This is a genomic window from Afipia sp. GW822-FHT04G07, from assembly GCF_058800765.1.
This window is the reverse complement of the sequence record NZ_JBXAMP010000001.1, coordinates 113,379-943,260: the sequence shown is the minus strand read 5'-3', so window position 1 is coordinate 943,260 and position 829,882 is coordinate 113,379. Positions and strand designations below refer to the sequence as shown.

Annotated in this window: 800 protein-coding genes, 16 tRNA genes, 1 other RNA gene and 5 pseudogenes (1 of these 822 running past the window's edge); 418 read left to right on the top strand and 404 right to left on the bottom strand. The window is 61.9% G+C overall.

Going from position 1 to position 829,882, the window contains the following annotated elements; translation table 11 throughout:
* Positions 1–2,517 (top strand): immunoglobulin-like domain-containing protein (locus AC1RKJ_RS04680; protein ID WP_492789922.1); only part of this gene is annotated, 2,517 nt, incomplete at its 5' end.
* 93 nt (positions 2,518–2,610) lie between these two features.
* On the opposite strand, the gene AC1RKJ_RS04675 is transcribed toward AC1RKJ_RS04680, so the two are convergent.
* The 5 genes from AC1RKJ_RS04675 to AC1RKJ_RS04655 all read right to left on the bottom strand — a co-directional run bounded on the left by AC1RKJ_RS04675 (position 2,611) and on the right by AC1RKJ_RS04655 (position 9,887).
* Positions 2,611–3,069 (bottom strand): hypothetical protein, encoded by a 459-nt coding sequence (locus AC1RKJ_RS04675; RefSeq protein ID WP_492789921.1) that lies wholly within the window; start codon positions 3,067–3,069, stop codon positions 2,611–2,613.
* Between the two features lie 182 nt (positions 3,070–3,251).
* Complete coding sequence (locus tag AC1RKJ_RS04670) at positions 3,252–4,343, bottom strand: transglutaminase-like cysteine peptidase (protein ID WP_492789920.1); 1,092 nt, start codon at positions 4,341–4,343, stop codon at positions 3,252–3,254.
* 220 nt (positions 4,344–4,563) lie between these two features.
* Positions 4,564–5,898 carry an HlyD family type I secretion periplasmic adaptor subunit gene (locus AC1RKJ_RS04665; RefSeq protein ID WP_492789918.1) on the bottom strand — a complete coding sequence of 445 codons (1,335 nt, stop codon included), beginning with the start codon at positions 5,896–5,898 and terminating at the stop codon, positions 4,564–4,566.
* A complete protein-coding gene (locus AC1RKJ_RS04660; RefSeq protein WP_492789915.1) occupies positions 5,885–8,113 on the bottom strand; it encodes a type I secretion system permease/ATPase in 2,229 nt (742 codons plus the stop codon). The genes AC1RKJ_RS04665 and AC1RKJ_RS04660 overlap by 14 nt, the downstream gene beginning before the upstream one ends.
* 187 nt (positions 8,114–8,300) lie before the next feature.
* Positions 8,301–9,887: a TolC family outer membrane protein gene (locus tag AC1RKJ_RS04655; RefSeq protein WP_492789913.1), complete on the bottom strand. Its 1,587-nt coding sequence runs from the start codon at positions 9,885–9,887 to the stop codon at positions 8,301–8,303.
* A 693-nt stretch (positions 9,888–10,580) separates the two neighbouring features.
* Here AC1RKJ_RS04655 and AC1RKJ_RS04650 point away from each other — a divergent pair.
* Both AC1RKJ_RS04650 and AC1RKJ_RS04645 read left to right on the top strand, forming a co-directional pair.
* Positions 10,581–12,776: a PQQ-dependent dehydrogenase, methanol/ethanol family gene (locus AC1RKJ_RS04650; protein WP_492789912.1), complete on the top strand. Its 2,196-nt coding sequence runs from the start codon at positions 10,581–10,583 to the stop codon at positions 12,774–12,776.
* Between the two features lie 265 nt (positions 12,777–13,041).
* Complete coding sequence (locus tag AC1RKJ_RS04645; protein ID WP_492789910.1) at positions 13,042–13,491, top strand: hypothetical protein; 450 nt, start codon at positions 13,042–13,044, stop codon at positions 13,489–13,491.
* Between the two features lie 984 nt (positions 13,492–14,475).
* Here the strand turns inward: AC1RKJ_RS04645 and AC1RKJ_RS04640 are convergent.
* Positions 14,476–15,603 (bottom strand): S-(hydroxymethyl)glutathione dehydrogenase/class III alcohol dehydrogenase, encoded by a 1,128-nt coding sequence (locus AC1RKJ_RS04640; protein WP_492789908.1) that lies wholly within the window; start codon positions 15,601–15,603, stop codon positions 14,476–14,478.
* A 107-nt stretch (positions 15,604–15,710) separates the two neighbouring features.
* Between AC1RKJ_RS04640 and AC1RKJ_RS04635 the strand changes: the two genes are divergently transcribed.
* Positions 15,711–16,616 carry a DMT family transporter gene (locus tag AC1RKJ_RS04635; protein ID WP_492789907.1) on the top strand — a complete coding sequence of 302 codons (906 nt, stop codon included), beginning with the start codon at positions 15,711–15,713 and terminating at the stop codon, positions 16,614–16,616.
* Positions 16,617–16,721: 105 nt separating this feature from the next.
* Here the strand turns inward: AC1RKJ_RS04635 and AC1RKJ_RS04630 are convergent, their stop codons facing one another.
* Both AC1RKJ_RS04630 and AC1RKJ_RS04625 read right to left on the bottom strand, forming a co-directional pair.
* A complete protein-coding gene (locus AC1RKJ_RS04630; RefSeq protein ID WP_492789905.1) occupies positions 16,722–17,381 on the bottom strand; it encodes a peroxiredoxin in 660 nt (219 codons plus the stop codon).
* Positions 17,382–17,562: 181 nt separating this feature from the next.
* The gene (locus AC1RKJ_RS04625; protein WP_492789903.1) at positions 17,563–17,766 is read right to left on the bottom strand and encodes a hypothetical protein; all 204 of its coding nucleotides are present in this window, start codon (positions 17,764–17,766) and stop codon (positions 17,563–17,565) included.
* On the opposite strand from AC1RKJ_RS04625, the gene AC1RKJ_RS04620 reads away from it, so the two are divergent.
* Complete coding sequence (locus AC1RKJ_RS04620) at positions 17,765–18,361, top strand: hypothetical protein (RefSeq protein ID WP_492789901.1); 597 nt, start codon at positions 17,765–17,767, stop codon at positions 18,359–18,361. The two genes, AC1RKJ_RS04625 and AC1RKJ_RS04620, sit on opposite strands and share 2 nt — an antisense overlap.
* Positions 18,362–18,386: 25 nt before the next feature.
* On the opposite strand, the gene AC1RKJ_RS04615 is transcribed toward AC1RKJ_RS04620, so the two are convergent.
* Complete coding sequence (locus AC1RKJ_RS04615; protein ID WP_492789899.1) at positions 18,387–20,246, bottom strand: alkaline phosphatase family protein; 1,860 nt, start codon at positions 20,244–20,246, stop codon at positions 18,387–18,389.
* A 165-nt stretch (positions 20,247–20,411) separates the two neighbouring features.
* Between AC1RKJ_RS04615 and AC1RKJ_RS04610 the strand changes: the two genes are divergently transcribed.
* Genes AC1RKJ_RS04610 through AC1RKJ_RS04600 form a run of 3 tightly spaced genes read left to right on the top strand, consistent with a single transcriptional unit; the run spans position 20,412 to position 23,619 of the window.
* The gene (locus AC1RKJ_RS04610; protein WP_492789898.1) at positions 20,412–22,427 is read left to right on the top strand and encodes an acetyl-CoA carboxylase biotin carboxylase subunit; all 2,016 of its coding nucleotides are present in this window, start codon (positions 20,412–20,414) and stop codon (positions 22,425–22,427) included.
* Between the two features lie 7 nt (positions 22,428–22,434).
* A complete protein-coding gene (locus AC1RKJ_RS04605) occupies positions 22,435–23,301 on the top strand; it encodes an isocitrate lyase/PEP mutase family protein (RefSeq protein ID WP_492789897.1) in 867 nt (288 codons plus the stop codon).
* A gap of 18 nt (positions 23,302–23,319) precedes the next feature.
* A complete protein-coding gene (locus AC1RKJ_RS04600) occupies positions 23,320–23,619 on the top strand; it encodes an acylphosphatase (protein ID WP_492789895.1) in 300 nt (99 codons plus the stop codon).
* 8 nt (positions 23,620–23,627) lie between these two features.
* Here the strand turns inward: AC1RKJ_RS04600 and lipB are convergent, their stop codons facing one another.
* Entirely contained in the window at positions 23,628–24,356 is a 729-nt protein-coding gene (gene lipB, locus AC1RKJ_RS04595) for a lipoyl(octanoyl) transferase LipB (protein ID WP_492789894.1), read from the bottom strand.
* A gap of 47 nt (positions 24,357–24,403) precedes the next feature.
* Here lipB and AC1RKJ_RS04590 point away from each other — a divergent pair, with 47 nt between their 5' ends.
* The 4 genes from AC1RKJ_RS04590 to AC1RKJ_RS04575 all read left to right on the top strand — a co-directional run bounded on the left by AC1RKJ_RS04590 (position 24,404) and on the right by AC1RKJ_RS04575 (position 29,855).
* Positions 24,404–24,667: a FliM/FliN family flagellar motor switch protein gene (locus tag AC1RKJ_RS04590; protein ID WP_192817766.1), complete on the top strand. Its 264-nt coding sequence runs from the start codon at positions 24,404–24,406 to the stop codon at positions 24,665–24,667.
* A gap of 110 nt (positions 24,668–24,777) precedes the next feature.
* Positions 24,778–24,862, top strand: a tRNA-Leu gene (locus tag AC1RKJ_RS04585).
* Positions 24,863–25,303: 441 nt separating this feature from the next.
* Positions 25,304–25,891 (top strand): recombinase family protein, encoded by a 588-nt coding sequence (locus AC1RKJ_RS04580; RefSeq protein ID WP_492789892.1) that lies wholly within the window; start codon positions 25,304–25,306, stop codon positions 25,889–25,891.
* Between the two features lie 175 nt (positions 25,892–26,066).
* Positions 26,067–29,855 carry an anti-phage protein Upx-like protein gene (locus tag AC1RKJ_RS04575; RefSeq protein ID WP_492789890.1) on the top strand — a complete coding sequence of 1,263 codons (3,789 nt, stop codon included), beginning with the start codon at positions 26,067–26,069 and terminating at the stop codon, positions 29,853–29,855.
* Positions 29,856–29,938: 83 nt separating this feature from the next.
* Here AC1RKJ_RS04575 and AC1RKJ_RS04570 read toward each other — a convergent pair whose 3' ends face one another.
* Together AC1RKJ_RS04570 and AC1RKJ_RS04565 are read right to left on the bottom strand one after the other, a co-directional pair.
* The gene (locus tag AC1RKJ_RS04570) at positions 29,939–30,406 is read right to left on the bottom strand and encodes a cyclophilin-like fold protein (protein WP_492792646.1); all 468 of its coding nucleotides are present in this window, start codon (positions 30,404–30,406) and stop codon (positions 29,939–29,941) included.
* Positions 30,407–30,512: 106 nt separating this feature from the next.
* Entirely contained in the window at positions 30,513–31,697 is a 1,185-nt protein-coding gene (locus tag AC1RKJ_RS04565) for an MFS transporter (RefSeq protein ID WP_492789889.1), read from the bottom strand.
* A gap of 133 nt (positions 31,698–31,830) precedes the next feature.
* On the opposite strand from AC1RKJ_RS04565, the gene AC1RKJ_RS04560 reads away from it, so the two are divergent.
* On the top strand, positions 31,831–32,724 hold the full coding sequence (locus AC1RKJ_RS04560) for a LysR family transcriptional regulator (protein ID WP_492789887.1): 894 nt from the start codon (positions 31,831–31,833) through the stop codon (positions 32,722–32,724).
* Positions 32,725–32,988: 264 nt separating this feature from the next.
* Here the strand turns inward: AC1RKJ_RS04560 and AC1RKJ_RS04555 are convergent, their stop codons facing one another.
* A complete protein-coding gene (locus AC1RKJ_RS04555) occupies positions 32,989–34,755 on the bottom strand; it encodes an adenylate/guanylate cyclase domain-containing protein (RefSeq protein ID WP_492789886.1) in 1,767 nt (588 codons plus the stop codon).
* Between the two features lie 351 nt (positions 34,756–35,106).
* Here AC1RKJ_RS04555 and AC1RKJ_RS04550 point away from each other — a divergent pair, with 351 nt between their 5' ends.
* Entirely contained in the window at positions 35,107–35,319 is a 213-nt protein-coding gene (locus AC1RKJ_RS04550; RefSeq protein WP_492792810.1) for a hypothetical protein, read from the top strand.
* A pseudogene (locus AC1RKJ_RS04545) lies at positions 35,274–35,687 on the top strand (efflux RND transporter permease subunit); the annotation flags it as partial. The gene AC1RKJ_RS04550 and the pseudogene AC1RKJ_RS04545, both read left to right, overlap by 46 nt.
* Here AC1RKJ_RS04545 and AC1RKJ_RS04540 read toward each other — a convergent pair.
* Positions 35,591–36,727 carry a polysaccharide deacetylase family protein gene (locus tag AC1RKJ_RS04540; RefSeq protein WP_492789885.1) on the bottom strand — a complete coding sequence of 379 codons (1,137 nt, stop codon included), beginning with the start codon at positions 36,725–36,727 and terminating at the stop codon, positions 35,591–35,593. The pseudogene AC1RKJ_RS04545 and the gene AC1RKJ_RS04540 sit on opposite strands and share 97 nt — an antisense overlap.
* 86 nt (positions 36,728–36,813) lie before the next feature.
* Positions 36,814–37,584 carry a polysaccharide deacetylase family protein gene (locus AC1RKJ_RS04535; RefSeq protein ID WP_492789884.1) on the bottom strand — a complete coding sequence of 257 codons (771 nt, stop codon included), beginning with the start codon at positions 37,582–37,584 and terminating at the stop codon, positions 36,814–36,816.
* 124 nt (positions 37,585–37,708) lie between these two features.
* Between AC1RKJ_RS04535 and mgtE the strand changes: the two genes are divergently transcribed.
* From mgtE to AC1RKJ_RS04510, 5 genes are all read left to right on the top strand, one after another.
* Complete coding sequence (gene mgtE / locus AC1RKJ_RS04530) at positions 37,709–39,139, top strand: magnesium transporter (protein ID WP_492789882.1); 1,431 nt, start codon at positions 37,709–37,711, stop codon at positions 39,137–39,139.
* Between the two features lie 220 nt (positions 39,140–39,359).
* On the top strand, positions 39,360–40,016 hold the full coding sequence (locus AC1RKJ_RS04525; RefSeq protein WP_492789880.1) for a hypothetical protein: 657 nt from the start codon (positions 39,360–39,362) through the stop codon (positions 40,014–40,016).
* A gap of 120 nt (positions 40,017–40,136) precedes the next feature.
* Entirely contained in the window at positions 40,137–40,442 is a 306-nt protein-coding gene (locus tag AC1RKJ_RS04520) for a helix-turn-helix domain-containing protein (RefSeq protein ID WP_492789878.1), read from the top strand.
* A gap of 115 nt (positions 40,443–40,557) precedes the next feature.
* Positions 40,558–41,376 carry an aldo/keto reductase gene (locus tag AC1RKJ_RS04515; RefSeq protein WP_492789876.1) on the top strand — a complete coding sequence of 273 codons (819 nt, stop codon included), beginning with the start codon at positions 40,558–40,560 and terminating at the stop codon, positions 41,374–41,376.
* Positions 41,377–41,421: 45 nt separating this feature from the next.
* Positions 41,422–42,228: a YdcF family protein gene (locus AC1RKJ_RS04510; RefSeq protein ID WP_492789874.1), complete on the top strand. Its 807-nt coding sequence runs from the start codon at positions 41,422–41,424 to the stop codon at positions 42,226–42,228.
* A 9-nt stretch (positions 42,229–42,237) separates the two neighbouring features.
* Here the strand turns inward: AC1RKJ_RS04510 and AC1RKJ_RS04505 are convergent, their stop codons facing one another.
* Together AC1RKJ_RS04505 and AC1RKJ_RS04500 are read right to left on the bottom strand one after the other, a co-directional pair.
* A complete protein-coding gene (locus AC1RKJ_RS04505; RefSeq protein ID WP_492789873.1) occupies positions 42,238–42,513 on the bottom strand; it encodes a DUF3253 domain-containing protein in 276 nt (91 codons plus the stop codon).
* A 46-nt stretch (positions 42,514–42,559) separates the two neighbouring features.
* Complete coding sequence (locus AC1RKJ_RS04500; RefSeq protein WP_492789870.1) at positions 42,560–43,240, bottom strand: DUF599 domain-containing protein; 681 nt, start codon at positions 43,238–43,240, stop codon at positions 42,560–42,562.
* A gap of 163 nt (positions 43,241–43,403) precedes the next feature.
* On the opposite strand from AC1RKJ_RS04500, the gene AC1RKJ_RS04495 reads away from it, so the two are divergent.
* From AC1RKJ_RS04495 to AC1RKJ_RS04475, 5 genes are all read left to right on the top strand, one after another.
* Positions 43,404–44,060, top strand: coding sequence for a glutathione S-transferase family protein (locus tag AC1RKJ_RS04495; protein ID WP_492789869.1), 657 nt, complete (start codon positions 43,404–43,406; stop codon positions 44,058–44,060).
* Positions 44,061–44,101: 41 nt separating this feature from the next.
* Positions 44,102–44,467: a YidB family protein gene (locus AC1RKJ_RS04490; protein WP_492789868.1), complete on the top strand. Its 366-nt coding sequence runs from the start codon at positions 44,102–44,104 to the stop codon at positions 44,465–44,467.
* A gap of 285 nt (positions 44,468–44,752) precedes the next feature.
* Positions 44,753–44,944 carry a hypothetical protein gene (locus AC1RKJ_RS04485; RefSeq protein WP_492789866.1) on the top strand — a complete coding sequence of 64 codons (192 nt, stop codon included), beginning with the start codon at positions 44,753–44,755 and terminating at the stop codon, positions 44,942–44,944.
* Between the two features lie 56 nt (positions 44,945–45,000).
* A complete protein-coding gene (locus tag AC1RKJ_RS04480; RefSeq protein ID WP_492789865.1) occupies positions 45,001–45,975 on the top strand; it encodes a hypothetical protein in 975 nt (324 codons plus the stop codon).
* Between the two features lie 55 nt (positions 45,976–46,030).
* Positions 46,031–46,468: a DUF1489 family protein gene (locus AC1RKJ_RS04475; protein WP_492789864.1), complete on the top strand. Its 438-nt coding sequence runs from the start codon at positions 46,031–46,033 to the stop codon at positions 46,466–46,468.
* Positions 46,469–46,525: 57 nt separating this feature from the next.
* Here the strand turns inward: AC1RKJ_RS04475 and panC are convergent, their stop codons facing one another.
* Entirely contained in the window at positions 46,526–47,377 is an 852-nt protein-coding gene (gene panC / locus AC1RKJ_RS04470) for a pantoate--beta-alanine ligase (RefSeq protein ID WP_492789863.1), read from the bottom strand.
* Between the two features lie 187 nt (positions 47,378–47,564).
* On the opposite strand from panC, the gene AC1RKJ_RS04465 reads away from it, so the two are divergent.
* The 5 genes from AC1RKJ_RS04465 to AC1RKJ_RS04445 all read left to right on the top strand — a co-directional run bounded on the left by AC1RKJ_RS04465 (position 47,565) and on the right by AC1RKJ_RS04445 (position 51,926).
* Complete coding sequence (locus tag AC1RKJ_RS04465; protein ID WP_492789860.1) at positions 47,565–48,485, top strand: division plane positioning ATPase MipZ; 921 nt, start codon at positions 47,565–47,567, stop codon at positions 48,483–48,485.
* A gap of 310 nt (positions 48,486–48,795) precedes the next feature.
* Positions 48,796–49,644, top strand: coding sequence for an alpha/beta fold hydrolase (locus AC1RKJ_RS04460; RefSeq protein WP_492789858.1), 849 nt, complete (start codon positions 48,796–48,798; stop codon positions 49,642–49,644).
* A 165-nt stretch (positions 49,645–49,809) separates the two neighbouring features.
* A complete protein-coding gene (locus AC1RKJ_RS04455; RefSeq protein ID WP_492789857.1) occupies positions 49,810–50,007 on the top strand; it encodes a hypothetical protein in 198 nt (65 codons plus the stop codon).
* Between the two features lie 302 nt (positions 50,008–50,309).
* Positions 50,310–51,056, top strand: coding sequence for a VWA domain-containing protein (locus AC1RKJ_RS04450; protein ID WP_492789855.1), 747 nt, complete (start codon positions 50,310–50,312; stop codon positions 51,054–51,056).
* Positions 51,057–51,191: 135 nt separating this feature from the next.
* On the top strand, positions 51,192–51,926 hold the full coding sequence (locus AC1RKJ_RS04445) for a DnaJ domain-containing protein (protein WP_492789852.1): 735 nt from the start codon (positions 51,192–51,194) through the stop codon (positions 51,924–51,926).
* 215 nt (positions 51,927–52,141) lie between these two features.
* On the opposite strand, the gene AC1RKJ_RS04440 is transcribed toward AC1RKJ_RS04445, so the two are convergent.
* Positions 52,142–54,115 (bottom strand): D-alanyl-D-alanine carboxypeptidase, encoded by a 1,974-nt coding sequence (locus AC1RKJ_RS04440; protein WP_492789850.1) that lies wholly within the window; start codon positions 54,113–54,115, stop codon positions 52,142–52,144.
* A gap of 396 nt (positions 54,116–54,511) precedes the next feature.
* On the opposite strand from AC1RKJ_RS04440, the gene AC1RKJ_RS04435 reads away from it, so the two are divergent.
* Positions 54,512–54,853 carry a phasin family protein gene (locus tag AC1RKJ_RS04435; protein WP_492789848.1) on the top strand — a complete coding sequence of 114 codons (342 nt, stop codon included), beginning with the start codon at positions 54,512–54,514 and terminating at the stop codon, positions 54,851–54,853.
* A gap of 78 nt (positions 54,854–54,931) precedes the next feature.
* Here AC1RKJ_RS04435 and AC1RKJ_RS04430 read toward each other — a convergent pair whose 3' ends face one another.
* Both AC1RKJ_RS04430 and AC1RKJ_RS04425 read right to left on the bottom strand, forming a co-directional pair.
* Positions 54,932–56,305 carry a vWA domain-containing protein gene (locus AC1RKJ_RS04430; protein WP_492789847.1) on the bottom strand — a complete coding sequence of 458 codons (1,374 nt, stop codon included), beginning with the start codon at positions 56,303–56,305 and terminating at the stop codon, positions 54,932–54,934.
* Complete coding sequence (locus AC1RKJ_RS04425; RefSeq protein ID WP_492789846.1) at positions 56,302–56,562, bottom strand: hypothetical protein; 261 nt, start codon at positions 56,560–56,562, stop codon at positions 56,302–56,304. The genes AC1RKJ_RS04430 and AC1RKJ_RS04425 overlap by 4 nt, the downstream gene beginning before the upstream one ends.
* A gap of 327 nt (positions 56,563–56,889) precedes the next feature.
* Between AC1RKJ_RS04425 and clpS (AC1RKJ_RS04420) the strand changes: the two genes are divergently transcribed.
* Together clpS (AC1RKJ_RS04420) and clpA are read left to right on the top strand one after the other, a co-directional pair.
* The gene (gene clpS, locus AC1RKJ_RS04420; protein ID WP_492792645.1) at positions 56,890–57,303 is read left to right on the top strand and encodes an ATP-dependent Clp protease adapter ClpS; all 414 of its coding nucleotides are present in this window, start codon (positions 56,890–56,892) and stop codon (positions 57,301–57,303) included.
* 124 nt (positions 57,304–57,427) lie between these two features.
* A complete protein-coding gene (gene clpA / locus AC1RKJ_RS04415) occupies positions 57,428–59,836 on the top strand; it encodes an ATP-dependent Clp protease ATP-binding subunit ClpA (protein ID WP_492789844.1) in 2,409 nt (802 codons plus the stop codon).
* A 77-nt stretch (positions 59,837–59,913) separates the two neighbouring features.
* On the opposite strand, the gene AC1RKJ_RS04410 is transcribed toward clpA, so the two are convergent.
* Entirely contained in the window at positions 59,914–60,243 is a 330-nt protein-coding gene (locus AC1RKJ_RS04410) for a hypothetical protein (RefSeq protein WP_492789842.1), read from the bottom strand.
* A 261-nt stretch (positions 60,244–60,504) separates the two neighbouring features.
* Here AC1RKJ_RS04410 and AC1RKJ_RS04405 point away from each other — a divergent pair, with 261 nt between their 5' ends.
* The 3 genes from AC1RKJ_RS04405 (at position 60,505) to AC1RKJ_RS04395 (ending at position 63,046) form a co-directional block, all read left to right on the top strand.
* Entirely contained in the window at positions 60,505–61,458 is a 954-nt protein-coding gene (locus AC1RKJ_RS04405) for a transglycosylase SLT domain-containing protein (RefSeq protein ID WP_492792644.1), read from the top strand.
* Between the two features lie 509 nt (positions 61,459–61,967).
* Entirely contained in the window at positions 61,968–62,705 is a 738-nt protein-coding gene (locus AC1RKJ_RS04400; protein ID WP_492789840.1) for an AzlC family ABC transporter permease, read from the top strand.
* The gene (locus AC1RKJ_RS04395) at positions 62,702–63,046 is read left to right on the top strand and encodes an AzlD domain-containing protein (protein ID WP_492789839.1); all 345 of its coding nucleotides are present in this window, start codon (positions 62,702–62,704) and stop codon (positions 63,044–63,046) included. The genes AC1RKJ_RS04400 and AC1RKJ_RS04395 overlap by 4 nt, the downstream gene beginning before the upstream one ends.
* A 15-nt stretch (positions 63,047–63,061) precedes the next feature.
* Here AC1RKJ_RS04395 and AC1RKJ_RS04390 read toward each other — a convergent pair whose 3' ends face one another.
* The 4 genes from AC1RKJ_RS04390 to AC1RKJ_RS04375 all read right to left on the bottom strand — a co-directional run bounded on the left by AC1RKJ_RS04390 (position 63,062) and on the right by AC1RKJ_RS04375 (position 66,083).
* Positions 63,062–63,487, bottom strand: coding sequence for an HIT family protein (locus AC1RKJ_RS04390; RefSeq protein ID WP_492792643.1), 426 nt, complete (start codon positions 63,485–63,487; stop codon positions 63,062–63,064).
* A gap of 73 nt (positions 63,488–63,560) precedes the next feature.
* Complete coding sequence (locus AC1RKJ_RS04385) at positions 63,561–64,733, bottom strand: GNAT family N-acetyltransferase (RefSeq protein WP_492789837.1); 1,173 nt, start codon at positions 64,731–64,733, stop codon at positions 63,561–63,563.
* Between the two features lie 101 nt (positions 64,734–64,834).
* Complete coding sequence (locus AC1RKJ_RS04380) at positions 64,835–65,587, bottom strand: glycerophosphodiester phosphodiesterase (RefSeq protein WP_492792642.1); 753 nt, start codon at positions 65,585–65,587, stop codon at positions 64,835–64,837.
* Positions 65,588–65,615: 28 nt separating this feature from the next.
* Positions 65,616–66,083, bottom strand: coding sequence for a RidA family protein (locus tag AC1RKJ_RS04375; RefSeq protein WP_492789835.1), 468 nt, complete (start codon positions 66,081–66,083; stop codon positions 65,616–65,618).
* Between the two features lie 213 nt (positions 66,084–66,296).
* Between AC1RKJ_RS04375 and AC1RKJ_RS04370 the strand changes: the two genes are divergently transcribed.
* Entirely contained in the window at positions 66,297–67,163 is an 867-nt protein-coding gene (locus tag AC1RKJ_RS04370; protein WP_492789833.1) for a cell envelope integrity EipB family protein, read from the top strand.
* A gap of 27 nt (positions 67,164–67,190) precedes the next feature.
* On the opposite strand, the gene AC1RKJ_RS04365 is transcribed toward AC1RKJ_RS04370, so the two are convergent.
* The 4 genes from AC1RKJ_RS04365 to AC1RKJ_RS04350 form a co-directional block, all read right to left on the bottom strand.
* On the bottom strand, positions 67,191–68,477 hold the full coding sequence (locus AC1RKJ_RS04365; RefSeq protein WP_492789832.1) for a DNA polymerase IV: 1,287 nt from the start codon (positions 68,475–68,477) through the stop codon (positions 67,191–67,193).
* 4 nt (positions 68,478–68,481) lie between these two features.
* A complete protein-coding gene (locus AC1RKJ_RS04360) occupies positions 68,482–68,766 on the bottom strand; it encodes a DUF3572 domain-containing protein (protein ID WP_492789830.1) in 285 nt (94 codons plus the stop codon).
* A 361-nt stretch (positions 68,767–69,127) separates the two neighbouring features.
* On the bottom strand, positions 69,128–70,270 hold the full coding sequence (locus AC1RKJ_RS04355) for a tyrosine-type recombinase/integrase (RefSeq protein ID WP_492789829.1): 1,143 nt from the start codon (positions 70,268–70,270) through the stop codon (positions 69,128–69,130).
* 72 nt (positions 70,271–70,342) lie between these two features.
* On the bottom strand, positions 70,343–70,777 hold the full coding sequence (locus tag AC1RKJ_RS04350) for a helix-turn-helix domain-containing protein (protein WP_492789827.1): 435 nt from the start codon (positions 70,775–70,777) through the stop codon (positions 70,343–70,345).
* 463 nt (positions 70,778–71,240) lie between these two features.
* On the opposite strand from AC1RKJ_RS04350, the gene AC1RKJ_RS04345 reads away from it, so the two are divergent.
* The 29 genes from AC1RKJ_RS04345 (at position 71,241) to AC1RKJ_RS04205 (ending at position 88,945) form a co-directional block, all read left to right on the top strand.
* Complete coding sequence (locus AC1RKJ_RS04345; RefSeq protein WP_492789825.1) at positions 71,241–71,462, top strand: hypothetical protein; 222 nt, start codon at positions 71,241–71,243, stop codon at positions 71,460–71,462.
* Entirely contained in the window at positions 71,459–71,914 is a 456-nt protein-coding gene (locus tag AC1RKJ_RS04340) for a RusA family crossover junction endodeoxyribonuclease (RefSeq protein ID WP_492789824.1), read from the top strand. The genes AC1RKJ_RS04345 and AC1RKJ_RS04340 overlap by 4 nt, the downstream gene beginning before the upstream one ends.
* On the top strand, positions 71,911–72,123 hold the full coding sequence (locus AC1RKJ_RS04335) for a hypothetical protein (RefSeq protein WP_492789822.1): 213 nt from the start codon (positions 71,911–71,913) through the stop codon (positions 72,121–72,123). Before AC1RKJ_RS04340 ends, AC1RKJ_RS04335 begins: the two co-directional genes overlap by 4 nt.
* A gap of 2 nt (positions 72,124–72,125) precedes the next feature.
* A complete protein-coding gene (locus tag AC1RKJ_RS04330) occupies positions 72,126–72,617 on the top strand; it encodes a hypothetical protein (protein ID WP_492789821.1) in 492 nt (163 codons plus the stop codon).
* A 42-nt stretch (positions 72,618–72,659) separates the two neighbouring features.
* Positions 72,660–74,087 carry an SNF2-related protein gene (locus AC1RKJ_RS04325; protein ID WP_492789819.1) on the top strand — a complete coding sequence of 476 codons (1,428 nt, stop codon included), beginning with the start codon at positions 72,660–72,662 and terminating at the stop codon, positions 74,085–74,087.
* Positions 74,074–74,613, top strand: a complete 540-nt coding sequence (locus AC1RKJ_RS04320; RefSeq protein ID WP_492789817.1) for a hypothetical protein — start codon at positions 74,074–74,076, stop codon at positions 74,611–74,613. Before AC1RKJ_RS04325 ends, AC1RKJ_RS04320 begins: the two co-directional genes overlap by 14 nt.
* 327 nt (positions 74,614–74,940) lie before the next feature.
* The gene (locus AC1RKJ_RS04315; RefSeq protein ID WP_492789816.1) at positions 74,941–76,233 is read left to right on the top strand and encodes a DUF2800 domain-containing protein; all 1,293 of its coding nucleotides are present in this window, start codon (positions 74,941–74,943) and stop codon (positions 76,231–76,233) included.
* Positions 76,234–76,247: 14 nt separating this feature from the next.
* The gene (locus tag AC1RKJ_RS04310; RefSeq protein WP_492789814.1) at positions 76,248–76,868 is read left to right on the top strand and encodes an ssDNA-binding protein; all 621 of its coding nucleotides are present in this window, start codon (positions 76,248–76,250) and stop codon (positions 76,866–76,868) included.
* Positions 76,869–76,944: 76 nt separating this feature from the next.
* Positions 76,945–77,244, top strand: coding sequence for a DUF2312 domain-containing protein (locus AC1RKJ_RS04305; RefSeq protein ID WP_492789812.1), 300 nt, complete (start codon positions 76,945–76,947; stop codon positions 77,242–77,244).
* Positions 77,241–77,789: a 3'-5' exonuclease gene (locus AC1RKJ_RS04300; RefSeq protein WP_492789810.1), complete on the top strand. Its 549-nt coding sequence runs from the start codon at positions 77,241–77,243 to the stop codon at positions 77,787–77,789. The genes AC1RKJ_RS04305 and AC1RKJ_RS04300 overlap by 4 nt, the downstream gene beginning before the upstream one ends.
* Positions 77,786–78,100, top strand: coding sequence for a hypothetical protein (locus tag AC1RKJ_RS04295; RefSeq protein WP_492789809.1), 315 nt, complete (start codon positions 77,786–77,788; stop codon positions 78,098–78,100). Before AC1RKJ_RS04300 ends, AC1RKJ_RS04295 begins: the two co-directional genes overlap by 4 nt.
* On the top strand, positions 78,100–78,600 hold the full coding sequence (locus AC1RKJ_RS04290; protein WP_492789808.1) for a hypothetical protein: 501 nt from the start codon (positions 78,100–78,102) through the stop codon (positions 78,598–78,600). Before AC1RKJ_RS04295 ends, AC1RKJ_RS04290 begins: the two co-directional genes overlap by 1 nt.
* Positions 78,597–78,962, top strand: a complete 366-nt coding sequence (locus AC1RKJ_RS04285; RefSeq protein ID WP_492789807.1) for a hypothetical protein — start codon at positions 78,597–78,599, stop codon at positions 78,960–78,962. The genes AC1RKJ_RS04290 and AC1RKJ_RS04285 overlap by 4 nt, the downstream gene beginning before the upstream one ends.
* A gap of 3 nt (positions 78,963–78,965) precedes the next feature.
* Positions 78,966–79,526: a hypothetical protein gene (locus tag AC1RKJ_RS04280; RefSeq protein ID WP_492789805.1), complete on the top strand. Its 561-nt coding sequence runs from the start codon at positions 78,966–78,968 to the stop codon at positions 79,524–79,526.
* Between the two features lie 57 nt (positions 79,527–79,583).
* The gene (locus AC1RKJ_RS04275; RefSeq protein ID WP_492789803.1) at positions 79,584–81,848 is read left to right on the top strand and encodes a DNA polymerase family A protein; all 2,265 of its coding nucleotides are present in this window, start codon (positions 79,584–79,586) and stop codon (positions 81,846–81,848) included.
* 93 nt (positions 81,849–81,941) lie between these two features.
* Positions 81,942–82,136, top strand: a complete 195-nt coding sequence (locus tag AC1RKJ_RS04270) for a ribbon-helix-helix domain-containing protein (RefSeq protein ID WP_492789801.1) — start codon at positions 81,942–81,944, stop codon at positions 82,134–82,136.
* Positions 82,129–82,338 (top strand): hypothetical protein, encoded by a 210-nt coding sequence (locus tag AC1RKJ_RS04265; protein ID WP_492789799.1) that lies wholly within the window; start codon positions 82,129–82,131, stop codon positions 82,336–82,338. Before AC1RKJ_RS04270 ends, AC1RKJ_RS04265 begins: the two co-directional genes overlap by 8 nt.
* A gap of 118 nt (positions 82,339–82,456) precedes the next feature.
* Complete coding sequence (locus tag AC1RKJ_RS04260) at positions 82,457–82,720, top strand: hypothetical protein (protein ID WP_492789798.1); 264 nt, start codon at positions 82,457–82,459, stop codon at positions 82,718–82,720.
* On the top strand, positions 82,717–82,962 hold the full coding sequence (locus tag AC1RKJ_RS04255; RefSeq protein WP_492789796.1) for a hypothetical protein: 246 nt from the start codon (positions 82,717–82,719) through the stop codon (positions 82,960–82,962). The genes AC1RKJ_RS04260 and AC1RKJ_RS04255 overlap by 4 nt, the downstream gene beginning before the upstream one ends.
* Positions 82,959–83,162, top strand: coding sequence for a hypothetical protein (locus AC1RKJ_RS04250; RefSeq protein WP_492789795.1), 204 nt, complete (start codon positions 82,959–82,961; stop codon positions 83,160–83,162). The genes AC1RKJ_RS04255 and AC1RKJ_RS04250 overlap by 4 nt, the downstream gene beginning before the upstream one ends.
* The gene (locus tag AC1RKJ_RS04245; RefSeq protein ID WP_492789793.1) at positions 83,159–83,479 is read left to right on the top strand and encodes a hypothetical protein; all 321 of its coding nucleotides are present in this window, start codon (positions 83,159–83,161) and stop codon (positions 83,477–83,479) included. The genes AC1RKJ_RS04250 and AC1RKJ_RS04245 overlap by 4 nt, the downstream gene beginning before the upstream one ends.
* Positions 83,480–83,506: 27 nt before the next feature.
* Positions 83,507–84,139, top strand: a complete 633-nt coding sequence (locus AC1RKJ_RS04240) for a hypothetical protein (protein WP_492789792.1) — start codon at positions 83,507–83,509, stop codon at positions 84,137–84,139.
* Positions 84,136–84,465 (top strand): winged helix-turn-helix domain-containing protein, encoded by a 330-nt coding sequence (locus tag AC1RKJ_RS04235; protein WP_492789791.1) that lies wholly within the window; start codon positions 84,136–84,138, stop codon positions 84,463–84,465. The genes AC1RKJ_RS04240 and AC1RKJ_RS04235 overlap by 4 nt, the downstream gene beginning before the upstream one ends.
* Positions 84,462–84,839: a zinc-finger-containing protein gene (locus AC1RKJ_RS04230; protein ID WP_492789790.1), complete on the top strand. Its 378-nt coding sequence runs from the start codon at positions 84,462–84,464 to the stop codon at positions 84,837–84,839. The genes AC1RKJ_RS04235 and AC1RKJ_RS04230 overlap by 4 nt, the downstream gene beginning before the upstream one ends.
* Entirely contained in the window at positions 84,836–85,306 is a 471-nt protein-coding gene (locus AC1RKJ_RS04225; RefSeq protein WP_492789788.1) for a hypothetical protein, read from the top strand. Before AC1RKJ_RS04230 ends, AC1RKJ_RS04225 begins: the two co-directional genes overlap by 4 nt.
* Positions 85,307–85,315: 9 nt before the next feature.
* Positions 85,316–85,579 carry a hypothetical protein gene (locus AC1RKJ_RS04220; RefSeq protein ID WP_492789786.1) on the top strand — a complete coding sequence of 88 codons (264 nt, stop codon included), beginning with the start codon at positions 85,316–85,318 and terminating at the stop codon, positions 85,577–85,579.
* Between the two features lie 129 nt (positions 85,580–85,708).
* Positions 85,709–86,317 (top strand): hypothetical protein, encoded by a 609-nt coding sequence (locus tag AC1RKJ_RS04215; RefSeq protein WP_492789784.1) that lies wholly within the window; start codon positions 85,709–85,711, stop codon positions 86,315–86,317.
* Between the two features lie 181 nt (positions 86,318–86,498).
* Positions 86,499–86,705 carry a hypothetical protein gene (locus AC1RKJ_RS04210; protein ID WP_492789782.1) on the top strand — a complete coding sequence of 69 codons (207 nt, stop codon included), beginning with the start codon at positions 86,499–86,501 and terminating at the stop codon, positions 86,703–86,705.
* A 2-nt stretch (positions 86,706–86,707) separates the two neighbouring features.
* A complete protein-coding gene (locus tag AC1RKJ_RS04205) occupies positions 86,708–88,945 on the top strand; it encodes an AAA family ATPase (protein WP_492789781.1) in 2,238 nt (745 codons plus the stop codon).
* Positions 88,946–89,222: 277 nt separating this feature from the next.
* Here AC1RKJ_RS04205 and AC1RKJ_RS04200 read toward each other — a convergent pair whose 3' ends face one another.
* The 5 genes from AC1RKJ_RS04200 to AC1RKJ_RS04180 all read right to left on the bottom strand — a co-directional run bounded on the left by AC1RKJ_RS04200 (position 89,223) and on the right by AC1RKJ_RS04180 (position 90,973).
* The gene (locus AC1RKJ_RS04200) at positions 89,223–89,363 is read right to left on the bottom strand and encodes a hypothetical protein (protein WP_492789779.1); all 141 of its coding nucleotides are present in this window, start codon (positions 89,361–89,363) and stop codon (positions 89,223–89,225) included.
* A gap of 69 nt (positions 89,364–89,432) precedes the next feature.
* Positions 89,433–89,558: a hypothetical protein gene (locus tag AC1RKJ_RS04195; RefSeq protein ID WP_492789778.1), complete on the bottom strand. Its 126-nt coding sequence runs from the start codon at positions 89,556–89,558 to the stop codon at positions 89,433–89,435.
* A 195-nt stretch (positions 89,559–89,753) separates the two neighbouring features.
* Entirely contained in the window at positions 89,754–90,110 is a 357-nt protein-coding gene (locus AC1RKJ_RS04190) for a hypothetical protein (protein WP_492789777.1), read from the bottom strand.
* A gap of 49 nt (positions 90,111–90,159) precedes the next feature.
* Positions 90,160–90,738, bottom strand: a complete 579-nt coding sequence (locus tag AC1RKJ_RS04185; protein ID WP_492789776.1) for a hypothetical protein — start codon at positions 90,736–90,738, stop codon at positions 90,160–90,162.
* Position 90,739: 1 nt separating this feature from the next.
* A complete protein-coding gene (locus AC1RKJ_RS04180) occupies positions 90,740–90,973 on the bottom strand; it encodes a hypothetical protein (protein ID WP_492789774.1) in 234 nt (77 codons plus the stop codon).
* Positions 90,974–91,174: 201 nt separating this feature from the next.
* Between AC1RKJ_RS04180 and AC1RKJ_RS04175 the strand changes: the two genes are divergently transcribed.
* The 27 genes from AC1RKJ_RS04175 (at position 91,175) to AC1RKJ_RS04045 (ending at position 117,131) form a co-directional block, all read left to right on the top strand.
* Positions 91,175–91,618 carry a hypothetical protein gene (locus tag AC1RKJ_RS04175; RefSeq protein ID WP_492789772.1) on the top strand — a complete coding sequence of 148 codons (444 nt, stop codon included), beginning with the start codon at positions 91,175–91,177 and terminating at the stop codon, positions 91,616–91,618.
* A gap of 410 nt (positions 91,619–92,028) precedes the next feature.
* Positions 92,029–92,295, top strand: coding sequence for an Acb2/Tad1 domain-containing protein (locus AC1RKJ_RS04170; protein ID WP_492789770.1), 267 nt, complete (start codon positions 92,029–92,031; stop codon positions 92,293–92,295).
* A gap of 196 nt (positions 92,296–92,491) precedes the next feature.
* Positions 92,492–93,118: a hypothetical protein gene (locus AC1RKJ_RS04165; protein ID WP_492789768.1), complete on the top strand. Its 627-nt coding sequence runs from the start codon at positions 92,492–92,494 to the stop codon at positions 93,116–93,118.
* Positions 93,119–93,129: 11 nt separating this feature from the next.
* Positions 93,130–93,474 carry a hypothetical protein gene (locus tag AC1RKJ_RS04160; RefSeq protein WP_492789766.1) on the top strand — a complete coding sequence of 115 codons (345 nt, stop codon included), beginning with the start codon at positions 93,130–93,132 and terminating at the stop codon, positions 93,472–93,474.
* Positions 93,475–93,915: a hypothetical protein gene (locus tag AC1RKJ_RS04155; RefSeq protein WP_492789764.1), complete on the top strand. Its 441-nt coding sequence runs from the start codon at positions 93,475–93,477 to the stop codon at positions 93,913–93,915. It abuts the gene before it with no gap.
* Entirely contained in the window at positions 93,912–94,598 is a 687-nt protein-coding gene (locus tag AC1RKJ_RS04150; RefSeq protein WP_492789762.1) for an SPRY domain-containing protein, read from the top strand. The genes AC1RKJ_RS04155 and AC1RKJ_RS04150 overlap by 4 nt, the downstream gene beginning before the upstream one ends.
* 12 nt (positions 94,599–94,610) lie before the next feature.
* The gene (locus AC1RKJ_RS04145; RefSeq protein WP_492789761.1) at positions 94,611–95,840 is read left to right on the top strand and encodes a hypothetical protein; all 1,230 of its coding nucleotides are present in this window, start codon (positions 94,611–94,613) and stop codon (positions 95,838–95,840) included.
* 7 nt (positions 95,841–95,847) lie between these two features.
* Positions 95,848–96,423 (top strand): hypothetical protein, encoded by a 576-nt coding sequence (locus AC1RKJ_RS04140; protein ID WP_492789759.1) that lies wholly within the window; start codon positions 95,848–95,850, stop codon positions 96,421–96,423.
* Positions 96,424–96,469: 46 nt separating this feature from the next.
* Complete coding sequence (locus tag AC1RKJ_RS04135) at positions 96,470–97,366, top strand: hypothetical protein (RefSeq protein WP_492789757.1); 897 nt, start codon at positions 96,470–96,472, stop codon at positions 97,364–97,366.
* Positions 97,363–97,869 (top strand): hypothetical protein, encoded by a 507-nt coding sequence (locus AC1RKJ_RS04130; protein ID WP_492789755.1) that lies wholly within the window; start codon positions 97,363–97,365, stop codon positions 97,867–97,869. Before AC1RKJ_RS04135 ends, AC1RKJ_RS04130 begins: the two co-directional genes overlap by 4 nt.
* A complete protein-coding gene (locus tag AC1RKJ_RS04125; RefSeq protein ID WP_492789753.1) occupies positions 97,856–97,999 on the top strand; it encodes a hypothetical protein in 144 nt (47 codons plus the stop codon). Before AC1RKJ_RS04130 ends, AC1RKJ_RS04125 begins: the two co-directional genes overlap by 14 nt.
* On the top strand, positions 97,996–98,379 hold the full coding sequence (locus AC1RKJ_RS04120; protein WP_492789752.1) for a hypothetical protein: 384 nt from the start codon (positions 97,996–97,998) through the stop codon (positions 98,377–98,379). Before AC1RKJ_RS04125 ends, AC1RKJ_RS04120 begins: the two co-directional genes overlap by 4 nt.
* On the top strand, positions 98,379–100,022 hold the full coding sequence (terL, locus tag AC1RKJ_RS04115; RefSeq protein ID WP_492789750.1) for a phage terminase large subunit: 1,644 nt from the start codon (positions 98,379–98,381) through the stop codon (positions 100,020–100,022). The genes AC1RKJ_RS04120 and terL overlap by 1 nt, the downstream gene beginning before the upstream one ends.
* Positions 100,023–102,281 (top strand): hypothetical protein, encoded by a 2,259-nt coding sequence (locus AC1RKJ_RS04110; protein WP_492789748.1) that lies wholly within the window; start codon positions 100,023–100,025, stop codon positions 102,279–102,281.
* Between the two features lie 73 nt (positions 102,282–102,354).
* A complete protein-coding gene (locus tag AC1RKJ_RS04105; protein ID WP_492789747.1) occupies positions 102,355–103,353 on the top strand; it encodes a hypothetical protein in 999 nt (332 codons plus the stop codon).
* Between the two features lie 18 nt (positions 103,354–103,371).
* Positions 103,372–104,451 (top strand): phage major capsid protein, encoded by a 1,080-nt coding sequence (locus AC1RKJ_RS04100; protein ID WP_492789745.1) that lies wholly within the window; start codon positions 103,372–103,374, stop codon positions 104,449–104,451.
* A 90-nt stretch (positions 104,452–104,541) separates the two neighbouring features.
* On the top strand, positions 104,542–105,219 hold the full coding sequence (locus AC1RKJ_RS04095) for a hypothetical protein (RefSeq protein ID WP_492789743.1): 678 nt from the start codon (positions 104,542–104,544) through the stop codon (positions 105,217–105,219).
* Positions 105,220–105,286: 67 nt separating this feature from the next.
* Positions 105,287–105,886 carry a hypothetical protein gene (locus tag AC1RKJ_RS04090; RefSeq protein ID WP_492789740.1) on the top strand — a complete coding sequence of 200 codons (600 nt, stop codon included), beginning with the start codon at positions 105,287–105,289 and terminating at the stop codon, positions 105,884–105,886.
* Positions 105,887–105,897: 11 nt separating this feature from the next.
* Positions 105,898–106,605, top strand: a complete 708-nt coding sequence (locus tag AC1RKJ_RS04085; protein WP_492789737.1) for a phage adaptor protein — start codon at positions 105,898–105,900, stop codon at positions 106,603–106,605.
* Position 106,606: 1 nt separating this feature from the next.
* Positions 106,607–108,697 carry a hypothetical protein gene (locus AC1RKJ_RS04080; RefSeq protein WP_492789736.1) on the top strand — a complete coding sequence of 697 codons (2,091 nt, stop codon included), beginning with the start codon at positions 106,607–106,609 and terminating at the stop codon, positions 108,695–108,697.
* The gene (locus AC1RKJ_RS04075) at positions 108,697–109,149 is read left to right on the top strand and encodes a GNAT family N-acetyltransferase (RefSeq protein ID WP_492789734.1); all 453 of its coding nucleotides are present in this window, start codon (positions 108,697–108,699) and stop codon (positions 109,147–109,149) included. Before AC1RKJ_RS04080 ends, AC1RKJ_RS04075 begins: the two co-directional genes overlap by 1 nt.
* Positions 109,149–109,775: a hypothetical protein gene (locus tag AC1RKJ_RS04070; protein WP_492789732.1), complete on the top strand. Its 627-nt coding sequence runs from the start codon at positions 109,149–109,151 to the stop codon at positions 109,773–109,775. Before AC1RKJ_RS04075 ends, AC1RKJ_RS04070 begins: the two co-directional genes overlap by 1 nt.
* Positions 109,776–110,501, top strand: a complete 726-nt coding sequence (locus AC1RKJ_RS04065; RefSeq protein ID WP_492789731.1) for a hypothetical protein — start codon at positions 109,776–109,778, stop codon at positions 110,499–110,501. It abuts the gene before it with no gap.
* Positions 110,502–110,511: 10 nt separating this feature from the next.
* Positions 110,512–111,963 carry a hypothetical protein gene (locus AC1RKJ_RS04060; protein WP_492789729.1) on the top strand — a complete coding sequence of 484 codons (1,452 nt, stop codon included), beginning with the start codon at positions 110,512–110,514 and terminating at the stop codon, positions 111,961–111,963.
* Positions 111,960–114,971, top strand: coding sequence for a hypothetical protein (locus AC1RKJ_RS04055; RefSeq protein WP_492789726.1), 3,012 nt, complete (start codon positions 111,960–111,962; stop codon positions 114,969–114,971). Before AC1RKJ_RS04060 ends, AC1RKJ_RS04055 begins: the two co-directional genes overlap by 4 nt.
* Before the next feature lie 411 nt (positions 114,972–115,382).
* Entirely contained in the window at positions 115,383–115,748 is a 366-nt protein-coding gene (locus AC1RKJ_RS04050; RefSeq protein ID WP_492789724.1) for a response regulator, read from the top strand.
* Positions 115,749–115,757: 9 nt separating this feature from the next.
* Positions 115,758–117,131, top strand: coding sequence for a PleD family two-component system response regulator (locus AC1RKJ_RS04045; RefSeq protein WP_492789722.1), 1,374 nt, complete (start codon positions 115,758–115,760; stop codon positions 117,129–117,131).
* An 11-nt stretch (positions 117,132–117,142) separates the two neighbouring features.
* Here AC1RKJ_RS04045 and AC1RKJ_RS04040 read toward each other — a convergent pair whose 3' ends face one another.
* From AC1RKJ_RS04040 to topA, 8 genes are all read right to left on the bottom strand, one after another.
* Positions 117,143–118,444 carry an NAD(P)/FAD-dependent oxidoreductase gene (locus AC1RKJ_RS04040; protein ID WP_492789720.1) on the bottom strand — a complete coding sequence of 434 codons (1,302 nt, stop codon included), beginning with the start codon at positions 118,442–118,444 and terminating at the stop codon, positions 117,143–117,145.
* A gap of 100 nt (positions 118,445–118,544) precedes the next feature.
* Entirely contained in the window at positions 118,545–118,712 is a 168-nt protein-coding gene (gene rpmG / locus AC1RKJ_RS04035; protein ID WP_002712167.1) for a 50S ribosomal protein L33, read from the bottom strand.
* A gap of 183 nt (positions 118,713–118,895) precedes the next feature.
* The gene (locus AC1RKJ_RS04030; protein ID WP_492789718.1) at positions 118,896–120,245 is read right to left on the bottom strand and encodes an LLM class flavin-dependent oxidoreductase; all 1,350 of its coding nucleotides are present in this window, start codon (positions 120,243–120,245) and stop codon (positions 118,896–118,898) included.
* Between the two features lie 166 nt (positions 120,246–120,411).
* On the bottom strand, positions 120,412–121,230 hold the full coding sequence (locus tag AC1RKJ_RS04025) for a cell envelope biogenesis protein TolA (protein WP_492789717.1): 819 nt from the start codon (positions 121,228–121,230) through the stop codon (positions 120,412–120,414).
* A gap of 104 nt (positions 121,231–121,334) precedes the next feature.
* Positions 121,335–122,069, bottom strand: a complete 735-nt coding sequence (locus AC1RKJ_RS04020; RefSeq protein ID WP_492789716.1) for an NUDIX hydrolase — start codon at positions 122,067–122,069, stop codon at positions 121,335–121,337.
* Positions 122,066–122,536, bottom strand: coding sequence for a DUF983 domain-containing protein (locus AC1RKJ_RS04015; RefSeq protein ID WP_492789714.1), 471 nt, complete (start codon positions 122,534–122,536; stop codon positions 122,066–122,068). Before AC1RKJ_RS04015 ends, AC1RKJ_RS04020 begins: the two co-directional genes overlap by 4 nt.
* A gap of 21 nt (positions 122,537–122,557) precedes the next feature.
* On the bottom strand, positions 122,558–124,891 hold the full coding sequence (gene rnr / locus AC1RKJ_RS04010; RefSeq protein WP_492789712.1) for a ribonuclease R: 2,334 nt from the start codon (positions 124,889–124,891) through the stop codon (positions 122,558–122,560).
* Complete coding sequence (topA, locus tag AC1RKJ_RS04005; protein ID WP_492789711.1) at positions 124,891–127,698, bottom strand: type I DNA topoisomerase; 2,808 nt, start codon at positions 127,696–127,698, stop codon at positions 124,891–124,893. The genes rnr and topA overlap by 1 nt, the downstream gene beginning before the upstream one ends.
* A gap of 244 nt (positions 127,699–127,942) precedes the next feature.
* Here topA and AC1RKJ_RS04000 point away from each other — a divergent pair, with 244 nt between their 5' ends.
* Positions 127,943–128,161, top strand: a complete 219-nt coding sequence (locus AC1RKJ_RS04000; RefSeq protein WP_492789709.1) for a hypothetical protein — start codon at positions 127,943–127,945, stop codon at positions 128,159–128,161.
* 9 nt (positions 128,162–128,170) lie between these two features.
* Here AC1RKJ_RS04000 and AC1RKJ_RS03995 read toward each other — a convergent pair whose 3' ends face one another.
* The gene (locus AC1RKJ_RS03995; protein ID WP_492789707.1) at positions 128,171–128,620 is read right to left on the bottom strand and encodes a winged helix-turn-helix transcriptional regulator; all 450 of its coding nucleotides are present in this window, start codon (positions 128,618–128,620) and stop codon (positions 128,171–128,173) included.
* A 104-nt stretch (positions 128,621–128,724) separates the two neighbouring features.
* Here AC1RKJ_RS03995 and AC1RKJ_RS03990 point away from each other — a divergent pair, with 104 nt between their 5' ends.
* Positions 128,725–129,498 carry an SDR family oxidoreductase gene (locus AC1RKJ_RS03990; RefSeq protein WP_492789706.1) on the top strand — a complete coding sequence of 258 codons (774 nt, stop codon included), beginning with the start codon at positions 128,725–128,727 and terminating at the stop codon, positions 129,496–129,498.
* A 3-nt stretch (positions 129,499–129,501) separates the two neighbouring features.
* Here AC1RKJ_RS03990 and dprA read toward each other — a convergent pair whose 3' ends face one another.
* The 4 genes from dprA to AC1RKJ_RS03970 form a co-directional block, all read right to left on the bottom strand.
* Positions 129,502–130,626: a DNA-processing protein DprA gene (gene dprA / locus AC1RKJ_RS03985; RefSeq protein ID WP_492789704.1), complete on the bottom strand. Its 1,125-nt coding sequence runs from the start codon at positions 130,624–130,626 to the stop codon at positions 129,502–129,504.
* A gap of 65 nt (positions 130,627–130,691) precedes the next feature.
* A complete protein-coding gene (gene plsY / locus AC1RKJ_RS03980) occupies positions 130,692–131,282 on the bottom strand; it encodes a glycerol-3-phosphate 1-O-acyltransferase PlsY (protein ID WP_492789702.1) in 591 nt (196 codons plus the stop codon).
* A gap of 6 nt (positions 131,283–131,288) precedes the next feature.
* Positions 131,289–132,590, bottom strand: a complete 1,302-nt coding sequence (locus AC1RKJ_RS03975; protein ID WP_492789700.1) for a dihydroorotase — start codon at positions 132,588–132,590, stop codon at positions 131,289–131,291.
* A 4-nt stretch (positions 132,591–132,594) separates the two neighbouring features.
* A complete protein-coding gene (locus AC1RKJ_RS03970; RefSeq protein WP_492789699.1) occupies positions 132,595–133,548 on the bottom strand; it encodes an aspartate carbamoyltransferase catalytic subunit in 954 nt (317 codons plus the stop codon).
* 185 nt (positions 133,549–133,733) lie between these two features.
* On the opposite strand from AC1RKJ_RS03970, the gene AC1RKJ_RS03965 reads away from it, so the two are divergent.
* From AC1RKJ_RS03965 to AC1RKJ_RS03950, 4 genes are all read left to right on the top strand, one after another.
* A complete protein-coding gene (locus AC1RKJ_RS03965) occupies positions 133,734–134,477 on the top strand; it encodes a M15 family metallopeptidase (protein WP_492789697.1) in 744 nt (247 codons plus the stop codon).
* Positions 134,478–134,572: 95 nt separating this feature from the next.
* Complete coding sequence (locus AC1RKJ_RS03960) at positions 134,573–134,857, top strand: hypothetical protein (protein ID WP_492789695.1); 285 nt, start codon at positions 134,573–134,575, stop codon at positions 134,855–134,857.
* Between the two features lie 65 nt (positions 134,858–134,922).
* Complete coding sequence (locus AC1RKJ_RS03955; RefSeq protein WP_492789694.1) at positions 134,923–136,572, top strand: acyl-CoA dehydrogenase family protein; 1,650 nt, start codon at positions 134,923–134,925, stop codon at positions 136,570–136,572.
* 30 nt (positions 136,573–136,602) lie between these two features.
* Entirely contained in the window at positions 136,603–137,385 is a 783-nt protein-coding gene (locus AC1RKJ_RS03950; protein WP_492789693.1) for a CPBP family intramembrane glutamic endopeptidase, read from the top strand.
* 54 nt (positions 137,386–137,439) lie between these two features.
* On the opposite strand, the gene AC1RKJ_RS03945 is transcribed toward AC1RKJ_RS03950, so the two are convergent.
* Positions 137,440–138,366, bottom strand: a complete 927-nt coding sequence (locus tag AC1RKJ_RS03945; RefSeq protein ID WP_492789692.1) for an AEC family transporter — start codon at positions 138,364–138,366, stop codon at positions 137,440–137,442.
* 3 nt (positions 138,367–138,369) lie between these two features.
* Positions 138,370–138,861, bottom strand: a complete 492-nt coding sequence (ruvX, locus tag AC1RKJ_RS03940; protein ID WP_492789691.1) for a Holliday junction resolvase RuvX — start codon at positions 138,859–138,861, stop codon at positions 138,370–138,372.
* A gap of 172 nt (positions 138,862–139,033) precedes the next feature.
* Here ruvX and AC1RKJ_RS03935 point away from each other — a divergent pair, with 172 nt between their 5' ends.
* From AC1RKJ_RS03935 to AC1RKJ_RS03895, 9 genes are all read left to right on the top strand, one after another.
* On the top strand, positions 139,034–140,110 hold the full coding sequence (locus AC1RKJ_RS03935) for an NAD(P)H-dependent flavin oxidoreductase (RefSeq protein WP_492792641.1): 1,077 nt from the start codon (positions 139,034–139,036) through the stop codon (positions 140,108–140,110).
* 389 nt (positions 140,111–140,499) lie between these two features.
* On the top strand, positions 140,500–140,787 hold the full coding sequence (gatC, locus tag AC1RKJ_RS03930) for an Asp-tRNA(Asn)/Glu-tRNA(Gln) amidotransferase subunit GatC (RefSeq protein WP_492789689.1): 288 nt from the start codon (positions 140,500–140,502) through the stop codon (positions 140,785–140,787).
* Positions 140,788–140,802: 15 nt separating this feature from the next.
* On the top strand, positions 140,803–140,991 hold the full coding sequence (locus AC1RKJ_RS03925) for a hypothetical protein (protein ID WP_492789687.1): 189 nt from the start codon (positions 140,803–140,805) through the stop codon (positions 140,989–140,991).
* Positions 140,992–142,539, top strand: a complete 1,548-nt coding sequence (locus AC1RKJ_RS03920; RefSeq protein ID WP_492789685.1) for an amidase — start codon at positions 140,992–140,994, stop codon at positions 142,537–142,539.
* Between the two features lie 64 nt (positions 142,540–142,603).
* Positions 142,604–143,701: a sensor histidine kinase gene (locus tag AC1RKJ_RS03915; protein ID WP_492789683.1), complete on the top strand. Its 1,098-nt coding sequence runs from the start codon at positions 142,604–142,606 to the stop codon at positions 143,699–143,701.
* A gap of 123 nt (positions 143,702–143,824) precedes the next feature.
* Complete coding sequence (locus tag AC1RKJ_RS03910) at positions 143,825–145,213, top strand: patatin-like phospholipase family protein (protein ID WP_492789682.1); 1,389 nt, start codon at positions 143,825–143,827, stop codon at positions 145,211–145,213.
* A 47-nt stretch (positions 145,214–145,260) separates the two neighbouring features.
* Complete coding sequence (gene gatB, locus AC1RKJ_RS03905) at positions 145,261–146,745, top strand: Asp-tRNA(Asn)/Glu-tRNA(Gln) amidotransferase subunit GatB (protein WP_492789679.1); 1,485 nt, start codon at positions 145,261–145,263, stop codon at positions 146,743–146,745.
* A gap of 192 nt (positions 146,746–146,937) precedes the next feature.
* A complete protein-coding gene (locus tag AC1RKJ_RS03900; protein WP_492789677.1) occupies positions 146,938–147,078 on the top strand; it encodes a hypothetical protein in 141 nt (46 codons plus the stop codon).
* 1,139 nt (positions 147,079–148,217) lie between these two features.
* Positions 148,218–148,484 (top strand): SEL1-like repeat protein, encoded by a 267-nt coding sequence (locus AC1RKJ_RS03895; RefSeq protein WP_492789675.1) that lies wholly within the window; start codon positions 148,218–148,220, stop codon positions 148,482–148,484.
* 121 nt (positions 148,485–148,605) lie between these two features.
* On the opposite strand, the gene AC1RKJ_RS03890 is transcribed toward AC1RKJ_RS03895, so the two are convergent.
* The 3 genes from AC1RKJ_RS03890 to AC1RKJ_RS03880 all read right to left on the bottom strand — a co-directional run bounded on the left by AC1RKJ_RS03890 (position 148,606) and on the right by AC1RKJ_RS03880 (position 152,209).
* Positions 148,606–148,697, bottom strand: a tRNA-Ser gene (locus AC1RKJ_RS03890).
* A 247-nt stretch (positions 148,698–148,944) separates the two neighbouring features.
* Positions 148,945–149,832, bottom strand: a complete 888-nt coding sequence (locus tag AC1RKJ_RS03885) for an alpha/beta fold hydrolase (RefSeq protein WP_492789674.1) — start codon at positions 149,830–149,832, stop codon at positions 148,945–148,947.
* 163 nt (positions 149,833–149,995) lie between these two features.
* Positions 149,996–152,209, bottom strand: coding sequence for a lytic transglycosylase domain-containing protein (locus AC1RKJ_RS03880; protein WP_492789673.1), 2,214 nt, complete (start codon positions 152,207–152,209; stop codon positions 149,996–149,998).
* Between the two features lie 246 nt (positions 152,210–152,455).
* Between AC1RKJ_RS03880 and dapA the strand changes: the two genes are divergently transcribed.
* The 4 genes from dapA to AC1RKJ_RS03860 all read left to right on the top strand — a co-directional run bounded on the left by dapA (position 152,456) and on the right by AC1RKJ_RS03860 (position 155,054).
* Positions 152,456–153,346, top strand: coding sequence for a 4-hydroxy-tetrahydrodipicolinate synthase (dapA, locus tag AC1RKJ_RS03875; protein ID WP_492789672.1), 891 nt, complete (start codon positions 152,456–152,458; stop codon positions 153,344–153,346).
* A 32-nt stretch (positions 153,347–153,378) separates the two neighbouring features.
* Positions 153,379–153,792: a large conductance mechanosensitive channel protein MscL gene (gene mscL, locus AC1RKJ_RS03870; RefSeq protein ID WP_492789671.1), complete on the top strand. Its 414-nt coding sequence runs from the start codon at positions 153,379–153,381 to the stop codon at positions 153,790–153,792.
* 78 nt (positions 153,793–153,870) lie between these two features.
* Positions 153,871–154,344: an SsrA-binding protein SmpB gene (gene smpB, locus AC1RKJ_RS03865; protein ID WP_492789670.1), complete on the top strand. Its 474-nt coding sequence runs from the start codon at positions 153,871–153,873 to the stop codon at positions 154,342–154,344.
* A 131-nt stretch (positions 154,345–154,475) separates the two neighbouring features.
* Complete coding sequence (locus AC1RKJ_RS03860) at positions 154,476–155,054, top strand: peroxiredoxin (protein WP_492789669.1); 579 nt, start codon at positions 154,476–154,478, stop codon at positions 155,052–155,054.
* On the opposite strand, the gene AC1RKJ_RS03855 is transcribed toward AC1RKJ_RS03860, so the two are convergent.
* On the bottom strand, positions 155,051–155,764 hold the full coding sequence (locus tag AC1RKJ_RS03855) for a uracil-DNA glycosylase (protein ID WP_492792640.1): 714 nt from the start codon (positions 155,762–155,764) through the stop codon (positions 155,051–155,053). The genes AC1RKJ_RS03860 and AC1RKJ_RS03855 overlap by 4 nt on opposite strands.
* Positions 155,742–156,383, bottom strand: a complete 642-nt coding sequence (locus tag AC1RKJ_RS03850; protein ID WP_492789667.1) for a LabA-like NYN domain-containing protein — start codon at positions 156,381–156,383, stop codon at positions 155,742–155,744. Before AC1RKJ_RS03850 ends, AC1RKJ_RS03855 begins: the two co-directional genes overlap by 23 nt.
* A gap of 338 nt (positions 156,384–156,721) precedes the next feature.
* Here AC1RKJ_RS03850 and rpoZ point away from each other — a divergent pair, with 338 nt between their 5' ends.
* The 9 genes from rpoZ to recO all read left to right on the top strand — a co-directional run bounded on the left by rpoZ (position 156,722) and on the right by recO (position 164,670).
* Positions 156,722–157,114 carry a DNA-directed RNA polymerase subunit omega gene (rpoZ, locus tag AC1RKJ_RS03845; protein WP_006020886.1) on the top strand — a complete coding sequence of 131 codons (393 nt, stop codon included), beginning with the start codon at positions 156,722–156,724 and terminating at the stop codon, positions 157,112–157,114.
* Between the two features lie 186 nt (positions 157,115–157,300).
* Positions 157,301–159,580, top strand: coding sequence for a RelA/SpoT family protein (locus AC1RKJ_RS03840; RefSeq protein ID WP_492789665.1), 2,280 nt, complete (start codon positions 157,301–157,303; stop codon positions 159,578–159,580).
* A gap of 17 nt (positions 159,581–159,597) precedes the next feature.
* Entirely contained in the window at positions 159,598–160,371 is a 774-nt protein-coding gene (locus tag AC1RKJ_RS03835) for a pyridoxine 5'-phosphate synthase (protein ID WP_492789663.1), read from the top strand.
* The gene (gene acpS / locus AC1RKJ_RS03830) at positions 160,368–160,787 is read left to right on the top strand and encodes a holo-ACP synthase (protein ID WP_492789661.1); all 420 of its coding nucleotides are present in this window, start codon (positions 160,368–160,370) and stop codon (positions 160,785–160,787) included. Before AC1RKJ_RS03835 ends, acpS begins: the two co-directional genes overlap by 4 nt.
* Positions 160,788–160,974: 187 nt before the next feature.
* A complete protein-coding gene (gene lepB, locus AC1RKJ_RS03825; RefSeq protein WP_492789659.1) occupies positions 160,975–161,733 on the top strand; it encodes a signal peptidase I in 759 nt (252 codons plus the stop codon).
* On the top strand, positions 161,730–162,530 hold the full coding sequence (gene rnc, locus AC1RKJ_RS03820; RefSeq protein ID WP_492789657.1) for a ribonuclease III: 801 nt from the start codon (positions 161,730–161,732) through the stop codon (positions 162,528–162,530). The genes lepB and rnc overlap by 4 nt, the downstream gene beginning before the upstream one ends.
* Complete coding sequence (era, locus tag AC1RKJ_RS03815) at positions 162,523–163,449, top strand: GTPase Era (protein WP_492792639.1); 927 nt, start codon at positions 162,523–162,525, stop codon at positions 163,447–163,449. Before rnc ends, era begins: the two co-directional genes overlap by 8 nt.
* A gap of 1 nt (position 163,450) precedes the next feature.
* Positions 163,451–163,852 carry a hypothetical protein gene (locus AC1RKJ_RS03810; protein WP_492789655.1) on the top strand — a complete coding sequence of 134 codons (402 nt, stop codon included), beginning with the start codon at positions 163,451–163,453 and terminating at the stop codon, positions 163,850–163,852.
* 68 nt (positions 163,853–163,920) lie between these two features.
* Complete coding sequence (gene recO / locus AC1RKJ_RS03805; protein ID WP_492789653.1) at positions 163,921–164,670, top strand: DNA repair protein RecO; 750 nt, start codon at positions 163,921–163,923, stop codon at positions 164,668–164,670.
* Between the two features lie 67 nt (positions 164,671–164,737).
* Here the strand turns inward: recO and AC1RKJ_RS03800 are convergent, their stop codons facing one another.
* Positions 164,738–164,995, bottom strand: a complete 258-nt coding sequence (locus AC1RKJ_RS03800) for a hypothetical protein (protein ID WP_492789650.1) — start codon at positions 164,993–164,995, stop codon at positions 164,738–164,740.
* A 203-nt stretch (positions 164,996–165,198) separates the two neighbouring features.
* On the opposite strand from AC1RKJ_RS03800, the gene parC reads away from it, so the two are divergent.
* The 3 genes from parC (at position 165,199) to AC1RKJ_RS03785 (ending at position 169,526) form a co-directional block, all read left to right on the top strand.
* Positions 165,199–167,451 (top strand): DNA topoisomerase IV subunit A, encoded by a 2,253-nt coding sequence (parC, locus tag AC1RKJ_RS03795; RefSeq protein ID WP_492789648.1) that lies wholly within the window; start codon positions 165,199–165,201, stop codon positions 167,449–167,451.
* Positions 167,452–167,527: 76 nt separating this feature from the next.
* Complete coding sequence (gene tsaA, locus AC1RKJ_RS03790) at positions 167,528–168,022, top strand: tRNA (N6-threonylcarbamoyladenosine(37)-N6)-methyltransferase TrmO (protein ID WP_492789645.1); 495 nt, start codon at positions 167,528–167,530, stop codon at positions 168,020–168,022.
* Positions 168,023–168,155: 133 nt separating this feature from the next.
* Positions 168,156–169,526 carry an Nramp family divalent metal transporter gene (locus tag AC1RKJ_RS03785; RefSeq protein ID WP_492792638.1) on the top strand — a complete coding sequence of 457 codons (1,371 nt, stop codon included), beginning with the start codon at positions 168,156–168,158 and terminating at the stop codon, positions 169,524–169,526.
* A gap of 15 nt (positions 169,527–169,541) precedes the next feature.
* On the opposite strand, the gene AC1RKJ_RS03780 is transcribed toward AC1RKJ_RS03785, so the two are convergent.
* Positions 169,542–169,934: a winged helix-turn-helix transcriptional regulator gene (locus tag AC1RKJ_RS03780; protein WP_492792637.1), complete on the bottom strand. Its 393-nt coding sequence runs from the start codon at positions 169,932–169,934 to the stop codon at positions 169,542–169,544.
* 101 nt (positions 169,935–170,035) lie between these two features.
* Between AC1RKJ_RS03780 and AC1RKJ_RS03775 the strand changes: the two genes are divergently transcribed.
* Positions 170,036–170,665: an FMN-dependent NADH-azoreductase gene (locus tag AC1RKJ_RS03775; protein ID WP_492789643.1), complete on the top strand. Its 630-nt coding sequence runs from the start codon at positions 170,036–170,038 to the stop codon at positions 170,663–170,665.
* Positions 170,666–170,764: 99 nt separating this feature from the next.
* On the opposite strand, the gene AC1RKJ_RS03770 is transcribed toward AC1RKJ_RS03775, so the two are convergent.
* The 3 genes from AC1RKJ_RS03770 to hemB form a co-directional block, all read right to left on the bottom strand.
* On the bottom strand, positions 170,765–171,541 hold the full coding sequence (locus AC1RKJ_RS03770; protein ID WP_492789641.1) for an arginyltransferase: 777 nt from the start codon (positions 171,539–171,541) through the stop codon (positions 170,765–170,767).
* Positions 171,542–171,725: 184 nt separating this feature from the next.
* Entirely contained in the window at positions 171,726–172,277 is a 552-nt protein-coding gene (locus AC1RKJ_RS03765; RefSeq protein WP_492789638.1) for an RDD family protein, read from the bottom strand.
* 130 nt (positions 172,278–172,407) lie between these two features.
* Positions 172,408–173,463 (bottom strand): porphobilinogen synthase, encoded by a 1,056-nt coding sequence (gene hemB, locus AC1RKJ_RS03760; RefSeq protein ID WP_492789637.1) that lies wholly within the window; start codon positions 173,461–173,463, stop codon positions 172,408–172,410.
* A 118-nt stretch (positions 173,464–173,581) separates the two neighbouring features.
* On the opposite strand from hemB, the gene AC1RKJ_RS03755 reads away from it, so the two are divergent.
* The 12 genes from AC1RKJ_RS03755 (at position 173,582) to AC1RKJ_RS03700 (ending at position 186,008) form a co-directional block, all read left to right on the top strand.
* Positions 173,582–174,076, top strand: coding sequence for a DUF6163 family protein (locus tag AC1RKJ_RS03755; protein ID WP_492789635.1), 495 nt, complete (start codon positions 173,582–173,584; stop codon positions 174,074–174,076).
* Positions 174,077–174,373: 297 nt separating this feature from the next.
* Positions 174,374–174,886 (top strand): transcriptional regulator LdtR, encoded by a 513-nt coding sequence (gene ldtR / locus AC1RKJ_RS03750; RefSeq protein WP_235100524.1) that lies wholly within the window; start codon positions 174,374–174,376, stop codon positions 174,884–174,886.
* A 726-nt stretch (positions 174,887–175,612) separates the two neighbouring features.
* Entirely contained in the window at positions 175,613–176,914 is a 1,302-nt protein-coding gene (gene glyA / locus AC1RKJ_RS03745) for a serine hydroxymethyltransferase (RefSeq protein ID WP_492789632.1), read from the top strand.
* An 11-nt stretch (positions 176,915–176,925) separates the two neighbouring features.
* Positions 176,926–177,411, top strand: coding sequence for a transcriptional regulator NrdR (gene nrdR / locus AC1RKJ_RS03740; RefSeq protein WP_019196807.1), 486 nt, complete (start codon positions 176,926–176,928; stop codon positions 177,409–177,411).
* A 65-nt stretch (positions 177,412–177,476) separates the two neighbouring features.
* Entirely contained in the window at positions 177,477–178,580 is a 1,104-nt protein-coding gene (ribD, locus tag AC1RKJ_RS03735; RefSeq protein ID WP_492789629.1) for a bifunctional diaminohydroxyphosphoribosylaminopyrimidine deaminase/5-amino-6-(5-phosphoribosylamino)uracil reductase RibD, read from the top strand.
* Between the two features lie 59 nt (positions 178,581–178,639).
* Complete coding sequence (locus tag AC1RKJ_RS03730) at positions 178,640–179,251, top strand: riboflavin synthase (protein ID WP_492789627.1); 612 nt, start codon at positions 178,640–178,642, stop codon at positions 179,249–179,251.
* A gap of 45 nt (positions 179,252–179,296) precedes the next feature.
* Positions 179,297–181,159 (top strand): acyl-CoA synthetase, encoded by a 1,863-nt coding sequence (locus AC1RKJ_RS03725; RefSeq protein WP_492789625.1) that lies wholly within the window; start codon positions 179,297–179,299, stop codon positions 181,157–181,159.
* Between the two features lie 158 nt (positions 181,160–181,317).
* Complete coding sequence (ribH, locus tag AC1RKJ_RS03720; RefSeq protein WP_492789622.1) at positions 181,318–181,812, top strand: 6,7-dimethyl-8-ribityllumazine synthase; 495 nt, start codon at positions 181,318–181,320, stop codon at positions 181,810–181,812.
* Positions 181,809–182,312 carry a transcription antitermination factor NusB gene (gene nusB, locus AC1RKJ_RS03715; protein WP_492789620.1) on the top strand — a complete coding sequence of 168 codons (504 nt, stop codon included), beginning with the start codon at positions 181,809–181,811 and terminating at the stop codon, positions 182,310–182,312. The genes ribH and nusB overlap by 4 nt, the downstream gene beginning before the upstream one ends.
* A 2-nt stretch (positions 182,313–182,314) precedes the next feature.
* Positions 182,315–183,310 carry a thiamine-phosphate kinase gene (gene thiL, locus AC1RKJ_RS03710; RefSeq protein WP_492789618.1) on the top strand — a complete coding sequence of 332 codons (996 nt, stop codon included), beginning with the start codon at positions 182,315–182,317 and terminating at the stop codon, positions 183,308–183,310.
* A 234-nt stretch (positions 183,311–183,544) separates the two neighbouring features.
* Complete coding sequence (locus AC1RKJ_RS03705) at positions 183,545–185,668, top strand: sodium-translocating pyrophosphatase (protein WP_492789616.1); 2,124 nt, start codon at positions 183,545–183,547, stop codon at positions 185,666–185,668.
* 187 nt (positions 185,669–185,855) lie between these two features.
* The gene (locus AC1RKJ_RS03700; RefSeq protein WP_492789615.1) at positions 185,856–186,008 is read left to right on the top strand and encodes a hypothetical protein; all 153 of its coding nucleotides are present in this window, start codon (positions 185,856–185,858) and stop codon (positions 186,006–186,008) included.
* A 76-nt stretch (positions 186,009–186,084) separates the two neighbouring features.
* On the opposite strand, the gene AC1RKJ_RS03695 is transcribed toward AC1RKJ_RS03700, so the two are convergent.
* Both AC1RKJ_RS03695 and AC1RKJ_RS03690 read right to left on the bottom strand, forming a co-directional pair.
* Positions 186,085–187,086 carry a Bug family tripartite tricarboxylate transporter substrate binding protein gene (locus AC1RKJ_RS03695; protein ID WP_492789613.1) on the bottom strand — a complete coding sequence of 334 codons (1,002 nt, stop codon included), beginning with the start codon at positions 187,084–187,086 and terminating at the stop codon, positions 186,085–186,087.
* Between the two features lie 135 nt (positions 187,087–187,221).
* Positions 187,222–187,692, bottom strand: a complete 471-nt coding sequence (locus AC1RKJ_RS03690) for an outer membrane protein assembly factor BamE (RefSeq protein ID WP_492789611.1) — start codon at positions 187,690–187,692, stop codon at positions 187,222–187,224.
* A 149-nt stretch (positions 187,693–187,841) separates the two neighbouring features.
* Here AC1RKJ_RS03690 and AC1RKJ_RS03685 point away from each other — a divergent pair, with 149 nt between their 5' ends.
* The 9 genes from AC1RKJ_RS03685 to AC1RKJ_RS03645 all read left to right on the top strand — a co-directional run bounded on the left by AC1RKJ_RS03685 (position 187,842) and on the right by AC1RKJ_RS03645 (position 193,667).
* Positions 187,842–188,396: a ubiquinol-cytochrome C chaperone family protein gene (locus tag AC1RKJ_RS03685; RefSeq protein ID WP_492789609.1), complete on the top strand. Its 555-nt coding sequence runs from the start codon at positions 187,842–187,844 to the stop codon at positions 188,394–188,396.
* Positions 188,393–188,992, top strand: a complete 600-nt coding sequence (locus AC1RKJ_RS03680; protein WP_492789607.1) for a YceD family protein — start codon at positions 188,393–188,395, stop codon at positions 188,990–188,992. The genes AC1RKJ_RS03685 and AC1RKJ_RS03680 overlap by 4 nt, the downstream gene beginning before the upstream one ends.
* Positions 188,993–189,192: 200 nt before the next feature.
* Positions 189,193–190,254, top strand: coding sequence for a phosphate acyltransferase PlsX (plsX, locus tag AC1RKJ_RS03675; protein ID WP_492792636.1), 1,062 nt, complete (start codon positions 189,193–189,195; stop codon positions 190,252–190,254).
* On the top strand, positions 190,251–191,228 hold the full coding sequence (locus tag AC1RKJ_RS03670; protein WP_492789605.1) for a beta-ketoacyl-ACP synthase III: 978 nt from the start codon (positions 190,251–190,253) through the stop codon (positions 191,226–191,228). Before plsX ends, AC1RKJ_RS03670 begins: the two co-directional genes overlap by 4 nt.
* 132 nt (positions 191,229–191,360) lie before the next feature.
* The gene (locus tag AC1RKJ_RS03665) at positions 191,361–191,696 is read left to right on the top strand and encodes an integration host factor subunit alpha (RefSeq protein ID WP_492792635.1); all 336 of its coding nucleotides are present in this window, start codon (positions 191,361–191,363) and stop codon (positions 191,694–191,696) included.
* Between the two features lie 38 nt (positions 191,697–191,734).
* Positions 191,735–192,391 carry a MerR family transcriptional regulator gene (locus AC1RKJ_RS03660; protein ID WP_492789604.1) on the top strand — a complete coding sequence of 219 codons (657 nt, stop codon included), beginning with the start codon at positions 191,735–191,737 and terminating at the stop codon, positions 192,389–192,391.
* 198 nt (positions 192,392–192,589) lie between these two features.
* Positions 192,590–192,829, top strand: a complete 240-nt coding sequence (locus AC1RKJ_RS03655) for a hypothetical protein (RefSeq protein WP_492789603.1) — start codon at positions 192,590–192,592, stop codon at positions 192,827–192,829.
* Positions 192,830–193,018: 189 nt separating this feature from the next.
* Positions 193,019–193,096, top strand: a tRNA-Pro gene (locus AC1RKJ_RS03650).
* Between the two features lie 286 nt (positions 193,097–193,382).
* A complete protein-coding gene (locus AC1RKJ_RS03645) occupies positions 193,383–193,667 on the top strand; it encodes a hypothetical protein (protein WP_492789601.1) in 285 nt (94 codons plus the stop codon).
* Positions 193,668–193,693: 26 nt separating this feature from the next.
* On the opposite strand, the gene AC1RKJ_RS03640 is transcribed toward AC1RKJ_RS03645, so the two are convergent.
* Positions 193,694–194,773 (bottom strand): D-TA family PLP-dependent enzyme, encoded by a 1,080-nt coding sequence (locus tag AC1RKJ_RS03640; RefSeq protein ID WP_492789599.1) that lies wholly within the window; start codon positions 194,771–194,773, stop codon positions 193,694–193,696.
* 306 nt (positions 194,774–195,079) lie between these two features.
* Between AC1RKJ_RS03640 and AC1RKJ_RS03635 the strand changes: the two genes are divergently transcribed.
* The 3 genes from AC1RKJ_RS03635 to gmd all read left to right on the top strand — a co-directional run bounded on the left by AC1RKJ_RS03635 (position 195,080) and on the right by gmd (position 198,105).
* On the top strand, positions 195,080–195,577 hold the full coding sequence (locus AC1RKJ_RS03635; RefSeq protein WP_492792633.1) for a hypothetical protein: 498 nt from the start codon (positions 195,080–195,082) through the stop codon (positions 195,575–195,577).
* Positions 195,578–195,817: 240 nt separating this feature from the next.
* Complete coding sequence (lptF, locus tag AC1RKJ_RS03630; RefSeq protein WP_492789597.1) at positions 195,818–196,972, top strand: LPS export ABC transporter permease LptF; 1,155 nt, start codon at positions 195,818–195,820, stop codon at positions 196,970–196,972.
* A 50-nt stretch (positions 196,973–197,022) separates the two neighbouring features.
* The gene (gene gmd, locus AC1RKJ_RS03625) at positions 197,023–198,105 is read left to right on the top strand and encodes a GDP-mannose 4,6-dehydratase (protein WP_492789595.1); all 1,083 of its coding nucleotides are present in this window, start codon (positions 197,023–197,025) and stop codon (positions 198,103–198,105) included.
* 29 nt (positions 198,106–198,134) lie between these two features.
* Here the strand turns inward: gmd and AC1RKJ_RS03620 are convergent, their stop codons facing one another.
* Positions 198,135–198,668, bottom strand: a complete 534-nt coding sequence (locus AC1RKJ_RS03620; RefSeq protein ID WP_492789594.1) for a winged helix-turn-helix transcriptional regulator — start codon at positions 198,666–198,668, stop codon at positions 198,135–198,137.
* 245 nt (positions 198,669–198,913) lie between these two features.
* Here AC1RKJ_RS03620 and AC1RKJ_RS03615 point away from each other — a divergent pair, with 245 nt between their 5' ends.
* Together AC1RKJ_RS03615 and AC1RKJ_RS03610 are read left to right on the top strand one after the other, a co-directional pair.
* Positions 198,914–199,552 (top strand): 2-hydroxychromene-2-carboxylate isomerase, encoded by a 639-nt coding sequence (locus tag AC1RKJ_RS03615; protein WP_492789592.1) that lies wholly within the window; start codon positions 198,914–198,916, stop codon positions 199,550–199,552.
* 71 nt (positions 199,553–199,623) lie between these two features.
* Positions 199,624–200,823: a CaiB/BaiF CoA transferase family protein gene (locus AC1RKJ_RS03610; RefSeq protein ID WP_492789590.1), complete on the top strand. Its 1,200-nt coding sequence runs from the start codon at positions 199,624–199,626 to the stop codon at positions 200,821–200,823.
* 52 nt (positions 200,824–200,875) lie between these two features.
* Here AC1RKJ_RS03610 and AC1RKJ_RS03605 read toward each other — a convergent pair whose 3' ends face one another.
* Positions 200,876–201,553, bottom strand: coding sequence for a glutathione S-transferase family protein (locus tag AC1RKJ_RS03605; RefSeq protein ID WP_492789588.1), 678 nt, complete (start codon positions 201,551–201,553; stop codon positions 200,876–200,878).
* Position 201,554: 1 nt separating this feature from the next.
* Positions 201,555–202,298, bottom strand: a complete 744-nt coding sequence (locus tag AC1RKJ_RS03600) for an SDR family NAD(P)-dependent oxidoreductase (protein WP_492789586.1) — start codon at positions 202,296–202,298, stop codon at positions 201,555–201,557.
* 231 nt (positions 202,299–202,529) lie between these two features.
* Here AC1RKJ_RS03600 and AC1RKJ_RS03595 point away from each other — a divergent pair, with 231 nt between their 5' ends.
* The 5 genes from AC1RKJ_RS03595 to AC1RKJ_RS03575 all read left to right on the top strand — a co-directional run bounded on the left by AC1RKJ_RS03595 (position 202,530) and on the right by AC1RKJ_RS03575 (position 208,190).
* Positions 202,530–204,086 (top strand): class I adenylate-forming enzyme family protein, encoded by a 1,557-nt coding sequence (locus tag AC1RKJ_RS03595; RefSeq protein ID WP_492789584.1) that lies wholly within the window; start codon positions 202,530–202,532, stop codon positions 204,084–204,086.
* 66 nt (positions 204,087–204,152) lie between these two features.
* Positions 204,153–204,896 carry an SDR family oxidoreductase gene (locus AC1RKJ_RS03590; RefSeq protein ID WP_492789582.1) on the top strand — a complete coding sequence of 248 codons (744 nt, stop codon included), beginning with the start codon at positions 204,153–204,155 and terminating at the stop codon, positions 204,894–204,896.
* Positions 204,897–204,908: 12 nt separating this feature from the next.
* On the top strand, positions 204,909–206,090 hold the full coding sequence (locus AC1RKJ_RS03585; RefSeq protein WP_492789580.1) for an acyl-CoA dehydrogenase family protein: 1,182 nt from the start codon (positions 204,909–204,911) through the stop codon (positions 206,088–206,090).
* Between the two features lie 21 nt (positions 206,091–206,111).
* Positions 206,112–207,242, top strand: a complete 1,131-nt coding sequence (locus AC1RKJ_RS03580; protein WP_492789578.1) for an acyl-CoA dehydrogenase family protein — start codon at positions 206,112–206,114, stop codon at positions 207,240–207,242.
* A 198-nt stretch (positions 207,243–207,440) separates the two neighbouring features.
* On the top strand, positions 207,441–208,190 hold the full coding sequence (locus AC1RKJ_RS03575; RefSeq protein WP_492789576.1) for a hypothetical protein: 750 nt from the start codon (positions 207,441–207,443) through the stop codon (positions 208,188–208,190).
* Between the two features lie 83 nt (positions 208,191–208,273).
* Here AC1RKJ_RS03575 and AC1RKJ_RS03570 read toward each other — a convergent pair whose 3' ends face one another.
* From AC1RKJ_RS03570 to AC1RKJ_RS03550, 5 genes are all read right to left on the bottom strand, one after another.
* Positions 208,274–209,002 carry a DUF1236 domain-containing protein gene (locus AC1RKJ_RS03570; protein WP_492789574.1) on the bottom strand — a complete coding sequence of 243 codons (729 nt, stop codon included), beginning with the start codon at positions 209,000–209,002 and terminating at the stop codon, positions 208,274–208,276.
* A gap of 128 nt (positions 209,003–209,130) precedes the next feature.
* Positions 209,131–210,393 (bottom strand): O-antigen ligase family protein, encoded by a 1,263-nt coding sequence (locus tag AC1RKJ_RS03565; RefSeq protein WP_492789572.1) that lies wholly within the window; start codon positions 210,391–210,393, stop codon positions 209,131–209,133.
* A 94-nt stretch (positions 210,394–210,487) separates the two neighbouring features.
* Positions 210,488–212,038: an undecaprenyl-phosphate glucose phosphotransferase gene (locus tag AC1RKJ_RS03560; RefSeq protein WP_492789571.1), complete on the bottom strand. Its 1,551-nt coding sequence runs from the start codon at positions 212,036–212,038 to the stop codon at positions 210,488–210,490.
* Between the two features lie 114 nt (positions 212,039–212,152).
* Complete coding sequence (locus AC1RKJ_RS03555; protein WP_492789569.1) at positions 212,153–213,286, bottom strand: glycosyltransferase family 4 protein; 1,134 nt, start codon at positions 213,284–213,286, stop codon at positions 212,153–212,155.
* 2 nt (positions 213,287–213,288) lie between these two features.
* The gene (locus AC1RKJ_RS03550) at positions 213,289–213,945 is read right to left on the bottom strand and encodes a polysaccharide biosynthesis/export family protein (protein ID WP_492789567.1); all 657 of its coding nucleotides are present in this window, start codon (positions 213,943–213,945) and stop codon (positions 213,289–213,291) included.
* A gap of 196 nt (positions 213,946–214,141) precedes the next feature.
* Here AC1RKJ_RS03550 and AC1RKJ_RS03545 point away from each other — a divergent pair, with 196 nt between their 5' ends.
* Entirely contained in the window at positions 214,142–216,319 is a 2,178-nt protein-coding gene (locus AC1RKJ_RS03545; RefSeq protein WP_492789564.1) for a GumC family protein, read from the top strand.
* A gap of 3 nt (positions 216,320–216,322) precedes the next feature.
* Here AC1RKJ_RS03545 and AC1RKJ_RS03540 read toward each other — a convergent pair whose 3' ends face one another.
* Complete coding sequence (locus tag AC1RKJ_RS03540) at positions 216,323–217,537, bottom strand: GNAT family N-acetyltransferase (RefSeq protein WP_492789562.1); 1,215 nt, start codon at positions 217,535–217,537, stop codon at positions 216,323–216,325.
* A gap of 189 nt (positions 217,538–217,726) precedes the next feature.
* Between AC1RKJ_RS03540 and AC1RKJ_RS03535 the strand changes: the two genes are divergently transcribed.
* Complete coding sequence (locus AC1RKJ_RS03535) at positions 217,727–218,731, top strand: polysaccharide deacetylase family protein (RefSeq protein ID WP_492792632.1); 1,005 nt, start codon at positions 217,727–217,729, stop codon at positions 218,729–218,731.
* Here AC1RKJ_RS03535 and AC1RKJ_RS03530 read toward each other — a convergent pair.
* Positions 218,722–218,934, bottom strand: coding sequence for a DUF2842 domain-containing protein (locus AC1RKJ_RS03530; RefSeq protein ID WP_492789560.1), 213 nt, complete (start codon positions 218,932–218,934; stop codon positions 218,722–218,724). The genes AC1RKJ_RS03535 and AC1RKJ_RS03530 overlap by 10 nt on opposite strands.
* Before the next feature lie 98 nt (positions 218,935–219,032).
* Between AC1RKJ_RS03530 and AC1RKJ_RS03525 the strand changes: the two genes are divergently transcribed.
* Both AC1RKJ_RS03525 and AC1RKJ_RS03520 read left to right on the top strand, forming a co-directional pair.
* Positions 219,033–220,130, top strand: coding sequence for a COX15/CtaA family protein (locus tag AC1RKJ_RS03525; RefSeq protein WP_492789558.1), 1,098 nt, complete (start codon positions 219,033–219,035; stop codon positions 220,128–220,130).
* 162 nt (positions 220,131–220,292) lie between these two features.
* Entirely contained in the window at positions 220,293–221,114 is an 822-nt protein-coding gene (locus tag AC1RKJ_RS03520) for an FTR1 family iron permease (protein ID WP_492789556.1), read from the top strand.
* 86 nt (positions 221,115–221,200) lie between these two features.
* Here AC1RKJ_RS03520 and AC1RKJ_RS03515 read toward each other — a convergent pair whose 3' ends face one another.
* From AC1RKJ_RS03515 to AC1RKJ_RS03505, 3 genes are all read right to left on the bottom strand, one after another.
* Complete coding sequence (locus AC1RKJ_RS03515) at positions 221,201–222,481, bottom strand: O-acetylhomoserine aminocarboxypropyltransferase (RefSeq protein ID WP_492789554.1); 1,281 nt, start codon at positions 222,479–222,481, stop codon at positions 221,201–221,203.
* A gap of 157 nt (positions 222,482–222,638) precedes the next feature.
* On the bottom strand, positions 222,639–223,223 hold the full coding sequence (locus AC1RKJ_RS03510; protein ID WP_492789552.1) for a CoA-binding protein: 585 nt from the start codon (positions 223,221–223,223) through the stop codon (positions 222,639–222,641).
* Between the two features lie 31 nt (positions 223,224–223,254).
* Positions 223,255–224,067 carry an enoyl-CoA hydratase gene (locus AC1RKJ_RS03505; protein WP_492789550.1) on the bottom strand — a complete coding sequence of 271 codons (813 nt, stop codon included), beginning with the start codon at positions 224,065–224,067 and terminating at the stop codon, positions 223,255–223,257.
* A 115-nt stretch (positions 224,068–224,182) separates the two neighbouring features.
* Here AC1RKJ_RS03505 and AC1RKJ_RS03500 point away from each other — a divergent pair, with 115 nt between their 5' ends.
* From AC1RKJ_RS03500 to AC1RKJ_RS03475, 6 genes are all read left to right on the top strand, one after another.
* Complete coding sequence (locus AC1RKJ_RS03500; RefSeq protein ID WP_492789547.1) at positions 224,183–224,614, top strand: PaaI family thioesterase; 432 nt, start codon at positions 224,183–224,185, stop codon at positions 224,612–224,614.
* Between the two features lie 149 nt (positions 224,615–224,763).
* The gene (gene rplM, locus AC1RKJ_RS03495) at positions 224,764–225,228 is read left to right on the top strand and encodes a 50S ribosomal protein L13 (RefSeq protein ID WP_492789546.1); all 465 of its coding nucleotides are present in this window, start codon (positions 224,764–224,766) and stop codon (positions 225,226–225,228) included.
* Positions 225,228–225,704 carry a 30S ribosomal protein S9 gene (gene rpsI, locus AC1RKJ_RS03490; protein WP_492789543.1) on the top strand — a complete coding sequence of 159 codons (477 nt, stop codon included), beginning with the start codon at positions 225,228–225,230 and terminating at the stop codon, positions 225,702–225,704. Before rplM ends, rpsI begins: the two co-directional genes overlap by 1 nt.
* Positions 225,705–225,918: 214 nt before the next feature.
* Positions 225,919–227,178, top strand: coding sequence for a GGDEF domain-containing protein (locus AC1RKJ_RS03485; RefSeq protein ID WP_492789541.1), 1,260 nt, complete (start codon positions 225,919–225,921; stop codon positions 227,176–227,178).
* Between the two features lie 45 nt (positions 227,179–227,223).
* Positions 227,224–227,457, top strand: coding sequence for a hypothetical protein (locus AC1RKJ_RS03480; protein WP_492789539.1), 234 nt, complete (start codon positions 227,224–227,226; stop codon positions 227,455–227,457).
* A gap of 143 nt (positions 227,458–227,600) precedes the next feature.
* Positions 227,601–227,897: an antibiotic biosynthesis monooxygenase family protein gene (locus tag AC1RKJ_RS03475; protein WP_492789537.1), complete on the top strand. Its 297-nt coding sequence runs from the start codon at positions 227,601–227,603 to the stop codon at positions 227,895–227,897.
* Between the two features lie 50 nt (positions 227,898–227,947).
* On the opposite strand, the gene AC1RKJ_RS03470 is transcribed toward AC1RKJ_RS03475, so the two are convergent.
* Positions 227,948–229,099, bottom strand: coding sequence for an AI-2E family transporter (locus AC1RKJ_RS03470; protein WP_492789535.1), 1,152 nt, complete (start codon positions 229,097–229,099; stop codon positions 227,948–227,950).
* A 798-nt stretch (positions 229,100–229,897) separates the two neighbouring features.
* Positions 229,898–232,273, bottom strand: coding sequence for a xanthine dehydrogenase family protein molybdopterin-binding subunit (locus tag AC1RKJ_RS03465; RefSeq protein WP_492789533.1), 2,376 nt, complete (start codon positions 232,271–232,273; stop codon positions 229,898–229,900).
* A gap of 218 nt (positions 232,274–232,491) precedes the next feature.
* Here AC1RKJ_RS03465 and AC1RKJ_RS03460 point away from each other — a divergent pair, with 218 nt between their 5' ends.
* From AC1RKJ_RS03460 to AC1RKJ_RS03450, 3 genes are all read left to right on the top strand, one after another.
* Positions 232,492–233,565 (top strand): Ppx/GppA phosphatase family protein, encoded by a 1,074-nt coding sequence (locus tag AC1RKJ_RS03460; RefSeq protein ID WP_492789531.1) that lies wholly within the window; start codon positions 232,492–232,494, stop codon positions 233,563–233,565.
* Positions 233,566–233,652: 87 nt separating this feature from the next.
* On the top strand, positions 233,653–234,342 hold the full coding sequence (locus tag AC1RKJ_RS03455; RefSeq protein ID WP_492789529.1) for an RlmE family RNA methyltransferase: 690 nt from the start codon (positions 233,653–233,655) through the stop codon (positions 234,340–234,342).
* 72 nt (positions 234,343–234,414) lie between these two features.
* Complete coding sequence (locus AC1RKJ_RS03450; RefSeq protein ID WP_492789527.1) at positions 234,415–235,494, top strand: acyltransferase family protein; 1,080 nt, start codon at positions 234,415–234,417, stop codon at positions 235,492–235,494.
* 6 nt (positions 235,495–235,500) lie between these two features.
* Here AC1RKJ_RS03450 and AC1RKJ_RS03445 read toward each other — a convergent pair whose 3' ends face one another.
* A complete protein-coding gene (locus AC1RKJ_RS03445) occupies positions 235,501–236,964 on the bottom strand; it encodes a DHA2 family efflux MFS transporter permease subunit (RefSeq protein ID WP_492789525.1) in 1,464 nt (487 codons plus the stop codon).
* A 331-nt stretch (positions 236,965–237,295) separates the two neighbouring features.
* On the opposite strand from AC1RKJ_RS03445, the gene guaB reads away from it, so the two are divergent.
* From guaB to curA, 3 genes are all read left to right on the top strand, one after another.
* Positions 237,296–238,795 carry an IMP dehydrogenase gene (gene guaB, locus AC1RKJ_RS03440; RefSeq protein WP_492789523.1) on the top strand — a complete coding sequence of 500 codons (1,500 nt, stop codon included), beginning with the start codon at positions 237,296–237,298 and terminating at the stop codon, positions 238,793–238,795.
* Positions 238,796–238,981: 186 nt separating this feature from the next.
* Positions 238,982–239,605: a hypothetical protein gene (locus tag AC1RKJ_RS03435; RefSeq protein ID WP_492789521.1), complete on the top strand. Its 624-nt coding sequence runs from the start codon at positions 238,982–238,984 to the stop codon at positions 239,603–239,605.
* Between the two features lie 141 nt (positions 239,606–239,746).
* Positions 239,747–240,781 (top strand): NADPH-dependent curcumin/dihydrocurcumin reductase, encoded by a 1,035-nt coding sequence (gene curA, locus AC1RKJ_RS03430; RefSeq protein ID WP_492789519.1) that lies wholly within the window; start codon positions 239,747–239,749, stop codon positions 240,779–240,781.
* A 152-nt stretch (positions 240,782–240,933) separates the two neighbouring features.
* Here curA and AC1RKJ_RS03425 read toward each other — a convergent pair whose 3' ends face one another.
* Complete coding sequence (locus AC1RKJ_RS03425) at positions 240,934–241,623, bottom strand: hypothetical protein (protein ID WP_492789517.1); 690 nt, start codon at positions 241,621–241,623, stop codon at positions 240,934–240,936.
* Positions 241,624–241,785: 162 nt separating this feature from the next.
* Here AC1RKJ_RS03425 and AC1RKJ_RS03420 point away from each other — a divergent pair, with 162 nt between their 5' ends.
* Together AC1RKJ_RS03420 and AC1RKJ_RS03415 are read left to right on the top strand one after the other, a co-directional pair.
* Positions 241,786–242,208, top strand: a complete 423-nt coding sequence (locus AC1RKJ_RS03420) for an MAPEG family protein (protein ID WP_492789515.1) — start codon at positions 241,786–241,788, stop codon at positions 242,206–242,208.
* Between the two features lie 26 nt (positions 242,209–242,234).
* Positions 242,235–243,536 carry an RsmB/NOP family class I SAM-dependent RNA methyltransferase gene (locus AC1RKJ_RS03415; RefSeq protein WP_492789513.1) on the top strand — a complete coding sequence of 434 codons (1,302 nt, stop codon included), beginning with the start codon at positions 242,235–242,237 and terminating at the stop codon, positions 243,534–243,536.
* Positions 243,537–243,542: 6 nt separating this feature from the next.
* Here AC1RKJ_RS03415 and AC1RKJ_RS03410 read toward each other — a convergent pair whose 3' ends face one another.
* The gene (locus AC1RKJ_RS03410; RefSeq protein WP_492789511.1) at positions 243,543–243,917 is read right to left on the bottom strand and encodes a nuclear transport factor 2 family protein; all 375 of its coding nucleotides are present in this window, start codon (positions 243,915–243,917) and stop codon (positions 243,543–243,545) included.
* 143 nt (positions 243,918–244,060) lie between these two features.
* Here AC1RKJ_RS03410 and guaA point away from each other — a divergent pair, with 143 nt between their 5' ends.
* From guaA to AC1RKJ_RS03395, 3 genes are all read left to right on the top strand, one after another.
* Positions 244,061–245,656, top strand: coding sequence for a glutamine-hydrolyzing GMP synthase (gene guaA, locus AC1RKJ_RS03405; RefSeq protein ID WP_492789510.1), 1,596 nt, complete (start codon positions 244,061–244,063; stop codon positions 245,654–245,656).
* An 11-nt stretch (positions 245,657–245,667) separates the two neighbouring features.
* Positions 245,668–246,330, top strand: a complete 663-nt coding sequence (locus tag AC1RKJ_RS03400) for a hypothetical protein (protein ID WP_492789509.1) — start codon at positions 245,668–245,670, stop codon at positions 246,328–246,330.
* Positions 246,331–246,399: 69 nt separating this feature from the next.
* Positions 246,400–246,990 carry a YdeI/OmpD-associated family protein gene (locus AC1RKJ_RS03395; RefSeq protein ID WP_492789508.1) on the top strand — a complete coding sequence of 197 codons (591 nt, stop codon included), beginning with the start codon at positions 246,400–246,402 and terminating at the stop codon, positions 246,988–246,990.
* A gap of 38 nt (positions 246,991–247,028) precedes the next feature.
* Here the strand turns inward: AC1RKJ_RS03395 and AC1RKJ_RS03390 are convergent, their stop codons facing one another.
* Entirely contained in the window at positions 247,029–247,679 is a 651-nt protein-coding gene (locus AC1RKJ_RS03390; protein ID WP_492789507.1) for a Vgb family protein, read from the bottom strand.
* 31 nt (positions 247,680–247,710) lie between these two features.
* The gene (locus tag AC1RKJ_RS03385) at positions 247,711–248,931 is read right to left on the bottom strand and encodes a helix-turn-helix domain-containing protein (protein ID WP_492789506.1); all 1,221 of its coding nucleotides are present in this window, start codon (positions 248,929–248,931) and stop codon (positions 247,711–247,713) included.
* A gap of 126 nt (positions 248,932–249,057) precedes the next feature.
* On the opposite strand from AC1RKJ_RS03385, the gene AC1RKJ_RS03380 reads away from it, so the two are divergent.
* On the top strand, positions 249,058–249,831 hold the full coding sequence (locus tag AC1RKJ_RS03380) for a DUF899 domain-containing protein (protein ID WP_492789505.1): 774 nt from the start codon (positions 249,058–249,060) through the stop codon (positions 249,829–249,831).
* Positions 249,828–250,118 carry a hypothetical protein gene (locus AC1RKJ_RS03375; RefSeq protein WP_492789504.1) on the top strand — a complete coding sequence of 97 codons (291 nt, stop codon included), beginning with the start codon at positions 249,828–249,830 and terminating at the stop codon, positions 250,116–250,118. The genes AC1RKJ_RS03380 and AC1RKJ_RS03375 overlap by 4 nt, the downstream gene beginning before the upstream one ends.
* Here AC1RKJ_RS03375 and AC1RKJ_RS03370 read toward each other — a convergent pair.
* From AC1RKJ_RS03370 to AC1RKJ_RS03355, 4 genes are all read right to left on the bottom strand, one after another.
* The gene (locus AC1RKJ_RS03370; RefSeq protein ID WP_492789503.1) at positions 250,108–250,659 is read right to left on the bottom strand and encodes a disulfide bond formation protein B; all 552 of its coding nucleotides are present in this window, start codon (positions 250,657–250,659) and stop codon (positions 250,108–250,110) included. The genes AC1RKJ_RS03375 and AC1RKJ_RS03370 overlap by 11 nt on opposite strands.
* 8 nt (positions 250,660–250,667) lie before the next feature.
* The gene (locus AC1RKJ_RS03365; RefSeq protein WP_492789502.1) at positions 250,668–250,826 is read right to left on the bottom strand and encodes a DUF5993 family protein; all 159 of its coding nucleotides are present in this window, start codon (positions 250,824–250,826) and stop codon (positions 250,668–250,670) included.
* 125 nt (positions 250,827–250,951) lie between these two features.
* Positions 250,952–251,434, bottom strand: a complete 483-nt coding sequence (locus AC1RKJ_RS03360) for an SRPBCC family protein (protein ID WP_492789501.1) — start codon at positions 251,432–251,434, stop codon at positions 250,952–250,954.
* A complete protein-coding gene (locus tag AC1RKJ_RS03355) occupies positions 251,431–251,769 on the bottom strand; it encodes an ArsR/SmtB family transcription factor (RefSeq protein ID WP_492789500.1) in 339 nt (112 codons plus the stop codon). The genes AC1RKJ_RS03360 and AC1RKJ_RS03355 overlap by 4 nt, the downstream gene beginning before the upstream one ends.
* Positions 251,770–251,917: 148 nt before the next feature.
* Here AC1RKJ_RS03355 and AC1RKJ_RS03350 point away from each other — a divergent pair, with 148 nt between their 5' ends.
* The 3 genes from AC1RKJ_RS03350 to AC1RKJ_RS03340 all read left to right on the top strand — a co-directional run bounded on the left by AC1RKJ_RS03350 (position 251,918) and on the right by AC1RKJ_RS03340 (position 254,378).
* Positions 251,918–252,502: a 2'-5' RNA ligase family protein gene (locus AC1RKJ_RS03350; RefSeq protein ID WP_492789499.1), complete on the top strand. Its 585-nt coding sequence runs from the start codon at positions 251,918–251,920 to the stop codon at positions 252,500–252,502.
* Positions 252,503–252,535: 33 nt separating this feature from the next.
* Positions 252,536–252,886, top strand: a complete 351-nt coding sequence (locus tag AC1RKJ_RS03345) for an ArsC family reductase (protein WP_492789498.1) — start codon at positions 252,536–252,538, stop codon at positions 252,884–252,886.
* Positions 252,887–253,046: 160 nt separating this feature from the next.
* On the top strand, positions 253,047–254,378 hold the full coding sequence (locus tag AC1RKJ_RS03340; protein WP_492789497.1) for a dicarboxylate/amino acid:cation symporter: 1,332 nt from the start codon (positions 253,047–253,049) through the stop codon (positions 254,376–254,378).
* A 24-nt stretch (positions 254,379–254,402) separates the two neighbouring features.
* On the opposite strand, the gene AC1RKJ_RS03335 is transcribed toward AC1RKJ_RS03340, so the two are convergent.
* Positions 254,403–255,005, bottom strand: a complete 603-nt coding sequence (locus AC1RKJ_RS03335) for a PAS domain-containing protein (RefSeq protein ID WP_492789496.1) — start codon at positions 255,003–255,005, stop codon at positions 254,403–254,405.
* Positions 255,006–255,355: 350 nt separating this feature from the next.
* On the opposite strand from AC1RKJ_RS03335, the gene AC1RKJ_RS03330 reads away from it, so the two are divergent.
* The 7 genes from AC1RKJ_RS03330 (at position 255,356) to AC1RKJ_RS03300 (ending at position 261,853) form a co-directional block, all read left to right on the top strand.
* A complete protein-coding gene (locus AC1RKJ_RS03330) occupies positions 255,356–256,111 on the top strand; it encodes an ABC transporter ATP-binding protein (protein WP_492789495.1) in 756 nt (251 codons plus the stop codon).
* 28 nt (positions 256,112–256,139) lie between these two features.
* A complete protein-coding gene (locus tag AC1RKJ_RS03325; RefSeq protein WP_492792631.1) occupies positions 256,140–256,856 on the top strand; it encodes an ABC transporter ATP-binding protein in 717 nt (238 codons plus the stop codon).
* Positions 256,857–256,924: 68 nt separating this feature from the next.
* Positions 256,925–258,145, top strand: coding sequence for an ABC transporter substrate-binding protein (locus AC1RKJ_RS03320; RefSeq protein ID WP_492789493.1), 1,221 nt, complete (start codon positions 256,925–256,927; stop codon positions 258,143–258,145).
* 71 nt (positions 258,146–258,216) lie between these two features.
* The gene (locus AC1RKJ_RS03315; RefSeq protein ID WP_492789491.1) at positions 258,217–259,080 is read left to right on the top strand and encodes a branched-chain amino acid ABC transporter permease; all 864 of its coding nucleotides are present in this window, start codon (positions 258,217–258,219) and stop codon (positions 259,078–259,080) included.
* A gap of 1 nt (position 259,081) precedes the next feature.
* Complete coding sequence (locus tag AC1RKJ_RS03310; protein WP_492789489.1) at positions 259,082–260,047, top strand: branched-chain amino acid ABC transporter permease; 966 nt, start codon at positions 259,082–259,084, stop codon at positions 260,045–260,047.
* A gap of 135 nt (positions 260,048–260,182) precedes the next feature.
* Positions 260,183–260,827 (top strand): DUF47 domain-containing protein, encoded by a 645-nt coding sequence (locus AC1RKJ_RS03305; RefSeq protein WP_492792630.1) that lies wholly within the window; start codon positions 260,183–260,185, stop codon positions 260,825–260,827.
* Between the two features lie 15 nt (positions 260,828–260,842).
* A complete protein-coding gene (locus AC1RKJ_RS03300) occupies positions 260,843–261,853 on the top strand; it encodes an inorganic phosphate transporter (protein WP_492789487.1) in 1,011 nt (336 codons plus the stop codon).
* 13 nt (positions 261,854–261,866) lie between these two features.
* Here the strand turns inward: AC1RKJ_RS03300 and sugE are convergent, their stop codons facing one another.
* Positions 261,867–262,181, bottom strand: coding sequence for a quaternary ammonium compound efflux SMR transporter SugE (gene sugE / locus AC1RKJ_RS03295; protein ID WP_492789485.1), 315 nt, complete (start codon positions 262,179–262,181; stop codon positions 261,867–261,869).
* Positions 262,182–262,341: 160 nt separating this feature from the next.
* On the opposite strand from sugE, the gene AC1RKJ_RS03290 reads away from it, so the two are divergent.
* Positions 262,342–263,961, top strand: a complete 1,620-nt coding sequence (locus tag AC1RKJ_RS03290; RefSeq protein WP_492789482.1) for a peptide chain release factor 3 — start codon at positions 262,342–262,344, stop codon at positions 263,959–263,961.
* Positions 263,962–264,202: 241 nt separating this feature from the next.
* Positions 264,203–264,604 (top strand): UCP034077 family protein, encoded by a 402-nt coding sequence (locus AC1RKJ_RS03285; RefSeq protein WP_492789480.1) that lies wholly within the window; start codon positions 264,203–264,205, stop codon positions 264,602–264,604.
* Between the two features lie 54 nt (positions 264,605–264,658).
* Here the strand turns inward: AC1RKJ_RS03285 and AC1RKJ_RS03280 are convergent, their stop codons facing one another.
* Both AC1RKJ_RS03280 and AC1RKJ_RS03275 read right to left on the bottom strand, forming a co-directional pair.
* Positions 264,659–265,132, bottom strand: coding sequence for an SRPBCC family protein (locus AC1RKJ_RS03280; RefSeq protein ID WP_492789478.1), 474 nt, complete (start codon positions 265,130–265,132; stop codon positions 264,659–264,661).
* Positions 265,133–265,154: 22 nt separating this feature from the next.
* The gene (locus AC1RKJ_RS03275) at positions 265,155–266,132 is read right to left on the bottom strand and encodes a Bug family tripartite tricarboxylate transporter substrate binding protein (RefSeq protein ID WP_492789475.1); all 978 of its coding nucleotides are present in this window, start codon (positions 266,130–266,132) and stop codon (positions 265,155–265,157) included.
* Positions 266,133–266,299: 167 nt separating this feature from the next.
* Between AC1RKJ_RS03275 and AC1RKJ_RS03270 the strand changes: the two genes are divergently transcribed.
* Entirely contained in the window at positions 266,300–266,884 is a 585-nt protein-coding gene (locus AC1RKJ_RS03270) for an NnrU family protein (protein WP_492789472.1), read from the top strand.
* Between the two features lie 3 nt (positions 266,885–266,887).
* Complete coding sequence (gene panB, locus AC1RKJ_RS03265; RefSeq protein ID WP_492789470.1) at positions 266,888–267,736, top strand: 3-methyl-2-oxobutanoate hydroxymethyltransferase; 849 nt, start codon at positions 266,888–266,890, stop codon at positions 267,734–267,736.
* Between the two features lie 84 nt (positions 267,737–267,820).
* On the opposite strand, the gene AC1RKJ_RS03260 is transcribed toward panB, so the two are convergent.
* Positions 267,821–268,087 (bottom strand): hypothetical protein, encoded by a 267-nt coding sequence (locus AC1RKJ_RS03260; RefSeq protein ID WP_492789468.1) that lies wholly within the window; start codon positions 268,085–268,087, stop codon positions 267,821–267,823.
* A 198-nt stretch (positions 268,088–268,285) separates the two neighbouring features.
* Here AC1RKJ_RS03260 and AC1RKJ_RS03255 point away from each other — a divergent pair, with 198 nt between their 5' ends.
* From AC1RKJ_RS03255 to der, 4 genes are all read left to right on the top strand, one after another.
* The gene (locus tag AC1RKJ_RS03255) at positions 268,286–268,729 is read left to right on the top strand and encodes a helix-turn-helix transcriptional regulator (protein ID WP_492789467.1); all 444 of its coding nucleotides are present in this window, start codon (positions 268,286–268,288) and stop codon (positions 268,727–268,729) included.
* Positions 268,730–268,867: 138 nt separating this feature from the next.
* Entirely contained in the window at positions 268,868–269,521 is a 654-nt protein-coding gene (locus AC1RKJ_RS03250; RefSeq protein ID WP_492789465.1) for a tetratricopeptide repeat protein, read from the top strand.
* A gap of 11 nt (positions 269,522–269,532) precedes the next feature.
* Complete coding sequence (locus AC1RKJ_RS03245; RefSeq protein WP_492789464.1) at positions 269,533–270,075, top strand: hypothetical protein; 543 nt, start codon at positions 269,533–269,535, stop codon at positions 270,073–270,075.
* A 17-nt stretch (positions 270,076–270,092) separates the two neighbouring features.
* Positions 270,093–271,490, top strand: coding sequence for a ribosome biogenesis GTPase Der (der, locus tag AC1RKJ_RS03240; protein ID WP_492789462.1), 1,398 nt, complete (start codon positions 270,093–270,095; stop codon positions 271,488–271,490).
* A 187-nt stretch (positions 271,491–271,677) separates the two neighbouring features.
* Here the strand turns inward: der and AC1RKJ_RS03235 are convergent, their stop codons facing one another.
* Together AC1RKJ_RS03235 and AC1RKJ_RS03230 are read right to left on the bottom strand one after the other, a co-directional pair.
* Positions 271,678–272,076, bottom strand: a complete 399-nt coding sequence (locus AC1RKJ_RS03235; protein ID WP_492789459.1) for a DUF2147 domain-containing protein — start codon at positions 272,074–272,076, stop codon at positions 271,678–271,680.
* Positions 272,077–272,336: 260 nt separating this feature from the next.
* Positions 272,337–273,080, bottom strand: coding sequence for an SDR family NAD(P)-dependent oxidoreductase (locus tag AC1RKJ_RS03230; protein WP_492789457.1), 744 nt, complete (start codon positions 273,078–273,080; stop codon positions 272,337–272,339).
* 332 nt (positions 273,081–273,412) lie between these two features.
* On the opposite strand from AC1RKJ_RS03230, the gene AC1RKJ_RS03225 reads away from it, so the two are divergent.
* Both AC1RKJ_RS03225 and AC1RKJ_RS03220 read left to right on the top strand, forming a co-directional pair.
* Positions 273,413–274,063, top strand: coding sequence for a PilZ domain-containing protein (locus tag AC1RKJ_RS03225; protein ID WP_492789455.1), 651 nt, complete (start codon positions 273,413–273,415; stop codon positions 274,061–274,063).
* 149 nt (positions 274,064–274,212) lie between these two features.
* Positions 274,213–274,725: a GNAT family N-acetyltransferase gene (locus AC1RKJ_RS03220; protein ID WP_492789454.1), complete on the top strand. Its 513-nt coding sequence runs from the start codon at positions 274,213–274,215 to the stop codon at positions 274,723–274,725.
* 113 nt (positions 274,726–274,838) lie between these two features.
* Here AC1RKJ_RS03220 and purF read toward each other — a convergent pair whose 3' ends face one another.
* From purF to radA, 3 genes are all read right to left on the bottom strand, one after another.
* Positions 274,839–276,356, bottom strand: coding sequence for an amidophosphoribosyltransferase (purF, locus tag AC1RKJ_RS03215; protein WP_492789453.1), 1,518 nt, complete (start codon positions 276,354–276,356; stop codon positions 274,839–274,841).
* A 43-nt stretch (positions 276,357–276,399) separates the two neighbouring features.
* Positions 276,400–277,044, bottom strand: coding sequence for a CvpA family protein (locus tag AC1RKJ_RS03210; RefSeq protein ID WP_492789452.1), 645 nt, complete (start codon positions 277,042–277,044; stop codon positions 276,400–276,402).
* 254 nt (positions 277,045–277,298) lie between these two features.
* Positions 277,299–278,744 (bottom strand): DNA repair protein RadA, encoded by a 1,446-nt coding sequence (radA, locus tag AC1RKJ_RS03205; RefSeq protein ID WP_492789451.1) that lies wholly within the window; start codon positions 278,742–278,744, stop codon positions 277,299–277,301.
* Positions 278,745–278,982: 238 nt separating this feature from the next.
* Between radA and AC1RKJ_RS03200 the strand changes: the two genes are divergently transcribed.
* Positions 278,983–280,089, top strand: coding sequence for an NHL repeat-containing protein (locus AC1RKJ_RS03200; protein ID WP_492789450.1), 1,107 nt, complete (start codon positions 278,983–278,985; stop codon positions 280,087–280,089).
* 51 nt (positions 280,090–280,140) lie between these two features.
* On the opposite strand, the gene cnbZ is transcribed toward AC1RKJ_RS03200, so the two are convergent.
* The 5 genes from cnbZ to AC1RKJ_RS03175 all read right to left on the bottom strand — a co-directional run bounded on the left by cnbZ (position 280,141) and on the right by AC1RKJ_RS03175 (position 284,196).
* The gene (gene cnbZ / locus AC1RKJ_RS03195; protein ID WP_492789449.1) at positions 280,141–280,884 is read right to left on the bottom strand and encodes a 2-amino-5-chloromuconate deaminase CnbZ; all 744 of its coding nucleotides are present in this window, start codon (positions 280,882–280,884) and stop codon (positions 280,141–280,143) included.
* Positions 280,885–280,929: 45 nt separating this feature from the next.
* Positions 280,930–282,090, bottom strand: coding sequence for an alanine racemase (alr, locus tag AC1RKJ_RS03190; protein WP_492789448.1), 1,161 nt, complete (start codon positions 282,088–282,090; stop codon positions 280,930–280,932).
* Between the two features lie 134 nt (positions 282,091–282,224).
* Complete coding sequence (locus AC1RKJ_RS03185) at positions 282,225–283,727, bottom strand: replicative DNA helicase (RefSeq protein WP_492789447.1); 1,503 nt, start codon at positions 283,725–283,727, stop codon at positions 282,225–282,227.
* Between the two features lie 293 nt (positions 283,728–284,020).
* Positions 284,021–284,106: transfer RNA gene (locus tag AC1RKJ_RS03180), tRNA-OTHER, on the bottom strand.
* A 15-nt stretch (positions 284,107–284,121) separates the two neighbouring features.
* Positions 284,122–284,196: transfer RNA gene (locus tag AC1RKJ_RS03175), tRNA-Cys, on the bottom strand.
* A gap of 182 nt (positions 284,197–284,378) precedes the next feature.
* Here AC1RKJ_RS03175 and AC1RKJ_RS03170 point away from each other — a divergent pair.
* Positions 284,379–284,762, top strand: coding sequence for a rhodanese-like domain-containing protein (locus tag AC1RKJ_RS03170; RefSeq protein ID WP_492789446.1), 384 nt, complete (start codon positions 284,379–284,381; stop codon positions 284,760–284,762).
* An 80-nt stretch (positions 284,763–284,842) separates the two neighbouring features.
* On the opposite strand, the gene AC1RKJ_RS03165 is transcribed toward AC1RKJ_RS03170, so the two are convergent.
* A complete protein-coding gene (locus tag AC1RKJ_RS03165; RefSeq protein WP_492789445.1) occupies positions 284,843–286,102 on the bottom strand; it encodes a cyclopropane fatty acid synthase in 1,260 nt (419 codons plus the stop codon).
* A gap of 288 nt (positions 286,103–286,390) precedes the next feature.
* On the opposite strand from AC1RKJ_RS03165, the gene AC1RKJ_RS03160 reads away from it, so the two are divergent.
* The 3 genes from AC1RKJ_RS03160 (at position 286,391) to AC1RKJ_RS03150 (ending at position 288,486) form a co-directional block, all read left to right on the top strand.
* On the top strand, positions 286,391–287,329 hold the full coding sequence (locus AC1RKJ_RS03160) for a hypothetical protein (RefSeq protein WP_492789444.1): 939 nt from the start codon (positions 286,391–286,393) through the stop codon (positions 287,327–287,329).
* Between the two features lie 117 nt (positions 287,330–287,446).
* Positions 287,447–288,031 carry a TetR/AcrR family transcriptional regulator gene (locus AC1RKJ_RS03155; RefSeq protein WP_492789443.1) on the top strand — a complete coding sequence of 195 codons (585 nt, stop codon included), beginning with the start codon at positions 287,447–287,449 and terminating at the stop codon, positions 288,029–288,031.
* Positions 288,028–288,486 (top strand): PaaI family thioesterase, encoded by a 459-nt coding sequence (locus tag AC1RKJ_RS03150; RefSeq protein ID WP_492789442.1) that lies wholly within the window; start codon positions 288,028–288,030, stop codon positions 288,484–288,486. The genes AC1RKJ_RS03155 and AC1RKJ_RS03150 overlap by 4 nt, the downstream gene beginning before the upstream one ends.
* A gap of 59 nt (positions 288,487–288,545) precedes the next feature.
* Here the strand turns inward: AC1RKJ_RS03150 and rplI are convergent, their stop codons facing one another.
* The 6 genes from rplI to AC1RKJ_RS03120 form a co-directional block, all read right to left on the bottom strand.
* Positions 288,546–289,148: a 50S ribosomal protein L9 gene (gene rplI / locus AC1RKJ_RS03145; protein ID WP_492789441.1), complete on the bottom strand. Its 603-nt coding sequence runs from the start codon at positions 289,146–289,148 to the stop codon at positions 288,546–288,548.
* Positions 289,149–289,205: 57 nt separating this feature from the next.
* Complete coding sequence (locus AC1RKJ_RS03140) at positions 289,206–290,174, bottom strand: DUF2232 domain-containing protein (protein WP_492789440.1); 969 nt, start codon at positions 290,172–290,174, stop codon at positions 289,206–289,208.
* 118 nt (positions 290,175–290,292) lie between these two features.
* Positions 290,293–290,532, bottom strand: a complete 240-nt coding sequence (gene rpsR, locus AC1RKJ_RS03135) for a 30S ribosomal protein S18 (RefSeq protein ID WP_492789439.1) — start codon at positions 290,530–290,532, stop codon at positions 290,293–290,295.
* 5 nt (positions 290,533–290,537) lie between these two features.
* Positions 290,538–291,014, bottom strand: coding sequence for a 30S ribosomal protein S6 (gene rpsF, locus AC1RKJ_RS03130; RefSeq protein ID WP_492789438.1), 477 nt, complete (start codon positions 291,012–291,014; stop codon positions 290,538–290,540).
* Between the two features lie 292 nt (positions 291,015–291,306).
* Positions 291,307–291,501, bottom strand: a complete 195-nt coding sequence (locus AC1RKJ_RS03125; RefSeq protein ID WP_492789437.1) for a hypothetical protein — start codon at positions 291,499–291,501, stop codon at positions 291,307–291,309.
* 2 nt (positions 291,502–291,503) lie between these two features.
* A complete protein-coding gene (locus tag AC1RKJ_RS03120) occupies positions 291,504–291,701 on the bottom strand; it encodes a hypothetical protein (RefSeq protein WP_492789436.1) in 198 nt (65 codons plus the stop codon).
* Positions 291,702–291,895: 194 nt separating this feature from the next.
* Here AC1RKJ_RS03120 and fabD point away from each other — a divergent pair, with 194 nt between their 5' ends.
* The 3 genes from fabD to AC1RKJ_RS03105 all read left to right on the top strand — a co-directional run bounded on the left by fabD (position 291,896) and on the right by AC1RKJ_RS03105 (position 293,589).
* The gene (gene fabD, locus AC1RKJ_RS03115; RefSeq protein WP_492789435.1) at positions 291,896–292,849 is read left to right on the top strand and encodes an ACP S-malonyltransferase; all 954 of its coding nucleotides are present in this window, start codon (positions 291,896–291,898) and stop codon (positions 292,847–292,849) included.
* Between the two features lie 50 nt (positions 292,850–292,899).
* Positions 292,900–293,221, top strand: a transfer-messenger RNA (tmRNA) gene (gene ssrA / locus AC1RKJ_RS03110).
* A 125-nt stretch (positions 293,222–293,346) separates the two neighbouring features.
* A complete protein-coding gene (locus AC1RKJ_RS03105) occupies positions 293,347–293,589 on the top strand; it encodes a toxin-antitoxin system YwqK family antitoxin (protein WP_492789434.1) in 243 nt (80 codons plus the stop codon).
* A gap of 6 nt (positions 293,590–293,595) precedes the next feature.
* On the opposite strand, the gene eutC is transcribed toward AC1RKJ_RS03105, so the two are convergent.
* From eutC to eat, 3 genes are read right to left on the bottom strand one after another with little or no spacing between them, the layout of a single operon-like run.
* The gene (eutC, locus tag AC1RKJ_RS03100) at positions 293,596–294,390 is read right to left on the bottom strand and encodes an ethanolamine ammonia-lyase subunit EutC (RefSeq protein ID WP_492789433.1); all 795 of its coding nucleotides are present in this window, start codon (positions 294,388–294,390) and stop codon (positions 293,596–293,598) included.
* A complete protein-coding gene (locus AC1RKJ_RS03095; protein WP_492789432.1) occupies positions 294,387–295,781 on the bottom strand; it encodes an ethanolamine ammonia-lyase subunit EutB in 1,395 nt (464 codons plus the stop codon). The genes eutC and AC1RKJ_RS03095 overlap by 4 nt, the downstream gene beginning before the upstream one ends.
* Before the next feature lie 28 nt (positions 295,782–295,809).
* Positions 295,810–297,222, bottom strand: a complete 1,413-nt coding sequence (gene eat, locus AC1RKJ_RS03090; RefSeq protein WP_492789431.1) for an ethanolamine permease — start codon at positions 297,220–297,222, stop codon at positions 295,810–295,812.
* A gap of 179 nt (positions 297,223–297,401) precedes the next feature.
* On the opposite strand from eat, the gene fabG reads away from it, so the two are divergent.
* The 6 genes from fabG (at position 297,402) to gmk (ending at position 303,252) form a co-directional block, all read left to right on the top strand.
* A complete protein-coding gene (gene fabG, locus AC1RKJ_RS03085; protein WP_492789430.1) occupies positions 297,402–298,139 on the top strand; it encodes a 3-oxoacyl-[acyl-carrier-protein] reductase in 738 nt (245 codons plus the stop codon).
* Between the two features lie 300 nt (positions 298,140–298,439).
* Positions 298,440–298,679: an acyl carrier protein gene (locus tag AC1RKJ_RS03080; protein WP_006020277.1), complete on the top strand. Its 240-nt coding sequence runs from the start codon at positions 298,440–298,442 to the stop codon at positions 298,677–298,679.
* 110 nt (positions 298,680–298,789) lie between these two features.
* Positions 298,790–300,055 (top strand): beta-ketoacyl-ACP synthase II, encoded by a 1,266-nt coding sequence (fabF, locus tag AC1RKJ_RS03075; RefSeq protein ID WP_492789429.1) that lies wholly within the window; start codon positions 298,790–298,792, stop codon positions 300,053–300,055.
* 180 nt (positions 300,056–300,235) lie between these two features.
* A complete protein-coding gene (mltG, locus tag AC1RKJ_RS03070; RefSeq protein ID WP_492789428.1) occupies positions 300,236–301,591 on the top strand; it encodes an endolytic transglycosylase MltG in 1,356 nt (451 codons plus the stop codon).
* Positions 301,592–301,698: 107 nt separating this feature from the next.
* Complete coding sequence (locus tag AC1RKJ_RS03065) at positions 301,699–302,586, top strand: YicC/YloC family endoribonuclease (RefSeq protein WP_492789427.1); 888 nt, start codon at positions 301,699–301,701, stop codon at positions 302,584–302,586.
* Positions 302,587–302,595: 9 nt separating this feature from the next.
* Positions 302,596–303,252 (top strand): guanylate kinase, encoded by a 657-nt coding sequence (gene gmk, locus AC1RKJ_RS03060; RefSeq protein WP_492789426.1) that lies wholly within the window; start codon positions 302,596–302,598, stop codon positions 303,250–303,252.
* A gap of 32 nt (positions 303,253–303,284) precedes the next feature.
* Here the strand turns inward: gmk and AC1RKJ_RS03055 are convergent, their stop codons facing one another.
* Positions 303,285–304,304, bottom strand: coding sequence for a hypothetical protein (locus AC1RKJ_RS03055; RefSeq protein WP_492789425.1), 1,020 nt, complete (start codon positions 304,302–304,304; stop codon positions 303,285–303,287).
* A 214-nt stretch (positions 304,305–304,518) separates the two neighbouring features.
* On the opposite strand from AC1RKJ_RS03055, the gene AC1RKJ_RS03050 reads away from it, so the two are divergent.
* A complete protein-coding gene (locus AC1RKJ_RS03050; RefSeq protein ID WP_492789424.1) occupies positions 304,519–305,202 on the top strand; it encodes a spermine/spermidine synthase domain-containing protein in 684 nt (227 codons plus the stop codon).
* A gap of 6 nt (positions 305,203–305,208) precedes the next feature.
* On the opposite strand, the gene AC1RKJ_RS03045 is transcribed toward AC1RKJ_RS03050, so the two are convergent.
* The 6 genes from AC1RKJ_RS03045 to lptG form a co-directional block, all read right to left on the bottom strand.
* On the bottom strand, positions 305,209–306,267 hold the full coding sequence (locus AC1RKJ_RS03045; RefSeq protein WP_492789423.1) for an alcohol dehydrogenase: 1,059 nt from the start codon (positions 306,265–306,267) through the stop codon (positions 305,209–305,211).
* Between the two features lies 1 nt (position 306,268).
* Positions 306,269–307,147 carry a 16S rRNA (adenine(1518)-N(6)/adenine(1519)-N(6))-dimethyltransferase RsmA gene (gene rsmA / locus AC1RKJ_RS03040; protein ID WP_492789422.1) on the bottom strand — a complete coding sequence of 293 codons (879 nt, stop codon included), beginning with the start codon at positions 307,145–307,147 and terminating at the stop codon, positions 306,269–306,271.
* Positions 307,144–308,166, bottom strand: coding sequence for a 4-hydroxythreonine-4-phosphate dehydrogenase PdxA (gene pdxA, locus AC1RKJ_RS03035; protein WP_492789421.1), 1,023 nt, complete (start codon positions 308,164–308,166; stop codon positions 307,144–307,146). Before pdxA ends, rsmA begins: the two co-directional genes overlap by 4 nt.
* Before the next feature lie 22 nt (positions 308,167–308,188).
* Positions 308,189–309,130, bottom strand: a complete 942-nt coding sequence (locus AC1RKJ_RS03030; protein WP_492789420.1) for a peptidylprolyl isomerase — start codon at positions 309,128–309,130, stop codon at positions 308,189–308,191.
* A gap of 161 nt (positions 309,131–309,291) precedes the next feature.
* Entirely contained in the window at positions 309,292–311,772 is a 2,481-nt protein-coding gene (locus AC1RKJ_RS03025; protein ID WP_492789419.1) for an LPS-assembly protein LptD, read from the bottom strand.
* A complete protein-coding gene (gene lptG, locus AC1RKJ_RS03020) occupies positions 311,772–312,860 on the bottom strand; it encodes an LPS export ABC transporter permease LptG (protein WP_492789418.1) in 1,089 nt (362 codons plus the stop codon). The genes AC1RKJ_RS03025 and lptG overlap by 1 nt, the downstream gene beginning before the upstream one ends.
* A 484-nt stretch (positions 312,861–313,344) precedes the next feature.
* Between lptG and AC1RKJ_RS03015 the strand changes: the two genes are divergently transcribed.
* The 3 genes from AC1RKJ_RS03015 to AC1RKJ_RS03005 all read left to right on the top strand — a co-directional run bounded on the left by AC1RKJ_RS03015 (position 313,345) and on the right by AC1RKJ_RS03005 (position 316,263).
* The gene (locus AC1RKJ_RS03015; RefSeq protein ID WP_492789417.1) at positions 313,345–314,847 is read left to right on the top strand and encodes a leucyl aminopeptidase; all 1,503 of its coding nucleotides are present in this window, start codon (positions 313,345–313,347) and stop codon (positions 314,845–314,847) included.
* 151 nt (positions 314,848–314,998) lie between these two features.
* Positions 314,999–315,451 (top strand): DNA polymerase III subunit chi, encoded by a 453-nt coding sequence (locus tag AC1RKJ_RS03010; RefSeq protein WP_492789416.1) that lies wholly within the window; start codon positions 314,999–315,001, stop codon positions 315,449–315,451.
* Between the two features lie 335 nt (positions 315,452–315,786).
* Positions 315,787–316,263: a hypothetical protein gene (locus tag AC1RKJ_RS03005; protein ID WP_492792629.1), complete on the top strand. Its 477-nt coding sequence runs from the start codon at positions 315,787–315,789 to the stop codon at positions 316,261–316,263.
* Between the two features lie 25 nt (positions 316,264–316,288).
* On the opposite strand, the gene AC1RKJ_RS03000 is transcribed toward AC1RKJ_RS03005, so the two are convergent.
* The 4 genes from AC1RKJ_RS03000 to AC1RKJ_RS02985 all read right to left on the bottom strand — a co-directional run bounded on the left by AC1RKJ_RS03000 (position 316,289) and on the right by AC1RKJ_RS02985 (position 319,408).
* Positions 316,289–318,151 (bottom strand): ABC-F family ATP-binding cassette domain-containing protein, encoded by a 1,863-nt coding sequence (locus tag AC1RKJ_RS03000; RefSeq protein ID WP_492789415.1) that lies wholly within the window; start codon positions 318,149–318,151, stop codon positions 316,289–316,291.
* A gap of 135 nt (positions 318,152–318,286) precedes the next feature.
* Complete coding sequence (locus AC1RKJ_RS02995) at positions 318,287–318,496, bottom strand: hypothetical protein (protein ID WP_492789414.1); 210 nt, start codon at positions 318,494–318,496, stop codon at positions 318,287–318,289.
* Positions 318,497–318,694: 198 nt separating this feature from the next.
* The gene (locus AC1RKJ_RS02990) at positions 318,695–318,943 is read right to left on the bottom strand and encodes a hypothetical protein (protein ID WP_492789413.1); all 249 of its coding nucleotides are present in this window, start codon (positions 318,941–318,943) and stop codon (positions 318,695–318,697) included.
* A 165-nt stretch (positions 318,944–319,108) separates the two neighbouring features.
* On the bottom strand, positions 319,109–319,408 hold the full coding sequence (locus AC1RKJ_RS02985) for a sulfur globule protein precursor (RefSeq protein ID WP_492789412.1): 300 nt from the start codon (positions 319,406–319,408) through the stop codon (positions 319,109–319,111).
* 319 nt (positions 319,409–319,727) lie between these two features.
* Here AC1RKJ_RS02985 and ndk point away from each other — a divergent pair, with 319 nt between their 5' ends.
* Both ndk and AC1RKJ_RS02975 read left to right on the top strand, forming a co-directional pair.
* Positions 319,728–320,150: a nucleoside-diphosphate kinase gene (gene ndk / locus AC1RKJ_RS02980; RefSeq protein ID WP_492789411.1), complete on the top strand. Its 423-nt coding sequence runs from the start codon at positions 319,728–319,730 to the stop codon at positions 320,148–320,150.
* A gap of 37 nt (positions 320,151–320,187) precedes the next feature.
* The gene (locus AC1RKJ_RS02975) at positions 320,188–321,030 is read left to right on the top strand and encodes a TerC family protein (RefSeq protein WP_492789410.1); all 843 of its coding nucleotides are present in this window, start codon (positions 320,188–320,190) and stop codon (positions 321,028–321,030) included.
* Between the two features lie 116 nt (positions 321,031–321,146).
* Here AC1RKJ_RS02975 and AC1RKJ_RS02970 read toward each other — a convergent pair whose 3' ends face one another.
* The 3 genes from AC1RKJ_RS02970 to purM all read right to left on the bottom strand — a co-directional run bounded on the left by AC1RKJ_RS02970 (position 321,147) and on the right by purM (position 324,160).
* On the bottom strand, positions 321,147–322,205 hold the full coding sequence (locus tag AC1RKJ_RS02970; protein WP_492789409.1) for an autotransporter outer membrane beta-barrel domain-containing protein: 1,059 nt from the start codon (positions 322,203–322,205) through the stop codon (positions 321,147–321,149).
* Between the two features lie 223 nt (positions 322,206–322,428).
* The gene (purN, locus tag AC1RKJ_RS02965; RefSeq protein WP_492789408.1) at positions 322,429–323,085 is read right to left on the bottom strand and encodes a phosphoribosylglycinamide formyltransferase; all 657 of its coding nucleotides are present in this window, start codon (positions 323,083–323,085) and stop codon (positions 322,429–322,431) included.
* Between the two features lies 1 nt (position 323,086).
* Positions 323,087–324,160, bottom strand: coding sequence for a phosphoribosylformylglycinamidine cyclo-ligase (gene purM, locus AC1RKJ_RS02960; RefSeq protein ID WP_492789407.1), 1,074 nt, complete (start codon positions 324,158–324,160; stop codon positions 323,087–323,089).
* 171 nt (positions 324,161–324,331) lie between these two features.
* Between purM and AC1RKJ_RS02955 the strand changes: the two genes are divergently transcribed.
* From AC1RKJ_RS02955 to AC1RKJ_RS02935, 5 genes are all read left to right on the top strand, one after another.
* The gene (locus AC1RKJ_RS02955; RefSeq protein ID WP_492789406.1) at positions 324,332–324,877 is read left to right on the top strand and encodes a CDP-alcohol phosphatidyltransferase family protein; all 546 of its coding nucleotides are present in this window, start codon (positions 324,332–324,334) and stop codon (positions 324,875–324,877) included.
* 55 nt (positions 324,878–324,932) lie between these two features.
* A complete protein-coding gene (locus tag AC1RKJ_RS02950; protein ID WP_492789405.1) occupies positions 324,933–325,616 on the top strand; it encodes a P-loop NTPase family protein in 684 nt (227 codons plus the stop codon).
* A gap of 127 nt (positions 325,617–325,743) precedes the next feature.
* Positions 325,744–327,930 (top strand): RNA degradosome polyphosphate kinase, encoded by a 2,187-nt coding sequence (locus tag AC1RKJ_RS02945; protein ID WP_492789404.1) that lies wholly within the window; start codon positions 325,744–325,746, stop codon positions 327,928–327,930.
* Positions 327,931–327,949: 19 nt separating this feature from the next.
* A complete protein-coding gene (gene ppx / locus AC1RKJ_RS02940) occupies positions 327,950–329,479 on the top strand; it encodes an exopolyphosphatase (protein ID WP_492789403.1) in 1,530 nt (509 codons plus the stop codon).
* 88 nt (positions 329,480–329,567) lie between these two features.
* Positions 329,568–330,503: a glutaminase gene (locus tag AC1RKJ_RS02935; RefSeq protein ID WP_492789402.1), complete on the top strand. Its 936-nt coding sequence runs from the start codon at positions 329,568–329,570 to the stop codon at positions 330,501–330,503.
* 109 nt (positions 330,504–330,612) lie between these two features.
* On the opposite strand, the gene AC1RKJ_RS02930 is transcribed toward AC1RKJ_RS02935, so the two are convergent.
* Positions 330,613–330,795, bottom strand: coding sequence for a DUF2735 domain-containing protein (locus AC1RKJ_RS02930; RefSeq protein WP_492789401.1), 183 nt, complete (start codon positions 330,793–330,795; stop codon positions 330,613–330,615).
* Positions 330,796–331,255: 460 nt separating this feature from the next.
* On the opposite strand from AC1RKJ_RS02930, the gene AC1RKJ_RS02925 reads away from it, so the two are divergent.
* From AC1RKJ_RS02925 to alkB, 3 genes are all read left to right on the top strand, one after another.
* On the top strand, positions 331,256–332,293 hold the full coding sequence (locus AC1RKJ_RS02925; protein ID WP_492789400.1) for a glutamine synthetase beta-grasp domain-containing protein: 1,038 nt from the start codon (positions 331,256–331,258) through the stop codon (positions 332,291–332,293).
* 256 nt (positions 332,294–332,549) lie between these two features.
* Positions 332,550–333,290 carry a 2OG-Fe(II) oxygenase gene (locus tag AC1RKJ_RS02920; RefSeq protein WP_492789399.1) on the top strand — a complete coding sequence of 247 codons (741 nt, stop codon included), beginning with the start codon at positions 332,550–332,552 and terminating at the stop codon, positions 333,288–333,290.
* Between the two features lie 57 nt (positions 333,291–333,347).
* Positions 333,348–333,998, top strand: a complete 651-nt coding sequence (alkB, locus tag AC1RKJ_RS02915; protein ID WP_492789398.1) for a DNA oxidative demethylase AlkB — start codon at positions 333,348–333,350, stop codon at positions 333,996–333,998.
* A gap of 35 nt (positions 333,999–334,033) precedes the next feature.
* On the opposite strand, the gene AC1RKJ_RS02910 is transcribed toward alkB, so the two are convergent.
* Both AC1RKJ_RS02910 and rnd read right to left on the bottom strand, forming a co-directional pair.
* On the bottom strand, positions 334,034–334,930 hold the full coding sequence (locus AC1RKJ_RS02910; RefSeq protein WP_492789397.1) for a GNAT family N-acetyltransferase: 897 nt from the start codon (positions 334,928–334,930) through the stop codon (positions 334,034–334,036).
* 25 nt (positions 334,931–334,955) lie between these two features.
* On the bottom strand, positions 334,956–336,110 hold the full coding sequence (rnd, locus tag AC1RKJ_RS02905; RefSeq protein WP_492789396.1) for a ribonuclease D: 1,155 nt from the start codon (positions 336,108–336,110) through the stop codon (positions 334,956–334,958).
* A 270-nt stretch (positions 336,111–336,380) separates the two neighbouring features.
* Here rnd and AC1RKJ_RS02900 point away from each other — a divergent pair, with 270 nt between their 5' ends.
* The 5 genes from AC1RKJ_RS02900 (at position 336,381) to AC1RKJ_RS02880 (ending at position 342,445) form a co-directional block, all read left to right on the top strand.
* On the top strand, positions 336,381–336,635 hold the full coding sequence (locus AC1RKJ_RS02900; protein WP_492789395.1) for a hypothetical protein: 255 nt from the start codon (positions 336,381–336,383) through the stop codon (positions 336,633–336,635).
* 111 nt (positions 336,636–336,746) lie between these two features.
* Positions 336,747–337,595 (top strand): VOC family protein, encoded by an 849-nt coding sequence (locus tag AC1RKJ_RS02895; protein ID WP_492789394.1) that lies wholly within the window; start codon positions 336,747–336,749, stop codon positions 337,593–337,595.
* A gap of 170 nt (positions 337,596–337,765) precedes the next feature.
* Positions 337,766–339,538, top strand: a complete 1,773-nt coding sequence (gene aspS, locus AC1RKJ_RS02890) for an aspartate--tRNA ligase (RefSeq protein ID WP_492789393.1) — start codon at positions 337,766–337,768, stop codon at positions 339,536–339,538.
* 77 nt (positions 339,539–339,615) lie between these two features.
* A complete protein-coding gene (locus AC1RKJ_RS02885; RefSeq protein WP_492789392.1) occupies positions 339,616–341,925 on the top strand; it encodes an NADP-dependent malic enzyme in 2,310 nt (769 codons plus the stop codon).
* A gap of 64 nt (positions 341,926–341,989) precedes the next feature.
* Complete coding sequence (locus tag AC1RKJ_RS02880) at positions 341,990–342,445, top strand: DoxX family protein (RefSeq protein ID WP_492789391.1); 456 nt, start codon at positions 341,990–341,992, stop codon at positions 342,443–342,445.
* Between the two features lie 120 nt (positions 342,446–342,565).
* Here the strand turns inward: AC1RKJ_RS02880 and AC1RKJ_RS02875 are convergent, their stop codons facing one another.
* The 5 genes from AC1RKJ_RS02875 to AC1RKJ_RS02855 all read right to left on the bottom strand — a co-directional run bounded on the left by AC1RKJ_RS02875 (position 342,566) and on the right by AC1RKJ_RS02855 (position 348,037).
* Entirely contained in the window at positions 342,566–343,111 is a 546-nt protein-coding gene (locus AC1RKJ_RS02875; RefSeq protein WP_492792628.1) for a dihydrofolate reductase family protein, read from the bottom strand.
* 44 nt (positions 343,112–343,155) lie between these two features.
* Positions 343,156–344,136, bottom strand: a complete 981-nt coding sequence (locus tag AC1RKJ_RS02870; protein ID WP_492789390.1) for a polysaccharide deacetylase family protein — start codon at positions 344,134–344,136, stop codon at positions 343,156–343,158.
* Positions 344,137–344,290: 154 nt separating this feature from the next.
* On the bottom strand, positions 344,291–344,863 hold the full coding sequence (locus AC1RKJ_RS02865; RefSeq protein WP_492789389.1) for a glutathione peroxidase: 573 nt from the start codon (positions 344,861–344,863) through the stop codon (positions 344,291–344,293).
* Positions 344,864–344,943: 80 nt separating this feature from the next.
* Positions 344,944–346,593: a hypothetical protein gene (locus tag AC1RKJ_RS02860; protein ID WP_492789388.1), complete on the bottom strand. Its 1,650-nt coding sequence runs from the start codon at positions 346,591–346,593 to the stop codon at positions 344,944–344,946.
* Positions 346,594–346,678: 85 nt separating this feature from the next.
* The gene (locus AC1RKJ_RS02855; protein WP_492789387.1) at positions 346,679–348,037 is read right to left on the bottom strand and encodes a L,D-transpeptidase; all 1,359 of its coding nucleotides are present in this window, start codon (positions 348,035–348,037) and stop codon (positions 346,679–346,681) included.
* A 486-nt stretch (positions 348,038–348,523) separates the two neighbouring features.
* Between AC1RKJ_RS02855 and AC1RKJ_RS02850 the strand changes: the two genes are divergently transcribed.
* A complete protein-coding gene (locus AC1RKJ_RS02850; protein WP_492792627.1) occupies positions 348,524–348,997 on the top strand; it encodes a CreA family protein in 474 nt (157 codons plus the stop codon).
* A gap of 131 nt (positions 348,998–349,128) precedes the next feature.
* Here AC1RKJ_RS02850 and AC1RKJ_RS02845 read toward each other — a convergent pair whose 3' ends face one another.
* The 5 genes from AC1RKJ_RS02845 to AC1RKJ_RS02825 all read right to left on the bottom strand — a co-directional run bounded on the left by AC1RKJ_RS02845 (position 349,129) and on the right by AC1RKJ_RS02825 (position 351,348).
* Positions 349,129–349,422 carry a hypothetical protein gene (locus tag AC1RKJ_RS02845; protein WP_492789386.1) on the bottom strand — a complete coding sequence of 98 codons (294 nt, stop codon included), beginning with the start codon at positions 349,420–349,422 and terminating at the stop codon, positions 349,129–349,131.
* Between the two features lie 201 nt (positions 349,423–349,623).
* Positions 349,624–349,857, bottom strand: coding sequence for a DUF6719 family protein (locus AC1RKJ_RS02840; RefSeq protein ID WP_492789385.1), 234 nt, complete (start codon positions 349,855–349,857; stop codon positions 349,624–349,626).
* A 35-nt stretch (positions 349,858–349,892) separates the two neighbouring features.
* Positions 349,893–350,042 (bottom strand): hypothetical protein, encoded by a 150-nt coding sequence (locus AC1RKJ_RS02835; RefSeq protein ID WP_492789384.1) that lies wholly within the window; start codon positions 350,040–350,042, stop codon positions 349,893–349,895.
* 19 nt (positions 350,043–350,061) lie between these two features.
* The gene (locus tag AC1RKJ_RS02830; RefSeq protein WP_492789383.1) at positions 350,062–350,391 is read right to left on the bottom strand and encodes a DMT family transporter; all 330 of its coding nucleotides are present in this window, start codon (positions 350,389–350,391) and stop codon (positions 350,062–350,064) included.
* Positions 350,392–350,877: 486 nt separating this feature from the next.
* Positions 350,878–351,348, bottom strand: coding sequence for a winged helix-turn-helix transcriptional regulator (locus tag AC1RKJ_RS02825; protein ID WP_492789382.1), 471 nt, complete (start codon positions 351,346–351,348; stop codon positions 350,878–350,880).
* A gap of 61 nt (positions 351,349–351,409) precedes the next feature.
* Between AC1RKJ_RS02825 and AC1RKJ_RS02820 the strand changes: the two genes are divergently transcribed.
* On the top strand, positions 351,410–352,018 hold the full coding sequence (locus AC1RKJ_RS02820) for an NAD(P)-dependent oxidoreductase (protein WP_492789381.1): 609 nt from the start codon (positions 351,410–351,412) through the stop codon (positions 352,016–352,018).
* Between the two features lie 124 nt (positions 352,019–352,142).
* On the opposite strand, the gene AC1RKJ_RS02815 is transcribed toward AC1RKJ_RS02820, so the two are convergent.
* Positions 352,143–352,955, bottom strand: a complete 813-nt coding sequence (locus AC1RKJ_RS02815; protein WP_492789380.1) for a class I SAM-dependent methyltransferase — start codon at positions 352,953–352,955, stop codon at positions 352,143–352,145.
* A 187-nt stretch (positions 352,956–353,142) separates the two neighbouring features.
* Here AC1RKJ_RS02815 and AC1RKJ_RS02810 point away from each other — a divergent pair, with 187 nt between their 5' ends.
* The 5 genes from AC1RKJ_RS02810 (at position 353,143) to AC1RKJ_RS02790 (ending at position 359,993) form a co-directional block, all read left to right on the top strand.
* Entirely contained in the window at positions 353,143–354,435 is a 1,293-nt protein-coding gene (locus AC1RKJ_RS02810; RefSeq protein ID WP_492789379.1) for an ArgE/DapE family deacylase, read from the top strand.
* Positions 354,436–354,521: 86 nt separating this feature from the next.
* Entirely contained in the window at positions 354,522–354,920 is a 399-nt protein-coding gene (locus AC1RKJ_RS02805; RefSeq protein WP_492789378.1) for a PaaI family thioesterase, read from the top strand.
* Positions 354,921–355,118: 198 nt separating this feature from the next.
* Entirely contained in the window at positions 355,119–358,310 is a 3,192-nt protein-coding gene (locus tag AC1RKJ_RS02800) for an efflux RND transporter permease subunit (protein WP_492789377.1), read from the top strand.
* Positions 358,300–359,499 carry an efflux RND transporter periplasmic adaptor subunit gene (locus AC1RKJ_RS02795; protein ID WP_492789376.1) on the top strand — a complete coding sequence of 400 codons (1,200 nt, stop codon included), beginning with the start codon at positions 358,300–358,302 and terminating at the stop codon, positions 359,497–359,499. The genes AC1RKJ_RS02800 and AC1RKJ_RS02795 overlap by 11 nt, the downstream gene beginning before the upstream one ends.
* A gap of 50 nt (positions 359,500–359,549) precedes the next feature.
* Positions 359,550–359,993: an MgtC/SapB family protein gene (locus AC1RKJ_RS02790; protein WP_492789375.1), complete on the top strand. Its 444-nt coding sequence runs from the start codon at positions 359,550–359,552 to the stop codon at positions 359,991–359,993.
* A 15-nt stretch (positions 359,994–360,008) separates the two neighbouring features.
* Here the strand turns inward: AC1RKJ_RS02790 and AC1RKJ_RS02785 are convergent, their stop codons facing one another.
* Entirely contained in the window at positions 360,009–360,308 is a 300-nt protein-coding gene (locus tag AC1RKJ_RS02785) for a hypothetical protein (RefSeq protein WP_492789374.1), read from the bottom strand.
* A 679-nt stretch (positions 360,309–360,987) separates the two neighbouring features.
* Between AC1RKJ_RS02785 and AC1RKJ_RS02780 the strand changes: the two genes are divergently transcribed.
* Positions 360,988–361,239, top strand: coding sequence for a hypothetical protein (locus AC1RKJ_RS02780; RefSeq protein WP_492789373.1), 252 nt, complete (start codon positions 360,988–360,990; stop codon positions 361,237–361,239).
* 25 nt (positions 361,240–361,264) lie between these two features.
* On the opposite strand, the gene AC1RKJ_RS02775 is transcribed toward AC1RKJ_RS02780, so the two are convergent.
* The 3 genes from AC1RKJ_RS02775 to AC1RKJ_RS02765 all read right to left on the bottom strand — a co-directional run bounded on the left by AC1RKJ_RS02775 (position 361,265) and on the right by AC1RKJ_RS02765 (position 363,661).
* Positions 361,265–361,813: a cupin domain-containing protein gene (locus AC1RKJ_RS02775; RefSeq protein ID WP_492792626.1), complete on the bottom strand. Its 549-nt coding sequence runs from the start codon at positions 361,811–361,813 to the stop codon at positions 361,265–361,267.
* 190 nt (positions 361,814–362,003) lie between these two features.
* Positions 362,004–363,197 (bottom strand): ABC transporter substrate-binding protein, encoded by a 1,194-nt coding sequence (locus tag AC1RKJ_RS02770; RefSeq protein WP_492789372.1) that lies wholly within the window; start codon positions 363,195–363,197, stop codon positions 362,004–362,006.
* A 257-nt stretch (positions 363,198–363,454) separates the two neighbouring features.
* The gene (locus AC1RKJ_RS02765) at positions 363,455–363,661 is read right to left on the bottom strand and encodes a KTSC domain-containing protein (protein WP_492789371.1); all 207 of its coding nucleotides are present in this window, start codon (positions 363,659–363,661) and stop codon (positions 363,455–363,457) included.
* Between the two features lie 111 nt (positions 363,662–363,772).
* Between AC1RKJ_RS02765 and clpS (AC1RKJ_RS02760) the strand changes: the two genes are divergently transcribed.
* The 3 genes from clpS (AC1RKJ_RS02760) (at position 363,773) to AC1RKJ_RS02750 (ending at position 366,155) form a co-directional block, all read left to right on the top strand.
* Positions 363,773–364,090 carry an ATP-dependent Clp protease adapter ClpS gene (gene clpS / locus AC1RKJ_RS02760; protein WP_492789370.1) on the top strand — a complete coding sequence of 106 codons (318 nt, stop codon included), beginning with the start codon at positions 363,773–363,775 and terminating at the stop codon, positions 364,088–364,090.
* 98 nt (positions 364,091–364,188) lie between these two features.
* A complete protein-coding gene (locus tag AC1RKJ_RS02755) occupies positions 364,189–365,253 on the top strand; it encodes a carboxylesterase family protein (RefSeq protein WP_492789369.1) in 1,065 nt (354 codons plus the stop codon).
* A 50-nt stretch (positions 365,254–365,303) separates the two neighbouring features.
* Positions 365,304–366,155: a tetratricopeptide repeat protein gene (locus tag AC1RKJ_RS02750; protein ID WP_492792625.1), complete on the top strand. Its 852-nt coding sequence runs from the start codon at positions 365,304–365,306 to the stop codon at positions 366,153–366,155.
* Positions 366,156–366,162: 7 nt separating this feature from the next.
* Here AC1RKJ_RS02750 and AC1RKJ_RS02745 read toward each other — a convergent pair whose 3' ends face one another.
* The 8 genes and pseudogenes from AC1RKJ_RS02745 to AC1RKJ_RS02710 all read right to left on the bottom strand — a co-directional run bounded on the left by AC1RKJ_RS02745 (position 366,163) and on the right by AC1RKJ_RS02710 (position 375,297).
* Positions 366,163–366,540 (bottom strand): DoxX family protein, encoded by a 378-nt coding sequence (locus AC1RKJ_RS02745; RefSeq protein ID WP_492789368.1) that lies wholly within the window; start codon positions 366,538–366,540, stop codon positions 366,163–366,165.
* A gap of 9 nt (positions 366,541–366,549) precedes the next feature.
* Positions 366,550–366,867, bottom strand: coding sequence for a hypothetical protein (locus tag AC1RKJ_RS02740; RefSeq protein WP_492789367.1), 318 nt, complete (start codon positions 366,865–366,867; stop codon positions 366,550–366,552).
* A 232-nt stretch (positions 366,868–367,099) separates the two neighbouring features.
* A complete protein-coding gene (locus AC1RKJ_RS02735) occupies positions 367,100–368,266 on the bottom strand; it encodes a DUF2778 domain-containing protein (protein WP_492789366.1) in 1,167 nt (388 codons plus the stop codon).
* Between the two features lie 296 nt (positions 368,267–368,562).
* A complete protein-coding gene (locus AC1RKJ_RS02730) occupies positions 368,563–368,829 on the bottom strand; it encodes a hypothetical protein (protein ID WP_492789365.1) in 267 nt (88 codons plus the stop codon).
* Positions 368,830–369,037: 208 nt separating this feature from the next.
* Positions 369,038–370,018: a Bug family tripartite tricarboxylate transporter substrate binding protein gene (locus AC1RKJ_RS02725; RefSeq protein WP_492789364.1), complete on the bottom strand. Its 981-nt coding sequence runs from the start codon at positions 370,016–370,018 to the stop codon at positions 369,038–369,040.
* Between the two features lie 150 nt (positions 370,019–370,168).
* Positions 370,169–370,360 (bottom strand): annotated as a pseudogene (locus tag AC1RKJ_RS02720) (LLM class flavin-dependent oxidoreductase); the annotation flags it as partial.
* Positions 370,361–370,445: 85 nt separating this feature from the next.
* Positions 370,446–371,450: a DUF6161 domain-containing protein gene (locus AC1RKJ_RS02715; protein WP_492789363.1), complete on the bottom strand. Its 1,005-nt coding sequence runs from the start codon at positions 371,448–371,450 to the stop codon at positions 370,446–370,448.
* Positions 371,451–371,550: 100 nt separating this feature from the next.
* Positions 371,551–375,297: a vitamin B12-dependent ribonucleotide reductase gene (locus AC1RKJ_RS02710; RefSeq protein ID WP_492789362.1), complete on the bottom strand. Its 3,747-nt coding sequence runs from the start codon at positions 375,295–375,297 to the stop codon at positions 371,551–371,553.
* A 934-nt stretch (positions 375,298–376,231) separates the two neighbouring features.
* On the opposite strand from AC1RKJ_RS02710, the gene AC1RKJ_RS02705 reads away from it, so the two are divergent.
* Positions 376,232–377,089, top strand: a complete 858-nt coding sequence (locus AC1RKJ_RS02705; protein ID WP_492792624.1) for a DMT family transporter — start codon at positions 376,232–376,234, stop codon at positions 377,087–377,089.
* A gap of 268 nt (positions 377,090–377,357) precedes the next feature.
* Here AC1RKJ_RS02705 and AC1RKJ_RS02700 read toward each other — a convergent pair whose 3' ends face one another.
* Complete coding sequence (locus AC1RKJ_RS02700; protein WP_492789361.1) at positions 377,358–377,714, bottom strand: hypothetical protein; 357 nt, start codon at positions 377,712–377,714, stop codon at positions 377,358–377,360.
* Positions 377,715–377,781: 67 nt separating this feature from the next.
* On the opposite strand from AC1RKJ_RS02700, the gene AC1RKJ_RS02695 reads away from it, so the two are divergent.
* Positions 377,782–379,689: an autotransporter family protein gene (locus AC1RKJ_RS02695; RefSeq protein ID WP_492789360.1), complete on the top strand. Its 1,908-nt coding sequence runs from the start codon at positions 377,782–377,784 to the stop codon at positions 379,687–379,689.
* A 90-nt stretch (positions 379,690–379,779) separates the two neighbouring features.
* On the opposite strand, the gene AC1RKJ_RS02690 is transcribed toward AC1RKJ_RS02695, so the two are convergent.
* The 3 genes from AC1RKJ_RS02690 to AC1RKJ_RS02680 all read right to left on the bottom strand — a co-directional run bounded on the left by AC1RKJ_RS02690 (position 379,780) and on the right by AC1RKJ_RS02680 (position 382,348).
* Positions 379,780–380,244: a BA14K family protein gene (locus AC1RKJ_RS02690; RefSeq protein WP_492789359.1), complete on the bottom strand. Its 465-nt coding sequence runs from the start codon at positions 380,242–380,244 to the stop codon at positions 379,780–379,782.
* Positions 380,245–380,408: 164 nt separating this feature from the next.
* Positions 380,409–381,062, bottom strand: coding sequence for a BA14K family protein (locus tag AC1RKJ_RS02685; protein WP_492789358.1), 654 nt, complete (start codon positions 381,060–381,062; stop codon positions 380,409–380,411).
* Positions 381,063–381,202: 140 nt separating this feature from the next.
* The gene (locus AC1RKJ_RS02680) at positions 381,203–382,348 is read right to left on the bottom strand and encodes a mechanosensitive ion channel family protein (RefSeq protein WP_492789357.1); all 1,146 of its coding nucleotides are present in this window, start codon (positions 382,346–382,348) and stop codon (positions 381,203–381,205) included.
* Between the two features lie 161 nt (positions 382,349–382,509).
* On the opposite strand from AC1RKJ_RS02680, the gene AC1RKJ_RS02675 reads away from it, so the two are divergent.
* Both AC1RKJ_RS02675 and AC1RKJ_RS02670 read left to right on the top strand, forming a co-directional pair.
* Entirely contained in the window at positions 382,510–382,920 is a 411-nt protein-coding gene (locus AC1RKJ_RS02675; RefSeq protein WP_492789356.1) for an NADH:ubiquinone oxidoreductase subunit NDUFA12, read from the top strand.
* 277 nt (positions 382,921–383,197) lie between these two features.
* Positions 383,198–384,103, top strand: coding sequence for a DUF2155 domain-containing protein (locus tag AC1RKJ_RS02670; RefSeq protein WP_492789355.1), 906 nt, complete (start codon positions 383,198–383,200; stop codon positions 384,101–384,103).
* 3 nt (positions 384,104–384,106) lie between these two features.
* Here the strand turns inward: AC1RKJ_RS02670 and aat are convergent, their stop codons facing one another.
* From aat to AC1RKJ_RS02625, 9 genes are all read right to left on the bottom strand, one after another.
* Positions 384,107–384,781: a leucyl/phenylalanyl-tRNA--protein transferase gene (gene aat / locus AC1RKJ_RS02665; RefSeq protein ID WP_492789354.1), complete on the bottom strand. Its 675-nt coding sequence runs from the start codon at positions 384,779–384,781 to the stop codon at positions 384,107–384,109.
* A gap of 37 nt (positions 384,782–384,818) precedes the next feature.
* Positions 384,819–385,916: a sensor histidine kinase gene (locus AC1RKJ_RS02660; protein WP_492789353.1), complete on the bottom strand. Its 1,098-nt coding sequence runs from the start codon at positions 385,914–385,916 to the stop codon at positions 384,819–384,821.
* Positions 385,913–386,353 (bottom strand): response regulator, encoded by a 441-nt coding sequence (locus AC1RKJ_RS02655; protein ID WP_492789352.1) that lies wholly within the window; start codon positions 386,351–386,353, stop codon positions 385,913–385,915. The genes AC1RKJ_RS02660 and AC1RKJ_RS02655 overlap by 4 nt, the downstream gene beginning before the upstream one ends.
* Entirely contained in the window at positions 386,350–387,888 is a 1,539-nt protein-coding gene (locus tag AC1RKJ_RS02650; RefSeq protein WP_492789351.1) for a sensor histidine kinase, read from the bottom strand. Before AC1RKJ_RS02650 ends, AC1RKJ_RS02655 begins: the two co-directional genes overlap by 4 nt.
* Positions 387,889–388,043: 155 nt before the next feature.
* On the bottom strand, positions 388,044–389,399 hold the full coding sequence (accC, locus tag AC1RKJ_RS02645; RefSeq protein WP_492789350.1) for an acetyl-CoA carboxylase biotin carboxylase subunit: 1,356 nt from the start codon (positions 389,397–389,399) through the stop codon (positions 388,044–388,046).
* 24 nt (positions 389,400–389,423) lie between these two features.
* Positions 389,424–389,912, bottom strand: coding sequence for an acetyl-CoA carboxylase biotin carboxyl carrier protein (gene accB / locus AC1RKJ_RS02640; protein ID WP_492789349.1), 489 nt, complete (start codon positions 389,910–389,912; stop codon positions 389,424–389,426).
* A gap of 39 nt (positions 389,913–389,951) precedes the next feature.
* Positions 389,952–390,407, bottom strand: coding sequence for a type II 3-dehydroquinate dehydratase (gene aroQ, locus AC1RKJ_RS02635; protein ID WP_492789348.1), 456 nt, complete (start codon positions 390,405–390,407; stop codon positions 389,952–389,954).
* 241 nt (positions 390,408–390,648) lie between these two features.
* Positions 390,649–391,413, bottom strand: coding sequence for a DsbA family protein (locus AC1RKJ_RS02630; protein ID WP_492789347.1), 765 nt, complete (start codon positions 391,411–391,413; stop codon positions 390,649–390,651).
* Positions 391,414–391,472: 59 nt separating this feature from the next.
* On the bottom strand, positions 391,473–392,930 hold the full coding sequence (locus AC1RKJ_RS02625) for a M48 family metalloprotease (RefSeq protein WP_492789346.1): 1,458 nt from the start codon (positions 392,928–392,930) through the stop codon (positions 391,473–391,475).
* Positions 392,931–393,091: 161 nt separating this feature from the next.
* Here AC1RKJ_RS02625 and AC1RKJ_RS02620 point away from each other — a divergent pair, with 161 nt between their 5' ends.
* On the top strand, positions 393,092–394,285 hold the full coding sequence (locus tag AC1RKJ_RS02620) for a pyridoxal phosphate-dependent aminotransferase (RefSeq protein WP_492789345.1): 1,194 nt from the start codon (positions 393,092–393,094) through the stop codon (positions 394,283–394,285).
* A 78-nt stretch (positions 394,286–394,363) separates the two neighbouring features.
* Here AC1RKJ_RS02620 and AC1RKJ_RS02615 read toward each other — a convergent pair whose 3' ends face one another.
* Positions 394,364–397,369: an Rne/Rng family ribonuclease gene (locus AC1RKJ_RS02615; RefSeq protein ID WP_492789344.1), complete on the bottom strand. Its 3,006-nt coding sequence runs from the start codon at positions 397,367–397,369 to the stop codon at positions 394,364–394,366.
* A gap of 770 nt (positions 397,370–398,139) precedes the next feature.
* Here AC1RKJ_RS02615 and AC1RKJ_RS02610 point away from each other — a divergent pair.
* The 4 genes from AC1RKJ_RS02610 to AC1RKJ_RS02595 all read left to right on the top strand — a co-directional run bounded on the left by AC1RKJ_RS02610 (position 398,140) and on the right by AC1RKJ_RS02595 (position 404,292).
* Positions 398,140–399,369 carry an N-acetylmuramoyl-L-alanine amidase gene (locus AC1RKJ_RS02610; RefSeq protein ID WP_492789343.1) on the top strand — a complete coding sequence of 410 codons (1,230 nt, stop codon included), beginning with the start codon at positions 398,140–398,142 and terminating at the stop codon, positions 399,367–399,369.
* 194 nt (positions 399,370–399,563) lie between these two features.
* Positions 399,564–402,050 carry a penicillin-binding protein 1A gene (locus AC1RKJ_RS02605; protein ID WP_492789342.1) on the top strand — a complete coding sequence of 829 codons (2,487 nt, stop codon included), beginning with the start codon at positions 399,564–399,566 and terminating at the stop codon, positions 402,048–402,050.
* Positions 402,051–402,156: 106 nt separating this feature from the next.
* Positions 402,157–403,288 (top strand): peptide chain release factor 2 gene (gene prfB, locus AC1RKJ_RS02600; RefSeq protein ID WP_492789341.1). Its coding sequence is split into 2 segments (ribosomal slippage): positions 402,157–402,225 and positions 402,227–403,288, totalling 1,131 coding nucleotides; the frame shifts between segments, so codons are not numbered across the junction.
* Between the two features lie 65 nt (positions 403,289–403,353).
* A complete protein-coding gene (locus AC1RKJ_RS02595) occupies positions 403,354–404,292 on the top strand; it encodes a DMT family transporter (protein WP_492789340.1) in 939 nt (312 codons plus the stop codon).
* Positions 404,293–404,304: 12 nt separating this feature from the next.
* Here the strand turns inward: AC1RKJ_RS02595 and AC1RKJ_RS02590 are convergent, their stop codons facing one another.
* Positions 404,305–405,651: a peptidoglycan DD-metalloendopeptidase family protein gene (locus tag AC1RKJ_RS02590; RefSeq protein ID WP_492789339.1), complete on the bottom strand. Its 1,347-nt coding sequence runs from the start codon at positions 405,649–405,651 to the stop codon at positions 404,305–404,307.
* 112 nt (positions 405,652–405,763) lie between these two features.
* Positions 405,764–406,480, bottom strand: a complete 717-nt coding sequence (locus AC1RKJ_RS02585) for a peroxiredoxin (RefSeq protein WP_492789338.1) — start codon at positions 406,478–406,480, stop codon at positions 405,764–405,766.
* Between the two features lie 271 nt (positions 406,481–406,751).
* Here AC1RKJ_RS02585 and AC1RKJ_RS02580 point away from each other — a divergent pair, with 271 nt between their 5' ends.
* Positions 406,752–410,360 (top strand): YhdP family protein, encoded by a 3,609-nt coding sequence (locus AC1RKJ_RS02580; protein WP_492789337.1) that lies wholly within the window; start codon positions 406,752–406,754, stop codon positions 410,358–410,360.
* 180 nt (positions 410,361–410,540) lie between these two features.
* Here the strand turns inward: AC1RKJ_RS02580 and tyrS are convergent, their stop codons facing one another.
* On the bottom strand, positions 410,541–411,794 hold the full coding sequence (gene tyrS / locus AC1RKJ_RS02575; RefSeq protein ID WP_492789336.1) for a tyrosine--tRNA ligase: 1,254 nt from the start codon (positions 411,792–411,794) through the stop codon (positions 410,541–410,543).
* A 91-nt stretch (positions 411,795–411,885) separates the two neighbouring features.
* Between tyrS and AC1RKJ_RS02570 the strand changes: the two genes are divergently transcribed.
* Together AC1RKJ_RS02570 and AC1RKJ_RS02565 are read left to right on the top strand one after the other, a co-directional pair.
* On the top strand, positions 411,886–412,983 hold the full coding sequence (locus AC1RKJ_RS02570) for an anhydro-N-acetylmuramic acid kinase (RefSeq protein WP_492789335.1): 1,098 nt from the start codon (positions 411,886–411,888) through the stop codon (positions 412,981–412,983).
* Between the two features lie 203 nt (positions 412,984–413,186).
* Positions 413,187–413,861, top strand: a complete 675-nt coding sequence (locus AC1RKJ_RS02565; protein ID WP_492789334.1) for a glutathione S-transferase family protein — start codon at positions 413,187–413,189, stop codon at positions 413,859–413,861.
* Between the two features lie 76 nt (positions 413,862–413,937).
* On the opposite strand, the gene AC1RKJ_RS02560 is transcribed toward AC1RKJ_RS02565, so the two are convergent.
* The gene (locus AC1RKJ_RS02560; protein WP_006020406.1) at positions 413,938–414,585 is read right to left on the bottom strand and encodes an alpha/beta hydrolase; all 648 of its coding nucleotides are present in this window, start codon (positions 414,583–414,585) and stop codon (positions 413,938–413,940) included.
* Positions 414,586–414,837: 252 nt separating this feature from the next.
* Between AC1RKJ_RS02560 and AC1RKJ_RS02555 the strand changes: the two genes are divergently transcribed.
* The 8 genes from AC1RKJ_RS02555 (at position 414,838) to AC1RKJ_RS02520 (ending at position 422,371) form a co-directional block, all read left to right on the top strand.
* A complete protein-coding gene (locus AC1RKJ_RS02555; RefSeq protein ID WP_492789333.1) occupies positions 414,838–416,001 on the top strand; it encodes a cysteine desulfurase family protein in 1,164 nt (387 codons plus the stop codon).
* Positions 416,002–416,084: 83 nt separating this feature from the next.
* Positions 416,085–417,581 (top strand): Fe-S cluster assembly protein SufB, encoded by a 1,497-nt coding sequence (gene sufB, locus AC1RKJ_RS02550; protein ID WP_492789332.1) that lies wholly within the window; start codon positions 416,085–416,087, stop codon positions 417,579–417,581.
* Positions 417,578–418,336: a Fe-S cluster assembly ATPase SufC gene (gene sufC / locus AC1RKJ_RS02545; protein WP_492789331.1), complete on the top strand. Its 759-nt coding sequence runs from the start codon at positions 417,578–417,580 to the stop codon at positions 418,334–418,336. Before sufB ends, sufC begins: the two co-directional genes overlap by 4 nt.
* 6 nt (positions 418,337–418,342) lie before the next feature.
* Positions 418,343–419,668: a Fe-S cluster assembly protein SufD gene (gene sufD / locus AC1RKJ_RS02540; RefSeq protein ID WP_492789330.1), complete on the top strand. Its 1,326-nt coding sequence runs from the start codon at positions 418,343–418,345 to the stop codon at positions 419,666–419,668.
* Positions 419,665–420,912, top strand: a complete 1,248-nt coding sequence (locus tag AC1RKJ_RS02535) for a cysteine desulfurase (RefSeq protein ID WP_492792623.1) — start codon at positions 419,665–419,667, stop codon at positions 420,910–420,912. The genes sufD and AC1RKJ_RS02535 overlap by 4 nt, the downstream gene beginning before the upstream one ends.
* Complete coding sequence (locus AC1RKJ_RS02530; protein WP_492789329.1) at positions 420,909–421,289, top strand: SUF system Fe-S cluster assembly protein; 381 nt, start codon at positions 420,909–420,911, stop codon at positions 421,287–421,289. Before AC1RKJ_RS02535 ends, AC1RKJ_RS02530 begins: the two co-directional genes overlap by 4 nt.
* A gap of 73 nt (positions 421,290–421,362) precedes the next feature.
* The gene (locus AC1RKJ_RS02525; protein ID WP_492789328.1) at positions 421,363–421,773 is read left to right on the top strand and encodes a HesB/IscA family protein; all 411 of its coding nucleotides are present in this window, start codon (positions 421,363–421,365) and stop codon (positions 421,771–421,773) included.
* Between the two features lie 97 nt (positions 421,774–421,870).
* Complete coding sequence (locus AC1RKJ_RS02520) at positions 421,871–422,371, top strand: TfoX/Sxy family protein (protein ID WP_492789327.1); 501 nt, start codon at positions 421,871–421,873, stop codon at positions 422,369–422,371.
* Here the strand turns inward: AC1RKJ_RS02520 and AC1RKJ_RS02515 are convergent.
* Positions 422,359–423,426 carry a GGDEF domain-containing protein gene (locus AC1RKJ_RS02515; RefSeq protein ID WP_492789326.1) on the bottom strand — a complete coding sequence of 356 codons (1,068 nt, stop codon included), beginning with the start codon at positions 423,424–423,426 and terminating at the stop codon, positions 422,359–422,361. The two genes, AC1RKJ_RS02520 and AC1RKJ_RS02515, sit on opposite strands and share 13 nt — an antisense overlap.
* Before the next feature lie 133 nt (positions 423,427–423,559).
* On the bottom strand, positions 423,560–424,975 hold the full coding sequence (locus AC1RKJ_RS02510; RefSeq protein WP_492789325.1) for a DEAD/DEAH box helicase: 1,416 nt from the start codon (positions 424,973–424,975) through the stop codon (positions 423,560–423,562).
* Positions 424,976–425,315: 340 nt separating this feature from the next.
* On the opposite strand from AC1RKJ_RS02510, the gene AC1RKJ_RS02505 reads away from it, so the two are divergent.
* Positions 425,316–426,800, top strand: a complete 1,485-nt coding sequence (locus AC1RKJ_RS02505) for a caspase family protein (RefSeq protein WP_492789324.1) — start codon at positions 425,316–425,318, stop codon at positions 426,798–426,800.
* A 57-nt stretch (positions 426,801–426,857) separates the two neighbouring features.
* Here the strand turns inward: AC1RKJ_RS02505 and AC1RKJ_RS02500 are convergent, their stop codons facing one another.
* From AC1RKJ_RS02500 to parE, 3 genes are all read right to left on the bottom strand, one after another.
* Complete coding sequence (locus tag AC1RKJ_RS02500; protein ID WP_492789323.1) at positions 426,858–427,628, bottom strand: SDR family NAD(P)-dependent oxidoreductase; 771 nt, start codon at positions 427,626–427,628, stop codon at positions 426,858–426,860.
* A gap of 77 nt (positions 427,629–427,705) precedes the next feature.
* Entirely contained in the window at positions 427,706–427,897 is a 192-nt protein-coding gene (locus AC1RKJ_RS02495; RefSeq protein ID WP_492789322.1) for a hypothetical protein, read from the bottom strand.
* 48 nt (positions 427,898–427,945) lie between these two features.
* Positions 427,946–429,994 carry a DNA topoisomerase IV subunit B gene (gene parE, locus AC1RKJ_RS02490; RefSeq protein WP_492789321.1) on the bottom strand — a complete coding sequence of 683 codons (2,049 nt, stop codon included), beginning with the start codon at positions 429,992–429,994 and terminating at the stop codon, positions 427,946–427,948.
* Positions 429,995–430,168: 174 nt separating this feature from the next.
* On the opposite strand from parE, the gene AC1RKJ_RS02485 reads away from it, so the two are divergent.
* From AC1RKJ_RS02485 to argC, 4 genes are all read left to right on the top strand, one after another.
* Entirely contained in the window at positions 430,169–430,687 is a 519-nt protein-coding gene (locus AC1RKJ_RS02485; protein WP_492789320.1) for a DedA family protein, read from the top strand.
* A gap of 170 nt (positions 430,688–430,857) precedes the next feature.
* Positions 430,858–431,847: an MBL fold metallo-hydrolase gene (locus AC1RKJ_RS02480; protein WP_492789319.1), complete on the top strand. Its 990-nt coding sequence runs from the start codon at positions 430,858–430,860 to the stop codon at positions 431,845–431,847.
* A 227-nt stretch (positions 431,848–432,074) separates the two neighbouring features.
* A complete protein-coding gene (locus AC1RKJ_RS02475) occupies positions 432,075–432,761 on the top strand; it encodes an FMN-binding negative transcriptional regulator (protein ID WP_492789318.1) in 687 nt (228 codons plus the stop codon).
* A complete protein-coding gene (argC, locus tag AC1RKJ_RS02470) occupies positions 432,758–433,816 on the top strand; it encodes an N-acetyl-gamma-glutamyl-phosphate reductase (RefSeq protein ID WP_492789317.1) in 1,059 nt (352 codons plus the stop codon). The genes AC1RKJ_RS02475 and argC overlap by 4 nt, the downstream gene beginning before the upstream one ends.
* A 73-nt stretch (positions 433,817–433,889) precedes the next feature.
* Here argC and AC1RKJ_RS02465 read toward each other — a convergent pair whose 3' ends face one another.
* Complete coding sequence (locus tag AC1RKJ_RS02465; protein ID WP_492789316.1) at positions 433,890–434,288, bottom strand: MAPEG family protein; 399 nt, start codon at positions 434,286–434,288, stop codon at positions 433,890–433,892.
* Between the two features lie 195 nt (positions 434,289–434,483).
* A complete protein-coding gene (locus tag AC1RKJ_RS02460) occupies positions 434,484–436,298 on the bottom strand; it encodes a PHA/PHB synthase family protein (RefSeq protein WP_492789315.1) in 1,815 nt (604 codons plus the stop codon).
* A 335-nt stretch (positions 436,299–436,633) separates the two neighbouring features.
* On the opposite strand from AC1RKJ_RS02460, the gene AC1RKJ_RS02455 reads away from it, so the two are divergent.
* The 7 genes and pseudogenes from AC1RKJ_RS02455 to recJ all read left to right on the top strand — a co-directional run bounded on the left by AC1RKJ_RS02455 (position 436,634) and on the right by recJ (position 443,838).
* A complete protein-coding gene (locus AC1RKJ_RS02455) occupies positions 436,634–436,882 on the top strand; it encodes a hypothetical protein (protein WP_492789314.1) in 249 nt (82 codons plus the stop codon).
* Positions 436,883–437,146: 264 nt separating this feature from the next.
* Positions 437,147–438,364, top strand: coding sequence for an LL-diaminopimelate aminotransferase (locus AC1RKJ_RS02450; RefSeq protein ID WP_492789313.1), 1,218 nt, complete (start codon positions 437,147–437,149; stop codon positions 438,362–438,364).
* 21 nt (positions 438,365–438,385) lie between these two features.
* Positions 438,386–439,708 (top strand): homoserine dehydrogenase, encoded by a 1,323-nt coding sequence (locus AC1RKJ_RS02445; protein ID WP_492789312.1) that lies wholly within the window; start codon positions 438,386–438,388, stop codon positions 439,706–439,708.
* A gap of 53 nt (positions 439,709–439,761) precedes the next feature.
* On the top strand, positions 439,762–440,760 hold the full coding sequence (gene glpX / locus AC1RKJ_RS02440; protein ID WP_492789311.1) for a class II fructose-bisphosphatase: 999 nt from the start codon (positions 439,762–439,764) through the stop codon (positions 440,758–440,760).
* Between the two features lie 13 nt (positions 440,761–440,773).
* Positions 440,774–441,221, top strand: a pseudogene (locus tag AC1RKJ_RS02435) (GNAT family N-acetyltransferase).
* 7 nt (positions 441,222–441,228) lie between these two features.
* Positions 441,229–441,939 (top strand): haloacid dehalogenase type II, encoded by a 711-nt coding sequence (locus AC1RKJ_RS02430; protein WP_492789310.1) that lies wholly within the window; start codon positions 441,229–441,231, stop codon positions 441,937–441,939.
* 57 nt (positions 441,940–441,996) lie between these two features.
* Positions 441,997–443,838, top strand: coding sequence for a single-stranded-DNA-specific exonuclease RecJ (gene recJ, locus AC1RKJ_RS02425; RefSeq protein ID WP_492789309.1), 1,842 nt, complete (start codon positions 441,997–441,999; stop codon positions 443,836–443,838).
* Between the two features lie 11 nt (positions 443,839–443,849).
* Here recJ and AC1RKJ_RS02420 read toward each other — a convergent pair whose 3' ends face one another.
* From AC1RKJ_RS02420 to efp, 3 genes are all read right to left on the bottom strand, one after another.
* The gene (locus tag AC1RKJ_RS02420) at positions 443,850–445,082 is read right to left on the bottom strand and encodes a lytic murein transglycosylase (RefSeq protein ID WP_492789308.1); all 1,233 of its coding nucleotides are present in this window, start codon (positions 445,080–445,082) and stop codon (positions 443,850–443,852) included.
* Positions 445,083–445,146: 64 nt separating this feature from the next.
* Positions 445,147–446,835 (bottom strand): M23 family metallopeptidase, encoded by a 1,689-nt coding sequence (locus tag AC1RKJ_RS02415; RefSeq protein WP_492789307.1) that lies wholly within the window; start codon positions 446,833–446,835, stop codon positions 445,147–445,149.
* 64 nt (positions 446,836–446,899) lie between these two features.
* Entirely contained in the window at positions 446,900–447,466 is a 567-nt protein-coding gene (gene efp / locus AC1RKJ_RS02410) for an elongation factor P (RefSeq protein ID WP_492789306.1), read from the bottom strand.
* A gap of 138 nt (positions 447,467–447,604) precedes the next feature.
* On the opposite strand from efp, the gene epmA reads away from it, so the two are divergent.
* Genes epmA through AC1RKJ_RS02390 form a run of 4 tightly spaced genes read left to right on the top strand, consistent with a single transcriptional unit; the run spans position 447,605 to position 450,226 of the window.
* Positions 447,605–448,660, top strand: coding sequence for an EF-P lysine aminoacylase EpmA (gene epmA / locus AC1RKJ_RS02405; RefSeq protein WP_492789305.1), 1,056 nt, complete (start codon positions 447,605–447,607; stop codon positions 448,658–448,660).
* The gene (locus AC1RKJ_RS02400) at positions 448,657–449,724 is read left to right on the top strand and encodes a lysine-2,3-aminomutase-like protein (protein ID WP_492789304.1); all 1,068 of its coding nucleotides are present in this window, start codon (positions 448,657–448,659) and stop codon (positions 449,722–449,724) included. The genes epmA and AC1RKJ_RS02400 overlap by 4 nt, the downstream gene beginning before the upstream one ends.
* Before the next feature lie 11 nt (positions 449,725–449,735).
* A complete protein-coding gene (locus AC1RKJ_RS02395) occupies positions 449,736–449,933 on the top strand; it encodes a hypothetical protein (protein WP_492789303.1) in 198 nt (65 codons plus the stop codon).
* A gap of 41 nt (positions 449,934–449,974) precedes the next feature.
* A complete protein-coding gene (locus AC1RKJ_RS02390; protein ID WP_492789302.1) occupies positions 449,975–450,226 on the top strand; it encodes a hypothetical protein in 252 nt (83 codons plus the stop codon).
* Positions 450,227–450,280: 54 nt separating this feature from the next.
* Here the strand turns inward: AC1RKJ_RS02390 and AC1RKJ_RS02385 are convergent, their stop codons facing one another.
* Both AC1RKJ_RS02385 and AC1RKJ_RS02380 read right to left on the bottom strand, forming a co-directional pair.
* On the bottom strand, positions 450,281–450,853 hold the full coding sequence (locus AC1RKJ_RS02385; RefSeq protein ID WP_492789301.1) for an HdeD family acid-resistance protein: 573 nt from the start codon (positions 450,851–450,853) through the stop codon (positions 450,281–450,283).
* A gap of 94 nt (positions 450,854–450,947) precedes the next feature.
* Positions 450,948–451,724 carry a cyclase family protein gene (locus AC1RKJ_RS02380; protein WP_492789300.1) on the bottom strand — a complete coding sequence of 259 codons (777 nt, stop codon included), beginning with the start codon at positions 451,722–451,724 and terminating at the stop codon, positions 450,948–450,950.
* 294 nt (positions 451,725–452,018) lie between these two features.
* Here AC1RKJ_RS02380 and AC1RKJ_RS02375 point away from each other — a divergent pair.
* The 7 genes from AC1RKJ_RS02375 to paaE all read left to right on the top strand — a co-directional run bounded on the left by AC1RKJ_RS02375 (position 452,019) and on the right by paaE (position 457,218).
* A tRNA-Glu gene (locus AC1RKJ_RS02375) sits at positions 452,019–452,093 on the top strand.
* 511 nt (positions 452,094–452,604) lie between these two features.
* Positions 452,605–453,498, top strand: coding sequence for a phenylacetic acid degradation operon negative regulatory protein PaaX (gene paaX / locus AC1RKJ_RS02370; RefSeq protein WP_492789299.1), 894 nt, complete (start codon positions 452,605–452,607; stop codon positions 453,496–453,498).
* A 57-nt stretch (positions 453,499–453,555) separates the two neighbouring features.
* A complete protein-coding gene (paaA, locus tag AC1RKJ_RS02365) occupies positions 453,556–454,551 on the top strand; it encodes a 1,2-phenylacetyl-CoA epoxidase subunit PaaA (RefSeq protein ID WP_492789298.1) in 996 nt (331 codons plus the stop codon).
* A gap of 9 nt (positions 454,552–454,560) precedes the next feature.
* On the top strand, positions 454,561–454,848 hold the full coding sequence (gene paaB / locus AC1RKJ_RS02360; protein ID WP_492789297.1) for a 1,2-phenylacetyl-CoA epoxidase subunit PaaB: 288 nt from the start codon (positions 454,561–454,563) through the stop codon (positions 454,846–454,848).
* Positions 454,848–455,624: a 1,2-phenylacetyl-CoA epoxidase subunit PaaC gene (paaC, locus tag AC1RKJ_RS02355; protein WP_492789296.1), complete on the top strand. Its 777-nt coding sequence runs from the start codon at positions 454,848–454,850 to the stop codon at positions 455,622–455,624. The genes paaB and paaC overlap by 1 nt, the downstream gene beginning before the upstream one ends.
* The gene (paaD, locus tag AC1RKJ_RS02350) at positions 455,618–456,124 is read left to right on the top strand and encodes a 1,2-phenylacetyl-CoA epoxidase subunit PaaD (protein ID WP_492789295.1); all 507 of its coding nucleotides are present in this window, start codon (positions 455,618–455,620) and stop codon (positions 456,122–456,124) included. The genes paaC and paaD overlap by 7 nt, the downstream gene beginning before the upstream one ends.
* Before the next feature lie 14 nt (positions 456,125–456,138).
* The gene (gene paaE, locus AC1RKJ_RS02345) at positions 456,139–457,218 is read left to right on the top strand and encodes a 1,2-phenylacetyl-CoA epoxidase subunit PaaE (RefSeq protein ID WP_492789294.1); all 1,080 of its coding nucleotides are present in this window, start codon (positions 456,139–456,141) and stop codon (positions 457,216–457,218) included.
* On the opposite strand, the gene AC1RKJ_RS02340 is transcribed toward paaE, so the two are convergent.
* The 7 genes from AC1RKJ_RS02340 to paaI are packed head-to-tail and all read right to left on the bottom strand — an operon-like array spanning position 457,219 to position 463,767.
* Entirely contained in the window at positions 457,219–457,644 is a 426-nt protein-coding gene (locus AC1RKJ_RS02340) for a PaaI family thioesterase (protein ID WP_492789293.1), read from the bottom strand. It lies immediately after the preceding gene.
* 15 nt (positions 457,645–457,659) lie between these two features.
* On the bottom strand, positions 457,660–458,934 hold the full coding sequence (locus tag AC1RKJ_RS02335) for a cytochrome P450 (RefSeq protein WP_492789292.1): 1,275 nt from the start codon (positions 458,932–458,934) through the stop codon (positions 457,660–457,662).
* 16 nt (positions 458,935–458,950) lie between these two features.
* Positions 458,951–459,256 carry an EthD family reductase gene (locus AC1RKJ_RS02330; protein WP_492789291.1) on the bottom strand — a complete coding sequence of 102 codons (306 nt, stop codon included), beginning with the start codon at positions 459,254–459,256 and terminating at the stop codon, positions 458,951–458,953.
* Between the two features lie 27 nt (positions 459,257–459,283).
* Positions 459,284–461,317 carry a phenylacetic acid degradation bifunctional protein PaaZ gene (paaZ, locus tag AC1RKJ_RS02325; protein ID WP_492789290.1) on the bottom strand — a complete coding sequence of 678 codons (2,034 nt, stop codon included), beginning with the start codon at positions 461,315–461,317 and terminating at the stop codon, positions 459,284–459,286.
* Between the two features lie 48 nt (positions 461,318–461,365).
* A complete protein-coding gene (locus tag AC1RKJ_RS02320) occupies positions 461,366–462,001 on the bottom strand; it encodes a TetR/AcrR family transcriptional regulator (RefSeq protein ID WP_492789289.1) in 636 nt (211 codons plus the stop codon).
* A gap of 5 nt (positions 462,002–462,006) precedes the next feature.
* A complete protein-coding gene (paaK, locus tag AC1RKJ_RS02315; RefSeq protein ID WP_492789288.1) occupies positions 462,007–463,341 on the bottom strand; it encodes a phenylacetate--CoA ligase PaaK in 1,335 nt (444 codons plus the stop codon).
* Between the two features lie 15 nt (positions 463,342–463,356).
* The gene (paaI, locus tag AC1RKJ_RS02310) at positions 463,357–463,767 is read right to left on the bottom strand and encodes a hydroxyphenylacetyl-CoA thioesterase PaaI (RefSeq protein ID WP_492792622.1); all 411 of its coding nucleotides are present in this window, start codon (positions 463,765–463,767) and stop codon (positions 463,357–463,359) included.
* 257 nt (positions 463,768–464,024) lie between these two features.
* On the opposite strand from paaI, the gene AC1RKJ_RS02305 reads away from it, so the two are divergent.
* The 5 genes from AC1RKJ_RS02305 to AC1RKJ_RS02285 all read left to right on the top strand — a co-directional run bounded on the left by AC1RKJ_RS02305 (position 464,025) and on the right by AC1RKJ_RS02285 (position 468,616).
* A complete protein-coding gene (locus tag AC1RKJ_RS02305; RefSeq protein ID WP_492789287.1) occupies positions 464,025–465,191 on the top strand; it encodes an ABC transporter substrate-binding protein in 1,167 nt (388 codons plus the stop codon).
* 125 nt (positions 465,192–465,316) lie between these two features.
* Positions 465,317–466,189: a branched-chain amino acid ABC transporter permease gene (locus tag AC1RKJ_RS02300; RefSeq protein ID WP_492789286.1), complete on the top strand. Its 873-nt coding sequence runs from the start codon at positions 465,317–465,319 to the stop codon at positions 466,187–466,189.
* A 3-nt stretch (positions 466,190–466,192) separates the two neighbouring features.
* Complete coding sequence (locus AC1RKJ_RS02295; protein WP_492789285.1) at positions 466,193–467,140, top strand: branched-chain amino acid ABC transporter permease; 948 nt, start codon at positions 466,193–466,195, stop codon at positions 467,138–467,140.
* Complete coding sequence (locus AC1RKJ_RS02290) at positions 467,137–467,919, top strand: ABC transporter ATP-binding protein (RefSeq protein WP_492789284.1); 783 nt, start codon at positions 467,137–467,139, stop codon at positions 467,917–467,919. Before AC1RKJ_RS02295 ends, AC1RKJ_RS02290 begins: the two co-directional genes overlap by 4 nt.
* The gene (locus AC1RKJ_RS02285; RefSeq protein ID WP_492789283.1) at positions 467,912–468,616 is read left to right on the top strand and encodes an ABC transporter ATP-binding protein; all 705 of its coding nucleotides are present in this window, start codon (positions 467,912–467,914) and stop codon (positions 468,614–468,616) included. The genes AC1RKJ_RS02290 and AC1RKJ_RS02285 overlap by 8 nt, the downstream gene beginning before the upstream one ends.
* Positions 468,617–468,621: 5 nt before the next feature.
* Here AC1RKJ_RS02285 and AC1RKJ_RS02280 read toward each other — a convergent pair whose 3' ends face one another.
* The 6 genes from AC1RKJ_RS02280 to AC1RKJ_RS02255 form a co-directional block, all read right to left on the bottom strand.
* Complete coding sequence (locus AC1RKJ_RS02280) at positions 468,622–471,867, bottom strand: efflux RND transporter permease subunit (RefSeq protein WP_492789282.1); 3,246 nt, start codon at positions 471,865–471,867, stop codon at positions 468,622–468,624.
* Positions 471,868–471,876: 9 nt separating this feature from the next.
* Positions 471,877–473,073, bottom strand: coding sequence for an efflux RND transporter periplasmic adaptor subunit (locus AC1RKJ_RS02275; protein WP_492789281.1), 1,197 nt, complete (start codon positions 473,071–473,073; stop codon positions 471,877–471,879).
* Positions 473,074–473,234: 161 nt separating this feature from the next.
* The gene (locus tag AC1RKJ_RS02270) at positions 473,235–473,606 is read right to left on the bottom strand and encodes a ferrichrome ABC transporter substrate-binding protein (protein ID WP_492789280.1); all 372 of its coding nucleotides are present in this window, start codon (positions 473,604–473,606) and stop codon (positions 473,235–473,237) included.
* 42 nt (positions 473,607–473,648) lie between these two features.
* The gene (locus tag AC1RKJ_RS02265; RefSeq protein WP_492789279.1) at positions 473,649–474,608 is read right to left on the bottom strand and encodes a cation diffusion facilitator family transporter; all 960 of its coding nucleotides are present in this window, start codon (positions 474,606–474,608) and stop codon (positions 473,649–473,651) included.
* Positions 474,609–474,722: 114 nt separating this feature from the next.
* Entirely contained in the window at positions 474,723–475,595 is an 873-nt protein-coding gene (locus AC1RKJ_RS02260) for an SGNH/GDSL hydrolase family protein (protein WP_492789278.1), read from the bottom strand.
* A gap of 198 nt (positions 475,596–475,793) precedes the next feature.
* On the bottom strand, positions 475,794–476,447 hold the full coding sequence (locus tag AC1RKJ_RS02255) for a MarC family protein (protein WP_492789277.1): 654 nt from the start codon (positions 476,445–476,447) through the stop codon (positions 475,794–475,796).
* Positions 476,448–476,673: 226 nt separating this feature from the next.
* Here AC1RKJ_RS02255 and AC1RKJ_RS02250 point away from each other — a divergent pair, with 226 nt between their 5' ends.
* The gene (locus tag AC1RKJ_RS02250; RefSeq protein WP_492789276.1) at positions 476,674–476,997 is read left to right on the top strand and encodes a hypothetical protein; all 324 of its coding nucleotides are present in this window, start codon (positions 476,674–476,676) and stop codon (positions 476,995–476,997) included.
* 274 nt (positions 476,998–477,271) lie between these two features.
* On the opposite strand, the gene AC1RKJ_RS02245 is transcribed toward AC1RKJ_RS02250, so the two are convergent.
* Together AC1RKJ_RS02245 and AC1RKJ_RS02240 are read right to left on the bottom strand one after the other, a co-directional pair.
* A complete protein-coding gene (locus tag AC1RKJ_RS02245) occupies positions 477,272–477,721 on the bottom strand; it encodes a VOC family protein (RefSeq protein WP_492789275.1) in 450 nt (149 codons plus the stop codon).
* Positions 477,722–478,026: 305 nt separating this feature from the next.
* Positions 478,027–478,302, bottom strand: coding sequence for a DUF6894 family protein (locus AC1RKJ_RS02240; protein WP_492789274.1), 276 nt, complete (start codon positions 478,300–478,302; stop codon positions 478,027–478,029).
* Positions 478,303–478,744: 442 nt separating this feature from the next.
* Here AC1RKJ_RS02240 and AC1RKJ_RS02235 point away from each other — a divergent pair, with 442 nt between their 5' ends.
* The 5 genes from AC1RKJ_RS02235 to AC1RKJ_RS02215 all read left to right on the top strand — a co-directional run bounded on the left by AC1RKJ_RS02235 (position 478,745) and on the right by AC1RKJ_RS02215 (position 481,883).
* Positions 478,745–478,957, top strand: a complete 213-nt coding sequence (locus AC1RKJ_RS02235) for a hypothetical protein (protein ID WP_492789273.1) — start codon at positions 478,745–478,747, stop codon at positions 478,955–478,957.
* Between the two features lie 103 nt (positions 478,958–479,060).
* Complete coding sequence (locus tag AC1RKJ_RS02230) at positions 479,061–479,354, top strand: hypothetical protein (RefSeq protein ID WP_492789272.1); 294 nt, start codon at positions 479,061–479,063, stop codon at positions 479,352–479,354.
* A gap of 131 nt (positions 479,355–479,485) precedes the next feature.
* Entirely contained in the window at positions 479,486–480,244 is a 759-nt protein-coding gene (locus tag AC1RKJ_RS02225; protein WP_492789271.1) for an SIR2 family NAD-dependent protein deacylase, read from the top strand.
* Positions 480,245–480,611: 367 nt separating this feature from the next.
* A complete protein-coding gene (locus AC1RKJ_RS02220) occupies positions 480,612–481,277 on the top strand; it encodes a cold-shock protein (protein ID WP_492789270.1) in 666 nt (221 codons plus the stop codon).
* 114 nt (positions 481,278–481,391) lie between these two features.
* On the top strand, positions 481,392–481,883 hold the full coding sequence (locus tag AC1RKJ_RS02215) for a DUF192 domain-containing protein (protein WP_492789269.1): 492 nt from the start codon (positions 481,392–481,394) through the stop codon (positions 481,881–481,883).
* Positions 481,884–481,976: 93 nt separating this feature from the next.
* Here the strand turns inward: AC1RKJ_RS02215 and AC1RKJ_RS02210 are convergent.
* Both AC1RKJ_RS02210 and AC1RKJ_RS02205 read right to left on the bottom strand, forming a co-directional pair.
* Positions 481,977–482,053, bottom strand: a tRNA-Pro gene (locus AC1RKJ_RS02210).
* Positions 482,054–482,155: 102 nt separating this feature from the next.
* Entirely contained in the window at positions 482,156–483,346 is a 1,191-nt protein-coding gene (locus AC1RKJ_RS02205) for an OpgC domain-containing protein (RefSeq protein ID WP_492789268.1), read from the bottom strand.
* A 254-nt stretch (positions 483,347–483,600) separates the two neighbouring features.
* Between AC1RKJ_RS02205 and AC1RKJ_RS02200 the strand changes: the two genes are divergently transcribed.
* The 4 genes from AC1RKJ_RS02200 to AC1RKJ_RS02185 all read left to right on the top strand — a co-directional run bounded on the left by AC1RKJ_RS02200 (position 483,601) and on the right by AC1RKJ_RS02185 (position 488,799).
* Positions 483,601–483,906, top strand: coding sequence for an ETC complex I subunit (locus tag AC1RKJ_RS02200; RefSeq protein WP_492789267.1), 306 nt, complete (start codon positions 483,601–483,603; stop codon positions 483,904–483,906).
* 337 nt (positions 483,907–484,243) lie between these two features.
* Entirely contained in the window at positions 484,244–485,848 is a 1,605-nt protein-coding gene (locus AC1RKJ_RS02195) for a carboxyl transferase domain-containing protein (RefSeq protein WP_492789266.1), read from the top strand.
* A 2-nt stretch (positions 485,849–485,850) separates the two neighbouring features.
* The gene (locus AC1RKJ_RS02190) at positions 485,851–487,887 is read left to right on the top strand and encodes an acetyl/propionyl/methylcrotonyl-CoA carboxylase subunit alpha (protein WP_492789265.1); all 2,037 of its coding nucleotides are present in this window, start codon (positions 485,851–485,853) and stop codon (positions 487,885–487,887) included.
* 3 nt (positions 487,888–487,890) lie between these two features.
* The gene (locus tag AC1RKJ_RS02185; protein ID WP_492789264.1) at positions 487,891–488,799 is read left to right on the top strand and encodes a hydroxymethylglutaryl-CoA lyase; all 909 of its coding nucleotides are present in this window, start codon (positions 487,891–487,893) and stop codon (positions 488,797–488,799) included.
* A gap of 19 nt (positions 488,800–488,818) precedes the next feature.
* On the opposite strand, the gene AC1RKJ_RS02180 is transcribed toward AC1RKJ_RS02185, so the two are convergent.
* The 3 genes from AC1RKJ_RS02180 to AC1RKJ_RS02170 are packed head-to-tail and all read right to left on the bottom strand — an operon-like array spanning position 488,819 to position 491,738.
* Complete coding sequence (locus AC1RKJ_RS02180; protein ID WP_492789263.1) at positions 488,819–490,177, bottom strand: TRAP transporter large permease; 1,359 nt, start codon at positions 490,175–490,177, stop codon at positions 488,819–488,821.
* Positions 490,174–490,728 carry a TRAP transporter small permease gene (locus AC1RKJ_RS02175; RefSeq protein ID WP_492789262.1) on the bottom strand — a complete coding sequence of 185 codons (555 nt, stop codon included), beginning with the start codon at positions 490,726–490,728 and terminating at the stop codon, positions 490,174–490,176. The genes AC1RKJ_RS02180 and AC1RKJ_RS02175 overlap by 4 nt, the downstream gene beginning before the upstream one ends.
* Entirely contained in the window at positions 490,725–491,738 is a 1,014-nt protein-coding gene (locus AC1RKJ_RS02170; RefSeq protein WP_492789261.1) for a TRAP transporter substrate-binding protein, read from the bottom strand. The genes AC1RKJ_RS02175 and AC1RKJ_RS02170 overlap by 4 nt, the downstream gene beginning before the upstream one ends.
* Positions 491,739–492,034: 296 nt before the next feature.
* Between AC1RKJ_RS02170 and AC1RKJ_RS02165 the strand changes: the two genes are divergently transcribed.
* Positions 492,035–492,262, top strand: coding sequence for a pentapeptide MXKDX repeat protein (locus tag AC1RKJ_RS02165; protein WP_492789260.1), 228 nt, complete (start codon positions 492,035–492,037; stop codon positions 492,260–492,262).
* A gap of 67 nt (positions 492,263–492,329) precedes the next feature.
* Here AC1RKJ_RS02165 and AC1RKJ_RS02160 read toward each other — a convergent pair whose 3' ends face one another.
* Positions 492,330–492,671: a DUF6481 family protein gene (locus AC1RKJ_RS02160; RefSeq protein WP_492789259.1), complete on the bottom strand. Its 342-nt coding sequence runs from the start codon at positions 492,669–492,671 to the stop codon at positions 492,330–492,332.
* Positions 492,672–492,937: 266 nt separating this feature from the next.
* On the opposite strand from AC1RKJ_RS02160, the gene AC1RKJ_RS02155 reads away from it, so the two are divergent.
* From AC1RKJ_RS02155 to AC1RKJ_RS02135, 5 genes are all read left to right on the top strand, one after another.
* Positions 492,938–493,141, top strand: a complete 204-nt coding sequence (locus tag AC1RKJ_RS02155; RefSeq protein ID WP_027540153.1) for a cold-shock protein — start codon at positions 492,938–492,940, stop codon at positions 493,139–493,141.
* 132 nt (positions 493,142–493,273) lie between these two features.
* Positions 493,274–493,573: an HU family DNA-binding protein gene (locus tag AC1RKJ_RS02150; protein ID WP_492789258.1), complete on the top strand. Its 300-nt coding sequence runs from the start codon at positions 493,274–493,276 to the stop codon at positions 493,571–493,573.
* Between the two features lie 376 nt (positions 493,574–493,949).
* Entirely contained in the window at positions 493,950–494,189 is a 240-nt protein-coding gene (locus AC1RKJ_RS02145) for a hypothetical protein (protein WP_492789257.1), read from the top strand.
* A gap of 140 nt (positions 494,190–494,329) precedes the next feature.
* The gene (locus tag AC1RKJ_RS02140) at positions 494,330–494,455 is read left to right on the top strand and encodes a hypothetical protein (RefSeq protein ID WP_492789256.1); all 126 of its coding nucleotides are present in this window, start codon (positions 494,330–494,332) and stop codon (positions 494,453–494,455) included.
* Positions 494,456–494,538: 83 nt separating this feature from the next.
* Entirely contained in the window at positions 494,539–494,751 is a 213-nt protein-coding gene (locus AC1RKJ_RS02135; protein WP_492789255.1) for a hypothetical protein, read from the top strand.
* 34 nt (positions 494,752–494,785) lie between these two features.
* Here AC1RKJ_RS02135 and AC1RKJ_RS02130 read toward each other — a convergent pair.
* A tRNA-Arg gene (locus tag AC1RKJ_RS02130) sits at positions 494,786–494,862 on the bottom strand.
* Positions 494,863–495,105: 243 nt separating this feature from the next.
* Here AC1RKJ_RS02130 and AC1RKJ_RS02125 point away from each other — a divergent pair.
* The 7 genes from AC1RKJ_RS02125 (at position 495,106) to AC1RKJ_RS02095 (ending at position 506,939) form a co-directional block, all read left to right on the top strand.
* Positions 495,106–495,480: a hypothetical protein gene (locus tag AC1RKJ_RS02125; RefSeq protein ID WP_492789254.1), complete on the top strand. Its 375-nt coding sequence runs from the start codon at positions 495,106–495,108 to the stop codon at positions 495,478–495,480.
* Positions 495,481–495,798: 318 nt separating this feature from the next.
* Positions 495,799–501,024 (top strand): alpha-2-macroglobulin family protein, encoded by a 5,226-nt coding sequence (locus AC1RKJ_RS02120; protein ID WP_492789253.1) that lies wholly within the window; start codon positions 495,799–495,801, stop codon positions 501,022–501,024.
* On the top strand, positions 501,021–503,141 hold the full coding sequence (pbpC, locus tag AC1RKJ_RS02115) for a penicillin-binding protein 1C (RefSeq protein ID WP_492789252.1): 2,121 nt from the start codon (positions 501,021–501,023) through the stop codon (positions 503,139–503,141). The genes AC1RKJ_RS02120 and pbpC overlap by 4 nt, the downstream gene beginning before the upstream one ends.
* Before the next feature lie 50 nt (positions 503,142–503,191).
* Complete coding sequence (locus tag AC1RKJ_RS02110; protein ID WP_492789251.1) at positions 503,192–504,937, top strand: ArnT family glycosyltransferase; 1,746 nt, start codon at positions 503,192–503,194, stop codon at positions 504,935–504,937.
* 1 nt (position 504,938) lies between these two features.
* Entirely contained in the window at positions 504,939–505,784 is an 846-nt protein-coding gene (locus tag AC1RKJ_RS02105) for a phosphatase PAP2 family protein (RefSeq protein ID WP_492789250.1), read from the top strand.
* Positions 505,785–505,845: 61 nt separating this feature from the next.
* Entirely contained in the window at positions 505,846–506,601 is a 756-nt protein-coding gene (locus AC1RKJ_RS02100) for a glycosyltransferase family 2 protein (RefSeq protein ID WP_492789249.1), read from the top strand.
* A complete protein-coding gene (locus AC1RKJ_RS02095) occupies positions 506,601–506,939 on the top strand; it encodes a lipid-A-disaccharide synthase N-terminal domain-containing protein (RefSeq protein WP_492789248.1) in 339 nt (112 codons plus the stop codon). Before AC1RKJ_RS02100 ends, AC1RKJ_RS02095 begins: the two co-directional genes overlap by 1 nt.
* Before the next feature lie 5 nt (positions 506,940–506,944).
* Here the strand turns inward: AC1RKJ_RS02095 and metC are convergent, their stop codons facing one another.
* Entirely contained in the window at positions 506,945–508,141 is a 1,197-nt protein-coding gene (gene metC, locus AC1RKJ_RS02090) for a cystathionine beta-lyase (protein ID WP_492789247.1), read from the bottom strand.
* Positions 508,142–508,389: 248 nt separating this feature from the next.
* Between metC and AC1RKJ_RS02085 the strand changes: the two genes are divergently transcribed.
* From AC1RKJ_RS02085 to AC1RKJ_RS02070, 4 genes are read left to right on the top strand one after another with little or no spacing between them, the layout of a single operon-like run.
* Positions 508,390–509,433, top strand: a complete 1,044-nt coding sequence (locus tag AC1RKJ_RS02085; RefSeq protein ID WP_492789246.1) for an amino acid ABC transporter substrate-binding protein — start codon at positions 508,390–508,392, stop codon at positions 509,431–509,433.
* Positions 509,434–509,453: 20 nt separating this feature from the next.
* Positions 509,454–510,659, top strand: coding sequence for an amino acid ABC transporter permease (locus AC1RKJ_RS02080; RefSeq protein ID WP_492789245.1), 1,206 nt, complete (start codon positions 509,454–509,456; stop codon positions 510,657–510,659).
* Positions 510,656–512,173, top strand: a complete 1,518-nt coding sequence (locus tag AC1RKJ_RS02075; RefSeq protein WP_492789244.1) for an amino acid ABC transporter permease — start codon at positions 510,656–510,658, stop codon at positions 512,171–512,173. The genes AC1RKJ_RS02080 and AC1RKJ_RS02075 overlap by 4 nt, the downstream gene beginning before the upstream one ends.
* A gap of 9 nt (positions 512,174–512,182) precedes the next feature.
* On the top strand, positions 512,183–512,923 hold the full coding sequence (locus tag AC1RKJ_RS02070) for an amino acid ABC transporter ATP-binding protein (RefSeq protein ID WP_492789243.1): 741 nt from the start codon (positions 512,183–512,185) through the stop codon (positions 512,921–512,923).
* 74 nt (positions 512,924–512,997) lie between these two features.
* Here AC1RKJ_RS02070 and AC1RKJ_RS02065 read toward each other — a convergent pair whose 3' ends face one another.
* From AC1RKJ_RS02065 to AC1RKJ_RS02050, 4 genes and pseudogenes are all read right to left on the bottom strand, one after another.
* Positions 512,998–514,038, bottom strand: coding sequence for a cysteine synthase A (locus AC1RKJ_RS02065; RefSeq protein ID WP_492789242.1), 1,041 nt, complete (start codon positions 514,036–514,038; stop codon positions 512,998–513,000).
* A 151-nt stretch (positions 514,039–514,189) separates the two neighbouring features.
* Entirely contained in the window at positions 514,190–515,419 is a 1,230-nt protein-coding gene (locus tag AC1RKJ_RS02060) for a class I SAM-dependent methyltransferase (RefSeq protein ID WP_492789241.1), read from the bottom strand.
* Between the two features lie 12 nt (positions 515,420–515,431).
* Positions 515,432–515,617, bottom strand: a complete 186-nt coding sequence (locus AC1RKJ_RS02055; protein WP_492789240.1) for a DUF1365 family protein — start codon at positions 515,615–515,617, stop codon at positions 515,432–515,434.
* Positions 515,618–515,679: 62 nt separating this feature from the next.
* Positions 515,680–515,853, bottom strand: a pseudogene (locus AC1RKJ_RS02050) (DUF1365 family protein); the annotation flags it as partial.
* A 306-nt stretch (positions 515,854–516,159) separates the two neighbouring features.
* Here AC1RKJ_RS02050 and AC1RKJ_RS02045 point away from each other — a divergent pair.
* From AC1RKJ_RS02045 to AC1RKJ_RS02020, 6 genes are read left to right on the top strand one after another with little or no spacing between them, the layout of a single operon-like run.
* Positions 516,160–517,581, top strand: a complete 1,422-nt coding sequence (locus tag AC1RKJ_RS02045; RefSeq protein ID WP_492792621.1) for an efflux transporter outer membrane subunit — start codon at positions 516,160–516,162, stop codon at positions 517,579–517,581.
* The gene (locus AC1RKJ_RS02040; RefSeq protein WP_492789239.1) at positions 517,571–518,938 is read left to right on the top strand and encodes an efflux RND transporter periplasmic adaptor subunit; all 1,368 of its coding nucleotides are present in this window, start codon (positions 517,571–517,573) and stop codon (positions 518,936–518,938) included. The genes AC1RKJ_RS02045 and AC1RKJ_RS02040 overlap by 11 nt, the downstream gene beginning before the upstream one ends.
* Before the next feature lie 34 nt (positions 518,939–518,972).
* Positions 518,973–522,125, top strand: a complete 3,153-nt coding sequence (locus AC1RKJ_RS02035; RefSeq protein ID WP_492789238.1) for an efflux RND transporter permease subunit — start codon at positions 518,973–518,975, stop codon at positions 522,123–522,125.
* Position 522,126: 1 nt separating this feature from the next.
* A complete protein-coding gene (locus AC1RKJ_RS02030) occupies positions 522,127–525,231 on the top strand; it encodes an efflux RND transporter permease subunit (protein WP_492789237.1) in 3,105 nt (1,034 codons plus the stop codon).
* Positions 525,232–525,285: 54 nt separating this feature from the next.
* On the top strand, positions 525,286–527,217 hold the full coding sequence (locus AC1RKJ_RS02025; RefSeq protein ID WP_492789236.1) for an ABC transporter ATP-binding protein/permease: 1,932 nt from the start codon (positions 525,286–525,288) through the stop codon (positions 527,215–527,217).
* 58 nt (positions 527,218–527,275) lie between these two features.
* Positions 527,276–528,049, top strand: a complete 774-nt coding sequence (locus AC1RKJ_RS02020) for a tRNA-uridine aminocarboxypropyltransferase (protein ID WP_492789235.1) — start codon at positions 527,276–527,278, stop codon at positions 528,047–528,049.
* A 36-nt stretch (positions 528,050–528,085) separates the two neighbouring features.
* Here AC1RKJ_RS02020 and AC1RKJ_RS02015 read toward each other — a convergent pair.
* Positions 528,086–528,160, bottom strand: a tRNA-Asn gene (locus AC1RKJ_RS02015).
* 119 nt (positions 528,161–528,279) lie between these two features.
* Positions 528,280–528,353: transfer RNA gene (locus AC1RKJ_RS02010), tRNA-Cys, on the bottom strand.
* Between the two features lie 141 nt (positions 528,354–528,494).
* Here AC1RKJ_RS02010 and AC1RKJ_RS02005 point away from each other — a divergent pair.
* Positions 528,495–528,815: a hypothetical protein gene (locus AC1RKJ_RS02005; protein WP_492789234.1), complete on the top strand. Its 321-nt coding sequence runs from the start codon at positions 528,495–528,497 to the stop codon at positions 528,813–528,815.
* Positions 528,816–528,838: 23 nt separating this feature from the next.
* Positions 528,839–529,000, top strand: coding sequence for a hypothetical protein (locus tag AC1RKJ_RS02000; RefSeq protein ID WP_492789233.1), 162 nt, complete (start codon positions 528,839–528,841; stop codon positions 528,998–529,000).
* 2 nt (positions 529,001–529,002) lie between these two features.
* On the opposite strand, the gene AC1RKJ_RS01995 is transcribed toward AC1RKJ_RS02000, so the two are convergent.
* Positions 529,003–529,224 (bottom strand): hypothetical protein, encoded by a 222-nt coding sequence (locus AC1RKJ_RS01995; RefSeq protein ID WP_492789232.1) that lies wholly within the window; start codon positions 529,222–529,224, stop codon positions 529,003–529,005.
* A gap of 48 nt (positions 529,225–529,272) precedes the next feature.
* Positions 529,273–529,941: a hypothetical protein gene (locus AC1RKJ_RS01990; RefSeq protein WP_492789231.1), complete on the bottom strand. Its 669-nt coding sequence runs from the start codon at positions 529,939–529,941 to the stop codon at positions 529,273–529,275.
* A 172-nt stretch (positions 529,942–530,113) separates the two neighbouring features.
* On the opposite strand from AC1RKJ_RS01990, the gene AC1RKJ_RS01985 reads away from it, so the two are divergent.
* The 6 genes from AC1RKJ_RS01985 to AC1RKJ_RS01960 all read left to right on the top strand — a co-directional run bounded on the left by AC1RKJ_RS01985 (position 530,114) and on the right by AC1RKJ_RS01960 (position 538,093).
* Complete coding sequence (locus tag AC1RKJ_RS01985) at positions 530,114–530,779, top strand: protein-L-isoaspartate O-methyltransferase family protein (protein ID WP_492789230.1); 666 nt, start codon at positions 530,114–530,116, stop codon at positions 530,777–530,779.
* A 249-nt stretch (positions 530,780–531,028) separates the two neighbouring features.
* Positions 531,029–532,384, top strand: a complete 1,356-nt coding sequence (locus AC1RKJ_RS01980; RefSeq protein WP_492792620.1) for a TolC family outer membrane protein — start codon at positions 531,029–531,031, stop codon at positions 532,382–532,384.
* A 280-nt stretch (positions 532,385–532,664) separates the two neighbouring features.
* Positions 532,665–533,465, top strand: a complete 801-nt coding sequence (locus tag AC1RKJ_RS01975; RefSeq protein WP_492789229.1) for a PopZ family protein — start codon at positions 532,665–532,667, stop codon at positions 533,463–533,465.
* Positions 533,466–533,555: 90 nt separating this feature from the next.
* On the top strand, positions 533,556–536,408 hold the full coding sequence (locus AC1RKJ_RS01970; RefSeq protein WP_492792619.1) for a valine--tRNA ligase: 2,853 nt from the start codon (positions 533,556–533,558) through the stop codon (positions 536,406–536,408).
* Positions 536,405–537,574, top strand: coding sequence for an MFS transporter (locus AC1RKJ_RS01965; protein WP_492789228.1), 1,170 nt, complete (start codon positions 536,405–536,407; stop codon positions 537,572–537,574). Before AC1RKJ_RS01970 ends, AC1RKJ_RS01965 begins: the two co-directional genes overlap by 4 nt.
* 132 nt (positions 537,575–537,706) lie before the next feature.
* Positions 537,707–538,093, top strand: coding sequence for a VOC family protein (locus AC1RKJ_RS01960; RefSeq protein WP_492789227.1), 387 nt, complete (start codon positions 537,707–537,709; stop codon positions 538,091–538,093).
* 208 nt (positions 538,094–538,301) lie between these two features.
* On the opposite strand, the gene AC1RKJ_RS01955 is transcribed toward AC1RKJ_RS01960, so the two are convergent.
* Positions 538,302–538,901: a DNA-3-methyladenine glycosylase gene (locus tag AC1RKJ_RS01955; protein WP_492789226.1), complete on the bottom strand. Its 600-nt coding sequence runs from the start codon at positions 538,899–538,901 to the stop codon at positions 538,302–538,304.
* Positions 538,902–539,053: 152 nt separating this feature from the next.
* Between AC1RKJ_RS01955 and lipA the strand changes: the two genes are divergently transcribed.
* The gene (gene lipA / locus AC1RKJ_RS01950; RefSeq protein ID WP_492789225.1) at positions 539,054–540,013 is read left to right on the top strand and encodes a lipoyl synthase; all 960 of its coding nucleotides are present in this window, start codon (positions 539,054–539,056) and stop codon (positions 540,011–540,013) included.
* Between the two features lie 6 nt (positions 540,014–540,019).
* On the top strand, positions 540,020–540,490 hold the full coding sequence (locus AC1RKJ_RS01945) for a type II toxin-antitoxin system RatA family toxin (RefSeq protein ID WP_492789224.1): 471 nt from the start codon (positions 540,020–540,022) through the stop codon (positions 540,488–540,490).
* 34 nt (positions 540,491–540,524) lie between these two features.
* Here AC1RKJ_RS01945 and AC1RKJ_RS01940 read toward each other — a convergent pair.
* Positions 540,525–540,995: pseudogene (locus AC1RKJ_RS01940) on the bottom strand (CinA family protein); the annotation flags it as partial.
* Positions 540,992–542,191 (bottom strand): bifunctional 2-C-methyl-D-erythritol 4-phosphate cytidylyltransferase/2-C-methyl-D-erythritol 2,4-cyclodiphosphate synthase, encoded by a 1,200-nt coding sequence (locus tag AC1RKJ_RS01935; protein WP_492789223.1) that lies wholly within the window; start codon positions 542,189–542,191, stop codon positions 540,992–540,994. The gene AC1RKJ_RS01935 and the pseudogene AC1RKJ_RS01940, both read right to left, overlap by 4 nt.
* A 250-nt stretch (positions 542,192–542,441) precedes the next feature.
* On the opposite strand from AC1RKJ_RS01935, the gene dusB reads away from it, so the two are divergent.
* The 8 genes from dusB to hflX all read left to right on the top strand — a co-directional run bounded on the left by dusB (position 542,442) and on the right by hflX (position 552,608).
* Positions 542,442–543,467: a tRNA dihydrouridine synthase DusB gene (gene dusB / locus AC1RKJ_RS01930; protein WP_492789222.1), complete on the top strand. Its 1,026-nt coding sequence runs from the start codon at positions 542,442–542,444 to the stop codon at positions 543,465–543,467.
* Positions 543,464–544,639 carry a two-component system sensor histidine kinase NtrB gene (locus AC1RKJ_RS01925; protein ID WP_492789221.1) on the top strand — a complete coding sequence of 392 codons (1,176 nt, stop codon included), beginning with the start codon at positions 543,464–543,466 and terminating at the stop codon, positions 544,637–544,639. The genes dusB and AC1RKJ_RS01925 overlap by 4 nt, the downstream gene beginning before the upstream one ends.
* A gap of 5 nt (positions 544,640–544,644) precedes the next feature.
* Positions 544,645–546,087, top strand: coding sequence for a nitrogen regulation protein NR(I) (gene ntrC, locus AC1RKJ_RS01920; RefSeq protein ID WP_492789220.1), 1,443 nt, complete (start codon positions 544,645–544,647; stop codon positions 546,085–546,087).
* 193 nt (positions 546,088–546,280) lie between these two features.
* Complete coding sequence (locus tag AC1RKJ_RS01915; protein WP_492789219.1) at positions 546,281–548,548, top strand: sensor histidine kinase NtrY-like; 2,268 nt, start codon at positions 546,281–546,283, stop codon at positions 548,546–548,548.
* A gap of 17 nt (positions 548,549–548,565) precedes the next feature.
* Positions 548,566–549,936 carry a nitrogen assimilation response regulator NtrX gene (ntrX, locus tag AC1RKJ_RS01910; RefSeq protein ID WP_492789218.1) on the top strand — a complete coding sequence of 457 codons (1,371 nt, stop codon included), beginning with the start codon at positions 548,566–548,568 and terminating at the stop codon, positions 549,934–549,936.
* A gap of 4 nt (positions 549,937–549,940) precedes the next feature.
* A complete protein-coding gene (locus tag AC1RKJ_RS01905; RefSeq protein ID WP_492789217.1) occupies positions 549,941–550,798 on the top strand; it encodes a D-amino-acid transaminase in 858 nt (285 codons plus the stop codon).
* A gap of 172 nt (positions 550,799–550,970) precedes the next feature.
* Entirely contained in the window at positions 550,971–551,219 is a 249-nt protein-coding gene (hfq, locus tag AC1RKJ_RS01900; RefSeq protein ID WP_006020546.1) for an RNA chaperone Hfq, read from the top strand.
* Positions 551,220–551,231: 12 nt separating this feature from the next.
* Positions 551,232–552,608: a GTPase HflX gene (gene hflX, locus AC1RKJ_RS01895; RefSeq protein ID WP_492789216.1), complete on the top strand. Its 1,377-nt coding sequence runs from the start codon at positions 551,232–551,234 to the stop codon at positions 552,606–552,608.
* A 4-nt stretch (positions 552,609–552,612) separates the two neighbouring features.
* Here the strand turns inward: hflX and mazG are convergent, their stop codons facing one another.
* A complete protein-coding gene (mazG, locus tag AC1RKJ_RS01890; RefSeq protein WP_492789215.1) occupies positions 552,613–553,446 on the bottom strand; it encodes a nucleoside triphosphate pyrophosphohydrolase in 834 nt (277 codons plus the stop codon).
* Positions 553,447–553,540: 94 nt separating this feature from the next.
* Here mazG and queC point away from each other — a divergent pair, with 94 nt between their 5' ends.
* Genes queC through AC1RKJ_RS01875 form a run of 3 tightly spaced genes read left to right on the top strand, consistent with a single transcriptional unit; the run spans position 553,541 to position 555,095 of the window.
* Positions 553,541–554,269: a 7-cyano-7-deazaguanine synthase QueC gene (queC, locus tag AC1RKJ_RS01885; RefSeq protein WP_492789214.1), complete on the top strand. Its 729-nt coding sequence runs from the start codon at positions 553,541–553,543 to the stop codon at positions 554,267–554,269.
* Entirely contained in the window at positions 554,266–554,823 is a 558-nt protein-coding gene (locus AC1RKJ_RS01880; RefSeq protein ID WP_492789213.1) for a VUT family protein, read from the top strand. The genes queC and AC1RKJ_RS01880 overlap by 4 nt, the downstream gene beginning before the upstream one ends.
* A 20-nt stretch (positions 554,824–554,843) precedes the next feature.
* The gene (locus AC1RKJ_RS01875; RefSeq protein ID WP_492789212.1) at positions 554,844–555,095 is read left to right on the top strand and encodes a DUF1272 domain-containing protein; all 252 of its coding nucleotides are present in this window, start codon (positions 554,844–554,846) and stop codon (positions 555,093–555,095) included.
* 13 nt (positions 555,096–555,108) lie between these two features.
* Here the strand turns inward: AC1RKJ_RS01875 and AC1RKJ_RS01870 are convergent, their stop codons facing one another.
* Complete coding sequence (locus AC1RKJ_RS01870) at positions 555,109–555,612, bottom strand: thermonuclease family protein (protein WP_492789211.1); 504 nt, start codon at positions 555,610–555,612, stop codon at positions 555,109–555,111.
* Between the two features lie 253 nt (positions 555,613–555,865).
* On the opposite strand from AC1RKJ_RS01870, the gene AC1RKJ_RS01865 reads away from it, so the two are divergent.
* A complete protein-coding gene (locus AC1RKJ_RS01865; RefSeq protein WP_492789210.1) occupies positions 555,866–557,464 on the top strand; it encodes an alpha-amylase family glycosyl hydrolase in 1,599 nt (532 codons plus the stop codon).
* Between the two features lie 280 nt (positions 557,465–557,744).
* Entirely contained in the window at positions 557,745–559,394 is a 1,650-nt protein-coding gene (locus tag AC1RKJ_RS01860) for an acyl-CoA synthetase (protein WP_492789209.1), read from the top strand.
* Positions 559,395–559,397: 3 nt separating this feature from the next.
* Here the strand turns inward: AC1RKJ_RS01860 and AC1RKJ_RS01855 are convergent, their stop codons facing one another.
* The 6 genes from AC1RKJ_RS01855 to AC1RKJ_RS01830 form a co-directional block, all read right to left on the bottom strand.
* A complete protein-coding gene (locus AC1RKJ_RS01855) occupies positions 559,398–560,198 on the bottom strand; it encodes an MBL fold metallo-hydrolase (protein ID WP_492789208.1) in 801 nt (266 codons plus the stop codon).
* Positions 560,195–560,989, bottom strand: coding sequence for a TatD family hydrolase (locus AC1RKJ_RS01850; protein WP_492789207.1), 795 nt, complete (start codon positions 560,987–560,989; stop codon positions 560,195–560,197). Before AC1RKJ_RS01850 ends, AC1RKJ_RS01855 begins: the two co-directional genes overlap by 4 nt.
* Positions 560,990–560,994: 5 nt before the next feature.
* Positions 560,995–562,932, bottom strand: coding sequence for a methionine--tRNA ligase (gene metG / locus AC1RKJ_RS01845; RefSeq protein ID WP_492789206.1), 1,938 nt, complete (start codon positions 562,930–562,932; stop codon positions 560,995–560,997).
* Between the two features lie 84 nt (positions 562,933–563,016).
* Entirely contained in the window at positions 563,017–564,078 is a 1,062-nt protein-coding gene (locus AC1RKJ_RS01840) for a DNA polymerase III subunit delta' (RefSeq protein WP_492789205.1), read from the bottom strand.
* Positions 564,075–564,767: a dTMP kinase gene (gene tmk, locus AC1RKJ_RS01835; RefSeq protein WP_492789204.1), complete on the bottom strand. Its 693-nt coding sequence runs from the start codon at positions 564,765–564,767 to the stop codon at positions 564,075–564,077. The genes AC1RKJ_RS01840 and tmk overlap by 4 nt, the downstream gene beginning before the upstream one ends.
* A 1-nt stretch (position 564,768) precedes the next feature.
* Entirely contained in the window at positions 564,769–566,019 is a 1,251-nt protein-coding gene (locus AC1RKJ_RS01830; RefSeq protein WP_492789203.1) for a D-alanyl-D-alanine carboxypeptidase family protein, read from the bottom strand.
* A gap of 145 nt (positions 566,020–566,164) precedes the next feature.
* Between AC1RKJ_RS01830 and AC1RKJ_RS01825 the strand changes: the two genes are divergently transcribed.
* Positions 566,165–567,106, top strand: a complete 942-nt coding sequence (locus tag AC1RKJ_RS01825) for an alpha/beta fold hydrolase (protein ID WP_492792618.1) — start codon at positions 566,165–566,167, stop codon at positions 567,104–567,106.
* 21 nt (positions 567,107–567,127) lie between these two features.
* Here the strand turns inward: AC1RKJ_RS01825 and AC1RKJ_RS01820 are convergent, their stop codons facing one another.
* Complete coding sequence (locus AC1RKJ_RS01820; RefSeq protein WP_492789202.1) at positions 567,128–568,060, bottom strand: septal ring lytic transglycosylase RlpA family protein; 933 nt, start codon at positions 568,058–568,060, stop codon at positions 567,128–567,130.
* Positions 568,061–568,459: 399 nt separating this feature from the next.
* On the opposite strand from AC1RKJ_RS01820, the gene AC1RKJ_RS01815 reads away from it, so the two are divergent.
* Positions 568,460–568,645: a hypothetical protein gene (locus tag AC1RKJ_RS01815; protein WP_492789201.1), complete on the top strand. Its 186-nt coding sequence runs from the start codon at positions 568,460–568,462 to the stop codon at positions 568,643–568,645.
* A gap of 431 nt (positions 568,646–569,076) precedes the next feature.
* Here AC1RKJ_RS01815 and AC1RKJ_RS01810 read toward each other — a convergent pair whose 3' ends face one another.
* From AC1RKJ_RS01810 to AC1RKJ_RS01795, 4 genes are all read right to left on the bottom strand, one after another.
* On the bottom strand, positions 569,077–570,561 hold the full coding sequence (locus AC1RKJ_RS01810) for a porin (protein ID WP_492789200.1): 1,485 nt from the start codon (positions 570,559–570,561) through the stop codon (positions 569,077–569,079).
* Between the two features lie 506 nt (positions 570,562–571,067).
* Positions 571,068–571,157: transfer RNA gene (locus AC1RKJ_RS01805), tRNA-Ser, on the bottom strand.
* A 138-nt stretch (positions 571,158–571,295) separates the two neighbouring features.
* The gene (locus tag AC1RKJ_RS01800; protein WP_492789199.1) at positions 571,296–571,712 is read right to left on the bottom strand and encodes a DUF5413 family protein; all 417 of its coding nucleotides are present in this window, start codon (positions 571,710–571,712) and stop codon (positions 571,296–571,298) included.
* Between the two features lie 123 nt (positions 571,713–571,835).
* The gene (locus tag AC1RKJ_RS01795; protein WP_492789198.1) at positions 571,836–572,126 is read right to left on the bottom strand and encodes a hypothetical protein; all 291 of its coding nucleotides are present in this window, start codon (positions 572,124–572,126) and stop codon (positions 571,836–571,838) included.
* Positions 572,127–572,340: 214 nt separating this feature from the next.
* Between AC1RKJ_RS01795 and AC1RKJ_RS01790 the strand changes: the two genes are divergently transcribed.
* Both AC1RKJ_RS01790 and AC1RKJ_RS01785 read left to right on the top strand, forming a co-directional pair.
* Complete coding sequence (locus tag AC1RKJ_RS01790; RefSeq protein WP_492789197.1) at positions 572,341–572,607, top strand: PilZ domain-containing protein; 267 nt, start codon at positions 572,341–572,343, stop codon at positions 572,605–572,607.
* 23 nt (positions 572,608–572,630) lie between these two features.
* A tRNA-OTHER gene (locus AC1RKJ_RS01785) sits at positions 572,631–572,714 on the top strand.
* A gap of 45 nt (positions 572,715–572,759) precedes the next feature.
* Here AC1RKJ_RS01785 and AC1RKJ_RS01780 read toward each other — a convergent pair.
* The gene (locus tag AC1RKJ_RS01780) at positions 572,760–573,032 is read right to left on the bottom strand and encodes a DUF3551 domain-containing protein (RefSeq protein ID WP_492789196.1); all 273 of its coding nucleotides are present in this window, start codon (positions 573,030–573,032) and stop codon (positions 572,760–572,762) included.
* A 369-nt stretch (positions 573,033–573,401) separates the two neighbouring features.
* On the opposite strand from AC1RKJ_RS01780, the gene AC1RKJ_RS01775 reads away from it, so the two are divergent.
* Positions 573,402–573,560, top strand: a complete 159-nt coding sequence (locus AC1RKJ_RS01775; RefSeq protein ID WP_492789195.1) for a hypothetical protein — start codon at positions 573,402–573,404, stop codon at positions 573,558–573,560.
* A gap of 33 nt (positions 573,561–573,593) precedes the next feature.
* Here the strand turns inward: AC1RKJ_RS01775 and AC1RKJ_RS01770 are convergent, their stop codons facing one another.
* From AC1RKJ_RS01770 to AC1RKJ_RS01735, 8 genes are all read right to left on the bottom strand, one after another.
* On the bottom strand, positions 573,594–574,103 hold the full coding sequence (locus tag AC1RKJ_RS01770) for a hypothetical protein (protein WP_492789194.1): 510 nt from the start codon (positions 574,101–574,103) through the stop codon (positions 573,594–573,596).
* Between the two features lie 102 nt (positions 574,104–574,205).
* On the bottom strand, positions 574,206–575,111 hold the full coding sequence (locus AC1RKJ_RS01765; RefSeq protein WP_492789193.1) for a DUF6537 domain-containing protein: 906 nt from the start codon (positions 575,109–575,111) through the stop codon (positions 574,206–574,208).
* Complete coding sequence (locus AC1RKJ_RS01760) at positions 575,108–575,752, bottom strand: Crp/Fnr family transcriptional regulator (protein WP_492789192.1); 645 nt, start codon at positions 575,750–575,752, stop codon at positions 575,108–575,110. The genes AC1RKJ_RS01765 and AC1RKJ_RS01760 overlap by 4 nt, the downstream gene beginning before the upstream one ends.
* 178 nt (positions 575,753–575,930) lie before the next feature.
* Positions 575,931–576,761 carry an MBL fold metallo-hydrolase gene (locus AC1RKJ_RS01755; RefSeq protein WP_492789191.1) on the bottom strand — a complete coding sequence of 277 codons (831 nt, stop codon included), beginning with the start codon at positions 576,759–576,761 and terminating at the stop codon, positions 575,931–575,933.
* Positions 576,762–576,898: 137 nt separating this feature from the next.
* Positions 576,899–579,151, bottom strand: a complete 2,253-nt coding sequence (locus tag AC1RKJ_RS01750) for a CHASE2 domain-containing protein (protein WP_492789190.1) — start codon at positions 579,149–579,151, stop codon at positions 576,899–576,901.
* An 18-nt stretch (positions 579,152–579,169) separates the two neighbouring features.
* Positions 579,170–580,567 carry an HlyD family type I secretion periplasmic adaptor subunit gene (locus AC1RKJ_RS01745; protein ID WP_492789189.1) on the bottom strand — a complete coding sequence of 466 codons (1,398 nt, stop codon included), beginning with the start codon at positions 580,565–580,567 and terminating at the stop codon, positions 579,170–579,172.
* Complete coding sequence (locus AC1RKJ_RS01740) at positions 580,564–582,324, bottom strand: type I secretion system permease/ATPase (RefSeq protein WP_492789188.1); 1,761 nt, start codon at positions 582,322–582,324, stop codon at positions 580,564–580,566. The genes AC1RKJ_RS01745 and AC1RKJ_RS01740 overlap by 4 nt, the downstream gene beginning before the upstream one ends.
* Positions 582,325–582,465: 141 nt before the next feature.
* Positions 582,466–586,611, bottom strand: a complete 4,146-nt coding sequence (locus AC1RKJ_RS01735) for a VCBS domain-containing protein (RefSeq protein WP_492789187.1) — start codon at positions 586,609–586,611, stop codon at positions 582,466–582,468.
* Between the two features lie 587 nt (positions 586,612–587,198).
* Between AC1RKJ_RS01735 and AC1RKJ_RS01730 the strand changes: the two genes are divergently transcribed.
* Complete coding sequence (locus AC1RKJ_RS01730; protein ID WP_492789186.1) at positions 587,199–588,053, top strand: transglutaminase-like cysteine peptidase; 855 nt, start codon at positions 587,199–587,201, stop codon at positions 588,051–588,053.
* A gap of 16 nt (positions 588,054–588,069) precedes the next feature.
* Here AC1RKJ_RS01730 and AC1RKJ_RS01725 read toward each other — a convergent pair whose 3' ends face one another.
* A complete protein-coding gene (locus tag AC1RKJ_RS01725) occupies positions 588,070–588,267 on the bottom strand; it encodes a hypothetical protein (RefSeq protein WP_492789185.1) in 198 nt (65 codons plus the stop codon).
* Positions 588,268–588,496: 229 nt separating this feature from the next.
* On the opposite strand from AC1RKJ_RS01725, the gene AC1RKJ_RS01720 reads away from it, so the two are divergent.
* On the top strand, positions 588,497–588,703 hold the full coding sequence (locus tag AC1RKJ_RS01720; protein WP_492789184.1) for a hypothetical protein: 207 nt from the start codon (positions 588,497–588,499) through the stop codon (positions 588,701–588,703).
* 56 nt (positions 588,704–588,759) lie between these two features.
* Here the strand turns inward: AC1RKJ_RS01720 and AC1RKJ_RS01715 are convergent, their stop codons facing one another.
* The gene (locus tag AC1RKJ_RS01715) at positions 588,760–589,458 is read right to left on the bottom strand and encodes a ribonuclease activity regulator RraA (RefSeq protein WP_492789183.1); all 699 of its coding nucleotides are present in this window, start codon (positions 589,456–589,458) and stop codon (positions 588,760–588,762) included.
* Between the two features lie 201 nt (positions 589,459–589,659).
* On the opposite strand from AC1RKJ_RS01715, the gene pxpB reads away from it, so the two are divergent.
* Genes pxpB through AC1RKJ_RS01700 form a run of 3 tightly spaced genes read left to right on the top strand, consistent with a single transcriptional unit; the run spans position 589,660 to position 592,187 of the window.
* Complete coding sequence (gene pxpB / locus AC1RKJ_RS01710) at positions 589,660–590,382, top strand: 5-oxoprolinase subunit PxpB (RefSeq protein WP_492789182.1); 723 nt, start codon at positions 589,660–589,662, stop codon at positions 590,380–590,382.
* Entirely contained in the window at positions 590,379–591,398 is a 1,020-nt protein-coding gene (locus AC1RKJ_RS01705) for a 5-oxoprolinase subunit C family protein (protein ID WP_492789181.1), read from the top strand. The genes pxpB and AC1RKJ_RS01705 overlap by 4 nt, the downstream gene beginning before the upstream one ends.
* A gap of 21 nt (positions 591,399–591,419) precedes the next feature.
* Positions 591,420–592,187: a LamB/YcsF family protein gene (locus tag AC1RKJ_RS01700; RefSeq protein WP_492789180.1), complete on the top strand. Its 768-nt coding sequence runs from the start codon at positions 591,420–591,422 to the stop codon at positions 592,185–592,187.
* Here the strand turns inward: AC1RKJ_RS01700 and AC1RKJ_RS01695 are convergent.
* The 11 genes from AC1RKJ_RS01695 to AC1RKJ_RS01645 form a co-directional block, all read right to left on the bottom strand.
* Positions 592,171–594,873 carry a nitrate reductase gene (locus AC1RKJ_RS01695; protein ID WP_492789179.1) on the bottom strand — a complete coding sequence of 901 codons (2,703 nt, stop codon included), beginning with the start codon at positions 594,871–594,873 and terminating at the stop codon, positions 592,171–592,173. The two genes, AC1RKJ_RS01700 and AC1RKJ_RS01695, sit on opposite strands and share 17 nt — an antisense overlap.
* Before the next feature lie 31 nt (positions 594,874–594,904).
* Positions 594,905–595,057: a hypothetical protein gene (locus AC1RKJ_RS01690; protein ID WP_492789178.1), complete on the bottom strand. Its 153-nt coding sequence runs from the start codon at positions 595,055–595,057 to the stop codon at positions 594,905–594,907.
* 183 nt (positions 595,058–595,240) lie between these two features.
* A complete protein-coding gene (locus AC1RKJ_RS01685) occupies positions 595,241–596,857 on the bottom strand; it encodes a sulfite reductase subunit alpha (protein ID WP_492789177.1) in 1,617 nt (538 codons plus the stop codon).
* Positions 596,854–598,611 carry a NirA family protein gene (locus AC1RKJ_RS01680; protein ID WP_492789176.1) on the bottom strand — a complete coding sequence of 586 codons (1,758 nt, stop codon included), beginning with the start codon at positions 598,609–598,611 and terminating at the stop codon, positions 596,854–596,856. The genes AC1RKJ_RS01685 and AC1RKJ_RS01680 overlap by 4 nt, the downstream gene beginning before the upstream one ends.
* A gap of 3 nt (positions 598,612–598,614) precedes the next feature.
* Entirely contained in the window at positions 598,615–599,844 is a 1,230-nt protein-coding gene (locus AC1RKJ_RS01675) for an NAD(P)/FAD-dependent oxidoreductase (RefSeq protein ID WP_492789175.1), read from the bottom strand.
* Between the two features lie 11 nt (positions 599,845–599,855).
* A complete protein-coding gene (locus AC1RKJ_RS01670; RefSeq protein ID WP_492789174.1) occupies positions 599,856–600,281 on the bottom strand; it encodes a globin family protein in 426 nt (141 codons plus the stop codon).
* Positions 600,282–600,311: 30 nt separating this feature from the next.
* Complete coding sequence (locus tag AC1RKJ_RS01665; RefSeq protein ID WP_492789173.1) at positions 600,312–601,103, bottom strand: ABC transporter ATP-binding protein; 792 nt, start codon at positions 601,101–601,103, stop codon at positions 600,312–600,314.
* Between the two features lie 11 nt (positions 601,104–601,114).
* Positions 601,115–602,029, bottom strand: coding sequence for a nitrate ABC transporter permease (ntrB, locus tag AC1RKJ_RS01660; RefSeq protein ID WP_492789172.1), 915 nt, complete (start codon positions 602,027–602,029; stop codon positions 601,115–601,117).
* Positions 602,030–602,090: 61 nt separating this feature from the next.
* Positions 602,091–603,410, bottom strand: a complete 1,320-nt coding sequence (locus AC1RKJ_RS01655) for a CmpA/NrtA family ABC transporter substrate-binding protein (RefSeq protein WP_492789171.1) — start codon at positions 603,408–603,410, stop codon at positions 602,091–602,093.
* Positions 603,411–603,770: 360 nt separating this feature from the next.
* On the bottom strand, positions 603,771–604,943 hold the full coding sequence (locus tag AC1RKJ_RS01650; RefSeq protein WP_492789170.1) for a CmpA/NrtA family ABC transporter substrate-binding protein: 1,173 nt from the start codon (positions 604,941–604,943) through the stop codon (positions 603,771–603,773).
* Positions 604,940–605,530 (bottom strand): ANTAR domain-containing response regulator, encoded by a 591-nt coding sequence (locus tag AC1RKJ_RS01645; protein WP_492789169.1) that lies wholly within the window; start codon positions 605,528–605,530, stop codon positions 604,940–604,942. The genes AC1RKJ_RS01650 and AC1RKJ_RS01645 overlap by 4 nt, the downstream gene beginning before the upstream one ends.
* A 113-nt stretch (positions 605,531–605,643) precedes the next feature.
* Between AC1RKJ_RS01645 and rimO the strand changes: the two genes are divergently transcribed.
* Entirely contained in the window at positions 605,644–606,969 is a 1,326-nt protein-coding gene (gene rimO, locus AC1RKJ_RS01640) for a 30S ribosomal protein S12 methylthiotransferase RimO (protein WP_492789168.1), read from the top strand.
* Positions 606,970–607,067: 98 nt separating this feature from the next.
* Here the strand turns inward: rimO and AC1RKJ_RS01635 are convergent, their stop codons facing one another.
* The 3 genes from AC1RKJ_RS01635 to pcsA form a co-directional block, all read right to left on the bottom strand.
* Positions 607,068–608,042 carry a quinone oxidoreductase family protein gene (locus tag AC1RKJ_RS01635; protein ID WP_492789167.1) on the bottom strand — a complete coding sequence of 325 codons (975 nt, stop codon included), beginning with the start codon at positions 608,040–608,042 and terminating at the stop codon, positions 607,068–607,070.
* Positions 608,043–608,128: 86 nt separating this feature from the next.
* Complete coding sequence (locus AC1RKJ_RS01630; protein ID WP_492789166.1) at positions 608,129–608,866, bottom strand: TerC family protein; 738 nt, start codon at positions 608,864–608,866, stop codon at positions 608,129–608,131.
* Positions 608,863–609,594 carry a phosphatidylcholine synthase gene (gene pcsA / locus AC1RKJ_RS01625; protein WP_492789165.1) on the bottom strand — a complete coding sequence of 244 codons (732 nt, stop codon included), beginning with the start codon at positions 609,592–609,594 and terminating at the stop codon, positions 608,863–608,865. The genes AC1RKJ_RS01630 and pcsA overlap by 4 nt, the downstream gene beginning before the upstream one ends.
* Before the next feature lie 158 nt (positions 609,595–609,752).
* Here pcsA and AC1RKJ_RS01620 point away from each other — a divergent pair, with 158 nt between their 5' ends.
* Complete coding sequence (locus AC1RKJ_RS01620) at positions 609,753–610,940, top strand: UbiH/UbiF family hydroxylase (RefSeq protein ID WP_492789164.1); 1,188 nt, start codon at positions 609,753–609,755, stop codon at positions 610,938–610,940.
* A gap of 19 nt (positions 610,941–610,959) precedes the next feature.
* Here the strand turns inward: AC1RKJ_RS01620 and AC1RKJ_RS01615 are convergent, their stop codons facing one another.
* Positions 610,960–611,181, bottom strand: coding sequence for a hypothetical protein (locus tag AC1RKJ_RS01615; protein WP_492789163.1), 222 nt, complete (start codon positions 611,179–611,181; stop codon positions 610,960–610,962).
* A 544-nt stretch (positions 611,182–611,725) separates the two neighbouring features.
* Between AC1RKJ_RS01615 and AC1RKJ_RS01610 the strand changes: the two genes are divergently transcribed.
* A complete protein-coding gene (locus tag AC1RKJ_RS01610) occupies positions 611,726–611,899 on the top strand; it encodes a DUF1328 domain-containing protein (protein ID WP_492789162.1) in 174 nt (57 codons plus the stop codon).
* Positions 611,900–611,992: 93 nt separating this feature from the next.
* Here AC1RKJ_RS01610 and AC1RKJ_RS01605 read toward each other — a convergent pair whose 3' ends face one another.
* The gene (locus AC1RKJ_RS01605) at positions 611,993–612,670 is read right to left on the bottom strand and encodes a nitroreductase (RefSeq protein WP_492789161.1); all 678 of its coding nucleotides are present in this window, start codon (positions 612,668–612,670) and stop codon (positions 611,993–611,995) included.
* A gap of 124 nt (positions 612,671–612,794) precedes the next feature.
* A complete protein-coding gene (locus AC1RKJ_RS01600; RefSeq protein WP_492789160.1) occupies positions 612,795–613,748 on the bottom strand; it encodes an AEC family transporter in 954 nt (317 codons plus the stop codon).
* A 127-nt stretch (positions 613,749–613,875) separates the two neighbouring features.
* Between AC1RKJ_RS01600 and hspQ the strand changes: the two genes are divergently transcribed.
* Positions 613,876–614,208, top strand: coding sequence for a heat shock protein HspQ (gene hspQ / locus AC1RKJ_RS01595; protein ID WP_492789159.1), 333 nt, complete (start codon positions 613,876–613,878; stop codon positions 614,206–614,208).
* 92 nt (positions 614,209–614,300) lie between these two features.
* Here the strand turns inward: hspQ and AC1RKJ_RS01590 are convergent, their stop codons facing one another.
* Together AC1RKJ_RS01590 and AC1RKJ_RS01585 are read right to left on the bottom strand one after the other, a co-directional pair.
* Positions 614,301–614,498: a hypothetical protein gene (locus AC1RKJ_RS01590; RefSeq protein ID WP_492789158.1), complete on the bottom strand. Its 198-nt coding sequence runs from the start codon at positions 614,496–614,498 to the stop codon at positions 614,301–614,303.
* A gap of 151 nt (positions 614,499–614,649) precedes the next feature.
* Positions 614,650–615,432 (bottom strand): invasion associated locus B family protein, encoded by a 783-nt coding sequence (locus tag AC1RKJ_RS01585; protein ID WP_492789157.1) that lies wholly within the window; start codon positions 615,430–615,432, stop codon positions 614,650–614,652.
* A 406-nt stretch (positions 615,433–615,838) separates the two neighbouring features.
* Here AC1RKJ_RS01585 and AC1RKJ_RS01580 point away from each other — a divergent pair, with 406 nt between their 5' ends.
* The 4 genes from AC1RKJ_RS01580 (at position 615,839) to AC1RKJ_RS01565 (ending at position 620,943) form a co-directional block, all read left to right on the top strand.
* Entirely contained in the window at positions 615,839–617,554 is a 1,716-nt protein-coding gene (locus AC1RKJ_RS01580; RefSeq protein WP_492792617.1) for an extracellular solute-binding protein, read from the top strand.
* 32 nt (positions 617,555–617,586) lie between these two features.
* The gene (locus AC1RKJ_RS01575) at positions 617,587–619,101 is read left to right on the top strand and encodes an AMP-binding protein (RefSeq protein ID WP_492792616.1); all 1,515 of its coding nucleotides are present in this window, start codon (positions 617,587–617,589) and stop codon (positions 619,099–619,101) included.
* Positions 619,102–619,209: 108 nt separating this feature from the next.
* The gene (locus AC1RKJ_RS01570; RefSeq protein WP_492789156.1) at positions 619,210–620,469 is read left to right on the top strand and encodes a GGDEF domain-containing protein; all 1,260 of its coding nucleotides are present in this window, start codon (positions 619,210–619,212) and stop codon (positions 620,467–620,469) included.
* Positions 620,470–620,553: 84 nt separating this feature from the next.
* On the top strand, positions 620,554–620,943 hold the full coding sequence (locus AC1RKJ_RS01565; protein ID WP_492789155.1) for a PRC-barrel domain-containing protein: 390 nt from the start codon (positions 620,554–620,556) through the stop codon (positions 620,941–620,943).
* 51 nt (positions 620,944–620,994) lie between these two features.
* On the opposite strand, the gene mfd is transcribed toward AC1RKJ_RS01565, so the two are convergent.
* Together mfd and AC1RKJ_RS01555 are read right to left on the bottom strand one after the other, a co-directional pair.
* Positions 620,995–624,510, bottom strand: coding sequence for a transcription-repair coupling factor (gene mfd / locus AC1RKJ_RS01560; protein WP_492789154.1), 3,516 nt, complete (start codon positions 624,508–624,510; stop codon positions 620,995–620,997).
* Positions 624,507–624,794 (bottom strand): succinate dehydrogenase assembly factor 2, encoded by a 288-nt coding sequence (locus AC1RKJ_RS01555; RefSeq protein WP_492792615.1) that lies wholly within the window; start codon positions 624,792–624,794, stop codon positions 624,507–624,509. The genes mfd and AC1RKJ_RS01555 overlap by 4 nt, the downstream gene beginning before the upstream one ends.
* A gap of 135 nt (positions 624,795–624,929) precedes the next feature.
* Between AC1RKJ_RS01555 and recG the strand changes: the two genes are divergently transcribed.
* Positions 624,930–627,038 carry an ATP-dependent DNA helicase RecG gene (gene recG / locus AC1RKJ_RS01550; protein ID WP_492789153.1) on the top strand — a complete coding sequence of 703 codons (2,109 nt, stop codon included), beginning with the start codon at positions 624,930–624,932 and terminating at the stop codon, positions 627,036–627,038.
* Between the two features lie 3 nt (positions 627,039–627,041).
* Here recG and AC1RKJ_RS01545 read toward each other — a convergent pair whose 3' ends face one another.
* The 4 genes from AC1RKJ_RS01545 to glmU form a co-directional block, all read right to left on the bottom strand.
* Positions 627,042–627,347, bottom strand: coding sequence for a hypothetical protein (locus AC1RKJ_RS01545; RefSeq protein WP_492789152.1), 306 nt, complete (start codon positions 627,345–627,347; stop codon positions 627,042–627,044).
* A 54-nt stretch (positions 627,348–627,401) separates the two neighbouring features.
* Positions 627,402–628,175 carry a DUF502 domain-containing protein gene (locus AC1RKJ_RS01540; RefSeq protein WP_492789151.1) on the bottom strand — a complete coding sequence of 258 codons (774 nt, stop codon included), beginning with the start codon at positions 628,173–628,175 and terminating at the stop codon, positions 627,402–627,404.
* Positions 628,176–628,298: 123 nt separating this feature from the next.
* A complete protein-coding gene (gene glmS, locus AC1RKJ_RS01535) occupies positions 628,299–630,125 on the bottom strand; it encodes a glutamine--fructose-6-phosphate transaminase (isomerizing) (RefSeq protein WP_492789150.1) in 1,827 nt (608 codons plus the stop codon).
* 131 nt (positions 630,126–630,256) lie between these two features.
* The gene (gene glmU, locus AC1RKJ_RS01530; protein WP_492789149.1) at positions 630,257–631,618 is read right to left on the bottom strand and encodes a bifunctional UDP-N-acetylglucosamine diphosphorylase/glucosamine-1-phosphate N-acetyltransferase GlmU; all 1,362 of its coding nucleotides are present in this window, start codon (positions 631,616–631,618) and stop codon (positions 630,257–630,259) included.
* Positions 631,619–631,777: 159 nt separating this feature from the next.
* Between glmU and AC1RKJ_RS01525 the strand changes: the two genes are divergently transcribed.
* Both AC1RKJ_RS01525 and AC1RKJ_RS01520 read left to right on the top strand, forming a co-directional pair.
* On the top strand, positions 631,778–632,881 hold the full coding sequence (locus tag AC1RKJ_RS01525; protein WP_492789148.1) for a hypothetical protein: 1,104 nt from the start codon (positions 631,778–631,780) through the stop codon (positions 632,879–632,881).
* Between the two features lie 59 nt (positions 632,882–632,940).
* Positions 632,941–633,321 (top strand): hypothetical protein, encoded by a 381-nt coding sequence (locus tag AC1RKJ_RS01520; protein ID WP_492789147.1) that lies wholly within the window; start codon positions 632,941–632,943, stop codon positions 633,319–633,321.
* Here the strand turns inward: AC1RKJ_RS01520 and AC1RKJ_RS01515 are convergent.
* Entirely contained in the window at positions 633,281–634,996 is a 1,716-nt protein-coding gene (locus AC1RKJ_RS01515; RefSeq protein WP_492789146.1) for a glycoside hydrolase family 17 protein, read from the bottom strand. The genes AC1RKJ_RS01520 and AC1RKJ_RS01515 overlap by 41 nt on opposite strands.
* A 156-nt stretch (positions 634,997–635,152) precedes the next feature.
* Between AC1RKJ_RS01515 and AC1RKJ_RS01510 the strand changes: the two genes are divergently transcribed.
* Positions 635,153–635,704: a beta-1-3, beta-1-6-glucan biosynthesis protein gene (locus AC1RKJ_RS01510; protein ID WP_492789145.1), complete on the top strand. Its 552-nt coding sequence runs from the start codon at positions 635,153–635,155 to the stop codon at positions 635,702–635,704.
* A gap of 63 nt (positions 635,705–635,767) precedes the next feature.
* On the opposite strand, the gene AC1RKJ_RS01505 is transcribed toward AC1RKJ_RS01510, so the two are convergent.
* Positions 635,768–635,902: a hypothetical protein gene (locus AC1RKJ_RS01505; protein ID WP_492789144.1), complete on the bottom strand. Its 135-nt coding sequence runs from the start codon at positions 635,900–635,902 to the stop codon at positions 635,768–635,770.
* Between AC1RKJ_RS01505 and AC1RKJ_RS01500 the strand changes: the two genes are divergently transcribed.
* The gene (locus tag AC1RKJ_RS01500) at positions 635,892–638,552 is read left to right on the top strand and encodes a glycosyltransferase (protein ID WP_492789143.1); all 2,661 of its coding nucleotides are present in this window, start codon (positions 635,892–635,894) and stop codon (positions 638,550–638,552) included. The two genes, AC1RKJ_RS01505 and AC1RKJ_RS01500, sit on opposite strands and share 11 nt — an antisense overlap.
* Positions 638,553–638,595: 43 nt before the next feature.
* On the opposite strand, the gene AC1RKJ_RS01495 is transcribed toward AC1RKJ_RS01500, so the two are convergent.
* Positions 638,596–638,961, bottom strand: coding sequence for a hypothetical protein (locus AC1RKJ_RS01495; RefSeq protein WP_492789142.1), 366 nt, complete (start codon positions 638,959–638,961; stop codon positions 638,596–638,598).
* A gap of 28 nt (positions 638,962–638,989) precedes the next feature.
* Positions 638,990–639,065, bottom strand: a tRNA-Lys gene (locus AC1RKJ_RS01490).
* A 225-nt stretch (positions 639,066–639,290) separates the two neighbouring features.
* Between AC1RKJ_RS01490 and AC1RKJ_RS01485 the strand changes: the two genes are divergently transcribed.
* Positions 639,291–639,542 carry a hypothetical protein gene (locus tag AC1RKJ_RS01485; protein ID WP_492789141.1) on the top strand — a complete coding sequence of 84 codons (252 nt, stop codon included), beginning with the start codon at positions 639,291–639,293 and terminating at the stop codon, positions 639,540–639,542.
* Between the two features lie 50 nt (positions 639,543–639,592).
* On the opposite strand, the gene AC1RKJ_RS01480 is transcribed toward AC1RKJ_RS01485, so the two are convergent.
* On the bottom strand, positions 639,593–639,883 hold the full coding sequence (locus tag AC1RKJ_RS01480) for a hypothetical protein (RefSeq protein ID WP_492789140.1): 291 nt from the start codon (positions 639,881–639,883) through the stop codon (positions 639,593–639,595).
* On the opposite strand from AC1RKJ_RS01480, the gene AC1RKJ_RS01475 reads away from it, so the two are divergent.
* Positions 639,882–640,811: a glycine/sarcosine/betaine reductase selenoprotein B family protein gene (locus AC1RKJ_RS01475; RefSeq protein ID WP_492789139.1), complete on the top strand. Its 930-nt coding sequence runs from the start codon at positions 639,882–639,884 to the stop codon at positions 640,809–640,811. The two genes, AC1RKJ_RS01480 and AC1RKJ_RS01475, sit on opposite strands and share 2 nt — an antisense overlap.
* A gap of 4 nt (positions 640,812–640,815) precedes the next feature.
* Here AC1RKJ_RS01475 and AC1RKJ_RS01470 read toward each other — a convergent pair whose 3' ends face one another.
* Both AC1RKJ_RS01470 and cysK read right to left on the bottom strand, forming a co-directional pair.
* Positions 640,816–641,061, bottom strand: coding sequence for a BrnA antitoxin family protein (locus AC1RKJ_RS01470; protein ID WP_492789138.1), 246 nt, complete (start codon positions 641,059–641,061; stop codon positions 640,816–640,818).
* 1 nt (position 641,062) lies between these two features.
* Entirely contained in the window at positions 641,063–642,046 is a 984-nt protein-coding gene (gene cysK, locus AC1RKJ_RS01465; protein WP_492789137.1) for a cysteine synthase A, read from the bottom strand.
* Positions 642,047–642,270: 224 nt separating this feature from the next.
* Here cysK and AC1RKJ_RS01460 point away from each other — a divergent pair, with 224 nt between their 5' ends.
* Positions 642,271–642,483 (top strand): hypothetical protein, encoded by a 213-nt coding sequence (locus tag AC1RKJ_RS01460; RefSeq protein ID WP_492789136.1) that lies wholly within the window; start codon positions 642,271–642,273, stop codon positions 642,481–642,483.
* 10 nt (positions 642,484–642,493) lie between these two features.
* Here AC1RKJ_RS01460 and tgt read toward each other — a convergent pair whose 3' ends face one another.
* From tgt to AC1RKJ_RS01430, 6 genes are all read right to left on the bottom strand, one after another.
* Positions 642,494–643,627: a tRNA guanosine(34) transglycosylase Tgt gene (gene tgt, locus AC1RKJ_RS01455; RefSeq protein WP_492789135.1), complete on the bottom strand. Its 1,134-nt coding sequence runs from the start codon at positions 643,625–643,627 to the stop codon at positions 642,494–642,496.
* Between the two features lie 9 nt (positions 643,628–643,636).
* Positions 643,637–644,713 (bottom strand): tRNA preQ1(34) S-adenosylmethionine ribosyltransferase-isomerase QueA, encoded by a 1,077-nt coding sequence (gene queA / locus AC1RKJ_RS01450; RefSeq protein WP_492789134.1) that lies wholly within the window; start codon positions 644,711–644,713, stop codon positions 643,637–643,639.
* Between the two features lie 67 nt (positions 644,714–644,780).
* The gene (locus AC1RKJ_RS01445) at positions 644,781–645,245 is read right to left on the bottom strand and encodes a peptidylprolyl isomerase (RefSeq protein ID WP_492789133.1); all 465 of its coding nucleotides are present in this window, start codon (positions 645,243–645,245) and stop codon (positions 644,781–644,783) included.
* A 67-nt stretch (positions 645,246–645,312) separates the two neighbouring features.
* Positions 645,313–645,855 (bottom strand): peptidylprolyl isomerase, encoded by a 543-nt coding sequence (locus AC1RKJ_RS01440; protein ID WP_492789132.1) that lies wholly within the window; start codon positions 645,853–645,855, stop codon positions 645,313–645,315.
* 27 nt (positions 645,856–645,882) lie between these two features.
* A complete protein-coding gene (gene coaD, locus AC1RKJ_RS01435; protein ID WP_492789131.1) occupies positions 645,883–646,380 on the bottom strand; it encodes a pantetheine-phosphate adenylyltransferase in 498 nt (165 codons plus the stop codon).
* Positions 646,381–646,496: 116 nt separating this feature from the next.
* Entirely contained in the window at positions 646,497–646,721 is a 225-nt protein-coding gene (locus AC1RKJ_RS01430) for a hypothetical protein (RefSeq protein WP_492789130.1), read from the bottom strand.
* A gap of 223 nt (positions 646,722–646,944) precedes the next feature.
* Between AC1RKJ_RS01430 and AC1RKJ_RS01425 the strand changes: the two genes are divergently transcribed.
* Positions 646,945–648,852 carry a potassium transporter Kup gene (locus AC1RKJ_RS01425; RefSeq protein ID WP_492789129.1) on the top strand — a complete coding sequence of 636 codons (1,908 nt, stop codon included), beginning with the start codon at positions 646,945–646,947 and terminating at the stop codon, positions 648,850–648,852.
* 35 nt (positions 648,853–648,887) lie between these two features.
* On the opposite strand, the gene gyrA is transcribed toward AC1RKJ_RS01425, so the two are convergent.
* The 3 genes from gyrA to AC1RKJ_RS01410 form a co-directional block, all read right to left on the bottom strand.
* The gene (gyrA, locus tag AC1RKJ_RS01420) at positions 648,888–651,605 is read right to left on the bottom strand and encodes a DNA gyrase subunit A (protein ID WP_492789128.1); all 2,718 of its coding nucleotides are present in this window, start codon (positions 651,603–651,605) and stop codon (positions 648,888–648,890) included.
* 180 nt (positions 651,606–651,785) lie between these two features.
* A complete protein-coding gene (locus AC1RKJ_RS01415) occupies positions 651,786–652,190 on the bottom strand; it encodes a DUF2306 domain-containing protein (protein WP_492789127.1) in 405 nt (134 codons plus the stop codon).
* Between the two features lie 151 nt (positions 652,191–652,341).
* Positions 652,342–652,833 (bottom strand): single-stranded DNA-binding protein, encoded by a 492-nt coding sequence (locus AC1RKJ_RS01410; RefSeq protein WP_492789126.1) that lies wholly within the window; start codon positions 652,831–652,833, stop codon positions 652,342–652,344.
* Between the two features lie 494 nt (positions 652,834–653,327).
* Here AC1RKJ_RS01410 and AC1RKJ_RS01405 point away from each other — a divergent pair, with 494 nt between their 5' ends.
* Together AC1RKJ_RS01405 and uvrA are read left to right on the top strand one after the other, a co-directional pair.
* Positions 653,328–654,050 carry an outer membrane protein gene (locus tag AC1RKJ_RS01405; RefSeq protein ID WP_492789125.1) on the top strand — a complete coding sequence of 241 codons (723 nt, stop codon included), beginning with the start codon at positions 653,328–653,330 and terminating at the stop codon, positions 654,048–654,050.
* Positions 654,051–654,328: 278 nt separating this feature from the next.
* On the top strand, positions 654,329–657,313 hold the full coding sequence (gene uvrA, locus AC1RKJ_RS01400; protein WP_492789124.1) for an excinuclease ABC subunit UvrA: 2,985 nt from the start codon (positions 654,329–654,331) through the stop codon (positions 657,311–657,313).
* 50 nt (positions 657,314–657,363) lie between these two features.
* On the opposite strand, the gene AC1RKJ_RS01395 is transcribed toward uvrA, so the two are convergent.
* Together AC1RKJ_RS01395 and AC1RKJ_RS01390 are read right to left on the bottom strand one after the other, a co-directional pair.
* Positions 657,364–657,492: a hypothetical protein gene (locus AC1RKJ_RS01395; RefSeq protein ID WP_006020649.1), complete on the bottom strand. Its 129-nt coding sequence runs from the start codon at positions 657,490–657,492 to the stop codon at positions 657,364–657,366.
* Between the two features lie 190 nt (positions 657,493–657,682).
* A complete protein-coding gene (locus tag AC1RKJ_RS01390; protein WP_492789123.1) occupies positions 657,683–658,090 on the bottom strand; it encodes an SPW repeat protein in 408 nt (135 codons plus the stop codon).
* 175 nt (positions 658,091–658,265) lie between these two features.
* Between AC1RKJ_RS01390 and AC1RKJ_RS01385 the strand changes: the two genes are divergently transcribed.
* Both AC1RKJ_RS01385 and AC1RKJ_RS01380 read left to right on the top strand, forming a co-directional pair.
* The gene (locus AC1RKJ_RS01385) at positions 658,266–658,541 is read left to right on the top strand and encodes a GNAT family N-acetyltransferase (RefSeq protein WP_492789122.1); all 276 of its coding nucleotides are present in this window, start codon (positions 658,266–658,268) and stop codon (positions 658,539–658,541) included.
* Positions 658,542–658,558: 17 nt separating this feature from the next.
* Positions 658,559–658,834 (top strand): GNAT family N-acetyltransferase, encoded by a 276-nt coding sequence (locus AC1RKJ_RS01380; RefSeq protein WP_492789121.1) that lies wholly within the window; start codon positions 658,559–658,561, stop codon positions 658,832–658,834.
* A 47-nt stretch (positions 658,835–658,881) separates the two neighbouring features.
* Here the strand turns inward: AC1RKJ_RS01380 and AC1RKJ_RS01375 are convergent, their stop codons facing one another.
* Positions 658,882–659,673, bottom strand: a complete 792-nt coding sequence (locus AC1RKJ_RS01375) for a fumarylacetoacetate hydrolase family protein (protein WP_492789120.1) — start codon at positions 659,671–659,673, stop codon at positions 658,882–658,884.
* Between the two features lie 240 nt (positions 659,674–659,913).
* Entirely contained in the window at positions 659,914–660,276 is a 363-nt protein-coding gene (locus AC1RKJ_RS01370; protein ID WP_492789119.1) for a DUF3597 domain-containing protein, read from the bottom strand.
* Positions 660,277–660,656: 380 nt separating this feature from the next.
* On the opposite strand from AC1RKJ_RS01370, the gene AC1RKJ_RS01365 reads away from it, so the two are divergent.
* Positions 660,657–661,559, top strand: a complete 903-nt coding sequence (locus AC1RKJ_RS01365; protein WP_492789118.1) for a DUF2189 domain-containing protein — start codon at positions 660,657–660,659, stop codon at positions 661,557–661,559.
* Between the two features lie 73 nt (positions 661,560–661,632).
* Here the strand turns inward: AC1RKJ_RS01365 and AC1RKJ_RS01360 are convergent, their stop codons facing one another.
* Positions 661,633–662,661 (bottom strand): DUF1775 domain-containing protein, encoded by a 1,029-nt coding sequence (locus tag AC1RKJ_RS01360; RefSeq protein WP_492789117.1) that lies wholly within the window; start codon positions 662,659–662,661, stop codon positions 661,633–661,635.
* Between the two features lie 908 nt (positions 662,662–663,569).
* Between AC1RKJ_RS01360 and AC1RKJ_RS01355 the strand changes: the two genes are divergently transcribed.
* Positions 663,570–663,722 carry a DUF1127 domain-containing protein gene (locus AC1RKJ_RS01355; RefSeq protein WP_002711692.1) on the top strand — a complete coding sequence of 51 codons (153 nt, stop codon included), beginning with the start codon at positions 663,570–663,572 and terminating at the stop codon, positions 663,720–663,722.
* A 147-nt stretch (positions 663,723–663,869) separates the two neighbouring features.
* Entirely contained in the window at positions 663,870–665,306 is a 1,437-nt protein-coding gene (gene trmFO, locus AC1RKJ_RS01350; protein ID WP_492789116.1) for a methylenetetrahydrofolate--tRNA-(uracil(54)-C(5))-methyltransferase (FADH(2)-oxidizing) TrmFO, read from the top strand.
* Between the two features lie 249 nt (positions 665,307–665,555).
* Here trmFO and AC1RKJ_RS01345 read toward each other — a convergent pair whose 3' ends face one another.
* On the bottom strand, positions 665,556–666,266 hold the full coding sequence (locus AC1RKJ_RS01345; RefSeq protein ID WP_492789115.1) for an alpha/beta hydrolase: 711 nt from the start codon (positions 666,264–666,266) through the stop codon (positions 665,556–665,558).
* Between the two features lie 167 nt (positions 666,267–666,433).
* Positions 666,434–666,613: a hypothetical protein gene (locus tag AC1RKJ_RS01340; protein WP_492789114.1), complete on the bottom strand. Its 180-nt coding sequence runs from the start codon at positions 666,611–666,613 to the stop codon at positions 666,434–666,436.
* 191 nt (positions 666,614–666,804) lie between these two features.
* On the opposite strand from AC1RKJ_RS01340, the gene AC1RKJ_RS01335 reads away from it, so the two are divergent.
* Positions 666,805–667,659 (top strand): aldo/keto reductase, encoded by an 855-nt coding sequence (locus AC1RKJ_RS01335; protein ID WP_492789113.1) that lies wholly within the window; start codon positions 666,805–666,807, stop codon positions 667,657–667,659.
* Between the two features lie 9 nt (positions 667,660–667,668).
* Here the strand turns inward: AC1RKJ_RS01335 and AC1RKJ_RS01330 are convergent, their stop codons facing one another.
* The 5 genes from AC1RKJ_RS01330 to yajC form a co-directional block, all read right to left on the bottom strand.
* Positions 667,669–668,514, bottom strand: coding sequence for a phytoene/squalene synthase family protein (locus tag AC1RKJ_RS01330; protein WP_492789112.1), 846 nt, complete (start codon positions 668,512–668,514; stop codon positions 667,669–667,671).
* A complete protein-coding gene (locus AC1RKJ_RS01325) occupies positions 668,511–668,897 on the bottom strand; it encodes an Mth938-like domain-containing protein (protein ID WP_492789111.1) in 387 nt (128 codons plus the stop codon). The genes AC1RKJ_RS01330 and AC1RKJ_RS01325 overlap by 4 nt, the downstream gene beginning before the upstream one ends.
* Positions 668,897–669,898, bottom strand: coding sequence for a protein translocase subunit SecF (gene secF, locus AC1RKJ_RS01320; protein ID WP_492789110.1), 1,002 nt, complete (start codon positions 669,896–669,898; stop codon positions 668,897–668,899). Before secF ends, AC1RKJ_RS01325 begins: the two co-directional genes overlap by 1 nt.
* Before the next feature lie 23 nt (positions 669,899–669,921).
* Positions 669,922–671,523 (bottom strand): protein translocase subunit SecD, encoded by a 1,602-nt coding sequence (secD, locus tag AC1RKJ_RS01315; RefSeq protein WP_492789109.1) that lies wholly within the window; start codon positions 671,521–671,523, stop codon positions 669,922–669,924.
* A 205-nt stretch (positions 671,524–671,728) separates the two neighbouring features.
* On the bottom strand, positions 671,729–672,082 hold the full coding sequence (gene yajC, locus AC1RKJ_RS01310; RefSeq protein WP_019197008.1) for a preprotein translocase subunit YajC: 354 nt from the start codon (positions 672,080–672,082) through the stop codon (positions 671,729–671,731).
* Positions 672,083–672,289: 207 nt separating this feature from the next.
* Between yajC and AC1RKJ_RS01305 the strand changes: the two genes are divergently transcribed.
* Positions 672,290–673,273, top strand: a complete 984-nt coding sequence (locus AC1RKJ_RS01305) for an ATP-binding protein (RefSeq protein ID WP_492789108.1) — start codon at positions 672,290–672,292, stop codon at positions 673,271–673,273.
* Positions 673,274–673,301: 28 nt separating this feature from the next.
* Here AC1RKJ_RS01305 and AC1RKJ_RS01300 read toward each other — a convergent pair whose 3' ends face one another.
* Entirely contained in the window at positions 673,302–674,198 is an 897-nt protein-coding gene (locus tag AC1RKJ_RS01300) for a LysR family transcriptional regulator (protein ID WP_492789107.1), read from the bottom strand.
* Positions 674,199–674,324: 126 nt separating this feature from the next.
* Here AC1RKJ_RS01300 and AC1RKJ_RS01295 point away from each other — a divergent pair, with 126 nt between their 5' ends.
* Positions 674,325–675,881 (top strand): MFS transporter, encoded by a 1,557-nt coding sequence (locus tag AC1RKJ_RS01295; RefSeq protein WP_492789106.1) that lies wholly within the window; start codon positions 674,325–674,327, stop codon positions 675,879–675,881.
* Between the two features lie 91 nt (positions 675,882–675,972).
* On the opposite strand, the gene AC1RKJ_RS01290 is transcribed toward AC1RKJ_RS01295, so the two are convergent.
* Together AC1RKJ_RS01290 and AC1RKJ_RS01285 are read right to left on the bottom strand one after the other, a co-directional pair.
* Positions 675,973–677,322, bottom strand: coding sequence for a peptidoglycan DD-metalloendopeptidase family protein (locus AC1RKJ_RS01290; protein WP_492789105.1), 1,350 nt, complete (start codon positions 677,320–677,322; stop codon positions 675,973–675,975).
* A 106-nt stretch (positions 677,323–677,428) separates the two neighbouring features.
* Positions 677,429–678,082: a protein-L-isoaspartate(D-aspartate) O-methyltransferase gene (locus tag AC1RKJ_RS01285; protein ID WP_492789104.1), complete on the bottom strand. Its 654-nt coding sequence runs from the start codon at positions 678,080–678,082 to the stop codon at positions 677,429–677,431.
* Positions 678,083–678,304: 222 nt separating this feature from the next.
* On the opposite strand from AC1RKJ_RS01285, the gene AC1RKJ_RS01280 reads away from it, so the two are divergent.
* Positions 678,305–678,688: a response regulator gene (locus AC1RKJ_RS01280; RefSeq protein WP_492789103.1), complete on the top strand. Its 384-nt coding sequence runs from the start codon at positions 678,305–678,307 to the stop codon at positions 678,686–678,688.
* A 22-nt stretch (positions 678,689–678,710) separates the two neighbouring features.
* Here AC1RKJ_RS01280 and surE read toward each other — a convergent pair whose 3' ends face one another.
* The 11 genes from surE to AC1RKJ_RS01225 form a co-directional block, all read right to left on the bottom strand.
* Positions 678,711–679,478, bottom strand: coding sequence for a 5'/3'-nucleotidase SurE (surE, locus tag AC1RKJ_RS01275; RefSeq protein ID WP_492789102.1), 768 nt, complete (start codon positions 679,476–679,478; stop codon positions 678,711–678,713).
* Between the two features lies 1 nt (position 679,479).
* Positions 679,480–680,790 (bottom strand): serine--tRNA ligase, encoded by a 1,311-nt coding sequence (gene serS / locus AC1RKJ_RS01270; RefSeq protein WP_492789101.1) that lies wholly within the window; start codon positions 680,788–680,790, stop codon positions 679,480–679,482.
* A gap of 203 nt (positions 680,791–680,993) precedes the next feature.
* Complete coding sequence (gene tatC, locus AC1RKJ_RS01265) at positions 680,994–681,821, bottom strand: twin-arginine translocase subunit TatC (protein WP_492789100.1); 828 nt, start codon at positions 681,819–681,821, stop codon at positions 680,994–680,996.
* Positions 681,818–682,237 carry a Sec-independent protein translocase protein TatB gene (tatB, locus tag AC1RKJ_RS01260; protein ID WP_492789099.1) on the bottom strand — a complete coding sequence of 140 codons (420 nt, stop codon included), beginning with the start codon at positions 682,235–682,237 and terminating at the stop codon, positions 681,818–681,820. The genes tatC and tatB overlap by 4 nt, the downstream gene beginning before the upstream one ends.
* 59 nt (positions 682,238–682,296) lie before the next feature.
* A complete protein-coding gene (locus AC1RKJ_RS01255) occupies positions 682,297–682,536 on the bottom strand; it encodes a twin-arginine translocase TatA/TatE family subunit (RefSeq protein WP_492789098.1) in 240 nt (79 codons plus the stop codon).
* Positions 682,537–682,715: 179 nt separating this feature from the next.
* On the bottom strand, positions 682,716–683,450 hold the full coding sequence (gene scpB, locus AC1RKJ_RS01250) for an SMC-Scp complex subunit ScpB (protein ID WP_492789097.1): 735 nt from the start codon (positions 683,448–683,450) through the stop codon (positions 682,716–682,718).
* A gap of 21 nt (positions 683,451–683,471) precedes the next feature.
* Positions 683,472–684,308 (bottom strand): segregation and condensation protein A, encoded by an 837-nt coding sequence (locus AC1RKJ_RS01245; RefSeq protein WP_492789096.1) that lies wholly within the window; start codon positions 684,306–684,308, stop codon positions 683,472–683,474.
* Entirely contained in the window at positions 684,305–685,333 is a 1,029-nt protein-coding gene (gene nagZ / locus AC1RKJ_RS01240) for a beta-N-acetylhexosaminidase (RefSeq protein WP_492789095.1), read from the bottom strand. Before nagZ ends, AC1RKJ_RS01245 begins: the two co-directional genes overlap by 4 nt.
* A gap of 257 nt (positions 685,334–685,590) precedes the next feature.
* Positions 685,591–687,105 carry an SPOR domain-containing protein gene (locus AC1RKJ_RS01235; RefSeq protein ID WP_492789094.1) on the bottom strand — a complete coding sequence of 505 codons (1,515 nt, stop codon included), beginning with the start codon at positions 687,103–687,105 and terminating at the stop codon, positions 685,591–685,593.
* A gap of 108 nt (positions 687,106–687,213) precedes the next feature.
* Positions 687,214–689,007, bottom strand: coding sequence for an arginine--tRNA ligase (argS, locus tag AC1RKJ_RS01230; RefSeq protein ID WP_492789093.1), 1,794 nt, complete (start codon positions 689,005–689,007; stop codon positions 687,214–687,216).
* Between the two features lie 45 nt (positions 689,008–689,052).
* Positions 689,053–690,261 carry a deoxyguanosinetriphosphate triphosphohydrolase gene (locus tag AC1RKJ_RS01225; protein WP_492789092.1) on the bottom strand — a complete coding sequence of 403 codons (1,209 nt, stop codon included), beginning with the start codon at positions 690,259–690,261 and terminating at the stop codon, positions 689,053–689,055.
* Positions 690,262–690,356: 95 nt separating this feature from the next.
* Here AC1RKJ_RS01225 and erpA point away from each other — a divergent pair, with 95 nt between their 5' ends.
* A complete protein-coding gene (gene erpA, locus AC1RKJ_RS01220; protein ID WP_492789091.1) occupies positions 690,357–690,707 on the top strand; it encodes an iron-sulfur cluster insertion protein ErpA in 351 nt (116 codons plus the stop codon).
* Between the two features lie 16 nt (positions 690,708–690,723).
* Here the strand turns inward: erpA and AC1RKJ_RS01215 are convergent, their stop codons facing one another.
* The 3 genes from AC1RKJ_RS01215 to AC1RKJ_RS01205 all read right to left on the bottom strand — a co-directional run bounded on the left by AC1RKJ_RS01215 (position 690,724) and on the right by AC1RKJ_RS01205 (position 696,008).
* A complete protein-coding gene (locus tag AC1RKJ_RS01215) occupies positions 690,724–691,572 on the bottom strand; it encodes an amidohydrolase family protein (RefSeq protein WP_492789090.1) in 849 nt (282 codons plus the stop codon).
* Positions 691,573–691,578: 6 nt separating this feature from the next.
* Positions 691,579–694,707 (bottom strand): efflux RND transporter permease subunit, encoded by a 3,129-nt coding sequence (locus AC1RKJ_RS01210; protein WP_492789089.1) that lies wholly within the window; start codon positions 694,705–694,707, stop codon positions 691,579–691,581.
* A gap of 161 nt (positions 694,708–694,868) precedes the next feature.
* The gene (locus tag AC1RKJ_RS01205) at positions 694,869–696,008 is read right to left on the bottom strand and encodes an efflux RND transporter periplasmic adaptor subunit (protein WP_492789088.1); all 1,140 of its coding nucleotides are present in this window, start codon (positions 696,006–696,008) and stop codon (positions 694,869–694,871) included.
* Between the two features lie 163 nt (positions 696,009–696,171).
* On the opposite strand from AC1RKJ_RS01205, the gene xth reads away from it, so the two are divergent.
* Positions 696,172–696,957 carry an exodeoxyribonuclease III gene (gene xth / locus AC1RKJ_RS01200; protein ID WP_492789087.1) on the top strand — a complete coding sequence of 262 codons (786 nt, stop codon included), beginning with the start codon at positions 696,172–696,174 and terminating at the stop codon, positions 696,955–696,957.
* 81 nt (positions 696,958–697,038) lie between these two features.
* The gene (locus AC1RKJ_RS01195) at positions 697,039–697,482 is read left to right on the top strand and encodes an SRPBCC family protein (RefSeq protein ID WP_492789086.1); all 444 of its coding nucleotides are present in this window, start codon (positions 697,039–697,041) and stop codon (positions 697,480–697,482) included.
* Between the two features lie 33 nt (positions 697,483–697,515).
* On the opposite strand, the gene AC1RKJ_RS01190 is transcribed toward AC1RKJ_RS01195, so the two are convergent.
* The 14 genes from AC1RKJ_RS01190 to eno all read right to left on the bottom strand — a co-directional run bounded on the left by AC1RKJ_RS01190 (position 697,516) and on the right by eno (position 711,382).
* A complete protein-coding gene (locus tag AC1RKJ_RS01190) occupies positions 697,516–698,343 on the bottom strand; it encodes a tetratricopeptide repeat protein (protein ID WP_492789085.1) in 828 nt (275 codons plus the stop codon).
* The gene (gene ilvD / locus AC1RKJ_RS01185; RefSeq protein ID WP_492789084.1) at positions 698,330–700,054 is read right to left on the bottom strand and encodes a dihydroxy-acid dehydratase; all 1,725 of its coding nucleotides are present in this window, start codon (positions 700,052–700,054) and stop codon (positions 698,330–698,332) included. Before ilvD ends, AC1RKJ_RS01190 begins: the two co-directional genes overlap by 14 nt.
* 264 nt (positions 700,055–700,318) lie before the next feature.
* A complete protein-coding gene (locus AC1RKJ_RS01180; RefSeq protein WP_492789083.1) occupies positions 700,319–700,594 on the bottom strand; it encodes a GlsB/YeaQ/YmgE family stress response membrane protein in 276 nt (91 codons plus the stop codon).
* Positions 700,595–700,731: 137 nt separating this feature from the next.
* Complete coding sequence (locus AC1RKJ_RS01175; protein WP_492789082.1) at positions 700,732–700,968, bottom strand: hypothetical protein; 237 nt, start codon at positions 700,966–700,968, stop codon at positions 700,732–700,734.
* Between the two features lie 98 nt (positions 700,969–701,066).
* Complete coding sequence (gene lpdA, locus AC1RKJ_RS01170; protein WP_492789081.1) at positions 701,067–702,488, bottom strand: dihydrolipoyl dehydrogenase; 1,422 nt, start codon at positions 702,486–702,488, stop codon at positions 701,067–701,069.
* Positions 702,489–702,515: 27 nt separating this feature from the next.
* Positions 702,516–703,226 (bottom strand): hypothetical protein, encoded by a 711-nt coding sequence (locus tag AC1RKJ_RS01165; protein ID WP_492789080.1) that lies wholly within the window; start codon positions 703,224–703,226, stop codon positions 702,516–702,518.
* A 53-nt stretch (positions 703,227–703,279) separates the two neighbouring features.
* On the bottom strand, positions 703,280–703,738 hold the full coding sequence (locus AC1RKJ_RS01160) for a hypothetical protein (protein WP_492789079.1): 459 nt from the start codon (positions 703,736–703,738) through the stop codon (positions 703,280–703,282).
* 13 nt (positions 703,739–703,751) lie between these two features.
* Positions 703,752–705,113, bottom strand: a complete 1,362-nt coding sequence (locus tag AC1RKJ_RS01155) for a pyruvate dehydrogenase complex dihydrolipoamide acetyltransferase (RefSeq protein ID WP_492789078.1) — start codon at positions 705,111–705,113, stop codon at positions 703,752–703,754.
* Between the two features lie 18 nt (positions 705,114–705,131).
* Positions 705,132–706,565: a pyruvate dehydrogenase complex E1 component subunit beta gene (locus AC1RKJ_RS01150; protein ID WP_492789077.1), complete on the bottom strand. Its 1,434-nt coding sequence runs from the start codon at positions 706,563–706,565 to the stop codon at positions 705,132–705,134.
* 36 nt (positions 706,566–706,601) lie between these two features.
* The gene (pdhA, locus tag AC1RKJ_RS01145) at positions 706,602–707,657 is read right to left on the bottom strand and encodes a pyruvate dehydrogenase (acetyl-transferring) E1 component subunit alpha (RefSeq protein ID WP_492789076.1); all 1,056 of its coding nucleotides are present in this window, start codon (positions 707,655–707,657) and stop codon (positions 706,602–706,604) included.
* 153 nt (positions 707,658–707,810) lie between these two features.
* Positions 707,811–708,128 carry an FtsB family cell division protein gene (locus tag AC1RKJ_RS01140; RefSeq protein ID WP_492789075.1) on the bottom strand — a complete coding sequence of 106 codons (318 nt, stop codon included), beginning with the start codon at positions 708,126–708,128 and terminating at the stop codon, positions 707,811–707,813.
* A 65-nt stretch (positions 708,129–708,193) separates the two neighbouring features.
* Positions 708,194–708,745, bottom strand: a complete 552-nt coding sequence (locus AC1RKJ_RS01135; protein WP_492789074.1) for an NADPH-dependent FMN reductase — start codon at positions 708,743–708,745, stop codon at positions 708,194–708,196.
* 97 nt (positions 708,746–708,842) lie between these two features.
* Positions 708,843–709,967: a CaiB/BaiF CoA transferase family protein gene (locus AC1RKJ_RS01130; RefSeq protein ID WP_492789073.1), complete on the bottom strand. Its 1,125-nt coding sequence runs from the start codon at positions 709,965–709,967 to the stop codon at positions 708,843–708,845.
* Between the two features lie 131 nt (positions 709,968–710,098).
* Complete coding sequence (eno, locus tag AC1RKJ_RS01125; RefSeq protein WP_492789072.1) at positions 710,099–711,382, bottom strand: phosphopyruvate hydratase; 1,284 nt, start codon at positions 711,380–711,382, stop codon at positions 710,099–710,101.
* Between the two features lie 139 nt (positions 711,383–711,521).
* Between eno and queF the strand changes: the two genes are divergently transcribed.
* The gene (gene queF / locus AC1RKJ_RS01120) at positions 711,522–712,001 is read left to right on the top strand and encodes a preQ(1) synthase (RefSeq protein ID WP_492789071.1); all 480 of its coding nucleotides are present in this window, start codon (positions 711,522–711,524) and stop codon (positions 711,999–712,001) included.
* Positions 712,002–712,017: 16 nt separating this feature from the next.
* On the opposite strand, the gene AC1RKJ_RS01115 is transcribed toward queF, so the two are convergent.
* The 4 genes from AC1RKJ_RS01115 to AC1RKJ_RS01100 form a co-directional block, all read right to left on the bottom strand.
* Positions 712,018–713,205 (bottom strand): MFS transporter, encoded by a 1,188-nt coding sequence (locus AC1RKJ_RS01115; RefSeq protein ID WP_492789070.1) that lies wholly within the window; start codon positions 713,203–713,205, stop codon positions 712,018–712,020.
* 69 nt (positions 713,206–713,274) lie between these two features.
* Positions 713,275–714,123, bottom strand: coding sequence for a 3-deoxy-8-phosphooctulonate synthase (gene kdsA, locus AC1RKJ_RS01110; RefSeq protein WP_492789069.1), 849 nt, complete (start codon positions 714,121–714,123; stop codon positions 713,275–713,277).
* A gap of 66 nt (positions 714,124–714,189) precedes the next feature.
* Entirely contained in the window at positions 714,190–715,074 is an 885-nt protein-coding gene (locus AC1RKJ_RS01105; RefSeq protein ID WP_492789068.1) for a VOC family protein, read from the bottom strand.
* A gap of 15 nt (positions 715,075–715,089) precedes the next feature.
* Positions 715,090–715,416 carry an NIPSNAP family protein gene (locus AC1RKJ_RS01100; protein WP_492792614.1) on the bottom strand — a complete coding sequence of 109 codons (327 nt, stop codon included), beginning with the start codon at positions 715,414–715,416 and terminating at the stop codon, positions 715,090–715,092.
* 142 nt (positions 715,417–715,558) lie between these two features.
* On the opposite strand from AC1RKJ_RS01100, the gene AC1RKJ_RS01095 reads away from it, so the two are divergent.
* Complete coding sequence (locus tag AC1RKJ_RS01095; RefSeq protein ID WP_492789067.1) at positions 715,559–715,891, top strand: PAAR domain-containing protein; 333 nt, start codon at positions 715,559–715,561, stop codon at positions 715,889–715,891.
* Positions 715,892–715,898: 7 nt separating this feature from the next.
* On the opposite strand, the gene AC1RKJ_RS01090 is transcribed toward AC1RKJ_RS01095, so the two are convergent.
* From AC1RKJ_RS01090 to tpiA, 4 genes are all read right to left on the bottom strand, one after another.
* On the bottom strand, positions 715,899–716,747 hold the full coding sequence (locus AC1RKJ_RS01090; RefSeq protein WP_492789066.1) for a COG3904 family protein: 849 nt from the start codon (positions 716,745–716,747) through the stop codon (positions 715,899–715,901).
* A 57-nt stretch (positions 716,748–716,804) separates the two neighbouring features.
* The gene (gene pyrG, locus AC1RKJ_RS01085; RefSeq protein ID WP_492789065.1) at positions 716,805–718,436 is read right to left on the bottom strand and encodes a CTP synthase; all 1,632 of its coding nucleotides are present in this window, start codon (positions 718,434–718,436) and stop codon (positions 716,805–716,807) included.
* Between the two features lie 171 nt (positions 718,437–718,607).
* Positions 718,608–718,976, bottom strand: coding sequence for a preprotein translocase subunit SecG (secG, locus tag AC1RKJ_RS01080; protein WP_492789064.1), 369 nt, complete (start codon positions 718,974–718,976; stop codon positions 718,608–718,610).
* A gap of 135 nt (positions 718,977–719,111) precedes the next feature.
* Positions 719,112–719,867: a triose-phosphate isomerase gene (tpiA, locus tag AC1RKJ_RS01075; RefSeq protein WP_492789063.1), complete on the bottom strand. Its 756-nt coding sequence runs from the start codon at positions 719,865–719,867 to the stop codon at positions 719,112–719,114.
* Between the two features lie 284 nt (positions 719,868–720,151).
* On the opposite strand from tpiA, the gene AC1RKJ_RS01070 reads away from it, so the two are divergent.
* From AC1RKJ_RS01070 to lexA, 6 genes are all read left to right on the top strand, one after another.
* Positions 720,152–722,050 carry a peptidylprolyl isomerase gene (locus tag AC1RKJ_RS01070; RefSeq protein WP_492789062.1) on the top strand — a complete coding sequence of 633 codons (1,899 nt, stop codon included), beginning with the start codon at positions 720,152–720,154 and terminating at the stop codon, positions 722,048–722,050.
* Between the two features lie 40 nt (positions 722,051–722,090).
* Positions 722,091–723,104, top strand: a complete 1,014-nt coding sequence (trpD, locus tag AC1RKJ_RS01065; protein WP_492789061.1) for an anthranilate phosphoribosyltransferase — start codon at positions 722,091–722,093, stop codon at positions 723,102–723,104.
* A 13-nt stretch (positions 723,105–723,117) separates the two neighbouring features.
* Positions 723,118–723,939, top strand: coding sequence for an indole-3-glycerol phosphate synthase TrpC (gene trpC, locus AC1RKJ_RS01060; protein ID WP_492789060.1), 822 nt, complete (start codon positions 723,118–723,120; stop codon positions 723,937–723,939).
* A 1-nt stretch (position 723,940) separates the two neighbouring features.
* On the top strand, positions 723,941–724,459 hold the full coding sequence (gene moaC / locus AC1RKJ_RS01055; RefSeq protein WP_492789059.1) for a cyclic pyranopterin monophosphate synthase MoaC: 519 nt from the start codon (positions 723,941–723,943) through the stop codon (positions 724,457–724,459).
* 176 nt (positions 724,460–724,635) lie between these two features.
* Complete coding sequence (locus AC1RKJ_RS01050) at positions 724,636–725,844, top strand: molybdopterin molybdotransferase MoeA (RefSeq protein ID WP_492789058.1); 1,209 nt, start codon at positions 724,636–724,638, stop codon at positions 725,842–725,844.
* A gap of 166 nt (positions 725,845–726,010) precedes the next feature.
* Positions 726,011–726,724 (top strand): transcriptional repressor LexA, encoded by a 714-nt coding sequence (lexA, locus tag AC1RKJ_RS01045; protein WP_492789057.1) that lies wholly within the window; start codon positions 726,011–726,013, stop codon positions 726,722–726,724.
* Positions 726,725–726,734: 10 nt separating this feature from the next.
* Here the strand turns inward: lexA and AC1RKJ_RS01040 are convergent, their stop codons facing one another.
* Together AC1RKJ_RS01040 and AC1RKJ_RS01035 are read right to left on the bottom strand one after the other, a co-directional pair.
* Positions 726,735–729,014, bottom strand: coding sequence for a ComEC/Rec2 family competence protein (locus AC1RKJ_RS01040; protein WP_492789056.1), 2,280 nt, complete (start codon positions 729,012–729,014; stop codon positions 726,735–726,737).
* Between the two features lie 95 nt (positions 729,015–729,109).
* Complete coding sequence (locus AC1RKJ_RS01035; RefSeq protein ID WP_492789055.1) at positions 729,110–730,783, bottom strand: glutamine--tRNA ligase/YqeY domain fusion protein; 1,674 nt, start codon at positions 730,781–730,783, stop codon at positions 729,110–729,112.
* 186 nt (positions 730,784–730,969) lie between these two features.
* Here AC1RKJ_RS01035 and gltX point away from each other — a divergent pair, with 186 nt between their 5' ends.
* Together gltX and gltA are read left to right on the top strand one after the other, a co-directional pair.
* Complete coding sequence (gene gltX / locus AC1RKJ_RS01030; protein WP_492789054.1) at positions 730,970–732,394, top strand: glutamate--tRNA ligase; 1,425 nt, start codon at positions 730,970–730,972, stop codon at positions 732,392–732,394.
* A 176-nt stretch (positions 732,395–732,570) separates the two neighbouring features.
* Positions 732,571–733,875, top strand: coding sequence for a citrate synthase (gltA, locus tag AC1RKJ_RS01025; RefSeq protein ID WP_492789053.1), 1,305 nt, complete (start codon positions 732,571–732,573; stop codon positions 733,873–733,875).
* Positions 733,876–733,978: 103 nt separating this feature from the next.
* On the opposite strand, the gene lpxB is transcribed toward gltA, so the two are convergent.
* The 16 genes from lpxB to dnaE all read right to left on the bottom strand — a co-directional run bounded on the left by lpxB (position 733,979) and on the right by dnaE (position 755,120).
* The gene (gene lpxB, locus AC1RKJ_RS01020; protein ID WP_492789052.1) at positions 733,979–735,187 is read right to left on the bottom strand and encodes a lipid-A-disaccharide synthase; all 1,209 of its coding nucleotides are present in this window, start codon (positions 735,185–735,187) and stop codon (positions 733,979–733,981) included.
* On the bottom strand, positions 735,184–736,038 hold the full coding sequence (locus tag AC1RKJ_RS01015; RefSeq protein ID WP_492789051.1) for an LpxI family protein: 855 nt from the start codon (positions 736,036–736,038) through the stop codon (positions 735,184–735,186). The genes lpxB and AC1RKJ_RS01015 overlap by 4 nt, the downstream gene beginning before the upstream one ends.
* Positions 736,038–736,865, bottom strand: a complete 828-nt coding sequence (gene lpxA / locus AC1RKJ_RS01010) for an acyl-ACP--UDP-N-acetylglucosamine O-acyltransferase (RefSeq protein ID WP_492789050.1) — start codon at positions 736,863–736,865, stop codon at positions 736,038–736,040. The genes AC1RKJ_RS01015 and lpxA overlap by 1 nt, the downstream gene beginning before the upstream one ends.
* Before the next feature lie 159 nt (positions 736,866–737,024).
* Positions 737,025–737,483, bottom strand: a complete 459-nt coding sequence (gene fabZ / locus AC1RKJ_RS01005; RefSeq protein WP_492789049.1) for a 3-hydroxyacyl-ACP dehydratase FabZ — start codon at positions 737,481–737,483, stop codon at positions 737,025–737,027.
* On the bottom strand, positions 737,483–738,568 hold the full coding sequence (gene lpxD, locus AC1RKJ_RS01000; RefSeq protein WP_492789048.1) for a UDP-3-O-(3-hydroxymyristoyl)glucosamine N-acyltransferase: 1,086 nt from the start codon (positions 738,566–738,568) through the stop codon (positions 737,483–737,485). The genes fabZ and lpxD overlap by 1 nt, the downstream gene beginning before the upstream one ends.
* Positions 738,569–738,712: 144 nt before the next feature.
* Complete coding sequence (gene bamA / locus AC1RKJ_RS00995; RefSeq protein WP_492789047.1) at positions 738,713–741,244, bottom strand: outer membrane protein assembly factor BamA; 2,532 nt, start codon at positions 741,242–741,244, stop codon at positions 738,713–738,715.
* 171 nt (positions 741,245–741,415) lie between these two features.
* Complete coding sequence (gene rseP / locus AC1RKJ_RS00990) at positions 741,416–742,564, bottom strand: RIP metalloprotease RseP (RefSeq protein WP_492789046.1); 1,149 nt, start codon at positions 742,562–742,564, stop codon at positions 741,416–741,418.
* Positions 742,565–742,610: 46 nt separating this feature from the next.
* On the bottom strand, positions 742,611–743,834 hold the full coding sequence (dxr, locus tag AC1RKJ_RS00985) for a 1-deoxy-D-xylulose-5-phosphate reductoisomerase (protein WP_492789045.1): 1,224 nt from the start codon (positions 743,832–743,834) through the stop codon (positions 742,611–742,613).
* A gap of 4 nt (positions 743,835–743,838) precedes the next feature.
* Positions 743,839–744,627: a phosphatidate cytidylyltransferase gene (locus AC1RKJ_RS00980; RefSeq protein ID WP_492792613.1), complete on the bottom strand. Its 789-nt coding sequence runs from the start codon at positions 744,625–744,627 to the stop codon at positions 743,839–743,841.
* Between the two features lie 62 nt (positions 744,628–744,689).
* A complete protein-coding gene (locus tag AC1RKJ_RS00975; RefSeq protein ID WP_492789044.1) occupies positions 744,690–745,448 on the bottom strand; it encodes an isoprenyl transferase in 759 nt (252 codons plus the stop codon).
* A 12-nt stretch (positions 745,449–745,460) separates the two neighbouring features.
* Positions 745,461–746,024: a ribosome recycling factor gene (gene frr, locus AC1RKJ_RS00970; RefSeq protein ID WP_492789043.1), complete on the bottom strand. Its 564-nt coding sequence runs from the start codon at positions 746,022–746,024 to the stop codon at positions 745,461–745,463.
* Positions 746,025–746,130: 106 nt separating this feature from the next.
* Positions 746,131–746,847 carry a UMP kinase gene (gene pyrH, locus AC1RKJ_RS00965; protein WP_492789042.1) on the bottom strand — a complete coding sequence of 239 codons (717 nt, stop codon included), beginning with the start codon at positions 746,845–746,847 and terminating at the stop codon, positions 746,131–746,133.
* A gap of 92 nt (positions 746,848–746,939) precedes the next feature.
* Positions 746,940–747,863, bottom strand: coding sequence for a translation elongation factor Ts (gene tsf, locus AC1RKJ_RS00960; protein WP_492789041.1), 924 nt, complete (start codon positions 747,861–747,863; stop codon positions 746,940–746,942).
* 174 nt (positions 747,864–748,037) lie between these two features.
* Positions 748,038–749,030, bottom strand: a complete 993-nt coding sequence (locus AC1RKJ_RS00955) for a 30S ribosomal protein S2 (RefSeq protein WP_492789040.1) — start codon at positions 749,028–749,030, stop codon at positions 748,038–748,040.
* 221 nt (positions 749,031–749,251) lie between these two features.
* Positions 749,252–751,474 carry a caspase family protein gene (locus tag AC1RKJ_RS00950; RefSeq protein WP_492789039.1) on the bottom strand — a complete coding sequence of 741 codons (2,223 nt, stop codon included), beginning with the start codon at positions 751,472–751,474 and terminating at the stop codon, positions 749,252–749,254.
* Positions 751,475–751,583: 109 nt separating this feature from the next.
* Positions 751,584–755,120 carry a DNA polymerase III subunit alpha gene (gene dnaE, locus AC1RKJ_RS00945; RefSeq protein WP_492789038.1) on the bottom strand — a complete coding sequence of 1,179 codons (3,537 nt, stop codon included), beginning with the start codon at positions 755,118–755,120 and terminating at the stop codon, positions 751,584–751,586.
* A 567-nt stretch (positions 755,121–755,687) separates the two neighbouring features.
* On the opposite strand from dnaE, the gene AC1RKJ_RS00940 reads away from it, so the two are divergent.
* Complete coding sequence (locus AC1RKJ_RS00940; RefSeq protein ID WP_492789037.1) at positions 755,688–755,948, top strand: DUF3551 domain-containing protein; 261 nt, start codon at positions 755,688–755,690, stop codon at positions 755,946–755,948.
* Between the two features lie 36 nt (positions 755,949–755,984).
* On the opposite strand, the gene AC1RKJ_RS00935 is transcribed toward AC1RKJ_RS00940, so the two are convergent.
* The 3 genes from AC1RKJ_RS00935 to proS all read right to left on the bottom strand — a co-directional run bounded on the left by AC1RKJ_RS00935 (position 755,985) and on the right by proS (position 759,377).
* Positions 755,985–756,683: an ABC transporter ATP-binding protein gene (locus AC1RKJ_RS00935; RefSeq protein ID WP_492792612.1), complete on the bottom strand. Its 699-nt coding sequence runs from the start codon at positions 756,681–756,683 to the stop codon at positions 755,985–755,987.
* An 8-nt stretch (positions 756,684–756,691) separates the two neighbouring features.
* Complete coding sequence (locus AC1RKJ_RS00930; protein ID WP_492789036.1) at positions 756,692–757,960, bottom strand: lipoprotein-releasing ABC transporter permease subunit; 1,269 nt, start codon at positions 757,958–757,960, stop codon at positions 756,692–756,694.
* Positions 757,961–758,057: 97 nt separating this feature from the next.
* Entirely contained in the window at positions 758,058–759,377 is a 1,320-nt protein-coding gene (proS, locus tag AC1RKJ_RS00925; RefSeq protein WP_492789035.1) for a proline--tRNA ligase, read from the bottom strand.
* A gap of 98 nt (positions 759,378–759,475) precedes the next feature.
* Between proS and AC1RKJ_RS00920 the strand changes: the two genes are divergently transcribed.
* Together AC1RKJ_RS00920 and AC1RKJ_RS00915 are read left to right on the top strand one after the other, a co-directional pair.
* The gene (locus tag AC1RKJ_RS00920) at positions 759,476–759,919 is read left to right on the top strand and encodes a hypothetical protein (protein ID WP_492789034.1); all 444 of its coding nucleotides are present in this window, start codon (positions 759,476–759,478) and stop codon (positions 759,917–759,919) included.
* A gap of 57 nt (positions 759,920–759,976) precedes the next feature.
* The gene (locus tag AC1RKJ_RS00915) at positions 759,977–762,142 is read left to right on the top strand and encodes a TonB-dependent receptor family protein (protein WP_492789033.1); all 2,166 of its coding nucleotides are present in this window, start codon (positions 759,977–759,979) and stop codon (positions 762,140–762,142) included.
* Between the two features lie 459 nt (positions 762,143–762,601).
* Here the strand turns inward: AC1RKJ_RS00915 and AC1RKJ_RS00910 are convergent, their stop codons facing one another.
* From AC1RKJ_RS00910 to AC1RKJ_RS00805, 22 genes are all read right to left on the bottom strand, one after another.
* Positions 762,602–762,877 (bottom strand): DUF1467 family protein, encoded by a 276-nt coding sequence (locus AC1RKJ_RS00910; protein ID WP_492789032.1) that lies wholly within the window; start codon positions 762,875–762,877, stop codon positions 762,602–762,604.
* Between the two features lie 36 nt (positions 762,878–762,913).
* Complete coding sequence (gene mce / locus AC1RKJ_RS00905) at positions 762,914–763,318, bottom strand: methylmalonyl-CoA epimerase (RefSeq protein ID WP_492789031.1); 405 nt, start codon at positions 763,316–763,318, stop codon at positions 762,914–762,916.
* Between the two features lie 31 nt (positions 763,319–763,349).
* Positions 763,350–765,020, bottom strand: a complete 1,671-nt coding sequence (locus tag AC1RKJ_RS00900) for a ribonuclease J (protein WP_492789030.1) — start codon at positions 765,018–765,020, stop codon at positions 763,350–763,352.
* Entirely contained in the window at positions 765,020–765,829 is an 810-nt protein-coding gene (locus AC1RKJ_RS00895) for a biotin--[acetyl-CoA-carboxylase] ligase (protein ID WP_492789029.1), read from the bottom strand. Before AC1RKJ_RS00895 ends, AC1RKJ_RS00900 begins: the two co-directional genes overlap by 1 nt.
* Positions 765,829–767,256: an NADH-quinone oxidoreductase subunit NuoN gene (nuoN, locus tag AC1RKJ_RS00890; RefSeq protein ID WP_492792611.1), complete on the bottom strand. Its 1,428-nt coding sequence runs from the start codon at positions 767,254–767,256 to the stop codon at positions 765,829–765,831. Before nuoN ends, AC1RKJ_RS00895 begins: the two co-directional genes overlap by 1 nt.
* Before the next feature lie 14 nt (positions 767,257–767,270).
* Positions 767,271–768,791: an NADH-quinone oxidoreductase subunit M gene (locus tag AC1RKJ_RS00885; RefSeq protein WP_492789028.1), complete on the bottom strand. Its 1,521-nt coding sequence runs from the start codon at positions 768,789–768,791 to the stop codon at positions 767,271–767,273.
* Positions 768,791–770,878, bottom strand: a complete 2,088-nt coding sequence (gene nuoL / locus AC1RKJ_RS00880; RefSeq protein ID WP_492789027.1) for an NADH-quinone oxidoreductase subunit L — start codon at positions 770,876–770,878, stop codon at positions 768,791–768,793. Before nuoL ends, AC1RKJ_RS00885 begins: the two co-directional genes overlap by 1 nt.
* A 7-nt stretch (positions 770,879–770,885) precedes the next feature.
* The gene (nuoK, locus tag AC1RKJ_RS00875; RefSeq protein ID WP_492789026.1) at positions 770,886–771,194 is read right to left on the bottom strand and encodes an NADH-quinone oxidoreductase subunit NuoK; all 309 of its coding nucleotides are present in this window, start codon (positions 771,192–771,194) and stop codon (positions 770,886–770,888) included.
* Complete coding sequence (locus AC1RKJ_RS00870; protein WP_492789025.1) at positions 771,191–771,829, bottom strand: NADH-quinone oxidoreductase subunit J; 639 nt, start codon at positions 771,827–771,829, stop codon at positions 771,191–771,193. The genes nuoK and AC1RKJ_RS00870 overlap by 4 nt, the downstream gene beginning before the upstream one ends.
* A gap of 9 nt (positions 771,830–771,838) precedes the next feature.
* Positions 771,839–772,327, bottom strand: a complete 489-nt coding sequence (gene nuoI, locus AC1RKJ_RS00865) for an NADH-quinone oxidoreductase subunit NuoI (RefSeq protein WP_002711590.1) — start codon at positions 772,325–772,327, stop codon at positions 771,839–771,841.
* Positions 772,328–772,346: 19 nt separating this feature from the next.
* Entirely contained in the window at positions 772,347–773,387 is a 1,041-nt protein-coding gene (nuoH, locus tag AC1RKJ_RS00860; protein WP_492789024.1) for an NADH-quinone oxidoreductase subunit NuoH, read from the bottom strand.
* A gap of 10 nt (positions 773,388–773,397) precedes the next feature.
* Positions 773,398–775,473 (bottom strand): NADH-quinone oxidoreductase subunit NuoG, encoded by a 2,076-nt coding sequence (nuoG, locus tag AC1RKJ_RS00855; protein WP_492789023.1) that lies wholly within the window; start codon positions 775,471–775,473, stop codon positions 773,398–773,400.
* 5 nt (positions 775,474–775,478) lie between these two features.
* Positions 775,479–776,804 carry an NADH-quinone oxidoreductase subunit NuoF gene (gene nuoF / locus AC1RKJ_RS00850; RefSeq protein WP_492789022.1) on the bottom strand — a complete coding sequence of 442 codons (1,326 nt, stop codon included), beginning with the start codon at positions 776,802–776,804 and terminating at the stop codon, positions 775,479–775,481.
* Between the two features lie 10 nt (positions 776,805–776,814).
* On the bottom strand, positions 776,815–776,982 hold the full coding sequence (locus tag AC1RKJ_RS00845) for a hypothetical protein (RefSeq protein ID WP_492789021.1): 168 nt from the start codon (positions 776,980–776,982) through the stop codon (positions 776,815–776,817).
* A gap of 8 nt (positions 776,983–776,990) precedes the next feature.
* On the bottom strand, positions 776,991–777,635 hold the full coding sequence (gene nuoE / locus AC1RKJ_RS00840) for an NADH-quinone oxidoreductase subunit NuoE (protein ID WP_492789020.1): 645 nt from the start codon (positions 777,633–777,635) through the stop codon (positions 776,991–776,993).
* Positions 777,636–777,687: 52 nt separating this feature from the next.
* Entirely contained in the window at positions 777,688–778,656 is a 969-nt protein-coding gene (locus tag AC1RKJ_RS00835; RefSeq protein WP_492789019.1) for an FkbM family methyltransferase, read from the bottom strand.
* Complete coding sequence (locus tag AC1RKJ_RS00830) at positions 778,656–779,861, bottom strand: NADH-quinone oxidoreductase subunit D (protein ID WP_492789018.1); 1,206 nt, start codon at positions 779,859–779,861, stop codon at positions 778,656–778,658. The genes AC1RKJ_RS00835 and AC1RKJ_RS00830 overlap by 1 nt, the downstream gene beginning before the upstream one ends.
* Positions 779,861–780,511, bottom strand: a complete 651-nt coding sequence (locus AC1RKJ_RS00825) for an NADH-quinone oxidoreductase subunit C (RefSeq protein WP_492789017.1) — start codon at positions 780,509–780,511, stop codon at positions 779,861–779,863. The genes AC1RKJ_RS00830 and AC1RKJ_RS00825 overlap by 1 nt, the downstream gene beginning before the upstream one ends.
* Before the next feature lie 6 nt (positions 780,512–780,517).
* Entirely contained in the window at positions 780,518–781,117 is a 600-nt protein-coding gene (locus AC1RKJ_RS00820; RefSeq protein ID WP_492789016.1) for a NuoB/complex I 20 kDa subunit family protein, read from the bottom strand.
* The gene (locus tag AC1RKJ_RS00815) at positions 781,108–781,473 is read right to left on the bottom strand and encodes an NADH-quinone oxidoreductase subunit A (RefSeq protein ID WP_019196894.1); all 366 of its coding nucleotides are present in this window, start codon (positions 781,471–781,473) and stop codon (positions 781,108–781,110) included. Before AC1RKJ_RS00815 ends, AC1RKJ_RS00820 begins: the two co-directional genes overlap by 10 nt.
* Positions 781,474–781,723: 250 nt before the next feature.
* A complete protein-coding gene (locus tag AC1RKJ_RS00810) occupies positions 781,724–782,815 on the bottom strand; it encodes a tartrate dehydrogenase (protein ID WP_492789015.1) in 1,092 nt (363 codons plus the stop codon).
* Positions 782,816–782,995: 180 nt separating this feature from the next.
* Positions 782,996–783,072 (bottom strand) — tRNA-Asp (locus AC1RKJ_RS00805).
* A 219-nt stretch (positions 783,073–783,291) separates the two neighbouring features.
* Here AC1RKJ_RS00805 and AC1RKJ_RS00800 point away from each other — a divergent pair.
* The 3 genes from AC1RKJ_RS00800 (at position 783,292) to AC1RKJ_RS00790 (ending at position 785,617) form a co-directional block, all read left to right on the top strand.
* Entirely contained in the window at positions 783,292–783,591 is a 300-nt protein-coding gene (locus AC1RKJ_RS00800) for an HU family DNA-binding protein (RefSeq protein WP_235100422.1), read from the top strand.
* A gap of 124 nt (positions 783,592–783,715) precedes the next feature.
* On the top strand, positions 783,716–784,960 hold the full coding sequence (pepT, locus tag AC1RKJ_RS00795; RefSeq protein ID WP_492789014.1) for a peptidase T: 1,245 nt from the start codon (positions 783,716–783,718) through the stop codon (positions 784,958–784,960).
* A gap of 3 nt (positions 784,961–784,963) precedes the next feature.
* Positions 784,964–785,617 (top strand): glutathione S-transferase family protein, encoded by a 654-nt coding sequence (locus AC1RKJ_RS00790; protein ID WP_492789013.1) that lies wholly within the window; start codon positions 784,964–784,966, stop codon positions 785,615–785,617.
* Between the two features lie 20 nt (positions 785,618–785,637).
* On the opposite strand, the gene AC1RKJ_RS00785 is transcribed toward AC1RKJ_RS00790, so the two are convergent.
* The 5 genes from AC1RKJ_RS00785 to AC1RKJ_RS00765 all read right to left on the bottom strand — a co-directional run bounded on the left by AC1RKJ_RS00785 (position 785,638) and on the right by AC1RKJ_RS00765 (position 791,396).
* Complete coding sequence (locus AC1RKJ_RS00785) at positions 785,638–785,946, bottom strand: YciI family protein (RefSeq protein ID WP_492789012.1); 309 nt, start codon at positions 785,944–785,946, stop codon at positions 785,638–785,640.
* A 91-nt stretch (positions 785,947–786,037) separates the two neighbouring features.
* Positions 786,038–786,114, bottom strand: a tRNA-Val gene (locus AC1RKJ_RS00780).
* 147 nt (positions 786,115–786,261) lie between these two features.
* Complete coding sequence (lon, locus tag AC1RKJ_RS00775; RefSeq protein ID WP_492789011.1) at positions 786,262–788,688, bottom strand: endopeptidase La; 2,427 nt, start codon at positions 788,686–788,688, stop codon at positions 786,262–786,264.
* 329 nt (positions 788,689–789,017) lie between these two features.
* On the bottom strand, positions 789,018–790,286 hold the full coding sequence (clpX, locus tag AC1RKJ_RS00770) for an ATP-dependent Clp protease ATP-binding subunit ClpX (protein ID WP_492789010.1): 1,269 nt from the start codon (positions 790,284–790,286) through the stop codon (positions 789,018–789,020).
* A 342-nt stretch (positions 790,287–790,628) separates the two neighbouring features.
* Entirely contained in the window at positions 790,629–791,396 is a 768-nt protein-coding gene (locus AC1RKJ_RS00765; protein ID WP_492789009.1) for a hypothetical protein, read from the bottom strand.
* Between the two features lie 12 nt (positions 791,397–791,408).
* Here AC1RKJ_RS00765 and AC1RKJ_RS00760 point away from each other — a divergent pair, with 12 nt between their 5' ends.
* Positions 791,409–791,570 carry a hypothetical protein gene (locus AC1RKJ_RS00760; protein WP_492789008.1) on the top strand — a complete coding sequence of 54 codons (162 nt, stop codon included), beginning with the start codon at positions 791,409–791,411 and terminating at the stop codon, positions 791,568–791,570.
* Between the two features lie 95 nt (positions 791,571–791,665).
* On the opposite strand, the gene AC1RKJ_RS00755 is transcribed toward AC1RKJ_RS00760, so the two are convergent.
* The 5 genes from AC1RKJ_RS00755 to AC1RKJ_RS00735 all read right to left on the bottom strand — a co-directional run bounded on the left by AC1RKJ_RS00755 (position 791,666) and on the right by AC1RKJ_RS00735 (position 798,310).
* Positions 791,666–792,115, bottom strand: a complete 450-nt coding sequence (locus AC1RKJ_RS00755; protein WP_492789007.1) for a hypothetical protein — start codon at positions 792,113–792,115, stop codon at positions 791,666–791,668.
* Positions 792,116–792,192: 77 nt separating this feature from the next.
* The gene (locus AC1RKJ_RS00750; protein WP_492789006.1) at positions 792,193–795,552 is read right to left on the bottom strand and encodes a CHAT domain-containing protein; all 3,360 of its coding nucleotides are present in this window, start codon (positions 795,550–795,552) and stop codon (positions 792,193–792,195) included.
* Between the two features lie 279 nt (positions 795,553–795,831).
* Entirely contained in the window at positions 795,832–796,464 is a 633-nt protein-coding gene (locus AC1RKJ_RS00745; protein WP_492789005.1) for an ATP-dependent Clp protease proteolytic subunit, read from the bottom strand.
* Positions 796,465–796,699: 235 nt separating this feature from the next.
* Positions 796,700–798,058 (bottom strand): trigger factor, encoded by a 1,359-nt coding sequence (gene tig / locus AC1RKJ_RS00740; RefSeq protein WP_492789004.1) that lies wholly within the window; start codon positions 798,056–798,058, stop codon positions 796,700–796,702.
* Between the two features lie 167 nt (positions 798,059–798,225).
* Positions 798,226–798,310: transfer RNA gene (locus tag AC1RKJ_RS00735), tRNA-Leu, on the bottom strand.
* Between the two features lie 177 nt (positions 798,311–798,487).
* Here AC1RKJ_RS00735 and AC1RKJ_RS00730 point away from each other — a divergent pair.
* Positions 798,488–799,819 carry a multicopper oxidase family protein gene (locus tag AC1RKJ_RS00730; protein WP_492789003.1) on the top strand — a complete coding sequence of 444 codons (1,332 nt, stop codon included), beginning with the start codon at positions 798,488–798,490 and terminating at the stop codon, positions 799,817–799,819.
* Positions 799,820–799,825: 6 nt separating this feature from the next.
* On the opposite strand, the gene AC1RKJ_RS00725 is transcribed toward AC1RKJ_RS00730, so the two are convergent.
* Together AC1RKJ_RS00725 and AC1RKJ_RS00720 are read right to left on the bottom strand one after the other, a co-directional pair.
* On the bottom strand, positions 799,826–800,113 hold the full coding sequence (locus AC1RKJ_RS00725; RefSeq protein WP_492789002.1) for a DUF1330 domain-containing protein: 288 nt from the start codon (positions 800,111–800,113) through the stop codon (positions 799,826–799,828).
* A 106-nt stretch (positions 800,114–800,219) separates the two neighbouring features.
* Positions 800,220–801,719 (bottom strand): NAD(P)H-hydrate dehydratase, encoded by a 1,500-nt coding sequence (locus AC1RKJ_RS00720; protein ID WP_492789001.1) that lies wholly within the window; start codon positions 801,717–801,719, stop codon positions 800,220–800,222.
* 403 nt (positions 801,720–802,122) lie between these two features.
* Between AC1RKJ_RS00720 and AC1RKJ_RS00715 the strand changes: the two genes are divergently transcribed.
* The 3 genes from AC1RKJ_RS00715 to AC1RKJ_RS00705 all read left to right on the top strand — a co-directional run bounded on the left by AC1RKJ_RS00715 (position 802,123) and on the right by AC1RKJ_RS00705 (position 805,009).
* Complete coding sequence (locus tag AC1RKJ_RS00715; protein ID WP_002712006.1) at positions 802,123–802,461, top strand: P-II family nitrogen regulator; 339 nt, start codon at positions 802,123–802,125, stop codon at positions 802,459–802,461.
* Positions 802,462–802,628: 167 nt separating this feature from the next.
* Positions 802,629–804,038, top strand: a complete 1,410-nt coding sequence (glnA, locus tag AC1RKJ_RS00710; RefSeq protein WP_492789000.1) for a type I glutamate--ammonia ligase — start codon at positions 802,629–802,631, stop codon at positions 804,036–804,038.
* A 119-nt stretch (positions 804,039–804,157) separates the two neighbouring features.
* The gene (locus AC1RKJ_RS00705) at positions 804,158–805,009 is read left to right on the top strand and encodes an alpha/beta fold hydrolase (protein ID WP_492788999.1); all 852 of its coding nucleotides are present in this window, start codon (positions 804,158–804,160) and stop codon (positions 805,007–805,009) included.
* A gap of 72 nt (positions 805,010–805,081) precedes the next feature.
* Here the strand turns inward: AC1RKJ_RS00705 and AC1RKJ_RS00700 are convergent, their stop codons facing one another.
* From AC1RKJ_RS00700 to AC1RKJ_RS00680, 5 genes are all read right to left on the bottom strand, one after another.
* Positions 805,082–805,528, bottom strand: coding sequence for a DUF1801 domain-containing protein (locus AC1RKJ_RS00700; protein ID WP_492788998.1), 447 nt, complete (start codon positions 805,526–805,528; stop codon positions 805,082–805,084).
* A 4-nt stretch (positions 805,529–805,532) separates the two neighbouring features.
* A complete protein-coding gene (locus tag AC1RKJ_RS00695) occupies positions 805,533–805,760 on the bottom strand; it encodes a hypothetical protein (RefSeq protein WP_492788997.1) in 228 nt (75 codons plus the stop codon).
* Positions 805,761–805,817: 57 nt separating this feature from the next.
* Positions 805,818–806,240: an SRPBCC family protein gene (locus tag AC1RKJ_RS00690; protein WP_492788996.1), complete on the bottom strand. Its 423-nt coding sequence runs from the start codon at positions 806,238–806,240 to the stop codon at positions 805,818–805,820.
* Positions 806,237–806,560, bottom strand: a complete 324-nt coding sequence (locus tag AC1RKJ_RS00685; RefSeq protein ID WP_492792610.1) for an ArsR/SmtB family transcription factor — start codon at positions 806,558–806,560, stop codon at positions 806,237–806,239. Before AC1RKJ_RS00685 ends, AC1RKJ_RS00690 begins: the two co-directional genes overlap by 4 nt.
* A gap of 679 nt (positions 806,561–807,239) precedes the next feature.
* Complete coding sequence (locus tag AC1RKJ_RS00680; protein ID WP_492788995.1) at positions 807,240–808,037, bottom strand: hotdog fold domain-containing protein; 798 nt, start codon at positions 808,035–808,037, stop codon at positions 807,240–807,242.
* A 170-nt stretch (positions 808,038–808,207) separates the two neighbouring features.
* On the opposite strand from AC1RKJ_RS00680, the gene AC1RKJ_RS00675 reads away from it, so the two are divergent.
* On the top strand, positions 808,208–808,675 hold the full coding sequence (locus tag AC1RKJ_RS00675; protein ID WP_492788994.1) for a YaiI/YqxD family protein: 468 nt from the start codon (positions 808,208–808,210) through the stop codon (positions 808,673–808,675).
* Positions 808,676–808,690: 15 nt separating this feature from the next.
* Positions 808,691–810,511, top strand: coding sequence for an ABC-F family ATP-binding cassette domain-containing protein (locus AC1RKJ_RS00670; protein ID WP_492788993.1), 1,821 nt, complete (start codon positions 808,691–808,693; stop codon positions 810,509–810,511).
* Here the strand turns inward: AC1RKJ_RS00670 and AC1RKJ_RS00665 are convergent.
* The 9 genes from AC1RKJ_RS00665 to AC1RKJ_RS00625 all read right to left on the bottom strand — a co-directional run bounded on the left by AC1RKJ_RS00665 (position 810,508) and on the right by AC1RKJ_RS00625 (position 820,391).
* Positions 810,508–811,722 carry a BaiN/RdsA family NAD(P)/FAD-dependent oxidoreductase gene (locus tag AC1RKJ_RS00665; protein WP_492788992.1) on the bottom strand — a complete coding sequence of 405 codons (1,215 nt, stop codon included), beginning with the start codon at positions 811,720–811,722 and terminating at the stop codon, positions 810,508–810,510. The genes AC1RKJ_RS00670 and AC1RKJ_RS00665 overlap by 4 nt on opposite strands.
* A 4-nt stretch (positions 811,723–811,726) precedes the next feature.
* Positions 811,727–812,659 (bottom strand): SDR family NAD(P)-dependent oxidoreductase, encoded by a 933-nt coding sequence (locus AC1RKJ_RS00660; RefSeq protein WP_492788991.1) that lies wholly within the window; start codon positions 812,657–812,659, stop codon positions 811,727–811,729.
* 14 nt (positions 812,660–812,673) lie between these two features.
* Positions 812,674–813,138 (bottom strand): MaoC family dehydratase, encoded by a 465-nt coding sequence (locus tag AC1RKJ_RS00655; RefSeq protein WP_492788990.1) that lies wholly within the window; start codon positions 813,136–813,138, stop codon positions 812,674–812,676.
* A gap of 103 nt (positions 813,139–813,241) precedes the next feature.
* Complete coding sequence (locus AC1RKJ_RS00650) at positions 813,242–814,969, bottom strand: AMP-binding protein (protein ID WP_492788989.1); 1,728 nt, start codon at positions 814,967–814,969, stop codon at positions 813,242–813,244.
* 9 nt (positions 814,970–814,978) lie between these two features.
* On the bottom strand, positions 814,979–815,866 hold the full coding sequence (gene mmsB / locus AC1RKJ_RS00645) for a 3-hydroxyisobutyrate dehydrogenase (RefSeq protein ID WP_492788988.1): 888 nt from the start codon (positions 815,864–815,866) through the stop codon (positions 814,979–814,981).
* Between the two features lie 34 nt (positions 815,867–815,900).
* On the bottom strand, positions 815,901–816,989 hold the full coding sequence (locus tag AC1RKJ_RS00640) for an enoyl-CoA hydratase/isomerase family protein (protein ID WP_492788987.1): 1,089 nt from the start codon (positions 816,987–816,989) through the stop codon (positions 815,901–815,903).
* Positions 816,986–818,131 (bottom strand): acyl-CoA dehydrogenase family protein, encoded by a 1,146-nt coding sequence (locus AC1RKJ_RS00635; RefSeq protein WP_492788986.1) that lies wholly within the window; start codon positions 818,129–818,131, stop codon positions 816,986–816,988. Before AC1RKJ_RS00635 ends, AC1RKJ_RS00640 begins: the two co-directional genes overlap by 4 nt.
* A 12-nt stretch (positions 818,132–818,143) precedes the next feature.
* Entirely contained in the window at positions 818,144–819,637 is a 1,494-nt protein-coding gene (locus AC1RKJ_RS00630; RefSeq protein WP_492788985.1) for a CoA-acylating methylmalonate-semialdehyde dehydrogenase, read from the bottom strand.
* A 127-nt stretch (positions 819,638–819,764) separates the two neighbouring features.
* Complete coding sequence (locus AC1RKJ_RS00625) at positions 819,765–820,391, bottom strand: TetR/AcrR family transcriptional regulator (protein ID WP_492788984.1); 627 nt, start codon at positions 820,389–820,391, stop codon at positions 819,765–819,767.
* Positions 820,392–820,553: 162 nt separating this feature from the next.
* Between AC1RKJ_RS00625 and AC1RKJ_RS00620 the strand changes: the two genes are divergently transcribed.
* The 6 genes from AC1RKJ_RS00620 (at position 820,554) to AC1RKJ_RS00595 (ending at position 826,708) form a co-directional block, all read left to right on the top strand.
* Complete coding sequence (locus tag AC1RKJ_RS00620; RefSeq protein WP_492788983.1) at positions 820,554–821,324, top strand: enoyl-CoA hydratase; 771 nt, start codon at positions 820,554–820,556, stop codon at positions 821,322–821,324.
* A gap of 193 nt (positions 821,325–821,517) precedes the next feature.
* A complete protein-coding gene (locus AC1RKJ_RS00615) occupies positions 821,518–822,711 on the top strand; it encodes an acetyl-CoA C-acyltransferase (RefSeq protein WP_492788982.1) in 1,194 nt (397 codons plus the stop codon).
* Between the two features lie 121 nt (positions 822,712–822,832).
* Positions 822,833–824,095, top strand: a complete 1,263-nt coding sequence (gene fabF, locus AC1RKJ_RS00610) for a beta-ketoacyl-ACP synthase II (RefSeq protein WP_492792609.1) — start codon at positions 822,833–822,835, stop codon at positions 824,093–824,095.
* A 168-nt stretch (positions 824,096–824,263) separates the two neighbouring features.
* Positions 824,264–825,127, top strand: a complete 864-nt coding sequence (locus AC1RKJ_RS00605; protein WP_492792608.1) for a class I SAM-dependent methyltransferase — start codon at positions 824,264–824,266, stop codon at positions 825,125–825,127.
* 102 nt (positions 825,128–825,229) lie between these two features.
* On the top strand, positions 825,230–825,478 hold the full coding sequence (locus AC1RKJ_RS00600; protein WP_492788981.1) for a DUF6496 domain-containing protein: 249 nt from the start codon (positions 825,230–825,232) through the stop codon (positions 825,476–825,478).
* Positions 825,479–825,556: 78 nt separating this feature from the next.
* Positions 825,557–826,708: an alpha/beta fold hydrolase gene (locus AC1RKJ_RS00595; RefSeq protein WP_492788980.1), complete on the top strand. Its 1,152-nt coding sequence runs from the start codon at positions 825,557–825,559 to the stop codon at positions 826,706–826,708.
* A 4-nt stretch (positions 826,709–826,712) separates the two neighbouring features.
* On the opposite strand, the gene AC1RKJ_RS00590 is transcribed toward AC1RKJ_RS00595, so the two are convergent.
* Positions 826,713–827,396, bottom strand: a complete 684-nt coding sequence (locus tag AC1RKJ_RS00590) for a polyamine aminopropyltransferase (RefSeq protein ID WP_492788979.1) — start codon at positions 827,394–827,396, stop codon at positions 826,713–826,715.
* A gap of 194 nt (positions 827,397–827,590) precedes the next feature.
* Between AC1RKJ_RS00590 and AC1RKJ_RS00585 the strand changes: the two genes are divergently transcribed.
* Positions 827,591–828,169: a DUF4189 domain-containing protein gene (locus AC1RKJ_RS00585; protein ID WP_492788978.1), complete on the top strand. Its 579-nt coding sequence runs from the start codon at positions 827,591–827,593 to the stop codon at positions 828,167–828,169.
* Positions 828,170–828,178: 9 nt separating this feature from the next.
* Here the strand turns inward: AC1RKJ_RS00585 and AC1RKJ_RS00580 are convergent, their stop codons facing one another.
* Both AC1RKJ_RS00580 and AC1RKJ_RS00575 read right to left on the bottom strand, forming a co-directional pair.
* Positions 828,179–829,057, bottom strand: a complete 879-nt coding sequence (locus tag AC1RKJ_RS00580) for a transglutaminase family protein (RefSeq protein ID WP_492788977.1) — start codon at positions 829,055–829,057, stop codon at positions 828,179–828,181.
* A protein-coding gene (locus AC1RKJ_RS00575) for a circularly permuted type 2 ATP-grasp protein (RefSeq protein WP_492788976.1) crosses the window boundary here: on the bottom strand, positions 829,054–829,882 show its 3' portion. Its footprint extends 1,679 nt past the window's final position; the window shows 829 of its 2,508 coding nt (coding positions 1,680–2,508); its start codon lies off the right edge, out of view — the gene reads right to left on this strand; its stop codon occupies positions 829,054–829,056. The genes AC1RKJ_RS00580 and AC1RKJ_RS00575 overlap by 4 nt, the downstream gene beginning before the upstream one ends.

Below are 829,882 nucleotides of genomic sequence, written 5' to 3'. Positions count from 1 at the left end.
ACGCTGAGCAACGAGTCCCGTGGCGACACCACGGTCGTGACCGACCATGGCACCATCACCATTGGAGATGGCCAGACCGCCGGCACGCTTCTGGTCGATAATCCGAACGGTGAAGATGTCTACACCGATCCGTCCGACCTGACCGTGAAGATCACGTCGGTCACTGGCGGCAACTTCGAGAAGGTGATCCCGGATCCGGTGAACGGGTCGGCGACCGCGCACATCTCGGATACCATCAATACGACGACCGCAATGCTGACGGCGGGTAACGCCGCGTACGGCGCCAACGGCGTGACAATTACCTACACCGTGTCGTTGACGAACGGTGATGGATTGAGCCCGATTGGTCCGAAGGACGACCTGCTCGCGTTTAACCTGCAGTCGGGCCAAACGGTCCATTTCGTACAGGGCGCAACCAGTGCCACGGTCGATGTCACATACGCTTACGGCTCATTCGGTTCGACGATCACCAACTCGATCATCGGGAAGTCAGGCGACGGCGAATACGAAAAGATGGTCACTGCTGGTGAACCATCCACCAATGCGAATACGATACCGTCCGGCGGCGGCAGTGTTTCGCTGACGTTGACCGAGGCTGCGCTCGACACGATCGTTGACACGACAGCGCCCGCGACAGACCTTCACGCAGGTGTTGTCACGGGCACCAACCCGAATCTCCGGACGGAAACGGCACAGGCAACGTCCGGAATCACCTTCACAGCGACAGGCGAGAACATCAGCGTTGCGTTCGCGAACCCGTCTGCACCCGGCTGGGTCGCGCCGACCTTCGCGGGCCTGCAGAGCGGCTACACGCTTTCCTGGTCGCTTGTCGGTGTTGAGCTTGTCGGCCATTTGATCAGCCCGACCAGCGTTGACCTCGGTGCGTTCGTCTATCTCAGCCTGTCTGGCACCCTGAATGCATCGGCGGGCGGCACGGTGACGCCGACGGTCACAGCCACACTGGTCGATAACGTGAACCACAGCGGAACAGGCGTTTCGATCAGCGATATCCAAGTTGTCGCGACGGATGCGTCAGGTGACAAGGTTTATGGATCGGTCAATCTGACGATCAGCGATGACGTGCCGGTGATCCACTCGATCCAGAATGCTATCGTGGCCAATACCGATGGTGTGGCAGTTGGAAATATCGACGTCGACTTCGGTGCAGACGGCTCCAACTCGACAAGTCCGGCTACTGTTACCGTTACAACGCAGTCCGGAACTGTGACCACGAACGCAGGCCTGGTCATTACCTCGTGGGACAATCTGCAGGGCATTACCGAGACACTGTCGGCTGATGGCAAGACGCTAACCGCAACGGTCGATGCAACCAATCAGGTATTCTACACACTGCAGGTTGATGACGCAGCGCATGTCTATACGCTAACGTATCATGAGCGTCCGGTCGCTTATACTGACATTCCTTCGTCGGCCTTTGGTGGCGGAGGCAGCGTCGAAACCATTGATGGACCGGCAGGCGCTCATACTGTTACCTTCAACGGTGCAATCTACAATACGACCACGAACAAGCTCATAGATTTGGGGCCTGGGGCTGGCAATGAGGCGGACGACCTCAAGCCAAACGGAACTGGGTTCGGTGTGGGTAGTAACGGCATCGAGAATAACGAAGGCTTCTTCGTCACCGTTGCCGATAGCGGAACGCCGACCACGGCCGACAGTCTGACCTTCTCCGTTATTCGCAATGGCGGCGGCGGCGCTACCCACACAGCTCATCTGCACTGGATTGCTTACGACGCCGACGGCAATGTGATCAACGGCGGCAGCGGCTTCAATGCGGGCTCGGGAGACCAGCCGATAAGCCTACCAAGCAGCAGCGTTCCGTATCCGATCACGATCAACCCGCCAGGAGAATTCGCCAAGCTCGCCATCTGGTTCGATCAGGAAACGGGCCTTGGCAACAACTTCGGTGTGCAGAGCTTCAAGCTCGGAACATCTGTTGTTCCGGAAGACCAGCCACTGCATTTCGGAATCTCGGCGGTGGATAGTGATGGCGACATCACTGGCGCAATGCCTCTTGATGCGTTGCTATCGGGAGGCGCGGGGCCGGGCTACACGCTCACGGGTACGGCAGCGGGCGAGGTACTCGTTGGAGGAACTGGTAACGATACGCTCATCGGCGGTGGCGGCATCGACACGCTGACCGGCGGCGCGGGAGCGGATCATTTCCGGTTCAACGCGCTGTCCGAACTGGGTGATCATATCCTCGACTTCAGTGGCAGCACCGGTCCAAGTCCACAAAATGACGTTATCGATCTTTTGGGCTCCGCATTCAGCGGAGTTAACTGGACTGCCGGGAATGTGCTGAACGAGACGATCTATCAAGGTGCCGATGCTGCAACGAAGGATCTCGGACCGTCGCAGCACTTCTCCTACGACTCCAGCAGCGGAAATTTATATTACGATGCCAACGGCGGAGCCGTTGATGCTAACCGCGTCCTGCTCGCTATCCTCGACAATCATGCGGCGTTGACTGCGACCGACATCCACAAGGTCTGATTTATCGATGTTCCCGAAATCAAAGCCCGCCGGAAATTTTCCGGCGGGCTTTTTCTTGTGCGATAGCTCAAACAGATTTCGCCGCTGAACAGGCTAGATGTCCCGTCCGCCAGGTCCGCTGCCGACAGTCACGCTGATGCGCTGCATCTCGGTGCGTCCGCCCGGGTACTTGATCTCGATGGTGAGGACATCGATTCCCGAGAAGTCCGGTTTTGAGCGATAGAATGCGATGAAGCCGGGGACTTCGAGCGCGAGGCATTGTTTGTAATTCGTGGCGCTGACCTTGCCGCGCTTGATGTTGACGGCTCCGTTCGCTGGCGGGCTGACAAGGCGGATAGCCGGAAGGGTGCCCGACGTGCAATCGGGCTGCACGTTGAGATAAACTCCGACCCGGATGTCCTTCGCCGGCGGGCCTTTGGCGGCGCGTTCGACCGTCGGAACCTGCGCGAGCGCGATTGAGCTCCCGCAGGCGATGAGAACCGAACCGGCAAGGCCAGCCGCGGCTGCGTGCCGAAGCTTGCTCCGAAATGAAACTTTTGCGTCTGGTTTCACGATATTCCCGCTTGGCCTAAATCGGCGCTAAAATCGCGCCGAGACCTTGGAAATATAGCACGAAAGCGATCACCGCGCATCGTAAGGCGGTAAAGCGCAGGCTAGGCCGCAGCTCTGAAGGACCCAAAAAGGTTAGCAACCGTGACGATGGGCCGGTCGATCGGGCTCGACCGGCAATACCGTTACATCAGGATCGGCAGGGTTGCCGCGCCTGAAGAGCTGCCCGCGAGCGACATTCCGGCATCGCCGGCATCAGTCGTTGCGGATACTTCTTGTGACGACCAGCCTGTGGCCACGCCTTCGCTCCTCATGGCGTCAGACGCCGGCAGAACCGCCTTGGCCGCTCTGTTCAGCCGTTGAGTCAGGTAGGGCGATGCGAAGAGACTTACTCCGGCGCTGTCGAGAGCATAGAGGGGAGTAAAGTGCAGTACTTCACTGTCGATCGCCAACTTCGCGCTCCGATTGTCCAGCACGCTCCAGGTTCCGCCATCTCGAACGGTGAGGACGGCGTGGTCCTCGCGTACTCTTCGGTCACGGACCAGAAGAATGCGGAGATCCTGCTCCGGGACGCCTGCTTCCCGCAGTACGACATATTTTGCAATCGCGTAATCCTCGCAGTCGCCCCGTCCAGTTTCGAGCGATGCCAGCGGCGCGGACCACACGTCCAAGGCAGCGTGTTGCGAAAGATCGCTCGTATAACGGATGGCGATATTGATCAGCCGATTGGCGGTTTCCAATCGGGCCACGCCACTTTGGCCGCGAACTTCATCGACGATCAATTGGAAGCGACGGGCTGCGTCGCTGCAAGTGGAGGCATCCGTCTTGCAGTCTTCCACCTGTCGCAATTCGGATTCAATCGCGGCTTTTGCGCCGCGCCATTTGCGCCAGAGCACGCCTTCCGGCGCACGGAATGTAAAGAGACCAAAGGGTTCGTTCGTGGTCTGCGATGTCCGTTCCATGTTGATCAGCCCGGAAGGCGCATCGGAAAGAACGTCATCGTTTGCCACAGACGCCAGCCGGATTGGCTGCTCCGTCGCAGGTTTGCCGTCGAGCTTCGCCAGAACGCTGTTGATCGAAAAGAAGCGCGCGCCTCCAGCCTGCACGCGGACAGGCTGCGACGGCGGAGCCAGCATGGAAGGCGTCACCAGATCGTCAAAAATATACTTTCTGGGCTTGGTCTTCGATGCTGCCTCGCCTGGAAAACCACTAGCGGTCAGTATCGTGAGGCCAATAACTGCCGTTGTGACGGTACGAGCCGTTGAAAACATCGCCATGAAAAACGCCCCTGTATCCCGGGGGCGTCGGTCAGCCTGAAGCTGATCCCGTCCCCGTGTGATGGGGCGATCATTGGACGCGGGCACCTAGAACCGGGTTAAACGGCGCTAATGCGAGGGGCTATTCTGTGCAGGAGAGTGGAAGGCGAGGAAATGGATTATCTAGAATTTGAATCAACCCATCCGGTAACGCAGCGTTAATGCTGATGTTTCGTTACCGTCAGCGTTCACGAAGGGCTTCTTCGCGCAGCATTCGTGCCGGCTTCACGACGTAATCAAGGACAGACTTCGCGCCCGTGAGCACTTCGACAGTGGTCACCATGCCCGGGATGATGGGAAGAGGGGTTTCGGTTGTCCCAAGGTGGTTCTTATCCGTACGGACCATCACGCGATAGAAGGTCTCAGCCTTTTCGCCGCGCTCGGGCTTGTCGTCCGCAATGGTATCGGCACTGATCCGCTCGACCTTGCCCTTCAGAGAGCCGTAAACGGACGAATCGTAAGCTGTTATTTTGACAACGGCGTCCTGACCGGCACGTATGAACGCAATGTCCTGCGGCCGAATTCGACCTTCAACCAGAAGACTGTCATCGAGCGGAACGATATCCATCAAGTTGGCGCCCGGCTGCACCACCGCGCCAACTGTCGTCACGTTCAGCTTGTTGACGATGCCGTGGACCGGGGACTTCATCTCAGTCCGAAAAACGCGATCTTTCGCCGATTTAATGTTCTCATCGAGAACGGCGAGGTCACCCCTCGATTTTGCAAGATCCTCATCCGCCTGCGCTCTCAAGGTCGCCCGCGCATTCTGCGAACGGGCCTGGGCTTCCTGAACCGCTGCTTCTGCCTTCGACAAAGATGCCTTGATGACCTGCAGTTGCCCGCGCATTTCGGTCGCTTGCCGGTCAATTCGCAGCATCTCGATTTCAGGCACGACCTTCTGCTGATACAAATTGCGCGTCAGATCGACTTCACGTTGAAGCAGCCTGAGGGTTTCGGTCAGTTTTGTTTCCGTCGCCTTGTATTCATCGAATTCTCGCCGGCGCTGGGTTTCTTGTTGCGCCACGACGTCGATGTCCTGCGCGAGTTTCCGCGCACGCGCTTCAAACAGGCTTTTCTCGGCTGCGACGGCTCGGGGCGCAGCTTCCATCTGTTCAGCAGGGAAGGCCAAAGTGCTGGCGCCGGCGGCTTCGGCTTCAAGGCGGGATACGCGCGCCGCCATCGCTGCCCGTCTTTCGCGGATTTCACCAAATTCAGACGCGAACTTGGTATCTTCGATCCGCATCAAGGGCTGGCCTTGCTTTACGATTGCGCCTTCCTGAACGAGAATGGCCCCGACGATGCCGCCTTCCAGCGATTGGACAACCTGAATCTGACGGGTCGGCACGACCCGACCGTTGCCGCGTTTCACCTCGTCGAGAACGGCAAAATGGGCCCAGATGATACCGACGACCATAAGTGCCAGTGAGCAAAACAGGACGAGCCGCGACGTGCGCGGCGTACGCAGTTCGACCGCGGCGCGAATATCGTTGGCGAAGGCAAAATCAGTTTGCTGCATTTGATTTCATAACGGGTTTGTCAAATTTAGGAGGCTCTGTTTGCCGCTTCGCGCCCGCCTGAAGGCTGGCGAGGATGGTTTCGCGCGGCCCGTCGGCGACCAGCTTGCCACGCTCGAACACCAGAATTCGATTCACGAGGGACAGCAGGGAAGGGCGATGCGTGGAAACGATGATCGTCATGTCAGATTTGGCTATCGCCTTCAGACGATCGAGAAATTCGGTTTCGCTGCGCACATCGAAGTGCGCAGTCGGTTCGTCCATGAACATGATCTTTGGTTTACGGATCATGGCCCGCGCCAGCCCGATCGCCTGCTTCTGCCCGCCGGAAAGGCTTCGCCCACCTTCAGCGATTGGCATGTCGTAGCCGAGCGGGTGACCGGCGATGAATTGCTCGACTCCCGACAGCCGCGCGACTTCGAGAACCTCTTCGTCGGTTGCCGATGGCTTCCCAAGCGTGATGTTATCGCGCAGCTTTCCAAAGAACAGGTCGGTATCCTGCATAACGAAGCCGACGCCGGCGCGAAGGTCCGCCGGATCATACTGCCGCAGGTCGATTCCATCGATGGCGATGCTGCCTTCAAGCGGATCGTAAAATCCTGCCAGCAGCCGTCCGACCGTCGTCTTGCCTGAGCCGACGCGGCCGATAATGGCGACACGTTCTCCAGGTGCGATTTTGAACGATACGTTCTCGAGCGCGTTTTCCTTGGTGCCGGGATAGCGAAAACTCACGTTTTCGAAACTGACGGATCCATTTTCGATTTTCCGGGTGACGAAAGCGCGTCCCGGCGGGCGCTCCCGCTCAAGCGACATCAACCGATCGATGGAGCGAAGTGCGCTGATGGTTTGAGTGGCCCGCGTGATAACCGAGGCGAGGCTGGATATCGGAGCCAGCACACGGCCGGAGAGCATATTGGCCGCTATCAATGCGCCCATGGTGATCTTGCCGTCGAGGATCAGGAACACGCCAATCACAACGAGCAGCATGCTGGTAATCTGCTGGGCCGAACTCGAAATGGTCAGAGCCAGCGAAGACCAGAAATGAACGTCCTCGCCGGACCGGGCTGTTGCCGCAACGGATCGTTCCCACGCAGTCTGCATGCGCGATTCCGCGCCCGTCGCGCGAACGGTTTCGATGCCTGACAGCGATTCAATCAAGACGCCGTGGCGTGCGGCGGATTCGGCCTGCAGCCTTTTCATCGCCCGATCCAGAGGACGCTGCAGGATAAAACCGGTCGCGATGACGATCGGCAGCATCAGCAGCGGAATCCAGGCCAGCGGCCCGGCGATGACGAAGAGCACGCCGATGAAGATCATAGCGAAAATCAGGTCCGTGGCCGCCACCACTGTTCCTGACGTAAAGAATTCTCTGACTGAATCGAAGTCCCTCATCTGATTGGCGAGAATGCCTACGGAGGTCGGCCTGTTCGCCATTTTCACCGCGAGAATATGCTCGAAGATATTCGCGGCCAGCACGACATCGATTTTCTTGCCGGTGAGATCGATGATCCGGCTTCGGACAATGCGGATGATGAAGTCGAAAACGATCGCAAGACCCAATCCGATCGCCAGTGCAACCAGCGAAGGGATCGCGCCGTTCGGCACGACCCGGTCATACACGTTCATTGTAAAGAGGGGCGCTGCCAGAGCGAGCATGTTGACAAGGAGCGCCGCCAGCGCGACATGCCCGTAGTTGGAGCCGAACCTGCGGACGACCGACCAGAACCAATGAGTCTTTGGCAGGTCACCGGCGGCGACGGTTCGCGCATCGGCCGTTGCTGCTGGCTTGACGAGAAACGCATAACCCGAATAGCGCGACGCAAGCTCGGAAAGAGTCGTGCTGGTCGCTGTTTCGGGCCGCTCAGGGTCAACGACACGAGCCATTTCGCGGGCTTCATCGAGTCCGCTCAGGATCAATGGCATCCCATCCTTTGTGATAAGCAAGACAGGCAGCACGAGCGCGGGAATATCCGGAAGCGCTCGCTTTACCGGTTCGATCTCAAGTCCGGCTCGCAGCCCTGCGCGTTCGACCAACATCGCGGTCAGGCGGCCATTGATAATCGGCAGGCCAGCGATCAGGGCTTCGCGGCTGATTGTGCGTCCATGAAAGCCTGCGAGATAGATCAAAGCCGCTGCCAACGGATCCCTTAAGGGGTCAACGGCATCGCGCTCACCCGGCGTCGAGGGGCTTAAATGAGTTGCGGCTTCCGGTTTCACGGATGTGGTCCTGGCTATGAGTTTAAGCAGCCATCCTAGTGCCACCGGCCAGAAAACTTAAGAAAACCTTAAGATTAAGACTAATGCGCACGCATTAACTATCGCATACGCAACCCGCGCCTCCGCCGGCAGGCGTTTGCGAATTTGAAAATGAACGACGTCAATTAATGACGTTAACGACCTGGCCTCAATTTGCCGACGCTTGGGCGCGGGAAGCGCTTCCTGTCACAGGCCACTTCGATGCTGCATCGACCAACTCCTGCGCCGGGTTAGAACCCTGCCAGCGGCCAGCAAAATCGTCATTGCCAGGAAGAAGATTGCGCGGCCCGGTTGCTGCGTAATTGAAGACGGGTACGGGTTCTGCCCGCTTAACGGGAAGGGGCTCCGGGCCCGTCACGGGATCATGCAGAATAATAGGCGGCAGCTTGGTCGGGAAAAGCCCGAACGGCTCGACGTCAGGCGAGGCGTCGGCCGGTGGAGGCGCCTTGACGTATTCGATCAGATTGCCCATCGCGGCGAGCAACTGATAGTCGGCAAATATGGCCACGCTCTGCGCGGAGACCAGCGAGATAAATCCGTTGAACAGCTGGTTCTGCCCGTTCAGCAAATCGACCAGCGAGCGCTGACCGAGTTCGTATTCCTTCTGGTAGGACGTAATGACCTTACGGTCCGATGCGATCTGACGATTGAGCGCTGCGATTCTGTCCGCGGTGAGCGTGCGAGCGGCCCACGCCTTGTCGATCGATTCGACGGCGTCGCGCTGCAGGCGCGCATGACGCATGGTGCCCTCAACATAACGTTCGGCCATCTCGGCGCGCCGCCATGTATCTTGGCCGCCGCGGAAAACATCCCAGCTCACGACCACCTTGCCGCTCACGTCGTCGCGCTTGCCGACATAACTGTTGGCGTCGATTCCGGTGGAGGCGCGTCCTTCCAGATAGACATTCGGAACGAAAGCGCCCGAGGTGCTGCGAAATGCGTATTTAGCTGCGCGGGCGTCGGCTTCCGCCGCCTTGATGGTCGGGTTGAACCGGATCGCGATGGCGAGCGATTCATCCTTGGTGGAGGGCAAACCTGCAAGGCGGTGCGGGTTGCGCAGATTGTAGGGTTCGAGACCGACGGACTTGCGATACTTTGCCCGCGCCTCGTCGAGGCTCTGGCGGAAGCCTGCCAGGGTGGCAATGGCATTTTCGACGCGCTCGCGCGTCTGCTCAAGATCGCCTTCGCCAGCGCGGCCGCCCTTGAAGCGGGCCTGCACGTTGCCAAGCAAACCACGGTGGACTCTTACGTTGTCTTCCCCGATGGAAATGAGACGGGTGTAGCGAATGACGTCGATGTACGCTTCGGCCGCGTCCAGCGCGAGCAATTCGGTTCTCTCATGCACGCGCGCTGCCGCCGCATTGACGCGCGCGGACTGACGCCAGATCTCGTTCAAGGATGTAAATCCGTCGAACACCAACTGACGAGCGACGACCGAAACGTCTCGGCCGTTTCGCCATGTATCGTTCCCGAGTGGTGCAGGGACAATCTGCTGATTGAAGCGCTCCGGACCTGCGCGTCCTTCAACGCGAACTTGCGGCAGCAACGTCGATTGCTGTTGCCTGAGTTCTGCATCAGTTGCGCGCCGATTGGCTGCAGCTTCACCAACGCCCGGATTCGTGGCGATTGCCTGCTTCAAAGCGTCGTTGATCAAAAATGCAGACTGGCTATGCGCTACAGGCGGAAACGCACATCCCAGCAGCAACGCTGCCGCGATAAACGCTGGTGTACGCATCCTAAAATCCCCCAAAGACTCAATCGATTAAAAAATTTCTAAAAAACTGTAGCACGCTACCTAGCTCCCTAGAATGGCCACATATTTGACTCTTTGGAACTGTTGCAGGAAGGCAACGAGGATAGGTTCCATAATACCTCCCCCAGGTCGCTATCCCCGTCAAAACGCGAGCTGATTTTAGCTTGTTAAGATGTGCGTTCGGCTCCTGCAGGTGGGTTGTGGATAGGAAAATATACAGGCTTGGGTTGTTGGAGGGGGGGCCGGCAGTGAGCCTCATTGCTCCACGGACTCTCAAAATCTGCCGGCAGATGTTCGGCTTCATTCGCACCCAATCCAGGCAACGCGACACACAACCTGTGACGATCTCAGCAAGTTCGATAGGGGCCAACGATTCAATCGTGGCGTCGCGGAATCCACGCGATCGTAGGCGCTGCTTATTCACTTGTCTCTTCTCTCTTCAAACCATCTCTCACGACTCTCCGGTCAAACTGCACGACGGCATTACGGCGAGCAATCATTGCTGCGACCGGCATGACATGAATCGAGATGTAATTTCGCTGTGCGAATGATGGAACAACGCAGCGCGTTGCGCTGCAAAACAACAAAACCTTGCATGCCACACACATGCGTTGACGCTTCTTCTTTTGCGTCTAACATTCAACAAGACCCACCAGAGGTCATTGGGAGGATTGTATGAAACGTCTCGCCAATCGTATCGATGTCTTTCGGCAATTTTCAGCGACGACCAAAACAGCGACTACCGCAACCCGGCACTCAGTGCTGGGTTTTTTGTTGACTGCGTCCGCGATCGCGACGCTTGCGGTCTTCTCCGCTGCTTCTGCGCAATCGCCGCCCAAAGGTTCGCCTGAACACATCAAGGCGGTGACGTCGGCGGTCGATCAGAATTCCATCAAGGCTAATGCCGCAACATCGAACGACTGGCCCACGATCGGCCTCGACTATGGCGAGACGCGGTTCAGCAAGCTGAATCAGATCAACACCGACAACGTCAAGAATCTCGGTTTGATGTGGACCTACAATCTTGAATCGTCGCGCGGCGTTGAAGCGACGCCGCTGGTTGTCGACGGCATCATGTATGTCACCGCCTCGTGGAGCGTCGTTCACGCCATCGACGTCCGTACCGGCAAGAAGATATGGACATTTGACCCTGAAGTATCGCGCGCGATCGGCTTCAAGGGGTGCTGCGACGTCGTGAATCGCGGCGTTGCGCTCCACAAGGGCAAGGTCTTCGTCGGCGCCTATGACGGGCGGCTCGTGGCGCTCGATGCCGTGACCGGCAAGAAGGTCTGGGAGAAAGACACGCTCATCGACAAGGAGCATTCCTACACCATCACCGGCGCGCCGCGCGTTGTGAACGGCAAAGTGGTGATCGGCAACGGCGGCGCGGAATACGGCGCGCGCGGTTACGTCACCGCGTATGACGCGGAAACCGGCGATCAGGCCTGGCGGTGGTTTATCGTTCCGGGCGATCCGGCCAAGCCCTACGAAGATGAATCGATGGAGGCGGCCGCTAAAACCTGGGATCCGGCCGGCAAATACTGGATCAACGGCGGCGGCGGAACGGCGTGGGACACCATCACGTTCGATCCCGACCTGAACCTTGTTTATATCGGGACGGGCAACGGATCGCCGTGGAACCGGCATCTCCGCAGCCCCGCGGGCGGTGACAATCTCTATCTTGCGTCGATCGTCGCGCTGAATGCCGACACCGGCAAGTACGTCTGGCATTATCAGGAAACACCCGGCGACCATTGGGACTACACCTCGACCCAGCCGATGATCCTGGCGGACATCAACATCGACGGTGCTCCGCGGAAGGTGATCCTTCATGCGCCGAAGAACGGCTTCTTCTTCGTCATCGATCGCACCAACGGCAAGTTCATCTCGGCCAAGAATTTCGTCGATGTGAATTGGGCGACCGGATACGACGCCAATGGACGTCCGATTGAAGTTGCCGCGGCACGCGACCCCGAAAAAGGCATGGACGCCATTCCGGGTCCTTACGGCGCCCACAATTGGCACCCGATGTCATTTAATCCGATGACCGGTCTCGTGTATCTGCCGGCGCAAGGCGTGCCGCTCAATCTCACTCCGCAGAAGGGGTGGAAACACAACGCCAATCAGCCCGGTGAGTTTGGCGGCAATACCGGCTGGAACACCGGTTTCGTGCTGAACGCGACGCCGCCGAAGAACATGCCGTTCGGCCGGCTCATCGCGTGGGATCCGGTCAAGCAGAAGGAAGCATGGAAGCAGGAATACGTGGCGCCGTGGAACGGCGGAACGCTGACCACCGCCGGCAACCTTGTTTTCCAGGGAACGGCCGATGGCCGCTTCATCGCCTATAATGCGACGACAGGCGAGAAGCTCTGGGAATCGCCAACGGGCACCGGCGTGGTTGCGGCTGCGTCGACCTACATGCTCGATGGCAAGCAGTACGTGTCCATCGCGGTCGGGTGGGGCGGCGTCTTCGGGATCGCGGCCCGTGCCACCGAGGCGGACAATCCCGGCACGGTCTATACCTTTGCGATCGACGGCAAGGCGCCGCTGCCGCAAATGACCAAGTATCAGATGGAGAATCTTCTCGAGGGCGTGAAATACAATCCGGCAGATGTCGGGCCAGGAACGCTGCTGTACGTCAGCAGTTGCGTGACCTGTCACGGCGTCCCCGGAGTGGACAAGGGCGGCAATGTCAGAAATCTCGGCTACGTCGGCGCCGAAACGATCGCGAACCTGAAGAACTTTGTGTTCAAGGGACCGCATGTCGACAAGGGAATGCCGGACTTTACCGGCAAGCTGAGCGAAGACGACGTCGTCAAGATCACGGCGTTCATTCAAGGCACCGCCGACGCGATTCGTCCGAAGAAGTAGCGGCCCTCAGGCGCTCAGTCGAAGATTGGAATTAGCGCGTTCCCCGCAGTGGACGCGCTAATTTCTTGAGAGCAAAACAGCATGGAAACAATCCGCGGCGAATCTAAAAAATTGTTATATTTCAAATGCTTGATACGTATTGTTGACCGTCATTATAGCTTGCCGCATTGTGCTTAACGATTTTCAAACACAGTCCCGCCAGAGTCTTGTTGTTGGTGGACTGGTCGCTTTGTCCAGATCAGTTGCATCTGTTTTCCGGCTTCACATGCGAATTGTTGTTTTTCTGTCTGTCGTTTTGTCGCTGCTGGCGAGTTTGCCGGCACGCGCCGATGTGCGCATCACCCGCGATCACGGCGGCTATGTCGAAGAGTACAAGGCGAAGTACCAGCGCATTCGCGCGCGGGGCGAGCGCGTCATCATCGACGGCATCTGCAATTCGGCCTGCACGATGGTGTTCGGCATTGTGCCGATGAACAAGATCTGCGTGACGCCGCGTGCCAGTCTCGGCTTCCACCAGGCCTATTACGACAAGGCCTTCACCCTCGGCATCAAGATCACCAGCAACGAGGGGACGTCGGATCTGATGTCCTATTATCCGCAGCCGGTGAAAGCGTGGATTAGCCGCAACGGCGGGCTCACCAACGAGATGAAGAAGATCAAGAACGGCAGCGATCTCTGGCAGATCGTCGATCCGTGCCCGGAAGAGTTCTTCTGAACAGCGAAATCTATCGACTGGTCGTCAACGCGAAAGCGGGGACCCATTAATCCTCGAAACATTATTGATGTCGCGTCATCCTGAGGTGCGAGCCGCATTTGCGGCGAGCCTCGAAGGATGCGCGGTTGCATGTCCTTCGAGGCTCGCAAGTGCTCGCACCTCAGGATGACGGCGATACGCTCTCAACCGCGGTGATTATGGGTCCCCGCTTTCGCGGGGACGACATCGGAAGTGTTGCGCGCTCGCGCTGAACGTTTTCCAGATTCATTTTTCAAACAGCCACGCATCATCGTTCCCGCGCCGCGCGCGAGGTGAGCTTTTAGTTTTGCCCTCAAATGCGCGCGCGAGGCCTGCCTCGTTCGCGCCCCTGTAAAAAGGGAGGGGCATGGAGCGCCGCGAGGCGCACCTTGTATTCGTTTCGCTCCCGGTATCGCTTGCGACACGATGTGGTCCGGAAGCGCATCGCCTCACGGCGCTCCACTGCGGCGATTTTGGGCGAGAGGACCGTACTTCCGGGACAGGACGGACGCGGTGCGTCTTTATCCGGCGGGATTTCTCCGCCTTCATCCTGTCCGCGTCCAGCCGCGAACGGCAGAGCCACGTAGTTGGCCCGGACGGTGACCCCAGCCTCCCGAGCGTGTGTTTGCGAAACACACGTGCAGGCGCCGCATCCTGCTCCGCTTCAAAGCGCCCTCGAGAAGCGCCCCTCACGAACAGGATGTGCCGAACATAAGCGGGGTTCAGAGCGCGGGGATGTGTGTCCCCATCACGAAATGTTTCGGGGGTCTGGTCACTCGATGTTGTTCGCCGTCATTCCGGGGCGCGCGTCTTCGCGCGAACCCGGAATCCACCGGCTACGAGTTTCCACGGTTCTGGATTCCGGGCCTGCGCCAAGCGGCGCATCCCGGAATGACGGAGTGGGAAATTCTTGCGGCGACAGCGCGCGAACGCACATCAACGCCAGTTCGTCATGTTGGCTTGTCGCTAGAACGTCACCACGCCCCGGATCGATTCCCCGCGCTTCATCAAATCGAACGCCTTGTTGATGTCGTTCAGCGGCATCACATGCGTGATCATCGGATCGATCTGGATTTTTCCCTGCATGTACCAGTCGACGATCTTCGGCACGTCGGTGCGGCCGCGCGCGCCGCCGAAGGCCGTGCCCTTCCAGACGCGCCCGGTCACGAGCTGGAACGGACGGGTCGCGATTTCCGCGCCCGAGGGCGCGACGCCGATCACGATCGATTGTCCCCAGCCGCGATGACAGGCTTCCAGCGCCTGACGCATCACCGTGACATTGCCGGTGCAATCGAAGGTGTAGTCCGCGCCGCCGATCTGGTCTTCCTTGGTCTTGGTCATGTTGACGAGATGCGCGACGAGGTCCTTGCCGACATCCGTCGGATTAACAAAATGCGTCATGCCGAAGCGCTCGCCCCAGGCCTTGCGGTCGTTGTTGAGATCGACGCCGATAATCATGTCGGCGCCTGCGAGCCGCAGGCCCTGCAGCACGTTCAGCCCGATGCCGCCGAGGCCGAACACGATCGCCTTCGCGCCTTGCTCGACCTTCGCGGTGTTGATGACCGCGCCGATGCCGGTGGTGACGCCGCAGCCGATGTAGCAGACCTTGTCGAACGGCGCGTCCTCGCGGATTTTCGCCACCGCGATCTCCGGCAGGACGGTATAGTTCGCGAACGTCGACGTGCCCATGTAGTGATGGATCGGCTTGCCGCCGAGAGAGAAGCGGGACGTGCCGTCCGGCATCAGGCCCTGGCCTTGCGTGGCGCGGATCGCGGTGCAGAGGTTGGTCTTGCGCGACAGGCACGAGGGGCATTGCCGGCATTCCGGCGTGTACAGCGGAATGACGTGATCGCCTTTCTTGACGCTGGTCACGCCTTTGCCGATATCGACGACGATGCCCGCGCCCTCATGACCGAGGATGGCGGGGAAAAGCCCTTCGGGATCGGCGCCGGACAATGTGAATTCGTCAGTGTGACACACGCCTGTCGCCTTGATCTCGATCATCACTTCGCCCTCGCGCGGGCCTTCGAGTTGCACGGTGGTGATCTCAAGCGGTTTCCCGGCAGCGATGGCGACGGCGGCGCGAACGTCCATGACGAATCCTTTGGTCTGGAAGGCATTTCGATCTGCGTTTCCGGGCGAGTTGCCCGGCGCATTTGATGATTGCCCGATAGCATAAGATCGGGCAAGCAGTTGCGCAAATGAACCCGCCGTCGGATCAGCAACGACTTGAATCGATCGCTGCGCGCGCGGCGCCTGCGATCTTCGTCCTGCTGTGGAGCACGGGATTCGTCGGCACGAAATACGTGCTGAACGGAGCCGAACCGCTGACCTATCTCGCGGTGCGAATGGGGCTTGTTGCAGTCTTGATGGGAGTGATGGTTGCGATCTGGCGTCCGAAGTGGCCGGATCGCGCTGGTGTGATCCATAGCGCCATCGCCGGTTTGCTTGTGCATGGCTTTTATCTGGGTGGTACAGCCGTCGCGATTTTTCATTCGGTCCCCGCGGGCCTGTCCGCGCTGATTCCCGGACTGCAACCCATTCTGATGTCCACGCTGGCGAACCGCTGGCTCGGCGAGCGCGTGACGCCGCTGCAGTGGACCGGGCTGTTGATGGGTTTGGCGGGAACGCTGATCGTTCTCCATGGCCGTTCAATGTCGGGAGAGGCGGGTTGGGGCTGGGCTGCCACTTGCGTCGCGCTCGTCAGCATCACGCTCGGCACGCTTTATCAAAAGCGGTATTGCAGCCAGATCGACTGGCGGGCGGGAAATCTCATTCAGTTCGTCGCAGCGGGATTGCTGTTTGGCCTCGGCGCGTGGCTGTTCGAGACCCGCGTGATCGTCTGGAATTGCGAGTTCGTGCTCAGCCTCGCGTGGCTCGTCGTCGTGCTTTCGATCGGATCGATCGGTCTTCTGTACTGGCTGATCCGTCATTCGGCGGCGACGCGGGTGGCGAGCCTGTTTTATCTCGTGCCCGGCGTTACCGCGATCATGGCCTATGTGCTGTTCGACGAGCGGCTCGATCTGCTTGCGATTATCGGTATGGCGATCTGCGCCGCTGCCGTGTTGCTCGTGAACAGAACCACGGCGCCTGCGCGGGCTGCCTGAGCCGCACGGGTTTTCGCACAGCTGAGCACACTGTTCGATCGGCCGTCGCAATAAAAAAGGGACGCAACCTGCGTCCCTTTTGGTTTTTGCGAATGTGCAGTGCGATTATTTCGGCTGCGGAACGATCCGGATGTACGGCTTCGGAGACTTCCAGCCGCCCGGAAATTTCTCTTTCGCCTGATCGTCGGTCACGGAGCCCGAAATGATGACGTCCTCGCCCTGTTTCCAGTTTGCCGGGGTGGAGACGCTGTGTTTCGCGGTGAGTTGCAGCGAGTCGATGACGCGGATGACCTCGTCGAAGTTGCGGCCCGTGCTCATCGGGTAAACCAGCACCAGCTTGATCTTCTTGTCCGGCCCAATGATGAACACGGTGCGCACGGTGGCGTTGTCAGCGGCGGTGCGGCCTTCGGAGCCGCCGGACGTGCTTGCCGGAAGCATGTTGTAGAGCTTGGAAACTTTCAGGTCGGTGTCGCCGATCATCGGATAGTTCGGCGCGGCACCCTGCGTCTCCTTGATGTCCTCGCTCCAGGCTTTGTGCTGGGCGACCGGATCGACACTCAAACCGAGAAGCTTGACGCCGCGCTTGTCGAATTCCGGCTTCATGCGGGCGAGGGTGCCAAGCTCGGTGGTGCAGACCGGGGTGAAGTCTTTCGGATGCGAGAAAAGGAGAGCCCAGCTATCGCCGATCCAGTCGTGAAAATGGATGTGTCCCTCGGTGGTATCTGCTTCGAAATCCGGCGCGGTCGCGCCAATCTGAAGAGTCATCGATCCGCCTCATGTCTTTAGCGTTACAAAGAAATTTGATGTCAGGGGTATAGCCCTCGAAGAGCGAAAACGAAACTACGGGGCGAAAAGGACAAGATTTTTCCATCGCGCGGACGCTTTCCAGAATTCCCTGCTGTTTTGCGGCGGGTTGCCGAAAGTTCACAACTGAGTCCCGTTGCGCTCACTTTTTCGCAATGCCCCGAATTTGACTTTGATGCGCCGCACAGCCGCCGGTTCCCGATGTCATTTCCATCGAACCAAGCGGACGGTCAGTGCGACCAATCCGCAACCATAAGGGAAAGAAGCGATCTCCGAATCGCTTAATTAACGCTTCGTTTACATCCGCATGAAAATGCTGCGGGATACAAAAAGAGAAAAGTAACATGACGTCCGCCTCGATTATCGCCAACGCGCCGCTTTCCGAACTGATCCGGAAAATCGAAACCAGCTTCACCGCAGACCGCGATGTCTCCGCTACCGCGCTTGCCTTCGTGCGCGACGGCGTGATCACGGGCGAGGGGCCGACGACCTCCGGCCGCGTGCACTTCTCGCGGGCGCTGGATGCGGGTGACGCGGCCTGGTGCGCACGGATTCTCACCGCGGCGGCGAATGCCAACGAGCCCGTCAGCCGGGCCGAGGCCGAAACCCTGTTCGAGATCAACGAGGCGGCCTCCGAGCGCAGCGACGACGGACGCTTCGACGACCTCTTCGCCAAGGCAATCGTGCATCACGCCGCAGCTGCCTCCGGTCTGCCGGTGCCTCCGCGCGCCGTCGCTCTTTCACCGGACACGGCCATCGAAAGCTGGGCGCCCACCAAGGCCGTCGGCGTCAACACCGAAGTGCTTGAGTGGATCGCGAGCCAGATGCGCGGCAAGCGCCGCAGCAACCTCGCCCTGAAGGCGCTGGTTGCCACCTTGATCGGCGCCGCGACCCTGCCGCTGGCTCAGACGTTGCCGAGCGTTCTCGACTTCGGAATGTAAGACGCGAACTTGCTCGAGGCAGGCGCTACTTCGCGCCTGCCGTCTTCACCGTCTCCGGAAGCCCGACCGTGCGGCCCGGAAATCCCGCGACATCGAAATAGCGCTGGTTCAGCACGCGCTGGAATTGCAGCACGGTCCTGAGGCCGTTGGCTGCGGGCTTGCCCGTGACCGTTCCGCTGAAGCCCTTCGGCGTCGCGCCGTTCGGCATGGCTTCCGTCATCACGCGGCCGATCAGCGAGCCCTTGGCCTTGCGATGGAGGCCGAGGAGGTGAGCCGCGGTAATACCGACGTCGGCATTACTTACGGGAAGCTGATTGACATAACCCGCCTTGAAGTCCGGACCGACCGCCGCCATGAAATTCATGGTGTCGCCGCGGCTGAAGCTGCCGTGCATTCCCTGGCCCTGCCGCAACACCGTGTCGGCGATTTCCACCGAGCATAGCGTCGGTTCATCGCAGCCGCTCGAGTAGGAGCGGAAGTTCACGACGATGGCGGGGTGCGGCGTCACGGCCTTGCCCTTCAGGCTCAGCAGCGACAGCGGCAGAGTGCCGGGAAAACGTCCCAGTCCGTCATCGACGAAGATGCCGCTGACATAATCCTGGTCCAGCAAAGCCTTCACCGTGCGATCCGCCAGCTTGCGGTCGCCGTTCGGCAGATAGATCAGATCGGAGCCGCCGTTGGTGGCGACGACGAGATCGGGCTTCAAGGGATTCTTGCCGAGCAGGGCGTTACCGGCTTTGGGATAGGCGTTCTCGCCGACGGCCTCGTTCTTGTTGTTCGGATCGAACATCGGCAGGTTCAGCGCCTTCGACAGATCGATGGCGAGGAATCCCAGCGGCAGAAAGCCTTCCGGCGTGTCGGGATAGGTGCGCTTCACCGTCGAACTGGTTTTGCTTTCCTTCGAGATCGTCGAGAAGCCGTGATCGGCAGACACCATGATGTTGGTGGTGGCGGCGAGGCCGAGATCGTCCAGCGCCTTGCGCAACTGCGCGAGGTTGTTGTCGGCGTTTTTGATCGCGGCGCGCGAAGAGGGGCCGTTGATGCCGGGCGTCACGCTGTTGAGGCTGTCGCCCTGGTTATGTTGCGTGCCGTCGGGATCGCGCGACCAGAACACCAGCACGAACGGCTTGTTGCGCGCCTTGAACATCGGCAGCACGACCTTGCTCGCGACATCGGCGAGATATTCCTGCTGCTTGATGTTGGCGACGACGGTGCCGGGCGTCTTCGCGTCGCCGGCCTTGCCGTTGTCGCCGCGTCCCGGTGTCGTTGTCGGAAGATTGGCGGCGCCCAGCGCGGCCTTCATCTCGTCGGAAAGCGGAATGCCGATCAGTTTGCCGTCCTTTTCGACGGAGCCGGTCTGGTCGTCGATGGTGATGGTCTTGGTGCCGGTGCGCTCGGTATGGTCGAACAGCAGCGTGGGGCCGACCTTGCCGATGGCGGCGGTGCTGTAGCCCGCATCGCGCGCGGCCTTCAGCAGCGTCTCTTCGTTGAGATAATCGCCGTTGAACTGCTCATCGACCTCGCGCAGGACCTGATCGTGCTCGATGAACGGCACGACCGTGCCGCCCTGGCTCGCGACCGACACGGGATGCCCCGTATAGATCGAATTGCTGAACGTCCCGGTGTCGCCGAGATAGTGCCCCGTCGACATGCCCGACGCGTTGGCCATGGTGAAGGTCGGAAACAGGGAGTGGGGGTTCTTGAAGTTCACGCCCTTGTCGCGCACCGCCGCCATTGCGGGCGCCGTTTCCGGGGTCACGGCCAGCGCACGGAGTCCATCGGGAACGAACAGAATCAGGTTGCGAGGCTGGTTGTTTTGGGCGAAAGCCATGGTGGATGACAACGCCAGAAAACCGATGGAAAACAGTGAAATGGTGCGGCGCATGAGAGTCTCGCTTGTGGGTGGACATGCCAGCCAGCCCAGTCACGCTGGGCGGTAATTCGGTGTAGTAAATGCCCGCGACAGAATTGTTACAATCCGTCGCACATGCCAAATTGCGGTTGTAGGCCAGCCAGCCCGAATCCGCCTTTTCAGGATCCAGATCACTCCATGTTCAAAAAGATACTGATCGCCAATCGCGGCGAAATCGCTTGCCGGGTCATCAAGACCGCGCGCCGCATGGGCATTGCGACGGTGGCTGTCTATTCGGATGCCGACCGCGATGCGCTTCACGTCGAGATGGCCGACGAAGCGGTCTTCATCGGACCGCCGCAGGCCGCCGAGAGCTACCTCGTCATGGAGAAGATCATCGAGGCTTGCCGCCAGACCGGGGCGGAGGCGGTGCATCCGGGTTACGGGTTCCTGTCGGAGCGCGAGGCGTTTCCGCGTGCGCTGGAAGCCGCGGGCATCGTGTTCATCGGTCCCAATCCCGGCGCCATCGCTGCAATGGGCGACAAGATTGAATCGAAGAAGGCGGCGGCCAAGGCGAAGGTCTCCACCGTTCCCGGCCATCTCGGTGTGATCGAAGACGACAAACATGCAGTGAAGATCGCCGACGAGATCGGCTATCCGGTGATGATCAAGGCGTCGGCCGGTGGCGGCGGCAAGGGCATGCGCATCGCGCATTCGAAATCCGAAGTCGCGGAAGGATTCAGCCTCGCCAAGGCGGAAGCGAAAGCGTCGTTCGGTGACGATCGCGTGTTCATCGAGAAGTTCATCGTCGATCCGCGCCACATCGAAATCCAGCTTCTCGGCGACAAGCACGGCAACGTCATCTATCTCGGCGAGCGCGAATGTTCGATCCAGCGCCGCAACCAGAAGGTGATCGAGGAAGCCCCAAGCCCGCTGCTCGATGAAGCCACCCGCCGCAAGATGGGCGAGCAGGCGGTGGCTCTCGCAAAGGCCGTGAATTACGATTCCGCAGGCACCGTCGAATTCGTCGCGGGCCAGGACAAGAGTTTCTACTTTCTCGAGATGAACACGCGGCTCCAGGTCGAGCATCCGGTGACCGAACTCATCACCGGCGTCGACCTGGTGGAGCAGATGATCCGCAGCGCTGCCGGTGAAAAACTGTCGCTCGCGCAAAAGGACGTCACGCTCACCGGCTGGGCCGTTGAATCGCGCGTCTATGCCGAGGATCCGTTCCGCAATTTTCTGCCGTCGATCGGCAGGCTCGTGAAGTATCGCCCGCCCGCGGAAAGCAAGGTCGGCGATATTACCGTACGCAACGATACCGGCGTGCAGGAAGGCGGCGAAATCTCGATCTACTACGATCCGATGATCGCCAAGCTCGTGACCCACGCGCCGTCGCGCGCCGCCGCCATCGAGGCGCAGTCGAACGCGCTCGATGCATTCTATATCGACGGCATCCGTCACAACATTCCGTTCCTGTCGGCGTTGATGAATCATCCGCGCTGGCGCGAGGGCAATCTGTCGACCGGATTCATTGCGGAAGAATTTCCAAAGGGCTTCGGGCCGCGCACGCCGGAAGGCGAGACGGCGCATCGGATTGCCGCGGTGGGAGCGGCTATCGATCACATTCTGGGCGCGCGCAAAAGGCAGATTTCCGGACAGATGAACGGCCGTGCGGTGTCGCGCGAACGCCGCCGGGCGGTCTGGCTCGGTCGCAACGAGGTGCCGCTTGATGTCGCGCGAGACGGCGAGGGGATCGTCATTCGCCTGATCGGCGCGGACGGCGCCGCCGGACAGCCTGTCACGCTGGTGTCGAACTGGAAGCCGGGCGATCCGGTCTGGCAAGGCAGCATCGCGGGTCATCCTGTCGCCATGCAGGTGCGGCCGATGCCGAATGGTTTCCGGCTGGCGTATCAGGGTTACGAATTGCCGGTGCAGGTCTATACCGAGACGGAAGCTGCGGCCGCGCGGCTGATGCCGGTGGGATCGGCAGCTGACACCGGCAAGAAGGTGCTGTGTCCGATGCCGGGCCTCGTGATATCGATTGCCGTGACCGAAGGTCAGGAGGTCAAGGCCGGCGAAACGCTGGCCGTGATCGAGGCCATGAAAATGCAGAACGTGCTGCGCGCCGAACGCGACGGCACGGTGAAGAAAATCGCCGCGACTGCCGGCGCGACGCTGGCTGTCGATGCACTGATCCTCGAGTTCGCATGAGGTTGTGATGTTGCCGCAGGAGAAACGCGAAGCATTCCGGGCCATCCTGTCGGGCCGCGACATCGTCAGCCCCGGCTCGGTTTACGATCCGATCTCGGCGCGCACCGCCGAAGATATCGGCTTCGAGCTTGGAGTTCTCGGCGGCTCAGCCGCGTCGCTGACGATTCTGGGCGACCCCGATCTGCTGCTGATCACGCTCTCTGAACTTGCCGAACAGGTACGCCGTATTTGCCGCGCCGGGAAAATTCCCGTGCTGGTCGATGCTGACCACGGCTACGGCAATGCGCTCAACGTTCGCCGCACCGTGCAGGAACTGGAAGCCGCGGGCGCCGCGGGCCTCAGCATCGAGGACACGCTGCTGCCGCAGGCTTACGGACAGGCCAAACCGCAGCTCATTTCCATCGATGAAGGTATCGGCAAGATGAAGGCGGCGTTGAGTGGCCGCTCTGATTTGTCGCTGGTGATCGCAGGCCGCACCGGCGCGGCGTCGATCTCGAACATCGATGATGCGGTCGCGCGCGCCAGGGCCTATGAGGCCGCGGGTGTCGATGCGTTGTTCCTGAGCGGGCTGAAAACCCGAGCGGAATTGCAAGCCGTCGCGAGCGTCACAAAGCTGCCGATCATCATGGGCACCGCTGACGGCGAACTCGCGGATACGGCCTTTCTGGCCAGCCAGCGCGTGCGCATCACCTTGCAGGGACATGCGCCGATCGCCGCTGCGACACAGGCGGTGTATGAGACGCAGAAGGCGATGCGCGACGGCGTTGCGCCGAAAGACCTCAAGGGTCTGCCGTCTCCGGAACTGACCCGCCGCGTGATGCGCGACCCTGACGTGAAAGCGCGCATCGCCGATTTTCTGGGATTGAAGAAGTAGAACCCTGAAGGTGGGTCGATGAGCGATGTCATCCGCCACATCGTCATTCGCGGCAAGGTGCAGGGCGTCGGATACCGCGCATGGATCGAAGGCGAGGCGGTCGCCGGCCGTCTTGCCGGATGGGCGCGCAACCGAAAGGACGGGGCTGTCGAGGCCGTTCTCGCCGGCCCGGACCATGCTGTCGCTGCGTTGATTGCAAAATGTCAGGACGGTCCCGGCATGGCGCGCGTCACCGCCATCGACAACGAAGCGGCCAGCGAAGACATGTTGGGTTTGCGCGTATCCGGCGAACGGTTCTCGGTGCTGCCGACGGTTTGAAGCCGCGATCAGGCGGCCGGTTTCCCGGCATTGGCCGTCGTTGGCCCGAAAATCTCCTCGAAGGCCTGCCTGAGCGCCACGTCCACATCGCTCATCGTGACCGGCAGGCCGAGATCGACCAGGCTGGTCACCCCGTAGCGGGGATCCTCGACTCCGCAGGGCACGATGCCCGTGAAGTGGGTGAGGTCCGGCTCGACGTTGATCGAGATGCCGTGCAGCGACACCCACCGCTTCAGGCGCACGCCGATCGCGCCGATCTTGTCCTCGCGGGAAGGGCCTTTCTCCGGCCGGGGCACCCAGACGCCGACCCGGTCCTCGCGCCGCTCGCCGCGCACGTTGAAGGCGGCGAGGGTGCGGATCGTGAACTGCTCGAGGCTGGCGACGTAAGCCCGCACGTCCGGACGCCGGCGCTTGAGATCGAGCATCAGGTAGACCACCCGCTGGCCGGGACCGTGATAGGTGAACTGTCCGCCGCGCCCGGTAGCGAACACCGGGAACCGGGCGTCGATCAGGTCTCCGGCCTTGGCGCTGGTGCCGGATGTGTAGAGCGGGGGATGTTCCAGCAGCCAGACAAGCTCAGGAGCATGGCCCGCGGCAATATCGGCAGCCCGCGTTTCCATGGTCTCGATGGCTTCCTGATAGGCCACCGGCGCTGCCGCCACCCGCCACTCGGCGGGCGGGCCGGAGCGGGGGAAAAACGACGTCAGGGCAAGGTCTTCGCGGCGCTCCTGGAGCATATTAACCTTTGAGTAACCATATTCGTGGTGATCTGCGTCCATCATTCATGTGTGGGTGTCAAATCAAAGTGGCAACTCTCGATAACGTCTCGGTCGATCTGATGGTGGTTCTCGGGACCACCTCAATGCCCGTTCATCAGGTGATGCGGCTGAGCCGCGGCGCCATCATCGAACTCGATGCGACCGAGCAGGACGAGGTCAAGGTTCTCGCCAACAACCTGCCGATCGCCAGCGGCGTCGTGGTCGTGAACCGCAACCGCATCGCGGTCGAAGTCAAGCAAATGTTGCCCCGGACGCCTGATCACAGATAGTCCGGAAAGCCTCTGGCTGCACGGCTTCTGAGGCCTTGTCCCCCCAATCCCGATTTGTTACACGGGCGCCGACGATGCCGCGCCGGGTGCGAATCCGGGGTGATCGTTTAGCGCTCGTGGCGGAATTGGTAGACGCGCTGCCTTGAGGTGGCAGTCCGTAACAGGGTGGGGGTTCGAGTCCCTCCGAGCGCACCACCTCACAAAAATACACTTGAAATCATTTAGCTTTCGGCTCTGACGCCCGCACCTTGTGCTTAGGTGCGGGAATAGATGTTTCCGTTTCGGTCCGGGATAGCTTTTTCATTGCGTCTGCGGCCAGCGACCGGCGGTTTGCGGATCGTGTGTAGAGCGCCGCCATCTGACCGCCCGCGCAATCCGACCATTGTGACCGTCTGGCATCTATCGAAGGCACTTGCGGTCAAGCTCACTGCGTTTTTTGAGAACGACAAGCCTACTTCACGTCGAAGGTGAGGCGCTAAATCCAAGATGCCTTTGTGGCATACGGAAAACCCATCGAAATTGCGACAATTCGATCATCGCGTTCACTGAAGTTTTTCCGACCGGCACAGATATACGGAAAATACTTGATTTCCGTATAGACGCAGTATACTCAGTGCTTCAAAAGGAGCATCGATCATGAGGCGTGTCGGCATCTACCTTCGAGTTTCAACAGACACTCAGACGACAGCTAACCAGCGCCTGGAGCTCGAAGCTGTAGCGGCTCGATCCAACTGGCAAGTTGTTGGGTTTTACGAGGATGCCGGTATCAGCGGCGCTAAGGGCCGAGACAAACGGCCAGGGTTTGATCGTCTGCTCAGAGACGCGACAAATCGTAAGGTTGATATGATTGCTGCTTGGTCCGTAGATCGTTTAGGCCGTAGCCTTCAGGACCTCATCAGTTTTCTGACCGAGCTGCAGGCGTTACGATGCGATTTGTACCTGCATCAGCAGGCGCTTGATACCAGTACGCCTTCTGGCAGAGCGATGTTCCAAATGCTTGGTGTGTTCGCTGAGTTCGAGCGAGGCATGATCCGCGAACGTGTGAACGCTGGGCTTGCGAGGGCGAGGGCGAAAGGGACAAGGCTCGGCCGGCGTCCCGTGGATTCAAAGGTGGAAGCCCGCATACGAATTCTTAAAGCGGAGGGAATGGGTATCCTGAAAATAGGTAGGACGCTTGGTGTAGGCACGAGCGTTGTGCAGCGCGTGATTGCGGAGGCAAAATAATTCATTCAAATGCGTATGCTTGGAAGCGTGCGTCGCCGATCCTTAGAGCGCGTTGTGTCTCCGTGAAACCTCCTTCGGTGGAAACGTTCATTTCCGGCTACGTCCGTATGTTTTTGTCGTCCCGCGATTGAGCCACAACAACCTTTTGAAGTTAGAAGATAGAGATCCCTGATACGTGGCAAACGAGATTCCAACGTTCGAAGAGATGCTGTCGCAAACGCCAACCTTTGGGCTTGGAGGGCTTCCGCTGTCAGAGATTCACAGCGAGAGCGCGAAGGTGCTTTCTGAGATAGGCGAGTTTGATGGTCTGCGACTTGCCGCTTGCTTTGCCGGCTTGCTCACGGTGCCTGAACTTCAGAGTAACTGCATTCGACTTGAAGCGCTCGTTCATTTTTCGCTCGCGCTTGGTCGCGGCACAAGGAAGCCAAGTGAGAAGCTCGTCGCAAAGTTGTTCACGGCCTTGGGCGAGGGACTACTTGGCCGCATGGAAGACCCGGCAGAAGACGTTTTTGTCGCATTGATTACTACGCCGCGCGGCAACTTTCGCATTCTGGAAGGCGTATGGGAAACCGCAGGATTTTATACGCAACGTGTTGTCAACGCAGTTGAACTCATCCCATCGTCCCCTCGTTCAAATCAAATCCGGGAATGCATCTACGCAATTCTCAGGCTGTCTGATTTGGTTTGCGAACGCGCGGGATTGCAAGCCTATTGCATGGGTGAAGAAACTCCCTTGCAAAAGCTGCCGCCCCGCGTGATTGCCTCAGTTAAATCTTTGCGACGGCATATCCGATTTACTGCAAGTGAATTGACCGAAAGGGGGATTCGCATTGATGCGCTTGGCGAGTTCGGATTCAATCCTTCTGAACGAGCGGAATTGTCGGCTGACTTTATTGGGCACTCAAATTTAGAACGTTTCCCCATCATTTATCGCAATGACGAATTCCATTTTGTCTTGCCGACTGCTGCGAGCGTCGCGTTGCGCAGATTTGTCTTGGGAGAAATCGCTAAGTGGGGTCTGACGGAAACTTTTTCTCAAACGTTGGCTTATGAATACGCCACGTTATTCAGTCGCACGCCGTTACTAGGTGATAGAACCGGTGCGCCTATGGAGTTCAAGCGCACTAAAGGCGGCCTGCTGGCAGGTGTGACGACGGTTGTTGACCGGGGCATGTATATCAATCTTGTTTTCTTTGCTGATACGCTTGAGAACTTCGATGATTCCGGGTTCGTGGGTGTATTCCCCGCGCGAGACAACGTCAGGCTGGCTGACGATGTCGAAAAGTGGATTGATTTTGCATCGGAGAATGCGCGTAAAGAACCAGATTTCAAAGCAGGCTTAACACTTATCGTAGCATGCGGCGTTGGACGTGGTGTTTACGATTTCACAAACGACAATCAACGAGAAAACTGGCGCTCTGAATTTGTCGGCGCGGCAGACCTTATGACTTTAAGCTGGTTGCCTGATTTCAAGCCGCTTTCGTTGTGGAGAGTATTTGAAGCGCAGGACCGCTTGCAGGAAATGGGCGTAGGTCTGCACAATATCAATGGCTTGCTGAACATGGTGGGATGGGCACGTAGTTTGGGCGGCCATCTTGTCCCGCACTCACAGTTGCCGCCCGATTTTGGGGCGGGCGAGGCCAACAGTTTTATAGTTGTTGAGCAGAACGCAGTTCTCTCTGTGCGGCATGAAGCGATGGCAACCTGGTTGCCGCATGTTGTCCAGGACATTCACGGTCAATGGATAAAGGTGAGAAAAGACGGCCTCGCACTATTCAAAGAAGACGGCATGCAGCCTTACTTTATTTCGGAGGAGAAGGGCGATACGCGCTGGCCAAATGGTGTTTACGAAACGGATGTGCGTTCATGGTGGGTAGAATTACAGACCGATGAAACGTGTATCGGCCATTGGGCATATGAACGGTCGAAAATGTTGAAGACGTGGCTTTGCTTCGCTGCCCCCGTTCTAGACGCCGCTTTTCCATCCCTGCCGGATGGCCCCTTGCTGTGGTGCGCGCGCTTTGACGGCGACATGAGGGATGTCGAGGGACCTGAGGGGGAACGTCAATTTCTCTCGGTCGAACAGGCATCGACACACATAGAAATTAGCGTCGAAGGTTCGAAAATTCTATTGCACGCCAGTAAAGACTTCGAGTTGGCCTTCTTCAATCCAACAAACGTCGCTGAGCGCGCGTTGGTCGAATGCTTAGTCAAAGGTTCTGCTCTGTTGGCAAAGGTTGAACTCAACGCATCTGACTTGAGCGCGATAGTTGGAAGAATCGTTTTGAGCGACCAAGCGCGACAAACTCACGCTTTCATGGCGCGGAATTTTCGAGATTTTGTTCGCAGTTCGATTTGGCCTTCTCCTATCCTGATTGATACGGACGACAGTGCGTATATTAAGCTGGGTCTAGGTTGGCGGGCGCGAGACCGGTCGCAGGGCAGCGAGATTGTTGGGCGCGAAGAGTGCACGGCCTACCTCAATTCTGTCGTCAGAATGCTCGAAGACGAGATTTGCACCGAATTGCATTCGCTCGACAGATCCGCCGTTATTCTTTTTGCGTTGAACAACCACGAGGCAGCAATAGCAGACCAGGACAATTGGCGGCGGACAGCATCCGCCGTATTGGCGCTTCACCGCGATAAGGAATCTACGCTTGAAGTGATCGCCAATCACCAATTTAAACTGAATGGCGTTTTCCAAGCGTCGCGGCTCATGATTGAGTTTGCGATTTGCGAATGCCCTCTCACAGGTGGCAAAAAGCCGGGACGCCTTCAGATGTCGCGTCTTATGGCAAAATTACTGACTGTGACGGGCCTCGGCGGATGGTCTGACACTATTCGTTGGGAGGCAATGGAAGCGAGGGTTCGTATAGCGCCTTTGGGCGATATTCAAGCTAATGTCAGTTTTCAAGAGGAGGTGCTGGAGCCCTATGGTCGGGCCGGCAGTGATTTGACGATAGAAGACAGCGTCAAGAACTACGAAAGAAACCTGATCGAGGTAAAGAACACGCCGACGACAGATGGCGGCTTCTCGCCGGAGTTCTGGGCTGCATACGAAGAGCAATTCGGCGCAACATTCGACCTCTGTCGAAAATATATCGATTTCATCGAAGATATTGGCTTCAAAAAAGGAAGGGCAATTTTCAAAGTCAAACGAAGCGAACTGCTCGCTCCTGTCTTCAACGGTGAAACACTCGACGCAGAAAGTGCCGAGTCCTTCTTATCATTCCTGACGTTTAGAAGTCGCTCGTCATGGCGTGAAATCCCAAAAGGTCTGAACGAGAAAGATATTTTTCCTTGGCGCTATCGTCGGCAGCTTACAGTACTGAGACGCCCGTTTATTCAGATAGACGAACTTCATGATCCAACAATCATTGTCGCTCCCGGTCTAGTGCGCGACGCCTTCGCCTATATGTTCGCTAATTTCCATCGTGGCGATTTCCCTCGCTGGCAATTGAAAGAGAAAATGAAGCGATGGGCGGGCAAGTCCCGCGATCAGATTGGTGCGGAATTCAGCAAGGCGGTGGCCGATAAACTTAATGAACGTGGTTGGAAAACTGAAACAGAAGTTCGGATTACAAAATTGCTTGGGAAGGGTTTTGATAAAGACTATGGCGATATTGACGTGCTGGCATGGAACGAAAATACCCGTCGCGTTCTGCTTATTGAATGTAAGGATGTGCAGCATCGTAAATCGGACGGTGAAATCGCGGAACAGTTGGCGGATTTTCGCGGTGAGTTGGATGTAGATGGCAAGCCCGACCACCTTTTGCGGCATTTAATTCGGGTCGATCTCATTCGAGAGCACGTGGCAGAGCTGAGTAGGTTTATCAAATTTGCCGAGACGCCCATCATAGAAAGTCACTTGGTTTTTAGAAACCCAGTGCCGATGAAGTTCGCTTGGCAAAAAATGAAGGAGCGTGTTTCACTTAGTATAATGACCGATCTCGATCATTGGTGAGTCGGGCAAATTGTGCGAGGAGGGGAAAGTCGGAAGCGCCGTAGAGTTCAAAGCAATGAGCGCCGTAGCCTTCGGCTACATCCTTAAGAAGCTTCGACGCGCAGCGGGTGCTCACCGCGCACAAGCAGCGGCGCAGGCCCCTGGTCCAGACGACCGAGCCGGATCAGGCCGCGCGACCAGCGATAGGGGTCATAAAACATCGCCAGATTACCCCAAGGAGCGTAGTAGCAAAGATCGCCAACCGCCTCGTCGCCGAAGCGGCCATTGTCTTCCTCGGTGAGCTTGCGCGGCAAGTAGGCGATCTTCTCATTGGTCGAATAGTCGCTGATCGTGAGATTCAGTGGCAGCATGGAGAACAGATCACGCGCAGAGGGATTGTTTTCCAGCGTTACCGTGAAATCCTGGTCCGCGAAAATAAACCTGAGACGCATCACGGCTCCTTTCTGATCCGAGGCCGGATTGGACTGAGCGCGCACCGAAGAGGAAAGCGCAAAGCCAGCGGCGGTGGTCAGCAGCTTACGACGCGAAAACGGCGCGAGCCTGTATGTCATTTCGACGTCCTTCTCGTTGCGAGGCAAGTGACGGATCTTGGTGGAGGTCAAAGCATCTCTCGGGGGGATTGAGCCAGCGGCCGAATTGATCGGCCCTGCCGGTCATTCAAGGCTTAAGCAGACGCCGCCCATTGCCGATGAGAGCTATTCCAATGCTGGCCAAAACCACGCTGCCGATGAAGGTCGCGAAGATCGTCATGCCATCCAGCAGCAACCCACCGACCACGGCACCCAGCAGGATCGACGCTTGGATTGCCGCGACCATCAGGCTGCCGGCGGCCTCCGGCGCATCGTCCGCATTCTGCGACATCCAAGTCATCCAGATCACCGACATCGCGGTATTCACCGCCCCCCAGATCGCGAGGAACAGGCCCGCCGCGACAGGCGAGCTGCCAGTAAACAAGAGTCCCAGCGTGCAGGCCCCCATCAGTAGTGCGGGCAGCTTCAGCAACGGCGCAACGCTACCGCTCAAGAAACGGCCCGCCGCCCAAGTACCGACGAAGCCGGCACAACCCAGTACGAGAAGCAGGATCGAGAGCGTTGTCACATCCGCGCCTGTCACCTGCTCCAGAAACGGGCGCAGATAGGTGAACATGGTGAAGGCCGAGCCCCACGACAGCATTGCGGCGGCAAGGCCACGCAGGAAATAAGGACGCTTCAGCAGGCCGAACATAGTCCGAAGGTCCTGCCGCCGGCGCGCAGGCAGCGAGGGCAGCGCAATCACTAGCCAGACGAGGTTGATGGCGACGATGGGCGTCAGCGCCCAGAACACCGCGCGCCAGCCGAACAATCCGCCCAGATAGCTGCCGATCGGCGCGGCAAAGGCGGCCGCGATGGCCTGACCGCCATACATCAGGGCGAGCGCACGCGGCACATCGCTTTCAGGAACCAGCCGCATGATGACGGCGGTGGCTAAAGCCCAGAAGCCGCCGATGCAGATGCCGAGCAGCGCGCGGCCGATCATGAGCACCGCGAAGTTCGGGGCCGCCGCGACCAGAACCAGCGACAACAGCATGAAGGCCGTCATGGCGACCAGAACCCATTTCCGGTTCAGCGTCCCGGCGGCCGTGGTGATGATCATGCTGGCAGCCACTGCGAAGAGGCCGCTGATTGAGATTGCTTGTCCGGTCTGCCCCTCGGTTGCGCGCAACGCTTCGGCCATCGGCGTGAGCAGGCTGACCGGCATGAATTCGGAGGCGATCAGCATCGCCACGCACAGCGCCATCGAGAGGACCGCGCCCCAAGCGGCGGTCGGTTTGCCTCCTGCATCTGATGTGGCGGCAACCACCATATTCGGCTCCTGCATGAATTGTTGCAGTGCGAACCTAGCGGTTTTGCCATAAAACGATTAACCGTCGAAATAGGCATGAACTTATCGACTAGATCGAATAATATCCTGAACGCATGACGCACTGAGGAACTTCATGGCCAAAACCGACCTCAACCAACTGACGTGGTTTCAGGCCGTCGCCGAAGAGCGCAGCTTCACCAAGGCGGCTGCAAAGCTCGGCGTGGCGCAATCGACGCTCAGTCACACGATCAAGCAGTTAGAAGCGCGCATGGGCATACGCCTTCTGACGCGCACCACGCGAAACGTCGCGACGACGGCTGCGGGCGAACGGCTGCTACAAACGATCACACCGCGCATCGCAGAAATTGAAGACGAGATCGCGGCGTTGATGGCGTTCCGCGAAAAACCGTCAGGCTCGATCAGGCTGACCCTGTCCGACCACGCGCTGGAAAGCGTCGTATGGCCGAAGCTGAAACCGGTCCTCAGCGCCTATCCCGATATCGGCGTCGAATTGATCCTGGACAGCACTTTCCGCAATATCGTCAAGGAAGGTTTCGACGCTGGCGTCCGGCTTGGAGAGAGCGTCGAGAAGGACATGATTGCGGTGCGGATCGGCCCGGACTGGCGTCTGGTGGCGGTGGCCTCGCCCGACTATTTCGCCGTGCATGGCGTGCCTCAGCACCCGCAGGATCTGGTCCGGCACGTCTGCATCAACATGCGTCACGAAACCGCCGGCGGGCTTTACGCATGGGAGTTCGAGAAGGCCGGGCAGGCGCTGCGTGTCCGCGTGAACGGCCAACTGACCTTCAACAATTCCTATGCCATGATTGACGCGGCCGTGAACCGCTACGGCATTGCCTATGTCCCAGAGAACATCGTCGAGCGGCACGTCGCCTCGGGCTTGCTGGTGCAGGTTCTCGACGACTGGTCGCCCTTCTTCGAGGGCTATTTCCTCTACTATCCGAGCCGCCGTCAGAACCTTCCCGCGTTCAAAGTCATCGTCGATGCGCTACGGCATCGGGATTGACTGGGATCGTGATTTTCCTTCACAGATATCTTTGGCGTGTCTCAGAAGGTGCGGGCGCTTCCCAAAAGAACCTTTTCGCTTCAAAGCCTCGATTTGCCCGCACCTTCGCGGTATCTAACTGAAAATGCTAGGAGGGCCGACATCCTCCGAGCGCACCACCTCACAAAAATGCACTTGAAATCATTTAGCTTTCGGCTCTCCGGCCGACAAGAAACTATGCCATGAGGACAAGTCGCTCATGATTGCTCGCGCCGGAGCTTCGGATCAGACCGGCAGACCTGCCGCAAGGAGGCCAGCCTCGTGGCGCCGGCGGTCGACTTCGCGCTTGTAGTGCTGGGTGGCGAGGTAGACGGCCACCGAGAATTTCGGCTCGCGCTTCAGAACCTCTGCCGCGTGCGCGGCGGCCGCGACCGCGTTGCCCATTTGCGCGAACGTGGCTGCAAGGAAGGCATGATGGGTATGGTCAGGCCGTGTGATCCGCGAGAAGGACTCGATGGCTTCGACGTATTTCTCGGCGCAGTAGCAGGCGCGCCCGAGGTGGCTCCAGAAACGTTCCGGGTGGTAGGGATTGAGGCGCATCGCCTTCTTGATCCAGTCGATGCCGTCCTCCGGCCGCCCGAGCCACGTTAGAAGTTCGCCCTGCTGCACCACAACAAGGTCGTAGTTGGGGTTGAGCGCGAGCGCCCGCTCCTGGTGATAGGCGGCCTTGTCATGTTCGTCGCGGTTCAGGTTCAGCGCGGCGAGAATCCGGTGCACGTCGCTGTCATTGTCATCGAGCGCCAGCGTGATCTCCAGCTCCGCGGCCACCTGCTGGAGGGTGGCATCGCGATCATCGCACCAATCATAAACCCACGTTTGGCCCAGTACGCATGCCTTCCAGGCATGCGCATGAGCATAGTTCGGGTCGAGCACGAGGGCGCGGTTAAGCAGCTGCTGCGCTTCGGCGTTATCCTCCCGCGTCGAGCGGTGGTGCAGCACCTTGGCGGCCAGCACGCACTCATAAGCGGCCATGTTATCGGTCGGCTTGCGTTTCGCACGGTCGTGGGTGGCGGCCTCGACGCGGCCGGGGAGCGTCGCGACAATCGCGCGGGTCATCTCGTCCTGGATGGCGAAGATATCTTCAAGCTGGCGATCGTAGCGTTCGGCCCAAATGTGCCGGTCGGTTTCGGCGTCGATCAGTTGCACGGTGACGCGAATGCGATCGCCGGCCTTTCGCACACTCCCCTCGAGGACGTAATCGACGCCGAATTCGCGCGCGACCTCCTGCACCTTCACCGCCTTGCCCTTGTGCACAAAGGTCGAGTTGCGCGAGATGACGAGCAGCTCGTGGAAGCGTGACAGCTCCGTAATGATGTCCTCGGTGAGGCCGTCCGCGAAGAATTCCTGCTCCGGATCGCCGCTCATGTTGACGAGCGGCAGCACGGCTATGGACGGCTTCCTAGAGGTCGCGTCCGCCACCGCCGCGTCCTTCACGCCCTCCGGCGCGGTCCTCGGGTCCTGGTCAAGCCGAACCCGAAAGACGCGGATCGGACGGGCGATGTTCTTGACGCTCTGGTCGCCGAGATCCTCGAATACGACGTCGTCCAGTCGGTTGCCAACCTGATCGCGTACCGCGCCCGAAACGCAGATACCGCCCGGCTCTGCGAGCATTTCGAGGCGCGCCGCCACATTGACGCCATCGCCAAAGATATCGTTGTCCTCAACGATCACATCGCCCAGATTGATGCCAATGCGGAACTGGATCCACCGCGCCGGAGAGACGTCCGCGTTGCGTCGCGCCATCCGGTGCTGAACCTCGGTCGCGCACAGCACGGCATCGGCGACGCTGTGGAATTCGATCAGCATGCCGTCGCCGGTGGTCTTGATGATGCGGCCGCGGTTCTTCGCGATGGCCGGATCAATGAGTTCGATCCGGTGGGTCTTGAGGCGCGCGAGTGTTCCCGTCTCGTCGGCCTCCATCAGCCGACTGTAGCCGACCATGTCGGCGGCGAGGACCGCTGCGAGCCTGCGCTCTGGTCCCGGCACGTCCATCTCTCCGGTTCCTTCCGTGAAACGAAAGAACGCTCTAAGAAAGCCCTTTTAGCGCGCTTGAACCGCGAAGCGGCGTGATTGTCAGCGACGTCGGTGCAACTCGCAATCATCACGGGACGTTGTCGATCTTCCCGTTGCAGAGACTTCGTACTGCGTCGGCATCCATGGCCTGATGATCGGACCGCGCATGTTGCAGATGAAGGTCGGTGGCCAAGGGGGCATGACTTCCTCCTACCTACACACAATGATGTCGGAGGTTACTCCTGTGGCCGGGCATCAACAAGGCATTCCAAGAGGATGGTTCTTCGACGCTACTCAGCTGCTTGGAACCGGGGAAGGCCATCGCGGGAAGTGGCTTGGCTCTGGCCGGCGCGGCAACTGGGCACCGAGTTCATGCCGAACCTGAACGAAGGCACGCTGCTCTACATGCCGACGACGTTGCCCGGTATTTCGGTCACCAAGGCGGGCGAACTTCTGCAGACGCAGGACAGGATCATCCGGTCATTTCCGGAAGTGGCGTCGGTTTACGGGGCGTTGCCGCCGAAACCGGCGTCGTCATGCTGATCTACCTCAACCAGGCGTTGGCGGAAATCAAAGCGCGGCGTGAGAAGGAGGGCCGCGTGCTGACCCGATCCGATTTGTATGATGCGATCATGGAAGGCGCTGTCGAGCGGGTACGGCCGAAGATGATGACGGTGGTCGCCATCATGGCGGGGCTATTGCCGATATTGTGGAGTACCGGCACCGGCTCGGAGATCATGCAACGGATTGCGGTGCCGATGATCGGCGGCATGATCTCGTCGACGTTGTTGACGCTGATCGTGATCCCGGCGATCTACGGGCTGTTGAAGGGCGTGCGGCTGAGCGAGGGCGAAGGCGCGGATGCCGGCTTCGCGAGTTCGGACGGAAGGAAACCTGTCATCCCGGCGTGACCCGCTGGCCTGCGCGCCGCGGAGATGTCCGTGCGGGGCGGTCTTCCGTCAATCTCAAACGTGTTGACCGTCGTCCGCACTGGAACCGCCGGCGCAGGCAGCTGCGCCATCCAGACCGAGCGTTCGGAGCGCGGGGAATCCTGCGATGGCACTTCAGCCGCACCGAACGTGAAGCCCGGATAGGTTTTCGCCGCGACAGCCGGACCGTGAATCCAGTGTGGGACCCACTGCGCCGGATCGGTCGCCGTTTTTGGGCGCTCCGCCGTCGCCGGAACGACATGCACGATGCGATAGCCGCGCGCTTTCAACTCCTGGAGAATAACTGGCAGGGCGGCTTGCGTGCGCGCCTGAATGTCGTGCAGCAGCAGCACGCCCTTGCCTTTGGCCTCAAGCCGCGACAGCGCGAAGCGAACAACCTGTGCGGGGGAGATGCGCCGCCAGTCGTCAGCGGGGAAATCGGCGCTCCATGTCATGAGGTCGCGTTTGCCGAGTTCTGCCTCAAGCGCGTCCCCGCGCCGAAGGCCGGGAATCCGGAAGAATGGCGCCAGCTGAGCGGGGTCGCCCAGCGCCGCGGCAACATGGGCAATGCCGTCATCGATTTCCGAAGCCATACGCTCCGGCGGCAGTTTGCCGAAAGCGAACGGATGGTTTTCGCTGTGTGTGCCGACGGTGTGCCCCGCGTCGTGGACCCGCCGCACGTCCTGCGGGAATTCCTTCGCCATGCGGCCCACCATGAAGAATGTCGCCTTCACGCATTCCGCGGCGAGGATATCGAGAATGGCGTTGGTGTGGACCGGCAGCGGGCCGTCGTCGAAGGTCAGGACCACTTCCCGGTCTTCAAGCGGCAGGGTTTCGCCATACTGCATCGTGCCGATGCGTGGATGCTCTTTCGGGTCGACAACGATGGTGCGCGAGGTGCCGAGCGCGCCGGGGTTGCCCGGGCAGTCGGCGGCATGGGTGGACGATGCACCGAGCGAAGCCGCTGCAAGAATGCCGAGCGCGGTCAGGAACGTGGCGCGGCTTCTGGTTGTTCGGCGCATGGCAAATCCGTTGGAGCGGTGCGAGACCGCCGTGCTTACTGCCGCGGCTGTGAACGGCAGCTTAATTCGGCGCGTAGGCCCGTCAGTCATGTGCGGGGCTTTTCGCCGGGTGCGACGAGATGGACGACCTTGTAGCCGTTGCGCCGGAGGTATTGCAGGAACGCGGGCAGCATCTTCGCTGTTTGCGCCTTGGTGTCGTGGAGCAGGATGATTCCTCTGCCTGCCTGCTCGAGGCGCGCGGTCAGCAGATGCAACTGCTGATCTGGCGACATCGGTTCCCAATCGCTGGCCCACAGGTCCGCCCCGAAGACGGCGATCCCGCGCGTCTGCAGGTTGGCCAGCAGCGCGGGCGTCGAGGCAAAGCCGGGAAAGCGGAAAAACGGCGTCGACGGGATACGTCGGGCTTCGCCGCGCAGGACCATCTCGTCGGCAGCGATGCCGCGGTCGATTTCCTCGATGGCCTGCGGTTGGCCGATCTTGTCGAGCGGACGGTGCGACCATGTGTGGTGGCCGATGCTGTGGCCGGCGGCTGCGATCCGTTTAACGATGGCTGGATTGGCCTCGGCGTTCCTGCCGATCAGGAAAAACGTCGCCTGCACGCATTCGCTGGCCAGCGCGGCGAGGACCTTGGCCGTTGTCGGCGGGAACGGGCCATCGTCGAAGGTCAGCACCACCTCCTTGTCCGCAAGCGGCAGGGATTGCGGAAAGCTCTTGAGGCCGACGCGCGGAAACGCCTGCGGATCAACCGTCATGGTGCGGGAAGTGCCGAGTGCGTCCTTGCGGGGGCAATCGGCGGCGCGGGCGGCGGTTGCCGTGGTAGCGACAAGCACCACCAGTATGGCTCGTAACACGGTCATGACGGCTTCCGGACGTAGTTCTGTTGGCGCGCACATTTAGCATTGCGTTCCGCTGTGTCGATTGGGTATTGCCTGAAACGCACACGCAAATCAGCAGACCTCCATTGAACCCGCGAGGCACGGCATGGCCGATCACCAAGACCTTGCCGAGGTGGCTGCCGCTCAGGATTCCGTGCTCGACCGCCACCCCATGCGGGATGCGGACGATCATATCCGGCCCGAATTCGTCGTCTTGGTGTCCGAGGCGGTTCAACGGAACGATTCCGCCTTTTTGCGTGAAGTCGTTGCCGAACTCCACGAAGCCGACCTTGGCGACCTGATTGAGGCTCTGGAGCCGGAGTTGCGGCCACGGCTGGTCGAATTGACCGGCGCGGCCTTCGACTTCTCGGCGCTGAACGAAGTCGACGACGCGGTTCGTGAGGAAATTCTCGAGGAACTGGAGCCGGAAACGGTCGCCGAGGGCGTCCGGGAACTGGATTCCGATGACGCGGTCGAACTGCTCCAGAATCTGGACGAGGACGACAAGGAAGAAATTCTCGAGAAGTTGCCGCAGTCCGAGCGCGTCGCGCTGGAGCGCAGCTTCGACTATCCGGAAAACTCCGCCGGGCGTCGTATGCAGACAGAATGCATCTCGGTGCCGGACGGCTGGACCGCGCTGCGGGCGATCGAATACATGCGCGACACCCCAGGCCTGCCGGACCGGTTCTACGAGATTTACGTCGTGGACAAGGATAAGCGTCTGAAGGGCGCTGTGCCGCTCGATGCTCTGCTGCGGGCGAAGCGTCCGGGGCCGATCATGGATCTGGTCGATGAGGACCGCCGCCGCGTGTCCGATCATGAAGATCTCGCGGAAGTGGCGCGAATGTTCGGCAAATACAATCTCGTCGCGGCGCCGGTGACGGATATCGATAATCGCCTGGTCGGCGTCATCACCATCGACGACGTGGTCGACGTAATCGAGGAGGAGGCCGAAGAAGACCTCAAGGCGCTCGGCGGCGTCGCCCGCGACGAAGAACTGTCGGACTCGGTATGGACGATCGCCAAGGGCCGGTTCAACTGGCTGCTGGTCAATCTCGCCACGGCGTTTCTCGCGTCCGCCGTGCTGGGAATGTTCGAAGGTGAATTGCAGAAGATGGTTGCGCTCGCGGTGCTGGCGCCGATTGTCGCCAGCCAGGGCGGCAATGCGGCGACGCAGACCATGACCGTTGCGGTGCGCGCGCTGGCGACACGCGAGCTTGGGGCAAGCAACGCATGGCGCGTGGTCATGCGCGAAGGGCTTGTCGGCCTCGTGAACGGTTTGGCATTTGCCGTCATCACCGGCGTTGCCGCGGCCGTATGGTTCAAGATTCCAGCGCTCGGCGTCGTCATCGGCCTTGCGATGATGTGCAACCTCGTTGCCGGTGCGCTCGGCGGCATTCTCATTCCGATGGCGCTTCAGCGTCTGCGCGCCGATCCTGCCGTTGCGTCGGGCACCTTCGTGACGACGGTCACCGACATCGTCGGATTCTTTGCGTTCCTCGCCATAGCAACGCTGTGGTTCGGATTGAATACCTAACGCCCGCCATATCCGAAATCGGGTTCCAATTGGCTGCCACGTTGTCTGCACAATTGATCACATCAGCGCCTCATTATTGCCCGGTGCAGGAATAAAACCGCAGTGTCGCTGGCCGCGCGAACGTTAATGTTTTAGCGGCCTTTATGCATCTTCGGCGATCAGGACGTTGTCGCAAGGCGACCGTCGTTGATGCTCGAACTTTTATCTCGGAGCTATCATTTTGATTAGAGCAGTCACCGCCGTCGCGGCGCTTTGTGCGTTGTCGTCGGTTGCCGAGGCGCGTGCGCGCGCGCCGGCCGTTTCGCCCGAATGCAACATCACGATGCCCTGCATCGGTGTGGACAACCCGGTTCACGCTCGGCAGCGCAGCCGGCGTGAGGCAGCCCCGGCATTTTCCACAATGGAGCCGATGCACCGGATGAGCCGCCGCGAGCGCCGCGCAATGGCGCGGGCGCAACGCGGCTTTGAGCCGGTCTCTCGCGCCTCGTTTGAACCGGCGCCTCGCGCGTCGCATGCATCGCGCGCGTCGGAAGGATATTCGGCGGGGCTCGTCGGCCCGTTGCAGGCCAAGCTCGCATCTATCCAGTCGGCTTGTCCGGGAACGCACGCGATCTCGGGCGTGCGGCATACGCGGATCGCCGGGACGCGACGGATGTCGCTCCATGCACAAGGCAAAGCCGTGGACGTGCGCGGTCCCTATGGCTGCATTTACGCACAACTCAAGGGCTGGAGCGGCGGCTACTCGACCGACGCCGGCCGTGTGCAGCACATCCACATTTCCTACGACAACGGCGGCGGACGTGAAATGGGCCTGCGGTTCGCGCATGGCGGCGGTCGCCGTCACTCGTGGCGCAACTCCTACGCGCGCTTGAGATAAGCCGACTTGGCGATAAGCCGATCGACAGCAGGCCGCCCGGACATTCGTGCCCGGGCGGCCTTCTTTTTAACCTGCGGTTAACCATGTCGTCCCACCCTCGCGGCAGAGAGGGAGCGGCAGATGCAGCGATTGCGGCTGAAGGCGGATGGGCGGATCGTCGAAGTGCTGGACGGGCGGGAAACACCACTGGTTCCCGCTATGCCGCAGCCTTCGCGCAAGACCACCGTTGCGCCCGTCGTGCGCGACCTGCGGCTTCGCGCAAAACTGACCCAGGCCGAGTTCGCATCCCGTCTCGGCGTGCCTCTTGAGACAATCCGGAATTGGGAGCAGGGCAAACGTTCACCGCGTGGCCCGGCGCGGGCGCTGCTGACCGTGATCGCCCACGAGCCCGATATGGTCTTCGCGGCACTCGCGCGTCGCGTGTAATCCGGTTCGCAGGCTGCAGTTCAGTATCCGCCGTTCTTGGCAATCCGGCCTGCGCGGCTCATGATATTGTTTGTATAATCACCGGGCTCACAGGAACGGCGTGCTGAGGCATGAGATGCTGACTGTAGAGGCGAATGGCGCCAGCATTCCGGCGATAGGTCTCGGAACGTGGGAATTGCGCGGCCGCGCCTGCGCACGCATTGTCGAGCAGGCGTTGCGGCTCGGCTATCGCCATGTCGATACCGCGCAGATCTATGAAAACGAACGCGAGGTCGGTGAGGGCGTGCGGGCCTCAGGCCTCAAGCGCGCCGATGTATTCCTGACCACGAAGGTCTGGACCACGCATTTTGCGCCCAACGATCTCTTGCGGTCCACCAAGGAAAGCCTGGCGCGGCTTCGCATGACCGAAGTCGATCTGCTGTTATTGCATTGGCCCAATCCGCAAGTGCCGCTGGAAGAGACGCTGGGCGCGCTGGGGCAGGCGCAGCAACTCGGGCTTACGCGGCACATCGGTGTGTCGAACTTTACGGTGGCGCTGATCGAGGAGGCAGTCGCGAAATCCGCCGCGCCGCTGGTCTGCAATCAGGTCGAGTATCATCCGTATCTGGATCAGGCGAAGGTGCTGACGGCCTGCCGTGACAATGGCCTCGCGCTTGTGGCCTACAGTCCGGTCGCAAAGGGCCGCGTCAAGAACGCTGAGGCGTTGAACCGGATCGGCGCGCGCTATGAAAAAACCGCGGCGCAGGTTTGCCTGCGCTGGCTGATCCAGCAAAACGTGGTGGTGATCCCGCGCACGTCCAGGGTCGAGCGGCTATCGGAAAATTTCGACGTCTTCGATTTCGCGCTTGCAGACGAGGAGATGGATGAAATCTTCGCCATGGGCACGCGCGGCGGCCGCATTACCGATTTCGGTTTCGCGCCGAAATGGGATTGAACGGGGGATTGATCTTGCCGGCATGATCGCCCATGCAAGGCGATCATGTTTTTCAGCCTGTCCAAGACAATCGGATTTTTCACCGTTCCGTCGAATGCGGTCGCGATGCTCTGCGTCCTCGGTGTGTTGCTGCTCACGACGCGATTTCGCAAAACGGGATTACGCATCCTTGTGACCGGCGTGGTGCTGTTGCTGATCGCCGGGTTTTCGCCGCTCGGCAACCTGCTGTTGTTGCCGCTGACCGAGCGGTTTCCGGCATGGAGCGCGGGCGGACGTCCGCCGGACGGCATCATCGTGCTTGGCGGGTCCATCGATCCGGAGCGCAGTCAGGCGCGCGGTTCGCTCGAAATGGATGCGTCCGCCGAACGGATCATCACGATGTTGCAACTGGCGCGGCGGTTTCCCGAGGCGCGCATGGTTTTTTCGGGCGGCAGCGCCAACCTGATCGAGGCACCTGTTCCGGAAGCGCCGGTCGCGGGCGACCTGCTGGAAGATTTCGGCACGCCACATGCGCGCATCGTGCTCGAAAGCGAATCCCGTACAACTGCCGAGAACGCGACGTTCACGCGCGCCCTGGTTTCGCCGAAGCCGGGTGAGCGCTGGCTGCTGGTGACGTCCGCATTTCACATGCCGCGCTCCATCGGAGCATTCCGGAAGGCCGGCTTCGATGTCGAGGCCTATCCGGTGGACTGGCGCACGCGCGGCTGGGGCGAAAGCCTGACGCCGTTCACGGCGTTGAGCGCGGGCCTTGCCCGCACCGACGTCGCCATCCACGAATGGACCGGATTGATCGCCTATTGGGCGACAGGGCGCAGCAGCGAGCTGTTTCCGGGACCGCGCAAGGCGAATTGATCAAACGAGCTAGTCGTGACGCGGCAGGCCGAGGCGATACACGCCGCGGAAGTCATTCGGATCGGCGGGCTTGCCCTTGCGGTAGATCACGAGGCGGCCCGCTTGCGCGAGCGCCACGGCCGACCTTCGGATCGGCACCAGCAATCCATGCCAGTCATCTCCGGCGGCGATCGCGTGCGCGATCTCGGGCGCGCTGAGGGTTTTTGCGCCGGCGCGCGCCAGCACATCGAGAATGGCGTCGTCGAGCGATCCGCCGTCGAGGGCCTTCGAATCGGATTTGTTCATGACCATGCCATGACGCATCCGGCGCGGCGCGGCAAGCGCATGTCATCTATTTCGACATCGCCCGATAGGCGTCAGAATCGAATTGCCGGCGCCAGATGACAACCACGATGGCCAATGTGGTGGCGATCAGCACCCATGGGCTGATGAACCAGCCGAGATAACCGAGAGCGAACAGGAAGGCGCGCTGACCGCGATTGAAATGGCGGCCGGCGGACTGGAACAGCTTCGTGGTGCGCATCACATGCGACTGCGCCTCGGGCGTATCGCGCTTCTCGGCAAATGGCATCGCGCCAAGCAGGATTGCGACATAATTGAAGAGGCGATAGGCCCACGAGAACTTGAAGAACGCATAGACGAAAATCACGATCAGCCCGACGCACTTGATCTCCCATAGAGCAGGGGAGCTTCGTATGCCGAGCGGCAGGGTTGCCAGCACCGACATGGCTTCTTCGGTCGAGCGAAGCAACGTCAACCCGCCGCCGACGGCAAGCAGCGTGGTGGAGGCGAAGAACGCGGTTCCGTTCTGAAGCGACGCCATGATCTGCATATCGACCATTCGCGCCTCGCGGTCGAGGATACGCCGCACCCAGACCTCGCGGTAAATACTCATGCGGGCGTTCAGGCTGTTGCGGCCATGCGATGTGCGCTCAAGCGTGATCGCGTAGATTGTCCAGGCGAGGATGAAGAATGCGATCGCCGCGATGTCGGCCGTTGTGAACAGGGTCACGATCAGGTGCCTTCTTAAAGTTGCCGACACGATAGAACAGGATGAGGACGGTTGCGAGGCGGTTTCGGCGCGGCCGGATCGGTTCAGTTGCCTGCCGAGCGCCGGGCGTGGCAAAGTCGCGGTGCACGACGATTCAACCTAGGACTACGCCAGGGACCATGCGATGGCTTTGACGCTCGCGATCGGCAACAAGAACTATTCCTCATGGTCGATGCGGCCGTGGATGGCGCTGAAGGCCACCGGAATTGCTTTCGAGGAAGTCACGATCCCGCTCTATACGGGCGATGCCGACAAGCAGCGCATCCTGAATTTCACCCGGTCCGGCAAGGTGCCGGCGCTCGTCGACGGTGACATCACCGTCTGGGATTCGCTTGCGATCATCGAATACGCCGCCGAGCGATTTCCAAATGCAGGGCTCTGGCCGCGGGACGTTGCCGCACGCGCACATGCGCGGTCGGTTTCGGCGGAAATGCATTCGGGTTTCATGGCGTTGCGCAACGAATGCGGCATGAACATCCACCGTCCGGTTCGCGCGAAACCGCTGTCCGATGACGCTCGCGATAACATCGCCCGGATCCAGCAGATCTGGACCGAATGCTGCGCCAAGTACGGCGCGCAGGGACCATACCTGTTCGGAACGTTCAGCGGAGCGGATGCGATGTTCGCGCCGGTCGTGCATCGTTTCCGGACTTACGCCATCGACGTGACGCCGCCGGTTCGCGCCTACATGGACACGATGCTGGCGAACGCCGCGTTTCAGGAATGGACCGACGGCGCGCTGGCGGAAACGCTGATCATCGAGAAGTTCGAGATCGATTGAGACTCTACTGCCGCGCCAGCGACGACTTTAAGGATCGCGTGATGGGTATATTGGACATGCTGACCAGCGTGATGGCAGCAAGGGCAGCGAGCGAACTGGAACCGGGCATCGTTCCGGTTGTCCTCAGTGAAGTGCTTGGCAGCGACAAGCAGGGCGGACTGTCCGCGATCGTCGCCCGGCTGGAACAGGCGGGCTTTGGCGATCAGGTGAAATCCTGGGCCGGGACCGGCCACAATCTGCCGATCAGTGCGCTTCAACTTCAGGAGGTACTCGGAAGCGCCACGGTGAGGCAGCTCGCCACGCGCTTCGGCATTCCCGTGGACCAGCTTTCGACGGTCCTGGCGCAGGTTTTACCGGCCGCCGTCGATCAAGCGAGCCCGCACGGGGCGCTCCCACCTACAGCATGAACTTGAGCGCTTAACTCACTGGAATTGCCGGAGAATTGTCTCCGCCGAAACAGGCGGCAAAATTGCGGCCTTGCACCCGGTTGGACCCTGCCTTGCCCGTTGCGCAACGCCTGAAAATCACGGTCAACATATTGATAAATAAAGGACAATCACCCGTTTTCGATGTGCCGGTTTGTCTGGCCAAAAGGTGGTCTGGTGTGCTACAAATCTGCCGGGCGTCAAACGGGCTATGCCGGGACAATGGCAGGCCACCAAAATGCGCGTATCGCGTGATGGAGCAGGGTGTTGAAGCACAAATACATCGTCGGAGAGACCGTCTATTTCACGGCAAGCAACGTGGCCCGTCCGGCCGCGAGTGGAACCTATGAGGTGATCCGCCTGCTGCCGACAGACGGTGACGACTGTCAGTATCGAATCAAGAGTTCGACCGAAGCCTTCGAGCGTGTAGCCAAGGAAAGCCAGCTCGCCGTCGACTGACGGAATTTTGCCGCGGTTGCGGTGCTTGGTCTTGTTCGTTGTGAAGGGGACCCCGCATGAACCGGGCATGGGCGGAATCGATCGATAGTCTGTGGCATTCGCCGAATTTGCCGATGTGGCTGACTCTTCTGGCCGCAGGCTTTTTCGCGCTTGTCTTGCTGGTGACGCTGTTTCGCGCCGAGCGGTCGGTTGCGAACGGCGCGCTGACTGTCATCACGCTTCTGGCCATCGGTATTGCCGTCACGACGATGATGCGCGCGTCGGGTGTCGCGAGCGGTCCATCCGCCGATCCCAAATCGTCAGGGCAGGCGGCTGCATCGCTTCCGGCGCTGGCGTGTCTCGATGGTCTGGCCGGTGAAAGCGTCGAGACGGCGTGCGAGAAGGCGCTGTTTGCGTCGGCTGACACCGTTGCAGCGGGCGTATCCTACACAGCGTCCCAGATCAGCCGGCTTGCGGCTTTCGGGAATGCCGCCGCAGCCGCGAAGGTGATGACGCCGGAACTCAACGCGCTGCGGCGGACGATAGAGCGCGATCGGTACGGGCTGGTTGCCCAGGTTCTCAAGACGCGCGAGGGCTGCACGCTGTCGTCGCCGTGCCCGTTCTACCAGTCGCTCACCAACTCTGCGCAGATATCGTCCAACATGAGCGAAAACCTGTATGACGGGTTCGTTGGCCGCTATGCATCCTCGTGGAATGCGGCGCCCGCGGTCGCCAACGCGGTTCCGGGCTCGTCTCCGTTAGCAGCAGCATTTGGCACCGTGCCGCCGCCGGGAAAGCCGGTATCGGGTGATTTTCCGAGCGCGGCATCAATTCCCCCTATCAACATCATGACCCCCGAGACGGCTCCGCAGGGCGCACAGGCGGGACAACGTCCGGCCGAACCGGCCGCTTCGCCGCCCGCGCGGAGCGCGCCGGCGGTGATCAACCCGCAACCGGCGCCGTCGGCCGCTGCGAAGAAAGCCGCGCCGCAGAAATCGCGTGCACAAGCTCCGGTGCAGCTTGCGCCTCCCAAGGAGAGCGCTGATAACTGATCGGTCTCCTTCAACTTGAAGCGCGTGTTTCGGCATCGCGCTGGCGATCCTGAATATGCCTCTTCATCTCATCAAGCTCAGCGTCGGCGCGACGTCCGTCAAGGATCTCAAGGGCTGGATCGCAGAGCGTGTGAAACTGGCCAAGGCGAAGGGGCAGCCGCCCCGCCACATCCACGTCACCCGCATGGCTCCCAAGCGCGTTGAGGAATTACTCGACGGCGGGTCGATCTACTGGGTCATCAAAGGCGAGATTGCCGCGCGTGAGAAAATTCTCGGCATCGAACCGTTCCGCGATAAGGACGGCATCGGGCGATGCCGCCTTGTGATGGAGCCGAAGCTGATCGCGGTGTCGCCGCGTCCGATGCGGCCGTTCCAGGGCTGGCGTTATCTCGATCCCAAGAGCGCGCCACCGGATTTGGGCAAGGCGGCCGCGAGCGTTGCCGCGATGCCAGAGCCGATGCGGCGCGAACTGCGCGAGCTTGGGCTGTTGTAAATGGCATGATCCCGAAAAGTGGAAGCCGGTTTTCGGATAAAGATCATGCCAAAAAATTTAAGCCTTGATGTTGTCGATCAAGCGCGTCGTGCCGATTTTCGCCGCCACCAGCAGACGGATCGGTCCATCGTTCAGCGATGAAATGGGCGCGAGCGTCTCGGCGTGCCGCGCTTCGAGATAATCGAGTGCGAACCCGGCTTCCTTGATGACGTCAGCGCCATCGGACAACGCCGCGCTGAAGTCCTCGCCGGCGCGCAATCGCTTCGCCGTCGCCTTCAACGTGCGAAACAGCACGGTCGCAGTCCGCCGCTGATCGGGCGACAGGTAGACATTGCGCGACGACATCGCGAGGCCGTCGCGTTCGCGAATGATCGCACCGCCGATCACCTTGACGCCGAGATCGAGATCGCGCGCCATGCGCGTAACCACCTTGAGCTGCTGAAAGTCCTTCTCGCCGAACAGCGCCATATCGGGGCGCACCTGCGTGAACAGTTTGGCGACGACGGTTGCGACCCCGCCGAAAAAGTGCGGGCGAAACTTGTCCTCGAGTCCCGCGAGCGCCGGTCCCTCGGGAGCGACACGTGTGGCAAAGCCGTCCGGGTACATCGTCTTCACATCCGGATTCCAGACCAGATCGACACCCTCCGCTTTGAGTCGGGCAATGTCCTCCTTCCAGGTGCGGGGATAGGAGCCGAGATCCTCATGCGCCGCGAATTGCGTGGGGTTCACGAAGATCGACACCGCGACCTTTTTCGCGCGCCGTTTGGCGAGCCGGACCAGCGACACATGGCCGTCATGGAGCGCCCCCATGGTCGGCACAAGAGCAAGCGTCGCGTTGCGCTTGCCCAGTTCGGCGCGGGCGCGGTGAAGGGATGAAAGCGAGCGGGCGATGATGGGGAAGCGGGTCATTCGTGCCGGTGTCTGATGCAGATTGATCGTGGTTTGGGCAGCAGTCTTAACAAAGCTGCCCGTGCGAGCCAACGATCCCGGCGGCGTTCGCTCCGTCATTTGCAGGATTCATCATGAAGGTGGGTCCATTCGAATTTCCCTTGATTCTTTCCGCACTTGCCCGAAGATATCCACAGGGGAATCTTACATGCTTTTGCAGACGAGTCAGGGCCAGTCCGGGTCGGCGCACGTCGTCGTGCTGGGCAACGAGAAGGGCGGGTCGGGGAAATCGACGACCGCGCTTCACGTCGCTGTCGCCCTGTTGAAGGCTGGACAGCGCGTCGCCACCATCGACCTCGATTCCCGTCAGAAGAGCTTCACCCGCTACATCGAGAATCGCCGGGCCTGGGCCCAGCGCACCGGTCTTTCCCTCGAGCTGCCGCATCATTGCTGCATCGCGTTGGGGTCGAGCATGCAGATCAACGACAACGAAATGTCGGAGTGCGAGCAATTCTCGGCGGCCGTCAGCGCGGTGGAGCGCACCTACGACTTCATCGTCATCGATACGCCGGGAACGGACAATTACCTGATGCGGCTGGCGCATTCGATGGCCGACACGCTGGTCACGCCGCTGAACGACAGCTTTCTGGATTTCGACGTTCTCGGTTCGGTCGATCCCACGACCTATTCCGTGATCGGCGAAAGCCACTATGCCACCATGGTGAAGGCCGCGCGCAAGCAGCGCCGCGATCTCGACGGCGCGACCACCGACTGGATCGTGGTGCGAAATCGCCTGTCCATGCTGGGCTCGCGCAACAAGCAACTCATCGCGGAAGGACTCGACCAGCTTTCGTTCCGGCTCGGTTTCCGCCCCGTCGACGGCTTTGCCGAGCGCGTGGTGTATCGCGAGTTCTTCCCCCGCGGCCTGACCGCGCTGGACGATCTGGATGAGGCGACATTGGGCACCCGGCCTAACATGGCCCATGTCACCGCGCGCGAAGAGGTGACGGGCCTGCTGCGTCATCTCAAGTTGCCGATCGACGAGCGAGGTCGCCGCCGTGCCGCGACCCGTGCGGAATGGTTCGCCCAGGTCGACCGCCCGCTGGAAACTCACGGACTGACTGCCTGAGTTCCCTGCCGGAAGGCTGGTTCCCGGACACCGGCCAACGGCGGTTCCGGTTCCAAAGGTACAATTTTACGCTTTGCCCGGTGAACCCGGTGGGAGATCGTCGCTTATATTAGGTAAGCAACGGTCAAATCTGGCATGTTTGATGCATCGCACAAAATAGGTGTCGAGTATCAGGCACATTGAAGGGAATTATCTTGGTTTGTCACAGTCGTGTTATGATCTGGCTGGACAAGGCAGAAGGATTCCAAAACACTGTGATGACCAGGTGATCTGAACGAAAGTCAGCCCGCCCCGGTTTTTCGAGGACGTGATGAAGCGCGGAATTTTTATCCTGCTTGGACTGTTTGCGGTGGCGATTGTCGCTTACTTCACCGCGAGCAAGTGGGCGATCCGTCACGAAACCCTGACGTTTTATGATTCCGTGCGCGATCGGCCGGTGGTCGTGGCCATCGCAGTCCGGCGCGACAAGGAAATGTCGGCGAATGCGGGCCTGAGCGTATTGCCGGTCGCGATCGTCAACCACGGCAACACCGTCAAGTTCACTGAATACTCGTTCCTCGCAAACGTGCTGGCCGCGCGCGGTTACATGACTGTCAGCGTCCAGCACGATCTGGCGAGCGATGCGCCGCTGGTCACGAAAGTCGGCGAGCCATATGTGGGCCGTCTGCCGGTCTATGAGCGTGGCGTGGCGAACATCGATTTCGCCGTGGCGCAGATGAAGAAGATCCAGCCGAACGCTGACTATGACCGCCTCACAATGGTCGGCCATTCCAACGGCGGCGACATCTCGATGTATTTCGCCAAGATGCATCCGGAAAGCGTGAAGAAGGTTGTCACGCTCGACAATCTGCGCGTGCCGTTCCTCACCGAAGGCAAGTTCAAGATTCTTTCGTTCCGCTCGAAGGACGCCGTCTTCAAGCCGGATCCGGGCGTCGTGCCTGATGACGATATTTGCGAGCAGTCCGGCATCACCGTGGTCAATACCGGTTTCAAGCACACCGATATGAGCGATCGCGGACCGGACAATGTGAAGACGTCGATCCAGGGCGTTCTCGACAAATTCCTGGAAGACGACAGCAAGCTGGCGCCGGTCGATACCAAAAAGATCACCGTTCCGCAGCCTGGCCCGATCGCGCAGGTCGCTCCTCCGATCAACTGACACTTTGTGATCATTGATTTGTCGCGCGTTCGTCACCGGATCGGTGGCTGCACGATTGCGTGATGCATTCTCCTGCCGGCGTTTTCACCTTGAACTGCCACATTTCGTTGGTGGCATGACATCTGCTTGTTTCAGGCAAGCAGATCGTCAACAGAGGGGACAGTCATGGCCATCAGCACGTCTTTTCGCTCTCCAGGTCTTGTGCCATCAGGTCTTGCGCCATCGATGGGCGAGCAGATCGCGCCGATGATCAGCGATGACGAATGCGTGTCGCGTCTGGCGCGCGCCGTTGCCGACCACGACGACCGTCAGTTGAATGAGGTCGCGCAACTCATCGGGCGGCTCGCGGTGCCGATCGAATAGGCGGTCGGCGCGACTTATTTTGGCGCGCGCTTCGTATGCGCAATCTCTCTCCGTATCGTCCCCGCGAAGCGGGGACCCATGCTCCCTGATTCATCGGCGTTATCGCGATAGTTGTGTTCGTCATGGCCAGGCTTGACCCGGCCATCCACGTCTTCGTCTCCGCAGTACAAAAAAAGGCGACGTGCCGAACATAAGTGAGCGTCGGAGCCGAACATTCAGGCTGTCGATGGACGCTCGATATGTGTCATTGACCGGGCTCCGATCGCGCTCCACATAAGACGGGTATTCCTTTGCGAGCTGATATGACCCGCGATCCGACCATTCCAACGAGCGGAGACAAGACCGTCGCAGGCCAGCGCGGCGCGTCGTCGGTCGCGCAATCCGATACGTCGGCCGACATCGCCGCGTTCGTCGCCAAGGCGCGCGCAATGACTCCGGGCAAGGCCGGTACCGGCCGCATGATCTTCGCGCTCGACGCCACCATGAGCCGGCAGCCGACATGGGACATGGCGTGCCAGTTGCAGGCCGACATGTTCCGCGAGGCCGGCAGCATTGGCGGACTGGCCGTGCGTCTCGTTTACTATCGCGGTCTCAACGAGTGCCGCGCCAGCGGGTGGATTTCGGACACCGCGCACCTTGCCAAACTCATGGCGAAGATCGATTGCCAGGGCGGCCAGACGCAACTCGGCCGCGTGCTGTCGGACGCGCGCAAGGAAGCCATCGCTTCGGGCGTGCGCGCCATCGTGTTCGTCGGCGATGCGATGGAGGAGAATGTGGATGCGCTGTGTGCCACCGCGGGTGAACTCGGCCTGCTGAAGGTGCCGTGCTTCATGTTCCAGGAGGGCAACGAGCCGGCGGCTGAAGCAGCGTTCCGCGAAATCGCGCGTTTGACCGGGGGGGCGTGGTGCCGTTTCGACATGGGCTCTGCGGCGCAGTTGCGCGAGCTTCTGCGGGCGGCGGCGGCTTACGCAGCGGGCGGGCGGGACGCGCTGATGCGGCTGGCGAAGAATACGTCGGGGGCGGCGGCGCTGCTCGGGCAGATGAAGTGACCTGTGGCGCCGGGGCAGGCGCGGCGTTATTTCGCAATATGTCGGCTTAACAAATCCCCGTATCGCCATAGATCAGGTATGCGTGTCGTCTCGGCACGCCGCTGAAGAACGATTTGCAAGGATGACCTGATTCCCATGCCGACCCTGATCGCAGGCATTGTCGCCGTCGCGCTGATCTATGTTGCCCTCAACGTCATCAAGGGCGCAGATCCGAAGTGGCTCGCGAAGATCGTTCGGGGCGGCGGCGGCGTGGTGACGCTGGCGGCCGCGGCGTTCATCGGAATCAGGGGCGAACTGGCCGTGGCAATCCCGCTCGGCATTTTCGGCGCGGGCCTGCTCGGCTGGTCGCCGTTCGGGGCGCAACTCGGCTCCGCGTGGGGCAACTACGGCCCCGGCGCGTGGAAGTCACAGGGGCAGAAGTCCCAGGTACGGTCCCAGTTTATAGAGATGACGCTCGACCACGACACCGGTGCGCTTGAGGGGCTTATTACCGCCGGACCCGAAGCGGGGCGTGTACTGGACGACTTCACGCTCGACCAACTCATTGCTCTGGCGCGGGGGTTCGACGCGGAGAGCTGGGCTCTTCTTGAAAGTTATCTGGACCGCCGGTTTCCCGCCTGGCGTGAGCACGCGCAGGGCGAAGGGACAGGCGGGGGTGGTCGCGAGGATCGCCGTGCGTCGTCGAGTGGAAAAATGACGACGGAGGAGGCCTATCAGATCCTTGGCCTGAAGCCGGGAGCGGGGCGCGATGACATCAGCCGGGCGCACCGTGGACTCATGAAGAAACTTCATCCCGACCAGGGGGGCTCGACGTATCTCGCTGCCCGGGTGAACGAAGCCAAGGACACTCTTCTTCGCAATCATCACTGACTCCAGCACGCAACATCACGCCACAAACTGCGAGCAGCTCTTTCCTCTGTGTTGAATGCCCCTGCGGGCGCCCGCCGTTGTCCGGCGTGATCGTTCCCACGATTAAGGTTTTAGAGACCAAATCTTGAAAAATGGTTGCACGCGCGGAGCCGCAACAAAGAAAAAGCCCGCGGCAGAACCGCGGGCTTTGTCGTGGGACGATCCGGTTGAGCCGATCAGTTCCTGATGGCGATGCAGGAGATGTCGGAGCGCTTCAGCGTGCGGCAGGCGGCTTCGGCGGAATCCTGATTGAGGCCTGCGAAGCGCGCGCGATAGAGCGTCTTGTTGCCCTTCGACACCGTTTCGGTGAACGGGTCGGCATCGCTGAGCAGGCGGCTTGCGCTGCCGCGGGCCGCATCGAGCCGCTGGCGTGCTTCGCCTTCGCTTTCAAGCGCACCGACCTGAATGATCCAGCCCGAGCGCGCAATGGCCTTGATCGCGCCGTTGTGCTGCATGGTCTGGGTAGGCTGCTGCACTGGTTGTGCGGCGGCCTGCTGGACAGGCTGGCGGGCAGGCTGCTGCTGTGGCGCCGACGAGGTCTGAAGGGCGATCGCCTGCGCGCCGAGCGTGGTGGGCGGCGTTCCGCGCGGGTTGGGATCTGCGTAGGCGAGGGTTTGTGCAGGAGGCGTCGCCGACGAGGACGGCGTACCGATGACAACCTGTCCGATGCCGTTGCTGGTGTTCGGCTGGGCCGGAAGCGGAGCGGGGAAATCGTTGCGCGGCTGGGCATAAGCCACAGGCCACGGTTCCGAACGTGGATCGGCCTGCCGTTCGGTTCTGGATTCGGCGGGCGCTTCAGCCTTGATGTCAGCCTTCATATCGGCCTTGGCGACAACAGCCTTTGAGGTCTCCGCGACTTCAGCCTTGCGCGGCGCAGGAATAGTGCTGGTCGAAACCGGAGCCGGTGCGCCCGGCGCTGCCGAAGCGACCTTGGTCTGCCCCATCCGGACCTGAACGGTTCTGACGCGTACCGGCGTCATCGGTTCGGCCGATCCGGGAATGGTGGCGATGGCCTGTGAGGAAATCACGCCGCTGGTCAGCGGAGCGGGAGCGGGCTTGTCCTGCGTGTCCGCGACAGCCTTGACGGGCGCACGGGGTGTGGGAAGCGGAACGGGCTCCGGCGCGGTAGACGCAACCTTGATCGCGCCTTGCACCTGAACGACGGGGCGGGACTTCGTCTCGACATTGCTGTCGGTGTCGCCGTCATCTGCGCTGGCGAGCCGGGTGTCGCCGCCGCGTTCGGTGATGGCTGCGACGGTGCGGCGGGTGGCGGCTTCATCGAGATGTTCGGCGAGCAGGTTGCGCATGATCGCGTCGCGCGAACCGCCGCTGCGGCCGCCCATCACGACACCAACCACATGCCGGTTGCCACGCTTCATCGAGGTGACGAGGTTGAAACCGGACGCGCGCGTGTAGCCGGTCTTGATGCCGTCCACGCCTTCGACGCGGCCGAGCAGCTTGTTGTGATTGCGGATCGAGCGGCCCTTGTAGTTGAAGGCCTCGGTCGCGAAGTAGCGGTAGTATTTCGGGAAGCGGTCCTGAATGGCGCGGCCGAGCGTGGCCTGATCGCGCGCGGTGGTGACCTGCGTGTCGTCCGGCAAGCCGGATGCGTTCTTGTAGACCGTCTTGCTCATGCCGAGCGCGCGCGCCTTGCGCGTCATCGCCTTGGCGAAATCATCTTCATCACCGGCGATGGCTTCCGCGATGACCACGGCTGCGTCGTTGGCGGAGCGGGTCACGAGGCCCTTGATGGCGTCTTCAACGCGGATCGACTGGCCTGGCCGCAAGCCGAGCTTGGTCGGGGCCTGCTGCGACGCATGGACCGACACGTCCATCTGGGTGTCGAGTTTCATCTTGCCGCTCTCCAGCCGCTCGAACAGCATGTAGAGCGTCATGATCTTGGTGAGCGAAGCGGGATGGCGCAGGCTGTCGGCGCTGGAGGCCTGCAGGGTGCTGCCGGAATTGGCGTCGACAATGATGGAGGAGAAGGCGGGGCTGTAACTCGATACGGCGGCGTGGTGGCGGTGCCGGTGGCGCCGGCGGGCATCGGCTGTGTCGATCGTGAAAGTGACGGCCACGGAGATGGTGGCGACGCCGAGAAGGCAAAGACCAAGCGTCCGTACTGACGCTGCCGATTTGACCCCAAGCATGAATTTCCCCGTCCGATTCCCAGTGTATTCGCCTCGTTCTGAGGCCAAAATTTGGTCCGGCGCTGCCTTTCTTCTTCGGCCGCGACGTCCGTGCGAAACCGCCGCTCCAGCCATTGACCGGATGCGCGTTCATCCAGTTAAGGCATTGGAGTTGCGCCGCTTTTCGGATTCCGGATCGAAAGCGAAAAGCGCAGGGAATCAAAGTAGGTGGGGACGGTTTCGAAAGGGTTAAGCAAGGGTTTCCGAAGCCGTCAGGATTTGTCTCGGATTTAAGACGATTGTGCGACGCACAAGATTCTTGACTTCTATTGTGCGTTGCACTATACGAAAGTCGTGGTTAGGGAGCCGGGTACCTCCCGGCAAGTGCAGGTCATCAAGTCTGGGAAAGGACCCTCTATGGTTAAGGTTGAAGAGTTTCAGCAGTACGGCAAAGAGCAGTTCGACGCAGCGGTTGCCTCTGCGAACACGTTCTCGAGCGGCCTTCAGTCGATCGCCAACGCATACGGCGAATACGCCAAGAAGTCGTTCGAAGACACCAAGTCGTTCGTCGAGAAGCTGTCGGGCGTGAAGTCGATCGAAAAGGCCATCGAAATTCAGACCGAATACGCGAAGACCTCCTACGAGACCTTCGTCGCCGAGTCGCAGAAGATCGGCGAGCTTTACACCGATCTCGCCAAGCAGGCTTTCAAGCCGTTCGAAGGCTTCGTCGCGAAGGTGACGCCGACCACCACCCACTAATTTCACGGTTCTCTCCACTGACGAAAAAGCCCGGCTCAATGCCGGGCTTTTTTATTGCGGTGTGGAGGGGCCGCTTTGTTATTTCGCGATGCGCAGTTTCGACAGCGCCGATCCGATCGAACTGAACGCCGTGTTGATGCCGCTGGCGCTCGTGGTCGCGAAGTAGTTGCTGCTGCCGCTGGCGCAGTACGACATCACGCTCGATGTGTTGTCGTTGGCCGTGTTCACCTGGATCGTATAGATCGTGATACCCGAGGCCTTGGCGTTATCGCACAGAAGCCTCTGGCGTGCGTCGATCTCCGATGCGCTCGAACTGGTGCGGTTCTGCGTGTTGTCGCCGTCGGACAGCAGGATCACGGCCTTCGTGTACTTGTAGTTGGCATCCTCCGGAGGAGCGTTGAAAGGGTCCTGTTGCAGCAGCGACAGCCAACCCCACGCCATGCCGATCGCCTGGTTGGTGTTGCCCTGCGGCTGCATCGCATCGACTTTGTTCTTCAACGCCGTCCAGTCATAGGTCAGAGGCAGGATCGACGTCGGGCAGTCGGAGTAGTTCTCCGCCGGAAACTGCGTGTTGCGATCGGAGATATTGTTTGCAGTCGCCTTTGTATTAAAGGGGGCCGTACTCAACGTATCGTATGCTGTCGGAGTATCGACACGATCCGAAACGCAGCCGGTCCATCCGTTGGATGACGTCGCCGTCCAGTTGTCGCCGCCCTTATTGGTACAGTCGGTCTGGGTCAGGAAGCCCAACGTCGTGGAGCCCCACCATCCCGCTGACTTGGTGCATGTTCCAAGATCCCAGCGGAGCCATTTTGCAGACTTGTTGGACGTATCGACGTTGACGTCCTTGGCAAAGGGCACGATCGAAACATAGACGTCGCCATTGGTCTTCGCTGCGGACTGCAACTGATCGAGAAGACTCTTCGCGGCAGTCTTCAGGGCGGTCATCTTGCCGGCACTGGCCATCGAGCCGGTATTGTCGAGCGCCAGCGCGACGCGCAGCTTGGTCGTTCCCCAGACCGTGGTCGAACTCGCACCGAAGTCGATGGCAGGATAGCCGATGACCCGCATGAAATCGGTGTTCATCGACGCCGTACCGTTCAGAACGATTTTGGAGCCCTGGCTGGCGCTGTTGGTGTAGGTCGCGGTGACGACGACACCCTGCGCCTCGGGGTGCTTGTAGAGTGAATTGAAGTAAATCTGCGCCTTCTGGTTGATTTCAGCCGCGCTCAGGCCCGTCGCATCCTTCGAGATCATCAGGGCCGCGGTATCGAGAGCGGCCTGCATGGCGGTGCGGGCGTTATTGACGCGGGCATAGTCGATCGCTGTGCCGACGCTGACCAAGATCGGAACGATCGCGATGCCAAAAAGGACGGCGACGTTGCCGCCGTCTGCGCGGCGGAAGCGGGCGAGCAATCCCAGGGCCCGGCTGAAAATCGATGCATCATTCATGGCGTCACCAGAAAAATGAGGTTCTGGGACGCGGATAGGCCGGAGGCGTGAAGAGGTAGTAAAATGCTGCGATGAATAACGGGTGCACCTGACGAGAAGGCGGCCGGCCGCGCATTCAGCGCGGTTTCATTCTTAAGGGAGGGTTGCCCGTTTCGCTCGAATTTTATCGGTTCAGCGCCCAAAAGAGCGGTGGCGGAAGGCCGGGGACGCTTGAAAATCGATGCAATGTTCATGGCGATCACCAAAAAATGGGTCATGCCATGTGATAGGTGCGGGCGATGAAGGGGCGGTAAAAGTTGCGGCCAATCTACGTAAAATGCCCCATAAAGTGCCGCTGACAGGCTGTAATCGGCGCAAATGCTGAATGGTGTTCCAACGATCTTCAGCGAATTTGGCGTGAATTGACGGCAATTGCATTAACCACGTGCAATCGCCGCAGCCTCGCAACGCTGTCTTTTCTGTACGGTTTCGGGCGGTAATGGCCTGCTTGCGGGCAGGCCAAGGGCGACCCATATTGTTAATGTAATCGGAGGCGATTTGCTGTGGGCAAAGCGCCATTTCTGGGGATTTCGAACTCTCAAGCCATGCTGCAATTGTCTTCATACCTGGAACCAGTCGCGGCGCCTCAGGCGGCCGGCGAGCAAGCCGCCAGCGTCAGCCCGCGAATGAGCAAGGATGATAACGGCAACAGCGGGCGCAGTGGCCCCGGCACGTCCGTTATTACCAAGGTCAAGCCGAAGACCAAGAAACCGAACCTGTATCGCGTCCTGATCCTGAACGACGACTACACGCCGATGGAGTTCGTCGTCCACGTTCTAGAGAAGTTCTTTAACAAGGACGTTGAAGCCGCGACCACGATCATGTTGCATGTCCATCATCACGGCATCGGCGAGTGTGGCGTTTTTACATACGAAATCGCCGAAACCAAGGTGACGCAGGTGATGGACTTTGCACGAAAACATCAGCATCCTTTGCAATGCGTGATGGAAAAGAAGTAGCCTTTGAGTCGATCCGGCGATGCCGCCGGAACATGGAACAACACAGACAGGTTGCAGGAACTGATCAAGCCGGACCGGACCACAAAACGATCGAATGACATGGCGGGGGCCATAAGGGACGCGAATGCCGACTTTCTCTCAGAGCCTTGAACAATCCCTGCACCGCGCGCTGGCTATCGCTAACGAGCGCCACCATCAGTACGCGACGCTCGAGCATCTGCTGCTTTCGCTGATCGACGACTCCGACGCCGCCGCCGTGATGCGTGCGTGCAGCGTCGATCTCGACAAGCTGCGCGGCAGCCTGGTCAACTATCTCGAAACCGAATTCGAAAATCTGGTGGCGGAAGGCGCGGACGACGCCAAGCCGACGGCCGGATTCCAGCGCGTCGTGCAGCGTGCGGTGATTCATGTGCAGTCGTCCGGCCGCGAGGAAGTTACTGGGGCCAATGTGCTGATCGCGATCTTCGCGGAGCGCGAAAGTCATGCGGCGTATTTCCTGCAGGAGCAGGACATGACCCGCTACGACGCGGTGAACTACATCAGCCATGGCATTGCGAAGCGGCCCGGCGTGTCCGAGGCGCGGCCTGTGCGCGGCGTCGACGAGGAAGCCGACACCAAGGGCAACGACGATTCCAAGAAGAAGGGTGAGGCGCTCGATACCTATTGCGTCAACCTCAACAAGAAGGCGCGCGACGGCAAGATCGATCCGGTGATCGGCCGCCACGCCGAAATCAACCGCGCCATTCAGGTGCTGTGCCGCCGCCAGAAGAACAATCCGTTGTTCGTCGGCGAGGCGGGCGTCGGCAAGACTGCGATCGCCGAAGGTCTTGCCAAGCGCATCGTCGACAGCGAAGTGCCGGAAGTGCTGGCAGCGTCCACCGTGTTCTCGCTGGACATGGGCACGCTGCTCGCGGGCACGCGCTATCGCGGCGACTTCGAGGAGCGACTCAAGCAGGTCATCAAGGAACTCGAAGCGCATCCCAATGCGATCCTGTTCATCGACGAAATCCATACGGTGATCGGCGCGGGCGCGACCTCGGGCGGGGCGATGGACGCATCCAATCTGCTGAAGCCGGCGCTGGCGTCCGGCACCATCCGCTGCATGGGGTCCACCACCTACAAGGAATACCGTCAGCACTTCGAGAAGGACCGCGCGCTGGTGCGCCGGTTCCAGAAGATCGACGTCAACGAGCCGACGGTGGATGACGCCATCGGCATCCTCAAGGGCCTCAAGCCGTATTTCGAGGACTATCACAAGCTGAAATACACCAACGAGGCCATCGAGGCCGCGGTGAACCTGTCTGCGCGTTACATCCACGACCGCAAGCTGCCGGACAAGGCGATCGACGTGATCGACGAATCCGGCGCGGCGCAGATGCTGGTGCCCGAGAACAAGCGCAAAAAGACCATCGGCATCAAGGAAATCGAAGTGACCATCGCGACGATGGCGCGGATTCCGCCGAAGTCGGTCTCGAAGGACGATGCCGAGGTGCTGAAGCATCTCGAACAGACGCTGAAGCGCACCGTGTTCGGTCAGGACAAGGCCATCGAGGCGCTGTCGGCGTCGATCAAGCTCGCCCGCGCGGGTCTGCGCGAACCGGAAAAGCCGATCGGCTCTTACCTGTTCTCAGGCCCGACCGGCGTCGGCAAGACCGAGGTCGCCAAGCAACTGGCGGCGTCGCTCGGCGTCGAACTGATCCGCTTCGATATGTCGGAGTACATGGAGCGGCATACCGTGTCGCGCCTGATAGGCGCGCCTCCGGGCTATGTCGGTTTCGACCAGGGCGGTCTGCTGACCGATGGCGTGGACCAGCATCCGCATTGCGTGGTGCTGCTCGACGAAATCGAGAAGGCGCATCCGGATCTCTACAACGTGCTGTTGCAGATCATGGATCACGGCAAGCTGACCGACCATAACGGCAAGCAGGTCAACTTCCGCAACGTCATCCTAATCATGACCACCAACGCGGGCGCCGCCGACATGGCGAAGGCTGCGTTCGGTTTCACGCGCAGCAGGCGGGAAGGCGAGGATCACGAGGCGATCAACCGGCAGTTCGCGCCGGAGTTCCGCAACCGTCTGGATGCGATCGTGTCGTTCGCGCATCTGAACCCGGACGTGATCGGCATGGTGGTCGAGAAGTTTGTGCTTCAGCTCGAAGCCCAGCTCGCGGACCGCGATGTGACCATCGAACTCTCCGAGCCCGCCAAGGCGTGGCTGGTGCAGGAAGGCTATGACGAACAGATGGGTGCGCGGCCGATGGCGCGTGTCATCCAGGAGCACATCAAGAAGCCGCTGGCGGATGAAGTGCTGTTCGGCAAGCTGAAGGGCGGCGGCCATGTCCGCGTCGTGCTCATCAAGGACGAGCAGGGCCCGGAAGCTGGTAAAGACAAGATCGGCTTCGAGTTTGTCGAAGGCCCGGTCACGCCGAAGCCTGAGAAACTGCCCGGGACGCGCAAGCGGACCGCCTCACGCAAGCCGAAGGGTGGCGATGGCGGTTCGAAAAGCCCGGCCAAGCCGCTGGCGAAGGTCTGAGCGCGAAGCTCTGGTTCCGTGACAATGAAAACCCGGCGATCGCACGATCGCCGGGTCTTTGTTTGCACGCAGCGAAATTAAAACCGTTTCAGCGCGGCGATAATCGGAAGGAACGTCGCATTGATAACTTTGGCGGCCTCCGAGGCGACCATGATGGCGGTCAATGCGACCAATGCCGTGACAATGACATACTGCGCCGTTGCGATGGCGATCAGCGGCTTCAGCAACGCGCGAGTTGCTCGCTTTAGCCCATCGCGCGGGGGCGGTGCCGCGACGACGAAGTCATCTGGAAAGTCGCTCGTGTCATCGGCGGGACAATCGGCATCGTGCGTTTGCGCAGATGTGACGTCGTGCGCCGTGCCATCCGGCGCGAAAGCCAATTTGGTGTCTGCGATCTCGTCACTCATCCCGGCGCTTTCGATGTCTGTTCACCCTAAGCTGGAGGTGGAGACGAGGCCATGACGGGCGGTGGAAAGGTTTCGTTAACGTAAACGGTTTGGCGAACAGGCATGCGCGATGCGGCAACATCCTCGTCCGATGGATAAGGGATCTTCAGCAAGCTGCTTCGGATATTCAGTTTTCCGGACTCGCTGCGCAGTTTCGCTCGCACCGATCCGCTTTTCGACACTCTCGTCTGACAAATGGTCCCGATGAAACGACGGTTCCTGATGAAGCGGCTGGCGTGTCTGGTTGCCGGTGTGGCGCTGCTGGCGATGCCGCAGATCGCGCACGCAGACGAACCGGATTCGCCCGCACCGGCGGCTGAGACAAAGCCCGCCGATCCGGCGCCAGCTGCCGCCACGGCGAAGGACGCTGATGCGCGCGAGGCGATGTGCCTGATGATCGAGTCCGCTGCATCGGCCCATGATCTGCCGCTGGAATTCTTCGCCCGCGTCATCTGGCAGGAGAGCCGGTTCCAGCCCGATGCGGTGGGGCCGGTGACGCGCAACGGCCAGCGGGCGCAGGGCGTCGCGCAATTCATGCCGGGCACGGCCAGCGAGCGCCGTCTGCTCGATCCGTTCGATCCCGTGCAGGCGCTGCCGAAGTCGGCCGAGTTCCTGCGCGAACTGCGCGATCAGTTCGGCAATCTCGGACTTGCGGCGGCGGCCTATAATGCCGGGCCGCGGCGCGTGCAGGAATGGATCGCCGGTACGGGCTACATGCCATCCGAGACGCGCAACTATGTCTTCGCAATCACCGGTGCCTCGGTGGAGGATTGGGCGGCTGCCGGCAAGGAAGGCAAGGTCAAGGATCGCGCTGCACCGGGCGGTTGCCGCGAATTGATGGCGCTGCTGCGGCGCGCGCCGAACCCGTTCATCACGGAGCTTGAACAGCGCGTGAAGCTCGGCGCGGCGATGCCGTGGGGCGTGCAACTCGCCGCCGGTTTTTCGCGCGACAGGGCGCTTGCGGCCTACGCCCGCTCCATGAAGCGGCTGAGCGCTGTGATCGGCGACCGCGATCCCAGTATTTTGAGTTCGATCTTCCGCAGCCGCGGCACGCGCACGTTCTATCAGGTGCGGGTCGGGGCGGATACGCGCGCCGCCGCGAACGACCTGTGCGACCGCATCAAGCGCGCGGGGCAGGCGTGTATCGTTCTGAAGAACGCACAGGGACGCGGCTGACACCGCGCGCCTGCGGCTGCAAATGCGCGAGCGCACTGAATCTCGTGTGACGGTTAACGGCCGCGCCAATCAATGCGCGCAAGAAACTCAATAATTACAGGGGTTTTTTACATTCGCGCGCGGCGTCTTATGCTCAACGAAATGCTAACGGCATCGCGACCATTTGACTTTAAGTTTTGCGAAACCGTTTTCCACTCATCTGGACCGGTACAGCGGAACATTTTTCCGCGTCACCGCCAGGAGGCTGTCGTGCTGACATTCGGAATGATCGGTCTTGCGTTCGCGGCGTTGTGCGTGCTCGGCACGCTGTCGTCGTCCGTGCGCGAGCCGTCGATCTGATCCATTTGACTCGCGGTGCTAAGCCCGGCTGCAAGAGACGCATGCTGCGCAGACGGCCGCGTGACGCATTTTCGCGTCGCTGCATCCTGAAAATGGCGGGCGCCGTCTCTTGACGGCAGGGTCGTTTCACCCGCGTGATGAATCAGGCGATTCATCGGTATAGCTTTCCCTTGGCACTTCCAGCTCTCGATTCCCCGAAATGGCAAAGCGCGTCCGCGGCCTTCGCGCTCGGCGTGAAATCCGCGCTGTCGTCGATTCTGGCGCTGGTGCTGTTCGGCACCTTCATCGGCGTCGGCGCTTTCGCGCATGACACCGGCTTTACGCTGGGATGGGCCTTGGCCAGCACGGTGCTGGTCTGGGCGGGACCTGCGCAAATCATCCTGATCTCGACATCTCACGCCGGGGCCTCGCTGCTGGAATCGGCGCTGGCCGTGACCGTCAGCGCGATCCGTCTGCTGCCGATGGTGGTGGCCGTGCTGCCGTTGCTGCGTTCGCCCGACACCAAGATGCGCCAGCTCGCGCTGCCGGCGCACCTGACGGCGGTGACCGTGTGGGTCGAGGGCTTCCGTTTGCTGCCGCATGTGCCGCGCGAACGGCGGATCGCCTTCATCAACGGGCTCGGCTGCGCGCTGGTGTTCCTCAGCTGTGTTGCGACGACGATCGGCTACGGCCTCGCGGCCAATCTGCCGCCGCTGCTGGCCGCCGCGATCCTGGCGCTGACGCCGCTGACATTCCTGATGTCCACGGCACGGAACGCCAACCGGCTGGTGGACAAGCTCGCGCTGGCGTTCGGGCTTGCACTCTATCCGCTGGTGCAATTGCTGCACACCGGCGTGGACATCATGATCTGCGGGGTGACCGCCGGCACCCTGGCCTTTGGCATTCATCGCTGGAGGAAGCGCAGATGACCGGGCTTTTCGGTGACGGACATGCCATCGCGTTGCTGCTGCTCGCGGGTTTTCTTTCGAACGAGGTCTGGCGCGTGATCGGCCTCGTCATCGGCGGCGGCATCGACGAGGGATCTGAGTTTCTGGTCTGGGTGAGGGCGGTCGCCGTCGCGATTCTCGCCGGCGTCATCGCGCAGATTCTGATTTCGCCGCCCGGCGCGCTGGCGACGGTGCCGGACGTGGTGCGCTATGGCGCGGCCGTGGTGGGCTTCGCGGTTTATCTGGCGGCGCGAAAGTCGGTTTTCGCCGGCGTGGTCGCAGGCGAGATCGTCATTCTCGGAAGCAAATGGTGGATTGGCTAAACCACCTTCGGAAAATCAATCCTTCAACGCAGCGATGATCCGCGTGGCGTGATCTTCCAGCACCTTGACGTCTTCCTTGCGGCTCGCCGGTGGCAGCAGCGCGACGCCTTCCATCCGGGGCATGATGTGCACATGCAGATGGAATACGACCTGTCCGCCAGCCTGCTCGCTGAATTGCTGCAAGGTGATGCCGTCGGCGTTGAATGCCTTTTTGCTGGCAATGGCGATTTTCTTCGCGGTGCGGATGACATGCGCGAGGCTATCCGGCGCGATGTCCAGAATGTTACGCGCCGGGGTCTTCGGGATCACCAGCGTATGGCCGGGCGAGCGCGGCATGATGTCGAGAAACGCGAGCGTATGTTCGTCCTCGTAAACCTTGTGGCAGGGCAACTCGCCGCGCAGGATTTTCGCAAAGATGTTGTTGGTGTCGTAAGCCGTCATGAGCGCCTCGAAATGAACAGCGTGAACAATCGCTGCGAAGACCGGCGCGGTCAAGCGCAAGAAATCCTGTCGTCTAGTCTTCGCCGTCTTTCTTGCGGAACGGTCCGGCGTCGGTCAGTTCGCGCACCGCCTCCTGCACATAACCGCGCTCGTGCTTGAGATAGTCGCGCACGGCGCGGCGCAGCGCCGGATCGGCGATATAATGCGCGGAGTAGGTGGTCTGCGGCAGGTAGCCGCGCGCGATCTTGTGTTCGCCCTGCGCGCCGGCCTCGACGCGCTTCAGTCCGCGCCGGATCGCAAAATCGATGGCCTGATAATAGCAGACCTCGAAATGCAGGAACGGATGATGCTCGACCGCGCCCCAGTGACGGCCGAACAGCGTGTCCGATCCGATGAAGTTGATCGCGCCTGCGATCCACTGGCCGTCGCGCTTCGCCATCACCAGCAGCACGTCGTCCGGCATGGTCTCGCCGATCTGGTCATAGAACGCGCGGGTGAGATAAGGCCGGCCCCATTTGCGTGAGCCGGTCTCCATGTAAAACTCGAAAAAGGCATCCCATGCGTCCGGCGTGATGTCGCCGCCGGTGAGGGGATGAATGGTGATGCCGTTGGCCAGCGCGTCCCGGCGCTCACGGCGGATCGCCTTGCGGTGGCGCGAGGCCAGCGTGGCGAGGAAATCCTCGAAGGTGCCGTAGCCGTCGTTGCGCCAGTGAAACTGCTGGTCGGTGCGTTGCAGGAATCCGTGCGCGGCGAGGAATGTCCATTCGTCTTCGCGCGCGAAGGTGACATGCACCGATGAGGCCTGGGTCGCGCCGCAGAGCGCGACCAATCCGGCTGCCAGCGACTCACGGACACGCGGTGCATCCGCGCTTTCGCGCACCAGTAGCCGAGGCCCGGTGGCCGGCGTGAACGGAACGGTGGCTTGCAGTTTCGGATAATAGCTGCCGCCGGCGCGGGCATAGGCGTCGGCCCAGCCGTGGTCGAACACGTATTCGCCCTGCGAATGATTTTTCAGGTAGCACGGCACGATGCCGACGGCCTTGCCGCCGATCCGCGCGATCAGGTGGCGCGGCGCCCAGCCGGTGCGCGCGATGGCAGAGCCTGACTCTTCCAAAGCAGCAAAAAAGGCGTGCGTCACAAACGGATTGTAGCTGCCATCTGAATTGGCACACGCATTCCACTCATCGGCCGTGATCTGGCCGATGGAGGACACCGCTTCAAGAGTGATTTCGCAGGGATCCGTCAAAGGGGGAGAGTACCGTGGCCGTGAGAAAACCGAAACCGTTCAGCATTATAGATCGGCCTTCGCGCGGATGACTTCAAGTATCTGGCATCGCGCCTTTCGGCCTACTCTGGGATGAACCCCTCGAAGGTCATCTGGTCGGCGTAACGGGAGGTGCGCGCGCGCTGTTCCGGTGTTCGCACCGTCCATGTCACAAGCGCGCAGCCGAAGATGTTGCGCGCAATCCAGGGCGCGGGCGCGGGCAAATCATCGACCCGGTAGCTGACAAAATGCGGCTGCGTCCGGAAGGCATGGCGCAATCCGGTCATCTCGCGGGTTATCGCAGGTGGCAGTTGCTTCCATTCGCCCTCGGTATAGCGCCGTTCCGCGACGATGCCGCGCGGCAGATGGGGCATCAGTTCGCGCAGCGCCATCACCTGGGCGGGATCGAACGACATTGCCGCCACGGGGCCGGCGTAGCTGGCGAGAACCTCAGCCATTCGTGTCACCAGCGTCCGGTCGCCATCGAAGCGGCTTTTCACTTCAAGCACCAGCGGCACGCGGCCGGCGACGCGCGCGCAGAGGTCGCCGAGCGTCATCATGTGTTCCGCCGTGTGCTTGAAACCCACCTGCCTGAGTTGTGCGGCGGTCAACGCGCGCAGCTCGCCGCTGCCCTGGGTGAGGCGACCTAATTCGTAGTCGTGATGCACCATCGCTTCGCTGTCGGCGGTGGGTTGCAGATCGACCTCAATGGCGAAGTTGCCTGCGACCGCAGCGTCTATCGCCGACGGCATGTTCTCGATGATGCCGCGCGCGCGGTCGTGCAAGCCGCGATGCGCGATGGGTCGCGCCGTCAGCCAGCCGGGCGCGCGGGACATCATGGTGCTATTTTTTGGAGCATGATGCTCAGGCTACCTCGAAGATGCCTTCGACTTCGACTGCGGCGTCAGAGGGAAGGGCGGCAACGCCAACCGTGGTGCGGGCATGGCGGCCCTTGTCGCCGAAAGCCGCCACCATCAGATCCGACGCGCCGTTGAGCACCTTCGGACCATCGAGGAAGTCCGGCGTCGCATTGACGAAACCACCGAGGCGCACAACGCGCGCCACCTTGTCGAGATCGCCCAGCGCCATCTTCACCTGAGCCAGCAGGTTGATCGCGCAGCCGCGCGCGGCGGCGGCGCCTTGTTCGACGGTCACGCCCGCGCCGAGCTTGCCCTTCGCAATCAGTTTGCCTTCCGGCGTGTTGCAGACCTGGCCGGAGACGAACAGCAGGTTTCCGGTGCGCACAAAGCCGACATAATTTGCCACCGGCGCATTGGGTTCATGCAACTCGACACCCAGCGCGCTCAACTTCTGCTCGACCGTTCCCGCCATATTTTTCCCCGATATTGTGCTTGATGTTTGCCCGTAATCGTAATGAAGTCCCGCATGTTGGGCGCGTCATATTTCGCCCATCGTGGTGGCACATGCAAGCGCGCGGAAACGGCGATTTTTGCTGCTGAAGTGAAGAGATTTCGCTGGTCTGCCCCGGTTGCGGCGCAATGCTGCGGCTATTATCCTTTGATTCTCATATTTTAAGGAGACGCCATGCGTCGCGCGCGCCGGATTTCAGGTTGTGGACCGATTGCCTTGCTGGTGTCAGCTGCTTTTCTCGCACCGGGTATAAATACCGTTCAGGCAGCGCCGGCGGTTTCGTTTCTCGCGCATCAGGCGGTTTACGATCTGAGCCTGAAGTCGTCGCGGGGCGGCGCCAGCGTCAACAGCGCGCGGGGCCGCATCCTGTACAATTTTGCCGGCAGCGCCTGCGAAGGCTACTCCACCGAATTCCGGCAAGTGTCGCAAATCGACACCGGCGAGGACAAGACCACGACGAGCGATCTGCGCTCGACGAGTTGGGAAGACGCCGCAGGCAAGACCTATCGTTTCAAGATCGACACCCGCATGAACGACACCGCCACGTCGTCGGTGGATGGCATCGCGGAGCGCGACGGCAAGACCATCAAGGTTCAGCTGAAGCAGCCCAAGGTGAAAACCTTCACCATCGACGGCGCGGTTTTTCCGACAGAACAGGTCAAGCTCATCATCGAAGCCGCGCGCGAGGGCAAATCGCTGCTCGAACTCGTGGTCTACGATGGCTCAGACGACGGCGAGAAGGTCTACAACACGCTGACCGTGATCGGGCAGCCGATCCCGGGCACCAAGGCGCCGGTGACGCCGGATGCCGCGACCGGCAACGAGGCCTTCAAGTCGCAGACGCGCTGGCCGGTCACCGTCAGCTATTACGATCGCGCGGCGCAGTCCTCCAAGTCGGGCGAGCAGACGCCGGTCTATGCCATGTCCTTCGAATTGTATGAGGACGGAGTCTCGCGCGCTCTGGTGCTGGACTACAACGACTTCGTCATCGCAGGCGCCATGGGCAAGATCGACATCAAGGAAACCAAGCCTTGTAAGTAGAACGCCCGCGAGCAGGGCGGCGCGCCGTCACTCTCCCTTCGCCGGTCCGTCATAGGCAATGCCGCGCATCACCGCGGCGTTGCCGAATTTCTTGCGGACGTTGTCCATCGCGCGTTCGGCGTGGGCCGTGCGCCGGTCCAGCAAGTCCTGGTCGTCGGCTTCCGCGCCTGGCTTGAGCGCGCTGACGCCCGCGCCGATCAGCCGGAATGCGGTGCCGTCGATCTCGCGGCCAAGCATTTCGCGCACGGTGGCGAAGATGCGCGTGGCGAGCTGCGTCGGCACCTGAATGGATTGCGAGCGCGTGCGTTGCCTGAAATCCGCGGTCTTGAGCTTCAGCGTGATGGTCGAACCGGAGAGATCGCCGCTTTTAAGGCGTGACGACACTTTTTCGCATAACCGCCACAGGATTTTCTCCAGCGTTGCGAAATCCCGCACGTCGGTTCCCAGCGTCGTCTCATTCGAGATGGTCTTGGCGCCGCGGTCCGCAACGACCTTCCGGTCGTCGATGCCGCGCGCCAGCCGCCACAGCCGCCGCCCTTCGGGGCCGAACTGCTTCATCAGGTCGGTCTCGTCCGCGTGCTGCAAATCCTTGATAAGGCGGAAGCCCCGCTGCGACAGTTTCTCCTGCGACGCAGGGCCGACGCCATAGATGAATCCCACGGGCCGGTCGGCCAGCATCCCGCGTGCCTCGTCCTGATCCAGCACGGCGAAGCCACGCGGCTTGTCGAGGTCGGAGGCGATCTTGGCCAGAAACTTGTTCGCCGACAGTCCGACGGACACGGTGATTCCGATATCGCGCTCCACCTGCGAGGCAAACCGCGCAAGCACCTTCGCGGGGATCATGCCGTGCACGAGCGTGGTGCCGCTCAGATCGAGAAATGCTTCGTCGATGGACAGCGGCTCGACCAGTGGCGTCAGCGCCATCATCGCCTGACGCACCTCGCGGCCAACGCGGACATATTTCGCCATGTCAGGATAAACGACAACAGCCGAGGGACACAGGTCTAGCGCCTTGAACATCGGCATCGCCGAGCGCACGCCATAGGTGCGCGCGATGTAGCACGCCGCCGAGACGACGCCGCGCTTGCCGCCGCCGATGATCACGGGCTTGTCGGCGATGTCCGGATTGTCGCGCTTCTCGACCGTGGCGTAGAACGCATCGCAATCGATGTGGGCGAGCGTCAACGCGCCCAGCGCGCGGTGCCGGACAAGGCGGGGAGAACCGCATTCCGCGCAGCGCGGGGCTTTGGCCGTGGCGTCCGACAGGCAGTCACGGCAGAACCCCGGCGAATCGGTGGGCGGGCGGTCGCTCAATGCGTCACTCCCAGCGTGGCTCCAGAACCTCGCGTGCGTTTGCGACAGCCTGCGGCGTCAGTTGCGAGGCGTCGGCGAAAGCCTTCACGGTCGCGTCATCACGCACGATGAAATCCAGCACGCCGGCGAGGAACTTCGGGTCGGAGGCGGCGGTTCGCAACGTTTGCGGTCCGATACCGCTCTCGGTCAGGAACATCCCTAGCCGTTCCGGGTCCGACGCAAGGAAGGAGAGGGCCTGAATCGCAACAAATTCAGCAGCTTCCTGAGGGGTTGAAGGGCCTTTTGTCATTGATCGCGTTTGCCTTTCCGTAACCTATCGTCTCTAAGTTCCGGGGACTTTTTGTATCGCGTTGTATCTGCGTGAGAAATTCGAGATCGTTGCCCTAGATAGCCGCTATTGGCTCAGTGTATTTCATTTTGTATCTTTCTATCTTCTGGTTTGTATCTCAAAAACGCGCCCAAACGGGGCGTTTGCGCTCACGTTTTCGCAGGTGTTTTTTGCTCGCAAACCGGCAGCGACGTGTTCAACCGCGAAGCGATCTCGGCCGCCATATCTTGATGCGCGCAGGTGCAAATCGGACCACTTTCCGTGCGCCGATAAACGTTGTGGCCTGCGGCGACAATAGGGAAGTCTTCAGCGGTTAAAGGTCTCATTCTGCTGGCTCCAACATTCCGCCCGAGATCAGTTCCACACCAGCGGCCAAGCCCTCGGGGCAGTGGTGGCCGTAAACCCGTCGCACGGTCTCGATCGTATCACCCAGGATGCCGGCGACAATCCAGATCGGAACGCCGCGGCGAAGCATCTGAGTGGCCGCCGTGTGGCGCAGGACGTGCGGACTGACGTCCTCAACGCTGGCCAGCTTTGCGATTTTCTTGATGGCGCGCTCGATCTTCGGCATGTCGCTGTCGACGACGAAATCGCTCACCCGCTCCTTGTAAGCCCGCTTCAGGATCGGCAGCAGCGCCTTCGAGATCGGGACGCTCACGCGTCGCTTTTTGGTCTTCCGTCGGCCCGGTACGTTGTAGTGGACGACCTTCATTTCGAAGTCGACCCGGTCCCACGTCAGTTCGAGGATGGCCGTCAGACGCGCGGCGGTTTCGAGCCCGAGCCACAGAAAGCGCTCGCCGGCCGAGAGCAGGCCGTCGTCACGCAGTTTCACCGCGGCGTCGACCAGCTTTTGAATTTCGTCGACACGCAGCCAGCGGTCGCGTGGATCGCTGTCAGGCGGCAATTCGAACACCGGAATGTCACCCGGTTTGATGATCCGCTGCTTCGGCTTCACGCACCAGTTGAAGCACGCCTTCAGGATCGAGAGCTCGTATCGGATTGTCGCCGGCGCCGCGGGGCGCTTGCCGATCGTGCCGGCCGCGCGCAGCTTAATGTACTGCTCGACCTTGTCGTCGCCATCCTCGTTTTTCTCGCCGAAGGCCGTCAGCTTCAGAGCACCGAAATGCGGTTCGAGGTTTTTCCATGCGCCGTCAGGCCCCGTGCTCGTGACGTTGTTCTTCTCGACGTGCCGTTTGAAGTATTCGCCCCAAAGCTCGGCGGTCGTGAACGTGGCGCCGCCGTTGGCGTCCTGCTGTTCGCCGATCAGCCAGTGCGCGAAGAAAGTCTGCGCTTTAGTCTCTTCTTTCTGACCAGTGCTAAGACGCTTCGATCGTCGCCCTTCGGTCCAATGAATGTAGAAGCTGCCGTTGTCGGCTTGTCGCAAGGTGTATGACGGCATTTGATACGCTCCTTGTAAATGGCGAGGTCGTCTTCGCTGATCGTGGGCGGCCGTCCCGGCAGCCATGTTATTTGTTTCGTGTATCGCAGCCTGCGCACTCGCTCGACCGAGCAGCGCAGATCCGCGGCGACTTCGGCCTCAGTCAGTTGCTTTGGCATCTTCAGCTTCGAGCAGGCCCAGGATTTTGATCGCGAGCGACGTCGACACCAGCCTGTTAATGCGCAGCCAGGCCGACTTCGGGTCGCCCGGGCTCACTCGCATGTCGATTTCGGGGTTGTCCTTCTCGATCGCGCTTTCGGTGTAGTTCGGCAGCAGAAGTTCGGGTTTTGTGTCGAGCGCCTTCGCCAGTGCGGCGAGATTGTCCGGGCTCGGCAGCGAAGCGCCGCGCAGATAGACAGAAATAGCGTTGCGTGGGAGGTTGGCTTTTCGCGCAAGATCGGCCTGGCGCCAGCCCTTCTCGATCATCAGTTTGTACAACCGTCTGGCGAACTCTTCCTTAGCTAGATGCTTCGGAACAAGACGCGTCGGCGCTGCTTTCGCGCCGGAAACATGCGTTCTGTACGATTTAGCCATCTTGCGATGCCCTTCTACACATTAAGTCGGGTATACCTTGTATGCCCGTTGTATGTCTGTTTAGATGGGGGCATGACATACGTCAAGTGCGTTTGTTGGGCGCTTAAAGAAAGGTGGTGAAAAATAAATTGAAACCCGTTCTGTCGTGTTCCGTACACGGAAATTCATTTTGTGGTTGACAGCAGGACAACTTGTCCGGCATACATCGTGATACAGCAGACAAACACGATACAATTTCAGCCATGTTTGATTATAAAGCCTTCTTGACTGCCGAGTTCGTATCGCTGCAGAATGTTCCCGTTCTGTTCCGTCGATACGGTCTCACCGCGCCCGAAAATGGGGCGGTCGACAAATGGGCTCAACGGAACAGCGTACCGAGTGCGTGGTTCCCAATGATCCTTGCTCTGTTGGAACTTGAGCACGGCTGTCCGGTCGCGCTCGGCAAGTATGTGCGGGGGACTAGATGCCTTTAAAGAGCATTGTGGATAAAGAAACGACGCAGTTTTTCGAGATCAAACATGATCTGACGGACGCGATCCGCGACAACATTCCGAGCATAATCGAGTTTCACTTGAACGAGCTTGTCGTGATGCAGATGCACACGGACAGCGATCGGCTGCGGCGCGCCTGCGCGAAAACCATAGCCGAGCACCAGACGGCCAAAGCGGCCGCAGTACGCGCATGATTGAGATCGTTCTTGCTGGTGCGCCGCGCGGCAAAGAACGCGTTAAAACCGCTGCTGACGGGCACGCTTACACGCCTGAACGCACCGTGAGTTTTGAGGGCCGGCTGGCTTATGCAGCACAGATCGTGATGGGCGATAAACCGCCGCTCGATGGCCCTCTAATTCTTGACGTCCGAATGTACATGGCTGTCCCTTCGTCGAAGTCGAAAGCCTGGCGCGCTGCCGCGCTGCTTGGAATTATTCGGCCGACCGTAAAGCCGGATTGGGACAACGGCGGAAAGCTCACAGACGCATTGAATTTGATCGTGTGGATCGACGACAAGCAGATTGTCGATGGCCGGGTCCGCAAATGGTACAGCCTTCGACCGCGCACGGTTTGTCGCGTGACGCCTGTCGTTTGGGGCCACAACGGTGGGCCGCCGATCGACGATGAAGAGAGCGTCTTCGCATGACTGAAGATCCGAACGAAGCCTACGATATCGCGCCGATCCCGCCTGGCGAACTGATGCACTCGCGCGGTTGGGTGCAGCTTAACCGCAACGGTATTTTGCAGTGGATCGGCCCGCCCGAGGAAATGGCGAGACTTGCCGGCGATCCTGCGGCCCGCGCCGAAGCGCGCCGATCTAAAAAGCACCACGACGTAAAACCGGAGAGGATTTAGAAATGAAGCTGCCTGTGCTGTTTCTAGGGCCGTTGCGCAAACGGCTGCACGCCATCGCTGCGTCACGCCCGCCGAATTACATCATCGGCGGCGCCGAGAACGCCTATATGCGGCGCTGGTGGGTGATCCCGCGCAACAAGTATTTCAACATTTATCTGCACCACTTTCTGCGTTCGGATGACGATCGCGCGCTGCACGATCACCCGTGGTGGAACGTATCGATCCTGCTTGAAGGCAGCTACACCGAGCACACGATCTCTGCCGGCGGGGTCCATCATGCGGTCGAGTACAGTGCCGGCGCGCTGAAGGGGCGCTACGCCACCTACGCGCACCGGATCGAGCTCGACAAAGGCCCGTGCTGGTCGCTGTTCATCACCGGCCCCGTTATTCGAGAATGGGGCTTTCATTGTCCGAAGGGTTGGCGGCCGTGGAAAAAATTCGTCGACGACCGAGACACGGGGCAGATCGGCGCCGGTTGCGATGATTTGTCTTGACTGTATTAAATAACGGGATACAACGTAATACAATAGGCGGCGATGTTGAATTTTCCGCCTGTTTTTCACGGTTTTCCTGCTTTCTCGATTGCACGGTCTTTCATGATCCCGCTGCCGACACAGCTTTCAGGCGCTTTGTTCCTCGCTTCGAACAATAATGCGTTGCTCGCGGACGAACCGCGCGTCGGCAAGACCGGCACAGCAATTATCGCGGCCGACTACAATCTCGAAGATACAATTCTGATCGTCACGACAGCGTCGGGCAGGGCTGTATGGCGCCGCGCGATAAAGCTGTGGACAGTTTACCCGCGCAAGGTTCGCGTGCTCACGGGCCCGCCGCGCGCCGGCGAAGTGCTCGACGGCGTGACGATCGTCGGATGGGCGCAGATCGCCGATCCGCACATACGAGCTGCGCTGATGACGCGCAAGTTCGACCGCGCCATTCTCGACGAGAGCCACGCCGCGAAGAACTTCGAAGCAAAGCGCACATGCGCCGCCTACGGCGATATCCTGAAAGACGGCGAAGTGATCGTCGTTCGGAACGCCGTCACGCACGGCGCCGGGGGCATCTGGTGTCTATCCGGAACGCCGATCCCGCACGCGCCGAACGATCTTTACCCGATGCTGCGCGCGATGGCGCCGGAACGCTTGAAGGCCGATCCGCTGCAGGGCTGGCCCGACGTCACGAAGTATCAGGATTTCTTGCGCCGCTACTGCGTCGTCCGGATGAAAAAGACGTCGCAGTTTAAGAAGATCCCCGTCGTGGTCGGCGGGCGCAACGCCGACGAACTGCGCGCCAGGCTCGAAGGTTTCATTCTGCTGCGCACGCAGGCTGAAGTCGGCATTCGGCCTCCCGTATACGAACTGCTGCCGCTGATGGTGACGGACGCCATGCGGCGCAAGGCCGACGGCGATCTCGACCGTAAAGCGATCCTTGCCGCAGCCGAGGCCGGCAACACTAAAGAGCTCGAAATGCACCTGGGGCCGCTGCGCCGGCACACAGGCACGATGAAAGCCGAAGCTGTCATTCAGGCGGTGATCGATGAGTTCGACGGCGGTCTCGATAAAATCGTGCTTGCGTATTGGCATAAGGAGGTCGGCGACATTCTCGCCGACGGCCTGAAGAAATACGGCGTGCTGCGCCTGGACGGCTCGACGCCGGCCGCGCACCGCGGGCCGATCGAGCAACAGTTTCTCGACGACAAATCGCAGCGTGTTTTTCTCGCGCAGATCGAAGCAGCCGGGGAGGCGATCGATCTGAGCGCCGCGGCAATGCTCTGGTTCGTCGAAACGGTCTTCAGCCCGCGCGGCATGAAGCAAATGTCCCTTCGAATTACCAACCACACGCAGACCCGCCAAGCCATCGTCCGGGTGTGCGTGCTCGAAGGCTCTATCGACGAGGCACTACAAGCCAGTTTGCTTAGGCTCTGGACCGCAATCCGAGAGGTACTACACGATGATAAAACTTGAAATTTCTGGAACGACGAGCGGGGAGGTCGTCGAGAGTTTGCGCGGCTTGCTTGCGACGTTCGAAAACGCGCCGCAGACGACAGCAGCGCCAGCGTCGGGCAAGGCCCCAAGCGGTCGCACCCGCGCCGGCAAGGCCGAAGACAAGCCCGTGATCTCGACCGGCGAAGAGCGCGTCGACCCGGCTGCTGACAAGCAGGACGCCAAGGACGAGACCAACGACACGGTCGCGCAGCAGCCGAAGCCGGTCACGCTAACGCATGACAGCGTTCGTTCGCTGCTCGGCGGATACGTGCAGGCCTTCGGCATGGCCGCCGCACAGGAAGACGGCCCGAAGCTGATGGGCGTCGCCAAGATCAGCGAGATCAAGGACGACCAGAAAGCGTTCGCGACCGCGATCATCGCTCTTGCGACGGGCATCGAGAAGAACCCGCACAAGCGCACTCTCGAAGGCGACGGTATCGACGCCGACAAGATGGCTGACATGAAGGTGCTCGTGCAGCACGCGCAGAAGGTTATCGCGTCGTAATGCGCCGGTCTCACCTAATGGTTGCCAGTGCGGCTCTTGGTTTAGGGCTCGCACTGGCTGCGTCGCACGCGGGACAAAACGTCCTGCGGCCTGAAGCGCCGCGCCATAACGGCCGTATTCTCCCGCGAGGAAAACGTCCGAAAAAGCGTGGCTCTCACGCGAACCCGCCAAGCCGGGCCGCACTGACAGCGCATGAAGAATTACGGCGTCAACACATGAAGGTCGCTGCAATCGGCGTGCATCCGAAGTACCGCTCTCGCCGCTCGCAATACGGCAGAATGGCCGTGCTCGAATATGAAACAGCGTCAAAAGTCTGGGACAAGCAACATGCTTAATTCGTCGGCCGATCACGGATCGCGGGCTCATGACGAGTGGTCGGCCAGCGCCACAGAACGCAACGTCACCTGTGCCGGCGCCATCGCGCTCAACGCCCGCGTCACGACGCCGGATAAAGAGAGCGAAGCGTCGGCCTGGGGGACGGCCTGCCATCAGCTTTCCGAGAAGTGCTTCAACACCGGCAAGGACGCCGACGAATTTATCGGCACGGTCGAGAAGACCAAAGAGCGCCGGATCGAAGTCGACGAGGAAGTCGCCGAAACGACGCAAATGTACGTCGATTATGTGCGCGGCAGGATCAAAAAGTATTTTGACGAGACCGGCGAACAGCCAGTCGTCTATCACGAGCAGCGTTTTTCGCTCGCCGCGCTTGGCGGCCCGTTCCCCGCCGGCGGCACGGGCGACACCGTCATCTATTTCCCGCGCTGGAAAGAGATCGAAGTCGTTGACCTGAAGGGCGGGCGCGGGCTGGTCGAGGCCGCCGGCAATATGCAGCTTCGATCCTACGGCCTCGGCTCGGTTATGGCGAACCCCGGTCTCGCGATCGAGAAGGTGACGACGACGATCGTACAGCCGCGCGCAGCGCACAAGGACGGCCGCATTCGCTCCGAAACGCTGCATATCGCCGAGCTCGTCGAGTGGACGGCTGATCTGCTCGCAGCGATGAAGCGCTCGAAGCAGGCCTGCGACGAAATCAAAACGATGCCGTTCGCCGCCTGGTGCACGAAATGGCTGACACCCGGCAAATGCAAGTTTTGCCGATCTGAAGGCTCGTGTCCCGCGCTCGAAAAGCGCGCACTCGACGCCGCGAATGTCTGGTTCGACGATCTGGAAAACCCGCATATCGCCAACGGACCGGAACAAGACAGCCCCGCAGCGCTCGCGCGCACACTCGATCTGCTCGACATGATCCAAGATTGGGCGAACGCACGACGCGCGCTCGCGCACCAGTTGGCCGACGCCGGCGTGAAGATCGAAGATCCTGCAAGCGGGTCGTTTTACATTCTCGTCCCGAAGCAGGCCCGCGAAAAGTGGCTCGACGGCGTCGAGGACCAGGTCCATGCCGCCGCTGCTGCGGCCAAGCTGAAAGCCGACAAGTACCTGAACCCGGCAAAGCTGAAGACACCGAAACAAGTTCGCAAAGCGCTCGGCGCTGCGAACGAGAAATTGGTCGCGGGGCTGTCCGTCACGCCGACCGAGGGCACGAACCTTGTTCGGGCCGATAAGACGACACGAGCGGCAGTACCGTCGAGCGTGGACAAATTTTTCGACAAGATCGATTGAATGGAGAGAATGAGATGGGTTCACGTTCCGAAGACTTCAAAACTGGCCTTGTCCGAGGCTCTTTCCTCGACGGCCTCTTCGACCTGAAGACCGACGATTGGGGCAAGAAAAACTGGACCGCGACGCTGCTGATCCCGAAGTCGGAAAGCCTCGCGATCTATGAGAAGGCTTGCCTCGAAGCCGCGAAGGCAGAGTGGGGCGACAAGGCCGTGCAGATGATTAAGGACAAGATCATCAAAAGTCCGTTCCTCGACGGCGACGGCCCGCAGGGCAAGAGCAAGAAATCCGGCGAGCCCCACAACGGTTTCCCTGGTCACACCTTCATTCGCGTGAAGTCGGGCGAGGCGTACCGCCCAACGATCATTGACGAGCGCAAGGTCGTCATCACCGACAAGAACGAGCTCATGAGCGGGTACTACGGCTACGCCGTGTTGCACTGCTTTACGTGGGAAGACGACAAGGGCGGCAAGGGCCTGACGTTCGGCATTTCCATGTTCCAGCGCGTCAAGAAGGGTGAAGTTCTCGGCGGTGGCGGCGGTGTCGACGTCGATAAGTGGGCCGAGACGATCGAAGACGAGGGCGCAGCGCCGTCGTCGACGAAAGGCGGCGCTGGCGCCGGCGGTCTCTTCGGCTAATCTGTATCAAATAACACAAGACGCTGGCCGACAAATCGGCCAGCGTTAGCCCGCAACCCCTGACCGGATTTTCAACATGACAAAAGCAGACAACCCGAAGGCGGTCCTCGGCGACAACAGCAGCGCCGTCGATATCGCCAGCAAGCGCGGTCGTGAGATCGTGAAAGGCTTCGTCTCGCGCATTGAAAAATTGCAAGACGAGAAAGACACGATCGGCATCGATATCAAGGACGTCTACGCCGAAGCGAAGGGCAGCGGCATCAATACGAAGGCCTTGCGCAAGGTCATCGCACGCCGCAAGCGCGACGCCGACGAGTTGTCCGAAGAGGACACCATGATCGAGCTGTTCGAAGAAGCGCTCGGGGTGTTCGCGTGAAGCACGTCATGCTCGACCTAGAAACGCTAGGCAGGCGTGCGGGCTGCGTTGTGTTGTCCGTCGGCGCCGTTCAGTTCGATCTCAACGGGGCCGTCGGCAAGACCTTCTACGCGAATATCGATCCAGGCAGTTGCGTCAGAGCTGGCCTGACGATCGACCCTGAGACGCAAGCCTGGTGGAAACAACAGCCTGCCGCCGCGCAGCAAGCACTCGTCAAGGACCGCCGCGCGCTCGGCGAAGTGGTTCGAGAGTTCAGCCAATGGTTTCTCGACACCGGCCTCGTGCATCCTTGGGGTCACGGCGCGGCTTTCGATCCGCCGATTTGGGAGGCCGCAAGCCTCGCTGTCGATCGACCGCCGCCTTGGCAATTTTGGAACGTGCGCGATACGCGAACGGTGTTCGACCTGTTCGCTTTCGACACGCGCGACGTTGTTCGCAAGGGCGCCTACCACAATGCGCTAGACGACGCGATACACCAAGTTGAGTGCGTCGTCGCGGCGCTCAAAAAGGGGCGCGCTGCTGCAGCCGCCAGCGTGTTCTCTTGAAAATCGACAACGAAAAACTCGACGCGATGGCCGCTGCGGGAAATCTGCACGGCCTCACTGTCTGGAAATGCGCCGGCGGCTATCAGGCGAATTTGCAGACTGGCAAGTCCGCCGGCTGGCGCGTGCGCAGGGCCGAGACGCCGAGCGAAGCGATCAACCTCGTGCTGGCGATGGACTTCGTCGACGAGATCGACGACCGCAACGGCATCGTGTCGGAGCCGGTCGATTTCACCGAGGCGGCCGTCGCGCAGCTTGAGGCCGAAGAGCCGGTCGAGGCTGACGAAGCCGGCGACGTCGGGATCTTCGACTGATGTACTACGCTGGTATCGGATCGAGAGAAACGCCCGCGCCGGTTTGCGTTCTTATGACGCAGATCGCGCGCTGGTTGTCCGGTCTCGGTTACACGCTGCGATCGGGTGCAGCGGACGGCGCTGATAAAGCGTTTGAGGCGGGTGCGGGAGCGAAAGAAATATTTCTGCCGTGGCTCGGGTTCAACGGCAGCGGTTCAACTCTCGTTCCATCGTCGCGCGGCCAGGCTGTCGATATCGCGCGCACGTTTCACCCGGCTTGGAGCCGATGTAGCGACGCGGCGAAAAAGCTGCATACCCGAAACGTGCTGCAAATCCTTGGCGCTGACCTTCAATCGCACTCAGCTTTTGTCGTCTGCTGGACAAAGGACGGCGGCGCTTCGGGCGGGACCGGGCAAGCACTTCGGATCGCCGATCACTTTCTGGTGCCGATCTTCAATCTTCACGATGCTACGGCTCGTTACCGGCTACAGGCGCACGTCGAAGGCGGGGTGTTCGCATGACAGACACCCGCCGAATTTATCTCGACGACAAGGCCGAGCTCTTCGTCACCGTCGACGCGGTCGATTACGACTGGCTGATGAAGTGGCGCTGGCACGCGACGTGGAATAGCACCGGCAAGAAATTCTACGCGACCCGCAACACCCGTATCCGCGCCGAGGGGCGCTGCGTGAAGGTGTACATGCACAAAGCCATTCTCGACCACGCCGGCGTGAAGCAGCCGACAGAGAAGCACACGATCGGCGACCACGAGGACGGCGATAGTTCGAACTGCCGCCGCGGCAATCTGCGATGGGCGACGCCGAGCATGAACAGCGCGAACATTCGCGGGAAGCACGCCCGTCAAGCTGCGCTGAGATTGTAGCAAATGACGCAGTACATCGTGAGACCGAATGGCTGGCGTGTTCTGATCGGTTGCGAGCGCTTTGGCGTACTGCGCGACGCTTTCCGGCGTCGAGGCCATGACGCGTATTCGTGCGATCTCGTGCCTGACGTCAAAGGCAGCCCCTTTCATATTATGTGCGACGTTCGCGATCTGCTGCGCCGCGATTGGGACTTGGCAATCTTCCATCCTGATTGCACTTTTCTGACGAACGCTGCGGCGTGGGCTTTTCGCGATCCGGATTACGACCGCTACCCAGGCGTCGGCTACCACCAGAAAGTGAAGCCGGAAACGCTGGTCGGCGCCGCTCGTCGTGCAGCACGCGAGAGAGCCGTCGAGTTCGTGTTCGAGCTTCGCGACTGTCCTATCCCTCGCAAGGTGATCGAGAACCCGCGCGGCTATTTGTCGACCGTCTGGCGCGAGCCGGATCAGACGATACAGCCGACGATCGCGCGATGCTGCGCGCTGCGACCTATCCGGGGATCGCCGCGGCAATGGCTTCGCAAATGGCGCCGAGCATGGGGGTGTTCGCGTGACGTCCCGTGAACGGAAAGATGTTGCCCTTTTTCGGAAAAATCTTTCCGCGCGAACAGGTGTAGAACAGTGAGCGGGCTCGAAATCGATTTCGAAACGCGCAGCGACGTCGATATTAAGCAGCACGGCGCGCACCTCTATTTTCAGTCACCGCACGCCCGCGTGTTGATGGCGTCGTACAAGATCGACGGCGGGCCCAAGAAACGCTGGCGCTACGGCCAACCATGCCCGCCTGATATCCGGAAGCACATCGAGGAGGGCGGCGTCATCAGCGCGCACAACGCCGCGTTCGAACGCCTTGCAATGCAGATCGTGCTCGCGCCGCGTTGCGACTGGCCGATGCCGCACCTGAAGCAGTTCCGCTGCACCGCTGCCACAGCCGCCAGCATGTCGCTGCCGCGCGATCTCGCCGGCGTCGGTACGGCGCTCGGCCTGCCGATCCAGAAGAGCAAGGACGGCATGGCGCTGATCCGGTTTTTCTCGATACCGCGCAAAGCGAAAAAGGGCGAAGACCCGAACGGCGTCTATTTCAACGAGCCGGAAGATTTCCCCGAAAAGTTCGAAGAGTTTCACAGCTATTGCGACACCGACGTCGAAACCGAAGCGGGCGCCGACGAGCGCATGGTGCCGCTGTCTGATTACGAGCAAGACCTATACTGGATCGACCAGCTTATAAACGACCGCGGTATCCGGATCGACGTCAAGTCGGCCCGTGCCGCGCTTTATATCGCCGATAAGGCGAAGATCATCCTTGATCGCGAAATGAAGATCGCGACCGGCGGCGCCGTGACTGCGTGCAGCCAGGTTCAGAAGATTGTCGAGTGGATCAACGGGCAGAGCGTCGTCATTCCGAGCGCCGCCAAGGCCGAGATCGAAGAACTGTTAGAAGCTGACGATCTGCCCGCACATGTGCGGCGCGTGCTGGAACTGCGGCAGGAAGCCGCGAAGAACTCGGTCTCGAAGCTGAAAGCGTTCCTGAAGCGCTGCGGCACCGACGGACGCATTCGCGGCGCCTTCCTGTTCCTGGCCGCCGGCACGGGCCGCTGGTCTTCTGTCGGCGCGCAGCTTCACAATCTGCCGCGGCCGCGCAAGATTTTCGGCGACGCGCACCTGAACCTCGAAACCCTGTTCCACGTCATCCGGAAAGGCGAGCCGGATTGGATCAGGTTCAACTACGCCGGGATCGTCGACGACAAGGGCGAAGACCTCGGCAAGCCGCTGCACCTGATTTCCGACGCGCTGCGCTCGTTCATTTGGGCCGCGCCAGGACACGAGCTTTGCGTCGCCGACTATTCCGGCATCGAAGGCGCTGTCGCGGCATGGTTCGCCGGCGAGCAGTGGAAAGTCGACGCCATGTTCGATCTCATGGCCGACGAGAGCTTGCCGGATCTGTATCGCCGTTCCGCGGCCGGCATCTTCGGCGTACCAATCGAAACGCTCGGCAAGAAAGACGTGCGGCGCCAGGTCGGCAAGGTGTCCGAGCTGTCGCTGCAGTTTCAAGGCGGCGTCGGCGCATTCCGCAGCATGGCGCGCAACTACAGCCTGAAGATTGAGCCGGTCTACGAGCCTGTGTGGGAGGCGGCGACACCGGAACGCAGGACGGCCGCTGAAAAGCGATACGATCAATGCCTGGCGCGCGGTGAGGCGCCGACGCAGCAGCTATCGCGCAAGGCTTGGCTGGCTGCCGAGCTCGTCAAGGTCGGCTGGCGCGCAACGCACCCGGCGATCTGCGCAGCATGGAAGCTGCTCGAAGAGGCAATCCGCGAAGCGATCGAAAACCCCGGGCGTCAGATTAACGTTCTAAAAGTCTCATATCTCGTTGCGCGCGGCTTCCTGTGGTGCCGGCTGCCATCAGGCCGATGCCTGGCATACGGCAAGCCGCGCCTCAAAGACCAAGTGTGGGTCCGCAAGAAAGACGTCACGACGGCGAGCGGTTGGTCGGATAGCTCCGAAGTTATGGCGCGCGATCACGCCGAAGCGCTCGCGTCGATCGGTCTCGTCAAGATCGAGAGCAAGGCAAAGCCTGCGGCGACCGCGCTCGGCGTCAACAGTCAGACGAAGCAGTTCGAGCGTTTCGCGTTGTACGGCGGGCTCGCCTTCGAAAATGTCGTGCAGGCCATTGCGCGCGATCTGCTGGCGAACGGCATCAAGCTGGCCGAGGAACACGGCTACCCCGTCGTCGGCCACGTCCACGACGAAATCATTACCGAGCAGTTGCGCGGCGTGGCTGATTTGAATTTCTTCAAGGAACTGATCTGCCGCTTGCCGGCCTGCTACGCGGGCCTGCCGCTCGCGGCTTCCGGATTTATTTCGAAGCGGTACAAAAAGGACTAAATTCCGCGCGTTCATTTTGTATCTTGATTGCGGAATACAAATGACATACAACAGACAAATCGCACCATACCAGCACACCCGGGAGATCGAAGTGTGAAGAAGTCCAAGCCGAAGACCAAGTCGAAAACTCGCACTTCGATCTGGCTCGACGACGATCTGCGTGCGCGCCTCGACAAGCGCGCCGCCGATGAAAACCGATCCCTCGCGAACGTCATCGACACGACGCTGCGCGAAGGCCTGAAGGGCAAGACGAAGAAAGCGGCGCCTGATGCAACCGTCTTTGGATGATCTTCGCCGAGCACGTCCTGATCTCGCCCTGGCGCTGTACGCGTTTACGCCAGGCGGGGACGTCACCTTGGAGATCATGCATGAGGGCCAAGTCTATTCGTTCGTCGCGCCGACCGAAGCTGAAGCAATCCTGCTGGCTTTCCCGCAGAAGCCGACAGAACCGCCGCCACCGCAAAAGCCTGACACCAGTATTTTTGATTGAAGGGAAACCCGATGAAGATCGTCGCAACGGTCCTGCATGATCTGCTCGACCTGGCATCGCCGGTTCTGTTCTGCGGCCTTGTCGCAGTCGCCGCCGTGCTGCTGAAAGGCGGTGCGTAATGGCGCGGCACAAAGACGTTGTCTGGAACCTACCGGGTTCGGAAGGCAGCAGCTTAGACACAGCGAGTTGCCAGTTAGCGGTGCTGATGGACATTCGCGCCGAACTGAAAAAGCACAACGAGCAAACTGCCGAACTGCTTTCTTTAGCGCGCTGCTTTCGTATTCCGAAAGCGCTCGACGCGCTGATCGAAGTTGGCGCGGATCTTCGCCGCAAGAAGCGCCTTGCCGCCGAGAAGCGGAAGAACGCGAAAGCTCGCAAATGAACAAGAAAACCGTCGAGCCTGAATGCGCGAACTGCCGTTACTTCCGGCCTGCGCCTGTCGCCATGATCGGCGAACCGCGCGGGAAGTGCGCCATGCCGCCACCGCCGATCGTGGCGCAGCTTTACGCGATGCTCGCTGAAGAGCCGAACCTTCGGATCAACTACGCGCTCGTGTTTAACCAGATCCCCGACGCGCTGCTGCGCGGCGCGTGCGCCGGCCACAAACCGGAGACGTCGCAATGAGGACGTTCAACTCGCCAGAGCACGAGAGCTTCCGTGCGGTGATCCGCTGCATGGGCGTCACATTCGGCCAGGACGCGACGCGCAGGATCAACGGGCTGCTCGGCTACATGGGCATCTCGTGCTCGTCGCAGCTTTCGCCTGAAGGCGCGAACTACTGCCGCAAGTTGCTCGAACGCCAGCTTCCGGAGTGTAACGCATGAACAACGTCTATCAGCACCCAACACAGGCCGTCACACACCGTTTCAGCTACGCGACGAAGCGCATGTACGCGCTGCCGCAGTTAACAGATTTACAGCTCGGCGCGATGGCCGCGGTCCGTGATGGCGACGTCACTCGGTACGAGAAGCGTGTCGGCTACGAGCGGGTCGAGGCATGGCGAGCACCCGGTTTCGATGTGACGTGTCAGATCCGGGCGCTCAAGAAACGCCGCCTTATCCGCCTGAACTCGAACGGCAGCCGTGAGCCACAGCTTACGCCCGCCGGTGTCGAAGAGCTTCAAAAACACACCGACTACTAAACCCCGCAAACCGAGGACACCTGACCCATGTCTAACATTTCCGAACAAGTCGCTGCGATCGAGGCCGACAACGCGGCGCTGCTGACAAAAGTAGCGCTGCTTCAGCAAGAGCTCGCCGTCTGCGAAAACGAAAAGATGCTCGCCCTGACGCAGCTCGACACGATGCTGCGCTTCACGGCCGGCACGCGCTCGATGGTTGAAGAACTGGCGAACAGCGCTTTCGAACTGCTGCGCCGCACGAAGCGCGAAGCCTACGAGCAGCCGAAGGACGACGTCTTCGCGCCGCGCCAGGCGCCGCACGATCCGAACCGCGGCGTTCGGCCTGTGCGCGAGGTCGAGACGGCTATTCGGCATTCGACCGCTGGCGACCGGACGGTTCGACAGATGCTCGAACAGAACGACGAACTGCTCAACGGCGACGAGGCCGCGAAAATCTTCGTAACGAACACCCCGCGCGCCGGCGAAAGCGCCGAGCAGATCGCAGTGCGAAGCGCGCCACGGACACAAGGCGCCCTCGGCGGAAACGCCAGCCTGGCGCAACTTGAACGGGTTGCACGGCGTGACGATACGATGAAGTCGTCCGACTTTATGACACGAGACAGCGCCTTCGACGTCAGCTTCGTCGAGCGCGAGCCGCAGCGCGCGTCGGTGATGGGGTGACAACACCTTGCCCATGCTGCGGCGCCGAGATTGACGCCAAGTGGCCTGTGCTCGACCTGAACTCGAACACGCTTGCGTTCGAAGGACGGTCGGCACACCTGGCACCTATCTGCGCAGAGATCGCTTCGATCCTTATCAAAGACGCCCCGAAGACGGTCAGGCATGACGCCATGATCACCCGCGTTTGGGGCGCGCTCGAAGAACCGGGCAACCCTAAAAACACGCTGATGGTTCATATCGCCAGACTGCGCCCGATCATGAAGAGCTTCGGCTTCTCGATAAAAATCGTTTGGGGCGCCGGTCTTCGCTTGGAGCGGGATAAATGAGCGTCACACCGATCTGCCCGACATGCTCGAAGCCGGCGACGGCCAGCGCGACCCGGTTCGGAACGCGGCACGCGTGTTGCGGGCTCTGGTCCTGGGAAGGGAAGCCGCTCGCCGACGCCGCGACCCACGAGGCGCGCAAGGCCGCGCACGCTGCGTTCGACAGCCTGTGGAAGACCGGGCGCCCGTTCTCGCGCGCCGGCGCCTACAAGGCGCTGTCCGCGATCATGGGCATTAAGCCGGCTGACTGCCACATCGCGCTCATGAGCAAAGTGGATTGCGAGCGCGTCGTCGCCTTTGTTCCGCGGCTGCGCGACAACGCCACGCGCAAAGTCGAGAAGCTAGGCCCGCAATTCGTAGGGCTGAACCCGTGGTGACTATCGCGAAACTAAAGGCGATCAGTATTAAGCCCGAACGCATTGTCACACCGCAGTGCTCGGCTGTCGTCCCTGCCAACACCCGGTTCGATGAATGGCGGAAAGAGCGCTACGCGAAACGCAGCCCCAACCGGAGCGCCGAGCACTGCCAGCGCGAGAGCGTCGTCGAGATCGACGGCAAACCTTACTGCCGGCTGCACGGCGGGGGCGTCGCGCTCGGTCTCTGGCTGAAGGGCGATCTTGTGGCGAAGGCCGTCGTCCTCGTCGCGATCCTGATCGTCTGCGCACAGCCTGCGATGGCCGAGCGCTCACCGCCGGCGAAGCCGCTGCCGAACTGGTTCCTCGACCACCGGCACATACCGCCGCCGATCTGGCGCGGCCGTCCGCGCTCGATGCCTGTCGTCGAGACGACGAAACAATTCATTCGGCGACTGCAGGCACCAGGGCCGCGCGGCCGATTGGAGTAGGGGAGAGACATGACAATTAGCGAACTAACCGAGTTGACTGCCGACAGCGTCGGCTACGTTCCTGAGAAAAATCTGATCGGCACGCGCTGGAAGCACAGCGGAAACGGTCACGTGTACACGATCGAGGGCTTCATCTGGTGCGGCGAGTATGACCGCTGGCACGTCGCCCATGCGCGTGAACAGTGCGATCTTCGCTTTTCCCGATCGCCGGAGAATTTCTTCGGTTGGCGTTCTAACGGCGAAGTGCGTTATCGACCGGTCCTGACTGTCTGATTTGTATTGCGACAATGCGATACAGTCGCATAGGGTGATGGCTCGCTGAAAAGAAAACGGCGGACCCGGTTAAAGGCCCGCCGCTTCCACCACCGCAATCCCACCGCCTGACCAGCAGAAGGAAGACCCATGTCTAGTGTATCTCAGGACAACGCGCAACAGGATACAGCAGAGACGGACGCCGCCCGCGTGTTGGCAGATCGTCTCGACAATCACGCACGACCGCTAGGAAGCGACTGGCTCGCTTACCAACTGACGAACGCTGAACGCGATCTGATCATCGCGGCGCTACGGCAGGAAGTCGAATACTCGGACGATTTAGCCTATCGGTTTTCGTGCCTGCTCGACCACGCAACGGGCGGCCTGCTGTCGAAGACGAATTATGACAAGCAGACGATGTACACGCACGTCGACGATCACGTTAACAAGATGGTCGAACAAGCGAGGGAAGACGACGCGGACGAGGTCGCCAAAGAAGCATTGGCCGATGTGAAGACGCACCGTGCGGCGTGGCGAACCGCCATCGAGCGCGCGCTGAAGGCGAGCCCGACGCCGACCGACGAAAGCGACGACGCCCAATACTGGAAACACGAGCTCGCCGTGTTCGACCGAACTTTCGACGCCCTGATCGGCGCAATCGCCAGTGTGCAGATGGAAGTCGGGCGCCGCTTCACCGTCGAGGAAATGAACAAGATCGTCGAGCGCAAGGTCGCCGAGCATCTGCGGGCGCTGACATGAGCCGCTGCGTCATCCTTTACCGAAACCCGCGCGTCAACTTGATCGGCTTCATTGGCGACGGAGAAAACCCCGACGAGATCGCGACGTGGCGAAATTTGCGAGAGGCCGAGGCGTTCGCTAGCAACTCGCAATTCCTTCAAGCGTTCCCGCATCAGATCGTCGAGCTTTCGGAGATCGATTTGTGACGCAGGCCGACGACGCCACGCTGTACATCGCAGCCATGCACGGCGATCTGAACGGCGACGTCGTTCGGCTCTCAATCCAGCATGGCACAAAGATCGTCGCGCGCTTCGAGCTGCCGACCGGGGATTTCCTGAAAGCTGTCATGGGCACTGTTACGCCTGTCAGGCTGATCGGGCACAACCAGACGCCAAGACAAAAAGAGTGAACATGCCGCCCGACTTCTCGCCGGCCACCTTCGAGGCCTTCTATCGCCTCGGTTACACGCGCCTCGTGCCGATCATTCCGCACGACGCGCAGATCAGCGAGAACTCTTCGCTCTTCAAGCGTGTCGGCACCGATCAGGACAGCCGCGGCAAGGCTGTCGGCGTCAAGGGCCGCGACGATAAATGGTTCGGCTTCGACTGGCTGCCGCACGAGAGTGACGCGCACGATCTCGTTAAGTGGGAAGCGATGGGCGCTGGCATCGGCATCAAGACCGGGCAGGGCATTGTTGCGATCGACGCCGACACCACGAACAACGATCACGCTCGCATAATCCGCGACGCGATCGAGCGCCGCTTCGGACGGCTGCCATGCCGCATAGGCCGCTTCCCCAAGGCGCTTTACCTGATCGCGCTCACAGAGCCGATGAAATACACCCGCGTCGAGTTCGGCGAGCTCGACCAGCACGGCCGACTGAAAGACCGTGTCGAGATCCTGTCAGACGGCCGTCAGTTCGTCGCGCACGGCATTCACCCCGGCGCGCAACAGCCTTACGCCTGGACCCGGGATATCGTTCCGCTCGACCAGCTTCCCAAATTCTCGCCGGCAGACGTCACGGCGCTGCTCGAAGAACTCCGATCCTTACTGCCGGCCGCGAAGCCGCTCATAACCGAGGGTGCGACGACCGATATCTCGCAAGCCTCGCTGAAAGGATCGCTCGACAAGGTCCGCAAGGCGGTCGAGGCCACACCGAACAACTCGAAAGCGTTCGGCACCCGGGAGGCGTATCGCGACTTCGGCTATGCGATCCGCGCCGCGTTGCCCGACAACGAGCGCGAGGCCTTCGAGCTTTTCAGCGCATGGTGCGACCGATGGGAAGACGGCGTTAACGACCCGGATATCGTTTCGGCCGACTGGCGCAGGATGAAGCCGCCGTATCGCCGCGGCGCGAACTGGCTTTACGAGACAGCGGAACAACACAACCCGGCCGCGTTCCGAAAAGTGGACGTCTTCTTCGACGAGATCGTTCCTGAAGTTTCGCTCTTTAATAATGAAAGTTCGCAACCGCTTTTAGAAGCCGAGCCCGTCGCGATCCGATGGGTCGACCCCGCGATATGGGAAGGCGTCACGCCGCCGAAGCGGAAATTCCGCGTGGCCGGAATGGTGCCCGACGGCGAAGTGACCCTGCTTACCGGCAAGGGGGGCGTCGGCAAAACCCTGCTCGCGCAGCAGCTCGGCACAGCGGTCTCTTACGGCTTGCCGTTTCTCGGCCGCGAGACGGTTCAATGCAAAGTCATGATGTTCCTGTGCGAAGACGCCGAGGACGAACTGCAGCTTCGCCAGCGCGACATAAACCTGTCGATGGGTCTCGACATGCTGGAAATCAGCCCGCACGTCCGGATCGCCTCGCGCAAGTACATGGACAACCTTCTCGCGATTTGGGACCGCAACACCGGCACGATGAAACGCACGGCAGTCTGGAAAGCGCTGCGCGACGACGCGGTCGCCTTCGGCGCCAAGCTGATAATCGTGGACACCATCGCCGACACCTTCGGCGGGTCCGAGATTGACAGGACGCAAGTCCGCCAATTCGTGCAGGCCTGCTTAGGGCGGTTAGCGCAAGAGACCGGCGGCGCCGTGCTCGCGTTAGGCCACCCGTCGAAAGCGGGGCAGGCGGCGGGCGGTGACGGCACGTCCGGTTCGACGGCCTGGCACGCGTCTGTGCGGTCTCGACTGTATCTGACGCACGCGGCGAAAGACGACGTCGGGCCGTTCCGCCGGTTGGAGAACATGAAAGCGAACTACAGCGCGTCGGGCGATGTGTTCATGCTGCGGTGGCAGCGGGGCGCGTTCGATCTCGTGACCAGCAAGACGACGGCCCCGGGCGATGGCTCAACGGGTGACGCTGGCACAGGCGCGGCGGGCGGTTCTGGCGGGGCGCCGAGCATGGGCGACGTGATCGACGACGCAATCCTGATGGCGGTGGCTGAACTGGCGGGCGAAGCGGCGCCGCTGTCGAACGCGCGCAATTCATCCTATTGGGCGCCGAAGGTGTTCAGGGCGCGGTTTCCCGGCACGCTCGGATTGTATGCTGCTGGCGACGTTGAGGCGGGTTGGCAACGCGCCATTGCGGCGGGTCGGGTGAGGGCGGGCACCGTCGGCAGGAAGGCTAATCGCACTGTGATCCAAGGCTACGTCGTGGCCGTATCAGCGGACAAGGTGTCCGAAACAGTGTTCGATTAGGCTGCACAAAGTGCATACGTCGATCTGCACAAAGTGCACCAAAGTCCCCTGTAACCCATTGAAATCATTGCACCGAAGTGATTTTGCACCAAAGTGCATCGAAGTGCTTCAATGTCTAATGTTTTCAACGTTTTACGGTGCATCAAAGTGTTGCACCAAAGTGGCACCCCTAAAGGGGCAGTCGCCGCTATCGCGCGGGCGACGTCAACTGCCCCGCGGGGCTTGGGGTCGACGACCGAAAAGACAAAAGCAAGGCCGAAGGAAAAGGTATGTCAGTCTACAGGCGCCAGGCGAGCAACACGACGGCGACGACACACGACGCGGCGATGATCGACAGCAGGACGTTTGCAAGGCGCTGGCGTTCCTGCATCGTATCGAGGCGGTCTTTCAGGTTCAGGTGTTGCAGCAAGTCTGACATGGGGCACCACGCAAAAGGGCGCCGCAGTCCGGGCGCCCTTGTCGCATAGCATACCTTTTGAGTGTCCGCCTATATGGGCGGGCGAAGTTCCGGCTTGCGGTCTCGAACGAGGGCGCCGCAGCAAAGGCCGAATAGGCGGGCAGGAACCGTCAGCAGGAAGAATACGCCGCAGACGAGCAGGATGATGACGATCATGGCGTGGCCTCGAAGCGGTAACGGCTACGCTTCCGGATAACGCACACGCCTTCGAGCGTCTTTCCGTCGCTCGTGCGAACGATCTGCCAAGCGTCGTTTCCCGTCGGAGTTAGCGTAATCGAGGTACCACAGTAGAAGTCGACGATCGCGCCACGAATGCTGTCTAGCGTTGGTGCTGATGAAAGCAGCGGCATATCACACCGCCTGATAGACGCGATAACCCGCGTCTTCGATTTGGCGATCCCATGAACGACCGCAGTCAACGACGCGCTTGAACGCGTCGACGCGGGTAAGCAAATGATCGGTGTCGCTGTAAACGCCGCGTTTGATTTTCCAGATCGCTTCGAGCACGGCCGCTGAAGTCTTGTCGTATCCGCCACCGCCAGCGGACCCGCGCGTCATGGGGCCACCGAAAACGTGGACGTAGGCGTAGAGCCGCAAGTTGAATTTTATCGCGACTGACGCGACGCGATTGCCGAGCTTGTCGACAACAACGAAGGCTGAGACGTTCGGGGAGGATGCTTTGTGCTGGTCGTAGACGTCGCGGGGCATGGGTTCTGTCTTTCGTTGGTCAGGAACGGATTGCGGTATTTGATACAGACTAGGCAAAAACGTTTTCAAGCTGCGGGTATTTCACGGCAGCCGGCTTTGCGGCTGCGAGCGTTGTGTCCTCGCGAGGTTCGCGGAAAGCCGCGATTGCGGCGCGAGTTTTAAATAGCATCTGGCGCGCGGCTTCTTTCGCCTCGCCAATTTTCGCGGGGCGTGATCGGAACTGTCCTGGCTCTTTGACGCCTTGCGCAATCGGCAACATCGCGTCATGAATTTCGGCGAGCGCGGCTAACAGGGCTTCGACGCGCGCAGCGTCGGACGCGTTCGCGCTGCGCAGGACACCTTCGGCGAGACCTTCGGCAAAGGCCTCTTCGCGGATTTCCTCGCGTTCGTCGTCGAACTCGTTTTTGGCGTCCTGTTTGCCCTCTTCGATGCCGGCGAGCCGGCCCTCTTCGCGGGCGTCCGCTTCGGCCTCGTTAATGCGTTCGTCGATTTCGTCTTCGGTCGGCCCTGTCGCTAAACAGACGATTTCGTCTTCGACCTTCCGGCGCAGGCCTAACGCCAATGTCGGCAACAAGCGCGCGACGGTGCGGCCTTCGAAAGCTATTTCGTCGTCGTGGATATCGAACATGTCAGTTCCCCTTCGTTCGCGCGATATCGGCGCGCATGTTAATCCTGTCGTCAATTCCGCGGCGCACTTCGTTCAGGATGAAATAGCCAGGCACCGAAAACCAATCCCATCCCGGGTAGTCGGCATCCGGTTTCGCTCGGATCACTTTCAAAGCTTTCGCCATTGTCCGAATGCTAACCATACGACCGCTTGGCGTTTTGAAGGCTTTGGGGTAAGGGCTGCGGCCTGCGGGCATCGTTTCAATCTCCGTGAATGTATGTCACTTGTATGCTATCGTATCACAGACAGTCAAGCGACAAAATACAAAATCTTGAAAATAATTCAGGGCGCGCTAAAGTGCTGAAAAGCCGGGTATTCAAACCGGAGCTAATTGTTTGCGGCTCGGTACAGAATAGAAAATTCAGATATGCGAACTCGTAAGGGGGCTTTGACGCCTATGGAACGCCAGTTTGCGGGCAAGTTCGCTGTTTCGGGCGACCGAGCCTATTCGGCCGCGCATTATTCGCACCCGGCGCAGGCCGCGGCGAAGCTGCTCGGCAACGGCGATGTGCAGAACGAAATCAGGCGCCAGGCGCGCCACAAGCTGCAAACCGAAGGCGCCGAGATTGGCGTCGACGTGCTGATTACGATTGCGAAAGACAAGCTGCAGCCAGGCGGAACGCGCGTGCGCGCGGCCGAAGCACTTGTGAAGCATTCAGGCATCAGCGGCGTCGACACACTCGACGAAGAGGATCTCGCGGGCATGAAACCGGGCGAGCTCGACGCGTTGCTCGACAAGGCGCGGCGCGAGCTGGCGCTGCGCGCCCAGGGTGCGAAGACGATCGAGCACGCGCCAGCGATCGTGCTCGACCAGCCGGCAGAGCAGGGCGTTTTCGACTGATCGCGCGCAGGCTGCGCCCAAACACCATCATGATGACCAGCGTTTGTAGGCAAGAGAAGATTATACGGCATAGTGTGCGCGCCGGTTTGGGGGCGCCGCGGCCTGGTCAGAGATCGGACCTGGCCCCCGGGGCACGGTTTCGGGCAGCAAACGGATACGGCGTCGGACGCTCATAGAAATTTGCGCCCCAAAAACCTTTCCGGACAAATTGTCCTGTCGGTCTCACCGACGCCACGGGTGATTTCCTTCACGCGCGAACACCGCCCTAAAAGCCCGCCACTGCTGAACGGCGTGATGATTTCCTCGTATGCACGTCACCGCCGGCAGGGCCGCGCTTGACGTGTATCGCAAAAACGGCATACAACGCGATACACCGTGATCCACATTGACCCCCGCAAAGGATTTGAGCCATGCCGAAGTTCCGCAAGAAGCACGAAGGCCTGCCCGTCGCAGGCTACAAATCGCAAAGCGAGGCCAACGTCGCGGCCGTCAACGCGAACAAGGCGACGGAAGAGCGGCTGCTGCGCACGCTCGACGCGATGAAGGATGATCGCAACGTCGATCAGCGTTGGCTCGCCATCGCGCGCACGAACCTTGAAGCGGGCTTCATGGCGCTTAACCGCTCGATCTTCCGTCCGGGTCGCGTTCAGTTGCCCGAAGATCACGACGCGGCCTGACGATGGCCGACGCTCCGGTAAAACTTCGGCGGGCACGATGGGACGCGCTCGTCTCGCACTACGCGGCGGAAGGCAAGTTCGAAGACGAGCCTGCCGAAGTTGTCGTGCCAGCCGGGTCGCCGGCCAAGGTCCACGGGATTTTGTATCTCCCGGCGACATACGTTCTTGACGAACGAGATACACGCGCCTAGTTTGTTTGCGTGCGTCGAAGTCGCCTTCAACGCTGCCCTCCTTGGGCGTTTCCTCCCTAGACTTCGGCCACCGAATTACCCTCGGTGGCCTTTTTCTTGCTTTTGTTCCGATTGTCCTGCTATGTATCCCGCCATTCGAGACAACGGGCGGGCTGGCATTGGCGTATCCGGACCTTTACGACGTCACCTACAGCTACACGGGCTTTCAGCAGTCCCAAGGCGATAACTCGTTCCCGGGGACGCAGCTCGACAGCGATCTCGCGGGGCTTGACGCGTCGATCGCGAACATCGAAGCGTTTATCGAGCAGTGCTTTCGTTCCGACTATGTCCTGAAGGTCGGGGCGCTACCCACCAGCGCAGACTTTCAAGGCTACATCGACGCCGCCGCAGCTTCGGCCCTCGCGGCGCAAGTCAGCGCCGATGCTTCGGCCGCTTCGGCATTGGCTGCAGCTTCGTATCAGGTTCAGTTTTTCAATTACATCGCTTCGGTTTCCGGCCTCGCCATGCAGGCGCAGAACGCTGTGAAGCGGGCGAAGAAAGCAGCAGCGGCAGCAGCGCAGAGCGCCATTGACGCCGCGGCAGCCGCCGCACCCGACGATCAAATCGCCATGAAGGCGCAAGTTTTCAACTGAGGATCTGAACCATGTCGACCATTACAAAAGTTATCCCGTCGGGCTCGACTGACGGCGCGCCGATCAAAGTCGTGGCGACCGCAACGGCCGGCACGCTCTTTCACACGGCCGCAGTATCGCCCGCGATCGACGAAATCTACATGTACCTGACGAACACGTCGGCCTCGGACGTCGAAGCGACGATCGAGTTCGGCGGCGTCGCTGCGCCAGACAATCAGGTGAAGATCGTTGTCCCGGCGAAGGACACCGTTCTCGCGATCCCGGGCGTCCCGCTGACGAACGCGAAGGTCGCTCGCGTCTTCGCCGGCTCGGCGAACGTCGTCAACATGTTCGGCTACGTCAACCGGATCACCTAAATGCTGCACCGGATACCCGGCACCGTTAAGAAGATCGCAAGCGTTTCGGCGATTGCGTTCGCTGGTGGCGCCATGTCGCCCGGGTCTTTCCTGCGCCGAGTGCCCGGTGCGCTGATGGCGCGCGGGCGGCAACTGCTCACCGGCGGGTTTAACGCCGTCAGCTATGATCTTGGCACCGTGACGACGGGTACGACCACGATCAACGGGCTTAACGGCGCCAAGCAGCACATGACGAACAACGGCGCGTCGACGCTGGCGCCGCCGACGATCGAGACGACGGTCGAGCTTGAAGTTACGAACGGTGCTTCTGCGGGCGCGTTTACGACGTCCGGATTTACGAAAGTCGACGGCTCGCACGTCACAACGAACGGGTACAAATTTCTGTTCTATGTGACGAAGTCGAAGAACTATTCGTATCTCAGCATTACGCCGCTGCAATGATCGAGCTTCCACCCCTACCGAAACTGTGGCTGCCGACGAAGCCTGCAATCGTGCGCGCCGCGTCGATAAAGGAAGTTGAGGCAACTTTCCCGTTCGCAATGCGACCGACGAGGCGCGAGGTCGACGTCACGTGGGATCCTGCCAACAAGAACGCGTCCATTACGCTCTCCAACAGCAACTACGATGCGGTTGGCACGTCCACGTTGCAATGTCTGCGGGCGACCAAAGGCATATCGGGATCGCAGAAGGGCTACTTTGAGATCGTAATTGTCACGCCGGTAGCGAACGGCGACCGTATCGGAACGATCAACCATTCGACTTATACAAACTTCATGACATCCACGTCTCAGGCTGGAGGATTTCGGCCAGAGGTGTCATCGTTCGTGACTACTGGATTGACCGGCAATGCGGTTACGGACATCGGAGGTTCATCGACGGCCAACGATGTTATCATGTGCGCGGTTGATATGGGTGCGGGACGTCTTTGGATAGGTCGGAACAACACATGGTTCAATTCGGGCAATCCTGCGGCCGGCACGGGCTATCAATATAGCGGGCTCACCGGCACGCATTATCCCGCAACTGGCTTTGTGAGTTCGACCGAGAAGTATCGAATTCGGGGTAACTCCAGCAACATCACCTACGCGCCGCCAACCGGCTTCACAGTTATTGGCGCACTTTAAGGATAAAGAGCGATGGCCGATCCCGCACCATATGAGGTCGACTACAGCTTCTCCGGCTTTCAGGCGAACGCACCGACGACGCCGCTGCCAGGGCCGAAGCTCGACGACGAGCTCGCGAACATCGCGACGGCCATTCAGCAGCTTGTCAATTCGGTAAAAGACGTTCGCCGCGCTGACGGCGCGCTGCAAAACGAAAGCGTCACATACGAGAGCCTTTCGCCAGCGCTTCAGTTAACGTTCGACCCGACGAACGGCGAGGCGGTCGCTGACGCAGTAGCCGACGCCCAACAAGCGGCCATCGACGCCGCGGCGTCGCTTGTCTCAACACTCGCCGCCGCGCTCGCCGCACAGACCAGCGCGAGCGAAGCTGCAGCGTCGGCGTCTAGCGTTAACTTGGCGCTGTATTTGCCGAAAGCGGGCAATCTCGCCGGCATCGGCAGCAAGGATAGTGCGCGCGGCAATATCGACGCGCCGAAGGTTGACGGGTCGGATATCACCGGACGGCTCGCGACACTGACGGGTGCGACCGTCACTGACTTTAATACCGTGCTCGAAAGCGGTTGGTCGGCGGGCAACAACGCAGCGAATGCGCCGACGGCAACCGGCTATTGGCTCGTGCAGACGATGGCTTATAGCGCGCTGTGGGTGACGCAGTTCGCGTACAATTTCATGTCAGCATCGACGAGCAACAAGGCCGTGACACCTATGCGCCGGCACTCTTACAGCAATGCTGGAGTGATCGCGTGGCAGCCGTGGGAGAGCATGGCGCCGGCGGAAGTCGGTTCGTCAATCGTGGTCAACGGCACCAGCGCGCCGGTTGGGTATGTTAAGGAAAACGGCGCACTGCTGAACCGCGTTTCGTTTCCGGCGTTATGGGACTACGCGAACAATTCGGGCAACATTGTCAGCGAGGCATCGTGGTCGGGTGGCAATTCGGGTGCGTTTTCCACCGGCGACCTGTCGACAACGTTTCGCGTGCCAGACAGCCGCGGTGAGTTCTGGCGTGGCTACGATGACAGCCGCGGCGTTGACAGCGGCCGTGTGCTTGGCGCGCGGCAGGCGGATTTGTTGAAGGATCATATTCACAGCTACAACATTGCGAACTATGTTCCGACTTATGGCAACGGCTCGACGGGCGGCTCGAACACGACTGTAGGTTCGTCGACAGGCGGCGTCACGTCGGGTGGCGGCACCGAGACGCGCCCGCGCAACATCGCGAAGCTCGTCTGCATCAAATACTGAGGCGGTCATGAAAATATGGAACTATCACCCCGACACGAAAGAACTGCTCGGCGAAGCGGTGGCGGACGCAAACCCGATGGAAGAGGGGCAGTTTATCTTCCCTGCTTACTCGGCCACGATCGAGCCGCCCGATCGGGAAGACGGCCACGCGATCGTTTGGAACGACGGCTACTGGACCAGTGAGGTCGATCACCGCGGGCAAAAATGGTGGCCCGTCGGCACGCCGTACAATGACGGCCAGTTCGTTATCGTCGACTTTATCGGCGATCCGGCGCTTCGTACTGTTCGTATCGACGACGTCGATTACCGTTTGACCAGCGTCGAGCCGCCCGAGCGCCCCGCACCGCCGGCGCCGCCGATTTCAGTCTCGCCCGCGCAGATCCGGATCGCTCTTACAAGACTTGGCCTGCGCGCCGACGTCGAAGCCTATGTCGCCGGCTCGGACGATCAGGACGTGAAGGACATGTGGCAGTTCGCAACCAGCTTCGACCGAAATAACGCCATGATCGCTGCGGCGGCCGACCACCTGGGGAAAACCGCCGAAGAGATCGACGCGCTCTTCGCGCTGGCGCAAAGCGTGTGATTTCTGTATGAAATGACGCAGGACGACGCCAGACAAGGCCGACGACATGAGCAACCGGGTTAGCGCGACAGTCTCCGACCAAGAACTGAACGCGATGATACAGATCGAGAGCGCCGGCAAACCGGACGCTCGCGCGTCGACGTCGAGCGCTTCAGGGCTCGGCCAGCATTTGAACGCGACCTGGCTCGGCCTCGTGAAAAAGTACCGTCCGGAGTGGCAGAAGGGCCGCGACCGCACCGCCGTTCTCAATCTGCGGTTCAAGGCGTCGTTCTCGATCGAAATGCTCGCGCGCTTGGCCGAAGAGAGCCGCGCCGCGATCCCGGGTTGTGCTGCCGGCGATCTGTATCTTGCGCATTTCCTCGGCGTAGCCGACGCGCGCAAGTTCTTCCGTGCCGATCCGAACACGCCGTCAGCCTCGCTCGTCAGCGCTGAAGTCGTGGCCGCGAACCGCAGTATCTTCGCCGCGAATAAGACCGCAGGCGCGATCCGCGCATGGGCGGCGCGCAAGATGGCGCAGCCGCCGAAAGAGGATTGGGTCCGCAAGTTTTACACTGGCGAACAGCCGGCGCCCGTGGCGAAGCCGAAGCCTGTTGACGATGACGTGCGCGGTCGCAAGATCGAACAGCCGCTCCCGCCTGAAGAGCCGGAAGACGAGCCCGAAGTCGAGCGCGCCGATCCCGTGCCGCCCGTCACGCCGGCGCCGACCGAGACCCAAATTCAACCGAAACCGCGCGAAGGTTTTTTCGAGTGGGTGCAGCGTAAGGCGAAGACTGTCGTTAGCGGGGTGACGGGTGTTATCGGCGGCGGTGGCCTTCTGACCTACATAACCGATTGGCGGTATCTCGCGGTAATCGTTGCCGGCCTGATTATCGGCTGCAGCATCGCTTACGCTTTCTGGCTGCTCACGCAGCGCAAGAAGCCGAAGCCGGTTCCTCCGCTATGAACTGGCTGTCGACCGCGATCGGCATTGTCAGCGGCCTCGGTGTCGCCGGCCTGATCGCGCTTGTGCTCGTCGCGCCAGCGATGGCGCTGACGATCTGGAAAGCCCTGTCGTCGGGCTTCATGTGGCTGTTCAAGACCCGGCTCGGTTTCGGCCTTGTTGTCGGCGTCGCAGTGTTCTTCGGGACGAGTTGGTATCAGGACGGCGTGAGCCAGGCGCGTTTCGAGAAGCAGACGGCCGAGTTTAAGGCGGCACAGGCGAAGCGCGACGCGGATATCGCGAAAGACACCGAGCAGTATGTGCGCAAGGAAATCGCCGACGAGTTCATGGCGGAACAGGACGCGAAAAATGAATTGGCAGCGTTTAACAAGAGCCTCGATCCTGCTGGCGTGTGTCGCGTCGGCGCCGATGCTCCAAGGCTGCGCCAGTTATGGCGAGTTGGCGGTACAGATCACAAACGAGTGCGACAAGCTCCGAAGCAAGGGGGCGGCGTTGCCCGACGTTGACGACGACAGCGACTACCGCACGCTCGCCAGTGAAGCCGGCGTTCGCGCGATCGACATTCAACGCAAGAGCGACCGGCACGCGGCCTGCGTCCAGCGTGTGATCGACGCATTCGCGAGGGCAGGGCGTTGAGCGATCTGAACACTCAAATGCTTGTGAACATGTCGACGCAGCTCGCCGAGTTGCAGAGAGGCATGGGCAGCGTAAACGCGCAGCTTGCGGCCGGCGCGAAACAGATGGAAGAGCAGAAGCAAACGCTCGACATGCTCGACCACCGCACGGGCACTACCGAGAACAAGGTCGTGAAGATCGACCAGGCGCTTAATCCGGATGATGAACCGAGCCTGTTGAAACGCGTGGCGAACCTCGAAACGTTCAACGGAAAGATCGGCGTAATCATCACCTTCGGGTCGATCATCCTGTGGGGCGTCGCGTACTTCATCTGGAATACGCTTAACTGGATTTGGTCACACCTCGACGTGAAGGCCATTATCAAGGGGCTCTGGAACTGATGGCGCGAGCGACTGCCATAAACCCCAAGACAGGGAAGCGGAACGATTTCGTCGATCCGCGGCAGGACGACCGCGACACGCACGCGCTGAAGAGCACGATCGCTGTTCTGGAACGAGCACAGATAATCGCGAGGGCGCGCGACAGCTTGTTGACGTATACGCGGTTCACGATGCCGCACCCGACGGCGCCGAACGACGTCAAGCTGTCGAGCTACGAAGAGGCGCTGTTTCACGTCTCGGTCGCCGAAGCACTCGAAGCGGTCGAGCGCGGCGAGATCCCGCAGCTCATTTTCTGTATGCCGCCGCGGCACGGCAAGACCGAACTGGCGACGAAGCGCATGGCCGCCTGGTGCAGCGGCCGGCACCCGGATTGGGACATTGTCGTCGCGTCGTATTCCGACACGATGGCCGAAGACATGGGCGCGGACACGCGAGCTATTCTCGCGTCGCCGCAGCATAAACAGGTTTTCCCGACCTATAAGCTGCGCCGCGGCGGCAACGCCAAGGCAAACATTCAGACCGATCGAGGCGGGCGTCTCGTGTTTGTCGGTCGCGGCGGCGCACTGACGGGCCGCGGAATGCACATCGGCCTCGGCGACGATCTGTTCAAGGATCACGAAGAGGCGCGGTCGCCGGCGATCCGCGACCAGGCGTGGAACTGGTTCACCAAGGTGTTCATGACACGGCGCATGGGCCGCAAGCTCGTCATTCTGACGATGACGCGCTGGCACGCCGACGACGTGATCGGCCGTATCACCGACCCGGCGAACCCACACTACAACGCGATCGAAGCAAAGAAGTGGAAGATCATCAATCTGCCAGGCATGGCCGAGGAAGACGATCCGCTCGGCCGCAAAGTCGGCGAGGCGCTTTGGCCGAACGGCCCCGGCAAATACGACGAAGAGTTTTTGCGCAGTCAGCAGCGCCTCGACCCGATGGGTTTTGCGGCGCTGTATCAGCAGCGGCCAAGCGTGGCCGACGGAACGCTGTTCCTGCGTGAGAACATGCAATTCTACAAGGACGAGGATCTGCCGAAAGAGTTGCGCATTTATGCGGCTTCGGATCACGCCGTTGGCCTGACGCAACGCAACGACCCGAGCCTGCTGATCGTCGTGGGCGTCGATCGGCAGAGCAACATTTACGTGCTTGAAGCGTACTGGCGCCGGCAGCCGACCGATATCGTCGTCGAGCAAATGCTTGTTATGGCGCGCGAGCGAAAGCCGCTGCTGTGGTGGGCGGGCAAGGACCACATTTCGAAGTCGATCGGGCCGTTCCTGCGCAAGCGAATGTTAGAGACCGAAACGTGGATCAACATTCGGGAAGTCGTCGCGACGACCGACAAGGTCACACGCGCGCAGTCGATCGCCGCACGTCATGCAATGGGCAAGGTGTTTTTACCGAAGGGCGCGATCTGGACGCAGCGCGCAGTCGACGAACTGCTCGCATTTCCAAACGGGCTGCACGACGAGTGGCCCGACACCCTGGCGCTGATCGGGCAGGGGCTCGGCAGTCAGCACAAGCCGGGTAAAACGGCCGAAGAGCGCGCGAAGAAAGAAGCACCATACGGCACGCTCGCGTGGATGAAGCAGCAGGACAAGGCCGCGCAGCAGCGCAAAGACGAAGTAATGGCGGGGGGTTTCTAAATGTCTTTGCTCGATGGCAATCTGCCGGCGCCGGCGGTTCTGACGAACGAGGTTCCTGACGATCCGGAAATGCCCGGTCTCGCCGATACCGCGAAGCCCGAGGACGAAGTCGTTCCGGAAGACGTCAAAAAGCTCGTCGGAAAAATCCAGCGGACGATCAAAGCGGACAAGGAAAAGTACGGCAAGGCGTTTAAGCGCATGAAGCGCGACATGTTCGTTGCGACATGGGGCCGGGAAGAGAGCTGGTCGGAGAGCAACTACAAGGCGAACATCGCGGGGCGACACGTCAAACAGAAGACGGCGACCCTGTACGCGAAGAACCCGAAGGCGACCGCGAAGCGCGCGGAACGCCTCGACTTCGCTGTGTGGGACGAAGACCCGCAATCGATCGCGCTTGCGCAGCAGACGGTGCAGGCTGGTCAGATACTCGAACAGCAACACAACGCAAAGCAGCGAGAAATGATGGCGTCCGTCGCGCAAAACGCGATCACGGCGCCGATCATGTTCGGACACAACGGCGGCCCCCCGATCGGTCCTGAACCGTATCAGCCGCCGCCAGAAGTGCAGCTTGCGCAGGAAGTGCTCGCCGATTTTCAGCAGGGTATGGAGCGCCGCAAGCTGATTGCCAAGGTCGGCAAAACGATGGAAATCCTGTTCGCGAAGGCGCTCGCCGAGCAGAAGCCAGTCAATTTCAAGATGGGCGCGAAGCAACTTGTCCGCCGCACCTGTACGACGGGCGTTGGATATGTCGAGCTCGGTTTTCAGCGCGAGTACGGCCCGCGCCCGGGCATGACCGAGCGACTGGCCGACGCCAAGGCGCGCCTCGACCATCTGCGCGTGCTCGCCGAGGACGTGAAGTCAGGCGAGATCGAGAGCGACGACGCGGAAATGGCGGAACTGAACGCCTCGATTGCCGCGCTTGAAGCCGAGCCGGAAATTCTGGTTCGGGAAGGCCTGATTTTCGACTATCCGCGATCGACGAAAGTCATTCCGGATCGTCTCTGCAAGACGCTTGTCGGCTTTGTCGGCGCTCGTCATCTGACGATCGAATACGAATACACGCTCGACGAGGTCCGAGAACTGTTCGACGTCGATCTGTCGAAGTGCGCAAACTACACGTCGGACGGCAAGGCTTATGGCGAGGTCGCCGGCGACATGCTCGACGAGGACGGCGACACTGTTTCGTCGCGTTACACGAAGGGCACCGGCCTGGTCCGCGTGTGGAAGCACTACGACAAGCCAAGCGGCCTTGTTTATTACGTCGCCGACGGGCACGACAATTTTCTGCGCGAGCCGGCAGCGCCCGACGTCTTCGTCGAAGATTTCTGGCCTGTGTACGCTCTGACGTTCAACGAAGTCGAAAGCGAAGACGAACTGTTTCCGCCGTCTGACGTGCATCTGCTGCTCGACATGCAGAAAGAGCATAACCGTTCGCGGCAGAGCAAGCGAGAGCACCGGGAGGCGCGCCGGCCGCGCTGGTTCTATCCGAACGGCGTCGTCGACGAAGATGATATTGACCGCATTACGAAGGTGAAGCCGTTTGACGCGATCGGCCTCAACATCGACGCGGCGACCGACATGTCGAAGGTGTTTCAGGCTTTCCCCGTACCCGGCGTCGACCCGAACCTGTACGACACCGGCGAGAGCTTCGGCGACGCGCAGCTTGTCGTCGGGGCGCAGGAAGCGCAGCTCGGCGGCACGTCTTCGTCAAGCGCGACCGAGAGCGCCATCGCCGCCGGCAGCACGCAGACGGCCGACGGTTCGAGTGTCGACGATCTCGACGGGTTCATGACGGTGCTTGCCAGGTCGTCGGGCCAAATCCTGCTTCGGGAAATGTCCGAAGAGAAGGTGAAAGAGGTTGTCGGTCCCGGGGCGGTGTGGCCGCACATGTCGCTCGCCGATATCGCCGACGAACTGTTTCTTGAGATCGAAGCCGGCTCAATGGGCAAGCCGAACCAGGCGATCGAAATCAAGAATTGGAAGGAAATGCTGCCGCTATTGATCCAGATGGGCAGCATCAAACCGATGTGGCTCGCGAAGGAAACGCTGCGCAGGCTCGACGACAAGATGGACCTGACGGACGCCGTCGCCGAAGGCATTCCCTCGATCGCGGCCATGAACCAGAACAAGCAGCCTGGCGCCGCCGGGGCGGTCAACGATCCGAGCGCGCAGGGGGCCGAGGGCGCGAATAACGCCCCCGGGGGGCCGTCGGTCGTACAGCCAGGGAGTGAGGCGCCAATGGGGAATAACCGCGTTTAGGCTTGTTTGTATCAAATAACTTGTGACAATGACGAACAAAGTGTAATTCTCACCTCGCAACATAGGGAAACTTATGACCATCGCAGACTACGACGAAGAACTGCCGGCCTCGTCGACCGGCGAAACCCTGGACGCCGCGATCATCGAGCCGAATGGCGACGTTGACGCAGACGCGAGCTCGTCCGCCGCGACCGACGTAACCGATGAAGGTTCGCTCGGTGTTGTCCGTGACGTCGTCAAGGATCGCACCGAACCCGACGCGGCGGCCTCGTCAGCCGATGGCGCAGAAGGCGGCGTTGATGCCGACGGAAAGCCACTCCCAAAGGAACAGGACAACGAAAACTATCTCGACGTCCCGTTCCATAAGCACCCACGTTTTCAGGCCCTAATCACCGAGCGAAACGGGCTTCGGGAAGACGCTGGACGGTATCAGAACGTTCAGAAGTATCTCGAAGACAACGGTCTCTCGGCTGGCGAAGCTGCCAACGCCCTTCACACCTTCGCTCGCGCGAAGGTCGATCCGGCCGGCGCCTTCGCCGAATTGAAGCCGTGGCTGCAAGAACTCTTGGTCGCCGCGGGCGAAGTTCTGCCCGAGGATCTGAGAGCGCGTGTCGAGAAGGGCGAAATGTCCAACGAGACCGCACAGGAACTCAGTCGCGAACGTGCGAAATCGAAATCGCACGAGACACGTCAGAGTTTCGATCAGCAGCGCAATGAACGTGCTTCGACGACACAGCTCGTCAACGACATGGTCAAAACCGCTTCTGATTGGGAGAGCGATCGTCGCGTTAAAGACCCGAACTTCGAAGCCAAGCACCCCGCGATCATGCGCGAGATTGCTTATCTTCAGATGCAAGAAGGCAGGCCGAAGGACGCCGCAGGCGTTCGTGAGCAACTTAAAAAGGCTTACGACAACGTCAACAAGACGTTCGTCAAACCGGCACCAGCCCAACAGCAGCGAAGGCCAGCGATCAAGCCTGTCATGAGCGGACAAACGAACGGGCACGCCCGCGAATTGCCGAAGAACCCTTCGACGTTGGATATCGTCAAGGCCAATCGGCGTCAGGGCTAAGATCAGGGTCTAACGACAATGGCATTCACTGCTGACGAAATTGCAAATATCAACAACTCGGCGCTCGAATACTATATCGACAAGGGTAAGGTTTGGGCGCAGAACATCGCGAACAAGCCCATGCTCGCCGCGTTCAACGCGGCCGCCGGTAAGTTCAACGGCGGCAAGGATTACGTGTCCTTCGGCGTCAAGGCCGGTCAGGGCGGCGGTTCGCTGGCTGGCTACAGCGGCGACGATCAGCTCAACTACTACAACCCGACCGGCACGAAGCGCGCTCGCTTCCCTTGGAAAGAGCACTTCATCGGTATTCAGGTCACGCATACCGAACTGAAGATCGACGGCATCAACGTCATTGAAGATGGCTCCGATCAAAGCACGTCTGAAATGGACGGCCGCGAAGAGCATGTTCTCGCGAACTTGCTCGACGAGAAGATGGACGATCTCGGCGAGGACTACGCTTACAGCCTCGATCGGCTTATCCATCTTGACGGGTCGGCCGACGCAAAGGGCCTCGCGGGTATCGCTTCGATCATCCTTGAAGCTCCGTCGCTCGGCTCCACCGGCGGTCTGTCTCGTGTGGCAAACCCCTTCTGGCGTAACCGTGCGGCGACTGTCGCGAACGGCGTCGCTGGCGGCCAGGGCGTCATCACCAGCAACACCGCTAGCGGCGGCGCCCTGATCGAGTTTCTCGAAAAGGAATGGCTGCAGCTTTCGAAGTACCGGAAGGGGACCACGAAGTACAAAATCTTCGCGGGCTCCGACTTCATCGCCGCCTACCGCAAGGAAATGCGCGCGAACGGCTACTACACCATGAACGGGCTGAAGGGTTCGGTCGACGGTTCGCAGGGGCCGGTTGAGTGGAAGGGCAACCCGATCGAGTGGGATCCGACGCTCGACGATCTCGGACTGTCGAAGCGTTGCTACGTTATCGACATGAGCAAGACCGGCGTTCGGCTGCTGTACATGGACGGCAACCGCATGAAAAAGCATAACCCGGCGCGGCCTTACGACCGCATGGTTATGTACAACGGCCTTTCGATGACTGGCGTTTTGGTTGCGAAGCAGCTCAACACGTCTGCGGTGTACGATATCGCATAAGACTACGTGATACGGCGGGCGCCTCGGCGCCCGCGCGCACTTCAGGCTCTAGCGCTCTTCGTTCTCAAATTTCTTCTTGGAGAAGATCAAATGGCTCAGGTTAAAAACCGTTCCGCCCGCGTCGAGGCGGTGCTTGCCGCGCCGGTTATCGACACCGGCACCTTCGATATCGCGTATCCAACCGGCACGTCGCAAAGCTCGTTCGACAGCGGGCTCGCCGGCACCGGCTCGTATGTCATGTTGAATGACAACGACAAGTGGACACAGGCCGCCGGAAAGATCGGTTTGTCTTTCGGCGCTTCGCTTATCACCGTCACGAACAGCTCTGGCTACACTTGGCCGGCCGGAACGCGCGTTGCGCTTAACGTCGATCAGCGCGACGGCAACGACGTCGTCCTGATCCAGATCCCGGTCGATCTCGTGTCGGTCACTGGTGCGATCGACGTCGTCACCGACTACCGCCCCGGCGTCGCCGGAACGATCGAGAGCTTCGATCTTTTGATGACGAAGCCAGTCACGACCGGCGCGAAGCTCGCGAGCTTCAATCTTGAGATCGGCACGACCAACGTCACCGGCGGTGTGATCGCCGCGACGTCGGCCAACGCCACGCCGCTCGGCAAGGTAATCGCCGGCTCGGCAATCACCGGCAACAACGTTCTCACCCCGGAAAGCAAGCTGTCGATCGAAGCGTCGGCCGTTACCGCTTTTTCGGAAGGGCAGGGCGTGTTCATGATCCGCGTTCGCAAGGACCCGATCGCCAACGACTAACCCGAAATGAGAGCGGGGCTTCGGCCCCGTTTTCACTTCCGCAGCAACACTGACCCAGGAGAACACAATGCAGATCGCGAATGTTGAATTGTCGCTCGGCGGCGACCACGGAAACACCATTATGAAATTCGGCGTCACCGCCGCAGAGATCGCCGTGCTTCGCGCGATCCACGGCGACGAGAGCGTGCGTGAAGTTGAGCCCGCGGGCGACGTCAAGCGCTCGAACCGCGAAGAACGCTCGCGTCTGGTCAATATTTACGGCGGCGCCAAGGACGCGTCGCAGAACAAGATCGTCGAGGGCATGTTCCCCGGCGTTGCGGCTCGCGTGTTCGAAACGCTCGAAGAACTCGAACTCGACGACAGCTTCTTCAAGGCGACGGGTCGTCTCACCGCGAACTCAGAAGTCGCGCGGGGCAAACCGCCCACGATCGCGGAATGGGTCGCAGCAGGCTATAGCGCTGCTAACTACCCGCCAAGTGGCTACCCGTCAGTCAGCACGCAAGAAGAGATCGACGCGGCGGTTGAAGCTGAAAAGGCGAAGCAGTCCGCACCGGCGGCGTTCGACGCGTCTGTCACCGACGAGCAGCCCGAAGCAACGGAAGACGATGACGGCGTCGGCGAGGAAATCAACGACGACGTCGCTAAAGGCGGGAACGTTCTCTCGTAAGGATTAGGTCTATGGCGCGCGGTGTAACGCTGGTTAAACTGCTGGACGAACTGCGCGCCAAGACCAAGACGTCGCTCAATCCGGCGCACAACGCCGCCATGCGCGACAAGCAGCTTCTTGTCCTTCAGAGCACGCAGCAGTGGCTTTGGGACGATTTCACCTGGCCGCATTTGCGCGTTTGGCGGAATTACCGCCTTCAGAACGGACAGCATCTTTACGACGTCGGCGCCGACTTCGATATCGATCGTATCGAGAAGATCGAAGTCAAGAACGGCGGTCGCTGGCTGCCGCTTACCGCGGGCATTGAAGCGGCGCACTACGGCGTCTACGACACCGAGCTCGACCAGCGCGCGTCGCCGGCGCGCCGTTGGCGGATCGCTGAAGACGAACAGGTCGAGATATGGCCGATCCCTGACGTCGACGGCGTTGTCGCAACGCTCGAAGACCACATCAAAGTGACCGGCATTCGCAAGCTGCGCCCGCTGGTAGCGGACAGCGATCGAGCGGACTTGGACGATCAACTTATCTATCTATACGCCGCCGCCGAAACACTCGGCGCGTCGGTGGACGGCAAGATTTTGCTCAATCTGGCAAACAAGCGCCTCGCGAAGCTGAAGGGCAACTTGACGCCGCGCCGCACGTTCCGGTTCGCCGGCATCGGAAAATCCGAGCCGCCGCGCCGCTTGTCTGTATCCGCGTTCCGACCGCCGAGCGTCTGACGTGGGCACGATATGGATCAAAAACTTTAACGGCGGCCTCGACGCCCGAAAGATGCCGGAAACGCTTCCGGGCGGCTCTGCGCTCGTAGCGCGTGACGGCCATCTGAACCGGGGCGGCGAGTTCGAGCAGCGCGCGGCTTTTGTCGAAGAGTACGTTCTTCCGGCCGGTCTCACCGTTGGCCTCGCTTACGGGCTTTCCGGCATCTTTGTCTTCGGGCATGAAGCGCCGCCCGCCATGCCGCGCGGCGTGACGTACCAGCGGCTTCAGCATCCGGACGGCATCACCCCGCTATTCCGCATTCTGTCGTTCGAACTCTTCGCTTCGAAAATCTATGTCGTGGCAGAGTTCAGCGACGGCACGCAGTATCACTTCTACGACGGCGCCCGCGTGCCGGACTGGCAAGACGGACGAGCGCGCACCTCGTTTCTGGTCACTGGCGGGGGACTGCAACCCTCGACGGCTGCCACAGCGTCTTTCACGATCACGGGCGGCTCGGCGAGCATCGTCAACACGGTCGACACGATCACCGTTAACGGTGCTTCGATCATCGCAGCGCCGGTTCAGCACACCGGAAACAACACGACAACGGCAGCGGCCGTCGCAGCGGCCATAAACTCGATGGTGTCGTCGCCCGACTACACAGCGGCGAATGTGGGTCCAATCGTCACGATAACCGCGGCTGTGCCAGGCACAGAGCCAAATGGCCTGACGCCGGCAGTGGGCTTGAACGGCGACGTCGCGATTGCTGGCCTGACAGCGTTTTCGGGCGGCACGGTCTCGGCGCCGTCGCAGATCGCCGATATCACCGTGAATGGGGTTTCTGTTCTCGGCGGGCCGATCGATTGGGCGACCAGCAATGCCGCCACTGCTGCGGCAATCGCCGCGCAGATCAACAGCTTCGCGTCGACGCCCGACTACAGCGCAACGGTTGTCGGCGACAAAGTCAATTTGCTGGCGGTCGACCCGGGCGTCGCGCCGAACGGGTACGCGGTTGAGTTCACGCTTCTACGAAACATGGGGGTGACGCCTAGCGTCGGCGTCTCACTCGCGAACGGCCTCGCCCCCGGCGTGGTTTTTCAGTCGGGCACTTTCGTCAAGACGGTTGGGTCGAAGGTCTACTGTGCAGCGGGGCCTTACCTGAATTTTTCTGGTATCAAGATCCCGACCGGATGGCAGTCGTTAAATGTCGGTGCCGGCTTTATCGATATGTCGACCGAGGCGGCCGGGTCGGAAGCGCTGCAGGCCATCGCGAAGTATCTGCAATTCATTGCGGTGTTCGCCGGCCGGGTGACGCAAATCTGGTACGTCGATCCCGATCCGGATTTGAACAAGCAGCAGCAAGTGCTCAACAACACCGGCACGTTGAGCCCGCGCAGCGTGACGCAGTTTGGCGATAACGATCTCTTCTTTCTCGATGAGAGCGGCGTGCGGTCTCTGAAGGCGCGCGACAGTTCGAACTCAGCGTCAACAAACGATATCGGTGTTTCCGTTGATCCGCTGGTCGTCGCCAAGCTGCGAACACTGACACCTTTACAGCGCAGTCAGCTTATCGGACTGATCGAGCCGACCGACGGTCGCTTCTGGCTCATTTTTCCCGACGAGATTTTCGTGTTCAGTTTCTTCAGCGGCTCGAAAATCAGCGCTTGGTCGACCTATACGCCGAGCGTCGATAACGAGCCGTTCCTGATTGATGACGCGGTGGTGTTCAAGAAAAAAGTGCATTTGCGATCCGGCGACACGATTAAAGTCTATGGCGGCCTGGGCGCTGCGCCAGCCTATGACAGCACCGAACCGGATTTATGGCTGCCGTATCTGGACGCCGGCGCGCCGGCGAAGACGAAGAAATTTCAAGGTTTCGACGCAGCCTGCGAGGGCCGATGGGAAGTGCGCGTCGGGATGGAGCCGACCAATCTCAGCGCCACCGACAAGGTCGGGACGATAGACAAGACGACGTTCAGCGCGGCTGGCGGTAAAATCCCGTTCGAGCACGAGGCGACGCACATCAGTCTGCGATTTAAGGGCGTGGGGCAGGGCTACAAAAAGGTCGCTTCAGCGGCGATCCATTTCGAAGGCGACGAGGCGCAGGATTGATGTTTGTCCGCCTGCCACTGGAAAGCGAAGAGGACGCCTTTGTTGACCTGGCGCGGCTCTGCACGGCCGAGAGCTACCCGGATCTGATCTTTTCCGAGGATCGGGCGCGCGACACTTTCAGGCGGTATCTCAAAACGGCGCACCCGACCTTTTTCGTGGTCGACGACGGCGGGCGCATGGTGGCCGTCGCCCAGGCCTCGATTTCGGCTTTCGATTTTGCCGATGGCGTCTATACGACGTTATGTGGTACGTTCGTGCACCCCGATAAACGCGGCACTCGGGCCGCCGCGCTGCTGTTGAGGCATTTTACCCGTTGGAGCGACCGGCTAGGAGCCGTCGAAAGCACGGGCGGAAATGACAACAGCCTGACGACTGAGCGAACGACACGCCTGCTAGGCCACTTCGGCTTCAAGCCTGTCGGCACGTTCGTCAGACGAAAACGGGGCGCATAATGGGCAAAAAAGGTGGCGACGACGCAGCAGCGCAGCAAGCAGCGCAGGCACGCGCCGATGAAGCCGCGCGTCAGGCCAAGGTGCGCGAAGGTACGGCCCGGGTCGACGATATCTTCAAGACGAATTTTACCGACGATTTTTACAAGGATCGGCAGGACGCGTATTCGGCCTACGCGACGCCGCAGCTTGAAACGCAACTCGCGGACGCGCGCAAGAAGCTGACATTCGCGCTCGATCGAAGCGGCCTGCTCAACAGTTCGACGCGCGCCAGCAAAGAAGCCGAGCTCGCAACGGAAGAGGGCACGCAGCGTCAGGCTATTGCCGACAAGGCGCTCGCGACCGGTAACGAAGCGAAGAACAACGTCGCGGCGTCTCGCGCCGATCTCGTCAACATGCTCACCAACACCGGCGACACCGAGAGCGCGGTCAACAACGCGACCAGCCGCGCCGCGTCGCTGACGCAGCCGCAACAGTTCAGCCCGCTTTCGGGTCTCTTCGCCAATTTCACAAACGCGCTCGGCACGCAGGCCGGCGCGGAACGCGCGCAGTATTACAGCGGCGGCGCTGTGAAGGCCCCGTTCAACACAGGACTTTTCGCGCCCTCTGGCTCGGTGAAGGTGACTTAAATGCTTCCTGCTCTTGCACTCGCGGGCGGCGGAACGCTGGCCTCGTTTTTCCTCGACAGCGCCGCGAACGGCGCCGTCAACGACGCGCGCAACGCGGTTATCTCGGCCGAGCGCGGGCGTCAGGCGGCGTTCGACGCGGAAGCCGCTAAGATAAACACGGGCGCGCAAGACCGCTATCAGGGCTTCGGGGCGAAGCAGGAAGCCAAGGCGACGCAGCTTGCAGACTTCTACAAAACGCCAGTTGTCACGCCGACGACGCCGAACACGATAGCAGCGCTGCCGCCGACCACGGGCGGCATTGTCGATCGCGAGATCGGCAACAAGGGCGCAATCGCCGACGCCTACGTTGAGCATCAGGCCGACAGCCTCGGCAATCTGCGGTCGTTCGGTGACGTGCTCGGCGGCATCAGCCGCGATCAGGGTCACGACGCGCAGCTTATTGGCCAGGTCGGCGGGTTCAAGAAGGGCTCGGCGATGGCAGAACAGGCCGAACTCGAAAGCGCGAACAACGCTGGCAACAAATACAAGTTCTGGTCCGACCTTTCGAAAGGCGCCGCGAAGATCGGGATTTCGGCTGCGTTGGGCGGGGCGTTCGCGCCGGCAGCAGGCGCCGCGGGCGGGGCGACAAGCGTCCTGCCTGGCGTTGCGCGCTTCGCGCCGTCGAGCATCGGTGATCTATACGCGGCTTCGCCGACGGCCGGCGTCAATGCCTTCTCGTTCTACTGAGGACTGAAAAATGCCAGTTAGGCGCAACGGTTATTATTCAGATCCGGCTCTTTCGACGGCCTTCGACAATATCGCCGAGGCCTTCAAGACGCCGTCGGGTTCGGACGTCGCCGGCTACGCGAACGCTGGCGCGACGCGGCAGAAGGCGACGCGGCTTCAGGATTTGTACGACTACGCGAAGAGCGCAGAATACGATCCCGTGATCGCTGATCGTCTCGGCATCGCAGTCGGCAACCTGACCGGCTTGAACACTGTCGGCGCGCAAAACCAGAACGACGCCACTGCGCGACGCAATGTCGACGTGACGAACAGCACGACCCTTTCGGTCGCCGACAAGAACAACGCGGGTGCGCTCGCGCGGCAGCTCGCGCAGCCCGTCATCTTGAGCGACGGTCAAACCGCCAATTTACCCACGCAGACGGCCGCGGCGACAGGACTGCCGAGCATGTTCCGCGGCAACATCACGGCGAACCAGGGCCAGACGGTTACGACGCCTGGTGGCGAAGTCATCGCCGGCGCGCCGAAGCCGCTGACAGACGCCGAAATGAAAGGCGCCATTCTCGGCAGACTGCCGGCGAACGAGCAGCGCGCCGTCGCGCTCGCGCCTGCAGGCGTGTCGGCCGTGGTCGGGCCGAACGACGAACCGACGAACGTTTTCACCGCCGACAGTGTCGGGCAAAAACCCTACGCGGCAGACAACCGAAATCGCCAGATCGCGAACTACAAGACGGCCGACGGAAGGGTCGGAAACGCGTATTTCGACAACGACAAAAACACGTTCGTCGACAGCGCGACGAAACAGCCGTTGCCACAAGGCACGCAGACGTACACCGCCAATCTGCAGGGCGACAAGGACAACACGGGCCTTGGCGCCAACACGAAGAACAGCATCGACGGTATGCTCGTCGATATCACGCTTACCCGCGACACTTCGCGGGCGCTGCGTGACATTGTCACGAAGAACCCGGGTTCGCAGGGCCTCGTTGGCTCGCTGCGCGGCACCTTGCAGGACGTGATCGCTGCTGGCGGTGAAGTCGGAAAGCTGCTGAACGTCAATGTCGAGAAGATGAAAAAGGACATTGCCGAAGGTCGCGTCGATCCGGCGGTCGCCGCGAAATTCAACAATTTCGATCCGAGCATCCCGGCAGCGAATTTGTACGAAACGCTGCTCACCGCGCAGACTGCGAAGGTGCTCGACCCGAACGGCAAGATTTCGAACGACCGTTACAATCAGGTCGCGAAGAGCCTCGGTTCGGGCGGCTGGACCGGCAACGCGTCGCGCACGATCGCTTCGCTCGACGCGCTCGACAATATCCTGACGTCGCGGCACAACATTCTCTCGCCGACGTCGCCCGTCGCGGCCAAGATCGGCCAGCCGCCGGCGGCTAAAACACCCGCTGCGGCTTCGACCGGCGCGCCGGCGGTGCGAACTTGGAACCCGGCAACTGGCGCGCTCGAATGATCCAGATCAAAGCACCGGACGGCACTCTCGTTCAGTTTCCGGACGGCACCGGCGACGACGTCATTACCGGCGTGATGGCGAAGAACTATCCCGCGCCCGCAGCGCCGGATCTCGCGACGCTCGGCGTCGACGCGCAACGTGCGCTCGTTGAGCAGCCAGGCGTCATTGAGAACCGCGCTGCAGCCGATCTGGCGTCGCTGCCTGGGGCAACTGCGGCCGCGCCGGTCTCGTGGCTGGATCGGCTGAAAAGCCTTGTGATAGCGCCAGGCGGCGAGAAGCCTGTCGACACCGGGCCTTCAACCTTCGCAACCGTTATGGATCAGGGCGCCTATCTGCCGCGCGGAATGCGCCGCGGTGTCGCGAACCTCGCCGGCTTGCCGGTCGATCTCGTGAACGGCGCCATGTCCCTCGCTGGCGCGTCCGTCAGTCCAAAGCCGCTCATGGGTTCGAAGTTTATCGACGACGCACTCGGCGGTTTCGGTGTCATTCCGGACGTGCGGCCGCCAGCCACGACGACCGAGCGCATGTTAAGCCGTGTCGGCGAAGAGATCGGCGCGGCTGCTCTGCCGGTAGGCGGGGCCATCGCCAAGGCGGGACAGGTCGGCGTCGAAGGCGCGCGAAAGCTGCCGTTCCTGGCGCGCATGTTCGTCGAACCCGCCGCGATCAATCCGGCCAGCTTCGCGCGAAAAGAAATGACGACCGCTGCCGCTGCCGGCACGGGCGCCGCTGCGGCGGGCGAGATTTCGCACGCAGCGGGTCTCGATGAAAAGGGCGGGGCGCACTTGACGCTCGATCTGCTCGGCGCGCTCGGCGGCGCAGGCGCGCTCGGCGCGTCTCGCATGATCGGCAAGCCGGTCGGCGACGTCGCGCAGGCAATCTTCGCGCGGGATAAATTCAGCAACGCGGCCGTGAAAGAAAACACCGTCGATCGTATCTTGAACAACGCGCAGACGATTTCGAAGGTGGAAGGCCAGCCGATCGACACGGCGCCGCTAGTCGAAGCCATCACGCGCGGGCATCGGGTCGACGGCACGATCCCGGGTTTCAAAGACAGCATCGCCGATCGCACGGGCGACCCCGGGCTCGCGACCCTCGAATACGGCCGTCAGTCAGGCCCGAACGGCGGCGATTACGTTGCGCGTCGCACCGACAACACGAACGCGGTCGACGCGGCCATGAACGCCAACGCGCCGCAGGGCTCGCCGGCGGCGCTACGAAGCGAACTCGAACTCGAACGCACGCGCCAGCTCACCGACGCCAGCGTCCACACCCGGAACGCGACCGACGACTTCGAGCGCGCGACGCAGGCACTTCAGCCCGCCATGACCGGCGAAGGCCGCGGCGCGAATATCCGAACGGCGCTCGAAGGCGCCAGCGCTGAGGCGCGCGAGTTGCTGCGCCAGGCTTGGGAGCCGCTGAACACGAGCCCCGCACAGGTCGATATGGCGCCGCTCGCTGACGACTTCGGTCGTGTGGGCCGCGAACTGTCGACCGCCGAGCGCGAGCGCTTTCAGCCGAACGAGGCGGGTATCCCGCGTCGCTTGTCCGGAGAACGTGAGGTCACGCCAGCCGTGCTCGACGCGGAAGGCAACGTCGCCACGCCCGCCGTCACCGAACCGATCTTGCAGCCGATCCGCGAAGTTACCGGACTGCGCAGCGCTTTGACCGACGCCGCCCGGGAAGCCCGCACGGCGGGGCGCACGAACGAAGCCCGAATTATCGACGACCACGTCAACGCGCTGGACGGCTATCTTGACGACGCCATGCCCGAAGCGCAGCGCGCCGAATACGACGCAGCCCGCGCAGCGACGATAGACTTCAACGACCGCTTCACGCGTCCACAGACGGCCATCGCACAGACGCTCGACCGTCAGCAGGGCCAGTATCGCCAGCCCGACAGCGCGGTCGCGCAAAAGTTCGTGCAGGCCGACGAAGGGCGGATTAGCGACTTTCAGGCCCTCATGCGGGAGACCGGACACGATGACCGTACCGTTTCAGCCGTTCGAGACCAGATCCTTGCCGACGTGCGCGATCGGAACTTGCTTGAGCGGCCCGACCAGCTCGCCGAATATCTTGGCCGCTACAACACCGTTCTCTCTGACCCTCGTTTCACAACAGTACGAGGCCAGTTGGACAATGCTGCGGGACTGCGCCGTTCGCTCGATCAAGCAGCCGGCAACGAGACTGCGCTGACGCGCGAGCTCGGCACGCCCGATCAGCCGGGGACGAGCACCGTCGGCAAGTATCTTCAGTACGGCGACGAAAGGTCGCAAGACGCGCTGAAGAGCGTTCTGGCGTCGAAGCAGCCGGCGCAGGCGATGGACGAAATGCTGAATTTCGTCGGCAACAAGCCCGAAGCGGTCGAAGGCGCACGGAAGGCGTTTTGGGATCTGATGGAAAGCCGCTCACGCTCGAACGGCGAGACTACGAAGACGATGGACGGCAAACAGCCGTGGATGCCGAACCGGCTCAAAAACTTCCTCGACGATCCCGTGAATGCGGCCGTCGCCGAGCGGCTTTGGCGCGACAACCCGGAACACGCGGGCAATGTCCGCAAGATCGCTGAAGAACTGCAGGGTGTCGATCTGCGCGCCCGCGGGAAGGCGAACAACACGTCGGGCACCGCGCAGAGCATTTCGAACGTGTTGACGCCCGAGACGCTTCAGAGCCGGTTCTACGCCTACAAGCGAGGCCAGACGTCGCTCGGTTTCATGCTGACGGCTCTCGGCTCAGTCGCGGCCAGGCGGCTTGTACGGGGCGCGCAGGGCGAGGCGATGGAAAAGCTGCTCGATCGCGCGCTGCTCGACCCGGATCTCGCCGCGCAACTGCTGAAGGAACACAATCCGGCCAATCGGGCGGCGCTCGCGCGCACCGCCAAGGCCTATCTCGGCAACGAGGCCTCGACGATCACCGATATTCTCGACGGGAAGGAAGACGATCCCGTCAAGGACGCGATCATGAGTGGTCGTCCGCGGGTGACAATCTCTAAGGACCGGGACGGAAACTGAAGACAGCTAGTGTGCGCAGTGCGAGAACAGCGCGAGCACGCCGCCCCGCGAGCACTTATCCACCAGACTTTCGTCAGGTTGCGCCGCAAGGTAAACGCTCAAAGCAATTATCGCCAAGGCGCCGGTAATAGAGGCCCACAAGAGCGCATTTTGACGGAAGCGCATGGTCTTCGTCTTTCCAAGGTGCGCCCAAAAAAGCGCCCAAATTTTGTATGTATTAGGAAAGCAGACACGTACCGGCGGCGCAGAAAAGCCAATGAAACGACGCCTTTTTCGAGATTTTCCCCTCGTGGCGCTTCCTCTTCATTAACTTATCGTCTCTATTTTGAGGCATCATGCCCGAGTCATCACGGCGTGGCGAATTCATTGGTTTCAGCACGCACGGGCATATTGCCGGAATTGGAGAGCAGGGTGGCCAAAACCGTCCTGATCGTGGAGGACAACGAGCTCAATATGAAGCTCTTCCGCGATCTGCTGGAGGCCCATGGGTATCAGACAGTCGGTACGCGGAACGGGGTTGAAGCACTCGATCTCGCTCGCAGGCACCGGCCGGATCTCATTCTCATGGATATTCAGCTTCCCGAAGTTTCCGGTCTCGACGTCACGCGCTGGATCAAGGCGGACGCCGATTTGAGAGCGATCCCTGTTGTCGCGGTCACGGCATTTGCGATGAAGGGCGATGAAGAACGTATCCGGGAAGGTGGATGCGAGGCGTACTTGTCCAAGCCGATTTCGGTTGGGAAGTTTATTGAGACGGTTCGACGGTTTGTCGGCTAGGAGAGTTGGATGTCCGCGCGCGTTCTGGTCGTTGACGACGTTCTCGCCAACGTAAAGCTGCTCGAAGCGCGGCTGTCAGCCGAGTATTTCGACGTGGTGACGGCGAACTGCGGAATGCAGGCGCTGGAAATCTGCGAACGCGCCGAGTGTGACATCGTGCTGCTCGACGTCATGATGCCCGACATCGACGGTTTCGAGGTGTGCCGCCGCCTGAAATCGAATCCGAAAACCCATTTTATCCCCGTCATCATGGTGACGGCGCTGGACAGCCCGTCCGACCGCGTGCGCGGCCTCGATGCGGGCGCCGATGACTTCCTCACCAAGCCGGTGTCGGACGTCGTGATGATTGCCCGCGTGCGCTCGCTGACGCGGCTGAAGATGATGACCGACGAATTGCGGATGCGCGCGATCACGTCGCTGGAGATCGGCGTCAACGCGCCGGAGCGCGACGCGGTCGCCGATACCGGCAAGGGCGGTCGTATTCTGCTGGTGGAAGACCGTCCGTCATCCTACGAGCGGCTTGCTCCTGTGCTTGCCACCGAACACAGCGTCGACGTGGAACCTAATCCCGCAGAGGCGGTGTTTCACGCGGCAGACGGCAACTACGATCTGCTGATCGTCTCGCTCGGACTTGAGAATTTCGACGGCCTGCGCCTCTGCAGCCAGGCGCGCTCATTGGAGCGGACCCGCAGCGTGCCGATTCTCGCGATCGCCGATGCCGACAACAACGCGCGGCTGCTGCGCGGGCTCGAGATCGGCGTCAACGACTACCTGCTGCGCCCGGTGGACAAGAACGAGTTGCTCGCCCGCGCGCGTACGCAAATCCGCAAGCGCCGCTATACCGATCACCTGCGCGACAACGTGCAGAACTCCATCGAAATGGCGATCACCGATCCTCTGACCGGTCTGCACAATCGCCGCTACATGGAAAGCCATCTGTCGACGCTGGCCGAGCAGGCCGCCATGCGGGCGAAGCCGCTGGCCCTGATGATGCTCGACATCGACTACTTCAAGTCGATCAACGACAATCACGGTCACGATGCCGGCGACGATGTGCTGCGCGAGTTCGCGGTGCGCATCCGCAAGTCCATCCGCGGCATCGATCTCGCCTGCCGTTACGGCGGCGAGGAATTCGTCATCGTGATGCCTGAGACCGACCTGCATGTCGCGGGGATGGTCGCCGAACGCCTGCGCCGGTCCATTGCCGGTGAACCGTTCGCCGTCGAAAAGGGCGCGAAGCGGATTGATGTGACCATTTCAATCGGCATCTCGACCCTGGAAACCAAAGGCGAGGCCATCGCGGATGTCCTCAAGCGGGCCGATCAGGCGCTCTATCGCGCCAAGCATGACGGTCGCAACCGCGTCGTGGCGGCTGCGGCATAAGCTGCAAGCATTCAGCGATTGTTGGGATCGAGAGTGGCGCGCCCCTGTGTGATCAGGCGTGCGCCGCGCTGGTCGCGGGTATGTATCCACAGCCAGTTCATCGCGACGGCCAGACGGTTGCGCAGGCCGATCAGAAAATAGATGTGCGCGATGCCCCAGATCCACCACGCCAGCGCGCCGCGCAATTTGATCCATCCGAAATCGATCACTGCGCGCTTCTTGCCGATCTGGGCGAGGCTTCCCGAATGCTTGTAGTGGAACGGAGCCGTGGAGGCGTCGCCCTTCAATCGCGCCTTGATGATGTTGGCGACGTGTCGTCCCTGCTGCTTGGCTGCGGGCGCGATACCCGGGACAGGTGTGCCGTCGGGCGCGTTGATCGCCACCGTATCGCCGACGGCGAAAATGTCCGGATGCCCGGGGACGGAGAGATCCGGCGACACCACCAGACGGCCCGCGCGATCCGCAGGCACGCCGAGCCATTCGGCGGCGGGTGAGGCCCGCACGCCCGCAGCCCAGATGATGGTTCTGGATTGCAGTTTTTCTCCGCCATAGATCACGCCGTCGGCGGTGCATTCCGAGACGGGCTTGCCAAGCACGATCTCGACGCCGATCCGTTCCAGCGATTGCTGTGCGTAGGCTGACAGGTCTTCGGCAAATCCGGCGAGAACGCGCGGACCGGCCTCGATGAGAAGAACGCGCGCCTTGCGCGTGTCGATGTTGCGGAAATCGGGTGGCATGGTCACCTTCGCCAGCTCCGCAATGGTCCCGGCCAGCTCGACGCCGGTGGGACCGCCGCCGATGACGACGAACGTGAGCAGGGCGCTGCGCTTCTGCGGATCGGTCTCGCGTTCCGCAAGTTCGAAGGCGAGCAGGATGCGGCGGCGAATGGTGGTCGCGTCTTCAAGCGTCTTGAGGCCGGGTGCAAACGGCTCCCATTCGTCGTGGCCGAAATAAGCGTGCCGCGCGCCGGTGGCGAGAATCAGCGTGTCGTAGGGAAGCGACCCGCCATCCTCGAGCAGAACACGACGCGCGTTGGCGTCAACGCCTGTGACCGTGCCGAGAAGTGTCGTCACCTCCGGGCGTCCGCGCAGCAAATGCCGGACCGGCCAGGCGATCTCTGAGGTGGCGAGCGACGCGGTGGCGACTTGATAAAGCAGCGGCTGGAACAGGTGATGATTCCGCCGGTCCACGATGGTGATGCTGACCGGCGCTCCGGCCAGCCTGTGCACGGTTTCCAGGCCGCCAAAGCCCGCGCCAGCGATGACAATGCGATGGGGGGAGGAGGCCGGGGTGTTCGTGGGCTGCGAGGTCATGGCGCCAGCACTCCGCTTTGGAATCGGAAAGCCAGATCGTCACCTGAAACGCAAAACGGAGCCAGAGGGCTCCGCTTTAAAACGTAAATAACTGAAATCGTTACTTGATCTTGGCTTCGCGGAACTCGACGTGCTTCTTCGCGACCGGATCGTACTTCTTCTTCACGAGCTTGTCGGTCATCGTGCGCGAGTTTTTCTTGGCGACATAGTAGAAGCCGGTATCCGCGCTGGAAACGAGCTTGACCTTGATGGTGACCGCTTTGGCCATGTTCAGAACCTCGAATGTCAGGAATCGATAGCAGTCCCGACACGCAGGGCCGCATTTGGGCCGCAACCTAGCTCCGAACGCCCCAAAGTCAAGGTTTTAAGGCTCTAAATCCCAAAAGCTTGCTCTTGGGCCGGAGGCGCGAATGGGGACGTATTTTCGGACCGAAACCCCGCTCAAACAGGGCTATTCAGCCGCATCGGCGGCCCCGCTGGCTTCGAAAAACCGGTTTTTGGGCCGGGGCAGGCCGAGATTTTCACGCAGCGTGCGGCCCTCATAGTCCTTCCGGAAGATGCCTCGCCGCTGCAGTTCCGGCACGACCTTGTCGACGAAGTCGTCGAGCCCCTGCGGTAGGAACGGGAACATGATGTTGAAGCCGTCGGAAGCATAAGTCGTCAGCCATTCTTCCATCTGGTCGGCGATGGTGACGGGCGTTCCGACGAACGATAGTCCGCCGTAACCGCCGACGCGCTGGGCAAGCTGCCGCACGGTCACATTGTTCTTGGCTGCATATTCGACCATGCGATCGCGGCCGCTCTTGCTGGCATTGCTTTCCGGAATGTCCGGCAGCGGTCCATCAGGATCGAATTTCGATGCGTCGGTGCCGAGGATCACGGAGAGACCGGCGATCGCGCTGTCGTAATGCACGAGGCCGTCGAGGGTCGCGCGCTTTTTCTGCGCTTCCTCCACCGTATCGCCGACCACCACGAATGCGCCCGGCAGGATCTTCAGGTGATCGCGGTCGCGTCCGACCTTGTCCATGCGGCTCTTGATGTCTTCATAGAGCGCTTGCGCCTGCGCGAGCGTGCCGCCGCCGGTGAACACCGCTTCGGCGGTCTCGGCGGCAAGCTGCTTGCCGGGTTCGGACGCGCCAGCCTGCACGATGACCGGCCAGCCCTGCGGCGGACGGGCGATGTTGAGCGGCCCTTTCACCGCAAGGAACTCGCCTTTGTGATTCAGCGTGTGCATTTTCTCGGGGTCGAAATAAACCCCGCTCTCGACGTCGCGCACGAAGGCGTCGTCGGCGAACGAATCCCATAAGCCGGTGACCACGTCGAAGAATTCACGGGCGCGCTTGTAGCGCTCGCCGTGTTCGACATGTTCGTCCAGTCCGAAGTTCAGTGCGGTTTCCGGATTGCCGGTGGTCACGACGTTCCAGCCGGCGCGGCCGCCGGAGATATGGTCGAGCGAGGCAAAGCGGCGTGCGACGTGATAGGGCTCGTCGTAGGTGGTCGAAGCGGTCGCGACCAGTCCAATGCGTTCCGTCGCCCCGGCCAGCGCCGCCAGCAGCGTGAACGGCTCGAATGATGTGACGGTATGGCTGCGCTTGAGCGCGTTGATCGGCATGTTCATCACCGCGAGGTGATCGGCCATGAAGAAGGCATCGAACTTGCCGTGTTCGAGTTTCTGGATGAAGCGTTTGAGATGACCAAAGTTGAAATTGGCGTCCGGGAAGCTGCCGGGATAGCGCCATGCGGCGGTGTGAATGCTGACGGGACGCATGAACGCGCCGAGGCGCAACTGGCGTGAGCTCATTTTTCTTTCCCCGGAAAGGCGAAGCGTGGACGAGACCAGCAGATTGTATGGTGGCGCGCGCTGCGCGACGCCACGGACGATTATTGCTTTTTGCCGTTCGGAAAGGGATGAATTTTCTTGTGCGACAATCACGCTTCGGAGAGCTGTTGCCGATCGCAGACCGACGTTATCCGCCCTTGAAGTCTTTCGGCGTGAAGCTGAGATCGAGCATTCGCCATTCGTTGTAGCTTTCCGCCGGCAGCATCGCGTAGGGCTGGCACTTCGCAAGGGCGTCCATGGCGCTGCGCATCAGCGCGGGCCCTTTTTCGGATGCGCTCGCTTCGATCAGCAATGGTTCCTTTGCGAGGCGCCCGTCCGGCCGGAGCGATACGCGCAGTACGACACGGACGTTGTCCGCCGGCGTGACCGATGACGGCAGGATCGAGCAGGTCTTGAGATGTTCGCGCAGGGCCGCGGCGTCCTTGACCGAGATATTTGCAGTCGCGGTCGCCTTGGCGTCGAAATCACCCGTGTTGGAGTTGGGCATCGCGAACATCGTGCCGTATTTCGCGGTGATGTCGGGCGTCGCGGTCGGCACTTCGGGCTGAGCTTGTGGCTGGGGCTGCGTGGCAGGTTGAGATGGGGCGACCTGCTTTTGTTGCTCGGCGGCCTTCTGCTGGAGCGCCGCCTGACGGGTATCCGGCTTTGATTTCGCCGCAGCGTTTTGTGACGGGGCCGGTGGCGGCGTCGGCAGAGCTTGATCCTTGGGTGCCTGTTCCTGTGGTGCTGCTTCCGCGGGTGGTTTCTGGTCCTTTTCGGACAGCGTCGGGAAATCGTAGGTCGGGTCAGGTTCTTTCGGAGCGGGCGGGGCTTCGTCCGGGGTGACCAGTTCGACGGTGATGGCTTCGGCAGCCGTCGGGTCGAACGGGCGCACGCCCGCGAGTACGAGAAGCGCAGTCATCGCCGCGACATGGACGACGACCGATATGGTGGCACCGGTACGCATGACCCGGTGGTTAAATCATCCTTGGAGGATGATGTCAGCCGCCCATAATACCGGGCCACACGATTGTCAGGATATTTTTGAGGGCAGGCGGAATGGCGAGGTGGCTAGATCAAATCGCGCCGCCAGTCGCCGCCCTGGAAGTGATAGAAGGGCACCGCCGCTGCATGTGACAGAGGTCCGGTTGCGAGGCGGTGAGACAGTTCGCGCAATACGTTTTTCGTCATCGTATGCAGGCCTTCCAGCGACGGCGACCCGAGTTCGACCCAGACCAGTTCCACCAGTTCGGCTTCGGCGTGGACGACGCCTTCAACGCTGTGGGCGATGGACGATGCGTCGGCGGTAAAAAACCGCGTATCGAAGCGCCGGACCCGGCCGGGCGGGGTAATGGCGCGGGCAATCAGGAACAGTCCGGACGGATCGGGCAACAGCCCGGCGTCGGCGAAAGGTTTCCATTCGCCTGTGAGCTTTGCAGCCGCGCCGTTCATGCGCGCGACTTTCCTGCCCAGACAGAGGCCGGTTTCCTCGCAGGCTTCGCGAATGGCCGCGACGGCCAGTGCGCGGGCGCGGGCGGGTGCGATCCGGGGGCTGCCGCCGACGAGTTTTTTCTCAAGCGCCTTGGGAATATCGGCGGCCACCGGAATCTTACTGTCGGTCGCATCGACCCGGCCGCCGGGAAACACGAACTTGCCGGGCTGGAACACGACCTTGTCGTGGCGCTTGCCGACCAGCACCTTGGGGACGCTTCCGCTGCGATCGACAAGGATCAGCGTCGCGGCATCTTTCGGGCGCCGGTAAGGATGACTGTCGTCTTCCTTTTCTTCTCGTTCAGGCGTGATCATTTCGCCACGTTCAGCTTGGCAAGGGTGCCTTCCTCGACACCTTCGGGCCGGGTCTCATCGAAACCGTGCATACGGAATGCCCACTGCAATCCCACCACGGCGCCCTTGATCGGCTGAAGCAGAACCAGCGACGCGATCAGCGTGAACGGCAGATAGAATGCAAGCTGTAGCAGCATGGACGGCGCGTAGTTGGTCTCGATCCACAACGCGATCGGCACGATGATATGTCCGACCACCACGATCACGAGATAGGCGGGCAGATCGTCGGCGCGATGATGGCTCAAATCCTGTCCGCACGCCGAGCAGTTGTCGGCGACCTTCAGGAACGCGCGGAAGATTTTGCCTTCACCGCAGTTCGGGCAGCGGCACCGCAGTCCGCGCGCCATCGCCTGCCAGACGTCGCGCTTGGGAAGCGACGCGGAGGTTTGTGTCCATGTCGCTGCGGGCATTGTGGTCCGGCTATCCATCACATCTCCTGTGAAGGGACATTATCCCTTCTTCCGTTTGCGCCCCTTGCCAGTGGCAGGCTTGCGCGATTTTTTCTTTCTGTCGGCCTTGTCGCGCCCCGGCCGGGATTTACCGCCGGGATGCGGCTTGGTATCGCGGCCGGTGCGGATGCGGCCGCCGCGCGGAGCAGGTCGCCCCTCGGACAGCAACTCGAACCGCAGCGCGCCCGCCACCGGCGCAGCTTCTACCAGACGAACCTGCACCACGTCACCTAGCCGATGCATGGCTCCGCTGCGCGATCCGATCAGGGCATGGCGGGCTTCGTCGTAGTTGTAATATTCGCTTCCCAGCGTGCGAACGGGAATGAGGCCGTCGGCGCCGGTATCCGTCAGTTTTACGAACAATCCTGCGCGTGTGACGCCCGAAATCCGCCCTTCGAACGTCGCGCCGATCCGATCCGCGAGAAAGTGCGCGATCAGGCGATCGGCGGTTTCGCGTTCCGCCTTCATGGCACGGCGCTCAGTGAGCGAAATGGCCGCGGCGACCTCGGTGAGTGTTTCAAACGTCTCGGTGTCGGGCAACGCGCCTTCGCCGAGCCCGAGCGCGCGGATCAGCGCGCGATGCACGATCAGGTCCGCGTATCGCCGGATCGGCGAGGTGAAATGCGCGTAGCGGCGCAGGTTGAGACCGAAGTGTCCGTAATTCTCGGCGGAATACTCGGCCTGCGCCTGCGAGCGCAGCACGACCTCGTTCACCATCGACTCCGCGTCGCGGCCTTTCACCTGCACAAGAATGCGGTTGAAGACCGCAGGCCGCAGCGCGCCCGTGGCGGAGAACGGCATGTCGAGGGTCTTGAGAAATTCGGTCAGATTGTGAACCTTCTCGACCGACGGCTCGTCATGCACGCGATAGATCAGCGGCAATGCTTTCTTTTCAAGCGTCTCGGCTGCGGCGACATTGGCGAGGATCATGAATTCCTCGATCAGGCGATGCGCGTCGAGCCGCTCTGGCGTCACCACACGGTCGACGGTGCCGTCCGTCTTCAGCAGGATTTTCCGTTCAGGCAAATCGAGATCGAGTGGATCGCGCTCGTTGCGCGCGCGCTTGACCACCGCATAGGCGTCGTAAAGCGGCTTGAGGATCGGATCGAGTAGGGGCCCGGTGATGTCGTCGGGCCGCCCGTCGATGGCAGCCTGCGCCTGCGCGTAACTGAGTTTCGCGGCCGAGCGCATCAGCACGCGGTGGAACGTATGCGAGCGCTTGCGGCCGTCCTTGTCGATCACCATGCGTACGGCGAGCGCGCCGCGCGGCTCGCCTGGCTTCAGCGAACACAGGTCGTTGGAGATGCGCTCCGGCAGCATCGGCACGACGCGGTCGGGGAAGTAAACCGAGTTGCCGCGCTTGAGCGCTTCGCGGTCCAGCGGCATTTGTGGCCGCACATAAAACGCGACATCGGCGATGGCGACGTTGACGATGTAGCCGCCCTTGTTGTTCGAGTCAGCATCGGGCTCGGCGTGGACCGCGTCGTCGTGGTCTTTCGCATCCGGCGGATCGATCGTGATGAGCGGCACGTCGCGCCAGTCCTCGCGGCCGCTGAGGGTCGCAGGTTTCGCGTCTTCGGATTCCGCAATGACGTCGGCAGGGAATTCCTGCGGGATCTCGTGCGAATGGATCGCGATCAGGCTGACGGCCTTCTCGGTCTTCAGCGAACCGAGGCGTTCCTTCACGCGGCCCGATGGCAGTCCGTAACCGCGCGAGCGCATCAGTTCGACGCTGATGAGGTCGCCGTCCTGCGCGCCGCCTGAATCGTTGGCGGCGATGGCCAGCTCACGGCCAACCTGTTTCTTGTCGATCGGGATCAGCCGGCCGTCACCATTCGGCAGTGAGCGGAAGATTCCAAGGACACGGGTCTTGGCCTTGTCGAGCAGTTTGATGACACGGCCGCGATAGGCTTTCTCGTGCTTGCTGTCGGGCTTCTCGACGCGCAGCAATGCGCGGTCGCCGACGCCTGCGGCTGTGCCGGGTGGCGGGCGGCGCGGGACGTGAATGCGGATGACCGGGGCAGGGCCGTCGGTTTCCTCCAGCCATTCGGCCGGAGACGCAATCAACTCGCCGTCCTTGTCGCGTCCGGTGATGTCGGCGACGATGGTCGGCGGCAGGGATTTCGGCTCCGCGACTTTCTTGCCGCGCTTTTCGATCAAGCCTTCGTCGGCCAACTCGCGCAGGATGCGCCGCAGCGCTGCGCGGGACTCGTTCTTCAATCCGAACTGCTTGGCGAGTTCGCGCGTGCCGGCTTCACCGGGTTGCGCCTTGACGAACGCGACAATGCTCTCCCTGTCGGGAAAGACGTTTGTCGCGTCGCTTTTCTTTTTCATTATCCGCGTGCTTTACCGGCGCTTTTCTTTTCAGCGACTTTGGTGATTTTGGCCGCTGCAACTTTCGGCGCTGCCGCCTTGGTGGTCTTGGCCTCCTTGGCGGCCTTCAAAGAGACCGGCTCGGCAGCATCCTTCTTGGGCGCAGCCTTTTTCGCCGCCGGCTTGGCGGCGGCTTTCTTTTTCGCAGCCGGCTTCTTCGCAACCTTCTCGGCACCGTTGAGATCGCTGGTCGCTGCCGCGGCTTTTGCCTTGGCAGGTTTCTTCGCAGCTTTCTTCGCGCCGCGCTTCGGCTTGCCGCCGCCCTTGGTTGCACGCTCTTCAATGAGCGCGATGGCTTCGGGCAGCGTGATGGTCTCGGGCGTCTTGTCGCTCGGGATCGTGGCGTTGATGCCATCGATGGTGACGTAGGCGCCGTAGCGTCCCGTTTTCACCATGATGGTGCCGCCACGCGCCGGGTATTCTCCGACAGGCTTGCCGGGGTCCGCGCCGAAGCGGCGGCTGGGGCCTTTCAGAACCTTTTCGGCGATCAGCGTCACCGCGCGATTGAGACCGACATTATAAACGTCGTCGCCGGCCTCCAGGCTTGCATAGGTCTTGCCGTGGCGCACGAACGGGCCGAACCGGCCGATGCCGGCGGTGATGACTTCGCCATCTTCCGGATGCGGTCCGATATCGCGCGGCAGCGACAACAGCTTCAGCGCCAGTTCGAGTTCAACATCGGCGGGCGACATGTTTTTCGGAATGCCGGCGCGCTTCGGCTTCTCGTCTTCGCCGTAGTCCTTGGCGTCGCCGAGCTGGATGTAGGGGCCGAAACGTCCGGCCTTGACCATGACCTCAAGGCCCGAGACCGGATCCTTGCCGAGCGGACGGTCGCTTTGCCCGCTCGAAGCGGCGAGGGGCCGGGTGTAGCGGCACTCGGGATAGTTCGAGCAGCCGACGAAGGCGCCGAACTTGCCGGCTTTCAGATTGAGTTTGCCGTTGCCACAGCTCGGGCACTGGCGCGGATCGCCGCCATCGGCACGGGGTTCATAGATGTGTTCACCGAGCATCGCGTCGAGCACGTCGAGGACTTCGGTGACGCGCACATCCTTGATGTCGTTGACCGCGCCGATGAAATCCTTCCAGAAGTCGGCAAGCACCTGCTTCCACGAGATTTCGTTGTTGGAAATCTTGTCGAGCTTCTCTTCGAGATCGGCGGTGAAGTCGAATTCCACGTAACGCGCGAAATAGTTCTCCAGGAACGCGACCACGACGCGGCCCTTGTCCTCGCCGTGCAGCCGCTTCTTCTCGAGCTTCACGTAACCGCGATCCTTCAGCACCTGAAGAATCGACGCATAGGTCGAAGGCCGGCCGATGCCGAGTTCTTCCATGCGCTTGACCAGCGAGGCTTCCGAGAAGCGCGGCGGCGGCTCGGTGAAGTGCTGGGTGACGTCGAGTTTCTCGCGCTTGAGGTTTTCGCCCTGGTTGATGACTGGCAGGCGCTTGCTGTCCTCGTCCTCCGGATCGTCGTCGCGGCCTTCCTGATAGACCGCGAGGAAGCCGTCGAACTTCACAACCTGACCGGTGGCGCGCAATTCGAGCACCCGCGCGCCTGCCTTTGCGGCGATGTCGACGGTGGTGCGCTCCATCTCGGCGGATTCCATCTGGCTTGCGACGGTGCGCATCCAGATCAATTCGTAAAGCCGGGCCTGATCGTTATCGAGCCGGGCCTTCAGCGAAGACGGACGGCGCGACAGGTCGGTCGGGCGGATGGCTTCGTGCGCTTCCTGCGCATTCTTGGCCTTGGAGGTGTACTGGCGCGGCGAATCCGGCACGTAGGCCTTGCCGTAGTCCTCGCCGATCACCTTGCGGGCCTGCGTGATGGCGGACGGATCGATCTGCACGCCGTCGGTACGCATATAAGTAATGAGTCCGGTGGTTTCGCCGCCGATGTCGATACCTTCGTAAAGGCGCTGCGCGATGCGCATGGTGTGCGCAGGCGCGAAGCCGAGCTTGCGGCTGGCTTCCTGCTGCAGCGTCGATGTCGTGAACGGGGACTGCGGATTGCGGCGTGCGGGCTTGGCTTCGACCGTGGTGACGGTGAAGTTGGCGGCTTCAAGCGCCTTCTTGAAATCCTCGGCTTCCGCGCCGGTGCCGATATCGAGGCGCTGAATCTTCTTGCCGTCTGCGCCGACAAGGCGCGCCTCGAAGGATTCACCGCGCGGCGTCGCCAGCGTGGTGAGCAGCGACCAGTATTCGCGCGGTACGAACTTTTCGATTTCGAGTTCGCGGTCGCAGACCAACCGCAAGGCCACCGACTGCACGCGGCCGGCCGAACGCGCGCCGGGCAGCTTGCGCCAGAGAACGGGGGAGAGGGTAAAGCCGACCAGATAGTCCAGTGCGCGGCGCGCCAGATAGGCATCGACCAGTGCGCCGTCGATCTGGCGCGGGTTCTTCATGGCCTCGGTGACGGCCTGCTTGGTGATGGCGTTGAAGACGACACGCTCGATCTTCTGATCCTTGAGCGCGCGTTTCTCCTTCATGATCTCGAGCACATGCCAGGAAATGGCTTCGCCTTCGCGATCAGGGTCGGTGGCGAGGATCAGCTTGTCGGCGCCTTTGAGCGCCTTGGCGATTTCGTTGAGACGGCCGGCCGCCTTGGGATCGTTTTCCCAGATCATCTGGAAATTCGCCTCCGGATCGACCGAGCCATTCTTGGCCGGAAGGTCGCGGACGTGACCGTATGAGGCCAAAACCTCGTAGGAGGAGCCCAAATATTTGTTGATCGTCTTGGCCTTCGCAGGCGACTCGACAATGACGAGATTCATAAGATTCCAATGACTTACAGGGGATACGCGGGCCGGAATCGCAAGATTCCATCAGGCTGGCTTGCCCGATACATGGGTAAAAGGGGGTCCTCTGTCAAATCGTGAGATGGTGATCGCTCCGGCCTTGGTTACCGAATTCGCCCCTAGGTTGTATTTTATGGGTACTTGCGATTGTGCAATTTATACGTGTATCATATAAAAATGCTCTTAAATTGACGATTCTGGCCTTGAAGGGTTTGCATAGATGGCCGCGCGCGACGGTCGCAGCGATTTCTTGCAGACCGATCCCGCGACCGCCGATGGCGGTCCGGCGGAAGCGGCGAGCTTCATTGCTGAGGCGGTGGCGGAACTGGCGCAGCTCTCGCGTACCCATCGGCTGGATATGCTGACGCATCTGCTCGAAATGGCGCAACTCGAGGCCAATGATTTCGCCCGGCGGCAAGCGCGGCCCGGTCGTTTCTAGTTCAGGGGTTCAGGCTGAAGCCGGGGTCGCGATCCGTGTGTCGGTCTGATCGATCAGACGTCCATCCTGCGCGCGGATCTCCAGCGTACGAAGCGGCAAACCATTCTTCCGGTCGACCAGCGCGCTGAATTCCTCGCCCGGCTGAATCACGAATTGCTCGCCCCACTGCCGCAACGCGACCAGCACCGGAAAAAGTCCGCGCGCCTTCGCCGTCGGCACATAGTCCTGATAGGCGCCGCCGTCCGGCGCCGGGCTGATTTCGAGAATGCCTTCCGCGACCAGCGTGCGCAGGCGCACGGTGAGGATATTCTTCGCCACCCCGAGATTTTTCTGAAACTGGCTGAAGCGCCGCGCGCCCAGCAGCGCGTCGCGCACGATCAGCAGCGACCACCAGTCGCCGATAACGTCCAGCGACCGCGCGATGGGGCACAGATCGCCTTGAAGACTCTTGCGTTTCACGAGCAGACCCTCCGGTCACGACATTGTGGTTGCATCATAAAACTAAAAGCATTACTCAGCAAGTGTGGTTTCATTATTAAACTAGATTGAACCAGGAGAGTTCCATGCGATTGAAGGGCAAAACCGCGCTGATCACCGGCGGCAACAGCGGCATCGGCCTGGCCACCGCCAAGCTGTTCGCAGCTGAGGGCGCGAAAGTCGTCATTACGGGCCGGGATCAGACAAGGCTGGATGCGGCCGCCAAGGAACTGGGTGCCAACGGTTTTGCCGTTCAGGCCGACACGAACGACATAGGCGCTTTGGAGAAGGCGTTCGCGGAGGCCGCCGCGAAGTTCGGCAAGCTCGACATTCTCTTCGCGAACGCGGGCATCGCGGGCAACACGCCGGTCGGCGGCACGACGCTCGCGGCGTTCGAGAGTGTGATCCGCACCAATCTGACATCGGTGTTTTTCACGGTGCAGGCAGCGCTGCCACATCTCAACGACAACGCGTCGATCATTCTCAACGGCTCGGTCATCTCCGTGCTCGGCAATCCGGGATATTCGGCTTATGCGGCGACCAAGGCCGGCGTCCGCGCGATGGCGCGCGTGATGGCGTCCGAACTGTCGCCGCGCGGCATCCGCATCAACGTCGTCGCACCCGGCGGCACGCGCACGCCGATCTGGGGTGCCGCGATTGCGACGCCGCAGGCTGAGCAAGCGCTTGAAAAGCGGTTCGCTTTGTCCACGCCGCTCGGCCGCATGGGCGAAGCAGATCACATCGCCAAGACTGTCTTGTTTCTGGCGTCGGACGATGCCGCGCATGTCCAGGGTCAGGAGATCTTTGTCGATGGCGGCGCGACATCATCGCCGGCCGGCGCGCCGATCTATCGCGGATAGGAATTAGAGAAGCGAAACCATTCCGCCGCCGTGGCGTTCCAGCCGTCCTGCCAGCTCGAGTTCGAGCAGGACGGTTCGCGTCACTGCGGCGGAGACACCCGCCATGCGAATGAGATCGTCGATGCCGACGGGTGAGGGGCCAAGTAGATTGACGATGCGGGCGCGTTCGTCGGCGGCGGGTTCGTCGTCCATCGGCTGACTGTCGTCGGATTCGCTGATCGGCAATTCGACCGGACGTCCCATGATCGGCTGCACCGCGTTGATGACGTCGGCCGCCTCCGTCACCAGTGCCGCGCCTTGCTTGATGAGATCGTTGGTACCGGCGGCGCGTGGATCGAGCGGCGAGCCGGGCACGGCGAACACCTCGCGGCCCTGCTCGTTGGCAAAGCGCGCGGTGATGAGCGAGCCCGAGCGATGCGCAGCCTCGATGATGACGACGCCGAACGAGACGCCCGAGATCAGCCGGTTGCGCCGGGGAAAATCCCGCGCACGCGGGCCGTGGCCGAGTGGCATTTCGGAAATCGCGCCGCTGCCGGATGAGATGATCGCCATCAGCAGGTCTTCGTGCTCGGGCGGATAGATCTTGTCGTGGCCTCCAGCCAGCACGGCGACGGTGCCGCTCTCAAGCGTGACGCGATGCGCCGCCTGATCGATGCCGCGCGCCAGCCCCGATGCGATGACGAAACCGGCGTCACCGAGATCACGCGATAGCGTCTGTGCGAATTTCAATCCGGCGCCTGAGGCGTTGCGTGAGCCGACGATGCCGATCATCGGCCGCATCTCGACTTCAAGCGCGCCGCGGACACCAAGCAGCGGCGGTGCATCGTCGATCAGGACGAGGCGAGGCGGGTAACCGGCTTCACCGGGCGCGAGCAGCGTGACGCCGATCCGCCTGCTGTTCGCGATCTCGCGTTCGGCATCGGCCTGCGTGCAGATCCGTCCGGGTTTTGCCGCGCCGCCGCGCCGCGCGAGATCAGGCAGACGGTCCAGCGCCGCGCGTGCACTGCCGTAATGATTGACGAGGGAGCGGAAGGTACGCGGGCCGACATTGTCGGAACGGATCAGGCGCAGCCAGTCGATGCGCTGCGCGTCGGTCAATCTGGTCGTGGCTGACGTTTTGATGTCCACGCGGCCCCCGTGGGACGGGAGTGTTGCGCAACTTCAGGATGTGGACAATCCCGGTTGCGAAGGAATTACCCCTTCTTCCCGATCTTCCCCTCGGTGCCGTCCATCAGCCGCTTGATGTTGGCGCGGTGCATGATCCACAACACGATGGACATCACGGCGAACACCAGCGCGAGCGTCACGTGCTGCGACCAGAACAGCATCAGTGGAATGACCGCGCTCGCGATCAACGCCGCCAGCGACGAATAGCGGAAGATCAGCGCCACGGCGATCCAGATGCCGCAGAATGCAAGCGCGGCCGGCCAGAACAATCCGAGCAGCACGCCGATATAGGTGGCGACGCCTTTGCCGCCCTTGAACTTCAGCCATACCGGGAAAAGATGACCGGCGAACGCGCCGACGCCTGCTGAAATCGCCGCATCGGGTCCCGCGACATATCCCGCGACGATCACGGCGAGCGTGCCTTTCAGCATGTCGCCAAGGAGTGTCGCGGCGGCGAGACCCTTGTTGCCGGTGCGCAGCACGTTGGTCGCGCCGATGTTGCCGGAGCCGATGGAGCGCAGGTCCTGCGTGCCGGCGAGCTTTGTGAGGATCAGCCCGAACGGCACCGAGCCGCACAGGTAACCGAAGGCCAGCGCCAGCAGGAGAGTGCCGATCATGTTGCCTCACACATGTTCATAGACCGTGCGTCCGCCGACGATGGTGCGCGCGACGCGGCCCGTAAAGCGCGCTTCATCGAACGGCGTGTTCTTGCATTGCGACTTGAGGTCCGCCGGATCGAGCACCCACGGCGTGTCGAGATCGATCACGATCACGTCGGCGGGCGATCCCGGCCGCAGCGATCCACCGGGCAGCCCGAGCAATTCGGCGGGGCGCGTGGACATGGCGCGGATCAACGCTTTCAGTTCGAGGTCGCCGGAATGAACGAGGCGCAGTCCTGCGGACAGCATGGTCTCCAATCCGATGGCTCCGGGGGCGGCTTCCGCGAAAGGAAGGCGCTTCACCTCGACGTCCTGCGGATTGTGATCCGACATGATGACGTCGATGAGCCCGGATGCGACGGCCGCGACCAGCGCGAGACGATCGGTCTCCGTGCGCAGCGGCGGCGACAGCTTGAGGAAGGTCCGGTAGGGGCCGATGTCGTTCTCGTTCAGCGTCAGGTGATTGATCGAGGCCGACGCACTGACGTTGAGGCCGGCTTCCTTGGCGCGCTTCAGGACATCGAGCGAGTCGATGCAGGTCAGCGAGCCTGCGTGATAGCGCCCGCCGGTGAGCGCCACGAGGCGCATGTCGCGCTCCAGCACCACGGCTTCGGCAGCGTTGGGAATGCCGAACAGGCCGAGCCGCGAAGCAAGTTCGCCTTCGTTCATCACGCCTTCGCCGATCAGATGCGGGTCCTCGGTGTGATGCACGATCAGCGCATCGAAATCGCGGGCGTAGGTCAGCGCGCGGCGCATCACCAGAGCGTTCATCACGCTGCTGTCGCCGTCGGTGAAGGCCACCGCGCCCGCTGCTTTCAGCAGGCCGATCTCGGTCATTTCCTCGCCCTTCATGCCCTTGGTCAGCGCGGCCATGGGATGAATGTTGACGATGGCGGTGTCGCGCGCTCGGCGCAGGATGAAATCCACCGTCGCGGAATTGTCGATGACGGGCTTGGTGTCGGGCTGGCAGACGATGGTGGTGATGCCGCCCGCCGCTGCCGCCAGACTCGCTGAGGCAATGGTTTCCCGGTGGCCGGCACCGGGCTCGCCAACGAAGGCGCGCATGTCGATCAGGCCGGGGGCGACCACCTTGCCGGCGCAATTAATAATGTCTGTGCCTTCGGGGACTCCGGCGACACCGATGCCACGCCGCGCGTCGCGGATGGAGCCATCGGCAATCAGCACGTCGCCCGGTCCGTCGAGATCGCGAGACGGATCGATCAGGCGGGCATTGGCGAGCAGGATAGGGCGGCGATCGTTTCTCATGATGTCACGCGTTCGGCAGGTTGCGGGCGAGTGCTTCGAGCACCGCCATGCGCACTGCCACACCCATTTCGACCTGTTCGCGGATCAGCGACTGCGCGCCGTCCGCGACGATGGAGTCGATCTCGACACCGCGATTCATCGGGCCCGGATGCATGACGAGCGCATCGGGCTTGGCGTAACCGAGTTTCTTCTGGTCGAGGCCGTAATAGTGAAAATACTCGGAGCTGGACGGCACGAACGAGCCGTTCATGCGTTCGCGCTGCAACCGCAGCATCATCACGATATCCGCGCCCTCGAGACCTTCGCGCATGTCGCGCGCGACCTCGACGCCCATGCGCTCGATGCCGGACGGCAGCAGTGTGGAGGGCGCAACCACGCGGACGCGCGCACCCATCGCATTGAGCAGGATGATGTTGGAACGCGCGACCCGCGAATGCAGCACGTCGCCGCAGATTGCCACCAGCAGACCCTCGAGCCGGCCCTTGTTGCGGCGGATGGTGAGTGCGTCGAGCAGCGCCTGCGTCGGATGCTCGTGCGCGCCGTCTCCGGCGTTGATGACGGAGCCGTCAACCTTCTGGGCGAGCAGTTCGCACGCGCCGGACGCGTGATGGCGCACCACCAGAATATCCGGATGCATGGCGTTCAGCGTCACCGCGGTATCCATCAGGGTCTCGCCCTTGCGGATCGATGACGAGGCGACCGACATGTTCATGACGTCGGCGCCGAGCCGTTTGCCGGCGATCTCGAACGAGGATTGCGTGCGCGTGGAGGCTTCGAAGAACAGGTTGACCTGGGTGCGGCCGCGCAGATTGCTGCGCTTTTTATCGACCTGCCGGTTCAGTTCGACGAACTCTTCGGAGAGGTCCAGAAGGCCGGTGATATCGGCCGCGGAAAGGCCCTCGATGCCCAGCAAATGCCGGTGTCCGAGGACGAAACTCGATTTCGATGCAGTTGTCATTAAAGCAAGAGCTATAGGGAGAGTTGCCCGGCTGAGCAAGGTGGATTCGGCACTTCTGGAGTTTTCCCCCGCTGATGTCCGGGCAGGGTAAACAGGCCGAAAGCACGGTGCGGAACATTGCACTTATCGTATTTTTGCCGTCATGGCGGGGGTTGTCCCCGGCATGACATATCGGACGCCGGGTCATGAAATTTGCAATTGCAGTCTTGCTAAACGGCCTCTGGATGGCTGCCGCCATCGCCCAGCCATTGCCCGCCGATTTCGTCCACCTGCGCGATATCGATCCGACCATCATCCAGGATATGCGTTATGCCACGGCGAACAACTTTGTCGGGCGCGTGCTGAACGGCTACGAGGCGGGGGAGTGCATCGTGACCCGCAGCGTCGGCGCGGCGCTGAAGCGCGTGCAGCAGGATCTGAGACCACGCGGGCTATCGCTCAAGATGTACGATTGCTATCGCCCGCAGCGCGCAGTGGATGACATGTATGCGTGGGCGCAGGATGGACGCGAGACACCGGCGCAGCGGCGTTACAATCCGAAGATGAGCAAAGCCGATCTGTTTCGGCTCGGCTATATCGCCCGGCGCTCGGGGCATTCCACCGGCAACGCGGTAGACCTGACGCTGGTGCGGTTGCCTGCGTCCGCGCCGCCGCCGTTCGATCCCAATGCGAACTATGCCGACTGCACCGGCCCGGCGAATCTGCGTGCGCCGGACTCAAGCGTCGATATGGGCGCCGGTTACGATTGCTCCGACGAGAAAGCGCATACCGGCTCGAAAGCGATCACTGCGTCGCAGCGACAATGGCGCGCCACGCTGGTTTCCGCGATGGCGAAGCAAGGATTCGCGAACTACCGGCTCGAATGGTGGCATTTCTCGCTGCCGGGCGGAGGCCATGCGACTTTCGATTTTCCGGTGAGGAATCGGTAGCTCTGTGGCGGTTTTGGGCTTGAATTGCGGCGCGCCGATCATACTTCAAAAAGACGCGCAAACGCAGCGTGTCTGATTTAAGAAAGGCCTCCATCATGAGCAGAGGCGCTATCGCGATCACCGTCAGTCTTCTGGCCATCCTTGCGGCGACGATATGGTGGGCCTGGCAAGGCTGGGTTGCACATTCCGACGTGCAAATGTCCATTCATGGCTACATCGCCATGGGACTGGGAGTTTTCTTCTCGCTGGTTATTGGCTTCGGCTTGATGGCGCTGACATTCTACAGCAGCCGTCGGGGGTACGACGATCTTCCGCAGGCCAAGGAAAAGTCGATCGAACTGTCCGGCGATAACGAGCCGGCGACGCGCAAGATTCCCTGACTGAACCTGCGTGAAACGTACCGCGATCCGGTGTAACCTGTTGTTCTCAGCTCCGGGAACAACTCATGACGCAATCGATTCTCGCCGCCACAACCGAAGTCTTCAATCAATCGCCTCCGTTCGAGGATGTCGATCTGTATTCGCTCGATCGCCCGCTCGCGGAAGCGGTTGCGGCGAACGGCGGAGAGGGCGCGACAGCGGAGCTTGCCGATTTCGGCCGGCATTGGGGTTCGGCGGCGATGGCGCAGCGCGGCCGCATCGCCAATGAGAACACGCCAAAATTGAAGACCTACGACGCGCGCGGATTTCGGCGCGACGAGGTCGAATTTCATCCGGCCTATCATGAATTGATGGCGCATAGCGCCCATGCCGGACTTCACAACGCGACGTGGAACGAGAGCGGCGAGGCCGCGGGCGGCGCGTCCGAAGTGGTGCGCGGCGCGAAATTTTTCATCGCTGCACAGGTCGAGACCGGACATCTGTGCCCGATCACAATGACGCGCGCTGCGGTCGGCGCGCTGTCAGTGGATCCCGCGTTGCGCGCCAAGGTGATGCCGGTGCTCGGCACGCGCTCTTACGATCCGGCGTTCGCGCCGTGGTGGACCAAGCGCGGCATGACCATGGGCATGGGCATGACGGAGAAGCAGGGCGGCACCGACGTGCGCGCCAACATCACCCGCGCCGTGCGCGACGGCGACGCTTACCGCATCACCGGGCACAAATGGTTCATGTCGGCGCCGATGTGCGACGCATTCTTGGTTCTCGCGCAGGCCGAAGGCGGGCTGACCTGTTTCTTCATGCCGCGTTTCGCGCCGGACGGCTCAGTCAACGGCATTCACTTCCAGCGTTTGAAGGACAAGCTCGGCAACCGCTCGAATGCGTCGTCGGAAGTTGTTTTTGAAAATGCTTACGCGCTGCGCCTCGGCGACCAGGGGCGCGGCGTGCCGACCATCATCCAGATGGTTTCGCTGACCCGGCAGGATTGTTCGCTGGCGTCCGCCGGTCTGATGCGCTCGGGATTGGCGCACGCGCTGCATCACACGCGCCATCGCAGCGTGTTCCAGAAGCATCTCGCCGATCAGCCGCTGATGCGCAGCGTACTCGCCGATATGGCACTGCATGTGGAAGCCTCAACCGCGCTGGTGATGCGGTTGTGCCGCTCGTTCGACCGCGCGCCGACGGAGCGCGCCGAAGCGGCCTATATGCGATTGCTGACGCCGGTGGTGAAATACTGGACCTGCAAAAGTTCACCGGGTTTTCTCTACGAGGCGATGGAGTGCCTCGGCGGCAATGGCTACGTCGAGGAGGGCATCCTGGCGCGGCATTATCGCGAGTCGCCGGTCAACGCGATCTGGGAAGGTTCCGGCAACGTGATGTGTCTCGACGTGCTGCGCGCGCTGTCGCGCGAGGCGGATGCCGCGGCGGATGTGCTGCGCGGCCTTGTCGATCACACAAGGGGACTTCCCGGCGTGGTCGAAGCAGTGGCGTTCATCGCGAAGTCTTTCCGCCAGCCTGACGCCGAACGGGTTGCCCGGCTCGCGGTGGAGAAGCTGGCGCTGGTTGCGGCAGCCGCCGCGCTCAACGAGGTGTCGCCGAAACATGCCGAATTGTTCGCGGCGACGCGGCTCGGTGCGGATCACGGCAATCTCTACGGCGCGGTCGATCTTGCAAATGACGACATCCGCGGTTTGCTGGATCGCGCATTACCTGCTTGACCGTACCAGCGAATTGCCGGAGCGCCCACGATGACTGTTGCCGAAGGCCCTGCCGACCTCGCGCCGGTGTCGCCACCGGGCAAGAGCCGCGAGCCGCGGGTCTGGAAATTTGTCGGAACCAGTCTGTGGGGTCTCGTGCTGTTCGGCGCGATCTTCCTGGGGCAGATCACCGTGGTCGGCTGGTTTCTCCTGCGCGCAGGCGATGCCATCGACGGCCAGTCCATGCAGGCCGTGGCAGCCAACGGCCGCGTTATTTCCTTGTCGGTCATCATGGGTCTGCCGCCGGTTCTGCTCGTGCTGTGGGTCGCAATACGATGGTCGGGGGTTTCGTTCGCGGATTATCTCGCGTTGCGCTGGCCTGCGTGGTGGACCCTCGCGAAGGGTGTCGGAAGCCTCTTCCTGTTGATGGTTGCTTGCGAAATCGTCTCACGGCTCGCCGGCCGCGAGCCATCGCCCGGGTTCATGGTCGATGTTTTGAAAACGGCGCGGGCCGACGGGGCGCTATGGCTGTTGGTCTTCGCGTTCTGCGTGGCCGCGCCAGCGATGGAGGAATTCTTCGCGCGCGGGTTTCTCTACCGCGGATGGTCGGAGTCGTTTCTGAGGCCGGCCGGAGCGATCATCCTGTCGTCGACCGTATGGACGGCGATGCATCTGCAATACGACTGGTTCTTCCTGGGGCAGGTGTTCTCCATCGGACTGCTGCTCGGCTACCTGCGGTATCGCAGCGGTTCGACCTGGCTGACGGTGATCCTGCACGGCATCAACAACCTCGCCGCGACGGTGCAGAGCTTTCTGCTCGCGAATGGGTCGTAGGCGTTTTTCGCTGGACATGATCCTTTCCGAAAACCGGTGCCCACTTTTCGGGGATCATGTCACCAGCGTGATGATGATGGGCATGGTGATGACGGCGAGCGCGGTTTGCAGCGTCAGGATTTCGGCGACCAGCGGTGCGTCGCCGCCCATCTGCCGCGCCAGCACATAGGCGCTGGACGCCGTCGGCACCGAAGCGCAGCACGCGACGATCGCGAGATTGGGCCCGGTGAGCTTGAACGCGAGCCCGAGCCCGATCGCGAATGCGGGCATTACGATCAGCTTCAGCACGCAGGTCAGAAGTGCGGGCGCATCAGGGCGCAGCACGCCCTTGAGTTGCAATCCAGCTCCGACCACCAGCAGTCCCAGCGCCAGCGACGAGCGTCCGAGAGCGTCGATCAGATCGTTGACGAAGGTTGGAAAGGAAACTCCGGTCAGGTTGGCCGCGAGTCCGAGCGCACACGCCCATATGAATGGATTCTTCGCGATCGTCAGAAGAATATGAGCCCACGACAGCCGGGTGGGCGCGGCGTAGTGCGCGAGAACCCAGACGGCCATGATGTTGAGAATGGGGATCATCGCCACCATCGCCACGGAAGCGAGGGTGAGCCCGACCGCGCCATAAAGATTTCCCGCCACCGCGAGCGCGACGTAGGTCTGCCAGCGGCAGGCGCATTGAAAGACCGATGTAAACGCTGGTCCGCTGACGCCCATCCGTTTCATCAGAACGGGCCGCAATGCAAAGCACAGTCCTGCCATCAGCAGCACCGCAATCAGCAGCGCACCGCCGACGCCCGCGACCGGGACGCTGGCGAGATCGGCGCGCGCCAATGTCTGGAACAGCAAGGCTGGGAACAACACGTAGTAGACGAGTTGTTCGACCCCGAGCCAGTGAGCGTCTTCCTTCAGCAGGACGCGCTTCAGGCAAAATCCCATGACAATCAGAAGAAACACCGGGAGCAATGCGGCAGCCACGAGCAACATCGGTTACGGCTTTCCCGGCACTTGCCGCAGTACGGACAGGCGGTCCAGCGCGCCTTGCAAAATGAAAATCGCGGCGTGTTCGTCGATCACCTTGGCGCGTCTGGCGCGGCTCATATCCATGTCGATCAGTTCGCGTTCCACCGCGACGGTGGACAGCCGCTCGTCCCAGAGCCCGATGGCAAGCTCCGTGAGCCTGGAAAAATTCCGCGCGAAGGCGCGGGTCGATTGCGCGCGCGGTCCCTCGCTGCCGTCCATATTGATGGGCAGGCCGAGGATGAAGCCCGCGACGTTGCGCTCGGTGGACAGTGCGAGCAACCGTGCTGCATCGGCGGTGAAGGTTTTGCGCTGAATAGTCTCGACGCCGGTCGCAAGTTTGCGGTCGGGATCGGAGACGGCGACCCCGATCGTCTTGGTGCCGAGGTCGAGCCCGATCAGGGCGCCTCGGACGGGCCAGAGCGCGGCGGCCTCGGTCAACGGGAGAATGGATGCAGGCATGGTCTTCGCTTAACACGCAGCACGCCGGTGGTGCAAAGCGCAGTTGCACGCCACACGCTGCGAAAGGGGCATAGCCGCCTTGTCCGGCGACATGCTAGATCTGGGCCTGCCCCGGCAACGATGCCGCCGCCAAATCCCCATCGCGCGAATTCCTGTCATGAATGAGCAAACCATGTGGCCTGACCGCAGACTTCTCGACCTCTTCAAGATCAGCGTTCCAATCGTGCAGGCGCCTATGGCGTCCGCGATGGATTCCGAGCTTGTGATCGCAGCCAGTGAGGCGGGGGCGCTCGGTTCGCTGCCCTGCGCGACCATTTCAGTCGAAAAGGCGCGCGAGCAAATCGGCATCATCCGTCAACGCGTCACCGCGCCGCTGAGCATGAACTTCTTCTGTCACACGGCGGTCGATGTCGATCCGGCGCGCGAGGCGGGATGGCGCAAGCGGCTGACGGCTTACTTTGAAGAATTGGGACTCGACCCGGGCATGTCGGTGCCGGCGGCCAATCGCGCGCCGTTCGATGCGGCGATGTGCGAACTGGTCGAGGAGATGAAGCCTGAGGTCGTCAGCTTTCATTTCGGCCTTCCCGACAAGACGCTGCTGAAGCGCGTCAAGGCAACCGGATGCGTGGTGATCGGCTGCGCTACCGTGGTGAAGGAAGCGGTCTGGCTCGAGCAGAACGGCGTGGATGCCATCGTTGCGCAAGGCGCAGAGGCGGGCGGTCATCGTGGAATGTTCCTCACCGACAACATCGCCTCGCAGCCCGGCACGATGTCGCTGGTGCCGCAGGTGGTAGATGCGGTGCGCGTGCCAGTGATCGCGGCGGGCGGCATCGCCGATGGACGGGGCATCGCGGCCGCCTTCGCGCTGGGCGCGGCCGGTGTGCAAATCGGAACAGCCTATTTGCGGACCCCGGAATCCAGGGTCAGCGCGTTAGGGCAGGCGGCTATTGCCGGGGCCACGGACGATTCCACTGTCATCACCAATGTCATGACGGGCCGTCCGGCGCGCGGCGTCGCCAATCGTGTCATGCGCGAAGTCGGGCCGGTGTCGTCCGATGCGCCGACGTTCCCCCATGCAGCTACGGCGCTTGCGCCGCTCAAGGCGGCTGCGGAAAAGCAGGGACGGGTGGACTTCACCAATCTTTGGGCCGGTCAGTCGGCGGCGCTTGGCCGTCAGATCGGCGCGGCGGACCTGACGCGTGCGCTGGCCGCCGAAGGTCTCGCTTGTCTGAAGCGACTGGCGGAATAAATATTCCGCAGCGGGTTTGACATTCTGAACGGCTCCGCATACCCGCGCCAGCGGTTTGGCGATCTGCCCGTTCTTTATCTCTTGCCCGCCGGATCGACTGCTGTTGCCCTTCACGACGGCCGGGAAGGATGTGGAACACATCCATTGTGTGATCACCCTGTTCGCGGAAGATAACCGTTCGCCGTTTGAGGTGATGCGGAAGTCCGGTTCGCCGGACGCATAATGACGGGAACACGCCTTCGTCCCGTCTCAGGCGAATACCGCAAGAAACTGATATTATTGCGCTAATTCAGGCGATGGTGATGGGTCCGCGACTTATTTGACGTTGGCGATCCACGCCGAATGTTCTATGAGGGCGGCAGAAACGTCGTCCCCGGAGCCTTCATTATATGTCAGTCGATGCCGCCACCGTCCGCCGGATCGCGCACCTTGCGCGGATCGCCGTGAAGGATGAGGAAGTATCTCATCTGCAGGGCGAACTGAACGCGATGCTGGCGTTCATCGAGCAACTGTCGGAAGTCGATATCGACGGTGTCGAGCCGATGACTTCGGTGATGCCGATGGACATGAAGAAGCGGGCCGACGTCGTCACCGATGGCGAGATCCCCGACAAGGTTCTCGCCAACGCGCCTGCCACCGAGGATCATTTCTTCCTGGTGCCTAAAGTCGTCGAATAATTCGGAGGCCATGTCATGTGCCTGTTGTGCAGCGACGAGAAGGCCTACGCGGCCTACATGGTCTATCTCGATGAGATGGAACGGCAGGGAAAGAATGTCGATCCCGACAAGGCCATCGATGCAGTGATTGACATGCTCGAAGCCGAGGCGGCACAAGTTAAGAAGAACAAGTCTCCCTTTCACTGCGACCCGATTGAAGAATGAATGACTGATCTCACTTCGTTGACGCTTGCCGATGCCCGCGAAGGCCTCACGCAAAAATCCTTCACCGCGCTTGAATTGACCGACGCACATCTGGCCGCGATGGAAAAGGCGCGCGTGCTGAATGCCTATGTGCTGGAGACGCCGGAGCACGCGCGCGCGCAGGCACGCGCGGCGGACGTAACAATCGCGAAGGGCGAGGCGGGTCCGCTGGCGGGAATTCCACTCGGTATCAAGGATCTGTTTGCCACCACTGGCGTTCGCACCACGGCGTGCTCGAAGATACTCGGCAATTTCATTCCGCCCTACGAATCCACCGTGACCTCGCAGCTCTGGCGCGACGGCGCGGTGATGCTCGGCAAACTCAACAACGACGAATTCGCGATGGGCTCGTCCAACGAGACCTCGGCGTTCGGACCCGTCGTCAATCCGTGGCGGCGGCGCCATCCTGCGGTCAACGCGCGGCCACCCAATGCGGACAACGCCAAGGTGGGGCGAATTGAGTTTCCGGAACTCGACGACGCCAAACTGGTTCCGGGTGGCTCGTCCGGCGGTTCCGCTTCGGCGGTTGCAGCCAATCTCTGTCTGGGTGCGACCGGCACCGACACGGGCGGCTCGATCCGCCAGCCGGCGGCGTTCACCGGCATCGTCGGCATCAAGCCGACTTACGGACGCTGTTCGCGCTGGGGTATCGTGGCATTCGCCTCGTCGCTGGATCAGGCAGGGCCGTTCGCGCGCACCGTGCGCGATACCGCGATCCTGATGCGCTCGATGGCTGGCCACGATCCGAAGGACACGACCTCAGTCGATCGGCCGGTGCCCGACTATGAAGCCGCGATCGGCAAGTCGGTGAAGGGCATGAAGATCGGTATTCCGAAGGAATATCGTCTCGACGGCATGTCCGGCGAAATAGAGAAGCTGTGGACGCAGGGCGCGGACTGGCTCAAGGCTGCAGGCGCGGAACTGGTCGAGGTGTCGCTGCCTCACACGAAATACGCGCTGCCTGCTTACTACGTCGTGGCGCCTGCCGAAGCTTCTTCCAATCTCGCGCGTTACGATGGCGTGCGTTACGGCGCGCGCGTCAACGGCAAGAACATCGCGGAGATGTACGAGAACACCCGCGCCGCCGGTTTCGGGCCTGAGGTCCGCCGCCGCATTATGATCGGCACTTACGTGCTCTCCGCGGGTTACTACGACGCTTATTATCTGCGCGCGCAGAAAGTCCGGACGTTGATCAAGAAGGATTTCGAGGACGTGTTCGCGCAGGGCATCAGCGCAATCCTGACCCCGGCGACGCCGTCGGCTGCTTTCGGCATTGGTGAGAAGGGCCAGGCCGATCCGGTCGAGATGTACCTCAACGACATCTTCACAGTGACGGTGAATATGGCGGGATTGCCCGGCATCGCGGTTCCCGCAGGCCAGGACGGACAGGGATTGCCACTCGGCCTGCAACTGATCGGCCGCCCGTTCGACGAAGAGACGTTATTCTCGCTTGGCGACGTGATCGAGCAGTCGGCAGGGCACTTTACACCCGGGAAATGGTGGGTATGACGCGGCCGGACACTTCACGGCTTTTCGCGTTGCAATTGGAGTGCGACCCCGGCATGTTTCATCCATGAGCGCCGATGACGGTACGCCGCCTCCCGAGCAGGTCGATCAGCTTCTAAGTTCGCCTTCGCTGGTCCGCGCCATTGAGAACGACAAGTACAAGCATCTGCTGGACAGTGTTCCGGTCGCGGTCGCCGTATCGCGCGGATCGGGAGCCATTCAATACATCGCTTATGCCAATGCCGCTTTCGAGGCCGTCATCGGCATGGCGGTGGCGGATGTCGAGGGCAAGCCGTGGTCGTGCCTCGACGGATTCCAGAACGAAGACGATCCGCTGCAGACGCTGGGACAGGCCATTGCCGACGGCGAAGATTTCATCGGTGTCTTCCGGCCCGTTCAGGCCGATGGCCGCATCGTGATTGTGCAGGCCTATGCGTCGGTCATCGAAAGCGATGACGGCGTCGAGAATTTCCGGATCGCGGCATTGGTCGACGTCGGCGGCCGTGAGCGCGCGCAGCTCGAGCAGTACGAAACCCAGATCCGCGAGCGCGATACGCTGATGCGCGAGTTGCAGCATCGCGTGAAGAACAACCTTCAATTGATCACCGCATTGATCCGCCTCGAGGCGCGGTCGGCGACCGAGGGTGAATCCGTGGCGCTGGCTCGGCTCGCGAGTCGCATCGACGCGTTGACGGTGCTGTATCGCGCGCTGTCCGCCGAGGATGCGGGAGACGACATCGATCTCGGGCAATACCTGACGGATGTCGCGGGCGCGGTCATGAAGGCGAATGCGGGACCGGAGATCGAATACGAGGTGCAGGCGGATTACTGCCTGCTGTCGATCAACATTGCGATGCCGGTCGGCCTGCTGGTCAACGAGATGCTCACCAACGCGCTGAAGTACGCCTTCGCCGGACGCAGCAGCGGTTTGCTAAAGGTGATCTGCAAGCTGGATGGCGAACGAATCTCCGTTGTCGTCTCCGATGACGGCGTCGGTATTGGCAATACCGTGTGGCCGGCGCCTCGCAAGCTTGGCGCGCTGGTTCTCCAGACGCTCAGGGAAAATGCGAAGAACGTCCAGTTCGATGTCACCAGTATACCGGGGCAGGGAACTTTCTTCACATTGCTGTTCGACCGGAAGTCGTCGAAGCAGATTCCGAACTAGCTCTTCGGTACATCAACCGCCTTGCATTAACCACGTTGCCCGCGTGAAAACCTGTGACGAAGGTTGTGTTAGGCGTTTTTTGCGGAAGCGGTGATAATCCGTTCTTCCCAGTTCTGGTGGTTCATGCGTCGCGTGCGGTCCCTTTTCGGTTTTGCGTTCTGTTGCGCGGCGTTGCTCGGTTGCGCGTCGATTCAGAACGCACCGGTCAACCTTCCGGGCGCGTCGGATAGCCTCGGCGACCGGGGAAACATTGGGTTCGGCGAGACGACGAGCCACGACGATACCGTCGTGGGCCTGTCGTTTTCCGGCGGCGGAACCCGCGCAGCCGCATTTTCCTTCGGCGTGTTGTCCGAACTCGAGCGGATTCCGGTGCGCGGCGCGCAGGGGGCGATGATCGACCGCGTTGAATTCATCTCCGGCGTCTCCGGCGGATCGGTGACCGCAGCCTATTACGGCCTCCGGAAGCGGGCCGGACTGGCCGATTTCCGCGAAAAGTTTCTGCTGCGCAACGCGGAGGAGGGACTTCAGACGAATTTGACGCTCGCGACCCTGTCGCGCGCGGTTGCGGGCGGCATCAATGACTCGACCGGCTTCCCGCGCTGGCTGGACGCCAACCTGTTTCAGGGCGCGACGTTCCGCGATCTCGGCCTCGAAAGCCGGCCGCAGGTCTGGATCAATGCATCGGACATCTATAACCGAACGCCGTTCGTGTTCGGCGCTGTCGCGTTTCGCGCCATGTGCAGCAACCTGTCGGAATATCCATTGGCGAATGCGGTGGCGGCGTCCGCAGCGGTGCCGGTGGCATTCGCGCCGGTCGTCATCCAGACCTTCCCGGGCAAGTGCAACGACCGGCTGCCGTCCTGGGTTGCCCGCGCGCGGGACAATGCCAACGCGCCACCGATGCTGAACTCGTTCGCGAAGGCGATCAGCCGCTATCACGACGGCTCGATGCCTTACATCAAGCTGCTCGACGGCGGCCTGGTCGATAACTACGGCCTCGCGGGGTTCACCATCGCGCGGCTGTCGTCGGATACGCCTTACGGGCCGCTGTCGCCCCGGCAGGCCGTGCGGCTGCGACGCGGTATGTTTCTGGTGGTGGACGCCAAGACCGGCGTCTCTGGCAACTGGATCAACACCATCGAGGGACCGACCGGAGCGGATCTTATGAAGGCTGCGGCCGATACCGCCATCGACGCCAGCGTCGCGGGCAGCTTCACCGCGTTCAACGCGACCATGAACGATTGGCAGGCCGCGCTGGTGCGCTGGCGTTGCGGGTTGTCAGCCGCCGATCGTGCGAAGTATGGCGCGCGTCCCGGCTGGAATTGCCGCGACCTGAAATTCTACGTGGGCCGGGTCGGCTTCGACCAACTCGATCAGGCGCGCGCCGCCGAGCTTGAAGTGATCCCCACCCGTTTCCGGCTGCCGCCGGAGCAGGTCGACAATGTGATCGCCGCCGGGCGCGATGCTCTGCGTGCAAGCCCGACATTGCGCAGCTTCGCGGCAGGGCTTTGAGCCAATTCGGGGTTTTCTCGCCCGCGCGAGCAGGGTAAAAGCCGCCCATGAACGCACCTGTGAAACCTTCAAAGCTCATCAAGGGCGCCACCGGCGACTGGGAAATGGTCATCGGCCTGGAGATCCACGCCCAGGTCACGTCCAACTCCAAGCTGTTCTCGGGCGCGTCGACCGAATTCGGCGGTGCGCCGAACGATCATGTCTCGCTGGTGGATGCGGCGATGCCCGGGATGCTGCCGGTCATCAATCAGGAGTGCGTGGCGCAGGCGATCAGAACCGGCCTTGGCCTCAATGCGCAGATCAACCTGAAGTCGACCTTCGATCGCAAGAATTACTTCTATCCTGACCTGCCGCAGGGCTACCAGATCAGCCAGTACAAGTCGCCGATCGTCGGCGAAGGCGAGGTCGTGATCGAGGTTCGTGACGGCGAAAGCATCACGGTGGGCATCGAGCGCCTGCATCTGGAGCAGGACGCCGGCAAATCACTGCACGACCAGCATCCGACCATGTCGTTCGTGGACCTCAACCGCTCCGGCGTGGCGCTGATGGAGATCGTCTCCAAGCCGGACATGCGGTCGTCCGAGGAGGCGCAGGCCTACGTCGCCAAGGTGCGGACCATTCTGCGCTACCTCGGCACCTGCGACGGCGACATGGAGAAGGGCAACCTGCGCGCGGACCTAAACGTCTCGGTGCGCAAGCCTGGTGCGCCGTTCGGGACCCGCTGCGAGATCAAGAACGTCAACTCGATCCGGTTCATGGGGCAGGCCATCGACTATGAGGCCCGCCGCCAGATCGGCATCCTCGAAGACGGCGGCACCATCGATCAGGAAACCCGGCTGTACGATCCGAACAAGGGCGAGACCCGCTCGATGCGGTCCAAGGAAGAAGCGCACGACTATCGCTACTTCCCGGACCCCGATCTGCTGCCGCTGGAGTTCACCTCAGCCTATGTGGACGACCTGAAATCGAAGCTGCCGGAATTGCCCGACGCTAAGCGGGCAAGGTTCATGGCCGATTTCGGCCTGACGCCGTATGACGCCAGCGTGCTGGTCGCCGAGCGGGAGAGCGCGGACTTCTACGAAGACGTGCTGGCGAAGCTCGCCGACAAGGCGCGCGACGGCAAACTGGCCGCCAACTGGGTCATCAACGAACTGTTCGGCCGTCTCAACAAGGAAGGGCAGGATATTTCCGCGTCTCCCGTCTCGGCGGCGCAAATGGGCGCCATCGTCGGTCTGATCGGAGAAGAAACCATCTCGGGAAAGATCGCGAAGGACCTGTTCGAGATCGTCTGGACCAAGGGCGGCGATCCACGCGCGCTGGTCGACAGCCTCGGGATGAAGCAGGTGACCGATCTCGGCGCCATCGAGAAGGTGGTGGACGACATCATCGCCGCAAATCCGGACAAGGCCGAACAGGCGCGCGCCAAGCCGCAGCTCATGGGCTGGTTTGTCGGTCAGGTGATGAAGTCATCGGGCGGCAAAGTGAACCCGCAGGCGGTCAACGACCTGCTCAAGTCCAAACTCGGTATCTGAACATCGTTAATGCAGCGACGCTGACACGATCGGCGTCGCTTTCGCGCATCGTTCGGTCACCCGATTTTCCATTTTTCGACATGACGATGACTTTGCGGTGGTGACGCGCCGGGTTCGAAAGCGTCGCGTGACGCGGAATCGGTTTGCGAATCAGATTCGCAAAAAGTCGGAAAAAGTTCTCCGGTGCGAGCGATGATCGCGCCAAAAGCAGATTTCCCCGAAAATATTTTTGTTGCCAAAATTCCCGACTCAGAGTCCGCGAAACGCATTTTTTCCGACCGCGAAGTTATGCGCGGTTTTATTGGCGTTGTGATGCGTGTTGTTTTGCGATGAAAGAAACGACTGCGGCACAGGGGTTTCTTTAGTGTCGCGTGTGGTGTCGCTCGCATGTTTCGTGCCGGCGAAGCAGTGGTGCGAAGATGCATCGTGGTGCTTCCGTTTCGTGTTCGCAGCGCGCGCTGCGCCTCCTGCGTAAACACTTCCTTAAGCGGGACACTGTTTTTTTGAATGCGTTGGTGTAATCCAGATGAAGTGCATTTCGATTCCCGAGTGCACACAGCGATTAAGCCATCTCACTAACTCAGGAGGGCAACATGGCCAAGAAAGCGAAGAAGGCGAAGAAGGCGAAGTCGGCAGTGAAGAAGACTGCCAAGAAGACCCGCAAGGTCGCCAAGAAGAAGAAGTAAGGCTACGCCTTATGGAATTGCCGGCACTTGATGTCGGCATCGTCACAAGAGCCGCCAGACCGATCAGTTCGCAAGAACGAGTTTGAACCGGCGGCTCAGGTCGACGAAAGAGGGTGTCGGCGAGACATCAGGCGAGACGGCCCGGCCACTGGTCTGGCAGAAGAGTTCAAGAGCTCTTCGTTCGTTGCGGGGGATGACCTCGCAGTTTCCTGGCCATCTGCCTCGGCAGGTACCGGTGAGATCTCGGTCCTGACGTGTTCACCGACGCCCTCGTTTTTTTTGCCGCCGCATTATTGGCCGCGGCCATGGCACGCCCGAGTGCCGCAATCCCCCAATCCATTCCTGACAATGCCGCTTGATGCAGACGATGTCGGCCGCTGCTGATGGCGCAGGCTGGGACGTCGCCCGTTCCATTTGGCCACCGTCGGTTGTCAGGGCCGGCGCGTGATGCCGGCGGCCCGGCTCTCGCGCGATGGTTATCGCTTCGCCAAGTACGAAGGTGAATCGTTTTTCACGATTGCCGAGAAACCCCTGCAAATAAAGGGTTTCTGAAGCGCGGCGAGCGCTGAGCGGACGCGGCGTTCACGTTCGATTCATCGCGATGCTTAAACTGCCATTCAAATTTTACGGGTCATATGATCTCCAACAAGCCGGCAAACGGCGAGCGCGTATTCCGCAAGAACGGAAACCGGATTTGCGGAATACGCGTCACTCAAAATAACGGTCGCGTCACACAGGATACGGACAGGAGCCGCGCTCGCCGCGGCGGGAAATCGGAGAGCCAGGATGTTTCAGGGAACGATCGATACCGGTGTCGCGATGCCGGTCGAAGCAATGGCGAACGGCGACGTGCTGTTTGACCTCGGCATGATCTATTCGACCGGCCGCAGCGGCCTGATCGATCTGGTCGCCGCGCATAAATGGTTCAACCTCGCAGCCCTGAAGGGTCGGGTGGACGCCATCGCGTTGCGCCGGGAAGTCGCCGGACTGATGTCGGATGTCGAGATCGCAATGGCCCAGCGCGAAGCCCGGGCGTGGATGGCGACGCACTGAGCTGTTCGGCCATCTGTTCTGTGTCGGTGGCAGGCCGTGCGTTCTTGATGCCTGCGGAAAGAATCACCCAACGGAATGACAGGACAGGCGAAGACGCCGCGTGCTCATCAAGAAATGGTGCTGGCGGAGACGATGGGATTCGAACCCATGATACCCTTTTCAAGGTATGCTCATTTAGCAAACGAGTGCCTTCAGCCGCTCGGCCACGTCTCCACAGGCCTCGATATGCCTGACGCGCTCGAAGGCTGCAAGTCGCTGGCGCGCTTTTCGGAATTACCCTTTATCCAAGCGTCTTTCAGGCGGATTTTGCGCTCGATTGGCCCTGTCAGCGACCGAAGTGCGGGATTCGCGAGTCGAAAATCACCCCTACGGTGCCTTGCTGAGCGATCCGCGTGATATTTGTGCAACATATTTTGCAAGCGGCCATGCCCGGCGCGCCGCCCCTCAAGTTCCTTCGGGCTTAACGCTCAGCCTGATCGCAACGCGCGCAAAACGCGACGATGCGATCCATGGTGGGCTTGTCCGCCAGCAGAGGGGCGTGGCCCTGATCGGGCACCTTCACCAGATCGATGTCTGGCCGCCTCGCCATCATGTCCTGTACGCCCCGGACCGAGAGCAGATCGGAGAGGCCGCCATGCACCAGCATCAGCGGGACGCCGGCCATCGCATCGAACAACTCCCAGACCTGCGGCAGCGGATTGGACGGGTCGAGCCCGTCGAGCGTGTGTGATAGTTTCAGATCGTAGGTGCGTTCGAGTCCGCCGCCGGCCTTGTCGCGGAACGCGCGGCGTGCCCAAGCCATCCACTCGGCGTCGGTGAGCGAAGGAAAGACGCTGCCGAACAATTCTTTCAGACCGCGCGCCGCGTCGTCCCATGTCTTTCGCTCCGGCGGGTTGGCGATGTAGCCCTTGATCTTCATCAGGCCGTCCATCTCCAGCGCGGGGCCGATGTCGTTCAGGATGACACCGGCCAGCAGTTGCGGCTGCACCGCGGCCAGCGCCATCGAGATCAGGCCGCCACGTGAGGTGCCAAGCAGAATGGCGCGCGAGATGCCCTGCGAGGCCGCGATGGCGAGAACGTCGCCCAACTCCACGGGAACCGCATACTTGGCCGGATCGGGATCGTAGTCGGACAGGCCGCGCCCGCGGTAGTCGATTGCGATCACCTTGCGCGGGGCGGTGGGGTCAGTCGCAAGCGCGCGCGCGATGTCGTCGAAATCGTCGGTGGTCCGCGTCAGGCCGGGCAGGCAAAGCACCGGCAACGCGCTGTTGTCCGGGCCTGTGACCTTCGCATGGAGCCTCAGCCCGTCAGCCGACTGACAGAAGACATCGCGGAATGGGTTGGGCATGAACTTTCCTTGAGATCGGGGGTGACCACACCTGTCTCGGATGGTCATTGCAGGGGGCTTGATCCGGCAATCCATCTTCCAGTCGACATCATCTTCTTGGGATGGATCACCGGGTCAAGCCCGGTGATGACGGTAGTGGAATTTTGCGGGCGTCGCGTGCGAACTATTCCACACTCGCGCCGCGGCGCAAATCCGCTTCGATCAGCAGCTTGCTGCCGCCGCCGAACCGCGCACGGTAGACTTGCACGTTCTCCATGATGCGCTGGACATAGTTGCGGGTCTCGGAGAACGGAATTTGCTCGACCCAGTCGACCGCGTCCACCTTCGGGTCGCGCGGGTCGCCATAGCGCTCGATCCATTTGCGGACGCTGCCGCGGCCGGCGTTATACCCCGCAAACGTCATGATGTAGGAGCCGCGGTAGTCGTCGATCAGGCCGCCGAGTTCGGCTGCGCCGAACGACGCGTTGTAGGACGGATCGGTCTTCAGCTTGTTGAGATCGAAGGTGGTGCCGTATTTCTTGGCGACGTACTTCCCGGCGCCTGCCGTCACCTGCATCAACCCGTAAGCCTGCGCCGGGGACACCACCGTGGGATTGAACGCGCTCTCCTGCCGGGCGATGGCGAAGACGATCGCCTTCTCGACCTCAGGTCCGATATCCTTGTAGGGCGGAATGCCGCTGATCGGATAGGCGCAATGATCGAACGGCATTCCGCGATTGAGCGCGGCCTTGCCGACCATCAGCATCCCGCGCGCATCGTTGCGGCGCTGCGTCAGCTCGCAAAGCGCGAGCAGGCCATCCATGTCGGCGCGGTCGCCCATGTCCGCGAGGATAGGAATGACCATGTCTCGCTCATCGAGCGCGTAAAGCAGATCGACGGCACGGACGATCTCCAGCCGGTCGCCGTTGCGCGAGCGGCCCGGAGGTTCGTGGAGGGCGATCTGCGGCAGCCGCAGCTTCGCGCGCGCCAGTTGACCGTAATAGCTGGTCGACTGCGCGGCCGCGGCCTCGTACGCCGTGCGCGCGTCCTGTGGACGTCCAGCGGCTTCCGCCGCGCGACCCTGCCAGTAACCGGCGCGGGCCAGCGCCGTCGGGTTGACGCTTCCAACGCCGATGCGCGCGAAATGCTGTGCCGCGAGGTTCGGGTCGTTGAGAAACCGCAGCGCGATCCAGCCTGCGGTGAATTCCTGTTCGGTCTTGTAGATGTCGCGTGCAGGCAGCGACGCATCGCGCGCGACGCCATAGGCCGCGCGGGGCTCGTTGGTGTCGAGCAGTTTGCGGGCCAGCAACCGCCGCTCGATCCACCATTCGTCGGCGTTGACCAGCCGTGCGGGATCCTTGGGGGCTGCCTGCATCGTGCGCGCGGCCTCCGCGAACTTGTCCTCGCGGCGAAGCCATTGCGCCTTGCTGAAAAGATAGAGCGGATCGTTGTGCAGGTCGCCGGGAACGGCGTCGAGCAGGGCCTTCGCGTTCGAGGCCTTCTTGTTGAGGGCGATCCGCGCTTTCGCGAGCGCGACATGTCCGCTGCCGAGCCGTTTGGCCGAGCGCATCGCTGCCTCGCTGTTGTCGCCGCTGTACAGCAGCATATCCATCCGGATCTTGATGTCGCCCGGAGTGAGCAGCGAACCGAACTGGGCGAACGCGGTGTCCTCGGTGTCCGAGGAAAACCCGTCGCTGCGCCAGGCTTCGCGGACCAGCCGCTCCGCGCTCGGCCGGTCGCCGCGCGTCAGCAGCGCGCGTGCGAGCATGAAACGGCCTTTGGCCGAAATCGGTTGTTCGCCGTTGAAAAATGCGAGAACCGTGGCGTCGTCGCGCTTGTCGTCCCATAGCGCGGCCTCGCCACGCCGCCGCAGGAACGACAGACTCGGCCAGCTTGGATTTTCGGTGATGAACGCCTTGTAGCGGTCGGACGGCGCGCCGTTGTTGTCGCTGCGCAGGATCACCCATTCCGCCAGCTTTCGCGCGACCGGGTCACTGATCGAGGCCGTGAGCTGTGTTGCGTCGAGCGGCTTCCTGTTGCGCACGAACTCGATCACCTGTTCGAGGGTCTCCGCGTCCGCCTTCGAGGTGGACGATGTGGAAGACATCGCCATAGGCGCCGAGGGCTTTTTCGCTGGAGCAGGGCGAGCGGTCAGTTGGTCCGGCGCGGCCTTCTTTGAGGCGGCCGGTGGTGCGGCTTTCGCCGACGATGCGCCAGGTGGCTGAGGCGGTTTCGCCGGGACCGGCTGCGGTGTCACATTGCGGGACGTCGGACGCGGCTTCGGCAGCGGCACTGCCGATGCGGCCTGTGACACGAGAGCGATCGCCGTCGCGCCGAGCAATGCGGCGGTCCAGCGCTTTAACCGGGTCGATCCCGACGATGGAGGAGCAAATGGCATCACGGGCGGCCTGTGCAGCGAATCATTCAAGGGCCTTGGCCTTGATGTGTAGTGCATTGATTATGTGGACAAAACATCAAATGTGTTAGATTGGGCAACTTGCCGCAACACCACGGCGAAATAGCGGCTGATGTGGGTCGCTGGAGCGCTCAAGCCCGGCCGGAGCGCCTGGGACTTTCATCGCGCGCCGGGACTCGTTATCAATCAACAATAAATCGCAAGTTGCGATGCGTTCGGAGAAAAACAATGGCAGCCAAGACGAAGTTCCGGGGGTCTCTTACCGCCTTGGTCACGCCGTTCAAAAAAGGCGCGCTGGACGAGGCCGGTCTTCGTCAACTCGTGAACTGGCAAATCGAACAGGGGTCGCACGGTCTTGTTCCGGTCGGAACGACGGGCGAAAGCCCGACGCTGAGCCACGACGAGCATAACAAGGTGACCGAATGGTGCGTCGAGGAATCGAAGGGCCGCGTTCCCGTGATCGCGGGGGCCGGCTCGAACTCCACGCGCGAGGCCGTCGCACTGGCGAAGCACGCGGAAAAGGCTGGTGCCGACGCCGTGCTGGTGGTGACGCCTTACTACAACAAGCCGACGCAGGAAGGGATGTATCATCACTTCAAGGCGGTGAATGACGCGATCGGAATCCCGATCATCATCTACAACATCCCGCCGCGTTCGGTCGTTGACCTGTCGGTCGAGACGATGACCCGGCTGTTCGAGTTGAAGAACATCGCCGGCGTGAAGGACGCCACCGCCAATCTCGCCCGTGTCTCGCAGCAGCGTCACGCGATGGGGCCTGACTTCATCCAGCTCTCGGGCGAAGACATGACCGCGCTCGCCTATATGGCGGCGGGTGGTCATGGCTGCATCTCCGTCGTCGCCAATGTCGCGCCGAAGCCCTGCGCCGACCTGATGACGGCTGTGTTGAAGGGTGACTATGCTGCGGCGCTCAAGATCCAGGATCGGCTGACGCCGCTGCATGATGCGATCTTCAAGGAGCCGGGTCTTGCGGGCGCCAAGCATGGCCTTAAGCTGTTGGGGCGTGTCGACGAGGAGGTGCGTCTGCCATTGGTGCCGGTCACACCACCGACCGGCAAGGTCATCCACGACGCGATGGTCTACGCGGGTTTGCTGAACTGACGTTCTATTGAAATCCATCGGAGGAGGCGACGATGCTTGAAGAATTTAAAAAATTTGCGCTCAAGGGGAACGTGGTCGATCTGGCAGTCGGTGTGATCATCGGCGCTGCGTTCGGCGCCATCGTCAACTCCATGGTGGCTGACATCATCATGCCGATCATCGGCGCGGTGACGGGCGGGCTCGATTTCTCCAACTACTTCACAGGTCTTTCAAAAGCCGTGACGGCGACCAATCTTGCCGATGCGAAGAAGCAGGGCGCGGTTCTGGCATGGGGCAGCTTCCTTACGCTGACGCTGAACTTCGTCATCATTGCTTTTGTGCTGTTCCTGGTGATCCGCCTGATGAACCGTATGAAAGCCAAGGAAGAAGCTTCCCCGGCACCGGCGGCCTTGACCAAAGATCAGCAGCTGTTGATCGAGATTCGCGATGCGCTGAAGTCGAAGTAATCTTCGACTTCGACAAGCACGGTCTGCGCGTGGCCATCATGCCCTGCACGGGCGTGATGGTTTGTTTCCGAGGACGTCATGGCTGAAAAGAAAGAGCGTCCGATCAAGGTCGTTGCGGAAAACCGCAAGGCGCGGTTCAACTATTCCATCGAGGATACGGTGGAGGCTGGCGTCGTCCTGACCGGCACCGAGGTGAAATCCGTGCGCGGCGGCAAGACCACCATCGCGGAGTCCTACGCGGATGCGAAGGACGGCGAAATCTGGCTCGTCAACGCGAATATCCCGGAATATCTGCAAGCCAACCGCTTCAATCATGAGCCGAAGCGGTTGCGCAAACTGTTATTGCACAAGAAAGAGATCAACAGGCTGGCCGGCGCTATCGAGCGCGAGGGTATGACGCTCATTCCGCTCAAGATGTATTTCAACGAGCGCGGCATGATCAAATTGCAGCTCGGGCTCGCCAAGGGCAAAAAGCTGCACGACAAGCGCGATACCGAGAAAAAGCGCGACTGGGAGCGCGAGAAGGGACGCCTGTTAAGGGCGCGAGGCTGACTTCCGTCGCCCTTCGAGGCCGTCGCTTCGCGACGGCACCTCGGGGTGACGATAGGGTCCGTGGAGCGTCATCCTGAGGTGAGAGGGCAAAGCCCGAGCCTCGAAGGATGACGAAAGTTGAAGGGACTTTCATGAGCCAACAACCGAACTTGCTGGACGTGGACTGGAGCAAGATCCCGGCGCCCGCCGATGACGGCGCTGCGAAGCATCTTGTCGGCATGAAAATTCCGCCGGTTGCGCTGCCTGCGACCGATGGCGCTTCAGTGACACTGTCTTCGTTGCCGGGACGGGTGGTGCTATTCGCCTATCCGCGCACGGGAGAGCCCGGCAAGATCAGTCTTGTCGACGATTGGGACATGATCCCCGGCGCGCGGGGCTGCACGCCCCAGACGTGCGCCTTCCGCGATCTGTTCAAGGACCTGAAGGACGCGGGCGCGCAGCATGTATTCGGGATTTCGACGCAGGATACCACCTACCAGCGCGAGTTAGTCGAGCGGATGCATGTCCCGTTTCAAATTCTGTCCGATGCCGGTTTGACGTTCATGCGCGCGCTGAACCTACCGTCGATGGATGTCGCTGGGCTGACGCTGATCAAGCGGCTGGCGATGATCATCGACGACGGGACCATCACGCACGTGTTCTATCCGGTGTTTCCACCCGATCGGAACGCAGGCGACGTGCTCGCGTGGTTGCAGGCCAATCCGGCTTAAGCGCCGAGGTAATTCCGCACACTTGCGAAGACAGCCCGGAACATTTCCGGCGTGAGAACCCGTGTGTTCGTGTTGTAGCGCGAGCAGTGATAGCTGTCGAACAACCGGTACGGTCCTGCCTGATGTTCTGCACCGTGTCCGAACGGTGCGGCCGCGGCCCGAACGCCGAGTGTCTTGAGCGTTGTGTCGTGCGAGACGCGGCCCAGCATGACGATGGCGCGCAGGCGCGGCATTTCGTCAAGCGTCGCATTGAAGAATGTGCGGCAGGTTTTGATTTCAGCGGGCAGGGGCTTGTTCTGCGGCGGCACACAGCGCACCGCATTGGTGATGCGGCAGTCGACAAGCGTCAGCCCGTCGTCGGGGCGGGCTTCGTATGTCCCCCGGGCAAAGCCGAGTTCGAGGAGTGTTCCGTAGAGAAGATCACCGGCAAAATCTCCGGTGAAGGGCCGCGCCGTGCGGTTAGCGCCCTGAAGGCCGGGCGCGAGGCCGACGATCAGGAGCTGCGCATCGACAGGACCGAAAGAGGGAACAGGTGCGTTGAACCAATGCGGATGCTGTGCGCGATTGGCGTCACGGTAGTCTTTGAGGCGCGGGCAGAGAGGGCAATCCAGACCGGGTTCGTTCAATCGCCCTGACACATCAAGGGAAGGGCCGGCGCCGCTGCGCCGGCTCTCCTTGGTCTTATCTTCAATCGTCGAATGGGTCGGCATCGCCTCGCGGGACCATTGTGCTCGTGCTTCGCTGCAGGAATTGCGGCGTGTGCTGACGCGGTTCGCGTGGTTCCCGAGGAGCAGGGCGCTCGCTTGGATCGCGGCCGAGCTTTGCTTGTAGCTGGACCAGATCAGTAAAGACATCCGCCTGGCGGCGCAATTCGTCGGCGATCATCGGCGGCTGGCTGGAGATGGTGGAGACCACGGTGACGCGAACACCGCGCCGCTGCACGGCTTCCACCAGCGAGCGGAAATCGCCGTCGCCCGAAAACAGCACCATCTGGTCAATGCTCTCGGCCAGTTCCATGGCATCGACCGCGAGTTCGATGTCCATGTTGCCCTTTACCTTGCGGCGTCCGGAAGCGTCGATGAATTCCTTGGTCGCCTTGGTGACGACGGTGTAGCCGTTGTAATCGAGCCAATCAATCAACGGCCTGATCGACGAGTATTCCTGATCTTCGATAATTGCGGTGTAGTAGAAGGCTCGCACCAGAGTGCCACGACTCTGGAATTCAAGAAGCAGCCGCTTGTAATCGATATCGAAACCAAGAGTCTTCGCTGTAGCGTAAAGGTTGGCACCGTCAATAAACAGCGCGATCTTGTTCGTGGCAGAAGGCATCAGTTTTTACTCGCATCGTTGTTGTTGTGTCGGTTTTTGGCGCGTATTCAACACCGCGCATTCCCATTGAATTTTAGTTATTCGTCGGAAGGTTTAGAGAGGATGAAAATCGCCGTTATCAAACGCTGCGGACGAAGCGCGCAGGCTACAACACTGATGAAGCAATGAAGCGATTTCTTGTCCATGGGACTATTTGACCCTCAGCCATGCTCTGACGGCAGTCTCGTGAAGGGCGATTCGCCGTCGGATCGGAAATTGATGCTTGCAGAAAGGCTCTGGTCGCTATACCTAGCGCGCATAGCGACATATTTTCAGACCTAGACCCGGAGCGACAGCCGATGGCGCGCGTCACAGTTGAAGATTGTATTGATAAGGTCGACAACCGTTTCGACCTCGTGCTTCTGGCCGCGCATCGTGCGCGGATGATCTCTTCTGGATCACCCCTGACCATTGACCGGGATAATGACAAGAATCCGGTCGTTTCGCTACGCGAAATCGCCGATACGACCATTTCTCCGGAAGATTTGCGGGAAGAATTGGTCCATTCCCTGCAGAAATTCGTCGAAGTCGATGAGCCGGAGCCCGATACGGTGCCTCTGATCGGTTCCGCAGGGGCTTCCGTGGACGCCGACGACACCGAAGTGGCCGTCGAGCGCATGACGGAAGAAGAACTTCTGAAAGGCCTCGAAGGCCTTGCTCCGCCGGAGGAGCAGCCCGAGGAAGACGAATAAAGTTCCATTCCGGTTGCTGGCCGGATTTGCCAGCGTTTGAAGCGTTGCCTGCCAAGGCCCGGACGGATCGTCCGGGCCTTTGCGTTTATTGACATTTTTAGCGTCTTCCTTGCGATTACCGGAGAACCGGCGATACTGTGAACGGCGGTTCCTTTTCCTGGAATTGCGACGCAAGGCAGCAAGCGGATGGCCATCTGGCGCCGAAAACAGCCCCAAATGCAGGCGGCGACCGAAGCGGTCGCAGCGATTCCGGCTGTGTCCGAGGTGGCGCCGGCCAAGAAGCAGCCGCGCGCCAAAATGATGCGGCAATACGATCTGGTGGACCGGGTCCGCGCCTATAATCCGAACACCGACGAAGACCTGCTCAACAGGGCCTACGTTTACGCCATGATGGCCCACGGCGAGCAGAAGCGTGCGTCGGGTGATCCGTACTTTTCGCACCCGCTGGAAGTTGCCGCGATCCTGACTGGACTGAAGCTGGACGACGCGACGATCGTCGCGGCGCTGCTTCACGACACCATCGAAGACACCGAATCGACGCGCACCGAAATTGACCAGATGTTCGGCCAGGAGATCGGCGCGCTGGTGGAGGGGCTGACCAAGCTCAAGCGGCTCGAACTGGTCTCGCGCGAAGCCAAGCAGGCCGAAAATCTCCGAAAGCTGCTGCTCGCGATCGCCGACGACGTGCGCGTGCTGCTCATCAAACTCGCGGACCGGCTGCACAATATGCGGACGCTGGAATTCGTGCCGCCGGCATCGCGTCACCGTATCGCGGAAGAAACCCTCGACATCTATGCGCCGCTTGCCGGCCGCATGGGTATGCAGGAAATGCGCGAGGAGCTGGAGGACCTGTCGTTCAAGGTGATCGATCCGGAAGCGCACGCGGTGGTGGTGCAGCGTCTGGACGCACTGGAAGAACGCGATCGCAATCTGATCGGTGAGATCGAATCCCAGCTGTCGGCCAAACTCGCGAAAAACGGTATCAACGCGCAGGTGAAAGGTCGCCGCAAGCAGCCGTTCTCGATCTGGATGAAGATGGAGCGTAAGTCCGTCGGTTTCGAGCAATTGTCCGACATCTTCGGATTCCGCATCGTCGTCAACAGCATCGCCGAGGTCTACCGCACCGTCGGAATCGTGCATACGACCTGGCCGGTGGTGCCGGGGCGCTTCAAGGACTACATCTCGACGCCGAAGCAGAACGACTACCGTTCGATCCACACCACGGTGATTGGTCCCGGCAAGCAACGCGTCGAACTCCAGATCCGCACCGAGGAAATGGATCGCGTCAACGAATACGGCATCGCCGCGCACGCCTTCTACAAGGACGGCGCCGGTTCGCCCACCGAGCGGCTCGAGCGGGAATCCAACGCCTTCGCCTGGCTGCGGCACACGGTTGAGGTTCTTTCGGAGAGCGCCAATCCGGAAGAATTCCTCGAACACACCAAGATGGAGCTGTTCCACGATCAGGTGTTCTGCTTCACGCCGAAGGGCAAGCTGATCGCGCTGCCGCGTCATGCCAACGTGATCGACTTTGCTTATGCGGTGCATACCGATGTCGGCAACAGCGCGGTAGGCTCCAAGATCAACGGCAAGTTCGCGCCGCTGTCATCCGAATTGCAGAACGGCGATGAGGTCGAGGTGCTGACATCGCAGGCCCAATCCGCTCCGCCGACGGCGTGGGAGTCGCTTGCGATCACGGGTAAGGCCAAGGCCGCGATTCGCCGCGCCACGCGCACCGCCGTGCGGGATCAGTATGCAGGCCTCGGACGGCGTATCGTCGAGCGTTTGTTCATGCGCGCCAAGATCGTTTATGCCGACGACAAGCTGAAAGGCGCGCTGCCGCGCCTCGCGCGGGCCTCGATCGATGACGTCATGGCCGCCGTCGGGCGCGGCGAGATGAAGGCGTCCGATGTCGCGCGCGCGATGTACCCCGACTACAAGGAAGAGGCTCGGCTCGGCGGCAAGAAGACGGTTGGCGCCAAGCAGAAACCCTCTGCCGACGCCAAGGCGTCGAATGCGATTCCGATCCGCGGCATCAACAGCGATCTTCCGATCAAGTTCGCGCCGAACGGCGGCGCGGTCCCGGGGGACCGCATTGTCGGTATTGTGACGCCCGGCGAAGGCATCACCATCTATCCGATCCAGTCGCCCGCGTTGAAGGACTTCGAGGAAGAGCCCGAGCGCTGGCTCGATGTTCGCTGGGACACCGAGGAAGCCACACCGCGGCGTTTTCCGGCACGATTGCATGTGCAGAACGTCAACGAGCCGGGCAGTCTCGCGCAGGTCGCATCGGTGATAGCTGAACATGACGGCAACATCGACAACATCAGCATGAGCCGCCGCTCGCCGGATTTCACAGAACTGACCATCGATCTTGAGGTCTATGACCTGAAGCATTTGAACGGTATCATCGCTCAACTGCGCGCCAAGGCGGTCGTCGCCAGCGTCGATCGCATCAACGGCTAAATCTCGTCGGATCTTCCATGTCAGCTATTCCGCCGCTTCGTCTCGGGGTCAATGTCGATCACGTCGCGACCTTGCGCAACGCGCGAGGCGGGCGTGCGCCCGACCCGGTGCGCGCTGCATTGCTCGCGATCGAGGCAGGGGCCGACGGCATCACTGCGCACCTGCGCGAGGATCGCCGCCACATTCGCGACGACGACATGGCGCGCCTGAAAGCCGAAATCTCCAAGCCGCTGAATTTCGAGATGGCGGCGACCGCCGAAATGCTCCAGATCGCGCTTGCGACCAAGCCGCATGCAGCATGTCTCGTGCCTGAGCGGCGCACCGAAGTCACGACGGAGGGCGGGCTTGATGTGATTGGGCAGCGCGATGCGCTGGGGCCGTTCATCGCGCGGCTTGGCGATGCCGGCATCCGCGTCTCGCTGTTCATCGCCGCTGATCCCGCCCAGATCGAGATGGCGGCGACGCTCAAAGCGCCGGTGATCGAGATTCACGTCGGCGCGTGGTGCGACGCCGTCGTCGAGGAGAAAAAGCCTAAAGCCGAGGCCGAGTGGCAGCGCATTGTCGATGGCGCGAAGCTTGCGCAATCCGCCGGGCTCGAAGTGCATGCGGGCCATGGTCTGGACTATGCGACAGCGGAAACCATTTCGGCACTGCCGCAGATCGTCGAACTCAACATCGGGCATTTCATGATGGGAGAGGCGATGTTCGTCGGTCTCTCGCAGACCGTTCGCGACATGCGCGCGGCCATGGACCGCGGCCGCAAGTCGCTGCGGGGTCATGTCCGGCTATGATTATCGGAATCGGATCGGACATCATCGACATCACGCGGATCGAGAAGGTGATCGGCCGTCACGGCGACCGGTTTATCGATCGCATCTTCACCGAGGCCGAGCGGGCCAAGGCGGAGCGGCGCTCCAAGATGCCGAAACTCATATGGGCAACCTATGCGAAGCGATTCGCGGCGAAGGAGGCCTGTTCCAAGGCGCTCGGCACCGGCATCCGGCGCGGGGTGTGGTGGCGCGATATGGGAGTGGTCAACCTGCCGGGCGGTCGTCCGACCATGAAACTGACCGGCGGCGCGCTGGCCAGGCTGGAATCGCTGACCCCGCCGGGCCATGAGGCTCGCATCGATCTCACGATCACCGACGATTGGCCTCTGGCGCAGGCTTTCGTCATCATTTCGGCGGTCCCGGCGGTAAAGACCTGATCCGGTCCGGCTTGCCGGTTCCGAGCGATCCAAAAATCTAAAATTCACTGAACTGTCAGACAATTAGCAAGTTTTCATGAGGCCGTTGATTGCACCCCCTGCGACAACGGTCTAAAACCCGCGCGGGTGATTTGGGCCGCGTCTTCGCCTCTGTGGAGGCGTCGAAACCAGGATTTTGAAAGAGCAAATGAGCGTGACAACTCCGGCCAAATCCGAAGGCGGCGTCGGCGAGACCGTCCGCGTCGTCATTCACGCGCTCATTATCGCGCTGGTGATCCGCACCTTCCTGTTTCAGCCCTTCAACATCCCGTCGGGATCGATGAAGGCGACACTGCTGGTCGGCGACTATCTGTTCGTCTCGAAATACTCTTACGGCTACAGCCATTATTCGATCCCGCTGTCGCCGCGGCTTTTCACCGGCCGTATCTTCGGCTCGGATCCCGAACGTGGCGACATTGTCGTGTTCCGCCTGCCCAAGGACGACACCACCGACTACATCAAGCGAGTCATCGGATTGCCGGGCGACCGCATCCAGATGAAGGAGGGCCTGCTTTACATCAACGACAAGCCGGTCCAGCGCGAGCGGCTCGCGGATTTCGTCGGCGAGGATCCCTGCGGCACCGACGCTACCGCGCGCGTCAAGCAGTGGAAGGAAACGCTGCCAAATGGCGTGACCTACAAGTCGCTCGATTGCGTCGATAACGGCTTCTACGACAATACCAACGTTTACACCGTACCGCCTGGCCACTTCTTCATGATGGGCGACAACCGCGACAACTCCACCGACAGCCGCGTGCTGTCCGCCGTGGGTTATGTGCCGTCCGAAAACCTGATCGGCCGCGCGCAGATGATCTTCTTCTCCATTGCCGAGGGCGAACAGGCCTGGCAGTTCTGGCGCTGGCCGGTTTCGGTGCGCTGGAATCGCATTTTCTCTATCGTGCGATGAGCGGCGATCCCGCACTCGTCAAAGAAGCTGTGACCATGGACGACGCCGCGAGCGCCGATGCCGTCAAACCTGTCAAGAAGGCGCGCCGGCCGAGCGCCAAGGCTGCTGCCAAGATCATCGAGCAGCGTATCGGTCATACGTTTGCCGATCCCGCACTGCTGGCGACGGCCTTTACGCATGTCTCCGCGCTGAAATCCGCGCGCAGTCGCGCCGACAGCTATCAGCGGCTGGAATTTCTTGGTGATCACGTCCTCGGCCTGATCGTGTCGGATATGCTGTATCGCGCATTTCCAAAGGCGGACGAGGGCGAGTTGTCAAAGCGCCTCGCGGACCTCGTGCGGCGCGAAGCCTGCGCGGATGTGGCGAAGTCGCTCGGACTGGACGAGGCGATCAAGCTCGGATCGGTAGGGGCAGGCGCCAGCGCCCGGTTGCGAAACTCGGTGCTCGGTGACATCTGCGAAGCAGTGATCGGCGCGGTGTTTCTCGACGGCGGTTATGCGGCAGCGGCGCAGTTCGTCGAGCGCAACTGGACCGAGCGGATGCGAAAGCCCGTGCGTCCGTTGCGCGATCCGAAAACCGTGTTGCAGGAATGGGCGCAGGGCAAGGGTCTTCCGACGCCGGTTTATCGCGAGGTCGAGCGCACCGGGCCGCATCACGATCCGCAATTCCGCGTCGCGGTGGAATTGCCGGGACTGACGCCCGCCGAGGGCGTAGGCGGCAGCAAGCGCGCGGCCGAGAAACTTGCGGCGACAGCGCTGCTGAAACGGGAAGGCGTAACGGGCGGCAATGATGCCTGACGAAACACAAGATACACCGGCCAGCGAAACGCGCTGCGGCTTCGTCGCCCTGATCGGCGCGCCGAACGTCGGCAAATCGACGATGGTCAACGCGCTGGTCGGCTCGAAGGTCACCATTGTCTCAAAGAAGGTGCAGACCACGCGGGCGCTGATCCGCGGCATCGTGATCGAGGACAACGCGCAGATTATTCTCGTCGATACGCCGGGAATCTTCGCCCCGAAGCGCCGCCTTGACCGCGCGATGGTGTCGACCGCATGGAGCGGCGCGCATGACGCCGATCTGGTCTGCGTCCTGCTCGATGCGCGTGAAGGCATCGACGAGGAAGCCGACGCGATTTTCAAGAAGCTCGCCACCGTCAATCACCCGAAGATCCTGGTGCTGAACAAGATCGATCTTGTTCCGCGTGAGAAGCTGCTGGCGCTCGCCCAGAAAGCGAACGAACGGCTGCAGTTCTCCGAAACTTTCATGGTCGCCGCCTTGTCGGGTGATGGTGTGGACGATCTGCGCCGCGCATTGGCCAAGGCCGTGCCGCCGGGTCCGTATCATTATCCCGAAGACCAGATGTCGGACGCGCCGCTGCGGCATCTGGCGGCCGAGATCACGCGAGAGAAAATCTATCGTCACCTGCACCAGGAACTGCCGTACCAGTCCACTGTCGAGACCGACTCATGGACCGACCGCAAGGACAAGTCGGTGCGGATCGAGCAGACGATCTTTGTGGAGCGCGATAGCCAGCGCAAGATTGTGCTCGGCAAGGGCGGGGCGACCATCAAGGCCATCGGCGCGGATTCCCGCAAGGAGATCGCGGAGATCGTCGGTCAGCCGGTACACCTGTTCCTGTTCGTGAAGGTGCGCGACGGCTGGGGCGACGACCCGGAACGTTATCGCGAGATGGGTCTGGAGTTCCCCAAGGAGTGATATGACTGGCCCCGACGTCAACGTTCCGAAGAACATCTTCTACTTCGAGGTGCTGCTTTATCTGTCGCTGCTGATCGATGTGTTGTCGGCCGCGTTCCTGGACCGGATGCCTGACGACGTCACCGACTCGACCAAGCTGGTCGTGAATGTCATGGCGGTCGGCATGACCTTGGTGTTCATGCACCTCGTCTGGCTCACGGCGCATCGGCGCAAGAACTGGGCGCGGATGATCCTGATGGCAGCGTTGATGTTGTCGGTGGTGTCTCTCGTCACCACGGTGGGCGAAACCGGACTCCAATTCAGTACCTTTGTGGACGTGATCTCGACGGTCCTGACCGCTTTCGGTCTGTATTTCTCGTTCACCGGCGATGCCACGGACTGGTTGCGGCAGCCCGGAGAGTAAACCCCAGGTCACGCTGGAGGCATGTTTTTCGAACCCATGCCGCCGTAGAATCCTGTAAACTCCAGACCATGGAATGGATCGACGAGGGCATCGTTCTGGGCGTGCGGAGGCATGGCGAATCCAGCGCCATCGTCGAACTGATGACGCGCGGCCACGGCCGGCATCTGGGGCTGGTGCGCGGTGGGGCGGGCTCGCGGATGCGGCCGCTGCTCCAGCCCGGCAATACCGTGAGTGCGGTCTGGCGCGCGCGGCTCGACGAACATCTCGGATACTACGTCGTTGAGGGAACGCGGCTGCGTGCGGCCACCATGTTCGCGTCGTCGCACGCGGTCTATGGCGTGACGCATCTGGCGTCGCTGGTGCGGCTGCTGCCCGAACGAGATCCGCACGAAGGCATCTACGAGATGCTGGAATCCATTCTCAATCATTTCGACGATGCAGCCGAGGCCGCCGTGCATCTGGTGAAATTCGAGCTTGCGATGCTGACCGAACTTGGCTTCGGCCTCGATCTGTCGTCCTGTGCGGCGAGCGGCGCGGTGAACGATCTGATTTACGTGTCGCCCAAATCAGGCGCCGCCGTCTCGCGGCAGGCGGGTGAGCCATGGCGCGACCGGCTGTTGCGGCTGCCGCCATTCCTGCGCGAGAGCGATGACGGCACCAATGGCTGGACCGGACAGGACATCGAAGACGGCTTCCGGCTGACCGGCCTGTTCCTGCTTCGCAATGTGCTGGAGCCGCGCGGGCAGGGACATTCCGACGCCCGCGATGGTTTTATCAACGCGGTGATCCGGCCGCGTGCTGTCGCGGCCGCCGAATAAAAAAGCAGGCCGGACAAGGTCCAGCCTGCTTCTCCTGATAGCGGGTCAGAAGACCGGCTATTTTAGATCAATAGCGGTGGCCGCGATGACCGTGACGGTGGCCATAGTGGCGCGGCTTGTGGAAATGCGGGCGCACATCGCGGCAGGTTTTGACAAGGCGATGGCCGACACGGCGGGTGGTGCAAACCAGGCGAACCTGCTCGGTCTGCTGCGTGGCGCCTGCCAGCGGAGCCGGGAGGCTCATGGCTTCCGCGCGGCTGCCACCCAGTGAAACGGCTGCGGTCAACGCGGCGAACGCCGCGGCTGCGATGACAAATCGATTCATTAGTCTTCCTTCCTTGAAGTCCCGCCGGCACATCGCCAGCGAGTGCTGCATTATCCACGGACTTCGGCCCCTTCCACGACCCGTTGACCGGATCGCGAGGCCTAAGTGCAGACGGCGAGAATATGGCAGAAGAATTGCGAACAGAAGATGTCCATGGGATTCATCTGTTGTTCATTTAGCCGACTGGCGTTAACCCCTTTTCCATGGGTAAGAGACTGATTCCACCGGAGCCGATGGACATTCAGGAGGTCGCACTCCGGGAGGCGCTCGAGGAGCGCTATCTCGCCTATGCGCTCTCCACCATCATGCATCGCGCGCTGCCGGACGCTCGCGACGGGATGAAGCCCGTCCATCGCCGCATCCTGTACGGTATGCGGTTGCTGCGGCTCGATCCCGGCACGCCGTTCAAGAAATCCGCCAAGATCGTCGGCGACGTGATGGGCTCGTTCCATCCACATGGCGACCAGTCGATCTACGACGCGCTGGTGCGTCTCGCGCAGGATTTCTCCTCGCGCTATCCGCTGGTGGACGGGCAGGGCAACTTCGGAAACATCGACGGCGATAATCCCGCCGCCTATCGCTACACCGAAGCGCGCATGACGGAAGTCGGGCGGCTTCTGATGGAGGGCATCGACGAGGACGCCGTCGAGTTTCGCCCGAATTACGACGGCCAGTCCAAAGAGCCGGCGGTGCTGCCGGGCGCGTTTCCGAATCTGCTGGCCAACGGGTCGCAGGGCATCGCAGTCGGCATGGCCACCTCGATCCCGCCCCATAACGCGGCCGAGCTTTGCGACGCCGCGCTGCATCTGATCGACAAGCCCGCCACCAAATCGCGCGGCCTCCTGAAGTACGTCAAGGGTCCGGATTTTCCGACCGGCGGCATCGTGGTGGATTCCCACGAGAGCATCGCGGAGGCCTATACCACTGGTCGCGGCTCGTTCCGCGTGCGTGCGAAGTGGGCCCAGGAAGAGGGCGCGCGCGGCACCTGGAATATCGTCGTCACGGAAATTCCCTGGCTGGTGCAGAAGTCGCGCTTGATCGAGCGCATCGCTGAACTTCTCAACGAGAAGAAGCTGCTGCTGGTCGGCGACATCCGCGACGAATCGGCGGAAGACGTGCGCATCGTCATCGAGCCGAAGTCGCGTAACGTCGATCCTGAAGTGCTGATGGAAACGCTGTTCAAGCAGACCGAGCTTGAAAGCAAGATTTCGCTGAACCTCAACGTGCTGGTCAAGGGCCGCGTGCCGAAGGTGCTGGGCCTCGCCGAGTGTCTGCGGGAATGGCTCGACCATCTGCGCGAAGTGCTCGTCCGCCGCGCGAACTTCCGCAAGAACCAGATCGAGCATCGTCTTGAAGTGCTGGGCGGCTACCTGATCGCCTATCTCAACCTCGACAAGGTCATCAAGATCATCCGCACCGAGGATGAGCCGAAGCCGGTGCTGATCAAGACCTTCAAGCTCACTGACTTGCAGGCCGACTCCATTCTCAACATGCGGCTGCGCAACTTGCGCAAGCTCGAGGAAATGGAGATTCGCGGCGAGGACAAGGCGCTGCGCGGGGAACTGAAAGACCTCAAGACCCTGATCGGCTCCGAAGACGAGCAGTGGAAGAAGGTCGGCGAACAGGTCAGAAAGGTGCGCGACACCTTCGGCCCCAAGACGCCGCTCGGCAAGCGCCGCACCCAGTTTGCGGATGCGCCGGAGCACGATCTTGCCGCCATCGAAGAGGCGCTGATCGAACGTGAGCCGATCACGGTGGTCGTGTCCGACAAGGGCTGGGTCCGCACGCTGAAGGGTCACGTCGAGGATCTGTCGAATCTTGCCTTCAAGACCGACGACAGCATGGGCTTCTCGTTCTTTGCTGAGAGCACATCGAAGCTGACGCTGTTCGCGACCAACGGACGATTCTACACGCTCGACGCGCAGAAATTGCCCGGCGGGCGCGGCCACGGCGATCCGATCCGCATGACGATCGACATGGAAGGCGACGCAAACGTCGTTTCGATGTTCGTGCAGAAGGGCGGCCGGAAATTCCTCGTCGCCAGCAGTGATGGGCAGGGCTTCGTTGTCAATGAGGACGACTGCGTGGCCAACACCCGCAAGGGCAAGCAGGTGCTCAATGTCACCGCGCCCAACGAGGCAAAGGCGATCACGACCGTGACCGGGGATACCGTTGCGGTGATCGGTACCAACCACAAGATGGTGATCTTCCCGCTCGAGCAGGTGCCCGAGATGGCGCGGGGCCGTGGCGTGCGGTTGCAGAAGTACAGCGGCGGCAAGCTGTCGGACGTCGCGACCTTCGTTGCGAAGGACGGCCTGAGCTGGAAGGATTCCGCGGGGCGCGATCAGGCCATGACGTGGAAGGAACTGTCCGACTGGCGCGGCAACCGCGCCGACGCGGGACGTCTCGCGCATGGCCTGCCGAAGTCGAACAAGTTCGGCAAGGTGATCGAGTAGGCGGACAGCGTTTGCAGTTGGCTGAACCGGCGGTACATTCCTCGCGAGACGCTGCGGTCGAGTGAGGTTTGCACGAATGGTCCGCTACAACGAAATCCGCGACGGCGAAGTCGCGGTCGATCCACCGCCGCCAACCGACGCAGGTCTTGTGTTTATCGGCTGCATCCGGACGCCTTGGACCGATCGGTTGAAGACGCCGCGTCAGGGCCGCCACGATGGCCCGGTTTGCCGCATCGAGATTTTCGATCCGTGGGTGCCCGCGCTGAAGGGTCTCGATAAATTTTCTCAGGTCGAAGTGATCTATTGGCTTCACGAGTCGCGCCGCGATCTCGTGCTGCAAAGTCCCGCCAGCGACGCCAACACGCATGGCACTTTTGCCCTGAGATCGCCGGTGCGGCCCAATCCGCTCGGAACGTCGGTGGCCAAACTCGTCGGCATCGAGGGTAACACGGTTCTGGTCCGCGGCCTCGATTGTCTGGACGGCACGCCGCTGGTCGATCTCAAGCCCGACCGCTGCCAGTTCACGCCGATCGCGCCGCCGCAGCCGGGAGATTCTGAAACCGGAAGTTGAGGCGGTCCGGGCGGCCCGCGCCCTCCGGCGTGACAGGCCGGCATCCTAACCAACAGTCGGCAACTGGATAATTCCCCGGAAACGCTGTTGCAAGTCACTTGCAACTAGCGAGGGCACCATGCATATTACCAGCATGGACGCACGAACTCCGTCATTGCCGCCTGACCGGGCCGCCGCGCCGCCTGTGCCGGGCGGATGGCGGACGCCGCGTGGCGAGCCGTCGCTGGCGGACATGTTCGGCTCCATCAAGGTGGCAAAGAACGGTTCATTCTGGCGGAAACTCGCGGCTTTCCTGGGTCCGGGCTATCTCGTCGCCGTCGGCTACATGGACCCCGGCAATTGGGCGACATCTCTCGCGGGCGGATCGAAGTTTGGTTACGCGCTGCTCGCGGTCGCGCTGATCTCCAACATCATGGCCATTGTGTTGCAGGCGCTGTGCGCGCGGCTCGGCGTGGGTTCGGGGCGCGACCTCGCGCAGGCCTGTCGTGATGCCTATCCGAAGTGGGTATCTTGGCCGCTGTGGCTGCTGGCGGAAATCGCGATCAGCGCGACCGACCTCGCGGAGATCATCGGCACGGCGATCGGTCTCAATCTGCTGTTTGGGATTCCGCTTGAAATCGGCGTGCTGATCACGGCGCTCGATGTGTTTCTCATTCTCGCGTTGCAGGCGATCGGCTTTCGCTGGATCGAGGCCTTCGTGGTCGCGCTGCTCGGTGTTATTGCGGCGTGCTTCGCCGTGCAGATCGCCATGGCGGATCCTGACTGGGGCGCGGTGATCCGCGGCTTTGCACCGACGGTCGACATCGTTCGCAATCGCGACATGCTTTATCTCGCGCTCGGGATTCTCGGCGCGACGGTGATGCCGCACAATCTCTATCTGCATTCAGGGTTGGTGCAGACGCGGGGGTACGGCGACAGCGTTCCGGAAAAGAAGGAGGCGATCAAGCTCGCCACCATCGATTCCACCATTGCGCTGTGTCTTGCGCTGCTCATCAACGCCTCGATCCTCATTCTAGCAGCGTCGACCTTTCACAAGGCGGGCAGGACAGATGTCGCCGAACTCGATCAGGCGCATTCGTTTCTGGCGCCGCTGCTCGGCTCCACGCTGGCGCCCACGCTGTTCGGCATCGCGCTGCTCTGTTGCGGATTGAATTCCACGGTGACCGCGACGCTGTCCGGTCAGATCGTGATGGAAGGCTTCATCAACATCAAGATCGCGCCGTGGCTGCGGCGCCTGGTGACGCGCGCCATCGCCATCGTGCCGGCCGCCATCGTGACCATCTGGTACGGCGAGAAGGGCACAGCGCAGTTGCTCATTCTCAGTCAGGTGGTGCTGAGCCTGCAACTGCCGTTCGCCATCGTGCCGCTGGTGATGTTCACGGCGAGCAAGGCGAAGATGGGCACGTTCGTCGCTCCGCGATGGCTGTCGCTGTTTGCCGCCGTCATCGCAGCGGTCGTTGTCGCGCTCAACGTGAAATTGCTGATCGATTTCGTGACGGGCTGAGGCCGCCGGCGAAGATTACTCGCGCTTGGTATCGAACTTTTCGCGCGCCGTCTGGATTTGCGGCAGATGTTCGAACGCCCATGAGCCGAGATGCTGCACGGGCTCCTTCAGCGAGTGGCCGAGCTCAGTCAACTCATAGTCCACGCGCGGTGGAATGGTCGGAAAGATCGTGCGCGTCACAAGACCGTCGCGCTCAAGCCCCCGGAGCGTCAGCGTCAGCATCCGCTGCGAGATTCCGCCGACCATGCGCTTGATTTCGTTGAAACGGCGCGGCCCGTCGCTCAGCAGCATGATGATCAGCACACTCCATTTGTCGCCGATGCGCGACAGGATGGATCCCACAGCCAAGCAATCGCCGGGCAGGTGCCGGTCGGGCGGGGCGGTTACATCGATGTGCTCAGGTGTCACAGCTGTGCTCGGGTTCAGAAAATGTGCCTTCTTGTGCGGTTTATCAAAGGTCACCAATAGTGTCCAGGTATCAATCTGATACTAGAGCTAAAGGTGAACCTATGAAACTGCTCCATATCGATGCCAGCATCCTCGGCGGCAATTCCGTCTCGCGGCAACTGTCCAACGCCGCCGTTGAGCGCTTGCGCCAAACGACCCCGAATCTCGACGTGACCTATCGCGATCTCAGCGCCAAGCCGCTTTCGCATTTGAGCGGGGAGCATCTCGCCGCTGCCCATGGCGCGACACCGGAAACGCAAGCGGTGCGCGACGACATCGCCGCCAGCACCGCTGCGCTGGATGAGTTCCTCGCCGCCGACGTCGTTGTTATCGGCGCGCCGATGTACAACTTCACCATCCCGAGCCAGCTCAAGGCGTGGATCGACCGTCTTCTCGTCGCGGGGAAGACCTTCAAATACTCGGAGAAGGGTGTTGAGGGGCTGGCTGGCGGCAAGCGCGTGATCATCGCCATCGCCCGCGGTGGCTTCTATGGCGCCGGCGCGCCGGCTGCGGCAGGCGAGCACCTCGAAACCTATCTGCGCTGGGTGTTCGGCTTCATCGGTATCCACGATCCCGAATTCATCGCCGCCGATGGAATCCAGATCAGTCCGGATCAGCGCGAGAAGTCGGTTGCCGAAGCGTTGCAGGCGGCGGGCGCGTTGAAAGCCGCATCAGGTTTGCAGGCGGCGTGAAGTTACATATCGACTGAACAACAGTGCCGTCATCCTGAGGTGCGAGCCGCGCTTGCGGCGGACCTCGAAGGATGACGGTTTGACGTTTTTTGCGAAAAGCTAATCCTGCGGCTCGGGCGCCATCGAGCCGGTGGCGTCGACGCGCAGCCAGCCGCTTGGCGCGAGGCGCTGTTGCGGCAGGAAGCGGGCCTTGTAATCCATCTTCCGCGAGCCATCGATCCAGTAGCCGAGATAGACGTAAGGCAGGCCGAGCCGCCTCGCGCGGGCGATATGGTCGAGGATCATGAACGTGCCCATTGAGCGGCTTTCCTCGCCGGGCTCGAAGAACGAATAGACCATCGACAGGCCGTCGCTGAGCACATCGGTCAGCGCCACCGCAATCAGATCGCCGCCCTTGCCGGTGATGCCGCTGTCGGGCGTGCGCCGCCGGTACTCGATGATGCGGGTGGCGACATGGCTGTCTTCCACCATCATCGCGTAATCGAGCACGGTCATGTCCGCCATGCCGCCGTCGCGATGGCGCTCGTCCAGATATGCGCGGAACACCGAGTACTGTTCGGACGTCGGCACTGCGGTGCGCAGTTCACTGACGATGTCGGCGTTGCGGGCCTGGATCTTGCGGAAATTGCGCGAGGGACGGAATTCGTTGGCGATCACGCGCACCGAGACGCAGGCGCGGCACTGGTCGCAGGCTGGCCGGTAGGCGATGGACTGACTGCGGCGGAAGCCGCCATGGGTCAGAAGGTCGTTGAGTTCGCCGGCCTTGTCGCCGACCAGATGCGTGAAGACCTTGCGTTCCTGCTTGCCCTCCAGATAGGGGCAGGGCGAGGGCGCCGTCAGGTAGAATTGCGGCGTATTGCGTGAATGTTGTGTCACGTGAGGCCGTTTGACTCCGGTCTGCGCGATTCCTGTCACAGCATCGCGCCGCGGCGGGCAGGGGTCAACGAGTTTGAGCGCGCCGCAGCAAGGTTATGACGCGATTTTCGGGCGACATTGTGCACGTCGTCCGGGCAGGGCCACGTCAACAAAACGTGCCCCGCCCGTGAGTGAAAGCAGCAGTCTAGACGCGAGTCGTTTGCACGACCGTCGCGTTGACGTTGCTGTTGATAAACACCGTGCCCAGCACGATGTCATGCAGCAAGCGCCGGCGGCCGTTGAACAGGCCCACCAGCAATACCAGCGGCGTCAGGAAAGAGACCGACACCCAGTAGAGGACGGCGTGAACAGCGCCGAGGATGAAATAGGGCCGGTCGCCGGTCCATGTCCGCATCTGGATGTCCATCATGCGCATGCCCACGGTGGCGCCGTGTGGGCCACCGAGCGATGCGCCGTAATAGATCAGCGCCCAGACAACCGAGAACGGTGAAATCAGCCAGAACAGGAACCAGCCGAGGCCCAGTGTGACGATGCCGAACAGGGTGACGAAGATGACGGCGAGGATGATCGGGATCGACAGGATCACGAGGTCAATGAGAAACGCGAAAAATCGCTTGGTCAGCACGCCGCGAAACAGTTCGGGCTGCAACCAAGGATCATAGGCCTGCTGCGCGCTCGCGCTGGCCGATGGATTGTTGCGCCAGGTGGCGCCGCCGGTGTTTCGCGTGTCAGACATGGAAACCCTCCTCAACCGGCCCGAAACTCTCCGGACCGCTTGCTGCGCACATGGCCCCGCCGGTTCGTCCGCGCAAGACGGCTTAGGCTCACATGGAGAAAAAGTTATCTCGCCTGTCGCGGAACCGCCGTCAGCGACCGGCCTTCAGCTTTTCCGCCGCCTGCGCCGCGAAATAGGTCAGCACGCCGTCTGCACCGGCGCGCTTGAATGCGACGAGGCTTTCCATCATCGCGCGGTCGCCGTCGATCCAGCCGTTGTTGGCGGCCGCTGCGATCATCGCGTACTCGCCGGACACCTGATAGGCGAAGGTCGGCATCGCAAAGGTGTCCTTCACGCGGCGCACGATGTCGAGATAGGGCAGGCCGGGCTTGACCATCACCATGTCGGCACCTTCCGCGATGTCGAGTTCGACCTCGCGCAACGCTTCGTCGGAATTCGCCGAGTCCATCTGGTAGGTGCGCTTGTCGCCAGTCAGCGTTTTCGCCGAACCGATGGCGTCGCGGAACGGGCCATAAAACGCTGATGCGTATTTCGCCGCGTAGGCCATGATCTGCACGTCGCCGAAACCGGCGCGGTCAAGACCGTCGCGGATGGCGGCGACGCGGCCGTCCATCATGTCGGACGGCGCAATGATATCGCAGCCGGCTTCGGCCTGCACCAGCGCCTGACGGACGAGGATAGCGACAGTCTCGTCGTTCAAGATCCTGCCGTCCTGCAAAAGCCCGTCATGGCCGTGGCTGGTGAACGGATCGAGCGCCACATCGCATAGAATGCCGAGATCGGGAAATTCCTTCTTGATCGCGCGGACCGACTGGCAAACCAGATTGTTGGCGTTCAAGGCTTCGGAGCCATGCTCGTCGCGCAGCGAAGGTTCCGTGTAGGGAAACAGAGCGATGCAGGGAATGTCGAGCTTCATCGCGCGCTCGGCGTCGCGCACGCATTGATCCACACTGAGACGGTCGACGCCGGGCATCGAGGCGATCGGTGCGCGGGTGTTTTTGCCGTCAACAACGAACAGCGGCCAGATCAGATCGTCCGTGGTCAGCACGTTCTCGCGCACCAGCCGGCGCGCCCATTCCGACTTGCGGTTGCGGCGCATACGGGTCGTCAGATCGAGAGAAGGGGCGGCCGTGTCCCGGTGGGGAGTATCCCGCAATTCGATCGGACGTCCGAATTTGATCGCCATCTTGTTACCACTCCGCGCAAACAGATATCCACGTGTAACATCTGCCGGGGCTCCCGTCACCGCACGGGGGCGTCATCGGCGGATTGATTTTAAGGTTGTAAAGGATCAAACAGGCGGCATGAACAAGGACATTCGGCAAATGACCGCGCGCGTGAACCGGGGCGCGAACGACGACGTGCCGCGCGATCAGGTCAACATGGTCACCGCCATGACGTCGCCGGACACGGAGACCGGTGACAATACCTGGACCGGACGGCTCGTGCTGTTCCTGCGTGTCATGGCCGTGCTGTCGATGATCAAGGGACTCTACCACTGGGCGGAAATCACCGGCTTTATCGGCGGCGAGGAGCGCGCGTTCGAAGCGCAGACCACGCAATGGCAAACCGCCACGGTTTACTTCGCGGTGATCGAACTGGTTGCGGCGGTCGGACTGTGGCTCGCAACGCCGTGGGGCGCGGTGGTATGGCTCACGACGATCGTTTCAACCGCAGTGATCGAACTGATGTTTCCCGCGATCTACGGCGGCAATCTTTTCGCGGTCCTCGTGTCCCTGATCCTGCTTGCCGCCTATCTCATTCTGGCGTGGCTTTCGGCGCGGGAGCGGCCGCCGTAGCGGCCGGGTTGGGCCCGCCGCCATGATGCTTGACGAAGTCTTTCAAATTTGAACGAACGCTGTGCTGGAATGCGACAAGTCGCGTGACGAAGCGTGAACATCGCTCCTTTTGGGTGAATCAAAACTAACAAAAAGCCCTTATTTTATCGGTGTAATATACGATTCACCGTTTCAAATAAACCTTCTCTTTATGCTGTTATTTAAGCTGATCTTCAAACGCCTCCCTTAGTTTCCACCTATCAGACGAGACAAAAGTTTCGTCGAATAAGTCGTAAAAACGACAACAGGGGAAGTGTCATGATCAAAGCAGCCGCTACGGCTATTGAACCCGCTCGCGACAACGCCGCTGCGCCTGTGCAGCCGCTTTATCTCGAAGCTCTCACGCTCGTTGAACGCCTTCATCGCCGTCTGCTCGACGTGATCAAGGATGAATTCGATCGCCGCGGCCGTGCCGACATCAATTCGGTGCAGGCTCTGCTGCTCTATAACATCGGCGACAAGGAATTGACCGCCGGCGAACTGCGCACGCGCGGTTACTATCTCGGCTCCAACGTCTCGTACAATCTGAAGAAGCTTGTCGAGATGGGCTTCCTCGATCATCAGCGTTCGCGCGTTGATCGCCGCTCGGTCCGGATTCGTCTGACCGCGCAGGGCCAGGAAATCCGCCACATCGTCGACGCGCTGTATCAGAAGCACGTCAAGACGGTGGAGCAGGTTGGCGGCATCTCGAACGCCGAGTTCGCGACGCTGAACAAGTCGCTGCATCGCCTCGAGCGCTTCTGGACCGACCAGATCCTGTATCGCCTTTGAGAATTTAAGGCGCTCACGACATTCGGGCCAGCCGGCGCAAGATCGGCGGCCCACCAGTTCTCCTTCGACAGTTTATGCCGGTGCCCTCCGGCCGTTACCGAAGTGCGCACAAGACGCACGCGGAAGAATTCCGCACGAGTTTCCCCTGGTGTGGGACGACGCGACTTGAGGCGCCTTCGGGCGCCTTTTCGCGTTCCAGGTGAGAATCGACTCGTAAACGAGTTCTGAATCCTTGCCCGCCAAGAGCAAAAATATCGCCCGAGACTCTTGCGCGGACTCTTTCCATCATCCTCAAATCATGAGGCCGATTCTCAAATTCGCCGGCGACCGGCTGCAGGTCGCGTTGATGCTCGTGCTGCTGGCCGCGTGCTCGCTGAACGTGATGTTCCTCTGCGCCCGGCTGTAGGCCCGCGCGATCCGACGCAATTAAGTTGCCCAACAAGGGGCACTGAAACCCAGAATGTGGCGAGATGGGCCGCCGCCTTGGGGCCCGAGCCGGGCTGGAACAAGCCAAAACCGCATTCGTAACGGCCGTGCCGGGGAAAGTTGGCCTGCCGCCCACGGAATCGGCTGCTGGCGGCCAAGGACCGCATAAATCTGGCCCACTAGCTTGTGGAACTTGGCCCCCAACGCCAGATGTGGTATCTCGCGGCTGCCGCCCTTGATGCCACCCGTAACCGTCCGTGCGCCTTACGAAAAGGCCGCGGCGGTGGAGACATTTCATCCATGAGCTCTTCCGCCAAGACTGCATCTGCCCCCGATTCGTTTTTTACAGCCTCGCTCGCGCAGGCCGATCCGGAGATAGCCAACGCGATCAAGGGCGAACTCGGTCGCCAGCAGCACGAGATCGAGCTGATCGCGTCGGAGAACATCGTCAGCCGCGCCGTGCTCGAGGCGCAGGGCTCGGTGATGACCAACAAATATGCGGAAGGCTATCCGGGCGCGCGTTACTATGGCGGCTGCGAATTCGTCGATGTCGCCGAGACCCTGGCGATTGAGCGCGCCAAGAAACTGTTCGGCGCGGGCTTCGCCAATGTGCAGCCGAATTCCGGCAGCCAGATGAATCAGGCGGTGTTCTTGGCGCTGCTTCAGCCGGGCGACACCTTCATGGGCCTCGACCTCGCAGCCGGCGGACATCTCACGCACGGCGCACCGGTCAACATGTCGGGCAAGTGGTTCAAGCCGGTGCACTACACCGTGCGCCGCGAAGACCAGATCATCGACATGGATTCGGTGGCGAAACAGGCCGAAGAGATCAAGCCGAAGCTGATCATCGCCGGCGGCTCGGCCTATTCGCGCGCGTGGGACTTCAAACGCTTCCGCGAGATCGCCGACAGTGTCGGTGCATATCTGATGGTAGACATGGCCCACTTCGCAGGATTGGTTGCGGGCGGCGTTCATGCCTCGCCGGTGCCGCATGCGCATGTCACCACGACGACGACGCACAAGTCGCTGCGCGGCCCGCGCGGTGGTTTGATCCTCAGCAACGATGAGGCGATCGCCAAGAAGCTGAACTCCGCGATCTTCCCCGGTCTTCAGGGCGGCCCGCTGATGCACGTCATCGCCGCGAAAGCCGTGGCGTTCAAGGAAGCGTTGCAGCCGGATTTCAAGATCTACGCGAAGAACGTGGTCGAGAATGCCAAGGCGCTGGCTGAGACGCTGCGTTCCAACGGTTTCGAGATCGTCTCTGGCGGCACCGACAATCACCTGATGCTGGTCGATCTGCGGCCGAAGGGCCTCAAGGGCAACGTCTCGGAGAAGGCGCTGGTTCGTGCCGGTCTCACCTGTAACAAGAACGGCATTCCGTTTGACCCCGAAAAGCCGTTCGTCACCTCGGGTCTGCGTCTCGGCACGCCGGCGGCGACCACGCGCGGTTTCGGCGTCGCCGAATTCAAGCAGGTCGGCGCGTTGATTTCAGAAGTGCTCAACGCCGTCGCCCAGTCGGGTGAAGGCTCGGCGCCTCTGGTCGAGGCGTCGGTGAAGGACAAGGTGAAAGAACTCACCAGCCGCTTCCCGATCTATCAGTAAGGCGGGCTTAGATGCGCTGCCCAAGCTGCAACAGTCTCGATACGCAGGTAAAGGATTCACGGCCGACGGAAGATTCGGCCGTGATCCGTCGGCGGCGCGTCTGCATGGCGTGCAATTTTCGCTTCACCACGTTCGAGCGCGTGCAGCTTCGCGAACTCACTGTCATCAAGCGCAACAGCCGCCGCGTTCCGTTCGATCGCGACAAGCTGGTGCGTTCGTTGCAGATCAGCCTGCGCAAGCGGCCGGTCGATCCCGAGCGCGTGGAGAAGATGGTGTCCGCCATCGTGCGTGAACTGGAAAGCGGCGGCGAGGCGGAGATCTCCTCGGAGGTCATCGGCGAGACCGTGATGGAACATCTGCGTCAGCTCGACGACGTGGCTTACGTCCGCTTCGCGTCGGTCTATCGCAATTTTCGCGAGGCCAAGGACTTCGAGGCGGTTCTGGGCGAGCTGTCGGGCGAGGACGAACCGCCGCGGCCGGCAGTCGTTCGCAAGTGATTTTTTCGCGGCACAGCGTTCGCTAATCCGCTAGCTTGATCGCCGTGCCGGATATCCCTGACCCAATGTCTCAAGACTTGCGCTACATGCAGCTCGCGCTGGCGCTTGGCCGGCGCGGACAGGGCCGCACCTGGCCGAACCCAGCCGTCGGCGCGGTGGTCGTCAAGGACGGCATCATCGTCGGGCGCGGCTGGACCCAGCCGGGCGGGCGGCCTCATGCCGAGCCCGAGGCGCTCAAGCGTGCGGGCGAGGCGGCACGCGGCGCAACGCTTTATGTCACGCTGGAGCCCTGTTCGCATTTCGGAAAGTCGCCACCCTGCGCGGACGCGATCATTGCGGCGGGCATCGCGCGGGTTGTCTCTGCCGTTGAAGATCCAAATCCCGAAGTCGGCGGGCAGGGCCATGCGCGCCTGCGCGCCGCTGGCATCGAAGTTCAGGTCGGCCTGTGCAAAGAGGAAGCCGCGCGGGATCACGCCGGGCATTTCCTGCGCGTCGGCGAGAAGCGCCCGTTCGTCATTCTGAAACTCGCGGTTTCTGCCGACGACAAGATTGCTGCCGCGGGTCATCGCCAGGTGGCCATTACAGGAGAAGCCGCGAAGGCGCGGGTGCATCTGCTGCGGGCGCAGAGCGATGCGATCCTGGTCGGCATCGGCACGGTGCTGGCCGATGACCCGCTGCTCACGGTGCGCCTGCCGGGGCTGGAAGCACAATCGCCGGTGCGCGTGGTCCTGGATCGTGCGCTGCGGCTCCCCGGCACCAGCAAGATTGTTCATTCCGCGCGGCAAACACCGCTGTGGGTCATGACATCCGATCTGTCCGAGGCACCGGCCGCCATGAAGCTTGGTGCGGCGGGCGCGCAGGTTCTCCGCGTGCACGTGACGACCGCGCCGCCGCCGGGCCTCGATCTCAAGGCTGCTTTGAGGGTACTCGCCGGGCGGGGCATCACGCGGCTGATGGTCGAAGGCGGCGCGCGGGTGGCGTCGTCATTCCTGAGCGCCGGTCTGGTCGATGAAGTCTGGCTGCTGCGCGGGCCGGGCACGATCGGCATGGATGGTATTCCGGCGCTCGATACGCAGCCGCTCTCGGCCATCACCCAGTCGCCTCACTGGCGGGGGCGTGCTACCGAGGCCTGGGATAAAGACACTCTCACGATTTACGAAAGACCATGATCCGGAAAATTGGAAACTGGTTTTCTGATCGGATCAGGGTCAATTGAAAAGAGAACTGGATGTTTACCGGCATTATTACGGACCTTGGCGAAATCACCACTATCACACCCACCGCGCAGGGGCAGTTGCACCGTTTGCGGATCGCGTGCCGCTACGATCAGGCGACCATTGCGGACGGCGCGTCGATTGCCTGTAACGGCGTGTGCCTGACGGTGGTTCGGTCCGGTGTCGATCAGGGCTGGACATGGTTCGATGTTGATGCTGCCGCCGAGACGCTGCGCATGACTACGGCAAAGGGCTGGGGCAAGGGTACGCGCCTCAATCTCGAACGTGCGCTGAAGATCGGCGACGAACTCGGCGGCCACATCGTTGCCGGACACGTCGATGGTATCGCGACGATCGTTGCGCGCGACGATCTGCCCGATATGGCGAAATTCGAACTGCGCGCGCCGCGTGATCTTGCGAAATTCATCGCCGCCAAGGGCTCGGTGACGCTCGATGGCGTCTCGTTGACGGTCAACACGGCGGTTGACGATGTGTTTTCGGTGCTCATCATTCCGCACACGTTGCAGGTGACCACTCTGCGCGACTGGCGCGGGGGCTCGGAGGTCAATCTCGAAATCGATTTGATGGCGCGCTACGCGGCGCGGCTGACGGAGATGCGGACGTAGAAACCGCACTTCAACCGTTCAAACAGAAAGTCCGGGGGGATTCGTATGCCGCTGTTCAGCGACTATCCGATTGCAACGCTCAAGGACGTTGAAAAATTCGAAACTGAAAAGACGCTTGAGCAGCGTTACGATGCGTGCAGCGTGTACGACATTTTCGTCAAGTCCGCCGCGCGTCACCCGGACCGTGCCGCGCTGACCATGCTGATGACAGGTGCGGACGACGAGACGCCGCGCATTGTGACTTACCGGCAGATGCTCGAGGGCGTCACCCGCGCGGCGAATCTCTTCGCGAGTCTCGGCGGGCCGGGCGTCGGCGTCGCCTACATTATTCCGAGTCTGGTGGAGACACATTTCACACTCTGGGGGGCGGAAGCCGCCGGCTACGCCGTCCCGATCAATTTTTTGCTTCAGCCGCAGAACATCGCCGATCTCGTCCGTGCATCCGGCGCGAAGATTCTCGTCGCGCTGGGTCCGCATCCGGTGCTCGATATCTGGGAGAAAGCCGTCGCGGTCGGCAAACTGCTGCCGGACGTCAAGCTGGTGCAGATCTCGTTATCGGATGCGCCGCTGCCGGAAGGGGTGATCGGGTTTGCGCCATCGCTGAAGTCGCAGGACGGCAGCGCGCTAACGTTCGGCGCTGCGCGCAGCGGCGACGATGTCGCAGCATATTTCCACACTGGCGGCACAACCGGTTCGCCCAAGCTCGTCACCCATACCCATCGCATGCAAATCGCCGCCGCGTTCGGCGGAACGGTGCTGCAAGATCTAAGCGAGAGCGATATCATCACAAACGGGCTGCCGTTGTTTCACGTCGCCGCCACCATCTCCTGCGGACTCTCGTTCTTCATCGCGGGCGCGAACGTTCTTGTGCTGTCGCCATCGGGAATGCGCAACCCGGTCATCATCAAGAATTTCTGGAAGATCATCGAGCGCCATCGCGCCACGGTCATCGGCGGCGTGCCGACGGCGCTTGCCGCGCTGCTCAATGTGCCGGTCGATGCGGACATCTCGTCGGCGCGTTACAGCATCTCGGGTGCTTCTCTGCTGCCGCGCGCGGTCGCCTTACAATTTCAGAAGATGACCGGGACCAGGATCCACGAAATCCTCGGCATGACCGAAACGGGCGGATTGGTGTCGATCGATCCCGCGCCCGCGGATCCCGTGCTGGGCTCCGTCGGAATCCGCTTGCCGTACACCAGGGTTGTTGTCCGCAAGCTTGCCGCCGACGGTTCGCTGAGCGAGGCCTGCGCGCCGCACGAGGTGGGCGTCATGACCGTGTCGGGTCCGAACGTTACGCCGGGTTACAAGGACCAGAGCCAGAATGGTGGCGCGTTGCGCGGCGGATATCTCGACAGCGGCGATCTGGCCTACACCGACGAGCAGGGGCGGCTGTTCATCGCGGGGCGTTCGAAGGATCTCATCATCCGCAGCGGTCACAATATCGATCCGGTGCTGATTGAGGACGCGTTGCAGTCCCATCCGGCGGTCGCGCTGGCTGCGGCGGTCGGCCAGCCCGACAAATACGCCGGCGAGTTGCCGGTGTGTTACGTGGCTCTGAAGCCCGGCGCACAGGTGACGGCGGACGAACTGAAATCCTATGCCGAGCCGTTGATCGCGGAACGCCCGGCATGGCCGAAGCAGGTCATCGTGATCGACGCCATTCCGGTCACCAGCGTCGGCAAGATTTTCAAGCCGCAATTGCGCAACGACGCCGTGCAGCGGCTCGTCGCGCAGGTGGTCGCGGACACAACCGGGTCCGGCGATGCCGTGATCGATGTCGCGGCGGGCGGCAAACGCGGCATCGAAGTCACGGTGACGCTGCCGGCGGCGCTGTCAGCCCAGCAGTCAGTGGTCGAGACGGTGCTGGAAGGCTATCTGTTCGACTACAAGGTTGCGCGGGCCAATTGAGGCGGTTTGGGGCTGCATCCCTGCCCTGAAACAGGGCTGTTGCGCTTGGCTTTGCGGCGGCCAGCGACTACAAACGCACTCCCGTAAGTCGACAGTTTGCCCAGTGCACTGACTGTCAACTTGTTGCTGACAATCAGAAAAATGGACCTGACCGAACAATGGCTGAACCGCGCCGCGCAGAACTCAAAGACGAGACCGACATCAGCGGCACACATGTCGTCATTATCGAAGCGCGCTTCTACGACGATATTCAGGAAGCGCTGCTTCAGGGCGCGATCCGGGAACTGGAAGCCGCCGGCGTCGGCTATGACGTGATCAGCGTGCCCGGCGCGCTGGAAATTCCGGCGGCGATCGCGATCGCGATGGACGCGTCCAAGAAGAACGGCAAGCCCTATGACGGCGCCATCGCGCTCGGCTGCGTGGTGCGCGGCGACACCATTCATTTCGAAATCGTGTCGATGGAATCATCCCGCGCGCTGATGGACCTTGCGGTCGCGCGCAGTCTGCCGCTCGGCAACGGGATCATTACTGTCAACACCACGGAGCAGGCGTGGGAACGCGCGCGCGCCGACAAGCTTAACAAGGGTGGCGACGCCGCCCGCGCGACGCTCACCATGATGCGCATCAAGAAGCGTCTGGCGAAACCGCTATGAGCGACCCCAAAAAAACCGACAAGGCTCCGGGCGACAAGAAAGCCAACCGGCGTGGCGCAGCGCGTCTGGCCGCCGTGCAGGCGCTCTATCAGATGGACATTGCAGGCGCGGGCATCGAAGATATCTTTGCCGAGTTTGAAAGCCACTGGCTCGGCAGTGAAGTCGAGGGCGATACGTATTTGCCGGCCGAGGCGGCGTTCTTCAAGGACATCGTCGCCGGTGTGGTTCGCGACCAGAGCAAGCTCGATCCCCTGATCGACGAAGCGCTCCAGAGCGGCTGGCCGCTGAAGCGGATCGACGCGATCCTGCGTGCGACGTTGCGGGCAGGGGCCTATGAGCTCGAACACCGCAAGGATATTCCGGCGCGCGTCGTGGTGTCGGAATATGTCGATGTAGCCCATGCGTTCGTCGACAAGGACGAGACTGGCATGGTCAACGCCGTGCTCGATCAGATTGCACGGCAGTTTCGCGCGAGCGAATTCGCGCGCGCAGGTCACTAATCATGACGCCGCCGGGTGCCAAAGCATCGGGCGAGCATGATCTGATTGCGCGCTATTTCCGCCCGCTCGCCACCGATCCCGGCGCTTTTGGCCTGATCGACGATGCCGCGCTCCTCAAGAACTCCGGCGATGATCTCGTGATTACCACGGATGCCATCGTCGAGGGCGTTCACTTCCTTCCCGACGATCCGCCGGACACCGTCGCGCGCAAGGCGCTGCGGGTGAACCTGTCGGATCTGGCAGCGAAGGGCGCCATCCCTGCGGGCTTTGTGCTGACGCTGGCGTTGCGGGAAGCGAAGGATGAGTGGCTCGCGCCGTTCGCGCGCGCCCTCGGTGCGGATGCAACGGCGTTCGGCTGTCCCGTGCTCGGCGGCGATACGGTTTCGACGCCCGGGCCGCTGATGATTTCGATTACAGCGTTTGGCCGGGTCCCGCCGGGCAAGATGGTTCGCCGGGACGGCGCGAAGGTTGGCGACAGGATCGTTGTCACCGGCACGATCGGCGATGCGGCGCTGGGATTGCGGATTCTCACAAACCGGATCACGGGCGAGGGGCTCGACGCGCCGTCGCGCGATTTTCTGATCCAGCGCTACCGTGTGCCGCAGCCGCGCAATGTGCTCGCGGCCGCGATCCGCGATCATGCGAGCGCGGCCATGGATGTCTCGGACGGACTGGCCGGCGACCTTGCGAAATTGTGTGCGGCCTCGCGTGTTTCGGCGGACATCGATCTGTCGGGTGTTCCACTGTCGGCTCCGGTGCGCGCCTTGGTGGCGAACGGAAGCGCCGACATCGAAGCCATCGTGTCGGGCGGGGACGATTATGAGGTCCTTTGCGCGATCCCCGAGAATCGGTGGGATTCGTTCAGCGCGGCGGCGCGGCAGGCCGATGTGCCATTGATCAGCATCGGAAAGGTCGCCGCTGGTGCGGCTGTGCCCCGGTTTCTTGATGCCGCGGGCAAGCCTGTCGTGCTGAAACGCCTGTCCTACAGCCACTTTTAACGATTTTCGCGCCGCAACCGACGCACGTGCGACGTTTGTTGAATCGTCGGAAAAAGCGCTGCTGAAGGCCTTGGCGGCGTTGCGTCAAGGGTATGATTTTGGCATTGTCCGCGCCGAATTGAGGCAGCTTTTCGCCTTTTGACGAAGCATGCCTCCTTTTTTGCGCGTCCGGCCGCCCTGTACGGCCAGTGGGGGCGTTTCTGGGGAAACATTCAGGGATCTGAGGCAACATCAATGACAGCATTATGGTTGATCGTGCTCGCGGGAGCGCTTTCCATCGTCTACGCCGCGTGGGCAACTTCGTCGGTCCTCGCCGCCGATGCGGGCAACGCTCGTATGCAGGAAATCGCTGCGGCGGTGCGTGAAGGCGCGCAGGCCTATCTCAAACGCCAGTACATGACGATCGGGATCGTCGGCATCGTGATTTTCGCGCTGCTGGCTTACTTCCTCGGCATCCTCGTTGCGGTCGGATTCCTGATCGGTGCGGTACTCTCGGGAGCCGCGGGCTTCATCGGCATGAACGTTTCGGTGCGCGCCAACGTTCGCACCGCGCAGGCGGCGACCAAGTCGCTCGCAGGCGGTCTGGAACTCGCCTTCAAGGCGGGCGCCATCACCGGCATGCTGGTTGCGGGTCTCGCACTGCTTGGCGTGACGCTTTACTTCATCTACCTGACGCAGGGCCGCGGGCTCGCCGTGAACGACCGCATCGTGGTCGACTCGCTGGTGGCGCTCGGCTTCGGCGCATCGCTGATCTCGATCTTCGCCCGTCTCGGCGGCGGCATCTTCACCAAGGGTGCGGACGTCGGCGGCGATCTCGTCGGCAAGGTCGAAGCCGGCATTCCGGAAGATGATCCTCGCAACCCGGCGACCATCGCCGACAACGTCGGCGACAACGTCGGCGATTGCGCCGGCATGGCGGCCGACCTGTTCGAGACCTACGCGGTGACGGCTGTCGCCACCATGGTGCTCGCGGCGATCTTCTTCGCCGGTGCGCCTGCGCTTCTGCCCAACATGATGATCCTGCCGCTTGCCATCGGCGGCATCTGCATCCTGACCTCGATTGTCGGCACCTTCTTCGTGAAGCTGGGCGCCAGCCAGTCGATCATGGGCGCGCTGTACAAGGGCCTGATCGCCACCGGCGTGTTGTCGCTGTTTGGCGTTGCGTTCGTCATCCATCAGCTGATCGGCTTCGGTCCGCTCGCGGGCGTGAAGTACACTGGCCTCGCACTGTTCGAGTGCGGTGTCGTTGGTCTCGTGGTGACGGGTCTCATCATCTGGATCACCGAGTACTACACCGGCACGGATTATCGTCCGGTGAAGTCCATCGCGGCATCCTCGGTGACGGGCCACGGCACCAACGTGATCCAGGGTCTCGCGATCTCGATGGAATCGACCGCCGGTCCGGCGCTCGTCATCATCGCGGGCATCCTCGTCACCTACAGCCTCGCGGGCCTGTTCGGTATCGCGATTGCGACCACCACGATGCTGGCGCTGGCCGGCATGATTGTCGCACTCGACGCCTTCGGCCCCGTCACCGACAATGCCGGCGGCATTGCCGAAATGGCTGGTCTTCCGAAGGAAGTTCGCAAGGCGACCGACGCGCTCGACGCGGTCGGCAACACCACGAAGGCCGTCACCAAGGGCTACGCCATCGGTTCGGCCGGTCTCGGCGCACTGGTGCTGTTCGCGGCTTACAATGAAGACCTCAAGTTCTTCATCGCCAATGCCGCGAAGTATCCGTACTTCCAGGGTGTCATTCCTGACTTCTCGCTGAACAACCCTTACGTCGTGGTCGGCCTGCTGTTCGGCGGCCTGCTGCCGTACCTGTTCGGCGCGATGGGCATGACGGCTGTCGGCCGTGCTGCCGGCGCAATCGTCGAAGAGGTGCGCCGTCAGTTCCGCGAAAAGCCGGGCATCATGAAGGGCACGGACAAGCCTGATTACGGCAAGGCCGTCGATCTTCTGACCAAGGCCGCGATCAAGGAAATGATCATTCCGTCGCTGCTGCCGGTGCTGTCACCGGTCGTCGTCTACTTCGCGATCTATGCGATCGCGGGCGGCGGCGCGGCGGGCAAGTCCGCGGCGTTCTCGGCGGTCGGCGCGATGCTGCTCGGTGTGATCGTCACCGGCCTGTTCGTCGCGATCTCGATGACCTCGGGTGGTGGCGCATGGGACAACGCCAAGAAGTACATCGAGGACGGCCATCACGGCGGCAAGGGTTCCGACGCTCACAAGGCGGCCGTGACCGGCGATACCGTCGGCGATCCCTACAAGGACACGGCGGGTCCCGCCGTGAACCCGATGATCAAGATCACCAATATCGTGGCGCTGCTGCTGCTCGCGATCTTGGCTCACTGATCTTCAAGTTGAATCAATAACGAGGCCCCGCGACGCAAGTCGTGGGGCTTTTTCTTTGCGCGGATGCAACGCGTGATTGTTGCCATTTGATGACAGATCGAAGGGTTTTCCCCGCGATAATTTTCAGGTGGTCCGGAAACTCTCGACTGGTTCCGCGTTATCTTTCGTTCACCAAGGGAGCGAGATCATGGCAGCGGATGACGGCGACCCGTTCGAGCAGGGGAAGCTCGCGCGATTCAACAACGAGCCGCACGAAAATCCCTATCCAAAAGATACCGAACAGCATCAGCGCTGGGAGGCGGGTTACAGATTTGTCGAGCAGGGACTGATGTCGGTCTGATCTGCTCATCTCAAACGGAAACGGCCGCCCGGATCGGGCGGCCGTTCTTGTTTTCACAATGCAATCTCACGTGACGTCAGTTGACGTCCATCTTGAGGCCTTCCTTGTTGATGATGCCGGCGAATTTCTTGATTTCGTCATTGATGAAGGTCGTGAACTGCTCGGGCGAACCATAATCAGGCACGGCGCCCATCGCTTCGATGTTCCTCTTGATGTCGGCGCGTGCCAGCATGTTCTTGATCTCGTTGTTGTAGGCATCGAGCGCGGGGCGCGGCACGCCAGCTTGCAGGAACATTCCAAACCAGGACGACACGTCGAAGTTGGCGAGTTCCGGCGCACTCTCACGCATGGTCGGGATATTCGGCGCCTTGAAGCTGCGTTCCGGCGTCGTTACGGCCAATGCGATGAGCTTCTTTTCTTCGGTTTGCGGCAAGGATGGATAGAGGTTGTCGAACAGGATCGACACATCGCCCCCGAGCGCTCCGGTGAGCGCAGGTCCAGCACCGCGGAAGGGGATGTGCGTCATCTTCAGCCCGGTCAATTGCAGGAACCAGACAGCCGTTAGATGCGGGCTTTGTCCCACGCCCGACGTGCCGTAGTTCAATTTATCCGGGTTGGCCTTGAGATAGGCGATCAATTCCGGAATCGACTTGATGCCGCTCGACGGATGCGCCGACACGATATTGGGAATCCGGATCGCGTTGCTGACCGGCTGAAGCTGCTCGGGTTTGTAGGGCAGCGAGCGGAAGATGCTGAAGGCCACAGCGTTCGGTCCGGGGTTGCCGACTAGAATGGTGTTCCCGTCAGGCTTCTGCTGCGCGAAATACGCGGTGCCTATGGTGCCACCGCCGCCGGATTTGTTTTCGACGACGGCCGAGATTCCCCATGACTGCTGAAGATGCTGTGCAAGGTAGCGTCCGATCACGTCGGTGCTGCCGCCGGGCGCTGCCGGCACGATGATGCGGACCGTATCGGTGGGACGCCAGTCGGCGGCCTTCGCTGAGCGTGGCCATAGCGGACTTGTGGACAGTGCAGCGGCGCCGGACAGCACGGTACGGCGGGACAGTAAGCGCTTCATCGGTATCCTCCCAGCGATCATCTCTTTGCGAGATATTGTTGGGATGGAGCGTAGCGGGCGCGACCGTTGCGTCAAGCAAGAGCGATTTCGCGCAGCGAAATGTCCGTGGGCGCGATCAGTGGCAGACGCCTGAGATCAGCGCGGGCTGAGCAGCTTGAAGAGCGGCGTGAGGTAGCTCATTTCCTGACCGCTTGTCGGTGTCGTGCGGCTAATGAAGTCGAAGATCTTGCCGTCCTGCAATCCGTAGTTGGCGACACGCTGCACCGTGCGGTTCTTATCGAAGTAGATTGCGATCACGCGCTGGTCGATGACTTCTTGATGCATGAACGCGACTTTGCGTTCGGAGCGCTGGGAAATGTAGTAAAATACCTCGCCGCTCAAGGTCGCGACGGTAGACGGCGTTCCCATCACGATCAGGACCTGGTCCTGGCTCGCGCCGATGGGAATTTGCTCCAACGCGCCCGGGGGCAGGATATAGCCCTTCTGGAACTGTTCGCCGGTGCAGGCGGTCAAAGCGGCGCAAACAAGCGCGGTGGCTGCAACCACGCGCAAGCGGGTCGCGAACCGTCGCGCAAGATGAAGACCGGGCTGTCTGGAAACAGTCATCTCTTGTCGGGCCTTCCTCTTGCCTCTTGCATCAGCCGTAGCGTTGACGTACCGGGCGGGACTTCCAAATCTCAAAGACTTCCGATTTCAATACACCGGGGGCCTTCGGACGATCAGATATCGTCCCCGGCTTCGATGTGGAACCGAAAATGCTCTGGCCGTTCAATCGTTTCAGGAACCCCACCGCCCCGCGCGGCACCATTGAAGCCATCTATGGCATGATCGTGGCGCAAGCGCGAGAACCGGCATTTTACAGCGGCTTCCACGTGCGCGACACGGTTAATGGCCGATTCGACATGGTGATCCTGCATTTGTGGCTCGTGCTGCGTCGGCTGAAGTCCGTGGCAGGGGGAGATCGCCTGTCGCAGGCGCTTTTTGACCACTTCTGCCAGGATATGGATGACAACCTTCGCGAAATGGGGGTCGGCGACCTGACCGTGCCGAAACGTATGCAGGCGTTCGGTGAGGCGTTTTACGGCCGTTCCGCCGCCTACGATCTAGCCTTCGAGACCAGCGACGAGGAACTGGCGCTGGCGCTCTCGCGCAACGTCTTCAACGGAGAACTGCCGGAGAGCGCGCGGGCGCTTGCGGCCTATGTGCGTGATGCCGCCGCTAGCCTTGCGGCATTGGACGATACGGCCCTTCGCGCGGGATCGCGGACTTTCCCCAAGCCTCTAGCTGTGCTTCAGCAGGCGGCAACATGAGCAAGATGGGCCAAATGCCGGACAGCGATCTTCCCTGGAGCTTTCCAATCGTGGTCGCTCAGGTCCCGGAGGCTGGGCTGCACCAGGTTCTGGAAGCCAGCGCCGCGCAGCGGGACCGGATCGCGGCGGCTGCCGGCGTGAATGCCGTACTGCAGGCCACGGCCACCTTCGCGGTCGTGCCTGAGGTGGGCGGCCGGATGAATGTCACCGGCAAGATCCGTGCGCGCGTTGAACAGACCTGCGTCGTGACGCTGGATCCCGTCGAGAATGATCTCGACGAGACCATCGCGGCGGTGTTCGCACCGGCGACGCAAATTCCAGCCAGCCCGAAATCCGTTCAGAAGGAGGAGGGCGACGAGGCCGAGATCCCGGATCTGCCCGAGCCAATCCTCAACGGCATCATCGACCTTGGCCAACTCGCCACGGAATACCTGATTTTGGGAATTGATCCCTATCCGCGAAAGCCGGGCGTCGCGTTTGCCCCGCCCGAAATACCGGAAGACCCGGATGAGCACCCGTTTGCCGCCCTCAAGGCGCTCAAGGCCGGTCTGGATGAGCCTCAGGGGTCCAAAGACAAGAAACCCAAGGGAAAGTAACATCGCGCGCCGGGGAGCGCCTGACCGAACCCTTGGCTTCGGTCAAGCCGTTGTATCGCACCACAAAAACGCTATTGTCGCAGCTCGGCGAGGTCGCGCTGTCTTTGGCGAATACCTTCGCCTTCTGCCGTCAGAACGATGGCTTTCAGCTCGCGGCCAGTCGCTTCGAGGCCGCAACGATCAGGTTTCCGGGACGCTTTATGCCGCAAAAGGTTCGGATCGCGCTTGACGCCATGGGCGGCGATTTCGGTGCATCGGTCATTGTTCCGGGCGCGGCTCTCGCGCTCAGGCGGCACACCGACGTTGAATTTCTGCTCTTTGGCGACAGCGCCCTGATTGGAGCGCAACTGGACGCGCATCCGGCGCTGAAGGCCGTCTCTCGGGTCATTCATGCGGATATTGCGATCAGCATGGACGAGAAGCCGAGCCAGGCGCTGCGCCGCGGCCGCAAGTCGTCGTCCATGTGGCTGGCCATCGACGCCGTGAAGAAGGGTGAGGCTGACGTCGCTGTTTCCGCCGGCAATACCGGCGCGTTGATGGCGATGGCGCGGCTGAACTTGCGGATGATGTCCGGTATCGACCGCCCCGCGATCGCGGCAGTGTGGCCGACGGTGCGCGGCGAGTCCGTGGTGCTTGATGTCGGCGCCTCGATCGGCGGCGACGCGCGCCATCTCGCCTCGCTTGCCATTATGGGCAGCGCCATGGCGCGGGTGCTGTTCGATCTCGAGCGACCGACGGTTGGTCTGCTCAACATCGGCGTCGAGGAAGTGAAGGGCGTCGAGGAAGTTCGCGGTGCAGCGGAATTGCTCCGGGCCATGAACCTGCCGCAGCTCGACTTCATCGGATTCGTCGAGGGCGACGGGATCGGCAAGGGCGCCGCCGACGTCATCGTGACCGAAGGGTTCAGCGGCAACATCGCTCTGAAGACCGCTGAGGGAACCGCGCGGCAGATCGCGGAATATCTGCGCAGCGCGATGAGCCGGACTTGGCGCTCCAAGCTCGGGTACATTTTCGCACGCGGCGCTTTCAATGCGCTGCGGGACAAGATGGATCCCCGCAAGGTCAACGGCGGCGTCTTTCTCGGGCTGAACGGCGTGGTCATCAAGAGCCATGGCGGCACCGATGCTGAGGGCTTTGCTTCGGCGGTTGATGTTGGCTATGACATGGTTCGCTACGATCTCCTGCCCAAGATCAATCAAACACTCAATCGCGACGGCCACGCTCTTTCGATTGTGCCGAACGCGCAGGAGGCTGTCTCGTGACTGTGATGCGTTCGATTGTGCTCGGTTACGGCGCTTATCTGCCGGAGCGCATTCTGACCAATGCCGAACTGGCGAAGATGGTCGACACCTCGGACGAATGGATCGTTCAGCGTACCGGCATCAAACAGCGCCACATCGCGGCGGAGGGCGAGTTCACCTCGCATCTCGGGCTCAAGGCGGCTCAGGCGGCCATTGCCAATGCAGGGATCGACGCGCAGTCGATCGACCTTATTGTCCTGGCGACCTCAACGCCGGACAACACCTTTCCCGCCAGCGCTGTCGCCATCCAGAACGGTCTCGGCATCAACCACGGTGCTGCGTTCGATCTCCAGGCGGTGTGCTCCGGGTTTATCTTTGCACTGGCGACGGCCGACAACTTCCTCAAGAGCGGTGCGTTCAAGCGGGCTCTCGTGATCGGCGCTGAGACCTTTTCGCGCATTCTGGACTGGAACGACCGCGGAACATGCGTTCTCTTTGGGGACGGCGCGGGTGCGGTGGTTCTCGAGGCCCAGCCGCAGGCCGGCACATCCAAGGATCGCGGCATTCTCACGACGCACCTGCGTTCCGACGGCCGGCACAAGGACAAGCTGTTCGTCGACGGCGGTCCCTCCAGCACCCAGACCGTGGGTCATCTGCGGATGGAAGGGCGTGAAGTGTTCAAACATGCTGTCGGCATGATCACCGATGTCATCGTCGATGCGTTCCAGGCGACGGGTACGACGGCGGACGACATCGACTGGCTGGTTCCACATCAAGCCAACAAGCGCATCATCGATGCGTCGGCGAAGAAGCTCCATATTGCGCCGCAGAAGGTGGTGCTGACCGTCGATCGCCATGGAAACACCTCCGCAGCGTCGATTCCCTTGGCGCTCGCGGCGGCGGCCGATGACGGACGCATCAAGAAGAACGATCTTCTCATGCTGGAAGCGATGGGCGGCGGCTTCACGTGGGGATCAGCGCTCTTGCGGTGGTAGGTAATTTGCTAAAGTCTAATGATATTTGAAAACACTTTCATGCGGTTGCATCGATGAGCAAGGTTGACCCTCGGTCGCTAAGCTCATAATTTCAGAACACAATATTTTTCGCCGTGGGCGGGGCAGGCGATGATGACCGGAACCGGGAAGACAGTCACACGTGTCGATCTGTGCGAAGCAGTCTACCAAAAGGTAGGACTCTCGCGCACGGAGTCGTCCGCGTTCGTTGAACTTGTACTGAAGGAGATCACCGATTGCCTGGAGAAGGGTGAGACGGTGAAGCTATCGTCGTTCGGCTCCTTCATGGTGCGCAAGAAGGGACAGCGTATCGGTCGCAATCCCAAGACCGGAACGGAGGTGCCGATTTCTCCGCGCCGCGTTATGGTGTTCAAGCCGTCAGCGATTCTCAAGCAGCGTATCAACGGTAACAGCAATGGCAGCGGCGCCCCGGCGGGCGCGGACGACTGATCATTGAGTACGGCGGCGTTCAAACGGGGGGCCTGCACTTGGACAAGGCGCCGGACGCATTTCGGACGATCAGCGAAGTCGCTGATGACCTTGATGTGCCGCAGCACGTCCTGAGGTTCTGGGAAACACGCTTCAGTCAGATCAAGCCGATGAAGCGGAGCGGGGGGCGCCGCTATTACCGCCCTGACGACGTCAATCTCCTGCGCGGAATTCGCCGGCTGCTCTACGGCGAAGGTTACACCATTCGCGGCGTGCAGCGCATTTTGCGCGAGCATGGAATCAAGTCGGTACAGGGTCTCACCGATGTATCGGCGGATCATGCCTCCGCGCTTTTCGACGAACCGTCGTTTGGAGCCGAGAAGGACGACCGCACATCGGATCGGGTCGATGTCGAGAGCGACAACGACGATGACTTCGCTGACGATGAAGCCGCGGCTGCGCGCGACGATGATTATGCCTCTCCGTTATCGCTGCGTGAGCTGGGCCCGCCGCTGGTGGACTCAACTCCGCCGAAAGCTGTTGTGCCGAAGCCCGTGCAACCGGGGCCAGCGAACGGACTGTCCGGCGCCGAGGCCTATGCTCCTCCAAGTGTCCGCAAAAGCACGAAACCAACAGACCGGGGCAAACTTCAGGCCGCGCTGGACGACCTCATCGGAGCGCGAGCGCTGATCGATCAAGCGCTGAAGGACAATTGACGGAGCCATACGCACACCCGCGAAGGACTGGCTCCCGCGATAGCATCATACGCAGAATCGATTTCGCGCCGATGAATCGGCCCTCGCAACGATTCCTCTCGTCCCTCCCTGAATAATCATTCAGGAAACTAATCTCCCTCGGACCGGAACAAGCGTCACCGGAGGGCATTGAGGTTGCGCACATTAGAGGAGGATAAAATGCGCAAACTTGTAATCGCTCTCGCGGCTATTTCCGCTTTAGGTTTTGCTATTCCGGTTTCCACGACTCAGGCTGAAGCGCAAACCATCGTTATTAAAAAGGGCGGTGGTCACCATCACGGCGGCTGGCGCCGGTCTCACAACCGCGCTGACAGAGTCGTCATCGTGAAGAAGCGCGGTCATGGCCATTATCATCACGGCCGCGGCCATGGTTACGGCCATCGTAATCACATGCATTAATTGCCCGCTGCACTTTGGAAAGGCTCCCTTGGGGGAGCCTTTCTTTCTTCTAGCCGGCGTGAGCAAATCCTCGCGCCGCGCGGCCTGTACAGCCGCGTTCGGGCGCAATCCGGAGCGACAATCGCGAGTCTGTCCTTCTTGCGCAGCGGCTTGAACGAGGCTACAGCATCGGTGCCTCTTGGCACGGTTCGGAGCGTAGCGCAGCCCGGTTAGCGCACTAGTCTGGGGGACTAGGGGTCGGAGGTTCAAATCCTCTCGCTCCGACCAAATTATCAATAAAATCAATTATTTACATTGTCTCGATGTGTGATCCATCTTGGGATATCCGCCATCGCCAGACAATGCCACCCGGCAACCAAGCGGACAGCTTCGTGCTGATTGCATCCCGTGCGATCCGCCCAGCGGTGCCGCCTGCATTTCAGGACCCGCAACCCGCGTGTGTTGCTTGCCGAATGCGGTCCCGACCAATCTCTCATTCAGTCACACAGTGTCCTGCTTATTCGCGGCGTGACCGGCGAATGATCTAGAATTCCTGCGATTCGCAGGAGCCGCCATGAACGAGACTTTGATTTCCGCCTGTCAGATGTTCCTCATTCCCGCGACGATTTTGTTCGCCGCTGTAGGCGTCGCCAACAGTCCAGGTTTGAAACTGCTGGTTTGCTTCCTGGGTGTGGCGACGACCGGGCTGTGGATTTATCGCGTGTGGTATTGGGTGAGTTTGTCGTTGATGGACCGCCGCACGGCATTGGGGTTGGCGGGTCTCTACGGGCTCGCGTGGATTTTCACGTTCCTGATTCAGCTCAAGAACATGTTCTCGCCCGGATACAATCGGCGCTGAGCTTTGCTGCGAGGTTTCTCTGAAAACTATCGCAGCTTGCCGCGCGCCGCGATTGGCAGGATGCCGACGATCTCATCGCCGCGCACCATTACCGCTTCGTCCGACATGTTCACCACAACGCACACATGGTTGGGCACGATGCGAACGACATCGCCGACCGCCGGCCGGGTGTTGCTCTTCGTGAGGTCGAGAAAGCCATGTTCCTCGGCGAACCGCGCGATCTTCGCTTCCGGGTGTTCGAGGATCAGTCCGTAGCCGTCGAGCCCGCCGGTGTCAGCGGTCAGTGTCTTTGAACCTGCGTCGAGGATGCCGCGATCGGGCGCCGCGCGGCTGACCACGGTGGAATAAACGTGCAGGGCGCAGTCGTCCCACGATGCGACTCCGGCGGCGACCTGCATCCGGTCGTTGTAAATATATGTTCCGGGCCGGTGCTCGGTCGCGCCCTTCAGTTTTCCGACATTCTTGAGGTTGGGCGATCCGCCGGTCGAGACGATGGCGGGATCGAGTCCGATCTGCCGAAGGCCTGTCAGCGTTTCATCGTAAAATCGCTGCGCATCGCCCCAGCCGGTCTCTGTTGGATACATCAGCAGCCCTGCGAACGTGAGACCCGGCGCGTCGTCGATCTGGCGCGCGAGCGCGATGGCTTCCGCGGGTGTTTCAACACCGGCACGCTTGCGGCCCGTATCGCACTCGATCACGACCGGCAGCGCACGGCCCGCTGCTGCCGCTGCCACCGGCAATCCCGAAATGACGACGGGATTATCCGCGGCAACTGTGATGCTGGTGTTTGCCAGCAGGCCCCCTAGACGGGCCATCTTTTCATCGCCGATCAGATTGTAGCTGATGAGAATGTCGTCGATGCCGGCCGCCGCCATCACCTCGGCTTCACCCAGCTTCTGACAGGTGATGCCTTTTGCGCCGGCCTTGATCTGGAGCTGTGCGAGGAGCGGGCTCTTGTGTGTCTTGATATGCGGCCGGTTGGCGACGCCGGCTGCATCGCAGATTGCCTGAACGCGGGCGATGTTGCGTTCGACGCGATCCATGTCGATGACGAGCGCAGGGGTGCCGAATTCTCGGCTGATTTTTGCGGCGAGTGGGCTCGTCAAGGAGGCTTCCTCGTTTGACGGCATGGAGAGCCGGGCATTTGTCCAGCCTCCTGCCGATGATTCCGGCTAGCATTCGCCCAAGCATTGAAGGCGGCTGTCCACTGCAATACGGCAACTTTCGGGCTTTGCGAAGGACGGAGTCGGATTCACAAGCGTTTGATTGTGAGGCGGAAACCTTGCCGTTTCAAAATTCGTCCTTATTCGAGACAGATGATCGGGAACCGTTACCGCTTCAGCAAGGTTAGCAGGCGGATCCGGGATTCAGCCGGTTTATCTCTCGATGGGGCATGTCAGATGCGAGGTATGATGTTTTCGTTTGAATCGATCGGACGGTATACGGCTGTTGCCGCTATTTTTGGATTGTCACTCGTCGCGGGCGGCGCTCTCGCCCAGTCCGCTCAGCCATTTGCCGGAATGGCGGGCGTCTGGTCGGGGAAGGGCAATATCTCGCTGGAAGGAGGGGCGCGTGAAGCGATCCGCTGCAAGGCGACGTATGCTGTCAGACAGGACGGTAACGCCCTTCAACAGACGCTGCGCTGTGCCAGCGATAGCTACAAGATCGAGCTGACCAGCAATGTCGTCTCGAACGACGGCAAGCTGACGGGGACCTGGAGTGAGGCGACGCGCAACGTCAGCGGCGACGTTAGGGGCTCGACGGCCGGCGGCCGGTTTCAGGTGGTCGTCAGTGCCGGTACTTTCTCCGCGGACCTGGTTCTGAACACGCGCGGCAACTCCCAGTCGGTCGTGATCCGTTCCGAAGGGGGCGAGTTCAAGGGCGCCAACATCACGCTGACACGTAGCTGAAAATCCAACTCAAGGGCGGGCACCATTCGGGTGCCTGCGGCGGGACAGGCGGCAGGTTTGGCCGGCGGACGGTGTCGACCGCCCTGATCTTGCCGCCGCAATCGGCTGCCGCCTCGCGGTGACGGGGATTTTCCTCCCGGTCCGATGCAATTTTAGATGAAGACAGCAGGAAATATGCGATATAGCTCAAGATGATAACTGCAATCGGCCCGCCTCCTGCGGGCCGTCGCCGGAAGCCATATGAGCGCTATCGACCGCTACATTGTCCGAACAACGTTGATGGCGTTCCTGCTGGTCCTCGTCTCGCTGACAGGGGTCATATGGATTACGCAGGCGTTGCGCGGCATCGATTTGATGACGGGGCAGGGTCAGTCGATCCTGGTCTTCCTTGGCGTCACGGGTCTGGCAATTCCGCTGCTCGCCATGATTATTGCGCCACTCGCGCTGCTGATCGCGGTGATGCACACGCTCAACCGGCTCGCGACCGATTCAGAAATCATCGTGATGAACGCGGCGGGCCTGTCACCGGGCAGGTTTCTACGGCCGTTCATGATCGCGACTTGCATCGTGAGTTTGCTGGTCGCCTTTCTTTCGATCTATCTCGCGCCGGAATGCCTGCGCGCGCTGAGGAAGTGGCAGACCGAAATCGGCGCGGACGTGCTGACAAACATCCTGCGCCCCGGTGAATTCCAGAAACTGGGTCCGCTGACCATCCGCATTCAGGGCCGGCAGCCAGGTGGGCTTCTCGTCGGAATTTTCATCGACGATCAGCGCAACCCGGCGGAGCGGATCAATATTCTCGCAGACCGCGGCACGGTTCAGAAAAACGAGCGAGGCTCTTTTCTGATTTTGCAGGAAGGCAATCTGCAGCGCTTTGAAACCGGCAAGCGTGACCCGGCGCTGGTCGCCTTCAACAGCTATGCGTTCGATCTTTCCCAATTTTCCAATGTCGTTCAGAGCGTGACATACGGCCCTCGCGAGCGATCGATGGGAGACCTGATCTCACCACCGGAGGACGATCCGGTATTCAAGCGAGTGCCGGGCGAATTCCGCAGCGAACTGCATGACCGGATTTTTGCGCCGATCTATCCCTTTGTTTTTGTCCTGATGGCGTTTGCCATTCTCGGCGCGCCGCGTACCACGCGGCAGAACCGGAATTTCGCCATTGCCCTTCTCGTCGTCGGCATTCTGGTGGTGCGCATCGCCGGATTTGGTCTCTCGACGACATCGAACTCGCAGCCTGTCGCGGTCCTGGTTCAATATCTCATGCTGGCGGCGGTGGGGGCGGGAAGCCTCTGGCTCATTCTGCGGGGCGTGATTATCGATGCGCCCGCCAATCTACTTGCGCCAGTTAACGCGTTATTCAATCGTGCGGCGGCGCTACGGCCGCGATAAACAATCTTTAATCTGTTATTTCCAATATTTTGAAGCGCCTTGGAGTGAACGTGCCTACCGAAACATCAGACAACAAGGTTGCCCTCATTACCGGCGTGACCGGACAGGACGGAGCCTATCTCGCCGAATATCTGCTGGGAAAGGGATATACGGTCCATGGCGTCAAGCGGCGCTCCTCATCGTTCAACACCGCTCGCGTCGATCATCTCTACGAAGATCCACATGTCGAGAATGTCCGCTTCCTGCTGCACTACGGCGACATGACTGACTCGACGAATCTCATTCGTCTCATGCAGCAAATTCGCCCGACCGAAATTTACAATCTCGCCGCACAAAGCCATGTGGCCGTGAGCTTCGAGAGCCCGGAATACACGGCCAACGCCGACGCAATCGGCGTGCTTCGGTTGCTGGAGGCAATCCGCATTCTCGGATTAGAAAAGATAACCCGCTTCTATCAGGCATCGACGTCCGAGCTCTACGGGCTGGTTCAAGAGGTTCCTCAGAAGGAAACGACGCCGTTCTATCCGCGCTCGCCGTATGGCGTTGCCAAGCTTTATGGCTACTGGATCACGGTGAATTATCGCGAGGCCTACGGGATGCACGCCTCGAACGGCATCCTGTTCAATCATGAAAGTCCGATCCGTGGTGAGACGTTCGTCACGCGGAAAATTACGCGCAGTATCGCACGCATTGAAGTCGGACTCGAGGAAACGCTCTATCTCGGCAATCTCGACGCCAAACGCGATTGGGGCCACGCGCGGGATTACGTTGAGGGCATGTGGAAGATCGTGCAGGCCGATGCGCCGGATGATTATGTTTTGGCTACCGGCGAAACACGTTCGGTTCGCGAATTCGTGGAGGTCGCGCTTTCCGAGGTTGGTCGCAAGATCGATTGGCGCGGTGAGGGCGTCGATGAAGTCGGGATCGATCCCAAAACCGGCAAGATCGTGGTGCGCGTCGATCCGACGTACTTCCGTCCGACCGAAGTCGATCTCCTCATTGGCGATGCAACGAAGGCTCGTGAAAAACTGGGCTGGACGCCGACGGTCGGCTTTTCACAACTCGTGAAGGAAATGGTTCAGAGTGATCTCGCCATTGCCAGGCGCGAAGCCGCCGATGGACGCAGGACCTGACCTGATCGCCTGACCTGACCAAGCTACGATCAGGCGGCGCGACCGGCCGCCTTGCTCTTGGCTGATTTTGCTTTCGCGGTTTTGGCCGGCTTTTGAATCTCGACGACCTTCGGCCGGGCGCCCGGACCGGGGTGGACGTGGACTTCTTTCGCCAGCAGCGGTTCGTTGCATTCCGAGCAGATCATCACCGGGTTAAAGTGCTTGCCGCACTTCTGGTGTTCGTGGAGCAGGGGCCGGCCGCGCTCGTCCACCATGTGAATGTCGCCCCAGTGAACGATGGCCATCATGATCGGGTAGAGATCGAGGCCCTTCTGGGTCAGGATATACTCGTGCCGCTTCGGGGACTCCTGATAGGGCACGCGGCGCAGCACGCCGAGGCGAACCATCTTCTTGAGACGTTCGGCCAGCAGATGGCGGGTGATGCCGAGGGCCGACTGGAAGGCTTCAAACCGGCGGGTCCGCAGGAAGCATTCGCGCAGGATCAGCAGGCTCCAGCGGTCGCCAATCACGCCGATGGTGCGGGCCATGGAGCATGGCTCCTCTTCAAGTTCATCCCATCTCATGGTCAGTCTCCGATTCGTCCACAGCGCGGTTCTCAAATCATATTCATAGCCTGCTGCAGCCCCATTCTAAATAGGCACTGAGTTGGACAAAAGTCCTAATTCTCGCCAGTTTGGATCAAAATCGCATACAGAGCCGTCAGAATTGACAGTTCGATTTTAGAACTCTATGAATGACCTATCGCCCGGACAAGGGTGGCCGGTCTAAAAGCACGCTGTATAGCGAGCGTCAGAGGAGGAGAACTGCGGTGGCTAAACCCTTGAAAGTCGAGTTTCAATTCGATTTCGGCAGTCCGAACGCCTACCTGGCCGAGAAGGTTCTTCCGTCCATCGAGAAGCGCACCGGCGTCAAGTTCGAATACGTCCCGGTTCTGCTTGGCGGCATCTACAAGGCGACCAACAACATGTCGCCGTTCGACTCGCTGCGCGGCATCAAGAACAAGCCCGAGTATCAGGCGCTGGAAACCGAACGGTTCATCCGCCGACACAATATCACCGGTTTCAAGCCGAATCCCTTTTTTCCCGTCAACACGTTGATGTTGATGCGCGGCGCTGTTGCGGCCCAGTTCGAGAACGTATTCGAGCCTTACTTCCGCGCCGCCTATCATCACATGTGGGAAGAGCCGAAGAAAATGGACGACGTCGAAACCTTCCGCAAGGCGTTCATTGCCTCCGGTGTCGACATCGACAAGTTGATCGCACGCGCCCAGCAGGACGACGTAAAAAAGAAGCTGATTGAGGTTACGACCGACGCGGTGAACCGCGGCGCGTTCGGCTCGCCGACTTTCTTCGTCGGAAAGGAAATGTTCTTCGGCAAGGACCAGCTTCGCGATGTCGAGGATTCGATTGTCGCGCAGCTCGGCGGGGCAAGCGCGAAGTCAGCCTGATCGCGATATTTGTTTAAGCCTAACGGCGAGGCGGATCGCAGCCGCATTGCCAATCAACAGGGAAGAAGCAAATGCCCGGTCCCCTTCACGGTGTGCGCGTTCTTGATCTGACGGCGGTGGTGTCGGGTCCCTACGCGACGATGTTTCTGGCGGATCAGGGCGCGGATGTGCTGAAGGTCGAGCCGACTGGCGGCGACGGCACCCGCCGAAGCCGGAACTTGATCGACGCGGCCGGAGAGTTCTCCGCGCTGTTTGTGTCATGCAATCGCGGCAAGCGCTCGCTTTCGATTGATATCAAGAGCGAAGCAGGCCGCGAGGTGTTGGCCAAACTCGCGGCGCAGGCAGACGTGTTGGTGCAGAACTTCCGTCCCGGCACAATGGAGCGCCTCGGACTCGGTCATGATGAGTTGCGGAAGAAGTACCCGCGGTTGATCTATGTTTCGATCAGCGGGGTCGGTGACAGTGGTCCTTACGTCAAGAAGCGGGTCTACGACCCAATCGTCCAGGCGCTGTCGGGCTTTGCCGACATCCAGTCGCAGCCGGTGACGAACCGGCCGCAAATGATCCGCACCATCGTCTGCGACAAGACAACTTCGGTGTTCACGGCACAGGCTGTCTCCTCGGCGCTTTATGCACGCGAGAAGACCGGTAAGGGCGATTATATCCAGGTCGCCATGCTGGACACCATGATCTCTTATCTGTGGCCGGAAGGCATGATGCAGTACACGGTCGTGGGCAAGGAGACGGCGGTTGGCGATCCGAACGATCGGCCCGATCTCGTGTTCCAGACGCTGGACGGATACATCACCGCTGGCACCATTTCGGATTCCGAATGGCAGGGCTTCTGCAAGGCGTCGGGCGATCCGGAGCTTGTCAAAGACGAGCGGTTTGCGACGCCGAGCGCGCGTTTTATCAACGCTACCGCGCGCATCAACAAGATGCAGGAATACATTTCCCAACGCACCACCGCTGAATGGCTGGAACGTTTGGATGCAGCGGATGTGCCGTGTTCGCCAATCTTGCGCCGTGGCGAAATCATCGGCAACGATCAGGTGGTGGCGCGCGGTCTTATCGAGGAATTCGACCAGCCGACGGTGGGCCGCGTGCGTCAGCCGAAGCCGGCAGCGATCTTTGAAGTCAACGCCGCGTCCATTGGCGGACCCGCGCCGCGTGTCGGCGAGCATTCCCGCGACGTGTTGCGCGGTCTCGGCTACAGCGACAGCGCCATCGACGCCATGGTCGCCGACAAAGCTGTCAGGGTGGCAGTCTGACGAGATCTGCTAGGCTGCAGAAGTTGTCTGCGGTCCCTAACAGACCAGAAAATCACGCGGGACGGACAACCGGTTCGCCGGGAGCGGGCGGAGTATTCGCGATATTCGCACGCTGATAGCCCGGCCGCTGCTGAATGCGCTTGAGATAGGGCTGGGCGTTGTCACAGATGCCGACGCCGTAAGCGATGGCCCAGTCGAGGCATGTCGTCAGCAGAATATCCGCGCTCGTAAACTGATCGCCCATCAGAAACGTGCGGCCATCGTCCAACGCGACTTCGACGTGACGCAACTGCTCGCGGAAATATTCGCCCGCCTTGGCGGTCACTTCCGGCGCGACGCCGTAGATATGGCCAAGCGCATCGGCGCCGTGCCTGCGCATGACGTACAGGCTGGTGGAATCGAGTTCGGTGACGATAAAGAAGCACCACTCCAGCCACTTCGCGTAGGCCTGCTTGTCCTCCGGAATCAGGGATTTGTCCGGACTGCCATACGTTCGCGAGAGGTAAGCGACAATGGCCGCGCTTTCGCCGATGCAGAAATCTCCGTCCTGGAGCAGGGGGACTTTCTGCCGCGGATTGAGCTTGGTGTAGGCCTCGGTCTTGGTCTCGCCGGTGCGAGGACCGATGGCGCGGGTTTCGTACGTCAGCCCGAGTTCGGCCAGCGCCCAGTGTGGCCGGATCGTTCGGCTGGTCCCGACGCCCCATAAGACGAGATGCGGAGCGGCGGCCATCTCACCAAGTCTCCACGGAGGGACGCAGATCGAGTTCGTGCGTCCAGCCATCGCGCGCCTGATGATGCGCGAACCAGTAAGCGTCGGCGATGGACGAAGTTTTGGTCAGGCTATCCGGCGGAATATCGCTCGCTTCGATTCCCTTTGCGGCCTTCATGCGCAGATGGATCGCTTCACTGTCGACAGCGGCGTCGATCAGCAGATGAACGACATGAATGTTCCTCGGTCCGAGTTCGCGGGCCATCGATTGCGCGACCGCGCGAAGGCCGAACTTGGCCGACGAGAATGCCGCGAAACCTTTGCCGCCGCGTACGCTTGCGGTGGCGCCGGTGAACAGGATGGTGCCGTGGCCGCGTTGCGTCATATAGCGCGCAGCTTCGCGTCCGACGAGAAACCCCCCATAGCAGGCAAGTTCCCATGCTTTGAAGAACAGCTTCTCGGTGGTTTCCAACAGCGGCTTGTTGACGTTGGATCCGGCATTGTAGAGGCAGACCTCGATCGGCCCGATCTCTTTTTCAATCCGGGCGAACATGGCCTGCACGTCGGCTTCCTGACGGGCATCGACGCTGATGGCGTGGACGTCGCAACCTTCCGCCTTCAATTCATCGACGAGTCCCTGGGATTTAGCGGCATCGCGGCGGGCCACGCAGACCTTGTATCCGCCCCTGGCGAAGCGTCTGGCGACCGCTGCCCCGATGGCATCACCCGCACCCACCAACACGGCTACGCCTTTGGTTCCAGCCAAGGTATCCTCCCATATAGTTCTTATTTAGTACTTTCATTCATAGCGACCGTGAGCGATGTTGTAAACCGGCGCCGTCGCTGCAATGCCGCTGAACACCTTGCATTTAACAGCGCGCACATCAGATTTGTGCCGCGTTGCATCAAATACGATTGACTAGTTCCAAAAAAGAACGTTAGTTTGCGTTGTTGAAGGTCGCCCCTGAAGCGGCCGGACATTGCCGGGGAGGTTGAATTGGCAAGCGCAGCACAGACCATAGACGTCGCTGACATTCTTGAAGACATGCCGGAACGTTTGCATCAGGCAATGGATCGGGCGCTTGCCGTGAAACCAGGTCATCCAGCGCTCGTCGATGGCTCTGTCACATGGTCGTACCGGCAGCTTTCCGAATCGGTTCAGCAAATTGCGGCTGCGCTGCGAACGCTTGGCGTCCGGCCCGGCGATCGGCTGATGATCGTCAGCGAGAACTCCATTGCGCTGGCGGGCCTGCTGCTCGCCGCCAGCCGGATCGAGGCGTGGGCGATCGTCGCCAACCCCCGGCTGTCGCCGCGTGAGCTCGATCAGATTCGCGATCACAGTGGCTCGCGGCTAATGTTTTTTACGGTGGATGCTTCCAAGGAAGCTGCAACCCACGCCGAACGGGTTGGTGCGACCATTGGCAATGTTGGTCCTTTGGAAAATATCGGCATCGGTCCGCTTAATGAAACGACGTCCGCCGAACCGGTGCAGGCCGATCCCGCAAAGCAGGTCGCGGTTCTGATCTACACGTCTGGAACGACCGGGACGCCCAAGGGCGTGATGCTGACCCATGAAAATCTTCTGTTCAGCGCAAAAGCCATCGCGATGTTCCGGAAGATGGACGAGCGGGACAAGGTTTATGTGGTGCTGCCGATCTCTCACATCGTCGGCATTTCGCTTCTTCTCCAGACGCTGATGGTCGGCGGCACGGTTCAACTCGTCAGCAAATACGATCCCGCCGCGACTGCAAAGGCGATAGCCGAGGATGGCGTCACCATTCTCAATGGCGTGCCCGCGACCTTCCAGCGGTTGCTGGAGTACAAGACGTTGCAAGGCATCGACAAGATAAACACAGGCGCGCTGCGCATGATCACCGTCGCCGGCGCACCGCTCGACCTCGATCTCAAGCACCGCGCCGAGAAGGAATTCGGTCTGTCGCTGCTGAATGGCTACGGCATCACCGAATGCTCGCCCGGCATCTCGGGCGTTCGGCTGGATTCGCCGCGGCCGGATCAGGCGGTCGGCAAGCTGATGTCCGGCGTCGAGGCTCGCATCGTCGGCCGTGACGGCGCGATCATCACCGACGGAACGGTGGGCGAGCTTCATGTGCGCGGACGCAACGTCATGCTCGGGTACTATCGGTCGCCCGATCTGACCGCGAAAGCGATCGACAAGGACGGTTGGTTTAACACCGGAGATCTGGCGCATTTCGACGGCGATTGTCTCTTCATCGTCGGCCGGACCAAGGAAATGATTATCCGGTCCGGCTTCAACGTCTATCCGGCGGAAGTGGAGGCGGTGCTCAATTCCCATGATGCTGTGGTTCAGTCGGCCGTGGTGGGCCGCACGGTGGACAGCAACGAAGAAGTGGTGGCTTTCGTTCAACTGATGACCGGATCGAAGGTCACGCCCTCCGAACTGATGGCATATGTCAGTCCGCAGCTCACGTCCTACAAGCGGCCGTCCCAGATAGTAGTGCTGGACGCGTTGCCGGCGACATCGACCGGCAAAATTCTCAAACACAAACTCGCTGAGTCGCTGCGAGACGCGTGACGTCGCGACGCGGGTCCTTAGGATTCGTGATGAATTTCAAACCTAACTCTTGCCGGGAGAAAGATCTTGCAGAAACGAAACGCGACAGTGGCTGTGATCGGAGCCGGAGATTTCATCGGCGGCGAGATCGCCAAGAAATTCGCGGCTGAGGGATTCACCGTGTTCGTCGGCCGGCGTCAGGGCGAGAAGCTTGCGCCGCTGGTGAAGGAGATCGAAGCGGCGGGCGGCACGGTATTCGCGCGTTCTCTGGACGCCCGGAAGGAAGATGAAATCACCGCTTTCATCTCCGATGCCGACAAGCATGCTCCGCTGGAGGTCTGTATTTTTAATATCGGCGCCAATGTCAATTTTCCGATTCTCGAGACCACCGAGCGTGTATTCCGCAAGGTCTGGGAGATGGCGTGTTACTCGGGCTTTCTCGCCGGTCGCGAGGCAGCGCGCGTGATGTTGCCACGCGGCAAGGGAGCGATCTTTTTCACGGGTGCGACCGCAAGCCTGCGGGGCGGTTCGGGTTTCGCCGCCTTTGCCAGCGCCAAGTTCGGCTTGCGCGCCGTGGCTCAATCGATCGCACGCGAACTGGGTCCGAAGAACATCCACGTCGCTCATCTCATCATCGACTCGAGTGTTGATACCGAGTGGGTTCGGCAACTGATAGCCAATCGCGAGGGCAAGGACGCGATCGCTAATCTCGATCCGAACCGTCTAATGCGCCCGGCGGCGGTCGCTGAAACCTATTGGCAGCTTTATCAGCAGCCGCGCGATGCCTGGACATTCGAGACGGAAATCCGCCCGTTCGGCGAGAAGTGGTAACGGAGCCGTCCGATGGAGCTGAAGCTTTCCAGCGAAGACGCCGCATTCCGCGATGAGGTGAGGGCATTCATCGCAGAGAACTATCCGTCGAAAATGCGGGTGCCCAATCCGGAAACGGATTTGACCAAGGAGCAGTCGATGCTCTGGCACAAGATCCTTCACAAGAAGGGCTGGATCGCGCCGCTGTGGCCGAAGGAACACGGCGGACCCGGCTGGTCGATCACACAACGCTTTATCTGGGAGCAGGAAACGACCCGCGCCGGGACGCTTCCGCCATTGGCGTTCAGCGTGACCATGGTTGGACCCGTCATCTATACCTACGGCAACGAGGCGCAGAAAAAGAGGTTCCTGCCGCGGATTTTGTCCGGTGAAGACTGGTGGTGTCAGGGCTATTCCGAGCCGGGCTCCGGCTCCGATCTCGCGTCGGTCCGCACCAAGGCGGTGCGCGAGGGTGACCATTACGTCGTCAACGGCCACAAGACCTGGACCACGCTCGCCCAGCACGCCGACTGGATCTTCTGTCTGGTGCGAACCGACCCGGCCGCCAAGGCGCAGGCCGGCATTTCCTTCCTGCTGATCGACATGAAGACACCCGGCGTCACTGTGCGTCCGATCATCACCATCGACGGCTCGCACGAAGTCAACGATGTGTTTCTCGAGAACGTCCGCGTTCCGGCCGAAAACCTGATCGGCGAGGAGAACAAGGGCTGGACCTATGCGAAATTCCTGCTCGGCAATGAGCGGACCAGCATGGCGGGCATCGGGCGTTCGACCCGCTATCTCAACAAGCTGAAGAAGATCGTGAAGACGGAGATCGGCGAGGACGATCCGGCGTTCGGCGAATTCACCAAGGATATCGCGCGCGTCGAGCTTGACGTGCTGACGCTCGAAGCCACCGAGCTTCGTGTGGTGGCACAGATGTCGCGCGGCATCGATCCGGGACCGGCAGCGTCGCTGTTCAAGATCAGGGGCACTGAAATCTTCCAGCGCATCACCGATCTGACGCATCGGGCCATCGGCAATTATGGTCTCGCGCTTCGGGAACACCCGGTCAGTGCAAACATCTTCATGCCGGGGCCTGCCGACGGCCATACCGCGCCTGAAAAATACCTGAACGCGCGCAAGCTCAGCATTTACGGCGGATCCAACGAGATCCAGCGCAACATCATCGCGAAAGCGGTGCTTGGACTTTAACAGCGTCGCACGAGGCATCCGGTGGATATTCAGTTTACGGAAGAACAGGAACTCCTGCGCAGTAGCGTCCAGCGGTTGCTGCGCGATCAGTACAGTTTCGAGACGCGCCGTAAGATCGTCGCGACCGAGGAGGGCTGGAGCACGAAGCATTGGCGCGCGTTCGCCGAGCTTGGCTTGCTGGCCGCGCCGTTTTCGGAGGCCTCTGGCGGCCTCGGCGGCGGTCCGTTGGCGACCATGATCGTGATGCAGGAATTCGGCCGCCATCTCGTGGTCGAGCCGTATTTCGAGACTGTCGTGCTGGCCGGCGGTCTGATTGAGAACAACGGCACGGAGGCGCAGCGCGCGGACCTGTTGCCGCCGATCATGGCGGGCGAGGCGGTATGGGCGCTGGCATGGGCTGAAGGCAAGTCGCGTTACGATCTCAACAACGTCGGCACGATCGCGAAACGCGACGGCGACAACTACGTTCTTGCCGGGGCGAAGGCCGCGGTGATCGGCGCGCCGTGGGCCGACAAGCTGATCGTCTCCGCGCGAACCTCAGGCAGCCAGCGTGACAGCGCCGGCGTCAGTCTGTTCATCGTGGACCGCCAGTCGGCCGGGCTTCATCTGCAGAGCTTCAAGACCATCGATGGGCGGCGCGCGGCAGAAATATCGCTTCAGAACGTCAAGGTTCCGGCAAGCCGCCTGCTTGGCGCAGAAGGCGAGGGCGTCGCGGCACTCGAAGCCTGCCGGGACCGCGCAATTGCGGCGCTCTGCGCAGAAGCGACCGGCGCAATGGATGTGCTGAACGCTGCGACGCTGGATTACACCAAGACCCGCAAGCAATTCGGTGTGGCGCTCGGGACTTTCCAGGTCTTGCAACACCGAATGGTCGATATGTTCATAGCACTGGAAGAAGCGACGTCGCTGTCTCAGCATCTGAACCTGACCGTGGCCGAAGGCGATCCGCAGGGTTCGAAGCTTGCATCCGGCGCAAAGTCGAGGATCGGCGAGGCCGCGCGCTTCGTCGGCGAACAGGCGATCCAGCTTCACGGCGGCATGGGCATGAGTGACGAACTCAGCGTCGGTCATTATTTCAAACGCATCGCGTCCATCAACATTCAGTTCGGCGATCCCACATACCACCTCCTGCGCTACGCGCGGGCTGGCTGAAGCCGCTCATGGGGTTGTGAATCCGGTAGTCTCCCTGACTTGGCCCGGCCGCCGAACGGCGCCGGGCTTTTTGTTTTAGGTACCGGGCTCCGGGCGGGCCGGAATCAACTTTCGTGCGGACAGAACAAAACGCCTGTTGATGCGTTGTAAAGTGTCGGCCAGCATTGGAGTCGATACTGATAACCATTGGGTGCGGTCTTGTTGCGACGCAAAAGCATTGCCTTTGCCTTCGGAACAGTCGTCGTATTTTCCGGCGGTTTGGCCTCCGGTCAAACCAGTCAAACGGCCGCTCCGACTGCTCAAAATTCTCAAATCGATGAGACAAAAACCCAGTCGACCGGGACAATTCCGGTGCGACCGGAAGCCATTCCCGCAACCCCGACGCAACCGGTAGAACCAGCCGCAGTCCCGCCAGCCGCGGTGCCGCTGACCCCGGCCGAGCAGAAAGCTGCCGACAACAAGGCCGCGCTGGATGCGCTGCTCGCTGAAGCGAGCGCGCTGAGAGCCAATTATGAAAACAGCCGGCGAGGCAGGAATAAAACGCCGATTTCACTGTCCGCTTTCCGGAGCATGGAATTACGTCTCCAGATGGCGGCCGCAGCTGATCCCGCGAACACGCAAGCCAGCGATATGGCTAACGCCATGCGTATGGCTCAATACGAAATCCTCCAGCCGTCCGTGCAAATCGCCGCCATCGCTAACCGCGAGCTTTATGTCCACGAGATGGCCAAGCAGATGCACGACGGCGGGATGAGGGTTACGGCGTCCGGTCGCGGAAACAGCACGGTGCGCTTTGTGTCACCCCAGATGACGAAGCAGATGGCCCTGCAACTGGTGGAGACCGCGAAGATTCCCGAGCAGGCAAGAGCATTGCAGTTCAGGCGCGTGGTATTCAGCAGCGGCAGGCGGTCATGGACCTACGATGTCGCGCGGGGACGGCTTCGCTAAAAGCTTCATGAAGGCGGACGTCGGTTGAAAATATGGGCCGGTCACTCAGACCGGCCCTTTTACTTGTAGTGCGTCCGCGATGCTTACGCGTCGAGAACCGCGACGATTTCGAGCGTCCGGGGGTTCACGACGACGATCTCACTTCCAACAAGGAAGAATTCATAGCCGCGCCAATCCGGATAGATCGTGATGATCTCGGTCGGAAGGGGGTGGAATCCGATGTTTCTCGGAACCCGCGTGCCGACGGAGATCGAGAAGTTGACGTTGGTCACAGGCTTGATGTTCTGCTTGGTGATCGACGTGCGAATGGTCGTGCGCTGTTCGGTTGTCAGCTTCGCGCTCGCACCGGCCTGTCCCGTGGTCGTTCCGGACTTGCCTTCGGCGGCGTTCTTTTGATCGCTCTTCATGCCATCCTTTTCGGCGGCATTTTTCTGACTGTTCTTCATGCCGTCCCTTTCGGCAGCATTCTTCTGATCAGCCTTCATGCCATCCTTCGTCGTCTCGGATGCGGCCTTGCCACCCTTTTGGTCCTGGGTGGTTTCAGCGCCCTTGGACTTCATGCCATCCTTGGCGTTGTCCTGTGCGCGCTGGGCATTGCCGCCTTCGCGCTGACCGCCCTTCATGCCGTCGCTATCGCCACGGTTCATCGGCGCGGCCCTGTCGGCGGCCCCACCACCGGGGCTTGCGGAAGGCGCGGATTGCGACGCTGCAGGGGCATTCTGCTGCCCACCACCGGGTGTTTGCGCCGAGGCAATTCCAGCCGTGCCGATCAGCAAGGCCATAGCGGTCGTCATCAAATAGCTTCTCTTCATAGTGTCCTCCTCGTTATGTCTACCCCGCACCTTCAACGAGAAGCGGCCCCCTCTGTTCCAGAGGAATACGCCTGTATTGCGTGAATGGGCATTCATTGAGGAACCAACGGAAACCTGTGCGCGAAGAACTACTGCGCCAGCGCCGGTTGCTTGCTGGTCTGATAGTTATGAGCATGAGCGGCTGCGAACATCGCCCACATGATGCCCAGCATCATCCAGAAATGACGCCAGTGATCGACGTCGATGATGAAGGCCTCGAAGAACGTGCCGAGAAATGCGGAGAAGACGGCGAGATAAGCCCGCTGCCAGGGCACGCGAACGAAGATGAGCTTGAAGCCCATGATGACGGTGATGAACGTCAGGGCCGGATAGCAGATACCCGAGATCCAGCCGCCCGACATGAATGCATTCAGGAATGAGTTGTGGGTGTCCTCGGGAAAAAATTTCGTGAACTGAAGGGGGCCGATTCCCATCGGGAGTTCGAGCGCCATCTGGAAGCCGAGCGCATGTCGTCCGAAGCGCCCGAACCGGCCGCCGTCGTAGCTCTGATTGAAGCTCGCGCGCTGCTTGAAAAGATCGTTGACGGAGTCGAACGAGAGAAGCACTGCGAGGAGCAGGATCACGCAAATGACGGCCGCCGCCGTTACCGTCACGATCTGCCTTCGCTGGGCCCGTGAAGGTGTCGTGAGATACATCAGCGTCAGCATGAACGCGGAGCAGAGTACGAGTTGACCCCACGAGGCTCGCGAAAACGCCAGCAGCACGGCAAGGCCGACAATGCCGAGACCCATGGCGCTGCGGAGCGATTTCCAGAACGACTGTGTCACCACGGTTTGCAGCAGGAAGAGCGCGGGCAAAATCAAATAGGCGCCGAGGACGTTCGGATCCTTGAACGTGCCGCGCGCGCGGCCATAAAGCGTGAACAATTCGTGCAGACCGCCGGGCACGAGACGAAAGTATCCCGCGATGCCGGCTAGAGATGCGATCAGGGCGCCGGCGATCAGGCCGCGGCGGAGAAACTCAAGCCGGCTTTCGGTGTTCTCGGACAGCACCATCGCGAAAAACAGGCAGGTGATGGTCATGTACCAGGACGTGAGAATCCAGTTCACGATCTCCGACTTATCCATCAAGGATGAGGAGCTGATGGTGTAACCGATGTTCAGTACGAACAGCAGGATCAGCAGCGGTATGAAGACCGGACGCATGCGCAGACCGGTCGCAAAGAAAAAGATGACCGAAGCCAGTGTCGCAAGTTCGTAGGGACTGGGTTCGATTAGGACAATCGCGCCGCCCGCGCCGACGGCCCACATCAAAGCCCCCTGGACCGCCGCGATGCCGGGCGGCGTCGCAGTCGCAGGAAGCGTGTAGTCTGCTGCTGCGATTGAAGCCATGCGAAGCAAAATCTCCACGCGCGGCCCGCGCGTCAGTCCAATGATGTGAGCATGATGTTGTCGAAAACCGCGGCGCGCTTTCCGGCGTCAGGCTCTAGTAAGCGTTTTCACCCTTGATGAGGGCAAACGGCGTCTTGAAGAGAATGTACAGGTCGAACAGCACCGACCAGTTCTCGATATAATACAGGTCGAACTCGACGCGTTTCTGGATTTTCTCTTCGCTGTCGACTTCGCCGCGCCAGCCGTTGATCTGCGCCCAGCCGGTGATCCCGGGCTTTACGCGATGACGCGCGAAATATCCGTCGACGGCCTCGTCGAACAGGCGGCTTTGCAACTTGCCCTGAACCGCATGTGGACGCGGACCGACCAGCGAGAGGTTACCCTTGAAGACAACATTGAAAAGTTGCGGCAGCTCGTCGAGGCTTGTTTTGCGGATGAATCGCCCGATCCGGGTGACGCGTGTGTCGCCCTTGGTCACGACCTTCGCGGCCAACGGATCGGCCTGATCGTGGAACAGCGAACGGAATTTGAAGACGTCGATACGCTCGTTGTTGAAGCCGTAGCGCTTCTGCATGAACAGCACAGGGCCGGGGCTGTCGAGCTTGATCGCAAGCGCGACCAGCGCCATCACCGGTGCGAGTAAAATAAGGGCGATCATACCGACCACGCGATCGAACGCCGCCTTCAGCACCATATCCCAGTCGGTGATCGGCTGTTCGAAAACATCGAGAGTGGGGACTTCGCCGAGATAGGAATAAGAGCGCGGCCGAAAGCGCAGTTTGTTGGTGTGCGCCGATAGCCGAATATCGACTGGCAGCACCCACAGCTTTTTCAGCATTTCGAGAATGCGCGTTTCAGCCGAGATCGGCAGTGCAAAGAGCACGAGATCGATCCGGGTGCGCCGGGCAAACTCGACGATGTCGTCTATTTTCCCCAGTTTCGGTTCGCCCGCGCAGGTATCGAGGGCACGGGAGTCGTTGCGGTCGTCGAATACGCCGAGAATCTGGATGTCGGAATCTTCCTGCGCCTTGAGCGCGCGGATCAGGTTTTCGCCGTTTTCGTCGGAACCCACGATGATCGTCCGGCGGTCGAGCCGGCCCTCGCGTGCCCAGCGGCGGACGAGCGCGCGCAGCACCAGCCGTTCCGCAAACAGCGCGGATAATCCTGCGAAGAAAAATCCGGAGAGCCAGACGCGCGAGATCGTGCCGCCCAGTTTCGCGAAGAACGACGCGCCTATGAACAACAGAAAAACGAAAGCCCATGATGACGCCATGCGCGTCATCTGTCGCAACTGCCCCCGGAAGATCTGGACGTCGTAGATTTCCGCGGCCTGAAAACTGACGACCGCGCAGGCGGCGACCGCGAAGACGGCTCCGGTGTATTGCCAGGAGAAGCCATCGAGGGGCATCACGTAAGCCAGATAGAGCACGAGGCCGACCGTGCTCAACAGCGCGAAATCCACGATCCGGACGATGCCGCTGATGACAACCGTCGAGTAAGCTTTTCTGACCTTCTCGTTGGCGACCGCCAGCGCGGCCGGCGACAACCGCTTGCGGCGTTCCTGTTTCGGCGCGCCTTCGGCAGCGTCCATCGTGGCTGCCCCGGCGGCAGCGCTCATCATCGTTCGGACGTCGATCGGTTCCACTGCAAATGTTCCGTTGCTGGCCGTCATGTGGGGAGAGGCCAAGAGGAACCAACGGTTCCCAGCCTCTTGCCTAGCCAACAAATCGGAAGAATTAGTTATCTCGATAAAGCAAGGTTAACGCGCGTTGAACGCGTCCCGATATCCGTTGAGAACACCTTCAACCATCGCCTTCTGGGAGAAGTTGACGAAGATGCGTTCACGCAGGCTTTTGGCGCGCTCGCGCGTGGCGTCCATGTCGCCGAGCGCCGTCTCGATCGCGTCCGCCATGGCGCCGACACTGTTTGCCACGAAAAGTCCGTCCGTGTGAGGTCCGAGGATTTCGGGAATACCGCCGACGCTGGCGGCGATCATCGGGATACCGGCGGCGGCCGCCTCGATCACGACATACGGCATCGAGTCGCCACGCGAAGGCACGACCAGCACCTTGCCTTTCGAGAAACCGTAACGTGCCCTGACATGACCGATGAAGCGCACGGCATCCGCGACATTCAGCCGCTTGATGAGATCCTTGAGCGCTTCTGTCTCTTCGCCATCGCCGGCCAGTGTCAGCGTGACGGGTTTGCCGTCTGCCCGCAGCCGCGCGACTGCCTGGATCAGCAGGTCGGCACCCTTGATCTCCCGGAATTCGCCGACATAGACGAGGTCGGTCGCATCGTCCGCCACCGTCACCGGATCGAACTCCGATGCGGTCACGCCGTTGAACACGCAGCGCACCAGACCCGCAGGCCTGCCGATTACGCGCTGATAGGTATCGCGCGCGAACGCGCTTTCGAACAGAAACAGCTCTGTGCGGTTCATGAGCGCGCGTTCCATCCGCGCATAAACCTTGCCCTTCAAGGTGCCCGGCGGATAGTGCAGGGAGCCACCATGTGGCGTGTAGACCCGGATCGCTTTTTTCGATTTGCCTTTCAGGCGCACGAAAGCGCCTGCTTTTGCGCCGTGCCCGTGCAGGACATCCAGCTTGAGCGACCGCGCGAGGCGAAGGAAATGCAGGGACGCCACGGTATCGATGGGGTGCGGCTCGCGGCGGATGGCGAGACGGTAGACCCCGAGTTTGAGCTTCGGGCTGATTTCCTTGAGTGCGGTATCGGCGCGTTCGCCACCGGTGAGGCTGTCAGCGAGAATTCCGACGTGATGTCCGCGCTCGGCCTGTCCGACCGCAAGATCGAGGATGTGACGGAAGATACCACCGACCGGCGCGCGGACCGCGTGCAGGATACGAAGGGGCGAACTGGAAGTCTCAGGCATCGTCAGAACCACCGCTCGGCGACAACGACCGTGTCCCCGGGTTTCAGGAGCGTACCAGGCGGTACGACAGCCTGAGCGGTACCACTTTCGCCCATGCGGGTTAATTTGATGCTGCCACGTTGCGCGCGTGGTGTGAAACCGCCGGCAATGGCGACAGCGCTCTCCACCGTCATGTTCGGCACATAGGGATACTGTCCGGGAGCCGCCACTTCGCCGAGAATGAAGAAGGGGCGGTATGTCTCGACCTCGGCCGCGACATAGGGTTCACGCAGGTAGCCCGATTTCAATCGCGACGTCACGGCAGCGGCCAGCCCGGCTGGCGTCAGCCCGCGTGCCCGAACCGCGCCGATCAGTGGCATGGTGATCGCGCCACCGGCATCCACGGTGTAGGTGTTGGTAAGGCCTTCCTGGCCGTACACGACGATGCGCAGCCGATCGCCGGCGTCGAGACGGTAGGGTTCATCCAGGGCCGCGTATGCGGAGACAGGCGAAACCGCAGTTGCCGGGACGCTCACGGCGCGCACCGGTTGGACCGTGCCGTAGGCAATCGCATCGAGGCCGCCGGGGTCCATGACGGCCACCGGCGCAGCCGTCCGCATGCAGCCCGATACCGCGAGCGCAAGCATGAAGCAGGTGAGGCGCGCGCAACTGCGCTGCATGGGGAAATCCGGGATAAGTATCGATTCTGATTAAGGACTTTCATGGTTAATAAAGTGTGACATGGCGGCCGCCCCGCGCCTCTGAAGGGGGGGGGCGCAGCGTGATTAACCCAGCAGCAACCTTAATAGATTGTAATCGGTCGGGAGAAGTTCAGCCTTCGCGTCAGTGCAGTAGCGTCCGGGTGGAGAGTGTTCGATGCGTTTTTCGTTCTCGCGTGACTGGATGGGCAAGCTGCCGTCATGGGGCAAAGCGAAGGTCAAGGCCATCGCTGCTCCTGTCGTTGCGTCGCCGCCTGTCGCGCCTCCTGCACCGGTCTTATTGGCCGCAAGTCCAGAACTTGGCGACGTCGATCTTCGCGCAATCTGGCACGCGCTGGTTCGCAAGCGGATGTGGGTCATCGTGCCGACTGCGCTTGCGTTCGGGTTGTCGCTGCTCGCCGTCAACATGATTACGCCGCGCTACAAGTCCGAGGCGCGCATTCTGATCGACGGCCGCGAAAACGTTTTCCTGCGTCCCAATGGTGAGCGCTCTGAAGAACGCGGCAGCCTCGACGCAGAGGCCGTGACCAGCCAGGTGCAGTTGCTGCTGTCGCGCGATCTCGCCCGCGAAGTCATCAAGGCGAACAAGCTCGCCGAGCTTCCCGAATTCGATCCGGTCCTGCGCGGCATATCACCGCTGCGGACGTTGCTTGCGTTGTTCGGCGTCGGCCGTGACCCGTTCAAGATGACGCCCGAGGAGCGGGTGCTTGAGGCCTATTATGAGCGGCTGACGGCCTATGCGGTCGACAAGTCGCGCGTGATGGTGATCGAATTTCAGTCGCGCGATCCCGGACTGGCGGAGCGTGTCACCAATTCCATCGCCGACGGTTATCTGGTGCTCCAGCAGGCGGCCCGGCAGAATCAGGCGAAGTCAGCCTCGCAGTGGCTGCTTGTCGAGATCGAAAGCCTGCGCAAGAAGGTCGCAGACGCGGAGGCTCGGGTCGAGGAATTCCGCTCGAAGTCCAATCTTTTCGTCGGCACCAACAACACTACGCTGTCGAACCAGCAGCTTGGCGAACTGAATACGCAGCTCAACAATGCGCGTGCGCTGAAATCCGATGCTGAATCCAAGGCGCGCCTGATCCGCGAAATGCTTCAGAGCGGCAAGCCGATCGAGGCGTCGGAAGTTCTCAATTCCGAACTGGTGCGGCGTCTGTCCGAGCAGCGCGTGACGCTGCGCGCGCAACTGGCCGAGCAATCGTCCACGCTGCTTGGCGGACATCCGCGTATCAAGGAATTGAAGGCGCAAATTCTGGACATCGACCGCCAGATTCGGGAGGAGGCGAACAAGATTTCCCGCTCGCTGGAGAATGACGCCAGGATCGCAAGCGCGAGGTCGGACGGGTTGAACGGCAGTCTGGACCAGTTGAAGCGCCAGGCGACCTCGAACAACGGTCAGGACGTTCAGCTCCGGGCCTATGAGCGCGAAGCCAAGGCGCAGCGCGATCTGCTGGAATCCTACCTCGCCAAATATCGAGAAGCCACCACGCGCGAAAACATCGATGCGGCGCCTGGCGATGGCCGGATTATCTCCCGCGCGATTGTATCGAATACGCCGGCCTTCCCGAAGAAGCTCCCGACCGTCCTGATCGCGACAATGGCGATGCTGATGCTGACGGCGGGTTACATCGCCACCGAAGAATTGTTGCGGATGACCGCGCCGCGTTCCTTGGCCGCTGTCCGTGTGCCGGTTGCACCGCTGCGCGATAAGCATCCGCAGATGCCGGCCGGGATCATGGAGATCGAGCGGCTTGCCGAAATGCTGCGCGAGGGCGGGGATTCGACCCGCAAGATCACCGTCATCGGAGCGCATCAGGAGGAGAGCGTTACGCTAACGGCGCTGACGCTCGCTCGGCTGCTTGCGCGAAACGCCAAAGTCGTGCTGGTCGATCTGGCGATGGCATCGCCGACGCTGACAGCTGTGTCCACCGACGCGTCTGCGCCGGGATTGACCGAACTGATGCAGGGCATGGCTTCGTTCGGCGAGATCATTACCAAGGATCGGCTGTCCGGCGTGCATATCGTCGGTGCAGGACAAGACCTCGCCCAGCGGCAGCTTTTGCAGTTGCCGCGGATCAATCTGGCGATCGACGCGCTGTCCCGGGCCTACGACTATGTGGTGCTGGATGCGGGCACGGCGTCGGATCTTTCGGCGAACGTCATTGCGGCACAGGCCCATGCCGTCATCATCCCCGATCCGGCGATTACCGCAAACGCCCGCGATATGATGAAGAGCCAGCTTCTCGAGTCTGGTTTCGTCGGCGTGACCATTCTGAGTGCGTCGCCGAAGGCTTCGGATATCGGCGTCGCGGATCAACGGGTCGTGGCGGCCTGACCGTCAGTCTGCAGGCTGCTGCTTGCGCGAGAAAGTATTGCGCAAGAGTTGCGCCATATGCATCAGCGCCGGGTTGTGCTTGACCAGACGCTTGGCATGGGTGAGTGACGACATGCCGAGAGCCGCGAATTTTCCCCGCGCGGTCAGCGGAATGAACGCGTCGAAAATCGGTTCGTCGTCCTTGCAGAACGTCCGCTTGTAATCGTCCGAGCCGACGCCGAAATCAACCGAACCGTATCCGCGCTCGCCGAAGTGGTCGATCATGTAGCGCAGCAGGATCAGGCCTGGGCTGTAACGCGCGTTCTCGGAGGTGGTGTAGGTGTTGAACATGGTCGAGAACCGCTCACCATCGGCAACGCAGGCGAAGATCGAGATCAGTTCGCTGTCGCATTCGAGCGCATGAATCTCGATGGCGCGTGCTCCATTCGGAAGTTTCGCCAGGCACGCGTTGCGGACAAAGCGCTTGGTGGCCTCATCGGAAAATACGTCCGGGAGCTTTGAGAGCGCCATTCGCAGCGGCTTGATGATGAAAAAGCTGTCGAGAAGGCGATTGATGTCGGCGTCGGTGGTCGCGACGACATAGCGATAGCCGGGGAGACCTTGCAGCTTGCGCTCCTTGTTGCGCAAGCGCCTGCGTGTCGAATTGCTGACGCGGTCTTCCGGCTTGCAGCCGGGGACCATCGACATCATGGGGCAGGGATTGGTCGATGGTTGTGCCGCCAGCGACGCCAGCGGATTTGCGACATTGTGCCAGCGCTGCGGCTGTTGCGTGAAAGCCAGCACATCGACGCCATCCGCCTGTGCGCGAACAGCGGCAACGAGTGCGTCGAGCTCGGTCTTTGTGACAGTTTCCGCAAAATCGCGGCGCCACAGCGCCATATTAAATGTCGGGTGCTTGCCGCCCATAAAGCGCGCAATCTTCGCGCCATTCTCGCGGCTGATGACGAGCGGCAGCAACAGCAGTGGCCGGTCGTTCGCGTCGGAGACGATGACGATGAAGGGCAATGCGCCTTCATGCTTGCCGATGGTCTGCTGCCAGGTGTTGAGAAGCTCGAAGCGCTGATAGGGCGTAAAGAGAAAGTCGGGCCCCTCGAACGCGCGCCAGCGGGGTTCGGCCTCGGTCATATCCCGGATAACGTCGACGCGCGCGACGCGGCTTGAACCGGAGTTTGCCTGCGAATGCGCGCCGGGGCCGTGAAGTGCTTCAGCCATGGTCATCGGAAGACCTGAATTCCTGGGCATTTTGAGATTTACGGCTTTGGCGGGACCTTATTCAAAGAAATGTCAACAAAGAGTAATGACAATGCCGGAGCGGGGCCGGTGTTGCCGCGCGCGAGAGGCGACGACGTGCTGTTTCGGAGAGGCATCTTGGCGGATGTGGCGCTGGAATTCGCGTATTTCAGCGGCATGACCCATATCTTCGAGCGACGGACCGGCGGATCTGGCGTCATCCTCAAATTCGCGCATGTCCGGCCCCGGCGTGGCGATCCGTTTCAGCCGTTGCGATGGCAGAACGTCACTCCCGAATTTCTCGACAATGCGATTTCCGCGCTGAAGCGCTGGAATCTCGATTTTCTCTCCATCGGTGACGTAGCCGAACGCGTGCAGCAGGCGTCTGTCGCGCGCCGCTTCGTCTGCCTGACATTCGATGGCGGCCACCGCGATTTCATGACGTTCGCCTATCCCGTACTGTCGCGTCACCGCGTGCCGTTCGCGCTGTACGTTCCGACCGGCTTTGTCGACGGCATCGGCAAGGCGTGGTGGCTGGCGCTGGAGCAGGTCATCGCGCGCAACGACCGCATCGGCCTCGTGATGAACCGTGCCGAAACGCATTTCTTTGCCGCAAGTGTCGCCGAGAAATATGAACTTTACGATGTGCTTCATGCATGGATGATGACGCTGCCGCCGGCCGACGTCGCTGCCGCAATCGGCGACCTGTGCACGCGTTATGGCGTTGACCTCGGCGCAGTCTCGCGGGACATCACCATGAGCTGGCAGGACCTCGCCAAGCTGGCGCGAGATCCGCAAGCGACAATCGGAAGCGCGACCGTCAATTATCCAAACCTTGCGCACGCCAAGGGCACCAGCGCGTTGCGGGAAATGACCATGGGACGGACGGTGATGGAGACAGCACTGGATGGTCCGTGCCGCCACTTCGCTTATCCATTTGGCGAACGGGGCACCTTTGGACCCCGCGAAATGCTGTTGGCGCGGGAGGCGGGATTTTACAGCGCGGTATCCGCCACCGCCGGCGTGGTCAGGTCCGACGGCTCGTCCGATCCGATGGCGCTGCCACGCATTGTTTGGGACGGACGACGGCAATCGATGCGCGCGCTGCGTGTGATTATTTCCGGTCTCACGGTCCGGAAAGAGAAGCGTCGCGAGACGGAACCCGCCGTGAATTACGGCTGAGGATCGGGCCGCGACATCCATGCGATGATCGGCATCGCGGGCAATACCCAGCCGAGGCCCGCCACCACGTAGAATATCGCCTGGGCGAGCTTCGACCCCGCGAGCAGAGGCGTTTGGGCAAGCGCCATGCCTGTGAGCGACCAGACTATGACGAGCGCCAGAAGGCCGAGCGTCCCGATGAATTTTCGTGTGCGGATATTCATAACAGAATTGTGCTGATGGCCATGGCAGCGCGGCTTGCGCGGAAAAGTGCGGGGACTATAAGGACCGCGCGAATTCATTCAAGGCTGCATTTCGGATCATGACGCCCGTTGCGACCGACCAATCGACATACGCCGCAGGGATGCGGAGCGTCCGCGCGTGGCTGATCGTCGTCGCGGCTCTCGTTGTCTGCACGCTGATCGTCGGCGGCGCGACACGTTTGACCGAATCCGGACTTTCCATCGTCGAGTGGAAGCCGGTTACCGGCACCATCCCGCCGCTGACGGAGGCTGCGTGGGCAAAGCAGTTCGAAGCCTACAAGGCCATCCCACAATATCGCGAAATGAATCGCGGCATGAGCTTGTCCGAGTTCAAGACCATCTTCTGGTGGGAATGGGCTCATCGGTTGCTCGGCCGGTTGATCGGCGCGGTGTTTCTGCTGCCGTTCTTGTGGTTCCTGTGGCGCGGATTTCTGTCGCCCGAACTCAAGCGCAGATTGTGGATCATCTTCATGCTTGGCGGCGCGCAGGGCGCGGTGGGGTGGTGGATGGTGACGTCCGGTCTCACTGAGCGGGTGTCGGTCTCACAATACCGGCTCGCCATCCATTTCATGCTGGCGCTGGTTATCTTTTCGACGATTGTCTGGACCCTGCGGCGTCTTCAGCATGCTCCGCCATCTGCCGCCTCGTTGCGCGTGAAAATCACGGGCCGGGTTATGCTGGCGGTGGTGTTCCTGCAACTCTATTTCGGGGCGCTGGTCGCCGGGTTGCGCGCGGGCCGCGTGTTCAACACCTGGCCGATGATCGACGGCGCGTTCTTTCCCACCGCCGCACGGCTGTTTTTCGAAGAGCCCTGGTGGCGGAATTTCTTCGACAACACGCTGACGGTTCAGTTCAGCCACCGGATGATCGCCTACACCCTCGTGGTTCTGGCAGTCGTCCACGCCATCGACGCAATTCGTTCCCGGGCCAATCCAGCGGTCGTCTCGGGAGCGGTCTGGATCGTGGCCGTAATGGTCGTACAGGTCGCCATCGGCATCCTGACGTTGCTGAATCAAGTCCCGATCGACCTCGGGCTGGCTCATCAGGCGGTTGCGATTGTCCTACTCATGCTGACGCTATTTCAGGTCGAGCGGCTGGGCCGGTCACTTCCGGAAACGACGCCCGCCAAGCTCCGTCTCGTCGGCGAAGGCGGCTGAATCGAACTATTCTAAAATGGCTTGAGTACAAGTAAGTGCCGATTATGAGGCATTTCCTCGATCTTCATGCCTGATCACGTTTTGGTGCAGGCCAGGTGCACTTTAACTTCGATTTGCGCCGCGATAGAACGAAGCCCTCCAAGGTTTGTCACAAGGTCCTCCATGTCCAACGCATTCGTCCAGGCCGCCGTCATTCTGCTGCGCGAAGGACTGGAAGCCATGCTCGTGATCGCGGCGCTCGCGGGCTATCTCCGGAAAGTCGGAGGTGCGCATCGCGTGACCGCGCTTTATGCCGGCGCGCTAGCGGCGATCGGCGCCAGCATTATCGCGGCGTGGCTGTTCGCGGTTCTCAATTCAGGCAAGCATAATGATATCTTCGAAGGCGTCGTCATCCTCTTTGCGGCGGCTCTGATGCTCTACGTCAGCGGCTGGCTCATGGTGAAGCAGGACCCGCGGGGCTGGCAGGACTATCTGGCAAACAAAGCCGACAATGCGCTCGCGCAGGAGACGGCATGGGCCGTGGGCGCGCTGGCCTTCTTCGCGGTGTTTCGCGAAGGCGCTGAGACCGTACTTTTCATCAACGCGCTGGCCGTGACCGAAGGTGGCTGGAGTCTCGGACTGTTCGCGGGTCTGGCCGCGGCAACAGTGGGCCTCGCGGTACTGTTCTATTTCATCAATCTGATCGCGCGGAAGATTCCGCTGCGCCCGCTGTTCATCATCACCTCGGCGTTCCTGTTCGCGATGGGCATCAAGTTCATCGGCGAAGCGATGCAGGAATTTCAGGAACAGAACCTTGTGTCTTTCACGGAGTTAAAGAGTTTCGGCTGGCTGCATTCCCTCGGGCTCAACTCAACGCTTGAGGCGCTGTCAGCGCAGTTTCTGGTGATCCTGTTCGCGCTTGCGACGTTCTCGATCGTCCAGCGCAATGCCCGGCTGGTCCGCGAAGACAAGGCGAAAGCCGCCATGGAGACAGCAAAGACCTGAATTTTTAAAAAGTATTTTGCTCTCTCTAAAATTTAAGAACGCGGCGCCATGCCCGGCGCCGCGTTCTGTATTTCAGAGGCTAATAATTACTCCTTCAGAGCCTGATCGAGATCAGCGATCAGGTCTTCCTTGTCTTCAAGACCGACCGACAAGCGCACCACATCGACACCGGCGCCGGCCAGCGCCTTCTGCGCGTCGTCGAGCTGGCTGTGCGTGGTCGAGGCTGGATGGATGATCAGCGAGCGCGTGTCGCCGACATTGGCTAGATGCGAGAACAGCTTCACATTCGAGACAAGGCTGATGCCTGCGTCGTATCCGCCCTTGAGGCCGAACGTGAACACTGCGCCCGCGCCCTTCGGCGAGTATTTGCGCGCGAGGTTGTGATAACGGTCACCGGGCAATCCGGCATAGTTCACCCACGCCACGGCAGGATTGGCGGATAGCCACTCCGCCACCGCCTTGGCGTTGTCCGAATGCTTTTGCACGCGAAGCCCGAGGGTTTCGATTCCGGTCAGGATCAGGAATGCATTGAACGGCGACAGCGCGGGACCGAGATCGCGCAGGCCAAGGACACGCGCGGCGATGGCGAACGCGAAGTTGCCGAAGGTCTCCTGTAGTTTGATGCCGTGATATTCCGGGCGCGGTTCACTGAGTACCGGATAACGCCCGCTTTTCGACCAGTCGAACGTGCCGGCATCGACGATGATGCCGCCGATGGAATTGCCGTGGCCGCCGAGAAATTTCGTCAGCGAGTGAACGACGATGTCCGCGCCGTGGTCGATCGGCTTGATGAGGTAAGGCGAGGCCAGCGTGTTATCGACGATCAGCGGAACACCCGCCTTGCGCGCGATAGCCGCGATGGCTTCGATGTCGGTAATGGTCCCGCCCGGATTTGCAATGGACTCGATGAAGATTGCCTTGGTCTTCGGCGTCACCGCTTTCTCGAAAGTCGAAACGTCGTCGGAGTCGGCCCAGACCACGTTCCAGCCGAAGCTCTTGAAGGCATGGTTGAACTGGTTGATCGAGCCGCCATAGAGCCTGCGAGCCGCGATGAACTCGTCGCCCGGTTGCAGCAGGGCCTGGAACACGACCACCTGCGCCGCGTGCCCTGATGCGACGGCAACCGCCGCGGTGCCGCCTTCAAGCGCAGCGACGCGCTCCTCAAGTACGGCATTCGTCGGGTTGCCGATGCGGGTGTAGATGTTGCCGAACGCCTGCAGGCCGAACAGCGAGGCGGCATGATCGGCGTCGTTGAAGACGAACGAGGTGGTCTGATAGATCGGCGTTGCGCGCGCCCCCGTCGTCGGGTCCGGCTGCGCACCGGCGTGAATGGAGAGCGTGGCGAAGCCGGGCAGTCTTTCCGTCATGAGATGTCCTTTTGAGAGCCGCGAACGGGCGTGAGAAAGAATATGCTGCGGGCGGATGCTGTCGCCGTCAAGGCGCCAGCGGCTAACGGCGAAAACTGGCAACGAACCTGACGCATTACGTCGCCAGTTTGAACGATTGTTCTGCCGCGCGCCGTATTTAGGGCAGGTCGTTCTTGTCCTTCGCGGCCCGGTCGGCCGCCGCCGTTGCACCGCCTCCGACGCTGCTGCGATTCAATGACAGCCGCATGTTGCTTGTGGGGATCGGCGCGCGCTTGGAACTGAGCGTGCGCGAGTTGACGCCCAGCCATTGAATTTCCGACGTCAGCCTCGCGTATTCGATTTTCGGGCAGCGGTTCATCACCACCTTGATGCCGGCGGCTTCGGCTTTTGCTGCCGCTGCGTCGTGACGGACGCCTAACTGCATCCAGATCACTTTCGGCAGCACGGGCAGGGCGAGCGCTTCATCGACGATCGCCATCGCGCGATCAGAATTGCGGAACACATCCACCATATCAAAGGGACGTCCGATGTCCTTGAGGGAGCCGACGAACGGCTTGCCGACGAGGCTTTTGCCGACCTGACCCGGATTGATCGGGATCATGTCATAGCCGCGCTCGGCGAGATATTTGAAAGCAAAGTAGCTCGGCCGCACATTGACCGGCGATGCGCCGACCATGGCGATCGATTTCACGCTGGTCAGGATGCCGCGAATATAGCTGTCGTCATAGGCGTCGTGGTTCATTGTGATTGTTTCTGTATCCTGAGCCGGTGCGTTACCGGTCTTCCCATTTTGGGGCGCGTTTTTCAATGAAGGCGCCGATGCCTTCCTGCGCGTCGCGCGCCATCATGTTCTCGGTCATGACTTGCGCGGCATAGGTATAGGCATCCGCGAGCTTCATTTCGGCCTGCCGGTAGAACGCTTCCTTGCCGATCTTCAGCGTGTAGGCCGATTTCAGCGCGATCTGCTTCGCGAGACCGATGGCGGCGCTTCGCTCCGTTGCCGCCGGAACCACGCTGTTGACAAGGCCGAGTTCGCGCGCGCGATCAGCGGAGATATGGTCGCCGGTAAGCAGCATATGCATGGCGTGTTTGCGCGGAACGTTGCGCGACAGTGCGACCATTGGCGTGGAACAGAACAGGCCGATATCGATGCCCGGCGTGCCGAAGGTCGCTTTGTCCGACGCGACCGCAAGATCGCAGGTCGCGACCAGTTGGCATCCAGCGGCCGTCGCAACGCCTTGCACGGCGGCGACAACGGGCTTCGGCAAATGCACGATGGCCTGCATCATGTTGCTGCAGGACGTCATCATATGCGCGAAGTAGGCGCGGCCCTTGTCAGCGTCGGCGCGCCGCGCGGTCAATTCCTTTAGATCGTGACCGGACGAATAGGCGGGTCCGTTTGCCGCGATGACGACCGCGCGAACGGATTTGTCGTTCCGAACCGAATCGAGCGCTTCGTGGAGCGCTACGATCATCGATTCCGACAGCGCGTTGCGTGTCGCGGGTGAATCGAGCGTGAGCACGGCGATGCCGTCGATAGTCTCGCGCAAGAGCGGCGATGGTGTACGAGATGTTTGAGGTGTCATGCGTTTCCGAAGGCTCAGATACGAGTTTCCAAATAGAGCTTCGTTGGGCTCGTTATTGTCCTCACCCTAGGATACAAAACCGTCATATACGAGGGCAGGGCAGGACATAGGTTTCATGAATAAGCCGAAGATGACCGTGGCAGAACTCGAGGCCTTTCTCCATCGGGAGTTTCCGCAGGCCTTCGCCAGCGGAGAAATCCTCATCGAGAGCGCCGACGGTGCGACCTGCCTGCTGCGTCAGCCCTACAGCGAGCGGATGCTGCGTCCCGGCGGAACAGTCTCCGGGCCGACGCTGATGGCTTTGGCGGACTTCGCGATGTACGTGGTGCTGCTCTCGGCCATCGGTCCTGTCGGGCTCTCGGTCACCGCGAGCCTGAACATCAATTTTCTGCGCAAGGGACAGCCGGGCCAGGATGTCTTGGCGGCGGCCAAGCTTTTGAAACTCGGCAAGCGGCTCGCCGTGGGAGAAGTGAACCTGTTATCAGGGACTTCGCCCGATCCGATTGCCCACGTGACCTCGACTTACTCCATTCCGGACATTCGCTAATTTCTATGGTATTAAGATACCATATTTGTAAGTCGTTGTTATGGCTTTGATATTTTGTGCTATTTAGCATTGACGCGCGCGGGCCGGTTATCTAGAACCGCGCCAGTTTGGCGATTGCGCCGAACGTACAATTTCACGGATTCCCTCACATGAAGACGTTTTCGGCAAAGCCAGCCGAGGTCAACAAGAAGTGGATACTGATCGACGCCAAGGGTCTGGTCGTCGGTCGTCTTGCCACCTTGGTCGCCATGCGTTTGCGCGGCAAGCACCTCCCGACCTACACCCCCCACGTCGATTGCGGTGACAACGTCATCATCATCAACGCGGCTCAGGTTGTTCTCACCGGACGCAAGCGTGAGAACAAGGTTTACTACAACCACACCGGTTTCATCGGCGGCATCAAGGAACGCACTGCGAAGTCGATCCTCGAAGGTCGTTTTCCGGAGCGCGTCGTCGAGAAGGCTATCGAGCGCATGATCCCGCGCGGTCCGCTTGGCCGCGTTCAAATGGGCAACCTCCGCGTTTATGGCGGCGCCGAGCATCCGCATGAAGCGCAGCAGCCGGAAACCCTGGATGTCGCATCGATGAATCGCAAGAACATGAGGGCCGCATAATGTCGGATACCATGCAGTCCCTCGATCAGCTCGCGTCGCTGAAGACCGCGGCGCCGGACGCTCCGAAGTACGAGAAGAAGGTCGACAAGCAGGGCCGCGCCTATGCAACCGGCAAGCGCAAGGACGCGGTTGCCCGCGTCTGGATCAAGCCCGGCTCCGGCAAGGTCACCGTCAACACCCGTGAAGTCGAAGTGTACTTCGCGCGTCCTGTGCTGCGCATGATGATCCAGCAGCCGATCGTCGCTGCCGCCCGTCAGGGCCAGTACGATGTGGTGTGCACGGTCGCTGGCGGTGGACTTTCGGGTCAGGCCGGCGCGGTGCGTCACGGCATCTCGAAGGCGCTGACCAACTTCGAACCGGATCTGCGCGGCGTTCTGAAGAAGGGTGGCTTCCTGACTCGCGACTCGCGCGTCGTCGAGCGCAAGAAGTACGGCAAGGCAAAAGCCCGTCGGTCCTTCCAGTTCTCGAAGCGTTAAGCGCTTCGTTCAAATTGTCCGCAGTTGCCGGACTTGCGATCAAAAGGGCGCCTTCGGGCGCCCTTTTTTGTTGTTCCATATTGCTGTCAAATTGCAGCGATTTTTCCCGAAAATTTTGTGACCGCCGCAAACGGAGTGCCAAGACACCGCTGCTAGCCTTCACGGTGGCTGAGGGGGCTATTCCGGCTCCGTCTATTTAAGCGCTGCATAGAAAATGCCCGCTGGCACACATTTGTCTTTGGATATTTCCACGCTTTACCTCGTGGCGACGCTGGCGGCGGCGCTGCTCGGCGCGATGCTGCTGTTCTTCTGGCGTCATGAGAAGATCGCAGCGCTCGGCTGGTGGGGGGCGGCTTATATTCTTGGCGCTGCCTCGGTGGCGTTGTGGACCGTCGGCGGGCCCGAACTGGGCTGGGAGTTGTCACTTGCTGTAAATGCGGTCGGATTTATCGCCTGCGGCCTGGTCTGGGACGCGGCGCGGGTGTTTCACGGCCGCGCGGCCAACTGGATCGGCGTGATCGCCGGACCGGCGCTCTGGATCGCGGCGGTGATCTGGTTCGACCCGATCGATCCCGAAATGCGGATGCTGCTCGGCGCGGCCATCGTCGCGGCCTATGCGGCACTGACCGCCGGCGAGCTTTGGCGCGAACGGCGCAAGAGCCTGCGCGCGCGCTGGCCAGCGATCTTCGTGCCGCTGATGCATGGCGCCGTGCTCATGCTGCCCATCGTGCTCGGAGACATGTTCCGCTCCGGTAATGCAGCGAGCATGGGGCAGATCTGGATCGCGGCGTTCGCCGCCGAACTCGTGCTCTACGCCATCGGCACAGTGTTCATCATCTTCATGCTGGTCTCCGAGCGGACGGTGAGCGCACACAAGACAGCGGCCTCGGTCGATCCGCTGACAGGGCTGTTGAACCGGCGCGGCTTTAGCGAGGCCACGTCGCGCATGATCGAGCGCGAGGCCAAGGCGGGGCGTCCCATTACCGTGATGATTTTCGACATCGATCACTTCAAGTCGGTCAACGACCGCTTCGGCCATGCCGCCGGCGACGACGTCCTGCAAGTCTTCTCCAATATCGTCGTCAGTTCCCTGCGCATCACCGACCTTATCGGGCGGGTCGGCGGCGAGGAGTTCGCGGCGCTGCTGCCTTGTTCGGTGGAGGAAGCGGTACTCGCGGCCGAGCGCGTGCGCGAGGCGTTCGAGGCGTCGGGCGTTGCGGTCGACGATGCGCCGCTGGAAACCACCGTTAGCATCGGCGTTGCCGGCGGTCCGGCGAAAACAGAGCTCGAAGTGCTGATGGCGTCGGCCGACACCGCGCTCTATCAGGCCAAGCGCGCGGGCCGCAACCGCGTGGAAGTCGCGGTGGAGCAGCCGCTGTCGCTCGCGAGCAGCCGCCGTAATCAGGTTGGCGGCAACGCGTCGCAACCGGACGTGACGTCCGCGATGCGCGCACCTGAAGAGGCGCACGCCTGAACCTGCGCTAACCATCTGTTTACCATGCGCGTCCTACCATGCGGCATGATCACCGCACGCAGCCCCGATTCACAATCCGATCTCACGGCACTTGAGGCCGACGTCGTCTCCGCGCGCACGGGCTTTGCCTGCATGTTCTCGACCTCCGACGAATATGAGCACGCCTTGATCGCCGCGCGCCGTGCCGAAGGCCGTTACGGCTCGCCGTTCGACTGGCAGCCGGTCGTTCTCGCGGGCTGCGCGCTTGGGCTATTGGGCGTATTTCTGACGGCGATCTGAGAAGCGCGCCGGTTCGCGTTCGACCGAAGGGTGCCGCAAGGCGCCCTTTTTCTTTTCCGGCTGTTGTTTTTGCGCTAGAGCCCTTTGGCACGAACGAAAGAGCGCATGACCGGATCATGCGCCGGAAAAAGGGGCATAACGCCATGATTACCGAAATTGCACAGATCGAAATCAAGCCGGGCAGCGAAAAGGACTTCGAGGCGGCGATCGCCAAGGCGCAGCCGATCTTCAAGCGCTGCAAGGGCTGGAAGAGTTTTGAACTGCATCGCTCGATCGAGAAGCCGTCGCGCTACCGGCTGCATATCAAATGGGAAACGCTGGAAAATCACACCGTCGATTTTCGCGAATCCGCCAACTTCACGGAATGGCGCGCGCTGGTGGGGCCGCATTTTGCGTCGCCGCCGGAGGTGGAACACACCAACACGGTGACGAACTTCTGAGATCACCGGAACGAATGGAAAGGCGCCTGAGACGGCGCCTTTTTTGTGTCTCACGCCATCTTGAATTCCGGCTCGCGTTCCTCGCCGTCTTCGCGCAGATACGTGATGACGACCTTGACGATGGCCATCAGCGGCAGCGCCAGCGCCAGTCCCCACAGCCCGAACACGACGCCGAGCAGGATCTGGAACGCGAACAGCGTCGCGGGCGGAATATCCAGCGCCTGACGCTGGATGATCGGCGTCAGGATGTAGCTTTCGAGCGCGTGGACGCCGAGGAACAGCACGAACGCACTGGCCGCAGCGACCCATCCGGAGGCGAGACTCGCCAGCACGATGATCAGCCCGCCCATCAGCGCGCCGACCGTCGGAATGAAGGCCAGCAATCCGGCCTGAATGCCGAGGATGAACGAACTGTCGATGCCGATGATCGAAAGACCAATCCAGGTCACGAGGAACACCGCGGCCATCGTGATCATCTGCGCAATCAGCCAGCGCTCCAGCGTATCGCTGATGCGGTCGACCACGACGGTGACGCTGGCGCGGTGACGCTTCGGCGCCAGCGCGAGCAGGCCCTTGCGGTAGACGCTGGGCTGCGCCGCGAATGACAGGCCGAGGAACAGCACGATGAAGAAGTTGCCGACGGCGCTGACGGTGCCGAGCAGCAGCTTCAGGGTCTGGCTGACGATGGCGCCGCCGCCGGAGGCGAGCGCGCCGGCGCTGGGCAGGTTCTTCGGCAAGCCCGGAGGGGTCGGCGCTGTCGTTGCCGGCGCGTCGGTGGAGGCGGCCGGAGTTACCGTCGCGGGACTGCCGAGTTCGAGATAGCTGGTGTCGACGCCATGTTGCTCGAGAAAGGTCTTCACGGTCACGATCTGCGACTTGAGGGTATTGCTCAGGACCGTCGCCTGCCGCGCGATGGTCGCGCCGCCGAGAAACACGACACCCGACAGGAGCCCCGCGAGCACCACGCAAACCAGCGCAAGGCGGAGCGCGTGCGGGCCGCCCATGACTTTTTCCAGAAGATGCGTCATCGCGGTGAGGGCGACGCCGAGCAGAATGCCCGCGAACACCAGGAACAGCGTGGCCGCGTAATACCATGCGAACAGCACGAAGATGGCGAATGTGACAATGCCGATGCCGCCCACCGCGATCGACCATGCGAGATCGCCGCGGCTTTGAACTCTGGTCTCGATGGGGCCTGTCACGTCTGTCCTCCGAAGCGGGTTGCAACACTCTTTCCCGAAACGCGGCGGCGGATCAAGCCAAGAACCCATGAAGAACCCATGACGCCGTCATCCCGCGCGCCAATGGCGCAGGGTGTGCTTTTTCGTTTCTCGCCCCGCAGCGAGGGGCATGGAGCGCCGTAAGGCGCACCTTTGTCTTGTTTCGCTCCCGGCATCGCTTGCGACACGATGTGGTCCGGAAGCGCATCGCCTCACGGCGCTCCACTGCGGCGATTTTGGGCGAGAGGACCGTACTTCCGGGACAGGACGGACGCGGTGCGTTCTGATCCGGCGGGATTTCCCCGCCTTCATCCTGTCCGCGTCCAGCCGCGAACGGCAGAGCCCCATAGTGAGCCCGGACGGTGACCCCGCAGGCAGCTTGCGCCGGCTGCGTTTATCGCGCCTCCCGAGCGTGTGTTTGCGAAATACACGTGCAGGCGCCGCATCCTGCTCCGCTTCAAAGCGCCCTCGAGAAGCGCCCCTCACGAACAGGACGTGCCGAACATAAAAGAGGTTCAGGGCGCGGGGATTTGTGTCCCCATCACGAAATGTTTCGGGCTCATTCAGAGTCTCTCCACGTCGTCCCCGCGAAAGCGGGGACCCATACTCCCTGAGTTCTCGATTGAGGGAGATGCTGGAGCGGTCGTCTTGCCATCACCACGGCGCTCGGTGGTTATGGGTCCCCGCTTTCGCGGGGACGACATCGAGTGTGTGGCACTGTCATTCCGGGTCTGCGCCAAGAGCGCATCCCGGAATGACGGGTGAGAAATCGCTCGCGCTCTACGCCGACTTTGCCTTGCGGCCGTCCTGGATCGCGCGCCAGACTTTCTCCGACGTGAGCGGCATGTCGATCTGCGTCACGCCTTCATCGGACAACGCATCCAGCACCGCGTTGACGATGCTGGCGAGGCTGCCGGCGCAGCCCGCTTCGCCGCAGCCCTTGGTGCCGAGCGGGTTCGAGGTCGCAGGCGAGGGGTGATCGCCGATGGTCATCGGCGGAACATCGCCCGCACGCGGCATGGCGTAATCCATGAACGATCCCGTCACCGGCTGGCCGTTGTCGTCATAGGTGACGCATTCCATCAACGCCTGGCCGATGCCCTGCGCGACGCCGCCGTGAATCTGTCCGGCGACGATCATCGGATTGACCACGGTGCCGAAATCGTTGACGCCGGTATAGCGCACGATATGCACGACGCCGGTGTCCGGATCGATTTCAACCTCGGCGACGTGGCAGCCGTTCGGAAAGGTCGAGGGGATGTTCTGCGCAGTGTGATCGACATCGAGCGAGGACGGTGTGCCTTCGGGCATCTTCGAATCTCGCAGCTTTGCGGCAAGCTCCATGATGCCGATGCTGCGGTCGGTGCCGGTGATGGTGAAGCGTCCGTTCGCGAACTCGATATCGCCAACCGAGGCTTCGAGCGCATGAGCCGCGGCCTGTTTGCCCTTTTCGATCACGAGCTTGGAGGCTTCCACAATCGCGGTGCCGCTCGCAGTGATCGAGCGGGAGCCGCCGGTGCCGTTGCCGGTGTGGACGACATCGCTGTCGCCCTGCGTCAGCTTGATGGCGTCGAACGGCACGCCGAGTTGTGCCGCAAGCACCTGTGCGTAAGGCGTCGCGTGGCCCTGGCCGTAATCCAGCGTGCCGGTGATGAGTCGCACCGTCCCGTCGGCTTCGAACACGATCTTGCCGAGTTCGGCGCTGGGAGGTGCCGTGATTTCGAGATAGGAGCCGACGGCGATGCCGCGCAGCTTGCCGTGCTTGCGGCTCTCCTTCTTTCGTTTGGCGAAGCCTGCGAGATCGGCCTGTTCCAGCGCCTTGTTGAACACGCCGGGAAAGTCGCCGCTGTCATAGGTGAAGCCGTTCGCGGCGGCGTAGGGGATGTGCGACGGCTTGATGAAGTTGCGCTTGCGCATCGCCAGCCGGTCGATGCCCATTTCATCGGCGGCGCGGTCGATCAGCCGCTCCATGAAGTAGTTGGCCTCGGGCCGTCCCGCGCCGCGATAGGCGCCCATCAGCGTGGTGTTGGTCAGCACGCACTTGATATCGACGCCGATCAGCGGCATCCGGTAGACGCTGTTGATGTTCTTGGCGATGTTGAGCGACAGCGGCAGCGGAGCGACGCCGGTGATGTAGGCGCCGAGGTTGCCGGTGCCCTTGACGCGCACGCCGAGGAATGCGCCGTCGGAGGCAAGCGCGAGCTCGCATTCGACATTCTGCGCGCGTCCGTGGCTGTCCGACAGAAAGCTCGTGGAGCGCTCGTCGGTCCATTTCACCGGGCGGCCGAGTTCTCTGGCCGCGTGCAGGATGCAGATATATTCGGGATAGTTGGTGTTCTTCATGCCGAACGATCCGCCGACATGATGCGTCAGAAGGTGAACCTTGTCGTTCGGCACGTTGAGCGTTTTCGCGAGCGATAGGCGATTGCCCGCAACGCCCTGCGTCGGAACCTCGATGGTGAAGCGCTGTGTTTTTTTGTCGTAGCTCGCAAGCGCCGCGCGCGGCTCCATCGCGACCACGGCAAGGCGAGTGTTGACGATGTCGAGGCGTGTGACATGCGCCGCCCTCGCGAACGCGGCATCGAGTGCTGCGTCGTCGCCGGAATGATAATCCAGCGCGACATTATTCGGGATGCTGTCATAGAGTTGCGGCGCGCCGGGCTTCACGGCGTCGTCCGCGCTGGTGACTGACGGCAGCGGCGCGATATCGACGGCGACGGCTTCGCCGGCTTCGCGCGCCTGCGCCAATGTTTCGGCCACCACGAAGGCCACCGGATCGCCGACGAAGCGCACCTTGTCGGTCATCAGCGGCATGCGGTTGGTTTGCAGCAGCGGAGAGCCGTCGCGGCTTTTCATCGGCAGGCCGCAGGTGAAAGGATTGTAGCCGGCGGCGGCGAGTTCCTTCCCGGTCCAGACGCCGAGTACGCCCGGCATCGCCCGTGCGGCTTCTACATCGATGCCCTTGATGACGCCGTGGGCGTGGCTGCTGCGCACGATCCAGGCATACGCCTGACCCGGAAGGTTGATGTCGTCGGTGTAGGTTCCCTTGCCCCGCACCAGCGTGTCGTCTTCCTTGCGCCGGACCGGCTGTCCGACGCCGAATTTTTGCAGTGCGACATCGCTTTCGGAGGCAAGCCGGGAGGGGTGATTGAGCATGAAAAATCCGCTGAAATCGGGGTCCGGCGGCGGAAAATCGCCTCGGACACGCGCGATCGGCCGCGCGTATGGGGTGGTGTTAAACTTAAGGTGGCTGAATCGGGGCCACAAGGCGCGATTGGGTATGCTTCGGTTGCGCCGCGCACGCACGCTGTTAGACTTTATTGAACAGGAATTGCCGTGGTGCGGGAATATGCGCCACAGGGATGGAATTTTGCATGAACGAGAATGTGCGGCTGCAAGACGGCCCTGAGCCGTATGTCAGCCCGCCAGCATCGGCCACGGGAGAGGCGCTTGGCCGCGGCGAAAGCCGTGTCCACGGGCTGCCCGCTGCCTATGCCGCTCTCGATCTCGGAACCAATAACTGCCGCCTCCTGATCGCCCGCGTGTCCAACGACGGGTTCCGCGTGATCGACTCGTTCTCACGCATCATCCGGCTGGGTGAGGGCATCTCGACCACCGGCCGCATCAGCGATGCCGCGATTTCGCGCGCGGTGGGCGCTCTCAGCGTGTGCGGCGACAAGATCCGCGCCAAGGGCGCGAAGCGTCTGCGCACCATCGCGACCGAGGCGTGCCGCGCTGCGGACAACGCGGACGCCTTTCTCGACCTGATCGCGCGTGAGACCGGCATCAATCTCGAAATCATCGATCGCGAAACCGAATCGTCGCTGGCGGTGATCGGTTGTTCGCCGCTGCTCGATCCACGCGCCAAGGGCGCGATCCTGTTCGACATCGGGGGCGGATCCACCGAAGTCGTGCGGATCGAACGTCCGGCCGGCTGTCCGGATGCGCCGCCGGTGAAAGGGCCGTGGACGTCGCTGCCGCTCGGCGTGGTCACGCTGGCTGAGCGTTTCGGCGGCGCCCATGTGACGCGCGAGTCCTATGGCGCGATGGTCGATGAGGTCGCAGGCCATCTCGCGCCGTTCGCAGCACAGAACGGTCACGACCTCTCGGACATGCATCTGCTCGGAACCTCGGGGACCGTGACGACCGTGGCCGGCATCCATCTCGGCCTCGCGCATTACGACCGGCGCAAGGTGGACGGCCTCTGGATGAACGATGCCGAAATGGATCGCGCCATCGCACGGCTGCTCGACATGACCTATGAAGAGCGTGCGCGGAATGCCTGCATCGGTGTCGAGCGGGCCGATCTTGTCCTCGCCGGTTGCGCCATTCTCGACGCCATTCGCGCGGCGTTCCCGTTGCCGCGCCTGCGGGTCGCGGACCGCGGCCTGCGCGAGGGCATGCTGGTCGAGATGATGCGCGCCGACGGCGCGATTCAGGCCTGCTGAACCTCATCTGATGCCGTGACGGCGCGGCGGAAACGTCGTAAGGGGTGCGTGAGCGCGCTCCCCTGCTGGCGCTATTGAAGGATTGGGATGGCGAAAGACACCACCGGCCGGCTGCATGTCACAGTGAAGAGCGGCGGCAAGCGCAAGCTGTCGTCGAAACTCTGGCTGGAACGTCAGTTGAACGACCCTTACGTCGTGCAGGCCAAGCGCGACGGCTTCCGCTCGCGTGCGGCTTACAAGCTGCGTGAGATCGACGACAAGCAGCGCTTCCTCAAGCAGGGACAGGTCGTGGTCGATCTCGGCGCGGCGCCCGGTGGATGGAGCCAGATCGCGGCCAAGCGCGTCGGCTCGGTCGAGGGCAGGGGCAAGGTCGTCGCCATCGATCTGCTGGAAATGCCGGAACTGCCGGGCGTGATGTTCGCGCAGATGGATTTTCTCGACGACCGCGCCCCGGACAAGCTGCGCGCCATGATCGGCGGCGGCGCGGACGTCGTGATGTCGGACATGGCGGCGAATACCACCGGTCACCGCAAGACGGATCAGTTGCGGATCATCGGCCTGGTCGAGAGCGCCGCCGCGTTCGCCTGCGAAATTCTCAATCCGGGCGGCACATTTCTGGCGAAGGTTTTCCAGAGCGGCGCGGAAGCGGAATTGCTGACGCAGCTCAAGCGTGACTTTGCGACCGTGAAGCACGTCAAGCCCGCCGCCAGCAGGCAGGATTCGTCGGAGCGCTATGTTCTGGCACTCGGGTTTCGTGGTGGCAGCGACAGAGCGTGAGCAGACGGCCATGGTTTGCTATCTGCTGTCCGGGACAAGTGGTAAATTCCGCTCGGGAATCAGGCGGGGCGGATGCCGAACCTCGAACGGCGAATAGTTTCGGTCGATGCTCTGCGCGGGGTTGCGGCGCTCGCAGTCGTATTCTGGCACTGGCAGCATTTCTGGCCGCGCGGCGCCGTCACGGATGATCTGCTTCCGGCTTTTTCGCTGTTCTGGCCGTTCTACAAATACGGCTACCTTGGCGTCGATCTGTTCTTTTGCATCAGCGGATTCGTGTTCTTCACGATCTACGCGGACCAGGTGGCGTCCGGATCGGTGTCGTCAATCAGGTTCGCAATTCTGCGATTTTCGAGGCTTTATCCGCTTCACTTCGTGACGCTGATTGCGGTCGCGGTTCTTCAATCCGTTTATTATTCAAGCCAGTCGCATTTTTTCGTCTACACCGAGAACACTCCGACACATTTTTTGCTTCAGCTTTTTCTGGCCTCGAACTGGTTCTCGTCAACGGGTTCGTTTAACGGGCCGATCTGGTCCGTTTCGATCGAGGTCCTGCTTTATGTATCTTTCTTCTGTGTCGCGAAGTTTCGCCTGACGCATCCCTTCTTTCTGGCCGCTCTTTCTATCGCTGGGTTCCTTCTGATGGATTTCAACGGTTTCCTGGGCCGCGGCCTGTTTTCCTTTTATCTCGGATGTCTTTGCGCAATCACCGTCCGGCAATTATCGGCTGGGCGTCCATTGTCGCTGGTCGTTTTTGTCGCGCTTGCTGCCGTGCCTTGTTTTGCATTGCTGTGGGACAGACAGGCGCTTGCTTCGGCATCGGTCGATGCACTGATGGTCGTCGTTGTCTTTCCGGTACTGGTCATCGTGCTCGCGCTCTCCGACGACGCATTGACGCCGGTTACGCGCCGGCTGCGCTGGCTCGGCGATATTTCCTATTCGTCGTATTTACTTCACTTTCCCTTGCAGATTTTTGTGGTCACATGGCTCGCATTGACGGGGATGGCGATCGACTTTCGCTCGCCGCTGACCCTGGTGGTGTTCTTTGTGGCGTTGATTCTGCTTTCGCTGCTTGGCTATCGCTGTTTCGAGCGCCCTGCCATGCAATGGCTCCGGGCGAAGCTGCAGCGGCCGGCGGTCACACAAGCGGCATAAGCGGCGTTAGCCCAGCTTCTGGTCGCGCGCGTCGTGGGTGGACTCGGCTGCGGCGGCTTCAGCGGCCTGCGGGGTTTCCAACTCCGGAATTCTGTGGCCGGAAATCTCGTGACCTGCGTCATCCGGCAATTTCCAGAACGACCAGGCCGACAGCGCCGACAGCACCGCGACGATCACGAACGCCGGCCAGAAATCACCTGCGCCGAGTTCCGTGGCGTGGCGCGTGGCCATCGTGGCTTCGACGGCGAATGCGCCGACCGCGACACCCGCTGAAATCGCCAGTTGCTGGTTGACGCTGACGAGGGTGGTGGCGCGGCTCATTTCGGCAGTCGCGACTTCCGCATACGCCATGGTGTTGATCGCCGTGAATTGCAGCGAGCGAAAGAAGCCGCCGACGATCAGGATGATCATGATGAGCAGCAGCGGCGTCGACGGCGTGAACAGCGCGCAGGCTGCGAGGAAGACCGAACTCACCACCGCGTTGATGATCAGGATGTTGCGGAAGCCGAAGGTGCGGATGATCCGCGCCGCCAGCGTTTTCATGCCCAGCGCGCCGACCGCCGATGCGAACGTCACCATGCCCGACTGGAACGGCGAAAGCCCGAAGCCGACCTGCATCAGCAGCGGCAGCAGGAACGGCAGCGCGCCGATGCCGAGGCGGTACATGAAGCCGCCGGTCAGGCTGGCGCGCAACGTCGCATGTTTCAGCAATGAGAAGTCCAGCACGGGCGACGCGGTCTGTCTGGCGTGGCGCAGATAGAATCCCATCGCGATGCTGCCGCCGATAATCAGCGAGGTCACGATCTGCCACGACAGCAGGCCGAGCCCCGCGACCGAAAGGCCAAAGGCGAGGCCCGCGACGCCCAGTCCCGCGAGGATCAGCCCGACCACATCGAACCGTTCGGGATTTTCGCTCTTGATCGGATCGATATATTTCAGCGCCATCCAGATGCCGATCAGTCCGATCGGAATGTTGATGAGAAAGATCCAGTGCCACGAAAAATACGTGGTGATGAAACCGCCGAGCGGCGGTCCGATCACCGGCCCGATCAGGGCGGGGACGGTGACCCACGCCATGGCGTTGACCAGCGCGCTCTTGTCGATGGAGCGCAGCAGCACGAGCCGGCCCACCGGCGTCATCATCGCGCCGCCGATGCCCTGGACGATGCGTGCGATCACGAAATGGGTCACCGATGTCGATAAGGCGCAGCCGATGGAGCCGACCATAAACACGGCGATGGCGATGCTGAACACAGCGCGTGCGCCGAAGCGATCCGCTGTCCAGCCGCTCGCCGGAATGAACACCGCGAGCGACAGCAGGTAGGACGTGATTGCGAGCTTCAGCGTCAGCGGACTGGTGCCGATGTCGGCGGCGATGGCCGGCAGCGAGGTCGCGATCACCGTCGAGTCCATGTTTTCCATAAACAGGGCGCAGGCGACGATCAGCGGTATCAGGCGTTCCTTCTGCATCGTCTCGGCTTTGTGGAAGGATTTGGGAAGGGGCGGGCAGGAGAGAAATGGCCGCTCCAGATAGGCCCATCTTAGGCGGCACGGTCAATAAACTCGTCGTGAGCCGACCCGTTCCGGGAAGGCCTGCGGTTAGGGGGGCTTTTGCAGGCGTCCCATGCGCAAAAACCTCTGATTTTCGAGCGAAATGCTTTGAAACGTCATCCCTTCATGCTATCGACCACCGCCAACCCCACCGATGGGCTTCGATTCGAGCGACGCGTCAGCGGTCGCCAAATCCCGCACATCCTGAGGTTATGTCGCAGCGACCGCGCTGTGTGAAACGGAGTTGGCAATGGCAATCAGGCAGTTGGGTCAGGGTATCCGCGAAGCATTCACATTTGACGATGTGCTGCTGAAACCCGGTCTGTCCGACATCATGCCGTCCGATGCCGATGTTCGCACCCATCTGACGCGGGCCATTCCGCTCAATATCCCGATTATCGCGTCGGCGATGGACACGGTCACGGAAGCCAGCATGGCGATCGCGATGGCGCAAGCCGGCGGCATCGGCGTGATCCATCGCAATTTCGAAGGCGACGGTCAGGCCGCGCAGGTGCGTCAGGTCAAGAAATTCGAATCCGGCATGGTGGTGAATCCGCTGACGATTGGACCAGAGGCCAAGCTGGTCGACGCACTGACGCTGATGAAGGATCACGGCATCTCCGGCGTGCCGGTGGTGACCGGGGCAGGTCCGGGCAAGCCCGGCAAGCTGGTCGGCATTCTCACCAACCGCGATGTGCGCTTCGCCACCGATCCGGAGCAGAAGGTCTCCGAATTGATGACGCATGAAAACCTCATCACCGTGAGGGAGGGGGTCAGCCAGATCGAAGCCAAGCGCCTGCTGCATCAGAACCGCATCGAGAAACTTCTGGTCGTCGATGAGCAGTATCGCTGCGTCGGCCTCATCACCGTGAAGGACATGGAAAAGGCGGTCGCTTATCCGCTGGCCTCGAAGGATGCACAGGGCCGTCTGCGCGTCGCTGCCGCCACGACGGTTGGAGACGCGGGCTTTGCGCGCACCGAGCGCCTGATCGAGGCCGGAGCGGATGTCATCGTCGTCGATACTGCGCACGGTCATTCGTCGCGTGTGCTTGAAGCGGTCAATCGCATCAAGCGGCTGTCGAACGCGGTGCAGGTCATCGCGGGCAACGTCGCAACCACCGAGGGCACCCAGGCGCTGATCGATTCCGGCGCCGACGCGATCAAGGTCGGCATCGGTCCTGGTTCGATCTGCACCACGCGCATCGTCGCGGGCGTCGGCGTGCCGCAACTGACCGCGATCATGGATGCGGTCGAGGCTGCGAAAAAGGCGAACATTCCGGTGATCGCCGACGGCGGCATCAAGTATTCCGGCGATCTCGCCAAGGCGCTCGCGGCCGGTGCTGACGTCGCGATGGTCGGCTCGCTGCTCGCGGGCACCGACGAGACACCGGGCGAAGTGTTCCTGTGGCAGGGCCGCTCCTACAAGGCCTATCGCGGCATGGGTTCGGTGGGCGCGATGGCGCGCGGCTCGGCTGACCGTTACTTCCAGCAGGACATCAAGGACACGCTCAAGCTCGTGCCGGAAGGTATCGAGGGGCAGGTGCCCTACAAGGGACCGGTCGCCAACGTGCTGCATCAACTCGCCGGCGGCCTTCGCGCCGCAATGGGCTATGTGGGTGCGAAGGACATTCAGGCATTTCACGAAAAGGCTGAATTCGTGCGCATCACCGGCGCGGGCCTGCGCGAAAGTCATGTCCACGACGTCACGATTACGCGCGAAAGCCCGAACTATCCCGGCGGCGGCGGTTAAGCATAACCGTCCAATTTCGGCCCCAACAGCCATCCAAAATGCGCTACAATTGCGCAGCCGTTGATTGCTGTTTCATTTTCCGCCGGCGCGCCGCCCCCGCGCGTCTTAAAGGCACGTTTCCTCGTTCATTGGTCCGGCCGCCACTCCGGCCGCAATCTCCCCAACACCTCAGAGAAGAAAAACATCATGGTTGACTGGACAGACGACAGGATTGCCGCGCTCTCGGATCAGGATCTGAAAAACCTGCTGGTCAACGCCGAGCGGAAGTCGGTCGCGGATATCGTTGAGAAGTGCCAGACCGAGCTTGAGAAGCGCAATGCCGCCAAGCCGCGCAAGGCGTCGAAGCCGCGCTCCGAACTGAAGGAATTCGAGCACGAGGTATCCGCGCAGCTCGCCGAAATCGGCAAGGACGTCGCGGCCAAGTACGATCTGTCCGAAGAAACCGCGAAGGCGAACTCGGTGGGCGTGAAAGGTTTCAAGGCGCACCGGTTGCTGGATTCCAAGGGCTATGCCAAGCTCGGCGGAATGCAGCGCGACGGCTCCGTCGCCATGGAGCGTTACATCTCGTACCGCCGTGGCGACAGCACGGTCTATCTCGGCGTGTTCCTGCTGAAGGATGCGCCGGCCGAGGATCACGAATTTCACGTCATCGCGCCGAAGGCGCTGCTCGAAGGCGGCAAGCCCGTCGCTGAAATTCGCCCCACGGCGACGGACAAGCAGAAGCAGGCCGCCGACAGCGGACTGTCCTTCAAGGATTTGCCGAGTGCTGCTGTGGCGTTCGACAAGGCGCTGGCGAAACTCGCGGGCTGATCGCGCCAGTTCGGACTATTCTGTTTTAAACGGGAGGGCGGCATGGATGTCATGCTGCCGCGGTTGCGTTGCGCCGCATGGCAATGCCCCGCGCTCCCGGCTAAATAATGCTCACGTCCATCAAGAAACCGAGGAAACGCCATGTCCCAGTCTGCCAAGCGTATCGTTCTCGCATCCCGTCCCGTCGGTGAACCGAAGCCGAGCGACTTTCGCCTTGAGGACTATCCGGTGCCGGCGCCGGCAGACGGGCAGATTCTGCTGCGCACGGTCTGGCTTTCGCTCGATCCCTACATGCGCGGGCGCATGGACGACGGCCCGTCCTATTCCGCGCCGGTGCCGATCGGCGGGGTGATGGAAGGCGGCACCGTTTGCGAGGTGATGGAATCGAAAAATCCCGGCTTTGCGCAGGGCGATTACGTTCTCGCGCACACCGGATGGCAGCAATACGCGCTGTCGGACGGCAAGGGCGTGCGCAAGGTCGATCCGAAGATCGCGCCGATCTCCACCGCCGTCGGTGTGCTCGGCATGCCGGGTATGACGGCCTATACCGGCCTGCTTGCCATCGGCCAGCCGAAGCCGGGCGAGACGGTGGTGGTCGCAGCGGCATCAGGCGCGGTGGGTTCGGCGGTCGGCCAGATCGCGAAGATCAAGGGCGCTCGCGCTGTCGGCATCGCCGGCGGGAAGGAGAAGTGCGGTTACGTCAAGAACGAACTCGGCTTCGATGAGTGCCTCGACCATCGCGATCCCGATCTCAAGGCCAAGCTGAAAGAAGCCTGCCCGAAGGGCATCGACGTTTATTTCGAAAACGTCGGCGGCAAGGTGTTCAACGCGGTGCTGCCGCGCTTCAACGACTTCGCGCGCATTCCGGTGTGCGGTCTGATCGCCGACTACAACACCATCTTCGGCAAGGACACGCCCACTCCGCCATGGGCCAACACCATCATGCGCTCCATTCTGGTCAAGCGGCTGACCTTCCGCGGCTTCATCGTGCGCGACTTCGCGGCGATGTATCCGGATTTCATCCGCGACATGTCGCAGTGGCTGCGCGAGGGCAAGCTCAAGCACAAGGAATTCGTCACCGAGGGCCTCGAGAGTGCGCCGGAGGCGTTCATGGGCCTGCTCAAGGGCGCGAACTTCGGCAAGCAGCTTGTGCGCGTCGCGCCGGACAAGGCGTAAGTTTTACGGCGGGCCTGCCGTCGCGTGATTTGCAGGATGACGCCCGCGCAATTGCGGCCGCCATCCTGCAACACCAGACAGTTGAAAATTGTTTGGTGATTTAAATCAGTCGCAGGCAAATGGTTCGGTCATGAAATTCCTGGACGCGTGCTTCACAGCACGCGGTAACGGATGGCGAAGCTGTCGTCCGGCGCGCCGCGTGAGGTCCCGGTGCGTCCGTTGGGGACAACGCGATCGACCATGTGCCACGGCCCGAAGTCGTCGGACGGGCTTGGGTTGGGCGGCAGGCGCAATTTGAAGGCGCGCTGCGCCTGACCCGGCAGGCTAAGAACCACCATACGATCCGATGTCCTGAACTTCAGCGGTACGGAACCGCGCAGCACCGTGCGGCCGTCTTCCGTCGCGGCCAGATGGTCGTCGAGTTGCGCCAGCGTCTGATTGAGGTCGGTGAGCAGTTCGACCTGCGCTTCGCGCTTCAGGTCGCTGATGGCCGCCGCCTGCGGCAGCCGGATTTCAAACGCGACGGCGGGTGCCTTGGTCATGAGGCCGAGATGCGCGAGCGCCGCGCTGCGCAGGCTGTAAGCGCCCGCCGCCAATGCGCCGGTCATGAGAACGACGCCGAGGCTGCGAACAGCAAGGCCGCGCACCGTCCTGACGTCGCCCTTGATAGTCAGTGTGAGCACCACGGCCGTCAAGAATCCGGCGACCGCAGCGAGCGGGCCGATGACAATGAATGCATCGAGGTTCTCCGGACCGCCAAGGGATGCTGCGATTGTCGCGGCAGCGGCCGCGCTTCCGAGGGCTCCCAGCACGCCGGACAAAATCGAGACGATATAAAGCATCGCGGCACCCGTTGCGGCCCAGCCAACGGCCGGACGCTTATCCTTTCCATGCGTTGGTCGCGCCAGTCTGTGAGGAGGTTCACAGTTCTCCTGAGCCGATTGTCAGGGCGGGAGGGGGCGGCTATAGCGGAACGGCGTATATTCAGGCATTGGGGGGCTCAAATGACACTTCAGATGGTTCTGTTGCCGGTCTTCGTTCTCGTGCTGCTGACATTCATTCTGATGTTCAGGATGTTCTCGGTGCGCACCGGCGCGCTCAAAAACCGCGAAGTCCGAATGTCCGACATCGCCGTCGGCCAGAAGGCATGGCCAACCAAGGCGGCTCAGGTCAGCAATGCCTATTCCAACCAGTTCGAACTGCCGGTGCTGTTTTTTGTGCTGATCGCCATTGCATTGCCGCTGCGGCAGGCCGATCTCATCACCGTGCTGTTGTCATGGGTGTTCGTGGTGACGCGCTACGTTCATGCGGGCATTTACGCCACCTCGAACAACCTGAAACTGCGTTTCTCGGCTTTCGCGGCCGGAGCGCTTGTTCTTCTCATCATGTGGGTCTACTTCGCGCTCAAGATATTGTTCGCGATCTGACGACCGGCCACTTCTGAAAGACCATCATGACGCCTGCCGCGCGGCTGTCCGCAGCCATCGAGATTCTTGGAGCCATCGACGCGCAGCGCGTTCCCGCGCCGAACGCGTTGAAGGACTGGGGCACCGCGCATCGCTTTGCCGGATCCGGCGACCGTGCCGCGATCGCGGGGCTGGTGTTCGACGTGCTGCGCCGCCGGGCGTCGTCGGCGTGGCTGATGGACGCGGATACGCCGCGCGCGCGGTTGCTCGGGATGCTCAAGCTCGAACGAGGGCTGGATGCTGACGCGGTTGCGGCCTTGTGCGACGGCGGACGTTTCGCGCCCGAGCCGCTGACCGATGCCGAGCGCGCCGCTTTGACCTCGCGGACACTCATTGATGCCCCCGCGCATATCGCGGGCGATTACCCCGAATGGCTTGATCCGCAGCTTGCCGCCGTGTTCGGCGATGCGCGGGTGGCGGAGGCCACTGCGATGGCCAGCCGCGCGCCGCTCGACCTGCGCGTCAATACGCTGAAGGCGAAGCGCGAGAAGGTGCTGGGTTCGATGAAGCATCTGGGCGCGAAGGCCACGCCGTGGTCGCCGATCGGATTGCGGATCGATCTCGGCGCCGACGCGCGCAATCCCGGTATCCATTCGGAGGAAGACTTCATCAAGGGCGGCGTCGAGGTGCAGGACGAAGGTTCGCAACTCGCCGCCCTTCTCAGCGGCGCGAAGCCCGGCGAGCAGGTGATCGACATGTGCGCCGGCGCGGGCGGCAAGACGCTGGCGCTCGCCGCGATGATGCAGGGCAAAGGAAGACTGATCGCGACCGACCACGACAAGCGCCAGCTTGCACCGATCCACGAGCGGCTGTCGCGCGCAGGCGTTCACAATGCCGATGTGCGCACGCCGAAGGGGCCGGACGATACATTGAGCGACATCAAGGCGTCGGCCGATCTTGTGGTGATCGACGCGCCCTGTACCGGCACCGGGACATGGCGTCGCAACCCGGACGCGAAATGGCGGATGCGCCCCGGCGCGCTCGAGGTTCGCGTCAAGGACCAGATCGCGGTGCTGGATCGCGCGGCGTCGCTCGCCAAGCCCGGCGGGCGGATCGCCTACATTACGTGTTCGGTGCTGCCGCAGGAGAACAACGAGCAGGTCCGCGCCTTCGTGAGCCGCCACCCTGAATTCGCGGTGGTGCCGCCGTCGCAGGTGGTTTCGGTGCTGTGGGACAAGGCGGACGATTTCACCGCCGCCACGCTGCAATCGGACGAGGGGCTGCTGATGACCCCGCGCCGGACCGGCACCGACGGGTTTTTTGTGTCGGTTCTGACGCGCCGGACCTAAAATGTATCAGCCGTGAATATGGTTGGCGGATCCCTGTACGATCTTGCCGTCGGCATTTAAGCGCAGATACTCGCAGATCTCGTGTCCGAGTTCATCGCGATAGAACACCACAAGGCTGTCCGGACTGACGAAGGCATTGATCAACGTGAAATGGAGCTTCGGGCGCAGGGGCAGGGCGCGGCCCCAATAGGCGCGAAGGTTGTCCTTGCCGCGCAGCCGTCCGTTCGGATCGAAACCCAGCTTGATGATCTTGTCCGAGACCATTTCGCTGTCGTCGGCATAGAGCGCCAGGACTCCGTCGAGATCGCGGCTGTTCCAGGCGCCGATCCAGGCGTCCGCGAAGGCGGTCCTTTGTTCGAGCGTCCTCTCCAGAGCTTGCATGTTTCTCTCCTATCTTATAATTAGGTCAGTATTATTGACCTAATTTAAGGCAAGTCAACCGGGAGCTCTTTGATGGGTGGATTGCGTCGGCGTGCATGCTTTGCCGGGTTGCGACTCCGCCCCCCGTCGCGTATTTCCTGCCCATGACAGCACACAGCCAGACCGCTTCAGCGACGCCCGACGTGGCGGCCGCTCACGAGAAGATTCTCATCGTCGATTTCGGCTCCCAGGTGACGCAGCTCATCGCGCGGCGCGTCCGCGAGGAGGGCGTTTATTCCGAAATCGTGCCGTTCCAGAAGGCCGAAGCGGCCTTCAGGGAGATGCAGCCAAAGGCCGTGATCCTGTCCGGCGGACCGGCCTCCGTGCTCGATGCCGATGCGCCGTCCGCGCCGATGTCGATCCTGACCGCAGGCGTGCCGGTGCTCGGCATCTGCTACGGCGAGCAGACCATGGCGCAGCAACTCGGCGGGACCGTCGAAGCCGGACATCATCGCGAGTTCGGCCGCGCGCTGATCGAAGTGACCGATAACTGCGCGTTGTTTGAGGATGTCTGGAAGGTCGGCGAGAAGCATTACGTCTGGATGAGCCACGGCGACCGCGTGACCAAGTTGCCGGACGGTTTCCGCGGCGTCGCGAAGGCGCCGGGCTCGCCGATCTCCGTGATCGCCGACGACAAGCGCAAGTTCTATGCGATGCAGTTTCATCCCGAGGTGGTGCACACCCCGGACGGCGCGAAGCTGATCAAGAATTTCGTCCGCAAGGTCGCGGGGCTGACCGGCGACTGGACCATGCGCGCGTTCCGCGAGGAAGCGGTCGAGAAGATCCGCGCGCAGGTAGGCAAGGGCAGGGTGATCTGCGGCCTGTCGGGCGGCGTCGATTCATCCGTGGCGGCGATCCTGATTCACGAAGCCATCGGTGAGCAGCTGACCTGCGTGTTCGTCGATCACGGCATGTTGCGCAAGGATGAAGCCAAGACCGTCGTCGACTTGTTCCGGCACCACTACAACATCCCGCTGGTGCATGTTGACGCGTCGAAGACATTCCTCGGTGAGCTTGAAGGCGTCACTGATCCGGAGGTGAAGCGCAAGACCATCGGGCGATTATTCATCGATGTGTTCGATGACGAAGCCAAGAAGATCGGTGGCGCGGATTTCCTCGCACAGGGCACGCTCTATCCCGACGTGATCGAAAGCGTGTCGTTTACCGGCGGTCCGTCCGTCACGATCAAGTCGCATCACAATGTCGGCGGCTTGCCCGCGCGCATGAACATGAAGCTGGTCGAACCCTTGCGCGAACTCTTCAAGGACGAGGTGCGCGCGCTGGGCCGCGAACTCGGCCTGCCGGACGTGTTCGTTGGCCGGCATCCGTTTCCGGGACCGGGGCTTGCGATCCGCTGTCCGGGCGAGATCACCCGCGAGAAGCTCGACATCCTGCGCGAGGCCGATGCGGTCTATATCGATCAGATCCGCAAGGCGGGTTTGTACGACACCATCTGGCAGGCTTTCGCCGTGCTGCTGCCGGTGAAGACCGTCGGCGTGATGGGCGATGGCCGGACCTATGAGTACGTCGTCGGCCTGCGCGCGGTGACGTCCACCGACGGCATGACTGCCGACTTCTATCCGTTCGACATGAAGTTCCTCGGCGAGACCGCGACCCGCATCATCAACGAGGTAAAGGGCGTCAACCGCGTGGTCTACGACGTGACGTCGAAGCCGCCGGGCACGATCGAGTGGGAATGAGGTAGAAGGCGATGCGCGATCGAGGCACTGCCATCTTTATAGTTTCAAGTGCCGCAGTTGTTACGTTCTGTACAGTAGGGGCTGCTATCAGCATTGCTAAAGAAGGTTTCGGTGCGAATGGCGCTGCTTGGGTGCAGGCGGCCGGATCAATTGCCGCGATTGCAGGGGCTGTCTGGTTATTTCATCGCGAAAAAAAATTGCAAAGACGCGATCGTCGAGCGCGAGGCGAAGAGAATGCGTGGGCTGTTCGGTTCGCGTTAGTAAATGCCCAACGGGATGCGGCTTTAACTGTCGCTGAAATCGTTGATGAACAAATTTTGAAAAATGAAATTCCGTTGCGACACTGGTTGATCCGCAGCAAAAATGGGCAGAATGTTTTGCAATCGTTCGCGGAGCGGGCAGACCATATTCATCCCGTGGTAAATCAGCTTGCTAGTAACGGTGTCCTATTATTGCGGCAAATGGATTTCTATCTTGGAAAGGCGGCGGAATGCCTTGAAAAAGGCGAGCGCCCTTCACTGGAAGTAGCGACGCAGGTCGCACAACATGAGCAATCCTTAATGTGTTTAGTTGATGAATTGGACGCTCGGATGCGGGGAATAATAAAGGAGCTTGATGACAATAATGACGCGCTACCGGTGCGTGGCCTAAGTACTTGGAGCGTGCCCAAATGAGCTTTTGGCAGTTGCGAGGTTCATGGCAGCGTCTACCGGGCCACGACCCGCATCGCTATTGATGCCTCGGTGAAAGTCGATCCCGAAAAAATTCGCGCGTTCAAGGACGCCGCGAGCTTTTACAAGTGGCTCGCCAAGAACCACGATAAAGCCGGCGAAGTCTGGATCAAAATCCACAAGGTGGATTCGGGCCTCAAGTCGATCACGCCCAAGGAAGCCATCGATGTCGTGCTGTGCTGGGGCTGGATCGACGGCCAGCGCAAGGGGTTCGACGACCGGAGCTTCCTGCAGCGTTATTCCCCGCGCACGAAGAAGGGCACCTGGAGCCAGATCAATGTCGATAACGTCGCGCGGCTGATCAAGGAAGGCAGGATGACCGCGCACGGCCTGACACATGTCGAAGCCGCCAAGGCCGACGGGCGCTGGGACCGCGCCTACAAGAGCGGCAAGGACATGAAAATCCCCGCCGATCTGCAAGCGGCCATCGACGCCGAGCCAAAAGCCAAGGCCATGCTTGCGAAACTCAGCGCGCAAAATCGTTTCGCAATGGCATTCCGTACCCACAACATGAAGACGGAAGCCGGGCGGTCGAAGAAGATCGAGACCTTCGTCGCCATGCTCAAGCGTGGCGAAACGATCTATCCGCAACGCAAGAAATGAGCGCAGCGCGATCTGCTCGCGGGAGTTTGCATAAGCGCTTAGACAGTCTTGGAGGCTCGCTTCGGCCGGCGCACGGCTCTTATTTTTCCGCTCGGCCCGCCGCCGCAAAAAAGCCGATCGCCGCCGTCGGACTCAAGTCCCGAAATGCCCATTCCCGGAGGCATGGCGAGTTCCTCGATAACGTCGCCGGTTTGAGGATCGATGCGCCGCAATTCGCTGTTGTCGCCCTCCCATGTGCCGTGCCAGAGCTCGCCATCGACCCAGGTGACGCCGGTGACAAAGCGGCTCGATTCAATGGTGCGCAGGATCGCTCCCGTCTCGGGATCGACCTGATGGATTTTCTTGTCCCGATACTGCCCGACCCAGAGCGAGCCTTCGGCCCACGCCATGCCTGAATCGCCGCCGTTGCCGGGCGCCGGGATCGTCGCAAGCACGCGGCCGGATTTCGGATCGACCTTCTGGATGTTCTTTTCAAAAAGCTGAAATACATAGCGTCCGTCGAACGCTGTTCCGGCATGCGCGGGGACGTCGAGGGTCCGCACGGTCTTGCCGCTTTCGGGATCGAGGACATTCAGCCGGTCGCCGGACGCAAACCAGATGCTCTGGCCGTCAAAGGTGACGCCATGCACGGCCTCGACGCCGGGAAACGGTCCATACTCGCGAAGAATTTCGGCTGCTGCTCTTTTCATGTTTCACCTCTGTTGTTTCGATGGCTGCAACCTAGCCACCCGGCAGAGCAGCCGGGAGTAACAATGCCGTCGTGAATCCCGCCACGGGCGGTGTCATCCAGCGGCGCGCGCGCGCACGGCCGAACGATTGGACCTTGCCTGCATCGCCAAGTTCATCGAGCGCACGCTGCACGGTCCGCTGGCTGGCGCCGAGCGCCAGGGCGAGCGCCGAACTCGACCACGACTCGCCGTCGGCGAGGAATGCGAGCACCGACGCGTGTTCCTCGTCGACGGGCGTTGCCAATACGACGACATCGCGCGCGCGAAGCGGCGCGAGCGCGAACCCGTCTTTGGTCGCGGTCACGTCGGCTACCGGCCGTAGCGCCTTGCGAAGCCGTCCGATCTCGACGCGCAGCCGCGCGCGATGCGATTCATCGGCGTGCTTTGCGCGGAATGTTCGCGCAAGCAGCGCGCTCCGCGACACATCTTTCGGCCACGCTTCGGCGAGCGCGCGGGCAAGCGTGAACAACACCGGCCGCCGTGCGAGCGAGATCGTCGTGCCCGCGTGACGCACGGCATAACGGCATGCGTCCACCACCAGCGCTTTCGATGCCAGCAATGCTTCGACCTCTTCAAGCAGGAGCGGGCGCACCTCGCCGTGTGCAATGAGCCGTGCCGCGGGCGTGCTCAGGACACGTGAGGCGCTTTCGACCTCCGCCAGAAGCGACGGGATACGGGCGTCGCGTGCCGCACGTCCGGCGCGTGCGAGCGAGGCGTACGCGTCCTTGGTCCGAAGTCGCCGCATCGCGATCCCGGCCACGACCAGTTCGTGCGCGGCCCGCCATGCGGGCGGAAAGGGCGCCGGATCGAGCTTGGCGAGCGCGCGCTCCGCCTCGTCGAGGCGTCCGATCAGGAGAAGGCGCCTGACTTCAAGATGCCGCGCATGGGCGGCATTCACCCAGTCGTTGTGTTTCTCGAGGGCCATGCGGGCCGCTTCGAGCGGCTTGGTGGGCCAGCCGAGATCCCGCGAGACCAGCGCAATCTCGGCCTCGGCGACGACGCACCTCGCGCGGGCCACGGCTTCCTTCGGCCCGAAGGCACGCGCGGCCTTTTGCAGGAGGGTTCGTGCCCGGACGAGATCGCCGAGTTGCGCCATCGCGATGCCGCGAAGCGCGAGGGCAGGCGGGTCGTCGCGCAATGCAACCCTGTTCAATGCGCCGAGAGGATCACCCGACGCGAGCGCGTGGGCCGCTGCCGTGATTAGCGAGTCCATCTGAATCCCGACACACTTGTCACTCCCACTGTCCGGCGGCCCGGCCCTAATCTAACCCGCGACCGCCAGCCAGCAAGCCGTATTGGGATCGAACGGCGGGGCGATGACGCCGATGGAGAACAGATCATGACGACAGGCAAGAACGAAATGAACACACCACCAATCGTGTCGCCGCAGGAGTGGGAGGCCGCGCGTGAGCAGCTTCTCGTCAAGGAGAAGGCCCAACTGCGCGCGCGTGATGCGCTGGCCGCCGAGCGCCGGCGGATGCCGTGGATGGCGGTGGAAAAGACCTACACGTTCGATGGCCCGAACGGCAAAGTGAGCCTGCTCGATCTGTTTAATGGCCGCCGCCAGCTCATCGTCTACCGCGCCTTCTTCGAGCCCGGCGTGCACGGCTGGCCGGAACATGCCTGCATCGGCTGTTCACTGGGGGCCGACCAGGTTTCCAACCCCGTCCATCTGAACGCGCGCGATACGACCCTCGTCTATGCCTCGCGCGCACCGCAGGCCGACATCAAGCGCCTGAAGGCGCGGATGGGCTGGGAGAAAATCCCATGGGTCACCATCACCGACAGTTTCGACGCCGACTTCGGTGTGGACGAGTGGCACGGCCACAACGCCTTCATTCGCGACGGCGAGCGCATTTTCCGCACCTACCTCATCAACAGCCGCGGCGATGAGGCGATGGGCACCGTCTGGAGCTACCTCGACATGACCGCGCTCGGACGTCAGGAGGTGTGGGAGGACTCACCGAAGGGCTATCCGCAGGAGCGGCCATACAAGTGGTGGAACTGGAACGACAGTTACGTCGCCGGCGCAGCGCCTGATCCGAAGTGGATCGCGGTGTCGGATGCCGGAGAGGAAGCGTTCCGGAAAAAAGACGGCGGTGCGCAGACATGAGCGCCGCCTGTTCAGGCGCACCGGACGGCGGGCCGGTGCCCGGCAACGCAGGCGCGTTCCGCGCGGCCGAGTGGCTGAGTCTCGCGGCAGCGCCGACCTTCGCCATCATGGCGCTGCTGACAGGTGTTCTCGGTGAAGGGATGCCAGCGATGCTGTGCTCGAGCGGACAAGGCGCGTCGCCGCTCGACGGCATGGCCGCGATGTATATGCTGATGAGCGCATTCCATGTGACGCCCTGGCTGAAACTGATCTCGGCCCGGCGTAACGAGGGCCGCGTCAGCGCTTGAGCAACTCATAGACAACGGGGTTATCGGCGCACGCGCCGAAGCCGCATTCCAGCAGCGTCGATATCACGTTCAATGCGACAAGCCCGATGACGAGCCAGACTGCGACGCGCGCAAACGCTCCCGCTGAAGCCGCAGGCTCGCTATTGTTTTTGTCGAACTGGCTGTCGAACAGCAGGATGGCTGACAGCATCACGATGGCGGCGACAAATCCCAGCAACGCCCACGTATAGTAGTGATAGCCGAATATCGCGGAGCCGTAGCCGGAATCCCCCGGCATGATGTGAAGCAGAACCTGTCGGGTCGATACCACCGCGCCGATGACGGCGGCGAACAGCGACAGCGCATAGTGGCTGGGCCGCGGCCCGAAGCGAATGTTCAGGATCGGCCCGATGGCCAGTGCTGCGAACATGACGCGCTGAAGGAGGCACAGCGGGCAGGGCAGTTCATTCAGCAGCAACTGTGCTGCGAATGCCGCCGCAAGGAGGCCCGCCACCGCATAGAGGCTGAGTGCGTTGAGGCTGATCGCGCGCGCTGGGGTCATGATGTGCCTCAGAACGACAGCTTCAAGGCATCGGTCGCGTGATGCAGAAAGGTGGCCACGCACGCGATGAGCACGGCGGCGGACAAGGCCAGCGCGAGGGATCGCGAACCGCGCCATGCGACGAGCATCACGATCGCGATCGTCAGAAACAATGCGGTAAATTCCATCCTCACCCCCGGGCAGCCGACCACTTACCCTATGACAGATTCGGTGGTCGGCGAGCGGCGGTTCAGGCAATGACGGCCATTAGCCGGGCGGTGAGCAAGGAGCGCCCACGATTCCGTCGCCAAAACTATCCCTTCACATAGGCCGCCAGCTTTTCGAGCGTTTGCATGCCGAGTTCGACCGCGCCGAATTTCGTAACCGCATTGCGCGCTTCGACCGATGGGAAAATCGAGCGCATCGTCAGGAGCGTCCGGCTTGTGCCCAAAGCCTCAAAAGTGACAGTGACGTCGAAGGCGCGAGGATCGTCGTCGATGTCCGAGTCGTGGCGATAGGCGAGGCGCTCTGCCGGTTTGATCTCACGGTAGGCAATGCGGTTCGGATAGTCCGTGCCGTCCGGTCCGTGCATGGTGAAGCGAAACAGGCCACCGACGCGAAGGTCCATCGCGTGCACCGTGATGGTGAAGCCGTTCGGGCCGTACCACGTCTTCAAAGCCTCGGTGTCGGTGAAGGCACGGAACAGCGCCGCCGGAGCGGCGTCGAATTCGCGTTCCATCGTGATGGTGGGCTGGTCTTCCGGCGCGCTCGCCTTGACCTTGAGAGTTGTCGTCATGTGTCCGTTTCCTTTGGCTGGATGTCTTTCAGATACAGATCGAGCTTGCCGAAGCTCTCCTCCCAGAACCGCCGATACTGATCGAGCCATTCCGTGACGTCCTTCAGCGCCTTGGGCTCCAGCCGGCAGGGCCGCCACTGGGCGTCGCGGCTGCGCGCGACAAGGCCTGCGCTCTCCAGAACTTTCAGGTGCTGGGAGACGGCCGGGAGGCTCATGGCGAATGGCTTTGCCAGTTCCAGAACCGAGGTTTCGCCGAGCGCAAGGCGCGCAAGGATCGCGCGCCGCGTGGGATCGGCGAGAGCCTTGAAAGTGCCGCTCAGAGCATCGCTGGGCATGGTCATCTCTTATTTAAGTAGATGCTTAAATACAACCAGGCAGGCCGGCCGTCAAGCCGGAAACAGCCTCTGAAGCACCGACGCGGCCCGCCGCTTTACAGGCCGAAATGTTCATGATTTGTTCCGATGTAAAATCGGAGTGCGTATCATGTCCGAGCAGCTTCTATTGCCGCGATTTGAAAGTCCCCTGGAGCCGACCGACAATCTGTTCCTGGCGTTCGTCCCGCCCATCACGAGCGTCCCCGCGATCGATGAGCGGATTCAGCAATGTCGCAGGGATCACGGGCTAAGCGGCAAGGCGCTTGCGTCGTCATGTCTTCATGTCTCGCTGCACAGTCTCGGCAAGTACAACGGTGTGCCGCCCGGGCTTGTGGATACGACGCATGCGGCGGCGGCTGCCGTGTCCATACCGCCGTTCGAGGTGCGTTTCGATCATGCGTTGAGTTTCCATAACAGGAGAGCAAGGAGGCCGTTCGTGTTGCGCGCGTGCGGAGACATGGCCGCGTTGACCGCATTTCACCGGAGCTTGGGTGAGGTCATGACAAAAGCCGGGCTGGGACGCTGGGTGACGCGGCATTTCACGCCGCACATGACCTTGCTTTACGATCAGCGCATTGTTGAAGAGCGCGCGATCGAAACATTGGGGTGGACCGTGACGGAGTTCGTGCTCGTGCACAGCCTTGTGGGGCAGGGCAGGCACATACACCTCGCGCGCTGGCCGTTGCGTGGCTAAAGTTCGGTTCGTGAATTTACCTGAGGATACGCCTTGCCCATCACAATCTACGGCATCAAGAACTGCGACACGATGAAGAAGGCCCGCGCGTGGCTGGACAAGCATCGCATCGACTACAGCTTTCACGATTACAAGACGGCGGGCATCGACAAGGAGCGTCTTGAGAAGTGGAGCGCGAAGGTCGGTTGGGAGACGCTGCTGAACAAGGCCGGCACCACGTTCCGGAAACTTCCCGACGTCGAGAAAGAAAATCTCACCGAGAGGAAGGCGATGGCGCTGATGCTGGCCCAGCCGTCGATGATCAAGCGTCCCGTTCTCGAGACCGGCGGCAAGCTGCTGGTCGGCTTCAAGCCGGACATTTACGAGACGTCGATCAAGCGGTGAGTTGATGCGTCGGAGCGGGTTTGAACTCCGCGGAGGGGTTCCGCATCACGAGAGCGTGGAAGGAGGTCTGCGGAGTATGGATTTTGCTTGAGGGGTGCGGCATTCTGGCGCACGTTCCGCGGACGCACGTTTTACCGCCGCCCCTCGCAGGATACCGTCAATGACCGTGACCACCGCCTCGTCAGTACCGGCCTCAACGCGATCGCCCTGGTACAGCATTCTCTATATTCAGGTGTTGATCGCCATCGCGCTCGGCGTCCTGATCGGCCATTTCTATCCGAACACTGGCAAGGCGCTGAAGCCGCTCGGGGACGGCTTCATCTCGCTGATCAAGATGATGATCGCACCGGTCATCTTCTGCACGGTCGTGCACGGCATTTCCTCGATGGGCGATCTCAAGCGTGTTGGCCGCGTGGGACTCAAGGCGCTGCTTTATTTCGAAGTCGTGTCGACCATCGCGCTGCTGGTCGGCCTGCTTGTCGGTGAAATCATCCAGCCCGGCAGCGGCTTCAACATCGATCCTGCGACGCTCGATCCGAAAGCGGTCGCGACCTACGTCCACAAGGCGAGTGAAGACGGCATCGTCGCGCACCTGATGGCGATCATTCCGGAAAGCTTCATCGGCGCGCTCGCCAAGGGCGATCTGTTGCAGGTGCTGCTGGTGTCGATCCTGTCCGGTTTCGCGATTGCCTTTCTGGGACCGGCCGGCGAGCCCATCGCGCACGCCATCGATATGGCTGCGAAGGTTTTCTTCGGCGTAATCCGTATCATCGTGCGCGCTGCGCCGATCGGTGCTTTCGGTGCGATGGCTTTTACGGTGGGCGCTTACGGTCTCGGCGCGTTGTGGAATCTGGCAGCGCTGATCGGCACGTTCTACTTCACCAGCGTTCTTTTCGTCCTGCTGGTGCTGGGCGGCATCGCGCGGTTCTCGGGATTCTCCATCCTGCGATTCATCGCCTATATCAAGGATGAGCTTTTGATCGTGCTCGGCACCAGTTCATCCGAAACGGTGCTGCCCAACATGATCAAGAAGATGGAGCGGCTCGGCGCGTCGCGCGGTGTCGTCGGCCTCGTGATCCCGACCGGCTACAGCTTCAATCTCGACGGCACCAACATCTACATGACGCTGGCGACGCTGTTCCTTGCACAGGCCACCAATACGCATCTCACGATCTGGCAGGAGCTTGGCATTCTCGGTGTCGCGATCGTCACGTCGAAAGGCGCATCGGGCGTCACCGGCGCAGGCTTCATCACGCTGGCGGCGACGCTTGCGATCGTGCCGGATATTCCGATCGCGTCGCTGGCGATCCTGGTCGGCATCGACAAGTTCATGAGCGAGTGCCGCGCCCTGACCAACCTGATCGGAAACGGCGTCGCCACCGTCGTCATTAGCCGATGGGAAGGTGAACTCGACAAGGACAAGCTGCACGAGGCGATGGCGCATCCCATCGAGATCGGCGAGGAGATGGAGCATACCCGCGCGGCGGCCTGAACCGCTTCGCGGGCTCACGCTGCCCTAGACGAACTCGATCGCATCGCCGGGCGCGATGCGGCCGGGGGGCTTGTGGAACAGATCCTGATTGATGACGGCGCGAAGTTTGTAGCTCGGCTCCACGTCGTTCGCGCGCATCAGGTTGCGGATTTCAAAGCCGCCGTCATCGCTGATCGTCTTCAGTGAAGCGATGATCCAGTCGACGCCTGCTCCGTTCGAGAAGGGCATCAGGAGGCGCTCGTAATCCACCTTGCGGCCGTACAGGTCGTTGACCTGCGAGATGCTGAAGACGGGAAGTCGTTGCCGGACACATTCCTGGTAGATAGGCATGACCGCGGGAGCGAGTTTGGCGCCGAGATATTCATCGAGATAACGGCCTTTGCCGGTTGTCCCGTAAGCATTCGACATGCGCGTGCCGTCGCTGTCGATCACAAAGCGGAGTGCATCGCCGGCGCCCTTGACAACGATGTAGACGAGATCGTCGCGTTCTTCGGCAAGACGGTCGGGTTGATAGGCGTCGAACGTCGGCAGACGTTCGTGCCTGGCATAAAGCCGCAGCCAGTAATTCAGGAGCTCGCGCTGCTTGATAGATTTTACGATCGCCGGGGCTGCGCTTAAAAAATCCATCGCTGAAATCCCAAAATGAAATAGCTAAAAATTCATTGCCAGCAATCTTCCGTCTTGGGTTGAAATTTTCAGTGAAAGCCGAATCAAGCCCGGAAACAGGCTTAACGGATCGTTTCCGGAGCGGCGCAAAGCGGCTGGCGCGAGCTTGGGCAGTGGCGTCTATTATACTTTTTGCAGATTACGCACGTTCCGCTGGGCAGCATTGCACCTTGCGCAACGCTTACAATTCGCTGCATATTCTCGCCCGAGCTGTCGGTCCTTGCGAGGTTTTCCCTGAAAATCTTGAGGGTACGGCTGCCAAAAACGGTCACACGCGAGCGCTCGCGTGAAGGCTGACAGGGGGAATTCGCTTGTCTGATGAGTTTATTCTTGAAACCCACGGATTGACGAAAGAATTCGCGGGTTTTGTGGCCGTGAGTGACGTCAATCTGCGGGTGCGGCGGGGGAGTATTCACGCTCTGATCGGCCCGAACGGCGCCGGGAAGACCACGTGCTTCAACCTGTTGACCAAGTTCCTGAAGCCGACGCGCGGCCAGATTCTCTATAAGGGGCAGGATATTACGGCAATGGCGCCGGCCGATGTGGCCCGGCTTGGCCTGGTCCGGTCGTTCCAGATTTCAGCGGTGTTTCCGCACCTCACGGCGCTGGAGAACGTGCGCGTCGCCTTGCAGCGTCAGCACGGCAACTCGTTTGACTTCTGGCGGTCGAAGTCCGTGCTGGATCGTTTCAACGACCGCGCGCGGGATCTGCTCGACGATGTCGGGCTGAGCGAATTCGCCAACACGCCCGCGGTGGAAATGCCCTACGGGCGCAAGCGCGCGCTGGAAATCGCGACCACGCTGGCGCTCGATCCCGAAATGATGCTGCTGGATGAGCCGATGGCGGGCATGGGCCATGAGGACATCGACAAGGTCGCGGCGCTGATCAAGCGGATTTCGCAGAAGTATACGATCCTGATGGTCGAGCATAACCTGAACGTCGTCGCCAACTTGTCCGACACCATTACTGTCCTGACGCGCGGCAAGGTCCTCGCGGAAGGTGACTACGCCACGCTCTCGAAGCATCCGCAGGTCAAGGAAGCCTATCTGGGAGCGGGCCATGAATAATCCCGCCATGACCATGAATAATCCCGCCATGAACAGCGTCGCAGGCTCTCCGGTTCTCGCTGTCAAGAATCTGGAAGCGTGGTACGGCGAATCCCACATCCTTCACGGCATCGATTTCGATGTGCGCCCCGGTGAGGTCGTCACGCTGCTCGGCCGCAACGGCGCCGGCAAGACCTCGACGCTCAAGTCGGTGATGGGAATTATCGGCAAGCGCACCGGCTCGGTGTCGTTCGAGGGCCAGGAAATCATCCGCATGTCGTCGGACAGGATCGCACGTCTCGGCGTGGCGTTCTGTCCGGAAGAGCGGGGCATTTTCGCCAGCCTCGACGTCAAGGAAAACCTGTTGCTGCCGCCGATCATTCGCGGCGGCGGCATGTCGCTCGACCAGATCTTCGATTTGTTCCCGAATCTCAAGGAACGCCTCGGCAGCCAGGGCACGAAATTGTCCGGCGGCGAACAGCAGATGCTGGCCATCGCACGCATCCTGCGCACCGGCGCGCGGTTCCTGATGCTGGACGAGCCGACCGAAGGTCTTGCCCCGGTCATCATTCAGCAGATCGGCAAGATGATCGCGCGGCTGAAAGCGGAAGGCTTCACGATCCTGCTGGTCGAGCAGAACTTCCGTTTCGCCGCGACCGTTGCCGATCGCTTCTACATCGTCGAGCACGGCAAGATCATCGACACGTTCGCAAACTCGGAACTCCAGGCCAACATGGAGAGACTGCACACCTATCTCGGCGTGTGAGCCGCTATCAAGACCAGTTATCGAGTAACAACAAACGCCGCTAACAGGCGGCATCCAGGAGGAAGACAATGAAGAAAACGATTTCAACGCTGATGCTGGGCACCGCGCTGGTGCTTGGTGCGGCCACCGGCGCTTTCGCGCAGGACAAGAACGTCAAGATCGGCGTGTTGAGCGATCAGTCAGGCCTTTATGCGGATATTGGCGGCCCGGGCTCGGTCCTGGCAGCCCAGATGGCTGTTGAAGATTCCGGCCTGAACAAGAAGGGCTGGAAAATCGAAGTCGTCGCCGGCGACCACCAGAACAAGCCGGACATCGGCGTCAGCGTCGCGCGTCAGTGGATTGACGTAGACAAGGTCGATGTCATTTCCGACGTTCCCACATCGTCGGTCGCGCTTGCGGTCAACAATCTGGTGAAAGAGAAGAACATTATCTTCCTGAATTCGGGTGCAGGCACCTCGGATCTGTCGAACGCCCAGTGCTCGCCGAACACGATTCACTGGACCTACGACACCTATATGCTCGCCCACGGAACGGGTTCGGCGCTGACGAAGGCCGGCGGCGATACGTGGTTTTTCCTGACGGCAGACTATGCATTCGGCTCCGCGCTCGAGCGTGACACGACTGCGGCAGTGACGGCGCTGGGCGGCAAGGTGGTTGGCGGCGTTCGTCACCCGCTGAACTCGTCTGACTTCTCGTCATTCCTGCTTCAGGCACAGTCGTCGAAGGCCAAGGTGATCGGCCTTGCCAACGCGGGCGGCGATACCATCAACGCCATCAAGCAAGCGTCCGAGTTCGGCATCGTCAAGGGAGGGCAGAAGCTCGCCGGGCTGCTGATGTTCATCTCTGACGTGCATGCTCTCGGTCTGAACGTCGCGCAGGGTCTGAACATGACCGAAACCTTTTATTGGGATTTGAATGACGGAACGCGCGCGTTCTCGAAGCGCTTTGCCGAGCGCATGAAGAACAAGGCAATGCCGACCATGGTGCAGGCCGGCGTGTATTCTTCCATCATCCACTATCTGAAGGTCCTGGAGAAGGAAGGCGGCAATTCGCATGACGGCGCAAAGATCGTCGCTGCGATGAAGGGAATGCCGGTTGATGATCCGCTGTTCGGCAAGGGCTCGATCCAGCCGAACGGCCGCAATCTGCACCCGGCCTACCTGTTCGAGGTGAAGTCGCCTGCCGAATCCAAGGGACCTTGGGATTACTACAAGACGGTCGCCACGATTCCCGCCGATCAGGCGTTCACGCCGCTCGACAAGAGCACCTGTGCGCTTCTGAAGAAGTAATCGCGATCGCCCGGCGGCTTCACGCCGCCGGGCATCCATTCAACACGGTTTAGTGCGCGCGAGAGAATACGATGCAAGCCCTGTACGCCCAGCTTCTGGTCGGATTGATCAACGGCTCGTTCTACGCGCTGCTCAGCCTTGGGTTGGCCGTGATCTTCGGCATGCTCAACATCATCAACTTCGCGCACGGCGCGCTCTACATGATGGGCGCGTTCGTCGCGTACTTCCTGCTGAACCTTGCGGGCATCAACTACTGGTGGGCGTTGATCCTGGCGCCGATCATTGTCGGCGGTTTCGGCATCCTGCTCGAGCGCACGATGCTGCAATGGCTGACCGGCCTCGATCATCTGTACGGTTTGCTGCTGACGTTCGGCATGGCGCTGGTCATTCAGGGCGTGTTCCAGAATTATTTCGGATCGTCCGGGTTGCCCTATGCCATTCCCGATCTTCTCAAGGGCGGCGTCAATCTCGGCTTCATGTACCTGCCGATCTATCGCGGCTGGGTCGTGATCTTCTCGCTGATCGTCTGCATCGCGACCTGGTACATGATCGAGCGGACGCGGCTTGGCGCATACCTGCGCGCCGCGACGGAAAATCCGACGCTGGTGCGCGCCTTCGGCATCAACGTGCCGCGCATGATCACGCTGACCTACGGCCTCGGCGTCGGCCTTGCGGCGCTGGCCGGTGTGCTGTCCGCGCCGATCAACCAGGTGCGCCCGCTGATGGGCGCGGATCTCATCATCGTCGTGTTCGCGGTCGTCGTGATCGGCGGCATGGGATCGATCATGGGCTCGATCATCACTGGCTTCACGCTCGGGGTGATCGAGGGTCTGACCAAGTATTTCTATCCCGAGGCATCCAACACCGTGGTCTTCGTGCTGATGGTGCTGGTGCTGCTTGTGAAGCCAACGGGACTGACGGGACGGGCGAACTGACATGGCAACAATCACCGACAACGCCGTTCCCGTGAAGGGCCGCACCGCCGACGAGATGATCGCCTTCGTCATCATGGCGGGGTTGCTGGCCATCGTGCCGCTGACGGGCATCTATCCTTACTTCGTGATGCAGGCATTGTGCTTTGCGCTGTTCGCCTGCGCTTTCAATCTTCTGATCGGTTACAGCGGCCTGCTGTCGTTCGGTCACGCCATGTTCCTCGGCACGGCGGGCTACGTGACCGCGCATGCGCTGAAGGTCTGGGGCGTGTCGCCCGAGATCGGTATCATTCTGGGTGTCGTTGCTTCATGCGCGCTGAGCGTCATCACCGGACTGATCGCCATCCGCCGGCAGGGCATCTACTTCGCGATGATCACGCTGGCGTTGTCGCAGTTGCTGTTCTTCATCTACCTTCAGACGCCCTTCACCCACGGCGAAGACGGCATCCAGGGCATTCCGCAGGGCATGATGTTCGGCATCTTCGACCTGTCGAAGGCGACGACGCTCTATTACGTGGTCCTCGTGATCTTCCTGCTCGGCTTCCTGCTGATCTACCGGGCCATCAACTCGCCGTTCGGCGAAGTCCTCAAATCGATCCGCGAGAACGAGCAGCGCGCCATCTCGCTCGGCTACAAGACCGACCAGTACAAGTTCCTGGCTTATGTCCTCTCCGGCAGCCTGGCGGGTCTTGCCGGTGCGGTGAAGGTGTTCGTGGCGCAGAACGCCTCGCTGACCGACGTGCATTGGACCATGTCCGGCGAAGTCGTGCTGATGACGCTGGTCGGCGGGCTCGGCACCGTCTTCGGTCCCGTGGTCGGGGCCTTCGTGATCATCGCCATGCAGCAGTATCTGGCGGGCTTCGGGCAGTGGGTCACCGTGATCCAGGGTGCGATCTTCGTGATCTGCGTGCTGACCTTCCGCCGCGGCGTCATCGGCGAAATCGCTCATTTCTTCAAGCGATCGCTGTAACCCCAAGATCTTCCTGACCTTCTTCCCCGGATAAACCAGTGGATGACCGGCGCTTTGACGCTGGTCTTCCACTGTTGGCCCGCGAAACGGTTTATGACAGATAAGTGACATCTGCTGTCATGCCGGAGAACGATGATGCTTGGCTGGTTTCGTAGGTTGCTACCGAGGGAGGAACGGTTCTTCGATCTGTTCGCCCGGCACTCCCAATCGGTCGTGCTGGGTGCGGAGGCGCTCGAAGGGATGTTGCGCGGCGGCGAGGAAACGCCGGTCTATTGCCAGCGCGTCAATCAGTTCGAGAACGACGCCGATCAGATCACCCGTGAAGTGCTCACGGCGGTACGGCGGACTTTCATCACGCCGTTCGATCGCGGCGACATCAAGAACCTGATCACCGCGATGGACGACGCGATCGACCAGATGCAGCAGACGGCGAAGGCCGTCATGCTGTTCGAGGTGCGGATTTTCGAGCCGCCGATGCGCGAGATCGGCAGCATTCTCGTGCAGTGCGCAAACCTCGTCGGCCGCGCGTTGCCGCTGATGCAGGCGATGGGCGAGAACGTCACGACGCTGACGGCGCTGACCGAGGAAATCACGCGGCTGGAAGGCCGCGTCGACGACCTGAACGACATCGGTCTCAAGGAACTGTTCATCAAGCACCGCGACGGCAACACGATGGACTTCGTGGTCGGCGCTGAAATCTACAAGCATCTGGAAAAGGTCGCCGATCGCTTCGACGACGTGGCGAACGAAATCAACAGCATCGTGATCGAACAAGTTTAAGGTCAGGATCGCACAGTGGACGCCTCGCTCGCTTTCCCAATCCTGGTCGGGTTGATCATCGTCGCGCTGCTGTTCGATTTTCTGAACGGGTTGCACGACGCCGCCAACTCCATCGCGACAATCGTGTCGACCCGTGTGCTGCGTCCGCAATACGCGGTGGCGTGGGCGGCGTTCTTCAACTTCATTGCGTTCGCGGTATTCGGCCTTCACGTCGCGCAGACTATCGGCACCGGCATCATTCACCCCGAGGTGATCGACGCGCAGGTGATTTTTGCCGCGCTGATCGGTGCGATCGTCTGGAATCTGGTGACCTGGGGGCTCGGCATGCCCTCCAGCAGTTCTCACGCGCTGATCGGCGGATTGCTCGGCGCGGGCATGGCCAAGGCCGGACTTTCGGTCGCCGTGTGGGGCGGCCTGTCGAAGACGCTGCTTGCCATCGTGCTGTCGCCGCTGGTCGGCTTTCTGCTGGCGCTGGTGCTGACGGCCATCGTGTCATGGGCCTCGGTGCGGTCGACGCCGTTCGCCGTCGATCGCGCGTTCCGGATTCTGCAGTTCGTTTCGGCTTCGATGTATTCGCTCGGTCACGGCGGCAACGACGCGCAGAAGACCATGGGGATCATCGCGGTGCTGCTGTACTCGCAGGGCCATCTCGGCTCCGAATTCAGTGTGCCGTTCTGGGTGGTGCTGTCGTGTCAGGCGGCGATGGCGCTAGGCACACTGATGGGCGGCTGGCGCATCGTACGCACCATGGGGCTGCGCATCACCAAGCTCAATCCGATGCAGGGATTCTGTGCGGAGACCGGCGGAGCGGTGACGCTGTTCATGGCGACGTGGCTCGGCGTGCCGGTGTCCACCACGCACACCATCACCGGCGCCATCGTCGGCGTCGGCACGGCCCGCCGCGCCTCCGCCGTACGCTGGAACGTGGCGAGCTCCATTGTGTGGGCGTGGATCTTCACGATCCCGGCCGCGGCGCTGGTCGCCGCCGCGACCTACTATGCGGTGACGCTGGCTGGCTGGCGCTGACGCGCGTTGGGCGTTACGCGACGACCTTGAGGCCGATGATTCCCGCCACGATCAGTCCGATGCAGACGAGCCTTACAACGGCGGCCGGTTCGCCCAGCAGCCAGATGCCGAGCAGGGCGGTTCCCACCGTGCCGATGCCGGTCCAGACCGCGTAAGCAGTGCCGACAGGCAAGGTCTTGAGCGAGAGGCCGAGCAGGGCGACGCTCGCGATCATGCTGCCGACGGTCAGTACGGTCGGCATCAGTTTCGTGAAACCATCGGTGTATTTCAGGCCGATGGCCCAGCCAATTTCAAGCAAACCCGCAACGAACAGCATTGTCCAAGCCATGGCTTAGAACCTCCATAGCAGGGCCGTCCCTGCGGATATGTCTGTGAAACGAGGCCGTCCTCGCGATTTGAATATGGCTCAAGTCATTGAAGGATGCAAGTGCATGGACTTCTGAATCTCCCTTGATCCTGCCGCGTTTCCCTGCCACACGCTCGCCATCATGTCCGACACCGCCATCGCCGCCGAGTCGCCGCCGCTCACGCCGCTTGCCGAAGAAGTGGCGCGTCGTCGCACGTTCGCGATTATCTCCCATCCCGACGCCGGCAAGACCACGCTGACCGAAAAGCTGCTCCTGTTCGGCGGCGCAATCAATCTCGCGGGGCAGGTCAAGGCCAAGGGCGAACGGCGCAACACGCGCTCCGACTGGATGAAGATCGAGCGCGACCGCGGCATCTCCGTCGTCACGTCCGTGATGACCTTCGAGTTTCAGAACCTCGTGTTCAACCTGCTCGACACGCCGGGCCATGAGGACTTCTCGGAAGACACCTATCGCACGCTGACTGCGGTCGATTCCGCCGTCATGGTGATCGACGCGGCGAAGGGCATCGAGGCGCGCACGCTGAAGCTGATCGAGGTTTGCCGTCTGCGCGACATCCCGATCATCACCTTCGTCAACAAGATGGACCGCGAGAGCCGCGACGTATTCGATCTGCTCGACGAGATCGAGAAGACGCTGGCGCTCGACACCACGCCGATCAACTGGCCGGTGGGCCGCGGCCGCGACTTCATGGGCACCTATGACATCGAAACCGGTGGCATCCGTCTGCTGGAGGGCGGCGGCGCCAAGACCGGCGCGGCCGAGAAGATCGAGATTTCCGATTTGGCCGGACGCAATGCCAATCTCGATGCCGGCGTGATCGCCGACGAACTCGAACTGGTGAAGGAAGCCTCGAAGCCGTTCGACCTGCAGTCGTTCCGCGAGGGCCACATGACGCCGGTCTATTTCGGCAGCGCGCTGCGCAATTTTGGCGTCGGTGATCTGCTGGAAGGTCTTGGCCGTTTTGCGCCGTCGCCGCGCGCGCAGGACGCCGACAAGCGCAAGGTCAAAGCCGACGATCCGAAGATGAGCGCCTTTGTCTTCAAGATTCAGGCGAACATGGACCCGAACCATCGCGACCGCATCGCGTTCGCGCGGCTGTGCTCGGGCAAGCTGACGCGCGGCATGAAGGCCAAGCTGGTGCGTACCGGCAAGAACATGAGCCTGTCGTCGCCGCAGTTCTTCTTCGCGCAGGACCGCGCTATCGCGGACGAAGCCTTTGCCGGCGACGTGGTCGGCATTCCCAATCATGGCACGCTGCGGATCGGCGACACGCTGACCGAAGGCGAGGACCTTAATTTCGTCGGCGTGCCGTCGTTCGCGCCGGAAATCCTGCGCCGCGTTCGCCTGACCGACGCGATGAAGGCCAAGAAGCTGAAGGAAGCCTTGCAGCAGATGTCGGAGGAGGGCGTCGTGCAGGTGTTCCGTCCGCGCGACGGCGCGCCCGCGCTGGTCGGCGTGGTCGGCTCGTTGCAGCTCGATGTGCTGAAGGCGCGGCTCGACGCGGAATACTCGTTGCCGGTGGATTTCGAGGTCAGCGAATTCCAGCTCGCGCGCTGGATTTCGTCGGAGGATCGCAAGAAGCTCGAGACATTCGTCTCAGCCAACGGCTCCGGCGTGGCCGACGACGTCGACGGCGATCCGGTGTTCCTCGCCAAGAACCAGTTTTATCTCGATTACACCCGCGAGCGCGCCGAGGGCATCGTGTTCTCGAGCATCAAGGACGTGAAGAAGAAGGCGTGAAGTCGCAATTGCCGTTGAGGCCTGCATGTCACGATGCGCATGGGTTGCGTTCATGTTTGCGGCGGCCATGTTCCGGGCAGAGGCAAGCTTTGCTTTGGACAATCAGCGCAGCGGCGCTTCGCAGATTTCACGTCCATTGAGCGGCATAAGACCGAGCGGACTGCGTGAATCGCGCTCCTTCTGCAATTCGATCCGTTATGGCCCGTGCGTCCCCAGGGCGGGTTACTTTCTCGGCGATACGTTGCAACTCACGGTCCTCAGCAAGCCGGGCCAAAAGGACGCCGCAAACTACATCAAGCCTGATCGCGACCTGAACACCATCGAGGATTTGTTCACGGCCCTTCGTGCCTGCTGGATGCCGCCGTCGTCAGATGAGGCGAGCGAAGGAACGGAGATGTCGGTCAGGTTCTCCCTCAAGCGGGATGGGCGCCTGATTGGACCGCCTCGCATGACGTATGTAACAGGCGGAGTGTCGGCGCATACACGCGATGTCTATTTCAGTTCGATCACCGCGTCGCTCGATGCTTGCGTCCCATTTGCGCTGACAAAGGGATTCAGCAATGCCATTGTCGGGCAGCCGATCATGATCCGTTACGTCGATAATCGCCCGCGCAAGCCGGACAGCCCGCCGCAGCAGCCTTGAACCTTTGCGGAGCCCTGCGACCCACACTCCTTTGCTCAACATCCTGCTGCGTTGTTACGCGTGAGGCGTTGAGCCCGTTTGCTTCTCCACATTAGCCTTGATATTTCCCAAGCCCACTGCGGCCTCCGCGTCCATTGCCGCGATCTGCTCGTCGGTCGGAAGCTTCTTGCGCGCCGGGTTGCGCAAGGTGCGGGTAAACTTTGTGCCGCCGCTCACGTCCTCGCAGGTGTACTGCACGACGATCGGGCCGATGAAGTCGGTTTCGGCCTGCACGATCCAGAGCTTCGGAGAAACGGCGGCGCGCACGATCCAGTTCAGCGAGACTTCGCCGGAACGGATGTGCCATTTCTCGTGAAACAGTTCGCCGGTCTCAAGTGGGCGATTGGCGCTGTCGATGTGGTGCGACGCCGCCAGCCATTCCGGCCATGATTGCGGATTGGTGACGTAATCAAAAACCGCCTTCGCGGGTGCTGCGATGACGATGTTGTGGCTGCGCTCGAAGGCGACGGTGGTTTTATCTTCTGTCATTGCGCGTTGCTCCCGTCGCTGTCTAGTTGATCCGGATGTCGCCGCGCTTGATGACATCGGACCACAGCCTAATCTCGGCGTCCATGCGCGCGCGCAAGGCTGCCGGGGTTGAGGGTGTCGGCTCGATCATCTGCGTTTCAAGCCGCTCGCGCACGCTCGGCCGGGTCAGCGCGTCATGCACCTCATCGTTGATCTGCGCGATAATCGCGGGCGGCGTGCCGGCTGGCGCGATCAGCGCGTTCCATGCGTCGGACTCCACATCGATGCCGGATTCTTTCAGTGTCGGCACGTTCGGCAGGAAGCGTGAGCGCTGTGCGGTCGCGACCGCGAGAATTTTGACCTGACCGCTCGCGAGCTGCGGCGTCACCGCGATGGCGGGCAGGCACGCAGCCTGCACGTCGCCGCGGATCACGGCAGTGACAGCCTGCGGCGATCCGCCGTAGGGAATATGAATCATGGACGCGCCTGCGCGCTGCGCGACGGCTTCCATCGTGAGATGCGACAGCGAACCGGCCCCGATCGAACCGAACGCGAGTTTTGCGCCGTCGCGTTTCAATGCGGCGATGAATTCCGCGACGGTGCTGACATTCAGGCTCGCAGGCACCACCAGCACGCTTGGCAGCGATGTCAGCATGGTCACCGGCGCGATGTCCCTGGACGGATCGTAAGGCAGCTTCGAGAACAGCAGCGTGTTAATGGCGAGCGGGCCGCCGAGGCTGACGCCGAATGTCGCGCCGTCTGGCGCTGACTTGGCGACAGCGTCCGTTCCGATATTGCCGCCCGCGCCGGGCTTGTTCTCGACGATGAAACTCGCGCCGGGATGGCGGGCCTGAAGATCGTCGGCGACGATCCGGCCCACCAGATCGGGCGTCGAACCGGGCGCATAGGGCACCACGATTTTCACGACTTTGGGCGGCCAGACCGGGTCCGCGGCCTGGACGTTCGCGGGCATGGCTGCCGCGAGGGACAGCGTCAATCCGGCAATTGCAAGAGATTTCATGAGGCTGGGAAGGATTGGAGCGGGGTTGCAATGCGGAAGCGGCATTGCGCGCCGCACCCTAAAAATGATACCGGGGCACAGCGCGGACGAACCCTAGCAGGACCGGCGCGCGGTTGGAAACGCTTCGAAAAAGCCGTTACCTGCGGGACAGCGGGGAGAGTGGCACCATGGGCTTGTTGATCCTGATCGCGGGACTGGCGCTGTTTCTAGGCGTCCATACGCTGACCACATTGCGCGGTCCGCGCGCGGCCGTGATCGCGCGGCTGGGCGAGAGCGGTTACAAGATTTTCTACACGCTGATCTCGTTCGCGGGGCTTGCGCTAATCGTCTGGGGCTTTAGCGCCTATCGCGCGACGGGCTGGATCAATGTCTGGCATCCGCCGGTTGCCATGCGGCACATCGCGCTGGCGCTGATGCTGCCCGCGGTCATCATGGTGGTGGCGTCCTACATTCGCGGGCGCATCTACACCACGCTGAAACATCCGATGCTGGCCGGCGTGAAGCTCTGGGCGCTGCTGCACCTTCTGGCGAACGGCGACCTCGGCTCGATCATTCTGTTCGGGTCCGTTCTCGCATGGGCCGTGTACGACCGCATTTCCCTGAAGCGACGCGAGGATCCCGGCGCGCCGCCGATTCCTGTCGGCGGAGTCGGCAACGATCTGATCGCGGTCGCGGTCGGCGTCGTGGTCTACGCCGCGCTGGCGTTCGCATTCCATCCTCTCGTGATCGGCGTCCCTGTGATTGGAGTTTAAGACATGTCCGTACAGACAGCGGTGAAACGCAAAACCGCGCCAGACATTTTCAAGCGCAAGGGCGGCGAGCCGATCGTGATGCTGACGTCGTATCACGCGCATACGGCGGCGCTGGTGGATCAGTATTGCGACATCATTCTTGTGGGCGACTCGCTCGGCAACGTGATGCACGGTTTCGAGACCACCGTTCCGGTCACTCTCGATATGATGATCCTGCAAGGTCACGCGGTGATGCGCGGGTCGAAGCAGGCGCTGGTCGTGGTCGATATGCCGTTCGGGTCCTATGAGGCCTCGAAGGAGCAGGCGTTTCATTCCGCCGCGCGCGTGATGAAGGAAACCCATTGCGGCGCCGTGAAAATGGAAGGCGGCGTGCGCATGGCGGAGACCATCGAGTTTCTGACCACGCGCGGCATTCCGGTGATGGGCCACATCGGTCTCACGCCGCAGTCGATCAACACGCTCGGCAGCTTCAAGTCGCAGGGCAGGGACGAAGCCATCAAGATCGCTGCGGGCGAAAACGGCAGCGGTCCGTTTCAGGACGACGCGAAGGCGGTGGCGCAGGCCGGTGCGTTCTCGATGGTCGTGGAAGCGGTGGCTGAACCGCTGGCGCGCCGCATCACCGAAATTGTCTCCGTTCCGACAATCGGCATCGGCGCAAGTGCCGCGTGCGATGGCCAGGTGCTGGTGCTCGAAGACATGCTCGGCCTGTCGCCGTGGGTGCCGAAATTCGTCAAGCGCTTCGGCAATCTCGGGCCGGGCATCGAGCAGGCTATTCAGGAGTACGCGAAGGACGTTCGGTCCCGCGCGTTTCCGGGGCCGGAGCATGTCTACGGCATCAAGCCGAAAGCCTGAGACGGCGCAGGACAGATGCAGACGGCATAAAGCCCGGCGCGAGGGCCGGGCTTTATGCGTGATTTCGAATTGAGAAAGGCGAGCTTACGAAGGGCGGCTGAGCTGTTCTTCAGTCACGATCCGCTCGATATTCTCTGTCTTGCTTCGGATGCGGTATCGCAGACGCCCGTCGGCCTCGATCGGCATGCGGCCGATGATGGTATAGACGTCGGACCGGACCTTGTCGGCGCGGCCTTGCGGTCCCTGGCTTTGGTGATGAACGTCGTCGTTGATCGAGAAGTTGTGGGCCATGGTGTCTCCAATGAGCGTCTTGTAGTGAGTGGGCGCTCGCGAAGCAACAAAATACGTCATCGCGGGATCATTTTTTCGCCGGAAGCGCTTGAAAAGACAGTGCTATATTCAACCACCGCATGGGGGCCTTTGCCTCGTCTCGAAGGCCTCGCGGGCAATTTAATCCGACCACTCGTATGAGTTGATTTGAACCGGTTCTGACCGCCCGGCGACCCACCTTTGGGGGCGATTTCGCCCCGTTGCGGGGATGGGTGTCGCATGGACGGCTATTTTTCGATCGATCGGGCTCCAAGAATAAACGCGATCAAGTCCTATATTCTCGACCAGATCGCCAATCCGGATTTGTGTCTCGCCGACATCGCTGCCCAGCAGGGCATCTCCTCAAGCTATGTCCGGAAGCTCTTCGCGGCCGAAGGGACGAAATTCACCGCCTACGTTCTGGAAACTCGCCTCCAGAACGTCTGCCGGATGCTGACCGACCCTGACGCTCGCATTCATTCCGTCAGCGCCATCGCGGCGACATGCGGCTTCAACGATGTCTCGTATTTCAATCGGGCGTTCCGCAAACGCTATGGCTGCACGCCGTCCGATATGCGGTCCGGGCGTGGACCTTTATCGGCGCCAACCGGCGTGCCACCCCAACGGCACGGCCTTGATGCCGGGCTGGCCGCTGCCGCCAAAACCGGGACCGATCAGTGTTAACGCTCTGATCCGGCTGGCTTTGCCTTGCGGTCGCCATACCGGTACTGTATCGCCGCCATCATATCGGGGACGCCGCGCAGGCTGCGCGGCTGATGGCGCTTCACAGATTTTCAAAAACATGGTGGGCGGGACGTATAAGTGTCTGAAATATTTAATGAAATCGATGAGGACTTGCGCCGCGAAAAGCTCAAGCAGCTTTGGGAGCGTTATTCGTTCCTGATCGTGGGCGCCGCGATTCTGATCGTCGCCGCCGTCGGCGGCTGGCGCGGCTACCAGTATCTTGAGGCGAAGAAAGCCGCCGAGGCCGGGTCGGCGTTCGAGGCGGCGGTCGCATTGTCCGAGCAGGGCAAGAGCGCCGAAGCCGAGGCTGCCTTTGCCAAAATCGCCGTCGATGGATCGAAGGGTTATCGCGGGCTGGCGCGGCTGCGCGCCGCTGCGCAGGCCGCCACACGCGATCCGCAGGCCGCCGCGAAGCTCTATGACGCCATTGTCGCCGACGCCAGCGTTTCGGCGACGGAGCAGGATCTCGCGCGTATTCGCGCGGCGGGACTGCTGATGGAGACCGAGCCCTACGCGGCCATGCTCAAGCGCCTTGAGCCGGCCGCTGGCGAGGGACGGACCTATCGCCACACCGCGCGCGAACTTCTGGCGCTGTCGGCCTATCGCACCAACGACGCGCCCGCTGCGCGGCAGTGGCTGGACATGATCGGCAACGATGCGCGCACGCCGCCCAGCATGCGCAGCCGCGCCGAGGCGCTGCAGGCCTTGCTGCCACCCGCAGCGAAAAGCTGAGCGAGACACCGATGCGCCGCCCGCAACGCCTGATTGCCGCCACCGTTCTCGCAGCGATTTCACTCGCGCTTGTGGGCTGCTCCAGCAGCAGCTTCGACCCGACCGACATGATGGATTGGTTCGATACCAAGAAGAAGCTGCCCGGCGACCGCAAGCCCGTTTTCCCCGAAGGCGTTCCCGGCGTCGAGCAGGGCGTGCCGAAGGATCTCTACCGAGGCGCGCAGCAGCAGCCGGATCAGCCCCCGGTCGCCGAAACTCCGCCGCCGGCGCCTGAGCCGAAAGCAAGATCGCGAAAGTCGAGCCCGAAATCCGCTGCGCGTTCCGCCCCGGCGGCAGCACCAGCCGAACCGGACGCCGCACCGGAGTCCGATGAAGGCGTCGCCGCCGCCCCTCCGGCGCCACCGCCAGCCAAACGCAAGCGGACGAGCATCACCGCGCCGCCGCCGGATTCGCAGCCGCAGCAGGCTCAGCCTCGCCAGGCTGCGCCGCCACCGCAGCAGCAATCCTCATCTCCGTTCCCGGCTCCGCTGCCGAGCGGGGGCTTTGCCCGCTAAGGGCGAACGGATCAGACATGCCTTTCACTATCGCGATCATTGGCCGGCCGAACGTCGGCAAATCGACGCTGTTCAACCGCCTGGTTGGGCAGAAGCTCGCGCTTGTCGACGATCAGCCGGGCGTGACGCGTGACCGGCGTGAAGGCGACGGGCGTCTCGGCGACCTCGAATTCACCCTCATCGATACCGCAGGCCTTGATGAAGGCCCGAAGGGCTCGCTGACCGCGCGGATGCAGGAGCAGACCGAGACGGCCATCGCGTTGGCCGATGCGCTGATGTTCGTGATCGACGCGCGCGCAGGCCTGACGCCGAACGATCGCGCCTTTGCCGATTTCGCGCGGCGCGCCAACAAGCCGGTGGTGCTCGTCGCCAACAAGAGCGAAGGCAAGGCCGGCGAAGCCGGAGCGATGGAGGCTTATGCGCTCGGGCTCGGCGATCCGATTCCGATTTCCGCAGAGCATGGTGAAGGCCTCAGCGATCTCTACGACGCGCTGCGCGTTCTGATGCCGGAGCCGGTCGATACGGACGATGAAGAAGACGATCCGGACACGTTCGAGAACGTCGATGGCGACGATGAAACCCTGTCCACCCGTCCGATCCGTGTCGCGGTTCTCGGACGGCCCAACGCGGGCAAGTCGACGCTGATCAACCATCTGCTCGGTGAAGAACGTCTGCTGACAAGCGCTGAGGCCGGGACGACGCGGGATTCGATCGCCGTCGATGTCACATGGAACGGCCGCGAGTTTCGTGTGTTCGATACCGCCGGCCTGCGCCGCCGCTCGCGCATCGAGGACAAGCTGGAAAAGCTGTCCGTCTCCGATGCGCTGCGCGCCGTGCGGTTCGCCGAAGTCGTCGTGCTGATGATGGATTCGCAGAACAAGTTCGAGGAGCAGGATCTGCGGCTCGCGGACCTGATCGAGCGCGAAGGCCGTGCCATCGTGATCGCCGTCAACAAATGGGATTTGATGGACCGCGCGCCGAGCCAGATCGCGAAGCTGCGCGAAGATGCCGATCACTTGCTGCCGCAGGTGAAGGGGATGCCGGTGGTGGCGGTCTCGGGCATGATGGGCGAGGGCATCGACCGGCTGATGACCGCGATCCAGGACGCTTATGCGGTCTGGAACAGGCGCGCCTCGACGGCGTCGCTCAATCGCTGGTTCGAGCAGGCCATCGAGAACAATCCGCCGCCGGCGGTGTCGGGGCGGCGGCTCAAGCTCAATTACATCACACAGACCAAGGCGCGGCCGCCAAGCTTCGTGGTGTTCTGTTCGCGCGCCGACGCCGTTCCGGAATCCTATCTGCGCTATCTCGTCAACAGCCTGCGCGGGTTCTTCGAATTGCCCGGTACGCCGATCCGCATCACGTTGCGCGAGAAGGTCAATCCGTTCGCGCACAAGCGCAGGCGTCCGTCGTAGGCGCGGACGATTCCTTGCACGCAACCCTGTTCAAGCGGGTCAAAAGCAAAAAGCCCGGCGCGAAGCCGGGCTTTAAGTGTTTTGCCGTCGCGCGAGAAATCAGAACGCGCTGAAGTGACGGTTCAGGCCGGCGTGAATGATGTGACCGGTATTCCTGTAGCTGAAAACGCCGGCTTCATGCGGAGAATCAGTTCGCCCGCGTCCACGTGGTCGACTTGCAGATCATTCCGCCCATGGCGCATCCCGCTGTCGTCAGCGTGCTGCCCGAGAGAGACATCTTGCCGGAATAGGTCTTGCCGTCTTCCGGATTGAACGCGGAGCCTTTCCACGCATCCGTGCCGTCCGGTTTCATGTCGTAGAAAATGCGCTGACCGACTTTTGCGGGTGTCTCGACACCGGGCTTGAGCCAGACGAGCGATCCGCAATATGCGCCGCCGCCGCACGGTCCGATCTTGACGCGCGAAGCGCCGGTGTCACGCAGCCATGTCCCGCTCGGGTCGCCTGCAAATGCCGACGACGTTGCCAGCGCGAATCCGGCCACGGTCAGTCCTGCAAGCAAACCCGATTTTATAAATCCTGATTTCATTGTGTCCCCTCCATTGCCCGCCTCTTCGTGCTGGCTTTCGCAAAGGGAGCAGGACGACAATTATGTGTCAATCGGCCCGTCGCGGGCGCGCTGTTGTGCGACCTTCTCACCGGTTGCGTTGGCGCGAATATTGCTGATGATTACGCGCCGTCCATTTACTCCAGTTTTTGGACGGTGACCCCATTCGGCTGGGGGTCTGGCCGCCAGTTTCGCTTTGTGAAACTGGCGGCTTTTGATTGCCGCAAACGGAGTGCTGCCGTTCAGGTCAACGGTGACTGAAATTGCATCAGCTTCTTCGAGGGGTAGTCAAAACACTTGCCCGTCTCGGTCCATGACGGCGCGCACATCGGCACGATGAGTTCGGCGACCTGTTCGGGCGTATCGAGGATCATCGGGTCCTCACCCGGCATCACGGTGGCGCGCATACGGGTGCGGATCGGTCCCGGACTGAACAGATTGACGCGAAGCGGCGTCGTCGCGGTCTCATTAGCCCACACCCGCACCAGCGCATCGAGCGCCGCCTTGGAGGCAGCATAAGGCCCCATGTAGGCGGTCGCCTTGTGAGCGATGCCGGAGGTGATGAACACCGCGCGTCCGGCGTCGGATTTTTGCAGCAGCGGCTCCATGCAGCGGATCAACTGGAAATTCGCGGTCACGTTGACCGCCATCGCAGTGTCCCAGAGTTTGGGATCGAGGTGACCGAGCGGCGTCGATGTGCCCGCGACGCCGGCGTTGCCGATGAGGATGTCGAGCTTGCCGTGGCGTTCGTGCAGCGCCGCACCAAGACGGGCGATGCCGTCGCTATCCGTGATGCTCAGCGGCACCAGCGTTGCGGTGCCGCCGTCCTTGCGGATGGCGTCGTCGAGTTCTTCGAGGCCGCCCTGGGTCCGCGCCACGGCCACGACATGCGCGCCGGCCCGCGCCAGCGCCCGCGCCGTGGCGTAGCCGATGCCGCGCGATGCGCCGGTGACGAGAGCGATGCGGGAGGTGAGGGATTTGGTCATGGAAAACGGCCTGAGTTTTCCTCACTCCGCTTGCGGAAAGAGGGTGGTCTGGCGCGACAACGGCGCGCCGGGTGAGGGGCTGCTATCGCATAATGATGCGTATGAATAAACCCGTGCGGGCTGCCTATTGCCAAGGCCTGCGGGGCGATCCGCCTCTCTCAACAGGCGGGCATGGGCGCCTGAGCCGTCAGCTTGTTCGCAATTTATCTCAAATTGAGCGCAAATTCCCAAACCCTTGATAACCGCAGGAAAAGACGCGCCCCACGCGTTATTCCTTCGTAAAACAACGCATACTAAGGCGTAGGGATTACCGTCATTCGAGGGATCCCATCGTGTCGGTCAAAGAATTTCTCCAGCAGCGCACCGTCAAGATTGCAGTCGGCGGAAATTATACGCTTGCAAACTGGTTCGATCCGCAGGGGCAGCCCCGCACCTTCGCGTGCCGGACAACCCGCATTTCACCCTTCCGGATGATGGTCGAGGTGCCGGTGGTCGGCAAGGTAGGCGATCGCCTCACGTCATACTTCCGCGATTTTGGCAGGTTCGATGGCCGGATCAGCGACACCATTACCGGCGGCTTTCTGGTCGAACTGGAGATGATCCAGTCGATGCGCGAGAAGCTCGCGGACAAGCTCACGTGGCTGGAAAAGAAGCAGAAAGATCCCAGCATTCCCGACGACAGGAAGGGTGCGCGCATCATCCCGGAAAGTCCGCATTCGACGTTGACACTGGCCGACGGCAACATTCATGAGTGCTTTGTCATCGACATGTCGGTCTCTGGTGCGGCGATCTCCGCTCAGCTGCAGCCCGAGATCGGAACGCCGCTGGCCGTTGGCGCCTGCGTTGGCCGCGTGGTCAGGCTTTTGCCCGATGGCTTCGCAGTCAAGTTTGTCGAACCGCAAAACCGCAACGATCTCGATCGGCTCGTCATTCGGCCCATGCTGCCGCCTGTAGCCGGCCGTTTGAAAGTTGCACGACGCTGACGCGGACATCCACCAACGTTGCCGGGTCGATACTTCAGGTTGCTGTGTCTGCTTGAACGAAATAGCCAGGACAAGCTGGCCATGACGGGCACGGCTCATCACCAGTAGCGTGCTGGCGACGAGCGGGGTCTTCATGATAAACGGCGGCCATGAGCCCGGACGATCCATCCGCCGGACAATGGCGTCACATGAAAGACCGCGACCTCGCGGCGGTCGGCGCCGTCGCCGCGCGCGTTCATCCGGCCTATCCGGAGGATGCCGCAGTCTTCGCCGAACGCTTGGCGTTGTATCCCGACGGCTGCCGGGTATTCGAACAGGGCGCGCGCATCGCGGCCTATGTGGTCAGTCATCCCTGGCGGTATCGCGAGCCGCCTGCGCTGAACATGCTGCTCGGCGGGCTGCCGCCGAAACCTTCGACCTTCTATATCCACGATCTCGCGCTTGCACCTGACCTCAGGGGAGCGGGTGCGGGGGCTGACGTGGTTGCAGCGCTGGCGACCTGTGCCCGCGCTGCGGGATTGCCGACCATGTCGCTGATCGCCGTGAATGGATCGATCGGGTTCTGGCAGCGTCAGGGCTTCAGCGTGATCGCAGAGCCGTCGCTGGCGGAGAAATTGCGCAGCTATAGCGACGACGCGCAGTTCATGGCGCGGGATTTGTAGCGAGGGACTGCTGTGGCCTCGAGGCCATCAGGTTGGTGCGCTCTACGAGCGCCACGGTGTGACTCGCGCGAACGCTTCCGTTGCAACCGGCGTATCCGCGAGAGTTTCCGGATTTAGCTCGCTTCCGCCAGCAGCGACAATTGCCTTGGCTGCGGTTCGACCTGGGTCTGATCGGTGAGATGCGTGGGGTAGGCGCCGGTGAAGCAGTGATCCGAGAACTTCGGATTGGCCGGGTCGCGCGCCGGCTCGCCCATGGCGCGGTACATGCCGTCGATCGACAGGAACGCCAGCGAATCCGCGCCGATGATGTCGCGCATTTCTTCCAGCGTATGGGTCGCAGCGAGAAGCCCGCCGCGGTCCGGCAGGTCGATGCCATAGTAATCGGGATGCACGATCGGTGGCGAGGCGAGGCGGAAATGCACTTCCTTCGCGCCGGCATCGCGCATCATGCGCACGATCTTCTTGGAGGTGGTGCCGCGCACCAGTGAATCGTCGATCAGGATAATCCGCTTGCCTTCGATGGCGGCGCGGTTCGCCGAATGCTTCATGCGCACGCCGAGTTCGCGCACGCTCTGCGTCGGCTGGATGAAGGTGCGGCCGACATAGTGATTGCGGATGATGCCGAGTTCGAACGGCACGCCGGAGTGCTGGCTGTAACCGACCGCGGCGGGAACGCCGGAATCCGGTACCGGCACCACGACATCCACATCGACGTGGCTCTCGCGCGCAAGCTGTGCGCCGAACGCCTTGCGGACTTCATAAACCGAGCGGCCGCCGACGATGGAATCGGGTCGTGCGAAATAGATGTATTCGAAGATGCAGGGGCGGGGCGGCTGCGGCGGGAACGGCTTGTGGCTTTCCTTGCCTTGTTCGTCGAACACGATGACTTCGCCGGGCTCGATGTCGCGCAGGTACCGCGCGCCGATGATGTCGAGCGCGCAGGTTTCCGACGCGAGAATGGGACAGCCGTCGAGTTCACCCAGCACCAGCGGGCGGATGCCGAGCGGATCGCGCGCGCCGATCAGCTTCTTGTTGGTGAGCGAGACCAGCGCATAGGCGCCCTCGATGGCGCGCAGGGCTTCGATGTAGCGCTCGATGAAACGGCCGCGCTTGGACTGCGCGACCAGATGCAGGATCACCTCGGTGTCGGTGGTCGACTGCATCATCGCGCCGTGGCGGACGAGTTCACGCCGAAGGGTGAGACCGTTGGTGAGGTTACCGTTGTGGGCGACGGCGAATCCGCCGGCGTTCAGTTCGGCGAACAGCGGCTGCACGTTGCGCAAAATGGTTCCGCCGGTGGTGGAGTAGCGGACGTGGCCGACGGCGGTATTGCCGGGGAGGCGCGCGATGACTTCAGCGCGGGAGAAGGTGTCGCCGACGAGGCCGAGCCGTCGTTCGGAATGGAAGCGGCCGCCGTCGAAGGAGACGATGCCTGCGGCTTCCTGGCCGCGATGCTGGAGGGCGTGAAGACCGAGCGCGGTGATGGCGGCGGCGTCGGGATGACCGAAGATGCCGAACACGCCGCATTCCTCGCGGAGCGTGTCGCCGTTCAGATCCTTGTCGAGATCCCAATCCAGGTCGTAGTCGGGTTTTTGGGGCGGGGTGCTCGCATCGCCAGAGGGGTTTTTCATATGTCCACCGCGCCCTTGTGTGAGACAGGATACTAGACGGAGCCTAGCGGCCTGCGGCTTTGCCTTCGATCAGCTGCTTCAGCCCGTCACGGGCCGATTTTCCATACCCGCCGTCGTTCCCCACCGTTGCCGTCGTGCGCGGTTCGGGAGCAGCATCGGTCTGCTCCTCGTCGCCCTTTTTCTTGAACCTCTTCAAGATGGTGTTCTCGGGGTCATCCGGCAAGAGTGACATCAGCCAATCGCCGGTTCCCTGCAACATCACCCGCGACTTGGCGTTACGTACCCATTCGGGCTGTTGTTTGTCCGGGACCAGCCAGGCGAAGAAAAGAAACGCCACAACCATGATCAGCAAGCCGCGGGCGAGCCCGAACAGGAAGCCGAGCGTGCGGTCGAGCGCGCCGATCCGCGAATCCAGGATCATGTCGGAGATGCGCACCGTGATGATCGAGACCACGATCAGCGTGAGGATGAACACACCGGCCACCACGGCGATGGCCGCGACGGTGTCGTTGTTGAAGTAGGTTTTCGCGGTCGGCAGCAGCTTGTTGTAGGCGTAGAGCGTGGTGAGGGCGGCGGCACCCCATGCGGCGATCGACAGGATTTCGCGCATGAAGCCGCGGATCATCGCCAGAAGGCCCGACAACAGCATCACGGCAAGAACGATAATGTCGAGAAGCGTTATCGGCATCGGCTGGTCGGGTCCGCTTTCAGTTTCAAAACCGCGAATCGGGTCGTCGTGCGCCCGGATAGCTGACGGCCATATGGCACGTCCCGCAAGGGCCGGGAACCCGCAAACCCCCGGACATCAACGCCAAAAGAGCATGGCTCCCGATGATCGCCCGTTGCAGTTAACGGACCCTATCGCCGGGGCTGAAACGTCTTGCGAACTGTTGGCCGGGCGCGGGTTATATAGCGTCCGGTCATGCGAGCGTCACGTCGCGTTTAGTCGTCTTCGGGCTTGAATCGGCCCTCTGCGGCAGATTTCCCCGACGCTGTGGCTTTGCGGCCCCTTGCGGCAATGTCTGCGACCAGCGAAGTGAGCGAACCGACGCTGGAGAGGGACATGCCAGCATCACTGCCGCCGCTTTCGCCCCGCGCGGCCTCGGGCAGCATGGCACGGCCGAAGCCGAGCTTGGCGGCTTCCTTGAGCCGGGCGGAGGTCTGCGCCACCGGACGCACCGCGCCTGACAGCGAGATTTCGCCGAAATAGACCGCATCGACCGGCAGCGGCGCGTTGACCAGCGACGACACCAATGCGGCTGCGGCGGCGACATCGGCGGCTGGCTCGTTGATGCGCAGTCCGCCGGCGACATTGAAGTAGACGTCGTAGCCCGACAGCTTGACGCCGCAATGGGCTTCCAGCACTGCCAGCACCATCGAAAGGCGGCTCGAATCCCAACCGACCACCGCGCGCCGCGGCGTGCCGAGCGTGGTCGGGACGACCAGCGCCTGCAGTTCCACCAGCACCGGACGCGTTCCCTCGATGCCGGCGAACACGGCGGTGCCGGGACTGCCGAGATCGCGCTCCGACAGGAACAGTTCGGACGGATTCGACACTTCGCGCAGGCCAAGACCCGTCATCTCGAACACGCCGATCTCGTCGGTGGGGCCGAAACGGTTCTTTACCGCGCGCAGGATTCTGAATTGCTGCGAGCCTTCGCCCTCAAAGCTCAGCACCGCGTCGACCATGTGCTCGACCACGCGCGGGCCAGCAATCTGGCCGTCTTTGGTGACGTGACCGACCAGAATGAGCGCCGCGCCGGACTTCTTGGCGAATCGAATAAGTGCCTGCGCCGAGGCGCGAACCTGCGTCACGGTGCCGGGCGCGGATTCGACGGTGTCGGTCCACATGGTTTGAATCGAGTCGATCACCACGAGGCGGGGAGGCGCGCCTTCGGACAGCGTGGCGATGATGTCCTCGACCGAGGTTTCGGCCGCGAGTTGCACGGCGGCGTCCGCAAGACCGAGACGTTCCGCGCGCAGCCGCACCTGGCCGACGGCTTCTTCGCCGGAGATATAAACCGCGCGATGTCCTGCGCGTGCGAGAAGGCTGGTGGCCTGCGTGAGTAATGTCGATTTGCCGATGCCGGGGTCGCCGGCCATCAGCAGCACCGAGCCGCGCACGAAGCCGCCGCCGGTGACACGATCGAATTCCGCCATGCCCGATGGCAGGCGCGGTGGCGAGGGGCTGGCCCCGGTCAGTGTCTCGAGTTTGAACAGACGGCCCTTGCGCTTGGCGCGCAGGTTGGCGGGAACGGAGATCGCGCCGGTCGGGTCTTCTTCCGACAGCGAGTTCCACTCGCTGCAAGACTCGCACTTGCCCTGCCACTTGTTATGGGCAGCCCCGCAATTCTGGCAGACGAACGAGAGAACTGCGGCGCGGGCCATTGAGGGGTCCTGAGAATCTGGCGGATTTTGTTCTTCTTTTGTTCGATATTTCGGTCGAAAAGTCAATCAAAAATTCCGGTCGCCTTTCGATAGCGGGATACCACCGGATGCGCCTATCCTCCGCCGGTCATCAGAACTGAAGGGAGGCATCGGCTCGTCGTCTGCACCACTCGATAAATCAAACAACGACCGCGCATGACCGGCTCAGCGGCATGACGCGGCAAAAGGGAGTGACGCCATGAAATGGATTGCTGTACTGGCCGGCCTTGTTGTTGCGAGCGCGGTTCATGCCGCCGACGCGCCGAAATTTCAGGTCGACGCGCAATGGCCGAAGCCGCTGCCGAACAACTGGATCATGGGGCAGGCGGCGGGTGTCGCCGTCGATGCACAGGATCATGTGTGGGTGGTGCAGCGTCCGCGCACGCTGACCGACGACGAGAAGGCGGCAAGCTTCACGCCGCCGCGCTCGAAGTGCTGCGTGGCAGCACCTCCGGTGATGGAGTTCGATTCCGACGGCACGCTGATCAAGGCGTGGGGCGGCAAGGGCGACGGCTACGACTGGCCGTTGAACGAGCACGGCATCTATGTGGATGCGAAGGGCTTCGTCTGGCTTGCGGGTAACGGCGAAACCGACGGACAGATTCTGAAATTCACCAGGGACGGCAAGTTCGTCATGCAGATCGGCAAGTCCGGTCCGCAGACCGACAGCAAGGACACGTCGCGGCTCGGGCGCCCGGCCAACATGACGGTCGATGCCGCCGCCAACGAACTCTATGTCGCGGACGGCTACTACAATCACCGCATCATTGTGTTCGACTCGGAGACCGGCGCGTTCAAGCGGATGTGGGGCGCTTACGGCAAGCCGCCGTCCGACGAGAAGGTCGGCCCTTTCGATCCCGCAGCAGCGCCTTCGCAGCAGTTCGCCAATCCGGTGCATTGCGTGCGGATCGCGCAGGACGGGCTGGTGTATGTGTGCGACCGGCAGAACAACCGCATTCAGGTGTTCAAGAAGGACGGCAGTTTCGTCAAGGAGATGTTCGTCGAGAAGGCGACACTGGCGAACGGTTCGGTGTGGGATCTCGAAATCTGGCCGGACGCCGACGAGACTTTCCTCATCAATGCGGACGGCGCCAACAACGAGGTCCGCACGCTGGTGCGCGACAGCGGCGAGATCGTCGGACGCTTTGGCCGCAACGGCCGCATGGCCGGCGACTTCCACTGGATTCACAATCTCGCGCTGGATTCCAAGGGCAACATCTACACGACAGAAGTGGACAACGGGAAACGCGCGCAGAAATTCCTGCTGATCGGCAACATGGTGCTGAAAAAGCGAAGTGTGCAGTAGCTGCGGTCTATCTCTGGAGGCGCATGCGAGAGCGTGTGCCTTCGGATGACGCTATCGCGCGTCGATCACGAGTTCGGTCCGCACGCAGCGGACATCGACCTCGAACTCCATGCCGATCACCGGCGGCCATGCCGGATACCAGGCAAGGCCGAGCTGGCTCACCTTGTATTCGGCGAGCACGCCTTCCAGCAGCGGCCGGATATCGTGGACGGTATAGGCCTGCGCGGCGGTCACGTTCGACCAGTCGCAGCCCAGCGCATCGACACGTTCGCGCAGCGTCTGCATGACGAAGCGTGCTTTCAGATCGAGCCCTTTCAACGACACGTCGCGTCCGCCGAGGACTGCGCCGTCCTTAATCTCCGGAAAGCCGGAGATCACGAAGTCGCCAGACGCGCCGGAGTCCGGAACAGTGTAGGTAAACGCAAAGAACATGGTCTCGGCGGACACCTCGGTGATCGGCGCGAGGTTGCTGCGCGCCAACGGATTGATGTCGCCGGCCTTGCATCCCCATTGATGCAGCGTCTTCAGGTATTCGGCGTTGAAGATCTGAAACTGCTCCCTGGTCACGGCGGCGGGCGAGCGCAGTTCACACGCGGCCAGCGCGGTGACGGGCCGGCCTTCGCGTTCGAGATGTTTCTTGATGAAGGCAAAGCCGTCCGCCATCGGGACCGGACGCAGGAAGCGCACCCGGCGCAACGCGAAGCCCGGCATAGGCGTGACGCCACTTGAAAATGGTCCGCCGGGCGCAACGATGAATCTGTAGTCGCCGGGTTTGAAATCCATCACGTCGGACATCGGTTTATTTCCTGGAGTTGGGCATGATCGTGTCATGCCGCTTGCTTATTCGCCGCCCTTGTAGACGCGCGCGTAGCGCCGCCCAAGGCTGGTCAGCACCTCGTAGCCAATGGTGCCGAAGTGATGCGCGAGTTCGTCTACGGTGATGCCTTCGCCGATCAGCGTCACCATGCCGCCGCGGCGGATGGCATTGGGCGGCAGGCTCGTGACATCGATCGCCATCAGGTCCATCGAGATGCGCCCGGCGATCGGGCAGCGTTGGCCGGCCACGATCGCTTCTGCGCTGCGTACATTGTCGACGCCGCCCGCCGCGCGAAAATATCCGTCCGCATAACCGGCGGTGACGATCGCAAGCCGCGTCGGCTGTCGCGCGGTCCACGTGGCGCCGTAACCGACGCTCTCGCCTTTTTCGATGTTGCGAATTTGCGCCACGCGCACCTTGAGGTCGACCACCGGCAGCACCGGCGTGTCGGCTTCCGGCGTCGGGTTGACGCCATAGAGCGCGGCGCCCGGCCGCACCAGATCGAAATGGAATTGCGATCCGAGAAAGATGCCGGATGAATTGGACAGCGAAGCGGGCACGCCGGAAAACAGCGAGGCGATCTCGCGGAACGCCGCGACCTGCCGCCCGTTGATCGGGTCGCCGAGAACCTCGGCGCTGACGAGGTGGCTCATCACCAGCGCAAAGCCGTGGTTGCCATTCTTGATGCGCGACTCCAGCGCCTGCGCTTCGGTGACCCGGAATCCGAGACGGTTCATGCCGGTGTCGATGTGGATCGCGGCGGGACCTTCCCAGCCGCTGGTCAGGCGGAATGCATCCCATTCCGCGAGTTCGGTGGCGTCGCCGATCACCGGGCGGCAGTCGTACTTCGCATACAGATCGCCGCAGCCCGGGAAAAACCCGTCGAGCACGTAGATGGCGGAGGTCGGCGTCACCTCGCGTGCGGCGTGGGCTTCATCGAGCGTGGCGACGAAGAATGTCCGGCAGCCTGCCTTGACCAGCGCGCGGGTGACCCGAGCGATGCCGCAGCCATAGGCGTCGGCTTTTACAACGGCTGCGCAATCCGCGGGGATGGCCTGGCTGTTGAGCTTGCGCCAGTTGGCGACAATGGCGTCGAGGTCGATGGTCAGGATGCCGGTCGCACTCGCGGCGTTTGCAGCAGTGCTGTCGGCTGTCATGGATTTCGGATCGGAAACGGGAGTCATTGGCCTGCGTCAGGATATGCGGAGAGTGATTGGCGAAAGCGTTATCTGACTTTAGCACACTCTCTCGTGTGCCAGCGCGTATTCCGCAAAAGTGGGCACCGGTTTTACGAGCATTATCAGACGCCCGAAATCGCTTAGTTGCCAAATCGCTCGGGCACCTGTCCGTCGTGGGAGAGATCGCCGAACCGCGTGACGTTGGCGTCGAATTGCAGATTGATGGTGCCGGTGGGGCCGTGACGCTGCTTGCCGATGATGACCTCGGCCTTGCCGTGGACCAGCGACATATCGAGCTGCCACTTCTCGTGCTCGGGCGTGCCGATCCGCGGCTCCTTGCTCTGCAAATAGTATTCCTCGCGGTACACGAACAGCACGACGTCGGCGTCCTGCTCGATCGATCCCGATTCACGCAGGTCGGACAGTTGCGGGCGCTTGTCGTCGCGGTTCTCCACCTGACGCGAAAGCTGCGACAGGGCGATGATGGGAACGTTCAATTCCTTGGCCAGCGCCTTCAGGCCGGTGGTGATTTCGGTGATTTCCTGCACGCGGTTGTCCGACTTGCGGCCCGAGCCCGACAGAAGCTGGATGTAGTCGATAATGAGCAGGTCCAGACCTTTCTGTCGCTTCAGCCGCCGCGCGCGTGCGGTGAGCTGCGAGATCGACAAGCCGCCGCCATCATCGACGTAGAAGGGCAGGTTCTGCATCTCGATGGAATGGTCGCGGATTTTATCGAAATCCCGCTCGCTGATACCGCCGCGGCGGATCAAGCTCGACGAGATGCCGGTGCGCTCGGACAGAATACGGGTGGCGAGCTGCTCCGCCGACATTTCGAGCGAGAAGAAACCGACGATGCCGCCATTGACCGATTTCATCTGACCATCGGCCTGCACTTCGCCGCGCCATGACCGCGCGACGTTGTAGGCGATGTTGGTCGCGAGCGCCGTCTTGCCCATGGCCGGACGGCCGGCAAGAATGATCAGATCGGACGATTGCAGGCCGCCCATCTTGACGTCCATTTCACGCAGACCGCTCGAGAGGCCCGACAGATTGCCGTCGCGGCCGTAGGCTGCAGCGGCCATATCGACCGCAACCGTCAGCGCCTGCGAAAACTTCTGGAAGCCGCCGTCGTAGCGGCCGGACTCCGCGAGATCGTAGAGCTTCTTTTCCGCGTCCTCGATCTGCGCGCGCGGCGCGAAATCCACCGGCGCGTCGAACGCGACGTTGACCATGTCCTCGCCGACGCGGATGAGATCGCGCCGGATCGACAGATCGTAAACGGTCCGTCCGTAATCCTGCGCGTTGATGATGGTGGTGGCTTCGGCGGCGAGGCGGGCAAGGTACTGCGCGACCGTCATGCCGCCGATATCGGTTTCCGCCGGAACGAAGGTCTTCAGCGTCACCGGGGTTGCGATCTTGCCGGCGCGGATGATGCTCGACGTGGTCTCGAAAATGAGCTGATGGATCGGCTCGTAGAAGTGTTTCGGCTCGAGGAAGTCCGAAACCCGGTAGAAGGCGTCGTTGTTGACCAGAATGGCGCCGAGAAGTCCCTGTTCGGCCTCGATATTATGGGGCGCGGTTCGGTAGGCCGGCGAGCCGGCTTCCGGCGCGAGCTTGATAATGTTCGAATCAGGAATGGCCATAGACGTTTAATGATCTTTTATTCGGATGAAAGTTGGGCAGGCGGACGCACGAAGCGGACTGCTACCTAATACTTTCAGAGTCGCCAGCGAAATGCCCGACCCAAACTTTCCCCGTTGTTCACGGTGAAAAGAAAAGGCCGGGAAGGCTTGCTTTGCGTGGTGCGATCGTTTTGCGCACGTCCTGCAAAACTTCCCCGCGTATACCCGCGCGCGAGTTCCGTTGCGAAAATGACGAGCCGCAAAGATCAACCGCCGCCTCCAATCAAGGAAGCGGCGGTTTCAATTCGACAATTTGGAGGAAAGGGACAGGATTCGAACCTTCGACACGGTCGCCCGTGTGCCGCGTTAGCGGTGCCTTAAGCCACTCAGCCACCTTTCCGTGGTTCGCGAATTTTGGAGGCCCAGCCTGGATTTGAACCAGGATGTGAAGCGTTTGCGGCGCCCCCGCGTAACTTTCCGCCACCGGGCCATGCACCGAACTTGCACCGGCAATGGATCGGTCGCAATCGATGATCGCTGCGGTGGTTAATGTGCGTCAGAGTGGAGGATTGAGCTACCGCTGGTTTCACCCTACGTTCCGGCCGCTTGCGGCGATCCTGACCTGCGAAGCCGGATCTGGGGTGATCGTTTTCCTTCAACAAGAGGTGCGACATGACAACCAGTGTGAAGCAGTTGATGGGTGAGGCCAACGCGGCCGTGCCGAAGATCACGCCAGCCGAGGCGAGCGAGATGGTCGCAAAGGGCAACATCCTCGTGATCGATGTGCGCGATCCGAACGAAGTGGAAAAGAGCGGCAAGATCGCCGGCGCGGTCAACGTTTCGCGCGGCATGCTGGAATTCCGCGCCGATCCGGACTCGCCCTACCACGACAAGAATTTCGCCAAGGACAAGACCGTGATTGTCTATTGCGCTTCCGGCGGCCGTTCCGCGCTGAGCGGAAAGGTGCTGAAGGATATGGGTTATGGCCAAGTCTACAACGCCGGCGGCTTCAAGGATTGGGCCGACAGCGGCGCCGCGGTCGAGAAGGCCGGCTAACCCCAATATGATGCGAGCGCGGTATCTGCGCTCGCATCGCAAGGCGACGGCGCGGGGAGGGAAGCAATCGTGGGGTCCGCTTACTCGCCGGCCATCCGCAGCATCGGGCGTTTCGCGGCTTCGACCTCGCGCAGCCGCTGTTCCTCACGGCCGATGTAATCGCGGGTGATCGGGACCACGCCCTGCCGCTTGCTGAGCTGGATCTGGAATACCATGACGTTCTGCTTGCGGAACGACATCTCGGATGACGCCAGATAGAACTCCCACATCCGGACGAAGCGCTCGTCATAAAGTTTGGCAGCTTCTTCGCGCCGGGCGAGGAAGCGCTCGCGCCAGGCCTTCAGCGTTTCGGCATAATGCAGCCGCAGGATTTCGATGTCGTCGACCAGCAGTCCGGCGCGTTCGATCGCGGGCAGCACCTCTGACACCGCCGGGATATAGCCGCCGGGGAAAATGTATTTTGCGATCCACGGGTTGGTGATGCCGGGCCCTTCCGAGCGCCCGATCGAATGCAGCATCATCACGCCGTCGTCGCCGAGCAGTTCTGCGCAGCGCTTGAAGTAGGTGTCGTAATAGTCGACGCCGACATGCTCGAACATGCCCACCGAAATGATCCGGTCGAAAGAGCCGGGCGTGTCGCGATAGTCCTGCAGGCGGAATGTCGCGCGGTCGGTCAGGTTCAGTTCGCCAGCGCGCGCGTTGGCCACTCCCAGCTGTTCCTCGGAAAGGGTGATGCCGGTGACATGCGCGCCGGTCATTTCCGCGAGATACAGCCCGAGGCCGCCCCACCCGCAGCCGATGTCGAGCACACGGTGGCCTGGTTTGACCAGCAGCTTCGCGGCGAGGTGGCGCTTCTTGGCAAGCTGCGCGTCATCGAGCGTGGAGTCCGGCGTCTCGAAGTAGGCGCAGCTGTACTGCATGTCCGCGTCGAGGAAGAGGCGATAGAGCCGGCCGTCCAGATCGTAATGGCTGGCGACGTTGCGCTTGGAACGGGCAGGCGGATTGAACTGCTGCCAGTGCCGGATCAGGTAGCGAAGCCACCAGCGGACCCGCGACCAGCGCGGCACCATGTCGGGTTGATCGAGCGCGACCGCGAGAAGATCGGCAATCGAACCGTTTTCAATAATGAAGTCGCCGTCGGTGTAGATTTCGCCGATCGCGAGTTCGGGATCGAGCAGCAGGTGGCGCTGGGCTTCGGGGGTCAAAAATCTGACCGCGATTGGCTGCCCGGTGCCGTCGCCGCAGGTGAAGGTGGCCCCCGCAGCCGTCGTGAAGGTTATCGAACCACGCCGAATGAACTGGCTCAGGAAAAACCGCAAAAGACGATCCATCCAACGCATGTCCAACGATCCAATTATGGCGACCTTCCAAATCTTGGTATTTTCTGGCCCGGTTTCAATCGCAATTTGCCGTATAGCGCCCGCGCGAAAGGCAGGTCTGCGTTTTCGGCTGGGAAGCGGGCCGTGCTGAGCCGGAAAAGAGCACCTGCCGCCGCCCGAAACAGGCTCACGCACATGCGAAATCTCGGTACTTCCATTCGCAGTATAATCCGCTAAAGGTGACCGCGAGGCCGAGGGCGGGGTCGAACGTCTTTGACCCCTGACCGGCTGTATATCTGGAGACCTTGGATGTTGAGCCGAGCGCTCATTTTGGCGGCGGTGGCTTTTGTGTTGGGCTGTTTCGGGACGATCCCGGCGCGGGCGCAGAATCTCGAAGCCGGCAAGCCTCCGTCCCAGATTTTCTCCAGCACCTGTTCGCTGTGCCACAAGAGCGCGCGCGGATTGCTGAAGGGTGTTTCACCGGGATCGCTGCCGGGTTTCCTCCGCCAGCACTACACCACGAGTTCAGACATGGCCGCGGCCATGAGCGCCTATGTCCTGTCCAATGGCGCGGCCAACGCAGCGCCGGGCGGGGGAAATCTGACCCGGCAAGGCCAGGAAGCCAAAGGCGGCGCGAAACCGTCCCAGGAGCCCAGTCCCGAACAAGCAAGCAAGGGCCGCAAGCCCACGCGCGAAGCCTCGAAGCCCGATGCTGACGGGCTGGAGGGCGCGACTCCTGAACATGCCCAGACCGCCCGCCAAAAGGCCGCCGCCGAGCGCAGAGCGGCGCGGCAAGCAGCCCGAAGCAAGGCCGGCAAGGACGGCGCACCGCCGAAGATCGAGGACCGGCACGAGGCCGCGAAGGATCAGCCCGGCAAGGACGAAGCGGCCAAATCCGCCTCAGGCGCGCCTGACGCGGGCAAGCCGGATTCAGCCAAATCTGATTCGGCCAATCCTGATTCAGCAAAGTCTGATGCAGCCAAGTCTGAAACTGCCAAGTCTGAAACCGCCAAGGTCGAAGGCACACGCCCGGATCCCGTTCCGGCTGTCACGCCTGCGCCGAAGGATGGCGAGAATCGGCCAAAGGAAGCGGAGAGGCCCGCCGAGGTGGCCGCTGCTCCGCCGAAGGTCGAGATTCCCTCCGGCCCGCTGACGATCGATATGGGTCCGCCGCCGGCTCCGAAAGCCGCTGCCCCCAGCGCGTCGGTTGTGCCCGCCGGCAAGCCAGAACCGCCGATCTCCCGTTAAATTCGAACCGAGCACCGAATGGTCCGTGGAAACGCGGTCGACGCCTTTGATTGCCTTGACTAGAGTATTACTCTAGAGCAATGATCTAGCGTCTCTCACGCTCGGAGTTGATCGGCCATGTCTGGTGCCCGCGACGATCTGCTGGATGCGGCGCTCGCTGTGTTCGAGCGCGACGGTTTCGAGGGTGCGACAGTGGCTGCGATCCGCCAGCGTGCGGGCGCATCGAACGGCAGCTTCTTTCACTTCTTCGGCTCCAAGCGCGAACTGGCCGGCACGTTGTTTCTCGAAGTGCTGCGGCGCTATCACATCGCCATGCTCGATGTGATTGATCCTCCGCCCGGCGCGGAGGAGGGCATCGCGCGCTTGATCCGCACGCATCTGGCATGGGTCGTCGACAACCGCCGCGAAGCCAATTTTTTGTTCGAGATTTCGCGCAGCGAGTGGGCGAAGGACGTGCGCGATGCGCGCAAGGCGCGGAATGCGACGGTCGCGGAAGGCGTCGAGGCCTGGCGCGCGCCGCTGGTCGCAAGCGGCGAATTGCTGCCGATGCAGGCCTCGCTGTTCTTCAGCCAGATCATCGGCCCGGCGCAGTTCGTCTGCCGGGCGTGGCTGTCGGGCCGCGATCCGTCCGATCCGCGCGACCATGCCGAGGTGCTGATCGCCTGCGCGGTTCGCGCGCTGACCACACACGGAGATCGATGATGCTTCAGGCCGATGCGGAATTCGCGCCGATTGCCGATCATATTCGCAGCAACGTCATGCGTCAGGGCTTCATGACTCATGTCGGCGCCGAAGTGAGCGATCTCACGCGCGGCGGCTGTGTGCTGTCCGTCGACCGCCGTCCGGAGTTGTTGCAACAGAATGGATTTTTCCACGGCGGTGTCACGGCGTTCCTGATCGACAATGCGACGACCATCGCCGCCGCCACGGTCAAGGGGCAGGCCGCGTTGACCGCCGAGTATAAACTGAACTTGCTGTCGCCGGCATCGGGCGAGCGATTGATCTGCCGCGCGCGCGTGATCAAGCCGGGACGTCAGGTCTCGGTGGTTGCGGCGGATGTGTTCTGTGTGATCGATGGCTCGGAAAAGCATACGGCCACCGCGCTGGCATCGATTGCGATGATCGATCAGGCCATCGCGCCGATGGTCGTCAGCTAAACAAAAAGCCCGGCCTCGATGAGGCCGGGCTTTTTTCGCAGATGGCTGGTGCCGGAGCCTTATTTCTCTTCGGCAGGAGCGGCCGGTTCGGCAACGTCGTCGTGCTGCGCTTCCGGATCGAAGAACTCGCCGGCGGCGGCGATCGCCTCGGCAGCCGCGTCGCGGTCTTCCTGACGGCTGTTGACGTCTTCGCCGCGGTTGATGCGTTCGGCTTCCACCTCGGAGCGCGCCACCGTCGTCGAAACATGCACTTCGACTTCCGGATGCACCGCGATGGTGATCTTGTGCTGGCCGATGGTCTTGATCGGCGCGTCGAGCAGAACCTGCGAGCGGTTCAGCGAGACGCCGTCCTTCTCCAGCGCCGCCATGATGTCGCGCACCGACACCGAGCCGTAAAGCTGGCCGGTTTCCGACGCCTGACGGATGATGACGACATTACGTCCGTCGATCTTCTCGGCGACCTTGGTCGCTTCGCCCTTGGCCTGAATGTTCTTGGCCTCGAGGTCGGCCTTCATGCCGTCGTACTTCTCGCGGTTGTCCTTGGTCGCGCGCAGCGCCTTGTTGCGCTTGAGCAGGAAGTTACGGGCGAACCCGTCCTTCACTTTGACCACATCGCCCATTTGGCCGAGTTTCGCCACGCGCTCCAGCAGAATGACTTCCATTTTGAATTCTCCGTTCGATCTAAAGGTTGAGTTGGATTTCAGAGTGAGAGTTGAACTTCAGGTTGTCGGCATGGGCGGTGGCCCGCGCCGCGTCCAGTAGGCTTGTCGAATTCCAAAGACGGCGTCGGCGAGGCCAAGGCTGATCATTCCGAGCAGCGGCCAGCCGATGAACAGTGTCCCGGCATAGGCCGCGCCGAGCACGAAGCTGCGGCCCGAGAACGTCTGTGTCACGGTATGAAGCACAGCGAAGCCGGTGATGGCGTAGGCCATCAGCATCGCGCTGCTTGCGATCTGGGCCAGCATGGCCAGCAGTCCGCCGACGAAACACAGCGCAACCGCGATCAGCAATGCGACAAGCATCATCCGCGGCAGCATGGTGGTGCGCAGGTCGGGCCACGGCCGCTTCATCCGGCCGGACGTCGCCGTGATTTTCGCGGCGAGCCACAGATTGAGCGTCAGCGTCATCATCGCGATGATGGTGGCGGCGCCCGGTGCGACTGCGACCAGCGCATCGACCACGCGGTCGGTTTCGCCCGAGGGAACGGCCGTCCCGCGGCCGCCCATGATGCGTTGCAGGCCGCGGCGCAGCGCGGCGTTGATCGTGGCGTCGTCGGAGCCGAGAGTCAGCAGCGCGCTGACCGTGGTGATGACCGCAAACAGCGCCGCCCATGCCAGGATGCGCCCGGTCGGATACCAGTCGAGCACCGGCGCAAGATTGGCGAGTTGCGGATCGTTCGAGACCGGACGCGCAAGCAGCGCCAGGTGTCCGAGCCACCAGGCCGGCAAGGCGATGGTGAGCGCGAAGGCAGCCATGTAGGGAATGCCGAAGATGAAGCCGAGGCCGAGTGCCGCAACGATGCCGCCGATCAGCGCGGTCGCCGATCCCCAACCCAGCGCGGCCACCATCAGGGGCAGCGGCGCGAGGTAAAACAGCACGAGCGAAATCAGCGCGCCCGAAACGATGGACGCGAACATCGTCGCCGACGCGAGGCCGGCCGCCAGTGCAATGAGGATACCTGTCATCATCAGCTGTCCCGCTCCTTTCGAGCGGTTAGAGGTCTTTGGAACCCCAACCATCCACCGAGGCACGACGCCGTGGTGTTATGAGAAGAACCGGCGGATTGATCCGCCGGTTCTGATTGTCTTAGCGGATCACGTAAGGCAGCAGACCGAGGAACCGCGAGCGCTTGATGGCGCGGGCGAGTTCACGCTGCTTGATGGCCGACACGGCCGTGATGCGGCTCGGCACGATCTTGCCGCGCTCGGACACGTAACGCATCAGCAACTTCGAATCCTTGTAGTCGATCTTCGGCGCGTTCGGTCCCGTGAACGGGCACGTCTTGCGGCGACGGAAGAACGGACGGCGTGCACCTGCTTCAGCCATGGTTCTTACTCCTCTACCGACGCGGTTGCGTCTTCATCACGCGGACGGCGCGGACCACGATCACCACGGAAGCCACCGCCTTCACGATCGCCGCCACGGAAGCCGCCGCCTTCACGGTCGCCACGGAAGCCGCCGCCACCGCGCTCGTCGCGGTCACGCTCGGACTTGCGCATCATGGCGGAGGGGCCTTCCTCCAGTTCGTCGACGCGAACGGTGATGTAACGGATGATGTCTTCGCTGATGCGTTCCTGCCGCTCGATCTCGGCGACCACCGCTGCGGGGCCGTCGATGTTCAGCAGCATGAAATGCGCCTTACGGTTCTTGTTCATGCGATAGGTGAGGGAGCGCACGCCCCAGTTCTCGGTCTTGGTGACCTTGCCGCCGAGACCTTCGATCACGCCGGTAATCTGCGTGGTGAATTCCTCGACCTGCTGGGCGCTCGCATCCTGACGCGCGAGAAAAACATGCTCATAAAGAGGCATGGGAGTCCTTTCCAATGTTAGCGCGGTTCCTGGCGGCAAGCCCTTCGAGACCTTCGGAAAGGACTCGATATTGCTCAGAAGGCGGAAGCACGGGACGACGGACCGACTGGCCCTGTCACATCAAATTCGCCAAAGGTGAAATTGCTGAGACCGTCCGTTCAGCTCCCGGCCGGGATCCACGGATAGGCGCGTTATAAGGGTTTCGGCGCTGGGTGCAAGGCAAAACAGGGCCGATTTGGCCCTGAAAAGCCCATCTGTAGCTGTTTCCGGTGCGTCTGGCCGGCAGTCGCGCCTATTTAGCATCCGCCGATTTTGACGCCCCGGCATTGTCGGGAGGCCCGACAATCGGAAATACCTTGCCGACGTCCATGCGCTGGCTGGAATAGGTCAGCGCCCCGCCCAGAATGACGACGCCGATGAGCGCGCCCCACAGGAACTTGTGATAGGCGCGCTTGCCGCCGAAGGCGTCATCCAGATTGTTATTCATAATCAGCGCCGCTCCGTTGTCGGTCGATACTTTGCCAGTCCCGTTGTGCCTGGCGGCGGGTTGTCCACGGCGGTGACAACGACCGGGTTGCGGTCGAAGGCCGTCACCAGCGCCGCCCCGAATACGGCGACCAGCACCAGCGCGAAAATCAGGACCGGGGCGAGAGCTAGCGTCTGTGGCTTGCGCGGATCATTTTCCATGGTGCGCACTCCGGTTGGGTGCCCCGTACTGAAAACGCGCAGCGGTGGATACTGTTCCAATTGGGTCGTTCAATGGCCTGCCGGGTCAGCGGGCGAGCAAGCCAGTGGCCGATTCGTCGTCGCGCCGCGGCACCACAGCTTGACACTGGCCGCCCCGGCGGTGTCTTACGGCCTATCGTTTTGAGGGGACTTCCATGACTGCAGCATTCACATTTCCGGGGCAGGGATCGCAGACCGTCGGTATGGGCAAGGCACTAGCCGACGCATTTCCGGCAGCCCGCGCCGTGTTCGACGAGGTGGATGCAGCGCTGGGTGAAAAGCTGACGGCCATCATCTGGGACGGTCCGGCAGAGACGCTGCAACTCACCGAAAACGCGCAGCCCGCGCTGATGGCGGTGTCGCTGGCGACGCTGCGCGTGCTGGAGACTGAAGCGGGTATCGACATCGCGCGCGATGCGGCCTTCGTCGCCGGTCATTCGCTTGGCGAATATTCGGCGCTGGCCGCCGCCGGCAGTTTCACCATCAGCGACACGGCGAAGCTGCTGCGCACGCGCGGCCTCGCCATGCAGAAAGCCGTGCCGGTTGGTGTCGGCGCGATGGCGGCATTGCTGGGCCTCGATTACGAGGCCGCGGTGGCGGTTGCGGAAGAAGCCGCGCAGGGGCAGGTTTGTCAGGCCGCCAACGACAATGGCGGCGGACAGGTTGTGGTGTCCGGCGACAAGGCCGCCGTCGAGCGCGCGCTCGAAATCGCCAAGACCAAGGGCGCCAAGCGCGCCATGCTGCTGCCGGTGTCCGCGCCGTTCCATTGCCGCCTGATGCAGCCCGCCGCCGATGCAATGGCGCAGGCGCTGGCTAGCGTCACCATCAACAAGCCGAAAGCGCCGCTGGTTTCCAACGTGCTGGCGACCGCGATCACCGATCCGGATGAAATCCGCAAGCGGCTGGTTGAGCAGGTCACCGGCACCGTGCGCTGGCGCGAGAGTGTTGCGTACATGGCGTCGCAAGGCGTGACGCATTTTCTCGAAATCGGCGCGGGCAAGGTTCTGTCGGGCTTGGTCAAGCGCATCGCAGACGGCGCCGTCGGGGTGTCGGTCGGTGGACCAGCCGACATCGAGGCTGCGAAGGCCGCGCTTGCTGCGGCGAAGTAGGTTCCGTTCCTCGCTGCTGCCTGTTGCCGCACCGGAGCGCGGGCTTTTTGCACCTTACAAAGCGCGAAATCTCGCATATATTGGTTCTGTCGCAAGACGATGGCGCTGAATCTCAAGGCGGACTACGGGCAGACCCGGGGGGCAGTACCCCGGCGCCTCCACCAGAAGCGGTTAGAGCTGGCAGGTTCAACCGTTTCTGATGGGGGCGAAATAGGTTCGATGGCCGTGAAGAAGCTTTGAAGTGTGCTCGGCATGATACCGCCGTTATCGGGTCAAAACCTAAATGCAAACGATAACGTTCGCATGAATGAAGTGCGCCTCGCGGCGTAACCATTCGGGGTAGGTCCACCTAGCAACAGAACGGCCATGGCCGCGTCACCTTCGGGTGGCGCGGCTTTTATTTTGCGAAAACGCGCGGCCTGTCTCGCGCCGACGCATAATCACCGCGCTGTGTGCGGCGGTCAGTTTGGGTAAGATGCCTTCGCGGAGGACGAGCCTTGAAGAAGAAAGCCAAACCGGAAACTCACATCCAGTATCACAAGGACGGCAGCGTCTGGGCGCGCGGTCAGACTATTGACGGAGTCATGACTGGTTACTGGGAGTGGTTCCGCAAAGACGGTGTGCGGATGCGCTCCGGTCATTTCGAGGACGGCGAGCAGACGGGCGAATGGACCACGTATGACAAGACCGGCAAGGTCTACAAAGTCACGACCATGAAGCCGAAAAAGAAACCAACATGACCTGATTTATTTCTTGTCCGACGCTGACAAGCGCGCTGCGTTTCGGTCCCCGAGTAGCGCCAGATCGCTTTCGTCCTTCAGGTCCACGCCGGTGAGTCCACGGCCCAGCGCCTCGCGCACCAGCCACGCCAGCTTGAATGCGGCAGCGGCATAACTCAGTCCTTCGGGCCGAACATTGGAAATGCAGTTGCGTCCGGCATCGTTGCGGCCCTTGAACGGCGCATGGGTGATGTAGATGCCGAGACTGTCGGGTGAACTCAGCCCCGGCCGCTCGCCGATCAGCATGATCGACAACCTTGCTTTCAACAGTTCCGCGATCTCGTCAGCCAGCGCGACGCGGGCCTGCGTGGCGATGACGACCGGCGCGCGCTTCAGCTCCTCCGCAAGAAGCGGCTTCAGTGCCGCGAGCAGTGGTGCTGCGTGGCGGTCCACAGCCAGCGCCGACAGCCCGTCGCCGACCACGATACAGACGTCGCTCGGCAGGATCGGTTCTGCGCGCAACTTCGCGATCTCGTCGGGGTCGATCACGCGGCCGAGGTCCGGCCTGCGCAAATAGGTGGTGCGATCCGGCGCGTGGCTGCGCACATGGGCAGTGGTCCAGCCTTGTGCGTGCAGCGCAGCTTCGAGTTTCGGCACATCGAGCGCAGCGTGAATTGCATCGCGCGCCATCGCGTGCGCCCAGCCGAACCTCAGCACCTCGTCGGTCGGCATCCCGGCACCGACGCGGCCAAGCGCAAGCCGCGCCGGCGTGACGCTGCGCCAATCGCCCCAAGGACTTTGTGTGACGGAATCTTTCGTCATGCGACCAGCGATTTGAGATTGCCCATGCCGCCGAGCAGCGCGTTGGGCGAGGGCGGTCGCAGGCGTCCGGCGGCGTCGGTGATCTGCATCCGTTGCAGCCACGCCTCGAACTCGGGCGCGCGTTTCAGGCCGAGTGTTTCGCGCAGAAAGAGTGCGTCATGGAACGACGTGCTCTGATAGTTGAGCATCACATCGTCCGCGCCGGGAATGCCCATGATGAAGCTGATGCCGGCTGTGCCGAGCAGCACCAGCAGCGTGTCCATGTCGTCCTGATCGGCTTCGGCGTGGTTGGTGTAGCAGATGTCGCAACCGAGCGGCAGGCCGAGCAGCTTGCCGCAGAAATGATCCTCCAAACCGGCGCGGATGATCTGCTTGCCGTCGTAGAGATATTCAGGGCCGATGAAGCCGACCACAGTATTCACCAGCAGCGGCTTGTAGCGCCGCGCCAGCGCGTAGGCGCGCGCCTCGCAGGTTTGCTGATCGACGCCGAAATTTGCGTCGGCCGACAGCGCGCTGCCTTGTCCCGTCTCGAAATACATCACGTCGTCGCCGACGGTGCCGCGCTTCAGCGACAGCGCTGCGTCCTGTGCCTCATCCAGAATTTCCGGCGTGACGCCGAAGGAGAGATTGGTTTTCTCGGTGCCGCCGATCGACTGGAACACGAGATCCACCGGCGCACCGCTTTCCGCAAGCTTTACGGTGTTGGTGACATGTGTCAGCACGCAGCTTTGGGTCGGTATTTCGAAGCGCTGGATGACTTCATCCAGCATTCGCAACAGATCGCCAAGCACCGGCATGCTGTCGGACGCCGGGTTGAGCCCGATCACCGCATCGCCCGACCCCATCAGCAAGCCGTCGAGCGTTGACGCCGCCACGCCGCGCAGGTCGTCGGTGGGATGGTTCGGTTGCAGGCGTACCGACAAATGGCCTTCAAGTCCGATGGTGTCGCGGAAGCGGGTGATGACGCGAACCTTGCGCGCCACCGCGATCAGATCCTGATTGCGCATGATCTTGGAGACGGCGGCGACCATTTCCGGCGTGAGGCCGCGCGCAAGTGCTGCGAGCGCCTCGGTCGTCGCCTGGTCGGACAGCAGCCAGTTGCGGAAATCGCCGACGGTCATGTGCGACACCGGCGCGAACGCCTTCGCATCGTGGCTGTCGATGATGAGCCGCGTGATGTTGTCGTCCTCGTAGGGGATCAGCGCTTCTGTGAGGAATTGCTTGAGCGGCACTTCCGCCAGCACGTGGCGCGCCGCCATCCGCTCCTGCGCGGTGGCGGCGCCGATGCCTGCGAGAGTGTCTCCCGAGCGCGCAGGGCTGGCGAAAGCCATCACCTGCTTGAGGTCATCGAAGGCGAACAGTTGCTGGTCGATAGCGGTGCGATAGAGCAACGGTTTTCACCTCATCGGCTGCAGAGGCTTACTCAGCGGGCACGGAGTTCGCGGTGACGCTCAGCATCTCGTCCGGCGCTGCCGCGTCGCGCTGACCCGCCGTCATTCTGAAGTAGGCGTAGGCGAGGGCCATCAGCACGAGGAACAGCAGCGTCAGCATAGCATTGAACCACACCATGGCGAACAGGCAAACGAGGCCCAGTCCGAAGGCGATGGCCGGGAACACCGGATAGAACGGCGCGCGGTAGGTCCGGACCAGGTCGGGCTCGCTCTGGCGAAGCTTGAACAGCGCCGCCATCGAGATCAGATACATGATGATCGCGCCGAACACCGACATGGTCACGATGTTGGCGGTGAGCGTCTGCCCGCCGAACTGCACCCATTCGTCGCTGAAGATCGCGATGATGCCGATGACACCGCCCGCCAGCAGTGCGCGATGCGGCGTGTTGAAGCGCGGGCTGAGCGCGGCGAACGTCTTCGGCAGATAGCCTGCGCGCGCCAGCGCGAAGATCTGGCGCGAATAGCCCATGATGATGCCGTGGAACGAAGCGATCAGTCCGAACAGGCCGATCCACACCAGCATGTGCAGCCAGCCGCTGTTTTCACCGACCACGACTTTCATGGCCTGTGGGAGTGGGTCGTTGATGTTGGCGAGCTTGCTCCAGTCGCCGACACCGCCGGCGAAGATCATGACGCCGAATGCAAGCAGGACCAGCGTGAGAATGCCCGCGACGTAGGCGACCGGAATCGTGCGTTGCGGATCCTTGGCTTCCTCGGCCGCCATCGCGGCGCCTTCGATCGCAAGGAAGAACCAGATCGCGAATGGAATCGATGCGAAGATGCCGGAAATCGCGGCGCCATTGAGTGTATTGCTGCCGGCCCAGCCGTTGGCGACGAAATTCGCCATCGACCATCCTGGCGCGACCACGCCCATGAACACCAGTAGTTCGGCAATGGCGAGCACCGTGACGAACAATTCAAAGGCAGCGGCGATGCCGACGCCGATCCAGTTCAGCGCGATGAAGATGACATAAGCTCCGAGCGCGAAGAATTTGGGATTGATGCCCGGAAATTGCACATTGAGATAAGCGCCGATGGCGAGAGAAATCGCAGGTGGCGCGAAAACGAACTCGACCAGGGTCGCAAAGCCCGCGATGAAGCCGCCGGTCGGTCCGAACGCGCGGCGCGCATAGGCGAACGGGCCGCCTGCATGGGGAATTGCGGTCGACAGTTCGGTGAAGCTGAAGATGAAGGTCGTGTACATCGTTGCGACCAGCACGGTTGCGACCAGAAAACCGAGCGTGCCCGCGGTGTTCCAGCCGTAACTCCATCCAAAATATTCTCCGGAGATCACGAGCCCGACGGCTATTCCCCAGAGCTGAAACGGACCGAGCACTTTTTGCAGACCGGCGGGATGTAACGGGACTTGGGTCGGGGCCATCGGCGTGTTCTCCGTTGCGATGCGAAGAAATATGCAAGGGAGGTGCCATCAGACCGCGAAAACCCGGCCGGTTCGTGCCGTTTTGTGACAAGAGATTGGGCAGGGGTCATTGACGAGCGGCATTTTCTTGCGGCAAACGGTGCACCAATTCTGACTTGGGATCGATCCAAGGGGGCGACATGTTCGATTTGACAGGCAAGACCGCACTCGTCACCGGCGCGACCGGCGGCATCGGCGGCGCAATTGCGCGCGCGCTTCACGCGCAAGGCGCGACGGTTTCGATCTCGGGCACACGGCGCGAAGCACTCGACACGCTGGCCGGCGAGTTGAAAGAGCGCGTGCATGTGCTGCCGTGCAATCTGTCGGACATGGCGGACGTCGAAACGCTGGTTCCTGCCGCAGAGAAGGCAATGGGCCAGCTCGACATTCTCGTCGCCAATGCCGGCATCACGCGCGACAATCTTTTCGTCCAGTTGAAGGACGAGGATTTTGACGACGTCATCCGGGTAAACCTGACCGCCACGTTTCGCCTCGCGCGCGCCGCGACCAAGCTGATGATGCGCAAACGGTTCGGACGAATCATCGCGATCACATCGGTGGTCGGCGTCACCGGCAACGCCGGGCAGGGCAACTACGCGGCCTCCAAGGCCGGGCTGATCGGAATGATGAAATCCGTCGGCGCGGAATACGCCCGCCGCAACGTGACGGCCAACTGCATCGCACCCGGTTTCATCGCAACGCCGATGACCGACGTTTTGAATGAAAAGCAACGCGAAGGGGTGCTCGCCAAGGTGCCCGCCGGGCGGCTCGGGACGCCGGAGGACATCGCTGCCGCAGCCGTTTATCTCGCGTCCAACGAGGCGGCCTACGTCACCGGCCAGACAATCCATGTGAACGGCGGAATGGCCATGATTTGAGCCTTGTTCCCGCTGGTTTTTTGTCAAGCAGGAAGGCTGCTGGACGCCACCCGGGGCCGTGTGGTCAACTCCGGGGAAGTATGGTAACCGAACGGCAATCGGTTGGGGAAAACGCCATTGCAGGATCGCCAAACCCCGTATATTGCCGTTCCGGCGCTAGCCGCCGTTTCGGTAATCCCGCTCGACTGGCGGGGTACGGGAACGCGTGGTACGGACGGCACGAATTCGTAATTTTTCGCACCGCGAGGGGCTCGTATCGTTTTGCGGTCGAGTTTAATGGAACAAGCACGAGGTTAAACGATGAGTGAGATTGGCGAGCGAGTTAAGAAGATCGTGGTCGAGCACCTTGGTGTCGAGCCCGAGAAGGTTGTCGATGCTGCGAGCTTTATCGACGATCTCGGCGCTGACAGCCTCGACACCGTCGAACTCGTGATGGCGTTCGAAGAGGAATTCGGCTGCGAAATTCCCGACGACGCCGCCGAAACCATCCTCACTGTGGGCGACGCCACCAAGTTCCTCGAGAAGAACGCAAAGAGCTGACGCCAACGCGCAGCCACGACGACGCGCGGCGGGTTGTAATCGAACGACCCGCCGTCTTGCTGTCTTAGTGGCGCTGGTTTGGCGTTGCTGAATGAGTCGGAGATGGACGTATGAGGCGGGTTGTCGTCACGGGCCTAGGCATGGTTTCGCCGCTCGCCAATGGCGTTGAGCCGACCTGGAAACGGATTCTCAACGGCGAAAGCGGTGCAAGGCGCATCGAGCATTTCGACGTTTCCGATCTGACTTGCCAGATCGCATGTGTGGTTCCGCGCGGCGACGGCACCAACGGCACCTTCAATCCCGACGACTGGATGGAGCCGAAGGAGCAGCGCAAGGTCGATGATTTCATCGTCTTCGCGATGGCCGCCGCGACGCAGGCGCTCGACGACGCCAACTGGCACCCGACCACCGAGGAAGATCGCTGCGCCACCGGCACCATGATCGGTTCCGGCATCGGTGGCATCGAGGGAATCGGTGAAGCCGCGGTGATCCTGAAAGAGCGCGGCCCGCGCAAGCTGTCGCCGTTCTTCATTCCCGGCCGTCTCATCAATCTTGCGTCCGGCTATGTCTCGATCAAGCACGGGCTCAAGGGCCCGAACCATGCGGTGGTCACCGCCTGTTCGACCGGCGCGCACGCCATTGGCGACGCAAGCCGCCTGATCGCGTTCGGCGATGCCGACGTCATGGTGGCGGGCGGCGCGGAATCCGCCGTCAACCGGCTGGCCATGGGCGGCTTCTGCGCGTTGCGCGCGATGGCCACCAAGTACAACGACAATCCGACCATCGCGTCGCGGCCCTATGACAAGGATCGCGACGGCTTCGTGATGGGCGAGGGTGCCGGCGTCGTGGTGCTCGAGGAATACGAGCACGCGAAAAAGCGCGGCGCGAAGATTTACGCCGAAGTCGTGGGCTACGGCCTGACCGGCGATGCCTATCACATTACCGCTCCCGCCGAGGATGGCGACGGCGCGTACCGCTGCATGAGCGCCGCGATGAAGCGCGCCGGCGTGACGGCCTCTGACATCGACTACATCAACGCGCACGGCACCTCGACGCCGCTCGGCGACGAGATCGAACTCGGTGCGGCACAGCGGCTGCTCGGCAACGCGGCCTCGAAGGTCTCGATGTCGTCGACCAAGTCGTCCACCGGGCATCTGCTCGGCGCGGCCGGCGCCATCGAGGCAATTTTCTGTGTCCTCGCGATTCGGGACAATGTCGCGCCGCCGACGATCAATCTCGACAACCCGTCGGTCGAGACGGCGATCGATCTCGTTCCGAACAAGGCAAGGCCGCGCGAAATCAATGTCGCATTGTCGAATTCGTTTGGATTCGGCGGCACCAATGCGTCGCTGGTGGTCAGGCGCCTGGCGAATTAAACATTCTAATCTGCATAATGACGATTTCGCGCGACGACCGCGCATCAAGGATTAAAAGCTGAAGGCGGCGTCCCGATTGTCTTCAAGGTTTTGCCGTATTCAGACATAATTTATCTCACGGGCGCGCGTATAACGCTGAATCAACAAGCTAAACTGCCTGCAGGATTTTAGGTTGCTTCGATGAGCCAGAGACCTCCCATTGCGCCCCGTTCGCCCCGCGCGGCGCTCGAGCCCGAGCAGGTGCCGCAGCCGCCGAAGCATTCGCAGCGCGCGCGGAATACCTTCGTCGTCGTCGGCAACGCGATCATCACCTTTCTGATCGTCGCGATGGTTCTGGCCGGAGGCGTCTTCTTCTACGGCAAGAAGACAATCGAGACCAAAGGCCCGCTCACCGAGGACAAGGTGGTCAATATTCCCCCGCGCGCGGGCATGACCGACATCGGCGACATCCTTCAACGCGCCGGTGTGATCTCGGCCGACCGGTGGACGTTTATCGGCAGCGTGCTGGCGCTTAATGCGCGCTCGGGCCTCAAGTCCGGCGAGTATCTGTTTCAGAAGAACGCCAGCCTGCGCGACGTGATCAACACCATCGTCGAAGGCAAGGTGGTGCAGCATTCCTTCACGATTCCGGAAGGCCTGACGTCGGAGCAGATCGTCGCCCGGTTGCAGGACAGTGATATTTTCGCAGGCTCGCTGAAAGAGCAGCCGCGCGAGGGCACGCTGCTGCCGGACACCTACAATTTCCCGCGCGGCACCCCGCGTGATCAGGTGATCCAGCGTATGCAGCAGGCGCAGAAGCGCGTGCTCGCCGACATCTGGGCGCGACGCAATCCGGACATTCTGGTGCGCACGCCCGAGCAGCTTGTGACGCTGGCTTCCATCGTCGAGAAGGAAACCAGCAAGGCCGATGAGCGCAGCCGTGTCGCCGCGGTGTTCAGCAACCGTCTGCGTCAGCGCATCAAGCTGCAGTCCGACCCGACTATCATTTACGGCCTTGTCGGCGGCAAGGGCACGCTCGGCCGGCCGATCAAGCGCAGCGAAATCCAGCAGCCGACGCCATACAACACCTATGTGATCGACGGGCTGCCGCCGGGTCCGATCGCCAATCCGGGGCGCGCCTCGCTGGAAGCAACCGCCAATCCCGCCCGCACCCGCGACCTGTTCTTCGTCGCCGACGGCACCGGCGGACATACGTTCACGGAAACCTACGACCAGCATCAGAAGGGCGTCGCGAAGCTGCGCTCGCTGGAGCGTCAGCAGCAAAACGACACCGTTGAGGCTGACGATCAGCAGCCGCCGACCACAGCGGCGACGCCTGCGCCGGGGGCTCCTGCCGCGACGGCAACTCCTGCCAGACCGGCGGCTGCGCCCAAGGCGGCTCCCAAGGGCACCGCGCCGAAGGCTCAGGTGCCATCCAGCATCATGGCAAGCGAGCCGCCCGCGGAGGGTGCTGCGGCGTCACGCAAACGGACCGCCAAGCGCGCGCCATCGACCGCGCCCGCCGAGCCGGAGCCCGGGGAAGAGAAGACGCAGTAGCCTCTGCTGCGTCGCTTGTTAGCTCCCGCGTTCGTTCCCTTGCGCGCTTTCCCGATTTCGGGGACAAGCTGAACCCATGATTTGCCTGTAACGGAGACGATATCGCAATGGCGCTGTCGAGCATGACCGGCTTTGCGCGAAGCCACGGCACCAGCGGACCATATGCGTTCGAGTGGGAACTGAAATCCGTCAACGCCAAGGGCTTCGATTTCCGCCTGCGGCTTCCGGCGGGGTGGGACGACATCGAGGCGCCCGCGCGCAAACGCGCTGCGGAGCTGCTGTCCCGCGGCACCGTCTACGCCAACCTGTCCGTCAAGCGAACCGGCACGGCCACAACCATCCAGATCAATGACGATGTGCTGTCCGCCATCCTGAAGGTTGCGGGCGATATTTCTGCCCGAACCGGCGCAACCGCGCCGAGTGTCGACGGGCTGCTGGCGATCAAGGGCGTGATCGAAGTCGTCGAGCCGGAAAGCGATGAAGCCGAATTGCAGGCGGCGCGCGCGGCTGTGACGGCGTCGTTCGAGCAGGCGTTGCAAAGCCTGATCGATATGCGCAAGCGCGAGGGCACAGCGCTCGGCCAGATCCTTTCTCAGCGCATGGACGAGATCGAACGTCTCGCAAAGCGCGCCGAGGCCGCCCCAGGCCGCAAGCCGGAGGCGATCAAGGCGCGGATCGCCGAACAGGTCGCCGCCTTGCTCGACGCGTCCGATCGTTTCGATCCGGATCGTCTCAGCCAAGAAGCCATCATGATCGCGGCGAAGGCGGACATCCGTGAAGAACTCGACCGCATCGCCTCGCACATCGCGCAGACGCGCGAATTGCTCGGCAAGGGCGGCGCGGTGGGACGGCGGCTGGATTTCCTCGCGCAGGAGTTCAACCGCGAAGTGAACACCACCTGCTCGAAGTCCAACGACATCGAACTGACCAACACCGGGCTTGAGATGAAGAACGTGGTGGAGCAGTTTCGCGAGCAGGTTCAAAATCTGGAATAGGGACGAACGATGGCGGCGGGGGGCACCTTGAAAGGCGTAGAGCGGCGAGGGCTGATGTTCGTGCTGTCGTCGCCGTCGGGCGCGGGCAAGTCCACGCTGGCGCGAATGCTGATCGAGAAAATGCCGGACCTGCGCATGTCGGTATCGGTCACCACGCGCCCCATGCGTCCTGGCGAAGCTGACGGCGAGCATTACTATTTCATCGACAAACCGAAGTTCGACGTCATGGTGAAAGGCGGCGACCTGCTCGAGCATGCCACCGTGTTCGATAACTCCTATGGCACGCCGCGCGGACCTGTCGAGGATGCGCTGTCATCGGGACAGGACGTGCTGTTCGACATCGACTGGCAAGGCACGCAGCAGTTGCGCGAGAAAGCGCGCGACGACGTGGTCAGCGTTTTCATTCTGCCGCCGTCCGCAGCCGATCTTGAAAAGCGGTTGCATACCCGTGCTCAGGATTCCGATGAGGTGATCGCCGGTCGCATGAGCCGAGCCAGCCATGAGCTGAGCCACTGGGCGGAATACGACTACGTCGTCACCAACAGCAATCTCGACGAGGCGTATTCGCAGGTCGTGACCATTCTCAAGGCCGAGCGGCTCAAGCGCGTGCGCCAGACCGGATTGTCCGGTTTCGTGCGCGATCTTCAGAAGCAATTGGAGAAGTAGGACGGCGGGATCGCCCGCCGGTCTTTCCCGCTCTACGCAGCCGAGCGCTTCGACGCCCGCGCCAGCAGTTCCTCGATTTCGTCGGTTGTCTCGTCCAGGACGCGCGGTTCGGGAAGGGTCTCCGCATAAAGCGCGGGCGATGTCACGCGCGGGTTATCCTGCCGTATGGCTTCGCCGGACATGCTCGCATCCCAGATCGGGCGGCGCTGGTTGCGTGCGGGCTGTTCCTCGCGACGGCGCGGCCGGACGTATTTGAAGATCATCGGGCCGACGATGGCTGCGAGCGCCAGAAGGCAAACGAGCAAAGCCAGCAAGACACGGACCGAGAAAGTCTCACTGTCAGCGGTTTCCGTGGCGGTGGCAGGCTGAGTTGCAGCGACAGGCGTCGCCGCCGGTGTGGGCGTGGCAGGGGCCGCCGCTGCAAGGCGGTCCGGTGTCAGGGCAGGCGCTGGTTGAACCGGTGCAGGCGCATTGGCGGGTATTGCGTTCGCTGTAGGTGCATTTGCACCGGATTGATTTTCAGCGGATGCAACGGCAGTCGTCTCCGGCCAGCGCGAGGCGAGATTCCAGCCTTGCCGCGCAGCAGCGGGTTCAGGCGCGGGCTGGACCGCGGCGCTTTGATTGTCTTGGTGAGCGGTGGTGTCGGCGGAGGGCGTCAGCGGGGGCCATGTCGTCTCCGCGAGCGTCGGATCTTCGTCGGACGAGCCTGCCGTCAGTTCGGCGCGGGCGTTCGCAACCGTCTTCTGCATCGGCTTGCTGGCAGGAGGAGCGCCTTCTTCCGCGGCGGCTGTCGGCTTCGTGGTCTTCTTCAGCTTGCCGCCCGCATCCGAGAGATACCAGCATTTGCGCTTGGTGCCTTTTTCGAGCCGATAGTACCAATGCGCCCCCGCAGGGGTCTCGCGCTTCGGCGCGGCGAGACATTCGTTTGCAGGAGCACTTTCAGCGGCGGGTTCTGCGGCCGGCTCGGCGGTCGCCGGCACGGACATGATGCTGAAGATTGAAACGCAGCCGGCGATGACGGCAGGCGCAATGATGGCGGCTCGGTTTGACATTCTGTCCCCCTTACGCAACTCGAAACCAATTCCCTTGCGGCGTTGTCCGGGACAAGTTGGGTCGGAATAGGCCGCAAATCCGGAAACGCTGAGGCAACATTCGGGCGCGGGGTTCCGTCTTCAATTGTGGCGCAGCGGAACCCGTTTTGGTGTAACGAAGCGCGCATATCAGCGTGTTTTCACGCAACGTACGCACTGAACCGAGGACCGATTCTTGATCCCATGGGTTTTGCTGGATACCGCGCAGGTGCCGGGCGGCGGTGAGCTTCGCCTGATGCGCAGAGGCAAGGAATTTTCCATCAAGCTCGGTCAGAACGAGTTGATGAACAGCCGCCTCAGCGGGTCAGAGGAGGCGCTCGCGACGCTGGCGTGGCGACGGGTTCAGCCGCGCAAGAAGCCGTGCATGTTGATTGGTGGCCTCGGCATGGGGTTTACGTTGCGCGCGGCGCTTACCGTGGCTGGGCACGATGCCAGAATCATTGTTTCCGAACTGGTGCCTGAAGTCGTTGCGTGGGCGCGGGGACCGATGGCGGACCTGTTCGGCGACAGTCTGACGGACAAGCGTGTCAGCATCCGCGAAGAGGACGTCGGCAAATTGATAAAGTCGGAGCGCGCGGCCTACGACGTCATTCTGCTCGACGTCGATAACGGTCCCGAAGGCCTGACCCGTGACGCCAACGACGCGCTCTACGATTCGAAGGGACTGACCGCCGCGCGCGTGGCGCTGCGGCCAGATGGTGTGCTGGCGGTGTGGTCGTCGGGACCGAATCCGCGTTTTACGCAGCGATTGCGCAAGGCGGGTTTCAACGTCGACGAAGTTCCGATCCGCGCCACCGGATCACGTAGCGGCGCGCGTCACATGATCTGGATGGCGACCCGGATCGACGGCGGGAAGTAACCGCCGTTAGTTCGTCAGCATGATGCGGCCGACGACCTTGCCTGCGCGCAACTGCTCGATCCATTTCTGCACGTCGGCCATCGGCTCTTCTTTCATCGGTGTCGGCTTGATCTTGCCGGCGCGAGCCAGCGCCATCAGCTCGTGCGCTTCCGACAAGGTGCCGGTGATGAAGCCTTCGATGGTCATGCGCTTGTAGATCCACTGCACCATCGGCAGGCTGAAGTTTCCGCCCATCAGGCCGGACACCACGATCTTGCCGCCGCGCGCCAGCACGCTCATGGCGAAGTTCATCGACTTTTCGTTGCCCGCGAAATCGACGACCGCGTCGAAGCCGCCGTCGGTCTCCTTGAGGATGCGCTTGGCGATGTCCGCCTCTGACGGATCGTAGGCGACCGACGCGCCGTTCTTCAGCGCGGTCTCGCGCGCGTCCGCGCTGAGGTCGGCGACGGAAATCTTTTGCTTGAACATGGCGGGCGCGAACGACAGTCCCATCATGCCGACACCGCCGAGGCCGATCAGCAGCAGGTTTCGCTGCTGCGGACGATTGACGAGGCGCTTCAGCGCGCCGTAGGCGGTGACGCCCGAACACATCAAGGTCGCTGCGACGTTGACGGGCAGGGGATCGTAATCGAGCAGATACTTGGCATCGGGCACCAGCACATGGCTGGCGAAACCGCCGTCGATGGCGACGCCAAGGTAGCGATTGCGCGCGCACAGGTTCTCGTCGCCGTTGAGACAGTCGCGGCACTGGCCGCAGCCGATCCACGGAAAGACCGCCTTCTTGGTGCCGATCAGCGCCTTGTCCACGTCGGGGCCGACTTCATCGACGATGCCCGCGATTTCATGGCCCAGCGTGAACGGCAGCGTCATGCCGCGCGTGGTGTCGAGTTTCTTGCCGCCGCCGAGATCAGCATAACCGTCCTGGATGTGCAGGTCGGAATGGCACAGGCCGCAGCGCTCGATCCGCACCAGAACCTCCCGGCCTTGCGGCTTCGGGGTTTCCGCAATGGTTTCGCAGAGCGGAGCATCGAACTTCACGATGGATTGGCGGCGCAGCACGGCCATTTCAGTTTTCTCCTTGGATCGCCCTTGATTTTGCGGGCTGTATATTGGTCAATTCCCGCGCCATGGCAACAAAGCCGGACACCGGGATCGTCTCCGCGCGGCGCGTCGGCTCGACACCCGCAGCGGCTGCCAACAGCGCGGGATCGACGCCCAGCGATTTGAGGCTCTGACGCAGCATTTTCCGCCGCTGGCCGAAGGCTGCGGCCGCCACGCGCTCCAGCATCCGCCGGTCGCACGGCTCAGGCGCGGCGCGCGGGATCAGCCGGACGACGGACGACGTGACCTTGGGCGGCGGCACAAAAGCGCCCGGCGCAATGTCGAACAGGATCTTGGTTTCCGCCCGCCAGTTCGACAGCACGCCGAGGCGGCCATACGCTTCATCGTCTTCACGCGCGACGATCCGTTCGGCAACCTCGCGCTGAAACATCAGCACCATCATGTCATACCATGGCGGCCACGGCTCGGCGCTGAGCCAGTCGATCAGGAGCATGGTCGCGATGTTGTAAGGCAGGTTGGCGACGATCTTGGCGCGCTCGCCGTTCAGATGCGGGCGCGGATCGAACGTTGTCGCGTCGGTGTTCACGATGGTCAGCCGCCCGGGGTAACGCTGCGCGATTTCTTCAAGCGCAGGGATAGCGCGCTCGTCGCGCTCGACCGCGATCACGCGCCTGACGCCTTGCGCTAGCAGCGCGCGAGTCAGCCCGCCGGGACCGGGTCCGATCTCGACGATGGTTGCATCTTCCAGCGGCGCGGCAGCGCGCGCGATCCGCGACGTCAAATTGAGGTCGAGCAGGAAATTCTGGCCGAGCGATTTCCGCGCCGATAGTTCATGACGCCGGATGACATCGGACAGTGGCGGCAGATCGTCGATGGCGCTCATGTGCCGGATGCCGACGCCATGTGCGCGGCGAGACGCAGTGCCGCGATCAGGCTTGACGGGTTGGCGCGGCCGGTGCCCGCGATGTCGAACGCGGTGCCGTGATCCGGCGAGGTGCGGATGAACGGCAGTCCCAGCGTCACGTTCACGCCGTCGTCGAACGCGATGGTCTTGATCGGGATCAGCGCTTGATCGTGGTACATGCAGATCGCGCAGTCGTAGGTTTTTCGCGCAGTCTCATGAAACATGGTATCGGCGGGCAGCGGTCCGCGCACGTCGATGCCGTCCTGACGAAGCGCGGCGACAGCGGGTGCGATGATCGACTGGTCCTCGTTGCCGAGCGAACCGTCTTCGCCGGCATGTGGATTGAGTCCAGAGACCGCGAGGCGAGGGCGGGCGATACCGAGCCGCGCCTTCAGATCCGCCGCGACGATGCGTCCCGTTTTCACGATCAGATCGCTGGTGAGTTGCGTGATGGCGTCGCGCAGCGGCAGATGGATCGTCACCGGTACGACGGCGAGTTGCGGTGACCACAGCATCATCACCGGATGCGGCACCGTGCCGTTCACGGCGGCGGCAAGCTGCGCGAGAAATTCAGTATGACCCGGATGGGAGAAACCCGCGCGGTAGAGCACGCTCTTGGCAATCGGATTGGTGACGACCGCACCGGCGCGTCCGGCAATCACATCGGCCACCGCATGCCGGATCGATGCAATCGCAGCCGGCGCGCTGCTGTCGTTTGGCTGGCCCGGTTTCGCCGTCGCCGTAACGCCGGTCTTTACCACCGGAAGCGCGTCGACGAAGATTCCCGTAGCGCTCTCGGGGCTCGCTTCGGCGGTCTCGACGCTGACGCCAAGCGCACGCGCGCGGTCCGCGATGAATGCGCCGTCGCCGATCAGATAGAACGCGGGAAGGTCGAGTTCACGCCGCCTGAGCCATGCCGCGATTGCGATGTCAGGACCGATGCCCGCGGGCTCGCCGATCGTCAGAGCCAAAGCTTTGCTGATGGCGGCCGTGGTCATGGACGCTGTATCGCTGTTGCACTCAATTGTTGCGCATTTCGATCATGGCGCCCTTGCGGACCTCTTGCAGGTACGACTTGGACTTGGCTTCGTATTTCTCGCTGGCGATTTTTTCCCGTGCCGCGCGCTTCGCCGGGGTATCGGCTCGGGTCGTCGGCTTGCGGCTGCACAGCGCCACCATCTCAATGCCCTGTTTGGTCACTTCGGGAGGCGTCAACTTGCCGACGGGGGTCTTGTCCAGAAGTTCGCGCAGGTTCGGCGGCAAATCCGCCGAGGTCTTGGTGATCTGGTCGCGGATCGCGCCGTCCCGCATTGCGCGGAACAGCGACTGCGCTTCGTCGCACGATTGGATTCGGCCGCGAAGCGTCTCCGCTTCCTTGCGACGCGATTCGATGACGGACGACGGTGAGCCGCGAGGCACGATTAGAACGATCGGGCGCACGAGATATTCGAAACTTTCAGTCTCGGGCTTGTCGCCGGATGATTCGCCGATTCCGGCGAGTTCCTTTTCGGGTACCAGAAAGCTCGACTGGAACCTGCCGCGCACCAGGCTGTTCCAGGTCATATCGGCCTGGATGCGAAGCTTGAGCGTCTCCGGGCGGATGCCTTTGCTTTCCAGCGTCTTCGTAAGCTGGTCGCTGTTCATGCGCATACGCGAGGCCATGTTTCCAAATGCAGCGTCGACATCGGATGCGGACAGGTTGAGACCGTACTTCTTGGCTTCCTTGATCTTGACCTTGTCGTTGATCAGTTCGTCGAGAGCCTGCTGACGTGAGATGCCTTTTTGTGTCGTCAGCTGCACGAGCTTCATGCGCTGATCGATGTCGGAATTGGTGATGGCCTCGCCGTTCACCATCGCGGCGATGGATTGCGCCATGAGGATGGATCCGAATCCTGATGCCAGAAGGAATGCGGCGGCGAGCAGGGCCGCCCGTGTGGTGCGAAGAAGCAAAGTCGCGGTCATGGTCAAGCCCGTCGTGGCCAGGTTGGAGGTTCCAGAGCGCATACCGTCATATCAATCCCGAGTTTGCGGCAGCAATGCGCGCATCTGATTAATTTTCATCCGCGCAACGCCGGATGACGGAAAAGTGCGCGCATGTTCCGCGCTGCTTCTCTACCGGGGTACTACTGTGACGTGTTGAAAGACGTGCCGCCGATGGTGCGCAGGCCAATCTGCAACATGATCCGGTGATCGGTGACGGGGGTCGTGTTGTTGAACGATGTGTATGCGTAATCCGTGATGTAGTTGGCCGCGATGATGAAGCAGTCGTCCACGTATCCCGCGCCGATGATGTACTGGTTGACCGTTTGATTCGTGATGTCGTAGCGCAATCCGCCCGACACCATCCAGTTCGCAGCGACCTTGATCGAGCCGGTTCCCACGACGCCTTCGCGGCGGGTGAGGAAGCCGAGTTCAGGCTGTGCGTCGTAGTTGCCGTACAGCAGGCTCACCGCGAAGCGGTCGAAATTCGCCCGGCCTTCGAGTTCAAAGCGCCGCACCGCGCCGGAGGCCTCGTCAATGCGAGTGCGCGCGATCACGCTGTAGATCTTGTTCGGCTGATAGGCGATCCGGCCGACATAGTCGGAGCGCGCAGTCTCCAGACCGCTGGCGATACCGGTGTTGGTCAGATCCTGCACGGCGAACGAGTTCAGGCCGAACAACTGGTAGGACTGTCCGAACAGCACATTGACGAAACCGCCGCGGTCGAATTGCGTGGTCGCCTGAACGCCGACATTGGCGCGACCGCCGCCTTCAACGCGATCCCAGCCCGAGAACTTGTCGACACTGAACAGATTGCTGTCGTCGAACGTGAAGCTCTGCGCGTCCTCATTGGGAAGGCGGCCTGCATTCGATTCGTTGGGACGGATGATCAACTGGCCGATCGGCTCGATTGTCGTCGTGCCCCATGGCTGCACGTTGATGAAGGGATAGCGATACTCAAGCCCGACGGTCGGCATCAGGCGCAGGTTCTGTACCGAGCCGGTTCCGAGATAGTTGGCGACACCCGGCTGGTTGTAGATGTCGGCGGTGATGACATCCGCGCGCATCGACGCGAACGGCGTGAAAATCTGGCCGATCGGATCGGTGAACGACCGCCGCCAGGACACCTCGCCGGACAGCCGCGTGTAGTCGCCCGCGATGCCGCGCAGCAGGCAGTTGGCCGGCGTTTTGAAGCGCGGGTCTGCCGACGTCGGCAGGCACCATCCGTTGGTCTGCGCAATCGTCGTGATCGGATCGAACGAGGCGGTGTCGCGGCTGAGGCTGGTGAAATTCGCCTTGTAGCTGAATTCGCCGCCGAGGATGTTGCGGTTGAGGACGTTCGAATAATCGACGACAGGATGGACGATGGGAATCTGGCTCTGCACGTCCGCGGCGGCGTAGCCGAGGAAATGCATGATGCGCGCGTCGAAGTAGCTGCGGTTGCCGACGCCGGTTAGATAAATCTGCGAGAGGCCCGTATCCGGTACCAGAAGGAATGAACTCAGCGCATTCCGGTAAGGACCGAGATTGTAGTCGTAGAAGAACGCCTTGTCGGAAACGGCGACGGCGTCCCAGCCCCAGACCCATTTGTCGTTCAGCGCGAACTGACCCTTGGTGTCGATGCCGCCGCGGAATTCGCGATCGCCCGGCTGGCCTGCGAACGGAGCCTGGTCGTCCTGCCTGATGCCGTAGGCGCGGATTTCGTAGGCGCCGTTGATCAGGCGCTGACGGAACTCGCCCTGCATCAGCAGGCCCTGGCGGGTCGTGTAGCGCGGCGTCAACGTCAGATCGTAGTCCGGAGCCAGCGCGAAGTAGTACGGCACTTCGACGCTGACACCGTAACGCGTGGTCTGCGAGTAGCTTGGAATCAGGAAGCCGCTCTTGCGCTTGACCGACGGATCGGGCGTCGAGAAGTAGGGCAGGAACGCAATCGGCTGACCGAAGAATTCAAGGCGCGCGTCCTCGAAGTACAGCATCTTCTCGGTCTGGTTGTGAATGATGCGTGCGCCCTTGACCTGCCACAGCGGCGGCTTCTTCGGGTTGTCCTTACAGGCCGCGCAAGCCGTGTAGACGCCGTTCTGGAAAACCGTGATGTCGCCGCCGGTGCGATCGGCGCGCGTCGCGGCCATGCGGGTCTGGTCGGCCGTGTCCAGCCGCAGCGAATCGACGAAGCCGTCGCGATAGTCGTCGGACAGATCGAGCAGGTTGGCGTAGGTCACCCTGCCGCCGGCGTCGGTCAGCCGGACATTGCCTTCGGCATGAAGACGTTTCGTCTTCTGGTCGTAAGTGACCTTGTCGGCCTCGAGTGTCGATCCGTTGTAGTAGATCTGAACGCCGCCGACCGCCGCGACGCGGGAGTTGTTGTAGTCGTAATTGACCTCCGCCGCCTGCACGAGCATCTGCCCGTCATTGGCCTGATTGACCGGTTTCGGCCGGGGCGTTGCGGGAGGGCGCGGATTGTACGTGTAGGTCTGCTGCGCAGTTGCCGGGGTGGCCGTGATCCCGCCGATTCCGGCCGCTAGGAAGAGGCCCAGAACAGCAGACATGAGGGGGCTTTGACGGCGCAAGCGAGTGCGCCGCCTGAACGCAGGCGTCCGTCCTTGGAGGGCGGCGACAACGGCCACTACCCGTCCTCCTGGTACAGCAAGGCCAAAAATCCCGAGAGGCCGCCCACGCATACGGGTAGCCACGCGGCAGCGAGCGGATGCATCAACTCGGCCTTACTTAAATCCTCAGTTACTTTCGACAGGACATAGAGCAGAAACCCTGCTGCAACGCCACTTAAAACCATCTTTTGCACGCCGCCGAAACGGAAGAACCGGAGGCTTACGGCGGCCGCGAGCAGCACCATTGCGGCCAGTAAAAATGGGCGCGCGATGAGCTTCTGATACTGGAGCCGGTATCCGGCTGTGGCCTGTCCGGAGTTCTCCGACGACTTGATGTAATCCGGCAGTTGCCAAAATGACACAGTTTCGGGGGTGGAGAAGCTGTTCCGGACCTGAGCCAAGGTGAGAGTCGTGCTCAGGGCGAGGGTGTCCTGTTCGATGGGCGGGTTATCGAGTGTGTAGCGCCGCACCCCCGTGAACACCCACCGGCCCGGTTCGAGGACGGCTTCCTTGGCCTCGATTCGCTCCTTGAAAGCACCCGACGGATCGTACCGGAACACGGTCATGCCGGAGAGGAGAGCGCCCTGAGCCTGACTTCGGGCGGCGTTGATGACGCTCTGTCCTTCGCTGGTCGACTGGTTGATCCAGAAGCCCGCACCCTCCGGATTATTTTGCGCCCGGTCGGTGAATATCCTGGTCTCCATCCCCTTGGCGCGTTCGAGCATCTCCGCCGACATCGGATTGTAGAGCACGGTGGCAAACAATCCGAGCGCGAGCGCGCTGAGCAGTGCGGGGGTCGTGAATTGCCAGGCGGAAATACCGGAGGCCCGCGCGACCACCAGTTCAAGCCGCCGCGACAGCGCCAGGAACGAGATCATCGCGCCGATCAGGATGCAGAACGGCATCAGTTTCTCGAGCGACAGCGGCACGCGAAACAGCGCCGTCTGCGCGACGAACAATCCGGACACGTTGGGAAGTCCGCCGGCGCGGCGCATCAGTTCAATGTAGTCGACGGTAATCACCAGCACGAAGATCGCAGCGAACGTCGCGATCGATGCGATCACGAAACGGGCGGCGAAATAGCGTGCGAGGATTGTCGTCACCATGCGCGTGATCGCCTCATGCCGACGCCGGCCGCCGGACGAGCCCAGCGGTCGAAAAAAAACAGGCGGACGACCGGGCGGTCGTCCGGAAAGCGGTGGTGTCGATCGACCCCATCAGGCAGCAGTATCCCCAACTCCAGCCGGTTTAGGCCGCGCGCCCAGACCTTATTGCAAGGTCCCCCATGGGCGCCGGCCCCGATATTCCCGGCACATTCTTATTTCATAGCATCCCTTTGATCGGTCAACAAAATGGCCGACCTGAGGCTGAGCGTAGAGCACGGTTAATAAAACGTTTGACGTGGCTTTCCGGCCACGCGGCCACAGCCGAATCCGGTCGCCTTGCGGACATGCTTCCCGCGCGCCCAGCGCGCTTGGCAGCACGCTCAGGAAAGCGTCATAGTGCGCCCGTCTCATTCTTCGAATCCGGATTCCCGCTGGATTCTGTCCCTTAAGCTGCGCAAGCCGCGATTATCTGGAGGATTTGCTTATGACCGACGCCGTGAAGGTCGGCTTCGTACCGTTTTCCGCTGCCCCACGCGGCGTTCTGGTGGTTTTTTGCGACGACACGCTGAAATTCGGCCCGGCGACAAACAAGGCGTTGGGGGCTACCGCGAATGCCGTCAAACGCGCCGCGTCCGCGAACCAGTTCAAGGGAAAGAGCGGCGCGACGCTGGACATTCTGGCGCCCGAGGGGCTGAAAGCCGGGCGTCTGATCGTTGTCGGCGCAGGTAAGGTGGCGTCGCTCAAGGATGGCGACTTCATCAAGTTCGGCGGCAAGATTGCCGCCAAGATCAACGCCGGCACCGAAGCCGTTACGATTCTCGCCGAGCTTCCATCGGGTGCGATGAAAGGATCGCAGGCCGCGGCGATTGCGTCGGGCGTCCGCCTGCGGGCCTATCGATTCGATCGCTACAAGACGACGAAGAAGGACGGCGACAATGCGCCGCTGCGCGCGCAATTCTCTGTCGCGGTCGCTGACGTCGCCGCAGCCCGCAAGGCATTCGCGCCTGAGAATCACATCGTGGACGGCGTGCTGATCGCGCGCGAACTGGTCAACGAACCGCCGAACGTGCTTTTCCCGGCCGAGTTCGCGCGGCGCGCGAGCCAGTTGCGCAGGCTCGGCGTGAAGGTCGACGTTCTCGACGTCAAGGCGATGACCAAACTGAAGATGGGCGCGCTGCTCGGCGTCTCGCAAGGCTCCGAACATGACGGCCGCACCGTCATCATGCGCTGGAACGGCGGCAAGCCCGGCGAACAGCCGATTGCCTTTGTCGGCAAGGGCGTTTGCTTCGACACCGGCGGTATCTCGATCAAGCCGGCCGGCAGCATGGAAGACATGAAGGGCGATATGGGCGGCGCTGCCTGCGTTGTCGGCCTGATGCATGCGCTCGCCGCGCGCAAGGCCAAGGTCAATGTCGTCGGCGCGATCGGCCTGGTTGAAAACATGCCGGACGGCAATGCACAGCGCCCCGGCGACATCGTGACATCCATGTCGGGCCAGACCATCGAGATCATCAACACCGACGCCGAAGGCCGGCTCGTTCTCGCCGACGTGCTCTGGTACGTCGCGAAGAAGCACAAGCCGAAGTTCATGGTCGATCTCGCAACGCTCACGGGCGCGATCATGGTCGCGCTTGGCGTTGATTATGCGGGGATGTTCTCGAACGACGACAAGCTCGCGGAGCGCCTGACCGCCGCAGGGCAGGCGACCGGCGAACGTGTGTGGCGGATGCCGCTCGGGCCCGAATACGACAAGCAGATCGATTCGCAATTCGCGGACATGAAGAACACCGGCACCCGCAACGGCGGCTCGATCACCGCGGCGCAGTTTCTGCAACGCTTCGTTGACGGGACGCCGTGGGCGCATCTCGACATTGCCGGCACCGCGATGGGGGTTCCCGCATCGGACCTCAATCGCAGCTGGGGATCGGGCTACGGCGTGCGGCTGCTGAATCAACTGGTAGCCGACAATTACGAGGCGAGAAAATAGACCTGCGGAATCGTCATCCTGAGGCGCGAGCACTTGCGAGCCTCGAAGGATGACGCGACAAACGCGTGAGCCGCCGCCCTTCGAGGCTTGGCGGCTCCGCTGCCGCGCACCTCAGGGTGACGGCAGGCCAGTTGAAAGATTCAGGCGCGCTATGACCGAAGTCCTGTTCTATCATTTGCAAGACACGACGCTTGAGAAAGTGTTGCCGTCGTTGCTCGAGAAATCTCTCGAGCGCGGGTGGCGTGTCGCGGTGCAGACCGGTTCGGAAGAGCGCGCGGAAACGCTCGACGCGCATCTGTGGACGTATCGCGAAGATTCGTTTTTGCCGCATGGAACGTGGCGTGACAGCGACGCCATGAACCAGCCGATCGTGCTGACCGTGGACGATGGCAATCCCAACAACGCCAATGTCAGGTTCGTCGTCGATACCGCGGGTCTGCCCAAGGATTGCGCAACCTATGACCGGGTGGTGATGGTCTTCAACGGAGACGACGAAGAAGCACTCGGCGCGGCGCGTGCCGCATGGTCGGACGGCAAGTCGCGCGGACTGGATCTGACCTACTGGCAGACCGACGAACGCGGCAAGTGGCAGAAGCGCGCGTGAACGCACGAACGCGAGACTGGAATCGCTCTCATCTGACGGATCGCCGCGCGTCACTCCGTCATTAACAATACAGTCTTTTTTCGTTGACCTGACCGGCAGTTAGCCACCATGGTGCCGCAAAGGGGTGGTGCAAGGCACAGGTGCGCGGCGGCAAGCGGGATGTTCCATCATCGCTGCTGAAACCGCGCAAATGATTGTTTAGGCATTTGTTTTAGAACATCACCTGGTTTCAGAAAGCGCATGATTGGCGCTGAGTTAGTGTGAGAACGAATTTGGACCTCCCGCGTAAAACCATTCCTGCAAGACAGTTGGTGGCCCTCTTAATTGTGGCGCCGATGGTCGCTGGCTGCGGCGGGCTGTCCGATTTCTCGCTCAAGGATCAGCAATGGTTCGCGCGGCCGGGCCGGATTTTCAAAGGCGGCAACACCACCATCGAAACGCCTCCGCTGAGTGCGTCGAAAGACGTCACGCCGAACGATCTCATCAGTTCCGATGGCCAATGTCCGGGAATGCCTGCGCAGAGCGCGCCGGCCGATGCCAACGCATCGACCGACGGACAACCGGTTCAAGTCGCAGCGCCGGTCGCGCTCGGTCATACCGAATGCGATGTCGCGCGCGCGATTCCGGCAGCGCCCGATAATGTGAACCTGTCGAACAATACGCGCGGCGATCGCGTCGCTGTCATCACCTGGACGCACGGACCGCGGCCAGGCGCTTATACCTTCACGTCGGGACGGTTGACCTCGATCGAGCGCGTCGCTGCGCCGGAACCCGAGAAGCCCGTGCGCGGCGCGAAGAAGCGGCGCTCGTAAGCTCGCTTTCAGTTTTCAAAGAAAATCAGCCCGCCGTCTCTTCGTAAGACGAACTTGCCGCCAGCCACTCGTCTTCGGCGCGCTGCAGCGCGTCCGCGGCGCTTGCCCGCGCCTTGGTGAGCTGCGTGGCCTGTTTGGGATCGCGCTTGAACAGATCCGGCAACGCCAGCGCGGCGTCGATCTTTTCGATGATGCCGCTGATCCGCGCGATTTCGTTTTCGGCATTCGAGATTTTCTGCTTGAGCGGCACGCGCTTCTCGGGCTTGGCCCGGGGCGCTTTCTCCCGATCGCTGCCACGGTCACGGCTTGAGGCGCGCATCCCGCGCGCGGTCAGCACCGAGCGGCGGTAATCGTCGAGATCCCCGTCGTAAGGCGTGACCTTGCGGTCGGCCACCACCCACAACTGATCGGCGCAGGACTCGATCAGATAACGATCATGCGAGACCATGATGATGGCGCCGGGAAACTCGTTGATCGCTTCGGCCAGCGCGGCGCGGCTGTCGATGTCCAGATGGTTGGTCGGCTCGTCGAGGATGATCATGTTGGGGCCGTAGAACGTCGCGAGCCCGAGCAGCAGCCGCGCCTTCTCGCCGCCGGACAACGAACTGACCTTGGTGTCGCCGGCCTTGCCGGAAAACCCGATCGCGCCGACGCGCGCGCGCACCTTGGTTTCCGGCGCGTCAGGCATCAGCCGACGCAGATGGTCGTAGGACGAGCCGTCGAGATCGAGTTCGTCGGTCTGGTGCTGAGCGAAGTAACCGACCGACAGGCTGGCCGCGCGGATGACCTTGCCGGAGAACTGCGGCAGTTTGCCCGCGAGCAGTTTCACCAGCGTCGACTTGCCGTTGCCGTTGGAGCCGAGCAGCGCGATGCGGTCGTCGTTGTCGACGCGCAGCGTGACATGATTGAGCACGGGCTTTGCCGGATCGTAACCGACCGACACGTCGTCCACGGCGATGATCGGCGGCGAAAGAAGTTTCTCAGGCGTCGGGAACGTGATCTCGCGGACGTCCTGCGTGACGAGCGCCGTGACCGGCTTCATCCGTTCGAGCATCTTGACGCGCGACTGCGCCTGCTTGGCCTTGGAGGCCTTCGCCTTGAAGCGATCGACGAATGCCTGCAGCCGCTTGCGCTCATCGGTTTGGCGCTTGGCATGTTTGGCGTCGAGCATCTCGCGCGTGGCGCGCTGCTCCTCGAATGACGAATAGGTCCCTTTGTAGAGCGTGAGCTTGCCGCGATCGAGATGCAGGATCTGATCGACCGAGGTATCGAGCAGGTCGCGGTCATGGCTGATGACGATCACGGTGCGCGGATAATTCGCGAGATGGTCTTCGAGCCAGAGCGTGCCTTCGAGATCGAGATAGTTGGTCGGCTCGTCCAGCAGCAGCAGGTCGGGGGCAGCGAACAATGTTGCCGCCAGTGCCACGCGCATGCGCCAGCCGCCGGAAAATTCCGAGCAGGATCGCGCCTGATCGGTGGTGGAAAATCCAAGACCTGAGAGAATGGCGGCGGCGCGGGCAGGGGCTGAATGGGCGTCGATGTCCACGAGCCGCGTCTGGATGTCGGCGATGCGGTGCGGATCGTGCGCGGTGTCTGCTTCCCGCAACAACGCATCGCGCTCGAGATCGGCCTTCAGCACCACGTCGATCAGGCTCTCGGGGCCGTCTGGCGCTTCCTGCGCGAGGCTGCCGACGCGCCAGCGCGGAGGAATCGAGATCGAACCGGTTTCCGTGGGCAATTCGCCGCGAATGGCATGAAACAACGTCGATTTGCCGACGCCGTTGCGGCCGACGAAACCGACGCGTGCGCCGGGCACGATTTGCACCGTGCTGTGGTCGATCAAAAGGCGTCCGGCGATTCGGACTGATATTTCATTCAGGGAGAGCATGGCGGGCTTTTACGAGACAGGCCGCCGAACGCAACAGCTTTGTCGGGTCGATTTATGACGGTGGCGGCCGTTTTGGCGGCCACCGATCAGGTTTTCGCACGCATTCGCGCGGGCATTGTCACCCGCGGAACGGACTCAATGGGTTTCCGGGGACATCTCGGGGACCAGCGATGGCGCCCGTTCACGATCGAGTTCCGGAAGACGTGCGATGAGCGTACGCAGGCGTTGCGACATGTCGGGTTGCTCGCGCAACGCGTCGCGCAGCTTCTCGCCGATACCTTGCCACACGGCTTCACTGTGAATGTGGTCGAGACGGACATCGGGAGCGTTTAGACGGCTCGGCATGGCCAACTCCAAAATTCATTTCAACTTCTATTCAATATCACGGGACCAATGCGATGGAGCGCCGTTCGTTCATGTGTTTCGTATGCATGGTTTGGAATCGGTAAACATTTATGTTTCTGGAACCGGGAACTCCGGTCAAAAAAATCCCCCGAGCAGGTTGCTGCCGGGGGATCCGAAGTCTGGGAGGATGAGATCGGGTCAGAAGCAGACGTTCACGACGCGGTAGCGGAGACCGTAAGGGGTCTCGACGAGCCGCTTCACATAGCAGCCGCCGTAGCCGCCACCGTAACCGCCGGCGAAGTAGCCATAGCCGCCACCCCAGTGGCCGTGGAACCCGTGATGATGGTGATGATGCTTCCAGCCTTTCGCCGAAGCGGCGGTGGGCATCATGGCAGCGGTGGACAGAGCGGCGATCGCGGCCAGTCCAAGAACGAGTTTGCGCAACATGACAAGTCTCCTTGAGTTTGGCGCGGGGCGCCTGTGGTGTCCCTGCTTGTCTGTCGGCGGGCCGCTGAAACCGGTTCGAGACGGTTCACGCTGAGAGGTGCGACAAAAAAGACCGGCCGCTTTGGGCGGCCGGTCTGTCGTCATGGAATCGGATTGTTTCGCGGACTAGCAGCGGTTCACCAGCCGGTAGCGATAGCCGTAAGGCGTCGCTACGAGACGGCGCACGGTGCAGCTGCCGTAAGCGCCATAATAGGCGGGCCGGCCATAACCGTAATAACGTCCGCCGCCCCAACCGCGGTGACCGTAACCACCACCGTAGCCGCCATGGCCGCCGTGCCAACCGCCGCCACCGCCGCCCAGGACGCCGACACTTTTCCACTCCCGAGCCGAAGCATCGGTCGAGCTGAGTGCGGCTGTGCCGAGCGCGGCGACTGCGGCGCATGCAAGAGCGAGTTTACGCAACATGCTGTTCTCCTTTTTGGATTTGATTTCGAGACCCGAGTGACAACGCCCGGACCTCCCGGAAGGTTCAATTGCGTGACCCTGACCGGATCGATGCTCCCATCCTGCACCCGCAACTCTGAACAGGGTCCTGACAGATCGCTCACAAGGCATTCATGTCGATGACATCGCGGTAAGGTTTGGCGCCGCGCCAGAGCGGAGGTATCAGAGGCGGGGTGCCGTCAACCCGGCCTCGCTGGTGGTATACCAGCTTGCCGTGGCACCACCGCGCCGTTATAAGCGCGACAATCTTCCCAACACACTTGCTTCAAGGACAGTACCAATGGCGATTGAGCGCACCTTTTCGATCATCAAACCCGACGCGACCGCGCGCAATCTGACCGGCGCCATCAACGCCATCATTGAAAAGGCCGGACTGCGGATCGTTGCGCAGAAGCGCATTCTCATGACCCGCGCCCAGGCCGAGACCTTCTACGCCGTTCACAAGGCGCGTCCGTTTTTCGGTGAACTCGTCGACTTCATGGTTTCCGGACCGGTCGTGGTCCAGGTTCTCGAAGGCGAGAACGCGGTGCTAAAGCATCGCGACGTGATGGGCGCGACCGATCCGTCGAAGGCCGCTGAAGGCACGATCCGCAAGGCGCACGCCAAGTCGATCGGCGAAAATTCGGTCCACGGTTCGGACGCGGCGGAGACCGCGGCAATCGAGATCGCGCAGTTCTTCGCCGGCAACGAGATCGTCGGTTAATCCATAAAAAATTGTAACGGGGCGGGGGCCATTTATCGTGAACTGGATAGCGCAGATATTCGATCCCGCCGCCCTTGGCGGTCTTATCACTCAGTTCGAAGCTGAGATTCAGCAGCCCCAGTTCTGGGTCGCGCTGACCAAGATCATCTGGATCAATGTCCTGCTGTCTGGCGACAACGCGCTGGTGATCGCGCTGGCGTGCCGCGGGCTGCAGCCCAAGCAGCGCGTCTGGGGCATGGTGTTCGGTGCAGGCGTCGCGGTTTTGTTGCGCGTCATCTTCACCTTCATCGTCGTGACGCTGATGACGATCCCGTTCCTCAAGCTGATCGGCGGGCTCGCGTTGATCTGGATCGCGGCGAAGCTTCTCGTTCCTGAAAAAGAAGACGAGGAGGGCGTGCAGGCCGCTGCTCACCTGTGGGCCGCGGTGCGCATCGTCGCCATCGCCGACATCATCATGAGCCTCGACAACGTCATCGCGGTGGCCGCAGCCGCCAACGGCAGCGTCGTGCTGATCATCCTCGGTCTGGCTATCAGCATTCCGATGATCGTGGCGGGCGCCGCCCTGATCATGGCCCTGCTGGATCGTCTGCCGGCGCTGGTCTGGTTCGGCGCCGCCTTGCTCGGATGGATCGCTGGCGAGGTGATCGCCACCGATCCGGCCGTCGCACCCTGGCTGCATCGCGTGCTGGACGGCCATATCGCGCTCGATGTCGATACCACGTCGACGATGTTCGGCTTCGCCAAGCATCTCAAGTTCGGCGGCGAGGTCGGCGAAATATCGCTGGCACTGCTCGGCGTCGTTGTCGTGCTGACGATAGGCTCGATGTGGCGGCGTCGCGCATTGCGTGAGCAGCACGCCGAGGTCTCAGCGGCGGCGTAAAGCGTTATACGCAAACTGATGTCGTCCCGGCTTTCGCCGGGACGAACACGTGCATCGGCCGCGTGTATCTGAATTTTCTCGTCGCAATCACTTCCCGCGATGACGCGGAAGCCAGCTCACCACTTCAGCTCGACGCCAAGCGTGCCCTGGTGCGATTCGAAGCCGTCGCGGAACCTGCCGTCGTAGTTGGCATAGAACCTGACCGCGTTGCTGTAGATATAGGACGCAGCCGCGCCGGCGTCGGCGCCGTTCCGGCTTTCGCGAATGCCCTGCACGGTGATGGCGTTGTTGTTCACGAGGCTGACCTGCACCGAGCCGACGTTCTGGGAGAAGTTGTCCACGAACTTGCCGTAGGCCGATACGTCGAACGCCTGCTGGCCGATGATCCAGTAGTGGCCGACCTCGGCCCCCGCCAGCACACGCGCGCGCTCGCCGTGCGCCTCTGCGACGCTCACCGGCTGCAAGCCGCCGACCTCGCTGAAACGGTCGGTGCGCGCCGAAACGTATTCAAGCGCGACCTTGGGCACGATGCGGCTCTGACCGAAGGAATAGTTGTAGTTCAGTTCGCCGAGCACGCCGTCGATGCTGCCGCGGTAATTGGCGAGGGCGCCTCCAAGCGGCGTTGCCCGGATTGAACTGATACGGGCAAAGCCATGCACGGCCGCTGCCGCCACAGTCCAAGGGCCGTTGGTGTAGGACGCGTTGACGCCGATCTGGGTCATGCCCAGCGAGGCGCTTTGCAGCGCGATCGGAACATCGATTTGCGTGCGGCTCTCGTCGGCGGAGAAGCCGACATTCAGGCCGGGCGCGACGGTTGCGCCTATGCCGCCGACAACGCCGAGCGCCTTGCGCCGGTCGCCGACGAATGTTCCCTGCGCGGCGGTGTGCGCGCTGAGGCCGTAGCCTTCGGCCCAGGTCCGGTACAGCGGTTCGGCAGTGCTTTGCGACGCGCCACCGCCGCCGGAATTATCGCGCGCGGCGAATCCGTAAGTGGCCTCGCGGCCGAGGCGTTGCAGGAAGCTGCTGCCGATGTCGAACTGGGCGGCGTGGGCGGCGAAATGAGAATTGTTGTCGGTGGCGTCGGGAAAGACGGGAGGCGGGACGAACTGCGCGTTGGCGTTCGAGGCTGCGCAAATAACGCCGGCCGCGGGCATTATCGCGAGCAGCAATTTCATTCGGCTCAGGCTCGTTCGCGCCGCTGAAATTGTCATGACAACCGGAACTCGAAATGGATTTGCTGCAATGGCGTCCAGCGATTTGCCCTGAATCCACTGCTTGCGTCAATGTTTCGGGGCGGATCGGGTGGGCCATAGCCGTCCTCTGTGGTGGCGTGGCCACAGAGGACGGGAGGCCTGACCGGGCTTCGCGGCAACGAAGCAGATGCTATGTCGGTCGCGTCTAGATAACCGCCGGCGAAATCAGCGTGTCATCTGGGCTACCGTTCGCGTCGGTCTTGCACACGCCGTTCTCCAGCCGTGTGCCGCCGCTTGCGACCAGGCGCAGCGCATCCGGATAGATCTGATGCTCGACGCCGAGTACGCGTTTAGCCAGCGTGTCGGGTGTGTCATCTCCGAGCACGGCGACCGCGCCCTGCATCACGATGGGGCCGGAATCCATTTCCGGCACCACGAAATGCACCGTCGCGCCGTGAATCTTGACGCCATCCGCAAGCGCGCGCTCGTGGGTATCCAGTCCCTTGTACGACGGCAGCAGGGCCGGGTGGATGTTCAGCATCCGGCCGTCCCACTGTTTGACGAACCATGGTGTCAGCAACCGGAGAAACCCGGCGAGACACACCAGATCGACGTTGTGCTTGAGAAGGGTATCCTGCAACGCGCGCTCGAACGCTTCGCGATCCTTGCCGAATAGCTTGCTCTCGATGGTCGCGGTTTCGATCCCGGCACCGGAGGCCTTGGCGAGGCCGCCCGCGCCCGCGATGTTCGACACCACGAGGATAATCTCGGCGGGGAAGTCCTGCGCTTTGGCCGCGTCGATCAGCGCGGTCATGTTCGATCCGCGCCCCGAGATCAGAATGGCGACGCGGCGTTTTGCCATCTCAGTCCGCCAGATCGAGGTGGCCGTCATAAATGACGCGCTCGTCGCCTGATGCCTCGACGACTTCGCCGAGATCGACGACGCGCTCGCCGGCACCTGCGAAAATCTCCATCACCTCGACAAGCTGCTCGCGCTTGACGATCGCGATCATGCCGATGCCGCAGTTGAAGGTGCGCAGAAGTTCGAGTTCGGCGATGTTGCCTTCCGCCGCCAGCCACTTGAACACCGGCAACACTGGAACGGCAGTCAGATCGATGCGGACGCCGAGATGCTTCGGCAATACGCGGGGAATGTTGTCGGTGAAGCCGCCGCCGGTGATGTGCGCGAGGCCCTTGACCGCGCCGGTCTGGCGGATCGCCGCGAGACAGGATTTCACATAGAGCTTCGTCGGGGCGAGCAGCGCGCCGCCGAGCGTCATCACGGGCGCAAACGGCGCGGGCGCGTCGAATGTCACGCCGGATTTCTCGACCACCTTGCGCACCAGCGAGAAGCCGTTGGAATGGACGCCCGAGGAGGCGAGGCCAATCACCGCGTCGCCCGGGCCGATGTCCTTGTGCGGCAGCAGTGTGCCGCGCTCGGCTGCGCCTACCGCGAAGCCCGCGAGGTCATAGTCGCCGTCCTTGTAGAGGCCGGGCATTTCGGCAGTCTCGCCGCCGATCAGCGCGCAGCCGGATTCGCGGCAGCCTTCCGCGACGCCGGCCACGATCGAGGCGGTGGCCTCGGGGTCGAGCTTGCCGCAGGCAAAGTAATCCAGAAAGAACAGCGGTTCCGCGCCCTGGACCACGAGATCGTTGACCGACATCGCCACGAGGTCGATGCCGATGCCGCCGTGGATTCCGGTCTCGATGGCAATCTTGACCTTGGTGCCGACGCCGTCGGTGGCGGCGACCAGAACGGGATCCTTGAAGCCCGCGGCCTTGAGGTCGAACAGGCCGCCGAATCCGCCGATTTCAGCGTCGGCGCCCGCCCGCGCGGTGGCGCGCACCAGCGGCTTGATGAGGTCCACCAGACGGTTTCCGGCGTCGATATCGACGCCGGCGGACGAATAGGTCAGGCCGGATTTTTGATCGGTCATGCCAAGTTTCCGAGAGTATGCCGGTGGTTACGTCGGATTTTGCGCTGGCGCAATGGCTGGCGGGGCGGCTGTGCATAGCTATGTAGAACGTTCGGGCACTGGGCCGCAGTCCCGTGTCCTAGGCAAGGTCGCACCGGGCCGCTACAACAATGGGGAGCCGGGAAAAGTCGCGTGAATCTGCCGAACATCATTACTTTGGGCCGCATCCTGCTGGTGCCGGTCATCGTCTGGGCCATCGCGTCGAACCAGATGACCATCGCCTTCGTCATCTTTGTGGTGGCGGGGGTCAGCGACGCCATCGACGGCTTTCTGGCCAAGCGGTTCAACATGACCACCGAGATCGGGGCGCTGCTCGATCCCGTCGCCGACAAGGCGCTGCTGGTCTCGATCTATGTCACGCTCGGAATCTCCGGCGATATCCCGCGCTGGCTTGTCATCCTGGTGGTGTCGCGCGATTTCATGATCGTGGGCGCCGTGATTGTCTCGTGGATTCTCGACAATCCGGTTCCGATGAAGCCACTGATGGTGTCCAAGCTCAACACCGTGGCGCAGGTGTCGTTCGCAGCGCTGGTGCTGGCCTCGCTCGGCTTCCAGTTCAATGCGTCGCCCTACGAGATCATTCTGGCGGGTTGCGTGACGGTCTTGACGCTGCTTTCGGTGTCCTTCTATCTCGTGGAATGGGCACGGCACATGAGCGCGACCGCGCCGATACCGTGATACACTTCAAAAGCAGCATGTTGCGTAGACCGGGTGGTTCGGTCAGGAGTCTTGCTTGGTAGCGCGCGTTCGCCCCCGTCAGTTGGCCTTTGCGTTGCCGCACGCGGAAAGCCTGACGCGCGACAACTTCATGGAAGGCTCCGCCAACGCGCAGGCGCTGGCGCTGATCGATGCGTGGCCGGACTGGCCGAACCGCGTCATGATGCTGGTCGGCCCAGAGGGCTGCGGCAAAAGTCATCTCGCATCGATCTGGGCGGCGGAGGCAGGCGCGCGCTCGGTCGCAGCGCATACGCTGACGCCAGACAACGTGCCGGACGAACTCGCCACCGGCGCGCTGGTCGTCGATGATCTTGACCCGGCGTCGTTCGATGAGCGCGCGCTGTTTCATTTATTGAATCTCGCACGCGAAGACGAGGCCTATGTCCTGCTGACGGGACGGACGTTGCCGTCCTTGTTCCCGGTGGACCTGCGCGACCTGCGCTCGCGTCTGCGCGCGGTGTCGGTGGTGACGCTGACGCCGCCGGACGACCAGTTGTTTCGGGCGCTGATCGTCAAATTCTGCGCCGACCGCCAGATGAGCGTGGACGACAGCATCGTGAGCTACCTCGCAACCCGGATCGAGCGTTCTTTCGCTGCGGCGCGGCACGCGGTCGAATTGCTGGACAGCGAGGCGCTGCGGCAGCGCCGGCCGGTGACGCGGGCGCTGGCTGCGGAAATCCTCAAGGACACTGCGGCCTGATCGCGCAGGGACTTGGTCATTAACCTGTCCTGGCCCATCATGTCATCGAACTGTCATGACGCTGGCACATTGTCTCCGTGGAAACCGTCCACATTACGGGCTGTTGATGTGAATAAGGTCTCGCTTTATGGATTCCGCGCAAGCTATTGTTAGAAAAGAAGAAACCGAAGAAATTACGGTTCCGGCATCAATTGGGTCAAGTTCCGATCGCTTCATCAACCGCGAGCTTTCGTGGCTTCACTTCAATCGCCGCGTGCTTGAAGAGTCGGTCAACCTCAACCACCCGGCGCTGGAGCGGGTCCGGTTCCTGTCTATTTCCGCCAACAACCTTGACGAGTTCTTCATGGTCCGCGTTGCGGGTCTCAAGGCTCAGGTCCGTGAGGGCATCAACGAGCGCAGCCCGGACGGCTCGACGCCCACCGAACAGCTCGCGAAGATCAACGAAACGGTCTCGAAGCTGGCCAGTGACCAGCAGGAGATCTGGCGCGACCTGCGCAACATCCTGTCCGGAGTGGGCATCGTCCTCGTCGACGGCAAGGATGTCAGCAAGACCGAGACGGCCTGGATCGAAGATCACTTCCTCCACAATATCTTTCCGCTGCTGACGCCGCTGGCGATCGATCCCGCGCATCCGTTCCCGTTCATCCCGAGCCTCGGCTTCACCATCGCGCTGCATCTGGCGCGGGTGTCCGACGGCAAGGCGATGAATGCGCTGATCCGCATGCCGGGCAAGATCGACCGCTTCATCCGTTTGCCTGCCGGCAAGGATGGCTCGGTCCGCCTCATCACGCTGGAGCAGGCCACCGGACTGTTCATCGGGCGGCTGTTCCCGGGCTACACCGTCAAGGGGCAGGGCGCGTTCCGCATCATTCGCGACTCCGAACTGGAAATCGAGGAAGAGGCCGAGGATCTGGTTCGCCTGTTCGAGTCGGCGCTGAAACGCCGCCGCCGCGGGTCGGTGATCCGTCTTGAGATCGAAGCCCATATGCCTGACGAACTGCGCGCATTCGTGCAGCGCGCCCTGTCAGTGCCTGACGACGACGTGCTTCTTGTCGACGGCGTGCTGGCCATGAACGAACTGTCGCAACTGACGCGGCTCGACCGCCCCGATCTCGAGTTCACGCCTTATGTGCCGCGCCATCCCGAGCGCGTACGCGATCACGGCGGCGACATCTTCGCGGCGATCCGGCAGAAGGATCTGGTCGTCCATCACCCGTATGAATCGTTCGACGTCGTGGTGCAGTTCCTGCAACAGGCGGCGCGCGATCCCGATGTCGTCGCCATCAAGCAGACGCTGTATCGCACCTCGCGCGATTCACCGATCGTGCGGACGCTCGCCGAGGCGGCGGAGGCGGGCAAGTCGGTGACGGCGCTGGTCGAACTGAAAGCGCGTTTCGACGAAGAGGCCAACATCCGCTGGGCGCGCGATCTTGAACGCGCGGGCGTGCAGGTGGTCTATGGATTCCTCGAACTGAAAACCCACGCCAAGCTGTCGCTGGTGGTGCGCCGGGAAGGCGCCGGGCTCACGACCTACGTTCACGCCGGCACCGGCAACTACCATCCCGTTACCGCGCGCATCTACACGGACCTGTCGTACTTCACCTCGGACCCTGTGATCGCGCGCGACGCCGCACGCGTCTTCAACTACATCACCGGCTATGCCGAGCCGCGCGACATCGAGAAGATGGGCGTGTCGCCGCTGACGCTGCGCAAGCGGATGATCGAGCACATCCACGGCGAGAGCAACCATGCGCGCCATGGCAAGCCGGGTGCGATCTGGCTGAAGATGAATTCGCTGGTCGATCCGGAGATCATCGACGCGCTGTACGAAGCCTCGCAGGCCGGGGTCTCGATCGATCTGATCATTCGTGGAATCTGCTGCCTGCGGCCCGGTGTGCCGGGCTTGTCGGAGAACATCCGGGTCAAATCGATCATCGGCCGGTTCCTGGAACACGGACGAGTCTATTGCTTCGGCATGGGCCACGGCCTGCCGAGCGCGAAGGCGGCTGTGTATATCTCCTCCGCTGACATGATGCCGCGCAATCTGGACCGCCGGGTCGAGGTGCTGTGTCCGTTGCAAAATCCGACGGTACATCAGCAGGTTCTCGAACAAATCATGGTCGCGAACCTGAAAGACAATGAACAGAGCTGGCGATTGTTGCCGGATGGGTCGTCAACACGTATGAAGGCCGCGAAGGGCGAAGAGCCCTTCAACGTGCACAACTACTTCATGACGAACCCGAGTCTGTCAGGCCGTGGAAAATCGCTCAAAGAATCTTCGCCACGTCGCCTTACGCGCCGTTCGGAGCGTTAGCGGCGCGAAGACCGAATCCGTGGCCCCGGCATCCAGTCGCGAGTCTCATCGCACAGTTCGCAAACCGTCCCGGACGGTGGCTGTCATCGACATCGGGTCGAACTCGGTTCGTCTTGTTGTCTACGAAGACAAGACGCGCAACCTTGCGCCCGTGTTCAACGAGAAGACGTTGTGCGGTCTCGGCCGCGAGGTGCAGTCCACCGGATTGCTGGCGGCCGACGCGGTCGAAAAGGCGCTGGCTGCGCTGAAGCGTTTCAAGGCCCTGTGCAAGATCATGAAGGTCGGCGAGGTCCATGCGATCGCGACCGCGGCCTGCCGTGATGCGACCAACGGTCCGGACTTTATCGCCAGGGCCGAGCGCATCTGTGGATGCAGCATCGAAATTCTGTCCGGCGCGCGCGAGGCGAAACTGTCCGCGCTCGGTGTGGGGTCGGGCGTCTACAAGCCCAATGGTATTGTTGGCGACCTCGGCGGCGGCTCGCTCGAACTGATCGACATTCGCGGTCATCGTATCCGCACCGGCGTGACCCTGCCGCTCGGCGGACTTGCGTTGCAGGACATTTCGCAGAAATCCCTCAAGAAGGCCGAACGGATTGTCGCCGCCGACCTCACCAATCTTCCGGCGCTGAAGGCCGGCAGAGGACGCACGTTTTACGCCGTCGGCGGAACGTGGCGCGCGCTGGCGCGCATCCACATCATCCAGAGCGGTTATCCGCTGCGGGTGATGCACGGCTATACGATCCCCGCAGCAGATGCCCTCGATTTCGCGCGGCGGCTTCGCCGTCTCGCCGCCAGCAACACGCTGGCCGATATAGAAACAGTTGCGGATGCCCGCCGTCCGCTGCTGGCCTACGCGGCGCTCGTGCTCGAATACATTATCCGTATCGCGAAGCCGAAGACCATCGTGTTCTCGACCTACGGCGTCCGCGAAGGCTTGCTCTACGAGATGTTGCCCGAGAAGGAGCGGCAAAAGGACGGGTTGATCGCGACGGCGCATACGCTGAACGAATTGCGCTCGCGTTCGCCGCGTCACGCGGACGATCTGATCGCGTGGACCGACAAGTTGTTCCGGGTTGCGGGTCTGCGCGAGAACGAAGACGAGAAGCGGTTGCGTCATGCGGCGTGCTGGCTGTCCGATGCCGGGTGGCGCGCGCATCCCGATTATCGCGGCGAGCAGACTCTCAACCTCATCACCAACGGCAACTTCGGCGCCGTGACTCACGAAGGCCGGGCGTTTCTGGCGCTCGCTATCTATTATCGCTACGCAGGACTGAACGCCGAAAACGATGCGCCGGAAGTCGTGCGCGCGCTGGTGCCGCCCGCGATGGTCGAACGCGCAAAGCTGATCGGCGCGACGTTCCGCGTGGCCTTCATGATCTCGGCTGCGCAGCGCGGTGTGTTGTCCCATACGCATTTCCGCAATCAGGGCCGGAAGCTCATTCTTGTGTTCGACAAGCGCGCCGCCGATCTCGCCGCTGACCGCGTGACCAATCGCTTCAAGCAATTGGCGCGGCTGATGGGGCGCACCGGCGCGATCGTGAAACCCTAGGGCACGATCAAGGCGCAAACAGCCCTTTTGCGTTGGCACGTTTGTCGCATGACGTGCCGTCAGCCGATATCAACCGAGCCGGAATGACATGAGCAACGCCACTCTCGACCGCGCCGTGAAAGAAACCGTCGACGAGATGGTGAAGCGGGCGGATCGCGGCGACGTCGCGGCCTATATTCCCGAACTGGCGCAGGTCGATGCCAATTCCTTCGGGCTGGTCGTGGTGGACACGAATGGACATGTCGCCGCGGGTGGCGATGCCGACACGCCGTTTTCCATTCAGAGCATCTCCAAGGTTTTCACGCTGACCCTCGCGCTCGGCATGATCGGCGACAAGCTGTGGGAGCGCGTCGGCCGCGAGCCGTCGGGCAGCCCGTTCAATTCCATCGTCCAGCTTGAGCGCGAGCGCGGCATTCCGCGCAATCCGTTTATCAACGCCGGTGCGATCGCCGTGACCGATGCGATCCTGTCCGGACATCAGCCGCGCGAGACGCTGGGTGAAATTCTGCGCTTCCTGCATTTTCTCTCGGGCGACGCCTCGATCAAGATCGATGAAGCGGTCGCAGCGTCCGAGCAGCGCACCGGATTCCGTAACATCGCGCTCGCCAATTACATGAAATCATTCGGCGTGCTGGACAACCCGGTGGACTTCACGCTCGGCGTCTACTTCCATCACTGCGCCATCGCCATGTCGTGCCGGCAGCTTGCGATGGCGGGGCGCTTTCTCGCTCATTCCGGACGCAATCCGTCGACCGGATTTCTGGTCGTTCCGCCGGAACGGGCGCGGCGCATCAATGCCGTGATGCTGACATGCGGGCACTACGACGGCTCGGGTGAATTCGCGTATCGCGTCGGCTTGCCGGGCAAGAGCGGCGTCGGCGGCGGCATCCTGGCCATCGCACCGGGCAAGGCATCCATCGCGGTGTGGTCGCCGGGTCTCGATGCCAACGGCAATTCGCGGCTCGGGCGGGTGGCGCTGGAAATCCTGAGCAAGCGGCTCGGGTGGTCGATCTTCGGGGCTTAGGTTTTTTAGCAGCCTTCAAAGCGAAAGGGCCGAAGCATGTGCTCCGACCCTTGTCATATCGTGCGTTTCACCGGGCTGCGTGGCCCGGGCGTCAGATCATCCGGCGGCATCAGTGCTCGCTGCCACGGTTGGCTTCTTCGATGGCCTCGTCGTGATACCAGCCGCTGCCGGTCGAAACGCGCGCGTATTCGATAGGGGTCTTGGCTGGCTCAAGGCGGTTGCTGAGTGCCGCGCGGCCCCCAACTGGGAACTGGTAGATCTTGGCCGTCGGTTGGGTCGAATTGGGTGTCATTCCGGTCTCCTCTCGGTGTGCGCGTCGGCGCCTCGAGATCTGATATAGTTGGAACGCACGTCTTTTGCGCGGTTTGCCCTAAATAAAGCAGGCAAATGCATACAATTTGCGCAATCTCGATTCTGCGCCTTCACTCAGCATGCGCTTGAAATGTTAACGCCCTCGCACTTGAAGAGTTTCACGGTTTTCGGCGTGTCAGTGCTGCCGCCACCAAACGAGGCAGGTGTAAAAACTGGCGTAAAAACACGCACCAGCGCAAACAGCGTCCGCGAATCACCTCGCATCGGGTGTCGGGAAATCCGGCCCGGCGGTCTGTGGACAGAGCCCGGATCGCGTGCCGCCAACGTGCGAGTTGGCATATTAAATGCTTGTTAAGGCGCAGCCGTTTGCAGCCGGAACTTCCGGAAGCTAAATCGGCCGGGAATTTAGCACCGCAATCCTTCACTCAAGAGAGATCGCAATGACAAAGTACAAGCTCGAGTACGTCTGGCTCGATGGCTATACGCCGACCCCAAATCTTCGCGGCAAAACCCAGATCAAGGAATTCGACGCATTTCCGACGCTTGAGCAGCTCCCGCTGTGGGGCTTCGACGGAAGTTCGACCATGCAGGCCGAAGGCAGCAACTCCGATTGCGTGCTGAAGCCGGTCCGCGTTTTCCCGGACGCCGCGCGCACCAATGGCGTGCTGGTGATGTGCGAAGTCATGATGCCCGACGGCAAGACCGCGCATCCTTCGAACCGGCGCGCGACCATCCTCGACGACGAGGGCGCATGGTTCGGCTTCGAACAGGAATACTTCTTCTACAAGGACGGCCGTCCGCTCGGTTTCCCCACCGCAGGCTATCCTGCGCCGCAGGGCCCGTATTACACCGGCGTCGGCTACAGCAATGTCGGTTCGGTCGCGCGCAAGATCGTCGAGGAGCATCTCGACCTCTGCCTCGCCGCCGGCATCAACCATGAAGGCATCAACGCGGAAGTCGCGAAGGGCCAGTGGGAATTCCAGATCTTCGGCAAGGGCTCCAAGCGCGCCGCCGATGAAATGTGGATGGCCCGCTACCTGTTGCAGCGGCTGACCGAGAAGTACGAGATCGACATCGAGTTCCACTGCAAGCCGCTCGGCGACACGGATTGGAACGGCTCCGGCATGCACGCCAACTTCTCCACCGAGTACATGCGCACGGTCGGCGGCAAGGAGTATTTCGAAGCGCTGATGAAGCAGTTCGACAAGAATCTCATGGACCACATCGCCGTCTATGGCCCGGACAACGACAAGCGTCTGACCGGCAAGCACGAGACCGCGCCGTGGAACAAGTTCAGCTACGGCATCGCGGATCGCGGCGCGTCCATTCGCGTCCCGCATTCCTTCATCAACAACGGATACAAGGGCTATCTCGAAGATCGCCGTCCGAACTCGCAGGGCGACCCGTACGCCATCGCTTCCCAGATCCTGAAGACGATCTCGGAAGTGCCGGCCGGCGCCAAGGCAGCTGCTGCTTAAGGCATGATCCCGAAAAGTGGGAACCGGTTTTCGGATCAGATCATGCCCGCTTAAGAGAGATTGTCATCTCACGATCGACATGCCCGAGCCATGAGTTACCCCTTTTGGCTCGGGTGATAGCCGGGGAGGAAGTTCGTGGCTTCCGCCCCGGCTTTGCTTTTGTGCGAAACATCACGCGACACGTTCAAACCCGGAAATCGGGTGGAAGGTGGTTCGCGTTTGACCTAATTCCGGCTCACCAGACAGGGAGCCGATCATGGTCGCAGCAGCAAAAATCAAAACCACCAGTCCGTCTGAATCTGCGCGCGTCAACGCGATGGACTGGCCACGCATTGCCACGCATCTCGACGGCAATGGCTGGGCGGTGCTGAACTGCCTGCTGTCCTCGGATGAGTGCCGCTCGCTCGCTGGTCTTTACGGCGAAGACGGAATTTTCCGCAGTCATATCATCATGGGTCGGCACGGCTTCGGACGCGGTGAGTACAAATACTTTTCCTATCCGCTGCCGGACCTGATCGCCGGTTTGCGGACAGCTTTGTATCCGCAGCTTGCACCCATCGCCAATCGCTGGAACGAAGCGATGGGAATCGACGTTCGCTATCCCGCCGAACATGCCGATTTCATCAAGCGTTGTCACAAGGCCGGGCAGGCGCGGCCGACGCCGCTGCTGCTTCAGTACGGCGAGGGCGACTACAATTGTCTGCATCAGGACCTGTATGGCGAGCACGTATTTCCGTTGCAGGTCGCGATCCTGCTGTCGGAGCCCGGTGCGGACTTCACCGGCGGCGAGTTCGTGCTGACGGAACAGCGTCCGCGGATGCAGTCGCGCGCGGCGGTGGTGCCGCTGCGCCAGGGTGATGCGGTGGTGTTCGCGGTGCATAACCGTCCGGTGCAAGGGACACGCGGCACGTATCGCGTCAATCTCCGGCACGGTGTCAGCCAGCTGCGCTCCGGCCATCGCCATACGGTCGGCATCATTTTCCACGATGCGAAGTGACATGATCCCGAAAAGTGGGAGCCGGTTTTCGGATCAACTCATGTCTAACCAAGAATCATGACCATGGATTTATTTGATGCCATTGAAAGCGAACCGCGCGATGTGCAGCTGGCGCCCGGCGCGATGCTGCTTGCACGTTTCGCGCGGGCGTTCGAGACGCCCCTGATCGCCGCGATCCACGGCGTGATCGAGTGTTCTCGGTTCCGGCACCTGATCACGCCGGGCGGCCATCGCATGTCAGTGGCGATGAGCAGTTGCGGCACGGCGGGATGGGTGAGCGACCGCACGGGATATCGTTACACGTCTGTCGATCCCGATACCCGGCAACCGTGGCCGCCGATGCCGGCGGTGTTCGCCGACATCGCGTTGCAGGCGGCAGCGAAGGCGGGCTTCGCCGATTTTCGTCCCGATGCCTGTCTCGTCAATCGCTATGAACCGGGCGCGAAGCTGTCGCTGCATCAGGACAAGGACGAACTGGATTTCAACGCGCCGATCGTATCGGTGTCGCTGGGACTGCCTGCAACGTTTCTGTTCGGCGGCATGAACCGGAACGACAAGACCTCGCGTTATCGGCTGACCCATGGCGACGTGGTGGTGTGGGGCGGTCCGGCGCGGCTCGCCTATCACGGTGTGCTGCCACTACCCGATGGCGAGCATTCCTTGCTCGGCCGTCAGCGGATCAATCTGACGTTTAGAAAGACGCGCTAACGTGCTTTTGTCGCAAGACGCGCTGAAGCCCACGGTCACATGAAGCCGGGATTGCGCGGCAAATAACAGGTCCAGTCTCCGAAGTCGCCGGACGACATCAACAGCATCGGAAAGGTGATACGCATTCCGTGATCGACGGCCACACCGAGGGCTGCGTCGCTGGTGCCGGGAATGAAAGCCGTCACCTGTTGGGAGCCTTGTTCGGCCGCGAGTTTCAGCGCGGCCTGGAATGCTCCGCGCATGACGGCGGGCCGAGTGACGGCAAGCGGCCCGATATGGCCGTCGGGATTGACGTAGACATAACCAACGCAATCGCTTCCCGAGCGCAGAATGAATCCTTTCATCGCAGCATCGCCCATGAGGTATCGATGATGTTTCTCGCGCGATATGCCCAGCGCGTGCGCATCGATCCCGGTTAGACTTTGCAGATCGGCGGTCTCGACCGGATCGTTGCGCAATGACGTATCCTGCAAGCGCGCCAGCAGGGTTTCGCGCGAGACCCTGAAAAAATTGAGCGGAAGTCTGGGGAATAGCCCGTGCCGGATGTAGAGACCCTGCGACACGGTGTTGAAAGCGAAGGTGATCAGAGCCTTGTGGGTAGCTCTGTTCCTTTCCGCATGTGCCAGGGTTCGCGCGATGAGTTCATTGCCGATGCCGCGGCTCTGTTGATCCGGAGCCACGAACAGTTCCGCGAGAAACCACAGGTCGCCGCAAACCCAGCTGAATGAGAAGCCGAGAATTTCTCCATTGTCCTCGGCAACCCACAGGCCATCGGGATCGTCCCGCAGGGAGAACAACTGGAAATGCGCCGGCCGCAACGACGCCATTTGCCCAAACCCGTGGCGCTGGGTGAGGTCGTTGATGCTGCGGACAACGAGTTCTTCGGCCTTATCCAGTTCGTGTTCGCGAGCTGGCCGGTATACGATGGACATTGGACGCTCCTATTGCCGGAATGCACTAGGTTTGTTCCCGCTCGACCCGCACCACGCGGCCCTTGTCGATGGCAAGCGCAAGGCGGCCCTTCTTCAAGGCGAGCGCGGCCTCGCCGAACAGCTCACGCCGCCAGCCGTGTAGCGCGCCGACGTCGGCGTTGTCGTCGGCTGCGATCTGTTCGAGATCGTCCACCGTCGCAATCACCTTGCTGGCGACGGCGTGGCGCTCCGAGGTCATGCGCAACAGAACTTTCAGCAGTTCCACCGTCGCGCCGCCGTTGTTATTGCCGCGCGGCTTGTCGAGTTTCGGCAATGTGGTGAGGTCACGCGCGACGCCGCGCTTCACCGCGGCGACGATGTCCTGTCCCCATTTCGATTTATCGAAACCCTTCGGCAACGAACGCAGGCCCGCGAGACGCTCGAGTGTGGTGGGTGCATGCGTGGCGATGTCGCCGATGGCGTCGTCCTTCAGGACGCGCGAGCGCGGCACGTCGCGGGACTGTGCTTCCTGTTCGCGCCATGCGGCGACTTCCATCAATACAGCGAGTTCTTTCGGCTTGCGCACCCGCGTCTTGAGCCGCTCCCAAGCGCGCTCCGGATGGAAGTCGTAGGTGTTCGGCGAGGTGAGGATTTCCATTTCCTCGCTGACCCAATCGCTGCGTCCGCGCTTCTTGAGGTCGGCGTCGAGCGCCGTGAACACGTCGCGCAGATGCGTCACGTCGGCGACGGCGTAAGTCATCTGCTCCTGCGTCAGCGGGCGGCGCGACCAGTCGGTAAAGCGATGGGTCTTGTCGAGCCGCGTGCCGGTGATGCGCTCGACGAGCTGATCGTAGGCGATGGAATCGCCGTAGCCGAGAACCATGGCCGCGACCTGGGTGTCGAACACCGGATGAGGAATGATCCCGGCGCGGTGAAAGATGATTTCAATGTCCTGCCTTGCGGCGTGGAACACCTTGAGCACCGCCTCATTGGCCATCAGCTCGAAGAACGGCGCGAGATCGATGCCCTCGGCGAGGGTGTCGACAACAGCCGCTTCCTCCGCGCTGGCCATCTGCACGACGCAGAGCAGGGGGTAATAGGTGGTTTCGCGCAAAAACTCGGTGTCGACGGTGATAACGCTGTGTTTGGCGAGACGTTGGCAGAGGGCGGCGAGTCCGCTGGTGGTGGTGATAATTTCCATGCGGCTTAATACCGCCTTGAGCGAAATTATCCATGCGAAAATCGGCTAATCGGGCAGGACCACAGAACATGGCAGGGAACGGCCACTATTTCGCGCCGGGCCGGCGAGGCTCCAGCCGCGATAAAAACCTCTATCGCGATGCACTATCCGGGATGAAATGAGCCGTGAAGGAGGGCCTTCTCGTTCGGGCTCCCCCGCGATCGAATGAACCCGGCGCGCTGCGCGCGCGACCAATGGGCATTGTCGATATGAATTTGCGGGAAAGTCGCGATGGCCCAGAAATGTCTTGTCCGGCTCAGTGTTCTTGGCGCACTGGCCGTCGTGCTGGTGCCTGCGATCTGTTCGGCGAACCAGTTGAACATCCATCCCGCGATTCCAGTCAGGCCTCAGATCAATCTCAGCCCGTCGCTTCATATGGACGCCCGGTCGCGCAGTTTCGACAACATCGATCTGTCCGAGACCTGCCGTCCCGACGAGCGCCTCAGGAAAGGCAAACGCGAGCGTCGCTGCCGGCAGGAGCGTTAGGCCTTATTCCGCAAGGTGAAACTCAAGGGTGTCATGCGTTGTCGCGAAGGGGCTGCATTCCTCCGCGTGGTGTGATGTGGTGCGGCTCCACAGCCGGGCCTCGTCACCATCATGATTACCGATCTGGATCACGCCGTCGTTCTCGTTCGCGACATCGAAGCTGGTGTCGCGGGCTATCAGACATTGCTCGGCCGCGCGCCGATGTGGCGCGCGCAAAGCGATGGCGCGGCCACCGCGATCTTCGTGCTCGCCAATACGGCGCTTGAATTGATGGCGCCCGCAGGTGAGGGCGAGACAGCAGATCGCGTTCGCGCGGCGCTCGACAAGCAGGGCGAAGGTCTTGCCAGTCTGGCGTTCGCGGTCGAAGACATCGCCAGCGCGCATCATCGCCTGACGCGGCTCGGCCTTGCGCCGGACGCGATTACCGAAGGCCGGAGCCAGGACGTTGCTTCGAGCCACACGATAACGTGGAAGCGCACGCGCGCCGCGGCAGCGCCGACGCACGGCATCCGGATGTTTTTCATTCAGCGCGACGAATGGCTGGCGCGGTCGCCGGAGACGGCTCCCGCCAGCGTTGATGCGCTCGATCATCTGGTGATCGCAACGCCGGATCCCGAGCGGGCCGCAGCGCTGTATGGCGCGCGGCTTGGGCTGGACATGAAACTCGACCGGACCATTGCCGCGTTGCAGACGCGCTTCCTGTTCTTTCGGGTCGGCGGCCTGGTGTTCGAGATCATCCACAGCCTCAAGAACGGCAAGGGCGACGGTCCCGACAAGGTTTTCGGCCTGTCGTGGCGGGTTGCAGACGTGGAAGCGACACGGGCGCGGCTTACTAATTCCGGTGTCGAGGTCTCCGAGCTGCGCGAGGGCCGCAAGCCCGGAACGCGGGTCTTTACGGTGCGGACGGGCACCTTCGGGGTGCCGACCATCGTGATCCAGCAGGGCCAGCGCGACGACTAGGGGCATCGTCAAACTGCTCGTTGTTTTTCTTGAGTTTTTTCCAAGTTTTGGGGCATTTGAGGCCCACCATCCGGTTGCCGCGTTCCCTTCGCTCGGCTAAACCCTGCGCGCGCACCACTAGCGCCCATACCCCCTGATTCTTGTCTCTGACGCCGTTTTCCAGGATTTTCATGCATCGCTATCGTTCCCACACCTGCGGCGCGCTCCGCGAAGCCGACATTGGTCAAGAGGTCCGGCTGTCCGGCTGGTGTCACCGCATTCGCGACCACGGCGGCCTGCTGTTCATCGACCTGCGCGACCACTACGGGATGACGCAATGCGTGGTGGACCCGGATTCCAAGGCTTTCGGTCTGGCCGAAAAGCTGCGTGCTGAATGGGTGGTAAAGATCGACGGCAAGGTGCGCCGCCGTCCCGAAGGCACGGACAATGCCGACCTGCCGACCGGCGCGGTTGAGCTGTTTATCGCCGATATCGAAGTGCTGGGCGAAGCGGCCGAATTGCCGATGCCGGTGTTCGGCGATCAGGAATATCCTGAGGAAATCCGGCTCAAGTACCGCTTCCTCGATCTGCGTCGCGAAAAGCTGCACCAGAACATCATGACGCGCGGCGCGATTGTCGACTCGATGCGCGCGCGGATGAAGAAGGCCGGCTTCTTCGAATTCCAGACCCCGATCCTCACCGCGTCGTCGCCGGAAGGTGCACGCGACTTCCTCGTGCCGTCACGCATTCATCCCGGCAAATTCTACGCGCTGCCGCAGGCACCGCAGCAGTACAAGCAACTGCTGATGATGTCGGGCTTCGACCGCTACTTCCAGATCGCGCCGTGCTTCCGCGACGAAGACCCGCGCGCCGATCGTCTGCCCGGCGAGTTCTATCAGCTCGATCTCGAGATGAGCTTCGTCACGCAGGACGACGTGTTCGCGGCGATGGAGCCGGTGATCACCGGCGTGTTCGAGGATTTCGCCAAGGGCAAGCCGGTCACCAAGAAGTGGCCGCGCATTCCGTTCGCCGAAGCGCTGCGCAAATACGGCAGCGATAAGCCGGACCTGCGCAATCCGCTGGTGATGCAGGACGTCTCCGAGCACTTCCGCGGTTCGGGCTTCAAGGTGTTCGCGCGGATGCTGGAAGACCCGATCAATCAGGTCTGGGCGATTCCGGGACCGGGCGGCGGCTCGCGCGCCTTCTGTGACCGCATGAACTCGTGGGCGCAGGGCGAAGGCCAGCCGGGCCTCGGTTACATCATGTGGCGCGAAGGCGGTGAGGGTGCAGGCCCGCTCGCCAACAACATCGGTCCTGAGCGCACCGCTGCGGTTCGCGAACAGCTCGGCCTCAAGGAAGGCGACGCGGCGTTCTTCGTCGCGGGCGATCCGTCGAAGTTCTGGAAGTTTGCAGGCCTCGCGCGCACCAAGCTCGGCGAAGAGCTGAACCTGATCGACAAGGACCGGTTCGAGCTGGCGTGGATCGTCGACTTCCCGATGTACGAGTACAACGAGGAAGACAAGAAGGTCGACTTCTCGCACAACCCGTTCTCGATGCCGCAGGGCGGGCTCGAAGCGCTCGAGACGCAGGACCCGCTCACCATCAAGGCGTTCCAGTACGACATCGCCTGCAACGGTTACGAGATCGCGTCGGGCGGCATCCGCAACCATCGCCCGCAGGCGATGGTGAAGGCGTTCGAGATCGCGGGCTATGGCGAGGAAACGGTGATCGAGCGTTTCGGCGGCATGTATCGCGCGTTCCAGTACGGCGCGCCGCCGCATGGCGGCATGGCGGCCGGGGTGGACCGTATTGTCATGCTGCTTTGCGGCACGAACAACCTGCGCGAAATCTCGCTGTTTCCGATGAATCAGCGTGCCGAAGATCTGCTCATGGGGGCGCCGTCAGACGTGACCGCCAAGCAGTTGCGCGAACTTCACATCAGGCTCAATCTGCCGCAGACCTGAACCATATAACCGTCGCAAGACGATCCTAAACGATATCCGCCGCAAGGCGGGGGCCAAGAAGAATATCGGGAGTTGGTATGGCGTCGACGTTGTCCGAAGAACTGCGCCTCGCAGCGCTGGCGTATCACCGACTCCCCAGGCCCGGTAAACTCGAGATTCAGGCGACCAAGCCGCTGGCGAACCAGCGCGACCTCGCGCTGGCCTATTCGCCGGGCGTGGCCGCCGCGTGCGAAGCGATCGCCGCCGATCCCAATCAAGCCGCGCTGCTGACGGCCCGCTCCAACCTCGTCGCCGTCGTGAGCAACGGCACCGCCGTGCTCGGCCTCGGCAACATCGGCCCACTGGCGTCGAAGCCGGTGATGGAAGGCAAGGCCGTCCTGTTCAAGAAGTTCGCCGGCATCGATGTGTTCGATATCGAGATCGCGGCGGACACGATCGCGCGCGTGGTCGAGACAGTCGCCGCGCTGGAACCGACTTTCGGCGGCATCAACCTTGAAGATATCAAGGGGCCGGAGTGCTTCGAGATCGAGGAGCAGCTCAAGGCGCGGATGAAAATCCCCGTTTTCCATGACGACCAGCACGGCACCGCGATCATCGTCTGCGCGGCGGTTCGCAATGCGCTGATGCTGAACGGCAAGAAGCTCGAAGACATCAAGATCGTTGCGTCGGGTGCGGGCGCTGCTGCCATCGCCTGTCTCAATCTGCTGGTGTCGCTCGGCGCCAAGCGCAAGAACATCTGGGTCTGCGACATCGACGGCCTTGTCTATGAAGGCCGCAACACGCTGATGGACAAGTGGAAGGCCGTCTACGCGCAGAAAACCGACAAGCGCACGCTGGGCGAGGTGATCGCCGGCGCGGACGTCTTCCTCGGCGTATCGGCTGGCGGCGTGCTGAAGCCCGAGATGGTCGCGCAGATGGCGGACAAGCCGCTGGTGATGGCGCTGGCCAATCCGATGCCGGAGATCATGCCGGACGAGGCGCGCAAGGTGCGTCCCGACGCGATGATCTGCACCGGTCGTTCGGACTTCCCCAATCAGGTGAACAACGTCCTGTGCTTCCCGTTCATTTTCCGTGGCGCACTCGATGTCGGCGCGACCGCCATCAACGAGGATATGAAGCGCGCCGCCGTTGACGCGCTGGCGCAGCTCGCGCGCGATCCGCCGTCTGACGTGGTGGTCCGCTTTGACGGCGGCGAGACGCCTGGCTTCGGTCCGGGCTCGCTGATCCCGTCGCCGTTCGATCCGCGGCTGATCCTGCGTATCGCGCCCGCCGTGGCGCAGGCTGCGATGGATTCCGGCGTCGCGACGCGGCCCATCACCGATTTCGTCGCCTATACCGAACAGCTTGACCGCTTCGCGTTCCGTTCCGGGCTGGTCATGAAGCCGGTGTTCGCGAAAGCCAAGACCCAGCCGGCGCGCGTGATTTACGCCGAAGGCGAGGACGAGCGCGTGCTGCGCGCTGTTCAGGTCGTGCTCGAGGAAAAGCTCGCGCGTCCCATTCTGGTCGGCCGTCCGTCGGTGGTGGCCGCGCGCATCGAGCGCTTCGGCCTTTCGATCAAGGCCGGAACCGACTTCGATCTGGTCAATCCGGAAGACGATCCGCGTTATCGCTCCTACGTGCAGAGCTACATCGATCTGGCCGGCCGCCACGGCATCACGCCGGAAGCCGCACGCACGCTGGTGCGCACCAACGCTACGGTGATAGCGGCGCTCGCGGTGGCGCGCGGCGAGGCCGACGCTATGCTGTGCGGCGTCGATGGCCGCTACATGAGCCACCTTCGGCGCATTCGCGAAATCATCGGTGTGATGCCGGGCCTGACCGACTATTCGGCGCTGGCTTTGGTGATCACCTCCAAGGGCTCTTACTTCATCGCCGATACGCAAATCAGGCCAAATCCGACAGCGGAGGAGCTTGCGGAAATGGCCGCGCTCGCCGCCGTGCATGTCCAGCGCTTCGGGATCAAGCCGAAGGTGGCGTTCCTGTCGCATTCCGATTTCGGAAGCTACGATTCCGCCTCGGCGCAGAAGATGCGTCGCGCCACCGAATTGCTGGCGAACGATCATCCGGAAATCGAGGCCGACGGCGAAATGCAGGGTGATTCCGCGCTCACCGCGCTGTCGCGGCAACTGGTGCTGCCGCATTCGCGGCTGGAAGGGTCCGCGAACATCCTGATCATGCCGAACCTCGATGCCGCCAACATCGCTTATCAGATGATCAAGATTCTCGCCGACGCGCTGCCGGTGGGACCGATCCTGATCGGCCCGGCGCGCCCGGCCCACATCCTGAATCCGTCGGTGACGGCGCGCGGAATTCTCAACATGACGGCGGTTGCGGCGGTCGAGGCGCAGGAGCGTGCCGGCCGGCAGCAGCCGACGCTGTTCGGTTGAAGGTAACTCCTGTATAGGTGTCGTCTTTATACCAGTGTCTTTGGAAAATTGAGTGGGGGCGACCATGCCAGCCTTAGCGACGCTCGGACGGGTTTTATTCGTCGTCTTGTTTGTGTTTTCCGGAGCTTCCAAACTTTTCGATATTGCGTCGACCACGCAGGCGATCACCGAGAAGGTCGTCCTTCCCGGTTTCCTGACGGCCTACACATCCCAGCTTGAGGGGATGACGGGGATGCCGACTGCCCAGATGCTGGCGATCCTGGCGGGCGCGCTGGAAGTCCTGGGCGGATTGTTCATCGCGCTGAATATCGGCACGCGGTTCTTCGCACTTCTGCTGGTGCTGTTCGTCTGCGTCACGACGTTCTACTTCCATAATTTCTGGGATATGACCGGCGCGGATCGCATCAACAACATGATCCATGCTTTGAAGAACCTGTCGCTGATCGGCGGGCTTCTGGTCATCGCCGGCTATCCGCGCCGCGTCGTGCTGGAAGACGACCGCTACACCAGCGGAGTTTGAGTTCGTCGCGACGGCTTTGGAGCCGTCATTGCGAGGAGCGTTTGTTGCGACGAAGCAATCCAGTTTAATCGGTTCCAGGGTGGATTGCTTCGCTTCGCTCGCAATGACGACCGCTGTTGGCTAAATCCGCCGCCACGCGGTGACGTCCACGCCACGCTCCGCGTCGAGCACGCGAACCTCGTCGGCTTTGAGCCCACGCGCGGCCAGAACATCCTGCGGCGTGCGGGGTGGGACGCCGGGAAAACCGCCGACGCCGTCGGGGATTGTCAGCCGGTGTGCCTGCGACAGCCAGAACACGTCGAAGCGATCCATGAACATTCCGAAGACATCCGGCCCGCCAATGATCGCGGCGGACCCCGTCGTCACGCCGGCATGGCGGCAGGCGTCCTCGAACGACGCACCGGCCGGGTTCCAGAGTGTCGCCTTGGCGTTGGCTGGATCGCGCGCGAGGGAGGGAACGGTGCGCGTCAGCACGACACGGGTGCGCAACGGCGAACGCGGCTGGTCTTCAAACGAGTTCCTGCCGTGAACGATCAGGTCCGCGTCGTCGAGCGCGGCCTCGAAAAATTTCTGATCGGCGTCGTACTTGAGCGCGGGCGGCATGACGCCGTTGGCATCGGCCAGCATGCCGTCGGCGGAAACGATCACATAACCTTCAATACGCATACGCTGCGGTTTAGTCATTTCCGGGAAAGTCGCAAGCGCGTTGCTTACTCGGAAATGGTCTGCACCACGCTGTTAAGCGGGCGCGAACTGACCGTCGGCAGCTTGAGGCCCTTCACGACCTCTTCGTCGTACTGCGCGATGGTTTGCATCGGCGCTTTGGCCTTGACCTGAACCACCTTGTAGCCGCCGGCCTTCAGCCGCTTCATCAACTCAGGCAGCGCCTCGGCGGTGTGCTTCTGGAAATCGTGCATCAGCACGATGCCCTTGCCGTTCTTGTCGAGTTTGCTCATCACGGTCGCGATGATCTTATCGGCCTTGTTGGCCTTGAAGTCGAATGAGTCGAGATCGCACGACCAGATCGAGATGTTGCGTTCGCCGAGATAAGTCACCATCGCGGGCGGATGCTGGAGCGCGGGAAACCGGAACAGCGGCGAGGGCGCCGCGCCCAGCGCCCACTTCACCGCGCTGAAACCCTTCTCGATCTCTTCCTTCTGCTGCGCCTCGGTCAGTTTCTTGTTGTTCAGGTTGGCATGCGACCAGGTGTGCGCGCCGATGGTGTGGCCCTCTGCGGCGACATGCTTGAGAATTTCGGGATAATAGGTGGCGTGCTTGCCGATCGGGAAAAAGATCGCCTTGGTGCATTCCTCGGCGAGCGTCTTGAGGACCGACGGCGTGTTGACCGGCCATGGGCCGTCGTCGAATGTCAGCACCACTTCCTTGTCGCGCAGGAAGTCGAGCTGCTTGAAATGCTCGAAGCCGAAACCGGGGCCGCCCGTGGTGTCGATCTGCACCACGCGCGAAACGCCGATGGCATTGGGATTGGCGCAATTCGCCTTGATCGGAGTGGGAGCAGGATCCTGCGCGGCCGCAGGTGCGGCTGCCGTTGTCTTGGCGGGTGCGGCCTGCGCAGCAGGAGGCGCGGGGGGCGGAGTGGTGCGCTGCGGAATAAGCGCCTGCGACCAGACACTGCCGAAAGCGCATAACGAAAACGCGCCGGCGACGAAAATTGTTGCCTTGATACGCATCGGATACCCCTGAACGCACGCCGGCGTCCGGAATAGAACGCCGTCTTACCCCGGCGATCAGCCTAGACCCACATGGTTTATTGCGCCAAGCCATTTTCGCGGGGCGCGGCTGTTCCGTATGTGGAAGGTTAATCCGGGCGAGCGTGAGCGCGGCTCAGGCGGTCAGCGCGCGGGCGATGGCGGTGATGACGCGCGTATCGGTCGGCTCGACGCGCGAGGAAAATGCGTCGGCGAGATAACCGTCGCGGCCGACGAGGTATTTGTGAAAATTCCAGCCCGGCAGATCGGTCGGCCGTTCGGCTGCCGCCCATTTGTAAAACGGGTGGGCGTTCGGCCCCTTCACGCTGGTCTTTGCGGTGATCGGGAAGGTGACATGATAGGTCTGTTCGGCGGTCTGGGTGATGTCGGTCGCGCCGCCCGGCTCCTGCGCGCCGAAGTCGTTGGACGGCACGCCGATCACGGTCAGGCCGCGCCCGCGGAATTGCGTCCAGATGGCCTGCAACCCGGCATATTGCGGAGTGAAGCCGCATAGCGAGGCGGTGTTCACCACCAGCAGCGGCTTGCCCGCGAAGTCGGCAAGGCGGATGTCGCCGCCCTTCAGCGCCGGAAAGGAAAAACTGTAAGCGGTCATGCGGCTCATCGCGCCTTGCGCGTGGGCGGATCGTCCCGCGAACGGAAGCGCTGCGCCCGCCGCGATTGCCGCCAACATCCACCGCCGGTCGATCATAATGCGCTCCCTCGAAGATCGTTGAACGCCCAAGATAACGGATCATGGCCAGTGGAAGTTTCAACAAGCCGTGACAAACCTCAGGGCTTTTTCTCCGGCTTGTAGCACCACGGCATCGGCAGCTCCGGCTGGTAAATCTCGTTCCACTCGCAGACGTATTCGGGGCCGCTGCGCTTGAAAACGTGCTTGATCGGCTCGGCCTGGCTGATGCCGACATGCAGCGCGATCAGCAATGCGCCGATGGGGTAGGTCCATTTGCTCCAGCGCAGGTCGCTCATCTGGTCGAGCAGCAACGCGCCGGCGAAAATGATCAGCGGATCGCTCAGGAGGTAATATTCCGGCTTCAATCCCCGCCGTACACCCAGCACGTCGATGCCGAAAGCGACCAGCAGCAGCAGCGTTGCCTGCACAGCCACCTGCCGCTCGCCTTTGTACCAGGCATAGACGATGCCCGGCACGATCAGCCATGTCAGGAACACCGTCGGCCGCGGCGATGTGAACAGGACGAAGCTGTAACGCTGAAGCACCCACGTGATGCCTTGCAGCAGTGCGCTTGCGATGCCGTAGAGCCTGTTGCCGCCGACACCGGAGGTGACCGGCTCATCCGCGAACACCAGCATCTTCTCGATCGGATTGACGACAGCCACCACGTTTTGTGGATCGTATTGCAGATACAGCGCCATCAGACCGAGTGACGCCCCCGCGACAATCGCGAACATTGACGTCAAGGTTTCGGCGGGGCTGATCCGCCAGATAACCGCAAAGACGATCATGCCAACGCCGGTCCAGCCGAGCAGGGCGATTTGATACACCCCGAACATACCGCCGATCAGCGGCTGAAGTTGCGCTATATCGATCGTTTCGGGCTCGACGCCCGCGGCAATCAGCGGCCAGGCAACGCTCAATGCCGATGCTGCGGCGACGCCGGCAAGGAATGTCACGATCCATGCCCATACGGGATTGCGCCAGAACTCGGTGCTGGCGCTGGCCGGCGTGCCGAACGGCAGGATCAGCAACGGCAAGGCCGCGATGCTCAGAATGATCTGAACCTTGTTCTCCATCCCGAGCACGCACAGCGCGGCAGCGCCCGCCAGCGCCAGCGGACGCCAGTTTGTCGCGCGGCGGCCGACGATGATCAGGATCATCAGGGCGAAGGCGAAGAAACACGCCGCAATCAACTCGCTGCGCAGAATCCGCATCTCGACGGCCATGCCGCCGGAAAAAGCGAAAGCGAAGGTCGCAAGCAGCGCCACGCGCCAATCGCGGAAAAGCCGCCGCGCCAGTGCGGCAAAGATAATGACGATGCCGGTAGCGGTCAGCCACGCGACGATGCGGCCGGCGCGGACAGCGCTTGTCATCGCGGCCTCGAAAGCGGGCAGGTTCGACGCGGAGGGGATCGACGACAGTTTCCATGCATCGAGCAGGCCCAGCGCGTGCATCGCCTGAAACCACAGCTTGACCGTCAGGATGGTGAAGTAAGACGGATGATCGAAAAAGGCCTGCGGCTTGCCGTCGTTCATCACGAGCGCGTTGTAGACGATCATGAAGTCCATGTCGGCATTGCGATAATAAATGACGAAATAGCCGGCGAGGAAAAATGATGCGGCAAGAATTCCAAGGATCAGCAGCACGCCGCCGGTCCAGCCGAACGGCGTCAGTCGCGCGAACGCGTCACGCGGCTGTTTGGGCGCGGGCGCGGCGGGCGTCTGGATGTTGCGGGAGGCTGTCATAACCGGCGCGTTCTATCGCAACGCGCCGCCGAAAGCCAACCGGGTTGCGGACAGGTGAGCCGCTGAGGGACGCGGCCTGAACCGCTTACCGCAGCGGGACGATGAAATCCGTGCCGCGTCCGGTCTCGTCGCCAAGTCCGTGATCGGAGACAACGAGCGAACCGCCGGGTGCCAGCACCGAGGCAATGCGCTTCATCGCGTCGTCAGGAATGGTCAGGCGGTCTAGCGCTTCCGCCGGAGTCGATGATGGTGCAGACACCGCCGGTTCGGCCGCCGCGGCCCGCTTGCGCCGTGGCATGTCGTCATTCACGCGCGCCACACGAACCGGGGCCGGGAGCGAGACCACCGACCAGCGCAGCGCGTCGGCGTCGTCCTTGTCGGCGCGGACCGTGAAGACGTGGGTGCCGAGCGGGCGCTCCGGGGCGGCGATCGTGACCGGCGCCTCGAACCACGGCTCGAAGTTCTGCCGCACGTAGATCTTGCTGTCCTTGGCGCTGACATAGGCCGCCACATGGCCGGTGCGCGGCTTGACCGGGCCGACGAACTCCGCCGAGCCTTCAAGCGGCGGTGTGACCGGCATGTCCGCAACGGGGGCGACAGGATCGGTGGCGCGAGCCTGATCCTTGTCGGCTTTTGTCTCATCGGGTTTGGCTTCCACGGACTTTTCATCTGCGATAGCAGTCGCGGCTGGCGCGTCGGTTTTTGTGTTGTTCGTTTGCGGCATCGCGCCGCTGGCATCGGCGGTGCGGATTGGCTCGCTGCGGTCCGAGATCGACGTCAGTCTCAATTGCGGCTTTTCATGCGCGGCGGCATCGAGGATCGAAGACCGGTCCGACTTGGGAGTCGTCGACGCGTGATCCTGCGGTGATGGCGCGGCGGCGACCGGCTTCGTCTCCGGCTTCCGCGCGATCAGCAGCGGATGCGAGAAATCGGCGGGAGAAACCTCGCCGGGTGTCACGATCACGCGCGCCCCCATGCGGGTCCAGCCCCACATGCGCATAGCGAAATTCATCGGCATACGGATGCAGCCATGCGATGCCGGATAGCCGGGCAGGGCACCGGCGTGCATGGCAATACCGGACCAGGTGATGCGCTGCATGTAGGGCATCGGCGCACCGCTGTAGATATTGGAGCGGTGATACTTGTTCTTCTGGATCACGCTGAACACGCCCATGGGCGTCGAATGTCCGCGCATACCGGTCGAGACGGGAGACTCCGCGAACAGTCCGTTCTGGTCGTAGAGCTTCAATTCCTGTTTCTCGATCGAGATCGCGATGACGATCGGTCCCCGGGGCTTGGCGGTGTCCTTCGGAGCATCGGGCAGTTTTGGCCGAGCGCGGACGGGGCGCGGGCGGCGTTCGATCCTCGGTTCGTCCTGGTAATGCGGCTGGCCATATTCGTCCGCAGGCCCCATCGGCCAGAACATCTGGGCTTCCGCCGGCATGGCGATACCGGTGGCCAAAATCGAGGTTAAGCTCGCGGCGAGCCAGGAGACTCGCCGAATCCCGGGACGGGCCGGTCGGGAACCTGGAATGATGTAAGAAAGGGGGAGAGTGGCGGGCTGTATTTGCTGGTCGCCCGAAGAATGTCGCCGATTGCCGCGCACGCTATGCCCTCAATTGATTCCCAGTATTAGTGTCCCGGACGGGCCAATACGTTCACCGGCCGGTCCGGTTCCATACCGCACGCCGTGCGATTCCCGATGCCGAAATGCTAGCCGGATTGCCTTCAGAACCGCTTAACGCCCGGCTCCGGAGGGTCACAATCGCGTGCCTTTCAACGGCCTCCATGCGACCCCACATGAGGGGTTCCTTGGCCGGGGTGCGCGACCCCCATCCGGTTTATGAACATCCTTTGTGGAGCCCCACCGATGCCCTTCCGTCTGACCCGCCCGGCAGCCGCCGCGCTGCTGGCTGCTGTTCTTGCCTGGATGACGGCCACGCCCGTCGTTGCGGCTGATGAGCCGGACCTGATCTTCCGGCGTTCGACCGTGTTCAAGCTCCTCAGCCCGGACGACAAGCTCGCGACATACGGCGTCGACGATCCGGTCGTGGAAGGCGTGGCGTGCCATTTCACCGCGCCTGAAAAGGGCGGTTACAAGGGTTGGCTCGGTCTTGCCGAGGAAGTTTCCGACGTCTCGCTGTCGTGCCGCCAGATCGCGCCAATCCGTTTCAAGAACAAGGCCTCGCAGGGCGAAGACATGTTCCGCCAGCGCCGCTCGCTGTTCTTCAAGAAAATGCAGATCGTGCGCGGCTGTGACGCCAAGCGAAACGTGCTGGTCTACATGGTCTATTCCGACAGGCTGATCGAAGGCTCGCCAAAGAATTCGACGTCCTCGGTGCCGATCATGCCATGGGGCAGCAGTGACACGATCCAGAAATGCAGCGATTTCATTTCCGGCTAGCGCGCTGACTGAAAACGATTCCACAACATAAAGCGTCAACGCGCGCGTTTACGCGCGTCGTTGATGCGTTATGGCTGGCCAACCACAGGCTCCGCGATTTTCCTTGCGGTGACACGCGGAGCCGCTGCGGATCACGCGGCCGATCTGTTCTTGATTGCGCCGATGATGGCGGTCAGCACGGCGCCGGCAACGCCGCCGCCCGCAGCCTGGCCGATGAGCGCGCCGATGTCCGGCGTCGAGGCCGAATTGGCCAGCATTGGAATTAGCATCCCCAGAATCTGGCCCCCGACGCCGCCGCCGATCGCGCCGGCGATCGTGTTTCCAAGCGTTCCGAGATCGATGTTTTTGGCCGCGCCGCCGGCGACGTTTCCGCCAACAGCGCCACCGATGATCTGGATCAGCAAACTAACAAGCATGCCCGACATGATTTTCGCTCCCGGTCCGGTATCAGGTTCCGTCACGTCGGCGCCGGACTCACTCGCCGCGCGCCGTGATTGTAGGAGCACAGCCCGAGCGGTCACGCTGCAAGTGCGAATGCATCCGACGAAAAGCCGGGAGACAAGTCATCGAATTGTCTTGTGCAACGTCGAATCGATGCGGACCAGCGAGACGGATTGTGTGATCGGTTAGCGCTTGCCCTTGCGATCGACGCACTTGCGCACCGACAAAACACCGGTGGAGGTGAGTTGCATGCCGGTGATTTCCTTGATCTGTCCGGCCGGGCAGGAGCCGTCGTCGATATACACGCGCTGGCCGAGCCGCAAGCCAACAACATCCGACTCCCGCGCAACGATGTCGGCTCGGGCCGTGACTGTCAGCGCCACGACTGCAAGCGTGGCGGCCGCGCCACGACGCAACATTCTCCGCAAGCAGGCAGCAGTCATGTCCGTCCGGCTCACTTGTTCTGGATCTTCAGACCGTCGGGACCGACATTGATCTGCAGGCCCTGCGGCTTCTTGTTGTCCTGATAGACCTTGTAGCCGAGAACTCCGACCGCGATGACAAGCGCGCCGACGATTGCGTAAAGGATGTTGCGATTGTCCATGACGGGTCTCTCCAATGTTTCAATGCGAAACGGTCGATGAAAACAGATTGATGGTGCCGACGCCCGCGATGATCAGCGCGAGACCGGCGATGGCGGGGGTGTCGAGTTTCTGGCCGAACCAGACGAGACCGACGAGTGTGATCAGGACGATGCCGAGCCCCGACCAGATCGCGTAGGCGATCCCGACCGGCATCGTGCGCAGGACCAGCGAGAGAAAATAGAACGAGGCTCCGTAACCCAGCGCGGTGAGGATCAGCGGTTTGGGTTTGGTGAATTGCTCGGAGGCCTGAAGCGCGGCCGTGCCGATGACCTCGAGAACGATCGCGCAGATGAGATAAACGTAGGTCATGCTCCAGCGTAATCGGGCAAGCCTGATTCTCATAGGCAGCGATTGCATCGCAAGCTGCGCCGGCACAGGGAACCGTCAGCGTGCGGTCGCCGGATATTTGCGAACGACATGGCGTTTCTCAAGTGCGCGAGACCAGCACTTAATGTTTCGCCACGATCTCCCGCACTTCGGTACAGCACGCCGGGCATTCATAGACGAAGTCGACCCTCGCCAGGTCCCAGTGAGGCTGAACTTCCCTGATCTGCATGGAAAGGCTCTGGCAGCTTGGACACGTTGCCATGGTCGCATGAAGATCGCGAGGCGGTTGGTGATGCTGCGCATAGGCTGGCATGATTGCTCTCCTTGATAACGGGAGCTGATTTTCGCCGGCGCCTTCGCGAGGTGTTGCCGACGATGAATCATTCTATCGCGCACACCGTAAACGCCTCATCAACTCTTGCGAACGCACGCAGAACAACCGCGCAAACTTCGTGTGTGTGACTAAATCTACACAGTGGGGGCCTTCATCCGGTCATACTGTCTTTGCGCCTTCGCGACGTCGGGCAGGTGCTGTTCGGCCCAGATGCGCAAGCTGTCCACGGTCTTGCTCAGCGTGCGTCCCAGCGGCGTGATCGAATACTCCACCGTCACCGGAACGGTCGGTGTCACCTTGCGAGTCACGAGACCGTCGCGTTCCAGACCCTTCAGGGTTTGCGAAGCCATCTTCTGGGTGAGCCCGCCGATCTCGCGGCGCAGTTCATTGAACCGCCACGGCCTGCGGGAGAGCAGGATCAGCAGCAGCACAGTCCATTTGTCGGCGATGCGGTCGAGCACCTGCCGGGTCGGACAATCCTCCGCGTAAGGATCGGCAGGCCATGAGCCGCGCGGGGCCTTCGCTGGCCTTTTCGGAACAGGTTTCGCCGGAGGGACCATGTCTCGCAAAAGTGCCTTCTTCACAGCGGGCTCGCCAAGGGGCATCTGATGTCCATTCGTTAGTTGGTATCCATTCGATACCATGTACAGGACAAGGGATGCAAACATGAAAGTCGCATTGATCGGAGCCACCGGCCGCGCCGGTTCGCCCATTCTCCAGGAACTCGTGCGCCGCGGTCATCAGGTCACGGCCATCGTCCGCAATCCGGACAAGGTTCAGGCACAGGTCAACGTGACGCCAAAGAAGGGCGACGTGTTCGACAGGGACGGTCTCGCCGCGTTGCTCAAGGGACATGACGCCGTCATCAGCGCCGTGCACTTCCTGCAAAGCGATCCGCAGGTGCTGATTGCGGCGGTGAAGGCATCGGGCGTGAGACGTTATCTTGTCGTCGGTGGCGCAGGCAGCCTTGAGGTCGCGCCGGGCGTCACGCTGGTCTCGACGCCGGAGTTTCCTGCCGCCTACAAGGACGAAGCCGCCAAGGGCGGCGAGTTTCTCAGCCTGCTGCGGCAGGAGAAGGATATCGACTGGACGTTTCTCTCGCCGTCGGCGCTGTTCTTTGAAGGGCCGCGCACGGGCACGTTCCGGCTCGGCAAGGACCAGCTTCTGACCAATGAGAAGGGCAGCAGCATCTCGTTCGCGGACTATGCCATCGCGCTCGCCGATGAAGTCGAGAAACCCGCGCATTCGCGTCAGCGATTCACGGTGGGGTACTAGTGTGGTGGTTCGCAAGTCCGCATCGTTTTGCAGCGCAAAGTTTTCGCGGATTTGCGAACCAAAACCGCACTGGAATTATTGTCTGTAATGTCTCGCGATGTGCCGGAACCGGTTATTCCAACACTCAGGCCGCAGCCACGATCACATGCGCCTGAATTTTGGCGGCAACCTCACCGCTACCATGCTTGTGGGCGATCGCGGATGCGGCGCTGTCTGTTGCAGCCTCCAGTTTTCCCGCCTCTCTGGTCTCGATTTCGTTGCGAAGAAGAGTCCCCTGACAATAGGCGACGGCTGGAAGGCGAGGGGAGGGTGCACGGCTTTGTTCGGCTTTCGTCTCGATGACCACGCGGGAGAAACCTGCGTCCTCCAGTTCTCTGCGGATCAGGGCCTTATCATGGTAGCCGTGCGGTGTGCGTGCCAGAAAGCGCGGCGGGTCGTTCGGAAAAATCTGTGCGAGAGCGTTCGTCACATCGTCCGCAAATACATTCTCCTCGATGCGATCCCAGACGCTGAACAAAAAATGTCCTCCGGGCTTCAGGACTCGCTTTGCTTCGCGGTAGGCAACTGAGCGGTCGGGAAAGAACATCGCGCCGAACTGGCAACAGACGAGATCGAAGGCCGCATTGTCAAACGGCAGCGCCAGCGCATCTGCCTGCCGCCATGTGATGCGGCTGTCGGGAGGTTGTTGCGAAGCGGCGTAATCAAGCATCGGCTGGTTGAGGTCGGTGACGATGTAGCTCGCGCCGGGGGGCAGTTTCGGCGCCAGTGCGCGGGTAACGACCCCGGTGCCCGCGGCTATTTCCAGAACGGCGCTCGGCGAGAAGGACGCTGCGCGTTGTGCAAGATCTGCGGCGAACGGTTCGAAAATCAACGGCACCATATAACGGTCGTAGTTTTCCGGGATCGAGCCGGCGAACACCTGGTCGGTTTCCAGCATTGCTATCACCCGCCGTCCGTTTGGTTCTTGCGAGACTAGCATGGAATTGTTCGGTTTGGGCCGTTTCCAGCCGAAAGGCGATCGACCTTTACCTCGCACGTCATCGCGTCCCTTCCAACGGTCCCTTAAATTTGGCTACAGTCGTTGCCAATAACCTGCGCGCAGACGCATGAAGGGACGAAACGCGATGGACGCCAAGACGATCGCCAGCGACACCCGCCGCCGCATTCTCGACGCGGTGGACGATGCCTTCGACCGGCAGCTTGAGACCACCAAGCAGTTCTCGTCCATTCCCTCGACGCGCGGCGCGGAAGGTCCGTGTCAGGACATGATGGGGGATCTGCTGCGCGCGCGGGGCTTTGAGGTCGACGACTGGCGCATCGACACCAACGACCTGAAAGACCTGCGCGGCTTTGGTCCCATCGAACACGATTTCTCCCGCGCGCGCACGGTGGTGGGAACGTATCGCCCGGCGCGCGAGGCGGGACGCTCGCTGATCCTGCAAGGCCATTGCGACGTGGTGCCCGCCGGTCCGCTCGACATGTGGGACACGCCGCCGTTCTCGCCGGCGGTCAGGGACGGCTGGCTGTACGGCCGTGGCGCGGGCGATATGAAATCCGGCACCATGGCCGCGCTGTTCGCGCTGGATGCGCTGCGCGCCGCCGGTTTGAAGCCGACCGCACGGATTCATTTTCAATCCGTCATCGAGGAGGAAAGCACCGGCGTCGGCGCGCTCTCCGCCGTGCAGCGCGGCTATCGCGCCGACTGCTGCTTCATTCCGGAGCCGACCAACGGCAAGCTGGTGCGCTCGCAGGTCGGGGTGATCTGGTTTCGCCTCAAGGTGCGCGGCAAGCCGGCGCATGTGTACGAGGCGGGCGTCGGCGCCAACGCCATCAAGGCGGCATATCATCTGGTTCAGGCGCTTGAAGTACTGGAAGAGGAATGGAACAGACGCGCCGCGGCTGACAAGCATTTCGGCCGCGTGAAGCATCCGATCAACTTCAATCCGGGCATCATCAAGGGCGGTGACTGGGCGTCATCGGTGCCGGCATGGTGTGACATCGACTGCCGCATCGCCGTGCTGCCGGGATGGTCGATTGCGGATCATCAGGCCGAGATCGTCGCCTGCGTCGAGGCGGCTGCGAAGACGCACGCATTTCTGGCGCAGAACCCGCCCGCGGTGGAATGGTCGGGTTTCCTGTCCGAAGGCTATGAACTGACCGGCGGCGAGGACTCCGAGGCTGTTCTGCGCGATGCCTATGAGACGGTCTATGGCGGCGCGATGAAGGAGCTGGCGTTCACGGCGCTGACCGACACGCGGTTCTACGGACTTAACGCCGGGATTCCGTCGCTGTGTTTCGGCGCCAATGCGGAAGCGATGCACGGTTTCAACGAGCGGGTGGAAATCGAATCGCTGCGCAAGACCACGCGCGCGATCGCGCTGTTCGTAGCGGGATGGTGCGGCGTGGAAGCCGCGTGATCCGCAGGACCGGCGTTCATCCGTTACTTTAACGTCGTGATCCGGCGCATTCGCTCATCTTTTGCATTAACCCGAGGAGCAACAACGTGACCTTGCTTGAACTGATCCAGTCGCGGCCGATGCCGCTGGCCGTCCTGATGGGCGTCACCTTCACCGAGGCGGAAAAGGACAAGGTGGTGGCGACCATGGTGGTGCGTGAAGACCTCTGCACCCTCGGCCACTCGGTTCACGGCGGCGCGGTGATGGCCTTTGCCGATTCCGTCGGCGCCGCGGCCACCATCATCAACCTGCCTGCGGACGCCAAGGGCACCACCACGATCGAGAGCAAGACCAACTTCACGGGGGCCGCGAAAGCGGGCAGCACCATCCGGGCGACCGCAACCCCGGTCCATCTCGGGCGGCGCACCCAGGTGTGGCAGACCCGGCTCGAGACCGGGGAGGGCCGGCTGGTCGCTATTGTGACGCAGACCCAGATGATCCTGTGACCGCCTCTTCATCCTAAATGTTAACGGCCGAATCCCCGAAAACCGGCTGATTTTGGCGTCCGAACAAGCGACTGTGAGGATTGCGGCGTTGCGCAATCCCGCCGGATTCGGGTAGATCAGCGCCCTAGATAAAAAGCGTCGAAGAACAGGTCTTTCCTGCGGGTCCAATGCTGTGCCCGTTGACCGAGAAACGTCGAAATGAACGCGCTCGTCCGAATTGCCCTGAGCCGCCCCTATACCTTCGTGGTGCTGGCGCTTCTTCTTCTGATCGTGGGGCCGCTCGCGGCGCTGCGGACGCCGACCGATATTTTCCCCGAAATCCGCATCCCCGTGATCGGCGTGGTCTGGTCCTATACCGGCCTGCCGCCGGACCAGATGTCGGGCCGCATCGTCACGCCGTTCCAGCGCGCGCTGACGACGACCGTCAACGACATCGAGCACATCGTTGCCAATTCCTACAACGGAACGGGCGTCATCAAGATCTTCTTCCAGCCCAATGTCGACATCCGCACTGCCAACGCGCAGGTCACCGCGATCTCGCAGACCATGCTCCGGCAGCTGCCGCCGGGCTCCACGCCGCCGCTGATCCTGAACTACAACGCTTCCACGGTGCCGATCATCCAGCTTGCGCTGGCAGGTGAGGGACTGACCGAACAGAACCTGTTCGACTTCGCCACCAACCAGTTGCGCACGCCGCTGGTCACTGTGCCCGGAGCCGCGATCCCGTGGCCCTACGGCGGCAAGCAACGCCAGATCCAGATCGATCTCAATCCGAGTGCGATGCAGGCGCTTGGCCTGTCGGGGGCGGACGTCGCCAACGCCCTTGCCGCGCAAAACCTGATCACGCCGGTCGGCACCCAGAAGATCGGCAACTTCGAATACAACATCCGGCTCAACAACTCGCCGCTGAAGATCGAGGAACTGGGCGATCTGCCGATCAAGGTGGTCAACGGGGCGACCGTCTATATCCGCGACGTGGCCACGGTGCGCGACGGCAACCCGCCGCAGACCAACATCGTTCATGTCGACGGCAACCGCTCCGTGCTGATGATGGTGCTGAAAGCCGGCGCGACATCGACGCTCGACATCATCTCGGGCGTCAAACAGAAGATCATCGATATCAAGGATACGATGCCTGACTCGCTCAAGGTGTCGTTCATCGGCGACCAGTCGATTTTCGTGCGCGGCGCGATCAAGGGCGTGGCGTTCGAGGGCATCCTGGCCGCGGCGCTGACGAGCGTCATGATCCTGCTGTTTCTGGGAAGCTGGCGCTCGACCGTCATCATCGCGGTGTCGATCCCGCTGTCGGTGCTCGGCGCGATCATATGCCTGGCGGCGATCGGCGAGACGCTCAACATCATGACGCTCGGCGGGCTTGCGCTCGCAGTCGGTATTCTGGTCGACGATGCCACGGTGACGATTGAGAACATCAATTGGCATCTGGAGCAGGGCAAGGAGGTCGAGGAATCGATTCTCGATGGCGCGCGGCAGATCGTGACGCCGGCCTTCGTATCGCTGCTGTGTATCTGCATCGTGTTCGTGCCGATGTTCTTCCTGACCGGCGTGTCGCGCTTCCTGTTCGTGCCGATGGCGCTCTCGGTGATGTTCGCGATGGCCTGGTCGTTCATCCTGTCGCGCACGCTGGTGCCGACGATGGCGAAGTACCTGCTGCATAAGCACGCCCATGACGAGCACGGCAATGCCGCGGAGAAGCCGCGCACCCGCAATCCGCTTGTGATGTTCCAGCGCGGTTTCGAGGCGCGGTTCGAGAAGTTCAGGGCGGGCTATCACGGCCTGCTCGAAATGGCGCTTGGCCGCCGCCCGCTGTTCGTCACGGGCTTCCTCGCCTTCGTCGCGCTGTCGTTCCTGCTGGTGCCGTTTCTCGGCCGGAACTTCTTCCCGTCGGTCGATACCGGCCAGATCCTGATCCATGTCCGCAATCAGGTCGGCACTCGCGTCGAGGAGACCGCGAACCGGCTGGCGGAAATCCAGAAGACCATCCGGCGGATCATTCCGCCGGAGCAGATCGAGACCATGGCTGACAATATCGGGATGCCGAACAGCAGCATCAACATGACCTACAACAACACCGGCGTGATCGGTCCGCAGGACGGCGACATCCAGATCAAGCTCAGGGAAGATCACAAGCCGACCGACGAGTATGTGCGCGAGCTGCGCGAGAAACTGCCGCGCGAATTTCCGGGCATTTCGTTCGCGTTCCTGCCGGCCGACATCGTCAGCCAGATCCTGAATTTCGGCGCGCCGGCGCCGATTGACATTCAGGTGCGCGGCGCCAACGGCGATGCGAATTTCAAGTACGCCACTGACCTCCTGCGGCGCGTGAGGCTCGTGTCAGGTATCGCGGATGCGCGGATCCAGCAGTCGCCGAACAATCCCGGCTTCAATGTCGATGTTGACCGCACCCGCGCGCAATATGTCGGGCTGACGGCGCGCGACGTCACCAACAGCATGGTCGTCAATCTCGCCGGCAGTTCGCAGGTCGCGCCGACGTTCTATCTCAATCCGGACAACGGCGTGTCGTATTCCATCGTGATGCAGACTCCGCAGTACAAGATCGACTCGCTGAACAAGCTCGAAGCGCTGCCGATTTCCGCCGCCGGCATGGCGAACTCGCCGATGCTGGGCGGCATCGCGGACATCAAGCGCTCCGCGTCCAGCGCGGTGGTCTCGCAATACGACATTCAGACCATGGTTCAGATCTACGCGACGCCGCAGGGCCGCGATCTCGGCGCGGTGGCGAAGGACATCAACAAGATCATCGCGGACACCGCGAAGGACGTTCCAAAGGGCAGCACCGTCGTCCTGCTCGGTCAGGTCGAGACCATGAACAGTGCGTTCGCGGGCCTGCTGTTCGGTCTGCTCGGCGCGATCGTGCTGATCTATCTGCTGATCGTTGTGAACTTCCAGTCATGGTCCGATCCGTTCGTGATAGTATCTGCGCTGCCCGCCGCGCTGGCCGGCATCGTCTGGATCCTGTTTGCAACCCACACCACGCTGTCGGTGCCCGCGTTGACGGGTGCGATCATGTGCATGGGCGTCGCCACCGCCAACAGCGTGCTGGTGATTTCTTTCGCCCGTGAGCGTTACGAGGAACTCGGCGATCCGGTCGCGGCCGCGCTCGACGCCGGTTTCGTCCGGTTCCGTCCGGTGCTGATGACGGCGCTGGCCATGATCATCGGCATGACGCCGATGGCGCTGGGCATGGGCGAGGGCGGCGAGCAGAATGCGCCGCTCGGACGCGCCGTGGTCGGCGGACTTGTTTTCGCGACGTTCGCCACATTGATGTTCGTGCCCGTGGTGTTCAGTATGGTTCACAAGAAGATGCCCGCAAAACCTGCGACGGCACCGGAGATCGTTCATGCGACCTGATCAAGCCCCGCCGGTGTCGCCGCGCAAGATACGGCTGTACGGAACCGTTGCCATCGGTGTGCTCACGGCAGTGGTCGTCACCGGCATCATCACGCGCTCGAACGGCGACGTGAAACTGCGCGAGTGGACCGACGCACAGGCGGTGCCGTCCGTTGCGGTGGCGCTGCCGGGCACCAAGCCGCTCGACGCCACGCTCGAACTGCCGGGCCGGCTAGAGGCCTATTCGCGCGCGCCGATCTATGCGCGCGTCAGCGGCTACCTCAAAACATGGAACGTGGACATCGGCGCGAAGGTCACGGCAGGGCAGTTGCTCGCCGAGATCGAAGCGCCGGACCTCGACCAGCAATTGCTTCAGGCCCGCGCCGACCTCACCAACGCGCAGGCGGCGGCCAAGCTCTCCGGTGCGACACTGGCGCGGCGCAAGACGCTGCTCGCCTCCAACTTCGTGTCGCAGCAGGAAATCGACGAACGCTCCGCGGATCTCGCCAGCAAGGAAGCGCAGGTCAATTCGATGCAGGCCAACGTCGCGCGTCTGGTGGCGTTGGCCAGCTACAAGAATGTCACGGCACCGTTCGACGGCGTCGTCACCGAGCGCAACACCGATGTCGGCGCGCTGATCAACGGCGGCACCGGCGCCGGTGCTGCGATGTTCGTCGTGTCCGATGTCAAGAAGCTGCGGCTCTACGTCAACGTGCCGCAAAGCTATCTGCCCGGAATCCGGATGGGCGCGAAAGCGATTGTCACCGTGCCGGAGTATGCCGGCCGTACGTTCCCGGCGACCATCGAAGCGTCGGCGCAGTCGATCGATATTTCCTCCGGCACCACGCGGATGCAGCTCGCCATCGAGAACACCAACAACGAGCTGCGCCCCGGCGCGTTCGCCAACGTCAAGCTGGCTTTGACGCGGGACGTTCAGCCGCTTTCCATCCCGGCGAGCGCGCTGATCTTCAACAACAGCGGGCTTCGCGTCGCCACCGTCAGCGCCGGCGACAAGGTGATGTTCAAGACAGTGACCATCGCGCGCGATCTCGGCCGCGACATCGAGATCGCGACCGGCCTTGCGGCGGATGACCGCGTGATCGTGACGCCGCTTGACGGCATCGCGGAGGGCGATCAGGTTCGCATCGCGGGCTCGGGCAAGGACGGCACGCCCCGGACAAGCTCGAACAGCACCACCAAGACCGAGTAGCCGCCTTCGACGGTCGGCGGCTACGACGCCTGACCCTCGGAGAGTTCCCCATGCAAGCGCTTCTGGAAGCCACCGGCAGTTTCCGGATCGGCCCGCATTTGATCGCGCTTGCGGTGGCTTATATCTTGGCGCTGCCGATCGGATGGAACCGGGAGAAGGAAGAACGCAGCGCCGGCCTGCGCACGTTTCCGCTGGTGGCGCTCGCGACCTGCGGCATCGTGCAGGCGACCGAACATATCCTTGAAGGCCATCCCGAAGGCACCGCCCGGATCATCGAAGGGTTGATGACCGGCATGGGCTTCATCGGCGGTGGCGCGATCCTGAAAACAGAGAACTCCGTGCGCGGCACCGCGACTGCCGCCAGCCTTTGGGCGACCGGCGCAACCGGCGCCGCCGTCGGCCTCGGCTCCTACGACGTGGCCGTGGTCATTTCGCTGTTCACGTTTCTGACGCTCTGGCTGCTTGCGCCCTTCAAGCAGGAAGCGAAGAAATAAGCCGGGCCACGGGAGTTACCGGTGTCCACCAACCCGTCCTGGAAAGCCTGGATGGTGAGTGCTTTCCCCCGGCAGTCCGCTCGCCGTCGCGCCGGTTCCGATAATTCCTGCCGTTGATGTGTTTGGCGCGCCGGGCTGATTGATGCCGCTGGTATTGTTTCCGCTCGGCATCGGAGCCAACAGGGCCGGGGGCGTTGCCGGGGACACGCTAGCCGAACCGGCCGCGTCCTGCGCGAGTGCGACTGTTGAGATCGTCAGCACGGTGACGGCGGCCGATGTGGCCGCGAGCGCTGTCAGAATGAATTTGCGTGGCATGAGAGCCTCCTTCGTTTGGCGAAGGCTCAACCGGCTGCTGCCGGGCGTTGTTCAGGAACATCGGCGTGAGGCGATTACAATTTAGACAGGAAGCGCAATGTCGGCGGAAAGCCTGAACAGGTGGACCTGAGAAAAACGGCCCCCGAAATTCGGGGGCCTTTTGCTGCCTGTCTTAGCGTTTCGGACTGCCGACAGGAGCCGGGTAGCCAGGATTGCTGGTGCTGTCGCCCGGCAGGCCGCTGGGGGATGCCCCGGTGCCGATCGACCCCGGCGTCGAGGTGTTCGGCACACCGGGCTGGTTGACGCCGCCGGTATTGCTGCCGGTTGTTGCGGGCGGGGTGGCGACCGGGGGCGGCGTTGCCGGCGAAACGCCCGGGGTGCCGGCAGCCGAACCGCCCGGCGAGGAAGGCGGGCGGCTTGGGCCATCGCTACCGTCGCGGATGCAGCGACCGAGGCTGCCACCAAAGTTGTCAGGAGAAGTTTGTGTCGCATGAGGATCTCCGTTGAGGTGGCCCAACACACCGGGGCGTTTACCGTTCCGGAAAATTGCTGTGATGCCGCCGCAAGGCTCGTGCTACAGGCTCGTGCCACGAAAATAATCAGGCTGCCGCCGATCCCGTCTTGGAACGTTCACGGAAATGGCGCATTATGATTTTTGCCGGTTTGGGAAACGAGTGTCATGCGTACCGTCTTCGCCGTCGCGTTGCTGTGTTTTGCCTCCGCGCCTTGTCTGGCGCAGGACGCGACCCCGACCTTTCTGAAAAGAGAACCGTATTTCCTGCCGCCGTCATCGGTCGTGTTCGTCGATAACGGCACCTGCGGCGTGGGCAAGGTGCTCAAGATCACCGGCGCTCTCGGCGCCATCCGCCGCAAGAAAGTCTGCGTGGCGATGGGACGGGAAGAAGCCTCGCGGACCTTCGCTACGCCCTGACGCGCCCCTCGGCCCCGCCTTTACTTCACGTCCTTTTCCATAGCTCGACCAGCGGACCGTCCGGTCCGTAAACCGGATCGGTCTCGGGCAGGGCCACCCGCGGTATCCTGCGCAGGGCGAGCCGGTGGTTTTCGGGCGTCGGGCGGGTGATTTCCATCTCCGGTCCTGGCGGGTAGGCACCGACAACCAGGAAATCTTCGCTCGCCCACAGGCACTGATGACCGGTGCCCGCCGGCAGAATGGCGACATCGCCCTTCCGGATCTCGAATTCCTGGCCTTGATCGCCGCCGAAGCGCACGTTCGCGCGCCCTCGTGCGACCGCAAGCACCTCATGCACGGTCGCGTGGTAGTGGAGATAGCCGAAAATACCGTTGCGCCACATCTGCCCCCAGCCGTTCGCGGCGAACAGCTTTTCAATGGTTTCTTCCGGCTGGCCATTCAGCGCGATGGCGCCCTTGTAGAGCAGGAACGGCAGCGGATTGTTCGGCACCAGCCCGTCATCGGCGAAGACGAACGACACCGGCCTAACCTTGTAGGTCGCCGTGGCGGGGTCCGAATAATAGGGCGCAGTCATGCCAATCGATTCCACGTTTTCCATGTCGATCACGGGAGATTGCCGGTGGCGGTGCCGCGCGGCGGGGATATCGATACAACGCGTCATGACAAGCCGCGTTCCAGCTTGGGCGATTGCGGCGAGGGCATAAAAAATCGAGGCGTCGCGGAACCCGCGACGCCTCGATGGCCGTTAAGGGCAGAACGGGAGATCAGTCCGCCTTCACGACGCCGCCGAACTGTTCCCAGCTCTTGCCGTTCCAGCGCTGCATCTGCATCTGGGTGTAGGCCTGATTGACTGCGGGAGTGGTGTTGACATTGATGCCGGGCAGCGCGGTCGGCAGCGCGAAGTCCTTGAAGCTCTTGCTTTGCGCCACGATGTTCTCGCGCGACAGATCCTTGCCGCTCTGCTTGATGAGTTGCTCGAGGATCATGCCCTGCTGATAGCCGTACAGGTAGTTCTGGTCGGACAGATCCGCGCCCGGCAGATACTTGTTGAAGAACGCGACGAAGTCATTCACGCCCTTGTCGTCCTTCCACTTCGGATCGGTCGCATCCTTCTGGAAGCCGGCCGTCACCACGCCTGTCACCTTGTCGAGGCCGACAGGCACGAACGTGTTGCCGATCGAGGCGGCAACGAAGTTGATCAGGGTGAGGGGCTTCCATCCCAGCTCGTTCATCTTGCGCAGGGCCTGCGCGCCGAACTTCGGCGTACCGGCAATCAGAAGTGCGTCCGGTGCTGCGGCTCTCAGGTTGACGACCTGCGAGTCGACGGTGGGATCGGCAACTTCGTAAGCGATGGCCACGACCTTTGCCGCGTAGTCGTCCTTGTAGACGGCCTTCATCGCAGCGACGAAATCCTTGCCGAGATCGTCGTTCTGATAAAGGATTCCGACCTTCGCGTTCGGCACCTGCGCGCGGAAATACTTCGCGTAGATCTTCCCTTCGGTATCGTAGCTCGGCAGCGCCGTGGTGGTCAGCGGATACTCCTTGCCGTCGGTGAACTTGGTCGCTCCGGTCGTGATGAAGGCGGAGGGGATCTTCTTGCCGGTGAGATACTTGATGGTCGCGGAGTTCGACGGGGTTCCCAACTGGCCGAACATGAAGGCGACCTCGTCGCTCTCGATCAGCTTGCGGGTGTGTTCGACCGCCTTCGGCGGGCTGTAGGCATCGTCATAGGTGATGAGGTTGATCTTGCGGCCGTTGACGCCGCCGCGATCATTGACCTGATTGATGTAGGCGATGAGACCCTTGCCGGAATTGCCAAGGGATGAGGCCGGTCCGCTGAATGGGAAGGTCGCCCCGACCTTGATTTCCGTGGCCGTGACGCCCGGCGCGTCCCCGGCGAGCGCGGAAGCCGTCATCGCCAGCGACGCCGCAACCGTGATGAGCAATTTCTTCGACATGTGGTCTCCTCCTGCCGTTCCCCGAATGGCCGTTTCGCGTGAATCGCCAACTGGCTCTTAGTTCGATTTTAGAACTTCTAATTAGCCGAGATGGAAACGAGCGCAAGTGAAAAAATTCGATGGTTTATGAGCTCGTTAGCCGAAATGGACAGCCGCAGTTGCGGCTTGCGCGTTTAAAGTATTGTTTTTGAACTTTAATTCTGGTGGCGACGGACGCCCGACGGCAAGATGCCGCGGCGTCAGGGCGGCGCGTGAATTCAGCGATCTTCGGTGAATTCGTAGCGGTCGCGGATCAGTGCGTTGAAGAACGCGCCCTGCGAGGCGGCCCGGCAGAACTGGTAATAGACCTCGCCGGGCACACCGGAATAGCTGTAGCGCCGCCCGCTCGTGAAAGTGACGTGAAGCTCGCGCGTGGACGCGTTATAATCGATGCGCGAAATAACGCTTGATCCGGTCTGCGGCATGGGCCCTCGATGCCTCGTTCCATCGGATATGGGGACGGGCGGCGGCGATGCCAGCAAGAGACCGGAGAGATTTGCAACCAGAGACCTGACGCGATTTCGGAAGAGATTTCGATGAGCCCGACCACCGTCAAACCGAAAACCACGACGCAAACGAAGACGAAGCCCAAGCTGCAGCGTCCGCCGCTCTACAAGGTGATCCTGCTCAACGACGACTACACGCCGCGCGAGTTCGTCGTGACGGTGTTGAAAGCGGTGTTCCGCATGGGCGAGGAAACCGCGAGCCGCGTCATGCTGACGGCACACCAAAAAGGGGCCTGCGTCATCGCGGTCTACACGCGCGATGTCGCCGAGACCAAGGCCAAGGAAGCAACCGAACTCGGCAAGGCCAAGGGTTACCCGCTGTTCTTCACGACGGAGCCGGAGGAATAGGGCGCTTCATCTGGTGGAGACGAAATCCAGGGGACGTCATAACTGCCAGTCCGGCGGATCGTCTTGCCAGCGCTGCGCCGGGCATTACCCTGCGCGCCATGACATCAGACCCCGCGACTATCCTGCCGCCGCTGTTCGCCTGCCTCGAGACGCTCAGTCTCATTGCGCGTCATTTGGATCCGCCCGAGTTCGGCTCCGTGATGGCGGCGGTCGGCACGCCTGACGCGGCGCTGCGCGCGGCCTATTCGGATTTCAAGCCATCAAATGCGTCGGATGTCGTCGGCACCCGGCTCATTGCCGCCAGCGACGAAGCGCTGTCCGCGTTCAGGGAGTTGCGTGAAGCCGCCGGGCAGGGCGACATCCGCGCGGTCTTTAAGGCCTTGCGTCATGCGCCGCGCGCGCAGGAAGCGCTCTATCCGCTCGCGGCAATAATCCCGGCGGTGAACGCCTTCTTTCTCGATCCGTCGTTGCGTAGCGATGCCGATGCGCTCGCGCGCGCCATGCAGCCTGCGCGCGACAACGAGACTGGCGTCATGCATGTCGACAACGAACCGCGCACACGCGGCGGCTACTCGCTCTATGTTCCTGAAAATTACACGCCGGACCGCGCGTGGCCACTGGTGGTGGCGTTGCATGGCGGTAGCGGTCATGGCCGTGGCTTCCTGTGGAGCTGGCTGCGCGATGCGCGCTCGTTCGGTGCGATCCTCGTCGCGCCGACGTCGCGCGGGAATTCTCTCGGCAGCACGTGGGCGCTGATGGGCGACGACAACGACACGCCGAACCTCGCGCGCATCGTCGCGACGGTTCGTGAGTGTTGGAATGTCGATCCGGCGCGGCTGCTGCTCACTGGCATGAGCGACGGCGGCACGTTCTGCTATGTCAGCGCGCTCGACGGCGGATCGCCGTTCACGCATCTGGCGCCGGTGTCGGCGACGTTTCACCCGATGCTGATTGCAACGGCCGACGCCGAGCGGCTCCGGGCACTGCCGATCCATCTCGTGCACGGCGCACTGGATTGGATGTTTCCGGTGGAGGTGGCGCGGCAGGCGCAGAAGGCGCTGACGGCGGCGGGCGCGAACGTGACCTATCGGGAGATCGACGATCTCAGCCACACCTATCCGCGCGAGATCAACGCGCCGCTGCTGGAATGGCTGAAGGCGTAGCCGCGCAGGCGATTGCGCGATATAAAAGGCTCATGAAGAAACCTGTCACGATGAAGCCCGCGCGCATTCCGGTTGCCTATATTTTCGGCATCGCGACCTTGACGTTTTTGGCCGCGCCCCATGCCCCGGCGCACGCGCAATCCGCCGATCTCGTGCTGTGCGACCGGCTCGCCGCCGATCCCGCCGATCCGGATAAACCGGCGGACGCGAAGGGCGTGACCAGCATCGGAGCGGGCGACGTCGCGACCGCGATCAAGTTTTGCAAGCAGGCGTCAGGTTCGTCGCGCCGCGCGATGTATCAGCTCGGCCGCGCCTATGCCGCCAACCAGCAGAACGGTGAAGCCATCGCGGCCTGGCGCAAGGCCAGCGACAAGGGCAGCACGTCGGCGATGGTCGAACTCGGCGTGGCTTACGCGACCGGCGCGGGTGTCGCCAAGGATGAGGCTGCGGCTGGCAAGCTGTTCGAGCGCGCGGCGCAGGGCGGCAATCCGCGCGGCGTCAGCAATCTCGCGGCCCTGTCCGGCAAAGGCGGCGCCGCTGCGCCCGCCGACGCGGCCCGTTCGCGCAGCCTGCTGGCGAAAGCAGCCGAGACCAATGCCGAGGCGCAGTATCAGCTTGGCATCATGCTGGCGGATGGCGTCGGCGGTCCGAAGGATGATGCAGGCGCGCGCAGCCTGTTCGAGAAGGCGGCGGCGCAGGATCATCCCGGCGCGCTGGAGCGCATGGGTTACTTCGCGCAAAGCGGACGCGGCGGCGCGCAGGATTCAAGTGCTGCGAAAACCTACTACGAGAAAGCCGCAGCACTGGGCAACGACGATGCCAAGGCGGCGCTCAAGCGCGCGGAATGCCCCTACGTCATCAAGGACAAGTCCGGCAAGGTCGTCACCAACCTGTGCTTCTGAAGCCGCGTTACAGCGCCTGTGATGCCGTGACCAGAAGGCCGCCGATGATGGCCATGTTGGAGAGCCAGACATTGATCGTGTTCTGCCGCGCGGGATCTTCCATGTCCCAGAAGTTCAGCAGCAGGAACGACGCAGCAATCGTGAAGACAACCAGCCCGAACGCCGCTGCCGGCACCCATAGCCCCGCCATCAGCAGCACACCGCCGACGAACTGAAACGACGAACCTGCCAGCAGCACGAGGCGCGGAAATGGAATGCCGCGTGCCGCGATGACCTGCGTCAGCACCGGGATCAGGAACAGGTGCTTCACGCCGGCATAGACGAACAGGCCGCCGAGCAACAGGCGGCCGACAACGAGCAGGGCATAGGCGGGATCGAACGACATACGGCGGGTTCAGCCCGTCCGGCGCGCGCCGTCGACCGCAAAGCCGGTTCTGCTGTCCGGCGCGCGATGCCGCGGCAGCTTGTCGGGATCGGGATTGAAGCTGAAGATTTCGAGGCTGCGCAAATGCGTCGAGGCGCGCGAGACGAACACCGGCGTGTCGCCCGCAATCGCCCGGATGGTTTCCGCGCCGCAGCCCGAGCACTGATAGGTGAACTCGAGCCGCGTCATTGCCCATCGCACGTCCTGCACCTCCATGAGGTGACGCGCGCAGCCCGGACACACGATCACGGCCGGCTTGGCATCCCGGAGTGGCACGTTCGCGAGCATCTGAACTCTCCTTCGAGGAGGAAGGAACGGATCACGGCCCGCCGCGAAACGGCGGGGCCATGGGCAGAATTCAATGTATCGCCGGGAGGGGACAGATCGTGGCGGGCCGGGGAGAAATGCACAGGAAAATGCCGGAAAACCCCGGTTTTTCGGGCTTATCAACAGCTACGAGCGAAGCGTTTTCGAGCGAAGTTGGCGCCGGTTCGCGTGAAGAAAACGCGCGTCAAAAAAGCTAATCCAGCTTGGCGACCACGACCAGCCGCCGGATTTCGTTGTTCTTGTAGGCCCGGACGAACGCATCGTAGTCCTTGAACGACACGCAGCCGTTGGAATCGCCGCGCGGGCCGAGCAGGTAGCTATGGGCAAGAAGCCCGGTTCGTCCGTGGATATTCTCGGGCCCGCCGACCGGATGAAGCCGGATCGCTTCCACGCCATGGAACAGGCTTTCGCGCATCGCGAGGTCATAGGTGTGGGGCGGTGTTGCGCCCTGCATGCGGACGTGAACGTAGCGCGGATCGTCCATTTTGCTGCCGAGGCCGGAATGCGCTTCGAGCTTGGTGCCGTTCGGCAGGTAAACCGTGCGCGCGGAAATATCGTAGACGGCGGTTTGCTTGTCGAAGCGCCCAGGCGTCAGGCTGCTGCCGTCGCTGGTGATGCCGCCATCGGGCGACGCGAAGGCGAGCGTCGGGCCTTTTTCCTGCCGGCCGAACAGCTTTTCAAAGATGGTGAGTTTCGGCTGGGCGATGGCCGCGAGCGCCGCGGCCTTGTTGGCGTGGGCGATCTCGCCGCGCGACGGGCCTTCGGGCATGGCGCGCAGCGAGGCGGGACGCGGCGTCGGCAGCGGAATGGCAAGCGATGCCTGCTGAATCTTCGGCAACGGCAATTGCGCGTCGCGCGTCTCGGGCGCAGGCGGCACGTCAGTTTCGGGTTGGGTGGCAGGCTCGGGCAGGGCTTCAGGTGCAAGCGACGCCACTTTGTAGGTCTGTTGCGGCTGCTGCGCGATCGGCAGCCTGTCGGCCTTGGCCAGCACCGGCTTCGATGCGGGCCAGTCGTCCGACCGCGACACGAAGCGCTCGTTGAACGACAGCGGCGGCGCGCTCACGGAAGGCGCGACCGGTGCAGATGTGTCCCGCGATTGAGTTCCCAGCGACGATGTGACATCGAGGTCGGCGACCGATGTGGCGAGTGCGGCCTTCGCGCCGGGGATGAAAACCACTTGCGGCAGTTCGACCGCCATCGACTGGACGCCGGGGCCGAGCACATTGATGTAGAGCGTCCAGGCGCAGGCCAGTGCCACGGCTGCGAGACCTGCGCCGCCGATCACCGCCTGCGGCGTGAGCTTTCGCGGAGGCTGTTCGTTCCAGGCGGTCGAAACCCGATACGCGGTATTGTACGCCATTACGCCTTACGCCCAGAATTTTTCACGCACACACACTCCCGCGCACGATGACTGGCGCGCAGGCCGCACGTTTGACGCACGAGCCTGCGTTCGGACTCCCACGGACCGGTGAGTTCCCCAGAATGCATCTCGCAAACATGCGGAGCGCCATTAAGGCGAATGTTCGTTAAATGCGGATTAAATCCGGGAAGATGTGAGGCAAGGCAATCGCATGCGCGCGTGACACAATCCGGACTCAATTTGCCGGGGCGGATGGAACCCTGCGATGCCGCCGGTTTCAGATCGGCGCGCTGTGTTCAGCGAAAGAACGAGGGCAGGATCGCGTGCAGCCAGACATACGGATCGCCGATCAGCCCGAACGCCCAAAGCAACACGGCGACGGCATAGGCGACGAACAGCGCGCGCACCAGCAACGACAGCCAGAAGCCGCCGGGATTCTCGCGGCGGTCGATATTCCAGCCGCGCCTGTTCTCGACAATCCCGGTCTGGAAACTTTTCCAGATCGAAAACGCGGACCACAGGCCGATGGCTTCGAAAAGGGCCGCGCGCAGGAAAGGGGACATGACTGGAATCTTTGCAGAAATTCTTTGGAGGAAATCTTTGGCAGAAGTCTTGGACGGGACGCGTTGGCAGACTCGTTCGGTCCGCTGTTGATTGGTGTCCGATGCGGGGTGAAAGGTTCAAGCGCGGACGCCGAAGAGTCCGCGCCGGTCAGAGCGGCGAGGCGAGCGTGCGATGCGAGGCAATCGACCTCGCGATCGCACCCCAGCGCTATTCGATCTTGATGTCGGCCGCGACGATGACCTGCTTCCAGCGCGCGACTTCCTCAGCCACGAACGCCTTGAATTCCTCCGGCGTGGTTCCCATGGCGACGATGCCCTGCTGCTCGAGCTTCTTCTTCAGTTCGGGGTCGGCGAGGGCCTTCTTCGCCTCAACGGACATGCGCTCCACGATCTCCTTCGGCACGCCCGCAGGCGCAATGATGCCCGCCCAGGTGCCGGAGGTGAAATCCTTCACGCCTTGTTCGATCAGCGTCGGCGTATCGCCCGCCGCCGGAACGCGCTCCTTTGAGGCCACGCCGAGCGCCCTGGCGTTGCCGGCGCGCACCTGCTCCATCAGCGGCCCGATGATGTCGAACATCACGTTGATCTGGCCGCCCACCAGATCCTGCAGCGCGCCGGCCGTGCCCTTGTAAGGCACATGCTGGACATTGATGCCTTCGCGGCTCTTCAGCATTTCCATGGTGAGGTGTGCCGCCGAGCCGATGCCGCTGGACGCGAAATTGAGCGTACCCGGTTTTGCTTTCGCCAGCGCGATGAACTCCTTCATGTCCTTTGCTGGAAGCGAAGGCGTCGCGATCAGAATCAGCGGCGCGACGCTCATCAGCGAGACATAGGTGAAATCCTTTTCCGTGTTGTAGGGCAGGTTCGCCTTGAGCGTCGCGTTGACTGCGTGCGCCGCGATCACGGTGCCGAAGGTGTAGCCATCGGGCGCGGCCTTGGCGACCGCATCGGTGCCGATGGCGGCGTTGGCGCCCGGCTTGTTCTCGATGACGATGCTCTGCCCGAGCGAGGCCGCGACCTTTTCCGAGACAAGGCGCGCCATCATGTCGGTGTAGCCGCCCGGCGTGTAAGGCACGATCATGCGGATCGGCCGGTTCGGCCAGTTCTGCGTGGAGGTCTGCGCCGACGCGCTTCCAATGCCGGTGGAGATGACGACAAGCGCACCCAGCGCGCGGACGAGGGACTTCATTTCGGCGATTCCTTCCCGGATGTGCGGCTTGATGGTGGCGTTGCCCGGTCAATCGCAGCGTTGTTTCTTGTTTCCCGCGAGGCGTTGCGCGAGTCTTATGCAGCGGATGCTATATCAAGCAGGAGCGGGAAGGGAAGGTGGATTGGTGACAGCGAGCAGCGGGAAGGGCGAGGCCAGCTGGCGCGCAAAATGATGGACGCGAAAATACGCCCCATCCGCGCCAAGCTCTTCGGCTGCGACCGCGAGATCGATGGATTGCAGCAGCGTGTCAGAGGCGGTTCGCGTTTGTGGATGCGAGGAGGGTGACCAGTGGCCGAAGGTGAGAAATCCGATTTTCTTCATTGAGGCGGGGCACTCGCGCGTGTGCGATCCGTCCCATGGGGTTGCAGACGTGCGAGGCACGGTAGCGATGTAATCGATGCTAAACTTAAGAATGACTGCCTGCGACTATTTTAGGAACGGCTTGAACAATATTGCTCGGAATTTCGGGCGCTCCTCCGCCTTTGGTGAAGCCGGTATCTTGCGGAGCAAATATGCAAGCTGCCGCATAGCTTAGAACAATATCTCGTTGCTCCTCATTTTTGGCTGCGTTTACCAACGCGTTAAATGTCAAAAGCGCATTTTGACGATGCCTATTGATTACCGCGTTGTGACGATGCGAAAGAAAATTTCTGGCGCATAAGACGAGCATATAGGCAATCACGCCAAAGATGAGAATTTTGCTGAGACCGAGTTGAATGGCTTCATAATTGTTAGTCGGCGCTAGCCAACTTACTTTGTGTAGTGTTGCTGAGACAATGGCGTACAAGCCAAGGCCGATGGCGGTCCAAATGGTGGCGGTTCTCCAGTCTCTGGCATCATTGTCGTGTAATGTACTTTCCGCTTGGAAATACATGGCTTGCTGCGAGACTCCTTGTTCAGCAGCAACCTTTCTAACTTCGCCTAAAATGCGCTCCGCTTCTTCCTGATTTCCCTTGAGGCTCGAAGTTACCTCCGATGCACGATCTGATGCCGCCTGCATTGCAGCACGCGCCTCGCGTTCAAGCGCCCGAAAATCTTTCGTTCGTGATGCCGCGTAAGATATTAGAGGGGAGAGGGTGTTGAAGTAGGAATCATACTGCCCTGAAATTGAATCAATAAGGCTAGTTCTTACGCCGTAGGCGTTGTCTTGCTTCGGGTCAAATTTAAGTATCTGCTCAATAGTATTAAAAAAGCTGTCGGCATGCTCCTGAATCTGATTTTGCCGAGCTTGAGGTATGTCAGAAAGATATTCTGCAGGAAATTGTTGAAAGAGGCTGATTGCCTTCTTCGCTGGCGCAACAGCTTCTCTAAAATTCAATGCTGTTCCCAGATCAATATCTCGGGAAAGAGTTTCCGGATCGAATTGTTGGATGCGCTCAAGCGATTGCTGCGCCTTAGTTGCCTCTGCCATTTGATGCGCCTCGCTATTTGCATTTTGAAATTCAAATTAGGGCAATCGAAAAAAGGCCGCTCTTCGAGCGGCCTTTAATATTTTCAATCGATGTTCAAAATCACGAACACCCTGTCGTGCTTCCACACGTATCGCACTTCATACAGGTGCCATTCCGCACCAGCGTGAAGTTCGAGCACTCCGTGCACATGTCGCCTTCATAGCCGCGCGCCTTGGCTTCCGCGCGGCGTTCGGCCTTGGACGGTGCGGCCTGCACGGCCGCTGCGGCTGAACCGGACTTGCTCCAGTTTTGCTGCTCCAGCTTCTCGGTCGGCGAGAGTTCGCGCTCGGGCTCCGCAGCCTTCAGCGCGACAGCGCCTTCGGCCGATGAACCTTCGCTGCCGTGCCGTGCGGTTGCGCCGCCCGATGCAATCGCGGTGACGTTGCTTGCGGCCAGCGCGTCGGCGCCACCCTGCATGACCACAAGCTTGTCGGTGCGCGAGCGGGTGAGGCCCTTCGAGACGAACTTGTTGCCGTCCGGATTGCGGCCTTCCTCGACGCCCTTGCCGAGCGCGTCGAACTGCGTCTCGCTCGGATCGACATGGGCGAGATCGAAGCGCGACTGGTACGACACGGCGAGTTCGCGGAACACGTAGTCGAGGATCGAGGTCGCGAACTTGATCGAGTCGTTGCCCTGCACCGGGCCCGCAGGCTCGAAGCGGGTGAAGGTGAAGGCGTCGACATATTCTTCCAGCGGCACGCCATACTGGAGACCCAGCGAGACGGCGATGGCGAAGTTGTTGATGAAGGAGCGAAGGGCTGCGCCTTCCTTGTGCATGTCGATGAAGATTTCGCCGAGGCGGCCGTCATCGTATTCGCCGGTGCGCAGGTAAACCTTGTGCCCGCCGACGACAGCCTTCTGGGTGTAGCCCTTGCGGCGATCCGGCATCTTCTCGCGCTCGCGCATGACGACGATGCGCTCGACCAGCTTCTCGACGATCTTCTCCGAGACCTGGGTGGTGCGCGCCGCCATCGGCTTGTCGTAGAACGCCTCGATCGCGTCGTCTTCCTCGTCATCGTCGCTGATGAGCTGCGAGTTCAGCGGCTGCGAGAGCTTGGAGCCGTCGCGGTAGAGCGCGTTGGCCTTGAGCGCGAGCTTCCACGACAGCAGGTAAGCGGATTTGCAATCCTCCACCGTGGCGTCGTTCGGCATGTTGATGGTCTTGGAGATCGCACCCGAGATGAAGGGCTGCGACGCCGCCATCATGCGGATGTGGCTTTCCACCGAGAGATAACGCTTTCCAATTTTCCCGCACGGATTGGCGCAGTCGAACACGTTGTAGTGCTCGGCCTTCAGGTGCGGTGCGCCTTCCACGGTCATCGCACCGCAGATGTGGATGTTGGCAGCTTCGATCTCGCGCTTGGTGAAGCCAATCGCCGCGAGCAAGTCGAAGCCGGGGGCGGCAATCGCTTCCGGATCGATCTTCAGCGCGCCGGTGAGGAAATCCTCGCCGAAGGTCCACTTGTTGAACGCGAACTTGATGTCGAACGCGGTCGGCAATGCAGCCTCGGCCTTCGCGATCGCCTCGTCGGTGAAGCCCTTGGCTTTCAGGGTCGAGACGTTGATGCCGGGCGACTGACCCAGCGAGCCATGGCCGACGGCGTAGGCTTCGATTTCCGCGATCTCGTTCTCGGGATAGCCGAGCGCGCGCAGCGCTTCTGGAACTGCGCGGTTGATGATCTTCCAGTAGCCGCCGCCGGCGAGCTTCTTGAATTTCACCAGCGCGAAGTCAGGTTCGATGCCGGTGGTGTCGCAATCCATCACAAGGCCGATGGTGCCGGTCGGCGCGACCACGGTGGTCTGCGCGTTGCGGTAGCCGTGCAGTTCGCCGAGTTCGAGCGCCTTGTCCCATGTGGCCTTGGCGCGGGCGACGACGTCGGCTTGCGGGCAGCTTGCGTAGTCGAGCGGCACCGGGTTGACGGCGAGGTTCTCGAAGCCGCGGGATTCGCCATGCGCCGCGCGGCGATGGTTGCGGATCACGCGCAGCATGTGGGCTGCGTTCTTCTTGTAGCCGGGGAAGGGGCCAAGCTCCTTCGCCATTTCGGCGGAGGTTGCATAAGCGGTGCCGGTCATCACGGCGGTCAGCGCGCCGCACAGCGCGCGGCCTTCCTTGGAGTCGTACGACAGACCCATGGTCATCAGCAGGCCGCCGATGTTGGCGTAGCCGAGGCCCAGCGTGCGGTACTCGTAGGAGAGTTCCGCGATGGGCTTCGACGGAAACTGCGCCATCATGACGGAGATTTCCAGCACGACGGTCCACAGACGGCACAGATGCTCGTAGGCTTCGACGTCGAAGCGGCGCGTCTGCGTGTCGTAGAACGTCAAGAGGTTGGCGGAGGCGAGGTTGCACGCCGTGTCGTCGAGGAACATGTACTCGGAGCAAGGGTTCGACGCGCGGATGTCGCCGCTGGCTTTACACGTGTGCCAGTCGTTCATGGTGGTGTTAAAGTGCAGGCCGGGATCGGCCGACGCCCAGGCGGCGTAACCGATCTTCTCCCACAGGTCGCGGGCCTTCAGCGTCTTCGTCACCTTCTTGTTGGTGCGGCCGATCAGGTCCCAGGTGCCGTCGGTTTCCACCGCGCGCAGGAAGTCGTCCTTCAGCGAAACCGAGTTGTTCGAGTTCTGGCCGGCGACGGTGAGATAGGCTTCCGAATCCCAGTCGGTGTCGTAGACGTCGAACGAGATGTCGGTGTAGCCCTGCTTGGCGAACTGCATCACGCGCTTGATGAGATTGTCCTGCACCATGGCGCGGCGCGCGAACTTGATCTCGCGGCGGAGCGCGGGGTTCTTTTCAGGGTCGAAGCAGTCGTCGCCTGAACCTTCGCAGTTCACGCAGGCCTTCATCACGGCCTTGAGGTGCTTCTGGTTGATCTTGGAGCCGGTGACGAGGGCGGCGACCTTCTGCTCCTCCTTCACCTTCCAGTCGATATAGGTCTCGATATCCGGATGGTCGGCGTCGACCACGACCATCTTGGCCGCGCGACGGGTGGTGCCGCCGGACTTGATCGCGCCCGCGGCGCGGTCGCCGATCTTGAGGAACGACATGAGGCCGGAGGAGCGGCCGCCGCCGGACAGCTTTTCGCCTTCGCCGCGCAGGCGCGAGAAGTTGGAGCCGGTGCCGGAGCCGTATTTGAACAGGCGTGCTTCACGAACCCACAGATCCATGATGCCGCCTTCGTTGACCAGGTCGTCGTCCACGCCCTGGATGAAGCAGGCGTGCGGCTGCGGATGCTCGTAGGAGGATTTGGATTTGGTCAGCTTGCCGGTTTTCCAGTCCACATAGTAATGGCCCTGGCCGGGACCGTCGACGCCGTAGGCCCAGTGCAGTCCGGTGTTGAACCACTGCGGCGAGTTCGGCGCGACCATCTGCTTGGCGAGCATGAAGCGCAGTTCGTCATAGAACGCGCGGGCGTCTTCTTCCGATGTGAAGTACGAACCCTTCCAGCCCCAGTAGGTCCAGCAGCCGGCGAGGCGGTCAAACACCTGCTTGGCGGAATGCTCGCCGCCGATGCGCTCGGCTTCGGGGAGGGCGGCCAGCGCCTCGGTGTCCGGCACCGAGCGCCACAGCCACGACGGAACGGTTTCTTCCTCGACCTTCTTCAGGCGCGAGGCGACGCCGGCCTTGCGGAAATACTTCTGCGCGAGAACGTCGGAGGCGACCTGCGACCAGAACTCGGGAACCTCGACATTCTCCAGCCGGAACACCACCGAGCCATCCGGATTCCGGATCTCGCTCGTCGTCAGCCGAAAATCGATGGCGGCGTAGGGTGACTGATCGGCTGTGGTGTAGCGGCGTTCGATTCGCATGGTCGTGCCCCGTCTCATTTTTGGCCGGCGCGTCCGCATCTGGCGGAACACCGGAGATTTCAAATTCGCGAACTGGTTCGTTCGCAGCTTTGCCGTTCACGCTCGTCCCTTATTTGGGTCCGATGCCCCGGCCTGTTAACTCTGGTGGGCAAGGTATGGTCCCCACGACCAGTCTTGCCCGAACGCCCCAATTTCGCCTTTTGCGCCACGGTTTTCCGCGGTTTCGCCTTATGCACGCGCACTGTCGTCCGGCTCCGGAAAACGGGCAGACAAATCCACGGCCCGTGGCCTCGACCGGCCTGACGGAGCTGTCTTTTTGACCCTTTTCGGGAGGTGTCCGGCGAACCTAAAACCTTCGCGCCGAACAATCCCAAAGCTAGGCCGACTCCATCCGGCTCGTCAAGAATTAGTATCGAAAACTGAATCAAATACTAAATATGGTGGAAAATGCGGATTTCCAGCGGAATGGGTCATCGCCGGCAGGGTTCGCATTGCGGGAAGTATCGGTGAGTCCTTGTGGATTCGGAAGCCGGATTTTCACCTGCTTGTGAGTTCCTCCAAACTTTGTCGCGGGCCTCCGGAAAAGCACCTTTGCTATGCGCTCATTTTGGGGATTTCGGGTGGATCGCGAGGGGCGCACGTGGTCTTTCTCCCCGTCATCCACATGGCTGTGGACACCCGTGTCCCGAATCCGAAGTTCGCCTGACCCTGCTGCAGGTCCCAAAGCGAACTTCGGATTCGAAGGGACACTGGAAATTTATAACTTCAGTGTGGTTCTGGTTCGCAAGTCCGCAAAGAACAAGCTGCGGGAACGATGCGGACTTGCGAACCACCACACTGGTTGAAGGACGAAGCTGTGGACACGCGCACACCGCCCGAAGCCCTGATCGAACCGACGCCGACCGAACATGCCGCCGCGCTCCGGCGGTCGCGGATGATCGGCTATCTGCTGCTGGTGGCGACGTCGGTCGGCTGGGGCCTGAACTGGCCGGTGACCAAGCGTCTTCTCAGCGAATTGCCGCCGCTGTCGGTGCGCGGTCTGTCCGGCATCGTCGGCGCGGCGCTGCTGGCCCTGGTGGCGCTGGCGTTCCGGCAGTCGCTCGCGGTGCCGCGCGCGCAATGGCCCAGGCTGGTGCTGCTGTCGATTCTCAACGTGACGTCGTGGATGGCGCTGATGGGTCTGGCGCTGGTGTATCTGCCGGCGAGTGAAGCTGCGGTGATGGCCTACACGATGCCGGTCTGGGCTGCCGCGCTGGCGTGGCCGATTCTCGGCGAGCGCATCTCTCTCATCCGCATCGTGGCGCTGCTCATGGCGCTGGCCGGACTTGTGGCGCTGATGGGAGGCGGCGGCGTCGCGGCGAGTTACGCGAAGTTGCCGGGCATCGTCATGGCGTTGCTGGGTGCCTTCGGTTTCGCACTGGGCACCGTGATCGCCAAGCGCTGGCCGCTGACTTTGCCGCCGCTGACCTCGGCGGTCTGGCAGATCCTGATCGGCTGCCTGCCGGTGTCGATAGTGGGTCTTCTGATAGAGCAGCCGCATTTCATGGCGCTGTCGTCACTGGGCTGGACGCTGTTCGGCTACTCGATCGTCATCCAGTTTTGTATTGCCTATGCCTGCTGGTTCGCAGCTCTTCAGAGGCTTCCGGCATCGGTTGCCGCCATCGGTACGTTGCTGGTGCCGGTGATCGGCGTGGTGGCATCGGCAGTGGCCCTCGGCGAACCGCTCGGCCCGGCACAGATCGCGGCTTTGGGATTCACTATTGCCGGTGTCGTGCTGGCATCCCGATACTGATCGATACTCTCAATCCGCGCAGATAAGCCTGCCAATAGCCCATTAATTGGCTCTGTATCCCGAATGTAACAGCCCATGGAACCCCACTCTGCTAAGGGTTCCCGCAAGGACTCTGCGGCATCGAAGCTGCGGGGCGCGGGGGTGTTGTGGCGTCGATTGTTGCGGACAGGGTGTTGGAAAAGCGCGCACATGCAGCGCGCGCGTTGCGGTTTTTGTCAGTACTGATCATCGGCGTTTCGTTCGGTTGCGTCGGCTTCACGACCGGAGTTCACGCCCAATCATGCGTTGGTCCGGCACCGGACCAGACATGCACGGTTTCAACGGATTTGACGGGTAGTTCCTTGACGGTCGCCCCGCTTGGGCCGGCCCCTGCGGGCAATGCGACTGGCATCGTTACAAGTTCGGGGACCGTAGACGACGTCACGGTGACTGCGGAAACGGGAAAAGCGCTGACGCAAAATTCGGGCACCGTTATCAGTGTCATCGACACATCGACGTCCGATGGCGGATCGGCGTTGACGATAAATACCGGACGAGCGGGCAGCATTGTTACATCGACGACTGTTACCACGGCGCCTTTCAGCGGATCTGCAACGACAATCAATTCCGGGATTGCGGCCAGCATCTTGTCCTCATCGGACGGAGGGGGAACTGCCACCAATATAAATTTCGGAACGGTGTTCGGATTTATCGTGACACAAACTTCAAACGGGGGTCTGGGGTTTGGTGCAGGAACAGCAACGGCAATCAACTCGGGAACTGCCGATGCCATCATCAATCAGACATTCGATGGCGGAAATTCCATCGTCATCAACTCCGGAACGCTGTTAGGCAATTTAGGACCGGCCGGAATATACAATCAGGTCCTCGGAAATGGTGCAGCGACGACGATCAACAGCGGCAGCGTGAGCGGCGGAATTATTACGTCCACGGGGGTGTCGAGCGGCGGTGGTGACGCTACCACAATCAACTACGGCAAGATCACCGGCGATGTCATATCTGCTTCGGCAGTGAACGGCCTTGCCGGGCCAGGCAATGCGACTGTCATCAACTACGGCACTATCGATACATCGACCGGATTTGGTGTTGTCCAGGCTGCATCTTTGACCGGATTGGCATACGCATTCAATGCAGGAAGAATATACGGGGAGCTCGATGCCTTCGCAGGTATTGGCGGCTCGGCTGTTGTATCGAACGCCGGCCTAATTGATGGCTCGCTGTACGGAACGGCTATCGATCTCACGCAAGCCATGGGTCCGACTGTTCCGACGACACTCAATATTTTGCCGGGATCGCGCATCATCGGAAATATTTTCCTGAACGGAGATTTGTCGCCGGGTTCAGTTGGAACGAATGTCAACATCTTTGCCGGCCATGACATTTCATCTGTTTTGACGTTCGGCTCTTTTGGTTGCGGCTGCGCGATCAATGGACTTATGGACACCGGCGCAACGGTAAATGTTGTCGGCGGTGTGCCCTATGTTATCAGCGGCAACACAGTCGCGATCCTCGATCCAACCTCGTTCGCGATGCAGGATCGCAACATGGTCGATGTGACGCGCACAATCGCTTCGCTGGTCACGAGCCGTCTCACCAATCCCGCGCCAATCAGCGGTAACGGGTCATCCGCGATGGGATTTGCTCCGTCCGGCAACGTTGCGCGCGATATGGCCAACGACGCTTTCTCCGGCATTCCGGCGCTCGCCTACGCGGGCAACGACCGGGTGTTGTTGAGCAACCCGAGCTTTACGGCGGCCGACGGCACCAGTGTTTGGGCGCAGGGCTTTGGCGGACGGAGAATTCAACAGGCGGACGCCCCGACGCTGCGCTCGGTAAACAATTTCTACGGCGGCGTCCTCGGCGTGGACAAAACGGTTCAGCCCGGACTGCGACTCGGCGGCTTCATCGGCGGCGGCAACGTCAAGTCGACAATCGATCTCAATTCAGGCGACACCAACAGCGACATACTCTTCGGCGGCGTTTACGGCCGCTACGCGATGGGCCGCGCGTTTCTGGACTTTTCCTTGCTCGGCGGCACCAGCACAAATGACGTGAAGCGCACGATCGCCAACAACCTGGCGCCGGGTGGTTACGAATACGCAGTCGGCAAATACAACGGCTGGTTCATCAGCCCCGAGATCGCCTACGGACTCACGGAATCGCTTGGCTACAACTTGACCCTGACTCCGACCGCGCGGGTTCGGTATCTGGCGGCGGGTTTTGGCGGATATGACGAAAGCGGATCGAGCACGAATCTCAGCGTCGGCTCACGCACCTCGCACAATTTCGAGGAGCGCGGCGAATTCAAACTAACGCACACCACGAATGCGACTCCCACGGAACAGTTTCAGTTGAGCGGCACCGCGGGCCTGATCGCCTTGCAGCGGGCCGGAGACAGCACCGTCAACACCATTCTGCTCGGTCAAAGTCTCGCGTTTGCGACACCGGGCAAGGGGAGTGTTGTCGGCTTCTACGCCGGAGCGGGATTCGACTGGCGCAATGCTTCGGGCGTCTCTGTATTTGGCGCGACCGAGTTCACTGCCATGTCCGATTCAAGCCAGACCATCACGGGCAGGGGCGGCGTGAAGATTTCATTCTAGTAAGGCCTCTTGCGGCTATGAAACGGCAAGCCAACAAGAAAAAGGCGACGCATGTGAATGCGCCGCCTTTTTCGATTTATTATCTGACTGCTAAGGGCAAGGATACCGGTTGCCGTCGTTGTTAAGATACGTGCCTGAAGCGGGATCATAGGACCGGTATCGGCGCATACAGTAAGCCTCGGCATCATCGCCGCCATAGCCCGGCGCGACAACGACCGGTTCGCGATAGTAGGTCGGTCCGCCATAACCATAGCCGTAACTCGGTCCATACCCGTAGCCATATCCCGGTCCGTAATAGGGGTTGGCGCCTGCAGCGATTGCGCCGCCGATCAGCGCGCCTGCGGCGAGACCGATGCCGACACCCGCACCGCCGCCGCGATAGTAACCGCGCCGCCGCCATTGGACTTCGGTCACAAGCGAATTGTTTGCGCCGGCCTGAGCGGCAACCAGAGTCTGGCTGGGCGCCAGCGGAGCTGCATGGCCGGATGACATCGCAACCATCGGAAGCGTCAGCGCCAGCGCTGCGACCGCACATCCATTCTTAAAGGTGATCATCGTTCCTCACTCCAAGCCCGCATCGATCACTCTGCATTGGGAGAGCGCGGAATACGCTGCTCCATTCAGAGGGCAATAATGTTCGTCTGGATTCAGGCGCTTCTGGGGCGGTTCCCGGTATGGAACACCGCCCCAGAGGCAGAAGTCAATTACACCGCAACGGCTTACGGGCAGGGATAGCGGTTGCCGTCGTAGTTCAGGTAGGTGCCGGACGCCGGGTCATAGGACTTGTAGCGCTGGGCGCAATAAGCGGCGTCATCCCCGCTAGCGGGAGCCGCTGCATACTGTCCGTCATCTACGTAGTCGCCTGCGTAGGCGTAGCTGTCATCGTAGTAGTACGGATCGTTGTAATAGTACGACGAGCCGAGTCCGCCGAGCGCCAGACCGCCTGCGAAGCCGTAACCATAGCCGCGTCCGCGCCAATGCCGTCCGCCGGACCACTGTCGACCACCGGTCCACTGCCTGCCGCCGCCGAGTTGCGCGACCGGACGCCAGGAGCGATTGCTGGTTGCCAAAGCGCCGACACCGGCTCCTGCGATCGCCGCACGTCCGACGTTACTTCCGCCAAAGCTTCCCACGCGCGAACCGCCGCCGAAACTCGGGCGTGCTGCGGCACTGCCGCCGCGGAATCCGCCGTTGCTCATGCCGCCGCGAAAACCACCGCCGCCACCGCCACGGAATGCTGCGCCTCCGCCTCCGCCTCGCGAAATTCCACCGCCTCCACCGTGCCCGCGTCCCTGCTGAGCGTCAGCAGTCGACACAAGGGCAGGCGCAACTGCCAGAAGGGCTGCTGCGCCGATAATTTTGAAACTGATCATTGTTTGAACTCCTGATGAACTTGACGAAAGAACGGGCGGGGAAGTCAGACGTTCCGCACTTGCCGAAGTTTCGCGTTCACGTTCCCATGCACTGCCCCAACGCAGCATGAATGGATTGCGACCAAACGATGTCATGCGTCTCAGCGGGCACTGTGGCCGGGCACCAGCGCGTGCGGAGAAAGCTCAGTGCGATGTCGTTCTCCGGTGGAAACGAACTCTTGCCGCGTTCGCGGCAAGGCGTCCGGATACTCTTCCTGCAAGTACGCGATCAGTTTTTCCCGCACCTCGCAGCGCAGGTCCCACGCCGCCGGAGCGCTGCGCGCGCTGAGCAACGCGCGCAGTTCGACTGTGTAATCCTTGGTGGCGTCGCTGACCTGAAGCACCACCACGCGGCCATCCCAGAGCGGCGAGGCGCGTGCGACCTCCATGAGCTTCTCGCGCAGTTTTTCCACGGGCACTGTGTAATCGACATAAAGGAAGACGGAGCCGATCAGCGCGGAGGTTTCGCGCGTCCAGTTCTGGAAAGGCTTCTCGATGAAATAACTCAGCGGCACCACCATTCGCCGCCAGTCCCACAGCTTGACCACCACATAGGTTGTCGTGATTTCCTCGATGGTGCCGTACTCGCCTTCAAGGAACACCACGTCGTCGAGCCGGATCGGCTGCGCCATCGCGATCTGCACGCCGGCGATCAGGTTGGCGAGCAGGGGACGTGCGGCGAGACCGATGGCGAGGCCGGCCACGCCTGCGGATGCGAACAAGCTGACGCCGTATTGCCTCACCTGCTCGAAACTCATCATGGCCGCAGCGACGGTCATAATGACGATCAGGATGTCGGCTGCGCGTTTCAATATTCCGACCTGGGTGACGTGTTTGCGCGCGAGCAGGTTGTCTTCGGCGTCGAGTTTGAAGCCACGCAGATAGACTTGCGAACTGATCTGGACAGCGATCACGGCGGTCCAGCCGAGCAGTCCGATGAAAGCGACGTTGAGGATGTTTCCGAACAGCGTGGCCGCCCGTTCGCCGATGGGCGCGATCCTCACCACCAGCGCGAGCGCCACAACGATCAACGCCAGCCGCAGCGGGCCCTTGCTGCGCGTCAGCAGCGCGCGAGTCTTGGGATGCCGGACCCCTAGGGTGTTGCGGAGGGTATGCACGATCACCGCATTGGCGATCAATGCGACCAGAACGCCGCCGATGACGAGCGCCGACGACGTGAGCCAGCTCGGTAGTCGCCAGAGGGCGTCCAGAACATCGGCATAACTGTATTTGATGACATCCAGCATCGGCAGACCCGTCGGTGGGGTGTGTGGGCACACCTCAACGCACCGGACAGCGGGTGGTTCATGCATTGCATCAAGTTGCTGTCGGTGCTGGACAATTGGGTCGCCGGATGGCATCAAACACGTCTCGCGCCGCACGCGCGCCCACTGGTCGGATGTACGCCATGAAGCTGTTTTTCCTGCGTTTTTTCACGTGGTGGAGCGGTTCGACGTTCGGCACCCAGCTCTGGACGCGGCGATTTGGCGAACTTGTCGGACAGGACGAGGGCGGCAATCAGTATTACCGCACGCGCGGTGGCAAGATCGATCCGACGCTCGGTTTCGAGCGCCGATGGGTGATTTACAACGGATATGCCGAAGCGACGCGGGTGCCGCCCGCATGGCATGGATGGCTTCATCACACCGTCGATACGCCCCCGACCGAGATCGATTACAAGGCGCGCGAGTGGGAAAAACCGCACCGGCCCAACATGACCGGCACGCCTGCCGCCTATCGCCCGTCGGGTTCGACGTTGGCGGCCGGCCGCCGGCCCAAGGCAACCGGTGACTATCAGTCCTGGACACCGGGACAGTGACGTCAAGCCGACCGGCCTGAAGGCAGTCGTTCGATCTAATTGAGGATGAAGTGGCCGGAATCTCCCGCCCTTTCCCCGCCGTAATCGGCGTGTTAACCGAAGGCTCTGCGCGCGGCCCTTTGTCTGTAAAATAGCGCAGGCCCGATTCGGTTGAATCGTTTGTTTTGACCGATCAATTCTGATCATGAACGTGATCGTTCCGACAGGTGTGGAGCAAGATGTTTTCCGAAAACCGCTTCACACGTTTCGACATCGTGCTCCTGTAAAGTCGCGCAAGATGCTCCGAGCCGTCGCCACCCTTTCTTTCGCAGCCGTCATCGCCGCCTCGCTGATGTCGCTGGCGGCACCCGCCCACGCGCAGATCGGCAATATCTTTTCCGACAGGCCGCGTCCGCCGGGCAATGTGCCGCGCGGAGAGCCGGTGCAGGAGCCGGAAGAAGAGGAAGTGCCGGATCTGCCGCCGCAGGGCCGCTTGCTTCCCACACCCAATCGTCCGCCGCCGGGACAGGGCGTGCCGCCGCCCGGCAGTGTCCAGACACAGCCATTGCCGCCACCGCCGGGAACAGCAGCCGCGCCATCCAATCAGCCGACGGTGCCGGGGCAGGGTACGCCCAACGTCGCGAACGCGCCCGCCGGCGCAAACCCGCTGCCAGGCCTGCCGCCGGGCCAGAAGCAGCCGCGCGCAACTCCGCCGACGCCTGCAACATTGCAGCCCGGCGACGAGGTCGTGACCGAGCCGCCGGCGCAGAAGATCGTCAACAAGCAGGCGGTCTTCGCGGGTCTGGACAAGATCACCGGGCGCATCATCAAGTTCGACGCTGATATGGGCGAGACCGTGCAGTTCGGTGCGCTGCGCATCAAACCGCAGGCCTGCTACACGCGGCCTTCGACGGAATCAGCCAACACCGACTCCTTTGTCGAAGTTGACGAGATTACGTTGCAGGGCGAAGTGAAACGGATTTTTTCCGGCTGGATGTTCGCAGCGAGCCCAGGCCTGCACGGCATCGAGCATCCGATTTACGACATCTGGCTGACCGATTGTAAGGGACCGGCCGCGACGGTTGCCCAGCAGGAAGCGCCGAAGGCGGCACCGCCTCCGCCGCAGCAGCAGAAGCGCCCGCCGAAGCAGCCGGCTGCGCAGCGGCCGCCTCCGCCAAATCCGTTCCCGCCGTTCCGGCAATAGTGGTCAGGGTTGCCTGAGGCGCGCGAGCGCTTCTTCACCCGTGATCGGGCGGTCCATCGGAAGCGCGAAGAAGTCCGCGCTGCCGGTCACGGCATCATCCAGCAGCATGCGGTAGCGCCGGCGCGGCACTTCGATCGCGCCGAGCGTGCGCAGATGGTCGGTCACGAACTGCGTGTCGAGCAGCACGAATCCGCCGGTGATGAGACGCGCCACCAGATGCACGAGCGCCACCTTCGACGCGTCCCGCGCCGTGTGAAACATGCTCTCGCCGAAGAACGCGCGTCCGAGGCTGACGCCATATAGCCCACCGACCAATTCGTCGCCCTGCCACGCCTCGACGCTGTGGCAATGACCGATGTCGTGCAGCGACGTATACAATTCGCGGATGCGGCCATTGATCCAGGTATCGTCGCGTCCGGGCTGCGGCGCGGCGCATCCGGCGACGGTTTGCTTAAACGCAGTGTTGACCGTGACCCGGAAGACATCCGACCGAACGGTGCGCGCAAGACGGGACGCGACACGGAAACCGTCGAGCGGGATAATGCCGCGTTGCTCGGGCTCGACCCAGAAGATCGTCGGGTCGTCGGCGCTCTCCGACATCGGAAAAATGCCGCAAGCGTAGGCGCGCAGCAAAACACTTGGCGTAATCTCGGACGATGCGTTGTCACGCGAACTCATACGCAACCATAGCAGGTCGGGCGGACGCCTGCGACCGTCAAGCGGTGTCGGCGCTGATGGCCTGTCTGGCTTGCGGCAATGCGGTATTCTTGAGCAACAGCACGATGCGTGTGCCGGAATGGGATGGATCCCGCTCGGCTTTGGTTTCGAGCTTGGCGGCCATGGCGCTGACGATGCGCTGGCCCATGCCGGTGGATTGCGGATTCTGTTTGACCTGCAAGCCGACGCCATCATCGGAAATCGTTAGCTTCAGTCCGTCTGCGCACGATAAAAGTTCGACGTGGATCGGGCCGGCGCCATCGGGGTAGGCATACTTGACGGCGTTCATCACCAGTTCGTTGACGATGATGCCGATCGCGACGGCGCGATCCGGATCGATCTCGACCGGCTCCGCTTTCAGCGTCAGCCGTGACATCCGGTTGCCTTCGGCCGAGCGCCGCAGATCCTCAAGCAGGGCTTCGAGATACTGGTTGAGCATCACCGACTTCAGATCCTGCGACGTGTACAGGCGGCGGTGAACTTGCGCGACCGCTGCGACGCGGCCCATCGCATTGGTCAACGCCGTCTTCACGTCGTCATCGTTGCTTGAATTTGCCTGAAGGTGCAGCAGCGAAGCGATGATCTGCAAGCTGTTGCCGACGCGGTGGTTCACTTCGCGCAGCAGCACCTCACGTTCCGCAGCCAGTGCAGCATAGCGGTCACGCGAGGCGTGAACTTCCGCTTCCGCATCGTCGCGAGCCTTGCGTACGAGCGCCTGTTCGTACGCACCCTTGGCAGCAACATCGAGCAAAGCGAGGAATTCGCCCTGGGTATCCTTGACGAGATAGTCGGCCGCACCCGCCTTGAGTGCGGTAATTGCAATTGTGCTGTCCTGCGATGCCGTCACGAAGACGACCGGAGGCGCGCCTGGAATCTTTTGGATCTCTGCCAGTGTTTCCAGACCGTCGAGGCCTGGCATATGCTGGTCGAGTGCTACCACATCGACTCCGCCTTGCCGAATGCGCGCGAGGCCGCTCATTCCGTCGGCGGCGTGCTCGACGATGAAAGAGCCATACCGCTTGAGCCCGCGCTCCACCAGGCGCGCAAGATCCGCATCGTCGTCAATGTACAGAAGCAAGGGCATCGCTGTTTTCATGTTTTGACGGGGGGTACCTTGATGACTGAAAAGAACAGGCCCAACTGCCGAATGGCGTTGGCGAAATTTTCGTAGTTCACCGGCTTGGTGATGTAGACGTTGCAACCCAGCTCGTAGCAGCGTTTGATTTCCTGCTCGTCGTCCGTTGTCGTCAGAACGACGACGGGAGCGCACTTGATGTGGTTGTTTTCCTTGATCCGTTTCAGGATATCGATCCCGGTCATGTCGGGCAGATTCAAGTCGAGCAGGATGAGCAGCGCCTGATCCTTGTGCTCCACGCCGGTGCCGTCTCCACCGAACAGGTATTTCACCGCATCGGTACCATTGGCGAACGGCAGGATTTCGTTGTTGACGCCGGAGCGGCGAATGTTGCGTTCGATGAGACGGGCGTGCCCCTCGTCGTCCTCGATCATGATGATTTTGACTGGCAGGCTCATTCTACTTTTCCTTGCGTTCCAAAATTCCACCGCGCGGGCAGGGTCACCGTGAAGGTGCTGCCCCTGTGAAGCTCTGACGAGACATTGATGGTGCCGCCCAGCCGGCGCACCAGGGCGCGGACATGAGCAAGGCCGATTCCCTGACCCTGACGGTCCTGCAGACCGGCCCGCCGGAACAAATCGAAGATCCGTTGGTGATCCTTCGGATCGATGCCGCGACCATTATCGGAAATGTCGAAGATGACAAAGCCGAGTTTATGACGGCCTTTGATCAGGATGTCGCCCGGTACGCCCGGTCGGAGATATTTGAGAGCGTTGTCGATCAAGTTGGAGAAGATTTGTTCCAGCGCCAGGCGGTCGCTGACGATATTCGGCAGCGGCTCGATTCGGATTTGTGCATCCGCTTCGGACGCCTGATGGGCGACCGACGAGATAATAGTTTCGATCAATTCGCGCGTATCGATCGGGACGGGGTGAAAATCGCGGCGGCCTTCCCGCGTCAGGTTGAGAATGGCCGAGATGAGTCGGTCCATCTTGCCGATCGACGACTTGATGAAGCCGAGCGCTTCGGAAAAGTCCTGGGAAAGTTGCTTGTCTTCGGCCTGAAGCTCCGGCGCATCTGCGGGGTCGGCGTCGCCGATAGGCTCGGGTATTGCGTCGACCTTGGCGGCAGCCCGGCTGTAGCGGGCGATGCGGCTGAAAATGTCGGTACGCAGTTCTTCAAGCTCGCTCGTAAATCCCATGATGTTGACGAGCGGTGAGCGCAAGTCGTGGCTCACGATATAGGCGAACCGCTGAATTTCGTCGTTTGCTTCGCGCAGGTCAGCGGTCCGCGTTTCGACGGTAGCTTCGAGATTGAGATTGTTGTTGCGCAATTGCTGCTCGGCGTCGTCGCGCGCGCGAGTGGATTGCCGTACCAGAAAGATCGAAATGCCTGCAAGCAGCAGCACAAGTCCCGAACCGGCTGCCGTGACCATGGCTGCCAGACTTTGACTGCGATCTGCCGCTGCGGTTCGCATCTGAAACAGCCGGTTCTCCTCGGCGCGCATCGCGGCTGCGATCTCACCGACGCGTTGAACGGACGTGCCGGCGGAGTCCCGCAACATCGCAACGCCGCCGGGAATGTCGTTCCGTTTCACATAATCGACGGCGACTGCAAAATCGGCGAGGCGGGATTCTATCGCAGGGCGGAGTTGTTTAACGTTGTCGATCTGAACGGGACTGTCGGTGGTCAGAGCGGCAAGTTTGTCGACGCCGGATGGAACGCGTGCAACAGCTTCTTCATGCTCCGTCAGAAATTTTGATTGGGTCGTCAACAGGTAGCCGCGAGCGGCGCTTTCGGCGCGCCGTATATCCAGCAGAACCGTGGATAACTGGTTTTCAACTTCGACGGTGTGAATGACCCAGCGGCTGTCGTCGCGCGCCTTGTTGACCAGCACAACGGACGTGACACTGATCGCGACCAGCACAAAAAAGCCCGCCAACAGGAGGGCAATCTGCCAGATCGTGCGTCGGCGAGCGGCGTTCAAGGCCACTTCAACCGCGCCCCTGTATGGTCAAAACGAGGAAACCGCTGGAAATTCAACTTTGTACCCCTGCCGCCGTGCGCATAGCTTACACAGGAGATAACGTGCAGAAAGGAATTTAGTTCCATCGCCGGAACGGAGGCTCAAGCCCGCGCGGACAGGGATCAAGACGTCTTGGTGTCGCCTGCGGCCAGGTAATGTTCCAGCCAGTGAATATGATAATCGCCGTCGATAATGCTGGGCTCTCGCACCAGCCCGCGGAACAGCGGCAGTGTGGTTTCCACGCCGTCGACCACCATCTCGTCCAGCGCGCGCCGCAGCCGCATCAGGCATTCGCCACGGGTCTTACCATGGACGATCAGCTTGCCGACCAGCGAGTCGTAATAGGGCGGGATGATGTAACCCTGATAAACGGCTGAATCGATCCGCACGCCGAGGCCGCCCGGCGGATGGTATTGCAGGATCTTGCCCGGCGACGGCCGGAAGGACACGGGATTCTCGGCGTTGACCCGGCACTCGATGGCGTGGCCGTTGATCACGATCTCATCCTGCGTGCACGGCAGATCGCCACCTGCGGCGACGCGAATCTGCTCGATCACGAGGTCGATGCCGGTGATCATTTCGGTGACGGGATGCTCGACCTGGATGCGCGTGTTCATTTCTATGAAATAGAATTCGCCGTCTTCATAGAGAAACTCGATGGTGCCGACGCCGAGATACTGCATCTCGCGCATCGCCTTCGCACAGGTCTCGCCGATCTTCGCCCGCGCGGCTGCGCTCAGGATGGGCGAGGGGCCTTCTTCCCAGACCTTCTGGTGGCGGCGTTGCAGCGAACAGTCGCGCTCGCCGAGATGGATCGCGCCGCCGCGCCCGTCGCCCAGAATCTGGATTTCAATGTGACGCGGCTTGCCGAGATACTTTTCCAGATAGACCGATCCGTCACCGAATGCGGCCTTGGCTTCGTTGCTCGCGGTGGACAGTGCCAGCAACAGGTCAGCTTCGGTCGGAGCGACCTTCATGCCGCGGCCACCGCCGCCGGCGGCCGCTTTCACCAGAACCGGGAAGCCGATCTTCTTGGCGATGGCCATGGCGTCATCGCCGGGGCCGACGCCGCCGTCTGAACCGGGCACGACAGGAATGCCGAGACGCTGCGCGGTTTTCTTGGCTTCGATCTTGTCGCCCATCAGGCGGATATGCTCGGCCTTTGGGCCGATGAAATGCAGATTGTGGTCGGCGAGAATCTCCGCGAAGCGCGCGTTCTCGGACAGGAAGCCGTAACCCGGATGAACTGCGTCAGCGCCGGTGATCTCGCACGCGGCAAGCAGCGCCGGCACGTTCAGGTAGCTGTCTTTCGCGGGCGGCGGTCCGATGCAGACGCTTTCGTCCGCGAGCCGGACGTGCATGGCGTTCGCATCGGCGGTCGAATGCACCGCGACGGTGGCAATGCCCAGCTCCTTGCACGCGCGCAGCACGCGCAATGCAATCTCGCCGCGATTGGCAATCAGGATCTTGTCGAACATCGCAGCGCCTGACGGTGAGAACGATTATTCAATGATGACGAGCGGCTCGCCGAATTCGACCGGCTGGCCGTCTTCGACAAGGATTTGCGTGACCGTGCCGGCACGCGTGGACGGGATCTGGTTCATCGTCTTCATCGCTTCGATGATGATGAGCGTATCTCCGACCTTCACCTTGCTGCCGACATCGATGAACGGCTTCGCGCCGGGCTCGGATGCCAGATACGCGGTACCGACCATGGGCGAGGGCACTGCACCTGGATGCTTCGAAACATCGGCTGGCGCGGCGGCGGCCGGAACAGCAGCTGATACCGGCGCCGCGGCGGCTGGCGCTGGCTGATAGGATACCGGCGCGGCGACGCTGATATTACGCGCGACGCGCAGGCGCAATCCGGCGCGCTCGATCTCGATTTCAGTGAGATTGGTTTCGTCGAGCAGCATTGCCAGTTCGCGAATGAGCTCCCGCTCATTGACCGGCTTTTCCTTGGTCGTTTTGTCTGGTGGCTGAGAGGCCATGTGCAATCCGAAGCTTTCTTGAATTACGAATGAGCGAGATCAGGGTTTCGCCTTGGCGCCGATCTTGGCGGCGAGGCCGCTGATCGCGAGGCGATAGCCGTCGATTCCGAAACCGCACAGTGTTGCCACCGCGGCCGACGCGACGAATGAGTGATGACGGAAGGATTCACGCGCATAGATGTTCGACACGTGGACTTCAACCGTCGGGATCTTGACCGCGACCAGGGCGTCGTGGAGCGCGATCGAGGTGTGGGAATAACCGCCCGCGTTGATGATGATGCCGGCGGCTTTCTTCGCGCCAGCTTCATGGACGAAGTCGATCAATTCGCCTTCGCGGTTGGTCTGACGGCAATCGGCGGTCAGGCCATAACGGGCCGCGCTGTCTTGGCAAAGCTTTTCCACATCGGCGAGCGTGTGATGGCCGTACGTCTCCGGCTCGCGTGTGCCGAGCAGATTAAGGTTCGGCCCGTTGAGCACGAAAATCGTCTTTGCCATCCGAAAACCAAATCCAGCAATGTCGGCGAAATGATGCGGCGCGCGCGGCTTCGGCCGGTTTATAGGCAACAAGAGGCCGGGAGGGAAGCCTGAACGGGGGCTCCGTCCCCTGCCAAATGGTTCAGAAACCACCTGAAAAGCCCGATAGAAGGGCTAGAAATCGTTGGTTAACCAATCTTAACGGATGTCGATCGGGGGGGCCGTCCAGCCCTTGGGACCGGGCTGGACGGCTATTCTGTGCTCAGCAGGTCGCCTTGCCGCAGCGGGCTTCGGATATTTTCTTGGACAGACCTTCGACGCCCAGCGCGCCGACCACGACATCCTTGCCGATCACGTAGCTTGGCGTGCCGTTGAGGCCCATGTCCTCGGCGAGCTTGAAGTTCTCGTTGAGGGTCGCGCTGACTTCCGGGCTCACCATGTCTTTTTCCAGCTTCGCCATGTCGGCGCCGGCTTCCTTGGCCGCAGCCATGGCGCGTGCCTTGTCGGCCTGTCCGCGTCCGTTCAGCAGCTTCTGGTGGAAGTCGAGATATTTCTTGCCGGTCGGATCTTGCATCCGGACCGCGACCGCGACCTGGGCGGCTTCCACCGATCCTGGTCCAAGCACCGGAAATTCCTTCAGCACGATGCGCAGCTTCGGGTCGGCCTTCATGAGTTGCATCATGTCGGTCATGGCCTTTTTGCAGTAGCCGCAGTTGTAGTCGAAAAACTCGACGAAATTGACGTCGCCGTTAGGATTGCCAACGACAACGCCGCGCGGCGATTTGAAGATCACGTCCGCGTTCCGCTGGACTGCGGCCCGATGCTTTTCAGATTCCGCCACCGCCTGCCGCTTCTGCAACTCGGCAGACATTTCCTCGAGTATCTCCGGATTTGCGACGAGATAGTCTTTGAGAATTTTCTGGATCTCGCTGCGCTGGCTGTCGTTGAACGTCTGCGCATGCGATGCGACGGGCAGACCCAGCACGAATGCGAAGGCGTAAGGAGCGAGTGAGCGGAACGAAAGCATGAGAATTCCTTCGGGACTGTGTGGACCGGCTTGAGGCCGGAGGGCAGTTCTTTGTCGGCCTAATTCTTTATCGGCTTAGTGTTTACAATATCGTCAGCCTTGACCCATCCGGGGGTGCCGATGGCGAACCGTGTCTTGGCGCGCGAGGCGAGATCCCGCGCTGTCTTCTGGTCCCCGCGTATGAAGGCTGCCTGAGCAGAGGCGAGATCGGCCTCGGCGTAGTCTCCCTTGCGGCCATAGGCCATCGCGAGTTGCGTGTAGCCAAGCGCTGCTTCCGGTTCCCGTGACAGCGCGGCCTTCAGAATCCTGATCGCCTCTTCAGCGTAAGCCTTATTCTCGGACGCCACCAAGGCCTGGCCAAGTAACATCTCGATGAGCGGCGTGTTGTTCGACAGTTGCACGGCTTTGCGGAGTGGTGCGATGGCCTCGACGGGCTTGCCTCCCTCCAGCAGCGCCTGACCCTTCAGCTCATAAAAGTAGGGGTTGTTGGGCTGGACGCGGATCAGGGCCTCGATTAGGGCCTGGGCGTTGCGCAGGTCGCCGTGGCGATAGGCCGCGATGGCGCGGGCATACCGCGCGGGCAAGCTGTCGTTCGATGCCGGATAGCGGCGATAGACGGTGTCCGCGCGCTCCATGAAGCCCGACACCTTGGCGCGCATCATATCGTGACGAAGTTGCAGAGCCGGGTCGTCTTTCTTGTCCCAATACGGGCTGGACTTCGCCAGTTCCTCCAGCGCTCTCACGCGTTCGGCAGGCATCGGATGGGATTGATTGTAAGGGTCCGCACCGGCGGATGCGTAAAGCGATTGTTCCGAGAAGCGCTTGAAGGTTTCGTACATCCCGCGGGCCGATTGGCCGGTGGCATTGAGAAACTTCACGCCGGCCTTGTCCGCGTTCTCTTCCTGCTGCCGCTGGTAGGACAGCATCGTGCGCATGATGGTGGCCTGCGGCGCGGCGACCGCGGCCGCGCCTGCGTTGCCTGCGCCCGCGCGTGCGCCTGCGACCGCGGCGCCTAGGCCAAGCAGCATGGCGATGATCATCTGGGTTTGCGCGCGGGAAATCTGCTCGCGCAATTTCGACAAATGCCCGCCTGCAAGGTGGCCGGTTTCGTGGGCCAGCACGCCGATGATCTGGTTGGGTGTGTCGGATTCGCGCAACGCGCCGTAGTTCACGAAAATGCGGCGTCCGTCGGCGACGAACGCATTGAATGCCGGATCGTTGATGATCACGACCTGGATGTTCTGTTTTTCAAGACCGGCGGCGCGCAGGATCGGCCGGGTGTAGTCGCGCAGGAGTTGCTCGGTTTCGGCGTCGCGCAACAACGGCGGACCGCTGGCGCGCTGCTGCGCGTGTGCTGGCCACGACGAAGCGAGCAGGGCGGTCGCGGTGACGAGCACCGTCGCGCGCCGCGCGAGCAACTTGCCGAACGAGGACGAACGCACCCGCGTGCGCGATTGCCGCACGCCGATATGCGGTGACCGGAATTCGGCCGGTGCGGTCAAGAGGGCATTTGTCATGGCTTGGTCAGCGGCATCGGGCAGGTTGCGACCTTTGCAATGGAGCGGCGGCCTGTAGGGTGCTAAAATCAAGGACTAACAAGCCGCCGAATGCGGCAGGACAACGGCGCGCTGGAGTGCTTTTGCCTGCATGCTGTCGTCGCCAAGGAATACCAGATTTCATGCTCGATATGACGCTCAGAGACAAGGCAAAAGGCCTTTTGACGCCCTCCACGCGAGGCAATGTGCCGCCCTTCATGGTGATGGACGTGATGGCCGCTGCTGCCAGAATCGAGGCCGAGGGTGGTCATGTGATTCACATGGAAGTCGGCCAGCCTGCGGCCCCGGCGCCGCAAACGGCGATCGCGGCGGCTCGCGCTGCGCTGGACATCGGGCAGATCGATTACACCGCTGCCGTCGGCATTCCGTCGCTTCGCCGGCGGATCGCGCAGCACTACCGTGAAACCTATGCGCAGGAAGTGGACCCCGCGCGTATTGTCGTTACCACGGGCTCCTCCGGGGCGTTCGTGCTGGCCTTTCTGTCGGCGTTCGAGCCGGGCGACCGGGTCGCAATCACCTCGCCGGGCTATCCGCCGTATCGTCACATCCTGCGCGCGCTGGGCTGCGAGCCGGTCCTGATCGAAACCACCAGTGCGACACGCCACGCGCTCACCGGTGAAATGCTGCTGGAGGCTCACCGCAAGACGCCGCTGCAGGGTGTGCTGGTCGCCAGCCCCGCCAATCCGACCGGCACAATGATGACACGCGAGGCAATGGCCGATCTGATCGCGGCGGCCGACAGCGCGGGCATCCGGTTCATCTCGGACGAGATTTATCACGGTCTCGATTACGCGTTTCCGGCGGTGACGGCAGCGCAGCTTTCGTCCGATGCGATCATCATCAATTCGTTTTCGAAGTATTTCTGCATGACCGGCTGGCGGGTCGGCTGGATCGTGGTGCCCGAGACGCTGGCGCGCTCGGTCGAGACCCTGCAGCAGAACCTCTCGATCTCGGTCCCGACACTGTCGCAGGTGGCAGCGGAAGCGGCATTCGAGGGGCGCGCCGAAATGGATGTAATCAAGCACGGCTATGAAGAGAACCGCCGTATCCTGATCGACGGTTTGCCGAAAGTCGGTCTGACGGAATTTCTGCCTGCGGATGGAGCTTTCTATCTCTACGCAGACGTCTCGAAGTTCAATTCCGACAGCTACGACTTCGCCAAGACCATGCTGCAGCAGGCGCATGTCGCTGCCACACCGGGCATCGACTTCGATCCGTTCCACGGAAAGTCGTTTGTGCGCTTTTCCTACTCGCGCTCGACGCAGGAGATCGTTGAAGCGGTTGCACGTATCACGCGCTGGCTTGCGAAGGGTTGAACCTCGCCCGGAATGTGATGAAATAAAAAACCGCCCGCTGTGAAGCGGGCGGTTTCATATAAAGACGTTGGCCGGAGGTTACTCTCCGCGGCGCGACCACCAGCCCGCACGGCGCGGCTGGGCCGTGTCGGGGGCGTTCTCAGGCTCCGGCTGAGCCGGTTCGCTCGACGAGGTCGGTGTCTGAACAGGGGTGGGCTCCGGCTTCGGCGTCTCGCCGAAGAAGAAGCTCACCTTCTCGCGCACGGTCGAACGCTTGCGGGGAGCGGAGTCGTTCGCCGCATCCTCGGGCGTCGAGATAGGATGCGAGACTGGCTCCGGCTGAGACGTCACCGGTTCCGGCTGAGAGATGTAAGTGGGCAGTTCCTGACGCGAGGGCTCTGCCGGCGCCGACAGATCGGCGACCGCTTCGGTGGATTCGGATTCCGGCGGAGGTCCGAGGTCGTCGGCGATCGTCGAGACGATGCCTTCCCCGGGCTGTCCGCCTTCGGCTCCACCAAGTTCATTGCCACCGCGACGTCGTCGGCCACCGCGCCGGCCACGGCGGCGCGGACGGCGCTCACCATTCGCAGTCTGGTCCGCGCGGGCTTCGCCGTTCGGTTCATCCTGTTCGTCGTCGCCTTCCTCGGCGTCATCGCCCACAGCGTCGGTGTGCGGCGCAAGGTCGGGAGTGGCACTCTGGTCGGAGGGCACTGCGCCATCGCGGGTCTCACCACGGCCACGCCTGCGGCGACGGCGCTTGCGGCGCGGACCTTCTTCGCCTTCCGCGACAGGTGCGGCATCGGCGGATGTGGCTTCAGTTTCCTCGTCGTCGCCTTCGAACTCGGCTTCCGCCTCGAAGGTCTCATCTTCCTCGTACTCGTAAGTATCCTCGACCGCGGCCGGGAACGCCGCGACCTGCGCCGCGAGGATCGCCTTGGCGGCTTCCAGCGTATGAACAGCTTCGCCGCGATCGATCACGAACGATTGCTGGCCAGTGATGGTTGCATCGGCGATGACGGCAAGCGTCACCTTGAAGCTGTTTTCCAGATCGCGCAGATGGCCGCGCTTGTGGTTCAGGACGTAGAGCGCCACGTCGGTGCGCGTGCGCACCGTGAGATTGTGGGTCGGCCCCTTCATCAGGTTTTCTTCGAGGCCGCGCAGCAACTGCAGCGCGACGGACGACACCGAGCGGACATGTCCGGAGCCGCCGCAATGCGGGCAGGGCTCGGTCGAGCTTTCCAGCACGCTGGCACGGATGCGCTGGCGCGACATTTCGAGCAGGCCGAAGTGCGAGATGCGCCCGACCTGAATGCGTGCACGATCCTGACGCAGGCAGTCGCTCATCTTGCGCTCGACGGCGCGGTTGTTGCGCTTCTCGTCCATGTCGATGAAATCGATCACGATCAGGCCCGCGAGATCGCGGAGCCGGAGTTGTCGCGCGACTTCCTCGGCGGCTTCAAGATTGGTCTTGAGTGCGGTGTCTTCGATGTGGTGCTCGCGGGTGGAGCGGCCCGAGTTGACGTCGATCGAGACCAGCGCCTCGGTCTGGTTGATGACGATGTACCCGCCGGATTTCAGCGTGACCGTCGGAGAGAACATCGCATCGAGCTGACTCTCCACGCCCATGCGTGAGAACAGCGGTTGGCCGTCGCGATACTGTTTCACCGACCGCACGTTGGTCGGCATCAACATTTTCATGAAATCGCGCGCTTCGTTGTAGCCGGACTCGCCGGCGACAAGGACTTCGTCGATTTCCTTGTTGTAGAGGTCGCGCAGCGAGCGCTTGATCAGCGAGCCTTCCTCGTAGACGAGGGTCGGGGCCTGCGACTTCAACGTGGTGTCGCGGACAGTTTCCCACATCCGGATCAGGTATTCGAAATCGCGCTTGATTTCAGGCTTGGTGCGCGATGCGCCGGCCGTGCGCAGGATGATCCCCATGCCTTCCGGCACGTCGAGATCCTGCACCACGTCCTTCAGGCGATTGCGGTCCTGTGCCGAGGTGATCTTGCGGCTGATGCCGCCGCCGCGCGCGGTGTTGGGCATTAGCACGGCGTAGCGGCCGGCGAGCGAGAGATAGGTCGTGAGCGCGGCGCCCTTGTTGCCGCGTTCTTCCTTGACGACCTGAACCAGCATCACCTGGCGGCGTTTGATGACTTCCTGAATCTTGTACTGGCGGCGTGGGCGGAAGGAGCGCTCCGGAACTTCTTCCAGCACGTCATCGCCACCGACCGACTCGACGAGCTCTTCCTCGGCGTCATCCTCGTCGTCTTCGCCGTCGCTGTCGGCGTCATCGGCGTGGCGCTCGTTCTGATGATCGTCTCCACCGGGGGCGACGGAGTCCGCATGAGCATCGTCGGCGTGATGTTCATGCGTGTGGTCGTCGTGGGCGTGATCGTCGTGAGAGTGACCTTCATGCGCATCGTCGCGCGCAGTTTCCGGCGTGTCGCCGCCGGCAAAGGCGGCCGGTGCATCGTGCTCCGCAGGAGGGAACGATTGTTCGGCCGACGCGTGGCCGCTGCGATCATCGCTGGCGTGATCCGGCTGCTCGCCATGAGCGTGCGCGTCATGACCGTGTTCGTCATGATGAGCGTCTGCATGCAGGTGGTCATGGTCGTGGTGCGCATCATCGTGCGGATGATCCGGCGTGTGATCGCCGACCTGCGAGGTATCGGTCAGTTGCTGCGTGTCGTTCTCTGAGCTTGCACCCTCGACGATCTCGCTCTGCACGCGCTCGCCGCTGCCGCGACGCCTTGAGCTGCGATGGCGGGACCGTCGGCGGTTGGACCGGTTTTCGGTTTCTTCTTCGGCTTCGCGATGCGCGCGCTCGTCGGCCTCGATCAGGGCCTGACGGTCGGCGACCGGAATCTGGTAATAGTCGGGGTGGATTTCGCTGAAGGCCAGGAAGCCATGCCGGTTGCCGCCATACTCGATGAAGGCGGCTTGCAGCGACGGTTCGACCCGCGTGACCTTGGCGAGATAGATATTGCCGCGCAGTTGCTTGCGCTGGGCAGACTCGAAATCAAATTCCTCGACGCGATTTCCGCGGACCACAACCACCCGGGTCTCTTCCGGGTGGGTGGCGTCGATCAGCATTTTGTTGGGCATTTTGGAGCTCTTGACGGCGAACGGGACGCGCGGCGGCCAGCGCATGGCGCTTGGCCGGATCACGTAACGGTCCACCTGATTCGGGGGTGAGGGGAAGGCCGAAACGCCGCCCGAGGCACCTTGCCGACTGCAATGTCAGCGAAACGCGGCGCGCACGAGAGTCGCGTCGTATCGATGCTGGCATTGATGGGATTTTGTTACAGATCCCGTTCGGCGATAGAGTCTGGCGCATCAAGCGTCGGCCCGTCTAATTCAATGTGGCGGCAAAGGTGCCGCCGTATCCTGCCGCTGACGAAGCCAACGGGTTGGTTGCTGACGGTGCCAACGCGGCGCGGTTAGCGCGCGCTGGCTCTCGAAGGTCTGCAATCTTGCGACTGCAGTCGCCGGTTATGAAAGTAGCCGCTCGGGCTGGTTACCGCCGTCCGCGTCAGCCGCGCGCTGCGCTGGCTGTGGAGGGTCGGAAGGTACACTAGAACCTCAAGGTGTTGATTTGAGGAACTGGCGCTGCACCGGGAAGCTGAACGCGACACAACCGCAAGTTTAAACCGTCAGCCCCTCCTACATACGTCGAATGGGACTTTCTGGCAAGGGAAGCGTCACAACGCTGCAACACAGCGCCGTAATCGTCCAGGGTGCGGTAAGCCGTCGTTAACTGTGCGGTTCTATTGCGTTATGAGGGCTATCCGGAGGCATCGGATTCATTGACGCGCCGCTCAAATCATCCTGCGTTGAGGGCATTTTGGCCAGTGTGCGCCGCAGCATGGCTGTGCATGCCGATTCCCGCCGCATGGGCCGTCGAATCCCAGTCGCCACAGCCGTCAGTTGCATCGGCCTTTCCAGTCGCCTCGGACGTGCGTGTCGCTGGCGACGCCAAGCAAACCCGCTTCATTCTCGATCTTGATCGCAAGATCGATGTCCGCGCCTTCGTGCTCGGTAACCCTTACCGCGTCGTTGTCGATATTCCGCAGGTCACCTTCAACCTTCCCGCCGGCACCGGAACGACCGGCCGTGGGCTGATCCGCGCTTTCCGCTATGGCCTGGTCATGCCGGGTGGATCACGTCTTGTTTTCGACCTGACGGGTCCGGCAAAAATCGACAAGGCTTTCATCATCGACGCCGCGAACGGCCAGCCGCCGCGGCTGGTGGTCGAACTTGCGGCGGTCGATCGGTCGGCGTTCAAGCCGTCGCATCCCGGCGACGACAAGTTCCAACTGCGTCCGGCGATCGTCGCCGATGCCGCCGGAGCCACGGTTGAGACGACGGCGACTGCTCGAGCGGCAAAAGCAACCGATTCCCGGCCGGTGATCGTGATCGACCCTGGACACGGCGGCGTCGACAACGGAACCCAGGCCGCTTCGGGCGAAAACGAAAAGTCGCTGGTGCTGGATTTTGCCAAGGCGCTGCGGGACCGGATCGAGCAGGGCGGCAAGTTTCGCGTGGTCATGACGCGCGACGACGACACGTTCATCCCGCTCGGCGAACGAGTGAAGATCGCGCGCAGCCACATGGCCGCACTGTTCATCTCCATTCATGCCGACGCGCTGCCCAAACGTGAAGGCGATGCGCAGGGTGCCACCGTCTACACACTATCGGATCGCGCGTCCGACGCGGAAGCGGAAAAGCTCGCGGAAGCCGAGAACAAGGCGGACGCTATTGCAGGCATCAACCTGACCGAAGAGCCGGCGGAAGTCGCCGACATCCTGATCGAATTGACCCAGCGTGAAACCCGAACATTCTCAAGCCGCTTTGCCCACACCCTCGTCAACGAAATGAAGGGCGTTGCCCGGATGCACAAGCGTCCGCTCAAGTCCGCAGGCTTCAAGGTGCTCAAGGCGCATGACGTACCGTCGGTGCTGGTCGAGCTGGGCTATGTTTCCAACAAGGACGACCTTCAGCATCTGGTCTCGGAAAGCTGGCGATCCCGCACGGTCGGTTCCGTGGCCAAGGCGGTCGACGCTTTCCTCGGCAAACGCGTGGTTTCGGCAGGATCCTCAAATTAAGCGGCTTCGATTTGAATTCGCAGGGCAATTGTCGTCAAAGCCCTAGTTTGGCCACAGCGGCGGCTCTATAGAAAATTGGATTGGGACGGATCAGAATCGATCCACGCGCCGGGCGGCGAATGGTATAGTTCGGTTCGGAAACCCGGTTGTGCGCTTCGGGTGATCGCGCCAGACGTTTTAGACGGATACTGACGATGCGCTTGCTGTTGCGATTCATGGGCTTTCTGTTCGCGGCTGGAACGATTGTGTTCCTTGTCGGCGTTGCCGCGGTTGCTGGAGCGATCTGGCATTACTCCAAGGATCTGCCGGACTATTCGCAGCTTCAGGATTACGAACCTGCGGTGATGACGCGCGTTCATGCGTCCGACGGTTCGCTTCTGGCCGAGTACTCCAAGGAGCGGCGGCTGTATCTGCCGATTCAGGCGATCCCGAAGCAGGTGATCAACGCCTTCCTCGCCGCGGAGGACAAGAACTTTTACGAACACGGCGGTATCGACTTCACCGGCATGGCCCGCGCGGCGGTTCTCTATGCGCAGAATTACGGCTCGAATCGCCGTCCGCAGGGTGCGTCCACCATCACCCAGCAGGTCGCGAAGAACTTCCTTCTGACCAACGAAGTGTCGTTCAACCGCAAGATCAAGGAAGCCTTGCTGGCGATGCGCATCGAGCGCACCTACACCAAGGACAAGATCCTCGAGCTTTATCTCAACGAAATCTATCTCGGCCTCAGCGCTTACGGCATTGCGGCGGCGTCACTGGTTTATTTCGACAAGTCGGTGAACGAACTGACCATCGCGGAAGCCGCCTATCTCGCGGCGCTGCCTAAGGCGCCGTCGAGCCTGCATCCGGTCCGCAACCGCGAACGCGCCATCGAGCGCCGCAACTACGTGATCGACCGTCTGGCCGAGAACGGCTGGATCAAGCAGGCCGATGCCGTCGCCGCGCGCAAGGAGCCGATGATCAGCACCAGCCGCTCCAACTCCGGCCATATATTCGCGGGCGAGTATTTCGCCGAGGAGGTTCGTCGCGACGTGTTCGAGCGTTACGGCGAGAAGAAACTGTACGAGGGTGGATTGTCGGTCCGCACCACGCTCGATCCCAAGCTTCAGACCATGGCGCGCAAGGCGATGGTCACGGGCCTCGTCAATTTCGACGAAGCGCAGGGCTGGCGCGGCGCTCCGCATAAGATCGACGTCTCGGGCGACTGGGGCGTGAAACTCGCAGAGATCAAGGCTCTGTCCGATATCGCGCCCTGGCGGCTGGCGGTTGTGCTCGAGACCAGCGATCAATCCGCGCGGATCGGTTTCCAGCCGGGCCGTGAGCTTGGCGGCGCTGTTCTCAAGACCCGCGACACCGGTCTCATTTCGCTCGATGGCGTGAAGTGGGCGAAGGCCGCATCCGGTCCGACCCGCTTCAAGACGCCGACCAACGTGACGCAGGTGTTGGCGCCCGGCGACGTGGTCTACGTCGATCCGTTGCTGGCGAAGGACGGCAGTAAGGTCGAAGGCCAATACCGCCTGCGGCAAGTGCCGGAAGTATCTGGCGCGATGGTTGCGATGGACCCATGGACCGGCCGCGTGCTGGCGATGGTGGGCGGCTTCTCGTTCGATCAGAGCCAGTTCAATCGCGCGACACAGGCCTATCGCCAGCCCGGTTCGTCGTTCAAGCCGATCGTCTACGCGACCGCGCTGGATAACGGCTACACGCCGTCCACGGTGGTGATCGATGCGCCGATCGAAATCGATCAGGGCTCCGGCAACGTCTGGCGTCCGGAAAACTATTCGACCGGCAAGTATTACGGTCCGTCGACGCTACGCACCGGCCTCGAACTGTCGCGTAACACGATGACGGTGCGGCTGGCGCAGGACGTCGGCATGCCGTTGATCACCGAATACGCCAAGCGTTTCGGAATCTATGACGAATTGCCGAACTACCTGTCTTACGCGCTTGGCGCGGGCGAGACGACCGTCATGCGGATGGTCTCGGCCTATTCGATGTTCGCCAACGGTGGCAAGCGCATCAAGCCGACATTGATCGACCGCATTCAGGATCGCTACGGCCACACGATCTACAAGCACGACCAGCGCGAATGCCGTGGGTGCGATGCCGGCGACGGCTGGAAAAACCAGGCAGAGCCGACGCTGGTTGACCGGCGCGAGCAGGTGCTCGATCCGATGACCGCGTATCAGATCACATCCATGATGGAAGGCGTCGTTCAGCGCGGCACGGCCACTGTCGTCCGCGACGTCGGCAAGCCGGTCGCCGGCAAGACGGGTACGACCAACGACGAGAAGGACGTGTGGTTCGTCGGCTTCTCGCCGGATCTCGCCGTCGGCGTTTACATCGGCTACGACAAGCCGCGCAATCTCGGTCGCGGCCAGAGTGGCGGCCACACCGCTGCGCCGATCGTGAGGGATTTCCTCAAGCTGGCACTGGCCGACAAGCCCGCGGTGCCGTTCCGTGTGCCTGCCGGGATCAAGCTCATCCGTGTCGATGCGAAATCCGGCATGCGGGTGGGACCGGGCGAGGGCGGTCGGACGATTCTCGAAGCCTTCAAGCCCGGCACTGCACCGCCAGACAACTATTCGGTTATTGGCGTCGCCGACGCCGACGGACGTTCCGGCGTTTCACCGGACGCCGACCGCGCCATCTTCCGGCCCGGTACGGGCGGTCTCTACTAGTCTGCGCGTATTCCATATCTGATACGTGCAGAGTTGCGCTGGCTCCCGTCAGCCGGTACATCCCTCACATCTTTTGAATCGCGGCCTTGCCGCATCTGGAATTATCATGCGCCCCGAAATCGAACGCCTTGTCGAAGAGATCAAGCAGTCAGTCGGGCTGCTGAGGAGGCATCTTTGACGTCGATGCATCCACGGCGCGTCTCGCCGAACTGAACAAACTCGCCGAAGATCCGAATCTCTGGGATGACCCGCAAAAGGCTCAAAAGCTGATGCAGGAGCGGACCTCGCTTGAGGATCAGCTCGGGGGCATCGGCAAGACAGAGCGCGAACTCGAAGACCAGATCGGCATGATCGAACTCGGCGAAGCCGAGAAGGACGACGCCGTCGTTGCCGAAGCTGAAAATGCGCTCAAGGCCTTGAAGAAGGACGTCGCGCGGCAGGAGCTGGAGGCTCTGCTGTCCGGCGAGGCAGACAGATTCAACACCTACCTCGAAGTTCATGCCGGTGCCGGCGGCACCGAAAGCCAGGACTGGGCGTCTATGCTGCTGCGCATGTATACGCGCTGGGCGGAAAAGCGCGGCTTCAAGGTTGAGTATCTGGAAGAGACGCAGGGCGAAGAAGCCGGCATCAAATCCGCGACTGTCCAGATCAGCGGACACAATGCGTACGGCTGGCTGAAAACCGAAGGCGGCGTGCACCGGCTGGTGCGGATTTCGCCGTTCGACTCCAATGCGCGGCGGCACACCTCGTTTTCGAGCGTGGCGATTTTCCCGGTGGTCGACAATTCGATCAAGATCGACATCGCCGAGTCCGACGTTCGCGTCGACACCATGCGCTCGGGCGGCGCGGGCGGCCAGCACGTCAACAAGACGGAATCCGCGGTGCGGTTGACGCATATTCCGACCGGCGTTGCCGTGGTCTGTCAGGCGGGCCGTTCGCAGCACAAGAACAAGGCGCAGGCCTGGGACATGCTGCGTGCGCGCCTTTACGAGATCGAACTGAAAAAGCGCGAAGAGAAAGCGGCCGCCGATCAGGCCGCCAAGACGGACATCGGCTGGGGCCATCAGATCAGGTCGTATGTGCTGCAGCCCTATCAGATGGTGAAGGATCTGCGCACCGGGGTGCAGACGTCCGATACGCAGGGCGTGCTCGACGGCGACCTTGATGAATTCATGGCGGCAACGCTGGCGCAGAAGGCATTCGGCACGACGCCGGGCGCGATCGACGACGTGGATTAAACGCAGGCCCGGGTTGTCGGTAAGCGGGTGGTTTCACATCGGTCCGCCGCGTATGCCTCTGCACCATGACACAGGTACGGGCCAACTCATCAGCCGTTGAATTGCAGATCGATGCGCGCGACTGGTCGCGGCTGTTTTTCCTGTCGATGCTGTGGGGCGGCACGTTCTTCTTTACCGGCGTCGCGCTGAAGGAATTGCCGCCGCTGACGCTGGTGTTTTTGCGGCTGTCGATTGCGACCCTGATCCTGCTGCCGCTGCTCTGGATCAACGGAATCAGGTTTCCGGTGGGCATCGCGGGCTGGCGGCCTTTTGCGGTCATGGCGCTCATCAACAACGTGATCCCGTTCTCGCTGATCGTTATGGCGCAGACCTACATCCCGAGCGGGACGGCCTCGGTCGTCAACGCAACCACGCCGGTTTTCACGGTTCTAGTCGCAGCGGCTTTCGGCGCGGAGAAACTGATTCTTCGTCGTGTCTTGGGCGTGCTGCTCGGCTTGGTCGGTGTCGTCATCCTGAAGGGCTATGATTTCGATATCATGTCCCGACAGAGCATCGGCATCGGACTTTGCCTTGGGGCGACGCTCTTCTTCGGATTTTCGGCGCTGTGGGCGACGCGCAAGCTGGCCGGCTCGCCGCCTATCGGCACGGCGACGTTTCAATTGATTTCGGCGAGCCTGATGATGCTCGTTCTGGCGAGCATTTTCGATCGTCCGTGGCAATTGCAGATGCCCGGTCTAGGCACCTTATCCGCCATTCTTGGGCTGGCGTCTCTCTCGACGTCGCTAGCCTTCATCATCTTCTTTCAGATTGTCATCCGTTCCGGTGCGAGCAACGTGATGCTGGTGACGCTGCTCGTTCCAGTCAGCGCGATCCTGCTCGGATACTTCTTTCTAGGCGAGCGAATCGACACCCGAGAAATTATCGGCGCGCTCATCATCGGAAGCGCACTGCTGGTGATGGACGGGCGGGTGTTCCGGTTGCTCGGCCGGTCAAGCGTTGCCTGACCGAACCAGCCGTCATCCCTGGCTGAGGCGAATACCGGCGCGCAGGAATTTCTGCGGATCGACGGCGTCGCCGTCAATGCGGGTTTCATAGTGCAGGTGAGGGCCTGTCGAACGGCCCGTAGAGCCGACTGCGCCGATAACCTGGCCGATCTTGATCTGCTCGCCGACCTTAACGCCGATCTCGGACAGATGCCCGTAGCGCGTCGAGAGGCCATTGCCGTGATCAATCTCGATCATGCGGCCGTAGCCGCCTGCCCATCCGGCGTTGACGACCTTGCCGTTCGCCGTGGCGCGGACCGGATCGCCTGTGGACGCGCGGAAATCCAGCCCGCTGTGCATGGCGGGACGGCCGAGGAATGGATCGCTGCGCACGCCGAAGCCGGATGAAAATTCGACATTGCCAATGACCGGCTTGCGATACGGCACCAGCGACAGCGTGCGCGTGAGCTTGTCGACCTGCGCGCGCGTGAGGTGAATCCGATACATCTGCCGCTCGAAGGCTCCGGCATCGGAGGATGGCTTGGTCACCGGTATGAAAGGGCCTCCCATCCCGCCCTTGGGCGTTGCCGCTTCGAGCTGCGCCATATCAAGCCCGAGGTCCGTGATCACGCCGCGCATCCTGCGCATCCGCGATTCGTAACTGTCCTCGACCGAGGCCAAAGCCGCGGTCTGGCGGACTTCGACCTTGTCGAGCGCGGTCTGCAGCTTGACCAGCACGTTGTCGACGCCTTGAGATTGAGCGAATTCGGTGCGCGGCACCGAGGCGGGCGGCGTGCGGGATTCGAGTCGCGCCTCGCGATCCGGCGGCGTGACGAAAATCACTGTGTCGTTGATCGGCGAGGGCTTCGGCATCCCGGCGGGACCGCTCTCACCGGTCGCGCGCGAGGCGGGCTTGATCGAGCCTGTCGCGATCGTGTCGGGCATGGCGTTAAGCGCGGCGGCGCGCTGCTCGAGTTGCGCCTGCCGCCGCATGATCTGATTGAGCTTCTGATCGTATTGCTCCTGATCGAGCAACTGGCGGCTGGTGGTGCGATCAACGCGGGCGCGAAGCTCGGCGATGCGATCCTCGTAGGCGTACTGCATGTCGGCCTGACGAGCGATAAGCCGTGTCAGGACGTCATCGCGAAACGCAAAATAGGTGGCGGTTGCAGCGGACCAAGCGCCCATGACGACGATCGATCCCGCGACGATCCAAAAGACAACCGGTCCGAACCGCACGGCCTTGCCGTGATGGACGAGCGTGTAGCCGTTACGGTCCGGGCGATGATGGCCGTGCGCGGGTCTGCGCTGCGGTGCCTTCGCGTGGGCGGTGTGGTGTTGGGGATGATGGTCAGAATAGTGGCCGGAACGGTTCGACATCAGCACTCCCGCGCCGGCCGGAACGCACTCCGAACAGCTCAATGACGTGAGGCTGATTTGACCCCTTCATGGTTAATTTTCGGAAAACGGCGCCGGTTTTCCGGGCGATTTCCTACGTGACGCGCGCAGCCGCCAGCACCTCGTCGGCGTGGCCATCGACCCGCACGTTGCGCCAGATCCGAGCGATTTTACCGTTGCTGTCCACTAGAACTGTTGTCCGAACAATTCCCATGAATGTCTTGCCATACATCGATTTTTCGCCCCAGACACCGTAGGCCTTGAGCATTCCGAGTTTCTCGTCCGAGACTAGCGGCACGGTCAGTTCGTGCTTGTCGCGAAACTTCTCCTGCGCCGTCACGGCATCAGCGGACACGCCGAGAACGGCGGTCTGCGCCGCCGCGAAGGCGGTTGCGAGGCGGCTGAAGGCGATGGCCTCGAGGGTGCATCCCGGCGTGTCGGCGCGGGGATAGAAGAAGATCACCAGTTTTCGCCCCGCATAGTTCGCGAGTGAGACGAGTTGCCCGCCGTCGCGCGGCAACGAAAAGGCTGGGGCCGGATTGCCCTCGCTCAGGACCGCAATCTTGGGCACGGGTGTGACGGCGGACTCGATGCCGGACCGTTTTGATGTCTTCACCGCCGTCTTTTTGGAGGTAGCGCCCTTCGCTGGCGATCTCTTGGTTTTGGCCTTCTTGGAAGCCTTGCTGGCGGCGGAGGTCCGGGGACTTTTAGCCGCTGCCCGTTTGGCGGTCTTGGCTTTTGCGTCACCGGATTTTCCGGCGGATCGGCCAATGGCTGATTTGGACGATTTCTTACGGGTTTTCTTGGACATACGCCTTCCTTTCGTCGCTTTCAGCAGGGTATTTTGGGATTCGCGAGAGCCGCTGTCAGGCACCAGAAACGTGTTCTTCGACTGGGCAAATCTGACGTCTCCGGGGTATGGTGATCGCCAATATTGACTCCACGACTCTCAGGCCACCGGTCGAACCATTGACGACACCATAAACTAAGACTGGACCATTAGGCTGGCAGCATCGCCTTTGACGAAGTGAATATTCATTCGATGCCCGGCACGACCAGGCTGACCATAGTACCGAGAGGCAATGCCGAGTTCCGAGCCCCAAAAAGCCTTGGCAAAGGCCGTAGACGAGCACCGGCATTGGGATGATTCCGGATGGAATCACCACGACGATGCGGCGTGCGACCGTGCAGTCAGACTTCTGAACCGGCCAAGCATCGGAATTCATCGGGTCACAGACTGGTTTCGCGGAGTGCGCCGCTGGATCAGCGGCAGTCGATGGGTCGGGCGAACCGCTATCGGCCTGCTGTCGCTGGGCGTGGTTTTCGCAGCGGGCTTCGGTGCGCTGTGGCTCAGGCTCGGTGCGGGTCCCGTCAATCTCGACGTCATGACGCCATGGCTGGCATCGGCGATCGAGGAAAATCTTGGACACGATCATACCGTTGAAGTCGGAGGCACGCAGATCGAGCGCGCCGGCCGCGTCAGGATAGCCGTCCGGCTGCGTGACATCGTGGTGCGGGATCATGACCGCAATATCGTCGCCAGCGCGCCGAAGGCGGAAGTGCGGCTCTCGGGCTCGGCGCTGCTCACAGGACATCTCCGTGCTGAAACGCTTCGCCTGGTCGGCGCGGAGCTTGCGGTACGCATCACGCCGGACGGTCGCGTGATTGTCTCTACGGGTCAAAGCAACAGCCCGCTCGCGACGGGAAAGGTTGCGGTCAAGCCCGCGGCGCAAGCCGCCTCGACACCTGCGCCGCTGCCGTTCCAGGCATCGCCGGCTCCGCCGACCGTCTCGGCGACCTCCGCTGCGGCCTCGAATGGTGCCGGGGGCTTGCTCGCTGCACTGGACTGGCTCGACAGCCTTAGTGCCAAAGGTCTCGACGGCCAAAGCCTCAACGAGATCGGGTTGCGCAACGGCGGATTGACGGTCGAGGATCAGCGCAACGGCGGCGTCATTAATTTCACGAATATCAGCCTCAGCCTGCGGCGGCCGCCCGGCGGCGGCGCTGCATTGAGCGTTGGCGAAGAAGGCAAGAATGGCTGGGAACTGAAGGTCGCCGTGGGCGCGCCGTCGAACGGCGTCCGGTCGATCGACATTAGCGCCAACAAGGTTCCAACCAACAACCTGCTGCTCGCCGCCCGCTTGAAGGATTTCACTTATGCGGCGGACATGCCGCTCAGCGGCGAATTCAAGGGCGAGATCGGCCGCGATGGACTGCCAACATATTTCCGGGGCGAGATTGTCGCGGGCAAGGGCACTATCGTCGACCTGAACGTGCCGGACTATCCGATGGTGATCGACCACGCCGACGCACGCGTCGAGTGGGATGCCGGCCGCCGCGTCATGGTCGCACCGTTTCACATCTACGCAGGCGCCAACCGCATCACGATGCTCGCGCATCTCGAGCCGCCCAACGACACCATCCCGAACTGGCAGCTCGGTCTCAGTGGCGGAACGATCTTGCTGGCGGGAGAGAACGGCGAAAGCCCGTCGATCTTCAACCGCATCGCGATCCGTCTGCGGTTCGACACCGAAAACCGCCGCGTGCTGATGACCCAGTGCGACATCAGCAACGGCGAGATCGGAATCGCCGGTTCCGGAAGCATCGACTATTCCGGCGAGGCGCGGTTGACGCTCGGAATGGCGGCGACGCCGATGCCCGTCTCGGTGTTGAAGCGCATCTGGCCGGTTCTTGTCGTGCCTGAAGTGCGGGAATGGCTGAATGAACGTGTCGATCGCGGAACGGTCCAGCGGCTCGATATCGCGGTAAATGCGCCCCTTCATACACTCGTGCGTGGCGGTCCGCCGATTCCGGACGACGGCCTGTCGGTGAATTTCGCCGCGAGCGGCCTGACGATCCGTCCCGTCGACGACATGCCGTCGGTCCGCGATGCGGACATGAAGGGACGCGTCAGCGGCCGGACCGTCAATGTCACGGTGGGCCAGGGTGCGGTGGACACGCCGGCAGGGCGGCGGCTCAACATTTCGGATCTGCTGTTTGAGGTGCCCGATCTCGCGCCCAAGCCGGCGCCCACGCGTGTGCGCTTTCGTCTCGACGGCCCGGTGCCTGCGGCGGCGGAAATCCTGCAATCGGAGCGGCTGCGCGACGTCGGAGACACGACCATCGACCCCAATTCGAGCAAGGGCACGATCTCGGCAATCGTGACGCTCGCGATGCCGCTGAAGAACGCGCTGACGAAAGCCGACACGACCTATTCGATCAATCTCGATCTGGGTGCGCTGGCCGTAGACAAGCTCGCCATGAATCAAAAACTCGAAGCGAACTCGCTCAAGGTCGTGGCTGACAATCAGGGCTATCGCGTGAAGGGCGACGTCAAGATCGGCGGTCAGCCCGCCGCGCTGGATTATCGCAAGAACAACGAAGGCGATGCCGACGTGCGGGTCGCCGCCATCCTCGACGATGCCGCCCGCGCGCGTCTTGGCGTTGACCTCGGATCAGGCGTCAGCGGCAACATTCCCGTCAAGCTGACCGGAAAGATCGCCGGCGGCGACGGCGACAATCGCTTCGGTGTCGAGGCCGATCTGACCGCTGCTCGTATCGACAACGTGTTGCCCGGCTGGACCAAGGTTGCGGGCAAATCCACGAAGATCACATTCAACGTCGTGCAGAAACCTCAGGGCACGCGTTTCGAGGACATTGTCATCGAGGGCAACGGGACCTCGATCAAGGGTACGCTTGAAGTCGATGACAAGAACGATCTGGTAAGCGTGTCGTTTCCGACGTTCGCCCCGTCGGAAGGTGACAAGGCAAACCTGAAGGCTGAGCGTGCTCCGGACGGGACGCTCAAGGTCACGATGCGCGGCGACGTGTTCGACGGTCGCGGCTTCATTAAAAGCGCGATGTCGGGCAGGGATCAGACCACAAAGGAAAAGTCGAAGAGCTTCGACATCGATATCGACGCGAAGCTCGGCGCGCTTGCGGGCTATTATGGCGAAGCCATTCGCAGTGTCGATCTGAAGCTATCCCGTCGAAATGGAGCGATCAGATCGTTCTCGCTCACGGGCAAGCTGGGACGCGACACGGCCTTGATCGGCGATCTGCGCGGACGCGCGCAGGGACGCGATGTGATGTATCTCGAAACAAACGACGCCGGTGCGTTCTTCCGGTTCAGCGACACCTACGCCAAGATGAACGGCGGCAAGATGTGGCTCGCAGTCGATCCGCCGACGGCGGAGTCCTCGCCGCAGGAAGGATTGCTGAATGTCCGCGATTTCACCATCAAGGGCGAAGCGGCGCTTGATAGAGCGGTCGCCAATGCGCCCGGCGCTAACTCACAGGGCGTTGGTTTCTCGGGCATGCGCGCAGAGTTTACCCGGCAGAGCGGCCAGTTGCGGGTCAAGGACGGCATTCTTCGCGGTCCGACAATCGGCGCGACCATCGAAGGGATCATCGATTACCCCGTCAATCAGGTGAAGATGAGCGGCACGTTCGTTCCGCTGTTCGGCCTGAACAACATGTTCGGGCAGATTCCGATTGTCGGTTTGTTTTTGGGCGGCGGCAGCAACGAAGGCTTGATCGGAATTACCTACGAAGTCGTCGGCACGCCCGGCGCGCCGGTTCTACGGGTCAATCCGATTTCAGCGATGGCGCCCGGCGTATTCCGCAAGATATTCGATTTCAATACCGGCAAGCAAAACGTTCCCGCCGATTTTGCCACGCCCAACAATTGATGGCCGACTTTCGCCAAAGGTCAGACATTCCGTTTTGTCGGCCATGTCGTGAAGCCGGGACGCACGCTTGTCGTCTCGGAAGGTCATGCCTATGCCAACATGACGGTCGCGAGAAGCTGATCGCCACCATGTCGGCAACCATGATGACGATGGTTAGCCGAGGCTAGGGTCGAGCGGCGATTACACCGGTTTCAGCAACACGTGCTTCTTGCGGCCCATCGACAGCTTCACTACGCCTTCCGGCGTGAGATCCTTCGGCGTCAGAACCATCTTTTCGTCGGTGACCGGAACGTCATTGACGCGCAGCCCGCCGCCCTTGATCTGACGCCGCGCCTCGCCATTCGATGCAACGAGACCTGCCCTGACGAACAGTCCCAGGACGGACGCGCCAGCATCGAGTTCGGCGCGGGGGATTTCCAGCGTCGGCAGATCGTTGGCGATAGCACCTTCCTCAAAAGTCTTCCGCGCGGTCTCGGAAGCTGCCTCGGCCGCCTCGCGGCCGCGAATAAGCGCCGTCGCTTCTGTGGCGAGCACTTTCTTCGCCTCGTTGACGTCCTGACCCTTGAGCGCGGCGAGCTTCGCGATCTCGTCGAGCGGCAGCAGCGTAAAGAGCTTCAGGAAACGCTCGACGTCGCCGTCTTCCGTATTGCGCCAGAACTGCCAGTAGTCGTAGTGGCTGAGCAAGTCGGCGTTGAGCCATACCGCGCCCGCTGCGGTCTTCCCCATCTTCGCGCCGGATGACGTCGTCAGAAGAGGGCACGTCAGCGCGTACAGTTGATGCGTCCCCATGCGACGGCCGAGATCGATGCCGGTGACGATGTTGCCCCATTGGTCCGAGCCGCCCATCTGGAGGTTGCATCCGTAGCGTCGGGACAATTCGACGTAATCGTACGATTGCAGGATCATGTAATTGAATTCGATGAACGAAAGCTCCTGCTCGCGCTCAAGGCGCATTCTCACCGAGTCCATGGTCAGCATGCGGTTGATCGAGAAATGCCTTCCGATGTCACGAAGCATCTCGATGTAATTGAGGGCGGTCAGCCATTCGGCATTGTCGGCCATCACTGCGTCGCTCTTGCCGGAACCAAAGCGAATGAGTTTCGTAAAGGTTCCCTTGATCGATTCCTTGTTGGCGTCGATCTGATCGTACGTCAGGAGCTTGCGCGTCTCGTCCCGGCCTGACGGGTCGCCGACCCGGGTGGTGCCGCCACCCATCAGCACGACAGGCTTGTTGCCGGTCTGTTGAAGCCAGTGCAGCATCATGATCGAGAGCAGGTGGCCGACATGCAGCGAGGACGCGGTGCAGTCATATCCGATATAGGCTTTCACCTCGCCCTTGGCGGCCAGTGCATCGAGGCCGGCGGCATCCGACATCTGGTGGATGAACCCGCGGCTTTGCAGGGTTTTGAGGAAATCGGATTGATAGGCGCTCATGAAGGCACTCTTTAACGATTTGGCTATTTAGCGTTGTATTTGGGCCTGTGGTGTAACAGGTCCGGCGTCGGATTCAACCGAGGAGAGGCCCTTGATGAAGGCGATCGGACTGATGAGCGGCACGTCGCTTGATGGCGTGGATGTGGCGCTGATCGAGACGGACGGCGAGGGCATCGGTGCGTTTGGGCCGGCAGGCTACCGCGCCTATTCCGACAGCGAGCGTAATCTGTTGCGCAAGGCGCTTGCCGACGCGGTGTCCATAACGGCCCGTGATGCGCGCCCCGGCGCTCTCGCCGCCGGCGAACAATTGGTAATGCACGCGCACGCCGAGGCGGTCGAGAGTTTCCTGAAAGCAAACAGCCTCTCGCGCGAGGCCATCGATATTGTCGGCTTTCACGGGCAGACGGTGCTGCATCGCCCCGATCAGAGATTGACCGTGCAGATCGGTGACGGCGCGGCGCTGGCGGCGAAACTCGGCTTGCCGGTGGTGTTCGATCTGCGTGCGGCGGACGTGGCGATGGGTGGCCAAGGCGCCCCATTGGTTCCGATCTATCATCGTGCGCTGGTGCGAATGCTGGAACGCGGCGGTCCAACGGTCGTGGTGAATATCGGCGGTGTGGCCAACATCACCTACATCGATGGTGATACGCTGATAGCCTGCGACACCGGGCCCGGTAATGCATTGCTCGACGATTTCATGCTGCGCCGGACAGGCGAGGCGGTTGATCGCGACGGACGCACTGCAGCCAAGGGGCGCGCCGATGTGGCGTGGATCGCGCAGGCATTGAACCGTCCATTCTTCGCCAAACCGCCGCCGAAGTCGCTCGACCGAAACGATTTCGCGACGCTGACCGCCGATGGCATGAGCACGGAAGACGGCGCTGCGACGCTGACGGCCTTTACTGCGGCTTCGATCGCGATGATCGCGCCGATGTTGCCGAACCTGCCCACCCACTGGATTGTGGTTGGAGGCGGCGCGAGCAATCCGACGCTCATGCGAATGCTTGGCGAGCGCCTGGCGCCAGCCGCAGTCACGCGCGGCAGCGATCTCGGATGGTCCGGCGACGCCATCGAAGCGCAGGCTTTCGCCTATATGGCCGTTCGGAGCCTCAAGGGTTTGCCGCTGACGTTTCCGGGAACGACCGGTGTGCCCGCGCCGCTGACCGGGGGTGTCCTCGCGAAACCGTGATTACATGCATTTGCATCTATCTTGACGGCGGCGGTTCGCGCCGCCTATAAAGATGCAAGTGCATTAATCGAGATTCCCATGCAGATCGCAGAGGCCATGTTTTTGGCTACCCAGCTGTTTTTGAGCGCGCGCGGCGCCGTTCGCGTGACGCGTTGCCGTGTGTCGAAAGCGATCCGCGACGTTCGCAGTTCCGGAGACGACCAATGACCGAGAAGCTCAAACTCATCAGTCACAAACTGTGCCCCTATGTTCAGCGCGCCGTGATTGCTCTGAAAGAGAAAGGCGTGCCGTTCGAACGAATCGATATCGATCTGGATAACAAGCCCGACTGGTTTCTGAAAATTTCCCCGCTCGGCAAGGTGCCGGTGCTGCAAGTCGGCGACAAGGCTGTCTTCGAATCGGCGGTCATTCTTGAATACCTCGAAGAGACCCTTACCAATCCGCTGCATCCGAAAGATCCGCTGACCCGCGCCGAGCATCGCGCGTGGATGGAATTCGGCTCGGCCGTGCTGGGCGACGTCTGGGGATTGGAGACGGTGACCGACGAAGCCGCGTTCAACGTGAAGGTGAAGCAGGCGACGGACAAGTTTGCGCGGCTGGAGTCGCGGCTTGTTGCAGGGCCATGGTTCGACGGCGACACGTTCTCGCTGGTCGATGCGGTGTTCGCGCCCGTGTTCCGTTACTTCGATACGATCGATGCGATCGGAGATTTCGGCATTCTCGCCGACAAGCCGAAGATCGCGCGCTGGCGCAAGAGCCTGCGCGAGCGGGCGTCAGTCCGCGATGCGGTGAGCGCCGAATACCCGGCGTTGCTGACTGCGTTCATGAAGAAGCACAAGTCGTACCTTTCCCAGCTGGATCAGCGCGCCGCTGCTTAAGGGCGCTAGTCCAGTTACAAGAATGGCGCGGAATGATCCCTCATCCGCGCCATTTTGTTTTGAAATGCGATTGTCGTCAGCGGACGTTGGCGAGCCGCATGTCGAGATAGGACGTCACCGATTCCATCAGCGGCTCCATCTTGTCGACGAAGAAGTGGTTGGCGCCCGGAATGACCTGCTGATCGATCACGATGCCCTTCTGGGTCTTGAGCTTCTCCACCAGCGTCGTGACGTCCTTCGCCGGCGCCACGATGTCCTTGTCGCCATGAACGATCAGGCCGGACGATGGGCAGGGTGCAAGGAACGAGAAGTCGTAACGGTTCGGCTCAGGCGCGATCGAGATGAAGCCTTCGACCTCGGGACGCCGCATCAGAAGCTGCATGCCGATCCATGCGCCGAACGAAAAGCCCGCGACCCAGCAGGCGCGCGCTTCGGGATTGATGGTCTGTGCCCAGTCGAGCGCCGACGCGGCATCCGACAATTCGCCGGTGCCGTGGTCGAACTGGCCCTGACTGCGGCCGACGCCGCGGAAGTTGAAGCGCAGCACCGAGAAGCCGCGCGCCACGAAGGCGTAATAGACCTGATACACGATCGGGTGATTCATGTTGCCCTGGAACTGCGGGTGCGGATGCAGCACCATCGCGATGGGCGCGTTCTTTTGCTTCGCCGGGTGATAGCGGCCTTCAAGACGGCCGGCAGGGCCGGTGAAAATAACCTCAGGCATCAAAGTTCCTTTGAAGCATCGTTGTACGGGCCGGCTGGCCGATGCAAACGGGATATGTCTCGCGGTTTGTCATACGCGCGGCATGGCGCGGTGAACGGGTGCCGCGTTCTAGCATGGGGCAAGGGGCAAAAAGCAAGCATATTGAGCCAGCGCGGCTCCCGTGTTCGGCCCGAATTGCTGCTTATTTTCATGCAATTGTGAGCTAAACCCACGCGGTCCCACGCTTGGGATTACGCTGGATCATCGGACATCATGGGTAAGCGGGTCTATCTCGACTGGAATGCGACAACGCCGCTGCGACCGGAAGCCCGCGCCGCGATGGCCGCCGCGTTCGACGTCAGCGGCAATCCGTCGTCGGTCCACAGCGAAGGCCGTGCAGCCCGCAAGCTGGTGGAGGACGCGCGCGCCGCAATCGCCGCTGCTGTCGGCGGCGATGTGCGCAACGTCGTCTTCACCTCGGGCGGAACGGAAGCCAATGCACTGGCGCTGAGTCCCGGTTTGCGCCGGGGCGGCGGAGACGCCGCGCAGCGACTGATCGTCTCGGCCATCGAGCATCCCTCGGTCCTTGCGGGCGGACGATTCGGCCAGGCATCGATCGAACTCGCGCCGGTACTGGCCTCGGGCGTCATCGACCTCGATGGTCTGAGGAGCCTGCTGGCCGGCCAGCCCCCGGCGCTGGTCTCGGTCATGCTGGCCAACAACGAGACCGGGGCGATTCAGCCGATTGCCGAGGTTGCCGCTCTCGTCCACGAGGCCGGCGGAATCCTGCATGTTGATGCGGTGCAGGCGTTGTCGAAAATACCAATTAATATCAAAGCGCTGGGAGCCGATATTCTCACGGTTTCTGGGCACAAGGTCGGCGGCCCCAAGGGGGTCGGCGCAGTGGTCGTGGCCGAGGGTCTGTTCGGCCTGCAAGCACAGGTGCGTGGCGGCGGGCAGGAACAGGGTCGCCGAGCGGGAACCGAGAATGTCACCGGGATCGCCGGGTTTGGAGCGGCCGTGACGGCGGCGATGGCATCCGCCGACGCCAATGCGGCTCGGATGAAGGCGCTTCAGGCGCGGCTTGAGGCGGGTCTGAGGGCGCATCCGGGAACCGTGATTTTCTCGGATGCCGTTCCGAGACTGCCGAACACCACGCTGGTATCCGCGCCCGGCATGAAGGCGGAAACCGCTGTCATTGGCTTCGATCTCGAAGGCGTCGCCGTCTCATCTGGATCGGCCTGTTCCTCAGGTAAGGTGCAGCCGTCCCACGTATTGCAGGCGATGCGGGCCGATCCGGCTCTGGTCAACGGAGCTATTCGCCTCAGTCTGGGCTGGAACACCTCCGAAGCGGACGTCGATTGGTGCCTTGAGGCTTGGATAAAGCTCTCAGGTGTATTAGGTAAGGCTCATGCAATCGGGCTTGAACGGTTCTAACCTTCACGCATTGCGTGCATTCCAGTCCGATACAACTTACGCGGTTCCACCGCGGTCCTTGAAACCGCGAGCGGAGGATTTAAATGGCGGCCGTACAAGAGACGGTCGATCGGGTTCGCCAGATCGACGTCGATCAATACCGTTATGGATTCGAGACCATCATCGAATCCGAGAAGGCTCCAAAGGGTCTTTCGGAAGACACTGTCCGATTCATCTCAGCGAAGAAGAACGAGCCGGAGTGGATGCTTGAGTGGCGTCTCGAGGCTTATCGCCGCTGGCTGACCATGGAAGAGCCGACCTGGGCGCGCGTCGATTATCCGAAGATCGATTATCAGGATCTCTATTACTACTCCGCGCCGAAGAAGAAGGAGTTGGCTTCGCTCGACGAAGTCGATCCTGAAATTCTCAAGACGTACGAGAAGCTCGGTATTCCGCTGCGCGAGCAGGAAATGCTCGCCGGCGTTGTGCGCCGGGACGCCGATGGCAACGAACTGGCCGAACGCCGCGTCGCCGTCGATGCCGTGTTCGACTCGGTGTCGGTAGCGACCACGTTCCAGGCCGAGCTGAAGGCAGCCGGCGTGATCTTCATGCCGATCTCGGAAGCGATCCGCGAGCATCCCGATCTCGTGAAGAAATATCTCGGCACCGTGGTGCCGACTTCCGACAACTATTTTGCGACGCTGAACTCGGCTGTGTTCTCGGACGGCTCATTCGTCTACGTGCCGCCGGGCGTGAAGTGCCCGATGGAGTTGTCGACCTACTTCCGTATCAACGAGCGCAACACCGGCCAGTTCGAGCGCACGCTGATCATCGCCGACAAGGGCGCTTACGTCTCTTATCTCGAAGGTTGCACCGCGCCTCAGCGCGACGAAAACCAGTTGCACGCCGCCGTGGTCGAACTCGTCACCCATGACGATGCCGAGATCAAATACTCGACGGTGCAGAACTGGTATCCGGGCAACTCGGAAGGCAAGGGCGGCATCTACAACTTCGTCACCAAGCGTGGTGACTGCCGCGGCAAGAATTCCAAGATTTCGTGGACGCAGGTGGAGACCGGCTCGGCGATAACCTGGAAATATCCGAGCTGCATCCTGCGCGGCGACAATTCGCGTGGCGAGTTCTACTCGATCGCTATTTCGAACGGTTACCAGCAGGTCGATTCCGGCACCAAGATGATTCATCTGGGCAAGAACACGACCAGCCGCATCATCTCGAAGGGTATCGCCGCGGGCGTCTCGCAGAATACCTATCGCGGCCTTGTCACCGCTCACAAGAAGGCAACGAACGCGCGCAACTTCACCGCGTGCGATTCGCTGCTGATCGGCGACAAGTGCGGCGCGCATACCGTGCCGTATATCGAAGCCAAGAACTCATCGACGTTGTTCGAACACGAAGCGACCACGTCGAAGATTTCCGAAGACATGCTGTTCTATTGCGTGCAGCGCGGACTTTCGCAGGAAGAGGCCGTGGCGCTCGTCGTCAATGGTTTCGTCAAGGACGTGTTGCAGCAATTGCCGATGGAGTTTGCGGTCGAGGCGCAGAAGTTGATCTCGATCTCGCTGGAAGGAAGTGTTGGATGACCGCGTTGCTTGAAGTCAAAGGCCTCAAGGTTCAGGTGGAAGATAACGAGATTCTGCATGGTCTCGATCTCACCGTGAATCAAGGTGAAGTTCACGCCATCATGGGGCCGAACGGCTCCGGCAAGTCGACGCTTTCGCATGTCATCGCCGGTAAGCCGGGCTATGATGTGACCGCCGGCGAAATCCTGTTCCGTGGCGAAGACCTGCTTGAGATGGCGCCGGACGTGCGCGCCGCCAAGGGCGTGTTTCTCGCGTTCCAGTATCCGGTGGAAATTCCCGGCGTCACCACGATGAATTTCCTGCGCACCGCGCTGAACGCGCAGCGCAAGGCGCGCGGCGAGCCGGAATTTCTGGTGCCGGACTTTTTGAAGAAGGTGCGCTCTGTCGCTGAATCGCTCAACATCCCGATGGACATGCTGAAGCGCGGCGTCAACGTCGGGTTCTCCGGCGGAGAAAAGAAGCGCAACGAAGTGCTGCAGATGGCGCTGTTCCAGCCGAGCCTGTGCATCCTCGACGAAATGGATTCAGGGCTGGACATCGACGCGCTGCGTGTCGCGGCTGACGGCGTCAACGCGTTGCGCTCGAAGGAGCGCGCGATGGTGGTCATCACCCACTATCAGCGCCTGCTGAACTACATCGTGCCGGACTTCGTCCACGTCATGTCCAAGGGGCGCGTCGTGAAGAGCGGCGGCAAGGAACTGGCGCTGGAGCTGGAGAAGTCCGGTTACGCGCAGTTCGAAGACAAGGCAGCGTAATCCATTATGAACGTCGCATTGGTCAAACCCACCACGGAGCATGCGCCCGGCGAACTGTTCGCCGCGGCCCGCAGCCGCTTGCCCGGAACCGGCGCCGTTGCAGACGTACGGCAGAAGGCGTTCGACAACTTCGCCCGTCTTGGCCTGCCGCACCGGCGTATCGAGGAATGGAAATACACCGATCTGCGCGCATTGCTGCGTGAGGTTGCGCCGCTGGCCCCTGCGCCGGATCAGGCGGCGCTTGTGCGCGCCTCGAAGGCTGTGAAGTCGCTCGGCATCGACGGCACGCAGAAGCTTGTTCTGGTCGATGGCGTGTTTGCGCCACAACTGTCGGACACGGCGTCGCTCGAAGCCGGCGTCCAGGTCCGCGTCCTGCGCGAGATTCTCGAGGATACCAACAACAAGGCGCGCGCGGATCTGTTGCTGACCAATGTCGCGTCGGATGCGATGATTTCGCTGAACGCCGCGCTCGCGACGGACGGCGTTGTGATCGACGTGGCCGAAGGTATTGCGCTGGCAAAGCCGATCCATGTCGTTCACGTGGCCACGAATTCCGGAACGTCGCTTGTTACGCGCTCGTTCCTCAAGGTTGAGAAGAACGCGCGCGTCAGCTTCATCGAGAGCTTCGTAGCCGCTGAAGGCGCGAAAGCCTATCAGACCCACGACTCCGTTGTGATCTGGGTCGGCGACGGCGCGGAGCTTCAGCATGTTCGCCTGATGGAGGATGCGCTCGACGCGGCCAACATCACGACCGGTGTCTTCACGATCGGCGCGAAGGCTAAGCTCAATTCATTCAATCTGACCAACGGCGGCAATGTCAGCCGCTATCAGGGCTTCATCACGTTCGCGGGCGAGGGCAGTGAACTTGCCACCAATGGCGTCAACCTGCTCGGCAGCCGCCGTCACGGCGACACCACGCTGGTGGTCGATCATGCCGTGCCGCATTGCTCCAGCCGCGAGGTATTCCGCGCGGTGCTGGACGATCGCGCGCACTCTGTGTTTCAGGGCCGCATCATCGTGCGTCCGGACGCGCAGAAGACCGACGGCAAGATGATGACCCGCGCGCTGCTGCTGTCCGACGAAGCCGAAGCGGACAACAAGCCCGAGCTCGAGATTTTCGCGGACGATGTGACCTGCGGTCACGGCGCGACCACGGGCGCGCTCGATGAAAGCCTGCTGTTTTATCTGCGCGCGCGCGGTCTGCCCGAGAAGGAAGCGCAGTCGCTGCTGATTGCAGCCTTTGTCGGTGAAGCAATCGAATCGATCGCCGACGACAACCTTCGCGATTTCGCAGTCGCGGCCGCCGAGCGATGGCTGGCGACGCGAGGCTGATCATGCATCCCGCAGTCGCCAATGGCTCATATGATGTGGAGCGTGTTCGCCAGGACTTCCCGGCGCTCGCGCTAAAGGTCTACGGCAAGCCGCTCGTCTATCTCGACAACGCGGCATCCGCGCAGAAGCCGACCGCCGTGCTCGACCGCATGACGGAAGCCTACAAGTCCGAATACGCCAATGTGCATCGCGGCCTGCATTACCTCGCCAACGCGGCGACGGATGCCTATGAAGGCGGGCGCACCAAGGTTGCGCAGTTCCTCAATGCGAGGCGCAACGAAGAGATCATCTTCACGCGCAACGCCACCGAGGCGATCAACCTCGTGGCGTCGTCATGGGGCGAACCCAACATCAAGGCCGGCGACGAAATCGTGCTCTCGATCATGGAGCATCACTCGAACATCGTGCCGTGGCATTTCCTGCGCGAGCGCTACGGCGCAGTGATCAAATGGGCGCCGGTCGACGACGAAGGCAACTTCCTGATCGACGAATTCGAGAAGCTGCTGACGGCGAAGACCAAGCTTGTCGCCATCACGCAGATGTCCAACGCGCTCGGCACGCTCGTGCCGGTCAAGGACGTCGTGAAGCTCGCCCATGCACGCGGCATTCCGGTGCTGGTGGACGGCAGCCAGGCGGCCGTGCACCTGGCCGTCGATGTGCAGGACATCGATTGCGATTTCTACGTCTTCACCGGTCACAAGCTGTACGGCCCGACCGGCATCGGCGTGTTGTACGCCAAGTACGATCATCTGGTTGCGATGCGCCCCTACAACGGCGGCGGCGAAATGATCCGCGAGGTCGCGAAGGACTGGGTGACCTACGGCGAACCTCCGCACAAGTTCGAGGCCGGCACGCCGGCCATTGTCGAGTCGATCGGGCTCGGTGCCGCGATCGATTATGTGAATTCCATCGGCAAGGAACGTATCGCCGCGCACGAGCACGATCTTTTGACCTACGCGACCGACCGGCTGCGCGAGATCAATTCTGTGCGGATCATCGGCACTGCCAAGGGAAAGGGACCGGTCATCTCTTTCGAAATGAAAGGCGCGCACCCACATGATGTGGCGACGGTGATCGACCGGGGCGGCATTGCCGTGCGGGCGGGCACCCATTGCGTCATGCCGCTTCTGGAGCGATTCAACGTAACGGCGACGTGCCGTGCCTCATTCGGCATGTATAATACGCGCGCTGAGGTCGATCAGCTGGCGCAGGCGCTCATCAAGGCGCGGGAGCTATTTTCATGAACGACACCATTCAGACGGCTGAACCGGCTGCCTTGAAATTCGATACCCAGTCGGCGCTTCCTCCGGAGGAAACCGAACGGCTCGGAACCGACATCGTGGCCGCGCTAAAGACCGTGTTCGACCCGGAAATCCCGGCCGACATCTACGAGCTCGGCCTGATCTACAAGGTCGACATCAAGGACGACCGCTCGGTGGACGTGCAGATGACGTTGACCACGCCGAACTGCCCGGCCGCAGGCGAACTGCCGACCATGGTGGAGAATGCCGTGGCGAGCGTCGCTGGCGTCGGTCCGGTCAGTGTCAATGTGGTCTGGGAGCCGACCTGGACCCCTGACCGGATGTCGGATGAGGCGCGTCTCGTCCTCAACATGTGGTGATTTGAAGATCGTTATCGACTCGGCATGTAATCTGGATTGAAGGCGGCATTGAATCGCCGCGGGAAATGACCAAATGACTGCTATGACGCCAAACGCTCCGACACCTGCCGCCAAGCCGGCCGTTCGTCCCCGTCCGCAGGTCATGCGCCTGACGGACGCTGCGGCGTCGCGGGTGAAGGAGTTGTCCGAGCGCGCAGACTCCGAAATCGTCGGTCTTCGCGTCGGGATCAAGAACGGCGGCTGTGCCGGTCAATCTTACACCGTGGAATATGCCCACGAGGTCCGTCCGACCGACGAAGTGGTCGAGGACAAGGGCGTGAAGGTGCTGGTCGATCCGAAGGCTGTGCTGTTCCTGCTCGGCACCGAGATGGACTACAAGGCTGACAAGATGCAGGCGCAGTTCATCTTCAATAATCCAAATCAGATCAGCGCGTGCGGCTGCGGAGAGTCGGTTCAGCTCACGCCCGCCAAAATCGGCGGCTGACCGGTTCAGTCTGGCTCTTTAGTTCGCGTATTCTGATCGCAAAACCGGTTCCCATCCTCGGGTCGCGCCCGAGGACATGCTTTTGCGGAATACGCGAATGGACCGCGACTATCTCATCGACCTTTTCTCAGAATTTGGCCCCGTCGTTCTGCGCCGGATGTTCAGCGGCTACGGCATCGTCGCCGATGGCGTGAACTTCGCCATGGCGCTGCGCGCGGGTGTCATCTTCCGGGTCGATGAGATCACGATCCCTCGCTATGAAGCCGAGGGTGCAAAGCCATTTCAGTACGACACCAGAAACAAGACGGTCGTTGTGAAGTCCTATCGGCACCTGCCGGAACGGCTCTACGACGATCCGGAGGAACTGGCGGTCTGGGCCCGCGAGGCGGTGGGCGCGGCGAAGCGCGCCGCCGCCAAAAAGCCGGCCAGAAAACGGGCAGGCAAGCGCGACGCAGCCGAGACCAAATCTGGCGTAGCTAAACCTAAACTCGCCAAATCGAAGACGGTGAAAGCGGGCCGGACCGCTCAAAAGAAAACGGCCCCGAAAGTCCGGAGCCGCAAGAAGACCACGCGGAAGGTGAAGCGTCAGGCGACCTGAATGCGGTCGACCGGCGAGAATTCCGGATCGGCTTCACAAATGACACGGTTGCGGCCGTTGCGTTTCGCGGCATAAAGGCAGGCGTCCGCACGCTCGATCAGGCTGTCGCGGTCGTCTCCGGGCTGGAGCATCGACACGCCGACGGAAATGGTGACGCGGCCGAGAATTTCGCCCGTCGATTTCTTCTTTAGTTGCTTCGACATCACGGCCCGGCGGATGTTGTCGGCCACCGTCAGCGCCTGTCGGAGCGCCGTGTTCGGCAGCACCACGGCGAATTCCTCGCCGCCGTAACGCGCGGTGATGTCCTGGCCCTTGATCGTCTGCTTCAGCGACATCGCCACAAGGCGAAGCACCTGGTCGCCGGTGAGATGACCGTAGTTGTCGTTGAACGACTTGAAGTGATCGATATCGAGCATCAGCAAGGTCATAGGCTCGCCGGTCTCGGTGGCATGGGCGACAGCAGCGTCGATGGCGCGATCGAAAAACTTGCGATTGCCGAGCGAGGTGAGGGGATCGGTCAGGCTCTCGTTGCGGATCGTCTCGAGGCTTTGCTGGAGGCTGCTGATCTGCTGCTTCGACGTGGCGAGGCGCGCTTCCAGCGCCCTGTTGGTTTCCTGCATGTCCCGCGTCGAGGCCACAAGCGCTTCCACCACGGCCTTCACCTGCTCGCGATCCCCAGCATTGGACAGCTTCTGGGTGGCGCCTTCGAGGCTGCGCCCGAACGTCGATGTCATCCCGAGCGCGTCCGTGATGAGATTCATCACGTCGTCGATTTCGTTGATGACGCGCGTGCCGACGGTGTCGATGCGCTCTGTGGTCCGGTTCTGGGAAAGGTATGTTTCGTAGATCTGCTCGAGATCGGATTCCGCGAGTTTGCCGTTGCGCGCCAGCGTCTCGTTGATGATCTTGTTCAGCGCCGAGTTGTACCCGGTCGCATAGATGTACCAGATCTCGTAATTGCGAGGCACGGCAGTCTGACGCAAAGATCGGATCTGACCCAAAGCAACTTCAGCGAACGCCATGGTGCGTTCATGTTCTTCCAGCAGGCCGATCACGTTCCGTGCCCCTCGAGACAAGCTTCTGCCTGCCTAGTTCAGCAAAATGGCTAAATCAATGAGGAGACGTTAAGGGACGAGAATGAATGACCCGTAAACGAAACAATTCGCAGACGGGTCAATCGGTTGCGGGTTAACCGCGGGCGCGAACCGGGCGCAGCAGGAACGCCGGCAAATGCGAATGGTCTGCGGGCTCGGCATGCTGTTCGCGCGCAGCAGGCGGCGGCATGGCGCGTCCGATTGACGGAGCCTGCGCCGGTGCGGACTTTTCAGCCTGCGGCTTCCGGTCCGAGCCTTCCGGCTTACGGGACTTGTTGCGGCCACCGCGGGTCCGCTGGGAATCGCGGCGCGGTTTGCGATCCTCGGATGCGCGCTCGGCGTGCTGTTCGCGGGCAGGTGCCGATGGCGTCTCGCCATCTGCGACAACAGCGACGTCGGCACGGGCAATCGGTTGTCCGATCAGCTTCTCGATGGCGGCGACAGATTTCTGGTCCGCGGGACTGACGATCGAAATCGCCGTCCCAGAGCGGCCCGCCCGGCCGGTGCGGCCGATGCGATGGACGTAGTCGTCCGGATGATGGGGAACGTCGAAATTGAAGACGTGGCTCACTTCGGGAATGTCGAGGCCGCGGGCGGCGACATCGGAGGCCACCAGCAGGGGCAACTCACCCTTGCGGAATTGGTCGAGCGAAGCGGTGCGCGCGGATTGATCCATGTCTCCGTGCAGGGCGCCGACGCTGAAGCCATGCTTCTGCAGCGATTTGTAGAGGAGCGCGACCTCGCGCTTGCGGTTGCAGAAGATGATTGCGTTCTTGAGATCCTTGGCGTCGCGCAGCAACTGCCGGAGCATTTCGCGCTTCTCGTGCGGCTCGCGCCCAACGGCGACCTGTGACTGCGTCACGGTGACGGCTGTGGAGGCCGGCTTCGAGACTTCGATCTTGACGGGGTTATGAAGGAAAGTTTCGGTGATGCGCCGGATTTCGGTGGGCATCGTCGCCGTGAAGAACAGCGTCTGGCGTGTAAACGGAACGAGCTTGCAGATGCGTTCGATGTCGGGAATGAAGCCCATGTCGAGCATCCGGTCGGCTTCGTCGATCACCAGCAGTTCGACGCCGGTGAGAAGCAGGCCGCCGCGCTCGGTATGATCGAGCAGCCGTCCCGGTGTCGCGATCAGGACGTCGACGCCGCGCATCAACTTGGTATCCTGGTCGCCGAACGATACGCCGCCGATCAGCAGCGCGACGTTGAGTTTCTGGCCGGAGCCGTATTTATCGAAATTTTCCTTTACCTGTGCTGCGAGTTCGCGCGTTGGTTCAAGGATCAGGGTGCGCGGCATGCGCGCGCGGGCCCGGCCCTTTTCAAGCAGCGTCAGCATGGGAAGCACGAAGGCGGCGGTCTTGCCGGTGCCGGTCTGCGCGATGCCGAGAACATCCTTGCGGGCAAGGACGTGAGGAATTGCTTGTTCCTGAATGGGAGTAGGGGTGGTGTAGCCGGTGGCCGCAACAGCGGCGAGAACCTTGTCGGACAGGCCGAGATTGGAAAAGGACATTGAGCCTCGAGTCGAAATCGCCGTTCCGGACTCTGGAAAGTATCTGTCGCGCTCACCCCGGAACGGCACGCTTTAAGGGCACGGGGAGGACAAATTCGCCGACAGGCAGCTGACCAGGCAATCGCGTTTCGATTCTGGCCGCGTTGCAGCGGAACATAGGGCCGATCCTGCAAAAGTCAATGAATTTGAGGGTAAAACGCCGGAAAAACCTTAATACGACAATAAGTTGAAGGGCTTTTTGCCAATCAAAACAGCGGTCCCTGAACCGGCTTCTTGCGCCGGACGACTATGACATACTGGCTGCCGGAACCGGGTATTGGCGGCCCGAGGGGACAGGACGATGGCTATGCTTCGGATCGGGACATTTCTGCTCGGCCTCGCCGCGCTGACGGCGGCGCTGGCCGCACCCGCGTACGCGGAAAAGCGCGTGGCGCTCGTGATCGGCAACAACGACTATCGCAACGTGCCTCGGCTGCAAAAAGCCGTGAACGATGCGCGGACCATGAGCGACGCGCTGAAGCAACTCGGCTTCAAGGTGCTGTTCGCCGAAAACCAGACCCGCACGGCCTTCAGCGAAACCATGCTGGCCTTCGACAAGATCGTGGAGCCGGGCGACACGGCGTTTTTCTTCTTCGCCGGACATGGGTTCGAGATCAACGGCCAGAATTATCTGCTGCCGACCGACATCGCCGCGGTTACACAAGGTCAGGAGGAACTGATCCGCGACGGCGCATTCGCCGCCGAACGGGTGATCTCGCGGCTGCAGGCGCGCGGCGCACGGACGTCGATCTTCGTGTTCGATGCGTGCCGCAACAATCCTTTTGAGGCGACCGGAACGCGCGCTCTCGGTGGCAGCGGCGGCCTTGCGCCGATTTCACCGCCGGAAGGCGTGTTCGTGATCTTTTCCGCCGGCGCCAAACAGACCGCGCTCGATCGTTTGAACGACAACGATCCCAATCCCAATTCCGTATTCACTCGCAGCTTCGTGCGTGAGCTTGCGCAGCCCGGACTTAATCTGGTGCAGATCGCCAAGCGGACGCAGTCCGACGTTCGTCAGATGACGGCGGCGGCGAGCCGGATGCAGACGCCGGCCTATTACGATCAGATCGTCGGCGACTTTGTTCTGCGCCCGGCGAAGGAGGGCGACCGTGCGATCGCAGTCGAGCCACAGGTCCAGGTGGCTGCGCTGCCGGTGCAACCCACGCCTCCGATCGTCAGCGATTCCGGCAACGCGCCGATTGCGAGTTTCATGCGGCACAACGGCGGATGGTCGATCGCGTTCTCCATCGTCGATCCGACGCTGGCGATTTCGTGGCGCCTCGGCGAGAGCGGTGAGTTCAAGGAAACCGGATTCACGGATGCGCTCGATCCGCGGACGCGCCGGCGTATGCCGAATCCGTCGATCGAACTACCGAACGATGCGCCCGCTGCAACGATTCAGGTGCGTTATGTCGATCCGACCGGCCAGATGCAGGGGCCATTTCCGATCAGGTTCGATCCCGAGGCGGCGCTGATCGCAAGCCACCGCAAGCTGCTGGACATGACATCAAATAGCTGGCTGGCGTTCGGCGGCTACAGCGGGCCACTGGTCTATTATTCGCAAATTCTGTCGTATCGCTGCGCGGTCCGCGAAATGCGCATCGGTATCGACACGACGGTGCCGGACAAGGTGGTCAAGATTCCGCCGTGCAACCCGCGCGATCCATCGGCCATCCCGGAAAACGCGGCGTCCTATATGAAGATTCCGGCCTCGACCAAATCTGTTTCGGTCGAACTGACCTATCAGGACGGGAGTCTTTCGGAGATCAAGAACTTCCGGCGGTAGCTGTTGTTTCGGCTTGATCTATTCCGAAAACCGGATTCCGTTTTTCGGGATCATGTCCTATCCCTGCGTGGAATATCCGCCGTCCACCGGAATCGCGGTGCCGGTCACGAAATCGGATGCGGCTGACGACAGAAACACAGCCGTGCCGGCAAGATCGTCACCGGTGCCCCAGCGCTTCGCCGGCGTCCGTGTGAGGACATTGTCGTTCAAACCCGGAATTTGTTCGCGCGCGGCACGGGTGAGGTCGGTATTGATCCATCCGGGGAGGATGGCGTTTGCCTGAATGTTGTCGGCGGCCCATGACAGTGCGATTGATTTCGTGAACTGCACGATACCGCCTTTGCTTGCGGCATAGGCGGGAGCAAAGCTGGCGCCAAAAATCGACATCATCGAGCCGATGTTGATGATCTTGCCGCCGCCGATGGCTTTCATCGCCGGATAGACGGCTTTCGAGCAGATAAACGCACTCGTCAGGTTTGTATCGATCACGGTGTGCCAGTCGTCGAGGCTGAGCATGTGTGCGGGATGCCGGACACTCATGCCCGCGTTATTGATGAGAATGTCGATCCGGCCCATTTGCTTTAGCGTGGAATCGACCATGCTTTCTACCGAGGCTTTGTCGGTGACGTCGACGGCGACGGCGTGAGCCTTGGCGCCAAGTTGTTCGACCTCGCGGACAGCGTCTTTCGATTTTACTTCATTGCGACCGGCGATGACGACACTGGCGCCTGCGTGGGCCAGACCTCGTGCCATGCCGAGGCCGATACCGCCATTGCCGCCGGTGACGATGGCGACCTTGCCGGTGAGATCGAATAAGGATTTTTGCATGTTGTCTCCGCTGCGGTCGTCGCCGCTCGCGGAGATCAAATCACATCGATGCCGTGCCGCCTAGAGTCGTTCCGGCGTTACGTCTGGCGATGTGCAAGCACGATGGCAACCAGTCCGGCGAGGCTTAGCGCCGCGCCGTAATAGGCCCATTGAATCTGGCTGATCATGAAGCTGGATCGCGGCCAGCTAACGTAGCCGGTGCCCTGGCCGATCCAAAGCAACCCGATAACGAGTGCGAGGATGCCGATGGTAAGGAACGGAGTTCTCATGTGAGAACTACGCGCCAGCCGTGAATTGGTTTCAGGCGTGTCGCGTAGTTACACGTCCAGCATATCCTCGCTGGCGAATTCCGCCTTTTCGGAAATGAAAGCGAAGCGCGCCTCAGCCTTGGTGCCCATCAGGCGCTCGACGGAATCCGCGGTGCCGTCACGATCTTCCGTCGCCAGCACGACGCGCAGCATGGTGCGCTTCGACGGATCCATGGTGGTTTCCTTGAGCTGCGCCGGCATCATCTCGCCCAGACCTTTGAACCGGCCGATGTCGACCTTGGCGTTGGCGTGGAATTCCTTCTTCAGAAGCTCGTCGCGATGTGCTTCGTCGCGCGCGTAAACCGTCTTGGAGCCGTGCGTCAGGCGATAGAGCGGCGGCACGGCGAGATAGAGATGCCCTTCGTCGATTAATCGCGGCATCTGCCGGTAGAAGAACGTGATGAGGAGCGAGGCGATGTGTGCGCCGTCAACGTCCGCGTCGGTCATGATGATGATCCGCGAGTAGCGCAGATCTTCTTCGCGATAGTTTACCCCCGTTCCGGCTCCGATCGCCTGCATCAGGTCGGAGAGCTGCGCGTTGGCTGTCAGCTTGTCCTTGGTGGCGGAAGCGACGTTGAGGATTTTTCCGCGCAGAGGCAAAATCGCCTGCGTCTTGCGGTCGCGCGCCTGCTTGGCGCTGCCGCCTGCGGAGTCGCCTTCGACGATAAAGAGTTCCGACCCCTCGGTGGCACTGTTGGTGCAGTCGGCCAGCTTGCCCGGCAGCCGCAGTTTCTTGACGGCGGTCTTGCGCGACGTTTCCTTTTCGGCGCGGCGGCGCAGCCGTTCGTCCGAACGCTCGACCACGAATTCCAGTAGCTTGTTGGCTTGCAGCGGATTGCCGGTCAGCCAGTGATCGAACGGGTCCTTGATGGCCTGCTCGACGATTTTCTGCGCTTCGGCGGTGGCGAGACGGTCCTTGGTCTGGCCCTGGAATTCCGGTTCGCGCACGAATACGGACAGCATGGCGGCTGCGCCGACCATGACGTCCTCCGACGTGATCGAGCCCGCCTTCTTGCCCTGTCCAACGCGCTCGGCGTAATCCTTGAGGCCGCGCAGCAGCGCGCTGCGGAAACCTGCTTCATGGGTGCCGCCGTCCGGCGTAGGCACCGTGTTGGTGTAGGACGAGAGAAACCCGTCGGCATCCGCAGTCCAGGCCACCGCCCATTCGCAGGCGCCATGAGCGCCGTTGCGCCCCGACCTGCCTGAGAAAATATCCGGATGCACCAGCGTGTCGGCATGGATCGCCGCGCCGAGATAGTCCTTCAGACCGTCCGGGAAGTGGAAGGTATCTTCTGCGGGGACATCGTCGACGCCCTTGAGCAATTCCTTGTCGCAGCGCCAGCGGATTTCGACGCCGCCGAACAGATACGCCTTCGAGCGTGCCATCTTGAACAGGCGCTGCGGCTTGAATATCGCCTTCGCGCCGAAGATTTCAGTGTCCGGCTTGAAGCGAATGCTGGTGCCGCGGCGGTTGCTGATCTTGCCGAGTTCTTCGAGCTTGCCCTTCGGCTTGCCGCGCTCGAACGTCATCCGGTAGAGCTTCTGGTTGCGCGCGACCTCGACCACGAGCAGGGAGGAGAGGGCGTTCACCACCGAGACGCCGACGCCATGCAAGCCGCCCGAGGTCTCGTAGACCTTGGAGTCGAACTTTCCGCCGGCGTGCAGCGTGCACATGATGATTTCGAGAGCGGACTTCTTCGGAAATTTCGGATGCGGATCGACCGGGATGCCGCGGCCATTGTCCACGACCGTCAGATAGCCGTCCGCGCCGAGGTGGACCTCGATGAAAGTCGCGTGGCCGGCCAGTGCTTCGTCCATCGAGTTGTCGATGACTTCGGCGAACAGGTGATGCAGCGCCTTCTCGTCCGTGCCGCCGATGTACATGCCGGGGCGGCGGCGCACGGGCTCCAGACCCTCAAGCACCTCGATGTCACGCGCCGTATAGCCGGCTTCCGCCCCCGCAGGCCGGGCGGTGGATTTTGCCGCTGCGCGCGGCTTGGCCCCCGACGAAGCGAACAAATCGGAGTCTTTATCTTTATTCTTCAATGGCTTACGCATGGGCCTTAAATCTTGATAGAACGTGATCAGAGCGCGAATCGTTGGCTGTTACTATGCCACGGTTGCGGCGGTAAATGTGACGCAGGCGGTTCGCAGGCACGGCAGCCGGGGCCGTGGTATGCGGACCTTGGGGAACCGGCATTAAAATCAAAAGAGCCGGTATCGGGACATGGCATGACGTTTGAAGAAATGACTCGTACGGTCGCCGAGTTCGTGCGCGACCATCAGACATGGGCAGCGCCCGTTGTTTTCACCTTGGCGTTTGCCGAGTCGCTGGCCTTCCTCTCGCTCGTGATACCGGCGTGGGGCGCGCTGGTTTCCATCGGCGCGCTGATCGGTGTCAGCGGCATCAATTTCTGGCCGATCTGGTTCGCATGTGGACTGGGAGCCGCTTGCGGCGATTGGGTCTCCTACTGGATCGGCGTCAAGTTTCATGACCGGATCGCCCATATGTGGCCGATGTCGAGCTTCCCGGACATGCTTCCGCGCGCGGAAGCCTTCATGCGGAAATGGGGCGTGGTCGGCATTTTCATCGGCCGTTTTTCCGGACCGTTGCGCGCCACCGTTCCGCTGGTCGCAGGCATTGTCGAAATGCCTTACCTGCAATTCCAGATCGCGAATTTCAGTTCGGCCTTCCTCTGGGCCGCGGCTCTTCTCGCGCCCGGAATCATGGGCGTCAAAATGCTGATGTGACCGCCGCGTTTCAAACTTGTTGTGATCGGGAATTATGCCGCTTCCAACGGTGTTAACATGACGCGCTGTCATGCGCAGCACGATGCGAGTGATTTGCAACAAAGCGGTAGACAAACAGCCGCAACAATCGAGGTCCAGGATTGCGGACCTCACGTCCCGGGAGAACTGCAATGGATTTGACACGACGTCACGCACTGGCCGGCGCTGCCGCTCTTACGGCTGCTCCGCTGTTGCCTGCGCTTCCCGCAAAGGCCGCCGCGCCCGTTGCCGGCAAGCAGAATGCCAGCTTCTATCGCTACAAGATCGGCGACGCGGAAGTCACCGTGGTTTCCGATGGTGCAAATACATTTCCGCTCGGCGACACCTTCGTCCTCAATGCGAAGAAGGAGGAGGTCAATGCGGCGCTGGAGAAAGCTTTCCGTCCGCGCGACAAGGTCACCATCAATTTTGCGCCGCTGGTCATCAACACCGGCGGCAAGCTGGTGGTGATCGATACTGGCAACGGACCGGGCGCCTTCGCGTCGAGCAAGGGCGTGGTCGGCCAGTTCGCATCCAACATGGCGGCTGCGGGCATCGACCCCAAAACTGTCGATATGGTCGTGATCTCGCATTTCCATAGCGACCATGTGAACGGCCTGCTGACCGCCGACAATCAACTCGCTTTCCCGAACGCCGAGGTTCTGGTGCCGGCGACCGAGTGGAAATTCTGGATGGATGACGGCGAGATGAGCCGTGCGTCGGGTGACCGGATGACCGGCCTTTTCAAGAACAACCGCCGCGTCTTTGAAACTGCGCTGAAGAAGAAGGTTACGCCTTACGAGTGGGGCAAGGATGTCGCGCCGGGATTGCTGGCTGTGGAATCCATCGGTCATACGCCGGGTCACACGTCGTATGTCCTGTCGTCTGGCGACGACAAGGTCTTCATTCAATCCGACGTGACCAACAATCCCGATCTGTTTGTGCGTAATCCGGGCTGGCACCTGATGTACGACCAGGATCCGGTGCAGGCAGAGACGACGCGCCGCAAGGTGTTCGACATGATCTCGGCGGACAAGATGCGGGTGCAAGGCTTCCACTATCCGTTCCCGGGCCTCGCCAACCTCGAGAAGGACGGCACCGGCTATCGCTGGATTCCGGCGCAGTGGAATCCTTCGATCTGAGTTGACGGATCACGACTTGACGGGAACTGGGCGCGGACCTATATCCGCGCCCATGATTTTGAGCGCCACCATCACCGCTGCCCGCCGCCGCCGCATTTTCGCGGTATGGGCGGCTGATTGCGTTTGAAAATCACCCCCGTGCCGCCGGAGACAACCCGCGGCACACCTTGTTTCCCACACCACGCGGTTTGATCTCGGGCGGCTCCTCGCAGAAGCAGGAGTTTGCAATGTATGTTCCACCCGCCTTTCGAGTTGACCGCGCTACTTGCCTCGCGTTCGCTGCCGCGCGCGGGTTTGGACTCGCCTGCGCCCACGATGGGGACAAGCCGTTCGCGTCCCCCGTGCCCTTTCATATCGAGTATGGAAGTGACGGCACGCCGCTGCTGTGTTTTCATCTGGCACGCCATAATCCGCTGATCGCGCGCGCCGACGGCGTGACGCCCTGGCTGTTCGCGGTGAACGAGGCGGACGCCTATGTGTCGCCAGACTGGTATGTGTCGCCCGATCAGGTGCCGACATGGCTCTACCGGTCGGTGCATATGACGGGTGCTGTGAAGATCATGACAGGACAGCAACTGCCCGATCATCTCAATCAGGTCAGCGCCCGGTTCGAGAACGACCTTGCGCTGAAAAAGCCCTGGACGGCGGACAAGATGTCGCCCGGCCGGTTCGAGGCGATGATGAAGGGCATCGTGGGGCTGGTCATGACCGTCGAAGAGGTTGAGGGCAGCTTCAAGCTGAACCAGCATAAATCGGATGCGGACCATGTTGCGGTGACCCGCGCTTTGGCCTTACAGACATCGGCGGGCGCGGGCATCCTGTCGGCTGCGATGCGCGCCATGCGCCCGCAGGCCTTTGCAGCCATCGAAGGCAATGATGTTTTGAGTACCGCGCACGAAGGGACCGCGCCATGAGCACGAAGAAGAAAATCGGCATTCTCGGGGCCTCCGGTTACACCGGGGCGGAGCTTGTCCGGCTGCTGCTGCGCCATCCCCGCGTGGAGATTGCGCTGCTGACCGCCGACCGGCGCGCCGGGCAGATGATGGGCGACGTGTTTCCGCAGTTCGCGCCTTACGATCTGCCGCGCCTCGTGACCATCGACGAGGTCGACTGGGCGAAGGCGGGACTCGATCTGGTGTTCTGCGCGCTGCCGCACGCCACAACGCAGAAGGTGCTGAAGGATGTGCTGGCCAAGGCGCCGGGCATCAGGATCGTCGATCTGTCGGCGGACTTCCGGCTGGAAGATCCGGCCGCTTACGCGAAATGGTACGGCCACGAGCATCACGCGCTCGAATTGCAAAAGGAAGCCGTCTACGGGCTCGCTGAGATCTATCGGCGCGACATCAAGAAGGCGCGGCTGGTGGCCAATCCCGGCTGCTACACGACGTGCGCGCAACTGCCGCTGATCCCGCTGCTCAAGGCCAAGGCCATCGAGCCGGACGAAATCGTGATCGATGCCAAATCCGGCATGACGGGCGCGGGACGCTCGGCGAAGGAAGAGATGCTGTTCTCCGAAGTGTCCGAAGGCTTCAATGCCTATGGCGTTGGGCAGCACCGGCACATGGCCGAACTCGATCAGGAGTTCTCCAAGGCCGCGGGCAAGGAAGTCGTCGTCTCGTTCACGCCGCATCTCGTGCCGATGAACCGGGGCATCTTCTCGACCATCTATGTGCGGGGACGGCGGGGCAAGATCGCGCAGGACCTACATGACATCCTGGTGAAGCAGTACGAGAAGGAGCCGTTCGTTCACGTCCTGCCGTTCGGCAAGGTGCCGCAGTCGCGGCATGTGCGCGGCTCGAACATGACGTTCATCGGCGTGGCCGCCGATCGTATCGCAGGACGGGCGATTATCGTCTCGACCCTCGACAACCTCACCAAGGGCGCGTCGGGGCAGGCCGTGCAGAACATGAATCTGGTGCTGGGCCTGACCGAGACGATGGGCATCGATCAGCCGCCTATGTTTCCGTAAACGTAAAAACGGACCGACACGAAAAAAGGGACGGCGTGAGCCGTCCCTTTGCGTTTGGTCTTTGTCCGCGCGATCAGAGAATCTTGAAAATCGCCAGCGCCAGAACTGCCTGCGCGATGAACCCGACGGTGAAAGCGAGGGTGCGCAGGACTGGAACGCCGATCGTATAGACGATCAGATGCGCAACACGCGACCAGAAGTAAACAGCGCAAGCGAGCACTGTCCATTTCGACGAATAATCGACGGCGTTGAGGATCAGAACCAGCGGCGCGAAGATCACCAGGTTTTCGACCGCGTTGTCGTGAGCGAACATCAGGCGGTTGGCCCATTCGGCCTGCGGCTTGTCGTTCCGCGACGGGTTTGCCATCGCGCCGCCGAGGCCGCGGACCTGACAGCGATTGAGAACGTAAGGCACCCAGAGCAGGCCGGTGAAGATAACGGTCAGCGTCAGCCAGAACAGTTCACGTGTCATCGACGTTTTCCTTCCAATCTCGCAAGGCCCGCCGGGACGCGGGTGAAATGCTTCTACCGCTTCGCCGTTCAGCGCGCCGAGTCGGCTGCACGAACTCCTGCGAAGTCATAGACGATTGCCGATGCAAGGCCAATGTGGCGGCCATTGTTTTCTGTGAAGGGATGTCCCGAAGGCCGCAGCGGCCTTCGATGTGCCTTACGCGCGGACCCGAACGTAGCTCCCGGGAGCGTCTTCCAGCACGTCCAGCCCCCCGGTCCCCGGCACGCGCGCCGGAACCTGCTCGGCATCCACGGTTTCCAGCCAGGACCGCCAGTCCGGCCACCACGATCCCTTGGTCTCCTGCGCGTCCTTGAACCAGTCCGCGAGGCTGACGCCCTGAATGCGATCGTTGGTCCAGTACTGATATTTCCCGAGTTCCGGTGGATTGACCACGCCGGCGATATGACCTGATCCCGCGAGCACATACTTCACGGGGCCGCCGAAGAACTGCGAGCCGTAAAGAACGGATTCCGCCGGGGCGATGTGGTCTTCGCGGGTTGCGAGATTATAGACCGGCACCTTTACCTTCGAGAGATCGAGTTGGGTGTTGTCGATCACCATGGTCCCGGCCGACAGCCGGTTTTCGAGGTAGCAATTGCGCAGGTAATAGGAATGGTTCGCCGCCGGCATCCGGGTGGCGTCCGAATTCCAGTGCAGCAGATCGAACGCTGCCGGTTCTTTGCCCTTCAGATAGTTGCTGACCACATACGACCAGATCAGGTCGTTGGAGCGCAGCATGTTGAAGGCCATGGCCATCTTGGTGCCTTCGAGCACGCCCGCCTGTTTCATCTCGCGTTCGAGATTTGAGACCTGACCCTCGTCGACGAACACCAGCAGGTCGCCTGCATGGGTGAAATCGACCTGCGCCGCAAGGAACGTTGCGGACGTGACGCGGACGCGCCGCTTCTCGGCGAGCCATGCCAGCGTCGTCGCCAGCAGTGTGCCGCCGACGCAATAGCCCATGGTGTGAACGCGCATTTCGCCGGTGGCTTTTTCGATGACGTCCATCGCCGCCAGCGGACCCTCGCGCATGTAGTCGTCGAACGTCTTGTTTCCGAGTGACTTGTCGGGATTGACCCATGAGATCAGGAACACCGTGATGCCCTGATTGACGCACCACTGCACGAACGACTTCTGCCGGTTGAGGTCGAGGATGTAGAACTTGTTGATCCACGGCGGCACGATCAGCAGCGGCGTGCGCAGAACGGTTTCGGTCGTCGGCGTGTATTGAATGAGCTGCATCACCTCATTCTGGAAGATCACCTTGCCCGGCGTCAGCGCTACATCGCGGCCGATTTCGAGATCGCCCGCGGACTGGCGGATCTTGAGCGTGCCGTGTCCGGCCTCGATGTCTTCCGCGAGCATCTTCATGCCCCGCACAAGGTTGTCGCCGTTGCTCGACAGCGTCTGCCGCAGCACCTCCGGATTGGTCAGCACGAAATTGGATGGAGAAATCGCGTTCGTGACCTGCTGGACGTAGAACTCCGCCTTCTTGCGGGTATGCGCGTCGAGGCCTTCGGCGTTCTTGACGAGATCGTTCGCCAGTTGCGTGGTCAGAAGGTAGGCCTGCATCACGAAATCGAAAAACTGATTGCTCTTCCACTCCGCGTCCTGAAAGCGCTTGTCGCGGGGCGCGGGCTCGGCGACTGGCGCCGAGGCTTCACCCGACAGACGCTTCGCTGCGCTGTTGAGCAATTCAAGATAGGACTTGCCGATCTTCGTTTGGACTTCGGCGGCGCGCTGCTGGTCGGACAGCCAGTAGTTGGTCACCGACGTCAGCGTCTTGATCACCTCGGTGAACTCGCCGGGCTGTTCAGCGGTATCGCCATTCTGGCGCGGCTTGAGATAGGCGGAGAGGGCGCGGCCGCTGGACTCGAGCGTGCGTGCGAGGTTCGCGGAAAAGACTTCAGGGTCGAAACCTTTCGCAGGTCCGGTTTCTGCGGGATTGGTGTTCGGCAAAACGTCACTCATCGCTCAATACTAACCTTCGCTTCCGCGCGACCGTGTAGTCCGGCACTTCGCATGATCATCATGGCATAGTTCGGATGACGGTGCTGATTTGCATGTGCTGCGTTGCGGCATAATTAATACTTCGGTCACATTAGGGCCTCATGAACACTGTCTGTTTTGTGACGGTCTGACCGCGTTAACGCATCCGGCTGATCGTAAGTTCAGATCGCCGCACATTGATTGAGCAGGAATTGACTGAGCAGGAATCGTGCCGGTCTGCGTAGTGAGGGGACGTGAGTATTTACGTGCGTAGCAGCCCGGGTTTGGATCGGCGGTCACTGGGCTTGGTTGGCCTGATGATGCTTGGCCTCACGGTCGGAGGTTGCTCGATGCCGCTGGCCGATTTGCCGCTCGTCGGACTTCCCGCCAACACGCCGGCGAGGCCCGCGACCCCCGGCGCTTATCTTCCCGTGCACGACCTGCCGGCGCCGCGTCAGGAAACCACGCTCGATCCGACGCAGCAGGACAAGCTGGAGAAGGATTTGCTGGCCGCCCGCGACCGTCAGGCCTCCGGAGCCCAGGCGGCCCAGCGCCGCAGCAACTAGTCCTAAATCCGAACTTCGCCCTGTTTTTGCGCGCCAGCCCACTGAGATTTGCGCTTCGCCGCAACTGCCGGTTGGTGCTAAAAAGACCACGATTCAATCGCTAAAATGCGAATTCTTGCGCAGGCGACGCCGCATTGCGCCCGAATCCGCTTAATATGCTGAAATTCCGTACCTTCTCGCCGTACCGAATTCCACTTCGGTGCAAAACGCGTTACTGATCCTGCTGTTTAATTGCCGGTTTCACCGGTTCCCGGAGCCCGACCCATGGAAGAGTTTTACCGTATCCGCCGTCTGCCGCCTTACGTGTTCGAGCAAGTCAATCGGGCCAAGGCGGCCGCGCGGAACGCCGGGGCCGACATCATCGACCTGGGCATGGGCAATCCGGACCTTCCGACGCCGCCGCATGTTATCGAAAAGCTCAAGGAAACCCTCGGCAAGCCGCGGACCGACCGGTACTCGGCATCCAAAGGCATCGTGGGTCTGAGGCGGGCACAGGCTGCCTATTATGAGCGCCGCTTCGGCGTGAAGCTCAATCCGGAAACCCAGATCGTCGCCACGCTCGGCTCGAAGGAAGGCTTCGCCAACGTCGCGCAGGCGATCACGTCGCCCGGCGATGTCGTGCTGGTGCCGAACCCGAGTTATCCGATTCATGCCTTTGGCTTTCTGATGGCGGGAGGCGTCGTGCGTTCGGTGCCCGCCGAGCCGACGCCGGAGCTTTTCAGCGCGCTCGAGAAGGCGATCATTCACTCGATCCCCAAGCCGATTGCGATGATTGCATGCTATCCGTCCAATCCGACGGCTTATGTCGCGTCGCTCGATTTCTACCGGGATCTGGTCGCGTTCGCGAAGAAGCATGAAATCTTCATCCTGTCGGATTTGGCCTACGCCGAACTGTATTTCGACGGCGTGCCGCCGCCGTCGGTGCTTCAGGTGCCGGGCGCGATCGATGTCACCGTGGAATTCACCTCGATGTCGAAGACGTTTTCGATGGCCGGCTGGCGCATGGGATTTGCCGTCGGCAATGAGCGCATCATCGCGGCGCTGACGCGCGTGAAGTCCTATCTCGACTACGGCGCTTTCACACCGGTGCAGGTCGCCGCGACTGCGGCGCTGAACGGCCCGCAGGATTGCATCAAGGAGGTGCGCGACACCTACCGCAAGCGCCGCGATGCACTGGTGGAATCGTTTGGCCGTGCCGGCTGGGACATTCCGCCGCCGGCGGCTTCGATGTTTGCCTGGGCGCCGCTGCCGGAGAAGTTCCGCGACGTCGGCAGCATGCAGTTCGCCACGCTGATGGTTGAGAAGTCCGGCGTCGTCGTGTCGCCCGGTGTCGCCTTCGGCGAGCATGGCGAAGGCTATGTCCGCATCGCGATGGTGGAAAACGAGCAGCGAATTCGCCAGGCAGCCCGCAATATCCGGCGCTTCCTTGAAAGTGGCGTTGAATCGTTGCACAACGTGGTTCCGCTCGCCACCCGGCGATAATTTTCCGCAGGTTTCAGCATTATGGTCGCACCACTCAAAGTGGGTATTGCGGGTCTCGGCACCGTGGGTGCCGAGGTGGTCCGCCTGATCGAAAGTCAGGGCAGGGTCTTGTCCGCACGGTGCGGCCGCGGCGTGCGCGTTGTTGCCGTGTCCGCGCGCTCGAAGGTTAAAAAGCGCGGCCTTGATCTGCGCGGCCTCGAGTGGGCGAAGAATCCGCTGGCGCTGGCCAACGATCCGAAGATCGATTGCTTTGTCGAATTGATGGGTGGTTCGGGCGAGCCCGCTTTGTCGGCCATCGAAGCCGCCCTCAAGAACGGCAAATCGGTGGTCACGGCAAACAAGGCGCTGATCGCCAAGCATGGTTCGCGGCTTGGCATGTTGGCCGAAAAGCATGGCGGGGCGCTGAACTATGAGGCCGCGGTCGGCGCCGCCATTCCTGTCATCAAGACGTTGCGTGAGGGCCTCGCAGGCACCAGCATCAATCGCGTCTATGGTATTCTGAACGGCACCTGCAATTACATCCTCACGCGCATGGAGCGCGAGGGATTGTCGTTCGACGAGTGTCTGAAGGATGCGCAGCGGCTCGGCTATGCCGAGGCCAATCCATCGTTCGACGTTGATGGGCACGACACCGCGCAGAAGCTCGCTATCCTCGCAAGCCTTGCGTTCGGCACCAAGGTGAACCAGAGCGCGGTCTACGTCGAAGGCATTTCATCGATTGCGCCGGAAGATCTGCGTGCCGCCGAAGAGCTTGGCTATCGCGTCAAGCTGCTCGGCGTTGCGGTGAAAACCGAATCCGGCATCGAGCAGCGCGTGCATCCGACCATGGTGCCGCGTTCATCCTCCATCGCGCAGGTGATGGATGTCACCAACGCGGTCACCATTGACGGTGAGGGCATTCCGCCGATCACGCTGGTCGGTCCCGGCGCGGGCGGCGCGGCCACGGCATCGGCGGTGCTTGCCGACATCGCGGACGTTGCGCGCGGCATCCGCGCGCTGCCGTTCGGGCGGCCGATTGCGAAACTCAAGACAACCACCAAGGCGCCGATGAAGCGCCATGAGGGCGGATACTACATTCGCCTGATGGCGCGGGACCTCGCCGGCACCGCCGCGACCATCGCGACGCGGCTCGCCGAGCAGAAGATTTCCATTGAATCGATCGTGCAGCGTCATCCTGATGGCGCGGTTGATGTGTTGAATGCCCGTGGCAAGGCGGCCCCGGTGCCGGTCATTCTCATCACTTACGCGACCAGTGAGGATGCCGTGCGCCGCGCTTTGCAGGCCGTCCAGCAAGATCGGGTGATAACCGGCCGTCCGCAGGTCATCCGGATTGAAAAGAACTGATAGGGTCCGGTCGACCGGGTCCACTGATATGCTCGTTGTTTGGGAGTTAGCCTATGTCCGTTACGATTTCCGTTCCGCCACAGCTGTTGCTGGAACGCATTCTCACCCTCGAAATCGTTCGCGTGACCGAGCGTGCCGCAGTCTCCGCCGCGCGTCTGCGCGGCCATGGCAACGAGAAGGCCGCCGACCAGGCCGCGGTGGACGCCATGCGGCGCGAACTCAACAAGATTCCAATTCAGGGCACGGTGGTGATCGGCGAGGGCGAGCGCGACGAAGCGCCGATGCTCTTCATCGGCGAAAAGGTCGGTGCTGAGGGCGGCCCCGAAGTCGACATCGCTGTCGATCCGCTCGAGGGCACGACGCTGTGCGCGAAGAACATGCCTGGCGCAATTGCGACCATGGCGATGGCGGAAGGCGGCACGCTTCTGAACGCGCCTGACTCCTACATGCAGAAAATTGCGATCGGTCCGGGCTACGCTAAAAACGTGATCGACATCGATGCGCCGCCTGCGGACAACATTCGCCGTCTCGCGCGCGCCAAGGACGTTCATCCGTCGGCGATTACGGCGCTTGTGCTCGACCGTCCGCGTCATGCCGACATCATCAACGCCATTCGCAGCACGGGCGCTGCGGTGCGCCTCATCACCGACGGCGACGTCGCGGGCATTATCCACACCGCCGACCCGGAAAACACCGGTGTCGATATCTACATCGGCACCGGCGGCGCGCCGGAAGGCGTTCTCGCAGCCGCGGCGCTCCGTTGTATCGGCGGACAAATGCAGTGCCGCCTGATCCTCGACACCGACGAGCGGCGTGAACGCGCGCTGAAGATGGGTATCAAGGACCCGAACATGATTTATGGCATTGAGGATCTGGCCAAGGGCGACTGCCTGTTCGCGGCAACCGGCGTGACCGACGGTTCGCTGCTGTCCGGCGTCAAGTTCCGCAAGAATGTCATCGAGACGGAGACCGTTGTGATGCGGTCCGTCACCGGTACGGTTCGCTACATCAAGGGCGAGCATCGCCAGTTCGAGAAATTCCACCTCGATTGATCAGGGATTACCCATGACCGAGCGCGTTGTCATCCGGCCGCTTCGCGAGGATGAGCGCGCGGCGTGGGAGCCGCTATGGGCCGGTTATCTGAAATTCTACAAGGCGTCGGTTCCGGCTGCGACTACCAACGTTACATGGCAGCGCTTTCACGATGACGCAGAGCCAATGTACGTGCTGGGTGCGTATGTGGACGGCACGCTGACCGGCATTGTGCATTTCCTTTATCATCGCTCCTGCTGGACCACCGGCGACTATTGCTACCTGCAGGATCTGTTCGTGAACGAAGGCGCGCGGGGACACGGCGTCGGCCGCAAGCTGATCGAGGCCGTCTACGAGAAGGCGAGGGCCGCGGGCGCGAGTCGTGTGCATTGGCTGACCCAGTTCGAGAATGCGCGCGCAGATTCTCTACGATGAAGTTGCGGACCGCTCCGGCTTCATGCAGTACCGCAAGATTTTATGAGGCTTCGATGTCGGATGTGAAGGCGCTGCTGTTCGACGTATTCGGCACCGTGGTCGACTGGCGGACCAGCCTGATCGATAACTTCACCGCATGGGGCAAGGCGAAGGGTATCAAGGGCGACTGGACCGCGCTGGTCGACGGCTGGCGCGCCGCGTACATGCCTTCGATGGACGAGGTTCGCAAGCATCCCGAGCGTGGCTTCGTCATCCTCGATGACTTGCAGCGCCGGTCCATTGAGCCGCTCGCGGCCAAGCTCGGAATCACAGGTCTTACCGCGAAAGATTATGACTATCTCACGCGCGGCTGGCATAGCCTTCGTCCGTGGCCGGACAGCGTCGGCGGTCTGACGCGTCTCAAAACGAAGTTCATCATCGGGCCGCTGTCCAACGGCAATGTGGCGTTGCTGACCAACATGGCGAAGTTCGCTGGCCTGCCGTGGGACCTTGTGCTGAGCGCCGAGGTGTTCGGCCACTACAAGCCCGATAAAGAAGCTTATCTGGGGGCTGCGAAGATTCTCAGCCTCAAACCCGATGAAGTCATGCTGGTCGCCGCGCATAACAGCGATCTCGCCGCTGCGCAGAGCTTTGGTCTGAAGACCGCATTCGTGCCGCGCGTGACGGAGTATGGCCCGTTCCAGAATCGTGACTTCAAGGCCGATGGAAACTGGGATTTTGTCGTGAAGGACTTCAACGACCTGGCTGACAAACTGGGCTGCTGATCGCGCGTCCGCGAATCATTGAACGTTGACGCTTCGTGCTTACCTGCGGAAGGCATCATGACGCTCCCTGCATCCGCTTTGCCCGTTGAAACGCCGCCGGCCTTCCTGGGCGTGGTGCAGTCAGCCACGGGCAAATTCTGGCGCGACCGGCTTGATCCACGTGGTGCGGCGCGTGCGCTCGCCATCGCGCAGCGCTATCAGGTGCCGGAAATGCTGGCGCGGATCATCGCAGGGCGGGGCATTGATATCGACGCGGTCGATGACTTCCTCGATCCGACCATTCGCAAGCTGTTGCCGGACCCGCTAACCGTCACCGAGATGGAAGCCGCCGCCAAACGCATCGCGGATGCTGCCACGCGCGGCGAGAAGGTTGCGATTTTCGGCGACTACGATGTGGATGGTGCGACCTCGGCGGCGCTGCTGACCTGGCATCTGCGCCATTGCGGGCTCGATCCGCTGATCCATATTCCCGACCGCATCTTCGAAGGCTACGGGCCCAATGTCGAAGCTGTGCGCGGTCTCGCGGGCAAGGGCGCGACATTGCTGGTAACCGTCGATTGCGGGACCACCAGCATCGAGCCATTGGCTGAAGCCAAGAAGCTCGGCATGAGCGTGGTCGTGATCGATCATCACCAGTGCGGCGATGAGCTCCCCATTGTGGATGCGCTGGTCAATCCCAACCGGCCCGACGATCTGTCGGGCCTCGGTCATCTCGCCGCCGTGGGGCTTGTGTTCGTCACGCTGGTGGCTGTGAACCGCGAGTTGCGCGCGCGTAATTTCTGGACCGACGAGCGGCCGGAGCCCAATCTGCTGGATGCCCTCCATCACGTTGCGCTCGGCACGGTGGCCGATGTCGCCGCGCTGATCGGCCTCAACCGCGCCTTCGTTGCCAAGGGGCTGATAGCGTTGCGCCGCCGCGATCATGTCGGCCATACCGCGCTGATGGATGTCGCCCGTCTCACCGGCCCGCCGGAAGCGTGGCATCTGGGTTTCACGCTCGGCCCGCGTATCAATGCCGGCGGCCGCATCGGGCGCGCTGATCTCGGCGTGCGGCTCCTGCTGGAAGGCGATATTTCGGAAGCGGCACGGATTGCCGCAGAACTCGACCGGCTGAACACCGAACGCCGCGTCATCGAGCAGATGGCGGAAGCGCAGGCGGAAGCCGAAGCGCTGGCCTCGCTCGGCCTTGACGACAAGGGCTCGGTGATCGTCACGGCCTCGGAGGGCTGGCATCCGGGCGTGGTGGGTCTCGTGGCGTCGCGCCTCAAGGAAAAATTCTCGCGGCCCGCCTTCGCCATTGCGCTCGAGCCGGGCGGTATCGGCACCGGATCGGGCCGCTCCATTCCGGGCGTCGATCTCGGCAGGGTGGTGCGCGAGGCGGTGAACGAGGGGATCTTGCTGAAAGGCGGCGGCCACGCGATGGCGGCGGGTATCACTCTGAAAAAAGAGCGCCTCGCCGAATTCCGTGCGTTTGTCGAAACCGCACTCGCCAGCGCTGTGACGGATGCGCGCCACGCCAACGAACTGTTCATCGATGGCGCGGTGAGCGCGCGTGCGGTGACGACCGATTTCGTCAACACCATGAACCGCGCCGGACCGTTCGGCGCGGGCAATCCCGAACCGCTGATCGCGCTGCCGTCACATCAATTGGTTTTTGCCGATGAGGTCGGGCAAGCGCATCTGCGCCTGCGTTTTAAATCGGGCGATGGGTCTTTCGTGAACGGCATCGCGTTTCGCTCCGTCGGACAGAAGCTAGGCAACGCGCTGCTCGAAAATCGTGGCCAGATGCTTCATGTCGCGGGATCGCTGACGGTCGATCGCTGGCAGGGCTCCGAGCGGGTACAGATGCGCGTCACGGACGTCGCGGTTCCGGATCCTGGGCCTGCGGTGATCCGGTAAAACGAAAGCGGCTACGAGCCCCGCAGCTTCGCCAGCACCTTCAATCCGGCATAGCCGTCGGCGGGCAGCAATCCTGCCTTGGCCTGGAAATCCCTGACCGCCTTCATGGTGTCGTTGCCGACGCGCCCATCGGTGCCGCCGGTGTCGAAGCCCGCTTTGGTCAGGCGCGTCTGGACTTCCTGAACTTCGGCAAGCGTCAGTGCGCGTTCCGATCCGGGGAAGGGCTGCACGAATGGACCGCCGCCCAGGATGCGGTCGCCCAGATGGACGATGGCAAGTGCGTAGTTCATCGACGGATTGTAGCTCTTCACGGCGTAGAAGTTCGGCCCCAGCAGGAATGACGGGCCGCCCTGAACGGGGACCCATAGCTGCGCCTTGTCGTTGGGACGCGGAAACGGCTGGCCATCGGCGCGAGTGACGCCTGCCGCCGCCCATTGCGCATAACTCTTGTTGCCGCTGCCGCCTGTCGCGCCGCGCACTTCGTAGCCCCAATGTTCGCCACGCCGGTATTTGCCGCGGTTGACGAGATAACGCGCGCTGGAGCCGAGCGCGTCGTCCGGCTTGCCGAAGGGCGAAACGCGGCCATCGCCGTCATAGTCGAATCCGACATTGAGCCAGACTTCCGGCATCCACTGGGTGTGGCCCATCGCGCCGGCCCATGAGCCGCGCATTTCTTCCGGCGTGCTCCAGTGCTTGTCGACAATGCGCAGCGCATTGATCAGTTCGGTCTCCCAATAGGCGCGGCGGCGCGGCTCGTTCCACGCCAGCGCGACCAGCGAAGGAAACACCGGGCGCATATGGTTCTGCTGCACCAGCGGATCGCCGTAAGCCGTCTCGACGCCCCACAGCGCCAGCAGCGTGCCGCGCTCGACGCCGAAGTCCTTTTCGATGCGCGTGAACAGCGCAGCGTGTTTTTGAAGCGCTGCCTTGCCCGCGCTCAGCCGCCAGTCCGAGACGCGGCGGTTGATGTACTGCCAGAGCTGCTCGTTGAACTCGGGCTGCTTGCGCATCTTCTCGAACACGCTCATGTCCGGTTCGATGCGGCTCAGCACACGAATATAAGTGCCTTCGGAAATGCCCTTCGCCAGCGCGCGAGCGCGAAAGCCTTCGCGCCATTGATCGAAGCCGGGCGGGGCGGCAAATGCGCGAAGTGGACTTGCCACCAGCGCGCCTGCGCTGATGGCTGCGCCCAGCAGCGTTCGCCGCGTCAGGGATTTTCCGTTCAAAGAATCTCGATGCGTCATGCGGCCACTCTAGCGTGACTTGCCCGGTTCGGCCAAAGGCCAATCTGCCGCGGAACCGAATGGACTATCTGCTTTCGCCTTCCTTGGAGGAGACAGGCGTCGTGTCTCCCGGAGGCATGGCATGGGCCATCGCGGATGCTTCAGGCAGCGGCGGGATGAATTCGCGCCCGCGGCCGCCGATCAGGCGCTCATAGGCGGAGATCAGCGTGACGTAAGGATTGACCCACAGCCAGCCGTCGCGCGTAAACACCTGCACGTCGAAATGCAAATGACTGGTCGTGCCGCCGGCGTGATCCTGAAAATTCGACACCACGCCGATCCGCTCGCCCTCGGACACCCGCCGGCCATGAACCGCGCCGTCGGCATCCATGCGCGCTGGATTCATGTGCATGTAACGGAAGCGGATGTGCTCGTTGCGTGTGTTGACCAGCAGGAACAGGGCCTGTTGCTTTTGTGCACGGATCAACACGCCGTCGCGCACCGCGACCGCCGGAAAGATATCGGGCAGGCAGCGATCGGCGCCGTCGTTGCGAAGATGACAGGTCGAAGGCCGGATGTCTTGCCCCTGGTGACCCATGCCATTTGCACACTGGCCGACCTCGAAGTCGCGTGTCTCGCAAAAATTGTCCTGCCAAGGATAACTGTAATTCTCCTTGGCGGATTCGTCGAACACCAGCGGTTTGTCGTTACGCTTACAGCGGTACTCGTCTCCCTTCGTCGAGCGGAACGAGACCCGCCCGGTGAGATTGCAATCGCCCCAGCTCATGAAGGACTGCGAGTTGGCGAACGCCGGAGCTTTCTCGATTGGAAAGCGGATCTGCGCATAGACGGTCATGTCCCGATGGCCGCTCTGCCCGCGATAGCCGCTGTTGGCGATGATTTGTCCCGGCTCGCGATAGGTGAAATCCGTGGCGTATTCGACCGGCCGTTCGGAAACGATCGAGGCAATATTGTAGCGCGGGTTGCCCGGCCTGCCGCCCGCAACCCGCAGCGCCTTGAGGAATTGCTCGGCGACCGAGGAGGCTTCGCGGCAGGACAGGCGTTTGCTGCGCGCGGCGCTGTCGCGGCACTGGATCGACACCACATAGGGAACACCGAAGCGCGTGAAGGCGTATCGCACATAGCCTTCGCGGATCACCCGCCGGAGATTCGGAAACTGCGTAGCCAGCGCCTTGACCGCCTGGCCTTTTCCCGCGAGCGAGTCCTTGATGTCATAGATCAGCAGCGATCCGGTGATCTGGACTTCGACCGGCTGCAAATAGATCCGGGACGGCATCTTTTCGCCTTCGCCGCGATCCAATGTGAAGACAGCGTTGTAGCCGGATGGCCCCGCATCGAACATGGCGGCGGCGTTGAAGCCTGCCTGATAGCGGGAGATGAGAAGGTTGATCGCGCCGTTTTCACGGTCGGTGAGATACAGCGCGCTGTCGAAGGGCAGCAGCACCGGCACCGGACTTTGTCCGATTCCGGGAAAGATCGGGGACGTCACCGCGTTGAGCTGCGAGAGTGATGCGATGCGACGCGGGTTGATCTGACGCGACCGGCGGTCACCCGTGAAGTTGAACTGATCGGCCGCGAGCGGCTGTGTGGCGATCTCGGCCTTCAACTGACCGGCGGCGGCCGGCCAATCGGCCCTGACCACGGTCACTGCCGGCGTTCTGAATTCGTCCGCGTGAAGTGGTTGCGAGACGACGATTAGGGAGACGATGCCTGCGATCCCCGCCAGAACCAGAGAGCGGCACCGGGATTTCACCGATGCCGTTCTTCCCCGATTTTGTGTTCTCGCCAGCCTCAATGCATCCTCGCGAGACCCGCGCTCAATCCTTGGCGCGCTCGACGTAGGAACCGTCTTCCGTCATGACGACGATGCGCGTGCCCGTGCCGATATGCGGCGGCACCAATGTGCGGACGCCGTTCGCCAGCATCGCGGGCTTGTAGGACGAGGAGGCGGTCTGTCCCTTGGTCACCGGCTCGGTATCCACAACCTCAAGCGTGGTGCGCTGGGGAAGTGTGATGGCGACCGCGATGTTGTCGTGGATCGACAGCTTCACGGTCATGTTTTCCTGGAGGTAGGGGGCCTGCGTGCCGACCACATCCTTCGGGACCAGCAACTGGTCGTAGTTTTCATTGTTCATGAAGTGGAAGCCGTCGCCGTCTTCGTAGAGATAGTTGTAGTCGCGGTCCTCGACGAAAGCGCGCTCGACCTGATCGGTGGTCTTGTAGCGCTCAGACACCTTGGTGCCGTCGCTGATTCGGCGCATTTCGATCTGGCTGACGGGAGTTCCCTTGCCGGGGTGGATGTTCTCCGCAGTCAGAACGACATATAGCTTGCCGTCCTGCTCAATGATGTTGCCCTTGCGGATCGAACTGGCGATGACTTTCACAGATAGGTTTCCTAATGTTCGGGGCCGGTCGCGGCGCCGGCTCGGCACAGCGGAGTCCGGCAGGGCGGTTTCCGGCTGCAACATACTGATTTGGAGCGTCAAAGCCAGCATTTTGGTGCAGAATCGGGCATTTCCCGCATGAGCGTGGAACAGAAGCTGTCGCCCTGGTGGACCCCCGAACGGCACCGCGACCGCAAGCCGTTTTTACAGGCGCGGAGCGCGATTTCGCGAGCGCTCAGGGATTGGTTCGAAGATGAGGGATTCGCGGAGGTCGAGACCGGAATCCTCCAAAAATCGCCCGGCAACGAGACCCACCTTCATGCCCCCTCGGTTGATCTGACCTCCGGTTCCGGTGACAGGTCGCGGCATTATCTGCGAACGTCGCCCGAATTCGCCTGCAAGAAACTGCTTGCCGCCGGCGAGACCCGAATCGTGGAATTCGCCCGCGTGTTCCGGGATCGCGAGCGTGGCCCGCTTCATCTTCCCGAATTCACGATGCTGGAATGGTATCGCGCCAACGAAGGCTACGAGGCGGTGATGGCGGACACCGTCGTCGTCATCGCCCATGCGGCCCAGACCACCGGGATCGGGATGTTTTCGTTTCGCGGGCACACTGCTGATCCATTTGCCGAGCCCGATCTGTTGACGGTCGCGGATGCATTCACACGCTTCGCCGGAATCGATCTGCTCGCCACAATTTCTGATGGTCGCGCCGACCGGGATGCATTGGCCGTGGCTGCTGCGGAGAAGATTCGCGTCACCGATGACGACACCTGGTCCGATATCTTCAGCAAGGTTCTGGTCGAGCATATCGAGCCGCATCTGGGGCAGGAGCGTTTGACGATCCTTTATGAATACCCCGCGCCGGAATCAGCGCTGGCGCGCGCCAAGCCGTCCGATCCGCGTGTCGCCGAACGCTTTGAAGTTTATGCCTGCGGCGTCGAACTTGCGAACGGGTTCGGCGAGTTGATCGACGCCGGCGAGCAGCGGCTGCGGTTCACCGCAGCGATGGACGAGAAAGAGCGGCGATACGGCGAACGCTATCCGCTGGACGAGGATTTTCTCGCGGCGATGGCGCAGATGCCGGAAGCCTGCGGCGTGGCGCTTGGCTTCGACAGGCTGGTGATGCTGGCGAGTGGCGCCACGCGGATCGACCAGGTGGTGTGGACACCGCCGCCGGAAGGTGATGCATGACCGGCCGTCCCGCCACGACGCTGCGAACGCCCGCCGACCTGATCGGGAATGGCCTCGCGTCACCTGACGATCTATCCGCGCTGGAACAAGTCGCTGCACGTTATGCCATCGCGGTGACGCCCGCTGTCGCGGCGCTGATCGATCCGTCCGATCCGCATGACCCGATCGCGCGGCAGTATATTCCGTCGGCCGAGGAACTGATTTCACATCCCGGCGAGAACGCCGATCCTATCGGCGATCACGCGCACGCGCCGGTCAGCGGCATCGTGCATCGCTATCCGGACCGCGTGCTGTTCAAGCTGGTGCATGTCTGCGCGGTGTATTGCCGGTTCTGCTTTCGCCGCGAGATGGTGGGGCCGGGAAAGGAGACGGCACTCTCGAACGAAGCCTATGGGGCGGCGCTGGATTACATCCGGTCGCACCCTGAAATCTGGGAAGTGATTTTGACCGGCGGCGATCCGCTGATGCTGTCGGCACGGCGTTTGAAGGAGATCATGAACGATCTCGCCGCCATTGATCACGTCAAGATCATCCGCATTCATACCCGCGTGCCGGTCGCCGACCCTGCAAAGGTGACTGACGAGACCGTCGCGGCGTTGAAGGTCGATGGTGCGACGACGTGGGTCGCGCTGCACGTCAATCATCCGCGCGAACTGACGCTTGAGGCGCGCGCCGCGTGCGCGCGCATGGTCGACGCCGGCATTCCGATGGTGAGCCAGTCGGTGCTGCTGCGCGGCGTGAATGACGACGCCGCGACGCTGGAAGCCTTGATGCGCAGCTTCGTGGAATGCCGGATCAAACCCTACTATCTGCATCACGGTGATCTCGCGCCGGGCACCGCGCATTTGCGGACGACGCTGGAGCACGGACAAAAACTGATGCATGCGTTGCGCGGCCGCGTGTCCGGCCTGTGCCAGCCGGATTACGTGCTCGACATTCCGGGCGGTCACGGCAAGGCGCCGGTCGGCCCACAGTATCTGTCACAGACGGGTGAAAATGCAGAGCAGCAATACCGCGTCGTGGATTACTGCGGCGATGTTCACCTCTATCCGCCTGCGCAATAGACGGCCTGACGATGCCGGCGCCTGAACCACCCGACGATGAGGGCAACCGCGGCGTCGAAAACGCTGTAATGCTTGGTTTTTTCGTGGTGCTGGTGGCGGCTGGTATCTGGCTGCTTGGATCGATGGCCGATGTTCGCAAGGCACAGGATTGTGCGGCGCAGGGGCGGCGCAATTGCGGAACGATAGAAAGTCCTGCCGGTTCCCAGTAAGATGACATCACGCTGAGGAATCATATTGGTGGAGATGTGACATGAAAAAGATCCTCCCAATCGCCGTCACCGTCTTGCTGTTAGGCGTCTCCGGCGCCGTCGCGCAAAGCAAGAGCGGCACCTCGGGTCCGGCAAACCCATCATCGGAGACGCGTGGCGTTCCCAGCGCGCCGGTCGGTCATCGTCAACCTCGGGCCGCCGATGTGCCGGCTGCGCAGGAAAAGAACTACACGGAATCGGCCGAGGACAAGGTGCTCGATCGCAAAATCAAGGGCATTTGCCGCGGCTGTTAAGAGAACAGAGGCTGTCGGGAACAGCCTCTGCGGATCGCAGTGGTCCTAACGGTGTCAGGAGTTGCGCGCAGCGAGCGCCATCCCGATCAGGGATGTGCCGCCGAAAACGAGATTGATGCCGACCAGCAGGCCGATGGCCCATGCGGCTGATCCGGGAAGCCCCGCGATAATCAATCCGGCCACCACCAGATCGACAAGACCCGACATCAGCAGCCATCCCCATCGTCCGGACAATTCGCGCCGATGGGCGAGCGCGTACATGATCGTCGTGATGCCTTCTGCAATGAAGTAGGCGCTGACCACGAGGGTGAGCGTCAGTGTTCCAGCGACCGGCTGAACCAGCAGGATGATGCCTGCGCCAAGCGCTAGGACCGCGGAGAGCAGCGACCACCAGAAGCCGGGCATGTCGCGCGTGGTGAAGGTGAGGTAGAGTCCCACCACGCCGCTGATCAGGAACAGCCAGCCGAGGAAGATCGTCACCGCGATGCTGGCCAGCAGCGGAATTGCAATCGCCGCCATTCCCAGGATCACGAGCACGATGCCTTCGATGAGGAAGGCTTTCCAGTTCGCCTTGACGGCTTCCTTCATCTGCGATTGAAGCCGGGCGACATCCTGAGGCATCGTCATCGACGGTCTCTCCATGTTCCTGATCCGGCCATCGCCGGCCGGCATCAGCTTAGTCCCGTGATTGCCCTTGTGTTAAGGGCTATTCGCATCGGGGCTATGCGTCCAGAATGGCGACCGCGCGGGTCCAGCCTGCGGACGCGCGCTCAATCTTGACCGGGAAGCACGACACCGTGAATCCGGTCGATGGCAATTGTTCCAAATTGTGCAGTTTCTCGAGATGGCAATAGCCGATGTGGCGGCCGGCCTTGTGGCCCTCCCAGATCAAGCTCGCGTCTTTCGTCTCAGCATACTTCTTCGCGGTGTGGACGAACGGCGCGTCCCAGCTCCAGCCGTCGGTGCCGGTGAGCCGCACGCCGTGTTCCAGCAGATACATGGTTGCTTCGTAGCCCATGCCGCAACCGGAGATGACGTAGTCCTGCCGGCCGTATTTGGCACCCGCGCTGGTGTTGACGACAACGATTTCGAGCGGCTTCAGAGTGTGCCCGATCCGCTTTAATTCGCTTTCGACATCGGCGGCGGTCGCGACGTAGCCATCGGGGAAATGCCGGAAGTCGAGCTTCACGCCCGGCTGCAGGCACCAGTCCAGCGGGACTTCGTCAATGGTCCAGGACCGCTCGCCGCGATTCATGGTGGGATGAAAGTGATAGGGCGCGTCCAGATGGGTTCCGTTGTGGGTCGAGAGATTGATTTGCTCCACGGCCCAGCCCTGACCGTCCGGCAGATACTCTTTCTTCAGTCCGTCGAAGAACTGCAACATGCGCGGGAGGCCCTGCTGGTGATCGATGTACTGGATGGTCGGATGGTTGCCGGGCGGATCGGCCGGCACGTCGTTTTGCAGAGGCACCGAAATATCGATCAGCTTGCGGGTCATGGGTGGTGCTCCGGCGGTTGGGTTGGCTGCGCGTGATCAGGCCGATTCCGGGCCTGATTTCGGGAGTGTGCATGAAGGTGAGGATCAGGCTCAAGGAGGTGGACTGTCAGGCTTGCCGCTGCCGCGAAACGCCATTATACGTTCCGACGCGTTGGCCAAATCACCTTGTCGATTTGGGCCGTCGTCGCTCCAAAACAATGCCAAGGTATTGATTTTGCGCGGTTATACTGGCCTGTCCAAGGCGGGAAGACAGCGGTACAGGCAGTTCGTGCGCGAACCGTTTGCCGGCTTTTCGCTCCCTTCGTCTATCGGTTAGGACGCCACCCTTTCACGGTGGAGAGAGCGGTTCGATTCCGCTAGGGAGCGCCACTTTTCGCGCTTGAAGTGCCAATACCTCCTCAAAATCCAGGTCAGCGCCGGAACTCCGGGCGGCGTCCCGCATTGTTCCTGACGGGGCAACTCGGAGGCTGCAATGGCTCACCATTGGCACCAAATCCACGGAAGTCCGCCAGAACATATGGGCAGTCCAGGTCTGGAAGAGGCTGCGTACGTCGCCGGTTGGGCGCTCAGTAGCGCCGCGGTCTTGGGCGTCGTTCTGCTGATCTGGCACTTCAACGTTTGATCGCGCGGAGCCGATCGAATCGCAATTGAGCGCGCCCTCGCGGCGCGCAGTTGGAACGCGGCACCCAAAATCGGGGATTCTCCGCTGTTCTGGGGCGCGTGACACTTCTCAGATATTGGATAAAGAAGCTCATGTGAAATATTGAACATGAGTTTTAAGCATTTCATCGCGCCACCATCTTGATGAGGAGGCCGTCCCCCGCGCGATCGTGCCGATCCGGGCTCGCCCCATGGGCGGAATGCACTATGCTGCGTGCCCATGAGTCCTCCTTCGCTGTCCCGCATCGTCAGCCGATTCAAGCGTGAGCCTTCGCGCACCGGATCGCTCATCATCACATTCTACGGCGACGCCATCCTGCCGCGCGGCGGCACGGTCTGGCTCGGCACGCTGCTGCAATTTCTCGACATGCTCGGGACCGACGGCGGCGTGGTCCGCACTGCGGTGTCGCGGCTTGCTGCCGACGGCTGGCTCGATCGCGACAAGGCCGGCCGCAAGAGCTTTTACAAGCTGGCGAAGACCGGCCGCGAACGATTCGAGACCGCCGTCGCGCATGTCTACAATCCGCATCCGACAAAGTGGGCAGGGCGCTTTGAACTCCTGCTGATCGGCAACGGTGCCGACCGCGAAGCGTCCCGCGCCGTTCTGACTGAGGCCGGTTTCGGCAGTCCGATGCCGGGCGTATGGGTGGCGCCGTCGAGTGTGCCGGTGCCGTCCGATGCCGCAGGCGCGATCAGGCTCGAGGTGTCCGCGGACGACGCGATGGGGCGGCGGCTGGTGGACGCGAGCTGGTCGCTTGAGCGCACGGCTGAGTCGTACCGCGAGTTCATGAAAATCTTCGCGCCGCTCGAAAGCTGGGCCGACGACGCGGACAAGATCTCGCCCGCCGACGCCATGCTCGCGCGGGTTCTGTTGATCCATCATTATCGGCGCGTCGTCCTGCGCGATCCGTTGCTGCCGGCGTCGCTGTTGCCGCCGGACTGGCCGGCGCTCGATGCCCGCCAGCTCTGTGCACGGCTTTATCAGGCACTTCTGCCGGCTTCCGAGGCCTGGCTGGACGCCCATGGCGAAAGTGCAACCGGCCCGCTGCGTCCCCCCGGACCGGAACTCGGCCGGCGATTTTCGGACGTGCAGCGCAATATGTTACAAAAATAACTTGCGTATCGAATTTTGTGTTATATGTTTATCGGCGTCTCCCCGGAGGAAACGGCGATGTACACGCAAGCGCTCAACACATCGGAAGCCGAGGTCGTTCACGTCGAGGACCCCGAACGCGCGGCGCATTTTCAGGCGCGCATCGATGCCGATGACAGGATCGAGCCGAACGACTGGATGCCGGCGGCCTATCGCAAGACGCTGACGCGGCAGATTTCACAGCACGCGCATTCCGAGATCGTCGGGATGCTGCCTGAGGGCAACTGGATCACCCGCGCGCCGACGCTGCGCCGCAAGGCAGCGCTGCTGGCGAAGGTGCAGGACGAGTGCGGCCACGGGCTTTACCTCTATGCGGCGGCCGAGACGCTCGGCACGTCGCGCGAAGAACTCGTCGACCTGATGCTTGCCGGCAAGGCGAAGTATTCCTCTATCTTCAACTATCCCACGCCGACCTGGGCCGACATCGGCGCGATCGGCTGGCTGGTCGATGGCGCGGCCATCATGAACCAGATTCCGCTGTGCCGTTGCTCCTACGGTCCTTATGCGCGCGCCATGATCCGCGTCTGCAAGGAAGAGTCGTTCCACCAGCGTCAGGGCTACGAAATCATGGTGACGCTGTCGCGCGGCACCGAGGAGCAGAAGGCGATGGCGCAGAACGCGCTCGATCGCTGGTGGTGGCCATGCCTGATGATGTTCGGCCCGCCGGATCAGCTCAGCCAGCACGGCGACCAATCGACCCAGTGGAAGATCAAGCGCTTCTCCAACGACGATCTGCGCCAGAAGTTCATCGATGCGACGGTGCCGCAGGCGCAGTATCTCGGCCTCACGCTTCCGGATGCCGACCTGAAATGGAACGAGGCGACCGGCCATTGGGATTACGGCGCGATCGACTGGAACGAATTCAAGCAGGTGCTCTCGGGCAACGGCCCGTGCAACCGCGACCGTCTCGCCGCGCGCCGGAAGGCGCATGACGAGGGCCAGTGGGTGCGGGACGCCGCCATCGCTTATGCTGAGAAACAACAAGCGCGCCGTACCGCTGCGGTTGCGGCCTAGGAGGAAGTCATGACCACTCAGAATATACAGTTGTGGGAAGTCTTCATCCGCAGCCGCAACGGCCTCGCGCACAAGCATGTGGGCTCGCTCCATGCCGTGGACGCCACGCTGGCGCTTCAGGCTGCGCGCGACATCTACACGCGCCGCGGCGAGGGGCTCTCGATTTGGGTCGTACCGTCGAACGCGATTGTCGCGTCCGATCCGTCGGAGAAAGGCATGATGTTCGAGCCGGCGATGTCGAAGATCTACCGCCACCCGACATTCTACGACGTGCCTGACGAAGTCGGACATATGTGATGACTGTCGCATCGATCAAGGTCAAAGAGAGTCCGCTGGTGCTTTATGCGCTGCGCAGGGCTGACGATGCGCTGATCCTCGGACATCGTCTGTCGGAATGGTGCGGCCATGCGCCCATGATGGAAGAGGACATGGCGCTCGCCAACATGGGCCTCGATCTGATCGGGCAGGCGCGCGAACTCTATACCTATGCCGCGAAGGTCGAAAACGCGGGCAACGACGAAGACAAGTACGCTTACCTGCGCGACGTGCGCCAGTACCGCAACCTGTTGCTGGTCGAACAGCCGAACGGTGATTTCGCCCGCACCATCGTGCGGCAGTTCTTCTATTCCGCGTTCGCCGATCCGTACTGGCGCGCCATGATGGCGTCGAAGGACGAGACACTCGCGGCGATTGCCGCGAAATCCGAGAAGGAAAGCGCCTATCATCTCCGGCACACCTCGGAATGGGTGATCCGGCTCGGCGACGGCACCGACGAAAGCCATCGCCGCGGGCAGACGGCCGTCGACGATCTGTGGGCCTTCACCGGCGAACTGTTTCATGCCGACGAAGCCGACGCGTTGCTGATTTCATCCGGCGTCGCAATCGATCCTGAAAGCCTGCGCGCGCGCTGGATCGATACCGTTTCCAATGTTCTTGGCGTAGCGACACTCAAGCGCCCCGCGAGCGACTGGATGCAGAAGGGCGGCCGCACCGGCAACCACACCGAACATCTTGGGCATCTGCTCAGCGAACTGCAATCGATGCAGCGAACCTTTCCGAACGCGACATGGTGACCCTCGGCACCACAACGCATGATCTGCGGCAGACCGCTTGGAACGCGGCGGCGCAGGTGGTCGATCCTGAAATTCCGGTGCTGACCATTGCTGACCTCGGCGTGCTGCGTGAGGTCACCGTCACGGATGACGGCGCGGTGGAGGTTGCAATCACACCGACCTATTCGGGTTGCCCGGCGATGAACATGATCGCGCTGGAAATCGAACTCGCGCTGGAGCGCGAGGGCATCCGCAATCCCACGATACGAACGGTGTTGTCGCCCGCGTGGACGACCGACTGGATGAGCGAGCAGGGCCGCGAGAAGCTGAAAGAGTACGGCATCGCGCCGCCGCAGGCCGGCGGAGGACGGCGCGCGCTGTTCGGCGAACAGCAGGTGGCGTGCCCGCAATGCGGTTCGGTGGATACGGAGGTCCTTTCCGAATTCGGCTCGACGTCCTGCAAGGCCCTGTGGCGCTGCAAGGCGTGCCGCGAGCCGTTCGATTACTTCAAGTGCCACTAACACTGGACATGTCGATGTCACACGTTCCAAAGTTTCACCGTCTCGCCATCGACGATCTGCGCCGCGAGACATCCGACGCAGTGTCGATGACGTTCGCCATTCCGGGTGAGTTGGCCGAGGATTATGCCTTCGCGCCGGGTCAGTACCTGACGCTGCGCACCACGATGGACGGCGAGGAAATCCGCCGGTCCTATTCGATCTGTTCGAGCCCCGACGATCGCGAGTTGCGCATCGCAGTCAAGAAAGTCGACGGCGGCGCGTTCTCGAGTTGGGCGCTGGACGAACTGAAATCCGGTGACGAACTGGATGTCATGACGCCCACAGGCCGCTTCGGCGTGGCGCATGCACCGGGTGAAGCGCGGGTTCACGTCGGATTTGCCGCCGGCTCCGGCATCACACCGATTATCTCCATCGTGCGTGGCATTCTCGCGCGCGAGCCCAACAGCCGCTTCTTTCTGTTTTATGGGAACCGCGCGACCAACGGCATCCTGTTCCGCGAAGCGCTGGAAGAACTGAAAGACCAATTCATGGGACGTCTGTCGGTGTTCCATGTGTTGTCGCAGGAAGAGCAGGACCTGCCGATCCTTTACGGCCGTCTCGATCGCGAGAAGGTCGAGGTGTTGCTGCGCGCGATGGTGCCGGCGGCGGCGGTCGATCACGTGTTCGTCTGCGGTCCCGTCGCCATGAGCGAGGAGATCGAGGCGACATGCGTCGGTCTCGGCATTCCCAAGGATCATGTCCACGTCGAGCGCTTTGTCTCGGAATTCGGCGGCAAGCCGCGTCCGAAGGTTCACGTCGCGCCGGAAGCGCCGCCCAAGGCGGTGGCGTCATTGATCGTGGACGGCAAGCGCAAGGATGTGCCGATTGCCGAGGGCGAAGCCATTCTCGACGCCGCGCTGCGCGCCGGCATGGACCTGCCTTATGCCTGCAAGGGCGGGATGTGCAGCACATGCCGCGCCAAGATCGTCGAAGGCGAGACGACCATGGACGTGAACTATTCGCTGGAGCCGTGGGAGCTTGAAGCGGGGTTCGTGCTGACCTGCCAGGCGCATCCTGTCTCGTCGCGCGTCGTGGTCGACTACGACCAGATGTAGCTACTTGGCGTCGCGGAGCAGCGCGTAGGCGGTTTGCGCCATCGCCACGGGTCGCTCGTCGCTGTCCGTGCGGATCGAGACGGTGCCATAGGCCATCGTCTTTCCCATCCGCGCCACGCGCGCCTCCGCCAGCAGATCGGCCCGCATGGCGGGGCGCATGAAGTGGGTGGTCTGGTCCACTGTGGTCATCGGGAAATACTCGCCCGCCGCCGCGCAGATCGCGACAACCATCGCAGTATCGGCAAGGCCCATCAGCGATTGACCGCAAACCACGCCGTTGTCGCGGCAGAGCTTCTCGGAAAACCGCATTCGCACCACGGCACTGTCCTTGTCGATGGATTCAACCGACAGTCCCAGGTCCTGTACCCAGGGCGCGAATGCGGATGCGAGCAAGGCTTCGGCGGCTGTTTTGTCGAATGTCGGCATGGATGTCCTGAAGCGTTAGGTCAGAGTGACGGGAAGCGATGTGAAGCCGCGAAAACGCACGCGCCGGGCGCGATGCGCGGGGCCGCTCGCCGCGTAATTCGGGAAACGCGCGAGAAACCGGCCGATGGCGATCCGGCCTTCGAGGCGCGCGAGGCTCAATCCGACGCATGAGTGCGCGCCCGAGGCGAAGGCGAGATGACGGTTAGGCGCGCGTGCGATGTCGAGGCGTTCCGGTTGCGGGAAGACCTCCGGATCGCGGTTCGCAGCGCCGATGCAGAGCGTGATCAGCGTGCCCTGTGGCATGGCGACACCGTCGATCTCCGTGTCCTGAACCACACGGCGGTTGCCGAGCTGATTGGAACTCTCGTAGCGCAGGAACTCCTCGACGGCGGTCTTGATCATCGGAGGCTCGCCGATCAGGCGCTGTCGTTCGGCCGGGAAGCGCAGCAGCAATTCCAGGCCGTTGCCGATCAGATTGGTGGTCGTCTCGTGACCGGCGTTGAGGATGAAGATGCAGTTTTGCAGAAGCTCGATCTCGCTCAGCCGCTCGCCGCTGGCTTCGCCTGCGATCAGACGTGTCAGGACGTCATGCTCCGCGTCGCCCGGCCGGGCGCGGCGGTCGGCCACCAGTCGCTGTAGATAGTCGAGAAATTCGCCGACAGCGCGCTCACCGCGCGCCTGAACCTCTTCTGACAGAAACGGCTCCAACGCCCCGAGGATCGCAAGCGACCAGCCGCGCAGCGGCGCGCGATCTTCGTGCGGAACGGCGAGCAGGTTGCCGATCACCTCGACCGGAATGGCGGACGCGAAGTCCTCGATCAGGTCGGCCGTTCCGCGCGTCTCCATGGCGTCCAGCAGCCGGTCGACCAGCGCGATCAGACCCGGCTCCATTTCGGAAATGGCGCGCGGGTTCAGCGCGCCTGCGATCAGCCGCCGCACGCGTGTGTGCAACGGCGGATCGTTGAACACCAGACTTGTTGTGTGATGCTGAAAGAGCAGCGAGTCCGCGCCGTACTTGGGGGCAAACTCGACTTTCTTGTCCGAACTGAAGCGCGTCGTGTCCTTGTAGATCGCCTCCAGATCGCGATGCCGCGTCAGGAAGAACGATCCGTCCGGCATCCGGTGAACCGGATCGGCGGATTGCAGCGCGCGATACGTCGGGTAGGGATCGTCATAGAATGAGCCCGGCAGGTCTTTCAGCGAAAAGCTGCGAGCGAGCGCGGCGTCCTCGCCCGAAACAGGGCGAGAGATGCTTGCGCTTTCAACAGACGGCTGTTCTGTCGGCGACATGCGGTCGGTCCGACGTCTAGAAGACGACGTCGTTGATCTGCACCACGGCTTGCGCGCTGGTGAACTTCGGAATGTCGTCGAAGATTTCCTTGCCGTGCGCCTTTCCGGCGGCCTTGAAATCGTCCATCGAGCCGAAGGTCAGCAGGGCGATCATCTGGTAGTCGGGCGCGGTGCCGTCGGCCTTGACGACGCCCTTGATGGCCTGCGCGCTCTTGAGCCCGAGCGGACCCCAACGATCCTTCACCAGCGGCATGTGCGTCTTGAGATAGTAGTCGACGTCGAACTTCTCGCCGGGCGGATACATCACGGTCACGAGGATCATTGGTCTCTCCCTTTGGGCTTTTTGATTTCAGGCTTGCGGCCGCACCGCGTTCATCGTGAGCAGCTCGTAGGTTGCCGCTGACTCGTCCTTGTCGGTCAGGATTTCGACATCCCAGCGCACTTCACCATATTGCTTGTTGCGCGGCGACTTGTCTTTCGCCGTGAGCCGCACCTTGATGGTCTCGCCCGGCTGGATCGGCTTGATGAACCGGAGTGAATCGAGCCCGTAGTTGGCGAGCACCGGGCCCGGATCGGGATCGACGAACAGTCCCGCCGCAAACGACAACAGGAGATAGCCGTGTGCGACGCGGCCGGGGAAGAACGGATGGCCTTTCGTGGCCTCTTCGTCCATGTGCGCGTAGAAAGTGTCGCCGGTGAAGTTGGCGAAATGCTCGATGTCCTCAAGCGTGATCGTGCGTTCCTTCGAGAAGAAGGTCTGCCCAATGTCCAGATCCTCGAAGTGATAACGGAACGGATGCCTGTCTTTCTCGATGACCGGCGCGCCCTTCATCCAGCTTCCCGTGATTCCCGTCAGCATCGCGGGTGAACCCTGAAGCGCGGTGCGTTGCATGTAATGATGCACGCTGCGCACGCCGCCCAGTTCCTCGCCGCCGCCTGCGCGGCCGGGACCGCCGTGAACCATCTGCGGCATTGGCGAGCCGTGGCCGGTCTGTTCCTTGGCGCAGTCGCGGTCGATCATCACCAGCCGCCCGTGAAAGGTGCTGATGCCGAACACGAGGTCCGAGGCCACTTTCGGATCATGGGTGTAGACCGACGCCACCAGGCTGCCGCCGCCGCGGTTGGTCAGCGCGATGGCTTCGTCCAACTCGCCGTAGCCCATCACGGTGCAGACCGGACCGAACGCTTCGACCGAATGCACATTGTTGGCACGGATGGGATCGGCGCAATGCAGCAGGAGCGGCGGCAGGAATGCGCCGCGCGTCACGTCCGCGCCCTCGACGGTGAAATTGTCGGGATCGCCAGCGACGATCTGCGCTTCGGTCCGCAATGTCTTGAGGTGGGCCAGCACGTCGCGGCGCTGGTCGAGACCAACCACCGGACCCATGCGCACCGTCTCCAGTTCGGGATTGCCGATCGCAACCTTTGCCAGACGATCGCGCAAGGCTTCGATGACGGCTTCGACGCTCGCGGCCGGTGCGAAGGCACGGCGGATCGCGGTGCATTTCTGGCCGGTCTTCACCGTCATCTCCTTGGCGACTTCCTTGACGAACAGATCGAACTCCGGCGTGCCGGGCTTTGCATCTGGCGCCAGGATCGCGGCATTGAGCGAATCCCGCTCGGCGATGAAGCGAACGGCGTTCCTCGCAATGACGGGATGGCGTTGCAGCTTTTCCGATGTGTCGGCCGAGCCGGTGAACGACACGACGTCCTGACAGGTGAGGTGATCGAACAGATCTCCGGTCGAGCCGACGATGAACTGGAATGCGCCTTCCGGCAGAATCCCGGACTCCGCGATCATGCGGGCGAGGGCGTGCGCGACATAGGACGTGACCGTGGCCGGCTTGGAAACCACGGGAACGCCGCCGAGCAGGGCAGGCGCGAGTTTCTCGAGCAAGCCCCAGCAGGGAAAGTTGAAGGCATTGATGTGAACCGCGACGCCGTGCAGCGACGTAACGATGTGCTGCCCGGCGAAGGTGCCGTTCTTGCCCATGGGCTCGGCAGCGCCATCCAGCAGAAATGTCGCGTTCGGTAATTCACGGCGGCCCTTGCCGGCGTACACGAACAGGGTGCCGATGCCACCGTCGATATCGATCAGATTGTCGGTGCGCGTCGCGCCGGTCTGAAACGACAGTTTGTAAAGCTGATCCTTGCGCTCGGTCAGGTACAGCGCGAGTTTCTTCAACAGGTCGGCGCGCTGATGGAATGTCAGCTTGCGCAGGTTCCTGCCGCCGACATTGCGGGCGTAGGCGAGGACGCTGTGCATATCCAGCCCGCCGCTGGTCGCCTCGGCCACCACGTCGCCGGTCACGGCGCTGCGGACTTCCACAAGATCGGGCCCTGGCGCGGCCCATTGTCCGTTGATGTAGCTTTCCAGTTTCATGCGATCACTTCGATGTTGGGTGCGAAAAGCACCGATTGGAACAACTATTCACTCGGCCGCAGCGGTGCGCTTCGATGTTTTGGGTGATGGCTTGAGCACGTTGTGCGCTCCGTCCACGATTAGCCGCGTGACGAGATCGGCGTATTCGGCGCGGCTGACCGATCCTGTGCTTTTGAACCAGAGGTAATGCCAGTTCACCATGCCGAACAGCGACATGGTGACGGGCTTCAGCAGCTTGGTGCCCTTGAGGTGCGGGGCGACGCCCGCGACCGCCGCGGAAAAAATCGTGACGAGATCGCGCTCCATGCCCCTGAGCTCGGCCTGACGTTCCTGTGGCAGGAACCGCATGCTGCTGATCTGCACGTTATGCTGGGAATCGGCATCCCTGTAGGCTTCGAGCAGGGCTGCGATCAGCCCGCGCAATCGTGCTTCGGGCGGCTGATCGGGACGGTCCGCGGCCTCGACGACTTCAAGCAGTTCGCCGAGGTGAAAGCGGATGACGTCGAACAGCAGACCCTCTTTGTCCTTGTAGTAGTGATAGAGGTTGGCCTTTGACACGCCGCAGGCGTCGGCGATCTTGCTCATCGACGCGCGGTCGTAACCGTGCGCCGAAAATAGCTTCGCCGAGCGATCGAGGATCGCCTGCCGTTTGTCGTCGTAATCGTTGGCGCGTTTGCGGGCCATCTAGTTCATTGTTCCTTGGGCCGTTTATCGATGATGCGCTTGGCCTTGCCGACGGAGCGCTCGATGCTTCCGGGGTCGAGCACGGTGACGAGCGCCGTGATGCCGATGGTGTCCTTCACCGATTGTGCCAACTGCTTCGTGGCCGCCTCTCGTGCGGGAAAGCTGGCATCCGGCCGCGCTTCCACCTGGATTTCCATGTTGTCCATGCGGCCGTCGCGGGTGAGGATGAGTTGGTAGTGCAGCGACAGGTCGTGAATGGTGAGCAGCTTTTCCTCGATCTGGGTCGGGAACACGTTGACACCGCGAACGATCATCATGTCGTCGGATCGGCCGGTCACTTTTTCCATGCGTCGTAGCGATCGCGCGGTGCCCGGCAGCAACCGCGTCAGGTCGCGGGTGCGATAGCGGATCACGGGCATGGCTTCCTTCGTCAGCGACGTGAAGACCAGTTCGCCTTTCTCGCCGTCGGGCAGCACTTCGCCGGTCACCGGATTGATGACCTCCGGGTAGAAATGATCTTCCCAGATGTGGAGACCGTCTTTCGTCTCGACGCATTCGCTGGCGACGCCTGGACCCATCACCTCGGACAGGCCGTAGATGTCGACCGCATGAAGGTCGAACGCTTCTTCGATCTCTTCGCGCATGGCGTTGGTCCACGGCTCCGCGCCGAAGATGCCGATGCGCAGCGATGACTTGCGCGGATCGAGACCCTGTTTCCTGAATTCATCGAGGATCGCCAGCATGTAGGACGGCGTCACCATAATGACTTCGGGCTTGAAGTCGTTGATGAGCTGGACTTGACGCTCTGTCATGCCGCCGGAAATAGGGATCACGGTGCAGCCGAGGCGTTCCGCGCCGTAATGCGCGCCGAGGCCGCCGGTGAACAGTCCGTAGCCGTAGGCGATGTGGACCTTCATTCCCGCGCGGCCGCCGGCGGCACGGATCGAGCGCGCGACAACATCGCTCCAGGTTTCGATGTCGCGTTTGGTGTATCCGACCACGGTCGGTTTGCCGGTCGTGCCGGACGACGCATGGATGCGCGCGACATCGGTTTCCGGCACGGCGAACATGCCGAACGGGTAATTGTCCCGCAGATCGGTCTTGATCGTGAAAGGAAATTTCGCGAGATCCGGAAGATCCTTGAACTGATCCGGATGAACGCCGGCAGCGTCGAACGTCTTGCGATAGTGCGGCACATTGTCATAGGCGTGCCGCAGCGACCATGCGAGACGCTCGCGCTGAAGGGTGCGAATCTCGTCGCGGGAAGCGACTTCATAACGATCGAGTTCCGTCGGTTCGGGCGTCAGCCGATCGAGCTTGCGCAGCGGAATTTGTAGCAACGTTCTCTCCCGGTCCTATTTTGTGTCATTATGCAGGCTGTCGGAATCCAGCAGCTGGCCTGAAATCGTGCGTGAATGTCCGCGAAATTCCGCGATCACCACGTTGTGGCTGTCGCGAACGGTGACGTCATAGACGCCGCTGCGTTCGGCGCGCGCGCGTTCGATGGCGTGCGCGGTCAGCGTTTCGCCTTCGTGGACAGATCGAAGGAAGGTTACCGCGCATTGCTGCGCAACGGTGCGCTGATCGTAGGTGTTGCAGGCGAATGCGAATGTTGAATCCGCCAGGGTGAAGATGAAACCGCCGTGGCAGATGCCGTGACCGTTGGTCATGTCCTTGCGAACCGTCATTGAGATAACGGCTTCGCCGGGCGCGATCCGCTGGATGCTCATCCCGAGGCCCTTGCTCGCGCGATCGTCCAGCCACATTTTCTTCGCGCAGGCCTCGGCCACCGCGTTCGCATCGGCGCTATCGATTGAATGGCCAGCGTCCACACTATCCTCCCGGATCTCGGCTGTTACGCTCAGCCCTTGAAGTCAGATTACTATTGACCAACCGTCCGGTCAATTATATTGATGACAGGAGGCGCTAATAGTTGCACTTGAAACTATCGGTGCGCTGTGGTTGGAAACATGCCGGGTAAGCTCAAAAAAATTGGGCACCCATTATCAGGGAGGGAAGAACAGTGAAATCGACATCAGCATTGGGATTCGTGTTGGCCGCCGGCGTTGCCGGGCTGGCGTTTGGCGGCTCTGCACATGCACAGCAGACCGTGAAAATCGGTTCCGTGCTTTCGGTGACCGGTCCCGCGTCGTTTCTCGGCGAACCTGAAGACAAGACGCTTCGGATGTACGTCGACAAGATCAATGCAGCCGGCGGCATCAACGGCAAGAAGATCGAACTCGTGGTCTATGACGACGGCGGCGACGCCAACAAGGCGCGCACCTTTGCAACCCGCCTGATCGAGGACGACAAGGTTGTCGCGATGGCAGGCGGTTCGACGACCGGCACGACCATGGCGATGATTCCTGTTTTCGAAGAAGCCCAGGTTCCATTCATCTCGTTTGGCGGCGCGGTCGAAATCATCGATCCGGTTCGCAAGTATGTCTTCAAGACGCCGCATACCGACAAGATGGCGTGCGAGAAGATTTTCGAGGATCTCAAGCAGCGCAAACTCACGGACATCGCCCTGATCTCGGGCACCGACGGTTTCGGCGCATCGATGAAGGCGCAATGCGTGAAGGCCGCGCCGAACTACGGCATCAAGATCGTCACCGAGGAAAGCTACGGTCCGCGCGACAGCGACATGACCGGCCAGTTGACCAAGATCAAGAACACCGCCGGCGTCAAAGCTGTGGTAAACCCGGGCTTCGGGCAGGGGCCTGCGATCGTCACACGCAACTACGCACAACTCGGCATGAACGCGACGCCGCTCTACCAGAGCCATGGCGTGGCCTCGAAGAGCTTTATCGATCTCGCCGGTGCTTCGGCTGAAGGCGTGCGGTTGCCTGCGGCGGCATTGCTGGTCGGCGACAAGCTGCCTGAGAACGATCCGCAGAAGAAAGTCGTCGTCGATTACAAGAAGACCTACGAGGACGGCACCAAGCAGCCGGTATCGACCTTCGGCGGTCACGCTTATGACGGTCTTCAGATCCTTGTCGAAGCGATGAAGCGCGGCGGCACCACCGACCCGAAGAAGATCCGCGACGAAATCGAGAAGACGAAAGGTTTCGTCGGCACCGGCGGCATTGTGAACATGACGCCGACTGATCACCTCGGGCTCGACCTCTCTGCTTTCCGCATGCTGGAAATCAAGGGCGGCGACTGGACGCTCACCAAGCCGGGCACCTGATCCGATCTTCTCAATGAGATTGCGCTCCCGGACAATTCGGGTGACCGGTTCGGGAGCGCAAGTTTCGGGTTGAAACACTGAATTTTGCCGTTAGTGCCTAGCAGTCCTGAATCCGCGGAGCCGGAATGGCTGAGTTTGTCCAATTTTTGATATCCGGACTGACCGTCGGCGCGGTCTACGCGCTCGTCGCTCTCGGCTTCACGCTGGTCTACAACGCATCGGACGTGGTCAATTTCGCCCAGGGTGAATTTGTCATGCTGGGCGGAATGGTGACGGTCTTCGCCACCGCCGCTGGCGTGCCGCTGCCGCTCGCTGCGGTTCTTGCCGTCTGCGTTTCCGTCGTGGTCGGACTTTTGCTGTACCGGCTCGCGATCGAGCCCGCGCGCGACGCATCTCCGGTTACGCTGATCATCATTACAATCGGCGCGTCGATCCTGCTGCGCGGCGCGGCGCAGATCCTGTTCGACAAGCAATTCCATAAACTCCCCAGCATTTCCGGCGACACGCCGGTCAACCTGCTCGGTGCGACCATTCAGCCGCAGAGCTTCTGGGTGCTCGGCGGCACAGCTGTGATCGTGCTGCTGCTGTATGTGTTTCTTGAACGGACCGTGCTCGGAAAGGCCGTGCTTGCGACGGCGGCCAACCGGCTCGCGGCGCGACTGGTCGGCATCAATACCGCGACCGTGATGGCGCTGGCGTTCGGCGGATCGGCGGCCATTGGCGCGGTGGCCGGAATCCTGATCACGCCCATCACGCTGACGAGCTACGACGTCGGCACAATGCTCGCGCTCAAGGGATTTGCCGCGGCGATGCTCGGCGGCATGGGCAATCCGCTTGGCGCGGTCGCTGGCGGTTTGCTGCTAGGCCTGCTTGAAGCCTTCGGTGTCGGCTACATCAGTTCGACCTACAAGGACGCCTTCGCGTTCATCGTCATTCTCCTTGTCCTGTTCGCCATGCCGCAAGGCCTGTTCGGCCGGCGGACCGTGGAAAGGGTCTGAGCGGTGCTGCAGAAGATCGGCCATCGCTATCTGACATTGATTGCGCTCGCGGCGATCATCGCCGTGCTGCCGCTGATCTTTCCGTCGAGCTATTATTTCCGCGTAGCGTCGCTGGTCTGGGTGTCCGCCTTCGCGGCCATCGGCCTCAACGTCCTGATGGGACAGGCCGGGCAGGTCAGCCTCGGTCATGCGGGCTTCTTCGGAATCGGCGCCTACGCCGTCGCTATCGGCCCCACGCATCTGGGAATACCGCCGTGGGCCGCGCTGCCGATCGGCTGCCTCATCTCGTCCGTGCTGGCCTATCTCGTCGGCCGCCCGATTCTGAAATTGAAAGGGCACTATCTCGCCATCGCGACTCTCGGTCTCGGCGTTCTCGTGGCGCTGGTCATCACCACGGAAAGCCGCTGGACCGGCGGTCCCGACGGAATGCCAGTGGCGAAGCTGGTGCTGTTCGGCTGGCGCGTCAGCGGAGCGGACACGTGGTACTGGATTTCGGGCGGGCTTCTTGTGCTCGGCACGTGGCTGGCGCTCAACCTGAACGATACGCCGACCGGGCGCGCCTTTCGCGCGCTTCATGACAGCGAAGTCGCCGCGCGCGTGGCCGGCATCGATGTTGCGCGTTTCAAGTTGCAGGCCTTCGTCATCGCCGCCGCCTATGCGTCAGTGGCGGGATCCGTGCTTTCGCTGATGAACGGTTTCACCAATCCCGATCAGGCCGGCTTCCTTCACTCCGTTGAAATGGTGACGATGGTGGTGCTGGGCGGGCTTGGCTCGGTCGTCGGCAGTATCGTCGGCGCGGCGGTTCTCATCACGTTGCCGCAGGTGCTGACGGTGTTTCAGGAATACGAGCACCTGCTGCTCGGCTTCATTATCATTGTCTCGATGATCTTCATGCGCGACGGCATTGTCCCGACGCTGTCGCGGTTTCTGGCCAGGAGGACGCAGGCATGACGATCCTTGCGGCCACGGACATCGGAATTTCATTCGGCGGCGTCAAGGCGATTGACGGCGTGAGCTTTGAGGTCAGTCCGGGCCAGATTCTCTCCATCATCGGGCCGAACGGCGCGGGCAAGACCACGCTGTTCAATATCGTCTCCGGCGTATACGAGCGCGATCAGGGACGCGTCGAACTCTCCGGCGAGGACGTCACGGGTCTCACGCCGGACAAGCTCGCCGCGCGCGGACTGTCGCGCACATTCCAGAACCTTCAGATTTTCCAGCGCATGACGGCGGCGGAGAACGTCATGGTCGGCAGGCACCTGCGGGAGCGCTGCAACCTGCTGGCCGACCTGTTCAGGCTGCCGTCGGTGACGCGGCAGAACAGCGAGACGCGGGACGCGGCGCTGACCCTGCTCGACGATGTCGGATTGCGCGGCAGCGCGGATGTCACGGCGGGCTCGCTGTCGTATGGCGCATGCAAGCGTCTGGAAATCGCCCGCGCGCTCGCCGCCGAGCCGCGCGTGCTGCTGCTCGATGAGCCGGCGGCCGGCTGTAACGCCGTGGAGACCGAAGAGATCGACGAACTCATTCGCCGCGTCGCCGCAAAGGGTATCGCCGTCGTTCTGGTCGAACACGACATGAAACTGGTGATGAAGATTTCGGATCGCATTCTGGTGCTGAACCGCGGCAAGCCGATTGCCGAAGGCCTGCCGCGCGAGGTGCGCGACAATCCGGCGGTTCTTGAAGCCTATCTCGGCAAACACGGTGCGAGGGAGGCGGCGCGTGCTTGAAGTTGCCAACCTCCGCAGTTCCTACGGCCGCATTGAGGTGCTGCACGGCGTGACCCTTGCGGTGCGCGCGGGCGAGGTTGTCGCGCTGATCGGCTCGAACGGCGCGGGCAAGACGACGTTGCTGCGGGCGCTGTCGGGCGTACAGCCAATTACTGCGGGCGAGATCCGCTTTCTGGGCGAGCGCATCGATGGCCTGAAGCCGCACCGGCGTGTCGAGCGCGGCATGACGCAATCGCCGGAAGGCCGTCAGATCTTTGGACCGCTCACCGTCGAGGACAATCTTCGCCTCGGGGCTTACATGCGCCGCGACAAGGAGATCGAAAGCGACCGTAACCGCGTGTACGAGATGTTCCCGATTCTTGCGGAAAAGCGGCGTCAGCTTGCGGGCGGGTTGTCCGGCGGCCAGCAGCAGATGCTGGCCATCGGGCGCGCGCTGATGGGCAAGCCGAAACTGTTGCTGCTGGACGAGCCGTCGCTCGGACTATCGCCGACGCTGGTCGATCAGATCCTTGCGGCGATTGTCTCTCTCAGAACCGACGGCGTGACCGTGCTTCTGGTCGAGCAGAACGCCAGCGCGGCCCTTGAGATCGCGGACCGCGGCTACGTGCTGGAAACCGGCAAGGTCGCGTTCGAAGGCGACGGCGCGACGCTGCTGTCGGACCCGAAGGTGAAAGCCGCGTATCTCGGCGCGGCCTGACACGATCAGCCGCGCGACGGTTCGATTCCCGTCTGTACCGGCTCCGCGGCTGTCTCCATTGTCTCGCTGACCGGCGCGCGCCCGAACGAGGCGTAGAGCGCGGGCAGCACAAACAGCGTCAGTAACGTCGCGCTGATAAGGCCGCCGATGACGACGGTGGCAATCGGCCGCTGGACTTCGGCGCCAGTACCGGTCGCCAGCGCCATCGGCACAAAACCGAGCGATGCGACCAGCGCCGTCATGGCGACGGGCCGCAGCCGGGTGAGGGCGCCGGTCAGGATTGCCTCGGCCTTCGCGTGCCCCTTCGCCATCAACTGCTTGATGTAGGTCAGCATGACCAGCCCGTTGAGAACGGCGATGCCCGACAGCGCGATGAACCCGACGGCGGCGGACACCGAGAACGGCATTCCCCGCAACCAGAGCGCCGCCACGCCGCCCGTCAACGCAAGCGGCACGGCGCTGAAGACAATCAGTGCGTCCCGCGCGGTCCCCAGCGCGCTCGTCAGCAACAGAAAGATCAGCAGGAAGCACGCGGGGACGACGAACGATAGCCGCTGGCGCGCGGCGGCGAGATTTTCATACTGCCCGCCCCAGGACATCCAGTAACCGGGTTGCAGGGTCACATTGGCTTCGATCTGCGCGCGGGCGTCATTTACAACCGCGCCAATGTCGCGGTCCCGCACATTCGCCGTAACAACCACGCGTCGCTTGCCGTTCTCGCGGCTGATCTGGTTGGGGCCGTCGCTGATCTTGAAGCTGGCCAACTGGCCAAGCGGAATCGTCACGGGCGTTGGGCCCGCCGACGGGAGCGACACCGGAAGATTTTTCAAGGCATCGAGATCGCTTCGGATCGTTTCCGGCAGCCGGACCACGATCTCGAAGCTGCGATCGCCCTCGAATATTGCGCCGGCGCTTCGTCCACCGATGGCGGTGCCGATGACGTCCTGAACGGCGGCGAGGCTGAGGCCACGCCGAGCGATCTCGGTCTTGTTGACGCTGATGTCCAGCACCGACAGACCGCTGGCCTGTTCGATCCTGACGTCGGTTGCCCCTTTGGTTTTGCGCAAGATGCCTGCGATCTGTCCCGCGCTGCGCAGCAGTGGTTCGAACTCGTCGCCGAACACCTTCACCGCAAGATCGCCGCGCACGCCCGCCAGCAGTTCGTTGAACCGCATCTGGATAGGCTGGGTGAATTCGTAGCCGTTGCCGGGCAATTCGCGCACCGCGTTCGCGATCTGGTCGACGAGCGCGGCCTTGCTCAAGCCCGGATCGGGCCATTCGTCCTGGGGCTTGAAGATCACGAACGTATCGGACGTATTGGGCGGCATCGGATCGGACGCGATCTCGGCCGTGCCGGTTTTCGAGAAAACCGTCGCCACCTGTGGGAAGCGGCCGATGGCCTTCTCGAGGTCGAGTTGCATCGCCTGCGATTGCGTCAAGCTGGTGCTCGGAATCCGCAGCGCGTGCATGGAGAGGTTCTTCTCGTCCAGCGTCGGAATGAACTCCTGACCGAGACGGAAAAACAGCAGCGCGGCTCCCACGAACAAAACGACGCCGGCCGCGATGGCAATGCGGGGCCGTTCGATGGTGCGCGTCAGCAACGGCGCGTAGGACACCTTGAGGCGGCGCACAACGAGGTTGTCGGCTTCCTTGACCCGGCCCGTCACCGCGATGGCGATCAGCGCCGGAACGAAAGTCAGGGACAACACGAAGGCAGCAACCAGCGCGAGGATGACCGTGAGCGCCATCGGCTCGAACATCTTGCCCTCGACGCCGCTGAAGGTGAGCAGCGGGACATAGACCAGAATGATGATAGCCTGTCCGTAAACGCTGGGGCCGATCATTTCTTCCGCCGCCGCCTTCACGGTACCGAGCCGCTCGGACAACGAAAGCTTGCGACCGGCCTCTGTTTGCTTTTCCGCAAGATGCCGCAGCGTGTTCTCGGTGATGATGACTGCCCCGTCGACGATGAGGCCGAAATCCAGCGCGCCGAGACTCATCAGGTTGGCGCTGATCTTTCCTTGCAGCATTCCTGCGGCCGTCATCAGCATGGCAAGCGGGATGACCAGCGCGGTGATAAGCGCCGCGCGGAAGTTGCCGAGCATCAGGAACAGCACAGCGATGACGAGCAGGGCGCCCTCGCTGAGATTGGTCGCGACGGTCGTGATCGTCGCATCGACCAGTTGGGTGCGGTTCAGTACGGTATCGACGCTGACGCCGGCCGGGAGATTGCGCCGGATGTCCTGCATCCTTGCATCGACCGCGGCGGCGACCGTGCGGCTGTTGCCGCCGATCAGCATCAATGCTGTTCCGACGACGACTTCCCGCCCGTCGCGGCTGGCGCTGCCGGTCCGGGTTTCACCCCCGATGGCGATTTCGGCGACGTCGCGAATCCGCACCGGCACCGCGCCGCGTGTGATGATGGTCACATCGCCGATGTCGGCCAGCGTTTCGAGACGTCCGCCGGTGCGTACCGCGATGCCTTCGCCGTTGCGGTCGATGGTGCTGGCGCCCCGGCTGATGTTGTTGGTCTCGACGGCGCGAACGACGTCGCTGAACGAAAGCCCTAGCGAGATCAGCTTCGCGGGATCGGGCTTCACCTGATATTGTTTGACATATCCGCCGATGGCGTCGACGCTCGCCACGCCCGGAACGCTTCGGACTTGCGGCCGGATGATCCAGTCCTGCAATGTTCGCAGATAAGCGCCGCGCTCGACCTCGGTCTTGAGCCGCTCGCCGTCGGACGTGACAAACGTGCCGTCGTTCTGCCAGCCGGATTTGCCGCCGCCGCCGCTGCCGTTTGCTTGCGGCACGAGCGAAACCGTCCACATGTAGATTTCGCCAAGTCCCGTCGAGACCGGTCCCATCTTGGGATCGGCGCCGGACGGCAGGGTCGTGCGTAACTCGATCAACCGTTCATTGATCTGCTGCCGCGCGAAGTAGATGTCGGTCTTCTCGCTGAAGATTGCGGTCACCTGCGAGAAGCCGTTGCGCGACAAAGAGCGGGTGTTTTCCAGTCCCGCGATTCCGGCGAGCGCGGTTTCGATGCGGAACGTCACCTGCTTTTCGATTTCGACCGGCGACAGCGCGGGCGCGGTCGTATTGATCTGCACTTGCTTGTTGGTGATGTCGGGCACGGCATCGATGGGCAGGCGGACAAGTGACCACAGGCCGACTGCGACGCAGCCGAGACTCAGCAGGACGACGGTCCAGCGATGCCGGATGGAGAGGTCGAGAATGCGGCTGATCATGGATTGCGCCTAGTGTTGATGCTCAACGGCGCTTTTGCCGAGGTCTGCCTTCAGGACGAACGTGTTGGCGGTCGCGATCCTGTCGCCGGCGGTCAATCCCGACGTCACTTCAAACGAACGGTTATCCTCGCGGCCGGTAACGATCTTGCGCGGCTCAAATCCATTGGGCGTCTGGACAAAGACGGCGCTCTGACCGTCGATGCTTTGCACCGCGTTCTTGGGCACTACTGTCGCGGCGCGTATTTGCTGGAACGGGATTTCAGCCGTGACGAAACTCCCCGGCCGCAGGACGTGTGAAGGATTGTCGACCGACGCCACCACGCGCGCCGAGCGGGTGTCCCTGTCGAGCAAGGGGCTCACGAACATGATCTTCGCAGGGAGAGGGGCGGAGCCGGAGCCGGTCGCGACGGTGATCGCCTGTCCTTCGCTGACGGCGGCCAGATCGGCGGCTTGCAGTGACAACTCCGCCCAGACCACGCTCGAATCCACAATGACGAACAGTTCGCTTTCCTGGCCTTCGCGGCCGACCAGCGATCCGAGATCGACGCGGCGCTCGGCAATGCGTCCGCTCATGGGTGCGCGCAGTTCCTGCAACCGCAGGCTTTTGACGGGCTGCTGGGGCAGCGCCGAGATCTGATCGCTAGTCAGACCCAGAGCGAACAGTTTCTGGCGCGCGACGTCAAACTTGATCCGCACGTCCTCGAACGCAGTCTTTGCGCGCAGATAGTCGTTCTCGCTGCTCACCTTGGACTCGAACAGGCTTTTGGATCGGCTGAACAGCGTGTCTTGAAGATCGAAAGCGACCTTTGCTGCGAGGTACTGGCTTTTAGCGTCGGCGACCTCCCGGCTTTCGATGATGGCGAGAACGTCGCCCTCGCGGACGTCGTCGCCCAACCGCTTGCGCAACTCGGCGACAGTACCCAGCAGCCGGACGGAAACCTTGGCGATGCGCTCGCCGCTGGGCACGATGGTGCCGGGCACAACAATGCGTTTGGTCAGAAGTCCGTCCCGAACATCCTGGATTGCGAAGTTGCCCGCCGCGATCTGACGTTCGCTGAGCCGGATGATGCCGTCATCGTGATGCGCGGATTGCTTCTGCGCAGGTGGAGCTTCGTGCGCAGATGAAAGCGTGAGGAAAAGCGTTGCGACCGCGCCAAGCGCAATTGCCGCGACAAGAGATCGAAATCTGGTCCGAAATAGTTTCATCGTCAAAACCCCGCGAGCGGTGAAGCTCGTGCCATCGCCAGGTCTGTTGTCAGACACGTCGGCGAATTTGAGTCGTCTGCGAAAAGATGAATGCAGGCAGGCCGTCGCGCGGCTTTTCAGGCTGCGGACATGCCGAACGGGCCTTTACGGCCGCGTTGACTTTAAGCGCGGGGTGGTTTGAAGAGCGGCAGGCCGGCGAGCGACACCAGCGTTTGCTCACGCCCGATGCGCGGCGCCTGATGGCCGATGTCGGCTGGAAGCTGCACGACGAAGGTCGGCTGTCCGGTGACGTGATTCAGGCAATGCCCGCAATGAACGGCCATCTTGTTGTCGGGCGCGTCGGGCGGGGTCGTGCCGTCGAGGTCCATCGCGACGACCGCGGACGAGGAGCCGGCAACGGCCAGATCGCAGCTGCCGCAATGGATCAGTGAAGCAACAAGGCCGAGCATCAGCGCCAGAACAAGCGTCAGACGGCGTCGCCGTCCGTTCTGTCCCGCGCCGAGCATCGCGCTGATGTTTGCACCACTTGCCATGTCGTATCAGTAGATTCTTCGTTGGGCCTTTTCAAGGCCGGTTTAGATCACATGATCGGAAGCCAGCGCGCAGGCGGCGGCACTGGTCGCAATCTGGATGGTCGTGTGCTGGATGTTATACTGTTCATTCAACTGCTGCGCGGCCTGAATCAGAAAGGCATCGCCCGGATGGCCGGAGGGCATGACCAGATGACAGGTCAGCGCGGCCTCGGTTGTGCTCATCGGCCAGATATGCAGATCGCAAATCTCGGTTACACCCGGACGCTGTTCGAGATAACGGCGCACCGCCACCGGATCGATGTTCGACGGCACCGCGTCGAGCGACATGGCCGTGCTGTCGCGCAGCAGTCCCCATGTGCCCCACACAATGACGGCGACAATCACGAGACTTACGAGTGGGTCGAGCCACAGCCAGCCGGTGAACATGATGACCAGCGCGGCGGCGACGACGCCCGCCGACACGGCGGCGTCGGCCACCATGTGCAGGTAAGCGCCCTTGATGTTGAGATCGCCCTTGCGTCCGGATGCGAACAGCCACGCGGTAAATCCGTTGATGGCGATGCCGATTGTGGCCACGATCATCACCGTCGTCTCGGCAACGGGTTGAGGATTCAATAGCCGCAGGATTGCTTCCCAGCCGATTGCGCCGACTGCGATCAGCAGAAAGACCGCGTTGAAAAGCGCCGCCAGGATCGACGAGCCGCGCAGACCGTAAGTGTAGCGCGCTGAGGGGGGCCGCTTCGACAGCGCCACCGCGATCCACGCGACCACCAGCCCCAGCACGTCGGACAGGTTGTGCCCTGCGTCCGCGATCAGGGCGGTCGAGTTGCTCGCATAGCCATAGACCGCCTCGACAATGACAAAGACCGTGTTGAGCACGATCCCGACCGCAAAGGCCGGTCCAAAGTTTGCGGGCGCGTGCGTGTGGCCACCCGGTCCGTGGGAATGAACCTCATGCCTATGATCGGCGTGGTCGTGCGCGTGATGATGCGATTGTGTCATGCAATGCTCGTACAGGCCTGAGTCCCTGCGGGGCTCAGTGGCTGTATGCGATATGCGTCATCCGGAAACCGAATACTATCACAGCTGGCAAGGTGCAGCCGCGACGGGCTGTTATTATTGAAACGGCTTCACATCCGCGACGGCGCGGGAGCGTGCAACCGTGCTCACGATGTTGTCGGCGAGCAGGCGTGCGAGGCAGGAATAGCCCCAGTCGTTCATGTGCAGGCCATCCGCCGTAATGAACCGGTCGAATGCGATGGCCTGATCTTCGTGCCAGTGGCGCATGGCGACGTAGCGGCGGAACAGCGGAACGTGGGCCTGCTTCGCGATATAGGCGATCAGCCCGACCATGTCGCTGACAGCGGGCTTGGCGTTGACGCGTGGTGCGAATTGCGGGTCGATCAGCAGCACGTCGGCGCCGGTTTTCTTGATGCGCGCAATTCCGGCCTGCAACAATTCGCCGGTCGCGGGGACGCTGCCGTCGCGCAACAGGGTATTGGTGCCGAGTTGCCAGATCACCAGATCGGGCTTCGCGTCGAGAATGGAATCCATTCGCGCCATCATGTCGGCGGCTTCTTCGCCGTTGACGCCGCGATTGATGATGGTGATCGGCGTGCCGGGAAATCTCTGGCGCAACTCGCGCTCGAGGCGGCTTGGATACGAATAGGCGGGCGAGCTTGCGCCCGACCCGCCGGTCGAGGACGAGCCGACTGCAACGATGGTGACCGGGTCGTGTGCATCAAGCCGTTTGGCGACGCGGGTAATCGGCGCGTCGAGCTGCGCCAGCGACTTGGATTGCACGCAAGGCTGCGTCTTGAAAACGGCATTGAGATCGTCGGACACCGGCACGCTTTTGCCGGCGCTCGTGGCCTGTTCGGCATGAGAGGTGGCGGGGTACACGACGACGGCAGACAGCCCGAGCGCAAACGCGCCGATCGTCGCTGCGATGGTCGAAGCAGTTTTCCGGCCGTGAATGAGGCTGAGCATCAAAAGCGGACCTTGGCGTGGCGGCCATCGAAGGTCCGCATCGATCGATAAATAGCGACAATTTGGCGCGCATTCAATGCGCCATTCGGCGATATGGAACTGATGCTTAACTGAAATTCCCCGCAAAAATAGGGTGATAAGCGGGGTCAGGACCTGCTGCGACGCACAAATCCGTGAGCGGTGCGGCTTGGGCGCGCGTCAGATGGTCTTGCCGATCAGCGCACTGACTCCGTTCCAGATGATCTGGATGCCGATGCAAAACAGGATGAAGGCGGACAGCCGCATCATGACGTCCGTTCCGCGCGCCCCGAGATAGGCGATGATGCGATCGGCGAAGCGATAGCTGACGAACACCGTGATGGCGATGGCGGCAAGGCCGGCGATCGCCGCGCCGCCCAGAATGGCCAGTTCAGCGAGATCCGCCGCGCCGGTCGGCCGCTGGCTGCCGAGCGTCACCGCGACGGAAATGGAGCCTGGCCCGACGGTCAGCGGCATGGTCAGCGGATAAAATGCATCGACGGCGGGACCTGTGTTGCTGACCTTCGCGCGATCCGGTCCGGGGTCTTCCGGTGCGTGCAACAGTTGCCATCCGAACGCAGCCACCACGAGACCGCCGGCGACCCGAACGACGGGCAGGGTGATGCCGAAGAAGACAAGAACATGCGAACCGATGAACAGCGACCCCAGCAGCAGGAAGAAACTGTTTCGCGCGACGTTCTGGGCAAGCACGCTGCGCTCGGCAGAACTGCGCCCCCGGGTCATCCGCAGGAAAAGCGGTGCGCTGCCGATCGGATTGACGATCGGAAACAGCGCCGCATAGACCAGCAGAAACGCATTGATGATGTTTTGCACGACGCCCGCCCCGACGGCACCCAGCCCCAAACGCTGTGCGGCGGCTGATTGCCACGACCGATTTCCAACAGAGATCGCGGATGTTTGCAACCCGGATGGCCGCAAGCCCGGCTCAGGAGTTCGGATTCCAGAATAATGGCGTTCAGGCCGTTCAGCTGCCTATGAAATCCTCGTCTTGCGCCGCGGGCCTTGATACCGTGCCACGTTGAGCAAACACGGTTGATTCATGCAGCGCATACCGGTCTTTATCATCGTTACGGCGTTGGCGAGTCTTCCGTCGTTGGTTGCGCGCGCAGAGCCGGTCCCGATTGTCTGCACGATCCTGCCGGGCGAACAATCGGCCAGCGTGTTGTTGACCAATCCATTCAATTACACCGCATCATGTCAGGCGAACTGCAAATTCTCCACCGCCGTCTACGACGACAACCCGCAGATCATCTGCGCCAAGCCGGTACCCGCCGGCAAGCAAGTCGAGATGTGTATTCTCAAGGCCGCAGGCAACAAGCTGCTGAAGCTGGTCGATGCGACGGCGGATTGCAGAAAGCCCTGAGGCTCGGCGGGTCGAACACCGGCATTGAAAGTCTGCTTACGCGGGCAGACAAATGAAAGCCCCGCTTACGCGAGGCTTGCACTTGAAGGCTGTTCGTCCTGTCTTATCGGCCGAAGAAAAGCCAGAGCAGGATGATCACCGGGATGGGCACGCCCACCAGCCATAACAAAAGTCCTTTTCCCATATTAACCTCCATCGCGTTCCTGAAACATGTGATGGAGAACATCGGAAAGGTCGTCTTGTTCCCTCGTGGCTGTCCTGCGTTACCGGTGAATCACCAATGCCCGGTATTGGGCATCGAACTCCACGGCTCCTTCGGCGCGAGTGCGTCGCCCTTTTGCAGCAGCTCGATGGAATGCAGATCCGGTGAACGGATGAACGCCATCTGCCCGTCGCGCGGTGGACGGTTGATGGTGATGCCGAGTTTCATCAGGCGGTCGCAGGTCGCGTAAATGTCATCGACCTCGTAGGCGAGATGCCCGAAGTAGCGATCTTCGCCGTAGGTCTCTTCATCCCAGTTGTAGGTGAGTTCGACCAGCGGCGCGCCGCGGCCCTTGACCTGCTTGAGCAGCGCCTCGTCCTCGGCCGCGCACAAAAACACCAGGGTGAAACGGCCTTTCTCGCTTTCGGTGCGGCGGACTTCCTTTAGCCCGAGCGCGTCGCTGTAGAATTTCAAGGCCGTGTCGAGATTGCGGACACGCAGCATGGTGTGCAGATAACGCATGTTTCTTGTCTCCATGGGAGCTTCGCGGACGTTCCGTCCGGTACGGTGGCATTGAATAGCAGCAAATCGCTGCGAAGGGCAGGCGTGGCGCGGGATGCTGCAACAAAAAGCCCTGCCACAAGGGCAAGGCTCCGCGAAAGTACGCCTACGAAATCGGAAAGGGCACTTTCGCGAACTGGCTAGCAAGATTCCGTCGGGCCTGGTGGCGGCTCCGGGACCTCATCCACACAACTCTCCGTGAGCGACGTTTCCAGGCACTGATCCAGCGACCTATGAACAGACGTATAGTGGAAGGTCCGCGAGCATCAGTGAGCATTCTCGATGAGCTTCGTGCGATAGACTTCTTCGCCGTCCTCGTCGCTGACAAGAATGGAGTAGCCCTTCGCCGCGAGCATCGGCTCTTCCTGAACCAAATGCCTGGCCAGCTTGTCCGCGACCTCCGACGCCTGAACTGCGTCCTCGAGCTCTTGACCGTCTTGGTCGGCGATCGTCTTCCCGTCGACCAGATCAAAATGAAATCGCATCGGTCCCTCTAGATAAAAACCCCGCCATCTGCCGAGGCATATGACGGGGTTCTTCATGCCTGCATCCATCGCTGGGTACCTGCACCTGAGATAATAACGACGAAGCTGACTGTTCGTTCCGATCCTTTTTGGATATTGCGGACCCGAATTGGATCAGTCCCGCATATGTCTTTCAGTCGCGTTGGCGCCGAAAGCAGAGCTAAAGAACCATACCGAACAGAAAAAGAATCGCGAGACCGGCAAACGCGTAGCGAAGCAGGCGGTCTTCGGCGATTGCTTCGATGATCTTCATGGCGGCCTCCGTCAAAAGAGGGCAATACCAAGGCGCGCGATTTGTTCCAGCAATCGATGAAAATTTTATTCGTCAAAGTCCCCGGCGGTTTTGCTCACGGCTTGAACTCTCAACAGCCAATCAGACTTGGCAATCAGGTTTTGCGCACGGGAACTTTTTGCGCTGCGCCGCCGTTGTCCTTCGCATATCTCATGCAAAGGAGGCCCTGTGGACGAGGTTATTGATCGGATCATTCATACCTTTGGTATGATGCGAAACCTGGATGAAGCGAACTTGCGCGAGGCGCGCGAGAGCGTCGGCAGTTACATCGGAACGCTCTCGTCCGCCGGTGAAACCGACCCGAAACGTCTGGCGGTTTTCGGTCTGGCCTATTTGCGTAATCGTGAGGACGGCTCGACGCCCGGCTTCACCGGCTGCTGAGTATTCCAAGCGATTGATTGCCGTATGACAGTGGATAAGGAATCGCATCTGCTGGCGACGGGAGTCCCTTCTTGCTACCTCCATTCTCCGTTCAACGGAGAAGATGATGCAAAAAGTAGATCTGGATTCGATGTCCATCGACGATCTGGCGACGCTGCTCGATCAGACCACCGAAAAACTCGCCGACAAGATTGCCGCGCGCCAGCGCGAACTCGCCGCCGAGATGGAAAAGCTTGCCGCGTTCGGCAAGAAAACCAAGGTTGTTGCGCCCAAGAAAGACCTGGCGCCCGGGAAAGACCTGAAAGACGTCAAGGACGCCTTGAAGCCTGAATCGGTGAAGCCTCAGGACGCGAAAATCCAGGATGCTCCGAAGGTGCAGGCGACCAAGGCAGCCTGATCTGACGGGTCATTGATTTCGGAAATGGGGGCTTCGCGCCCCCATTTTTGTTGAGCTATACTTTTCCGCGCGCGGCGTGAGTGCATCGGCTTTGAGGATCGGATGACGAGACGGTTTGCGAGACGGTTTGAATGATTGCGTCCGATCTTCGCAGCGGAATCGACCTGCTCGGCGACTTGATCGCCGAAGCACGGACCATCGTGCCGTTTACGGGCGCCGGCATTTCCACCGAATGCGGAATTCCCGACTTCCGCTCGCCCGGCGGCTTGTGGACCCGCAATCGTCCCATTCCGTTCGATGAGTTCGTTGCGAGCCAGGATGCACGGGATGAGTCATGGCGCCGCCGGTTCGCGATGGAGCCGAGCTTTGCGGCGGCCCGGCCGGGCCGGGGGCACCGCGCGCTGGCGTCGCTCTACAAGGCGGGCAAGGTGCCGGCGATCGTCACCCAGAACATTGACAACCTGCATCAGGCGTCAGGGTTTTCGGCCGAGCATGTCGTTGAGTTGCATGGCAATACCACCTACGCCCGCTGCATCGGCTGCGGAAAACGCTTCGAGATTTCCTGGGTCAAGGAGCGCTTCGACACCGGCGGCGCACCATCCTGCACCGCTTGCGGGGAGCCGGTGAAGTCGGCGACGATTTCGTTTGGCCAGTCCATGCCGGAAGACGAGATGCGTCGCGCCAAGGAACTTGCTGAACACTGTGATCTTTTTCTCGCGATCGGCTCGTCACTCGTGGTCTGGCCGGCGGCCGGTTTTCCCGTACTGGCGCGGAATTGCGGCGCCAAACTGGTGATCATCAACAACGAACCGACCGATCAGGACGACATTGCCGACCTGGTGATCCGTCACGACATCGGCGAGACGCTTGGACCGTTCGTCGGCAACTGACCAGTGGAGTGGATTTGACATTCGCAATCCACTCGGCAGCGCGCCCGCAATGCGAATGTAAAATCCGAAACTCCACTGGAAACCTATATTTGCTGGTGGTCTTTGATTCTAACATTCGCGGGCAGGTCTGCAGAAACGGGAGGCGAATGTTAGAACCGGACCACTAGCCTGTTTGATTCGATTTCGTTCAAGACTGTTCATAGGTCGTTGCTGATTTCTTTTTTGTCTTTCAGCCCTCAGCCGGAGTGTTATCGTCGAATCAAGGGATTCGCGGCGCATCACGGGCTTCGTCCCTCGAACGTACTCAGTACGCAACGTAGTTGGTCACGCGGTGATCGATGGCAATTTAGTTTGAGGTCCGGGGGTCATGGGTTCGGACGGATTTGAGTCCAAGAAGGTAAGCAGCCCGCTGGGTGGGGCTGGTCCTGCTGACAGGTTCGCTCCAAGCGAACTCGCTGCGAAGGTTGAGCGGAATTTGGCGCTCGACTCCTTTGCGGCGGATGACGGCGCGGCCGTCAACCTTGTCGAGATTTCCGGCGTCATCAAATGGTTCGATGCCTCAAAGGGCTACGGCTTTATCGTGCCGGACAACGGCTGGCCCGACGTGCTGCTGCATGTCACGGTCTTGAGGCGTGACGGCTACCAGACGGCCTATGAAGGGGCGCGGCTGGTGTGCGAATGCGTCCAGCGGCAGAAGGGCTATCAGGCCTTCCGCATCGTCTCGATGGACGAGTCCACCGCCATCCATCCGGCGCAGATGCTTCCCGCGCGCACCCATGTCAGCGTCACGCCGACCAGCGGGCTGGAGCGGGCGCAGGTCAAATGGTTCAACCGGCTTCGCGGGTTCGGCTTCCTGACCTGCGGCGAAGGCACGCCGGACATTTTCGTCCATATGGAAACCCTGCGCCGCTATGGCATGACCGAGTTGCGTCCCGGCCAGTTCGTGCTGGTCCGGTTCGGGCCCGGGTCCAAGGGCATGATGGCGGCCGAGATCCAGCCGGAGACCGGCGCGCCCGGATTGTCCTCGCACTGACCTGACTTCAACCACATCCGCGTGATCCTCTAACAAGGCTAGACCTGTGTGTGGCCTTTGCCATGATTGCCGCGCTAGGTTGCTGCGTCATTTGGCTCAGGACACTGTTCGAGAATGTCGTTCGCCCGCTTGCTGAAATCCCCGAACCTGAAAACAAACTTCCGTATCGTCGCCGCTGTGGCGATGGCGCTGTTCGCCGTGGCGATCACCGGCGCGACCGCGGCCGAGGTGCAGTCGCTCGAGATCGTCACCAAGTCGGGCGTCCACGTGTTCTCCGTCGAGATTGCGAAAACCGACGAGGAGCGGGCCACCGGCCTGATGTACCGCAAGGAGCTGGCCGAGGGACGGGGTATGCTGTTCGATTTCTCGCCCGAACAGCCGGTGTCGATGTGGATGAAGAACACCTTCATCCCGCTCGACATGATCTTCATCCGCAGCGATGGCCGGATTCTGCGGATCGCGGAAAACACCGAGCCGCATTCAGAAAAGATCATCTCGTCGGGCGGTCTGGCCAAGGGCGTGCTGGAGGTGATCGGCGGCACGGCCCGGAAATACGGCATTCAGGCCGGCGACCGGGTGGCCCATCCGCTGTTCGGGACTCGCTGAGGCTGTGAGCGTTCGAGGCTGACGCAGGAAAAACCAGCCGTCAGAATCGCGTCAGAATCGCGCTATAAAATCTAATAATTTCAATGGGATAAATGGTCGGGGCACGAGGATTCGAACCTCGGACCTGCAGTACCCAAAACTGCCGCGCTACCAGGCTACGCTATACCCCGATGGGTCAGTCGATACACGCTTCGCATGGCGCCAGCAAGGCGGAACGACCGGCTGCGGGCGCTAAAACACCCACAGTTAACGTGGGATCGTCCGGCTCCCGGTCAAGCCCCCGAGGCGGGCGATGAGGCTGGCGATGCCTGGGCCACCGGCGGCTTGGCGGGTGCCGTTCGCGCCGACGGCTTGTCCTGCTTCTTCGACCAGTTTCCGTAATAGGCGACGATCGTCAGGATGGCGACACCGACGACGCTGACGCCAAGTTGCGCCCAGACCGTGCCCCAGCTCAGCATCAAAACGAAGTGCGCGACGAAGGACAGGAAGATGCCGACGCAGAACACCTGCAACGATTGCTGACCGCACTTGATCAGGGGATCGAGCCACTTCGATTCCAGCAGTTTCCAGTCCTTGGGCACGAACCGCGTGATGAAGAACGCGATCACCACGAAGTGGATGACGCGATAGGGCGCAAGGAACGTCTTGTCGTTGGGATTGAAGGCATCATAGAGCCACCTCGGGAACAGCGCGCCGAAGGATTCGAAGCGGCCCGCCATGGTCATGATCAGCGCGAAAACGAGATAGAGCGAGCCGATGATCAGGAGCCATTGCGAGCGGATCACTGATCGCGATTCCAATGCTCCGCCCAGCGCGAACCACGCGCCGAACACGAACAGCAGCTGCCAGGTATATGGATTGAAGTACCAGGAGCCGACGGGGTAGGCCGAGAAATTCCAGCCGAACTGGCGGGCCGCGAAGTACAGCACCAGCGACGCGATCATGACCATGTCGGGCTTGCGCAGCATCAGCCACAGCACCGGCGGGAAGAACCCCATCAGGATGATGTAGAGCGGCAGCACGTCCAGATTGACCGGCTTGAAGCGCAGCAGGAGGCCTTGCGTCAGCGTCTGGATCGGATTTTCCACCAGCCCCGCGACGTTGAACTCGTTGAGGATGTCGGGATCGGCGTAGCGCAGCGCGACCCAGCCGATCGCCGCGATGTAGATCACGAACAAAATCACGTGTGCGACATAGAGCTGCCAGACGCGCTTCCACAGCCGCGTCGAGCCCACGATAAACCCGCGGTCGAGCATCATCTTGGCGTACACGAAAGATGCGGTGTAGCCGGAGATAAAGACGAACAGGTCAGCCGCGTCGCTGAAACCATAGTTGCGGGGCGTCGCCCAGTTGATGACGTTGTTTGGAATGTGGTCGAGAAAAATCCACCAGTTCGCGATGCCGCGGAAAAAATCGAGCCGGAGGTCGCGACCCTTTTCGGGAAGTGTTGCCTGGATTTCCATGAGCGCCGTTTCGTGATGCAGTCGACAAAATTACTTCGGCGGCGGCCAATCCGGACCTGAACGGTTCGACATTGTCACGGCGCGTCGTTCGCATTATATCAGAGTTTCTTGTGGGAAGTCTCCTTGGGAACGGGCTGCCGAACGTTTGATTTGGGCCTCAACCCAAATCACTTGCTTTTTATCCGTCCCGCTTCCGTTCCGGCGGATCGACAATCGAACTCAGGCTCTTTCACTCCTCAGGGTTTTCGCGCGACATGACAGCCAGAATCTTCAAACCTGCCAAAAATGCGATGCAGTCCGGCTCCGCGAAGACCAAGGCGTGGCAGCTCGACTACGAGCCCGAACAGCCGCGCGTGATCGAGCCGCTGATGGGCTGGACCAGCTCCGGCGACATGAAGCAGCAGCTGACGATCCATTTTGACACCCGGGAAGACGCCGTCGCCTATTGCGAGCGGGAGGGCATTCCCTATCAAGTGCTGGAGCCGAAGGAATTGCAGCCGCGCGTGAAGGCCTATGCGGACAATTTCGCGTTCCGCCGCACCGAGCCCTGGACGCACTAAGAGCTGGACTCACTATCTGCCGTCATGGCCGGGCTTCGTCCCGGCCATCCACGTCTTTATCGCTGCTGTTGCCCTAAGACGTGGATGCCCGGAACAGGTCCGGGCATGACGAACTCTGGCGAAATCGCTCCGGGAAATGTCGGGAGCAAGACATTTCAAAGCTGCGCCTTGGCCTAATGAGGCGCAACGCGCCTGACGCCAGCCTCCCGATTGCGCCAGTATCCATCGGAAAGGTTGGGGTTGCATTCCGCCGCCAAGCAGTGACACCTTGCAGGTCAATGCCGCCCGGAATGGAGGCGGAAGCAAGCAAGATCAAAACGTTACGCGGCAGGAAACAATGGCACTTCGGTCCGGGCTCGACTCCAAATCGTCCGACTTCACGCGCAACGCCGAGGTCATGCGGGGGCTGGTTGCCGACCTCCGGGACAAGCTTTCGCAGGTTGCAGGCGGGGGCGGCGAGGCGTCTCGCGCCAAACACACGGCGCGCGGCAAGATGCTGGCACGGGAGCGCGTCGACCTTCTGATCGACCCCGGCACCGCGTTTCTCGAATTCTCCCCGATGGCTGCCTATGGCCTCTACGGCGGCAACGTGCATTCCGCCAGCATCGTGACCGGCATCGGCCGCGTCTCGGGCCGTGAATGCGTCATCGTCGCCAACGACGCCACCATCAGCGGCGGCACTTATTACCCGATGACGGTGAAGAAGCATCTGCGCGCGCAGGACATCGCGCGGCAGAACAACCTGCCATGCATTTACATGGTCGATTCCGGCGGCGCCTTCCTGCCGCAGCAGGACGAGATTTTCCCGGACGAGAAACACTTCGGCCGCATCTTCTACAATCAGGCCAACATGTCCGCGCAGGGCATCCCGCAGATCGCCATCGTGATGGGATCCTGCACGGCGGGCGGCGCTTACGTGCCCGCGATGTCGGACGAAAGCATTATCGTGCGCAACCAGGGCACCATCTTCCTCGGCGGCCCGCCGTTGGTGAAGGCGGCGACCGGCGAAGTCGTGACCGCCGAAGAACTCGGCGGCGCGGACGTCCACTCAAGGCAGTCGGGCGTCACCGATCACTATGCGCAGAACGACAGTCATGCCATCGGCATCGCGCGGCGCATTGTCGGCAATCTCAATCCCGCCAAATCATCGGCGACCGGCCTGCGCGCGCCGCGTGAACCGTTGTTTGAGCGCGAGGACATTTACGGCGTGGTGCCGGCGGACGCCCGCAAGCCGTTCGACGTGCGCGAGATCATCGCGCGCATCGTGGACGGTTCGGAGTTCGAGGAATTCAAGAAGCTCTACGGTCAGACACTGATCTGCGGCTTCGCGCATATCTGGGGTTATCCGGTCGGTATCATCGCCAACAACGGAATCCTGTTCAGCGAAAGCTCGCTGAAGGGCGCGCATTTCATCGAGCTTTGCTGCCAGCGCAATATCCCGCTGCTGTTCCTGCAGAACATCACCGGCTTCATGGTCGGCAAGAAGTATGAAGCGGGCGGCATCGCGCGCGACGGCGCCAAACTCGTCACGGCGGTCGCGACGGCATCGGTGCCGAAATTCACCGTGGTGATCGGCGGCTCCTATGGCGCAGGCAACTACGGCATGTGCGGCCGCGCCTACAGTCCGCGCTTTCTCTGGATGTGGCCGAACGCGCGCATCTCGGTGATGGGCGGTGAGCAGGCATCGATGGTGCTCAGTCAGTTGCGGCGCGACAACATCGAAGCCAAGGGCGGCACATGGTCGGCCAAGGAGGAAGATGCTTTCCGCAGCCCGATCCGCGAGCAATACGAAACGCAGGGTCATCCTTATTACGCGACAGCGCGGCTCTGGGACGACGGCGTGATCGATCCCGCCGATACGCGCCTTGTGCTTGGTCTCGGATTGTCCGCCGCCGCTAACGCGCCCTCTGAGCCGACGCGCTTCGGCGTGTTCAGGATGTGACGATGAAAAATCCTGCTCAGACCGCGGCAAAGCCGCTCTATCGCCGCTTCAACACCTTGCTGATCGCCAACCGCGGCGAGATCGCCTGCCGCGTCATCAGGACCGCGCGCGCCATGGGCCTGCGCACCGTCGCGGTCTATTCGGAAGCTGACGCCGATGCGCTGCATGTCGCGCTGGCCGACGACGCCGTGCTGCTGGGACCCGCGCGTGCGAAAGACAGCTATCTCAATGTTGATCGCATTCTCGAAGCCGTGCGGAAGACCGGCGCGGAAGCGGTGCATCCGGGTTATGGCTTCCTGTCGGAGAACGCCGAATTCGCGCGCCGCTGCGCTGCTGAAGGCATCGTGTTCGTCGGTCCCACCGCCGAGATGATGGAAGCGATGGGGTCGAAGTCGGGCTCCAAGCAGCTGATGGAAAAGGCCGGCGTGCCGCTGGTGCCGGGTTATCACGGCGAAGCGCAGGACGACAAAACACTCGCGGATGCCGCGAAGAAAATCGGCTTTCCGGTATTGGCGAAAGCATCGGCCGGCGGCGGCGGTCGCGGCATGCGTATCGTCAACAGCGCGGACGAACTCGCCGCAGCCATTGTCAGCGCCAAGCGTGAGGCGCTCGCCGCGTTCGGCGACGACCGCATGTTGATCGAGAAGTTCGTTCAGAACCCGCGTCACATCGAAGTGCAGATCGTCGGCGACAGCCACGGCAACCTCGTGTCGCTGTTCGAGCGCGAGTGCACGCTGCAGCGCCGCCATCAGAAGGTGATCGAGGAAGCGCCGTCGCCGACACTCGATGCAGCGGGACGCGAGGCGGTTTGCGCGGCAGCCCGCAAAGCGGCGGGTGCGGTGAATTATGTCGGCGCGGGCACCATCGAATTCGTGTCGGACGGCCGCGAAGTGTTCTTCATCGAGATGAACACGCGGCTTCAGGTCGAACATCCGGTGACCGAGTTGATTACCGGCGTCGATCTGGTCGAATGGCAGTTGCGTGTCGCGTTCGGTGAAAAGCTGCCGCTGGCGCAGGACCAGATCAAGCTCAACGGCCACGCCATTGAGGCGCGTGTCTACGCGGAAAATCCCAACAAGAACTTCATGCCTTCAGTGGGCCGTATCCGGACGTGGCGCACGCCGGACGAAGTCGACGGCCTGCGGATCGATGCGGGTTACGGCGAGGGCAAGACTGTGTCGCCCAATTACGACGCCATGCTGGCCAAGGTGATCGCATGGGCCCCGACGCGCGATCTCGCGATCTCGCGGCTCAATCGCGGGCTGCAAGAGACCGACGTTCGCGGCGTCATCACCAACATTCCGTTCCTGTCGGCGCTGATCACGCATCCGGACGTCCGCGCCAACACCATCGATACCAGTTTCATCGAGCGCGAGCTGGCGAAGCTCACGCCAGCCGAAGCGGGGTTGACCGAACTCGAGCTTGGCGCGGCAGTGGCTGCGATCCTGCGCAGCGAGGAGGTCGCGGCAGGGCACGACGTGAACTCGCCATGGCGGGCATCGTCCGGCTGGTTCACCGTGGGTGGACGCCAGCGCCACTTCCTGTTCCGGCAGGCGGGCGGCGAGCGCAAGGTGACGCTGCGCTATGGAAATGGCCCGACCATGCTTTCGGTCGACGGGCGTGACATCGCGTTCGCGAGTTCGGCATCGTCGCGCGGCGGCATCGATCTTGTTCTCGATGGCGTCAAGCACCACGTCGAAGGCTTGCTGGATGTGCAGGAGGTCTATGTCCGCACCCGCAATGGACGTTTCGAGTTTCACTGGGTCGATCCGTTCGGCACCGAGGACGAGGAGCAGGCCGGCGCGGACCGCGTCGTCGCACCCTTGCCCGGTACGGTGGTGGCGATCCTGGTCGCGGAGGGCGCGTCCGTCGAGAAGAGCGCACCGATCCTGACGCTGGAAGTCATGAAGATGGAGCAGACGCTGCGCGCGCCGTTCGCAGGCGTCGTGAAGCAGTTGAAGTGCAAGGTCGGCGACATCGTGCAGGAAGGCGTGGAACTGGCCGAGATTGAGCCGGCTGAAGCTCCCGCGAAGGCGTAACCCATGAGTGACAAGGTCCGCATCGTCGAAGTCGGCCCGCGCGACGGGCTGCAGAACGAAAAGACGCTGGTCAGCGTGGAAGCGCGGGTCGCGTTCATCGAAAATCTCATCAAGGCAGGACTGCATACCATCGAGGTTGGCAGCTTCGTGTCGCCCAAGGCCATTCCGCAAATGGTCAATTCGGATCAGGTGCTGCGCGCGGTCGACCATCATCCCGACAGCGTGTTTCACGTCCTCGTCCCGAATGAAAAGGGCTATGACGTGGCGAAAGCCGCCGGCGCGAAAGTGATCGCGGTCTTCGCCTCCGCGTCGGAAGGATTCTCGAAGGCCAATATCAATTGCACCATTGCGGAATCGATCGAGCGGTTCGTGCCGGTGATCGCGCGCGCCAAGGCCGATGGCGTCAAGGTGATCGGCTATGTCTCATGCGTGCTGGGCTGTCCCTATGACGGCGAGATCAAGCCGCCGGCAGTCGTCGCGGTGACGACAAAGTTGTGGGAGCTCGGCTGCCAGGAAGTCCTGCTCGGCGACACCATCGGCGTCGGTACGCCGCTCAAGACGCGGCAGTTGCTGCGCGCGGTGGGCTCCGAAATGCCGATGACCAATGTCGGGATGCACTTCCACGACACCTACGGTCAGGCGCTGGCAAACCTCTTGGCCGGAATGGAAGAGGGCTCGCGGCTGATCGATTCCGCGGCGGGCGGGCTCGGCGGATGTCCCTATGCGCCCGGTGCGACCGGCAATGTCGCCACCGAGGATGTGGTCTACATGCTGGAAGGCATGGGCATCGCGACCGGCGTCGATCTGGACAAGCTCGTCGCCGCCACCAACGAGATCTGCAACGTCCTCGGCAAGCCGCCGGTCAGCCGTGTGGCGTCCGCGATGAATGCGAGCAAGCGCACCCGCTCTTGATGATGATTGCGCTACGCCGCTAACGGATCGCCTCCCGTCCCATCACCAGATCGGGCAGGGTGGTCGAGATGCCGGGGAAGATGCACAGCAGCAGCACGGCGAGGAACATCAGCGCCAGAAACGGCATCGTGCCCCAGATCACCTCGGAGAGCGAAATGTCCGGCGCCACGTTCCTGATGACGAAGATGTTCAGCCCGACCGGCGGGTGAATCAGCCCCATCTCCATGACGATGGTCATGACCACGCCGAACCAGATGATGTCGAACCCGGCGGCCCGCAGCGGCGGCAGGATGATAGGCGCGGTCATCAGGATGATCGACACCGGCGGCAGGAAAAATCCGAGCACGATGACCATGCCGAGGATGGCTGCGAGCAATTCCCATTTCGGCAGGTGCATCGCGACGATGGCGTTGGCCGCCGACTGGGAAATCGTCAGATAGCTCATGACGTAGGAATAAAGCAGCGACATGCCGATGATCATCATCAGCATGGTGGATTCCTTGATCGTCGAGGTCAGGATCGGCGCAAGATCCGCCGGCTTCCAGACGCTGTAGATCAGGCCGATCAGCAGCAGCGCCAGCAGGCCGCCGAGGCCCGCGGTTTCCGACGGCGTGGCGTAACCGCCGTAGAGCGCGATCATCACGCCGGTGAGCAGGATCACGAACGGCAGCACGCGCGGCAGCACGTTGAAGCGCTCCGACATCGTGTATTCGTCCTGGGTCAGGATCGGCGATGTCTGCCCGTTCGCTTCATAGGCCGCTTTCGCGGTGGCGTATTCCTGGCGATACCGAAACATCGCGTAGACCGCGAACAGCGTCACCAGCAGCAGGCCGGGGCCGATGCCTGCGAGGAACAGCCGCCCGAGCGATTGTTCGGCCGCGACCGCGAACAGGATCATCGTAATGGACGGCGGAAGCAGAATGCCGAGCGTGCCGCCGGCCGCGATAATGCCCGCCGCGAAGCCGCCCGAATAACCGCGCTTGCGCATCTCCGGAATTCCGGCCGAACCGATCGCGGAGCAGGTCGCGGGAGACGATCCCGCCATCGCGGCGAACAGCGCGCACGCAAACACGTTGGCGATGCCGAGGCCGCCCGGAATTTTATGCAGCCACGCATGGAGCGCGGTGTAGAGATCCTGACCGGCCTTGGACTTTCCGATGGCTGCACCCTTGAGGATGAACAGCGGAATCGACAGCAGCGTGATCGACGCCATCTCCTCGTAAACGTTCTGCGTCACCGTATCGAGCGACGCTCCCGGCATGTAGATCGCCATGAACACGACCGCGACGGCGCCGAGCGCGAACGCGATCGGCATTCCCGAAAACATCGTGGCCAGCGTCGCGAGCCCATAGCTGATGCCGATACCCAGAACGGTCATGAACGCGAAGCCTTGTTGAAGGAGGTGATGATCTGAAGCAGGATTTGAACGCACAGCAGCGTCATGCCTGCGGCCATCAGGACATAGGGAATTGCGAGCGGCGGGCTCCACATCGAATTGGAGACCTGGCCGTCCACCCACGCTTCATGCGCCAGCGTCCACGATTTCCATGCGAAGAAGGCGCAGAACGCAAAACTGGCGACGTCCACGAGAAGCAGCCGGATCCGGTTCGCGGTCGGAGAGAGCAGGCCGACGAAGGCTTCGATGCCGATATGGCCGCGCTGCCCTTGCACGAAAGCACAGGTCATGAATGTCGCACCTACCAGCAGGAAGACGGCCGCTTCGTCCTGCCAGTAGGTCGCGGCGTGAAACAGGCTGCGCGACAGGACGCTGTAGCTCAGGATGAGGCAGGCGAGAATGAGCGAGATCGCCGCCAGCACGACGATGACGCGATTGCAGAGTGCAAGTGCGCGCGCGAACCCGGCCACGAGCGCGTTGCTCGGGGCCGGGGTGACCAGCTCGTGCTGGTCTTCAACCGAACCGTGCATCATGCGGCGTCGGACGCGAGCTTCATCAGGTTGGCGGACGTCGCGGTTTTCCCCGAGTAATCCTTCCACGCGGTGTCGCGCGCGATGTCGCGCCATTTGCCGACGGTCGCAGCATCGAGCGTGCTGACCTTGGCCCCGGCCTTTTCGTAGACCTTGGCGACCTCGACGTCGTCGGCTTCCGCGCCCTTGCGGCCGAACGCTTCCATCTCGGCACCGACGCTGAGAATGATGTCCTGCTGGTTCTTCGGCAGCTTGTCGAAGATGGCCTTCGACATCATCAGCGGCTCGAGCATGAACCAGTACGACTGACCGGCGCCGGACGTGAGATGCTTGGCCACTTCCTCGAGCCGGAACGAGATCAGGCTGGTCGACGATGTGATGCCGGCGTCACATGCGCCGGTCTGCATCGCCGCGTAGATTTCGTTCGACGGCACAGACAGCACGGCGGCGCCCGCGGTCTGCAGCACCATGTCCATTTCGCGCGATCCGCCGCGCACCTTCAGGCCCTTGGCGTCTTCCGGCGCGACCAGCGGCCGCGTGCGGCTGGCGACACCGCCGGCCTGCCAGACCCAACTGATGAGGATGATGCCCTTATCGGCGAGAAAATCGGTCAGCGCCTTGCCGACCGGTTTGGTCTTCCATGCCAGTCCCTGATCGTAGCTCGACACCAGTCCCGGCATCAGGCCGATGTTGGTTTCGGGCAATTCGCCGCCGGCATAGGGAAGGGGGTAAAGGCTCATGTCGAGCGCGCCTTTGCGCATCGCGGAGAACTGCGCATTGGTCTTGATCAGCGACGAGCCGGGATAAACCTCTGCGACAATTTCGCCGCCGCTGCGCTTGGTGACTTCCGCGGCGAACACGCGCGTCAGCCGGTCACGGAAGTCGCCCTTGTCGATCGTCCCGCCCGGAAACTGATGCGAGATTTTCAGCGTGGTCGCGGCTTGTGCTGGGCCAAAGCGGAGAATGGCGGGTGCGGCGAGCGTGGTCGCCAGAAGATGTCGGCGTGTCAGCATCGGATGTGTCTCCCTGTTGTTTTTTTGATTTTTCGGTCGGCGGGGTCTGGCCGTCGCGGGGCGTTTGCCTGCGACATTCTGACCGAGCCGCCCGCATAATGCTACAGTTGCTGCACCGCACTTCTGCGCGAACACGCCTATACTTTCGGCCCGGGTCTCGCGGCGTGTGGAGCGTTCCAAAATACCGTCGCGCGTGAAAATTATTCGCTGCCGCTGTGTAACAACGCGCGGTCCTCCCCGAAGATCCTGAAGCGACCTTCGTCGCGTCAGAAAACGGTTTCAGAGGATCACGTCACATGGCACGCACCACACGCATCGCGCTCGGCACCACCGCTGCAGTTTTGTCGCTGGGTCTCTTGTTTGCGCCGGCCGCCTTCGCTCAGGACAAGATGTCGAAGGACGGCATGAAGAAGGAAGACACCATGTCGAAAGACGGCATGAAGAAGGACACGATGTCGAAGGACGGCATGAAGAAAGACGGAATGATGAAGGACGGCATGAAAAAAGACGAGATGAAGAAGTAATCTTCATCCCGTCTTGCTGATGCTTGCAGGCTCGCTCCGTTCAGGAGCGGGCCTGTATCGTTTGACGTTATTTCTTTTTCTTGCGCGCCGCGTAGCGTGCATCGCGCGCGGCTTTTTGCTGAGCTTTCAACTCCGCTTCCGCTGCTTCCTTCTCGGCCTGCATGCGGCGTGCTTCGGCTTCGGCTTGCGCTGCGAGTTCGGCTTCGCGCGCCTTCTTCTCCAATCTGGCTGCCTCGCGCAGCTTCTGGGCTTCCGCGCGTGCGATCGCCTGCGCCTGCCGCTCCGCAGCCTTCTTCAGAACGGCCGGATCGTCAGGTCCCGGCTGAGCCTTGAACTTTTCGAGAACTTTTTTCCTGGCGTTTTGCGCGGCGGCCTGCCGGTCGGCAAAACTCGGCTCCTTAAAACCCATCGAGTCGATTTCTTTCTTTTCAGAGGTGTGTCGGGCGGCTTGTAGCAGATTTCAGGGCGATATTGGGGAGGTCTCCGCTGCTTTATGCCTCCAGCAGAGCCTGTCGGAGCGCTTCCCGTGCCGCAAAGGCGGGAGTGTGTCCTTTGGGAGACAGACGACCTGTGTCACCGGCCCGCGAAAGAAACGGCTTATTTGAAGGGTTTCGCTTGTTATGAAGCCATTCTCATGTTTGGTATCCGGCTTCTATTCTTCTTGGAGGTTTCGACGTGGCGACAGGTACTGTGAAGTGGTTCAACGCGACTAAGGGTTTCGGGTTCATTCAGCCGGACACCGGCGGCAAGGACGTTTTCGTGCACATTTCGGCGGTCGAGAAGGCTGGGCTTTCCAACCTGAACGAAGGCGCGAAGGTCAGCTACGAGGTCGTGGCGAACCGTGGCAAGGAATCGGCTGAAAACCTTCGGGTTGGATAATCCCGGTTATCCACGCAGAATTTCGGTTTATCGACAGAAAGGCCGCCTTTTGGCGGCCTTTTTTGTTGAGCGGGCTCTTTTTCCGCGCGTAATGCACGTACTCTACGCACGCACGAATCAATAGGAGCCACAATGGCAGTTCAAATGACGAAGTCTCAGCTGATCGAGAAGATCGCTGGGGAAGTTGAAATCGCGAAGAAGGACGTCAAGGGCGTCCTCGAGACACTCGCGTCGGTCGGCTACAAGGAACTGAAAAAGTCGGGCGTCTTTCTGGTCCCCGGTTTTGCAAAGTTCGTTGTCATCAAGAAGCCGGCGACCAAGGCACGCAAGGGCACCAACCCCTTCACCGGTGAAGCGATGACCTTCAAGGCCAAGCCGGCCCGCAAGATCGTTCGCGCGCGGCCCGTTAAAGCTGCAAAAGACGCCGTTTAAGTTTTTTGCGACGTTCTGCTATTGGCCCGCCGGTTCACGCCGGCGGGTTTTTAGCAATGAACGCTAGCAATGAACGCTTCTGGGACTTTCGAGCCCATCCCCATGCGAAGCAGGACCGGGCTTGGGCCGGGACGGCTGTGGCTTGGCGCTCGGCGGGAGCTTGGCCGGGATTTTTACGACGTCTGCCATTGAACAAATTCCTTATGACGCATTGCAACAATCCATAAGGCGTTTCGTTCCGGATTCCCTTTATCCTTTAGTCCCTGATGCTTTCGGATGGCCGCGCCGATGCGGGTGAAGCGCGCGATGTCATGCTCATCGCACGGAACGGATTCCCCGCTGGTCTCTTAACGAAGGGCGCAACGAGGAGCCGGCAATGGCAGACCAAATCCAGCAACCGCCGTTTATCTATGAAGGACTGGATCCCGCCGAGAACGAGGATCGGTTCGGCATCAGGAAGCTGTCTGCCGCGGTGAAGTCCCTGAGCGATATGCTGGAGGGCGCCAAGAAGCCCGGAATGCCGCTGAGCATTCTCAGCAACGTCGCGCGCGAAGCGCCGCTGGGTTCATTGCTGGTGGCTTTCGTTCTCGGCGTTGCGATCGGCCGGCGGCGCTGAGCGCACGTAACGCTTCACATCCGTGTGCTGCTGCATTGTTGAGCAAGCAGATCGTCGCGGCCTGTCGCTTTTTTACTACTGCCAACGCCGCCGCGCAGCGGTAAGCTCGGCAATTATTTTATCATTTTTGAGATCGACAAATGTATTTCGTATTGATCCCGTCGCTCGCGATGGTCGGATTGGCCGTGATCCTGTGGCGGCAAAGCCTGACGCGTCCCGACACATGGACGGACAACCCGCCGGTTGGCCGGAAACGCCGCGACTGAACCGGACTGCTGATTCCCGCGTCGTCAAGAATTGACCGAATCGTAACGAACGGCTGCTCTCCTCAGAGGCAAGGAGAGCGCGAATGCTCAAGCAGTTTGAGAATGTTCGTTTCGTTCGAATGGCCGATGGCAAGACCTTCAAGCTCATTCGGGATCTGGGACTGGTGAAGGGCGGGAAGGGGCTTCGTTGTCACGAGCCGATCCTGACTGTTCAATTGAAACTGAAGCCGATCAGCTTTCACATTCCAGTGCTTGAAGTGCTCTCGCTGTTTGCGAGGCCCGCGCGCGCTGCGTGACGCTGCGGCATCAGCCCAAGATCTGAAAATAAACTGGCGATCCCAGCAGGATTCGAACCTGCAACCCACGGAGTAGAAATCCGTTACTCTATCCAGTTGAGCTATGGGACCGTTTAACTAATTGAAATCACATACCATCGTTTATTGTCGTTTATCATCCTAAAGAACCCGTGATGAACGACTATTTTTCGGCCTTCTTGCGGCCAGCAGCGCGTGGGACGGCGGCCCTGGAGTGAGCCGAAGCGGCCACGCAGCGATCCACGGTATCGATCATTCTTCTCTGGCTGGTATGGTGGTAGACTATCACCGGGGCGTTCGTCCCGGGTCTCGCCGGGGCGTGGCCGGAGTGGTGCCATGATCGCTTGGCGCGGCTTCGTCGTGATGATGTCCGCCGGACTTTTGTTCGGGGCCGTCCGCGCATTCGCGCAACATCAGCACCCGCCGCAGGACGTCCCGATCCACGAGAAATTTTATTCGACGTGGATGAGGCCGGACAACCCTCATTTGTCCTGCTGCAGTCAACACGACTGCTACCCGACCGAGGCCCGCAATGAAGGCGGCGTCTGGTTTGCGAGACGCCGTGAAGACGGCAAGTGGCTTCGTATCCCGCCCGAGAAAGTCGAGAAGAACCGGGACAATCCTGACGGGCGCAGCCATCTTTGCGCGCCCAGACCCGAGCGCGCCTATAGCGCGGACGTCTTCTGCTTCACCCTCGGCAACGGAATCTGATTCCACTTCGGGTCGTCGGCCCTCTCATATGCGATTGAAAAAACCGTCAACCCGCCGCGAAATTCATGAACCTTCCAGCGCCTCCGGCCGACCAACCGGCGGGAGTATCCAACGGCTTGCATTGCCTTTGGGTTATCCCGACCTAAACTCTTGTTTTTTGCCGGGTCATTGGCTTGGCGCGCTCTTTCACGCCGTCGGTGCGCGATGGTCGCGTAGAATCTTTCGGCCCGGTATCGATACGACCATGAGTCCGTCACGATTCGCGCATTGTCTACGTTTCAAGGCAGCCTTTGATAGCTGTCGGCAGGGAGTTTTCACATGATCGGTCTGGTTCGCGCCCTCTCGGTTTGCGCCGCGCTGGCGCTCGGCCTCGTCTCGGCAACTGCGGCCGACAAGGCCTTCAAGAGGGACGATCTGGCGGACAGTGCCATCCGGCTCGAAGCCCAGATCAAGACCGAAGCCGGGATCATCAACAAGACGGCGGCGACGCTGAAGTCCGATGTGGATGCAGCGTTCAAGCGCAACGATCTGCGCAGCGCGCTGCAATTGCTCGGACAGACCACGGCGGTCGTCCCTGAGGACAGCGGCAACTGGCTGCGGCTGGCCAGGACCATTTTCCAGATCCGTCCCACGGACAACCGCGAGCGGACGTTCTTCTATGAACGCGCATCCACCGCCGCCTACATCGCCTATCAGCGCGCCGCCAATCCGGCCGAGGAAGCCGATGCGCTGGCGGTGCTGGGCAATGCGCTGGCGGAGCGGAAGCTGTGGCGTCCGGCGCTCGATGCGCTGCGCCTGTCGCTGGATCAGCGCGAGGTCGCCGACGTGCGCGGCCAGTACGAGAAGCTGCGCGACGAGCGCGGCTTCCGGCTGCTGGATTACAGCGTGGATTCGGATTCGGCGTCGCCGCGCGCCTGCTTCCAGTTCTCGGAGGACCTCGCCAAGCGGGCGGACTTCAATCCGTTCATCGCGCTGGCCGGCACCGACAATCCGGCGCTGACGTCCGAGGAGAAGCAGCTTTGCGTCGAGGGCCTCAAGCACGGCGAGCGCTACACCATCAACCTGCGCGCCGGCCTGCCATCGACCGTGAAGGAGACGCTGCCGAAGTCGGCCGAATTCAACATCTACGTGCGCGACCGCAAGCCGTTCGTGCGCTTCACCGGACGCGCCTATGTGCTGCCGCGCACCGGCCAGCGCGGCATTCCGCTGGTCAGCGTCAACACGCCGTCGGTGTCGGTGAACATCTTCAGGATCGGCGACCGCAATCTCATCAATTCGGTACTGGGCAGCGACTTCCAGCGCAGCCTGTCGAGCTATGAACTGTCGGACCTCGGCAACGAGAAGGGCGTCAAGGTCTGGACCGGCGAGATCGCCACCGCGCAGACGTTGAATGCCGATGTGATCACCGCTTTCCCCGTGGATCAGGCAGTCGGCGAAATGCAGCCCGGCGTCTATGTGATGACGGCTGCCGCGAAGGGGCCGGGCTCGGCCTCCAGCGATGAAGACTCCGGCCAGCTGGCGACGCAGTGGTTCATCGTTTCCGACATGGGCCTGACCGCCTATTCGGGCAACGATGGCGTGCATGTGTTCGTCAATTCGCTGGCGAGCACCGAGCCGACGTCGGGCGCTGAGGTTCGCCTCGTGTCCCGCAGCAACGAAGTTCTCGCCACTCGCAAGACCGACAGCGCGGGCCATGTGCTGTTCGAGGTGGGGCTGGCGCGGGGCGAGGGCGGTCTGTCGCCTGCGTTGCTGTCGGTTTCCGGCGAGAAGGGCGACTACGCTTTCCTGAGCCTCAAATCCAATGCGTTCGACCTGTCCGATCGCGGCGTCTCCGGGCGTGCCGTGCCTGCGGGGCCTGATGCGTTCGTTTACGCCGAGCGCGGCGTCTACCGCTCCGGCGAGACGGTGTATCTCACGGCGCTGCTGCGCGACGGCAAGGGCAACGGCGTTGTCGGTGCGCCGCTGACGCTGGTGGTCGAACGCCCCGACGGCGTGGAATTCCGCCGCGCTGTGGTGCCCGATCAGGGCGCGGGCGGACGCAGTCTCACGCTGCCGTTGAATTCGGCGGTGCCGACCGGCACCTGGCGGGTCCGGGCGTTCACCGATCCGAAATCCCCGTCCGTCGGCGAAACCACCTTCATGGTTGAGGATTACGTCGCGGATCGCATCGAATTCTCCTTAAGTTCCAAAGCGAAGCAGATCACGGCTGAAGCTCCAGCAGAACTTGAAGTGGATGGCCGCTTCCTCTACGGCGCGCCTGCCTCGGGCCTCGCGCTCGAAGGCGACCTGCTGATCGCCACCGCTGCGGATCGTCCGGGCTATGCCGGATACAAGTTCGGCGTCGCGGACGAGGAAACGTCGAGCAACGAACGCACGCCGCTGGAAAACCTTCCCGAGGCCGACGCCAACGGCAAGGCGACCTTCAAGGTCAGTCTCGCCAAGCCGCCGTCCTCGACGCGTCCGCAGGAAGCGCAGGTCTTCGTCCGCATGGTGGAAACCGGAGGCCGTGCGGTCGAACGCAAGCTGACCATTCCGGTCGCGCCGAACGACGCGCTGATCGGCGTGAAGCCGCTGTTCGCCGACAAGAACGTCGCCGAGGGCGATCCCGCCAACTTCGACGTCGTGTTCGTGGCGCCGGACGGCAAGGCGCTGGCGCGCAGCGGGCTTCGCTACGAACTGATGAAACTCGAGTCGCGTTATCAGTGGTACCGGCAGGGCTCATCCTGGGATTACGAGCCGGTGAAATCCACCAAGCGCGTGGCCGACGGCGACGTAACCATTGCCGCCGACAAGCCCGCGCGCATTACGGTCGCGCCGCAGCCGGGCCGCTACCGGCTCGACGTGAAATCCACCGAGCAGGACGGCCCGATCACCTCGGTGCAGTTCGATGTCGGCTGGTATTCGGACGGCAGCGCCGACACGCCGGACCTCCTGGAAACATCCATCGACAAGCCGGAATACAAGTCCGGCGACACCATGGTCGTGTCGGTCAATGCGCGCAGCGCCGGCAAGCTGACCATCAACGTGCTCGGCGACCGTTTGCTGACCACGCAATCCTCCGACATCAAGGAAGGCCAGAACAAGATCAGCATCGCCGTCGGCAAGGACTGGGGCACCGGCGCTTATGTGGTCGCCACGCTGCGCCGTCCGCTCGATGCCGCCGCCCAACGGATGCCGGGCCGCGCCATTGGTCTTAAATGGTTCGGGATCGACAAGTCGGAGCGCACACTCAAGGTGAGTCTCACGCCGCCCGCGCTGGTTCGCCCGAGCACGACGCTCAAGCTGCCGGTGAAGATCGAAGGTCTCAGCCGCGGCGAAGACGCCAAGATCGTGGTCGCGGCCGTCGATGTCGGCATTCTCAATCTCACCAACTACAAACCGCCTGCGCCGGATGACTATTATCTCGGCCAGCGCCGCATGACGTCCGAAATCCGCGACCTCTATGGGCAACTGATCGACGGCATGCAGGGCACACGCGGTCAGATCCGCACCGGCGGTGACGCCGCAGGCGCTGAACTGCAAGGCAGCCCTCCGACGCAGAAGCCGCTCGCGCTCTATTCGGGCATCGTCACGGTCGGCACCAACGGCACGGCGGAAGTCACCTTCGACATTCCGGAGTTCGCCGGCACCGCGCGCATCATGGCGGTCGCATGGACCGCGACCAAGGTTGGCCGCGCCAATACCGATGTGACCGTGCGCGATCCCGTCGTGCTCACCGCAACGCTGCCGCGCTTCCTGCTGAACGGCGACCGCGGCACCATGAGCCTCGATCTCGACAACGTGGAGGGTGCGGCGGGCGATTACGTCATCAGCGTCAAGACATCCGGCCCGGTGAAGCTCACCGGCAACCCGGCGACCACCATACGCCTTGCCGCCAAGCAACGCAGTTCCGTTGCGCTCGCCATCGATGCGGCGGGCGGCGCGGGGCAGGCGCAACTCGACGTGGACATCAAGGGACCGAACGGGCTGGCACTGGCGCGTCACTATGCGCTCGACGTCAAGGCCGCCACGCAGATCCTTGCACGGCGCTCGGTGCGGACCTTGGCAAAGGGCGAGAGCCTCAATCTCACGTCCGACATGTTCAGCGATCTCGTGCAGGGCACCGGCGGCGTTCAACTGTCGGTCGGTCTCTCCACGGCGCTCGACGCCGCGACCATCCTGAAGGCGCTGGATCGTTATCCGTTTGGATGTTCCGAGCAGATCACCAGCCGCGCGATGCCGCTGCTGTATGTCAACGATCTCGCGGCGGAAAACCATCTGGCGATGGACACCGCAGTCGATCAGCGCATCAAGGACGCCATCGACAAGCTGCTGGCGCGCCAGGGCTCGAACGGATCGTTCGGTCTGTGGTCGGCCGGCGGCGACGATGCCTGGCTCGATGCCTACGTCACCGACTTCCTGACGCGGGCGCGCGAAAAGGGCTTCGCGGTGCCGGACGTTCTGTTCAGGACGGCGCTGGATCGTATCCGCAATTCGGTGGTCAACGCCGACGAGCCGGAGAAGGATGGCGGCCGCGATCTGGCCTACGGTCTCTATGTGCTCGCAAAGAACGGCACCGCGCCGATCGGCGACCTGCGCTATCTCGCCGACACCAAGCTGAACAACATCGCAACGCCCATCGCCAAGGCGCAGCTTGCCGCGGCGCTGGCGCTGGTCGGCGACCGGGCGCGCGCGGAACGCGTCTATTCGGCGGCGGTCGGCAGCCTCAATCCGAAGCCGGTGCTGGAGTTCGGCCGCAGCGACTACGGCTCGTCACTGCGCGATGCGGCGGCGATGGTGTCGCTCGCCAGCGAAGGCAGCGCGCCGAAGGCGACGATCAGTCTCGCGGTCGAACGCGTCGAGGCCGCGCGGGGTCTTTCGCCCTACACCTCGACGCAGGAGAATGCGTGGCTGGTGCTGGCCTCGCGGGCGCTCGCCAAGGAAGCCAATAGCCTCTCGGTCTCGGTCAACGGTGAGACCGCGAAGAACGCGCTGTATCGCAACTATCGCAGCGCCGACATCGCGGCCACGCCGGTCAGGATCACCAACACCGGCGATACGCCGGTGCAGGCGGTGGTTTCCGTCACCGGTGCGCCGATCACGCCGGAGCCTGCGGTCGCCAACGGCTTCAAGATCGAGCGCAATTACTTCACGCTCGACGGCAAGCCCGCCGATCCGTCCAAGGCGAAGCAGAACGATCGCTTCGCCGTGGTGCTGAAAGTCACCGAAGCCAAGCCCGAATACGGTCAGATCATGGTGGTCGATTATCTCCCCGCAGGTCTGGAGATCGATAATCCGAAGCTGGTGTCGTCGGGTGACTCGGGCACGCTCGACTGGATCGAGGACGGCGAGGACCCGCAGAACACCGAGTTCCGCGATGATCGCTTCAGCGCCGCCATCGAACGCGCGAGTGACGACACCGCCGTGTTCACGGTCGCCTACATCGTGCGCGCGGTCTCTCCCGGCAAGTACGTGCTGCCGCAGGCTTACGTCGAGGACATGTACAATCCCTCGCGCTATGGCCGCACCGGCACGGGAACGGTCGAGGTGACGAAGGCGAAATGACGACGCCCGACACCATAACGCCAGCCACGCCGCTTTCGCGGCGCTGGCGGTGGGTCAGGATCGCCGCGCTGGCGTTTGGCGCGCTTGGCGCCGGCGTCGTTACGGCTGGCGTCATCTGGGTCGCATCGCTGCCGCCGCTGCCGTTCGAACAGACCCGGCACATCTCGACGACGATTGTGGACCGCAACGGCAAGCTGCTCCGCGCGTTCGCGATGGCGGACGGGCGCTGGCGGTTGCCCGCTCAGGTCAAGGATGTCGATCCCGGTTATCTCAACCTGCTGCTGAACTATGAGGACCGCCGGTTCAGGTCGCACATCGGCGTCGATCCGCTGGCGATGGGACGCGCCGCGTTCCAGCTTGTCACGCGCGGGCACATCGTGTCGGGCGGCTCGACCATCACCATGCAGGTGGCGCGGCTGATGGAGCCGCGGCAGGAGCGCTCGGTCGCCGCCAAACTTCGCCAGATGGTGCGCGCCGTGCAGCTTGAGCGGCAGTTGACCAAGGATCAGATTCTCGATCTGTATCTGACACTCGCGCCGTTCGGCGGCAATCTCGAAGGTGTGCGCGCGGCGTCGTTCGCCTACTTCGGCAAGGAGCCGAAGCGGTTGTCGCTCGCGGAATCCGCGCTGCTGGTAGCGCTGCCGCAATCGCCGGAGACGCGGCGGCTCGACCGTCATCCCGACGTGGCGCGGGTCGCGCGCGATCGCGTGCTGTCGCGCATGGTCGAGGACGGCCGCGTTTCGGCCGACGATGCCACGCACGCGAAGCTGGAGCCGGTGCCGCGCTTGCGCAAGCCGATGCCGCTGCTCGCGCCGCATTCGACCGATCAGTCGCTTGCGATCATGAAGGATACGCCGCGCATTCAGCTCACGCTGGATTCCACCATCCAGAAAACCCTCGAGTCGCTGGCGAAGGATCGCGCGCTCGCGCTTGGGCCCGATGTGTCGGTCGGCATTCTCGCGGTCGATAACGAGAGCGGCGACGTGCTGGCGCATGTCGGGTCGCCGGATTATTTCGACAACCGGCGCGCAGGGCAGGTGGACATGACCCGCGCCGTGCGCTCGCCGGGATCGACGCTCAAGCCTTTCATCTACGGTCTCGCGTTCGAGGATGGCTTCGTGCATCCTGAAAGCCTGATCGAGGACCGGCCGATCCGCTACGGCTCTTACGCGCCGGAAAATTTCGACATGACGTTTCAGGGCACCGTCACTGTGCGGAAAGCCTTGCAGATGTCGCTGAACGTGCCGGCCATCGCGTTGCTCGATCGCGTCGGTTCGAGCCGGCTGACGGCCCGCATCAAGCAGGCGGGCGCGAACCTGATCCTGCCCAAGGATGAAACGCCGGGCCTCGCCATGGGCCTCGGCGGTGTCGGCATCACGTTGAACGATCTGGTCCGGCTCTATTCGGGATTGCCCAGGCAGGGCGAGACGGTGGCGCTGCGCGAGATCGTGCGGCCGGACGACAAGGCGGAGCCGGAGACGCGGCGGCTGCTCGATCCGTCCGCCGCCTGGCTGGTCGGCAACGTGCTGATGGGCACGCCGCCGCCGGACAACGCGCCGCATAACCGGCTCGCGTTTAAAACGGGCACCAGCTACGGCTACCGCGATGCCTGGTCGGTCGGTTTCGACGGCCGCATGACCATCGGGGTCTGGGTCGGCCGCCCCGACGGCGCGCCGGTTCCAGGTTTGATAGGACGAACCGCCGCGGCGCCGATCCTGTTCGATGCGTTCGCGCGGACGGGAAAACTTCCGATGCCGCTGGCCAAGGCCCCGAAGGGCACGCTGATGGCCAGCAACGCCAAGCTGCCGTTGCCGCTGCGGCGTTTCCGGCCTGCGGGTGACTTCATCCGCACCGGAAGCGAGCAGGCGCTGCGGATCCAGTTTCCGCTGAACGGCTCGCGGATCGACGCCTACGGCGGCGATGCGAGCCAGTCCGCGATGCCGGTGCGGGTGGCGGGCGGGGTGCTGCCGCTGACCATGTTGGTTAACGGCGTCGCGGTCGGCGGCATCGACAGCCGCCGCCAGCGGCTGGTCGAACCGCCCGGTCCGGGCTTCGTCCGGCTGACCGTCATGGACGCGACGGGCGCGGCGGACACAGTTGTCGTGAGAATTCAGTAGAGGCGGCTCAACCTGTTGTCGGGAGAATGGTTTCCGCGTATGCGGAACCGATGGCTGAGACCTACCCAAGACCCAGATTTGGCGCCCCGCGCGAACCGGTGGAACAGAAGAATCCCGGTAGCGGGCTCGTGCGCGTGGTCGATTTTGCGGTCGGCAGCCATACCCGCGCGGTCGCGCTGCTGGTGCTGGTCGGCCTGCTGTTTTTCCTGCCCGGATTCGTCAACATCCCGCCGGTCGATCGCGACGAAGCGCGCTTTGCGCAGGCGACGAAGCAGATGGTCGAGAGCGGCGACTTCGTCGACATCCGTTTCCAGGACGAGGTCCGTTACAAGAAGCCGGTCGGGATTTACTGGGCGCAGGCGGTCGTCGTGGAGACCGCGTCGAAGTTCGGCCTGCCGCGCGCGCAGGTCCGCATCTGGCTGTATCGCATCCCCTCATTGATCGGCGCGATCGGCGCGGTGCTGCTGACCTACTGGACGGCGCTGGCGTTCGTGACGCGGCGTGGTGCGCTGCTCGCCGGTCTCATCATGTGCAGTTCGATCCTGCTCGGCGTCGAGGCGCGTCTGGCCAAGACCGACGCCATGCTGCTGCTGACGGCGGTCGCCGTCATGGGCGCGATGGCGCGCGCCTATCTCTCATGGCAGCGCGGGGACGACTCGCCGCAACCGTGGAAGTGGGCGGCGATTTTCTGGACCGCGATTGCGTGGGGCATTCTGCTCAAGGGTCCGCTGATCCTGATGTTTGTCGCGCTGCCCGTGATCGCGCTTGCGATCCTCGATCGCTCCGCGGCGTGGCTGTGGCGTCTGCGCCCGGTCTGGGGACTGATGTGGACGCTGGTGCTGGTGCTGCCGTGGTTCATCGCGATCTTTCTTAAAGCGGGCGACACCTTCTTCGCGGACTCGCTCGGCAGTGACATGCTGAGCAAGGTCGCGAGCCCGCAGGAATCGCACGGCGCGCCTCCCGGACTTTATTTCGTGTTGTTCTGGCTGACGTTCTGGCCCGGCGCGACGCTGGCCGGCATGGCGGCTCCGGCGGTCTGGCGCGCGCGGCGCGAGCCCGGCGCGCAATTTCTGCTGGCGTGGCTGCTGCCGGCGTGGATCATTTTTGAACTCGTGATCACCAAGCTGCCGCACTATGTGCTGCCGCTCTATCCGGCCATTGCCATCCTGATTGTCGGTGCGCTCGAACGCAACGTGCTGTCGCGATCGGCGTGGATCCAGCGCGGATCGGCGTGGTGGTTCGTGGCACCTTTGCTCATCACCGTCGCGTCGATCATCGGCGCGATGATGCTGCTCCGGCAGCCGGAGTTTCTGGCATGGCCGTTTGCGGCCGGCGCACTGATCTTCGGACTGTTCGCGTGGTGGATGTTCGATACCCATCGCGCCGAACGCTCGCTGCTCAACGCCATTGGCGCATCGTGGTTCATGGCCGTGTGCGTCTACGGCGTGGTGGTGCCTTCGCTCGCGCCGCTGTTCCCGAGCGTTCAGATCGCGCGCGCGCTTCGCAGCGTCGAATGCGTCGGGCCGTCAGCTGCTGCGGCGGGCTTCCAGGAGCCAAGTCTGGTGTTCATGGTCGGCACGTCGACGTTGTTGACCAACGGTTCTGGCGCCGCGGATTTCCTGTTGCAGGGAAGCTGCCGCTTCGCGCTCGTCGAATGGCGCGAGGAGCGGGCCTTTGCGCAGCGCGCCGAGGCCATCGGCCTGCGCTACAATGCCGGCGCGCGCATCGACGGTTACAACTTCTCGCAGGGCCGTGCGATCTCGGTCGCGGTGTTCCGTTCCGAAGGCACCGAGTGAAATGGCAACCGAAATCAGCGGCAGCCATCGCGCGAATTATGTGACCAAACTCGGTTCGGATGCATGGCAATCGGTGGCGCGCCTTGTGCGCGCGCCATCCCACTCGCGGCGCGCCGAGGCCCGGCGCTCTCTGGCGCGGCGGTGGCTCGGACTGTCCGCGCTGACGGCAGTTGTCATCGGACTTCTGATGGTCGCCGTCGACGTCGCCACCATCAAGCTGATGCCTGCGCGCGGAACGCCCAGCCTTTGGCCGCTGCGGCATTTCACCGATCTCGGGAAATCGGAATATGTCCTCTGGACGCTGGCAGGCGTGCTCTTCATCGTCCTGCTGATCTTGCCGCGGCTGATCGGGGTTTCGCGGGCGGTCCTGATCGCGTTCGGCGTGCGCGTTCAATATGTGTTTTTCTCGGTGCTGTTCGCAGTGCTCTGCACCGAAGTTCTCAAGCACATCATCGGGCGAAGCAGGCCGTTCGTCGGCGGCAATGCCAACGCGTTCTATTTCGAACATTTCTCCGGCAGCCCGGCATTTGCGAGCCTGCCGTCCGGTCATGCCACCACCGCCTTTGCGCTGGCCTTCGCCGTGTCGGCGGTGTGGCGGCGCGTGACGCTGGTGATGTTCGCCTATGCGGTGCTGATCTGCATCAGCCGGGTGATCCTGCTCGCACATCATCCGAGCGATGTGGTCGGCGGCGCGCTGATGGGCGTTGTTGGCGCGATGGCCATCCGCTACTGGTTCGCGGCCCGCCGCCTGGGCTTCAAGATCGGCCGCGACGGTGCGATTGAGCCGCTGGCCGGGCCGTCCTGGCCCGCCCTGAAAAGGGTTGCCCGCGAGGCGTTCGCACCATAAGAAGCGGTCGCCCGCAGCAGGTTTTTGACTGTTTTTGGCGGCATTCGGACCCCATCGGTACATGAGCGAACAACCAGCAAATTCCGGCCTGCCGGCCCCCGCCGTATCGATTGTGGTTCCCGTTCGTAACGAGCAGGACAACGTCGTGCCGCTGATCGCCGAGATCGCTGCCGCGCTGGACGGCCGCTGGGCCTATGAGATCGTCTACGTCAACGATGGCTCGACGGATGCGACCGGCGAGCGGCTTGCAACCGAAATGCGCGCGCGCACCAACCTGCGTCAGGTTCGCCATGCTGCGTCATCCGGACAATCCGCCGCCGTGCGCACCGGGATTCGCGCCGCGCGAGGCGGCATCGTCGCGACGCTCGACGGCGACGGACAGAACAACCCGGCGTTTCTGCCGGCGCTGATCGAAGCGATTGAAAAGGGCGGCGACAAGGTCGGCCTTGCTGCCGGTCAGCGCGTCGGCCGCAAGGACACCGGCTTCAAGAAATTCCAGTCGCGTGTCGCCAATGGCGTACGCAACATGATCCTGCGCGACGGCACCCGCGACACCGGCTGCGGCCTGAAGGCGCTGCGCCGCGACGTGTTCCTTGCTTTGCCATATTTCGATGGTCTGCATCGTTTTCTCCCCGCGCTGGTGCGGCGGGAAGGATTCGAGATCGTCTATGTCGACGTCATCGACCGGCCCCGGCATTCCGGTGTTTCGAATTACGGTTTCTTCGACCGGCTGTGGATCGGGATCATGGATCTTGCCGGCGTGTGGTGGCTGATCCGCCGCAAGAAGTCGACGCCGGTGGCAACGGAGGTGACCTGATGCTGATTCAGTTCGGTCAGGAACTTGGTGACTACCTCTACGACGTGTTCGTCGCGAAGTTCGACTTCTGGCTGGCGTTCGGCCTGATCGCGCAGTTGCTGTTCACCGCGCGTTTCCTCGTGCAGTGGATTTCGAGCGAGCGCGCGGGGCAGAGCATCGTGCCGATGGCATTCTGGTTCTTCTCGATGGGCGGCGGCGTGATGACGCTGATTTACGGCGTCGCCAAACGCGAGCCTGTCATCATTCTCGGACAGTCGCTCGCGACGATCATCTACATCCGCAACATCATGCTGATCTTGAAGAGCCGCGGGTCGGGCTCAAAGGTTGAGAAGACGTAGATTCGCTAGGTCGCCGCGTTCAGCGCCTCGAACCCGCGCGCCAGATCCGCCTTCAGGTCATCGAGATTCTCTAGCCCGATGTGGAAGCGCAGGGTGGGGCCGCCCGGATTCCACGTGGTCGCCGTGCGGTATGACGCGCAATCGAACGGGATCACGAGACTCTCGAAGCCGCCCCACGAATAGCCCATGCCGAACAGCGTCACCGTGTCGAGGAAAGCATCGACGGCCTGCTTCGACGCGGGCTTCAGCACGACGCTGAACAATCCCGTCGCGCCGGTGAAATCGCGTTTCCAGATCGCATGTCCCGGATCGGTTTCCAGCGCCGGATGAATCACACGCAGCACTTCGGGACGCGCGGCGAACCAGCGCGCCATGTCCAGACCGGCCTGCTGATGATGGGCCAGCCGCACCGCGAGCGTCCGCAATCCACGCAATGCGAGGAACACGTCGTCGGGACCGGCGCAAACGCCGAGCAGACGGATCGCCTCGGTGATCAGCGGCCAGGTCTTCGCGTTGGCGGAGATGGTTCCGAACATGATGTCGGAATGGCCGCCGATATATTTCGTTCCGGCCTGAATGCTGATGTCGACGCCCTGATCGAGCGAACGGTGAAACAGCGGCGTCGCCCAGGTGTTGTCGTCGATGACCAGCGCGCCCCTGGCGTGGGCGACGGCGGCGATGGCGGGAATGTCCGGCATCTCGAACGACTGCGAACCCGGAGCCTCGACCAGAACGGCTTTGGTGTTCGGCTTGAACAGCTTTTCGATTCCGGCTCCGATCAGCGGATCGAAGTAGGTGGTCTCGACGCCGTAGCGCCTGAGCAGGCTGTCACAAAAATTGCGCGTCGGGCGATACACGCTGTCGATGACGAGCAAGTGATCGCCGGCCTTGAGAATCGCGAGCAGGGCCGTGGAGATCGCCGCCACGCCCGATGGTGCCAGGCCAACACCGGCACAGTTCGGACCTTCGAGGACCATCAGGGCCTGTTGAAGCGCCTTGGTGGTGGGCGTTCCGTGGCGGCCGTACTGAAATTCCCCGCGATGCGCGTGGAGGTCTTCGGCGGTCGGATAAAGCACCGTGGAGCCGCGCACGACCGGCGGATTGATGAAGCCCTTTTGCGCGACGGTGTCGCGGCCGGATGTCACCAGTTCGGTCTGCGGATCGAGTCGGTCTGCGGGGCGATGGTCTTTTGGGGGAATCATGTGACGTTCATTGTGAGACGACATCTTGCCGCAGCGGTTGCTCGACAAAAAGGCAATACGCTGCCTAAAGCTGTTGGCTCAAGTAAGCTGACCGCGAAGGCCGGCGTCAACCCCTTGACCCGCAGCGCCCGACGTTCTGTTATGCCGGTCAGATATTTAACCACTAGTTCCGTGAGCTTCCGCAGGATCGATTTGTCTCGCGCGACGTTATTCGTCGCCGCCGCCGAACGATCGAGAAAGGCCATTCTATGAAACGGGTATCGCTCGCTCTTATTCCAGTTCTTGCCGCCGCCATCGTCTCCCATGGCGCTCAGGCGCAATCTCAGGACAAGCCCAAGGATCGTGGAACGCTTCAAAGCGTGAAGGACCGCGGCACCCTGTCCTGCGGCGTCAGTCAGGGTCTGCCCGGATTTTCGGCACCCGATGACAAGGGCAACTGGACCGGCCTCGACGTCGATGTCTGCCGCGCGCTTGCCGCCGCGATTTTCAACGACGCGACCAAGGTAAAGTTCGTGCCGTTGTCGGCCAAGGACCGCTTCACGGCGTTGCAGTCCGGCGAAATCGACGTGCTGTCGCGCAACTCCACATGGACGCTGTCGCGCGATACATCGCTGGGCCTGAACTATACCGGCATTTCCTATTACGACGGGCAGGGCTTCCTGGTCCGTAAATCGCTCAAGGTGAATTCCGCGCTGGAACTCAACAGCGCTTCGATCTGCGTTCAGACCGGCACCACCAACGAACAGAACGTCTCGGACTACTTCAAGGGCAACAACATGAAGTACGAGCTGATTGCGTTCGGCACCGCCGATGAGACCGTGAAGGCTTACGAGTCCGGCCGCTGCGATGTGTTCACGTCCGACGTCTCGCAGCTTTATGCCGAGCGCCTCAAGCTCGCCGCGCCGGGCGATCACGCCGTGCTGCCGGAAGTGATTTCCAAGGAGCCGCTCGGGCCCGTGGTGCGCCACGGCGACGACCAGTGGTTCGACATCGTGAAGTGGACGTTGTTCGCGATGATCAATGCCGAGGAATACGCCGTCACGCAGAAGAACGTCGACGAGATGGCGAAGTCGGCCAAGCCTGAGCTGAAGCGCATGTTCGGCACCGACGGCAATCTCGGCGAGCAGCTCGGTCTGCCCAAGGACTGGGTGATCCGCATCGTCAAGGCCGTGGGCAATTACGGTGAGTCGTTCGACCGCAATGTCGGCGCGGGATCGAAGCTCGCGATTTCACGCGGGCTGAACAAGCTCTGGAATCAGGGCGGCCTTCAATACGCGCCACCCATTCGTTGACGGCCTTGCCGGTCGCGGCGATGGCTGACGAGCCCCGCAAACCTCCGCTGCGACTGGTTGCACGGCTTCGCCGCGCACTCGGCGGGCAGGCGGGATGGGGCGGGGTCGTCATCCAGATCCTGTTCGTCGCGGCCGTGGTCTGGGTCGGCTATGAAATCGTCGAGAACGCGCGCGCCAACCTGCAGGCGCAACGGATCGCGTCCGGCTTCGGCTTCCTGTCCAACACCGCGAGCTTTGCCGTCAGCCAGGCGCTGATTCCGTTTTCCGAAAGCGACACCTACGCCCGCGTGTTCGTTGTCGGCCTGCTGAACACGCTGCTGGTCTCCATCGTCGGGATCGTGATCGCAACCATCATCGGCGTCGCCGTGGCGCTGGGACGGTTGTCGCCGAACTGGCTGCTGGCGCGCATTTCCGGCGGCTATGTCGAACTCATCCGCAATCTTCCGCTGCTGTTCCAGATTCTGTTCTGGTATCTCGCGGTGCTGGCGACACTGCCGAACCCGCGACAGAGCATTTCGCTGTTCGGCTCCGTCTTCCTGAGCAATCGCGGACTTGTCGTGCCCAATCCCGTTCCACAGCAGGCATTCGGCGTTTTCGTCGTGGCTGTCGTGGTGGGCATCGTCGCCGCGCTGCTGATGCGTGCTTACGCCCGTCATCGGCTGTTCGCCGCCGGCGAGAAGGTGACGATATGGCCTTACGTGCTGGCCATGCTGATCGGTCTGCCCGCACTGGCGGCGCTGATGTTCGGAGCGCCGGTGACGTTCGACATGCCGCAGTTGAAGGGGTTCAATTTCGCCGGCGGCGCGCGCGTGCTGCCGGAATTCGCCGCGCTGACGATTGCGCTGTCGACCTACACGGCGGCTTTCATCGCCGAGATCGTGCGCGCCGGCATCCAGTCCGTTCCGAAGGGGCAGATGGAGGCGGGCGCCTCGCTCGGCCTCACACGCGGACAGACGCTGCGGCAGGTCATCATCCCGCAAGCCATGCGCGTGATCCTGCCGCCGCTGACCAACCAGTATCTCAATCTCACCAAGAACTCGTCGCTCGCGGTCGCCATCGGCTATCCGGACTTGTTCTCGGTGTTCGCGGGCACGGCGCTCAGCCAGACCGGGCAGGCGGTTGAAATCATCGCACTGACCATGGGCGTCTATCTGCTGCTGTCGCTGATCACCAGCGCGCTCATGAGCTTCTATGGCTGGCGTCTGAACCGGAGCCTCGCCGCATGACGGAGCAGGCCGCCCCATTTGTCCGGCAGAACATCGTCGAGCCGCGTCGTGCGCCGGTCGTCACCACGGGCGTGATCGGCTTTGCGCGCCAGCGGCTGTTCAATTCGCCACTCAACATCATGATGACCTTGGTGAGCGCGCTGCTGCTGTGGCTGACCATCGTTCCCACGGTGAAATTCCTGCTGGTGGATGCGGTGTGGCAGGGCAGCGACCGCAATGCCTGCCTCGAAGCCAATGTCGGGCGTGTGGTCGGCGCGTGCTGGCCGTTCGTGCAGGCGAAGTTCGATCAGTTCATCTACGGCTTCTATCCGGCGGACCAGCGCTGGCGGGTCAATCTCACCTTCGTGCTCGGCGCGCTTTTGTTGTTGCCGCTGCTGATCCCGCGCGCGCCCGCGAAGGCGCTCAACTCGGGACTGTTCTTCGTAGCGTATCCGGTGGTCGGATTTTTCCTGCTGCGCGGCGGCGGCCTGAATGGCTTCGCCGTGCACTGGATAGCCGATCTCGGCTCGGCGCTGGCTTCCAGCTTTCAGGATGCGGGCAGCCGCCTGACGGCGACGGCGGGCGCGGGCGCACCCGGACAAGCCGTCGCGTTTCTCGGCAAGCTGGTCGGGTGGATCGGCGACGGGCTGGCCTTGCTGGTGTGGCCGCTGGCATGGCTGCGCGATTACACCGAGCGATTTCATTCGCCGTTGTGGGCCGATTTCATCGCGACCGCGATCATCGTCTCGCTGCTGGTGTTTGTTGTCAGCGGCGGCTTTCGCAACGGCTGGCGCGCGCTGCTCAAGACGCTCGCGACCTTCGTTGGCATGGCGCTCGTGATCATGGTGATGGGTCTGGATCGCGGCGGTTTGCCGATTGTCGATACCCGCTCATGGGGCGGCCTGCTGGTGACGCTGGTGGTGTCGGTCACTGGCATCGTCGCATCGATGCCGGTCGGCATGGCGCTGGCGCTCGGACGCCGCTCGACCATTCCGCTGATCAGGGTGTTCTCGATTGCCTTCATCGAGTTCTGGCGCGGGGTGCCGCTGATTACGGTGCTGTTCTTCGCGACCTACATGCTGCCGCTGTTCCTGCCGGGAAATTTCACCGTGGACGGACTGGTGCGCGTGCTGATCGGCATTGCCCTGTTCGCGGGCGCATACAACGCCGAAGTCATTCGCGGCGGCCTGCAGGCCGTGCCGCGCGGTCAGCCGGAAGCCGCCAGCGCGCTCGGACTGTCCTACTGGAAGACGACCGGCCTGATCGTGATGCCGCAGGCGCTGCGTCACGTCATTCCCGGTCTGGTCAATAGTTTCATCGCGCTGTTCAAGGACACCACGCTGGTGCTGATCGTCGCGATCTTTGATCTGCTGGGCCAGTTGCGCGCGTCGTTCGCCGATCCGAACTGGGCGACGCCGACCACGCTGTTCACCGGGTTCGCATTCACCGGCATCATCTATTTCGTGTTCTGCTTTGGAATGTCGCGCTATTCGCTGTTCGTGGAACGGCGGCTGAATGCCCACAAGAATGTCTGAGATGAAATCATGAGCGCAGATCCCATCGTCAGCATCTCCGGACTCAACAAGTGGTTCGGCGATTTTCATGTGCTGCGCGACATCGACCTCACGGTCGGACGCGGCGAACGCATCGTGGTCTGCGGACCGTCGGGCTCGGGCAAGTCGACGCTGATCCGCTGCATCAACGCGCTGGAGGAATTTCAGGAAGGCCGCATCGTGGTCGATGGCATCGAACTCGGGCCGAACCTGCGCCGCGTCGATGACGTGCGCCGCGAGGTCGGCATGGTGTTCCAGAGCTTCAACCTGTTTCCGCATCTGACGGTGCTGGAAAACTGCACGCTGGCGCCGATCTGGGTGCGCAACATCCCGAAGAAGGATGCCGAGGCGGCGGCGATGAAATATCTCGAGCGCGTGCGGATTCCGGACAAGGCCGACAAATATCCCGGCCAGATTTCAGGCGGTCAGCAGCAGCGTGTCGCGATTGCACGCGCGCTGACGATGAATCCGAAGGTGATGCTGTTCGACGAGCCGACTTCGGCGCTGGATCCCGAGATGGTCAAGGAAGTACTCGACACCATGGTGGACCTCGCGAAGGAGGGCATGACCATGCTGGTGGTCACGCACGAGATGGGATTCGCCAAGGAGGTCGCCGACCGCGTCGTGTTCATGGACGCCGGCCAGATCATCGAGGCCAACACGCCGGACAAGTTCTTCTCCAATCCGCAGCACGCGCGGACGAAGCTGTTTCTCAGTCAGATTTTGCGGTGACCGGCCCAAGTTGTCATTCCGGGACGCGTTCTTCACGCGGGCCCGGAATCCAGAAATGACGTCGCTTTAATGACTCACACTTTCTCGAACGGCGGCTTGATCGTGCTCTTGCGTTCCAGCCACGCCGGCACCGGCAGGTTCTTCGAGCGCAGGAATTCCGGATTGAACAGCTTGGACTGATAGCGCGTTCCGTAGTCGGCCAGGATGGTCACGATGGTGTGGCCAGGACCAAGATCCTTCGCCAGATGGATGGCGCCCGCGATATTGATGCCGCTTGAGCCGCCGACGCAGATGCCCTCGTGCTCGAGAAGATCGAACACGATCGGCACGGCTTCCGAGTCTTCGATCAGATAGGCCTTGTCGACCTTGACGTCCTCGATGATCGGGGTGACGCGGCCGAGGCCGATGCCTTCGGTCACTGAACCGCCTTCGGTCGACTTGACCTCGCCATGATCGAAGAAGTTGTACATCGCCGCACCCCGCGGATCGGCGACGCCGATCATGATGTCCTTCTTCTTCTCGCGCAGGAACGTCGCCGTTCCCGCCAGCGTGCCGCCGCTGCCGATCGAGCAGATGAAGCCGTCGACCTTGCCGCCGGTTTGGTCCCAGATTTCCGGACCGGTCGAGACGTAATGCGCCTTGCGGTTGTCGAGGTTGTTCCACTGATCCGCGAACAGCACGCCGTTCTTCTCGGTCTTGCGCAGCTCATCGGCGAGGCGGCGGCCGACATGCTGGTAATTGTTCGGATTGCTGAACGGCAGCGCAGGCACCTCGACCAGTTCGGCGCCGAGCAGGCGCAGAACGTCCTTCTTCTCCTCGCTTTGCGTTTCCGGAATGACGATGATGGTGCGATAGCCACGCGCGGCCGCGACCACGGCAAGACCGATGCCGGTATTCCCCGCGGTGCTTTCGACGACAAGTCCGCCGGGTTTCAGTTCGCCGCGCTTCTCCGCCTCGAGGATCATCTGCTTGCCGGCGCGATCCTTCACCGACTGGCCGGGATTCATGAACTCGGCCTTGCCGAGGATGGTGCAGCCGGTCGCTTCCGACGCGCGTTTCAGCTTGATGAGCGGCGTATTGCCGATGGCGTCGATGACGTCTTTGCGAATGTGCATGATTGCGAAGGACCTGGGACCGGATGTGTCGGGAGCAAAGGAGGGCGAATGACTGCCCTCAACCTAGATGCCGCCCGCCGGTCCGACAAGGGTGGCCCGTGCAGGCGAGATCTGCCCGATGTTCCAGCAGAGTAAAGCCGAAAGCAGCCGGTTACTTGGCTTTCGCGAACACGACCTGACGCACGTCGATGTTGCCGGACAGGAATCCGGCCTCGCAATAGGCGAGGTAGTACTCCCACAGCCGCCGGAATCGCTCGTCGAATCCGAGCGGCATCAGGTTGGGCCACGCCGCGCGGAAATTGTCTCTCCATGTTGCGAGCGTCTTGGCATAATCTTCTCCGAAAATGCGCTCGCGGATAACAGGAACGCCGAACTTCTCACCGAGATTCTTCAGCACCTGCGGCGACGGCAACATGCCGCCGGGGAAAACGTAGCGCTGGATGAAATCAACCTCGCGCCGGTAGGCGTTGAAGAACTTGTCCTGAATGGTGATGGCCTGAATTCCGGCGAAGCCGCCGGGCGCCAGCCGGTCGCGAAGCTGGGTAAAATACTGCGGCCAGAATTGCTCGCCGACGGCCTCGATCATCTCGATGGACGCGATGCGGTCATATTGCCCGCGCTCGTCGCGATAGTCCTGAAACCGGATCTCGACCTTGTCGCTCAGGCCCGCGGCCTGCATCCTTTTCTGCGCGAAATCGCGCTGTTCGGTGCTGATGGTCAGGCCCACGACCTTGGTGTCGTAGTTCTTGGCAACATATTCCGCGAACCCGCCCCAGCCGCAGCCGATCTCGAGCACGGTCTGGCCCGGCTGAAGATTGATTGCTTCGGCGAGGCGCTTGTACTTGTTGTGCTGCGCGGCGGTCAGATCGCTGGTGCCGTCCTCAAACAGCGCTGACGAATAGGTCATGCTCGGATCGAGCCATGCCGAATAGAACGAGTTGCCGATGTCGTAGTGCGCGTAGATGTTGCGGCGCGCCTGCCGTTTGGTGTTGCGGTTGAACCAGTGGCGGACCAACTGCACGAAACGTGCGACCGGCTTGTCGCCGAGCATGGTCTGAATCAGATCGTGATTGACGCAGAAGACGTAGAGAAACTGCGTCAGGTTCGGCGTGTCCCATTCGCCGCGCAGATAGGATTCCGCGATGCCGATGTCGCCGCCGCGCGCGAGCCGCCGCGCGAACTCGTAATTGTAGATCGTCATCTCGGCGGCCGGGCCGGGCTCCAGCCCGCCGAAGCGCACGATGCGGCCATCGGGCAGCGTGACGTCGAGCGTACCGCGGCGGAGTTTCGAGCAAAAGCTGAAGGCAAACCGGACCAGTCTTGGCACGTCCGGCAGGGCCACCTCGACATTGTCGGGGGTAAGAATGATCAGGTCAGACATCGCGCAATTCCGTCAGTGGGATATGGCTCTGTGTCCAAATCTTCTGCTCGCGTGTGTCGGCCGTTGATCCGCCGAACTGTCCTTTGCTGTTCGTCTTGTCACAAGTTTCGCGCCTTTGAACCAAAGACGCAAGGCCTCCCGGTGAATCGCCGCCATGATTTTGAAGGTCACGAACGGCAGCGCAGCGAACGTTCGCAAGCCAGCATTTTTCAGTCGATGAGATCAATACCGTGTGCGCCGGGCGTGAGCGCACAAGGACGAAAGCTGTAGAGCGCCGCGCGGTCGACGCCGAACAGGCGCGACTGGCGATCCGCTTGGTCCAGCCTGTCGAGACCGATAAGCAGGCTCGTGACCTCGTAGCTGAACCGATGGCCCACGAATCTTCGAGTTATGGGCTTGAGGCCGGTGTGCCCGACGTTGCCGAGACGGCCAATGCGCGGTCCCGAGAGCGATTCCGAGATGAATTCTTCGTAAGAGAACGCAGCGTTTTTCGCGGGCGGCCGCCGAAAACCCTCGATTTGCAGGCCTAAGTCGCATTTCCGGATGTGACACCGAACGAACACAGATTGCGGCTGTGTTGGGGGCGGCGCCTGAACATCCCTGTGCGCCGTTCAAACGGCCAGCTAGAATGAGATTCTGGCCTTCGGAATGAGATTCTGGCCCCTCGGAGAGTGTTCACCCCGGTGTTCGTGTTGCCCCTGAAGTCAAGGCGCGGAGTGTTCCCGTGGTCCTCACTCGCGATGTGCGCGGCACTCGCGGTGGCTGCCACGTCGGGCGGCTGCATTCTGACGACCGATTTGCCGGACCCGGCGCTGGACGTCCCGGCCGCCTACAAATCGGCGACGAGTTCCGTGGCCGACCTGCCGCCGGCGCTGGACTGGTGGCGCGGCTTTCGTTCCAAAGAACTGACCGTCCTGATGGAAGAGGCACAGACGGTCAATCTCGACATTGCCGCCGCAGTCGCCCGCATCCGGCAGGCAGACGCGCTGGCGCAGACGGCGGGTGCGGCGCTGCTGCCGAACGTGACGGGAAGTTTCTCCGGGTCGCGCTCGCGGTCGTCGAGCAACACCGGTGTGGTGACCTCCGGCAGCACCATCGGCGGCCGGGGCGAGGTCACCAACCACACGGCCTCGCTGAGCGCGAGCTATGAAATCGATTTCTGGGGCAAGAACCGCGACGCACTGCTGGCCGCGGAAGAAACCGCGAATGCCAACCGCTTCGATCGCGATGTGGTCACACTGACCACGCTCGCAAGTGTCGCCAATGCCTATTTCCAGGTGGTCGCGGCGCAGGAACGCATCAACATCGCGACGCGCAACATCGCCAGTGCGCAGCGCATCTTTGATGCGATCAAGGCGCGCGTCGATGCCGGCACCGGCTCCGATCTCGATCTGGCGCAACAGGAAAGCCTGCTCGCCAACCAGAAGGCATCGATTCCGCCGCTGCGGCAGGCGCTGGCGCAGAACGCGAACATCCTGGCGACGCTGGTCGCGCGTCCGCCGGAGCGTGTGCGCCTGAGCGGCGGATCGCTCGGCGCGCTTGCCATTCCCCGCGTGACGCCCGGACTGCCGTCCGAATTGCTGACTCAGCGCCCGGACATCCGGCGTCAGGAGAACCAGCTTGCGTCAGCGACGGCAAATGTCGGCAGCGCGCGGGCACAATTTTTTCCCAGCATCCAGTTGACCGCGCAGGGCGGCTACCAGAGCGCGGCGCTGGCCGCGCTGTTCACGCCGCAGTCGGCGTTCTTCAACATGGCCGCGGGATTGACCCAGCCGATCTTCGACGCGGGCCGCATCCAGGCCAATTTCGATCTGCAGAAAGCGCGGCAGGATGAACTGCTCCAGACCTATCGCAAGACCGTGGTGTCGGCCTTCAGCGACGTGGACACCGCGCTGACCACGCTCAAGCAGGCCAACGAGCGGCTGCGGCTCCAGCGCATCGTGGTGGCGTCGTCCCGCCGGGCGTTCGAGCTGTCCGAACGGCAGCTTCGCGCCGGAACAGCCGACATCGTGACTGTGCTAAACACCCAATTGACGTTATTTCAGGCTGAAGATTCGCTGGCGCAGTTCCAGCTCGCGCGGCTGCTTGCAGTCGTAACTCTCTATCAGGCATTGGGCGGCGGTTGGTCGCCAAAGACGGAAGGGCCGGTGGATGCTCTTTAAGCCCGAGCTGAACGAAAAGGCCAAAGCGGCCGGTGAGGGCGTGGCGCGCGTGGCTTCCGGCGCGCGGCGGCGCACCGTCTCGATCGCAGTCTGGCTGCTCATCATCGGTGGCCTCGGTTACATCGCCTGGAACTATTACAAGCCGGGTCAGACCGCGACCCGCACCCGGCCCGATCAGGCGATCCCGGTGCTCGCGGCGACGCCGCGCATCGAGGACGTGCCGGTCTATCTCGACGGCGTCGGCACCGTCCGCGCGCTGAACAACGTGACCGTGCGCGCGCAGGTGAACGGCAAGCTGCTGTCGGTGAATTTCAAGGAAGGTCAGGACGTCAAAAAGGGCGACGTGCTGGCCGAGATCGATCCGGTGATCTATCAGGCGCAGTACGATCAGGCTGTCGCCAAGAAGGCGCAGGACGAGGCGACGCTCACCAACGCGCGAACGGATCTGGTTCGCTATCAGCAACTGGCGACAGCGAAGGCCGGCTCGGCGCAGCAGGCGGACACCCAGAAAGCGCTCGTTGCACAACTCGAAGCGTTGGTGAAATCCGATCAGGCGGCGGTCGACAACGCGCAGGCCACGCTCGGCTATACCAAGATCATCGCCCCGCTGTCGGGCCGCGCCGGACTTCGTCAGGTCGATCAGGGCAATATCGTCCAGACCTCGGACGCGACCGGCGTCGTGGTGATCACGCAGCTGCAGCCCATCTCCATTCAGTTCAGCCTGCCGCAGCAGCAGATTGTCCGCGTCAATGCGGCGTCGGCGAAGGGACCGCTGGCAGTCGACGTGTTCGGCAACGACGGCAAGACCGTCGTGGACACCGGCACCGTGAGCGGCATCGACAATCAGGTCGATCAGACCACCGGCACCGTGAAGATCAAGGCCGAGTTTCCGAACACCAACTTTCAGCTCTGGCCAGGACAGTTCGTCAATGTCCGCCTGAAAGTGCAGACGCTGGACAAGGCTGTCGTGGTTCCGACCGCTGCGGTTCAGCGCGGTCCAGCCGGCACGTTCGTCTATGTGATCGGCAACGACGACATCGTCACCGCCAAGACCGTCAACGTCACGCTGCAAACCGAAACCAACGCCGTCATCGCGTCGGGCATCACGGTCGAGGATCGCGTGGTCACCACCGGTTTCGCCAACCTGTCGGACGGCGCGAAGGTGACCATCAGCAAGGACTATCAGGCACCGACGCCGGACCTTGCGCCGCGCAAGCGCGAAGGCCGGGGGGAAAAAGGCCAGCGCGGCAACGGCGAACGGCGCAACGGTCAAAAGGAACAGGGGCAAAAAGAACAGGGGGCCTCGCCGCAAGGCGGGCAACAGCAAACGGGCGGCGGCGCGAAAGCGCCGCAATGAGCCCGGCTAAATTCGAACCTGTGAGCGCGCATCGATGAGCGTCTCGGAACCATTTATCCATCGGCCGATTGCAACGTCGCTGCTCGGCATCGCGCTTCTGATCGGCGGCGGCCTTGGATACTGGGCGTTGCCGGTATCGGCGCTGCCGCAGGTCGACTTTCCGACGGTGCAGGTGACGACGCAATTGCCGGGCGCGAGTCCCGATGTCGCCGCCTCGCTGGTGACCGCACCGCTGGAGCGGCAACTCGGGCAGATCCCGTCACTGGTGTCGATGAACTCGGTGAGTTCGTTCGGCGTCAGCCAGATTTCATTGCAGTTCGATCTCAACCGCGACATCGACGGCGCAACGCAGGACGTGCAGGCAGCAATCAACGCCGCGGCAGGCGTGCTGCCGAAGAACCTGCCGTATCCGCCGACCTACGCGAAGGTCAATCCGGCCGACGCGCCAGTCATGACGCTCGCCATGACGTCGGAGACCTCGTCGCTGCGCGCGATGAGCGACATCGCCGACACCATGATGGCGCAGCGCCTTGCGCAGATTTCCGGCGTCGGCCGCGTCTCCATTCTCGGCGGATTGAAGCCCGCGGTTCGCGTGCAGGCCGATCTCGCGAGACTCTCCGCCTACGGCATCTCGATGGAAGATCTGCGCACGGCCATTGCCGGTGCGAACGTGTCCGGGCCGAAGGGCTCGCTCGACGGCGCGCAGCAGGCCTACACCATCGCGGCCAACGATCAGATCGCCACCGCCGACGCCTACAAGCCCATCATCATCGCCTATCGCAACGGTTCGCCCGTGACCATCGGCGATGTCGCCCGGATCATCGACGGTCTGGAGAACGAGAAGACCGGCGCCTGGTATCAAGGCAAGCCCGCGGTCGTCATCGAGATCCAGCGCCAGCCCGGCGCCAACGTCATCGAGGTGGTGCGGCAGATCCGCGAGGAGATTCCGAAACTTCAGAAGGCCGTTCCCGCCGGCGTGGACTTGACCGTGGTCAGCGACCGCACCGTCACCATTCGCGCGTCGGTTCACGACGTGCAGTTCACGCTGGTGCTGAGCGTCGCGCTGGTCACGCTGGTGGTGCTGATCTTCCTGCGCTCGCTGCGCGCGACGCTGATCGCGGGCGTGGCGCTGCCGCTGTCGCTGATCACCAGTTTCGGCGTGATGTACTTCGCCGGTTTCAGCCTCGACAATCTTTCATTGATGGCGCTGACCATCGGTACCGGCTTCGTGGTCGACGACGCCATCGTGATGATCGAGAACATCGTTCGTCACATGGAGAACGGCGAGAGCGCGATGGAGGCGTCGCTGAAGGGCGCGAGCGAAATCGGCTTCACCGTGATCTCGCTGACGGTCTCGCTGATCGCGGTGTTCATTCCGCTGCTGTTCATGTCGGGCCTTGTCGGGCGAATGTTCCGGGAGTTCGCGCTGACGCTCACAATTGCCGTTGTCACATCGATGGTCGTGTCGCTGACGCTGACGCCGATGATGTGCTCGCGGCTGCTGAAGATGCACCATGAGGAATTCAGGGTGCCGGGTCTAGCCACGGTCAGCGGCTGGATCGACAAGATGGTCGATTTCTATCACCGGACGCTGCTCTCGGTGCTACGGCATCAGCGCGCGACGCTGGTGGTGACGTTCCTCACGATCATCGCGACGCTCGCGCTGTACGTGGTCGCGCCGAAAGGCTTCCTGCCGTTGCAGGATACGGCGTCGATCACGGCGGTCACCGAAGCCGGTCCGGAGGTCTCGTTCACGGATATGCGCCTGCGGCAGACGCAGGTCGCCGACGCCATCAAGGCCGATCCCGACATCACCGGCGTGGTCTCCGTGATCGGCGCGGGTTCGGTGAACCCGACCACCAATGTCGGGCGTCTCGTCCTGACGCTGAAGCCGCGCGGCGAACGCAAGACCGATATCGCCGTGGTCGTGAACCGGCTGAAGGAGCGCGTGGCGTCCATTCCCGGCATGACCGTCTATTTCCAGGCGGTGCAGGACATCCAGATCAGCACGCGGGCCAGCCGGTCGCAGTATCAGTACACATTGACCGCGACGGATGCGCCGTCCGTCATCGAATGGTCGAACAAGCTCGTGCAGGAAATGCGGCGCGATCCGATGTTCCGCGACGTGTCGTCGGACGGGCAGGAGGGCGGCCTTCGCGCTCTGGTCAATATCAACCGCCAGCGCGCGGGCCAGCTTGGCGTCTCGGTGCAGGCCGTCAACGATACGCTGAACGACGCCTTCAGCCAGCGTCAGATCTCGACGATTTTCGGTCAGGCCAACCAGTACCGTGTCGTGCTCGAGGCCATGCCGGAATATCAGCGCGATCCGTCCGTGCTGTCGAAACTGTATGTGCCGGGCGCGGCCGGGGCGTCGGGCGCGCCGAACGCGCAGGTGCCGATCGATGCGGTCGCCAGCATCGTGCGCACCACCGCGCCGCTGTCGATCTCGCATCAGTCGCAGTTTCCGGCGGTATCGCTGTCGTTCAATCTCGCGCCGGGCGAGGCGCTCGGCAATGCGGTCGAGAAGGTGGCCGAGATCGAAGCCCGGATCGGGATGCCCGGCAACATCGTCGGTCTTTATTCGGGCGATGCGGCTGAATTCGCAAAGTCGCTGTCCGGACAACCGTGGCTGATCCTGGCTGCGCTGGTCACGATCTACATCGTGCTCGGCGTGTTGTACGAAAGCTACGTCCATCCCGTCACCATTCTGTCGACGCTGCCGTCCGCCGGTGTCGGCGCGATTCTGGCTCTGATGCTGTGCGGGCAGGATCTGTCGGTGATCGGCCTGATCGGCATCATTCTCCTGATGGGCATCGTCAAGAAGAACGCGATCATGATGATCGACTTCGCGCTTGAGGCCGAGCGCCATCGCGGCATGTCGGCCTACGACGCCATCGTGCAGGCGTGCCTCCTGCGTTTCCGCCCCATCATGATGACGACACTGGCGGCGCTGTTCGGCGCGCTGCCGCTTGCGCTTGAAAGCGGTACCGGCTCGGAATTGCGGTTCCCGCTCGGCGTATCGATCATCGGCGGATTGATCGTGTCGCAAATCCTCACGCTCTACACCACTCCGGTCATCTATCTCGCGCTCGACCGGATCAATCGCCGGATCGAAGCCGCGGTGCCGCCTGACGAGTCCGGCAAGCCGTCGCCTCCGATCGCGGGAGCCACCGAGGGGGTGCAATAAGATGGCATCGCTCTCCGAACCATTCATCAGGCGGCCGGTTGGCACCACACTGCTGGCCATCGGCCTGTTTCTGGTGGGGGCGGTCGCCTACAAGTTCCTGCCGGTCGCGAGCATTCCGTCGGTCGACTTCCCGTCGATCCGCGTCTCTGCATCGCGCCCCGGTGCCGATCCCACCATCATGGCCTCGACCGTCGCGGCTCCATTGGAGCGGCGGCTCGGTGAAATCGCCGGCATCGACCAGATCACGTCCACCAGTTCGCTCGGCTCGACCAACATCTCGCTGCAATTCGCCATCGGCCGCAACATCGACCGCGCCGCGCGCGACGTGCAGGCCGCGATCAATGCCTCGCTCGCGGACCTTCCGACCGACCTGCCGACGCTACCGCGGTTCAGAAAAGCCAATCCCGCCGCATCGCCGGTACTGATTATCGCGCTGACCTCGAAGACCATGCTGTCGAGCGCGATCTACGACGTGGCGGACACCGTGATCGCCCAGCGCATTTCGCAGGTGCCCGGCGTCGGCGAGGCGACGGTCAGCGGCGCGGATCAGCCGGCAGTCCGCATCCAGCTCAATCCCGGCGCGTTGTCCACGGCGGGCATCGCCAGCGACGATGTTCGTCAGGCCATCGTCAGTGCCAACGCCATCGGGCCGGTCGGCGCGTTCAACGGCCCGGTTCTCGGCGAGACCATCGCGACCAATCCGCAGATGCGCACTGCCGCGCAGTTCCGCGACATCGTCATTAAAAGCGCGAGCGGCAACTTCGTGCGGCTCGCCGACGTGGCCGACGTCTCTGACGCGACCCGCAACAGCCGTTCGTTCGCATGGTTCAACAAGCAGCCGGCGGTTTTGATCACAGTGACGAAGCAGCAGGACGCCAACGTCATCGAGACGGTGGACCGCGTGAAGGAGCTGCTGCCGGAATTGAAGCAGTGGATTCCGGGCGGGATCGACATATCGATCCTGTCGGACCGCACCGGAACGATCCGGGCCAATGTCGAGGACATGGAGTGGACGCTCGGGGCCACGGCGCTGCTGGTGATGCTCGTGGTGTTCGTGTTCGTCCGCCGCACGACGCCGACCATCGCGGCCGGGATTTCGGTGCCGCTGGCCTTGGCGGGCACCTGCGCGCTGATGTGGGTCGCGGGCTTCTCGATCAACAATCTGTCGCTGATGGCGCTGGTGGTGTCGGTCGGATTCGTAGTCGACGACGCCATCGTCATGATCGAGAACATGTACCGCAATCTCGAGGAGGGCATGAAGCCCTATCAGGCGGCGCTGCTCGGCGCGAAGCAGATCGGCTTCACGGTGCTGTCGATCAGCGTGTCGCTGGTGGCGGCGTTCACGCCGCTGATTTTCATGGAAGGCATCATCGGGCGGCTGTTCCGCGAGTTCTCGCTTACGCTGACGTTCGCCATTCTGGTGTCGATGGTGGTGTCGCTGACGGTCACGCCGATGATCTGCGCGCATTACATCAAGAGCACGATCTCGCCGGACGCCACGCGGTTCGATCGCGTGGTCGAAGGCAGCCTGTCGGCCATCGTGCGGTTCTATGAGCGGACCCTGCGCGTGGTGCTGCGGTTTCCGTTTCTGACGCTGCTGGTGTTCTTCGCGACCATCGCGCTCACGGTCACGCTCTATATCAAGATGCCGAAGGGATATTTCCCGCAGGACGACAGCGGTCTCGTGATCGGATCGACGCGCGCATCGCCGGATGTGTCGTTTCAGGCCATGCTCGGCCTGCAACAGCAGATCGCGGACATCGTTGTCGCGGACCCCGCCGTCGACGGCGTGGGATCGAGCATCGGCGGCACCAGCGGTTTCGGCGGCAACAATACCGGACGCATGTTCATCAGCCTCAAATCGCCGGACGAGCGGGGCGGACTGAGCACGCAGGACGTCATCGATCGCCTCAGGCGGAAACTGGGCTCGGTGCCGGGCATCCGGCTGTTCATGTTCGCGGCGCAGGATCTGCGCGCCGGCGGCCGCCAAAGCGACTCCGACTATCAATACACGCTGATCAGTTCCGATCTCGATCTGTTGGCCAAGTGGGCGCCGATTGTCGCCAAGAAAATGGAAGATGTGCAGGGCATCACCGACGTCTCCAGCGACCGGCAGGCCGGCGGACTTGCGCTGAACCTGTCGATCGACCGTCAGAAGGCGGCAAGCCTCGGCGTTCAGGCTCAGGACATCGATAATGCGCTGAACAACGCATTCTCGCAGCGGCAGATCTCCACCATCTACACGCAGCGAAACCAGTATCAGATCATTCTGGAGGTCGATCAGCGGTTGCAGGGCGATCCGTCATCGCTGGACAAGATCTTTGTCGCCGGTGCGGGCGATGCGCAGGTGCCGCTGTCCGCCGTGGTGAAGATGGAGCGCGGGCTGTCGCCGCTGTCGGTCTATCATCAGGCCTCGTTCCCCTCGAACACGATCTCGTTCAACGTGCTGCCCAACGTGCCGCTGCAAACCGCGACCGACAACATCACGCGCGCGGTCGAGGAATTGCACATGCCCGAAGGCATCCGCGGCGAATTCGCGGGCAATGCCGCCGATAGCCAGAAAACCGCGAACCGTCAGCCGCTGCTCATTCTCGGCGCGCTGATCGCCGTCTATATCGTGCTCGGCGTGCTGTACGAGAGCCTCGCGCATCCGCTGACCATCATCTCGACATTGCCGCCGGCCGGGCTTGGCGCGCTGCTGGCCTTGCAGATCACCAACACGCCGCTGACGGTGATCGCCTTCATCGGTATCATTCTTCTGATCGGCATCGTGAAGAAGAACGGCATCATGATCGTCGACTTCGCTCTTGAAGGCGAACGGCAGCGCGGGCTGTCGTCCGAGGAATCGATCTTCGAGGCCAGTCTGGCGCGCTTCCGTCCGATCCTGATGACCACGATGGCGGCGCTGCTCGCCGCTGTGCCGCTGGTGATTGCGACAGGGCCGGGGACCGAACTGCGCCGGCCGCTCGGCATCACCATCATCGGCGGGCTGATCGTCTCGCAAATCCTGACGCTCTACACGACGCCGGTGATCTACCTGCTGATCGACCGGCTGCGGGGCCGGGAGAGACCTAGGCCGCTGCCCGCGACGGCGCCCGCCGAATAATCGCGGCGGTGCACATGCTGGGGGAACTTTGGAGTTCCCTTGGCGTTGTCGGGCATGAATAAGCCGCCAATACAGGATGTTGCCGCCGAAAACGGACAATCAGTCGAGCCTCCGCCGCCCGAAATCCTTGAACCCGATCCCGAACTGTCGCCCGAAGAAGCCGAGGAGATCAGACGCGATTATCTGCTGACGCGGTTCTGGATCAGCGCGCGCGGATTTTGGGGCAAGAACGGCGGTAGACTGAGTTGGGCTCTCTCGGGCGGGCTGCTGGCGCTTATCGTCATTCAGATCGCTTTCCAGTACGGCATCAACGTCTGGAACAGGGCGATCTTCGACGCCATCGAGAAGAAGGACGCCGGTCAGGTTTTTCATCTGACCGCGCTGTTCTTCCCGCTGGCCGTCGGCAGCATCGTGGTTGGCGTCACGCAGGTCTTCGCGCGCATGACGATCCAGCGCCGCTGGCGCGCGTGGCTGACGAATTCCGTCGTCTCCCGCTGGCTCACGAACGGTCGCTATTACCAGCTCAATCTGGTCGGCGGCGATCACGAGAATCCGGAATACCGCATCGCCGAGGATCTGCGCGTCGCCACCGACGCGCCGGTCGATTTTGCCGCCGGCGTAACGCAGGCGTTTCTCTCGGCAACCACGTTCATCATCGTGCTGTGGACGATCGGCGGCGCGCTGACACTGTCGGTCGCGGGCAGCACGATCATCATTCCCGGCTTTCTCGTCGTCGCGGCGATTATCTATGCAGTGATCGCGAGCGGTTCGATGATGGTCATCGGCCGGAATTTCGTCGCTGTCTCCGAAGGCAAGAACCAGGCGGAGGCCGAGTATCGCTACGCCCTGACGCGCGTGCGCGAGAATGGCGAGAGTATCGCGTTGCTGGGCGGCGAGGAAGAGGAACGCTCAGGGATCGACAAATCGCTGACCAACGTCCTGAAGCAATGGGCGAGGCTCTGCGGCCAGCACATGCGCACCACGGTCGTGTCGCAGGGATCGAGCCTGATCGCGCCGGTGATCCCGATCCTGCTCTGCGCGCCGAAATTCCTCGAGGGCAGCATGTCGCTCGGGCAGGTCATGCAAGCCGCGTCCGCGTTCACCATCGTTCAGCATGCCTTCGGCTGGCTGGTGGACAACTATCCGCGCCTTGCCGAGTGGAACGCGGGTGCGCGCCGGATCGCTTCCCTGATGATGTCGCTCGACGGGCTTGAGCGCGCCGAGCTTGGCGAGGGTCACAACCGGATCAAGCGCGGCGAGACCACCGGCACGGCAGCGCTGCGCCTCAACGACCTGTCGGTGACGCTCGATGACGGCACTGCCGTCGTCGGCCAGTCGGAAATTTTAATCGAACCGGGCGAGCGGGTTCTGGTGGCGGGTGAATCCGGCACCGGCAAAAGCACGCTGGTGCGCGCCATCGCCGGGCTCTGGCCGTGGGGCGACGGCAGTGTCGACTTTCACCCCGACCGCCGCATGTTCATGCTGCCGCAGAAACCCTATGTGCCGTCGGGATCGCTGCGGCGCGCGGTGGCGTATCCAGGAGCGGCGGAGGACTGGACCATCGAGCAAATGGGCGAGGCGCTCGACAAGGTCGGTCTCGCGCATCTCAAGGAGAAGATCGAGGACGAGGCGCCGTGGGACCAGACGTTGTCCGGCGGCGAGAAACAGCGTCTGGCCTTCGCGCGTCTGCTTCTGCATCGGCCCGACATCATCGTGCTCGATGAAGCGACCTCCGCGCTGGACGCGCGCGGGCAGGACAGGATGATGGAATTGCTCAACGAGGAACTGCAGGACGCGACCATCATCAGTGTCGCGCATCGCGCCGAACTGGAGGCGTTTCACTCGCGGAAGATCACGCTCGAACGCCGCAAGGGCGGAGCCAAGCTCGTGAGCGACATCGATCTGATCCCGCGCGGGGGACGCCGGCGTCTGCTGGGCCGCTGGCTGCGTGGGCGCGCCGCGCCTCCGCCGAAGCAGGCGGCCTGATGGGCCGCGAGCGACTTGCCGGTTGCTGCCGTCCGGCGCGGGGCGTATAGCCGGACATATGTCCAAAACACTCGCCAAAAAACCCGCCAAAGCCGCGTCGCCAGCAGAGGCCGTCATCGAGATCGAAGGCTGCGAGCGCTGCGGCAAGCCGCTGCCGCTGTGCATTTGCGACAGCGTGGAGCCGATCGCCAACAAAATCGAACTGCTGATCCTGCAACATCCGCAGGAGCAGGACAGGGCGCTTGGCACCGGGCGGCTGGCCGCGATGCATTTCACGAAAGCCACCCACAAGATCGGGCTGTCGTGGCCGAGCCTGTCCAAGGCGCTCGGCCGCACCGTCGACCCGCAGGACTGGGCGATCCTCTATCTTGGCTCGGTGAAACTCGCGGACCTCGACACCGAGCGCGATCTGGTCGTCGTCAATCGCAAGGGTGAACTTGAGGACAACCAGCGCGCGATCCTGAAAGACATCGAAGGCATCGTGCTGCTCGACGGCACATGGAGCCAGGCCAAGGCCTTGTGGTGGCGCAATGCGTGGATGCTGAAATGCCGCCGCATCATTCTCGGACCGAAGCAGCCCTCGCTGTACGGCAAGCTGCGCAAGGAACCGCGCAGCGACGGTCTGTCGACCATCGAGGCGGCGGGCATGGTGCTCGGCAGGCTCGAGGGACGTGGCAACATTGAGGCGACGCTCAACGCCACTTTTCAGCGAATGCTGGCGCAATACCGCGCGGTGCAGGCGACCATGCCGGAACTGGCGCCCAAGCCGCGGCCGAAGCGCGACTACCGGCGTCCGGAAAACCGTCGCGGCAAGGCGAAAGCGGCGTTCTAGACGCGCGTTAGATGCTGGTAAGTGATTGAATTTGTTTGGCTCCCCGGGCTGGATTCGAACCAGCGACCATTCGATTAACAGTCGAATGCTCTACCACTGAGCTACCGAGGAATACTGCTGAAGCAGCAATGGGGCGGCATATAACAAAGGCCCCGAGTCTTGCAAAGCGGAAATCGCTGAAAAACGAAGGCCGTGACTAATAGATTGTTTTCTCGGACTTAAGAGAAAACTGGAGGCCACGACCGGAATTGAACCGGTGTACACGGTTTTGCAGACCGTTGCGTAACCACTCCGCCACGTGGCCCCTTGCGGCGCAACTCTTATAGACAATCAACCAGTTGGGCAACACGTCGCCACGGAGTTGCCTTGCGGCCGGGCAAGGTCGTTCATAGGTCATCTTGAACGGGCCCCAAGCGGTGCGCGGGCAGGAACAAGGCGGTTTGACGTGAGCGCTGAAGCGAAGGCCGAACTCGACCGCCATTTCGAGTGGATCGCGCAAAAACTTCCCGACAAGGGTGGCCGTTTCGTGCGCTGGCTTCGCGAGCCGTCGTCGCGCCTCGTGCGCATTCCTCTTGCCTTGCTTCTGATTCTCGGCGGCATTTTCAGCATTCTGCCGATCCTCGGCCTCTGGATGCTGCCGCTCGGACTGCTGCTGATCGCGCAGGATGTTCCGTTTCTCCAGTTGCCGCTCGCCAATATGCTGGGATGGATCGAGCGCAAGTGGATGGGCCGCAAAGACGCGTCCAACACCGATTCCAAAGACTGACGGTCGTTCCGCAAGGACATCGAATGGGCACGCCGCTCGATATCATCGTTCCTGTCCTGATGGGCGCGGCATTGCTCTGGTGGATCGGGCGCGGCATGGGCGGACGGGCGATGCTGATCGCCACCGCCGTGACGCTTGCTGTGATCGTCGCGGTGCTGCTGGTTCAGAACGCGGGCTGGGGCTGATACTAGTTCTTGCCGGTGTTGCTCGCCGCGATCACCTTCAGCAAATCCGCCGCCGGGTATCCGCTGCGATGCATGGTGCACAGCACGTCGATCATCTGATCGCTTGGCTGATCGGACGACGACAACGCCGCGCGCACCTCGGGCGGCAGATCGTCGAATTCCAGCATCTGCCGCCGGACGTTTGAAAGTCCGCTCGCGGACAGTCCGCCGCTGTCAGACGCCAAAACTTGATCGCTTTGTTTGCGCCGGTCGCCGGTCATTTGCAAAACGCTTCATTTAAACGTGTTGGCCGCCACGTCATAGGTCCAGGTGAGGTGACCGTTGGTGAAGACGATGGAGCGAAATCCGAGATCGCGCGCCTTGTTGAAGATCTTGCCGGACTCCGCGAGATTGAGAACCGTCGGCCGGTCCATCTTGAAATACTTGTAGCTCAAAACCGTTTCGCGTTCGCCCGAGGTGGCGATGTCCATCGCAAGTCCCCGGCGCAGCATCTGCTTGCGCGTCGTGACCGCGAATTGCTTGCGGCCATCGACATTGCCCGCAAGCGCATCGAGCTTCGCGCTGATGTTTTTCGTCGCGCCGAGCTTGCGGATGTAGTCGCGCTCGTTCTTCTGCATTGCCGCCAGCAGCTTTTTCGCGCGCGGGGCCTCCGGCGCGGTGTCGTCGATGGCCTTGAGATCGGCTTTCGCGGCATAATAGTCGGCGAGTGCCGGAAGCTTCTGCCCGCGCCTGGCGGAATAGTCGGTCAGCGCCTTCATGACGGCGGCGGCGCGGTCGATGACTTTCTTGCGTTTCGGCGCGGGCTGATCCGTGGACGCCGCCGTTGCGGGACCGGCGCTCTGGGCGGGCGCGGCTGCAATGCCTGCGCACATCAGCAACGCGGCCAGCGGCAGAGCACGCAGGATCGCGCACAACCGGAAACGGGCAGGGCGCCCTGTCATATTGCCAGTCATATGCCCCATATTCGATGGCCCCGGGATGTCGTCACCGTCACGGTTTCATATCACAGCCAGACTTGCATCGCGCGCTGCCTTGCAGCAAATATGGACCGCGCCGGCCGATCGCGGCCGGATCGATGTTCGTTTCTTCCAGACCATGTCTAGAGGTTGCTCCATGTCAGATTTTAAAACCTCTCGGCAGAATATGGTCGACTGTCAGGTGCGTCCGAGCGACGTGACCGACTTGCGGATCATCGATGCGATGCTCGCGGTCCCGAAAGAGACGTTCGTGCCGGAGGGCAAGCGCCCCATTGCCTATCTGGACCTCGACATCGACGTCGCGGCGGACGGCCGGGCCAAACGCCATCTGATCAAGCCCGCAGTACTCGCGAAAATGCTTCAGGCCGCCGCAATCACCGAGAACGACCGCGTGCTGGTGGTCGGCTGCGCCACCGGCTATTCGGCGGCCGTCATTGCCCATCTCGCCAGGGAAGTCGTCGCCACCGAGCCGGATTCGGCGCTGGCGGCCACGGCGAAAGCCAATTTGGCGGGCCTTGGACTGACCAATGCGACCGTCACCGCCGCGGAGCCTGCCGCGGGCGACTCCGCCCATGGGCCCTATGACGTCATTGTTCTCGACGGCGCCACCGAGATCGAGCCGCAGCGGCTGTACGAGCAGCTCAAGATGGGCGGACGGCTGGTCGGGGTGTTCGCCGCCAACCAGCCCCCAAGGGCGACCCTGGTCGCACGGTCACCGGCCGACTTCGGCAGCCGGGTGCTGTTTGACGCGTCCGCGCCGGTTTTACCGGGTTTGGAACGCCTCCCGGCGTTCACTTTCTAGGACCGTTTTCCTGTCCATTGGGCAGGTGTGGCCGCAATGTCCCATATGGACTGTTTCGTTTGCGGCGCGGCGCGGGGGGTTTCACCCGGGACTTGCGATGCATAGACTGACTGGGGAAGGGCTCTGCCCGACTCACGTTACCCGGTTTACGCGCCTCACATGGCGAGCAAAAACCGGTTTGGGGACAAATGAATGCAAGCTAGGTATCGGATGAAGCTCAGCGTGGGCGTTGCTCTCGCGGCTCTCTTGATGGGTTCCGTCATGACAACTCCCGTCATGGCCGACACAATCGAGGCCGCGCTCGTTCGCGCGTATCAAAACAATCCACAATTGAACGCACAGCGAGCGTCCGTCCGTGCCACTGACGAGAACGTGCCTCAGGCGCTGTCCGGTTATCGTCCGAAGGTCGCCGTCACCGCGAGCGCCGGAACCCAGTACACCGATACCCAGACCAACACGCAGACCAGCGGACGTTTGAGCGAGGTCGGCATCAACGGCGTGAACGCGCCGCGCTCGGTCGGTGCGACCATCACACAGACGCTGTTCAATGGCGGCCAGACCGCCAACCGCACGCGCGCTGCTGAAAGTCAGGTCTCCGCCGCGCGGGAAGGCTTGCGCGTTCTCGAGCAGACCGTGCTGTTCGCCGCCGCGACGATCTACATGGATTATCTGCGCGACTCGGCCATCGTTGAAGTTCAGAAGAGCAACACGCGGGTGCTGGAGCAGACGCTCAAGCAGACCCGGGATCGTTTCAATGTCGGCGAAGTCACGCGCACCGACGTCGCGCAATCCGAAGCTCAGCTTGCGGCGGGCCGGACGCAGCTTCTGACGGCTGAATCAAACCTTACCACCACGCGCGCGAATTTCCGCCGCATCATCGGCAACGATCCGGGCACACTCGCGGCGGGATCGCCGGTCGATCGCTTCCTGCCGACCACGCTGGCGGCGGCCGTTGATCGCGGATTGCTGGAAAATCCGAACGTCACCGCCGCCATGTACGGCATCGACGTGAGCTTCCTTCAGGTGAAGGTCAACGAAGGCGCGCTGTTCCCGACCGTGACCCTTCAGGGCAGCGTGCAGCAATCCTATGAAAGCTCGCTGGTGTCGTACCGCGCGTTCGGCGCATCCGCCGTCGCCCAGTTGACGGTTCCGGTCTATCAGGGCGGCGCGGAATACGCGCTGATCCGGCAGTCGAAAGAATCGCTCGCGCAGCAGCGCCTCAACCTCGAACAGGTCCGCGACCAGACCCGCGCCACTGTCGCGCAGGCGTGGGGCCAGCTCGTTGCCGGCAAGGCGCAGGTGTCGTCGGCGCAGGCGCAGGTGACCGCGTCCGAAATCGCGCTGAACGGCGTTCGCGAAGAAGCACGGGTGGGACAGCGCACCACGCTCGACGTCCTTAACGCGCAACAGGCGCTGGTGAATGCGCGCGTCGCGCTGGTGACAGCACAGCACGATCGCGTGGTTGCATCTTACAGCGTGCTGAATTCAATCGGCCGCCTGTCGCCAAGCGTGCTGAACCTGCCGACCAACGTCTACGATCCGAGCGTCCACTATCATCAGGTTCGCGATAGCTGGGCCGGCGTCCGGACTCCCGACGGCCGCTGAGAGCGGTCCGGTCGTAACATTCGCCTCCCGCTTCGGCGGTAGGGTTTTCCGGATGTTCGACTCCAGAGACCGACGGTTCGCCGGTCTCTCACACGCAAGTCCATCAGCGCTGTGATCAACCGGCCCGGTTCATCGGCCGTTGCTTGCAATCAATTGTTGCCATGACATACCGTTCTTAAGGATCGCAAAGCGATTCGTGGCGGTGGTGTGCGGCTTTTGCCATGTCTCAGGACGGCATGTCCCTCAGGATGAACTGGTAGCCGATGATGTGGAGTCGGAAATGACGCAACCGGCGAAGACGCAAGAGCCCTCGATGGAGGAGATTCTGGCGTCGATCAGGCGCATCATTTCCGATGACGAGGCCAAGCCTGCCGCTGGAAGCGCGGCAGCGGCTGCGCCCGCGGCGGCTCCTGCCGCACCTCCGGCAGCGCCGCCGAAAATGGACACGCCAAAAACCGAAGTTCCCAAAGCCGAGATGGCGCGCCCGGCGGCTGCTGCTCTGCGGCCGGCGATGACAGGTATTCCGCCGTCCAAGGTCGTGCCGGCCCGGCCTCCCGCTGCGGCGGCTCCTGCGCCGGCAAAGAACAGCCAGGCCGAAATCGATGCGATGATGGCGAGTTTCGATGCGCCTGCACCAGCGCCCGCCGCTCCGGCGAAGATCGAGGAACCGGAGGACGACGCCGACGTGTTCGAATTGACCGAGCAGATGGCGATGCCGGCAGCGCCTCCGCCGGACTTCAACAAGATAGACCCCGAAGACGACGATCTGGAATTCACCGAAGCCCCCATGGTCCAGACCTCGACCCACCGCTCTCCGATCATGGATCCGCCGGCCTTTGCCGCGGCGCAGCCGCGTGAAATGCCTGCGCCGCAGATCCTGTCGGGTTCGACGGTGTCGGCTGTGGAATCGGCATTCAACTCGCTGGCCGCGACCGTCCTGAGCAACAACGCCCGGACCCTTGAGGACCTCGTCAAGGAAATGCTGCGGCCGATGCTGAAATCCTGGCTGGACGACAATCTGCCCAATCTGGTGGAGCGGATCGTCAAGGCCGAGATCGAGCGGGTCTCCCGCGGCCGCTGATCCGGCCGATCTGCCCTCCATTTTGAAGTGTTGACTTGGCGCGTGCTGGGAGCTTTCTAGCGCGTGCCTTTTCCTTTTGATTGCAGCGTGATGATCGAGAAAAACTACCAGCCCGCCGAGATCGAGAACCGTATTGCCCGTGCGTGGGAAGACGCCGGCGCGTTCAAGGCCGGACGGCCCGAGCGGCAGGACGCCGAGCCTTTCACGATCGTCATTCCGCCGCCGAACGTCACCGGCTCGCTGCACATGGGCCACGCGCTGAACAACACGCTGCAGGACATCCTGTGCCGGTTCGAGCGGATGCGCGGCCGCGACGTGCTGTGGCAGCCCGGCACCGATCATGCCGGTATCGCGACACAGATGGTGGTCGAGCGGCAGTTGATGGAACGGCAGGAGCCGGGCCGCCGCGACATGGGCCGCGCCAAGTTTCTCGAGCGCGTGTGGCAATGGAAGGCCGAGTCGGGCGGGGTCATCGTCAATCAGTTGAAGCGCCTCGGCGCATCCTGCGACTGGTCGCGCGAACGCTTCACCATGGACGAGGGGCTATCGCGCGCCGTCGCGAAAGTGTTCGTCGAACTCCACGCGCAGGGCCTGATCTACAAGGACAAGCGCCTTGTGAACTGGGACCCGAAGCTGCTCACCGCGATCTCGGATCTCGAAGTGCAGCAGATCGAGGTCAAGGGCCACCTCTGGCACCTGCGCTATCCGCTGGAAGGCAAACAATTCAATCCCGAGGACGCATCCACGTTCATCGTGGTCGCCACCACGCGGCCCGAGACCATGCTCGGCGATACCGCCGTCGCGGTGAACCCGGAGGACGACCGCTACAAGAGCGTCGTCGGCAAGAAGGTCGTGCTGCCGCTGGTCGGCCGCCTGATTCCAATCGTCGCCGATGACTATTCCGATCCCGAGAAGGGCTCGGGCGCGGTGAAGATCACGCCCGCGCACGACTTCAACGACTTCGAGGTCGGCCGCCGTCACAGCCTGCCGTCGATCAGCGTGCTCGATCAGGAAGCGCGGATGTCGCTCTCGGGTAACGAGGACTATCTGCGCGGGCTTCCGGAAGCCGCATTGATCTTTGCCGAAGAACTGGACGGCAAGGACCGCTTCGCCGCGCGCAAACTCATCGTCGCCAAGCTGGAAGAGGCCGGCTTCCTCGAGAAGATCGAACCCAACACCCACATGGTGCCGCACGGCGACCGTTCGAACGTCGTCATCGAGCCGTACCTGACCGACCAGTGGTATGTCGACGCCAAGACTCTTGCCGCGCCTGCGATTGCAGCGGTGCGCAGCGGCGAGACCACGTTCGTGCCGAAGAACTGGGAAAAGACCTACTTCGAGTGGATGGAGAATATCCAGCCGTGGTGCATCTCGCGCCAGCTCTGGTGGGGCCATCAGATTCCGGCCTGGTACGGACCGGACGGCAAGGTGTTCGTCGCCGAGACCGAAGACGAAGCGGTCGGCAAGGCGCTCGGCTATTACGTCGAGCAGGGCGTCATCACGGCGGAGCAGGGCGACGCCATGGCGCGCGATCCCGCCAGACGCGACGGCTTCATCACCCGCGACGAGGACGTGCTCGACACCTGGTTCTCGTCGGCGCTCTGGCCGTTCTCCACGCTTGGCTGGCCGGACAGCGACGTCGATGTGAAGCGCTACTATCCGACCAACGTGCTGGTGACGGGCTTCGACATCATCTTCTTCTGGGTCGCCCGGATGATGATGATGGGCATTCATTTTATGAAAGACGTGCCGTTCCCGACGATCTACATCCACGCCCTCGTCCGCGACGAGAAGGGCGCGAAGATGTCGAAGTCGAAAGGCAACGTCATCGACCCGCTGCATCTGATCGACGACTACGGCGCGGATGCGCTGCGTTTCACGCTGGCCGCGATGGCGGCGCAGGGCCGCGACATCAAGCTCTCGACCCAGCGCGTCGAAGGCTATCGCAACTTCGCGACCAAGCTGTGGAACGCCTCGCGCTTTGCCGAAATGAACGGCTGCGCGCTGGTCGCAGGTTTCGATCCGGCCAAAAGCAAGGAAACGCTCAACCGCTGGATCGCGCACGAGACCGCGCGTGCGTCGGTCGAGGTCACCGAAGCCATTCAGGCCTACCGCTTCAACGACGCGGCGGGCATCATGTATCGCTTCGTCTGGAACGTGTATTGCGACTGGTATCTCGAACTCGCAAAGCCCGTCTTGATGGGCGCGGATTCACCGGCCAAGGCCGAAACGCAGGCCAGCATCGCCTGGGCGCGCGACGAAATCCTCAAGCTGCTGCATCCGTTCATGCCGTTCCTCACGGAAGAACTCTGGGCCGTGACCGAGACGCGCGACGGCTTGCTGGCGCTGGCGCAGTGGCCGCTGAAGGCACAGGCTGCGCCGATCATCGAACCGGCAATGTCCGGCGATCCGCTGGCCATGCCGGTGATCATTTCACCGGAGGTCGAACAGTTCAGCGATCCGGCCGCGGAGTCGGAAATCGGCTGGCTGACCGAACTCGTCTCGTCGATCCGGTCGGTGCGCGCGGAAATGAACATTCCGCCCGCGACGCTGTTTCCGCTCGTGCTGGTGGGCGCGTCCGCCGACATCAAGTCGCGCGCGGAGCGCTGGAGCGACGTGATGAAGCGCCTTGCGCGGCTCGGTGACATTTCGTTTGCCGATCGCGCGCCGGACGGCTCGGTTCAACTGCTGGTGCGCGGCGAGGTGGCCGCGATCCCGCTGAAGGGCGTGATCGATCTCGGCGCGGAAAAAATCCGCCTCGACAAGGCGCTCGCGCAGGCCGATGCGGACATCAAGCGTGTCGACGCCAAGCTTGGCAACGAGAAGTTCGTCGCCAATGCGCCGGAAGAAGTCATCGACGAACAGCGTGAGAAGCGCGACGAGGCGGAAGCCCGCAAAGCGAAAATTCTCGAAGCGCTGGAGCGGCTCAAAGGCGCTGCATGATGTTGCAGCGGTCATCCTCGTTCGGTTCGCTCGTTCTCCTTTGGCTCGCCGGAAACGGGCTGCGGCTGACGATTCTCGCCGTTCCGCCGGTCCTTGCGCTCATCATTCTGGATCTCAAGCTGTCCGGCACCGAGGTCGGCATCCTGAATGCGATCCCGGTTTTCCTGTTCGCGCTGGCCGCGGTGCCCGGCTCGCTCCTGATTGCGCGCGTGGGCGCCGTGCCGGCGCTGATCATCGGACTCTTGATAGCGGCGGCGGGGTCGGCGTTGCGCGGCGTCGCATACGACACCTCCGTGCTTTATGTCGCAACGGTCATCATGGCCGCGGGCATCGCGGTCATGCAGCCTGCGTTGCCGCCGACAGTGCGGCAGTGGGTGCCGGACAGGATCGGCTTCGCCACGGCGGTCTATACCAACGGCCTGCTGTGCGGCGAAATCTTCCCCGTCCTGTTCGCGGCCGTTATCCTGCCGCTTCTCGCGGGAAGCTGGCGCGCCAGCCTCGTGCTCTGGTCGATCCCGCTTGTTGCGATCGCGCTCGTGATCTTCCTGTTTCAGCCCGGCGGCAAGAGTGCGCCGGTCACGCGTCATCGTGTCTGGATGCCGGACTGGCGCGACCCGTCGCTCTGGAAGATCGCCCTCATGATGGGCGGCGGCAATCAACTCTATTTCTGCTCAAACGCTTTCTTTCCGGGATACCTGCTGCACATCGGCCAAACGGAGCTGATCGGCCCGGCGCTGACGGCTCTCAATGTCGGCCAGTTGCCTGCTTCATTCATTTTGCTCGCGATGGCCAGCCGCTGGGAGCGAAAGAAATGGCCGCTGATTGGCGCCGGCGCTATCGGGCTTATTGGTCTCGCCGGAATTCTCATCGCACCGGGACCATGGACCGTGATTGCAGCAGCAGCTCTTATCGGCTTTGCCTGCGCGGTGGTGCTGACCCTTGTGCTGGCGCTGCCCGCGCTGATGGTGTCGCCGAATGACGTGCCGCGCATGTCGGCAGGTGTCTTCACCATCGGTTACGGCGTTGCGGTCGTCGCCTCGATCGCAGGCGGGATCGCATGGGACATCACCCAGAACCCGGCATTTGCATTCCTGCCTGTTGCGATCGCGGCGCTGTTTATGATTCTGTTTGCGCTGCTGACCGATTTTTCCAGACGTCCCGCGTGAGAACAGCAGCCGGGTTTGAATTCTTTGGTTCAGACCCGTCTTATCGTCGATTGCGAACTGCGGTAGCGTCACCATGGCTGGCTGAAGCGCCGGAGCGAATGAAAATCGCGGCGTGACTTCCTGGAGCGTCAGATGCTCGATCATGTTTCGATCACCGTCTCCGACATTGCCGCGGCCGAGCGTTTCTATGATGCGATCATGAAGGCGCTCGGCGTCGTCAAGGTCGGTCGCCGCGATGACTGGCTCGGCTACGGCGAGCGTTCGCGCTCCGCCTATCCTGACCGCGTCTACATCTCGATCCGCAAGGGACCAAAGCCGGAGGAGGCCGCCGGCCGTCACTGGTGCTTCAAGGCGAAGTGGCAGACTCAGGTCGACGCCTTCTGGGATGCCGGCATCGCGGCCGGAGGAAGCGACGAGGGCGCGCCTGGCCTTCGCAATTACCACACATCTTATTATGCAGCGTTCCTGCGCGATCCCGACGGCAACCGGATCGAAGCGGTGTGCCACGTGGCGGTCTGATCGTTCATGAGCGTGAATGACAGGTGCTTGTGTTTTGATGGATGCCGCTTGTTGCAGCTAACACACCTTCCTGGTTATGCATGCTACGCATAACGGGCACTCGATCCGTCGGTACGGCGTCAGCGCGATGCAAATATCCAGAATTTTCTGCGTGCCGCTGAGATGTCGCCACTTCGCCTTTTGCGGCAAAGTTCGTCACCGTTTCGCCTTATGCCGGAAACGGCTTGCTCATGAATTTTGAACCCTTCAAGCCGTAGCGCCACGGCAGCTCGACCGCCTTGGTGATGCCGATGCGGAGGCCACTGACGACCTCCTGTTTGCGCGTGCGCGCGTAGACCGCGATCGGCGGCGCATCGAGCGCGAGGCCATTGTGCCTGTCGCTCACGGCCATCGCCTCGCAGAGCTTGCCCGGTCCCGAGCACAACGAGCGCTTTTCGCGCAACCCGCGCCGCCGCCGCATCGCCGGGATGCCGTGGGTAGGCTCGATTGCGCGGATCAGGACAGCGCTCGCGGAGCCTTCCTTTTCGCAAACGAAATTCATGCACCAGTGGATGCCGTAGGATCGGTACACGTAGAGAAAGCCGGGCTGGCCGAACATCACCATGTTCCGCGGCGTCGGACCATTGAAGGAATGCGCCGCTGGCTCGGTGTGGTGATAGGCCTCGACCTCGACAATGATGCCGCCGACGCCGTCCACCAGCAGGGTCGCGCCGATCAGGTCGGGCGCAACGTCATGGACACTGCGGGCAAAGAATTTGCGCGTCAGCAGACGTCCCAAGGCGGGGCGGGGTGGGAGTTCAACCATCATGCAGGCAGGGCATTTATGGGCAGGGGATGGGCGCGAAGGGCCATACGGGATCGCCTGGAAACGTGATATTCATTCCAAGGTAGCACGATGCAGACGGCTTGCACCAAGCGGTTCGCAGGCTTAGGTAAGTTGAAGGAAATCGCAGGCTTTTCATGGTTGTTCTGATCGACACGGTGTCTTCCAATCAGGTGCGTCCTCGTCATCCGGAGAAGGTCAACCGGCCCGATTCAAAGTCGCCGGCGAAGCCCGACTGGATTCGCGTGCGCGCGCCGAACTCGCGCGGCTATGCCAACACCCGCAACATCGTCAAGGAAAACGGCCTCGTCACGGTGTGCGAGGAAGCCGGCTGTCCGAACATCGGCGAGTGCTGGGACAAGAAGCACGCCACCTTCATGATCATGGGCGACACCTGCACCCGCGCCTGTGCTTTCTGCAACGTGAAAACCGGAATGCCGAACGCGCTCGATGCGTCCGAGCCGGAGCATGTCGCGCTTGCGGTTCAGAAGCTCGGGCTCGCGCATGTCGTCATCACCTCAGTGGATCGCGACGATCTGGCCGACGGCGGCGCGGATCATTTCGCGAAAACCATCCGCGCCATTCGCGCGAGCTGCCCGACCACGACCATCGAGATTCTCACGCCCGATTTCCTGCGCAAGGAAGGCGCGCTGGAGCAGGTCGTTGCGGCAAAGCCCGACGTGTTCAATCATAATCTTGAGACCGTGCCTTCGCGCTATCTCACCGTGCGCCCCGGCGCGCGCTACTTCCATTCGATCCGGCTGTTGCAGCGGGTCAAGGAAATGGATCCGGCCATTTTCACCAAGTCCGGGATCATGGTCGGCCTCGGCGAAGAGCGGCACGAAGTGTTGCAGGTGATGGACGACCTGCGCTCGGCGGATGTCGATTTCCTCACCATCGGGCAGTACCTGCAGCCGAGCCTCAAGCATCATGCGGTGATGCGTTACGTGACGCCGGACGAGTTCGGTGGCTACGAGAAAGTCGCCTATACCAAGGGCTTCCTGATGGTGTCGGCGAGCCCGCTGACGCGCTCCTCACATCATGCCGGCGAGGATTTCGCGAAGCTGCAGGCAGCTCGCGAAGCAGCCAATCGCTAACTCCCGATGCCGCAATTCTCCAACAAACGCCGTGTCCGCCACAGCGCGGAAAAGATGTTCGATCTCGTCGCTGACGTCGAGCGCTATCCCGAATTCGTGCCGATGTGCCAGTCGCTGAAAGTCCGGCAGCGGACGGCTAAGCCGGACGGCAGCGAGGTGATTGTCGCTGATATGACCGTCTCGTTTCAGGTGGTGCGCGAGTCCTTCACCAGCCGCGTCACGCTGGACAAGCCGAACCTGAAAATCCTTGTCGAGTATCTGCAAGGCCCGTTCAGCAAACTCGAGAACCGATGGACCTTCGAGGCGAAGTCGGACGACGCCTGCGATGTCGGCTTCTTCATCGCCTACGAATTCAAGAGTCGGATGCTCGCGGTGCTGATGGGCGGGTTGTTCGACGCCGCTTTCCAACGCTTCGCCGCGGCGTTCGAGAAACGCGCGGATGCGGTCTATGGGCCGCGGCGCGTGGGCGCTTCTTGAGCGGCGGCTGCGGTCCGCGCGCCATCTCCGTCAGCATTTTCAGCGCTTCCACGACAGACTGTTCGCGCACGTTGTTGCGGCCGACAGCGCCGAACCGGCATTCCTTGTGCGAGATGCGGCCGTCGCGTGCGGCGACTGCCAGATGCACCAGTCCCACGGGCTTTCCAGGTGTCGCGCCGCCGGGGCCGGCGATACCGGTAATCGAAACCGCGAGATCGGTGTCCGCGTGTTCGAGTGCGCCGAACGCCATCGCGGTCGCGGTTTCCTTGCTCACCGCACCGAACGTCTCCAGCGTCGAGGTCTCGACCCCGAGCATGGCGTGCTTTGCTTCATTGGAGTAGGTGACGAAGCCGCGATCGACGACGTCTGACGATCCTGGAATTTCAGTCAGTGCCGCCGCGACCAGTCCGCCGGTGCAGGATTCTGCGGTCGCAATCGTCAGCTTGCGCATCCGGCACAGATCCAGCAACGAGCGGGAGAGGGCGCGGATGGCGCTGGCGCTCATGCGACTGGCCCGTCGTTCGTATCCCACGGAAGACGAATCGTCGCGCTGGCGGTTGCGGCAATGCCTTCCTGCCGCCCGGTGAACCCGAGCCGTTCGCTTGTCGTCGCCTTCACGGCAATTCTTGATTGGGGAAGTCCGGTGATCTCGGCGATTTTCGCGCGCATCACGTCGCGCAGCGGGCCGATCTTCGGCGCTTCACAGATCATCGTCACTTCGAGATGCGCAATCCGCCCGCCACGCTTGCCGACGAGTTCGACAGCATGTTTCAGGAACTGGTCGGACGCAGCGCCCTTCCATTTCGGATCGCTCGGCGGGAAATGCGAGCCGATATCGCCATCCGCCAGTGCGCCGAGGATGGCGTCGACAATCGCATGCAGCCCGACGTCACCGTCGGAGTGGGCAAGAAATCCGCGATTGAACGGCACACGCACGCCGCACAGCATCAGGTGATCGCCATCGGTGAGGGCGTGGACGTCGTAGCCGGTGCCGGTGCGGATATCGCCGAGCATTGCGCCGAGCCGCGCTTCCTCGCGCGCGAAATCTTCCGGGGTGGTCAGTTTCATGTTCGCAGCATCGCCTTCAAATGTCGCAACGGTCAATCCCGCCCATTCGGCAATCGCTGCGTCGTCGGTGAAATCGTCGCGGCCTTCACGCGCCGCGCGGCGATGCGCTTCGAGAATGACATCGAAACGAAAGGCCTGTGGCGTCTGCGCGATCCGCAAGTGAGCGCGATCCGGCGTCGCCGTGACGCCACCGTCGGCATCGACGACTTTGATGGTGTCCGTCACCGGCACGACGGGAATCGCAGCGCCGGTAACGAGCGCGGCATCAATCGCGCGCGCGATCACCTTGTCGGTGACGAACGCGCGGGCCGCGTCGTGAATGAGAACGATGTCAGGCGCCTGGCTTGCAAGCGCTTCGAGCCCTGCACGCACGGAGGCCTGACGTGTCGCGCCACCGTTTACGGGCGTCTGATATTTGAGATGGCAGACCGCCTGATCGAAAATATCGGCGTCGTCCGGATTGCGGACGGGCTGCACCGCGAACACGTCAGGATGTGTGCAGAACGGCTCCATCGCCCTCGAAAGGACGGTTTTACCGCCGATGGTCCGGTATTGTTTGGGACCGCCCGTCCCGGCGCGCAGTCCGCGGCCGGCGGCGACGATGATGGCGGCAGTCCGTTTCGAAGTGGGCATGGATAATTAACGACCAAAGCGGGATGAGCCGGATATCGGCGGCGTTAGGCGCTGCCCTTACCATATTTGGGCGAGAAACAGCACGATTCCGCATCTATGTGAATAATCTGGAAGAATTGTTGCGTCGCACTTGCATGCCGCTTGCAATTGGCTAAACTGTAGGCATGATCGCAAAATGCTTAGAAATTAAGCTATGCGCTTCCCGCAATGAAGCGGGGATCGCCAAAAAACGAGAAACGCAGTGATCGGCATGGCTTCGGCACGTCAGAATCCACTGACCATTGGCGATATTCAGGTCGCTAACCGCGTCCTTCTTGCACCGATGTCCGGCGTGACCGATGCCCCGTTTCGCCGCATTGCTGCTGAACTCGGAGCAGGCCTCGTCGTTTCAGAAATGACTGCAAGCGACGATCTCGCGCGCGGCCGGCCAATGTCAGTCCTGCGCTGCGAGGCGACTGGCATCGGACCGCATGTGGTTCAGCTTGCCGGCTGTCAAACCCACTGGATGACCGAGGGCGCGCGAATCGCGGAAGCCGCCGGCGCCGACATCATCGACATCAACATGGGTTGTCCGGCCCGCCACGTCACGGGCGGCCAGTCCGGCTCGGCGCTGATGCGCGACCTCGATCACGCGCTGCGGCTTATCGACGCCACCGTGTCGGCCGTCAGCGTCCCGGTGACGCTGAAGATGCGGCTCGGCTGGGATGATAGCTCCCTCAATGCGCCTGAACTCGCGCGGCGCGCCGAGGCGGCGGGCGTCAAACTCATCACCGTGCATGGCCGCACCCGCTGCCAGTTCTACAAGGGCAGTGCCGATTGGGCCGCTGTGCGGCCTGTGAAAGAAGCTGTGACGGTGCCCGTGGTCGTCAACGGCGACATTACTTCATTTGAACAGGCCGCGAGCGCGCTCGAAGCCTCCGGCGCGGATGCGGTCATGATCGGGCGCGGCGCGCAGGGCCAGCCATGGTTGCCGGGACAGATCGCAAGGCGTCTCGACGGCGGTGCGTTAGAGCATGCGCCGCAGCTTGACGATCAGCTTGGCTATGTCTGCAAACTCTATGATGAGGTTGTGGATCACTACGGGGCACGCATCGGCTTACGTCATGCGCGCAAACATCTCAGCTGGGCGCTCGACGTTGCCGCGAAGGGAAGCGCCGCATCAGCTGACGTCCTCAAGCGTTGGCGTCAGACGATTTTGACCGCGACCGATCCGGCCCACGTGCGCCGTTCGCTGCATGACGCCTTTGGCGAATTTGCCTGGAGCGCCGCCGCATGAGCAACGTCGCCGAGAAACACCTCGCACAATTCACGAGCAGCGAAGCGATCCTGAACGCGTTGCCGAATCCGGTGATGCTGATTGCGCCGGATGGCAAGATTCTCGACGCGAATATCGCGGCGGAGTCATTCTTCGAGACCTCGATTCCGCATCTGCAGCGGCAGATGCTGCGCGAGTTGGTGCCGTTCGGTAGCCCGCTGCTGGCGCTGATCGATCAGGTCCGCCGCACCGGTTCGGCGGTGAACGAATACAAGGTCGATCTCGGCACACCGCGCATTGGCGGTGACCGTCAAGTCGATCTTCATGTCGCTCCGCTCAGCGAACGCCCGGGCCACATCGTGGTGATGCTCCAGGAGCGCACCATTGCCGACAAGATGGACCGGCAGCTCACCCATCGCAGTGCCGCGCGTTCTGTCATTGCTCTAGCAGCGATGCTGGCGCACGAAATCAAGAATCCGCTGTCGGGGATCCGTGGCGCTGCGCAACTGCTCGAACAGGCCGCGTCACCGGAAGACCGCACGCTGACGCGATTGATCTGCGACGAAGCGGACCGGATTGTTACCCTTGTGGACCGCATGGAGGTGTTCGGGGACGAGCGTCCTGTGGCGCGTGGGCCGGTGAACATTCACTCGGTATTCGATCATGTGAAGCGGCTCGCGCAGTCCGGTTTCGCGCGCAACATCAAATTCGTTGAAGAATACGATCCGTCGTTGCCGCCCGTGCTGGCCAATCAGGATCAGCTGATTCAGGTGTTTCTCAACCTCGTGAAGAACGCAGCGGAAGCCGTCGCGGATCTCGGAACCGATGGCGAAATTCAGCTCACCACAGCATTCCGGCCGGGAGTGCGCCTGTCCGTGCCCGGCAAGAAGTCGCGCGTGTCGCTGCCGCTGGAGTTCTGCGTCAAGGACAACGGCCCCGGCGTGCCCGACGATCTCCTTGCCAATCTTTTCGATCCGTTCGTGACCACCAAGCCGACCGGAAGCGGTCTCGGTCTGGCGCTTGTCGCCAAGATCGTCGGCGATCACGGCGGCATCATCGAATGTGAATCGCTGCCACGCAAAACTGTTTTTCGCGTGCTGCTGCCGATGTTCAACGCAACCAAAAACAATAGCAATAGCGACGAGCGCCCGGGAATGCCGTCGCCTGCCTCACCAACCGCAGATGAGGACTAAGAACAATGCCCGCAGGTAGCATACTTGTCGCAGACGACGACACCGCCATCCGCACCGTGCTCAATCAGGCGCTGTCCCGTGCAGGATATGAGGTGCGGCTAACCGGTAACGCAGCCACGCTCTGGCGCTGGGTCAGTCAGGGCGAGGGCGATCTCGTCATCACCGACGTCGTGATGCCGGATGAAAACGCCTTCGATCTGCTGCCGCGGATCAAGAAGATGCGTCCCAATCTGCCGGTCATCGTGATGAGCGCGCAGAACACCTTCATGACGGCGATCCGGGCGTCCGAGCGCGGGGCTTATGAGTATCTGCCGAAACCGTTCGATCTCAAGGAACTGATCGCCATCGTCGGGCGCGCGCTGTCGGAGCCGAAGGAACGGCCGGTCGCTACAAAGGATGAGGGCGAATTCGATTCGATTCCGCTGGTCGGCCGGTCGCCGGCCATGCAGGAAATCTACCGCGTGCTTGCGCGTCTGATGCAGACCGACCTCACGGTGATGATTTCTGGCGAATCCGGCACCGGCAAAGAGCTGGTGGCGCGAGCGCTGCATGATTACGGCAAGCGCCGCAACGGTCCGTTCGTTGCCGTCAACATGGCCGCGATCCCGCGCGACCTCATCGAGTCCGAACTATTCGGACACGAGCGTGGCGCATTCACCGGCGCGAATGCCCGCGCGACCGGACGTTTCGAGCAGGCCGAAGGCGGTACCCTGTTCCTCGATGAAATCGGCGACATGCCGATGGAAGCGCAGACCCGCTTGCTGCGCGTGTTGCAGCAAGGCGAATACACCACGGTCGGCGGACGCACGCCGATCAAGACCGATGTTCGGATCGTCGCGGCCAGCAACAAGGATCTGCGCATCCTGATCCAACAGGGGCTGTTCCGCGAAGACCTGTTCTTCCGCCTCAACGTTGTGCCGCTGCGGCTGCCGCCGCTGCGCGAACGCATTGAGGATCTGCCCGACCTGATCCGGCATTTCTTTGCTCTTGCGGAGAAGGACGGCCTGCCGCCGAAGAAGCTCGACGCGCAGGCGGTCGAGCGGCTCAAGCAGCATCGCTGGCCCGGTAACGTGCGCGAGCTTGAAAACCTCGCGCGGCGTCTGGCGGCGCTCTATCCGCAGGACGTCATTACGGGATCTGTTATTGAGGGCGAACTGGCGCCGCCGGCCGTGGTCTCGGGCGGCAGTATGCCGCAAAGCGTCGACAATCTCGGAGGCGCGGTGGAGATGTATCTGTCATCGCATTTTGCGGGCTTTCCGAATGGGCTGCCGCCACCCGGACTTTACCACCGCATCCTGAAGGAAATCGAAGTCCCGCTGCTTACGGCGGCCCTGGCAGCCAATCGCGGCAACCAGATCAGGGCTGCGGACCTGCTTGGGCTGAACCGCAACACGCTTCGCAAGAAGATTCGGGATCTCGACATTCAGGTCTATCGCAGCGGCGGTTAGGCAAGGGCAGTGGCATTCCGGTGACTAAGCGCCTTTGCGGGCGCTCAGTCGTTCTTAGAACCGCTTGAAGCCGTGGTTCGATCGAACAGCGCGCCTAGGAAATGTCGCAATTCAGCAACATTGTGGTATGAATGCATCACTGGATACGGCAACCGCCGTGCTCCGGCACACATTGGCCTGATCCGACCCCCGCATGACCGCAGCAGAGACGTCGGCCCAAAGCTTCGATCCGTCGTTTGCCGAGTCCTCCGGCCGACCGCTCCGCAGGCTGTTCGCGCCGCTGGCGGTTGGCCTAGCGCTACTGTCCGCCTTCCTGACCTTCGTCGTGCTGACCGGCCTGACGCCGATTGCGCCCACCCACGAAGTCGTCGTCACGTTCCTCCTGATCAACGGCGCAACCATCCTGCTTCTGCTGGGCATTATCGCCCGCGAGGTGTGGCAGGTGGTTCAGGCCCGACGCCGTGGCCGGGCCGCCGCCCGTCTTCACGTTCAGATCGTCAGCTTGTTCTCGGTGATCGCTGTGCTGCCTGCGGTGCTGGTGTCGATCGTCGCCAATGTCACCATCGATCGCGGCCTCGACCGGCTGTTTTCGGTCCGCACGCGGGCAGTGATCGAGAATTCGCTCATCGTCGCGAACGCCTACGTCTACGAACACGCGCAACTCATCCGCGGCGACATTATCGGCATGTCGAGCGACATTGCACGTGCACGGCCGCTGTTCGATCAGGACCGCCAGACCTTCCGCAATGTCCTCACGTCGAGCGCCGCGTCGCGCAACCTTCCTGGCGCGATGATCATCGACAAGGATCGCAATATCCTTGAGACGGCCGCCACCGGCATCCAGCAGGACTTCCAGACTCCGGCTGCCGACTTCCTCCGCAACGTGACCGAGGATGAACCGCAGATCGGCGTGTTCATCGAACAGAACTACGTCGCGGCGGTCATTCGCCTGCGCGCGTTCCAGGATACGTTCCTGTACGTCGCGCGGTTGCTTGATCCTCGCGTGGTGGCGCAGCTGCGGCAGACGCAGGACAGCGTCAAGGAATATGCCGAACTTGAATCGCGCCGGCTGGGCATTCAAGTCGCGTTCGCGCTGATGTTTACCGTGATCGCGCTCACGGTGCTAATGTCGTCTGTGCTCTTAGGCCTGAACTTTGCCAACTGGCTGGTGGCTCCTATCCGGCGATTGATGGGTGCGGCCAATCTCGTCTCCACCGGCGACCTTCATGTGCAGGTGCCAGTGCTCAAATCCGAAGGCGATCTCGCAACTCTGGGCGAGACATTCAACAAGATGACGCAGGAGTTGCGCACGCAGCGCGACGACCTCGTCAACGCCAGCGGACTCATCGACAGCCGCCGACGCTTCATCGAGGCCGTCCTCTCGTCCGCGAGCGCGGGCATCATCGGCGTTGACGGCGAGGGCAAGATCGCCGTTCTCAACCGTTCGGCGGAGAAGCTCATCGGGCATTCGGAATCGGAAGTGATGGGCAAGCCTTTGTCCGAAATCGTTCCCGAACTCAACGAACTCATGACCACGGCGCGCGGCAGCGCTCAACGCCTGTTGCAGGGTCAGATCGAGATCAGCCGCGACAAGGTGGAACGCAATTTGTCGGTGCGCGTCAGTTCCGAGCAGACCGGGCAATCCAACGAAAGCTACATCATCACGCTTGATGACATCACCGAACTCGTGACAGCGCAGCGCACGTCCGCATGGGCCGATGTTGCCCGCCGCATCGCCCACGAGATCAAGAATCCGCTGACGCCAATTCAGCTTTCCGCCGAGCGTATCCGACGCAAGTTCGGCAAGGTGATCGTCGAGGATCGGCCCATTTTCGACCAGTGCACCGATACGATCATTCGTCAGGTCGATGACATCCGGAAGATGGTCGACGAGTTCTCCAAGTTCGCGCGTATGCCGAAGCCGGTGATCGAAGGCGAGGATGTCGCCGACACCGTTCGTCAGACAGTGTTCCTGATGCGCGTGGGTCATCCCGATGTCGATATTGAAGTCGACATCAAGCAGGAGCCGATGCACGCGAAATTCGACCGGCGTCTGATCTCGCAGGGCCTGACCAACATCATCAAGAACGCAACCGAAGCGATCGGCGCGGTCCCTGCTGGAGAAATCGAACGCGGACATATCGATGTCATCGCGACGCGCGAAAACGACGATATCGTGATCGACATTGTGGATAACGGAGTAGGGCTGCCCAAAGAAAGCCGCGCGCGCTTGCTTGAGCCTTACGTGACCACCCGCGAGAAGGGCACCGGCCTCGGTCTCGCGATCGTCGGCCGGGTTCTGGAAGATCACGGCGGGCGAATTGAATTGAACGACGCATCCGCCCTTCGTCCCGGAGCACGGGGCGCCTGGGTACGGATGAGATTTTCCATTTCGGGGCAGGCAAAAGACGCCGCGACCGAAGGCACCAAAACAGAAATAGAAGCCGTAACCGGCGATTGACAGAGCGGGCGTGATTCATGGCGAATGACATTTTGATCGTCGATGACGAAGCAGATATTCGAGACCTCGTCGCGGGCATTCTCGATGACGAAGGCTTCAAGACGCGCACCGCGCGCGACAGCGACAGCGCGCTGGCGGAAATCTCGAGCCGCCGGCCGAATCTGATTTTCCTCGACATCTGGCTTCAGGGCAGCCGGCTCGACGGCTTGCAGCTTCTCGAGCAGATCAAGCGCGACCATCCGGAAGTGCCGGTTGTGATGATCTCGGGCCACGGCAATATCGAGACGGCGGTCGCGGCCATCAAGCGCGGCGCCTATGATTTCATCGAGAAGCCGTTCAAGGCGGACCGCCTGATCCTCGTGGCCAACCGTGCGCTGGAAACATCCCGCCTGAGGCGCGAGGTGCGCGAACTCAAGCAGCACGCACCGTCGTCGGGAACGCTGATCGGCAAGTCGCCCTGCATGAACCAGTTGCGCCAGACCATCGACCGCGCGGCGAAGGCCAACAGCCGTATCATGATTGTTGGTCCATCGGGCGGCGGCAAGGAACTGGCCGCGCGCACGCTGCACGCGATGTCGGGCCGCGCCGACGGTCCGTTCGTTGTCATCAACGCCGCCGCGATCACGCCGGAGCGGATGGAGGTCGAACTGTTCGGCATCGAATTGTCGGACGGCGAGACCGGCCGCAAGCCCGGTGCGCTGGAAGAAGCGCATGGCGGCACCCTGTTCATCGACGAGATTGCCGATCTGCCGCGCGAGACGCAAAATCGGATCCTGCGCGTGCTGGTCGATCAGACGTTCCAGCGGGCAGGCGGCACCACCAAGGTCAGCGTCGACGTGCGAATCGTGTCCTCGACGGCGCGTAATCTGGAAGCCGAGATCGCGGAAGGAAAATTCCGCGAGGATCTCTATCATCGCCTGTCAGTTGTTCCGATCCGCGTTCCGCCTCTGTCAGAGCGCCGCGAGGACATTCCGGAACTGGTGGAATACTTCATGGATCAGATTTCATCGGCCACGGGCTTGCCCAAGCGGCGCATCGGCGAAGACGCGATGGCGGTCCTGCAATCGCACGTCTGGCCCGGCAACGTGCGCCAGCTTCGCAACAACGTCGAACGCGTCATGATCCTGGCCGGCGGCGACGCCGATGCCGCGATTACCGCGGACATGCTGCCACAGGATGTCGGTTCGATGATTCCCGCCATGCCGACCGGCAACAACGGCGAACACATCATGGGCCTGCCGCTGCGCGAAGCCCGCGAAGTGTTCGAGCGCGACTACCTGATCGCGCAGATCAGCCGGTTCTCGGGGAATATATCGCGCACGGCAGAGTTTGTCGGCATGGAGCGCTCGGCGCTCCATCGCAAGCTCAAGGCATTGGGCGTAGGCTGATCACATGTCCCGCATCGCCTATGTGAACGGCCAGTACCGCGACATGCGGGACGCGAGCGTGAATATCGAGGACCGCGGTTATCAGTTTTCCGACGGTGTCTACGAAGTCTGCGAAATCCGAGGCGGCAAGGTTGTCGATCAACCGCGCCATTTAACCCGCCTGCAGCGATCGCTGCGCGAGTTGCGGATCGATATGCCGATGCCGCTGTCGGCGCTTGAAATCGTCATTCACGAAACGGTGCGGCGGAATCGCGTCACCTACGGCATCGTCTATCTGCAAGTGACGCGCGGCGTGGCGCGGCGCGATCATGCGTTTCCGCTGAAGCCGGTGAAGCCTGCCCTGGTGATTACAGCGCGCGGTCTCAGCTTCCAGAAAAATCAGGACACCGCTGCGCGCGGCATCGGCGTCATCACCATTCCGGAAAACCGCTGGCCTCGGGTCGACATCAAGTCGGTATCGCTGTTGCCCAACGTGCTTGCGAAGCAGCAGGCGCGCGAGAACGACGCTTACGAAGCATGGTTCGTCGATAGCGACGGTCAGGTCACCGAAGGCGCGTCGAGCAACGCCTGGATCGTGACAAAGGACGGTCGCGTGGTCACGCGATCGGCCGACAGCGGCATACTTGCCGGGGTCACGCGGGCCGTTCTGACGAACGTATTGGCGTCGCTCCAGATCAAACTTGAGGAACGGCCCTTCACCCCGGCTGAAGCCTACGAAGCCGCCGAGGCCTTCGTGACCGCGTCCAGCCAGATAGTCATGCCCGTGGTGCGGATCGACGGCCGTCCAATCGGCGGTGGCAAGCCGGGGGCTATTTCCATGCGCTTGCGGGAAGAATTTCACCGTTTTTCAGAATTTTCGTAAGTTTTGCCGCCCTTTGGCGTCCCGGCCGGGGTGAGCGGCCTTGCCTAACAACCGGGCCTGTCCTTTAATCGCGGTGCAGCACCCGGAGGGGGATCTCAGGGACGCCGGCAGCCGGACCACCGCTCCGAAGAGAGCAGGCCCTGGCCCAAAAACAAGACTGCGGGATAAGAAAATGGCGGCAGACCGCGCACAAAATCTACAAGACACATTCCTCAATCACGTTCGTAAAACCAAAACGCCACTGACGATCTTTCTGGTCAATGGAGTGAAGTTGCAGGGCATTGTCACATGGTTCGACAATTTCTGCCTTCTGCTTCGGCGAGACGGTCACTCGCAGCTTGTCTACAAGCACGCGATCTCGACCATCATGCCGGGTGCTCCGATCCAGTTGTTCGAAGGCGGCGAGGACGCGCCAGCTTGAGATTGAACTGATTTGGAACCCCGAGAGTTTGACGGGGGCGCTGACCGTCCAAGGTCGGCGCGGGGCGATACAGGGCGGGTGCTGGTCATCGGCCCTTACAAGCGTGCGCGAAGGGGCGATCCCGACGCGCCAACAACATCCCATGGCATCCGCAATCCCGATGCACGGCTTGAAGAAGCCGTCGGCCTCGCACGCGCGATTGATCTTACCGTTGCCGAAGCCGTCGTTGCACCGCTGAGCGAAATCCGACCCGCGACCTATCTCGGCAAGGGCAAGGTCGAGGAGATGCTTGGCCTGATCAAGGCCGGCGATGTCGATCTTGTGGTCATGGATTGCGCGCTGTCGCCGGTCCAGCAGCGCAATCTTGAAAAGGAATGGAAGGCCAAGGTGCTCGACCGCACCGGGCTTATTCTGGAAATCTTCGGCCGCCGCGCGAAAACCCGTGAAGGATCGTTGCAGGTCGAACTCGCGCATCTGAATTATCAGCGCAGCCGGCTTGTGCGGTCATGGACCCATCTCGAGCGCCAGCGCGGCGGTTTCGGATTCATGGGCGGCCCCGGCGAAACGCAGATCGAAGCCGACCGCCGTCTGATCGGCGATCGCATCGCGCGCATCGAAACCGAAATCAAGAAAGTTCAGGCAACGCGCCGGCTGCATCGCGCCGGGCGGCAGCGTGTGCCGTACCGCGTTGTCGCGCTGGTCGGTTACACCAACGCCGGAAAATCCACACTGTTCAACCGCCTGACGCGCGCCGACGTGCAGGCCGCCGACATGCTGTTCGCGACCCTCGATCCGACGTTGCGCGCGCTGACCCTGCCACACGGCGGCAAGGCCATGCTGTCGGACACCGTCGGTTTTATCTCGGACCTGCCAACCATGCTCGTCGCGGCATTCCGCGCCACGCTGGAAGAAGTCATCGAGGCCGACGTCATCCTGCACGTCCGGGACATTTCGCACGAAGATGCCGAGGCCCAGCAGCAGGACGTCGAATCGATCTTGCGGCAACTCGGGATCGATCCTGACGGCGGTCACCGCATTATCGAGGTCTGGAACAAGATCGATCGCTTCGATCAGGAAGGGCGCGACAATCTTGCGAACATCGCCGCGCGCCGGCCGCCGGAGCGTCCATGTTTCCCGGTGTCAGCCGAAACCGGGGAGGGCATCGACGCCTTGCTTGCGGCCATCGAGGATCGTCTGGCCGCAACGCGGGTGACGCTCGATCTCTCCATCGATGCGTCAGACGGCGCCGGCATCAGCTGGCTGCACCGGAATTCCGAAGTTCTGGACAAGCACATGGAGAACGGCCGCTTCACGATGACCGTGCGCGTTGACGAGACCAAACGCGAGATCACCATCGCCAAATTCGGCGCAGTTCCGAGCGTGCATTGATCGCTCAGGTTGCCGCGGGATCTAGAGCGCGAGTCTTCGCCTCGTTCCACAGAGCGTCCATTTCCGCGAGCGTTGCCTTCTCCAGCGACGAGCCGCGCGCGGCAAGTGTGCGTTCGATATAGGCGAAGCGTTTTTCGAATTTCGCGTTGGTCGCGCGCAGCGCCATCTCGGGATCGGCCTTGGCGTGCCGCGCCAGATTGACGACGGCGAAAAGAAGATCGCCAGTTTCCTCCGCGATATGAGACTGGTTACCGCTGTCGAGCGCGGCTTCGATTTCGTCGGCTTCCTCGCGGATTTTCGCCAGCACCGCGCGTGGATCGTTCCAGTCGAAGCCGACCGTCGAGGCCGTCCGCTGCAAATCCAGCGCACGCGCGAGCGCCGGCTGGCTCTTTTTTACGGTCGCGAGCAGGCCGGGCTCCGCGTCGGCCGCTTCACCGCGCAGTGCCGCGCGTTCCGCCTTCTCTTCAGCTTTAATGCTACCCCACAGGCCCGCCACCTCATCGGGCGTCATCTGTCCGGCCCTGTCACCGAAAACATGCGGGTGCCGCCGGATCATCTTGGCGCTGATTGCATTCACCACATCGCCGAACGCGAAAGCGCCTTGCTCTTCGGCCATGCGGGCGTGATACACAACTTGCAATAACAGATCGCCGAGTTCGTCCTTCAGATCATCGAGATCGTCACGGGCGATGGCGTCGGCAACCTCAAAGGCCTCTTCGATCGTGTAGGGGGCGATGGTCGCGAAGGTCTGTTCCAAGTCCCACGGGCAGCCGGTTTTGGGCGTGCGCAGTCTCGCCATGATGTCGAGCAGCGTAGAAATGTCTTGAGATGGAGGCATAGCGCACCAAGGTATGAAAAGGGCCTACCTTCTATGCCGCAACGGCAACTTCGAGACAATTGGCGGCGCGGTGTCCGGGTGCTAAGGGCAATCCATGAGCGAATTGGTTCAAAATAGTGCTGCCCTGGTGCTTTTCTCCGGCGGGCAGGATTCCGCGACGTGTCTGGCGTGGGCCCTGGCGCGTTTCGACCGCGTGGAAACAGTCGGGTTTTCCTATGGCCAGCGGCACGCCATCGAGCTTGAGAGCCGGGCAAAACTGATCGACGGCATGGTGGCCCTGCGGCCGGAATGGGATTCAAGGCTCGGCGAAAATCACACGCTGGATATTCCGACCCTCGGCGTGATTTCCGAGACCGCGCTGACGCGCGACACGGCGATTGAAATGGGCGAGGGCGGCCTGCCGAATACATTCGTGCCCGGCCGCAATCTGGTGTTCCTCACTTTCGCTGCCGCACTCGCCTATCGGCGAGGCATCACCCATATCGTCGGCGGCATGTGCGAAACGGATTTTTCCGGCTATCCGGATTGCCGCGACGAGACCATCAAGGCGCTCAACGTCGCGCTCAATCTCGGCATGGCGCGTCCATTCGAACTGCATACGCCGCTGATGTGGCGTGACAAGACAGACACCTGGAAGCTGGCGGAAGAACTTGGCGGCAAGGAGCTGGTCAATCTGATCGTTGAGCATTCCCACACCTGCTATCTCGGCGAACGCGGTGCGCGCCACGACTGGGGCTACGGTTGCGGCGAATGTCCGGCGTGCAGCCTGCGCGCGCGCGGATGGGCGGCCTACGCGGCGCAAGCCGGCACCGAAGCGCAATGACCCCGCTGCCGCAGCGCCTTCGCATCGAAGGTCTGATGTTCCTCGCGGCCTACGTCGCCTGCATTCCGATCGCCAACTGGCTCATCCAGTATGTCGGCACCGTCTGTCCGCCGAACGGCCCGTGCCTTATCCCGGTTGCGCCGGGTCTCATGGCCCCCAGCGGCGTGCTGATGGCGGGTCTTGCGCTGGTGCTGCGCGATCTCGTGCAACGGCGGCTCGGTGTGGCGTATGGGCTGGCGGCAATCGGAGCAGGGACTGTACTCTCCGCGGTGCTCGCGCCCGCGCCATTGGTGATCGCCTCGGCCGTGGCGTTCCTGCTGTCCGAACTGGCCGACTTCGCGGTCTATACGCCGTTGCAGAAGCGCGGCCTCGTGCGGGCGGTTGCTGCAAGCAGCTTCGTCGGGCTTGTTGCCGACTCGCTGCTGTTTTTGTGGCTGGCGTTTGGCAGTCTTGACTTCCTCGCAGGCCAAATTGTCGGCAAGGCTGTTATGGTGTTGCTGACGCTGCCCGCGATTCACTGGCTGCGCCGGCGCGACGAGCGTCTCGGCGCCTGAACTTGCCGAGGAGGCCATCCATGATGAAGCTCAAGCCGAACTGCGAATGCTGCGACAGGGACCTGCCGCCGGAGAGCCTTGAAGCGGTGATCTGCACATTTGAATGCACGTTCTGCGCGACATGCGCGGACACAGTCTTCGGCGGCGCGTGCCCTAACTGCGGCGGCAACTTCGTGCCACGCCCGATCAGGCCGGCGGCATTGCTGCGAAAGTATCCTGCTTCGACCGAGCGCCACTTGCGCGAACAGCCATGTCTGGCGAAAGCCGGCTAGTCGGCACGCGCAGTCAGTCTTTTCGATTGTTGTCGTTGCGCGGGTGCTGGTCCCGCCATTGGCGCGGTGGCGTGAACGTTCCCGCCCACAACCCGCGTTTGGCGGATTTTGCCTCTTCTTGCTGCGCGCCATAAACATTCGCGAAACCGGATGTCATGGCCCAGCCTTGCTGCACCATCCAGGCGTTGACATCGGTACCATCGGGCAGGGAGCAGGTCGCCAGCGTACGGCCGAATTTGTCGATCGATCTCGGTTGGCACTTCAGATCTTGGCCGCGAATACGACCCCGCAATTGCGCCGACGCCTGCCGTCCACACGGCCAATCGCGGCCCTGGGCATCGAGGCACATTTGATTCAGTTCAGGTGCGTCAATGTCGATCAGGCGAATCCGGGTACCTGAAATCGTCAGCGTATCGCCATCAGCAACGAAGGCATTGCCAGTCACAGGTGTATCCGGTGTCCGCATCCAGCGCTCGACCGCATAGACGCCGAGCGAGCCGATCAACACGACCACCATAATAGTCCAGCGCCTCGTGTCCGAGTCGAACCGGACGGGCCCGCGCTGTTGTTGCCGTGGCATCCGGAAGTTCATGCATGCGCCTGTGCAAATTGCGATGTGAACGTTTTATGTCAGGCGATTGCGCGACAACGATTCATCCACGGATTATCGGCTTCACGCGGGCAGGGTTCAAGCGTGTCTTGCCAACGACTTGAGCATGCGCCTAAGTGCCGAGCGCCTGTCGGATTCTCCCAATCATTCAGCGTGACCCATGCGTGAGCGTTTTCCGTGGTGGAGGTCCGGCATCCTCTATCAAATCTATCCGCGCTCCTTTCAGGATTCGAATGGCGACGGAGTAGGTGACTTGAAGGGCATCATCGAGCGGCTGCCTTATCTGGTCGAGCTTGGCGTTGATGCACTGTGGCTATCGCCGATCTTCCCATCGCCGATGGACGATTTTGGATACGACATTTCCGACTACACTGGAATCGATCCGCTGTTCGGGACGCTCGACGATTTCGATGCACTGGTCGCGGCGGCGCACGACCTTGGGCTGAAGGTCATTCTCGATCTGGTGCCCAATCACACCTCCGACCGGCATCCATGGTTCGTCGAAAGCCGCACATCAAGAGACAATCCGAAACGCGACTGGTACATCTGGCGCGACGGCTGCGGCGAGGGCGGCCCGCCGAACAACTGGCTTTCCGAATTCGGCGGCAGTTCATGGGAATTCGATGCCCACACCAATCAGTACTATTACCACGCGTTCCTGCGCAGCCAGCCCGATCTGAACTGGCGCAATCCGGACGTGCGCAATGCCATGCACGACGTGATGCGGTTCTGGCTGCGACGTGGCGTCGATGGCTTTCGCGTCGATGTGATGTGGCATCTGATCAAGGACGATCTGCTACGCGACAATCCGCCGAATACCGAGTTCGGACTGGGGCGGCAGCCGTATGAGCAGTTGATCCCATTGTACTCGACCGACCGGCCGGAAGTTCACGCCGTCGTAGCGGAGATGCGCCGGGTGATCGACGAGTTCGACAATCGCGTGCTGATCGGAGAAATCTATCTGCCGCCGGAAAAGCTTGTGGCTTACTACGGCCCCGGCCTCACCGGCGCGCATTTACCATTTAACTTTTCGCTGATCTCGACGCCGTGGAATGCGCGAGCCATCGCGAAACTCATCGACGATTACGAGAAAGCCTTGCCGCCGGATGCCTGGCCGAACTGGGTACTCGGCAATCATGACCGGCAGCGCATCGCCAGCCGCGTCGGTCACGATCAAGCCCGCGTTGCCGCGATGCTGCTGCTGACGCTGCGCGGAACGCCGACGCTGTATTATGGCGACGAGATCGGTATGGCGCAGGCTGAAATTCCGCCGGATCGGGTGAGGGATCCATGGGAGAAAAATCTGCCCGGCACCGGCCTGGGACGCGACGGCTGCCGTACGCCAATGCAATGGGATTCGACGTCCTATGCCGGGTTCAGTACCGGCGAGCCATGGCTGCCGCTGGGCGATGATTTTGCGCGGACGAACGTCGCGACCCAACATCAGGATGCAGCCTCAATGCTCAGTCTGTACCGGGCCCTGATCGGTCTTCGCCGGATGCGGCCCGAACTGGCCGTAGGCGCTTGCAATGCCGTCAGAGTCGCTGGCGATCTGCTGGTGTTCGAGCGCGCCTACGAGGGCCGGCAACTGCTTGTCGCGCTCAACCTGGGCGAAGCGCCGGCCGCGCTAGAGTTCGCTGCGGTGGCTGCGCGTGGACGGATACTGCTGTCGACCTTCATGGACAGGCAGACTGAGCCGGTGCGTAGGACAGTGAGCCTGCGAGGCGCTGAAGGGCTCATCCTGGAGCCGCTGGGGTGATCGGGAGTCATCGAAGCTCCATGTGCCTGACCCGATAAAGCCCAACGCTCGATTCGCATAAGGTATATTATGGAATATATTATATCACTGTGATTTCAATATGATCTATTCAATACCCGATAAAATGATCGATATATCTTGGGTTATATCTGAAAACATTGGCCTAAATTGCGCTCGTTATCCGCAACAGCGCCCTCGGTGATTGACCGCACAGGATGCCGATGTAGAAACGATTGCAAATGCCCGACCGAGCAGCGGCGGCACCTCAGGGAGTTCGGATATGAGCAACGGTCAGGGCCAGTACAGCGTCGGTCTGGACAAGACGCCGGCCAATTATGTGCCGCTCTCTCCGCTCAGCTTCCTCGCGCGCAGTGCCGGCGTCTATCCGGACCATGTCAGCGCCGTCTACGAAGGCCGTACATTCACCTGGGCGCAGACCTATGAGCGCTGCAAGCGCTTCGCGTCATATCTCGCCGGCCGCGGCATCGGCCGTGGCGACACCGTTGCAGCGATGCTGCCGAATATCCCGGCCATGAATGAAGTCCATTTCGCCGTCCCGATGGCCGGCGGGGTCCTCAATGCGCTCAATATCCGCCTCGATGCGGCGTCGATCGCGTTCCAACTCGATCACGGAGGCGCCAGCATCATTCTGGTCGATCCCGAGTTCTCAGGCGTGATTTCTGACGCACTGGGCCTGATGAAGGGTCCAAAGCCGCTTGTGATCGACGTCGATGACGCGGCGTTCGCCGGCGGCAAGCGGATAGGCGAACTCGAATACGAAGCAGCCGTCGCATCCGGCGATCCGGATTTTGCCTGGCATCAGCCGCAGGATGAATGGGACGCCATTGCATTGAGTTACACGTCCGGCACCACGGGCAATCCCAAGGGCGTCGTCACGCATTATCGCGGTGCATATCTCAACGCCGTGAGCAACATCCTGGCCGGCAACCTCGGCACGCATCCTATCTATCTCTGGACGCTGCCGATGTTCCACTGCAACGGCTGGTGCTTTCCATGGACGATTGCGGCGACAGCCGGCGTGAATGTCTGCCTGCGCAAGGTCGATCCGGCCAAGATTTTCGAGCTGATTCCAAAGCACGGTGTCACCCACATGTGCGGCGCGCCGATTGTCTACAACTCGCTGATCAACGCGCCGGGCGCGCCAAAGGCCGAAGCCGGGAAGTTCATCACCGGGCTGATCGCCGGCGCAGCGCCTCCCGTGGCCGTGCTGGAAGGCGCGGAACGGATCGGCATCAAGATCACGCACGTTTACGGGCTGACTGAGGTCTATGGCCCCGCCTCCGTCTGCGCCGAGCAACCGGGCTGGGACGATTTGCCGGCGGACCAGCGCGCGCAGCTCAAGCGCCGTCAGGGCGTGCCCTATCCCCTCGAGGAAGCCGTCAGCGTGCTCGACCCTAAAACCATGCAGGAAGTGCCGCGCGACGGCGAGACCATCGGCGAGGTTATGTTCCGCGGCAACATCGTCATGAAAGGCTACCTGAAGAACGAGAAGGCCACGAAGGAAGCCTTCGAAGGCGGCTGGTTTCACACCGGCGATCTCGGCGTGCTCGATGAGTTCGGCTACGTCATCATCAAGGACCGCTCGAAGGACATCATCATCTCCGGCGGTGAAAACATTTCGTCGGTCGAGGTCGAAGACGTACTGTACAAGCATCCGGCGGTGCTGTTCGCAGCCGTCGTTGCCAAGCCGGACGCGAAATGGGGCGAGGTGCCCTGCGCATTCATCGAGTTGAAGGACGGCGCCAGCGCTACCGAGGCGGAAATCCTCGCCTACTGCCGAAGCCAGATGCCGGGTTTCAAGACTCCGAAGTCCGTGGTGTTCGGTGCGATCCCGAAAACATCCACCGGCAAGATTCAGAAGTTCATGCTGCGCGATCAGGCCAATTCGGCGAAGGCGATTTCGGCGTAACTCTTACACTTCGATCGTCAAACGCATTCCGTCATAGCCCGGCTCCACGCCGGGCGGCAGCTTCGTGCGGAGCACCTCGTAATCCAGATCGGAATGCAGGTTGGTCAGCACCGCGCGGCGCGGTTTGAAACGCTCAATCCATGACAGCGCGTCGTCGAGGCTGAAATGGCTCGGATGCGGTGCGTAACGCAACGCGTCGATGATCCACAGGTCGAGACCTTCCAGCGCGTGAAAGCTCTCGGGCGGAATGTCATGAAGGTCCGGCGTGTAGGCGGCATTGCCGATACGGTAGCCGAGCGCCGGAATATTGCCGTGCTGAACCAGGAAGGCGGACAAGGCGAGGGAGCCGCCCTTCCCGTCAATGCTTTCGGTTTCACCGGCCTCGATCGATCGCTTCTCGAGGATCGCCGGATAATCGCTGCCCGGTGCCTGTTCGAAACAGTAAGCGAAGCGCGAAAGAATATCCTTGCCGGTGGATGCGTTGAGATAGACCGGAATCCGTTTGCGCTGATGCAGCACTACGGAGCGCAGATCGTCAATGCCGTGGGTCTGGTCGGCATGCTCGTGGGTGAGAAATGTTGCTTCGAGATGGTCGACATTGGCGTCGATCAGTTGCTCGCGCAGGTCGGGCGAGGTGTCGATCAGAACGCGCGTGAGGGCACCCGCATCGCCCTTCTCGGCCAGCAGCGAACATCGGCGGCGGCGGTTCTTCGGATTGTTCGGATCACAAGCGCCCCAGCCCAGCGCCGGGCGCGGCACGCCGGCGGACGATCCGGAGCCGAGTATCGTCAGCGTCACCGTCATGCGGCTTTCGCGTCCGGACGCGGCACCTTGTCGAACAACCTGAAGAAATTTTCCGTGGTCTGCTGCGTGATCTCCTCAAGCGAGACGCCACGCGTTTCCGCCAGAACTCTGGCGGTCTCGACCACGAAGGACGGCTCATTGCGCTTACCGCGGAATTTTCCCGGCGCCAGATACGGCGCGTCGGTTTCCACCATGATGCGATCCGCCGGCAGTTCGGCAGCGATGTCGCGGATGGACTGCGAGTTTTTAAAGGTCAGGATGCCGGTGAAGGAAATCGACAGCCCGAGTGCGATGGCCTTCATCGCAAGCTCGCGTCCGCCGGTGTAGCAATGCAGCACGGCCTTGAACGGCCCCTTCCCGATTTCATCTTCAAGAATACGGCCGCAAGCTTCGTCGGCTTCGCGGGTGTGGATCACCAGCGGCAATCCGGTGGCGCGCGCCGCCGCGATATGTGCGCGAAAGCCCCGCTCCTGCGCTTCCGGTGATCCATCCTTGTAGAAGTTATCCAGCCCCGCCTCGCCCAGCGCCACCACCTTGGGATGCTTCGTGAGCGCGATCAGTTCGTCCGACGTGATGCCATCTTCCTCATCGGCGTTATGCGGATGGGTGCCGACCGAGCAATAGACATTGGGAAACCGCGACGTGATGTCCAGCAATCCGTCGAGCCGGCGCACGCGCGTGGAAATCGTAACGATGCGGCCGACGCCGGCGGCTTCAGCGCGTGCGACGATCGCGTCAAGGTCATCCTTGAAGTCCGGAAAGTCGAGATGGCAGTGACTGTCAACAAGCATCAGGCTTAAACCGGCTTCTCTTCCGTGGGTTCGATATAGCGCGGGAAAATCGGCGCAGGCGGCGGCAACTGTGTGCCGCCCTTGATCCGTGTGCCGAGTGCCGCGAAGTCCCGCGCGTCCTTCGCAACGCCGAGAATGTCCAGCAACTTGGCACAGGCATCCGGCATCGCAGGCTGCGCGAGAATCGCGATCTGCCGCACCACCTCGGCGGTGACATACAGCACCGTCTGCTGGCGCGCAGGATCGGTCTTGGCCAGCGCCCATGGCGCCTCACCCGCAAAATAACGATTAGCTTCGGCGACCACCGCCCAGATTGCATTCAGCGCGTGATGGATCTGCTGCGTGCCCATCGCGGTGCGCGCCTGCTCGAGCATCCCGTCGGCCATCGCCAGAATGGCCTTGTCGTTATCGCTGAACGCGCCCGGCTCCGGCAGCACGCCGCCATACTGCTTGCCGATCATCGAGAGCGAGCGCTGCGCCAGATTGCCGAGATCGTTGGCAAGATCCGCGTTGGTGCGCGCGACGATGGCCTCATGGCTGTAGCCGCCATCCTGCCCGAACTGCACCTCGCGCAAGAAGAAATAGCGCAACTGATCGACGCCATAAAGCTCGGCCATGTAGAACGGATCGACGACATTGCCGAGCGATTTCGACATCTTCTCGCCGCGGTTCAGAACGAACCCGTGCGCATAAACACGTTTCGGCAAGGGAATTCCGGCGGACATGAGAAAGGCCGGCCAGTACACGGCATGAAAGCGAATGATATCCTTGCCGATGATATGAACGTCTGCCGGCCAGAACCGCCAGTTTGCGTCGCCTTCTTCCGGAAAGCCGACGCCGGTGATGTAATTAGTCAGCGCATCGACCCAGACATACATCACGTGCTCTTCGTCGCCAGGCACCTTAACGCCCCAGTCGAACGTGGTGCGCGAGATCGACAGATCGTTGAGGCCACCCTTGACGAAACTGATGACTTCGCTCCGGCTGGAATCGGGTCCGATGAAATCCGGCTGGCTCTCGTATAGCGCCAGCAGCCTGTCCTGATATGCGGAGAGCTCGAAGAAATAGCTCTTCTCCTCAACCCACTCGACAGGTGTGCCCTGCGGTCCGCGCCGGACGTTATCTTCGCCAACGACTGTTTCGTCCTCTGCGTAATAAGCCTCGTCGCGCACGGAGTACCAGCCGGCGTAGCTGTCAATGTAGATGTCGCCATTGTCGGTCATGCGCCGCCAGATTTCCTGGACTGAACGATGATGCTGCTCTTCCGTCGTGCGAATGAAGCGGCTGAACGAAACGTTCAGCTTCTCATCGAGTTTACGAAGCAATCCCGCATTTCGTGTTGCCAGATCGAGAGCCGAGATACCCTCCTTCTGCGCCGTCTGAACCATCTTCTGGCCATGCTCATCCGTGCCGGTCAGGAAGAACACGTCCTTGCCGTCCAGCGCCTGGAAACGCGCCAGCGCGTCGGTCGCGATAGCTTCATAGGCATGGCCGATGTGCGGCGCACCGTTCGGATAAACGATGGCGGTCGTGATGTAGAAAGAATTCTTCGAGCCGGTGTTTGCGGCGCTCTGCGGCGCAGCCGACGCTTTCGGCTTCGCAGGTTTTGCCGGTGCTTTTGCCGTCACGGGCTTGGCAGGTTTTGCTGCCTTCCCGGCGACTTTCGCGGAGCGCTGCTTCGTGACGGATTTTTTCGCGGACGTCTTGGTGCCAGCCCTTTTTGAGGTGCCCTTCTTTGCGGCGCCCTTTTTCCCGGCGCGCTTTGCTGTCGATTTTTTTGCGGCTTTCTTGACGGTTTTCTTCGCAGCTTTTTTGGCCGTCTTTTTCGTGACCGCCTTGCGTGCCTTTTTCTTTGGAGAAACCTTCGCGCGCCGCGGGACGGACTTGCGCGCCGCTTTGACTGCTTTCTTTTTCTTCGCGGCGGTTTTCTTGGTCTTGGCCATTACGCTTCCTTAGAATTTCAAAACGACGCCAACGTGTGCGCGATCACTCAAACAGGGTGCTGCAAAGCCACTGCGATTGTCCAATTAGCGAGCCTGCGGGCGAGCCCCGGTGGCTTCAGCGAGCATATCAAATACAGAGAAAACCAACGGTTTTCGCTCCAGATTGAAGCTCTCGGTGTCGCGCGCGGCACGGTTGATCTTTTCCCATACCTCGGCGAGCCGTGCAAGGCGCGGCAGGTTTGCGCCAGCGTCCGGCTCATGCAGATGTCCCGTCAGCCAGCGGTCCACCGTATCGACGAAAGCCTTCAAACCGACGCGATCATTGAGCGGGAGCGCATCGCCCAGCGCATGAAGCGCGCGCTGATCGACATGCGGCAAGGTGTTCAGCAAGGCAAGCGTCCGCTGATGCAGTCCGAGCGACTGGCCGCCAAGCAGCGTCAGCGCGCGCGCGACACTCCCCTCCGCCGCATCCGCAGCCTCGCGCAGCGCTGCGTCACTCCGATTCAATCCCGCCGCTTCCGCGGCTGCCCTGACAACGTCATCCGTCTCCAGCGGCCGCAACGGCAACTTCCTGCAGCGTGACTGGATGGTGGCGAGCACGCGCGCCGGAGTATGACTGACAAGAAGGAACAGCGAGCGCGCCGGCGGTTCTTCGAGAATTTTCAGCAGCGCATTGGAGGCATTGGCATTCAGTTCATCGACCGTATCGACCACGCAGACACGCCAGCCGCCGACGCTTGCTGCCGTCGAGCCGAAAAACCCGATGGTTTCACGCGACTCGTCCACTGTAATGACGGTGCGCATGGTGCCCTTGTCGTTGACCGTGCGCTCAAGCGTCAGCAATCCGCCATGGCTTCCGCCCGCGACCTGCCGCGCGACCGGATGGTCCTGATCGACATAGAGATTGTCGGCATCTTGCACAGAGCGTGCGGCAGGATCGGAATGTGCGAGCACGAAGCGTGCCATGCGATAGGCCAGCGTCGTTTTGCCGATGCCCTGTGCCCCGCCGATCAGCCACGCGTGCGGAATGCAGCCGCTCCGATAGGCATTCAGCAGCGTCTGCTCGGCATCGCGATGGCCGAACAGCGACGTCGTCTCGCGCGGGGCACGAACTGCGGTTTCGGGTTCAGCGGTGCGCGCGCTCATGCCTTGGTGGTCTCGCGAACGGCGGCTACCGAAAACAGATGATCCCGCAGCGCTTTCCATATCCGCTCCGCAACGATCTTGGGATCTGCGTTCGCGTCGATCAGCGCACAGCGCTTCGGATCGTTCTCTGCGATCCGGCGGTAGGCTTCGCGCAGCTTCTCGTGAAAGCTCAGGCCTTCGCCCTCGAAGCGATCGGGAAGCGCCGTTCCACGACGTTTGACGGCTCGCTCCATACCGACAGCTACGGGAACATCGAGAATGATCGTGAGGTCAGGCTTGAGATCGCCAATCGTCACGCGCTCCATCGCCCGGATCAGCTTGAGATCGACCTTCCCCAGCTCGCCCTGATAGACGCGCGTCGAATCCGTAAAGCGGTCGCACAACACCCACGTTCCCTGTTCGAGCGCGGGCTCGATCACCTGGCTGACATGGTCGTCGCGCGCCGCCGCAAACAGCAGCGATTCCGTTTCGGGACCGAAAGCCTTGGCCATGCCGGACAGCAGCAGGTGCCGCACGATCTCCGCGCCCGCCGATCCGCCGGGCTCGCGCGTCGTGATCGTCTTCAGTTTGGCCGCGTTGAGCCGGTCCGCGAGCATCTGAATTTGCGTCGATTTGCCGGAGCCCTCGCCACCTTCAAAGGTAATGAAGCGCCCGCGAGCGGGCTTCCGGGATTTGTTGGCTTCGCTCATGTCACAGCTTCTCCGCGCCGGCGCGGAACAGGCCGAGGACGAGTTCGCTGGCACCATCAACAGCGCGGCGGGTCAAGGACCCTGCTCCGATCGGCTCCGCGGCCACCAGCGGGGATTCTAGCGCTATGTTGCTGCCACGCCAGACCTTCAACACGCCGACGCCCTGGCCGGGTTCGACTGGCGCGCGGACGGGGCCGGTATAGACTATACGGGCGACCAGCTTGTCGGAGCCGTTTCGCTGCACCATGACTCGAACAGGCTCGGGACTTGCCAGTTTGACGGAGCGGCTTTCACCGCCGAACACCCGCGCATAGCCAACCGTCTGGTTGGCGGCGAACAGCGTCCGCGCCTCGAAATTGCGGAAGCCCCACTCGAGCAGTTTCTTGGCTTCCTGTGCGCGATCGTCCGAGTCCTCGAGGCCGTTGACCACGACGATCAGCCTCATGCCGTTCTGCACGGCGGAACCGACCATGCCGTAGCCGCCCTCCTTGGTGAATCCGGTCTTCAGTCCGTCGGCGCCCTCAAGCATGGCGAGCAGTGGATTGCGATTCTGCTGACGGATCTTGTTCCAGGTGAACTCGCGCTCGTTGAAGAGCTTGTAGTAATCCGGATAGGTCAGAATGATATGCCGCGCGAGCAGGCCGAGTTCGCGAACGGTCATCTTGTTAGCGGGATCCGGCAGGCCGTTGGAATTTCCAAACGTCGATTTCGTCATGCCAAGTTCGCGCGCGCGCTTGGTCATGCGTTCGGCGAAAGCCGCTTCGGTGTTCGAGAGACCTTCCGCGAGCGCCATGCAGGAATCGTTGCCGCTCTGGATCAGCGCGCCATGCAACAAATCATCGACGCTGACGCGACTGTTGATCGCAGCAAACATCGTCGAGCCGCCGGACGGAGCGCCGCCCTTGCGCCAGGTGTTCTCGCTGATCCTGAATTCATCGGTGAGTTTGATCTCGCCCTTTTTCAGCGCGTTGAAAACGACTTCCGCCGTCATCAGCTTCATCATGCTGGACGGGGCGCGAAGTTCGTCGGCGTTTTTCTCGAACAGGATACTGCCCGACTTCGCCTCGATCAGGATCGCGGTGGGCGCATCAGTGTCGTAGGCATCGTCCTTTTTGGCGCCTTGCACGCTGTTATTGGCCGCATGGGCGATGCCGCCCAGCGCAACGCCGACCGCCAGAGCAGCCGCGACGAGACGCCAAAGCCGTCCGCTCGGACGCCCGCGAAATCGGGGTGCTGTTAGAATGGCTGCCATGCTGAGATTCCTGAGGATCGCGTTGTATCAGTTGGGCTGATACCAAACAACGTGCCGCCGGTCCTCGACCGATCGCCGGTAAATTGCCTATCGTCCGGATTTGGGGCCTCGACCAGCAAAAATCTCCCAAAAAAGGCAAAACATGATGTCGTCATCGCGAATGATCTCAGCCAACGGCATCGACATTTTTGTGACCGAGCAAGGCTCGGGGCCGCTGGTCCTGCTCTGTCACGGCTGGCCGGAATTGTCCCATTCATGGCGGCATCAGCTCCCCGCGCTTGCCGCGGCCGGCTTTCACGTAGTTGCTCCCGACATGCGCGGGTATGGGCGAACCTCGGCGCCGCAGAACATCGAAAACTATTCGATCTTCGATCTGGTCGGCGACATGGTCGCTCTGGTCGCGGCGCTGGGCGAGACCAAGGCTATTATCATCGGTCACGATTGGGGTGCGCCGGTGGCATGGCACGCGGCCCTGTTCCGGCCCGATATCTTCACCGCCGTCGGGGGCTTGAGCGTCCCGCCGCCGTGGCGCGGACGTGAGCGCCCGCTGGATACTTTGGCGAAGAGCGGCACCACCAATTTCTACTGGCAGTATTTCCAGCAGCCGGGCGTCGCGGAAGCCGAGTTCGAGCGCGATGTCGACTTTACAATGCGCGCCGTTTCGTTCGGAGTCGAAGCATCATTGTTCCTGAAAGACGGTCATGGATTTCTGGGCGATTCGGCGATCGAGCGGCCGCTTCCGGCATGGGTCAATGCGCAGGACCATGCGCATGTTGTCGATACCTACAAGCGCACGGGATTTCGCGGCGGGCTGAACTGGTATCGCAACATCGACCGCAACTGGGAGCTGACCGCGCCATGGCATGGCGCGAAAATCCATCAGCCGTCCATTTTCATTGCCGGCGCAAACGACGCGGTCGTGACCGGAATTATCGGCGGCAAGCGGGTCACCGAGATGGACCGGGTGCTGCCGAACCTGAAGCGCAAGCTCCTGATCGACGGCGCGGGTCACTGGATTCAGCAAGAGCGGCCCGACGAGGTCAACGCCGCGCTGGTTGAATTCCTGAACGGCGTGCGGGGTGCATGATCCCGAAAAGCGGGAACCGGTTTAATAAAGCCCGCGGCCTGACATCAGGCTCAAGCTGTTATCGCGCAGGCCCGGCGCATAGGCGGCGACTGGCCTTGTCATCGCCGGAGGCTCGTCCGCCACTTCGGTTTCGGCGGGCGCACTGCGCTCGAAGCGGCGGCCTCCGGGCCGTGTGCTGCGCGAGGCCGAGACCTCCGACGAGCCCGCAGCCGCGTCATCTGGCGTATGGCCGAGGGTATACGGCCGCCCTGAGGGCAATGGCACATCGCCACGAGTCACGCCGCGCGAGGGCATGGTGTCGGGGATGAATGGGCGCGCCGATGCGATCCTGACGCCTGTGGGTGATGGCGCGGGCTCCCCTGTCCGCAACGTCGCCATGAGCTGCCGGTCGTCCGATCCTTCGAGCGGGGCCCGGCCGACATATTCCACGCGCACGCGGCCGATGCCGTTCTCGCGGAACTCCAGCAGTTTCGCCGCCGTATTGGAGACATCGATCAGGCGATTGCCGTGGTACGGACCGCGGTCGTTGACACGGACGATGACGGATTTGCCGTTGGCCAGATTGGTGACCCGTGCGTAGCTCGGCAGCGGCATGGTGGGATGTGCTGCGGTGAGCGACGTCATGTCGAACACCTCGCCGTTGGCCGTCAGGCGCCCGTGGAACGCATCGCCATACCAGGAGGCCATACCTTCGGCGCGATAGTTCGGATCTTCTTCGGGCACATAGGTGCGGCCTGCGACCACGTAGGGCTTCCCGACGCGATAGGTGCCGCCGCCTTTCGGGACAGCCTCGTTGAAATCGACAACGCGCGGGCTGCTCGAAACACCGTATTTCGGATCGACGCGGCTGGACAACTTGTTCGACCCGGCGCAATTGGCGACCAGGAGGCACAAGGCTCCCGCCGCCGCGACGCGGGCGATTCCCCTGCCTGTTTCAGTGACGCAAATCCCCATAGAACCCCAAATAGCACTTTCGGCACCAGCTTGCCTACCGGGTCCTGCCCGGCCGACGTTCGCACTGATACGCCGCTTACGTTAACCCATTGCTTCCGCGCCGAAAAAGGTCCGGCTCAGGGGTTGGTAAACCGGAGATTGATTTTCGTCGGGTTGCAGCCTCCCCTGTTCATATTTCTTGGGATTCTCGCCGTCTTCCAGCTCCCAGAGTGTTTGTTGCGAGAACAGATGACCGGCTGGATTTCGGTTTTATTGATCTGGATGGCCCTGATTGCGCAGCATTCGTGCTGATACACCGCGCCGCGCGGCGCTGGTGGGACTATTTCGGGAGACGCGTCTGGATCGTCCGAAACGGAAATGAGCGTCCATCGTCATCTCTCATACAGAAAGGATGATTGAATGTTTCTTGTCTCAGGTCTTCTCGTTGTCGTCGCCGGTCTTTTTTATGCAGCCGACCACAGTCATCTCGGCCGGTTCGGCGCCCAGATGTGCCTGTATGGCGACACGTTCTGCCGGCATCCCGTCTATCTTCTGGTCGGCGCCGGCCTTGCTGCTGCCTGGGGCGCTTTGGTCAGCATGCGATGATACGTTGGCTGCCAGTTTTCGCAGGATGCTGTCCGATTGCGTCCATCTTCTGCGCATCCAACTGAAAAAGGCGCTCCGGGTTGCCCGGAACGCCTTCCCCAATCTCGCTGAACCAGGCGGAAAGACCGCCCTGTCCGAAGCTCAAGAGAGCTTAGCGGGCGGCCTCAGCGAGGTGACAGCGCTTGGAATGAGACACTGGACCACCTCCTTTCATTGTTGACGACACAATCGAATATAGGGGCGAATTGCGCGTTGTGAAGTCCGCCATTGGACAGATGCAGATCCCCGCCGATGCCCGCGCAATGTGACGCCGCAGCGGTTCAGGTTCGATCCTTTTCAAGCACGATGTCATGCGCGGTGAACAGAAAACCCCGGCAGTTTCCTGCCGGGGTTTTCGTTAGTTCGTTGTAATCGCCGTTAGACGGTTACGATCAGAACGTGCGGCGAACGCGGAGGTTGCCGCTGAGCGTGCCGAGATCCTTGAAGTCGTAGGTCGCGGCTGGCTTGAACCCGCCCGGAGCAAGAGCGGCCGATCCGGTGAAGGACTGGTCGATTGCCGTGTACATGACTTCGGCCGAGAACGTCAGGTTCCGAACCGGGGTCCAGCCGAGACGGCTGCCGACTTGCCAGATCGCGAAATCTGGGTTGCAGCTGTAACCGTTGGCTTTCGGACCGCTGATTGCATTGAACATGTTGCAATACAGGTTGGTCGCGGTTCCGTTGAAGTCGACCTTCGAATACGAACCGAACAGGCCCGATTCCCAGTTCTGGTTCCAGTTGTGCACGAAGCCAACACGAACGCCGTAGGCGTCGGTCTTTTCGATGCTGCCGCCCTGGCCGTAGACGCCGTCAGCGTTCACGCCGAGAGCGACACTCTGGTAGCTAGCGGGGAAGTCCGAACCACCACCGTACACAGCGTACGAGTTACCGAAGGTGCCGCCGATGATGTAACGGTTTGCGCCGTTCGCGTAAGCAACGTCAACGGTCAGCTTGTCGCCCGGGCCGGTCGGAAGGTTCTTCAGCTGAAGACCGCCCTGAACCGCGAAGCCCCAGGTATCCGACGGATGACCAGTGGTTTCGTTCGCGCCGTAGTAGTTGGCGTGAATGTTGTGCGCAGCTGCGGACAGCTGTGCAGTGAACGCAGCCTGATCGACGCGGATGTTGCCGACGATGTCAGGAGCAGCGTTGCCGCCGTAAGCGTTGGCGTAGGTGCTGCCAGCGATCTGGGCCGCCGTGACGGGGGTGCCCGGGTTCACGTTGATCAGCAGACCGCGAGCATAACCACCCTGAGCGAGGGTCGTCTTCGGCTCGTCGAGGCCGATCTGGGCCGAAACACCGTTGCCGAACTGCCAAGTGTAGTTGATGTTGTTCACGCCGGTGGAGTTGTCGCCGCCGCCGAAAAGATTCGACGTGTTGCTGTTGGCGGGAGAGTTGTTCCACGGAGTGTTATACGCCGACACCGACTTACCGAAGGTGAACCCGGCGAACTGAACGAAGCCGTAGTCAACTTCGATGAAGCCGCCTGCAATGTTGTCGGTGTTCGAGGTGAACTGGAACTTCACGTCCCAGTACGAACGAACAACGCCGTATTCGGTGGCGGTGCGGGTATCAACCGTGAACTGGCTGCGCTGACGGGTGGTGAAGAAGTCACGATCCCGGCTGCCGAACGCGCTGTTGCCCTGAATGTAAGGGCTGTTGTACGAGTTTGCATTCAGGTTGACGTCGAACTGAACGTAGCCGCCGATTTTGATGCAGGTCTCGGTGCCGGGGATGTAGTAGAATCCCGCGCCATAGAGCGAACAGACCTTCACGTACTGAACGGCTTTCGCCTTCACCGGAAGATCAGCTGCCTGTGCCCCGGCGATCGCGACGAAACCCGCCGCTGTGCCGAGGATAAGGCTCTTTATCGTGTTCATAGTACCTCCAAGTTTTGCTCTGTGAGCGTAAGTCCGTTGGCGCAAATCACACCGCAGGTGGTCCCCAATTCCCCCTCAACCGCCTCGTTGATCCCGCTTTCTGACACCGCGCATGAAGCGCGGACCGATCGAGCGAAACTTCCAAACAGGACGACGTGAGAAAATCTTAGTTCGCGTGAATCTGCTCGGTAGAAGCAGACACGAGCCGTGCTAACCGTGGCACATGACGGTTGCATGACATCTTGTTTGTACATTCCTGAACCATGTTTTTCACCTGCAGACTGTGACTTATTTGCCCCTTCGCACCTGTTATGCGCGCGTGCGAAATCGCGTTTTTGTTTTGCGTGTGTGCGAACGGACACGGTGCAAATCAGATCGCGAATCGTGACACCGGCAAACGCATCTGGGCGTCGCGCGACCGCGCACGACAAAGCCATTCCAGCCATTCGCGCATGGCCGAAAAAGTTTGGCGCTGAAGTTCGGATACGTGGAAGATCGATGTTGTATGGCGGAAGGGGTGGGATTCGAACCCACGGTGCCCTTGCAGGCACGCCGGTTTTCAAGACCGGTGCCTTAAACCACTCGGCCACCCTTCCAAACCATTGACGTTGCTTGGTTATTCAAGAATAAGCGCCCCGCTTAGCCGAGGCCGCTCAACGCCAATTCGGTTCTTTAGGGCAGCCCATGGCAGTTCGTCAACGCGAACAGCGTCGCCCCTGCCCGACATCGCCGCGTTACGCTGTCCGCGCGCCTCGGCGTTCCAGGACCTTATGCGCCAGCCAGGACGAAAGCATCGCGGGAATCAGGCCCACAAGGCCAAAGGTCGCAAAATGCGCGAAGCCCGTCTGAGGTTGCGAACTGCCGTACATCACTGCTGCGAAGATGAATGCAAACACGCCGGTCAAAAACATACGGACCACCGGGTTGATCTTGTGGACGTGGGCGAGAATGTCATCGACCGCGCCCGTCATCAGCGCGGGTATGATGCCGAACAGATAATTGTATTGCAGCGTCGAAAAGAGAATCTTGAACAGCTTCGCCAAGTCATCGGAGTAAGGCTTGTCCCAGTATCCGGCCGGCGTTCCGACGGCCAGTAGAATGAAGCCGCCCAGACATGGTCCTATCAAACCGAAAATGGCGTATCGAATCATACCGTCTCCCCACGGGCCTAATCCTCGACAACCATTTTATGACTGTTTTGCGCGGTTTCGATAGACGGCAAATCGAACTTCGCCCTGCAAATCGTTGCGCCGTCCTGAGGGCCGACGGCGCTGCTAGCGCGCTCCCTTGAGCGTGCACGACGTCGCGCACGTCGTCTTCACGCCCGCGCTGCATGTCATGCAAACGGCCATGCACTGCTCGAGATTCTTGGGGTCATAGGGACTATAGAGTTTCGCCGCGCAGGCGAGCGAGACGCGTGGCTCCTCGGTGCCGAGATAGCGGAAGGTCGCGAAGAGCGCGATCAGCAAGGCAGCGATCGCTAGTCCGAACGCGACGGCGACCCGGACCGTGCGGGTCCGTTCCCTTTCCGCTTTCGAAGCGCCATCGATATGGCTTCGCGCCACCGAAGTCTCCTCCAGTTGAACAACGCGCCTTGCTGTCCCAGGTTCCGCTTCCGCCGAAGGCCATCATCCCCGAAAGCAGCCCGTCCGCGCCCGATCCACCGGGATCCGTCCGGTTAATGAAATCCTAACAGCCCCTGCCCTTATTCGCGCTTTGATTCAAATTTTCGGAAACTTCCCGTTGGTATGAAAACGCTCCGATTACGGAGCGACGCTCATGGCCATCTTCCGCAGAGAGAACCGCAAACCCCGGCACACCACGCAGCATCAGGCATGGATGACGCTCGATGGCGGGTTCGCGAAACGCAACTGCACCATTCTCGATCTGTCGACCGGCGGAGCGCGCATCAAGCTGAGCGACGACAGGCCCATCGGTAGCAAACTGAGCCTCGCTCTCACGAAAGACGTGAGACGGGTGACGCACTGCCGGCTGATCTGGCGGCAAGGCTCCATCATCGGCGTGGAGTTCGTCGGACGCACCTGACGCGGGCGTCGATATTTCAGTTCGGAGAGGTGGCTGAGTGGCTTAAGGCACCGTTCGAGGTACGCGGGCAACCGTGTCGGAGGTTCGAATCCTTCCCCTCTCCGCCATCGTTTGCAGATACCACCCGGTCAGCAGCGCAGCCGGCTCACGCCTTACTGGCGAATCCGTCTCCGTGGGGGCTGAGACATATCTTCGTTTTGGTGGCTCCGGTTCAATGCCAGCCGCCAGTTGGATGTGCACGATCCATTCAAGCCGGAAGCACTCATCCGGCACTGATCCATTGTCATGTAATCGCACCGCTCGATCCCGCCGCCGAACGCTTCGACATGGAACATGCAATAAGGATACTCGGTCGCCTGGGCCGGTCCCTGGCTCAATGCCAGCAGTCCGGCGAGCGCCAGCAAGCTCCGCTTTATATAGGCCATGGCAATACCTCGTTTGAGTTTCAAAACGCCCGAATATGGGTATCAACCCCATCGGACCTCAAAGCTTCCTATGGGCTGACAATCACAATTCCGGGAACAAACGCCACCGTTCGTGAATTTGATCTCCTGCCAGACAAAAGCCGCAAGATCCCCTACCCGTGTCAACGCGGCATAATTCGGCACAAATCCTGCTTGATACGACCCTGCGGGCCGGGCGCGAACCAGGGATGTTTCCGATGGACCTGACATTGAATGCTGCCGATCTTGCTTTTGTTCTTTGCGGATTGATCGCTGCACTGGGTACACTGCTGGTATGGGCAATCAGAACCGCCGACAGGTGGGCCCTTCAGCGCTCATCCAGGAGAGGCCGTGAGTGAACCTGAGCACGACAATCGCCAGCGTGATCTAAAAATTGCCAAGAACGAAGCCACGCGTGAACTCACCAGTGACGTCCGGCTGAGCACTTGGGCAATCGGCATCGTTGTCGTGATTGGCCTGATCGTACTGGCGATGTTCCTGAAGAGATGAATTCAGGGCTGGACCGTGTCGGTTTTCGGCGGTCTATTTGCCGAAGGTCATATCCACGCACTTCAGCACGTCAGGACCGACGCCGACATTGAGCAGGATGCATCCCTTGACGGCGAGCTTGGAGCTGTCGCTTGCCCAGATCGCCGTTCCGCCCGAGCCGAAGAATGAGTTGGTGTTCGGCGGCTCGGTCTCCGTGGCATCGAACGTATAGGACGAATCGCCGGGGAAAACGCGCGCCTTCATCACGCACGCGCCGTCGGTATCGACTTTGAGAACTTCCTTATTATCGCGGGTCACGCCGACGCTCACCTGACAACGATAGAATTCCGAGGTCCGCGTGTTGAAAAGATAGGCGTAGGATTTGCAATTGATGTTTTGAAGCTTGCCGGCGTTGAGGCCGCGGCCGCAGGAAATCCGCTGGTTGCTGCTGAGCTTGAATTCATCCGCCGCACGCGCATCCGTGATGCCGGCAAAGGCGGACAGCGCCAGAACGGCTGCAAAGCCAAAAAACAAACCAAAAAAACGTCCGGAAAATGTCTTCATCTATGTCCCCTTTTGCGCATGTGCGCCCGTCGAAATAAACCGGCCCGCGCTTCATCGTCATCGTAATGCAGTTTTGAAGGATAGGCCATCTACCCGCCGCGCCTATGCCCGCGCCAGCGCCTGCATTCTTAGCTGTTCTACCGCGCTCAACAAGCGGCTTTGACCCTGCTCTCCGATCGCGGCATCGCGCGCCTGCTGAATGGCGTCGCCAAGCGCCGGAAGCGGCAGCGTCCCGTCGCATGTCGGCTTGACGAGACCATCGATGATGGCATTCCACTGCGCGAGGCCGTTCTGGTAGGCATCGCCATGCCCCTTGATGAGGCTGGCTGTCTGCACGACCGCAACGGTTGCTTCCGGCTGCTTCACCAGACTTCGATCGACCATGTGGAGCCATCGCTCCACCCACACTCTTTCCACCTTGAAGCGCTGGGAAAAAGGTCGCGTGATACGCAGCGCGGCCAGCCATTTCAGTTTGCGAAGCGAAAACCGGCCCGTGGACGAGAATCGCATCGTGACCGACCTGCGCGAAAGCCGCGCCAGCCGCAGCCGCTGGAAGATATCCATCGCAGGCGCGGCGGCGGCAGGAGGGAGCATCGGGATCACTTCATCCCAGCGAAACCGCTCCACCCTGTCGACGGATGCGGCGTTCGGCAAAGCATTCACGCCCCCCGCCTCTGTCAGCTTGATTTGTGCGATCGCAATCGGGTCCTCGAAGTGCATCCGGTCCGACAGCAACTGCGCGAGTTCGCCGAGATTCGGCAATGTGATGCCGGCGTGGCCGACATACCGCTCGATACGATCAAGGTAGCTCAACGCATAGTCGGGATCCTGATAGTCGATCAGCGAATGAACGGCCTGACTGACGATGGGGACAACATCCTCCGGCAGCCGCGCCGACAGTCGCGCCAGCGCTGCGCGCGCAACCCTCGGATTGCGGGTTTCCTCGCCGAAGTACCGCTCCTTCAGCAGCCGGAACGGCGACGGCGGAACCTTGACTCGTATTTTCATGACGAGGCCTGAGCAATGCTCTGGGCGAGTTGGGCTTCGAGCCTTCCGACATTCTGAAACAGGCGCGCGCTGACCAGCCGCAGAAAATAGAATCCGAATTCGGGATTCTGGACGTAAAGTTCCTGCACTTTCGTATAGGTCACGCTGAGTACCAGACCACCCTCAAGACATTCGAGCGTCTGGGTCCGCTTGTTGGATGGCGACAGCATCCCGAGTTCGCCGACAAGAGCGCCAACCGGAATCTCGATGCCGGACTCGACCAGCCGATAGCGGCCGCTGACGATGTAGTACATCTCATCCGCCTTCTCGTGCTTGTAAAACAGCACTTCGCCTGTGGCGCATTTCCGCTCCGTCATGAACGGCTTCAACCAGGCCATCGACAGGTCGCTGCTGACCGACTTCTTGACCTCGCGAACCAGCAACAGCATTTCCCGCAGCCGGTACACATTGAGCGGCAGCAGGATCATGTGCAGCACCATCACCGGGTAATGATGGTGCATGACGGAAAACACGATCAGCACGACGTTGGTAAGAATTCCGAAGATGCGCAGCGGGATCATCGTCCGCATCGTGTAGCCGGCCACCACGAACGCGGACGCGATAAATCCGCCGGCTCCGGAAACGAGTCCTGACATATCCATCGGAATCAACCTGGTGCTGAAGGAAATCTTGCAGGCATTATGCCGTTCCGCGCCCCGCGGAACAACGTTTCTCGACCGCACTGCGGCAATTCAAATGACGACCTTGTGACACGATCCGCTTTTACCGGCGGCTCCTTGCCCCGGGAGCGCTCCACAGCCGGCAGGCCGCGTACGCCGCTCAAATATCAATCGACAGGCCTTCCCGTGCGACCAGGGTCCCGGGTCGCGCCTTGGCCGCCGCCGCGCCGATGCGGTCCATCTCGTTATCGTCATGCTCGGGATCGTGGTGAAATAGGCAAAGCGTCCGGGCGCCTGCTTCGTTGGCCAGCCGAACGGCCTGCTGCCAGCTCGAGTGCCCCCAGCCGACATGCTCGGGCAATTCCTCGTCGGTATATGTCGTGTCGATGATGACCAGCGCGGCGTCGCGGACAAGCGCAAGCAACCCCGGATCGATCTCCTCGCCGCTGAGTTCGGTATCGGTGATATAGGCGATCGCGCGGCCGTCGAATTCGACGCGGTATCCTGTCGCGCCGCCCGGATGATTGAGAGCCGCGGTCAGGACCTTGATGCCCGGCTGCGGGTTGAGAACGTCGCCGGGCGTGAAATCGGTGAAGTCGATCTTGCCGGATGCGGCTTCGATTTCGATCGGAAACAGCGGATAGCTCATCAGCTTCCGGACCGTGTCCTTGATCCCGCCCGCCGGCTTCAAATTACCGGCCCACAAACGGAGGCGGCTTCCCGTTGTGAACGCCGGCGTGAAGAACGGCAAGCCGATCAGATGATCGATGTGGCAGTGACTCAAAAACAAATCGACATCGACTTTCGGGGCCTCGTCGTCAAGCGCATTGCCAAGCATGCGCAATCCCGACCCCGCATCGAAAACCAGACGGTGATCCCCGCACCTCACCTCGACGCATGACGTATTGCCGCCGTAGCGCACGGTATTTGGGCCTGGACATGGAATGCTCCCGCGAACACCCCAGAACCGCACGGACATTTTGGTCGGCATGAAAAAACTCAATGAATCCTTCACAAGAATTGCATGCGGTTGTCATGATCACCAGCACGATACGGTGCGGCAGCACTCAAAAAAATGGCTTGCCAGACGGCAAGGCTAACGGTAGCGGCTGCCTTTCGCCTCATTTGCTATTTGGACGTGAGAGCCATGACGCCATTCCAGTCGTCCGGCGGGGGCGTTTTCCGGAACGCTTCAATCCGCTCCGAATAGAGATCGTAAAGCCCGTGGAAGCTTTTTGCTTCATCGGCGATGCGGCCCTTTGCAATCGCCGCCATCGCGCCGTCCCAGTCGCGGCTTCGGTAGCAGGCCAGCATTTCGATGCTCAAGTTGCGCAGTCGCTGAAACTGACCGGACGTCGCGACATCTTCCCGTCCGGCAATTGCATAGATCACTTCCGGCTCCTTCTTGCCTTTCACGGTGATGAAGTCGAGTTCGAGAATCGCAAACTTGTCCTTTGCGGCCAGCGCCGTTGCTGACCCTGCGATGATCGGCACGCCGTAGGATTTCGATTGTCCTTCGAGCCGCGAGGCGAGATTCACGCTGTCGCCGAGCACCGAATAGTCGAACCGCAGATTGGAGCCCATGTTTCCAACCACGCATGTTCCGGTGTTCAGACCGATGCCGACACGCATCGGAATGAACGGCTTGCCGGCGGCTATCGCTTCGCGCTCGCGCTCCACGTTCAGCGCCTCGATGCGGTCGATCATGTCGAGCGCCGCCTCGCAAGCATTGATCTGGTGCGCCTGATCGTTCAGCGGCGCATTCCAGAACGCCATGATGGCGTCGCCCATGTACTTGTCGATGGTGCCCTTGCGGTCGAGGATCGCGTTGGTCAGCGGCGTGAGGAACCGGTTCATCAGCGATGTCAGGCCCTGCGGATCGTGCTTGAACGATTCCGAAATCGTGGTGAAGCCACGCACGTCGCTGAACATGATCGTCATGTCGCGCTCTTCGCCGCCGAGCACCAGTTTTTCCGGCGACTGCGCCAATTGCTCGACCAGCGCGGGCGACAGGTACTGACCGAACGCGGATCGGATGCGGCGGCGCTGCGCCTGTTCACGGAAATAGCTGCTGAACACCAGGACGAGATAGATCGCGGTGCTCGCGATCAACGGGAATGTGAAATCGAGCAGCAGACGTTTTTCCGTGAAGAAATACCAGGATGTCGCGACCATGATCGCGACAATGACAGCGCCGAACACCAGCAGGGTAATGGCGCTGAGAATGGGTGCCAGCCAGATAATGGCCACGCCGAACACGATCGCGGCCAGCAACTCCGCGCCGACCGCATAGTTCGGCTGCGACAGCACGGACCGGGTCAGCGCACTTTCGAGCACCTGTGCATGCACCTCGACGCCCGGCATGACCGGATCGAGAGGCGTCGTCTTCACGTCGAGCAGGCCCACGGCCGAAGTGCCGATCAGGATCAGCTTGCGGGAGATTTGATCGGGACCGACGACGCCTTCCAGCACATCGGCGGCGGACACATAGCGCGCCGCATCGTGCTTGGCGAAATGCACCCAGAGCTGACCATTGCGATCGGTCGGGATTTCAAAGCCCGGCACGGCCACGCTTTTGACGCCAGCTTCATCGGACTTGATGAGGATAGTGTCGGACTTTGTGACAATGCGCAGCATCTCGAACGTGAGCGAGGGCATCAGTTCGCCCTGCGCCTGCATCACCATCGGGACGCGCCGGACGATGCCGTCGCGCTCGGTGCGGATCGTAAACAGCCCGCGCCCGGGCGCTGCCTCCTCAAGGACAGGAACGTTCCGCAGCAACCCCGGGAATTGCAGCAGGAACGGCCGCGGATCGCCGCCCAGGGTGGCAAGTCCCGTCAACGGCAGTTTTAGTTCAGGCTGCTGCACGAATGTCGGCAGTCCGGATTCACCGAGCACGGCGGGCGACCGGCGCAGCACATTGGCGAGTACCTGATCGTTGCTGGGGAGTGCCCGCAGTTTCGCCCGGCTTTCCTCGTCGAGGCCACGAAATGAATCGGCGGCGATTGCGGGCGAAAGCCTGTCCGGCTCCGCAAAGACGATGTCGAAGGCAATAGCGGCGGCGCCGTGATCGGTCAGCCGCTGCACGAGATCGGCGACGCGCGTGCGCGGCCAGGGCCACTGCCCGTATTTGGCAAGGCTCTTCTCGTCGATGTCGATGATGACGACCGGGCGCTGCGTGATCTTGCGCGGCTGGAGGATCTGGTAGGCATCGAAGGTACGGACGCGCAATTCCTCAAGCGGATACGGGTCTGTGACTCTCAGGCCGAGAAACGCGATCAGCAGAAGAAGACATAACAATCGTCCGTAGCCGAAATGCCTCGCATACAGCCGGACACGCGCAACGATACGGACCACCGATTTCAATATCGCCCGCATCATGTCCGTAATTGGTATCCGTCACTTTTCCCGGAATGCGCGCATGAGCTGGTCGCTTAGCGGCTTCGCAAGATAGGATATCATAGTGCGTTCGCCGGTCTGTACAAAAGCCTCAACCGGCATGCCGGGGATCAGCTTGACGTCCCCGAGCTTCGCCACTTCGGAAGGCGGCAGCGAGATGCGGATGGTGTAGGTGCTCTGGCCGGTCCGCTGGTCCGTTGTGGTATCCGGCGAAATGCGGCTGATCGTTCCGTTCAACTCCGGCGTCGTGCGCTGATTGAAGGCGGAGAGCCGCAGCAGCGTCTTCTGCCCGATCCGCAGTTGATCGATGTCTTGCGGGTTGACCTTGGCCTCGACAGACAGATTGTCGGCCTCGGGCACGATCAGCATGATGGCGTCGCCGGCGGTGATGACGCCGCCCACGGTGTGGACGCTTGACTGCAACACCATGCCGTCCTGCGGTGCCCGGATGTCGATGCGGCGCAATTGATCCTCGGCGGTAACCTTGCGCTCGACGAATTCGCCGATCTTGTCGTTGATCTCGCGCATCTCCTTGGAGACTTCGCTGGAGAGATCCTTGTCGATCTGGATGACCTGCAATTCGATTTCGGTGATCTTGCCCTTGGCCTGCGCCTTCTGGGCAATGAACTGCGCGCGGTCGCCGTCGAGCCGCGCCGCATCGCGCTCCAGTACCGTCAGCCGGGAAATCTGCACGAGGTTCTTGGCGAACAGATCACGGACGCCGACGAGTTCCTTCTGAATGAGTTCGATCTCGCGGGACTTGGCGTTCTCCTGCGCTTCAAGCCCGCCGATCTCTTCCTTCAGCTGGGAAATGCGCTCCTTGAGCTGCGCCTTCTGGCCGACGCGGCCGGACGAACGAACCTGAAACAGCTTGACCTCGTTTCCGATCAGCGATCGCACCTCCGGATCGGAAAAATAATCCATCAACTCCGGCGGAAAGATCACACGCTCCTCGCCGTCCTGCTCCGCGAGCAGCCGCGCCCTGCGCGCCAGAAGGCCGTTGAGGCCCTTGGTGACGATCGCGAGGCTCGCCTTGGTGATCGTGTCGTCGAGACGCACCACTATGTCGCCGGCCTTGACCCGGTCGCCGTCGCGCGCCCTCACCTCGCCGACGACACCGCCGGTCGGGTGCTGAACTTTCTTGACATTGGAATCGACCACGATCGAACCCGGCGCGATCAGCGCTCCGGAGATTTGCGCGGTCGAGGCCCAGCCGCCCAGCCCGCAGGTCAGCAACGTCACGACCACCAGTCCGACGATCAGATGCAGACGGATCGACTTGCGCGATCCCGGCTTGTCGAGGCCTTTGAAGATTGCGATGCGCTCCAGCGGCGCAAACAGCGCATTGAGAATGCCGCGGATCTTGCCTTCGGTCCCTGCGAGGCTCGGCCCCTTCATGAGTGCGCTCCCTTGTCAGAGACAATCTTGATCGCGGGAGATGACGAGACCGGACGTTGCAGCACCTGACCGAGCACAGTGTCTTTCGGACCGAAGGCCTGAACCCGCCCGTCCTTCAGCACCATCACCAGATCGACGCTCTCGATGCCGATGGGACGATGGGCCACGACCACGACGACGCCGCCCCGCTCGCGAACCGCGAGCACGGCCTTGTTCAGCGCCGCGTCGCCTTCGCTGTCGAGATTCGAGTTCGGCTCGTCCAGCACCACGAGGAACGGATTGCCATAGAGCGCGCGGGCAAGCGCGATGCGCTGGGCCTGTCCGGCCGACAGCACACTGCCCTGGTCTCCGATCTGCGTGTCGTAGCCGTCTTTCATGCCGATGATGAGTTCATGCACGCGCGCGTCCTTCGCCGCGGCAAGAATATCATCCGATGACGGCTTGTCGGCGAAGCGCGAGATATTCTGGGCAATCGTTCCGGCGAACAGTTCGACGTCCTGGGGCAGATAGCCGATGTGCTGGCCGAGAACGTCCGGCGCCCATTGGTCGAGCGCCGCGCCGTCGAGCCGCACTTTGCCGCGCAGCGGCTGCCAGACGCCGACCAGTGCCCGCACCAGCGAGGATTTACCGGATCCGCTCGGCCCGATGATGCCGACGGCCTGCCCCGCCTTAAGGGCGAAGGTGGCGTCTTGCACCACGGCCTTCTGCTCGCCCGGCGGGCTGACGCTCAGCGCTTCGACCGATAGATTGTTCGACGGGGATTCCAGCAAGGTCTGCGTGGTCTGCTCGGGCAGCATGCCAAGCAGCCGGTTGAGACGGTGCCAGCTCTGCCGTGCGGCGACGAAGCCTTTCCAGTGCGCGATGGCGAGATCGACCGGCGCCAGCGCCCGCGCGCTGAGGATCGATCCGGCGATGATAATGCCGGCCGTCGCCTGCTGATTGATGACGAGATACGCGCCGACGCCGAGCACGGCGGATTGCAGCATCATGCGCATCACCTTGGCGATGGCCCCGAGGCCCCCGGCGACGTCGCTCGCGCGCTGGTTGCTCGCGAGATAATCGCGGTTGGATTCCTCCCAGCGCCGGCCGACCCGGCTCGCCATGCCCATGGCGGTGAGAACCTCGGCGTTCCGGCGGCTCGCCAGCGCAAGGTCCTGCCGACGCATCGCCAGACCCGTGGAGCGCTTCATTGGCTCGCTGGTGAGATATTCCGTCAGGATCGTCAGCGCGATCAGCAGAATGGCGCCGACCAGCGCGGTGACGCCGATCAGCGGATGGAAGGCAAAGCAGATCGCGAGATAGAGCGGCAGCCACGGCAGGTCGAACAGCGCGCCAGGCCCCATGCCGGACAGGAACGAGCGGACGTTGTCGAGATCGCGCAGCGGCTGGAGACCCTCGCTGCGGTTGCCGACGAGCAGCGGCAGGCGCACGACAGTTTCATACACCCGGCGGCTCAGCATTTCATCCAGAGTCGATCCGATCCGGATGAGGATGCGGCCGCGGATCAGATCGAGGATGCCTTGGACGACATAGAGGCCGCCTGCGAGAACGATCAGGCCCACCAGCGTCGGGATGCTGCGGCTTGGCAGCACGCGGTCATAAATCTCCAGCATGAAAAATGAGCCGGTCAGATAAAGCACGTTGATGACACAGCTCATCACGCCGACGCCGATGAACGCGCTGCGGCAGGCGTTAAGCGCCGACCCCAGTTCGGAACGGGTAGAATGCCCGTGATGTGATGTCTTCGCGGATTGCATCGGTACCTGGCTGGCTGTGTCGCGACGCCAATCTGCGGTTCATCAATGATGGCGCATCGACCCGCCCATCCTGCCACAACACGAGCTGTTGTTGCAGCCGGAAACACCATCGAAGTTAATGTTTACGTCCTACCCGGGGCATCAAGCGTGGAGGATGAAATCGCTGGTATTCAGCGAAGCAACGCCCTTCACAAGCAGGGTATCCGTGGTGCCGTTGAGGTGGAGCAGCATATCCCCGCCAGTATGATCGGCGGTGTTCAGCAAGGCCGTCAGCGCCGTCGTGTCGATGCCGGTCAGGGCTCTGAAATCGATCTTGTCGCTTCCGATTGAGAAATCCGTGATCGTGTCGTGCCCTGAGTACGGCGCAAACACGAAATTGTCGTGCCCCGCCGCGCCGGTCATCGTATCATCGCCGCCGGTCGAGAAAATGAGATCCTTGCCCGCCGTGCCTGTGAGCGTTGCGCCGCCGGTGCCGTTTTGCTTGAAAATGAAGTTGATCGTATCGCTAAGACCGTGGCCATCGGTCACGGTCAGCGTCACCTTGTCGTTAGCGTTCAGCACCGTGTTGTTCGGAGTGTAGGTGATCCCACTGGTCAGATTGCCGTTGATGGACGTAACCGTTCCGTTGCTCACGCCTGATACAGTGCCGTCCCCGGCTGTTGCACTGACACTCAACGAGCCCGTTTCATCCGGATCGGACAAGGTGACACCGAACACCTTTGTTGTTCCTTCAGGCAGCCCCGGGCTACTGTCGTCAATTTCCGATACGGAAACGTTGTCGCCGTTTAGTACCGGCGCGTCGTTGGTGCCGTTTATTGTCCACGACACCGAAGCAGCAGTCGGTGTGGTGACGATGCCGTCCGTCACACCGTAGTCGACGGTCACGACCGTCGACTGGCCATAGCCAAGCGACTGATAGGCCGGGTCCGCGGGATCGAACGTGAATGTATGATCCACGGCGTCGTAGGTCACGCCTGCAGGTAGCGTGTTCGGGAGGTTGACGACCGACAGTGTATGTCCGTTATCGACGTCGGATGCATGGGCAAGCGCATCCAGCGTGCTTGTGGCACCGTCTTCCGTAACCGTAGCGAGCACCGCGCCGCTTACGACCGGCGCATCATTCGCGCCATCGATCGTCACCGTGATCGACTTCTGAACCGTGTCCAGTCCGGATGACGCATCGAAGGTGAATGTCGCCGTGACATGCTCGCCCGCAGCCAGATAATCGAAAGCCGCGCGATCGTAGCTGATCGTGCCGTCCGTCTCATTGAGTATGAACAGATCGGCCAACACGCCGCCTGCCGGGGCAGGGCTGCCGGCATCGAAGGCCAGCGTATCGGCCACATAAAGTACATGTACGTCCGTGGTATCGACGTCCGTAATTAACACGTGGTCCGCGACCGTGACGGAGACGGTATCAGGCGCGCCGGTGTTCCCCTCGGTGTCGCTTGCCGGATTGGTCACAGTGATCATCGGCTCATCGTTGGTGCCGGTGATAGTCACGGTCACCACCTGCCCGGCCGACGTATCGTTGGCGCCGTTGCTGTTGTCCTCGACAGTGATGGTATAGCTCGCCGTGATCGTCTCGCCTTCCGCGAGGTACTGGACAAGATTGGTGTCCAGCGCGAAATCCCAGTTGAACGTATGGTTGCCGGCGCCCAGCGCCGACGCAGGAACCGTCAATGCCGTCGCAAGCGCGTTCGCCAGCAACAGCGGCACCCCGGCGCTTCCCGCAGCATCGTTGTTGTAGGCGACATGCGCCTTGTGGGTATCGGTCAGATCGGCGTCGGTGAACGTCACCGAACCCGTGTCCTTCAGAATGCCGTAGACCGCGCCGACATCTTCCTTGACCGCCGCGTCTTCGCTCACCGAGATCACCGGCTGGTCGTTCGAGGCGCCGATCTGAACGGTGACCTGTTTGGTTGACGAAAGGCCGTTGTTGTCCGTGATGGTGACATCGTAGATCAGCGTCAGGGTTTCGCCGTGCGCCAGAAAATCGAACAGATGATCGGGAAGCTTGAACTCCCAGCCGACCGAGCCGTAATTGAGGGTATCGGTATTGCTCTCCGACACCGCAGCCGTCATCGCGCTGTTAAGCGCGTCGCGGGTGGCCTGCGGAATACCGCTGTAATAGCCGCCTGACCAAACGACCGATCCCGCGCCGGGATGAAGCGCGGCACTGGCAGTGTGAGTGTCCGAAAGATCGACGTCGACAAATGCCAGCGTGCCGGTGGCGACATCGACGACCGAATTCGGCGCGCCCGTGATGTCGGGCACCTCGTCTGCCTGATGGATTGATGTATCGGCGGTCAGCACCGGCGCATCGTTCGTGCCGGTGATCGTGACCTCGACGTCGCGAGTCACGGAGACCCCGCTGCCGTCCGTGATGGTGATCGTATAGACCTGCTTGATGGTCTGGCCGGCCGCCAGCGATTGCAGCACCGGATCGTTGTCCGGCAACACAAAATGCCATCCGACCTGACCGGTGTTCGTCGCATCCGTCAGGATTTCGCTGACCGCATCGAGGCTGAAAGAACCGAGACCAACCACGCCGCTGACGGTGCCGACTGCGCCGTCGACGAATCCCGGCAGGTGCGTGCTTGAAATCGCGGACTTCAACGCGAACGATGCCGTATGGCCGTCCGTCAGATCGAAATCCTGGAATCCGATCGTACCGGACGTCTTAAGATTGTCGGTGACCGGAACGTAATCCTCGGTGACACCGCCGGTGTCGACCGTTGAAGCTGTCTCAATGGTCGGCGCGTCATTCTCGCCGGTGATGGTCACCTTGATGAAAACGTTCGCGCTATCCGGCCCCGACGATGCGGTGACGCGAATGACATATTCGGCCTTCTCACCCGCGGCTAGAAAGTTGAAGTCCGCCCGATTGAAGCTCACATCCCCGGTGATCTGGTCGATCGTAAGCAGCGTGTCGAGATGGAGCGCCGCCTTGGCGGCCAGCGTCAGCGTCGCGGTCGTCGATGCGGCGGTCAGAACGCCGCTATGCGCGACGAAAGGCGTCGCAACGTCGAAAAAGGGACCGACGTTGATGTCGGGATCGTCGATATGAACGGCGTCCTTCAGCTTGATGAGTCCGTTGGTCGACGGATCGCCCGGAGATTCTTCCTTGGCCGAGAGAGCGGTCGCGGTGAACGCCGCCTTGATGTTGTAGAACACGATCTTTGTATCGGTCGTCTGGTGCGTATCCGGATTGGTGATTGGCGTGATCACCGTATAGGTCAGCCGCCCCGTCACCGGATCGAATGCGTATTTCCCGATGTTGTTTTCCGGAACGCCGATGTCGGTTCGCGGATTGCTCTTGGGTGAATTCGGCTTGGCGTCGTCCGGCGTATAGTTCGGAAAATAAAGCTGGAAGACCTGCTGGATAATGAACTTCTCGCTTTGCTGGTCCGCAAGCGTCTTGAGTTGCTCAACAGCCGTTGGCGTCTGGCCAACACCGAGGCTCGACACGAAGGTCACCTGCCCGGCCTGTGAGACGGTCCCGATCAGCTGACCTGTCGTCTTGTCATACAGGTTGAACGAGCCGGTGTGACCGTCCGGCTCGACCAGCACCGAAAATTTCGTCGGCCCGTCGTTGGCGGAAATCTCCACCAGCACGGCCGTGCCGCGAATGCCCATGGTGGCGACCGGCGTCTCGACGCGCATGTTGCCATTCTTGGCGGTTTGTCCTGCGACGAAAGTGATCGTGCCCTGCACCAGGCTGATGAGCGACGAGTTCGACGATCCGTTCGGATCGTAGATCATTTCGTTGAGCACCATGCGCGCATTCGAAGTCATGCCGAATGCGCTGCCGTCGATGAACGTCAGACCGACCGACGAATCCGATCCGGTCTGGACCACGTCGCCTTTCTGTACGGCATCGCCGATGTGGAGTTCGACGGATACGCCGTTGCGAATGACGCTGGCGCTTCCCGACAATTTCAGGACGTGACCGATCACCTGCGCGGCAGCCGCCCCAGGCGCAGCAGCCTGGGCGTAAACGACATGGCCGGTCAGCGCATCCACGATCTGGCCCGAGAGCGTCGCTCCGTCCTTGGACGACAGCGTGGGTCTGGCCTCACCCTTGAAATAGTTTCCGACAACGAATTTCTGGTCAGAGCCTGAAATAATCAGGTCATTGCCGATCCGCACATAACTGCCGGAAAACAGCAAATGCGCGTCGGGAACAACGACGTGTGCGTCTGAGGGATGATGCTGGACAAAGCCCGGCTTCGCGCCGAACGCGAAAGCGTCTCCATCCAGCGAAACTGGGGAGTCATTCAGCAATTTGGAGTCAAATGGTCCGGCGAAATTCACTCAGCCCGCCCGCATCAAAAAGTCATAATTAAGAAATCGATAATCTCGAATTCATAGCATCAAAGATCGCGGCTCCATAGCGGATTGAACTAAAGGCCATGGTTTGCCGTTCTTATTTTAAGTAATGTTGCTCCACGGAGACTTGGCCGACGCAGCCTGGTTTTCTAAGTTGGTGAGATAAAAACGGTATTCCCGATTTTCCGGACAATGACCGCCCGGCTGCCAAGGCAAAAACAGCCTAAAGGCCACCAAAACGGCGCACGCGTCGTCCGGTAAAATATCATCTATATTCAATCTTAAGTTTATGTACTTTGGAACTTGGCTATAGATCGAATCTTTATTGTCCCTGACGTGATTTTATAGCCAAGCGCTGGCGCGTTAGCCCTATCTACAATTTTACACAATGTGCTCAGCCTTAGTTCCGCATATTTGAATTCAAATCACCCCATTCCTCCCATCTTTAAGCCGTCGAAAAGGCTGCCCAGCCTACTCCTTGTGACGAATGATCCGGCCACGTGCTCGCATAAGCAAGCCGATGTCCGGACACGGGGCGTCACATGTCGGCTTGGATTTATGCGCGCGCGAGCGCTGTTGTATTCGCGTTAATTCTCAGCGTATTGGGCGGATCGGCTCATGCAGCAGCTTATGCGCTGAGGGATGAGGTCCTCACACCATCGGCGGCTCAGCAGAGCCCTCCGCCGGAGCCGTTTGGCCTCTCGACCTCGATGCTTCCAGAAAGTCCCCTTCGCACCAAATGGAGCAATGTCGAGCGCGCGATAGCGGCGGAAGCGGCCATCGTCGCCGACTGCGATCGCGATCCTGCGCATTGCACATCGCAGCCCGCCCTCCAATTTCTTGCGATCGTGAAAGCCGCTGCCGCCCGCGACGGTGTTGCACGTCTGGGTGAAGTCAATCGCGCCTTCAATCTCGCGATCCGTCCGGTGAGCGACCGTGCGCAGTACGGCGTCGACGACCACTGGACCTCCCCGCTGGCCACGCTCGAGGCCGGCGCAGGTGACTGCGAGGACTATGCGATCGCCAAGCTGGTTGCGCTGCGCGCGGCCGGTGTCGCGGCTGACGATCTCCGGCTCGTCATCATGCGCGAAACCGCGAGCGGTGAAGATCATGCGGTGGTTGCGGCGCGCATCGACGGACACTGGCGAATGCTGGACAACCGCAGTTTCATCATGCTCGAGGACAGCAACTTCGGCAAATATCGCCCGTTGTTCGCCATCGACGCGGAAGGCGCCAAGCGCTTCGAGCAACCGAGGTTCGCGGACGCGTCGCGCGATACGCAGGCGCGTCCTGCCGAAATCGAGACGCAGAATACTGCCGGAGCCGATGCGTCCGCGGTCGGACTGACGGCGCAGACCGTCGCCTTCGACGAGTTCTGTCAGGCCCTCGCGATGTAAGCGAACGCTACGCCGCTCACGTTTTGACGATGGTCTGGATCGTCGCCATAAACAGCAGGACTGCGATGGCGATGAGCACCCACCACGGGTTGTCACACAAAATTGCGCCGCGAGCGCAGATCTGATCGGCCAGTGACCAGCCATGGTTCCGCACGGCGCCAGCAAGCAGGACAATCCCGCCCGCGCCGATAAGTGCGATTGCAAGCTGCCGCATGAGACTACTCCTTTCCGCCGCCCATCGTCGGCGGAAAGACGTAAATCAATGCTTGTTCCATTCGATGAAACACCGGGGCTTCTGTGGAAAATCTGTCTCGCGGGGGTTCCCGGCGCAGCGTCATACGAAAAACGCAAATCTCATAGATTCATTGAGGTTTCCGCGCTCGGGTCACGTCGGTGGATGCTGCCCGATGCGCGTGCATTTTCGAGTTGAAGGGAGTTTGCCGATGGCAACACGTTTGCAGCGGCTCGCCGAGTTCGATGGCAACGGTGAACCGCCGCCCGAAGAAGCTGTTCAGGTATTGTGCGAGGACAAGAGCGGAACCTACCAGCTTCCGTTCGCATGTCGCCGGGTGAACGGCGAATGGCGCAACAGCGAATCGGGAAGCCTCGTCGAAGCCTCCGTGGTCGGCTGGCGGCGCGCCAAGGCATGATCCCGAAAAACGGGAACCGGTTTTCGGGATCAGATCATGCCCAATAAGTTCTGCGCCTATTTCTTCGACGCAGCATAGCGCGCCTTGGTTTCGGCGTTCATTGGATAGAGGCCGGGCAACGCTGCGCCGTTGTTGACCTCGTTGACGATCCAGCCTTCCATCGCTTCCTGCTCCGGACCTTCCGCGAGAACGAGTTCGAGGAACGCCTGCGGGATCAGAACCGCGCCGTCCTGATCGGCGACGATCACGTCGTCGGGAAACACTGCAACTCCGCCGCATCCGATCGGCTCGCCCCAGTTCACGAACGTCAGGCCGGCCACTGACGGTGGCGCGGACGCGCCATCGCACCACACCGGCAGGCCGGTGCCGAGCACGCCTTCGAGATCGCGCACCACGCCGTCGGTGACCAACGCGGTGACGCCGCGCTTGGCCATACGCGCGCAGAGAATGTCGCCGAAGATGCCCGCATCCGTAATGCCCATGGCATCGACGACCGCGATGCAGCCCGCCGGCATCGCCTCGATGGCGGTGCGGGTCGAGATCGGCTTCGACCACGATTCCGGCGTGGCAAGATCCTCACGCGCTGGCACGAAACGCAAGGTAAAGGCCGGGCCGACCAGGCGCTCCTGCCCCGGACGCAGCGGACGCGATCCGCGCAGCCAGACATTGCGAAGTCCCTTCTTGAGAAGGATCGTCGTGATGGTGGCAGTCGTGATCTTTTTCAGCGTTGCGATGGCGTCTGGCGAGAGCGACATGTCGGGAAACTCCGGTTTGGGGCGCCATCAGCGGCGTGGTGGGCCTGCCTTTTTGCGAAAGCGCGGCTTGGCGTCAAGGCGACATTCGCGTGACCGGTAATGCAGGTTTATGCGTCGCGATAACGCTGACTTATTTGCCATTTGGAGCCGTTTATCGGACAACTGCGCTCAGCCTTGTCCGCGAGACTTAACGGCCAATCGATGACAACCCCGCCCAGCATCCTGCCGTCCGGCGACACCGCCCTGACCGTCGAATTCGGCCGCAGCATCGATCCGGCCATCAACCGGCTGGTCCTTAACCTCGATCGTAATGTTGCAACGGAAGCCATTGCTGGCGTTCTTGAAACTGTCCCGACCTATCGCTCGCTGCTGGTTCACTACGATCCGGTTCAGGTCAGCTACACGGCATTGTCGGAAAAGCTGCTCGCGCTGGCGCAACTGCCTGTCCCGCCCGAAACCGCGATCCGGCGCTGGCGTGTACCCGTGGTCTATGGTGGCGACTACGGCGCCGATCTCGACGATGTCGCGCGTGCGCACAGCATTTCGACCTCGGACGTCATCGCCAGGCACACCGGCGGCGATTATCGCGTGGCGATGATCGGCTTCACGCCCGGCTTCGCCTATCTCAGCGGGCTCGATCCCGCCATCGCAACACCACGGCGCGAGAGTCCGCGAACGGAGACACCGCCCGGCACCATCTCCATCGGCGGCGTGCAGGCCTGCGTGCAATGCCTCGCGGCCCCGAGCGGATGGCACCTGCTTGGGCGCACACCGGTGCGGACGTTCCATCCGCGCCGCGATCCGGTGTTCCTGATGGAGCCCGGCGACGCCGTGAACTTCCATGCCATCCCCGCCGGTGAGTTTGCCGCGCTCGATCGCGCGGCGGAGCGCGGCGAGACCGTCGCCGAACTGGTCGCGTCATGAGTCAGCTTGTCGTCGTCACCGTCGGACCCGCTACATCGGTTCAGGATGCCGGACGCTTCGGCGCGCAGCGTTACGGCCTCACCACCAGCGGCGCGATGGATCGTGTGGCGCTTGCCGTCGCGAACTATCTGGCGGGAAACGCGCCGTTTGCTGCCGCTATCGAAATCGGGCCGTTCGGCGCATCATTCACTGCGCGCAATGGCGCTGTTCGCGTCGCCTTGTCGGGAGCCGTGCGTGTCGCGGATATTGTCGGCACACCGCTCGCCCACCATCAGACGGCGCTGATCGCGGAAGGCGAAACGCTCAAGCTCGGCGCGGCGCGCCAGGGCATGTTCAGCTACCTCGCAATCGAGGGCGGCATCGCGGGCGAGCCGGTGTTCGGCAGCCTCTCCGTCAACGCGCGTTCGGGCCTCGGCAGCCCCTTTCCCCGCCCGCTGCAGCCAGGCGATGCGCTGGATGTCGGCACGGCGCAACTCGCGCCGCACGAACGGGCGCTGGACACTTACGATCAATCGGCATCGGCGATCCGCGTTGTGATGGGACCGCAGGACGACGAGTTCGGCGCGGCATGCGATGTGTTTCTCAACAGTGAGTGGCGCATCTCGGCCACCAGCGACCGCATGGGTTATCGCCTGGAGGGTCCGAAGGTCGAACATTCCGGCGGTCACAACATCGTCTCCGACGGCGCGGTCCACGGCAGCATTCAGGTGCCCGGCAATGGTCAGCCCATCGTGTTGATGGCGGATCACGGAACGACCGGCGGCTATCCCAAAATTGCGACAGTCATCAGCGCCGACCTCGGCCGCTTCGCGCAAATGCAGTCGGGTTCAATCTTTCGCTTCAAGGCCATCAGCGTCGAGGACGCGCAGGCCGAGGCGCGCAAGCTATCCGAATTCCTGCAATCCCTGCCCGCCCGGATTCACGAGGCGGGTGGCTCCAGCCTCAATCTCGTCGAATTGCAAAAGGCCAATGTCGCGGGCGTCGCGGTCAATGCCATCGACACCGGCGAGCTGTAATCTCACACAAGGTACAGAGTCATGACCATCGATCTCAACAGCGATCTCGGCGAAGGTTTCGGCGCGTGGGAGATGGGCAATGACGACGCGATGCTCGGCCTCGCCAGCAGCGTCAACGTCGCCTGCGGATTTCACGCGGGCGATTCCGACATCATGTTCAAGACCGCGAAGCTCGCGAAGCAACGTGGCGTCAGCATCGGCGCGCATCCGGGCTATCGCGACCTGCACGGGTTCGGACGGCGGCCGATTCCCGGCCTGAAGTCGTCCGAGATCGAAACCATGGTCGCCTACCAGATCGGCGCGTTGCAGGCGGTGGCCGCGCTGGCCGGTCACAAGGTGACGCACGTGAAGGCCCACGGCGCGCTCTCCAACGTCGGCTGCGTCGACGACATGACAGCGCGCGCCATTGCCGCCGCGATCAAGGCCGTCGATCCCAATTTGTATTTCGTGGTGCTGCCGAACTCCGCGCTGGTGCGCGCCGGTGAAGCAGCAGGGCTGAAGCTGATCCATGAAGTATTCGCCGACCGAGCTTATGAAGACGATGCGCAGTTGATGGCACGCAGCAAGCCGGGTTCGGTGTTGCACGATGCACCGCAGATCGCCCAGCGCGTGGTGCGAATGGTGCAGGACGGAGCGATCACCTCGGCGTCAGGCAAAGTCATCAAGGTGAAGATCGACACGGTCTGCATCCATGGCGACACGCCGGGCGCCATCGACATCGCGCGTCAGGTCCGCGGTGAACTCGAGCGCAGCGGGATCAAGATCGCGCCGTTCAGCTCGCAGCGCTAGCCGCCAGCGGCTGCGGCGCATCCGTCTGCGCGATGAGCCGCTTGAGTTCGGGAATGCACGACCCGCAGTTTGTGCCCGCCTTCAGTTTCGCACCGATGTCGGCGGCGGTACGTGCACCATCCACAATCGCGCCGCAGATCGCGGTGCGGCCGACTCCGAAGCAAGCGCACACGACCGGACCGTCACTGGCGAGACCATCGGCGGACTTTCCTGACAGCAACAACCGCCGCTGCTCGTCGCCGATCGTCTCCGCCGCGAAGATCGCCTTCACCGCATCCCAGTCCGGCGCATCGGTCGCCGGTCCCATGAACAGACACGCCTCAAGCGCCTCGCCGGCAAACTGAGCTGCGCGATAGACTCCTCGTGCGGCGTCTTCATACTCGGCAATGTGCCCTGCCTCACCCAGCGGCGCGAGATACGACTTCCAGGATACAGGTTCGGCGTTGCTGGCCAACAGATAGCCGTAACCGCCCGTGACCGCGACACGCGCCCACCACACACCTTTCGGAAACGACATCGGCTTGCGCGACAACACGAAGCCGCGCTGGGTGAAAGCAAAAGCCTCGATGGCCACGGGCGTGGCCTTGTTTTCGGGCTGACCGGAGAACGGATCGGTGAAGGGCGCAACCATCGCGCCGATACGGCCGGACGAATTTTCCTCGCTCCAGTGGATCGGCGCGAACAGCATACCGCGCTGCTGCCGTTCGCTGACGACGACCTTGAGAATACACTGGCCGAGATCGGTCGCGAGTCTCGCGAAGCCGCCATCGACAATATTCGCCTGCGCGGCATCGTCAGGATGAATCTCGACATACGGCTCCGGCAAATGCTGGCCGAGACGCGGGCTCATGCCGGTCCGTGTCATGGTGTGCCACTGGTCACGGATGCGTCCGGTGTTCAGGCGCAATGGCCGCGCCGAGGACGTCTCTCCCCGCAGCATCGGCATGTCGGGCGCGATAAAGCGCGCCTTGCGATCGTTGGTAAAGAACCCGCCCTCGGCGAAGAAACGCGGCGTCTCGCCTTTCGCGCCGCTCGCCATCGGCCACAGGAACGGATTCATGTCGTCGAAGCCCTCGTCCGACAGCGATGTGAACGCGCCGATGTCGAAGTCGCGGCTGCCGTTGTTCTCGAACGCGGACAGTTCTGCGTGTTCGCGGAAAATATCTGCGGCAGACTTGTACGCAAACGCCGCGCCATACCCCAGACGCTTGGCGACCTCGCTCACGATCCACCAGTCGGGCTTCGCCTGCCCCGGTGGCGGCAGGAACGCGCGCTGCCGCGAAATCCGCCGCTCGGAGTTGGTTACCGTGCCGGACTTTTCGCCCCACGCATGTGCGGGCAGCAACACATGCGCGCCGGAATTGACGCTGTCGTTGGATTGCACATTCTCCGAGATCACCAGCAGATCGAGCTTGCGCATCGCCGCGCGCACCGCGTCGGCGTTCGGCAGCGACACCGCCGGATTGGTGCCCATCACCCACAGCGCCTTGATCTCGCCGCGTCCGATGGACTGAAACATCTGAACAGCCTTCAGCCCCTCATGCGTTGCGATATGCGGCGCTTTCCAGAACCTGCGCACGCGGTCGATGTCCGGCGGCGTGAATCCCATATGCGCGGCAAGCTGGTTGGCGAGGCCGCCCACCTCGCGACCACCCATGGCGTTCGGCTGGCCTGTCAGCGAAAACGGAGAAGCACCCGGCTTGCCGATGCGGCCGGTCGCGAGATGGCAATTGACGATGGCGTTGACCTTGTCGGTGCCCTGCGCCGACTGGTTGACGCCTTGGGAGTACAGCGTCACCGCGCGCTCCGTTTTCGCAAACATCTGGAAGAACGCCGCGACATCGGATTCAGCAAGTCCTGTCGCCAGCGCCGTCGCTGTCACGCCGTCGGCAATGCGCCGCGCTTTCGCGATCGCGTCGTCGAAGCCACTGGTATGCGTGTCGATATAGGCCTGATCGACCGCGCCGTTGTCGGCGAGATGGGTCAGCAATCCGCTGAACAGAGCAGTGTCGGTGCCGGGCTTCAGCCCGAGAAACAGGTCCGCGTCGCCGGAGGTTTCGGTCTCGCGCGGATCGATCACCACGATGCGCGCGCCGCGCGTCTGCTTGTTGGCGATCATCCGCTGGAACAGCACCGGATGACACCATGCAGCGTTCGACCCGACCAGCACCAGCAGATCCGCCTCCTCGAGATCCTCATAGCATCCCGGCACGATGTCGGCGCCGAACGCGCGGCGATGACCCGCTACCGACGAAGCCATGCAGAGCCGCGAATTGGTGTCGACGTTCGCCGTGCCTACAAAACCCTTCATCAGTTTGTTGGCGACGTAGTAGTCTTCTGTCAGCAACTGGCCCGACAGATAGAATGCGACCGAGCCGGGTCCATGCTTGGCGATGATGTGCTGAAGCCGGTTGGCGACATGATCGAGCGCGTCGGTCCAGTCCACCTGCTCGAACCTGTCGTTCGAACAGCGGATCATGGGATGCAGCAGCCGTTCGTGCAGGCCCAGCGTTTCGCCGAGCGCCGATCCCTTGGAACACAGCCGCCCGAAATTCGCGGGGTGCTCCTTGTCGCCCGCAATTGTCGCGCCGCCCTTGCCGTCAGGCGTCGCGATGACGCCGCAGCCGACGCCGCAATAGGCACATGTGGTTTTGACGGGAGCGAGTGAGGAATCGACGTTTGTCATGCGGAAACCCGCACGACAAACGGATCAGAAATCAAAACGGATGATAGGAGATCGTGCCGAACACGATGGCGGCAATCAATGCGAACGCGCCGTAAACAGCGAGCATATGGATGCGGTCTGCCGGTTGCCCGGAAGCCGAGGTCGCCCGGGCACGGGCTTCTAGTCCAGACACAACATCGCGCATCGCCGATCTCCAATCGATCATCAGATGCGATATTGAATTGCTCCGTCAGTGACTTACAAGCCGATCGGCAAAAAGACGATAAAGTTGCCGTCGTCCGCGCCGGGAGAGAGAAAATTCCTCCCGCCTGGCCCTGCGGAGAACGAACCATCTCCGCCAAAATGACAGTTCCCGCCCCGTCTTTCATCAATAGACGTCCTGCTGGTAGCGGCCCTTCTTCTTGAGATCGGCCACAAAGGCGATGGCTTCGTCCGTTGTGCGCGCGCCGAACTGCGCCGCAATGTCCACCAGCGCACGCTCGACATCCTTCGCCATCCGCTTGGCATCGCCACAGACATAGACGTGCGCACCGTCAGCGAGCCAGCTCCACAGTTCGCGGCCGACTTCGCGCATCCGGTCCTGAACATAGAATTTCTCGGCGCCGTCGCGCGACCATGCCAGCGACAGCCGCGTCAGCACGCCGGATGTCTTCATCGCGTTTAGTTCGTCGGAATAAAAGAAATCGTAATCGCTGCGCTGATGGCCGAAGAACAGCCAGTTGCGGCCCGGAGCTTTCGTCGCCTGCCTGTCGTGCAGGAATGCGCGGAACGGCGCGATGCCGGTACCCGGGCCAATCATGATGACCGGCGTGTTCGGGTCCTGCGGCAGGCCGAAGCCGTGCGCCTTCTGCACATAGACGTCGAGTTCCTCGCCATGATTGATCCGTTCCGCCAGGAACGTCGAGGCGAGCCCGAGGCGCTTGCGCTTGCCGATCACGTAACGCACGGAATCGACGGTTAGTGAGAGTTTGCCGGGCGTCGCATTATTGGACGACGAAATCGAATAGAGCCGTGGCTGCAATGGCTCGAGCGCCTCAACGAAGGCTTCGGGGTGCGGACGGACGCCGGAGAATTTCTGCAAGGCCGCCAGCACGTCGAGATTGGCCGCATCGCCATCCGGATCGTCGCCGGATGCCAGCGCCCGCGCCTTCTCTCGCTGCGCGCCGCCGGTCACGAACGAGATCAGCTCGAACAGCGTATCGGGCGCGGGAGACAAGGATACATCGTTCAGCAGAACCTCGCGCAGCGGCTTGCCGTTGATTTCCGTCATATGCGACACGCCGAGCATCGCGATGATCTGATCCACCAGACCGAGCTCGTTGCGTGCGAACACGCCGAAGGAATCCCCCACGACATAATCGAGACCGGCCGGCGCAAGATCGAACTCGATATGCCATGTTTCCTTCTCGGAGCCCGGCTTGTTGAGCAACCGCCGCGACAGGAACGAGGCTTTCGCCGGATTGTCCCGCGAGCGGCCGGGCTCTGCCAGCGGCGTGGCGACGACGGGCGCGGCCGCAGGCACACTTACGGGGGACGATGCGGCGGCAGGCGCTGCCTCAAGCTCTTCATAGAGAGACTTGAGCATTCGCGCGGTTTCCTTGCCGCCCGGCACGCAGAGGTTCAGTCGCGCCTCGGCCTTGCTGGCGATGACCTCCGAGTAGTCATGACAGTTGTAGCCGCACTGGCCGCAATCCTGCTGCGCCATCGCCGCCATCATCTTGCGGCGAACCGGACGGCCCGCCGCGAGTTTCATGCGCTCGGCAATCGGCATGGTCTGGTCGTGCCACGGCGCTTCCCCGTCGTCGCCGTCTCCGGCGGCTCCCTTCATCACCGCAGCGCCCTGCTCCGGCGAGAGTGGCGTTACGGCGTTGTCGAGTGATACCAATCCGGCGAAAAAACCATTGAGCCACGAACGCTGCTCGTCGGAGAATGGCGCAGTCTCCGGGATAATCTCGAAGTTCGGCGTGGGAGACATCTGGTTCATGCCGCCACTCCTTCGTCCATCAACTGCCGCAGCGCATCCACATCATGACGCTTGGCAAAGGAGATGAATGTCTCGTCGCTCGATGTCCGGTTCGCGACATAGGCCTTCAGCACGCGCTCGATGGTCTGCGGCGCGTCTTCGGCCTTCACGTTCTGGATGAGTTCGCGCGCGATCACCGCGTCCGGGCCGAACCCGCCGCCGACATGGACGTGATAGCCGGCGACCGTATCGCCGTCGTCGTTGATGGGCACCCGCGCGCCGATCAACCCGATGTCGCCTATGTAATGCTGCGCGCAGGAGTGATGACAACCGGTGAGATGGATGTTGACCGGCGTCTCCAGCGGCACCCGCTCCTCGCACCAGGCCGCGATCTCGTCGGCGTTCTCTTTGGTATGAGCGGCGGCGAAGCGGCAGCCGGTCGCGCCGGTGCAAGCAATCAGGCCGGCGCGAATGGCCGACGACGTGGTGGACAACCCGAGCGCGTCGATGGCTGCGGCGACGGTCGCGACATTTGCGTCCGCCACGCCGGAGATCAGGAGGTTCTGCCAGACCGTGAGGCGAATATCGCCGTCGCCAAAATCGGCGGCGAGCTTGGCCAGACCGCGCATTTGCTCCGGCGACAGGTGCCCCAGCTTGAGCGCAACGCCGATCCAGTTCAGCCCCGCCTGCTTCTGCGGATGCACGCCGATATGGGCGAGACGATCATAGGCCGGGCGCGGCGCAATGGCCTCCGCCGGGATGCGCACCAGCTTGCGACCGAGTCTTTCTTCGACAACCGAGAGAAACTTGTCGAAGCCCCAGCTATCGAGCACATACTTCAGCCGCGACTTGTTGCGGTTGGTGCGGTCGCCGTTCTCGATGAACACGCGCACGATGGCGTCGGCAATTCCGATCGCCTCGCTGGGCTTGAGAATGACGCCGGTGTCGCGGGCAAAATCCCTGTGACCGGTGATGCCGCCGAGCGAGAGCCGAAAATAAATACCCGCATCGACGCCGTGACCATCCATTATCTCTACCGCCTGAAAGGCGATGTCGTTGGTTTCTTCCAGCGTGGCGATGCGCCCCGCTCCGTCGAATGCGACGTTGAACTTGCGCGGTAGACCGTACAGCGCGCGTTCATTGAGAATGTGAAAGTGCCATGCCTTCGCGTAGGGCCGAGTATCAAGAAGTTCCTGCGGATCGACACCCGCCGTCGATGTCCCCGTGACATTTCGGATATTATCCGCGCCGGAGCCGCGCGAGGTCAGGCCCAGATCTTGAATACCCTCGATGATGTTGACGGCGTTCTTCGGCTCGATTTCACGCAACTGGAGATTGGCGCGCGTCGTCACGTGGGCATAGGGACCGGCGAATTTCTCGGCGAGATCGGCAACGCCTGCGAACTGCCAGTGGGTCAGGATGCCATTGGGAATCCGCATCCGGCACATGTAGGACGACTGCGTCGGCGCAACGTAGAAGATGCCATAGTAACGCCAGCGGAAATTGTCCGCAGGCTTCGGAGCCTCATTGGTCTCCGCCTGTTTGACGAGGCGCGGATAGGCGTCGAACGGATGCTCGTCGCGTTTCCACTTTTCCTGATCCACCAGCTTGCCGCCGGCGGCCACGGTGCGGTCCTGCGCCTTGAAGTGAATGGCATCGGGTCCGACAGGTTCGGATTTCGCCGGAACATTGGTCCGCGCCACGCGTGAGGCGCTGAGGCCGGAGACAAAACCTTCGAGATAGCGTTTCTGGTCGGGAGAAAAATCACCGGACATTTTTCATGCGGCCTTTGATCGGGACGGGTCGGGTTGTGCGAGCGCGCGACCGAACATGATGTCGCCGCGAATCGCTTCGATGGACGCCGTTGTCCTGATCAGGTCGAGATACCAGAGCGCGTCCTGGGTATCGCCCACCAGGACCGCTCCCTTGAGGCAGCCTTCGGCCACCACCAGTTTCTTGTAAGTGCCCCGTCGTTCATCGTTGAACACGAGGGTTTCGCTATCGGCCGCAGCGAGGAAATCGCCGGCCGAAAACACGCTGACGCCAGAGACTTTCAGGTTGGTGGCAACAACGCTGCCGGAATAATCCGTCGCGCCGTCGGCCAGATGATCGGCCAGCACCCGCGCCTGCTCATAAGCAGGTTCGACAAGGCCGTAGCAGGTGCCGCGGTGCTCCGCGCATTCGCCGAGCGCGTAGATTCCGGCGCTGCCGGTGCGCAACTGATCGTCGACCACGATGCCGCGATTGACCGGGACGCCTGCGTCTTTCGCCAGCGACACATTCGGCCGGATGCCCGCCGCGAAAACAACCGCGTCCGCCTCGATGGTTCGGCCATCTGCCAGTTCAATGCCTTGCACGCGGCTTTCGCCGAGAATCTGTTTCGTGTTCGCGCCGAGCACCACCTCGACACCCTTCATCTCGACCAGCCGCTTCAGCAGCGCCGCCGCAGGCGCATCGAGCTGACGCTCCATCAGGCGATCCATCAGGTGCAGCAGCGTGACTTTCGATCCCGCTTTCGCGAGGCCATATGCGGCTTCCAGTCCAAGCAGACCGCCGCCGACCACCACGATGCGCGCCTTCGCATTGCCTAGCGCAATGAGTTGATCGACATCGCGGCTGTCGCGGAAAGTGTGAACACCCGCAAGATCGGCGCCCGACACATTCAGCCGCAACGGCGTCGAGCCGGTCGCGAACACCAGTTTGGAGAATGGGACGTTCGTGCCATTCGCGAGATGCACCGTGCGTCCAGCGAGATCGACCGACTGCGCCGCGCAACCGTAAGTGACGGTAACGCCACGGTCACGCCACCAGGCGGCGGACTTCAGCTCAATCTCCTGCGACGTCGCCTCGCCCGCCAGCACCGATGACAGCAGCACGCGGTTGTAGGCCAGCCGCGGTTCGTCGCCGATCACGGCAATGGCGTATCGGCCGAGTGCGCGCTTGGCCATTTCCTCGACAAGGCGGGCCGCCGCCATGCCGTTACCGATGATGACAAGAGGCTCGCTCACCGTCGCGACTCCTATTCCGCCGCTGCCTGCTGGCCGTAAGCCTCGCCGATCATGAAACCCGATAGCGTGCCGTAGGCCTCCGCCCACGCGCCGGCGACATCGGATGTCCACGCCTCGCCAAGCCCCTTCTCGAGCGTCCAGAGCAGCGCCGCGCCGACGATGGAATAGTGCGCGGCCTCGACGCCGTAACCGACATGCTTCTTGGCGAGTGCACTCGCCGCCGGCAAAACTGCCGGCAGGTTGGACAGGCCGTTGACCACGACGCCGAGCGTTCCCATCAGCGCGCGGCGCTGCTTGGCCATGTCGCCTTTGAACAACGGCTTGACCTGCGGCGCGATCTCGAAGAGCCGGTCGTAGAAGATCACCGCCGCCTGATCGGCAATCGGCACGACCTTCGCAAAGCTGTCCTGAACAAGTGAAACCTGCGTGGGAGTCATGGCGTGTGCTCCTTTCGTTTCAACCCTGCTTCAAGCTGCCTCGACGAAGCGATGACGCTCGTAGAGGAATTCGAGAACGCGCTGCCGGCACTTGAGGTAGATCGGGTTGGCAGCAAGTTCGAGGCGCTTGCGCGGATGCGGCAGCGGCACGTCGAGCACCTCGCCAATGCGCGCGCTCGGGCCGTTGGTCATCATCACAATACGGTTGGACAGCAGCACGGCCTCGTCCACGTCGTGCGTGATCATCATCACCGTGTTGTTGAGCTTCTGATGCAGCGCCATCACCGAGTCCTGGAGATGCGCGCGGGTCAGCGCATCGAGTGCGCCGAACGGCTCGTCGAGCAGCAGCACCTTCGGCTCCATCGCCAGCGCGCGGGCGATGCCGACGCGCTGCTTCATGCCACCGGAGATCTCCGAGGGGCGCTTGTCCTTGGCGTGGGTCATCTGCACGAGATTGAGATTGTGCATTACCCATTCATCGCGCTCGGCGCGGGTCTTTGTCGAACCGAACACCTTGTCGACGCCGAGGCGCACGTTGTCGTAGACCGAGAGCCAAGGCAGCAGGCTATGGTTCTGGAACACCACGGCGCGATCCGGTCCCGGCGAATTCACCTCGCGGCCTTCCAGCAGCACGCCGCCCTGGGTCGCGTTGGTCAGCCCGGCGATGATGTTGAGCAGCGTCGACTTGCCGCATCCGGAATGGCCGATGATCGAGACGTAGTCGCCCTGCTCCACGGTCAGGTTGATGTCCTTCAGCACCTCGCTCTGGGTCGAGCCGCGGGTGAAGACCTTATCGACGTGATCGATTTTGAGATAAGTCATTGCGGTTCTCCTCAGCTTGCCTGTGCGCCGCGCGTCGCGATGTTCGCGACGAAGGCGACGATGCGATCGAGCACAAATCCGACGATGCCGATGTAGGCGAGCGCCACGAAAATGTCGGACAGCCGTGACGAATTCCATGCGTCCCAGATGAAGAAGCCGATGCCGACACCGCCGGTGAGCATCTCGGCCGCGACGATGGCGAGCCAGGACAGACCGATGCCGATGCGCAGGCCCGTGAAGATGTACGGCGCCGCCGACGGGATCATGATCTTCCAGAAGAACTCGAGCGGGTTCAGCCGCACCACGGCGGCGACGTTGCGGTAGTCCTGTGGAATGTTGCGAATGCCCACGGCGGTGTTGATGATGATCGGCCAGATCGAGGTGATGAAGATCACGAAGATCGCCGACGGGTTGCTGTCGCGGAACGCCGCCAGCGAAATCGGCAGCCATGCGAGCGGCGGCACGGTACGCATCACCTGGAAGATCGGATCGAGGCCGCGCATCGCCCAGATCGACTGACCTATGATCGCGCCGACCAGAACGCCGACGACGCTTGCGAGGCCAAAGCCGACGGCCACGCGCTGCAACGAGGTCATCACGCGCCAGCCGAGGCCGATGTCCTGCGGGCCGGTCACGAAAAACGGATCGACGATGAGGTCCTTGGCGTCGGCCCAGATGCGCGACGGCGAAGGCAGCGTCGCTCCCGGCTTCATGCAGAGGATCTGCCAGATGGCGAAGATCAGCACGACCATGATGATCGGCGGGATGACCCGCGCGGCCAGCGCACGCAGATTGGGAAACAGCGTGTCCGTCATGAAGTTGCTGGATGATTTCGGCAGCGCGACGATGGCCGCGGCTTGAGCCGGAGCCTGCGGCACATTCTGCGCCGGAATGGAGCTGGTCGTTTTGACGAGCGGCATGTTCATGAGAAGGCCTCGGTTGCGTTAGGTGCGAGGCCGCCCCTGCGTGGGGCGGCCCGCGGGTTTCTCAGGCTTCGATACGCTTGATCGACAAACTCTTGAGGTACGCCGACGGATTTTCGGGATCGAACACCTTGCCGTCGAAGAAGGTTTCCTTGCCGCGCGACGTGCTTGCCGGAATATCCGCAGCGGCGACGCCGAGCGCCTTCGCGGCCGATTTCCAGATGTCCTCGCGGTTGACCTTGTCGACCATCGCCTTGACGTCCGTTGCCGGCTCGAACTTGCCCCAGCGGATGTCTTCGGTGACGAACCAGGCGTCATGGCTCTTGAACGGGTAGGACGCGTGGTCCTGCCAGAACTTCATGAACTCCTTGGTGCCCTTCACGACGCGGCCGTTGCCGTAGTTGATGTCGCCGTTGGCGCGGCCGATGATGTCGGCGACCGGCACGTTGAACCACTGACGGCGTCCGACGATCTCGGACATTTCCGCGCGGTTGGCGGGCTTGTCGCACCACTGCTGCGCTTCCATCACCGCCATCAGGATCGCCTGCGTGGCCTTCGGATATTTGTCGGCGAACTCGGCGCGGATGCCGAGCGCCTTCTCCGGATGCTTCGACCAGATCTCGCCCGTCGAGCAAGCCGAGAAGCCAATGCCTTGATTGACGAGCTGCTCGCCCCACGGCTCACCGACGCAGAACGCGTCCATGTTGCCGACCTTCATGTTCGCCACCATCTGCGGTGGCGGAACGACGATGGTCGAGACGTCCTTGTCGGGATCGATGCCGCCGGCCGCGAGCCAGTAGCGGATCCAGAGATCGTGGGTGCCGCCGGGGAAAGTCATCGCGACCTTCACGTCCTTGCCTTCGGCTTTCTTCTTGGCGAAAGCTTCCTTCAGCGCGGAGGCGTCAGCGGTAACCTTCAAATCCTTGTAGTCGTTGGAAACGGAGATCGCCTGCGCATCGAGATTGAGGCGCGCCAGAATGTACATCGGCGTCGGCACATTGTTCTGCGTCACCTTGCCGGCCGAGATCAGATAGGGCATCGGCGTCAGGATGTGCGCGCCGTCGATGCCGTTCTTCTCACCGCCGAGCACGAGATTGTCGCGCGTGGCACCCCACGAGGCCTGCTTGTTGACCTCGACGTCGGGCACGCCGTGCTTCGCGAACAGACCCTTTTCCTTCGCGATCACCAGCGGCGATGCGTCCATCAGCGCGATGTAACCGAAGATCGCCTTGGTCACTTCCGGTCCGGCGGTCTGCGCGAATGCGCCGCCGGGAAAATTCATGCGGGCCGCGGCGAGCAGCGCCGCCGTGCCGGCACCGGCCTTGAGCAGCGCACGGCGGCTCATCTTGCGGCTTGCGAGTCCCTGTTTGGTGGTCTTCGTCATCGTGTCTGTTGTCCTTTCGACCGTGTCGCTGTCTGACTGCCGTTCAATCGCCTCACGCGCAGGTCGCATCGTCCAAAAACAAAAAGCCGCCACCTCGAGACGCGCCTATGAGGCTCCTCGAGACAGCGGCATTGCTGTTTGGGCCATCGGTGGACCCGGCAGGCCTTCGTCTCGGCCTGCCCTAAGCTATTCAAGGATCGTGCCAGCCGCGTGCAACGCAGCAAGTCCATATTTTACAGTGAGTTGCGGGTGTGCCTTCAGATGAAGCAGGCCAAGGGCTCGGCCTCTCCAAATGGCATTTGCCCATTTATTGCGCGTCGCACAATAAGTAGGCACGCATCAATGAACCTGGAATCGCTGTTAGGGCTGACGCCGTTTGATGGCGACAGACGCAAGATGCCCGACGATATCGCCAGCATCGAATGGAGCCCCGTCGAATGCGCCGACACCGTCAGCTACGGCATGGACCGGCCGCGCAGACGCACCGAGTGCGGCGTCGTAGAGATCAGGCCGGAACACCCTCTGGGCGGTTTCCAGCGCCTCCGCTGAATAGGCCGCCTGCCCCCAGCGGACCATCTGGGCGTAAAGCCAGGCCGCTTGAACCGGATCAGGCCGCGCCGCGCCTTCTCGCCCGACCAGCAGATAGCGGCCACTTTCGCGAAGCGTTCCGTCCGGCGAGATTTTCAGGCGGCCGTCGAGCGTGCGCTGGATCACCTCGGGATCGACCCCGATCCGCTCCGGGGCCCCGATGATGCGCGCCACCTCGCCCCGATTGTCCGGGTCTTCGATGAAATCGGCGGCGCGGCCATGCGCCCGCGTCAGCCGGGTGAGGACGTCCGGGTTCTTCAACGCCCACGCCTCGCGCACCGCGAGCACCTTCTCCGCCGCGCGCTCCAGGATATCCGACACGAAATGCAGGATATGCCCGACGCCGAGATCGACCGCGACCGAATTCCATGGCGCGCCGACGCAGAACGCATCAACGTGGCCGTTGGCGAGGCTCTCCACCATGTAGGGCGGTGGCAGCACCACGAGGCGCACGTCCTCGTCAGGATCGACGCCGCCCGCGGCCATCCAGAACCGCAACTGGTAATTATGGGTCGAGAACGGAAACGTCATGCCGAATGTCAGCGGCTCGGCACCGATTTTGCGCCGCGCCGCGACGACGCGCGCAAGCGCCTTGGCAGTGACCATCGGATTCGTGGGCTCGCCTTCGGCCTCGCCCATGATCGCGGCATACAGTGCGGGCGATACCGTGATCGCATTGCCGTTCAGCCCGAGATTGAAGGACGCCACGATCGGCACTTTGACCTGCGACAAGCCGAGCGTGGATGCGATAGCGACCGGCGCCAAGAGATGCGCGGCATCGAACAGGCCGATATTGAGCTTGTCGCGGACATTTGACCACGACACTTCGCGCACCAGCGTCACGTCCAGCCCTTCGGCGGCGGTGAAACCCTTGTCCACCGCGACGATCAGCGCGGAGGCGTCGACCAGCGGAATGAAACCGATCCTGAGCGGTGTATCCGTCATTTCAGCAACTCCGCCGCGGTAATGATCGATTGGGCTATTTCGCCGATCTTCTTTTTTTCGCGCATGGCGGTCGAGCGGATCAGCACATAGGCTTCTTCTTCCGTCAGGCCCTTGGCTTTCATCAGAAGGCCCTTGGCGCGATCCAGAATCTTGCGATCTTCCAGCGCCGACTTGGTGCGATCCAGTTCGTCCTGCAATTTGGAGAAGGCGTTGAACCGGGAAATGCAAAGGTCGAGGATCGGCTTGATCCGCTCCTTCTTCAGGCCATCCACGATGTAAGCCGATACCCCGGCCTCGACCGACTGCTGGATCGAGGCGGCGTCGCTCTGGTCGACGAACATGGCGATCGGGCGCCGCACCGCGCGGCTGACCTGGAACATCTGTTCCAGGATGTCGCGGCTGGGGTTCTCAAGATCGATCAGGATGACGTCGGGATCGAGCGCGTAGATGCGCGCGAGCAGGTTATGCATCTCGGAAATATGCTCGACGCTGGTGAAGCCCGCATCCCGCAATCCCTCTTTCAGGATTGCCGTCCGGATCGGGCTTTCGTCGACGATGACGATCTTGAACGACGAATCCGCGGTCATTCCCACTCACATTCCGGCAAAACAACCCTAGCACGCGTCCATCCCGGGCTTAAAGCCTTGTATTTGCGGGTAATCAGGGATAGCTCCTGCACTTCCCCATCAGGCTGGAAACAATGGAACAGGGCATCGCCCCAAAAGTCAGTTTTGTGTCGCTTGGATGCCCCAAGGCCCTGGTGGACTCCGAGCGCATCATTACGCGGCTGCGCGCCGAAGGCTATGAACTCGCGCGCAAGCACGACGGCGCGGACATTGTGATCGTCAACACCTGCGGCTTTCTCGACAGCGCCAAGCAGGAGTCGCTCGGCGCCATCGGCGAAGCCATGGCACAGAACGGCAAGGTGATCGTCACCGGCTGCATGGGCGCGGAGCCCGAGCAGATCGAGAAAGCCTACCCGAACGTGCTGTCGATTACCGGCCCGCAGCAATATGAGAGCGTGCTCGACGCCGTGCATCGCGCGCTGCCGCCGCTGCACAACCCGCACATTGATCTGGTGCCGCCGCAGGGCATCAAGCTGACCCCGCGCCACTACGCCTACTTGAAGATTTCCGAAGGCTGCAACAATCGCTGCACCTTCTGCATCATTCCGAAGCTGCGCGGCGATCTCGTGTCACGCCCGGCGAAAGAGGTCCTGCTCGAGGCCGAGAAACTTGTCACCGCCGGCGTCAAGGAATTGCTGGTGGTGTCGCAGGACACATCGGCCTATGGCGTGGACATCAAATACGCGACCAGCATCTGGAAGGACCGCGAGGTTCGCGCGAAGTTTTTCGATCTGTCGCGCGAGCTCGGCGAACTCGGCGCATGGGTCCGGCTGCAATACGTCTATCCCTACCCGCATGTCGACGAAGTCATCAGCCTGATGACCGAGGGCAAGGTTTTGCCTTACCTCGACATCCCGTTCCAGCACGCCTCTCCCGGTGTGCTGAAGCAGATGCGCCGCCCCGCCGCACAAGACAAGACTCTCGCCCGCATCAAGAAGTGGCGCGACGAATGTCCGGATCTCACGCTGCGCTCGACCTTCATCGTCGGTTTTCCCGGCGAGACCGATTCCGATTTCCAGTATCTGCTCGACTGGCTGGACGAGGCGCAGATCGACCGCGTCGGCTGCTTCAAGTATGAGCCGGTTGCGGGCGCCACCTCGAACACCATCGAGAATCCGGTGCCCGAAGAGATCAAGACCGCGCGCTGGAATGCCTTGATGGCGCGGCAGCAGAAGATTTCCGCGCAACGCCTCAAGCGCAAGGTCGGCACCCGCCAGCAGGTCATCATCGACGAAGTCGGCCCGACCGTCTCGAAAGGCCGCTCGAAGGCCGATGCGCCGCAGATCGACGGCAGCGTCTACGTCTCAAGCCGCCGTCCGTTGAAGGTCGGCGACATCGTCACCGCGAAGATCGACCGCGCAGATCAGTACGATCTGCACGGGACCGTGGCGGGATTTTAGGTATTTTTCTCGTCATTGCGAGCGAAGCGAAGCAATCCCTCTTTGCATAAAGGAATGGATTGCTTCGTCGCTTACGCTCCTCGCAATGACAGCAAAAACTACGGCTTCAGGATCGACGATCCCGTCGTGACGCGGCTTTCGAGATCGCGGTGCGCCTTCTGCGCATCCTTCAGCGCATAGGCGTGGTTGATCGGCACATGCAGCGTGCCGCTGATAACGGCCGCGAACAGCGTGTCCGCACCCTCGATCAGTTCCTTGCGCGTCCCGACATAGTCGTTGAGTTTCGGGCGGGTCGCGAACAGCGAGCCGTGATTGTTGAGTTCGGCTATTGAGAATGGCGGCACCGGCCCCGAGGCGTTGCCGAAGCTCACGAACAATCCGCGCTGCTTGAGCGACTTGAGAGATCCCGCGAACGTATCCTTGCCGACGCCGTCATAGACCACGTCGCACAATTCGCCACGGCTGATCTGTTTCACGCGCGCCGCGAAATCCTCCTCCTTGTAGAGGATGACGTGATCGCAGCCGTTGGCCAGCGCCAGTTCGGCCTTCTCTTTCGTGCCGACGGTGCCGATCACATTTGCACCCAGCGCCTTCGCCCACTGACATGCGAGCAAGCCGATGCCGCCGGCCGCCGCATGGATCAGCACACGATGACCCGGCTCGACCTTGAAGGTCTTGTGCAGCAGGTACCAGACCGTCAGCCCCTTGAGCATCAGCACGGCGGCCTGCTCATGGGTGATGTGATCCGGCAGCTTCACCAGTTTGTCCGCCGGGATGTTCCGCTCGGTCGCGTAGCCGCCGAGGTTGAAGTAGTACGCCACGCGATCGCCTGGATGGAAATTGGTCACGCCCGGTCCGACCGAAATCACTTCGCCCGAAGCTTCGTTGCCGACGATGAACGGCAGGCCCGGCGCCTTGTAGAGACCGGTGCGGTAGTAGGTATCGATGAAATTCAGGCCAATCGCGTGCTGGCGGATGCGCACCTCGCCGTTGCCGGGCGCGGGGACATCCACGTCTTCAAAGATCATCGCTTCCGGACCGCCCACCTGATGGACGCGCACAGCCTTGGTCATGGTTTCTCCCGAGCCTTTTCTTGAACGATCCCAACCGGGAGCGAAGTCCATCGGCAACAAATTGTCAACGCGCCCGGCCGCCGCGCCTAGGCGCTGACACGTTTCGCCCGCTTCTTGCGATTGCGCTTGGCGAGAATGTTGAAGGCCTCCACCGCCGCCGAGAAGCAGATCGCGACATAAATAAACGAGCGCGGAATGTGGAAGTGGAAGCCATCCGCGACCAGCGCGACGCCGATCAGGACAAGAAACGCCAGTGCGAGCATCTTGGTGGTCGGATGCTCCTTCACGAATGCGGCCACTGGCCCCGACGAGACGTACATCACGCCGACGGCGATAATGACCGCGGCAATCATGATTTCGATCTCCTGCACCATGCCGATGGCGGTGATGATGGAGTCGATCGAGAACACCAGATCGATCACGATGATCTGGACGATCACCCAGAAGAATGCGCTGGGCGTCGCCTTCGCGCTATCCTCTTCATCCCGCGCCTCGACCTCGGCGTGAATTTCGTGGGTGGCCTTGGCGATCAGGAACAGACCGCCGACGATGAGAATGATGTCACGCCATGATAGCGCGAACTTGGCGATGGTGATGACCGGCTGGGTGAGACCGATCAGCCAGACCAGAATGCTCAGCAGTGCAATCCGGAATACCAGCGCGAGCGCAAGGCCGATCTTGCGCGCCTTCTCGGCTTGCGCGGGCGGAATCCGTGACACGATCACCGACAGGAAGATCACGTTGTCGATGCCGAGAACGATTTCGAGCGCCGTCAGGGTCAGCAGCGCGACCCACGCTTCGGGACTCATCAGCAATTCCATCATGCGCGGCTCCAGCCCAATAATCGGATCAACACGTCACTCAGAAGAACGTAAACGCCGATGGCGCACAGCACCGCGGAGATCCACGGCGAAACGGCAAAATTGGCGGCGATCGCGTACAACGCCAGCAACGCCCAGATGGCGATCAGCGCGATGTTCAGCTTGCGGAAGCGCACGGTGCGCAGCGGATGCATCACGTGGAACGGCACGAAGGTCAGCGCCACGAGAATGGCGAGCGCGATACTGCCAACCGCAGCCGGCGGCTTCAGCAGGAACAGATAGAACGCCGCAGCGTTCCACAGTGCGGGAAACCCGCGAAAATGATTGTCGTCGCCCTTCATGCGCCGGTCGGAAAAATACAGCGCGCCGGAAATGACGATTGCCCCGCCGAGCAGCGGCGTCGCCAGCGGGATCAGCAACCCGCTCGCGGTGATCGCATAGGCCGGCACGAAAACGTAGGTCAGGAAATCGACCACCAGATCCAGCGTATCGCCGGACCAGTTCGGCAGCACCTCGTCGACGTTCAGCCTGCGCGCCAGCGGCCCGTCGAGGCCATCGATCAGAAGCGCCAGGCCCAGCCAGCCGAACATCGCCGCCCAGTGTTCCCTCACCGCCTCCAGCATGGCGATCAGTGCGATCGCTCCGCCCAGCGCCGTAAAAATGTGAACGCCGAACGCGCGGCGGCGCGCCTTGGCGGAATATGGGGGCTGGTCCTGACCGGGCTCGCTCATCTGCCGTTGTGACTATCAGGATTCCCTGTCTTTTGCATATCCGGCCGCACGATCTGGGAACGCCGAGGGAAACCCGCTCCGGAATTGCCTTAAATGCTCCGCAAGATGACGCCCAAAATGGATTGTGACGCCCGGAAATTCCGACCATACATGTGCCGATGACCGATCAACTTTCCCACTATCAGGCGGCCGTCGTGGGCGGTGGGCCCGCCGGGCTCGCAACCGCCATTGCGCTGGCGCAGGCCGGTGTCGCGACCGCCCTGATCGCGCGGCGTTCGCCCTATGCCGACAACCGCACCACGGCGCTGCTCGGCGGCTCGGTGGATTTTCTGCAATCGCTGGATGTGTGGCGGCGCTGCGCCGACGAGTCCGCAGCATTGCGCGTGATGCGGCTGGTGGACGATACGCGCCGCCTGATCCGCTCGCCGGAGGTGAAATTCTCGTCGGGCGAGATCGGCATGGAGGCCTTCGGTTCCAACATCGAGAATCGCCTGCTGATGATCGCGATGGAAGAACGCGCGTCGGAATTGCCGAACCTCGTTCGTATCGATGACGAGGCGCAATCCGTCGTTAGCGATGAGTCCGCCGTCACCGTCTCGACTAAGGAGGGCCGGTCCCTCACGGCTTCTCTCGTCGTCGGAGCTGACGGACGGTATTCGCTCTGTCGCGAGGCCGCAGGCATCGGCGTCAAACGGCGCGACCTCGGCCAGTCCGCCTTGACGCTCAACATCGCGCACGCCCGTCCGCACAACGATTGCTCGACCGAGTTTCACACCGAGTCCGGGCCTTGCGTGTTCGTGCCCCTTCCCGGCCAGCGCTCCAGCGTGGTCTGGGTGGTCAAACCCGGCGAGGCCGAGCGGCTGAAGGCGCTCGACGACGCGCAGCTTGCACTCGCGCTTGAAAAGCAATCGCACTCGATCCTGGGCAAGCTGACCATAGCGCCCGGCCGCCACGTCTTCCCGCTGGCCATCGAGAATCCCGACCATCTCGCGGCCAGACGCATCGTGCTGGTGGGTGAAGCCGCGCATGTGCTGCCGCCGATCGGCGCGCAGGGGCTCAACATGGGCCTGCGCGATGCTGCGGATCTCGCCGACATCGTGCGCGATGCGTTGCTGATGGGCGGCGATACCGGCGCGGACGCCGTGCTGCAAGCCTATGCCCGCGCGCGCCGCGCCGATGTGTTCAGCAGGATTTTCGCGGTGGACATGGCGAACCGCACATTGCTCAGCGATTTCCTGCCCGCGCAATCGCTGCGCGCCGCCGGAATGCACATGCTGAACACGCTCGGCCCGATCCGCCGCCTCGCGATGCGCGAAGGCCTGTCGCCGTCATGGCGTGGACGTTAATTGTCGCGACGCAATGATCTCACCTGACCGGGACGAGATGAACACGATCAATCGTTCCGCCGCTGGCGGCAAAACTTTTCGTTGCAGCATCAATTAAAGCATCCACCTTGGCGACGTCGAAAGCCGGGGCGGCGGCATTCAACTCGAGGTCGGTTTCCACAACCAGGACCGTCTCCACGCCATCCTTGTCGATTTCAATCGTCGTCCATATCTTTTTGGCATTGGGATGATTAACCGTCATCGAAAATACTCCCTGCTTTCCGCCAAGCTTACCGCAGCTTGCAGCGGGAGCATGTCGCGGTAAGTCGACGGCAGTCACAACGGCCGGCCTGCGCCGAGCAGCTCTCAGCATCCCTTGCAGATGCTCCTGATTTTTTGGCTCACATCCTTCTCGTGCTTGTCGATCGCCGGATCACCTGTGCCGAGCAGGCCGTATGCTCCGGATCCTGTCGTCATTCCTGCGCCTGACGCCGGTGCTGCCGTACCCACGGAGTTGGTGCCCGGTGCGCCTGCGCTCGTGCCGAGAGAACCGCCGCTTGCGGCTCCGGGTGAAGTGGTCCTTCCGGCCGCTCCACTACCTATTCCGCTTGTCGATTGCGCAAAAACGGCTGTTGAAACCAGGATTTGCAACAGCACGAAAGCAAGTCCGATTGCCCTCATAGCTACCTCCCATAGCTATTTCGATTCCTTACTGAACAATCGGTATGCCTGCGAGATGTTCCATGACGTTGGAACATTCCAATCCGCCCGTAGTTTACCGGATCTGAAAAAGTGAGGATTTCACCATGACGATCCTGAAATGGGCTTTGATCTTCTTTTTGATCTCGGTCGTCGCAGGCGTGTTCGGATTCACCGGGGTCTCCGCTGCATCGGCGGATATCGCGCGCGTGCTGTTCTACATCTTCGGCGTGATCTTCCTGATCCTGCTCATTCTCGGGTTCACGATCTTTCGAGCGTGATGACGAGACCGGCCTGACGGGAACACGTTCGGCCCGATCCGCCGCTTCGCAATGCGCGAAGACCTCTCGCCATCATGGCGGGGGCGTTATGAGTTAATTGTCGAAACCCACGAATACGGTGGCTTCTTTGACTGACTTTCGTTCGGACACCACCGCGTTTGCCGGAAAATTTTCATCCGGCCATCCCAATGCGATGCTTTTCATGATGACTTGATCGTCGGCTATTCCGGCATGTTCCCGCACCACCGGTGACTGCATTATGCCTTGGCTGTTGATCACAGCGCCGAGTCCCCGAGACCAGGCAGCATTGACCAAGGCGGTTGCCACGGCGCCGCAATCGAAGGGCGTGTCATCGCTGCCGTCCAGCACGCGATCATATGTCACGATGATGCATACAGGCGCGTCGAACTGACGGAAGCCACGCAGAACCCAGTCCTGTCGCATATCCTTGTCATCGCGCGCGATCCCCATTGCGGAGAACAACTGCTTGGCGACGCCAACCTGCCTATCGCGATGCTGACCGGCAAATGCCTGACCGATGCGGAATTCGCGCGACTGCGGAACGCCTGCCACCATCCGCTCCGTATTTCCGGCTCGGATTCGATTAAGCGGTTCGCCGGTGATGACGTAGAAATTCCAGGGTTGGGTATTCATCGACGACGGAGCGCGCATCGCCAAACCGATAATTTCCTCAATCAGCGCCTTGGGTACGGGATCCGGTTTGTAGCCACGGATGCTCCGGCGGCCGAGGATAACATCATCAAACTGCATTGTTCTGGAATTCCCTGGAGCGACACTTGAAGTTGGTTGGATATTTGCGGTTCGTTGCCCTCCATGCAAGGTGGGCGATCTAAATAGACAGGCGGTACGTCCGCTTGCGGCCCGAAGCCGATAGTTACGGGAACGTCAGCGCGCCGGTCTTGATCATCCACATCACGCTGGTGAGCGTCACCACCGATAGGAACGTGCCGATCAGCACGAGCGTCGATGCCGGCTCGATCCACGTATCGTACTGACGCGCGATCACGAACACGTTGAGCGCCGGCGGCAATGAGGCCAGCAGCAGCGCCGTCGCCGCCCATTCCGGCGGGAACGGGCCGAGCAGCATCAGCAGCCCGAACACGATCAGCGGATGCGCGATCAGCTTGACGAAGATGACGCCCGGCACCTCCCATGGCACGCGCTCGAACGGGCGCAGCGCCACCGTCACGCCCAGCGCGAACAGCGCCACCGGCGCCGCGGCGCTTTGCAAAAACTGGAACATGTTGTCGAACGCGACCGGGACCGGAATGTGAAACGCGGCAACCAGCACGCCGAAATAGGACGCGATGATCAGCGGATGCAGCAGGATCTGCTTCGCCACCAGAGCAACGGTCGGCAGCAGCGGCCGGCGCTCGCCATCGGTCAGCACCATCAGCAGAGGCACGACCGTGAACAGGAAAATGGTGTCGAAGCAGAAGATCAGCGCCACGGGCGCAGTCGCCTTCGCGCCAAGCGTCGCCAGCGCGAGTCCCGGCCCCATGTACCCGATGTTGCCGTAGCCGCCGCCCAGTCCCGCCATCGCGGATTCGCGCATCGACAGTTTGCCGATCAGCTTTGCGCCGAACATCGACAGAAAGAACGCGCTCGCGGTCGCCGCCGTCGTGGCGATCACGAAAGGCGCGTTGTTCAGTTCCTCGAACGGCGTCCTTGCAAGGGTTCTAAAGAACAGCGCCGGCAGCGAAACATAGAGCAGGAAAAAGTTCATCCACTCCAGGCCCGCCTCCGGCAGGCGTTTGTACTTGCCGCAGGCATAGCCGATGAAGATCAACCCGAAATACGGGAGGGCAAGGTTCAGGATATCGATCATCGGGATATGCACTCGAATTTCTTGGCAAGACTGCCGCATTGACCGCGCCGCAGGGGTGCCCCCCGCCCCGCTCAATTCAGGGTTTAGCCCCTAGCATCGGCCACAATCATGGTCTATTCGACGGGAGATGATAAAAGCGCGCACCGCCAAGTTTCAGATCGGCCAGATCGTCCGCCACCGGATTTTCTCTTTCCGTGGCGTGATTTACGATATCGATCCGGAATTCAACAACACCGAGGAATGGTGGCTGTCTATCCCTGAGGAAATGCGCCCTCACAAGGACCAGCCGTTCTACCACCTGCTGGCCGAAAATTCCGAGTCCGAATATGTCGCCTACGTTTCGGAGCAAAACCTGCTGCCTGACGATACCGGCGAGCCGATCCGCCATTCGCAGGTCGCCGAGATTTTCGTCAAGGACAAGTCGGGCGGCTATCGCCCCCGCAATCCGTCGCTGAACTGACGGTTTCCCGAGTTCTCACCGCCGTCATCCAACGCGCTTTCATTCCGCGTGCTTGGCAACCCCTCCGGAACGACGCCGGAGATTTGCTCGCGCTACCCCCCGCGCCGGTCGCGCTCCTTGACCAGCGCTTCGAGTTCTTCCGTCTGCTGGGCGATGCGATCGGCGTTGCGCTCTTCGTCCTGACCGCCGGACGCGGCGGCCGCCTGCTCGATCAGTTGCCGGATGTTGTCCCGCAGGATCGCGATACGGTCTTCAAGTTCTGGCAGCGAGAGCGAACCGTTGTCGGCCATGTCGTGAGTCTCCTGGCAAGGGGCAAGCGAAAGCGTGGCGGCGTTGGAGCCGCCTTCGGTTAATCCCCTGACCTAGTTTTTGATCCGCATCACACAAACAAAAAAGGCGCGCATTGCTGCGCGCCCTTCGTTGTTGGCAGATTGAAGCGTGTTACTTGGCGGCGGCCGGCGGGGCCGCGTTCTCCAGCTTCTGGCGGGCTTCCGCCGCGCGCTTCTGCAGTTCTTCCTGCAGCTTCTTCTGGGTTTCCTCGAACACCTTCGGGTCGGTCGGCGGGCCGTCATAGGCCTTGGCGAATTCGGCGAGCGGCAGCGCCAGCGTCAGCGGTGCGCCGTTGGCGTTGATCGCCTGCACCACGAGGTTCTGGCCCTTTTTCATCTGGCTCAGCATGTCGGCCGTCACTTCGTAATCCGACATGCAGCCGTTGGCGAAGCAGATCACGTAAGGGCTCTGCTGTGGTGCGTTGGCGTCGACGATGATGCGGGTGCCGTGAACGAGTTGCATGCCGAGCGGCAGGGTGACGCGCAGCAGCTTCTTCGGTTCGCCTTCCGGCTCGATGATGACGGCGGCGACGACCGGCTGGCCGGACTCGATGCGGCCGTCCTTGCCGGTGAAGCAGACCTGCTTGGCGTTGGCGTCCTGGCCCTTCATGCAGAACTTGGTCCAGGGCTGATAGATCAACTGCACCTGCTGGTCGGCAGGAGGCTGCGCCGGTGCGCCCGTGGCGGGTGCCTGAGCGGCAGGTGCCGGTGCGCCCTTCGCGGGAGCTTTCGGTGCGGCAGCCTTGGGCGCGGCCTTCGGAGCTGGAGCGCCGGGAGCTGGCGCCTGGGCGTGTGCGCCGGAAATGGTCGCAGCGGCCAAAAATGCACTGGCGGTCAGGGCGACAAACACCCGGCTGCGCGGCGAGGCCTGCGCGGCCAAGATACGGAAATTCATTGTGGAAAACCCTTTCTGAACCTTAACGCCCGCTCCCGCTTGGGGCCCGGATGCCTGTTTGTTCGGCGGCTGTCTCGGAGCCAATTGAGGCGGATACGTGACAGAGCGCGCAGCCGTCCTCGAATTGCTCGCCTTCAATACAACGGCTTGCGAAAAGATCAATGCCAACAGTGATATTTGCCGGTCGTAACCCGCATAATCCGGGTCCGCCGTGGTAAATTTTGGCGTGATCTCCGCCGAATCAAACAAGGTGCCATCCACGTTGCGCCGCAGCGGCAGAAGCCGGGAGCGAATGCTTGGGCGCGCCGCGTTGGCCGGGGCTGCATCGATCTGGGCCGCGCTGGCGTCGAGCACGATCCATGCGCAACCGGCAGGATCATCCGGTGGTCCGGCACACGGCATCGCCATGCACGGCGCGCCTGCCCTGCCCGCAAACTTCACCCACATGCCTTACGCCAATGCCGACGCGCCGAAGGGCGGACGGATCGTTTTCGGCGTGCCGGGTGCGTTCGACAGCCTCAATCCCTTCATCGTGAAGGGTCTCGCGGTCCAGCAAATCCGCGGCTACGTGATCGAAAGCCTGATGGCGCGCGGCAACGACGAGCCGTTCACGCTCTATGGACTGCTGGCGCAAAGCATCGCGACCGACGACGCGCGCAACACCGTCACCTTCCGGCTCAATCCGCTGGCGAAGTTCTCCGACGGCCAGCCGGTGCTGGCAGCCGATGTGCTGTTTTCCTGGGAGTTGATGCGCGACAAGGGCCGCCCCAATCACCGGCTGTACTACGCCAAGGTCGAAAAAGCCGAGGCGCTGGACGAGCGCACCATCCGCTTCGACTTCGGCGCGGCGAACGACCGCGAACTCCCCCTCATCCTCGGCCTGATGCCGATTTTCCCGAAACACGCCGTGGACCTCGCCACGTTTGAGGAAACCTCCCTCACCGGCCTGGTCGGCTCCGGCCCCTACCGGGTCACCGCCTTGCGTGCAGGCGCGAGCGTAACCATGACGCGCAACCCGGACTATTGGGGCCGCGATCTGCCGGTGAATCGCGGGCTGTGGAACTTCGACGAGGTCCGCCTGGATTACTATCGCGAGGCCAACGGCGCGTTCGAGGCGTTCAAACGCGGGCTGTACGATTTTCGCTTCGAGCACGAACCGCTGCGCTGGCACGAGGGCTACAATTTCCCCGCGGCGCGCAGCGGCGAGGTCATTCGCGACGAAATCAAGCCGGGTACGCCGCAGCCGTCGGAGTTTCTGGTGTTCAACACGCGGCGGCCGGTGTTCGCGGATATTCGCGTGCGGCAGGCGCTGACGCTGCTGTTCGATTTCGAATGGATCAACCGCAACTACTTCTTCGGCCTTTACGGCCGCTCAGCGGGCTTTTTTGCGGGTTCCGAATTGTCCGCCTACAAGCGCCCGGCCGACGCACAGGAACAGAAGCTGCTCGCGCCTTTCGCGGCCGCTGTTCGGCCCGACATCATGGACGGCAGCTATCGCCTGCCCGTGACCGATGCCTCGGGCCGCGACCGAGATACGCTGCGCGCGGCGCTCGCGCTGCTGGCGCAGGCCGGATACCAGCTCGACGGCAACGTCTTGCGTCAGAAGAGCAACCGGGCGCCGCTCACGTTCGAAATTCTGGTGACCACGCGCGATCAGGAACGGATTGCGCTCGCCTATCAGCGCGATCTCAAGCGCGCGGGCATCGCCATCTCGGTGCGCGCGGTGGACGCCGTGCAGTTCGACCAGCGCAGGCTCTCGTTCGACTTCGACATGATCCAGAACCGCTGGGATCAATCCCTGTCGCCGGGCAATGAGCAGGCATTCTACTGGGGCAGCGCCGCTGCCGACAATCAGGGCACGCGCAACTACATGGGCGCGAAATCCCCCGCCATCGACGCCATGATCGCGGCGATGCTCGAAGCGCGTGAGAAAACCGAATTTGTTCCCGCGGTGCGGGCACTCGACCGGGCGCTGATCGCGGGCTTCTACGCTATCCCGCTTTATAACGCCCAGCAGCAATGGCTCGCCCGCTGGAATCGGATAGAACGGCCCAAGGCCACCGCGCTCACCGGCAGCTTGCCGGAAACGTGGTGGTACAAGCCGGGTGCAAAAGCGCCGTGAGTATTGAGATAGTGGAAGACGTGACCGAGACCTTGCAGACCGCGCCGGCTTCACCCGCGACCTCAACGGGCGCGGCGCTGACGCTGGACGATCTGTTTCGGCGCACAGTCTCCCGCCAGCCGGACGCCACAGCGCTGATCGATCCGCCGAACAAGCAGCGCGTCACCGGCGAAGCGCCGGTGCAGCTGACCTTCGCGGAAGCCGATCAAGCCGTGTCCGCCATCGCCGCGCGCTTTGTCGAGGCCGGGTTGCCGCAGGGCTCCATCATCGGCATCCAGATGCCCAACACCATCGAGTTCGTGGTGACGGTGCTGGGCGCCATCCGCGCGGGTCTGGTGGCGGCGCTGCTGCCGCAACTCTGGCGGCAGTCGGAATTGACCACGGCGCTGAACCGGATCGGGGCGCGCGCCATTGTGTCCACCAGCCGCATCGAGATTGTCGATCATGCGGATCTCGCGCTCAACGCCGCCGCAGAAGCCTTCTCGATCCGCAATGTATTCGGCTTCGGCAAGGATTTGCCCGAAGGCATGGCACCGCTCGAGATTACCACCAGCGGCATGAACGGCTGGCTGCCGCCCGCGCCGCCGGATGCGCGGCGGCCGGCCATCATTACGTTCGACGTCACGCCCGACGGATTTCGCGCGATCCCGCGCAACCATCCGCAACTGATCGCGGGCGGCCTCGCAGTGTTCCTTGAAAGCGGGCTGCCCCAAGGCGCGCGGCTGCTTTCAGCGATGGCGCCTGCCTCGTTCGCGGCGTTCGCGTCGTCGGTGGTGACGTGGCTGCTCGGCGGTGGCTCGCTCGCGCTGCACCACCCGGCGGATCTGCAAATTCTCGAAAAGCAGATCGTCGACGGCCATTTCGACACGCTGATTTCGCCCGCTCCGCTCGCCATCCGGCTGGTGGAGAGCGGCGTGTTTGCGCGACCGCAAACCGCGATCAAGCATGTGATCGGTCTCTGGCGCACGCCGGACCGCGTCATGACCAGCGACGACTGGCAGGACCCGAGTTCGACGCTGACTGACGTCTATCTGTTCGGCGAGATCGGCCTGTTCGCCGCCCGCAGGCTGGATGACGGCTCGCCCGCGCCTGTCACAGCCGGATCGTTCGGCGCGCCGCGCGGCGCAAGCTCAAAATCCATCGGCGAGATTATCGTAACGCCGAAGGCGACGCTGGCCCTGCGCGGCGCGATGGTGCCGGTCGCCGCCTATCGTCCTCCGTCGGGAGACTCCCTGACCGAAACATCCTCACCCGACTACGTCGACACAGGTTATGCCGCACACGCCGATCGCGCGACGGGAGCCATCGCCATCACCGCGCCGCCTGTCGGAATCGTCGGTGTCGGTGGATACCGCTTTCTCTCGGACGACCTTGACGAATGGGCCAAGCGGCTTGCCGCAGGCGCGATGCTGACCGCGCTGCCGGACCAGCTCAACGGCTTCCGTCTCGCCGGCCGCGCCAGCGACAACCATCGCGCCCGTGAAGCGCTGGGCGAGTTGGGCCTTAACCCTTTGATGGTCGAAGCCTTTCGCGACCGTTCCAGCTAAGCCCAAATTCCACGCTCACATTGACCTGCCATTAAGGCCCGCAGCCTAGGATTTCGCGCGCAGGCGGACACATTCGGCTGTGTGTATTTTTCTCTGAATGGCAGAACCATGTCGCAGCAAGGCCCGATCGTCACTGTCTCAAATCGGGAAAGCCATATTCTCGAAGGTCGTGCGCTAGCCGACGCCGTCGCGCAGGTGAAAACGTTTCCATTGGTGGATGTCGACTGGCCGGACGCCATGGATGCGGTCGCACGGCTGCGCCCGGCTGCCGTTCTCGCCGCCGATCTGGAAGACAATGCGACCGCGTTGACCGATCTCGCGGAACGCGCCGCGCGCGTCGATCCGTATATGCCAGTGATCGCGCTCGATCCCGGCGCATCGTTGCCGCACAATGTTCTTCCGTTCACACAGGCCGGACGAAGCCCCGAACGTCTCGTGAGCCGTCTGAACGCTGCGCTGCGCGTGCGTGCCCTGCACGCCACGCTGCTGCGCCGTCTGGCCAACGATCGCACCACATCGACGCATATGCCGACAAGCGACCCGATTGACGACGCGACCGTGCTGCTGATCGGACGCGGCGCGTCCTATCCGGCCCTGTCGGTCGCGCTCGGCGAGCAGATGGGCGTCGTCGGCGCGCTCAGCATCGAGGCCGCCGCCCGGCATCTCAACGCCCGCGAGCTTGACGGCATCATCGTCGGCGAGGGATTCACGCTTCGCGTTCTGGACGCCTTCCTGACGGTGCTCTCGGAAGATGCCCGCTTCCGCAACCTTCCGGTGGTGGTCGGAAGCGGATCGGGGCTGATCGCCGACTACGATCTGCCAAATCTCGAAATCGCCAACGGCGATCCGCACACCATTGCCGCCCTCGCCATCCCGCTGATCCGGCAGCAGGCGTTCGAGTCCCGCATCGCCCGCGCGCTGAGATCGATTGATGTCGGCGGGTTGCTCGATCCGCGTACCGGGTTGCTGACCAACGAGGCCTTCAGCCGCGACTTTGAAACGGCGGTAACCGACACCCACGCGCGCGGCGCGGGATTGTCCGTCGCCCGCATTACCTTCGCCCACGGCGCAACATCCGAGCGGATGCGCCTCGACGCGGCGCGCATTCTCAGCCGGCTGATGCGGCGGATGGATTTCGCAACGCTCGACGACGATGGCGCGATCCTCGTTGTGTTCGCCGAAACCGATCTGCGCAATGCGCATGTGATCGCACGGCGGCTCGGCAGCGTGCTGAAGCACACCATGTACAGCGCCAAGCGCGAGCAGCGGCTCGATCCTCATGTCACGCTGGCGACACTGATGCCGGGCGATACCGCGTCCGCTATACTGGCGCGGCTCCACACCGAAACGCAGCGCGTGGCGTCGTAAACTCCAGGCACCACAGTTTCAGAATCGTCCGGAACAATCGAACCAGCTCTGCATTGGTGAGCCTCTATCGCATTGGAGGCTACCATGAAGAAGATTGCACTTATCGGCGCCGCGCTGGCGATTCTTGCTGCCCCAGCCCTCGCCCAGACCAGCGGGACCGCTCCCGCCGAGGCGAAGTTCTCGACCGTCACCAAGGATGAGATGTTCAGCTCCAAGCTCAAGGGTCTGAACGTCTACAACCAGAAGGATGAAAAGGTCGGCGAAATCTCCGATCTCGCCATCGGCAAGGGCCAGCAGGTTCAGGCCATGATCCTCTCGGTCGGCGGCTTCCTCGGCGTCGGCGAGCACTATGTCGCCGTGTCACCCTCGTCGCTCAACGTGAAGTACGACAAGGACAAGGACACCTGGCGCGCGACGATGAACACGACCAAGGACCAACTCAAGGCTGCGCCTGAGTTCAAGTATCCGAAGTAAGATAGTTTGACGAACGAGCGGCCGCGGGTTTCGACCCGCGGTCGTATCGTCTCACGCCGCCTTTTTGCCTTCCGCCAGATTGGCGAGATCGCGCAGGATCGTGGTCGTGCCTTCGACGCGCTCCTCGGGCGTGCTCCATTCCTGGAAGAACACCACCTTCATGTCGGGGCGCACCTTCGCGGCCTGTCCGTGCTGGCGGATGAAGTAAACCAGCTTCTCCGGCTGCGCGAAGGAGTTGTCGCGGAACGTGATGACTGCGCCCTTCGGCCCTGCATCGACCTTCTCGACATTGGCTCTCCGGCAATACGCCTTGACCGCCGCGATCTGGAACAGATAGCGGACCTCGTCCGGCAGTGGGCCGAAACGGTCGCGCAACTCCGCGCCGAAATTCTCGATTTCGTCGTCGGTGTCCAGATCCGCAAGGCGGCGATACAGCGACAGCCGGATCGAGAGATCCGCCACGAAATCTTCCGGAATCAGCACCGGCATTCCGAGCGTGATCTGCGGCGACCAGCGGTCCGCGACAGGCTCCGAGATGCCGGCCTTGAGCGAGAGGATCGCCTCTTCCAGCATCGATTGATACAATTCGAAGCCGACTTCCTTGATGTGGCCGGACTGTTCCTCGCCGAGCAGATTGCCCGCGCCGCGAATGTCGAGATCGTGCGAGGCCAACTGGAAACCCGCGCCGAGGTTTTCCAGCGACTGCAACACCTTCAGGCGGCGTTCGGCCTGCGCGGTAATCTTCTGCTGCGCCGGCAGCGTGAACAGCGCATAGGCGCGGAGCTTCGAGCGCCCCACCCGGCCGCGCAACTGATAAAGCTGCGCGAGGCCAAACATGTCGGCGCGATGCACGATCAGCGTGTTCGCCGTCGGAATATCCAGTCCCGACTCCACGATCGTGGTCGAGAGCAGGATGTCGTACTTGCCGTCGTAGAACGCGGACATGATGTCCTCGATCACCGTCGGCGGCATCTGGCCGTGCGCGACCGCGACTTTCATCTCCGGCACATGCTTGTCGAGGAAGTCCTTGGCCTCGGCGAGATATTCGATGCGCGGGCAGACATAGAACGCCTGGCCGCCGCGATACCGTTCGCGCAGCAGCGCCTCGCGAATCATCAGCGGATCGTGCGGTGCGACGAATGTTCTGACAGCGAGACGATCGACCGGCGGCGACGCGATGATCGACAATTCGCGCACGCCAGTGAGAGCCAGTTGCAGCGTGCGCGGGATCGGCGTCGCGCTCAATGTGAGAACATGGACCTCGGCGCGCAACTGCTTCAGCCGTTCCTTGTGGCTGACGCCGAAGTGCTGCTCCTCGTCCACGATCAGGAGCCCGAGATCCTTGAACTTGATGCTCTTGCCGAGCAGCGCATGGGTGCCGACGATGATGTCGACCTTGCCGTCGGCCAGATCCTTCTTCACCTGCGTCATCTGCTTGGGCGCCACCAGCCGCGACGCCTGCGCGACATTGACCGGGAAACCCTTGAATCGCTCGGTGAAGGTCTTGGTGTGCTGACGCGCGAGCAGCGTGGTTGGCACCACGACCGCGACCTGCTTGCCGTCCAGCGCCACGGCAAACGCCGCGCGCAACGCCACTTCCGTCTTGCCGAAACCGACGTCGCCGCAGATCAGGCGATCCATCGGGCGGCCGGCGTCGAGATCGTGCAACGCCGAGTTGATGGCGCCAAGCTGGTCTTCGGTCTCCTCGTAAGGAAAGCGCGCGCAGAATTCGTCGTAGGTGCCCTGATGCACCGGAAATTTCGGCGCGACATGGACATGCCGTTCGGCGGCGATCTTGATGAGGTCGCCCGCGATCTCGCGGATGCGGTTCTTGAGCTTGGCCTTGCGCGCCTGCCATCCGCCGCCGCCGAGCCGGTCCAGTTCGACATTGCTGTGGTCGGAGCCGTAGCGCGACAGCAGTTCGATGTTCTCGACCGGGAGAAACAGCTTGGTCTCGTTGGCGTAGTGCAGTTCGAGGCAGTCGTGCGGCGCGCCGCCGACCTGCAAGGTCTGCAAGCCGACAAAGCGCCCGATGCCGTGCTCGACATGCACCACCAGATCGCCGGTGGCGAGCGATGTCACTTCGGAGATGAAGTTCTCGAGCTTGCGGCTGGCCTTGCGCGGACGCACGAGACGATCGCCGAGAATGTCCTGTTCGGTAATCAGCGCGGTGGTTTCGGTCTCGAAGCCGGATTCGAGGCCGATCACCGCCAGCATGGTCTCGTTGCGCGGCGTCGCCTGCACCGCGCGCCACGAATTGACGCTGGTGATGTTGAGCAGCTTGTGGTCCTTCAGCATCGAGGCCATGCGGTCGCGCGAGCCTTCGGACCACAGCGCGACGACCACTTTCTTGCGCGCGGACTGAAGCCCGCTGATGTGCGCCACCACGCTCTCGAACACATTGACCTTGGTGTCCGCGCGCTCCGGCGCGAAGTCGCGGCCCTGCCGCGCGTCGATATCGATGAAGCCTTCACCGTCCGGCACCGCGAACGGCGTCAGCCGCGCCAGTGAACTGTCGCCAAGCAGCGAGGTCCATTCCGCGTCGGTGAGATAGAGCCGGTCCGGCGGCAGCGGCTTGTAGATCGCGCCGCCGCCCGGCGTATTCATGACCTCGCGCCGTGCTTCGTAATAGTCGTTGATCTGGGTGAAGCGCTCGCGTGCGGCGTCCTCGGCCTGATGTTCGAGCACGACAGGCGCGGCGCCGAGATAATCGAACAGCGAATCCATCCGCTCCTGGAACAGGGGCAACCAATGTTCCATGCCGGGATGGCGGCGGCCTTCGCTCACCGCCTCGTACAGCATGTCGTCGCGCTCAGGCGCACCGAACTGCGCCACATACGCCATGCGGAAACGCTTGATGGTTTCCGTGACAAGCTGGAATTCCGACACCGGCACCAGATCGAGCGCGCGCATGTCGAGCAGCGTGCGCTGCGATTCCGCGTCGAAGGTGCGGATCGATTCCAGCGTGTCGCCGAAGAAGTCGAACCGCACCGGCTGGTCGAGTCCCGCCGGAAACAGGTCGAGGATGCCGCCGCGCACGGCGTATTCGCCGGGTTCCCGCACCGTCGAGGTGCGGCTATAGCCGTTATGTTCAAGCCACGACGCGATGGAATCCATCGGCACGCGGTGCCCCGGCGCGACCGACAGCGCTTGCGCCGCCACCACCTCACGCGCGGGGACACGCTGGACGATGGCGTTGACCGTGGTCAATACGATCAGCGGCTTCTCGCTGCCCTGAAGCCGCGACAGCCGCGCCAGTGTGGTCAGGCGTTGCGCGAGGATGCCGCCATGGGGCGACACGCGGTCATAAGGCTGGCAGTCCCAGGCCGGAAACTGCATCACGCCGATGTCGGGCGAAAAGAATTCCAGCGCGCGCGCCAATTGCGCCATGCGCGGGCCGTCGCGGCATACCACCGCGAGACTAACGGCGGGCGCGTCCTTCTTGGCCGCGACCGCGCGGGCGAGATCGGACACAACCAGACCTTCCGCGCCTTCCGAAACATTGGACAGCGTCAGCGCATGGCCGGGACGAAGCAATTGCGCGGGCGACCGCGTCGGGGACTTCATGCGCGCGAACCATCCAGATAGGTCTTGATGCGAACGTAGATGCCGTCCGCATAGTCCGGCGCGAGCGGCTGCCCGCCGCTGAATGCTGCGTAAAGATCCGGGTCCGGCAACTCGATCAGGCGTTCGAGGTCGGCCACGTCCGCATCGCTCAACTCGCCGATCTTCGCGTCGGCAAAACCGCCGAGGATGATGTCCATCTCGCGCGTGCCGCGATGCCAGCAGCGATACAGCAGCCGCTTGCGCCGGTCATCGAGACCCTCGCTCGATCGTGTCGTTCCCGTCATGTCCGTCGCCTTCTCCAACGCAAAAAGCCCGGACGTGCCGGGAAGCTTGATATAGCCATCATGATTGCCGATGTCAGCATTTCTCTGACCTTGCATTCGGGATATGCAAAAGCAGCCCTCTAACGAGTCGCCACGATGCGCCCACCGTTGCTCAATCCCCTGTTTGCGCCCGTGACGAGCCTGTCAGGTGTCGGGCCGAAGCAGGACAAGCTGTTTCGCTACCTGCTCGACCGCAGCGAGACGCCGCGGCTGGTGGACCTGCTGCTGCATCTGCCGACCAACGTGATCGACCGCCGCGCGCGGCCGACCATCCGCGACGCGGTTCCAGGCACTGTTGTGACACTGGAAGTGACCATAGACCGTCACCGCCCAGCGCCGCCCGGCCGCTCAAGAGCGCCGCACCTGGTCTATGCCAGCGACGAGACCGGCGACGTGGTCCTCACCTATTTCCGCGCCAAGCCCGAATACATCGAAAAGTTGCTGCCCAAGGGCGAGAAGCGCTACGTCTCCGGCACCGCGCAGATGTTCGACGGCACCCTGCAGATCGTGCATCCCGACCGGGTGGTGGACGAGGAAGGCCTCGCGAAACTGCCGCAGATCGACGCGGTCTATCCGCTCACCGAAGGCCTCGCCATCGGCTCGATCCGCCGCGCCATGGTGCAGGCGCTGCAAAAGCTGCCGACGCTGCCGGAATGGATCAGCCCCGAGGTGCTGCGACGATGTTCTTTTCCGCCGGTTGCCGAGGCGCTGCATCGCGTCCACGAGCCGAACGAACTCACTGACATCCTGCCGCAGAATCCGTTCTGGTCTCGGCTCGCATTCGATGAACTGCTTGCCGGACAACTTGCGCTGGCACTGGTACGCGCGCAGTTGCGCCGGCCCGCCGGCGTGCGCAATGCCGGCGACGGCCATCTGCGGCACAAGATCATCGACGCGCTGCCCTATGCGCTGACGACGTCGCAGCAGGACGCCGCGAAGGCCATCGCCGACGATCTGAACCAGCCGGTGCGGATGTTGCGCCTCCTGCAAGGTGACGTCGGGTCCGGCAAGACAGTGGTCGCCCTGCTCGCGGCAGCCGCCGTCACTGAGACCGGCAAGCAGGCGGCGCTGATGGCGCCGACGGAAATTCTTGCGCGCCAGCACATCAAGACCGTTGCTCCCTTAGCGGAGCGCGCGGGGATGCGCGTCGCCATCCTGACCGGCCGCGAGAAAGGCAAGGAACGCCGCGACATCATCGAGCGGCTTGCCGGCGGCGAGATCGATCTTCTGGTCGGCACCCACGCGCTGATCCAGGACGATGTGATCTTCAAGTCGCTGGCGCTGGCCGTCGTGGACGAACAGCATCGCTTCGGCGTGCGCGAACGGCTTGCGCTCACCGAGAAAGGCGACGCCGTCGATGTTCTGGTGCTGAGCGCCACGCCGATCCCGCGCACGCTGGTGCTGACATATTTCGGCGACATGGATATTTCCGAACTGCGCGAGAAGCCCGCAGGCCGCCAGCCGATCGACACCCGCGCCGTCGCCAAGAGCCGTCTGCGTGAGGTCGTGGACGGTCTCGACCGTGCGCTGGAGTCAGGCAAGCGCGCCTACTGGATCTGCCCGCTGGTGGAGGAATCGGAAGCGGAAGGCCACGACCACCTCACCAACGCAACAAAGCGTTTCGAGACGCTGCAAAAGCGCTTCGGCGAACGGGTCGGCATAGTTCATGGCCAGATGAAAGGCACCGAGAAGGATCGCGTGATGGCGCAGTTCGCTGCCGGCGAGATTCAGCTTCTGGTGGCGACGACCGTGGTCGAAGTCGGCGTCGATGTCCCGCAGGCTACCATCATGGTGATCGAGAACGCCGAACGCTTCGGGCTCGCACAGCTGCACCAATTGCGCGGGCGCATCGGGCGAGGCTCGGAGGCCTCGACATGCATCTTGCTCTATCATGAGCCGCTCACGGAAATGTCCGGCGCGCGCCTGAAGGTGATCCGCGAGACGGCCGACGGCTTTCGCATCGCTGAGGAAGATTTACGCCTGCGCGGCGAAGGCGAAGTGCTCGGCACCCGCCAGAGCGGCCTGCCCGGCTATCGCATCGCGCGGCCGGAGGTTCATGCGCAGTTGATCGCGCAGGCGCGCGACGAGGCGCTGCGGATTATGCAGACCGATCCGAAACTCAAGGGTGAGCGCGGCGATGCGCTGCGGTGCCTGCTTTATCTCTATGAGCGCGACGAAGCCCTGCCGCTGATCGGTGCCGGCTGACGCTTATGTCAGATGCCGTGCGACGAAGACGCGTCCAGCCGTCCACAGCGCGCTCGGGATCGTGGGAGCGCCGATCATGGTCATGGTCAGTATGCTCAATGCGAAATTGCCGACCCACCATCGCCACTCTGGAGTCCTGAATCCCAGACCCGAACACGCGATATTCACGAAGAACGCGGCATAAGCCGCGATAGCGGAAATCGACGTGCCGACGCCGTAGCCTGCAATCCGAAGTTCGGTCACGACGGTCACGACAACGCTGATCAGAACAACCGTCCAGACAAGCGATCGCGTTGTAATAGCGCGCATGGTGCCGATCTGCCTGTTACCGAGTTGTCGCGCTGCCGCCCGAATGAAGCAAAACTAGTCCACCTTGGCGGCGGTGGGCGTCTGCGACGCTGTCGCGACGCGGGCGGCGTTGGCCATCTCGGCCAGCGCGTTGACCTTCTTCTGCGCGTCACCGCCGGGCTGGACTACGCCAGCCGACATGATGAGCGTCGCCGCATCCTCGGCGCTCATGTCGATGTCGATGATCTTGCTCTTGGGCACGTAGAAGAAGAAACCCGTGGTCGGGTTCGGGGCGCACGGCAGGAACACCGAGATGAACTCTTCCTTGCCCGGAAGACTGGCGGCGATCTCGACGCTCGGCGGCTGCGAGATCAGCACGATGGACCACATCCCCGGCGAGGGAAATTCCACAAGGCCGACGCGACGGAAGCTCGATCCGTTTCCGGAAAACAGCGTCTCGAACACCTGCTTCAGGCCGCGATAGATCGCGCGCACCACAGGCATCCGCCCGAGCAGGTTTTCACCGAGATCGACCAGCGTACGGCCGATCAGGTTGGCGGTGAGGAAGCCGAGAAACGTCAGCGCGAAGACGGCGACGATCAGGCCTGAACCCGGCAGGCCGAATGGCAGATAGGTTTCGGGACGGTATGCGATCGGCACGAACGGCCGCACGATGCCGTCGACCCAGGTCACGAACCACCACGTCAGGTAGAACGTAATCGCGATCGGGCCGGCGATGACCAGTCCGGTCAGAAAATAGGTGCGCAGGCGCGCCATCGCACCGCGCGGCACGTCCGGCCCGGCGGGAGGCAGGTTTCCTGGAGCCAGGGTTGGCGTGGTTTCATTCATCGCAGAACCGAACCATCCTCAATCACAGTACGCAAGCAGCATCGCAAATCATTACGACATCATTGTATCAGACTTTAGCAGGCGCAAACCACGCGCGCTGCGACCGATTGTCAGTTCAGGGGTCTACTCAACCGTCACCGACTTCGCGAGGTTCCGCGGCTGGTCGACGTCGGTGCCCATGATAACCGCCGTGTGGTACGCGAGCAGTTGTACCGGGATGGCATACACCATCGGCGTCACGGTGGACGGCATGTCGGGCAGGATGATCGTCACCAGCGACTCGACGGTGGCTTCCTTCGCGCCCTGCGCGTCGGTCATCAGGATGATCCGGCCGCCGCGCGCCGCGACTTCCTGCATGTTGGAGACGGTTTTCTCGAACACGCGGTCATGCGGCGCGATCACCACCACCGGCATCTTCTCGTCGATCAGCGCGATGGGACCATGCTTGAGTTCGCCAGCGGCATAGCCTTCCGCATGGATGTACGAAATTTCCTTGAGCTTCAGCGCGCCTTCCAGCGCCAGCGGATAGTTGGTGCCGCGTCCGAGATAGAGCACGTCCTGGCTCTTGGCGATGTCGCGCGCGAGCTTCTCGATCTGAGGTTCAAGCGCGAGCGCTTCCGTCATCAGGCGCGGCACTTCCACCAGGCCGTGAACCAGCTTGGTTTCATCGTCCGCCGATAATTCGCCGCGCACCTTGCCCGCTTCGATCACCAACGCTGCCAGCGCCATGAGCTGGCAGGTGAACGCCTTGGTAGATGCGACGCCGATTTCGGGACCGGCAAGCGTCGGCAGCGCGGTCTCGCTTTCGCGCGCGATGGTCGAGGTCGGCACGTTGACGATAGCGATGGTGTGCAGGCCTTGCGACTTGGCATAGCGCAGCGCCGCCAGCGTATCGGCGGTCTCGCCCGACTGCGAAATGAAGATCGCGAGATCGCCCTTGCGCAGCGGCGCTTCGCGATAACGAAACTCGGACGCGACATCGAGTTCGACCGGCAGCCGCGCAAGACGTTCGAACCAGTATTTCGCGACGAAGCCCGCATAGCTCGCGGTGCCGCAGGCGGTGATGGAGACGCGCTGAATGTCTTTGAAGTCGAACGGCAGCTTCACCGGCATCGCCACCTTCTCGGTGGCCATGTCGACGTAATGCGCCAGCGTATGGCCGACGACTTCGGGCTGCTCGTGAATTTCCTTCGCCATGAAGTGGCGATAGTTGGCCTTGTCCACCAGCGCGCTCGCGGTGTTGTGCTTGACGATCTCGCGTTCGACCACGGCGTTGTTGTCGTCGTATACGGTCACGTCGGCGCGGGAGAGAACAGCCCAGTCGCCGTCCTCCAGATAGCTGATGGTGTCGGTGAACGGTCCAAGCGCGATGGCGTCGGAGCCGAGATACATTTCGCCGTCGCCGTAACCGACCGCGAGCGGCGAGCCCTTGCGCGCGCCGATCATCAGGTTCTCTTCGCCCTTGAAGATGAAAGCCAGCGCGAATGCGCCATGCAGCAACGGCAGCGTCGCCTTCACGGCTTCGGCGGGTTTCATTCCTTTCGCGAGAAACGAGCTGACGAGATGCGCCACGACCTCGGTGTCGGTCTCGCTGGTAAAAGTCGCGCCCTGCTTTTCGAGTTGCGCGCGCAAGTCGCGAAAGTTTTCGATGATGCCGTTATGGACAACGGCAACGCGGTCGGTCGCGTGCGGATGCGCGTTGCTTTCCGTCGGCTTGCCGTGTGTGGCCCAGCGCGTATGGCCGATGCCGATATGCCCGCCGAGCGGCGACGTCTTCAACACGGCTTCGAGATTTTTGAGCTTGCCCTTGGCGCGGCGGCGGTCGAGCAGCACGCCCTCGAGCGTGGCGACGCCAGCGGAGTCGTATCCGCGATACTCAAGACGCTTGAGCGAGTCGACCAGTTGCTCGGCAACAGGTCCCCGTCCGAGAATTCCTACAATTCCGCACATGCGGTTCGATGTCTCCAGCCCGCCCCAATGCGGCCTTATGTACCGAGGAATAACACGGTTCTGCCTCAACATTTGTTGCGGATTGAGACAGGGTAAACCGTTAACAAAATCAGCGGCGTAAGCGGCGTGCCTTACTTTTGACTTTTGGGCTTCCGATTCAGCATTTTCAGCTCGCGGAAGCGTTTGACCCAACCTTCCCGAACGGTCTGTTCGCTGCGTTCGACCGCCAGCGAATCGTCTGGCACGTCCTTCGTGATAACGGAGCCAGATCCGATAAAGGCGCCCGCGCCGACCTTCACCGGGGCCACCAGCGACGAATTCGAGCCGACAAACGCGCCGGCGCCGATCTCGGTGCGGTGCTTGTCGAAGCCGTCGTAATTGCAGGTGATCGTGCCCGCGCCGATGTTGGCGTTCGCGCCGATATGCGTATCGCCGATATAGGTCAGGTGATTGACCTTCACACCGGCCTCCAGATCGGCGGCCTTGGTCTCGACGAAGTTGCCGATGCGAACGCCCTCGCCCAGCACCGTGCCCGGCCGCAGCCGTGCATAAGGGCCGATCGATGCATTCTTGCCGATGCGCGCGCCGACGATGTTCGAGAACGAGTGGATCACCGCGCCGTCGTCGATGGCGACGCCCGGCCCGATCACCACGAACGGCTCGATGGTGACGTCCTTGCCGAACGTCGTGTCCGCCGCGAGGAACACCGTTTCCGGCGCAATCAACGTCACGCCAGCGTCGAGCGCCGCTTGCCGCAGCTTGCCCTGCATCACCTGCTCGGCTTCGGCCAGTTGTGCCTTGGTGTTGATTCCGCGCACTTCGTCCTCATCGGTTTCGATCACGGCCGCACGCAAGCCTAGCTCACGCACGATACCGACCGCATCGGTCAGATAGTACTCGCCTTTGCTGTTGCCATTCCCGATCTTGTCGAGAATTTTCAGCGCGGTGTTACCCGCGAAAGCCATGACGCCAGCGTTGCAGAGAGTCACGGCGCGCTCGGTTTCGCTGGCATCGGCCTGCTCGCGGATCGCAACGAGATTGCCGCTCTCCATCAGCAACCGCCCGTAGCCCGTAGGGTCGGCTGCGCGAAATCCCAGAACCGCCAGCGCCGCGCCGTCCTTCAACGCCGTTCGCAGCCGCGCGAATGTCGCACCGTCAATCAGCGGCGTATCGCCGAACGCCACCAGAATATCGTCAGCGCCAGCCGCGATAGCTTCGCGCGCCGCCAGCACCGCATGCGCGGTTCCGAGGCGCTCGCGCTGCACATAGGTCTTGGCTTCGGGACGGACGCGCCTGATCTCATCGATGACTGCCTGATGATCCGGCCCGACCACCACAGCCGTCGTGTCCCCCATGCCGCCAGGCGCTGCCGCAAGGACATGCGCAATCAGCGGTCGGCCGGCGACCGGATGCAGCACTTTGGGCAGGCTCGATCGCATCCGCGTGCCTTCGCCGGCCGCGAGCACGATCGTGAGAGTTGTTCTGCCGCTCATGCATCATCCTGTGCAGCGCGAAAGGCGCGCCAGCGTCGTCTTACCCGAGAGCGCAGAGGGACAAAAGCGTTTTGGGTGCTTCCCCCCGCGCACGAACCCCAGCTTCTGTTAATCTTTACGGAATGATTCGCCGGGCCACGGGAGGGCCGCGCCTGAGCTATGACCAAGAACCGCAACCAGTTCCGCGATGACCTGACGGACGACGATGGCACCGGCTGGATCAACCGCTTTCTCGCGGAGGAGGATGAATTCGACGGTCGCGCGATGTGGCGTCTGGCGTCCTGGGGCGTCGGCTCGGTTGCGGCCCTGGTGGTCGCAATTCTCGCGACACGGTCGCCCGCCGCGATCAACCGCGATCAAATGGCATCCGCCGAGCTCGCACGGCAATCCCAGCAGGTGCAGTGGATCGCCAAGGAAAGCCAGAACAAGGCCCGTGAGCTTGCGGCTGCGGTCGACACGCTCAACGCCGACCGCGACCGCTTGTACACCCGTGTGACTGTGCTTGAGCAGGGGCTCGACTCAGTGACCGGCGCGCTGGCGCGGTCACCTGCACCGGCATCACCTTCCCCCTCGGCATCGAAAGAACCTTCCACAGAGCCATCGCAAACCGCGCTGATGTCGCCGGCGGATGCCGATCCCATCGGACCGTTCAAGCCTGCGGAGACAAAGGCCGAGCCCGCCGCGCCGCTTCCGAAGATCGCTCCAGTCGCGACAGTTGCACCTTCCGCTCCCGCGAAGCGTGATGAGCAGAAGGCTGAAACGCCAGCGACGACTCCAACCCCAGCGCCCGAAGTCACAGCAACTCTCGCAACACCCGATGCGGCGGCTGGAGACACCCCGTCATCCAGTCTCGTGCGTCGAACCGAATTCGGGGTCGACCTCGGAGGCGCCAACTCGGTCGAGGGACTACGCGCCGTCTGGCGCGGCGCGCTGAAGGCAGGCGCGCAGCAGCTCGCGTCATTGCAGCCGATCATCGTGGTGAAGGAACGCAACGACGGTCTGGGTATGCAGTTGCGGCTGGTCGCCGGGCCGCTTTCCGATGCGGCGGAAGCGGCGAAAGTCTGCGCCGGTCTTTTGACCGAGAGGAATCGCCCCTGCGAGACGTCGGTGTATGAAGGCCAACGCCTGAGCCTGACGAGTGCAAGCGAAAAGACGCAAGAAGCCCCTGTTCACCGCCCGAAACGGCGCAGCCGGGTGCGCGCGGAAGTGGTCGAGGAGAAGCCTCGTTCGTCGTCATTCAGTTCATTTTTTGGCATGAAATAACCGCTCAACTTTGCGCCGCCCGGGTTGTGTCGTCATCCGATCCGAACCATATTCGGCGCATGAAAAAAGAGCCGTTCAGACTGACCCCGTATCAGGTGCAATGGATTCTGGTCGTGGGTTTTCTCACCGTCGGATACGCCCTGTACCTGCGTTACATGGCCATTGAATTTTCACAGGTACGGCTCGAATGCGAGGCCGGCCTGCAAACCATGCTGTGCAAGACGCGCACGCTGATGATGTATTTGTTCAAGCACTATGTGTTCGGCATCGCGGCGCTGGTCATCGCGACCCTGCACGTGATCCGGCCGTCGATCGTGACGCTCACCGCAGGGCTGATCGCCGCATCGTTCGGGATCGTGCTCTATAATATTGGACTGTCAGGCGTCGCGATTGCGCTGCTTATTCTGGGGTTCGCACGACCCGCGCCCGCGACAGCGTAAGCGCAAGCAGCAGATACAATCCGCAAGTCCAGAGCGACTGCCAGTTGGCAGGTCCCTCGTTGAAACCGATATAGAGCGCGGAGAGCGCAAGCGTGGCGGCAAAGACGGTCTCGGTGATCGGACGCCTGCCGGAGGTCGGCCGGTTGAGCGCGGTCAGCAGCAGGAATGGCACGACGGCCATGGTCAGCGCAGCGAACTGGAAATCGCGGTAGCGCGGATCGAACACGAAGCCCAGCGCCGTCTGGGTTGCGAGCGCCGTCGTCACCAGCAGCACGACCCCGAGAATGGTCTGCATCCGAGAGCCGGTGCGATAATCGCGCGGACCGATAAGCTCCAGAAATGTCGGAAGACCGCGGCCGTACATCACAGTATTGGCCACGATCAAAGGCGACAGCACGGCGGCGGCGAATAGCAAAATGCCGACAGTCCAGCCACCGATCCCAAGGCTTTCGACCAGCAACTTTTCGAGTGCGACGCCAAACAGTGCGCCACCCGCGGTTGCGCAGATCGCAACAGTGACCCAGGAGCTCAACCGCGGCGACCATGGCCTGCGGCGCAGAGTCAGCAACGCCACGCCAAAGACGAGCGCCGAGAAAATCATGCCCGCGGCGGCATAAACCTTCGCGCGGGGAAAGTTGGTGATGGGCTCACCCGCTGGATATTTCAGCTCACGCGCGCCGCCGGCATCGAACAGGCCCCAGTGGCCTCCCACGGTGCCTTCCCACATCCGCTTCCACGGCTGGTCGTAGGCTTCGATGAGGTTGACCCGGAACTTCTGCTGGCGGGCAAGTTCAAGAATTTCGGAAACGACCCGGGCCTGGTTGGCTCGCGACGGCAGTGCGCCTTCACGCATACGGCCCGCGCTCGGCCAACCGGTTTCCCCGATCAGGATCTCCTTGTTGGGAAACGCGACAGCCATCCGCTTGCGGATCGATTCGACGTGACCGGCCGCATACTTCGCGCGAATCGGGAAATCCTCCCAGTACGGCAGGATATGAATGGTGACGAAATCGACGGCATCGTAGACGTCGCGATTCTTGAGCCAGAATTCCCATACGTCGGCGTAGGTCACCTGCATGGCGCCGACCTTCGACTTCACGTAGCGGATGTTCGCCACTAGATCGGCCGCAGTCATTTCGCCGCGCAGCAACACCTCGTTACCGACGATGACTGCGCTGACGACAGACGAATGCTTTTTGGCGAGAGCGATGGCCGTTTCCATCTGCACCCGGTTGTCGACGCGGTTCGTTCCGATCCAGATTCCCAGCATCACCTTGAGACCGGCCTTCTGGGCAAGCTCGGGCACCATGTCGAGACCGTTGCCGACCGAATAGGTCCGGATGCAGCCGGTGACCTTGGCGAGCTGCGCGAAATCCTCCGCCATCTGTTCCGGCGCGATGATCAGTCCGGGTTCAAGGGGATTCTGTGCACCCCGGAAAGGCGCGTAGGAGACGCATTCCAACTTCGCGGCAGGGTCGATGGGGGCGCGCGCCAATACGATCGGCGTGGCCAACCACCACCACACCGCGGCAATAGCGCTCAGGGATATGACGAGAAGGGCCAGCGGCGTACGAAGGGAAATTGGTTCCGTCCTCCAAGAAGGCACGTCGATAACGGGTCGCCGCCGGTCTGCCAAGACCCCCTCCGCCCGCCGCCCCCTGTCTTCTCGTCGCATACCCCCACCGAAACCGTCCCAAGCTTCCGCATTGCTGGACAAAAACATAAATGTCCTTCATTGGAATCAGGCAGTTGCGGTAGAGGCAATCTTCCGCCGCAATGGGAAGGCATCTATGTGCCGCCGCGTTGCGAGGCACAATCAATCGGGGATTTCATGCGTCGGGTTCGTACCGGGTTTCGAGTTGCAATTTTTCAGCGCGTCGCCGTTCCGGCCCTGGCCCTGTTTGTGGGCATTGGCGCTGCCATCGCCCAGAGCGGTGATCTCCGCGCTCAGGACTCGGCTCCCAAGCAGGCAGCCCCTGCGGACGCCGCCAAGGACAGCCAGCGCAAGGCCGACGAGTTCGTGGAAGCCGCGCAGGCGATTAACGGGCCTGCCGGAAATCCGGAATGCGTCTGGCTCGGCCGACGAGTGGTCGGGCTGATGTGGCGCGACGATCTCGATACGGCATTCCGTCACCTCGATCTCTACGAGCGGTTCGGGTGCCCCGGCGGTCACATCCAGGGTGCGTTCCGCTGTCTGGTGCGCTTCGGCGCCACGATTGATCCGAAAGTCGCGGAAACCCTGAATGGCCGCGTCCATGCGTGCTGGATCAACCCTGCCGCCCAGCCGCAGGCGGCGGCTGCACCGCCTCCAGCGGCGCCTGCTGCCCCGGCAGGGACGTCGCCTGCCCCGGCCGCCGCCGCTCCGGCGGCACCCGCGAAATAGCTGGCTGCAAATACCGCGCGCGGAACGAATCGGCTTAATTTCCATCGGATTGCGGCAGCGCCCTCAAAAGGCCATGTCGCCATATGAGTTGTTAAGCTGCACGGCATAGATAAGCTGCCTCTGACGCTGCCGAACCGAGGGGACAGGTTCGCGATCCTCCACGTTCGGCCCCGTATGGTTTTCCTTGATGCGCGCCATCGTTGCTGTCCTGTTGTGCGTTACTGCGGCTCACGCCGCCCTCTGGGGGGTGTTGCGGGATGAGCAGAAAGCCCCCGACTTCAACGGAATGCTGCCGAGCGTGTCCTATGCTCCGTTCGAGGGAACCGGGCATCCCGACGTCGACAATATTCCCAGCGCCGAGAAAATTCGGGCGGACCTGAAAAAACTGGTTCCGCTCACCAAGGCCATCCGTCTGTATTCCTCGACGGGCGGCGTTGAACTCGTCCCGGCGATTGCCGCAGAATTCGGCCTCAAGGTCACGGTGGGCGCCTGGATCGACAAGAACGTCGAGCGAAACGAACGTGAAATCGCCGCCGCTCTCGATCTTGCCAAGCACAATCCCAATGTCATCGGGATCGTTGTCGGAAACGAAACCATCTACCGCGGCGAGCAAAAGGTCGAAGACCTCATCGAGCTGATCCAGCGCGTCAAGAAACAAACCACCATTCCTGTGACGACCGGCGAGATCTGGAACATCTGGCGCGACAATCCGCAACTGGCGTCATCCGTCGATTTCATCGCCGCGCACATCCTGCCGTACTGGGAAAATTTCACCGACAAGCAGGCCGTCGATCAGGCGATGTACATCTACCAGCTTCTGCGCGACGGCTTTCCGGGCAAGCGGGTGGTGATTGCCGAATTCGGCTGGCCGAGCGCCGGGTACAATCTAAAGAACGCGTTCCCCGGCCCGTTCGAGCAGGCTGCCGTGTTGCGTAATTTCGTGACCCGCGCTGAAGCTGTGGGAATGGATTACAATATCGTCGAAGCGATCGACCAGCCTTGGAAGTTTTTTGAAGGTGGCGTAGGCCCTTACTGGGGTATTCTTAATGCTTCCCGCGAACCGAAATTCGCGTGGAGCGGGCCTATCGTGGACCACGACTATTGGAAGGTCGCCGGCATCGCCCTGCTGGTCGGCGTTCTGCTGTCGCTCCCTATCTTTCGTCTCGCCAGCCCCACCGTCATGCAATCGATCGTCCTCGCCACTGCCGCGAGTGGTGTCGGCGCGTGGTTCGCAACCGTCTTCGCTTACTGGAACACGCATTACTTCGTCTTCGGATCCGCATTCGCGCTGACGTTGGGCCTGATCCTGCTCGTGCCGCTTGTTCTGATCGCGATGGCCCGGATCGAGGAAATCGCAACCATCGCATTTGGCCGCAAGCCGTCGCGCCTTATCAACGCCGCGGTCACGCCCGTCGCGAGCGGCTTCCATCCCAAGGTCTCGATCCACGTGCCCGCGTATTTCGAGCCGCCGGAGATGCTGAAGCAGACGCTCGATGCGGTGTCGCGGCTGGACTACCCGAATTTCGAATGCGTCGTGATCATCAACAATACGCCGGACCCGACCTTCTGGCAGCCAATCCAGGATCATTGCCGCGCACTGGGCGAGCGCTTCATTTTCATCAACGCCGAGAAGGTCGAAGGCTTCAAGGCCGGCGCTCTCAAGATCGCCATGGCGCGGACCGCCGCCGACGCGGAAATCATCGGCATCATCGATGCCGATTACGTGGTCACGCCAGACTGGCTGAAGGACCTTGTTCCCGTCTTCGCCGACCCTCATGTGGGTCTCGTGCAGGCGCCGCAGGACCATCGTGACGGCGATCGCTCGCTGATGCACTACGCCATGAACGGCGAGTACGCCGGATTCTTCGACATTGGCATGGTGCAGCGGAACGAGGTCAATGCCATCATCGTCCACGGCACGATGTGTCTCATTCGCCGCGCGGCGATGGACATGGCGGGCGGCTGGGCCGGCGACACGATCTGCGAAGACACCGATCTCGGCCTCGCCGTGATCGAGCACGGCTGGCAGACACACTACACAAACAAGCGCTATGGCTACGGCCTGCTGCCGGACACCTACGAAGCCTTCAAGAAGCAGCGCCATCGCTGGGCTTATGGCGGCTTCCAGATCGTCAAGAAGCACTGGCGCCGGTTCCTGCCCAACGCCAGCCGGCTTTCACCGGATCAGAAGCGCGAGTTCGCGCTCGGCTGGCTGAACTGGCTAGGCGCGGAAAGCCTCGGCGTAGTTGTTGCGATTCTGAATCTGATCTGGGTGCCGATCGTCTCGTTCGCCGACATCGCGATTCCGGACAAGATTCTCACCCTGCCGATCATCGCGGCGTTCGTGGTGTCGCTCGCGCATTTCCTCACGCTTTATCGGCTTCGTGTGCCGGTGAAGGTCGGCCAGATGCTAGGCGCGATGGTCGCCGCCATGTCGGTGCAGTGGACCGTGTCGCGGGCCGTCGCCAACGGCCTGATCACCGATCATCTTCCGTTCGCGCGCACATCCAAGGGCGGTCTCTCGCTCATGTCGGTGGAATTCCAGGCGTTCTGGGAAGCCGTGATCGGTACCCTCCTCATCATCGGCGCAATCGTGCTGGTCGCGTTCAATGCGAAGGAAGTCCGGGAGATCAATATCTTCGCGGGCGTGCTGGTGTTGCAGAGTCTGCCCTTCCTGTCCGCCGTGGCCATCGCAATCCTCGAGAACTCACGGATCAATGCGTTCACCTTCTGGAGTTCGTCCACGGTGCGCGCGGCCGAACTGATCGGGCTTCGCCGCGAAACGACACCGACGAACATGACGGTTCAACAACCGGTCACGTCGGATGTCCGTTCGGATATCAACTGATTGTTTTCCGGATTTCCGGGAACATCCACGATCGACGATGTGGCTAGTCGAACGAGATTTTTGCAATCATCGCCTCAAGCCGCGTTCGCTCTTCCGGCTTGCAGACATCCGCTCGCATACGCGCCTGTCCAGTTGCTGAAAACCGTCCGAACGTCTGCTGACGAGCGGTGGCGATCCTGGCGCGGACATCCCTCTGCTGGGCGGGGCTTAACCGCAACGATTTCGCGCCGTCCTGAATCAGCCGGTCGATCCTGGCCGCGAAATTCCATTCGCACAGGTCCCCCAGCGCCAATACCTCGCCTATGGCTGACGAGGCTATTTCGATAGCAGCGTCGGTATCGTCATCGGCGCGAGCCGTTTGAAGGCCGATCACGCTAGCCATCAGCAAGGCGATGAGCGCAAGGCGCATGAATGCTGTCCGCCGATGGCTTGGATTGTGGTGATCGGGATGGGATTCGAACCCATGACCCCATGATTAAAAGTCACGTGCTCTACCGACTGAGCTACCCGATCACATGCCGGGCTGTGTAAGTGGCGGGTGGATGTGGGTCAAGTGCAGCCCCGAGCCTTTGCTTGGGTTGTGGAATTCCCTTGGGGACGGTGGGAAACGCTGTCCGAACCTGCGCCGGAACCCTGCCCGTTTGCAACCGAGGCGACACGAGCCGCCAGCTATCCGCAGGCGCTCATTGACGCTGGAACAAATAGAGAACATGATGCACGCATCACGGGATAATCCAGATGCCTGATATCTCCTACTATGTTGCTCTTGCCTTTTGCGCCGACGACGAAGGGTCTGTCGTGGCCGGTGCTGCGGAAGAATTTCAGAGCGCCTCCACCGCGATTCGACGTGCGGATACGCTTTCACGAGCGCCCGGGATCGTCGGTGCTGTGGCTTTCACACGCTCGGGCGATCCGATGACGGGCGACTTCAAGGATGCGACGCTTTTGAAAGCCTTCGGCAGTGTGCCTGCCGACCTGTCCGCTCTCTGATCTTCTGGCTCCGCGGTTTCGCATCCTCTGACTGGGCCGTTGGCCGCGTATCAGCGCCTGCGGTCTTCCAGCTCCTTGAGTTCTTCTTCGCTAAGATCGTTTCGAGGAATGGCGAAGTCGCCGCTATCGGGATCGACCCTGAACGGCGCGTCCTTGGTCGGGTCAGCGGCAGGCTTTTTCCGCTTACCGCCATCCGCAGCCTTGTCTTTCTTCCTGGGTCCCGTCATCGGGTTGGTTTCCTTGCCCGCGATGCCGGAATGGCCGACATCATTCCCTTGAATATGGCTGACGTTAAGCGCATCTGCTACGTCTAGTTCGCCAGTTTTCGGGGAATGCGCCATGACGGATTTGCCAGCGTCTTCACAGGATGCCGCCCGTGATTTTGACGTGCCTGTTCCGTACATGCAGCGGACGCGCGACTATTACCTCGCCATCGGATACGACACGCCCTATCGCTGGGCGCATCACATCGCCGCTCCTTTTCAACCCCTGACAAAACCGCTCGCGTCATCGCGTGTGGCGATCATCACCACTGCCGCGCGCTTCGACCCATCGAAGGGCGATCAGGGACCGGGCGCCTTGTATAACGGCAGCGCGAAATTCTATCAGGTCTATGCTGGTGATACATCGCAGGAGCATGACCTTCGCATATCCCACATCGCCTACGACCGTGTGCATACGTCCGCGACCGATATGAACACATGGTTTCCGTTGGCCCAATTGCGTCGCCTTGCCGCCCAGGGCCGTATCGGATCGGTCGCGCCACATTTCTTCGGCGCGCCGACCAACCGCAGCCACCGCGCGACGATCGACATCGATGCGCCCGATATTCTCGCACGCTGCAAGGCCGACGACGTCGATGTTGCTGTCCTGGTGCCGAATTGCCCGGTTTGTCATCAGACCATCGCGCTGACGGCGCGGCATCTCGAAGCCAATGGCATTGCGACGGTGGTGATGGGTTGCGCCAAGGACATCGTCGAGCACGCGGCCGTGCCGCGATTTCTGTTCAGCGATTTTCCATTGGGCAATTCCGCCGGAAAACCGCAAGACGTCTCGTCGCAGGCTCTAACACTTGAACTGGCATTGAAGGTGCTGGAAAACGCGCCAGGTCCACAAACCACGGTTCAGTCGCCGCTGCGCTGGAGCGCGGACGCTTCATGGAAACTCGATTACAACAACATCGAACGCATGTCGCCCGAGGATCTGGCGCGCCGCCGGCGTGACTTCGATGCCCAGAAGGAAGCCGCGCGCGTCAATCGCGTGGCTTAAATCCTCAATCGTCTTTTCCAGCCGCCTTGCGAAGCGCGGCATTGATCCGGTCCTGCCATCCCGGGCCATCCTCCTGGAAATGCTCCAGCACATCCTGATCGATCCGCAACGAGACGAGTTCTTTCACACCTGGAATCGCCGCCTGCTTCGGAATTGCCTCCGGCGCTTTGGTCGTAACGGTTTTGAATGCGGCCTCGGCTTCCGATTTGGCGTCGCTCAGTGTGCGCGGTCGTCTTGGAGGTGATGCCATATCAAATTCCTTCGAACAGCGCCGTCGAGAGATAGCGCTCGGAGAATGACGGCACGATCGCAAGAATGGTCTTGCCCGCATTCTCCGGCCGCTTGCCGAGTTCGAGCGCGGCGGCGATGGCTGCTCCCGATGAGATGCCGCCGGGAATGCCCTCGTTGCGCGCAAGTGCGCGGGACATCGCGATGGCAGTTGCGCTGTCGACCTTGACGATCTCATCAATCACGCTGCGATCAAGAACGTCCGGCACGAAACCCGCGCCGATGCCCTGAATCTTGTGCGGCGAATGCTGGCCGCCCGATAGGACCGGGCTCTCCACCGGCTCGACGGCAACAATGCGCAACGATGGCTTTCGCGGCTTCAGGATTTGGCCCACGCCGGTGATCGTGCCGCCGGTGCCGACGCCGGCCACGAACACGTCGATGTTACCGTTGGTGTCGTTCCAGATTTCCTCGGCCGTCGTGCGTCGATGAACTTCAGGATTGGCGAGGTTCTTGAACTGTTGCGGCATCACGGAATTCGGTGTGTTGCGGATCAGTTCTTCCGCCGTGGCAATCGCGCCCTTCATGCCCTGAGCGGCTGGCGTCAGGACGATTTCGGCGCCGAGGAACGCCAGCATCTTGCGACGCTCGATCGACATCGATTCGGGCATCACCAGTTTCAGCCGATAGCCGCGCGACGCCGCGACAAAAGCCAGCGCGATGCCGGTATTGCCGGACGTCGGCTCGATCAACACGGTATCGGCATTGATGATGCCGGCTTTCTCCATGGCAATGACCATTGCCGCGCCGATACGGTCCTTCACGCTGGCCGCCGGATTGAAATACTCAAGTTTAGCGAGAATTGTCGCCTTTACTCCGTTTTGCTCCGGCAGACGGCGCAGCTTGACAGTAGGCGTGTCGCCGAATGCATCGACGATGCTGTCGTAGATTTGTCCGCGCCCGGGGCGGTGGGTTTGTGAAGCGCCAGGATTTGCTTTGGTGTCCATGCCGGGTTCTCCAGATCAATCAGTGCATTGTGAGAGAAAGTTGCGCAGAGCGAAAGACTTCCACCATTAAGAGTGCGGCGGCGACGCGCGCAAGAGGCAATCACATCCGCGTATGCGCTGCATCGCAAAATGGTATTTCGCAAAAGGAACGCATTTGTGTTGCGACATCTTCAAACTCCCGAGCCTATACTCGACACAGGCTTAAACTCGTAAGGGAGGTCACGATGCCAGCGCTTGCTGAGATCCTGTCGACCAAACCGTCACGACTGCCTTCGCGCACGGCAGACCGGCCCATCTGCTCGGTTTGCGCGGACTCGATGATAGCCGCGGAAGCATCCGCGTTTCTCTCCGACGAGGTGATCAGCTATCTGTGGACCTGCGACAACTGCGGGTATGGCTTCGTCACGAAGCACTCCACAAGGATCGTCTGCAGCTAAACCTGAAGGCTCAACGCAGCGGAATATCTCCCGCCGCCCATTCCGCGCGCGTCAATGCACGAAAATCGTCGAAGGACCCCGCCGCGATTGCAGCGCGCGCGCCCTGCATCAGGCTCTGATAGTACGCGATATTGATCTCCGACAGCAGCATCGCGCCGAGCGCTTCGTCGGACCTGATCAGATGATGCAAATAGGCGCGAGAATAGCTATTCGTCGATCGCCAGTTGCTCTCCTCGTCCAGCGGGCGCGGATCGTCGGCGTGACGGGCATTGCGCAAATTCACTACACCGCCTCGCGTGAAGGCATGGCCGTGGCGGCCGTTGCGTGTCGGCAGCACACAATCGAACATGTCGATCCCGCGCGAGATCGCCTCCAGCATGTCGTCCGGCGTGCCTACGCCCATCAGGTAACGCGGGCGCTCCTGCGGCAGCAACGGCGCGACCTCTTCGATCATCGCGAGCATAACAGCCTGCGGCTCGCCCACGGCAAGACCTCCGACGGCATAGCCGTGGAAACCGATATCGATCAGGGCACTGGTGCTTTCCCGGCGCAGTTCGGGGATATCGCCGCCCTGCGCGATGCCGAACAGCATGTATCCCGCAGGTGCGGTTTCGAAAGCGCGCTTGCTGCGTTCGGCCCACCGTATCGATAACTGCATGGCGCGCTCGATATCCGCGCGCTCCGCCGGCAGCCGCACACATTCATCAAGCTGCATGGCGATGTCCGAACCCAGCAGGCGCTGCACCTCGATGGCGCGTTCGGGAGACAACTCCACTTTGCTGCCGTCGATATGCGAACTGAAGGTCACAGCGTGCTCGGTCACCTTGCGCAGCTTCGCAAGCGACATGACCTGAAAGCCGCCGGAATCGGTCAACATCGGACCGTTCCATGTGGTGAATTTCTGCAATCCGCCGAGTTTGGCGATCCGCTCCGCGCCCGGCCGCAGCATGAGGTGATAGGTGTTGCCGAGCACGATGTCCGCACCCGTGTCGCGGATATCGCGCCAGTGGATGCCTTTCATCGCGCCTGCCGTGCCGACAGGCATGAAGGCAGGTGTGCGCACCACGCCATGCGGCGTCGTGAGTTCGCCGGTCCGCGCCTCGCCGTCACGGCCGAGCAGCTTGAAGTGATTGGGAAGGCTCATTGGACCAACTCAGGCCGGCTTGCGAAACAACAGAGACGCATCGCCGTACGAATAAAACCGATAGCCGGTTGCGATGGCGTGAGCGTAGGCCCGCTGCATGGTCTCCAGTCCGCTGAAGGCCGAGACCAGCATGAACAGCGTCGAGCGCGGCAGATGGAAATTCGTCATGAGGATATCGACGGCTTTGAACCTGTAACCGGGGGTAATGAAAATAGCGGTTTCGCCCCCGAACGGCTGGATCGTGCCGTTGTCGGCAGCCGCACTTTCCAGCAGGCGCAAGGACGTCGTCCCGACAGCGACCACCCGGCCCCCTTTGACCCGTGCGGCGTTCAAAGCCTCGGCCGTTTCGGAGGAGACGGTGCCCCACTCCGCGTGCATCTTGTGAGCGGACGTATCGTCGGTCTTGACCGGAAGGAACGTGCCCGCGCCCACATGAAGCGTGACACGGTGCAAACCGATGCCACGTTCTTCTAGAGCGGCTTCGAGTGCCGGCGTGAAATGCAGTCCCGCGGTTGGCGCTGCGACCGCGCCTTCGCTGACAGCGAACATGGTCTGATAGTCGGCAGCGTCGCGTTCGTCCGGTGTCCGCCGCGAGGCGATATAGGGCGGCAGTGGCGGTGCGCCGACATCGGCGATGGCCTGATCCAGAATCGGGCCGTGGAACGAAAACGCCAGCGTGACTTCGCCGTTCTCGCCCTTGTGTTCGACCTGCGCGTCCAGATTTCCAAGCAGGCAGACGCGACCCTCGTTGCCGAAGCGCACGCCATCGCCTTCGGAGAGTTTCTTCGCCGGCTTCACCAGCGCCTGCCAGCGCGATCCGTCGATGCGCTTGATCAGCGTGGCCTCGATCTTCGGCTCCGTCTCGCGGCCAATCCGGCGGCCGGTCAACTGCGCGGGAATGACCTTGGTATCGTTGACCACAAGCTGATCACCCGCCTTGAGGTACTGCGGCAGATCGCGAACCGCGGCATCCGCGAGCGGCTGCTCCGGATGCACGACCAGCATACGTGCGGCATCGCGCGGGCTGACAGGCCGCAGCGCGATATTGTCTTCAGGCAGGTCGAAATCAAACAGATCAGTACGCATGATGCTCAAATGTCGATGGCCGGGACATGCCCGGCCATCCGTTCTCGAAGAGAGATTACAGCGCCGATCAGGCCGCGTCAGCAGCCATATGCGCCTTGACGATCTTGTCAGGATTCTGCACCGGCTCGCCGCGCTTGATCTTGTCGACGTTCTCCATGCCAGAGGTCACCTTGCCCCAGACCGTATACTGGCCGTTGAGGAACGCAGCGTCGTCAAAGCAAATGAAGAACTGGCTGTCGCCGGAATCCGGATTGGCAGCGCGCGCCATCGACGTCGTGCCGCGCACATGCGGCTCCTTGTTGAACTCGGCTTTCAGTTTCTTGCCCGAGCCGCCGGTGCCGGTGCCCTGCGGGCAGCCGGTCTGCGCCATGAAGCCTTCAATGACGCGATGAAACACGATGCCGTCATAAAATCCCTCGCGCACAAGTTCCTTGATGCGCGCAACATGGCCAGGCGCCAGGTCGGGTCGCATCTCGATGGTCACCGGGCCCTGCGTGGTTTCCAGAATCAGGGTGTTTTCATTGTCTGCCATGATATTTCCTTTGCGGATTGGGAAAGCCGCTTTGCCCCACACGGGCCGCGGATTGCCTGAGATTGAATTATTTGATGTCGGAGGCGACCTGCACCTTGACCATCTTGTCGGGATCCTGAACCGGCTCGCCGCGCTTGATCTTGTCCACGACGTCCATGCCGGACACGACTTCGCCGATCACGGTGTACTTGTTGTTCAGGAAGCTGCCGTCAGCGAACATGATGAAAAACTGCGAGTTGGCCGAGTTCGGCTCGCTCGAACGCGCCATGCCGACAACACCTCGCTTGAACGGAACGCTGGAGAATTCCGCCGGGAGGTTCGGATATTTCGATCCGCCGGTGCCGTTGAAGCGTTGGCCATCGCCGGTCTGGGCCATGAAGCCGTCGATCACGCGGTGGAACGGGACGTTGTTATAATAACCGTCGCGCGCCAGCTGCTTGAGACGTTCGGCGTGTTGCGGAGCAAGATCGGTGCGCAGCTTGACGATCACGCGACCCTTTGTGGTGTCGATGACAATGGCATTGGCCTTGTCGAGACCGGGCGGAAGCGCCTGAGAAAACGCTGGTGTTGCAAGGACGAATGCCGTGAGAACGGCGAGGATGCGGATCATGACGACTCCGGATTGCTGGGACGCTGATTAGCCGGCAAATCTTGTCTTCAGGCGAGCGGCGACCGCCTTTGGCACGAAGTGCGAAACGTCGCCGCCCATCCCTGCGATCTGACGCACCAGTGTGGCGGTGATCGGGCGGACGGTGGCGGACGCGGGAAGGAAAACGGTGTGGACCTCCGGCATAAGCGTCTGGTTCATGCCAGCAATCTGCATTTCGTAGTCGAGATCAGTGCCGTCGCGCAGACCGCGGATCAGGATCGTGGCCCCCGCCCGCTGCGCGGCCGTCACGGTCAAATCGTCGAAGGTCACGCAGTCGATCTCGCACCCGGCTTTGGCTGCGATGGGCGCGAAGACCTCGCGGACCATTTGCAGCCGCTCCTCGGCGGGGAACAGAGGGGCCTTTCCAGGGTGGATGCCGATCGCCACGATCAGCCGGTCGACCAGGCTGCACGCCTGTCGCACCACATCCAGATGGCCATTGGTAACGGGGTCGAATGACCCAGGGTAAAGCGCAATACGGGACATGCCCTCCTCCTAACCCGGCCCGGCGACCGCCGCAAGCAGCGACGGTTCCGGTGGATGCGGCGGTTTCCCGCGTTAAAAATTTTAGGATCCCGTGAACCTTTACCTGCGGCCGCGCGTCATCCCCGCAAGCGGTCGTCAAGGCCAGCATCGCAGGGGACGCGGACCATGTTAAAGGCACTCTCGGCAGTGACAATCGCGGCATTCATTGCAGCCGCCGTGACGATTTTCCCGAGTTTTGCACCTTCCGTTGAGGCAAGCGCACCGTATGCGCTTGCGAAGGCTGACCGATTGCCGATCGCTTTCGTCGGCAGCACCTGCGCCGGACAGAACTGGCCCAACATCGAGGCGTCCTGCTTGCGCCGCACAAACTCAAAAGCCGTGATCCAGCCCGTACGGCGGGTGACAACAGACCGCGGCTAGCGGTTCAACGACTCCCCGGCACAATCGGCTGGCGCTCGCAGTCCGTTTGAATAATTCAGCGCACGGCATGGCAATTTTCCGCTCCCGGTAGCAGACTGTAGCAGGCGTCCGTTTTGGATGCTTGCGAAGCGACGGGGGTAGCAAGTGACTGCCGTGCATGGCGCAGCCTCAGTCCGAAGCCCCGGACTTCCCATTACCGCAACGGTCGGAGCCCTTGGTGTCGTCTATGGCGATATCGGGACCAGCCCGCTTTATGCCTTGAAGGAGGCCGCCAAGGCAGCAAGCCATGGCGGCGCCCTCACCAACGAAGCCATTCTCGGCGTGGTTTCGCTGATCCTCTGGGCACTGATTCTCATTATTTCGTTCAAATACGCCATGCTGATCATGCGGGCGGACAATCGCGGCGAAGGCGGGATCGTAGCACTTCTGGCGCTTCTTCACGCTCGCGATGCTCAACCTGGAACGTGGCGCGCGAAATTGCTTATCGTCGGACTAATCGGCGCTGCGCTGTTGTATGGCGACGGCGCCATCACGCCTGCGATCTCGGTCCTCAGTGCCGTTGAAGGATTGAAGGTCGATGCACCTTCGCTGGCGCCTGCCGTCGTTCCCATCACTGTGGTCATCCTGATCGGTCTTTTCCTGATGCAGCGTAAGGGCACCGGCTTCATCGGCGGAATATTCGGGCCTTTTATGCTGGTCTGGTTCATCGTTCTTGCGCTGTTGGGAATACATGGCATCGCGAAAAATCCCGATGTTCTCGTGGCCCTCAGCCCGACCTACGCAGTGACGTTTCTCACCAGCCAGAATTTCCACATCTCGTTTGCGATCCTGGGCGCAGCGTTCCTCGCAGTAACTGGCGGCGAGGCCATGTATGCGGATATGGGGCATTTCGGCCGCACACCGATCCAACTCGCATGGTTTACGATTGCGCTGCCAGCCCTTGTGCTGAACTACTTCGGGCAAGCGGGGTTGCTCCTGACCGATCGCGGGGCTCTTGAAAACCCGTTCTTCCAACTGGCCCCCGATTGGGTACACTACCCGCTCGTTGCTTTTGCGACCGTCGCTGCGGTGATTGCATCGCAGGCTATCATCACAGGTGTCTTCTCCCTCACGCAGCAGGCCATCCAGTTGGGATTCCTGCCTCGGATGCATATCCAGCACACGGCGAGTGACGAAAAGGGCCAGATCTATGTCCCATTGATCAATTGGCTGCTGGCCGCCGCAACGCTGGGAGCCGTTATCGGCTTCGGCACATCAGATGCACTCGCCGGGGCCTACGGCATCGCCGTGTCGCTGCTGATGGCCATTACAACGCTGCTGGCAGCGCTGGTCGCCATTCAGTGGGGGTATTCGCCGATCATTGTCATCGCCGTCAATGGCTTCTTCTTTGTGATCGATTGCATTTTCTTCGCGGCAAACTCGGCCAAGCTGTTTGAAGGCGGCTGGTTTCCGTTGCTGATCGCAGCCGTCATCGCATTCCTGATGCTGACATGGCGTAGCGGCGTGAAGCTCGTCGAAGCCGCGCGAGGCGCGCTACGCCAGCCGGAAGAAGACCTGATCGAAACCGCGATCAGCAAATGCCATACGCGGCTTCCGGGCACGGCCGTGTTTCTCGCCTCCGCGGCGAATGGAGTGCCGCTCGCGCTGACGCAGTTCGTCAAACACAACCACGTCTTGCATCAACGTGTCGTTCTCGTGACTGTCCTGATTGCGGAGGCCCCGCGCATCCCTAACGAAGACAGGGCCGAGGTAATTGAGGTCATCGAGGGCATCACGCGGGTAATCCTCCACTTCGGTTTTATGCAGTACCCGGTCATCCTGGATGGACTGCAGCTTGCCTGCGAACAGGGCAAACTTCCGGGCATCGATCTCAGTGACATCACCTATTACATCGGCCGCGAGACGATCATTCCGAGTGAGAAAATCGCGGGCATGTGGGTGTGGCGTGAAACCGTGTTCGCATTTCTTCAGCGGAATGCGGAACGCACGGCGGCGTTCTTCGGCGTGCCCACTAAACAGGTCGTCGAATTCGGAACTGAAATCGAAATCTAGGTCACGATCCCGGCCCGATAGGCCGGGACAAGGTTCTAGCCGCCGTTGCCGTTTTCCGCTTCATCGTCGGTGATGTGCTCGACGGAGACGACATGTTCCTCCTCGGCCGTATCGAACACGATCACGCCTTGGGTCGACCGGCCCGCAACGCGGATGTCCTCGACCGGGCAGCGAATAAGCTGCCCTGCGTCTGTCACCAGCATGATCTGGTCGCTGTCCTCGACCGGGAATGACGCCACCAGCTTGCCGTTGCGGTTGTTGACGGACATCGCGACGATGCCCTTTCCGCCGCGGCCGGTGGTGCGGTACTCGAACGACGAGCTGCGCTTGCCGTAGCCGTTCTCGCTGATCGTGAGCACGAACTGCTCGGAAGCCGACATCTCGACATAGCGCTGCTCACCCAGTTCGATCGCGCCCGTCGCCTCTTCCTGATCGGTGCCCGCCTCTTCCTCGACGCCACCACGCCGCACGGCGTTGGCACGGCGCAGATAAGCCGCGCGCTCGTCTGCATTGACATCCATATGTCGCAGGATCGTCAGCGAGATCAGCTTGTCGCCCTCGCCAAGCGCGATGCCGCGCACGCCCATCGAGGTGCGGCCCTGGAACACGCGCACATCGGTGACCGGGAACCGAATGCACTGCCCGCCCGCGGCAGTCAGCAGCACGTCATCATTCTCCGTGGCGATCTGCACATCGACGATGGCTTCACCTTCGTCGAGCTTCATGGCGATAATGCCCGAACGGCGTACATCGACGAAATCGGACAGCTTGTTACGCCGGACGTTGCCGCCGGTGGTGGCGAACATCACGTCAAGATTGGCCCACGACGACTCGTCCTCGGGCAGCGGCATAATGGTGGTGATGCGCTCGCCCTGCTCAAGCGGCAGGATATTGATGAGCGCCTTGCCGCGCGAATTCGGCGCAGCCATCGGCAGACGCCAGACCTTTTCCTTGTAGACCTGACCGCGTGACGAGAAGAAGAGCACCGGCGTATGGGTCGAAGCCACGAACAGGCGGCTGACGAAATCCTCGTCACGCGTCTGCATTCCCGACCGGCCCTTGCCGCCACGCTTCTGCGCACGATAAGTTGACAGCGGCACGCGCTTGACGTAGCCCGCGTGAGAGACGGTCACGACCATGTCCTCACGCTGGATCAGATCTTCGTCCTCGACCTCGCCTTCCTGATCGATAATGACGGTGCGGCGAGGTGTGGCGAATTCGGCCTTCACGGCGCCGAGTTCGTCCTTGATGATCGACTGAATCCGCGCACGCGAGCGCAGGATGTCGAGGTAATCCGCGATTTCCAGCGCGAGCTTGTCGAGTTCTTCGGAAATTTCCTCGCGGCCGAGCGCCGTCAGGCGCTGCAATCGCAGATCGAGGATCGCCTTGGCCTGCTCCAGCGAAAGCCTTGCGGTCCCGTCCTCGGCTAGGCGGTGGCGTGGATCGTCGATCAACGTGATCATCGTCGCTACGTCCTTGGCCGGCCACTCACGCGACATCAGGGTCTCGCGCGCGGTGTTCGGATCGGGAGATGTGCGAATGACGCGAATGACTTCGTCAATGTTCGCCACGGCGATGGCAAGGCCCACCAAAATATGAGCGCGATCGCGCGCCTTGTTGAGCAGGAATTTGGTACGCCGCGAAACCACGCTTTCACGGAACGCAATGAAGACCGTCAGCAGGTCTTTCAGGTTCATCACCAGCGGACGACCACCATCGAGCGCAACCATGTTGCAGCCGAAATTGGTTTGCAGCGGCGTGAATTTGTAAAGCTGATTCAGCACGACCTCAGGGACGGCATCACGCTTCAACTCGACGACCACGCGATACCCGTCGCGATCGGATTCGTCGCGCAGATCCGAAATGCCTTCGATCTTCTTCTCACGCACCAGTTCGGCGATGCGCTCGACCATGCTCGCCTTGTTCACCTGATAGGGAATTTCGGAGACGACGATCGCTTCGCGATCCTTGCGGATGGTCTCGATATTCACCTTGCCGCGCATCACGACAGAACCGCGGCCGAGATGGTACGCCGCGCGAATGCCCTGGCGGCCCAATATGATGCCGCCGGTCGGGAAATCTGGTCCGGGAACGATGTTGATAAGGTCGTCGATGCCGAGCGCCGGATCGTTGATCAGCGCAACACAGGCGTCGATCACCTCGCCGAGATTGTGCGGCGGGATGTTGGTCGCCATGCCGACCGCAATGCCGCCCGCTCCGTTGACCAGCAGGTTCGGAAATTTCGCCGGCAGAACCTTCGGCTCGCGTTCCGAACTGTCGTAGTTCGGCTGGTAATCGACAGTGTCCTTGTCGATGTCATCGAGCAGCGAATGCGCGACCTTCTCAAGGCGCGACTCGGTGTAACGCATCGCGGCGGCCATATCGCCGTCGACCGAACCGAAATTGCCTTGCCCGTCGATGAGCGGCACACGCATGGAAAAGTCCTGCGCCATGCGCACCATCGCGTCGTAGACCGACTGATCGCCGTGCGGGTGATATTTACCGATCACGTCGCCGACGGTGCGGGCCGACTTGCGATACGGCTTGTTCCACTCGAAGCCGTTCTCATACATCGCGTAGAGAATGCGCCGATGCACCGGCTTCAAACCATCGCGCGCATCCGGCAGCGCACGCGCCACGATCACGCTCATCGCGTAATCGAGGTAGGAGCGCTTCATCTCATCCGTGATCGAAACGGGACGGATATCGGTCGTCTCGGGGGGGCCGGACGGCGGATCTTCTTGGTCGGCCAACGTGCGAATCCTAGGTGCTAAATACTATTGTTATATAGGCGAAATCACTCGCCAAAGCCAACCGCTTTCGGACTCGAAAACAGAGCAAAAAATATTGTATTCTCAATAGCTTATTGTCCGCTCAAGAATCGATTTCGATTGCGTGTTTTCAGGGCGGAAAAGTAGGCCTCCGCGCAAGCGCTATGGGCCAAATGCGACCGCGTGCATGATGCGGCCGGGCACGAACGTGAACAATCCCGCGATCACCAGTCCGCCCGTGAAAATCGAAATCATCGTGATGCGATGCCCCCTCACGCGATGCCTGTGCGCGTACCAGACACCGAGCGGAAGCATGATCAGGCTGAAGATTGACAGCAGATGGATGGGGCTCCATGGCCCGCCCAGTTTAATCTGACGGCCATGTATCCAGAACGAGCTGACTGCAACAGTCACCATCAGCCCAACCCAGATCCAGCCCAATGTCCGGTGTGGCAGCGTGCCCTTCGTGGATGCAAACTGAATAATGCCGAGCCCAATCGCAGCTACCGCAGCGAAAGCGTGCAACTGGATGACCATGGGCGCATCGAGCAGCGGCGCCAGGCTCATCGACTGTCTCCGGGCAAAGTAACGCAGACTTGAAAATGAAATTCAACAGAAGGCGTCGTGCAGCCCTGCTGTCCTAACTTAAGAGGCATCGAAAACTGAGGACCGGTAAATCTCACCGGTCCTCGCGTTATCCAATCAAAGACGAACCGACTTAGAACGGAATATCGTCGTTCATGTCATCGTTGCGGCCGCCGCCGGCCGCCACGCGACGAGGCGGTGCCGAACGTGAAGGACCGGACGATCCGAAGTCGCCGCCGCCCTCTTCAGCTCCGAACGAACCGCCGCCGCCGCTCTTGCCGTCCAGCATCGTCAGCGTTGAATTGAAGTTCTGCAGAACGACTTCGGTCGAATAGCGATCCTTGCCGTCCTTGTCCTGCCACTTGCGCGTCTGCAACTGGCCTTCAAGATAAACCTTGGCACCCTTCTTCAGATACTGCTCGGCGATCTTGCAGAGACCTTCGCTGAAGATGACGACGCGATGCCACTCAGTCTTCTCTTTGCGCTCGCCGGTATTCTTGTCGCGCCACGTGTCCGACGTCGCGACGCTGAGATTCGCGATTGGACGGCCGTCCTGCGTTCGCTTGATTTCAGGGTCGGCGCCGAGATTTCCAACCAGAATGACTTTATTGACGCTTCCCGCCATTGCCGTTCTCCACTTTCGCGCACGCATACGGTGCGCCCGAATCTGCGAGGATTTATGTTCGCGGGACGGCGATCCCAATAAAGGGATGTGCCCGCTTCAAGGACGACCCTATACGCTCCCGCCCCTGCAACGATGCCGCCTCCACGGTTATCCACACACGGAAGCAATCTTTATTGCAGACACAATATGTACTCTTTTTGTTCCGGCGCAAGCGGAACTCAAAAGGGAACCCTTTGATAGACAAAAGAATGTTGGTCAGCGGTTCCTGAAAAGTGACGAAAACGTGATCGAATCATGGAACTCTCAGGACGAATAACCCAACTGATTCCTTGTCTTAGGCTGGCTGCACTTCGCTTTCGAGTGTTGCATTTCGGAGACGGCTTTTTCAGCAGGACCGAGTATATTCCGACCACGAAATCGAGAATCCCACTGCGTACGCGCCTTGGATAACTGCTTCGATAAATCGAAGCGGATTTAAAACTGGAGAAGATGAGATGAAGAAGTTCTTGCTCGGCACCGTGGCCTTCATTGCCCTCGGTACTGCATCGGCGGTCGCTGCTGACCTGCCAGCTCGCACCTACACCAAGGCACCCGTTTACGCCGCGCCTGTTTACAACTGGTCGGGCATCTACGTCGGTGCGCACATCGGCGCCGCCTTCGGTGGCGACGACGCCTTCGCGACCAGCATCGTTGGCCTCACCGGCTCGAGCCGCGACGCTGCGTTCCTCGGCGGCGGTCAGATCGGTGCTGACTACCAGTTCGCTCCGAACTGGCTGATCGGTATCGAAGGCCAGATCAGCGCGCTGTCGAACAACGACCGCACGTTCTCGAACGGTGCCAACACCCTGCGCGATCGTTCGGATTGGCTCGCTTCGGTCACCGGCCGCCTCGGCTACACCTGGGGTCCGGGCCTGATCTACGCCAAGGGCGGTGTTGCATTCCGTGACGACAACGGCCTTGCTGCAACCGCTGGCTTCCTGCCGGGCGTGACCAACCGCGAATCGACCGGCTACACCGTCGGTGGTGGTCTGGAATACATGTTCGCCCCCGCTTGGTCGGCGAAGATCGAATACCAGTACTACAACTTCGCAGACACCACGTTCGTGTCGGCTGGCGTCGCTCCTGGCACGCTCACCTACAAGGACGACCTCCACACTGTGAAGGTTGGCGTGAACTATCACTTCAACTGGGGTGGCCCGGTCGTCGCGAAGTACTGATCTTCGCAGACCTGACTAACTCTGCCTGAATTTTTCAGGACGACAGAAGGCCGGCTCTCTGAGCCGGCCTTTTTGTTTGGCTGTTCGGGGCATTTGGCGCCCGATTTTCCGCCGACACAGCAAATCGTTGATGACTTGCGAACAGGACTGGAAATCCCACCCCGTTCTTCCTATGTTCCGGACACAGAAATCTGACGACAACAGGCAACCGGCAAGCGCCGCCTCGCGTTTCCGGAGACAACGTCGCTTTTGCGCACAACGGGCTATCGGAACTCCCAATGGACGAAGTCATCAAGGCGGCTCGCAAATCGACTGCTGGATCGAGCATGCGGGCCATTACGATTCGCGGCGCGCGCGAACACAATCTGAAGAACGTCGATCTTGAAATTCCGCGCGACAAGCTCGTGGTTTTCACTGGCCTGTCCGGCTCCGGAAAATCCTCCCTCGCCTTCGATACGATCTACGCCGAGGGCCAGCGCCGCTACGTTGAATCGCTGTCGGCATATGCCCGCCAGTTTCTGGAAATGATGCAGAAACCTGACGTCGATCAGATCGACGGTCTATCGCCGGCTATTTCCATCGAGCAGAAGACAACATCCAAGAATCCTCGCTCCACGGTCGGAACTGTCACCGAAATATACGACTACATGCGCCTGCTGTGGGCACGTGTCGGCATTCCCTATTCGCCGGCAACAGGACTTCCCATCGAAAGCCAGATCGTCTCCCAGATGGTCGACCGGGTTCTGGCTCTGCCGGAAGGCACGCGCCTTTATCTGCTGGCGCCGGTCGTGCGTGGCCGCAAGGGCGAGTACAGGAAAGAACTGGCGGAATATCTCAAGAAAGGGTTCCAGCGGGTCAAGATCGACGGGACGTTTTACGAGTTGGCCGAAGCGCCGACGCTGGACAAAAAATTCCCTCATGACATCGATGTGGTGGTCGACCGCATCGTCGTGCGCCCGGACATGGCGCAGCGGCTCGCCGAATCGTTCGAAACCGCGTTGAAGCTCGCCGAGGGCCTCGCGGTCGTTGAGTTTGCGGACGCGCCTGGCGGAAGCACACCAGTCCCCGACAAAAAGGCGGACAAGAAAACCGCGAAAATTCACGACAAAAGCGGCCCGGAGCGGATCCTGTTCTCCGAGAAATTCGCGTGTCCCGTGTCCGGCTTCACGATTCCAGAGATCGAACCGCGGCTGTTCTCATTCAACAACCCTTACGGCGCCTGCCCGAAATGTGGCGGCCTCGGGGTCGAACAGCATATCGATGCCGAACTGGTGATTCCCGACAAGGACGCAACGCTACGCAAGGGCGCGATTGCGCCGTGGGCGAAGTCGTCATCACCTTATTATATCCAGACGCTGACGGCGCTCGGCAAGTTCTACAAATTCACGCTCGACACCAAGTGGAAGGATTTGCCTAAGAAAACGCAAAACGCGATCCTCTTTGGCTCCGGTGACGACGAGATCAAGTTCTCTTATGAGGACGGCGTGCGCTCTTACGACACCAAGAAGCCGTTCGAGGGTGTTGTCACCAACATCGAGCGCCGCTTTCGTGAGACGGAAAGCGAGTGGGCGCGCGAGGAACTCGGCAAGTATTTCAGCGATGTTCCCTGCGAGGCCTGTCACGGCCATCGGCTGAAGCCGGAAGCGCTGTGCGTCAAGATCGGCGGCAAGCACATCGGCGAGATTTCGGAACTCTCCGTGCTGCGTGCCGGGGAATGGTTCGAGACCGTTCCGAAACAACTGAACAAGCAACAGAACGAGATCGCCGCGCGGATTTTGAAGGAGATTCGCGAACGGTTGTCGTTCCTGCTCGACGTCGGCCTGAATTATCTGACGCTGGCACGCGCGTCCGGAACACTCTCTGGCGGCGAAAGCCAGCGTATCCGCCTGGCATCGCAGATCGGTTCCGGTCTGACCGGCGTGTTGTATGTGCTTGACGAGCCCTCCATCGGCTTGCACCAGCGCGACAACGCACGTCTCCTCGATACGCTGCGGCGGCTGCGCGACCTCGGCAACACGGTCATCGTGGTTGAGCACGATGAAGACGCCATCGAGACCGCCGACTACGTCGTGGACGTTGGTCCCGGCGCCGGCGTGCATGGCGGCAACATCGTCGCCCAAGGCACGCCGCAGCAGGTGATGGACAATCCGAAGTCGATCACCGGAAAATATCTCACCGGAGAGATGTTCGTTCCTATCCCGGAGCGGCGGCCGCCCAATCATCGCCGTACCATCAAGGTGATCAACGCGCGCGGCAACAACCTCAAGAACGTGTCGGCAGAGATTCCGCTTGGACTATTCACCTGCGTCACCGGCGTATCCGGCGGCGGAAAATCCACGCTGCTGATCGATACGCTCTACAAGGCGATCGCGCGCAAGCTCAACAATGCGTCGGAAGGCCCTGCCCCGCACGATCGCATCGAAGGGCTTGAGCATATCGACAAGATCATCGACATCGATCAATCGCCGATCGGGCGCACGCCGCGCTCCAATCCCGCGACCTATACCGGCGCGTTCACACCGATCCGCGAATGGTTCGCCGGCCTGCCGGAATCCAAGGCGCGCGGTTACGAGCCCGGGCGCTTCTCATTCAACGTGAAGGGCGGTCGCTGCGAGGCGTGCCAGGGCGACGGCCTGATCAAGATCGAGATGCATTTCCTGCCGGACGTGTACGTGACTTGCGATACTTGCAAAGGCAAGCGCTACAACCGCGAAACGTTGGACGTGCTGTTCAAGAGCAAATCCATCGCCGACGTGCTCGACATGACGGTCGATGAAGCTGCCGATTTCTTCAAGGCCGTGCCGCGCGTGCGGGAAACGTTCAAGACGTTGCAGCGCGTCGGCCTGGGCTACATCCATGTCGGTCAGCAGGCGACAACGCTGTCAGGCGGCGAAGCCCAGCGCGTCAAGCTCGCCAAGGAACTCAGCAAGCGCGCGACCGGCCGCACGCTCTATATTCTCGACGAGCCGACCACGGGCCTGCATTTCCATGACGTCGCCAAGTTGCTTGAGGTGCTTCACGAACTCGTCGCACAAGGCAACACTGTGGTCGTGATCGAGCATAACCTCGAGGTCATCAAGACGGCCGATTGGGTAATCGATCTTGGACCCGAAGGCGGCGACGGCGGCGGCGAAATCGTCGCATGGGGTCCGCCGGAAGACATCGTCAAGGCGCCCCGCAGCTATACCGGAAAGTTCCTGGCACCGGTCCTCAAAAAGGGCCGCGCCGGAAAAATCCGTGATGCGGAGGAAGCGGCGGAGTGAGACGGCCGGTGTGAGACGGCAAATGCACTAACGAATGACCGCGAAAGCGGTCATCTCACGCCCGTGCCCTTGCATCGCTGGCAGGTCACAACCTTATCGCCTTTCTTCAACAAGCCCTTGCCTTCGCAATTCTTGCACTTCTGCTTCTTCTTGATGTTGGGGCCTTTTTCATTCGCCATCAGACTGTCCAGGTTTCGAAATGCGTCATGCGCGACGGCGATCATAGCACGTATGATTCACAAGGCGCCGTTATTCGGAGATCATGCGGCATAGTGATGCCGCAGCGATGATGGAGACCTGCCGGCTCGATCAAGAGCCGGCAAGTCACCAGTTCATCTGGCGCGAACATTTTCCGCGCGCCTCAAGGCCTCATTGCCCGTGGCGGGCAAGATCTTGGTCCGTCAAATCCCAATCCTGCCAAAGCTTCAAGGCCGCCAGCAGGATTACGAAGCCACCAAGGCCGGTGTGCCAGAATCTGAGCACGCCGTCGCTCGCATAGCCGAGGACGTAAGGCGAGACGACGAGCCACAGGCCGAGCACCATCTCACCCGCCTCTTCCCAACGCCGGAGCGCAATATACTCCATCTGGGCAAGGCCAAATACGAGGACACCGGCCAGGACCGCATTTAGAATTGCTAATCCCGGCTCCGACTGCTGGCCAAGTCCATGGTTCGCTTCGCCAGTGATCCATGGCGAGAGGACGATCAGCAGGCCCATCGCCATGCCGAACCAATCTTCCCATGTCCGATGAGTTTCGAAAAACCGAGTGCCAGACATTGTAAAACCTCCTTGTAAGAGGCATACGCCGGCGGCCCGTGGGCCTCACATTCCGACTTAATACGACCATTTGGGCCGCATCGGAGTATGTCTGCAATTGACGTATGAATCCCGCAGGTCTTTACAAGACCCGCCAGGGCGATTTTGTTGCTCCCTAGGATCGAGAAAGCAGACAATGACCGAGACAGTCCAGAACAACCCGGCCCAGAAGCGCTACGAACTGAATGTCGAAGGCCATATAGCCGCGACATACTACGAAGTCGCAGATGGCGTCATTACGTTCATCCACACCAAGGTACCGAAAGAACTCGAAGGCAAGGGCGTCGGATCGAAACTCATCAAGGGAGCGCTCGATCAGGTGCGCGCAGCGGGGTTAAAGATCGTGCCCCGGTGCCCGTTCGTGAAAGCTTACATAGAAAAACACACCGAGTACGCTGATCTGCTGAAATAACGACGAGACGCTCATCCATGAATCAGACTGTCCGCAACAATACCGCTCTCGGCCGTTACGAGCTCGACGTTGATGGCGCAATCGCGTTCGCCAACTACCGCCTTATCCCGGGTAAGGTGATCATTACCCATACCGAGACGCCCCACGCGCTGCGCGGACGCGGCATCGCATCGAAACTGGTGCAAGGTGCGTTGGAGCAGATACGCGGCGAGAATTTGAAAGTCGTGGCTGGTTGCGGATTCGTCGTCGACTATCTCAACAAGCATCCGGAGTTTTCCGATCTCGCAGCTTAACGAAAAGAGCCCGCTATTTAGCGGGCTCTTCTTATCAATTGCCGCTGTCAGACGATCTTGATCGACATATCCGGCAAGCCTGCCAGCTTGCAAAGCACAACATCGCCCTTCACGACAGGGCCCACATTTTCCGGCGTGCCGGAATAGATGATGTCGCCTGCTTTCAACTCACAAGCTTCCGACAGTTTCGAGATTTGTTCCGCCACGCTCCAGATCATGTTGCTGAGGTCGGAGCTCTGTTTCACCGTACCATTCACTGCGAGTGAGATGGCTCCCTTGGTAAAATGGCCGGTCTTGGTCACCGGGTGGATCGGGCCGAGCACAGCAGAATGGTCGAAGCTCTTGCCGATCTCCCACGGCTTCTTCTGGTCACCCATTGCGCGTTGCAGATCGCGGCGGGTCATATCGAGACCGAGCGCATACCCGTAGACGCAATCGAGCGCCTTCTCCGGCGAGATGTTGGCGCCTCCTGATTTCAGCGCGGCCACCAGTTCGACTTCATAGTGATAGTTCTTGGTGAGCGGCGGATAAGGATGATCGCCAACAGCGCCTATCGCGACGTTTTGAATAGCGTCGGTCGGTTTCTGGAAGAAAAACGGAGGCTCCCGCGTCGGGTCGGATCCCATCTCCCGCGAGTGCGCCGCGTAATTGCGGCCGATACAGTAGATGCGGCGGACAGGAAACACCTCCTTCACGCCGACAATGGGTATCGTCGTCTGCGCCACTGGAAATATTGCCTTCGCGCCGACTTGCGCCTGCGCGGCGTCGCCGAGCGTGACAGTGCCGGCCAGAGCGGCGGCACCTCCGGCGAGAATGTTCCTGCGATTGAGTTCGGTCATGTCTATTCCCTGTTCTGCGGACTTTGCGCGGGTTTTGGTAATCTCGAACCTACCGCACCCTCCCGAGATGCGGCTTGATCGCGCCGTGTTACGGCCTCGTGACATCCACGAAGACGGCGCTGGCATTTTGTATTCCGGTACCAGCGATTTGGATAGGGAGTTCGCAGAAAGCTTTTGCGTGCGGTGCAACGAAAAAGACCCGCCAATGGCGGGCCTTTCAAGAATTCAAGCGTGAGCGGTTTAGTGCTTGAGATCATCCGGCAACTTGCCGCCATTGGCTGCAAGCTTGGTCATCACCTGCTTGTGCAACCAGATGTTCATCTTGGCAGAATCGTTGGTGTCGCCGTCGTACTTCAATTCCTTCGCGAGTTCCTTGCGGGCGCCCAGGCTCGAATCAATATCGAGAGCCTTCATCAGGTCCACAATCGAAGTACGCCATTCGAGCTTCTCGCCCTTGGCAGCAACGGCTTTGTCGAGGATCGGCGCGACATCAACCATCGGCACGCCCGCGCCTCCAGCAGCAGAACCAGCACCGCCGGCGGGCTCAGCAGCTTCGGCCTTGGTGCCGAAAATCGCGCCCATGATCTTTCCAAAAATGCTCATTATAAAACTCCCGATAACCCGTCGTTGGTGGATCTTGATTGACGCCTCTTCCCCGCTACCCCGGCTGCGCCTCACCGGTCACAAAAGAGTGTAGACGCCCGGTCACGACTTGCCAATGCAGGAGATGACCTCACTCCGTAGCGATTTGAGTCAATTGCGCCAAAAAGGTGCCACAATGTACAGAAGCGGACGAATCCGCTTTACCTGTTGAGTTGGCTCTCCCCGAAATTTTGCTGCGTTTGCTTCGTCGTTGCCGGCAAGCAATCGTGATGCTTTCGCAGATGTTCTTTTTAGCGTTCGTGATAACCTCGAGGCTCGCACGGTGCACCTTACGAGCAATCACAGCGTCATAAACGCTGTGTGATTAGGAGATAGCCACCATGAGCAACCCAGCGTCCACACACATCAATACGCTTCCGCTCGCGTCCGATCCTGCGAGATACACCGTTCGAACAATCTATCTAGCAGACCTAAAAGACGCGCTCCGTCTGGGATGGGAGGACTTCAAAGCCGTCCCCACTCACGCCGTGCTGCTGGCGCTGATTTATCCGGTGCTCGGAATTGTGCTGGCGCGGACCGTCCTCGGTTATTCGATCCTGCCACTGCTGTTTCCGCTCGCCGCCGGTTTCGCGCTGCTGGGACCGTTCGCGGCTCTCGGATTTTACGATCTCAGCAGACGGCGCGAACAGGGACAGGTGCCAACTGCGTCCCATGCGTTGAGCGTGCTGCGATCGCCATCCATCGGCGCCATGCTAGTTTTCGGCGCGCTCCTTCTTGTCCTGTTCCTGGTATGGCTCGCGGCCGCGCAATCGATCTACAGCGCGACGTTCGGTTATGCGCCAGCTTCAAGCTTCCCCGACTTCTTTCATCGCGTTCTTACAACGTCCGAAGGCCAGAAACTGATCGTGGTCGGCTGCGGCGTCGGCTTCCTGTTCGCACTCGTAGCACTTTGCATCAGCGTCGTTTCGTTTCCACTGATGCTTGATCGTCACGCCAGTGCAATGGATGCGATGCTCACCTCGGTTCGGGCGGTGGTGCAAAATCCGATTCCGATGGCCGCATGGGGCTTGATCGTCGCTGCATTGCTGGTTGCTGGAACAGTGCCCTTCTTCCTCGGATTGACAGTCGTCATCCCAGTGCTCGGTCATGCCACCTGGCACCTCTACCGCAGGGTGATCGAACCTGTGACGATGCCATATGAACCGCCGCCACAACAGAAGACGCGGCGCTATGCGGCGGATTTCCCCGTCAACCTGTTTTCGTGGGGCCGCAAGGATCGATAAAGTTTTCGTTGAGGAGCGTCACGGGCCGAGCCTGAAGGCTCAGCCCGTACCTCGTTATATATGTGTGTGCCGCTCAATGCTTATGCGCTGGCTCGCCTGTTGCGCCGATCGCGTTGACGTCAAAACTCACGTCAAGCTTGCCTGCTTTCTCGAACGTCAATGTCGCTTTCAGTTTATCGCCCTGTTTCAGCGATTGCTTGATGTTCATGAACATCATGTGAAAGCCACCCGGTTTCAGTTCGACGGTCTCCCCGGGCTTGATGATCAATCCGTCCGGCAGCGGCCGCATCTTCATCACCCCGTCGGTCATCGACATCTGGTGGATCTCTACACGGTCCGCACCGGCTGAAACCGCGCTCACGAGGCGATCGGCGGACTTGCCGTTGTTGGTAATCTTGAGATAACCGCCCGCAATCTTGGCGCCGCCCGGTGTGGCGCGGGTCCACGGCGTGGCTACAACCAGATCGCCTGCCTTGAGCATATCGCTGCCCGCGGAAGACGGCGCCGCGCCCGTGCCCTGCATGTTGCCGTGATCCGCATGTCCCCACGCGCCAGACGTGTTATCGGTCGCGATCCGCAACATGGGTGCGGGAGATTTTAGATCGTGCGGGTTCTGTCCTGCCGGTGCGATCTGGTCCCAGCGGACTTCACCCTTTGCGCACTGCTGAAATGTTGGAAAATAGATCGCCTGCCCTGGGGGAAAATCGGTGATGAAGCTCGTGAAGACGAACTCGTCGTAGTTGTCGTCCGACAGAGAGCCTCCCGACCAGACCACCTCCTTCGGCCCTTCGGTCACAACCTTGCCGTGGCTCGTGTAGGACTTGGCGTAAGTGCCGCGCGTGATGTTGAGCGTCCAGCCGGCCTTGGGCATCGGCTTCACACCGATCACGCCTTCCGGAATTTGAATGCGGATTGTTTTCGTGTCGGTGCCGTCGCAGCCGTGCGGCACCTGGAACACCGCCCTGTAATAAGTGCCGGCACGTGCCTCACCGGTCGCGAGCGTGACATGTGCGAACGCGGATGACTGGGAAGCGATGACGCCCAAAGCGGTGAATCCAGCGCTGGCAAGCAGCCACTGAGGGCTGCGGAAGTTGATGATCATGTTGTCCTCGAATGATGCTGAGAGAGAATTCCGGATAAGGTCTCAGGTCAGCGTCGGAGGAGCTCGCGCCAGAAAAGCCTGTGCTCCGGATCGTTCCAGCAGCGGCGCCTCGGCCGGCATGAATATCTGGCCAAAAACTGCAGGATCAGAGAGCGACAGGACCGGCTCAGGCGGCGTTGCGCCTGTGTGACCGGCTGTACAGGCCGCTAGACAGTCCTGATGCTGGGCCGGCTTGTTAGGCGGCTCGGTACCGCCGACGTTATTGCTCGCGGATGCGGCGGAGCAGATGGCTCCGATTGCGCCGGTCCCCCCTCCCGCGAGAGCCTGCGCCCCGCTCCACGCCAGAATCAGGGCTTGAAACGCCAGCGCTTGTGAGAGCGCCAGAGACAGCAGCAGTCTGCGAGTAGAGTGTCGATTTCGCATCCAGCGGCTATGCCACGCCGCCGTTGGAACGTCTACGATTCGAAGATCTGGAACAGCCGGAACTGGGAGGCGCGTGTCCGCATCACCAAATAAATGAATTATTGTTCGATTTTACGCTCGCATGGAACGATATGTGCAAATCGCTTGGCCTTGCCTGACGCGATGTGCCATAAAAGCATAGCTAAAACCACAACCCTTACTGAGTTACCGGTCAACTTGGCCATTCATGATCAAGCTGAGTTTATGGCAAGCACATGAAATTCATGTCTAAAATCAGCCTATTTCCGACGCCGCAGTAAAACTTCGCTGCCTGCTTTAGTCAAATCCTAGCTGAAAGATTAATCACTTCTTACGCAAGCCATGCGCTGATGGTTTAGCTGCGTCGCAGCATTCGCAGTGTTGCATCGCAGAATCTGCCCCTATATTCAGTTCCAACGATGACGCTACTCCAAGAGCTGAATCGCGAATACGAAGGAGACTAAACCATGCTGCTCTCATTTATCCGCGCTATCCAGGCGTTCCGCGACTATCAGCGCAATGTTGCTGAGCTGTCCCAGTTGAGCGATCGGGAACTGGCCGATATCGGGCTTGACCGCTCCGACATCCAGCGGGTTGCAGCGGGCGCCTACAACGGCTAACCGCCGCAAACTGCATCACGAACGGATTACGCCCGCCCTGCGCGGGCGTTGTCGTGTCTGGGGCTCGCAACACGACAAACGGCTCATCACGACTGACGGACCCATATCGACGTTGCGTCATGACCTGACCGGCTCTAGTTGTGAGCCATGACAACACAATCAAAAGAACAAGCAAACACCATCCACGTCGTCGGCGGCGGACTGGCCGGTTCGGAAGCCGCCTGGCAGATCGCCAACGCCGGCATCGATGTCGTGATGCACGAGATGCGCCCCGTCCGGACGACCGACGCGCACCGCACCGACAGCCTCGCCGAACTGGTCTGCTCCAATTCGTTTCGCTCGGACGACGCCGCCAACAATGCCGTCGGCCTGCTGCACGCGGAGCTTCGCAAGCTCAACTCCCTCATCATGCGCAGCGCCGACGCCAATCAGGTGCCCGCCGGCGGCGCGCTCGCGGTGGATCGCGACGGCTTTTCCGCAGCCGTCAGTGTGGCGCTCGAAGCGCATCCGCGGATCGACATTCGCCGCGAGGAAATCGCAGGACTGCCGCCGGACGAATGGCGCAACGTCATCGTCGCGACCGGCCCGCTGACATCGCCGGCGCTGGCCGATGCGATCCGCAGCCTGTCCGGCGAAGACGCCCTCGCCTTCTTCGACGCCATCGCCCCCATCGTGCATCGCGACTCCATCAACATGGACATCGCGTGGTTTCAGTCGCGCTACGACAAGGTCGGTCCCGGCGGCACCGGCGCCGATTACATCAATTGCCCGATGACGCGCGAACAATACGATGCCTTCGTCGGCGCGTTGATCGCAGGCGAAAAGACCGACTTCAAGGAGTGGGAATCCAACACGCCCTACTTCGACGGCTGCCTGCCGATCGAAATCATGGCCGCACGCGGACATGAAACGCTCCGCCACGGACCGATGAAGCCGGTCGGCCTGACCAATCCGCGCGATCCCACGGTGAAGGCCTACGCCATCGTGCAACTGCGGCAGGACAACAAGCTCGGCACGCTCTACAACATGGTCGGCTTCCAAACCAAGCTGAAGCACGGCGCGCAGACGCAGGTATTCCGCACCATTCCGGGTCTTGAAGGCGCGGAGTTCGCGCGGCTCGGCGGGCTGCATCGCAACACCTTCCTGAATTCTCCGCAACTTCTCGATCCCCAGTTGCGCCTGAAAGCACAGCCGCGACTGCGCTTCGCAGGCCAGATGACCGGATGCGAAGGTTACGTGGAATCCGCAGGCGTCGGCCTGCTCGCCGGTCTGTTCGCCGCGGCCGACGCAACGCGCAACAAGATCGCACCGCCTCCTCCGACGACCGCGCTCGGTGCGCTGCTCGGACACATCACCGGCGGGCATATCGAGACCATCGACGCGGGTCCGCGCTCGTTCCAGCCGATGAACATCAACTTCGGATTGTTTCCGCCGCTGGCATCGCCGCCGACAAAGAAGCCGGACGGCACGCGGCTGCGCGGCAATGAGAAGACGGTTGCGAAGAAGCAGGCGATGAGCGCGCGGGCGCTGGCGGACCTCGATCGCTGGATTGCGGAGACGCTGCGGGTGTCCGACGCGGCATAGTTTTCGGCAACTCTCGCAGTGAAAAGTCGCGCCGTTTTCAAAAGGAAAATTGGTGACGAACTTCGCCGCAAAAGGCGAAGTGGCGGCCGGATGGCGGCGCGCAATCGGATTCGGATTCAGCGCTCGCATTGCGCCGAAAACGACTTGACACGTAAAGTCCGAATAACAATTCGGACCTTGAACAGCATCGCGACACTGCTACGCAGCGGCGCGTTGCCTGTCTCAAATCGGTGGACACCCGGCAAGCGTTTAGCGCGCGGCGAATCCCGCAACAGTGGACACCACCTGACCATCCTGACCGGCGAAGCCGTGATGAGCAAACGCTTCACACGGATCACCGGTGCTCTGGCCCCCATCAAGCCAGGCTACGCGCGCCTTGCCCTGAGACCACGCAACAAACGGAGCCACGCCTGCGGGCAACGTCTTCGCGCAACCGTCCTGCCGGTGATGCACGATCAGGGTCGGCGGCAGCGCAGCAGGCGAGCCGAGCATGCTCATGACGTTGTCCGAACCTCCTGAGGCATTGCTGAGAAAGCCCGAGGTCAGCACCAGCCGGTCGGGCCGCGCGCCCGCCGCGATCGCCTGTCCCGCGCGTTGCGTGCCCCGGCTTGTGCCGACCAGCGTGACCTTTCCAAAGCTGTGCATGTATTGAACGGCTGCGGCCACATCGACGCAGCAATCAGGAACCAGCACGGCGAAACCGCGCGCGGCATACGCGGCGCGCGTGCGCACCAGCTGATTGCCTGTGCGGGCGATCGTGCCATTGGGACCGACGCCGATGTTGCCGCTGCCTCCGGCCAGCAGAATGATTCCACCTCTCGGATGTGCGGGTTTCAACAGGGCCGCGGACACGCCGCCGACCGAGACCGTGCTCTGGTCGACAGCCGCCGCCTGAACGGCGGAGTTGTTGAGGATGGAAACGGCGAGCAACAAGCAGCCTGCAAGACTTGAAATACGCATTGCTGAAAACCTCCCGGTGATGCCCAAAAGACTCGACCTTGTAATTGCTTTTAAGAATACCGGATCGAACCGCCGGGAAAACCCGGCGTATACCTGCTATCGATCACGAACGGTTCAATAATCAGGATGTCGCAACCCCGGCAGCACTGTCTGTCCCTGGAAAGCTATCAGTCCATCGACTTCAAATTGTCGAAGATTCGATTTCTGTCCGGTTTGGGTGGTCCGGCATTTTCGACCCGGACGGCTAGCGCAAGTATCCCCAGAGTCATCAAAATGGCCAGCCCGATCGCTGCCCAATGGAGCTTGCCGACACGCTCGACGTGCCTGTCATTGTTCGATGTCGCCATGTCATCACCTCGAAAATTCGGTACCTCGAATTTACGAGAATCGTGACAGACGCCGCGGCCGCTCACCATGTGGAAGTTGCGTTGGCAGACTTCTGCAAAGCCGAAGGCAGAGTTGCCGGATTCGTGCGGCCTGTGGTTTCATCGTCGCATCCGTGACAAACTATCTTGCTTCCGACACGATGGAGTTGCGGATGGAAAAGTCTCTCCATTCAAACGCCGCGCTCGCCGGCACGATCAACCTCGGCGATCTGACGGTTAATCGATTGGGCTTCGGCGCAATGCGCCTCTGCGGAGATTCAGCGTGGGGAAGACCAAGGGATCGAGGGCACGCGAACCGGGTTCTGCATAAGGCCATCGAGCTTGGCGTAAACTTCATTGATACTGCGGATAGCTACGGCCCCGAGGCGAACGAGTTACAGATCTCGCAGGCGCTGTATCCCTATCCGCCAGATCTGGTAATTGCCACGAAAGGCGGTTTAGTGCGACCGAACCGCCGATCATGGGTCGAAAACGGCCGCCCCGACCATTTGCGACGGGCAGTTGAAGGGAGCTTGCAGCGCTTGCGGCTGGAACGCATCGATTTGTATCAGCTTCATGCACCCGACCCCAACGTGCCATTTAGTGAGTCTGTTGGAGCGCTCGCTGAACTACGGCGCACAGGCAAAATTCGCCATCTTGGCATTTCAAACGTCACGGTGGCGCAACTCGAATTGGCACTCTCCATCACGCCCATCGTGTCGGTTCAAAACATGTACAACCTGCGAGACCAAACCAGCGAAGACGTGCTCGCCGCTTGCGAGCGTCTTGGAATTGCTTTTCTGCCCTGGTATCCGCTGGGTGGTAAACGCGGCCTCAAGGCACGCAAGATAAAGCAAGTTGCCGCGCGTTCCGGTTTGACTCACGCATCCTTGTCCCTTGCGTGGCTGCTCACCAAGTCTCCGGTCATGCTGCCAATACCCGGCACGCGATCGATCGAACATCTGGAAGATAACGTGCGTGCAGCCGCTCTCCAGCTTGCACCGGAAGATTTAGCCGATCTGGGATGAAGGTAAATTTTACGCCCTGAACGGTTTCGCGCTCGCCGCGCGCCACGTCGTCCAGAGGATGCGAAGCCGTGACGCCGATGGCGGCGTGAACGGATGGGACGTCTCCAGCCGGGCCAACGTCTTCCCGATCGTCGCAAGTGGCAGGAAGGCCGCGCGCGCAGCGGGCGGCGTATCCGCCAGCATCGCCAGCGCGTGATCCATCTGCGAGCCCGCCTCGCGGCGCAGGTGCGCCAGCGCCTCTTTCAAAGGCGAGTTTGCCTGATGCAGGAAAACCTCTTCGGCAATCAGGCCGTGGAGATTCATCAAATCGGCCGGCAGATAAAGCTGACGCCGCGCAGCGTGTCGTGGCAGCGCCAACATCACGTCAACCAGGCCTTCCGCAATGCCGGCATGTTCGGCAAGGCGCGTGATCTCCGGCGAATTCGCCCCGAGCACGCGCGCGCGCAATGCGTAAAGCGCCGATGCCGTGTCGCGGCAATGCGCTTCCAGCGCCGCCATGTCCGGCATCGGATCGTCATAGACATCGAAGACGTGCGCATCGATCAGGCGCACGAACCTCTCGACGGGAAGATCATGAAGCGAAATCGCGCGCAGCAATTCCGCCGCCACGGGATTGCCTTCGACCGCACCCTGCCCGCCGGCGGTCAGTGCATCGCGCCACCACTGCAAGCGGATCTCGCCGGGCAACGGCTGGCTGACATGATCGCGGACATGCGCGACCTCGGCATTGAAGGCCGCCAGCGCCAGCCATGACCGCCGCGCTTCAGGCGATACGAACAGGCTTGCGGCGTAGCTTTTGAAATCCTGCGCGCGCACCAGATCGGCGCAGAACGCTTCGGCGTCATGGGCGCTCATGGCACCGCGACCAGCGCGGCCGCGACGCGCCGGCGTTCACCCATCATGACGTTGTAGGTGCGGATCGCGGGCCCGGTCTGCATGGTATCGAGGACAATGCCCGCAGACCGCAAGGCGTTCCGCAGCGGCGCGGGCGCGATCCAGACCCCGCTCCCCGTTCCGATCAGCAGGGTATCGATGGCATTCGCGTTCTCGAACACGCGCGCCAGTGAATAGCGATCGATCTGAGCCGGATCGCTGACGGGCCATGCCCAGATCGCATCGGGCAGGCACAGCAGCGAGCCGCGATGCGACATCTCGGCGAACCGAAATCCGCCGTTGCCGTAGGCTTCGATCGGCGCGGATCGCGGAAGGTGCAGCGCGTCCGGCTCGTGATCGGTCATCAGGGTTTCGGCGGCTTGTCCTCGCCGCCCCGGTTTTCGCCCACGCCGAGATAGATCAGGATCGGCGCCGCGATGAAGATCGAGGTGTAGGTGCCGACCAGCACAACGCCGAAGGTCATCGTCGCCGCGAAGGAGTGGATCGCCTTGCCGCCGAACAGCAGCAGCGCGAGCAACGCCAGCGTCACGGTGACGTGGGTGATGATCGAGCGCGACAGCGTCGAGTTGATCGACGTGTTGAGCAGATCGGTCATCGGCATTTTCTTGTAACGCCGCAGCATTTCGCGAATACGATCATAGATGACGACCGTATCGTTGAGCGAATAGCCGAGAATGGTGAGCAGCGCCGCGATGCTGGTCAGGTCGAATTCGATCTGGGTGATCGACATGAATCCCAGCGTCAGCACGATGTCGTGGACGTTGGCGATCATCGCGCCGAGCGAGAACTGCCACTCGAACCGGAACCAGAGATAGATGAAGATGCCTGCGATCGCGAGCATCAGGCCGACGGTGCCGTAAGCCAGCAACTCGCTCGACACGCGCGGCCCGACCACTTCGACGCGGCGATAATCGACGCTGTCGCCCAGCAACTGGCGAACCTTCTGCACGGCTGCCTGCTGCGCCTGATCGCCGCCGGGTTGTTCGGCGATGCGGATCAGAACGTCGGAGGGACCGCCGAACTGCTGAAGCTGGACGTCGCCGAAATTCAGCGTGTTCAACTGCGCGCGCAACGCCGCGATGTCCGCCGGACCCGACTTGGTCTGGATTTCCAGCAGCGTGCCGCCCTTGAAGTCGATGCCGAAGTTCAATCCGTGCGCGAAATACAGGCCGATCGCCAGAAGCGACGCCAGCGCCGAGATCGGAAAGCTGATGCGGCGAAACTGCATGAAGTCGAACTTCGTCTCGTCGGGGACGATGCGAAGCGCGGGAATCACGCCATAAATGCTGAGCACCGTCAGGACGACGATGAAGACGGCGAGCGCGATGATGATGGTGTGGGTCACAGTCTAGTGGTCCGTTCTGACGTTCAAATCGGCACGACTTTGGGCCGCTTCCAGCTCACCCACATCGCCACGATCAATCGCGTGACGGTGAAAGCCGTGAAAACCGTGGTGATGATGCCGATGCCGAGCGTCACGGCGAAGCCGCGCACCGGACCGGTTCCGATGTAGAACAGCACGGCCGCCGCGATGAAGGTGGTGATATTCGAATCCAGAATGGTCGCGAGCGCCCGCGTGAAGCCGGCATCGATGGCCGAGATCGCCGTGCGCCCCGCGCGCAGTTCCTCGCGGATGCGCTCATAGATCAGCACGTTCGAGTCGACCGCGATGCCGACCGTCAGAACGATGCCGGCGATGCCGGGCAGCGTCAGCGTCGCGTTGAGCAAAGACAGGATGCCGAAGATCATGGCGACGTTGATGGCGACCGCGACGTTGGCGAAGAAGCCGAACAGCCGGTAGGTCAGCAGCATGAACACGATGACCAGCACCGAGCCGACATAGGACGCGAGTTCGCCCGCGGCGATCGAGTCCTGTCCGAGTCCGGGGCCGACGGTGCGTTCCTCGATGATGGTCAGCGGCGCAGGCAATGCGCCCGCGCGCAGCAGGATCGCGAGATCGTTCGCGCCCTGCACGGTGAAGCTGCCGGAAATCTGGCCGGAGCCGCCGGTGATCGGTTCGCGGATGACCGGCGCCGAAATCACTTCGTTATCGAGCACGATGGCGAACGGCTGGCCGACATTCTCCAGCGTGGCCTGCGCGAACTTGCGCGCGCCGGAGGTGTTGAAGCGGAAGGAGACGATCGGCTCGCCCGAACGCTGGTCGAAGCCGGGCTGCGCGTCGGTCAGGTCGCCGCCGGAGACGAGCACCTGCTTCTTGATGACATAGGGCGTCTTGGGTGCGGACGCGCTCATCAGCAGTTCGGAATCCGGAGGCACCCGGCCCTGCTGGGCCTGATCGGCGGGCACGGTCGCATCGACCATGCGGAAATCGAGCTTGGCGGTCTTGCCGAGCAATTCCTTGAGGCGGGTCGGATCCTGCAATCCGGGCACCTGCACCAGAATGCGGTCGACGCCCTGACGCTGGATCAGCGGTTCGACGGTGCCGAGTTCGTTGATGCGGCGCTCGACGATCTGGATCGACTGTTCGACCGACTGGCGGATGCGCTCGGTGATCGCTGCAGGCGGCACGGTCAGCCGGATCAACCCGCCGCCGGCGTCGCTGACTTCGACGCTGCGCTGGCCGCTCGATCCGAGGATTCCGCCCAGCGGCTGCGAGAGTTCGCGCAGTTTGGCGAGCGCGTTGGCCAGATCGGCCTGATTGGTGATGCGGACTTCTACGTTGTCGCCGCGAATGGCGAGACCAGTATAGGGGACCTTGGCATCGCGGAGCACGCGGCGCGTGTCGTCACGCACCTGATCGAGCTTGTCCTTCTTGACCGAGTTTGAGTCGACCTCGAGCAGGATATGCGAGCCACCCTGAAGATCGAGGCCGAGCACGATGTGGCGCTGCGCCCACTTCGGCCAGGTCTTGACGGTCGATTCAGGGAAGAAGTTCGGAACCGCGCAAAGGCAGACGATGAAGGCGGTCAGGATGACCGCCAGCGCCTTCCACCGCGTAAAATACAACATCTAATGTCCCGTGTCCGACGTTTGCTTTAACTTGCAGCATCCCCTCGTGCAAACGTCGGACACGAAGGGACATTAGCATCTATATTTACCAGTGGTCCTTTGATTCTAACATTCGCAAGCGCTACCGATGCGAGACGGTGCGAATGTTAGAATCGGACCACTGGATAACCCGTCAGATTAATGAAGCCGCAGCAGTCGGAGCGCGTCAGCTCGCGGCGGTTTCTTCCTTGGAGTCCTTGGCAGGCTCGCCCTTGGTCCGCACGCCGGAAATCATCTGGCGCATCTGACGAATGCGCACGCCGTCGGAGATTTCGACTTCAATCTGGTCGTCATCGACCACCTTGGTCACCTTGCCGACGAGGCCGCCATTGGTCACGACGGTGTCGCCGCGGCGGATGTTCTTCACCAGTTCCTGATGGTCCTTCAGCTTCTTCTGCTGCGGCTTGAGGATCAGGAAGTACATGATGACGAAGATCAGCGCGAACGGCAGCAGCGACATCAGCATGCTGTTGGTGTCGCCGGCGCCGGCAGCCTGAGCAAAGGCGGGAGTAATGAACATTCGAAAGTCCTCGGAAAGGCGTGCGCCAAGGGGGCAAAACGCGAAGGCTATTGGCCGTTTTGGCCGAATTTGCGCGGACTATAGCGGCAGACCGCCCAATTGCAACGGGACCGGAGATGTCGATTTGCCCATGCATTTGTGGCGCTTGCGGGCGCTCAAAGGCCTCGCTAAGGGTGCCCTACCGGTCTGGTTCTGTGGTGCTGATTCATGTCCAAAAAACCCAATAAAAAGGCCTCCAAAAAGGCTCCCGCCGCCACTGTCAGGGCGCGTCCCGGCAAGGCGCTGAAAACCGCGACAAAACGCCCTGCGGCTTCGGCCGCGCGCGACGCTGGGTCGCGCATCGCCCTAGCGCTGGAGAGCATCGCCGCCAGCCTGAACGCATCCGCCGCCAAACCGTCCGGTGCCGATTCTCTCAAAAACGCCGATGCCTTCGTCTGGCATCCGGACGGACGGCCGGTCCCGGTTCCAAAAGTCAGCCGCGTCGATCTCGGTTTGCTCAAGGGCATCGACCGGATGCGCGACATCCTGATCGAGAACACCGAACGCTTCGCCAAGGGCCTGCCCGCCAACAATGCGCTGCTGTGGGGTGCGCGCGGCATGGGCAAGTCGTCGCTGGTCAAGGCGGCGCACGCCAGCGTCAACGCGATGCCGGAGGTGCGCGGCCGGCTCAAGCTGATCGAAATTCATCGCGAGGATATCGAAAGCCTGCCGCTGCTGATGTCGCTGCTGCGGGAATCGGATTTCCACTTCATCGTGTTCTGCGACGACCTGTCGTTCGACGGCAACGACGCCTCCTACAAATCGCTGAAGGCGGTGCTCGAAGGCGGCATCGAAGGCCGGCCCGATAACGTCATTCTGTATGCGACGTCCAACCGCCGCCACCTGCTGGCGCGCGACATGATCGAGAACGAGCGCTCGACGGCAATCAATCCCGGCGAAGCCGTCGAGGAAAAGGTGTCGCTGTCGGATCGTTTCGGCCTGTGGCTCGGCTTCCACAAGTGCAGCCAGGACGAATATCTCGACATGGTGCGCGGCTACTGCAAGCACTTCGGCGTCAAGATGGCCGACGACCAACTCGAACGCGAAGCGCTCGAATGGTCGACCACGCGCGGGTCGCGGTCCGGCCGCGTGGCGTGGCAGTTCACGCAGGAGCTTGCGGGCCGCATGGGCGTGCGGCTCGCGGCGAAGTAGACCGCACGGGCACCGACGAAGGCGAAGTTTACTGGACCGCCGTCAAGCGCGCGCGTTCCGTCCCCGACGGGTTGCGCCAGAAGCCCGCCTCGTCAACGATCAACCGGCCCAACTCGGCTGCGCATGGCATCAGGTCGCCATGTTTGCTGATCAGGACGTACTTTGCTTCCGGCAGAGGCGGCAGGCCGTCGTTGCCGTCAAGAACCATCATCCATGGTTCGATTTCCTCCTGGGCGAAGATCGACACCGCCAGCCCCGCTTGCACCGCCGCCTTCAGGCCATGCTGGTTCGCCGACGTGAATCCGACATGCCAATCGATGCCGGAAGCCGTGAGCGCATCGACAGCCATCGCGCGTAGCGCGCACGGCGGCGGAGAGAACGCGAATGGCAGTGATGAACTCTGCGGCCGCTTGAAAGTGTCGGCTGCCGCCCAGACGAATTTCGTCTGACGAAGAACTGTTCCGTTCTCCTGATCCAGTCGGGTAATCGCCACCGCAAGATCGAGGTCGCCGGCATCGACCTTGGCCTGCAGGTCAAGACAGACACTGACCGAGACCTCGAGTCGAACCTCAGGGTAGCTGCGAGCGAACCGGCCAAGCAGTTGCGGCAGCCGATCGCCGATGAAATTTTCCGGAACGCCCAGCCGGACGGCGCCGGAGGCTGTGGAGGAATGAAAGCGGCGCGTCAGCGCCTCCTGGCTTTGCAAAATCTGTTCGGCGTGGCGCAGAAAATCCTCGCCGTCTTCGGTCAGGGTCAGCTTGCGCGTGGTCCGATACAGAAGCGGCCGCCCCACCTGCTCCTCCAGCCGCCGGATCTGGTGACTGACGGCGGATTGGGTCAAATGCAGCCGCTGCGCCGCGCGCGTGAATCCGCCGGTCTCGCAGACGGCAACAAAGGCGCGAAGCAATGTGGGCTCGAAATCCATAGACCCACATATATGACGACCAGAACTGAAATCAATAAAATCAATTCATTTCCGTCATGAAAGGATAGCGCCCATATCCGTCAGCCCGCACCAGCGACATCCGCGTCGGGTTGAAAAGGACTTTACATGCGCGTCTCGCCCTCAACCAGAAACACTGCCGCGCTGATCGGCGTCTGTCTGGCATCATTGATGTTCGGCCTCGAAATATCCAGCGTCCCGGTCATCCTGCCGACGCTGGAAACAGCCCTGCCCGCGGATTTCAAGGATCTGCAATGGATCATGAACGCCTACACCATCGCCTGCACGACCGTGCTGATGGCGACCGGCACCTTCGCCGACCGCTATGGCCGGAAGCGGGTTTTCACCACGGTCACGATCGCATTCGGCATTACCTCGCTGATGTGCGGGCTGGCGCAGAGCGCATCGGTGCTGATCGTCGCCCGGTTTCTGCAAGGTCTCGCCGGCGGCGCCATGCTCACCTGCTCGATTGCTATCATCTCGCACCAGTATCAGGACGAACGTGAGCGCGGCCGGGCCTTTACCGCATGGGGCGTCATCAGCGGCGTTGGTCTCGGATTCGGCCCGATCATCGGCAGCATGATTACCGCGTTATCGAGCTGGCACTGGGTGTTCCTGATCCATGTTCCGTTGACGATACTGGCCCTCATCCCGGCGAGTATCGGGATTCTGGAATCGCGAGATCCGCACGCCAAGCGGCTGGATGGCTGGGGGATCGTGACGTTGACGATCGCCGTCTTCGGCCTGACCTACGTGATCACGCAAGGCGCAGACCTCGGCATAACGACTGCGATCGGGCTCGCGGCCATCGCAATTGCAAGCTTCACCGCCTTCGTGCTCGTGGAGCGCAACACCGCGCAACCGATGTTCGACTTCTCGGTGTTCCGGATCCGAAAATTTAGCGGCGCCATCATCGGCTGCATCGGCATGAACTTCTGCTATTGGCCGTTCATGATCTACCTGCCGATTTACTTCGAGGGTGGTCTTGGCCTCGACAGCAAGGCCGTCGGGTTCCTGCTGCTGGCCTATACAATTCCGTTTCTGATCCTGCCTCCTATCGCCGACTATCTGCTCCGGCGTCACGGCGCCCGCATTGTCATTCCTCTCGGCATGGCTGTCATGGGCGCCGGCTTTATCGCCATGCGTTTCGGCAGCGGCCTGGAACAGGCGAGCTGGCTCACGGTACTACCCGGCGCGCTTCTGGCCGGGATCGGACTTGGCCTGACCAATACGTCGGTCACCAACACCACTACCGGTGCCGTCCCGAGCAACCGCGCAGGCATGGCGTCCGGGATCGACATCAGCGCACGATTGATCTCGCTGGCCATCAACATCGCGGTGATGGGGCTGATCCTGCTGGAAGCGATCCAGTGGTCCCTTCCCGAAACGCTCACCGCCGCGCTCGACGGCCAGCAGTTGCGCGCAATCGCCTCGGCCATCGCCACGGGAAATTTCAGTTCGCTGCAACAGGCGTATCCGGTGCTGTCCGTTCAGGATCCATCCGGTGCTGCCGTTCACGCGGCACTGGTCAAGGGTTTCGGCTGGGTGATGCTCTATGGCGGCATCGGCGCGTGGATCCTGGCCGTGATCAGCTTCCTAATCTTCGGCTTCGAGGAAGCGACCGCAAAATCCGAACTGGCCTGCGTCATGGACACCGCCGAGTAAGCTCGCCTGACACATGAGAGAAACAGTCCGCAAAAGAAAAATCCCCCGGCTTTCGCCGGGGGACATAGTGGATCTAGAAAATTTAAGTGGCTTACGCGCCGTTCAGGAATTGAAGCGGGTCGACGGCTGAAGATCCTTTACGGATCTCGAAGTGAAGCTGCGGCGACCCCACCTCTCCCGACTGACCCGATTTAGCAATGACCTGGCCGCGCTTGATTGAATCTCCGCGCTTCACCATCAGTTCACTCGCGTGGGCATACGCGGTGACGTAACCGTTGGAGTGCCGAACCAGGATCAGATTGCCATAACCTTTGAGCTCGTTGCCCGAATAGGCGACCACGCCGTCTTCGGCGGCCTTCACGGGCGTGCCTTCGGGCACTGCGACGTTGATGCCGTCATTCTGTTTGCCGTTGGTCTTCGCGCCGTAAGCCGTGATCACCCGGCCACGCACCGGCCAGCGAAACGTCGGCAGCGCATTGGTCGCGTCGGCGGCCTTCACCGGCGACTGGGCTTCAGGCAGATCGTTGGTTTCGGTCGCAACACGCGCCTTCTGCTGAGGCTCGACCGACGCGACTGTGACGGGCTTGGCAGCGGGAGCCGCAACCGGCGCAGGCTTCGGCGCTTCCGCAGCAAGCTGGGGTGCGGGCGCGGCAGCAACAGCAGCGGATTTAGCGCCGCCCGGAATGTTGATCTTGCTGCCGATCTTGAGCTGCGTGGTCACCGGAATGTGGTTCGCCGCGGCAAGCTGCGCGGGCGGGATGTTGTGACGACGCGACAGATTCATCAGCGTGTCGCCTGACTTGACGACATACACACTTGCCGGAAGACCGGCCGCAACCTTGGTGCCCGGCGCGGGCGATAATGCCGGCGGACTGGCGTGCGCCACACGGCGCGGAATCACGAGCTGCTGACCCGGCTGCAACACACGCGGTCCGCCGTAGCCGTTCGCCTTGAGAATTTCCGACGACGGCACGTTGTAGCGCTTCGAAATGACATCGAGCGTGTCTGCGGTGCCGACGATGATCGTGGTGCCGCCCTCGCGGCTGTATCCGGAGGTCGCGGCGACCGAGCGCGGCGCGACCGTTCCGGTGGTCTCGATGGGTGACGACGGCGGCGTATACGACGCCATCCCGCGTCCGCCGCCCGAGGTTGCAACAGGCTGAGACAACGGCGCGGATACGATCGGCGCGGAGCGCGGCCGACTGTACTGCGGAAGCTCACGCGGCTGCTGCTGGTAATTGTGCTGATAGTTGCCGCTCTGCTGAACGGACCCCGTCGCCTCCGGCGCGCTGTTGCGCGACGCAAACGGATTGGAGAATGAGTTGTCCTGGAACCGTGTCTGGGTGTCGGCGCTACATCCGCCAAATCCGACCGAGACGAGCGCCAGGACCACAAAATGCGGCGCACGGCGCGAGCTTATCAACTCGACAAAGCGGGACATGGTTACTCACTTGTACGCAACTAACACAAATTTGAGTAAACACAGTCCGAGTAAATAACTCTTTAAGGCACCAAACCTGCCTCGCCGTCCGTGCCGCAGGCGCCGCTTACATCTCGCGGGCGATGCCCTGCAGCGCGGGCACGAAACGCACCGCCACAAGGTCCTGCCGGTTGAAGCCATCGCCGGTTCGGACCACGCGGGTGAGAACCTGACGGTCGTCCACTGGCCCAACCGGCGCGATCAGCACCCCGCCCGGCTCCAGCCGCCCGAGCAGCGCGTCGGGAATGTCCTCCATCGCGGCGGTCACGATAATCCGGTCGAACGTGCCGAGCGTCTCGGGCACGCTGAACCCGTCACCGAGAACCACATCGACATTGCTGCATCCGAGTTCGGCAAGAACCAGCTTGGCGCGGTCGGCGAGCGTGCGAAAACGCTCCAGCGTCACGACGTCCCGGGCGAGCTTCGACAGGATCGCGGCCTGATAACCAGACCCGGTCCCGACCTCCAGCACGCGATGCGACGGCTCCAGTTGCAGTTGTTCGGTCATGTAGGCCACCACAAACGGCTGGCTGATGGTCTGGCCGCATGCGATCCCCAGCGCCGTGTCCCGGTAGGCATGGGGCCGGTCGGCCGACATGACGAACAGCTCGCGCGGCACGTCTTCCATCGCCTTCAGTACCGCCTGGTCGCTGATCCCGCGCTGCCGCAGGTTCAGCTGAAACATCATCTTTTCGTGGGGCGTTGGTAAGGGCGGCGGCATGAATCTTCAACGATCTAAGGACAAAACGGCTGTTCGATCTGTGGTATCATTTGACACGCATCGCAGGATCGGTTTTTTGCATACAGGTTCCCTTGATGGAACCCAACGCGCTGATAGAAGTTATGTGCGGAATAATTATGTTATTCCGGCAGCCGAAGCCGCTGCAACACGGGCAAACGTCGGATTCGGGACACTGGTCCGGATGTGTGGTTTGGGGGACGAATGTCGGGCATCGTAAAAGCAGGATCGCGCACGTCGATTCTGCTCGTCGAAGATGAAGTGATGATCCGCATGATGGTCGCCGACATGCTGGAAGAGCTTGGCTATGCCATTGCCGGCGAAGCGGGCGACATCGACGAAGGCGTCCGGCTGGTTCAGTCGACCGACTTCGACATCGCCATCCTCGATGTCAACGTCAACGGCAAGGTGATTACTCCCGTCGCCGAGGCCGTGCAGTTGCGCGGGCGGCCGTTCGTGTTCGCTACCGGCTACGGCGCGCAGGGCCTGCCGGAAAAATTCCGCGACCGCATCACGATTCAAAAGCCGTTCCAGGTCGAAACGCTGGCGCGCACGATCGAGATCGTGCTGAAGGGCATCGCGGCGTAGGACGTCGGAACGACGTCGATCATTACTTCAGAACACCCTTGAGCTTTTCCGAGAACACGACATCGGTGCGGTCGAGCCGCAGCGGCGTGACCGACACGAAATTCGCATCCAGTGCTGCAAGGTCGGTGCCCTCGCCTGGTACATCGATCACCGCCAGCCGCTCGAACCCGATCCAGTAATACGGATTGCCGCGGCCATCGCGACGCTCGTCGACGCGCAGGAAGCCCTGATTGCGCTTGCCCTGCCGCGTGACCGCGATGCCCTTCACTTCTTCCGGCATGCACGCCGGGAAATTGACGTTGATCACGGTGTCGCGCGGCACGCCGAGTTTCATCACATTGCGGATCACGTCGGGACCGAACTTCAGCGCCGTCTCCCACAGGGGCTTGTTGCGCGTCTCAAGCGAAAATTCCTGCGACAGCGCGAACGACGGCAGGCCGAGAATGGTGCCTTCCAGCGCGCCGGCGATGGTGCCGGAATAAACCACGTCCTCCGCGACGTTGCGGCCCTTGTTGACGCCGGACAGAACCACGTCGGGCAGCTTGTCCTTGAGGATGAAGCGCGATCCCATGATGACGCAATCGGTCGGCGTGCCGCGGACCGCGAAGTGGCGGTCGTCGAGTTCGCGCAGCCGCATCGGGTCGTTCAGCGACAGCGAATGCGAGACGCCGGATTGATCCATTTCGGGCGCGACCACCCAGACGTCGCTGGACAGCTGCTGCGCGATCTCCTCGATGACCTTGAGGCCCGGCGCGTGAATGCCGTCGTCGTTCGTACAGAGAATTCGCATGTTATTTTTCTTCCCTAGCGATCACTTTGAGGCCGCCCATATACGGCTGCAACACGTCCGGCACGGCAATCGAGCCGTCCTCCTGCTGATAGGTTTCCATCACGGCGATCAGCGCACGGCCCACTGCCGTGCCCGAGCCGTTCAGCGTATGCACGAAGCGCGGCTTGCCGTCGGGTCCGCGCGAGCGCGCGTCCATGCGCCGCGCCTGGAAATCGCCGCACACCGAGCAGGACGAAATCTCGCGGTACATGCCGCTCTCGCCCTGCCCCGGCATCCAGACTTCGATGTCATAGGTCTTTTGCGACGCGAAGCCCATGTCGCCGGTGCACAGCGTCATCACGCGATAATGCAGATCGAGCTGCCGCAGCACTTCCTCGGCGCAGGCCAGCATGCGTTCGTGTTCGTTCCTCGACTCTTCCGGCGTGGTGATCGAGACCAACTCGACTTTGGTGAACTGATGCTGGCGGATCATGCCGCGCGTATCGCGCCCCGCAGCGCCCGCTTCCGCGCGGAAACATGGCGTCAGCGCGGTCAGGCGCATCGGCAGTTCTTTTTCGTCGAGAATGGAGTCGCGGACGAGATTGGTCAGCGGGACTTCAGCGGTGGGGATGAGCCAATACCCCTCGCCGCCGCTATCGATTGCGCCTGCCGCAAATTGATCATCGCGAAACTTCGGCAGCTGCGCCGTGCCGAACATCGCGTCGTCGCGCACCAGCAGGGGCGGATTGACCTCGGTGTAGCCGTGTTCGTTGGTGTGCAGGTCGAGCATGAACTGGCCGATGGCGCGTTCCAGCCGCGCGAGCCCCTTCTTCAGCACGACAAAGCGCGAACCGGACATTTTCGTCGCCGCCTCGAAGTCCATGGACTTCATGGCCTCGCCGAGTTCGACATGCTCCTTCGGTTTGAACGCATAGTTGCGCTTCGCACCGAAGTGATGATGCTCAACATTGCCGTGCTCGTCGGCGCCGTCGGGCACCTCGTCGAGCGGCAGGTTCGGAATTTGCGCGAGTTCGGTCTTGAGGTCGTCCTCGTATTTCTTCGCCGCCGCTTCCAGTTCGGGAAGCTTCGTCTTGAGTTCGCCGACCTCGGCCATCAGCGTGTCGGCGCGCGCGTTGTCCTTGTTCTTTTTGGCGTCGCCGATTTCCTTGGACGCCGCGTTGCGCCGCGCCAGCGCCTGTTCCGACGCCAGAATGGCCGCGCGTCGCTTCTCGTCGAGCGCGATCAACGGCTTCGACAGCGGCTCAAGCCCGCGCCGTTTCAATGCTGCGTCAAACGCATCCGGGTTGTCGCGAATCCAGCGAATATCGTGCATGGCAAATTTCCAGTGATGGCCGGGCTTTCCCGGCCATTGGCGCTATTTCTGCGTGCGTTAGAACAAGTCGTGGATGCCATCGCAAGCAAATCTATGCCGCTTGCGCGACAAAAATGCCAAGCCCGGGCATGACGAATCGAGGGCATGACAGCCACAATACCCCGAACACACGACTGGCTGTACGACAGGGAGAGCGAACCGCCCTACTCCGCAGGCGTCGTGGCGGGAGGCGACGGAGGCGTGTCTGCCGGCGGGGTCGTCCCCGTGGCCTGCTTGGCCTTGTTTCTCTCCACGATCGCAACCGACCAAATCGAGCCCTCGTAGAGAACCAGCAGCGGAATCGCCAACGACATCTGGCTGATGACATCCGGCGGGGTCAGCACGGCGGCGATGATGAACGCCACCACGATGAAATAGCGCCGTTTCTCGCGCAGTTGTTTCGAGGTCAGGATTCCGATCCGCCCCAGCAGCGTCAGCACCACCGGCAGCTGGAACGCGATGCCGAACGCGAAGATCAGCGACATCATCAGCGAGAGATATTCGCCGACCTTCGGCAGCAGCGCGATCTGTGCTGTTTCCGTGCCGCCCACCTGCTGCATCCCGAGCGAGAAACGGATCAGCATCGGCAGCACGAGGAAATAAACCAGCAGCGAGCCCAGCGCGAAGAAGATCGGCGTCGCGATCAGGTACGGCAGGAACGCGCCGCGCTCGTGCTTGTAGAGGCCGGGCGCGACGAACATGTAGATCTGCGCCGCGATCACCGGAAACGAGATGAAGCCCGCGCCGAACATGGCGAGCTTCAACTGCGTCAGGAAGTATTCCAGCAATGCCGTGTAGATGAATTTGGAATTCTCAGGCCCGGCGACCCAGACGAACGGCCACACCAGCACGTTGTAGATCTGCTTGGCGAAAAAGAAGCAGAAGATGAACGCGATGCCGAACGCCAGCAGCGCCTTGATCAGCCGCGAACGCAGTTCGATCAGGTGATCCATCAACGGCGCTTTGGTGGCTTCGATGTCTTCGGTGCTCATGACGCTTTGGCGTCCGGCGCAGGCGCGACGCTCGAAGGCGTCACATTTGATGGTTCGGGTGCCGGCGCATGTGTTTCGGCTTCCGCGAAGGTTTCAGCAGTCGGCGGCTCGGGCGTGGTCGGCGTTGCGGGCGGATTGATCGCGTCCTCGACGTCCTTGTTCAGCGACGTCAGCAGATTGGTCGGCGACAGATCTTTCGCCGCAGCCGAGGCGTCATCGAACGTCTTCTTGATGTCGGCCATTTCCGCTTCGCGCATCGCTTCGTTGAACTGGCCCTGGAATTCGGAGGCCATCCGGCGGGCCTTGCCCATCCACTGCCCGACCATGCGCAGCACGCCGGGCAGCTCCTTCGGGCCGATGGCGATCAGCGCCACGACGCCGATGACGACCAGTTCACTCCACCCGATGTCGAACATGGAAAGATCCGTTTGCGGAGCTTTGCCCCGCACTCACTCAAAAAAAGCGAAGTCTGAAATCAGACGACCTTGCTTCCGACATCGCTTCGCGACGACGTGGCCGACGGCGCGCTGTCGATGGTCTTGACTGGCTCGGCAGGCTTGTCGGCCGGCTTCACGTCGTCGTCCGCCATGCCCTTCTTGAAGGCCTTGATGCCCTGCGCGACGTCGCCCATCAGGTCCGAAATCTTGCCGCGGCCGAACAGCAGCAGGACGACGCCGATGACGACGATCCAGTGCCAGATACTAAACGAACCCATACTGCCATCCTCCAAACACGCGCCGGTTTATGTCCGGCCAAATCTGACCGGAAAGTAGGCTGCGGAGGTGTCAAAAACAAGGATTAACCCCGCGTCATGACTGCGCAAACCGGCGCATTGACACGAGAGTTAATGTTCGTCTTCCGGTCCGCGCGATAGCGCGAAACCGGGACCTGACATCAGCTTTCGCCGCTCTTTTCGGGCTCCACGGCGGGCGCCAGCGTCAATTCGAGATCACCGGGCTCCAGCGGCTCCTCGTCGTCGCGCAGCGCCGGATCATCCGAGGGCGATGGAACAGAGAAGCCGCCCGGCAACCGGGTGTCCAGCAGGCCCGCGCCCTTCAATTCATCGAGACCCGGCAGATCGCCCAGCGCCTCCAGGCTGAACTGCGACAGGAAGGCTTCCGTGGTGCCGAATGTGAGCGGCCGTCCCGGCGTCTTGCGGCGTCCGCGCGGACGGATCCAGCCGGTCTCCAGCAACACATCAAGGGTGCCCTTCGACGTCACCACGCCGCGGATTTCCTCGATCTCGGCGCGCGTCACCGGCTGGTGATAGGCGATGATCGCCAGCATCTCGATCGCGGCGCGCGACAGGCGGCGCGTCTCCGTGCTTTCGCGCGTCATCAGCCAGGCGAGATCGCCCGCGGTGCGGAAGGTCCACTTGTTGGCGACGCGCACAAGATTGACGCCGCGCATGGCGTAGTCGGCCTGCAACTGCGCGAGGGCCGCTTTCACGTCGACGCCTTCCGGCATCCGCTTGGCGAGCGACGCCTCGTCGAGCGGCTCGGTCGATGCGAACAGCAGGGCTTCGAGGAGACGCAGTTCCTCGGGGCGCGCAACGACCTCGTCCGAGGACTGCTGCTCCACGGGCGCGATGTGCTTTGCCGCCACACTCGTTCTCGCCGGACTTGGCATGGCCTTGTCTCCTTCTTCCACTTACTCGACCGGCGCTTCCGACGCTGTGTGAGCGTCAGGAGGCAAACTCCCGATATGCTTACGAAAATACAATGGCGCGAACGCTTCTTTCTGATGCAGGTCCAGCGTGCCTTCGCGCACCAGTTCGAGCGCCGCAGCGAAGCTCGACGCGAACACCGTCGCCTTCTGCGTGGGGTCCATCACGTAGCGCATCAGATATTCGTCAAGGCTCGCCCAATCCTCGGACTCGGCGGAGCCGACCAGCCGCTCGAGCGAGGCGCGCGCTTCCGACAGCGACCACACCGTCCGCTTGGTGAGATGCACGGTGGCCAGCACACGCTGCTGGCGCTGCGTCGCGTAGGACGTCAGCAGATCGTACAGCGTCGCGGTCCAGCGGGCGTGCTTGATCTGCGCAATCGATTCCGGCTGGCCGCGCGGGAAAATATCCCGGCGCAGTTGCGGCCGCGTCATCAGGCGGTTCGACGCCTCGCGAATTTGTTCGAGTCGGCGCAGCCTGTTGGCCAGCGCGTTCGCCAGATCCTCGGCGCTCGGCCCTTCGGCCTCCGGAGGCTCGGGCAACAACAGGCGCGATTTCAGATACGCGAGCCATGCCGCCATCACGAGATAGTCGGCTGCCAGTTCCAGCCGCAGCTTGCGCGCCGCTTCGATGAAAACGAGATACTGATCGGCGAGCGCCAGAATGGAAATCTTGGAGAGATCCACCTTCTGCTGACGCGCGAGCGCAAGCAGCAGGTCCAGCGGACCTTCATAGCCTTCGACATCAACGACGAGCGCCGGTTCGTCCTCGGCGCGTTCCGCCGGCAATCCGGTTTCGAATGACAGGATTTCCGCGCTCATGACGTGAGGCTCCCTGCCCGCCCTATCAGCCGGTCGAGTTCGGCACGCGCGGCGACGCGATCGAACGGCTGCGGCGGCTTGCGCGACGCCAGCGCGCGATCCGCGCGGGCCAGCGCCTCGCCCGCAAGCACAGGCGTCTCGCCGGCAACCTCGAGCATCTCGTCGAGCTTGCCGTTGCAATGCAGGACCACGTCGCAGCCCGCCGCCAGACTGGCGCGGGTCCGCTCCGCAATCGATCCCTGCAGGGCGTTCATCGAAACGTCATCGCTCATCAGCAAACCTTGGAATCCAATTGTTCCGCGAATCACCTCTGCGATGATTGTCGCAGATGTCGTCGCCGGTTGGGCGGGGTCCAGCGCGCTAAACACAACATGTGCCGTCATTGCCATCGGCAAATCGGCCAGCGGCGCGAAGGCCGCAAAGTCCGTTTTGGCGAGTTCCGCTGCGGGAACATCGACCGTCGGCAACCGAAAGTGGCTGTCCGCCGTGGCCCTTCCATGGCCGGGAATGTGCTTCAGAACCGGCAACACGCCGCCCTGAACCAGCCCGTTGGTGACCGCCCGGGCAATGGCCGCAACCTTGTCCGGCGATGTCCCATAAGCCCGGTCGCCGATCACGCCGTCCGCACCGGGAACCGGCACGTCGGCCAGCGGCAGGCAGTCCACGGTGATCCCGAGATCGGTCAGATCGGCAGCGATCAGGCGCGCGGTCAGGCGACCGGCCTCAAGCCCCGCGCCGGGGTCGATGTCGTACAGCGCGCTGAAGACCGCGCCGGGGGGGTAGATAGGCCACTGCGGCGGCTGGAGCCGCTGCACCCGCCCGCCTTCCTGGTCGATCAGGACCGGCGCGTCGGGGCGCCCTATCGCAGATCGTAAATCCTGAACCAACCGAATGACTTGGTCCGGCTTTTCAACGTTGCGCTTGAAAAGAATAAAACCCCACGGACGGGTGTCGCGCAGAAATGCCCGCTCGTCGTCGGTCAGAGCGGTTCCCGAAACACCCGTGATGAATGCGCGCGCGGTCATCCTCGGCGATTAGCCCGCGCGCGGCTCCAGGGTCAAGGAAAGCAGGGAAATTCAGGGGTATTTGCGGGTGTCATCCACCGCAAATGCGGCCTATCTCAAGGATCTGGCGCGAAGCCGTCACCTTGAGGTGCCGTAGCGTAGCGAAGGCCTCGAAGGGCGACGGCGATATTCGCACAGTTATCCTTCGAGGCTCGCAAGAACTCGCACCTCAGGATGACGGTTCAGCGTCCGTCGCATCGGCCAGAAATTATCAGACGTTAGTTCCGCTGGACCATGCATTGTCCGCCGGCGGACTTCAGGTTGACGCAGAACTGCGTCGCCTCCTCGCCTGTCCCGAACGGTCCGACCATGGCGCGATAGAACGTGCCCTTCCCGGCGATGTCGGCGCGGCGGATCGAAACCGACCGTGAGCCGAGAATTCCCGAATACTTGCCTTGCAGCGCCTTGAAGGACGCCCGCGCGTCAGCCTCGGACTTCTGCGACGAGACTTGCACGAAGGCTCCGCTCCCGCTCGCGGCAGGAGGAAGCGCGGCCATCCTGGATCGCGTTTCGGCGGCAGCCGGCTGCGGCGGCGTCAACGCAACCGGTGCATTGGCTTGCGGCGCACCGGTCGAGGCGGTGCTGGCCGGCGCCTGCGTGCGCTGCACCGGAGTTGGAGCCTGGGCACGCGCTGCTGTAGGTGCCGGGGCCGGTGCGGCAGCGGCTTCCGCCTGATCCGGGCGAATGCTCAGGGTGCGAATTTTACGCGGCTCCTCGCCGCTCAATGCCCCGTTGCCGACGCCTGCGCCGGTCGGCCGCGTGTTCATCGACGCGTTGGCCACCGATGGTGGATTGGCGTTCTGGGTCAGCGGAGGAAACACCACGCGCGGCCCGGTCTTGGCGTTGACGTCGACCGGCTGTTCTTCGCGAGACACCATGCGCTCGGCGGTCTTGTCGCCGACGCGGTCGTAGATCTGCTTGCCCGAACTGTCGTTCGCGCCAGCGGCGGGAACAACCTTGTTCGGTCCGGCATCGGCCTTGATGACCGGAGGCTCGCCGCTGCGCGGAGAGCCGACAAAGGTCCGGTAAGCGAAGGCAGCGCCGGTGCCGACAACCGCGAGCAGCAACACCACGACAACCGTCATGGTCCCGCCGCGCCGCGCCTTCGGTGCGTCGTGCTCGAAATTCTCATCGTAGGGCGGCCGGTCATATCCGTCGTCGTAAGCCCCGCCCTGCGCGTAGTCGTCGCGGGCGGGATCGTGGTCGGGCCGTCCGTACAGAACGTCGTCGTACCGGTCGCTCGCGGCCACGTGCTGGCCGCGCGACTGTTCGGACGGCAACGGGTCGTAACCGGAATGATCGAAATGCGGAGCTTGATGGGCCTGGGCCGGATCATGCTGCCCGTCGGCATAACGCGGATCGTAGTGATCCTGCTCGCGATAGACCGGAGCTTGATAGGCAGGCTCTTGCCGCTGGGGCCGACGTCCCGCGGTCAGATTTTGAAGCCAGGACGGACGGGCGACCGGCGCTTCTTCTTCCTGCTCGGCGTAGGTGTCCTGCGCGTCGTATTGATCGTGCTGATCATACTGATCGTGCTGTTCATGCCGTGGCGGCTGGACCTGCGATGACTGGATTTTTGGATCGCGTCCGAAATCGGAGAGCGGATCGGTCTGCCCGATCAGCCGCGCCAGTTCAGCCAGCGGATCGCTCTCGCCCTGCTGCGGGGTGCCTGAATGATCCCGACCGTAGTCGTCATCCGCTGGAAACGGTCTGTCGCGATATTGGTTAGCCATTGCGATGTTGCATCCCCTTCGGGAAAGCGCCGCACCCGTCATTCAAACGGAGCGACCGCTGTTCACGCTGCCGCCACCCGTTTCCCCGCGGCGGTCAAAATCCCCCAACTATCGCATCTCGTCTGGAGCATGGACGCCGAGCACGGCGAGGCCGGAAGCCAGAACCGAGACGACGCCTTGAACCAAGGCAAGTCGCGCGATTGTTACTTCTGCATCATTCTGGATAATGAAGCGTAAATAGGGCAAATCGCGCCCCTTGGTCCAAAGCGCGTGAAATTCACTCGCGAGATCATAGAGGTAAAAAGCGATTCGGTGGGGCTCGTGTGCCACCGCCGCCGCTTCCACGATTCGCGGATAAAGCGCGATCTGCCGGATCAGGCTGAGTTCGACCGGGTCGGAGAGCCGCTCGATCTTCGCCTGACGCAGGAACGCAACGCGCCCTGCTTCATCCTCCGGCAATGATGGAACCGTCTCGCGCGCATTCTTGAAGATCGAATGCCCGCGCGCGTGTCCGTACTGGACATAGAACACCGCGTTGTCCTTCGACTGCTCGATCACCTTGGCGAGATCGAAGTCGAGCACCGCGTCGTTCTTGCGGAACAGCATCATGAAGCGCACTGCATCCGAGCCGACTTCATCGACGACTTCGCGCAGCGTGACGAAATCGCCGGAGCGCTTCGACATCTTCACCGGCTCGCCGTTGCGTAGCAGCTTCACGAGCTGCACGATCTTCACGTCGAGCGTGGCCTTGTTCGCCGTGACTGCCTTGATCGCCGCCTGCACGCGCTTGATGTAGCCGCCGTGGTCCGCGCCCCACACGTCGACCATGTTGAGAAAGCCGCGGTCGACCTTGGTCTTGTGATACGCGATGTCGGAGGCGAAGTAGGTGTACGAGCCGTCGGATTTCTTCAGCGGACGATCGACATCGTCACCGAACGCGGTGGCGCGGAACAGCGTCTGCTCGCGGTCCTCATAGTCCTCGACCGGCGCGCCTTTCGGCGGCGGCAGACGGCCTTCGTAGACATCGCCCTTCTCGCGCAAGCCCGCGATGGTCGCGCCGACGCGGTCGTTGCCGTTCTCGTTGAGCGAGCGCTCCGAGAAGAAGACGTCATGCTTGATGTTGAGCGCGGCGAGATCACCCTTGATCATCTCCATCATCATCGCGATGGCCTTGGCGCGCACCACCGGGAGCCACTCCGCCTCGGATTGCTTCAGCAGCTTGTCGCCATGCTCTTTCGCAAGCGCCTCACCGACCGGCACAAGATAATCGCCCGGGTAAAGCCCTTCCGGAATTTCGCCGATGGCTTCGCCGAGCGCTTCGCGATAGCGCAGGAACGCCGAGCGCGCGAGCACGTCGACCTGCGCGCCCGCGTCGTTGATGTAGTATTCCTTCGTCACGTCGAAGCCGGCAAACGACAGCAGGCTCGCCAGCGCGTCGCCGAACACCGCGCCACGGCAGTGGCCGACATGCATCGGCCCCGTCGGGTTCGCCGAGACGTACTCGACGTTGACCTTCTCGGCTGCACCGGCGGCGCTGCGGCCATAACCGCTGCCCTGCTCCAGCACCGTGCGCAACGCGCCGAACCATGCCGACGTCTTCAGCGTCAGATTGATGAATCCGGGACCGGCGACATCGACGCGCTCGACAATCGGATCGGCGCGTAGTTTGTCGGCGATCTTGTCGGCAAGCTCGCGCGGTTTCGCCTTGGCGTCCTTGGCCAGCACCATCGCAGCATTGGTTGCCATGTCGCCGTGGGTTGCGTCACGCGGCGGTTCGACCACGACACGCGCAAGGTCGAGACCTGCGGGCAAAACGCCCTCATCGGCCAGCGCCGCGCACACGCCATGCACGCGTGAAAGTACGTTTGCGAAAAGATGTTGGGAGGAGGCAGTATCCGTCATTCGCCTATAAAAACCAGTTGTCGCGCCGCTTTTCCAAGCCGCCGCCTAACGCAAATCCGGGGTCAAGTCAAAAAGCCGCTGATGCTCGATAATGGCGTATCTGTCGGTCATTCCGGCAATGAAATCGCCGATCCGCCGTGCCCGGCTGGCGTCGTCCTCGTCGCCCTCGTGCGCCAGCCACTCGGCCGGCAGGTCGCCCGGCTCGGCCCGGTAGCGTGCAAAGAGATCGCTCACCACGGTTTCGGCGTCCCGCATCACGCTCATCACGCGCTCGTGGCGATACATCCGCGCCTTGAGGAAGCCCTTGATGGCCGCCTCCGCCTTTTCGGCTTCGGCCGAGAAGCTGACAATCGTGCCGTCATGATTGCGCACATCCGCAACACCGTGCGGCTTCACCACAGCGAGCCGCTTGCGGGTCTCCGAAAACACATCCTCGATCAGATACGAGATCAGCTCGCGCACCAGCTCGGCGCCGCGCCGCGCCTCGTCGAGTACGGGATAGCGGGCAATGATGACGGCGTTGATGTCCGCAATCAGCGGGATGGCGCCGAGATCGTCCACCGTGAACAGCCCCGCGCGCAATCCGTCGTCGATGTCGTGCGCGTCATAGGCGATGTCGTCGGCGACGGCGGCCACCTGTGCCTCCAGCGAGGCATGGCTCCACAATTCGAGATCATGCTGGGCGACATAATCGGAGATGCCGACCGGCACGCCGCGCTCGCGGTAACGCCCCACGGGCTCGCCGTTGCGGTCGATCAGGGGGCCGTTGTGCTTGACGATGCCCTCCAGCGCTTCCCAGGTGAGGTTCAGGCCGTCGAAGGCCGGATAGCGCCGCTCCAGCAAGGTCACCACGCGCAGACTTTGCGCGTTGTGGTCGAAGCCGCCGTGGTCGCGCAGGCATTCGTCCAGCGCCCGCTCCCCGGCATGGCCGAACGGCGGATGGCCGAGGTCGTGGGCTAGCGCCAGCGTCTCGGTCAGGTCCTCGTCGAGGCCGAGCTGCCGCGCCAGCGCGCGGGCGATCTGCGCCACTTCCAGCGTGTGGGTCAGGCGGGTGCGGTAATGGTCGCCTTCATGAAAGACAAAGACCTGGGTTTTATGCTTCAGACGCCGGAACGCATTGGCGTGGATCACCCGGTCGCAGTCGCGGCGGAAGGCACTGCGCCGCAGGCTCGGGGGCTCGTTGAACCGCCTGCCGCGGCTTTGATCCGGGTCGCAGCCATAGACCACGGGAGGGGCAGCCATTCCGACCGACATGCGAATTATTCTACTTTCGGCGTTTGATTCCGGCGTCCGACGCACTTAACTATGCATTACCGGGACATTCAAACACCCCGGATGTCGGAGACGTCATGACGACCACCGAACTCGCCCCTGCCGGCAATGTCACAATCTCGGAGCGGGCCGCGAAGCGAATCGGCACCATCCTCAAATCAGAGGGTGAAGGCGCGATGCTGCGCATCAGCGTCGAGGGCGGCGGCTGCTCGGGTTTCCAGTACAAGTTCGACGTCGAGCGCGCCAGAGCGGACGACGATCTCGTGATCGAGCGCGACAACGCCGTGGTGCTGGTGGACCCGGCGTCGGTGCCGTTCCTTGCCGGATCGGAAGTGGACTTCGTCGACGACCTGATCGGCGCGTCATTCCGCGTGGTCAATCCGAACGCCACCGCGTCCTGCGGCTGCGGCACGAGTTTCTCGATCTGATTTCTCGACAACCGGATTAGTTGGCGGCGAACAGCCGCCGCGCGTTGCCGTGCGCGATCTGCTTTGCGACCGCAGGCGGCAGCTGTTTGAGCCAGCCGCGGTACTCGGCCATGATCGCGCCGTAGCTGGACCAGCGTTCGCTGATCCATGTGTCCGATCCGAGCAGGAAGCGGTCCGGATATTTCTCGAACATCGCCCGCCATTCCGGGGTGAGCACGCCGCCCGCGCCGGTGATGCCGCTGCGATAGGACAGTTCGCCCCACAGTTGCGGATAGGTCGCGAGCATCGCCGCGACACGCGCCGACGACAGGCCGAAGCCGGTATGCGCCCAGATGATTTTTGCGCGCCCGTTGTGGCGCATCAGAATCTCGACGGCTTCATCGTCGGCGTGGGCATGGAGGTAAAGATCGTTGGCGACCGCGAAGTCGACGGCCTTCTTCACCCACTCGGTGGCCGCAGCCTTTCCCGACAGATGAAACTCGCCGACGCCGCGATAATAGCCGCGCTTGAATTCCTCCTGCACCAGATCGAAGATCGTCGGGTCGTTGAACCATGTCTGGATGTCGGGCCGGACACGATAGGGCCGGATGAACGGCACCACCCAAAGCCCTTCGGCTTTCGCATCCATCAGCGCGTGGGTGCCGGTGTTGGGGCGGCTGGTCGCGAGAATGCCGGTGACGCGATGCTTCTTGAACAGCGCGAGCACTTCGTCGGGCTGATAGAACGGCGTCGGCTCCCAGTTGTAATGCAGATGAGCGTCGAAGATCTCGATCGGCTCCTCGACTGCGCGGGCGGGCGGCGCGGCAGCCATCGCCATGGCGGCGACAGCGACGTACCACCACCCTCGCATTGTTCTGAATGACATCGGATTCTACTCGGCCGCGGCGACGCGCGGCGGCTCGACGTCCGGCGTGTCCTGCAAGGTCGGATCGAGATGGCGCTTCAGGCGGCGATCGATACGGTCGAGATAAATGTAGATCACCGGCGTGATGAACAGCGTCAGCAGTTGCGACACCAGAAGACCGCCGACTACCGCCACGCCGAGCGGCTGGCGCAGTTCGGCGCCCGCGCCCGTGCCCAGCGCAATCGGCAGCGTGCCGAAGATCGCGGCAAACGTCGTCATCATGATCGGGCGAAAACGCAGCAGCGCCGCTTCGCGGATAGCGTGTTCCGCGCTCAGACCGACGGCACGTCGCCCGATGGCGAAGTCCACCATCATGATCGCGTTCTTCTTCACGATGCCGACCAGCATGACGATGCCGATCATCGCGATCACCGACATTTCCATGTTGAACAGCATCAGCGTCAGGATCGCCCCGATGCCGGCCGACGGCAGGCCCGAGATGATTGTGATCGGGTGGATGAAGCTCTCGTAGAGAATGCCCAGAATGATGAACGCCGCGAACACGGCGGCGAGAATCAGCACGCCCTGCCCGCGCAGCGAATCCTGGAAGACCTGCGCCGTTCCCGAGAATCCGGTGGCGACGGTCGCCGGAAGATTCGACTCCTGCTCGATCTTGCCAATCTGATCGACGGCGTAGCCGAGCGATGTGCCCGGCTGGAGGTTGAACGAAATCGTCACCGCCGGCTGCTGGCCCTGATGGTTGATCTGCAACGGCCCGACCGTCGGCACCATTTTGGCCACCGCGTCCAGCGGGATCGTCTGATTGTTCGCCGTCTTCACGTACAGCTTGGACAGGTCGGTCGGATCGACCCGGAATTTCGGCTGCACTTCCAGAATGATCTGGTAGTCGTTCGAGGGCATGTAGATCGTGCCCACCTGCCGCGCGCCGTAAGCATTGAACAACTGGTTGCGGATCTGATCGGCGGTGACGCCGTAGACGGCGGCTTTCTCGCGGTCGATGTCGACCGTCAGCTGCGGGTTCTTGATGTAAAGATCCGTCGTGACGTCCAGCAGCCCCGGCACCTTCGCGATGCGGTCGCGCATTTCCGGCGCGACGCGATACAACGATTCAGTGTCGCCGCTTTGCAGCGTGTACTGGTATTGGCTCTTGGACGCGCGTCCGCCGATGTTCAGGTTCTGGATGCCCTGGAAGAAGGCCTGCAAGCCGGGCACCTGAAGTGCCTTCTGCCGCAGCCGGGACATCACGATCGGAGCAGGCTCACGCTCGCCCTTCGGTTTCAGGCCGATAAACATCCGCCCGTAATTCGCCGTCGGATTAGGCCCACCCGATCCGACCGTGCTGTTCACGAATTCGACCGCAGGGTCCGCGCGCAAAATGTCGGCAAGGATTTTCTGCCGCTCGCTCATTGCCATGAACGATGTATCGGTCGCGGCCTCCGTCGTGCCGCTCAGAAACCCGGTATCTTCCTGCGGGAAGAAGCCCTTCGGCACGACGATGTAGAGCCAGATGGTTGCGCCGAGCGTCGCGAACGTCACAACGAGCATGATGGACTTGTAGGCGAGCACACGGTCGAGCGCCCATTCGTAGGCACGCAGCCAGCCGTCGAACATCACCTCGAACCCGCGCAACACGATGTTGGGCTTGTGATGCGGATCGTGCGGTTTCAGGACGCGCGCGCACAGCATCGGCGTCAGCGTCAGCGATACGAAGCCGGACACGACGATGGCGACGGAGATGGTCACCGCGAATTCGCGGAACACGCGACCGACGATGCCGCCCATCAACAGCACCGGGATGAAGACGGCGATCAGCGAGAACGTGATCGACAGAATGGTGAAACCGATCTCGCGGGCGCCTTTCAGCGCCGCTTCATACGGTTTCATGCCCTGCTCGATATGACGCACGATATTTTCGAGCATGACGATGGCGTCGTCCACCACGAACCCCACCGACAGCGTGAGCGCCAGCAGCGTCATGTTGTTGATGGAATAATCGAGCGCATACATCACGGCGCAGGTTCCGAGCAGCGAGATCGGAACCGCGAGCGCGGGAATGAAGGTTGCGGACGCCGACCGCAGGAACAGGAAGATCACCACGATCACCAGACCGACCGCGATCAGCAAGGTCTCCTCCACGTCAGCGACGGATTCACGAACCGACACCGAACGATCCAGCGTGACGTCCATGGTTATGGAAGGCGGAATCTGCGCACGCAGCGACGGCAGCTTGGCCCGCACCGCATCGACGACCGCGACCGTGTTGGCGTCGGGCTGCTTCTGGATCGCCAGCACGATCGAACGGGTGCCATTGAACCAGGTCGCGGCCTTGTCGTTCTCGACACTGTCGTAGATCTTCGCGACCTCATCGAGCTTGACCGGCGAGCCGTTGCGCCACGCCACCACGACCTGACGGTAGTCGATCGCCTTGTTGAGCTGCCCCGATGCCTGAAGCGCAATGTCCTGCTTCGGGCCGTTCAGCGTGCCGACCGGCGTCGATGAATTGGCGCGCGACACCGCCGCGCGAATGTCTTCGAGTGAAAGACCTCTGGCCGCCGCGGCTTCGGGGTCGGCCTGCACGCGGATCGCGAATTTCTGCGGACCGTAGATCAGCACCTGCGCCACGCCGGGAATTTGCGACAGCGTCTGGCCGATGGTGATGTCGCCGTATTCGTTGACGGTCGACAGCGGCAGCGTCTCCGAACTCAGCGACACGAACAGCACGGGGAAGTCGGCGGGGTTCACCTTCCGGAAGCTCGGCGGAACGAGCATTTCGACCGGCAGGCGGCGCTGCGCGATGGTCAGCGCGGTCTGCACGTCGAGGGCCGCGCCGTCGATGTTTCGGTTGAGGTCGAACTGAATGATGATCGAGGTCGTGCCCTGCGACGAGGAGGACGACATCGAGGAAATGCCTGCGACGGTCGAGAGCTGGCGCTCGATCGGCCCCGCGACGGAGGCCGCCATCGTGTCGGCGCTTGCACCGGGCAGCGTGGCCGTCACCTGAATGGTCGGGAAATCAACCTTCGGCAGCGCGGAAACCGGCAGCAGCCGAAATCCGAACACGCCGAACGCAATGATCGACGCCGTCATCAGCGTCGTCATCACCGGTCTGCGGATACAAAGCTCCGACAGATTCATGCGCGAGTGTCCCGATCCGCCGTTCGCTTTGCCTTGCAGCGCCTTCCGCAGCGAACGGCGGATCGGAAGGACACTCGAATCTATATTTGCTAGTGATCCTTTGATTCTAACATTCGCGAGAATGCCTGCTGAGAAGGGACGCGAATGTTAGAATCGGATCACTAGGCTCCGGCCTTGCGGCTGCGCGGCTCGACGGACGTGCCGTTTGACAGCAGCAATTGCCCATCGACCACAATATCTTCCCCGCCTTCCAGCCCGCTGTCGATCACCGAAGTGCCCTGAAACGTGCGACTGATGGTAACGGGCTGCACCTGTGCCTTGCCATCCTTGACGACGAACACGAAGTTCCCGGTCTGGCTGCGCTGGACGCCGACCGACGGCACGACGACCGCATTTTCGGTGCGAACCGTCAGCGTCGTGTTGACGAGAATGCCGGGCCACAACAGCTCGCTCTCGTTGCCCATGCTGCCACGCACGGTCACCATGCCGGTGGTGGGATCGACCGAGTTCTCGACCATCGCAACAACGCCGGTTTCCGATTTGCCGCTGCCCGGGATCGTGGCCGTCACCGACGACTGCCCGTCCTTCATGGCGTCGCGCAGGTCGCTCAGCACCCGCTGCGGGATCGCGAAGGTCACATAGACCGGCGCCATCTGGTTGATGGTGGCGAGGGCCGAGGTATCGGCCGGCCGGACGAAATTACCGACCTTGACCGAGGCGGCGCTGATGCGGCCGCTGATCGGCGCCTTGATGAGGGTGTAGCTTTTCTGAACCTTCAGATTGTCCAGCAGCGCCTGATTGGCCTGAACGGTCGCCGCGGCATTGTCGAGCGCCGTTTTCGCATTGTCGACATTGACCTGCGTTGTCGCGCCTTTCGTAATCAGCTCACCGAAGCGCTTCACATCGCGCTCGGCGGCGACTAGCTGCGACCGGTCACGCGCAAGATTACCTTCCGCCTGCGCAATCTGCGCATCGATCTGGCGCGCATCGAGCGTGAACAGGAGATCGCCCTCCTTCACTCGCGCGCCATCCTGAAAATGAACTTCGACGATTGTGGTTTCGAGACGGGATTTCAGCGCCACGCTGGAAATCGGCGTCACCATTCCGATGGAATCGACATCGACCGGGACGGTCTTTTTCTCGGCTTTCGCGAGTTCGACGGATACGGCACGGGCCCGCTGTGGCGCCTTCGCCGTGGTCGCTCCGCTCATCCACATGCCGCGGGTTGTATAGACAGCGACCGCCGCAACGCAGAGGCCTGCAATCAGCAGGCCGCGTCTTTTGAAAGTCTTTTGCGCCATTTCGTCTCGCAGGTGCAGGCCGTCCATCCCGTGGCAAGCCGTCGTTCCCCGCCCCCTTTTTCACTGGTTTTCCAGCGTTATTTGTCATCGGCTTATCACAGCCGCGCCGGTCATGGTATGCCATACACATGAAATATCACCCACGTAGCTAACGGAACCGAGCATGCGGATCGCCACCTGGAACGTTAACTCTGTCCGTCAGCGGCTCGACCACCTGCTGACATGGCTCAAGGAGCGGTCCCCGGACATCGTCTGCCTCCAGGAAATCAAGTGTCAGGACGAGGCGTTTCCGCGCGAGGCCATCGAGGCGCTCGGCTACAACGTCGTCACCCACGGACAGAAGACGTTCAACGGCGTAGCGCTGTTGTCCAAGTATCGGTTCGACGAAACCACGCCGCGTCTGGGCGGCGATCCGGAGGATCTGCACGCCCGTTTCCTCGAGGGCGTGGTGTCTCATTCAGGCGGAACGCTGCGCATTGCCTGTCTCTACCTGCCCAACGGAAACCCGCCGGAAACAGAAAAATATCCATATAAAATCAAATGGATGGAGCGACTTCTTGAGTATTCGAAAGAGCGCATGAAGGGCGAGCAACCGCTGGTGCTGGCGGGGGACTTCAACGTCATTCCGACGGCGGACGACGTCTACAATCCGGCCGCCTGGGCGGGCGATGCGCTGTTCCTGCCGAAAACCCGAGAGCGCTTCCGCGCCCTGCTCAACCTCGGCCTGACCGATGCGCTCCGCGCGGTGTCCGATCAGCCCGGCCAATACACGTTCTGGGATTATCAGGCCGGCGCATGGCCGAAGAACAACGGCATCCGCATCGACCACCTGCTGCTCTCGCCGCAGGCCAGCGACCGGCTGCGCGATGCCGGCATCGACCGTCACGTCAGGGGCTGGGAAAAAGCGTCGGATCACGTTCCGGTCTGGATCGATCTGGATCTGAACTGAACGCAACGGCCATCAAGACGTCATCAAGCCAGCGAAGATTGCATCGACTCAACGAAGGTTGCCGCCTCAGGAGAAGCAGTCATGCCGGGTACCGTTCGATTGCACCGCGTTCTTCCAACGAAGCCCGACAAGGTCTATCGCGCGTTTATCGAGGCGGACGCCATGGCGAAGTGGCTCCCGCCCAACGGCTTTACCTGCACCGTCGATCATTTCGACGCAAAGGTCGGCGGCACCTTCAGGATGTCATTCCGCAATTTCACCACGGGCATGAGCCATTCGTTCGGCGGGAAATATCTGGAGCTCGTGCCCGGCAAGCGGGTGCGCTACACGGACAAGTTCGACGATCCGAATTTGCCCGGTGAAATGCAGGTGACGGTGGAGCTCAAGCAAGTCTCCGTCGGCACGGAGATCAACATCGTGCAGGAAGGCATTCCCGACGCCATTCCAGTGGAGGCTTGCTATCTCGGCTGGCAGGAGTCGTTGAAAAATCTGTCGCGTCTGGTCGAGCCCGAGATCAATCAGTAGCGAAGTGCCGGGCCAATCGAGAGCCCTGCCCGCTCAGTCCCGGCGGCCCTGAACCCAGCGCTCGAGCATCTGCAAGGCCATTGCCCGGTCATCCTCGGACGCCTTGGCCATCGCGGTCTTGTAGCTGTCCTTGATCCAGGTCTCGTCCGGCGTGGCGCTGTCCTGCGCCAGCGTCAGCCACATCAGGCCGCGCGCGGCCTGCCGCTGCAGGCGGTCGCCGTTGAACAGCATCTGGCCGAGCAGCGCCTGCGCCTGATGCTGGCCCTTCTGCGCCGAAAGCGCGAGCCAGCGCACGCCGTATTTCGCGTCACGCGGCGCGCCAACGCCGTCGAGGTACATCCGGGCCAGATTGTACTGCGCCTCGGCATTGCCGAAATACGACGCCGCGTAGGCGAACATTTCCCGCGCACGCTCCGGATCGGCTTTCACCTGACTGTTCGGAATGCCGGACACGAAGTAGCGGCCCAGCGCGACAAACGCATTGGCGACGATGGTGGCCTGAGGCGCCGACGGGCTGTCCTCGGCATGGGCGTTGGCGATCTTGCTGAAATAGTCGTAGGCGCGCAGATCGTCCCGCGCGACGCCGTCGCCCTTGGCGTACATGCGCCCGAGCTTCCACTGCGCCACCGGATGACCGCCTTCGGCGGCATACTGCAAGGCCGTCAAGGCGCTCGCCTGCTGGGGAATTTCACCGGGCGGAACCGGCTTCTTCAAAACCGGAACGCCGGTTGGAGCGGCAACCATCGGCAATGCTGCTTCCTGATTGCCCGGCGCGCTACCTTCAAAGGCAACGGCCGGACCCATCGCGAAAATCGCGACGGTCAGGGCAGCAGCAATGCCAATGCGCTCAGATGTCCGCATAACACACTTTCTCACCACCCCCGCCGGGATGGGTCACAGCGCCTTTAACCGCAGGTCCCACCTGCTGGGCATATTTCCAGAGCACGCCGGAGCCGACCGAGGTTTCGCGTGGCTTCCAGGCTTTCCTGCGCTCGGCCAGTTCGGCATCGGTCAGCTTCACATTGAGTGTGCCGTTGACCGCATCGAGTTCGATGATGTCGCCATCACGGATCAGGCCGATGGGACCGCCGACGGCCGCCTCCGGTCCGACATGGCCGACGCAGAAACCGCGGGTGGCGCCCGAAAAACGTCCGTCGGTGATGAGCGCGACCTTGCCGCCCATGCCCTGCCCGGTCAGCGCCGCAGTGGTCTGGAGCATTTCACGCATACCCGGGCCGCCCCTGGGGCCCTCGTAGCGGATCACAATGACGTCGCCTTCCTTGTAGGTCTTCTTGTTCACGGATTCGAACGCGTCTTCTTCGCAATCGAAGCAGCGCGCGGGTCCCGTGAACTTCAGCACCGACATTCCAGCGACTTTCACGATCGCGCCGTCGGGCGCGAGATTGCCCTTCATGCCGACGACGCCACCGGTGACGGTGATCGGATTATCGGCTGAACGAACCACGTCCTGATGCGGATTCCATTTCACGCTCTTGAGGTTCTCGGCGATCGTGCGTCCGGTGACCGTCATGCAGTCGCCGTGCAAGAAACCGTTGTCCAACAGCGTCTTCATCAGCAGTGGTATGCCGCCAGCCTCGAACATATCTTTGGCGACATAACGACCGCCGGGCTTCAAATCCGCGACATACGGTGTCTTTTTGAAGATTTCGGCGACGTCGAACAAATCGAAGTCGATCCCGCATTCGTGGGCCATGGCCGGCAGATGCAGCGCAGCATTTGTTGAGCCGCCCGATGCCGCGACAACCGCTGCGGCGTTTTCCAATGACTTGCGGGTCACGATGTCGCGCGGACGAATGTTCTTGGCGATCAGCTCCATGATCTTTTCGCCGGCGGCCATGCAGAATGCGTCACGGATTTCGTAAGGCGCCGGTGCGCCGGCCGAGTACGGCAGCGCAAGGCCAATGGCTTCGGAGACGGTCGCCATGGTGTTGGCGGTGAACTGTGCGCCGCAGGCGCCCGCCGACGGGCACGCCACGCGCTCGATTTCGTCCAGATCCTCGTCCGACATCTCGCCGACCGAATGCTTGCCGACCGCCTCGAACATGTCCTGAACGGTGACCTGCTGGCCGCGGAAATTGCCGGGCAGGATCGAGCCGCCATAGATGAAAATCGACGGCACGTTGAGGCGCAGCATGGCCATCATCATGCCAGGCAAGGACTTATCGCAGCCGGCAAGCCCGATCAGGGCGTCATAGGCATGGCCGCGGACGGTCAATTCCACCGAATCCGCGATGGTTTCGCGGGATGGCAGCGACGAGCGCATGCCATCGTGGCCCATGGCGATGCCGTCGGTGACGGTAATGGTGCAGAACTCGCGCGGGGTGCCGTTGGCCGAGGCGACGCCCTTCTTGGCGGCCTGCGCCTGGCGCATCAGGGAAATGTTGCAGGGAGCCGCTTCATTCCAGCAGGACGCCACGCCGACGAACGGCTGGTGGATCTGCTCGGTGGTGAGGCCCATGGCGTAAAGGTAGGAGCGATGCGGCGCGCGCGCGGGCCCCTCCGTGACGTGACGGCTTGGAAGTCTCGCCTTGATGTTGGTCTTTGCGTCCATCGTGAACCCTTACCCGCAGCCACCCGTGACATCCGGAAACCTCCTTATAAAAAGCAGGATTTTCCAATACCTTCGCGAATGCTGTGGCACTTAGCCTACGAAGGAATGATCTCATGGAGGCGTGTGGCTAAATCGCGGCACACGCAAGTGCTTGCTGAGGCGAGGGTTAAATGTTCACCAAGTGTTGTAGCCAAGCCACATTCGTTGCACCGCGGCAACGACGCGGCGCCGATCAGTTCGACAAGTCAGGCTGGATTTAGACGGCTACCTGCCGCGGATCATGCGCCATGCGAACAGCAGGATGACCGCTCCCACCGACGCCGAAATGAGCGTGCGCCAGAAGCCGAATACCTGCACTTGCGCAATCTCGGCCAGCTTCGCGCCGACGAACGCGCCGCAGACGCCGACCAGAATGTTGGTGAAGATGCCGTGATCCGAGGACGTCACGCGTTCGGCGATCCATCCGGCGATGGCGCCGATCAGGAGCATCGTGAAGAAGCCAACGCCCGGCTGGCTCAAAAATGCTTGTGCGTCGTTCACGAAACCCTCCCCGATCAATCCTCAGGAACGGAGATTAGCGCGGCACCGCCTCCGCGCGAACGACAATAAAATGAAACCCACATGAAAAAGACCGGCCCCTAGGCCGGCCTTTTTCAGATCGACGGCAAGGACGTCGCTTACGTCTTCTTTTCCATGCCGCCCTTTTTCATCTTGGACTTCGACATCTTCTTTTTCTTCATCTTGTTCATCGAATTCATGCCGGTGTCGGAACCTGCTGTCTGACCGGTTACGTTGGTTTGGTTGCTGGCCGGAGCACCGGGCCGATCCATCCCGGAGGCCTGGGCGAAAGCGCCACTCACGGACGACAGACCAATCGCAGCAGCACAGATCGAGCTTAGAACAATATTTCGCATCGATACCTCCTGTCGGAACCACCAACCTCAATCCCGGCAAAAGGCAGTTGTTCCCGCCTGTTCGCAAATCTGTGATCGACGCCGCGGCGCCGCGTTGCTCACATGTTGAGGACGCGCCCGTAGGCGTCGAGCACCGCTTCTTTCATGGTTTCCGAGATGGTCGGATGCGGGAAGATGGTGTGGAACAGTTCTTCCTCGGTGGTCTCCAGATTCATCGCGACCACGAAACCCTGAATCAGTTCGGTGACTTCCGACCCGACCATGTGCGCGCCGAGCAACTGGCCGGTCTTTTTGTCGAAGATCACTTTCACCATGCCCTGGTCTTCGCCCTGCGCGATGGCCTTGCCGTTACCCACAAACGGAAAACGCCCGACGCGGACATCCTTGCCCGCCTCCTTCGCCTTTGCCTCGGTGAGACCGACCGATGCGATCTGCGGGTGGCAATAGGTGCAGCCCGGGATCAGCAGCTTGTCCATCGGATGCGGATGCATTCCCTTGATGGCTTCGACGCAGATGACGCCCTCATGCTCGGCCTTGTGCGCCAGCATCGGCGGACCGGCGACATCGCCGATGGCATAGATGCCGGGCACGTTGGTCTTGCCGTAACCGTCGATGACGATGCAGCCGCGATCCGTTTTCACGCCGAGCTTCTCAAGCCCGAAGCCTTCGATGTTGCCGACCACGCCGACCGCGGAAATCACGCGATCGACTTCCATCGTCACCGGCTTGCCCTTGCCGTCGTCGATGGTGGCCACCACGCTGTCGGCCTTCTTGTCGAGCTTGGTGACCTTTGTGTTGGCGAGAACCTTGATGCCCTGCTTCTCGAACTGCTTGCGCGCGAAGCCCGCGATCTCCGCGTCCTCGACCGGCAGGATCTGCGGCAGCACCTCGACCACGGTCACTTCCGCGCCCATGGTGCGATAGAACGACGCGAACTCGATGCCGATGGCGCCGGAGCCCACGACCAGCAGCGACTTCGGCATCTTGTCCGGGTTCATCGCCTCGAAGTAGGTCCAGACCAGCTTCTTGTCGGGCTCCAGGCCCGGCAGCACGCGCGGACGCGCGCCGGTCGCTACGATGATGTGCTTGGCGGTGTAGACACCCTCGCCCAGCGCGCCCTTGGGTGCTGCGGCTTCAGTTTTCTTCACCGTGAACTTGCCGCCGCCATCGAGCGTGGCCTCGCCCCAGATGATCGTGATCTTGTTCTTGTTCATCAGGTATTCGACGCCGCCGTTGAGGCGCTTCACCACGCCGCGCGAGCGCGCAATGACGGCTTTCGGATCGAACGAGACGTTGTCCGCCGACAGGCCGTAATCCTTGGCGTGCTTCATGTAGTGGTAGATTTCCGCCGAGCGCAGCAGCGCCTTGGTCGGAATGCAACCCCAGTTGTTGCAGATACCGCCGAGATACGCCTTCTCGACAATGGCGGTCTTGAAACCGAGTTGCGCGGCGCGGATGGCCGTTACATAGCCGCCGGGTCCCGAACCGATCACGACAACGTCAAAAGATGTATCAGCCATAAAGAACTCCATTCGCCCGATAGCGCACTATTGTTGGTAGTAGTCTTGCACTGTTGCCCACGCGACGTCCTGCAGAAACGCCGCGGTTTTATCATCAAGGTCTGCGTGATATTTATTGCCGACCGGCGAGCGCCGATAGACCGAGGCCATCACGACGCAGGCGGCCAGATAGGTGCCTGCCAGACTTGGATGGCTCTTGTCCGGCACATGGAGCGCGAGTTCCGGACGCTGGGTTCGCGCCTGCGCAAATGCCAGACCGGCGGGAATCACGAGCGCGTCGTTGTCGTTGCCCGCAGCCGTGTAAGCATCCGCCAGCTTTTCGATCATGTCGGGCTTGTCGGCATAGGCCCATGTCATGAACAGGATGGGCTGCGCGTTGTGCTTGCGCACGATTGCAACATCTTTCGCGACGGTCTTCGCGAACACCACCTTGCGGTCGATAGCGCACCAGCTGCAGTCCGCCATGATCACGGCGTCGAATTCGTTGCGCCCGTGCGACGAAAGAAGCCTGTCTACATCGTGCATGGTCAGCGACGCGCCGCTGATGGTCGCAGAGGTTGCTGTGTATTTGCCGGCGGGGTCGGCACTGCGCAACAGGTTGAGCACATGATCATGCAAACTGTTGTTGTAGTAGAAATAGCTGTTGCCGATGAACAGCACCGACTGGGGTGCGTGGGACAGCTTTACGACCTTCGGACGCGCCAGCGCATTCGCCATGGTGCTCGCGCACAGGATCATGACCGCAACCGCGGATAGCGTCCATCCAGCCGATCCGATGGTCAGGGAGTTCCTCAGCGGACGCCTCCACTGAAAGACGTGTCGGCGACTTTCCCGGGTTCGAGCCAGTTCGCGAAACGCCGGAGCACGGCCCATGGCACAACCAGGGTGAGGACTATGGGAATGGCGATCTGCAGAATTTCCTGAATGTCGGGCTCGCGGATGTCATGAAACTCACGCACCGAGATGTCCGAATATTTCAACATCACGACCAGCAGCAGGAACGGCACGAGTGGCACCAGCAGCGCGATATTCAGGGCCTGCGCGCTGCCTTTCCAGAACACGGCGACCGTGAAACAGATCAGCGCAACAGCGCCGAAGATTGGCGTGTAGATAAACCCGATAGCCTTGATCATCGAACAGGACAGTTGCTCGCCGGTGCACGGCCGCAGCAGGTTCGCGGCGAAACCGAAAGCGAATGCGGCCCCCAGACCGAGCGCGCAGGCCAGAGCGATGATCAGAAACCGGCGCATGCGCGCTCCCGGCCTACACGACCATCATCACCGGATTTTCGATCAGCTTCTTGAACGCGGTGATCAGTTCCGCGCCGAGCGCGCCGTCGATAGCGCGGTGATCGCAGGACAGCGTCACGCTCATCATGCTCGCCGCCACGATCTGACCGTTGCGCACGACTGCGCGATCCTCGCTGGTGCCGACGGCAAGGATCGAGGATTGCGGCGGGTTGATCACGGCCGTGAAGTCCTTGATGCCGTACATGCCGAGGTTCGACACCGACGACGTGCCGCCCTGATATTCGTTCGGCTTGAGCTTCTTGCCCTTGGCGCGCGCGGCGAGATCCTTCATCTCGGCGGAGATCGCCGACAGCGTCTTGATCTCGGCCTGCCGGATGATCGGCGTGATCAAGCCGAACGGCAACGCAACCGCGACGCCGATGTCGGAATGCTTGTGACGAAGCATCGCGGCTTCGGTCCACGATACGTTGGCTTCGGGAATTTTCTGCAACGCCAGCGCCATCGCCTTGATGACAAAATCGTTGACCGACAGCTTATAGAGCGGCTTGCCGTCCTTGTCCTTGCCGGCGGCCGCGTTGATGTCCTCGCGCGCGGCATTGAGCTTGCCGAGGTCGCAGTCCACCGTGAGATAGAACGTCGGCATCGAATTCGTCGCAGCGGTAAGGCGCTGCGCGATGGTCCGGCGCATCGAATCGTGCGGGATGCTTTCGTATTTGCCCTCATCATACAGCGCGAGAATCTGCTGATCGGACATCGCGGGAGCAGCGCCCCCTGCGATTGCCGCAGCCGGAGCACCCGCAGCGGCAGGCTTGAGACCCTGTCCGGATTTGGCCTGATCGACGTCGCGCGCGACGACGCGGCCATGCGGACCCGATCCGTTGACGCGCGACACGTCGATGCCGGCTTCCTTGGCAAGGCGACGCGCCAATGGCGACGCGAACACGCGCGCGCCGTTGTTCGATGCAGGTGCCGCGGCGGGCGCTGCTGGTGGAGCGGCTTTCGCAGGTGCCGGCGCGGCAGCTTGTGCAGCGGGCGCGGCGGCAGGCGCTGCGGCTTTCGGAGCCGGTGCGGACGCTTCTGATTTTGCAGGCGGCGCGGACGCAGCCCCTGCTCCCGCAGCTTTCACGTCCTCGCCGTCGCCGGCGAGAACCGCGATGATGTTGTTGACCGGCACGTCCTGCGTGCCTTCCGGCACCAGAATTTTGGCAATCGTGCCTTCATCGACGGCCTCGACTTCCATCGTGGCCTTGTCGGTCTCGATCTCGGCGATCACGTCACCGGACTTGACCTTGTCGCCCTCTTTCTTGAGCCACTTGGACAGGTTGCCCTTTTCCATCGTGGGAGACAGCGCAGGCATCAGAATATTGATCGGCATGATCCTGGTCCTGCTCTCTTAGCGATAACAAACGGCTTTGGCGGCGGCGACGACTTCGGCCACCGTCGGCAATGCAAGCTTTTCAAGGTTGGCCGCGTAAGGCATCGGCACGTCCTTGCCCGATACGCGCGCGACCGGCGCGTCGAGATAATCGAACGCCTGCTCCATGATCCGCGCGGCGATTTCCGCGCCGACGCCGGACTGCTGCCAGCCTTCCTCGACCACGACCGCGCGCGAGGTCTTCTTCACCGAATTGATGATCGTCTCGGTGTCCATCGGGCGCAGCGTGCGCAGGTCAATGACTTCGGCTTCGATGCCTTCCTTGGCGAGTTCGTCGGCGGCACCCAGCGCGTAGGTCATGCCGTTCGACCACGCGATCAGCGTCACGTCCTTGCCGGCACGCACGATGCGCGCCTTGCCGATTGGAATGACGTAATCGTCAAGCTTCGGCACGTCGCCGGTGTGGCCATAGAGAATTTCGTTTTCGAGGAAGATCACCGGGTTGGGATCGCGGATCGCGGCTTTCAAAAGCCCCTTCGCGTCCGCCGCCGAATACGGCGTGACGACCTTGAGGCCGGGAATCTGCGAGTACCACGCCGAATAATCCTGGCTATGCTGTGCAGCGACGCGCGCGGCGGGGCCGTTCGGACCGCGGAATACGATGGAGCAACCCATCTGGCCGCCGGACATATAGAGCGTCTTCGCAGCCGAGTTGATGATCTGGTCGATCGCCTGCATCGCGAAGTTGAACGTCATGAATTCGACGATGGGCTTGAGGCCCGCCATCGCTGCGCCCACGCCGACGCCGGCAAAGCCGTGCTCGGTGATCGGTGTATCGATCACGCGGCGCGCGCCGAACTCCTGCAGCAGTCCCTGCGTGATCTTGTAAGCGCCCTGATACTCGGCGACTTCCTCGCCCATCACGAACACGTCCTCGTCGCGGCGCATTTCCTCGGCCATCGCGTCACGGAGCGCTTCGCGCACCGTCATCTTCACCATCTCGGTGCCGGGCGGCACTTCGGGGTCCGGCTCGACCGGGGCCGCAGGAGCGGCAACCAGAGCAGGCGCGCTGATCTGGGGCTTGCCTTCTCCGACAGGTGAGCGGGACTCTTCAACTTCCTGCTTAACATTAGCTGCAGGTTCAGTGGCCTTTTCAGGGGCCTTGGCCGCAGCAGCTGCTGGAGTCTTGCCCAGGTCGGCCGCGCTTTCGCCGTCGCTCAGGATGGTCGCGATCGGCGTGTTGACCGCGACGTCGTTGGTACCTTCGGCGATCAGGATTTTGCCGAGCGTTCCCTCGTCGGTCGCCTCGACTTCCATCGTGGCTTTGTCGGTTTCGATCTCGGCGATGACATCGCCGGACTTGATGGCTTCACCCTCTTTTTTCAGCCACTTGGAAAGGTTGCCCTTCTCCATCGTCGGCGAAAGCGCGGGCATCAGAACTTGAATCGGCATGGTCGCTCCGGACTAACTTGCGCGAACTGCGCGCGCTTATCGGTAAATGTCGGTGTAAAGCTCGGACGCGTCCGGCTCAGGCGCATGCTGGGCGAAATCGGCGGCCTCATTGACGATCTCGCGCACTTCCGCGTCGACCGCCTTCAAGTCCTGTTCGCCGACCTTGAGGTCGAGCAAACGCTGTCTCACCTGCTCGATGGGATCGCTGTCATGGCGGACCTTGTCCACTTCCTCGCGCGTCCGGTACTTCGCAGGGTCGGACATCGAGTGACCGCGATAGCGATAAGTCTGCATCTCCAGGATGTACGGCCCGTTGCCTTCGCGGCACCACTGCACCGCCTTGTCGCCCGCTGCCTTCACCGCCCGGACGTCCATGCCGTCGACCTGTTCGCCCGGAATGTTGAACGACGCGCCGCGCTTGGAGAAATCGGTCTGCGCCGACGAACGGGAAACCGAAGTGCCCATGGCGTAACGGTTGTTCTCGATGACGTAGATCACGGGAAGCTTCCACAGCTCCGCCATGTTGAAGCTCTCGTACACCTGCCCCTGATTGGCAGCGCCGTCGCCGAAATAGGCAATGCTGACATTGTTGTTGCCGCGATAGCGGTTGGCGAAAGCGAGACCGGTGCCGAGCGGAACCTGTGCACCGACGATGCCATGACCGCCGTAGAAGTTCTTCTCCTTGCTGAACATGTGCATGGAGCCGCCCTTGCCCTTGGAATAACCGGCTTCGCGTCCGGTCAACTCCGCCATCACGCCCTTGGGATCCATGCCGCACGCCAGCATATGGCCGTGGTCGCGGTAGCTGGTGATGATCTGGTCGCCTTGCTCAAGGGACATCTGCATGCCGACCACGACCGCTTCCTGGCCGATGTAGAGATGGCAGAAACCGCCGATCGCGCCCATTCCGTAAAGCTGGCCTGCCTTCTCCTCGAAACGGCGGATCAGCATCATGTCGCGAAATGCGCGAAGCTCCTGCTCCTTGGTAAAACTCAGATTGTTGGGATTGCGGGAACCGTTGCCAGCGTCCTTGGCGGCGCTTTTCTTCGAGGCCGGTTCTTTTTGGGGAGCCGAGTCTTTCTGGGAAACCATGTCATGTCCGGATGAGAGAGCGGATGTAACCCTCTCTACTCCAACTCACATCGCCATGAAAGGATTGCGTATGCTGCAAATTCGCGCGCTCATATCGCAATGCAGCGAGCGCAATTTTAGACTCGAAAGCGAACGATTTTTGAAATTTGAAACCTAGTTCTGGCCGATCATCTTCACCAGATCGCGCGGATGCACGTAGTCGAGCTGATAACGCGCACGTTCGTCGAGCATGTCGGGGTCGACCCGATCCGAACGAAGCAGCGCAACGCGCTTTTCGGCGGCGGCGCGCTCGGTTTTGAGTCGGGCCAATTCTGCGGTCAGCAACACAATTTCCTGATCAAGCTCCTGCCGGGCATTCAGACCGTATTTGCCTGTGTAGGCATTGACGCCGAAATAGGCGATCAGCCCCGCCGCGATCGTATAGAGCGCGAGGCCGGTCATGATGGCTTTGAGTCGCGAGCGTGAGACCATGCCGCACGATGCGATAACCCGGTTAATCGAATGCTAAGAACCGGGCTATCCTTATCACCGCACCGTCATTTCTTGATGCGCTCGACCCAGACCGCGAAGGCGTCGATGTAGGCCTTCAGGACCTTCTCCAGCGCTTCCTTGGTCAGGTTGCCCTTGTCGTCGAACGCATCGCCCACCCCGTTCAGATAGATTTCGGGCTGCTGCATGATGGGCCCGGAAATGCCCGGAAGAATGGACTTCAGGTGCATGGCAGCGCCCATGCCGCCGACGGCGCCCGGCGAGTTGCTGATGATGCCAGTCGGCTTGCCGTTGAACGAACTTTTGCCCGGCGGGCGCGAACCGACATCGATCGCGTTCTTCAAAACACCGGATGTCGAGCGGTTGTATTCCGGCGTGACGAACAGCACCGCGTCACATGCCTGGACCTTCTCGCGGAACGCCGTCCAGTCCGCCGGCGGAGTGGCCTCAAGATCCTGATTGTAGAACGACAGACCGTGCAGCGTGACGATCTCAAACTTCAGCGCGGGCGGCGACAGCTTGGCGAGCGCATTCGCGATCTTCAGAGAAAAGGATTCCTTGCGGAGACTGCCGACGATGACGGCAACGGTAGAGGCCATGAGACGATCCTTTCAACTACTGAACACGCGAGAAGCCCGGATTAGCCGCCCGGCCCGAACGATGCAAGTGCATTAAATCTGGCTCACAATTGTGCGATTATCCAAGCACGTCGTCGTTGTGTTGTCCCAATCGCGGCGCGCCGGAATGCGGATGCGGCCGCACGCCGTCGAATGAAATCGGCAAACCCACCACCGGCAGTTCACTGCCCGGCAGGGTGCGCATCAGATCGGACGCCTTGAACTGCTCGGTCTGCTGCAATTCCGCGATGGTGTTGACCGGACTGCACGGCACGCCGAGCGACTGGAACAATGCGATCCACTCCGCGCGCGGTTTTTCCCGCATCACGGGCACGATCAAACCAATCAGCACATCGCGATGGACGAACCGGTCCCTGCCCCGCGCGAATCTGGGGTCCGTCGCCCATTCCGGAAAACCGAGTGCGCCGGCGAGTTTGTGAAACAGCCGGTCATAACCGGCCGCGATCACCAACGGGCGATCTGCGGTATCGAACACCTGATACGGAACGATGGTGGGCGTCGCAGCGCCCGTGCGATTGGAAAGCTCGCCGGTGACATGATAGCTCGCGAGCGACGAATCCACCCACGACGCAGCACTATCGAGCAGCGAGGTATCTATCACGCATCCCTGTCCCGTGACATGGCGCTGCTGAAGGGCCGCGAGTGCGCCGATGACGCACCACTGCGCGGTCGCCTTGTCGTTGATGGCGGGCGCGCAGAACGTCGGCGGGTCTTCGTGGCGGCCGGTCTGCATCATGACGCCGCCGAACGCCTGCAGCAGCGGATCGAACCCCGGCGCTTTCGACAGCGGGCCCTTGGGTCCGAACGCCCAGATCGAGCAATAGATCAGCCGCGGGTTGATCGCGCGCATGTCGTCGGGGCCGATGCCGAGATCCTTCACGACACCCGAACGGAGATTCTGGATCAGGATGTCGGCGTCGCGCACCAGCCCTTTGAGTTTTTCGATATCGGCCGCGCTCTTCATATCGAGCGTCACCGACCGCTTGTTGCGGTTGGTGACGTGGAACATGATCGAGGCCTCCTCAATGAAGGGAGGTCCCCAGCTGCGTGCGTCGTCGCCGCCATCGGGCTTCTCGATCTTGATGACGTCCGCGCCCATGTCGGCCAGAATCGCGCCCGCCAGCGGACCCGCAAGCGCCTGTCCGATTTCGATGACTTTGATTCCGGCGAGCGGACCTTGCATGGCGTCGTTCTCCCGCAACTTGATTTTAGCGGACGCCACTCAAGCGAGTGCGGCCCGCCAAGGCAAGCCGCAAGCCCGATATGAAAACGAAACCCAGCGTTGCGTCGCCGTATCTTCCGGCGCAGCGCTAGTTACGCCAGCGCCCTGAGCGCCGACCTGCCCGCGTAGATCGCCTGTGCGCCCAGTTCCTGCTCGATACGCAACAACTGGTTGTACTTGGCGGTGCGGTCCGAACGGGCCAGCGAGCCCGTCTTGATCTGTCCGCAGTTCGTCGCCACCGCGAGATCGGCGATGGTCGAATCCTCGGTCTCGCCGGAACGATGCGACATCACGGCGGTGTAGGCCGCCTTGTGCGCCATCTCGACCGCCGCAAGCGTTTCGGTGAGCGAGCCGATCTGATTGACCTTGATCAGAATGGAATTGGCGCGGCCGTTCTTGATGCCGTCCGCGAGGCGCGTGACATTGGTCACGAACAGATCGTCGCCGACAAGCTGGCACTTCGAACCGATCAGATCGGTCAGTTCCTTCCAGCCGTCCATGTCGTCTTCGGCCATGCCGTCCTCAATGGAGACGATCGGATAGCGCGACACCAGGTCTGCGAGATACTTGGCCTGCTCCGAGCGCGAGCGGGTCTTGTTTTCGCCCTCGTAAACATAAGAGCCGTTCTTGAAGAACTCGGTGGACGCACAATCGAGCGCCAGCATCACGTCGCTGCCGGCCTTGTAGCCAGCCTTGCCGATTGCGCTCATGACGAAATCGAGCGCCGCGTCCGCCGACGGCAGGTTGGGCGCGAAGCCGCCCTCGTCGCCGACATTGGTGTTGTGACCGGCCTTCTTCAACTCGCCCTTCAGCGTGTGGAAAATTTCCGCGCCACACCGCAATGCCTCGGCGAAATTCTTGGCGCCGACCGGCATCACCATGATTTCCTGGAAGTCGATCGGGTTGTCCGCGTGCATGCCGCCGTTGACGATGTTCATCATCGGCACGGGAAGCGTGCGCGCCGAGGTGCCGCCGACATAGCGGTAGAGCGGCATGCCGAGCGATTCCGCAGCGGCCTTCGCCACCGCCAGCGACACGCCGAGAATGGCGTTGGCGCCAAGGCGGCTCTTGTTCGGGGTTCCGTCCAGTCCGATCATGGTGTCGTCGATCTGGACCTGCTGCTCAGCCTCCATGCCGCCGATGGCGTCGAAGATCTCGCCGTTGACGGCTTCCACCGCCTTCAGCACGCCCTTGCCGAGATAGCGGCCCTTGTCGCCGTCGCGCAGTTCGACAGCCTCATGCGCGCCGGTGGATGCGCCCGACGGCACGGCGGCGCGGCCCAGCGAGCCGTCTTCCAGCACCACATCGACTTCGACGGTCGGGTTGCCACGGCTGTCGAGGATTTCGCGGCCGATAATGTCGACGATTGCGGTCATGTGCGCCCTTTCAGGAGTCAGTTCGGGGATTTGGGGCCGCTTCTACAGGAACGCGCCGCGCTCGAAAAGGCCAAGCCAAGCGCTTGATCTCGTGACGTTTTGATAAAGAACGGCTATCAGACGGCAAACGGAGACAGTCATGTCGAAAAAGCCTCGCGCCCCCAAGGCCGCCGCCCGGTCGCTGCAACTCGGCCATCAGGTCGAACTGCCCGCCTCGCCCGACCAGGCCACGCTCGACCGCGTGCCCAATCCGCATACAGACACGAATTACGTGGCGCGGTTCACGATGCCGGAGTTCACGTCGATCTGCCCGGTCACCGGCCAGCCGGACTTTGCGATCATCGTGATCGATTATGTGCCGAACAAATGGCTCGTGGAGTCGAAGTCGCTCAAGCTCTATCTCAACAGCTTCCGCAACGTCGGCTCGTTCCACGAGGATTGCACGGTGTCCATCGGCAAGCGGCTGACGACGCTGCTGGCGCCGCGCTGGCTCCGAATCGGCGGCTATTTCTACCCACGCGGCGGCATGCCGATCGACGTGTTCTGGCAGGCCGGAAAACTGCCGACGAACGTGTGGATGCCGGATCAGGGCGTTCCGCCCTATCGCGGCCGAGGTTGATTCATTTGCACGTGCGCTAGATATCCGCCATTTCCGGCGGCTCGTCGTTGCGCTCGCGGTTCAGCAAACGCGCGGCGACGACGCCGAGGATCAGGATCGCGGCCGCGCTCATGGTCAGCGTTGCGAACTTGCCGAAGTGCGACAGCGCAAAGCCGTACATGATCGGGCCGATCGCCTGGCCCATGAAAAAGAAGAACGCATGCAGCGACAGCGCCGACGCGCGCGCTTGCGGCGCGAGATCGCTGGAGAAAACCTGCAACGATCCGTGCAGCGAATAGAACCCCCAGCCCATGATGAGCAGCGAGACCGCCTGCACTTCCCAGCGCGGGCCGAAGGCGACGACAATGAACTGCAATGCGACGACGGCCGCGCCGCCGATCATCAGGCTTTTGACGCCGAGTTTCGGCAACAGCCGCGACACGGTCATGGTGTAGAGCAATCCGCCGACCGCGAACGCGGCGATAACCACGCCGGGGATCGATGCGCGGGTCTCGCCAAGTTCGAACAGGAACGCGGCCACGAACGCGAACAGGCCGAGCACCAGCGCGCCTTCGATAAACACCGCCGCGTAGCAGACGCGTGCATTGGGATTGGCGAAGATGGTGCGATAGCCGTCCTTGAGCGCCGTAAAGCTCATGCCGCCGGACGCGCGCGCCACGCCGCCGCGACGAAAGCCCATCGTGACTGCGACAGAGGCCGCCAGCACGATCAATCCGAGCACGATCAGCACACCGCGCCATCCGACGAAATCCGCAATGATGCCGGATGCCGTCGCACCCAGAAGATTGCCGGTCATCGCGCCGGCCAGGACGCGGCTGAGCGCAACCTGCCTCTGTGCGGTCGGCACGAGATCGCTGGTCAGACCCATGGCGACTGGAAAGGTGCCGCCGGCGGCAAAACCGCACAGGATGCGCGAGAGGAACAGCATCTCGAACGATGTCGCCATCGCGCCCACGATGTTCGCGGCGCCGAGCAGCACGAGACAGACGATCATCAACTTGGCCTTGCCGAACATATCGGCCACCGCGCCGAGGATCGGCTGCACGAAAGCGAACGACAAGGCGGCGGCTGCGGACAGGCTCGCGGCGGTAGCAGCCGTCACGCCGAAGTCGCCGGAAACCAGCGGCAACACCGGCTCCATCGAGCGCGACGACAATGCCGCCGCGAAGGTGGTGGCCGCAATGACGTTGAGGATCGGCAGCATCGGTCTGGCTGGACGCCGCGTTACGCTCGCGGCCCTTTTTATGTTTTGATTGTTATGATCTGGCGGCCATTACGATTTTGATTTAGCGAGCGCGTCAAACGCCATCAGGTTTTTCACAAGCGCCTCGAAATCCTTCAGCGGCACCATGTTGGGACCGTCCGACGGCGCGTTGTCCGGATCGGGATGGGTTTCGATGAACACGCCCGCGACACCGACGGCCACCGCCGCGCGCGCCAGCACCGGAACGAACTCGCGCTCGCCGCCCGACGATGTGCCCTTGCCGCCCGGCTGCTGCACCGAATGGGTGGCATCGAAGATCACCGGCGCGCCGGTGGTGCGCGCGAGAATTGGCAACGCGCGCATGTCGGAGACGAGTGTGTTGTAGCCGAACGACGCGCCCCGCTCGGTCACCAGCACGTTGGCATTGCCGCCGCCCGTGATCTTGGCGACGACGTTCGCCATGTCCCAGGGTGCCAGGAACTGACCCTTCTTGACGTTGACGACCTTGCCGGTGGCAGCCGCCGCCAGCAGCAGGTCCGTCTGCCGGCACAGGAAGGCGGGAATTTGCAGAACGTCCACCGCCTCCGCGACATGCGCGCACTGGTCAACTTCGTGAACGTCAGTGAGGACCGGCAGCCCGAGCGACGAGCGAATCTCGGCAAAAATCGGCAGCGCCTTCTCGATGCCCAGGCCGCGCGCGGCGGAGGAACTGGTGCGGTTGGCCTTATCGAACGAGGTCTTGTAGACGAGGCCGATCTTGAGGCGCGCGGCGATCTCCTTCAGTGCGGCGGCGACTTCCAGCCCATGCGCACGGCTCTCAAGCTGGCACGGCCCGGCAATCACCGCCAGCGGCAGCGCGTTACCGAACCTGACGTTGCCTGCGGAAACCACCGGAGCCGCGGAAATATTGGCGTTCAAAGCATATCCTTTTCAGAAATCGTTTTGACCATGCCGAGCTAGCCGCGGCGGATCAAGTCTGGCCGGTTAAATCTTCTCGGGCGCCTCGAATATCAGGGTTGCGCCAAAGGCGGCCTCGGGCGGCACCACAAGCCGTCCCATCTGCCGGTGCGACGCAATCCCACCGCCATCCAGCGCCCGTTGAACCGCATCGATGTCCGGAACGGCAAGCCGCAATCCATTCAGCGATGCGCCTTCGCCATCGGCCTTCGGCGTGACGCCGAAGCGATCGCGAAATGACACTGCCTCCACAATCTCAACATCACCGCGCGGCGTGCGAGCCGTCACGCCGATCGAGCTTGCGTGCAGGTCGCGAACGCCGGTGACCGCGCTGAGAAAAATATGATGATCGCTCGGATTGTCGGCGACGAGGACCGCGCCGAGCACACCGCTTGCGCCATTCGCGTGCTGTTGCAGTTCCCTTTTGTAGAACATGGCCGGATCGCGGTGCTGAATCGCAAAGAAGCCGGCATGCGGCGACATGTCATCGCGCGCGAACGCCAGTGTGAAGCCCACCGTCACGACCGAGCCATCCGGCAATGTCGCGTCGCGCGTAAACGGCAAAGCCTTCGAGACGCCGATGCCGCGCTGCCTGAAATCGTCCACATCCGCGTTGATGTCGGCGCTCTCGAGCGCGAGCATCGAGAAACCATCACCGCGCGCGATAAAGTCGCGGTTGGCGATGCCGAAGACTTTCGCCAGCCCCTCGGCGTGAGGTTTTTCTCGCAGCTTCTCGGGTTCGCCGACCGTCAGCACCTCGATGAAGAAGCCGGGGAACTGCACGACATGATTGTGCGTGCCCCACGGATGCCTGTTGCGCGCGCTGACCTTGAAGCCGGCGCGGCGATAAAAATCCGCCGCCGCATCGAGATCGCGAACGGCGTGGACGATATGATCGAGACCGCGAGGCATCGGGGACGCGCGCCTTTACTTCACCGATGAAAATGCTGTCGGCGTCAGAAGCTGGCTGACGATGTTCTCGACGATCTGACCGTCCTTTTCGCTTTCCGCGCGCACCGATAGCCAGGCGGGATCGTTCATGAACGCGGTCCATTTCTGCTCGCGTTCAGCCAGCGACTCCCATGCGAGGAAGTACGTCAATTCCTGATTGGACTGGCCGATCACCGTGGTGAAAAAACCGGCCTGACGGATCCCATGCTTTTCCCAGATCTTCAGCGTATGGTTTTCGAAGCGCTTCAGCAAATTTGGAAGCCGCCCCGGCAGACAGCGATAGACACGCATTTCTTGGATCATGGTCATGGCACCTTGTTGTTTGAACCGGCGCGCGAACGGCGACGACTGGTATTATGCAGGCTCTCCCGATCCGGCATATAGTGGCCTGATTGTTTCATTATCAAGCGGCTCCCGGACCATAGAACATATGCGGAAGGTTCACATGCGGCCCCTGTTGCTTTGCCAGATCATTGTGGCGATGACCGTCTCGGGCTTCGCGCACGCGCAATCACCCGGCACACCCGGCGTGGTGACAGGCGGCGCGGCCGGTGTCACCTTCAACGGCAAGCCCGCCGCGCGTCAGGGCGACACGACCAGCGACGGCGGCGTGATCGCGGAAGGGTCCTCGAACGTCTTCATCAACGGCAAGCCGGCCGCCATCTCCAGCGGCAAGACAAGCTGCGGCGGTGTTGTGGTCGGCGGCGCAGGTGGGATTTACATCAACGGAAAACCGGCGGCCCGCACCGGCGACCAGACCTCGGGATGCCCGAAGTAAATCACCGCTAGCGTACGGTGTAGCGCGCCGTGACCAGATTCAGATCGAACGTTTCTTTCTCGGTGAGCCAACGGATATCCTTGCTCGCCGTCATCGCCTGCATGATCGAGGGGGAAACGCCCATCCGGGTCATATAGTCGAGGATGATGCCAGTGGTCTGCTGGGTTCGCGCCACGATGTCACTCGCGGACTCCTCGCCCTTCGACGAAGTGCTGGTGAACTGGTGCACGCCGAGCACGGAACGCGGCATGGCTTCGCGGACTTTGCCGCCCGCAAAAACGAACACGCATGCGCTGGCGCAACGTGAAGGCTGTGGACGGCCGCCGGAATCGACTTTCCCAACCACTGTCGTCAGTTCGCGGGATCGCACCACCGCGCCCATGATGAGGCCCTGATCGAGCGAGCCGCCGGGCGACGACAGGAAGATCGTATCTCCGGCGGTCAGCTTGGCCGCGTCGAGTTGCTCACGAAACCAGTTCGCGGCGCCGGGGCCGATCCGTCCCTCAATGGCGAGCGCCTTGCGGCCGTCTGGCATGGAGACCGCTGACGCCGTCATGCTGGAAGAAACGAAAACGTCCTTCCAGTAGGACCACGCCCCCGGCGATGAGATATCCCGATAGGCGGGAATGAGGACGCCTGCCAGCAGCAGGCCGGCGAAGAGAACCGACGCCAGCGTTCCCCCGCCACGCCAGCGGCGCGCGGGCGCCTGTGGCGGCGCCGGCTGCGGATATTGCGGTGGCGGCTGTGATGGCGCGCCCCACGGCGACGGGGTCTCCGTGCGGGCAGGCTTCGCGCGTGCGGCACCTACTTCCGGCACGGAGCCTTTCGCAGATTGTCGGCGTTCGCCTTCAGTCATTCCGCATCCTGAAACACTCCGGCCAGCGCAATGGAGGTGCGGCCAGATACGTCCGGATCAGACCAGCCGGCTCTGGACCATCGCGGCCTGCACGAACGATGCGAACAGCGGGTGCGGTTCGAACGGACGCGATTTCAGTTCGGGATGATACTGCACCCCGATGAACCACGGATGATCCTCGTACTCGACGATCTCCGGCAGGACGCCATCGGGCGACAGGCCCGAGAAGCGCAGGCCATGCTGTTCGAGCCGGTCCTTGTAAGCGGTGTTGACCTCGTAGCGGTGGCGATGGCGCTCTGAAATCTCGGTCGCGCCACCGTAGACCTCCGACACGCGGCTGCCCTTCTTGAGCGTCGCCGGATAGGCGCCGAGACGCATGGTGCCGCCGAGATCGCCCGCCTTGGTGCGCTTCTCGAGTTCGTTGCCGCGCAGCCATTCGGTCATCAGGCCGACCAGCGGTTCTTTCGTCGGACCAAATTCGGTGGAGTTGGCCGCTTCGATACCCGCGAGATTGCGCGCGGCCTCGATCACCGCCATCTGCATCCCGAAGCAGATGCCGAAATACGGAACGTCGCGCTCCCGCGCGAACTGCGCCGCCTTGATCTTGCCTTCCGCGCCACGCTGGCCGAATCCGCCAGGCACCAGAATGCCGTTGACGTGTTCGAGAAACGGCGCGGGATCCTCGTTCTCGAAGACTTCCGACTCGATCCAGTCGAGATTGACCTTCACCTTGTTGGCGATGCCGCCGTGCGACAGCGCTTCAATCAGCGATTTGTAAGCGTCCTTCATGCCGGTGTACTTGCCGACGATGGCGATGGTCACCTGGCCTTCCGGATTGCGGACGCGCTCGTTGATGACATGCCACGAATCCAGCGCGGGCTGCTTCACATCGACGATGCCGAACGCGGCGAGCACTTCGTCGTCGAGGCCCGCGGCGTGATACGCCTCCGGCACGGCATAGATGTTGTCGACGTCGCGCGCCTCGATCACGGCGGTTTCGCGTACATTGCAGAACAGCGCCAGCTTGCGCCGTTCTTCCTTCGGGATTTCCCGATCAGTGCGGCACAGAAGAATATCCGGCTGGATGCCGATGGAGCGCAATTCCTTGACCGAGTGCTGCGTCGGCTTTGTTTTCAGTTCGCCCGCGCTTGGAATGTACGGCAGCAGCGTGAGGTGAATGTAGATCACGTCGCCGCGCGGCAGGTCGTTCTTCACCTGACGAATCGCCTCGAAGAACGGCAGGCCTTCGATATCGCCGACGGTGCCGCCGACTTCGCACAGCACGAAGTCGTAGCCGTCATTGCCGTTGAGGATGAAATCCTTGATGGCGTTGGTGACGTGCGGAATGACCTGAATGGTCGCGCCGAGATAATCGCCGCGGCGCTCCTTGGTCAGGATGTCCTGATAGATGCGGCCGGTGGTGATGTTGTCGGCCTTGGTCGCCGGACGCCCCGTGAAGCGTTCGTAGTGACCCAGATCGAGATCCGTCTCCGCGCCGTCATCGGTCACGAACACCTCGCCGTGCTGATACGGCGACATCGTTCCGGGATCGAGGTTGAGATAGGGATCGAGTTTGCGAAGGCGGACCTTGTAGCCTCGTGACTGCAACAGCGCACCGAGTGCGGCTGAAGCCAGACCTTTGCCGAGCGAGGAGACCACGCCGCCGGTGATGAAAATATACCGCGCCATGGGATTTAACCTTTATCTCCGCCGTCGTGATTCGCAAAACTAAACGCACACAAACGCCGGCGAATTGCAGCGCTGTGGACCACTTGGATATGTAAGTTCAGTCAGGGACTTGGAAGGCAACTCTGAGACTTGCAGGCAAGCAACTCGCGCATGACTGCAATTCTTTGTCCCTTATTTCGACTGCGGCGCCTGCGGAGCGGATGGCGCCGCCGGGGCCTTCGGAAGCGAATCCAGCAGACCGCCTGCCGGTGCCGCCGGAGCGCCAGGCTGCGAGATCGGCGCCGGGCTGGTGTTGATGATCGACGCTGGCTTGCGCTCGTAGCTCGCGAGCCACGACAGGAACAGGCTGGTGATGAAGAAGCCCGCGGCCAGAATCGCCGTGGTGCGCGTCAGGAGATTGGTCGTGCCACGGCTCGACATGAAACCGCCGCCACCTCCGCCGCCGACGCCGAGGCCGCCGCCCTCAGAACGCTGAAGCAGCACCACGCCGATCAGGCCGAGAACGAGCATGAGATGGATGACGATAATGACAGTCTGCATCGTGACCTTCCGTCACAAGCCTCTGGCACCGGCAGCCGGGCGCACATGAAGCTTGCGGGGGTTGAAGTTGCGCGGTCTGTACACGATTGCAGGGGTGATTGTCACCCCCGGCGGACCGCGATCAATAACCGTGATTTAGAGACACGCGGCCGCAATCGCAAGGAAATCAACCGCTTTCAGGCTCGCTCCGCCGACCAGCGCGCCGTCGACGTTGGCAACGGCCATCAATTCCGCTGCGTTTGAGGGCTTCACGGAGCCGCCGTAGAGGATTCGCATACCGCTCCCCTCCTGGCTAAAGCGTTCATTGAGTTTAGCCCGGATAAACCCATGAACTTCCTCGATATCCTTGGTTGTCGGGGTGCGGCCTGTGCCGATCGCCCAGACCGGCTCGTAAGCGACGACCAGATTGGCGGCGGTCGCCCCATCCAGCACCGATCCGGCGAGCTGTCGTCCCACCACCTCCAGCGCCTGCCCCGCGTCACGTTCGGCCTGCGTCTCGCCGACGCAGACAATCGCAACCAATTTGGCCCGCCAGGCCGCCTCGGCCTTGGAACGTACCAGCGCATCGCTCTCGCCGTGATCGGCCCGGCGCTCGGAGTGACCGACAATGACCGCGCTCGCGCCCGCATCGGCCAGCATCTCGGCTGAAATATCGCCCGTATGAGCGCCGGAGGCCGCCGGGTGGCAATCCTGCGCGCCGATCGCAACCTTCGATCCGGACACAACGGCGGTGGCGGTGAACAGCAGCGTCGCCGGCGGACAGATCAGGAGATCGGCCCTGCCCTTCAGATCGCCCGCACCCTGCCAGATCGACGCCAGTTCGTTCATTGAGGCTTTCAGGCCGTTCATTTTCCAGTTCCCGGCGATCAGGGGGCGGCGCTTGTCGGTCATGATTGATCTCGCGTGACGGTGGGTTGATTTGCGCTAGCAGAGGCCTTCCGCCGACGCCAGTTCCGCAGGCGGGGTTTCCACACGGCGGCCCCGATGGATAAGGGCTTTTTCCAAAAACCGGTTCCGCTTTCGGGATCATACCGTTAACCGCGCTGAAGCGTCGCCGTCAGCATGGTTGCTAGGGAACCGGCACCCCTTTATATGTCGGCGAAACAACGCGGTAACGCCTCCGGCGAGCCGCCACCCCTCCTCCTGAACATCAAGTTGGTCCCATGCTCCGAGGAATGCGCAAAGCCTCATCGAATTGGCTCGGCAAGACGGTGATGTCCGTCATGTTCGGCGTGCTGATCGTCAGTTTCGGCGTCTGGGGCATTGCCGACATCTTCAAGGGATTCGGACAGTCGTCGCTCGCCAAGATCGGCAGCACCGAAATCACCACTGAACAATTCCGCAATCTGTTCACCGACAAGGTGCAGCAAATCGGACGCCGTTTCGGCCGGCCGCTCACCATGGAGCAGGCGCGCAACTTCGGCCTCGACCGCCAGGTGCTTCAGGAAGTCATCGCCGACGCAGCCCTCGACGAAGACGCCCGCCGCCTGGGCCTTGGACAATCGGACGCCGACGTGGCGCGCATGATTTCCAACGACCCGAATTTCAAGGGCGTCGATGGCAAGTTCGATCAGGAGCGCTTCGTGCAGACTATCCGCCAGTTCGGCTATACCGAGCAGCGCTATGTCTCCGAGCAGCGCCGCCGCCTGCTGCGCAACCAGATCACCAGCACGGTGGTCTCTGGACTTGAGCCGACCAAGACCCAGCTTGACGCACTGGTCCGCTTCCAGAACGAACAGCGCTCGGCCGACTACCTGCGGCTGACCTCGGCTCAGGCCGGCACCATCGCGCCTCCCTCGCCCGAGGCACTGGCCGCCTATTTCGAAGACCGCAAGCAGTTGTTCAGGGCACCGGAGTTTCGCAAGATCGCCGTGCTGACGTTGACGCCGGACGACCTTGCGAAGTGGATCAACGTCAGCGACGACGACGCCAAGAAGATTTTTGAACAGCGCAAAGAGCGTTACGCGACGCCGGAACGCCGGCAGGTGTTCCAGATTCCGTTCCCGAACGCCGACGAGGCGAAAGCCGCGCGCGACCGCATCGCCGCCGGAACGTCGTTCGAGGACATCGCCAAGGAGCGCAATCTCACCCCAAGCGACATCGACCTCGGCAACGTGACGCGGGCCGCCATCAGCGATGCCGCGATCGCGGATGCCGCTTTCGGACTCACACCGGACTCCGTCAGTCAGCCGGTCAAGGGCACGCTGGTCACCGCGCTGCTGAAGGTCACGAAAGTCGAGCCCGGCACCAACCCGACCTATGACAGCGTAGCGGCGACGATCAAGCGCGAGATCGCGCTGGAGCGCGCGCGGGCGCAGTTGCAGGACCTGCACAACAAGATCGAGGACGAGCGCGGCGGCGGATCGAACATCGCCGAAGCGGCTCAGAAACTCGGGCTCAAGGCCGTCACCATCGAAGCTGTCGACCGCTCCGGCCGCGGGCTCGACGGCAAGCCGGTGACAGGCCTGCCGCAAGGCATCGACATCACGACACCTGCCTTTGCCAGCAACATCGGCGTCGAGAACGAGCCGGTCCAGTACAACGGCGGCGAACTCTGGTTCGACGTCCTCGGCATCACGCCGTCGCGCGACCGGCCGCTCGACGAAGTGAAGGAACAGGTCGAGACACGCTGGCGCGACGAACAGGTCTCGACCCGTCTTCGCACCAAGGCCGCCGAGATCGTCGAGAAACTGAACAAGGGCGCCGCGTTCGACGCGGAAGCGACTGCTGCCGGCGTCAAAGTCGAAAAGGCCACCCTCTTCCGGCGCGACGCGGACCCGAAGAACGTGCCCGAACGGCTAGTCGCAGCCGCGTTCCGCACGCCGAAGGACGGCGTGGGACAGGTCGAAGGCAACGGCGCCAGCGAGTGGATCGTGTTCAAGGTCACCGACGTGGTCGTGCCGCCGGTCGATCTCGCATCCGATGACGTGAAGAAGCTGAAGGAAAATCTCCAGCGCGCGGAAATGGAAGAGCAGATCGCCGCCTATGTCGCCAAGCTGGAGGCCGAGATCGGCGTCACGATCAACCAGAACGCGTTTGCAGTCGCGACAGGTGCGGCGGCCGCCGCTCAATAGTAAGCTCATCGGCGAACGTCACATCAGGCAAGCCTCGATTATGGACAATCTGAAAGCGATCATCGGAAAAGCCGCCACCGGCGCGGCCCTGTCGCGCGACGAGGCGGCGACCGCGTTCGACCGCATGATGTCCGGCGAAGCGACGCCGTCGCAGATGGGCGGCCTGCTGATGGCGCTGCGCGTGCGCGGCGAAACCATCGACGAGATCACCGGTGCGGTCTCCGCCATGCGCGCCAAGATGCTGACCGTGAAAGCGCCGGCTGACGCGGTTGATATCGTCGGCACCGGCGGCGACGGATCGGGCTCGGTCAATGTCTCGACCTGCGCGTCGTTCATTCTGGCAGGCGCCGGCGTGCCGGTCGCCAAGCACGGCAACCGCGCGCTGTCGTCGAAATCAGGCTCCGCCGATGCGCTGGCCGCACTGGGCGTCAAGATCGACATCACGCCCGCAGAGGTCGGCCGCTGCATCGCCGAGGCGGGAATCGGTTTCATGTTCGCGCCGACGCATCATCCGGCGATGAAGAACGTCGGACCCACGCGCGTCGAACTTGCCACCCGCACCATTTTCAATCTGCTGGGACCGCTCTCCAATCCCGCTGGCGTCAAACGGCAGATGGTCGGCGTATTCTCGAAACAGTGGGTGCAGCCGCTGGCGCAGGTGCTGAAAAATCTCGGCGCGGAATCGGTTTGGGTCGTGCACGGCTCGGACGGCCTCGACGAGATCACCCTCACCGGCCCGACCTTTGTCGCAGCCCTCGAGAACGGCAACATCCGCACCTTCGAGGTTGCGCCCGAGGACGGCGGACTGCCGCACGCCACGGCTGAGGAACTCAGAGGCGGCGACGCCGAAGCCAACGCCAAGGCGCTGCGCGATGTGCTCGAAGGCAAGCGGGGCGCGTATCGCAATGTCGCGCTCCTGAACGCCGCCGCAGCACTCGTGGTCGCGGGCAAGGCAAAGGACCTCAAGGAAGGCGTTGCGCTCGGTACCAAGGCGCTGGACACTGGCGCGGCTCTCGACAGGCTGAAGCGCCTTGTCGCAGTCTCCAATGCTTGAGGAGCAACTGCCCTTGTCCGATATCCTCGACAAGATTGAAACCTACAAGCGCGAGGAAATCGCCGCAGCGAAGCGTGCGCTTCCGCTCGCCGAAATCGAGGCGCGTGCGAAGGCCGCTCCCGCGCCGCGCGGCTTCGTCAACGCCATCCGCGAAAAACATGCCCGCGGCGATTACGCGCTGATCGCGGAGATCAAGAAGGCCTCGCCGTCGAAGGGGCTCATTCGCGCGGATTTCGATCCGCCAGTTCTGGCGAAAGCCTATGAGGCCGGCGGCGCAGCATGTCTCTCGGTACTGACGGACACGCCGTCGTTCCAGGGCTCGCTCGCGTTCATGGTCGCAGCACGCGCAGCGGTCTCGCTGCCGGTGCTGCGCAAGGATTTCATGTACGACACCTATCAGGTGGCCGAGGCCCGCGCGCACGGCGCAGACTGCATCCTGATCATCATGGCCGCGCTCGACGATGCCGCGGCGAAGGATATCGAGGACGCGGCGTTCGCCCATGGCATGGACGTGCTGCTCGAAGTTCACAATCGCGAAGAACTCGATCGCGCGCTGACGCTGCGTTCGCCCCTGCTCGGCGTCAACAACCGCAACCTGCGCACATTCGAGACGACACTCGCCACCAGCGAAGAACTCGCGCCGCTGATTCCGAAGGATCGCATCAGCGTCGGTGAAAGCGGGATTTTCGCGCCTCAGGATCTTGCACGCCTCGAAAAGGTCGGCATGTCGACCTTTCTCGTCGGCGAAAGCCTGATGCGGCAGGCCGACGTCGCGGCCGCCACGCGCACGCTGCTCGCGCGCGACGGCGCGCAGCGCGCCACCGGGACGCGCTGACGTGGCCAAAAAATCCAGGACAAAGTCAAAGACAAAAGCAGGCTCCGCCCTCACCCACATCGACGCCAAGGGCGAGGCCCGCATGGTGGATGTTTCGGCAAAGCCCGACACCGAGCGCGTGGCGGTGGCCGAGGGCCATGTCGTCATGACCCGCAAGACGCTCGATCTGATCGTGAAGGGCAACGCCACCAAGGGCGACGTGCTCGGCACCGCGCGCGTCGCCGGAATCATGGCGGCGAAGCGCACCTCCGATCTCATTCCGCTCTGTCATCCGCTGGCGCTCTCGAAAGTCACTATCGACATCACGCCCGACACCAAGCTGCCCGGCTGCCGCGTGCGCGCGACGGTGAAGGTCAAGGGCCCCACCGGCGTGGAGATGGAAGCGCTGACCGCCGTGTCGGTGGCGTGTCTCACGATCTACGACATGGTGAAGGCCGTCGAGCGCGGCATTCATGTCGAAGGCGTTCGCCTCGTCGAGAAAAAGGGCGGCAAGTCCGGCCATTATCTCGCCGACTACTAGTGGTCCGGTTTTAACATTCGCACCCCGTTTCAGCAGGCCTTTATGCGAATGTTAAAACCAAAGGACCACTAGCAAATATAGACTTCGAGTGGAGTTTCGGATTTGACATTCGCTTTGCGTACTCGCTGCGGGGTGGAAGCGAATGTCAAATCCACTCCACTCGTAAGGAGCGTCCCATGGCGCTGATGCCGGTCGCCGAAGCCTATGCCGCCGTCCTCAAGGACGCAGCCGCGCTTCCCGAAGAAATGGCCGCGCTGAACGACGCGTTTCATCGCACGCTGTCCCGTGACATCGCAGCATTGCGCACCCAGCCGCCGGCCGACATGTCGGCGATGGACGGATATGCGGTTCGCGCCGCCGATGCTGTTTCGGGCGCACGCCTGAAAGTCATTGGCGAAGTCGCCGCCGGCCGCCCGTTCAATGCGACCGTCGGCGCGGAACAAGCCGCGCGCATTTTCACCGGCGGCGTGATCCCGGCCGGGACCGACGCCGTGATCATTCAGGAAGACACCGCGCGCGACGGCGACACCGTGATCGTGAACGAGGCCATCGCGGCGGGAAAAAACATCCGGCCGGCGGGCATCGATTTCCGCGAAGGCGAAACAGGGCTGCGGCGAGGATCGCTCCTGACCGATCGTGCGCTTGCGCTGGCCGCGAGCATGAATCATCCGCAACTGCCGGTGCATCGTCGCCCAAGAGTCGCGATCCTCGCGACCGGGGATGAACTGGTCGTGCCGGGCACAAAGCCCGCGCCGGGCCAGATCGTCCACAGCAACGTGTTCGCGCTGATCGCGCTCGCGCGCAACGAAGGCGCGGACCCCATCGATCTCGGCATCGCGCGCGATACACTCGAGTCGACAACCGACGCCATCCGGCGTGCGCGCGATCTCGGCGTCGATGTTCTTGTGACCACCGGCGGCGCTTCCGTCGGCGACCATGATCTCGTTCAGACTGCGCTGAAAGCCGAAGGCGTCGACATGGCTTTCTGGAAAATCGCGCTGCGGCCCGGAAAGCCGATGATGCACGGACGCCTCGGGCCGATGCGCGTGCTCGGCCTGCCCGGCAACCCGGTGTCATCCTATGTCTGCGCCTTCCTGTTTCTGGTGCCGCTCATCCGCGCGCTGTCGGGACGAACCCAGGTCGATCATGTCCTGGAGCGGGCCGTGCTGGGGCGCGAGCTGCCAGCCAACGACAAGCGGCAGGATCATCTGCGGGCAAGGGTTACAACCGGCGGCGACGGCGTGCCCGTCGCAACCTCGGTAGGCCCTCAGGACAGTTCTCTGGTGGGCAATCTGGCGGCGGCGGATGCGCTCATCGTCCGCCCACCCTTCGCACCAGCGGCCCCTGCCGGCTCGCCCTGCACGATCCTCCGGCTTCCCAACTAAAGCTCCCCGTCGTTGACGTGAAATTAAGGGGTTGCGGAACACATATGGAACAGATAGTGTTCGTTCATGATTTGTTTCGAGTGACTCGCAACTCCTGATTGGCCGTCCAACGGCCCGTATCCAGAGAGGCGCGGCATCGGAGCAAAGGCGATCGGGGACCAGATAGATGCTGACACGCAAACAATACGAGCTTCTGCGCTTTATCAACGAGCGGCTGAAGGAAGCTGGTGTTCCGCCCTCGTTCGACGAAATGAAGGACGCGCTGGACTTGCGCTCCAAGTCCGGCATCCACCGGCTGATCACGGCTCTTGAGGAACGCGGCTTCATCCGCAGGCTCGCCAACCGTGCCCGCGCGATTGAAGTCATCAAACTGCCGGAGCTTGGGAATTCGGGTGCCGGCGGCAACGGCCGTCGCGGCTTCACCCCCAGTGTCATCGAGGGCAACCTCGGCAAGGTCCGCAGCAGCGGCTCCGCCGGCCACGAGGACGATACGAACTTCCCGGTTTCCGTGCCGGTCATGGGACGGATCGCGGCCGGTACGCCCATCGAGGCGCTCCAGACCCGCAGCCACACCATCAGCCTGCCGCCCGACATGCTCGGGTCGGGCGAACACTACGCCCTCGAAGTGCGCGGCGATTCCATGATGGAAGCCGGTATTCTCGACGGCGACACCGTGCTGATCCAGCGCAACGACAGCGCCGACACTGGCGACATCGTGGTCGCGCTGATCGACGAGGAAGAAGCCACACTGAAGCGTTTCCGGCGACGCGGCGCATCCATTGCGCTTGAGCCTGCCAACTCGGCCTATGAAGTCCGGATCCTGCCGCCCAACCGCGTGCGCATTCAGGGCAAGCTGATCGGTCTGCTCCGGAAGTATTGAGCCTCGAGAATTAATCGTCCGGCTGGAGGTCGCTTTCGGCGGGCGTCGCATCGACGGAGCGCGCCGGGACATTCGGCCGAGACGCTGGAGCCTGTGGCTCATCCTCCGCAACTGCCGCAGACCAAGGGCGATCGACGCCGCGCGGCCTGATGGCTGTGACGGCATAGCCTTCGGCGGTCTTGCGCAAGGCGAGCGTCCCGCGCCTGCGCAGCGTGTCCTGATCCAGCACCGTGGCCGCGCAACCGGCCGGTGGTTGCCGCAACGTCACGATCACGGCGGCGCGCGCACAGTCGTCCGCGAAAGCTCCAGGTTTCAGCGTGAGAGCGACGGTGGCGCCGCCTTCCGCCTGCACCACGCATCCCGCATTGTCGCAGGACACACCATCTACCAGCGACGGATCGGCCGCCGTGCGGGTATCGGCATCGGCGGCGAGCCATTCGCGCGACAGGAAAGCATCCTTGCCGGTGCGCATCAGGCGCAGCCTGCCATCCTTGCCGCGTACCCCGACGGTGTGCCCATCGCCAGCCACGAGAATATCCGGCTGCGGTGTTGTCAGCGCCCACGCCGTTGCGAGCACGATCAGCCCCGCTCCTACCCAGCGCAGCGGCGTCCGCAACAGACCGAGCACGATGATGCCCGCGCTCATTACCGCCAATGGCCCGGTCCCGAACGCCGCAAGCCGCCCGATGGCGCCCGGCAATGCCGCGACCCATTGCGCCACCGCCATCATCCAGCCGATGCCGACATCCATCAGCCGCCAGAACACGCCGTCGAAGCCGAACGGCATGGCGAGCAGCCCCAACAATCCGGCCGGCATCACCAGCACCGAGACAACCGGCATCGCCGCGAGATTGGCCAGCACCCCGTAGGGCGTCACGCGATGAAAGTGAAATGCCGCGTAAGGCATCGTCGCAAATCCCGCGACCAGCGACGCCAGCGCCAGCATCGTGATCTCGCGGCCGCCCCACAACGCGGCGCGCGCCACCTGCGTATTGTCCGGCGACGCGAACAGGTTCGGCATCCCGAGTTGGACCAGCGCCACGAGTCCGAGCGTCGCCGCGAACGACATCTGGAAACTCGGATGCACCAGCGCCTCCGGTGCGATCAGCAGCACGATCATCGCCGCCACCGCAAGCGTGCGGAACGTGATGGCGCGGCGGTCCACCATCACCGCGATCAGCACCACCGCCGTCATGAAGAACGATCGTTGCGTCGCAACCTCCGCGCCCGACAACAGCAGATAGAACAACGCCGCGACGAAGGCCGCCGCCGCCGACCATTTCTTGATCGGGAACGTCACCGTTAATCCGGGAAACAGCGCGAGCAGCGCACGCACCGCGAAGAACACGACGCCCGCCACCACCGCCATGTGATAGCCGGAGATCGACAGCACATGGCCAAGCCCGGAGATAAACATGGCGTCGTTCACCGGCGTGGAAATCGCGTCGCGGCGTCCGGTGAGCAGCGCCGTTGCAATGGCGCGTGAATCGCCGGTGAGGACGCTGCGAATCCGCGCGTCGATTGCATCGCGCATCCCCTGCATCGTCGCGGCATAACGCAGATATGTGCCGCCGCTGCGCGGCGCCTCGATGGTCTTGATCGCGCCCATCGCGAATCCGGATGCGCCGATCCCGGCGAAATACATGTCGCGGCCAAAATCGTAACTGCCGGGGCGCAGCGGCGACAGCGGCGGCAGTAGCCGCGCCTTCAGCTCAACAAAACTGCCGACCGCAGGCGCAGTGCCTTTCTTGACCGACAGCCGCACACGTTCGAGTTTGATTTCGCTGCGCGGAGCTTCCATCTCTTCCACGCGCAGTACGAAGCGATCGGTGCGCTCGCGCTCATCGCGGGTTTCGACAAAGCCCTTCATCGTCACGGCGAACATCGGACGCGCCAGCACGCCATGCGCGACCCGGGCGGTCTTGAGCGCGGCCGTCGCGAAGCCCGCGGCGAGCGCGGCCAGCATTACCACCGCCGGAAACATCGGGTGCCTACGCGCGAGGAACGCGGCGATGCAGAGGACGGCTGCAGTCACGGCGGCAACGGACGCGACCGGCTCGCGATCCGCTGCGAAATACGCCGCGATTCCTGTGCCGAACGCGACCGGCACCCAGGGCAGCAACCGCCCCGGTCCCGCTTCGGCGCGCAACCAGCTTTTCAGGATACCGATCCACGACGACCAGAGACCCGCGCCGCTTTCGGCGGCTGAGCCGGCCTGCGCAGCACCCCGCGGCGGCCAGGTGGTCACCCGGCCTTGTGTGCGCCGCTGATCGTTGTCCCGGCTGGCCATCGCGCCGCCCCGCCCGCGCGTCCCCGCGATCGGATGCTACCTGACGGTGCATCAAAAGGGACAGCGGAACGGATGCAGAATGCGCGACTATATCTTCACGCTTCGGATGCAACCTTGGCCCAGGTGTCGCGCAATCCAACGGTGCGGTTGAACACCAGCTTGCCGGGCGTGGAGTCGCGGTCGCGGCAGAAGTATCCCTGCCGCTCGAACTGCATCGTGCCGGGATCGTTCGCGCCGGCCAGCGACGGTTCGACCATCGCCGTCACGACCTCGAGCGAGTCCGGATTGATCTGTGACGCGAAGTTGGCGGCGTCGGGCTGCTGCGCCGAGAACAGAAGATTGTAGAGCCTCACCTCAGCCGGCACTGCGTCCGACGCGGCGACCCAGTGGATCGTCCCCTTCACCTTGCGGCCGTCGGGCGCGTTGCCGCCCCGGGTTTCTGGGTCGTAGGTGCAGCGCAGTTCGATCACTTCGCCCGCGGCATTCTTGATGACGTCGCGGCAGGTGATGAAATAGCCGTAGCGCAGCCTCACCTCTTTGCCCGGTGCAAGCCGGAAAAACTTTTTTACCGGCGTTTCCATGAAGTCGTCGTGCTCGATGTAAATTTCACGCCCGAACGGAATCTGCCGCGATCCCAATGCCGGCACCTCCGGATGATTGACGGCGTCGAGATGTTCGACCTGCCCTTCCGGATAATTTTCGATCACCACCTTGAGCGGACGCAGCACGGCCATGCGGCGCGGCGCGCTCTTGTTGAGCGTCTCGCGGACCACGAAGTCGAACATGCCGATGTCCACGGTGCTGTTCGCCTTGGCGACACCGATCCGCTTCACGAATTCACGCAGCGCTTCCGCCGGCACGCCACGTCGCTGCAAACCCGCAAGCGTCGGCATGCGCGGATCGTCCCAGCCGGTGACATGCCCGCCACGCACCAGTTCCGTCAGCACGCGCTTGGACAGCAGCGTGTGGGTGACATTGAGACGCGCGAATTCGTACTGCCGCGGGCGCGACGGCACCGGAAGATTCTCGATGAACCAGTCGTAGAGCGGCCGATGATCGGCGAATTCCAGCGTGCAGATCGAATGGGTGACGTGCTCGATGGCGTCGGACTGGCCATGCGCGAAATCGTAGCTCGGATAGATTGTCCACGCCCCCCCGGTGCGCGGATGATGCGCGTGCAGGATGCGATAGAGCACGGGATCGCGCAGGTTGATGTTGCCTGACGTCATGTCGATCTTGGCGCGCAGTACGCGCGCGCCGTTCGGAAATTCGCCGGCGCGCATCCGCGTGAACAGGTCGAGATTTTCCGCAACGCTCCGCTCGCGGAACGGGCTGTTCTGTCCGGGCTCGGTCAGCGTGCCGCGCGTCAGCCGGATTTCCTCCTGCGACTGATCGTCGACATAGGCCTTCCCGGAGCGGATCAAATCCTGCGCCCAGCCATAAAGCTGCTCGAAATAGTCCGACGCGAAATGCAGGTGCGTGCCCCAGTCGAAGCCGAGCCAGCGCACGTCGCGCTCGATCGCATCGATGTATTCCTGTTCTTCCTTGGTCGGATTGGTGTCGTCGAAGCGCAGGCTGCAATGCCCGCCGAATTCCTCGGCAATTCCGAAGTTCAGGCAGATCGATTTCGCATGGCCGAGATGCAGGTATCCGTTCGGCTCCGGCGGAAAGCGCGTCACCACGCCGGCGTGCTTCCCGGCGGCAAGATCCGCAGCGACAATGTCGCGGATGAAGTCGCCGCCCGCGTCCGAACCCGATTCGTCAGTCATTGAAACCCTTTCAAGTTGGCGTCTATGTGCCAAATCCGGGCGGCCCCGCCAAGGCCAAATGGCGTTCCCGTGACCGGCGGCACCCGGCGAAAGTCCATTTAATTCGTCGCAATTCGCTTTGAGACACTGCGCCACCGGTGTGATACACGGCCCGCCAACACTTTCCCGAGGCTCCTGAACGCTGCCATGACCAAACCCGTCGTTACCCGCTTTGCGCCCTCACCGACCGGCTTCCTCCATATTGGCGGAGGACGCACCGCGCTGTTCAACTGGCTTTACGCACGCGGACGGGGCGGGAAGATGCTGCTGCGGATCGAGGATACCGACCGCGAGCGCTCCACTGAGCCTGCCATCGCCGCGATCATCGACGGCCTCAAATGGCTCGGCATCACATGGGACGGCGAGACGGTCTTTCAGTTTGCCCGCGCCGCGCGGCACCGCGAAATCGCCGAGCAGTTGCTCGCGGAGGGCAAGGCGTATCATTGCTACGCGACGCCAGAGGAACTCACCCAGATGCGCGAGGCCGCCAAGGCCGAAGGACGCGCCATGCGCTACGACGGGCGCTGGCGCGACCGCGATCCCTCGGAAGCGCCCGCCGGCGTCAAGCCGGTGATCCGGCTGAAAGCGCCGCAGACCGGCGAGACCGTGATCGAGGATCAGGTGCAGGGCCGCGTGGTCTGGCAGAACGAGAACTTCGACGATCTCGTGCTGCTGCGCTCCGACGGCAACCCGACCTATATGCTCGCCGTGGTGGTCGATGATCACGACATGGACGTCACGCATGTCATTCGTGGCGACGACCATCTGATCAATGCCGCCCGCCAGAAGCATATCTACGACGCGCTCGGATGGGACGTGCCTGTCATGTCTCACATTCCGTTGATCCACGGCCCGGACGGCTCGAAGCTTTCCAAGCGTCACGGCGCCCTCGGCGTCGATGCCTATCGCGCCATGGGATACCTGCCCGAGGCGCTGCGGAACTATCTGGTGCGGCTAGGCTGGAGCCACGGCGATCAGGAGATTTTCTCGACCGACGAAATGATCAAGGAGTTCGATCTGCCGGCGATCGGGCGTTCGGCCGCGCGGTTCGATTTCGCCAAGCTCGAAAATCTCAATGGTCACTACATCCGCACGACGGACGACAAGACGCTGCTGGCGAGCTTCGAGGATGTGCTGCAATTCGTGCCCGGCGGGGCGGCGATCAAAGCCAAGCTGAATGACACTACCCGCGCCCAGTTGCTGGCTGCCATGCCGGGCTTGAAGGAGCGCGCCAAGACTCTCCTGGAATTGATCGACAGCTCTCATTTTATCTTTGCCGATCGGCCGCTTGAGCTTGAACCAAAAGCGGCGGCGGTGATGACGCCGGAGACGCGCCAACTGATCGGGAAACTGAAAGCTGCGCTGGAAACAGTCAGCCCGTGGGCAGCCGATACCACCGAAGCCGCCATGCGCAGCTTTGCCGAAGAAAATAATCTCAAACTCGGGGCGGTCGCCCAGCCGTTACGTGTCGCCCTGACCGGCAGGACCACCTCTCCCGGCATATTCGACGTCCTGGCCGTGCTGGGACGGGAAACCTGTCTGGAACGCCTGCAAGATCAGGCCCTCGCATAGCCGGGGCGCATGCAAGGCAGCCCCAACTTTGGGCGGATATTGCCTATCTTGCAGCGCACACTGCAATGAGCTACCCATTTGGGCCACACTTCTGGAACAAAGCGCTTGCGTCCCCATATACATGGCGTTCGTGAGCCTCGCTTGCCCTGCGCAACACTGTCACCGGGGACTTTACGATGGATGCAAAGACGAACACCAAGAAGGCAACGCTGACGGTTGAAGGAAAGACCGTCGATTTCCCCGTCTTGAGCGGCAGCGTGGGGCCCGATGTCATCGACATCAGCAAGCTCTACGCCCAGACCGGCATGTTCACTTACGATCCCGGTTTTACGTCGACGGGCAGTTGCGACTCCAAGATCACCTACATCGATGGCGACGCCGGCATTCTGATGTACCGCGGTTATCCCATCGAGCAGCTCGCCGAAAAAGGCGACTTCCTCGAAACCTGCTATCTGCTGCTCTACGGTGAGCTTCCGACCAAGGCGCAAAAGGAAGACTTCGACTATCGCGTGACGCATCACACGATGGTGCACGAGCAGATGGCCCGCTTCTTCCAGGGCTTCCGCCGCGACGCGCATCCGATGGCCGTTATGGTCGCATCGGTCGGCGCTCTCGCCGCCTTCTATAATGACTCCACCGACATTTCCGATCCCAAGCAGCGCATGATCGCCTCCATGCGCATGATCGCGAAGATCCCGACGCTGGCCGCGATGGCCTTCAAGTACAATGTCGGCCAGCCCTTCGTTTATCCGAAGAACTCGCTCTCCTTCGCCGAGAACTTCCTCAACATGTGCTTCGCCGTGCCGTGCGAGGAGTACAAGATCAATCCGGTGCTGGCCGAAGCGCTGGACAAGATCTTCATCCTGCATGCCGATCACGAGCAGAACGCCTCGACATCGACCGTGCGCATCGCCGGCTCATCAGGCGCCAACCCGTTCGCCTGTATCGCCGCCGGCATCGCCTGCCTGTGGGGACCGGCGCACGGCGGCGCCAACGAAGCGGCATTGCAGATGCTCGCCGACATCGGCAGCGTCGAGAACATTCCGGACTTCATCGCCAAGGTGAAGGACAAGAACAGCAACGTCCGCCTCATGGGCTTCGGTCACCGCGTCTACAAGAACTACGATCCGCGCGCCAAGATCATGCAGCAGATGTGCCACAAGGTGCTGAAGGAGACGGGTCACGCCAACGACCCGCTGCTCCCGATCGCGCTCGAGCTCGAAAAGATCGCACTGAGCGATCCGTACTTCATCGACCGCAAGCTGTACCCGAACGTCGATTTCTATTCAGGCATCACCCTGAAGGCGATGGGCTTCCCCACCTCGATGTTCACCGTGCTGTTCGCGGTTGCCCGCACCGTCGGCTGGATCAGCCAGTGGAGCGAAATGATCCAGGACCCGCAGCAGAAGATCGGCCGTCCGCGCCAGCTTTATTCGGGCGCCACGTCGCGCGACTACGTCGGAATCGACAAGCGCAAGTAAGCGGAACAATTCGCAGAAAAAGGCCGGTGCAAGAAAGCACCGGCCTTTTTGTTTGAAGGCAACTTGGAAAATAGGTGCTTTCGGCTATTTTTGATGCGCTGATCTATTCCGAAAACCGGTTCCCACTTTTCGGGATCATGCGCATTGTGGCGATCACGCCGTCCGCCGCCAGCTCGCTCGGCCGCTTGCCGCCGGTGGACATGATCTCTTCCAGACGCGCGAAAGCATCCACCTGCCGCTGACGCGCGGGCGTATCGGCCAGAATATCGCGCAACGCCGGCGCGAGATTCTCCGCTGTGAAATCCTGTTGCAGGAACTCGGGAATGACATTCTCGCCGAGAATAAGATTGGCCAGGATGATCGACGAGGTCTGGATCACGCGGCGCGCGACGAAGGCCTCGATTTCCGTAACGCGATAGGCCGTCACCATCGGCACGCCGGCGAGCGCCAATTCAAGCGTCACTGTCCCCGACTTCGCCAGAGCCGCGCGCGCGTTGCGGAACGCCGCCCTCTTATCGCTGTCGCTGACCACGATCCTCGCCGGCACCGGCCAGCTTTCGGCAGCCGCACGGACACTGTCCAGCAATCCGGGCGTGGTCGGCAGCACCGGCTCGAAGGTTACGCCCTGCGCGCGCAACAGCCGCAACGTCTCGCCGAAGATCGCCATGTTGCGTCTGATCTCGCTGCGGCGGCTTCCGGGCAACACCACAAGCACCGGCGGCGCCGTGACGCGGCGCGCGAGTTCTTCCGCATTCGGCCGCAGCGCGTCGAGGTCTTCCAGCAGCGGATGGCCGACATAAGAGCACGGCGGGCCGTCGAGCCTGCGGTGAACGTCCTTCTCAAACGGAAGCACCGCGAGAACCCGGTCGACATAGGCGCGCATCTTCTTCGCGCGTCCGCCTCGCCAGACCCATACGGTCGGCGGAACATAGTTCACCACAGGGATCGACGGATCGCGGGCACGAACGCGCCGCGCGACACGATGGGTGAAATCCGGGCTGTCGATCAGCACCAGAACATCGGGATGTTCCTTCAGCACCGCGTCGGTGGCATCGCGAAGACGCTTCAGGATCATCGGCAACTTCTTCGGGATCGAAGCAAAGCCGATGATCGACAGTCCCTGGACTGAAACCAGCGAGTCGAGTCCCTGCTCCGCCATGTGGCGGCCGCCGATTCCGATCAGCCTCACAGCAGGTCCGAGCCGTTCGCGCAACGCGACCATCAGCCCTGCACCGAGCCGGTCGCCGGATTCTTCCGCGGCAATCAGGAATATCGTTCGCGGCGCGTCGGCATGAGCGGCGCTCGAACTCACAGCGGCAATCCCGTGACGAACAGTCCAGCCTGATCGGCCTTTGCGGTCATCACATCGGCTTCGGCGACGAGCGAATGTCCGGCAACGGTGCCTATGCCGGCAAGACCGGCGGCTACAATGCCATCGACAGTCTTCGGGCCGAGTGTCGGCAAGTCGAAGCGCAAGTCCTGACTGATCTTCGGTGTCTTGACCAGGACACCGCGGCCGGCCTTGGCGCGAATTCTTCCCACCTCGCGCAGTCGCGCGACCCGGGCCAGAAGAGCGTCCGTGCCCTCGATGTCTTCGACGGCGACGACATGTCCGTCAATGACGACAACCGCCTGACCGACGTCAAAGGGGCCGAGTGCCCGCAGCAGGTCGCGCCCCTTTGCGATGTCGGCCAGCGCGTCAGCGTCAGGCTCTCGGCGTGTGAGGGTTCCTTCCGGCATCAGCAGTTCGGGCGCGACGTCGCCGATGCCGACAACGCGGAAGCCGTACCGTTCAAAAATGCGGCTCACGCCCGACAGCAGGTGATCGTCACCGCCCCGCAACGCTGCGGCGATCGCGGGTATGGCGCGCACGGTGCCCCAGTCCAGACGAATGTCGGACAGTGCCGGTCGCACCATCCCGCCGAGGAATACGATGTCGCGACAACCTTCGGAACGTATCAGACGGGTCAACCGGCCGACCTGACCGAGCGCAACCCAATGATGCGGAAACTGCGTCACGCGAACCGGATCGCAAAAGCCCCTGACGGCAAATATAAAAGGGGCGATGCCCCGCGCGCGCAGCGCCTCGGCGACCGAGAACGGCAGCACACCGCCTCCAGCAATGATGCCGACTGTCGATGAGATCGCAGAATCTGCCGCCATCAGACCTCGCGGTGCGCGCGTTCACTCGGCTTGTCGGGATTGTTGTGGGCCATGCAAAGTGGCCGTTTCTTGCCGTCATCGATGAATTGCAAAATTTCGGCGATCGCCGGATCTTGGTCCTTCATCTTGCGTCCCGCATCAAGCCGATCTGCGAAGACACCGCCGCCATGAAACAACTGCTGATAGAATTCCCGCACGATCTTCAAACGCGACGCCGTGAAACCCCGGCGCCGCATCCCGATCACGTTCATGCCGACGAGATGCGCAAATTGTCCGCTGACCATTCCGTAAGGGATCACGTCGTGGCGCAAGCCCGACACGCCCGCCACCATCGCCTGCTGTCCTATCCGCACGAACTGATGCGCGGCTGACAGTCCACCGAAATAAACAAAGTCGCCCACCTCGCAATGACCACCCAGCGTCGCGCTGCTCGCGAAGATTACGTCATCGCCCACGATACAGTCGTGGCCGATATGCGCATACGCCATAAAGAAACCGCGCTTCCCGACCCGTGTCTTGCCGCCGCCCTTGATCGTTCCGACATTCATGGTGACGCTTTCACGAATGACGCAGCCGTCACCGATGTCCAGAGTCGTCGGCTCGTCGCGATAGCCCAGATCCTGCGGCGCCGTTCCGAGCGACGTAAAAGGAAACACCGTGCAATCAGCTCCAAGAGTAGTATGGCCAACGATATTGACGTGGCTGTGCAACTTGCAGTTCGCGCCGATCGTCACGTTCGGCCCGACGATGCAATAAGGCCCGATCGAGGCACCGTCACCAATGACGGCTCCGTCCTCTATTCGCGCGGTTGGATCGATCTTGCTCATCAGCCCCTCTGGTCAGCATCGTTCGCACGTCGTGAAACAGCGTGCGGACGGCATGACAATTTTATAACTCAACCCCACCCTTCACTTAGGCGATTGGCGGCACAAATGCGGTCATGAATTGTTACGCATGATGACGTGCGCCGCGTCAGACCGCCGGGATCAGTCCGCCAGCATGGCGCCGACGTCGGCCTGCGCGACGATTTCGCCGTTAACCTTGGCGTCGCCGTGAAACCACCACATGTCCCGCCGCCGCGTGACCAGCTTCATATGATAATGGATGATGTCGCCCGGGCCGGTCGGCTTGCGAAACTTGCACTTGTCGATGGTCAGAAAATACACGGCGGTCGGCCGATCGGTCTCGGTCGACAACATGCCGATCACGCCTGCGGTCTGCGCCATGCCTTCGATCATCAGGACGCCCGGATAGATCGGACGATTGGGAAAATGACCCAGGAATTGCGGTTCGTTGGCTGAGACGTTCTTGATGCCGATCCCGCTGAAATCCTTGCGGATGTCGATCACCCGGTCGATCAGGAGCATGGGATAGCGATGCGGCAGTGTCTTCAGGATCTGCCCGATGTCCACGGCCTCGATGGTGATTGGCGCCTGCTCGTCCATTATGTCTTTTCCTCGTCGCCCGCCCCGGACGGCTTCGATTTCGATTTCGCGCTGCCTTCCCGGCCGAGACGTTCGATCTCAAATAACTCACGAAAGAACTGCTTGATCGGTTTTGCCGGCGAGCCGCCCCAGCGCACGCCCGGAGGCACATCGCCGACCACGCTGCTTCGCGCCGCGATCATGGCTCCGTCTCCGATCGTCGCATGATCACTCACACCGATCCGCGCCCCGAGGACAACCCCGTCGCCGAGCGTGGAGCTGCCCGCGATTCCGCTCTGGCTGACCACAATGCAGTTTCGCCCGATGGTGACGTTGTGGCCGATCTGGACGAGGTTGTCGATCTTGCTGCCCTCGCCGATGACCGTGTCGTTCAGGGCGCCCCGGTCCACAGTCGTGCCGGCGCCGATCTCCACCCCGTTCTGGATGATGACGCGGCCCGCCTGCGGCACCTTCAGATGCCCCTTCGCGCCGGGCATATACCCAAAGCCGTCCTGACCGATCCGGCAGCCCGGATGAATGATGACCTCGTTGCCGATCAGCGCGCACAGCACCGTCGCGTTCGCGCCGATGTTGCAGTCCCGGCCGATCCGGACACCCGCGCCGATCACGGCCCCCGACCCGATCACGGTTCCGGACCCAATTTCGACGTCCGGCCCGATCACCGCCAGCGGGTCGATCACCACCCCATCCTCCAGGTGAGCCGACGGATGCACCACCGCGCCCGCCGCAACGCCGCCATTGTCGAACCACGAGGCGGGCCGCAACGTATCGGGGTATAGCGCCCGCATCGCCGCAACAAACGCCCGGTACGGCTCTGCGACGCGCAGGACGGCCACGTGTAGGGGAACGCTCCCCTCCATGCGCTCATTCACCAAGCACGCGCCTGCGTGCGTCTGTTGGAGTTGGGCCGTGTATTTCCGGCTTTCACAGAATGTGAGGTGGCCGGGCCCCGCGCGATCAAGCGAGGCGGCGCCCGTGACGATCCGGTCTGCGCATGATGGATCGGCAAGCGTGGCCCCCGTCAGGGTGGCCAGATCCGCCAGCGTCACGGGTGACGGGCGTTTAAAGAATGTCCTCTGCGCCATTCCACCCGCCGCGGTCAGGGAAATGCACTTTCCCGCGACTGGAACTCCGGCTCGCTGAGGGAAAATGCCTGCAACAAATAATGCAGCGGATACCGAATGGAGTTTCGGTATCCGCCTTATGCGAAGTGCGAGTCCGATCCGAACTCAGAATGAGGTACCGCCGCCGAACCGGAATTCCTGCACGCGGTCATTCGCACCCTTGGTCAGCGGAACCGCGTAATCGAAGCGCAGCGGACCGAATGGCGACTGCCAGATCAGGCCGACACCGACCGATGAACGCACCACCATGCCGTTGGAAGCAATGTCCATGCACTGGTTCTGGGCATTGATCAAAGGCGTGCTGTTACACGACGCTCCGATAACGCCTGATGTCACTCCCTGATAGTCCCACAGCGAACCGGCGTCGGCGTAAACCGCGCCCTTCATGCCGATTTCCTTGGGCAGGAACCAGAACGGCATCTGCAATTCGGCTGACGCGCCCCAATACTTGGTACCACCAAGTGCGTCCATATAAGTGCCCTGCGTGATATCGCGCGGACCGATACCAACCGGCGCGAAGCCGCGAACGAGATTCGGACCCATCTGGAAGTGATCCAGCATGCGAATGCCGCTGCCCGTGTCGGTCAGCACACCGCCCTGCAGGCGCAGGACGCCGACGATGTCGGACACGACCGGTGTGTACAGCTTAACGTCACCCGTGGTCTTCAGATAGCTGACGTCGCCGCCGACACCGGCGAAATCCTGCGCCAGAGTCGCGAGAAGACCGCTGGTTGGGTTCTTGTTGTCGTCGAGCGTGTTGTAGGCCAGCGTGTATCCGATGGCCGACGTCGTCACCGCGCCGTTGTTAAGCCCCTGCTTCACAGCAACCGAAGCTTCGCCGTCCGCGAAACAGTTATTGCCACCGACCGCAAACGGACCGGGAATAACTCCACCCGGTGGGGAGGCCGCACTGCCACCGGCGTTGAGATAGGCGGGAGTCGGGTAGTACAACGATGATCCGAAGTCGTTGTTACAATTCGTCAGATAATACGGCAGCGTGATCTTCTGCTGCGAGATCGAGTAGCGCAGCTGAAGGTTCAGGTCTTCACGAAGCTGGAAGCCGAGGCGCGGGCTGAAACCGATCGACTGCGAATCGTACGACACGTAGCTCGAGGCGAGCTGCTTGCGCTGATAGAAGTCGAGACCGAGCGCGACGCGATAGCCGAGCAGATACGGCTCGACGACCGACAGCGAGTAACCCTGCACGCGCTGGCCGTACTGAACGGCTGCCTTCGCGTACAGACCGCGTCCCAGCAGGTTTCGTTCCGAGATGCTGACTTCGCCAAGCAGGCCGTCCGCGGTCGAGTAACCGCCGGACACGGAGAAGTCGCCGGTCGACTTCTCTTCGAGATCGACGTTCAGAACGACGCGGTCGCTGGACGATCCGGGTTCGGGAACGATCTTGACGGTCTTGAAGTAGTCGAGATTCTTGAGGCGGCGCTCGGCGCGATCGACCAGCGCGCGGTTGTAGGCGTCACCTTCGGAAATATCGAACTCGCGGCGAATGACGTAGTCGCGGGTTCGCGTGTTTCCGCGAACATTGATTCGCTCGATGTAAGTGCGCGGGCCCTCATCGATGGCGAACACAATTGAAACCGTGTGCGCTTCGAAGTTGCGGTCGCCGCGCGGTTTCACCGTCGCGAATGCATAGCCGCGCCGGGACGCCTCGATCGACATCTCCTCGACGGACTTTTCAACGGCCTCGGCGTTGTACACCGAGCCGATGCTCACACGAGACAGCGGGCGGAATGCGTTTCCGTCGAGCGTCGAGATGCTGGATTGGAACTCGACCGAAGCGACACGGTACTGCTGGCCTTCCTCGATCTTGAAGGTCACGAGGAATCCCTTGCGCTCGGGATCATACTCGGTCAGCGCGGCAACGATCTGAATGTCGGCGTAGCCGTTCTTCAGGTAGTAGCGGCGCAAAATATCACGATCGGCCTCGATGCGGTCCGGATCATAGACGTCGTTGCCGCCGAGGAAGCTGAGGAAGTTGCTTTCGCGGGTCTTGATCACGTCCTTCAGGCGATAGGACGAAAACGCCTGGTTGCCGATGAACTCGATCGACTTGACGCCGGTTTTCGCACCCTCGGTGACCTCGAAGACAAGGTCGACGCGGTTGTTCGGCTGCTCGATGATTTTCGGTTCGACCCGGACATCGTAACGGCCGCTGCGGCGATAGATTTCGGTAATGCGTGCGGTGTCGGCCTGAACCATCGCGCGCGACAGCGTTCCGCGGGCCTTCGACTGGACTTCGGCCGAGAGTTGCTCGTCCTTGACCTTCTTGTTGCCTTCGAAAGCGACGCGCCCGATGACGGGGTTTTCGACAACCACGACGACGAGACGTCCGCCGGCGTTGTTGATCCTCACGTCCTGAAACAGGCCGGTTTCGACCAGGGCCTTCAGCCCGTCATCGATACGGGCGCTGTCCAGACGCCCGCCGGGGCCTGGTTTGAAATAGGAGCGGATGGTGTCGGCTTCGATACGGCGATTGCCTTCGACCCCAATGGACGCCGCGGTCTGGGCGGCAGCCTGAGACGACACAAGCGTCGCCGTCGCCACAGCGGCGACCGGCAAAGCAACCATGACCAGGGCAGCGACCAGGCCGCCCCGTAGCACTCGCATTCCAACCATCATGCGCCAGGCGCCCTTGTCATTCCAAAGCCGACCCGTTTCCGGACCGGGAGATTCCCCAATGTTGCACCGCTTGTAGCCAATTTTGCCAAATGGGCAAACGACCTTTCGCGGCGCAATTCCAATTTCCCAACAAGACGTTGCTGTTCGGCCACGCCTGTAAAAAAGCCGCAATCAGGACGCGGCGAGATGCAGGATATCGTTGTAGGTCGCGAAGATCATCAGCATCAGCACCAGAGCCAGCCCGACCCGGAATCCAAGCTCCTGCGACCGCTCCGACAGCGGCTTCCCGCGGATCGCTTCCACGGCGTAGAACAAAAGGTGTCCACCATCGAGAAGCGGCACCGGAAACAGGTTGAGAAGGCCAATGGAGACCGACAGTACCGCAGCCAGGTGAATCAACGCTGAAAGACCGATGGTGGCCACCTGCCCCGAGATCTGGGCGATCCGGATCGGGCCGCCGACCTGGTCCGCATTCTCCCGGCCGGTGAAGATACCGCCGATATAGGAGACCGTCCGGTCCACCACGAACCAGGTCTCCTTGACGCCCAGCCAAACAGCGGTCGCCGGATTCACTGGTTGGGTGATGGTGTCCCCCGGCCCCGATGCGCGGGTGATTCCGAGAACGCCGACACGATGGACGTTGCCGAAGCTGTCCTTGATGTCGCGCTGCTGCGGCGTGCCGGTCAGTTTGATGACCTGATCACCGCGCTTCACCGTGAACACCAGTGGCGTACCCGCCTTGGTGCTGACGATCCGCTGCATCTGGGTGAAGCTTTCGATGGCAGTGCCGTCGATAGCGGCGACGACGTCTCCCGACTTGAACCCGGCCGAAGCGGCGGCGCTGTTTTCCTGAACGGTATCGACGCGCGCGGTCTGGCTCGGCTTGCCGAAGAACGTGAACAGCGCGGCGAAGATGACAATCGCAAGGATAAAGTTCGCGATCGGACCCGCAGCGACAATCGCGGCGCGCGCTCCGACCTTCTTGTGATGGAAACTGACGTTGCGTTCGGCCTCGGTCATCGTCTGGAGCGTGTCGGACGACGGCGTGCTGGCCTCCGACTCGTCACCAAAGAACTTGACGTAACCGCCGAGAGGAATGGCCGACACCTTCCAGCGGGTGCCGTGGCGGTCGTTGAACCCGAACAGTTCCGGGCCGAAACCGAGCGAGAACGTGAGGACCTTTACCCCGCACCAGCGCGCGACAAGGAAATGGCCGAGCTCGTGAAAGAACACGACGATGGTGAGGACAAACAGGAAGGGGATAATGTAGCCGATCAGGCCATGACTCAACGTACTGAAACTATTCAGGAAAAAATCCACAAGCCTATCCCTCACCAGCAAGCCGCATGGCCCCGTCCCCAACCTACTAGGATGCCTTTAAGGCAATTTGAGGCAAGAGGGCGGCAGCACTATTTCGCGCGATATGGTCAACGGAAATCGCGTCATCCGCGCTTGCCAGCGGCGCCAGATTTCCGCTCCGTACCCAGTTGTTCAGCGTCGCCTCGACCAGCTGCGCGATACCGCCGAAGCGGATCTTTTGCGCGACAAATGCCGCCACCGCGACCTCGTTCGCAGCGTTGTACACGGTTGTCGCGCCATTGCCTGTGCGGAGCGCGTCGTAAGCGAGTTTCAACCCCGGGAACCGGGTGTAGTCCGGCGCTTCGAACGTGAGCGAGCCGATCTTGGCAAGGTCCAGCGTCGCGGCGCGGCCGACGATGCGATCGGGCCAGCCGAGGCAATGCGCAATCGGCGTGCGCATGTCGGGGGTGCCGAGTTGCGCCATTACTGAGCGGTCCGAGAATTCCACCATGCCGTGAACGATGGACTGCGGATGCACCAGCACATCGATCTCGTCCGGCGACAGCGCGAACAGATAAGAGGCTTCGATGACCTCGAGGCCCTTGTTCATCATCGACGCGGAATCGATGGTGATTTTCTGCCCCATGGTCCAGTTCGGATGTTTCAGCGCCTGCGCAAGTGTCGCCTGCTCGATGTCGGCGGCTTTCCACGTGCGGAACGGACCGCCGGAGGCTGTGATGATGACGCGCACGAGTTCGTCGCGGTTGCCGGAGGCCAGCGCCTGAAACAGCGCGTTGTGCTCGGAATCCGCCGGCAGGATGCAGGCCCCTGCTTTCAGCGCGCGGTCCATGAAGAAGTCACCGGCACAGACGAGGCATTCCTTGTTGGCGAGCGCGATGGTCGCGCCGCGATCCGCCGCCGCCAGCGCAGGCTTCAGCCCCGCAGCGCCGCTGACCGCCGCCATGACCCAGTCGGCCGGCCGTTCCGCGGCTTCGATAATGGCGCTGTCGCCCGCGCCATGCGCGATGCCCGTTCCGGCCAGCGCGTCGCGCAGTTGACCGAGCAGCGAAGCATCCGCCACCGCCACGTAGCGCGCGTTGAATTCCTTCGCGAGCTTGACCAGCGCGTCTACATTGCTGTTCGCGGTCAGCGCTTCGACCTGATAGCGCTCCGGCGAGGCGCGCAGCAGATCCATCGTGCTGTCGCCGATGGAACCGGTGGCGCCCAGCACCGTCACGCTGCGCAGGGCGGACGCGGCAGGCTTGTCGTTACGCAACGGAACTGCATTCATCTCATCACCAAACCATGAAACCGCGACCGACGCCATCGAGGCCGCCGCGCATAAAGCCAATAACCGCGGCGACAACAATCGCCACAACGAAACCGTCGAGCCGGTCCAGCAATCCGCCGTGACCGGGAATGATCTGGCTCGAATCCTTGACGCCGAACGTGCGCTTGATTGCGGATTCGAACAGGTCGCCGAGTTGCGAAACAACCGACAGCACCGTGCCGAGCAGCAGCAATGGAAGCATCTTGCCGAAACCGAGCAACGCGAAAATAGCAGCGACCGCGAGACTCAGCACCAGTCCGCCGACCGCGCCCGCCCATGTCTTCTTCGGGCTGACGCGCGGCCAGAGCTTCGGTCCACCGATGCCTCGTCCCGCGAAGTAACCGCCGATATCGGTCATCCACACGACCAGCAGCACGAAGATGAGCGCGACAAATCCGAAGTCCGCATCGAGGCGTACCAGAACGGACGCGACAAGCGCCGCCGCCGCATATACCAGTCCGCTCGTGACCCAGAGGCGCCGACCGCGCGCAAGAATTGCCAGCAACACAAGTCCCGCCGCGATGACCGCAAGCGTCACATCAAGGCGTCCGCCCCCGAGAAACGGCCCGGCGATCACGAGCGCGACAATTCCAACCGCCGCGACGATGCGGTTGTGCGACGCGCCGACGACCATCAGCCATTCGAAGTAAAGCAACGCTGCTGCCGCCGTCACAAGGCAGACCCACGGCCAGCCGCCGGCCCACGCAATTGCAATGGTCAGCGGCGCAAGCACAAGCGCCGCGATCACGCGCATAAAGAGATTGCTCGAGCCTTTGACGGAATCCGGTGTGGGGGTCGTATCCGGCGTCACGCCGCTCACGATCCGGTTTTCGCGACCAGGCCGCCGAAACGGCGCTCGCGGGTCGCGTATTCGGCAATCGCGCCTTCCAGCGCGGCCTTGTCGAAGTCCGGCCAATGGACAGGGACGAAAACCAGTTCGCTGTAAGCGGCCTGCCACATCAGAAAATTCGACAGGCGCTGCTCGCCACTGGTGCGAATGATCAGGTCGGGGTCCGGAATATCCGGCGCATCGAGCGCACGGCCGAGAGTTTCGGGCGTGATCGTGGAAGGATCGCGCTTGCCCTCTGCGACTTCTCGCGCGAGCCGTTGCGCGGCGTTGGCGATTTCCTGCCGCGAGCCGTAGTTGAAAGCCACGACCAGCGTGAGGCGGTCGTTGTTTCGCGTGAGTTCTTCGGCTTCGGTCAGGAGCGCACAAATATCGGACTCCAGCCCCTCGCGTTCGCCGATCACGCGAACCCGCACACCGTCGGCATGCAGCGTCGCGAGATCGTTGCGAATAAACCGGCGCAGCAGACCGAACAGATCGCCGATCTCGCTCGCAGGGCGCGACCAGTTCTCCGAGCTGAACGAGAAGATCGTCAGATAGGAGATGCCGAGTTCGCCGGTGGCGCGGACCACCTTGCGCAGCGCCTCGACACCGCGGCGGTGTCCCTCGGCGCGGGGCAATCCCCTCGCCGCCGCCCAGCGTCCGTTGCCGTCCATGATGATCGCGACATGCCGCGGCGCATCGGCACGATCCGATGGCTCTGGCTTTGGCATGGCGCCGTTGGACATTCGCGCGATCTCTTAAACGGTGAGGATTTCTTTTTCCTTGGTGCCGAGCAGCTTGTCGATGTCGGCAATCGCGGCGTCGGTCGCCTTCTGCACGTCGTTCGAAAAACGCTTCTCGTCGTCTTCCGAAATCTGGTGATCCTTTTCGGCTTTTTTCAGCACGTCGAGTCCGTCGCGGCGGACATGACGAACCGCGACGCGCGCGGCTTCGGCATACTTGTGCGCGACTTTCACCAGTTCCTTGCGGCGCTCTTCGTTGAGTTCGGGAATCCGCAGGCGGATGACCTGACCTTCGGTCGCGGGGCTGAGGCCGAGGTTTGAATTGACGATCGCGGTCTCGACGGCCTTCACCATCGATTTATCCCAGACCTGCACCGACAGGAGGCGCGGCTCGGGTACGCTCACGGTCGCGACCTGATTGAGCGGCATATGGCTGCCATAGGCTTCCACCTGGACGGGTTCAACCATCGAGATCGCAGCACGTCCGGTGCGCAGTCCGCCCAGTTCGTGCCTGAGCGCGCTGATCGCGCCTTCCATCCGGCGCTTGAGATCGTTGATATCAAAGTTCGCGGCGGCCATATGATGCTACTCCTTCAAGTCTGACGCGGCCCACTCATCGACCGCACCCTGTATCTTGTTGTTCGAACACGGGCTTTTCGCTCGCGCCGTCGATGGCTGCGCGGCGTCAGCCGGAAACGATTGTGCCCTTGCCCTTGCCGCTCAGGATGGCGCCGATGGAGCCCGGCTCCGCGATCGAGAACACGATGATAGGCAATGATGTTTCGCGGGCAAGCGCGAAGGCCGTGGCGTCCATCACCTTATAGCCGCCCTCGACCGCCTGCGAATGGCTCAGCCGGTCAAACCGCTTGGCGGATTTGTCCTTCTTCGGGTCGGCGCTGTAGACGCCGTCCACATTGGTGGCCTTGAGTACCGCCTGCGCGCCGATTTCCGATGCGCGAAGGACAGCGGTCGTGTCGGTGGTGAAGTACGGATTGCCCGTGCCGCCGGCGAGCAGCACGATGCGGCCCTCGGCGAGGTATTTGTGGGCTGCGCTGCGCGTAAACAGTTCGCTGATCTGCGGCATGACGAAAGCGCACAGCGAGCGGGCCGACTGGCCCTTGCGCTCGAGCGCGGATTCGAGCGCAAGGCAATTCATAACGGTGGCGAGCATTCCCATCGTGTCGCCGGTGGTGCGGGAGACGCCGCGCGAGGAAACTTCAACGCCGCGAAAAATGTTGCCGCCGCCGACGACCACGGCGATTTCGACGCCAAGCTCGCGCGCCTTGATGATGTCGCTGGCGATGCGGTCGATGGTGGGCTGGTGAATGCCGAAGGACTGGTCGCCGGCGAGATACTCGCCGGAGACCTTGATCACAACACGTCGGTAAGCCGGTTCACCCATGCGATCGCTCACTCTCTCGAATTGAGCGCATTCCGGAGCAAAACGACTTTGCTGAATGCGCTCAGAATCTCGACCGACGCGCGCGGATGTCGTTACCCCTGGCCTGCAGCGGCAGCGACTTCAGCGGCGAAATCGGATTCCTGCTTCTCGATTCCCTCGCCCAGAGCATAGCGCACAAACCCGGTGACCTTGATAGGTCCGCCGACTTTGCCCTCAGCCTCCTTCACGGCCTGCGCCACTGTCTTGGCGCTGTCGTGAATGAAAGCCTGCTCCAGCAGGGTGACTTCCTTGTAGTAGGTCTTGAGGCCCGATTCGACGATCTTCTCGATCATGGCGTCCGGCTTGCCCTGCTGACGGTATTTGTCCGCCATCACGTCCTTCTCGCGGCGCACGGCTTCAGGATCGAGGCTCGCTGCGTCCAGCGCCTGCGGATTCGAAGCAGCAATGTGCATGGCGATCTGGCGGCCGAGGGTCGCGAGTTCGTCCTTCTTGCCGGTCGATTCGAGAGCGACGATCACGCCCATCTTGCCGAGGCCGTCGAGCACCGCGTTGTGGACGTAGCTCGCGATGACGCCGTCCTTGACGGACAGTTCGGCCGCGCGGCGCAGCGTCATGTTCTCGCCGATGGTGGCGATCGCATCCTGAATGGCGCGGTCGACCGTGAGGTCGCCGACGGGAGCCGCCTTGATCTTCTCGACGTCGGCGCCCGCCTTGAGCGCAACCTGCCCGATCATCTTGACGAGGCCCTGGAACTGCTCGTTGCGCGCAACGAAGTCGGTCTCGGAATTGACCTCGACGACGACGCCCTTGGTGCCCGCAGTGATGGCCGCGATCAGGCCTTCGGCTGCGACGCGGCCGGCCTTCTTGGCGGCCTTGGACAGACCCTTCTTGCGCAGCCAGTCGACGGCGGCTTCCATGTCGCCGTTGGTCTCGTTGAGCGCCTGCTTGCAGTCCATCATGCCTACGCCGGTCTTCTCGCGCAGATCCTTGACCAATGCTGCTGTGATCGTTGCCATCGTCGGATGTCCTTTGCCTCTGCGGGCCGCGCGGCGCAGCATGTGCTGGCAAGCCGGGTTCGACGCGCAGGATTACATATAAGCTCGCGCGTATTCAGGTCGCACTTGTGCGGAACACGCGCCGTCCGGGGAAAGACGCGGCCGGATCAACCGGCCGCGCGAGAGGTGTGAGGCTTATTCCGCTTCCGCGGTCAGCGCCTTCGACTGGGCGACCCAGCCATCGGCACGTGCCGGAAGACCGACTTCTTCGCCGATCTTGTGGGCGGTATCGTGATCGAGTTCGGCCAGCTGCCAGTAGTGGAAGATGCCGAGATCGTTGAACTTCTTCTCGATCGCGCCCGACACGCCTGTGAGCTTCTTGAGGTCGTCGGCGACGCCGCGCGGACCCGCAAGACCCTGAAAACCGACAGGTGCTGCTTCAATGGCTTCCGGAACCGGGTTGGCCATCGCGCCGATGTCGATGCCAGAGCCACCCTGTGCACGGGAGATGCCGTCGATCACCGCGCGCGCGATGAGATCGCAATACAGCGAGATCGCGCGGCCGGCGTCGTCGTTGCCGGGAACCACGTAGGTGATGCCCTTCGGATCGCAATTGGTGTCGACGATCGCGGCGACCGGAATGTTGAGGCGCTGGGCCTCCTGGATCGCGATGTCTTCCTTGTTGGTGTCGATCACGAAGATCAGGTCGGGCAAGCCGCCCATGTCCTTGATGCCGCCGAGCGAGCGGTCGAGCTTGTCACGTTCGCGCGTCAGTGTGAGGCGCTCTTTCTTGGTGTACTGCGAGCCTTCACCCGAGCCGAGCATCTCGTCGAGCTGGCGCAGGCGCTTGATCGAGCCGGACACCGTCTTCCAGTTGGTCAGCGTGCCGCCGAGCCAGCGCGAGTTGACGAAGTACTGTGCGGAACGCTTCGCGGCTTCCGCCACGCCGTCCTGTGCCTGACGCTTGGTGCCGACGAACAGCACGCGGCCGCCCTTGGCGACGGTGTCGCTGACAGCCTGCAGCGCGCGATGAAGCAACGGCACGGTCTGCGCGAGGTCGATGATGTGAATGTTGTTGCGGGCACCGAAGATGTAATCCGCCATTTTCGGATTCCATCGATGAGACTGGTGACCAAAGTGAACGCCAGCTTCCAATAGCTGACGCATCGAGAATTCAGGTAACGCCATAGTTCTATTCTCCGGTTGGTTCCTCCGGAAGCGTGTGAGCACTACGAGCCAACGACAAAAGTCTCGGCCCGGCGTGCCACCGGACGGCCTTTGAGAGCCATGCTTCCGTGTGAGATGCGCGGCTTATACCCACGCGACCGTGGTTAAGCAAGCAAATCCGGCCGATTTCACGGCGGAAGTCCCGCCGGTTGCGGCGAGACGAAGCGCTCGGTCTGCGCCCCTCAACCCGGCGGCTTGCCGGGTCTTGCGGCCGGTGCGGGCCGGGCAGCCGGAGCGGCACGGGGAGCCGGAGCCGGACGCGGGGCCATCTGCGGCCGGGGCGCCATCTGAGGCCGGGGCGCCATTTGTGGCCTTGGAGCCATTTGCGGCCTTGGAGCCGCCACCGGGCGCTGGAACTGCGGCCGTTGGATTTGAGGCCTCTGGACCTGTGGCCGGGGGGCTGTCTGGGGCCGGGACGCTATCGGCGGACGCTGGAATTGCGGCCGGGTCCGGCCCTCCGGCCGCTCAGGGCGGATTTGCGGCCGCGCGGACGGTCCTGACGGCGCGACGGTTCCCGGTCGCTCGGATGGCCGCGCGACATCGGGCCGGCCCGCCGAACCCCGGTCGATCCGTCCCGGATGACCGTCGCGTCCCGGACCGGTCGCATCCGGCGTCGGCAAGGCGTTGGGGCCGGGCCGCCCGTTCCTGTCCGGACGCGCGCCGGGTCCGGCTCCGGGAGTTTGGCCGGGCAGCACATTGCCGGGGCGAAGGTTGTTACCCGGTCTGGCTGAGTCACCCGGTTGGCCCTGCCCCGGACGACCCGGCCGATCGCGACCCGGAAGCACGCCCGCAGGCGCAGCCACCTTGCCCTGACGGATCAGGTTTGCGCGGCGCGTGGCTGATGGCGGCAGAGCCGGCGCAAACGCGGGACGCGTTGTCGCCGCTATGCCATCACGTCCTCCCGGACGGCGGCCACCGGGTCGCGCCGCGTCGAGCGACGGCGGACGCCGGTTGATGATGTTCTGAATGACGTTCGTGTTGTGAATGTTGGTGAACAGGAAACGATTGCGCGGCGGCCGCACGTAAAACGGCGCACGGATGTAAATCGGAATCGGAATGAACACCGGCTGCGGCAGATAGTACACATCGTCGTAATAAAGCGGCGGATCGAGCACGATGAAATCATCCGGCGGCGGCGGCAGGAAGAACACCGCGATCGGCGGCGGCGGCGCGAAACCAAACACCGGATCGTCGAACATCAGATAGGGCCGATCGATATATTCGTACTCATATTCCGGCGGCGGCGGCACGTCATAGGCGTACTCGTCGAACGCCGGCGGTGGCTCGAGCGCAGCAGCGATATTGGCCAGCCTGCGGCGCGCATCGGCGGCGTGCGGGCCTTTCGGATAGCGCTTTAGATAGGACCAGTACGATTGCTGCGTATTTGCGCGGTAGGTCTGCCGCCATGTGATTGCTTCGCGGCGCGCGGCAACGATCGCCCTCACCCGCTTCGCCATCGGATCGTCGGGATAGGCCGCAAGAAAGGCCTCGTAGTCCGCAATCGTATCGCGTTCGAGCGCGGCTGTGTAAGCATCCTGCGCGCCGAGATCGCGGATCGGCTTTGAACGCGCGGCGGCGCCTTGATCGGCCTGAAGCGGCGGCGCATCGGGCGCACGCTCGAAGAACATGAACTCGCCTTCGAGCTTCTGCGCATCCCATGGCACCTGCGCGCCCTTGGTCACATCGTTGACGCGCAGCCGCGTACGGTTGAAAACTTCGGGCAGCGAAATGCCGCCGGTGCGGATCATTTCCGCCAGTGCCTGCGCATAAGGACCGTAGTTGCCCGTCGGAGACGGTGCGACCGTTCCGGGCGCCGCGTTGAATGCGATCAGGCTCCTGGGCTCAGGCTCGATCAGCGCAAGACCACCGGCCAGCGGCTGGCCTTCCTTGGCGAACGGATGACTGTAGGCGGCGTCGAGAACGACGACTGTCGCCTTCAGTGGCAGCGCCGACAACTGGCGCATGTAATCGCCGACGCGCAACCCTTCGACCGGCACGTCCGTGTCGCGTGCCATGTTCGCATCGACCGGCGCAAAGTAATTCTCGCCCGCGAGCTGAAGGCCGTAGCCTGCGAGATAGACGACCGCGACAGTATCCGGTCCCGCTTTCTTGGCCTTGTTGATGAAATCACGGAAAGTCTGGCGCAGCGTCTCGCCGTCGAGATCGCGCGCGCCGACGACATCGAAGCCCGCCGCCTGCAATGTCTGGGCGATCAGGCCGGCGTCATTCGCAGCCGTCGCCAAAGGTGAGCCCTGATAGTTGCCGTTGCCGATCACCAGCGCGATACGATCCTGCTGCTGCTTCGCTTGCGGTGAAGGAGTTGGGGTCTGCGCCGCCAATGGCGACACCACGACGGCGGCCACCATGAGCACCGCGACGTTCAAGAGCCTGAGAATCCCGCGCATCGAAACAGTCCCTCGTTCAGCCCATCGCACAGTCAATTCCGTGCCGCATGAACATTGGTTGAACGAAAACCAGTCGAAATAAGGCGATGTGTTCGCCTGCGCAAAATCGTCACACGGTCTGCACGTCCACCACGCCGGATACGGCCTTTAGCGCGCCGGCAATCTGCGGCGAAACGCGGTACTTGCCCGGCAGCTTCAACTCCACCTCGGTTTCGAGATCGAGCATCATCACCAGCGTAACTTCGCCGTCGCTCGCACCTGCCGATGCCGGCGCCGGTTTGGTTTGCTGGAAGCGGCCTGCACCACCCGCCGGTGCCGCGGCATGGCCCACCAGTCGCTTCTCGATCGATTCCAGCGGCTTGTCGTCACGCACGAAAATGCGCAGTCCCTTCTGCGTCTTGGCGGCGGCATCGTCGAGCGGTTCGGCGTGCAGCACCCGCGCGCGCACGTCTTCGCCCTGAAGTTCCGCGCCAAGCTGCATGAGAACAGCGGAGCCCGGCTCAAGAACATCGCGATACTGCGCCAGTCCTTCCGAGAAAAGCACCGCTTCAAAATGGCCGGTCGGGTCGGACAATCCGATGATGCCCATTTTGTTGCCGGTTTTCGTGCGGCGCTCCATCCGCGACACCACTGTCGCGGCGACACGCCCTGCCGTCGCGCCCGTTTTGACCGCGCGGGAGAACTCGCTCCATGACTGCACACGCAGACGCTTCAGTACGGTCGCGTAGTCGTCCAGCGGATGGCCCGACAGGAAGAAGCCGATGGCGTCGTATTCACGGCGCAGGCGGTCCGCCGGCAGCCATGGTTCCAGATTGGGAAGCACGATGCTCGGCGCATCCGCCGAACCGCCGAACATGTCGTTCTGTCCGCTGGTCGATGCTTCGTGGCCGCGCTGGCACGCCGCGACGATGGCGTCCGCGCCTGCGAACACCCGCGCGCGATTGGCGTCGATGGTGTCGAAGGCGCCTGCCGCCGCGAGACTTTCCACGACACGCTTGTTGATGGCACGCGGATTCACACGCGCGGCGAAATCGGCCAGCGACGTGAACGCGCCTTCTTTCCGCGCCTCGACGATGAGATCGACAGCGTGGCCACCGACGCCCTTCAGCGCGGCGAGCGCGTAATAGATCGTCTTGTCGTTGACTTCGAACGTCGCGCCCGAGCGATTGACCGACGGCGCTTCGACCTTGATGCCGAGCCGTTGCGCTTCCGCGCGGAATTCCGACAGCTTGTCGGTGTTGTTCATGTCCAGCGTCATCGACGCGGCGATGAACTCCACCGGATAATGCGCCTTCATGTAGGCGGTCTGGTACGACACCAGCGCGTAGGCCGCTGCGTGGCTCTTGTTGAAGCCGTAGTCGGCGAACTTCGCGAGCAGCTCGAAGATAACCTCGGCCTGCCCTTTCGGCACGCCGTTCTTGACGGCCCCCGCGACGAAACCGGCGCGCTGCTTGTCCATCTCGGCGCGGATCTTCTTGCCCATCGCGCGGCGCAGCAGGTCGGCGTCGCCGAGCGAGTAGCCCGCCATGACCTGCGCGATCTGCATCACCTGTTCCTGATAGATGACGACGCCGAACGTTTCCTTGAGGATCGGCTCCAGCATCGGATGCAGGTATTCAGGCTCCTCGTCACCGTGCTTGCGCGCACAATAGGTCGGGATGTTCGCCATCGGACCCGGGCGGTACAGCGCGACCAGCGCGATGATGTCCTCGAAACGGTCGGGGCGCATGTCCACCAGCGCGCGCCGCATGCCCTGACTTTCAACCTGGAACACGCCGACCACTTCGCCGCGCGCCAGCATCTCGTAACTCGGCTTGTCGTCGAGCGGCAGCGTCGCGAGATCGACCTCGACCCCGCGCTGCTTCAGGAGCTTCACCGCGACATCGAGCACGGTCAGCGTCTTCAGACCGAGGAAGTCGAACTTCACCAGTCCCGCCGGCTCCACCCACTTCATGTTGAACTGCGTGACCGGCATGTCCGATTTCGGATCGCGGTACATGGGCACGAGTTCAGAGAGTGGCCGGTCGCCGATCACGATGCCGGCGGCGTGGGTCGAGGCATGACGCGTCAGGCCCTCGAGACGCTGCGCGATGTCGAAGGCGCGGGCCACCACCGGATCTTCATCGCGAAACGCCTGCAACTTGGGTTCGCTGGCGATCGCCGCCGACAGCGTCACCGGTGCTGCGGGATTTTGCGGCACCAGCTTGGTGAGCCGGTCCACCTGTCCGTAAGGCATCTGCAGCACGCGGCCGACGTCGCGCAGCACGCCGCGCGCCTGCAGGGTTCCGAACGTGATGATCTGGCCGACCTGTTCGCGGCCGTAGCGGTCCTGCACATAGCGGATCACCTCGCCGCGGCGGTCCTGACAGAAGTCGATGTCGAAGTCCGGCATCGACACGCGCTCGGGATTGAGAAAGCGCTCGAACAGCAGGCCGAAACGGATCGGATCGAGGTCGGTAATCGTCAGCGCGTAGGCCACCAATGAGCCCGCGCCCGAACCACGGCCCGGGCCGACGGGAATCCCCTGAGCTTTCGCCCATTTGATGAAGTCCGACACGATCAGGAAGTAGCCCGAATAATTCATGCGGGTGATGACGTCGATCTCGAACGCCAGACGCGCGCGGTACTCTTCCTCGGACACGCCCTGGGCCAGACCGTGGGTCGCAAGACGTCCCGCCAGTCCTTCCTCGGCCTGACGGCGTAACTCGGCGCCCTCCTCACCTTCCGCATTATCCGAATTGGCACTTCCGACAACCGTGAAGCGCGGCAGGATCGGCTTGCGCGTCTTCGGGCGGAACGCGCAGCGTTTCGCGATTTCGACGGTGGAGGCTAGCGCCTCCGGCAAGTCGGCAAACAGCACGGCCATTTCGGCGCGAGTCTTGAAGCGATGATCAGGGGTCAGCTGGTTGCGGTCGGTCTCCGAGACCAGCCGCCCGCCCGCAATACAAAGCAGCGCGTCGTGCGCTTCGTAATCGTCGGCGGTTGCGAAATACGGCTGGTTGGTCGCGACCAGCGGCAGGTTACGCGCGTAAGCCATGTCGATCAGGACGGATTCGCAGCGGCGCTCGCTCTCAAGTCCATGACGCTGCAATTCAATATAAAGCCGGTCGCCGAACAAGTTCGCCAGCACGTCGCAGCGCGCCTGCGCCAGCGCGGGCTGATCGGCGACGATCGCCTGCGCGATCGGCCCGTCCGGTCCTCCGGTCAGCGCGATGAGGCCGCCGGTCTCGCCTTCCAGCCACTCAACCTTGATGTGAGGCGCCTGATTGACCGGCGTGTCCTGAAACGCGCGGGAGTTCAGTTTCATCAGGCTGCGATAGCCGTCTTCATTGGTCGCGAGCAGGACGATGCGCGCGGGTGCGAGCGCGTTGCGCGCCGTGATGTCCTGATCGCCGAAATCGACCGACACCGCACAGCCGGTAATAGGCTGGATGCCGTAGCCGGCGATCTTCTCGGAAAATTCCAGCCCCCCGAACATGTTGTCGTTGTCGGTCAGCGCCAGCGCGGGCTGACGGTCGGCCTTGGCGAGTTCCGCCAATTTGGCGATCGTCATCGAACCTTGCAGCAGCGAATAGGCCGAATGAACGTGCAGATGAACGAATCCGGGATCCGACGCGGACAATTTCGACGGTACGTTTTTGGACATGCTTACCTTGGCAACCTTCGCAAACGCGATTCATCGGTGGATGAACAGCCTGCGATGCAGAGCGACTAGGAAAAGCCGGCGACTCCGGGAGCCGCGACTCAGAGAGACTGATGGTGGTGCCTTGAGCAGTGGGTGTCCACGCGGAACACGCCGACCTGTCGGTCCATCATCCTTATCCCCAGCCTCTCGGCATTCTCGAACATTCCCGAGGATGCGAGCTTTACATCTGAGGAATGACTTGCGCCCAGATCGCGATCATTCCAACGAAAAGCACCAGCGAGGTCAGCGCAGCGGCTTCTTCCACGAACGTCTTCAACATGATCCAACTCCTCATCGGTCTATGAGAACGTAATAAGAACATTGTTCCTTATTTGTTCTCAAAGTCAAGCAGGGACCAACACCGGAAAAGCCGCTGAAACCAACAAAGCTAACGACTCGTAAATTGGCGTCAGGGGCAGCCGTGCGACGCCGTTGCGCGCGAACGTGAGTTGACCACGCAGGCTTGAACCGCTTTGTGTGGGACAAATACCAACGGAGAGTCGGCAGTCAGCCGAACAGGAGATCCCAATGCGAACTTTGATTCTGGCTGCAGCGGCTATCGGCGCCGCCTTGACCTTTCAGCCTTCCGCCGCCGAGGCGCGCAACCTTCCGTTCTGTCTCTTCAGCCCGAACACCTCGGATCGTGGCGATTGCAGCTACTACACCTACGCACAGTGCATGATCACGGCCTCTGGGCAGCGCGCCTACTGCGACCGGAACTATTTCTACCAGGGCGGCTATGACGAGCCGGATGACCGGATTTATTCACGCAGGCGCCGGTCGTACTGATCAATCGGTACTCTAACGGCGCTCACCTAACAGCGTTCAGTCGAGTTCGACGACGTGGCCGTCCTGAAGCGACACACGGCGGTCCATCCGTGCAGCCAGATCCATATTATGCGTCGCGATCAGCATCGCGACGCGCGTCGCCTTCACAAGCTGCGTAAGCGCCTTGAACACATGATCCGCGGTATGCGGATCGAGATTCCCGGTCGGCTCATCGGCGAACAGAACCCGCGGCGCATTGGCGACCGCGCGGGCAATCGCCACGCGCTGCTGCTCGCCCCCTGACAATTCCGCCGGCCGATGCGTTACGCGATCTGCCAGGCCGAGATAGGCCAGGATTTCCTGCGACCGCTTGATGGTTTCCTTCTTCGGCAGGCCGCGGATCATCTGCGGCATCATCACATTCTCAAGCGCGGAGAATTCCGGCAGCAGCCGGTGCGACTGATAGACGAAACCGATGTCGGTGCGGCGGATCTGCGTGCGCTCTGAGTCCGACAATCCGGACGTCGCGGTCCCGCCGACATAGACCTCGCCCTCGTCGGGCTGCTCCAGCAGCCCTGCGATGTGCAGCAGCGTCGATTTTCCCGTACCGGACGGTGCGACCAGCGCGACCGACTGGCCTTCCCACAGCGCCAGACTTGCGCCGTCGAGAATGGTCAGCGTCGCTTCGCCCTGTTTGTACCGCCTGCGGACGTCGTGCAGATACACGACCGGAACGCCATTTTCCCCCTGCTCCATCTGTGCGCTCATTCGTATCTGAGAGCTTCGATGGGATCGAGGCGCGCGGCGCGCCACGACGGATACAGCGTCGCCAGAAACGACAGCGTCAACGCCATGATGACGACTGCCGCGGTTTCCCCGACATCGACCTCAGCCGGGAGCTTGGACAGGAAATACAGTTCCGGCGAGAACAGTTCGGTGTTGGTCATCCACGAAATGAACTGCCGGATCGATTCGATGTTCATGCAGATCAGCAGCCCCAGCAGAAATCCGACGAGAGTCCCGACCACGCCAATGGCCGCGCCGGTGATCAGGAACACCCGCATCACCGAGCCTTGCGACGCGCCCATGGTGCGCAGGATCGCGATGTCGCTGCCCTTGTCCTTCACCAGCATGATGAGGCCGGAGACGATGTTCAGCGCGGCCACCAGCACGATCAGCGTCAGGATCAAGAACATTACGTTGCGCTCGACCTGCAAGGCATTGAAGAACGTGGAATTGCGCTGTCGCCAGTCGACCAGAAAGATCGGCCGCTGCGCCGCTTCGGTCACCGACTTTCGGAAGACGTCGATCTTGTCGGGATTGGTCGTGTAGACCTCGATGGCGGTCACGTCATTGGCGCGGTTGAAATAGGCTTGCGCTTCGACCAGCGGCATGAAGACGAACGAGGCGTCGTACTCGGACATCCCGATCTCGAACACCGCCGCGACCTTGTAGGGCTTGATGCGCGGCGTCGTGCCCATGGGCGTCACCGCGCCGCGCGGCGCCACCAGCGTGATGCTGTCCCCGGCGCGCAGCGACAATTGATCCGCGAGGCGGCGGCCGATCGCGACACCCTGCCCCTCGTCGAAGCCTTCCAGCGTGCCCTGCTTGATGTTCTTGGTGATCGACGTGACGCTGTTGAGGTCCTGAGCCCGGATACCCCGGACGAAAACGCCCGACGCATTGAACGGCGACGACGCCAGCGCCTGTCCGTCCACCACCGGAGCCGCGAGGCGAATCCCGTCGACCCGGCTGATGCGCTCGGCCACTTCCTTCCAGTCCGTCAGCGGCGATTCCAGCGGCTGCACAACCACATGGCCGTTGAGGCCGAGAATCTTGTCGAGCAATTCCTTGCGGAAGCCGTTCATCACGGCCATCACGATAATGAGCGTCGCCACCCCGAGCATGATCCCAAGGAACGAAAATCCGGCAATGACCGAAATGAACCCTTCCTTGCGCCGCGCCCGCAGATAGCGGGACGACAACATCCATTCGAATGGCGCGAAAGGTGGGGTCCGAACTGGCTCGCTCATGTTGGTTCCATGGTTCGGATTTTCACACGAATCGGGCGAATTCTAGTCTCGTGCCGCAGTAACTGCGACACGGCCGGTACATAAATCGGTGTATGACTTAAGGCGCGAAGCGATTGATCGCGTCGTCAAGGCTCATGAACTCACGCGATCCGTCGCTGCGGCGCTTGATTTCGACCTTGCCCTCGGCGAGCCCCTTCGGCCCGATCAAAACCTGCCAGGGAATGCCGATCAGGTCGGCAGTGGCGAATTTACCGCCCGGCCGCTGGTCGGTGTCGTCGTACAGAACATCCACGCCCTTGGCCGTCAGCGCCGCATAGAGCTTCTCGCAGGCCGCGTCGGTATCGCTGCCGCCCTGCTTGAGATTGAGAATGGCGATCCGGAACGGCGCCACCTCTTCCGGCCACTGAATGCCGTTCTCGTCGTGGCAGGCCTCGATGATCGCGCCCACCAGACGCGACACGCCGACGCCGTAAGAGCCGCCATGAACCGGCTTCTCCGCGCCGTCGGGACCGGACACGACCGCTTTCATGATGTCGGAGTATTTGGTGCCGAAGTAGAAAATCTGCCCGACCTCGATACCACGGGTCTGCACCCGCTTGTCGGCCGGCACCTCGCGCTCGTAGCGCGCAGCATCGTGAACGTCCTCGGTGGCGGCGTAGAGATCCGTCCACTGCTTGATGATCGGCGTGAGATCGCCGTTGTAATCCACGCTCGCGTCCGGCACCGGCAGGTCGAGCACGTCCTTGTTGCAGAACACCCCGGACTCGCCGGTCTCCGCCAGCACGATGAACTCGTGGCTGAGATCGCCGCCGATGGGTCCGGTCTCGGCGCGCATCGGGATCGCCTTCAGGCCCATGCGCGCGAAGGTGCGCAGGTAAGCCACGAACATCCTGTTGTAGGATAGCCGCGCCGCCGCCTCGTCGATATCGAACGAATAGGCATCCTTCATCAGGAATTCGCGGCCGCGCATCACGCCGAAACGCGGACGCTGTTCGTCGCGGAATTTCCATTGAATATGATAGAGGTTGAGCGGAAGGCTCCGGTAAGACTTCACGTAAGCCCGGAAGATCTCCGTGATCATTTCCTCGTTGGTCGGCCCGTACAACAGCTCGCGCTTGTGGCGGTCGGCAATGCGCAGCATCTCCGGCCCGTAGGCGTCGTAGCGTCCGCTCTCGCGCCACAGATCGGCGAGTTGCAGCGTCGGCATCAGAAGCTCGATCGCCCCCGCGCGGTCCTGCTCCTCACGCACGATCTTTTCGATCTTTTTCAGCACCCGTAAGCCGAGCGGCAGCCACGCATAGATGCCGGCCGCTTCCTGCCGCATCATGCCGGCGCGCAGCATCAGCCGGTGCGACACGATCTCCGCCTCTTTCGGCGTCTCCTTGAGAATTGGCAGAAAAAAACGCGACAATCGCATGGGATCACTCAGGGTTTTCGATTGGTCAGGGAATCGGCAGCGAAGCCTAGGAACCTTTTCAGTGAAAGCGGATCAAATGGCAAAACACAAGAGGAAGCATGGGTGTGGTTTTTGGGGGATTTGCGGTTCCCTCCACCCATGGTAACAGCCTGATGGGGTTTAAAATGGGTGCAGCACGGATCAGAACGATTGGACGATGGGCTGCGTTTGTCGCAGCCTATGCGCTCGTCTTCAACGTGATGCTGACCAGCGCGCTGCTGGCCAAGGTTTCCCCTCTCAAGCTCGATGCCCTGCACGAACTGTGTCTCAATGGCGCTTCGTCGCCGGCAGATGCAGGCGGCGGTACCGATGACGGCAAGCCGATCATCCGCTGCCCGCTGTGTGTCTCCAGCGCAGCAGCAGTGGCTGACCTGCCGCATACCCCCGCGCTGGCCATCCGTATCGCGTTGCAGGTTTTCTTCGAGCCCGTGCGCCACGATGACGGCATCGCGCGCTTCGCGGTCCTCGATCACCAGCCCCGCGGCCCTCCCCACCTGAGCTGACGACCAGCGCTTCGGCGCATCCGTTCAATCGTCAACGTCACTGGTGGGACTAAGTCCATGTTTTCCGTATCCCTACGGGCGCACAGCATTCTGCTGGCGTCCGCATCCATCGCAGCCGTGATGACTGCCGCGCAATCTCATGCGCAGACCGCGCCGCAAACGCTTCCGACGGTGAACGTCGAAGCCGAGAGACAGGCTCGTCCCGTCACAGATCGAGGAGCACGCCCGACCAATCCTCAACCCGCTGCGGCTTCGACCACACCGGCCGCATCGGGTCCTGCGACGCCCGGACCGCTGGGCGTGAAGACCGCCGAACAGGCGCGTCAGGAGATTCAGCAGACACCCGGCGGAGTCGCGGTCGTGTCAGCGCAGGAGTACCGGAACAACTCCGTCGCCAGCACGATCAAGGATGTTCTGGGATATGTCCCCGGCGTATTCGCACAGCCGAAATGGGGCGACGACACCCGCCTTTCGATTCGCGGATCGAGCCTGTCGCGCAATTTCCATTTGCGCGGCGTGCAGCTCTATATGGACGGCATTCCGATCAACACGTCCGACGGCTACGGCGATTTCCAGGAGATCGACCCGACCGCTTACAAGTATGTCGAGGTCTTCAAGGGCGCGAATGCCCTGCGGTTCGGCGCGAATTCGCTCGGCGGCGCGATCAATTTCGTGACGCCGACCGGCCGCGATGCCGGCGTCAACAGCGCGGGCATCGACATGGGCGCGTTCGGCTATCGCCGCTTTCAGGGCAGCGTCGGCGGCGCCAACGGCCCATGGGATGCGTTCTTCACGGCGTCGAACCAGAGCGCCGAGGGCTTCCGCGATCACAGTTCCGGCCACAGCACCCGCGCCAGCGGCAACATCGGCTATCAGTTCTCGCCGGACTTCGAGACGCGCTTCTACATCAACGCCAACGACATACGGCAACGCATCCCGGGCTCAGTGACCAAAACCTCGGCTTTGACTTCGCCCGAGACAGCCGCTCCCGGAAACCTCACCGGCGACCAGCAGCGCAACATCGACAGCGTGCGCCTCGCCAACAAGACCACAATCCGGTTCGACGCCACCACGGTCGAGTTCGGCGCGTTCGCGGTGGACCGCCACCTGATGCATCCGATCTTCCAGTGGCTCGATTACCAGTACAAAGACTACGGCGGCTTCGCCAAGGCGACCGACGAGCGGCTGATCGGCGGCTTCCGCAATCGCTTCATCGCCGGCGTGAATGTCGTCAACGGCACTATCGACAACCAGCAGTACGCGAACATCGGCGGCTATAAGGGCGCGTTGCTCTCGTCATCGGTCGACAAGTCGAAGAACACATCGGTCTACGTAGAGGATTCGTTTTACTTCCTGCCGAACGTCGCCGCGATCGGCGGCACCCAGTTCCTGTACGCCACGCGCGATCGCACGGCCCGGTTCGGCGCGACATCAAGCGGTTCGACGGAATTCAATCTATGGAGCCCGAAGGCCGGGTTGCTCTGGGACATCGACCCGACATGGCAAGCCTTCGCCAACATCTCGCGCAGCGCCGAGGTGCCGAGTTTTGGTGAAAGTTCGGCCGCGCCCGCGATCCCGTTTAATCTGATCCGGCCGCAGACGGCGACCACCTATGAGGTCGGCACACGTGGACGGCGTCCTGACCTGACCTGGGAGCTCACCGGCTACCGCGCCGAGATCAAGAACGAACTGCAATGCATGTATGGCGCGCCCGGTCAGTGCAACGTGGTCAATGCGGACCGCACGATTCATCAGGGGATCGAAGCGGGACTCGGCGTTGCGGTTTTCAAGAACATCTTCAGCAACATTCCCGGTGCGGACAAGGTGTGGGTCAACCTCGCCTACACCTACAACGACTTCCGCTTCGACAACGATGTGACCTTCGGCAACAACCAGCTTCCCGGCGCGCCGCGTCACTTCCTGCGCGCAGAGTTGCTCTACAAGCACACCAGCGGGTTCTACATCGGGCCGAACATCGAATGGGTGCCGCGGGCCTATTACGTCGACAACGCGAATACGTTCACGTCCGACGCCTACGCCATCTGGGGACTGAAGGCCGGTGTCGATGACGGCAAGTACGCGATCTATCTCGAGGCGCGCAACATCGCGAACACCGCCTACATCGCAAGCTCGAGCATCGCGCGCACGGCAAATGCCGCATCTCCGCTGTTCGAGCCCGGCACAGGGCGCGCGGTCTATGCCGGAATGCGCGTCAAATGGTAGTTCCGCACCTTCCTCGTCCAACCCTCAACCGGGTCTGGTACAAAATGCGAAAATCGCCGGTTTTCAGCATGGTTTTGAGCTATTTGTGCAGTGCCGCAAAAGTAGACATTTAGTGCTGAAAAACGTGACAAGGCAGAATCCTTCGGCTACAAAATCCCGTCAGCGCGATGCGGCTAATCGTCGTATTCCGCTGGTGGTCCAAGTCTCGGGAGGAGCCCCTGGCGCGCACAAGCAGCGTCGCCCCGTTCAATCAAGGATAAATCCAAATTTATCGGGGAAAATAGGGTCGACACGATTTTTGAGCAGGGCTTTGGCCCTGCTCTTTTTTCTTTGAGATGTGTTTCTGCGGATCAGTGTTCGCGCAATGCGCGTGGAAGATTCGCGAACGTGCGCTGCGAGCGACGAGCGCATTATACTGCATGTCGGCTAAAGCACCTCGGCGGCGCGCAGCATCCCGCGTTAGAGCGGAATGCCCATCAGCTTCGTCAAGCGCTCGATGTTGAAATAGCCCGCCTTGAAAGCCGCCATTCCGGCCGCGAAGATCACAGCCGAAATCACGGTGGTCCAGAGCAGCTTGCGCGCCATGCGCGGCACGCTCGGAGCACCGGGATCGGTGCCCGCGATCTCCTCACCGTTTTCCATCTGGCTGCGCACGCCGAACGGCAGGACCGCAAACAGCACGACCCACCACAGCACAAAGTAAATCGCGAACGCGGTTGAGATCGAATAGACCATCAGCGTCTCGAATCCGTTCGTTTCATTTTGCAGCCCTCAGGACTGTTCGATTTCGACGAGCGCACCGGAAAAATCCTTCGGATGCAGGAACAGCACCGGCTTGCCGTGCGCGCCGATCTTCGGATTGCCGTCGCCGAGCACCCGCGCACCTTCCGCGATCAGTTGATCCCGTGCCGCGATGATGTCCGGCACCTCGTAGCAGATATGGTGGATGCCGCCGTCGGCGTTCCGGTCGACGAACTTCGCGATCGGAGAATCCTTGCCCAGCGGCTGGATGAATTCGATCTTGGTATTGGGCAGCGTCGCGAACACCGTGATGACGCCATGCTCGGGCAGCGGCACCGCAGCCGAAATCTCGGCGCCGAACGCCGTGCCGTAGATCTTCGCGGCTTTCTCGGCATCCTTTACCGCGATCGCCACATGATTGAGCCTGCCCAGCATCACTCTCTCCACAACACAACAACCGGGGAAATCAAACCATCAGCACGTGAACATAGCAAAGCGTCTTCTTGCCCCACTGCTCGTTGATCTCGGCGCGCACGGCGCGGCGCACGGATTCGGCAATCGCGTCGGGATCGCGGCGCTTGCCGCGCGGCAGGCTCTCGACCGTAGACACGACAACGTCGAACACGTCGTCCTCGATCACCGCGCCTTCCTTATTCTTTTCCGGAATGCCGACCAGATCAACCTCGGGATCGTCGGCCAGCTCGCCCTTGTCGGTGACGGCGATAGCGACGAAGGCGCAGCCGGCGAACGCCAGCCGCCGCCGCTCGGTGACAGCGCGCGCCTTGTCCGTCTCCAGCAGGTTGCCGTCCTTGAAAATCCGCCCGTTCGGCAGTTCCTCGATGATCGCGGGATCGCCCGGCCCCAGCCGTACCAGATCGCCGTTCTTGCAGATCAGCACCTTCGGCACGCCACAGGCGCGCGCGAGCTTGGCGTGTTCCGACAGATGCAGCGCCTCGCCATGCACCGGGATCAGCAGTTGCGGACGCACCCACGAAATCATGTCGCGCAACTCGTCGCGCCGTGGGTGGCCCGACACGTGGACCATGTGCGTGCGGTCGGTGATGACCTCTACGCCCTGCGTCACGAGGCCGTTGATGATCGCGCCGACGGCTTTCTCGTTGCCGGGAATGGTGCGCGACGAGAAAATCACCGTGTCGCCCTTGTTGAGCGTGACCATCGGATGATCGTCATTGGCGATGCGCGCCAGCGCCGCGCGCGGTTCGCCCTGGCTGCCCGTGCACAGCGCCAGAACCTTGTCGGGCGGAAAATGTCCGTAGAGATCCATGCCGCGAAACGGCTGCACGCCGTCGAGATAACCCGTCTCGCGCGCGACCTGCACCACGCGCTCCATCGCGCGTCCGACCACAACCACCTCGCGGTCGGCGGCCTTCGCCGCATCGGCCACGGCGCGCAGCCGCGCCACGTTGGATGCGAAGGTCGTCACCGCCACGCGCCCGCGCGCGGCTTTCACGAGGTCGGTGATGTTCTTTGCGACTTCCTGCTCGGATGGCGAGCGGCCTTCGCGCACCGCATTGGTCGAATCGCCGACCAGCGCCAGCACGCCCTCATCGCCCAGCTCGCGCAGCCGTTTCTCGTCGGTCGGCTTGCCGATGATCGGCGTCGGATCGATCTTCCAATCGCCGGTATGCAGCACGGTGCCGACCGGCGTCTTGATCGCAAGCGCGTGGGATTCCGGAATCGAATGCGCGACGGGGACGAACTCGACGCTGAACGGGCCGATGTCGATCCGTCCGCCGGACGGCACGACCGTCACCGGAATCTTCGGCGGATTGCGCTCGCTGGCGCATTTGGCTTCGAACAACGAGGCGCTGAACTGGGTCGCGTAGATCGGACATTTCAGTTGCGGCCACAGGTCGATGATGGCGCCGAAATGATCCTCGTGGGCATGGGTCAGCACGAGACCCATCAGGTTTTTGCGCTCTTTCACCAGGAAGCGGATGTCCGGCATGATCACGTCGATGCCCGGCAGATGCTCCTCGTTGCCGAACGAGACGCCGAGATCGACCGCGAGCCAGCTTCGCTGGTGGCGATTGCCGAGGCCATAAATCGACAGGTTCATGCCGATCTCGCCGACGCCCCCGAGCGGCGCAAAAGTCAGTTCGTCAGGTCGCGACATCAGGCTGCTCCAGACGATTTAGCGGATCCAAAATGAACGTCACCGGCGGCGATCGGCGTGCGCTTGCCATCATGGCCCGCAACGATCAGGCAGCCGGTCTCGTCGATGGTTTCAAAGATACCCTCAACGCCGGCGCCACTCGATTGAATGGAGACAGCTTCGCCAAGTCCGGCGGCGCGCTCAAGCCATAAGCGGCGAATCTCGGGAAAGCCGCGGCCATCGTCCCAGATGCCACGAAACTCGGCCCAGGAATCCGACAGGGCCATGAACAGGTCATCGGCACTGACGGTGATGCCAAGCGCCGCAAGCGATGTCGCGGGATACGGCGTGCCCTCGGGCGCGGACACCACATTGGTTCCCATGCCGACAGCCACCGCGAGATCGCCGCCAATGGTTTCCGCTTCGAGCAATATCCCGGACAGCTTTTCGCCGCCGGCCAGAACGTCGTTCGGCCACTTCAGGAGAAACTTGCTGTTGGCGGCGCCGCCGGATCGCATTCGGTATTCCACGGTGATGGTCTGCAAAGCCGCTTCGAGGGCGAGCCCCGCGGCGAAGCCCAAAGTCGCAGCGACGGAGGGCTGGACATTGACGGTCTCGACGATGGTGGCTGCGAGATTGCCGCGCGGGGATACCCATGCGCGCTGGCGGCGTCCGCGTCCAGCGGTTTGCTGGTCCGTCACCAGCCACAACGGGCCGCGCTCGCCTGCCCGCGCCCGTTCCAGCGCCTCCGCGTTGGTCGAACCGATGCTGTCGAACGCTTCCACGCGATAGTTCTGGGCTCTGGCCCGTGGACCGAGCGCGAACGTCATTAAAACAGCGACTTCGCAGCCACCGAAGCTGCGCTCACCAGCGGCGCCGGATAGACGAAGAACAGGATGTTGAACGCGCCTGCCAGCGCCAGCACGAACCGGAGTTCGCCGCCCATCGGCTCCATCGCCTCTTTCGGCTCGTCGAAATACATCACCTTGATGATGGCGAGATAATAAAACGCGCCGACGACGCTGGTCACCACGCCGATCACCGCCAGCGTAAACAGGCCCGCCTTGATCGCCGCGAGAAACACGTAGAACTTCGCGAAGAAGCCCGCGAGCGGCGGAATGCCCGCCAGCGAAAACAGGAACATCGCAAAGAAGAACGCCAGCAGCGGATTGGTGCGCGAGAGTCCCGCAAAATCGCTGATTGTCTCGACAGCCTTGCCGTTGCGTTTCATGGCGATGATGATGGCGAAGGTGCCGAGCGTCATGGCGACATAGATCGCAATGTAGACCAGCACGCCCTGCGCGCCCTGCTCCGTTCCGGCGGCGAGTCCGACCAGCGCGAAACCCATGTGGCCGATGGACGAATACGCCATCAGGCGCTTGATGTTCTTCTGACCGATCGCGGCGAACGATCCCAGCGCCATCGAGGCGATGGAGACGAACACGATGATCTGCTGCCATTCCGGCACAATGCCCGGGAACGCGGTCAGCGCCACGCGCGTGAACACCGCAAGCGCCGCAACCTTCGGCGCGGACGCGAAGAACGCCGTGACCGGCGTCGGCGCGCCCTCGTAAACGTCCGGCGTCCACATATGGAACGGCACCGCGGAGACCTTGAAGCAAAGTCCCGCGAGCAGGAACACGAGTCCGAACAGCAGGCCGACATTGCCGCTTTTCGCTTCCGTCGCGATGCCCGCGAAGCTGACTGTGCCGGTGAAGCCATAAATCAGGGACGCGCCGTACAGCAGCATTCCCGACGACAGCGCGCCGAGCACAAAATACTTCAGGCCCGCCTCGGTCGACTTGGTGTCGTCGCGATGGCTCGCCGCCACGACATAGAGCGCAAGGCTCATCAGTTCGAGGCCGAGATAGAGCATGATGAGATCGCCAGCGGAGATCAGCACCATCATGCCGACGGTCGAGAGCATGATGAGAATGGCGTATTCGAAAATCCTGGCCTGCGTGGCAAGATAGCCCCGCGACAGGATCAACGCCGTGCCGGAGCCGATCAGCGACAGAACCTTAAGGAAGCGCGCGAAGTCGTCGACGATGAAGCTGCCGCCGAAAGTCGTGAGCTTGCCCGCGGGCAGCCAGAAGATGAGCGCGCCGGTCACAACAAACAGAGCGATAGCAAGCCCGGTGACAAGCTGCGTCGTCTGCGCGCCGCGAAACGCGCCCAGCATCAACAGCGCCATGGCGCCGGCGGCCAGCACCAGTTCCGGCAACACGGGGAGCAGCGAATATCCTGCGAAAGTCATCATCCCGATCCGGTTTACTGAACCAGCGCCGCCGCTTTCACGGCGGTGATGGCTGTGTTGTAATTATTGACAAGCTGCTGCACTGACGCCGCCGACATGTTGAGAACCGGCTGCGGGTACACGCCAAAGAGAATGGTGAGAAACACCAGCGGCAGGAGGATCACGGCCTCCCGCAGCGTCAGGTCCTTGATGCCCGCCAGCGACGGCTTGTCGAACACGCCGAACACCACCTTGCGGTACAGCCACAGCGCATAGGCCGCCGACAGGATGACGCCCAGCGTCGCGACGGTTGCGGTCGGAATGCTGACCTTGAAGGTGCCGAGCAGTGTCAGGAATTCGCCGACAAAGCCCGAGGTGCCCGGCAGGCCGACATTGGCCATGGTGAACACGAGGAACACAAAGGCATAGAGAGGCATCCGGTTCACGAGGCCGCCATAGGCGGCAATCTCGCGGGTATGCAGCCGGTCGTAGATGACGCCGACACAGAGGAACAGCGCGCCCGATACGATGCCGTGCGAGATCATCTGAAACACGCCGCCGGCGACGCCCTGCGTGGTGCCCGCGAAAATTCCCATGGTGACGAAACCCATGTGGGCGACCGACGAGTAAGCGATCAGCTTCTTGATATCTTCCTGCATCAGCGCGACCAGCGACGTATAAACAATCGCGATCGCCGACAGCGTGAAGATCAGCGGCGCGAAGTCATGCGACGCCAGCGGGAACATCGGCAGCGAGAAGCGCAGGAAGCCGTAGCCGCCCATCTTCAGCAGGATCGCCGCCAGCACCACGGAGCCCGCGGTAGGCGCTTCGACGTGCGCGTCCGGCAACCAGGTATGGACCGGCCACATCGGCATCTTGACCGCGAACGACGCGAAAAACGCGAGCCACACCCATGTCTGCATGTTGCGCGGCACGGCGGTATGCATCAGCGTCGGAATGTCGGTGGTCCCGGCGTTCAGATACAGCGCCATGATGGCGAGCAGCATCAGCACCGAACCGAGCAGCGTGTAGAGGAAGAACTTGAAGCTGGCATAGACCCGGCGCGGGCCGCCCCACACGCCGATGATCAGGAACATCGGAATGAGGCCACCCTCGAAGAACAGGTAGAACAGCACGAGGTCGAGCGCGGAGAACGTGCCAACCATCAGCGTCTCAAGAAATAGAAACGCCATCATGTATTCGCGCACGCGCAGCGTGACCGACTTCCAGCTCGCGAGAATGCAGAACGGCATCAGCGCGGTGGTCAGGATCACGAACGGCAGCGAAATGCCGTCGACGCCCATATGGTAGCCGATGCCATTGGCAAGCCAGGTCGTCTTTTCAACGAACTGGAAGTCCGGCTGCGATGCATCGAACCGCATCACCAGAATGAGCGACACCGCGAAGGTGACCAGCGTCGTCCACAATGCGATCCAGCGCGCGTTCCTGCGCGCGGCTTCATCGTCGCCGCGGCTGAGATAAATCAGGATCGCGCCGACCACCGGCAGGAAGGTGACGACCGAAAGAATGGGCCAGGTCATGACTGAACTCGTCATCAATGGCCCCCAAGACCGAACATGAACCAGGTGATGAGGCCGGCCACGCCGATCAGCATCGCAAAGGCATAGTGATAAAGGTAGCCGCTCTGCAATTTCATCGCGCCCCGCGTCACATCGAGCACGCGCGCCGAAATGCCGTCCGGCCCGAAGCCGTCGATGACAAAGCCATCGCCCTTCTTCCACAGGAAGCGCCCGAGCCATTTCGTGGGACGCACGAAGATGAAGTCATAGAGCTCGTCGAAGTACCACTTGTTGAGCAGGAACCGATACATGCCCGGATGCTGGTTAGCGAGTTCGACCGGCAGATAGGGCTTGCGGATGTAGAACACATACGAGACGAAGAAACCGACCACCATCATCACTGTCGGCAGATACGCAATCGCCGCCGGAATGTGATGCATCTCCTCCAGAATCTTCGGATGGTTCTTCAGCGACTCCCGGAAGAACTCCTCGACGCCATGCCCTGCGAACAATTCCTTGAACGGGAAGCCTGCCAGGATCGACCCGACCGCAAGCACGCCGAGCGGAACCAGCATCGTGTACGGGCTCTCATGGGCCGCATCGTAATGCTTCTGGTCGTGCGGCTCGCCGTGAAACGTCTTGAAGATCAGACGCCATGAATAGAACGAGGTAAGACCCGCCGCGATGACCGTGCAGAGGAAGCCGTACAGCGCAAACGGATTATGCGCGACAAAAGCGGATTCGATGATCGCATCCTTGGAGAAATAACCCGCTGTCAGCGGGAAGCCGGTCAGCGCCAGCGTGCCGATCACCATGGTGATGTAGGTGAACGGAATCTTGTCCTTCAGGCCGCCCATGTTGCGGATGTCCTGCTCGTGATGCATCGCGACGATCACCGAACCGGAGCCCAGGAACAGCAGCGCCTTGAAGAAGGCATGGGTGAACAGGTGGAATATGCCGACCGAGTAAGCGCCCGCGCCCATCGCCACGAACATGTAGCCGAGCTGCGAACAGGTCGAATAAGCAACGATGCGCTTGATGTCGTTCTGCACGAGACCGACGGTGGCGGCGAAGAACGCAGTCGTCGCGCCAATCAGCATCACGAAGGCTTGCGCGTTCGGCGCAAGCTCGAACAGCGGCGACAGGCGCGCCACCATGAACACGCCGGCGGTGACCATGGTCGCGGCGTGGATCAGCGCGGACACCGGCGTCGGGCCTTCCATGGCGTCCGGCAACCAGGTGTGCAGCAGGAATTGCGCGGACTTGCCCATAGCGCCCATGAACAGCAGCAGGCAGGTCAGCGTGAGTGCGTCGACATCCCAGCGGAAGAAGTGAATGGTCTTGCCGGTCAGGCCCGGAGCAGCGGCGAAGATGGTGTCGAAGTCGGTCGACCCCACCAGCATGAAGACAGCGAAGATGCCGAGCGCGAAGCCGAAGTCGCCGACGCGGTTGACGACGAAGGCCTTGATGGCGGCCGCGTTCGCCGTCGGCTTCTGGAACCAGAACCCGATCAGCAGGTAGCTCGCAAGACCGACGCCTTCCCAGCCGAAGAACAGCTGCACGAGGTTATCGGCGGTCACCAGCATCAGCATCGCGAAGGTGAACAGCGACAGATACGACATGAACCGCGGACGGTTCGGGTCTTCGTGCATGTAGCCGATCGAATACAGATGCACGAGCGACGACACCGACGTGACAACCACCAGCATGACGGCGGTCAGCGTATCGACCCGCAGCGCCCAGTTCACGACGAGGTCGCCGGAGCCGATCCAGGTGAACAGTTGCACGCGCGCGTCATGATGCAGGAAACCGACATCGACCAGCGTCATCCATGACAGCGCCGCGGAGATCAGCAGCAGCGCCGTGGTGACGACTTCCGCCGCGCGCGAACCGGCAGCCGGCGGTTCGACCGGGCCGTGATCGTCATGCGCATGATCGCCGTGGCCATGATCGTCATGGGCAACGTGCGCGTGAGCCGTGTCGTGCCCATGATCGCCGTGCACGTGACCATGCGCATGATCCATCTCGTCGCCGCTCGGATTGCGCGCGTGTGCGCCATAGAGCGCCACCGCGCCCGCGATGAGCGCGCCGATCAGCGGCAGGAAAACAATAGCTTGGATCATCGCCCCGTCAGCCCTTCATCAGATTGATGTCCTCGACCGCAATCGATCCCCGATTGCGGAAGAACACCACCAGCACGGCAAGCCCGATCGCGGCTTCCGCCGCCGCAACCGTCAGCACCAGCAGCGCGAACACCTGCCCCACGATGTCGTTGAGGAACGACGAGAACGCGACAAGATTGATGTTCACCGCAAGCAGAATGAGCTCGATCGACATCAGGATGACGATGACATTCTTCCGGTTGAGGAAGATGCCGAGAATGCCGACCGTGAACAGGATGGCGGCGACGGCGAGATAATGACCGAGACCTATCGTCATTTCACCCACTCCCCGGAATCCGCGTCCTGCAAGCCCTGCCCCGCGGCGACCTTGCGCACGGCCATGGCCGCCTCCGGAGTGCGCGCATTCTGCACATTGATATCCTGACGCTTGACGCTCGGCTTGTGCCGCAGCGTCAGCACGATGGCGCCGATCATCGCGACCAGCAGCACCAGACCAGACAACTGGAAGTAAGGCAGATATTTCGTGTAGAGCACGAGGCCGAGCGCCTCGGTGTTGCTGATGCCGCCCGGAATCGGCGAGGTGATCGCTTTCGAGATCGCAGGATTCATGATCCAGCCGCCGGCCACCAGCAGGAGTTCGGCGAGGAACACCGCGCCGATCAGCAGGCCGAACGGCAGATATTCGATGAAGCCCTGACGCAACTCCGCAAAATCCACGTCAAGCATCATGATGACGAACAGGAACAGCACCGCGACCGCACCGACGTAAACGACGATCAGGATCATCGCGAGGAATTCCGCGCCGAGCAGCATGAACAGACCCGCCGCGTTCACGAACGCGAGGATCAGGAACAGCACCGAGTGCACGGGATTGCGCGACGTCACGACCATGATCGCGGACGCCACGCAGACGCCGGCGAACAAATAAAAGAAGAGCGCGGGACCGATCATACCTTCACCTCACCGGTACGGCGCATCGAGTTCGATATTCTTCGCAATCTCGCGCTCCCAGCGGTCGCCGTTGGCGAGCAGCCTCGCCTTGTCATAATAAAGTTCTTCGCGCGTTTCGGTCGCGAATTCAAAGTTCGGCCCCTCGACGATGGCGTCCACCGGACAGGCTTCCTGGCAAAGACCGCAATAGATGCACTTCACCATGTCGATGTCGTAGCGCACGGTGCGGCGCGTGCCGTCGTTGCGGCGCGGACCGGCCTCGATGGTGATGGCCTGCGCCGGGCAGATCGCCTCGCACAGCTTGCAGGCGATGCAGCGCTCTTCGCCGTTCGGATAACGGCGCAGCGCATGTTCGCCACGGAAGCGCGGCGAGATCGGCCCCTTCTCGAACGGATAGTTCAGCGTCGGCTTCGGCTTGAAGAAGTAACGCATGGCGAGAACGAACGCCGAGACGAACTCTTTCAGCAGAAGCGAATTGGCTGTGCTTGCTATGCCCATGAATCTGTACCTCTCGACCTCATTTCGGTGCAAGCCCCGCGAATTGCAGAACACCGGCGACGATGACGACCATCGCTAGCGAGATTGGCAGAAAGACCTTCCAGCCCAGCCGCATCAACTGATCGTAGCGGTAGCGCGGCACGATCGCCTTCGCCATGGCGATCAGGAAGAACATGAAGAACAGCTTCAGAACGAACCAGATCACGCCCGGCACCCAGGTGAACGGGGCGAACGGAATTGGCGACAGCCAGCCGCCGAGGAACAGGATCGTCGCCAGCGCGCACATCGTGCAGATGGCGACATACTCGCCGAGCATGAACAGCAGATACGGCGTCGAGCCGTATTCGGTCATGAAGCCTGCGACCAGTTCCGATTCCGCCTCGACCAGATCGAACGGCGGACGGTTGGTTTCCGCGAGCGCCGAGACGTAGAAGATCACGAACATCGGGAACAGCGGCAGCCAGTACCAGCCGAGGATGCCGTATTTCGTATCCTGCGCCGCGACCACGGCGGTGAGATTCAGCGAGCCGACGCACAGCAAGACCGTAATGATAACGAAGCCGATGGAGACTTCGTAGGACACCATCTGGGCTGCCGAACGAAGCGCCGCGAGGAACGGGTACTTCGAGTTCGACGACCAGCCGGCCATGATGATGCCGTAGATCGACAGCGACGAAATCGCGAAGATGTAGAGGATGCCGACGTTGATGTCCGCGATCACCCAGTTGAGGTTGACCGGGATTACCGCCCACGCCGCCAGCGCCAGCACGCACGAGACCAGCGGCGCCAGCAGGAACACGCCCTTGTTCGCGCCGTCCGGGATCGTCGGCTCCTTCAGCACGAACTTCAGGAGGTCCGCGAAGGATTGCAGCAGACCCCACGGTCCGACCACGTTGGGGCCGCGCCGGATCTGGACCGCGGCCCAGATCTTGCGGTCGGCGAGCAGGATGTAGGCGATCGCGACCAGCAGCAGCACGAGCATCAAAAGGCTCTGCGCGACCATGATGATCAGCGGCCAGAGAAAGCCCGTCCACAACTCGCTTGAGAAGAATTCGGTCATCGGATCACATTCACTCCGCTGCCGTCAGGATTTGCCCCGAGGCGAGCTTTGAACACTCGGCCATCACGGCGGACGCCCGCGCAATCGGGTTGGTCAGGTAGAAGTCCTCGACCGGGCTCTTGAACGCGCCCTTCTCGACCGAACCGCCGCGCGCCGCAAGCGTCTTCACGCCTGCCGCATCGCCGGCCTCGATCTGGTCAATCCGCATCAGATGCGGCACGGCCTTGAAGATCGCCTGACGTAACGCGCCCAGCGAATCGTAAGGCAGCTTCTTGCCCAGCGCATCCGACAGCGCACGGATAATCGCCCAGTCCTCGCGCGCGTCACCCGGAGGGAACGCGGCGCGATTGGCCATCTGTACCCGGCCTTCAGTGTTGACGTAGATGCCGGCCTTCTCGGTATAGGCGGCACCGGGCAGGATGACGTCGGCGCGATGCGCGCCCTTGTCACCATGCGTGCCGATGTAAACCACGAAGGTTCCGTCCGCCGGCTTGACATCGTCGGCACCGAGCGAGAACAGCACGTCGAGGGTGCCGAAGGTGGTCATCTGCGCGGTGTTCAAGCTGCCCGGGCTCGGCGCGAAACCGATGTCGAGCGCGCCGACACGCGAGGCCGCGTTGTGAAGCACGGCAAATCCGTTCCAGCCGTCCTTGAGCGCGCCGAAATCCACGGCGAGCTTCGCCGCCAGCGCCAGCACAGCCGCGCCGTCGTGACGCGCAGCAGCGCCCGCGCCTACCAGCACGATCGGATTCTTCGCACCCTTCAGCACGTCCGCGAAGGAATGCTTGCCCGCGGCAAGATCGCCAAGCGTATCGGTGCCCGCGCCAAGATGCTCGTAACCGTAGGTCAGATCGGCCTTGTCGCCGATCACGCCGATCTTCAGCGCGCCGGTGCGCCAGCGCTTGCGGATGCGCGCATTGAGCACGGACGCTTCCTTGCGCGGATTGGAGCCGACGATCAGCAATGCATCCGCCTGCTCGATGCCGGCGATGGTGGGATTGAAGATGTACGACGCGCGGCCCGCCTTCGGATCGAAGGCGCCGCCGTCCTGGGTCGCGAGATTGTTCGAGCCGAGCTTTGTCAGCAATTCCTTGAGCGCGAACATTTCCTCGACAGCAGCAAGATCGCCGGCAACCGCGCCGATGCGCTTGCCGTCGGAACGCGCCACCGCCGCGGCAATCCTCCCGAATGCCTCGGTCCAGGTCGCAGGGCGCAGCTTGCCATCTTCCCGCACATACGGCCGGTCGAGACGCTGCGTGCGCAGTCCATCGACGATGTGGCGTGTCTTGTCGGAAATCCATTCCTCGTTCACGTTCTCATTGATGCGCGGCAGAATGCGCATCACTTCGCGGCCACGCGTATCGACACGGATCGCGGAACCGACAGCATCCATCACGTCGATGGACTGGGTCTTGCCCAGTTCCCAAGGACGCGCGGCGAACGCATACGGCTTCGAGGTCAATGCGCCGACCGGGCAAATGTCGACGAGATTGCCCTGCAACTCGGACGTCAGCGCGCTCTCGAGATAAGTCGTGATTTCGACGTCCTCGCCGCGGCCGGTGAGGCCCATTTCCGGCACGCCGCAGACTTCCGTGGTGAAACGGACGCAGCGCGTGCACTGGATGCAGCGGTTCATCGAGGTCTTCACCAGCGCGCCGATGTACTTGTCTTCGACCGCGCGCTTGTTCTCGGCGAAACGCGACGTATCCACGCCGTAGCCCATCGCCTGATCCTGCAAGTCGCACTCGCCGCCCTGATCGCAGATCGGGCAATCCAGCGGATGGTTGATCAGCAGGAATTCCATCACGCCTTCGCGCGCCTTCTTCACCATCGGCGAACGCGTCGAGACGGACGGCAACTCGCCCTTCGGACCCGGACGGCAGTCGCGCACGCCCCAGGCGCAGCTTGCAACCGGCTTCGGTGAACCCGCGACCTCAACGAGGCACATGCGGCAGTTGCCGGCGATGGAGAGACGCTCGTGATAGCAGAAGCGCGGAATTTCCGCGCCCGCCATCTCGCACGCCTGCAACAGCGTGTACTCGCCCGGAACGTCGATCTCTTTGCCGTCGATGAGAATCTTGGTCATCGCCACTACTCCGCCGCGACCATGTTGACGGGATCGAGAATTCCGATGTCGTCGATCGTCGATTTGCGCGTGAAATCATCGATGCGCCGCTCGATCTCCGGACGGAAGGCGCGGATCAAACCCTGGATCGGCCATGCCGCCGCGTCGCCGAGCGCGCAGATGGTGTGGCCTTCGACCTGCTTGGTAACTTCCAGCAGCATGTCGATCTCGCGCTTGTGGGCGCGGCCCTCGACCATGCGCGACAGCACGCGCCACATCCAGCCGGTGCCTTCGCGGCACGGCGTACACTGGCCGCAGCTCTCGTGCTTGAAGAAATAGGAAATGCGCGCGATGGCCGCGACCACATCGGTGGACTTGTCCATCACGATCACGCCGGCCGTGCCGAAGCTCGATTTCACGGCGCGGGTGCCGTCGAAATCCATGATCAGATCCTGGCAATCCGCCGCCGGGATCAGCGGACACGACGCGCCGCCGGGAATGATCGCCAGCAGATTGTCCCAGCCGCCGCGAATGCCGCCGCCGTGCTTTTCCATCAGTTCCCGGAACGGGATGCTCATGGCGTCTTCGACGACGCAAGGCGTGTTGACGTGGCCGGAGATGCCGTAAAGTTTGGTGCCGACATTGTTCGGGCGGCCGATGGCGGCAAACCATGCCGCACCCCGGCGCAAAATATCCGGCGCGACCGCGATCGACTCGACGTTATTTACCGTGGTCGGGCAGCCATAGAGGCCAACATTGGCCGGGAACGGCGGCTTCAGGCGCGGCTGGCCCTTCTTGCCTTCGAGGCTTTCGAGCAGTGCGGTTTCCTCGCCGCAGATGTAAGCGCCCGCGCCGTGGTGAACGTAAAGGTCGAACGGGAAGCCGTGGACGTTGTCCTTGCCGATCAGCTTGGCTTCATAGGCCTGATCGATCGCGGCTTGCAGATGCTCGCGCTCGCGGATGAATTCGCCGCGCACATAGATGTAGCCGACATGCGCGCCCATCGCGCAACCGGCGATCAGGCAGCCTTCGATCAAGAGATGCGGATCGTGCCGCATGATCTCGCGATCCTTGCAGGTGCCGGGCTCGGACTCGTCGGCGTTGACCACGAGATAGCTCGGCCGGCCGTCGGCATTGTCCTTCGGCATGAACGACCACTTCATGCCGGTCGGGAATCCCGCCCCGCCGCGCCCGCGCAGACCCGACGCCTTCATCTCGGCGACGATCCAGTCGCGGCCCTTGTCGAGAATGGCCTTGGTGCCATCCCATGCGCCGCGCGCGCGCGCGCCTTTCAGGCCCCAGTCCTCGAGGCCGTAGAGATTGCGGAAGATGCGGTCCTTGTCGTCGAGCATTGTCGCTACCTTAAGACCCTGAACGCTTGGATTGCTGATAGGCGAGCCCCGCAGCCATCGCGCCGAACCCGATGGCCCAGAACACAGCCGACTGAAGCTCGGTTTTCAGAATGTAGAAATTCAGAAAGAAGATGAATGCCGCGGCGCAGACCGCGTGGAACGCAATGTTGCGAAGCATCGGACCCCTCATGACTTGTCGCCTTTCGGAGGTTTTTTCGCGGTGGCGCCGGACTGGAGCGAGGTGAGACCGCTGACGGGCGCTGCGAACTGGCGCTCGATCTGCGGGCCGGGCTTCGGCGGATTGCCGGTTTCGAATCCATCGAGAACGCGGTTGAGACTATCTGCCGTCAGGTCCTCGTAGGTGTCCTTCCAGATCATCACCATGGGCGCATTCACACAGGCGCCCAGGCACTCGACCTCTTCCCAACTGAAATTGCCGTCGGCCGAGACATGGAACGGATCGTGATGAATGCGATGCTTGCAGACCTCGATCAGATCCTTCGAACCACGCAACATGCAGGGCGTCGTTCCGCAAACCTGAACGTGCGCTTTCTTGCCGACCGGCTCGAGCTGGAACATCGTGTAGAAGGTCGCGATTTCCAGCACGCGGATGTGGGGCATATCGAGCAGATCGGCGACTGCACGGATCGCAACTTCCGACACCCAGCCGTCGTGCTGTTCCTGCACGCGCCACAGGACCGGAATCACCGCGGATGCCTGACGGCCCGGAGGATATTTCTCGATCTGCGCTTTCGCCCACGCCAAATTCTCCGCGCTGAACGCGAAGCTGGTGGGCTGCTTGTCTTTCGGGGCCAAACGGCGGACGGCCATCGTTTAGTTCTTTCGATTTATCATTGCGCCAGCTCTCTCATCGAGTCACCTCTCAAAGAGTCATGGCGCGGCGTGCGTTGCCTGAATTCAAACCGTAGATGCGCTCTTCCCAGAACGCGCTCGACGTCGCGAAAACATTGTATCCGATGTGGGACAGCGTCTTGATCCGGTCGAGGATCGCAAGATCCTTCACCTCTTCGAACTTGTCGGCCACCGGATCATGAATGATCGCCTTCATCGGCGTCTCGTCCACAATGTAGCGGGTCACTGCGTGCGTCGGATCGTTGCCGTGCTCTTCGCAAATGAAAACGGTATCGGTCTGCGCAAGCCGCGCACCACCTTTCATCGCTTCGATCTCAACGCCTTCGACATCAAGCTTGATAAGATATTTGCCCGTTGCAGGTATCCTGCCGTCCTCGATCAGGTTGTCGAGCGCGAGCACCGACACAGTCTCGCCCTTTTCGTCAGCCCCGCCGGCGATGCTGAACGCTTCATGGCGATTGCCGGACAGCGTCGCCGTACCGCGCGAGGAGCCGATCGCAGCGTGGATTGGATAGAAGCGGCTGCTGTTGATCTTCGCATTATGCGCAAGGCGCGGAAAGTTGCGCGAAGATGGCTCGATAGCGATGGATTTGTGAGAACCGAAGCGCTTGCTGGAAACCATGACGGACCAGTAACCGTAGTTCGCTCCGCAATCGACAAATGTGTAATCGATATCCCTGGAGTCGAGCAGCAGCATCTCGAGTTCTTCCTCGTAGAGGAAGGTCCGGTTCAGCAGCTTGCTCCAGTAGCCGTCACCGTAGGGAAACGAGAAGGCGGCGTCCGGATTGAGCATCACGTTGATGTCACGCGCTGGCAACAGCTTCTTCAGGGTATTGGCCGCCGTGTTGTAACCGCGATGATAGATATGCGCGCCGACCTTTGACCCCGCGAGCAACGCGAAGCCGATCGTGCGCTCCCATGCGGTTGCGCCGGTCATCACGCCGGTGTTGCGATCAAAAATAATCGGCGGCTGCGTCATCAGCGGTCCACCTCGCCGAACACGATGTCAAGCGAGCCCAGAATGGCCGACACGTCTGCCAGCAGATGACCCTTGCAGATGAAATCCATCGCCTGAAGATGCGCAAAGCCCGGCGCACGGATCTTGCACTTGTAGGGCTTGTTGGTGCCGTCGGCGACGAGGAACACGCCGAACTCGCCCTTGGGCGCTTCCACCGCAGCATAGACTTCGCCCGCGGGAACGCGAACGCCTTCGGTGTAAAGCTTGAAGTGATGGATCAGCGCTTCCATCGAGCGCTTCATCTCGCCGCGCTTGGGCGGCACGATCTTGTTGTCCTCGACCGAGACCGGTCCCTGCCCGTCCGGCGCGCGCAGCTTCTCGATGCACTGCTTCATGATGCGCACCGACTGGCGCATTTCTTCCATGCGGATGCAGTAGCGGTCGTAGCAGTCGCCGTTCTTGCCGATCGGAATATCGAAATCCATCTCGGCGTAGCATTCGTAGGGCTGCGACTTGCGCAGGTCCCATGCAGCACCGGAGCCGCGCACCATGACGCCGGAGAAGCCCCACTCCCACGCCTGCTCCAGCGTCACCACGCCGATATCGACGTTACGCTGCTTGAAGATGCGGTTGCCGGTGAGAAGCGTTTCGAGGTCCGCGACCACCTGAAGGAACGGATCGCACCAGTTATAGATATCGTCGATCAGCTTGGTCGGCAGATCCTGATGTACGCCGCCAAGGCGGAAGAACGCCGCGTGCATCCGCGACCCCGATGCGCGCTCATAGAACACCATCAGCTTTTCGCGTTCCTCGAAGCCCCACAGCGGCGGCGTCAGCGCACCGACGTCCATCGCCTGCGTGGTGACGTTGAGAAGATGCGACAGGATGCGGCCGATTTCGCTGTACAGAACGCGGATCAGCTGGCCGCGGCGCGGCACGGTGATGCCCAGCAGCTTCTCAGCGGCGAGGCAGAACGCATGCTCCTGATTCATCGGCGCGACGTAATCGAGCCGGTCGAAATACGGGATCGCCTGCAGATAGGTCTTCTGCTCGATCAGCTTCTCGGTGCCGCGATGAAGCAGCCCAATGTGCGGATCGACGCGCTCGACGACTTCGCCGTCAAGCTCCAGCACCAGACGCAGCACGCCGTGCGCCGCCGGATGCTGCGGTCCGAAATTGATCGTGAAGTTACGCATGCCCGGGGCTTCGCCGATAACTTCGCTCATCAGGCACCTGCCTTTGCAGGCGCAGCACCGGGCGCCGGCGGCACATCGCCGCTTTTCTTCTCGTCACCCGGCAGCGCGTAGTCCGCACCTTCCCACGGCGAGAGAAAATCGAACTTGCGGAATTCCTGGTTGAGCCGCACCGGCTCGTACACCACACGCTTTTCCTGATCGTCGTAACGAACCTCGACGAAACCCGTCAGCGGAAAATCCTTGCGCAGCGGATGGCCGTCGAAGCCGTAGTCGGTCAGCAGCCGGCGCATGTCGGGATGGCCGGTGAAAATCACGCCATAGAGATCGTAGGTCTCGCGCTCGAACCAGTCGCAGCCCGGAAACACTGTGATGATCGACGGCACCTGCGTGGACTCACTCGCCTCGCCGCGCAAACGAACGCGCGTATTCAGCACCGGCGACAGGAAATGATAGATCACGTCGAATCGGTTTTCGCGGCCGGGGTAATCCACCGCCGTGGCGTCGGTGAAATTCACGAAGCGGAAACGCGGATCATCGCGCAGCACGCGGACGATCTCGACGATTTTCTGAATATCAACCGCGATCGTGAGCTGGTTGAACGCAACCGCGTATCCCAGCGCCGCGCCCGGAAGCGCGGCAACGATCGTCTCACCCAGTGCGTTGAGTCGCGCGTCGTCCATGTGCGATTACCGTTCAATCGTTCCCGTGCGCCGGATCTTCTTCTGCAACAGCAGAACGCCGTAGAGCAGCGCTTCCGCCGTCGGAGGACAGCCGGGAACATAAATATCGACGGGCACGATGCGGTCGCAGCCGCGCACCACCGAATAGGAATAGTGATAGTAGCCGCCGCCGTTGGCGCAGGATCCCATCGAGATCACGTAGCGCGGCTCCGGCATCTGGTCGTAAACCTTGCGGAGCGCAGGCGCCATCTTGTTGGTCAGCGTGCCGGCGACGATCATCACGTCGGACTGCCGCGGCGATGCACGCGGCGCGAAGCCGAAGCGCTCGACGTCGTAACGCGGCATCGACACCTGCATCATCTCCACCGCGCAGCACGCCAGACCGAACGTCATCCACATCAGCGAGCCGGTGCGCGCCCAGGTGATCAGGTCATCGGTCGCGGCGACGAAGAAGCCCTTGTCGGACAGTTCGTTGTTCACTTCGAGAAAATACTTGTCGTCCGCGCCGACCGGCAGGCCGGTGCGCGGATCGAGAATCCCCGTCGCCGCCTGCGAGACCGCCGGCTGCATGATCGGAGAAGCCGTCGCGGTGGGGCTCAATCCCATTCGAGCGCTCCCTTTTTCCACTCATAGGCGAAGCCGATGGTCAGCACGCCGAGAAACACCATCATCGACCAGAACCCGGCGAGGCCGAGCTTGCCGAACGCCACCGCCCACGGAAACAGGAAGGCGACTTCAAGATCGAAGATGATGAAAAGAATGGCGACCAGATAAAACCGGACATCGAACTTCATGCGCGCATCGTCGAATGCATTGAAACCGCATTCATAGGCCGAAAGCTTTTCCGGATCGGGCTGCTGATACGCAACGATGAAGGGCGCAACCAGGAGCGCAAGACCGATGACGGTCGCGACCCCGATGAACACAACAAGCGGCAGGTAGTTTTGCAGAATTCCGCCCATCGGCGACCCTCGTGCTGCCCGATTTTGTCTCGCGGATTCGCGAAACATTGGAATGGTTCGAAAGGGATAGCGCAGCGCAACAGGGAGGGCAAGACAAGCTGTTTTGAAGCCTGAATCGCCACCTGGAACGCGCGCCGGGAACGAATTTCCGGTGCCGATGGGCCTTGCCGATGGCCCTACGCGCGATGCCTATGGCAGATGCAGGGAACAACGACATCTGCGACCTTCGTCGCAGTCCGTTGCTGCCCCGTCACGACAAAAGACGCGCGATTTCCTTGCCGCACGCCACCGTATCGGCCTGCCCGCCGAGGTCCCGCGTTCGCAGCTTTTCGTTGGCCAGAACGGTCTCGATGGCCGTCACAATCGCCTGCCCCGCTTCCGGCTCGCCGAGATGATCCAGCATCATCGCCGCCGACCAGATCTGCCCCACGGGATTGGCGATCCCTTTCCCGGCGATATCCGGCGCGGAGCCATGGACCGGCTCGAACAGCGACGGAAACTTGCGTTCCGGGTTGAGGCTGCCGGATGGCGCGATGCCGATGGTGCCGGTGCAGGCCGGGCCGAGATCGGACAGGATATCCCCGAATAAATTCGATCCCACGACCACATCGAACCAGTCCGGATGCAGCACGAAGTTCGCGGCCAGAATATCAATATGATACTTGTCCCACTTCACGCCCGGATAGGCCTTGGCCATTTCTTCGACCCGCTCGTCCCAGTAAGGCATCGTGATCGAGATACCGTTCGATTTGGTCGCGGATGTCAGGTGCTTTTTCGGGCGGCTCTGGGCCAGCTCAAACGCGAATTTCAGAATGCGGTCGACGCCGGTGCGCGACATGACGCTTTCCTGAATCACCACCTCGCGGTCGGTGTTCGGAAACATGCGTCCGCCGATGGACGAATATTCGCCTTCGGTGTTCTCGCGCACGACGAAAAAGTCGATGTCGCCGGGCTTCCGGCCGGCCAGCGGGGACTTCACGCCGGGCATCAGGCGCACGGGCCGCAGGTTGACGTACTGGTCGAATTCCCGGCGAAACTGGATCAGCGAGCCCCACAGCGAAATATGGTCCGGCAGAATCGCTGGCATGCCGACCGCGCCGAAGAAGATCGCATCGTGGCTGCCGATCTGGGTCTTCCAGTCGTCCGGCATCATCTTGCCGTGCTTCTGGTAGTAGTCGCAGGACGCGAAATCGAAGTTGTCGAGTTTCAGTTCAAAATTGAACTTCTTGGCTGCCGCTTCCAGCACGCGCAGGCCTTCCGGCACCACTTCCTTGCCGATGCCGTCCCCGGGAATCACGGCCAGCCTGTAGGTTCTGTTGGTCCCGGTTCTGCTGGTCGGCATCGTCACGTTCCTTGCCTGTGGAATGGGGTTTCTTGGCGCCCGGTCGGACGCGCCATAGCCATACAGGAGAGAGCGCGCGCGCCAAAACGCACAATCGCGATTGGCGGGGATGCAGAGCAGCGGGGATGGGCTTGCGGAGCCGAATAACGCCAGAAAATATGGGCTAAGTGCTTGATTTTGTGGCGCGAGAGACGGGGCTCGAACCCGCGACCTCCGGCGTGACAGGCCGGCGCTCTAACCAACTGAGCTACTCCCGCGTAGATCGAAGCGATCCGCACAGGAGGTGGGACTTAAAGGGGGCGACATGCCGAGTCAAGGTTGTTGCGAATCCCCTTATCTGACAGTGTCTTTTCCACTGTCGATGCAAATAAGGCACTGTTTACAGGCAAAACTCGTAGTCAGTTTGCTCCCGAATCAAATAAGCCCTGATGTATCGTTAGTTTTCGCAGAGCCACGTACCCTAGAGGAGGATCAATATGGCGAAGAAAGCAGCTACCCCTGCCACCGTGACCCTTAAGCACCTTGCCGCGGCGCTCGCCGAGGAGCACGAGTTGTCCAAGAAGACCGCCGAAGCCATCCTCGGCGATCTGGTCACCAAGATCACCAAGCACCTCAAGAAGGGCGAGCGTATCCGCATCGTCGGCCTCGGCATTCTCCAGGTTCGCAAGCGCGCCGCCCGCATGGGCCGTAACCCGGCGACCGGCGAAGCGATTCAGATCAAGGCGAGCAAGAAGGTTGCCTTCCGCGCCGCCAAGGAACTCAAGGAAGCCGTCTAACTTCGGCATTCCGTCTGGAATTAGCGCCATTCCGGCCCGCTTCGCGCGACGCCGGGATGGCGTTTTCTTTTGAGAGCAGCGCCCCTACATTCCGCAAGCCGCACTCAGGACGACGGAGCAACTGTTGGCTATCGCATTCACCCACACCGTTCTCGAACGCTTCCTGCGTTACGTCCGAATCGATACGCAGTCCGACGCCTCGTCTCCCACCTGCCCGTCCACCGAGAAACAGAAAGACCTCGGCCGCCTGCTCGCGCAGGAATTGCGCGATCTCGGGCTCAAGGACGCCCATCTCGACGAACACGGCTATGTCTACGCCACGCTGCCGGCGACGACGGACAAGACCGTTCCCGTCATCTGCTTCTGCTCGCACATGGACACCTCGCCGGACTGCACCGGCAAGGATGTAAAGCCGCAGATCGTCCGCAACTATCCCGGCGGCGACATCGTGCTGCCGGCGGATCCGAAGCAGATCATCCGCGCCGCCGAACATCCGGCGCTGGCCGAACAGATCGGCAATGACATCGTCACCACCGACGGCACCACCCTGCTCGGCGCCGACAACAAGGCGGGCCTTGCCGAGATCATGGATGCGGTCAAAATCCTGATCGCCAATCCGCAGATCAAGCACGGCCCGATCAAGATTCTCTTCACGCCGGACGAGGAAATCGGCCGCGGCGCGGACAAGGTCGATCTGAAGAAGCTCGGCGCCGACTTCGGCTACACCATCGACGGCGAAAGCGCGGGCCACCTCGAAGACGAGACATTCTCGGCGGACGGCGTAACCATCACGATTCAGGGCGTCAGCGCGCATCCCGGTTTCGCCAAGGGCAAGATGGAGCACGCAATCAAGATTGCGTCGCGGATCGTCGACCGGCTACCGAAAGATCTCGCACCCGAAACCACGGAAGGCCGCGAGGGCTTCCTGCATCCGGTCGGCCTTGAAGGCGGTCTCGACAGCGCGACGCTGTCGCTGATCGTGCGCGATTTTTCCGAACAGGGCCTGAAGGACAAGGAGACGCTGCTCGAAGACATCGTGCGTGGCGTGATGAAGGATTTCCCGCGCTCGACCTATACGCTTGCGATCAAGCAACAGTACCGCAACATGAAAGAGGTACTCGACCGCCATCCCGAGGTGGTGGAGTACGCGCTGGAAGCCATCGGCCGCGCGGGTCTTCAGCCGATCCTCAGCAGCATTCGCGGCGGCACCGACGGATCGCGGCTATCCTTCATGGGGCTGCCCTGCCCGAATATCTTCGCGGGCGAACATGCGTTCCACTCGCGCCTCGAATGGGTCAGCGTTCAGGACATGGAAGCGGCGGTGCGCACCATCGTGCATCTCGCGGCGATCTGGGAGGAACGGGCGTAGACGATGACCATCACCATTACCGCCTTTGAACGGTCACCCGACGGCGGCAGGGGATTGGCGCGTGATACGCGTGTTCGCTGGGCGCTTGAAGAAGTCGGCCTTCCTTACGAGGTTCGGCTTGTTTCGTTTCAGGCGATGAAGGAACCCGCACATCTGGCGCTTCATCCTTTCGGTCAGATCCCGACCTATGAGGACGGCGATCTCGCGCTGTTCGAGACAGGGTCGATCGTCTTCCATCTCGCCGAGCGCCATGCGGGCCTGCTGCCGGACGATGCCAACGCGCGGGCGCGCGCGATCACATGGATGTTTGCCGCGATCAACACGGTGGAGCCGCCGATCCTCGAACTGGCAACCGCCAGGATTCTGGAAGGCTCCAAGCCCTGGAGCAAGGAGCGCATGCCTCTGGTCGCGGATCGCGTCCGCGAACGGTTGAAGCAACTCTCCGTTCGTCTTGGCAGCGCCGACTGGCTCGATGGTGCATTCAGCGCGGGCGACCTGATGATGGTGTCGGTGCTGCAGAGGCTGAAACCATCGGGCATTCTGGACGAATATCCGAACCTGTCGGCCTATATCGCCCGCGGCGAAGCGCGGCCCGCCTACAAGCGTGCATTCGCCGCGCAATTGGCGGTTAACACCGGCAAGCCACCGGCCGGCTGATTGATCTCCCGTCCCGGACTCTAGCTTCTCATCCGCAACTGAAGCATCGGCAGCACCTCGTAGCGTGCGCCGATATTGGCCTTGATCATCGGGTCTTCCGCGACAACGGCGCGGACATCATCGGCGCTCTCGTCATCCGCTGTCTCGAACAGCGACATGCCCCAGCCGCCGGCCGGATCAGCCACCGGCCCGTGCGCGACCACGCCGCCCTCTTCCAGCAGCGCCTGCAAGAACTCGCCATGCGCCTTCATCAGCGACTTGTCCTGCGGCGTCATCGTCTTGAGAAAATCGGGGCCCGGAGGAATGAAGCGGCACAGGAAGTACTTCATCCGACACTCCGCGCTGATAGCGACAACAGAACAGATGGGAAAGCGACCGCGAATGCTTAGGCACGCAACATGGCAGTGCCGTGACAAGGATTGGTAGGCGGCGACGGATTCGAACCGCCGACCCTCTCGGTGTAAACGAGATGCTCTAACCAGCTGAGCTAGCCGCCCTCAACGCCGTCTTACGCTCGGCGATGCCCGCGTGTTTTAGCCGGGCGGACACCTTGCGCGCAACCCGGCATCGCTGCCATTTGCGGTCAACGGAACATAAAAAACGGCGCCCGAAGGCGCCGTTTTCATTTCGCTCAAAGAGGCCGCTTAGTGCGCGGTCAGGCCGCCCGCAGCTTCGTCCGCTGCGTCAGGCTTCGCCAGCACCTTGGTATCCTCTTCCCAGACGATCGGCGTCGGCATCCGCACCAGCGCCTTGGCCAGCACTTCGTCCATCCGCGCGACCGGGATGATTTCCATGCCGCCCTTGATGGCGTCGGAAATCTCCGTGAGGTCCTTGGCGTTGTCTTCCGGAATGAAGACCGTCTTGATGCCGCCACGTCCGGCCGCAAGCAGCTTCTCCTTCAGACCGCCGATCGGCAGCACGCGTCCGCGCAGCGTGATCTCGCCCGTCATGGCGACATCATGCCGGATCGGAATGCCGGTCAGCACCGAGACGATGGACGTCGTCATCGCAACGCCCGCCGACGGACCGTCCTTCGGGGTCGCCCCCTCCGGCACGTGAACGTGGATGTCGCGACGCTCGAACAACGGCGGCTCGATGCCGTAGTTGATCGCGCGCGAGCGAACGTAAGACGCAGCAGCCGAGATCGACTCCTTCATCACGTCACGCAGGTTGCCCGTCACCGTCATGCGGCCCTTGCCGGGCATCATGACGCTTTCGATGGTGAGCAACTCGCCGCCGACATCGGTCCAGGCCAGACCTGTCACGACGCCAACCTGGTCCTCGCTCTCGATCTCGCCGTAGCGATACTTCGGCACGCCGAGAAATTCCTCGACCACGGCCGCGGTCACCTTCACCGACTTCTTCTTCGAGATCATCAATTCCTTCACCGCCTTGCGGGCGAGTGTTGAAATCTCACGCTCGAGGTTACGCACGCCCGCTTCGCGGGTGTAGCGGCGGATCAGGAACGACAGCGCCTCGTCGTCGATCGAGAACTCCTTGGAGCTCAGACCGTGCTTGGAGATCGCGTTCGGGAGGAGATGCTTACGGGCAATCTCCACCTTTTCGTTCTCGGTGTAGCCGGCGATACGGATGATCTCCATGCGGTCCATCAGAGGTCCGGGAATATTGAGCGTATTCGCGGTCGTGATGAACATCACGTTGGAGAGATCGTAGTCGACTTCCAGATAGTGATCGGCAAACGTCGCGTTCTGCTCGGGGTCCAGGACCTCAAGCAAGGCCGACGACGGATCGCCGCGGAAGTCCGCGCCCATCTTGTCGATTTCGTCCAGCAGGAACAGCGGGTTCGAGGTCTTCGCCTTCCGCATCGACTGGATGATCTTGCCGGGCATCGAGCCGATATAGGTGCGGCGGTGACCGCGGATTTCCGCTTCGTCCCGCACGCCGCCAAGCGACACGCGCACGAACTCACGGCCGGTCGCCTTCGCGATCGACTTGCCGAGCGAGGTCTTGCCGACGCCCGGAGGGCCGACGAGGCACAGGATCGGACCGGTGAGCTTGTTGGCGCGCGACTGCACGGCGAGATACTCGACGATGCGGTCCTTCACCTTCTCAAGCCCGTAGTGATCGTTATCGAGCACCTCCTGCGCGGCAACGAGGTCCTTCTTGACCTTGGACTTCTTGCCCCATGGAATCGACAGCAGCCAGTCGAGATAGTTGCGCACAACCGTTGCCTCGGCGGACATCGGAGACATCTGCCGCAGCTTCTTCAGTTCGTGCGTCGCCTTCTCGCGAGCTTCCTTCGAGAGCTTGGTCTTGGCGATCTTCTCTTCCAGATCGGCCAGCTCGTCGCGACCTTCGTCGTCACCGAGTTCCTTCTGGATCGCCTTCATCTGCTCGTTGAGGTAGTACTCGCGCTGGGTCTTCTCCATCTGGCGCTTGACGCGCGAGCGGATTTTCTTCTCGACCTGCAACACCGAGATCTCGCTCTCCATCAGGCCCATCACCTTCTCGAGGCGCTGGGAGACGGACAGCGTTTCCAGAATGCCCTGGCGGTCGGAAATCTTGACGGCGAGATGCGACGCCACGGTATCCGCGAGCTTCGCGAAATCCGTGATCTGCTGAACGACGCCCACCACTTCGGCGGAAATCTTCTTGTTCAGCTTCACATAGCTCTCGAAGTCGGAGACGACCGAACGCGACAAGGCTTCCGCCTCGACACTCTTGGCATCGACGTCGGCAAGCGCCACGGCTTCAGCTTCATAGAAGTCGGCGCGATCGGAATACTTGCCGGCCTTGGCGCGCTCCAGACCTTCGACCAGCACCTTGACGGTGCCGTCGGGCAACTTCAGGAGCTGCAGCACGCTGGCGAGCGTACCGATCTCGTAAATGGAGTCCGGGGCCGGATCATCGTCCGACGCGTTCTTCTGCGTCGCGAGGAAGATCAGCGCATCGTTCTTCATCACCTCTTCGAGCGCCTTGATCGACTTCTCGCGGCCGACGAACAGCGGCACGATCATATGCGGGAAGACGACGATGTCGCGAAGCGGCAGCACCGGATAGGAGTGGCTTTCGCCGTGAACGATGGTTGGACGAGGCTTTGAGGCAGTCATGCCCATATTCCTTTTGTTGCGCCCCCTTGCACGCAGTCCGCCGTTCTGACGCAACCGCCACAAGGTGCCTTGGTGTACCGGAGAAGAAAGAGCTCTTTTGAGCCAGTGGCCGCGATGGCCTCTCACCTACCCGGGTCGGGTCGCTGCGAATCTTGGAAGATCTTCGTCCCGCAGCACATCATTAGGTGGCTATGCCGCATGGGGGTGTCAAGAGTGCGAAAAACCCCTGTGAATTGGGCTTATTCCAAAGTCTCGACCGAAAGCGGAAGGGCCGCCGAACATGGTTCAGCGGCCCTTCCGGGACAATTCTCAGGGTTCCCGCGCCGGTATCAGGCGCTGGCGCTGGACTCTTCCTTGGCCCGGTCCGCGTAGATGTACAGCGGACGTGCCGTTGCCTCGACGACTTCGCGGGAAATGACGACTTCCTCGACGCCTTCGAGGCCCGGAAGGTCGAACATAGTCTCGAGCAGGATGCTTTCCAGGATCGAACGCAGTCCACGTGCGCCGGTCTTGCGTTCGATGGCCTTGCGGGCCACCGCGCCGAGAGCCTCGTCCGCGAAGGTGAGTTCGACATTCTCCATTTCGAACAGGCGCTGATACTGCTTCACCAGCGCGTTCTTCGGATCGGTCAGGATCTTCTTCAGCGAAGCCTCGTCCAGATCCTCCAGCGTCGCCACAACCGGCAGACGGCCGACGAACTCCGGAATGAGACCATACTTCAGCAAGTCCTCAGGCTCGACGTGACGGAAGATTTCGCCGGTGCGGCGATCTTCGGGTGCCAGAACCTGGGCGGCGAAGCCGATCGATGTGGTGCGGCCACGTCCCGAAATGATCTTTTCGAGGCCGGAGAACGCACCACCGCAGATGAACAGGATGTTGGTCGTGTCCACCTGCAGGAACTCCTGCTGCGGATGCTTGCGGCCACCCTGCGGCGGCACGGAAGCCACGGTGCCTTCCATGATCTTGAGCAGCGCCTGCTGCACGCCCTCGCCCGACACATCGCGGGTGATCGACGGATTGTCGGACTTGCGCGAAATCTTGTCGATTTCGTCGATGTAGACGATGCCGCGCTGCGCACGCTCGACGTTGTAGTCGGCCGCCTGCAGCAACTTCAGGATGATGTTCTCGACGTCCTCGCCGACATAACCGGCTTCGGTCAGCGTGGTCGCGTCAGCCATGGTGAACGGCACGTCGAGAATGCGCGCCAGCGTCTGCGCCAGCAACGTCTTGCCCGAACCCGTGGGGCCGATCAGCAGGATGTTCGACTTCGCAAGCTCAACGTCGTTGTGCTTGGTCTGGTGATTGAGGCGCTTGTAGTGGTTGTGAACCGCGACCGAGAGCACCTTCTTGGCGTGCTGCTGACCGATCACGTAGTCGTCCAGAACCTTGCAGATTTCCTTCGGCGTCGGAATGCCGTCGCGCGACTTCACGAGCGAGGACTTGTTCTCTTCGCGGATGATGTCCATGCACAGTTCGACGCACTCATCGCAGATGAATACGGTCGGGCCCGCAATCAGCTTGCGGACTTCATGCTGGCTCTTCCCGCAGAACGAGCAATAGAGAGTGTTCTTCGAATCGCTCGTACCGACCTTGCTCATTCCAATCTCCGTCCGCCGCTCGATCTTGTCCTAGGGGCTTGCCCCATCCCGGCACACGCCGGTACGACGTGTAGATAGGAGCAAAAACCGTACCAAAAAAGACCCATCACTCCAGTTACCGTGCGAATCACGGTTCAATCGAATCCCCGCTCATCAGGCCCTAGCCAACCATGCTGACACCCGACTATCAAGAATTCGCTAATCGCTGAACCACCCAACTCCGTGATCTGGGCGCAATTTTGCGCCTTTTAAGGAGCTCTTGGGGTCGAATTCATTGCAGCGTTGCGGGAATGACACGGGATAACCCGCTGCGGAACTCCGCCGGGGCCTGACGGAGGGCTGCTAGGAGCCGAGCATCCCCTTGAGACCGGTGTAAATCGACCCCGCGGCGGTCGACAAAATGCCCAGCAGCGGCCCGGCGGTCTTGATCAGATCCTGGATAATCCGCGCGCGACGCCGAAGCTGGTCGTCACCGGCATAGGGGCCCAGCACCCGCGCGATCCGATAGGCCGCCGCGTTCGGCCGGTCCCCCTGCGACAGCGAACTGGCAAGAAGCTGCAGGATCAGGATAGCGAGAATGTTGCCGGTCACGAAGGCGAGCGCGATGCTCGCAGAATATTCGAGGACCTCGCGCCACTCGACCCATGGCCCCGGAAGAATCGGAACGTGGTCATTGAGGCCGGTGACGGTCAGCATGCAGAACACGCTGAGCAGCGCGGTCACGATTCCGACGATCGCCGCGCCGCGCACGCCGACCTTTTGAATGACGTGGATGGCCACCCCGAACGGCAACGGGATCAGCACCGACGCGATGCGCAGAAACACCGGCGACACGTTGAACACGATCGTGACCAGAACATGCGTCGCCACCAGCAGGACCGCCGGGATCAGGATGTAGGCGATGCTGTGAATCGCAAAGGACCTGACCGGATGCCGCCGCCGGTAGAGTTTCGCTTTGACGCTGTCGAATTCGTGCCGCAGTTTCTCGAGGTCTTCGACAATCCCTTCGACTTCGAGCAGCACCGGGCGCACCACCCGCAGATCGCGCGAGCAATGCTTGCAGACGAGGACTTCGTCTTTGACTTTTTCCGCGCAAAAAGGGCACTCCATCAGAATGCCCGAATGTTTGACGTGACGGCTGCGCGCGGCATGGACATCTCAGCGCCGCCGCAACGAGATGCGCTGGCGGCGCCGAAGCGTTTCAAGTTCCGCCTTTGCGCTTGCGAGTTCTTCGCGCACCGCCTCCCGCTTGAGGAGAAGCTCATCGCGCTCCGCAATCAATGACGCGGGAACCGCGATGTCGCGCGCGCATGAACTGCAGACGAGCGCTTGCGGGACCACGGGCTGTGCGCAGAAGGGGCAATCGGCCGGCATGCGGCTCAGGGTGTGATCTTGAGCGTGAAGCTGGTGCTGGCGGCGCGGCCGTCGGAGTCCTTCACATCCACGCGAATGAGATGGTCGCCGGGCGGCAACTCGGCTCCGGGCATATCGATGCCGGTCGGCTGCACGAAGGGTTTCAGCCGCGGCGTCAGATCGACGGCCGGGTTCTTCATGTAGGTGACTTTGAGAGAGTCCGTGTCGATCTTGGCGCCGCCGAAGGATTCGAACTTGAGTTGCAGCCGCATCGGCGACTGCGCGGCGTCGGAGCCGACATAGGCGACCTTGGGGCCGCGCGTAATTCCGCGGCTGGCAACCGCCACCGCGCCTTTCGGCGGCGGCAGTTTTGCTTCGTCCGCGGAGATGAGGACCGTACCGGCCTTCACCGGCGACGAGGCCAGAACAACAATGCCGGTGGTTAAAATCAACGCCCGCAAAAGAGAACGCCGCATCTGGAAATCTCCCTAACCGCAATGCCGCGAGACTACAGCACGGCAATGTTCTCCGAAAGCCGCTTGCAGCAGTTTCCTTAACGTCCGCCGCCGTCGCCGATGATCGAATAAGGAGCCCAGAACAGCGGGTGCGCATAGGCAAACTCGGCTTTTCCGTCCGTGCCGGCGTAGCCCGGCCCGTCCGCAAGCGCCATCATGGCCTGCCGCAGCGCCTCGCCGCGCGTCAGCTTGGGATCGTCCGCCTGCCGCTTGAACAGGTCGGTCACCAGTTCGCGGGCCGATTGCGAATGCACCGACCAGTTCGTCACAAGCAGCGCGCGCGTCCCGGCATAGAAGAACGCGCGGCCCAGACCGGATGCCGCCTCCGCTCCCGCGCCTGCCCCGGCTGCGGTGTTACAGGCGGACAGCACCACCCAATCCGCATCGAGCTTCAGCGACAGGATTTCCTCCATTGTCAGCAGCCCGTCGCCGCTGGAATCCGACAGCGTGGGCGCTGACAGCGCCAGCGCCGGTTGTGTCAGGCCGTCCAGTTCGCCCGGCACCAGCCCGTGGGTGGCGAAGGCGACGATCTTGAACCCCGAAAGGTCCATCGACTTCACCTTGCTCTCGTTGGCCTCCTTGCCGAGGTTGAGCACCTTGGTGGGATCGGCCTGCAACGCGAGCGCGATGGACGTCAGTTCGTCGGACGTATCCGGCAGACGCGGCAACTGTCCGAGCTGCGCGCTGTCGACGCCCTCGAGCTGCGGGCTGTTGCGCCGCTTCAACGGCACGCCGCGGGTGACGTTCGATGCGTCGGCGACCTGGATCAGCTTGTCGGTCTTGGCCGCGTCGTCCGCTTGCTCCTTACTGAAATACGGATCGCCGAATGCAATCAGATCCTGCCGCGACGCCTTGCCCGGCGGCAGCTTGCGCAAGGTCTGCAATGCGGAGGCCGACGGCACCAGCGTGACGGCGTGCGTCCGCGCCAGCCACGGAACATTGCGATAGCTCACAAACAGCGGATCGTCGTCCGTCTTCACCTCGGCCGCCGCGGTCGGCAACAGCGACAGCGGCAACAGGCCGAGCGCGCCGTTGGTCACGACGATCAGGCTCTTCGCCGGCTTCCAGCTGCTTTCAAGCGGCTTCAGCAACTGATCGTACAACTGCGACGCCAGCTTCACATCGAAAGCGGGAATGTCCGAGATCATGGCAGCCTTCGGCTCCAGCGCCTCGCGCAGCTTGGTCACGGTGGCATTCAGGTCGCCGAGCGACATCTTGATCCGCGCGAACTGCACGGGCATGTCCTTGCGCACCACCCAGACGAAACTGTCGAAGCGGCCGAAGTAGAACGACAGCAGCGCCTCGTCGCCCGTCAGTTGCTTTTGCAGGTCGCTCGCATTCGGCGGCGGCGGATTGACCAGATTGCCGTAATCCGGAAACTTCTTCGCGATGTCCTTGAGCGTCTGCGCGCGCGATGCCTGCAACGCCGCGATCTGCGCCTGTGTCGCCTTCAGCGCCTTGTCCTCGCGTTCCGCCGGCGGCAGGGCCAGGAGGTTGTTCAGCGTGGCGACAGCCGCACCGATCTGCTTTTCGCCGTCCTGCGATGCGCGCATCAGTTTCGCGAGTTCAGGGTTGCTGGTCGACGCACGGGCCGACGAGGCCTGCAACGCACGCTGCACGGATTGTCCGCGCAGCAGATCGGCGTAGCTGAAAGTTTCCTCGGCGACATTTGCCGGAGCAGCAGCCGGATTGAGTGCCAGCGTGCGGAGATAACCTTCGACGACGAAACGAACGCGGCCTTCGCGCGCCGCCGCCGTCGACCCGCTGTCGTCATCGCTGCCGCCGGATGCGGTCTGCAGAACCGGGATCGACTCCTTGAACGCCTGCAGCGCCTCGGGTGTGCGGCCCTTGCGCGCCAGCGTCACGGCGTAATAGCCGCGCGCCACCGCCGTGTTCAAACTTTTGTCGCCGGAGCGCGCTTTTTCGCGCTCGTAGGAGCGTTGCGCAATTTCAAGCGCGTTGTCGAAATTGCCCTGCGTCAGCATGATGGAGACACGGGCGAGACCGCCGCTCACGTTCTCGCGGCGCGACGGTTCCCACTTCGCCGTCCAGACGTCCACTTGATCGTAGAGTTTCGTCGCCTCTTCGTACTTGCGTTCGAGGTTCAAAATCTGCGCGAGGAAGACATTGGCGTTGACCAGCTGGCCGGAGTCGTCGGCGTAGCCGAGTCCTTTGTAGATGTTGATGACTTCCCTCTGAAGCTGCTCGGCTTCCGCGTAACGGCCTTGCTCCTGGATGACGTAGACGAACACCCCCAGAATGCCTGCGGTATCGGCATGGAATTTTCCCGATTTGCTGAGCCGGCTGAGAAGCGCGCGGCGCACATCCGCCTCGCCTTCACCAACCCGTCCCTGCTTGACCTTGGTGCGGCCTTCCAGCGCGAGCGCCCAATCGGCCGACCGTTCGATCTGTCCTTCCGGCGGCTGGGTTTCCCATTTCGGAAGCGTTGCGAGCGAACTCGTATAAAAAACGGACGCCTTGCGATAAGCCGCTTCGGCGTCAGCAAACCGCCCCCGGGCCTCGGCAACGCGCGCGTTGCCGTCTTCCACGATGGCCTGCCAGTTCATGCCGTAGATCGGGAACACCGGCCATCGCTGTGCCTCGGCCAGCAGCGAGCGGTTGCGCGCGGCGTAGCTTTCCGCGGTGTTGGTGTCGCCGTTCCGGATGTAACCCAGGGTCTGGATGTATTGCAGAACGAACAGTCTGCCTTTCGACTGGTTGGCGAATGCCGCCGACTGCTTCAGCAGCAACGCATTGGCGCGCTTGTGCTGCCCCGCATCCCGCAGGTGACGCATCAGGAACGACTCATAGCGGCTGCCTTCAGTCTTGTAGTCGCCGCCCTGCCCGTTGCTGACCGCCAGTTCGGAGTCCGCCAGCGCCGCTTCCGAACGGCCAAGCAGTGTTCGTGCCTGCGCGCGCTTGTAGTGGAAGTCCGCAAGCGCCCCGCCTTTCAGACCCGCCGGGACCGGCGCATCCGCGGTTGCGGTCAATTCCGCGATCTTGGCGGGGTCCGGCTTCTGCTGGTCGAGGATGGCCGTAATGTCGGACACCGAGCGCGGCGGAGCGACCAGCGTGGTGTTCTCTTTCGCGAGTTTCGCGCCGGCGGCGAGGTCCTCGGCCTTCGGAGCGGATATCTTGGCGGCGTCGTTCAGCGCCGCCTTCGGGCGGGCAGCCATCATCGCATTGCGCACGCACGGCGTGGCGGCAGCCTTCGCCCGCGCCATGCACGCCTCATGGGGGCCGCCGCCCTGCTTGCACGCCATGTAGGTGGGCCGGCCGATGGAATTGCGGCACTGCTCCCGGGCCTGTTCGAGTTCAAGGGCGGAAGCCGGAAGCCCGGTGATGACCGACAGAAACGAAACGATAAACGCGGCCACGCCGACTGTTGTGCGTGTCATGACGGATGCTCCCGGACGTTTTCATTCTCATCGAAAATGGTGTGCCCGGAGCGCAATGGATGCCGTCAAAAAAATAAGGATCGCAATAAACGACGGGTCCAGCAGTCCCGGATCAATGGCAATAATTAGCCGCCAAGAACGGCAACCGGTCAAGACCGGCGCGCGGGCGGAACCCTAAAAAGCGTTCGCATTCACCAAAGCGGGTGACGGCACCCTCATGCAAAAACGGACGCCCTTGAGGGGCGTCCATCTTATTCGCAACCAGGCCGGGAATTCGCGTTACGGCAGCTTCGGCGTCGCTTCCTCGGCGCGCTTGTCGATCACCTTATCGACCAGGCCGAAGTCCTTCGCCATCTCGGCGGTCAGGAACTTGTCGCGCTCCAGCGCATCCTCGATCGCCTGGTAGCTCTGGCCGGTGTGCTTGACGTAGATTTCGTTCAGACGCTTCTTCAGGTTCAGGATTTCCTGCGCGTGCAGCATGATGTCGGTCGCTTGGCCCTGGAAACCGCCCGACGGCTGGTGGACCATGATCCGCGAGTTCGGCAGCGAGAAGCGCATGTCCTTCTCACCGGCGGCCAGCAGGAGCGACCCCATCGACGCCGCCTGCCCGGTGCACAGGGTCGAGACCGGCGGACGGATGAACTGCATGGTGTCGTAGATCGCGAGGCCCGATGTCACCACGCCGCCCGGCGAGTTGATGTACATCGAGATTTCCTTCTTGGGATTCTCGGCTTCCAGAAACAGGAGCTGCGCGACGACCAGCACCGACATGCCGTCCTCGACCGGTCCGGTCACGAAAATGATGCGCTCTTTCAGCAGGCGCGAAAAAATGTCGTAGGCCCTCTCGCCGCGATTGGTCTGCTCGACCACCATCGGCACGAGGTTCATGTAGGTTTCAACGGGATCGCGCATTGTTCACCTGAAGGTTGGCGGAGGCAGCCGGCCGGAATGCCTCGTGATGCAGAAGGGTTGGACACTACACATATGGACCGATAAGGCGGCCACAAGAGCGAAAGGCAACCCGAAGTGGCGGGAGTTGAAGCTGATTCGGCCAAGCACGCAAAGCAGCGCGGACGCGCCGCACTGCTCATTTCGGTCATATCGTTAATGCGGCCCCAATCCCCTTACCGGAAATCGGGGATCGCAATCAGGCGGCGGTCTTGTCGTCTTCTTCCTTGAGCAGGTCGTCGCGCGTCACCTGCTTTTCGGTGACATTCGCAAGCTCAAGAATGAAGTCGACGACCTTGTCCTCGTAGATCGGCGCGCGAAGCTGCGCCAGCGCGTTGGGATTGCTGCGATAGAAATCCCAGATTTCCTTTTCGCGGCCCGGCGACTGGCGCGCACGGTCGATCAGCGCGCGGCTGACTTCATCGTCGGTGACGGTGATCTTGTTCTTCTCGCCGATCTCCGAGAGCACGAGGCCGAGGCGAACGCGGCGGTCTGCGATCTTCTCGTATTCCGCCTTGGCGGCTTCCTCGGTGGTGTTCTCGTCGGCGAAGCTCTTGCCCGAGGATTCCATTTCAGACTTGATGGAATTCCACATCAGCTTGAACTCTTCCTCGACCAGCGAGGGCGGCGGACCGAACTTGTGTGCGTCGTCGAGCTTGTCGAGCAGCACGCGCTTCACGCGCTGGCGCGACGCGCCAGCGAACTCGGCGACCAGACGTTCGCGCATCGCCTCTTTCAGCTTGTCGAGCGATTCCATGCCGAGCGTCTTGGCGAACTCTTCATCGATCTTGACTTCCTGCGGCGCTTCGATGGCGCTGGCAGTGGTTTCAAACTCGGCGTCCTTGCCGGCCAGGTTCGCAGCCGCATAGTTCTTCGGGAACGACGCCTTGATGGTGCGCGTTTCGCCGGAAGCGATCCCGATCAGCTGGTCCTCGAAGCCCGGAATGAAGGTGTTCGAGCCGATCACGACCTGAATGCCCTCGCCGGTGCCGCCGTCGAACAGCTCACCGTCGATGCTGCCCTTGAAAGCCACCGTGACGCGGTCGCCGGATTCGGCCTTGGCGCCGTCTGCCTTCGCGGCATACGGGCGGCTCTGCTCGGCGATGCGCTTCAGCGCCTCATCGATGTCGGCATCGGTGACAGTCGCCACCGGCTTTTCGACGTTGAAGCTCTTGAAGTCGGCCAGTTCGATCGCAGGCACGACCTCGATCGCGACCGAATAGTTCAGGTCGGACTTGCCGTCGAGGATCGCTTCGATTTCCTTTTCCTCGGTCGGCATGGTGACCTTGGGTTCGGTCGCGAGACGGAAGCCGCGCTCCGTGAAGATTCCGGAGTTGGTGTCGCGGATCAGCTGCTCGACGGTCTCGGCGGCAACGGAGCGGCCATAAACTTTCTTGAGATGCGCGACGGGCACCTTGCCGGGACGGAAACCGTTGAGCTTCACCTTGTCCTTCATGTCGACAAGCCGGGCATCCACCTTGGCATCGATATCCGACGCGGGAACGCTGACCTTGAACTCGTGCTTCAATCCCTCGGCGAGGGTTTCTGTGACCTGCATGGCGTCAATCTTCTTCCGGCTTGACCCGGCGTCGCCGGGTCGTTGTCAATCTGTTGGACACAAAGCCATTCGGCAGCAGAGCCGTTCGGCATGTATCGGTGGCACGGCGGACACGTTCCCGACGGAAACGTCTCCTCCAGAATACTTGCGCAAACGAATTTCGCGCTTGGTGCGGGCGGAGGGACTCGAACCCCCACAACTTTCGTCACTGGAACCTAAACCCAGCGCGTCTACCAGTTCCGCCACGCCCGCGCAGCGCACATCTTCAGTCCAGCGGCACAGCCGCGAGCGGCGGGCTTATAACATGAGGCAACTGCTTCGCAGCAAAAAAATGGCTTTCGCAACGCGGCCTTAGGGCGCGCTTGGAGGTCCCGCGCGGCGACCAAGCGCCCGCTGGACAGCCGGGATCAAAAATGGTCCGCATAGCCCATGACAAATCGGGTTTTTTCGCCGTCGCGGCGGGCAATACTGGCCGGACTGGGAGGAATCGCCCTCACCTCCGGGCTGCGGCTGCCGGCCTTTGCTCAGGGACAAGCATTGGCTCAGGCGGGTCAGACGCTGGCGCTACGCGCCCGGCCGGGAACCATGTCGCTCGGCACAGGGCTCCCCCCGAGCCAGGTCTGGACGCTCGAGGCAGCCAACGCCGGCGCGTTCCGGTTCGCCAGGGGCGACCTTGCGGTTACGCTTTCAAATGAACTCCCTGCCCCTATCATCTTGAACTGGCTCGGAATCGACGGCGCGCAGGCCATCGCCCCGCTCACGGTGCAAGCGCCGGTGCCACCGAACGGGCGGGCGTCGTTCGTCCTGCCGCTGCGGCAACCGGGAACCTTTCTGGCCAGCGCGCAGCTTCTTGGCGACACCGCTGCCCGACCGATCGCGGGTCGGGCGCTCATCGTTGACGACAACCCGCCGCTCGCCGTGGACCGCGACGAGGTTTTGCTGATCGAGGAATGGCGGCTGAAGCCCGACGGCAGTTCGATTCCATCGGGGAACAACCCCGAAGGCAGCACCGCGGCCTTCACCGTCAACGGCAAGCCGAGCCTCGACATCACTGCGAAGGTCAACGAGCGGCTGCGCCTGCGCTTCGTCAACGGCAGTCCGCGCTCCCCCGTCGGCATCAAAATCGAGAATCACGACGTGCGGGTGATGGCGATCGACGGCGCGCCCGCCGAACCTTTTCCCGCGCGCGACGGCCAGATCGTGCTCGCGCCGGGATCGCGGATCGATGCTTTTATCGATGCAACGCGTGCACCGGGCACGATCTCGCAGATCGTCATGCATGACGGCACTGCGCCGCGAACCATCGCACGGCTGGTAATGTCGAACGACGCACCGCTCCGTGCCGCACCGTTGCCGCCTGCGGCGGCGTTTCCTCCGGGCAATCTTCCGGCACGCCTCAACCTGCAAGGCGCGCTGCGCTCGGACCTGTCGCTCGATCCGAAGGCGCAGTGGACCACGCCTGGCGATCTCAACGCCTCCACCGCGCCGGTCTATCGCGTCAAGCGCGGACGCACCGTCGTGATGGCGATCACGAATCCCGCCGCCAGTCCCGTGGTGTTCCGCCTGAACGGTCACCACTTCCGCCTGCTCGACCGGCTCGATGACGGCTGGAAACCGTTCTGGCTCGACACGCTGATGATCGACAAGAGCCAGACCCAGCGCATCGCGTTCGCGGCGGACCATGCCGGACAATGGCTGATGGAGGCCACCGCGCTGAACTGGGCCGCGCCGAAACTGGTGCGCAGTTACGCGGTGGAGTAGCGCCCGCTAGAGCCCTTGGACCAGCAGGCCGATGGTATCCGCGCCCGCGATCCGGTCTTTGGAAATTTCCTGATAGCCGGGCGAATCCAGAAAGCTCCTCGCCTGCGCCTCGTCGGCAAACGACATCACCACAACCTTGTCGCGTGTCCATTCGCCATCGATAACAACAGGTTTCTCGTCCGCGGCCAGCAGCCTGCCGCCGGAGTCCTTGAACACGTCGAAGAACTTCGCCTGATACTTGCGATAGCGTTCCTCGTTCGTGAATTTCAACTGAGCGATCACGTAAACGGCCACCCCGGCCTCCTCATCCACTTCATGCAATGGATCAGGAGTAGCGAATGCCGGTCCGCTTTCGCAGAACTATCGACACCATTTATGAAGCGATCCCGCGCCCATCGCCTCAGTAAGCAATCCCAAGCTCGTCGTAGAGATTTCGCAGCACCGCCGGCAGCATATCGGGAAGATCTTCCGCAATCAGTCCCGGACCGAACTCATGCGCGGCCTCGCCGTGCATCCATGCGCCGATGCATGCCGCCTCGAACGCCGGCACGCCCTGCGCCAGCATTCCGCCGAGGATTCCCGCCAGCACATCACCGGATCCCGCCGTCGCAAGCCACGGCGGCGCGTTGGCTGTGATGGCCGCGCGGCCGTCGGGCGCCGCGATCACCGTGTCGGCGCCCTTGAGCAACACCACCGCGCCGGATGCTTGCGCGGCTAGGCGCGCCTGTTCGAGTTTTGAATGATCTGGATCAGTAGCATTCAAGCCTTTGAATAGCCGTCCAAATTCACCCGTATGCGGGGTGAGGACAACCTGTGGATTGCGCTGGTTTTTGATCGCCGCAAATAGCCGCTCCGGATCGCCCGCGAAGCTCGTCAGCGCATCGGCATCGAGGACCAGAGCGCGTTGCGCGGACAATGCCGCCTGCACCAGCCCGCGCGTGCGCTCACCGACACCGGCTCCTGGCCCGATCACGCAGACATTGAACCGCTTGTCGGAAAGAAGTTCGGTAAACTGCTGCGGCGTTTCCGTCTCGCGCACCATCACCGCCGTCAGCGCCGCGGCATTCACCGCGAGCGCATCGCGCGGCGACGCCACCGTCACCAGCCCCGCGCCCGCGCGCAACGCCGCGCGCGCCGCGAGACGCGCAGCGCCTGTCGAGATCACATCGCCCGACGCGACCACCGCATGTCCGCGCGCGTACTTGTGGCCGTCGATCTGCGGCGACGGAAACGTATCGGCCCACAGGTCCGGCACGTTTTCGTATGTGACGGGCGCGATCTCGTCGAGCACGCCCGTGTCGATCCCGATGTCCGCGACATGAACCTCGCCGCAATGGACGCGCCCCGGCAACAGCAGGTGACCCGGCTTGCGGGTAAAGAACGTCGCGGTCGCGGATGCTTCAACGGCGACGCCCATCACCGCGCCGGTGTCACCGTTGATGCCGCTCGGCAGATCGACGCTCAGGATCGGAACGCCGCTCGCGTTCATCGCCTCGATCATCGCATGAGGGTCGCCCTTCACCGGGCGGTTGAGCCCCGCGCCGAACAGCGCATCGATAATCAGATTGGGCGTGCCGATGGCGGCCGGATCGCAGGGCAGCACCGGCCCTTTCCATTCCGCCGCCGCCAGCGCGGCATCGCCGGTCAATGTCGCGCGGTCGCACAGCAGGATCACCGACACCTCGCGCCCGCGCGCGGCGAGTTCGGCCGCCGCGATGAAGCCGTCGCCGCCATTGTTGCCGCGGCCCGCCACCACCAGGATCGGCCCCTGCCCGGACATCGACTCGGCGACCATCGCAACCGCCTGCCCGGCCCGGCGCATCAGGGCGAAGCCGGGCATGCCGTTCGCGATGGTGATCTGGTCGGCGCGCGCCATCTCGGAAACGGTCAGAACTTCCATTGCCAATTGCCTGTTCGGTTCGCCTCATCCTGAGGCAATGTGGGTGCCAGAGCGCCGATCTGAGCGGCTAATTTATGAGCAATTGCCTCTTTTGCAGGCTCTCGCGGTGTTCGAGCGCGCCGTACAATGAGGCAATCGCCCCGCTAACAATCTGACAACACTTGGGAATCCAACCTCTTAATAAATTGGCACGGACCCTGCTTTTAGCGCGATAACCTGGTTTCGTCGTGCTCACCGCCGGATGCGCGGGGAGTTCGGCTTTTTTTGCCGCACAGCCTGAGGCACGCGGCCCGGAAAGAGACGGTTCATACCGCGGAACAGGCTCCGTACGCGAAATCAGGTGCGCAACACCGCGCGATATGGAAATAGACGTGCAACAATTGGAAGTGCCGGGAGACGCTCAGTGAAAAAGATCGAAGCCATCATCAAGCCCTTCAAGCTCGACGAGGTGAAAGAGGCACTTCAGGAAGTCGGAATTCAAGGCATCACCGTTACCGAGGCCAAGGGCTTCGGGCGGCAGAAGGGCCACGCCGAGCTTTACCGCGGCGCGGAGTACATCGTGGACTTCCTGCCCAAGGTCAAAATTGAGATTGTGATTGGCGACGATCTTGTCGAAAAAGCCATCGACGCCATCCGGCGCGCCGCGCAGACCGGCCGCATCGGCGACGGCAAGATCTTCGTGTCCAACATCGAAGAGGCCATCCGCATCAGAACGGGAGAGTCCGGCCTCGACGCCATTTAAGCCTGACCGCCTCGCCTCTCGGCAGCGTCACGTTCGCCGGACCCGACCGGCATCCGGATGCCGCCCTCCACGAACGACCAGCACACCTCGACTGAAAATCCACGACTGAAATCACGACTAAAATCCACGACGACAAACACCAGACCAAGCAGACATAAGGGGTATTCATGAAGACCGCCAAAGACGTCCTCAAGTCGATCAAGGACAACGACGTAAAATACGTCGACCTGCGTTTCACCGATCCGCGCGGCAAGTGGCAGCACGTCACGTTCGACATCTCGATGATCGACGAAGACATCTTTGCCGAAGGCACGATGTTCGACGGCTCATCGATTGCGGGCTGGAAGGCGATCAATGAATCCGACATGACGTTGATGCCCGATCCGACCACCGCGACGATCGATCCGTTCTTCGCCGAGACCACCATGGTCATCGTCTGCGACATTCTCGAGCCGTCGACCGGCGAGCCCTACAACCGCGACCCGCGCGGCATCGCCAAGAAGGCCGAAGCCCAGGTCAAGGCGATGGGCGTCGGCGACACCGTGTTCGTCGGCCCGGAAGCCGAGTTCTTCGTGTTTGACGACGTGCGCTTCCAGACCACGCCGTACAACACCGGCTTCAAGCTGGACTCGTCCGAACTGCCGACCAACTCGGACACCGAGTATGAAGGCGGCAACCTCGGCCACCGCATCCGCACCAAGGGCGGCTACTTCCCCGTTCCGCCGCAGGACTCGGTGCAGGACATGCGCTCGGAAATGCTGGGCTCGATGGCCCGCATGGGCGTCAAGGTCGAGAAGCATCACCACGAGGTCGCTTCCGCCCAGCACGAACTCGGCATGAAGTTCGACACGCTGACCCACATGGCCGACCAGATGCAGGTCTACAAGTACTGCATCCATCAGGTCGCGCACATCTACGGCAAGACCGCCACCTTCATGCCGAAGCCTGTGTATGGCGACAACGGCTCGGGCATGCACGTCCACCAGTCGATCTGGAAGGACGGCAAGCCGACCTTCGCCGGCAACAAGTACGCCGACCTCTCCGAGACCTGCCTCCACTACATCGGCGGCATCATCAAGCACGCCAAGGCCATCAACGCCTTCACCAACCCGTCGACCAACTCCTACAAGCGTCTGGTCCCGGGCTATGAAGCGCCGGTGCTGCTCGCCTACTCGGCGCGCAACCGTTCGGCCTCCTGCCGCATCCCCTACACCACCAACCCGAAGGCCAAGCGCGTCGAAGTGCGTTTCCCCGATCCGATGGCCAATCCGTATCTCGCCTTCGCTGCGATGCTGATGGCCGGCCTCGACGGTATCAAGAACAAGATCGATCCGGGTCCGGCGATGGACAAGGACCTGTACGACCTGCCGAAGGAAGAACTGAAGACCATTCCGACGGTCTGCGGCTCGCTCCGTGAGGCGCTGGAAAATCTCGACAAGGACCGCGCGTTCCTGAAGGCCGGCGGCGTGTTCGACGATGACTTCATCGACAGCTTCATCGAACTGAAGATGACCGAGGTCGAGCGGTTCGAAATGACCCCGCATCCGATCGAGTTCGAGATGTACTACTCGCTGTAAGCAGAACTCAGCTTACGCAAACGAAAAGGCGCTCCGAAAGGAGCGCCTTTTTTGTTATGTCGCTGGACAACGGCGTGATTCACACGTGAATGAACCCGACGCTGACAACAGGATATGCGATGACCTTTGTGCCCGATCACCACCACGCGAACCTTGGCGACGTCACCCTGCATTATGTTACCGCTGGTTCAGGCAAGCCCGTCGTTTTGCTCCATGGCTGGCCGCAGACCTGGTACGCCTGGCGCAAGATCATGCCTGAACTTGCGAAGGACTATTTTGTCATCGCGCCTGACCTGAGAGGCCTCGGCGATTCATCGCGGCCCCTCGGCGGGTTCGACAAGAAGACCATCGGCGCGGACATCGCAAAGCTTCTGAACCTGATCCGGCCTGGCGAGGACGCATTCGTGGTCGGGCATGACTGGGGCGGGCCGGTTGCATTCGCGCTCGCGGCCTATCACCCCGGCCTCGTGAAGAATCTTGTGATCCTCGACGTGGCGATCCCCGGCGACGGCAGCGGCACGTTCTCGCAGAACGGCCGGCGCTGGCATCACGCGTTTCATCAGACGCTGGACATGCCCGAGCAGCTCATTCACGGACGCGAAGACGTCTACTACCGCTGGTTCTATGCGAACTTCGGCTGGGTGCGCGACGCGATCGGCGAAGAGGAGATCGTGGAATATCTGCGCACCTATCGGGATTTCTCGACCCTGCGCACGGGTATGAATTACTACAGGACGCTCAATCAGGACGTCCTCGACAACGAGGCGTTTCTCAAGACGCAGAAGCTTCAGATGCCCATTCTGGCGTTCGGCGGCGCGGACGCGTTCGGGCGCGGCGGCGAAACGCTGTCATCCATGCAGCGCGTGGGTACCAATGTGCGCGGCGGCATCGTTGAAAACTGCGGGCACTGGATTCCCGAGGAGCAGCCGGAGTTTCTCCTGAAGGAACTATCGACATTTTTCCGGAAGTAACGTCGCCGGACATGACGAGTCCCCGGCGACAACCGGGCAATGACAGCGCAGCGGGATATTCGAGGCGAAGGGCTATCGCCTGCTCTCGCCCGCCTTCGCCCGAGCGCCCGGCGCTGCCTTCTTCCTTGCCTTGGTTGCCGCCGCCTTCTTCTTCGCTTTCTTGTTCTGATTGAACGCGATCGCCGCACGAATCAGATTTTTCAGCGCCGTCGCATCGATCTTGTCACCCTCGAACAGATCGATCGCCCGCCACACCTTGCCTTCAAGACCCGCATTGAAGAGCTTGTCGGGATCGGGAAGGCTCGCGCCGTGGGCGAAGGTCAGCTTTACCTTCTCCTTATGGGCGTTACCGACCGCGATGATTCCGTCGCGCTCCCACACCGGGCTTCCCATCCACTTCCATTCCTCAATAATTTCCTTGTCGGCCGCGAGAATGGCCTTGCGCACACTGGCGAGCGTTTTGCCGCGCCAGTCGGTGAGTTTCGCAATCAGTTGATCGATCTTGTCCGATGGAGTCATTGGATTACGCCCGCAATTCATCTTCCGGTTTGCGCCGCATGCTGACGACATACGGCAGCGCGAACATGTAGAGACCGCTGAACAATAGCAGGAAGAGCGGCGGCAATGGTGAATAGACCACCCAGGCGGGCGGCGTGCCCAATGACATCGCGACGAAATTCGCGATCACCGTCACGGTGAAAATAATCGACAGCCAGCGATGGCTCTGCCGGATGGTACTGTTCCAGTTCATGAGAACTCTCCTCTGACTCTGCATCATTCATTCACGGGCGCTGATGTGCGTCAGACATCAGTCTGCCCGCGCCACCACCTGCTCAAGGTTTCCGAAGAACTTTTGCCACCCGTGCCGGGCGCCGCCGAAGGCCTGCTTCTGATCCGGCCGGAAGCCCGATTGCTCCATGCGCAAATGGGTCCCCGTGCGCGTGGGCGTCAGCGTAAAGATCACAACGCTCGTCAGATTGAAGGCCGCATCGTCGTGCGCAAAATTCCAAGTGTAGGACAGCGTCTTGTTCGGCTCGACGGCGAGCACCTCGCAGTCCAGCACGCCGCCCCAGTCTCCACGAAGATTGAAGCTGTGGCCCACGACAGGCTTGAAGTCATTCTTCATGAGCCACTCCTCGATCAGGTGCGGCTGCGTGAGCGCATGCCAGAGCTTTTCCGGCGGGTGAGAAAACTCACGCTCAACAACAATAGAGAGTGTTTCGGTGCTCATTGATCCATCCTCTTCAGCAAGTCTTCGAGATCATCGAACCGCTTCTCCCAGAAGCCGGCCATCTGACTGGTCCAGTCGATCAGGGGGGCCAACGCGCCGAGCTGCGCGCTGTAATGTGTCTGGCGGCCCTCGTGGCGGTCACGCACCAGCCCGGCCTGCTTCAGAACGCCGAGATGTTTCGAGACGGCCGGCTGCGAGACCTTGGCCCGAACCGTCAGCGCGCTCACCGTCTGTTCTCCGTCGCGGCACAACCGCTCGAAGATCGCCCGCCGGGTCGGGTCGGCGAGCGTTCTGAACAACGTGTCGTGAGCTTTAGACATTTTGAAACCCATAACCTTGTGGTTATGGGTTAACGCATAACCATCGAGTTGTGCGTTGGTCAAGCGGGAATCCCCGCGCCATGAAAGCGACAGCGAATGTAAGCCGGAAGGAGTGAAGCGATTTCCCACCCGTCATTCCGGGATGCGCCGCTTGGCGCAAGCCCGGAATCCACGGCTGCGGTCCTCGCAGAAACATTTCGTGATGGGGACACGAATCCCCGCGCTCCGGACCTCTCTTATGTTCAGCACGTCCTGTTCGTGAGGGGCGCTTCTCGAGGGCGCTTTGAAGCGGAGCAGGATGCGGCGCCTGCACGTGTGTTTCGCAAACACACGCTCGGGAGGCTGGGGTCACCGTCCGGGCTCACTATGGGGCTCTGCCGTTCGCGGCTAGACGCGGACAAGATGAAGGCGGGGAAATCCCGCCGGATAAAGACGCACCGCGTCCGTCCTGTCCCGGAAGTACGGTCCTCTCGCCCAAAATCGCCGCAGTGGAGCGCCGTGAGGCGATGCGCTTCCGGACCACATCGTGTCGCAAGCGATGCCGGAAGCGAAACAAGACAAAGGTGCGCCTTACGGCGCTTCATGCCCCTCGCTGTTTTGAGCGGGCAGAACCAAAAGCCCAACTCGCGCATGGCGCGAGGACGAATACGTCTGGCTGTTTGAAAACTGAATCGAAAAGCTACGCCGCCATCGTTTCGCGCGGCTGGTAGATCGCCACATGCTGGCAATGCGCGATCAGCTTCGTGCCGTTCGCGACGATCACGCCGTCCAGCTCCACGAACTTGTGGCCCTTGCGGTCGTAGTTGCCGGTGACCTTCGCGCGCACGGTGAGCTCGTCGTCCACGCCTGCGGTCGCGAGATAGCGGATCGTGCTGCCGACATGAATCCACGGACCGAGAATGGCGTTCTCCATCAGCGCCCAGTTCATCGTCCGCAGCAACATGCCGGTGTGAACGATCTTCTCGTTTGCATAAAGCGGATCGGTTTCGCGGGCATCGCGTAGGTAATCGGACGACCCCTGCCCGCCCAGCGTGAACGGCGGAATGGCGAGCCACTTGCCGGCCGCGTAGGTTTTCTCGTCGGCGGGTGCGTTCTTGCCGACGACGGCGGCGTTCTGGAAATCATCGAGCGCAATTTTCGGCATCTCGGATGGCATCGAGGCCACGCCGGTGGCGCAGAGTTCGCCACGGCTTTCCACCTTGATGGCCAGACCGTCGGCGGTTTCCTCCGCAGTGACGACTGCAATCTCACCGTCATACACCGGCTTGAAGAAGCGGCCATCCATCAGCCCGCGTTCCAGAAACGCCCGTCCCCATTTCGCCACCGGCATGTGCGTCATGTAGGCGAACACATCGACACCCGGCACCAGCCCGCCCTGAAATCCGAACCGGCGCGCGACCGAATCGTCGTGCATCTTGTTTTCGGAGTTCTTGGCGAGATTGTAGGCGTCGACGCTGTAGGGCCTGAGCGCGGTCATAAGGTTCCTCGGCTTGCTCAAATTGCTGCGTTTCTTGCCATAAATGGACCGCAAAGCCGGGGCGAAGACAAGATGCGCCCGCACATGCCTCGCAGTCCGGTTTTCTTGCCTTTCGCTCGCCATTTTGGCTTGGCTGGGGTACCAGCAGCGCAAACCTGAACGGAACCGCCTTGACCCGAACGACCCGCATTTATGTCGATGCCGACGCCTGCCCGGTGAAGGACGAGATTTACCGTGTCGCCGCGCGCCACGGCCTGCCGGTCAGCGTGGTCGCGGGCAATTTCATCCGGGTCCCGAACGACCCAATGATCGAGCGGATTGCCGCAGGCGCGGGCATGGATGCCGCCGACGACTGGATTGCGGAACGCGCGCAAACAGGCGATATCGTCGTCACGTCCGACATCCCGCTCGCGGCGCGTTGCGTCAAGGCGGGCGCGGATGTCATCGCACCGAACGGCAAGCCGTTCTCCGAAGAATCCATCGGCATGACGCTGGCGGTGCGCAACCTGATGACCGACCTGCGCTCCAGCGGCGAAGTCACCGGCGGGCCGCGTTCGTTTTCACCGCGCGACCGTTCCGCGTTCCTGTCGGCCCTCGACCAGACCATCCGCCGCATCCAGCGCGCGCAACAGAAGTAAGAGTACCCCGACGACATGGCGCCTCCTCTCATTCAGTTAAAAGACATCGCGCTGACCTTCGGCGGCACGCCATTGCTGGACGGCGTCGAGCTTGCCGTCTCCGCCGGCGAACGCGTCTGCCTGATCGGCCGCAACGGCTCCGGAAAATCGACGCTTCTCAAGATCGTCGCAGGGCTCGTGGAAGCGGATCGCGGCAGCCGCTTCGTGCAGCCCGGCGCGACGATCCGCTATCTGCCGCAGGAACCGGATTTCACCGGCTTCAGGACCACGCTCGCCTATGTCGAAGCCGGCCTCAACCCGGGCGACGATTCCTATCAGGCGCAATACCTGCTGGAGCAGTTCGGGCTCACAGGCTCTGAAGATCCCGCCAATCTGTCCGGCGGCGAAGCGCGCCGAACGGCGCTGGCGCGCGTGCTCGCGCCCTCGCCCGACATCCTGCTGCTGGACGAGCCGACCAACCATCTCGATCTCACCACCATCGAATGGCTCGAAGGCGAACTCGCCAACCGGCGCACCGCGCTGGTGATGATCAGCCATGACCGGCGTTTTCTGTCCAATCTGTCGCGCGCCACCGTGTGGCTCGACCGCGGCCAGACCCGGCGCATCGAAAAAGGCTTCAGCGCGTTTGAGGAATGGCGCGACGAGGTGCTGGCGGAAGAAGAACGCGACCAGCACAAGCTCGACCGCAAGATCGTCGCCGAGGAACACTGGCTGCGCTATGGCGTCTCGGGCCGCCGCAAGCGCAACGTCAAGCGTCTCGGCAACCTGTTCGAACTGCGCGACCAGCGCCGCGACTATCGCGGAACCGCCGGCAAGGCGAACCTCGCGGCAGCCGAAGCTGAAAGCTCCGGCAAGCTGGTGATCGAAGCGAAGCACATCTTCAAGTCGTATGGCGATCGTCCCATCGTCGATGATTTCTCAATCCGGGTCGCGCGCGGCGACCGCATCGGCATCGTCGGCCCTAACGGCGCGGGCAAGACCACATTGATCAGCATGCTCACGGGCGCCGACAAGCCCGACACCGGCATGATCCGCCTCGGCGCCAACATCGAAATGGTGACGCTTGATCAGCACCGCGAAAGCCTCGATCCGAAATCGACGCTGTCCGACGCGCTGACCGGCGGCCGCGGCGACAGCATCATGGTCAACGGCAAGCCGAAGCACGTCATCAGCTACATGAAAGACTTTCTGTTCACGCAGGAGCAGGCCCGCACGCCGCTCGAAGTCCTGTCCGGCGGCGAGCGCGGACGTCTGATGCTGGCGCGCGCGCTGGCCAAGCCGTCCAACGTGCTGGTGCTGGACGAGCCGACCAACGATCTCGATCTCGAAACCCTCGACGTGCTCGAGGAAATGCTCGGCGACTATCAGGGCACGGTCATCCTTGTCAGCCACGACCGCGACTTCCTCGACCGCGTCGTAACGTCGGTGATCGCGCCGGAAGGCAACGGCAAGTGGGTCGAATATGCCGGCGGCTATTCCGACATGCTGGCACAGCGCGGCGAAGACCTGAAGCAGCGCGCGGCGGAATCTGCAGCGGCTGACAAGCCGAGAGAAAGCAAGGGCGCAGCGTCCGCGCCATCGTCGTCTTCAAAGCGTCGTCTCAACTTCAACGAGAAACACGCGCTCGAAACCTTGCCGAAGACGATGGCGAAGCTTCAGTCCGAGATCGCCAAACAGCAGAACCTGATGAGCGATCCCGAACTGTTCACGAAGGACCGCAAGAAGTTCGACGCGGCGTCAGCAGCCATCGCCAAGGCGCAGGCCGAACTGGACGCCGCCGAGGAAAAGTGGCTCGCGCTCGAAATGCTTCGCGAGGAGATCGAGAGCGGGGTTTAGCGCTTCAAATAGTCCAGCGCTCCGCGCGCGGCCGCAGCGCCCGTCGCGAAACATGCCTGCAACAGGTAGCCGCCAGTTGGCGCTTCCCAGTCCAGCATTTCGCCCGCGACGAACACGCCTGGCAACGAGCGCAGCATGAAATGCGTATCGATCTCGGCGAATGCAATTCCGCCCGCCGTCGAGATTGCGCGATCGATCGACGCAACGCCTGTCAGACGTACAGGGACCGCATTGACGAATGTCGCCAGTTGATCAGGCGACATTGTCGATGGAAGCAACCCGAACGCAATGGTCGCTTCCTGAAGCAATCCGATCGCGGCGGGAGACAAGGCCGCCTGCTTTCGCAGATAGGTCGATAGCGATTGCTTCTTTCTCGGCGCGCCGAGGCGCTTCGCCAGATCGGCGTGCGGGATATCGGGCCGCAACGCGACGTGAAGAACGGCCTCGCCGTTCGCAAGCACCGCGTCACGCAGTGGCGCGGACAGCGCATATATCGCTCCGCCTTCAATGCCGTCGCGCGTAATCGTTGCCTCGCCGCGGACCGTCTCGCCGCCGAACGACAAAGCGATAACTTTCAGCGGTTCTCCCTGGAACCTGTCGCGGAACAGGTTCGACCAGTCGACGTGAAATCCGCAATTGGCCGGGCGCAACGGCGTAACACCGATTCCCCTGGCGCTCAGCGCATCGGTCCAGTCACCGTCCGCGCCGAGCCTTGGCCAGCTTGCACCGCCGAGGGCAATGACGGTGGCGTCAGGCTTGAACGACGCTGGGCCTTCGGGCGTCTCGAATTGCAGGTCGCCTTTCGCGCTCCATCCCGTCCAGCGATGATTGAGCACGAAACGCACGCCCAGCTGATCGAGACGGCGCAGCCATGCACGCAACAACGGCGATGCCTTGAAGACTTGGGGAAACACCCGGCCGCTCGAGCCGACGAAGGTCAGTTGACCCAACCCTTCACTCCACGCGCGCAATGCGTCGGGCGAAAACGCCTCGATAGCCGCGCGCAGATGCGGTGTCGCCTCGCGATAGCGCGGCAGGAACTGGTCAAGCGGTTCGCTATGCGTGAGGTTGAGGCCGCCGCGTCCGGCGAGCAAAAATTTTCGCCCGACAGACGGCATACGCTCATAGACGGTGACCTGCGCACCGCCCGCCGCTAAAACCTCAGCCGCCATCAGTCCCGCAGGACCGGCACCGATGATGGCGACATTCAAGATCTCAACCGCCCATCGGCGGAAGCTTGATACCCGCCGCCTTCGCGGCCTGCTCGACATACTTGAACGTCTGGAAGAACGCACCGCCCAGATCGCGTGCCGTCGACATGTCGCCGATCTTCGTGAAGTTCGCCGCAATGGCGTCCGGCGTCCATTGGTCCTTCGGCAGATTGAGGCCTTCGGTCTCGACGACCTTGATGACCGCGAACGAACCTGCGCCCGCGCCCATGATGGTACGGGTCGGCGCGTCCTCGCTCAGCAGATAGAGCACCGCCGGCGTGATCGCTTCCGGCTTCATCAATTCCAGAATTTCCGGCCCAATCAAGCCTTCGGTCATGCGGGTCGCCGCCGTCGGCGAGATCGTGTTGACGCGGATGTTCGTCTTGCGGCCTTCCTCGGCAAGAACATTCATCAGGCCGATCATGCCGGCCTTTGCGGCGGCGTAGTTCGCCTGCCCGAAGTTTCCAAACAGACCCGACGACGACGTGGTGACCACGATGCGTCCGTAGTTGCGCTCGCGCATCCCGTCCCACACCGCACGGCAGCAGTTGAACGTGCCGGTGAGATGCACCGCGATAACCTTGGCGAAATCGTCCGGCTCCATCTTGCCGAACGACTTGTCGCGCAGGATGCCGGCGTTCGCGACCATCAGATCGACGCTGCCCCACTTCAACGCAGCGCGGGCGACCATCTCCTTGACCTGCTCGAAGTTCGAGACATCCGCGCCGTCGGCGATCGCTTCGCCGCCCGCCTTGCGGATTTCTTCCACGACGGCTTCCGCCGGACTGACCGAGCCGCCGCTGCCGTCACGCGCAGCGCCCATGTCGTTGACGACCACGCGCGCGCCTAGCTTCGCCAGTCCCAGCGCGTGTGCGCGCCCGAGACCTGCACCCGCGCCGGTCACGATCGCGACGCGTCCATCGAATCTGATTGCCATGATCGTTCCCTGTATTATGCGAAGAAATGCATGCCGAGCCAGTCCGCGACCAGAGCGGGCTTCGACTCATCCTCGATTTCGAGCGTGGTTGCGGTACGCGCCAGTAGTTCCTGTGGCGATTTCATCGTCACCTCGGACAACACGAAGCGCGCGCGCACCCGCTTGCCCGCGCGCACCGGCGTCAGAAATCTGATCTTGTCGAAACCGTAGTTGATCGACATCGCCGCGCCGTTCAGCGTCGGCATCGTCGCATAGGCAAGCTTGGGCAGCACCGACAACGACAGGAAGCCATGCGCGATGGTCCCGCCAAACGGAGTCTCGCGCTTGGCGCGTTCCGGATCGATGTGGATAAACTGAAAATCCTCGGTCGCGTCAGCGAAGGCGTTGATCTGCTTTTGATCGATTGTATGCCATTCGGAAACGCCGAGCTCCTGGCCCACGAGCTTCACAAAGTCTTCGCGATTCATCGCAACGCCCATCCGGCTGTCCCCTGCTTCGAATTCGAACTGGATTGGCACATTCCACAGAACGGCGGCCCGGCCAAGTGAAAACTTTGATCGCAACAGGCTCCGGGAATGGAAGCTACCGCGTTCCGCCTGTGCCCACCTGCAATTCCGGAAAATCTTCCTCCCGGAATTCCGTGCCGCGCAGCGCGTCCGTCCGATCATTGTCATGCTCGAGACGGCGCAGTTGAACGCGGCGAATCTTGCCGGAGATCGTCTTCGGCAGCTCCGTCACCAGTTCGATACGCCGAATGCGCTTGAACGGCGCAAGGCGCGAATGGACATACTGGAAGATCGACAACGCCGTTTCACGCGAGATCGCGGTGCCCGGCACAACCGACACGTAAGCCTTCGGAAGCGCTAGCCGGATCGGATCCGGCGTCGGCACGACGGCAGCCTCGGCCACCAGATCATGTTCGAGCAGCACACTCTCAAGTTCGAACGGGCTGATGCGATAGTCGGACGACTTGAACACATCGTCGGAGCGGCCGACAAATGTCAGATAGCCGTCGTCATCGAGAAACACCACGTCGCCGGTCTGATAGACCGCGCCGTCCGCGCCCTTCGGCTTGCCGTCGTCGCCCTGATAACCCAGCATCAACCCTGCAGGACGATGCGCGCCCAGGACAAGACGCACCTCGCCTTCCTTCGCAGGATTGCCGTCGGCGTCCGCGACAGCCACCTTGTAACCCGGCAACGGCCGGCCCATCGATCCGATTTTCACCGGCTGACCGGGCGAATTGCCAGCCAGCGCCGTGGTTTCAGTCTGGCCGTAGCCATCGCGGATTGTCAGACCCCATGCCGCCTTGACCTGATCGATCACTTCCGGGTTAAGCGGCTCACCCGCGCCGCAGACTTCGCGCACCGAAACCTTGTAATCCGCGAGACGCTCCTGAATGAACAGCCGCCACACCGTCGGCGGCGCACATAACGTGGTCACGCCACAACGCGCGACGGTCGCGAGCAAACCTTTCGCATCGAAACGCGGCTGGTTGACGATGAAGATGGTTGCCCCCGCATTCCACGGAGAGAAGAAGCAGCTCCACGCATGCTTCGCCCAACCAGGCGAAGATATGTTGAGATGAATGTCGCCCGGCTGAAGCCCGAGCCAATACATCGTGGAGAGCGAGCCGACCGGATAACTGCTGTGGCTGTGCAGAACCAGCTTCGGCTTCGCCGTGGTGCCGGACGTGAAATAGAGCAACATCGGGTCGTCGGCGCCAGTCGTGCCGTCCGGTGTGAACGCGTCCGGATAGTTTGCAGCGTCCTCGAACCGCCGCCAGCCTTTATGTTCAGCAGTCGCGGCAACAACGATCTTCGTGAAGCCCTCGCCGCCCAGACCTTCGAACTTCGCGACCTGATCCTGCGTCGCGACAACCGCCCTCGCCTTGCCGCGATCGAGACGGTCACGCAACTCATCCGCCGTCAGCAACGTCGTTGCGGGAATCACGATGACGCCGAGCTTCATGGCGGCAAGCATCGTTTCCCATAGCGGCACCACGTTGCCGAGCAGCAAGAGCAGATGATCGCCGCGCTTCAAACCGAGATCGCGCAGGAAATTCGCGGTCTGGTTGGAGCGGCGCGACAGTGCCGCGAAAGTCAGTCTGGTTTCGGTATTGCTGGCGGCGTCGACGATCCAGAGCGCCGTGCGGTCGCGGCTCTCCGCGGCGCTCGCCAGATCCGCGTCAAACCAGTCGAGCGCCCAGTTAAATTGCTTCTGATCGGGCCAGCGGAAGTCCGCGACGGCCTTGTCGTAGTCGGTGCGATGCTGAAGCAGGAATGCGCGCGCGTCCTGGAATGTCGTCATCAATGAATCCTATTTCGATGGCAGCCCGCGCACATGCTTGATGATGCCGGAAAAGTCCATGCCGCCATGACCGGCTTTCTCAAAGGCGTCATAGATGCTTTCCGCATGAGCGCCAAGCGGCGTTGCGGCGCCTGCCGCCTTTGCCGCCTCCTGCGACAACCGCAGGTCTTTCAGCATCAGTGCCGCCGCGAAACCCGGCTTGTATTCATTGTTGGCGGGCGATGCCGGAACCGGCCCCGGCACCGGGCAATAGGTCGTCAGGGACCAGCACTGGCCCGACGAGGTAGATGCCACATCAAACAGCGCCTGATGCGACAGGCCCAGCTTCTCGCCGAGAGCGAATGCTTCCGACACGCCGATCATCGAAATACCGAGGATCATGTTATTGCAAATCTTGGCGGCCTGCCCTGCACCACCTTTCCCGCAATGCACGACCTTCTTGCCCATGTTTTCGAGTAGAGGCTTTGCAGCAGCGAAAGCAAAATCCTCACCACCGCACATGAATGTCAGCGTCGCGCTTTTCGCGCCGCCCGTGCCGCCTGATACCGGCGCATCGATCGACGGCAAATTGTGTTCGGTCGCATGGGCATGCGCGAGGCGCGCGCTCTCAACGTCGATGGTGGAGCAATCGATCATCAACGTGTTCTTGCCGACAGACGGGATGATCTCCTTCCAAACGCTCAGAACGTGCTTGCCCGCCGGGAGCATGGTGACCACGACGTCAGCGCCCTTCACCGCATCCGCCGCTGATGCTGCAATGGTCACACCCTCCGCCTTGGCTGCATCCTTCGAGGCCTGCACAAGATCGAAGCCCTGCACCTTGTGCCCGGCCCTGACGAGGTTGGCCGCCATGGGACCGCCCATGTTGCCGAGACCGATGAATGCGACGTTTGCCATGTCCTGCCCTCGTTATCGTTGTTTTAATGACCACTCAGTCCGGAAACACCAGCTTGTATTTGGCGTTCGGTGCAAAATACTTCTCGACGATGTCCGGCGTGACATCTTCCAGCCTGGCCGGCGACCACTTCGGACTGCGGTCCTTATCGATGATGGCCGCGCGGACGCCCTCCACGAACTCGGCGCTGGTGAAAACCGTCAGCGCCGAATTGTACTCGCGGATCAGACATTCCTTGAGCGACTTGGAACCTCGCGCGCGCCGAAGCAACTCCAGCGTCACCTTGAGCGCCGTCGGAGAATTCGCGGACAACGCCTTTAACGTCGCAAGCGCAAATTCCGAGCCGTCCTGTTTCAGGGCCGCAACAATCTCTTCCATCGTGTTGTGTGCAAAAGTGCGATCAATGAGGCTGCGATGGTTCGCAATCGGCGCCTGAGCATCCGTCACCGCGAAAAGTCTCAGAATTGCGCGAACGTCGTCGCCAGTCGCCTGTAGCGGTGCATTTGCAAGCGCATCGCGCAATGCCGGCCAATCGCCCGACACGATCAACACATCCGCGGCACCGACATAAACCGCGTCCGCCCCGCTCATCGGCTTTCCGGTCAGTGCGAAATAAGTCCCGACCTCGCCGGGCGCCCGCGAAAGCAGCCATGTTCCGCCCACGTCGGGGAAAAAACCAAGGCTGACTTCCGGCATCGCCATTTTCGTTTTCTCGGTGACGATCCGATACGCGCTATGCGCCGAAATGCCGACGCCGCCACCCATGACGAGACCGTCCATGTAGGCGACATAAGGCTTGGGAAATTCCGGGATGCGCGCGTTCAGGATATATTCTTCGCGCCAGAACACCGGCCCGAGATCGCCGCCCGCTTTCGCACTGTCATGAAGTCCGCGAATGTCACCGCCCGCACAGAGCCCGCGGTCCCCCGCACCTTCCAGCAGGATCAGCGACACGCCGGGGTCCGCCTCAAATGTATCGAGCGCCGCCACAATCCCGCGCGTCATTCCCAATGTCAGTGCATTGATCGTCTTCGGGCGGTTAAGCCGGATGATTCCGGCCGCGCCGTCCCGGCAAACGATCAGGTCATTGTCCGCCCCGGCCACCGCCGTCGCGTGCGCACTCATCGCGCTCCCTCGATCAGTTTGCGCGCGACGATCACGCGCATGATCTCATTGGTTCCTTCGAGGATTTGATGCACGCGCAAATCCCTTACGATTTTCTCTATGCCGTATTCGGAGAGATAGCCGTAGCCACCATGCAATTGCAGCGCCTGGTTGGCAACCTCGAAGCCCGCATCGGTACCGAAGCGCTTGGCCATCGCACACAACATCGTGGCATCCGGGTCCTTGCGGTCGAGCGCCGCGGCAGCGCGCCACAAGAAGGTACGCGCGGCCTCGAGCTCGATTGCCATGTCCGCAAGACGAAACTGCAGCGCCTGGAATTCATCGAGGCGCTGGCCGAAGGCCCTGCGCTCCTTCATGTAGGCAAGCGACTTGTCGAGGGCGGACTGCGCTCCGCCAAGCGAACAGGCCGCAATATTGAGCCGTCCGCCGTCAAGGCCCGCCATTGCGATCTTGAAGCCGATCCCCTCTTCGCCGAGACGGTTGGCAACGGGCACGCGTGCATTCTCGAAGATAACGGCGCGCGTGGGTTGCGCATTCCATCCCATCTTGCGCTCATTGGCGCCGAACGACACACCCGGCGTGTTGCCTTCGATGACCAGCGTGGAAATGCCGCCTGCGCCGTTGCCGCCGGTGCGCACCATAGCGACATAAATATCGCCCGCGCCTGCGCCCGAGATAAATTGTTTCTGACCGTTGAGAACATAATGATCGCCGTCACGCACCGCGCGCGTGCCAAGCGCCGCCGCATCCGAGCCCGCGCCGGGCTCGGTGAGCGCATAGCTTGCGATCAGTTCCATCGTACAGAGCCGCGGCAGCCACTTTTGCCGCTGCGCATCCGAGCCGTAGGCGTCGATCATCCATGACGCCATGTTGTGGATCGAGATGAACGCCGACACCGTCGGACAGCCCGTCGCCAGCGCCTCGAAGATCAGCGCCGCGTCGAACCGGGTCAGCGCCGAGCCGCCGACATCATCGCGGATGTAGATGCCACCGATGCCGAGCGCCGCCGCTTCGCGCATCACGTCGACGGGGAAAAACTTTTCCTCGTCCCATTTCAGCGCGAACGGCGCGATCTTCTCGGCCGCGAACTCGCGCGCCATGTCGCGAACCGCGATTTGATCCTCGGTCAGAGCGAATTGCATGGCGCGCCGTCCTTAGCTTGTGGGCATGGCGAAGTCGGCGCCTTCCTTGATGCCCGACGGCCAACGCGCGGTGACGGTCTTGGTCTTGGTGTAGAACCGCACGGAATCCGGACCATACTGGTTGAGGTCGCCGAAGCCCGAACGCTTCCAGCCGCCGAAGGTATAATAAGCTACCGGCACCGGGATCGGTACGTTGATGCCGACCATTCCGACATTGACCTTCGCGGCAAAGTCACGCGCCGCGTCGCCGTCGCGGGTGAAGATCGCAACGCCGTTGCCGTAATCGTGGTCCGACGGCAGCGCCAGCGCTTCGTTGTAGTCGTTGGCACGCACCACCGACAGCACGGGGCCGAATATCTCTTCCTTGTAGATGCGCATATCCTTGGTGACGTTGTCGAACAGACAGCCACCCATGTAGAAGCCGTTCTCGTAGCCCTGCATTTTGAAGCCACGACCGTCGACGGCGAGCTTGGCGCCTTCCTTGATGCCGACTTCGACGTAGTCCTTGACGCGCTCCAGCGCCGCCTTGGTCACGAGCGGACCGAAATCCGCGCTGAGATCGGTTGAAGGGCCGATCTTGAGGCTCTCGACGCGAGGAATGAGTTTTTCCATCATGCGGTCGGCGGTCGTCTTGCCAACGGGCACAACGACAGAAATGGCCATGCAGCGTTCGCCGGCAGCGCCGTAACCCGCACCGACCAGTGCATCAACCGTCTGGTCCATATCGGCATCGGGCATGACGATGGCGTGATTCTTCGCTCCGCCAAAGCACTGTGCGCGCTTGCCGGTCGCCGCGGCACGCTCGTAAATGTACTGCGCGATCGATGACGAGCCGACGAAGCCGACGGCGCTGATATCCCGATCGTCGAGAATGGCGTCCACTGCTTCCTTGTCGCCGTTGACGCAATTCAAAATGCCCGGCGGCAATCCCGCTTCGAGCATCAGTTCGCAAAGCTTCATCGGCACGCTGGGATCGCGCTCCGACGGCTTCAGAATGAACGCATTGCCGCAGGCGATCGCCGGCGCAAACTTCCACATCGGGATCATCGCCGGGAAATTGAACGGCGTGATGCCGGCAACGATGCCAAGCGGCTGGCGCATCGAATAGAGATCGATGCCCGGACCCGCGCCTTCCGTGTATTCGCCCTTCATCAGCTGGGGGATGCCCAGCGCAAATTCCACAACCTCGACCCCTCGCAGGATGTCGCCCTTGGCGTCGGGAATGGTCTTGCCATGCTCGCGCGCAAGCAATTCAGCCAGCGCATCGTTGTCGCGCGCCACAAGTTCGAGAAATTTCATCAATACGCGAACGCGGCGCTGCGGGTTGGTATTGGCCCAAGCCGGCTGGGCAGCCTTGGCGTTCTCGACCGCCGCGCGCATTTCCGCTTTGGACGCCAGCGCGACCTGGGCCTGAACTTCGCCCGTCATAGGTAAAAACACGTCGGCAAAACGTCCCGACGTGCCCTTGACCTCGCGGCCACCAATGAAATGCCCGATCGTACGCATAAGTATCCTCCAAAAGCGTGTGTTTTGAGGATGCTAGCACTGTCCGCGAGGGCATTGGAACGGGGTTCTGCGCACAGCTCGGTGGCGCGCTACGCAAAGAACCACCTTGACGAAACACCCGGGCTGGTCAGGCGCCGCTCTTGGATGCCCTGGTTTTTCTCACGCGAGGTTTCGGCACATTCTCGACCCGCAACGCGCCCTGTCGGCCCGCAGCGAGGACCTCGTCCGAAAATTCTCCCGTCCCGGCCATCCGCGCCAGAATCATGGTCCCCATCATGGTGGAAAGCGTTGCAATAGCCTCCCGCCGTGCGGCCTTCGCGGTTTGCGCCGGCATCTGCTCCGAAATGACATCGATCATTTCCTCCAGCTTCGCGGCCACGGCCTTGCGCGTCTTGGGGCTCGCGCGGTGCACCTCCGCCCCCAGCGACGGCAATGCACAACCGTTGCCGACATCGTCGCGATGCTGGGCCGTGAGATACCCGTTGACGATGGATGATAGCTGCTTGCCTTCAGGCGCCTGCTCGGCGCGCTTGCGCCACCGCTTCGCGGTCTGGTCCATGGCGTGCGCAAAGGCTTCGCCGATCAGCGCATCGCGCGAGGCAAAGTGCGCATAAAAGCCGCCATGGGTAAGACCGGCTTCCTTCATCAACTCAGCGACGCCGAGGCTCGCCGCGCCGCGCTCGCGCAGGCGCACGGATGCGTTCTTCACGATCCGCTCGTGGGTCTCGGCCTTATGGTCCTTCGAGTAGCGCATCGGCGCCTCATCACATGTTTCAGATCATATAATAGCACAATCTTCGCCCACCGGAGCCCGCAATATGCGAAAATAGCTGCCATGCGCCGCATTTGACGAGGGAAAGATGATCGCGCACCATCGCCATCAAGCTCCAAAACAGCAACCGTCAGGCCCCGATACATGCAAACCATCAACGATTATTGCAACGTCGTGCGCGGCGAAAACGGCGTTGCAACATTAACGATCAGCAATGCCGGGCCGCTCAATATCGTCAACTCTCAGGTTATCCGCGGCGTTCGGGAGGGACTGGAACAGCTCGCGAACGACCACGACATTCGCGTTCTGATCGTGCGGGGCTCCGGCGAGAAAAGCATGATCGGCGGCGCGGACATCAAGGAGATGGCGATTCTTGATCAAGCTTCCGCCGAGACCTTCATCACCGGCCTGCGCGACCTTTGTGAAGCGGTCCGGCAATTTCCAACGCCGGTGATCGCGAGGCTGCGGGGATGGTGCCTCGGCGGCGGACTGGAATTTGCTGCGGCGTGCGATTTGCGGATCGCGTCGCAAGACGCGAAGTTCGCCATGCCGGAGGTCAAGGTCGGCATTCCCTCGGTCATCCACGCGGCGTTGCTGCCTCGGCTGATTGGCTGGGGCCGCGCCCGCTGGCTGATCCTGACCGCCGCAACAATCGATGCCCCCACCGCGCTGAGCTGGGGACTGGTCGATCAGGTCGTGCCCGATGCCGACCTCGATTCGGCGATTGCAGTAGTCGCGGGAGGAATTGCAGAGTGCGGGCCCGAGGTCATGCGGAACCAGAAAGCGCTTCTGCGGCAGTGGGAAGAGCTTGCGCTCACCGAATCCATCAATCTCAGCGTCGGCGTGTTCGGCAAGTCATTCCTGACCGGCGAACCACAGCGTCACATGCAGGCATTTCTCGATAGACGAAAATAACTCATCCGACGCAAGAAAATAAGTCATGCGAATTTTGGCATGCCACGGGTGCGTTTTAAACGTGCGGCAGCTTGTCGGCGCAGGATTCATGCTTTTATTGTCCGCACGCCGATTGCAATTTGTGTATCCCTTCATATGATACTCGTCATCCAAACTCACAATCCCTGCGCACGCGGGTCATCAGGAGAGTTGCATGTCTTCATCCGATCCCGTCGTCATCGTATCCGCAGTTCGCACACCTCTTGGCCGCTTCCAGGGAGATCTATCGTCATTCAGCGCGCATAACCTCGGCTCTCATGCCATCGGCGCGGCGCTTGAGCGGGCGAAGCTGTCGCCCGAGCGAATCGATGAAGTCTTCATGGGCTGCGTTCTCCCCGCCGGACAGGGCCAGGCCCCCGCCCGCCAGGCCGCGCGCGGCGCCAAACTGCCGGATGCCACAGGCGCGACCACCATCAACAAGGTTTGCGGCTCAGGCATGAAGGCCACCATGCTGGCTCACGACATCATCAATGCCGGTTCGGCAGAGATCGTCGTCTCCGGCGGCATGGAAAGCATGACCAATGCGCCATACCTCCTTCAAAAAGCACGCGGCGGTTATCGCGTCGGCCACGACCGCATCATCGACCACATGATGATGGACGGTCTTGAGGATGCCTACGAAACCGGCCGCTCGATGGGCGACTTCGGTGAAGCCGCCGCGGAAGCTTACCAGTTCAGCCGCAAGGATCAGGACGAATACGCAATGGAGACACTGACCCGCGCTCGCAATGCGGTTCAGAACGGCTCATTCAAAAAAGAAATCGCGCCGATCTCCGTCAAGGAAAAGGCAGGCGTTCGCGTTGTCGAGAATGACGAGCATCCGCTGAAGGTCGATCCCGCCAAGATTCCGAACCTGAAGCCCGCATTCCGCGCCAACGGCACGATCACACCGGCAGCATCCTCGGCAAATGCCGACGGCGCGGCTGCGCTGGTTTTGACGCGCCGCTCGATCGCGGAGCGCGAAGGTCTGCCGATCCTTGCCGAAATCAAGGGCCACTCGACCCACAGCCAGGCTCCCGACTGGTTCACGACTGCCCCAATTCCGGCGATCCGCAAACTGCTCGACAAAGTGGGCTGGAAAGTCAGCGACGTCGACTTGTTCGAAATCAATGAAGCTTTCGCCGTGGTGCCGATGGCAGCCGCGAAAGATCTCGGAATTCCGCGCGATAGGCTCAACGTCAACGGCGGCGCCTGCGCGCTCGGCCATCCGATCGGGGCAACCGGCGCACGTCTGATCGTGACCTTGCTGCACGCGATGGAGAAGAACAACGTGAAGCGCGGCATTGCTTCGCTCTGCATCGGCGGCGGTGAAGCAACCGCCATCGCGGTCGAGCGCAAGCTCAACTGATCGCCGTCGCCAACTTGCAATGCGCCGGCGGCTCGTTCCGCTGGCGTCGTAACCGCACCCGGCAAGCGGGCTGCGTTGTTCCTGGGCAACCTGTGGTGAGATCGTGAAACGAAACAGCGCGATACGACGGATCGTCGTCACTGGAATGGGCGCGGTCTCTCCGCTCGGCGTCGGCGTGGAGAGCAACTGGTCACGGCTGATCGCGGGACAGTCCGGCATCCGAGCGATGTCGGACAACGCCGCGGCCGACTTGCCTGCCAAGGTCTCGGGCGCAGTACCTGACATCGCGGATGATCCCGAATTCGGTTTCGATCCGGACCGCGCAGCGCCGCGCAAGGATCAGAAGAAGATGGACCGTTTCATCCAGTTCGCTCTGCTGGCGGCGGATGAGGCGATCGCACAGGCCGGATGGAAACCGGAAGACGCGCGTTCGCGCGAACGGACCGCAACCATCATCGGCTCCGGCGTCGGTGGATTTCCTGCCATCGTCGATGCTGTCCGCACCGCCGACGAACGCGGCGTGCGCCGTCTCTCGCCTTTCACCGTCCCCTCGTTTCTCGTCAATCTTGCTGCCGGGCAGGTTTCGATCCGTCATGGATTCAAAGGCCCGCTGGGCGCGCCGGTAACGGCATGTGCAGCTGGCGTGCAGGCCATCGGCGATGCCGCGCGGCTCCTGCTCGCGGGTGAAGCGGATGTCGCAATCGCAGGCGGCGCTGAAGCCTGCATCGATCGCGTCAGTCTCGGCGCATTCGCCGCAGCCCGCGCGCTCTCGACCGGTTTCAACGACGAACCGCGGCGCGCGTCGCGCCCCTTCGACAGGGACCGCGACGGCTTCGTGATGGGCGAAGGCGCCGGCATTCTTGTGATCGAGACGCTCGATCATGCACTCGACCGCGGAGCGACGCCGATCGCCGAACTCGTCGGCTACGGAACCACGTCCGACGCCTATCACATGACGGCCGGCCCGGACGATGGCGACGGCGCGCGCCGTTCTATCGAGATCGCGTTGCGGCAAGCGGGAATTTCCCCAGTGGAAGTGCAGCACCTCAATGCCCATGCCACATCGACGCCGGTCGGCGACAGCGGCGAACTGGCGGCGATCAAGGCCGTGTTCGGCACCGAAGGCCGTGTTGCGGTAAGCTCGACCAAATCCGCCACGGGGCACCTGCTTGGTGCGGCGGGCGGCCTCGAGGCCATTTTCTCGGTGCTCGCGTTGCGTGACCAGATTGCGCCCGCCACGCTCAATCTCGATCATCCGGATGCGGCCGCGGAAGGCATCGACCTTGTGCGCGGCGCAGCCCGGCCGATGGCGATTGAGCATGTGCTGTCGAACGGCTTCGGCTTCGGCGGCGTCAACGCGAGCGTTCTGTTCCGCGCCTGGTAAACAAAATACGCGCGGCCGTTATCAGGCCGGCTTGCGCAATAACCGCTTGTTTTTGGGAGTGAGATAGTCTCGCGTGATCGCGGTCTACAAGGCCGGACATAGTTGGACCGCTTCTGTTCAGGCCGCCCGGGCTGGCCTAAGACAGGGCTTAAGCTACCGGAGCGCCTCATGACCCTGTCCGCCATCGACGACCACAATGCCGATCAAATCGCCTACTGGAATGGCCCAGGCGGCCGCCACTGGACTGACCGACAGCAGCTTCAGGACATAGTGCTGGCGCCGGTGTCCGAAATCCTGCTCAGCCGTGCCGCCGTCAAAAGCGGGGAAGCCATACTCGATGTCGGCTGCGGCTGCGGAGCGACTTCGTTCGATCTGGCCAAACGGGTCGGCCCCGGCGGACACGTCACCGGCATCGACATTTCGGAGCCTATGCTGGGCCGGGCGCGGGAGCTTGCCCCTTCCGGCTCGCCGGTCGAGTTCGTGTTGGCGGATGCAACCGTGTATCCCTTTACTGGTGGCAGTATCGACCTGCTGTTCTCCCGCTTCGGCGTCATGTTTTTCGCGCAGCCCTCGGTTTCCTTTGCCAACATGCGCAAGGCGCTTCGTCCGGGCGGACGCCTCGCCTTCGCCTGCTGGCGCACACCGCGCGACAATCCCTGGATGATGCTGGCCCTTCAGGAAGCCTACAAGCACGTGCCGAAGCTCCCCGAGGTGAAACCGGAAGACCCCGGCCCGTTTGCTTTCGCCCGCGAGGAACGCGTCCACCGCATTCTGGACGAAGCAGGTTTCTCGGACATCGCAATGGAGCGCGCCGACTTGTCGCTGGACATTGCCACCGGCCGCGGACTCGATGCCGCTATTGAAACCGTGCTTGCCATCGGCCCGACAAGCCGCGCGCTCGAAGGCCAGCCTCCGGATAAAATTGCTGCGGCGACGCAGTCGATTCGGACGGCGCTCACCGCGCATCAAAAAGGTAATACGATCCCTCTTGGCGGCTCGATCTGGATCGTGACCGCGGCGAGCGGCCACTAACCCGCCAGAAATTCCTTATCGCTGCATTCACCAGATTCGTATCGGAACATATTGATATTCTCAGCGATTGTTTGTGCTCGACAACAAATCGCGGAGACAATCATGGCCCGAAAGTATTCCAAGGGAGCGGCGAAGAAAGTCGCGCGTGCAATGCACAAGCGGAAAAAGGGTACTTTGAAAAGCGGAGGATCGGGTAAGAAGGTGAAGAGTCGGAAGCAGGCAATTGCTATCGGCCTTTCAGAAGCGCGAAAGGAAGGGAAAAAAGTGCCCGCGAAGAAATCCTCCAAGAAATCCGCGGCCAAATCCCGCCAAACAAAAAAAGCAAAAAAGACGACACGATCGAAGTCATAGCGCGTGAGTCAAATCCGGCGGCGCCACGTTTTTTTTATTGAAGGTTACGAGCCTCAAGGCGCGGACGGATTCCACCGCATGTTTCGGCGCGAGTGGAAGCGCTTTCGTGAGAACTGGGGCGTCCGCAGCAACCTTTCAGACTGCAATAACGAGTCCGATGAGATCGCCAACTGGACCGTCGAGACTACGGGCTCGAACTGGCAGGTCTCGACAACATACGAATTCCTGCGGCTCGAGCACCTGATCCGGTCGAATCTCGCGCAGTCATTCTGGCTGCAACTGGTTCGCACCGGGCGCTGGATGTTCGACGACATCGTCAGCGGCGCGCTGGCCCGGGTATTCCGCGCCTCATGGCGCATGGGCGTGCTGCTTATCTATTCGCAGGTAATACTGATGGCATGGATCGCGCTCGCGCTTACGGGCGGCTGGTACGCAGCCGACCTTATCAGCCCGCCGACAAGTCCTGGCGTGGTGACGTTCGCCCTCACCGCTGCATTCTCCGCCGGCTGGTTTGCACTTTTCTATCCGGTCGCGGCGTGCATGTTCGTCAACCAGCTCAACAACTGCTGGCCTTACCTGCGCGAATTCGCACGTGGCACGCCGACGGGATTTGACCGCCTGCTCGACATTCTAGCCGACCGCATTGTTGCGGCTGCCCGTGCGAACGAGGCCGATGAAATTATTGTCGTTGGGCACAGCGCAGGCGCGATGCTGGCGCTGGCGACAATGGAAAAGGCGCTTGAACGTGATCCTGACGTCGGCCGGCACGGACCACGCGTGTCGGTGATGACGGCCGGGTCGATCATGCCGGCACTGGCCATGCACCCTGCCGCCGAACCGTTGCGCCGCACGGTCGCTGCAATCGCGGCCGAGCGCAGCGTGTTATGGACCGACTGCCAGTCCCGCGAAGACTTCATGAATTTCTGGGAATTCGATCCCGTCAGCGGCATCGGCGCGGACGCCGGTGAGCGGCGGTGCAACCCGCTTATCTGGCAGGTGCCGTTTCGCAAGATGATCGCGCCCGATATTTTCGCCAAGGTCCGGTTCAATTATTGGCGCATGCACTATCAGTACATCATGTCCAACGATCGCCGTGCGCCATACGACTACTACATGTTCCTGTGCGGCCCCGCGCCGTTCGCGGACTGGACGGCTCAGGACGGCAGCGTCTGCGCGCGCTTCGATGCAGAGGGCAATTATCGGGTTCCAGAGATGAAGGCTGCCGAATAAGACGTCAGCCAGTGGCCCTCTTCCTCGCGACATAGACAGTATTTGTCGCCTCCCGATCCTGCAATGGATTGTAGAAGGTGACGACGTGCGCGTTAGCAGCAGCAAAAGCGCTCGACAAAACTTTCAGAAAGACATCGTCCGGTGGGTCGTTCGACCACAGCGCGAACACGCCATCTGATCGGAGATGGCTCGAAGCCTTCGTCAAGCCTTCCACGCTGTACAGCGACGCGTGAGTCGGATGTAGAAAGTCTTGTGGCGAGTGATCGATATCGACGAGAATCGCATCGAAGCGGCGTTGAGGCTGAGTTGGATCGAAGCCATCGACCGACGATGACATGGCGAAAAAATCACCGTGCACGAACCGGCAGCGTCCGTCCGCCTTGAGTTTCGCACCAAGTGGGATGAGGCCGCGTTCATGCCATTCGATCACTTCGGAAAGCGCATCGACGATCAGCAACGCCCCGACCCGCGTGTTCTCCAGCACAGCCTCGGCTGTGTAACCAAGGCCCAACCCTCCCACCACGACATCGAGGCCCTGCCCCGACAGTTCGGCAAGGCCGAGACGCGCCAGGGCAGTCTCGGACGCGGTAAACATGCTCGACATCAAAAACTCGTCGCCGAGCTTGATCTCATAGATGTCCACAGCCTGCGCAAGATTTTTGCGGCGGCGCAGCGTCAGCACGCCCATCGGCGTCGGGCGATAGTCAAGCTCCTCGAAATAAGCACTCATTCATGGCCCAATCTCTGAATTTTTCCGTGTCCGTCGCGCTTCGCGCCTTTGAGTACTGCAACGCTCTTTTTCGGTTGAACGCAACTGGCGTCCGCTCGACAACGCTAATTTTGGCTTTTAGTCTGCGCGCGGGACTCCGAATGAGGCTGGTGATGTTACGGACGATCTGTTGCGCGCTGGCGCTCGCGGCTGCCTTATTGGTGCACCCCGGAGCCGCGTTCGCACAGACGGATTCCAGTGTCGAGATCACGTTCTGGAATTCAGTGAAAGACTCGCGCAATCCGGCTGAGATTACCGCCTATCTCGACAAATACCCCGACGGCACATTCGCAACGCTCGCCAAAATTCGGCTTGAATCGCTGAAGTCGAAGGCCGTGCCAACGCCCCCTTCCGGTGAACAATGGGCGGCTATCGGGTTTGCCGCGCGCGGTGCCTGGGGCGCGGCCTGGCAGAAGGCGACCCGTGACGAGGCTGAAGCACGGGCACTGACATTATGCGTCAACAACGGCGGACGCGGCTGCAAGGTTTCATCCACGACCAAATGCGGTGCGATGGCATTCTACACCGCGCGCATCAAGCGGACCCGATATTGGGGCGCGTTCACCGCCGAGGGCGCGACCCTCGGCCAGGCGATCGATGCAGCCTCGGCGCGCTGCCGCAACGAGGGCCGTAGTCCGTCGGATTGCAATGTCCGGGCCTCGTTCTGCGCCGACGGCAGCCACAAGAGTTAGCAAGCGTGCTTACTCCGCCGGAATCACGTCCACCGCGACAGTCAGCTTCTGTTTGCGAGAGCCGACGACCACGCCATCGACCGGCGATACATCGGTATAGTCGCGCCCGACCGCCAGAACGACGTGATCGTTGCCGACCACCAAATCGTTGGTGGGATCGAATCCCACCCATCCGATGTCCTCGCCGCACCAGACCGACGCCCACGCATGTGTCGCGTCCGCGCCCTGAAGCCGCGGACGTCCCGGCGGCGGCGTGGTTCGCAGATAACCGCTGACATACGCCGCTGGCAAACCGAGGCCGCGCAAGCCGGCAATCATGATATGTGCGAAGTCCTGGCAGACCCCTCGCCGCTTTTCGAAGACCTCCTGCAACGGCGTGGAGATTTCCGTTGCCTTGGAGTCGTAGACGAAATCGCGGTTGATCCGCTGCATCAGATCGGCCGCTGCCGCGAAGATGTCCGCTCCTGCCGGAAAACTTGCCGTAGCGTATTCCGTAACCGACGGCTTGATCGGCACCAGTGGGCTTGCGAACAGATACCCCACCGGCGACGACGCGCCGAGGCCATTTGAAGCAAACGCTGCCTCGCGCACTTGCGCCCAGCCGGGAGAACTCATCTCACGGCTTGGCGCGGCGCGCGACACGTCAACGCGCGATCGCGCGTCAATGCGAAGAACGCGATGCGCCGTTTCGATCACAATGCCTTCGGTGGTGATGCCGAAAAAATCAGTTCGCAGTGAGCGTTCCACCGGAGCCGGTTTGATCTCGACACTGTGGGAGATCAGTTGCTGGCCATCGCCGCTTTTTGGCTCAAGCCTCAAGGAACAACGGGCAAAGCTGACCGGGCTTTCGTAGGAATATGTCGTGACATGACGGATGTCGTAGATCACGCAAACCCCGTCAACTTCTCAGGCCGCGTCGCGATGCTGCCGTGCGGGAAGTAATGCGATCCGATGGCGTCAGCCAGATTGAGCAAGCTCTGTTCGAGCGCGAAGATCGCCTTCGTATCGTACGCTTCTGCTTCACCAGCCGTCATCGCGGCCTGAAGCGTCACGGCAAGACGATGCGGCGGATCGATCAGGCCACCCTCTCGCATACTCGGCAGGCTCGCAATGTGTTCGTTGAGGGCTGCGATCTGAAACGCCACCGAGCGCGGATTGTATTCGTCCAGAACAACCAGATCGCGCACCGGGGCCAGCAACGGTCCCACGAGATAGCGTGAGCGATAGGTGATCTGGCAATCCACGAGCGTCAGCAACAGATCAAGATCCTCGCCGGTCGCGGTATCGTAGGCAAACTGACGCGCGAAACGCGCGGTATTGATCGCACGCTCGACGCGACGCCCCATTTCGAGAAAGCGCCAACCGGCCGCGCGATTCATGTTTTCCTGTGCGAGACCCGCGAATGTCGCGAGGGACTGCAAAGCCCACTCTGCAGCTTCGAGTAAAGCCTCGTCGTCATCGGCTTTCTCAGACAGCCGTTCGACCATGCCGGTGATGACATGCCATGCGTCCGGCGAAAGCCGCTCCCGCAATGTCGTTGCGGTGCGCTGCGCCGAGCGAAGCAGCGACAGTGCGGAGCCGAATTTGTCCTTGGACTGCAGCGCCTGCGCAGCCGTCGTCGCCAGTTTGGCGCGCGCCGACGGCGTAGTCGCCCCCCAGCTCACCAGCAGACGCTGAATCCGCTCGATCATCGGCTGCATCGGTGACGGGCCT

Coding starts and splice junctions, on each gene's coding strand:
- AC1RKJ_RS04670 (WP_492789920.1), bottom strand. CDS start 4,343: ATGGCGATGTTTTCAACGGCTCGTACCGTCACAACGGCAGTTATTGGC.
- AC1RKJ_RS04665 (WP_492789918.1), bottom strand. CDS start 5,898: ATGCAGCAAACTGATTTTGCCTTCGCCAACGATATTCGCGCCGCGGTC.
- AC1RKJ_RS04655 (WP_492789913.1), bottom strand. CDS start 9,887: ATGCGTACACCAGCGTTTATCGCGGCAGCGTTGCTGCTGGGATGTGCG.
- AC1RKJ_RS04650 (WP_492789912.1), top strand. CDS start 10,581: ATGAAACGTCTCGCCAATCGTATCGATGTCTTTCGGCAATTTTCAGCG.
- AC1RKJ_RS04645 (WP_492789910.1), top strand. CDS start 13,042: ATGCGAATTGTTGTTTTTCTGTCTGTCGTTTTGTCGCTGCTGGCGAGT.
- AC1RKJ_RS04640 (WP_492789908.1), bottom strand. CDS start 15,603: ATGGACGTTCGCGCCGCCGTCGCCATCGCTGCCGGGAAACCGCTTGAG.
- AC1RKJ_RS04635 (WP_492789907.1), top strand. CDS start 15,711: ATGAACCCGCCGTCGGATCAGCAACGACTTGAATCGATCGCTGCGCGC.
- AC1RKJ_RS04630 (WP_492789905.1), bottom strand. CDS start 17,381: ATGACTCTTCAGATTGGCGCGACCGCGCCGGATTTCGAAGCAGATACC.
- AC1RKJ_RS04620 (WP_492789901.1), top strand. CDS start 17,765: ATGACGTCCGCCTCGATTATCGCCAACGCGCCGCTTTCCGAACTGATC.
- AC1RKJ_RS04625 (WP_492789903.1), bottom strand. CDS start 17,766: ATGTTACTTTTCTCTTTTTGTATCCCGCAGCATTTTCATGCGGATGTA.
- AC1RKJ_RS04615 (WP_492789899.1), bottom strand. CDS start 20,246: ATGCGCCGCACCATTTCACTGTTTTCCATCGGTTTTCTGGCGTTGTCA.
- AC1RKJ_RS04610 (WP_492789898.1), top strand. CDS start 20,412: ATGTTCAAAAAGATACTGATCGCCAATCGCGGCGAAATCGCTTGCCGG.
- AC1RKJ_RS04605 (WP_492789897.1), top strand. CDS start 22,435: ATGTTGCCGCAGGAGAAACGCGAAGCATTCCGGGCCATCCTGTCGGGC.
- AC1RKJ_RS04600 (WP_492789895.1), top strand. CDS start 23,320: ATGAGCGATGTCATCCGCCACATCGTCATTCGCGGCAAGGTGCAGGGC.
- lipB (WP_492789894.1), bottom strand. CDS start 24,356: ATGCTCCAGGAGCGCCGCGAAGACCTTGCCCTGACGTCGTTTTTCCCC.
- AC1RKJ_RS04590 (WP_192817766.1), top strand. CDS start 24,404: ATGTGTGGGTGTCAAATCAAAGTGGCAACTCTCGATAACGTCTCGGTC.
- AC1RKJ_RS04580 (WP_492789892.1), top strand. CDS start 25,304: ATGAGGCGTGTCGGCATCTACCTTCGAGTTTCAACAGACACTCAGACG.
- AC1RKJ_RS04570 (WP_492792646.1), bottom strand. CDS start 30,406: ATGACATACAGGCTCGCGCCGTTTTCGCGTCGTAAGCTGCTGACCACC.
- AC1RKJ_RS04565 (WP_492789889.1), bottom strand. CDS start 31,697: ATGGTGGTTGCCGCCACATCAGATGCAGGAGGCAAACCGACCGCCGCT.
- AC1RKJ_RS04560 (WP_492789887.1), top strand. CDS start 31,831: ATGGCCAAAACCGACCTCAACCAACTGACGTGGTTTCAGGCCGTCGCC.
- AC1RKJ_RS04555 (WP_492789886.1), bottom strand. CDS start 34,755: ATGGACGTGCCGGGACCAGAGCGCAGGCTCGCAGCGGTCCTCGCCGCC.
- AC1RKJ_RS04540 (WP_492789885.1), bottom strand. CDS start 36,727: ATGCGCCGAACAACCAGAAGCCGCGCCACGTTCCTGACCGCGCTCGGC.
- AC1RKJ_RS04535 (WP_492789884.1), bottom strand. CDS start 37,584: ATGACCGTGTTACGAGCCATACTGGTGGTGCTTGTCGCTACCACGGCA.
- mgtE (WP_492789882.1), top strand. CDS start 37,709: ATGGCCGATCACCAAGACCTTGCCGAGGTGGCTGCCGCTCAGGATTCC.
- AC1RKJ_RS04520 (WP_492789878.1), top strand. CDS start 40,137: ATGCAGCGATTGCGGCTGAAGGCGGATGGGCGGATCGTCGAAGTGCTG.
- AC1RKJ_RS04515 (WP_492789876.1), top strand. CDS start 40,558: ATGCTGACTGTAGAGGCGAATGGCGCCAGCATTCCGGCGATAGGTCTC.
- AC1RKJ_RS04510 (WP_492789874.1), top strand. CDS start 41,422: ATGTTTTTCAGCCTGTCCAAGACAATCGGATTTTTCACCGTTCCGTCG.
- AC1RKJ_RS04505 (WP_492789873.1), bottom strand. CDS start 42,513: ATGAACAAATCCGATTCGAAGGCCCTCGACGGCGGATCGCTCGACGAC.
- AC1RKJ_RS04495 (WP_492789869.1), top strand. CDS start 43,404: ATGGCTTTGACGCTCGCGATCGGCAACAAGAACTATTCCTCATGGTCG.
- AC1RKJ_RS04490 (WP_492789868.1), top strand. CDS start 44,102: ATGGGTATATTGGACATGCTGACCAGCGTGATGGCAGCAAGGGCAGCG.
- AC1RKJ_RS04480 (WP_492789865.1), top strand. CDS start 45,001: ATGAACCGGGCATGGGCGGAATCGATCGATAGTCTGTGGCATTCGCCG.
- AC1RKJ_RS04475 (WP_492789864.1), top strand. CDS start 46,031: ATGCCTCTTCATCTCATCAAGCTCAGCGTCGGCGCGACGTCCGTCAAG.
- panC (WP_492789863.1), bottom strand. CDS start 47,377: ATGACCCGCTTCCCCATCATCGCCCGCTCGCTTTCATCCCTTCACCGC.
- AC1RKJ_RS04465 (WP_492789860.1), top strand. CDS start 47,565: ATGCTTTTGCAGACGAGTCAGGGCCAGTCCGGGTCGGCGCACGTCGTC.
- AC1RKJ_RS04460 (WP_492789858.1), top strand. CDS start 48,796: ATGAAGCGCGGAATTTTTATCCTGCTTGGACTGTTTGCGGTGGCGATT.
- AC1RKJ_RS04455 (WP_492789857.1), top strand. CDS start 49,810: ATGGCCATCAGCACGTCTTTTCGCTCTCCAGGTCTTGTGCCATCAGGT.
- AC1RKJ_RS04450 (WP_492789855.1), top strand. CDS start 50,310: ATGACCCGCGATCCGACCATTCCAACGAGCGGAGACAAGACCGTCGCA.
- AC1RKJ_RS04445 (WP_492789852.1), top strand. CDS start 51,192: ATGCCGACCCTGATCGCAGGCATTGTCGCCGTCGCGCTGATCTATGTT.
- AC1RKJ_RS04440 (WP_492789850.1), bottom strand. CDS start 54,115: ATGCTTGGGGTCAAATCGGCAGCGTCAGTACGGACGCTTGGTCTTTGC.
- AC1RKJ_RS04435 (WP_492789848.1), top strand. CDS start 54,512: ATGGTTAAGGTTGAAGAGTTTCAGCAGTACGGCAAAGAGCAGTTCGAC.
- AC1RKJ_RS04430 (WP_492789847.1), bottom strand. CDS start 56,305: ATGAATGATGCATCGATTTTCAGCCGGGCCCTGGGATTGCTCGCCCGC.
- AC1RKJ_RS04425 (WP_492789846.1), bottom strand. CDS start 56,562: ATGACCCATTTTTTGGTGATCGCCATGAACATTGCATCGATTTTCAAG.
- clpS (WP_492792645.1), top strand. CDS start 56,890: ATGCTGCAATTGTCTTCATACCTGGAACCAGTCGCGGCGCCTCAGGCG.
- clpA (WP_492789844.1), top strand. CDS start 57,428: ATGCCGACTTTCTCTCAGAGCCTTGAACAATCCCTGCACCGCGCGCTG.
- AC1RKJ_RS04410 (WP_492789842.1), bottom strand. CDS start 60,243: ATGAGTGACGAGATCGCAGACACCAAATTGGCTTTCGCGCCGGATGGC.
- AC1RKJ_RS04405 (WP_492792644.1), top strand. CDS start 60,505: ATGAAGCGGCTGGCGTGTCTGGTTGCCGGTGTGGCGCTGCTGGCGATG.
- AC1RKJ_RS04395 (WP_492789839.1), top strand. CDS start 62,702: ATGACCGGGCTTTTCGGTGACGGACATGCCATCGCGTTGCTGCTGCTC.
- AC1RKJ_RS04390 (WP_492792643.1), bottom strand. CDS start 63,487: ATGACGGCTTACGACACCAACAACATCTTTGCGAAAATCCTGCGCGGC.
- AC1RKJ_RS04380 (WP_492792642.1), bottom strand. CDS start 65,587: ATGTCCCGCGCGCCCGGCTGGCTGACGGCGCGACCCATCGCGCATCGC.
- AC1RKJ_RS04375 (WP_492789835.1), bottom strand. CDS start 66,083: ATGGCGGGAACGGTCGAGCAGAAGTTGAGCGCGCTGGGTGTCGAGTTG.
- AC1RKJ_RS04370 (WP_492789833.1), top strand. CDS start 66,297: ATGCGTCGCGCGCGCCGGATTTCAGGTTGTGGACCGATTGCCTTGCTG.
- AC1RKJ_RS04360 (WP_492789830.1), bottom strand. CDS start 68,766: ATGACAAAAGGCCCTTCAACCCCTCAGGAAGCTGCTGAATTTGTTGCG.
- AC1RKJ_RS04355 (WP_492789829.1), bottom strand. CDS start 70,270: ATGGCTGCCGGGACGGCCGCCCACGATCAGCGAAGACGACCTCGCCAT.
- AC1RKJ_RS04350 (WP_492789827.1), bottom strand. CDS start 70,777: ATGGCTAAATCGTACAGAACGCATGTTTCCGGCGCGAAAGCAGCGCCG.
- AC1RKJ_RS04345 (WP_492789825.1), top strand. CDS start 71,241: ATGCCTTTAAAGAGCATTGTGGATAAAGAAACGACGCAGTTTTTCGAG.
- AC1RKJ_RS04340 (WP_492789824.1), top strand. CDS start 71,459: ATGATTGAGATCGTTCTTGCTGGTGCGCCGCGCGGCAAAGAACGCGTT.
- AC1RKJ_RS04335 (WP_492789822.1), top strand. CDS start 71,911: ATGACTGAAGATCCGAACGAAGCCTACGATATCGCGCCGATCCCGCCT.
- AC1RKJ_RS04330 (WP_492789821.1), top strand. CDS start 72,126: ATGAAGCTGCCTGTGCTGTTTCTAGGGCCGTTGCGCAAACGGCTGCAC.
- AC1RKJ_RS04325 (WP_492789819.1), top strand. CDS start 72,660: ATGTTGAATTTTCCGCCTGTTTTTCACGGTTTTCCTGCTTTCTCGATT.
- AC1RKJ_RS04320 (WP_492789817.1), top strand. CDS start 74,074: ATGATAAAACTTGAAATTTCTGGAACGACGAGCGGGGAGGTCGTCGAG.
- AC1RKJ_RS04315 (WP_492789816.1), top strand. CDS start 74,941: ATGCTTAATTCGTCGGCCGATCACGGATCGCGGGCTCATGACGAGTGG.
- AC1RKJ_RS04310 (WP_492789814.1), top strand. CDS start 76,248: ATGGGTTCACGTTCCGAAGACTTCAAAACTGGCCTTGTCCGAGGCTCT.
- AC1RKJ_RS04305 (WP_492789812.1), top strand. CDS start 76,945: ATGACAAAAGCAGACAACCCGAAGGCGGTCCTCGGCGACAACAGCAGC.
- AC1RKJ_RS04290 (WP_492789808.1), top strand. CDS start 78,100: ATGTACTACGCTGGTATCGGATCGAGAGAAACGCCCGCGCCGGTTTGC.
- AC1RKJ_RS04285 (WP_492789807.1), top strand. CDS start 78,597: ATGACAGACACCCGCCGAATTTATCTCGACGACAAGGCCGAGCTCTTC.
- AC1RKJ_RS04280 (WP_492789805.1), top strand. CDS start 78,966: ATGACGCAGTACATCGTGAGACCGAATGGCTGGCGTGTTCTGATCGGT.
- AC1RKJ_RS04260 (WP_492789798.1), top strand. CDS start 82,457: ATGGCGCGGCACAAAGACGTTGTCTGGAACCTACCGGGTTCGGAAGGC.
- AC1RKJ_RS04255 (WP_492789796.1), top strand. CDS start 82,717: ATGAACAAGAAAACCGTCGAGCCTGAATGCGCGAACTGCCGTTACTTC.
- AC1RKJ_RS04250 (WP_492789795.1), top strand. CDS start 82,959: ATGAGGACGTTCAACTCGCCAGAGCACGAGAGCTTCCGTGCGGTGATC.
- AC1RKJ_RS04245 (WP_492789793.1), top strand. CDS start 83,159: ATGAACAACGTCTATCAGCACCCAACACAGGCCGTCACACACCGTTTC.
- AC1RKJ_RS04240 (WP_492789792.1), top strand. CDS start 83,507: ATGTCTAACATTTCCGAACAAGTCGCTGCGATCGAGGCCGACAACGCG.
- AC1RKJ_RS04230 (WP_492789790.1), top strand. CDS start 84,462: ATGAGCGTCACACCGATCTGCCCGACATGCTCGAAGCCGGCGACGGCC.
- AC1RKJ_RS04220 (WP_492789786.1), top strand. CDS start 85,316: ATGACAATTAGCGAACTAACCGAGTTGACTGCCGACAGCGTCGGCTAC.
- AC1RKJ_RS04215 (WP_492789784.1), top strand. CDS start 85,709: ATGTCTAGTGTATCTCAGGACAACGCGCAACAGGATACAGCAGAGACG.
- AC1RKJ_RS04205 (WP_492789781.1), top strand. CDS start 86,708: ATGCCGCCCGACTTCTCGCCGGCCACCTTCGAGGCCTTCTATCGCCTC.
- AC1RKJ_RS04200 (WP_492789779.1), bottom strand. CDS start 89,363: ATGTCAGACTTGCTGCAACACCTGAACCTGAAAGACCGCCTCGATACG.
- AC1RKJ_RS04195 (WP_492789778.1), bottom strand. CDS start 89,558: ATGATCGTCATCATCCTGCTCGTCTGCGGCGTATTCTTCCTGCTGACG.
- AC1RKJ_RS04190 (WP_492789777.1), bottom strand. CDS start 90,110: ATGCCCCGCGACGTCTACGACCAGCACAAAGCATCCTCCCCGAACGTC.
- AC1RKJ_RS04185 (WP_492789776.1), bottom strand. CDS start 90,738: ATGTTCGATATCCACGACGACGAAATAGCTTTCGAAGGCCGCACCGTC.
- AC1RKJ_RS04180 (WP_492789774.1), bottom strand. CDS start 90,973: ATGCCCGCAGGCCGCAGCCCTTACCCCAAAGCCTTCAAAACGCCAAGC.
- AC1RKJ_RS04175 (WP_492789772.1), top strand. CDS start 91,175: ATGGAACGCCAGTTTGCGGGCAAGTTCGCTGTTTCGGGCGACCGAGCC.
- AC1RKJ_RS04170 (WP_492789770.1), top strand. CDS start 92,029: ATGCCGAAGTTCCGCAAGAAGCACGAAGGCCTGCCCGTCGCAGGCTAC.
- AC1RKJ_RS04160 (WP_492789766.1), top strand. CDS start 93,130: ATGTCGACCATTACAAAAGTTATCCCGTCGGGCTCGACTGACGGCGCG.
- AC1RKJ_RS04155 (WP_492789764.1), top strand. CDS start 93,475: ATGCTGCACCGGATACCCGGCACCGTTAAGAAGATCGCAAGCGTTTCG.
- AC1RKJ_RS04150 (WP_492789762.1), top strand. CDS start 93,912: ATGATCGAGCTTCCACCCCTACCGAAACTGTGGCTGCCGACGAAGCCT.
- AC1RKJ_RS04145 (WP_492789761.1), top strand. CDS start 94,611: ATGGCCGATCCCGCACCATATGAGGTCGACTACAGCTTCTCCGGCTTT.
- AC1RKJ_RS04140 (WP_492789759.1), top strand. CDS start 95,848: ATGAAAATATGGAACTATCACCCCGACACGAAAGAACTGCTCGGCGAA.
- AC1RKJ_RS04135 (WP_492789757.1), top strand. CDS start 96,470: ATGAGCAACCGGGTTAGCGCGACAGTCTCCGACCAAGAACTGAACGCG.
- AC1RKJ_RS04130 (WP_492789755.1), top strand. CDS start 97,363: ATGAACTGGCTGTCGACCGCGATCGGCATTGTCAGCGGCCTCGGTGTC.
- terL (WP_492789750.1), top strand. CDS start 98,379: ATGGCGCGAGCGACTGCCATAAACCCCAAGACAGGGAAGCGGAACGAT.
- AC1RKJ_RS04110 (WP_492789748.1), top strand. CDS start 100,023: ATGTCTTTGCTCGATGGCAATCTGCCGGCGCCGGCGGTTCTGACGAAC.
- AC1RKJ_RS04105 (WP_492789747.1), top strand. CDS start 102,355: ATGACCATCGCAGACTACGACGAAGAACTGCCGGCCTCGTCGACCGGC.
- AC1RKJ_RS04100 (WP_492789745.1), top strand. CDS start 103,372: ATGGCATTCACTGCTGACGAAATTGCAAATATCAACAACTCGGCGCTC.
- AC1RKJ_RS04095 (WP_492789743.1), top strand. CDS start 104,542: ATGGCTCAGGTTAAAAACCGTTCCGCCCGCGTCGAGGCGGTGCTTGCC.
- AC1RKJ_RS04090 (WP_492789740.1), top strand. CDS start 105,287: ATGCAGATCGCGAATGTTGAATTGTCGCTCGGCGGCGACCACGGAAAC.
- AC1RKJ_RS04085 (WP_492789737.1), top strand. CDS start 105,898: ATGGCGCGCGGTGTAACGCTGGTTAAACTGCTGGACGAACTGCGCGCC.
- AC1RKJ_RS04075 (WP_492789734.1), top strand. CDS start 108,697: ATGTTTGTCCGCCTGCCACTGGAAAGCGAAGAGGACGCCTTTGTTGAC.
- AC1RKJ_RS04070 (WP_492789732.1), top strand. CDS start 109,149: ATGGGCAAAAAAGGTGGCGACGACGCAGCAGCGCAGCAAGCAGCGCAG.
- AC1RKJ_RS04065 (WP_492789731.1), top strand. CDS start 109,776: ATGCTTCCTGCTCTTGCACTCGCGGGCGGCGGAACGCTGGCCTCGTTT.
- AC1RKJ_RS04060 (WP_492789729.1), top strand. CDS start 110,512: ATGCCAGTTAGGCGCAACGGTTATTATTCAGATCCGGCTCTTTCGACG.
- AC1RKJ_RS04055 (WP_492789726.1), top strand. CDS start 111,960: ATGATCCAGATCAAAGCACCGGACGGCACTCTCGTTCAGTTTCCGGAC.
- AC1RKJ_RS04045 (WP_492789722.1), top strand. CDS start 115,758: ATGTCCGCGCGCGTTCTGGTCGTTGACGACGTTCTCGCCAACGTAAAG.
- AC1RKJ_RS04040 (WP_492789720.1), bottom strand. CDS start 118,444: ATGACCTCGCAGCCCACGAACACCCCGGCCTCCTCCCCCCATCGCATT.
- rpmG (WP_002712167.1), bottom strand. CDS start 118,712: ATGGCCAAAGCGGTCACCATCAAGGTCAAGCTCGTTTCCAGCGCGGAT.
- AC1RKJ_RS04030 (WP_492789718.1), bottom strand. CDS start 120,245: ATGAGCTCACGCCAGTTGCGCCTCGGCGCGTTCATGCGTCCCGTCAGC.
- AC1RKJ_RS04025 (WP_492789717.1), bottom strand. CDS start 121,230: ATGCGTACCGGTGCCACCATATCGGTCGTCGTCCATGTCGCGGCGATG.
- AC1RKJ_RS04020 (WP_492789716.1), bottom strand. CDS start 122,069: ATGATCACGCCTGAACGAGAAGAAAAGGAAGACGACAGTCATCCTTAC.
- AC1RKJ_RS04015 (WP_492789714.1), bottom strand. CDS start 122,536: ATGGATAGCCGGACCACAATGCCCGCAGCGACATGGACACAAACCTCC.
- rnr (WP_492789712.1), bottom strand. CDS start 124,891: ATGAAAAAGAAAAGCGACGCGACAAACGTCTTTCCCGACAGGGAGAGC.
- topA (WP_492789711.1), bottom strand. CDS start 127,698: ATGAATCTCGTCATTGTCGAGTCGCCTGCGAAGGCCAAGACGATCAAC.
- AC1RKJ_RS04000 (WP_492789709.1), top strand. CDS start 127,943: ATGGCCGCGCGCGACGGTCGCAGCGATTTCTTGCAGACCGATCCCGCG.
- AC1RKJ_RS03990 (WP_492789706.1), top strand. CDS start 128,725: ATGCGATTGAAGGGCAAAACCGCGCTGATCACCGGCGGCAACAGCGGC.
- plsY (WP_492789702.1), bottom strand. CDS start 131,282: ATGATCGGCACTCTCCTGCTGGCGCTGGCCTTCGGTTACCTGTGCGGC.
- AC1RKJ_RS03975 (WP_492789700.1), bottom strand. CDS start 132,590: ATGAGAAACGATCGCCGCCCTATCCTGCTCGCCAATGCCCGCCTGATC.
- AC1RKJ_RS03970 (WP_492789699.1), bottom strand. CDS start 133,548: ATGACAACTGCATCGAAATCGAGTTTCGTCCTCGGACACCGGCATTTG.
- AC1RKJ_RS03965 (WP_492789697.1), top strand. CDS start 133,734: ATGAAATTTGCAATTGCAGTCTTGCTAAACGGCCTCTGGATGGCTGCC.
- AC1RKJ_RS03960 (WP_492789695.1), top strand. CDS start 134,573: ATGAGCAGAGGCGCTATCGCGATCACCGTCAGTCTTCTGGCCATCCTT.
- AC1RKJ_RS03955 (WP_492789694.1), top strand. CDS start 134,923: ATGACGCAATCGATTCTCGCCGCCACAACCGAAGTCTTCAATCAATCG.
- AC1RKJ_RS03950 (WP_492789693.1), top strand. CDS start 136,603: ATGACTGTTGCCGAAGGCCCTGCCGACCTCGCGCCGGTGTCGCCACCG.
- AC1RKJ_RS03945 (WP_492789692.1), bottom strand. CDS start 138,366: ATGTTGCTCGTGGCTGCCGCATTGCTCCCGGTGTTTCTTCTGATTGTC.
- ruvX (WP_492789691.1), bottom strand. CDS start 138,861: ATGCCTGCATCCATTCTCCCGTTGACCGAGGCCGCCGCGCTCTGGCCC.
- AC1RKJ_RS03935 (WP_492792641.1), top strand. CDS start 139,034: ATGTGGCCTGACCGCAGACTTCTCGACCTCTTCAAGATCAGCGTTCCA.
- gatC (WP_492789689.1), top strand. CDS start 140,500: ATGTCAGTCGATGCCGCCACCGTCCGCCGGATCGCGCACCTTGCGCGG.
- AC1RKJ_RS03925 (WP_492789687.1), top strand. CDS start 140,803: ATGTGCCTGTTGTGCAGCGACGAGAAGGCCTACGCGGCCTACATGGTC.
- AC1RKJ_RS03920 (WP_492789685.1), top strand. CDS start 140,992: ATGACTGATCTCACTTCGTTGACGCTTGCCGATGCCCGCGAAGGCCTC.
- AC1RKJ_RS03915 (WP_492789683.1), top strand. CDS start 142,604: ATGAGCGCCGATGACGGTACGCCGCCTCCCGAGCAGGTCGATCAGCTT.
- AC1RKJ_RS03910 (WP_492789682.1), top strand. CDS start 143,825: ATGCGTCGCGTGCGGTCCCTTTTCGGTTTTGCGTTCTGTTGCGCGGCG.
- gatB (WP_492789679.1), top strand. CDS start 145,261: ATGAACGCACCTGTGAAACCTTCAAAGCTCATCAAGGGCGCCACCGGC.
- AC1RKJ_RS03900 (WP_492789677.1), top strand. CDS start 146,938: ATGATCGCGCCAAAAGCAGATTTCCCCGAAAATATTTTTGTTGCCAAA.
- AC1RKJ_RS03895 (WP_492789675.1), top strand. CDS start 148,218: ATGTTTCAGGGAACGATCGATACCGGTGTCGCGATGCCGGTCGAAGCA.
- AC1RKJ_RS03885 (WP_492789674.1), bottom strand. CDS start 149,832: ATGCCCAACCCATTCCGCGATGTCTTCTGTCAGTCGGCTGACGGGCTG.
- AC1RKJ_RS03880 (WP_492789673.1), bottom strand. CDS start 152,209: ATGCCATTTGCTCCTCCATCGTCGGGATCGACCCGGTTAAAGCGCTGG.
- dapA (WP_492789672.1), top strand. CDS start 152,456: ATGGCAGCCAAGACGAAGTTCCGGGGGTCTCTTACCGCCTTGGTCACG.
- mscL (WP_492789671.1), top strand. CDS start 153,379: ATGCTTGAAGAATTTAAAAAATTTGCGCTCAAGGGGAACGTGGTCGAT.
- smpB (WP_492789670.1), top strand. CDS start 153,871: ATGGCTGAAAAGAAAGAGCGTCCGATCAAGGTCGTTGCGGAAAACCGC.
- AC1RKJ_RS03860 (WP_492789669.1), top strand. CDS start 154,476: ATGAGCCAACAACCGAACTTGCTGGACGTGGACTGGAGCAAGATCCCG.
- AC1RKJ_RS03855 (WP_492792640.1), bottom strand. CDS start 155,764: ATGCCGACCCATTCGACGATTGAAGATAAGACCAAGGAGAGCCGGCGC.
- AC1RKJ_RS03850 (WP_492789667.1), bottom strand. CDS start 156,383: ATGCCTTCTGCCACGAACAAGATCGCGCTGTTTATTGACGGTGCCAAC.
- rpoZ (WP_006020886.1), top strand. CDS start 156,722: ATGGCGCGCGTCACAGTTGAAGATTGTATTGATAAGGTCGACAACCGT.
- AC1RKJ_RS03840 (WP_492789665.1), top strand. CDS start 157,301: ATGGCCATCTGGCGCCGAAAACAGCCCCAAATGCAGGCGGCGACCGAA.
- AC1RKJ_RS03835 (WP_492789663.1), top strand. CDS start 159,598: ATGTCAGCTATTCCGCCGCTTCGTCTCGGGGTCAATGTCGATCACGTC.
- acpS (WP_492789661.1), top strand. CDS start 160,368: ATGATTATCGGAATCGGATCGGACATCATCGACATCACGCGGATCGAG.
- lepB (WP_492789659.1), top strand. CDS start 160,975: ATGAGCGTGACAACTCCGGCCAAATCCGAAGGCGGCGTCGGCGAGACC.
- rnc (WP_492789657.1), top strand. CDS start 161,730: ATGAGCGGCGATCCCGCACTCGTCAAAGAAGCTGTGACCATGGACGAC.
- era (WP_492792639.1), top strand. CDS start 162,523: ATGCCTGACGAAACACAAGATACACCGGCCAGCGAAACGCGCTGCGGC.
- AC1RKJ_RS03810 (WP_492789655.1), top strand. CDS start 163,451: ATGACTGGCCCCGACGTCAACGTTCCGAAGAACATCTTCTACTTCGAG.
- recO (WP_492789653.1), top strand. CDS start 163,921: ATGGAATGGATCGACGAGGGCATCGTTCTGGGCGTGCGGAGGCATGGC.
- AC1RKJ_RS03800 (WP_492789650.1), bottom strand. CDS start 164,995: ATGAATCGATTTGTCATCGCAGCCGCGGCGTTCGCCGCGTTGACCGCA.
- parC (WP_492789648.1), top strand. CDS start 165,199: ATGGGTAAGAGACTGATTCCACCGGAGCCGATGGACATTCAGGAGGTC.
- tsaA (WP_492789645.1), top strand. CDS start 167,528: ATGGTCCGCTACAACGAAATCCGCGACGGCGAAGTCGCGGTCGATCCA.
- AC1RKJ_RS03785 (WP_492792638.1), top strand. CDS start 168,156: ATGGACGCACGAACTCCGTCATTGCCGCCTGACCGGGCCGCCGCGCCG.
- AC1RKJ_RS03775 (WP_492789643.1), top strand. CDS start 170,036: ATGAAACTGCTCCATATCGATGCCAGCATCCTCGGCGGCAATTCCGTC.
- AC1RKJ_RS03765 (WP_492789638.1), bottom strand. CDS start 172,277: ATGTCTGACACGCGAAACACCGGCGGCGCCACCTGGCGCAACAATCCA.
- hemB (WP_492789637.1), bottom strand. CDS start 173,463: ATGGCGATCAAATTCGGACGTCCGATCGAATTGCGGGATACTCCCCAC.
- AC1RKJ_RS03755 (WP_492789635.1), top strand. CDS start 173,582: ATGAACAAGGACATTCGGCAAATGACCGCGCGCGTGAACCGGGGCGCG.
- ldtR (WP_235100524.1), top strand. CDS start 174,374: ATGATCAAAGCAGCCGCTACGGCTATTGAACCCGCTCGCGACAACGCC.
- glyA (WP_492789632.1), top strand. CDS start 175,613: ATGAGCTCTTCCGCCAAGACTGCATCTGCCCCCGATTCGTTTTTTACA.
- nrdR (WP_019196807.1), top strand. CDS start 176,926: ATGCGCTGCCCAAGCTGCAACAGTCTCGATACGCAGGTAAAGGATTCA.
- ribD (WP_492789629.1), top strand. CDS start 177,477: ATGTCTCAAGACTTGCGCTACATGCAGCTCGCGCTGGCGCTTGGCCGG.
- AC1RKJ_RS03730 (WP_492789627.1), top strand. CDS start 178,640: ATGTTTACCGGCATTATTACGGACCTTGGCGAAATCACCACTATCACA.
- AC1RKJ_RS03725 (WP_492789625.1), top strand. CDS start 179,297: ATGCCGCTGTTCAGCGACTATCCGATTGCAACGCTCAAGGACGTTGAA.
- ribH (WP_492789622.1), top strand. CDS start 181,318: ATGGCTGAACCGCGCCGCGCAGAACTCAAAGACGAGACCGACATCAGC.
- nusB (WP_492789620.1), top strand. CDS start 181,809: ATGAGCGACCCCAAAAAAACCGACAAGGCTCCGGGCGACAAGAAAGCC.
- thiL (WP_492789618.1), top strand. CDS start 182,315: ATGACGCCGCCGGGTGCCAAAGCATCGGGCGAGCATGATCTGATTGCG.
- AC1RKJ_RS03705 (WP_492789616.1), top strand. CDS start 183,545: ATGACAGCATTATGGTTGATCGTGCTCGCGGGAGCGCTTTCCATCGTC.
- AC1RKJ_RS03700 (WP_492789615.1), top strand. CDS start 185,856: ATGGCAGCGGATGACGGCGACCCGTTCGAGCAGGGGAAGCTCGCGCGA.
- AC1RKJ_RS03695 (WP_492789613.1), bottom strand. CDS start 187,086: ATGAAGCGCTTACTGTCCCGCCGTACCGTGCTGTCCGGCGCCGCTGCA.
- AC1RKJ_RS03690 (WP_492789611.1), bottom strand. CDS start 187,692: ATGACTGTTTCCAGACAGCCCGGTCTTCATCTTGCGCGACGGTTCGCG.
- AC1RKJ_RS03685 (WP_492789609.1), top strand. CDS start 187,842: ATGCTCTGGCCGTTCAATCGTTTCAGGAACCCCACCGCCCCGCGCGGC.
- AC1RKJ_RS03680 (WP_492789607.1), top strand. CDS start 188,393: ATGAGCAAGATGGGCCAAATGCCGGACAGCGATCTTCCCTGGAGCTTT.
- plsX (WP_492792636.1), top strand. CDS start 189,193: ATGCCGCAAAAGGTTCGGATCGCGCTTGACGCCATGGGCGGCGATTTC.
- AC1RKJ_RS03665 (WP_492792635.1), top strand. CDS start 191,361: ATGACCGGAACCGGGAAGACAGTCACACGTGTCGATCTGTGCGAAGCA.
- AC1RKJ_RS03655 (WP_492789603.1), top strand. CDS start 192,590: ATGCGCAAACTTGTAATCGCTCTCGCGGCTATTTCCGCTTTAGGTTTT.
- AC1RKJ_RS03645 (WP_492789601.1), top strand. CDS start 193,383: ATGAACGAGACTTTGATTTCCGCCTGTCAGATGTTCCTCATTCCCGCG.
- AC1RKJ_RS03635 (WP_492792633.1), top strand. CDS start 195,080: ATGTTTTCGTTTGAATCGATCGGACGGTATACGGCTGTTGCCGCTATT.
- lptF (WP_492789597.1), top strand. CDS start 195,818: ATGAGCGCTATCGACCGCTACATTGTCCGAACAACGTTGATGGCGTTC.
- AC1RKJ_RS03620 (WP_492789594.1), bottom strand. CDS start 198,668: ATGAGATGGGATGAACTTGAAGAGGAGCCATGCTCCATGGCCCGCACC.
- AC1RKJ_RS03610 (WP_492789590.1), top strand. CDS start 199,624: ATGCCCGGTCCCCTTCACGGTGTGCGCGTTCTTGATCTGACGGCGGTG.
- AC1RKJ_RS03605 (WP_492789588.1), bottom strand. CDS start 201,553: ATGGCCGCCGCTCCGCATCTCGTCTTATGGGGCGTCGGGACCAGCCGA.
- AC1RKJ_RS03585 (WP_492789580.1), top strand. CDS start 204,909: ATGGAGCTGAAGCTTTCCAGCGAAGACGCCGCATTCCGCGATGAGGTG.
- AC1RKJ_RS03570 (WP_492789574.1), bottom strand. CDS start 209,002: ATGAAGAGAAGCTATTTGATGACGACCGCTATGGCCTTGCTGATCGGC.
- AC1RKJ_RS03565 (WP_492789572.1), bottom strand. CDS start 210,393: ATGGCTTCAATCGCAGCAGCAGACTACACGCTTCCTGCGACTGCGACG.
- AC1RKJ_RS03555 (WP_492789569.1), bottom strand. CDS start 213,286: ATGCCTGAGACTTCCAGTTCGCCCCTTCGTATCCTGCACGCGGTCCGC.
- AC1RKJ_RS03550 (WP_492789567.1), bottom strand. CDS start 213,945: ATGCAGCGCAGTTGCGCGCGCCTCACCTGCTTCATGCTTGCGCTCGCG.
- AC1RKJ_RS03545 (WP_492789564.1), top strand. CDS start 214,142: ATGCGTTTTTCGTTCTCGCGTGACTGGATGGGCAAGCTGCCGTCATGG.
- AC1RKJ_RS03540 (WP_492789562.1), bottom strand. CDS start 217,537: ATGACCATGGCTGAAGCACTTCACGGCCCCGGCGCGCATTCGCAGGCA.
- AC1RKJ_RS03535 (WP_492792632.1), top strand. CDS start 217,727: ATGACCCATATCTTCGAGCGACGGACCGGCGGATCTGGCGTCATCCTC.
- AC1RKJ_RS03530 (WP_492789560.1), bottom strand. CDS start 218,934: ATGAATATCCGCACACGAAAATTCATCGGGACGCTCGGCCTTCTGGCG.
- AC1RKJ_RS03525 (WP_492789558.1), top strand. CDS start 219,033: ATGACGCCCGTTGCGACCGACCAATCGACATACGCCGCAGGGATGCGG.
- AC1RKJ_RS03520 (WP_492789556.1), top strand. CDS start 220,293: ATGTCCAACGCATTCGTCCAGGCCGCCGTCATTCTGCTGCGCGAAGGA.
- AC1RKJ_RS03515 (WP_492789554.1), bottom strand. CDS start 222,481: ATGACGGAAAGACTGCCCGGCTTCGCCACGCTCTCCATTCACGCCGGT.
- AC1RKJ_RS03510 (WP_492789552.1), bottom strand. CDS start 223,223: ATGAACCACGACGCCTATGACGACAGCTATATTCGCGGCATCCTGACC.
- AC1RKJ_RS03505 (WP_492789550.1), bottom strand. CDS start 224,067: ATGACACCTCAAACATCTCGTACACCATCGCCGCTCTTGCGCGAGACT.
- AC1RKJ_RS03500 (WP_492789547.1), top strand. CDS start 224,183: ATGAATAAGCCGAAGATGACCGTGGCAGAACTCGAGGCCTTTCTCCAT.
- rplM (WP_492789546.1), top strand. CDS start 224,764: ATGAAGACGTTTTCGGCAAAGCCAGCCGAGGTCAACAAGAAGTGGATA.
- rpsI (WP_492789543.1), top strand. CDS start 225,228: ATGTCGGATACCATGCAGTCCCTCGATCAGCTCGCGTCGCTGAAGACC.
- AC1RKJ_RS03485 (WP_492789541.1), top strand. CDS start 225,919: ATGCCCGCTGGCACACATTTGTCTTTGGATATTTCCACGCTTTACCTC.
- AC1RKJ_RS03480 (WP_492789539.1), top strand. CDS start 227,224: ATGATCACCGCACGCAGCCCCGATTCACAATCCGATCTCACGGCACTT.
- AC1RKJ_RS03475 (WP_492789537.1), top strand. CDS start 227,601: ATGATTACCGAAATTGCACAGATCGAAATCAAGCCGGGCAGCGAAAAG.
- AC1RKJ_RS03465 (WP_492789533.1), bottom strand. CDS start 232,273: ATGCTCAATCACCCCTCCCGGCTTGCCTCCGAAAGCGATGTCGCACTG.
- AC1RKJ_RS03460 (WP_492789531.1), top strand. CDS start 232,492: ATGAACGAGAATGTGCGGCTGCAAGACGGCCCTGAGCCGTATGTCAGC.
- AC1RKJ_RS03455 (WP_492789529.1), top strand. CDS start 233,653: ATGGCGAAAGACACCACCGGCCGGCTGCATGTCACAGTGAAGAGCGGC.
- AC1RKJ_RS03450 (WP_492789527.1), top strand. CDS start 234,415: ATGCCGAACCTCGAACGGCGAATAGTTTCGGTCGATGCTCTGCGCGGG.
- AC1RKJ_RS03445 (WP_492789525.1), bottom strand. CDS start 236,964: ATGCAGAAGGAACGCCTGATACCGCTGATCGTCGCCTGCGCCCTGTTT.
- guaB (WP_492789523.1), top strand. CDS start 237,296: ATGGCAATCAGGCAGTTGGGTCAGGGTATCCGCGAAGCATTCACATTT.
- AC1RKJ_RS03435 (WP_492789521.1), top strand. CDS start 238,982: ATGGTTGACTGGACAGACGACAGGATTGCCGCGCTCTCGGATCAGGAT.
- curA (WP_492789519.1), top strand. CDS start 239,747: ATGTCCCAGTCTGCCAAGCGTATCGTTCTCGCATCCCGTCCCGTCGGT.
- AC1RKJ_RS03425 (WP_492789517.1), bottom strand. CDS start 241,623: ATGCTTTATATCGTCTCGATTTTGTCCGGCGTGCTGGGAGCCCTCGGA.
- AC1RKJ_RS03420 (WP_492789515.1), top strand. CDS start 241,786: ATGACACTTCAGATGGTTCTGTTGCCGGTCTTCGTTCTCGTGCTGCTG.
- AC1RKJ_RS03415 (WP_492789513.1), top strand. CDS start 242,235: ATGACGCCTGCCGCGCGGCTGTCCGCAGCCATCGAGATTCTTGGAGCC.
- AC1RKJ_RS03410 (WP_492789511.1), bottom strand. CDS start 243,917: ATGCAAGCTCTGGAGAGGACGCTCGAACAAAGGACCGCCTTCGCGGAC.
- guaA (WP_492789510.1), top strand. CDS start 244,061: ATGACAGCACACAGCCAGACCGCTTCAGCGACGCCCGACGTGGCGGCC.
- AC1RKJ_RS03400 (WP_492789509.1), top strand. CDS start 245,668: ATGCGCGATCGAGGCACTGCCATCTTTATAGTTTCAAGTGCCGCAGTT.
- AC1RKJ_RS03390 (WP_492789507.1), bottom strand. CDS start 247,679: ATGAAAAGAGCAGCAGCCGAAATTCTTCGCGAGTATGGACCGTTTCCC.
- AC1RKJ_RS03385 (WP_492789506.1), bottom strand. CDS start 248,931: ATGGACTCGCTAATCACGGCAGCGGCCCACGCGCTCGCGTCGGGTGAT.
- AC1RKJ_RS03380 (WP_492789505.1), top strand. CDS start 249,058: ATGACGACAGGCAAGAACGAAATGAACACACCACCAATCGTGTCGCCG.
- AC1RKJ_RS03375 (WP_492789504.1), top strand. CDS start 249,828: ATGAGCGCCGCCTGTTCAGGCGCACCGGACGGCGGGCCGGTGCCCGGC.
- AC1RKJ_RS03370 (WP_492789503.1), bottom strand. CDS start 250,659: ATGACCCCAGCGCGCGCGATCAGCCTCAACGCACTCAGCCTCTATGCG.
- AC1RKJ_RS03365 (WP_492789502.1), bottom strand. CDS start 250,826: ATGGAATTTACCGCATTGTTTCTGACGATCGCGATCGTGATGCTCGTC.
- AC1RKJ_RS03360 (WP_492789501.1), bottom strand. CDS start 251,434: ATGACGACAACTCTCAAGGTCAAGGCGAGCGCGCCGGAAGACCAGCCC.
- AC1RKJ_RS03355 (WP_492789500.1), bottom strand. CDS start 251,769: ATGCCCAGCGATGCTCTGAGCGGCACTTTCAAGGCTCTCGCCGATCCC.
- AC1RKJ_RS03350 (WP_492789499.1), top strand. CDS start 251,918: ATGTCCGAGCAGCTTCTATTGCCGCGATTTGAAAGTCCCCTGGAGCCG.
- AC1RKJ_RS03340 (WP_492789497.1), top strand. CDS start 253,047: ATGACCGTGACCACCGCCTCGTCAGTACCGGCCTCAACGCGATCGCCC.
- AC1RKJ_RS03335 (WP_492789496.1), bottom strand. CDS start 255,005: ATGGATTTTTTAAGCGCAGCCCCGGCGATCGTAAAATCTATCAAGCAG.
- AC1RKJ_RS03325 (WP_492792631.1), top strand. CDS start 256,140: ATGAACAGCGTCGCAGGCTCTCCGGTTCTCGCTGTCAAGAATCTGGAA.
- AC1RKJ_RS03320 (WP_492789493.1), top strand. CDS start 256,925: ATGAAGAAAACGATTTCAACGCTGATGCTGGGCACCGCGCTGGTGCTT.
- AC1RKJ_RS03315 (WP_492789491.1), top strand. CDS start 258,217: ATGCAAGCCCTGTACGCCCAGCTTCTGGTCGGATTGATCAACGGCTCG.
- AC1RKJ_RS03310 (WP_492789489.1), top strand. CDS start 259,082: ATGGCAACAATCACCGACAACGCCGTTCCCGTGAAGGGCCGCACCGCC.
- AC1RKJ_RS03305 (WP_492792630.1), top strand. CDS start 260,183: ATGCTTGGCTGGTTTCGTAGGTTGCTACCGAGGGAGGAACGGTTCTTC.
- sugE (WP_492789485.1), bottom strand. CDS start 262,181: ATGGCTTGGACAATGCTGTTCGTTGCGGGTTTGCTTGAAATTGGCTGG.
- AC1RKJ_RS03290 (WP_492789482.1), top strand. CDS start 262,342: ATGTCCGACACCGCCATCGCCGCCGAGTCGCCGCCGCTCACGCCGCTT.
- AC1RKJ_RS03280 (WP_492789478.1), bottom strand. CDS start 265,132: ATGACAGAAGATAAAACCACCGTCGCCTTCGAGCGCAGCCACAACATC.
- AC1RKJ_RS03275 (WP_492789475.1), bottom strand. CDS start 266,132: ATGAAATCTCTTGCAATTGCCGGATTGACGCTGTCCCTCGCGGCAGCC.
- AC1RKJ_RS03270 (WP_492789472.1), top strand. CDS start 266,300: ATGGGCTTGTTGATCCTGATCGCGGGACTGGCGCTGTTTCTAGGCGTC.
- panB (WP_492789470.1), top strand. CDS start 266,888: ATGTCCGTACAGACAGCGGTGAAACGCAAAACCGCGCCAGACATTTTC.
- AC1RKJ_RS03260 (WP_492789468.1), bottom strand. CDS start 268,087: ATGACGTATTTTGTTGCTTCGCGAGCGCCCACTCACTACAAGACGCTC.
- AC1RKJ_RS03255 (WP_492789467.1), top strand. CDS start 268,286: ATGGACGGCTATTTTTCGATCGATCGGGCTCCAAGAATAAACGCGATC.
- AC1RKJ_RS03245 (WP_492789464.1), top strand. CDS start 269,533: ATGCGCCGCCCGCAACGCCTGATTGCCGCCACCGTTCTCGCAGCGATT.
- der (WP_492789462.1), top strand. CDS start 270,093: ATGCCTTTCACTATCGCGATCATTGGCCGGCCGAACGTCGGCAAATCG.
- AC1RKJ_RS03235 (WP_492789459.1), bottom strand. CDS start 272,076: ATGAAATCAGGATTTATAAAATCGGGTTTGCTTGCAGGACTGACCGTG.
- AC1RKJ_RS03230 (WP_492789457.1), bottom strand. CDS start 273,080: ATGACCAAATCCCTCACCTCCCGCATCGCTCTCGTCACCGGCGCATCG.
- AC1RKJ_RS03220 (WP_492789454.1), top strand. CDS start 274,213: ATGAGCCCGGACGATCCATCCGCCGGACAATGGCGTCACATGAAAGAC.
- purF (WP_492789453.1), bottom strand. CDS start 276,356: ATGAAAAACCCCTCTGGCGATGCGAGCACCCCGCCCCAAAAACCCGAC.
- AC1RKJ_RS03210 (WP_492789452.1), bottom strand. CDS start 277,044: ATGCCGATAACGCTTCTCGACATTATCGTTCTTGCCGTGATGCTGTTG.
- radA (WP_492789451.1), bottom strand. CDS start 278,744: ATGGCCCGCGCCGCAGTTCTCTCGTTCGTCTGCCAGAATTGCGGGGCT.
- AC1RKJ_RS03200 (WP_492789450.1), top strand. CDS start 278,983: ATGAAATGGATTGCTGTACTGGCCGGCCTTGTTGTTGCGAGCGCGGTT.
- cnbZ (WP_492789449.1), bottom strand. CDS start 280,884: ATGTCCGACGTGATGGATTTCAAACCCGGCGACTACAGATTCATCGTT.
- alr (WP_492789448.1), bottom strand. CDS start 282,090: ATGACTCCCGTTTCCGATCCGAAATCCATGACAGCCGACAGCACTGCT.
- AC1RKJ_RS03185 (WP_492789447.1), bottom strand. CDS start 283,727: ATGGCCATTCCTGATTCGAACATTATCAAGCTCGCGCCGGAAGCCGGC.
- AC1RKJ_RS03170 (WP_492789446.1), top strand. CDS start 284,379: ATGACAACCAGTGTGAAGCAGTTGATGGGTGAGGCCAACGCGGCCGTG.
- AC1RKJ_RS03165 (WP_492789445.1), bottom strand. CDS start 286,102: ATGCGTTGGATGGATCGTCTTTTGCGGTTTTTCCTGAGCCAGTTCATT.
- AC1RKJ_RS03160 (WP_492789444.1), top strand. CDS start 286,391: ATGTTGAGCCGAGCGCTCATTTTGGCGGCGGTGGCTTTTGTGTTGGGC.
- AC1RKJ_RS03155 (WP_492789443.1), top strand. CDS start 287,447: ATGTCTGGTGCCCGCGACGATCTGCTGGATGCGGCGCTCGCTGTGTTC.
- AC1RKJ_RS03150 (WP_492789442.1), top strand. CDS start 288,028: ATGATGCTTCAGGCCGATGCGGAATTCGCGCCGATTGCCGATCATATT.
- rplI (WP_492789441.1), bottom strand. CDS start 289,148: ATGGAAGTCATTCTGCTGGAGCGCGTGGCGAAACTCGGCCAAATGGGC.
- AC1RKJ_RS03140 (WP_492789440.1), bottom strand. CDS start 290,174: ATGATGACAGGTATCCTCATTGCACTGGCGGCCGGCCTCGCGTCGGCG.
- rpsR (WP_492789439.1), bottom strand. CDS start 290,532: ATGGCTGAAGCAGGTGCACGCCGTCCGTTCTTCCGTCGCCGCAAGACG.
- rpsF (WP_492789438.1), bottom strand. CDS start 291,014: ATGCCTCTTTATGAGCATGTTTTTCTCGCGCGTCAGGATGCGAGCGCC.
- AC1RKJ_RS03125 (WP_492789437.1), bottom strand. CDS start 291,501: ATGAATAACAATCTGGATGACGCCTTCGGCGGCAAGCGCGCCTATCAC.
- AC1RKJ_RS03120 (WP_492789436.1), bottom strand. CDS start 291,701: ATGGAAAATGATCCGCGCAAGCCACAGACGCTAGCTCTCGCCCCGGTC.
- fabD (WP_492789435.1), top strand. CDS start 291,896: ATGACTGCAGCATTCACATTTCCGGGGCAGGGATCGCAGACCGTCGGT.
- eutC (WP_492789433.1), bottom strand. CDS start 294,390: ATGACGAAAGATTCCGTCACACAAAGTCCTTGGGGCGATTGGCGCAGC.
- eat (WP_492789431.1), bottom strand. CDS start 297,222: ATGGCCCCGACCCAAGTCCCGTTACATCCCGCCGGTCTGCAAAAAGTG.
- fabG (WP_492789430.1), top strand. CDS start 297,402: ATGTTCGATTTGACAGGCAAGACCGCACTCGTCACCGGCGCGACCGGC.
- AC1RKJ_RS03080 (WP_006020277.1), top strand. CDS start 298,440: ATGAGTGAGATTGGCGAGCGAGTTAAGAAGATCGTGGTCGAGCACCTT.
- fabF (WP_492789429.1), top strand. CDS start 298,790: ATGAGGCGGGTTGTCGTCACGGGCCTAGGCATGGTTTCGCCGCTCGCC.
- mltG (WP_492789428.1), top strand. CDS start 300,236: ATGAGCCAGAGACCTCCCATTGCGCCCCGTTCGCCCCGCGCGGCGCTC.
- AC1RKJ_RS03065 (WP_492789427.1), top strand. CDS start 301,699: ATGGCGCTGTCGAGCATGACCGGCTTTGCGCGAAGCCACGGCACCAGC.
- gmk (WP_492789426.1), top strand. CDS start 302,596: ATGGCGGCGGGGGGCACCTTGAAAGGCGTAGAGCGGCGAGGGCTGATG.
- AC1RKJ_RS03055 (WP_492789425.1), bottom strand. CDS start 304,304: ATGTCAAACCGAGCCGCCATCATTGCGCCTGCCGTCATCGCCGGCTGC.
- AC1RKJ_RS03045 (WP_492789423.1), bottom strand. CDS start 306,267: ATGGCCGTGCTGCGCCGCCAATCCATCGTGAAGTTCGATGCTCCGCTC.
- rsmA (WP_492789422.1), bottom strand. CDS start 307,147: ATGAGCGCCATCGACGATCTGCCGCCACTGTCCGATGTCATCCGGCGT.
- pdxA (WP_492789421.1), bottom strand. CDS start 308,166: ATGACCACGGCCGCCATCAGCAAAGCTTTGGCTCTGACGATCGGCGAG.
- AC1RKJ_RS03030 (WP_492789420.1), bottom strand. CDS start 309,130: ATGACCGCGACTTTGCTTCTTCGCACCACACGGGCGGCCCTGCTCGCC.
- lptG (WP_492789418.1), bottom strand. CDS start 312,860: ATGGTGACGACAATCCTCGCACGCTATTTCGCCGCCCGTTTCGTGATC.
- AC1RKJ_RS03015 (WP_492789417.1), top strand. CDS start 313,345: ATGACCGACGCCGTGAAGGTCGGCTTCGTACCGTTTTCCGCTGCCCCA.
- AC1RKJ_RS03010 (WP_492789416.1), top strand. CDS start 314,999: ATGACCGAAGTCCTGTTCTATCATTTGCAAGACACGACGCTTGAGAAA.
- AC1RKJ_RS03005 (WP_492792629.1), top strand. CDS start 315,787: ATGGTCGCTGGCTGCGGCGGGCTGTCCGATTTCTCGCTCAAGGATCAG.
- AC1RKJ_RS03000 (WP_492789415.1), bottom strand. CDS start 318,151: ATGCTCTCCCTGAATGAAATATCAGTCCGAATCGCCGGACGCCTTTTG.
- AC1RKJ_RS02995 (WP_492789414.1), bottom strand. CDS start 318,496: ATGCCGAGCCGTCTAAACGCTCCCGATGTCCGTCTCGACCACATTCAC.
- AC1RKJ_RS02990 (WP_492789413.1), bottom strand. CDS start 318,943: ATGTTGCGCAAACTCGTTCTTGGACTGGCCGCGATCGCCGCTCTGTCC.
- AC1RKJ_RS02985 (WP_492789412.1), bottom strand. CDS start 319,408: ATGTTGCGTAAACTCGCTCTTGCATGCGCCGCAGTCGCCGCGCTCGGC.
- ndk (WP_492789411.1), top strand. CDS start 319,728: ATGGCGATTGAGCGCACCTTTTCGATCATCAAACCCGACGCGACCGCG.
- AC1RKJ_RS02970 (WP_492789409.1), bottom strand. CDS start 322,205: ATGAAATTGCTGCTCGCGATAATGCCCGCGGCCGGCGTTATTTGCGCA.
- purN (WP_492789408.1), bottom strand. CDS start 323,085: ATGGCAAAACGCCGCGTCGCCATTCTGATCTCGGGGCGCGGATCGAAC.
- purM (WP_492789407.1), bottom strand. CDS start 324,160: ATGACCGATCAAAAATCCGGCCTGACCTATTCGTCCGCCGGCGTCGAT.
- AC1RKJ_RS02945 (WP_492789404.1), top strand. CDS start 325,744: ATGGATTCCGCGCAAGCTATTGTTAGAAAAGAAGAAACCGAAGAAATT.
- AC1RKJ_RS02935 (WP_492789402.1), top strand. CDS start 329,568: ATGAGCAACGCCACTCTCGACCGCGCCGTGAAAGAAACCGTCGACGAG.
- AC1RKJ_RS02930 (WP_492789401.1), bottom strand. CDS start 330,795: ATGACACCCAATTCGACCCAACCGACGGCCAAGATCTACCAGTTCCCA.
- AC1RKJ_RS02925 (WP_492789400.1), top strand. CDS start 331,256: ATGACAAAGTACAAGCTCGAGTACGTCTGGCTCGATGGCTATACGCCG.
- AC1RKJ_RS02920 (WP_492789399.1), top strand. CDS start 332,550: ATGGTCGCAGCAGCAAAAATCAAAACCACCAGTCCGTCTGAATCTGCG.
- alkB (WP_492789398.1), top strand. CDS start 333,348: ATGACCATGGATTTATTTGATGCCATTGAAAGCGAACCGCGCGATGTG.
- AC1RKJ_RS02910 (WP_492789397.1), bottom strand. CDS start 334,930: ATGTCCATCGTATACCGGCCAGCTCGCGAACACGAACTGGATAAGGCC.
- rnd (WP_492789396.1), bottom strand. CDS start 336,110: ATGGAAATTATCACCACCACCAGCGGACTCGCCGCCCTCTGCCAACGT.
- AC1RKJ_RS02900 (WP_492789395.1), top strand. CDS start 336,381: ATGGCCCAGAAATGTCTTGTCCGGCTCAGTGTTCTTGGCGCACTGGCC.
- AC1RKJ_RS02895 (WP_492789394.1), top strand. CDS start 336,747: ATGATTACCGATCTGGATCACGCCGTCGTTCTCGTTCGCGACATCGAA.
- aspS (WP_492789393.1), top strand. CDS start 337,766: ATGCATCGCTATCGTTCCCACACCTGCGGCGCGCTCCGCGAAGCCGAC.
- AC1RKJ_RS02885 (WP_492789392.1), top strand. CDS start 339,616: ATGGCGTCGACGTTGTCCGAAGAACTGCGCCTCGCAGCGCTGGCGTAT.
- AC1RKJ_RS02880 (WP_492789391.1), top strand. CDS start 341,990: ATGCCAGCCTTAGCGACGCTCGGACGGGTTTTATTCGTCGTCTTGTTT.
- AC1RKJ_RS02875 (WP_492792628.1), bottom strand. CDS start 343,111: ATGCGTATTGAAGGTTATGTGATCGTTTCCGCCGACGGCATGCTGGCC.
- AC1RKJ_RS02870 (WP_492789390.1), bottom strand. CDS start 344,136: ATGCGTATCAAGGCAACAATTTTCGTCGCCGGCGCGTTTTCGTTATGC.
- AC1RKJ_RS02865 (WP_492789389.1), bottom strand. CDS start 344,863: ATGATCGACCGGCGGTGGATGTTGGCGGCAATCGCGGCGGGCGCAGCG.
- AC1RKJ_RS02860 (WP_492789388.1), bottom strand. CDS start 346,593: ATGACAGCCTCCCGCAACATCCAGACGCCCGCCGCGCCCGCGCCCAAA.
- AC1RKJ_RS02855 (WP_492789387.1), bottom strand. CDS start 348,037: ATGCCGGCGGAAGCCCAGATGTTCTGGCCGATGGGGCCTGCGGACGAA.
- AC1RKJ_RS02850 (WP_492792627.1), top strand. CDS start 348,524: ATGACGGCCACGCCCGTCGTTGCGGCTGATGAGCCGGACCTGATCTTC.
- AC1RKJ_RS02845 (WP_492789386.1), bottom strand. CDS start 349,422: ATGTCGGGCATGCTTGTTAGTTTGCTGATCCAGATCATCGGTGGCGCT.
- AC1RKJ_RS02840 (WP_492789385.1), bottom strand. CDS start 349,857: ATGTTGCGTCGTGGCGCGGCCGCCACGCTTGCAGTCGTGGCGCTGACA.
- AC1RKJ_RS02835 (WP_492789384.1), bottom strand. CDS start 350,042: ATGGACAATCGCAACATCCTTTACGCAATCGTCGGCGCGCTTGTCATC.
- AC1RKJ_RS02830 (WP_492789383.1), bottom strand. CDS start 350,391: ATGACCTACGTTTATCTCATCTGCGCGATCGTTCTCGAGGTCATCGGC.
- AC1RKJ_RS02825 (WP_492789382.1), bottom strand. CDS start 351,348: ATGCCCCTTGGCGAGCCCGCTGTGAAGAAGGCACTTTTGCGAGACATG.
- AC1RKJ_RS02820 (WP_492789381.1), top strand. CDS start 351,410: ATGAAAGTCGCATTGATCGGAGCCACCGGCCGCGCCGGTTCGCCCATT.
- AC1RKJ_RS02815 (WP_492789380.1), bottom strand. CDS start 352,955: ATGCTGGAAACCGACCAGGTGTTCGCCGGCTCGATCCCGGAAAACTAC.
- AC1RKJ_RS02810 (WP_492789379.1), top strand. CDS start 353,143: ATGGACGCCAAGACGATCGCCAGCGACACCCGCCGCCGCATTCTCGAC.
- AC1RKJ_RS02800 (WP_492789377.1), top strand. CDS start 355,119: ATGAACGCGCTCGTCCGAATTGCCCTGAGCCGCCCCTATACCTTCGTG.
- AC1RKJ_RS02795 (WP_492789376.1), top strand. CDS start 358,300: ATGCGACCTGATCAAGCCCCGCCGGTGTCGCCGCGCAAGATACGGCTG.
- AC1RKJ_RS02790 (WP_492789375.1), top strand. CDS start 359,550: ATGCAAGCGCTTCTGGAAGCCACCGGCAGTTTCCGGATCGGCCCGCAT.
- AC1RKJ_RS02785 (WP_492789374.1), bottom strand. CDS start 360,308: ATGCCACGCAAATTCATTCTGACAGCGCTCGCGGCCACATCGGCCGCC.
- AC1RKJ_RS02780 (WP_492789373.1), top strand. CDS start 360,988: ATGCGTACCGTCTTCGCCGTCGCGTTGCTGTGTTTTGCCTCCGCGCCT.
- AC1RKJ_RS02775 (WP_492792626.1), bottom strand. CDS start 361,813: ATGACTGCGCCCTATTATTCGGACCCCGCCACGGCGACCTACAAGGTT.
- AC1RKJ_RS02770 (WP_492789372.1), bottom strand. CDS start 363,197: ATGTCGAAGAAATTGCTCATCACGGTTGCGGCGTCGCTGGCGATGACG.
- AC1RKJ_RS02765 (WP_492789371.1), bottom strand. CDS start 363,661: ATGCCGCAGACCGGATCAAGCGTTATTTCGCGCATCGATTATAACGCG.
- clpS (WP_492789370.1), top strand. CDS start 363,773: ATGAGCCCGACCACCGTCAAACCGAAAACCACGACGCAAACGAAGACG.
- AC1RKJ_RS02755 (WP_492789369.1), top strand. CDS start 364,189: ATGACATCAGACCCCGCGACTATCCTGCCGCCGCTGTTCGCCTGCCTC.
- AC1RKJ_RS02750 (WP_492792625.1), top strand. CDS start 365,304: ATGAAGCCCGCGCGCATTCCGGTTGCCTATATTTTCGGCATCGCGACC.
- AC1RKJ_RS02745 (WP_492789368.1), bottom strand. CDS start 366,540: ATGTCGTTCGATCCCGCCTATGCCCTGCTCGTTGTCGGCCGCCTGTTG.
- AC1RKJ_RS02740 (WP_492789367.1), bottom strand. CDS start 366,867: ATGCTCGCGAACGTGCCACTCCGGGATGCCAAGCCGGCCGTGATCGTG.
- AC1RKJ_RS02735 (WP_492789366.1), bottom strand. CDS start 368,266: ATGGCGTACAATACCGCGTATCGGGTTTCGACCGCCTGGAACGAACAG.
- AC1RKJ_RS02730 (WP_492789365.1), bottom strand. CDS start 368,829: ATGTCCCCTTTCCTGCGCGCGGCCCTTTTCGAAGCCATCGGCCTGTGG.
- AC1RKJ_RS02725 (WP_492789364.1), bottom strand. CDS start 370,018: ATGAAGTCCCTCGTCCGCGCGCTGGGTGCGCTTGTCGTCATCTCCACC.
- AC1RKJ_RS02715 (WP_492789363.1), bottom strand. CDS start 371,450: ATGGCAGAGGCAACTAAGGCGCAGCAATCGCTTGAGCGCATCCAACAA.
- AC1RKJ_RS02710 (WP_492789362.1), bottom strand. CDS start 375,297: ATGCGAATCGAACGCCGCTACACCACAGCCGATCAGTCACCCTACGCC.
- AC1RKJ_RS02705 (WP_492792624.1), top strand. CDS start 376,232: ATGATCGGCTATCTGCTGCTGGTGGCGACGTCGGTCGGCTGGGGCCTG.
- AC1RKJ_RS02700 (WP_492789361.1), bottom strand. CDS start 377,714: ATGCTGGCCGCAATCCCGGAATTGATTGTCGTTGCAGATCCGCTGAAA.
- AC1RKJ_RS02690 (WP_492789359.1), bottom strand. CDS start 380,244: ATGATCACCTTTAAGAATGGATGTGCGGTCGCAGCGCTGGCGCTGACG.
- AC1RKJ_RS02685 (WP_492789358.1), bottom strand. CDS start 381,062: ATGATCAGTTTCAAAATTATCGGCGCAGCAGCCCTTCTGGCAGTTGCG.
- AC1RKJ_RS02680 (WP_492789357.1), bottom strand. CDS start 382,348: ATGCTGGATGTCATCAAATACAGTTATGCCGATGTTCTGGACGCCCTC.
- AC1RKJ_RS02675 (WP_492789356.1), top strand. CDS start 382,510: ATGAAGCTGTTTTTCCTGCGTTTTTTCACGTGGTGGAGCGGTTCGACG.
- AC1RKJ_RS02670 (WP_492789355.1), top strand. CDS start 383,198: ATGCTCCGAGCCGTCGCCACCCTTTCTTTCGCAGCCGTCATCGCCGCC.
- aat (WP_492789354.1), bottom strand. CDS start 384,781: ATGAGTTCGCGTGACAACGCATCGTCCGAGATTACGCCAAGTGTTTTG.
- AC1RKJ_RS02660 (WP_492789353.1), bottom strand. CDS start 385,916: ATGAAAACAGCGATGCCCTTGCTTCTGTACATTGACGACGATGCGGAT.
- AC1RKJ_RS02655 (WP_492789352.1), bottom strand. CDS start 386,353: ATGAGCCTGCCAGTCAAAATCATCATGATCGAGGACGACGAGGGGCAC.
- accC (WP_492789350.1), bottom strand. CDS start 389,399: ATGTTCGACAAGATCCTGATTGCCAATCGCGGCGAGATTGCATTGCGC.
- accB (WP_492789349.1), bottom strand. CDS start 389,912: ATGGCCTCTCAGCCACCAGACAAAACGACCAAGGAAAAGCCGGTCAAT.
- aroQ (WP_492789348.1), bottom strand. CDS start 390,407: ATGGCAAAGACGATTTTCGTGCTCAACGGGCCGAACCTTAATCTGCTC.
- AC1RKJ_RS02630 (WP_492789347.1), bottom strand. CDS start 391,413: ATGCTTTCGTTCCGCTCACTCGCTCCTTACGCCTTCGCATTCGTGCTG.
- AC1RKJ_RS02625 (WP_492789346.1), bottom strand. CDS start 392,930: ATGACAAATGCCCTCTTGACCGCACCGGCCGAATTCCGGTCACCGCAT.
- AC1RKJ_RS02620 (WP_492789345.1), top strand. CDS start 393,092: ATGCTCGATATGACGCTCAGAGACAAGGCAAAAGGCCTTTTGACGCCC.
- AC1RKJ_RS02615 (WP_492789344.1), bottom strand. CDS start 397,369: ATGCCCAACAAAATGCTGATCGACGCCACCCACCCGGAAGAGACCCGG.
- AC1RKJ_RS02610 (WP_492789343.1), top strand. CDS start 398,140: ATGCCGATTCCCGCCGCATGGGCCGTCGAATCCCAGTCGCCACAGCCG.
- AC1RKJ_RS02605 (WP_492789342.1), top strand. CDS start 399,564: ATGCGCTTGCTGTTGCGATTCATGGGCTTTCTGTTCGCGGCTGGAACG.
- AC1RKJ_RS02595 (WP_492789340.1), top strand. CDS start 403,354: ATGACACAGGTACGGGCCAACTCATCAGCCGTTGAATTGCAGATCGAT.
- AC1RKJ_RS02590 (WP_492789339.1), bottom strand. CDS start 405,651: ATGTCGAACCGTTCCGGCCACTATTCTGACCATCATCCCCAACACCAC.
- AC1RKJ_RS02585 (WP_492789338.1), bottom strand. CDS start 406,480: ATGTCCAAGAAAACCCGTAAGAAATCGTCCAAATCAGCCATTGGCCGA.
- AC1RKJ_RS02580 (WP_492789337.1), top strand. CDS start 406,752: ATGCCGAGTTCCGAGCCCCAAAAAGCCTTGGCAAAGGCCGTAGACGAG.
- tyrS (WP_492789336.1), bottom strand. CDS start 411,794: ATGAGCGCCTATCAATCCGATTTCCTCAAAACCCTGCAAAGCCGCGGG.
- AC1RKJ_RS02565 (WP_492789334.1), top strand. CDS start 413,187: ATGACCGAGAAGCTCAAACTCATCAGTCACAAACTGTGCCCCTATGTT.
- AC1RKJ_RS02560 (WP_006020406.1), bottom strand. CDS start 414,585: ATGCCTGAGGTTATTTTCACCGGCCCTGCCGGCCGTCTTGAAGGCCGC.
- AC1RKJ_RS02555 (WP_492789333.1), top strand. CDS start 414,838: ATGGGTAAGCGGGTCTATCTCGACTGGAATGCGACAACGCCGCTGCGA.
- sufB (WP_492789332.1), top strand. CDS start 416,085: ATGGCGGCCGTACAAGAGACGGTCGATCGGGTTCGCCAGATCGACGTC.
- sufC (WP_492789331.1), top strand. CDS start 417,578: ATGACCGCGTTGCTTGAAGTCAAAGGCCTCAAGGTTCAGGTGGAAGAT.
- sufD (WP_492789330.1), top strand. CDS start 418,343: ATGAACGTCGCATTGGTCAAACCCACCACGGAGCATGCGCCCGGCGAA.
- AC1RKJ_RS02530 (WP_492789329.1), top strand. CDS start 420,909: ATGAACGACACCATTCAGACGGCTGAACCGGCTGCCTTGAAATTCGAT.
- AC1RKJ_RS02525 (WP_492789328.1), top strand. CDS start 421,363: ATGACTGCTATGACGCCAAACGCTCCGACACCTGCCGCCAAGCCGGCC.
- AC1RKJ_RS02520 (WP_492789327.1), top strand. CDS start 421,871: ATGGACCGCGACTATCTCATCGACCTTTTCTCAGAATTTGGCCCCGTC.
- AC1RKJ_RS02510 (WP_492789325.1), bottom strand. CDS start 424,975: ATGTCCTTTTCCAATCTCGGCCTGTCCGACAAGGTTCTCGCCGCTGTT.
- AC1RKJ_RS02505 (WP_492789324.1), top strand. CDS start 425,316: ATGGCTATGCTTCGGATCGGGACATTTCTGCTCGGCCTCGCCGCGCTG.
- AC1RKJ_RS02500 (WP_492789323.1), bottom strand. CDS start 427,628: ATGCAAAAATCCTTATTCGATCTCACCGGCAAGGTCGCCATCGTCACC.
- AC1RKJ_RS02495 (WP_492789322.1), bottom strand. CDS start 427,897: ATGAGAACTCCGTTCCTTACCATCGGCATCCTCGCACTCGTTATCGGG.
- parE (WP_492789321.1), bottom strand. CDS start 429,994: ATGCGTAAGCCATTGAAGAATAAAGATAAAGACTCCGATTTGTTCGCT.
- AC1RKJ_RS02485 (WP_492789320.1), top strand. CDS start 430,169: ATGACGTTTGAAGAAATGACTCGTACGGTCGCCGAGTTCGTGCGCGAC.
- AC1RKJ_RS02480 (WP_492789319.1), top strand. CDS start 430,858: ATGGATTTGACACGACGTCACGCACTGGCCGGCGCTGCCGCTCTTACG.
- AC1RKJ_RS02475 (WP_492789318.1), top strand. CDS start 432,075: ATGTATGTTCCACCCGCCTTTCGAGTTGACCGCGCTACTTGCCTCGCG.
- argC (WP_492789317.1), top strand. CDS start 432,758: ATGAGCACGAAGAAGAAAATCGGCATTCTCGGGGCCTCCGGTTACACC.
- AC1RKJ_RS02465 (WP_492789316.1), bottom strand. CDS start 434,288: ATGACACGTGAACTGTTCTGGCTGACGCTGACCGTTATCTTCACCGGC.
- AC1RKJ_RS02460 (WP_492789315.1), bottom strand. CDS start 436,298: ATGAGTGACGTTTTGCCGAACACCAATCCCGCAGAAACCGGACCTGCG.
- AC1RKJ_RS02455 (WP_492789314.1), top strand. CDS start 436,634: ATGATGCTTGGCCTCACGGTCGGAGGTTGCTCGATGCCGCTGGCCGAT.
- AC1RKJ_RS02450 (WP_492789313.1), top strand. CDS start 437,147: ATGGAAGAGTTTTACCGTATCCGCCGTCTGCCGCCTTACGTGTTCGAG.
- AC1RKJ_RS02445 (WP_492789312.1), top strand. CDS start 438,386: ATGGTCGCACCACTCAAAGTGGGTATTGCGGGTCTCGGCACCGTGGGT.
- glpX (WP_492789311.1), top strand. CDS start 439,762: ATGTCCGTTACGATTTCCGTTCCGCCACAGCTGTTGCTGGAACGCATT.
- AC1RKJ_RS02430 (WP_492789310.1), top strand. CDS start 441,229: ATGTCGGATGTGAAGGCGCTGCTGTTCGACGTATTCGGCACCGTGGTC.
- recJ (WP_492789309.1), top strand. CDS start 441,997: ATGACGCTCCCTGCATCCGCTTTGCCCGTTGAAACGCCGCCGGCCTTC.
- AC1RKJ_RS02420 (WP_492789308.1), bottom strand. CDS start 445,082: ATGACGCATCGAGATTCTTTGAACGGAAAATCCCTGACGCGGCGAACG.
- epmA (WP_492789305.1), top strand. CDS start 447,605: ATGAGCGTGGAACAGAAGCTGTCGCCCTGGTGGACCCCCGAACGGCAC.
- AC1RKJ_RS02400 (WP_492789304.1), top strand. CDS start 448,657: ATGACCGGCCGTCCCGCCACGACGCTGCGAACGCCCGCCGACCTGATC.
- AC1RKJ_RS02395 (WP_492789303.1), top strand. CDS start 449,736: ATGCCGGCGCCTGAACCACCCGACGATGAGGGCAACCGCGGCGTCGAA.
- AC1RKJ_RS02390 (WP_492789302.1), top strand. CDS start 449,975: ATGAAAAAGATCCTCCCAATCGCCGTCACCGTCTTGCTGTTAGGCGTC.
- AC1RKJ_RS02385 (WP_492789301.1), bottom strand. CDS start 450,853: ATGACGATGCCTCAGGATGTCGCCCGGCTTCAATCGCAGATGAAGGAA.
- AC1RKJ_RS02380 (WP_492789300.1), bottom strand. CDS start 451,724: ATGACCCGCAAGCTGATCGATATTTCGGTGCCTCTGCAAAACGACGTG.
- paaX (WP_492789299.1), top strand. CDS start 452,605: ATGAGTCCTCCTTCGCTGTCCCGCATCGTCAGCCGATTCAAGCGTGAG.
- paaA (WP_492789298.1), top strand. CDS start 453,556: ATGTACACGCAAGCGCTCAACACATCGGAAGCCGAGGTCGTTCACGTC.
- paaB (WP_492789297.1), top strand. CDS start 454,561: ATGACCACTCAGAATATACAGTTGTGGGAAGTCTTCATCCGCAGCCGC.
- paaC (WP_492789296.1), top strand. CDS start 454,848: ATGACTGTCGCATCGATCAAGGTCAAAGAGAGTCCGCTGGTGCTTTAT.
- paaD (WP_492789295.1), top strand. CDS start 455,618: ATGGTGACCCTCGGCACCACAACGCATGATCTGCGGCAGACCGCTTGG.
- paaE (WP_492789294.1), top strand. CDS start 456,139: ATGTCACACGTTCCAAAGTTTCACCGTCTCGCCATCGACGATCTGCGC.
- AC1RKJ_RS02340 (WP_492789293.1), bottom strand. CDS start 457,644: ATGCCGACATTCGACAAAACAGCCGCCGAAGCCTTGCTCGCATCCGCA.
- AC1RKJ_RS02335 (WP_492789292.1), bottom strand. CDS start 458,934: ATGTCGCCGACAGAACAGCCGTCTGTTGAAAGCGCAAGCATCTCTCGC.
- AC1RKJ_RS02330 (WP_492789291.1), bottom strand. CDS start 459,256: ATGATCCTCGTGACCGTGATGTATCCGCCCGGCGAGAAGTTCGACGTC.
- paaZ (WP_492789290.1), bottom strand. CDS start 461,317: ATGAAACTGGAAAGCTACATCAACGGACAATGGGCCGCGCCAGGGCCC.
- AC1RKJ_RS02320 (WP_492789289.1), bottom strand. CDS start 462,001: ATGGCCCGCAAACGCGCCAACGATTACGACGACAAACGGCAGGCGATC.
- paaI (WP_492792622.1), bottom strand. CDS start 463,767: ATGTGGCTGGACGATCGCGCGAGCAAGGGCCTCGGGATGAGCATCCAG.
- AC1RKJ_RS02300 (WP_492789286.1), top strand. CDS start 465,317: ATGGCTGAGTTTGTCCAATTTTTGATATCCGGACTGACCGTCGGCGCG.
- AC1RKJ_RS02290 (WP_492789284.1), top strand. CDS start 467,137: ATGACGATCCTTGCGGCCACGGACATCGGAATTTCATTCGGCGGCGTC.
- AC1RKJ_RS02280 (WP_492789282.1), bottom strand. CDS start 471,867: ATGATCAGCCGCATTCTCGACCTCTCCATCCGGCATCGCTGGACCGTC.
- AC1RKJ_RS02275 (WP_492789281.1), bottom strand. CDS start 473,073: ATGAAACTATTTCGGACCAGATTTCGATCTCTTGTCGCGGCAATTGCG.
- AC1RKJ_RS02270 (WP_492789280.1), bottom strand. CDS start 473,606: ATGGCAAGTGGTGCAAACATCAGCGCGATGCTCGGCGCGGGACAGAAC.
- AC1RKJ_RS02265 (WP_492789279.1), bottom strand. CDS start 474,608: ATGACACAATCGCATCATCACGCGCACGACCACGCCGATCATAGGCAT.
- AC1RKJ_RS02260 (WP_492789278.1), bottom strand. CDS start 475,595: ATGCTCAGCCTCATTCACGGCCGGAAAACTGCTTCGACCATCGCAGCG.
- AC1RKJ_RS02250 (WP_492789276.1), top strand. CDS start 476,674: ATGCAGCGCATACCGGTCTTTATCATCGTTACGGCGTTGGCGAGTCTT.
- AC1RKJ_RS02245 (WP_492789275.1), bottom strand. CDS start 477,721: ATGCGTTATCTGCACACCATGCTGCGTGTCCGCAATCTCGACACGGCC.
- AC1RKJ_RS02240 (WP_492789274.1), bottom strand. CDS start 478,302: ATGAAGAACCCCGTCATATGCCTCGGCAGATGGCGGGGTTTTTATCTA.
- AC1RKJ_RS02230 (WP_492789272.1), top strand. CDS start 479,061: ATGATGCAAAAAGTAGATCTGGATTCGATGTCCATCGACGATCTGGCG.
- AC1RKJ_RS02225 (WP_492789271.1), top strand. CDS start 479,486: ATGATTGCGTCCGATCTTCGCAGCGGAATCGACCTGCTCGGCGACTTG.
- AC1RKJ_RS02220 (WP_492789270.1), top strand. CDS start 480,612: ATGGGTTCGGACGGATTTGAGTCCAAGAAGGTAAGCAGCCCGCTGGGT.
- AC1RKJ_RS02215 (WP_492789269.1), top strand. CDS start 481,392: ATGTCGTTCGCCCGCTTGCTGAAATCCCCGAACCTGAAAACAAACTTC.
- AC1RKJ_RS02205 (WP_492789268.1), bottom strand. CDS start 483,346: ATGGAAATCCAGGCAACACTTCCCGAAAAGGGTCGCGACCTCCGGCTC.
- AC1RKJ_RS02200 (WP_492789267.1), top strand. CDS start 483,601: ATGACAGCCAGAATCTTCAAACCTGCCAAAAATGCGATGCAGTCCGGC.
- AC1RKJ_RS02195 (WP_492789266.1), top strand. CDS start 484,244: ATGGCACTTCGGTCCGGGCTCGACTCCAAATCGTCCGACTTCACGCGC.
- AC1RKJ_RS02190 (WP_492789265.1), top strand. CDS start 485,851: ATGAAAAATCCTGCTCAGACCGCGGCAAAGCCGCTCTATCGCCGCTTC.
- AC1RKJ_RS02185 (WP_492789264.1), top strand. CDS start 487,891: ATGAGTGACAAGGTCCGCATCGTCGAAGTCGGCCCGCGCGACGGGCTG.
- AC1RKJ_RS02180 (WP_492789263.1), bottom strand. CDS start 490,177: ATGACCGTTCTGGGTATCGGCATCAGCTATGGGCTCGCGACGCTGGCC.
- AC1RKJ_RS02175 (WP_492789262.1), bottom strand. CDS start 490,728: ATGATGCACGGTTCGGTTGAAGACCAGCACGAGCTGGTCACCCCGGCC.
- AC1RKJ_RS02170 (WP_492789261.1), bottom strand. CDS start 491,738: ATGCTGACACGCCGACATCTTCTGGCGACCACGCTCGCCGCACCCGCC.
- AC1RKJ_RS02165 (WP_492789260.1), top strand. CDS start 492,035: ATGGCACGCACCACACGCATCGCGCTCGGCACCACCGCTGCAGTTTTG.
- AC1RKJ_RS02160 (WP_492789259.1), bottom strand. CDS start 492,671: ATGGGTTTTAAGGAGCCGAGTTTTGCCGACCGGCAGGCCGCCGCGCAA.
- AC1RKJ_RS02150 (WP_492789258.1), top strand. CDS start 493,274: ATGGCAGTTCAAATGACGAAGTCTCAGCTGATCGAGAAGATCGCTGGG.
- AC1RKJ_RS02145 (WP_492789257.1), top strand. CDS start 493,950: ATGGCAGACCAAATCCAGCAACCGCCGTTTATCTATGAAGGACTGGAT.
- AC1RKJ_RS02140 (WP_492789256.1), top strand. CDS start 494,330: ATGTATTTCGTATTGATCCCGTCGCTCGCGATGGTCGGATTGGCCGTG.
- AC1RKJ_RS02135 (WP_492789255.1), top strand. CDS start 494,539: ATGCTCAAGCAGTTTGAGAATGTTCGTTTCGTTCGAATGGCCGATGGC.
- AC1RKJ_RS02125 (WP_492789254.1), top strand. CDS start 495,106: ATGATCGCTTGGCGCGGCTTCGTCGTGATGATGTCCGCCGGACTTTTG.
- AC1RKJ_RS02120 (WP_492789253.1), top strand. CDS start 495,799: ATGATCGGTCTGGTTCGCGCCCTCTCGGTTTGCGCCGCGCTGGCGCTC.
- pbpC (WP_492789252.1), top strand. CDS start 501,021: ATGACGACGCCCGACACCATAACGCCAGCCACGCCGCTTTCGCGGCGC.
- AC1RKJ_RS02110 (WP_492789251.1), top strand. CDS start 503,192: ATGGCTGAGACCTACCCAAGACCCAGATTTGGCGCCCCGCGCGAACCG.
- AC1RKJ_RS02105 (WP_492789250.1), top strand. CDS start 504,939: ATGGCAACCGAAATCAGCGGCAGCCATCGCGCGAATTATGTGACCAAA.
- AC1RKJ_RS02100 (WP_492789249.1), top strand. CDS start 505,846: ATGAGCGAACAACCAGCAAATTCCGGCCTGCCGGCCCCCGCCGTATCG.
- AC1RKJ_RS02095 (WP_492789248.1), top strand. CDS start 506,601: ATGCTGATTCAGTTCGGTCAGGAACTTGGTGACTACCTCTACGACGTG.
- metC (WP_492789247.1), bottom strand. CDS start 508,141: ATGATTCCCCCAAAAGACCATCGCCCCGCAGACCGACTCGATCCGCAG.
- AC1RKJ_RS02085 (WP_492789246.1), top strand. CDS start 508,390: ATGAAACGGGTATCGCTCGCTCTTATTCCAGTTCTTGCCGCCGCCATC.
- AC1RKJ_RS02080 (WP_492789245.1), top strand. CDS start 509,454: ATGGCTGACGAGCCCCGCAAACCTCCGCTGCGACTGGTTGCACGGCTT.
- AC1RKJ_RS02075 (WP_492789244.1), top strand. CDS start 510,656: ATGACGGAGCAGGCCGCCCCATTTGTCCGGCAGAACATCGTCGAGCCG.
- AC1RKJ_RS02070 (WP_492789243.1), top strand. CDS start 512,183: ATGAGCGCAGATCCCATCGTCAGCATCTCCGGACTCAACAAGTGGTTC.
- AC1RKJ_RS02065 (WP_492789242.1), bottom strand. CDS start 514,038: ATGCACATTCGCAAAGACGTCATCGACGCCATCGGCAATACGCCGCTC.
- AC1RKJ_RS02060 (WP_492789241.1), bottom strand. CDS start 515,419: ATGTCTGACCTGATCATTCTTACCCCCGACAATGTCGAGGTGGCCCTG.
- AC1RKJ_RS02045 (WP_492792621.1), top strand. CDS start 516,160: ATGTGCGCGGCACTCGCGGTGGCTGCCACGTCGGGCGGCTGCATTCTG.
- AC1RKJ_RS02040 (WP_492789239.1), top strand. CDS start 517,571: ATGCTCTTTAAGCCCGAGCTGAACGAAAAGGCCAAAGCGGCCGGTGAG.
- AC1RKJ_RS02035 (WP_492789238.1), top strand. CDS start 518,973: ATGAGCGTCTCGGAACCATTTATCCATCGGCCGATTGCAACGTCGCTG.
- AC1RKJ_RS02030 (WP_492789237.1), top strand. CDS start 522,127: ATGGCATCGCTCTCCGAACCATTCATCAGGCGGCCGGTTGGCACCACA.
- AC1RKJ_RS02025 (WP_492789236.1), top strand. CDS start 525,286: ATGAATAAGCCGCCAATACAGGATGTTGCCGCCGAAAACGGACAATCA.
- AC1RKJ_RS02020 (WP_492789235.1), top strand. CDS start 527,276: ATGTCCAAAACACTCGCCAAAAAACCCGCCAAAGCCGCGTCGCCAGCA.
- AC1RKJ_RS02000 (WP_492789233.1), top strand. CDS start 528,839: ATGGGCACGCCGCTCGATATCATCGTTCCTGTCCTGATGGGCGCGGCA.
- AC1RKJ_RS01990 (WP_492789231.1), bottom strand. CDS start 529,941: ATGACAGGGCGCCCTGCCCGTTTCCGGTTGTGCGCGATCCTGCGTGCT.
- AC1RKJ_RS01985 (WP_492789230.1), top strand. CDS start 530,114: ATGTCAGATTTTAAAACCTCTCGGCAGAATATGGTCGACTGTCAGGTG.
- AC1RKJ_RS01980 (WP_492792620.1), top strand. CDS start 531,029: ATGGGTTCCGTCATGACAACTCCCGTCATGGCCGACACAATCGAGGCC.
- AC1RKJ_RS01975 (WP_492789229.1), top strand. CDS start 532,665: ATGACGCAACCGGCGAAGACGCAAGAGCCCTCGATGGAGGAGATTCTG.
- AC1RKJ_RS01970 (WP_492792619.1), top strand. CDS start 533,556: ATGATCGAGAAAAACTACCAGCCCGCCGAGATCGAGAACCGTATTGCC.
- AC1RKJ_RS01965 (WP_492789228.1), top strand. CDS start 536,405: ATGATGTTGCAGCGGTCATCCTCGTTCGGTTCGCTCGTTCTCCTTTGG.
- AC1RKJ_RS01960 (WP_492789227.1), top strand. CDS start 537,707: ATGCTCGATCATGTTTCGATCACCGTCTCCGACATTGCCGCGGCCGAG.
- AC1RKJ_RS01955 (WP_492789226.1), bottom strand. CDS start 538,901: ATGATGGTTGAACTCCCACCCCGCCCCGCCTTGGGACGTCTGCTGACG.
- lipA (WP_492789225.1), top strand. CDS start 539,054: ATGGTTGTTCTGATCGACACGGTGTCTTCCAATCAGGTGCGTCCTCGT.
- AC1RKJ_RS01945 (WP_492789224.1), top strand. CDS start 540,020: ATGCCGCAATTCTCCAACAAACGCCGTGTCCGCCACAGCGCGGAAAAG.
- AC1RKJ_RS01935 (WP_492789223.1), bottom strand. CDS start 542,191: ATGCCCACTTCGAAACGGACTGCCGCCATCATCGTCGCCGCCGGCCGC.
- dusB (WP_492789222.1), top strand. CDS start 542,442: ATGGCTTCGGCACGTCAGAATCCACTGACCATTGGCGATATTCAGGTC.
- AC1RKJ_RS01925 (WP_492789221.1), top strand. CDS start 543,464: ATGAGCAACGTCGCCGAGAAACACCTCGCACAATTCACGAGCAGCGAA.
- ntrC (WP_492789220.1), top strand. CDS start 544,645: ATGCCCGCAGGTAGCATACTTGTCGCAGACGACGACACCGCCATCCGC.
- AC1RKJ_RS01915 (WP_492789219.1), top strand. CDS start 546,281: ATGACCGCAGCAGAGACGTCGGCCCAAAGCTTCGATCCGTCGTTTGCC.
- ntrX (WP_492789218.1), top strand. CDS start 548,566: ATGGCGAATGACATTTTGATCGTCGATGACGAAGCAGATATTCGAGAC.
- AC1RKJ_RS01905 (WP_492789217.1), top strand. CDS start 549,941: ATGTCCCGCATCGCCTATGTGAACGGCCAGTACCGCGACATGCGGGAC.
- hfq (WP_006020546.1), top strand. CDS start 550,971: ATGGCGGCAGACCGCGCACAAAATCTACAAGACACATTCCTCAATCAC.
- mazG (WP_492789215.1), bottom strand. CDS start 553,446: ATGCCTCCATCTCAAGACATTTCTACGCTGCTCGACATCATGGCGAGA.
- queC (WP_492789214.1), top strand. CDS start 553,541: ATGAGCGAATTGGTTCAAAATAGTGCTGCCCTGGTGCTTTTCTCCGGC.
- AC1RKJ_RS01880 (WP_492789213.1), top strand. CDS start 554,266: ATGACCCCGCTGCCGCAGCGCCTTCGCATCGAAGGTCTGATGTTCCTC.
- AC1RKJ_RS01875 (WP_492789212.1), top strand. CDS start 554,844: ATGATGAAGCTCAAGCCGAACTGCGAATGCTGCGACAGGGACCTGCCG.
- AC1RKJ_RS01870 (WP_492789211.1), bottom strand. CDS start 555,612: ATGGTGGTCGTGTTGATCGGCTCGCTCGGCGTCTATGCGGTCGAGCGC.
- AC1RKJ_RS01865 (WP_492789210.1), top strand. CDS start 555,866: ATGCGTGAGCGTTTTCCGTGGTGGAGGTCCGGCATCCTCTATCAAATC.
- AC1RKJ_RS01860 (WP_492789209.1), top strand. CDS start 557,745: ATGAGCAACGGTCAGGGCCAGTACAGCGTCGGTCTGGACAAGACGCCG.
- AC1RKJ_RS01855 (WP_492789208.1), bottom strand. CDS start 560,198: ATGACGGTGACGCTGACGATACTCGGCTCCGGATCGTCCGCCGGCGTG.
- AC1RKJ_RS01850 (WP_492789207.1), bottom strand. CDS start 560,989: ATGCTTGTTGACAGTCACTGCCATCTCGACTTTCCGGACTTCAAGGAT.
- metG (WP_492789206.1), bottom strand. CDS start 562,932: ATGGCCAAGACCAAGAAAACCGCCGCGAAGAAAAAGAAAGCAGTCAAA.
- AC1RKJ_RS01840 (WP_492789205.1), bottom strand. CDS start 564,078: ATGAGCGCGCGCACCGCTGAACCCGAAACCGCAGTTCGTGCCCCGCGC.
- tmk (WP_492789204.1), bottom strand. CDS start 564,767: ATGAGCGAAGCCAACAAATCCCGGAAGCCCGCTCGCGGGCGCTTCATT.
- AC1RKJ_RS01830 (WP_492789203.1), bottom strand. CDS start 566,019: ATGGCAGCCATTCTAACAGCACCCCGATTTCGCGGGCGTCCGAGCGGA.
- AC1RKJ_RS01825 (WP_492792618.1), top strand. CDS start 566,165: ATGTCGTCATCGCGAATGATCTCAGCCAACGGCATCGACATTTTTGTG.
- AC1RKJ_RS01820 (WP_492789202.1), bottom strand. CDS start 568,060: ATGGGGATTTGCGTCACTGAAACAGGCAGGGGAATCGCCCGCGTCGCG.
- AC1RKJ_RS01815 (WP_492789201.1), top strand. CDS start 568,460: ATGTTTCTTGTCTCAGGTCTTCTCGTTGTCGTCGCCGGTCTTTTTTAT.
- AC1RKJ_RS01810 (WP_492789200.1), bottom strand. CDS start 570,561: ATGAACACGATAAAGAGCCTTATCCTCGGCACAGCGGCGGGTTTCGTC.
- AC1RKJ_RS01800 (WP_492789199.1), bottom strand. CDS start 571,712: ATGATTCGATACGCCATTTTCGGTTTGATAGGACCATGTCTGGGCGGC.
- AC1RKJ_RS01790 (WP_492789197.1), top strand. CDS start 572,341: ATGGCCATCTTCCGCAGAGAGAACCGCAAACCCCGGCACACCACGCAG.
- AC1RKJ_RS01780 (WP_492789196.1), bottom strand. CDS start 573,032: ATGGCCTATATAAAGCGGAGCTTGCTGGCGCTCGCCGGACTGCTGGCA.
- AC1RKJ_RS01770 (WP_492789194.1), bottom strand. CDS start 574,103: ATGAAGACATTTTCCGGACGTTTTTTTGGTTTGTTTTTTGGCTTTGCA.
- AC1RKJ_RS01765 (WP_492789193.1), bottom strand. CDS start 575,111: ATGAAAATACGAGTCAAGGTTCCGCCGTCGCCGTTCCGGCTGCTGAAG.
- AC1RKJ_RS01760 (WP_492789192.1), bottom strand. CDS start 575,752: ATGGATATGTCAGGACTCGTTTCCGGAGCCGGCGGATTTATCGCGTCC.
- AC1RKJ_RS01755 (WP_492789191.1), bottom strand. CDS start 576,761: ATGCCGACCAAAATGTCCGTGCGGTTCTGGGGTGTTCGCGGGAGCATT.
- AC1RKJ_RS01750 (WP_492789190.1), bottom strand. CDS start 579,151: ATGATGCGGGCGATATTGAAATCGGTGGTCCGTATCGTTGCGCGTGTC.
- AC1RKJ_RS01745 (WP_492789189.1), bottom strand. CDS start 580,567: ATGAAGGGGCCGAGCCTCGCAGGGACCGAAGGCAAGATCCGCGGCATT.
- AC1RKJ_RS01740 (WP_492789188.1), bottom strand. CDS start 582,324: ATGCAATCCGCGAAGACATCACATCACGGGCATTCTACCCGTTCCGAA.
- AC1RKJ_RS01730 (WP_492789186.1), top strand. CDS start 587,199: ATGTCGGCTTGGATTTATGCGCGCGCGAGCGCTGTTGTATTCGCGTTA.
- AC1RKJ_RS01725 (WP_492789185.1), bottom strand. CDS start 588,267: ATGCGGCAGCTTGCAATCGCACTTATCGGCGCGGGCGGGATTGTCCTG.
- AC1RKJ_RS01720 (WP_492789184.1), top strand. CDS start 588,497: ATGGCAACACGTTTGCAGCGGCTCGCCGAGTTCGATGGCAACGGTGAA.
- AC1RKJ_RS01715 (WP_492789183.1), bottom strand. CDS start 589,458: ATGTCGCTCTCGCCAGACGCCATCGCAACGCTGAAAAAGATCACGACT.
- pxpB (WP_492789182.1), top strand. CDS start 589,660: ATGACAACCCCGCCCAGCATCCTGCCGTCCGGCGACACCGCCCTGACC.
- AC1RKJ_RS01705 (WP_492789181.1), top strand. CDS start 590,379: ATGAGTCAGCTTGTCGTCGTCACCGTCGGACCCGCTACATCGGTTCAG.
- AC1RKJ_RS01700 (WP_492789180.1), top strand. CDS start 591,420: ATGACCATCGATCTCAACAGCGATCTCGGCGAAGGTTTCGGCGCGTGG.
- AC1RKJ_RS01695 (WP_492789179.1), bottom strand. CDS start 594,873: ATGACAAACGTCGATTCCTCACTCGCTCCCGTCAAAACCACATGTGCC.
- AC1RKJ_RS01690 (WP_492789178.1), bottom strand. CDS start 595,057: ATGCGCGATGTTGTGTCTGGACTAGAAGCCCGTGCCCGGGCGACCTCG.
- AC1RKJ_RS01685 (WP_492789177.1), bottom strand. CDS start 596,857: ATGAACCAGATGTCTCCCACGCCGAACTTCGAGATTATCCCGGAGACT.
- AC1RKJ_RS01680 (WP_492789176.1), bottom strand. CDS start 598,611: ATGTCCGGTGATTTTTCTCCCGACCAGAAACGCTATCTCGAAGGTTTT.
- AC1RKJ_RS01670 (WP_492789174.1), bottom strand. CDS start 600,281: ATGACTCCCACGCAGGTTTCACTTGTTCAGGACAGCTTTGCGAAGGTC.
- AC1RKJ_RS01665 (WP_492789173.1), bottom strand. CDS start 601,103: ATGACTTATCTCAAAATCGATCACGTCGATAAGGTCTTCACCCGCGGC.
- ntrB (WP_492789172.1), bottom strand. CDS start 602,029: ATGAACATGCCGCTCGTCAAAACGACCAGCTCCATTCCGGCGCAGAAT.
- AC1RKJ_RS01655 (WP_492789171.1), bottom strand. CDS start 603,410: ATGACGAAGACCACCAAACAGGGACTCGCAAGCCGCAAGATGAGCCGC.
- AC1RKJ_RS01650 (WP_492789170.1), bottom strand. CDS start 604,943: ATGACGGATACACCGCTCAGGATCGGTTTCATTCCGCTGGTCGACGCC.
- AC1RKJ_RS01645 (WP_492789169.1), bottom strand. CDS start 605,530: ATGACCGCGGATTCGTCGTTCAAGATCGTCATCGTCGACGAAAGCCCG.
- rimO (WP_492789168.1), top strand. CDS start 605,644: ATGGAACAGGGCATCGCCCCAAAAGTCAGTTTTGTGTCGCTTGGATGC.
- AC1RKJ_RS01635 (WP_492789167.1), bottom strand. CDS start 608,042: ATGACCAAGGCTGTGCGCGTCCATCAGGTGGGCGGTCCGGAAGCGATG.
- AC1RKJ_RS01630 (WP_492789166.1), bottom strand. CDS start 608,866: ATGATGGAATTGCTGATGAGTCCCGAAGCGTGGGTCGCGCTGCTGACC.
- pcsA (WP_492789165.1), bottom strand. CDS start 609,594: ATGAGCGAGCCCGGTCAGGACCAGCCCCCATATTCCGCCAAGGCGCGC.
- AC1RKJ_RS01620 (WP_492789164.1), top strand. CDS start 609,753: ATGACCGATCAACTTTCCCACTATCAGGCGGCCGTCGTGGGCGGTGGG.
- AC1RKJ_RS01615 (WP_492789163.1), bottom strand. CDS start 611,181: ATGACGGTTAATCATCCCAATGCCAAAAAGATATGGACGACGATTGAA.
- AC1RKJ_RS01610 (WP_492789162.1), top strand. CDS start 611,726: ATGACGATCCTGAAATGGGCTTTGATCTTCTTTTTGATCTCGGTCGTC.
- AC1RKJ_RS01605 (WP_492789161.1), bottom strand. CDS start 612,670: ATGCAGTTTGATGATGTTATCCTCGGCCGCCGGAGCATCCGTGGCTAC.
- AC1RKJ_RS01600 (WP_492789160.1), bottom strand. CDS start 613,748: ATGATCGATATCCTGAACCTTGCCCTCCCGTATTTCGGGTTGATCTTC.
- hspQ (WP_492789159.1), top strand. CDS start 613,876: ATGATAAAAGCGCGCACCGCCAAGTTTCAGATCGGCCAGATCGTCCGC.
- AC1RKJ_RS01590 (WP_492789158.1), bottom strand. CDS start 614,498: ATGGCCGACAACGGTTCGCTCTCGCTGCCAGAACTTGAAGACCGTATC.
- AC1RKJ_RS01585 (WP_492789157.1), bottom strand. CDS start 615,432: ATGAATTTCCGTATCTTGGCCGCGCAGGCCTCGCCGCGCAGCCGGGTG.
- AC1RKJ_RS01580 (WP_492792617.1), top strand. CDS start 615,839: ATGCACGGCGCGCCTGCCCTGCCCGCAAACTTCACCCACATGCCTTAC.
- AC1RKJ_RS01570 (WP_492789156.1), top strand. CDS start 619,210: ATGTCGCAGCAAGGCCCGATCGTCACTGTCTCAAATCGGGAAAGCCAT.
- AC1RKJ_RS01565 (WP_492789155.1), top strand. CDS start 620,554: ATGAAGAAGATTGCACTTATCGGCGCCGCGCTGGCGATTCTTGCTGCC.
- mfd (WP_492789154.1), bottom strand. CDS start 624,510: ATGAAGTCCCCGACGCGGTCGCCCGCGCAATTGCTTCGTCCCGGCCAT.
- AC1RKJ_RS01555 (WP_492792615.1), bottom strand. CDS start 624,794: ATGACGGGAACGACACGATCGAGCGAGGGTCTCGATGACCGGCGCAAG.
- recG (WP_492789153.1), top strand. CDS start 624,930: ATGCGCCCACCGTTGCTCAATCCCCTGTTTGCGCCCGTGACGAGCCTG.
- AC1RKJ_RS01545 (WP_492789152.1), bottom strand. CDS start 627,347: ATGCGCGCTATTACAACGCGATCGCTTGTCTGGACGGTTGTTCTGATC.
- AC1RKJ_RS01540 (WP_492789151.1), bottom strand. CDS start 628,175: ATGAATGAAACCACGCCAACCCTGGCTCCAGGAAACCTGCCTCCCGCC.
- glmS (WP_492789150.1), bottom strand. CDS start 630,125: ATGTGCGGAATTGTAGGAATTCTCGGACGGGGACCTGTTGCCGAGCAA.
- glmU (WP_492789149.1), bottom strand. CDS start 631,618: ATGAGCGGCAGAACAACTCTCACGATCGTGCTCGCGGCCGGCGAAGGC.
- AC1RKJ_RS01525 (WP_492789148.1), top strand. CDS start 631,778: ATGACCAAGAACCGCAACCAGTTCCGCGATGACCTGACGGACGACGAT.
- AC1RKJ_RS01520 (WP_492789147.1), top strand. CDS start 632,941: ATGAAAAAAGAGCCGTTCAGACTGACCCCGTATCAGGTGCAATGGATT.
- AC1RKJ_RS01515 (WP_492789146.1), bottom strand. CDS start 634,996: ATGCGACGAGAAGACAGGGGGCGGCGGGCGGAGGGGGTCTTGGCAGAC.
- AC1RKJ_RS01510 (WP_492789145.1), top strand. CDS start 635,153: ATGCGTCGGGTTCGTACCGGGTTTCGAGTTGCAATTTTTCAGCGCGTC.
- AC1RKJ_RS01500 (WP_492789143.1), top strand. CDS start 635,892: ATGCGCGCCATCGTTGCTGTCCTGTTGTGCGTTACTGCGGCTCACGCC.
- AC1RKJ_RS01505 (WP_492789144.1), bottom strand. CDS start 635,902: ATGGCGCGCATCAAGGAAAACCATACGGGGCCGAACGTGGAGGATCGC.
- AC1RKJ_RS01495 (WP_492789142.1), bottom strand. CDS start 638,961: ATGCGCCTTGCGCTCATCGCCTTGCTGATGGCTAGCGTGATCGGCCTT.
- AC1RKJ_RS01485 (WP_492789141.1), top strand. CDS start 639,291: ATGCCTGATATCTCCTACTATGTTGCTCTTGCCTTTTGCGCCGACGAC.
- AC1RKJ_RS01475 (WP_492789139.1), top strand. CDS start 639,882: ATGACGGATTTGCCAGCGTCTTCACAGGATGCCGCCCGTGATTTTGAC.
- AC1RKJ_RS01480 (WP_492789140.1), bottom strand. CDS start 639,883: ATGGCGCATTCCCCGAAAACTGGCGAACTAGACGTAGCAGATGCGCTT.
- AC1RKJ_RS01470 (WP_492789138.1), bottom strand. CDS start 641,061: ATGGCATCACCTCCAAGACGACCGCGCACACTGAGCGACGCCAAATCG.
- cysK (WP_492789137.1), bottom strand. CDS start 642,046: ATGGACACCAAAGCAAATCCTGGCGCTTCACAAACCCACCGCCCCGGG.
- AC1RKJ_RS01460 (WP_492789136.1), top strand. CDS start 642,271: ATGCCAGCGCTTGCTGAGATCCTGTCGACCAAACCGTCACGACTGCCT.
- tgt (WP_492789135.1), bottom strand. CDS start 643,627: ATGAGCCTTCCCAATCACTTCAAGCTGCTCGGCCGTGACGGCGAGGCG.
- queA (WP_492789134.1), bottom strand. CDS start 644,713: ATGCGTACTGATCTGTTTGATTTCGACCTGCCTGAAGACAATATCGCG.
- AC1RKJ_RS01445 (WP_492789133.1), bottom strand. CDS start 645,245: ATGGCAGACAATGAAAACACCCTGATTCTGGAAACCACGCAGGGCCCG.
- AC1RKJ_RS01440 (WP_492789132.1), bottom strand. CDS start 645,855: ATGATCCGCATCCTCGCCGTTCTCACGGCATTCGTCCTTGCAACACCA.
- coaD (WP_492789131.1), bottom strand. CDS start 646,380: ATGTCCCGTATTGCGCTTTACCCTGGGTCATTCGACCCCGTTACCAAT.
- AC1RKJ_RS01430 (WP_492789130.1), bottom strand. CDS start 646,721: ATGTTGGGCCAGTTCTGTCCGGCGCAGGTGCTGCCGACGAAAGCGATC.
- AC1RKJ_RS01415 (WP_492789127.1), bottom strand. CDS start 652,190: ATGAGCCTGGCGCCGCTGCTCGATGCGCCCATGGTCATCCAGTTGCAC.
- AC1RKJ_RS01410 (WP_492789126.1), bottom strand. CDS start 652,833: ATGGCGGGAAGCGTCAATAAAGTCATTCTGGTTGGAAATCTCGGCGCC.
- AC1RKJ_RS01405 (WP_492789125.1), top strand. CDS start 653,328: ATGAAGAAGTTCTTGCTCGGCACCGTGGCCTTCATTGCCCTCGGTACT.
- uvrA (WP_492789124.1), top strand. CDS start 654,329: ATGGACGAAGTCATCAAGGCGGCTCGCAAATCGACTGCTGGATCGAGC.
- AC1RKJ_RS01395 (WP_006020649.1), bottom strand. CDS start 657,492: ATGGCGAATGAAAAAGGCCCCAACATCAAGAAGAAGCAGAAGTGCAAG.
- AC1RKJ_RS01390 (WP_492789123.1), bottom strand. CDS start 658,090: ATGTCTGGCACTCGGTTTTTCGAAACTCATCGGACATGGGAAGATTGG.
- AC1RKJ_RS01385 (WP_492789122.1), top strand. CDS start 658,266: ATGACCGAGACAGTCCAGAACAACCCGGCCCAGAAGCGCTACGAACTG.
- AC1RKJ_RS01380 (WP_492789121.1), top strand. CDS start 658,559: ATGAATCAGACTGTCCGCAACAATACCGCTCTCGGCCGTTACGAGCTC.
- AC1RKJ_RS01375 (WP_492789120.1), bottom strand. CDS start 659,673: ATGACCGAACTCAATCGCAGGAACATTCTCGCCGGAGGTGCCGCCGCT.
- AC1RKJ_RS01370 (WP_492789119.1), bottom strand. CDS start 660,276: ATGAGCATTTTTGGAAAGATCATGGGCGCGATTTTCGGCACCAAGGCC.
- AC1RKJ_RS01365 (WP_492789118.1), top strand. CDS start 660,657: ATGAGCAACCCAGCGTCCACACACATCAATACGCTTCCGCTCGCGTCC.
- AC1RKJ_RS01360 (WP_492789117.1), bottom strand. CDS start 662,661: ATGATCATCAACTTCCGCAGCCCTCAGTGGCTGCTTGCCAGCGCTGGA.
- AC1RKJ_RS01355 (WP_002711692.1), top strand. CDS start 663,570: ATGCTGCTCTCATTTATCCGCGCTATCCAGGCGTTCCGCGACTATCAG.
- trmFO (WP_492789116.1), top strand. CDS start 663,870: ATGACAACACAATCAAAAGAACAAGCAAACACCATCCACGTCGTCGGC.
- AC1RKJ_RS01345 (WP_492789115.1), bottom strand. CDS start 666,266: ATGCGTATTTCAAGTCTTGCAGGCTGCTTGTTGCTCGCCGTTTCCATC.
- AC1RKJ_RS01340 (WP_492789114.1), bottom strand. CDS start 666,613: ATGGCGACATCGAACAATGACAGGCACGTCGAGCGTGTCGGCAAGCTC.
- AC1RKJ_RS01335 (WP_492789113.1), top strand. CDS start 666,805: ATGGAAAAGTCTCTCCATTCAAACGCCGCGCTCGCCGGCACGATCAAC.
- AC1RKJ_RS01330 (WP_492789112.1), bottom strand. CDS start 668,514: ATGAGCGCCCATGACGCCGAAGCGTTCTGCGCCGATCTGGTGCGCGCG.
- AC1RKJ_RS01325 (WP_492789111.1), bottom strand. CDS start 668,897: ATGACCGATCACGAGCCGGACGCGCTGCACCTTCCGCGATCCGCGCCG.
- secD (WP_492789109.1), bottom strand. CDS start 671,523: ATGTTGTATTTTACGCGGTGGAAGGCGCTGGCGGTCATCCTGACCGCC.
- yajC (WP_019197008.1), bottom strand. CDS start 672,082: ATGTTCATTACTCCCGCCTTTGCTCAGGCTGCCGGCGCCGGCGACACC.
- AC1RKJ_RS01305 (WP_492789108.1), top strand. CDS start 672,290: ATGTCCAAAAAACCCAATAAAAAGGCCTCCAAAAAGGCTCCCGCCGCC.
- AC1RKJ_RS01300 (WP_492789107.1), bottom strand. CDS start 674,198: ATGGATTTCGAGCCCACATTGCTTCGCGCCTTTGTTGCCGTCTGCGAG.
- AC1RKJ_RS01295 (WP_492789106.1), top strand. CDS start 674,325: ATGCGCGTCTCGCCCTCAACCAGAAACACTGCCGCGCTGATCGGCGTC.
- AC1RKJ_RS01290 (WP_492789105.1), bottom strand. CDS start 677,322: ATGTCCCGCTTTGTCGAGTTGATAAGCTCGCGCCGTGCGCCGCATTTT.
- AC1RKJ_RS01285 (WP_492789104.1), bottom strand. CDS start 678,082: ATGCCGCCGCCCTTACCAACGCCCCACGAAAAGATGATGTTTCAGCTG.
- AC1RKJ_RS01280 (WP_492789103.1), top strand. CDS start 678,305: ATGTCGGGCATCGTAAAAGCAGGATCGCGCACGTCGATTCTGCTCGTC.
- surE (WP_492789102.1), bottom strand. CDS start 679,478: ATGCGAATTCTCTGTACGAACGACGACGGCATTCACGCGCCGGGCCTC.
- serS (WP_492789101.1), bottom strand. CDS start 680,790: ATGCACGATATTCGCTGGATTCGCGACAACCCGGATGCGTTTGACGCA.
- tatC (WP_492789100.1), bottom strand. CDS start 681,821: ATGAGCACCGAAGACATCGAAGCCACCAAAGCGCCGTTGATGGATCAC.
- tatB (WP_492789099.1), bottom strand. CDS start 682,237: ATGTTCGACATCGGGTGGAGTGAACTGGTCGTCATCGGCGTCGTGGCG.
- AC1RKJ_RS01255 (WP_492789098.1), bottom strand. CDS start 682,536: ATGGGTTCGTTTAGTATCTGGCACTGGATCGTCGTCATCGGCGTCGTC.
- scpB (WP_492789097.1), bottom strand. CDS start 683,450: ATGCCAAGTCCGGCGAGAACGAGTGTGGCGGCAAAGCACATCGCGCCC.
- AC1RKJ_RS01245 (WP_492789096.1), bottom strand. CDS start 684,308: ATGAGCGCGGAAATCCTGTCATTCGAAACCGGATTGCCGGCGGAACGC.
- nagZ (WP_492789095.1), bottom strand. CDS start 685,333: ATGACCGCGCGCGCATTCATCACGGGTGTTTCGGGAACCGCTCTGACC.
- AC1RKJ_RS01235 (WP_492789094.1), bottom strand. CDS start 687,105: ATGGCTAACCAATATCGCGACAGACCGTTTCCAGCGGATGACGACTAC.
- argS (WP_492789093.1), bottom strand. CDS start 689,007: ATGACGGATACTGCCTCCTCCCAACATCTTTTCGCAAACGTACTTTCA.
- AC1RKJ_RS01225 (WP_492789092.1), bottom strand. CDS start 690,261: ATGTCGGTCGGAATGGCTGCCCCTCCCGTGGTCTATGGCTGCGACCCG.
- erpA (WP_492789091.1), top strand. CDS start 690,357: ATGACGACCACCGAACTCGCCCCTGCCGGCAATGTCACAATCTCGGAG.
- AC1RKJ_RS01215 (WP_492789090.1), bottom strand. CDS start 691,572: ATGTCATTCAGAACAATGCGAGGGTGGTGGTACGTCGCTGTCGCCGCC.
- AC1RKJ_RS01210 (WP_492789089.1), bottom strand. CDS start 694,707: ATGAATCTGTCGGAGCTTTGTATCCGCAGACCGGTGATGACGACGCTG.
- AC1RKJ_RS01205 (WP_492789088.1), bottom strand. CDS start 696,008: ATGGCGCAAAAGACTTTCAAAAGACGCGGCCTGCTGATTGCAGGCCTC.
- xth (WP_492789087.1), top strand. CDS start 696,172: ATGCGGATCGCCACCTGGAACGTTAACTCTGTCCGTCAGCGGCTCGAC.
- AC1RKJ_RS01195 (WP_492789086.1), top strand. CDS start 697,039: ATGCCGGGTACCGTTCGATTGCACCGCGTTCTTCCAACGAAGCCCGAC.
- AC1RKJ_RS01190 (WP_492789085.1), bottom strand. CDS start 698,343: ATGCGGACATCTGAGCGCATTGGCATTGCTGCTGCCCTGACCGTCGCG.
- ilvD (WP_492789084.1), bottom strand. CDS start 700,054: ATGGACGCAAAGACCAACATCAAGGCGAGACTTCCAAGCCGTCACGTC.
- AC1RKJ_RS01175 (WP_492789082.1), bottom strand. CDS start 700,968: ATGCGAAATATTGTTCTAAGCTCGATCTGTGCTGCTGCGATTGGTCTG.
- lpdA (WP_492789081.1), bottom strand. CDS start 702,488: ATGGCTGATACATCTTTTGACGTTGTCGTGATCGGTTCGGGACCCGGC.
- AC1RKJ_RS01165 (WP_492789080.1), bottom strand. CDS start 703,226: ATGATCCTGTGCGCGAGCACCATGGCGAATGCGCTGGCGCGTCCGAAG.
- AC1RKJ_RS01160 (WP_492789079.1), bottom strand. CDS start 703,738: ATGCGCCGGTTTCTGATCATCGCTCTGGCCTGCGCGCTCGGTCTGGGG.
- AC1RKJ_RS01155 (WP_492789078.1), bottom strand. CDS start 705,113: ATGCCGATCAATATTCTGATGCCTGCGCTGTCTCCCACGATGGAAAAG.
- AC1RKJ_RS01150 (WP_492789077.1), bottom strand. CDS start 706,565: ATGCCGATTCAAGTTCTGATGCCCGCGCTTTCGCCGACGATGGAGAAG.
- pdhA (WP_492789076.1), bottom strand. CDS start 707,657: ATGGTTTCCCAGAAAGACTCGGCTCCCCAAAAAGAACCGGCCTCGAAG.
- AC1RKJ_RS01140 (WP_492789075.1), bottom strand. CDS start 708,128: ATGGTCTCACGCTCGCGACTCAAAGCCATCATGACCGGCCTCGCGCTC.
- AC1RKJ_RS01135 (WP_492789074.1), bottom strand. CDS start 708,745: ATGGCCTCTACCGTTGCCGTCATCGTCGGCAGTCTCCGCAAGGAATCC.
- AC1RKJ_RS01130 (WP_492789073.1), bottom strand. CDS start 709,967: ATGCAAGGTCCGCTCGCCGGAATCAAAGTCATCGAAATCGGACAGGCG.
- eno (WP_492789072.1), bottom strand. CDS start 711,382: ATGACCGCAATCGTCGACATTATCGGCCGCGAAATCCTCGACAGCCGT.
- queF (WP_492789071.1), top strand. CDS start 711,522: ATGTCGAAAAAGCCTCGCGCCCCCAAGGCCGCCGCCCGGTCGCTGCAA.
- AC1RKJ_RS01115 (WP_492789070.1), bottom strand. CDS start 713,205: ATGCTGCCGATCCTCAACGTCATTGCGGCCACCACCTTCGCGGCGGCA.
- AC1RKJ_RS01105 (WP_492789068.1), bottom strand. CDS start 715,074: ATGCCTCGCGGTCTCGATCATATCGTCCACGCCGTTCGCGATCTCGAT.
- AC1RKJ_RS01100 (WP_492792614.1), bottom strand. CDS start 715,416: ATGATCCAAGAAATGCGTGTCTATCGCTGTCTGCCGGGGCGGCTTCCA.
- AC1RKJ_RS01095 (WP_492789067.1), top strand. CDS start 715,559: ATGCGGCCCCTGTTGCTTTGCCAGATCATTGTGGCGATGACCGTCTCG.
- AC1RKJ_RS01090 (WP_492789066.1), bottom strand. CDS start 716,747: ATGACTGAAGGCGAACGCCGACAATCTGCGAAAGGCTCCGTGCCGGAA.
- pyrG (WP_492789065.1), bottom strand. CDS start 718,436: ATGGCGCGGTATATTTTCATCACCGGCGGCGTGGTCTCCTCGCTCGGC.
- secG (WP_492789064.1), bottom strand. CDS start 718,976: ATGCAGACTGTCATTATCGTCATCCATCTCATGCTCGTTCTCGGCCTG.
- tpiA (WP_492789063.1), bottom strand. CDS start 719,867: ATGACCGACAAGCGCCGCCCCCTGATCGCCGGGAACTGGAAAATGAAC.
- AC1RKJ_RS01070 (WP_492789062.1), top strand. CDS start 720,152: ATGCGCAAAGCCTCATCGAATTGGCTCGGCAAGACGGTGATGTCCGTC.
- trpD (WP_492789061.1), top strand. CDS start 722,091: ATGGACAATCTGAAAGCGATCATCGGAAAAGCCGCCACCGGCGCGGCC.
- AC1RKJ_RS01050 (WP_492789058.1), top strand. CDS start 724,636: ATGGCGCTGATGCCGGTCGCCGAAGCCTATGCCGCCGTCCTCAAGGAC.
- lexA (WP_492789057.1), top strand. CDS start 726,011: ATGCTGACACGCAAACAATACGAGCTTCTGCGCTTTATCAACGAGCGG.
- AC1RKJ_RS01040 (WP_492789056.1), bottom strand. CDS start 729,014: ATGGCCAGCCGGGACAACGATCAGCGGCGCACACAAGGCCGGGTGACC.
- AC1RKJ_RS01035 (WP_492789055.1), bottom strand. CDS start 730,783: ATGACTGACGAATCGGGTTCGGACGCGGGCGGCGACTTCATCCGCGAC.
- gltX (WP_492789054.1), top strand. CDS start 730,970: ATGACCAAACCCGTCGTTACCCGCTTTGCGCCCTCACCGACCGGCTTC.
- gltA (WP_492789053.1), top strand. CDS start 732,571: ATGGATGCAAAGACGAACACCAAGAAGGCAACGCTGACGGTTGAAGGA.
- AC1RKJ_RS01015 (WP_492789051.1), bottom strand. CDS start 736,038: ATGGCGGCAGATTCTGCGATCTCATCGACAGTCGGCATCATTGCTGGA.
- lpxA (WP_492789050.1), bottom strand. CDS start 736,865: ATGAGCAAGATCGATCCAACCGCGCGAATAGAGGACGGAGCCGTCATT.
- fabZ (WP_492789049.1), bottom strand. CDS start 737,483: ATGGACGAGCAGGCGCCAATCACCATCGAGGCCGTGGACATCGGGCAG.
- lpxD (WP_492789048.1), bottom strand. CDS start 738,568: ATGGCGCAGAGGACATTCTTTAAACGCCCGTCACCCGTGACGCTGGCG.
- bamA (WP_492789047.1), bottom strand. CDS start 741,244: ATGATGGTTGGAATGCGAGTGCTACGGGGCGGCCTGGTCGCTGCCCTG.
- dxr (WP_492789045.1), bottom strand. CDS start 743,834: ATGAATGCAGTTCCGTTGCGTAACGACAAGCCTGCCGCGTCCGCCCTG.
- AC1RKJ_RS00980 (WP_492792613.1), bottom strand. CDS start 744,627: ATGCGCGTGATCGCGGCGCTTGTGCTTGCGCCGCTGACCATTGCAATT.
- AC1RKJ_RS00975 (WP_492789044.1), bottom strand. CDS start 745,448: ATGTCCAACGGCGCCATGCCAAAGCCAGAGCCATCGGATCGTGCCGAT.
- frr (WP_492789043.1), bottom strand. CDS start 746,024: ATGGCCGCCGCGAACTTTGATATCAACGATCTCAAGCGCCGGATGGAA.
- pyrH (WP_492789042.1), bottom strand. CDS start 746,847: ATGGGTGAACCGGCTTACCGACGTGTTGTGATCAAGGTCTCCGGCGAG.
- tsf (WP_492789041.1), bottom strand. CDS start 747,863: ATGGCAACGATCACAGCAGCATTGGTCAAGGATCTGCGCGAGAAGACC.
- AC1RKJ_RS00955 (WP_492789040.1), bottom strand. CDS start 749,030: ATGGCGTTACCTGAATTCTCGATGCGTCAGCTATTGGAAGCTGGCGTT.
- AC1RKJ_RS00950 (WP_492789039.1), bottom strand. CDS start 751,474: ATGCGCGGGATTCTCAGGCTCTTGAACGTCGCGGTGCTCATGGTGGCC.
- dnaE (WP_492789038.1), bottom strand. CDS start 755,120: ATGTCCAAAAACGTACCGTCGAAATTGTCCGCGTCGGATCCCGGATTC.
- AC1RKJ_RS00940 (WP_492789037.1), top strand. CDS start 755,688: ATGCGAACTTTGATTCTGGCTGCAGCGGCTATCGGCGCCGCCTTGACC.
- AC1RKJ_RS00935 (WP_492792612.1), bottom strand. CDS start 756,683: ATGGAGCAGGGGGAAAATGGCGTTCCGGTCGTGTATCTGCACGACGTC.
- AC1RKJ_RS00930 (WP_492789036.1), bottom strand. CDS start 757,960: ATGAGCGAGCCAGTTCGGACCCCACCTTTCGCGCCATTCGAATGGATG.
- proS (WP_492789035.1), bottom strand. CDS start 759,377: ATGCGATTGTCGCGTTTTTTTCTGCCAATTCTCAAGGAGACGCCGAAA.
- AC1RKJ_RS00920 (WP_492789034.1), top strand. CDS start 759,476: ATGGGTGTGGTTTTTGGGGGATTTGCGGTTCCCTCCACCCATGGTAAC.
- AC1RKJ_RS00915 (WP_492789033.1), top strand. CDS start 759,977: ATGTTTTCCGTATCCCTACGGGCGCACAGCATTCTGCTGGCGTCCGCA.
- AC1RKJ_RS00910 (WP_492789032.1), bottom strand. CDS start 762,877: ATGGTCTATTCGATCTCAACCGCGTTCGCGATTTACTTTGTGCTGTGG.
- mce (WP_492789031.1), bottom strand. CDS start 763,318: ATGCTGGGCAGGCTCAATCATGTGGCGATCGCGGTAAAGGATGCCGAG.
- AC1RKJ_RS00900 (WP_492789030.1), bottom strand. CDS start 765,020: ATGTCGCGACCTGACGAACTGACTTTTGCGCCGCTCGGGGGCGTCGGC.
- AC1RKJ_RS00895 (WP_492789029.1), bottom strand. CDS start 765,829: ATGACGTTCGCGCTCGGTCCACGGGCCAGAGCCCAGAACTATCGCGTG.
- nuoN (WP_492792611.1), bottom strand. CDS start 767,256: ATGACTTTCGCAGGATATTCGCTGCTCCCCGTGTTGCCGGAACTGGTG.
- AC1RKJ_RS00885 (WP_492789028.1), bottom strand. CDS start 768,791: ATGACGAGTTCAGTCATGACCTGGCCCATTCTTTCGGTCGTCACCTTC.
- nuoL (WP_492789027.1), bottom strand. CDS start 770,878: ATGATCCAAGCTATTGTTTTCCTGCCGCTGATCGGCGCGCTCATCGCG.
- nuoK (WP_492789026.1), bottom strand. CDS start 771,194: ATGACGATAGGTCTCGGTCATTATCTCGCCGTCGCCGCCATCCTGTTC.
- AC1RKJ_RS00870 (WP_492789025.1), bottom strand. CDS start 771,829: ATGATCGGTCCCGCGCTCTTCTTTTATTTGTTCGCCGGCGTCTGCGTG.
- nuoI (WP_002711590.1), bottom strand. CDS start 772,327: ATGGGCATAGCAAGCACAGCCAATTCGCTTCTGCTGAAAGAGTTCGTC.
- nuoH (WP_492789024.1), bottom strand. CDS start 773,387: ATGACCGAATTCTTCTCAAGCGAGTTGTGGACGGGCTTTCTCTGGCCG.
- nuoG (WP_492789023.1), bottom strand. CDS start 775,473: ATGACCAAGATTCTCATCGACGGCAAAGAGATCGACGTTCCGGGCGAG.
- nuoF (WP_492789022.1), bottom strand. CDS start 776,804: ATGCTCGACGACAAGGACCGCATCTTCCGCAATCTCTACGGCCTCGAG.
- AC1RKJ_RS00845 (WP_492789021.1), bottom strand. CDS start 776,982: ATGCTTCGCAACATTGCGTTCCACGCGGTCTGCGCCGCGGCATTCATC.
- nuoE (WP_492789020.1), bottom strand. CDS start 777,635: ATGGCCGTCCGCCGTTTGGCCCCGAAAGACAAGCAGCCCACCAGCTTC.
- AC1RKJ_RS00835 (WP_492789019.1), bottom strand. CDS start 778,656: ATGACGCAGCCGCCGATTATTTTTGATCGCAACACCGGCGTGATGACC.
- AC1RKJ_RS00830 (WP_492789018.1), bottom strand. CDS start 779,861: ATGAGCGAAGTTATCGGCGAAGCCCCGGGCATGCGTAACTTCACGATC.
- AC1RKJ_RS00825 (WP_492789017.1), bottom strand. CDS start 780,511: ATGGACGACGCGCGACTCAACGCACTGGGTGAGACGATCGTTGCCGCG.
- AC1RKJ_RS00820 (WP_492789016.1), bottom strand. CDS start 781,117: ATGGGATTGAGCCCCACCGCGACGGCTTCTCCGATCATGCAGCCGGCG.
- AC1RKJ_RS00815 (WP_019196894.1), bottom strand. CDS start 781,473: ATGGGCGGAATTCTGCAAAACTACCTGCCGCTTGTTGTGTTCATCGGG.
- AC1RKJ_RS00810 (WP_492789015.1), bottom strand. CDS start 782,815: ATGCCGACCAGCAGAACCGGGACCAACAGAACCTACAGGCTGGCCGTG.
- AC1RKJ_RS00800 (WP_235100422.1), top strand. CDS start 783,292: ATGGCGAAGAAAGCAGCTACCCCTGCCACCGTGACCCTTAAGCACCTT.
- AC1RKJ_RS00790 (WP_492789013.1), top strand. CDS start 784,964: ATGACCATCACCATTACCGCCTTTGAACGGTCACCCGACGGCGGCAGG.
- AC1RKJ_RS00785 (WP_492789012.1), bottom strand. CDS start 785,946: ATGAAGTACTTCCTGTGCCGCTTCATTCCTCCGGGCCCCGATTTTCTC.
- lon (WP_492789011.1), bottom strand. CDS start 788,688: ATGACTGCCTCAAAGCCTCGTCCAACCATCGTTCACGGCGAAAGCCAC.
- clpX (WP_492789010.1), bottom strand. CDS start 790,286: ATGAGCAAGGTCGGTACGAGCGATTCGAAGAACACTCTCTATTGCTCG.
- AC1RKJ_RS00765 (WP_492789009.1), bottom strand. CDS start 791,396: ATGGAGTGCCCTTTTTGCGCGGAAAAAGTCAAAGACGAAGTCCTCGTC.
- AC1RKJ_RS00760 (WP_492789008.1), top strand. CDS start 791,409: ATGTTTGACGTGACGGCTGCGCGCGGCATGGACATCTCAGCGCCGCCG.
- AC1RKJ_RS00755 (WP_492789007.1), bottom strand. CDS start 792,115: ATGCGGCGTTCTCTTTTGCGGGCGTTGATTTTAACCACCGGCATTGTT.
- AC1RKJ_RS00750 (WP_492789006.1), bottom strand. CDS start 795,552: ATGACACGCACAACAGTCGGCGTGGCCGCGTTTATCGTTTCGTTTCTG.
- AC1RKJ_RS00745 (WP_492789005.1), bottom strand. CDS start 796,464: ATGCGCGATCCCGTTGAAACCTACATGAACCTCGTGCCGATGGTGGTC.
- tig (WP_492789004.1), bottom strand. CDS start 798,058: ATGCAGGTCACAGAAACCCTCGCCGAGGGATTGAAGCACGAGTTCAAG.
- AC1RKJ_RS00730 (WP_492789003.1), top strand. CDS start 798,488: ATGACAAATCGGGTTTTTTCGCCGTCGCGGCGGGCAATACTGGCCGGA.
- AC1RKJ_RS00720 (WP_492789001.1), bottom strand. CDS start 801,719: ATGGAAGTTCTGACCGTTTCCGAGATGGCGCGCGCCGACCAGATCACC.
- glnA (WP_492789000.1), top strand. CDS start 802,629: ATGAAGACCGCCAAAGACGTCCTCAAGTCGATCAAGGACAACGACGTA.
- AC1RKJ_RS00705 (WP_492788999.1), top strand. CDS start 804,158: ATGACCTTTGTGCCCGATCACCACCACGCGAACCTTGGCGACGTCACC.
- AC1RKJ_RS00700 (WP_492788998.1), bottom strand. CDS start 805,528: ATGACTCCATCGGACAAGATCGATCAACTGATTGCGAAACTCACCGAC.
- AC1RKJ_RS00695 (WP_492788997.1), bottom strand. CDS start 805,760: ATGAACTGGAACAGTACCATCCGGCAGAGCCATCGCTGGCTGTCGATT.
- AC1RKJ_RS00690 (WP_492788996.1), bottom strand. CDS start 806,240: ATGAGCACCGAAACACTCTCTATTGTTGTTGAGCGTGAGTTTTCTCAC.
- AC1RKJ_RS00685 (WP_492792610.1), bottom strand. CDS start 806,560: ATGTCTAAAGCTCACGACACGTTGTTCAGAACGCTCGCCGACCCGACC.
- AC1RKJ_RS00680 (WP_492788995.1), bottom strand. CDS start 808,037: ATGACCGCGCTCAGGCCCTACAGCGTCGACGCCTACAATCTCGCCAAG.
- AC1RKJ_RS00670 (WP_492788993.1), top strand. CDS start 808,691: ATGGCGCCTCCTCTCATTCAGTTAAAAGACATCGCGCTGACCTTCGGC.
- AC1RKJ_RS00660 (WP_492788991.1), bottom strand. CDS start 812,659: ATGGCAATCAGATTCGATGGACGCGTCGCGATCGTGACCGGCGCGGGT.
- AC1RKJ_RS00655 (WP_492788990.1), bottom strand. CDS start 813,138: ATGGGCGTTGCGATGAATCGCGAAGACTTTGTGAAGCTCGTGGGCCAG.
- AC1RKJ_RS00650 (WP_492788989.1), bottom strand. CDS start 814,969: ATGACGACATTCCAGGACGCGCGCGCATTCCTGCTTCAGCATCGCACC.
- mmsB (WP_492788988.1), bottom strand. CDS start 815,866: ATGGCAAACGTCGCATTCATCGGTCTCGGCAACATGGGCGGTCCCATG.
- AC1RKJ_RS00640 (WP_492788987.1), bottom strand. CDS start 816,989: ATGAGTGCGCACGCGACGGCGGTGGCCGGGGCGGACAATGACCTGATC.
- AC1RKJ_RS00635 (WP_492788986.1), bottom strand. CDS start 818,131: ATGCAATTCGCTCTGACCGAGGATCAAATCGCGGTTCGCGACATGGCG.
- AC1RKJ_RS00630 (WP_492788985.1), bottom strand. CDS start 819,637: ATGCGTACGATCGGGCATTTCATTGGTGGCCGCGAGGTCAAGGGCACG.
- AC1RKJ_RS00625 (WP_492788984.1), bottom strand. CDS start 820,391: ATGCGCTACTCGAAGGACCATAAGGCCGAGACCCACGAGCGGATCGTG.
- AC1RKJ_RS00620 (WP_492788983.1), top strand. CDS start 820,554: ATGCAAACCATCAACGATTATTGCAACGTCGTGCGCGGCGAAAACGGC.
- AC1RKJ_RS00615 (WP_492788982.1), top strand. CDS start 821,518: ATGTCTTCATCCGATCCCGTCGTCATCGTATCCGCAGTTCGCACACCT.
- AC1RKJ_RS00605 (WP_492792608.1), top strand. CDS start 824,264: ATGACCCTGTCCGCCATCGACGACCACAATGCCGATCAAATCGCCTAC.
- AC1RKJ_RS00600 (WP_492788981.1), top strand. CDS start 825,230: ATGGCCCGAAAGTATTCCAAGGGAGCGGCGAAGAAAGTCGCGCGTGCA.
- AC1RKJ_RS00595 (WP_492788980.1), top strand. CDS start 825,557: ATGTTTCGGCGCGAGTGGAAGCGCTTTCGTGAGAACTGGGGCGTCCGC.
- AC1RKJ_RS00590 (WP_492788979.1), bottom strand. CDS start 827,396: ATGGGCGTGCTGACGCTGCGCCGCCGCAAAAATCTTGCGCAGGCTGTG.
- AC1RKJ_RS00585 (WP_492788978.1), top strand. CDS start 827,591: ATGTTACGGACGATCTGTTGCGCGCTGGCGCTCGCGGCTGCCTTATTG.